The sequence below is a fragment of the Undibacterium sp. Ren11W genome (genome assembly GCF_049340485.1).
Taxonomy (GTDB): Bacteria; Pseudomonadota; Gammaproteobacteria; order Burkholderiales; family Burkholderiaceae_D; genus Undibacterium.
Genome location: NZ_JBMPPB010000001.1, coordinates 228,683 through 1,151,428 on the forward strand (window position 1 = coordinate 228,683; position 922,746 = coordinate 1,151,428).

802 protein-coding genes, 8 tRNA genes, 1 other RNA gene, 7 pseudogenes and 1 riboswitch (2 of these 819 only partly in view) are annotated in these 922,746 nt (G+C 48.9%); of the genes and pseudogenes, 432 read left to right on the forward strand and 386 right to left on the reverse strand.

The genetic code is table 11. The features are described 5' to 3' along the window. Positions 1 to 1,621, reverse strand: partial view of a S41 family peptidase gene (locus ACO0K8_RS01095; protein ID WP_422944779.1) — the 5' end (the start) only. 1,715 nt of this gene lie to the left of the window's left edge; 1,621 of the gene's 3,336 nt are visible here — the first part of the coding sequence; it begins with the start codon at positions 1,619 to 1,621; its stop codon lies beyond the left edge, outside the window. Positions 1,622 to 1,881: 260 nt separating this feature from the next. Here ACO0K8_RS01095 and ACO0K8_RS01100 point away from each other — a divergent pair, with 260 nt between their 5' ends. The 8 genes from ACO0K8_RS01100 (at position 1,882) to pbpC (ending at position 16,046) form a co-directional block, all read left to right on the forward strand. Continuing rightward, entirely contained in the window at positions 1,882 to 2,823 is a 942-nt protein-coding gene (locus ACO0K8_RS01100) for an ion transporter (RefSeq protein ID WP_422944780.1), read from the forward strand. A gap of 125 nt (positions 2,824 to 2,948) precedes the next feature. Beyond that, the gene (locus ACO0K8_RS01105; RefSeq protein ID WP_422944781.1) at positions 2,949 to 4,835 is read left to right on the forward strand and encodes an MFS transporter; all 1,887 of its coding nucleotides are present in this window, start codon (positions 2,949 to 2,951) and stop codon (positions 4,833 to 4,835) included. A 2-nt stretch (positions 4,836 to 4,837) separates the two neighbouring features. Next, a complete protein-coding gene (locus ACO0K8_RS01110) occupies positions 4,838 to 10,684 on the forward strand; it encodes an MG2 domain-containing protein (protein WP_422944782.1) in 5,847 nt (1,948 codons plus the stop codon). An 85-nt stretch (positions 10,685 to 10,769) separates the two neighbouring features. Continuing rightward, on the forward strand, positions 10,770 to 11,576 hold the full coding sequence (locus ACO0K8_RS01115) for a DUF2971 domain-containing protein (RefSeq protein WP_422944783.1): 807 nt from the start codon (positions 10,770 to 10,772) through the stop codon (positions 11,574 to 11,576). A 250-nt stretch (positions 11,577 to 11,826) separates the two neighbouring features. Further along, entirely contained in the window at positions 11,827 to 12,153 is a 327-nt protein-coding gene (gene sugE / locus ACO0K8_RS01120) for a quaternary ammonium compound efflux SMR transporter SugE (RefSeq protein ID WP_422944784.1), read from the forward strand. Positions 12,154 to 12,158: 5 nt separating this feature from the next. Then, on the forward strand, positions 12,159 to 12,584 hold the full coding sequence (locus ACO0K8_RS01125) for an ACT domain-containing protein (RefSeq protein WP_422944785.1): 426 nt from the start codon (positions 12,159 to 12,161) through the stop codon (positions 12,582 to 12,584). A gap of 39 nt (positions 12,585 to 12,623) precedes the next feature. Continuing rightward, positions 12,624 to 13,637: a serine hydrolase domain-containing protein gene (locus tag ACO0K8_RS01130; protein WP_422944786.1), complete on the forward strand. Its 1,014-nt coding sequence runs from the start codon at positions 12,624 to 12,626 to the stop codon at positions 13,635 to 13,637. Positions 13,638 to 13,769: 132 nt separating this feature from the next. Further along, positions 13,770 to 16,046, forward strand: coding sequence for a penicillin-binding protein 1C (pbpC, locus tag ACO0K8_RS01135; RefSeq protein ID WP_422945833.1), 2,277 nt, complete (start codon positions 13,770 to 13,772; stop codon positions 16,044 to 16,046). Positions 16,047 to 16,166: 120 nt separating this feature from the next. Here pbpC and ACO0K8_RS01140 read toward each other — a convergent pair whose 3' ends face one another. From ACO0K8_RS01140 to ACO0K8_RS01150, 3 genes are all read right to left on the reverse strand, one after another. Next, a complete protein-coding gene (locus ACO0K8_RS01140; RefSeq protein WP_422944787.1) occupies positions 16,167 to 16,955 on the reverse strand; it encodes a substrate-binding periplasmic protein in 789 nt (262 codons plus the stop codon). Positions 16,956 to 16,958: 3 nt separating this feature from the next. After that, positions 16,959 to 18,929 (reverse strand): methyl-accepting chemotaxis protein, encoded by a 1,971-nt coding sequence (locus ACO0K8_RS01145; protein ID WP_422944788.1) that lies wholly within the window; start codon positions 18,927 to 18,929, stop codon positions 16,959 to 16,961. Positions 18,930 to 19,091: 162 nt separating this feature from the next. Continuing rightward, entirely contained in the window at positions 19,092 to 19,310 is a 219-nt protein-coding gene (locus ACO0K8_RS01150) for a hypothetical protein (RefSeq protein WP_422944789.1), read from the reverse strand. Between ACO0K8_RS01150 and leuE the strand changes: the two genes are divergently transcribed. From leuE to ACO0K8_RS01170, 4 genes are all read left to right on the forward strand, one after another. Then, on the forward strand, positions 19,309 to 19,965 hold the full coding sequence (gene leuE / locus ACO0K8_RS01155; RefSeq protein WP_422944790.1) for a leucine efflux protein LeuE: 657 nt from the start codon (positions 19,309 to 19,311) through the stop codon (positions 19,963 to 19,965). The two genes, ACO0K8_RS01150 and leuE, sit on opposite strands and share 2 nt — an antisense overlap. 502 nt (positions 19,966 to 20,467) lie before the next feature. Continuing rightward, a complete protein-coding gene (locus ACO0K8_RS01160) occupies positions 20,468 to 23,947 on the forward strand; it encodes a sensor domain-containing phosphodiesterase (protein WP_422944791.1) in 3,480 nt (1,159 codons plus the stop codon). Positions 23,948 to 24,199: 252 nt separating this feature from the next. Beyond that, positions 24,200 to 24,682, forward strand: coding sequence for a hypothetical protein (locus tag ACO0K8_RS01165; protein WP_422944792.1), 483 nt, complete (start codon positions 24,200 to 24,202; stop codon positions 24,680 to 24,682). 114 nt (positions 24,683 to 24,796) lie between these two features. Then, a complete protein-coding gene (locus ACO0K8_RS01170; protein ID WP_422944793.1) occupies positions 24,797 to 25,747 on the forward strand; it encodes a hypothetical protein in 951 nt (316 codons plus the stop codon). An 87-nt stretch (positions 25,748 to 25,834) separates the two neighbouring features. On the opposite strand, the gene cphA (ACO0K8_RS01175) is transcribed toward ACO0K8_RS01170, so the two are convergent. Then, a complete protein-coding gene (gene cphA, locus ACO0K8_RS01175; RefSeq protein ID WP_422944794.1) occupies positions 25,835 to 28,405 on the reverse strand; it encodes a cyanophycin synthetase in 2,571 nt (856 codons plus the stop codon). 131 nt (positions 28,406 to 28,536) lie between these two features. Beyond that, entirely contained in the window at positions 28,537 to 30,711 is a 2,175-nt protein-coding gene (gene cphA / locus ACO0K8_RS01180; protein ID WP_422944795.1) for a cyanophycin synthetase, read from the reverse strand. Positions 30,712 to 31,144: 433 nt separating this feature from the next. On the opposite strand from cphA (ACO0K8_RS01180), the gene ACO0K8_RS01185 reads away from it, so the two are divergent. From ACO0K8_RS01185 to ACO0K8_RS01200, 4 genes are all read left to right on the forward strand, one after another. Further along, entirely contained in the window at positions 31,145 to 33,400 is a 2,256-nt protein-coding gene (locus ACO0K8_RS01185) for an ABC transporter ATP-binding protein (RefSeq protein WP_422944796.1), read from the forward strand. 1 nt (position 33,401) lies between these two features. Next, the gene (locus ACO0K8_RS01190; protein ID WP_422944797.1) at positions 33,402 to 33,869 is read left to right on the forward strand and encodes a DUF1854 domain-containing protein; all 468 of its coding nucleotides are present in this window, start codon (positions 33,402 to 33,404) and stop codon (positions 33,867 to 33,869) included. A 231-nt stretch (positions 33,870 to 34,100) separates the two neighbouring features. Then, positions 34,101 to 35,969 carry a methyl-accepting chemotaxis protein gene (locus ACO0K8_RS01195; protein ID WP_422944798.1) on the forward strand — a complete coding sequence of 623 codons (1,869 nt, stop codon included), beginning with the start codon at positions 34,101 to 34,103 and terminating at the stop codon, positions 35,967 to 35,969. A gap of 263 nt (positions 35,970 to 36,232) precedes the next feature. Next, a complete protein-coding gene (locus ACO0K8_RS01200) occupies positions 36,233 to 37,222 on the forward strand; it encodes a fumarylacetoacetate hydrolase family protein (RefSeq protein ID WP_422944799.1) in 990 nt (329 codons plus the stop codon). A 44-nt stretch (positions 37,223 to 37,266) separates the two neighbouring features. Here the strand turns inward: ACO0K8_RS01200 and ACO0K8_RS01205 are convergent, their stop codons facing one another. Beyond that, the gene (locus tag ACO0K8_RS01205) at positions 37,267 to 39,516 is read right to left on the reverse strand and encodes a patatin-like phospholipase family protein (RefSeq protein ID WP_422944800.1); all 2,250 of its coding nucleotides are present in this window, start codon (positions 39,514 to 39,516) and stop codon (positions 37,267 to 37,269) included. A gap of 174 nt (positions 39,517 to 39,690) precedes the next feature. Between ACO0K8_RS01205 and ACO0K8_RS01210 the strand changes: the two genes are divergently transcribed. From ACO0K8_RS01210 to ACO0K8_RS01220, 3 genes are all read left to right on the forward strand, one after another. Next, positions 39,691 to 40,632 carry a CysB family HTH-type transcriptional regulator gene (locus ACO0K8_RS01210; protein ID WP_422944801.1) on the forward strand — a complete coding sequence of 314 codons (942 nt, stop codon included), beginning with the start codon at positions 39,691 to 39,693 and terminating at the stop codon, positions 40,630 to 40,632. Between the two features lie 131 nt (positions 40,633 to 40,763). Next, a complete protein-coding gene (locus ACO0K8_RS01215; protein ID WP_422944802.1) occupies positions 40,764 to 41,414 on the forward strand; it encodes a class I SAM-dependent methyltransferase in 651 nt (216 codons plus the stop codon). 82 nt (positions 41,415 to 41,496) lie between these two features. After that, positions 41,497 to 41,793: an SCP2 sterol-binding domain-containing protein gene (locus tag ACO0K8_RS01220; RefSeq protein ID WP_422944803.1), complete on the forward strand. Its 297-nt coding sequence runs from the start codon at positions 41,497 to 41,499 to the stop codon at positions 41,791 to 41,793. 109 nt (positions 41,794 to 41,902) lie between these two features. Here ACO0K8_RS01220 and ACO0K8_RS01225 read toward each other — a convergent pair whose 3' ends face one another. Continuing rightward, on the reverse strand, positions 41,903 to 42,241 hold the full coding sequence (locus ACO0K8_RS01225) for a hypothetical protein (protein WP_422944804.1): 339 nt from the start codon (positions 42,239 to 42,241) through the stop codon (positions 41,903 to 41,905). Between the two features lie 197 nt (positions 42,242 to 42,438). Here ACO0K8_RS01225 and ACO0K8_RS01230 point away from each other — a divergent pair, with 197 nt between their 5' ends. The 17 genes from ACO0K8_RS01230 (at position 42,439) to ACO0K8_RS01310 (ending at position 59,155) form a co-directional block, all read left to right on the forward strand. Beyond that, the gene (locus ACO0K8_RS01230; protein ID WP_422944805.1) at positions 42,439 to 42,738 is read left to right on the forward strand and encodes a 2Fe-2S iron-sulfur cluster-binding protein; all 300 of its coding nucleotides are present in this window, start codon (positions 42,439 to 42,441) and stop codon (positions 42,736 to 42,738) included. Positions 42,739 to 42,932: 194 nt separating this feature from the next. After that, positions 42,933 to 43,358: a nucleoside-diphosphate kinase gene (ndk, locus tag ACO0K8_RS01235; RefSeq protein WP_422944806.1), complete on the forward strand. Its 426-nt coding sequence runs from the start codon at positions 42,933 to 42,935 to the stop codon at positions 43,356 to 43,358. A 71-nt stretch (positions 43,359 to 43,429) separates the two neighbouring features. Further along, entirely contained in the window at positions 43,430 to 44,587 is a 1,158-nt protein-coding gene (gene rlmN, locus ACO0K8_RS01240; RefSeq protein ID WP_422944807.1) for a 23S rRNA (adenine(2503)-C(2))-methyltransferase RlmN, read from the forward strand. Beyond that, a complete protein-coding gene (gene pilW / locus ACO0K8_RS01245; protein WP_422944808.1) occupies positions 44,584 to 45,384 on the forward strand; it encodes a type IV pilus biogenesis/stability protein PilW in 801 nt (266 codons plus the stop codon). The genes rlmN and pilW overlap by 4 nt, the downstream gene beginning before the upstream one ends. Then, entirely contained in the window at positions 45,377 to 46,405 is a 1,029-nt protein-coding gene (locus tag ACO0K8_RS01250; protein WP_422944809.1) for a helix-turn-helix domain-containing protein, read from the forward strand. The genes pilW and ACO0K8_RS01250 overlap by 8 nt, the downstream gene beginning before the upstream one ends. Positions 46,406 to 46,424: 19 nt before the next feature. Beyond that, positions 46,425 to 47,696 (forward strand): flavodoxin-dependent (E)-4-hydroxy-3-methylbut-2-enyl-diphosphate synthase, encoded by a 1,272-nt coding sequence (gene ispG / locus ACO0K8_RS01255; protein WP_422944810.1) that lies wholly within the window; start codon positions 46,425 to 46,427, stop codon positions 47,694 to 47,696. 6 nt (positions 47,697 to 47,702) lie between these two features. Further along, on the forward strand, positions 47,703 to 49,064 hold the full coding sequence (gene hisS, locus ACO0K8_RS01260) for a histidine--tRNA ligase (protein ID WP_422944811.1): 1,362 nt from the start codon (positions 47,703 to 47,705) through the stop codon (positions 49,062 to 49,064). An 11-nt stretch (positions 49,065 to 49,075) separates the two neighbouring features. Further along, on the forward strand, positions 49,076 to 49,741 hold the full coding sequence (locus ACO0K8_RS01265; RefSeq protein WP_422944812.1) for a YfgM family protein: 666 nt from the start codon (positions 49,076 to 49,078) through the stop codon (positions 49,739 to 49,741). A 13-nt stretch (positions 49,742 to 49,754) separates the two neighbouring features. Beyond that, complete coding sequence (gene bamB, locus ACO0K8_RS01270; RefSeq protein WP_422944813.1) at positions 49,755 to 50,909, forward strand: outer membrane protein assembly factor BamB; 1,155 nt, start codon at positions 49,755 to 49,757, stop codon at positions 50,907 to 50,909. 4 nt (positions 50,910 to 50,913) lie between these two features. Further along, the gene (der, locus tag ACO0K8_RS01275; protein WP_422944814.1) at positions 50,914 to 52,257 is read left to right on the forward strand and encodes a ribosome biogenesis GTPase Der; all 1,344 of its coding nucleotides are present in this window, start codon (positions 50,914 to 50,916) and stop codon (positions 52,255 to 52,257) included. 124 nt (positions 52,258 to 52,381) lie between these two features. Continuing rightward, positions 52,382 to 52,618 (forward strand): RNA chaperone Hfq, encoded by a 237-nt coding sequence (hfq, locus tag ACO0K8_RS01280; RefSeq protein ID WP_422944815.1) that lies wholly within the window; start codon positions 52,382 to 52,384, stop codon positions 52,616 to 52,618. Between the two features lie 20 nt (positions 52,619 to 52,638). After that, on the forward strand, positions 52,639 to 53,781 hold the full coding sequence (gene hflX, locus ACO0K8_RS01285; protein ID WP_422944816.1) for a GTPase HflX: 1,143 nt from the start codon (positions 52,639 to 52,641) through the stop codon (positions 53,779 to 53,781). A 44-nt stretch (positions 53,782 to 53,825) separates the two neighbouring features. Beyond that, positions 53,826 to 55,094 (forward strand): FtsH protease activity modulator HflK, encoded by a 1,269-nt coding sequence (gene hflK, locus ACO0K8_RS01290; RefSeq protein ID WP_422944817.1) that lies wholly within the window; start codon positions 53,826 to 53,828, stop codon positions 55,092 to 55,094. Continuing rightward, entirely contained in the window at positions 55,094 to 55,996 is a 903-nt protein-coding gene (gene hflC / locus ACO0K8_RS01295) for a protease modulator HflC (RefSeq protein WP_422944818.1), read from the forward strand. The genes hflK and hflC overlap by 1 nt, the downstream gene beginning before the upstream one ends. A 129-nt stretch (positions 55,997 to 56,125) precedes the next feature. Further along, entirely contained in the window at positions 56,126 to 57,277 is a 1,152-nt protein-coding gene (locus tag ACO0K8_RS01300; protein WP_422944819.1) for an ATP phosphoribosyltransferase regulatory subunit, read from the forward strand. Positions 57,278 to 57,280: 3 nt separating this feature from the next. After that, on the forward strand, positions 57,281 to 58,594 hold the full coding sequence (locus tag ACO0K8_RS01305) for an adenylosuccinate synthase (RefSeq protein WP_422944820.1): 1,314 nt from the start codon (positions 57,281 to 57,283) through the stop codon (positions 58,592 to 58,594). 21 nt (positions 58,595 to 58,615) lie between these two features. Beyond that, positions 58,616 to 59,155: a phosphoribosyltransferase gene (locus ACO0K8_RS01310; RefSeq protein ID WP_422944821.1), complete on the forward strand. Its 540-nt coding sequence runs from the start codon at positions 58,616 to 58,618 to the stop codon at positions 59,153 to 59,155. 156 nt (positions 59,156 to 59,311) lie between these two features. Here ACO0K8_RS01310 and ACO0K8_RS01315 read toward each other — a convergent pair. Both ACO0K8_RS01315 and ACO0K8_RS01320 read right to left on the reverse strand, forming a co-directional pair. After that, positions 59,312 to 59,396 (reverse strand) — tRNA-Leu (locus ACO0K8_RS01315). A gap of 144 nt (positions 59,397 to 59,540) precedes the next feature. Next, positions 59,541 to 59,625 (reverse strand) — tRNA-Leu (locus tag ACO0K8_RS01320). Positions 59,626 to 59,830: 205 nt separating this feature from the next. On the opposite strand from ACO0K8_RS01320, the gene rnr reads away from it, so the two are divergent. The 3 genes from rnr to cysE all read left to right on the forward strand — a co-directional run bounded on the left by rnr (position 59,831) and on the right by cysE (position 64,010). After that, complete coding sequence (gene rnr / locus ACO0K8_RS01325; protein ID WP_422944822.1) at positions 59,831 to 62,302, forward strand: ribonuclease R; 2,472 nt, start codon at positions 59,831 to 59,833, stop codon at positions 62,300 to 62,302. 64 nt (positions 62,303 to 62,366) lie between these two features. Continuing rightward, positions 62,367 to 63,107: a 23S rRNA (guanosine(2251)-2'-O)-methyltransferase RlmB gene (gene rlmB, locus ACO0K8_RS01330; protein WP_422944823.1), complete on the forward strand. Its 741-nt coding sequence runs from the start codon at positions 62,367 to 62,369 to the stop codon at positions 63,105 to 63,107. A 153-nt stretch (positions 63,108 to 63,260) separates the two neighbouring features. Further along, positions 63,261 to 64,010 carry a serine O-acetyltransferase gene (gene cysE, locus ACO0K8_RS01335; protein WP_422944824.1) on the forward strand — a complete coding sequence of 250 codons (750 nt, stop codon included), beginning with the start codon at positions 63,261 to 63,263 and terminating at the stop codon, positions 64,008 to 64,010. 88 nt (positions 64,011 to 64,098) lie between these two features. On the opposite strand, the gene ACO0K8_RS01340 is transcribed toward cysE, so the two are convergent. The 5 genes from ACO0K8_RS01340 to ACO0K8_RS01360 form a co-directional block, all read right to left on the reverse strand. Continuing rightward, complete coding sequence (locus tag ACO0K8_RS01340) at positions 64,099 to 64,914, reverse strand: UDP-2,3-diacylglucosamine diphosphatase (protein WP_422944825.1); 816 nt, start codon at positions 64,912 to 64,914, stop codon at positions 64,099 to 64,101. 25 nt (positions 64,915 to 64,939) lie between these two features. Continuing rightward, entirely contained in the window at positions 64,940 to 65,428 is a 489-nt protein-coding gene (locus ACO0K8_RS01345; RefSeq protein ID WP_422944826.1) for a peptidylprolyl isomerase, read from the reverse strand. Positions 65,429 to 65,500: 72 nt separating this feature from the next. Continuing rightward, positions 65,501 to 66,169, reverse strand: a complete 669-nt coding sequence (locus tag ACO0K8_RS01350; RefSeq protein ID WP_422944827.1) for a peptidylprolyl isomerase — start codon at positions 66,167 to 66,169, stop codon at positions 65,501 to 65,503. Between the two features lie 24 nt (positions 66,170 to 66,193). Then, a complete protein-coding gene (locus tag ACO0K8_RS01355; RefSeq protein ID WP_422944828.1) occupies positions 66,194 to 67,372 on the reverse strand; it encodes a L,D-transpeptidase family protein in 1,179 nt (392 codons plus the stop codon). Between the two features lie 89 nt (positions 67,373 to 67,461). Next, positions 67,462 to 68,526 carry a tetratricopeptide repeat protein gene (locus tag ACO0K8_RS01360; protein ID WP_422944829.1) on the reverse strand — a complete coding sequence of 355 codons (1,065 nt, stop codon included), beginning with the start codon at positions 68,524 to 68,526 and terminating at the stop codon, positions 67,462 to 67,464. A gap of 494 nt (positions 68,527 to 69,020) precedes the next feature. Between ACO0K8_RS01360 and ACO0K8_RS01365 the strand changes: the two genes are divergently transcribed. The 19 genes from ACO0K8_RS01365 (at position 69,021) to ACO0K8_RS01455 (ending at position 87,597) form a co-directional block, all read left to right on the forward strand. Then, complete coding sequence (locus ACO0K8_RS01365; RefSeq protein ID WP_422944830.1) at positions 69,021 to 69,656, forward strand: DNA-3-methyladenine glycosylase family protein; 636 nt, start codon at positions 69,021 to 69,023, stop codon at positions 69,654 to 69,656. A 53-nt stretch (positions 69,657 to 69,709) separates the two neighbouring features. Next, positions 69,710 to 70,684, forward strand: a complete 975-nt coding sequence (locus tag ACO0K8_RS01370; RefSeq protein WP_422944831.1) for an acetyl-CoA carboxylase carboxyltransferase subunit alpha — start codon at positions 69,710 to 69,712, stop codon at positions 70,682 to 70,684. Further along, positions 70,681 to 72,075, forward strand: coding sequence for a tRNA lysidine(34) synthetase TilS (gene tilS, locus ACO0K8_RS01375; RefSeq protein WP_422944832.1), 1,395 nt, complete (start codon positions 70,681 to 70,683; stop codon positions 72,073 to 72,075). The genes ACO0K8_RS01370 and tilS overlap by 4 nt, the downstream gene beginning before the upstream one ends. Positions 72,076 to 72,122: 47 nt before the next feature. Further along, on the forward strand, positions 72,123 to 72,827 hold the full coding sequence (dnaQ, locus tag ACO0K8_RS01380; protein WP_422944833.1) for a DNA polymerase III subunit epsilon: 705 nt from the start codon (positions 72,123 to 72,125) through the stop codon (positions 72,825 to 72,827). Between the two features lie 545 nt (positions 72,828 to 73,372). Then, a complete protein-coding gene (flhD, locus tag ACO0K8_RS01385; protein WP_126126031.1) occupies positions 73,373 to 73,690 on the forward strand; it encodes a flagellar transcriptional regulator FlhD in 318 nt (105 codons plus the stop codon). A gap of 41 nt (positions 73,691 to 73,731) precedes the next feature. Then, entirely contained in the window at positions 73,732 to 74,286 is a 555-nt protein-coding gene (flhC, locus tag ACO0K8_RS01390) for a flagellar transcriptional regulator FlhC (protein WP_422944834.1), read from the forward strand. A gap of 63 nt (positions 74,287 to 74,349) precedes the next feature. Continuing rightward, positions 74,350 to 75,117 (forward strand): class I SAM-dependent methyltransferase, encoded by a 768-nt coding sequence (locus ACO0K8_RS01395; RefSeq protein ID WP_422944835.1) that lies wholly within the window; start codon positions 74,350 to 74,352, stop codon positions 75,115 to 75,117. 134 nt (positions 75,118 to 75,251) lie between these two features. After that, on the forward strand, positions 75,252 to 76,112 hold the full coding sequence (gene motA / locus ACO0K8_RS01400) for a flagellar motor stator protein MotA (protein WP_126126028.1): 861 nt from the start codon (positions 75,252 to 75,254) through the stop codon (positions 76,110 to 76,112). Between the two features lie 21 nt (positions 76,113 to 76,133). Then, on the forward strand, positions 76,134 to 77,063 hold the full coding sequence (motB, locus tag ACO0K8_RS01405; RefSeq protein WP_422944836.1) for a flagellar motor protein MotB: 930 nt from the start codon (positions 76,134 to 76,136) through the stop codon (positions 77,061 to 77,063). Between the two features lie 49 nt (positions 77,064 to 77,112). Next, on the forward strand, positions 77,113 to 77,661 hold the full coding sequence (locus tag ACO0K8_RS01410; protein ID WP_422944837.1) for a chemotaxis protein: 549 nt from the start codon (positions 77,113 to 77,115) through the stop codon (positions 77,659 to 77,661). Between the two features lie 48 nt (positions 77,662 to 77,709). After that, positions 77,710 to 78,075 (forward strand): response regulator, encoded by a 366-nt coding sequence (locus ACO0K8_RS01415; RefSeq protein ID WP_126126025.1) that lies wholly within the window; start codon positions 77,710 to 77,712, stop codon positions 78,073 to 78,075. Between the two features lie 49 nt (positions 78,076 to 78,124). Then, complete coding sequence (cheA, locus tag ACO0K8_RS01420) at positions 78,125 to 80,173, forward strand: chemotaxis protein CheA (RefSeq protein ID WP_422944838.1); 2,049 nt, start codon at positions 78,125 to 78,127, stop codon at positions 80,171 to 80,173. A 47-nt stretch (positions 80,174 to 80,220) separates the two neighbouring features. Beyond that, positions 80,221 to 80,721 (forward strand): chemotaxis protein CheW, encoded by a 501-nt coding sequence (locus tag ACO0K8_RS01425; RefSeq protein WP_422945834.1) that lies wholly within the window; start codon positions 80,221 to 80,223, stop codon positions 80,719 to 80,721. Between the two features lie 82 nt (positions 80,722 to 80,803). Beyond that, positions 80,804 to 82,510 carry a methyl-accepting chemotaxis protein gene (locus ACO0K8_RS01430; protein ID WP_422944839.1) on the forward strand — a complete coding sequence of 569 codons (1,707 nt, stop codon included), beginning with the start codon at positions 80,804 to 80,806 and terminating at the stop codon, positions 82,508 to 82,510. Positions 82,511 to 82,715: 205 nt separating this feature from the next. Continuing rightward, positions 82,716 to 83,609, forward strand: coding sequence for a CheR family methyltransferase (locus ACO0K8_RS01435; protein WP_422944840.1), 894 nt, complete (start codon positions 82,716 to 82,718; stop codon positions 83,607 to 83,609). Positions 83,610 to 83,612: 3 nt separating this feature from the next. Then, positions 83,613 to 84,221: a chemoreceptor glutamine deamidase CheD gene (gene cheD, locus ACO0K8_RS01440; protein ID WP_126126023.1), complete on the forward strand. Its 609-nt coding sequence runs from the start codon at positions 83,613 to 83,615 to the stop codon at positions 84,219 to 84,221. Between the two features lie 41 nt (positions 84,222 to 84,262). Beyond that, positions 84,263 to 85,339 (forward strand): protein-glutamate methylesterase/protein-glutamine glutaminase, encoded by a 1,077-nt coding sequence (locus ACO0K8_RS01445; protein ID WP_422944841.1) that lies wholly within the window; start codon positions 84,263 to 84,265, stop codon positions 85,337 to 85,339. 99 nt (positions 85,340 to 85,438) lie between these two features. Next, a complete protein-coding gene (cheY, locus tag ACO0K8_RS01450) occupies positions 85,439 to 85,834 on the forward strand; it encodes a chemotaxis response regulator CheY (protein WP_126126021.1) in 396 nt (131 codons plus the stop codon). Positions 85,835 to 86,382: 548 nt separating this feature from the next. Further along, the gene (locus ACO0K8_RS01455; RefSeq protein ID WP_422944842.1) at positions 86,383 to 87,597 is read left to right on the forward strand and encodes an EAL and HDOD domain-containing protein; all 1,215 of its coding nucleotides are present in this window, start codon (positions 86,383 to 86,385) and stop codon (positions 87,595 to 87,597) included. Positions 87,598 to 87,716: 119 nt separating this feature from the next. On the opposite strand, the gene ACO0K8_RS01460 is transcribed toward ACO0K8_RS01455, so the two are convergent. Further along, positions 87,717 to 87,947 (reverse strand): hypothetical protein, encoded by a 231-nt coding sequence (locus ACO0K8_RS01460; protein WP_422944843.1) that lies wholly within the window; start codon positions 87,945 to 87,947, stop codon positions 87,717 to 87,719. A gap of 309 nt (positions 87,948 to 88,256) precedes the next feature. After that, positions 88,257 to 89,396, reverse strand: coding sequence for a JmjC domain-containing protein (locus tag ACO0K8_RS01465; protein ID WP_422944844.1), 1,140 nt, complete (start codon positions 89,394 to 89,396; stop codon positions 88,257 to 88,259). A 73-nt stretch (positions 89,397 to 89,469) separates the two neighbouring features. Between ACO0K8_RS01465 and ACO0K8_RS01470 the strand changes: the two genes are divergently transcribed. Next, positions 89,470 to 90,021 carry an FKBP-type peptidyl-prolyl cis-trans isomerase gene (locus ACO0K8_RS01470; protein WP_422944845.1) on the forward strand — a complete coding sequence of 184 codons (552 nt, stop codon included), beginning with the start codon at positions 89,470 to 89,472 and terminating at the stop codon, positions 90,019 to 90,021. 222 nt (positions 90,022 to 90,243) lie between these two features. Here ACO0K8_RS01470 and mutS read toward each other — a convergent pair whose 3' ends face one another. From mutS to tssJ, 17 genes and pseudogenes are all read right to left on the reverse strand, one after another. Further along, positions 90,244 to 92,892, reverse strand: a complete 2,649-nt coding sequence (mutS, locus tag ACO0K8_RS01475; protein WP_422944846.1) for a DNA mismatch repair protein MutS — start codon at positions 92,890 to 92,892, stop codon at positions 90,244 to 90,246. A 540-nt stretch (positions 92,893 to 93,432) separates the two neighbouring features. Then, the gene (locus ACO0K8_RS01480) at positions 93,433 to 93,882 is read right to left on the reverse strand and encodes a hypothetical protein (protein ID WP_422944847.1); all 450 of its coding nucleotides are present in this window, start codon (positions 93,880 to 93,882) and stop codon (positions 93,433 to 93,435) included. Next, positions 93,861 to 94,292, reverse strand: a complete 432-nt coding sequence (locus ACO0K8_RS01485; RefSeq protein ID WP_422944848.1) for a DUF2345 domain-containing protein — start codon at positions 94,290 to 94,292, stop codon at positions 93,861 to 93,863. The genes ACO0K8_RS01480 and ACO0K8_RS01485 overlap by 22 nt, the downstream gene beginning before the upstream one ends. Positions 94,293 to 94,369: 77 nt before the next feature. After that, entirely contained in the window at positions 94,370 to 94,747 is a 378-nt protein-coding gene (locus tag ACO0K8_RS01490) for a hypothetical protein (protein WP_422944849.1), read from the reverse strand. Between the two features lies 1 nt (position 94,748). Continuing rightward, positions 94,749 to 95,173 (reverse strand): annotated as a pseudogene (locus ACO0K8_RS01495) (TNT domain-containing protein). A gap of 130 nt (positions 95,174 to 95,303) precedes the next feature. Further along, positions 95,304 to 95,849: pseudogene (locus tag ACO0K8_RS01500) on the reverse strand (contractile injection system protein, VgrG/Pvc8 family). 161 nt (positions 95,850 to 96,010) lie between these two features. After that, positions 96,011 to 96,454: a hypothetical protein gene (locus tag ACO0K8_RS01505; RefSeq protein ID WP_422944850.1), complete on the reverse strand. Its 444-nt coding sequence runs from the start codon at positions 96,452 to 96,454 to the stop codon at positions 96,011 to 96,013. Between the two features lie 44 nt (positions 96,455 to 96,498). Continuing rightward, complete coding sequence (locus tag ACO0K8_RS01510; protein ID WP_422944851.1) at positions 96,499 to 96,747, reverse strand: Imm74 family immunity protein; 249 nt, start codon at positions 96,745 to 96,747, stop codon at positions 96,499 to 96,501. A gap of 73 nt (positions 96,748 to 96,820) precedes the next feature. Next, positions 96,821 to 97,243: a hypothetical protein gene (locus ACO0K8_RS01515; RefSeq protein ID WP_422944852.1), complete on the reverse strand. Its 423-nt coding sequence runs from the start codon at positions 97,241 to 97,243 to the stop codon at positions 96,821 to 96,823. 24 nt (positions 97,244 to 97,267) lie between these two features. Beyond that, positions 97,268 to 97,720 (reverse strand): hypothetical protein, encoded by a 453-nt coding sequence (locus tag ACO0K8_RS01520; protein ID WP_422944853.1) that lies wholly within the window; start codon positions 97,718 to 97,720, stop codon positions 97,268 to 97,270. A gap of 8 nt (positions 97,721 to 97,728) precedes the next feature. Continuing rightward, the gene (locus ACO0K8_RS01525; protein WP_422944854.1) at positions 97,729 to 98,853 is read right to left on the reverse strand and encodes a hypothetical protein; all 1,125 of its coding nucleotides are present in this window, start codon (positions 98,851 to 98,853) and stop codon (positions 97,729 to 97,731) included. Between the two features lie 24 nt (positions 98,854 to 98,877). Next, positions 98,878 to 99,618 (reverse strand): hypothetical protein, encoded by a 741-nt coding sequence (locus ACO0K8_RS01530; RefSeq protein ID WP_422944855.1) that lies wholly within the window; start codon positions 99,616 to 99,618, stop codon positions 98,878 to 98,880. Between the two features lie 45 nt (positions 99,619 to 99,663). Then, positions 99,664 to 100,206, reverse strand: a complete 543-nt coding sequence (locus tag ACO0K8_RS01535) for a DUF4123 domain-containing protein (RefSeq protein WP_422944856.1) — start codon at positions 100,204 to 100,206, stop codon at positions 99,664 to 99,666. 32 nt (positions 100,207 to 100,238) lie between these two features. Beyond that, positions 100,239 to 102,956, reverse strand: a complete 2,718-nt coding sequence (locus ACO0K8_RS01540) for a type VI secretion system Vgr family protein (RefSeq protein WP_422944857.1) — start codon at positions 102,954 to 102,956, stop codon at positions 100,239 to 100,241. Between the two features lie 20 nt (positions 102,957 to 102,976). Next, positions 102,977 to 103,759, reverse strand: coding sequence for a type IVB secretion system protein IcmH/DotU (icmH, locus tag ACO0K8_RS01545; RefSeq protein ID WP_422945835.1), 783 nt, complete (start codon positions 103,757 to 103,759; stop codon positions 102,977 to 102,979). Positions 103,760 to 103,764: 5 nt separating this feature from the next. Next, entirely contained in the window at positions 103,765 to 105,111 is a 1,347-nt protein-coding gene (gene tssK / locus ACO0K8_RS01550; protein ID WP_422944858.1) for a type VI secretion system baseplate subunit TssK, read from the reverse strand. A gap of 52 nt (positions 105,112 to 105,163) precedes the next feature. Then, the gene (gene tssJ / locus ACO0K8_RS01555) at positions 105,164 to 105,781 is read right to left on the reverse strand and encodes a type VI secretion system lipoprotein TssJ (protein WP_422945836.1); all 618 of its coding nucleotides are present in this window, start codon (positions 105,779 to 105,781) and stop codon (positions 105,164 to 105,166) included. Between the two features lie 510 nt (positions 105,782 to 106,291). On the opposite strand from tssJ, the gene ACO0K8_RS01560 reads away from it, so the two are divergent. From ACO0K8_RS01560 to ACO0K8_RS01615, 12 genes are all read left to right on the forward strand, one after another. Next, a complete protein-coding gene (locus ACO0K8_RS01560) occupies positions 106,292 to 106,891 on the forward strand; it encodes a tetratricopeptide repeat protein (protein ID WP_422944859.1) in 600 nt (199 codons plus the stop codon). Between the two features lie 71 nt (positions 106,892 to 106,962). Continuing rightward, positions 106,963 to 107,472, forward strand: a complete 510-nt coding sequence (gene tssB, locus ACO0K8_RS01565) for a type VI secretion system contractile sheath small subunit (protein ID WP_422944860.1) — start codon at positions 106,963 to 106,965, stop codon at positions 107,470 to 107,472. Position 107,473: 1 nt separating this feature from the next. Beyond that, positions 107,474 to 108,958 (forward strand): type VI secretion system contractile sheath large subunit, encoded by a 1,485-nt coding sequence (tssC, locus tag ACO0K8_RS01570; protein ID WP_422944861.1) that lies wholly within the window; start codon positions 107,474 to 107,476, stop codon positions 108,956 to 108,958. A gap of 34 nt (positions 108,959 to 108,992) precedes the next feature. Further along, complete coding sequence (locus tag ACO0K8_RS01575; RefSeq protein ID WP_422944862.1) at positions 108,993 to 109,484, forward strand: Hcp family type VI secretion system effector; 492 nt, start codon at positions 108,993 to 108,995, stop codon at positions 109,482 to 109,484. A 68-nt stretch (positions 109,485 to 109,552) separates the two neighbouring features. Beyond that, complete coding sequence (tssE, locus tag ACO0K8_RS01580) at positions 109,553 to 110,044, forward strand: type VI secretion system baseplate subunit TssE (protein WP_422944863.1); 492 nt, start codon at positions 109,553 to 109,555, stop codon at positions 110,042 to 110,044. 1 nt (position 110,045) lies between these two features. Next, positions 110,046 to 111,890, forward strand: coding sequence for a type VI secretion system baseplate subunit TssF (tssF, locus tag ACO0K8_RS01585; RefSeq protein WP_422944864.1), 1,845 nt, complete (start codon positions 110,046 to 110,048; stop codon positions 111,888 to 111,890). Next, positions 111,854 to 112,936 carry a type VI secretion system baseplate subunit TssG gene (gene tssG, locus ACO0K8_RS01590; RefSeq protein WP_422944865.1) on the forward strand — a complete coding sequence of 361 codons (1,083 nt, stop codon included), beginning with the start codon at positions 111,854 to 111,856 and terminating at the stop codon, positions 112,934 to 112,936. Before tssF ends, tssG begins: the two co-directional genes overlap by 37 nt. Positions 112,937 to 113,052: 116 nt before the next feature. After that, on the forward strand, positions 113,053 to 115,791 hold the full coding sequence (gene tssH / locus ACO0K8_RS01595; RefSeq protein WP_422944866.1) for a type VI secretion system ATPase TssH: 2,739 nt from the start codon (positions 113,053 to 113,055) through the stop codon (positions 115,789 to 115,791). A gap of 98 nt (positions 115,792 to 115,889) precedes the next feature. Beyond that, on the forward strand, positions 115,890 to 118,766 hold the full coding sequence (locus ACO0K8_RS01600; RefSeq protein ID WP_422944867.1) for a type VI secretion system Vgr family protein: 2,877 nt from the start codon (positions 115,890 to 115,892) through the stop codon (positions 118,764 to 118,766). A gap of 7 nt (positions 118,767 to 118,773) precedes the next feature. Continuing rightward, the gene (locus tag ACO0K8_RS01605) at positions 118,774 to 119,634 is read left to right on the forward strand and encodes a DUF4123 domain-containing protein (RefSeq protein ID WP_422944868.1); all 861 of its coding nucleotides are present in this window, start codon (positions 118,774 to 118,776) and stop codon (positions 119,632 to 119,634) included. Beyond that, positions 119,631 to 122,348, forward strand: a complete 2,718-nt coding sequence (locus ACO0K8_RS01610) for a T6SS effector BTH_I2691 family protein (RefSeq protein ID WP_422944869.1) — start codon at positions 119,631 to 119,633, stop codon at positions 122,346 to 122,348. Before ACO0K8_RS01605 ends, ACO0K8_RS01610 begins: the two co-directional genes overlap by 4 nt. 4 nt (positions 122,349 to 122,352) lie before the next feature. Beyond that, on the forward strand, positions 122,353 to 123,390 hold the full coding sequence (locus ACO0K8_RS01615) for a DUF6708 domain-containing protein (RefSeq protein ID WP_422944870.1): 1,038 nt from the start codon (positions 122,353 to 122,355) through the stop codon (positions 123,388 to 123,390). Between the two features lie 80 nt (positions 123,391 to 123,470). On the opposite strand, the gene ACO0K8_RS01620 is transcribed toward ACO0K8_RS01615, so the two are convergent. Next, positions 123,471 to 123,611, reverse strand: a complete 141-nt coding sequence (locus ACO0K8_RS01620) for a hypothetical protein (RefSeq protein WP_422944871.1) — start codon at positions 123,609 to 123,611, stop codon at positions 123,471 to 123,473. A 324-nt stretch (positions 123,612 to 123,935) separates the two neighbouring features. Between ACO0K8_RS01620 and ACO0K8_RS01625 the strand changes: the two genes are divergently transcribed. The 7 genes from ACO0K8_RS01625 to ACO0K8_RS01655 all read left to right on the forward strand — a co-directional run bounded on the left by ACO0K8_RS01625 (position 123,936) and on the right by ACO0K8_RS01655 (position 130,813). Beyond that, on the forward strand, positions 123,936 to 124,841 hold the full coding sequence (locus ACO0K8_RS01625) for a hypothetical protein (RefSeq protein ID WP_422944872.1): 906 nt from the start codon (positions 123,936 to 123,938) through the stop codon (positions 124,839 to 124,841). Positions 124,842 to 124,947: 106 nt separating this feature from the next. After that, positions 124,948 to 125,838 (forward strand): WD40/YVTN/BNR-like repeat-containing protein, encoded by an 891-nt coding sequence (locus ACO0K8_RS01630; protein WP_422944873.1) that lies wholly within the window; start codon positions 124,948 to 124,950, stop codon positions 125,836 to 125,838. Positions 125,839 to 125,884: 46 nt separating this feature from the next. Continuing rightward, positions 125,885 to 126,421, forward strand: a complete 537-nt coding sequence (locus tag ACO0K8_RS01635) for a hypothetical protein (RefSeq protein WP_422944874.1) — start codon at positions 125,885 to 125,887, stop codon at positions 126,419 to 126,421. A 376-nt stretch (positions 126,422 to 126,797) separates the two neighbouring features. Then, the gene (locus ACO0K8_RS01640; protein ID WP_422944875.1) at positions 126,798 to 127,136 is read left to right on the forward strand and encodes a hypothetical protein; all 339 of its coding nucleotides are present in this window, start codon (positions 126,798 to 126,800) and stop codon (positions 127,134 to 127,136) included. A 544-nt stretch (positions 127,137 to 127,680) separates the two neighbouring features. Further along, complete coding sequence (locus tag ACO0K8_RS01645) at positions 127,681 to 128,679, forward strand: DUF4424 family protein (protein ID WP_422944876.1); 999 nt, start codon at positions 127,681 to 127,683, stop codon at positions 128,677 to 128,679. A gap of 276 nt (positions 128,680 to 128,955) precedes the next feature. Beyond that, positions 128,956 to 130,038 carry a sensor histidine kinase gene (locus tag ACO0K8_RS01650; RefSeq protein ID WP_422944877.1) on the forward strand — a complete coding sequence of 361 codons (1,083 nt, stop codon included), beginning with the start codon at positions 128,956 to 128,958 and terminating at the stop codon, positions 130,036 to 130,038. 1 nt (position 130,039) lies between these two features. Then, positions 130,040 to 130,813 (forward strand): LytR/AlgR family response regulator transcription factor, encoded by a 774-nt coding sequence (locus ACO0K8_RS01655; protein ID WP_422944878.1) that lies wholly within the window; start codon positions 130,040 to 130,042, stop codon positions 130,811 to 130,813. Between the two features lie 65 nt (positions 130,814 to 130,878). Here the strand turns inward: ACO0K8_RS01655 and ACO0K8_RS01660 are convergent, their stop codons facing one another. After that, complete coding sequence (locus ACO0K8_RS01660; RefSeq protein ID WP_422944879.1) at positions 130,879 to 132,246, reverse strand: DEAD/DEAH box helicase; 1,368 nt, start codon at positions 132,244 to 132,246, stop codon at positions 130,879 to 130,881. A 155-nt stretch (positions 132,247 to 132,401) separates the two neighbouring features. After that, a complete protein-coding gene (locus tag ACO0K8_RS01665) occupies positions 132,402 to 133,208 on the reverse strand; it encodes an inositol monophosphatase family protein (RefSeq protein ID WP_422944880.1) in 807 nt (268 codons plus the stop codon). Between the two features lie 148 nt (positions 133,209 to 133,356). Here ACO0K8_RS01665 and ACO0K8_RS01670 point away from each other — a divergent pair, with 148 nt between their 5' ends. From ACO0K8_RS01670 to ACO0K8_RS01680, 3 genes are all read left to right on the forward strand, one after another. Beyond that, a complete protein-coding gene (locus ACO0K8_RS01670) occupies positions 133,357 to 134,121 on the forward strand; it encodes an RNA methyltransferase (protein ID WP_422944881.1) in 765 nt (254 codons plus the stop codon). Positions 134,122 to 134,574: 453 nt separating this feature from the next. Continuing rightward, a complete protein-coding gene (locus tag ACO0K8_RS01675; RefSeq protein WP_422944882.1) occupies positions 134,575 to 136,296 on the forward strand; it encodes a hypothetical protein in 1,722 nt (573 codons plus the stop codon). A 46-nt stretch (positions 136,297 to 136,342) separates the two neighbouring features. Continuing rightward, on the forward strand, positions 136,343 to 136,996 hold the full coding sequence (locus ACO0K8_RS01680) for a glutathione S-transferase (protein ID WP_422944883.1): 654 nt from the start codon (positions 136,343 to 136,345) through the stop codon (positions 136,994 to 136,996). Between the two features lie 78 nt (positions 136,997 to 137,074). On the opposite strand, the gene ACO0K8_RS01685 is transcribed toward ACO0K8_RS01680, so the two are convergent. Further along, entirely contained in the window at positions 137,075 to 137,875 is an 801-nt protein-coding gene (locus tag ACO0K8_RS01685; protein ID WP_422944884.1) for a PP2C family protein-serine/threonine phosphatase, read from the reverse strand. 83 nt (positions 137,876 to 137,958) lie between these two features. On the opposite strand from ACO0K8_RS01685, the gene ACO0K8_RS01690 reads away from it, so the two are divergent. Together ACO0K8_RS01690 and ACO0K8_RS01695 are read left to right on the forward strand one after the other, a co-directional pair. After that, entirely contained in the window at positions 137,959 to 138,159 is a 201-nt protein-coding gene (locus ACO0K8_RS01690; RefSeq protein ID WP_422944885.1) for a YdcH family protein, read from the forward strand. Between the two features lie 79 nt (positions 138,160 to 138,238). Next, positions 138,239 to 140,281, forward strand: a complete 2,043-nt coding sequence (locus ACO0K8_RS01695; RefSeq protein ID WP_422944886.1) for an ATP-dependent DNA helicase — start codon at positions 138,239 to 138,241, stop codon at positions 140,279 to 140,281. A 215-nt stretch (positions 140,282 to 140,496) separates the two neighbouring features. Here the strand turns inward: ACO0K8_RS01695 and ACO0K8_RS01700 are convergent, their stop codons facing one another. Next, the gene (locus ACO0K8_RS01700) at positions 140,497 to 142,524 is read right to left on the reverse strand and encodes a M13 family metallopeptidase (protein ID WP_422945837.1); all 2,028 of its coding nucleotides are present in this window, start codon (positions 142,522 to 142,524) and stop codon (positions 140,497 to 140,499) included. 379 nt (positions 142,525 to 142,903) lie between these two features. On the opposite strand from ACO0K8_RS01700, the gene ACO0K8_RS01705 reads away from it, so the two are divergent. The 5 genes from ACO0K8_RS01705 (at position 142,904) to ACO0K8_RS01725 (ending at position 146,817) form a co-directional block, all read left to right on the forward strand. Next, positions 142,904 to 143,383 (forward strand): FKBP-type peptidyl-prolyl cis-trans isomerase, encoded by a 480-nt coding sequence (locus tag ACO0K8_RS01705; protein WP_422944887.1) that lies wholly within the window; start codon positions 142,904 to 142,906, stop codon positions 143,381 to 143,383. Between the two features lie 406 nt (positions 143,384 to 143,789). Continuing rightward, positions 143,790 to 144,068 carry a DnaJ domain-containing protein gene (locus tag ACO0K8_RS01710; protein WP_422944888.1) on the forward strand — a complete coding sequence of 93 codons (279 nt, stop codon included), beginning with the start codon at positions 143,790 to 143,792 and terminating at the stop codon, positions 144,066 to 144,068. Continuing rightward, on the forward strand, positions 144,065 to 144,661 hold the full coding sequence (locus ACO0K8_RS01715; protein ID WP_422944889.1) for a hypothetical protein: 597 nt from the start codon (positions 144,065 to 144,067) through the stop codon (positions 144,659 to 144,661). The genes ACO0K8_RS01710 and ACO0K8_RS01715 overlap by 4 nt, the downstream gene beginning before the upstream one ends. Positions 144,662 to 144,670: 9 nt before the next feature. Beyond that, entirely contained in the window at positions 144,671 to 145,426 is a 756-nt protein-coding gene (locus tag ACO0K8_RS01720; RefSeq protein ID WP_422944890.1) for a hypothetical protein, read from the forward strand. 155 nt (positions 145,427 to 145,581) lie between these two features. Beyond that, positions 145,582 to 146,817 carry a hypothetical protein gene (locus ACO0K8_RS01725; RefSeq protein ID WP_422944891.1) on the forward strand — a complete coding sequence of 412 codons (1,236 nt, stop codon included), beginning with the start codon at positions 145,582 to 145,584 and terminating at the stop codon, positions 146,815 to 146,817. Between the two features lie 60 nt (positions 146,818 to 146,877). Here the strand turns inward: ACO0K8_RS01725 and ACO0K8_RS01730 are convergent, their stop codons facing one another. The 7 genes from ACO0K8_RS01730 to ACO0K8_RS01760 all read right to left on the reverse strand — a co-directional run bounded on the left by ACO0K8_RS01730 (position 146,878) and on the right by ACO0K8_RS01760 (position 152,475). Then, positions 146,878 to 147,651: a peptidylprolyl isomerase gene (locus ACO0K8_RS01730; protein ID WP_422944892.1), complete on the reverse strand. Its 774-nt coding sequence runs from the start codon at positions 147,649 to 147,651 to the stop codon at positions 146,878 to 146,880. A 41-nt stretch (positions 147,652 to 147,692) separates the two neighbouring features. Next, positions 147,693 to 147,968, reverse strand: coding sequence for a BolA family protein (locus tag ACO0K8_RS01735; RefSeq protein ID WP_422944893.1), 276 nt, complete (start codon positions 147,966 to 147,968; stop codon positions 147,693 to 147,695). Continuing rightward, positions 147,965 to 148,582, reverse strand: a complete 618-nt coding sequence (locus ACO0K8_RS01740; RefSeq protein WP_422944894.1) for a septation protein A — start codon at positions 148,580 to 148,582, stop codon at positions 147,965 to 147,967. Before ACO0K8_RS01740 ends, ACO0K8_RS01735 begins: the two co-directional genes overlap by 4 nt. After that, complete coding sequence (gene msrB, locus ACO0K8_RS01745) at positions 148,579 to 148,980, reverse strand: peptide-methionine (R)-S-oxide reductase MsrB (protein ID WP_422944895.1); 402 nt, start codon at positions 148,978 to 148,980, stop codon at positions 148,579 to 148,581. The genes ACO0K8_RS01740 and msrB overlap by 4 nt, the downstream gene beginning before the upstream one ends. A 245-nt stretch (positions 148,981 to 149,225) precedes the next feature. Then, positions 149,226 to 151,031 carry a chemotaxis protein CheA gene (locus ACO0K8_RS01750; RefSeq protein ID WP_422944896.1) on the reverse strand — a complete coding sequence of 602 codons (1,806 nt, stop codon included), beginning with the start codon at positions 151,029 to 151,031 and terminating at the stop codon, positions 149,226 to 149,228. Continuing rightward, positions 151,031 to 151,777, reverse strand: a complete 747-nt coding sequence (locus ACO0K8_RS01755) for a protein phosphatase CheZ (RefSeq protein WP_422944897.1) — start codon at positions 151,775 to 151,777, stop codon at positions 151,031 to 151,033. Before ACO0K8_RS01755 ends, ACO0K8_RS01750 begins: the two co-directional genes overlap by 1 nt. A 260-nt stretch (positions 151,778 to 152,037) precedes the next feature. Then, positions 152,038 to 152,475 (reverse strand): putative toxin-antitoxin system toxin component, PIN family, encoded by a 438-nt coding sequence (locus ACO0K8_RS01760; protein ID WP_422944898.1) that lies wholly within the window; start codon positions 152,473 to 152,475, stop codon positions 152,038 to 152,040. Positions 152,476 to 152,584: 109 nt separating this feature from the next. On the opposite strand from ACO0K8_RS01760, the gene yaaA reads away from it, so the two are divergent. Next, the gene (yaaA, locus tag ACO0K8_RS01765) at positions 152,585 to 153,361 is read left to right on the forward strand and encodes a peroxide stress protein YaaA (protein ID WP_422944899.1); all 777 of its coding nucleotides are present in this window, start codon (positions 152,585 to 152,587) and stop codon (positions 153,359 to 153,361) included. A 116-nt stretch (positions 153,362 to 153,477) separates the two neighbouring features. On the opposite strand, the gene ACO0K8_RS01770 is transcribed toward yaaA, so the two are convergent. Next, a complete protein-coding gene (locus ACO0K8_RS01770; protein ID WP_422944900.1) occupies positions 153,478 to 154,293 on the reverse strand; it encodes an outer membrane protein assembly factor BamD in 816 nt (271 codons plus the stop codon). Positions 154,294 to 154,318: 25 nt separating this feature from the next. On the opposite strand from ACO0K8_RS01770, the gene ACO0K8_RS01775 reads away from it, so the two are divergent. Both ACO0K8_RS01775 and pgeF read left to right on the forward strand, forming a co-directional pair. Beyond that, complete coding sequence (locus ACO0K8_RS01775; RefSeq protein ID WP_422944901.1) at positions 154,319 to 155,347, forward strand: RluA family pseudouridine synthase; 1,029 nt, start codon at positions 154,319 to 154,321, stop codon at positions 155,345 to 155,347. After that, positions 155,344 to 156,144: a peptidoglycan editing factor PgeF gene (gene pgeF, locus ACO0K8_RS01780; RefSeq protein WP_422944902.1), complete on the forward strand. Its 801-nt coding sequence runs from the start codon at positions 155,344 to 155,346 to the stop codon at positions 156,142 to 156,144. Before ACO0K8_RS01775 ends, pgeF begins: the two co-directional genes overlap by 4 nt. A 2-nt stretch (positions 156,145 to 156,146) precedes the next feature. On the opposite strand, the gene ACO0K8_RS01785 is transcribed toward pgeF, so the two are convergent. Beyond that, the gene (locus tag ACO0K8_RS01785; RefSeq protein WP_422945838.1) at positions 156,147 to 156,392 is read right to left on the reverse strand and encodes a hypothetical protein; all 246 of its coding nucleotides are present in this window, start codon (positions 156,390 to 156,392) and stop codon (positions 156,147 to 156,149) included. A gap of 73 nt (positions 156,393 to 156,465) precedes the next feature. Between ACO0K8_RS01785 and phaC the strand changes: the two genes are divergently transcribed. The 5 genes from phaC (at position 156,466) to ACO0K8_RS01810 (ending at position 161,799) form a co-directional block, all read left to right on the forward strand. Next, positions 156,466 to 158,184: a class I poly(R)-hydroxyalkanoic acid synthase gene (gene phaC / locus ACO0K8_RS01790; protein WP_422944903.1), complete on the forward strand. Its 1,719-nt coding sequence runs from the start codon at positions 156,466 to 156,468 to the stop codon at positions 158,182 to 158,184. An 87-nt stretch (positions 158,185 to 158,271) separates the two neighbouring features. After that, positions 158,272 to 159,012: a 3-ketoacyl-ACP reductase gene (locus ACO0K8_RS01795; protein ID WP_422944904.1), complete on the forward strand. Its 741-nt coding sequence runs from the start codon at positions 158,272 to 158,274 to the stop codon at positions 159,010 to 159,012. A 279-nt stretch (positions 159,013 to 159,291) separates the two neighbouring features. Further along, positions 159,292 to 159,843, forward strand: coding sequence for a polyhydroxyalkanoate synthesis repressor PhaR (gene phaR, locus ACO0K8_RS01800; protein ID WP_126125986.1), 552 nt, complete (start codon positions 159,292 to 159,294; stop codon positions 159,841 to 159,843). Positions 159,844 to 159,949: 106 nt separating this feature from the next. Next, positions 159,950 to 161,341: a 30S ribosomal protein S12 methylthiotransferase RimO gene (rimO, locus tag ACO0K8_RS01805; protein WP_422944905.1), complete on the forward strand. Its 1,392-nt coding sequence runs from the start codon at positions 159,950 to 159,952 to the stop codon at positions 161,339 to 161,341. Beyond that, on the forward strand, positions 161,341 to 161,799 hold the full coding sequence (locus ACO0K8_RS01810; RefSeq protein WP_422944906.1) for a hypothetical protein: 459 nt from the start codon (positions 161,341 to 161,343) through the stop codon (positions 161,797 to 161,799). Before rimO ends, ACO0K8_RS01810 begins: the two co-directional genes overlap by 1 nt. Positions 161,800 to 161,917: 118 nt before the next feature. Here ACO0K8_RS01810 and ACO0K8_RS01815 read toward each other — a convergent pair whose 3' ends face one another. Then, a complete protein-coding gene (locus ACO0K8_RS01815) occupies positions 161,918 to 162,520 on the reverse strand; it encodes a glycine zipper 2TM domain-containing protein (RefSeq protein WP_422944907.1) in 603 nt (200 codons plus the stop codon). A gap of 330 nt (positions 162,521 to 162,850) precedes the next feature. Between ACO0K8_RS01815 and ACO0K8_RS01820 the strand changes: the two genes are divergently transcribed. The 9 genes from ACO0K8_RS01820 (at position 162,851) to ACO0K8_RS01860 (ending at position 173,927) form a co-directional block, all read left to right on the forward strand. Continuing rightward, positions 162,851 to 163,726, forward strand: coding sequence for an outer envelope protein (locus ACO0K8_RS01820; RefSeq protein ID WP_422944908.1), 876 nt, complete (start codon positions 162,851 to 162,853; stop codon positions 163,724 to 163,726). Positions 163,727 to 164,063: 337 nt separating this feature from the next. After that, the gene (gene glp, locus ACO0K8_RS01825) at positions 164,064 to 165,308 is read left to right on the forward strand and encodes a gephyrin-like molybdotransferase Glp (protein WP_422944909.1); all 1,245 of its coding nucleotides are present in this window, start codon (positions 164,064 to 164,066) and stop codon (positions 165,306 to 165,308) included. An 18-nt stretch (positions 165,309 to 165,326) separates the two neighbouring features. Continuing rightward, positions 165,327 to 165,584 carry a molybdopterin converting factor subunit 1 gene (gene moaD / locus ACO0K8_RS01830; protein ID WP_422944910.1) on the forward strand — a complete coding sequence of 86 codons (258 nt, stop codon included), beginning with the start codon at positions 165,327 to 165,329 and terminating at the stop codon, positions 165,582 to 165,584. Positions 165,585 to 165,626: 42 nt separating this feature from the next. Beyond that, entirely contained in the window at positions 165,627 to 166,112 is a 486-nt protein-coding gene (gene moaE / locus ACO0K8_RS01835) for a molybdopterin synthase catalytic subunit MoaE (protein WP_422944911.1), read from the forward strand. 186 nt (positions 166,113 to 166,298) lie between these two features. Beyond that, positions 166,299 to 167,261 carry a prolyl aminopeptidase gene (pip, locus tag ACO0K8_RS01840; RefSeq protein WP_422944912.1) on the forward strand — a complete coding sequence of 321 codons (963 nt, stop codon included), beginning with the start codon at positions 166,299 to 166,301 and terminating at the stop codon, positions 167,259 to 167,261. Positions 167,262 to 167,542: 281 nt separating this feature from the next. Beyond that, positions 167,543 to 170,152, forward strand: coding sequence for an ATP-dependent chaperone ClpB (gene clpB / locus ACO0K8_RS01845; protein WP_422944913.1), 2,610 nt, complete (start codon positions 167,543 to 167,545; stop codon positions 170,150 to 170,152). A gap of 231 nt (positions 170,153 to 170,383) precedes the next feature. After that, complete coding sequence (locus ACO0K8_RS01850; protein ID WP_422944914.1) at positions 170,384 to 171,484, forward strand: Tar ligand binding domain-containing protein; 1,101 nt, start codon at positions 170,384 to 170,386, stop codon at positions 171,482 to 171,484. Continuing rightward, a complete protein-coding gene (locus tag ACO0K8_RS01855; protein WP_422944915.1) occupies positions 171,408 to 171,932 on the forward strand; it encodes a methyl-accepting chemotaxis protein in 525 nt (174 codons plus the stop codon). Before ACO0K8_RS01850 ends, ACO0K8_RS01855 begins: the two co-directional genes overlap by 77 nt. 249 nt (positions 171,933 to 172,181) lie before the next feature. Further along, on the forward strand, positions 172,182 to 173,927 hold the full coding sequence (locus ACO0K8_RS01860; protein WP_422944916.1) for a diguanylate cyclase domain-containing protein: 1,746 nt from the start codon (positions 172,182 to 172,184) through the stop codon (positions 173,925 to 173,927). On the opposite strand, the gene ACO0K8_RS01865 is transcribed toward ACO0K8_RS01860, so the two are convergent. After that, on the reverse strand, positions 173,924 to 174,712 hold the full coding sequence (locus ACO0K8_RS01865; protein WP_422944917.1) for an AraC family transcriptional regulator: 789 nt from the start codon (positions 174,710 to 174,712) through the stop codon (positions 173,924 to 173,926). The two genes, ACO0K8_RS01860 and ACO0K8_RS01865, sit on opposite strands and share 4 nt — an antisense overlap. A gap of 153 nt (positions 174,713 to 174,865) precedes the next feature. Here ACO0K8_RS01865 and ACO0K8_RS01870 point away from each other — a divergent pair, with 153 nt between their 5' ends. Both ACO0K8_RS01870 and rraA read left to right on the forward strand, forming a co-directional pair. Next, a complete protein-coding gene (locus ACO0K8_RS01870) occupies positions 174,866 to 176,128 on the forward strand; it encodes an MFS transporter (protein WP_422944918.1) in 1,263 nt (420 codons plus the stop codon). 198 nt (positions 176,129 to 176,326) lie between these two features. After that, positions 176,327 to 176,821 carry a ribonuclease E activity regulator RraA gene (gene rraA / locus ACO0K8_RS01875; RefSeq protein WP_422944919.1) on the forward strand — a complete coding sequence of 165 codons (495 nt, stop codon included), beginning with the start codon at positions 176,327 to 176,329 and terminating at the stop codon, positions 176,819 to 176,821. A gap of 10 nt (positions 176,822 to 176,831) precedes the next feature. Here rraA and ACO0K8_RS01880 read toward each other — a convergent pair whose 3' ends face one another. Next, the gene (locus tag ACO0K8_RS01880) at positions 176,832 to 177,755 is read right to left on the reverse strand and encodes a LysR family transcriptional regulator (protein ID WP_422944920.1); all 924 of its coding nucleotides are present in this window, start codon (positions 177,753 to 177,755) and stop codon (positions 176,832 to 176,834) included. Positions 177,756 to 177,864: 109 nt separating this feature from the next. Here ACO0K8_RS01880 and metE point away from each other — a divergent pair, with 109 nt between their 5' ends. After that, on the forward strand, positions 177,865 to 180,183 hold the full coding sequence (metE, locus tag ACO0K8_RS01885) for a 5-methyltetrahydropteroyltriglutamate--homocysteine S-methyltransferase (protein WP_422944921.1): 2,319 nt from the start codon (positions 177,865 to 177,867) through the stop codon (positions 180,181 to 180,183). Between the two features lie 646 nt (positions 180,184 to 180,829). Here metE and ACO0K8_RS01890 read toward each other — a convergent pair. The 7 genes from ACO0K8_RS01890 to ACO0K8_RS01920 form a co-directional block, all read right to left on the reverse strand. Next, positions 180,830 to 182,437, reverse strand: a complete 1,608-nt coding sequence (locus ACO0K8_RS01890; RefSeq protein ID WP_422944922.1) for a diguanylate cyclase domain-containing protein — start codon at positions 182,435 to 182,437, stop codon at positions 180,830 to 180,832. Between the two features lie 6 nt (positions 182,438 to 182,443). Then, positions 182,444 to 182,881 carry a hypothetical protein gene (locus tag ACO0K8_RS01895; RefSeq protein WP_422944923.1) on the reverse strand — a complete coding sequence of 146 codons (438 nt, stop codon included), beginning with the start codon at positions 182,879 to 182,881 and terminating at the stop codon, positions 182,444 to 182,446. Between the two features lie 9 nt (positions 182,882 to 182,890). Continuing rightward, complete coding sequence (locus ACO0K8_RS01900) at positions 182,891 to 184,147, reverse strand: hypothetical protein (protein ID WP_422944924.1); 1,257 nt, start codon at positions 184,145 to 184,147, stop codon at positions 182,891 to 182,893. Between the two features lie 566 nt (positions 184,148 to 184,713). After that, a complete protein-coding gene (locus ACO0K8_RS01905) occupies positions 184,714 to 185,175 on the reverse strand; it encodes a cache domain-containing protein (RefSeq protein ID WP_422944925.1) in 462 nt (153 codons plus the stop codon). Between the two features lie 186 nt (positions 185,176 to 185,361). Continuing rightward, complete coding sequence (locus tag ACO0K8_RS01910; RefSeq protein ID WP_422944926.1) at positions 185,362 to 185,874, reverse strand: DUF2867 domain-containing protein; 513 nt, start codon at positions 185,872 to 185,874, stop codon at positions 185,362 to 185,364. After that, positions 185,871 to 187,247: an ABC1 kinase family protein gene (locus ACO0K8_RS01915; protein ID WP_422944927.1), complete on the reverse strand. Its 1,377-nt coding sequence runs from the start codon at positions 187,245 to 187,247 to the stop codon at positions 185,871 to 185,873. Before ACO0K8_RS01915 ends, ACO0K8_RS01910 begins: the two co-directional genes overlap by 4 nt. Position 187,248: 1 nt before the next feature. Beyond that, complete coding sequence (locus ACO0K8_RS01920; protein WP_422944928.1) at positions 187,249 to 187,980, reverse strand: TetR family transcriptional regulator; 732 nt, start codon at positions 187,978 to 187,980, stop codon at positions 187,249 to 187,251. A 176-nt stretch (positions 187,981 to 188,156) separates the two neighbouring features. Between ACO0K8_RS01920 and ACO0K8_RS01925 the strand changes: the two genes are divergently transcribed. Further along, positions 188,157 to 188,303, forward strand: a complete 147-nt coding sequence (locus tag ACO0K8_RS01925; RefSeq protein WP_422944929.1) for a hypothetical protein — start codon at positions 188,157 to 188,159, stop codon at positions 188,301 to 188,303. Here the strand turns inward: ACO0K8_RS01925 and ACO0K8_RS01930 are convergent. The 3 genes and pseudogenes from ACO0K8_RS01930 to ACO0K8_RS01940 all read right to left on the reverse strand — a co-directional run. Beyond that, positions 188,280 to 189,065, reverse strand: a complete 786-nt coding sequence (locus ACO0K8_RS01930; protein WP_422944930.1) for a LytR/AlgR family response regulator transcription factor — start codon at positions 189,063 to 189,065, stop codon at positions 188,280 to 188,282. The two genes, ACO0K8_RS01925 and ACO0K8_RS01930, sit on opposite strands and share 24 nt — an antisense overlap. Then, positions 189,062 to 190,153, reverse strand: a complete 1,092-nt coding sequence (locus ACO0K8_RS01935; protein ID WP_422944931.1) for a sensor histidine kinase — start codon at positions 190,151 to 190,153, stop codon at positions 189,062 to 189,064. The genes ACO0K8_RS01930 and ACO0K8_RS01935 overlap by 4 nt, the downstream gene beginning before the upstream one ends. A gap of 358 nt (positions 190,154 to 190,511) precedes the next feature. Further along, positions 190,512 to 190,778 (reverse strand): annotated as a pseudogene (locus ACO0K8_RS01940) (recombinase family protein); the annotation flags it as partial. A 424-nt stretch (positions 190,779 to 191,202) separates the two neighbouring features. Between ACO0K8_RS01940 and ACO0K8_RS01945 the strand changes: the two are divergent. The 5 genes from ACO0K8_RS01945 to ACO0K8_RS01965 all read left to right on the forward strand — a co-directional run bounded on the left by ACO0K8_RS01945 (position 191,203) and on the right by ACO0K8_RS01965 (position 197,080). Beyond that, complete coding sequence (locus tag ACO0K8_RS01945) at positions 191,203 to 192,600, forward strand: ABC-F family ATP-binding cassette domain-containing protein (RefSeq protein WP_422944932.1); 1,398 nt, start codon at positions 191,203 to 191,205, stop codon at positions 192,598 to 192,600. Positions 192,601 to 193,012: 412 nt separating this feature from the next. Next, on the forward strand, positions 193,013 to 193,333 hold the full coding sequence (locus tag ACO0K8_RS01950; RefSeq protein WP_422944933.1) for a hypothetical protein: 321 nt from the start codon (positions 193,013 to 193,015) through the stop codon (positions 193,331 to 193,333). Between the two features lie 156 nt (positions 193,334 to 193,489). Then, entirely contained in the window at positions 193,490 to 193,930 is a 441-nt protein-coding gene (locus ACO0K8_RS01955) for a thioesterase family protein (protein WP_422944934.1), read from the forward strand. 295 nt (positions 193,931 to 194,225) lie between these two features. Beyond that, positions 194,226 to 194,738: a (2Fe-2S)-binding protein gene (locus tag ACO0K8_RS01960; RefSeq protein ID WP_422944935.1), complete on the forward strand. Its 513-nt coding sequence runs from the start codon at positions 194,226 to 194,228 to the stop codon at positions 194,736 to 194,738. Further along, on the forward strand, positions 194,735 to 197,080 hold the full coding sequence (locus ACO0K8_RS01965; RefSeq protein ID WP_422944936.1) for a molybdopterin cofactor-binding domain-containing protein: 2,346 nt from the start codon (positions 194,735 to 194,737) through the stop codon (positions 197,078 to 197,080). The genes ACO0K8_RS01960 and ACO0K8_RS01965 overlap by 4 nt, the downstream gene beginning before the upstream one ends. Positions 197,081 to 197,211: 131 nt before the next feature. Here ACO0K8_RS01965 and ACO0K8_RS01970 read toward each other — a convergent pair whose 3' ends face one another. Further along, positions 197,212 to 198,612 (reverse strand): L-cystine transporter, encoded by a 1,401-nt coding sequence (locus ACO0K8_RS01970; protein WP_422944937.1) that lies wholly within the window; start codon positions 198,610 to 198,612, stop codon positions 197,212 to 197,214. Positions 198,613 to 199,335: 723 nt separating this feature from the next. Between ACO0K8_RS01970 and ACO0K8_RS01975 the strand changes: the two genes are divergently transcribed. Further along, complete coding sequence (locus ACO0K8_RS01975) at positions 199,336 to 199,707, forward strand: hypothetical protein (protein ID WP_422944938.1); 372 nt, start codon at positions 199,336 to 199,338, stop codon at positions 199,705 to 199,707. A 295-nt stretch (positions 199,708 to 200,002) separates the two neighbouring features. Here ACO0K8_RS01975 and leuA read toward each other — a convergent pair whose 3' ends face one another. The 3 genes from leuA to ACO0K8_RS01990 form a co-directional block, all read right to left on the reverse strand. Further along, on the reverse strand, positions 200,003 to 201,730 hold the full coding sequence (leuA, locus tag ACO0K8_RS01980) for a 2-isopropylmalate synthase (protein ID WP_422944939.1): 1,728 nt from the start codon (positions 201,728 to 201,730) through the stop codon (positions 200,003 to 200,005). A gap of 174 nt (positions 201,731 to 201,904) precedes the next feature. Beyond that, entirely contained in the window at positions 201,905 to 202,036 is a 132-nt protein-coding gene (locus tag ACO0K8_RS01985; RefSeq protein WP_422944941.1) for a hypothetical protein, read from the reverse strand. 270 nt (positions 202,037 to 202,306) lie between these two features. Continuing rightward, on the reverse strand, positions 202,307 to 204,133 hold the full coding sequence (locus tag ACO0K8_RS01990; protein WP_422944942.1) for an ATP-binding protein: 1,827 nt from the start codon (positions 204,131 to 204,133) through the stop codon (positions 202,307 to 202,309). A gap of 596 nt (positions 204,134 to 204,729) precedes the next feature. Here ACO0K8_RS01990 and ACO0K8_RS01995 point away from each other — a divergent pair. Together ACO0K8_RS01995 and ACO0K8_RS02000 are read left to right on the forward strand one after the other, a co-directional pair. Then, complete coding sequence (locus ACO0K8_RS01995; protein ID WP_422944943.1) at positions 204,730 to 205,461, forward strand: OmpW/AlkL family protein; 732 nt, start codon at positions 204,730 to 204,732, stop codon at positions 205,459 to 205,461. 373 nt (positions 205,462 to 205,834) lie between these two features. Then, on the forward strand, positions 205,835 to 207,157 hold the full coding sequence (locus ACO0K8_RS02000; protein ID WP_422944944.1) for a M48 family metallopeptidase: 1,323 nt from the start codon (positions 205,835 to 205,837) through the stop codon (positions 207,155 to 207,157). 107 nt (positions 207,158 to 207,264) lie between these two features. Here ACO0K8_RS02000 and ACO0K8_RS02005 read toward each other — a convergent pair whose 3' ends face one another. Then, the gene (locus ACO0K8_RS02005) at positions 207,265 to 208,002 is read right to left on the reverse strand and encodes a carbonic anhydrase family protein (RefSeq protein ID WP_422944945.1); all 738 of its coding nucleotides are present in this window, start codon (positions 208,000 to 208,002) and stop codon (positions 207,265 to 207,267) included. Positions 208,003 to 208,915: 913 nt separating this feature from the next. Here ACO0K8_RS02005 and ACO0K8_RS02010 point away from each other — a divergent pair. The 4 genes from ACO0K8_RS02010 (at position 208,916) to ACO0K8_RS02025 (ending at position 214,620) form a co-directional block, all read left to right on the forward strand. Beyond that, on the forward strand, positions 208,916 to 210,613 hold the full coding sequence (locus ACO0K8_RS02010; RefSeq protein WP_422944946.1) for an L-lactate permease: 1,698 nt from the start codon (positions 208,916 to 208,918) through the stop codon (positions 210,611 to 210,613). 236 nt (positions 210,614 to 210,849) lie between these two features. Continuing rightward, complete coding sequence (locus tag ACO0K8_RS02015; RefSeq protein WP_422944947.1) at positions 210,850 to 211,626, forward strand: hypothetical protein; 777 nt, start codon at positions 210,850 to 210,852, stop codon at positions 211,624 to 211,626. A 149-nt stretch (positions 211,627 to 211,775) separates the two neighbouring features. After that, positions 211,776 to 212,240, forward strand: a complete 465-nt coding sequence (locus ACO0K8_RS02020) for a hypothetical protein (RefSeq protein WP_422944948.1) — start codon at positions 211,776 to 211,778, stop codon at positions 212,238 to 212,240. Positions 212,241 to 212,367: 127 nt separating this feature from the next. After that, the gene (locus tag ACO0K8_RS02025; RefSeq protein WP_422944949.1) at positions 212,368 to 214,620 is read left to right on the forward strand and encodes a M13 family metallopeptidase; all 2,253 of its coding nucleotides are present in this window, start codon (positions 212,368 to 212,370) and stop codon (positions 214,618 to 214,620) included. Positions 214,621 to 214,880: 260 nt separating this feature from the next. Here the strand turns inward: ACO0K8_RS02025 and recJ are convergent, their stop codons facing one another. Further along, positions 214,881 to 216,569 (reverse strand): single-stranded-DNA-specific exonuclease RecJ, encoded by a 1,689-nt coding sequence (gene recJ / locus ACO0K8_RS02030; protein WP_422944950.1) that lies wholly within the window; start codon positions 216,567 to 216,569, stop codon positions 214,881 to 214,883. Beyond that, positions 216,566 to 217,639 (reverse strand): hypothetical protein, encoded by a 1,074-nt coding sequence (locus tag ACO0K8_RS02035; protein WP_422944951.1) that lies wholly within the window; start codon positions 217,637 to 217,639, stop codon positions 216,566 to 216,568. The genes recJ and ACO0K8_RS02035 overlap by 4 nt, the downstream gene beginning before the upstream one ends. Positions 217,640 to 217,724: 85 nt before the next feature. Between ACO0K8_RS02035 and ACO0K8_RS02040 the strand changes: the two genes are divergently transcribed. Together ACO0K8_RS02040 and lolD are read left to right on the forward strand one after the other, a co-directional pair. Beyond that, the gene (locus ACO0K8_RS02040; protein WP_422944952.1) at positions 217,725 to 218,981 is read left to right on the forward strand and encodes a lipoprotein-releasing ABC transporter permease subunit; all 1,257 of its coding nucleotides are present in this window, start codon (positions 217,725 to 217,727) and stop codon (positions 218,979 to 218,981) included. Further along, positions 218,974 to 219,669 carry a lipoprotein-releasing ABC transporter ATP-binding protein LolD gene (gene lolD / locus ACO0K8_RS02045; RefSeq protein ID WP_422944953.1) on the forward strand — a complete coding sequence of 232 codons (696 nt, stop codon included), beginning with the start codon at positions 218,974 to 218,976 and terminating at the stop codon, positions 219,667 to 219,669. Before ACO0K8_RS02040 ends, lolD begins: the two co-directional genes overlap by 8 nt. 105 nt (positions 219,670 to 219,774) lie before the next feature. On the opposite strand, the gene ACO0K8_RS02050 is transcribed toward lolD, so the two are convergent. Continuing rightward, on the reverse strand, positions 219,775 to 221,478 hold the full coding sequence (locus tag ACO0K8_RS02050) for a methyl-accepting chemotaxis protein (RefSeq protein WP_422944954.1): 1,704 nt from the start codon (positions 221,476 to 221,478) through the stop codon (positions 219,775 to 219,777). A 384-nt stretch (positions 221,479 to 221,862) separates the two neighbouring features. Here ACO0K8_RS02050 and ACO0K8_RS02055 point away from each other — a divergent pair, with 384 nt between their 5' ends. After that, a complete protein-coding gene (locus ACO0K8_RS02055; RefSeq protein WP_422944955.1) occupies positions 221,863 to 222,567 on the forward strand; it encodes a Type 1 glutamine amidotransferase-like domain-containing protein in 705 nt (234 codons plus the stop codon). A 114-nt stretch (positions 222,568 to 222,681) separates the two neighbouring features. Here the strand turns inward: ACO0K8_RS02055 and ACO0K8_RS02060 are convergent, their stop codons facing one another. Continuing rightward, a complete protein-coding gene (locus ACO0K8_RS02060; protein ID WP_422944956.1) occupies positions 222,682 to 223,035 on the reverse strand; it encodes a hypothetical protein in 354 nt (117 codons plus the stop codon). 433 nt (positions 223,036 to 223,468) lie between these two features. Here ACO0K8_RS02060 and ACO0K8_RS02065 point away from each other — a divergent pair, with 433 nt between their 5' ends. Then, a complete protein-coding gene (locus ACO0K8_RS02065) occupies positions 223,469 to 225,520 on the forward strand; it encodes an ATP-binding protein (RefSeq protein ID WP_422944957.1) in 2,052 nt (683 codons plus the stop codon). A gap of 21 nt (positions 225,521 to 225,541) precedes the next feature. On the opposite strand, the gene ACO0K8_RS02070 is transcribed toward ACO0K8_RS02065, so the two are convergent. Then, complete coding sequence (locus ACO0K8_RS02070; RefSeq protein WP_422944958.1) at positions 225,542 to 226,468, reverse strand: LysR family transcriptional regulator; 927 nt, start codon at positions 226,466 to 226,468, stop codon at positions 225,542 to 225,544. Positions 226,469 to 226,648: 180 nt separating this feature from the next. On the opposite strand from ACO0K8_RS02070, the gene ACO0K8_RS02075 reads away from it, so the two are divergent. Next, positions 226,649 to 226,927: a DUF2798 domain-containing protein gene (locus ACO0K8_RS02075; protein WP_422944959.1), complete on the forward strand. Its 279-nt coding sequence runs from the start codon at positions 226,649 to 226,651 to the stop codon at positions 226,925 to 226,927. Between the two features lie 74 nt (positions 226,928 to 227,001). Here ACO0K8_RS02075 and rsgA read toward each other — a convergent pair whose 3' ends face one another. The 3 genes from rsgA to ACO0K8_RS02090 are packed head-to-tail and all read right to left on the reverse strand — an operon-like array spanning position 227,002 to position 229,561. Then, a complete protein-coding gene (gene rsgA / locus ACO0K8_RS02080; protein ID WP_422944960.1) occupies positions 227,002 to 227,925 on the reverse strand; it encodes a ribosome small subunit-dependent GTPase A in 924 nt (307 codons plus the stop codon). Then, entirely contained in the window at positions 227,925 to 228,275 is a 351-nt protein-coding gene (locus ACO0K8_RS02085) for a 4a-hydroxytetrahydrobiopterin dehydratase (protein ID WP_422944961.1), read from the reverse strand. The genes rsgA and ACO0K8_RS02085 overlap by 1 nt, the downstream gene beginning before the upstream one ends. Next, positions 228,272 to 229,561 (reverse strand): M48 family metallopeptidase, encoded by a 1,290-nt coding sequence (locus ACO0K8_RS02090; protein ID WP_422944962.1) that lies wholly within the window; start codon positions 229,559 to 229,561, stop codon positions 228,272 to 228,274. Before ACO0K8_RS02090 ends, ACO0K8_RS02085 begins: the two co-directional genes overlap by 4 nt. 47 nt (positions 229,562 to 229,608) lie before the next feature. Between ACO0K8_RS02090 and orn the strand changes: the two genes are divergently transcribed. From orn to ACO0K8_RS02110, 4 genes are all read left to right on the forward strand, one after another. Then, positions 229,609 to 230,196 carry an oligoribonuclease gene (gene orn, locus ACO0K8_RS02095; RefSeq protein ID WP_422944963.1) on the forward strand — a complete coding sequence of 196 codons (588 nt, stop codon included), beginning with the start codon at positions 229,609 to 229,611 and terminating at the stop codon, positions 230,194 to 230,196. A 544-nt stretch (positions 230,197 to 230,740) separates the two neighbouring features. Further along, positions 230,741 to 231,145, forward strand: coding sequence for a response regulator (locus tag ACO0K8_RS02100; protein ID WP_422944964.1), 405 nt, complete (start codon positions 230,741 to 230,743; stop codon positions 231,143 to 231,145). A 170-nt stretch (positions 231,146 to 231,315) separates the two neighbouring features. Then, positions 231,316 to 232,137 (forward strand): phosphate/phosphite/phosphonate ABC transporter substrate-binding protein, encoded by an 822-nt coding sequence (locus tag ACO0K8_RS02105; RefSeq protein WP_422944965.1) that lies wholly within the window; start codon positions 231,316 to 231,318, stop codon positions 232,135 to 232,137. Positions 232,138 to 232,142: 5 nt separating this feature from the next. Beyond that, complete coding sequence (locus tag ACO0K8_RS02110) at positions 232,143 to 235,217, forward strand: ATP-binding protein (RefSeq protein ID WP_422944966.1); 3,075 nt, start codon at positions 232,143 to 232,145, stop codon at positions 235,215 to 235,217. A 288-nt stretch (positions 235,218 to 235,505) separates the two neighbouring features. On the opposite strand, the gene dut is transcribed toward ACO0K8_RS02110, so the two are convergent. From dut to ACO0K8_RS02155, 9 genes are all read right to left on the reverse strand, one after another. Then, positions 235,506 to 235,955 (reverse strand): dUTP diphosphatase, encoded by a 450-nt coding sequence (dut, locus tag ACO0K8_RS02115; protein ID WP_422944967.1) that lies wholly within the window; start codon positions 235,953 to 235,955, stop codon positions 235,506 to 235,508. An 18-nt stretch (positions 235,956 to 235,973) separates the two neighbouring features. Then, the gene (gene coaBC, locus ACO0K8_RS02120) at positions 235,974 to 237,194 is read right to left on the reverse strand and encodes a bifunctional phosphopantothenoylcysteine decarboxylase/phosphopantothenate--cysteine ligase CoaBC (RefSeq protein WP_422945839.1); all 1,221 of its coding nucleotides are present in this window, start codon (positions 237,192 to 237,194) and stop codon (positions 235,974 to 235,976) included. Between the two features lie 24 nt (positions 237,195 to 237,218). Next, on the reverse strand, positions 237,219 to 237,749 hold the full coding sequence (lspA, locus tag ACO0K8_RS02125; RefSeq protein ID WP_422944968.1) for a signal peptidase II: 531 nt from the start codon (positions 237,747 to 237,749) through the stop codon (positions 237,219 to 237,221). A gap of 121 nt (positions 237,750 to 237,870) precedes the next feature. Next, positions 237,871 to 240,735, reverse strand: a complete 2,865-nt coding sequence (gene ileS / locus ACO0K8_RS02130; protein ID WP_422944969.1) for an isoleucine--tRNA ligase — start codon at positions 240,733 to 240,735, stop codon at positions 237,871 to 237,873. Positions 240,736 to 240,837: 102 nt separating this feature from the next. After that, positions 240,838 to 241,815: a bifunctional riboflavin kinase/FAD synthetase gene (locus ACO0K8_RS02135; protein ID WP_422944970.1), complete on the reverse strand. Its 978-nt coding sequence runs from the start codon at positions 241,813 to 241,815 to the stop codon at positions 240,838 to 240,840. Positions 241,816 to 242,181: 366 nt separating this feature from the next. After that, entirely contained in the window at positions 242,182 to 242,799 is a 618-nt protein-coding gene (locus ACO0K8_RS02140) for an alpha/beta fold hydrolase (protein WP_422944971.1), read from the reverse strand. 131 nt (positions 242,800 to 242,930) lie between these two features. Next, positions 242,931 to 243,569 (reverse strand): thiopurine S-methyltransferase, encoded by a 639-nt coding sequence (gene tmpT / locus ACO0K8_RS02145; protein WP_422944972.1) that lies wholly within the window; start codon positions 243,567 to 243,569, stop codon positions 242,931 to 242,933. A gap of 301 nt (positions 243,570 to 243,870) precedes the next feature. Continuing rightward, positions 243,871 to 244,302: a GNAT family N-acetyltransferase gene (locus ACO0K8_RS02150; protein ID WP_422944973.1), complete on the reverse strand. Its 432-nt coding sequence runs from the start codon at positions 244,300 to 244,302 to the stop codon at positions 243,871 to 243,873. A 40-nt stretch (positions 244,303 to 244,342) separates the two neighbouring features. Next, positions 244,343 to 244,771: a carboxymuconolactone decarboxylase family protein gene (locus tag ACO0K8_RS02155; RefSeq protein WP_422944974.1), complete on the reverse strand. Its 429-nt coding sequence runs from the start codon at positions 244,769 to 244,771 to the stop codon at positions 244,343 to 244,345. 335 nt (positions 244,772 to 245,106) lie between these two features. Between ACO0K8_RS02155 and ACO0K8_RS02160 the strand changes: the two genes are divergently transcribed. After that, a complete protein-coding gene (locus ACO0K8_RS02160) occupies positions 245,107 to 245,649 on the forward strand; it encodes a GNAT family N-acetyltransferase (RefSeq protein ID WP_422944975.1) in 543 nt (180 codons plus the stop codon). Between the two features lie 101 nt (positions 245,650 to 245,750). On the opposite strand, the gene ACO0K8_RS02165 is transcribed toward ACO0K8_RS02160, so the two are convergent. The 3 genes from ACO0K8_RS02165 to ACO0K8_RS02175 all read right to left on the reverse strand — a co-directional run bounded on the left by ACO0K8_RS02165 (position 245,751) and on the right by ACO0K8_RS02175 (position 248,123). Further along, complete coding sequence (locus ACO0K8_RS02165) at positions 245,751 to 246,227, reverse strand: VOC family protein (protein ID WP_422944976.1); 477 nt, start codon at positions 246,225 to 246,227, stop codon at positions 245,751 to 245,753. A 456-nt stretch (positions 246,228 to 246,683) separates the two neighbouring features. Then, complete coding sequence (locus tag ACO0K8_RS02170; protein WP_422945840.1) at positions 246,684 to 246,896, reverse strand: hypothetical protein; 213 nt, start codon at positions 246,894 to 246,896, stop codon at positions 246,684 to 246,686. Positions 246,897 to 246,968: 72 nt separating this feature from the next. Beyond that, positions 246,969 to 248,123, reverse strand: coding sequence for a methyltransferase (locus tag ACO0K8_RS02175; protein WP_422944977.1), 1,155 nt, complete (start codon positions 248,121 to 248,123; stop codon positions 246,969 to 246,971). Between the two features lie 594 nt (positions 248,124 to 248,717). Here ACO0K8_RS02175 and ACO0K8_RS02180 point away from each other — a divergent pair. The 5 genes from ACO0K8_RS02180 (at position 248,718) to ACO0K8_RS02200 (ending at position 253,814) form a co-directional block, all read left to right on the forward strand. Beyond that, positions 248,718 to 249,047 carry a hypothetical protein gene (locus ACO0K8_RS02180; protein ID WP_422944978.1) on the forward strand — a complete coding sequence of 110 codons (330 nt, stop codon included), beginning with the start codon at positions 248,718 to 248,720 and terminating at the stop codon, positions 249,045 to 249,047. 649 nt (positions 249,048 to 249,696) lie between these two features. After that, the gene (locus tag ACO0K8_RS02185; protein ID WP_422944979.1) at positions 249,697 to 250,284 is read left to right on the forward strand and encodes a tetratricopeptide repeat protein; all 588 of its coding nucleotides are present in this window, start codon (positions 249,697 to 249,699) and stop codon (positions 250,282 to 250,284) included. Positions 250,285 to 250,443: 159 nt separating this feature from the next. Then, positions 250,444 to 250,683, forward strand: a complete 240-nt coding sequence (locus ACO0K8_RS02190; RefSeq protein WP_422944980.1) for a hypothetical protein — start codon at positions 250,444 to 250,446, stop codon at positions 250,681 to 250,683. 165 nt (positions 250,684 to 250,848) lie between these two features. Further along, positions 250,849 to 251,760, forward strand: coding sequence for a class II glutamine amidotransferase (locus ACO0K8_RS02195; protein ID WP_422944981.1), 912 nt, complete (start codon positions 250,849 to 250,851; stop codon positions 251,758 to 251,760). A 167-nt stretch (positions 251,761 to 251,927) separates the two neighbouring features. Further along, complete coding sequence (locus ACO0K8_RS02200; protein ID WP_422944982.1) at positions 251,928 to 253,814, forward strand: DUF885 domain-containing protein; 1,887 nt, start codon at positions 251,928 to 251,930, stop codon at positions 253,812 to 253,814. 287 nt (positions 253,815 to 254,101) lie between these two features. Here the strand turns inward: ACO0K8_RS02200 and ACO0K8_RS02205 are convergent, their stop codons facing one another. Next, a complete protein-coding gene (locus ACO0K8_RS02205; protein ID WP_422944983.1) occupies positions 254,102 to 254,536 on the reverse strand; it encodes a YidB family protein in 435 nt (144 codons plus the stop codon). A 235-nt stretch (positions 254,537 to 254,771) separates the two neighbouring features. Then, positions 254,772 to 255,497 (reverse strand): 16S rRNA (uracil(1498)-N(3))-methyltransferase, encoded by a 726-nt coding sequence (locus ACO0K8_RS02210; protein ID WP_422944984.1) that lies wholly within the window; start codon positions 255,495 to 255,497, stop codon positions 254,772 to 254,774. A gap of 328 nt (positions 255,498 to 255,825) precedes the next feature. On the opposite strand from ACO0K8_RS02210, the gene tkt reads away from it, so the two are divergent. From tkt to lepB, 4 genes are all read left to right on the forward strand, one after another. After that, positions 255,826 to 257,829 carry a transketolase gene (gene tkt, locus ACO0K8_RS02215; RefSeq protein WP_422944985.1) on the forward strand — a complete coding sequence of 668 codons (2,004 nt, stop codon included), beginning with the start codon at positions 255,826 to 255,828 and terminating at the stop codon, positions 257,827 to 257,829. 6 nt (positions 257,830 to 257,835) lie between these two features. After that, positions 257,836 to 258,432: a GNAT family N-acetyltransferase gene (locus tag ACO0K8_RS02220; RefSeq protein ID WP_422944986.1), complete on the forward strand. Its 597-nt coding sequence runs from the start codon at positions 257,836 to 257,838 to the stop codon at positions 258,430 to 258,432. A gap of 73 nt (positions 258,433 to 258,505) precedes the next feature. Continuing rightward, positions 258,506 to 259,519 carry a type I glyceraldehyde-3-phosphate dehydrogenase gene (gene gap, locus ACO0K8_RS02225; RefSeq protein ID WP_422944987.1) on the forward strand — a complete coding sequence of 338 codons (1,014 nt, stop codon included), beginning with the start codon at positions 258,506 to 258,508 and terminating at the stop codon, positions 259,517 to 259,519. 99 nt (positions 259,520 to 259,618) lie between these two features. Next, positions 259,619 to 260,317, forward strand: coding sequence for a signal peptidase I (gene lepB / locus ACO0K8_RS02230; RefSeq protein ID WP_422944988.1), 699 nt, complete (start codon positions 259,619 to 259,621; stop codon positions 260,315 to 260,317). 94 nt (positions 260,318 to 260,411) lie between these two features. On the opposite strand, the gene ACO0K8_RS02235 is transcribed toward lepB, so the two are convergent. Beyond that, complete coding sequence (locus ACO0K8_RS02235) at positions 260,412 to 261,197, reverse strand: IclR family transcriptional regulator (protein WP_422944989.1); 786 nt, start codon at positions 261,195 to 261,197, stop codon at positions 260,412 to 260,414. A gap of 191 nt (positions 261,198 to 261,388) precedes the next feature. Between ACO0K8_RS02235 and ACO0K8_RS02240 the strand changes: the two genes are divergently transcribed. Further along, positions 261,389 to 261,787: a diacylglycerol kinase gene (locus ACO0K8_RS02240; RefSeq protein WP_422944990.1), complete on the forward strand. Its 399-nt coding sequence runs from the start codon at positions 261,389 to 261,391 to the stop codon at positions 261,785 to 261,787. Between the two features lie 15 nt (positions 261,788 to 261,802). On the opposite strand, the gene ACO0K8_RS02245 is transcribed toward ACO0K8_RS02240, so the two are convergent. Further along, entirely contained in the window at positions 261,803 to 262,660 is an 858-nt protein-coding gene (locus ACO0K8_RS02245) for an alpha/beta hydrolase (RefSeq protein ID WP_422944991.1), read from the reverse strand. A 221-nt stretch (positions 262,661 to 262,881) separates the two neighbouring features. Here ACO0K8_RS02245 and ACO0K8_RS02250 point away from each other — a divergent pair, with 221 nt between their 5' ends. Beyond that, complete coding sequence (locus ACO0K8_RS02250; RefSeq protein WP_422944992.1) at positions 262,882 to 263,688, forward strand: MipA/OmpV family protein; 807 nt, start codon at positions 262,882 to 262,884, stop codon at positions 263,686 to 263,688. 41 nt (positions 263,689 to 263,729) lie between these two features. Here the strand turns inward: ACO0K8_RS02250 and ACO0K8_RS02255 are convergent, their stop codons facing one another. The 8 genes from ACO0K8_RS02255 to ACO0K8_RS02290 all read right to left on the reverse strand — a co-directional run bounded on the left by ACO0K8_RS02255 (position 263,730) and on the right by ACO0K8_RS02290 (position 270,805). Further along, a complete protein-coding gene (locus ACO0K8_RS02255) occupies positions 263,730 to 265,568 on the reverse strand; it encodes a nitric oxide reductase activation protein NorD (RefSeq protein ID WP_422944993.1) in 1,839 nt (612 codons plus the stop codon). Continuing rightward, positions 265,569 to 266,657, reverse strand: a complete 1,089-nt coding sequence (locus tag ACO0K8_RS02260) for a 4Fe-4S binding protein (protein ID WP_422944994.1) — start codon at positions 266,655 to 266,657, stop codon at positions 265,569 to 265,571. It abuts the gene before it with no gap. Positions 266,658 to 266,677: 20 nt separating this feature from the next. Then, positions 266,678 to 267,058, reverse strand: coding sequence for a hypothetical protein (locus ACO0K8_RS02265; protein ID WP_422944995.1), 381 nt, complete (start codon positions 267,056 to 267,058; stop codon positions 266,678 to 266,680). 25 nt (positions 267,059 to 267,083) lie between these two features. Then, on the reverse strand, positions 267,084 to 267,908 hold the full coding sequence (locus ACO0K8_RS02270) for a CbbQ/NirQ/NorQ/GpvN family protein (protein ID WP_422944996.1): 825 nt from the start codon (positions 267,906 to 267,908) through the stop codon (positions 267,084 to 267,086). A 23-nt stretch (positions 267,909 to 267,931) separates the two neighbouring features. Then, complete coding sequence (locus tag ACO0K8_RS02275; RefSeq protein ID WP_422944997.1) at positions 267,932 to 268,189, reverse strand: cytochrome C oxidase subunit IV family protein; 258 nt, start codon at positions 268,187 to 268,189, stop codon at positions 267,932 to 267,934. Between the two features lie 41 nt (positions 268,190 to 268,230). Further along, a complete protein-coding gene (locus tag ACO0K8_RS02280) occupies positions 268,231 to 268,845 on the reverse strand; it encodes a cytochrome c oxidase subunit 3 family protein (RefSeq protein WP_422944998.1) in 615 nt (204 codons plus the stop codon). Positions 268,846 to 268,930: 85 nt separating this feature from the next. Beyond that, positions 268,931 to 270,316, reverse strand: coding sequence for a cbb3-type cytochrome c oxidase subunit I (locus tag ACO0K8_RS02285; RefSeq protein WP_422944999.1), 1,386 nt, complete (start codon positions 270,314 to 270,316; stop codon positions 268,931 to 268,933). Between the two features lie 63 nt (positions 270,317 to 270,379). Beyond that, positions 270,380 to 270,805, reverse strand: coding sequence for a c-type cytochrome (locus ACO0K8_RS02290; protein ID WP_422945000.1), 426 nt, complete (start codon positions 270,803 to 270,805; stop codon positions 270,380 to 270,382). A 321-nt stretch (positions 270,806 to 271,126) separates the two neighbouring features. Here ACO0K8_RS02290 and ACO0K8_RS02295 point away from each other — a divergent pair, with 321 nt between their 5' ends. After that, positions 271,127 to 272,314 carry a cystathionine beta-lyase gene (locus ACO0K8_RS02295; protein ID WP_422945001.1) on the forward strand — a complete coding sequence of 396 codons (1,188 nt, stop codon included), beginning with the start codon at positions 271,127 to 271,129 and terminating at the stop codon, positions 272,312 to 272,314. Between the two features lie 227 nt (positions 272,315 to 272,541). On the opposite strand, the gene ACO0K8_RS02300 is transcribed toward ACO0K8_RS02295, so the two are convergent. Genes ACO0K8_RS02300 through yjgA form a run of 3 tightly spaced genes read right to left on the reverse strand, consistent with a single transcriptional unit; the run spans position 272,542 to position 274,471 of the window. Continuing rightward, on the reverse strand, positions 272,542 to 273,216 hold the full coding sequence (locus ACO0K8_RS02300) for an alpha/beta hydrolase (protein ID WP_422945002.1): 675 nt from the start codon (positions 273,214 to 273,216) through the stop codon (positions 272,542 to 272,544). Positions 273,217 to 273,237: 21 nt separating this feature from the next. After that, positions 273,238 to 273,876, reverse strand: a complete 639-nt coding sequence (mog, locus tag ACO0K8_RS02305; RefSeq protein ID WP_422945003.1) for a molybdopterin adenylyltransferase — start codon at positions 273,874 to 273,876, stop codon at positions 273,238 to 273,240. Continuing rightward, positions 273,869 to 274,471 (reverse strand): ribosome biogenesis factor YjgA, encoded by a 603-nt coding sequence (gene yjgA / locus ACO0K8_RS02310; RefSeq protein ID WP_422945004.1) that lies wholly within the window; start codon positions 274,469 to 274,471, stop codon positions 273,869 to 273,871. The genes mog and yjgA overlap by 8 nt, the downstream gene beginning before the upstream one ends. 82 nt (positions 274,472 to 274,553) lie before the next feature. Between yjgA and pmbA the strand changes: the two genes are divergently transcribed. After that, the gene (gene pmbA / locus ACO0K8_RS02315) at positions 274,554 to 275,906 is read left to right on the forward strand and encodes a metalloprotease PmbA (RefSeq protein WP_422945006.1); all 1,353 of its coding nucleotides are present in this window, start codon (positions 274,554 to 274,556) and stop codon (positions 275,904 to 275,906) included. Between the two features lie 341 nt (positions 275,907 to 276,247). Next, on the forward strand, positions 276,248 to 277,342 hold the full coding sequence (locus tag ACO0K8_RS02320) for a TRAP transporter substrate-binding protein (protein ID WP_422945007.1): 1,095 nt from the start codon (positions 276,248 to 276,250) through the stop codon (positions 277,340 to 277,342). A 295-nt stretch (positions 277,343 to 277,637) separates the two neighbouring features. Here ACO0K8_RS02320 and ACO0K8_RS02325 read toward each other — a convergent pair whose 3' ends face one another. The 3 genes from ACO0K8_RS02325 to argH form a co-directional block, all read right to left on the reverse strand. Then, positions 277,638 to 279,305: a TRAP transporter large permease gene (locus tag ACO0K8_RS02325; protein ID WP_422945008.1), complete on the reverse strand. Its 1,668-nt coding sequence runs from the start codon at positions 279,303 to 279,305 to the stop codon at positions 277,638 to 277,640. A gap of 18 nt (positions 279,306 to 279,323) precedes the next feature. Then, entirely contained in the window at positions 279,324 to 279,908 is a 585-nt protein-coding gene (locus ACO0K8_RS02330) for a TRAP transporter small permease subunit (RefSeq protein ID WP_422945009.1), read from the reverse strand. 302 nt (positions 279,909 to 280,210) lie between these two features. Further along, positions 280,211 to 281,611, reverse strand: coding sequence for an argininosuccinate lyase (gene argH, locus ACO0K8_RS02335; protein ID WP_422945010.1), 1,401 nt, complete (start codon positions 281,609 to 281,611; stop codon positions 280,211 to 280,213). Positions 281,612 to 281,705: 94 nt separating this feature from the next. Between argH and ACO0K8_RS02340 the strand changes: the two genes are divergently transcribed. The 17 genes from ACO0K8_RS02340 (at position 281,706) to ACO0K8_RS02420 (ending at position 298,896) form a co-directional block, all read left to right on the forward strand. Continuing rightward, positions 281,706 to 282,743, forward strand: a complete 1,038-nt coding sequence (locus ACO0K8_RS02340; protein WP_422945011.1) for a sensor histidine kinase — start codon at positions 281,706 to 281,708, stop codon at positions 282,741 to 282,743. Next, positions 282,740 to 283,552 carry a LytR/AlgR family response regulator transcription factor gene (locus tag ACO0K8_RS02345; RefSeq protein WP_422945012.1) on the forward strand — a complete coding sequence of 271 codons (813 nt, stop codon included), beginning with the start codon at positions 282,740 to 282,742 and terminating at the stop codon, positions 283,550 to 283,552. The genes ACO0K8_RS02340 and ACO0K8_RS02345 overlap by 4 nt, the downstream gene beginning before the upstream one ends. A 167-nt stretch (positions 283,553 to 283,719) precedes the next feature. Next, positions 283,720 to 284,778 carry a nicotinate-nucleotide--dimethylbenzimidazole phosphoribosyltransferase gene (gene cobT / locus ACO0K8_RS02350; RefSeq protein ID WP_422945013.1) on the forward strand — a complete coding sequence of 353 codons (1,059 nt, stop codon included), beginning with the start codon at positions 283,720 to 283,722 and terminating at the stop codon, positions 284,776 to 284,778. A 4-nt stretch (positions 284,779 to 284,782) separates the two neighbouring features. Then, a complete protein-coding gene (locus ACO0K8_RS02355) occupies positions 284,783 to 285,556 on the forward strand; it encodes an adenosylcobinamide-GDP ribazoletransferase (protein WP_422945014.1) in 774 nt (257 codons plus the stop codon). Positions 285,557 to 285,560: 4 nt separating this feature from the next. Next, the gene (locus tag ACO0K8_RS02360) at positions 285,561 to 286,118 is read left to right on the forward strand and encodes a histidine phosphatase family protein (protein WP_422945015.1); all 558 of its coding nucleotides are present in this window, start codon (positions 285,561 to 285,563) and stop codon (positions 286,116 to 286,118) included. Positions 286,119 to 286,188: 70 nt separating this feature from the next. Next, complete coding sequence (locus ACO0K8_RS02365; protein WP_422945016.1) at positions 286,189 to 286,545, forward strand: PilZ domain-containing protein; 357 nt, start codon at positions 286,189 to 286,191, stop codon at positions 286,543 to 286,545. Between the two features lie 74 nt (positions 286,546 to 286,619). Continuing rightward, a riboswitch (cobalamin riboswitch) is annotated at positions 286,620 to 286,865 on the forward strand. Positions 286,866 to 287,024: 159 nt separating this feature from the next. Then, positions 287,025 to 288,866, forward strand: a complete 1,842-nt coding sequence (locus tag ACO0K8_RS02370) for a TonB-dependent receptor domain-containing protein (protein ID WP_422945017.1) — start codon at positions 287,025 to 287,027, stop codon at positions 288,864 to 288,866. 141 nt (positions 288,867 to 289,007) lie between these two features. Beyond that, complete coding sequence (locus tag ACO0K8_RS02375) at positions 289,008 to 290,027, forward strand: FecCD family ABC transporter permease (protein ID WP_422945018.1); 1,020 nt, start codon at positions 289,008 to 289,010, stop codon at positions 290,025 to 290,027. After that, positions 290,027 to 290,824, forward strand: a complete 798-nt coding sequence (locus ACO0K8_RS02380; RefSeq protein ID WP_422945019.1) for an ABC transporter ATP-binding protein — start codon at positions 290,027 to 290,029, stop codon at positions 290,822 to 290,824. Before ACO0K8_RS02375 ends, ACO0K8_RS02380 begins: the two co-directional genes overlap by 1 nt. Positions 290,825 to 290,905: 81 nt before the next feature. After that, entirely contained in the window at positions 290,906 to 291,475 is a 570-nt protein-coding gene (gene cobO / locus ACO0K8_RS02385; RefSeq protein ID WP_422945841.1) for a cob(I)yrinic acid a,c-diamide adenosyltransferase, read from the forward strand. Then, entirely contained in the window at positions 291,469 to 292,767 is a 1,299-nt protein-coding gene (locus tag ACO0K8_RS02390) for a cobyrinate a,c-diamide synthase (protein ID WP_422945020.1), read from the forward strand. The genes cobO and ACO0K8_RS02390 overlap by 7 nt, the downstream gene beginning before the upstream one ends. Before the next feature lie 26 nt (positions 292,768 to 292,793). Continuing rightward, a complete protein-coding gene (gene cobU, locus ACO0K8_RS02395) occupies positions 292,794 to 293,345 on the forward strand; it encodes a bifunctional adenosylcobinamide kinase/adenosylcobinamide-phosphate guanylyltransferase (RefSeq protein WP_422945021.1) in 552 nt (183 codons plus the stop codon). After that, positions 293,346 to 294,290: an adenosylcobinamide-phosphate synthase CbiB gene (gene cbiB / locus ACO0K8_RS02400; protein ID WP_422945022.1), complete on the forward strand. Its 945-nt coding sequence runs from the start codon at positions 293,346 to 293,348 to the stop codon at positions 294,288 to 294,290. Positions 294,291 to 294,443: 153 nt separating this feature from the next. Continuing rightward, on the forward strand, positions 294,444 to 295,475 hold the full coding sequence (gene cobD, locus ACO0K8_RS02405) for a threonine-phosphate decarboxylase CobD (protein ID WP_422945842.1): 1,032 nt from the start codon (positions 294,444 to 294,446) through the stop codon (positions 295,473 to 295,475). Next, a complete protein-coding gene (locus ACO0K8_RS02410; protein WP_422945023.1) occupies positions 295,472 to 296,410 on the forward strand; it encodes a cobalamin-binding protein in 939 nt (312 codons plus the stop codon). The genes cobD and ACO0K8_RS02410 overlap by 4 nt, the downstream gene beginning before the upstream one ends. Further along, positions 296,407 to 297,228, forward strand: a complete 822-nt coding sequence (locus ACO0K8_RS02415; protein WP_422945024.1) for an ABC transporter substrate-binding protein — start codon at positions 296,407 to 296,409, stop codon at positions 297,226 to 297,228. The genes ACO0K8_RS02410 and ACO0K8_RS02415 overlap by 4 nt, the downstream gene beginning before the upstream one ends. A 243-nt stretch (positions 297,229 to 297,471) precedes the next feature. After that, entirely contained in the window at positions 297,472 to 298,896 is a 1,425-nt protein-coding gene (locus ACO0K8_RS02420; RefSeq protein ID WP_422945843.1) for a cobyric acid synthase, read from the forward strand. Positions 298,897 to 298,911: 15 nt separating this feature from the next. Here the strand turns inward: ACO0K8_RS02420 and ACO0K8_RS02425 are convergent, their stop codons facing one another. After that, complete coding sequence (locus tag ACO0K8_RS02425) at positions 298,912 to 299,406, reverse strand: pilin (RefSeq protein ID WP_422945025.1); 495 nt, start codon at positions 299,404 to 299,406, stop codon at positions 298,912 to 298,914. A 321-nt stretch (positions 299,407 to 299,727) separates the two neighbouring features. Here ACO0K8_RS02425 and tssA point away from each other — a divergent pair, with 321 nt between their 5' ends. Continuing rightward, positions 299,728 to 300,807: a type VI secretion system protein TssA gene (tssA, locus tag ACO0K8_RS02430; RefSeq protein WP_422945026.1), complete on the forward strand. Its 1,080-nt coding sequence runs from the start codon at positions 299,728 to 299,730 to the stop codon at positions 300,805 to 300,807. 120 nt (positions 300,808 to 300,927) lie between these two features. Here tssA and ACO0K8_RS02435 read toward each other — a convergent pair whose 3' ends face one another. Then, positions 300,928 to 301,956, reverse strand: a complete 1,029-nt coding sequence (locus ACO0K8_RS02435) for a hypothetical protein (RefSeq protein ID WP_422945027.1) — start codon at positions 301,954 to 301,956, stop codon at positions 300,928 to 300,930. A 257-nt stretch (positions 301,957 to 302,213) separates the two neighbouring features. Here ACO0K8_RS02435 and ACO0K8_RS02440 point away from each other — a divergent pair, with 257 nt between their 5' ends. The 8 genes from ACO0K8_RS02440 (at position 302,214) to ACO0K8_RS02475 (ending at position 311,799) form a co-directional block, all read left to right on the forward strand. Then, a complete protein-coding gene (locus ACO0K8_RS02440) occupies positions 302,214 to 303,053 on the forward strand; it encodes a M15 family metallopeptidase (protein ID WP_422945028.1) in 840 nt (279 codons plus the stop codon). A gap of 17 nt (positions 303,054 to 303,070) precedes the next feature. Further along, on the forward strand, positions 303,071 to 303,340 hold the full coding sequence (locus ACO0K8_RS02445; protein WP_422945029.1) for a PAAR domain-containing protein: 270 nt from the start codon (positions 303,071 to 303,073) through the stop codon (positions 303,338 to 303,340). 60 nt (positions 303,341 to 303,400) lie between these two features. Further along, positions 303,401 to 304,858, forward strand: a complete 1,458-nt coding sequence (locus tag ACO0K8_RS02450; RefSeq protein WP_422945030.1) for a hypothetical protein — start codon at positions 303,401 to 303,403, stop codon at positions 304,856 to 304,858. A gap of 35 nt (positions 304,859 to 304,893) precedes the next feature. Then, positions 304,894 to 308,727 carry a type VI secretion system membrane subunit TssM gene (tssM, locus tag ACO0K8_RS02455; RefSeq protein WP_422945031.1) on the forward strand — a complete coding sequence of 1,278 codons (3,834 nt, stop codon included), beginning with the start codon at positions 304,894 to 304,896 and terminating at the stop codon, positions 308,725 to 308,727. Beyond that, on the forward strand, positions 308,724 to 309,710 hold the full coding sequence (gene tagF, locus ACO0K8_RS02460) for a type VI secretion system-associated protein TagF (protein WP_422945032.1): 987 nt from the start codon (positions 308,724 to 308,726) through the stop codon (positions 309,708 to 309,710). The genes tssM and tagF overlap by 4 nt, the downstream gene beginning before the upstream one ends. Before the next feature lie 37 nt (positions 309,711 to 309,747). Further along, a complete protein-coding gene (locus tag ACO0K8_RS02465) occupies positions 309,748 to 310,500 on the forward strand; it encodes an OmpA family protein (RefSeq protein ID WP_422945033.1) in 753 nt (250 codons plus the stop codon). Between the two features lie 148 nt (positions 310,501 to 310,648). Continuing rightward, positions 310,649 to 311,260, forward strand: a complete 612-nt coding sequence (gene pnuC, locus ACO0K8_RS02470) for a nicotinamide riboside transporter PnuC (RefSeq protein ID WP_422945034.1) — start codon at positions 310,649 to 310,651, stop codon at positions 311,258 to 311,260. Further along, positions 311,248 to 311,799, forward strand: a complete 552-nt coding sequence (locus ACO0K8_RS02475; RefSeq protein ID WP_422945035.1) for an AAA family ATPase — start codon at positions 311,248 to 311,250, stop codon at positions 311,797 to 311,799. Before pnuC ends, ACO0K8_RS02475 begins: the two co-directional genes overlap by 13 nt. Before the next feature lie 197 nt (positions 311,800 to 311,996). Here ACO0K8_RS02475 and rpoD read toward each other — a convergent pair whose 3' ends face one another. Both rpoD and ACO0K8_RS02485 read right to left on the reverse strand, forming a co-directional pair. Beyond that, on the reverse strand, positions 311,997 to 315,059 hold the full coding sequence (gene rpoD / locus ACO0K8_RS02480; protein WP_422945036.1) for an RNA polymerase sigma factor RpoD: 3,063 nt from the start codon (positions 315,057 to 315,059) through the stop codon (positions 311,997 to 311,999). A gap of 451 nt (positions 315,060 to 315,510) precedes the next feature. Beyond that, complete coding sequence (locus ACO0K8_RS02485; RefSeq protein ID WP_422945037.1) at positions 315,511 to 317,610, reverse strand: TonB-dependent siderophore receptor; 2,100 nt, start codon at positions 317,608 to 317,610, stop codon at positions 315,511 to 315,513. A 383-nt stretch (positions 317,611 to 317,993) separates the two neighbouring features. On the opposite strand from ACO0K8_RS02485, the gene ACO0K8_RS02490 reads away from it, so the two are divergent. Then, positions 317,994 to 318,437, forward strand: a complete 444-nt coding sequence (locus ACO0K8_RS02490; protein WP_422945038.1) for a hypothetical protein — start codon at positions 317,994 to 317,996, stop codon at positions 318,435 to 318,437. Between the two features lie 38 nt (positions 318,438 to 318,475). On the opposite strand, the gene rarD is transcribed toward ACO0K8_RS02490, so the two are convergent. Further along, entirely contained in the window at positions 318,476 to 319,354 is an 879-nt protein-coding gene (gene rarD / locus ACO0K8_RS02495) for an EamA family transporter RarD (RefSeq protein WP_422945039.1), read from the reverse strand. A 208-nt stretch (positions 319,355 to 319,562) separates the two neighbouring features. On the opposite strand from rarD, the gene ACO0K8_RS02500 reads away from it, so the two are divergent. Next, on the forward strand, positions 319,563 to 320,387 hold the full coding sequence (locus ACO0K8_RS02500; protein ID WP_422945040.1) for a zinc-dependent peptidase: 825 nt from the start codon (positions 319,563 to 319,565) through the stop codon (positions 320,385 to 320,387). Here ACO0K8_RS02500 and ACO0K8_RS02505 read toward each other — a convergent pair. The 10 genes from ACO0K8_RS02505 to ACO0K8_RS02550 all read right to left on the reverse strand — a co-directional run bounded on the left by ACO0K8_RS02505 (position 320,384) and on the right by ACO0K8_RS02550 (position 327,201). Next, the gene (locus ACO0K8_RS02505; protein ID WP_422945041.1) at positions 320,384 to 321,277 is read right to left on the reverse strand and encodes a cobalamin-binding protein; all 894 of its coding nucleotides are present in this window, start codon (positions 321,275 to 321,277) and stop codon (positions 320,384 to 320,386) included. The genes ACO0K8_RS02500 and ACO0K8_RS02505 overlap by 4 nt on opposite strands. Next, entirely contained in the window at positions 321,277 to 322,128 is an 852-nt protein-coding gene (panC, locus tag ACO0K8_RS02510) for a pantoate--beta-alanine ligase (protein ID WP_422945042.1), read from the reverse strand. The genes ACO0K8_RS02505 and panC overlap by 1 nt, the downstream gene beginning before the upstream one ends. A 46-nt stretch (positions 322,129 to 322,174) precedes the next feature. Next, positions 322,175 to 323,023, reverse strand: a complete 849-nt coding sequence (locus ACO0K8_RS02515; protein WP_422945043.1) for a segregation and condensation protein A — start codon at positions 323,021 to 323,023, stop codon at positions 322,175 to 322,177. Between the two features lie 19 nt (positions 323,024 to 323,042). Further along, complete coding sequence (locus tag ACO0K8_RS02520; protein WP_422945044.1) at positions 323,043 to 323,252, reverse strand: DUF3460 family protein; 210 nt, start codon at positions 323,250 to 323,252, stop codon at positions 323,043 to 323,045. A gap of 265 nt (positions 323,253 to 323,517) precedes the next feature. Then, positions 323,518 to 324,099 (reverse strand): TIGR00730 family Rossman fold protein, encoded by a 582-nt coding sequence (locus ACO0K8_RS02525; protein WP_422945844.1) that lies wholly within the window; start codon positions 324,097 to 324,099, stop codon positions 323,518 to 323,520. A 13-nt stretch (positions 324,100 to 324,112) separates the two neighbouring features. After that, on the reverse strand, positions 324,113 to 324,781 hold the full coding sequence (locus ACO0K8_RS02530; protein WP_422945045.1) for a TetR/AcrR family transcriptional regulator: 669 nt from the start codon (positions 324,779 to 324,781) through the stop codon (positions 324,113 to 324,115). A 211-nt stretch (positions 324,782 to 324,992) separates the two neighbouring features. Next, positions 324,993 to 325,508 (reverse strand): RDD family protein, encoded by a 516-nt coding sequence (locus ACO0K8_RS02535; protein WP_422945046.1) that lies wholly within the window; start codon positions 325,506 to 325,508, stop codon positions 324,993 to 324,995. A gap of 3 nt (positions 325,509 to 325,511) precedes the next feature. After that, positions 325,512 to 326,216 carry a DUF3106 domain-containing protein gene (locus tag ACO0K8_RS02540; protein ID WP_422945047.1) on the reverse strand — a complete coding sequence of 235 codons (705 nt, stop codon included), beginning with the start codon at positions 326,214 to 326,216 and terminating at the stop codon, positions 325,512 to 325,514. Positions 326,217 to 326,218: 2 nt separating this feature from the next. Continuing rightward, positions 326,219 to 326,635 carry a DUF3619 family protein gene (locus ACO0K8_RS02545; RefSeq protein ID WP_422945048.1) on the reverse strand — a complete coding sequence of 139 codons (417 nt, stop codon included), beginning with the start codon at positions 326,633 to 326,635 and terminating at the stop codon, positions 326,219 to 326,221. Next, complete coding sequence (locus ACO0K8_RS02550) at positions 326,632 to 327,201, reverse strand: RNA polymerase sigma factor (RefSeq protein WP_422945049.1); 570 nt, start codon at positions 327,199 to 327,201, stop codon at positions 326,632 to 326,634. The genes ACO0K8_RS02545 and ACO0K8_RS02550 overlap by 4 nt, the downstream gene beginning before the upstream one ends. A 565-nt stretch (positions 327,202 to 327,766) precedes the next feature. Between ACO0K8_RS02550 and ACO0K8_RS02555 the strand changes: the two genes are divergently transcribed. The 3 genes from ACO0K8_RS02555 (at position 327,767) to ilvC (ending at position 331,052) form a co-directional block, all read left to right on the forward strand. Beyond that, positions 327,767 to 329,482, forward strand: coding sequence for an acetolactate synthase 3 catalytic subunit (locus ACO0K8_RS02555; RefSeq protein ID WP_422945050.1), 1,716 nt, complete (start codon positions 327,767 to 327,769; stop codon positions 329,480 to 329,482). Beyond that, positions 329,482 to 329,973, forward strand: a complete 492-nt coding sequence (ilvN, locus tag ACO0K8_RS02560; protein ID WP_126129579.1) for an acetolactate synthase small subunit — start codon at positions 329,482 to 329,484, stop codon at positions 329,971 to 329,973. Before ACO0K8_RS02555 ends, ilvN begins: the two co-directional genes overlap by 1 nt. Before the next feature lie 62 nt (positions 329,974 to 330,035). Then, positions 330,036 to 331,052, forward strand: a complete 1,017-nt coding sequence (gene ilvC, locus ACO0K8_RS02565; protein WP_422945051.1) for a ketol-acid reductoisomerase — start codon at positions 330,036 to 330,038, stop codon at positions 331,050 to 331,052. Between the two features lie 308 nt (positions 331,053 to 331,360). Here the strand turns inward: ilvC and ACO0K8_RS02570 are convergent, their stop codons facing one another. Beyond that, positions 331,361 to 332,215 carry an AAA family ATPase gene (locus tag ACO0K8_RS02570; RefSeq protein WP_422945052.1) on the reverse strand — a complete coding sequence of 285 codons (855 nt, stop codon included), beginning with the start codon at positions 332,213 to 332,215 and terminating at the stop codon, positions 331,361 to 331,363. A gap of 271 nt (positions 332,216 to 332,486) precedes the next feature. On the opposite strand from ACO0K8_RS02570, the gene ACO0K8_RS02575 reads away from it, so the two are divergent. Together ACO0K8_RS02575 and ACO0K8_RS02580 are read left to right on the forward strand one after the other, a co-directional pair. Next, positions 332,487 to 332,807 carry a c-type cytochrome gene (locus ACO0K8_RS02575; protein ID WP_422945053.1) on the forward strand — a complete coding sequence of 107 codons (321 nt, stop codon included), beginning with the start codon at positions 332,487 to 332,489 and terminating at the stop codon, positions 332,805 to 332,807. A gap of 15 nt (positions 332,808 to 332,822) precedes the next feature. After that, entirely contained in the window at positions 332,823 to 333,170 is a 348-nt protein-coding gene (locus tag ACO0K8_RS02580; protein ID WP_422945054.1) for a c-type cytochrome, read from the forward strand. A gap of 49 nt (positions 333,171 to 333,219) precedes the next feature. Here ACO0K8_RS02580 and ACO0K8_RS02585 read toward each other — a convergent pair whose 3' ends face one another. After that, positions 333,220 to 333,648 (reverse strand): DUF1841 family protein, encoded by a 429-nt coding sequence (locus ACO0K8_RS02585; RefSeq protein WP_422945055.1) that lies wholly within the window; start codon positions 333,646 to 333,648, stop codon positions 333,220 to 333,222. Positions 333,649 to 333,770: 122 nt separating this feature from the next. Here ACO0K8_RS02585 and ACO0K8_RS02590 point away from each other — a divergent pair, with 122 nt between their 5' ends. After that, positions 333,771 to 334,355 carry a malonic semialdehyde reductase gene (locus ACO0K8_RS02590; protein WP_422945845.1) on the forward strand — a complete coding sequence of 195 codons (585 nt, stop codon included), beginning with the start codon at positions 333,771 to 333,773 and terminating at the stop codon, positions 334,353 to 334,355. A gap of 81 nt (positions 334,356 to 334,436) precedes the next feature. Here ACO0K8_RS02590 and nth read toward each other — a convergent pair whose 3' ends face one another. The 6 genes from nth to fdxA form a co-directional block, all read right to left on the reverse strand. Continuing rightward, positions 334,437 to 335,084 carry an endonuclease III gene (gene nth / locus ACO0K8_RS02595; RefSeq protein ID WP_422945056.1) on the reverse strand — a complete coding sequence of 216 codons (648 nt, stop codon included), beginning with the start codon at positions 335,082 to 335,084 and terminating at the stop codon, positions 334,437 to 334,439. 58 nt (positions 335,085 to 335,142) lie between these two features. Further along, a complete protein-coding gene (gene rsxB / locus ACO0K8_RS02600; protein WP_422945057.1) occupies positions 335,143 to 335,823 on the reverse strand; it encodes an electron transport complex subunit RsxB in 681 nt (226 codons plus the stop codon). 112 nt (positions 335,824 to 335,935) lie between these two features. Continuing rightward, positions 335,936 to 336,136: a hypothetical protein gene (locus tag ACO0K8_RS02605; protein ID WP_422945058.1), complete on the reverse strand. Its 201-nt coding sequence runs from the start codon at positions 336,134 to 336,136 to the stop codon at positions 335,936 to 335,938. 93 nt (positions 336,137 to 336,229) lie between these two features. After that, positions 336,230 to 337,465 carry a polyhydroxyalkanoate depolymerase gene (locus tag ACO0K8_RS02610; RefSeq protein WP_422945059.1) on the reverse strand — a complete coding sequence of 412 codons (1,236 nt, stop codon included), beginning with the start codon at positions 337,463 to 337,465 and terminating at the stop codon, positions 336,230 to 336,232. Positions 337,466 to 337,689: 224 nt separating this feature from the next. Further along, positions 337,690 to 338,757, reverse strand: a complete 1,068-nt coding sequence (locus ACO0K8_RS02615; RefSeq protein WP_422945060.1) for an NAD(P)/FAD-dependent oxidoreductase — start codon at positions 338,755 to 338,757, stop codon at positions 337,690 to 337,692. A gap of 37 nt (positions 338,758 to 338,794) precedes the next feature. Continuing rightward, the gene (gene fdxA, locus ACO0K8_RS02620) at positions 338,795 to 339,118 is read right to left on the reverse strand and encodes a ferredoxin FdxA (protein WP_422945061.1); all 324 of its coding nucleotides are present in this window, start codon (positions 339,116 to 339,118) and stop codon (positions 338,795 to 338,797) included. A 388-nt stretch (positions 339,119 to 339,506) separates the two neighbouring features. Here fdxA and ACO0K8_RS02625 point away from each other — a divergent pair, with 388 nt between their 5' ends. Then, complete coding sequence (locus tag ACO0K8_RS02625) at positions 339,507 to 340,958, forward strand: sodium:proton antiporter (protein ID WP_422945062.1); 1,452 nt, start codon at positions 339,507 to 339,509, stop codon at positions 340,956 to 340,958. Between the two features lie 4 nt (positions 340,959 to 340,962). Beyond that, positions 340,963 to 341,955, forward strand: coding sequence for a 2-hydroxyacid dehydrogenase (locus ACO0K8_RS02630; protein ID WP_422945063.1), 993 nt, complete (start codon positions 340,963 to 340,965; stop codon positions 341,953 to 341,955). A gap of 104 nt (positions 341,956 to 342,059) precedes the next feature. Here ACO0K8_RS02630 and ACO0K8_RS02635 read toward each other — a convergent pair whose 3' ends face one another. Both ACO0K8_RS02635 and ACO0K8_RS02640 read right to left on the reverse strand, forming a co-directional pair. After that, positions 342,060 to 342,314 carry an acyl-CoA-binding protein gene (locus ACO0K8_RS02635; protein WP_422945064.1) on the reverse strand — a complete coding sequence of 85 codons (255 nt, stop codon included), beginning with the start codon at positions 342,312 to 342,314 and terminating at the stop codon, positions 342,060 to 342,062. Between the two features lie 120 nt (positions 342,315 to 342,434). Next, entirely contained in the window at positions 342,435 to 343,136 is a 702-nt protein-coding gene (locus ACO0K8_RS02640) for a UPF0149 family protein (RefSeq protein ID WP_422945065.1), read from the reverse strand. A 124-nt stretch (positions 343,137 to 343,260) separates the two neighbouring features. Here ACO0K8_RS02640 and ACO0K8_RS02645 point away from each other — a divergent pair, with 124 nt between their 5' ends. The 31 genes from ACO0K8_RS02645 to ACO0K8_RS02795 all read left to right on the forward strand — a co-directional run bounded on the left by ACO0K8_RS02645 (position 343,261) and on the right by ACO0K8_RS02795 (position 378,411). Further along, positions 343,261 to 344,283, forward strand: a complete 1,023-nt coding sequence (locus ACO0K8_RS02645; RefSeq protein ID WP_422945846.1) for a serine/threonine protein kinase — start codon at positions 343,261 to 343,263, stop codon at positions 344,281 to 344,283. 48 nt (positions 344,284 to 344,331) lie between these two features. Continuing rightward, positions 344,332 to 345,003 (forward strand): ribose-5-phosphate isomerase RpiA, encoded by a 672-nt coding sequence (gene rpiA / locus ACO0K8_RS02650; RefSeq protein ID WP_422945066.1) that lies wholly within the window; start codon positions 344,332 to 344,334, stop codon positions 345,001 to 345,003. 316 nt (positions 345,004 to 345,319) lie between these two features. Then, positions 345,320 to 346,000, forward strand: coding sequence for an aquaporin Z (gene aqpZ / locus ACO0K8_RS02655; protein ID WP_422945067.1), 681 nt, complete (start codon positions 345,320 to 345,322; stop codon positions 345,998 to 346,000). 211 nt (positions 346,001 to 346,211) lie between these two features. Further along, positions 346,212 to 346,772, forward strand: coding sequence for a DUF1415 domain-containing protein (locus ACO0K8_RS02660; protein WP_422945068.1), 561 nt, complete (start codon positions 346,212 to 346,214; stop codon positions 346,770 to 346,772). Positions 346,773 to 347,346: 574 nt separating this feature from the next. Beyond that, a complete protein-coding gene (locus ACO0K8_RS02665; protein ID WP_422945069.1) occupies positions 347,347 to 348,606 on the forward strand; it encodes an aspartate kinase in 1,260 nt (419 codons plus the stop codon). 105 nt (positions 348,607 to 348,711) lie between these two features. Further along, positions 348,712 to 348,805: transfer RNA gene (locus ACO0K8_RS02670), tRNA-Ser, on the forward strand. A gap of 286 nt (positions 348,806 to 349,091) precedes the next feature. Continuing rightward, positions 349,092 to 350,969, forward strand: a complete 1,878-nt coding sequence (locus ACO0K8_RS02675; RefSeq protein ID WP_422945070.1) for a potassium transporter Kup — start codon at positions 349,092 to 349,094, stop codon at positions 350,967 to 350,969. Positions 350,970 to 351,035: 66 nt separating this feature from the next. Continuing rightward, positions 351,036 to 351,112: transfer RNA gene (locus ACO0K8_RS02680), tRNA-Arg, on the forward strand. Between the two features lie 271 nt (positions 351,113 to 351,383). Continuing rightward, positions 351,384 to 352,628: an MFS transporter gene (locus ACO0K8_RS02685; protein WP_422945071.1), complete on the forward strand. Its 1,245-nt coding sequence runs from the start codon at positions 351,384 to 351,386 to the stop codon at positions 352,626 to 352,628. Between the two features lie 34 nt (positions 352,629 to 352,662). Further along, positions 352,663 to 354,045 (forward strand): NarK family nitrate/nitrite MFS transporter, encoded by a 1,383-nt coding sequence (locus ACO0K8_RS02690; protein WP_422945072.1) that lies wholly within the window; start codon positions 352,663 to 352,665, stop codon positions 354,043 to 354,045. Positions 354,046 to 354,349: 304 nt separating this feature from the next. Next, entirely contained in the window at positions 354,350 to 358,102 is a 3,753-nt protein-coding gene (locus tag ACO0K8_RS02695; protein ID WP_422945073.1) for a nitrate reductase subunit alpha, read from the forward strand. Then, complete coding sequence (gene narH / locus ACO0K8_RS02700; protein ID WP_422945074.1) at positions 358,099 to 359,652, forward strand: nitrate reductase subunit beta; 1,554 nt, start codon at positions 358,099 to 358,101, stop codon at positions 359,650 to 359,652. Before ACO0K8_RS02695 ends, narH begins: the two co-directional genes overlap by 4 nt. A 187-nt stretch (positions 359,653 to 359,839) precedes the next feature. After that, positions 359,840 to 360,514 (forward strand): nitrate reductase molybdenum cofactor assembly chaperone, encoded by a 675-nt coding sequence (narJ, locus tag ACO0K8_RS02705; protein ID WP_422945075.1) that lies wholly within the window; start codon positions 359,840 to 359,842, stop codon positions 360,512 to 360,514. Between the two features lie 12 nt (positions 360,515 to 360,526). Then, the gene (gene narI, locus ACO0K8_RS02710; protein WP_422945076.1) at positions 360,527 to 361,210 is read left to right on the forward strand and encodes a respiratory nitrate reductase subunit gamma; all 684 of its coding nucleotides are present in this window, start codon (positions 360,527 to 360,529) and stop codon (positions 361,208 to 361,210) included. Between the two features lie 16 nt (positions 361,211 to 361,226). Further along, positions 361,227 to 361,973 carry a peptidylprolyl isomerase gene (locus tag ACO0K8_RS02715; protein ID WP_422945077.1) on the forward strand — a complete coding sequence of 249 codons (747 nt, stop codon included), beginning with the start codon at positions 361,227 to 361,229 and terminating at the stop codon, positions 361,971 to 361,973. Positions 361,974 to 362,064: 91 nt separating this feature from the next. Then, positions 362,065 to 362,511 (forward strand): hemerythrin domain-containing protein, encoded by a 447-nt coding sequence (locus tag ACO0K8_RS02720; RefSeq protein WP_422945078.1) that lies wholly within the window; start codon positions 362,065 to 362,067, stop codon positions 362,509 to 362,511. Positions 362,512 to 362,587: 76 nt separating this feature from the next. Further along, positions 362,588 to 363,883, forward strand: a complete 1,296-nt coding sequence (locus tag ACO0K8_RS02725; RefSeq protein WP_422945079.1) for a hypothetical protein — start codon at positions 362,588 to 362,590, stop codon at positions 363,881 to 363,883. A 237-nt stretch (positions 363,884 to 364,120) separates the two neighbouring features. Further along, a complete protein-coding gene (gene moaA, locus ACO0K8_RS02730; RefSeq protein ID WP_422945080.1) occupies positions 364,121 to 365,134 on the forward strand; it encodes a GTP 3',8-cyclase MoaA in 1,014 nt (337 codons plus the stop codon). 1 nt (position 365,135) lies between these two features. Beyond that, a complete protein-coding gene (locus ACO0K8_RS02735) occupies positions 365,136 to 365,846 on the forward strand; it encodes a carbonic anhydrase (protein ID WP_422945081.1) in 711 nt (236 codons plus the stop codon). Positions 365,847 to 365,937: 91 nt separating this feature from the next. After that, complete coding sequence (locus ACO0K8_RS02740; RefSeq protein ID WP_422945082.1) at positions 365,938 to 367,860, forward strand: type IV pili methyl-accepting chemotaxis transducer N-terminal domain-containing protein; 1,923 nt, start codon at positions 365,938 to 365,940, stop codon at positions 367,858 to 367,860. Positions 367,861 to 368,036: 176 nt separating this feature from the next. Further along, a complete protein-coding gene (locus ACO0K8_RS02745; protein WP_422945083.1) occupies positions 368,037 to 368,681 on the forward strand; it encodes a response regulator in 645 nt (214 codons plus the stop codon). Positions 368,682 to 368,806: 125 nt separating this feature from the next. After that, on the forward strand, positions 368,807 to 369,553 hold the full coding sequence (locus ACO0K8_RS02750; protein ID WP_422945084.1) for a Crp/Fnr family transcriptional regulator: 747 nt from the start codon (positions 368,807 to 368,809) through the stop codon (positions 369,551 to 369,553). Positions 369,554 to 369,564: 11 nt separating this feature from the next. Next, positions 369,565 to 370,569, forward strand: coding sequence for a ubiquinone anaerobic biosynthesis protein UbiU (gene ubiU / locus ACO0K8_RS02755; RefSeq protein ID WP_422945085.1), 1,005 nt, complete (start codon positions 369,565 to 369,567; stop codon positions 370,567 to 370,569). A gap of 2 nt (positions 370,570 to 370,571) precedes the next feature. Further along, complete coding sequence (locus ACO0K8_RS02760) at positions 370,572 to 371,483, forward strand: U32 family peptidase (RefSeq protein ID WP_422945086.1); 912 nt, start codon at positions 370,572 to 370,574, stop codon at positions 371,481 to 371,483. 45 nt (positions 371,484 to 371,528) lie between these two features. Continuing rightward, positions 371,529 to 371,978 (forward strand): ubiquinone anaerobic biosynthesis accessory factor UbiT, encoded by a 450-nt coding sequence (ubiT, locus tag ACO0K8_RS02765; protein WP_422945087.1) that lies wholly within the window; start codon positions 371,529 to 371,531, stop codon positions 371,976 to 371,978. Between the two features lie 13 nt (positions 371,979 to 371,991). Beyond that, entirely contained in the window at positions 371,992 to 372,375 is a 384-nt protein-coding gene (locus ACO0K8_RS02770) for a putative zinc-binding protein (protein ID WP_422945088.1), read from the forward strand. Positions 372,376 to 372,392: 17 nt separating this feature from the next. Beyond that, on the forward strand, positions 372,393 to 373,553 hold the full coding sequence (locus tag ACO0K8_RS02775) for an NnrS family protein (protein WP_422945089.1): 1,161 nt from the start codon (positions 372,393 to 372,395) through the stop codon (positions 373,551 to 373,553). A 248-nt stretch (positions 373,554 to 373,801) separates the two neighbouring features. Then, positions 373,802 to 374,221 carry a VOC family protein gene (locus ACO0K8_RS02780; protein WP_422945090.1) on the forward strand — a complete coding sequence of 140 codons (420 nt, stop codon included), beginning with the start codon at positions 373,802 to 373,804 and terminating at the stop codon, positions 374,219 to 374,221. A gap of 379 nt (positions 374,222 to 374,600) precedes the next feature. Next, complete coding sequence (locus tag ACO0K8_RS02785; protein ID WP_422945091.1) at positions 374,601 to 375,326, forward strand: hypothetical protein; 726 nt, start codon at positions 374,601 to 374,603, stop codon at positions 375,324 to 375,326. A gap of 82 nt (positions 375,327 to 375,408) precedes the next feature. Continuing rightward, positions 375,409 to 376,035 carry a methylamine utilization protein gene (locus ACO0K8_RS02790; protein WP_422945092.1) on the forward strand — a complete coding sequence of 209 codons (627 nt, stop codon included), beginning with the start codon at positions 375,409 to 375,411 and terminating at the stop codon, positions 376,033 to 376,035. A gap of 12 nt (positions 376,036 to 376,047) precedes the next feature. Next, positions 376,048 to 378,411 (forward strand): putative bifunctional diguanylate cyclase/phosphodiesterase, encoded by a 2,364-nt coding sequence (locus tag ACO0K8_RS02795; RefSeq protein ID WP_422945093.1) that lies wholly within the window; start codon positions 376,048 to 376,050, stop codon positions 378,409 to 378,411. Positions 378,412 to 378,538: 127 nt separating this feature from the next. Here the strand turns inward: ACO0K8_RS02795 and ACO0K8_RS02800 are convergent, their stop codons facing one another. The 9 genes from ACO0K8_RS02800 to ACO0K8_RS02840 all read right to left on the reverse strand — a co-directional run bounded on the left by ACO0K8_RS02800 (position 378,539) and on the right by ACO0K8_RS02840 (position 387,457). Then, positions 378,539 to 379,729, reverse strand: a complete 1,191-nt coding sequence (locus tag ACO0K8_RS02800; RefSeq protein WP_422945094.1) for a cytochrome D1 domain-containing protein — start codon at positions 379,727 to 379,729, stop codon at positions 378,539 to 378,541. Between the two features lie 107 nt (positions 379,730 to 379,836). Then, complete coding sequence (locus tag ACO0K8_RS02805; RefSeq protein WP_422945095.1) at positions 379,837 to 380,184, reverse strand: c-type cytochrome; 348 nt, start codon at positions 380,182 to 380,184, stop codon at positions 379,837 to 379,839. A gap of 11 nt (positions 380,185 to 380,195) precedes the next feature. Continuing rightward, complete coding sequence (locus ACO0K8_RS02810; RefSeq protein ID WP_422945096.1) at positions 380,196 to 381,935, reverse strand: cytochrome D1 domain-containing protein; 1,740 nt, start codon at positions 381,933 to 381,935, stop codon at positions 380,196 to 380,198. 627 nt (positions 381,936 to 382,562) lie between these two features. Then, a complete protein-coding gene (locus ACO0K8_RS02815; protein WP_422945097.1) occupies positions 382,563 to 382,871 on the reverse strand; it encodes a single-stranded DNA-binding protein in 309 nt (102 codons plus the stop codon). An 89-nt stretch (positions 382,872 to 382,960) separates the two neighbouring features. Next, positions 382,961 to 383,818 carry a carbon-nitrogen hydrolase family protein gene (locus tag ACO0K8_RS02820; RefSeq protein ID WP_422945098.1) on the reverse strand — a complete coding sequence of 286 codons (858 nt, stop codon included), beginning with the start codon at positions 383,816 to 383,818 and terminating at the stop codon, positions 382,961 to 382,963. Next, entirely contained in the window at positions 383,811 to 384,269 is a 459-nt protein-coding gene (locus tag ACO0K8_RS02825; protein WP_422945099.1) for a GNAT family N-acetyltransferase, read from the reverse strand. The genes ACO0K8_RS02820 and ACO0K8_RS02825 overlap by 8 nt, the downstream gene beginning before the upstream one ends. A 166-nt stretch (positions 384,270 to 384,435) precedes the next feature. Then, positions 384,436 to 385,065 (reverse strand): hypothetical protein, encoded by a 630-nt coding sequence (locus ACO0K8_RS02830; RefSeq protein WP_422945100.1) that lies wholly within the window; start codon positions 385,063 to 385,065, stop codon positions 384,436 to 384,438. A gap of 137 nt (positions 385,066 to 385,202) precedes the next feature. Beyond that, positions 385,203 to 386,378 (reverse strand): beta-ketoacyl synthase N-terminal-like domain-containing protein, encoded by a 1,176-nt coding sequence (locus tag ACO0K8_RS02835; protein WP_422945101.1) that lies wholly within the window; start codon positions 386,376 to 386,378, stop codon positions 385,203 to 385,205. Positions 386,379 to 386,557: 179 nt separating this feature from the next. After that, positions 386,558 to 387,457: an amino acid ABC transporter substrate-binding protein gene (locus ACO0K8_RS02840; protein WP_422945102.1), complete on the reverse strand. Its 900-nt coding sequence runs from the start codon at positions 387,455 to 387,457 to the stop codon at positions 386,558 to 386,560. Positions 387,458 to 388,053: 596 nt separating this feature from the next. Between ACO0K8_RS02840 and ACO0K8_RS02845 the strand changes: the two genes are divergently transcribed. Further along, positions 388,054 to 389,919: a pre-peptidase C-terminal domain-containing protein gene (locus ACO0K8_RS02845; RefSeq protein ID WP_422945103.1), complete on the forward strand. Its 1,866-nt coding sequence runs from the start codon at positions 388,054 to 388,056 to the stop codon at positions 389,917 to 389,919. 241 nt (positions 389,920 to 390,160) lie between these two features. Here the strand turns inward: ACO0K8_RS02845 and ACO0K8_RS02850 are convergent, their stop codons facing one another. The 5 genes from ACO0K8_RS02850 to ACO0K8_RS02870 form a co-directional block, all read right to left on the reverse strand. Further along, entirely contained in the window at positions 390,161 to 391,069 is a 909-nt protein-coding gene (locus tag ACO0K8_RS02850; RefSeq protein WP_422945104.1) for a PilZ domain-containing protein, read from the reverse strand. A gap of 486 nt (positions 391,070 to 391,555) precedes the next feature. Then, positions 391,556 to 391,885, reverse strand: coding sequence for a DUF2322 family protein (locus tag ACO0K8_RS02855; RefSeq protein ID WP_422945105.1), 330 nt, complete (start codon positions 391,883 to 391,885; stop codon positions 391,556 to 391,558). 142 nt (positions 391,886 to 392,027) lie between these two features. Beyond that, complete coding sequence (locus ACO0K8_RS02860; RefSeq protein WP_422945106.1) at positions 392,028 to 392,948, reverse strand: HDOD domain-containing protein; 921 nt, start codon at positions 392,946 to 392,948, stop codon at positions 392,028 to 392,030. Between the two features lie 410 nt (positions 392,949 to 393,358). After that, positions 393,359 to 393,880: a GNAT family N-acetyltransferase gene (locus ACO0K8_RS02865; RefSeq protein ID WP_422945107.1), complete on the reverse strand. Its 522-nt coding sequence runs from the start codon at positions 393,878 to 393,880 to the stop codon at positions 393,359 to 393,361. Between the two features lie 98 nt (positions 393,881 to 393,978). Continuing rightward, the gene (locus tag ACO0K8_RS02870; RefSeq protein ID WP_422945108.1) at positions 393,979 to 395,310 is read right to left on the reverse strand and encodes an acetamidase/formamidase family protein; all 1,332 of its coding nucleotides are present in this window, start codon (positions 395,308 to 395,310) and stop codon (positions 393,979 to 393,981) included. A 293-nt stretch (positions 395,311 to 395,603) separates the two neighbouring features. On the opposite strand from ACO0K8_RS02870, the gene ACO0K8_RS02875 reads away from it, so the two are divergent. Together ACO0K8_RS02875 and ACO0K8_RS02880 are read left to right on the forward strand one after the other, a co-directional pair. Continuing rightward, complete coding sequence (locus ACO0K8_RS02875) at positions 395,604 to 396,173, forward strand: hypothetical protein (RefSeq protein ID WP_422945109.1); 570 nt, start codon at positions 395,604 to 395,606, stop codon at positions 396,171 to 396,173. Positions 396,174 to 396,709: 536 nt separating this feature from the next. Next, a complete protein-coding gene (locus tag ACO0K8_RS02880; protein WP_422945110.1) occupies positions 396,710 to 397,999 on the forward strand; it encodes a hypothetical protein in 1,290 nt (429 codons plus the stop codon). Between the two features lie 648 nt (positions 398,000 to 398,647). Here ACO0K8_RS02880 and ACO0K8_RS02885 read toward each other — a convergent pair. Then, positions 398,648 to 400,108 (reverse strand): MFS transporter, encoded by a 1,461-nt coding sequence (locus ACO0K8_RS02885; RefSeq protein WP_422945111.1) that lies wholly within the window; start codon positions 400,106 to 400,108, stop codon positions 398,648 to 398,650. Positions 400,109 to 400,260: 152 nt separating this feature from the next. Between ACO0K8_RS02885 and ACO0K8_RS02890 the strand changes: the two genes are divergently transcribed. From ACO0K8_RS02890 to ACO0K8_RS02905, 4 genes are all read left to right on the forward strand, one after another. Then, on the forward strand, positions 400,261 to 401,169 hold the full coding sequence (locus ACO0K8_RS02890; protein ID WP_422945112.1) for a LysR family transcriptional regulator: 909 nt from the start codon (positions 400,261 to 400,263) through the stop codon (positions 401,167 to 401,169). A gap of 271 nt (positions 401,170 to 401,440) precedes the next feature. Beyond that, positions 401,441 to 401,869, forward strand: a complete 429-nt coding sequence (locus ACO0K8_RS02895) for a DoxX family protein (RefSeq protein WP_422945113.1) — start codon at positions 401,441 to 401,443, stop codon at positions 401,867 to 401,869. A gap of 86 nt (positions 401,870 to 401,955) precedes the next feature. Beyond that, positions 401,956 to 403,116, forward strand: a complete 1,161-nt coding sequence (locus ACO0K8_RS02900) for a sensor histidine kinase (protein ID WP_422945114.1) — start codon at positions 401,956 to 401,958, stop codon at positions 403,114 to 403,116. A 39-nt stretch (positions 403,117 to 403,155) separates the two neighbouring features. Then, positions 403,156 to 403,923: a LytR/AlgR family response regulator transcription factor gene (locus ACO0K8_RS02905; RefSeq protein ID WP_422945115.1), complete on the forward strand. Its 768-nt coding sequence runs from the start codon at positions 403,156 to 403,158 to the stop codon at positions 403,921 to 403,923. A gap of 190 nt (positions 403,924 to 404,113) precedes the next feature. Here ACO0K8_RS02905 and ACO0K8_RS02910 read toward each other — a convergent pair whose 3' ends face one another. Next, positions 404,114 to 404,536, reverse strand: coding sequence for a DoxX family protein (locus ACO0K8_RS02910; protein WP_422945116.1), 423 nt, complete (start codon positions 404,534 to 404,536; stop codon positions 404,114 to 404,116). Between the two features lie 184 nt (positions 404,537 to 404,720). On the opposite strand from ACO0K8_RS02910, the gene ACO0K8_RS02915 reads away from it, so the two are divergent. From ACO0K8_RS02915 to ACO0K8_RS02945, 7 genes are all read left to right on the forward strand, one after another. Further along, entirely contained in the window at positions 404,721 to 405,431 is a 711-nt protein-coding gene (locus ACO0K8_RS02915; RefSeq protein ID WP_422945117.1) for a hypothetical protein, read from the forward strand. A 321-nt stretch (positions 405,432 to 405,752) separates the two neighbouring features. Beyond that, entirely contained in the window at positions 405,753 to 406,376 is a 624-nt protein-coding gene (locus ACO0K8_RS02920; protein ID WP_422945118.1) for a glutathione S-transferase family protein, read from the forward strand. A gap of 308 nt (positions 406,377 to 406,684) precedes the next feature. Next, a complete protein-coding gene (locus tag ACO0K8_RS02925; RefSeq protein ID WP_422945119.1) occupies positions 406,685 to 408,256 on the forward strand; it encodes a DUF4139 domain-containing protein in 1,572 nt (523 codons plus the stop codon). 418 nt (positions 408,257 to 408,674) lie between these two features. Continuing rightward, entirely contained in the window at positions 408,675 to 409,946 is a 1,272-nt protein-coding gene (locus ACO0K8_RS02930) for a sensor histidine kinase (RefSeq protein ID WP_422945120.1), read from the forward strand. Continuing rightward, positions 409,943 to 410,602 (forward strand): response regulator, encoded by a 660-nt coding sequence (locus ACO0K8_RS02935; RefSeq protein WP_422945121.1) that lies wholly within the window; start codon positions 409,943 to 409,945, stop codon positions 410,600 to 410,602. The genes ACO0K8_RS02930 and ACO0K8_RS02935 overlap by 4 nt, the downstream gene beginning before the upstream one ends. Positions 410,603 to 410,745: 143 nt before the next feature. Next, positions 410,746 to 411,315 carry an outer membrane beta-barrel protein gene (locus ACO0K8_RS02940; protein ID WP_422945122.1) on the forward strand — a complete coding sequence of 190 codons (570 nt, stop codon included), beginning with the start codon at positions 410,746 to 410,748 and terminating at the stop codon, positions 411,313 to 411,315. A gap of 302 nt (positions 411,316 to 411,617) precedes the next feature. Continuing rightward, positions 411,618 to 412,094, forward strand: a complete 477-nt coding sequence (locus tag ACO0K8_RS02945; RefSeq protein WP_422945123.1) for an FKBP-type peptidyl-prolyl cis-trans isomerase — start codon at positions 411,618 to 411,620, stop codon at positions 412,092 to 412,094. A 309-nt stretch (positions 412,095 to 412,403) separates the two neighbouring features. On the opposite strand, the gene ACO0K8_RS02950 is transcribed toward ACO0K8_RS02945, so the two are convergent. Next, positions 412,404 to 413,252 (reverse strand): alpha/beta hydrolase, encoded by an 849-nt coding sequence (locus tag ACO0K8_RS02950; RefSeq protein ID WP_422945124.1) that lies wholly within the window; start codon positions 413,250 to 413,252, stop codon positions 412,404 to 412,406. A 290-nt stretch (positions 413,253 to 413,542) separates the two neighbouring features. On the opposite strand from ACO0K8_RS02950, the gene ACO0K8_RS02955 reads away from it, so the two are divergent. After that, positions 413,543 to 413,890 carry a hypothetical protein gene (locus ACO0K8_RS02955; RefSeq protein WP_422945125.1) on the forward strand — a complete coding sequence of 116 codons (348 nt, stop codon included), beginning with the start codon at positions 413,543 to 413,545 and terminating at the stop codon, positions 413,888 to 413,890. 171 nt (positions 413,891 to 414,061) lie between these two features. On the opposite strand, the gene ACO0K8_RS02960 is transcribed toward ACO0K8_RS02955, so the two are convergent. From ACO0K8_RS02960 to ACO0K8_RS02975, 4 genes are all read right to left on the reverse strand, one after another. Beyond that, a complete protein-coding gene (locus tag ACO0K8_RS02960; RefSeq protein WP_422945126.1) occupies positions 414,062 to 414,736 on the reverse strand; it encodes an SOUL family heme-binding protein in 675 nt (224 codons plus the stop codon). Between the two features lie 76 nt (positions 414,737 to 414,812). Continuing rightward, positions 414,813 to 415,136: a BON domain-containing protein gene (locus ACO0K8_RS02965; RefSeq protein WP_422945127.1), complete on the reverse strand. Its 324-nt coding sequence runs from the start codon at positions 415,134 to 415,136 to the stop codon at positions 414,813 to 414,815. A 449-nt stretch (positions 415,137 to 415,585) separates the two neighbouring features. Beyond that, the gene (locus ACO0K8_RS02970) at positions 415,586 to 416,458 is read right to left on the reverse strand and encodes a pirin family protein (RefSeq protein ID WP_422945128.1); all 873 of its coding nucleotides are present in this window, start codon (positions 416,456 to 416,458) and stop codon (positions 415,586 to 415,588) included. A gap of 3 nt (positions 416,459 to 416,461) precedes the next feature. Further along, entirely contained in the window at positions 416,462 to 416,860 is a 399-nt protein-coding gene (locus ACO0K8_RS02975) for an OsmC family protein (protein ID WP_422945129.1), read from the reverse strand. A 148-nt stretch (positions 416,861 to 417,008) separates the two neighbouring features. Here ACO0K8_RS02975 and ACO0K8_RS02980 point away from each other — a divergent pair, with 148 nt between their 5' ends. Continuing rightward, a complete protein-coding gene (locus ACO0K8_RS02980; RefSeq protein WP_422945130.1) occupies positions 417,009 to 417,443 on the forward strand; it encodes a hypothetical protein in 435 nt (144 codons plus the stop codon). 216 nt (positions 417,444 to 417,659) lie between these two features. Here ACO0K8_RS02980 and ACO0K8_RS02985 read toward each other — a convergent pair whose 3' ends face one another. Next, complete coding sequence (locus ACO0K8_RS02985; RefSeq protein ID WP_422945131.1) at positions 417,660 to 418,208, reverse strand: carboxymuconolactone decarboxylase family protein; 549 nt, start codon at positions 418,206 to 418,208, stop codon at positions 417,660 to 417,662. 153 nt (positions 418,209 to 418,361) lie between these two features. Here ACO0K8_RS02985 and ACO0K8_RS02990 point away from each other — a divergent pair, with 153 nt between their 5' ends. Continuing rightward, positions 418,362 to 419,243: a LysR family transcriptional regulator gene (locus tag ACO0K8_RS02990; RefSeq protein WP_422945132.1), complete on the forward strand. Its 882-nt coding sequence runs from the start codon at positions 418,362 to 418,364 to the stop codon at positions 419,241 to 419,243. A 41-nt stretch (positions 419,244 to 419,284) separates the two neighbouring features. Here ACO0K8_RS02990 and ACO0K8_RS02995 read toward each other — a convergent pair whose 3' ends face one another. Both ACO0K8_RS02995 and ACO0K8_RS03000 read right to left on the reverse strand, forming a co-directional pair. Continuing rightward, positions 419,285 to 419,413 (reverse strand): hypothetical protein, encoded by a 129-nt coding sequence (locus ACO0K8_RS02995; RefSeq protein WP_422945133.1) that lies wholly within the window; start codon positions 419,411 to 419,413, stop codon positions 419,285 to 419,287. A gap of 31 nt (positions 419,414 to 419,444) precedes the next feature. Continuing rightward, a complete protein-coding gene (locus tag ACO0K8_RS03000; protein ID WP_422945134.1) occupies positions 419,445 to 420,071 on the reverse strand; it encodes a TetR/AcrR family transcriptional regulator in 627 nt (208 codons plus the stop codon). A gap of 252 nt (positions 420,072 to 420,323) precedes the next feature. Here ACO0K8_RS03000 and ACO0K8_RS03005 point away from each other — a divergent pair, with 252 nt between their 5' ends. From ACO0K8_RS03005 to ACO0K8_RS03015, 3 genes are all read left to right on the forward strand, one after another. Continuing rightward, on the forward strand, positions 420,324 to 421,403 hold the full coding sequence (locus ACO0K8_RS03005; protein WP_422945135.1) for an MBL fold metallo-hydrolase: 1,080 nt from the start codon (positions 420,324 to 420,326) through the stop codon (positions 421,401 to 421,403). Between the two features lie 55 nt (positions 421,404 to 421,458). Beyond that, on the forward strand, positions 421,459 to 422,298 hold the full coding sequence (locus ACO0K8_RS03010) for an SDR family oxidoreductase (RefSeq protein WP_422945136.1): 840 nt from the start codon (positions 421,459 to 421,461) through the stop codon (positions 422,296 to 422,298). Positions 422,299 to 422,590: 292 nt separating this feature from the next. Beyond that, complete coding sequence (locus ACO0K8_RS03015; protein ID WP_422945137.1) at positions 422,591 to 423,238, forward strand: DsbA family oxidoreductase; 648 nt, start codon at positions 422,591 to 422,593, stop codon at positions 423,236 to 423,238. Between the two features lie 48 nt (positions 423,239 to 423,286). Here ACO0K8_RS03015 and ACO0K8_RS03020 read toward each other — a convergent pair whose 3' ends face one another. Together ACO0K8_RS03020 and ACO0K8_RS03025 are read right to left on the reverse strand one after the other, a co-directional pair. Beyond that, positions 423,287 to 424,024, reverse strand: a complete 738-nt coding sequence (locus ACO0K8_RS03020) for a glutathione peroxidase (RefSeq protein ID WP_422945847.1) — start codon at positions 424,022 to 424,024, stop codon at positions 423,287 to 423,289. Positions 424,025 to 424,380: 356 nt separating this feature from the next. After that, entirely contained in the window at positions 424,381 to 425,271 is an 891-nt protein-coding gene (locus ACO0K8_RS03025; RefSeq protein ID WP_422945138.1) for a LysR family transcriptional regulator, read from the reverse strand. A 174-nt stretch (positions 425,272 to 425,445) separates the two neighbouring features. Here ACO0K8_RS03025 and ACO0K8_RS03030 point away from each other — a divergent pair, with 174 nt between their 5' ends. After that, complete coding sequence (locus ACO0K8_RS03030) at positions 425,446 to 426,318, forward strand: MBL fold metallo-hydrolase (RefSeq protein WP_422945139.1); 873 nt, start codon at positions 425,446 to 425,448, stop codon at positions 426,316 to 426,318. Positions 426,319 to 426,401: 83 nt separating this feature from the next. Here the strand turns inward: ACO0K8_RS03030 and ACO0K8_RS03035 are convergent, their stop codons facing one another. Both ACO0K8_RS03035 and ACO0K8_RS03040 read right to left on the reverse strand, forming a co-directional pair. Further along, on the reverse strand, positions 426,402 to 426,695 hold the full coding sequence (locus ACO0K8_RS03035) for a hypothetical protein (protein ID WP_422945140.1): 294 nt from the start codon (positions 426,693 to 426,695) through the stop codon (positions 426,402 to 426,404). A 56-nt stretch (positions 426,696 to 426,751) separates the two neighbouring features. Then, positions 426,752 to 427,600 carry a substrate-binding periplasmic protein gene (locus ACO0K8_RS03040; protein ID WP_422945142.1) on the reverse strand — a complete coding sequence of 283 codons (849 nt, stop codon included), beginning with the start codon at positions 427,598 to 427,600 and terminating at the stop codon, positions 426,752 to 426,754. Between the two features lie 586 nt (positions 427,601 to 428,186). On the opposite strand from ACO0K8_RS03040, the gene ACO0K8_RS03045 reads away from it, so the two are divergent. Further along, positions 428,187 to 428,951, forward strand: coding sequence for an SDR family oxidoreductase (locus ACO0K8_RS03045; protein WP_422945143.1), 765 nt, complete (start codon positions 428,187 to 428,189; stop codon positions 428,949 to 428,951). Positions 428,952 to 429,223: 272 nt separating this feature from the next. On the opposite strand, the gene ACO0K8_RS03050 is transcribed toward ACO0K8_RS03045, so the two are convergent. Both ACO0K8_RS03050 and ACO0K8_RS03055 read right to left on the reverse strand, forming a co-directional pair. After that, the gene (locus ACO0K8_RS03050) at positions 429,224 to 430,036 is read right to left on the reverse strand and encodes an EAL domain-containing protein (RefSeq protein WP_422945848.1); all 813 of its coding nucleotides are present in this window, start codon (positions 430,034 to 430,036) and stop codon (positions 429,224 to 429,226) included. A gap of 133 nt (positions 430,037 to 430,169) precedes the next feature. Continuing rightward, complete coding sequence (locus ACO0K8_RS03055) at positions 430,170 to 431,108, reverse strand: YihY/virulence factor BrkB family protein (protein ID WP_422945144.1); 939 nt, start codon at positions 431,106 to 431,108, stop codon at positions 430,170 to 430,172. Between the two features lie 500 nt (positions 431,109 to 431,608). On the opposite strand from ACO0K8_RS03055, the gene ACO0K8_RS03060 reads away from it, so the two are divergent. Further along, positions 431,609 to 432,115 (forward strand): hypothetical protein, encoded by a 507-nt coding sequence (locus ACO0K8_RS03060; RefSeq protein WP_422945145.1) that lies wholly within the window; start codon positions 431,609 to 431,611, stop codon positions 432,113 to 432,115. Between the two features lie 203 nt (positions 432,116 to 432,318). After that, complete coding sequence (locus ACO0K8_RS03065) at positions 432,319 to 433,059, forward strand: substrate-binding periplasmic protein (protein ID WP_422945146.1); 741 nt, start codon at positions 432,319 to 432,321, stop codon at positions 433,057 to 433,059. Positions 433,060 to 433,277: 218 nt separating this feature from the next. Here the strand turns inward: ACO0K8_RS03065 and ACO0K8_RS03070 are convergent, their stop codons facing one another. The 6 genes from ACO0K8_RS03070 to ACO0K8_RS03095 form a co-directional block, all read right to left on the reverse strand. After that, positions 433,278 to 434,222: a M23 family metallopeptidase gene (locus tag ACO0K8_RS03070; protein WP_422945147.1), complete on the reverse strand. Its 945-nt coding sequence runs from the start codon at positions 434,220 to 434,222 to the stop codon at positions 433,278 to 433,280. Between the two features lie 56 nt (positions 434,223 to 434,278). After that, complete coding sequence (locus ACO0K8_RS03075; protein ID WP_422945148.1) at positions 434,279 to 434,875, reverse strand: DUF1566 domain-containing protein; 597 nt, start codon at positions 434,873 to 434,875, stop codon at positions 434,279 to 434,281. A 100-nt stretch (positions 434,876 to 434,975) separates the two neighbouring features. Next, positions 434,976 to 435,467 (reverse strand): hypothetical protein, encoded by a 492-nt coding sequence (locus ACO0K8_RS03080; protein ID WP_422945149.1) that lies wholly within the window; start codon positions 435,465 to 435,467, stop codon positions 434,976 to 434,978. A 100-nt stretch (positions 435,468 to 435,567) separates the two neighbouring features. Continuing rightward, positions 435,568 to 436,350 carry a substrate-binding periplasmic protein gene (locus ACO0K8_RS03085; RefSeq protein WP_422945150.1) on the reverse strand — a complete coding sequence of 261 codons (783 nt, stop codon included), beginning with the start codon at positions 436,348 to 436,350 and terminating at the stop codon, positions 435,568 to 435,570. 164 nt (positions 436,351 to 436,514) lie between these two features. Continuing rightward, complete coding sequence (locus ACO0K8_RS03090) at positions 436,515 to 437,054, reverse strand: gamma carbonic anhydrase family protein (RefSeq protein WP_422945151.1); 540 nt, start codon at positions 437,052 to 437,054, stop codon at positions 436,515 to 436,517. 245 nt (positions 437,055 to 437,299) lie between these two features. Further along, complete coding sequence (locus tag ACO0K8_RS03095) at positions 437,300 to 438,565, reverse strand: sterol desaturase family protein (protein WP_422945152.1); 1,266 nt, start codon at positions 438,563 to 438,565, stop codon at positions 437,300 to 437,302. A gap of 516 nt (positions 438,566 to 439,081) precedes the next feature. On the opposite strand from ACO0K8_RS03095, the gene ACO0K8_RS03100 reads away from it, so the two are divergent. Both ACO0K8_RS03100 and ACO0K8_RS03105 read left to right on the forward strand, forming a co-directional pair. Beyond that, positions 439,082 to 440,161 (forward strand): SGNH/GDSL hydrolase family protein, encoded by a 1,080-nt coding sequence (locus tag ACO0K8_RS03100; RefSeq protein WP_422945153.1) that lies wholly within the window; start codon positions 439,082 to 439,084, stop codon positions 440,159 to 440,161. A gap of 372 nt (positions 440,162 to 440,533) precedes the next feature. Next, on the forward strand, positions 440,534 to 441,031 hold the full coding sequence (locus ACO0K8_RS03105; protein WP_422945154.1) for a hypothetical protein: 498 nt from the start codon (positions 440,534 to 440,536) through the stop codon (positions 441,029 to 441,031). Between the two features lie 147 nt (positions 441,032 to 441,178). Here the strand turns inward: ACO0K8_RS03105 and prfH are convergent, their stop codons facing one another. The 4 genes from prfH to ACO0K8_RS03125 all read right to left on the reverse strand — a co-directional run bounded on the left by prfH (position 441,179) and on the right by ACO0K8_RS03125 (position 445,591). Next, positions 441,179 to 441,802, reverse strand: coding sequence for a peptide chain release factor H (gene prfH, locus ACO0K8_RS03110; RefSeq protein ID WP_422945155.1), 624 nt, complete (start codon positions 441,800 to 441,802; stop codon positions 441,179 to 441,181). Next, entirely contained in the window at positions 441,799 to 442,950 is a 1,152-nt protein-coding gene (locus tag ACO0K8_RS03115) for an RNA ligase RtcB family protein (RefSeq protein WP_422945156.1), read from the reverse strand. The genes prfH and ACO0K8_RS03115 overlap by 4 nt, the downstream gene beginning before the upstream one ends. Before the next feature lie 577 nt (positions 442,951 to 443,527). Continuing rightward, positions 443,528 to 444,739, reverse strand: coding sequence for a hypothetical protein (locus ACO0K8_RS03120; protein WP_422945157.1), 1,212 nt, complete (start codon positions 444,737 to 444,739; stop codon positions 443,528 to 443,530). A 195-nt stretch (positions 444,740 to 444,934) separates the two neighbouring features. Continuing rightward, positions 444,935 to 445,591: a hypothetical protein gene (locus tag ACO0K8_RS03125; RefSeq protein ID WP_422945158.1), complete on the reverse strand. Its 657-nt coding sequence runs from the start codon at positions 445,589 to 445,591 to the stop codon at positions 444,935 to 444,937. A gap of 944 nt (positions 445,592 to 446,535) precedes the next feature. Here ACO0K8_RS03125 and ACO0K8_RS03130 point away from each other — a divergent pair. Continuing rightward, a complete protein-coding gene (locus tag ACO0K8_RS03130; RefSeq protein WP_422945159.1) occupies positions 446,536 to 448,248 on the forward strand; it encodes a serine hydrolase domain-containing protein in 1,713 nt (570 codons plus the stop codon). A gap of 699 nt (positions 448,249 to 448,947) precedes the next feature. Here ACO0K8_RS03130 and ACO0K8_RS03135 read toward each other — a convergent pair. The 6 genes from ACO0K8_RS03135 to ACO0K8_RS03160 form a co-directional block, all read right to left on the reverse strand. Continuing rightward, positions 448,948 to 449,571, reverse strand: a complete 624-nt coding sequence (locus tag ACO0K8_RS03135; protein WP_422945160.1) for an ORF6N domain-containing protein — start codon at positions 449,569 to 449,571, stop codon at positions 448,948 to 448,950. A gap of 542 nt (positions 449,572 to 450,113) precedes the next feature. Beyond that, positions 450,114 to 450,509, reverse strand: coding sequence for a hypothetical protein (locus tag ACO0K8_RS03140; protein WP_422945161.1), 396 nt, complete (start codon positions 450,507 to 450,509; stop codon positions 450,114 to 450,116). Between the two features lie 281 nt (positions 450,510 to 450,790). Further along, positions 450,791 to 451,771 carry a DUF3667 domain-containing protein gene (locus ACO0K8_RS03145; RefSeq protein WP_422945162.1) on the reverse strand — a complete coding sequence of 327 codons (981 nt, stop codon included), beginning with the start codon at positions 451,769 to 451,771 and terminating at the stop codon, positions 450,791 to 450,793. A 311-nt stretch (positions 451,772 to 452,082) separates the two neighbouring features. Further along, positions 452,083 to 454,374: a GGDEF domain-containing protein gene (locus ACO0K8_RS03150; RefSeq protein WP_422945163.1), complete on the reverse strand. Its 2,292-nt coding sequence runs from the start codon at positions 454,372 to 454,374 to the stop codon at positions 452,083 to 452,085. 181 nt (positions 454,375 to 454,555) lie between these two features. After that, positions 454,556 to 458,557 carry an AAA family ATPase gene (locus ACO0K8_RS03155; protein ID WP_422945164.1) on the reverse strand — a complete coding sequence of 1,334 codons (4,002 nt, stop codon included), beginning with the start codon at positions 458,555 to 458,557 and terminating at the stop codon, positions 454,556 to 454,558. Beyond that, positions 458,554 to 459,792, reverse strand: a complete 1,239-nt coding sequence (locus tag ACO0K8_RS03160; protein ID WP_422945165.1) for an exonuclease SbcCD subunit D C-terminal domain-containing protein — start codon at positions 459,790 to 459,792, stop codon at positions 458,554 to 458,556. Before ACO0K8_RS03160 ends, ACO0K8_RS03155 begins: the two co-directional genes overlap by 4 nt. A gap of 204 nt (positions 459,793 to 459,996) precedes the next feature. Between ACO0K8_RS03160 and ACO0K8_RS03165 the strand changes: the two genes are divergently transcribed. The 8 genes from ACO0K8_RS03165 to ACO0K8_RS03200 all read left to right on the forward strand — a co-directional run bounded on the left by ACO0K8_RS03165 (position 459,997) and on the right by ACO0K8_RS03200 (position 470,012). Then, positions 459,997 to 460,073: transfer RNA gene (locus ACO0K8_RS03165), tRNA-Arg, on the forward strand. Positions 460,074 to 460,625: 552 nt separating this feature from the next. Next, complete coding sequence (locus ACO0K8_RS03170; protein WP_422945166.1) at positions 460,626 to 460,997, forward strand: c-type cytochrome; 372 nt, start codon at positions 460,626 to 460,628, stop codon at positions 460,995 to 460,997. A gap of 11 nt (positions 460,998 to 461,008) precedes the next feature. Continuing rightward, a complete protein-coding gene (locus ACO0K8_RS03175) occupies positions 461,009 to 462,439 on the forward strand; it encodes a D-arabinono-1,4-lactone oxidase (RefSeq protein WP_422945167.1) in 1,431 nt (476 codons plus the stop codon). Beyond that, positions 462,436 to 463,740, forward strand: coding sequence for an alanine racemase (locus ACO0K8_RS03180; RefSeq protein ID WP_422945168.1), 1,305 nt, complete (start codon positions 462,436 to 462,438; stop codon positions 463,738 to 463,740). The genes ACO0K8_RS03175 and ACO0K8_RS03180 overlap by 4 nt, the downstream gene beginning before the upstream one ends. Positions 463,741 to 463,865: 125 nt before the next feature. Then, positions 463,866 to 466,253: a TonB-dependent receptor gene (locus tag ACO0K8_RS03185; protein WP_422945169.1), complete on the forward strand. Its 2,388-nt coding sequence runs from the start codon at positions 463,866 to 463,868 to the stop codon at positions 466,251 to 466,253. 335 nt (positions 466,254 to 466,588) lie between these two features. Next, positions 466,589 to 467,251 carry a TetR/AcrR family transcriptional regulator gene (locus ACO0K8_RS03190; RefSeq protein WP_422945170.1) on the forward strand — a complete coding sequence of 221 codons (663 nt, stop codon included), beginning with the start codon at positions 466,589 to 466,591 and terminating at the stop codon, positions 467,249 to 467,251. Between the two features lie 145 nt (positions 467,252 to 467,396). After that, positions 467,397 to 467,473, forward strand: a tRNA-Arg gene (locus tag ACO0K8_RS03195). Between the two features lie 253 nt (positions 467,474 to 467,726). Continuing rightward, the gene (locus tag ACO0K8_RS03200; RefSeq protein ID WP_422945171.1) at positions 467,727 to 470,012 is read left to right on the forward strand and encodes a patatin-like phospholipase family protein; all 2,286 of its coding nucleotides are present in this window, start codon (positions 467,727 to 467,729) and stop codon (positions 470,010 to 470,012) included. 80 nt (positions 470,013 to 470,092) lie between these two features. Here ACO0K8_RS03200 and ACO0K8_RS03205 read toward each other — a convergent pair whose 3' ends face one another. From ACO0K8_RS03205 to ACO0K8_RS03215, 3 genes are all read right to left on the reverse strand, one after another. Then, positions 470,093 to 471,118 carry a DUF4105 domain-containing protein gene (locus tag ACO0K8_RS03205; RefSeq protein ID WP_422945172.1) on the reverse strand — a complete coding sequence of 342 codons (1,026 nt, stop codon included), beginning with the start codon at positions 471,116 to 471,118 and terminating at the stop codon, positions 470,093 to 470,095. A 157-nt stretch (positions 471,119 to 471,275) separates the two neighbouring features. Beyond that, entirely contained in the window at positions 471,276 to 472,178 is a 903-nt protein-coding gene (locus tag ACO0K8_RS03210) for a DUF2950 domain-containing protein (protein WP_422945173.1), read from the reverse strand. Between the two features lie 30 nt (positions 472,179 to 472,208). Continuing rightward, complete coding sequence (locus ACO0K8_RS03215; protein WP_422945174.1) at positions 472,209 to 473,384, reverse strand: DUF3300 domain-containing protein; 1,176 nt, start codon at positions 473,382 to 473,384, stop codon at positions 472,209 to 472,211. Positions 473,385 to 473,736: 352 nt separating this feature from the next. Between ACO0K8_RS03215 and ACO0K8_RS03220 the strand changes: the two genes are divergently transcribed. From ACO0K8_RS03220 to ACO0K8_RS03230, 3 genes are all read left to right on the forward strand, one after another. Further along, complete coding sequence (locus ACO0K8_RS03220) at positions 473,737 to 475,074, forward strand: glutamine synthetase family protein (RefSeq protein WP_422945175.1); 1,338 nt, start codon at positions 473,737 to 473,739, stop codon at positions 475,072 to 475,074. 98 nt (positions 475,075 to 475,172) lie between these two features. Then, entirely contained in the window at positions 475,173 to 476,546 is a 1,374-nt protein-coding gene (locus ACO0K8_RS03225) for an aspartate aminotransferase family protein (protein ID WP_422945849.1), read from the forward strand. A 279-nt stretch (positions 476,547 to 476,825) separates the two neighbouring features. Beyond that, positions 476,826 to 477,080, forward strand: coding sequence for a hypothetical protein (locus ACO0K8_RS03230; RefSeq protein ID WP_422945176.1), 255 nt, complete (start codon positions 476,826 to 476,828; stop codon positions 477,078 to 477,080). A 58-nt stretch (positions 477,081 to 477,138) separates the two neighbouring features. On the opposite strand, the gene ACO0K8_RS03235 is transcribed toward ACO0K8_RS03230, so the two are convergent. After that, the gene (locus ACO0K8_RS03235) at positions 477,139 to 478,149 is read right to left on the reverse strand and encodes a patatin-like phospholipase family protein (RefSeq protein WP_422945177.1); all 1,011 of its coding nucleotides are present in this window, start codon (positions 478,147 to 478,149) and stop codon (positions 477,139 to 477,141) included. 327 nt (positions 478,150 to 478,476) lie between these two features. Here ACO0K8_RS03235 and pssA point away from each other — a divergent pair, with 327 nt between their 5' ends. Next, positions 478,477 to 479,850 (forward strand): CDP-diacylglycerol--serine O-phosphatidyltransferase, encoded by a 1,374-nt coding sequence (pssA, locus tag ACO0K8_RS03240; RefSeq protein WP_422945178.1) that lies wholly within the window; start codon positions 478,477 to 478,479, stop codon positions 479,848 to 479,850. 170 nt (positions 479,851 to 480,020) lie between these two features. Here the strand turns inward: pssA and ACO0K8_RS03245 are convergent, their stop codons facing one another. Further along, entirely contained in the window at positions 480,021 to 480,950 is a 930-nt protein-coding gene (locus ACO0K8_RS03245; protein ID WP_422945179.1) for an RDD family protein, read from the reverse strand. 495 nt (positions 480,951 to 481,445) lie between these two features. After that, positions 481,446 to 481,658: a hypothetical protein gene (locus ACO0K8_RS03250; protein WP_422945180.1), complete on the reverse strand. Its 213-nt coding sequence runs from the start codon at positions 481,656 to 481,658 to the stop codon at positions 481,446 to 481,448. A gap of 197 nt (positions 481,659 to 481,855) precedes the next feature. Here ACO0K8_RS03250 and ACO0K8_RS03255 point away from each other — a divergent pair. The 5 genes and pseudogenes from ACO0K8_RS03255 to cydX form a co-directional block, all read left to right on the forward strand. After that, positions 481,856 to 482,410 (forward strand): annotated as a pseudogene (locus tag ACO0K8_RS03255) (GbsR/MarR family transcriptional regulator); the annotation flags it as partial. Positions 482,411 to 482,555: 145 nt separating this feature from the next. Next, positions 482,556 to 482,822, forward strand: a complete 267-nt coding sequence (cydP, locus tag ACO0K8_RS03260; protein WP_422945181.1) for a cytochrome oxidase putative small subunit CydP — start codon at positions 482,556 to 482,558, stop codon at positions 482,820 to 482,822. Between the two features lie 27 nt (positions 482,823 to 482,849). After that, positions 482,850 to 484,424, forward strand: a complete 1,575-nt coding sequence (locus tag ACO0K8_RS03265; protein ID WP_422945182.1) for a cytochrome ubiquinol oxidase subunit I — start codon at positions 482,850 to 482,852, stop codon at positions 484,422 to 484,424. A gap of 9 nt (positions 484,425 to 484,433) precedes the next feature. Next, entirely contained in the window at positions 484,434 to 485,573 is a 1,140-nt protein-coding gene (cydB, locus tag ACO0K8_RS03270) for a cytochrome d ubiquinol oxidase subunit II (RefSeq protein WP_422945183.1), read from the forward strand. A gap of 32 nt (positions 485,574 to 485,605) precedes the next feature. After that, positions 485,606 to 485,779: a cytochrome bd-I oxidase subunit CydX gene (gene cydX / locus ACO0K8_RS03275; protein ID WP_422945184.1), complete on the forward strand. Its 174-nt coding sequence runs from the start codon at positions 485,606 to 485,608 to the stop codon at positions 485,777 to 485,779. A gap of 126 nt (positions 485,780 to 485,905) precedes the next feature. On the opposite strand, the gene ACO0K8_RS03280 is transcribed toward cydX, so the two are convergent. Next, positions 485,906 to 488,074: a prolyl oligopeptidase family serine peptidase gene (locus ACO0K8_RS03280; protein ID WP_422945185.1), complete on the reverse strand. Its 2,169-nt coding sequence runs from the start codon at positions 488,072 to 488,074 to the stop codon at positions 485,906 to 485,908. Between the two features lie 113 nt (positions 488,075 to 488,187). Further along, positions 488,188 to 489,450 (reverse strand): DEAD/DEAH box helicase, encoded by a 1,263-nt coding sequence (locus ACO0K8_RS03285; RefSeq protein WP_422945186.1) that lies wholly within the window; start codon positions 489,448 to 489,450, stop codon positions 488,188 to 488,190. Positions 489,451 to 489,700: 250 nt separating this feature from the next. Between ACO0K8_RS03285 and ACO0K8_RS03290 the strand changes: the two genes are divergently transcribed. Continuing rightward, complete coding sequence (locus ACO0K8_RS03290; RefSeq protein WP_422945187.1) at positions 489,701 to 490,528, forward strand: universal stress protein; 828 nt, start codon at positions 489,701 to 489,703, stop codon at positions 490,526 to 490,528. A 163-nt stretch (positions 490,529 to 490,691) separates the two neighbouring features. Further along, positions 490,692 to 491,222, forward strand: a complete 531-nt coding sequence (locus ACO0K8_RS03295) for a sugar O-acetyltransferase (RefSeq protein WP_422945188.1) — start codon at positions 490,692 to 490,694, stop codon at positions 491,220 to 491,222. A gap of 92 nt (positions 491,223 to 491,314) precedes the next feature. Here the strand turns inward: ACO0K8_RS03295 and ydiK are convergent, their stop codons facing one another. Then, on the reverse strand, positions 491,315 to 492,406 hold the full coding sequence (gene ydiK / locus ACO0K8_RS03300; RefSeq protein WP_422945189.1) for an AI-2E family transporter YdiK: 1,092 nt from the start codon (positions 492,404 to 492,406) through the stop codon (positions 491,315 to 491,317). Positions 492,407 to 492,711: 305 nt separating this feature from the next. Between ydiK and ACO0K8_RS03305 the strand changes: the two genes are divergently transcribed. Next, positions 492,712 to 493,989, forward strand: coding sequence for a DUF445 domain-containing protein (locus tag ACO0K8_RS03305; RefSeq protein ID WP_422945190.1), 1,278 nt, complete (start codon positions 492,712 to 492,714; stop codon positions 493,987 to 493,989). A gap of 78 nt (positions 493,990 to 494,067) precedes the next feature. Here ACO0K8_RS03305 and ACO0K8_RS03310 read toward each other — a convergent pair whose 3' ends face one another. Further along, complete coding sequence (locus ACO0K8_RS03310; RefSeq protein WP_422945191.1) at positions 494,068 to 495,618, reverse strand: fatty acyl-CoA reductase; 1,551 nt, start codon at positions 495,616 to 495,618, stop codon at positions 494,068 to 494,070. A gap of 97 nt (positions 495,619 to 495,715) precedes the next feature. Next, positions 495,716 to 497,077 (reverse strand): WS/DGAT domain-containing protein, encoded by a 1,362-nt coding sequence (locus ACO0K8_RS03315; protein ID WP_422945192.1) that lies wholly within the window; start codon positions 497,075 to 497,077, stop codon positions 495,716 to 495,718. A gap of 786 nt (positions 497,078 to 497,863) precedes the next feature. Here ACO0K8_RS03315 and ACO0K8_RS03320 point away from each other — a divergent pair. Further along, entirely contained in the window at positions 497,864 to 498,814 is a 951-nt protein-coding gene (locus tag ACO0K8_RS03320) for a hypothetical protein (RefSeq protein ID WP_422945193.1), read from the forward strand. Positions 498,815 to 498,903: 89 nt separating this feature from the next. Then, on the forward strand, positions 498,904 to 499,671 hold the full coding sequence (locus ACO0K8_RS03325; RefSeq protein ID WP_422945194.1) for a hypothetical protein: 768 nt from the start codon (positions 498,904 to 498,906) through the stop codon (positions 499,669 to 499,671). 62 nt (positions 499,672 to 499,733) lie between these two features. On the opposite strand, the gene ACO0K8_RS03330 is transcribed toward ACO0K8_RS03325, so the two are convergent. From ACO0K8_RS03330 to kbl, 4 genes are all read right to left on the reverse strand, one after another. Further along, positions 499,734 to 500,648 (reverse strand): amino acid ABC transporter substrate-binding protein, encoded by a 915-nt coding sequence (locus ACO0K8_RS03330; RefSeq protein WP_422945195.1) that lies wholly within the window; start codon positions 500,646 to 500,648, stop codon positions 499,734 to 499,736. A 581-nt stretch (positions 500,649 to 501,229) separates the two neighbouring features. Continuing rightward, complete coding sequence (locus ACO0K8_RS03335; protein WP_422945196.1) at positions 501,230 to 502,612, reverse strand: L-serine ammonia-lyase; 1,383 nt, start codon at positions 502,610 to 502,612, stop codon at positions 501,230 to 501,232. A gap of 40 nt (positions 502,613 to 502,652) precedes the next feature. Continuing rightward, positions 502,653 to 503,633 carry an NAD-dependent epimerase/dehydratase family protein gene (locus tag ACO0K8_RS03340; protein ID WP_422945197.1) on the reverse strand — a complete coding sequence of 327 codons (981 nt, stop codon included), beginning with the start codon at positions 503,631 to 503,633 and terminating at the stop codon, positions 502,653 to 502,655. Between the two features lie 63 nt (positions 503,634 to 503,696). Next, the gene (gene kbl / locus ACO0K8_RS03345) at positions 503,697 to 504,914 is read right to left on the reverse strand and encodes a glycine C-acetyltransferase (protein WP_422945198.1); all 1,218 of its coding nucleotides are present in this window, start codon (positions 504,912 to 504,914) and stop codon (positions 503,697 to 503,699) included. Positions 504,915 to 505,122: 208 nt separating this feature from the next. Between kbl and ACO0K8_RS03350 the strand changes: the two genes are divergently transcribed. Beyond that, the gene (locus ACO0K8_RS03350; protein ID WP_422945199.1) at positions 505,123 to 505,707 is read left to right on the forward strand and encodes a helix-turn-helix domain-containing protein; all 585 of its coding nucleotides are present in this window, start codon (positions 505,123 to 505,125) and stop codon (positions 505,705 to 505,707) included. A gap of 128 nt (positions 505,708 to 505,835) precedes the next feature. Next, positions 505,836 to 507,296 (forward strand): threonine synthase, encoded by a 1,461-nt coding sequence (thrC, locus tag ACO0K8_RS03355; RefSeq protein WP_422945200.1) that lies wholly within the window; start codon positions 505,836 to 505,838, stop codon positions 507,294 to 507,296. 217 nt (positions 507,297 to 507,513) lie between these two features. Here the strand turns inward: thrC and ACO0K8_RS03360 are convergent, their stop codons facing one another. The 6 genes from ACO0K8_RS03360 to ACO0K8_RS03385 all read right to left on the reverse strand — a co-directional run bounded on the left by ACO0K8_RS03360 (position 507,514) and on the right by ACO0K8_RS03385 (position 513,066). Continuing rightward, positions 507,514 to 508,011: a hypothetical protein gene (locus tag ACO0K8_RS03360; RefSeq protein ID WP_422945201.1), complete on the reverse strand. Its 498-nt coding sequence runs from the start codon at positions 508,009 to 508,011 to the stop codon at positions 507,514 to 507,516. Further along, positions 508,008 to 508,706: a TPM domain-containing protein gene (locus tag ACO0K8_RS03365; protein ID WP_422945203.1), complete on the reverse strand. Its 699-nt coding sequence runs from the start codon at positions 508,704 to 508,706 to the stop codon at positions 508,008 to 508,010. Before ACO0K8_RS03365 ends, ACO0K8_RS03360 begins: the two co-directional genes overlap by 4 nt. A 2-nt stretch (positions 508,707 to 508,708) precedes the next feature. Further along, entirely contained in the window at positions 508,709 to 509,425 is a 717-nt protein-coding gene (locus ACO0K8_RS03370; RefSeq protein ID WP_422945204.1) for a LemA family protein, read from the reverse strand. A 254-nt stretch (positions 509,426 to 509,679) separates the two neighbouring features. Beyond that, positions 509,680 to 510,597, reverse strand: a complete 918-nt coding sequence (locus ACO0K8_RS03375; protein ID WP_422945850.1) for an EamA family transporter — start codon at positions 510,595 to 510,597, stop codon at positions 509,680 to 509,682. A gap of 302 nt (positions 510,598 to 510,899) precedes the next feature. Beyond that, entirely contained in the window at positions 510,900 to 512,585 is a 1,686-nt protein-coding gene (locus tag ACO0K8_RS03380) for an MFS transporter (protein ID WP_422945206.1), read from the reverse strand. Positions 512,586 to 512,727: 142 nt separating this feature from the next. Beyond that, complete coding sequence (locus tag ACO0K8_RS03385; RefSeq protein ID WP_422945207.1) at positions 512,728 to 513,066, reverse strand: hypothetical protein; 339 nt, start codon at positions 513,064 to 513,066, stop codon at positions 512,728 to 512,730. 12 nt (positions 513,067 to 513,078) lie between these two features. On the opposite strand from ACO0K8_RS03385, the gene ACO0K8_RS03390 reads away from it, so the two are divergent. The 8 genes from ACO0K8_RS03390 to ACO0K8_RS03425 all read left to right on the forward strand — a co-directional run bounded on the left by ACO0K8_RS03390 (position 513,079) and on the right by ACO0K8_RS03425 (position 521,207). Then, on the forward strand, positions 513,079 to 514,257 hold the full coding sequence (locus tag ACO0K8_RS03390) for an acetyl-CoA C-acyltransferase (protein ID WP_422945208.1): 1,179 nt from the start codon (positions 513,079 to 513,081) through the stop codon (positions 514,255 to 514,257). 42 nt (positions 514,258 to 514,299) lie between these two features. Next, positions 514,300 to 516,117, forward strand: coding sequence for an acyl-CoA dehydrogenase (locus ACO0K8_RS03395; RefSeq protein WP_422945209.1), 1,818 nt, complete (start codon positions 514,300 to 514,302; stop codon positions 516,115 to 516,117). Positions 516,118 to 516,286: 169 nt separating this feature from the next. Next, positions 516,287 to 517,081 carry an SDR family oxidoreductase gene (locus ACO0K8_RS03400; protein ID WP_422945210.1) on the forward strand — a complete coding sequence of 265 codons (795 nt, stop codon included), beginning with the start codon at positions 516,287 to 516,289 and terminating at the stop codon, positions 517,079 to 517,081. 5 nt (positions 517,082 to 517,086) lie between these two features. Further along, a complete protein-coding gene (locus ACO0K8_RS03405; RefSeq protein ID WP_422945211.1) occupies positions 517,087 to 517,560 on the forward strand; it encodes a PaaI family thioesterase in 474 nt (157 codons plus the stop codon). Between the two features lie 100 nt (positions 517,561 to 517,660). Continuing rightward, positions 517,661 to 518,659, forward strand: a complete 999-nt coding sequence (locus ACO0K8_RS03410; protein ID WP_422945212.1) for an NADP-dependent oxidoreductase — start codon at positions 517,661 to 517,663, stop codon at positions 518,657 to 518,659. Between the two features lie 66 nt (positions 518,660 to 518,725). Next, a complete protein-coding gene (locus ACO0K8_RS03415) occupies positions 518,726 to 519,628 on the forward strand; it encodes an SDR family oxidoreductase (RefSeq protein ID WP_422945213.1) in 903 nt (300 codons plus the stop codon). 160 nt (positions 519,629 to 519,788) lie between these two features. Then, on the forward strand, positions 519,789 to 520,739 hold the full coding sequence (locus ACO0K8_RS03420; protein WP_422945214.1) for an alpha/beta fold hydrolase: 951 nt from the start codon (positions 519,789 to 519,791) through the stop codon (positions 520,737 to 520,739). Positions 520,740 to 520,781: 42 nt separating this feature from the next. Then, positions 520,782 to 521,207, forward strand: a complete 426-nt coding sequence (locus tag ACO0K8_RS03425) for a GNAT family N-acetyltransferase (protein WP_422945215.1) — start codon at positions 520,782 to 520,784, stop codon at positions 521,205 to 521,207. Positions 521,208 to 521,284: 77 nt separating this feature from the next. Here the strand turns inward: ACO0K8_RS03425 and ACO0K8_RS03430 are convergent, their stop codons facing one another. Genes ACO0K8_RS03430 through ACO0K8_RS03440 form a run of 3 tightly spaced genes read right to left on the reverse strand, consistent with a single transcriptional unit; the run spans position 521,285 to position 524,033 of the window. After that, complete coding sequence (locus ACO0K8_RS03430) at positions 521,285 to 521,908, reverse strand: LysE family translocator (RefSeq protein WP_422945216.1); 624 nt, start codon at positions 521,906 to 521,908, stop codon at positions 521,285 to 521,287. Between the two features lie 6 nt (positions 521,909 to 521,914). Further along, complete coding sequence (locus ACO0K8_RS03435; RefSeq protein ID WP_422945217.1) at positions 521,915 to 522,721, reverse strand: alpha/beta fold hydrolase; 807 nt, start codon at positions 522,719 to 522,721, stop codon at positions 521,915 to 521,917. 1 nt (position 522,722) lies between these two features. Continuing rightward, positions 522,723 to 524,033, reverse strand: coding sequence for an O-acetylhomoserine aminocarboxypropyltransferase (locus ACO0K8_RS03440; RefSeq protein WP_422945218.1), 1,311 nt, complete (start codon positions 524,031 to 524,033; stop codon positions 522,723 to 522,725). 226 nt (positions 524,034 to 524,259) lie between these two features. On the opposite strand from ACO0K8_RS03440, the gene ACO0K8_RS03445 reads away from it, so the two are divergent. After that, a complete protein-coding gene (locus ACO0K8_RS03445; RefSeq protein ID WP_422945219.1) occupies positions 524,260 to 524,709 on the forward strand; it encodes a CBS domain-containing protein in 450 nt (149 codons plus the stop codon). 99 nt (positions 524,710 to 524,808) lie between these two features. Beyond that, positions 524,809 to 525,804, forward strand: a complete 996-nt coding sequence (locus ACO0K8_RS03450; protein WP_422945220.1) for an NAD(P)/FAD-dependent oxidoreductase — start codon at positions 524,809 to 524,811, stop codon at positions 525,802 to 525,804. Positions 525,805 to 525,889: 85 nt separating this feature from the next. Here ACO0K8_RS03450 and ACO0K8_RS03455 read toward each other — a convergent pair whose 3' ends face one another. From ACO0K8_RS03455 to prfB, 3 genes are all read right to left on the reverse strand, one after another. Beyond that, the gene (locus ACO0K8_RS03455; RefSeq protein ID WP_422945221.1) at positions 525,890 to 527,671 is read right to left on the reverse strand and encodes an ABC transporter ATP-binding protein; all 1,782 of its coding nucleotides are present in this window, start codon (positions 527,669 to 527,671) and stop codon (positions 525,890 to 525,892) included. Between the two features lie 119 nt (positions 527,672 to 527,790). Then, the gene (gene lysS / locus ACO0K8_RS03460) at positions 527,791 to 529,323 is read right to left on the reverse strand and encodes a lysine--tRNA ligase (RefSeq protein WP_422945222.1); all 1,533 of its coding nucleotides are present in this window, start codon (positions 529,321 to 529,323) and stop codon (positions 527,791 to 527,793) included. 85 nt (positions 529,324 to 529,408) lie between these two features. Then, a protein-coding gene (gene prfB, locus ACO0K8_RS03465; protein ID WP_422945223.1) for a peptide chain release factor 2 occupies positions 529,409 to 530,513 on the reverse strand; the annotation gives its coding sequence in 2 pieces (ribosomal slippage) (positions 529,409 to 530,431 and positions 530,433 to 530,513; 1,104 coding nt in all). Between the two features lie 485 nt (positions 530,514 to 530,998). On the opposite strand from prfB, the gene ACO0K8_RS03470 reads away from it, so the two are divergent. The 8 genes from ACO0K8_RS03470 (at position 530,999) to ACO0K8_RS03505 (ending at position 542,032) form a co-directional block, all read left to right on the forward strand. Further along, positions 530,999 to 532,651 carry a 3-(methylthio)propionyl-CoA ligase gene (locus ACO0K8_RS03470; RefSeq protein ID WP_422945224.1) on the forward strand — a complete coding sequence of 551 codons (1,653 nt, stop codon included), beginning with the start codon at positions 530,999 to 531,001 and terminating at the stop codon, positions 532,649 to 532,651. A 102-nt stretch (positions 532,652 to 532,753) separates the two neighbouring features. Then, positions 532,754 to 533,989 (forward strand): branched-chain amino acid ABC transporter substrate-binding protein, encoded by a 1,236-nt coding sequence (locus tag ACO0K8_RS03475; protein WP_422945225.1) that lies wholly within the window; start codon positions 532,754 to 532,756, stop codon positions 533,987 to 533,989. Between the two features lie 109 nt (positions 533,990 to 534,098). Next, entirely contained in the window at positions 534,099 to 535,046 is a 948-nt protein-coding gene (locus tag ACO0K8_RS03480) for a branched-chain amino acid ABC transporter permease (RefSeq protein WP_422945226.1), read from the forward strand. Then, positions 535,043 to 536,335, forward strand: a complete 1,293-nt coding sequence (locus tag ACO0K8_RS03485) for a branched-chain amino acid ABC transporter permease (RefSeq protein ID WP_422945227.1) — start codon at positions 535,043 to 535,045, stop codon at positions 536,333 to 536,335. Before ACO0K8_RS03480 ends, ACO0K8_RS03485 begins: the two co-directional genes overlap by 4 nt. After that, positions 536,332 to 537,099, forward strand: coding sequence for an ABC transporter ATP-binding protein (locus ACO0K8_RS03490; RefSeq protein WP_422945228.1), 768 nt, complete (start codon positions 536,332 to 536,334; stop codon positions 537,097 to 537,099). The genes ACO0K8_RS03485 and ACO0K8_RS03490 overlap by 4 nt, the downstream gene beginning before the upstream one ends. Next, entirely contained in the window at positions 537,096 to 537,809 is a 714-nt protein-coding gene (locus ACO0K8_RS03495; RefSeq protein ID WP_422945229.1) for an ABC transporter ATP-binding protein, read from the forward strand. Before ACO0K8_RS03490 ends, ACO0K8_RS03495 begins: the two co-directional genes overlap by 4 nt. 350 nt (positions 537,810 to 538,159) lie before the next feature. Continuing rightward, the gene (locus ACO0K8_RS03500; RefSeq protein WP_422945230.1) at positions 538,160 to 540,238 is read left to right on the forward strand and encodes a 3-hydroxyacyl-CoA dehydrogenase NAD-binding domain-containing protein; all 2,079 of its coding nucleotides are present in this window, start codon (positions 538,160 to 538,162) and stop codon (positions 540,236 to 540,238) included. Positions 540,239 to 540,430: 192 nt separating this feature from the next. Further along, the gene (locus tag ACO0K8_RS03505; protein ID WP_422945231.1) at positions 540,431 to 542,032 is read left to right on the forward strand and encodes an ABC-F family ATPase; all 1,602 of its coding nucleotides are present in this window, start codon (positions 540,431 to 540,433) and stop codon (positions 542,030 to 542,032) included. Between the two features lie 95 nt (positions 542,033 to 542,127). On the opposite strand, the gene ACO0K8_RS03510 is transcribed toward ACO0K8_RS03505, so the two are convergent. From ACO0K8_RS03510 to ACO0K8_RS03525, 4 genes are all read right to left on the reverse strand, one after another. After that, entirely contained in the window at positions 542,128 to 542,706 is a 579-nt protein-coding gene (locus tag ACO0K8_RS03510; RefSeq protein WP_422945232.1) for a hypothetical protein, read from the reverse strand. A 110-nt stretch (positions 542,707 to 542,816) separates the two neighbouring features. After that, entirely contained in the window at positions 542,817 to 543,083 is a 267-nt protein-coding gene (locus ACO0K8_RS03515) for a hypothetical protein (protein ID WP_422945233.1), read from the reverse strand. A 1-nt stretch (position 543,084) separates the two neighbouring features. Further along, a complete protein-coding gene (gene feoB, locus ACO0K8_RS03520; protein ID WP_422945234.1) occupies positions 543,085 to 544,977 on the reverse strand; it encodes a ferrous iron transporter B in 1,893 nt (630 codons plus the stop codon). Beyond that, positions 544,970 to 545,269 carry a FeoA family protein gene (locus ACO0K8_RS03525; protein WP_422945235.1) on the reverse strand — a complete coding sequence of 100 codons (300 nt, stop codon included), beginning with the start codon at positions 545,267 to 545,269 and terminating at the stop codon, positions 544,970 to 544,972. Before ACO0K8_RS03525 ends, feoB begins: the two co-directional genes overlap by 8 nt. Before the next feature lie 161 nt (positions 545,270 to 545,430). On the opposite strand from ACO0K8_RS03525, the gene ACO0K8_RS03530 reads away from it, so the two are divergent. The 3 genes from ACO0K8_RS03530 (at position 545,431) to ACO0K8_RS03540 (ending at position 547,664) form a co-directional block, all read left to right on the forward strand. Beyond that, complete coding sequence (locus tag ACO0K8_RS03530) at positions 545,431 to 545,868, forward strand: hypothetical protein (protein WP_422945236.1); 438 nt, start codon at positions 545,431 to 545,433, stop codon at positions 545,866 to 545,868. 439 nt (positions 545,869 to 546,307) lie between these two features. Continuing rightward, entirely contained in the window at positions 546,308 to 546,469 is a 162-nt protein-coding gene (locus ACO0K8_RS03535) for a hypothetical protein (protein ID WP_422945237.1), read from the forward strand. A 157-nt stretch (positions 546,470 to 546,626) separates the two neighbouring features. Then, a complete protein-coding gene (locus ACO0K8_RS03540) occupies positions 546,627 to 547,664 on the forward strand; it encodes a zinc-dependent alcohol dehydrogenase family protein (RefSeq protein WP_422945238.1) in 1,038 nt (345 codons plus the stop codon). Between the two features lie 253 nt (positions 547,665 to 547,917). Here the strand turns inward: ACO0K8_RS03540 and ACO0K8_RS03545 are convergent, their stop codons facing one another. The 4 genes from ACO0K8_RS03545 to ACO0K8_RS03560 form a co-directional block, all read right to left on the reverse strand. Beyond that, entirely contained in the window at positions 547,918 to 548,472 is a 555-nt protein-coding gene (locus tag ACO0K8_RS03545) for a hypothetical protein (protein ID WP_422945239.1), read from the reverse strand. After that, complete coding sequence (locus tag ACO0K8_RS03550; protein WP_422945240.1) at positions 548,472 to 549,005, reverse strand: RNA polymerase sigma factor; 534 nt, start codon at positions 549,003 to 549,005, stop codon at positions 548,472 to 548,474. Before ACO0K8_RS03550 ends, ACO0K8_RS03545 begins: the two co-directional genes overlap by 1 nt. A gap of 143 nt (positions 549,006 to 549,148) precedes the next feature. Then, positions 549,149 to 549,337: a hypothetical protein gene (locus ACO0K8_RS03555; protein ID WP_422945241.1), complete on the reverse strand. Its 189-nt coding sequence runs from the start codon at positions 549,335 to 549,337 to the stop codon at positions 549,149 to 549,151. A 40-nt stretch (positions 549,338 to 549,377) separates the two neighbouring features. Continuing rightward, positions 549,378 to 551,219 carry an AMP-dependent synthetase/ligase gene (locus ACO0K8_RS03560; RefSeq protein ID WP_422945242.1) on the reverse strand — a complete coding sequence of 614 codons (1,842 nt, stop codon included), beginning with the start codon at positions 551,217 to 551,219 and terminating at the stop codon, positions 549,378 to 549,380. A gap of 337 nt (positions 551,220 to 551,556) precedes the next feature. Between ACO0K8_RS03560 and ACO0K8_RS03565 the strand changes: the two genes are divergently transcribed. The 5 genes and pseudogenes from ACO0K8_RS03565 to ACO0K8_RS03585 all read left to right on the forward strand — a co-directional run bounded on the left by ACO0K8_RS03565 (position 551,557) and on the right by ACO0K8_RS03585 (position 560,689). Next, on the forward strand, positions 551,557 to 552,735 hold the full coding sequence (locus ACO0K8_RS03565; protein WP_422945243.1) for a DJ-1/PfpI family protein: 1,179 nt from the start codon (positions 551,557 to 551,559) through the stop codon (positions 552,733 to 552,735). A gap of 391 nt (positions 552,736 to 553,126) precedes the next feature. Next, entirely contained in the window at positions 553,127 to 554,776 is a 1,650-nt protein-coding gene (locus ACO0K8_RS03570) for a VRR-NUC domain-containing protein (RefSeq protein ID WP_422945244.1), read from the forward strand. Next, positions 554,773 to 557,028 (forward strand): annotated as a pseudogene (locus ACO0K8_RS03575) (ATP-dependent DNA helicase). The gene ACO0K8_RS03570 and the pseudogene ACO0K8_RS03575 overlap by 4 nt, the downstream one beginning before the upstream one ends. Positions 557,029 to 557,655: 627 nt before the next feature. After that, entirely contained in the window at positions 557,656 to 559,734 is a 2,079-nt protein-coding gene (locus ACO0K8_RS03580) for an AAA family ATPase (RefSeq protein WP_422945245.1), read from the forward strand. 577 nt (positions 559,735 to 560,311) lie between these two features. Continuing rightward, positions 560,312 to 560,689 carry a hypothetical protein gene (locus ACO0K8_RS03585; protein WP_422945246.1) on the forward strand — a complete coding sequence of 126 codons (378 nt, stop codon included), beginning with the start codon at positions 560,312 to 560,314 and terminating at the stop codon, positions 560,687 to 560,689. Positions 560,690 to 560,736: 47 nt separating this feature from the next. Here ACO0K8_RS03585 and ACO0K8_RS03590 read toward each other — a convergent pair whose 3' ends face one another. The 20 genes from ACO0K8_RS03590 to ACO0K8_RS03685 form a co-directional block, all read right to left on the reverse strand. Further along, positions 560,737 to 561,210, reverse strand: a complete 474-nt coding sequence (locus ACO0K8_RS03590) for a hypothetical protein (RefSeq protein ID WP_422945247.1) — start codon at positions 561,208 to 561,210, stop codon at positions 560,737 to 560,739. A 228-nt stretch (positions 561,211 to 561,438) separates the two neighbouring features. Further along, positions 561,439 to 561,609 (reverse strand): hypothetical protein, encoded by a 171-nt coding sequence (locus tag ACO0K8_RS03595; RefSeq protein WP_422945248.1) that lies wholly within the window; start codon positions 561,607 to 561,609, stop codon positions 561,439 to 561,441. Positions 561,610 to 561,619: 10 nt separating this feature from the next. Continuing rightward, entirely contained in the window at positions 561,620 to 561,949 is a 330-nt protein-coding gene (locus tag ACO0K8_RS03600) for a hypothetical protein (protein WP_422945249.1), read from the reverse strand. Next, entirely contained in the window at positions 561,946 to 562,131 is a 186-nt protein-coding gene (locus ACO0K8_RS03605; RefSeq protein WP_422945250.1) for a hypothetical protein, read from the reverse strand. The genes ACO0K8_RS03600 and ACO0K8_RS03605 overlap by 4 nt, the downstream gene beginning before the upstream one ends. Next, complete coding sequence (locus tag ACO0K8_RS03610; RefSeq protein WP_422945251.1) at positions 562,131 to 562,499, reverse strand: hypothetical protein; 369 nt, start codon at positions 562,497 to 562,499, stop codon at positions 562,131 to 562,133. Before ACO0K8_RS03610 ends, ACO0K8_RS03605 begins: the two co-directional genes overlap by 1 nt. Then, positions 562,496 to 563,050 (reverse strand): glycoside hydrolase family 104 protein, encoded by a 555-nt coding sequence (locus ACO0K8_RS03615; protein ID WP_422945252.1) that lies wholly within the window; start codon positions 563,048 to 563,050, stop codon positions 562,496 to 562,498. The genes ACO0K8_RS03610 and ACO0K8_RS03615 overlap by 4 nt, the downstream gene beginning before the upstream one ends. Positions 563,051 to 563,123: 73 nt before the next feature. Then, positions 563,124 to 563,576: a hypothetical protein gene (locus ACO0K8_RS03620; RefSeq protein ID WP_422945253.1), complete on the reverse strand. Its 453-nt coding sequence runs from the start codon at positions 563,574 to 563,576 to the stop codon at positions 563,124 to 563,126. Further along, on the reverse strand, positions 563,577 to 564,182 hold the full coding sequence (locus ACO0K8_RS03625; RefSeq protein ID WP_422945254.1) for a hypothetical protein: 606 nt from the start codon (positions 564,180 to 564,182) through the stop codon (positions 563,577 to 563,579). Then, positions 564,182 to 564,751, reverse strand: a complete 570-nt coding sequence (locus ACO0K8_RS03630; protein ID WP_422945255.1) for a hypothetical protein — start codon at positions 564,749 to 564,751, stop codon at positions 564,182 to 564,184. The genes ACO0K8_RS03625 and ACO0K8_RS03630 overlap by 1 nt, the downstream gene beginning before the upstream one ends. A gap of 15 nt (positions 564,752 to 564,766) precedes the next feature. Continuing rightward, positions 564,767 to 565,033, reverse strand: coding sequence for a hypothetical protein (locus ACO0K8_RS03635; RefSeq protein WP_422945256.1), 267 nt, complete (start codon positions 565,031 to 565,033; stop codon positions 564,767 to 564,769). A 3-nt stretch (positions 565,034 to 565,036) separates the two neighbouring features. Beyond that, positions 565,037 to 565,321, reverse strand: coding sequence for a hypothetical protein (locus tag ACO0K8_RS03640; protein WP_422945257.1), 285 nt, complete (start codon positions 565,319 to 565,321; stop codon positions 565,037 to 565,039). Positions 565,322 to 565,335: 14 nt separating this feature from the next. After that, entirely contained in the window at positions 565,336 to 566,184 is an 849-nt protein-coding gene (locus ACO0K8_RS03645; RefSeq protein ID WP_422945258.1) for a major capsid protein P2, read from the reverse strand. A 242-nt stretch (positions 566,185 to 566,426) separates the two neighbouring features. Further along, complete coding sequence (locus ACO0K8_RS03650; RefSeq protein WP_422945259.1) at positions 566,427 to 566,561, reverse strand: hypothetical protein; 135 nt, start codon at positions 566,559 to 566,561, stop codon at positions 566,427 to 566,429. Between the two features lie 100 nt (positions 566,562 to 566,661). Then, positions 566,662 to 567,279, reverse strand: coding sequence for a hypothetical protein (locus tag ACO0K8_RS03655; protein WP_422945260.1), 618 nt, complete (start codon positions 567,277 to 567,279; stop codon positions 566,662 to 566,664). Continuing rightward, on the reverse strand, positions 567,263 to 567,718 hold the full coding sequence (locus tag ACO0K8_RS03660; RefSeq protein ID WP_422945261.1) for a hypothetical protein: 456 nt from the start codon (positions 567,716 to 567,718) through the stop codon (positions 567,263 to 567,265). The genes ACO0K8_RS03655 and ACO0K8_RS03660 overlap by 17 nt, the downstream gene beginning before the upstream one ends. Beyond that, positions 567,715 to 567,996, reverse strand: a complete 282-nt coding sequence (locus ACO0K8_RS03665; RefSeq protein ID WP_422945262.1) for a hypothetical protein — start codon at positions 567,994 to 567,996, stop codon at positions 567,715 to 567,717. Before ACO0K8_RS03665 ends, ACO0K8_RS03660 begins: the two co-directional genes overlap by 4 nt. Positions 567,997 to 568,076: 80 nt before the next feature. Continuing rightward, a complete protein-coding gene (locus ACO0K8_RS03670; protein WP_422945263.1) occupies positions 568,077 to 568,403 on the reverse strand; it encodes a hypothetical protein in 327 nt (108 codons plus the stop codon). Positions 568,404 to 569,148: 745 nt separating this feature from the next. Further along, complete coding sequence (locus ACO0K8_RS03675) at positions 569,149 to 570,447, reverse strand: protein rep (protein WP_422945264.1); 1,299 nt, start codon at positions 570,445 to 570,447, stop codon at positions 569,149 to 569,151. Further along, positions 570,444 to 570,788: a hypothetical protein gene (locus tag ACO0K8_RS03680; protein ID WP_422945265.1), complete on the reverse strand. Its 345-nt coding sequence runs from the start codon at positions 570,786 to 570,788 to the stop codon at positions 570,444 to 570,446. Before ACO0K8_RS03680 ends, ACO0K8_RS03675 begins: the two co-directional genes overlap by 4 nt. Continuing rightward, positions 570,785 to 571,000, reverse strand: a complete 216-nt coding sequence (locus ACO0K8_RS03685; protein ID WP_422945266.1) for a hypothetical protein — start codon at positions 570,998 to 571,000, stop codon at positions 570,785 to 570,787. Before ACO0K8_RS03685 ends, ACO0K8_RS03680 begins: the two co-directional genes overlap by 4 nt. 235 nt (positions 571,001 to 571,235) lie before the next feature. Between ACO0K8_RS03685 and ACO0K8_RS03690 the strand changes: the two genes are divergently transcribed. Then, positions 571,236 to 571,547, forward strand: a complete 312-nt coding sequence (locus ACO0K8_RS03690) for a DUF3693 domain-containing protein (protein WP_422945267.1) — start codon at positions 571,236 to 571,238, stop codon at positions 571,545 to 571,547. 98 nt (positions 571,548 to 571,645) lie between these two features. Here ACO0K8_RS03690 and ftsB read toward each other — a convergent pair whose 3' ends face one another. The 13 genes from ftsB to smc form a co-directional block, all read right to left on the reverse strand. Further along, complete coding sequence (gene ftsB, locus ACO0K8_RS03695) at positions 571,646 to 571,984, reverse strand: cell division protein FtsB (RefSeq protein ID WP_422945268.1); 339 nt, start codon at positions 571,982 to 571,984, stop codon at positions 571,646 to 571,648. A 72-nt stretch (positions 571,985 to 572,056) separates the two neighbouring features. Beyond that, positions 572,057 to 573,340, reverse strand: coding sequence for a phosphopyruvate hydratase (gene eno, locus ACO0K8_RS03700; RefSeq protein WP_422945269.1), 1,284 nt, complete (start codon positions 573,338 to 573,340; stop codon positions 572,057 to 572,059). Between the two features lie 252 nt (positions 573,341 to 573,592). Continuing rightward, positions 573,593 to 574,447, reverse strand: a complete 855-nt coding sequence (gene kdsA, locus ACO0K8_RS03705; protein WP_422945270.1) for a 3-deoxy-8-phosphooctulonate synthase — start codon at positions 574,445 to 574,447, stop codon at positions 573,593 to 573,595. Position 574,448: 1 nt separating this feature from the next. After that, a complete protein-coding gene (locus tag ACO0K8_RS03710) occupies positions 574,449 to 576,086 on the reverse strand; it encodes a CTP synthase (RefSeq protein WP_422945271.1) in 1,638 nt (545 codons plus the stop codon). Positions 576,087 to 576,199: 113 nt separating this feature from the next. Continuing rightward, positions 576,200 to 577,174 (reverse strand): lipid A deacylase LpxR family protein, encoded by a 975-nt coding sequence (locus tag ACO0K8_RS03715; RefSeq protein WP_422945272.1) that lies wholly within the window; start codon positions 577,172 to 577,174, stop codon positions 576,200 to 576,202. A gap of 3 nt (positions 577,175 to 577,177) precedes the next feature. Next, positions 577,178 to 577,999, reverse strand: coding sequence for an alpha/beta fold hydrolase (locus ACO0K8_RS03720; RefSeq protein ID WP_422945273.1), 822 nt, complete (start codon positions 577,997 to 577,999; stop codon positions 577,178 to 577,180). A 29-nt stretch (positions 578,000 to 578,028) separates the two neighbouring features. Then, positions 578,029 to 580,476 (reverse strand): DNA internalization-related competence protein ComEC/Rec2, encoded by a 2,448-nt coding sequence (locus ACO0K8_RS03725; RefSeq protein WP_422945274.1) that lies wholly within the window; start codon positions 580,474 to 580,476, stop codon positions 578,029 to 578,031. Positions 580,477 to 580,480: 4 nt separating this feature from the next. Beyond that, positions 580,481 to 581,314 carry a TatD family hydrolase gene (locus tag ACO0K8_RS03730; protein WP_422945275.1) on the reverse strand — a complete coding sequence of 278 codons (834 nt, stop codon included), beginning with the start codon at positions 581,312 to 581,314 and terminating at the stop codon, positions 580,481 to 580,483. Positions 581,315 to 581,518: 204 nt separating this feature from the next. Next, the gene (locus tag ACO0K8_RS03735) at positions 581,519 to 582,364 is read right to left on the reverse strand and encodes a PA4780 family RIO1-like protein kinase (RefSeq protein WP_422945276.1); all 846 of its coding nucleotides are present in this window, start codon (positions 582,362 to 582,364) and stop codon (positions 581,519 to 581,521) included. A gap of 480 nt (positions 582,365 to 582,844) precedes the next feature. Beyond that, a complete protein-coding gene (gene def / locus ACO0K8_RS03740) occupies positions 582,845 to 583,378 on the reverse strand; it encodes a peptide deformylase (protein WP_422945277.1) in 534 nt (177 codons plus the stop codon). Between the two features lie 58 nt (positions 583,379 to 583,436). Then, a complete protein-coding gene (gene ligA / locus ACO0K8_RS03745; RefSeq protein WP_422945279.1) occupies positions 583,437 to 585,506 on the reverse strand; it encodes an NAD-dependent DNA ligase LigA in 2,070 nt (689 codons plus the stop codon). Between the two features lie 4 nt (positions 585,507 to 585,510). Then, entirely contained in the window at positions 585,511 to 586,587 is a 1,077-nt protein-coding gene (locus ACO0K8_RS03750; protein WP_422945280.1) for a cell division protein ZipA C-terminal FtsZ-binding domain-containing protein, read from the reverse strand. After that, positions 586,584 to 590,108, reverse strand: coding sequence for a chromosome segregation protein SMC (gene smc / locus ACO0K8_RS03755; RefSeq protein WP_422945281.1), 3,525 nt, complete (start codon positions 590,106 to 590,108; stop codon positions 586,584 to 586,586). Before smc ends, ACO0K8_RS03750 begins: the two co-directional genes overlap by 4 nt. Before the next feature lie 391 nt (positions 590,109 to 590,499). Here smc and dapC point away from each other — a divergent pair, with 391 nt between their 5' ends. The 8 genes from dapC (at position 590,500) to ACO0K8_RS03795 (ending at position 599,577) form a co-directional block, all read left to right on the forward strand. Then, positions 590,500 to 591,720 (forward strand): succinyldiaminopimelate transaminase, encoded by a 1,221-nt coding sequence (dapC, locus tag ACO0K8_RS03760; protein WP_422945282.1) that lies wholly within the window; start codon positions 590,500 to 590,502, stop codon positions 591,718 to 591,720. A 74-nt stretch (positions 591,721 to 591,794) separates the two neighbouring features. Next, complete coding sequence (gene dapD, locus ACO0K8_RS03765) at positions 591,795 to 592,622, forward strand: 2,3,4,5-tetrahydropyridine-2,6-dicarboxylate N-succinyltransferase (RefSeq protein WP_422945283.1); 828 nt, start codon at positions 591,795 to 591,797, stop codon at positions 592,620 to 592,622. A gap of 61 nt (positions 592,623 to 592,683) precedes the next feature. After that, complete coding sequence (locus ACO0K8_RS03770) at positions 592,684 to 593,820, forward strand: PilT/PilU family type 4a pilus ATPase (protein WP_422945284.1); 1,137 nt, start codon at positions 592,684 to 592,686, stop codon at positions 593,818 to 593,820. A 4-nt stretch (positions 593,821 to 593,824) separates the two neighbouring features. After that, entirely contained in the window at positions 593,825 to 594,226 is a 402-nt protein-coding gene (locus ACO0K8_RS03775) for an arsenate reductase (protein WP_422945285.1), read from the forward strand. After that, the gene (dapE, locus tag ACO0K8_RS03780; RefSeq protein WP_422945286.1) at positions 594,223 to 595,350 is read left to right on the forward strand and encodes a succinyl-diaminopimelate desuccinylase; all 1,128 of its coding nucleotides are present in this window, start codon (positions 594,223 to 594,225) and stop codon (positions 595,348 to 595,350) included. Before ACO0K8_RS03775 ends, dapE begins: the two co-directional genes overlap by 4 nt. Beyond that, on the forward strand, positions 595,347 to 596,279 hold the full coding sequence (prmB, locus tag ACO0K8_RS03785) for a 50S ribosomal protein L3 N(5)-glutamine methyltransferase (protein WP_422945287.1): 933 nt from the start codon (positions 595,347 to 595,349) through the stop codon (positions 596,277 to 596,279). Before dapE ends, prmB begins: the two co-directional genes overlap by 4 nt. A gap of 184 nt (positions 596,280 to 596,463) precedes the next feature. Continuing rightward, positions 596,464 to 598,461 carry an ATP-binding cassette domain-containing protein gene (locus ACO0K8_RS03790; RefSeq protein WP_422945288.1) on the forward strand — a complete coding sequence of 666 codons (1,998 nt, stop codon included), beginning with the start codon at positions 596,464 to 596,466 and terminating at the stop codon, positions 598,459 to 598,461. A gap of 6 nt (positions 598,462 to 598,467) precedes the next feature. Next, positions 598,468 to 599,577, forward strand: a complete 1,110-nt coding sequence (locus tag ACO0K8_RS03795; RefSeq protein ID WP_422945289.1) for an NADH:flavin oxidoreductase/NADH oxidase — start codon at positions 598,468 to 598,470, stop codon at positions 599,575 to 599,577. A 235-nt stretch (positions 599,578 to 599,812) separates the two neighbouring features. Here the strand turns inward: ACO0K8_RS03795 and ACO0K8_RS03800 are convergent, their stop codons facing one another. Continuing rightward, entirely contained in the window at positions 599,813 to 601,096 is a 1,284-nt protein-coding gene (locus tag ACO0K8_RS03800; RefSeq protein WP_422945290.1) for a YihY family inner membrane protein, read from the reverse strand. Between the two features lie 267 nt (positions 601,097 to 601,363). On the opposite strand from ACO0K8_RS03800, the gene wrbA reads away from it, so the two are divergent. From wrbA to ACO0K8_RS03820, 4 genes are read left to right on the forward strand one after another with little or no spacing between them, the layout of a single operon-like run. After that, positions 601,364 to 601,969 (forward strand): NAD(P)H:quinone oxidoreductase, encoded by a 606-nt coding sequence (gene wrbA, locus ACO0K8_RS03805; protein ID WP_422945291.1) that lies wholly within the window; start codon positions 601,364 to 601,366, stop codon positions 601,967 to 601,969. After that, a complete protein-coding gene (locus tag ACO0K8_RS03810) occupies positions 601,966 to 602,358 on the forward strand; it encodes a DUF2069 domain-containing protein (protein WP_422945292.1) in 393 nt (130 codons plus the stop codon). The genes wrbA and ACO0K8_RS03810 overlap by 4 nt, the downstream gene beginning before the upstream one ends. A 23-nt stretch (positions 602,359 to 602,381) precedes the next feature. After that, positions 602,382 to 603,788, forward strand: a complete 1,407-nt coding sequence (locus tag ACO0K8_RS03815; protein ID WP_422945293.1) for an FAD-binding oxidoreductase — start codon at positions 602,382 to 602,384, stop codon at positions 603,786 to 603,788. Positions 603,789 to 603,795: 7 nt separating this feature from the next. Continuing rightward, positions 603,796 to 604,266 (forward strand): DUF4124 domain-containing protein, encoded by a 471-nt coding sequence (locus ACO0K8_RS03820; protein ID WP_422945294.1) that lies wholly within the window; start codon positions 603,796 to 603,798, stop codon positions 604,264 to 604,266. 92 nt (positions 604,267 to 604,358) lie between these two features. On the opposite strand, the gene ACO0K8_RS03825 is transcribed toward ACO0K8_RS03820, so the two are convergent. From ACO0K8_RS03825 to ACO0K8_RS03845, 5 genes are all read right to left on the reverse strand, one after another. After that, a tRNA-Arg gene (locus tag ACO0K8_RS03825) sits at positions 604,359 to 604,435 on the reverse strand. A 200-nt stretch (positions 604,436 to 604,635) separates the two neighbouring features. Further along, positions 604,636 to 605,985, reverse strand: a complete 1,350-nt coding sequence (glmM, locus tag ACO0K8_RS03830; RefSeq protein WP_422945295.1) for a phosphoglucosamine mutase — start codon at positions 605,983 to 605,985, stop codon at positions 604,636 to 604,638. A gap of 17 nt (positions 605,986 to 606,002) precedes the next feature. Continuing rightward, positions 606,003 to 606,845 (reverse strand): dihydropteroate synthase, encoded by an 843-nt coding sequence (gene folP, locus ACO0K8_RS03835; RefSeq protein ID WP_422945296.1) that lies wholly within the window; start codon positions 606,843 to 606,845, stop codon positions 606,003 to 606,005. Between the two features lie 78 nt (positions 606,846 to 606,923). After that, positions 606,924 to 608,813 (reverse strand): ATP-dependent zinc metalloprotease FtsH, encoded by a 1,890-nt coding sequence (ftsH, locus tag ACO0K8_RS03840; RefSeq protein WP_422945297.1) that lies wholly within the window; start codon positions 608,811 to 608,813, stop codon positions 606,924 to 606,926. A gap of 137 nt (positions 608,814 to 608,950) precedes the next feature. Then, entirely contained in the window at positions 608,951 to 609,589 is a 639-nt protein-coding gene (locus tag ACO0K8_RS03845; protein ID WP_422945298.1) for an RlmE family RNA methyltransferase, read from the reverse strand. Positions 609,590 to 609,621: 32 nt separating this feature from the next. On the opposite strand from ACO0K8_RS03845, the gene ACO0K8_RS03850 reads away from it, so the two are divergent. Further along, entirely contained in the window at positions 609,622 to 610,098 is a 477-nt protein-coding gene (locus tag ACO0K8_RS03850) for a YhbY family RNA-binding protein (RefSeq protein WP_126129345.1), read from the forward strand. A 58-nt stretch (positions 610,099 to 610,156) separates the two neighbouring features. Here ACO0K8_RS03850 and greA read toward each other — a convergent pair whose 3' ends face one another. The 3 genes from greA to carA all read right to left on the reverse strand — a co-directional run bounded on the left by greA (position 610,157) and on the right by carA (position 615,193). Continuing rightward, positions 610,157 to 610,633, reverse strand: a complete 477-nt coding sequence (greA, locus tag ACO0K8_RS03855) for a transcription elongation factor GreA (RefSeq protein WP_126129344.1) — start codon at positions 610,631 to 610,633, stop codon at positions 610,157 to 610,159. A gap of 182 nt (positions 610,634 to 610,815) precedes the next feature. Then, a complete protein-coding gene (gene carB, locus ACO0K8_RS03860; protein WP_422945299.1) occupies positions 610,816 to 614,034 on the reverse strand; it encodes a carbamoyl-phosphate synthase large subunit in 3,219 nt (1,072 codons plus the stop codon). Then, entirely contained in the window at positions 614,027 to 615,193 is a 1,167-nt protein-coding gene (gene carA, locus ACO0K8_RS03865; protein WP_422945851.1) for a glutamine-hydrolyzing carbamoyl-phosphate synthase small subunit, read from the reverse strand. Before carA ends, carB begins: the two co-directional genes overlap by 8 nt. 386 nt (positions 615,194 to 615,579) lie before the next feature. Between carA and ACO0K8_RS03870 the strand changes: the two genes are divergently transcribed. After that, entirely contained in the window at positions 615,580 to 616,107 is a 528-nt protein-coding gene (locus tag ACO0K8_RS03870) for a C40 family peptidase (RefSeq protein WP_422945300.1), read from the forward strand. 65 nt (positions 616,108 to 616,172) lie between these two features. On the opposite strand, the gene ACO0K8_RS03875 is transcribed toward ACO0K8_RS03870, so the two are convergent. The 3 genes from ACO0K8_RS03875 to ubiD form a co-directional block, all read right to left on the reverse strand. Beyond that, positions 616,173 to 617,144 (reverse strand): patatin-like phospholipase family protein, encoded by a 972-nt coding sequence (locus ACO0K8_RS03875; RefSeq protein WP_422945301.1) that lies wholly within the window; start codon positions 617,142 to 617,144, stop codon positions 616,173 to 616,175. A gap of 110 nt (positions 617,145 to 617,254) precedes the next feature. After that, positions 617,255 to 617,353, reverse strand: an RNA gene (gene ffs, locus ACO0K8_RS03880) — signal recognition particle sRNA small type. Positions 617,354 to 617,427: 74 nt separating this feature from the next. Next, positions 617,428 to 618,912: a 4-hydroxy-3-polyprenylbenzoate decarboxylase gene (ubiD, locus tag ACO0K8_RS03885; protein ID WP_422945302.1), complete on the reverse strand. Its 1,485-nt coding sequence runs from the start codon at positions 618,910 to 618,912 to the stop codon at positions 617,428 to 617,430. 602 nt (positions 618,913 to 619,514) lie between these two features. Between ubiD and ACO0K8_RS03890 the strand changes: the two genes are divergently transcribed. Further along, positions 619,515 to 620,354 (forward strand): transglycosylase SLT domain-containing protein, encoded by an 840-nt coding sequence (locus ACO0K8_RS03890; protein ID WP_422945852.1) that lies wholly within the window; start codon positions 619,515 to 619,517, stop codon positions 620,352 to 620,354. An 82-nt stretch (positions 620,355 to 620,436) separates the two neighbouring features. Here ACO0K8_RS03890 and ACO0K8_RS03895 read toward each other — a convergent pair whose 3' ends face one another. Continuing rightward, positions 620,437 to 621,372 carry a LysR substrate-binding domain-containing protein gene (locus tag ACO0K8_RS03895; protein ID WP_422945853.1) on the reverse strand — a complete coding sequence of 312 codons (936 nt, stop codon included), beginning with the start codon at positions 621,370 to 621,372 and terminating at the stop codon, positions 620,437 to 620,439. 316 nt (positions 621,373 to 621,688) lie between these two features. Here ACO0K8_RS03895 and ACO0K8_RS03900 point away from each other — a divergent pair, with 316 nt between their 5' ends. Further along, positions 621,689 to 622,075 (forward strand): DUF3224 domain-containing protein, encoded by a 387-nt coding sequence (locus tag ACO0K8_RS03900; protein WP_422945303.1) that lies wholly within the window; start codon positions 621,689 to 621,691, stop codon positions 622,073 to 622,075. Between the two features lie 88 nt (positions 622,076 to 622,163). Here the strand turns inward: ACO0K8_RS03900 and ACO0K8_RS03905 are convergent, their stop codons facing one another. From ACO0K8_RS03905 to ACO0K8_RS03930, 6 genes are all read right to left on the reverse strand, one after another. Beyond that, entirely contained in the window at positions 622,164 to 623,336 is a 1,173-nt protein-coding gene (locus ACO0K8_RS03905; protein WP_422945304.1) for a pyridoxal phosphate-dependent aminotransferase, read from the reverse strand. 98 nt (positions 623,337 to 623,434) lie between these two features. Beyond that, complete coding sequence (nusB, locus tag ACO0K8_RS03910) at positions 623,435 to 623,899, reverse strand: transcription antitermination factor NusB (RefSeq protein ID WP_422945305.1); 465 nt, start codon at positions 623,897 to 623,899, stop codon at positions 623,435 to 623,437. A gap of 28 nt (positions 623,900 to 623,927) precedes the next feature. After that, positions 623,928 to 624,425: a 6,7-dimethyl-8-ribityllumazine synthase gene (gene ribH / locus ACO0K8_RS03915; protein WP_295751399.1), complete on the reverse strand. Its 498-nt coding sequence runs from the start codon at positions 624,423 to 624,425 to the stop codon at positions 623,928 to 623,930. Positions 624,426 to 624,505: 80 nt separating this feature from the next. Further along, a complete protein-coding gene (gene ribBA / locus ACO0K8_RS03920; RefSeq protein WP_422945306.1) occupies positions 624,506 to 625,627 on the reverse strand; it encodes a bifunctional 3,4-dihydroxy-2-butanone-4-phosphate synthase/GTP cyclohydrolase II in 1,122 nt (373 codons plus the stop codon). Positions 625,628 to 626,002: 375 nt separating this feature from the next. Next, a complete protein-coding gene (locus ACO0K8_RS03925) occupies positions 626,003 to 626,431 on the reverse strand; it encodes a hypothetical protein (protein WP_422945307.1) in 429 nt (142 codons plus the stop codon). A gap of 501 nt (positions 626,432 to 626,932) precedes the next feature. Further along, a complete protein-coding gene (locus ACO0K8_RS03930) occupies positions 626,933 to 630,268 on the reverse strand; it encodes an amidohydrolase family protein (protein WP_422945308.1) in 3,336 nt (1,111 codons plus the stop codon). Positions 630,269 to 630,675: 407 nt separating this feature from the next. Here ACO0K8_RS03930 and parS point away from each other — a divergent pair, with 407 nt between their 5' ends. The 5 genes from parS (at position 630,676) to recD (ending at position 641,294) form a co-directional block, all read left to right on the forward strand. Further along, on the forward strand, positions 630,676 to 631,212 hold the full coding sequence (parS, locus tag ACO0K8_RS03935) for a type II toxin-antitoxin system Xre/ParS family antitoxin (RefSeq protein ID WP_422945309.1): 537 nt from the start codon (positions 630,676 to 630,678) through the stop codon (positions 631,210 to 631,212). Then, entirely contained in the window at positions 631,209 to 631,667 is a 459-nt protein-coding gene (locus tag ACO0K8_RS03940; RefSeq protein WP_422945310.1) for an RES family NAD+ phosphorylase, read from the forward strand. Before parS ends, ACO0K8_RS03940 begins: the two co-directional genes overlap by 4 nt. A gap of 347 nt (positions 631,668 to 632,014) precedes the next feature. Then, a complete protein-coding gene (recC, locus tag ACO0K8_RS03945) occupies positions 632,015 to 635,518 on the forward strand; it encodes an exodeoxyribonuclease V subunit gamma (protein ID WP_422945311.1) in 3,504 nt (1,167 codons plus the stop codon). Next, positions 635,515 to 639,249 carry an exodeoxyribonuclease V subunit beta gene (gene recB, locus ACO0K8_RS03950; RefSeq protein WP_422945312.1) on the forward strand — a complete coding sequence of 1,245 codons (3,735 nt, stop codon included), beginning with the start codon at positions 635,515 to 635,517 and terminating at the stop codon, positions 639,247 to 639,249. The genes recC and recB overlap by 4 nt, the downstream gene beginning before the upstream one ends. After that, a complete protein-coding gene (gene recD / locus ACO0K8_RS03955) occupies positions 639,246 to 641,294 on the forward strand; it encodes an exodeoxyribonuclease V subunit alpha (RefSeq protein WP_422945313.1) in 2,049 nt (682 codons plus the stop codon). The genes recB and recD overlap by 4 nt, the downstream gene beginning before the upstream one ends. Positions 641,295 to 641,466: 172 nt before the next feature. Here the strand turns inward: recD and radA are convergent, their stop codons facing one another. Continuing rightward, complete coding sequence (radA, locus tag ACO0K8_RS03960; RefSeq protein WP_422945314.1) at positions 641,467 to 642,849, reverse strand: DNA repair protein RadA; 1,383 nt, start codon at positions 642,847 to 642,849, stop codon at positions 641,467 to 641,469. A 156-nt stretch (positions 642,850 to 643,005) separates the two neighbouring features. Here radA and lplT point away from each other — a divergent pair, with 156 nt between their 5' ends. Continuing rightward, positions 643,006 to 644,268, forward strand: coding sequence for a lysophospholipid transporter LplT (lplT, locus tag ACO0K8_RS03965; protein ID WP_422945315.1), 1,263 nt, complete (start codon positions 643,006 to 643,008; stop codon positions 644,266 to 644,268). Between the two features lie 45 nt (positions 644,269 to 644,313). Here the strand turns inward: lplT and ACO0K8_RS03970 are convergent, their stop codons facing one another. The 4 genes from ACO0K8_RS03970 to tsaB are packed head-to-tail and all read right to left on the reverse strand — an operon-like array spanning position 644,314 to position 647,477. Then, positions 644,314 to 645,279, reverse strand: coding sequence for a DUF1853 family protein (locus ACO0K8_RS03970; protein WP_422945316.1), 966 nt, complete (start codon positions 645,277 to 645,279; stop codon positions 644,314 to 644,316). 5 nt (positions 645,280 to 645,284) lie between these two features. Further along, positions 645,285 to 646,253 (reverse strand): uracil-DNA glycosylase family protein, encoded by a 969-nt coding sequence (locus tag ACO0K8_RS03975; RefSeq protein ID WP_422945317.1) that lies wholly within the window; start codon positions 646,251 to 646,253, stop codon positions 645,285 to 645,287. Positions 646,254 to 646,270: 17 nt separating this feature from the next. After that, the gene (rimI, locus tag ACO0K8_RS03980) at positions 646,271 to 646,753 is read right to left on the reverse strand and encodes a ribosomal protein S18-alanine N-acetyltransferase (RefSeq protein ID WP_422945318.1); all 483 of its coding nucleotides are present in this window, start codon (positions 646,751 to 646,753) and stop codon (positions 646,271 to 646,273) included. A 37-nt stretch (positions 646,754 to 646,790) separates the two neighbouring features. Further along, positions 646,791 to 647,477 (reverse strand): tRNA (adenosine(37)-N6)-threonylcarbamoyltransferase complex dimerization subunit type 1 TsaB, encoded by a 687-nt coding sequence (tsaB, locus tag ACO0K8_RS03985; protein ID WP_422945319.1) that lies wholly within the window; start codon positions 647,475 to 647,477, stop codon positions 646,791 to 646,793. A 106-nt stretch (positions 647,478 to 647,583) separates the two neighbouring features. On the opposite strand from tsaB, the gene ACO0K8_RS03990 reads away from it, so the two are divergent. Further along, positions 647,584 to 648,015, forward strand: coding sequence for a thioredoxin family protein (locus ACO0K8_RS03990; RefSeq protein ID WP_422945320.1), 432 nt, complete (start codon positions 647,584 to 647,586; stop codon positions 648,013 to 648,015). 154 nt (positions 648,016 to 648,169) lie between these two features. After that, complete coding sequence (locus tag ACO0K8_RS03995; RefSeq protein ID WP_422945321.1) at positions 648,170 to 649,144, forward strand: VTT domain-containing protein; 975 nt, start codon at positions 648,170 to 648,172, stop codon at positions 649,142 to 649,144. Between the two features lie 3 nt (positions 649,145 to 649,147). Here ACO0K8_RS03995 and ACO0K8_RS04000 read toward each other — a convergent pair whose 3' ends face one another. Continuing rightward, positions 649,148 to 649,735 carry a PH domain-containing protein gene (locus ACO0K8_RS04000; RefSeq protein WP_422945322.1) on the reverse strand — a complete coding sequence of 196 codons (588 nt, stop codon included), beginning with the start codon at positions 649,733 to 649,735 and terminating at the stop codon, positions 649,148 to 649,150. Between the two features lie 29 nt (positions 649,736 to 649,764). On the opposite strand from ACO0K8_RS04000, the gene ACO0K8_RS04005 reads away from it, so the two are divergent. Next, positions 649,765 to 649,968: a hypothetical protein gene (locus ACO0K8_RS04005; RefSeq protein ID WP_422945323.1), complete on the forward strand. Its 204-nt coding sequence runs from the start codon at positions 649,765 to 649,767 to the stop codon at positions 649,966 to 649,968. Positions 649,969 to 650,101: 133 nt separating this feature from the next. On the opposite strand, the gene ACO0K8_RS04010 is transcribed toward ACO0K8_RS04005, so the two are convergent. Next, the gene (locus ACO0K8_RS04010; protein ID WP_422945324.1) at positions 650,102 to 651,583 is read right to left on the reverse strand and encodes a PLP-dependent aminotransferase family protein; all 1,482 of its coding nucleotides are present in this window, start codon (positions 651,581 to 651,583) and stop codon (positions 650,102 to 650,104) included. Positions 651,584 to 651,735: 152 nt separating this feature from the next. Here ACO0K8_RS04010 and ACO0K8_RS04015 point away from each other — a divergent pair, with 152 nt between their 5' ends. The 4 genes from ACO0K8_RS04015 (at position 651,736) to ACO0K8_RS04030 (ending at position 656,888) form a co-directional block, all read left to right on the forward strand. Further along, on the forward strand, positions 651,736 to 653,004 hold the full coding sequence (locus ACO0K8_RS04015; protein ID WP_422945325.1) for a 4-aminobutyrate--2-oxoglutarate transaminase: 1,269 nt from the start codon (positions 651,736 to 651,738) through the stop codon (positions 653,002 to 653,004). Positions 653,005 to 653,040: 36 nt separating this feature from the next. Beyond that, complete coding sequence (locus ACO0K8_RS04020; protein WP_422945326.1) at positions 653,041 to 654,498, forward strand: NAD-dependent succinate-semialdehyde dehydrogenase; 1,458 nt, start codon at positions 653,041 to 653,043, stop codon at positions 654,496 to 654,498. Positions 654,499 to 654,623: 125 nt separating this feature from the next. Then, positions 654,624 to 655,448, forward strand: a complete 825-nt coding sequence (locus ACO0K8_RS04025) for a gamma-glutamyl-gamma-aminobutyrate hydrolase family protein (RefSeq protein WP_422945327.1) — start codon at positions 654,624 to 654,626, stop codon at positions 655,446 to 655,448. 138 nt (positions 655,449 to 655,586) lie between these two features. After that, on the forward strand, positions 655,587 to 656,888 hold the full coding sequence (locus ACO0K8_RS04030) for an NAD(P)/FAD-dependent oxidoreductase (RefSeq protein WP_422945328.1): 1,302 nt from the start codon (positions 655,587 to 655,589) through the stop codon (positions 656,886 to 656,888). Between the two features lie 277 nt (positions 656,889 to 657,165). Here ACO0K8_RS04030 and ACO0K8_RS04035 read toward each other — a convergent pair whose 3' ends face one another. The 4 genes from ACO0K8_RS04035 to ACO0K8_RS04050 all read right to left on the reverse strand — a co-directional run bounded on the left by ACO0K8_RS04035 (position 657,166) and on the right by ACO0K8_RS04050 (position 664,478). Then, positions 657,166 to 660,708 (reverse strand): hypothetical protein, encoded by a 3,543-nt coding sequence (locus ACO0K8_RS04035; protein ID WP_422945329.1) that lies wholly within the window; start codon positions 660,706 to 660,708, stop codon positions 657,166 to 657,168. Positions 660,709 to 661,244: 536 nt separating this feature from the next. Further along, a complete protein-coding gene (locus ACO0K8_RS04040) occupies positions 661,245 to 661,610 on the reverse strand; it encodes a cupin domain-containing protein (protein WP_422945330.1) in 366 nt (121 codons plus the stop codon). Positions 661,611 to 661,625: 15 nt separating this feature from the next. Further along, complete coding sequence (locus ACO0K8_RS04045) at positions 661,626 to 663,131, reverse strand: CoA-acylating methylmalonate-semialdehyde dehydrogenase (RefSeq protein ID WP_422945331.1); 1,506 nt, start codon at positions 663,129 to 663,131, stop codon at positions 661,626 to 661,628. A gap of 30 nt (positions 663,132 to 663,161) precedes the next feature. Further along, positions 663,162 to 664,478: an aspartate aminotransferase family protein gene (locus ACO0K8_RS04050; RefSeq protein WP_422945332.1), complete on the reverse strand. Its 1,317-nt coding sequence runs from the start codon at positions 664,476 to 664,478 to the stop codon at positions 663,162 to 663,164. A gap of 162 nt (positions 664,479 to 664,640) precedes the next feature. Between ACO0K8_RS04050 and ACO0K8_RS04055 the strand changes: the two genes are divergently transcribed. Then, on the forward strand, positions 664,641 to 666,119 hold the full coding sequence (locus tag ACO0K8_RS04055) for a PLP-dependent aminotransferase family protein (protein ID WP_422945854.1): 1,479 nt from the start codon (positions 664,641 to 664,643) through the stop codon (positions 666,117 to 666,119). 111 nt (positions 666,120 to 666,230) lie between these two features. Here ACO0K8_RS04055 and ACO0K8_RS04060 read toward each other — a convergent pair whose 3' ends face one another. Further along, entirely contained in the window at positions 666,231 to 667,670 is a 1,440-nt protein-coding gene (locus ACO0K8_RS04060) for a hypothetical protein (protein ID WP_422945333.1), read from the reverse strand. 2 nt (positions 667,671 to 667,672) lie between these two features. After that, the gene (locus ACO0K8_RS04065; RefSeq protein ID WP_422945334.1) at positions 667,673 to 668,977 is read right to left on the reverse strand and encodes an SPFH domain-containing protein; all 1,305 of its coding nucleotides are present in this window, start codon (positions 668,975 to 668,977) and stop codon (positions 667,673 to 667,675) included. Positions 668,978 to 669,278: 301 nt separating this feature from the next. Here ACO0K8_RS04065 and ACO0K8_RS04070 point away from each other — a divergent pair, with 301 nt between their 5' ends. Continuing rightward, on the forward strand, positions 669,279 to 670,019 hold the full coding sequence (locus ACO0K8_RS04070; protein ID WP_422945335.1) for a response regulator transcription factor: 741 nt from the start codon (positions 669,279 to 669,281) through the stop codon (positions 670,017 to 670,019). Then, positions 670,019 to 672,106 carry a sensor histidine kinase gene (locus ACO0K8_RS04075; RefSeq protein WP_422945336.1) on the forward strand — a complete coding sequence of 696 codons (2,088 nt, stop codon included), beginning with the start codon at positions 670,019 to 670,021 and terminating at the stop codon, positions 672,104 to 672,106. Before ACO0K8_RS04070 ends, ACO0K8_RS04075 begins: the two co-directional genes overlap by 1 nt. A 23-nt stretch (positions 672,107 to 672,129) precedes the next feature. On the opposite strand, the gene ACO0K8_RS04080 is transcribed toward ACO0K8_RS04075, so the two are convergent. From ACO0K8_RS04080 to ACO0K8_RS04095, 4 genes are all read right to left on the reverse strand, one after another. Further along, positions 672,130 to 672,603: a hotdog fold domain-containing protein gene (locus ACO0K8_RS04080; RefSeq protein WP_422945337.1), complete on the reverse strand. Its 474-nt coding sequence runs from the start codon at positions 672,601 to 672,603 to the stop codon at positions 672,130 to 672,132. A gap of 322 nt (positions 672,604 to 672,925) precedes the next feature. Then, positions 672,926 to 676,894, reverse strand: coding sequence for a two-component regulator propeller domain-containing protein (locus ACO0K8_RS04085; protein WP_422945338.1), 3,969 nt, complete (start codon positions 676,892 to 676,894; stop codon positions 672,926 to 672,928). Positions 676,895 to 677,220: 326 nt separating this feature from the next. Beyond that, positions 677,221 to 677,799 carry a TMEM175 family protein gene (locus ACO0K8_RS04090; RefSeq protein ID WP_422945339.1) on the reverse strand — a complete coding sequence of 193 codons (579 nt, stop codon included), beginning with the start codon at positions 677,797 to 677,799 and terminating at the stop codon, positions 677,221 to 677,223. 184 nt (positions 677,800 to 677,983) lie between these two features. Next, positions 677,984 to 678,883, reverse strand: coding sequence for a LysR family transcriptional regulator (locus ACO0K8_RS04095; protein ID WP_422945340.1), 900 nt, complete (start codon positions 678,881 to 678,883; stop codon positions 677,984 to 677,986). 283 nt (positions 678,884 to 679,166) lie between these two features. Between ACO0K8_RS04095 and ACO0K8_RS04100 the strand changes: the two genes are divergently transcribed. After that, a complete protein-coding gene (locus ACO0K8_RS04100) occupies positions 679,167 to 680,357 on the forward strand; it encodes an acyl-CoA dehydrogenase (protein WP_422945341.1) in 1,191 nt (396 codons plus the stop codon). A gap of 19 nt (positions 680,358 to 680,376) precedes the next feature. Then, entirely contained in the window at positions 680,377 to 681,597 is a 1,221-nt protein-coding gene (locus tag ACO0K8_RS04105) for a CaiB/BaiF CoA transferase family protein (protein WP_422945342.1), read from the forward strand. A 30-nt stretch (positions 681,598 to 681,627) separates the two neighbouring features. On the opposite strand, the gene ACO0K8_RS04110 is transcribed toward ACO0K8_RS04105, so the two are convergent. Beyond that, a complete protein-coding gene (locus tag ACO0K8_RS04110) occupies positions 681,628 to 683,139 on the reverse strand; it encodes a PLP-dependent aminotransferase family protein (RefSeq protein ID WP_422945343.1) in 1,512 nt (503 codons plus the stop codon). Positions 683,140 to 683,391: 252 nt separating this feature from the next. Between ACO0K8_RS04110 and ACO0K8_RS04115 the strand changes: the two genes are divergently transcribed. From ACO0K8_RS04115 to ACO0K8_RS04200, 18 genes and pseudogenes are all read left to right on the forward strand, one after another. Next, complete coding sequence (locus ACO0K8_RS04115; RefSeq protein ID WP_422945344.1) at positions 683,392 to 684,153, forward strand: gamma-glutamyl-gamma-aminobutyrate hydrolase family protein; 762 nt, start codon at positions 683,392 to 683,394, stop codon at positions 684,151 to 684,153. 135 nt (positions 684,154 to 684,288) lie between these two features. Beyond that, positions 684,289 to 685,659 (forward strand): glutamine synthetase family protein, encoded by a 1,371-nt coding sequence (locus tag ACO0K8_RS04120; RefSeq protein WP_422945345.1) that lies wholly within the window; start codon positions 684,289 to 684,291, stop codon positions 685,657 to 685,659. A 109-nt stretch (positions 685,660 to 685,768) separates the two neighbouring features. Further along, positions 685,769 to 687,223: an aspartate aminotransferase family protein gene (locus ACO0K8_RS04125; protein WP_422945346.1), complete on the forward strand. Its 1,455-nt coding sequence runs from the start codon at positions 685,769 to 685,771 to the stop codon at positions 687,221 to 687,223. Positions 687,224 to 687,462: 239 nt separating this feature from the next. Beyond that, positions 687,463 to 688,521, forward strand: coding sequence for a polyamine ABC transporter substrate-binding protein (locus ACO0K8_RS04130; protein WP_422945855.1), 1,059 nt, complete (start codon positions 687,463 to 687,465; stop codon positions 688,519 to 688,521). Positions 688,522 to 688,626: 105 nt separating this feature from the next. Further along, positions 688,627 to 689,775 carry an ABC transporter ATP-binding protein gene (locus ACO0K8_RS04135; RefSeq protein ID WP_422945347.1) on the forward strand — a complete coding sequence of 383 codons (1,149 nt, stop codon included), beginning with the start codon at positions 688,627 to 688,629 and terminating at the stop codon, positions 689,773 to 689,775. 11 nt (positions 689,776 to 689,786) lie between these two features. Further along, positions 689,787 to 690,701 carry an ABC transporter permease subunit gene (locus tag ACO0K8_RS04140; RefSeq protein WP_422945348.1) on the forward strand — a complete coding sequence of 305 codons (915 nt, stop codon included), beginning with the start codon at positions 689,787 to 689,789 and terminating at the stop codon, positions 690,699 to 690,701. Continuing rightward, positions 690,698 to 691,540: an ABC transporter permease gene (locus tag ACO0K8_RS04145; protein ID WP_422945349.1), complete on the forward strand. Its 843-nt coding sequence runs from the start codon at positions 690,698 to 690,700 to the stop codon at positions 691,538 to 691,540. Before ACO0K8_RS04140 ends, ACO0K8_RS04145 begins: the two co-directional genes overlap by 4 nt. Before the next feature lie 55 nt (positions 691,541 to 691,595). Continuing rightward, the gene (locus ACO0K8_RS04150) at positions 691,596 to 693,026 is read left to right on the forward strand and encodes a DUF3138 family protein (RefSeq protein ID WP_422945350.1); all 1,431 of its coding nucleotides are present in this window, start codon (positions 691,596 to 691,598) and stop codon (positions 693,024 to 693,026) included. A gap of 171 nt (positions 693,027 to 693,197) precedes the next feature. Then, entirely contained in the window at positions 693,198 to 694,685 is a 1,488-nt protein-coding gene (locus ACO0K8_RS04155; protein ID WP_422945351.1) for an aldehyde dehydrogenase, read from the forward strand. Positions 694,686 to 694,759: 74 nt separating this feature from the next. After that, complete coding sequence (glnT, locus tag ACO0K8_RS04160) at positions 694,760 to 696,133, forward strand: type III glutamate--ammonia ligase (protein WP_422945352.1); 1,374 nt, start codon at positions 694,760 to 694,762, stop codon at positions 696,131 to 696,133. 108 nt (positions 696,134 to 696,241) lie between these two features. Continuing rightward, entirely contained in the window at positions 696,242 to 697,540 is a 1,299-nt protein-coding gene (locus ACO0K8_RS04165) for an NAD(P)/FAD-dependent oxidoreductase (protein ID WP_422945353.1), read from the forward strand. Positions 697,541 to 697,611: 71 nt separating this feature from the next. After that, positions 697,612 to 698,970, forward strand: coding sequence for a glutamine synthetase family protein (locus ACO0K8_RS04170; RefSeq protein WP_422945354.1), 1,359 nt, complete (start codon positions 697,612 to 697,614; stop codon positions 698,968 to 698,970). 90 nt (positions 698,971 to 699,060) lie between these two features. Next, positions 699,061 to 699,999 (forward strand): agmatinase, encoded by a 939-nt coding sequence (gene speB / locus ACO0K8_RS04175; protein WP_422945355.1) that lies wholly within the window; start codon positions 699,061 to 699,063, stop codon positions 699,997 to 699,999. Between the two features lie 208 nt (positions 700,000 to 700,207). Continuing rightward, positions 700,208 to 701,502: pseudogene (locus ACO0K8_RS04180) on the forward strand (NAD(P)/FAD-dependent oxidoreductase). Positions 701,503 to 701,796: 294 nt separating this feature from the next. After that, positions 701,797 to 702,747, forward strand: a complete 951-nt coding sequence (locus ACO0K8_RS04185; RefSeq protein WP_422945356.1) for a hypothetical protein — start codon at positions 701,797 to 701,799, stop codon at positions 702,745 to 702,747. A 172-nt stretch (positions 702,748 to 702,919) separates the two neighbouring features. Beyond that, on the forward strand, positions 702,920 to 704,380 hold the full coding sequence (locus tag ACO0K8_RS04190; RefSeq protein ID WP_422945357.1) for a pyridoxal phosphate-dependent decarboxylase family protein: 1,461 nt from the start codon (positions 702,920 to 702,922) through the stop codon (positions 704,378 to 704,380). 1 nt (position 704,381) lies between these two features. After that, positions 704,382 to 705,638 carry an ATP-grasp domain-containing protein gene (locus ACO0K8_RS04195; RefSeq protein ID WP_422945358.1) on the forward strand — a complete coding sequence of 419 codons (1,257 nt, stop codon included), beginning with the start codon at positions 704,382 to 704,384 and terminating at the stop codon, positions 705,636 to 705,638. A 9-nt stretch (positions 705,639 to 705,647) separates the two neighbouring features. Further along, positions 705,648 to 707,147 carry a hypothetical protein gene (locus tag ACO0K8_RS04200; RefSeq protein ID WP_422945359.1) on the forward strand — a complete coding sequence of 500 codons (1,500 nt, stop codon included), beginning with the start codon at positions 705,648 to 705,650 and terminating at the stop codon, positions 707,145 to 707,147. A 362-nt stretch (positions 707,148 to 707,509) separates the two neighbouring features. Here ACO0K8_RS04200 and ACO0K8_RS04205 read toward each other — a convergent pair whose 3' ends face one another. Further along, positions 707,510 to 707,821, reverse strand: coding sequence for a BON domain-containing protein (locus ACO0K8_RS04205; RefSeq protein WP_422945360.1), 312 nt, complete (start codon positions 707,819 to 707,821; stop codon positions 707,510 to 707,512). A 97-nt stretch (positions 707,822 to 707,918) separates the two neighbouring features. Then, on the reverse strand, positions 707,919 to 708,467 hold the full coding sequence (locus tag ACO0K8_RS04210; RefSeq protein ID WP_422945361.1) for a hypothetical protein: 549 nt from the start codon (positions 708,465 to 708,467) through the stop codon (positions 707,919 to 707,921). A 377-nt stretch (positions 708,468 to 708,844) separates the two neighbouring features. Between ACO0K8_RS04210 and ACO0K8_RS04215 the strand changes: the two genes are divergently transcribed. From ACO0K8_RS04215 to ACO0K8_RS04240, 6 genes are all read left to right on the forward strand, one after another. Continuing rightward, positions 708,845 to 709,321 (forward strand): glycine zipper 2TM domain-containing protein, encoded by a 477-nt coding sequence (locus ACO0K8_RS04215; protein ID WP_422945362.1) that lies wholly within the window; start codon positions 708,845 to 708,847, stop codon positions 709,319 to 709,321. A gap of 91 nt (positions 709,322 to 709,412) precedes the next feature. Beyond that, positions 709,413 to 709,712 (forward strand): hypothetical protein, encoded by a 300-nt coding sequence (locus ACO0K8_RS04220; protein WP_422945363.1) that lies wholly within the window; start codon positions 709,413 to 709,415, stop codon positions 709,710 to 709,712. 99 nt (positions 709,713 to 709,811) lie between these two features. Further along, positions 709,812 to 709,961, forward strand: coding sequence for a lmo0937 family membrane protein (locus tag ACO0K8_RS04225; protein WP_422945364.1), 150 nt, complete (start codon positions 709,812 to 709,814; stop codon positions 709,959 to 709,961). A 55-nt stretch (positions 709,962 to 710,016) separates the two neighbouring features. Then, positions 710,017 to 710,301: a hypothetical protein gene (locus tag ACO0K8_RS04230; protein ID WP_422945365.1), complete on the forward strand. Its 285-nt coding sequence runs from the start codon at positions 710,017 to 710,019 to the stop codon at positions 710,299 to 710,301. A gap of 62 nt (positions 710,302 to 710,363) precedes the next feature. Next, positions 710,364 to 710,516 carry a DUF3309 domain-containing protein gene (locus ACO0K8_RS04235; RefSeq protein ID WP_422945366.1) on the forward strand — a complete coding sequence of 51 codons (153 nt, stop codon included), beginning with the start codon at positions 710,364 to 710,366 and terminating at the stop codon, positions 710,514 to 710,516. A gap of 933 nt (positions 710,517 to 711,449) precedes the next feature. Next, positions 711,450 to 711,635, forward strand: coding sequence for a CsbD family protein (locus ACO0K8_RS04240; protein WP_422945367.1), 186 nt, complete (start codon positions 711,450 to 711,452; stop codon positions 711,633 to 711,635). 104 nt (positions 711,636 to 711,739) lie between these two features. On the opposite strand, the gene ACO0K8_RS04245 is transcribed toward ACO0K8_RS04240, so the two are convergent. Together ACO0K8_RS04245 and ACO0K8_RS04250 are read right to left on the reverse strand one after the other, a co-directional pair. Then, positions 711,740 to 712,141 carry a PRC-barrel domain-containing protein gene (locus ACO0K8_RS04245; protein ID WP_422945368.1) on the reverse strand — a complete coding sequence of 134 codons (402 nt, stop codon included), beginning with the start codon at positions 712,139 to 712,141 and terminating at the stop codon, positions 711,740 to 711,742. A gap of 102 nt (positions 712,142 to 712,243) precedes the next feature. Beyond that, entirely contained in the window at positions 712,244 to 712,513 is a 270-nt protein-coding gene (locus ACO0K8_RS04250; protein WP_422945369.1) for a hypothetical protein, read from the reverse strand. Positions 712,514 to 712,734: 221 nt separating this feature from the next. Between ACO0K8_RS04250 and ACO0K8_RS04255 the strand changes: the two genes are divergently transcribed. The 6 genes from ACO0K8_RS04255 to ACO0K8_RS04280 all read left to right on the forward strand — a co-directional run bounded on the left by ACO0K8_RS04255 (position 712,735) and on the right by ACO0K8_RS04280 (position 720,252). After that, positions 712,735 to 713,862, forward strand: coding sequence for an ABC transporter permease (locus ACO0K8_RS04255; RefSeq protein ID WP_422945370.1), 1,128 nt, complete (start codon positions 712,735 to 712,737; stop codon positions 713,860 to 713,862). A gap of 1 nt (position 713,863) precedes the next feature. Beyond that, positions 713,864 to 714,748, forward strand: a complete 885-nt coding sequence (locus ACO0K8_RS04260; RefSeq protein ID WP_422945371.1) for an ABC transporter ATP-binding protein — start codon at positions 713,864 to 713,866, stop codon at positions 714,746 to 714,748. Continuing rightward, positions 714,733 to 715,671, forward strand: coding sequence for an MlaD family protein (locus ACO0K8_RS04265; protein WP_422945372.1), 939 nt, complete (start codon positions 714,733 to 714,735; stop codon positions 715,669 to 715,671). Before ACO0K8_RS04260 ends, ACO0K8_RS04265 begins: the two co-directional genes overlap by 16 nt. Beyond that, positions 715,668 to 716,348, forward strand: coding sequence for an ABC-type transport auxiliary lipoprotein family protein (locus tag ACO0K8_RS04270; RefSeq protein ID WP_422945373.1), 681 nt, complete (start codon positions 715,668 to 715,670; stop codon positions 716,346 to 716,348). The genes ACO0K8_RS04265 and ACO0K8_RS04270 overlap by 4 nt, the downstream gene beginning before the upstream one ends. A 196-nt stretch (positions 716,349 to 716,544) precedes the next feature. After that, positions 716,545 to 718,596: an AsmA family protein gene (locus ACO0K8_RS04275; RefSeq protein ID WP_422945374.1), complete on the forward strand. Its 2,052-nt coding sequence runs from the start codon at positions 716,545 to 716,547 to the stop codon at positions 718,594 to 718,596. 522 nt (positions 718,597 to 719,118) lie between these two features. Next, positions 719,119 to 720,252 carry an OmpA family protein gene (locus ACO0K8_RS04280; RefSeq protein WP_422945375.1) on the forward strand — a complete coding sequence of 378 codons (1,134 nt, stop codon included), beginning with the start codon at positions 719,119 to 719,121 and terminating at the stop codon, positions 720,250 to 720,252. Positions 720,253 to 720,543: 291 nt separating this feature from the next. Here ACO0K8_RS04280 and galU read toward each other — a convergent pair whose 3' ends face one another. From galU to ACO0K8_RS04310, 6 genes are all read right to left on the reverse strand, one after another. Beyond that, the gene (gene galU, locus ACO0K8_RS04285) at positions 720,544 to 721,494 is read right to left on the reverse strand and encodes a UTP--glucose-1-phosphate uridylyltransferase GalU (protein WP_422945376.1); all 951 of its coding nucleotides are present in this window, start codon (positions 721,492 to 721,494) and stop codon (positions 720,544 to 720,546) included. A 53-nt stretch (positions 721,495 to 721,547) separates the two neighbouring features. After that, on the reverse strand, positions 721,548 to 721,853 hold the full coding sequence (locus ACO0K8_RS04290) for a hypothetical protein (RefSeq protein WP_422945377.1): 306 nt from the start codon (positions 721,851 to 721,853) through the stop codon (positions 721,548 to 721,550). A gap of 541 nt (positions 721,854 to 722,394) precedes the next feature. Continuing rightward, on the reverse strand, positions 722,395 to 723,216 hold the full coding sequence (locus ACO0K8_RS04295) for an alpha/beta fold hydrolase (RefSeq protein WP_422945378.1): 822 nt from the start codon (positions 723,214 to 723,216) through the stop codon (positions 722,395 to 722,397). A gap of 64 nt (positions 723,217 to 723,280) precedes the next feature. Further along, positions 723,281 to 723,847, reverse strand: a complete 567-nt coding sequence (locus tag ACO0K8_RS04300; protein WP_422945379.1) for a hypothetical protein — start codon at positions 723,845 to 723,847, stop codon at positions 723,281 to 723,283. A 113-nt stretch (positions 723,848 to 723,960) separates the two neighbouring features. Next, positions 723,961 to 725,262: a PQQ-dependent sugar dehydrogenase gene (locus ACO0K8_RS04305; RefSeq protein ID WP_422945380.1), complete on the reverse strand. Its 1,302-nt coding sequence runs from the start codon at positions 725,260 to 725,262 to the stop codon at positions 723,961 to 723,963. Between the two features lie 210 nt (positions 725,263 to 725,472). Next, positions 725,473 to 725,805 carry a collagen-like protein gene (locus ACO0K8_RS04310; protein ID WP_422945381.1) on the reverse strand — a complete coding sequence of 111 codons (333 nt, stop codon included), beginning with the start codon at positions 725,803 to 725,805 and terminating at the stop codon, positions 725,473 to 725,475. A 468-nt stretch (positions 725,806 to 726,273) separates the two neighbouring features. Between ACO0K8_RS04310 and ACO0K8_RS04315 the strand changes: the two genes are divergently transcribed. The 3 genes from ACO0K8_RS04315 to ACO0K8_RS04325 all read left to right on the forward strand — a co-directional run bounded on the left by ACO0K8_RS04315 (position 726,274) and on the right by ACO0K8_RS04325 (position 731,001). Beyond that, entirely contained in the window at positions 726,274 to 727,224 is a 951-nt protein-coding gene (locus ACO0K8_RS04315; RefSeq protein ID WP_422945382.1) for a Crp/Fnr family transcriptional regulator, read from the forward strand. A 52-nt stretch (positions 727,225 to 727,276) separates the two neighbouring features. After that, positions 727,277 to 728,653, forward strand: a complete 1,377-nt coding sequence (gene cls / locus ACO0K8_RS04320) for a cardiolipin synthase (protein ID WP_422945383.1) — start codon at positions 727,277 to 727,279, stop codon at positions 728,651 to 728,653. A 170-nt stretch (positions 728,654 to 728,823) separates the two neighbouring features. Continuing rightward, on the forward strand, positions 728,824 to 731,001 hold the full coding sequence (locus ACO0K8_RS04325; protein ID WP_422945384.1) for a site-specific recombinase: 2,178 nt from the start codon (positions 728,824 to 728,826) through the stop codon (positions 730,999 to 731,001). A gap of 163 nt (positions 731,002 to 731,164) precedes the next feature. Here ACO0K8_RS04325 and ACO0K8_RS04330 read toward each other — a convergent pair whose 3' ends face one another. The 6 genes from ACO0K8_RS04330 to ACO0K8_RS04355 form a co-directional block, all read right to left on the reverse strand. Then, on the reverse strand, positions 731,165 to 731,743 hold the full coding sequence (locus tag ACO0K8_RS04330; RefSeq protein WP_422945385.1) for a BON domain-containing protein: 579 nt from the start codon (positions 731,741 to 731,743) through the stop codon (positions 731,165 to 731,167). A 384-nt stretch (positions 731,744 to 732,127) separates the two neighbouring features. Further along, a complete protein-coding gene (locus tag ACO0K8_RS04335) occupies positions 732,128 to 734,224 on the reverse strand; it encodes a putative bifunctional diguanylate cyclase/phosphodiesterase (protein WP_422945386.1) in 2,097 nt (698 codons plus the stop codon). Between the two features lie 163 nt (positions 734,225 to 734,387). Beyond that, on the reverse strand, positions 734,388 to 734,690 hold the full coding sequence (locus ACO0K8_RS04340) for a DUF883 family protein (RefSeq protein WP_422945387.1): 303 nt from the start codon (positions 734,688 to 734,690) through the stop codon (positions 734,388 to 734,390). A 54-nt stretch (positions 734,691 to 734,744) separates the two neighbouring features. After that, the gene (locus ACO0K8_RS04345) at positions 734,745 to 735,272 is read right to left on the reverse strand and encodes a ferritin-like domain-containing protein (RefSeq protein ID WP_422945388.1); all 528 of its coding nucleotides are present in this window, start codon (positions 735,270 to 735,272) and stop codon (positions 734,745 to 734,747) included. A 71-nt stretch (positions 735,273 to 735,343) separates the two neighbouring features. Next, positions 735,344 to 736,249 (reverse strand): OmpA family protein, encoded by a 906-nt coding sequence (locus ACO0K8_RS04350; protein WP_422945389.1) that lies wholly within the window; start codon positions 736,247 to 736,249, stop codon positions 735,344 to 735,346. Between the two features lie 104 nt (positions 736,250 to 736,353). Then, positions 736,354 to 736,737 carry a DUF4398 domain-containing protein gene (locus tag ACO0K8_RS04355; protein WP_422945390.1) on the reverse strand — a complete coding sequence of 128 codons (384 nt, stop codon included), beginning with the start codon at positions 736,735 to 736,737 and terminating at the stop codon, positions 736,354 to 736,356. Positions 736,738 to 737,165: 428 nt separating this feature from the next. Between ACO0K8_RS04355 and ACO0K8_RS04360 the strand changes: the two genes are divergently transcribed. The 6 genes from ACO0K8_RS04360 to ACO0K8_RS04385 all read left to right on the forward strand — a co-directional run bounded on the left by ACO0K8_RS04360 (position 737,166) and on the right by ACO0K8_RS04385 (position 751,383). Beyond that, positions 737,166 to 746,096 (forward strand): GH36-type glycosyl hydrolase domain-containing protein, encoded by an 8,931-nt coding sequence (locus ACO0K8_RS04360; protein ID WP_422945392.1) that lies wholly within the window; start codon positions 737,166 to 737,168, stop codon positions 746,094 to 746,096. 362 nt (positions 746,097 to 746,458) lie between these two features. Next, positions 746,459 to 746,641, forward strand: coding sequence for a hypothetical protein (locus ACO0K8_RS04365; protein ID WP_422945393.1), 183 nt, complete (start codon positions 746,459 to 746,461; stop codon positions 746,639 to 746,641). A gap of 40 nt (positions 746,642 to 746,681) precedes the next feature. Next, positions 746,682 to 747,161: a hypothetical protein gene (locus ACO0K8_RS04370; protein WP_422945394.1), complete on the forward strand. Its 480-nt coding sequence runs from the start codon at positions 746,682 to 746,684 to the stop codon at positions 747,159 to 747,161. Between the two features lie 218 nt (positions 747,162 to 747,379). Beyond that, positions 747,380 to 748,501, forward strand: coding sequence for a flavodoxin family protein (locus ACO0K8_RS04375; RefSeq protein ID WP_422945395.1), 1,122 nt, complete (start codon positions 747,380 to 747,382; stop codon positions 748,499 to 748,501). 96 nt (positions 748,502 to 748,597) lie between these two features. Beyond that, complete coding sequence (locus ACO0K8_RS04380) at positions 748,598 to 749,170, forward strand: hypothetical protein (protein ID WP_422945396.1); 573 nt, start codon at positions 748,598 to 748,600, stop codon at positions 749,168 to 749,170. A 104-nt stretch (positions 749,171 to 749,274) separates the two neighbouring features. Further along, positions 749,275 to 751,383 (forward strand): catalase, encoded by a 2,109-nt coding sequence (locus ACO0K8_RS04385; protein WP_422945397.1) that lies wholly within the window; start codon positions 749,275 to 749,277, stop codon positions 751,381 to 751,383. 186 nt (positions 751,384 to 751,569) lie between these two features. On the opposite strand, the gene pgm is transcribed toward ACO0K8_RS04385, so the two are convergent. After that, the gene (pgm, locus tag ACO0K8_RS04390) at positions 751,570 to 753,222 is read right to left on the reverse strand and encodes a phosphoglucomutase (alpha-D-glucose-1,6-bisphosphate-dependent) (protein WP_422945398.1); all 1,653 of its coding nucleotides are present in this window, start codon (positions 753,220 to 753,222) and stop codon (positions 751,570 to 751,572) included. A 71-nt stretch (positions 753,223 to 753,293) separates the two neighbouring features. Continuing rightward, on the reverse strand, positions 753,294 to 753,845 hold the full coding sequence (locus ACO0K8_RS04395) for an NADPH-dependent FMN reductase (protein WP_422945399.1): 552 nt from the start codon (positions 753,843 to 753,845) through the stop codon (positions 753,294 to 753,296). A gap of 276 nt (positions 753,846 to 754,121) precedes the next feature. Here ACO0K8_RS04395 and ACO0K8_RS04400 point away from each other — a divergent pair, with 276 nt between their 5' ends. The 6 genes from ACO0K8_RS04400 (at position 754,122) to ACO0K8_RS04425 (ending at position 760,798) form a co-directional block, all read left to right on the forward strand. Continuing rightward, positions 754,122 to 754,487: a hypothetical protein gene (locus ACO0K8_RS04400; RefSeq protein ID WP_422945400.1), complete on the forward strand. Its 366-nt coding sequence runs from the start codon at positions 754,122 to 754,124 to the stop codon at positions 754,485 to 754,487. 140 nt (positions 754,488 to 754,627) lie between these two features. Then, complete coding sequence (locus ACO0K8_RS04405) at positions 754,628 to 756,022, forward strand: efflux transporter outer membrane subunit (protein WP_422945401.1); 1,395 nt, start codon at positions 754,628 to 754,630, stop codon at positions 756,020 to 756,022. Positions 756,023 to 756,040: 18 nt separating this feature from the next. Further along, complete coding sequence (locus ACO0K8_RS04410; protein WP_422945402.1) at positions 756,041 to 757,360, forward strand: efflux RND transporter periplasmic adaptor subunit; 1,320 nt, start codon at positions 756,041 to 756,043, stop codon at positions 757,358 to 757,360. Next, positions 757,357 to 758,220: an ABC transporter ATP-binding protein gene (locus ACO0K8_RS04415; RefSeq protein ID WP_422945403.1), complete on the forward strand. Its 864-nt coding sequence runs from the start codon at positions 757,357 to 757,359 to the stop codon at positions 758,218 to 758,220. Before ACO0K8_RS04410 ends, ACO0K8_RS04415 begins: the two co-directional genes overlap by 4 nt. Next, a complete protein-coding gene (locus ACO0K8_RS04420) occupies positions 758,220 to 759,428 on the forward strand; it encodes an ABC transporter permease (RefSeq protein ID WP_422945404.1) in 1,209 nt (402 codons plus the stop codon). The genes ACO0K8_RS04415 and ACO0K8_RS04420 overlap by 1 nt, the downstream gene beginning before the upstream one ends. A 233-nt stretch (positions 759,429 to 759,661) precedes the next feature. After that, positions 759,662 to 760,798 carry a hypothetical protein gene (locus ACO0K8_RS04425; RefSeq protein WP_422945405.1) on the forward strand — a complete coding sequence of 379 codons (1,137 nt, stop codon included), beginning with the start codon at positions 759,662 to 759,664 and terminating at the stop codon, positions 760,796 to 760,798. A 309-nt stretch (positions 760,799 to 761,107) separates the two neighbouring features. Here ACO0K8_RS04425 and ACO0K8_RS04430 read toward each other — a convergent pair whose 3' ends face one another. The 10 genes and pseudogenes from ACO0K8_RS04430 to ACO0K8_RS04475 all read right to left on the reverse strand — a co-directional run bounded on the left by ACO0K8_RS04430 (position 761,108) and on the right by ACO0K8_RS04475 (position 774,612). Next, positions 761,108 to 762,841, reverse strand: a complete 1,734-nt coding sequence (locus ACO0K8_RS04430) for a putative bifunctional diguanylate cyclase/phosphodiesterase (protein ID WP_422945406.1) — start codon at positions 762,839 to 762,841, stop codon at positions 761,108 to 761,110. A gap of 448 nt (positions 762,842 to 763,289) precedes the next feature. Next, positions 763,290 to 764,738 (reverse strand): RAD55 family ATPase, encoded by a 1,449-nt coding sequence (locus ACO0K8_RS04435; protein WP_422945407.1) that lies wholly within the window; start codon positions 764,736 to 764,738, stop codon positions 763,290 to 763,292. Continuing rightward, a complete protein-coding gene (locus ACO0K8_RS04440) occupies positions 764,735 to 765,154 on the reverse strand; it encodes a hypothetical protein (protein WP_422945408.1) in 420 nt (139 codons plus the stop codon). The genes ACO0K8_RS04435 and ACO0K8_RS04440 overlap by 4 nt, the downstream gene beginning before the upstream one ends. A 371-nt stretch (positions 765,155 to 765,525) precedes the next feature. Further along, a complete protein-coding gene (locus ACO0K8_RS04445) occupies positions 765,526 to 766,749 on the reverse strand; it encodes a response regulator (protein WP_422945409.1) in 1,224 nt (407 codons plus the stop codon). Between the two features lie 102 nt (positions 766,750 to 766,851). Beyond that, positions 766,852 to 769,785 carry a PAS domain-containing hybrid sensor histidine kinase/response regulator gene (locus ACO0K8_RS04450; protein WP_422945856.1) on the reverse strand — a complete coding sequence of 978 codons (2,934 nt, stop codon included), beginning with the start codon at positions 769,783 to 769,785 and terminating at the stop codon, positions 766,852 to 766,854. 102 nt (positions 769,786 to 769,887) lie between these two features. Continuing rightward, positions 769,888 to 770,403, reverse strand: a pseudogene (locus tag ACO0K8_RS04455) (CHASE3 domain-containing protein); the annotation flags it as partial. Positions 770,404 to 770,537: 134 nt separating this feature from the next. Beyond that, positions 770,538 to 771,257, reverse strand: coding sequence for a Crp/Fnr family transcriptional regulator (locus ACO0K8_RS04460; RefSeq protein ID WP_422945410.1), 720 nt, complete (start codon positions 771,255 to 771,257; stop codon positions 770,538 to 770,540). Positions 771,258 to 771,713: 456 nt separating this feature from the next. After that, on the reverse strand, positions 771,714 to 773,285 hold the full coding sequence (locus ACO0K8_RS04465; protein ID WP_422945411.1) for an oleate hydratase: 1,572 nt from the start codon (positions 773,283 to 773,285) through the stop codon (positions 771,714 to 771,716). Positions 773,286 to 773,410: 125 nt separating this feature from the next. Further along, positions 773,411 to 773,974: a BON domain-containing protein gene (locus tag ACO0K8_RS04470; RefSeq protein WP_422945412.1), complete on the reverse strand. Its 564-nt coding sequence runs from the start codon at positions 773,972 to 773,974 to the stop codon at positions 773,411 to 773,413. A gap of 77 nt (positions 773,975 to 774,051) precedes the next feature. After that, positions 774,052 to 774,612, reverse strand: coding sequence for a sterol desaturase family protein (locus tag ACO0K8_RS04475; RefSeq protein ID WP_422945413.1), 561 nt, complete (start codon positions 774,610 to 774,612; stop codon positions 774,052 to 774,054). 231 nt (positions 774,613 to 774,843) lie between these two features. Between ACO0K8_RS04475 and fumC the strand changes: the two genes are divergently transcribed. Continuing rightward, a complete protein-coding gene (gene fumC, locus ACO0K8_RS04480) occupies positions 774,844 to 776,241 on the forward strand; it encodes a class II fumarate hydratase (protein ID WP_422945414.1) in 1,398 nt (465 codons plus the stop codon). 159 nt (positions 776,242 to 776,400) lie between these two features. Beyond that, entirely contained in the window at positions 776,401 to 776,604 is a 204-nt protein-coding gene (locus ACO0K8_RS04485; protein ID WP_422945415.1) for a hypothetical protein, read from the forward strand. 67 nt (positions 776,605 to 776,671) lie between these two features. Here the strand turns inward: ACO0K8_RS04485 and ACO0K8_RS04490 are convergent. The 8 genes from ACO0K8_RS04490 to ACO0K8_RS04525 all read right to left on the reverse strand — a co-directional run bounded on the left by ACO0K8_RS04490 (position 776,672) and on the right by ACO0K8_RS04525 (position 784,802). After that, positions 776,672 to 776,761, reverse strand: a tRNA-Ser gene (locus ACO0K8_RS04490). Between the two features lie 78 nt (positions 776,762 to 776,839). After that, positions 776,840 to 778,873 (reverse strand): putative bifunctional diguanylate cyclase/phosphodiesterase, encoded by a 2,034-nt coding sequence (locus ACO0K8_RS04495; protein ID WP_422945416.1) that lies wholly within the window; start codon positions 778,871 to 778,873, stop codon positions 776,840 to 776,842. A 2-nt stretch (positions 778,874 to 778,875) separates the two neighbouring features. Continuing rightward, a complete protein-coding gene (locus ACO0K8_RS04500; RefSeq protein ID WP_422945417.1) occupies positions 778,876 to 780,078 on the reverse strand; it encodes an EAL and HDOD domain-containing protein in 1,203 nt (400 codons plus the stop codon). A 144-nt stretch (positions 780,079 to 780,222) separates the two neighbouring features. Then, positions 780,223 to 781,473, reverse strand: a complete 1,251-nt coding sequence (hemW, locus tag ACO0K8_RS04505) for a radical SAM family heme chaperone HemW (protein ID WP_422945418.1) — start codon at positions 781,471 to 781,473, stop codon at positions 780,223 to 780,225. Then, positions 781,470 to 782,054: an RdgB/HAM1 family non-canonical purine NTP pyrophosphatase gene (gene rdgB / locus ACO0K8_RS04510; protein ID WP_422945420.1), complete on the reverse strand. Its 585-nt coding sequence runs from the start codon at positions 782,052 to 782,054 to the stop codon at positions 781,470 to 781,472. The genes hemW and rdgB overlap by 4 nt, the downstream gene beginning before the upstream one ends. Continuing rightward, complete coding sequence (gene rph, locus ACO0K8_RS04515; RefSeq protein ID WP_422945421.1) at positions 782,051 to 782,788, reverse strand: ribonuclease PH; 738 nt, start codon at positions 782,786 to 782,788, stop codon at positions 782,051 to 782,053. Before rph ends, rdgB begins: the two co-directional genes overlap by 4 nt. A gap of 4 nt (positions 782,789 to 782,792) precedes the next feature. Then, positions 782,793 to 783,728: a PP2C family protein-serine/threonine phosphatase gene (locus tag ACO0K8_RS04520; RefSeq protein ID WP_422945422.1), complete on the reverse strand. Its 936-nt coding sequence runs from the start codon at positions 783,726 to 783,728 to the stop codon at positions 782,793 to 782,795. Between the two features lie 60 nt (positions 783,729 to 783,788). Beyond that, positions 783,789 to 784,802, reverse strand: a complete 1,014-nt coding sequence (locus ACO0K8_RS04525) for a serine/threonine protein kinase (protein WP_422945423.1) — start codon at positions 784,800 to 784,802, stop codon at positions 783,789 to 783,791. Between the two features lie 159 nt (positions 784,803 to 784,961). On the opposite strand from ACO0K8_RS04525, the gene ACO0K8_RS04530 reads away from it, so the two are divergent. The 4 genes from ACO0K8_RS04530 (at position 784,962) to ACO0K8_RS04545 (ending at position 789,202) form a co-directional block, all read left to right on the forward strand. Continuing rightward, positions 784,962 to 785,879: a YicC/YloC family endoribonuclease gene (locus ACO0K8_RS04530; RefSeq protein ID WP_422945424.1), complete on the forward strand. Its 918-nt coding sequence runs from the start codon at positions 784,962 to 784,964 to the stop codon at positions 785,877 to 785,879. A 135-nt stretch (positions 785,880 to 786,014) separates the two neighbouring features. Next, the gene (gene gmk / locus ACO0K8_RS04535; protein WP_422945425.1) at positions 786,015 to 786,662 is read left to right on the forward strand and encodes a guanylate kinase; all 648 of its coding nucleotides are present in this window, start codon (positions 786,015 to 786,017) and stop codon (positions 786,660 to 786,662) included. A gap of 9 nt (positions 786,663 to 786,671) precedes the next feature. After that, a complete protein-coding gene (gene rpoZ, locus ACO0K8_RS04540) occupies positions 786,672 to 786,875 on the forward strand; it encodes a DNA-directed RNA polymerase subunit omega (protein WP_126129279.1) in 204 nt (67 codons plus the stop codon). A 44-nt stretch (positions 786,876 to 786,919) separates the two neighbouring features. Further along, on the forward strand, positions 786,920 to 789,202 hold the full coding sequence (locus tag ACO0K8_RS04545; RefSeq protein WP_422945426.1) for a RelA/SpoT family protein: 2,283 nt from the start codon (positions 786,920 to 786,922) through the stop codon (positions 789,200 to 789,202). Positions 789,203 to 789,267: 65 nt separating this feature from the next. Here the strand turns inward: ACO0K8_RS04545 and ACO0K8_RS04550 are convergent, their stop codons facing one another. Together ACO0K8_RS04550 and greB are read right to left on the reverse strand one after the other, a co-directional pair. Then, positions 789,268 to 790,626: a DUF3422 family protein gene (locus tag ACO0K8_RS04550; protein ID WP_422945427.1), complete on the reverse strand. Its 1,359-nt coding sequence runs from the start codon at positions 790,624 to 790,626 to the stop codon at positions 789,268 to 789,270. A gap of 48 nt (positions 790,627 to 790,674) precedes the next feature. Then, positions 790,675 to 791,229: a transcription elongation factor GreB gene (gene greB, locus ACO0K8_RS04555; protein ID WP_422945428.1), complete on the reverse strand. Its 555-nt coding sequence runs from the start codon at positions 791,227 to 791,229 to the stop codon at positions 790,675 to 790,677. A 123-nt stretch (positions 791,230 to 791,352) separates the two neighbouring features. Here greB and ACO0K8_RS04560 point away from each other — a divergent pair, with 123 nt between their 5' ends. The 10 genes from ACO0K8_RS04560 to ACO0K8_RS04605 all read left to right on the forward strand — a co-directional run bounded on the left by ACO0K8_RS04560 (position 791,353) and on the right by ACO0K8_RS04605 (position 801,647). Then, the gene (locus tag ACO0K8_RS04560; RefSeq protein WP_422945429.1) at positions 791,353 to 792,000 is read left to right on the forward strand and encodes a response regulator; all 648 of its coding nucleotides are present in this window, start codon (positions 791,353 to 791,355) and stop codon (positions 791,998 to 792,000) included. A gap of 73 nt (positions 792,001 to 792,073) precedes the next feature. Then, positions 792,074 to 793,714 (forward strand): GGDEF domain-containing protein, encoded by a 1,641-nt coding sequence (locus tag ACO0K8_RS04565; protein ID WP_422945430.1) that lies wholly within the window; start codon positions 792,074 to 792,076, stop codon positions 793,712 to 793,714. A 543-nt stretch (positions 793,715 to 794,257) separates the two neighbouring features. Continuing rightward, positions 794,258 to 795,802, forward strand: a complete 1,545-nt coding sequence (locus ACO0K8_RS04570) for a flagellin (protein ID WP_422945431.1) — start codon at positions 794,258 to 794,260, stop codon at positions 795,800 to 795,802. A gap of 100 nt (positions 795,803 to 795,902) precedes the next feature. Beyond that, positions 795,903 to 796,274: a flagellar protein FlaG gene (locus ACO0K8_RS04575; protein WP_422945432.1), complete on the forward strand. Its 372-nt coding sequence runs from the start codon at positions 795,903 to 795,905 to the stop codon at positions 796,272 to 796,274. A 118-nt stretch (positions 796,275 to 796,392) separates the two neighbouring features. Next, positions 796,393 to 798,414, forward strand: a complete 2,022-nt coding sequence (fliD, locus tag ACO0K8_RS04580) for a flagellar filament capping protein FliD (RefSeq protein WP_422945433.1) — start codon at positions 796,393 to 796,395, stop codon at positions 798,412 to 798,414. A 37-nt stretch (positions 798,415 to 798,451) separates the two neighbouring features. Next, a complete protein-coding gene (gene fliS, locus ACO0K8_RS04585; RefSeq protein ID WP_422945434.1) occupies positions 798,452 to 798,922 on the forward strand; it encodes a flagellar export chaperone FliS in 471 nt (156 codons plus the stop codon). Between the two features lie 3 nt (positions 798,923 to 798,925). Beyond that, on the forward strand, positions 798,926 to 799,255 hold the full coding sequence (locus ACO0K8_RS04590; protein WP_422945435.1) for a flagellar protein FliT: 330 nt from the start codon (positions 798,926 to 798,928) through the stop codon (positions 799,253 to 799,255). A 35-nt stretch (positions 799,256 to 799,290) separates the two neighbouring features. After that, positions 799,291 to 800,508, forward strand: a complete 1,218-nt coding sequence (locus ACO0K8_RS04595) for a flagellar hook-length control protein FliK (protein WP_422945436.1) — start codon at positions 799,291 to 799,293, stop codon at positions 800,506 to 800,508. Beyond that, entirely contained in the window at positions 800,495 to 800,797 is a 303-nt protein-coding gene (locus ACO0K8_RS04600; protein ID WP_422945857.1) for an EscU/YscU/HrcU family type III secretion system export apparatus switch protein, read from the forward strand. Before ACO0K8_RS04595 ends, ACO0K8_RS04600 begins: the two co-directional genes overlap by 14 nt. Before the next feature lie 88 nt (positions 800,798 to 800,885). Then, complete coding sequence (locus ACO0K8_RS04605) at positions 800,886 to 801,647, forward strand: flagellar brake protein (protein ID WP_422945437.1); 762 nt, start codon at positions 800,886 to 800,888, stop codon at positions 801,645 to 801,647. Between the two features lie 263 nt (positions 801,648 to 801,910). Here ACO0K8_RS04605 and fliE read toward each other — a convergent pair whose 3' ends face one another. Continuing rightward, positions 801,911 to 802,258, reverse strand: a complete 348-nt coding sequence (gene fliE / locus ACO0K8_RS04610) for a flagellar hook-basal body complex protein FliE (RefSeq protein ID WP_422945438.1) — start codon at positions 802,256 to 802,258, stop codon at positions 801,911 to 801,913. A gap of 196 nt (positions 802,259 to 802,454) precedes the next feature. Here fliE and fliF point away from each other — a divergent pair, with 196 nt between their 5' ends. From fliF to ACO0K8_RS04680, 14 genes are all read left to right on the forward strand, one after another. Beyond that, complete coding sequence (fliF, locus tag ACO0K8_RS04615; protein WP_422945439.1) at positions 802,455 to 804,176, forward strand: flagellar basal-body MS-ring/collar protein FliF; 1,722 nt, start codon at positions 802,455 to 802,457, stop codon at positions 804,174 to 804,176. Then, positions 804,169 to 805,164 carry a flagellar motor switch protein FliG gene (fliG, locus tag ACO0K8_RS04620; protein ID WP_422945440.1) on the forward strand — a complete coding sequence of 332 codons (996 nt, stop codon included), beginning with the start codon at positions 804,169 to 804,171 and terminating at the stop codon, positions 805,162 to 805,164. The genes fliF and fliG overlap by 8 nt, the downstream gene beginning before the upstream one ends. A 43-nt stretch (positions 805,165 to 805,207) precedes the next feature. Beyond that, positions 805,208 to 805,831: a flagellar assembly protein FliH gene (locus ACO0K8_RS04625; RefSeq protein ID WP_422945441.1), complete on the forward strand. Its 624-nt coding sequence runs from the start codon at positions 805,208 to 805,210 to the stop codon at positions 805,829 to 805,831. Next, positions 805,828 to 807,219, forward strand: coding sequence for a flagellar protein export ATPase FliI (fliI, locus tag ACO0K8_RS04630; protein WP_422945442.1), 1,392 nt, complete (start codon positions 805,828 to 805,830; stop codon positions 807,217 to 807,219). The genes ACO0K8_RS04625 and fliI overlap by 4 nt, the downstream gene beginning before the upstream one ends. 44 nt (positions 807,220 to 807,263) lie before the next feature. After that, entirely contained in the window at positions 807,264 to 807,701 is a 438-nt protein-coding gene (gene fliJ / locus ACO0K8_RS04635) for a flagellar export protein FliJ (RefSeq protein WP_422945443.1), read from the forward strand. A gap of 70 nt (positions 807,702 to 807,771) precedes the next feature. Beyond that, positions 807,772 to 809,133: a flagellar hook-length control protein FliK gene (locus ACO0K8_RS04640; RefSeq protein WP_422945444.1), complete on the forward strand. Its 1,362-nt coding sequence runs from the start codon at positions 807,772 to 807,774 to the stop codon at positions 809,131 to 809,133. Between the two features lie 279 nt (positions 809,134 to 809,412). Continuing rightward, a complete protein-coding gene (fliL, locus tag ACO0K8_RS04645; protein ID WP_422945445.1) occupies positions 809,413 to 809,919 on the forward strand; it encodes a flagellar basal body-associated protein FliL in 507 nt (168 codons plus the stop codon). A gap of 6 nt (positions 809,920 to 809,925) precedes the next feature. Next, positions 809,926 to 810,945 carry a flagellar motor switch protein FliM gene (gene fliM / locus ACO0K8_RS04650; protein WP_422945446.1) on the forward strand — a complete coding sequence of 340 codons (1,020 nt, stop codon included), beginning with the start codon at positions 809,926 to 809,928 and terminating at the stop codon, positions 810,943 to 810,945. Beyond that, on the forward strand, positions 810,932 to 811,360 hold the full coding sequence (fliN, locus tag ACO0K8_RS04655; protein WP_422945447.1) for a flagellar motor switch protein FliN: 429 nt from the start codon (positions 810,932 to 810,934) through the stop codon (positions 811,358 to 811,360). The genes fliM and fliN overlap by 14 nt, the downstream gene beginning before the upstream one ends. Continuing rightward, positions 811,357 to 811,788 (forward strand): flagellar biosynthetic protein FliO, encoded by a 432-nt coding sequence (gene fliO / locus ACO0K8_RS04660; RefSeq protein WP_422945448.1) that lies wholly within the window; start codon positions 811,357 to 811,359, stop codon positions 811,786 to 811,788. Before fliN ends, fliO begins: the two co-directional genes overlap by 4 nt. 16 nt (positions 811,789 to 811,804) lie before the next feature. Further along, on the forward strand, positions 811,805 to 812,572 hold the full coding sequence (gene fliP, locus ACO0K8_RS04665; protein WP_422945449.1) for a flagellar type III secretion system pore protein FliP: 768 nt from the start codon (positions 811,805 to 811,807) through the stop codon (positions 812,570 to 812,572). A gap of 10 nt (positions 812,573 to 812,582) precedes the next feature. Then, positions 812,583 to 812,852 (forward strand): flagellar biosynthesis protein FliQ, encoded by a 270-nt coding sequence (fliQ, locus tag ACO0K8_RS04670; RefSeq protein ID WP_422945450.1) that lies wholly within the window; start codon positions 812,583 to 812,585, stop codon positions 812,850 to 812,852. A 9-nt stretch (positions 812,853 to 812,861) separates the two neighbouring features. Then, complete coding sequence (gene fliR, locus ACO0K8_RS04675; protein ID WP_422945451.1) at positions 812,862 to 813,671, forward strand: flagellar biosynthetic protein FliR; 810 nt, start codon at positions 812,862 to 812,864, stop codon at positions 813,669 to 813,671. Continuing rightward, the gene (locus ACO0K8_RS04680) at positions 813,668 to 815,260 is read left to right on the forward strand and encodes an NAD(P)H-hydrate dehydratase (protein ID WP_422945452.1); all 1,593 of its coding nucleotides are present in this window, start codon (positions 813,668 to 813,670) and stop codon (positions 815,258 to 815,260) included. The genes fliR and ACO0K8_RS04680 overlap by 4 nt, the downstream gene beginning before the upstream one ends. Positions 815,261 to 815,456: 196 nt before the next feature. Here the strand turns inward: ACO0K8_RS04680 and ACO0K8_RS04685 are convergent, their stop codons facing one another. Further along, on the reverse strand, positions 815,457 to 816,149 hold the full coding sequence (locus tag ACO0K8_RS04685) for an ABC transporter ATP-binding protein (protein WP_422945453.1): 693 nt from the start codon (positions 816,147 to 816,149) through the stop codon (positions 815,457 to 815,459). Between the two features lie 21 nt (positions 816,150 to 816,170). Here ACO0K8_RS04685 and ACO0K8_RS04690 point away from each other — a divergent pair, with 21 nt between their 5' ends. Both ACO0K8_RS04690 and mnmH read left to right on the forward strand, forming a co-directional pair. Continuing rightward, on the forward strand, positions 816,171 to 816,833 hold the full coding sequence (locus ACO0K8_RS04690) for an arylesterase (RefSeq protein WP_422945454.1): 663 nt from the start codon (positions 816,171 to 816,173) through the stop codon (positions 816,831 to 816,833). Next, complete coding sequence (gene mnmH, locus ACO0K8_RS04695) at positions 816,830 to 817,909, forward strand: tRNA 2-selenouridine(34) synthase MnmH (RefSeq protein WP_422945455.1); 1,080 nt, start codon at positions 816,830 to 816,832, stop codon at positions 817,907 to 817,909. The genes ACO0K8_RS04690 and mnmH overlap by 4 nt, the downstream gene beginning before the upstream one ends. A gap of 77 nt (positions 817,910 to 817,986) precedes the next feature. On the opposite strand, the gene ccoS is transcribed toward mnmH, so the two are convergent. From ccoS to ACO0K8_RS04730, 7 genes are all read right to left on the reverse strand, one after another. Next, a complete protein-coding gene (gene ccoS / locus ACO0K8_RS04700; protein ID WP_422945456.1) occupies positions 817,987 to 818,130 on the reverse strand; it encodes a cbb3-type cytochrome oxidase assembly protein CcoS in 144 nt (47 codons plus the stop codon). Positions 818,131 to 818,133: 3 nt separating this feature from the next. Next, positions 818,134 to 820,425 carry a heavy metal translocating P-type ATPase gene (locus ACO0K8_RS04705; protein ID WP_422945457.1) on the reverse strand — a complete coding sequence of 764 codons (2,292 nt, stop codon included), beginning with the start codon at positions 820,423 to 820,425 and terminating at the stop codon, positions 818,134 to 818,136. Beyond that, positions 820,422 to 820,718: a heavy metal translocating P-type ATPase metal-binding domain-containing protein gene (locus ACO0K8_RS04710; protein ID WP_422945458.1), complete on the reverse strand. Its 297-nt coding sequence runs from the start codon at positions 820,716 to 820,718 to the stop codon at positions 820,422 to 820,424. Before ACO0K8_RS04710 ends, ACO0K8_RS04705 begins: the two co-directional genes overlap by 4 nt. Positions 820,719 to 821,161: 443 nt before the next feature. Then, a complete protein-coding gene (locus ACO0K8_RS04715; protein ID WP_422945459.1) occupies positions 821,162 to 822,139 on the reverse strand; it encodes a S49 family peptidase in 978 nt (325 codons plus the stop codon). 7 nt (positions 822,140 to 822,146) lie between these two features. Beyond that, a complete protein-coding gene (locus tag ACO0K8_RS04720; protein WP_422945460.1) occupies positions 822,147 to 822,512 on the reverse strand; it encodes a Rieske (2Fe-2S) protein in 366 nt (121 codons plus the stop codon). Positions 822,513 to 822,523: 11 nt separating this feature from the next. Beyond that, on the reverse strand, positions 822,524 to 823,183 hold the full coding sequence (locus tag ACO0K8_RS04725) for an HAD-IIIA family hydrolase (protein WP_422945461.1): 660 nt from the start codon (positions 823,181 to 823,183) through the stop codon (positions 822,524 to 822,526). Positions 823,184 to 823,287: 104 nt separating this feature from the next. Beyond that, on the reverse strand, positions 823,288 to 824,295 hold the full coding sequence (locus ACO0K8_RS04730; protein WP_422945462.1) for an RluA family pseudouridine synthase: 1,008 nt from the start codon (positions 824,293 to 824,295) through the stop codon (positions 823,288 to 823,290). Positions 824,296 to 824,950: 655 nt separating this feature from the next. On the opposite strand from ACO0K8_RS04730, the gene ACO0K8_RS04735 reads away from it, so the two are divergent. From ACO0K8_RS04735 to ACO0K8_RS04765, 7 genes are all read left to right on the forward strand, one after another. Beyond that, positions 824,951 to 827,893 carry an Rne/Rng family ribonuclease gene (locus ACO0K8_RS04735; RefSeq protein WP_422945463.1) on the forward strand — a complete coding sequence of 981 codons (2,943 nt, stop codon included), beginning with the start codon at positions 824,951 to 824,953 and terminating at the stop codon, positions 827,891 to 827,893. A 142-nt stretch (positions 827,894 to 828,035) separates the two neighbouring features. After that, a complete protein-coding gene (gene moaA, locus ACO0K8_RS04740; protein WP_422945464.1) occupies positions 828,036 to 829,163 on the forward strand; it encodes a GTP 3',8-cyclase MoaA in 1,128 nt (375 codons plus the stop codon). A gap of 141 nt (positions 829,164 to 829,304) precedes the next feature. After that, positions 829,305 to 829,916 carry a molybdenum cofactor guanylyltransferase MobA gene (mobA, locus tag ACO0K8_RS04745; RefSeq protein WP_422945465.1) on the forward strand — a complete coding sequence of 204 codons (612 nt, stop codon included), beginning with the start codon at positions 829,305 to 829,307 and terminating at the stop codon, positions 829,914 to 829,916. A gap of 7 nt (positions 829,917 to 829,923) precedes the next feature. Then, the gene (gene glp, locus ACO0K8_RS04750) at positions 829,924 to 831,219 is read left to right on the forward strand and encodes a gephyrin-like molybdotransferase Glp (RefSeq protein WP_422945466.1); all 1,296 of its coding nucleotides are present in this window, start codon (positions 829,924 to 829,926) and stop codon (positions 831,217 to 831,219) included. Between the two features lie 409 nt (positions 831,220 to 831,628). Continuing rightward, positions 831,629 to 832,207: a peptidylprolyl isomerase gene (locus ACO0K8_RS04755; RefSeq protein WP_422945858.1), complete on the forward strand. Its 579-nt coding sequence runs from the start codon at positions 831,629 to 831,631 to the stop codon at positions 832,205 to 832,207. A gap of 129 nt (positions 832,208 to 832,336) precedes the next feature. Continuing rightward, positions 832,337 to 832,714: a ComEA family DNA-binding protein gene (locus ACO0K8_RS04760; protein ID WP_422945467.1), complete on the forward strand. Its 378-nt coding sequence runs from the start codon at positions 832,337 to 832,339 to the stop codon at positions 832,712 to 832,714. Between the two features lie 447 nt (positions 832,715 to 833,161). Then, complete coding sequence (locus ACO0K8_RS04765; protein ID WP_422945468.1) at positions 833,162 to 833,788, forward strand: hypothetical protein; 627 nt, start codon at positions 833,162 to 833,164, stop codon at positions 833,786 to 833,788. Between the two features lie 5 nt (positions 833,789 to 833,793). On the opposite strand, the gene ACO0K8_RS04770 is transcribed toward ACO0K8_RS04765, so the two are convergent. Both ACO0K8_RS04770 and ACO0K8_RS04775 read right to left on the reverse strand, forming a co-directional pair. Next, complete coding sequence (locus ACO0K8_RS04770) at positions 833,794 to 834,468, reverse strand: glutathione S-transferase family protein (RefSeq protein WP_422945469.1); 675 nt, start codon at positions 834,466 to 834,468, stop codon at positions 833,794 to 833,796. A gap of 9 nt (positions 834,469 to 834,477) precedes the next feature. After that, on the reverse strand, positions 834,478 to 834,981 hold the full coding sequence (locus ACO0K8_RS04775) for a DoxX family protein (RefSeq protein WP_422945470.1): 504 nt from the start codon (positions 834,979 to 834,981) through the stop codon (positions 834,478 to 834,480). Positions 834,982 to 835,059: 78 nt separating this feature from the next. Here ACO0K8_RS04775 and ACO0K8_RS04780 point away from each other — a divergent pair, with 78 nt between their 5' ends. After that, positions 835,060 to 835,947: a LysR family transcriptional regulator gene (locus ACO0K8_RS04780; RefSeq protein WP_422945471.1), complete on the forward strand. Its 888-nt coding sequence runs from the start codon at positions 835,060 to 835,062 to the stop codon at positions 835,945 to 835,947. A 42-nt stretch (positions 835,948 to 835,989) separates the two neighbouring features. Here the strand turns inward: ACO0K8_RS04780 and ACO0K8_RS04785 are convergent, their stop codons facing one another. The 8 genes from ACO0K8_RS04785 to ACO0K8_RS04820 form a co-directional block, all read right to left on the reverse strand. Then, positions 835,990 to 836,730, reverse strand: a complete 741-nt coding sequence (locus tag ACO0K8_RS04785) for a site-2 protease family protein (protein WP_422945472.1) — start codon at positions 836,728 to 836,730, stop codon at positions 835,990 to 835,992. After that, the gene (locus ACO0K8_RS04790; RefSeq protein ID WP_422945473.1) at positions 836,727 to 837,767 is read right to left on the reverse strand and encodes a DUF2167 domain-containing protein; all 1,041 of its coding nucleotides are present in this window, start codon (positions 837,765 to 837,767) and stop codon (positions 836,727 to 836,729) included. Before ACO0K8_RS04790 ends, ACO0K8_RS04785 begins: the two co-directional genes overlap by 4 nt. Before the next feature lie 114 nt (positions 837,768 to 837,881). Next, positions 837,882 to 839,342 carry a DNA recombination protein RmuC gene (rmuC, locus tag ACO0K8_RS04795; protein WP_422945474.1) on the reverse strand — a complete coding sequence of 487 codons (1,461 nt, stop codon included), beginning with the start codon at positions 839,340 to 839,342 and terminating at the stop codon, positions 837,882 to 837,884. A gap of 82 nt (positions 839,343 to 839,424) precedes the next feature. Continuing rightward, a complete protein-coding gene (locus ACO0K8_RS04800; RefSeq protein ID WP_422945475.1) occupies positions 839,425 to 839,835 on the reverse strand; it encodes a group II truncated hemoglobin in 411 nt (136 codons plus the stop codon). A gap of 33 nt (positions 839,836 to 839,868) precedes the next feature. Continuing rightward, the gene (locus ACO0K8_RS04805; RefSeq protein WP_422945476.1) at positions 839,869 to 840,312 is read right to left on the reverse strand and encodes a GNAT family N-acetyltransferase; all 444 of its coding nucleotides are present in this window, start codon (positions 840,310 to 840,312) and stop codon (positions 839,869 to 839,871) included. A 4-nt stretch (positions 840,313 to 840,316) separates the two neighbouring features. Continuing rightward, on the reverse strand, positions 840,317 to 842,815 hold the full coding sequence (locus tag ACO0K8_RS04810; RefSeq protein ID WP_422945477.1) for an ABC transporter permease: 2,499 nt from the start codon (positions 842,813 to 842,815) through the stop codon (positions 840,317 to 840,319). A gap of 149 nt (positions 842,816 to 842,964) precedes the next feature. After that, a complete protein-coding gene (locus ACO0K8_RS04815; RefSeq protein ID WP_422945478.1) occupies positions 842,965 to 844,206 on the reverse strand; it encodes a cystathionine gamma-synthase family protein in 1,242 nt (413 codons plus the stop codon). Positions 844,207 to 844,422: 216 nt separating this feature from the next. After that, a complete protein-coding gene (locus tag ACO0K8_RS04820; protein ID WP_422945479.1) occupies positions 844,423 to 845,310 on the reverse strand; it encodes an alpha/beta fold hydrolase in 888 nt (295 codons plus the stop codon). A 185-nt stretch (positions 845,311 to 845,495) separates the two neighbouring features. Here ACO0K8_RS04820 and ACO0K8_RS04825 point away from each other — a divergent pair, with 185 nt between their 5' ends. Next, the gene (locus tag ACO0K8_RS04825) at positions 845,496 to 847,199 is read left to right on the forward strand and encodes an acyl-CoA synthetase (protein WP_422945480.1); all 1,704 of its coding nucleotides are present in this window, start codon (positions 845,496 to 845,498) and stop codon (positions 847,197 to 847,199) included. A gap of 108 nt (positions 847,200 to 847,307) precedes the next feature. Here the strand turns inward: ACO0K8_RS04825 and ACO0K8_RS04830 are convergent, their stop codons facing one another. From ACO0K8_RS04830 to ACO0K8_RS04840, 3 genes are all read right to left on the reverse strand, one after another. After that, positions 847,308 to 848,396 (reverse strand): flagella assembly protein FlgT middle domain-containing protein, encoded by a 1,089-nt coding sequence (locus ACO0K8_RS04830; RefSeq protein WP_422945481.1) that lies wholly within the window; start codon positions 848,394 to 848,396, stop codon positions 847,308 to 847,310. Between the two features lie 429 nt (positions 848,397 to 848,825). Next, the gene (locus ACO0K8_RS04835; RefSeq protein ID WP_422945482.1) at positions 848,826 to 849,050 is read right to left on the reverse strand and encodes a hypothetical protein; all 225 of its coding nucleotides are present in this window, start codon (positions 849,048 to 849,050) and stop codon (positions 848,826 to 848,828) included. Between the two features lies 1 nt (position 849,051). Continuing rightward, positions 849,052 to 849,915: a ferritin-like domain-containing protein gene (locus ACO0K8_RS04840; protein WP_422945483.1), complete on the reverse strand. Its 864-nt coding sequence runs from the start codon at positions 849,913 to 849,915 to the stop codon at positions 849,052 to 849,054. 50 nt (positions 849,916 to 849,965) lie between these two features. Here ACO0K8_RS04840 and ACO0K8_RS04845 point away from each other — a divergent pair, with 50 nt between their 5' ends. Continuing rightward, positions 849,966 to 850,490, forward strand: a complete 525-nt coding sequence (locus tag ACO0K8_RS04845; RefSeq protein WP_422945484.1) for a gamma carbonic anhydrase family protein — start codon at positions 849,966 to 849,968, stop codon at positions 850,488 to 850,490. A 2-nt stretch (positions 850,491 to 850,492) separates the two neighbouring features. Beyond that, positions 850,493 to 851,443 (forward strand): Hsp33 family molecular chaperone HslO, encoded by a 951-nt coding sequence (hslO, locus tag ACO0K8_RS04850; protein ID WP_422945485.1) that lies wholly within the window; start codon positions 850,493 to 850,495, stop codon positions 851,441 to 851,443. Between the two features lie 34 nt (positions 851,444 to 851,477). On the opposite strand, the gene ACO0K8_RS04855 is transcribed toward hslO, so the two are convergent. Continuing rightward, entirely contained in the window at positions 851,478 to 851,921 is a 444-nt protein-coding gene (locus tag ACO0K8_RS04855; protein ID WP_422945486.1) for a response regulator, read from the reverse strand. A gap of 382 nt (positions 851,922 to 852,303) precedes the next feature. Between ACO0K8_RS04855 and ACO0K8_RS04860 the strand changes: the two genes are divergently transcribed. Then, positions 852,304 to 853,395, forward strand: coding sequence for a MerR family transcriptional regulator (locus ACO0K8_RS04860; RefSeq protein ID WP_422945487.1), 1,092 nt, complete (start codon positions 852,304 to 852,306; stop codon positions 853,393 to 853,395). Next, complete coding sequence (locus ACO0K8_RS04865; RefSeq protein ID WP_422945488.1) at positions 853,388 to 854,782, forward strand: MFS transporter; 1,395 nt, start codon at positions 853,388 to 853,390, stop codon at positions 854,780 to 854,782. The genes ACO0K8_RS04860 and ACO0K8_RS04865 overlap by 8 nt, the downstream gene beginning before the upstream one ends. Positions 854,783 to 854,822: 40 nt before the next feature. Here ACO0K8_RS04865 and ACO0K8_RS04870 read toward each other — a convergent pair whose 3' ends face one another. Further along, positions 854,823 to 856,379 (reverse strand): PLP-dependent aminotransferase family protein, encoded by a 1,557-nt coding sequence (locus ACO0K8_RS04870; RefSeq protein ID WP_422945489.1) that lies wholly within the window; start codon positions 856,377 to 856,379, stop codon positions 854,823 to 854,825. A gap of 94 nt (positions 856,380 to 856,473) precedes the next feature. Between ACO0K8_RS04870 and ACO0K8_RS04875 the strand changes: the two genes are divergently transcribed. After that, positions 856,474 to 857,172 carry a pyridoxamine 5'-phosphate oxidase family protein gene (locus ACO0K8_RS04875; RefSeq protein ID WP_422945490.1) on the forward strand — a complete coding sequence of 233 codons (699 nt, stop codon included), beginning with the start codon at positions 856,474 to 856,476 and terminating at the stop codon, positions 857,170 to 857,172. Positions 857,173 to 857,341: 169 nt separating this feature from the next. Here the strand turns inward: ACO0K8_RS04875 and ACO0K8_RS04880 are convergent, their stop codons facing one another. Continuing rightward, positions 857,342 to 857,875, reverse strand: a complete 534-nt coding sequence (locus tag ACO0K8_RS04880) for a cytochrome b (protein ID WP_422945491.1) — start codon at positions 857,873 to 857,875, stop codon at positions 857,342 to 857,344. Between the two features lie 272 nt (positions 857,876 to 858,147). Between ACO0K8_RS04880 and ACO0K8_RS04885 the strand changes: the two genes are divergently transcribed. Then, positions 858,148 to 859,983: a sensor histidine kinase gene (locus tag ACO0K8_RS04885; RefSeq protein WP_422945492.1), complete on the forward strand. Its 1,836-nt coding sequence runs from the start codon at positions 858,148 to 858,150 to the stop codon at positions 859,981 to 859,983. Between the two features lie 197 nt (positions 859,984 to 860,180). Here ACO0K8_RS04885 and ACO0K8_RS04890 read toward each other — a convergent pair whose 3' ends face one another. The 14 genes from ACO0K8_RS04890 to guaB form a co-directional block, all read right to left on the reverse strand. Then, positions 860,181 to 860,576 (reverse strand): RidA family protein, encoded by a 396-nt coding sequence (locus tag ACO0K8_RS04890; protein WP_422945493.1) that lies wholly within the window; start codon positions 860,574 to 860,576, stop codon positions 860,181 to 860,183. 44 nt (positions 860,577 to 860,620) lie between these two features. After that, positions 860,621 to 861,838, reverse strand: coding sequence for an acyl-CoA dehydrogenase family protein (locus ACO0K8_RS04895; protein ID WP_422945494.1), 1,218 nt, complete (start codon positions 861,836 to 861,838; stop codon positions 860,621 to 860,623). 2 nt (positions 861,839 to 861,840) lie between these two features. Next, positions 861,841 to 862,695, reverse strand: a complete 855-nt coding sequence (locus ACO0K8_RS04900) for an enoyl-CoA hydratase family protein (RefSeq protein ID WP_422945495.1) — start codon at positions 862,693 to 862,695, stop codon at positions 861,841 to 861,843. A gap of 4 nt (positions 862,696 to 862,699) precedes the next feature. Continuing rightward, positions 862,700 to 863,221, reverse strand: coding sequence for a MarR family winged helix-turn-helix transcriptional regulator (locus ACO0K8_RS04905; RefSeq protein ID WP_422945496.1), 522 nt, complete (start codon positions 863,219 to 863,221; stop codon positions 862,700 to 862,702). 133 nt (positions 863,222 to 863,354) lie between these two features. Next, positions 863,355 to 864,188, reverse strand: a complete 834-nt coding sequence (locus ACO0K8_RS04910) for an SDR family NAD(P)-dependent oxidoreductase (protein WP_422945497.1) — start codon at positions 864,186 to 864,188, stop codon at positions 863,355 to 863,357. Next, on the reverse strand, positions 864,188 to 866,581 hold the full coding sequence (locus ACO0K8_RS04915; protein ID WP_422945498.1) for a bifunctional salicylyl-CoA 5-hydroxylase/oxidoreductase: 2,394 nt from the start codon (positions 866,579 to 866,581) through the stop codon (positions 864,188 to 864,190). Before ACO0K8_RS04915 ends, ACO0K8_RS04910 begins: the two co-directional genes overlap by 1 nt. A 5-nt stretch (positions 866,582 to 866,586) precedes the next feature. Further along, complete coding sequence (locus tag ACO0K8_RS04920) at positions 866,587 to 868,254, reverse strand: AMP-binding protein (protein WP_422945500.1); 1,668 nt, start codon at positions 868,252 to 868,254, stop codon at positions 866,587 to 866,589. Between the two features lie 252 nt (positions 868,255 to 868,506). After that, positions 868,507 to 869,424 (reverse strand): muramoyltetrapeptide carboxypeptidase, encoded by a 918-nt coding sequence (gene ldcA / locus ACO0K8_RS04925; protein WP_422945501.1) that lies wholly within the window; start codon positions 869,422 to 869,424, stop codon positions 868,507 to 868,509. A gap of 32 nt (positions 869,425 to 869,456) precedes the next feature. Next, the gene (gene tadA, locus ACO0K8_RS04930; protein ID WP_422945502.1) at positions 869,457 to 869,972 is read right to left on the reverse strand and encodes a tRNA adenosine(34) deaminase TadA; all 516 of its coding nucleotides are present in this window, start codon (positions 869,970 to 869,972) and stop codon (positions 869,457 to 869,459) included. Between the two features lie 16 nt (positions 869,973 to 869,988). Beyond that, positions 869,989 to 870,432 carry a 6-carboxytetrahydropterin synthase QueD gene (gene queD / locus ACO0K8_RS04935; RefSeq protein ID WP_422945503.1) on the reverse strand — a complete coding sequence of 148 codons (444 nt, stop codon included), beginning with the start codon at positions 870,430 to 870,432 and terminating at the stop codon, positions 869,989 to 869,991. A 21-nt stretch (positions 870,433 to 870,453) separates the two neighbouring features. After that, positions 870,454 to 871,089 (reverse strand): 7-carboxy-7-deazaguanine synthase, encoded by a 636-nt coding sequence (gene queE, locus ACO0K8_RS04940; RefSeq protein WP_422945504.1) that lies wholly within the window; start codon positions 871,087 to 871,089, stop codon positions 870,454 to 870,456. Positions 871,090 to 871,110: 21 nt separating this feature from the next. Then, positions 871,111 to 872,703, reverse strand: coding sequence for a glutamine-hydrolyzing GMP synthase (gene guaA, locus ACO0K8_RS04945; protein WP_422945505.1), 1,593 nt, complete (start codon positions 872,701 to 872,703; stop codon positions 871,111 to 871,113). Positions 872,704 to 872,706: 3 nt separating this feature from the next. Next, on the reverse strand, positions 872,707 to 873,756 hold the full coding sequence (locus ACO0K8_RS04950; protein WP_422945506.1) for a GGDEF domain-containing protein: 1,050 nt from the start codon (positions 873,754 to 873,756) through the stop codon (positions 872,707 to 872,709). Between the two features lie 44 nt (positions 873,757 to 873,800). Further along, a complete protein-coding gene (guaB, locus tag ACO0K8_RS04955) occupies positions 873,801 to 875,261 on the reverse strand; it encodes an IMP dehydrogenase (protein ID WP_422945507.1) in 1,461 nt (486 codons plus the stop codon). Positions 875,262 to 875,375: 114 nt separating this feature from the next. On the opposite strand from guaB, the gene ACO0K8_RS04960 reads away from it, so the two are divergent. Further along, a complete protein-coding gene (locus ACO0K8_RS04960) occupies positions 875,376 to 875,909 on the forward strand; it encodes a DUF4124 domain-containing protein (RefSeq protein ID WP_422945508.1) in 534 nt (177 codons plus the stop codon). Between the two features lie 12 nt (positions 875,910 to 875,921). Here the strand turns inward: ACO0K8_RS04960 and ACO0K8_RS04965 are convergent, their stop codons facing one another. After that, on the reverse strand, positions 875,922 to 876,230 hold the full coding sequence (locus ACO0K8_RS04965) for an RnfH family protein (RefSeq protein WP_422945509.1): 309 nt from the start codon (positions 876,228 to 876,230) through the stop codon (positions 875,922 to 875,924). Further along, positions 876,223 to 876,654 (reverse strand): type II toxin-antitoxin system RatA family toxin, encoded by a 432-nt coding sequence (locus ACO0K8_RS04970; RefSeq protein ID WP_422945510.1) that lies wholly within the window; start codon positions 876,652 to 876,654, stop codon positions 876,223 to 876,225. Before ACO0K8_RS04970 ends, ACO0K8_RS04965 begins: the two co-directional genes overlap by 8 nt. A gap of 113 nt (positions 876,655 to 876,767) precedes the next feature. On the opposite strand from ACO0K8_RS04970, the gene smpB reads away from it, so the two are divergent. Next, complete coding sequence (gene smpB / locus ACO0K8_RS04975; RefSeq protein ID WP_126129191.1) at positions 876,768 to 877,217, forward strand: SsrA-binding protein SmpB; 450 nt, start codon at positions 876,768 to 876,770, stop codon at positions 877,215 to 877,217. A 56-nt stretch (positions 877,218 to 877,273) separates the two neighbouring features. Here smpB and ACO0K8_RS04980 read toward each other — a convergent pair whose 3' ends face one another. Beyond that, the gene (locus tag ACO0K8_RS04980; protein WP_422945511.1) at positions 877,274 to 877,552 is read right to left on the reverse strand and encodes a hypothetical protein; all 279 of its coding nucleotides are present in this window, start codon (positions 877,550 to 877,552) and stop codon (positions 877,274 to 877,276) included. Between the two features lie 217 nt (positions 877,553 to 877,769). On the opposite strand from ACO0K8_RS04980, the gene ompR reads away from it, so the two are divergent. Both ompR and ACO0K8_RS04990 read left to right on the forward strand, forming a co-directional pair. Beyond that, positions 877,770 to 878,531, forward strand: coding sequence for a two-component system response regulator OmpR (ompR, locus tag ACO0K8_RS04985; RefSeq protein ID WP_422945512.1), 762 nt, complete (start codon positions 877,770 to 877,772; stop codon positions 878,529 to 878,531). A gap of 104 nt (positions 878,532 to 878,635) precedes the next feature. Continuing rightward, the gene (locus ACO0K8_RS04990; RefSeq protein ID WP_422945513.1) at positions 878,636 to 879,889 is read left to right on the forward strand and encodes an ATP-binding protein; all 1,254 of its coding nucleotides are present in this window, start codon (positions 878,636 to 878,638) and stop codon (positions 879,887 to 879,889) included. Between the two features lie 3 nt (positions 879,890 to 879,892). Here ACO0K8_RS04990 and ACO0K8_RS04995 read toward each other — a convergent pair whose 3' ends face one another. Next, on the reverse strand, positions 879,893 to 885,106 hold the full coding sequence (locus tag ACO0K8_RS04995) for a hypothetical protein (RefSeq protein WP_422945514.1): 5,214 nt from the start codon (positions 885,104 to 885,106) through the stop codon (positions 879,893 to 879,895). Between the two features lie 313 nt (positions 885,107 to 885,419). Here ACO0K8_RS04995 and upp point away from each other — a divergent pair, with 313 nt between their 5' ends. Next, complete coding sequence (upp, locus tag ACO0K8_RS05000) at positions 885,420 to 886,052, forward strand: uracil phosphoribosyltransferase (protein ID WP_422945515.1); 633 nt, start codon at positions 885,420 to 885,422, stop codon at positions 886,050 to 886,052. 20 nt (positions 886,053 to 886,072) lie between these two features. Continuing rightward, positions 886,073 to 887,239 carry a pyridoxal phosphate-dependent aminotransferase gene (locus ACO0K8_RS05005; RefSeq protein WP_422945516.1) on the forward strand — a complete coding sequence of 389 codons (1,167 nt, stop codon included), beginning with the start codon at positions 886,073 to 886,075 and terminating at the stop codon, positions 887,237 to 887,239. A gap of 103 nt (positions 887,240 to 887,342) precedes the next feature. Here the strand turns inward: ACO0K8_RS05005 and ACO0K8_RS05010 are convergent, their stop codons facing one another. The 13 genes from ACO0K8_RS05010 to ACO0K8_RS05070 form a co-directional block, all read right to left on the reverse strand. After that, a complete protein-coding gene (locus ACO0K8_RS05010) occupies positions 887,343 to 887,774 on the reverse strand; it encodes a hypothetical protein (protein ID WP_422945517.1) in 432 nt (143 codons plus the stop codon). 89 nt (positions 887,775 to 887,863) lie between these two features. After that, positions 887,864 to 888,961: a cell division protein ZapE gene (gene zapE, locus ACO0K8_RS05015; RefSeq protein WP_422945518.1), complete on the reverse strand. Its 1,098-nt coding sequence runs from the start codon at positions 888,959 to 888,961 to the stop codon at positions 887,864 to 887,866. Positions 888,962 to 889,047: 86 nt separating this feature from the next. Then, the gene (gene lpdA / locus ACO0K8_RS05020) at positions 889,048 to 890,475 is read right to left on the reverse strand and encodes a dihydrolipoyl dehydrogenase (RefSeq protein WP_422945519.1); all 1,428 of its coding nucleotides are present in this window, start codon (positions 890,473 to 890,475) and stop codon (positions 889,048 to 889,050) included. 62 nt (positions 890,476 to 890,537) lie between these two features. After that, the gene (locus ACO0K8_RS05025; protein ID WP_422945520.1) at positions 890,538 to 890,876 is read right to left on the reverse strand and encodes a PspC domain-containing protein; all 339 of its coding nucleotides are present in this window, start codon (positions 890,874 to 890,876) and stop codon (positions 890,538 to 890,540) included. 13 nt (positions 890,877 to 890,889) lie between these two features. After that, complete coding sequence (gene odhB, locus ACO0K8_RS05030; RefSeq protein WP_422945521.1) at positions 890,890 to 892,137, reverse strand: 2-oxoglutarate dehydrogenase complex dihydrolipoyllysine-residue succinyltransferase; 1,248 nt, start codon at positions 892,135 to 892,137, stop codon at positions 890,890 to 890,892. 58 nt (positions 892,138 to 892,195) lie between these two features. Continuing rightward, entirely contained in the window at positions 892,196 to 895,051 is a 2,856-nt protein-coding gene (locus ACO0K8_RS05035; protein ID WP_422945522.1) for a 2-oxoglutarate dehydrogenase E1 component, read from the reverse strand. Between the two features lie 286 nt (positions 895,052 to 895,337). After that, positions 895,338 to 896,642 (reverse strand): citrate synthase, encoded by a 1,305-nt coding sequence (gltA, locus tag ACO0K8_RS05040; protein WP_422945523.1) that lies wholly within the window; start codon positions 896,640 to 896,642, stop codon positions 895,338 to 895,340. Positions 896,643 to 896,703: 61 nt separating this feature from the next. After that, the gene (locus ACO0K8_RS05045; RefSeq protein ID WP_422945524.1) at positions 896,704 to 897,009 is read right to left on the reverse strand and encodes a succinate dehydrogenase assembly factor 2; all 306 of its coding nucleotides are present in this window, start codon (positions 897,007 to 897,009) and stop codon (positions 896,704 to 896,706) included. 145 nt (positions 897,010 to 897,154) lie between these two features. Then, on the reverse strand, positions 897,155 to 897,865 hold the full coding sequence (locus tag ACO0K8_RS05050) for a succinate dehydrogenase iron-sulfur subunit (RefSeq protein WP_422945525.1): 711 nt from the start codon (positions 897,863 to 897,865) through the stop codon (positions 897,155 to 897,157). An 11-nt stretch (positions 897,866 to 897,876) separates the two neighbouring features. Continuing rightward, complete coding sequence (gene sdhA / locus ACO0K8_RS05055) at positions 897,877 to 899,652, reverse strand: succinate dehydrogenase flavoprotein subunit (RefSeq protein WP_422945526.1); 1,776 nt, start codon at positions 899,650 to 899,652, stop codon at positions 897,877 to 897,879. A 2-nt stretch (positions 899,653 to 899,654) separates the two neighbouring features. After that, complete coding sequence (sdhD, locus tag ACO0K8_RS05060; RefSeq protein ID WP_422945527.1) at positions 899,655 to 900,026, reverse strand: succinate dehydrogenase, hydrophobic membrane anchor protein; 372 nt, start codon at positions 900,024 to 900,026, stop codon at positions 899,655 to 899,657. Further along, positions 900,023 to 900,436, reverse strand: a complete 414-nt coding sequence (gene sdhC / locus ACO0K8_RS05065; RefSeq protein WP_422945528.1) for a succinate dehydrogenase, cytochrome b556 subunit — start codon at positions 900,434 to 900,436, stop codon at positions 900,023 to 900,025. The genes sdhD and sdhC overlap by 4 nt, the downstream gene beginning before the upstream one ends. Positions 900,437 to 900,590: 154 nt before the next feature. Next, positions 900,591 to 901,394: a GntR family transcriptional regulator gene (locus tag ACO0K8_RS05070; protein ID WP_422945529.1), complete on the reverse strand. Its 804-nt coding sequence runs from the start codon at positions 901,392 to 901,394 to the stop codon at positions 900,591 to 900,593. A 432-nt stretch (positions 901,395 to 901,826) separates the two neighbouring features. Here ACO0K8_RS05070 and ACO0K8_RS05075 point away from each other — a divergent pair, with 432 nt between their 5' ends. The 5 genes from ACO0K8_RS05075 to cysK all read left to right on the forward strand — a co-directional run bounded on the left by ACO0K8_RS05075 (position 901,827) and on the right by cysK (position 906,311). Continuing rightward, entirely contained in the window at positions 901,827 to 902,816 is a 990-nt protein-coding gene (locus tag ACO0K8_RS05075; protein WP_422945530.1) for a malate dehydrogenase, read from the forward strand. Between the two features lie 68 nt (positions 902,817 to 902,884). After that, a complete protein-coding gene (locus tag ACO0K8_RS05080) occupies positions 902,885 to 903,856 on the forward strand; it encodes an HpcH/HpaI aldolase/citrate lyase family protein (protein WP_422945859.1) in 972 nt (323 codons plus the stop codon). A 39-nt stretch (positions 903,857 to 903,895) separates the two neighbouring features. Further along, complete coding sequence (locus tag ACO0K8_RS05085; RefSeq protein WP_422945531.1) at positions 903,896 to 904,381, forward strand: hypothetical protein; 486 nt, start codon at positions 903,896 to 903,898, stop codon at positions 904,379 to 904,381. A gap of 293 nt (positions 904,382 to 904,674) precedes the next feature. Then, the gene (locus ACO0K8_RS05090) at positions 904,675 to 904,902 is read left to right on the forward strand and encodes a hypothetical protein (RefSeq protein ID WP_422945533.1); all 228 of its coding nucleotides are present in this window, start codon (positions 904,675 to 904,677) and stop codon (positions 904,900 to 904,902) included. A gap of 434 nt (positions 904,903 to 905,336) precedes the next feature. Next, a complete protein-coding gene (gene cysK, locus ACO0K8_RS05095) occupies positions 905,337 to 906,311 on the forward strand; it encodes a cysteine synthase A (RefSeq protein WP_422945534.1) in 975 nt (324 codons plus the stop codon). A 64-nt stretch (positions 906,312 to 906,375) separates the two neighbouring features. Here the strand turns inward: cysK and ACO0K8_RS05100 are convergent, their stop codons facing one another. Further along, entirely contained in the window at positions 906,376 to 906,918 is a 543-nt protein-coding gene (locus ACO0K8_RS05100; protein WP_422945535.1) for a YaeQ family protein, read from the reverse strand. Beyond that, entirely contained in the window at positions 906,918 to 907,787 is an 870-nt protein-coding gene (gene purU / locus ACO0K8_RS05105; protein WP_422945860.1) for a formyltetrahydrofolate deformylase, read from the reverse strand. Before purU ends, ACO0K8_RS05100 begins: the two co-directional genes overlap by 1 nt. A 188-nt stretch (positions 907,788 to 907,975) precedes the next feature. Here purU and ACO0K8_RS05110 point away from each other — a divergent pair, with 188 nt between their 5' ends. After that, positions 907,976 to 909,016 carry an NADP-dependent oxidoreductase gene (locus ACO0K8_RS05110; RefSeq protein ID WP_422945536.1) on the forward strand — a complete coding sequence of 347 codons (1,041 nt, stop codon included), beginning with the start codon at positions 907,976 to 907,978 and terminating at the stop codon, positions 909,014 to 909,016. A gap of 128 nt (positions 909,017 to 909,144) precedes the next feature. Here the strand turns inward: ACO0K8_RS05110 and ACO0K8_RS05115 are convergent, their stop codons facing one another. From ACO0K8_RS05115 to ACO0K8_RS05155, 9 genes are all read right to left on the reverse strand, one after another. Next, positions 909,145 to 909,498 (reverse strand): BON domain-containing protein, encoded by a 354-nt coding sequence (locus tag ACO0K8_RS05115; RefSeq protein WP_422945537.1) that lies wholly within the window; start codon positions 909,496 to 909,498, stop codon positions 909,145 to 909,147. Positions 909,499 to 909,727: 229 nt separating this feature from the next. After that, positions 909,728 to 911,116, reverse strand: coding sequence for a sigma 54-interacting transcriptional regulator (locus ACO0K8_RS05120; RefSeq protein WP_422945538.1), 1,389 nt, complete (start codon positions 911,114 to 911,116; stop codon positions 909,728 to 909,730). After that, positions 911,113 to 911,577, reverse strand: a complete 465-nt coding sequence (locus tag ACO0K8_RS05125) for a hypothetical protein (protein ID WP_422945539.1) — start codon at positions 911,575 to 911,577, stop codon at positions 911,113 to 911,115. The genes ACO0K8_RS05120 and ACO0K8_RS05125 overlap by 4 nt, the downstream gene beginning before the upstream one ends. Before the next feature lie 134 nt (positions 911,578 to 911,711). Then, positions 911,712 to 913,181 (reverse strand): ATP-binding protein, encoded by a 1,470-nt coding sequence (locus ACO0K8_RS05130; RefSeq protein ID WP_422945540.1) that lies wholly within the window; start codon positions 913,179 to 913,181, stop codon positions 911,712 to 911,714. Between the two features lie 344 nt (positions 913,182 to 913,525). Beyond that, positions 913,526 to 913,879, reverse strand: a complete 354-nt coding sequence (locus tag ACO0K8_RS05135) for a BON domain-containing protein (RefSeq protein WP_422945541.1) — start codon at positions 913,877 to 913,879, stop codon at positions 913,526 to 913,528. Between the two features lie 268 nt (positions 913,880 to 914,147). Then, a complete protein-coding gene (locus tag ACO0K8_RS05140) occupies positions 914,148 to 915,119 on the reverse strand; it encodes a bile acid:sodium symporter family protein (RefSeq protein ID WP_422945542.1) in 972 nt (323 codons plus the stop codon). A 79-nt stretch (positions 915,120 to 915,198) separates the two neighbouring features. Beyond that, on the reverse strand, positions 915,199 to 915,369 hold the full coding sequence (locus ACO0K8_RS05145) for a hypothetical protein (protein WP_422945543.1): 171 nt from the start codon (positions 915,367 to 915,369) through the stop codon (positions 915,199 to 915,201). 270 nt (positions 915,370 to 915,639) lie between these two features. Beyond that, the gene (locus tag ACO0K8_RS05150) at positions 915,640 to 915,927 is read right to left on the reverse strand and encodes a hypothetical protein (protein ID WP_422945544.1); all 288 of its coding nucleotides are present in this window, start codon (positions 915,925 to 915,927) and stop codon (positions 915,640 to 915,642) included. 191 nt (positions 915,928 to 916,118) lie between these two features. Beyond that, complete coding sequence (locus ACO0K8_RS05155; RefSeq protein WP_422945545.1) at positions 916,119 to 918,230, reverse strand: TonB-dependent receptor; 2,112 nt, start codon at positions 918,228 to 918,230, stop codon at positions 916,119 to 916,121. A 411-nt stretch (positions 918,231 to 918,641) separates the two neighbouring features. Between ACO0K8_RS05155 and ACO0K8_RS05160 the strand changes: the two genes are divergently transcribed. Continuing rightward, positions 918,642 to 918,992 carry a hypothetical protein gene (locus ACO0K8_RS05160; protein WP_422945546.1) on the forward strand — a complete coding sequence of 117 codons (351 nt, stop codon included), beginning with the start codon at positions 918,642 to 918,644 and terminating at the stop codon, positions 918,990 to 918,992. Between the two features lie 124 nt (positions 918,993 to 919,116). Further along, the gene (locus tag ACO0K8_RS05165) at positions 919,117 to 919,428 is read left to right on the forward strand and encodes a hypothetical protein (RefSeq protein WP_422945547.1); all 312 of its coding nucleotides are present in this window, start codon (positions 919,117 to 919,119) and stop codon (positions 919,426 to 919,428) included. Positions 919,429 to 919,623: 195 nt separating this feature from the next. Here ACO0K8_RS05165 and ACO0K8_RS05170 read toward each other — a convergent pair whose 3' ends face one another. Beyond that, a complete protein-coding gene (locus tag ACO0K8_RS05170; protein WP_422945548.1) occupies positions 919,624 to 920,070 on the reverse strand; it encodes an Lrp/AsnC family transcriptional regulator in 447 nt (148 codons plus the stop codon). A 137-nt stretch (positions 920,071 to 920,207) separates the two neighbouring features. On the opposite strand from ACO0K8_RS05170, the gene ACO0K8_RS05175 reads away from it, so the two are divergent. Together ACO0K8_RS05175 and ACO0K8_RS05180 are read left to right on the forward strand one after the other, a co-directional pair. After that, a complete protein-coding gene (locus ACO0K8_RS05175; RefSeq protein ID WP_126129158.1) occupies positions 920,208 to 921,299 on the forward strand; it encodes a saccharopine dehydrogenase family protein in 1,092 nt (363 codons plus the stop codon). A gap of 116 nt (positions 921,300 to 921,415) precedes the next feature. Next, a protein-coding gene (locus ACO0K8_RS05180) for an aldehyde dehydrogenase family protein (RefSeq protein WP_422945549.1) crosses the window boundary here: on the forward strand, positions 921,416 to 922,746 show its 5' portion. Its footprint extends 187 nt past the window's final position; the window shows 1,331 of its 1,518 coding nt (coding positions 1-1,331); its start codon is at positions 921,416 to 921,418; the stop codon falls past the right edge of the window.

The window sequence follows — 922,746 nt, forward strand, 5'->3', positions numbered from 1 at the left end:
CACCGCGCTTGTCGAAATACGGGCCCATATTTCGGTCGCCCCAAGGGGCCGGGTTGCTGGCCTGAAAATTGCGATTGGAGATGAAATACAGCCAGTGACCATCGGCAGAAAAAGCGGGCGAAAAACTATCATAACGGTCGCTGGTGGTAAATGTCAGTTGTTTGTTATCTATGCTGTACAGACCAATCTGACGGCGGTCCAAATGCTTAATCGGGCGCGCGAAGGCGATGGTTTTGCTATCGGCCGACCAGCTTACCTCTTCATGTTTTTCTATGCCGAATTTACCGCCGTCATCAATCAGAATATTTGCCTTGCTGAGCAGATCGAGTCGGTACAGACGGCCGCGCTTGTCGCTGTGTGCCAGCCATTTACCATCTGGAGACGGGTAGATGTTCCAGCGATGTACGGTGCCGTCGCTGGTGAGGGCGCGCCCCTTGCCTGTGCCATCGGCCGCAAATTGCCAGATTTCGTTTTCGCCGCTAGCATCAATCAAGGCATACACCGATTTATCATCGTGCGAAAACACCGCCTCACGCGCCCTTGCGCCATCGGGGATGGCGATCTCTACCCGTCTTTGTAGATCATTGCCAGCGATGGCAATATGGCCGCGTGCGGTGAATAACAGACGTTGCTGTTTGCCTGCCAGTTCCACATGGGTCAGATGCTCCAGTGGTGATTTGATTTGACGTTGGCGTTGCTGGTCAAAATCAGAGAGTAGAGAAATCTCCAGCGTCTTATCATTCTGGCTCGCGAGGTCGAAGACGTGCAGATCTGCGCCAAGCTGGTACACGATCTTGCCATCGCCCAGGGAAGGGTTGCGTACTTCCCATTCTTTGTGATGGGTCAGTTGGCGGCGTGCGCTGCCATCGGGATTGGCTGAGTAGAGGTTGTAGGCACCATCTTCGTCGTTCAAGAAATACAGGCGATTATTCCACCACATAGGACGCTTGTTATTGACGCTGCCGCTCGCAGTATCTGCGAATAACTGCACCGCTTCGCCCTTGCCTTGTACCTCGTAGCGCCACAATTGGGCGTAAGCGCCACCTCGATAGTGTCTGGCGTTGTCGTTGCTCATCTGCAGGCCATAGCGTGTGAAGAACAACTGTCTACCGCTATCGTCGAGCACTGCCTCGTTGGCGTCCGCCACTGCAAACACCTGGCTACGCATGCTGACCGGGTTGATGCTCGCCGTTACTCTATGCCCGGAGGGGCCGCTACTGCGCTGCATACTCACTAGCACTTCGCCAGTTGTCGTCCAACCCAAGACGGTAACCGCGCTATTTTCAAAACTCAGACGCTTAGGTACGCCGCCGGTCGACGGCATGACGTAGGCTTCCTGTGGGCCTTCATACGAGGCTGAAAAAGCAATCCATTTGCCATCGTGCGAGATGGCGGGATTAATCTCAGCGCCCGGGTGGCTGGTCAGGCGCTGCGCCTGACCGCCGCTGGCAGCAACTTTCCACAGATCGCCCTCAGACGTAAACACAACGCTGTCGGCACGTATCGCCGGGAAGCGGCTGTAGGCTAAGGGAGCGGCAGCCACCGCAGTGGCGCAGGTAACGCTGAGCATGCTACTCAGCGTGAGCGTCAAAACCAAGGGGGAGAGTATGCTTAGCTTCATATGGGGGAGGGTCTCGTGGAAATGTTTTTTAATTTTTAGTACAGGGAGTTTTAGGCCAAGATTCTTGCATAGTTTTTGACTCAAGGCTTACCGTAGTGACGTGGATTAGGCACAAACATAGTTAATGCCCAGATGCGTAAATTGCACAGCATAAAATTTTGCTCAGTGACAGGATAGAGCTATGAAATTAAGCCATTTGTGCGTCATTCTGATTCAGCTTGTTTGTTGAATTTGCAATCTGCTTCAGTTAAGCTGCCCGTATGACTCCAGCAAATGCCCATCAAACAAATCCGCAAGCGAAAACTCAAGCCAACAATGCCGGTGCCGAAGCATCGCTAGACCGCCCCTTGGCTGGATGGCGACTCTCGGTGTACACGATTATTTTTGAGGCCGATACGCGCGCTGGACGTAACTTCGATATTGCTTTAATCGTCGCTATCCTGATCAGTGTTCTGGTAGTGATGCTCGATAGTATGGCCAGCTTTAACGCCAGTCATGGCACTTTATTGTCCTGGGCCGAATATGGCTTGACCGCGATTTTTACAATCGAATATCTGGCGCGTCTGATCTGTGTGCGCCGCCCCTGGCGTTACGCCCGCAGTTTTTTCGGGGTGGTTGATTTGCTGACTGTGCTGCCTAGTTATCTCACGCTATTTTTCCCTGAATTGTATGTGCTAGTCGATGTGCGTGTGCTGCGCCTGTTGCGGGTGTTCCGGGTGTTTAAAATGACCGCCTATCTGGAGGAGTTCAGCAGTTTGGGGCGTGCTTTACGTGCAAGTTCGCGCAAGATACTGGTGTTTCTTTGTGTGGTCTTGATGGTGGTGCTGATCATGGGTACCGTGATGTTTCTGGTCGAGGGGCCGGTGCATGGCTATACCAGCATACCTATAAGCGTGTATTGGGCAATTACCACCATGACCACGGTGGGCTTTGGCGACATCACACCTCAAACGGATTTAGGTCGTTTGATTGCCTCGATGATGATGCTCTTAGGCTGGGGTGTACTGGCGGTGCCGACCGGTATCGTGACTGCTGAGATGGGCGCGCAAAGGCACGAGAGCACACCAACTAAGCCAACTATACCAACGACACGCAGTTGCCACGAATGCCTCACTGAGGGGCATGTCAGTGAAGCCGTGTATTGCCTGCATTGCGGAGCCAGTTTGCCACCGTATCAGCGCGAAGCTCACGAGAGCAGCTAGCGAGCGTCGCTCAGTGTGCCGCTAAGCGCAGCGGGAGTACTCACTGTGCTCAAGATATTCATTCAAGCAAAGCATGATTAAATTATAATTGCTTTCATTTTTAATTTTCCTTAGCGAAATCCTCCATGAGCCAACACAGTCAGTTTGCATTACTCAAGCAACGTCGCTTCGCGCCTTTTTTCTGGACTCAGTTCCTCGGCGCTTTTAATGACAACGTGTTCAAGACCGCTTTGCTCACCATACTCACTTATGATGCCCTGCATTGGACCAAGATGGATGTGGGTTTATTAAATAATCTGATCCCCGGTCTCTTCATTTTGCCGTTTGTGCTGTTTTCCGCCACATCCGGTCAGTTGGCCGATAAGTTTGAAAAAGCCGGTATGGCGCGTAAGGTCAAGCTCTTAGAAATCATCATCATGTGCGTCGCCGCAGGTGGCTGGATGACGCACCAGTTATGGTTGCTGGTGGCGGCGGTGGCCGGCATGGGCATCCATTCGACCCTGTTTGGCCCGGTTAAATACGCTTACTTGCCGCAGCATCTGAAGAATGACGAGCTAGTTGGCGGTAATGGCGTGATAGAAACCGGTACCTTTGTCGGGATTTTGCTCGGCGAGATACTAGGCGCAGTCTTGGTAGTGCAAGAAGGTTGGGGCATACAATTGGTGGCCGGCGGTACTATCGCGATTGCCATCATGGGTTGGCTGACCAGTTTGCGCATTCCGCATTCGCCGGCACCTGAGCCTGAATTAAAAATTAACTGGAATCCGGTTACCGAGACTATCCGCAATATCGGTTTCAGCAAACAAAACAAGCCGGTATTTTTGTCCTTGCTGGGCAATTCCTGGTTCTGGTTTTATGGCGCGATTATCCTGGCGCAGTTCCCGCTGTTTGCCAAGGATTATCTGCATGGCGACCATTATGTATTCGTCTTGCTGCTGACCATATTTTCTTTCGGTATCGGTGCCGGCTCTTTGTTGTGCGAACGCCTCTCTGGTCATAAAGTAGAGATAGGTCTGGTCCCTTTCGGTTCTATCGGCTTGTCGTTGTTCGGTTTTGATCTGTATTTGTCCAGCCTTAGCTATACCAATACCGCCGCAGTAGATATGCTGGGTTTTATGCATCAGACTGGCAGTTGGCGCATCTTGTTTGATATCGCCATGATAGGTGTTTTTGGTGGTCTGTATATCGTGCCGCTGTTTGCCCTGATACAAACGCGTTGTGACCCTAAACATCTGTCACGCACGATTGCCGGCATGAATATCCTCAATGCCGTCTTCATGGTGGTAGCGGCGCTGGCGGCGATGCTGATGCTCAACGCGGGTTTCTCGATCCCGCAATTATTTCTCGCTACCGCAATCCTCAATGCCATCGTCGCCACTTATATCTTTAGTCTGGTGCCAGAATTTTTGATGCGCTTTCTGGCTTGGTTGTTGCTCCATACCGTGCACAGAGTCAAAGGTGTGAATATTGATCGTTTGCCGGAAGAGGGCGCAGCGGTGCTGGTTTGCAATCATGTCAGCTATATGGATGCGATCGTCATCGGTGCGTATAGCCCGCGTCCTATCCGTTTTGTGATGGATCACCGCATTTTCCAGATCCCGTTTTTATCCTGGGTTTTTAAGACCGCCAAGGCGATCCCAATAGCCTCGGCCAAGGAAGATCCGTGGCTGATGGAAAAAGCCTATGTCGATATTGCTAAAGCGCTGCATGAAGGCGAACTAGTGTGTATTTTCCCCGAAGGTAAGCTCACTACCACCGGTGATATGAATGAATTTAGGGGTGGCGTCATGAAGATCTTAGAGCGTAGCCCGGTACCGGTGTTTCCTATGGCTTTGCGTGGTCTGTGGGGCAGCTTTTTGACGCGTGGTAAGGGCAATGCTTTTGAGCGTGCATTCAGACGTGGCCCTTTCTCTAAACTGGAGCTGGTGGTCGGCGAGTCCTTATTACCTACCGCTGTGAACCCCATCATGCTGCAAGAAAAAGTCAAACAATTACGTGGTGACTGGAAATAATCATGAAACATTTATCCTTGGCTTCTGCGCGCAAACTTAGCTGCGTTGCGGCAGGTATTTCCGCTTTTATGCTGCTAGCGCTCACTGGTGCATCACATGCGCTGGCGGCGAATGTCGTCAAATTTTCACCGCAGGGAGAAGTCGCCCAGATCCGTCAGGTCAGAGTGACTTTTTCAGAGTCCGCAGTGGCTTTTGGTGACCCGAAAGCGGCCTCACCATTTGATGTTAAGTGCAGCGAGGCTGGTAGCTCACGTTGGGCCGACGATAAAAACTGGATTTTTGACTTTAACCGCGACCTGCCACCTGGTACCCAGTGCAGCTTCACGCTCAAGCCAGGCTTTAAGACGGTGGGCGGCAATCTTTTGAGTGGCAAGGCAGCATTCCAATTCTCTACCGGTGGCCCGGCCGTGCTGCGAGTGCAGCCGTATGAGGGCGGCAGCATAGAAGAAGAACAGGCGTTTATTCTGACGCAAAACGGCCCGGCTACCGAGGCCAGCATACGCCAGCATCTGTATTGCGAAATTGAAGGCGTACACGAAAGGGTGCCGGTTAAGTTTGTCGACAAAGACGCGCGCGCCGCCTTGTTAAAACATTTTGCGCCAAATGAAGATGGCGCTCGTGTCACAATAGTCCAGTGCCAGCAACGCTTTCCGAATGAGGCGGCAGTCAAGCTGGTGTGGGATAAGGGCATCGCCACAGCCAGCGGTCTCGCCACGTCTAAGCCGCAAACATTCAGCTTTAATACCCGCAAGGCCTTTACCGCCAGCATGAGTTGCCAACGCGAAAACGCGAATGCCGCCTGTACCCCGATCTCGCCAGTGACTCTGTATTTCAGTTCACCCATTAGCCGCAAACTGGCGGAAGACATACTTATCAAAGGCAGTAAGGGGAGCGTCAAACCTGATTTTCAACGTGACGACAAAGAAGCCATGGTGCAATCGATTAGCTTTAAGCCACCATTTGCCGAAAAGACCGAATATGCAATTGTGCTGCCGTCCAAACTGGTGGATGAGAGTGGTCGTAGTTTATCCAATGCGGCGCAGTTTCCACTGAAATTTTCTACTGCAGATTTTCCACCGCTGGCGAAATTTCCTGCCGCGCCTTTTGGTATCATAGAACTCAATGCCGATGCCACTTTGCCGGTGACGCTCAGAAACGTAGAGAAAAGTTTGATAGTACGTAGTGTCGATGGTAAAAATTCACCGGGTAAAGTGAGTAATCTGAAAGTCAGTGATGATGCCGCCATCATCAACTGGATTGCCAAGCTCAATGCCTACCACGAGAGCCGCGTCACGATAGGTCGCGAGTCGGTTGAGACTCGTAGCATAGGCTTGTTAGCTAAGGAAGCGGGCGTGCGTAAGCTCGATCTGCCAGCGATGCCAGATAATGCTGATCCTTCTTCGCGTCCGTTCGAGGTGATCGGCCTGCCGCTCAAAGATCCGGGTTTTTATGTGGTTGAACTGGAGTCGAAAAAACTCGGTAGCGCCTTATTGGGCAAGGACGCACCGATGTTTGTGCGCACCAGCGCCCTGGTGACGAATATGGCGGTGCATATTAAACTCGGGCGTGAAAATGGCGCAGTCTGGGTCACCACTTTGGACCAAGCCAAACCAGTTGCCGCCGCCGATATCCGTATCTCCGATTGCTGGGGCAAGGAAGTCTGGCGCGGTACTAGCGATGCCAAAGGTGTCGCGATGTTGCCCGCCACCTTGGATCATCAGGCCGAATGTGGCCGCTACAATGGCTATGACCCGAAAAACCCTGTCAAGCTTAACGGCTACTTTGTCAGCGCCCGTAAAACCGATGAGAAGGGCCGCGCCGACATGGCCTTTGCGCTCAGTTCATGGAATAACGGCATAGAGTCGTATCGCTTCAACCTGCCTACCAATACCGATAAAGCGGCAACCGTCAGAGCCCACACCATACTCGACCGTAGCTTATTCCGCGCTGGTGAAACGGTGGCTATGAAACACGTGATACGGATAGAAAATCTGCGCGGTTTTGGCTTGCAAAAAGCCGAGTTATTACCGGATAGGGCCAGAATCATCCATCAGGGCAGTAATCAGGAATTCCAGTTTCCGCTGGTGTGGCGCGGCAGAAGTGCGGCCGAAACGGTGTTCAAGTTGCCGGCACAAGCCAAGCTCGGTACTTATGAGATCGTCTTGGATAAAGGCACGATAGAGACTAAAACCGAGCTCAATAATGAAGAAAGCCAGAATGATGGCTACGACGAATCGCGTTATGGTCAGGGCACGTATACCACCGGCAGTTTTAGGGTAGAAGAATTCCGCCTGCCTTTGCTGCAAGGTCGTATCACTCCACCAAAAGAGTTGCAGGTGGCACCGAAAGAGATACCGCTGGCAGTGCAGCTTAATTACCTCAATGGCGGCGGTGCCTCTGGCCTGGCGGTGCAAGTGACCAGTTTGCTGCGCAATAAAGCGCTGTCCTTTCCTGCCTATGAAGAGTTTTCTTTTTCCAGCGGCGAAACGGAAGAAGAGCAAAAAATTGTCGCGAATAAATTGCCTGTCACCCTAGATAAAAACGGCGCTGGCAAGACCGTGGTTAAAAATCTGCCCGCCATCGTCAAGCCGCAAGAATTGCTGTCCGAGATGAGCTATGCCGATCCGAATGGCGAGATCCAGACCATCAGCGCGGTGACACCTTTGTGGTCATCTGCGGTGCTGGTCGGTGTCAAAGCAGGACAATGGGTCTCGGTTAAAAAGAAAATCACTTTAAGCGCGATCGCGCTCGACACCAATGGCAAACCTAAGGCTGGCGTGGCGCTAGAACTGACAGGGATTGCCAAGCAAAATAACTCGCACCGCAAGCGCATGGTCGGCGGTTTTTACGCTTATGAAAATGCCGAAAGCAGCAAGGATCTGGGTACACTGTGTTCGGGCAAAAGCGATGAACGTGGTCTCTTGATCTGTGAAGTGAGCCTGACTGAACCGGGGAATATAGAGATCTTGGCCAAAGCCAAAGATGAAAATGCTAAAGTTGCACAAGCTAAAACCTCGGCCTGGGTGACTGGCCGTGGCGAAATCTGGTTCGATGGAGAAAACCAGGATCGCATGGATGTGCTGCCCGAGCGTAAACATTATGAAGCCGGTGAGACGGCTAGTTTCCAGGTGCGTATGCCTTTCCGCTATGCCACTGCTTTGGTGGCGATCGAACGCGAAGGTGTGATCGAAACCATGGTGGTGCAACTTAATGGCCGCGACCCTAGTGTACAAGTGCCGATTAAGGCCGAATATGGTCCTAACGTGTTTGTCTCGGTCTTGGCAGTGCGTGGTCGCATGCGCGAAGTGCCCTGGTATTCTTTCTTCACCTGGGGTTGGAAAGAACCGCTGAATTGGTGGAGCGAGTTTCGCGAATATCAAGACCCTAGCGCCACGGTGGATCTGGCCAAGCCCGCTTATAAATACGGTATCGCAGAAATTACGGTAGGCACTGCCGCGCATAAACTGGCCGTCACGGTCACTACCGACAAGACTACGTACGCTATTCGCACCAGTGCCAAAACCACGGTACAAGTATTGCTACCGAACGGCAAACCAGCCGCCGGTGCCGAAATCGCCATCGCGGCGGTGGATGAAGCCCTGCTCGAGTTGCAACCCAACGGTAGTTGGGATCTATTGACCGCCATGCTGCAAAGACGCAGCTACGGAGTCGAGACAGCGACTGCGCAGATGCAGGTAATCGGCAAACGCCATTATGGCCGCAAGGCCGTGGCGGCAGGTGGTGGCGGTGGTAAATCCTCTACCCGCGAGTTGTTCGATACGCTCTTGCTGTGGAAGCCAGTGCTGATCCTGGATGCCAATGGCCGTGCCCAGATCGACGTGCCGCTTAACGATGCTTTGACCAGCTTTAAGATCGTGGCGATCGCCTTGAATGGCGAAGGCCTGTTCGGTACTGGCAGTGCCAGTATCCGCGCCACTCAGGATTTGCAAATCATCACTGGTCTGCCGCCGCTGGTGCGTGAGGGCGATGTGTTTACTGCCATGCTAACACTCAGAAACACCACCACGCGCGCGATGCAGGTGCAAGTAGCGGCCACAGTCACTGGCTTGGCCACTGAGCTGCCTAAGCAAAACATCGCGATACCAGCGGGCGAGGCGCGCGAAGTTAACTGGAACGTGACAGTGCCGGTCTCGGCGCTGCCCGAGGATAAGCAACAACTGGTGTGGGAACTAAAAGCGCAGGAGCAGGGTGGCGCTGGTGTCAAAGACGCCTTGAAATTTACTCAGCGTGTGGTGCCTGCGGTGCCAGTCACGGTGCAGCAAGCGAGCTTAATGCAACTTGATAAGGCGCTCAGTATGCCAATTACCCAGCCGGCCGATGGCTTGCCGGGGCGCGGTGGTGTGGCGATTTCTCTGATGCCTAGCCTGGCCGGATCGCAAGAGGGGATACGCAAATATTTCAACGATTATCCTTACTCATGTCTGGAGCAAAAAACCTCGCGGGCGATAGGCTTGCGCGATGCTGCGCAATGGCAAAAAGTGGCCAGTGACTTGCCAAGTTATCTCGATGGCGATGGTCTGGCGTATTACTACCCGCCGGGTGAAACCAGCGCTAACCGTGGTAGCGATAGCTTAACCGCTTACCTGATCTCGGCCACCCATGAAGCCAATTATGCCGTGCCCGATGCCAGCCGCAACAAGATGCTGCAAGGTCTGGCGGCCTTTGTTGAAGGCAAGATCACGCGCGATTTCTGGTCGCCGAAAAAAGATTTGGAAGTGCGCAAACTGGCGGCGCTAGAAGCGCTGTCACGTTACGGCCAGGTGCAGGAGCGCATGTTGGGCTCGATACAGATCAACCCGAATCTGTGGCCGACTTCGGCCGTGATCGACTGGCTGGCGATCTTGCAAAACACGCCCGCCATCAGCAAACGCGCAGCTTACTTAAAAGAAGCCGAGCAAATTTTGCGTGCGCGTCTGAACTACCAGGGCACCCGCATGGGCTTCTCTAATGAGCAAGACGATTACTGGTGGTGGTTGATGGGTAATAGCGACAACAGCGCCAACCGCTTGATTTTGGTGACGCTGAATAATCCAGCCTGGGCCGATGATATGTCGAAATTGGTGACCGGTTCTATCCAAAGGCAGGTACGCGGTCACTGGATGTCGACCACCGCCAATGTCTGGGGCAGCCTGGCGATGGAGAAATTTGCGCTCAAGTTTGAGACCGAAAAAGTCGCCGGTAGCAGCAAGGCCAATCTGCAAATGGCAGCCGTCAGCGGCCCTGTGCAGACCTACAACTGGGGCCCGACTGGTGGCGGCAAACTGATGCTACCGTGGCCGGCAACCGGTAGCGCCACCGACAGCATCAAGCTCAGTCACGAAGGCAAGGGCAAGCCTTGGGTGACGCTGCAGTCGCTGGCGGCAGTCACGCTCAAAGCGCCGTTCAGTAGCGGCTACCGCATCACTAAAACCGTCCAGGCGATAGAGCAAAAAGAGAAAGGCAAATACAGTCGTGGCGACATCTTGCGCGTGAATATCGATGTCGATGCCCAGACCGACATGACCTGGGTAGTGCTGAACGACCCGATACCGGCCGGTGCCAGCCTGCTCGGTTCTGGTCTGGGGCGCGATTCAGCGATTGCCGCCAACGCCACTGGCGCCGTCAGCAGCGAGCCCGATTACAGCGCAGCCTGGATGGCCTACGAAGAGCGCAGCTTCGAATCGTATCGCGCCTATTACCAGTTCGTACCTAAGGGCAAATTCAGTATCTCTTACACCATGCGCTTAAACAACGTCGGCGAATTTAAATTACCGCAAACCAGGGTAGAAGCCATGTACGCACCAGAGATGTTTGGCGAGTCACCGAATGCGGGGATGAGTGTGAAATAGGGGATAAAGGCCCGATAGGTTTGTTCGGGCCGATGCAGTTCGCTATGCCGTCGTTGTTGAAAATTATCGACTTGCCAGTTGAGAAATGAATATACCAAAAATAATTTATAAATATGAGTCGTTCTCTGCTCAAAGTCTAAAAAATTTGAAAGCTCAATCCATATATTTTGGATCGCCTTTGGGCTTTAATGATCCTTATGATTGTGCATTGAAACCTAGTATTAAAGAGCCCACTAATCAGGAGTTAGAGCTGTTTCGAGCGGAGTATTCGAAAAAAGATGACGTGCCACTCGATATGCAAGAGCGATTTCGTTCGGCCAATATTCTTGATTTGCGCAGAATGATAGTAGGCAACGCTGTTCCAATATTAGAAAAGCATACTCAAAAATTTTTAAAAAATAATGGTGTTTCTTGTTTTTCTGAAAAAAATGACGATTTACTAATGTGGTCTCATTATGGGGGGCGCTATAAAGGATTTTGTTTAGGATTCATAACAGAGTTTGAACCATTTATAAAAATGAAAAAAGTTCAATACACCAGTGTTATGCCAAAATTTGATGCAGTTAGTGCTCTGGTCACAGGTAATTATGAACAAATTTTGGATTTATTTTGCACCAAATCAGAGGCATGGAGTTATGAAAAAGAATGGCGATGTCTTCACACGGATGTTGGCACGCTTTATACATACGAATCAAAAGCATTGGACTCCATTTATTTCGGACCTGATATCGACGAGCAATCCTTGCAGATAATTTGTCTAATTATTGCAGGACAAAATCCCAATGTAAAATTTTGGCGCGGAGAGCGAAGTTCAGAAAAATTCGAGGTGAACTTTAAAGAGTTCACTTATATAAGTAACATAGACTCTAAACGCCTTGGTCTAATTAAATAGACCGTCGGACGGAGTCAAAAAAGTATTTCGACAATGTTAGAAAAATTTATGAATTGATAAATCTCTAGCGGAGCCGAAAGATGAATTTAAAAGACGCTTCACGCAGTATCCATGCGCTTCACCAGCCCAAAATGCCCTGTAAACCGCATGGATACTGCGTGATCGTTTTTGGTAGTTCAACACCCGCGCTGAGGACGACCTCGGCGCTCTTCTTCATCGCGGGGACGGCCCCGACACTTTGGAGCTTTTTATGAATTGGTTGATCTTGATCGTTGCGGGATTATTTGAAATTGTCTGGGCCATAGGGCTTAAATATACCGAGGGCTTCACGCGTCTTTGGCCTAGTGTCATTACTTTGGTGGCGATGACGATCAGCGTGGTCTTGTTGGGCATCGCCATGAAGTCGCTGCCGGTAGGCACTGCCTACGCGGTGTGGGTGGGAGTCGGGGCGGTCGGCACTGCGCTACTCGGCATTCTTTTATTCGGCGAGGCGGCCAATATCGGCCGCTTGCTGAGTCTGGGTCTGATCGTGATCGGCATCATTGGTCTGAAACTAACTACCGCAGCCACGGAATAATCTGTATGACGCAGCCCATCTCGGATCTGAATGAACTCCTCAAAACCATGCAGCCGGTGCTTAATCCCGGCGTGTTTGTGTTTGCCTCGATCGCGCGAGATCAAGTGCGCAATCAACCGCTAGATCCCGCCCTGATCGTGGCGTCTATCCACGAGCCTGAAGGCTGGTCCGTCATCATGGCAGAGCAGGATGCGCAGCGTTACGGGCTGCAGCCACTTTTTTCCTGTGCCTGGATCACGTTGACGGTGCACTCCGATCTGCAGGCCGTCGGCCTGACTGCCGCATTCGCCACTGCTTTGGGGGATGCTGGTATCAGTTGTAATGTAGTCGCTGGTGCTTATCACGATCATCTCTTTGTGCCGTTAGAAAGTGCGCAGCAAGCGATGGCTGAGCTACGCGGCTTACAAGCCAGAGCGCTGGCACAGTGCTAAACAGTGATTTACTTAATGCCAAATACAGCAATATAGACTATGCCTACTCTGATTGAACACTACCAACAACTAAGCTTAGCCACCGGCCCAGATGAGCCTGGCTTTAGCGTCGTACTTAGCAGCGATGGCGAGCCACTTCTAGAAAAACACCATGGTCTGGCTTGCCTGGAACTAGGTACTCAGTTATCGGGCAAGAGCGCCTACTATCTGGCTTCGGAGTCTAAACCGTTTACCGCGATGTGCATAATGCATCTGGTAAGTGCCGGGGCGATTTCTCTGGATCAAAATGTTGTTGAAATACTACCAACATTAGCGCAATATGAAACGCCAGTCTTACTCAGGCATTTACTCAATCACACGAGCGGCATCCCGGATTACCTGTGGTTGTTGGAATGCCAGCTTGGTCGTCACGAGAGCGATTATTTTAATAATCAGACTGCGCTGGAGTTGATACGGCGCGCCGATTCGCTGGACTTTGTTCCCGGTGAAAAATTCGCCTATAGCAATAGTAATTATGTCTTGCTGGCTGCCCTGATAGAACAGCTGAGTGGAATGTCTGCGGCTCGCTATGCGGCGCAAACCCTGTTCCATCCCTTGGGTATGCACCATACCCGCTTTGATGAGGATAGAGCTAGCATTATTCGGAACCGTGTACGCAGTTATGATAAAGACGAGGCCAGACCGTTTGGCTATCAACAGCATCTTGGCAACGCCAACACGGTGGGTGACGGTGGTGTGTATTCATGCACCGATGATTTGCAGATTTGGCAGCGCGAGCTGCACAGGCAATGGCAGGATAAGGACAGCCTGTTGCATATGATGCTGCTACCATCGCCATTAAATGACGGCACTGTGATCAGTTATCGCTTTGGCCTGGAGCTGATTACCCAAGGGGGGATAGACTATCTTTATCATCAAGGCCACTTGTGGGGTTTCACTGCAATTTTGCTCCTGGTGCCGCAAAAAAAGCTCTCGCTGATACAACTGGCAAATACAGACCAGATAGCCGCCGATCCTACGATTCTGATCGATTTAGTTGGTAGGCTGGGCTAGTTTCCAAGCAAGCATACAATCACGTTTAGAAATGCCTTGCGCAGTATCCATGAGCCTTCCAAGCCAAAAATGCCTTGAAACCCGCATGGATACTGCGTGATCGATTTGAAAGTTTTCATCGATGTACACGCCATGTACTTGAATTTTTTACTCTCGCTAGCGCGTAGATTTGTCGTCGCTCTTTTCTTATTGGCTAGTTGGCATAGCAGCGCGCTGGCGATCCCTAGCTTTAAAGAAGTGCAGCTAGCCTACCAGTCTTCCGATGCGGTTTTGCTTGACCGCAACGGTGTCGTCATTCATCAGCAGCGCATCAATCCCAAAGAACGTAAGCTGGCCTGGGTAAGGCTGGAGGATGTCTCGCCCGCCTTGCGCATGGCTTTGATCGCTTCGGAAGACAAACGCTTTTACCAGCATGGCGGGGTGGACTGGAACGCGGTGGCGGGCGCGGCTTGGGGTAACCTGTGGAATAAAAAAACCCGTGGCGCTTCTACCATTACCATGCAGTTGGCCGGTTTGCTGGAACAAGATTTGCGGCGTAAAGCCACGGCGCGCACTGCCAGCCAGAAGATCACGCAGGCGCTGGTGGCGCAGTGGCTGGAGCAAAGCTGGCGCAAGGATCAGATCCTGGAAGCCTATCTGAATCTGGTCGCGTTTAAGGGCGAGCTAGTCGGCGTACACGCCTTGTCGCGCGTAATGTTTGATAAACACCCTAGCGGTCTCGATAAGATAGAGGCGGCAATTGCGGTGGCCTTGATACGCGGGCCCAATGCCAGCGTCGCCAAAGTGGCCGAGCGCGCCTGCGCCAGCTTGAAGGAACAAGGCCTGCCGCAATTTTGCGCGAATTTAGAGGGGCTGAGCACGCAGTATTTCGCCCGCCTGACGGCTAAATCTGATGTGGCGCGCAGCATCAGCGGGCCGCAATTAGCCCCGCATCTGGCGCGCAAATTGTTTGCCGCGAATCCTTCTGTAACGGCAATTCGATCCACGCTAGACGGTGCTGCCCAAGCCTTTGCGCGCGATGCCCTGGTGCGTCACTTGTCGGCGCTGGTGGATAGAAATGTGGAAGATGGTGCGGTGCTGGTGATCGACAATCAGAGCGGCGATGTGCTCACTTGGGTAGGTTCTAGCGGGGCCTTGTCGGATGCCGGGCAAGTCGATGGGGTGCAGGCTTTGCGTCAGGCTGGTTCGACCTTAAAACCTTTTCTGTATGAATTGGCGCTAGAAAAAAAATTCCTGACCGCCGCTTCTATCCTCGATGATGCGGCGGTGAATTTGCCGACGGCATCGGGTTTATATATTCCGCAAAATTACGATAAACATTTTAAGGGCTTGGTCAGTGTTCGTACTGCGCTCGCTTCATCTTTAAATATTCCGGCAGTGCGCACTCTGGTCACGGTCACGCCGGAATTGTTTTTCCGGCGCTTGCAGCAACTCGGTTTTGGCCTGCGCGAATCGGGCGATTATTACGGCTACAGCCTGGCGCTAGGCAGTGCCGATGTCAGCTTGCTGGCTTTGACTAATGCCTACCGCACTTTAGCTAATCAGGGGCGTTACGCTAGCCCACGCACTAGCGATAAAGATCCGCTAGCAGCTCAGCCTGCTACTGCTACTGTTCGTGTGATGGATGCGGGTGCTGCCTTTATTATTAGCGATATTTTGTCAGATAGAGCGGCGCGTGCCACCACCTTCGGGCTGGAGAGTGCCTTGGCCACCCGCATCTGGGCAGCGGTAAAAACCGGCACCTCAAAAGACATGCGCGACAACTGGTGCGTTGGCTATTCTGATCGCTACACGGTCGGGGTCTGGGTCGGCAATGCCTCGGGCGCACCGATGTGGGATGTCTCTGGCGTCACCGGCGCGGCACCGATCTGGCAAGAAGTCATGCACTACTTGCATCAACATAAGGTGGCCAATTCGCTAGTCAATAAGGTGGCAGGCAAGTCGACTCTTACTGTCACTAGTCCCATGCAATTGCCCGCTGGTGTTATCGCTCAACCGATAGAATACGAGGGCGCTTTGGAAGCGGCGCGTACTGAATACTTTTTAGCCGGTACCGAGCAAAGCCTGATCAGCATCGCGCATCCCAATCAGATCCGGCCGCTGATCATTTATCCTACCGCTGGCATGCTGGTGGCGCTCGATCCGGATATTCCACCCGAGCGCCAACGCATTCGTTTTGCTGCGCAAGGCGTCAAACAGGCGGCGTGGCTGCTCGATGGCAAAGCGCCAGCCAAAGCTAGCGCGGCGAATCAGACTAGCCAGACTGCGCTGAGCATAGACTGGATGCCGTGGCCAGGTAAGCATCTGCTGCAACTGGTCGATAGCCAGGGCAAGCTGCTAGCTCAGGTGAAGTTTGAAGTGCGCGGCGCGGTGGTGAGTGCGGCAGCACCGAAAGCCAAGCGCAAGTGAATATGCGTGCAGTGCTTAAACGAGACCCAGTGCGCATTCTGTCAATTAAATAGCCATGTGCCTAGTAGGCCTGGTCGCTCAGCCGCATGCGGTCTGCGTTCTGAATTGTCGCTTAGCGCGTTAATGAAAATAGGCCTTGATGATCTTGCTGATTTCGCCCTTACTCTTCATGTCGGAGAGGGCCGCATCCATCTTGTCGATGAAGTCTTGTTTATATGGCGCATTGAAGTATCGGCTGTATCCGAGGAAGGTATCTTCTTCGGATAAGATCGCCGCTTCTTGCAATTCCAGAGTGAAATTAATCTCTTTGATGCGCAATTGTTTGGCCGAGTAGAGCGCTGCACCACGATCGCTGACATAGCAATCTATGCGTTTGATTGCCAGCTTTTTTAGATTCGAATCGTTGTTAGGGGCAGGGTCTATTTTGACTTGGCCAGCAGTTGCCGCCTGCGTCAGTTTGTCTGACAATAAAAATCCAGCGTTGACGCCCATGCTGCGTCCGATGAAATCGTCAGGGAAGCGTTTTGGATGCGACAGCATGACGTCGTCATTACAAAAGACCACCACGGTCTCACGAAATAAGGACACCGAGTATGGTGCAATGTAGTCGCGTTCCTTTTTTAAGCCGGGCGGGAAGAGCGCCAGGCCTCGCCCATTTTTTAGATAATCGAGACCGCGTTTCCAGGGGACGGGGACCAGTTCTATCGCATAGTCCGCTTGCAGTCGCTTGGCTGCCGCTTGCAGTATGTCGATATACAGACCTCTGAATTGACCATCTTCGACAAAGCTGTAGGGCGGATAGGCGGCATCGCCGTAGAGCACGACTTTCTCAGGCGCACTGGCATGTGCGCCTAAGGCGGATAAGATCGCGCCATAGCAAACTGAGCGCAACCACTGGCTTAACATCATCAGTTAGAACTCTTCCCAGTCGTCAGCGCTTTGCGCTTTGCTGTTATTGTTGTTATTGCTGCTGCTGCGGGCACTATTGTTGAGTTTTTTTGGCGCGTTGCTTGCCTTGGCTGGCGCCGGTTTTATAGCCGCTTTTGTGGCAGCGCGTGGCGTGCTCGTCGCCGCAGCGTCTGCATGATCGAGTTTAAAGGTGGCGACCGTGGCCGATAAGGCTTCCGCCTGTTCTTGCAGGCTCTCGGCAGCCGCTGCGGCTTGTTCTACCAGGGCCGCGTTTTGCTGGGTCATTTCATCCATATGCGTGATGGCAGTATTGATTTCTTCTATGCCCGAACTTTGCTCTTGGCTGGCGGCGGTGATTTCGCTCATGATGTCGGCCACATGCTTGATCGAGCTAACGATTTCGCCCATGGTGCGGCCTGCTTCATCGACCAGTTTGCCGCCCAGATCGACTTTCTCTACCGAATCAACGATCAGTGCCTTAATCTCTTTTGCCGCGCCGGCCGAGCGCTGTGCCAGATTGCGTACTTCCGATGCCACCACGGCAAAGCCGCGCCCTTGTTCACCGGCGCGCGCCGCTTCTACCGCCGCATTTAAGGCCAGGATATTGGTTTGAAAAGCGATGCCGTCGATGACGCTAATAATATCGAACATCTTGCTAGAACTGCCCTTGATCGAACCCATGGTGTCGACCACTTGCGAGACCACGTCGCCGCCTTTGACTGCGACCGTTGAGGCTGATAAAGACAGTTGATTGGCCTCACGCGCATTGTCGGCATTTTGCTTAACGGTAGAGGTCAGTTCTTCCATAGAACTGGCTGTTTCTTCCAGTGAACCGGCTTGCGCTTCGGTGCGTGACGAGAGATCGGCATTGCCTGCTGCGATTTCTGAGGTGGCAACTTTGACCGATTCGCTGGCGCTGCGTATCTCCATCAAGACCTTGGCGATTTTGTCGACAAAGAGGTTAAACGCTGAGGTAATTTGCGCTAATTCATCGACGCCTTGCGCGTCTAGTCTGCGGGTTAAATCACCGTCGCCGGTGGCGATTTCTTGCATGGCGTCACGCACTGTGGCAAGGCGCTGCAAGGCACGGGCGATGAGTCCTGCCAGCAGTAAGGCGGCTAAACCGCTCACTACCAACGCAGTCACGGCCGAGACGGTCAACATTGTGCTTAAGGCCTGGGTGGCTTCGGTTTTATCGAGGACGATGGCGAGTAGCCAATCAGTACCTTCAATTTTACTGACAAAGAGCAAGCCATCGCGGCCAAGTAATTGCACCGCGGCGCTAAGTTTGGATTTTTCGGTTGCTGTCAGTAGTTCTATGGATAAAGTGTTGCTTAAATCCGAGACCGGTTTTAAGGTCAGTTTTGGGTCCGGGTGGGCGATGATATTGCCTTTACTGTCGACCAGAAAAGCAAAGCTGTTCGGTGTCGGTTTGATCTCGACCACGGTTTTTACCAAAGTGTCGATCAGAACGTCAGCGGCGGCCACGGCGGTGGTGCTGCCGGTAGCGCCTGCCGCTTCTGCCACGGTGACAAGTAGTTTGCCATTGCTGGCACCGATGTAGGGCGAGGTGACGATAGCGCCACTAGCTTGCGAGGCCTTGATATACCACGGGCGCGCCGTTGGGTCGTAATCGGGTTTGCGTACCCGTACTTGAGAAAACACCGCGCGTTTATCCGGGTAACCCAGATAGGTGAGGTCAAAACCACCGGCTTGTTCTGCCGCTTTGAGTGCCGGCAAAGGATCTGCGGCATCAATGGCTTGTTTGATGGAGCCGACCACCAGTTTTCTGGCATGTATCCATTCAGCGATTTGGCTGGAATGGCTCTGTGAAAGCTGCGTCATCTGGCTAGTGAGCGATTCTAAAGTGTGCGCGCGGGTCGTGACGAAATTGGCGACGACGACGGCAATCATCGCTAAAACGACGATGCTGACGCAAATGGCGATCAGACGCCGGCGAAGTGTTGATAACATAATATGAATCTCCTGTTTAAACGAGAAATCAAAAGTTTCAAAGCGAACTATAGGCGCGAAAATCTGTGTCGCTGGCAGAGTATTGCCGAATAAACCCATTATCACAAGCATCATTGCAATTGATTGCAACAGTTGCAATGAGACTTTTGTCAGCTAGCTTTTTTATAACAGGCCGGAGGCGCATATTCCATGCGCTTCTTCGGCATGCCTGGCCTGCAGGGCGCATGGAATATGCGCGCTGGGCCAGGTCTTGTCGGGAATCACTAGCGTCAAAATACCAACAGTTAGATTATGGGATAATGCTAGGCTAGAAAATGATTTAACGCTGCGCTCAGAGCATGTTCTGACGCCGGCTTTACCCACTTGTAATGGACTGACCATGAGTTTTTACGGCGTTACCGATCTTTGGACCTATGTATTGGGGGCCTTGGGCATTATTTTGTTACCCGGCCCGAACTCTTTATACGTGCTGGCGGTTGCCACTGCGCGAGGTGTGCGCGCTGGTTATCAGGGCGCTTTGGGCGTGTTTGTTGGCGACACGGTGTTGCTGATGTTGACAGCCTTAGGTGCGGCTGGGTTGCTGCGCACCTATCCTGCCTTGTTTATGGCCGTGAAGTACGCTGGGGCCGGCTATCTGGCCTGGTTGGGTGTCAATTTGATCTGGGCGGCAATCCAAAAATGGCGTAGCCGCGACCAGCCAGTGGCCGAGATCACGGCGGTCGCTGAAAACATGCAGAACCCGTTTAAACGTGCCTTATTTATTAGTCTGTTAAACCCCAAGGCGATCTTGTTCCTGTTGTCTTTTTTTGTGCAGTTTATCGACCCAAACTATCCGACGCCAGCCGTGCCTTTTTTAATCTTGAGTGCGGTGGTGCTGGTGTTTAGCTTCACGTATTTATCCGCTTTGATTTTTTTGGGGGCTAGGCTGGCACAGGGCTTTAGCAAACGTCGGCGTCTTTCTGCCGGTCTCTCTAGCGGGGTAGGGGGGCTGTTTATCTGGTTTGGTGCCAAGTTGGCGGCAGCTAGTCTGCATTAAGAAGCACGCGTACGTTCACAAAAGCCTGGTAAATTGCCAGGCTTTTTTGTTTTTGTCGTGGAGGTGAGGTCTTGGAGGCGAGCGTAATGAAATACATAATACGGCAGCGTTCAAGTTGAGCCTGCCTTGATTTGGCGCTGTATTGCGCGCGCCAATGCTCCAGCACGCAAACGTGGTGCGGCTTGCAGAGGTGGCAGGCCGGAAAGGCGCATGGAATATGCGTACTGGGCTTGCTCGACCAGCAATGCTAGAAAATCAGGAAGTGTTGTAGATTAAGCGTGATCATCTTACTCATCTCAAACTGCTCAATCTATCGGTACTCCCGCTAATACAGTCATTCGCCATCATTATCGATGCTAGGGTTTGCAACTTAATGCGGCATCCTTGATTGAGTTTCTGATCTTTCTCAGTCACAATCAGGAAGAAACGGGCATCAAATGTCTGGGTTTGGCACAGATTGCCGGCACAATTGCAAGTCCTTTACTGATAGGGAGCTTAGTCAATGAGATATCGAGATACCTCCCCTTACTCCCGCGAGTTATGGCGTACCGGCTTTGTTTTTCTTCTCATTGCCATCGTTTTCGGTACCTATGTCTTGGTTGAAAAAAGGATAGATCGCGCCAACGAGTTGCGTCACCAGTCTTTTTTACTAGCTGATGAACTGCATCAAAGTTCGGACGATCTCACGCGCATGGCACGCTCTTATGTCATTACCGGTGACATCTCTTATAAAAATTATTACAAAAAAATCATCGCAATCCGTGATGGTCAATTGCCTCGCCCATTGGGTTATGAAAATGTGTACTGGGATCTGGTACTGGCCGGTCGTCCGCCGGATGTGGGGAATGGGCCAGCGTCCGCGATGTTGGGATCGATGCGTCAACTTGAATTTTCCGAACAAGAAGTTCAACTGCTGCAAAACGCTAAGGCCAATTCAGATAGTTTGGCGGTGACTGAATTGGAGGCAATGAAGCTAGTCGAGGCCGATGGTGATCTGCATGACGCTCATTACGCTAAGGCAAGAGCGATGTTGTTCGATCAGCCATATCTGCAGGCTAAGGCGGCCATTATGCTGCCGATTAATTCCTTTTATACCTTGATGGATCAGCGCACTTTGGGTGCCGTCCATCAAGCCGAATTCATGGCCGATGCGATGAGAATTGTTTTTTGTTTGCTCGCCGTATTGTTATTGCACATGCTCTGGCGGGTTAGCACAGTCTTGCAAGTGACACTGGGAGCCACCATCGATGAAGTTCATGGGCATCTCAAGAGATTAGGGCATGGAGATTTTTCCACCCCGATTGTGGTTGCCAATGGCATGGAAGAAAGTGTGCTTGGCTTGTTGGCCACTACGCAAAACGAACTCCGCCAAATTGACGATGAGAGAAAGCAGTCCAAAGATTTTGAGCATTTTCGTAGCCGCGTGTTGGAGGTGCTTAGTAGTAGCGCACCACTGCCAGAGATGTTGGAAGCGGTGGTGCGTGGTATGGAAGAATTCAATCCCGAAATGTTGTGCAGTATTTTGCTGTTGGATAAAGAGGGGCGGCATCTCGGCAAAGGTGTCGCGCCAAGCCTGCCTGATTTCTATAATAAAGCCTTGGATGGTGTGACCATAGGCGTGGGTGTAGGTTCTTGTGGGACTGCCGCATTTACCGGTGAGCGCGTGGTGGTCGAAGATATACAAACACATCCTTACTGGAAAGAGTTTAAAGAGCTCGCCGCCAGCGCTGGCTTGGGTGCCTGCTGGTCGCAACCGATACGCGCCTCACAGGGGCAAGTGCTAGGAACTTTTGCCATTTATCATCGACAGGCAAATAGGCCTTCAGAGGAGGATAATTTTTTGATCGAGCGAGCAGCTCATTTGGTCAGCATCGCGATAGAGCGTAACCAGGCGGCTGAGAACTTGCGTGAAAGTGAAGCACATTTTCGTTTGCTGGCGGAGGACGCCTCTGACGTGGTGTGGAAGCAAGACATTAATAATCTATTTACTTACATCAGTCCGGCCGACGAGCGGATGCGGGGCTACCGGGCGGATGAGGTGATAGGTCATCATTTTTCGGAATTACTCACCGAAGAAGGCGTTGCTATTGTCGCGCGAAAATTGCAAGAAAAACGGACACCTGATCAGCGCGATAAACCAATTGCTTCTACAACGTTTGAAGTGCAACAACGCTGCAAAGATGGTCGCCTGATCTGGACTGAGATACTGACGCGCCCGGAGCGCAACGCGCAAGGTCAATTGGTCGGTTTTCACGGAATTACCCGAGATATTACCGAGCGCAAGCTCAATGAAATGAACTTGCGGCTATCTGAACAAAGGTTTGCGACCGCTTTTGCCTCGGCACCTATGGCGGCGTCGATTGCCAGCGCCGAAGAAGGGCGTTTCATCGAAGTCAATGCAAACTATGAACGTGATTTTGGCTGGAGCTCGGCTGACCTGCTGGGCAAAACTGCTGTAGAGGTGGGTTTGTGGGATAGTGAAGCCGCGCGCCGCCCTTGGATCGCGGGGCTCGATGCCCGAGGTCGGCTGATGAATTACGAGACAGTATGGAATTGCAAAAATGGAGAGCAACGTAAGGTCAGTATTTCAGGTGAAATAATGACACTGGAAGGTCAGCGATGCATACTTGCCTTTGCCTCTGATATTACCGATAGAAAAAGATCTGAAGAAAAAATCAATGAACTCGCTTTTTACGATCAACTTACAGGATTACCCAATCGTACGCTCCTGAATGATCGCCTCAAGCAAGCGATCTCGTCGAGTAGCCGCAGTGAGCAATATGGTGCGGTGCTGTTCATCGATCTGGATAATTTTAAATCGCTCAACGATAGTATGGGACATGACATTGGTGACAGTTTGTTGAAGCAGGTCGCACCGCGCCTGACACAGTGCGTACGTGAAGGCGACACCGTAGCTCGCTTAGGTGGCGATGAGTTTGTGGTGGTACTGGCTAATTTGAGTAAAAACGAAGTTGAGGCGATTGCTGGCGCTGAGGCGGTCGCCGAAAAAATTATTACGGCGGTGGGTAACAACTACCTATTAGGAATTATTTCACATCATAGTACCGCCAGCGTAGGGATTACCCTTTTTAAAGGAAATCTAAGCAGCACTGACAACTTGCTCAAACAGGCCGATATGTCCATGTACAGGGCCAAAGCTGCCGGTCGCAATACCTTTCGTTTCTTTGATCCTAGCATGGAAGAAACCGTTAAAAAGCGTGCTGAGCTAGATGCCGATTTACGTTTGGCGGTACAGTCGGGACAATTCCTTTTGCATTATCAGGCGCAAATAGCGGGAGCCGGACGTATCACTGGGGCTGAGGTGCTGGTGCGCTGGCGGCATCCAGTTAGAGGCATGATATCGCCAGCCGAATTTATTCCGGCCGCGGAAGAAACCGGTCTGATTATACCGATTGGTTTATGGGTGCTCGAGAGTGCATGCGCTCAATTGGCAGAGTGGGCCAAGCAGCCTGCAACGGCGCATCTGACAATTGCCGTGAATGTGAGTGCACATCAGTTCCGAAAATCGGATTTCGTCGAACAAGTGCTGGCCGTAATCAGTAAGATGGGTGCTAATCCGCAAAGGCTGAAGTTGGAGTTGACCGAAAGTCTGCTGGTCGACAATGTAGGTGATGTGATTGATAAAATGTTTGCACTTAAAGCCAAGGGGGTGTGTTTCTCTTTGGATGACTTTGGAACCGGCTATTCATCCCTCGCTTACCTCAAACGTTTACCGCTGGATCAGTTGAAAATTGATCAATCATTTGTGCGTGATGTTTTGATCGATCCGAATGATGCGGCAATTGCCCGTACTATTATTGCCTTGGGTCAAAGTCTGGGATTGGCGGTCATCGCTGAAGGAGTGGAAACGGCCGAGCAGAGAGATTTTCTAAGCACCCATGGTTGTCACGCGTATCAAGGTTTTCTGTTTAGCCGACCGGTGCCGTTAGGCGACTTTGAAAAACTGGTGAAGTCGGTTTGAGTAGATTTTGGCAGAAGCATCGACCGAATACTTCGCCTAAGTAAATTTCTCGGCGCTTCTGACATGCCTGCAATCGGTTTCAAATTTCCGCGCGCTTTCCGTGCTTTTCAGATGGCAATAATGCCGACCGATAAGTTGGATTTTCCGGTGTTTTTTTGATCAAGGGATTGCGCCTTGAATTGGCAAAATAAAACGGCTGTCGATGGTGAATGTCGGTAGGATGAGCTAATCTGCGGTTTTCTTGAGAGATGCATGAAGAATAAAAAACACCACACCAGCGAGCATGCCGGCAGCAAATTTGCACCGCATGGAAGTATTTCGATTAAGCGTGAAGAATCGGTCATCTATTACGAGATCGCAGGGCCGTTTAATCTTGAGGTGATCAGGGCTTTTGCGCGGACAGTGGCGGCCTTGTTAAGTAGTTGGACCCCGCAAAAACCCTTCGTGACTGTGTCTAGCTGGAGTGTGAGCATGATGACCTCGCCCGACGCGCTCTCTGCCTATGGACAAGTGCTGCAAAAAGGGCGAGCGCATTTCCCAAAAGAAGTGATGAATATCTGGTACCTCCCTGATGAGCTGGAGGGCCGCCGTTTCATGTTACCAAAATGGCAGGCCCTGTATGAGGAACATGGCTATCCTCTGGAAATCGTGAATACTCTCGTGCAGGCGCATGAGCGAGCTGCTTGGCATTTGCAGCAGGCAGCAGGTATTTCGCCAAATTCTGTGCAGATTTAGCGTAGCTTGTGCTCGGTAGTTCTTTATTTTTGGCAATTGTGTTTTCAGTGGTGCGCTCAAGATCTGCGGATCTTGGTCGATATCTCATCTACCTAGCCACTTTGGTGAATTCTGATGAACACACTTTCCTCGCTCGCGAATAGCCGATTTTTGCCACAAAAAATGAGTGATGTATTAGCTGCCGCTAATCCATCGACACCAAGCCGTTTGCCCAAGCTGCAAACGATTGAGCAGGCGTCCAATGATGATGTGGTCAGTTTATCTGATGCAGGATTAGCGCTTGCCAAGCGCGCCAATGATCTTGGTAGTGCCACCATCGATATGGCACAAAGCTTAATAAATAATTTTGCCAAACAATTGTTTGGTGATGCCGCTAAGGATATGAAAATTTCTTTTGATAGCGCTAGTATCTCGGCAATGGCAGGTTTTTCCTCGACTGTGCAGCACGGTAGTGGCCCCAACGGTAGTAGTGACGCGACGACGATGAGCGTGCAGGAAGCCTCCGATTTTATCGGTAAGGGACAGATTACGACGGCCGACGGGCATGTCTATAATTTTGAGGTAGAGGTGCATTATCAAGCGATGGCGGAGGCGAGCGCATCAAGCTGGACGCGCAATGGCAATAATTCTGAGATTAACAATGATGCAGGCGTATCTTCTAATCAACACGCATCAACTCACGATCACCGCCATCATGCTGACACCGCTCAGACTCCAGTCACGACTGCGCAAACTGCTGCAGACTCGCCATCGCAAGCATCTCAGGACTTGAGAGCGCACTTCCCTGGAAGTATTCAGGATCTATTTAGCTTGTTAGACGACGGTAAATTGAAGATGACATTTCAATTACCAGCAACTGGTGTCGGCAATCAGGCTCAGCGTAATGGTAATTTAACATTGCGTTTGCTCGATTTGTTGACGTCACCCACGTCGCAATCTAAAAAACTCAATAATGCTTATGTAGACGAAGCGAAGTTAAAGCCAGTACAGCTTGAGAGCAAGCCTGTGACTCCCGATACAGTTGTAAATACTGCCGCAATTCCAGAGAGCATGCATTCGGCATAGTCGCCAAAAGCGTAAGTGATGTCCTCCAGAAATAAAAAATGCCAGATTGCTCTGGCATTTTTTTCACTACTAGTTTTTTAATGCAGTCTAGGCTTCGGCAATGCGCTTGGCGATATGGGCCAGGGCTTCTTCCACCTGATCAATCAGGATCAGACATAAATCTCCTTCAGACAAGCTTGCCAATGCAGTGTCAATGGCGATGAATTCTCCATTGATTTCCTTGATCTCTCTGGTCCGCCTGGCATTGGCCAGCCCCATTCTGAGCAAGGCAACGACTTCACCGTCGGCGCGGCCACGTTGACATTGATCCTGATACAGCACAACTTCGTCAAAGGCGGCACCGAGAATCTCGGTTTGTTGGCGAATGTCCTGATCGCGCCGGTCTCCTGCGCCACTGATAACGACAGAACGGCGTTTGGCAGGCATGCTTTCCACTGCTTGCACCAAGGCTAAAATGGCATCCGGGTTGTGTCCGTAATCTGCGATGAGTGTCGCGCCACGATAGTCAAAGACATTAAAGCGCCCTGGTGCATTATCGCTTTCATTGGCAAAACTTGTGAGGCCTGTGCGTATGGATTCCCAGGTGATTCCTACACCCCAGGCTGCGGCGACCGACGCCATGACATTTTCAACTTGAAAACCGATGGCGCCATTGCGAGTGATAGGTATCGCGGAGAGTGGGATTTTTTGTATTTCTGCAGCTTCGTATGCGATCAGATTTTGACCATCGATATACACTACGCGGTTGCCTTGCGCCTTGTGGCGCGCCATTACCGGATTTTGGTTATCCGCGGCAAAAAAGGTAACCGTGCCGGTGCAATTGTTAGCCATTCCCGCAATGATAGGGTCGCCGGCATTTAAAACTGCGACACCGCTGTCTGCAACGTTTTGTACAATGACACGTTTAAGTACAGCGAGATCCTCTACCGTGGTGATGTAGTTCAATCCAAGATGATCGCCGGAGCCTATATTCGTGATGACCGCCACCTGACAGCGATCAAACGCCAGACCTTCGCGCAATACTCCGCCACGTGCTGTTTCAAATACTGCCGCATCGACATCAGGATGCAGCAAGACATTACGGGCACTTTTGGGACCGCTACAATCACCAGTATCAATACGACGGCCTTCTATGTAGACGCCATCGGTATTGGTCATGCCGGTACGTAGACCGCTTGCTGTCAATAGGTGAGCAATCAGACGCACTGTCGTGGTTTTTCCGTTGGTGCCAGTGACTGCAACAACCGGGATGCGACCATCATCGCCATCGGCAAACATAGCCGCGACGATCGCTTCACCCACTGGCCTGCCTTTACCAAACGAGGGAGATAGATGCATGCGCAGGCCGGGGGCAGCGTTAACTTCAACGATGCCACCATTTTGGTCTTCTATTGGTTTGAGTACGCTGTCGCAGACCAAGTCGACACCACAAATGTCCAAGCCTATCATCTGGGCGGCCGCGACTGCGCTGGCTGCGATGTCTGGATGGACATCGTCAGTGACATCGGTGGCAGAGCCGCCTGTCGATAAATTTGCGTTATTGCGTAAGATGACACGCTTGCCTTTTGGCGGTACCGTGTCTGCCAGATAGCCTTGTTTCGCCAGGCTAGCTAGTGCGATATCGTCAAAACGAATTTTGGTTAGCGAGGTGGCGTGACCAGTGCCTCGACGTGGATCTTTATTTACTTGTTCGACTAGCTCGCGCACGGAATGCGTGCCATCGCCGACCACTTGCGGTGGATCTCTACGAGCTGCCGCAATCAACTTGTTACCGATTACCAGCAGGCGAAAATCGTTGCCTGGCAAGTAGCGTTCCACCAAAATATCATCGCGAAATTCGGATGCTGCGATATAACCGGCATCGAGTTGCTCGCGCGTGGTGACGTTGACGGTGACGCCTTTACCCTGGTTGCCATCCTTAGGTTTGACTACCACCGGCAATCCGATTTCGCAGGCGATTGCCCATGCATCATCCATGTCAATCGCAGTGCGCCCCAATGGTACAGGCACGCCGGCAGCATCAAGCAAGCGTTTGGTCAGTTCTTTGTCTTGTGCAATCGCCTCCGCGATGGCGCTGGTGCCATCCATTTCAGCCGCCTGAATTTTTCGCTGTCGGCTACCCCATCCAAATAAAACCAGAGAACCATTTGTGAGGCGACGATATGGGATGTTGCGGGCAACGGCAGCTTGTACTATGGATCCGGTAGACGGACCCAGGCGCACATCTTCATCCAGATCGCGCAATTGAATGAGCGCACCCGGCAGATCAAAAGGCGTGTCATTTAATGCTGATAGACATAGAGTCTCAGCCAATTCTAAGGCAAGGCGACCTACTGCCTCCTCTGAATACTCGGCGACTACCTGGAATATGCCGGTCTCTAATGTTTGGGTAGTGCGACTGAAAGTGACTGGACAACCGGCTTGGGCTTGCAGGCCTAGTGTCGCCAATTCCAGGACGTGTGCCATTGATATGGCCTCATCATGGCCGGTCGTTTGCAGCGGGCCAATTTCTGGAAAGCGGGCACGCAGACGAATTTCAAGATCCGGTAAGTCAGCGATAGAACATTCTTCTGGCGTGCAACTGACTATCGTTTCGATCGCCGTGTGGTGACTCCAGAGATTTGGGCCGCGCAGTGCCCGTATACGTGATACTTCCATAAACCTTTATCCTATCAGCTGGCATTTGTGCCAAAAAAAGTGTACGAGGAATGATGCAAACTGAACCCGCTTGTGTATATTTTTCGAGGGCTGCAGAATCGCAATTTACATCATCCTTAGTGAATTAATAGTTAGCTGTTTTTGGTGGCGGAGTCGAAGGTTCTCAATCCCGCACCTATTAATTCAGGTGAAATCTCCATTGCCCAAGCGGCAGCGACGGCGGCCATAATACTTTCCGGCTGCTGCGCTTTACTTGGTTTTAGCGAAGACAATGACATCAATACTAGTTCTTCATCACCGCTTGCCAATATGATGTTGCTATCTTTGAGAAACACCGCGCGCTCTCCCTTGCTGCGATGACTGACGATCGGTGCTAGCGCTGCATCGATGCCATAAAAAATCACAGCGCCGTCACATAATGCAGCCATTTCAGCTACTTGCGGAATTCCCGCATTCAGAACCGCAACGCCGTCGGGCAATACCACATCAATTTGCGTGCGCAAAATCTTAAACATCTGATCGGGATCATTGACGTAAAATTCAGCCAGTCCAGCGCTACTGCCCATGTCGGTGACGACGCCGACCTTACATTTGTCGTAAGCCAATCCATCGGTAAGTATCATGCGTGGATTGGTTTCAAATACTGCCGCCTGCACTGAGCGATTTAGTAACAAGCGTTGGCCTGCATCCCAATTGGCACAATTCGTTTTCACCACATGGCGACTGTCCAGAAACAGGCCCTGGCTAGAGGCAACCCCTGTATGTTTGCCGCTGACGCTGAGTATGCAGGCGACTAGACGTGAAATCAGACTAGTACCTTGGCTACCAGCGACACCAATAATGGGGATGCGCCCACTTTCATCTGCAGCAAAAAGATTGGCAATGATGGCAGTTCCGATAGGGCGTGGTTTGCCTTCGGCGGGTTTTAAATGCGCGAGCAAACCGGGGCTAGCATTGACTTCAATGATCGCGCCACGTTGTTCCTCCAGTGGACGTGAGATATCGTCTGCTACCAGGTCGACGCCCGCTATATCGAGGCCAACAATGCGGGCTGCCAATGCAGCGGCACGCGCCACTTCTGGATGCACCTCATCGGTGACATCGAAAGCGACATTGCCATTTGGCTGAATTAAGACTTTTTGGCCATCTAGCGGTATCGAATACGCGGTTAAACCTTGACGTTCGAGCTCTAGTATATGTTCAGCACCGTGTTGTGGAGCGATCGCGTTTAATGGCGAATCTTCATTGGTACCGCGCCGCGGATCGGTATTGATCTGGTCATCTACTAATTCGATAATATTCGATGTGCCGTTACCAATCACCCACAGCGCTTCACCTTTAGCTGCGGCAACTACATGCTTGCCTACGACCAAAAGTCTATGTTCGTTGCCAGTGACAAAGCGTTCAACGATGACGCTTTCGCTATCACCTTTTCGGGCTGCCAGATGATATGCCGCTACTACATCAGCTTCTGTCATTAGATTGAGTGAAACCCCTCGGCCATGATTACCGTCGTAAGGTTTTACTACCACTGGTAGGCCGATATCCTGCGCTTCTTCCCATGCTTCTTCTGCACTTTTTACCAGGCTACCTTCAGGCACCGGTACGCCGCAAGACTGCAGTAATGTTTTGGTAAGGTCTTTGTCGCTCGCAATACTTTCGGCAATCGCACTAGTACTATCCGTCTCGGCGGTCCAGATCCGGCGTTGTGCCGCGCCATGTCCTAGTTGTACCAGGTTTCCTTCGGTCAAACGGATGAAGGGAATTTTGCGTTCTGTGGCAGCATCAACGATATGCGCAGTGCTAGGGCCGAGGCAAAGATCATCGACTAGCTCATGCAATTCTGCGACCTTACTTTCCAGATCGTAGCTTTGATCGTTAATTAAAGCCATCAATAGATCACGCGCTGCCACCAGGGCCGCACGGCCAACTTGTTCCTGGCGGGTGCGAAAGGCCATTTTATACACGCCAGCAGTGTTGGTAGAACGTGTCTGTCCAAAGCCGGTACGCATGCCAGCCAGGTTTTGTAGCTCAAGTACGACGTGCTCCAGGATGTGGCCAGCCCAAGTGCCTTCTCGTACCCGCTCCAGAAATCCACCGCGCTCACCAACGCCACAGCGATGTTCAATTAAGCCAGGCAGTGCAGCGATCAGTCGCTCATAAAATCCGGGCAGAGTATTTGATGGGGTATTTTCTAGCTCTCCGATATCTAGCCATGCTTCAATTACCGGGCGGTAGGTCCAGATATTCGGTCCGCGTAAATGTGTTACACGGAGAAATTCTATGTTTTTCTTCTTCGTTGTCATGTATTTAATTTTTTCATGGCAGGATTTCCTTATTGTGAAACCCGTTCAATCGTTTAGAAGCGTTGAAAAATTGTGTCGTTTTACTATTTGAGTTTGCATTGCTGTTTTCTTGGTGACGCAGGCGCAAATATCTCAGATAGATCATCAGTTATTTTCTAGGCAAAATTAAGAATAGACCGATAACTCTTGCTGGTATACTCGCGCTTGCTTGAAAAAAACATCGCTTCCCTATTTACAGATTTTGATCTGATTTTTTTCTTTCGATAGAATACCGTAAATTTCTACTCTCGTGACACACTACGATGCCTTGGCGCATTGATTTGCTGCAGTTTTTAGCCAGAGCAGTTTGAATAATCAGATATGTCCTTCATTTACCTTATTTCTATACCTTGCCGCGAGCTGTGCAAGGGGATGAACTGGAGTTTGCTTTACAATGACAACTAAACAATTAAGTGCGAATAATTCATTTTTGTCGCTGCCCGAAGCATGGCGTGCGGACGTCAAAAAACAATTGTCTGTTGATGAAAACGTTTTATGCTCGGTCGAGGTTGACTTGGACGAGCGACTTCATTTTGTCAAAGGTCTCATTGTTGTCACGGAGCTGCGCTTGCTGGCCAAGGCAGATGGCGATGCCGAATGGCGCACTTGGTCATATGTCGAGGGGCTGCAACTTAAACATCATGACCATGCCGGCGTAGGTCATTTGGAGTTGTTAAATGCGCAAGGTTGTTTGGCGAGCTGGCGGTTTACCTTAGGACAGAATTTATTAGCGATTCGCCTGATCGATCAATTTAAAGAACAGTGTGAAAGTCATGTCAGTGGCTTACCCGTAGTGCATGCTGAGCAAAATATCTGTCCTAGCTGTAAAGCGATCTTGGAACCTGAGCAGGAAGAGTGCCCGGTCTGTACCAAAGTTATCTACACGCCACCTTCGACCTGGACTTTGTTTCGCTTATGGCGTTTCGCTCAGCCTTACCGCTGGCAGTTGCTGTTAGGTTTTAGTTTGATGTTGCTCGGCACCGCGGCCCATATGATACCGCGCTACCTAACTAAACCACTGACGGATGAAGTGCTAATTCCCTATCAAAATGGACAATATGTTGATCCTAAGTTGGTCAGTTTGTATATAGGCGGTTTGCTTGGTTCCGCAGTCATTGCGTGGCTGTTGAGTTGGGGTAAAACCTATATTTTGGCCTTGGTGTCTGAACGTATTGGAGCCGATTTACGTACCACAACCTATCAACATCTTTTAAAACTATCTTTAGAATATTTCGGTGGCAAGCGCACTGGTGACTTGATGTCACGCGTTGGTAGCGAAAGCGATAGGATATGCGTGTATTTGTCCTTGCATTTACTTGATTTCGCGACCGACGTATTGATGTTCTTGATGACAGTCGTGGCTCTGATGCAAATTAATACCAAGCTCGCTTTAGTGACCTTACTGCCATTGCCGATAATCGCCTGGATGATACATTTAGTGCGCGACAAATTGCGGACTGGCTTTGAGAAAATCGATAGGGTGTGGGGTGAGGTGACCAATGTCCTGGCAGATACCATCCCGGGTATTCGTGTCGTCAAGGCCTTTGCTCAGGAAAACCGGGAAGCGACACGCTTTCGCGAGGCAAACAAACATAATCTCGCCGTCAACGATAAGCTCAATAAAGTCTGGTCCCTGTTCTCTCCAACGGTATCATTTTTAACCGATCTCGGTATTTTGGTGGTGTGGGCCTTCGGTATCTGGCAAGTGTCGCACAATGAAATAACCGTTGGATCTCTAGTTGCAGCGGTAGCCTTTATTGGTAATTTTTATGGACGTATCGATTCCATGAGCCGCATCGTTTCTGTTACCCAGAAGTCGGCCTCGGCAGCGAAACGTATTTTTGACATCTTGGATCATGTTTCTAGTGTGCCTGAACCGACGCAGCCGGTAAAAATTGCCGAAGTAAAAGGCAAAATTGATTTGCGAGAAGTTGGGTTTCGTTACGGCAATCGGGCCGTCAATCGCGGTATTAATCTGAGTATTAAACCAGGCGAATTTATTGGCTTGGTCGGGCATAGTGGATCTGGAAAAAGCACTTTGGTTAACTTGATTTGCCGCTTTTATGATGTGACCGAAGGCGCGATTATGCTTGATGGGGTGGATATCCGCTCCTTTCCAGTAGCTGATTACCGTAGCAATATCGGTCTGGTTTTACAGGAACCGTTTTTGTTTTTTGGTACCATAGCCGAAAATATCGCCTACGGTAAACCGCATGCCAGTCGCGAAGAAATCATCGCATCGGCGAGAGCTGCACATGCCCATGAATTTATTTTACGGCTGCCACAGGGTTATGATTCTATGGTCGGCGAGCGTGGGCAGGGCTTGTCTGGCGGTGAGCGCCAAAGAATTTCGATAGCGCGTGCCTTATTGATTGACCCGCGTATTTTAATTATGGACGAGGCGACTTCTTCGGTCGACTCCGAAACCGAAAAAGAAATCCAGAAAGCCTTGGATAATCTGGTCAAAGGACGTACCACGATAGCAATTGCACACAGACTGTCTACCTTGCATAAGGCGGATCGCTTAGTTGTGCTAGATCGGGGGCAGGTGGTTGAAGTCGGAAGTCATGATGAATTGATGGCGCGCGAGTCGGCGTATTTCCGTCTGTACGAGGCGCAGGCCCGTAACGCTAATGTAGGAGGAGAATAAAATGACGTGTAATTTTCAGCTGACGCGAAATTCGTTTGAGCACTTAGTGTTAATTAGCGGCGACGGCACGGTGCACGAGAATGTGAGTCCAGTGCGCGCGTTTCCGATTCAGTCACCGGACGAGGGAGTATCCTTGGTGCTGGAAGATGGGCAAGAAGTGGCTTGGATAGACCGCTTGAGCGATTTACCTGATGCTATTCGCGCTCTGGTGGATGCTGAATTGGCTGGACGTGAATTTATGCCAGAGATACAAAAAATTGAAAGCATTAGTAGTTACGCTACACCCTGCACTTGGTATGTCAAAACGGATAGAGGCAATACCGCTTTTGTTTTAAAAGGTGAGGAAGATATCCGACGTCTGGGACAGGCGTCGATACTCGTGTCTGACAACCATGGCATACAATTTCTAATCCGGGATATGCATGCGATAGACAGGCATAGTCGTAAAATCCTCGATCGGTTTTTGTAAGCGTATTTTTATCAGTGCGGGGCAGTTTGACGGGCTGCCTAATTGGATTGCCAAAGTGATCCCTGCGGAAAAAATCTGGCTGCGTGGCTGTCGCGCATCGGATAGTCATCCTTTAACTATCGGTTTCGTATCTATTTCTGACGCAAGAATTAAACGGTAGTAAGATTAAATTTCTTGCTCTAATTCTTTTTCTCGATTGCTTTTCCATCATTTCCGTTTGAAGGAGTCGTCATGAATTCATTGAAAACCAGGCTGATCGCAGTAATCGCTCTGTTGGTGACGGTCTGCACTATATTGTTGACCGTCGGCAGTTATGCAAAGATGAAATCGCAGATTGAGACTGATCTGAACAATGAGATGCGCGGCGTTGCGGCAGGTTATAACGCGATGTTCAGTAATTGGATACAAAGTAATCTTTCCATTATGGAAAGTTTAGCGCAAGGATTGGGAAATGGTGCCGACTTAACCACTAGTTTGACCATGATACGCGCAGGCGGCAATTTTCTCAGCGTCTATCAGGGACAACCCGATAAGGCATTCACCAATATTCCATCCGACCCGCCTCCTGCTGGTTACGATCCTACAGTCAGACCTTGGTATAAAGGTGCGCTGGAAGCGAAAAAGCCTATTGTGACTTTACCTTATATGGGCGTCGCGCCTCCTGGCTTAATGATTTCTTTCGCCGCTCCGGTGAAGGGCGGTGACGGGGGCGTGGTAGGTGCCGACGTTTTTCTGACAAAAATTGCTGAGCAAATTTTAAATATTAAACTTGCTGGCGGTGGTTACGCTTTTCTTCTGGATAAAACTGGTCAGGTGCTGGCGCATTCTGATGCGTCGAAAGTGTTAAAACCGGCCAAGGAAATTTCAGCCGAGTTAGCTTTGGAAAATTTGACGAAGCTCACCGAACAAAAAGATCCTGTCGTGACCGATGTTGGCGGCAAGCCGCATTTCTTGTTGCTACAAAAAATATCGGGGTCAGAAATTTACTTGGCTTTGGTGATTGATAAGAAAAAAGCCCTTGAGGCGCTTGATCAGTTGCTCATCATGTCTATCGTTGTGTTAATCGCCATGCTGGCGGTGTTGCTTCCTTTGTCTACCTGGTTGGTGGGGCATATGTTGAGTGGCTTGCGTCGCGTGCGGGATGCGATGTCAGAAATCGCCGAAGGCGGCGGCGATCTGAGTCGCCAAATTGAGATAGACGGCCAAGACGAAGTGGCACAAACGGCACACGCCTTCAATAAATTTCTCGAGCAATTGCGTGTGATGGTGGTGGATGTCCGCAGAGCTACCGACTCAATCGCAATCGGCTCATCCGAAATCGCCACCGGAAATATGGATTTATCTGGACGCACCGAGCAGCAGGCTTCGTCACTAGAGGAAACCTCTGCCAGCATGGAAGAATTGACCGCTGCGGTAAAAAATAATGCGGATAATGCCCGGCAAGCAAATAAGATGGCCTTGAATGCTTCTGGGGTGGCGACGCAAGGTGGCGAGGTGGTCGGACGCGTGGTCAATACTATGCAAGGTATTACCGACAGCTCGAGAAAAATCGTCGATATCATTAGCGTGATCGAGGGGATTGCGTTTCAGACCAATATTTTGGCCTTAAATGCAGCAGTGGAGGCGGCGCGAGCTGGTGAGCAAGGCCGCGGGTTTGCCGTGGTTGCCAGTGAGGTGCGCACCTTGGCGCAACGCAGTGCCGCTGCGGCGCAAGAGATTAAAACGCTGATTGAGGATTCGGTTAGTAAGGTCAGTGAAGGGTCGCTCTTGGTTGATAAGGCCGGTGAATCTATGTCTAGTATTGTGCAGGCGGTGAAGCAGGTTGCCGAAATTATCAATGAGATTACTAATGCTTCTGCCGAGCAAAGCGACGGCATTCAACAGGTGAATCTGGCGTTGGCGCATATGGATGAAGCGACCCAGCAAAATTCGGCCTTGGTCGAAGAGGCTGCGGCTGCAGCAGGCTCTTTGGAAGAGCAAGTTAATCTGTTGAAAACTGCAATGTCCGCATTTAGGGTTGAAGCGCAGAGCGGGCCTAGAGTAAGGCCCGCTGCAGCGGCCAAACGCTCGAATGAGCCAGCCTTGTCCTACGAAGAATAAAAACGGGCCGGTGCTAGTGCGCTGGCTCTGAGTATGAGTGATGTAAGTGACGGTATAAAAAAGCGGCGCCTCCTGAAAAAGGTGCGCGCTTTTTTATTTAAAATGTTTTTTTGCATAGGCCCACTGCGCATATTCCATGCGCCTTCCCGGCCATGTGCCTCGGAGAGCCGCATGGAATATGCGTCTCCAGCCTATGCTTTATTTTATTTGATTGATTTAATGAATCATCCTTTTTGAGGATGCGTAAAAGAGAGAAATATCGTATGAAGCTTGCGACACTTAAAGATGGATCGCGCGATGGTCAATTGCTGGTCGTTTCACGTGATCTGAAAACTGCTGCTATCGCTGACGGAATCGCGGCCACCATGCAGCGTGCTCTGGACGATTGGGCTTTTATTGCGCCGCAATTGACTCAGTTGTCTGAGCGTCTCAATGCAGGTAAAGCGAGTGGTGCTTTCGATTTTGACACTCAAAAATGTATGGCTCCGCTACCTAGGGCTTACCAATGGGCTGACGGTTCTTCTTATGTGAATCATGTCGAGTTGGTGCGTAAAGCGCGCAATGCAGATATGCCCGATAGCTTTTGGCATGACCCTTTAATGTATCAAGGCGGAAGCGATGACTTTATCGGCCCTAATGACGATATCGAATTGCAGTCGGAAGAATGGGGTTTAGATTTTGAAAGTGAGATCGCAGTGATCACGGATGATGTGCCTATGGGGTGCAAGGTGCAACATGCCGCGCAACATATACGCTTGTTGATGCTGGTGAACGATGTCTCGCTGAGAAATCTGATTCCAGCGGAACTGGCCAAAGGTTTTGGTTTCTTTCAGTCTAAACCTGCCACTAGTTTTTCTCCGGTGGCAGTCACTCCCGACGAGTTGGGTGATACATGGAAGGATGGTAAGCTACATTTGCCCCTGCGTTCGAGTTTGAATGCTGTATTAGTTGGGCAGCCGAACGCCGGCGTCGATATGGTGTTTTCCTTTTCTCAGTTAATTACTCATTTATGTAAGACTCGTCATGCGCGGTCGGGCACTATTATTGGGTCAGGCACCGTTTCGAATAAAGACGCGAGTAAAGGCTTTAGCTGTATCGCAGAAAAGCGCGCGCTTGAGATGATAGCGGATGGCGTGGCTAGCACGCCGTTTATGCAGTTTGGCGACACGATACGCATAGAAATGCTGGATAAAAATGGCAAATCTATTTTTGGCGCGATTGATCAAAGTATCGTGGAATACCATCAAAAATAGCTACTAAGTAGTGGCGAAGTTGGGCCGTCTTGCGATAGCTAAAATTATTGGCGACCCAATTGGAAAAATATATTTCTGGCGCCAGATGTTCCCAGCGCAAAACCGACATAAATAGGGCCTATGAAGCTGTTAAATCCAGCGAATAAGCTGGCACTTTTATGGAGAGACGCGAAGGAAATGTCGCTCCCCTTATTCCAGACATTTCCTGTTTCCAGGGAGCTCCCCAAAAACAGGCTTTGCCCCGCCAGATCGAATTTCACAGCGCGCAATAAGTAGGTCAGGCTGCCATATAGAAGGTAATTGCCAGCAAATTGATCTGGTTGATAGGCCGATAGTTGTTGAAAGCCCCCAAGGGTAGGGCCGATTCCAGGTATTTCTGTGCCAGACTGAAATAGCCCAGATCCTTTTAGTTGCAAGTAAATGCTGTGATCCTTGATGCTTTGTGCCCAAATCGTATTGCTAGAAAATTCTTGGTAGGTATCCCGGGATCGATTCATGCCCCAAAAAAATTCAGTTTCATTTTTATAGCCGTGACGTGGAAAGACGGGATCGCTAAGCTGGTCTATCACCACCGATGTTTTTAGTCCAATCTGCTGAAGTTCCGCATTTTTAAAATTACTGGAGCTTGAATTTGTTTGGATATCGGCACTTGGTATCCCGCCCAGTTTGGGCCTGACCTGATATAGATTCGAGTTGATGCCGACTCGGGCTTCTCCCAGTTTGCTTTGCTCTCCAATCGGGAATCCAAGATCGAGTCCGGCCTGCATGTGACGATATTCGTATTCCGCAATACGGGTGTCTTGTTCATAAAGATTGCGCGTGCTTTTCAGGGCTTCGGCGTAGGGCGCGGCAAATAGACCGTCGCGATATTTGAGTGGTTGGCGTAGTTCTGAATGTAATTTTAGTGTATTGCCGAATTCAGCGTCGTTGCGCCATTCGAGTCCGCTCTCGTTTAACCATGGGCGCCGATGGCCGATTTGCAGGCGGAATCCTCCAGTGCCTTCATAGCCGCTAGAAAGTGCCAGGCCGAACCTTAAGAAATGCGGACCCCAATTACGTTCTTGCGCATTGATACGCACGCCGTATTCACCATCGCGCACTACCAATTCATGATTGATGTTGTCATATTCGCGGGATACGTTGAGCGTCGCCAATTTACTATTAATTTCCTCCGCGTCATAGCGGGCTCCGCTATTGATATCAACTTGGCGCCGAATGTCGGCTTCTGGTATTAAGCCATTTGAGGCGATTTCAACGAAATTTATCTTTATATCTGGTAAGTTTAAACGTAGGCGTGAGACTTGGTGCAGTGCGTATTGCTCGAGGCTTAAGCTGTAAGCGCCTAATTTGTCTGCGCTCGCAAGCGCTGCGTCTTGTCCAATTTGGGAAGCTTCTGTCGACCGGCCAAAGTCCATGAAGCTAATGGATCCTAGCTCTGGTTCTATCAAAATATCATTTGAACGCAAGCTCGCCTTCTGCATCTCCACATTTTGTTCCGTGAGGATGTTGATCATTTGCTGACTCACATTGAGTAGCGATTGCAATTGATCGCGATGCATAAGGGGCGTCCCTATGTTGACGGCAATGACTATATCGGCTCCCATGCTACGTGCAATGTCAATAGGTAAGTTGCGGACCAGGCCTCCATCGGTCAATAAACGACCATTTATTTCAATTGGGGCGAAGACGCCGGGTGCTGCCATGCTGGCACGTATGGCTTTATGTAAAGGCCCTTGTCTGAATACCACCATTTTTCCATCTTCAAGATCCGTCGCCACTGCTCGAAATTGTATTGGTAGTTGATCAAAACTGACGTCGGGGTCTATGTGGGCGGTCCAATTGTGGAGCAACTCTAAAAACTGCGTCGCTTGTACCACACCAGTTGGTAGGCGCACTCCGCTGCTGCTTAATCCTAGTGTGGCACCAAGTGGGTATTGGGCATCCTCTTCCCTTAAGGATTGTGGCAGGAGTCGTCGCTCCACTCTATCAAGGGCGATCTCATTGAGTTTGAGTTTGGCTAGCCGTTGCTCGATCTCGGAGGCGGAAAGGCCGGCCGCGTACAAACCACCGACCACCGCTCCCATGCTAGTACCAGCGATACAATGAATCGGAATGCGCAGATCCTCGAGCACTTTTAATACGCCGACATGAGCAAAGCCGCGCGCGCCTCCTCCAGACAGCGCCAGGCAAATTTTTGGTGTTTTTACGACTGCACTTGTGGAGATTCGTTCTGCAGAGCAGCTTCCATATATGCATAAAGACAGGAAGAAAGTAATAATGCGCCAAGTTTGCATAGGTAATAATCGAAATAATGAGGATGATACGAGAGGAGCGCTATTGTAAGCGTGGAATTCTTTTCCTAGGCTCTATATACTAGTGAAAGCATATTAAATGAAGCTTGTCATCACTCAATGGCATAAGACAATCACCAAGCAATCGGCCTAGTCTGAGGCCACAAGAGCTAATCAATGAACCTACACCAGTTGCGTTTTGTACGCGAAGCAGTAAGACAAAATTTTAATTTAACCGAAGCTGCTAAGGCCTTATTTACGTCTCAGCCCGGAGTCTCTAAGGCAATTATTGAGCTCGAAGAGGAGCTTGGTGTAGATATTTTTGCAAGGCATGGCAAACGTATTCGTGGCTTAACTGAGCCTGGTAGAGCGGTGCTTGAGTCGGTGGAGTTGATCATGCAGGAAATCGACGGATTAAAGAGAATCGGTAAGGAATATGCCGCGCAGGATAGCGGTAGTTTCACTATAGCGACGACACATACTCAGGCACGTTATATTTTGCCTAAAGTGGTGCAGGCGTTCATGCAAAAATACCCGAAAGTGCGACTCTCGCTGTTGCAAGGTAATCCTAAACAAATTGCTGAGATGGTGATGCGTGATCAAGCCGATATTGCAATTGCTACCGAGGCGATCGCAGGAATTGATGGTTTGGTGTCCTTGCCATGTTATCAGTGGGAGCATGTGGTTGTTGTTCCTCCCGAGCATCCCTTACTCAAGTTGAAGCAAATTACCTTAGAGGAGATTGCACATTACCCCTTGATTACGTATGATGCGGCCTTTGCCGGGCGCAGCAAAATTGATCATGCGTTTGAGATTCGCGATTTAAAACCAGATGTGCTACTAGAGGCAATTGATGCTGATGTCATTAAGACCTATGTTGAGTTAGGGATGGGCGTTGGTATTATTGCAGGCATGGCCTTTGACGCGGAGCGAGATACTCAGTTGAAAGCGATACCAGTAGGGCATTTGTTTGGCATGAATGTGTCGCGTGTTGCAATGCGACGTGGTGCCTATCTGCGTAGTTATATCTATACTTTTATAGAGTTATTGACTCCTACCATCAACCGCAAACTGATCGATCAAGTCATGCAGGGAAATAAAGATACCTATGATTTATAAGAACGCTGATTCGCTAGCAGCCTCATAGTCAGTATCGATACGCTGAATTGTTATTTGCTGGATGTCATTGAATAAAAATATGCCGTTGGATTTTAAAGTTCCGGCTATATTTTTTTAGAAAAGAGAAAATTATGCGTGAAGTAATGAGTAAATATTACGCACAGCGTGCTAATACCTACGAGAGTATTTATCAGAGGCCAGAGCGTCAAAAAGATTTATTGGAAATCGAGCAGCGTGTCAACAGTGCTTTGGAAAATCATAAAGTACTAGAAGTCGCCTGTGGGACGGGGTATTGGACTGAGCGTTTCGCACCCGTTGTGCAGTCTGTGTTAGCCACCGACATCAATCAATCCATGCTTGATGTCGCCGCTGCTAAAGAGTATCCGTTGGATCGGGTTCAATTTGGTTTGGCGGATGTTTTCGCCCTGCCAGCGTCAACGAAAGAGCAATATTCAGCTTGTTTTGCTGGTTTTTTTTGGTCACATGTTAAACGCGAAGAGCAAGCCGATGTGCTTGCGCAATTTAGTCGCGCCGCCGGAAAGGGGAGTTTTCTGGTAATGATAGACAATAACTATGTTGAAGGCAGTAGTACTGTGATCGCTAGAACTGATTTGGCGGGTAATACCCATCAGTTTCGCTTGCAGGAGGATGGTAGTCGGGTGGAGGTGGTTAAGAACTTCCCAACAGATAGTTTTTTGCGTAAAAGAATAGGCCTTGCGGCGAGGGATATCAGGATTTTTAGAAATCAATATTTTTGGATGTTAACTTGTGTCCTTAAGTAATTTTCGACAAAAACTAATAACTTATTTTTTTAGTTTTAATTTTCAAACTTCAAGTTAGATAATTTTTAAGAGGAGTGATCGCATGGATTTGCAAGCATGTACAGAGGCAATTCGCGCCAAAGTAGGAGATCAAAGTAATCTCAATGCCACCTTGAAATTTGATTGTGGTAGCGATGGCGTGGTATTTATTGATGCGCTTTCAACGCCCAATATTGTGAGCAATGAAAATTTAGACGCTGGATGTACAGTAGCAATGTTGTTAGAAGATTTAAGTGCAATGCTTAATGGGGAGCTAACTCCAGTTAATGGCTTTATGGCTGGAAAACTCAAAGTGTCCGGTGATATGAGTGTGGCAATGCGTTTGCAGAATGTCGTTTAAGCCTGATACATCTGAGTTGATGTGGGCTGCTGTTTTTTAGCGAGAAACAAAATATCAAGCATCCGTTACAGTGTTTACTGTCGGATGCTTGATACGGTTTAACTCAGTATTAAGGCAGAGACGCAGCGCCTAACGCAAGTGCAGAAGTACCGTCTGGATAGAGTGCATCAAAGCATCGAGTGCAATTCTCGCAAAAAAGATGTGCACGTTTTACATGTTTATAGCGCAAAATTAAGTCTAATGGAACGTTGTTGCAATAAGGGCAAATCTCTCGCATTTTTCCTGATGGTTGTGCGTCCTCTGAGGCGTAACCCTGTTCCAGCATCTCTCCATCGACAACTTCCCAAGGTGCTAGCTGAATTAAAGTAAAAAGCGTAACACTGCGTTTTCTTCTTTCTGAATATTCTTGATAATTGGATTGTTGTTTGAGCAATTCGGCCGCAACCATTTTGTGACTCCTATTAGTTCACCTCGGTCTTTTAATTTAGACAAAATAATCAAAAAATACAAGGTTAATTATTATCTAAAAAGTACTTTATCTCGTGGTTTTTGATTTGACTTACGTCGCTTTTTAAGCTGCCTTTATTAGACCAATTGATCGGAAGACATTACATGTCGGCAGTGTTGTAGGTCATCGAGGGAAAAATGACAAAAAAAGGAATTTCTGCAAAACTAAGTAGTCAAGGGTGGCAATTCCCAATGTCTGAGGGAGTAACGATCTTAGATGCCGCATTGGATGCAGGTGTGCGTTTGCCTAGCTCGTGCCGCAATGGAAGTTGTCGCACTTGTATGTGCAAGTTGCTTAGTGGTGCGGTGCAATATCAAATTGATTGGCCAGGTTTAAGTCTTGATGAGAAAACAGAGGGCTGGATACTGCCATGTGTTGCTTTTGGATTGAGTGATTTAATATTGGATGTTCCGTATGGGACAAGAATCAGCGTTTAAGAGTTTCGTTTTTCTGAAAGCTGTCTCTCGGTAAACTTCCGACTCTATCTCTAGGTAGTTCGATCATAAAAAGACCCTTTGGCAATTGTGTTTCTGTACAACATACATTGCTATAGGTGTTTTATGGTAAAATCTAAGGTTGAATGAATTCTTAAAATTTTTTCTTAACCCTTTCATTTTATTGGAGTTTTTAGATGGCTATTGAACGCACATTATCTATTATTAAGCCGGATGCAGTTGCAAAAAACGTAATCGGTCAAATCTACAGCCGTTTTGAAGGTGCTGGCTTGAAAATCGTTGCGGCACGTATGATGCATTTGTCACGCGCTGAAGCTGAGGGTTTTTATGCTGTTCACGCTGCGCGTCCTTTCTTTAAGGATTTGGTTGATTTTATGATCTCTGGTCCAGTTATGGTTCAGGCGTTGGAGGGTGAAAATGCAGTTCTTGCACATCGTGATTTGATGGGCGCAACTGATCCTAAGAAAGCTGAAAAAGGCACTATTCGTGCTGATTTTGCTGATTCAATCGATGCAAATGCAGTTCATGGCTCTGATGCTGTTGATGCTGCCGCAGTAGAGATTGCTTACTACTTCCCAGCCTTGAACGTGTATTCACGTTAATTCTGATTGTTTTTGATGAATAAACTTAGGCTTACTTTTTTAGTGGGCCTAAGGTCTGAAAGAAGATGTATATGACGGCTCTTACCAATTTGTTGGATTTGGATCCTGCGCAGCTTATTGCTTATTGTAATGAGTTGGGTGAGAAGCCGTTTCGCGCAAAACAATTGCAGCGCTGGATACATCAATTTGGTGCCAGTAATTTTGAGGATATGACTGATCTTGCGAAGTCTTTGCGTGAGAAGCTTTCTGGGCGCGCCTATGTCGCTGCGCCAGCTATTATTAGTGATCATACTTCCACTGATGGGACTCGTAAGTGGCTACTTGATGTTGGTCAGGGGAATGCTGTTGAAGCAGTTTTTATTCCAGAGGAGCGGCGAGGTACTTTGTGTATTTCAACCCAGGCCGGTTGTGCAGTAAATTGCCGGTTTTGTTCTACTGGTAAGCAAGGTTTTAATCGCAATTTGAGTGTGGGTGAGATTATTGGCCAGCTCTGGATGGCTGAGTTCGAATTGCGTAAAAGCAAAGGCGTTGAGCCTGGTCCAAAAGGTGAGCGCCAGATTACGAATGTCGTAATGATGGGCATGGGTGAGCCGCTGTTGAACTTTGAGCCTACTGTCACTGCATTGCGCCTGATGCTTGATGATAATGCCTATGGCTTGTCGCGTCGACGCGTAACATTGTCAACCAGTGGCGTTGTGCCAATGATAGATAAACTGTCTCAAGAATGCCCGGTTGCGTTAGCTGTTTCATTGCATGCGTCGAATGACGCTTTGCGCGATAGTTTGATCCCGTTGAATAAAAAGCACCCATTGAATGAATTGATGGCTGCTTGTAAGCGCTATTTGGAATTTGCGCCGCGTGATTTTGTGACGTTTGAGTATTGCATGCTTGATGGGGTTAATGATACCGATCAGCACGCTAAAGAGTTGGTGCAATTAGTGAAGAATGTTCCGTGTAAGTTTAATTTAATTCCTTTTAACCCCTTTCCCGAGTCTGGTTTAACGCGCTCCGCAAATCCTCGCATCAAGGCGTTCGCGCAGGTGTTGATGGATGCAGGTGTCGTGACTACTATACGTAAGACTCGTGGCGATGATATTGACGCTGCATGTGGACAGCTCGCTGGTGAAGTGCAAGATAGAACCAAAGTTCAAGAGCGTATGAAAAAAATGGATGAGTATAAGCGCAAATTTGGCGAAAATTTTGGGAAAATTGTGGAGGTCACTCGGTGAATATTGGAGCATTGCAGAGTTGTAAGATGTTGGGGGTTTTGTTTGCTCTAATGTTATCTGCCTGTGTAAGTCAAAAACTTGACGGCGGCCGTAATGATGCTAGCCCGTCGGCTGAGAAAGTTGATACGCAAAATCGCGCCTCCATTCGTATGCAGTTGGCGGTTGGATACTATCAGCAAGGGCTTCATAAGGTTGCTCTTGACGAGATTAAGCATGCCTTGCAATCATCTCCCGATTTAGTTGATGCCTATAGTTTGCGCGCCTTGATATATATGGATACTGGCGAGACGCAGTTGGCCGAAGATAACTTTTTGCACGCACTTAAATTGGCTCCAAATAATTCAGAGTTGGCGAATAATTACGGATGGTTTTTGTGTCAGAGTGGCCGTGAGAGGCAGTCGTTGCCATATTTTGAAAAGGTTATCAAGGATTTGAGCTACCCGACTCCGGCTAAAGTTTTAAATAATGCGGGGGTGTGTAGTCTGAAATTAAAGGATCTGGCTGGCGCGGAGCGTTATTTTATGCAGGGGTTTCGTGAGCAGCCAGATAATCCATCTTTAAATGTTAATCTGGCTAAGGTTTTTTACGATCAAGCTAGTTATGAAAAAGCAAAATTTTATATTGACCGTGTAATTAAGGCGGAAATTATGGCTGCAGATGTCTTGTGGTTGGCAATTAAAATCGAAAATAAGCTATCTGATCAGTTGGCTGTTGCTGGTCTTTCTACTCAGCTAAGGCGTCGTCACCCTAACTCGAAAGAATATGCAATGCTGCAACGAGGAGCTTTTAATGAGTGATAGGGGTGCGAGTCAATCATTGGAGTCAACAGGTTCGTCGGAATCTGGCATGGTTTTTAAACCATCTTTTGCTACTGTTGAAACAGTTGGAAGTTTGCTTTCTGCTGCGAGGCGGCAAAAAGATTTGTCCGTTCAACAAGTGGCAGACCAATTAAAACTATCGCAAAGACAGATATTAGCCCTTGAGTCGAATCAATACGATGCACTGCCTCAAATGGTGATAGTTCGCGGTTTTATTCGGGCCTATGCAAAACTTTTGAAAATTGATGCAGATGCGGTCGTTGCTTTATTGCCCGCTCCTGTTAGTAATGCGCAATTGGAGTCAGCCTTAAAGCCCGCACTTTCAACACCATTTCTTGAGTCTCGTCTCTCCTTGATGGGGCGTCAGGACAATAATCATAAATATTTGTTTGGCGCGGCGTTGTTAGCGGTGTTAGCGCTAGGATTTTTTTTACTGCAAAAATTTGAGCATGCGGAAATTGTGGGCCGACTGTTCTCGTCCGCGTCTAATCAATCGGAAAATGTTGCTAGCGTTAACTTAAACCAGTCGAGTGGCGCGACGCCAATAGTGGCTGCAGATGCTATCCCTATTCAGTCAATTGCGAATGTTCCACCAGCGTCGATGGCAGCTCTTGAAGTGCCGGTCGTTTCAAAAGGGATGCCTGATGGTGTTGGTGCATCGAAGGTGGCGGAGAGTGTCACTGATAAGCAAGTTGTAAACGCGCCCGCGATTATTGAGGAGAGGTCTAGCTCTTCTTTGCCGCTTGCTTCAGCGGACGCAAGCAGTGATGTTTTGAAGTTGAAATTTCGTCAAGATGCATGGATACAGCTTAAGAAGGAAAATGGAAATGTCATTACTTCTCATATGGGTAGAGCTGGTACTGAAGAGGTGTTGATGATAAAAGAACCGTCATTATTAAGAGTTGGGAACGCTGCTGGGGTTGACGCTTTTTTGCGAGGGCGGCCTTTGGAAATGCTACCTCTGAATGGCAGTAATGTAGTTAATTTGAATTTGAAGTGAATAAAGCAAAACTTAAATTATGATGAATTCCGGTTCCTTTAGGCGGCGCAATAGTCGTAGCGCAAAAATAATTTATGGTGACCGTGAAGTTCTGGTCGGCGGCGGTGCACCTATCGTTATTCAGTCAATGACGAATACAGATACTGCAGACGTGATTGGGACTGCGATTCAGATTAAAGAGTTAGCGCGCGCTGGTTCCGAATTGGTCAGAATTACCGTTAATAATGCAGAGTCAGCCGCGGCTGTTCCTGCAATTCGGGAGCAGCTTGATAAGATGAATGTGGATGTGCCACTGGTTGGTGACTTTCATTATAACGGTCATACTTTACTTAAGGACTATCCTGATTGTGCTGCTGCGCTGTCGAAGTACCGCATTAATCCAGGTAACGTAGGACAAGGTGCAAAACGCGATAGTCAGTTCGCGCAGATGATTGATATAGCATGTCGATACGATAAGCCTGTCAGAATCGGTGTTAATTGGGGTAGTTTGGATCAAGCTTTACTGGCACGTATCATGGATGAAAATTCGCAACGTGTTACCCCTTGGTCGGCGCAATCTGTCATGTACGAGGCGCTTATAACGTCCGCAATAGAAAATGCTGTGCGAGCCGAAGAGTTAGGTTTGGCAGCAGATAAAATAATTTTGTCATGTAAGGTTTCTGGTGTTCAGGATTTAATTGCTGTTTATCGGTCATTAGCACAGCGTTGTGAATATCCCTTGCACTTGGGTTTGACCGAGGCTGGAATGGGAAGTAAAGGGATTGTTGCCTCGACTGCTGCGTTGGCGGTGCTTCTGCAGGAAGGTATCGGCGATACAATACGCATTTCTTTAACGCCCGAGCCGGGCGGCGATCGCTGCAAAGAGGTCGTAGTCGGCCAAGAGATATTGCAAACTATGGGCTTGCGGAAATTCACACCTATGGTAATTGCATGTCCTGGATGCGGCCGGACAACGTCAACAGTTTTTCAAGAGCTAGCGGATGATATTCAAACTTATTTGCGCGGTCAAATGCCTGTTTGGAAGTTACAGTACCCAGGCGTTGAATCGATGAATGTTGCGGTGATGGGGTGCATTGTGAATGGCCCAGGTGAGTCGAAGCACGCGAATATAGGCATAAGTTTACCTGGTACTGGCGAGTCGCCAGCGGCACCGGTGTTTATCGATGGTGAAAAGGCGATGACCTTGCGCGGTGAGTCGATAGCAAAAGAGTTTCAGTCGATTGTTTTAGAGTATGTGCGGAGTCATTATTCTCCTTCTGCATCTGTACTTGCAGAAAATCAAATCAGGTAATCAGGAATGTCAGAAAATAAAAAAATCGAAAAAATAACCGGCGTAAAAGGGATGAACGATATCCTGCCAGATGATGCGCCTTTGTGGGAATTGTTTGAAAATACCGTCCAATCTGTTTTGAAAAGCTATGGTTTTCAGCAAATACGAACACCTATAGTTGAGTCCACGCATTTGTTTGCGCGCGGCCTTGGTGCTGTTACCGATATAGTTGAGAAAGAAATGTATTCTTTCGAAGATGCGCTCAACGGTGATAAGTTGACTTTGCGGCCAGAGAATACCGCTGGAATCGTGAGAGCGGCGTTGGAACATAATCTTACTTATGACGGCCCGAAGCGCGTTTGGTATAACGGCCCCATGTTTCGCCACGAGAAGCCACAACGTGGGCGTTATCGTCAATTTCATCAGGTGGGTGCTGAAGCATTAGGCTTTAGTGGGCCAGATATTGATGCTGAGCTGATCGTCATGTGTCAGCGATTGTGGGATGACTTGGGTTTGCAAAATATTCGATTGGAACTCAATTCGATTGGCGATGCTCCTGAAAGAAATCTACACCGCGCAGATTTGATTGCGTATTTTGAGTCCCACAGCGAATTGCTTGATGCTGAAGCTCAACGTCGCTTATATAGCAATCCATTGCGCATCTTGGACACTAAGAATCCAGCTATGCAGTCGATGGTTAACGCCGCACCTAAATTATTTGATTATCTTGGTGAAGAATCTAAGTCTCATTTCGAGGGAGTTCAAAAAATTCTTCGCGATAATAGTATTCCATTCTCGATCAATACTCGCTTGGTACGCGGTATGGATTATTACAACCGTACCGTGTTTGAATGGGTGACCGACGAATTGGGTTCTCAGGGTACGGTCTGCGGTGGTGGGCGTTACGATTCGTTATTCTCTATATTTGGTGGAAAGGCAACGCCAGCCTGCGGTTTTGCTATGGGTATTGAGCGATTGTTGGAGTTAATGAAAGCGTCCGGGGAGGCTCATAATCCTGCTCAGTGTGATGTGTATTTGGTGCATCAGGGTGAAAAGGGTAGGGCGCAGTCTTTCGTCTTAGGTGAGCGTTTGCGGGATGCCGGCCTCGATGTTGTGTTACATTGCGCATCGGCTACAGGTACGGGAAGCTTTAAGTCTCAAATGAAAAAGGCAGATGTCAGTGGTGCTGCATACGCAGTGATAATTGGCGATGATGAGGCAAATAGCGACGCGGTAACAATTAAGGCTCTGCGAGGCGACGATGTAAGTGGCAATCAGGTCAATGTGCCATTTTCCTCTGCAGTTGATTATCTGGTTGATCAGATGACAGGTGCGCTTGAAACGGATGCCTGTTGCGACGATCCTAATCACATTCATATTCATCACTAAAATTAAAAATTATGGCATACGATCTCGAAGAGCAAGAACAATTAGATACCCTTAAAGCATGGTGGAAGCAGTACGGTAATTTGGTGACTTGGCTGTTAATAGTTGCCTTGTCGTCTTACGCTGCGTGGACTGCTTGGAATACTTTCCAGCGCAATCAATCTACGCAGGCGTCCCAACTTTATGATGAGTTGCAAAAATCAACTACTGCTAAAGATAATGCGAAGGTGCAGCGCGCGACCAGTGACTTGCTAGAAAAGTTCCCTCGCACTGCATATGCGCCTATGGCTGCATTAAGTGCTGCGAAGAGTGCATATGATGCGAACGATTTGACTAGTTCTAAGACTCAATTGCGTTGGGTTGTGGATCATAGTGGCGTTGATGAGTATAAATTTTTGGCGAAAATTCGCTTGGCAGGAATTGCTTTGGACGAAAAATCCTATGATGAAGGCTTATCTTTGTTGACCGTAGAATTTCCATCTGAGTTTGCAGCGCTTGCGGCAGATTTGAAGGGGGATATATTTTTTGCTCAAGGGAAAATTGCAGACGCGCGCGCAGCCTATCAGTTAGCTTTATCTAAGCAAAAAGACAAAAATCCAGGTCGCCAATTGACGCAAATTAAGTTGGACGCAATTGGCGGTGCAGTTGATGGTGTTGCAAGTCTAGCCGTACTTAAATAAATCGGAGTTTTGCATGCAAATTTTTAGTAAGTCGTTCGCGGTAGCTTTGCTGCTTAATTTGGCTGCTTGCTCTTCCCTGTCCTCTCTCAATCCGTTTTCAAAAACGGATGTGAAAAATGCGCCAGCTACGTTGCTTGAGTTTAAGCAGACGATGAACCTTAAGTCGATTTGGACCGCATCAATTGGGACAAGTGGGTCTTTTGCATTTTCTCCGGTGCAAATAGGTTCGAATATCATTGCTATGGCGGTTGATGGCAGCATCGTTAAATTAGATAGTAGCAGTGGTAAAACGGTCTGGCGTATCAACGCTGGTATGCCTTTGACGGCGGGAGTCGGTGCCAATTCAACGACTATAGCTGTGGCGGGAGAAAAAGGTTTTTTACTCGCATTTGACCTCGATGGAAAATTGCGCTGGAAGGTGCAAGCGTCGAGTGAAATATTAACGGCCCCTGTAATTGGTCAAGGTTTGGTTCTTGTGCGCAGTATTGATAATCGTGTTGCTGCATATGATGTAGAAACCGGAATTCGAAATTGGGCCGTAAATCGTCCTTTGCCAGCACTCACTTTGCGTGCTGCCTCTGGTATTGCGATGACGAGTGAATTGGCGATTGTTGCTTTGCCAGGCGGCAAATTGGTCGCTTTATCCTTGAATAATGGTGGTTTGCGATGGGAAGCGTCGGTCGCAGACCCGAAGGGTGCTACTGAATTAGAGCGGATTGCGGATGTACTTGGTACTCCTGTGGTCGTTGGGCAAGTGGTTTGTTCCGCAGCCTATCAAGGGCGAGTTAGTTGTTTTGATTTGGGATCTGGTGCCGTACGCTGGACTAAAAACATTTCAAGTGAAGTCGGTGTCAGCGTCGATGAACGCTTTGTTTTTGCGGTTGATAATGGGGGGGCAGTTTCTGCCTATTCTCGCGCCGCTGGCTCTAGTGTTTGGCGCAATGACAAATTGGCAAATAGGAAAGTGTCAGCTCCTGCTTCTTTTGGCCGTGCTGTTGCAGTTGGTGATGCGTTCGGTTTTCTCCATTTTCTTTCTAGAGAGGATGGCTCTTTCATCGGTAGAGTTAGCACCGATGGTAGTCAAATTCTTGCGACCCCTTTGGTGGTCGATTCGAGTTTGATCGTACAAACTAAATCAGGGACAGTGGTTGCTTTTGCGACCGAGTAATGAAATGAAGCCGGTAATAGCACTTATAGGTCGACCTAATGTCGGCAAATCCACATTGTTTAATCGGCTTACGCGCTCTCGCGACGCATTAGTTGCAGATCTTCCTGGTTTAACCAGGGATAGACATTATGGCGAAGGCCGAGTTGGCGATCGTCCATTTTTGGTAATTGATACTGGTGGTTTCGAGCCAGTAGCCAAAGATGGAATTATGTATGAAATGGCGAAGCAAACAAAGCAAGCAGTCGCGGAGGCAGATGTCGTTATTTTTTTAGTTGACGGTCGCCAGGGTTTGACCCCTCACGATAAAACAATTACAGATTTCCTGCGCAAGTCAGGACGCTCGGTGATGTTGGTCGTGAATAAAGCTGAAGGTATGCGCTATACCTCGGTTACTGCAGATTTTTATGAATTGGGCTTGGGTGATCCTTATGTGATCTCTTCCGCACACGGTGACGGCGTAACCGATTTGGTTGAGGAGGCTCTCAACATTGCATTTGCGCAGCGTCCGCCAGAAGTGGAAGAGCCAGTTGATGCTGTAAGAGGGATTAAGATAGCTATTGTTGGTCGCCCTAACGTTGGTAAATCAACCTTGGTGAATACTTTACTAGGTGAAGAGCGAGTCATCGCGTTTGATATGCCGGGCACGACAAGAGATTCTATTGAGATTCCTTTTGAGCGGGACGGTAAACATTACACCTTGATCGACACGGCCGGTATTCGCCGCCGTGGAAAGGTGTTTGAGGCGATAGAAAAATTCTCTGTAGTGAAGACTTTGCAATCAGTATCAGAGGCAAACGTTGTTTTGCTATTGTTAGATGCCCAGCAAGACATCTCTGAGCAGGATGCGCATATTGCAGGTTTTATTCTTGAGTCAGGGCGAGCACTGGTCGTTGGCGTGAATAAATGGGATGGTTTGCAAAGTGATCGTCGTGATGAAATTAAAGTCGATATCGAACGTAAGTTGAATTTTTTAACATTCGCTAAATTTCATTTTGTTTCGGCGCTAAAGTCGTCTGGTATTGATCCCATGATGAAGTCAATTGATGCTGCTTATGCTGCTGCAATGGCAAACCTTTCGACGCCAAAATTGACGCGTGCTTTAATAGAGGCCGTTGAACATCAGCAGCCTAAACGTAAAGGTTCAATTCGACCTAAATTACGTTATGCTCATCAGGGCGGGCAAAATCCACCGATCATCGTTATTCACGGTAATGCCTTAGACTCTATTGGCGACGTCTATAAACGTTATCTCGAAAAACACTTCCGGGAAACGTTTTCGCTTGTTGGAACACCGTTGCGCATAGAAATGCGATCAGGGAAGAACCCTTTCGCAAAGGTGGAAAAATAGTCGTTTTGAAGTATAAATCTAGTAAATAAAAATAGATTATTTTGTATCGTAGTCATCGTTCGGCGCACTTGAGATTTATTAAAGTGCCCCCAACTCCTGAACACAACAACACACTGGAGCTGTTATGAGTAATAAAGGGCAACTGTTACAAGACCCGTTCTTAAATGCATTACGCAAAGAACACATCCCCGTATCAATTTACCTTGTGAACGGTATTAAATTACAAGGTCATATTGAATCTTTTGATCAGTATGTTGTGCTATTGCGCAATACTGTTACTCAAATGGTCTACAAACATGCGATTTCCACTGTCGTGCCAGCGCGAGCAGTGAGTATTAATACTGAAGCAGATCCTGAGTAGTATTTACTGGAATATATCCTTTGAGCAAAAGCATTTCAACGCGGGCGATTTTGGTTGGTGTCGATTTCGGTAAGGGAGATTTTGAAGCGAGTTTAGATGAACTTTCATTGCTTTCGAAGTCGGCTGGTGCAGAGCCTGTCGTAACCATTACTTGCAAACGTTCTAGTCCTGATGCTGCACTATTTGTCGGATCAGGAAAGGCCGATGAAATTGCACATGCGGTTACTGACGTTGGGTCGGATATTGTGATTTTTAATCACGCTTTATCGCCAGCACAACAACGAAATCTTGAGCGGCATCTTAAAGTGCGTGTGGTTGATAGAACGAGTTTAATTCTGGATATCTTCGCTCAGCGCGCTCACAGCCATGAAGGTAAAGTGCAGGTTGAATTGGCTCAATTGCAGCATTTGGCTACGCGACTGATACGCGGTTGGACGCATCTGGAGCGGCAAAAAGGTGGCATTGGTTTGCGTGGTCCTGGTGAGACGCAGCTTGAAACCGATCGACGTTTGTTGGGTGAGCGTGTAAAGGCGCTTAAGGCGAAGATGGAGAAGTTGCATAAACAGCGAGAGACACAACGCCGTTCCAGAGGTCGAAGTCATACTTTCTCGGTTTCCTTAGTGGGTTACACCAACGCCGGTAAGTCAACCCTGTTTAATTCGCTTACCAAGGCCAGTGCATACGCCGCAGATCAACTATTTGCTACCTTGGATACGACCTCTCGTCGTTTGTATCTTGGGGATGTTGGAAGTGTCGTTATTTCCGATACGGTTGGCTTTATTCGTGAGTTGCCACATCAACTGGTCGCTGCTTTTCGTGCCACCTTGGAAGAGACGATTCATGCCGATTTGTTGATACACGTTGTTGACGCCAGTAGTCCAGTTCGTTTGGATCAGATACTGCAAGTTAATCATGTCTTAAAGGAAATTGGTGCCGATCATATTCCGCAATTGTTGGTCTGGAATAAAATTGATTTGGCATCCCAGGATCCAGGATTCGAGATTGGTGAATATGATAAAATCGACAGGATTTTTCTAAGTGCTCGTACAGGGGCTGGAATGGAACATTTGCGTCATGCAGTTGCCGAATATGCGAAACTTGAGGCAATAAAACGCAGCGTACCAGTAGTAAATGTCGAGTTGAATGACGCACGTTTTAATTGAGCTTATTTATAGTTCAAACCACTATTTAATTGGATAACGACAGAATGCTTGTTTCACTTCTAAAAAGAATTGGATTGACGATGTCACTAAATGACCCGCAATGGGGGCGTGGCTCGCAGAACAATAATCAGGACGGAAAAAAACCTAATAACGGTCCGCCAGATCTTGACCAATTATGGCGCGATTTTAATCAGCGCATTAGTCAATTGCTGGGAGGTAAGGGTAGCGGTGACGGCGGTGGAAATGGCGGATTTTCGCCAGATCTCGCTGGTGCGAAAATTGGCGTTGCCATCATCATCGTGGTGGTTGTTTTTCTTTGGACTGTTAGTGGTTTTTTTATTGTTCAGGAAGGCCAAACGGCAGTCATAACAACCTTTGGGAAATACAGCCACTCAACCACTGCCGGCTTTAATTGGCGTTGGCCCGCACCAATCCAAGGCCATGAAATTGTTAACGTTTCACAAGTGAGAACGGTGGAAGTTGGTTACCGTTCAAATGTCAAAAACAAGCAGCCAAAAGAAGCCTTAATGTTGACTGACGATGAAAATATTATCGACATTCAGTTTGCGGTACAGTACAAGCTAAAGGATGCGGCGCAATGGCTTTACAATAATCGAGATCAAGAAGAGATGATACGACAAGTCGCTGAGACGGCAATTCGTGAGATTGTTGGCCGTAGTAAGATGGACTTTGTACTTTATGAAGGTCGTGAGAAGGTTGCGTTGGACGTGAACAGTCTCATGCAACAGGTTCTGGAGCGCTATAAGGCTGGCGTGCAAATCACAAATGTCACTATGCAAGGTGTGCAGCCTCCTGAACAGGTGCAGGCGGCATTTGATGATGCGGTGAAGGCTGGTCAGGATAAAGAACGCCAGAAAAATGAAGGTCAAGCATATGCAAATGATGTGATTCCTAAGGCCAGGGGGGAAGCGTCACGTTTGCTGCAAGAATCCGAGGCATACAAGGCAAAAATTGTTGCTAATTCTGAGGGTAACGCAGGACGGTTTAAGCAAGTGCTAAGCGAGTATCAAAAAGCCCCATCTGTCACGCGAGATCGCATGTATTTGGAGACGATGCAACAAATTTTCTCTAATACCACTAAGCTGATGCTTGATACAAAAAATAATAACAATATGATTTATTTGCCTTTGGATAAATTAATTGCTCAATCAGATTCGTCAACTGTAGCGAAGCCTGCAGTTGTAACGCCCGCCAGCATCTCTACGGAACAAGTACCGACAGTGGAGATGCGTTTTAGTAAAGATGGACGAGCACGCGATGTTAGAGATTCACGTGATAGAGAGGTACGATAATGAATAAGTTTTCTTCCTCTATGATTGGGCTGGCCTTGGTATTGTTGGTCTTGTCATCGACGATATTTGTTGTAGATCAGCGCTCCCATGCGATCGTGTTTGCTTTGGGTGAGGTGAAGTCTGTGATCAGCGAGCCGGGACTTCATTTTAAACTGCCTCCGCCATTTCAAAATGTCATGTTTTTGGATAAAAGAATCCTGACAATTGAGTCACCAGAAGCTGATAGGTTTATCACTGCTGAGAAAAAGAATATTTTGGTGGATACCTACGTGAAATGGCATATCGTTGCGCCAAAATTGTATTTCGTCAGCTTTGGTGGTGATGAAGGGCGTGCTCGGGATCGATTGTCACAAATCGTCAAGGCAGCTTTGAACGATGAGATTACCAAGCGCACTGTGCGCGATGTTATCTCGGGTGAGCGTGATAAGGTAATGCAGGCGATTCGTAGCAAAGTTACCGAAGAAGCGAAACAGATAGGCGTTGAAATAGTTGATGTGAGACTAAAACGGGTTGATTACGTAGAGCAAATTAATAACTCGGTTTACGATCGGATGAAATCGGAGCGCAGTCGGGTTGCGAATGAATTGCGTTCTACTGGTTTTGCTGATTCCGAAAAAATTCGAGCGGACGCTGACAAACAGCGCGTCGTTATTCTTGCTGAAGCCTATAGAGAGGCCGAACAAACTAGAGGTGCTGGTGATGCGCAAGCTTCCCAGATTTATGCGCAAGCGTTCGGACAGAACCCAGAGTTTTATAAATTTTACCGTAGTCTAGAGGCTTATCGATCAAGTTTTAAGACTAGGAATGATGTTTTGGTGGTGGATCCAAATTCTGAATTTTTTAAATACTTCAAGAGTCCAGGTGCAAGCAGTTCAGTAGCGGCTCCTAACAAGGCAAAATAGCACCCAAGCATTTAAGTAGTAAAAACGTAGGCAGACTGCAAGCCATTTGGATTGCAGTCTGCCTACGTTTGTCCGGTTTTGCGTGGGCATCTATTTTAATTTTTTAACTGTCTTTTTGAATCTAATCTCATGCCGAATTGGCTTTTACCCGAAAATATAGCGGATGTCTTGCCTTCTGAGGCAAGGAAGATCGAGGAGTTACGTCGCCTTATACTTGATAACTTTAGACTTTATGGTTATGAGTTGGTGATGCCACCGCTACTTGAGTACATAGAGTCCCTATTGACTGGCGCTGGGCAGGATCTTGATTTGCGCACGTTTAAATTGGTTGATCAATTGTCTGGCCGTACCATGGGTATACGCGCCGATATGACGACTCAAGTTGCCAGGATTGATGCGCATCTACTTAATCGCTCGTCCGTAACCCGTCTTTGCTACGCCGGGAGTGTTCTCCAAACGCGACCGTCAGGATTACACGCTACCCGTGAGCCTATACAAATCGGTGCTGAGATCTACGGGCATGGCGGTTTGGAGGCTGATGCGGAAATTCAGGAGTTAGTTCTTGCGACGCTCGCAATCGCGAATATTTCGGAAGTTAGTCTAGATTTATGCCATGTTGGGGTGTTGCGCGCACTGTTAGAAAGTGACGATTTGGCAAAAAAACACGAAGCCCAACTATTTTCTCTGCTTGAAGCTAAAGATTTGCCTGCACTGGATTTGATTACACGGGATTTTTCGCCTGTAGTGAGGCAAGCCTTACTCGATCTGCCGAATCTTTATGGCGATGCTTCGGTGATTCAAAGGGCGCGCGATCTGCTTCCAAAATTACGTGGGATTAGCGCTGCACTTGATGAGCTGGAGTCTTTGGTAAAACTGGCGCTTAATGCGAGTGTATCTATAGATCTTGCTGATTTACGCGGGTATCATTACCACAGTGGGGTTATGTTTAGCGTTTTTGTTCCAGGATTGCCAAATGCAGTTGCTCGTGGAGGTCGCTATGATCATGTTGGGGAGGCCTTTGGACGCGCTAGACCCGCCACTGGATTCTCGTTGGACTTGAGGGAATTGGCTAGATTAATGCCTTTAGCAGAGCGAAAAAATGCTATTTTTGCACCTTGGAGTCAAGACGCTAAGCTAAGAGAAAAAATTTACGAGTTGCGCCAGGCAGGCGAAGTGGTTATTCAAAATTTGCCAGGCCATGAGAGCGAACAGGACGAATTTGACTGCAATAGGGCAGTCGTTTTTGATGATGGTCAGTGGATTCTTAATAATGTAGGTTAAGTGATGTTACAAAATAAAATTGCAAAAAATGTCGTTGTGATCGGAACGCAATGGGGCGACGAGGGTAAGGGTAAGATCGTCGATTGGTTGACTGATCACGCGCAAGCTGTGGTGCGTTTCCAAGGTGGTCATAATGCCGGGCATACTCTTGTGATTGGCGGTCAGAAAACTGCGTTGCAATTGATTCCGTCTGGAATTATGCGAGCAGGGACTGCATGCTACATCGGAAATGGTGTTGTGTTGTCTGTGCCTGATTTGTTGCGTGAAATTGATAAGTTGCAGGCCAATGGGGTTGAGGTTGCTTCTCGCCTGAAAATTTCTGAGGCTTGCCCGATTATTCTTCCGTACCACACTGCTTTGGATGCCGCGCGCGAAGTCGCCCGTGGCGCTGCAAAAATTGGTACAACTGGTAAGGGTATCGGTCCGGCATACGAGGATAAAGTTGCCCGCCGCGCTATTCGCGTTGCTGACCTGTTGAATCCTGTTCGTTTTGCCGAGAAGCTTAAGGAAAATCTTGATTTTCATAATTTTGTTCTTACAAATTATTTCAATGCGCCGGCAGTCGATTATCAGAAAACATTGGATGATGCTCTTGCAAATGTTGAGCGCATTCGCCCGATGGTTGCCGACGTATCTAGTGCTTTGTATGCGGCACATAAAAATGGTGCAAGTCTATTGTTTGAAGGTGCGCAAGGAAGTCTGCTCGACGTCGATCATGGTACCTATCCTTTCGTGACATCGAGTAATTGCGTGGCCGGCAATGCGGCGGCAGGTACCGGTGTTGGGCCTAACATGTTGCATTACATCTTGGGCATTACTAAGGCATACACTACACGCGTCGGTTCGGGGCCATTTCCATCTGAGTTAACTACCGATGAAGGTGTCGGTAAACATTTATCTAGCGTCGGGCATGAGTTCGGTACGGTTACGGGACGAGCGCGCCGTTGTGGTTGGTTTGATGCGGCCTTGCTGAAGCGTTCGGTCCAGATTAATGGTGTTTCAGGTATGTGCTTGACCAAGTTGGATGTCCTTGACGGTCTCGCGACGTTGAAACTATGTACCGGTTATACGATAGATGGTAAATCTGTAGATATTTTCCCAGTTGGTGCGGAAGAGGCTGCGCGCTGCGTCCCAGTGTATGAGGAAATGCCGGGTTGGAGCGAAAGCACGGTTGGAGCACAAACATTGGATGCATTACCTATCAATGCGCGGAATTATATTAAACGTATTGAGGAAATGGTTGGCGTGCCGGTGGATATGGTTTCAACAGGCCCAGACCGCGAAGAAACCATCGTTTTACGTCACCCTTTCATGTAATTAAGTTTGAGAAAAATAGAAATGAATACACCAACATCTACAGAAAAAGACCTTTGGGTTTCTTGGGATGCGTATCATCGCTCAGTGGAGCAGCTGGCATTAAAAGTACATGAGTCTGGCTGGAAATTTGATCAGGTATTGTGTCTTGCTCGTGGCGGCTTGCGCCCAGGCGATATTTTTTCACGTATTTTTGATGTGCCTTTGGCGATTTTGTCGACCAGTTCGTATCGGGAGGAATCCGGGACTTTGCAGGGCGCACTTGATATAGGCAAGTATATATCTATGACCAAAGGTAGTTTGCAAGGACGAGTTTTGGTGGTTGACGATTTGGTTGACTCCGGAATTACCCTGGAGAAAGTGCTGCATCACCTGCGAGAAAATTTCCCGTCCGTTACGGAGGTGAAGTCTGCTGTTATTTGGTGTAAAGCTTGCTCGTCGATACGTCCCGATTTCTATCTCGATTATCTGGAGAGCAATCCGTGGATACATCAACCATTTGAAGAGTACGATAGTCTTCGGCCGCATCAACTTAGTGCCTGGTTGAAAAAAGGCGAAAGTTAATATCTAAAAAATGGAAACAAATAATTTTGTTTCCATTTTTTTTAATTCAATTTTGAATGTGGGTTTTGACGGAGGGGGAGGGTATGCATTTGCAAATGCAATCATGAACTTGAAATGAAAAAGCCCGTTGACGTATCAACGGGCTTTTAAAATTGCTGGTGCCCACGGAGGGACTCGAACCCCCACACCCGAAGGCACATGGACCTGAACCATGCGCGTCTACCAATTCCGCCACGTGGGCAGCGAAGGCAAAATTATATAGTATTAGCCATGACTATGGCAATTAAATGACGGAACGGAATTTTAATGTTGAATCTGTAAGTGGTTTGGAAGCGCATCGGAAATGAAAAAACCCGCTGACGTATCAACGGGTTTTTAAAATTGCTGGTGCCCACGGAGGGACTCGAACCCCCACACCCGAAGGCACATGGACCTGAACCATGCGCGTCTACCAATTCCGCCACGTGGGCAACGAAGACCATGATTATAGAGCATCTATGGGTTATGTCAATGGCTTAGGCCGTATTTACTTTCTTAATACTTTCTCTATCCTTTAGGTAAGGCGAATAATAAGTAGTGTAAAGTTAGGTGATTTTGGAGCTCTCCGGTAAACTAAGGGGAGTTAGTGCGAAGGTACTGATAAACGTTATTTACAACAGAAAAGACGCGAGCCTCTTGAATAAACATTCCTACCCCATCCCTAGCCGCGAGGAAATTCTCGGCATCCTGCGCACCACCAAAAGTCAGCAAAAAATTGACACGATTGCAGGCGCTTTAGGTGTCAAGCCTGAAGAGCTTGATGGCATGGTCAGGCGCCTCAATGCGATGGAAAGAGACGGCCAGCTCAAGTTGGATAAGTTGGGGAATTACACGCTAGCGAACCATGAAAATTTCATTTCTGGGCGCGTCAGCAGTCACCGGGACGGTTATGGATTTCTGACGCCGGATGATGGTAGTGAGGATCTGTATTTGCCAGAACGCGAGATGCAGCGTGTCTTGCATGGCGATAGAGTGAGCGCACGCGTGGTCGGTACGGATCGCCGCGGTCGGCTTGAGGGTGGTATTGTAGAAATACTAGAGCGTGCTAATACCCATGTAATAGGGCGCTTGTTGAATGAAAACGGTGCCTGGATAGTCGCGCCGGAAGACAAACGTTTTAGCCAGGATATTTTAATCTCCGGCTCGCCTGGAAAAGCGAAATCAGGTCAGGTCGTGAGTGTTGCGTTGATTGAGCAACCGACCAAGTATGCTCAAGCTGTAGGTAAAATAGTTGAAATCCTGGGGGATGTTGACGATCCCGGAATGGAAATTGAAATCGCTGTCCGAAAATTTGGCGTGCCGCATGAGTTTTCAGAGCCCGCGAAAAAAGCTGCCAGCAAACTACCTAGTGAGGTTAAGGCTGCCGATCTGCTCGATAGAGTCGATTTGCGCGACATCCCTATGGTGACGATCGATGGCGAAGATGCGCGTGATTTTGACGATGCGGTGTATTGTGAGCCGGTAAAAATAGGCAGAGCCAAGGGGCACAGGCTGATTGTCGCAATTGCCGACGTCAGTCATTACGTCAAGCCTAACGACGCCTTGGATAGTGATGCCTTGTTGCGCAGCACTTCTGTGTACTTTCCGCGCCGGGTTATTCCTATGCTTCCGGAAAAATTGTCGAACGGCTTATGTTCGCTTAATCCTGATGTAGACAGACTCACCTTGGTGTGCGATATGGTGATTACTGCGCAAGGCGAAGTCACTGCGTATCAGTTTTATCCGGCGGTTATCCATTCTGCGGCGCGCTTTACCTACACTGAAGTGGCGGCTATTTTAGGCAATACCAAAGGCCCTGAGGCGAATAAACGCTTGAGTTTAGTGCCGCATCTATTGCATTTGTATGAATGTTTTCAGTCTTTATTGAAGGCTCGCCATTTACGCGGTGCCATCGATTTCGAGACGACTGAAACCTATATCGTTTGCAATGCGGTTGGTAAGATAGAAAAAATTCTGCCACGCACGCGTAACGATGCGCACAAGCTGATTGAAGAATGCATGTTGGCGGCCAATGTCTGCGCCGCCGATTTATTGGCGCAGTACAAGCATCCAGGTACCTATCGCATTCACGCCAGTCCAACCAAAGAAAAATTAACGCAGGTCAGAAATTTCCTGAAGCAGGTGAGTTTGCATTTGGGCGGAGGTGATTCGCCTACTGCCTCAGATTATGCAGAGCTAATGCTTAAGGTCAAAGGCCGTCCAGACGCGCCCTTGTTGCAAACCATGTTGTTAAGGTCGATGCAGCAAGCCGTGTATAGCCCGGATAACATTGGCCATTTTGGTTTGTCCTACGATGCTTACGCTCACTTTACCAGCCCGATTCGGCGCTACCCGGATTTATTGACGCATAGAGCCATCAAGGCGATCTTGCTCGGAAAAAAATACGAGCCCAAAGGGATAGATGCGAGTTTGCTCAACACCACGATCTCTAACGCGGCGCGCAAACAGCAAGTCGCTGATAAGGCTGCTGGTAAGAAAAAACCAGAAAAAGATCTGACAATCTGGGACGCACTCGGCACTCATTGTTCAGCGAATGAGCGTAGGGCGGATGAGGCATCACGAGATGTCGAGGCCTGGTTGAAGTGTTACTTCATTAAAAATAAACTCGGTGAAGAGTTTACCGGCACAATTTCAGCGGTGACGCAGTTTGGTATTTTTGTGCAGCTCGATGACATTTATATCGAGGGTTTGGTGCATATTACTGAGCTCGGTGCAGATTACTTCCAGTTTGACGACGCGCGGCATGAGTTGCGCGGCGAGCGTACTGGCAAGCGCTATCAATTGACCGATAGAGTGCGAGTGCAGGTGAGTCGGGTCGATTTGGATGCGCGTAAGATTGATTTGTCTATCGTACAAGTACCGTCGGCGCGCGTTGCAATGCCGAATGAACGTGATCGCTTGACTGGCGGGCCGCGTGCCAAGAGCCATATTGCCGAAGGTAGCAAGCAAGGATCGAAATCGACTAAGACTGTGGGTAAATCCTCAGTAAAGCGTACACCGGCCGAGCCTGTGTCGGTCGCAACGTCGGGTGCAGGGCGCGCCAAGCTAAACCCGGCACGCTCCGGGAATGCCTCGAGAAATACCAGATCGACTAAGAAAAAACGTTAATAGTAGGCTGCGATAGTCTAAGGCTAACGTTTGTAAAGTGTGTTAAGAAGAGTGAGAAGTAAATATGAAAAGTAAAATGATTTTTGGTTTCCACGCCGTCACCTCGCGCATCCGTCATGAGGCCTCGACTGTGGAGGAAATTTATGTTGATAGTGGACGTTCTGATCGACGCATGCAGGATCTGATTCATGCCGCAAAATCGGCTGGGGTAAGGGTAATTCCTACCGATGATCAGCGTTTATCCAATATCGTCGGCACCCGTCGCCATCAAGGTGTGGTGGCGAAGGCTGGCGAATTATCGCTGGCGCGCAATCTCGATGAATTACTCGATGCAATAGAAGGCCCGCCATTGTTATTGATTTTGGATGGGATTACTGATCCGCATAATCTGGGTGCCTGTTTGCGGGTCGCTGATGGCGTTGGTGCGCATGCGGTGATTGCACCTAAAGACCGTGCCGTTGGCCTCAATGCCACTGCCGCCAAGGTTGCTAGCGGAGCTGCAGAGACCGTGCCCTACATTACGGTGACCAATCTGGCGCGTACTTTGCGTGAGTTAAAAGAGCGCGACATCATGTTGGTAGGCACCTCTGACGACGTAGAAAAAGACATTTATGATGTTGATTTTACCGGTGGAATCGCCATCGTGATGGGATCGGAAGGCGAGGGCATGCGCCGCTTAACCAGAGAAACCTGTGATGTGCTAGTGCAGATTCCGATGTTTGGTTCCGTCGAAAGTCTCAACGTTTCTGTGGCTTCAGGAGTGTGTTTGTATGAGGCGCGTAGACAACGTTTGGCGCGTGCTTAGTTTCCCGCTTAAATAAAAAAAAGGGAAAGCATGGCTTTCCCTTTTTTTTATCTTGCTCAATCAAGAAAAACGGGTGTGTTCAGCAAAATTTTTCTGCGCAGGCTAAGATAGTCTGGTTTTATTTTTCCTTCCTCTTTTTCTTTTACTTATTCCATGTTTAGTCATTTACGTGAAGATATTGCCAGTATTATCGAACGCGATCCTGCCGCCCGCACTGCCTGGGAGGTGGTTACCTGCTATCCGGGCTTTCAAGCCATCGTAATGCATGGCTGGGCTAAGTGGTGTTGGTTGCGCGGCTGGAAGTGGTTGGGGCGCTTCATTTCTTATCTGGCCCGCATATTGACCGGTATCGAGATTCATCCGGGGGCGACAATCGGGCGTCGCGTGTTTATCGACCATGGCTTCGGTGTGGTCGTCGGTGAGACTGCCGAGGTTGGCGATGATTGCACCATTTACCAGGGAGTTACTTTGGGGGGGACCTCCCTCTCTGCCGGTGCCAAGCGTCATCCAACGTTGGAGGCGGGTGTAATCGTCGGTGCGGGGGCCAAGGTGCTGGGGGGATTTACGATAGGTGCCGGTGCTAAGATAGGCTCAAATTCAGTGGTGGTAAAACCCGTACCGGCTGGTGCCACGGCCGTCGGTAATCCCGCCCATGTGATACACAAAGACGTAAAGCTTCAGGCGGAGGCAAAGGCCGCACAAATCTTTAGCGCCTACGGTGTGACCGCCAATGGTGACGACCCTATCTCTAAGGCCCTGCATAAGTTGATAGATCACGCCGTTTCGCAGCAAGAGCAAATTGATAAATTGACGGCGGCAGTTTGCGCTGCCGGGATTGCCTGTGAAAAACAGCTGGCAACGAATAAGTTAGATCCTGAGCAAATTAACTGCCTCGTGGATTAAGTTGCCATCTGATAAAAGACGATACTCCCCCTAAAACTAAATAGAATATAGTCAATTGCGCATATTCTATGTGCGTACTTGAAAATTACTAGGGGGGAGTATCTTTTATTCCTTTAAATAGAACATCTGCGCTGCCATCTACATGGTAGGCTAAAAATTGACCGTCTTGGTTTATCGCTAGCCAGCCACCGCGTAGTTTTTGCGGTGCGCCATCACACTCCCAATCTGGCAACACGTAACGCAGACCTTCTGCATGCTGATGCAGCGCCGTTCTGTGGGTATGCCCATGAATCAGGATATCTACCTGCTGCTGTGTAAACAACGCACGAATCGCATCCGGGTGCGCATCCATGATTTCAGCGCTTTTAGACTTTTGTTCGGTCTTGCTATTGATGCGCATACCTTCAATGATGGCTTTTCTTTGCGATAAGGGCTGCTGTAGAAATGCATCTTGCCATTGGGTTTGTCTGACCATATTGCGAAATTGCATATAGGCTACATCGTCGGTACATAAGGCATCTCCATGTGTGATCGCGATGGCGTGGCCTGCCAGATCAATCCGGCTTGGGTCAGGTAATAGCTGGCAGCCGGTGGCGGCGGCAAATGCGTTACCGATTAAGAAATCACGATTACCAGCGATCCAGAAAATGCGCGTTCCGGCATCGCTGAGTTCTCTTAAAGCGTGAACAATGATTTGATGATAGGCCTCGTCCATGTCATCGTCGCCAGCCCAATATTCAAACAAATCCCCCATTAAATACAGACGTTCGGCCAGTGGCGCTTGCTGTTTCAGGAAATTGAGAAAATAGTCTGTCGTACGCGCAAGTGCCGGATGGAGGTGGATGTCGGAAGCGAACAGCGCAAGCAATTTTGCTTGCGCCAGGGGGGCTGGGGAAGTGGTCACAGTGTCGAGGAGAGTCGATGAGAATTTACGCTATTTTTGCGTTATCTATCATAATATTTTCAACTGGTACGTCTTGAAACATGCCGGCGCGCGTGGTTTTAGCGCTCTTAATCTGGTCCACCACCTCTGTGCCGGAAGTCACTTTTCCAAATACGCAGTAGCCCCAGCCATCTTGACCTGGATGATCAAGGAAGCTGTTATCCGTCAGATTAATGAAAAATTGCGCCGACGCCGAATGTGGATCGCCAGTTCGTGCCATGGCGACCGAATACCGGGTATTTTTCAAGCCATTGTTCGCTTCATTTTGTATCGGCGCATTGTGCGCTTTTTGCTTCATACCTGGCTCAAAGCCACCGCCTTGTATCATGAAGCCATCAATTACACGATGAAAAATCGTGCCGTTGTAATGACCTGAGTCAACATAAGAAATGAAGTTAGCAACAGTTAGCGGCGCTTTTTCCGCGTCCAGTTCTATCGTGATGTTGCCCATGCTCGTGGATAAAATGACGGTCATGATGATCCTTGCGTGTTGGTAGCTAATCAGTGTTGGAATAGCAGGAGTTATTCGAGTGTATCAATCGTTAAATTATTTGACGATCTTTATCGACTCTATCGTGATGGTTTCTAAAGGTACGTTAGGCATCATGCCACTGTTGCCATTGGTGCGTGCCACCTTGATTTTTTCAACCACATCCATGCCTTTGATGACTTTGCCAAATGGGGTGTAGCCAGCGGTAGCGATCAGGGCTTGTGAACGGCTAGACTTAATTATTTCACCGCGTCTGGAATACTCCACTGGATCACCTTCAGGCAATATTTGATGATTCAAAAAATCGTTGTCGTTGACGTTAATGAAAAATTGCGCGGTTGCTGAATTAGGATCGTTGGTGCGTGCCATGGCAATGGTGCCTGGTTCATTTTTTAAACCATGATCCAAGGCAAAGCGCGCCTCCAGTGCTATCGGTTTGTTGGTCGATTTTTCATGCATTTTTTTATCAAAACCACCGCCCTGTATCATGAAATTATCGATCACGCGGTGAAAAATAGTGTTGGTGTAATGTCCGGCGTTGACGTAACGCAGAAAATTTTCTACTGTCTTCGGCGCGCGCTCTGGGTACAGCTCGAGCACGATTTCGCCCATCGAGGTCTTAATGGCCACATTGGTCAAAACCTCGCCCAGGGCGATTTGGGTATTCAAAGCCAAAATGGAAGCTGCAAATAGTTTAGTAAAGCTACGACGTTTGATAGAAAACATGATTGACCTCATTAATTAAATTAACTAAACCAGCGCTTCATAAATAATGCGCCATTTTGACGCTTCCTTGATCCAGTATTGGCGCTTGCGTAAACTGGTTTTTGTCTTGCCGATTACCGTGTCCTGGGTAAATGTACTGACGATAATTTCTTCTTTTGCCGGATAGCGAAACTGCGTAACATCGCGTAATTTTATCGAGATTTCGCGCGCTCCCTCCAAGACTTGCTGCTGCTTGGGAAACCAGGTGTTGAGATTTTCGCCTTGCAGGTTCTTGAAGTTACGCGAGTAGTTACCCAATAAGCGGTTGGCACTCAAACTTTCGACGTCTATGCGCCAATCCTCGAGCAGTTTGCTGGCAACTTGCTTGTCCGCATTCCACTTAATCCGATTGACGAATTCTACCTGCTCGCTAATGATGACCGGAGTTTTTCCGATGTCGATGGTGGCGGCCACTTTAAGGAAATCAGGGTTGGTCAAAACTACACAACCATCCGAGGCCAGCGGCGCGCGACTAAAATTATCTGATGGTACGCCATGTAACCAGATGCCGGAACCACTGCGACCATTGAGCTTATCCCATTCGTTCGGATAATTAAGCGGCAGGGCACCAGGGCCATAAAAATCCGGGAGTTTGGCACCAGCGAGTCGACTCGTAATGTAATACACACCGGTCGGCGTTCGTTGATCTCCCTCTTTAAACTTATTCATGCCAAGCTTTCCCTGGCTAATGTAATAATCGCTGATCAGTTTTAGTTGGCCCGCCGTATGCTCATACACATAGATGCGTGAACGTTTGGCGTCGACCACAAGCGCCTGTTTTTGATCGTCTCGGAGCTGCAATATGCTACGCGGAATCAGGTCAGGATCAGGTTTTTCGCGGATAGCTTTTAGTCGGGCACTTGCTTCGTCGCGAAAGTCTTTTAACTTGTCTGGAGTGGCGTTTTGCGCCGCTCCAAAACTACTCACCGGGCGCGCATGCATGAGGAGTAGGTCACCTCGAATTAAATGCGCCAGTTGAAAGTGCGGATAAGCCAAAACCAACTCATCAATTTTGAGTTGCGCCTTGTGCAGATTGCTGGCACCCAGACTCTGATACACCTCGATCAGTAGCGCTTCAGGATTGGGAAGCGGCTGACTGAGGTCGGATGATGTTTCCTTCTCAGTTACTTTTTTTGCGTGCAAAGGCTGCGGCAAAGCAAGCAATGTTGTTGCCGTGAAAAAAATACTGCAGTAAAAAAAAGTTTTCCCAGCCGAGCAAATTGTCGGCGATAAATTTAATACGAAACGAAACATCAGCTACCCGTGCGCTCCGCCTTGATGAGCCATTTGCCATCTTGCTTGACCATCTCTAATGATTTCCGGCTGTTTGCAGTGAGTTGATCAGAGCTATATATTTGGCGAAATTTAACGCTGGCAGTATGTCCTTCTATTGTCACTTTAGGCGTCTCTATTTTGACGTTGATCCGGCCCTTGCCTTCGATGCGTGCGCGGCGCTCTTCTGCCCAGGCTTTACGAGATTCATTTTTCGGTGTTTGGAAATCTTTCGCGTAATGCGCTAGATAGGCACTGGTATCTTTGCTACTCCATGCTTTTGCCCAGTCTTCCGTCGCCTTGAGTATGTCATTTTGATCTGTGTTGATAGCAACTGTAGTTTTGCTGACAGGTTTTGCTTCAACTTTAGATGTCGCCGGCTCGACCTTGATGGCGGCAACTTTAGGTGTAGTTGGTTCTACTTTCGCCGCTACAGCAGGCGTCGCTACTGATTTGCTTAGCGCACTTGGATTAACTGTTGGCGGCGCGACTGTGGCCGCGGGCATGCCTGTTTTGGGATTGCTGCCACCGGTGGTGTTGCCAATCAAACTTTTAACTAAAGTAAGTTTTAATTTTGCACCGGAATTCGCCGAGTCCAATTGTAGTGCTTTGTCGTAGGCTTGGCTGGCAAGTTTGGCGTAAATGTCACCTAGGTTTTCATGCGCCGTGCCATAGGTGGGGTTGGTTCTGATCGCCATTTCTAAGGCGGTCCGCGCTTTATCGTATTGTCCGCTAGAGGCATAGAGTACCGCCAAATTATTATACGGTTCCGGTAGTTCGGGGTAGTCGTCAGTCAGTTTTGTGAAGACGGTAATGGCTTCAGGGTTCTTATTTTGCTCAGCCAGTATCAAACCTTTGAGAAACCGCATTTGGGCATCTTTGGGACGTTGTGCTAAAACAGCATCAACTTTCTGCATCGCCTCAGGAAGTTGACCTGCCCTTAATAATTTGCCCGCATCGGTAGCATCATCAGCCAAGCCCAAGGCAGGAAGGAGGGCAAAAGACACTACTGATAGTGCAAAAACACTTTTTAAGAGGTGGCGCATAGTAAATTAACTTGGTTTCATTGGAGAACAGAAGAACACTAGGCAGCGATGTTATACTGAATTTAGTGCGACATCTTAACAAATATGTGTCAATTTTGGGTTTTTGATATGCTTTAGCTTCGTCTTTTATAAACAATAAGAAAAGAATTGACTAAAACTAACTTCAGTTGGTTTGAATAGCTAGAGTCTTTCTCTTAGAGTCTCGGGTAAAGTTGAGAAATCGACTAGCAAATAAAATTTTCTTATTGAGAATTGTGGCTGTTGAGATAATGGAATATCTTGTTAAATCGATCAAGATACGAAACTTCTTGTCGGATTGTGTAGATGCAACACAAATAGAAGTTAAAATCGCGCTTGGAGCAAACGCGAAGAAAAAGAAAATTTGCGATATCTCATCAAATTCAAAATACGTAGCTATCGGACGCGCGCTTCTTGAAGGATGAAACTGATAGAGTGACCGAATGGCGTAGGGTATTAGTAGAATGGAAAATGTTTTGAGATTACCAGCAGATAAGCCACATCTTCCAGATTATTGGGAAAATGCAAAAAGTGAATTAATGAAGCGCGACAGAATCATGCGCAAACTGATCCCTCAATTTGGGGATTTGTATTTGGTTGGGCACGATGATTCCTTTACCACATTAACGCGCTCTATCGTTGCGCAGCAACTTTCTGCAGAATCTGCGAACGTGCTTTGGCAGAAATTTTTAGAGGTTTGCCCGAAGTCTACGCCCTTGCAAGTAAATAAAGCTGGAGCGGAGAAACTCGCAGCTTGTGGACTTTCCAAGAGAAAAATAGAGTATATTCTCGATCTTGCAGAACATTTCAAAGAAAAAAGACTGCATGTGGACAAGTGGGCAGAGATGACAGATGAAAATGTGATCGCTGAATTGATGCAAATTAGAGGCATCGGACGCTGGACGGCCGAGATGTTTTTAATATTTAATTTGCTGCGACCGAATATTTTGCCTTTGGACGATCCTAGTCTTCTAAAGGGAATTAGCCTGAACTATTTTTCTGGCGAACCGGTTTCACGCAGCGACATCAGAGAAGTCGCCGCAAACTGGGAACCATGGCGTACAGTCGCTACCTGGTATTTATGGCGCAGTCTTGATCCAGTTGCATCTTAGTTGGTAATTAGTTAGCCATTTTTTTAACTCGTGTTGAATTTGAAGGAGGCACGATGTCTAAAACGACATTCCTAGGATTTGAGCAATCAATCTCAGAACTAGAAACAAAAATTGAAGAATTACGCTTTGTGCAAGATGACTCAGCAGTAGATATCTCCGAGGAGATTGATAGGCTTTCCCAAAAAAGCCAAATGCTGACCAAGGATATTTATGCAAAACTGACGCCTTGGCAAGTTTCACAAATTTCACGGCACCCACAACGCCCGTACACATTGGACTATGTGAGTCAGATATTTACTGATTTTCACGAGTTGCATGGTGATAGAAGTTTTGCCGATGATTTAGCGATTGTTGGCGGACTCGCGCGTTTTAATGGCCAAGCCTGCATGATCATTGGACACCAAAAAGGACGCGATACGAAAGAGCGTGCATTGCGCAATTTTGGTATGCCTAAGCCAGAGGGTTATCGTAAGGCGATGCGTTTGATGAAGTTGGCTGAGAAATTTAACATTCCTGTATTTACTTTTGTCGATACAACAGGTGCTTGGCCTGGTATCGATGCCGAAGAGCGAGGTCAGTCAGAGGCGATTGGTCATAATCTTTATGTGATGGCCGAGCTTAAAGTGCCTCTAATTGCAACGATTATTGGCGAGGGCGGTTCTGGTGGTGCTCTGGCACTTGCAGTTGGCGACGCTGTATTGATGTTGCAATATGCAACTTATTCCGTCATATCACCTGAAGGATGTGCATCGATCTTATGGAAAACTTCTGATCGCGCATCGGATGCTGCTGAGGCCCTGGGATTGACCGCGCATAGATTGAAGGCGATGGGTTTAATCGATAAGATTATTAACGAACCTTTGGGCGGGGCGCATCGCGACCCTAAGCAAATGTGCGCATTAGTCAAGCGTGCACTGGCCGACACCTTGCGTCAATTTCAAGGGGTGAAAACTAAAGATTTGTTGAGCGCTCGCCATGAAAAATTGATGGCTTATGGCAAATTCAAGGAAACAAAATCGTCTGAATGAAGTCTGTTAATCAACGTGATATGGCGCTCAAGCAGCGCTTTGAAGAGGCAATATCGTCTATCATCTCAGAGCAAGCCCCGGAGGTCGTGCAGCGCGGAATAGCGATTGCATATAGCGGAGGGCTTGATTCTGCAGTCTTACTTTCGCTTGCAGCTGATTTTTGTCGAGAAAAAAACATCCCTATTTTTGCTTTTCATGTTCATCACGGACTGAGCGAAAATGCGGATGAATGGCTTGCGCATTGTGAAAACGCTTGTGAAAAAATTGACGTGGGCTTCTCCTTTGCCAAGGTTCACATCAATCTTAATAGCAAAGATGGAATTGAGGCTACAGCCAGAGCGGAGCGTTATCGTGCTTTAGGCGCCTTATGTAAGCAATTTAATACGGCGATGCTTCTGACTGCCCATCATCAAGATGATCAGGCTGAGACACTTCTATTGCAACTTCTACGTGGTTCTGGCGTTTCTGGATTGTCCGGTATGGATCTGTTCAATTTTGCTCCGGCACTGCTCTCGAATAAAGAATTGCTTATCGCCAGGCCATTGCTAGGTTCGAGCAAAGAGATGTTATTAGATTTTGCCAATCTGAATTCAATTAATTATGTCGTAGACGAGTCGAATTTTGATTGTAGATACGCAAGAAATGCATTGCGGCAGCAAGTCATGCCTGTCCTCTCAAAAATTTCGCAAGGCTATACAACTAGACTGGCAAGAAGTGCGCGGCACGTGCAAACAGCTGGTCGTTTACTGATTGAACTTGCACAGATTGATATGGCGGCCTGCCTGATTGATGATGCATTGCAAATCGAAAAAATGCGGATGTTAAGTATAGATAGAATTGAGAATTTGCTACGGTATTGGTTTTCGACCTTGGGGGTTCGTATGCCATCAACCGCACGATTAACGGAAATGCGACATCAACTTTTTGACGCTAGGTACGATGCAAAAATTACGATCCAACATGATAAGTTAGGTGTGCATCGTTACAATGATAAAATTTATGCCTGCACTTTGCCCATAATTGACGATGAGTTGCTCGCAGCCAAAGAGTTCGTTTGGAATGGAGAGGCAGCTATTTATTTCTCGGATTTTTCAGGTAGCTTGCACTTTGAAAGTGCAAGCTACGGCGTAGATAAAGATTGGCTGATGCGGCAGAAACTTACATTGCGAGCACGAGAGGGCGGCGAGCGCTTAAGGCTTGCTGCCAATCGCCCCACGCGCGATATCAAAAGTCATTTTCAAACACTAAAAATACCATTTTGGCAAAGACAGCGGCTACCGTTTTTGTATGTTAACGATAAATTATTGCATGCCGCCAGCGTCGGCACACACTCAGAACTTTGTCAAATTGATAGTGCGAATTTGATAAATTTTAGATGGCAAGCTGATTAGGTCAGATGCTGTTGAATTGTATTGTTTGTTAGGTAAGGATGTTTGCGATGAAACGACAAATTGTTTTAGACACAGAAACGACGGGATTGAATGCCAGAGGTGGCGATCGAATCATTGAAATTGGTTGCGTAGAGTTGTTTAACCGTAAATTAACGGGCAATAATTTCCATTGTTACCTTAACCCTGAGCGTGATTCTGAAGAGGGAGCGTTAGCGGTACATGGATTAACTACAGAATTTTTACGCGATAAACCAAAATTTTCAGAGATTGCCAACGAATTTTTGGAATATGTTCAAGGTGCGGAAATTGTTATTCATAATGCACCATTTGACGTGGGTTTCCTAAATGCAGAGTTGTCACTCTTGGGAAAGTCGGCTTTTCCTGAGTTTGTTGGGCTTATTACAGATACCTTAGTACAGGCAAAAGAGCTACATCCAGGCAAACGCAATTCTTTGGATTCCTTGTGTGATCGATATGAAATTTCCAATTCTCACCGGAAATTGCATGGCGCGTTATTGGATGCTGAGCTATTAGCAGATGTGTTTTTGGCGATGTCCCGTGGGCAGAATAGTTTTTCCATCGAGATTGAGGAGGAAAATATTGCTCCCGTCTATACCGAAGTGCTTATTGATCTTCCTTTGCATGATGTGTTGCTTTGTTTGGCGGGAGCGGCTGAGTTGGCAGAGCACGAATTGTTGTTAACTGGATTGGATAAAGATCTACGTGCCAAAAGCATTTGGAATCAAATCTAGAAAATTTTTCTGTAATTTAGTTGTGTAGGGACGTCGAACTCCCTCACTCAAAAGTTACGTTTCCGTTGCCTCCCCCATCTTTCTAATTTCCTGTTTGAAATGCTCGAAAAAGCGGCCAATCGTTCGAATTGAGTTGCTGATTTTGCCTCATCCTCAAAAAACATCACTTTTTTTCTAAAGTTTTTCAATTTTTTTCCGTTAATCTTTATAGGAAAATTAAATTAAATATTTTTTATATTTCCCCTAAAGTTTTGAATTTTTTCGTCGTTAAAGTATATGAGGTTGTTTTGTTTCACTGCTTTTTTTCTAAGCCTATGATTTTAAAGCGAAGTTTAGATAGTCGCTGTATTAATTATTAAGTCAATTTTTCGCAAATTTATTTTTTGTGGATGTCTATATTTGCTTGTAGGAATAATTCCTATGGGTCATTTCGTTTTTTTGAAAATATTTTCAGAGTTTCACCTATACACCGGTAATTTTCTTAGTCCCACAATGTATCTCACTGGCAATGAAGTTTGGTCAGGTTAAACATGATGGGGTTGGATATGACACCGAACGATATAATGGCTGAAATTCGCGATGCTAACTTAAGCTACCTCATGTTGGCTCAGCAGATGATTCGCGCCGATAAACCCACTGCCATATTTCGCCTCGGTATTGGCAAGGAAATTGCTGATTTGATTGAGGGTTTAAATAACTCTCAGATTTTAAAACTAGCCGGCTCGAATATGATGTTGGCTAGATTTCGCTTCGAAGATAGTGCCATTTTATGTATGTTGACCAATTACAATAAAGAGCGCTCACTTGCACACTCCCATGCTGCGATTTTAATGGCGGGGCAAGCGGTTGAAGAGATCAATTAAATAATTCTCTTTTGTTCTTTTAGTTGAAAATAGGTGGCAATATGGCAATCAAAAGCGTAGTGAGTGAAGCGCATGAAATTCAATTGGCGATTGATCTCGTTAATTTGGGGGCTCGTCTACAGTTGCTGGAATCAGAAACGTCGCTTTCGCGTGAACGTTTGTTGAAAATATACAAAGAGCTTAAGGGCGTATCGCCGCCAAAAGGGATGCTTCCTTTTTCGGCTGATTGGTTCGTCACTTGGCAACCAAATATTCATTCGTCACTTTTTATGAATATTCATAAATACCTGCAAGAGAATGCTGGCATTATAGGTATTGAGGCGGTAGTGAAGGCGTATCGTCTATATTTAGAGCAATTTCCTGTTGCTGCTGGCGATGAGCCTATTTTGTCAATGACACGTGCTTGGACGTTGGTTCGGTTTTTTGAAGGGAAAATGCTGTCGTTTGTGAAGTGCAGCAAATGCGGCGGGCAATTTGTCGCGCACGCTATGGATTTGCATGATCATTATGCGTGCGGGCTTTGTCATGTGCCTTCTCGTGCGGGTAAGACTAAGAAACTTAAAGATGCTGAACCTCAAATGGACATGGTCGCATGATAGAAATATTTTTTTGGGGTGCTTTTGAACATAAGATTGGCTACTCGGCGGATAAATAGCGTTTTGAAATTGGGTGTTCATTCGCTTTCGCCCTCAATTGAGGCTATCCTGATTCAGTCCGCCTCCATGTTTTTTGGTTTCTTACTGTCCTTTGTCCTTCGTTCTACTCTTGACCATCCCCCTTCGATTATTTTCTATGTTATTTCCCAGGCTGCGTTCGCGGCCTTTTTAACATTTTTGCGGGAAATGGATTGGTGGTGGATTGCAATTCAATTTCTATTTCCGGTTCTTGTTCCAATTCTACTGATCGTGGATATTTCGCCAACTTATTATTTTTGTGGATTCGTCGTTTTGACTTTGATTTATTGGTCAATTTTTCGGACCCAAGTTCCATATTTTCCATCGACTTCTGCATTGCTCCCTGCGGTGCTTAATCTGTTGCCCTCTGACGGCATAGTTAGATTTGTCGATATTGGGAGTGGATTAGGTGGATTATTATTCCGGTTGTCCGCGATTCGCAAGGAGTCGTCGTTTGTGGGTATAGAGATCGCACCTTTGCCTTGGATTATTAGTTATTTGCGATCGTGGTTTGCTAAGTCAACAGTTCGATTTATTTTTGGAAGCTATGAGCGTGCGGATCTTGGTGAGTATGATGTTGTATTTGCATATTTATCACCTGTCGCAATGCCTAGCTTATGGCTAAAGGCAGTTGCAGAAATGAAGCCAGGTGCGTTGTTATTGAGCTATGAATTTATAATTCCAGATGTCGAGCCAGATTTGTGTATTAATATAGCCGGGAAAGAACCTTTTCTCTACGTATGGCGCATATAATGGAATATGTAAATATATTCCTTAGGCAATATTTTGGCCTCACTTAACAATTGTGTAGCTGGTTATCGCGTTCATTAATTGACGATCATGCTCGAAAAATAGCTCGTAATCGAAATTCATAAGGAGTCTTAGGCATGTTAGTCATCGTTGGCTATATTGTTGTTATGGGATCTGTTTTTGGCGGATTCGTTATGTCTGGTGGACATTTAGCCGTTTTGTTCCAGCCACTTGAATTGTTAATGATAGGCGGAGCTGCTGTTGGCGCGTCACTAGTTGGCAACACTGGCAAAACTTTAAAAGCGTCACTCAAAGCTTTGCCAGGAGTATTAAAAGGCTCTAAATATACAAAAGCTCTTTATATGGAGCTGATGACAATGTTATTTGACGTATTAACGAAAATACGTAAAGAGGGCTTAATGTCTATTGAGGGGGACATCGAAAAGCCTGAAGAGAGCCCATTGTTTAGTAAGTATCCTTTGATCGTCACAGACCATCATATGATGGAGTTTATTAGCGACTATTTGCGACTAATGGTATCTGGAAATATGGATGCTTTTCAGATAGAAAATTTGATGGATAACGAATTGGAGACTCATCATCATGAGGCTGCTGGGCCGTCACATTTTATTGCGAAATTAGGAGACGGACTTCCTGCATTTGGTATCGTTGCAGCCGTAATGGGTGTGGTTCATACAATGGAATCAGTAGGTATTCCACCAGCTGAATTGGGTATATTGATTGCTCACGCTTTGGTTGGAACCTTTTTGGGTATTTTGTTAGCTTATGGTTTTGTCGGACCATTAGCTGGTTTGATGGAACAGCAGTTAGATGAGTCGTCGAAAACTTTTCAATGTGTGAAAGTAACTTTGCTTGCGAGTTTGAATGGATATGCTCCTGCTTTAGCTGTTGAGTTCGGACGTAAAGTTCTCTATTCAACAGAACGACCAAGTTTTAGTGAGCTTGAAGAGCATATAAAACAATCTAAATCTAAATAAGGCTTTTAAGTTGGGTGCCATATGGCAAATGAAGAATTAAGACCTATTATTGTTAAACGAATCAAGAAAGTTGCTGGCGGTCATCATGGTGGCGCATGGAAAATTGCGTACGCAGATTTCGTAACGGCAATGATGGCGTTTTTTCTATTAATGTGGTTACTTGGTTCTGACGCAAAAGGAAATTTACAAGGTATTGCTGAATATTTTAAGACTCCCTTGAAAGTAGCAATGGCAGGTGGTGACGGGAGTGGAGACAGCTCGAGTATTATCAAAGGCGGCGGCAAAGACCTTAGTTTACGTGAAGGGCAAAGTCGGAAGGGCGACCTTGATTCTCCCAAAAAAAGCTACAATCTCCAGGCTGCTGAGGCTGCTCTTGCAAAGGTCGATGCTGAACGCCTGAAAGTATTAAAAGATAAGATAGAAGCGGCAATTGATTCCAGCCCGAGTTTAAAGCAATATAGAAAACAGCTGCTTTTGGATATTACGACGGAAGGGCTTCGAATTCAAATGGTTGATGAGCAAAATCGGCCAATGTTTGCGTCTGCAAAAGCTGATCTACAGCCTTATACAAGAGAAATTTTACATGAGATAGGTAGAACTCTAAACGATGTGCCGAATAGAATAAGTTTGTCTGGGCATACAGATGCAGCGCCTTACGGTAGTGGTGAGAAGGGATATAGTAACTGGGAATTATCGGCGGATCGAGCGAATGCGTCGCGCAGAGAGTTGATATATGGTGGCATGGATGAGGCAAAGGTTTTAAGGGTGGTTGGCCTCTCCTCATCCGTTTTATTTGATATAAAGGATCCCCTTAATCCTATAAATAGACGTATAAGCATTATTGTGATGAATAAAAAAGCAGAGCAATCTGCGTCACAAGATGGTGGCTCGATTGATGTAGGAAATTCAGGGGATGTTGCCTTGAGCGCCAAAGACAAGGCTGGCGATTAAGTGCTTGGTATCAGGTTGCACCATCAAACTGAAAATTGGGATGCTTAAGATGTCAAAAAAGAAAATGCTAGGGTCTCATGTCAAACAGTTGCTTGCCGGGGTCTCAGACCACGGAAATGAACATTTGATTGAACTTGAGACGGATCTGGTTCAAACAACTATTCTTTTAGCCGAAGCGATTGAGAAGCTCGGAGCAAGTTTTTTGGCTTTACATTCTGCGGTTTCGAGTCAGCAAGACGAGATAAATTTCCTCATTTCTTCGGGCCGCGCATCTAACGAAAGTATTGACCGATTAAAAACAATTCAAACAGAAATTTCCTTGCATATTAACGCAGCCGTAACAAGCTTGCAGTTTCAGGATTTGACTAGCCAGTTAATCTCTCGAACCGTACAGAGAAGTGTTGGTCTACGTGAGGTACTCAGTTCGTTGGGGATGGTTGGTGATGGTATTCCGCACGATGGTGATGTTGACGAAATTGCGGTGTTACTGAAAAACATGACCGTAACTCTGGAAAGTCAAAGCGTCGAATTAAAGAGCGTTTTACGTAAAGCAGTAAGCCAAAAGCATTTAGATAGTGGTGATATTGAGCTGTTTTAGAGTAGGTATTTAAGGGCAAATAGCCTTAATTTGCATAATGGAGTGATGATGTCCAAGACAATTTTAGCGGTGGATGATTCTGGCTCGTTGAGACAGATGGTAGCTTTTAGTTTAAAGGCGGCGGGTTATCAGGTGGTTGAGGCGGTAGACGGACAAGATGGTTTGGAAAAGGCCAAAAATCAGGTATTCGATCTTGTTTTGACTGATCAGAACATGCCCCGCATGGACGGACTTACTTTGATCAAATCATTGCGCGCACTGGCAACCTATCAGAAAGTTCCAATTTTGATGCTAACCACTGAGTCAAGTGATGATATGAAAAATAAGGGGCGTGCGGCCGGGGCAAATGGGTGGTTAGTAAAACCATTTGATCCTCAAAAATTGACAGAGGTTGTAAAAAAAGTAATTGGCTGATAAAGAGTAGAAAATCTAAGTACAGACGACTAAATGATGGAGCTCGATAATGGCAATTGACATGAGTCAATTTTTCCAGGTATTTTTTGACGAGGCAGAAGAACTCCTTGCCGAGAAAGAGAAGTTGTTACTGGCTGTTGATATTTCATCACCGGACCCAGAAGATTTAAATGCAATTTTTCGAGCTGCGCACTCGATCAAAGGAGGGGCATCTACGTTTGGCATTGTCGACATGGCGGAAGTGACTCATGTTTTGGAGTCTCTCTTAGATAAAATTAGAAAAGGCGAGATGACTTTGACGTCCGAGCATGTCGAAGCATTTTTGGCCGCTAAAGATATACTGAAAATGCAGTTGGATGGTCATCGCTTAGGAACTGCTGTAGATCAAGATGCGGTGGCTGATGTAAGGATGTTATTGCAATCTCTTTCTCAGGATGAAATCGCTCCTGTCAAACCGACCGAAAAATTTATTCAGGTAGATAAAAAACTTACTGAGTCGGCAAACTATACGCACCTTTTTGTTATTGAACTGCCACAATTATCGCCTAATGAAACCGACGCGATCATGTCGGAATTGGGATTATTAGGAGCTATTAGCAAACAGGTGACTGCGGCTGGCTTGAATGTTCTAAGCTTGGAAAGTAACGGTACTGAAGATGATATTATTGCAATTTGCTCGTTTATTTTGGATCCAAAGGATTTGAAAATAAGTATTACACCACTAGTTCAAAATAAAACTACTGAAATGCTTTCCGAGGATGATTTGGGCTATGGATTTTTTGAGCCTTTGGATCCTATGTTTTCGATGAATGTAGATCATGCTGATCAGTCCGACAGCGATACCGAGGTCGCTAAAGCCATATTGACTCATGGCGGCGGCTCTCCAGATCAAAAACATCCGTCCAAGAAAGACAACGAAAAACATCCAGTTTCTCATGAATCCACTACGATTCGTGTCGGAATAGAAAAAGTTGATCAAATAGTAAATTTAATTGGCGAACTGGTCATTACTCAAGCCATGTTGGAACAGCGAACTCAAGACTTGGACCCTCTTTTAAATGAACGGTTGCTCAGCACCATCGCGCACCTGACTAGAAATACCCGAGATTTACAAGAAGCCGTGATGTCGATTCGTATGATGCCTATGGATTACGTATTCTCACGTTTCCCCAGGATGGTAAGAGATCTCGCAACAAAATTGGGGAAAAGGGTAGAGTTTATTACTCATGGTGCGTCAACTGAGCTTGATAAGGGCTTGATTGAAAGAATTGTAGATCCATTAACACATCTAGTTCGAAATAGTATCGATCACGGAATTGAGCTTCCAGAAATACGAACAACATCAGGAAAAAGTGCCACTGGTAAATTATCTCTTTCTGCGGTACATCAGGGAGGGAATATCGTTATTGAAGTTAGTGACGATGGCGGTGGATTACATAGAGATAAAATTCTTTCAAAAGCCAAACAAAGTGGCTTACCTGTTTATGACACGATGCCCGATAGTGATGTTTGGCAATTGATTTTTGCACCAGGTTTTTCAACGGCAGATGAGGTCACTGATGTATCTGGACGTGGCGTAGGCATGGACGTTGTGAAACGAAACATAAGCGCTATGGGCGGAACTGTTGATATCCGTTCGGCGAAAGGATTCGGAACGACAATCACTATTTCGCTTCCATTGACGTTGGCAATTCTCGATGGTATGTCAATAAGAGTCGGCGACGAAATTTATATTTTACCTTTGGGATTCGTCATGGAATCGCTGCAACCGGCGGCTATTGATGTTAAGGAAATCAACGGGAAAGGACGGGTTATCAAGGTTCGGGAGGAATATCTACCGCTGATCGCTTTATACGAATGTTTCAATATTCAACCAAAATTTTCAAATCCATCTGAGGGCATCGCAGTTATTGTAGAAGTAGATGGTAAAAAAGCCGCTTTCTTAGTTGATGACCTAGTTGGACAGCAACAAGTTGTCGTGAAAAATATTGAGTCAAACTATCGCAAGATCCCCGGGATTTCTGGAGCGACGATTTTGGGAGATGGTGGGGTTTCGTTAATTTTGGATGTTGCCGCATTACTGCGTTCCGCTCGATAAATTGTGTGTTGATAGTTAAATAATAGGGGAAGAAAATGGCACAAGCTATGGAAGTTTCTAATAATACGGCACAGACTGAAAGAGAGCGAGCAGATATAGCGGTTCAGGAATTTTTGGCATTTACTCTTGGGCAAGAAGAATATGGGATAGATATTCTTAAGGTTCAGGAAATTAGAGGTTATGAAGCGGTAACAAGAATCGCAAATGCACCAGATTTTTTAAAAGGCGTTATTAATTTACGGGGAATTATCGTCCCGATAGTTGATATGCGAATCAAATTTGACCTTGGTGCCCCGACATATGATCAGTTTACTGTTGTGATTATTTTAAACATTGATGGGCGTGTTGTTGGAATGGTAGTCGATAGTGTTTCTGATGTGATGACCTTATTGCCTGAGCAAGTAAGGCCTGCACCAGAAATGGGAACTACTTTTAGCGGGGATTTTTTAATAGGACTTGGAACCCTAGAGGAAAGGATGTTAATTTTGGTTGATATCGTTAAGTTAATGTCAAGTTCGGAAATGGGCTTGATCGATCAAGCGGTTTAAGTAGAGTTCTACGATCTTTGTAATAGTTGTAAAAAATATAAAAAATAAGTTTCCTGAATGCCGAATTAAGGAGGTAAGTAAAATGAATTTACGTCATTTTCGTATTGGCGCTCGCTTGGGTGTCGGCTTCGGTGTAATACTTGCTGGGCTTATTCTTACCGTTACTTTAGTGAATATATTTGCATCGAATAGCAGAAATGCAATGATTGATGGCTTGAACACCGCGAGTCAGAAGCAGGCATTGGCAAATGCGATGAAAAGTGCCTTGTTTGAAGGCGGTATTGCAATGAGAAATATTGGATTGCAATCTGATGTTGCTGAAATGCAAAAAGAGGATGGCAAAGTCAAGGCTCAACGTAAGCAATACGATGACGCTAGAAATAAAATATCTGAAATTGGACTCGTTGATGAGGAAAAGAGAATTTTAGCTGAGTTATCGCGGATTGATAAGGAGATAGAAAAACCCCTAAAAGATGCCATTGGACAGGCGCTAGCGTTTAATGGAGAAGGCGCAGTTAAAATTATCTCCAGCGTAATTGATCCTTTGAGCACAAAATCAATTCAAGAAATAAATAAACTCGTAAGTTTCCAAGAGAGCATGTCAAAGCAAGTTTTTGAGGTGTCAGCGGCGTCTAGTGCAAAGATGAACTATTTTTTGTTTAGCGTATTGTTTGTGACGTCGTTTTTGGGAGGGCTTTTTGCATGGATCATAACCCGTAGCATTACCATTCCACTACATGGGGCGCTTGACGTTGCCGAAAAAGTTGCAAGTGGTGACCTATCTACAGATGTCCTTGTTAGTGGGCGGGATGAGGTGTCATTATTGCTAAATGCGCTAAAAGAAATGAACGATAGTTTGGCGACAACTGTAGGTAAAGTCAGAACAGGGACAGAAGCAATTGCTGTTGCCTCAAAAGAAATTGCCTCCGGTAACTCTGATCTTTCTAGCCGAACTGAATCACAGGCTAGCTCTTTGGAAGAGACTGCTAGCTCGATGGAAGAGTTGACATCGACGGTCAAGCAAAATGCTGACAACGCGAAGCAAGCCAATCAATTGGTTGTTTCTGCAACAAATGTTGCGATTAAAGGTGGTGCAGTAGTTGGGCAAGTCGTTGCTACGATGGCGTCTATTAAAGAAAGTTCTAGGAAGATCGTTGATATTATTAGTGTTATTGATGGAATAGCATTTCAGACCAATATATTAGCTTTAAATGCCGCAGTCGAGGCTGCGCGAGCTGGTGAGCAAGGGCGAGGATTTGCAGTGGTTGCTGCGGAGGTTCGTAATCTTGCGCAACGTAGTGCTGGTGCGGCTAAAGAGATAAAAAATCTCATAGGGGATTCAGTTGATAAGGTGGATCAAGGTAGCCGATTGGTCGACGATGCTGGTAAAACGATGGACGAGATCGTGACAAGTGTTCAGCATGTAGCTGACATCATGAGTGAAATTTCTGCGGCAAGCCAAGAACAGAGCTCAGGTATTGAGCAAGTTAATCTGGCAATCACACAAATGGATGAAATGACCCAGCAAAATGCTGCCTTGGTGGAGCAGGCTGCGGCGGCTGCAGAAAGTATGGAGGAGCAAGCCTATGAGTTGGCCACCGCAGTAAGCGTTTTTAAACTGGAAAATGTCGGACGTAATGGTAACGTTCAGTCGCAAAGGCACAAGTTGTCCGTACCAGTACAACGAACAACAGCATTGAAATCTCGCGCAGCCGGAAGTCTTTCGAATGGTACGAAAGAAAATAAACTTGTTTCAAGTGACACCACTACTGATTGGGTGGAGTTCTGAATGCGGGCTTAATATAATATTTACGCTGCGGTGGGGCTTATTTTACTATTTGTACCCTGACTTCCCTTACTGAAAAGTACACATGTAGTTGCATTGCGAAAAATTTTTTCTCTTTCAAAAAAAGCAATGAGTTTGAAGTGTTTTTTAAAAACACTACTGGACCGTCAATTGGCATCTATACGAATTTTATTTCAAGGAAATTTTGATGGCCAATTCTGCCGAAAAAAGCAAAAATGAGACAACGAAGGAATTTGTCTTTACTGGCAAAGACTTTGATCGCGTTCGAGATTTAATTTACAAAAAAGCGGGCATTTCTCTTGCCGATAGCAAGCAAGAAATGGTATATAGCCGCTTGGCTCGACGCTTGCGCGCTACTGGTATGAACTCTTTTTCAGTTTATCTGGATGCACTGGAAAGAGAGTTGTCCATTACCGAGTGGGAGGCTTTTACAAACGCATTGACCACCAACTTAACGTCTTTTTTTCGAGAAGAACATCATTTTCCTATTCTTGGCGCGCATGCAAAGAGCCGTAAAGATCCGGTCAACGTTTGGTGCTCAGCAAGTTCTACAGGAGAGGAACCTTACTCTATTGCAATGACACTCTGTGAGACATTTGGAACGTTGACTCCTCCAGCACAAATCATTGCCACCGATATTGATACGAATGTCTTAGCAACTGCTGCTCAAGGCGTTTATAACATCGACCGCTTGGAAAAAATGTCAGCTGAACGAGTTCGAAAATTTTTCTTGAAAGGTAAGGGCGCTCAAGAAGGAATGGCGAGGATACGTCCCGAACTTAGAAATTTAATCTCTTTTAAGCAGCTTAATTTGCTTGCGGACAGTTGGCCAGTAAGTGGAGAGTTTGATGCAATATTTTGCCGAAATGTGATGATCTATTTTGATAAACCGACGCAAGGAAAAATATTGAAAAAATTTGTTCCTTTGCTGAAGCCAGATGGCTTACTTTTTGCAGGACATTCCGAGAATTTTCTATATGTCTCAGACGATTTTAAGCTTCGTGGTAAAACTGTTTATGAATTAGCTAGTCAGCAAGATATTCGCAATAAAGCTACATCGCGCCATTTGAGTAAAGGTTGACCCATGAGCCAATTAAGTGAAGAGCATTTCGCGACAAATGTTTACTATGACCGAACATTCGATTGTGATGCCGCAAAAATTTTGCCGGGTGAATTTTATTTCACCGGAAAAGACATGCTAATTGTTACCGTACTCGGGTCCTGTGTTTCCGCATGTATTCGCGATCGAGTTTCTGGTGTCGGTGGCATGAATCATTTTATGCTGCCCGATGGCGGCGCGGATTCGGAGAACCCCGTGTCGGCATCAATGCGGTACGGAACTTATGCTATGGAAGTCTTAATTAACGAGTTATTGAAGGCCGGCGCAAAGCGCGAGAACATGGAGGCAAAAGTTTTTGGCGGCGGCAATGTGCTGCGCGGATTTACAGCAATTAATGTTGGTCAAAGAAATGCCCAGTTTGTTTTGGACTATCTACGTACCGAGAGAATGCGTGTAATTGCCGAGGATTTAAATGATATTTATCCTCGGAAAGTATATTTTTTTCCTAAAACTGGCAAAGTTTTAGTCAAAAAACTTAAAGTCGAGCATAACGATACATTGAAAAAACGAGAGTTGGATTATGCGAGCCGCCTTAAAACGGCACCCGTTGGCGGTGACGTTGATCTATTTTAGATCTGAATTTGACGATTTAATTTTTTAGCGCGAGGGTATTTATGAAAATTAAAGTACTAATCGTTGACGATTCTGCCTTAATTCGCAGTGTTTTGAGTGAAATTATCGGGAGTCAGTCCGATATGGAGGTGGTAGGTGTGGCACCGGATCCGTTGGTTGCTCGAGATTTGATTAAGCAAACGAATCCTGACGTTCTGACGCTCGACGTTGAAATGCCGAAAATGGATGGATTAGATTTTCTTGAAAAATTGATGCGACTTAGACCTATGCCGGTAATTATGGTGTCGTCTTTAACTGAGCGCGGGTCAGAAATTACGATGCGAGCACTAGAACTTGGTGCCGTTGATTTTGTTACTAAGCCCAAACTGTCAATACAGAGCGGGATGCTTGAATACACTGAATTGATTTGCGAAAAAATTCGTGCTGCATCTAAAGCGAAAATAAAGCCGCGTTCCGCGCCAACTTCTGATGGGCATGCCGTGCCTCTCGGCGCTTTGCCTATGGTGCGAAACCCTTTAACGAGCAGTGAAAAGTTAATCATTATTGGGGCGTCAACTGGTGGGACTGAAGCTATTAAAGATTTTTTGGTTCAGATGCCATCAGATTGCCCGGGGATCTTGATTACCCAACATATGCCAGAAGGATTCACGCGCTCATTTGCAAAGCGCTTAGATGGACTTTGTAAAATTTCTGTATGTGAGGCTGCGGGCGGTGAACGAGTACTTCCTGGACATGCATATATCGCGCCAGGGCACTCCCATTTATTATTGAGTCGTAGCGGTGCCAATTATATGACGCAACTTGATACTGGACCGCCGGTCAATCGCCATCGACCATCCGTAGATGTATTGTTTCGGTCCGCAGCCACATTTGCGGGGAAGAATGCAGTTGGGGTAATACTTACCGGAATGGGTAAAGATGGTGCCGCAGGTATGTTGGAAATGAAGAACATGGGGGCGCACAATTTCGCCCAAGATGAGTCAACATGTGTAGTATTTGGGATGCCTCGCGAAGCAATTGCAATCGGCGCGACACACGAGGTCGCACCTTTAAACGAACTTCCGACAAAGGTGTTGCAGTACCTTGCGCAACACGGTAGTCGTGCTTTACGTGTTTGAAATAAACAATTGTATTTTGTTATATGATTTTGGTATCGCTTTGTAATAATATGGCCGATAATGTTCATAACTGTCTTTAAAGAAATAATGGAGTAATTCATGGCTGATCAGAATCTTAAATTTTTAGTTGTAGATGATTTTTCAACGATGCGTCGTATCGTTCGAAATTTGCTTAAAGAACTCGGATACTCCAACGTCGATGAGGCGGAAGATGGTGCTTTGGGACTGGCAAAGTTGAAAAGTGGAGATTTCGATTTCGTCATTTCGGATTGGAATATGCCGAATATGGATGGTCTAACCATGCTTCAACATATTCGCGCTGATCCAGCACTAGCGAAATTACCAGTACTGATGGTGACAGCGGAAGCCAAAAAAGAAAATATTATTGCTGCGGCTCAGGCTGGCGCTAACGGTTACGTCGTTAAGCCATTTACAGCAGCCACACTGGACGAAAAATTAACAAAAATATTCGAAAAATTGGGCAAACCAGCATAGCTAATTAGTGATCAGAATAGGGAGCCGAAGATGAGTGAAAATGTGCACGAAAATACTCACATGCCGATCTTCCGTCGCGTGGTCTTTATATGACTCGGCTCTTACATTCCAGTTTAGCGAATTATGTATGGATAAACTGCTCGAAAGAGCAACCGAAAATATTCCAAGTATGAGAGATAGGCTGATGTGCTGATGGAATGTACATAAAAGCTTTTCACTAGGTGCTTACGGTAGCTGTTCTAGTGATTCCTCTTCAAACATCTCGCGCTGATGGTGCAAAATTGCAAGGTTTGATGAGATTGTTGATAAAAAATTATTAAACTTGTGCACTACTTTCGACGACAGTTGGTGTAAATCTTGAAATATTATTCTTCAGAAAAAATGGGAAATATCTGATCGGATATTGATTGTTCCTCAAATTTATCCTGAACGAAAAAGCGGTATCTACTCTGATCAAGGGCAGGTTTATGACATATTCGATAGTCTGAATTTTAGCGTAACGCCTACTATATTTTGCAATTTCCCTTCACATACTTACAGACTCAATTATGAATGAAGTTAATTTCATTGTAAGAGAACCCTTACTTGACCCTAAACAGCGTGTCATAGGTTTTCAGTTGTCATGGCAACACCCCGAGCAAGCAACCGAACAAAGTACCGAAGATTTAAACTCTTTGATGGAGTTCGTCGCCGAGCAATTGATGGATGACGATGTCGGCTTTCTTTTGGGTGACAGTGTCTTGTTTCTCGATGCCGTGCCGGAGTTATTGGCCGCCGAGGGATTAAAATTGTTGCCGCCAAAAAATACGGTGTTGGTCTTGTCTAAGCGAGATTTTACTAACCCGGCAACATTGGAGGTGATTAAAGAATTGCGCCTACTCGGGTACGGTATCTGTATGAAAGGTGCCGATTTAAGTACGCTGGAGCGATCGTTTTTCTCGCAAATTTCACATATAGAAGTACGCCTCGATGCTGGAAATTTCGCGTCGCAAGCGAAAGTTTACGCGGCATTAAAGCAGTCCAGTGTCAGAATGGTGTCGCGAAATGTTGCGAGTTGGCAGGATTTTGATGCTTGCGCTGCCTTAGGCTTGGATAGTTTTGTGGGGAAGCTGCATTTGATGCCTCGTCCGAATCCCGCGCAAAAAGGCTTGAATTCGGCGCAGACTACCATCTTGCAGTTAATGGAGATGATTAGAAAAAATGCGGATATTCAGCAACTCGAAACAGTCGTAAAGCGCGATGCAGCGTTGGCGTATAAGTTGTTACGATATATTAACTCAGCCGGTTTCGGTCTGCGCACCGAAGTTCAGTCTCTAAAGCATGCGGTAACCATACTTGGTTATAGCCCCTTGTATCGTTGGCTGTCTTTGTTGTTGGCGACCGCAAGTACAAGTGGCAACTCTCCTGTGTTACTGGAGACTGCGATTGTACGCGGACGTTTTGCCGAGTTATTAGGGCAACCGTTCATGTCGAAAACTGAGGCTGAGAACTTATTTGTTGCTGGTATGTTCTCGTTATTGGATCGCTTACTTGGGATACCTATGTCTGAGGTTTTGTCTTCGATACAGTTGCCAGAGGCTGTTACCGAAGCCTTAGTCTCTCGGAGCGGGGTTTATGGACCTTACCTGGCACTTGCCGAGGCTTGTGAGCTAAATAGCATGCTGGTTGGATCCTTGGCTGAGTCTCTGCGTATCAGCCCTGTTGAAGTTAATAAAGCACATCTATCGGCACTGGTTTGGGCGAAAAATATTGCTAACGTTTGATAAAATCTAATTTTTTTGTATTTTCTTGGTTAACAAAAATTACTTTGTAAAATCAAAAAATACAAAAAAATGAACGTAAAAAAGCCGGCTCGAAAGCCGGCTTTTTTATAAGTAAAAAATTACTTAGGAGCTACAGCTGCGCCAACTGAAGCTGCTGCTGCTTCAACTGTAGATGCTGCTGCACCAACAGAAGCTGCTGCGTCAACTGGAGCTGCAACTGGAGCTGCAACTGGAGCAGATGCTGCTGCTTCAACTGCTACAGGAGCAACAGGAGCTGCTGCTTCTTCTTTTTTGCTGCAAGCAGCTAAAGCGATTGCCAACAGGGATACAAGCAGGATTGATTTTTTCATGTTAATGCTTTCAATAAGTAGATCAAAAATAGGATCAAAATTTCAAGATGAATAATTACCGGTAATTATCGCTCTATAGGTCAATTCGTTGGTTTAATATCATAATAGATACGACTGCGCATACGAAAGTTTCCTAACCCGGAATTATAATGAGTTTTGCAGCAATAGAATAGCACTAGATGCAAATTTCAAGCGCTATCTTCACTTTTAGTTCCTCAAATTATATTTTATTTGGTATTTTTTTGAAAAATCCGCAATAAAAAGGTGCTTTGACAATCTCAGAGTCTGAATGATGTCGCACTTGTTTATTTAATTTGATTTAACTTCCAGCCAGCCATCTTCGTACCACATGCAAAAAGCTTCCAGCACATCTTCCGATGCGCTACTCATATCGTTTGCATCCAGGTATCTTTGATTGGCGAGCTTGCATAGGCTTAATTTATCTTCTTTGCCGGCAGCAAAAGACTCGCCATTGATGAAGACATGCTTCCCTTTGTAGAGCATTTGGGTTTTAAGTGAGAGCGCCACACCATTTTTTAATGCCGCAAGCGCAAAACGTTTTGGCGTCAATGGTTTGCTTGGCGAGTTAAAAAATACACTGGCTTTAGGTTCGGTTAAATACTCGCCCAGGAAAATTGCCATGTCTTCTTCGCTAAACGTAATTTTCTTGAGCTGCTCCTGTATCGTACTCAGCATTTCAGTGCTAATTTCGGCTGGATGCACGCTAGGTTTCAGTGCCGCATCGGCATAGCGACCTGGCAGCTCTATGGTATCCGCCATGAAGCTTAAAAAAGACTCGCCTAGTTCTTGGTAGGCTGGGGCCTTAAAGCCTATGGAATAAGTCATGCAGTCACCGATTGCGACGCCGTCGTGCGCATAATGTGGTGGCAAATACAGCATATCGCCAGGCTCGAGTACGAACTCTTGTTCCGGGAGGAAGTTACGCAGAATTTTTAAGGGCATACCCTCAATGATGGAGAGATCTTTTTGCGCACTGATTTTCCAGCGCCTTTGGCCATGTGCTTGCAGTAAGAACACATCGTAAGAATCAAAATGAGGTCCGACACCTCCACCATCCTTGGCGTAACTGATCATCAAGTCGTCTAGTCTTGCGTCAGGAATAAATCTGAATTGGCGCAATAGCGCATCGGCTGCATGGTCATGCAAATTGACGCCCTGTACCAATAAGGTCCAATCCTTTTTCTCTTTTACTGGTAACGAGGAGTGCGGGCCATTTTTCATTTCCCAGTGTTGTTTGAAAAAAGTGATGAGACGCGATTCAACGTCGTCGCGCCCGGCCAGTTCGAATAACTGCTCTGGGTTTAAGATGGGCGTGAAATTGGGAATCGCCTGACGTATCAGTAGCGGTTTTTTGTGCCAGTATTCGCTAAAAAACTGCTCGGGAGTCAGGTCGCCCAAGAGCGGCAATGGGGCAGATGTTTTTTTCATGTTTGTAATGTCGGGCTTCTAGGGTGGCGCAAACGGTATAATTCGTCTGCGAACTAATTTTTAAGGACTTAGCATGAAAATCGTTAAAAACACGGTAGTTTCCGTGCATTATAAACTGTCAGATGCCCAAGATAATCTGATTGAAGATGGCCTGGAGCCCATGGTCTATCTGCACGGTGGTTATGAAAACACTTTGCCAAAAATTGAAGAAGCTCTCGAAGGCAAAGAGGCAGGCTACAAAGTGACGATACAAGTAGAGCCAGAAGATGCTTTTGGTGAGTACGATGCTGAGTTGGTGAAGGTCGAACCGCGTAATCGTCTGCCTACACCTTTGGAAGTCGGCATGCAGTTCGAAGGTATGCCGGATGGTGGGGATAGTGAAGACGATGATGAAGGCATATTGTTTACGGTTACTGATATCGCCGACGATAAAGTTGTGCTCGATGGCAATCATCCACTGGCTGGAATTTCTCTGCGTTTTACTTTGGATGTGTTTGATGTCCGTGCTGCAACCGAAGAAGAATTGGCGCACGGCCATGTGCATGGTGCACACGGGCATGCGCACGATGAGGACGAAGATGAGGACGATGCTGGCAGTGAGTATCGTAGTCACCCTTTGCACTAATCTGCACTAATCTGAACTAATCATCAAGATATAAAAAAACCGCAGCACGCTGCGGTTTTTTTTATTTCTATGGCGATCTGGGGTTGTCGTTGTGCCTGACACCACCCGTGCCACTGCGCATACTCCACGCGCCCTGCAGGCAAGTATGGCTGGGAACCCGCATGGGATATGCGCGCTGGCGCAGTGTCCAAAATAATTCGGACGAACCACCTCAGCGTTCTTTTACAAGGTTTTTGCCAGGCTCTTTAATTGATACAAAGCCTCTAAGGCTTCTCTTGGCGACAGCGAATCCGGGTCCATCGCATCGATCGCTTCGAGTAATGGCGACTCTGCGGGGACGACGGGAATAATTTCCTCTTCCGGAGTATTAGTGTTGCTGTTGTTATTGCTGGAAAATAAATCAAATTGTGGCGTGGTCTGCAAAGAGTGCGCTTCCAGATCGGCCAAATGCTTGCGCGCTGAACGGATTACCGGCTGCGGTATGCCTGCCAGTTGCGCCACTTGCAAACCATAGCTTTGCGATGCTGGCCCAGCCTGTACCGCATGCAAAAACACGATATTCTCTTTATGCTCAATCGCGGATAAATGCACATTCTCAGCGCTAGGGTGTAGGTCCGGCAATTGTGTCAATTCAAAATAATGGGTGGCAAACAGGGTGTAGCTCTTTGACGTCATGATCAGGTGCCTGGCGATCGCCCATGCCAGCGCCAGGCCATCAAAGGTTGAGGTGCCACGTCCCACTTCATCCATCAATACCAAAGACTGCTCGGTTGCGCCATTGAGAATCGCGGCCGACTCGGTCATCTCCACCATAAAAGTAGAGCGGCCACCGGCCAAATCGTCGGCTGCACCTATGCGCGTGAAAATTCTATCAATCGGCCCTATCTTTGCTTGCGCCGCCGGGACATAACTGCCGACATAGGCGAGCAGGGTGATCAAGGCGACCTGACGCATAAAGGTCGATTTACCACCCATATTAGGGCCGGTAATTAAAAGTAGACGACGCTCGTTCGAGAGCAGGCAATCGTTGGCGATAAAGCGCTCGATCTGATTTTCCACTACCGGATGACGACCTTGCTCAATTTGTAGCATGGGCTCGGCCACCAGTTGCGGCGCGCACCAATTGTTTTTGGTCGCATGCTCAGCCAGACTCACCAGCGTATCGATCTGCGCGATGGCATGCGCGATTGCTTGTAAGCTACTGATGTGTGACAGCAAATCATGCAAGACTTGCTCGTACAAGACTTTCTCACGCACCAGGGCGCGCTCTTGGGCTGACAATGCCTTATCTTCAAAAGCCTTGAGCTCAGGTGTGATGTAGCGTTCGGCATTCTTCAGGGTCTGGCGACGCCGGTAATTGTCGGGCACCTTATCGGTCTGGCCGTTGGTCACTTCAATATAAAAGCCGTGCACTTTATTGTATTCAACCCGCAGATTGCTAATGCCGGTGCGGGCGCGCTCCGAGGTTTCCAGATCAATCAAAAATTGACCGGCATTTTCAGATAGAGCACGTAACTCATCTAACTCGGCATCAAAACCGCTCGCAATCACGCCACCGTCGCGCACCATGGTGGCCGGTTGTAGCATCAGACTGCGTTCGAGTAAATCCAAGCACTCGGTTGGCGTGGCTAGGTTCGCCAATATCTGGGTCAGTACCGTGGTGTGGCTCTCCTGCACGCACATGGCCACGTACGAGCGTATGCTGGGCAGGTGTTGCAGACCCTCACGTAAGCCTGCCAGATCGCGTGGGCGAGCCGATTGCAGCGCGATGCGAGTAGTAATGCGTTCTATGTCTGGCACCGAACTTAAGGTCGTTGAGAGACCCGCGCTAGAGTCGCCCTGTATCAAAGCCTCGATCGCATCATGCCGTGCACGCGCAATGCTTTGGTCGCGCCGCGCGTGATGCAGCCAATGGCGCAGCAGGCGCGAGCCCATCGCGGTGCGGCAATGATCCAGCAATGAAAATAGGGTAGGGGATTCTTGCCCGCGTAGGGTTTCAGTCAGCTCGAGATTGCGGCGGGTGGCGCTGTCTAAACCAATGAAGTCGTGCTCGGCCTCGACCGTCAAGGTATTCACGTGCTTTAAACCACGGCCCTGGGTCGATTCTGCATAACGCAACAAGGCACCGGCAGCACCTAAGGCTGAACTTAAGTTTTCTACGCCAAAACCAGTTAACGAGGCGGTGGCCATTTGTTCTTGCAAGGTCTTTTGACCCTGCTTAACATCAAAATGCCAGTCGGGTACTTCAGAAAATTTCCCCGGTAAGAGCGCCTGATGCTGCTCTAATAAAAGTGTGCCGGCCGAGAGCAAAATTTCGGCCGGAGAAATTCTCTCTAGCTCCTGCAACAGACGCTGCGGTAATGCTTTTTCGTCGGTAATAAATTCCATCAACTTGAGCGCGCCACTGGCAAGAGAGAGCCAGGCCAGACCTACTGTGACGGTTTTGCGTTGCTGCATCATGCATAGTGAAAGCAGCGGGCGCTCTGACTTGGCTGGCAACAGATCGGTATCGGTCAGCGTACCGGGTGTAATTACGCGCATGACTTTACGCTCGACTGGGCCCTTGCTGGTGGCCGGATCACCAATCTGCTCACAAATAGCCGCCGATTCGCCTATTTTTACCAACTTGGCCAGATACGGTTCCAGCGAATGGAAGGGGATACCCGCCATTTTAATCGGCTCGCCATTGGAGGTGCCGCGCTGGGTCAGTGTGATCCCCAGCAGACGTGATACTTTCTCGGCATCGCCAAAAAACAACTCATAAAAATCGCCCATGCGATAGAACACCAGAGTGTTGGGATGGTCGGCCTTAATGCGTAAATATTGCTGCATCATCGGCGTGTGGTTCGCTTGCTTGGAATTGTCGGACATGGAGTAATGTGAAGTAAGTGCAGGGAGGGCTCTGATCATCGACGAGTTACGCACGCAGTGCGCCTGAAAAGCCAGATAAAACGTCGATTTTTTTCAGATTGCCATAGTGGCGCGAGTTTACCAGATTGTGAGGCTAGCGCAGCAAGAAAGATCAGCGGGGAGCGACTGCTAGGTTTTCAATTCCAGACCGGTACGACCGAGAGGGCTGCAGCCTGGATGCAGATGTAAAGTGCACTCTAGGATCAGAAAATTGCAATTGAATGCGAATGTACTCCGTGCTTTAATCTTTTTGCTGACGTGTTCTATAACGGTAAAGCTTGCCATCCGGAAGATATGCAGGCCTGTGGCTAGTCAAATGGATCCATGGCGCGGCAATGATTGTTCAGTCGAAAAAACACCAGGAAAAAATCTATTATCGAGCCACTTACGCAATATCCATGCGGGTTTCGGGCGTATTTCGGTCTGGAGTGCGCATGGATGTTGCGGCTCACTTATAGAAGGGACTTTTTTCAAGCTTTTTTTTTGCTTGGCGATAGCTGGTCAATTCTCAGGAAACGGAGTTTTTAGGTCCGCTGTTTTAATCCAGCCACTTGAGATTTTTGAAGATCGAAGATGCCTAAATTTAACGTAAGAAAATTCGTCTATTTGTTTTACAACGATCACGATATCCGAGCTTGTTAGATAATTTTTTTGTGCAAAAAAATTGTTATTTATCCGATTATGAAAAAATGATTTTTCTTTTGAAATGATACGTATGCCGATAATTTTTGTACGCTTTTCTATGGCGAATCGTCTTGTATGATCCCCATCGGGATTTTCCTTAAAAGTGCTGCCGAGATTCAAACATCCGGGGTCTGGTGCGTGATCAAATTGAATAACCCACTCGCCCTGTTCATTTATGTAAAGGCGACCCTCGCTATCATATTCTTTGTCTCTTAGTTGGTAGGTGCTGTTCGTGATGTAGCCAGTTATTTTATTGGCCTTGTCCATGTTTGTAGAGCCATAAAATAATAATACGCATGAAAAAGGATTTCTTTCATAGATAGGCATTCAGTGCAAATGGGCGATGAAACCCGTCCATCCGGAAATTTTCCCAATTGCACCACCTTGTTAGCGCCCGCATCAAACACATGCATCGCTGCCTTCACCGTAAAATTGCCGGGGCAGGTGCAGATTATGTTGCTGCCGTATAGAGTAACTGATGATAGTCCAGCCATTATCTGGGCATTTACTGAAATCACCGTAATTTCTTTGTCTGCCAAAATTTCTAACTGATAGGTATGCGCTTGCAAAGACAAGGGCCCGATTCCGGCATACCGCTGTATCCCGTCTTCATTACTAAACAGCGCGGTCGCATTACTTGAGACTGCCGTCATCGTGTAGGCCGCAGCCCAATGCATCTCGTTTTGCGTGGGACTGTGTAGACAGGCTCAGTGCGTGGATATCCTTGAATGTTTCAATAATTCACTGATGCGAGCTATTTTATAGATTGATATACTGCTTCGTAGATCAAATTCAAGCGATTCGGTTGAAATTCGCCAAATGAAAATATAAAAATGCATTGTTCCTCGTTCGCTAAATTGACGGGCACGAAATACAGCATTAGCCCACGCTTACTTCCAATATATGCAATGTCACCATCGAATTTTGAGGTTTTAAGGCCTAACGATTTTGCTATCCATTGAGCAGCTCCAATAATTGTATAACCATCCAGCTTAGAAAATTCAATTAGATCTTTAGCAGTTATTTTGAATTTATTATTGTTAACAATAATTTCGAATTTTTCAACTGCCAATTTGGCATCGTCATCATCGAAAATCATTTTTTTTGGAGCTTGAAGTAAATTCAGTGTCATGTCATTTCACCTCTTTCAAATAACCTTTTGCAACGAGCTCTTCAACGGATCGTGGTAGTTCGTATTGTATTCCTTTCCCTCGTTGTTCAAACCAGGGAATTGCTTCATCAGCTTGAACATTGGGAATTTTTTTTGTACCTCATATATTTTGTAGAGTTTATTGAGTGTGTCCATTGGAAGGGCTCTGTTTTCAAATGGTTCATTAGCACTCGCAGAAAAAGTACCCTTATCGCGAAATACGCCCGTGTCGCGATCGAAATAGCCACCATGCCGATCTATTTTTTCTCCAGGTTCCAATACAATCTCTTCTGTTGAAATTGCCCCACGATTTGGTAGCCAGCCATCATTTAGTTTTTCGTCAGTGAACATTTTTTCAAGTGCTGCCCATTCTTCATTTTTTTGTAACTCATAGGCCTTTTTCGCCATTTTTCCTTGGCCATTAAAATCGTCAACTGTCGCTGAAAAGTCTTTGAGCGAGGCTTTCGCGGTTTGTTTTTCAGTTGCGCGCCCCTTGGTTTTTACAAATTTGGCCTGAGTGTCATTGTTTTTCTGATAGCTAGCCGAGATCGAGCTGGGAGGAGGCGCTGCTGCTGGCTAAGCGCATCCGCAATTGCGATTGGGTGGCCTCGGTGGCGCGTACGCCGTGGTGGCGGATGCTGCTCTCGCCCGGCATGGCCGGCGCTGTGACCTGCGCATCAAAGACCACTAACTGATGATTGGCATGGTTGGCCGAGCAAGAGTTAGATTCAGATTCAGAGCCAGTCTGATCGTGTTCAAAGCGGTAACTCAAACCTTCGGACGCCAATAAGTGGGTCAGAAACTCCAGATCGGTCTATCGGTACTGGTTGCAGATTGCACGTTTTTGCAAGGTCTGCGTGACATCCCAGGCAAAATTGGTTTGCGGATAATCCGCCATCAGATCGGTGACGATTTGCTGCGCATCTTTGTCTTGAAAAATAAAGGCATCGGGTCGCAAGCGCAAGAACGCCAGGAAGGGTCCAAGACGCAAGCGATAACGCGCCACGCTAACGCCTTTTGAGCGCAAGTTGGTGACAATATCTTTTTCGCTAGCGAGACCCTGATCGGGCGATATCGGCCTCAAAGTTATTCGTCGCCGTATGGACGACCATACTCACGGTGAAACAGTTATTACACGGTGCATATTGGTTATGCTGGCTGAATTGAAAAGTATGGGCGGCAGCGAGTTGCCTGACCGCGCCTGTACCGTTGAAGTGTCTGTTTAATTTTGGTGCTTCGATACAATCAAATGACCTTAATAGAGAAGCAATCGAACAATAAATTCGTGTGAATTTTTGCTTGTCCAGATGGAGTTGTTTCAATAAAAGATCCGTCCAAATTCTTTTCAAATTTATTATCTTTAATAAAGCTGAAGGCAATAGGAGAGGGAGTGGTATTATGATAAGAAAATTCAGTAATGTTATCTCTAAAGATATAATTTCCCGATACCGAGCCAAATTTTTTTTCTATGTCAGCAATATCAATAGTTTCATTTAAGGTAAAGCTAAATTCAGTTGGCTTTCCATTTGAAGAAAAGACGATAAAGTGTTTAAAACCAGAGATATTTGTGTCGTATTTTTCTATGCCAGCGGCAATTTTTTCACGCAACGTTCCTAACTGGCTTGCGGCGGCAGGTACATCTTTTGCAATAACATTTATTACGCTCAATAAAATATTTATATTGGTCACGTTTAATCGATTATTTTTGGACGGGATGTAACACTCGATTGGCTTCATTCCGCAATAACTGTCCATTTACGTCGAGTTAACTCATCAAGCAAATATTGCACAATCATTTTTTTCTCATTTTCGGTGACCACAATTTCCTCATGCGGTTGTTCCCATGTGTCTATGCTACCTATATTAATGATGAAATCTGGTGACCCAAATCCTCGTGCAAATGACTCGCCTAGTACTTTTAGGGTTTTATCATTAATCTGTAAACTGATAGAACTGGGTGTAGTTTTTATTATTGAGATCATGTCTCTTCGGATAGCTCATAATTTTTTGAGCAATGGGGCGATTACCAAGGTAGGCTGCTGTACTGTTGTCGATTTACCCCCAAGCTACTGTTAAGTTATGTTGTAGTCGTTGATTTTGTTTAACCGAAAAAATGTACCCAAAATAATCTTCATCTTCGTCTAGTTCAGGAAGATTTGGATCGAAATGTGGATCGTTTTTCCACCAAGCAGGATATTCAATCTTTAAACCATTTACAGCGAACATAGTGGCCTGCATTTTGAAATCATGCTGATATTCAATGACCAAATTTGACGAAGTCATATCCCAGCGATGATCGTTCCATTGAAAACACAGGATGCCAAAATCAACATACAGTGCGAACGTATGCTCGCCAAATTCAGAGAAATTACCGTTTGATCTTTCTATTTTATTTCCATCTATCGGAGAGAAAGTACCAGTATTGGCATCGAAAATAACCTGTTGTTGCTGCCTCAGAATTTGATTAAATACAATCATACGTTTAGATTGTGGGTTACGCTCTTACAGCCAATCTTTAGTGTAATTAATAAAAAACTGAGATTTTTCCGTTGCATTTGAAAGCATAACAAACATATTTATATCTTCTTCTTCTGTATCGTAGGGATTGCAATCAATGCCGTCTCGATCTAGGTAAGTGGTTTCGAATACTCGTTGCCCCTTAGAGTAAAGCGAAAAATGGTTAATTCCAGGTTTGACATTTTTCTGTATCTCTACTTTTATTGCACCAAGAGAACCTAAGAGTTTAGTTTCATTTTTAAAGAAGACAGGGCCTTTTGGTGTCGCATAAACACCAACAACGTTATTCCCTTCAACTACAAAAGTGCCAAATGAAATTTTTACGTTATTTTTAGTAATTTCATCGCGTGTTGTAATGCGATGTGAACCTTCATAGGTGTCATACTCCAAAATTTGCAAGTAGTTGTCGAAATTTTTGAGGTATATTCTTTTTTCCATTACTGACCTTAAAAAGATTTGAGTGCTGCGTCTATGTAGGAAGTGTCTTTCTTTTGAAGCCATTCTTCGAATTTCGCTAAAAGTGTGTTTATATCACTATTCGATGTGGAAGATGATTTAATTATTTTATCGTAAGCTTCATCAAGTGTTTTACCACTTTCCAATTGTTTGCTGACTAGATCTTCAAATTTTGGCCCTAGCGGATCGCCGTATCTACCTGAGTTCACCTCATAAATATAGTCTCGTAGTGGTTGTGGCGTGAGATCCTTATACTTCATACCAAGTTCTCTCCTGTCTTTCCACAACTCATTGGCGATTTCATTTTTCGGTTTTCCAGTCTCTGTCATATTTTGTGATTTTTTTTCTAACCCTGCCACTTCGTTTTCATAGGATTGGCGTAATGGATGGTTTTTAATATCGGCACCAATTTTCTCTCGAATTGAAGAAATTTTCTCTTGATTCGAAGATGCTGTAGTTTCTTTTGGTGATTCTTTTGCGTAATTTTTTTGTTGCTTTTCTCGCGCCTTAACGTTTTTCCTCTTATCACAACTAGGACAAGCCTTATTACTAGTCTTAGGATTCTTAGCCTTTTTCGCGTTTTTGCGAGCCCCCCAAGCCTTGGGTTTTGCTCTTGGCTTGGGAGTAGCCGTTGGCACCACCTTAGGAACAGCCTTAGCCTCAGAGGTCGCCAGAGATTTTAATGCATTCACTCCTTTAGCTGCCCCTTTCACTGCGCCCACGGCACCGGCTCGTGCGCCTTCTGCTAGAAATACTGCATCCGTTACTGCACTACCGAGCGCCCGCATATCCCCTTTGCCAGCGGCATCGGTCACCGCGTTGGCGACATTCGCTGGCATGCTTTTTAATGCATTGCCCAAACCCTCATAGCCGTCTTGGACTGCCACTTTACCTAAGGCACTGAGTGGTTTGATATCTTCTATCGTGATGGCCGCCGCAGCGTCTTTTGCGCCGAGTGCGCCTAAGCCTTCTTTTGCCAGAATCTTGCTGCCACCAACCACGACTTGTCCAAAATCGTAGACGCCATACGCCCCTTCCTTGGCCATATTGCCAACGGCGTCTCCGACACCTTTCATGTACTCTACAAAATTGATTGCTGCATTTGGATCGGCCATATCACTTATCCTATTTCTAATAATTTATAGCGCAATACGCCATTCAAGCTCGGTACAGCCCACCAGGGTCGCGCTGCGTAAGACGGGTAAAATGGCCGTGTCATGAAATACCGCCGGCACCCAGGCTTTGCCGTGAAGGCGGATAAAATCAGCCCCCAGCACATCCATGCAAAAGGCAAAGGCTGCCATGCCAGTGGCATCATTGATTTGATGCGTTCGTGCTGCTTGCATTGCTTTGGTAATGTATGCCGTTAGGTCTGCATCTGCCGTTTCATTGGTGGGCGATTCTTGATGAAGCGTTTCCAAATTGCTTGCATGCTTAGCCCAACAAAAACGTGCCGCCACTTCATCGCTCAAGCCCTTTGGTGTGGCGTCAAACCAGGCGCTCTTGCCATTCTTGCGTGCTTGTTGATCTGCTTCTTCCCAGCCTTGGTCGCTGACTCTATCGGGCAGCAGATCAGGAATATCATCCGGATACAAAGACAGGTCATCGAGCACAGATTGAATCTCGCTCTGCGTATCAAAGGCAGGACCAATCGCACAGCAATAATGGAGATACGTCGTCAAGGCACTCTGAAAGTGAATCTCGTAACGTTCTTCTGCGTAATCTATCTTGCGTGCCACCATGCGCTGTGTTAGTGCGGGCGGCAAGGGGGCAAACAGATCCGTATAGTCGGCACGCAATTGAGTACTCAGTTTTACTGCGAACTTATGGCGAATGTCGCTATCGAGTAGTCGTAATTGATCGAATGTAATTGTAATCATAGATAGCGCTTGTTGGCAGTCTGGGGTTTGCGAATAAACCAATCTCTAAGACACCGCGGTGGTATCAGTTGAGTAGGCTTGTTGGCCCGTTTCTGGGAGATACCAGTGCCACCGGACAATCGGCCCTAGCAGTGCCTTTGTTTGCTCTGTATTGAATAATGTCGTTAGTAATTGCTGCAAGACCCGTGGGTCATAAAATCGTAATAGCGCCTCATTGCCATCAGGTAATTTGGCAATTAATTGCTGTTGCAAGTGCCTGTGTAAAACGGACGGAATTGCCTCGCTCCAAATCCAAGTCACGCATGGCGCAAGTATCTGAGCTTTTATTAGCCAGCTTATCCTCGCTTCATGAGTGGTTTCAAAAGGATTTAGTTGCAATAAAAAAGGCCCTGCTGATTGCGCATCTTGTTCAGGCATTCCGGCAAATAAACCTAGGGCAGCATCAAAAGAAACATGCTGACGTATCATTTGAAGTTTGGTTGCGGTATGTGCCGCATCAATTAATGCATACAAGCGCAGCTTACCTGTTGTCAATGTCCGCAATTGTTGCGTTATTTCTTCCTGCGGCCTTACTTCAGAAAAATACATGCTGCGGGATTGATTTAAGTTGGAAGTTACCATCAGCTGCGAGCTACTAATGGACTACCAGATGCCGCCGCATCCTTTAGGCATTCAGTGCAAATGGGCGATGAAACCCGTCCATCCGGCAATTTCCCCAATTGCGCCGCCTTGTTCGCCCCCGCATCAAACACATGCTGGGCTGCCTTCACCGTAAAATTGCCGGGGCAGGTGAAGGTGATGTTGCCGCCTTCTAGAGTGACGGAGGATTGCCCTGCCATTAGGGTGATTTTTTGTTTGGCGTTGATGCTGATTTGGTCGTTGACCGAGATGATGGTGATCTCTTGGTCGGCCAGTAGTTCTAGTTTGTCGGTGTGGGCTTGTAGCGAGAGTGGGCCGTTGCCGGCGTAGGCCTGTATTCCGCCGGCATGCGTGAACAAGCTGGTGGCGTTGCCCGAGACGCTGGCCACGGTGTGGGCTGCTGCCCAGTGGCTGTCTGCTTGCGTGGTCCAGTGCAGCTGTTGGCCTGCAAACAGGGCAGTCGACGCCGGGCTGGCGAGGTTGATGCTGGACTGGCCTTCCAGATGGACGATGGCGCTCTCGAACTTTTCTACCGGCTGTGCTGGGTCTAACTCGCGTGCGCCAGGCGTGGCTTTCTGTGCGGTGTGGCCATTCACGGGGGCTGTGTATTTGCCTTTTTGTTGTTGATCTAATGCCGTGATGCGCGCACCTTGCGCCTTGTTGGCGTCGCTGCTGATCAAGGCGTTTTGATGGGTGGCGGCCTGGCTGATGGCGCTAGCCGTGCCTTGTGCGGCTTTGAGTTGGGCGACACTTTCTTGCACATCCATCTGGGTTGAGCTGACGCTGCTGCCTTTGGCCTGACGTGCGGTGGTGGAGATCAATACGCCTTCGGCGCCGCGCAGGCTAGCCCAGGCATCGCTGCGTAACTCAAAACCGATCCCTCGATAACTACCGCGTTGCGCCGAGGTGGGCGCTTGTGCGATCAGATAACCGAGATTGAGCTGGGATGCGGCGCTGCTGCTGGCTAAGCGCATCCGTAATTGCGCTTGGGTGTCATCGACCACCCATTGGTTGTAACCGCCATCTTCGAGATTGTTGCTATGCATGCCGGAGAGGTAACCGGCGTGATTCACGCCAGAATCGACACCGGCCGAGTAGGGCGGCAGATCACTGCCGTTGTAGAGCTGGGCGATAACGACGGGCCTATCCATATCGCCCTCAATAAAATCGACCACGACTTCACTACCCAGACGCGGCGTAAAATTCGTCCCCCAATTGGCTCCGGCCAGCGCCTCGGCCACGCGCACCCAGGTACCGGAGGTCTCGTTACCGGGGGCGTTGCCCTTAGTGTCTGCCTCACTGCCAGTCTCGCTCAAGCCACCAGCCAATGGCGCTTGCCCGCGTTGCCAGGCAAATTGCACCTTGATCTGATGATCGCGTTCTGTGCTCAAAGGGGTGCCAGCCAAACCGACCACCAGCGCCACCTGTGCGCCCAATGCGCTAGGCGGGCGACGCAATGCGGTGGCGGCGGGCACGATGGGCACGCTTTGGCGTACACAGCTAAAGGTATTTCTATAGGTGCCGCGCTCTAGCTCGTTGATGTTGAGCAGGCGCGCCACGCCCGCCGCTATATTGTTGGTGGCGGCATGCTCTACCGAGAGCACCGTGAAGGCGTCGTCACCGGGCAGGTAATGCGCATGCTGGCTTAAGGTGAACGCATGGCCAGCGGCCAATTGACGTACCGCACCGCCGCCTTGGTAGCGTTTATTTTGCATTTCCAAGGCGCGCAATTGCAGCTCGCTATGATCCGAGGCGGCCGCGCTATCGGTATAGGCGCGTTCTGCCACGCCATCATAGATAGATAAAGCGGGTAGTTCACCGGCTGCCAGACTAGAACTCAGTTCTGAGGCGGGTGCGCTTACTTGCGAAAAATCCCAGCTGGAGACAGTCACGGCATTGCTCTGTACCTGACGGATGGCGGCAAACTGATTGATAGAATCGCTGGCCTCGCTGGCGCGTACTCCGTGATAGCGGATGCTACTGTCGCCCGGCATGGCCGGCGCGGTGGCATGCGCATCAAAGATCACTAGCTGATGTTTGGCATGGCTAGCCCAGCCGGAGTTTGACTCGGATTCAGAATCAGAACCGGAACCCGAGCCAGCCTGATCGTGTTCAAAGCGGTAACTCAAACCTTCGGACGCCAATAAGCGGGTCAGAAATTCCAGATCACTCTCACGGTATTGCGTGCAGATCGCGTGTTTTTGCAAGGTCTGCGTGACATCCCAGGCAAAATTGGCTTGCGGATAGTCTGCCATCAGATCGGTGACGATTTGCTGCGCATCCTTGTCCTGAAAAATAAAGGCATCGCGCCGTAAACGCAAAAAGGCCAGGAAGGGCTCTAGACGCAAACGATAACGCGCCACGCCGCCATCGGCACCCAGCCATTGCGCCTCGGTACAGTAGCCATGCCAGGCACGCTTGCTGCCATCTGCCTGCAACAGCCTTAGCGTAATCTCTTCTCCGATGAATTGCTTGAGGTCGACCGTGGTCGATAAACTCAGGGCATCGATCTCGAAGCAGAACAAATCATTGACCGCCTCCGTGCCGCTAAAGCTCTCTACCATCAAAGAATCAGGAAGATCTGAACCCTGCGCCGTCTCCAGAGTAATGAGACGGGCATGCTGGCTTAACAGGGAACCGAAGAGTTGAGAACTGACGGCGGCAAGCTCATTGCTTAGCGTGGAGGTGAGGTCGTTCATAAATAGCTCTTAGTGCGCAATCAAGGCAAGGTGATGGTGATATTGGCGGCGCGCGGGGCTAGCTTGACGACATCGTTATAGGCATTGATGCTGGTCGCGGTGGAGCGCGACAGCATCCAGTTCAGACCAGAATAGCCAGAGATTGCAATCAGGGCGAATACAGAACAAATGATCCACAGCGGCACTTCATTGCGTAGCTTGTTGATGATTTGATCGGGGCGCGCCCAATGCGGCGCAAAGCCTGCACTCTTGCCCTTCATTAAAGCGATCTCATCGCCGAGGCGGGCGGTCAGATAGTTGAGCTTTTCTGAACCTTCCAACATGTATTTGCCTTCAAATCCTAATAGCAGGCACATATGAAATACCTCCAGGGCTTGAACGTGGGCGGCACCCCTAGTGCGTAATTCTTCTAAGCGGTTGTAAAAATTTTCTCCAGCCAATTGATCGCCGAAAATGAGCAATTGCAGAGGGCGGCGCTCCCACGCGGCTTTTATATCGAACTGTGAACGTAGGATGATTTCATCGACGGCGGCGCAGAACGCATATTTGGCGCCATGAATGTCGTCGGCCGATGCGCCCATTTTTTTTGCATTGCGATCGAAGTCTTCCAGGAAGCGGCTGATTTTGGTCGAAAAAATGACGTCGTCTTGCGGTGCGCTACGATTTTTTAGCATGAACAAGGCATAAAAACCGTCGTACATTAAATCGAGTAAGGAGCGCGGGGTGAATGTGTTGTCGGCCGCGGCATGTTGCGCAAAATTATTGCCTAGCAGTGAAGGAGCCGAATTGTAGGTGCTGTTCATGTCGCTCATGCTGTAATCGCCAAAAGTTCGAGTTTAAGGTCACGTATCCCGGAAGGTACGTAAATAGAAATAGATTGGGCTTGGAGCATACGCTCGTACATAGGCCCTTTATTTTCTATCGCAAAATAGTAGGTGTCTGGTCGTACCGGCACGGCTGACGGCACCTGCGGTGAGTGCACTAATTTGACGCCAGGCATGGCCGACAGCACAAATTTTTCTACATCGTCCGGCGCTCCCAGCTTAAATCGCAGAGGTACGATATCGACCAGTTCTATTGCCGGCATATCCGCGCCGACCGCAATGTAAAGGCTAGTCTCGGCGGTAATTTTGCCGGAATCGAGCATGCCGTGGTGATACGATGGTTTGGTTTCAGTGAGCGCAATAGAGAAGTATTTGGACGAAATGACTGTATCCAACAGCTCGCGGATTATCCCGTGCAGCTTGGCAAAACAAGGACCGGGATCTTGATGCGAATACGGTGGTAAGTCGGTCAGGGAACTGGTCTTGGAATAAGTCAGCAAAGCACCGGTGATGCCGAGTAATTGTTCATACAGACGCTCGGGGTGCAAATTAGGATGGTGCAAATAATGGCTCAAAGAAGCAAATGCAGAGCTGGCTGTATGCAGTAACCAAAACGAAGAGATATCGCCGGAGCGAAATTCAATCACGTTTTTACTCGGTTCGCGGTGATGCCCGTACAAGGCGTTTACCTTGGCTTGCAAGGCATCTAGTAAGCGCCGTAATTGTATAAACAATAGTGGTGAACTGCGGATGCTCAAGCTAGGCGCAACAAAACTAGGGTCTAACTCAAAACCGCCTGTTGAAGTGCGGCGCAAACGTAGGACCGGAAAACTCACTAGTGAATCGCGTGGCTCAAATTCTGATACCAGCCTTGCGGTTTTTTTGAGATAAGTTAATTCGGCGTTGACTGCCTGCGTGAACAGATCCGGGGTATCTCTATTTTCTTGCACATAGCGACTGGAGTTACTGCCATTCGGCGTCGCAGAGAAGTTGCCGCCAAAGCTTTTGAGAGCAGGAAGAGCGATGTAATAGGTAATGCTCTGCTGTGATAGTGCGAGTTCACTCAGATCAATCGCTGCCGGTAAATCGTCTACTGCGGGCGCTTTCAGCATCTCGCCATCTTGAAATATGAGGGCAAGCTCTAGCAGTCGCAAACTATTGTTTGCTAGTGCATCTTTATCGCACTGCAAATTAATAATGCCCCAGGAGTATGGGTGTAAGGCCATTGCCATTTCATGCAAGCGGCGCTCATGGTAGTTATCCTGTTGCTGGAAATGTTGAGGACGTAGGAACAAGCCTTCGCCCCATAAAACTTTTGCGTCGATGTTCACGTGATTCTCTTTTAAATAATTATGATTGTTGCTTTTGCAGTTTTTGTCCGTTTTAAGGACAGCGTAGCGCCGACATGGACTGGGTATTGGAAGTGGAAATTGCACTTACCATGCCTGTCCCTACATTTATGGCGCAGGCATGCATGGCCACAGTAATACCAGATTTTTCTGCTTCTGCTGCGGGAAAGCTAGTGCGCCAGCGCTGCGCCGCAGGCGCTCTAAATAGCCCAATGACGCCTATAAAGTAAGCCTCTTGGCTCACTTTTTCTTCAGAACGGTAGATCTGCCCAGGTACCAGGGTTATTTCTTTTACTTCCAGTAAATCCGCGCCTAACAATTCTTTCTCTTTTTGAGGATTTAAAAAGGTGTCGTAACTGGCCTGCTCAAATGCGGCATTTTGTTTTAGCTTATAAATCCTGGCGACCAGAGCTAGTGGGCGACCATTCGCATCCAGATTTAAATTATTCGAGGCGTGTACATCAATCCGAATAGTTCGAGCTGGTTTTTGCGCATCCGGGATTTTTGGTATCTCTGGGACGTCAGGTTTTTTTATTCCTACTACTTCCAATGCACTGTTGGTGATGCCGCCAACCGCTTCCATCGTGCCGCAGCCCGACATTGTCATTAGGCTTGTGAAAATTAAAATTAATTGTATAAAAGATTTTTTCATATTCACCTGAATTAGTTACCTAGGCTTGATCATTGCTTGATGTTCTTTAGGTTTGACGTGACTTTATGTGAGGCAGCGCAAAATCGTTTTAACATTTATTCATTTCTTGTCACTCGAATGTTCGATGAAGCACGACGCCTAGTACGAATATTTTTCTAATGAATTTTATTTCCGGATAATTACCGCAATTATAAAATATACAACACCAATGTGTTAATCATTTTTTACGTCAAAATTGTTACTAACTTTATTTTGTCTTTATATTAATTAATGGATGTTAATTGGAGATGGCTGAAATAGAAGAAATTTTCAATGTAGATGTCGATTTTTTGACGTGTCCAGCGGTATATGTGGAATTAAATTATTACAAATTATTACAAATTAACTAACGCTAGTTGTTTAATTACTATTGCCATAAAATTAACCGTATTTTAAAGTGGATGCTGCTTAGAAAAATAGTTTTTTGATTTAATTGCGCTCATGGTTTACGGGCATTAAGAGGAAATGGTTATGTTAGGTCGTACCGGTAATTATCTGTTGTGTATATCGTCCATCGTATTGTTGAGCGCGTGCGCTGACATGTCTAAAAAAGTGGTAGAGGTGCCTGTGCCTGTTAGTCTGGATAGTATGTTGGCGCAGGCTACTGCCGCATCTAGTTCCGGCCAGCCAGAGAAGGCCTTGACTCAGTTGCAAGCGGCCAAAAGCGCTTATCCTGCGGATAAAAAGCCATGGTTGCAAATGGCGCAAATTAACTTTGATCGTTCTAATTACGGTCAGGCCATCATTGATGCACAAGAGGTCTTGCAGCGTGATCCTAGTGATAAGTTGGCCAATAGCATCGTTGCTGTGAGTGGTTTGCGCTTATCAACCAAGGCTCTTGCGGATTTGAGTAAGCAAAATAATCTGTCGGGTTCGGTTCGCACTGAGGCGCAAGATCTGGCGAAATTGCTGCGTGAGAGCTTGGGCGAGTCAGTCTTAGTTCCTGTAGTGCCTAAGCCAGCACCTGTCGTAAAACGAACCGTGCCTGCAAAGCCAGAGGCAGTTGCGGCTAAGCCTGTGGCAGTTGAAGTGAAAAAGGCAGATAGCAATCCTTTTAGTTCTTTGAAGTAATGACTCAGTAATAAAGATGGACGTTGGCCAAGAGACGTTTTGGTCATTTTTTAGCCTTATAAGGAGCTGTCATGGCAAAGCAAGAAAGTATACAAAAAAAATTACAAAAAGTGCGTCCACCACGTATTCAGATGACGTATGACGTAGAGATAGGCGACTCGGTAGCGCAAAAGGAATTGCCTTTCGTTGTTGGTGTTGCGGGCGACTTTAGCGGTAAGTCTGAGTTGGCTCAGCAGCGTTTAAAGGACAGAAAATTTGTCGGTATCGATAGAGATAATTTCGACGAAGTAATGAGTGGCTTGCAGCCGCGCGCAGCGTTTCGGGTTGCGAATGAGCTCAGTGATAAAGGTGGTGAGTTTGCGGTTGATTTGAAATTTGAATCGATGGCAGATTTTCGTCCTGAGTCTGTGGTGCAGCAAGTCGAACCTTTGAAAAAATTGCTGGAAGCGCGTACTAAATTGGCGGATCTGAGAAATAAGTTGGCTGGGAATGAGAAACTAGAAGATATCTTGAACGATGTGCTTAACAGTACAGAAAAACTGGCTGCTTTGAGTCAGCAAACTACTAAGCAGGGAGCTTAATATGTCCTCACAACAATTGGCCACTAGCGCGCCTGGTGAGTACGCAGAAATCGGGTTGTTGGATCAGATCGTCGAGCAAAGTAAGGTCGCTAAGTCGTCAGTAGAGCACGCTAGAGCTAAGGATATTATCTCTGAATTGGTGAGTCAGGTGATGCAAGGCACTGTAGTCGTGTCAGATAATCTGGCAGCAACTATCGATGCGCGGGTTGCTGAACTCGATTACCTGATCTCCAAGCAATTGAGTGCAGTCATGCATGCGCCCGAGTTTCAGAAGCTTGAAGGTAGTTGGACTGGCTTGAATTATCTGGTGCGTAACACTGCCACCGGCACTGGTTTGAAAATAAAAATGATGAACGTCACCAAGAAAGAATTGGTGAAAGATTTTCAAACAGCTTTGGAATTTGATCAAAGCACGATGTTTAAGAAGGTCTACGAAGAAGAATTCGGTACTTTTGGTGGTGCGCCGTTTGGTGCCCTGATCGGTGATTTTGAAATTACCCGTCAACCTGAAGATATGTATTTTATCGAGCAGATGTCGCACGTTGCCGCAGCGGCGCATGCTCCGTTCATCTCTTCGGCATCACCTGAATTGTTTGGCCTCGAGACTTATAGTGATTTAGGTAAGCCTAGAGATTTGTCTAAAGTTTTCGATACCGTTGAATACGCCAAATGGAAGTCTTTCCGCGAGTCAGAAGATTCTCGTTATGTGGGGCTGACTTTGCCGCGTTTCTTGGGTCGTTTGCCATTTAATCCACGTGATGGCGCAACGGTCGAAGGTTTTAATTTTGTTGAAGACGTCGACGGTACAGATCATGAGAAATATCTGTGGTGTAACGCGGCGTATGCCTTCGCCACTAAGCTGACCACGGCCTTTGACGATTTTGGCTGGTGCGCTGCGATACGCGGGGTTGAGGGTGGAGGCTTGGTGGAGGATTTACCTACCCATACCTTTAAAACCGATGAGGGCGAAGTGGCATTGAAATGCCCAACCGAAATCGCGATTACCGATAGACGTGAAAAAGAATTAAGTGATCTGGGCTTTATTTCTCTGGTCCATTGCAAAGACACTGATTATGCCGCGTTTTTTGGCGCGCAATCAGCGCAAAAAGCAAAAAAATACGCCAGCGATACGGCCAATGCCAATGCCGTATTGTCTTCCCAACTTCAGTACATTTTTGCCGTTTCACGCATTTCGCATTATATGAAAGCGATGATGCGCGACAAGATAGGTAGTTTTGCGTCAGCGGCGAACGTGGAAGAGTTTTTGGGGAATTGGCTGTCTCAGTATGTACTGCTTGATGATAATGCCAGTCAGGCAAAAAAAGCGCAGTTCCCATTAAGAGAAGCCTCGGTGCAGGTGTCGGAAGTTCCCGGCCGTCCAGGTGTTTATCGTGCGGTGAGTTTCTTGCGCCCACATTTTCAACTCGATGAGTTATCGGTATCACTCCGTTTGGTCGCGGAGTTGCCTCAATCGACCAAGTCGTAATTTTTTAATTAATTTTTTGTGAAGGAAATACAAAATGGCAATTGACGTCTATCTGCAAATCGACGGTATCAAAGGTGAATCTACGGATTCTACTCATAAAGACTGGATCGAATGTAATTCAGTAAGCTGGGAAGTATTGCAACCTAAATCTGCCACTTCTTCTAACGGTGGTGGCCACACTGCCGAGCGCTGCGAGCACAAAGATATTGTTTTGCATAAGCTGTGTGATTTGGCGACACCTTTGTTACTGCAAAATAGCTCATCTGGAAAAACTATTCCTAAGGCAAAGTTTGAATTCATGCGCGCAAATGCAGATGGCGCAAGAATTAAATACTTTGAAATCGAGCTTAAAAATGTCTTGATCGGCGGTGTTTCTCCTTCCGTTGTTGCTGGCAACATTTTGAATGAAGAAGTTCGTTTGAAATTTTCTGAAGTGAAATGGAAATACATTCAGCAAAAAATCGACGGCGGCGCTGGTGGGAATACTGCTGGTGGTTGGAGCCTGTCGGAAAATAAAGTAGCTTAAGTTTTTTTGTAATGTCCGCGGCATTCATTGGTTTGAATGTCGCGGTAGCTTTTTTGGAAGTTTGATTTATGCATGGCTTTGCTCCCGGATTGTTGGATAAATTATTAATGGGCAATCGGCAGACCGCGTCTAATGATGTGGTGGTACGCCTGTCTATGGAAGAATTGAAAGATTCTGTGGCGCGCGACCTGGAGTCTTTGCTCAATACCCGCAAAGTCATCTCCGATGAGCTATTTAAGTCCTACCCGGAATGTAGTAAATCGATAGCCACTTATGGTCTGAACGATTTTGCAGGTCTAAGTTTGTCGAGTACGGATGATAGAGCTTTTATTTGCCGTTCTTTGGAGAAGACCATCGCCAGACATGAGCCACGCCTGCAAAACGTGATCGCTTCTTTAGAAGTGCAAGAGGGTTCGGTGAATAAACTCAATTTCGCTATTTCTGCCTTGTTGGTGGTACATCCCGCGCAAGAGCCTGTCAGTTTTGATGCCGTCTTGCAGCCGTCTAGCTTACATTATTCGATTAGTAAAACGCGCCGTAATACGCGCATAGAGTTGTAAGATGGACGAGTTACTGCCCTATTACGAGCGTGAGCTCGGTTTTCTAAAGCGCTATTCGCGCGAATTTTCTGAGCGTTACCCGAAGATTGCCGGACGCCTATTGATGGTCGGTGAAGTCTGCGAAGACCCGCATATTGAGCGCATGATACAGTCGTTCGCCTTGCTCAATTCGCGTATTTCTAAGCGTCTCGATGATGATTATCCAGAATTCACGGAAGCACTGTTCGATGTCTTGTATCCGCATTATTTGCGACCTTTCCCCTCCTGCTCTATCGCTCGTCTCGATTATAGCGCTGCCGCCGCTCAGTTAACTGCTGCGGCAAAAATTGCACGCGGCACCGAGCTAACATCTAGACCCGTGAAGGGCGCAGCATGCCGTTTTAAGACTGTCTATGACGTGACTGTGGCACCGATACGTTTGTCGCACGTGAGGTTTGATCCGATTGCCAATCCCCCCGAATCGGTGGTGTTGCCGACTAAAGCTACTTCCAGCATTAGTATTACGATTGATATGCTCTCTGAGCAGCTAGGTTTTTCGCAACTGAACTTAGATTCGCTGCGCGCCTTTATCGATGGTGAATCCTCATTTTGCGCGGGCTTAAGAGACAGTCTTTTCATGCGCACCGTGTGCGCTTATGTAGAAATTGGTCAGAGTCGGCGCTGGATCGCATTGAAAAAAGTACCACTACAAGGCGTAGGTTTTGATGAGGACGACGCTTTAATCTCGTTTTCAGCACGCTCGCATCCGGCCTATCGCTTACTTACTGAATATTTTAGTTTCCCTGAGAAGTTTAATTTTTTCGATATCGATTTGAAGGCGATTAGCTCCGTTTTGCCTAGCGCATGTAAATCCTTTACTCTGCATTTGGTCTTAAGCGGCTTGCGCTCAGATTCAAATATGGCGCGCATGCTGGCCACGGTCTCCGCTAAAAACGTCCTGCTGGGCTGTACCCCGGTAATCAATATTTTCAAACAACGCGGCGATCCTATTCGCCTCAGCCATACCGGCGCACAGTATCCGGTGGTGGCCGATGCGCGGCGCGCCTTTGCCTATGAAGTGCATAGCATAGACTCGGTCAAGATGGTCAGGCAAACGCCACAGGGTGAATCGGTTACAGAGTTTCGTCCTTTTTATTCCTTGCAACATGGCGAAACCTCAGAGAAAGAGGGACATTATTGGGTGGCACACAGAGATGAAATGCTGGCCACCAAAAGCCCTGGTTATGAGACCTCAATCTCTATCGTGGATATCGATTTTGATCCGGCTGCGGTAGAGATACAAACCCTCAGTCTCGATCTCACTTGCAGTAACCGTGATTTGCCGGCGTCGCTCACCTATGGTTTACCGGGCGGCGATCTGTTCCTCGAAGGCGGATCTATGGTTAATGCGATTAGCTTTTTGCGGAAGCCGACTAACTCATATCGCTTTGAGCGTGGTCGTGGAGCGCAATGGCGTTTAATTTCGCATTTATCCCTGAATCACTTGTCTTTGTCTAAGGGAGGCTTGGTGGCTTTCCAGGAAATGTTGCGATTGTATGATTTACCACGATCGGCGACCTCGCAAAGACAGATAGGTGGTGTAGTCGGGATAGAGCATAAGGCCGCAAAAGCCTGGTTGCCAGGCAATCCGTTTGCCTGTCTGGTGCGCGGCATAGAAATACGTCTGACCATAGAGGAAGAAAGTTTCGTCGGTAGCGGTGTGCATGCTTTCGCGCATATTTTGGATAGATTTTTTGGTTTGTATGTAACCGCAAACAGCTTTACGCAGCTCATTATTTTGTCTAGCAAAACAGGGGAGGAGCTCCTGCGATGTTTGCCACGAAGCGGCGATTTGAGCCTAGTGTAGTTCAGCGTTTGCTGGATGAACCTTACCGTTTTCAGTTTTTTCAGGCGGTCAGGATGGTTGAGCTTTGGTTGAAACAAAACGGCGTTCCGCACGAAAATGCGGTCGCTGATTATGTGCGTTTTAAAAACCGTACTTCACTGAGTTTTCCTGCCAGTGAATTAGAGGCGTTGAAGCTACAGCCGGCATCGATAAAAAAAACCGAAGTTGAAATGCAAGCCGCTTTGCAAAATGGTGAGCTGGGACAAATCGCTATTACGCCTACCTTCATGGGTTTTTTGGGTGGGAATGGAGCACTACCCGCCCACTATACCGAGAGCATAGCGGCACAAGAGTTATTTGAGAAAGATGAAAGTCCCAGGGCCTTTCTCGATACGTTTTCAAACCGGGCGGTGGCGCTGTTTTATCAGGCTTGGCGTAAATATCGCTTAGAGCTGAAGTATGAGTTGGGGAAGCAAGACAAGTTTTTGCCGCTACTGTTATCCATCGCTGGTTTGGGGCATGAGAGTTTGCAAGACAGGTTGGAGCCTGAGAAACAAGGCGTATTAGATCAAAGCATGGGGTTTTATGCTGCGGCCTTGATGCAAAGGCCAGCCTCGGCGGCGCATATGCAACGCGTCTTGAGTGAGTATTTTGGCGTGCCGTTTTTGATAGAGCAATTTGTTGGTGCGTGGTACGAGGTGCCGGAGCAGCAACAAACCATGCTCGGCTCTGTCAACGCTACGCTAGGTTCTGAGGCCATGGTCGGCGCCAGAGTGTGGCAGCGTGATTTGCGTATGCGCTTGTTGATAGGGCCTTTGAACCGGGTTAAGTTCGACACCTTTTTACCTGGCGCAGCAGCAGCCAGAGCCTTGGAGCACATGCTTGCGATGCTGAGTAATTTATGCTTGGAATTTGAAGTGCAGTTGGTACTGCGCAAGCAAGATGTCGTGGGAATGAATTTCTCTTCAGTAACGAATAGTGGGCGTCTCGGCTGGGATAGTTTTTTGATGACGACACCATCTGCTGAGGACCGCAATCATGTGCGTTATGTGATACAGGGATTATAAATAATACGCTGAGCGCTAGAGATCATTTTATCGCTAAGCAAGATGTGAAAATACTGTGTGCCTGATGATACGACTCAGGCCATCAAGACCAGCAATAAAACAAAGGTAAACTGAAAATGAGCATTAACCTCAAGACTTTGATTAGCAAACTCAATGATACATCGCGTACTGCGGCGACCAGAGCCGCCTCGATTTGTGTGGGACTGGGTCAGTACGAGGTCGATATTGAACATTTGTTTTTAGCTTTGCTAGAGCAACCTAATAGTGATTTTGTGCGTATCGCCCATCACTGCGACATTAGCCCGAATAGTTTAGAGGCAGATCTACGTACTGAGATCAATCGTTTTCAGACCGGGAATAGTCGCACACCGGTGTTTTCTCCACATTTGCCCAAACTGTTTGAGCATGCCTGGCTGATCGCTTCGCTCGATGTGCAGGCTGGCAAGCAGCAACAGATACGAAGCAGCCATTTATTGTTGGCTTTACTGACAGAACCAGATCTGGCGCAATTGGCGTATCGCGGTTCTAAACTGTTTGTTAAATTCAGGCTTGACGATTTAAAACACAATCTGGCGAAACTGACGGCAGGATCGCAAGAGAATGATGCTGCAGATGTTCAGCAGCAGGGGGGCAATCAAGCCCAGGATGGTGGCGATCCGGTGAGCGAATTGAATTCCAAAGTCGCTGGCAAGACGCCTGCTTTAGATCAGTTCACCACCAATCTGACTCAGCGCGCCCGCGATGGAAAAGTTGACCCCGTGATTGGCCGCGATATGGAAATCCGTCAGGCTATCGACATCCTGATGCGCAGACGCCAAAATAATCCGATACTTACCGGCGAAGCTGGCGTTGGGAAAACTGCTGTGGTTGAGGGGTTGGCGCTCCGTATTGCGCTAAATGACGTTCCGGAAGTATTGCAGGGCGTCGAGATTCATACGCTTGATATGGGCTTGTTGCAAGCTGGTGCCAGCGTCAAAGGCGAGTTTGAAAATCGCCTGAAGAACGTGATCGATGAAGTCAAGAAAAGCCCGCACGCGATTATCCTTTTCATCGATGAGGCACACACCATGATAGGGGCTGGTGGCCAAGCCGGGCAGAACGATGCCGCTAATCTTTTGAAGCCCGCATTGGCGCGCGGCGAATTGCGCACTATCGCAGCCACTACCTGGAGCGAGTACAAAAAATATTTTGAAAAAGATGCGGCTCTGGCGCGCCGCTTCCAGGTCGTCAAAGTAGAAGAGCCATCTGAAGAGTTGGCCTGCGCCATGTTGCGTGGTATGGCGCCCTTGATGGAGAAACACTTTAATGTGCGAGTTTACGATGAAGCCATCACCGAAGCGGTGCGGCTCTCGCATCGTTACATCAGTGGACGCCAATTGCCGGACAAGGCCATCAGCGTACTCGATACCGCTTGCGCCAAAGTGGCTCTGGGGCAAAACGCCACCCCCGTCTTATTAGAAAACATCAGCAAAAAATTGGATAGGCTCAGTGCAGAAGTAAGTTCGTTAGAGCGTGAGCAAAGTGCCGGTGGCAAGCATAGCGTGCGCCTGCAAGAGTTGCGTACATTGTCTGAGTCTTTGCAGAGCGAGCAAAGTAGTGTGAGTGCGCGCTGGGAACAAGAAAAAGTCTTGACTGAGCAAATCAAAAACCTGCGCGCCACTTTAGAAGCTAGCACAGAGCCTGCTAACGGCACTGACCATGAAGCGGAAAAACCTAGCGCTAGTAGCAAAACCGGCAAAAAATCCAAGGACGCGAAAGTGTCCTCAGAAAATAGCGAGTTACAAGGCTTGATCGAACAGCTAAAGCAGCTACAAGGCGATACGCCTATGGTGCCGGTGCAGGTCGACGGCCATATTGTGGCCGAGATCGTGGCGGCCTGGACTGGTATTCCTTTAGGTAAGATGGTTAAGGATGAGATCAAGACTGTGCTTAACCTGCAAAATTTATTGCAAGAGCGCGTCTTAGGCCAAAGCCATGCTATCGATGCGGTGGCGCAAAGGGTGCGCACCTCGCGCGCAAATCTGGACGATCCGAATAAACCTAAGGGCGTATTTTTGTTTGTAGGCCCATCTGGCATCGGCAAGACAGAAACCGCTTTGGCGCTGGCCGACGTGTTGTACGGCGGCGAGCGCAAACTAGTTACCATCAATATGAGCGAATACCAGGAAGCGCATAGCGTCTCTGGCTTAAAAGGCTCGCCGCCAGGTTATGTCGGTTATGGCGAAGGGGGAGTATTAACCGAGGCGGTACGACGCAATCCGTATAGCGTCGTCTTGCTCGATGAAGTAGAGAAAGCGCATCCTGATGTGCTGGAATTATTCTTCCAGGTGTTTGATAAAGGTGTACTGGATGATGCCGAGGGCAGGGAGATCGATTTTAAAAATACTATCATCATCCTGACCTCGAACGTCGCCTCTAGCCAGATGATGCAGGCATGCCTGAACGTAGAGGCGAAAGATCTGCCGACACCTGAAATGCTAGAGCAACAGATACGTCCGCAATTGATGAAGGCTTTCAAGCCGGCTTTCTTGGGACGTCTGAAAGTGATCCCGTTTTATCCGATCGCCGATGAGGTGCTGGTGCAGATTATCGAACTCAAACTCAAACGCATCCAAAAGCGTATCAGCATCAATCATAAAGCCGAGTTGAGTTATGACGATGCCCTGGTAGAGGCGGTGTTGGCGCGCTGTACCGAGGTCGATTCTGGTGCCCGTAATGTAGACAATATCCTCAATGGCACGCTCTTACCGGAGATCGCCGAGAGCGTCTTGGCTAAAATGGCAGAAGGTGCAGCGATCAGTAAAATTAAGGTCAGCGCGAATAAACAAGGCCAGTTTAAATACAGTATTAAGTAGTAAAAATAGAGTGAAACACAGTTCTTTTCCTGCATTTTTGGGCCAAGAACTGCTGTGGCCTTAGCCCGAAATAATTGCAAAACCGTGTCGGATCAAGCATGAATATCAGCAAGCTAGCGAATCAAGTTCTTTCTCTGTTAGGTGACCTCGGTGACTGGACGCAGCATCAGCGCGTGCTGCGTCTAAACACGCCGCTGGGCCCTAATCAGTTAATGGCCGAGAGTTTTACCGGGGTAGAGAGCCTGAGCGAAGGCTTTAAGTTCGAGATCATTGCGCTTTCTGGTAATGCCCATCTGGCCCTAAGAAGCCTAATCGGTCAAACGGTCTTGCTAGAGTTGATGACGGCCAATGCTAGTACCGCATTGCGACCTTTTCATGGACATGTGACGCGGGTCGAGACATTAGGATCTAACGGTGGTCTGGCACGCTACAAACTGATCGTCGAGCCCTGGACCGCCTTCATGGCATTGCGCCGTGATAGCACTACGTATCAAGACATGAGCGTGTTAGATATTCTGGAATCTATTTTTAAAGATTACCAAGGGCAGGGTAAATTGGTGCCTGCCTGGCGGCTAGAGATTGCCGATCTGAGTGCCTATCCAAAACGTTCACTCACAACCCAATATCAAGAGAGCGATCTGGCCTTTGTGCAGCGCCTGATGAGTGAAGAAGGTCTGTTTAGTTGGGTAGAACATCTGGGCGACCCAGCCAGTGCGACCTTAGGTAGCCATACCCTGGTGATCGCCGATAACAACGCCGCTTTTAAACCAAATGCACAAGCCAGCATCAACTTCACCCAGCCCGGCGCGGTGATGAAGAGTGACAGCATGGACCGCTGGCGTAGCGAGCGCCGCTGGCAAACCACGGCGGTAGAAGTGGCGAGCTGGGATTATCGCAGCATCAATACCCGGCCTGTGGTCGCGCACAGCAGCGCCAATAATAGCAGTGATAGCAGTAGCCTGGTGTCGCAAGACGCCCCCGGCGCGTATAGTTACGAGAGCCGCGCTTTGGGTCAGCGTCTGGCCGATCTGCAACTGCAGGCAGTCGAAGTGCAAAATAAAATCTTCACCGGTGCCGGTACCGTACGCACACTTTCACCTGGCACTACGTTTAGTTTGTTAGGCCAGGCCGGACATGATCTGGTGGACGGCAGTGATGAAAGCAATTTTGTGGTGCTGCGTGTCGTGCATCAGGCCCACAATAACCTCAGCGCCGATCTGCATTCGCAGCTAGAGCAGGCTTTGGGACAAGTCGGCGTTAGCAAAATCCTGGGCGAGCTGAGCGACTTGATAGGGCTAGATAATCTACATGCCACTGGTAAAGACAAAGGCGAACGGCCACTTTACCGCAACCGCGTCGACGCCATCCGCAGCACCATACCGTATCGCAGCCTGCGCAGCGACCAACATGGGCAATTGCTGCATCCCAAACCAACGGTGGCTGGCCAGCAAAGCGCCATCGTGGTGGGGCCTGCAGGCAATGTCATCTACACCGATAGAGATCACCGCATCAAGCTACAGTTTCACTGGCAGCGCGGCCAGAATGCGCACTGCCGTTTAGCCCATCCGCAAGCGGACGGCCACACCGGCGCACCGGCTAACGAACAAGCCGGCACCTGGGTAAGGGTTGCCACCAGCCTGGCCCCGGTCGCTGGCGCCAACTGGGGCAGTAACGCGATACCGCGCATAGGGCAGGAAGTCTTGGTCGATTTTATCGAAGGCGATATCGACCGGCCTGTGGTGATCGGTAGCCTATACAACGGCAAGGGTAATACCGATGCGCAATACAATCAGGTCGCCAGCGGTAGCGGTGTCGCCACCGGCAACGCCCCCAGCTGGTTTCCCGGAGAAAAAGGCGGGCACGCCCATCCGGCCTCACTCTCTGGCATCAAGAGTCAAAGCATGGGAAGCAGCCAACAAGGCACCGGCGGCTACAACCAATTAGTGTTTGACGACAGCCCGCAACAAAGCCGCACCAGCCTGCAACAGCACGCCGTGGCACACCAGGGCACGGCCGAACTTAATCTGGGCCACCTGCGGCATCAAAGCGACAATCAAAGACTCAACAAAGTCGGCTTTGGCACAGAACTCAAAACCCCGCACAGCGCCGCATTGAGAGCAGGGCAAGGCATGCTGATCAGCACCGACGCCCGAGCCAATGCCACCAGCACCCAGTTAGACTCTAGAGAAGCGCAAGCGCAAGTCGAGAGCAGCCAACAACTGCAAACCAGCCTCGCCACGACCGCGCAAAAGCACAAGGCCAAACTCAAAGACGAGAAAAAACAAGACGAACCGGAAGCCAAGAAACTCCCCGCTATCAAACAGCAAGAGCACAGCGCCACGGTACTCAAAGCCAGCGCAGAAGGCCAGGCCGGCGAACATGGAGGTAAAGGAAAAGTCACCGCCTACAGCGAAGCCCAGTTGCAGCTCAGCAGCCCGGCAGGCATAGCCCTCACCACCCCGAAAGACGCCATCCTCAACAGCGGCAACACCAGCAGCATCACGGCAGGGCAAGACATTAACCTGGCCAGTCAGGGCAACCAACACCACGCAGTCAAGGCAGGCATCAGCCTGTTTACCTACGGCAAAGCCAGCAACCAAGAAAAGCCGAATCAAGAAACGGGCATTAAACTGCACGCCGCCAGCGGCAAATTGAGCAGCCAAAGCCAGAGCGACAAAACCAGCGTGACAGCAGACAAGAACATCACGGTAACAAGCACCACAAAAACCGTCATGATCGCCGCCAACAAACACGTACTCATGACCGCCATGGGCGCCTTCCTGAAACTAGAAGGCGGCAACATCATGCTACACGGCCCGGGCAAGGTGGTGTTTAAAGCGAGCATGAAGGAATTGGCTGGGCCGGGGAGTGCTAGTGCTCAATTTACGCTGCCAAACGTAGGGGAGCTAAAGCTGTGCGAATTTAAAGCTTTGGACGCTGCGACTAATGGGGATGCTAGTGTTGCGCTCAAATAATCTTCGGATGGAAAATTTAGAATTTCGCCTGCTTGAACATTATCGCTTTGGAATTATTGATCCACTTCTTAATCCTTTGATGCAAGAACAGTTAGCGGATTTGCCAAAGTATTGTCTTGCACCCGATGAGCTGGACATACAAAAAAACGTACTGCCGTGCTTGGTTGATTTTTCCGAATTATCGCGGCTGCGACGATTGGAGCTATTCACCTCGCTTGAATTGAATTTTTCGCACAAAATTCCCTGCGGATTTAGTGCTTTATTTGCGAGTGCTCGGCCTGCTGAAACCTTAGTTGCTCATTTACGTAAACAATTTATTCGTATTGATTTGCAAAATAATCGCACTTTATTTCGATTTCACGACCCTAGAGTTTGGCTGCAATTGCAGTGGATGCTTGACACAACTTCGATTCAACAACTGATGGGGCCAATAGATAAATGGATGTATCAATTGGATTGGACCTGGCATGTTTTTGAAAAACCTGAAAATGAGGGTTCATCAAGCGCTCGTCCCAACCGGCGTCAGCAGCAAGTTCAAATAGAAAGAATCGGACTGATTAATCGCGTCATTAAAAGTCAAAGTTTGCCGAGTAATATTGCGCTAATTGAAACTGGAAAAAAAGTAAGCCAATTGATAGAGCGGGCTCAACTGCGCCATAACATGAGCGATGCCTATGATTTAATTGCCTACGCAATTGACGGGCTCATTTTAGGAGATGCATTTGATGCGCACCCTCTTATTGTGAAAACCCTAAAGCAACTTTCTGATCCCGAAATCACCTATAAAGAAGCGATGCGTGACATCGACAGTGATGCCATGAAAAAAATTACCGCAGAATTAAATAGTGCCAATAGGAGAAATACATGAGTTGTCCATTTTGTGAAAAAGGTGGCATACCTATTATGCCGACAAGATTGGCGCTCGCCTTAACGGAAAATCCGGTAAAAGAAGCTGGTACTCCGTTTACGAATAATCCACCTAAAGAAACGAAGGTAATGAAGTACGTACTGCGTAGTTTAAGAGCAGGGTATTTATATGTCTATGATGAAGCTCAAATGCGCTGGGACGCCTATATAGTGACCGAGAATGGTTATTACTATAAACACGACATCAATGTATTTACGCCTCCGGTCGCCAGTCCAAAGCCCTCATTATTTCCAGCGGGAAGTGCCTTGTCATTTATCGACAGCGCCCCCAATACGTCCTTTAGCGCCCCGGCCGTAAACAGTGTTAATTTTTCTTGTAGCCGATTTCCTGCTGATGTCGCATTGGCATCGTGCATCACAATTCCAAATACAAAAAAAACTCCGGCAAAGTCAATCTGGCTGGCTTTTTCAGATGTTGAATGGAGCAAAGACGTCATTAATAAGCACAATGATGCGGCATATCGCGATTCGCATATGCGTAAAGTGGATGTCGCTGCCTGGATTGCAGACAAGGTACATGCATATTGCGATAAGCTAGAAACCGCGGATACATTTGTGGCGGAATACGCATTGAACAAAGCAATAGGCGAGCCTGAATTTATCTGGAGCCCGTTTAAGTTTGAAAGTAAAAAAACTGCCTCACCGTATTTCACGGCTTTGGCGGAAGCAGCCGCGCTTAAAATCGCCGAAGCAAAAAAACAAAAACGAACTATCCCTGCATTACAGGTACAAAACGGCCTAGTTGTGCGGTTACCTGACCCAAGTTCACTGGCGCGCGAAACTTCACGGCTCATACAACATAAAACCAATGAGTTTTTAACTGATAAAAGTCGCGTGCGTGAGTTAGCTTTATCCAATTCTATACTTGCGATGAAGGAAGCCATAGCGACCCAGTCGGTACAAAAAGAAATTGATGGAGCAGAATATCTCGCCAATCAGATGGGAGCAGATAACCCGATTGGCATGATGAGTAAAAGTTATCGTGACAGCGTAGAAAAAATGCGCACAGTCACGCCTGCCATGCTCGCGCGCGCAAAAGAGCAATCATGGAACAAATATAAACTGAAATATTCTGAAGACAAACGTGCTGCGTTCGAAAAAAAATACAATGACGAATTAATCGCCTTTGATACCCAATGGGTCGCTCCTTTGGCCAAGTTGCACGATGCATGGATGCAGCACGACAGCATGCTCAATTATTTTGAATTTAATTTCGACACCAAAGACATCATGGGTGGCTTTGTTTATCAGAGTGTGTTTGCCTTATGTGTGGAAAATATGGCAGATAAAACCTTGTTCGCAGAGCGTTGCCAGAAATGGTTTAATGGCGAGGTCGTCGATAAACGCAACCCCTTGTTGCGCTCTTTAGTACTCAATAACGATGTGCTGGCAAAAAAAATCCAAGACACCGCAAGTTCGCCCTTTGATTGGCGCTCTCCGGGTTGGGAGAATCTGTTTGGCACTCTAAAAGCAGCCCTCGAGGCCGCCGAAAAAGCCGGGCATAGCGGAGCGTACGCGCAATGGTTGCAAGGAGCTGGCTTCTCACAAGCGACGGCACGCCTCATGTTTGAAATATCCGGACCTATGATACGGTTTTTTTCCAAGGTCCTGGCACCGAATATCGCCGCACCTAGCCTCAGAGCACGTGCGCCTTTGTTAGCGCTGGGCTTGATCAATAACAGCCCTATCGTGGCGGTCACGGTCACAGGGAGTAAAAAGGAATTTCGTGCCATGTTGGTACGGCGCATCCTTAGTAGCTCTGGACAAAATTTTTCTGGGCGAGCTTTAGAAAAAGCAGTTGCCGATGAGATGCGCCGCTTGCAAGTACAAGGCGTCGCCTTAGAGGGTAGCGTGACCAAAACCTGGTTGCTGGCAGTCGATGAAGATGCCATGCGTAACATCACCAGAACCATGCCCAATGGCGGGCGGGGCATGACAGAAAGCGCACGTGCCCAAGCGCTCATGCAGGCGATACATACCCCGGCACAATTAGATGCGGTCACCAGCAATTTTAAAAAAGTGCTCAACATGAGTGTGCGTCTAGGTATCGCCAATCTGATTTGCCAAGGATTTTCTTTATCCAAGGCGATGGATGATGAAGCTAGCGCCATGGGCCATGAAAAAACCGAAAATCACACGAAACTTTATGGTACTTACGGTGCAGTCTTTGGCACCATGGCCGAAATCACAGGTAGCGCAGTTTCGAATCTTCCTGCTTTAACGTTACGTGCGGCACAGGGAATTAAGTGGGCGAAAATTTTTGTGAAGTCTGCGGAGATTCTTGGCTATGTTGGTAGAGGGTTGGGAGCCGTTGCTGGTTGCATTACGGCATTTTTTGATTTTCAGCATGCGTATGAAGAAAGACAACAGAAAAGTTATGGCATGATGACTTTATATATTGCTTCTGGAAGTTTGGGGGTTGTAATCGCTGTCGGACTGGCAATGGGATGGTTGACTGGCGGACTGGCTTGGTTACTGCTGGGGATATTTGTTGCACTCACGGTGCTCATAGAATTAGTCAAAGACAATAAGTTAGAGAGCTGGTTGACGCGTACGCTCTGGGGTAAATTGAGGGATGAATATGGGGTAAAAGGCGACCCCTATAAATCGCTGGAAAAAGAACAAGAAGAATTAAAACTGGCAACGGCAGGGTAAACACATGGAATACAGCGGTCTCTTATTTAAATATCCTGTCAATCGTCCCGTTTCTGATGAAGAAAAAGGCTATCAGCTCAACAAGAAAAAGCGTCTAGCTTTAGCCCCGGTCAGTCAGATGACAACCATACGCATGAACAGCACTTTTATGGAAGTGGTGGACAAATTTTATGCGTATAAAGGATTCATGCTGATGATTGTGTTGCCGGTGTTTATCGGATTTTTATTCTTTGATTTTCTAATGACTTACGAATTTGTTGCGCATGATCTAGCGACAATTTCAGGTCAAAAAGAAGTGGAAGGTATAAGTGCATTTATTTTTATGAATATTCTTTTGCTCTCTATCTGTGCCTGGCTAGGCTACATGATAAAAAAAGAAATGTTCACCTACACCCATTGGCCAGTGCGACTAAACCGTAAAAATCGTATGGTCTATGTGTTTCGCCACAATGGGCCAGGCGGCGTGTTGGCTGTGAAATGGGATGATGTATTTTGCTGCTTTGCGCCGGGTAAGGCCAAATATGCGGGAAATTACAACTGGGATATCCGTTGCCATGTGCTCGATGCCAAAGGGCTCATCAAAGACACCTTTACTATAGGAAAATTCGATACCGGGCTGACCGATACCTTGCGCGCCCATTGGGAGTTTTTCCGGCGCTATATGGAAGAGGGAACGCAGCATCTGCCGGCTATCGAAGAATATCTGCCGATTGCCACCCACAGAGAAGGCTTCTGGTTCGGCTTACGTCGTGCGACTGCCAACACGTATGGGAATTTTTTCATATGGGTAATCACTCTGCCGTTGACGATTCCCAATGGTTTGGCGCGCTATCTTTGCATGATCAGCAGCCGCATCCCGCGCTGGCCCGCCGAGGTCGAGGCCGCCTGCGTGGTCGAGCCTGGTAGTGAGATACCAGCAGAGTTAGAAAATTCGACATCGATCTGGAAAATGGCAATATCCTTAGTCCTGGGTTTGGGCGTAGACGCCTGGTGTATCTGGAAAATCAGTAATGCAAGCAGCTGGTCTGGCTTACTCGGATGAGGGGAAGTTCAATATATGGGGTATAGCGTGATTGAGGGGGGATGACGTTAGTGTTGCTTGTTCTTGATTATTCTGGATGATCAGTTTTGATTGGTATCAAAATCAAAATCAAAATCAAAATCAAAATCAAAATCAAAATCAAAATCAAAATCAAAATCAAAATCAAAATCAAAATCAAAATCAAAATCAAAATCAAAATCAAAATCAAAATCAAATATCAAATATCAAATATCAAATATCAAATATCAAATATCAAATATCAAATATCAAATATCAAATATCAAATACCAAATACCCCATTAGCCCAGCACGCATATTCCATGCGCGTCTCCAAGCACATGCTGCCAGCAGGCGCGTAAACAGTGCGTGCTGGCTGTGGTGCTTGTGAAATTTCTGAAGATAATCTTTCAGGCGAACCACGCTCTACCGATATGCCCTAGGAAAGTCCGGCTTGTTGGAGTAGTGAGTACCGTTGCCAACTAGCTCTGGCGCAAATATAAGTTCTGACGATATCGCAATTAACAGAGCGAATGAAAAACTGAAAAATGATCTATTTAAATAATATTTTCTGTGTCGTACTGCTTATCCTATGTACCGCCATTGAGGCATGGGCCTATGAAGAGGAGGATGCTGTCCCATTGGCAATAAGAGTTCAGGCGGGCGATGGAAACGTCATAAAGACCGCAATTAGATTGAGTGGGCGCAACGTCGAAATTAGAAGTGAGATACGCAACGACGCAAATTCGCAAAAACGTTTAGGTTTCGCTGCTTATACGCCGTTTTTTGATCAATTAGGTGATGGTGAAGAGCATATCGATAAGACATTTACCGATCTAAAAGTGGATTTAAATGGCAAAAGTTTGAAGTTGCTAGCGTATCGCCGCGGATTTTTTCTTGGACAGGATGTCACTGATAAATTAAGTACGGCGGGTATCGCACCATTACCAAATACAAATATTGATGAGGAAAAATTGAAACGTCTGCCTAGTCTGCATGGTTTGGCGCTAAACAACTGGCAGGGATATATTTCCTATTCCTGGATCGCATCACTTCCAGCTAACTCGACAAATTGGCAGGCCATACGCTATAAGGCATTGCCGCAATTTGAACGTGATGAAATCTCGTCTGATCGTTTCAGTCAGCGAGTTTTACAGCATTGTGGTAACCCCAATGAGATACGCAAATATCTGGCAGACTTAAATTTGAATACTGATGCTTTATTGGTCGAAAAGTATGAGTTAGCTGTGCAGCTGGTTAAAACGCAAGAGGTCTCGATAAAAATCGAGCAGCCGACTAAAAATTGGTTGGGAGTTCGTCCAGTAATTTCTCTCGTGTGCGGAATCTCTGATCGCTTGGGAAACAGAGTGAGTTATTCAGGAACGCTTTCAAATGTTGGTAGAGTTACCTCTGTACTTATTATCTCTACGCTTAATCAATTATCGGAAAAATGAGACTGCTTAATGACCGCTAATTAGCACCGGGTCTTCGAAAACGAAAACGATAGGCTGATCGATAATGCACTTTAACCTTGCCCTAAAATTTATAAGAAAAATCATCTTGCTCATGTATTTTTTTGGTCAATGCGGCGCGTCCTTTGGCACAGATAATATTAATTTTGGTGTTGTAACAATCGCAAATGGTGAACAATCACTTGAAATACGTAGCCGAGCTAAATTATTAAAAAAAATTGAAAATGTAGGCGGAATATACTATTGGCCTTGGCTAAATATCGGCGATGATGGGGTAATTAGCTCTGGGAATATCGATATAATTTCTCAGACTGGCACCGTTCGAAAATTATCCAACGATAAAAGTATGCTGTCGTTAGGTAATGGATTTTTAGTGCAAATAAAAGATAGGCATTCTTTTTCTATTCAACATAATCAGCACTCTTGTCACTTTAATTCAAAGGAATTTGGTAATTTTGATTCCGAGTACTCAATTAAAGAGTTATTTAGCTTGGGGTTTCTTCGATTATCTTCTGCGAATACGTACCTAATCGCATTATCAAAGCATCGAAATAATATTGATGATTCCGAATACAAAACTTCGAGAATAGATTTTCCATCTTGTAAAGTGCTCACTTCCGAGCCCTTACCGCAACAAGATTTTTTTGTCGAGCTTGGGTGGACGAATAAAGGCGGGTGGTGGCTGGTTGGGTCTGTTGAACAAACACTCTTTCGCTCTACTAATGGGGTGCACTGGAATAAAGTAAATCTCCCAAAAGACACGCAATCGATCATGAGTGCTTACGTTAAAACTGAAGATGAGATTTGGATCGCCGCCAGAATTAATCCCGAGAGCGCAGGCACTGGACCCATGTTAGCAAAATCTGGAGATCGTGGGAAAACATGGACCGAAGTCAATTTTCAAAGTAAAGACATAGAAAGTTTGCCCTATTATTGGTTGAAGGGGCGGATACGGTCGCAAAGCAATTCTCCGCGGTAGATAGGCTTCACGAGATTTTGGTTGTCAAAAGAAGGCGGAGAGTTTTATGCAAAAGAAGAATAAGTTTCTAGCTCTGATTTTTATCATTTTTTCTTCAATGTCTTTGACAAGTAACGTTGTGTTGGCGGGAGAGGGTGACACTCAGTCTGTGAACGTGAATCAAGTCATTGAGTTTGAACAATATCCTGTTGAAATTATTAGTACGACTTCTAGAAAAAAACGATCCTCACTACAAAACTGCGCAAAGCAGTACAAGACTGTGATAACGAATGCGATGCAAGAGCCTGTAAACTTTGCGGGACATTATCGAGTGGTAACTTTGGGATGCGGCACTGATTGCCGAGGTTTTGCGGTTGTTGATAAGGTGTCAGGTGTAACGTATACCTTGCCTGGCGTTGAGTTTGTTGCAGGGGTTATGGGTAATGAGGAAGCGCGCATACAATTTAAGACTGACAGTCGACTTTTTATTATTACGGGAAGTAAAAATGATGAGAACGAAGGAAAATTTCATTACCTATGGAGCGGGAAAGAACTCAAACTGTTAGCGACATTCCCTATAAAAAAACAAGATTATTCTGAATGAGATATGGACGGGAAAATCATTAGTTTTAGTTGAATTTTTTATGGCTTGCCCTCGTAATCAAGGCCTATATACCCCCTCGCCCAACGCACATATCCCATGCGGCTTTCCAAACACATGCCGCCAACAGGCGCGTAAACAGTGCGCGTTGGCGGTGGTGCTTTGGGCGAACTGAGCGAACAGATCTCAGTAGAAGATTGGGCGCAAAAAAATGTCAACGTCTGTTAGTAGGAAATGGCTAAGTACGGGGAATGCTAGATGATAAAAATAATCATTTTCAGAGTGAATTCACACCAGATTTTTACTCGGCGGATTAAATCGAATATTTTATTTTTATCGAAAAAATCACTAATTAAATGATAAATATCTCCAAAATAATATGACGATCAAAAATCTTACTGCCGCAGTCTTTTACGTACTCTGCCTCTATATTACGACAGTCACCACTACATTTGCCGGTGGATTTGAAATATGGGTAGAGCAGATAACTTGTGGCGATATTCAATATAAATTGAAATCCACATGCAAGAAATCAAATGATGAGATGAGCTTAAATGAGTGCACATCTCAGACATTGGAAGTCGCAAAGAATACTTCTGTTCGAAAAGTAAACTTACCTGAGCTCAGTAAATTTAGTGCAGCTCTAAACAAAAAGGCTGGGGGCGATATCAAAGACTTATTCGTCATTCAGTGGGCATGCGGTCGCCATGAAAAATGAGTGTCTTGGAGTTATCTTACTCGATTGGAGGCGGTTCTGCGCCATATGCTGAATCTTCTGCTGCATACAATCAGAACGGTGAACTTATCGACGATAAGAAGAATCCGATCTACGAAAAAGCCCTATCAGCAGGTAGAAAACAGATGAAAAAAGTTCGCTCTATCATGCCGGAATAGGATCGAAATTCCACCTAATATGGACTAGGGAATCAAAAGAAACCAGCGTAATGGGGCGGGCAGTAAAGTGGTGACGTCGAAAATAATGGAATTATCTCGACTACACGCCGATCTTGCGCGTCTGAAACGTGAGGATGAAATCATAAAAATGCGTTCATGCGTGCATGAACCGTACTTCGCGATGGATGTTCAGTGTATGCATAATTTCCATGTGATGGAAAACGAAATATCGAGAGAACCTCATTGGTCAGCAGGTACGTCAACGGTGTGTGTTGGCGGTGGTGTTTTCATTGTGGCTGAGGATTAAGATGATTGGGAGTGGATATGCCTGTCTTTAGATAGCGGAATCATGCTCCTTTAAGGAAGAAATGAAATATTCTATTATTGTGTTGTTCGCGCTGGCGTCTCTGTTTTCTAATGCATTAGCTAATGATGGTGTCGCGGCACTCAGTGCGGGTGGCATCATTATGGGAAAAACGGATGCGGTCGCGATGAAAAAAGAGGTGTTGTATGTCAGCTATGACAAAATCAGCGTGGCCTATGAATTTTTGAATGAATCGGGTTCAGACGTTGAAGAGACCATATTTTTTCCTTTGCCAGAATATACCGCGGACTATCATGGATCAAAGGAGTATGCTGGGCAACCTTCACATTTTGAGATCGAAGTTGACGGTAAGAACGTCAATTACAAAACGATCGTTGCGGCAAAAATGGGTGCAGACGATGTTAGCAAAGAGCTCAAGCAATTAGGTTTAAGCGATGAACAGATTGCATACTTCCCATCTTTCTCGCTCTTCGGGCAAAAAGTGAAACCGTTGACAGCTAAGCAGCGACAGCAATTTATGGCGCGCGGCTTGCTAGCGCAAATTGGTGGCGATGACGCCTGGATTCCTGCGTGGAGCGTAGCCATTCAGTATGTTTGGATGCAAAAATTCCCGGTAGGTAGAATTGTAAAAATTTCCCACCGATATACGCCATTTGTTTCTTATGGGCCATCTGAATTCACATTGGGGGAGTCGTTTAACAAAGACTATTGTGCAGATAAAAATTTTCTGAAGTCTTGGCACAAGCTTGCTGCAGAAAAAAATAGGCAAGTTGTAGCGAACACTGTGTCGTATATTTTAAAGACGGGAAACACATGGAAAAATGGCATAGAAGACTTTACCTTGAATCTGATAAAAAAAGATCCTGGCGAACTGATTAGTCTTTGTTTTCCAGGGGACTTCAAGAAGATAAACCCGACAACTCTTCAAATTCACCTGACTAACTTTAAGCCTCAGCAGGATTTACGTGTGTATTTTGGAAATATTGAAAATACCTCCGGAGAACCGGGAGTCAAACCTAGACTCTCTCATTTGCGTGATTAATTCGAAGTTACGCCGGCGGCATATTGGGTTCGGTAATTAATCTAAACCACGACCTGGCCCAATGCGCATATTCCATGCGCCTTTCCAAGCACATGGCGCCAGCAGGCGCGTAAACACTGCGTGCCGGCGGGGGAGGTATTTCTATTTCGAGATAAGCATGGCTTTATTCATGAAGTCCTTACGCGTATTTTTTTGTTTTTTGCGTTCTATAACCGAATTTCCGCGCTTGGTCAAAATTGGCTTAACAGTGTGGTTGTGAAAAGCTATGCTGTGTGTATGAAAAATATCTTCGCATCCCAAACAAAAATTTTACGTCTCTTGGCAGGCATCAGCTGGAGGAAGTTCGGGTTTTCTCTCGTCTTGGTGAGTATTGCCGCGCTGATCGTTAACCCCTATTTTTCTGATGACTTTAGCCTTGTCGATATTTGGTTGCGACTGGCGGTTCCTGGTTGTTTCATGTTTATGACCTATATCGTCACAGGTAATATTCAGTTTGTGCGTTGGAAGTTGTATGACGTGCGTATCGTCGCCTTGGTGATCAGTGCTTTTCTGGGGACTATCTTTGGGGGACTCTTGTTAGGACGCTCTTTGCAGCAGTTATTTACCACCGGGTCCATGCTGGCAGGTATTTTTGTGGTCACTACCGGGGGCATTTTAGTGGGAGTGATCGCGACCATGTTCCTAGATCTGCGCGAGCGCGAGGTACGCTCTCAGCTTGATTTGGCGGAGTCTGAAACCCGTCGTTTGCAATTAGAAAAAAATGCTTTGAGCTCACATTTACAGATCTTAAAAGCACAAATAGAGCCGCATTTTCTGTTTAATACGCTGGCCAATGTTCAATATCTGGTGGAGCACGATGCGGCCATGGCATCGACTATGCTGGCCAGCTTAATTCGTTATCTGCGCGCTGCCTTGCCGGAAATGCGGGCAGAGCAAACTACGCTGGCCAAAGAAGTTGATATGAGCAAGGCCTACCTCGAGATTTTACAGGTGCGCATGGGTAAGCGTCTGTCTTACCAGATCGATATCCCTAAAGATTTAGAGAGCATGGCTTTTCCACCTTTGATGCTAATGACGCTGGTCGAGAATGCGATTAAGCATGGGGTTGATCCAAGTTGCCAGGAAGGTTGGATCTGGATTGCTGCGCAACATAGTGACCGAGGTGTAGCGATCACGGTGCGCGACAATGGCCCAGGCATGACGCTCAGTAGTGGCGGTGGCGTTGGATTAAAAAATATTCGTGAGCGTTTGCAGGCGATGTACGGCAGCAGTGCAGCACTGTTACTTTCTGAGCCTGAAACTGGCGGTTTTATGGCGACACTACAGTTGCCGCGTTTAGCAGAAACACCGGGAGAGTAATATGCCGACTGCCATGATTGCAGATGACGAAGCTTTGTTGCGCCATCATTTAAAGGCCAAGCTGGCGCTGTTGTGGCCCGAACTAGAGATTATCATGGAGGCCGAGCATGGCTTGCATGCACAAGAATTGATTTCTGCTGCGGGCGACAATTTACCCGATGTGGTGTTCCTTGATATTCATATGCCGGGCATGACAGGCTTGGAAGTGGCAAGACTGATCGGTAAACGTGCCCATATTGTGTTTGTAACCGCCTTTAATCAATATGCGATTGAAGCTTTTGAGCGCGGCGCGATCGACTATTTGCTCAAACCATTTGAAAATGCGCGTTTAAGCGAAACCATACTGCGCCTAAAAGAACGCATGCAAAGCCCGGTAAACCTGCCAGCGACTGTCGGGCTTGAGTCTATGTTAAGCGATTTGAGTAAGGTCTTGAAGCTTAATGCACCTAGTTATTTGCAATGGATTAAAGCGAGTGTCGGCAATACGGTAAGGCTGATACCTATCGACGAAGTGCTGTATTTTCATTCTGATGAAAAATATACCTGTGTGACGATGGCTGATGGCGAGGCTTTGGTACGCAAACCTATCAAAGAATTACTCTTAGAGTTAGATTCCGCCCAATTCTGGCAAATTCATCGCTCCACTATCGTCAATGCGCGTGCCGTGCTTGGGGTGGTGCGCGGTGAAAGGGATCAGGCCGATCTATTACTCAAAGGTCGTAGTGAGACCCTGACGGTGAGCCGCAACTATATCCATCTGTTCCGACAAATGTAGTCGGCTACAAATAAGAAATGGGCGCTTCGAAGATCGAACGCGCCCATTTTTTATGCAGATGTTACTTATGCGCCACCGCGTCCACCGGAGCGACGTGGTGTGCTTTGCTTGACCACTGGCTTGGCCGAAGTGCGCGCAGGGCCGCCTTCGCGTGATGCGCCTACCGGACGTGGCTGGCGATTGCCAGCACGATTGCCACCGCCGCCGCCGCCACCACTGCGGCCTTGACCTTGTCCCTGGCCTTGGAAACTACGCAACTGTATTGGCTGCGCTTTGGCGTGAGGATCTGGAATAAAACCATCGATGATTTCTTGTGGTAATTGGCGCTTGATGAGTTTTTCAATATCCGCCAGCAGCTTGAATTCATCCACGCAGACCAGAGAGACCGCTTCGCCTGTCGCACCGGCGCGACCGGTACGGCCGATGCGGTGTACATAGTCTTCTGGGACGTTAGGTAAATCGTAATTAACGACGTGTGGCAATTGGTCAATATCGATACCGCGGGCGGCGATGTCGGTGGCGACCAGTACCGTCAAACTACCATCTTTGAACTCAGCCAATGCCTTGGTGCGTGCGGACTGGCTCTTGTTACCGTGGATCGCCATACTGTTGATACCACCGGCGATTAATTGCTCTACCAGTTTGTTGGCACCATGTTTGGTTCGGGTAAATACCAGAACTTGGTTCCAGTTATAGGTCTTGATCAGATGCGCCAACAATGGGTGTTTCTTGTCGCGGTCAACTGGGTGTATCTTTTGGGCGATCACTTCAACCGTCGAATTGCGACGCGCCACTTCTATCATGGCTGGATTATCCAAAAGTTTATCAGCCAGGGTCTTGATCTCATCCGAGAAAGTCGCAGAGAACAGCAAGTTCTGGCGCTTAGGCGGCAAAATTGCCAGGACTTTTTTGATATCGTGGATAAAGCCCATGTCTAGCATGCGATCAGCTTCGTCCAGAATTAAAATCTCGACGTGGCTCAAATCTATCGTGCCTTGCTGCTTGTGGTCCAACAAACGACCCGGCGTGGCGACCAAAATATCGACGCCAGTCTTGAGTAATTTAATTTGTGGATTGATGCCTACACCACCGAAGATTACGCCGGAATTAAGATTGGTGTATTTGCCGTAAGTGCTGACGCTTTCTTCTACCTGGGCCGCAAGTTCGCGTGTTGGCGTCAGGACCAGGGCGCGAATAGGGCGGCGATCGGTCTTGTTTTTTGGCGCGTTCGGGCCTTTGTGCAAGCGCTCAAGGATAGGCAGCGTGAAGCCTGCGGTTTTTCCGGTACCGGTTTGCGCGCCCGCCAGCAAATCCCCACCTTTAATGACCGCGGGAATGGCCTGCAGTTGGATCGGGGTAGGGGTGGTGTAACCATGATCGCTGACTGCGCGAACGATACACTCGGATAAGCCAAGTTCTGAAAATGTGGTCATGCTAATTTCTTGAAAAAACAAACAGTCGGACCGGATGCCCGATATGTAAGAGTAAAACGAAATGTGAACTGCAGAGCTGCTGGACTGCTGATCTGGTCTTAAGTTGCAGCGCAGAAGCGGCTAACAGTCCATTAATATCTTAGGTATTACGGCAATTATTTGGTGTTAGCACTCGTTATAGGTTGAAACGTATTCAACATTTGCGAAAAAATCTTTGGTGTGCCTGCCAGTACATCGCCTTTGTGCAAGTAATCAGATTCACCCGAGAAGTTACCGATGATGCCACCAGCTTCAGTAATCAGTAATGAGCCTGCGGCGATATCCCAAGGTGCCAGACCTTTTTCAAAGAAGCCATCCAGACGGCCCATCGCCACATAGGCTAAATCTAAGGCGGCTGCGCCCGCTCTTCTTAAACCCTGTGTTTTTACCGTCATGGCTTTGAACATTTCCATGTATTCGTTCAAACCGGATAAATCACGTGATGGGAAGCCTGTACCTATCAATGCATCAGCTAGTTTGTCGCAACGGGTCACGCGGATACGCTTGTCATTGAGGAAGGCGCCAGCACCTTTGCTAGCAGTAAACATTTCATTGCGGGTAGGGTCGTAAATCACAGCCTGTGTGATAATGCCGCGCTGTTGCAAAGCGATCGATACGCAATACTGTGGAAAGCCGTGGATGAAGTTGGTGGTACCGTCTAAGGGATCGATGATCCAGACGTTGTCGTTATCATCGTGTAAATTGGCGGAAGCCCCGGATTCTTCTGCCAGTATCGCGTGATCAGGATAGGCAGTTTTCAATACTTCTATGATGGCAGCTTCAGCAGCACGATCGACGTCAGTGACGAAGTCGTTATATTGCTTTTCAGTGACTTGAACGCGATCGAGATCGAAAGAAGCACGACTGATGACAGTTGCGCCACGGCGAGCGGCTTTAATAGCCGTATTGAGCATAGGATGCATAGGGGTTTCCGTTAAAATGGCGAAATCCTGAGCCCTCACATCGGCTAAGATGATGAGAAATCGGGGTTCGCACAAAAATTGAATTAAAGAGCACCGCGTAAATAACTCAAAAACTAACAAGGAATCACGCGTAATTGCGCTATTTTAAATGAACTTGCCCCAAACTGACACATCTCTTTTTAAACGTCTGCGTTTCGTCCTGGTAGGAACTAGTCATCCCGGCAACATAGGCGCTGTCGCCAGAGCAATAAAAACCATGGGTTTTTCGGAATTGGTCTTGCTCAATCCGCGCTTTCCAGATGCCTTGACTAACGCAGAGGCGATCGCCTTCGCCAGCGGCGCTCAAGATATTCTTGAATCGGCCAAAATTGTGAATTCAATAGAAGAAGCCTTGCAGGGCTGTCATTATGTGGCTGCGGTCAGCGCCAGATTGCGTGAGTTCTCGCCACCGATACTCGATCCAAGGGCGTTTGCACAGCATGTATCCCACAATTTTCAAGAGCCAGTAGCTTTAGTGTTTGGTAATGAGCGCTATGGCTTACCCAATGAGATCGTGGTCAATTGCAATGTTTTGATCAATATTCCTGCCAATCCAGAATATTCATCCTTGAATCTGGCGCAAGCTGTGCAGTTACTTGCGTATGAATCTCGGGTTGCCGAACTGAGTGACAGTGCAAGCGCAGTCACTGAGATAGGTTTTCAGGGGAGTCCTGCCTCTGCGGTTGAGATTGATGGCATGTATACGCATTTAGAACAGGCGCTGGTGGCAATCGATTTCCTGAATCCGGCTAGCCCGAAAAAACTAATGCCACGTTTGAAGCGCTTATTCTCTCGTTCCCAGTTGGAAACGGAAGAAGTGAATATTCTCAGAGGGATCGCAAAAAAAATTCTTGATGCAAAACACAAAAGCTAACAATATTTGACGTGCTAACTTATCAGCATGTTAAAAATTTGCCTAAATAGTAATTCTTTTCTTGTTATCCTCACCTAGTGTTGCCAAATTTGTTAAATTGTTTCAAATTTCCATGACATAAGCCCTTTTTAAGGGCTTTTTCTTTTTCCTTTGTTATAAAGTAAGTATGATTGTAATAGATGTAGGTTTTTGTTTTGACAGCGTTTTTGGTTGGTAATTATCGAGGTTGCTATTATTTTTTTTAATATTTTTAAACGGTTCTCGCCTTGCGTTGTCTTTGTTTTTATGGCGTTTGGCTCTTATTCTGCAGCCCATGCGCTGGGGTTGGGCGAATTGCGCGTCCAATCTGGCTTGGGCCAACCATTTAAAGGTCAAATTAGCCTGGTAGGCTCCGACAATGGAGACCTAACCCAGCATTGCATCAAAGTGAGATTTGAGACCACTGAGGGCAGTATGTTAGCCCCAGCGCAAGTATCGGTATTGCAATCCGGACCAGTAAGATCTATTTTATTACTCTCTAGGCAATCGATACCTGAACCCGTGGTCAAAGTGGTCGTGGACATCGTGTGTGAGACCCAGTTGCATAGAGAATTTTTGATACTGTTGGATCCTCCGCAGTTTCTCTCAGCTCAAGAAAATACTTTCCCAGTCATATTGCCGCAAGTAAGTGTGCGAATCGCGGCGCCGGGGTTGTCCGCTGCTACTTCATCCCAATTGGAAGGCGGCAAGAAAGTAAAGCGCAGTAAAAACACCAATGGCAATCTGCCAGATAAAGATCCGATTTCGACGCAAACTCCGCCTCAAAAAAATCTAGCTGAGGTGCAGCCGACGGCTAAATCAAAATTTAAAAAGCCGGCAGCTGCCCCGGTCGATCTGTTAAAACTTTCGGATGAAAGTTTTCAGCCGCAGCAGGGACTTAAGCTCAGTAACACGTTGTCTTCCTCTGTAGAGCTAAAACTAGTTGAAAACATGGTGGAACTGCGGGCGGCACAGGTGCGTATGGCAGCAATTTTGCGAGATGAGGAGCCGGTGCAAATCGATCCTTTGGAACGTGCAGCGGCTAGAGATAAATTGCAGGCATTGCAAAATGAAACCGCGCAGTTGAAACTGCAAAATATCAAAAATAAGCGCGAGCTGGAAGAGTTAAAAGGACATAGTTATTCAAGGAACTGGATAGTTGGTTTGTCAGCTATCGCTCTGCTCGGTTTGATGGCGGCGATAATGCTCTTGATATATCTCAGCCGGATACAAAAAAACAAGGATGTTTCTTGGTGGGAGTTGGCACGTGATGGTAAGGATGTCGATAGACGCAAGAATATCGAGGATATCGTCGATCATATTCAGGCATCGTATGAGCCTAATTTGAATCATCCACACGAATCGTTTGATAGCGATAATTTTGACGATACAGCGGCCACCCCGCAGTCAAATAGCCCAAGTTCAAGTTCCGCAGACTCTGCCAGCCGCGAGACTGAACAAATTTTTAATTCCGAGCAGCAGACGCCACGGCTATTGACATTGGAAGAAACCAATAGCAGTGTATTTAATTTTTTTGCGCCTATCGGTAGTTCGGTCAATGTTGAGGAAATTTCAGATGTTACTCAAGAGGCTGAGTTTTGGATGTCGGTTAACGATCCTCAGCGGGCGATAGAGATACTTGAACCGCAATCGAATATAGATCATCCGGATTCGCCTGTGCCTTGGTTATATTTGCTGGATTTATACGGGATTGTTAAGGATCAGAGTAAATACGACCAGCTTAGAGAGCGTTTTGTTGAGACCTTTAATGCGAATATCCCAGAATTTTCTGCCGAGGTCGATAACGACACAAGCACTTTGCTGGAAAATTTTCCGCATTTAATCGCACGTATCTGCGGTCTATGGAATAGCAGTGAGATTATTCCGTTTTTGCAGTCTTTACTAATCGACGACCGAGACGGTAAACGCGCCGGGTTCGAGTTGCCTGTCTACAGAGATATACTTTTATTGATCTCGATTGCCCATGAATTGGAACGCGTGAATGCGATCGAAGGGATGGCCGCAGGCGCAAAAAATCCGTTTACGCATCAACTTGACACTAATGTCAACGCCGACCAAGTTTCCGCTAAACAGGATCTGAGGATGATCGATTTTGAAGTCATTGATTTTCCTAAGGAAGTAAACCCTAAAAAGTAGTGTGTCCGTATTTGGTACTTTATTTGACATTTTAACGAGAGCAATCATGATAAAACTCTGTGGTTTTGCGGTCAGTAATTATTTTAATAAAGTCAAATTGGCACTCATAGAAAAAGAGATTCCATTTGAGGAAGTCTTAGTTTGGACTGGGAATTCGCCTGAGTTATTAGCTAATTCACCACTAGGGAAAATCCCGTATATTCAAACCGAGCAAGGTAGTCTGTGTGAGTCGCAAGTTATTCTTGATTACCTTGAAGAGCAATTTCCTGCTCATCCGCTATTGCCAAAAAACGCCTACGCTGCGGCGAAAAACCGCGAGCTACTGGTGTTCTTGGAATTGCATTTAGAGTTGGTCGCCAGGGAGTTGTATGGCGAGGCATTTTTTGGTGGAACAGTGAGCGACGACGTGAAGCAAAAAGTTGAGCAACGCTTGACCAAAAATATTTCGGCATTTAGCCAGTTGGCGAAATTTTCACCGTATGTCGCTGGGGATGTTTTTAGTTTGGCCGATTGCGCTGCTGCGGTGCACTTGCCCTTAATTTCTATGGCAACTAAGGCGATTTACGGACGTGATTTTCTGGCCGATTTGCCGCTTAAAGAATATGTAAAACTAATTGCGGAAAGACCTTCCATGCAGAGAGTGAACGCGGATAAAAAAGAAAATTTGAACCTGATGATGCAGCGTTTTAAACCAGCGTAATTCTAATATCAGCAAAAAATATCAGCAAAAAAAAATCCCAGATGCGCTCTGGGATTTTTTTATTCTTTTTTAGTCTGTTTATACCGCTCGACGCATTTTTTCAACTTTATATGTTTTTTGTTCGATTGGCGGTTTGACCAGTTTCACGATGGCGAAAGTGCAGTTGTCGCCGTGACCGTGGGCACGTTCTCTGGCTTTGCGTATCAATAGTTCTGAGGCTTGGCGAGGACTGTTGGCGGCTACCGCGGCGGATAACTCAGCATCGGTGAAGTAATGCCATAGTCCGTCCGAGCACAGTAAAAATGAATCGCCAGTTTTTAATCCGCTGTAAGTGCCAAAGCTGATGTAAGGAGCGGTGGTGGTGGAGCCTAACACATTGACCAAAATGTTCGACATGCGATGGGTCTTGGCTTCTTCCTGGGTGATTTTTCCTTCATCAACCAGTCTTTCTACGTAGGAGTGGTCTTTGGTGTGTTCGATAAAATTCGGGCCGCTGAAGCGGTACAGTCGCGAGTCGCCGGCGTAAGCCCAGATGGCTTCTTTATTGGGGGTGATGATCAGTGCGGCGAAGGTACTGTGCGGTTCTTTTTCGGCCGAGACACCCGCCAATTTGATGATAGTGTGCGCCTCGTTGACAATCGCTTCCAGCAGTGCTTTGACATCCATTTCAGCAAAAAAGTCATTGAACAGCGTTTTAGCGGTGCGTATCACTTGTTCGGCTGCTAGGGCGCCTCCGCTTTTGCCGCCCATGCCGTCCGCCACCACGGCCATCATATAGCCGGGGGCATTAGGTGCGGCAAAAAGTGCCACTCTATCCTGTTGTTCTGTGCGGTCGCCAAGGTGTTGTGCGGTACCTGCTTCGATCTTATATTGGCTCATACGTCTTGGTAGATTAAACTAGCGGGGTAATTCAACTAATTACATTATTTAAATAAATTCATTTTACCTCCAACCAGGCGACTATGAGTCATCCAGAAGAAATACAACAGCGCATCATTGAGTTGGAAGTCGAGCATCGTGACCTTGATGTGGTGATCGCGACCTTGATTAAAGATATAAATCATGACGAATTACAGTTGCGACGCCTGAAAAAACGCAAATTACAGCTAAAAGACCACATAACATTGTTAAAAATGCAAATGATGCCCGATGTGCCTGCATGATTAAAGCATTGTCGAGATTTTTCCTTACTTACATTTTTTACGCCTATTACATCTAGTTGCATTTGATTGCCTGCCTATTTTGACTGAAATTGACCAAAAACAAAATCCGAACAATGATCAGACCGCGCCGGGTGTTCATGATGAAGAAGTCGAACGACTATTTGGATTGAGTGGCGCCCTGAGCGCCTCCATCAAAGGTTACCGCCCACGAGAGGCGCAAACCGAGATGGCTAAGGCGATTGCCGCTGCGATTGCTGGGCAGAGCACTTTATTGGCGGAAGCCGGTACCGGCACCGGTAAAACCTATGCCTACCTGACGCCAGCCTTGTTATGGGGCGGCAAAGTGATCATCTCTACCGGAACCAAGAACTTGCAAGACCAATTGTTTTTGCATGATATTCCTACCATTAAAAAAGTCTTGAAAGCGCCAGTCTCGGTGGCTCTGCTGAAGGGGCGTGCCAACTATCTATGTCATTTTCATTTAGAGCGCACTTTGCAAAATGGGCGTTTAACGTCGCGTGAAGATGTTGGTTATCTGCGCGATATTTCACGTTTCATGAAAACGACCAGTACTGGCGACAAGGCCGAGCTGGCAAGAGTGCCGGAGACGGCTCCAGTGTGGAATCTGGTGACCTCGACCAAAGACACTTGTATGGGGTCCGAGTGCCAGTATTATCAGGATTGTTTTGTCATGAAGGCGCGCAAAGAAGCGCAGCAAGCCGATGTGGTGGTGGTGAATCATCATCTATTTTTTGCCGACCTTGCGCTCAAAGATACTGGCATCGCCGAATTACTGCCATCGGCCAACACCGTGATCTTCGATGAGGCGCATCAATTACCAGATACGGCGACTTTGTTTTTTGGTGAAACCGTATCTACTTCGCAGATCCTCGAACTCAGTCGCGATGTGTTGGCCGAGGGTTTGTCGCATGCACGCGATGGCGCCGAGTGGGCCAATTTGGTGGCGCCGGTAGAGCGCGCGGCACGTGATTTACGCCTGACGTTCCCGCAAGATAGTATCCGTTTGTCGATACTGCAAATCGCGCCATCTAGCCCATTTTTTCCGGCGCTGGAAACTCTCAAAGTCCATATGGATGCGATGATCGCGGTGCTCGAGAAACAAGCCGAACGCGCCGAGACTCTGGAGCAATGCAGGGTCAGGGCGATTGCGCTTTCGACCCAGTTGCATGACTGGCGTGAGCTCGATCTGTCCAAGAAGGAGTCGGCAGGTAAGCCTGAATGTGTATTGTGGGTGGAGGCCTATTCAACCTCACTGCAATTGCACAAAACACCTTTGTCGATTGCGCCTATTTTTAACAAGCAGCGTGAAGGCGTGCCGCGTACCTGGATTTTTACTTCTGCCACGATGGCGGTTAAAAATGACTTTACCCATTATGTCTCGCAGATGGGATTGTGGGATGAGCCAGCTAAGACCTGGCCTAGTCCGTTTAATTATCAAGAACAAGGCTTGCTGTATGTGCCTAGCGGCATGCCGCTACCGAATTCGCGTGACTACACCGATGCGGTGGTAGATGCCGCCTTGCCGGTGATAGAGGCGGCCGGTGGGCGTACATTTTTGTTGTGCACCACGATTAAAGCAGTCAAACATTGTGCCGAGCGCCTGCGCGACGAGTTTCAGAAGCGTGATTTGCCTTTTCCTCTGTTCGTCCAAGGTGACGCCGGGCGTACCGAATTGCTGGAACGGTTTCGCAATGCCGGTAATGGCGTGCTGATCGGCAGCCAAAGTTTTTGGGAGGGGGTCGATGTGCGTGGCGATGCGCTGTCCCTGGTGATCATCGATAAATTGCCGTTTGCACCGCCCGACGATCCGGTACTGGCTGCGCGTATCGAGGCCATGGAAAAGAAGGGGTTAAACGGTTTTGTGCATCATCAGCTACCCGAGGCTATCATCAACCTTAAGCAGGGGGCAGGACGCTTGATACGCGATGAGACCGACAAAGGGGTCTTGATGATTTGCGATCCGCGTTTAATTTCCAAGCCGTATGGCAAGCGTATCTGGCAAAGCTTGCCGGCGTTTGCCAGAACCCGCGAGCTGGCTCCTGTGCTGACTTTCTTTGCGGATCTAAAATTGCCAAAGTCGGGCGAGCCAGCTTCTAAATAATTATACTGGGGTGGGTATTTTTTTCTTGCGCAGGAATCATATGCGTAATCCGCTTATTTTTAGTAAAAATTAGGGGAGTATCTGTTTTTGTCGAATTTTTTTTAAGGCTGCTTGGCGATCCTGCTCAAGCCCGCTGTTGCAAACGAAAAAAAGCGCACTGAATTAATTCAGTGCGCTTTTTTGTTGTTGTTCGAGCCTAAGGCGCGGGACTGAAATTACCAGATCGAGACGCGCTCTTGTGGTGCCAGATACATCTTGTCGCCTTCTTTGACGCCATACGACTCGTAGAATCCTGGCATATTTCTGAGGGTGCCATTGGCGCGGATTTCGCCAGGGGAGTGCGGATCAGTTTTCAGGCGCACGATCATAGTGGCATCGCGCATTTTGCCGCGCCAAACTTGGGCAAAACCCATGAAGAAACGTTGATCGCCAGTCAGACCTGCAATCACTGGTGCAGGCTTGCCGCCTAAAGACAATTTATACGCCTTGTAAGCAATCGCCAGACCGGAGTTGTCGGCGATGTTCTCACCGAGGGTTAATTCGCCGTTGACGGTGTAGCCAGGTATAGGACTAAAGGCACTGTATTGCTTGACCAGCGCGGCAGTTTTTACGGCAAACTTCTCGTGATCTTCTTTGGTCCACCAGTCGCGCAGATTGCCTTTTTCATCGTATTGCGCGCCTTGGTCATCAAAACCATGGCTGATTTCATGGCCAATGACAGCCCCGATGCCGCCGTAGTTGACTGCATCGTCGGCTTTGGCATCAAAGAACGGTGCTTGCAAAATCGCCGCAGGGAACACGATTTCGTTCATCTCAGGGTTGTAATAAGCATTCACCGTCTGTGGTGTCATACCCCATTCGGCTCTATCAATAGGCTTGCCCAACTTGTTCAATTCGACCTGGCTGGCGAATTTGCGCGCATTGCGCAGATTGCCGACGGTGTCGCCCTTGTTGATATTCAGAGCAGAATAGTCTTTCCATTTGTTTGGATAACCTATCTTAGGCATGAAGGTCGACAGTTTAGTCTGGGCTTCTTTTTTGGTCTCTGGGCTCATCCAGTCGAGCGTGTCTATGCTTTGCTTGTAGGCCAGCAAAAGATTACCAACCAATTTTTCCATCTTCTCTTTGTTTTGAGCCGGGAAATGCTTGGCAACATACATCTTGCCCAGGCTTTCACCTAAGCTGGAGTCGGCCAGGCGCACGCCGCGCTTCCAACGTGGCTCTTGTACTGGGGTACCTTGCAAAGTCGTATTGAAGAAAGCGAAATGTTCATCGCTATACGCTTTTGGTAACTGGCTGGCGCTGGAGCTGAGCAAGTTCCATTTGAAATAGGCTTTCCAGGTATCGAGTGAAGTCTCTTGCAAAACTTTATTGAAACCGGTCAGGTAACTAGGTTGACTCACCATCAATGAGTCCAGCTTATTCTGTACGCCCAGCGTGCTTAAATAGGCATTCCAGTCAAAGCCTGGGGTTAAGGCATCTAGTTTAGTCAACTCGATTTTATTGTAAGCCTTGATAGGGTCGCGCAATTCAACCTTGGTCCATTGTACTTTGGCCAGTTCTGTTTCCAATGCCAGGATATCGGCAGCAGTTTTGGCGGCATTCTTGTCGCCAGCCATGCTCAGCATTTTTTCTATATGAGTCAGGTATTTAGCACGAGCGTCTTTCAGCTTGGCATCTTCGTTGTTGAGGTAGTAATCGCGGTCAGGCATGCCCAGACCAGATTGGCCTACATCGAGTACGTATTTGGTCGAATCTTTATTATCTTGATGCACGCCGATATCAAACGGTGCGCCTACGCTAATAAAATTCAGGTAAGCGATGAAAGCAGGGATTTGGTTTTTGTCTTTGAGTGCCGCTACTTTAGCGAAATCAGCATCCAGAGGCTTTAGCCCCAAAGCTTCGATTTTGGCGGTGTCCATATAACTGGCATACATGTCGGCGATTTTTTGCGCGTCAGAACCATGCTTGGCATGTTGCTTAGTCAGGCCTTCGATCAGTGTTTGCAGCTGTGGGATAGTGGCTTCGCGCAAATCCATAAAGGCGCCAGAAGAGGATCTGTCATCCGGAATTTTTTCGTTTTTCAGCCAGGTGCCGTTGACGTGACGATAAAAATCATCTTGCGCCTTGACGCTAAGGTCATTGTGCTTACTTTCTATCCCAGACAATAAAACAGAGGGGGCCGATGCGGTCATTGTTTTGGCGGGTTCTGCTGCATAGGCGCTGGTAGCGCCGGCAAACATAAGCGCGATAGCGCTGAAAACGGTAGCTTTCACTCAAAATCTCCTGATGGTTGAATTGCGGTCTTACTTATTTTCGTTTGAATTTTTGTAAATTCTTACGACTTATCGGTTTTTTCTTGGCACTATTTTAAAACTTTAGGGTGGCTTAAGCACTTCCCTGATTGCTTAAGCCACGATAGACCAAGATTCTGCCAAAGAGTTCGCCTGTTTTGTCCATTTTCGGGAAAAATATCTTGAATATGCGCACGGGCTAGGTACCGAGCTTAGCTTGGGTAGCTCTGTTACAATACGGGTCTCGTTCAAAATAGCGAAGACGCCATTCTTATGACGTTCGGCGCTATTTTTCTCTCAGCTAATTTAGCCACACAAGATACGCACTATGAAAATTACACAAAACACCGCAGTTACTCTCAACTACACCATGTTCAATATGGACGGTGAAGTGATTGATAAAAACCACGAACCTATCGTTTATCTGCACGGTGGTTACGATAATATTTTGCCTGCTGTCGAAGCGGCTCTGGAAGGTAAAGCGGCTGGTGAGACTGTCATGGTCAGCATGGCGCCGGACGAAGCCTTTGGTGAGTTCGATGCCGAGCTGTTGCGTGAAGAAGAAATCGGTCTGTTTCCGCCAGATATAGAAGTCGGTTTGATGTTTGAAACACGCGATCCTGAGACTGAAGAGACCTTTCAGTTCCGCGTGACCGCAATCGATTCTGGCCGTGTCACGGTCGATGGCAATCATCCGCTGGCTGGCATGAGCATACGCTTCGAAGCCACGGTACTAGATGTACGCGCTGCGACAGAAGAAGAAGTTGCACATGGCCATGTGCACGGCGAACATGGACACGATCACTAGTTTTAAAATGTAGTAAGGCTGGGGGAGGGCTGTTGCTTGGATCGTTGGGAATACTGATAATCGCTGGCAGTTGTATGCTTTCTGTTTTGATGCTGGCAATATACTCCCACAGAGTATTTATTTGAGGCGCATATAGATATTGCGCAAACAGCTATGTTTTTAGCATACTCCCCTTATTTTAGAAGCGAGATGAGCCGGCTTTACTTGCTAAGCATGATCTACATGCTCTCGTTCTGAATTTTGTTTCGCAGCAACGCTGCACAATAGTATGGGCATCTAGCACCTAGCGGGCTTTTGAATTCTTGTTGTTCGGCTTGCTTTCAATCAGCTATTTTTTTAGCGTATTTATAGCTTCTTCGAGTCCAATCGAGCTAGCGCCACCGACGCACCTCAACTACGAGTGTCCATGAAAGACTATTACCACATACTCGACATTGCCGTTACCGCGACTTTGCCCGAGGTTAAGAAAGCCTTCAGGCTGAAGGCGGCCGAGTTTCATCCGGACAGGAATGCCTCTGAACTCGCACCGGAGAAGTTTCATGCTGTGAAGCAAGCCTACGATGTGTTGTCGGATGACGCTGCGCGTACCGCCTATGATGAGAATCGACGCCGTAATTTACTAGAATCACCGCTAGACACCGCCACCGAGATTTGGGCGAATTATTTATCAGGAGTATTGAAGTGAAATTTTCACGATTTTTTGAAGACTTAATCTCGGTGTACAACGCCGAGTTAGATGACCTGCGTACCGATTCAGAAGGTAAAGACATCTTAAGAGGCCGCTTAATCGAAAAGCGCGAGCAGCTGCCTTTCTTGCTGCCGATGATGGCAAGTAATCCTGAGATGCTGGCAGTGGCTTTTCATACCGGCTTTCGCTTCATGAATCCCCTGGTGATGGAGGCTTTAGCCTCGAAAGAAGCAAATAAACATCCGAGTTGGGCTGAGTTGTCAAAAACCGTGAAGTTAGAACCCTGGGCAGAAAAACTCAGCGAGATCGTTTTGAAGGATGCCGATGGTGCTGCCTTCATGGTAACCGCGGCATGTCTGGAATATCTGAATAAGAGCAAGCAATCGCGACAATCCAGCCCATCGACCAGTGCCGATGAAGATGAAGGCGATGAGCAGAACGAGGATGGTAGCGAGTTGAAAGAAAATGGCGATCTGGATGGCAATTACGGCCGCCACGGACGCGATGACGGCGATGACGGCGATGATTATGATTTAGGTGAGGCCGGATCAGATTGGCTCGCTGAACAAGGTTTTGACCGTAAAGATTAAGGAGATAGTATGAATGTACCCGCACTAATACAAGCACAAAGTTTGATCATGGCTGGCGACATCGCTGGCGCCGAATTTGCACTCGCCAATCTAGCCGAAACCGAAGGCGATAAGGCTTTGGTGTTGGCTCTGGATCAATTCCCGGCCAAGGACTTATTGGCAATTATCCGTGAATATGATGCCTCTAAAGAGTCCTTGGTCAATTTGCTGGTGACGCCAGAGCAGTTCGCCCAGGCCGTGGTGCTGGAAAAACGCTATGGCGATCTGACGCACGAGCAATTGCGCGGCATGATTAATTCCGTGATTTTCCGCGAGGGCGCTGACCCTGCCGAATTTTTATACGAAATCGCCGAGGTCGAAGGCGGTTACGATGCCTTGGTCGACTATCTGTTGGATCGGACTCAGATGGTTGAACATTTTTATCGCTATGCGACCTTTGATCTGTACGAATATGGTGACGAATCCAAGACCCAGGCCATCGATGATGATTTATTGAATCTGACGCGCGAGACAGAATCGAGAGCCTCAGATATGGACATGGCCAACGTGGTTGATCATGACTGGATGGAAGTGACCTATTTGTTGCGCTACGAACTCCCGGAAATTTTCCGTGAAGTATTGATGAAGCTGCGTTCCCGTTATCGTGCTTACCAAGCCAGTTTGGCACAGGAAGAACTGGATGAATTGGTGGGCGTGGCAGAACCATTGCCGAAAAATACCGATGACGGTAATGATAAGGATGACGACGAAGAGTCTGCTTTGTAATATTTGGACATCCGCAAAATTGCTCCGGCCATATTGTGTTCGCCTGGTCGGAGCATTTTTTCGAACGGCCTATTTATCTCAACATTGACGCTGAACGATTGTTATTGACGTCATTCTGTTTTGCTTCCATTTCACCTGTGATCGTTTTTAACCCTATGTCCGAATTTAACTTTGATGTCGCCGTTCTTGATAGTCGTCCGTTTTTTGAGTCGGCGTTATTACATGGGCTACGCCATGCCATCATTGATAATGAAAAAATAGACGCAATCAAAGCGGAAGCACCAAAAGGTATGGTGCAAATCGCGGCAGCATTTGGCAGTAAATATTTACGGCCAGAGATAGAAGCTGCCCGTAAGCGCATCGTCAATCTGGCTAGCCTGTATTTGCTGGAGACATCGAATGGCGATTTGGATATTGCGGCAAAAATTATTCGCGATAACACTTTTCTGAGCTTGTCGCGTGGTGGTTCTGGTTTGTTGAAAACCCTGTTTGCCATGCCTGAAATAGCGATGTTTGGCAGAGAAGAAAAGGGTAGTGTAGAGGACTTTTTAGAGTTTTGGTCGCTCAAAGAAAAAACCACCGATTATCGAAGTGCATTGGCGCAAAGAAAAATCAATGCATTGGAAATTGAAGCTGGCTTTTGGTTTGGCGAAGAGTTAGGTTTGTCACGTAGCCTGTTGCAAGACGACGAGGTAGAGGCGGTCGCCGTTATACGCTCTGCGATGTTGATACGCTTCATCGGCGAGACTGATATTTCTATCTTAAATCAAATTGAGTTTGCGACTCTTTTGGATGCGCTACGCGCCAAAGCTGCAAAGCTCAAGGCTGGTGCGCGTAAACGCGGAAAATTGGCGGCTATTCATGATGAGATTCCCTCCGAATATCAGGCCATCGCCGAACGTGTGCTGCAAGAGATCATTGCTCAGGACATGCCCAAAATTGCCGATGCCTCTATCTCTTTAGATAAATTAGTGTATGAGCTAAAAGAACGCTACTTTATCCGCGATCATGAAGTCGAGGATACCTCAGATTACGATGCTCTGGTCTCCAAAGAGTGGTCGCGTTTGACCAAGGGTAAAACCGATATCGATTCTTTGTTGACGCTGTTTTTATGCATCACCGCAGGAATCCCTCCTAAGACCAGCCTGCCGGAAAAAACCGCTAAGACCTTAGTGAAAAAAATACGCGTGGATGGCATGCATGCTGAACTTGCGAGCAATTGGATAAAAACCGCTGCACCGCATGAGAAGCAAGAAGGCTTGCTGCAGGATTGGATGGATTTTGTGGAGGAATCTCAAGCCTATTTAATGGATGACTGGGATACGACTTATAGTGGCGCTTTGCGCTTCTTAAGCGAAAATTGCCACATCGAGAAAGCTAGTAAACGCTGAGATATTTTCCCAATAAAAAAGACGCCTTAGCGTCTTTTTTATTGGGTGCAAAAACAGTTATTACTGGATTTTTGCTTTTTTCATCAGTGCTTGCTGATAGGTTTGCAGTTTTTGTTGTTGCAAGCCTTCAGTAATTTGTTGTTTCACTTCTTCCTGTGTAGGGAATTTTGCGGTTCTTACGTCATCTAATTTGATGATGTGAAAGCCAAATTCTGTCTTTACAGGTGTTTCAGTGAATTGACCTTTTTGCAGCGCAACCAAAGCGTCTGCAAATGGTTTTGTGTAAGTTGCTGGTGACGCCCAATCGAGATCTCCACCTTTAGATGCAGATCCAGTATCTTTGGATTGTTTCGCCAACTCATCAAACTTTGCGCCGCCTTTTAGTTTAGAGATGATGGCTTTTGCATCGTCTTCTTTTTCAACTAAAATATGATAAGCGTGATATTCCTTGTCGCCAGCTTGCGCTTTTGCTTTATTGTATTCAGCCGTAATGTCTGCATCAGAGATAGGGTTTTTTGCTACATATTCACGCATCAGAGCTTGAATAAGAATTTGCTGACGCGCTACTTCTAGCTGAGTCTTTACTTCTGAATTGGCAGCAACACCGGTTTTTTCGGCTTCTTGCAGCAATACTTCCATACCTATCAGACGATCTTTGATCTGAGCACGCAATTGAGGCGTGTCTTGTTGACCTTGTGCCTTAGCTTGTTTGAGTATCAGTTCCACCTTACTGGATGGAATTGCCTTGCCATTGACCATGGCTAAGTTCTGCGCCATGGCAGGGATTGCGGTTGCGAGAAGTACTACCAGCAAATGAGCAGGTTTAAAAGTCATTATCTGTTCCTAAAATAACAAAGTAAGTAAAAACAAAATGGTTAGGTCGGCATCTCTGAAGGCGCCAGCGCAACGATTACAAGTGCATGAATTTCTGAGTGCATCATATCGCCAACGGCATCATACACTAGTCGATGTCGGGAAATACGATTTAAGCCTTCAAATTTTTCCGAAACTATTCTTAAGCTAAAGTGCCCGGCGCCTGAAGCTGCTCCAGCATGTCCAGCATGCGCAGCAGAGTCATCGTTAAGTAGACAGCTTACCGGCTTAAAAGTTTCAACAAGGCGGGTCTGAATACGATCAAGGCGCGCACTCATGTCGGTTCCTCGATATATTTTGAAAGGAAAATGCTTTGCAATACGATAAATGCAGGCAAAGTAGCGATCGAATAGAGTTTGTAACTGACCCAGGTACTGGTAGGGAAGTTAAATGCAACATACAGATTCACCAGAGCCATGACCACGAAGTAAAGTACCCACATTAGACTTAGTTTAGCCCAGATAGTATCAGGCATACTAATTTGAGATCCCATGGCGGCTTTTAAGAGGTTTTTCTTGAAAATAAACTGACCAATTAAAAAGGAAGTTGCATAGCAAATATAAATGACCGTAGGCTTCCATTTGATGAAGGTTTCGCTATGGAAGTAAATGGTTGCACTGCCAAAGGCGGCGATAATGAAGAATGAAATCCATAGCATCGCGTCGACTTTTTTCTTTTTGAGTAAAAGGAAAGAAATCTGCGCAATTGATGCAACGATCGTTACGGCCGTGGCCAGCAATATCGGAGATTGTTCGGCACTTGGGGATCCTCCAGATACAAAATTTGAGAGGAATTGAGTCGCCAGTTGTTGCGCTATTTCGCTATGATTTTCGCCCCATTTATACGTAAGGAAAAATAAAATAACGGGAAATACGTCAAACAAAAATTTCATAATGTTTCTTTTGGTTCAAATTTTAAGGATGCAGAATTAATGCAATAACGGATGCCAGTTGGCGGTGGACCATCAGGAAAACTGTGGCCTAAATGAGCGTCACAGATATTACACAAAATCTCGGTGCGCGTCATATTATGCGAACGGTCTATTTTTTCTAAGACGTTGTCAGGATTGATGGCGCGGAAATAGCTGGGCCAGCCACATCCAGAGTCAAATTTTGTATCGGATTCAAACAACGGTGTATTACAGCACACGCAAGTATAGGTACCGACTTCGTGGTGATCGCAGAATTTCCCGGAAAACGGCGCTTCGGTCGCCGCGTGTCGGGTCACTTCATACTCTATAGGCGAAAGGATGTTGCGCCATTCTGCATCAGATTTTTCAAGTTTTTTCATAAATTTATCATTTCAGAATTGCAATGGATTATGCCAGCTTTGTGGGAGTGCACATCTAAATAAGACACCACATTCTTTGACCTGAAAGATTCAGGTTGGAAGGTCGGAATAGGCATATCTGAGGAAAATCAGCGCTTTGATTGTGCCGCTATTTTGCCAGAATCAGGGAAACTCTGTCGGGATACTCAATTGCTCATTTAAACAAGATGTTTAAATGAGCAATTGAGTGATGCATAGGTATAGGTCTATGCGGTAAGACGCTCGGTTACCCGGCATCCATCAAGCAGGAATGATAAGCTAATGACTAAGACTAATTCGCCTTCAGCTGAGCGGGCAGTGCCAGTAATGCCCGGCGTTGTAAGGCAGGTGAGCGGTTTGATTACCAAGTCAGCAGTGCCATCCACTGCGTCTACTGAAAGTATGTAGGGGTTAGGAGCCGCGATGACGATACCTACGCGCTCAGTACTCTTTTCATACCCAAGTACCCGGCCTAAAGAACGCACTGGTAAAGGCCGTCCTAAATCACGCAGTACCGGATGGCCACCAACGCTTTCAAAGGTTTCTGGTAACTCAACAACACGTTGTACGGTAGACATAGGCAGCGCAAGCGAGGCACCATCGGTGCGTACCAGCATGGTCGGGATAATTGACAGTTCAATAGGTAAGCGAATTAGGAAGGTAGTGCCAGATCCCAATTTAGAGGAAATTCGTATTCCACCACGATGCCTTTCGACCGCCGTTTTTACCACATCCATACCGACTCCGCGCCCTGAGACGCTAGAGGCTACTTCCTTGGTTGAGAAACCCGGTAGAAAAACTAGTTGAAAAGCCTCATCATCGGATTGCGCTTCATGGATGCTGATTAAGCCTTTAGCGACCGCTTTGTCGCGCAATCGACTTGCATCCATGCCCTTGCCATCGTCACTTACTTCTATCATGACGCTGCTTGCTTCCTGCCAGGCCTTCAAAGAAATCGTAGCGCGCAACGATTTATTGCTCTGCGCACGTTCCTCGGATGTTTCTATCCCATGATCAAGCGCGTTACGCAGCATGTGGACTAGCGGATCGTAAAGGCTGTCAACGACGACTCGATCAACTTCGGTCTCAGCACCAGAGATGTTGAGGTCCACGTCCTTACCCAGATCTTTTGCTAATTCGCGTATCAATCTTGGGAATTTCTGAAATAGACGTCCGACTGGCTGCATGCGCGTAGCAAGCGTCGCTCTTTGCAGTTCTGTGGAGTACCTGGATGCACGGGTCAGCGTTTCTGTGAGTGCCGACATCAGTGGAGCAGCTTCACCGTCAAATTTGAACTGCAAGAGTTTTTCTAATAAAACAGCGGCCTGATTTGCTGCCTGCACTGATTCCCCAGCTACTTCGAGTAAAACATCGAGTTTTATAGCATCAATTCGTATGCTTTCTTCTTTAACAGGAGCGTTTTGTTTTACTTCATTGCTAGCGAGTGAAGTTTTGACTGCCTCATGTTCATCCTTGCGCGTAGGTGCCGAGGCTTGCTGCTCGGGAAGTGTTCCTTCAGGAACCACGGCGCGATAATAAGCTTCCCAATTAATCTCATCGCTTCCAGTTTGCGCTGGCAATGAAGTGTTCGTCGGAATCGCTACCTCGGGCGCTTTATTGGCTGGAGCTGCTGGTTTCTTGCTACTTGTTTTGCCTTCAATGGCATCATTAAGCAGTTGCTCCAACGCTTTCGGCATCGTTGACAGCTGACTTGGATCCGTACCGTTTGATAGTGCGGTCAGTTGATCTGCAACAAAGCCACTTGCTTCTAGCGCGGCTTCAATTGCGATCGGTGTTACTGGTGACTGCCCCGTTCTAAGTGCGTCAAACAAGTTTTCAGTTAAGTGGCAAGCTGAAACCATTGCTGTAAGGTTCATGAAACCTGCTCCACCCTTGATGGTGTGGAAAGATCTGAACACGGCATTTAGTGTGTTCATATCTCCTGGATTACGTTCCAGTGAGAGCAGGTGTTCTTCTACGTTTATCGCCAAGTCAAGTGCCTCAACGACAAATTCTTTGAGCATATCTTCCATTAGAAGCCCAGACTATCAAGTAGGTTGTCTACATCGTCCTGCTCTAGCGCAGCATTGGGAACCGACGGCCCTTCCATCAACTCAATTGCTTTTTCTTTTAATTCTAAAGGTGCATTGTCTAATAAGATCTGGAACAACTCGCGTTCTACAGCAGAAGTAATCGCTAATACTTTTTTAATTAGTTGGCCGGTCAAATCTTGAAAGTCCTGCGCCATCATTATTTCAAGTAAGCGTGCTTTTTCAGCGTCTGTAGACTCAATCACGGTACTCGTGAAGGTTTTAGAATCGGTCGCTAGCAATTTAAAGTCAGCGACGCTCATATTTCCGGCAAACAGGCTATCCCAGCGGCTATTGATATCTTTGGCATTTTTTGCTAAGACATCTTGTTCCGGCATTCCGAGATCGGTGGCATTTAGTACCGTGTTCGCTGCTTTTTCTGTCAGCGTTGCAACGTATTCTAAGCGTCCCTGCGCATCGGAAATTTGCGATGCGACATCCGATAAGGAACGATCGTAGCCAAGTTCGCGCATTGACTCGTGCATCATTCTAACTAGCCCACCCAAGCGATCAAACATGGGCTTCGCAGATTGATCTTCTGTGCTGTGAAACAAGGGTTTGCTTGAAGTTAGATCTTCACTGACACTAGTATCAGTTTGTGCTGGAGCCGGAGCTGCCGTTGGTGTTTCAACACGTTGATTCGCCATTTCTTCAAATAACGCATCTAGATCATCTGCTGAATCGGTCATAGTCCGTTAACCTCCGTAATCAATGTGTTTGTATTTGGAACTCATCAAGACAGGCTTTGATGGTTGAAAATGTAATTATGATTAAGTAATAATCTGTCAGCATCAAACAAATTTCGCTCAATCCTCTCAGCTTATTTGTTTCTAATATTTCTTTTTATCATACTACAGGACTTGAATGTTACAAGCATAACGCTCAGCAATAAATTTTGTCACTCATTATCTAGTTTAGAAATTTAATTTCGCTTAATACAAAACATAACTTAATTTGGAGTAAGTGTCGAAAGAAATTTTTCAGGCGTTAGTATTGAGTAGGATGCCAATATTTGAATTTTTCTAGCTAATTTTAAAAGTGCTTTGTCTTTGGTTATCAGTACTTTTGCATTCGTGTCACGAGCAATCTCCAAAAATTTTTGATCGTCTTTATCGCTGCAACGTGGCAAAAGTACAGATTTTTCAGGTGGTGCCACAACCTGAATGAACTTATCGAACATGTCAATAATATTTTTTTTATGTTCGGTTTTAATCGGCAGGTGTGGATATTCCAATACAGCTAGCCACTCGTTATGGCAGTCAGCTCGTGTTACAGCTTTTATATTGCCGTTTTTTAGCCCCTCTAGTAACGGTACCCAACGTGGGTCGTTAAATACAAAGAGATCAAGACAAACGTTTGTGTCAATTACAACTAATGTTGGTGTCATTATTTTTTATGAGTGCGATTTAAGGTTCTATCAGCTAACGAGGTAAAATCGCTGGCCATATAAAAAATAAAAATCATTGTTTTAACTTAAGAGTTCAATAAAAAATACCATGCTTATTGTTTTATCTCCAGCGAAAAGTCTCAATTTTGAAACTATCCGACAGAATAAAAAAAACACCATCCCTCAATTTTTGGATGATGCTTCCGAATTAATTCATGTGGCAAAAAATCTAACGCCGATTCAACTTCAATCGATGATGGCGGTTTCTCCCTCACTTGCGCAGTTAAATGTAGATAGATTTTCTAGTTGGGAGCGAGAGCATAGTAGCCTCAATTCGAAGCAGGCAGTATATGCTTTTAATGGCGATGTGTATGAGGGCTTGGACATTACTAGCCTAAAAAGTAAAGCGCTCGATTATTTACAAGATCACCTAAATATTTTATCAGGGCTTTATGGAGTGCTGAGGCCATTTGATTTGATGCAGGCATACAGATTGGAAATGGGTAGTCGATTGGAAAATCAACGGGGTAGGAACTTGTATGCTTTTTGGGGCGCAAAAGTAACGAATAACCTTAATGAAAAATTTAAGAAGCAAAAGAATAAAATTCTAATTAATTTGGCTTCCGAGGAATATTTTAAGGTAGTTAAGCCGGCCTTGTTAGAGGCCGCAACCATCACACCAATTTTCCGAGATTATAAAAACGGGAAGTATAAAATCATCTCTTTTTACGCAAAGAGAGCTCGCGGGATGATGGCGCGTTATTGCGCGCAGCAAGGCATTTCGCAGGCGGAGGACTTAATGGGTTTTGACTCAGAAGGCTATGCTTATTGTCAGGAGGAGTCGGACTCCCACCGATGGGTTTTTCAGCGAAGATTAGCTGATTAAATTGTTTTAATAGCAGTGTATCTGTTGGAGCATTGTCGACCGCTTGATCTTACTAAATTAGCAGCAAGAACAGCAACGAGATAGTCAAGTCTATCTCGTTGCTGTACCACTTTACATTACCAGAATCGCCACCAAGTGCTTTTGACACGGGCTTTTCCGCTCAAAAAGCTACTCTCTGGAAAGTTTTTCGCGAGTACCCGATTAGCATCATCACGTAAGTCGACCATTCCCATCGCATCATAGGATTTGACCAAAATAAACAATGCTTCTTCAACAGCAGGCGCGTCTGGATATTCTTTTACAGCGGATTGAGCTCGGTTTGCAGCAGCAAGGTAACCAGCTCGACGCAGGTAATATTTGGCAACATGGACATCATATTGCGCCAATGCATTCACTAGATACTTCATTCGTAAGATTGCATCAGGTGTGTAAATGCTATCAGGGAATTGAATAGCTAGTTGTTTAAATGCATCAAAAGAATCGCGTGATGCCTTGGGATCGCGTTCGGTGATATCTTGATTTGAGATGAAATTTAGAAATCCGACCTGATCATTAAAACTAATCATGCCTCGTAAATAATACATGTAATCAACGTTTGCATGATTTGGGTGCAGCTTGATAAAACGTTCAACCGCTGCCAGGGCTAGCGCTTGATCGCCTTGCTTATAGTGCGCGTAGGCGATTTCCATCTGCGCTTGTTGAGCATAAGGGCCAAACGGAAAGCGAGATTCTAGTCTTTCAAAGTACTGTACCGCTTTTTCGTAAGCACCATTACTTAGTTCTTCCTTTGCTTCAGCGTATAATTTTGCAGCTGACCATGTTTTGCTCTCATCAACTTTATCACCAAAGGCGCCGCAACCTGAAAGCGCCAAGGCGAAGATGAGACCCAACAATTTTATAGATTTAATTTGCATATTTTTTTGCGTGTGCATGAGAACAATTTACGGATTATAGCCGATGGCAAATAATGTGATACCAACTGAAGCAATCATTTTGTCAAACTCTGAGTTTGATAACACTAATACTGGACCAGATGAAGTCGATGATGTATTTCCTCAAGCTGAGGCAATCGAGTTAAAAATGCGTTCTGACGTATGCGGCGAACGCTTGGACAAGGTGTTATCTAAACTAGTTCCGCAATACTCAAGAAGTCGCATACAACAATGGATAGAGGCAGGATTTGTTACCGTCGACGGCCAGCCTGCGCGAATTAAGTTAACGTTGTTAGGTGATGAATTTATCGTGATACATCCCCAGTCCGCACCGGATGAGCGGGCCTATATTGCAGAGGAACTTCCTTTGGATATTGTGTATGAAGACGATTCCATCTTAGTGATCAATAAACCAGCAGGCCTCGTGGTACATCCGGGAGCCGGCAACTGGTCGGGGACTTTGCTGAATGGCTTGCTCTTTTATCGGCCACAATTGGCAAACGTACCTCGCGCTGGAATAGTGCATCGCTTGGACAAAGATACCTCAGGTCTTATGGTGGTTGCTAAAACCCTCGTGGCGCAAACGGAGTTAGTACGCCAATTGCACGCCCGCACTGTAAAACGTGAATATGCTGCGTTAGTATGGGGAACACCAAATCAGTCGGGAACCGTAGATGCGGCGATGGCGCGCCATAATCGTGATCGCTTAAAGATGGCGGTGTCTGAAAGCCTTATTGCGAAGCCTGCGATCACCCACTATCAACGTTTAGCTGCGGGTCTGCTGGAGCGTTATCCTGTGAGCTTGATCGCCTGCCAGTTAGAGACCGGACGCACCCATCAAATACGTGTTCACATGCAATCGCTGAAATTCCCCTTGGTTGGCGATACGCTTTACGGTAAGCAGCATTTGGCGCGATTTTTTCCTCGTCAAGCTTTGCAAGCGCGGCGTTTAGGTTTAATCCATCCTGAAACTGGTGAACACATTGAATGGGAAGTTCCTCTTGCCGTTGACTTCGTGGCGTTGTTGCAGCAAGCGGGCATTACTCTGCCATGAGAAATACGCCAGTCAGGGATATCGCGCAAGCAGATTTTTCTGTGATTTCTCCTGATTGGAGTTGCTTCCCCCAAAACGTGCACGCATTTACTACAATGCGAAAAGCTGGCGCTAGTGCATTTCCATATGACGATGGCTATGCGCGTGGCGGTTTTAATTTGGGTGCGCATGTAGGCGATGATTTGGATGTGGTGCGGCGCAATCAAGATGCGCTCAATCAATATTTGCCCTCAAATATAATATTCTTGTCACAAAAGCATGGTACTGTTGTATGTGACGCTGCTTTGGCTGTGAATGGATGTGAGGCCGATGCCTGTTTTACCAATCAAGGAGCCATTGCTTGTGCCATTTTGACCGCAGATTGTCTGCCCGTATTGTTTAGTGATACGCGGGGAACTGTTGTTGCGGCGGCGCACGCTGGTTGGCGGGGGTTAGCGTCCGGAATATTGCAAAACACGGTAAAAGAAATGCGTGAAGCGGGTGCTGAGGAAATTGTTGCCTGGTTGGGACCCGCAATCGGCCCTGCTCAGTTTGAGGTTGGACAAGATGTGTACGATGCATTTTCTAAAATACTTGAGCACACCGGGAACTATTTTGTTAATCAACTGGTGGGCGGGCGGGCTAGCGGCAAATATTTGGCTGATATTTATGGGTTAGCAAAAAGCGTATTGTCGTCGGTAGGCGTGAATAGTGTTCATGGCGGGGAACACTGCACCGTAAGCGCGCCAGAGAATTTTTATTCTTACCGACGAGATGGTGTAACAGGACGAATGGCAAGTGTAATTTGGATGGACTAAGCTTAATTAGACGTATTCGCATTGGTTTCTGCTTGTTTCGTTTCTTCAGTCTCCTGGGTGGCTAAATTTTGATGAGTTTGCATAGACTTGGAGGGATTTTTTTTAAATGCGCTGCGTAGTAGATATAAAAATAATGACAACGGCAACACACAATAAAATATAAACGTCATAATTCCAGCGACGATAGACGGTTCGGTCGCCGACATTAAAAGTACAACGTAAATCCAGGCAATTGCGATAATATAAATAAACATAAATCCTAGAACTTAAATTGTTAAGCAAAACCAATTCGCAACGATACGCGAAAAATAGGAGGCCCGCATGAAGACTTATGATCCTCAAGCTATGTACTCCGAATGGACGTCACAGCTTTCAAATCAGAATAATTGGCAAGAGTGGATGATGCCAGCTAAGGCATTTCTTGAAATGCCTATGCGAACTATGCTAAAGGACCTTGGCGCAGAATTGGATCCTGCCATCTTGAGTAAATTGCAGAGTGATTATTTGCAAGAATTTGGTGGATTGTGGAAAAACTTCCTTAGTTCCAGCCCTCCCGTATTTGACGATAAACGATTCTCGTCGCCAGATTGGCATAGCCAGTCTACGCATTCGTATACGGTTTCTTCCTATTTGCTGAATGCGCGCTTTTTGATGTCTATGGCCGATGCGGTCGATGCACCTGAAAAAATAAGGCAGAAAGTTCGTTTTGCGGTTCAGCAAATGATAGACGCAATGTCGCCTGCAAATTTTTTGGTGAGCAATCCTGAAGCGCAGGCAAAATTAATTGAAAGTAAAGGCGAGAGTCTGGTCAAAGGCATCTCTCAAATGTTGTCAGATATGCAAAAAGGACGCATTTCACAAACCGATGAGAGTGCTTTTCATATAGGCCAAAACGTTGCTACGACAGCCGGCACTGTGGTTTTTGAAAATAAGTTATTTCAACTGATTCAGTATTCTCCACTGACAGCTAGCGTGCATCAGCGTCCACTGCTGATGGTGCCGCCTTGCATTAACAAATTTTACATCCTTGATTTGCAGCCTGAAAACTCAGTGGTACGCTACGCTATTGAGCAAGGGCATACTGTATTTTTAGTCTCTTGGGCGAATCCTGACGATACAATGTCTGATGTGACATGGAGTGATTACATCGAAGACGGCGCAATCAAGGCCATCCATGTGGTGCAAGAAATTACGAAACAAGAAAAAATCAATACCTTCGGTTTTTGCGTTGGCGGCACGATTATTTCTACCGCACTGGCAATCCTCGGTACTCGTGGCGAAAATCCAGCCAGTAGTCTCACCTTACTAACAACTTTGCTGGACTTTTCCGATACAGGAATATTGGATGTCTTTATTGATGAAGAGCAAGTTGCCAAGCGCGAGAGTAGCATAGGTGCTGGCGGCCTACTTCCGGGGCGTGACCTTGCAAGTACTTTTTCTAGTTTGCGTGCAAATGATCTTGTTTGGAATTACGTCCAGAAGAATTATTTGAAGGGTGAGGCACCGCCTCCTTTTGATTTACTGTATTGGAATGCAGATAGCACGAATTTACCTGGCCCTATGTTTTGCTGGTATTTACGTAATGCTTATCTGGAAAATAGCCTGAAAATTCCAAATAAACTCACCGTTGCGGGTGAAATGCTGGACCTTGGTAAAGTTGATGCGCCAGTTTTTATTTATGGTTCTAGAGAGGATCATATTGTTCCCTGGCAAGCGGCATTTGCGTCCTGTGCTTTACTTAACCCTAAACGAAAAAAACGCAATCGGTTTATTCTTGGTGCCTCTGGCCATATTGCAGGAGTGGTTAATCCACCTGTTAAGAAAAAAAGAAGTTATTGGTTGAATCCGGATATTGGTTCTGATCCGCAAAAATGGATGAATGGTGCGACCGAATATCCTGGTAGTTGGTGGCCAGAATGGGCTAGTTTTTTGGCAGAACATGCTGGGAAATTGATTAAAGCACCTTCTAAAGCTGGTAATGTTAACTACAAACAAATTGAGGCGGCACCAGGGCGGTATGTCGCTGTTAGAGCTGAGTAATACCGCATAATGCGGAGCAGTGCAAAGTAAGTCGGGACGTCAGTAAGTAAATGTGGATAAATCAAATACAAAACTTGGAGAGTACGAATGTCGAAACGAATTGCATATGTAACCGGTGGTATGGGTGGAATCGGAACGCCAATTTGCAAGCGGCTGTGTAAAGATGGCTATACAGTTGTTGCCGGTTGCGGGCCAAATTCACCGCGTAAGGATAAATGGCTGGCTGATATGCGTGCAGAAGGCTATGAAGTTTTTGCGTCAGAAGGTAATGTCTCAGATTGGGAGTCTACCAGAGCCGCTTTTGAAAAGGTGAGAGCTGAAATCGGCGAAATTGATGTGTTGATTAATAATGCGGGCATTACGCGCGATGGTCAGTTCCGTAAAATGAGTAAAGACGATTGGGATGCTGTAATGGATACCAATTTGAATTCCTTATTCAATGTGACAAAGCAAGTTATCGAAGGGATGGTAGAACGAGGCTGGGGTCGTATCATTAATATTTCTTCTGTTAATGGTCAAAAAGGTCAGTTCGGTCAGACCAATTATTCCACGGCAAAAGCGGGAATACATGGGTTTTCAATGTCTCTGGCGCAAGAGGTGGCGACCAAGGGGGTTACTGTTAACACTGTTTCGCCGGGCTATGTAGGTACTGATATGGTAAAAGCGATCCGGCCTGACGTCTTGGAAAAAATCGTTGCTGGTATTCCTGTCAAGCGACTTGCTGAGCCAAATGAAATTGCTTCTATCGTGGCATGGATTGCTTCTGACGAAGGCGGTTATGCGACAGGTTCTGATTTTTCTATTAATGGCGGTTTGCATATGGGCTAATGAAAGCTTTTTTGCTTTCTTAACTCAGATTAGTAATCTTTTGCAACAATATTGCAGTGCACATGTCGCAGTGCGGTAGAATACTACCCATCGAAAGTTTATTTTTTCGATGGGTATTTTTTTATAATAATAGAATAAAAATAAGTAGTATTTGGGGACAAACAACGCAATCGACGCTTTTGTTGATATGTCGCTTGTTTGCATCGACTTCGCCGCTTAACCATGTTTTCAAGTATTTTGTCATGGTTGGGGCTTACAGATTCATCAAATGAGATTTCCATGAATAGCGCAAAAAGAACGACACAGCATTTGATCAAAAAATACCCGAATCGCCGCTTGTATGACACGCAGACTAGTAGCTATATCACCTTGGTTGATGTAAAACAATTCGTTTTGGATAACGATGATTTCGCAGTCGTCGATGCAAAAACAGGCGAAGATTTGACGCGTATGATTTTGCTTCAAATTATTTTGGAAGCCGAAGCGGGTGGCGCACCGATGTTTTCTAGTGTTGCACTGGCGCAAATCATTCGCTATTACGGACATGCGATGCAAGGTATGATGGGTTCATACTTAGAAAAAAATATACAAACCTTTATTGATATTCAAAATAAGCTGACAGAAAACACCGGTGGGCTGAACGAAGGAAAGACCTTTAGCCCAGAGATGTGGACGCAGTTTATGAATGTGCAGGGTCCGATGATGCAGGGGATGATGGGTAATTACATCGATCAAAGCAAAAATTTATTTGTACAAATGCAAGAACAAATGCAAAATCAATCCAAAAATATGTTTGCGTTTCCATTTAATGTTGACGAAAAAAACAAGTAAAATTCAATTTGGTATACATTGCGGACGATTAAGTAGGACTGACTTTTAACGCAGGAACCAGGAAGAGGTACAATAGCGGATTGCTTTGTACCTCTTCCTTTTTATTATGTCCCTAGAAATATCCGCAGTATCTCCCGCCATAATCGCCAAACCGAATCCCAAAGTGGGCTTCGTATCCTTAGGTTGTCCTAAAGCCTTAGTCGATTCCGAACAAATTCTGACCCAGTTACGTGCTGAAGGTTACGATACGGCAAAGTCCTACGATGGGGCTGATTTGGTTATTGTTAACACCTGTGGATTTATTGATGCCGCAGTGCAAGAATCACTCGATGCGATCGCTGAAGCACTCAATGAAAACGGCAAAGTGATTGTCACCGGATGTCTGGGTAAGAAAAAAGATGCTGATGGGAATGATCTAATACAAAGCATACACCCCAAGGTTTTGGCTGTTACTGGTCCGCATGCCTTGACCGAGGTGATGAGTGCCGTACATTTACACCTGCCAAAACCACATGAGCCGTTTTTGGATTTGGTTCCGCCGCAAGGTGTCAAATTAACGCCTAAACATTTTGCTTATTTGAAAATATCTGAGGGCTGTAATCACCGTTGTAGTTTCTGTATTATTCCATCCATGCGCGGCGATCTGGTGTCGCGCCCGATTGGTGATGTCTTGGTGGAGGCGGAGAATTTATTTAAAGCAGGTGTTAAAGAGTTGTTGGTAATTTCTCAAGATACTAGCGCTTACGGAGTCGATATTAAGTTCCGTATGGGATTTTGGGATGGCAAGCCAGTTAAAACGCATATGACGCAATTGGTAGAAGCGCTAGGTGAATTGGCGAAGCGATATGGAGCTTGGGTGCGCTTGCATTATGTTTATCCTTACCCGCACGTAGACCAGATTATCCCGTTCATGAATAATGGACATGTCCTGCCATATCTGGATGTACCTTTGCAGCATGCTCATCCGGATGTGCTGAAGCGTATGAAACGTCCTGCAAGCGGTGAAAAAAATATCGAGCGCATCAAGGCATGGCGTGCCATGTGTCCAGATATTACGATACGCTCAACCTTCATCGCCGGTTTCCCCGGTGAGACCGAGGAAGAGTTTGAATACCTACTGGATTTTCTGCGTGAGGCAGAGATTGATCGCCTTGGTTGTTTTGCCTACTCACCAGTAGAGGGGGCTAGCGCGAATGAGTTGGCAAACCAATTGCCAGACGAAGTGCGTGAAGATAGACGTCGTCGCGTGATGGAGTTACAAGAAGGCATCTCTAAAAAACGTTTGCAAGCCAAAATCGGTAAAACCATGCGTGTATTGATTGATAGCTTGGATCGTAGTGGTGGTGTAGGTCGTAGTTCGGCTGATGCTCCGGAAATCGATGGCGTGGTTTACGTGAAGCCACCATTCGAACCGCATAGAAAACTGCAGGTAGGCGAGTTTGTTGATGTGACTATCACTGCCGCTGACGCTCATGACCTTTGGGGTGAGGCTGTTTGATGAGCGCAACATGGGGTATACGACTTGCGTTAATTAGCCTCACTTGTATCGTTGCTGTTAATGGCTTTGCGGAAACTGCCTTGTCACCTATGTCTAATCCTGTCTTTTCCAAGCAAATTGAGCTGCACGGTAAATTGGGTAAAGACGTGGTCCGGATGAAATTGCAACCAAAGCTAGAAGATGCTGATAGTGTAGAGGGTAGTTATTTAGTACAAGGCGCTAAGCGTAATCCTGGTCATAAAATTTTATTGGCGGGCGAGATTACAGGTAACAAGCTTACGATGGAAGAGTCGGAGGACGGTGTCGATGTTTCAGGGCAATGGGATGGCGAATTAATTGGCACTAGTTTGCGCGGAATATGGCAGTCAGACGATGGCAAGCGAAGCGAGAGTTTCGTGCTTGAATTAATGCCAATAAAAAATTACACCAAAGCCAAAAAATCAGTCTCGATTAAATAATTTATCCAGTCGAAACCCCATGTTTAAGGGCCGCAAACACCTAGTGTTTGCGGCCCTTAAACATGGGGTTTTAATAATGTAAATGTCCGCAGCCGTAAATCAATAAGAGATGCGTTGTTTAACGTTTTTCTATCCCATTACCATTACGTCTAATTAACTCGCCAGGGCGGTAGCTAGGGTCATGGTCGAACTCGTAAGTATTTTTATTGCCGTTATCATATTGCACACTGATTATCCAAATTTTACTGGATTTGACGTTTTCTTCGACCTTGTGCCCAGCGTAGGCACCACCTGCTGCGCCAGCGATGGTGGCTAGACTACGCCCCGTCCCGCCGCCTACCTGATTGCCCAATAAACCGCCGACTACACCGCCAGCGATAAGCCCTAATGCGCCGCCTTCGCCTTGTTTATCTTGTACGTCGACAGCGATAACTTTTCCGCAATCTGCACATGTATGATGGTTTTTATCATTCGATTTATTGCTAGCTTGGTTTGTTTTTGCGCTTGCCATAGACTTGTCGTATTCTTCTTTGGCGTCGCGTAAGCATTGCATTCTGGTACTGGAATTGGTCTCTTCTGAACACAACTTCTTATCGTCTACGTATCTTGCAGAAATTTGTTTGACATTATCTGTAGCGTATTGCTGTGGCGAGTTTCCCTGCGCATAGGCAGTGGAGCATAGGGCTAACAGGGCACTTAAAAAGAAAAAATGCTGTTTCATGCTATGAGCTTTCAGTCGAAGGGAAGGGGGGCGTGTACTTTAGCCGTATCTGTTCACTTGAACTAGTATGCGGGCCAGATGATTGCTCACACATGATAGTCTAAAAATCTTAAATAATCTCACTATGTGTGCGTAAAATACGGGCGCTTGAAATCGTAAGTTCGCTCGAATATACTCGAAGGAAGCTTCGAGTTTTTATGCGTATTTTGAGTTTATTTCTTCTCACTACCGTTTTAATTGCGCTTCAATGTGCTGTGAAAAAATACCTCATCAAATAGTGAGCGTTGTTCGTCCTTCGTATCGTCGTGCAAGATCGATTTAGGAGTCAACATGTGTTTCAAGACTAGATGTAGCATTGTTCAATCTCTCATCGCCATGTTCATGGCAGGTACTGCGCTATCGTCCGCCACTGCTGCTGATTGGAGTGATACCGCACTAAGCTTTCGTACTGGCAATGATTTTAGAGAACCGTTTAATCCTTCTGATATCAAGAAATACATTTTTGCGCTGACGCATGTTAGCGGCTACAAATACGGTAGTAATTTTTTTAATGTCGATTTTTTACAATCGGATAGCAATGATCCTGCATCTTTCGGGCAAACAGCTGGTGCCCAAGAGGCTTACGTCGTGTATAGGCATACCTTCGATTTAGGCAAGCTGAAAGGATCGGACGTGCGTTTTGGCGTGGTCCGTGGTGCGGGGGTGACGTTGGGCTTCGATTGGAATACCAAGAACGACATTGCTTACAACTCCAGAAAACAGATGCTGGTGCTGGGGCCGACTTTAATGTGGGATGTTCCCGGACATCTCAATACCAGTTTATTGTTGTTGAGTGAGAGTAATGCGCCTAGCGGGCCCTACCCACCTATCTCAAATGTTAGCGGGCGTTACCATTATAAAATTCACCCCATGCTGACTGCCGATTGGGGCATCCCTTTAAATACCATGTTGTCTTTTGAAGGCTACGCGAATCTAATCGCTGCCAAAGGTGTGGATGAGGTTGGTAATGAGACTGGAGTGGAGACAAATATCGATATGCAGTTAATGCTAGATTTGGGGGCCGCGTTTGGTAAAGGGAAAAATGGACTCAGGGTTGGTCTGGAATACCAATACTGGAATAATAAATTTGGGAACACTTCCTTGACTACGGGAGGGCAAGGAAATAAAGCCAGTACCCCTATGATACGTGTTGAATATCATTTTTAAGCTGCATATCAGCACACACTTAGCGACGTCAAGCTGAGTCTGGTTCGATCTGATTGATGTTTGTGCAGAGGACAAAAAGGCTAGATCGCGTCTGTGATCTAGCCTTTTTTATTTGACGCGAGTTAACTTCTATCTCTATTGTTTGTGCCGTCACTAGACTCAACTTTGGCCATAACTTTCTAGAACTTTTAATAATCAGATCATCTGATCTGATAGACGTCTGTTGGTGAGGCGGTTAGATACATTTGTAGTTTGGATAGGGCATGCTGAAGGCTCGCACGAGATACAATATAGCCGCTACGAATTATTGCTCACTGTGTCAACCTAAAATCAATTTATGACTTTAAAAAAAACCATGTTAAGCGTCGCTGAGGCGCTTGATTTTTTACTCGCTGCGGTACGGCCAGTGACAGACATTGAAACTGTCTCAACCCTCGAGGCAAATGGGCGCGTATTAGCGCATACGCAAAGCTCATTACTGCATGTGCCGCCTATGGACAATACTCAGATGGATGGTTATGCGGTGCGCGCGGCCGACTGTGTTGGCGGGCAAGCGCGCTTGCTGGTCTCGCAAAGAATTCCGGCCGGCCATGTCGGGCAGGCCTTGGAAGCGGGAACGGCCGCCAGAATATTTACCGGTGCCATGATACCGTTGGGCGCTGATGCGGTCGTGATGCAAGAGCAGTGTGTGCAGGACGGTGATATGGTCACGCTGTCGCACGCACCACAGCCAGGCGAGTGGATACGCCGGCAAGGTGAGGATATCGCTAGTGGTGCGACTATTTTGCCGTCAGGAACCCGCATACGGGCACAGGAAATGGGATTGGCGGCATCGGTAGGTTTGGCCACTTTGCCAGTCTTTCGGCGCTTACGAGTGGCGGTATTTTTTACCGGTGATGAATTAGCGATGCCGGGCGAAGCTTTAAAACCAGGTGCGATCTATAACTCGAACCGGTTTCTTCTGACTGGCTTATTGGAAAATCTCGGCTGTCTGGTGAGCGATTACGGTATCGTGCCTGATAGTCTTGACGCCACACGTAGCACCTTGCGCCAGGCCGCGCAAGAGCATGATCTGATCATCACTTCGGGTGGCGTTTCGGTCGGCGAAGAAGATTATATTAAACCCGCAGTAGAGGCCGAAGGGCGCCTGAATATGTGGCAGATCGCCGTGAAACCGGGCAAGCCCCTGGCCTTCGGTGAAATTAACCGAGCCAATAAAACCGGCGATGAGCACGCATTTTTTCTGGGATTGCCCGGCAACCCGGTCTCAAGCTTCGTGACTTTTCTATTGTTTGTACGACCCTTTATCCTCGCTATGCAGGGCATCTCGGCCAGCTCTTTGGCGACCCCGCAAGCCTACGCTATGCGCGCTGATTTTGCCTGGACTAAGCCGGATAAACGCAATGAATTTTTACGTGCCCGTATCAATGCGGATGGTGGCCTCGATCTGTTTGCGAATCAAAGTTCAGCGGTGCTGACATCGACAGTCTGGGGAGATGGTTTGATCGATCTGCCGCCTGGTCAGGTGATCGCGTCGGGTGATATGGTGAAGTTTGTTCCTTTTAGCCATTTGATGAATTAATGTGAAGAAGTCTTAAAAATGAAAATTCAATTACGATTTTTTGCCAGTGTGCGGGAAAAACTTGGGACTTCAGAAGAAACGGTGGTGCTGCCAGAGCAGGTGAAAACTGTAGGCGATGTCAGGCTTTGGCTGGTGGCGCGCGGTGGTGTCTGGGCCGAGGTGCTAGCTGAAGGGAGAGCTTTGCGCATGGCTTACAATCAACAAATGACGGAAGCTGCGACCAGTATCGTTGACGGTGCAGAAGTGGCATTTTTTCCTCCGGTGACTGGTGGTTAAACCTGGTTTGTCTCGATTAGTGAAAGTAAGTAAAGGTAAGTGATGGCGATTTTTGTACAAACGGAAGACTTTGATCTGAGTACGGAAGTGGCGAAGTTGCGTGCGCATAGCCCCAAGGTTGGCGCGATTGTCAGCTTCGTCGGGGTGGTGCGAGATCTCAATGAAGGTCTCGATGTGCAGAGCATGGAGCTAGAACATTATCCCGGCATGACAGAAAAAGCACTGCAGGAGATTGTTGCAGAGGCACAGCGCCGTTGGGCTTTAATGGAATGCCTGGTAATTCATAGAGTAGGCTTGCTCCAACCCCTAGACCAAATCGTGCTGGTGGCGGTGGCCACGGCACATCGCGGCGAGGCTTTTTCTGCCTGCGAGTTCATCATGGATTATCTGAAGACGCAGGCCGCATTCTGGAAAAAAGAACAGACTCCAGAGGGGCAACGCTGGGTCGATGCGCGTGAAACCGATGATCTTGCACTGACTAAATGGGGCCTTGTGTCTAGCAATGCGGTCGTTAAGAGTGCGCCTTAATCAAATTTGCATTTGCGGTTTTGTTGTTTGATGCAGCAGGTTGATGCAGCAGTTTGATCCTACTGCAACGCTTGCTATATTTTATAAAAATAAGGGGGTATGCCTTAAAATACCCCTACTTACGCAATAAGTACGTGCGTATGTTAAAAATACTTACCCCTAGTATCTTCAATTACCGAGTTCACCATGTCTGAAAACACTTTGATGTTCGCTCCTATAGAACCTAGCCGCCACGGCATGCTGGCGGTCGACGATCTGCACACCCTGTATTGGGAGGAGAGCGGCAATCCTGAGGGGCAGCCCGTGCTGTTTTTGCACGGCGGTCCGGGTGGTGGTACTTCTCCAACTCACAGACGCTTTTTCGATCCTGCGCATTACCGTATTGTTTTGTTCGATCAGCGCGGTGCCGGAAAATCGACTCCTTTGGGCGAGTACCAGCAGAACACGACGGCCTTGCTAATTGATGACATAGAAAAAATCCGTGCCATGCTGGGTATTAGCCAATGGCTGGTGTTTGGCGGTTCCTGGGGCTCAACTCTGGCGCTAGCCTACGGCGAGGCACATCCCGAGGTCTGCCTTGGATTTGTTTTGCGCGGCATTTTTTTGTGCACTAAGAGCGAAGTAGATTGGTTCGTTAATGGCATGAAGAACTTCTATCCCGAAGTGCATCAGCGTTTTGCCGAGGCGATTCCTGTGGACGAACGCCATGACTTGTTGCAAGCCTACGTCAAACGCCTGTTCTGCGATGATCCCGCTATCTACATGGAAGCGGCGCGCAACTGGAGTCGTTACGAGGGTTCCTGCCTATTCCTCGATCCACAGCCACAGGCGATTGCCGATTTTGAGTCTGACGAAGTGAGTCTGGGTATAGGCCGACTAGAAGCGCATTACATGCTCAACGCTGCTTTTATGGAAGAAGATCAGTTGATCAAAAACATTGCCAAGATTAGTCATCTTCCTGCAGTGATAGTCCAGGGACGTTATGACGTAATTTGTCCGCCAGTCTCTGCGTATCGCCTGCATCAGGCTTGGCCCACTGCTAAATACCACGTCATTGGCGACGCCGGGCATGCCGCGATGGAGCCTGGTATCGCTGCAGAACTAGTGCGTGCTACCGAGCAATTCAAGCAGCACGGCAAGTTTTTATAAGTTATTGGAATAATTTTGCGTAAGTCCCAAGCCAGAGACACGCGCATTTGCGGCAACGCAAAGTTTCAACGAATTTTGTCTATTTTGTTCTTGAAAAGTGCGCCACTATCCTAATCTAGTTGACAAGTATAGGACTTACGAAAAATTGTTCCAGCTAGGCGTACCGCCGAAGACAGTACTTTAGTACTTAACAGACGATAGGGCGGATACAACGACGATGCTGAGGCGGTTTTGCGTAAGTCCTAAAGAAATTATTCTAGGATTTTCCATAGGGAGCGGTCATGCGTTTAGATAAATTGACGACGAAGTTGCAAGAAGCACTGGCGGACGCACAAAGTCAGGCAGTGGGCAATGATAATCAATACATAGAGCCGGTACATCTGTTGCTGGCTTTATTGAATCAGGACGACGGCAGCGCGCGCTCGTTATTGCAAAGAGCAGGCGTGAACGTGGCGAGTCTCTCGAATGGTCTGAAGAGTGCTGTCGACCGTTTGGCGAAGGTCTCGGGCACTGATGGTCAAGTGCAGATAGGGCGTGAACTGACAGGCTTACTCAATCTGGCTGAAAAAGAATCTCTGAAACGCGGCGATGAGTTTCTCGCCAGCGAAATGATCTTGCTGGCGCTGGCCGATGATAAGTCTGAGGCAGGCAAACTGGTGCGCGAAAATGGACTGACCCGCAAAGCACTTGAGGCTGCGATTAGTTCGGTGCGCGGCGGCGCTAAAGTTGATTCGCAAGAGGCCGAAGGTCAGCGCGAATCCCTGAAAAAATATACGCTGGATCTGACCGAGCGCGCCCGTCTGGGTAAGCTAGATCCTGTGATAGGTCGCGACGATGAGATTCGTAGAGCAATTCAAATTTTACAGCGTAGGAGTAAAAATAATCCGGTGTTAATCGGTGAGCCTGGTGTCGGCAAAACTGCCATCGTCGAAGGCTTGGCGCAGCGTATCGTGAATGGCGAAGTGCCCGATAGTCTCAAGTCCAAACGTGTGTTGTCGCTGGATATGGCGGCTTTATTGGCAGGGGCTAAATTTAGAGGCGAGTTTGAAGAACGCCTGAAAGCGGTTTTGAAAGAAATCGCCATGGATGAAGGTCAGACCATCGTCTTCATCGACGAGTTGCACACGATGGTCGGTGCCGGTAAGGCCGAAGGCGCAATGGACGCCGGGAATATGCTGAAACCTGCTTTGGCGCGCGGCGAGTTACATTGCGTGGGCGCCACTACGTTAGACGAATATCGCAAATACATAGAAAAAGACGCGGCACTGGAACGCCGCTTCCAAAAAATTATCGTTGATGAACCTAGTGTAGAAGCGACTATCGCTATCCTGCGCGGTCTGCAAGAGAAGTACGAGGTGCATCACGGTGTTGATATTACCGACCCGGCGATCGTTGCTGCAGCCGAGCTATCGCATCGCTATATCACCGACCGCTTTTTACCGGATAAGGCGATCGATTTGATCGATGAAGCCGCTGCCAAGATTAAGATAGAGATCGATTCTAAACCCGAAGTCATGGATAAACTGGATAGACGTCTGATCCAGTTAAAAATTGAAAAAGAAGCGGTCAAGCGCGAAAAAGATGAGGGCTCGAAAAAACGCCTGCTCTTGATCGAAGTCGAGATTGGAAAATTGTCACGCGAGTACGCCGATCTGGAAGAAATCTGGAAGGCCGAAAAAGCCACGGTACAAGGCAGCACCCATATCAAAGAAGAGATAGAGAAAATTCGCCTGCAGATGGATGAGGCTAAGCGTAGAGGCGACTGGCAGGCGATGTCGGAGTTGCAGTACGGCCGCATGCCTGAGCTGGAAGCACAACTCAAACAGGCCGATACCAATCAAGAGGCCGGTGCTGGTAAACTCAAGCTTCTGCGTACCCAGGTTGGTGCCGAAGAGATTGCTGAAATCGTCTCGCGTGCTACCGGCATCCCGGTCTCACGCATGATGCAGGGCGAGCGCGAAAAACTCTTGCAGATGGAAGACGCCTTGCATAAACGGGTGGTCGGCCAGCACGAAGCCATAGAAGCGGTCTCAGATGCGATCCGCCGTTCGCGCGCTGGCTTGGGTGATCCTGGTCGTCCGTATGGCTCCTTCCTGTTTTTGGGCCCAACCGGGGTCGGTAAGACTGAGCTGTGTAAGGCGCTGGCAAACTTTATGTTTGATACCGAAGAGTCGCTGATACGCATAGACATGAGTGAATTCATGGAGAAGCATTCAGTTGCCAGGTTGATCGGTGCGCCGCCGGGCTATGTGGGCTATGAAGAAGGCGGTTATCTGACCGAGGCGGTACGTCGCAAACCGTATAGCGTGATCTTGCTCGATGAGGTAGAGAAAGCGCATCACGATGTGTTCAACGTTTTATTGCAAGTGCTCGATGATGGTCGCATGACTGACGGCCAGGGGCGCACGGTGGACTTTAAAAACACCGTGATTGTGATGACCTCGAATCTGGGTTCGCATCAGATACAGGCGATGGAAGGCAGCGATCCCGAAGTGATTAAGATGGCGGTGATGGGCGAGGTGAAAGCGCATTTCCGTCCTGAGTTCATTAATCGTATCGATGAAATCGTGGTATTCCATGCACTTGATGCCAAGAATATTGCGTCGATCGCTAAAATTCAGTTACAGGTTTTGGCTAAGCGTCTGGCGAGTATGGAGATGGGCCTGCAGGTCAGTGATGCGGCATTGGAAAAAATCGCCGAAGCCGGATTTGATCCTGTGTATGGTGCCAGACCGTTGAAACGCGCGATACAGCAAGAGATAGAAAACGGGTTGTCGAAAATGATCTTGCAAGGTAAGTTCGGCCCCAAAGATGTGATTGCGGTAGGGGTGGAGCAAGGGAATTTTGTGTTTACTCAAGGGCAGGTTCCGGCAGAATCCTTAAATCCATAGCCATTACCGGCAGCGTCAATTCGAATTTAGGCTCATGTGAAGACATGGGCCTATTTTTTAGGGGTGATTTTAAGAATAGATTTGCTTAGAGCTAAGATGGGGGAGATATATTTGTCTCCAGCTTGTCTCTATCTGGTCACTCAACGAGTTTTGTCATAAGTAGGACATATTCTTCAATTATGCTTTCCGGCAACAATAGAGAAAATTCTTTTGTCTGAAATTAAAGCGAATATGAAAACCTCACTCACGCTCAAAAAACGTCTGGCATCTGTTATCGCCGTACTCTGTTTGCTCTCCATCGTCATAGGTCTGTTGGGTCTGTACGGGATGAATAAGTCGAACGAGGGACTCAAGAGCGTGTATCAAAATCGCACCCTTACTTTGGAACAGATTTCCAGAATCGATCGCTTGCTGGTGCAAAATCAGCTGGCTTTGGCCGATGCTTTGCAAGACTCGATGGAAGCGACGATCAAGCTCAAGGCGGCATTAATCGAAAAAAATACCAGCGAAATTAATACTGCATGGGCGCTGTATAGGGCCGGCCATTTATCGGAAGAGGAGGATGTGCTGGCAAAAAATCTTGAAAGCGCTAGAGAGAAGATGAACAAGGAGACTTTTTCTCCTGCAGTGGCAGCCATGCTGGCGGGAGATTTGGTAACGGCCAGCCAGTTACAAGATAAATTGCAGGGCATGAGCCTGTCGGTGAGAAAGGCGATTGAGGCCTTACGTCATATGCAAGTGGAGCAGGCCAAGCTTGAGTATGAGCAATCAAATGCACGCTACAGCAGTCTTCGCAATACGATCTTTCTGGCGATCGGTTTAGGGACTTTGATTGCCGTTGCTCTCGGTGTCGCCGTGATTAATTATGTGTATCGTCAGCTCGGTGGCGAACCCGATTACGCAGCCCAGATAGTGCGTGAGATCGCCAGTGGAAATTTAAGCCTGGATGTCGACCTGAGCGCTAAAGACAAGGGCAGCTTATTATTTGATATGCATGCAATGCAAGGCAATCTAGTGCAAACCGTGGGCGATATCCGGCATGTGAGTGAAGTCATCTCGCATGCCTCCAGTGAAATCGCCAGCGGTAATCTCGATCTTTCAGCGCGTGCTGAGCAGCAGAGCACGGCGCTGGAAGAAACCGCTACCGCAATGGAAGAACTTACCAGTATTGTTAAGCAAAATGCGGACAACGCACAGCAGGCAATATTTATTGGCGCAATCAGCGTCGGATACCGCGCTCAAAGGTGGGCTGGCCGTGAATCAGGTTGTCAAGACCATGGACTCCATCAATGCCTCGGCAGTGAAGATTGCCGATATCACTGGTGTCATTGATGGGATCGCGTTTCAGACAAATATTTTGGCCTTGAATGCCGCAGTAGAAGCGGCACGTGCCGGTGAGCAGGGGCGCGGTTTTGCGGTGGTCGCAACTGAGGTGCGCAATCTGGCGCAACGCTCGGCTGCTGCCGCCAAAGAAATCAAGACCTTGATTGCCGACTCGCTAGAGCAGGTCGGTGCAGGTAGCGTCATGGTGGCGCATGCAGGTACCACCATGCAGGAAATCGTCACCAGTGTTAAGCGCGTCACCGACATCATGGGCGAGATCAGTATCTCCAGCCGCGAGCAACACGCAGGGATAGAGCAGGCAAATCATTCCATCGTGCAGATGGAGCAAATAACTCAGGAAAATGCCAGTCTGGTAGAGCAAGCTGCGGCCAGTGCACATGCCCTGCATGAACAGACTGAGTCACTGATACAGTTGGTGAGCACCTTCAAATTGTAGATACCTGAACGGGGACCCAGGCTCGACCCCGACCCCGACTTGACCTTCTTTGCCAGGACAACTTTCTGCACGATGTATCCTTACATCAACAGGAAGCATTTTGTATTGTGAGAAAAGCGCTAAACTCTGTTACATTGCTAGACAACACTTGTTGCTTAATCTAGCTGTAGCTGCTCTCTGCTTGTTATTAATTGCGAGCAGAGTAAGTATCAGAATTCTCTCGTTTTTCTGCGATAGGGCGAGCTCTCCATGAGCAAATCATTGCAACGAATTTTCATACTCCCGTTCATCGTGCTGATGTTGGTTCTAGCCGTAATGACCGCCTGGGTTGTACACCGTTCTACTGAGAACTTAAGTGATGCGGCGGCACAAAAAATACTCACTTCTTTAAGTGCCCGCATTCAGGGCGAAGTAGAGCGCCATCTGTCTAGCGCCGAGGTGATCTTGAGTGCGATAGCGCCTGATCCGGTCGCTAGTGCGGACAAACAGTTTTCCCTGCCGCTTAATTTCCCGAAAGAGTTGGGCCAGGTAGAAGAGCGTCTCTGGATCGCGACAGGACTTTTTCCCGATATTAATAATTTGGCGTATTTTGCTGCCGAGGATGGCGGTTTTGTTAGCGTAAAACGATTGTTATTGGATGCGCGGGTAGAGGTCCGGTATCGCCAGCCTGGGTCTAAAACGAGTGACGTCTACAGTATGTCGGGCCCGCAGCAAAGACTGGCCTTATTGCGTAGCGATCAATTCGATCCGCAACAGCGACCCTGGTACAAAAATGCAATGGCGCAAACGCGCCCCTCCTGGTCGCCTGTGTATATCGACTTTACCAAGAAGGAGCCGTTGCTGACGCTGAGTAAAAAAGTGACGGTAGATCAAAATAATCATCAACAAGTAGTTGGTGTGGTTGCTACTGATCTGTCTTTGAAGCAACTTACTTCATTTTTGGAGTCGCTACCAATTCCTAAAGGTGGGATTGCTTACGTGATGGAAGCCTCAGAGGAGTTGATTGCCAGCTCCTTAAATGAGATTGCTTACGTGCGCAATGCCGACAGCACAATTAAACGTCAACTGGCAAGCGAAGGCTCTAGTGCTCTGATGCATCTGTCGGCCTTGCATGTACGCCAAACCATGCTGTCGCAACTCCGTTTAGCTCAGCCACTTTTGCAAAAAATAGAAAACGAAAACGATGACGTGCATATAGCCGCAACGCTGTTGAAGGGAGGCGACGGCCTTCATTGGATTTCGGTGCTGGCGGTGCCACGCTCGGCGCTGAGTTCGGAAGTTGAGAGTATTAGTAAAAACAGCCTGATGCTGGGGCTGGTGTCTATCTTCGGGGTATTGTTGATTGCTTATCTGCTGCTGGCCAGGAGCATGCGTGATCTGCGTAAATTGAGCGAGGCAGCGCAAAGCATAGGCAGTGGACTACCATTTAAGCGGGTCGACATCCATCGCAATGATGAGATCGGTGTGCTGGCGCAAAGTTTTCAGAATATGGAGCAGAATTTGCATTTCGATACTTTGACCAAATTACTCAATCGCGAAGCGTTTATTTCGCAACTCACGTTTAGGTCGCGCCGCGCCACTGATGGTGTCGGGCTGCCATTTACGTTGTTATTCATCGACCTCGATTCGTTTAAAGAAATTAATGATACCTATGGCCACGAGGCAGGCGATAAGGTGTTGATCGAAATCGGTAAACGCTTGCTGAGCTCGATACGCAAAGAAGATGCGGCAGGGCGTTTTGGTGGGGACGAATTTGCGGTGTATCTACATGGCGTTGCGGACGCCTCGATACTCGAACAGATTAGTAGCAAGCTGCATAAAACTTTAGAGATGCCAATTGATCTCGGTAATGACAAACGAGGTGCGGTCGGGATTTCTATCGGTATTGCGGTGTATCCTGCTGATGGGCAGGCGGTAGATGAACTGTTGCGCGTGGCAGACATGCGCATGTTCGAAGGAAAAAGACGTCGCAAAGCGGAGCGCGATGCGCACTAAGTGTGGGGCTTAAAAAATGCTGACGGTGATTTGCCGAAAGTCTTCTTGAACATCGCCGAAAATGCCGATTGACTGGCGTAACCGAGCTCTGCCGCGACCACCGACAAACTGTGGCCGCTGGCGATCAGGGGTGCGGCGCGCGCCAGCCGCATTTGTTGACGCCAACTACCAAAACTCATGCCTAACTCTTGCTCAAACAAGCGCGCCAAAGTGCGCTCAGAGGCGCCTACTTGTTGCGCGTAACCCCGTAAGGTGAGGGCAGAAGCGGGCTCTGCGAGTAAGGCCTGGCATAAGGTTTTCAGGCGTTTTTCGCGCGGCATGGTGACGCTCATAGGCAGACTGACGGCGCTCGATAATTCATCAAGTAAGCATGCGGCCAGATGATCTTCACGCGGGCCCGCTGTTTCTATGGTGCTTAAGGCTCTGACGAGTTCACGCATTAAGGCGCTCACTTCTAGCACCACACAGTCATTTCGATTAATCGGGGCGCACTGTTTTGCCACGTAAATTACCCTCAATTGGGATTTTTCGAGAATGCGAACTTCGTGTTCGATACCGGCTGGTATCCAGATTGCGCGCATCGGAGGGACGAACCAGGTCTGCTGGTTGGCAAATACCTGCAACACGCCGTCGAGGGCATAGGTGACCTGTGCCCATGGGTGCTGATGCGCGAGTAATTGCTCGTCGGCTTGCAGATCACGCGCCACGATACGCACCGGACGCTGCTCAGTGGGGAATAATTGGCTGCTAATGGGGCCGGTATGGGTAATGACTTGAGTGCACATGGGTTTGGCCGTTTTGCGATAATTTATGTCATTTTATCTTAAAACTGACTTTGTCTTTTTCTTTATACTTAGTTTCATTGGCAGCCTTGCGCACTGAAGTCGCTTCAGTTTACTGCAATCGCCTTAACACTCGACCTAATTGAAAGAAGACCTATGAGTACAGCACAACCGGCAATGCCAACCGCATCAACGCCAAGCGCGCCGCATTTACGCCACGACGCTCTGGTGATCACGCTGGTGGGCGTGGCGCATAGCATATCGCATTTTTTTCACATGATACTGGCACCGCTTTTTCCCTGGCTTAAAGAGGCGTTTGCACTCTCGTATTCTGAGCTGGGCTTGTTGATGAGCGTGTTTTTTATCGTCTCAGGTATAGGTCAGGCGAGCGCCGGCTTTGTGGTCGATAAACTGGGCGCGTTTAAGGTCTTGCTGTTTGGCGTGAGTTGTTTGGCACTATCGGCCTTGTTGCTTGCCAGTGCGCACAGTTACCCCATGCTGCTGGCAGGCGCCATGCTGGCTGGGTTGGGCAATAGCGTGTTTCACCCATCTGATTACACCATACTGAATAAAAAGGTCTCGACTGCGCGCTTGGGATATGCCTTTTCTATCCACGGCATTAGCGGCAATCTGGGGTGGGCGGCGGCACCGGTATTTTTGGTCAGCATTGCCGGGTTTTACGACTGGCGTACCGCGCTGTTTGCAGCAGCTTTCTTGCCGATTGCGGTGTTGATCCTGTTGTTTGTGTATCGCGCTGCCCTCGATACCGGGTCGCCGACCGCAGTTGCTCCATCAGCCGTGACACAAAACAGCGCTGAGGGCAGTCTGGATTTTCTACGCTTACCGGCGGTCTGGATGTGCTTTGCCTTCTTTTTCATGACCGCGATGGCCTTGGGCGGCATCCAGAGTTTTTCGGCGGCCAGCTTGCATGATCTGTATGGCATGTCACTGGCCTGGGCCACCAGCGCCTACACCGGGTATATGCTGGCTTCGGCAGCGGGCATGTTGCTGGGTGGGTTTTTAGCGGCAAAAACCACGCATCACGATAAAATTATTGCTTACGCTTTTACTTTTGCGGGCTGTATGGCTTTGCTGTTGGCGTCGGGTTCGGGCGGTGCTTGGCTGGCGCTGGTCTTGATGGTGGTGATCGGTTTTTGCTCAGGGATCGCCGGGCCATCACGTGATTTGATGATACGCGCAGCGGCCCCTAGCAATGCGACCGGGCGTGTATATGGCGTGGTGTATTCTGGCCTCGATAGCGGTCTGGCTTGTGCTCCGCTACTGTTTGGCGCGGTGATGGATGCGCATCATCCGTCTTGGGTATTTGTCTGTGTCGGTGTGTTTCAGGTGCTGGCGATACTGACCGCAGTGAACGTCGGCAGCGCCACCCGCGCGCGCAACTTGGTGAGCGCGGCCTAGGGTTGGCTTAGGGTTGGTCTAGGATTGGCTTAGAGTAGAATCTAGCCACTAGCGCTGCTGTGGCTGGTCTAAGCTTCTTACTGTAGACTTAGATACTGCCCCTAGTATTTTTTATTTGCGCAATAGATATATGCGCAAATAGGCATTTTGAAAAATATTCAAAGGGAGTATATGCATATTCACTTTTTAGGAGCTGCCATGCCTTTCTCTACCTGCGATCTGTGCGACGCCCATGAAGATCAGTTAGTGGCCGGTAGTTTGGCTGCGTTGCCACCAATTTTCATGCGCTTCGGTGCCAAACAAAAATTTGCCGGCCCAGCGGTCACTCTCAAACTGTTCGAGGATAACGGCATGGTACGCAGTACGCTGGAAATGCCCGGCCAGGGTCAGGTGCTGGTGATCGATGGCGGCGGCAGTTTGCGCTGCGCCTTAGTCGGTGGCAATTTAGCCGTGCTGGCAGAAGAGAATGGCTGGGCCGGGATCGTGGTGCACGGTTGCATCCGTGACGTCGATGAAATTAATCTCTGCCATATTGGGGTTCGTGCGCTGGGTGCTATGCCAGTACGCAGCGTCAAAAAAGGCGGCGGCGAGCGCGATGTGAAAATTACGATTGCCGGTATTGGCATCCATCCGGGCGACTGGATTTATGCCGATATCGATGGCGTTTTAGTCGCCAAAACCGCCTTGGCTTAACTACCTGAATTTACAGCAGCTCTATGCTTTGTAGGTTCAGATAACTGCTCTCACGGATAGTCGTCACAAAATCATTCAAATAGGCCTTGTCCGCCAGTTCTGGCAGACAGGCAGCATACAGTCGGCCGGTCAAGCCCGCGCTGCCGATGCGCTTAGCCAGTACATAATCACGATTTAGATAATTTTGGGCGGCCCATAGCGGCAGCGTGGCGATACCGCGTTTGCTGGCGACCAATTGCAACATCGCCACCGTCAGTTCGGTAGTGCGGCGGGCCGCGGGTGTGATGCCGGCCGGTTTCAACACTTGCCGCACTACGTCTAACATCTCGTCGGGTACCGGATAGGTGATCAGGGTGTCGCTGGCAAAATCCTCGGCCAATAAATAGGTTTTGTGCGCCAGCGCATGGTCTTTGGCCAGTAGCGCCACGATCTCAAAGCGAAACAGCGGATGGTAACGGACCGCCTCAGTCTCATCCATCTCCGAGACGATCGCAATATCGGCCTTGTGCTCATACAACAGACCAACCGGGTCGGCCTGAAAGCCGGAGACGATATCCAACTCGACCTCGGGCCAGCGTTGGCGGAATACGTCCATGGCTGGCATCAGCCAATCGAAACAGGTATGGCACTCCACCGCGATGCGCAATTGTCCAGCCACGCCTTGCGCCAGCCGCGCCAGATCGCGCTCGGTATTGGCGACCAGCGGCAAGACGCTATCGGCTAATTGCAAGAGTCGCTCGCCCGCCGCGCTAAAACGGATAGGCGTGGTCTTGCGCTCAAACAGCGCCACTCCATGATGCTCTTCCAGCAGTTTGATCTGGTGCGACAAGGCCGATTGCGTGAGATTGAGCAAGACCGCCGCGCGCAAGAGATTACCGGCTTCGCGCAGGGCATGCAGAGTTTTTAGATGACGTAGCTCGAGGATAGATTGCATGGGAAAATTTTACTATGAATGAAATTCAAGTTAATTCTTAAAATATGTCGTTTGAAGCATAGTCAGAATTCTATCATGATGACAACACTAACATTGATAGGAGCAAAAAATGACACACGCAACACCGAGCCGTGCCCATGTTTTGGGTTTTCCGCGCATAGGCGCGCACCGCGAATTAAAGTTTGCGCAAGAAGCTTACTGGAGCGGCGCCATTAGTGAGGCTAGCTTGCGCGATACCGGCAGCGCCTTGCGCCAGCGTCATTGGGCCTTGCAGCAAGACGCCGGTCTGGATCTGGTCTGCGTCGGCGATTTTGCCTGGTACGATCAGGTACTGAGCACGCTGGCCTTGCTCGGCGCCTTGCCCACGCGTTTCGGTTTCGAGACTGCGCAACTGTCTTTGGCGGATTATTTTGTCGCTGCGCGCGGCAATCCTCAGCATCACGCGATGGAGATGACCAAATGGTTCGACACCAATTACCATTATCTGGTGCCGGAATGGACTGCCGACACCCGTTTTGACGGTGGGGTAGAGTGGTTGTTTGAAGAGCTGGCAGAAGCACAGGCTTTGGCGCATACGCCCAAAGTGACTTTGTTGGGGCCATTGAGTTTGCTGTATCTGGGTAAGCTCAAGGGCGGGCTGACGCATAGTCTGGAACTACTGCACAAGTTGATACCGGCTTACCAAACAGTGCTGACGCGCTTGCAGCAAGCCGGAGTCGAATGGTTGCAGATCGATGAACCTATTCTGGCCCAGGATCTGGATGCGCAATGGCGCAATGCATTTTTACCCAGCTACACGGCGCTGGCGCAGCAAGCTCCCAAGCTGATGTTGACCACTTATTTTGAAGCAGTCTCTGAGCATGCTGCTCTGCTCCATAGTCTGCCGCTAGACGGTGTGCATCTCGATCTGCTCAGGGCACCGCAACAGCTCACAGTTTTTCTGGAAAACTGGCCGCAGGGCCGCGTCTTGTCGGCTGGCGTGATAGATGGCCGCAACATCTGGCGCGCCGATTTGTCGGACTTACTCAAGCAATTGCAGCCGCTACAGCAGCAACTCGGCGATAAGCTGTGGATCAGTAGTAGCTGCTCGCTGCTGCATGTGCCGGTCGATCTGGCAGCCGAGACCAGCCTGCCGCCCGAGACTCTTAGCTGGCTGGCATTTGCCACACAAAAGCTGGATGAAGTCGTGGCCTTAAAATTAGCCTTAAATGGCAATGCGGAAGCGGTCTTGCCGCAATTTATCGCGGCGCAAACCGCTATCGCCAGCCGTGCCAGTTCGGTGCGCATCCATAATCCTGTGGTGCAAAAGCGCCTGGCCAGTGTGCTCAGCGCAGACGCACAAAGGCAGCATCCATTTAGCCAGCGCATCGCGGCCCAGCAGCAGCGTTTTGCCTTGCCACTGTTTCCCACCACCAGCATAGGCTCGTTCCCACAAACGGCCCTGATACGGCAAACCCGCGCCGCCTATAAACGCGGCGCAATTAAGCATATTGAATATCTGGAAGCGATGCGCGCCGAGATCCGTCTGGTGGTAGCGGCGCAAGAGAAAATCGGCATCGATGTACTAGTGCATGGCGAGCCTGAGCGCAACGACATGGTCGAGTATTTTGGCGAACAATTGTGGGGCTATGGCTTTAGCCTCAATGGCTGGGTTCAGAGTTATGGCTCGCGTTGCGTTAAGCCGCCATTCATCTATGGCGATGTGTATCGGCCCGAAGCGATGACGGTGGCATGGAGTGAGTATGCCCAAAGCCTGACCGATAAACCCATGAAGGGCATGCTGACTGGCCCGGTCACCATGTTGCAATGGTCGTTTGTGCGCGACGATCAGCCGCGCCAGACTACCGCTTTGCAAATCGCGCTGGCCTTGCGCGACGAAGTGCAAGATCTGGAACGCGCCGGAATAGGCATGATACAGATAGACGAACCGGCCTTTCGCGAAGGTTTGCCTTTAAAACGCAAAGACTGGGCCGCCTATCTCGATTGGGCGGTGCAGGCCTTTAAACTCAGTTCGGCCGGTGTCAGCGACGAGACCCAAATTCATACTCACATGTGCTATTCAGAGTTTAACGACATCCTGCCATGGATCGCCGCCATGGATGCCGACGTCATCACCATAGAAACCTCACGCTCGGACATGGAATTACTCGCCGGCTTCGGCGATTTTGCCTACCCCAACGACATCGGCCCCGGCGTCTACGACATCCACTCACCACGGGTGCCGCGCGTGAGCGAAATGCAAAATCTTTTGCAAAAAGCCAGAAGCGTGATCCCCGACGCAAGGCTATGGGTGAATCCCGATTGCGGCTTAAAAACCCGCAACTGGCCAGAAACCATCGCCGCCTTAGAGCACATGGTGCAAGCGGCTAAGTTATTGCGTGCCAGTGCCAGCATCAATGATGAGGCCGAGCATGTCAATTGCTGTTAGTTTTTAAAAGCAGGGTGGCTCAGGGCGCATATTCCATGCGCTTCTCCAGGCATGTTGGCTTGCAGGCCGCATGGGATATGCGCAGTGGCGGGGGGATGTTGTGTGATGGTAAAAGTTTTCTAAGACTTGCGATTGATATAGGTGATTTGCTTCGCCGGGCGATCGCCAATATGCCGTCTAAAAATTTTATCTAGACTGCTGTCCTCACGCATAGAATGCATGGTTTTTTCAAGAATTTCAAATTGAGTTTGAGTTTGAGTTTGACTTAGCCTTAGCCTTGCCTTCGAGAGTGTCAAATTATGCACAATACGATCCGAAGGCGACCGGTCTAAAATTAAAGTGGTGTCGACTAATTGAGTTTGTTGCAGCATGGGTTGAAAGCTGGTGGGGAGCGCCAACAACAGCACCGCAGTGATCAATGGCTGCCAGCGTTTTAGGCACTGCGGGGTGCGTTCTTCATATGCTCTGACTAGGTGAGTCTAAGGACAAGCGCAATAGTTGGAAAGTGGAAAGAGCTATTTTAAACATGGTTTCTTGGTCGGGAGGTGCAAGGAGTGTTTAGCCTTGTTAGAAATCCGTCGGTACGGTAAGGCAGGGTTCGGGGCGCTGCACGAGATTCGAAACTATAGAGGCTTAATCAAGGGGGCTAGTCTTCAGAAAATATGCGGAAGTTATTGCGACCATGACGCTTTACTTCATACATCGCTTCATCTGCCTGGCGTAATAATTCCTCTCGGTCAAAGGCCAGACCGTGGCTGAAACTGATGCCTATGCTGGCACCGATTTCTACCGCGATTTCTGCGCTGATAGGTATGGCAACGGAGGTTCGATTGATAATGTTTTTTGCGATTTTTTCCGCTTGTGCTGGATTATCAAGATCTCTGACCAGTATCACGAATTCATCTCCGCCCAGACGCCCTATGAAATCCGTCTTGCGCAAGGTTTTTCGCAGTATTTGAGTGAAGTGAATCAGGACTTTATCACCAGCTTCATGACCATAGACATCGTTTACCTGCTTAAATTTATCCAGGTCAATTAAAAACAAAAAAACACGTATGGTGGAATCATGCTGTACTTCTTTCGCTAACTTTTGCAGCTCCAAATCAAAACCAAGGCGATTGTCTACACCAGTCAAGTGGTCGGTGACAGCTAGATGTTGTGCGTTTTCCTCGCGCGCCTTGCGACTGGTGATGTCATTGAGCAGGCCTTGAAACACGCCGTCTTCAAGCGAGGAAATCACGATGTTGAGCCATTTATTATCGTTGTTGGGAGCGACATCAATCGAGAAATCCTCACCGACGGCCTGACCGTTGGTGAGCGCCTGGTCTATCATCAGGTGCAGTCGCATCTCCTGTCCCACCAGCGCTTCGAGCAGGCAGGATTTGCTTTTTTGCTCGCTTAAATCGGACGCTAAGCCGAGAGTGCGCAAGAAAGCTTGGTTGTAGGAGAGTACCGTGCCACCAGTATTGATTAAAAAGATACCCGTTTCGGTGTTATCAAAAATCGTCTTAAATTTCTTTTCTCCGATCTGATGACTGATGCGTAACTGTCGTTCTTCATCGAGTGTGCTGACCAAACTGGTCACCAGTGCATTGACGTCGCCGACCAATTGTCCGATTTCGTCGTGTTCATTTCCGATGGGCAGCTCTAACTGAGCGCCACTATCGGGGGATAAGCGATGTAAGCAGTCGGATATATTTTTAATCGGTCGGGTAATGATATGGATGACGACTAAAACCACGGCCGTAGCAAGAAGGAACGATTGCAATATGAGCAAAAAAACGACACGTTGTGCGCTAGAGATCGCTTCATTTTGTAAAAATGCCTGATCCGGTTCGAGCACAATACGACAGACCTTTTCTTTTGCATTGAAGGGTGAGAATACATCGCGCTCTATTGTTGCGGCGCGCTCGCCAGGCATCTTGATGACAGCGTTTCCGCTTATTTTCTTTCTCTCTGAATAGGCCAATACGTCAGTGCCGGCAATAATTTTTACGCTCCTGACGTCTTTGTTACGGATCAGGCCACCGCTAACTTCAGACGCAAGCGTGCGATCCGAGACAAAACAGGCAATGCTGGTAGTATTTTCTACGGTGCTGAGCAAGTCTATCATCCGTTCCCTGCCATGTTCGTACTCGTGACGAAGGGCAGTGAAATAGCTGTATGCCGCAAATAAGGTGCCAATCAAGACGATAATAGTCAGCAGCACGAAAGTGCTGCGGAACACGATACTGGTACGAAATAATCGCATCATAGTCAATTATTGAGCCAGGTCAAAAATCACTTTCACTCGTTTATCCACCTTTTTTCTGTCGATATAGGCCAAGGCACCCTTGTTATTTTTCACAAACTCGATGGCCTCGTCCACATTTTCAGCCTGGCGCGGTGGCGAACCCTGCCCGGAAAACATCAGGCGCGCCCAATAAGAATTAATCTCGGCTAATTCTTTCCCTACCAAGATGCTGTAAAACTGGGCTTTTTCTCCGGGCGGCTGTTTTAAATCCAAAGGTATCGCAGTTTCACCGTTTGCTAATTTGCGATATCTTCCCATATAGATATTAATCACCTCATCCTTACTCATTTTTTCTATGCCGTTGCTGGGATGCGTAACAACCACCAGATCTGCCGCCATGGACAAGACCGTAGTCAATAAAAGAAACAGTGTCAGGCTTACCGTCTGGAAGGAGCGAACTCTCATGTCCGCTCCTTAAAAGACGAAGTCAAAAGCGATGCTAAACAAGGTGGCTCGTCCATTCCAGCTAGGTTGCACATTACGAAGTAATAAATTTTGTTTGCTACGGATGTGGTCTATCTGAAATTTTAGGTCCATTTTTTCAGCAAAGTCATAGCGCAGTCCCAGCGACACGGTGCTTTGATCTGCAAGTTGACCTTCTGAAGTGACGCGGTAAGCATGTGCGATGGCATCAAGGTTTGGATCAATCCCCGGTGGGAGATGTAAGACCGGTGTGGATGTGTTGGGGCGAATTGCCGAATAAGTGATATACGGTGTCCATTGCTTCAGCCTATAGCTAATGGTGGTGTAGCCGGCGATATTTTGCGGAAATGCGATCAGATCAGACTTTAGTTTGCTTAGCATCAGCTGCGCCTGTAAGGGGCCATTGTCATAGGCGACTCCCGCCGACAGATAATCTACGGTCTTGTCCTTAAAGGTAATTCTATCGGCCAGAGCTGCCGCATTTGGATCAAAATATTGCAGCGATGGCGAGCGTAGAGCGTCTGCCAGTTCTTGCATCTGGGGAAATTCATTATTAAACCTCAGGCGGGCACCACCGGCCCGAAATTGCCAGTGCTGGTTCTGATATTCGAGATAAGCGCCCAGCAAGGGTGAGCCAGTCAGGGGAAACACCGCGCTATAGTTCCCGCCTATGGCAGGTTTTTCTCGCGCTTTGCCCACATACAGTTTTGCCCGTAACACCCCATCACTGAGTGGCGTTTTTAGTACCGCATCAGCGCCATCAAGATACGATAGCGTCAGAGGGCCAAAGTATTCGATTGGCGGGCGTACCCATTGATATGAATAGCCGACATCGCGTGAGTCGGCTAGTAGATAGACATCAAAGCCTAAGCGTCCTGCGCGCATTTGTACCGTGTCATTAGGCGTATATCGGGCGTATGCCCATGTCAATTCTGGCTGAAATTCGGACTGGCCGCGCCGGCTCACCGCTTGTATCGAAGCGCCAAATTCATCGGCAGGGCGCAGGTCAAGCTGCAAGCCGAGCAGGGAGTCCATACCAAAATCGATGCTCCGGGAGTATCCAACGCCATCACGTTGCAACAGACTACGCACGAAATCAACCTGATTGCTACTGCTATGTACTGCCCCCAGAGTTCCATAACCGCTGATATGAAACGATTTACTGGCCTCGTCTATTTGCGCTTGTGCAGCGCTGATCAGTAACTGACTACTTAAGGCAAATAAAGTAATGAGAAATTTGTAGTTCACAGAACACTCCTAAGATCTCTATGAGGGAGTAACTTCACCTGAAATACGATCGCGCTGCGTAATATGGCGCTGTGGCGTGTAAAACTAGAGCAGCCAACATCATTCTTTCATGTAAATAGAATAGCTGAAAATGCGAGCTTGGCATAGGAGAAAGACCTAAAACGCCACTCTCATCCGGTATTGATAGCCCTTACTGAGCAAAGGCAAGCCTTAGATGCAGGATCAAAGATCAAAGATCCTTGATCAGTATAGTCAAATAGTGCATCTGGGATTGCGAGGTCTTCAATAGACGTGGCTCGCGACGACTAGGATGGGCAACTTCGCTTACCGTTGAGGCCCTCCATTTTGTCTAATGCTATGCAATTCCAAGAATATTTTAGTCTGGTAGGGTGGGCACCGCCTGTGTGCCCACGCGGATGATTAACCCAGTAAGGCGCAATCTTTGTGTAAGGCGTCCATGCCTAGCAATTGCGCCGTAAGAAATCTGTATAGGCACCCGACCAACACGCATATTCCATGCGCTTCTTCAAGCACACTGGCCTTTCAGACGCATGCGTGCCGGGTCTTCATTTATAGATGCCGCAGCCTACGATCACGGTGTCGAATTTTTCTATATACATAGACTTGGGCTCGATCTGCTTCGAGACAGGATTGAGAAATTTGTAATCCTGCCAGGCGCTGCCATTCTTCTTGGCCAGTTCGATGCGCTCCTTGATGAAATGCTTGCCGTCGACATCGGTGAGTTCAATCATATCTTTGCCAACCATCTTCGGATTTAGGTGCGCCAGATTCTGTCCGCTCATGCTGTAGACCACCACGTACAAATCCTTGTCTTTATATTGTCCATCGCGTTTGTTGATCTCGGCTATGGTGCTCTCTATGCCATTTTTTTTCATGGCTGTGATGGCTTTTTGTACCATAGACTTGGCCTCGGCGGCGGTGCCATGTTCTTCAGCCAGGGCTGGCTGCGCCAGAGTGCAGAAAAGAGTAAAAAGCATGACAGTAACTGCGCTTAATCGGGTGAACATAGAATAATCTCCTAATTTGGCAAATGCGTCGAGAAACAAAAATAACCTCAGTGATGGGGTAAAACAGAGTTGCTGACCTCAGCATAATGGAGAAACGTGGTTTGCACAAAGGACATTTTTTTGCGAATTTGGCAGGCATCGTAGCGTCCGGCTGAGACGCGTTGTCGGGGCCGCTGTTACTGTCGCTTACAGGCCTCGTGCCAGCGTCGCCGGTGCGATGATTTTATGTGCCGGCCCGACAAAAAACATATACACACGCCCCAGCGTATTGTGAATATGGACCACGGTCGACAGCGCCGCGTACTTGTGCTGGCCCAGAGTTTGTTTGCACAGCGACAGCTTGACGTCGAGGTGCTTGTCTGAGTCGCCTAGGATGATTTCGTCGTCGCTCAGGTGGAGCAGGCAAAAGATTCCGACGCGATCACCCACGCGATACGCACTGGCCGGTTTGGTGTGGCTGACAGCGCCAAGATGGCCGAGGTTTTTTAGCCCGACCAGTGCCACGACCCGGTTGCGCAGCGCCATCAGCGTATTCACCCATGCTGGTGTGATGGCAACGATGCGCAGATACAGTTCCAGCGCCGACAGTTGATCATTGCGCAGAGGCATCTGATAGCAATCGTAAAAATCGGCCCCGGCTAGCGCGCCGGCGATGACACTCTCTGACGGTACCGCGCTGGCGCTAATTGTGCGTTTCATAGAATCTCCCGGACAGAGTTTGTGGTGGATGTTAGCGCGGTATCGAAAGACTGATGGGTCCACGGATTACCGGTCGCCACGTTCGCGCCGATTTTTTTTAGCATATGCATCAGCCCCAGATAGGCGCGGTCAAAATACGGCAGATCCTGGTGGAAGCCGGCCGCCAGTAGCATCATGGTTTTGTTTTGACTGCGGTCCGGTGAGGGGTAGGGCGTTTTTTGGCTGAAATCAAAGTGGGTAGTGCGATACGGTTCTAGTTGCCAGTCTATCAGTGGGGTAATCGCTGGCATTAACTCGGTCTCAAAATCGGCCAGGCTGAGCTCGGGTGAGATCACGCCCAGCGCCAGATAGGCATCGCGCACGGCAGCGTAACTGTCTGCTTCGCCATGCGCCAGCAGTGCGCTCCAGGCCTGCGCCATGGCAGCGCAAAAGGCGGCAGAAATCGTCTTGGTGCAACCAAAATCGAGTACACCTAACTGGCCGTCAGCCATGAACAAAAAATTACCCGGGTGCGGGTCGGCATGCAAGCGGCCCAACTGGCGCACGCTAGTCCAAAACCAGTCGTACAGCAATTGGCCAAAATGGTCGCGCTGCGCCTGGCTTGGGCCGGTTGCCAGCCATGGCTCCAGATGCAAACCGTCTAGCCGCTGCATGCTCAAGACGCGGCGGCTGGAATGGCTGGAGATGGCTCGCGGGATCACGATGCCAGGCAGGCTGACGTGCTGGCGAAACCAGCGTAGTTGTGCGGCCTCGTGCTGGTAATCGAGTTCTTCCACCAGCTTGTGCTCGATCTCGTTCATCATGCGATCGATCAGCTCTTGGCGCGGGATCAGGTTCGAGCCTAAGCCCAACGTCTGCAGGATGCCGCGCAACATGCGGATGTCGCTCTTGACTGAGGCCGCGATGCCAGGATACTGCACCTTGACCGCTAGCAAAGTGCCATCGGCCAGGCTGGCATGGTGCACCTGGCCCAGGCTGGCGGCAGCGAAGGAGTTAGCCTCAAACTGGGCAAATAGTTGTTCCGGTGCTTGCCCGAATTCGCTGCTAAAGACCTTGTGCACCAGGGCGCGATTGAGTGGTGTCACCTGATAGCAGCCCTTGGCCAGTTCGCTGCGTATTCCCTGCGGTAAAAAATCGGCCTCCATGCTGAGTAGCTGGGAGACTTTTAAGGCCGTGCCTTTGAGTTGATTCAGGGCTCGAAACAAGATGCGCCCGAGTTCGGCTTCATGTTGATCCTGTGCCGCTGGTTTATCCTCATCGTCACGCGTCAGTTGGCGCGCCTGATGCCCGAGTTGGGTGATGCCGGCGCGCGCCAATGCCAGTCCGCTGATGGCGCCGCGTTTGAGTTTGCCAGTGGCAGGTGCATTGCTCATGTTATCCCTTATCGGCCAGACCGCGTTTGGCCAGCTTGAGCAAATCCATCAAACCTGAGCCGTTTTGCATCAAACGTGAGAGCTGGTTACGGACCAAAAATCCAGCCAGTTCGGATAGTTTATTCACCACGCCGCTCTTCAAAGCCAGCACCAGTATCGCCAGAGTCAAGTCAACCAGCTGCGTGGTATCGGCAAACTCTTCCGATTCATCTTTTAACCAGTAGGCGATGACGGCCAACAGATAGTCGGCAAATAGCCCGCCCAACAGGTTTTTATAATCACAAGGTGCAATCTCATCTGCCAGTTCCGCCTCTGCCAGAAAGGCCACAATCTGTTGCTTCAGCATTTGCTGCCCGGGGAAATTGTCGCGCATCATCAGCAAGGGCGATTTGCCGACGACACTGCGCGTGATCTCGACAAATTCGCGGTCGGCCAGCAAGAGTTCGAGCAAGGCATCGACCAGCCTTTGCAGCCGCTCCTGCAAGCTAAACTCCGAAAAACCGGGCGTCTCCAGCGTCAGCTCCAGCACAATTTCTATGCCGAGCTCATAGTAAGCGAGCAGCAGTTTCTCTTTGCTGGGAAAGTATTTATAGATAGTCGCATCACCGATGCCCGCCGTGCGCGCGATCTGCTTCATGGTGCTGGCCTCGTAGCCATGCTCGGTGATCAGATCGACTGCAGTACGGATAATCTGACGCCGCGTTTGCTCTTGCTGGGATTTTGAAATTTTCATAATGAATACCAACTATCTTTAAATGTGAAATTTATTAACTACAATGTATATCAAATATCGTTAAAGTGCAAGGGAGCCGTATTTTCACCATTTATCCTCCCCAAATAATTTGAGAATAGACGTAGCTATGCGCAGTATTCATGCGCCTTAGCGGGCAATATGCCTTGGAAAGGCGCATGGATACTGCGCAAAGGTTTTTTTATGTTTTAAAAATCCTCTACTCGGGCGCATCGCGGCGTCGTATGTTCAAGGCGATTCTCGCAATACCGACGGTTTGCTGCGGTTTGCGCCATGCGCGATTACATCTGCCGGAAGTGGTGTAGATAGCTGCGGCTGACGGGGAGCTTTTCGCTACGCCCTTTTAAATGGACGTGGGCGGTTTCGTTTTCGCCGCGTGTCACGTGGCTGATTGCACGCAAGTTGACCACCACTGAGCGGTGCACCTGAATAAAGTGTTGTTCGTCGAGTTGCGCCAAGAGTTCTTTGAGTGGGGTACGGATCAGTGCTTCGCCAATTTTGCCTTCTTCATTGCGCCAGGCGATCAGCGTGTATTTTTCGTCCGAGCGCAAAAAATCGATATCGTCCACAGCAATCAGACGTAGCTCCTGACCGACCATGGCGCGGATACGGCGCAGCGGCTCCGCTGCGTTTTTCTTCTGCAAACGCTGCTCCAGTTTATCCAGCAGCAGCTCGATGTCGGGCGCAGCTTGGGCGACGCGCAGACGTTCGCGCAGGCGCGCCACGGTGTCGGCCAGACGGGCTGGCTCGACCGGTTTGACCAGGTAATCGAGTGCGCCTTGCTCAAAGGCCTGTACCGCATATTCGCTGTGTGCCGTGACAAAAATCAGGTGCGCGCCACGACCGATTTGGCGAGCCGCTTCGACCCCGGATAGACCCGGCATATGGACATCGAGAAAGCATACGGTCGGTTGTAATTCCTGGTATTGCGCTAGCGCTTCGCGCCCGTTGCGCGCCTGCGCCACTACTTCCAGTTCTGGCCAGGCTTCGGCTAGCAGGCGGATCAGTGAGCTGCGCAGTAGCGGCTCATCGTCGGCGATCAGTGCGGTAGGGCGTTGCTGCGTCATGCTTGACTCCTGTTGGCCGGAAAATTGAATTCTACTTTAACACCATGCGGTGACAACTCTGTCAGCGTGAGCTGCGCATCACCGGCATAGACTAACTGCAAGCGTTCGCGCAGGGTCGCTAAACCTGTACCCAGGCTTGCCTCCGAACCCGCACTGCTGTAAGCCAAACCAACCCCGGTGTCGCTCACGGCCGCATAACAACGACCTTGCTGCAAACGCACCTGCACCTGTATGTGTCCACCTTCCTCACTAGGATCGATACCGTGGCGCACGGCGTTTTCGACCAGGGTCAGTAGCGACATGGTTGGGCAGTTGATTGACAAGGCAGCGTCTTCCACGTCGATACTAAATTGCAGCCGGTCGGGCATGCGCATATGCATTAATTCTAAATAGGCGCGTACCAATTCCAATTCTTGCGCGAGCGTGGTGCCAGCCTCATTCAGACGTGGTACCGCAGCCCGCAAATACGCAATCAGGCTATTAAGCACGCTTGAGGCTTGCGGTGATCCTGAATCCACTAATTCTCGTACATTGGCCAGCGTGTTAAACAGAAAATGCGGCTCTACCTGGGCCTGCAACAAGCGCAGTCGCGAATCGAGGGCGTCGCGCGCAAACTCGCTGCGTTCTAGCTCAAATGAGAGTCGCTGTCTCTGTGCTTGTCCGCTAATCTGGCGATACAGCGCCGACATGGCGATCCAGGGCGAGATCAAGACGCCGACGCCGGTCAAGATGCCAAAGCCCGTCAGGCGTAAATTATTTTGGTACCAGGGTTGAGGGTCGGCCCAAGTTGTCAGCGTGTAGACCAGCGCCGCTGCTAACGGAGCAATCAGCGCGACGGCTATCAGTTGCAGCACCCAGTGCGCCAGCCAGGTCGGCAAGCGCGACGGCCATCGCGCCAATATGCCGAATGCCGTCAGTTGAATTGCGCCGACCGACACTAAACGTAACATCAGCAGGCCCCAGGATGACTGGAAGATAGGCATCCAAAGCAGGCTAATAATCAAGCTGGCAATCAGTACCACCCGCACACGGGGCCAGCCAAATAGAGTTGGCGAATCTGATGCTGGGAAAGACGCTTTAGTAATCATGATCAGATAATCCCCCAAAAAATAAATAGATAGCCGCTCCATCTTCAGATCGACCTCGAATATAGTCAGCTTACACGGCCAGCACGACATAAGCTGCTACGCGCAGACCAGATACGTTCTGCTTTGTCTGAATCACGCTAGAGACCGACGAAGCGCACCAGTATGGGGTACGAAGCCCTAATCCACGAAATTTTCAGAAATTTCTAAAGTGGCAAGCTATTCCCACTCAATCCCCGCCAAAATGGCGTCTAAATCAATGGGATTGCGCTTATCCCTGAAGGCGTAGTGACCAAGGAAATGCAGATGCTGCCAGGCGGCTGGTGAAATTCGCCTGAGCAAGTCCAATTACAACACCCATTTACAAACCGAAAAATGTCAGCGATGTCACGCGCCTGGATAACGCGGCAAGAATGGCGTCCAATTTTTCGCCAACGATGGCGGGAGGACGACCGCCAATGCGTCCCCGGCGCTTAGCCGCAGCGAGTCCGGCCATAACACGTTCCCGGGTCAATGCCCGCTCATATTGAGCCAAGGCACCGAATACATGAAACAGCAACTCGCCGGATGCTATTGTGGTGTCCATGCCTTCTGTCAACGAACGAAATGCCACCTGTTTTTCCGTGAGTTCATTCACGAGTCGCAACTTACCGTTTGACGACATCGCATCACAATCCTAGGCAACGCTGCGCTCCCGCGCTCGCACCGCTGGGTTGGCTATTGCTCCCGCAGACGGCTATATTGCTGCCATCGCGGCGACACTTGGTTTCGCATTAGCCACGCGCGACACGTCGCCTTTTGATGCAACCGGCCTTACTGTCATTAATCCTTGGACATGGCTGGCACATTGAGTCATTTAGCCTGAACGTGACTGTAAGTCCGTTTGTAAGTATGGTAGAAAATTGGCAGTTTTAGATCTCTTGCAAATTGGTTATTAAACTTATATAATAACCACTCTTTTAAGGACTCATTCAACATGAACACACTCAACTAATCGCCCGATTTAGTACTCAGGGCAGCCAATTTTTTAGCCCTATTTAGCGAGAGTGTGTATGTCCATTATTCAATTACAAGGCGTTGGCCTTGATTTTTCTCATAAATCCTGTTTTTCTGATTTTAGTGCTTCCATTTCTTGGGGGCAGCGCATCGCCATCGTGGGCGACAACGGAACTGGTAAATCTTCATTACTGCAGATGCTGCACGGATCAATGCAACCAAGCAGTGGATGCATCCAACGTCACCACGAACTCGGCATAGGTTATGTCGAACAAGTTCATTCCGACCACGACGGATTGAGTGGCGGCGAACGTGTTAATCAAGCCTTGAACCAAGCGCTTTCCATAGCAACTGATTTGCTGCTGCTCGATGAACCCACGAACCACCTTGATATCGATAACCGACGAACTCTGACACGTATGCTGCAAAAGTATTACGGCAGCATTGTGTTGGTCACGCATGACGAGAAGTTGATGAATCAGGTATGCGATACGATCTGGCATATTGGCAATGGCACCATTACGGTTTTCGAAGGTCGTTACGCCGATTTCTTGGCACAGCAAAAAATTGATCGCGAGACAGTGGAAAGGCAGCTCATTGCCCTGAAACGTGCGCAGCATGAAGCGCATAACTCGTTGATGCAGGAACAGGAACGTGCCGCGCATGCCAAGCAACGCGGTATTCAAAGTGTTCAAAACCGCAAATGGCCTACGATCAAATCGCCCACCAAATTAGCGCGCGGTAATACCACATCGGGACACAAATTTTCAGAAATCAAACAACAGCGTCACGAACTGGCTGCTCAACTTGAACAACTGCCAAGCGACACGGTAATCCTCCCTCAATTTCACCTCGGTTGCGCTAATCAGTCAAAAGGGAACATAGTGCAAATCGCCGAAGGTGCTATTGGCTATCAGGAAGTGTTACTAAAAAATATTTATATCACGCTGTCGTGGGGTGAACGGCTGGCACTGACCGGCAAAAACGGTAGTGGCAAGTCAACGCTGGCACGCGCGATCATGGTTGATGAGTCGGTGCGTCGCGGTGGCGACTGGTTTGTTCCGCATCAACGTGAAATAGGTTATCTGGATCAGCATTATGCAAACCTGAATCCCCAACAGACGGTTTTGCAGGCATTGACCGAGGTAGTTCCTGATTGGACGGAATTAGCTCTGCGTCACCATCTGAGTGATTTCTTGTTCCGCCAACAAAGCGCGACATGCGCAAAGGTCGCCATGTTGTCCGGCGGCGAAAGAGCGCGACTGTCGCTGGCCTGTATTGCAGCGAAGCCGCCGCAATTGTTGATTTTGGATGAGGTAACCAACAATATGGATCGGCGGATGCGCGAGCATGTCATTGAAATTCTTGCCGACTACCCCGGCACTATGCTGCTGATTTCCCATGATGCCGACTTTTTGGAGCAAATAGGAAGAGTACAAAAGTACCAGTTGTGATAATAATGGCGTACAACTTTGACTTTCCCAATAAATTGTTCCTAGTCGACCGGTGAAGCCGTTAAGATTGTTTTTTGATGGACAATGATAATTTAACTGCGTTGTTTATAATTTACGTTAAAAAAACAGATCCTGGCAATAGCAACGGCGCATTGCCGCTATTCCCTTCCTCCCCTCGATCGCGCGCGCAGTGTAGCTTCAACTAGACATGTGAGAGCTGTGTTTTCAAACAAATTTACATTCTGAAAATTTCGTGGATTAGGGCTTAGAACCCCAGCATCGAGTCCATCTGCATTCAGGGGATAGCGGCGGCGGTCCCTGCCAGTCGTCACTCAAGCCCGCCGCGCCGTCGTTCATCGGAATCGACTTCACAGCGCGTGCTGCCAGTCTTACTCTGGCGTTCATCAAGTACATGAGCCAGCACGATAGCCACGATAGCCAGCAGGGCCAATGCCAGGAATGGATGGGCATTATCGCAGGCTTGTTGAGTGTCGTGTCGCGAGAATCAGCAACGCAGGTTCGTCGGGAAAATGCCGATGTTCGTCAGCGAAATAGTCACAGGATGCTGGTTATTGTGGCGTGGCGTTACTGTGCGGGCGGTCTAAAGTTCTGTGCTGCCAGCGCGCATATTTCATATGCTTCTTCAAGCACATCGGCCTGCGGGCCGCATGGAATAAGCGTGATAGGGCAGCTGATTATCAATTATTGCGGCATCGCTCATGCCGGGAGCTAAGGCTTGACGGCCCGCGCCGACATGTGCTTTGCCATACCGCGAGCCTAGAAAAAATGAGGTGCCAGGCATGGAAATGCCAGTTATCATCCACCTGGTCATAGGGATTTACACTATGCGGCCATCAGTATTAATGTAAAACAGCCAGGGAGAAAGACCATGTATCAAAAAATACTCGTCGCCGGTTGGGGTGATATGGATTTCAATGCACACATGCGTAACACCGCCTATCTGGATAAGTCGGCCGATGTACGCATGATGTATTTTGCTGAATGCGGCTTCCCCATGAGCGAGTTCATGCATCTGAAATTAGGGCCAGTGGTGATGAAGGATGAAGTCGAATACTTCCGCGAATTTCATCTGCTTGATGAAGTAACCGTTACTTTGAGCCTGGCCGGGCTGTCAGAGGATGGCAGTCGCATGAAAATCCGCAATGAATTTTTTCGCAAGGGAATTTTGGCAGCACGCGTCACCTCGGCAGTCGGCTGGCTCGATTTAATCCAGCGCAAGCTAACCTGTCCGCCAGAAAAGCTGTTGCAGTCCTTGCGCGCAATTGAGCACAGCGAAGATTTTGTGCTACTGCCAGACAGCAAAAGCTAAGTTACTTTCGGCTGGTAGCTGTATGAAATCAGGTCGGCCAAGGCGCATGGAATATGCGCCTTGGCCGGGGTCTTCTTTGAATTTGCAGCGTCAATATTGAGCGGGCGGTCTGGATAGGAAGGTGCCGGCTGTTTTACCCTATTGCAATAATTCACACATAAAAATCGCCCCCTGCGCATTAGTGCTATTCTTCTTTTTTCGTCCGAGCTGGTTCAGACAGTGCATTTTTTAACGGCGTTTTTTTAGCTGGTGGCTGACCGGGTTTTCTCCATGATTTTACATACAAGGAACAGCGATGACAGTTCTTACTATCAATGGCAAACAGCATGAGCTCACTTTGCCCGAAGACACCCCTTTACTGTGGGCCTTGCGTGATCAGCTAGGCATGACAGGCACTAAATATGGCTGCGGTATGGCGCTATGCGGCGCCTGCACCATGCATCTCGATGGCGAACCGATACGCTCTTGTGTGACGCCGATCTCGGCGGCCATCAATAAAAAAATCACCACCATAGAAGCAATTGCGCAAGATAAGGTCGGTATGGCGGTACAGGACGCCTGGATGGAACTGGGAGTGCCGCAATGCGGTTACTGTCAGTCTGGGCAAATTATGTCGGCGGCAGCTTTACTTAAAAAAGTCATGCGCCCGAACGACCAGCAAATTACCGAGGCAATGAACGGCAACATCTGCCGTTGCGGTACCTATACCCGTATCCATGCGGCGGTCAAGCAAGCCTCACACGCCATCGCTGCTCCGCTTAGCAAAAAAACGCCGGCTGCCGCCAAAATTAAGGGAGGTGCACTATGAGACAGCATTTCAGTTTAACCGGCGCGATAGCTGGCGATAATGATAGTAGGTCTGCCGAGCTGGCATCCGTCAGCCGTAGAAACTGGCTCAAGACGGCTGCAGCCTTCAGCGGTCTGGCGCTGACGGTCGGCCCTTCCGGTTTGGTGCTGGCGGCCGATGCGGCAAGCGCCGCCAAGTTTGGCGGTGCCGCCATGTCTGGTGGTCTGGTCGATGACGTGCTGGCATTCGTTGCGATAGGTAGCGACGGTCTAGTCACGATAGTGGCGCATCGTTCGGAAATGGGGCAGGGCGTGCGCACCAGTTTGCCTATGGTGGTCGCCGACGAGCTTGGGGCCGACTGGGCCCAAGTCAGGGTGGTGCAGGCCGACGCTAACGAGGCCAAGTATGGCAATCAGGATACCGATGGCTCGCGTAGTATGCGCCATTCGTTCAAGCCTATGCGCCATATCGGTGCCACTGCCCGTCTGATGTTAGAGAGTGTGGCGGCGGCACGCTGGAATGTTCCTGTTGATCAGGTCAAGGCGCTGAACCACGAAGTGGTGCATGCCGCCAGTGGCCGCCGTTTGGGCTTTGCTGCGCTGGCGCAAGACGCGGCTAAATTGGCGGTGCCGGCCAGAGAAAACATCCGTCTGAAAGCAGCGGACGAGTTGCGTTACATAGGTAAAACTAGTACACGCGGCATTGATCTGAAAAATATCGTCACCGGCAATACCCAGTACGGTATCGATACCCGGCTAGACGGCATGCTTTACGCCGTAATCGCGCGCCCGCCGGTATTTGGTGGCAAGCTAGTCAGTGTCGATAAAACGGCCGCCCTGAAAGTGCCTGGTGTGTTGCAGGTGATCGAGTTGGCAGGCAGTCCGCCGCCGGCCATGTTTAATCCGCTTGGTGGCGTTGCGGTATTGGCGAGCAATACCTGGGCCGCGATCAAGGGGCGCGAAGCACTGAAGATAGTCTGGGATGACGGCCCCAACGCCGCATATGATAGCGCCGCTTTCCGCCTGAGTTTGCAAGAATTAGTGCGCAAACCGGCTAAGGCTGCGCGCGACCAGGGCACGGTAGTGTCTGTGCTGGCGGCATCGAAAAAAACCCTGAGCGCCGAATATTATCTGCCGCATCTGGCACATGCCACGATGGAAGCGCCAGCTGCCACCGCCAGAATAGTCGACGGCAAATGTGAAGTATGGGCCTGTGTGCAGGCACCGCAAGCGACCGTAAACACGATTGCACAGCATCTTAAGTACAAACCGGAACAGGTGACGGTGCATGTCACCTTGCTAGGCGGTGGCTTCGGACGTAAATCGAAACCCGATTTTGCGGTAGAAGCGGCACTGCTGTCGCAGGCCATGAAGGGCGCGCCGGTAAAAGTGACCTGGACCCGCGAAGACGATCTGCAACACGATTATCTGCACACCGTTTCTATGGAAAGACTGGAAGCGGCCTTGGGTCCGGATGGCATGCCTAACGCATGGTTGCATCGTACTGCCGCACCGACGATAGCCTCCACCTTTGCCGCCGGTGCCAATCAGCAGCAGCCATTTGAACTGGCGATGTCGGCGATCAATGTGCCGTTTGCGATTCCGCATATCCGGGTTGAAGTGCCGGAAGTGGCGGCCCATGCACGGATAGGCTGGTTTCGGTCTGTGTCGAATATTCCGCACGCGTTCGCTATTCAGTCCTTTGTGGCAGAACTGGCGCACGCTGCAAAACGTGATCATAAAACCTATCTGCTCGATCTGTTAGGCCCGGCACGTAAGATAGATCCGGCCAGCATGGGGGATAAGTTTAATTATGGTGAGTCGCCTGAGCGTTATCCTGTCGATATCGGTCGTATGCGCAATGTTATAGAAGTGGCCTGCGCCAAGGCCGGTTGGGGGCGCAAACTGCCAAAAGGACGCGGTTTGGGCTTGGCCGTGTCGTATAGCTTTGTCAGCTATGTGGCGGTGGTGATAGAAGTCGACATCAATGCCAAGGGTGAGTTGAGTATTCCCATGGTAGATATGGTGATCGATTGCGGCCCATTGATTAATCCTGATCGTATCCGTTCACAGCTCGAAGGTGCCTGCATCATGGGGATCAGTCTGGCCATGAGCGGTGAGATCTCGTTTAAGAATGGTCGCGTCGAGCAAAGTAATTTTCATCAATATGAAGTGCTGCGCGCGATGGCGGCTCCTAAAGAGATCCGCACCCATCTGATTCCTAACTCTCTGGAGGTGGAATTGGGTGGAGTCGGCGAGCCGGCGACGCCACCGATCGCCCCGGCACTATGCAATGCGATCTTTGCCGCGAGCGGTAAGCGCATCCGCAATTTGCCAGTACGCGATCAGATCAGCAAGGCTTAAACGTCGCTTAATCATTGCTTATTCATTGCTTATTCATTGCTTATTCATTGCTTATTGGTCGCTTAATCATCGCTTTAGCGGCGCAGTCTTAGCTATATGAGGACTGCGCCGTATTTATCGGTGAGATCAACTCAGGCAGTTTGCGATGCTTCGTCCAGACTAATCTCGCTATCGCTATTAAAAATCGCCATGTCGGTTTGTCCTAGCAGCCGGCTGGTGAGAGTGCCGGCGGTGATGGAGCCGCTGACATTTAAAGCGGTACGCCCCATGTCTATCAATGGTTCTATCGAGATCAACAGACCGGCCAGGGCGACCGGTAAATCCATTGTCGAGAGCACGATCAGGGCGGCAAACGTAGCACCGCCGCCGACACCAGCCACACCTACCGAGCCTATCGCAATCACACCCAATAAAGGCAGGATGAAGTGTAGCGTCATAGGATCGATACCAACAGTAGGGGCAATCATGACTGCCAGCATCGCTGGATAAATCCCGGCGCAGCCATTTTGACCTATGCTGGCACCGAAAGAGGCGGCAAAATTAGCAATCCCTTCCGAGGTGCCCAGGCGCGTAGTCTGGGTTTGTACGCTCATGGGGATAGAGCCGGCACTAGTGCGCGAAGTGAAGGCAAACACCAGTACCGGAAAAATCTTTTTGGCGTAACGCAGTGGATTGAGTCCGGCCAGCGCGATCAGGCAAAGGTGTAACGCAAACATGAGAATAATCGCGCTATACGAGGCCATGACGAAATTGATCAGGTTCAGGATGTCAGCGAGGCTGGAGCCGGCTACCACCTGCGCCATCATGGCAAATACCCCATACGGTGTCAGGCGCAATACCAGCGTCACCATGCGCATCACGATGGCATGCGCAACTTCTATGAAACGATTAAATGTGGCAAAAATAGCGGGCTGCTTGGCGGCGATGCCAGTAGCGGAAACGCCGATAAAAACAGAAAATAAGACTACCGCAATGGTCGACGTCTTGCGTGCCCCGGTCATGTCCAGAAACGGATTGGCCGGGATGAAGCTGAGCAGCATGCTGGGTAAGGAAATTTCCTTAGCTGCGCCCAGCGTACCTTGTAGATATTCGCCGCGCGCCACTTCGGCGGCAGTGGCGGAGAGGCCTACTGCGCTTAAGCCAAACAGTTTCGCCATCAGTATGCCTAGCATCGCCGCCACCATGGTGGTGAGCATCAGTATGCCTATGGTGAGCGCGCTGATCTTGCCGAGTGAACCGGCGTCACGCAATTTTAAGATGGCACCAATTATCGAGACCATGATCAAAGGCATGATGATCATCTGCAGCAGCTTGACGTAGCCTGTGCCTAAGATGTCGAGATAGGCATTGGTCTCGGTCAGTACGGGTGATGTGATTCCATAGATCAGCTGCAAGGCGGCACCCAGCATGACACCCAGCGCCAGGCCGCTAAACACACGTTTGGTAAACGAGGCATGTTGAGTTTGCTGCCAGTAGAGCAGGCCGCACAGAGCGATCGCTACTGCGAGATTGAGAATTAATGGAAGCGTCATGGTATCAATGAGTCCTGGTTGTGCACGCGGGTGCATGCTGGCGATCGGGGGCTAAGCGCGGTAAGCTTGCCACGTCGCGCTATTCTAGCGTGAAATCTCTGCACGCAAATTGACGCATTAAAATCGAGTACGCCAGCGCGCATATTCCATGCGCCTTTCCAAGGCATATGCCTCAAGACCCGCATGGAATATGCGCGCTGGCCTTGCCGTTTAAATTATCTGGCTTCAGATCCTAATGCACAGTTATCTATTCAAAAAAATCAAAGCACACTCGCCCTCACTGGCGCTTACGTCGACATTGTCAGACATGGCATAGGTCGAAATTCGCCTATTTTCTTTACAATCTTTTTACTTGCCAGCCAATTTTAGATCTCTATAATATTTGAAAATTCAAACAAGGAACTGCTGCCATGATTATCCGATGTTGTCGACCTTCAAAAAAAATCACTACCTGATTTGCAGGACGCCTGCGTGCTAATTCTCTCAGCCGCCGTCTTGCCAACAGGCAGACGGTGCGCGCCACAATAAGCTATTCCGAGCACCTTTTAAAAAATCGCCTGACACTGGCCTAGCCAAGTTCAGAATGGATACGCCTTGCGAGCACGATCTCGCGATGTGTGCGCGCGCCTGCCTATGTCATAGCTGTATTCCCGGAACTGGGATTTAGCTATTTTTTGTGCTGTTGCGTATCTACGCTGTGTTATCCATAGAAGGAGGTTTTACATGTTTGAAATAAATAAAAACTATTCTCGCGAAGACATCTACTCTGTTTGCGGAGGCGATAAACAGGCTTTTCTGCCGATCAGAAATGGGAAAGTGGTCGCCGCCTGCATTCGGCCTGAGCTCAACCCGCTCGCGCCTGACGTCATTGTTTGCAATAACGGTGCGTCAGCGCGCGCTGCCGGAAAAACTCTGGCAAAACAGGTCGAGGCTATCCCGGTTTTCATCAAACTCGACGCGGAGTTATTCCGTTATGTCGGTCAATTCGCGGCCAACGAATCACTGATTACGCCTCTTGAATGTGCACCATATGCACAAAAGTGCGGTCTCACTACATCTGAGGTTTCGCGGGTAATCAGGATGAACCGCTGCTAGCTTGTGCGGCGGTGACGCAGTTCATAATTGCGCCGGGGGGCGCTGAGCTGCGCAAAAGAAAAATAGTGCAAGAGAGCTGCCGTACCCGCATTCAGAAATGGAAATGCCCAAACCTACAATTCAAAGTTTGGGCTTTTTTTTACGAATTTTTTCGACTTTAATCAGGCTACATAGAGATGTCGGGATAAAGAACTGAGAGAGCTGGGCAAAATATTTCTCTGTTTTTCTTCAGCGGCTCTGCGATGCGGCTTTGTCGATTTCTTAGCCATAGTCGTACAAGGGTGCATATTTAGCTTTAGGCCGCAATTGCCAGGCCAGTTTCATTCGCTGCCCGATTCATGGCATTGAGGATGGCGAGAATGTGCGCGCTCAATGCATCGCTGGCGATGCCGACCCCAAACTGGCTATTGCCTTCATCGACACGCAATTCCACATAACTCACCGTCTCAGTCTGTGGGCCAGTACCTAGGCTGTGCTGATGCTGGTCCATGAGCTTGATCTCTATTCCCATACTTTGCAGGGCCTGTAAGACCGACGCATTGTTGCCATGGGCAGCACCATGCACAGTTTTTGGCTGTGCGTGATGCAGCAGATTGATACGCAAGGGTAATTGCGTCGTCTCTGATGGCGTTATGCTGTGGTTCAGTATTTGGTGGGATTGATACACGTAATGCGCCAACGTAGCGCCCGCAGCCGGGATGGTGTGTTTGGCCGGATTCAGATAATGCTGGCAAAAAATGGCATAGATACTTTGCGCAGTCATCTCTAACCCGTTGCGGTCGGCTTCGGCTTGTACCGCACGGCTAAATTCAATTTGCAGGCGACGCGGCAACTGCAAGCCGTACTCTTGCTGCAGTAAGAATGCCATGCCGCCTTTGCCCGATTGGCTGTTGACGCGTATCACCGCGTCGTAGCTGCGTCCGAGATCGGCCGGGTCGATGGGCAGGTAAGGCACTTCCCAAATTGCATCGGGCCTTTGTTGTGCCAGGCCCTTTTTGATGGCGTCTTGATGCGAGCCAGAAAAAGCGGTGAACACCAGATCTCCGACGTAAGGATGGCGCGGATGTACCGGCAACTGGTTACAGCTTTCCACGCATTGGCGTACCGCGTCGATATCGGAAAAGTCCAAACCCGACGCCACACCCTGGGTGGTCAAGTTCAGCGCCAGTGTCACCAAGTCGACGTTGCCGGTACGTTCGCCGTTTCCGAATAAACAGCCTTCGACCCGGTCGGCGCCTGCCATTAAGGCCAGTTCAGCCGAGGCCACCGCGGTGCCACGGTCATTGTGCGGATGCACGCTCAGAACGATGGCATCGCGTCGCTCCAGATGGGTGTGCATCCATTCGATCTGATCGGCATACACATTGGGCGTGCTGCACTCTACGGTGCTCGGCAAGTTGATAATCATCTTGCGCTCGGGGCTAGGCTGCCAGATGGCGGACACCGCATCGCAGACTTCTTTGGAGAAATCCAGCTCGGCCATGCTGAAGGTTTCGGGTGAGTATTCAAACACCCACGCAGTTTCCGGACGCTCGTCCGTCAATTGCTTAATCAGGCGTGTGGCGTCAGTGGCAATCGCCTTGATCTGCTCGCGCGATTTGTCAAACACAATACGCCGGAAGGCTGGCGCGATCGGGTTGTAGACATGAATAATGGCGCGTCTGGCACCTTGCAAAGAGTCTATGGTGCGGCGTATCAAGTCCGGGCGCGCCTGCGTCAAGACTTCTATCGTAACGTCATCCGGGATGCGCTGCTCGGTAATGAGTTTGCGTACGAAGTCGAAGTCCGTATCCGAGGCGGAAGGGAAGGCGACTTCGATTTCTTTGATACCGATACGCACTAACATCTCGAAGAATTCCAATTTTTTGGTGGCGTTCATCGGTTCAATTAAAGCTTGATTGCCATCGCGTAAATCGGTGCTCATCCAGATTGGCGCTTGGCTAATAAGCCGGTCGGGCCAGCGCCGTGCCGGCAATGGGACAGGTGGGAAAGGGCGGTATTTTTCTTGCGGTGTGAGTGACATGCTGATCTTCCTTTTAAAATGCCTGCGCTGCGGCGTGGACCAGTTATATCAGTCCAAACTGAGGCTGGCAGGCTTATGCATTTAGGCGTGCAAATAAGCGCAAAAAATATACAAACAGGGGGGAGGGTGGCATCCGGGCTAACTGGCAGCCACGTGTCGCGAACGCTAGGCCAGTTAACCGATCAGTAGTCGCAGCAGTGACAGCGCAGTCACTAGCGTCAGCGCTGTCAGCAGCATCAGTGTCGCGGCAAGCCTTATCCATGCGCTGGTGGCCGGATGGTTTGCAGGGATCACGAAATTAGACATGTGAGACTTTTTAAAAAAATCCGGGCGCGGCCAGGATGGGGTAAAACAAGATGGGGGGCAGTACTACTTTTTTGCGGGCTAATTAGTTTAGCGAATTTTTTAGCAGGCTTAGCAGCAGTGCTAGAGTCGACAGCAGGCACAAGGCCAGCAGCAGGGGATGCCTGAGGCTAGTGGTTTGCTTGGCTGTGATAAGTGATGAGAACATGAGCTTAATATAAATGAATTTAGTCGCTTTGGTCAAGTGTCAGCGCCATTTTTTCAACATTTTCGCTAAATGGCGATGTTCTCAGTGCTGCTGGCGATGAGCGGGATGTGCACTTCAAAGCAGGTGCCCACACCGACTTCAGAACGCACGATGATGGAGCCGTTCAGGGTTTTGTTCACCAGATTTTCGACGATGCTCATACCCAAACCGGTGCCACCTTTGCCGGTCTTGGTAGTAAAAAATGGTTGGAACAACTGTTTCAGATTTTCTTCCGGAATGCCGACCCCATCGTCGGTGAATAGTAATAAGACTTCTCGTTCGGCGAGCGTGGCGCTGATGCGCAAGACCCCACGTTCGCGTCCTTCAAAAGCGTGTAGGTAGGCATTGTTAATCAGGTTGATGGTCACCTGACCCAATGCCCCGGGCAGGCTGTCCATCCGTATGCCATACGGGATATCGAGCACTAGTTGATGCGGAAAGCGTTTTAAACTAGGTGTCAGTGTGTCGATTACCTCTGTGACCATGTGCGCCAAATCAAATTGGCGACGCTGCTCGCTGGCCTGGTCGTTGGCGACCTGGCGGAAGTTTTTTAGCAAATCGGCGGTGCGCTGCAGATTACGCAGCATCAGATCATTGCCGGTGGTGACCGATAGGATGAAATTATTCAGATCGGAACGTTTTATCTGATTGCTGGCGACTGCAATTTGAAATTTTTTCCCTTGATCGACTAGCGTGTGCGCGGTCATCAAGCAGTTTCCCACTGGGGTGCTTAGCTCGTGCGAAACGCTCGCTACCAGCGTGTTGAGGGTAGCCTTAGTCTCGCTACGGGTGAGTTCTTCCTGGGTGCGCTGCAGCTTGCTCATCGCAGACTCCAACTCTACAGTGCGCTGCTCGACCCTTTGCTCCAGAGTGGCATTGAGTTCACGTATCTGTTCCTGGTCTTTGATTTTGTCGGTGACGTCGATCACCAGGGCAAACACTCCGGTGACACTGGCCTGATTAAATTCCGGTTCCATGAGCACGTCGACGATACGGTCTTGCCCGGTATGCGGATCTTGATAGGAGCGCCGGTAGGTGATCGCTTCGCCGCGGATACAAGCCTCCCAATACGGCGATAAGAAGAGTAAGCCCTCAGGCGAAATATAGTCGATAATTTTTTTCGAGATCAGTTCTTGCGCCTGCGCCCCAAACAGATTGGCATAACGGGTATTGCCAAAGCGCAGACAAGTTTCGGCGTCGAGCGAGGCGATGCCGGCCGGTACATGATCGAGTATTAGCTGCAAGTCGCGTTTGCCTTTCGCCAGCGTGTTATTTTGTTCAGCCAATTGCGCGGATAAGGCGAGCGCACGGTCACGTTGCAAAGTCAGGCTGCGATATGCCACCGAGGTCAGAAAACTGACGGCCAGTAAACTACCTATCAGGGATGCCATGACCACCAGAACAGGCGCGCGCGGGCTAGGATGGTAGCTTCCCATCTGCTCGGCCAGACCTAAGCCTAGAACGAAAATAAGCGTCACCGCGGTGACGGCCGCTAGCCAGCGCCGTCCTAAAATCCAGCCTGCCAGCGTAATCAGGAAGGGGTAGGCTAGCAGGTTGGCGCTATGGATGCCGGAATTGAGAAAAGTGGAGATGGAAAAGATCAGCCATAGTCCGATAACGAGTGTCATGCTGCTGCGCTGTATCGACGTCTGCAACTGGAAAAAACTCAGGCCCGCAATGAGTAAAATGATCAGTACCGTCCACACGCGGGTCACACTGAGCGTGTCGCTGACTGCGGCGCCGATGATGGTAAAGCTGCAGACGAAGATCAGCGTCAGCAGTACGTTATGGATCAGACGTTTGTAGGCAGTGGTTTCCTTGCCAAAGTCAGATTCTTGAGAGGAGCTAATCATGAAATGCGCTCTAAATACGATCGATATGTGAAGAGATGTGAAGAATAATGCTGCGTTACGAAGGGATAAACGTGCATATCGGCGATGCCGGAAGGTAGGCGTTACAAGCTTGTCTCGCTCCGGGTATCATTGTACCCCTGTAATTCATTGCTATAGTCACTGATGCCAGGATTACACGCTCACGCCTTATTTTTAGTGGCTTTTCGGTCGCGATTTTTACGGCAAGTAGAGCACCGGAAAAATCGCCAATATTTGCCTTTATTAGCCGAGAATGAGATTGTATGCGCCTGTCCGAGGAAAGACTCTAATTTATTGTGCGGCGTGGGCGGTTAAAATTGATACCGGGAAATTAATTGATCGACAAATTTTTGCTGATTCTCTATTTTGAGATAGCTTGAAATCGATACAGTTCATCTTCTTTGCTTATTTTTTCAAATTGCTCACTGGCTAAGCGTCTCGATAATCGTCTCGATTTTTTACAAGATGAATTATTTTGCCTTGAACGTTAATGCCGGAAAAAATCTAAGCGATCGTTCACAGACGGGGTCTAACAGCCACCGTAAAGTAAAAATATATTGTCCTTTTGGAGTAGATAAATGCAACAGAAATTCGCAGTCGTATCAAAAATCGCCGCCTTGTCCTTATTCGCATGCTTCGCCGCGCCAGTGATGGCTCAGAGTGCCGGCAGTGTGGTTGTTAACGCTGGTTGGGCGCACATCACGCCTAACGATTCCAGTACAGCTTTGACGTTCACTCAACCAGCTTTAGGCGCTATTCCAGGCTCAGGTGCAGGCGTTTCCCGTACCGAAACTCTGGGTATTTCAGTCAATTACTTCTACACCGACAATCTGGCGTTCACCGCCGATCTGGGTGTGCCACCGACTTACAAATTACATGGCGAAGGCACCTTGGCCGCCGCTGGTGAAATCGGTACTGCTAAACAATGGGCACCGACAGGCTTGGTTAAATATTTCTTCGGCGATGCTAAAGCAAAATTGCGTCCTTACCTCGGTGGTGGCGTGACTTATGTCCGTTACTCTGATGTTGAATTGTCGACAAAATTCCAGCAAATTATCGGTGCAAAATTCGGTACACCTGCAGCAGTGACTACCGCTGACTTGAGCAGCGGTTTTGCACCAGTGATTACTGGTGGTATCAGTTATGAAATCACACCGCAATGGTATGCAGGAGTGTCTTTGTCGTATGTGAAATTGAAGACAGATGCAAACTTGACGACATTGGCGACTAAAGTTGGTACAGTAAAAAGCAATACTACTTTAACTTTAGATCCATTGGTCGCGTTCGCCAGCATCGGTTACCGCTTCTGATTGTTGTAGTATAGTTTTCCGCGTTGAAGACCGGTCTTCAACGTGTGCTTTTCTTAAGCTTCTATTTGACGGAGCATGTGCTGAAGTTGGTGCAGTGCCGTCCGATAGAAGTCCCATTACCAGACTTCGTCTGCGTCCAGCTTAGTTCTCTCTCATCCGCAAAACTTTCTCCAGGCTTAAGCAGAAAAGCATAGGGCTTGCACGAGTATTTTTTTTCATTTTTCTGTAACTTTCTGTATGTATTATTGTCAGAAAGCCAGTATTATCCGATCTTGCTGAGATGGCAAATAACTCACCTACCCGTGGCTTAACAGGCGCTCTCGGCACACGATATCTATAAAAATAATGTGACCATCCTAACCGGAGACTTATCTTGCAGAAAAAAACCTTCTGGCTGATTGCCTTGCTGGCACTCGCCTTAGCCGCCGTCATCGCCTATATGGCACCATTATCACAAAATGAAATTTCCCGCAAAGTAGCAGAGATTGCACCCGTAACGGATGCCTGGCGCGCTGCTTTGCCGCGCGATCCAACAGCCGCTACTGCCGCTTATATGGCGCGTTTGCCGGCCGCAGCTACCGCCAGGTCGGATGCTTATTTTGAAGGCGGTTACTGGTTGCAATTGATCGCTCTGGTGGTGGGGCTTGCGGCGTCGTGTGTCTTACTTAATAGCCGTATTCTGGCCGGTTTGAGAGACAAGTTAGAGCAACGCAGTGGCAAACGCTGGCTGAATAATGCAGCGTTGATCGCTGCATTTACTGTGCTTAGCAGTGTACTCATGTTTCCGCTGGATGTGTATCAGCGCTATTATCGCGAGCACTTATATGGCCTCGCCAACCAGAGTTTTGAGCCTTGGTTGAAAGAGTTTTTGCTGAGTTTTTCGGTTTCGATAGTGATCGGCACTATATTCTTGTCGCTCATTTACGTGGTGTTGCGGCGGCTTGTCAAAACCTGGTGGATCTGGGGTGCTGTGATGAGTGTCGTCTTTTTGACTATCATGATGCTGATCGGCCCTACTTATATCGACCCGCTGTTCAATCACTATACCCCCTTGACCGATGAAAAAGTCAAACAGCCGATATTGGCGATGGCGCGCGCTAACGGCGTGCCTGCTGATAATGTGTATCAATTCGATGCCTCCAAACAGACTAACCGTATCAGCGCTAATGTCAGCGGTATCTTCGGCACCGCCGCTGTCAGACTCAATGACAATTTGCTGAAGCGCACTTCACAGCCAGAGATCGAGGCGGTGATGGGACATGAGCTGGGGCATTATGTACTCAATCACGTGTATCACTTTTTGCTTAGTTTTGGGGTCTTGCTGGTACTCGGTTTTGCTTTCGTTAAAACTGGTTATGGCTGGGCTTTGCAGCGTTGGGGACAGCAATGGGGCATACGTGATCAGGCCGATCCGGTCGGTTTGCCTTTGTTGGTGGCGCTGTTTTCACTCTATCTATTTGTGATGACGCCGGTCTTTAATACGGTCATACGCAGCTCGGAAGTGGAGGCGGACGCCTTTGGTATCAATACCTCGCAGCAGGCCGACGGGATGGCTGAGGCGCATCTGAAATTGACCGAATATCGCAAAGCCAATCCTGGCGAACTAGAAGAATTCGTTTTCTACGATCATCCGGCTCCCAAGAAACGCATCTTTATGGCGATGCGCTGGAAAGCTGAGCACTGGAAGACGCCGTAAGCGCTGGTGCTAGCTCCGGTGACGAGGTTTGGTTTTGATCGTAAGCCGCGAATGCAGAAATTTTCACAATTTCTGCATTCGCTATAGCTAAAAGTAGCTTCAGCAGATCAATAAAAAGTTACTTTTCCAGTCTCTACATCTAACATCGCACCTATCACTTTAATCTGTCCTTTATCGACCATCTCTTTTAATACCTGGCTACGTTCGGTGACTGCCTTGACCGTCATTTTGACGTTCATTTCGGCTGCAGCGTCGACAAAGTAATGGTTCGCAGAACTGCGGTCGCTACCGTGGGTATCCGGTGTGGCTTTGACTGCGGGGGTAATTTTTGCGATGAGTTGGGTTAGGTTGCCCAATGCCGCATTGTCACAAGCGCCTTTCACTGCGCCGCAATGGGTGTGACCTAAAATGATGATGGCTTTGGAACCGGCGACTTTGGAGGCGTATTCCAAACTGCCCAAAATATCTTCATTGACAAAATTGCCGGCCACAGAGGCATTAAAAATATCTCCTATACCTTGGTCAAACACCAGCGTAGGCTCAGTGCGCGAATCGATGCAACTGACCACGCTGGCAAATGGAAACTGACCATCGTGACCGGTGGCCTTCACCTGCGCGTTCAGATCGCGTTTCAGCATCATTCCAGAGGTAAATCGAGCATTGCCTTCTTGCAGCATTTTAATTGCCATATCCGGGCTGGTTTGATCTTGCTTCGTCTTATTCATGGTAACGACATCTTGTGTCTTGTTACTCGCAACGTCCGGACTGGCGCAGGCGCTTAGCAAGATGGCGGTAGTTAATGCAAGCGTGAACTGCGTCAGTTTCTTTGAATAGTTAGAAATCATGTGAATTGCTCCTAAGGTTTTTTAAACGCGTTTTATGTGAACGGCGAACTACCCGAACAGGATAGTCAAACTTTTGAAAAAAGCAATAATTAGCAGAGGAAATTAGTAGAAAGAGGAAAACATCAAGAGGGCTTCATTAATCTCAGCGCTGTAGCGATGCGGCAGCTGGCGGCTAATCTTTATTAGTGCTGGCTACGCCAGAAGTATCGCCTTGTGAGACAAAACTTTCAACTCAACGCAGTTTCTGCCGCACTCTTGAATCGCTCATGCATGACCCCAACTGTAGATAGTGTTGAAACAAAAACTTAATTGGAAGAGACCTCTTTTTTACCTCTTATTGCCAATATTTCTCATCATGATCTTTCTTGGATTTCCGCTGCCGCTCGCGCCGCCGCCAGCGACCATGGCCAGACAGGAGCAATCGACCCCTGCGAACAAGCGTAAAAAACGCAAGCCGTTGTGGTGGCGATCCAATGCAGCTGAGGACGAAGAGAGTGGGAATTGATTCCTGTTTAATTTGCATCCTGCAAGGGGGCAGAATTGACAGGCATGGAGCTTAAGTCTGGCATGACGGTTTAGGCATTTTAAAAAAGCATACCGCCAGCGCGCATATCCCATGCGCTTCTTCAAGCAACACTGGCCTGCGAGCCGCATGGGATATGCGCGTTAGGGCAGTGGCCATTTCAGTTTTTAAGCGTGAAGTTTTTTAACTGGTCCTTGCGCGTATCTTTGGCCATCGCGCCAGCCCTGCCGCGCCAAAAATTTATTGATCTACATTAACGCTTCAATTTTGTTCAACGAAACGTCAAATTCATTTCAGCTGGGCGCGATGATTTCTGCGCCGTGCCCTGTTGTACCATCGTCTCGTGCTTAATTTAGAGCTTAAGCACTAATATAATAATCAGGAGACGGTATGGTTTGGAGTCAGGTGTATGACCCTTTGGGGAATATTTGGTTGTCGGCTTTGATGGCGGCAATTCCGGTGGTGGTGATGTTGGGATGTATCGCGTTTGGTCACATGAAGGCACATTATGCGGCCGGTTTAGGTTTGGCCAGCGCCTTGTTAGTCGCCATCTTTGGTTTCGGGATGCCGGCAAATCTGGCCTGGAATGCGGCTGGTTTCGGTGCCGCTTTTGGGCTCTTGCCGATAGGCTGGATCGTCCTCAATATCATCTTCCTGCATCAGCTGACGATAGAAAATGGCTCGTTTAAAGTTTTGCAGGATAGTCTGACCGGGATTACCGACGACCGACGCATACAGCTATTGCTGATCGCGTTTTGCTTCGGTGCTTTCTTTGAGGGCGCAGCCGGTTTTGGCACTCCGGTAGCAGTCACTGCCGCGATTATGATAGGTCTGGGTTTCTCGCCGCTGGCCGCGTCCGGTCTGTGTCTGATCGCCAATACCGCACCGGTCGCGTATGGCGCGCTGGGTACGCCGGTGATCGCATTGGCGGCCGTGACCGGCATCGATCTGATGCAGTTATCCGGCATGATAGGGCGACAGTTGCCCTTGTTTTCCTTGATGGTGCCGTTTTGGCTGATTTGGGCTTTTGCCGGTTTTAGGGGCATGCTGCAAATCTGGCCGGCGATTCTGGTGGCGGGTTTAAGTTTCGCGATTCCACAATATCTGGTGTCAAATTTCCACGGCCCCTGGCTGGTCGATGTGGTGGCCGCGATTGTCTCCATGGTCAGCTTGATCTTGTTTCTGAAAGTCTGGCAACCGAAAAAAATCTGGACCTCGACTTCACTTAAAGGGCGTGAGTGCGAATCCGGCGTTCCTGATCTTGCCAGCGAACGGCCGCACGGACATGTAGCCGATGCTGCTGTGGCGATGTTCCAGAAGCACGATAGGCGCGCTTTGATCATGGCATGGATGCCCTGGGTGATATTAACGGCATTGGTATTTATCTGGGGTGTGCCGGAATTTAAGAAATGGATAGACGGTATTTCAGTTTTCAAAATCCCATTCACTGGCTTACATAATCTGGTCGAGAAGGTGGCGCCTGTAGTGGCTAAGCCGCATAAGGAAGCGGCGATCTATACCCTGAACTGGCTGTCGGCCACCGGCACCGGTATCTTTATCGCCGCACTATTGGCCGGTATGCTGATGAAATATCGTGTGCTTGATTTGTTCCGTATTTATTTGCGCACCATCTGGCTGGTACGTTACTCTTTACTGACGATAGTCTTGATGCTGGCCTTGGGTTATCTGACGCGCTATTCGGGTACCGACGCCAGCCTGGGTCTGGTGTTTGCGCACACCGGCATGATGTATCCTATTTTCGGCACTTTGCTCGGCTGGTTGGGGGTGGCACTGACAGGTTCTGATACCGCTGCCAATGTCTTGTTTGGCGGCTTGCAAAAAACCACGGCCGAGCAACTCGGTCTCAGCCCGGTCTTGATGGAGGCGGCAAATAGTTCGGGCGGTGTAATGGGTAAGATGGTGGATGCCCAAAGCATCGTGGTAGCCAGTACCGCCACCCGTTGGTATGGCCATGAAAGTGAGATCTTGCGCTTCGTGTTTTTCCACAGTTTGGCATTGGCCTTATTGGTTGGTCTGTTTGTGTTCTTGCAGGCCTATGTCTATCCATTTACCTCGTTGGTGTACTGAAATAACTTGTCTCGGGGTGCGATAGTAAAGTGATCGAGAGCTGAGTCCGCAAAGGACAGGTAGCGTGCCGAACAGCGCGCTGCCTGTCCTTTTCTACTTGCCGCGATTCGTCAGTATTCAAACCTAAAGCGTGTACCCGGCGATCAATTGGCGTTACACTTCCAGCTTTATGAGCAGCTGCTTAAATTGAGCTCTTCAATTAATCTCTTATTCTATTAGTGGAGGATGCGCCTCGCATGCAAAATCAAACAACTCAGAAAGCAACCACGCTACTGCTCGCGATGCTGCTGTGCGCCTGCAGCACTACGACGCCGCAAACCACCGCTGGGTCAACTAGCGCAGCGACGCCAGCCACAGCAGCGAGCAGTACTAGTACCGTCACCACCACTGCCACTACCACGACAGCGACTACCACCACGGTGACTACTCCGGCATCGGGTAGCTTGAATCATCCTTCTATGGATACCCAGGTGATGGGCGCGGTTACTTCGCCTTTGAGTGATTTTAATCTGATGCGCACAGAAATCTCACCTGAGTTAACCGCAGCCATGAAGGGGCCGTATCTGCTTCCGTCCGATAAAAGCTGTGAAAGCATTGCTGCCGAAGTGAGAGGATTGGATCGCATCATAGGCCCGGACCTGGATGCCACAATGAGTAGTCAGGTAGCGAGTTTATTCGATCAGGGACAATCGGAATTGAGTAATGCCGCCGTCGGTGCCTTGCGTAGTACGGTCGAAGGTGTGATTCCTTTCCGAAGCTGGGTACGGCGCTTTTCCGGTGCTGATAAACATTCAAAAGAGCTCAGCGCAGCTCTGGCTGCGGGGATAGTGCGCCGGGCGTTTTTAAAAGGATTAGGCCAGGCTAGCGGATGCCTGCCACCGGCTGCACCCTTGCCCTTGGCAACTGTTCCAGCTCCCGTTGCGGTTTCAGTTCCGGCCAATAGTAGTGCGACTACGGTAGCTCCCGCTCCCACTACGGAAGCAACTAATCCGCCAAATATTCCCGCCAAATAAGTGCATGCCTGAAATGCATTGACCTAACACGCAATGCCCATGCGCTTGTGCGGCCTGCCTGCTCTGCAGACCGCATGGAATATGCGCGCTGGCGGCATGCCGTATTTTTGATGCAGGGCGTTTCCCCTCTATATATTTGATTTACGCCCATGTTTAAGCTTCGCTCAGTGTTAAAATTTTTTGGCCTCGTCAGCAAGTTGATTGTGCTGCTGATGATCGCCGCCTTGCTCAAAGAGCGTTACGATAGCATCAGCATGGTGATCCCAGCGTTGCGCTGGGATACCGCCTTGGCGCTGCTGTCCCTAGCACTGCATTTGCCTTTGTTCTGGACCAGTATGATAGCGCCACTGGCACTCCTGATCGCCTTGTCCCTGGCTTCGGATTTGCTGTTTTTTTCTGGCAAAGCGGCTAGTTTCGATACCGCTACGCACGCTAAAATTCGTCGTATCTCCCACCTGCTCATTTTTGCAGGCGGTGCCGCGCTGATCTTGGTGCCTACTCTAGAGCTGTATATTTTGAGCGGAAAGCTGGACTTGGTTGTGCTCACTACTCCTGGTGATCTTGGGGTTGTGCTGATAGGTTTGTTGTGCCGTGCTTATTATTTTTTCAAATAAAAACCTTACGGAACTTTAGCGATGGCGGCTGCTCTAAGCGCTTGTTGTACGGCCTTGCAAGCTAACTATAAAAACATCAACTCACGTAAAATTGATACAGTTAGGCATACTAACTTAGGTGTTGGGAATGCATCCCAGCGAGGCGATGGCTGCTAAGTCGGTGGACAAGATTTGTTTCGATTCGCGCCTATCCCGTAATGTCGAAGTCAATCATCAGTACGGCAAGGCACTACCAGCGGCTGTGGCGGTTTTGCGTCAGTTTTTTAAAAAAGAGAGACCTATGAAAAAAACTATCCTTACGCAGCACATTATTGAACGCAGCCGTGTGCCGGCTAGTTGGCGCAGGCTCAGCCTGGCCTTGATGCTGACCACGGTGACGGCCGCGTCGGCATTGGCACAGCAGGCTCCAATTGGGCAAACGCTAACCAATTTATCTGCACCTGGCCGCAGTGGCATGGATCAGCGGGTCGCTGCTGGTGATGACTTTAATCGCTACGTCAATGGCGGCTGGGAAGACGCAACTGAGATCCCGGCAGACAAGAGCAGCTGGGGTATATTTGGGCAGTTGAGCGAAGACACCGATAAAAAAATTCTTAAGCTGATAGAGCAAGCCGCGCAAGCAACGGCCGGCAGCGAGGCGCGCAAGGTCGCCAATTTTTATCAAGCTTATCTCGACACTGCCAGTATCAATCAATTAGGTCTGGCACCTTTAATGTCGCAAATGAAGCGCATCGACGGGCTGGCTGATAAGTCGGCTTTGGCAGCATATTTGGGGCAGCAATTACGCGCCGATGTCGACCCTATCAATGCCACTAATCTGTCTACCGAAAATCTGTTTGGTTTATGGGTGGCGCAAGGCTTTCATGATCATAGACATTACACCGGCTATTTATTGCAAGGTGGCCTGGGCTTGCCGGACCGCGAATATTATGTCTCGCGTAATCCAAAAATGGCAGCTTTACGTCTCAAGTATCAGGCACATATCGCCAGCATGCTAGGTCTGGCTGGGGTGGCCGATGCCGAGGCTGCGGCTGGCCGCGTGATGGCATTAGAGACGCAGATCGCACGTAGTCACGCCACGCGTGAAACTACTTCGAATGTCTTGAAAGCCGATACCACCTGGCGTAAAACGGATTTCGTGCGCCAAGCGCGCGGTCTGGATTGGGATGCGTATTTCGCCGCCGCCGGCCTTGCTGAGCAAACTTCTTTTATGGTCTGGCACCCGACTGCTTTGAAGGGCGCAGCCAAACTGGTGACGGCGATTTCTCTCGATAGTTGGAAGGATTATTTACGTTTCCATGCCATTAATCAGCGTGCCTCGGTCTTGCCGCAAGCCTTTGTCGATCAAAAGTTTGCTTTTTACGGCGCTGCCTTAAACGGCACTCCCGAGCAAGCGCCGCGCTGGAAAAATGCGGTGGCAGCGACCAATAATTCTCTGGGTGAAGTACTCGGTAAGCTGTATGCCGAGCAGCATTTTTCGCCGCAAGCCAAGGCCAAAGTTCAGGGCATGGTGGTCAATATTCTGGCTGCGTTTAGCCAACGTATCAGCGCTCTCGATTGGATGGCAGCGAGCACCAAAGCCGAAGCGCAGGCCAAGCTCAAGGCCATGTATGTAGGTGTTGGCTATCCTGATAAATGGCGTGATTATTCTGGCCTGCAAGTGAGTGCCACTGACGCCTACGGCAATCTGGACCGCGCAGAGATTTTTGCGTATCAGCAGGCCAAAGCCAAACTTGGAAAAACGGTCGACGTCACCGAATGGTGCATGAACCCGCAAGAGGTCAATGCCGTCAACATGCCTATGCAAAACGCCTTAAACTTCCCCGCGGCGATTTTACAAGCGCCGTTTTTTGACCTGGCTGCCAGCGATGCCGTCAATTACGGTGCCATCGGTGCCACTATTGGGCATGAAATCAGCCATAGCTTCGATGACTCTGGCGCGCAGTTCGATGCCAAAGGCGAGCTGAGAAATTGGTGGAGTAAAGCTGACCTGGCGCATTTTCAGAAATCCTCTAAGGCCCTGGTGGCGCAATATTCTGCGTATAAACCTTTTCCTGATTTAGCCATTAATGGTCAACAAACTCTGGGTGAAAATATTGCCGATCTGGCGGGCTTGCAAGTGGCGTACAACGCCTATCGCAGTGCTGTGGCAACGGCCAACGAAGAGAGCGATAAAGAGTTTTTCCTGGCTTACGCAGAAAGCTGGCGCAGTAAGGCCAGGGAGCAAGCGCTGCGCAATCAGATCACCAGCAACGAGCACGCACCCGCCGCCTACCGGGTGCTGACAGTACGCAATCTGGATGCCTGGTATCCGGTGTTTAATGTGCAAGCAGGACAGCGCCTGTATCTGGCACCAAAATCACGCGTGCGAGTCTGGTAGTAGGTATTTTATGAGCATGGCCAGAGGCGCATATCCCATGCGCCTTGCAGGCCAGGCAAGGCTGCAGGCCGCATGGGATATGCGCCTCTGGCTAGCCAGTAATAGTTATAGGACTTACGCAAAATTGTCCCAGCTAGGCGTTCCGCCGAAGACCGTACTTTAGTACGGCAAGGCGGATGCAACGACGCTGGGGCGGTTTTGCGTTAGTCCTAAGTTATTTGGATGGCAGTGTGAGGGAATTCTCTAAGTAGGGCACAGTCTTACTCCACATGCTCCACCAATAACTGCACTTTAGTGACGCCATTGTATTCATTCACATCCAGCCGGAACGCGACCTTGACCTTGTCGTCGAAACTGTCGGTGTGGCCGAACCAGATCGCGTCATACCGCAGGCCATTTTTTTCCAATACCATTTTCAGGTGGCGCTCTTTAAGTATGCGTTGTGAAATCAGTTTGAAATCGTCGCAAAATACCGGCGGTGCAAAGCCCTGACCCCAGACTTGTGCTGCCAGCAGATCGATAAAATCGGTGGTGAAGTAAGCGTCTTCCAGTGCGCCATCGGTTTCTATGATGCGCTCTAATTGCTCTTGCTTGAGCCAGCTCTGGCCTACCGCTTCAAAGGCTTTTTGGAATGCCGGAAAATCGACGCTGCGTATCGTCAGTCCGGCCGCCATCGCATGGCCGCCGAACTTTTGTATCAGGGTAGGTGCGTGTTTGGACACCAGATCGAGCGCATCGCGTAGATGGAATCCAGGTATCGAGCGGCCCGAGCCCTTCATTAGACCTTCATCGCCAGGCGCGAAGGTGATGGTGGGGCGGAAGAATTTATCTTTCAGACGCGAGGCGACTATGCCTATCACGCCTTGATGCCAGGTCTGGTCAAATACCGCGATGGTGTGGCTGGCTTCTGCCTTAAAATCATCGAGATGCAAGAGCGCCGCGTCTTGCATATCACGCTCTATATCTTTACGGTCGGCGTTGATGCTATTGAGTTCTTGCGCGATTTGCCAGGCGCGGCCCTCATCATCGGTGGTCAGGCATTCTATGCCCAACGCCATATCGGCCAGGCGGCCAGCCGCATTGAGGCGCGGGCCGACTGCGAAACCGAGATCGAAAGGGCTGGCGTTGCGCGGCTCGCGCCCGGCGACCCGAAACAAGGCGGCGACACCGGCATGCATGCGACCAGCACGCATGCGCTTGAGACCTTGCGCTACCAAGATGCGATTATTCGGATCGAGTTTAACCACGTCGGCCACTGTGCCCAGCGCCACCAGATCGAGCAAGACATCGAGCTTGGGCTGGCTCTGGCTATCGAATACACCGCGCTTGCGTAGTTCGGCACGTAGTGCCAATAAGACGTAAAACATCACGCCTACACCGGCCAGATTTTTACTCGGGAAGCCGCAAGCTGGCTGATTCGGGTTAACGATGACGGCGGCATCTGGCAGGCTGTCGGCCGGTAAATGGTGATCGGTAATCACTACCTGTATCCCCATCGCATTGGCGGCAGCGACGCCATCGATACTGGCGATGCCGTTGTCGACCGTGACGATGATGTCGGGCGATTTCTCCCTTGCTGTTAAGGCCACGATTTCTGGCGTTAGCCCGTAGCCGTATTCAAAGCGGTTAGGCACAATGTAATCGACCACGGCGCCGAGCATGCGCAAACCACGCAAGCCGACCGCGCAGGCCGTGGCACCATCGCAATCGTAGTCCGCCACGATCACCATTTTTTTGTTGGCGGCGATGGCGTCCGCCAGAAACACGGCGGCTTTGTCTATATGCAGTAAGGCAGCGGGCGGTAGTAGTGACGGTAATTCTGTGGCCAACTCGCTGCTGTCGGCCACGCCGCGTGCCGCGAACAGACGTGCTAACACCGGATGCAAACCGCTCTGGCGCAAGCTCTCAGATTGTTTGAGTGAGTAGGGGCGTATGCTAAGACGTGTCATGCAGATTCTTCTGGAGTGTGTTGGGGCAGAGAAAATAAGGGCGCAAGCGAGGGCTTGGCCCAGAATTTCCACAGGTGGCGTGGCGTCACGGTAAACGTAGTCAGACTGCTGGCATCGCTAAAAACCAGGTCAAGGCGCTGTATTTGCTTATCCTTAAGTGCTTGCAGTAATGCCACGCACCACTGGTCTTCTAAGGTATGCATGGCGTCTAACCAGTAGGCCCAGTCGCTATTGATGGATGGCTCCAAAAATGCGTCGAACACCAGGGTGGATGCTCCTTCGCTCTGGCTCGCAGCCAATACCTGCGCAAAGTCCGCATCGGTCTGGAAATGCTTATCCTGTTGGATCAGGGCGGCGCTGCCGCAATGCAGCCAGGCCGAATTGATGGTATTTAGGCCGCGCGACTCGCGTTGTGCGTTGATGGGATGGATATGCCATAGCATCTGTATCTCGTTTTGCAGTTTGCGCCAGGCTCTCTCCTGTTCGCCTTTCGGCATCCAGATCTCGATATTGTGGCCGCAGGCGGCGTCCATCGTCGAGGTCTGCAAATGCTGCCAGTCGTCGGCTCTGAGGAACCAGGTTTTGGCGTCGCCGTACAGCAAAGTCTTACCTAGTTCTGCGCACATGGCGGCCGCGGCCTGAAATAGGGCAAGGGCTTCTTCTTGCTCAATGGCGAGACGGCGTTGGTCGGTCAGCACCAGATGATCGCGCGCGATATGGATGTGCACGGGACTGAAAGTGAACCAAAAGCCCTGGCCGGCTGTCAATCCCAGCTCTTGCATCTTATTGTGGCTGTTGGCGGGGCTACATAGACGCGGATTGGATACGCCCAAATTGGCATGCGCAGTATCGATGCGGCTTTCCGGCCTAAAATGGCCTGCGAGCCAGGATTCATGCGGTAGTAGCCTGGCAAAGTCGCTCGCTAACTCGGTTTTGCCTTGTGTGGCACAGGCCAGTAGTTTGGCCAGCGCCGGCGTGCGCAGGCTAGGTGCGTGCAGTGCGCGTAGCAGATCTGGAGCTAAGGCGGCCGGTGGAATGCCGTAGGGAAGAATAATTTGTAAATGGTTCATAGCAGTATTGTAGGGCATAGTGTGGCAAACTAGCGGGTTGGCCCATGCGCAAGAACTTGTTCCACCTTAAAAAATAAAGACTTTTGTGAAAAATCTCCCTTTTGAATGGCTAGTCGGCTTGCGCTACACGCGCGCTGGCCGGCGTAGTAGCCGTAATAGCTTCATCTCTTTTATCTCATTAATCTCTATGGCCGGTATTGCACTCGGCGTGGCGGCTCTGATCGTGGTGCTGTCAGTCATGAACGGCTTCCAGAAAGAAGTACGCGACCGTATGCTCTCGGTATTGCCGCATATCGAGGTGCTCGATGCCAGTGGCGCATTGGCCGACTGGAAAGCCACCGCGCTGGAAGTAGAAAAAAATAAGGCCGTGTTAGGCACCGCACCGTATGTCGACGCCCAAGCCATGATCATTAACGATGGCGTGATGCGCGGCGTGATGTTGCGCGGTATTTTGCCGGAGCTTGAGCCTAAGGTCTCGGTGGTGGCTAGCAAGGTTAAGGCTGGCAAGCTCACTGATTTACGTGAAGGTGAATTTAATATCATCTTGGGCGTAGAGCTGGCGCGCGCCATGCATGTCAGCATCGGTGACAAGGTCACGTTGGCAGCGCCCGAAAGTCAGTTGACCCCAGCGGGTATGGTGCCGCGCTTAAAAGGTTTTACCGTGGTGGCGGTGTTTGAGGCTGGGCATTATGAATTCGATTCTGGCATGGCGTTTATCCATATTGCGGATGCGCAGAAGTTTTTCCGCCAGCCGTCTCCTAGCGGTCTGCGCCTGCGCATACAAGATATGCTGAAAGCGCCGCAAGTGGCCTACGAATTGCGTAATAGCTTGCCAGAAAATTTGATACCGCGCGACTGGTCGCAGCAAAATTCGAATTATTTCGCCGCCGTTAAAACCGAAAAAACCATGATGTTTATTATCCTCACTCTGATCATCGCGGTCGCTGCCTTTAATTTGGTCTCGACCCTGGTGATGACAGTGACCGAGAAGCAGGCTGATATTGCGATCTTGCGTACCTTGGGTGCGTCACCGTGGTCCATCATGAAAATTTTTATGATACAGGGCGCGCTAGTGGGCTTACTCGGTACCGCGTTGGGGGTAGGCTCGGGTATTTTGATTGCTCTCAATATCGACGTCATCGTGCCATTCATTGAGCGCATGTTAGGCATACAATTTCTGGCGAAAGAAGTGTATGTGATCAGCTCATTGCCATCTGACTTGCATTGGTCCGATGTCTGGACTATTGGTGGCGTGGCCATCGTTCTGGCGTTTTTCGCCACCATTTATCCTAGCTGGCGTGCGGCCCGCGTAAAACCTGCGGAGGCACTGCGCTATGAGTAATCCTGATATCCAAAAAACCGTTCTCTCTTGTACCAATCTGGGTAAAACCTTTACCCAGGGCGAGTATGCAGTCAAGGTCTTGAATAATATAGATTTGAACGTCAAGGCGGGCGAGCGGGTGGCGATCGTCGGTGCTTCTGGTTCCGGAAAGTCGACCTTGCTGCATTTGCTCGGAGGACTAGATACACCGACGAATGGCACGGTAGTCTTGCAAGATCAAAATTTTGCCAGTCTGGGCGAGACCGCACGCGGCCAGTTGCGCAATACTTCGCTCGGCTTCGTGTATCAGTTCCATCATTTGCTGCCTGAGTTTTCGGCACTCGATAATGTCGCCATGCCCTTGCTGATACGCCGCGTAAAACGTACTGAGGCGCAGGAAGCGGCACGCAAGATACTTGAACGGGTAGGGCTAGGGCACCGCGTTTCGCATGTGCCAGGTGAATTGTCTGGCGGTGAGCGGCAACGTGTGGCGCTGGCGCGCGCGCTGGTGACACAACCGGCTTGCGTCTTGGCCGATGAACCCACCGGCAATCTCGACCGTGGCATCGCCGATCAGATTTTTGCCTTGATGCTGGAGTTGTCCGCCACGCTGGGTACGGCTTTCGTCATCGTTACCCACGATGCCGAACTGGCGAAACGCTGCGACCGGATTTTGCGCTTGTCGGAGCAGGGCTTGCTGGCAGTTTGAAGGAGTAATGTTCAGCCTAGTAGTGCTGACTAAGCCGATCTTAATTTCATAGGCGATGGCGGAGTGAGCACCTGGTCGGTGCTCATCGGGTAGCGCCGGCCTACGTTAAAACTCTTCCCAATCTTCGGTGTTTGTCGTTTTGGCTTGTGCCGCCTTCGTCGCCGCAGTCGTCGCAATTCTGACCGGCACGGCCGTGCTCTTGCGGTTAACCACACTGCTGGTTTTACGGGCGGCAGGTTTGGCGTTTAGTTCAGGCTCTTCCTTGCCTATGTTAAACACACTCACTACTTGCACCAAATTGCTCGCTTGTTCCTGCATGCTGGCTGCGGCTGCAGCCGCTTCTTCGACTAAAGCCGCATTTTTCTGTGTCACATCGTCCATTTGTGTGATGGCATTATTGATCTGATCTATCCCTGCACTTTGTTCCAGACCGGCAGCGGTAATTTCGCTAATGATGTCGCTGACACGCTTGACACTTTCGACCACCTCTTGCATGGTAGTGCCCGCGCTATTGACTAACAGGCTTCCTTGCGTCACCTGCTCGACTGAGTCATTGATCAATTCTTTAATTTCTTTGGCAGCACCGGCCGAACGTTGCGCCAGGTTACGCACTTCCGAGGCAACCACGGCAAAGCCGCGCCCTTGTTCGCCAGCACGGGCCGCTTCCACGGCCGCATTTAAGGCCAAAATATTGGTTTGAAAAGCGATGCCATCGATGACGCTGATGATATCGACGATCTTGCGCGAAGAGGCATTGATCGCGTTCATGGTGGAGACTACTTCTGATACCGCATTACCGCCTTTTTCAGCAATCGAGGTCGCAGTTTGGGACAGGATATTGGCTTGACGCGCGTTGTCGCTATTGTGCTTGATGGTGGAGGTGATCTCTTCCATGGAGGAGGCGGTTTCTTCCAGAGAGCTCGCTTGCTCTTCTGTCCTGGCCGATAAATCCATATTGCCATTGGCGATCTCAGTGGCAGCATTGTTGATTTGATTTGTGCCTGCACGCACTTCGCTGACCACACTGTGGAGACTGTGGTTCATGTCTGCCAGCGCCTGTATCAGTTGCCCAGTTTCACAGCGGCTTTGCGCTGTCAGATGATGCGTGAGATCACCCGCGGCAATCGACTGGGCCAGACCCACTGCGTTTTTCAGCGGAGTGGAAACGATTTTGGATAATCCTATCGCCAGTGTCATGCCGATGATGACGGCCGCTATCATGACAATGATAATTAAGCTGCGTGCGCGCTGAAACACGGCACTGCTTTCGGCAAACGCGGTCTTGCCGCCGGCGACATGATCGTCGACGATTTTATCGACCATGGCGCGCAGCTTTTTATTGGCGTCGGACGATTCAGTACGCAGCAATTTGACTGCATCGGCGTTATTTGCTTCTTTGGCTAAATTTCCAATTTTGTCTGAGATGACAGCGTAGGCATTGAATGCGGCAATGGTTTCTTCTAATGCTTTTTTCTCATCCGGGGTGTCTGCGAACTTGCTTGAATTTGCGTGATATTTTCTAAATTGCTCGATCGCCTCGTTGGTGCGTTCTTGATATTTTTTTACTTCATCTGGCGATTCGGCGTTCGCTAGTTGTGCTTCTTGCGAGCGCATACGCGAAACACTTTCTTTCATTCCCATGGCCTCAATAGAGCTTGGCATCCAGTCATTGCCGATTTCGTCGGCAGCGTGATTGACGGTGGTTAGTTGTACGATAGAGAACACACCCAAGAAGCAAGTGAGCAGCAATACTGCGATAAAACTGAGTATGAGTTTTGCTGCAATTTTTAAGTCATAAAATGCTTGCATGTGAATCTCCTTAAAGGACGCCAACTAAGCAAAATTATTTCGACAAATTTTCAGCCGATTGTATCTAAATCTACGTGGCTACACGATTGGCAAGGCTGGACAGTCATATTTATCTATATTTTCGCTTCCGGCAATACAAATTTCACTATTAAGTGACAATGTCATAGCCTTAATGGTGCGACCGAGACAATCAGTACGTAAATTTTTTCAAATTTGTTGTTAAAATTCATTGTTGAGATTTTTATATTTAAAAGTGCTGCGCCTTAGTTTTGCGCTACCTGGTTTGCCTAGGCTTGGCTTTTAAGCAAACATTGCCAGAGTGTTAGTTCGAGTGAATTATTGACGGGCCGCATTCCGGAATCTATTAAAAGGGATTTTGTTTAGATGAAAACACAGATCATCGCCCTAGGTGGCGGCGGTTTTTCTTGCGGCACTGAGCCGGGTTTGGATCGCTATTTGCTGGCCCAGACCGGCGTTGAGTATCCTCGTATTGGTTTTGTACCTACCGCCAGTGCTGAAGATCCGGCGTATATCATCAAGTTTTATCAGCGTTTTTCTACGCTGTCTTGCCAGCCTAGCCATCTCAGGTTTTTTGATAGGACTCCGGATTTGCTTGCCTGGGCCCTGGCGCAAGATGTCATTTTCGTCGGTGGAGGCAACACCAAGAGCATGCTGGCGGTTTGGCAGGCTTGGGGCTTTGATGAAATTTTGCGGCAGGCCATGCAGCAAGGCGTGTTGTTGGCGGGGATTAGTGCGGGGGCGATATGTTGGTTCGAGTCCGGCGTGACCGATTCGAATGCCGGGCAACTTGGGCCTATCGACGCATTAGGGTTTTTACCGGGCAGCTGCTGCCCGCATTACTCGGACGATGCGGAGCGCAAACCGGCGTTTGAGCGCATGCTGATGCAAGGGGACATCTCTGAAGGTATCGCCATTGACGATGGTGTTGCCGTGCATTTTGTTGATGGCAAGCTCACGCGCATTGTGCAGGGTAAAACCGGGGTCAGCGCGTATCGGGTTCAGAAAACAGCAGATGCCGTGCTCACTAGCGCCATTCCGGATGTGGAGATTTTGCAGGTGTATGAGTAGTTCTGCTGCTGTCCAAATAAACTACCCACGCCAGCGCGCATATTCCATCCGGCTTACAGCCCGGCATGCTTGAAGAAGCGCATGGAATATGCGCGCTGGCGTGGTGGTATCGGGCTATTCTTCTTCGTCGAACTCTTCCGCCAAATTTTTCCAGCCATGCTTTTTGGCAAAGCTGGAAAACTCTTCCGGCGCTTCCAGAACGATCAGTTTTCTTTCTTGTAAGCCGAGGTCGCTGTGACCAAAGTCAGGGCCTACATAACCGAGACTACGTAGTTTCGTCATGATATGACCTATCAGCACCTTGTCTTTGCACAGGCTATTCTCTATGGGGCCGGAGAAATCGACGTAGACATCAATGATGCCGTAACCTTCGTCGAAAATGCGGATGGCCTTGACCTCATGGCTGCTGCCGGATGAATCGACCGCTTTAAATGGGCCGCTAAGTTGGATGTCGGTATCGGTAGTCATTTTTTATCGCTATAAAATTGGGAAAACATCTCATCTTAGCATGGCAACGGTGTTCTTTTGCCTGGCATTGCTCATCTGCTGTGAGAGTAGCCGTAAGCCGGATTTCTTCAGTTTTGCCAAGGGTAATCCTTGTATTTGGGTTGAATATAGAGAAATTTTGTAAATAGTCACGCTTCTGTTTGCCAGACGCAGGCAGAGCAGGTAGTCTCTTTTATATGGGAACTATATGGGAACTTCTTATTTTGACATTGCATCGAGGCCGCTGTTAGACGACAAAAACAGCATTGTTGTATCTCTGCATGAGGCATATTTAGGACATACGAAAGTTCCAACTAGTATGCATTGTACGAGAGTGCTGATACAAGCACGCTGTGCCGGTTTTGCCTAAGTCCCGACATTCATCAATTCAATTATTTGCAAGGTTTTAATCTGTATGGAATTGCTCGCTAAAAATAGAAGCCGTGATGCCAGACTGGGCTTGAGTCTATTTTCCTTGCTACTGTTGGCGTATATCTGGGGTAGTACCTATTATCAACTATTAGACGCCAAAAATGAGGCGATACAGACGGCTCAAAAAGATGCGCGTAATTATGCACGTACTATAGAAGAGCACACAATACGCACGCTGCAAACGGCCGATCAGGCAGCCTTGTTTGTCAGTGAACATTATCTCGAGTTGGGCTTGCGTTTCGATTTGCCTGCTTACATGAAGAGCGGAATCATACTCGGCGATATTTTGAATCAGGTATCGATAGTCGATCAACGCGGTGATCTGGTCTTGTCAAATTTGCCTATGAAAAAAACCAGTCTATCCGACCGCGAGCATATCCGCGTGCACATGGAAACAGACCTGGGACAATTATTTGTCAGCAAACCAGTGTTGGGCCGTATTTCGCAAAAATGGTCGTTGCAAATGACGCGCAGAATCAATAACGCCAATGGTAGTTTTCATGGGGTGGCGGTGGTTTCTGTCGATCCTTTCTATTTTAGTCGCTTCTATGAAGAGATTAACTTAGGTAAGCATGGGACGGTGACCATGTTTGGTGAGGATGGCATAGTGCGCGCACGCAGAGATGGGAAATCGGCTGAAGTGGGTCAGGATGTTTCGAAAGGCGTGATTTTTAGAGCTGCTCTGGCCAATGGCAGCGGCGACATGCGCAGTACCAGCATCGTAGATGGCAAGGAGCGCTTGTTTAGCTATAGAAAAATTAGAAATTATCCACTGTATATCGCTGCGGCAATCGGGATGGAGGATGCACTGGTACCTTACCAAACCAGAGAATCTGAATCCTTGCGTTTGTCTCTGATCGCTTCTTTACTGATACTCGCATTTAGTGCTTTTGTCCTTGCCATGGTAGGCCGCTTGCAACGTAGTGAGCAGCACGCTCTGGCCGCCAATGCCGCCAAATCAACTTTGTTGCACGATGTTGAGTTGCAGAAAAATGAATTGAAAGCATCCTCGGATAGGCTCGATACCATCGTGCAAAACGCGGCGGATGCGATTATCACTACCAACGATAGAGGTGATATTGAGTCATTTAATCATTCGGCAGAAATTATATTTGCCTGTTCCTCAGAAAGCCTGTTGGGGCGCAATATGCAGCAGTTGACACCAACTTTACAAGCTGGCAGTTGGCAACTACTAGAAGCGGGAGTGCTAGGCGTGGTCGAAGGGGTGCGTCAGGGTGGTCAGTCGTTTCCACTAGAAATTACCGCGAGCAAAGTGCATGTCCTCGGACAAGATAAATTTATCCTGATTGCCCGCGATATTACTGAGAGAAAAAAAGTCGAACGCCTGCAGCAAGAGTTCGTTTCCACTGTCAGCCATGAATTGCGTACCCCCTTGACCGCGATTCGTGGTTCGTTAGGACTGGTTGCTGGCGGCGTGACTGGCGTCCTACCACCCCAGGCCGCCGCGTTGGTGAAAATGGCGTATACCAATACCGAGCGCTTGACCCAACTCATTAATGATTTATTGGACGTACAAAAACTCGAATCAGGGTTTTTGAGTCTGACGCAAGAAGCGTGCAGCCTGCCGGCATTAATCATAGAAGCGCGCGACGTCAACCAGGCATTTGCAGCGCGTCTGGCAGTGAGCATTGCTTTGCATAATCCACCTCCCGATGTGTTTGTGAATGTCGATGCTGGTCGTTTTCAACAGGTGATGGCCAATTTACTCTCAAACGCCTGCAAATACTCTAGTCCTGGTGACTCGGTTATTATCGAGACCAAGTTACTTGGGCCTGATCGAGTAAGGATAGCGGTCGGTGATAATGGTCCTGGTATTTCTGAAGAATTTAGGGATAGAATTTTTCAAAAATTTGCTCAACAAGACGCATCAGATACTAAGGCGAAAGGCGGTTCTGGCTTAGGCCTATCGATCTCGAAAGCGATCGTCAATCAGATGGGCGGAGAAATCGGCTACCACTCCACGATCGGCGAGGGTAGCTCGTTTTATGTTGATTTACCGATACAAGCAGGCTAATCAATGCAGTGTTTTCAAAGATTATGCCTGTGTAGCGGGTAGGCATTCAAGTAGGTAATCAATAAATAGACGCATTTTGAGACTCACTTCATTGCGGTCTCGATAGCAGACATAAAAATCCAGGGGCTCGGCATCGAGGCTACCATTGTCTTGCCCATTCGATGATTTTACAAATAAAGCTTGCAGCTGACCGCTAGCAATTAAAGGCGCGGCGATAAAGCTACCTAAACGGGCGATCCCCGCTCCCGCGACCGCCATCTGCGTCAAGCTATCGACGTCATTGCTAATGATGCTGGGACGTAGTTCCGGTTCAAAGTGTAAGCCATTCCGTATAAAGCCCCATCTGAGTAACAGACCATTAAAGGCCGGGCGATACAGCAGGCAGGCATGTTCGCTTAATTCTTCCGGTGTTCGGGGTATTCCTGCTTTTTCTAGATAGGCAGGTGCGGCGCAAATTATCATAGGGACTGTGGCGATGCGGCGACTCACCAGATGTGCCTCTAACTGCTGTTTGAAGCGTATGCTGATATCGACATCGTCATTGCTATGGTTGACGTTAAAGTCGGTCGAGATCAATTCTATCGATAGAGTGGGGTGGCGCGCACAAAATGCCGGGATTAAGGGCGCGATAATATGTCGGCCAAATGTGATGGAGGTGGCAATTCGCAGGCGTCCCTGGGGCACTCCTTGTAATTGAGTCACTGCCGACTTGGCTAATTCTAACCTATGTAAGATATCGCTGACCTTAGTGTAATAAACATCTCCGCTCTCGGTGAGGCTCAATTTTCGGGTGGTCCTGGTGAGTAATTTCACCCCCATATATTGCTCTAACCGAGCAATGTTTTGGCTGGCAGCGGCTGGGGTAATGCCTAACTGCCGTGCCGCCGATGCGATACTGCCACTCTCGACCGCTTTGACGAAGCTATTTATTCCGCTTAAAGTATCCATAGATATTATTGATGATTAGTGGCGGTATTCATAAGTTTAGCTTAATGATTGGAATAGCGTTACTGTTCTAGTTAATTGCCCAACTACTGCTTAAAATAGGGTCTTTAATCAGTCATTGTGGCGATCCCTGTGTTTAGAACACCGAGGTTGAAACTAGTAAGCAAGAAAGCCAAGAATAAAATGAGCAACTCTAAAACAAATCAGTCCATACCAACTCCGGAACTTAGTCGTTGGAAGCTACCGGCTCGCTACACGCCGCAAGTATTCGCGTTCTATATGGCGGCTATCATGGCCTTCTTGATGTCAACCGTCATCGTGGCTGCTAACGGGGGCATTAAAGAGGATTTTCTAGCCCGTGTTTTAAATGCGTATAAGCTGGCGATGCCGGTCGCCTTTTGCTGCGTATTGCTAGTGCGGCCTTTGGTGATGAAGTTAGTCGCTATGACGGTGCGCAAATAAGGATAATGCAATGCGGCTGGTGTGTTGACGATGCACCTCATTGATATGATGCGCATCGTAGTAACGGAGACGACTTAATAACCGATGGTTTGCGCCGCCTCGTGCACCAATTGCTTGAACAAGTCATGCCGCATGGCGCTGATGTCACCAGTTTTGATTGCGGCGGTCACTGCGCAATTTGGCTCAGCATGGTGATGGCAATTGTAGAATTTGCACTTGCCCAGATAGGGTAGAAATTCTGGAAAAGCGCGTTCCAGCATGCCTTCGCTCAGATGATGCAGACCAAACTCTTGAAACCCTGGTGAATCGATCACCGAGGTTGGCTGGCCCTGATACGGATCCATTTGAAATAGACGGGTGAAGGTGGTGGTGTGTTTGCCGGTATCCAAGGCCGCAGAAATCTCACGGGTAGCGATTTCGGCATCCGGGATAATTAAGTTAATTAGCGATGATTTCCCCATCCCTGATTGGCCAATCAGGATGGTGCTTTGTCCTTGCAGCAAATTCATCAGGGTCACACGGGTAGTCTCAGGCATGCCAGTCACAGAGACTTCGTGCACAGGATAACCCAAACTGGCGTACAGACCGACGCGTTCACGCGCCTTGGGTAGACTAGTCGTGACGTCTATCTTATTGAGAATAATGTGCGCCTTGATGCCGGATGATTCTGAAGCGACCAGCGCACGAGAGATCAAATCATCAGAAAAACTAGGCTCGGTGGCGACTACTACCACCAGTTGCGTCAGATTGGCCGCCAGCATTTTCGATTTATATTGATCAGAGCGGTACAGCAAAGTCTGGCGTGGTGTGATGGCTTCAATCACTCCCTGATTTTTCGAGGTCAGTTGATATTCAACGACATCGCCGACCGCCACATCGCTTTTTTTACCACGCGTCACGCAATGCAGTTTGATACCCTCCGCTTGCACCAGATAATGGCGGCCATGCGCTGCAATCACGGTGCCTAGCGCATTTGCCGGTATTTCTTTCTTAGCCATCAGGAAAAACTTTGCTGAAATATGCCATCGACTTTGGCGGCGCAAATGAAGTCATTCTCTGAAATGCCACCTTTGCCGCCATTCACCGTGTGGGTGTCAAAGCGGATCAGGCAACGATTGTAAGTCACCACTAATTCAGGATGATGGTCTTCTGCGTGTATCACATAGGCAATAGCGTTGATAAAGGCCAGGGTTTCGTAGTAATTTTTAAATTCGAAGGTTTTGACTATGCGCGCGCCATCTAGCGCCCAGCCTGGGGTGGCCGCAAAATACTCGGGCAAGCGCTCAGCGGCGAGAGCATCGACAGTATGTTGAGATTTTTTTGCGAGTAGCTCAGTGGTTTTTATCATGCTATTGCTCCTGATGTGGTTGCTGCAGTGGCGCTCAATTGTAGTTTGCCTATACGTACCGAGGCTGGCGGGTGCGAATCGTAAAAAGCCGAATGTAGTGGATCGGGGGTCAGGGTTGAGGCATTATCTTCATATAGTTTCACCAGCGCCGCCACCAAATCGTCTGCGCTACTATATTTGGCAGCGAAGGCATCGGCCTCAAACTCGTGTTTGCGCGAGGTGATAGAGGACAGTGGCGACAGTATAAAAGTAAATATGGGCAAGGACAGCATAAATAAGATGAGGGCCATGGCGTCGTTCGAGGCCAGTAGCATAGGGTCTACGCCCAGACCGGTAAAAAACCAGACTTGCTGCTTTAAAAATCCAAGTAAAGCCAGGAAGCCCAGCGAGATAATAAACATCACGCAAATACGTTTGACAATGTGCTTGAGTTTGAAGTGACCTAGCTCATGTGCCAAAACCGCTTCTATTTCTGGCGCGCTCAAACGTGACAGCAGGGTATCAAAAAACACTATACGCTTGGAGGCACCGAAGCCGGAAAAATAGGCATTGCCATGCGCGCTACGTTTAGATCCATCCATCACAAATAAGCCCTTGGAGGCAAAGCCGACTCTTTGCATTAGTCCCTCGATACGGGCACGCAAGCTATCATCTTCTAAAGGGCTAAATTTATTAAATAAGGGGGCGATCCAGGTTGGGAAAATCACCATCATCAAGAGCTGAAATCCGCTCCAAAAAATCCAGGCATACAACCACCACAGCGCACCGGATTTATCCATCAGCATCAACATAACCCAGATCAAAGGCAGGCCTATCGCCGCGCCCAGTAGTGTGCTTTTGAGCATGTCACCAAAAAATAGGCCTTTGCTCATTTTATTGAAACCAAATTTTTCTTCCAATACGAATTGTTTGTAATAGTCGAACGGTAAGTCGATCAAGCTAGTGATCAGGGCAAAGGCGGTCAAAAGACTCAATTGATACAGCATGCCCGGTCCGCTCAACTTCACCAGGCTGACGGCTAGCCATTGCAGGCCGCCAAATAGAGTGAAGCCTATCAAAACGATGGCGTTCAATACCAGCATCAGCATGCCCAGTTTGGTTTTGGCGACGGTGTAGTCGGCCGCCTTCTGATGGGCGGCCAGCGGGATGCGTTCTGCAAACTCTGCGGGTACCTGGGCGCGGTGTTGCAAGACATGCCGTATGTGCCGCGAACCTAGCCAAAACTGCAAAACCAGTGTCAAAAGTAAAAATGAGACGAATAAAACAGAAAACGCTGTAGAAATCATGGGAAAATGCCGCATTCAGAAATAAATTATCAAGTCAAGGAAGAATTATGTCACAAGCGACCGAGATACAAGCAAGTACGTCGAAACCAGCCAAGCCAAATGAGATGAATTTGATCTGGGTCGATATGGAAATGACCGGTTTAGATCCGGATACAGATGTGATTATTGAGGTTGCGGTGGTCGTGACCGATATGCAGTTGAACGTGATTGCCGAAGGTCCGGTATTTGCGATTCATCAATCCGATGAAATCATGGGGAAGATGGATGCATGGAATAAGGGCACGCATGGCCGTTCCGGTTTGATAGAAAGAGTCAAAACGTCGACCGTGACGGAAGCCGATGCCGAAAAAGCCTTGATAGAATTCTTGAAATTGCATGTGCCAAACGGTAAATCGCCTATGTGTGGTAACACCATTTGTCAGGATAGGCGCTTCATGGTGCGCGGCATGCCTAAGCTGGAAGCGTATTTTCACTACCGTAATCTGGATGTCTCTACGCTGAAAGAGTTGTGCCGTCGCTGGAAGCCTGAACTCTTGAGCGGCTTCAAGAAGCATCAAAAACACACTGCCTTGGCCGACATCATCGAATCTATCGAAGAGCTGAAATACTACCGCGAACACTTCATCAAAGAATAAGTGCCTCACAGTTTGCACTCGATTTGAAATAAAAAAGACTTCGATTAGAAGTCTTTTTTACTTTGTGCAGCACTCTGAGTAGCTCGGTTATTTCTGCTTCACTCAGACGTAAATTTTGTATTACAGTCATAAATCGCACATCAAAGTAGCATTCTTAAATTCCACTTATGACGTTCATCAACATCGTAATGCCACGGGATAAGCGACGGCAATGCGGCCAGACGGTGTCAAAACCCAGACCGGTAAAATAGGCTTAGATAGGCATTATTCGTGTGAACAGGAGATTTGTTTTTCAGCCTAAGTCTTCCATGTCAAAATGGTCCTTGCCCATATTTCACACAATTAAATAGGTTTGAGAGTGTATTTAATTGAAATAACAGTCGCTTAATGGGTGTAGTATTTCAAGAAAATAACGTCATGTTTGTCTGCAGTAAAAAATGTTCTAAAAATGTGAATGCTCGGTTTTTTTTCGAACTTAGGTACCAGGTGTTTAATTTTTGGCCGTGTAACGCTGTTGTATTGCACAGAAAGCAAGGATTACAGTATGACGACATATGAAGCGTTAAATGTCATGGTTATTGACAATGATGATCTTCAACTTGAATTAGTTTCTGCTCAGTTGGAGAACTTAGGGATAGTAAAGATTGAAATGGTAGATGGCGGACGACAAGCTTTAGCTAAATTTGATACTAGTCAAACGAAGCCGGATCTGCTTATTTGCGATATTCAAATGCCAGATATTGATGGTTTCGAGTTCATGCAAGCGATCAACGAACGTGATTTCAAAGGCGGCTTGATTTTGATGTCAGGACAAGGTGCCCATGTCCTCCATACAGCGTCACTAGTTGCGCAGCTTTCAAGACTGAATTTTCTCGGAACCGTAGCAAAACCCGTAACTAGGGTAGCTTTGGAAATGGCAATTGGGAAAATGACAGTGCGGAATGATTAATTCAATTCATCTTGTGGGAAAAATGAGCTATTGATTGGCACGCATTTTATCAATAAGTTGCATTAAGAAACCGCATCACTATTCCATGTGACGTGAATCATTTTAATTGATTACCGGGGCATCATAAAATGCATACAAGCAGAATCACGCCGCGCAATCGGATTAAAAGTATGTTTCGGACATTGTGTTTGCTTGTATTAGGCTTATTTGTCAACGAAGCTCTCGCACAGACGCCTGCTAAATACAGTTTTGCAGTCGTTCCACAATATAGTGCCGTTGAACTTCACAAAGATTGGGCACCATTGATCGCCCGGCTTTCTAAAGATACCGGCTTGGTATTTGAGCTAAAAATTCAAACGTCCATTCCCCTTTTTGAAGCGAGTTTTTTGAAAGGTGAACCAGACTTCGCCTACATGAACCCCTACCATATGGTGATGGCAAAAAAAGCGCAATTGTATGTGCCTATTTTGCGTGATGCCAAGCCATTGACGGGGGTGTTGGTGGTGCGCAAAGATGGCTCGTACAAGACCTTGAAAGACCTGAACGGCCAAAAAATAGCGTTCCCTGCGCCTAATGCATTTGGAGCTTCGCTGTATATGCGGACATTACTCTCAGAAGTGGCGCATATTCAGTTTGCCCCCGTCTATGTTAAAACCCACAGCAATGTCTACCGTAATGTGATACGCGAAGATGTCGCTGCTGGTGGAACAGTTAACGTTGCACTCAATGATGAGATTGCTGAAGTGCGTGAGCAATTGCAAATTCTATATCAAACACCTCCTGTTGCATCGCACCCAGTCGTGGCACACCCGCGTGTCGCTGCTTCTGTACAAAAAGTGGTTGCCCAAGCGTTTTTTGCATTGACACAAGACGCTGAAGGGCGCTCATTGCTCAATGCGATCCGTATACCGGCCCCGGTAGCCGTCAGCTACCAAGTCGATTACCTTCCGCTTGAAAAACTACAGGTAGAAAAATACCTCATCATCGAGTAAGCCGTATGTCAATCCGTCTCCGAGGGTATAGATTTGTTCCGCGTACCCTTCGCTGGCAATTGGCATTGCTTACTTCGACCTGCCTGGTTGTCGCCATCTTGGCCTATGGCACTTACATGGCCAGAGTGCAAACCTCCTTGATACGCAAGCAGACGCAAGCGGAATTGACGACGGTCGCACAAAATTTGGCTGCGGTGAGCCCCGTGTTTTTAATCGTAAACGATTTGGCTGGTTTGGAAAATGCTGCCTCTAGATTCGCCACTTCGGATCAACTTAGATCTTTGCTGGTAACCGATACGAGTGGCAAGCCGATCACCGAGTTAATTAACACGGACGGGCGCTGGACTCCCAATTTTAATAACAATTTAATTACTTTACCTGCTGGCAAGGGCGTTATCCTACAAGATGAAAACACCCTTTGGTACCCGATAGACGCCGGTAGCTTAATGGGGTGGGTACGAATAAGTTTTCAATTCCCTACGTTCTGGCAATTGGCTTACGGTATTTGGATGGACTCTCTCGCGGTTATCGCTTTGACTTGTGTGATGGTGATATCGTTTTTATTGTACTTGTTGCGATCGCCGATGCGCGCTTTTGAGGAAGCCACTGAATTTGCTGAAAATCTTGATGAAAACATTGGCACTCGCATGAACCCGTATGTGGGTAATGTAGAGCTAGAGGTTTTGGGGGCAGCATTAAATAAGGCATCTATAAATCTGAAATTTCAACAGCTTGAGCTGGAAAATCGGCAATTCGCCTTAGATCAGCATGCCATTGTTAGCATGACGGATCTGGCCGGCTTCATTACCTACGTTAATGATCTATTTTGCGATATCAGCCATTATTCGCGCGAGGAACTCTTAGGCGAAAACCATCGCATACTTAATTCTGGGCATCATCCTGCGGAAATGTTTGATGATTTGTGGCAGACCATTTGCACGGGAAATGTTTGGCATGGCGAAATTTTAAATCGGAATAAAGACGGCGGTCTTTATTGGACTTTAACCACAATTGTTCCTCTGGTGGGAAAGGATGGCTTGCCTGAACAATATATCAGTATTCGTACTGATACCACCGCACGTAAAAAGAACGAGGATGCCGCGAATTCAGCGAATCGCGCTAAATCCGAATTTTTAGCCAACATGAGCCATGAGATTCGCACACCGATGAACGGAGTGATTGGCATTGTCGATATTTTGCAAGAAACTTCTCTATTGCCAGAACAAAAACGCATGCTAATGACGATACAACATTCATCGCTCGCTTTGCTGCAGATCTTGAACGATATTCTCGATATCTCAAAAATAGAAGCAGGTAAACTCGAGGTTGAACGCATTCCCACCTATTTGCTTGAAGTGACGGAAAGTGCAACGATGCTGATTCTCACTCTGTCGAATACACGTGCGGTAAATCTCTCAGTGTTTGTCTCGCCCGAATTGCCAGATTGGTTCCTGTGCGACCCCACTCGTTTACGCCAAGTGCTGCTCAATCTACTCGGGAATGCGGTGAAGTTCTCTGCGGCGGACGCGAAGCGCACCGCCCAGGTGACATTAAGGGTAAGCCCCTGCACGCTGGCAGACGAAATGGCGGGGGTGCGGCTAACCGTATTGGATAACGGTATTGGTATGAGCGAAGCGGTTGTGGGTAAGCTGTTTCAACCCTTCATGCAAGCTGACGAAAGCACAGCTCGCGAATTTGGTGGTACCGGTCTTGGTTTGTCAATAACGCATCGTTTGGTTGAACTAATGCACGGACAAATTTCGGTACACAGCACTTTAGGAAAAGGTTCTGAATTTGTTGTTGAGTTGCCATTGATGCGCTGTGAGGCAGGGCGCAAATTGGCTGCAAAGCCAAATGTGATGGGGATTATCGTTATTGTCGTCTCTGAGGATCCATTTGATATGGAAGTATTGCTCAGCTATGGTCAATTTGACGGAGCGCAGGTGAGGGTGGTGCCAGAAATGGCTGCTGCAGACTCACAATTGTTGCAGTCGCCCGAGCAATTGGCAAACACTGTTTTGATACTCGGATTATCCATAACGACGCCAACCAGCGAACTTATATTGCCGCGCGAGGTAGGCTTAGTGCGTATGGTACTACGCGGAAACGACAGCTTCGATTCTGACATCAAGTTGTTCACGCAACCGTTGCTTAAAGATGATTTGATCAGGGCGATCGCACAGGCTAGTGGCCGCTTGAATAAGGCACTCACCGATATAAAAGTAGAGCGGCGCACTCGTTTGCGGATCACTTCTCTCTCGATTGAAGAGGCTGTACAAGTTAAGAGATTAATCCTGTTAGCCGAAGACAATGAAACCAATCGCGAGGTCATCCAGGAACAACTGCACATGCTTGGTCATACGTGTGAAATTGCCGAAGACGGTGCCGTCGCCCTTCAAATGTGGCGAAAAAATCCTATGCGCTACGCTTTATTGCTAACCGACTGCCACATGCCAAACCTGGATGGTTTTGGCTTAACCGAGGGAATTCGTCGAGCTGAACCAGAGGGTACACGCTTGCCTATTATTGCCGTAACCGCCAATGCCATGAACGGTGAAGTTCAGCGTTGTCACGAGCGTGGTATGGATGATTATTTATCCAAACCATTGCGTATGAGTGAGTTGCGGAGCAAGCTCGATAAATGGTTACCATTGGACTCGGACAAGACTGAACGCATCATGCATGATAGCCAGCAGAGCCTGTCAATTCACAATTCTGCCACTTTCGCCGTATGGAACCCCAACACACTGCCTGACTTATTGGGCGATAAACCAGCCATGCACCGGCGCATGTTAGCTAAGTTTTTGAGCAATGCAGAGAAACAAGTAAGCGAAATTTTGGCGGCCTCGATGACAGGGAATGCAACAACCACAGGGGAAGTGGCGCACACACTCAAATCTGCCGCTAACAGCATCGGTGCATTAGCACTAGGGGAGCTTTGTCAGCATATAGAAACTGCGGGAATAGCGGGCGACATCGTCCAGAGTCGGGTCTTAGTGGAGAAACTCGTCGCTACATTTAGTGCCGCTAACAGCGCAATTGCTCAGCATTTATCGATCAATTTGCCTGTTGGCGACTAGCGGTCCTTACTTCCAACGATGCGTGAATGCCGGCGATGAATGTCTGTTATCTGGCACTTCAAAAATTGCTTACTAGTGGGGTTTCAGACTATGATTTTAGTCGTTGTTGTTAATGCCCGGCCGAGCGTTTTTTTCTATCGCAGATACTCAGATGTCTCGACTATTTCGAATCAACATGGTGGTAACTTTGTTGCGAATACATATATTGAAATTGATTCGATCAACGCACTATGCTTACCACCAAGGCCTAACTAACTTACAATAAAACTAGAACATGGGCAGGGCAGCTTAGTGTTTGCCCGTGCTGCCGAAGCCGCCTTCGCCACGTTGGCTGTCGCCGAATTCTTCGACGATATTGAAACCCACCTGCAGGACAGGGACGATCACTAGTTGCGCCAATCTTTCCATCGGTTGCAAGACAAACTCGGTCTGACCACGGTTCCAGGTTGAGACCATCAACTGGCCTTGATAATCGGAATCGATCAGCCCGACCAGATTACCCAAGACGATACCGTGTTTGTGGCCCATGCCGCTGCGTGGCAAGATCATCGCAGCATACGAGGGATTGTCGATGTGGATTGCCAGACCTGTAGGAATTAACACAGTTTCACCCGGCTTAATGGTGATTGCGGCATCGATACAGGCGCGCAAATCCAGGCCTGCACTACCCGGTGTGCCGTAGGCAGGGAGCAGATCTTTCATGCGGGAGTCGATAATTTTCAGGTCTATATTTTTCATGTGCGTGCTTAATCGAATTTAGGATTTAGGGTTTGTATGGATAATTATGCGCTTGGCGATTTCTGTGATCAGGCCTTGCGCCAGGGTTAGCTTATCGGCGCGTGCTATGTGTTGATGGCCGTCTTTATCAAATAAAACCAATTCATTTTCATCGCTGCCGAAGGTGGCGTGACCAATATTGCCGACTAAAAGAGGAATATTTTTTTTGATGCGTTTGGCTGCACCGTATTCCAGTAGTTTTTCCGATTCCGCTGCAAAGCCCACGCAATACGGGGCATTTTTCAATGCGGCGACGCTGGCGAGGATGTCGGGATTGAGCGCAAACTCTAATTGCGGGGTATCGCTGTCTCCGGTTTTTTTTAGCTTTTGATCGCTGGCATTGGCGATGCGCCAATCCGCCACCGCCGCCACCGCGACAAATACATCGCTAGGCTGGCTAGCCAGTTGCGCCATCACGGCGTCATGCATCTGCTGCGCAGTTTGTACCTGTATGCGCTGCGTGCCATACGGTGTCGCCAGCGCGGTTGGGCCAGAGATTAGAGTGACGGTCGCCCCGGCTTGCCAGGCCGCTTGCGCAATCGCGTAGCCCATTTTACCTGAAGACAGATTGGTGATGCCGCGGACCGGGTCGATAGGCTCGAAAGTCGGGCCGGCGGTGATCAGCAGGTGTTTGCCGCGCAAACTCTTGGTCTGAAAACTAGCAATGATTTCGTTGAATAATTCTGCCGGTTCCAGCATGCGACCCATGCCGGTTTCACCGCAGGCTTGCTCGCCTGCGGCAGGGCCAAGTACTTGTATGCCATCGGAACGCAGTTGGGCAACATTGCGTTGAGTCGCCGGGTTTTGCCACATTTCTACATTCATCGCCGGTGCGATCAGTAGCGGAATATGCGCAGGCCTTGCCACGCATAGCGTCGATAACAAATCATCGCAAGCGCCATGCGCGAGTTTGAAGATGAAGTCGGTGCTGCAGGGCGCGATCACGATCAGATCGGCGTCACGGCTCAGATCGATGTGCGGCATATTATTCGCGATACGCGCATCCCATTGGTCGGTGTAGACCGCGTTGCCGGACAGGGCCTGCATGGTGACGGGCGTAATGAATTGGGTGGCCGCCTGCGTCATGACTACTTGCACAGACGCGCCGGCTTTACCTAGTGCGCGGGTCAGTTCGGCCACTTTATAGCAAGCGACGCCACCGGTCATACCCAAGACAATTTTCTTGCCAACCAGGTTCAATAAGCTAGACATCGCGAGTCTCCTCTATTTTTTTACGCGGCGCAGTTCGTCGAGTATGAACAAGCTCGCACCTAGGCAGATGGCGCTATCGGCGATATTGAAAGCCGGAAAATGGTAAAGCTGTTTGTAATGGAAATCTAAAAAGTCGATGACATGGCCATACATCAGGCGGTCGATGACATTGCCGAGTGCTCCGCCCATGATCAGAGATAAAGACCAGCAAAACAAGCGTTGCCCTGCGTTTTGCTTGATCAAATAGATGATGAGTAAAGAGGCGACCACACCAATGACGGTGAAGAAATAGCGCTGCCAGCCAGATTCTGCGGCCAAAAAGCTAAATGCCGCGCCCTTGTTATATGCCAGCACCAGATTGAAAAAAGAGGTGATGGATAGCGATTCGCCATAGCTGAATAATTTGGCGACCGTGATCTTGCTGAGTTGATCAAACAAGATGACGATGGCCGCCAAGCCTAACCACGGCACTAAAGAATTGCCAGATGACTTGCTAACAAATTTATTTGCTGTAGGTGCTGCGCTGCGTTTTTTGGTTGCCATGTTTTTTGTTGGTGCTTGATAGATCGTTGCTAATGCGATTAATAACTAAGTGAGAATTGTGGTGCGCTTGGTGGGTTACGGTCTTGCAAAACCTTAACCCACCCTAAGACGGCACTCTATTTTACGCAAACTGTCGTACTTCACCTGCGCCAAACAAATTGCTCACGCAGCGGCCACACAGGCCAGGGTGCTCTACGTGGCTGCCGACTTCGGCGCGGTAGTGCCAGCAACGCTCGCATTTCACATACGGCGAGGCCTGCACGACGACCGCTTCATCGGCTTCGCTGGCGACCAACTCAACTGTCGCAGCCGAGGTAATTAAAGTAAATTTCAGGTCGTCCGCAAAACTGCTCAGCACGTCGAACTTGGCAGCACTCGCCTTGATCACTACTTCGGCTTGCAAGGATGAACCTATCGCTCCTGATACGCGCACTTCTTCCAATTGCTTGGTGACGTCGGTGCGTATCGCGCGCAGCGCAGCAAATTTTTCTAACAAGGCGGTGCCATCGGCGATGGCTGGCAAATCGTAGAAAGTTTGGGTGAAGATGGTTTCATCGCTAGCCGCATAGGCGTCGACACTGGCAAAACTGAGCCAGGCTTCTTCGGCAGTAAACGACAGGGTTGGTGCCATCAGGCGCAACAGGCTTTGCGTGATGTGCCAGATCGCAGTCTGGGCCGAACGTCGTGCAGCGGACGTGGTGCCGCTGGTATACAGACGATCTTTCAAAATATCCAGATAGAAGCCACCCAGATCTTCGGAGCAGAAAGACTGCAATTTGGCGACCACAGGATGGAACTCAAACTGCTGATAATGCGCCAGGATGTCGGCCTGCAAAACTGCCATATTCGCGATCGCATAGCGATCGATTTCCAGCATATCGGCCACGGCCACCGCATCTTTACTGAAATCGAAGTCGGAGGTGTTTGCCAGCAAGAAGCGCAGGGTATTACGGATGCGACGATACGATTCTGTGACGCGCTTTAAGATCTCGTCCGAGATTGTGATTTCGCCTGAATAATCGCTAGAGGCAACCCACAGACGCAGGATATCGGCACCCAGGGTTTCAAAAATCTTTTGCGGCGCTAAGGTATTGCCCAAAGATTTGGACATCTTCTTGCCGTCGCCATCCACCACAAAGCCGTGCGTCAGCAAAGCTTTGTACGGGGCGCGTCCGTCTAACATGGATGCCGTCAACAAGGATGAGTGAAACCAGCCGCGATGCTGATCCGAACCTTCCAGATACAAGTCGGCAGGGAAGCCGAGTTGTTCCTTGTGTGAGCCGCGCATCACGGTTTTATGGGTAGTGCCGGAATCAAACCAGACGTCCAGCGTGTCGCGGTTTTTTACGTACATATCGGCATCGGCACCAAGGAACTCATTGATGTCGAGTTGCTGCCAGGCTTCGATGCCGGACTCTTGCACACGTTGCGCGATTTGCTCCAATAATTCTGGGGTGCGAGGATGCAGTTGGCCGCTTTCTTTATGCAAGAAAAACGCCATAGGCACGCCCCATTGACGTTGACGTGACAGCGTCCAGTCTGGGCGATTGGCGATCATGCCGTGCAAGCGGGCTTGGCCCCAGGCCGGGAAAAATGCCGTTTCATCAATCGCCTTGAGTGCTGTTTCGCGCAGGCTAGGGCCACCGTCTTTTGGTGTATTGTCCATGCTGGCAAACCACTGCGAGGTAGCGCGGTAGATGATAGGCGTTTTATGTCTCCAGCAATGCATATAGCTATGCTCGAACATCTTGAACGAGAATAGGGCACCAGCTTCTCTGAGCTTGTCGCAGATAGGCTTAGAGGCTTCCCAGATCGTCATGCCAGCAAAGAAAGGCAGCCATGAGGCATATTTACCATCGCCCATGACCGGGCTGATGATGTCGTTGTCGAGCATGCCGTGCGCCTTGCACGACTTGTAATCCTCGATACCGTAAGCCGGTGCTGAGTGAACTACCCCGGTGCCGCTCTCTAACGTCACATAGTCAGCCAGATACACAGGCGAAAATCTATCGTAGCCAGCATCCATTGCGGCCAAAGGATGTTTGAATTTGATTTCGGATAAATCGGCACCCAGACAAGTGGCGATCACTGTGCCTTCGAATCCGTAATTCGCCAGACTAGCCTCGACCAGATCTTGCGCCAGTATCAGCAGAATAGCTTCGCCATCGCGCACGGTTTGCACCAGTGCATAGGTGAATTCAGGATGCACGTTCAGCGCTTGGTTGGATGGGATGGTCCACGGCGTGGTGGTCCAGATCACCGCGTAGCCCTTATCCAGCGGCAGCTTGTCTAATTTAAATGCGGTTGCCAGTTTGTCGAATTCGGCAAAGGCAAAACCGACATCGATAGACGGATCACGCTTGTTTTCGTATTCGACTTCGGCTTCTGCCAGGGCCGAACCGCAATCGAAACACCAGTTGACTGGTTTTAAACCGCGATACACATAACCCTTGTCCAGCAAAGTGCCCAGTGCGCGGATTTCGTCGGCTTCATTGCCAAAGGCCATGGTCTTGTACGGGTTGTCCCATTCGCCCAAAACCCCGAGGCGGATAAAGTCTGCCTTCTGGCGTTCTATCTGTACCTCTGCATAGGCGCGCGCTTTGGCCTGCACCTCGGCCACTGGCAGATTTTTTCCGTGCAGTTTTTCGATCTGGATCTCGATAGGCATGCCGTGGCAATCCCAGCCCGGTACATAGGGCGCATCGAAACCTGCCAGAGTACGCGCCTTGATGATCATGTCTTTTAGGACTTTATTGACAGCGTGGCCGATATGGATATCGCCATTGGCATACGGAGGACCGTCATGCAGTAAAAATTTTGGGCGATTGGCAGATGCCTTACGAACCCGCTCATAAATCTTTTTGTCTTGCCATTCCTTGATCCACTTCGGCTCGCGCTTGGCCAGATCGCCGCGCATAGGGAAGGGTGTTTCTGTCATGTTGACCGGGTATTTACTGGCCACTTTGGCTGATTTTTCGTTAGACATAATTTTGCTTAAATTCGGTTAAAAATAAATTTTAATAAGGAGATGCGGATATTTTTTTGTGCGTTTGTATTTTTTAACGAAGAGAAGTTGCCGAGCTTCTCTTTAAATTCGGTCGGTCGCAGAGATTGCCGCGCTGGCGCGCTGTTCAAAATAGGCTCTGGCCTGTTCCGCATCGCGTTCTATTGCGGCGGTCAGTGTAGGCAGATCGACGTATTTTTCTTCGTCGCGCAGTTTTTGTAAAAATTCTATCTGCACCACTTTACCGTAGGCATTGCCGCTGTAATCAAACACATGGGTTTCTAGTAAAACGCGACCGCTATCGTCCACCGTAGGGCGTACACCCAGGCTGGCCACGGCCGGCAAGGGCTGCTCCGCCAAACCATGCACCTGCACCACAAAGATCCCTTGTAAAGCTGGGCGATGATGGGCTACGCGTAAGTTCAGGGTAGGGAAACCGAGTGTGCGTCCCAGCTTCTGACCATGCACCACATGACCCGAGATGCGATAGCTGCGCCCCAATAAACTCTGGGTCTCGCTAAAATCGCCAGCGGCTATCGCGGCCCGCACTGCTGAGGAAGAAATGCGCACGCCCTTGTCTTGCACTGGAGCCAGGATCTCTACTTCGAAGCCATACTCTTTGCCTGCCGCGATCAGCATGTCTATATCGCCAGCGCGTTTTGCGCCATAGCGAAAATCCTCACCGACCATCATCCATTTCACATGCAAGCCTTCGACCAGGACTTTTTGTATAAAGTCTTGCGGGCTCAGTGCCGCAAAATGGGCATTGAAATGTTCGACGATGACTCTATCGACACCAGCCAAAGTGAGCGCATCGAGATTGTCGCGCAGATTGGCGATGCGGGTCGGCGCCTTGGATACGTCGCCCAGCAACTGGGCAAAAAAGCTGCGCGGGTGCGGCTCGAAAGTCATTACCGCCGCCTCAAGATTGAGGCGTGTGGCGGCCTCGCGCAAGCGGGACAGTAAAACCTGATGTCCCAGATGCACGCCGTCAAAATTGCCTATCGCCAGCGCACAAGGCGCGCGCGCGGCAGCATTAGGGAGTCCACGAAATACTTTCATTATCACTCAGGGAAACAATTGCAAAAACCTTAGATTATAAGGGCTTTCACTCTCAATTTTGCGCATGAGCGTGCCTAAATGCGGATTTAGTCAGCGATGTGCGGGTATTTTTGCCACTTGTACGGCAAATCCGCCTGCCAGTGCGATAAATGATAAGTGCGTATCCTGATTGTGACTAGGCATAGTGATAAGTTTGTGGCGCTAGCAAGGCGGCATGCCGGCAATTGGCGGGCAGCGCGGCAGATTAGCTGCAGGTAAGTGTAGCTGCCAAAATACTGGGGGTGAGTATGGGTATTAATGCGATAAATGCGCACGTCCTCTATGCGCAATCGGCTAGCTAACGCCTATACTCCCATAAATCTCTATTTATATCGAATCGCGCCAGGCTTGTTGGCCTAGATGCTGCGTTATCAAAGAAGCCACTTGCGCGGCATGGGTCTGCGCCAGATTGTGCTGGCCGCCGACGATTATCTGCAGATTCGCCTTGGGGATGCGCTTTGCCAGGTATTCGCCCACGGCTACCGGGCTGATGGGGTCGGCGTCGCCCCATAGTAAGAGAGTGGGGCAGGAAATGCGCGCCAATTGCTTGCTCAGGTCTGGGGCAGATGTCGTGATCCAGTCTGCGCCTTGTGGGAACTTGGCTTTATAGGCGGGGCGCCAATCCTCTCCGCCCAAGCGCGCCACATCGATCCCGCCCGAGGTGGCGACCAGGATTAAATGACTGATTTTTTCCGGATACTTAAGTGCCAGTTGCATGGCAGGTACGCAGCCCATGGATTGTGCGATGAGGGCGCAGGGCGCGCTCATCTCCGCTTCTACCAACGCTAGCATATCGGCAAAGCCGGTAATCTCAGGCGCAGGCGGCTGCGCGCCTAAGCCCGGCCAGGAAAAATAAGTTTTGCGATGCGATGCTGACAGCAAGGCTCCTACCGGATGCCAAAATTCGGCAGCGCCTGCGCCGCCAGGTAAAAAGAGTAAATGCATAGATCGTTGGTAATTTTCCGGAGTTTGCAGGGGCTAGCATCAGAGGTGAATCCGCACCTATTTAGGACTTACGCAAAATTATTCCAGCAAGGCGAGTACAACAACGCTGGGGCGGTTTTGCGTAAGTCCTACTATTTTGGTGTCAGCAGCCAGACCTGTTCCTGAGCTGCACATTTTCCTTTTAATCCGCCGGCCAACGGGGTGTCGGCCAGCAGTTTGAGTGTGTAATGCTCGTGATAGTGTTGCTCTAGTTCTTGCGGGCTGACAGAGAACGGCGGGCCTGCTTGTGCGCTTTGCTCGTACTCGTAGCAGACCAGTAATTGCGGCGCGGTGTGACTTATCTTGATTAAATGAGCGCTATAGCGATGACGTAGTTCTGCCTGCAATGCCACTAAGGCAGCTCTGTCATAAATGGCATCGACAGCGCCAAGTTCGGCCTCGGATAAGGCAAAAATATCGCCGGCAAAGATATCGATATGGGCGGCGCTATACTGCTCAAGCTCACCTATTTTGACTATTGTTGGTGTCAGAGCTAGCCCGGCAAATAATTCATCAATGGCGATTTTGCTCAATTCAGCACCGGCCACTCGATAGCCTTGCGCCAGTAGCCAGGCGATATCCAATGTTTTTCCGCATAGAGGTAAAAACAGGCGGCTGCCTGGCGCCAAGCCCAGTTCCTTGATGTACTTGAGTAGCAGAGGGTTGGCGGCCGCTTCGTGGAAAGCGATCTCTTTTTTCTCCCATTTGCTATGCCAAAAATTTGCGTCCATGCTGCGCTCTTTTATCTTGTCTAGAATTGATGATGATTAATTGATTAGAGTTCGCGCTGTTTTTAAATCTGGGCGTTGGATAAAGCCCGAAGCGCCGCCGCTCCGCCGCTCCGGCAGTAATTTAAAAAGAGGCGAGGTGGATATTCGACACGCATCGTGCTCTTATCTCTCTATATACTGGGGATGAGTATAGGTACATTCCTCGATATAGCGCCGGCTCAGTATGCGCGATAAGCTCGACCTATCCTATACTCCCCCGAAAACACAGTTTTATCTCTAGCGCAGAAACTTAGCGCTTGCCTTATTCCTCGCTCAGGTAGCCGCGGTCTTGCGCTTGTTGCGGATCTTCAAAGATGGCCATCGCGGTTAGCATGCGACGAAAGCCGAACTTGCGATAGAAGGGCTCCTTGCCGGGTACGGCGTACAAAATAATCTTCTTGTGTCCGGCCGAGAGAGCGAGCAATTTGTTGACGATTTCTTTGCCCAGACCGGTGCCCTGATGACTGGGGTGGGCAGCGATGTCGCACAAGTAAGAGCAGTCGGAACCGTCTGCCAGCGCTCGCCCGGCGCCGACCAGGCGTCCATTTTCGCGCGCAAAGCAGTGGTAGCGGCTATTGGTAAATACAGTTTTCAGATCGGCTGCGTTCTTGTTGCCGAGCGGGGCGGCGTGATACAGCGCCTCCAGTTCTTGCCAGTCTATCTGGTCCAGCGAGTGACTCCATTGAATGTTCATTGCTTCAGCCTGTGAAAGAGGATGTTTGATAAGAAAAATTTTATTGGCGCATGCTGATGGCGAGGCGATTCAGCGCATTCATGTTGGCGATGGCGAAGCTTAAGTCGGATATCTGCTGGTCTGAAAAATGCTCACGGAGTGCCTCAAACAAAGCGTCCGGTGCATGGGTGGTGCTGATCGCCGTCAGCGATTCTGCCCACGCTAATGCCGCAGCTTCTTTGCTGGAAAAGATCGCACTGGCGTGCCAACCGGCCAGCATATCGAGTTTTTCTTGCGACACTCCAAGCTCACGCAAGGCCTTCGCGTGCTTTTTCAGACAGAAGGCGCAGCCATTTATTTGCGAGACGCGTAAATAGACTAATTCAATCAGCTCTCGTCCGACCGAGCTTTGCTCTAGATAAGCGCCGACGGCGCGCATCCCGGCCAAGGCCTCGCTGGACAGATCGTAATAGGGTAGGCGTAAGGACATGGATTTCCAATGTTAAGTCGAGAATTTATTGCTAGGGGAGATGTAATCTCAATGAGTTGTTAGATGCACAGGCTTGCTAGGCCGACTTGAAGCTTTTTGTTGTGTCGCTCAAAAGATTTTTTTGCCTGTTCATGCCTGTTCATGCCTGTAATTAAATTGTATTCTATCAATATTCATAATTGTTCGACAATGGCTTTTTAAGGAAAAAGCTAGTGCAGTTCAGTCCTTGCCTCGCTCGCTCGGCTTGGCTGTTTGAATAAAATCAGGGATGTGGTCGCCAACTTGCTGCGCGTTCTGGACGCATTTAATTTGTTTCTTCACTTAAGGAGTGTCTGATGTTGATTGCTGATGGCGTCTTGCTGCGCCCCTTTAAAAACTCTGATGCCGCCGCGTTTGCCGCCGCCGTGCTGGAGTCTGCCGATACCGCTGGTCGCTGGCTGCCCTGGTGTCGCGCTGGATATAGCGAGCAGGATGCGCTGGCATGGTTTGCGGTTTGTCACGCGGCGCGGGAAGCCGGCAGCGCCTACGATTTTGCCGTGATTTGCCAGGACAGCGGCGAATTTCTCGGTGGTGTCGGGCTCAATCAAATTATGTCGCACCTACCATTTTGTAATCTCGGCTATTGGGTGCGCCAGTCGCGGCAACGTCAGGGCATCGCGCTGCGCTGCGTGCAAGCCTTGTCGCGCTATGCCTTTGAGCAAATCGGCCTGCATAGGGTAGAAATCGTGGTGGCCTGCGGCAATCTGGCGAGCGAGGCGCTCGCCCTGAAGGTAGGCGCACAGCGTGAGAGTCTGGCGCGCAATCGACTCTTACTGCACGGTACCCCGGTAGATGCACATATGTTTGCGCTATTGCCGGGCCCTGCGCAAGCTGCGTAAGGCGCCATCCAGCAAGCCATACTAGGGCAGGGTATAGGTATATTTAAGTTAATTGCGCACGTCATATATGCGTAATGGCGTTATGAAATCCTATACTCCCGTTATTGCTCGGTTTTATCGGTTGCCATCATCTGTTCAAAACGGCGCTTTAATTCTGCGTAGGAAATTTGCTCCTGGCGTTCTGCGAGTATCCAGACGTGGCCGTAAGGATCGTTCAGGGTGCCACGTCGCTCGCCGTCGAATTGATCGCTGAGCGGCATTTTTTCGCTTGCGCCCGCTGCGATGGCGCTGGCAAATACCGTATCGACGCCGGCCACGTAGAGCAGGATTGATACTGGCGAACCGCCCAGCGATTTGGGGCTCAGGTAGCCCATGTCAGGGAACTCATCTGCCAGCATTAGCGTGGCAGCGCCTATCTGTATCTCTGCATGCATGATCTTGCCATCGGGATCGGCCAACCTGACTAATTCGCGGGCACCGAAGACCTTTGTATAAAATTCTATCGCCTGTGCGGCCTGATCGAGGATCAGATAGGGGGTGATACTGTGCGCAGGATTTGTTGCAGGGTTGCTGGACATGGAAACACCTTCTGTATGTGTTATGAAGAATTCCCCCGGCGCCGTTGTCCGGGCATTTTGCTTGTCAGTAATACAGTAATACCGGCAAAATACCGGCAGAACTAATAAACGCTGACGCTTGAATACACGTCGATCAGGCTGGTTTGCAAGCGTGTGTATTTTAACCAAGTATTTGATTTTTAAACAATGAATTTTTAATAATTAATTGTTGTATCGGTTTGCGCTGGCGGATCGTCTTATCCGAAGCCGTCCAGGTGGACTCCGGCGCACTTGGCTGCGCTTAGGTGCGCTTATATACTAGGGGGTGGTATAGCTGCTTGTGTTGCGCTTGCGCATATAGTGTATGCGCAAGCGGATGAATGAACCTTATACTCCCTCTATTTCTCTATTTTTGGCGATTTTTATCGGGCCGACTCAGGCGCTTACTATCTATTCGTTAATCGCAGGACTAGGCCATCAATGATGATGCGACCACGATACATCCGGCGAGGCCAAATAGCCTGCCACGGCCTCTTTATCGCCGGTTGCGTATTTCATCACTTCACCGCAAGTGCAGATACCTTGATACGGTTGGATATGCGAGCAGGCCGAGACTTTTTGTAAGAAGACTTCGACCTGTTTGCTGCATTGCGTGCATTTAAATCTGAGGATGCGGGCTGGTTTGTTCATGCTCATGTTTTACTGATGCGTTAATTGTTGATGATGGTATTAAGCTAACTTTTGGCTAGCTTTAGACTGGGTTTAGACCAACTTCAGACGCCATAAAGACGTCACTTCTTGCGCGCGGGCGGCGTGTAGCGGGTCGCTGGTGTCGGCTGCTTTTGGGTGTTGCGGGCGTATGTCCATCTTGCCTACCACTTGCAGGCCGCCGGCTTCTATCCACGACCATAACTCGGCGCTAGTGCGCAGGCCCAGATGTTCGGCGATGTCTGAGAGTATCAGCCAGGCTTCGCCTTGCGGCTCTAAATGCGCAGCGACACCTGCCAAAAAGCCGCGCAGCATGCGGCTGTCCGGGTCGTACACGGCGTATTCTATCGGCGAGCTAGGGCGCGCCGGTATCCAGGGCGGGTTGCAGACGATTAATGGGGCGCGGCCGGCCGGAAATAGATCGGTCTCTAACAGTTCGACCTGCTGCGCTACACCTAAAGTGGTCAGATTTTCGCGCGCGCATTGCAGGGCGCGTGGGTCTTGATCGGTGGCGATAATTTTTTTGATGCCGCGTTGCGCCAGCAAAGCCGCCAGCACACCGGTACCGGTACCGATATCGAAGGCCAGCTCATTGCCTGGCAAGGGCGCTTTCGCGACCAAGTCGATGTACTCGCCACGCACTGGCGAGAACACGCCGTAATGCGGATGGATGCGGCCAGCGATGGCAGTAATCTCCACGCCTTTTTTGCGCCACTCATGAGCACCGACTACACCTAATAGCTCGCGCAAAGACGCCACAAACGGTGTTGCGGTATCGCCAGCGGCCAGAGTATACGCCTCGTTACAGGCTTGCTGCACATCGGGCGCACGGCGCAGGGGGATTTTGTAACCGGCGTCAAACGGGATCAACACCATCGCCAGCACCCGTGCCCTTTGCGATTGCGCCTGCCGGTGTAAATGAAAAGCCTCTGCGCCGCTGGCGGGAGCCTTAGTTTTTTTAGCCGATTTCTCTGGCTTCTTATCGATGCGGCGCGCCAGCGCTTGCAGCAGTTGTCGCGCATTTTGAAAATCGCCGCGCCAGAGTAAGCCAGTACCTTCGCAGGCCAGCTTGTAGGCAGCATCGGCAGTCATGCGATCATCCGCAATCTGCACCCGTTTCGGCGGCGCCATGCCGCTTTCAGAATGCCATTTGAGGCTCTGTTGCACATCGTTTTCTAACCAGCAAAGTAGGGGGGGCGTAGGGTTCATGGTGGACCTGATGTTCTTGTTTTTGTGTTGGGAGAGCGTGCTGCATGCAAGATTAGGACTTACGCAAAATTGTTCCAGCTAGGCGTACCGCCGAAGACTTACTTTAGTACGGCAAGACGGATACAACGACGCTGGGGCGGTTTTGCGTAAGTCCTATAGATAATTGCAGGGTGGGGCAAGCCTAAAGCCGAAGTGTAGCAAAGATTTGCTGGCTGACCGCGATTGCGGGGCTGTGGTGGGTGAATTTTATGCGTAGCGAGTCAAAAATCAGGACGTGGTTCGTGAAGCGTGCTCGCTACAGGGGGGGGGCGTAAAAAGCGTAGTGGGATAAAAAAGAAAATAATTTCAATATTGCTAATCTAATTGGTAAAATGCAATTTAACCTCAGCACTCTTTTTAGCGCCTTGTTTAAACTTGGTATTTTTGATATGGACGGGCTGATTGGAAAGTCGCATAAGGCTTTCCATGGAAAATATATTTGCGACTAGCTTTTTGGTCGTTGGCTAATTTTCAAAATGAAAATCAAAACACTTCGGGCAGCGCAACCTCACGCTGCTCGATATTTCATAAATTGGGGACTAGAAAGATACATAGATGGAATTCACTAAGTCGTCCATGTTGGGTTGTGTTATTGGAATAGCAATTGCTACTGCCGTTGTTGGCTGTGCTGCCACCGGAACCGACGGAATAGTATTAATTGGCCCAGATATGTATATGATCGGTGGTCAAGGCAAGTTCACAGATTTTTCTGGTAGCGCGGTAAAAGCACGGTTCTACCAAGATGCATCAAAATTCTGTTCAGGAAAAAATAGGGTGATGCACCCAATGAATAGCACGGCGCAAGACGCGGCGTATGCAGCGTATGCGTCTGCTGAAATACAATTCCGTTGTGTACTTCCAGACGACCCAAGGCTGCCAAAATAAGCTAGTTAGTATGACAGCCAGGTAGGCCGGGTGCAACCCGCGCCGCTTAATTGTCTGACGAGCTTTGTTAATTTTTTTGTTCGACCAGAACACATCAAGCGCATGTGCCAGAAAATCAAGGTTCGGCGCGGCTTGCGCCCGCGCTACATGACTAAGGCAGATAGACCGCTGAGCGCGTAAGAGTATTCACAAGTACTGGAATTCGGAACTAAATGGCGTGGCAAGCACGACTTAGTCAAAATAAATGGCTAGCAGAATGGCTACAATTGTATTGTTGATACTTAACTAGCAAACACCTTGGTAATGACGAAATTCATAGTACTCAATTGATCGGTTGGTACTAGGCAGGGGGTGCGACGTTGCTTTATGTTAGACGCTTTTTTTTTGCGGGGATATTTCGACCCGCTAGTTTGCATACTCTCTATTTTTTAATTGCTGCCACCCTTTTTAATTATTGGTTTAATCCCAGTATTTTCGAGTCAGTTGCTATCTGAGTCTGCTGCTATTTGACCCGCAGATTTATTATGCAAAAAAACATCTATTTCTATCGTTTAGGATTCATATGTACACAGTAGCCCGTTTTTGCGCTCTTGCCTCACTCCTTTGGACGCTCTTGATCCCGTGCGCCGTAGCGCAAGATAGTTCCTCATTGCCGAAATACGGATCGGGGAGCAAAAGTGATGCCCAAAGGACGGCTGACGAGCGCTTTCTCGCTGGAATTGATCAACAGTACAAGGGGGACCGCAAGAAGGCAGGGCAAGAGTTTGCTACGCGTGGATGGCAGAGCCTGCGTCAAGGAAACCCACGCGAGGCTATGCGACGCTTTAATCAAGCATGGTTACTTGATTCAAGCAATGGACATGCACTGTGGGGGATGGGGGCAGTGCAGGGCGACACCGGAAAGAGCGATGAGGCAATCAAGTTATTTCAAGAGGCAGAAAAATCATTGCGCGATGATATCGACTTCGCTACTGACTACGCGCGTACTCTAGGTATGGCGGCAGCAGAAGCAAAGGATGATGCAGCCCTCCAGCAAGCTTTTAAGCGCTACGCTCGCATTCAAGAGAGAGCGCCAAATCACACGCTCAATCTTCAAAACTGGGCAATTACTCTTTTTTACGTAGGCAATTATGCGGAGGCCTGGCGCAAGCTGAGTCTGGCCGAGGCAACGCCTCGACGTGGCGAAATTGATGCTGGCTTTGTTGAGGAGCTTCAGAAAAAGATGCCGCGTCCATGAGTCAAAAATCGAATCTGATCTGCGAGGATGAGCAGGCCCAAGCCCAAGCCCAAGCAGGCTTCTCGACTGTCCCGGCACTGCTGGCAGCACTAGAGCGATGAGGCGTGTTTGTATGCTGGGTGCAGTTTGGTCTCATTCTTCTATCATCAGGAAAATTTAATGCCTATCGAACTTCGTAAATGGTTTCAGCTGACTGTTGGGGCCATCAGCATCTTAGTGTCCATAGTATGTTGGCTCTCTATTCGTTCCTATATTCCAGCATCAGATGTTGGAGCACAAATCGCCGCCAGCGTTTTGCAGATCGCTGCAATACCTGGATTTTTTCAGTTGTTCCGTATCTTTTTACCTCTGCTTCTCGTTAAATTATGGCCGGGAATGGAAGGGCGTAAGCCTGAATAAACTGAGAAGAATGGCAGCAACTTGCGCATTTTGGCTTTGCTTGCCAAGGGCAAATGCCGCTTGTGATTATAGGTTGGCTGAGTGATACTGCGCGCTATCGGTTGGTATTTTCTAGCCTCATGGCATGCGTGCTTGCTGCTATGCCTTTAGCAAACGGAGGTCAACATGTGCCGCTTTACCCTTTATCTTGGGCCGGCGATACGCCTGAGCAGTTTGTTGATCAAGCCTGCGCATTCACTGATACATCAGAGCACCCACGCGGCGGAGCGATCTGAGCCTTTGAATGGTGACGGTTTTGGCATAGGCTGGTATGCGCCGCGCCTGTCGAAAGAGCCGGCGGTGTTTCACTCGGTGACGCCCGCCTGGAATAACCGCAATCTGCATAGCATCTCCAATGTGCTGGCCAGCCCCTGTGTGTTCGCGCATGTGCGCGCCGCCACCGAGGGTAGCGACGTGCATATGGCCAATTGCCACCCGTTTAAATATGGCCGCTATCTGTTGATGCACAATGGGTCGATCGGTGCGTTTGCCCGGGTGCGCCGCCAACTGACGGCTAGTCTGTCTGATCAGGCCTACGGCGTGATACGCGGTAGCACCGATACCGAGCTGCTATTTGCAGTGTTTATCGATGAGCTTCTCAAACACGGTGAGCCCGATAGCATGGAGTTCTCTGAGGAGGATGGTGCCGGGCGACTTGCAGGGCATTTGTCGGCCACGCTGGCGCGGGTGCTCGCGGCAGTTGGCGAGCTGGGCGATGCTGCACCTAGTTTTTTGAATGTGGCAGTGTCTAATGGCGATTGCGCAGCGGTGTCGCGCTTTTCTAGTGCATCTACTGCGCCCGCCGATTCTCTGTATATCTTGCATGGCGAACTGTATCCAACTACCGCCGAAGAATTTTCGGGGCGCGCGGTGGAGGATGCTGGCGCGGCAGTAATCGTCTCCTCAGAACGTTTGACGCAGCATACAGAATGGCGGGCGGTGCCAGCTGCTCACATCGTGGCTTTCTCTCACGACCAGGTGCCACAGTTGTTTGCGCTGGATAAGGATGGGCGTATCGTGGCCGCGTCGGTGGAGTGAGCTTGTATCAGGGAGTATTTTTAAGAGCGCACATCCTATATGCGCAAACCGCCATGTTTTTGCTGATACTGGCAGGAGTATATTGAAGCTAGCCAGAATTTATTGGTGGCAGAATAGCAAATGTGATAGTCTCGTGCTCCCAATATATTTATTGTTTGAGGTGATCCATGCAGACTAACATCGGGCATTCTCGTTTGCCGCAAGCTAAGCTTAAACTTAAGCGCACTGCCAGCACACTCTTGGCGAGCATGCTAGGTTCGCTGTGCTTCATCAGCGCCAGTTTGGCCAGTCATGCTGAGCATGAACATGGCACCCCGGCCGCCAAAGCAGATACGCAGCAGGCTTGTTGCAGCAAGATGGCTGGCATGAGTATGAGTAATAGCAAGGCCGGACAAAATTTTAAGACCCTCAAGCAAAATTTTCTCACTGCGCTGTGGCGGCAAGATCCGGATACGGCGATGGCGGCTGGTAAATTTACCGATGCTGCTAAATTGCCTATCCCGAATCAAATTTCGCGCGCTAGCAGTCTGCAGTTCTCCGATTATTGGTTACAGCAATTAGCCAAGATCAATACCGATCAATTGGCTCCCAAAGAGCAGACCGATCTGGTCTTGATGCGTAATTATCTGAATGCAAATCGTTGGTATCTGAGCGAGTTCCGCGAGTTTGAGTGGAACCCTAGTCTCTACAATATCGGCGGTGGTTTCGATGCCGTGCTTAATACCGAGTACGCACCTGCTGGGGCGCGCCTGCGTCTGGCGATCCAGCGTCTGCAAGGCGTGCCGGCTTATTATGCGGCGGCCCGTGCCAGCATTAAAAATCCTACCCCTGAACACACGCATCTGGCGATCTCGCAAAGTAGTGGTGCTTTGAGCGTTCTGGCAGACCTGGAAAAACAGGCCAAGGCACAAAAACTCACTAGCAAGGAGCAGGGCTTGCTGCAAGTGGGCTTAGTGCATGCGCGTGCTGCGGTGGATGACTACGTGCGCTTTTTGACGGACGTAGAAAAAAATCTGGATACGACGACCGCGCATTCCTTCCGTATCGGCAAGCAATTATATGAGGGTAAGTTTGCCGCCGATATTCAGTCTAGCCTGAGTGCCGAGCAAACCTATCAGCGTGCGCTCGCCAGCAAAGAGACGGCGCATCAGAACATGGAAAAACTGGCGGATCAGTTGTGGGCCAGCACCATGGGGGAACTGGCCAAACCGCTGGAGCCTGCCAAAAAAATCGCTATGGTGATCAATAAACTCTCAGAGCGCCATGTGCAGGCCAAGGATTTGTATACCGAAATACGAGCGCAATTGCCGGTCTTGCAAAACTGGATACGCGAGCATGATCTGGTGGAGCTAGATCCAAAACGGCCACTGGTAGTGCGCGAGACACCCGAATATGAGCGCGGCGTGTCGGTGGCGTCGATAGAAGCGCCGGGCATTTTCCGGCCTCAGGATAAAACCTACTACAACGTCACGCCGCTCACTGGCCGCCCGCCTGAGCAGATAGAGAGCACGCTGCGCGAATACAATTATTGGGTCTTGCAGATCTTAAATATTCATGAGGCTATCCCTGGTCATTATGTGCAACTCCAGCACGCGAATAGGTCGCCGTCGGTGATTAAGACCTTGTTCGGTAACGGTGCCATGGTCGAAGGCTGGGCCGTCTACAGCGAGCGCATGATGCTCGAATCTGGCTATGGCGGCAATACGCCCGAGATGTGGCTGATGTATTACAAATGGAATCTGCGCGCGGTCTGCAATACCATCCTCGATTACAGCGTGCATGTGCTGGGCATGAGCGAGGTCGAGGCGAAAGATTTTCTGATCAATCAAGCTTTCCAGACTCAGGCCGAAGCGGATGGTAAATGGCAGCGCGTGCAATACACCTCGGTGCAGTTGACCAGTTATTTCAGCGGCTACAGCGAGATTTTGGCTTTACGTGAAGAGCTCAAGCAACAACTGGGCGAGAAATTTAATCTCAAGCAGTTTCATGAAGAATTTCTGAGCTACGGCAGCGCCCCGGTGGGCATGATACGGCAGCTGATGTTGAAGAAATAAAGCAGTGCGCGGTGTTAGCGCTTAAAGAAAAGCAGCACCAGATAATGTGGTGCTGCTTTTTTTATTTTTTTGAATGCTTTGCTAGCTAACTGTTCAGTCCGCTATGAAACGATACCAAACACACTCGTTATCGTCATACCGGACTTGATCCGGCATCCAGAATTCACCTTCTGGAGTGTCAAACTGGATGCCGGATCAAGTCCGGCATGACGGTTAATGAAGATTTTTCGTTCAAAATATGCTCGTTCCATAGAGACCTGAATTGACACTTTGCTAGAAGTCTAAAATCAAGCCTTATTGCCAAACATATGAGAAAACTGCTGCAGTAAATCAGCTGGGTTGATGCTGCCTGCATCGGGCAATTGCCCGTTTGGCGAGAGCTTGTCGATGATGCCTGGTAGCATTTCAGCGAGGTGATTGGCCGTCTCACCATGCGATAGGCCGACCGCTTCTGCCAGTTGGCTCAATTGATCGCTGCCCAGGGCGCTTTGCAATTGTTCGCCCGATACCGCTTGATTCGCGCCATTGCCTAACCAACTACTCACCGCATCGCCCAAGCCAGCATTTTGCAGAGTACCGATCAGGCCTTGCAAGCCGCCACCTTGTTGACCACCGCTATTGTTCAGAAAACCCATGGCTGCCTGCAGTAACATCGCTTTCGGGTCATTGCCCGGAGCTTGATTGCCAGCCAACATGCCTAATGCCGTGTCTAAGAGACTCATGATAGTCCGATCAAAATGAAATGAATAAACGTAAATAAAAGTAAAGCTAATTTAATATTACTTCAAAATTCGAAAGGCAATTGTGAACTTTGTATGAATTTAATGTAATTTTTAACGGCTAGCGATACTTTTAAGGGCATGCCCGAAGACGCAATAACCATGCGGCTTTCCAGCCTATCTGGCCTGCAGGCCGCATGGAATATGCGCGCTGCCACTGTGTTTAAAATGCTAAAGGCTACATGCCGCCCCAGGCCGCGTTGAGGATAGCAATCGCGGCCAGTCCAGCGGTTTCGGTGCGTAAAATGCGCGGGCCCATAGCCAGCGACAGCGCTCCCTGATTAATTGCCAACTGTTCTTCTGCTTCAGAAAAGCCGCCTTCGGGTCCTATCATTATACTGACGGCTTGCGGGGCTTGATGGCGCGCCCAATCGGCTAAGGAGCTGGTGGCGCGTGGCGTTAAGAGTATGCGTTTATGCAGATCTTGCTGGGCCAGCCATTTTTGAACGTCAATCAGATCACCCAGATGTGCCAGGCGATTGCGGCCGCATTGTTCGGTGGCAGAATTGATCACGCCTTGCCAGTGGGCCATTTTTTTCTCGGCACGCTCGTTCGATAAGCGCACCACGCAGCGTTGCGCCGATAAAGGCTGTATGGCACTGGCACCGAGTTCTATGGCTTTTTCTATGATCCAATCCATTTTCGAGCCTTCTGGCAAGGCTTGTGCCAGAGTCAGGGCATACGGCAGTTCGACTTCTTCCGGCAAAAACACTTTGACTTCGGCGCACGCCTGTTTCTTGCTAATAATGGTGAGCGTAGCGACGTAGGCGCCGCCTTCGCCGTTAAATAATTGGATACTGTCGCCTACTTCCAGGCGCAGTACGAACACATGGTGGGCGAGGGTGTCGGGCAGATCGACAATGGCGCCGATAGTTAGTGGCAGGGGGCAATAAAAACGGGGCATAACGAATACCAGAGTAAGAAGGTGAAAAGACCAATGCAAGCAAAGTCACCGGAAGAAAATGATACTGTTGATACTGTCTTCGCAGGTATCAAACAAATGAACGCATTTGCACGCAGATTATACGGCCAGTTTCATTGCAATGGCCGTCTTGACATCGACTTTGGGTGCTCGATCATGCGCGCCGGAGTCGCAACTCTAGGCTTAGGCGCGGAGCAATTGTCGTAATTGCGCTCTGCTCTGGTAAAATAGACGGTTTTGCGGACCTCGCCAGGTTCTCAATGCATTATTCTCAATTTTTCGATTTTTTGACCTTACTCATCTACTCGCCATGATTTCATCTACTCCCTCAGCAGTTACCACTAAGATGGCCAACGCGATTCGCGCCTTGTCTATGGATGCCGTACAGAAGGCCAATTCCGGTCATCCGGGTGCGCCTATGGGGATGGCGGAGATTGCCGTTGCTTTGTGGGCGGGACATTATCGCCACAATCCTGCCAATCCAAAATGGATCAATCGCGACCGTTTTGTGCTCTCGAATGGTCATGGCTCGATGTTGCATTACTCGCTGCTGCATCTGACAGGCTACGACCTGAGCATGGATGAGATTCGCAATTTCCGCCAATTGCATTCCAAAACTGCCGGCCATCCTGAAGTGCATGTCACCCCGGGCGTAGAAACCACCACCGGTCCGTTAGGGCAAGGTATCACCAATGCGGTGGGTATGGCGCTGGCAGAGAAGTTGCTGGCGGCTGAATTTAATCAAGCCGGCGTGAATGTCGTCGATCACCGCACTTATGCCTTCATGGGCGACGGTTGTCTGATGGAAGGTATTTCGCATGAAGCCTGTTCTCTGGCCGGTACGCTTCAACTGAATAAACTGACGGCATTCTGGGACGACAACGGTATTTCTATCGATGGTCACGTTGAAGGCTGGTTCACCGACGATACCCCTAAGCGTTTTGAAGCCTACGGCTGGAACGTGATACGTGCAGTGGATGGGCATGATGTGGCAGCAGTGAATCGCGCCATCGCCGCGGCAAAAACTTCTGACAAACCGACCTTGATCTGCTGCCGTACCATTATCGGTAAGGGTTCGCCAAATATGCAAGGCACGCACAATGTACACGGCGCCGCTTTGGGTGATAAAGAGATCGCCGCAGTCCGTGCCAATATCGATTGGGCGTATCCACCGTTTGAAATACCTGCTGACGTCTATAGCGCTTGGGATGCCAAGACAAATGGTGCCAAGCTGGAAGCTGACTGGGATGCGACATTCCAGCAATACACGCAGCAATACCCGCAAAAAGCGGCCGAATTGACACGCCGCATGAAGGGCGATTTGCCAGCTAATTTCGACCAGGTTGTGCAAGACGCGATTGCTGCCTGTGTAGAGAAAAAAGAAAACATCGCCACCCGTAAAGCGAGCCAAAATGCGATACAGGCGTTTGCGCCATCGCTGCCAGAATTTCTCGGCGGTTCAGCCGATCTGACCGGTTCTAACCTGACTAACTGGAAAGAATGCGTGGCAGTGCGCGCTAATCAAGCCGGTAATCACATCAATTATGGCGTCCGTGAATTCGGTATGAGCGCCATCATGAATGGTATCGCTCTGCATGGCGGTTATATTCCGTTTGGCGCAACCTTTTTGACTTTCTCTGATTACAGCCGTAATGCAATACGCATGGCGGCCTTGATGAAGATACGTACGCTGTTCGTGTTCACGCATGACTCTATCGGTCTGGGTGAAGACGGTCCTACCCATCAGTCGGTTGAGCACATTTCGAGCATGCGTCTGATCCCGAATCTGGATAACTGGCGTCCTTGCGATACCGTTGAGTCTGCGGCGGCCTGGGGCCATGCGGTGAAGCGTAGCGATGGCCCGTCGACTTTGATTTTCTCGCGTCAAAACCTGCCATATCAAGAACGTAGCGCCCAGCAAATCGCGGATATTTCACGCGGTGGCTATATCTTGCAAGACGTAGCAGATGCCAAGGCGGTCTTGATCGCCACCGGTTCGGAAATTGAATTGGCAGTGAAAGCGGCGGCTGAACTGGCGCAACAAGGCATTGCGGTACGCGTAGTCTCTATGCCGTGTACCGACGTGTTTGATCGTCAGGATACGGCTTACAAAATGGCGGTATTGGGCAAAGGCTTGCCACGAGTGGCGATAGAAGCTGGCGTCACCGATATCTGGTACAAGTATGTCGGTCTGGAAGGTGCGGTCGTTGGTATCGATACTTTCGGCGAATCGGCACCAGCCGGCGTTTTGTTTAAGTATTTCGGCTTCACCGTAGAGAATGTGGTCGCCAAAGTTAATGCTGTGTTGGCATAAGTGCCCATGAATCAAACTATGACCAGCATCAAAGAGGTTAGCCTGCGTCGTGCTACTGTGGCAGACGCAGAGTCTATCGCCAAAGTTCGGATAGAAAGCTGGTTAGCTTGCTACCGCGGGATTATTCCGGACAGCTATCTCGATGAGATGAAGCTGGAAGATAGCGTACTGCACTGGCGCACCATACTCGAAGCGCTGGCTGCCGCGGGCGAAAGGATTTGTGTTTTTGTGGCCGAGAGTGAAGGGCAGATTATCGGCTTTGCTTCGGGCATGCTATTGCCTGAGACTAAACTTGGTATGCAGGCCGAATTAACGGCTTTGTATTTGCGTCCGGCATGGCAGCGTTCTGGGATAGGTCGGCGCATGTTACAAAAAGTGGCAAAAGTATTCCAGGCGCAAGGCATCAATAATTTGTTGGCTTGGGTTATTTCGGATAATGCTGCCGCTAGAAATTTTTACGAAGATCTGGGTGGCGCTTTATTGCGCGAGCAAGATTTCAATTGGGATGGTTTGGAGTTGAAAGAGGCAGCCTACGGCTGGAAAGATTTATCGATTTTGATGGCCTCAGTCCGCGCCTTGCCTAGCTCACTGGCTTTGCATTAAGTTTTTTTGTTCTATAGTGTTCTGCAACTTGTAAGTACTTTTTAATTTGTTTTAGTTCTTTGGAGATAAAACCATGACGATTCGCGTCGCAATCAACGGCTATGGCCGTATCGGCCGTAACATCCTTCGCGCACATTACGAAGGCGGTAAGTTTAAAAACGAGATTCAGATCGTTGCGATCAATGACCTCGGCAATGCAGAGTCAAATGCCCATTTGACACGCTACGATACTGCGCACGGCAAGTTTCCAGGCACAGTCACCGTCGAAGGCGACACCATGATCGTCAACGGCGACAAGATCAAGGTTTTTGCTGAGCGCAACCCAGCCAATATCCCTTGGGGTTCGCTCAATGTTGATGTCGTGTTGGAATGCACTGGCTTCTTCACGACTAAAGAAAAAGCATCTGCACATATCGCTGGCGGCGCAAAGAAAGTCATAATCTCGGCACCAGGCGGTAAAGATATTGATGCCACTATCGTTTACGGCGTCAACCATGGCGTACTGAAAGCGACTGATACCGTCATTTCCAATGCTTCATGCACCACCAATTGCCTGGCTCCATTGGCAAAGGTCTTGAATGACTCAGTTGGTATCGTCAACGGTTTGATGACAACGATCCACTCTTACACCAATGACCAAGTGCTGACTGATGTTATGCACGAAGACTTGCGTCGCGCCCGTTCGGCAACCATGAGCATGATCCCAACCAAGACAGGTGCTGCTGCTGCTGTTGGTTTGGTTCTGCCAGAGTTGAATGGCAAATTGGATGGCTACGCAATGCGCGTACCAACCATCAACGTGTCTGTGGTCGATTTGACGTTCATCGCTGCGCGCGATACTAGCGTAGAAGAAATCAATACCGTGTTGAAAGCGGCTTCCGAAGGTACCTTGAAAGGTATCTTGGATTACAACACTGCTCCTTTGGTTTCGGTCGATTTCAACCACAATCCAGCATCCAGTACTTACGATGAAACATTGACTAAAGTATCTGGTCGTTTGGTCAAAGTATCTAGCTGGTACGATAACGAGTGGGGTTTCTCTAACCGTATGCTCGATACGACAGTTGCATTGATGAGCGCCAAGTAATTACTCTGGCAATTAACTTAGTTCGATGTTTGAAAATGCCCCGAACTTTCGGGGCATTTTTTTGTCTATGCTGGGTGTATTGATTTCTTAGGAGCAGATATGTCATTGAACGTTAAGCTAAATCCGCGCAAATTATTCGCGGAAAATAAGGGTTTTTTACTTTTTCTAGTTGGTATGGTATTGATGCGCAGTGCTTTGGCCGATTGGTATTTGGTGCCATCGAGCTCCATGTATCCTAGTCTACTCGAAGGCGATAGAGTGATTTGCGACCGCGTCGCTTACGATGTCAAACTGCCGTTTACCGATGTGATACTGGCACATGTGGCCGATCCTCAGCGTGGCGATATCGTCACCTTTAGCTCTCCTGAAGATGGCGTACGCCTGGTGAAACGTCTTATCGCTGTACCGGGCGATGTGGTCGAAATGCGCGATGAAAAGCTCATCATTAATGGTGTCGCCGCCAGCTACACTGCTATCGCGGCGAAGAGTGCAGATCATCTGACGCCAGCGCGTGAGTATGCGAGAGAGCAACTGGTCTTTAACGAAACTCTGGGGACGCTACAGCATGGCATGATCGTTATGCCTGAACGTGCTGCAATGCGTAGTTTTGCGCCGGTAACAGTGCCGCCAGGGGAGTATATGATGCTGGGTGATAATCGGGATAATAGCCGCGATTCTCGTTTCATCGGATTGGTAAAGCGTGAACTAATTACCGGACAGGTGAAACGACTAATGTTTTCTCTGAATGCCGATAACTACTATTTGCCAAGATGGGAACGTTTCGGGGCGGGGGTCTAGCTTGCATTTTAAGCGATGCTGTCAGTTCTAGATGCGGTGCATACTAGAGCTGACAGCATTGCGCTAGGTGTATTTTAAAAGTTTGTTTTGAACTCTATTTGATGCTGGCGGCAACGTATCCTAGCGTCGCTGAAATCTGCTCTGCGGTAGCGATGAGATCGCCTAGCCATTCTTCTTGCAGACGTCCGGCGGGGGCCGAGATTGACAGGCCAGCTATCATTTTACCGCTATCGTCACGAATCCCGGCGGCCATACAGCGCACCCCTAATTCTAATTCCTCGTTATCGCGGGCGTAACCATGCTCTCTCACGTCTGCCAATTCTTTTTCCAGTTTCGCCAGGTCAGTGATGGAGTTTTTGTTGTGGCCGGCCAAACCGGTACGCGTGGTGTAAGCACGGATCGCCTTAGGTTCATCCAGAGATAAAAATAATTTACCGGTCGAGGTTAAATGCAGAGGGGCACGGCCACCGATAGCACGTACCACCTGCATTCCGGAGCGCTCGGAAAATGCCCGGTCTATATACACAATTTCATCGCCTTGACGCACTGATAAATTAACGGTCTGTTGGGTTTGTCTATGCAGAGTGCGCATAAACTCCAATGAAGCTTCTCTTACGTTAAGGCGGCTCTTGACCACATTGCCCAACTCTAGTAAGCGCATTCCCAGGCGATATGAACCTGCTTCGGCTCTGTCGACGAAACGGGTTTTGACCAAATCGTTCAAAATACGATGCGCCGTCGAGGGGTGCAGACCGGTGACTATGGCCAGTTCTTTGAGACTAACGGGATCCTGGTAGCGCGCTAAAGCATCGAGAAGAGAGGTAAGACGCTCTATGACTTGGATGGAGGTTTTATCGGAAGCTACGGTTTCGGTTTTCATAATGTGGTTGGTGCATTGCAATATATCCTTTATACCATAATGTGAAAAAAATGATAGTGGCAAAAATCAGAAATCATATGTTTCCAGCAAAAGATTTGATGGATCTCAGGTGCGTTAGCGTAAATGCCTCAAGTTAAGCTTGTCCTGTTAAAATTTGCCTTCGCGGAAATTTAAATTAATCAAGGGATGGCATGGAACAGCAAGAACCAGCGGTGAGTCAATTTAAAAGTAAAAGCGGTTTTGCTAGAATTTTTTCTGCATTGTTTTACTCTATCGATGGCTTTAAAGCTGCATGGAAGAATGAGCACGCGTTTCGTCAGGAGTTATTGTTAGTGGTGATCGGCGCGGTGATCGCTTTACTTCTGCCAGTCTCGTCCTTTGAGAAATTAATGATGATTGCGGTCTTGGTTTTGATACTGGTGGTCGAGTTGATCAATTCCGCTATCGAGGCAGTTGTCGATAGAGTCTCGTTGGAGCGCAATCCGCTCTCAAAAAATGCCAAAGACTTTGGCAGTGCCGCAGTTTTACTGACGCTCCTGATCGCGCTCGCGACCTGGGGCGTAGTGCTGTTTAATCGGTTTTACTATTGAGCTAGGCCGATAGATTCAGATGGATATGGCGAGATCGATGATGGCGGTAGTTAGTGCACTGCTTGGGTCGCTCAAGACATCGCAGATCGTCAAATGATTGCTGTCGGGTAGTGCAATGCTGATGTAATGCTGCGGTTTCCAGTGGTTTTCTAAAAGCCTAGTCTGCCGTTTGAATTCGTCTGATTCCAGGCCGCCTACCGCAGTGATAAAGGGGATGGCGCGCGTCAATGGCATCAGGCCAGGTGAGAGCGGCAAGATACGTTGTTCTGTCAGTTTGAGATCGGTATTGACGAAGTCGGTCTGCAGTAAAGGCGTTAGATCATACACACCTGAAAGTAAAGCTGCGGCCTTGATCAGATTCTCAGGTAATGCTGCATCATACGTGTTCCAGCTTGCCGTCATGAGCATCGCCGCTAAATGCGCGCCGGCTGAATGCCCGGCCAACATGATGCGCTGTGCATCAATCTCATATCTTTCCGCATTTTTATACAACCATGCCAGGGCTCGTAATTGTTGTTGAAGGATTTCTTCTACGCTCGCTTCGGGTGCCAGGCTGTAATTGAGCATCGCGACATTAATGCCGGCATTGGTAAAGGCGGGTGCCAGCAAGGAGAAATCAGACTTATCCAATGAACGCCACCAGCCACCGTGGATGAAGACCAGTAGCGGCGCATTCGCGACACGGGTGGGAAATAAATCTAGTCTTTCGCCGGCGCTGTCGCCATACATCAGATCAAACAGACCCGCATGGCGACGCCGCACTTGCGCCGATTGTTCTACCCAACGCGTAAAGATATGTGGGTGTTCAGGGATGCTGGCACGGGCATTGTATTGTTCGCTGTAGTAGTCGGCGGAGTGGTTGGGGCTTTTCATAGATGTGCGTCAGCAGAACAGAATAAAAAAACTATGCTAACCCAAGTTCAAGTGGAATGATATTGCGGTTTTTACCTAAGCTATTTGTACTTAGAGGTTAGTATTTTTATTTTAGCTTATACTGCGAGCCGGCAATGCCGATACCAAGGACTAGCAGTGTAATTTGTGAATGCGGCTAGCCGATGCGAACAGGTGAAATTTTCTTAACTTTTCCATTTTATATGACTAAACGCACAATAAAACAATTTGTCTCGCTGGCAGTGATTGCTGTCACCACTGCTTCAACTAATGTTATTGCTCAATCGTTTGACTCTGTTCGTTTATTTGGTGCAGCTCAAGGTAGCGATGGCGGTTTAGTCGGTGTTGGTGCTGTGATGGGCACAGAATACCGAGGCTCTGACCAACGTCGCAATATGCTGGTTCCCCTGCTCGACTATCAGTGGAGCAATGGCTGGTTTGCAGGTACCAGTAATGGCGTTGGTTATAATTTTTCTAAAAGCGCTGGCTTTGATTACGGTGTGCGTTTGACCGCCGATTTAGGTAGAAAAGAGAGTCGCTCAGACGCTTTGCGTGGCATGGGTGATATTTCGGCAAAGGCCGAGTATGGGGTGTTCTTGAACTATGCATTGACACGTGAGTTTACCCTGACCTCGTCTTACCGTTACGGCTCTAGAGACAACAACAAAGGTGGCGTATTGGATCTCGGCGCGGTGTATTCGTTTATGTTGGCGCCTAGCTGGCGTATGGCGCTAGGGGCGGCCACTTCTGTGGTCGATAGTGACTATATGCAGACCAATTTTGGCGTGACTAAAGCGCAAGCGGCGAGTAGCGCTTACGCTGTGTATATTCCCAAAAGTGGCATACGCGATTTGCGCGCTTCAAGCAGTCTTACCTACATCATTAATCCACGTGCATCGATGACTGCTGTTTTGTCTTATAGTCGTTTGGCTAGTGAGGCTAAAAACAGCCCGCTGACCCGCGATAGTAATTCGCTCACTGGGGTCATGGCGGCGGTTTACGCTTTCTAAATGCGGTTAAGCCAGCGTCAGCTTCATTTGTCTGGAGCTGACTAATTGGCTGTCAGTTGTAAGTACAGACGCGGCAAAACTTGCGGTAACTCCGCTGCATTTTTTACTAATACATAGCCATTGCTGCCAAATAAATGTGGCAGATAGTCGCCGGCTTTTTCATCGATGGTGACGCAAAATGGGGTCAGCCCTAGACGTCGTGCTTCCTGGATCGCGATACGGGTGTCTTCTATACCGTAGCGCCCTTCGTATTTGTCGAGGTCATTCGGTTTGCCATCTGTCAGTATCAGTAATAGTCGGCACCCGGTTTTTTGTTTAGCGAGGATTTGCGATGCGTGCCGGATCGCCGCACCCATGCGCGTGTAGTAGCCCGGTTTGAGCTCGGCCAGGCGTCCGCGTATTTGCTCGTTATAGCGTTCGTCAAAGCCTTTGAGCAAATGAAAGCGCACATTGTCACGTCTTACTGACGAAAATCCATACAGCGCAAAACGGTCTCCGGTCGTCGCCAACGCTTCGCTAAATAGGTAAAGACTATCGCGAATTACATCGATTACGCGTGCAGAATTATTTACCCAGGCATCGGTCGAGAGGGATAGATCGGCCAATAGCAGGCAGGATAAATCGCGGATTTGCTGTCTCTGATCGATATACAAGCCAGGCTCTGAAGTTGGTATGCCGCTATTTTTTTCAGATGCGAAGCGCACACAGGCGTCCAGATCGAGATCGCTGCCACTGACCTGGCCTTTCAGCCGTGTACGCAATGGCATCAGGGTTTGAAATTGTTGGCGCAGACGGTGCGCTGTCGGTTTTAGGGATGACGGAAGTTCGCATGGCCGGCTGTTTTTGGCTAGCATCATCTGGACCCTGCAATGTTGCGCTTGCAATTGGCGCTTACGGTAGTCCCATTCGGGATACAAAATTCCATCCGCCAAAAGCAGGTCGTCATCTGACTCTCCAGGCAAGTCCAGATCAAAACGAATACGGCTGGTGGTGGTCTTGCTATCGCTTGCGACACTTAAAAAATCGAGGTCGTTGGCGGCTTTTTCTGCATCGTCGTTATCGTCTTCATTCAGCGGCCTATCTACCTTGACGAATTCTGCCCAGGAAAATAGGCTCTCTGCACGAAACAACAACATGAACGGGCTCTTGCCATCTGGCATGCTGACGTTTTCGGCCAGGCGTTTGCGCGCTTGCTGGTCTTTTTTGAGGGTGCCGCCTTCCGGTTGTTGCGGTTCATTTCTAGCCGCTTTTCTTGGCTCTCCCATGGCCTGTGGCGGATCTGGATGTAGCCATAGCATGACCGGTGCTGCCGGCCTGCGGCCGACTTGGAAAGTGCTGACACTACCAGGCTCGCTGAGTGCCTGTCGTATGCTAAATTCGGCCTGCGCTTCCAAAGCGGCTAGCGTTTCGGGCGAGGGGCGCAGTGCGAATTCGGCCAGGCAAAGCCGTTCGTAAGTTGTTTTTAGACCTGGTAGGGCCAGCAAACAGGCCTGTGTTGCAGCTTGATTGCGAATTATCCAGCGGGCCTCTGGCGCCACATCATGCGCTGCTAAAGCGATCAACCAAAAATACAAATCGCGGTTGAGCTCCGTATCGGGAAAATGTTCTATCCAGGCAGGTAAATGCAAGGTAGTTTCATTGGCCCACGCCAGTTCTACTTTTTCGCTGATGCCTGCAACTCGTTCTAGCCACTGCCTGCGAGCGCCGTGCGTGGTGGAGGTACCTGCTTGCAGCGTGAGCCCGCTATCGCCGCCAAGGGCGCGGAAATAAATTGGTGCAATTCGTTCTAGCTGCTTGAGCTCAACCCGGGCTGCCGGGTAGCCGCGATAGGCGACTCGGGTAATGAGCTTATCCCACAGCCCGCCTATATACTCTTCCATTTATGACACTCCGTTCGACTTGATTTTGCCAGCGTGGTCGCGCACTAAGGCAATTTGTATGGTCTTGGCTTTACTGCCGGTGAGCGCCGCTTCTGATTCAGCGCGTACGTGATTGACCCAGCCGAGTAATTCACCTTCAGGATTTTCTGTTTGTGTATGGCTGCAGGCGTCTACGCACTGACCACATTGCACGCAGGCGAACATCATGCGTTTGACGTTGCGAGGGGTAAGACGCATAGGGCAGACCTGATCGCAGGCAGAAAAACAGCTGGCGCAATCTTTGGCGCGCTCGCGCTCAAATCCCACTACCATCGCCTTGTCGTTAGCCATCCAGGCTAAACTCTGGAATAAACCGACTGCGCAGGCATAGCGGCAAAACAAATGACGCGCAAACATAAATTCGATAAAAAAGGCGATGCTGCCAGCGGTCAGAAATACCGTTTGATTTCTGGTCAGACTCCAGTGCCAGATATTGCTGTAAATTTCAAATGGGGGCAGTAAGTAAGTAAGTAGCACGGTCGCCCACAACAGCGAGCAGACGATTACCAGAGGAATTACGCCTAACCACCAGATCGCATCGGGTTTGGTAAGGGTGCCATCGGCATTGCGCTCGTCCATTGTCTCTGGGTCCCAGATGCTTTGCTTACCTATGGCTTTTCTGAGGGTTTGATTGATGGTCTCGACGATAGAGAAATGCGGGCATAACCATCCACAATATAGACGCCCCCATTTCCAGCTGACATAGATGAGCGCAGCGCCGACCGACAATAAGGGTAAAAATGCTCGCAGAAAAATATTCAGTGCGGCCTGACCAGCACTGATGCCACCTGCAGAAAAATTATCTAATCCTAAAGTCCAGTCCATGCCGAGAAATATGAAATGACCCAGGTGTAAATCCAGACGGAATAGGTCAAAGATAGGCGCAAAGATAAATAATAGGAAGAAGCCAGCCTGTGTCAGTTGACGCCAGCGTTGCACAGCGATACCGAACAGTCCAGCATGCGCCTTCCCAGCTACCGGAACTATCGCAGCAACTCTGGGGCCGGTATTGCTAATTTTTTTTGGGCGTGAGACTTCTTGGCTTGCCATGTGTTTCACCTTTGCCAGCTTTACCACTTTCTACTTCCTATGAGTGGGTAAACATAGAGTTGCTTGGCCATGGCTCGCGCCAGACCTAAGACGCCGAACAGTATCAGCACTGCATGACAGCAAACGAAGTAAAGTATCAAAACCATCCAGGTGTAGGGCGATTGAAAACCGCCTAAAAGTACGATTAGCACTGTGACTATAGCTAGCAAGACCCCTGCCCAAAGGCTGGCGACGATGGTTTGCCGTAAATGACAGCGCGTCAACTCAGATTCACACCGCGGATTGCTGCGTGCTAGCCACAACAGCAACAGAAAACCCAAGCCCGGGAGTAGCAGCAGATTCAGCAGATACAGAGCTTCTGCCTGCACTGCAACGGATACATCGGTCTCTGGCGTATTCATATTTGGCGTATTTGGCTTATCTAGTTTATTTGCCCATGCTGGCTTTGATTACTTCGAGTAGGGCGGCGGCAGTATCAAGGTCGTCGGTCAGCGGTTCTACCATCGCAGCCTGGCACGCGAGTATTGGATCACATCCTGCCTTGATTAAAGTGGCCGCATACACTAGCAAGCGGGTCGAGGCGGCCTCTTCCAGATCGTGGTTTTTTAACTGGCGGAAGTGACCGGCCAGTTTCACTAGGCGTTGCGCAGTCGCTGCATCGATACCAGTTTCCCTGATTAGTATCTCTTGCTCCAGCGCGGCAGGCGGGTAATCAAACTGGATTGCGATGAAGCGCTGACGGGTCGATGGCTTGAGGTTTTTTAACAGATTCTGGTAGCCGGGGTTGTACGACACCACCAACATGAATTCTTGCGGTGCCTGTAATTCTTCACCGGTGCGCTCTATCGGTAAAATGCGTCTGTCATCGGTTAGCGGATGCAAGACTACCGTGGTGTCTTTGCGCGCCTCGACTACCTCATCGAGATAACAAATGCCACCTAGCCGTACTGCTCTGGTGAGAGGACCATCGGACCATATGGTCTGGCCGTCGCCGATCAGATGGCGACCAACCAGATCGGCCGCAGTCAGATCATCGTGGCAGGCGACGGTGATCAATGGACGTGCCATTTTAGCCGCCATATGCGCCACAAAACGGGTCTTGCCGCAACCAGTCGGGCCTTTGATGAGTAAGGGCAGTTGATGATGGTAGGCATATTCAAACAGCGCGCATTCATTGCCGACTGGCTGGTAAAACGGCTGTTCTGCAGTTTCACGCAAATTGAGTAACTGATGTGAGGTCAAATCATTCATGACAGGCTTTCTTAGATCTCTAATTAAATTCGGGTAAAGCTAAACCAGATGACGCCCAATACTGTACTTAACCACGCCAGTACGATCAAGCGCCAAGGACCGGCGACGTATCGGAGCGCCATAAACCTGTCGATTATCAGGCTGCCTTTGATTAGCGTAGCAAGTAATACCGGCAACAGAACTTTGCCACCGGAGTAGCCGCTCTCTGCCAGACTGAAACTGATGACAGTGAGTAGCAGCAGGGAAAGCCATTGATAGGTGGCAGTTTTGACGTTGGTCATGGTAGTTCACTCTACTATGTGGAAGCGCGGGGCATTTGGCCCTAACGTAAAACGTAAATCAAGGGGAAGAGGATGATCCACACCAGATCAACCATGTGCCAGTATGCAGCACCAGTTTCGGCCCCTTCGTGATGCCCGGCGCTGTAGCCGCCTTGCCAGGCTTTAATAGCGATAGCGGCAAGTATGATCATGCCTAAAATGACATGCATGAAATGAAAAAACGCCAGAAACAGGTAAAACATATAAAACGTATTGGTCGACATGTTGATGCCGGCGTTGTACTTCCCTGCAAATTCCAGGAATTTTAAAATCAGAAAAAACCCTCCACACAGCATCGCTGTCAATAACCATTTTGCGCCTATTTTCCCTTGGTCGCGCTGTAATGCGGCGATTGCTCTGACTACAAAATAACTACTGCTGACTAATAAAAGAGTGTTGATGAAGCCGGCGCTGCGATCTAACTGTAGTTGTGACTGATTGAACAACTCTATATGGTGCGAGCGGGTAACCGCATACGAGATAAAGAATATTCCAAAGACCAACAATTCGGCCAAAATAAAACACCACATCGCGAAGTCGCCGGGTAAAGCGCGGCCATGCTTGTCCTTACTTGCTTCGAAAATTGCAGGGGAGGGAAGTGGCAGAGGAGTATTCACAATAGGGGGGAGTTGCCCGGAGAAGTCCGGGCAACTTATTTGGTTTTACTTCGGTTGACTGCTACTAGTCTTGATTTGCTTATTGTTACTTGCCGCTACTTACCGCGACCGTTTCACCTTTGATGAAGAAGCTAGTGATATACAGTAGCAGACCTATCGTGAAGATGACACCGGAGCCTAAGCGCAACCAGTAGAAAATCACCAGCTGATCTTGGGTCGCCATGAAGGACATCGGTGTGGTGGAGATTCTTTGCAACCATACCTGCAAAATACCAGCCGCTGTCAGGAATAAGGTGATGAATACCATAGACACCGTCATCAACCAAAAAGCCCACATCTCGACCACTTGCGATTTATTGCTATTGGCTTCACGCCCACGCATGATAGGCATGGTGTAACTAATCATCGTCAAAATCACCATCGCATAGGCACCATAAAACGCCATGTGACCGTGCGCTGCCGTGATTTGCGTACCGTGCGTGTAATAGTTGACTGGTGCTAAAGTATGCAAGAAGCCCCATACGCCAGCGCCGAGGAAAGCCATCACACCGGTGCCCAAGGCCCACAAGACTGCAGCCTTATTTGGATGATCGCGACGTCGACGATTCACCATATTGAAGGCAAACACAGTCATCATGAAGAACGGTATTGGTTCCAAAGCAGAGAACACGCTACCCCACCATTGCCAGTATTCTGGTGCGCCTATCCAATAGTAGTGATGGCCAGTACCAATGATGCCGGAGATTAAAGACATCGCGATAATCACATACAACCATTTTTCTATGACTTCTCTATCTACGCCCGTGACTTTCACCAGGACGAAGGCCAGCATCGCACCTAAAATCAGCTCCCAAACGCCTTCTACCCACAGATGTACTACCCACCACCAATAGAATTTATCCTTGACCAGATTGCTAGGATTGTAGAACGAGAATAGATAGAAAATCGCCAGACCCCATAAACCGGCCAGCATGACCAGACTGATACTGGTTTTGCGACCGCGCAGAACGGTCATGGAAATATTGAACAGAAATACCAGTGCCACGATGACGATGCCGACCTTGGTTGGCAGCGGTTGCTCCAGAAATTCGCGACCCATGGTTTCCAGCAAGTCGTTGCCTGTCAGTTTAGCCAACGTCGCATATGGCACGGCCAGGTAGCCAACGATGGTCAGTGCGCCAGCGACTAAGAAGATCCAGAACATTAGCATCGCCAATTTAGGGCTATGCAGTTCGCGTTCCGATTCTTCCGGGATTAAATAGTAAGCTGCGCCCATAAAACCGAACAGCATCCAGACGATCAGCAGGTTGGTGTGAACCATCCTGGCAACGTTAAACGGTATCGCCGGAAACAGAAAGTCTCCGATAATGTATTGCAGGCCCATAATCAGGCCGAACAGAATTTGCCCTAAAAAGAGGCCAATCGCCGCGATGAAATAGGGCTTCGCGACTGCCTGTGATTTGTATTGCATGGTGTTTCTCCGCTTAGTGTAACTATTGATTCTTGTATTTCTTTAATTTCTTGCCTCAGTGCCTTAGCCTTCGATATTAGGCGGCCATTTATTGGTATTGATTTCTGAGGAATATTTAAGAAATTCGATCATGTCGGCCATTTCTGTATCGTTCAAATGAAATTGCGGCATTTGACGGCGACCGGGAGCACCAGTGGGCTGAGAGTTAATCCATGCTTTGATAAAATCCGGACCCCGACGTTTGTACACATTGCCTAGTTCCGGTGCAAAGTACGCGCCTTCGCCTAGTAAAGTATGGCAACCTATACAGTTACGGGTTTCCCAGATTTTCTTACCGCGTATCGCCGATTCGGTAAGGTTTGCCCTATTGTCTAGCTTAGGCAGGGCAGTCATCGTATCGAAGCTGAGCCCTAAAAAAAGCAAGAAGAAAAATACCGAGCCGCCATAAAAAATATTTCTGGCAGTCGATTTTGTGAATGATGAGCTCATCTGAAGAACCCCCTTGTTATTGTGATTTAAAAAGAAAACTACCTGTCTGCGCTTGCGAAAACGATTTGCGAAATTGGTGTAGGACATTTTCCAACTTCGAGGCAATGTTATTAGCTTTGAAATGGAAAGTCCTTGATGGCGGTCAACGATAAATTGGTCGGAATTGGAATCGCAGCGCTAAGTGAGCTGCCATGGTCGTACCCTGATGTGGTCCGTGTTGCCGACTGCCGACCGTTGCGACAGACTGTGCGCCGGATACCTAATCTGCGCACTTGACGTAGAATGCCAAAGAATTAAGCCTACTTATTTTTGAGTGAATTCATGAGCCAAAAAACCAGTTTCGACTCGATCTCAGCGACTGCTGTAATTCATAGTAACTATCAGGCACCGGCTGGTTTTTCCGCTTTCCCCAGCGCGATCCATCACGCCTCTACGGTGCTGTTTAAGGACGTTGCCGCGATGCGTGAGCGCCGATGGCAAGATAAGTCGGCTTACACCTATGGCCTGCATGGCACGCCCACCAGTTTTACCTTAGAAGCTAGGCTGGCCGAAATCGAACAGGGCAAGTTTTGTTTATTAGCGCCTAGTGGCTTGGCGGCGATTGCGTTGGTGAATATGGCTTTATTGCAAGCTGGTGACGATGTGCTGCTACCAGAAAATGTGTATAGCCCTAGCCGGGATTTAGGTGATTGGCTGGCGCGTAGCTTTGGCGTCAGTGTGCGCTATTACCATCCCTTAATTGGTGCGGCGATCAGCGAATTGCTTCAGCCCAATACCAAATTAATCTGGACTGAAGCGCCGGGTTCGGTGAGCATGGAAGTGCCGGATATCCCGGCCATTTGTGCCGCTGCGCACGCAAAAAATGTGTTGGTGGCGCTGGACAATACCTGGTCTGCGGGGATTGCCTTGCCGGCCTTTGCGCACGGTGTCGATATCGTCATGCAAGCGCTCACCAAGTATCAAAGCGGTGGCTCGGATGTCTTGATGGGCGCGGTGATTACGCGTGATCAGGCACTCAATTTGCGGCTGCAGGCGGCGCATATGCGTCTCGGTTTTGGGGTAGGTATGGACGATGTGTATCTGGTATTGCGCAATCTTGATACTCTGAAGCTGCGTTTTGACGCGCACGACCAAAGTGCTCGTAAGCTTGCTACTTGGCTTAGCACCCGCCCTGAGATAGACACGGTCTTGCATCCGGCCTTGGCTAGCTGCCCTGGTCACGCAATCTGGGTGCGCGACTTTACTGGCGCCGCTGGCCTGTTCTCGGTGCTGGTCAATGCGCGTTACAGTGAGGCGCAGACTGATTGTTTCGTGAATAGCTTGAAGTTATTTGGCATAGGTTTTAGCTGGGGCGGCGCGCGTAGCCTGTGCTTGCCGTATCGGATACAGCAAATGCGCAGCGATTGGCAGCACCAGGGTACTTTGCTGCGCTTTAACATAGGTCTGGAAGACGCCGATGATTTGATGGCGGATATCGCTCAGGCACTACAACTGATGCAGCACTGCTAGGCCTCCAGTGGAGCGCTCGTTAAATTAAAAATGGGGGAGTATAAGTAAATTTAACCCATATTGCGCATATTCTATGTGCGCATCTAAAATATACTGGTGAGGAGTATGCTAATTGATGGGATTTCTGCCGAGTGTGGCCCGGCAGAAATACTTAGTACTTGCGTTTGCGGCGCGTCAGTTTCAAATCAAGTCAAAATCAAGTTCTAAGCTAGGAACTAAGCCGCGAACTAAGCAGGTACGACGCGACGTAACCAATTGCCGATATCTCTGATCTCTTCTTCGCATACCGAGTGTTGCATCATGTATTCGTGCCACTCTATGGAGTAGCCAAGATCTTGTAAAAGATCACGCGATTGTTCTGCACGTAACAGCGGTATCACCGGATCGGCTGTGCCGTGCGCCAGAAAGATAGGTGTGGCTTGATTGGCCGCAGTTCTTTCGCTTGCCACCACATCGCGCAATGCGACGTAGCCAGACAGGCAAAGTAAGCCAGCCAGTTTTTCCGGGTGACGTAAGCCTACTTGCAAGGCCATCGCACAGCCTTGCGAGAAGCCTGCCAGGATGATGCGTTCAGCCGGAATGCCGCGTGCTTTTTCGCGTGCTATCAAGGTTTCTATGCGAATTTGCGACAGTCGTAAACCCGCCTCGTCTTCGCGTTTGACGATATCGGCACCCATAATGTCGTACCAGGCGCGCATCACATAACCACCGTTTAAGGTGACCGGCATGGTTTGCGCGTGTGGAAACACAAAACGGATAGCGGCGCAGCCTCTGAGGTCTAGTTCTTTGACGATAGGGACGAAGTCATTACCATCGGCACCCAAGCCATGCAGCCAGATTACGGCAACGCTAGGATTCGGGGCGCTTTCAATTTCTATGCTGTCGAGTAAAACGGTGGTCATATAGATTAACTTTATGAGGGTTTAATTTTCGGCTTTTGGGCGTAACGCTGATTTAGGGCGAAATACTTTACACACTGCGTCGTGGGTTTCTATGTAGGGGCCACCGATCAGGTCGATGCAGTAGGGAACCGCTGAGAATATTCCGGCAACGAGCTGCACGCCATTGGCATCTTTAAGACCTTCCAAAGTTTCCTTGATGGATTTTGGCTGGCCCGGCAGATTCATGATCAAAGCCGCATGCTCTGCGCTTTCGCGTATCACTGCCACTTGTCGGGACAAGATTGCGGTAGGCACAAACTTCAGACTGATCTGGCGCATTTGCTCGCCAAAACCTGGCATTTCTTTGGTCGCTACTGCGAGAGTTGCCTCTGGGGTGACATCGCGCCGTGCCGGTCCGGTGCCACCGGTGGTGATTACCAGATCGCACAGTGCCTTATCGACTAAATCGATTAAGGCAGACTCTATGGCAGCGCGCTCATCCGGGATTAATCGTGTTTCCATGATCCAGGGCGAACTCAGGGCGGCCCCAAACCATTCTTGCAAGGCCGGCAGGCCCAGGTCCTGATACACGCCGGCTGAGGCCCGATCCGAGATCGAGACTAAGCCAATCCGCAGGGCGCGCCCCAACTTGTCAGCGTTGCCGCTAGCAAGTTCACTCATCGTCTTCTTCATCCTCATCATCGCCTTCAGTATCATCAGCAGAGCCTGCTGTTTTTACTTTGGAGAGTTCTTTGAGCAATTGAAAGATTTCGCGATAAGCTTTTGGCGGCTTGCTCTCAGCTTGCTCTTTGCGCGCATTACGTATCATGGTACGTAATTGTTGCGCATCGATTTCTGGATGTTCGGCCATCAACTCGGTGACCGCAGTATCGTTGGCCAATAACTTGTCGCGTCTACGCTCTAAAGCGTGCATGGCGGCGGTATCCGATTTGGATGCACCTTTCCAGCTGTCGATGGTTTTTTGTATGAGTGCCACTTCGGTCTCATCTAAAGTACGCATCTTTTTACCGACGAATTGTAATTGTCGACGACGGCCTTCGTGATCCTTGATTTTTTGACATTCAAGGATCGCATCGCGCACGTCTTCCGGCATAGGAACACGTTTGACACGGTCACGCGGCTGGTCGATGAGTTCTTGACCTAACTTTTGCAGACCTGTCATTTCACGTTTTAACTGTGATTTTGAAGGGCGTTCGTACTCTTGTTCGAACTCGGTGGACTTGAAGCCACAGGAGCCTCGATTTGGATTTGGCATAATTGACTCGCCTTTATTCTATAAACTTATTGAAACGGCTGCTATGATACCCTTTTTATCTACGCAACTAAAGAAACCGCCCATGAGCAAACCAGTTTTTACCCATACTCAGGATCAGTTAAGGCAAATTGCACAAGATATGTTGCGTTTTGCACGTGAAAAAGGCGCTACTGACGCCGCCGTAGAAATCAGCGAGGGCGGGGGCCTTTCCGTCAGTGTGCGTAAAGGCAAAGTAGAAACGATAGAACAAAATCGTGATAAAGGCATAGGCGTGACTGTGTACATCGGTCAAAAACGCGGCAATGCCAGCACCTCCGATTTTTCGCAAAAATCTTTATTGGATACGGTAGACGCGGCTTACAACATCGCGCGCTTTACTGCCGAAGACAATTGCGCTGATTTGCCAGAGACCGCCTTGCTGGAAATGCATCCGCAAGATTTGAAACTGTTTTATCCATGGTTAGTAACTGCGGAGGAAGCGATAGAGTTGGCACGCCGTACCGAAGCTGCCGCTTACGCTGTGGATAAGCGCGTTACAAATTGCGAGGGAGCTGGTGTGCATGCTCAGCAATCACACTTTGTAGCGGCAAATTCACGCGGCTTTATGGGCGGTTATCCGTTCTCGCGCCATACCATTTCGGTTTCTCCGATTGCTGGCAAGGGCGCGCGCATGCAGCGTGACGACTGGTATAGCTCACAACGCAATGCTAAAAAACTCGCGCAACCGGAAGCGATAGGAAGCTATGCAGCTGAGCGTGCTCTGGCGCGTTTGAATGCACGTAAGCTCGACACGCGTAAATGTGCGGTGCTGTTTGAAGCGCCTTTGGCAGCGGGATTGCTGGGTTCTTTCGTACAAGCGGTGTCGGGCGGCGCTTTGTACCGTAAATCTAGCTTCTTACTCGATTCATTAGGAACTCAGATTTTTCCTAAACATTTACAAGTGGTGGAAGACCCACATATCCCTGGTGGCGTAGGATCCTCGCCGTTTGATGATGAAGGCGTCAAGACGCAGCGTCGTGATGTGGTCAAGGACGGTATCTTGCAAGGCTATTTTTTGTCTTGTTACTCAGCGCGAAAACTAGGTATGCAAACGACTGGCAATGCCGGTGGTTCGCATAATTTGACGCTCAGCTCTACGCAGACTCAAAAAACGGATAACTTTAAGGCCATGTTAAAAAAAATGGGCACCGGACTTTTAGTGACCGAGCTCATGGGGCAGGGCGTCAATTATGTGACAGGTGATTATTCGCGCGGTGCATCTGGTTTCTGGGTCGAGAACGGCGTGATTCAATATCCGGTCGAAGAGATCACCATCGCCGGAGATATGCGTCAAATGTTTCAGCAAATCGTCGCGATAGGGGCCGATACCTTGATTCGGGGTACGAAGCAAACCGGCTCTATTCTGATAGAGAATATGACTGTTGCTGGTAGTTAAGTCGTTTTTGTCGTAATGCTGGATACGTAGAAATACTTAAATTTGAGCGAGGCTGGGATTTGTCTAAAGATAAATCCCAGCCTTTGTTTTTTATAAGCATTTGATTTTTATGAAGTTTCAAATATATAAGCTGTTAAATGCGCTGGAAATACATGCGGCTCGCAATGTTTATGTTGCAATGCAATATAAACATTGATTGCGAGCTTGATACGCTGCCCATAGAATGGATTTCGCTTGCATAGTAAGTAAGTCTTAATTAGCTTTAATTAGCCTTAATTTATGCTTATTACAGGCGAACCCCGAACCGAAGAAATCGGAAATATCCTTATATTGGAGACAGCATGGAACGTCGTTCCTTTCTAAAAAAAGCAGCAGTAAGCGCCTCTGTAGGTGCCGCCAGTGTGGCAGTTGCAACACCAGCATTGGCAGAAACCCCTACGCTTAATTGGCGTTTGGCATCAAGTTTTCCTAAAAGTTTAGACACTATTTATGGCGCGGCCGAGGTGTTTTGCAATCGCGTTAAAGAACTGACCGAAGGTAAATTTAATATTCGTCCTTTCGCGGGTGGCGAAATCGTGCCAGGTCCAGCGGTGCTCGATGCGGTCAAAGACGGTACTGTGGAAATGGGGCATACCGCTTCCTATTACTTCTTCGGTAAAGATGCGACCTTCGCATTTGATACTGCAATGCCATTTGGCCTGACATCACGCCAGCAAACAGCGTGGATGTTGCATGGTAATGGTATGAAACTGATGCGTGAGTTCTTTGCTGAATACAATGTGGTGAACTTTTTGGGCGGAAATACCGGTACTCAAATGGGTGGCTGGTTTCGTAAAGAAATCAAAACCGTGGAAGACTTGAAAGGTCTGAAATTTCGTGTTGGTGGTTTCGCAGGAAAGGTCATGACTAAGTTGGGTACCGTACCTCAGCAAATCCCAGGTAGCGATATCTACACCGCACTAGAAAAAGGTACGATTGATGCCGCTGAATGGGTAGGTCCTTACGATGATGAGAAACTAGGCTTCTACAAAGTGGCCAAGGTTTACCACTACCCAGGTTGGTGGGAAGGTGGCGCGCAATTGTCATTTTATGTCAGCAAAAAAGAATGGGAAAAATTGCCTAAGTTGTTTCAGCATGCGATCGAAGTAGCGAGTATGGAAGCGCACACTGATATGCAAGCGAAATACGATGCCAAAAACCCAGCTGCTCTGGGGCGTCTGCTGCAAAATAAGATCTCTCTTAAGCCTTTCCCGCAACCTGTGATGGAAGCTTGTTTTAAAGCGGCTCAGGAAACTTTTAATGAAGAAGCTGCCAAGAACCCTAAGTTTAAAAAAGTCTACGATGACTGGGTCGCGTTCCGGAATAACCAGGGGCAATGGTTTAATGTGGCGGAACAATCGTTCGCGAAATTTAATATGTCACGTTCCTTGAAATAAGTTTCCGCAAACGATATTGATGTAGAAAAAAACCGCACATTTGTGCGGTTTTTTTATTGCTAAACAGGATGTTATGGACTGCTTGCACTCATGTTTTCGAAACTTTGGAGTGTCACGTGCTGTTAATGTGCGTCGTTCAATTTGGTGTTTAGCGCACAGTGATACTAGGGAGTGTCAGAATAAATGTTGCTCATATTTTGCTCTCTGACTAGATGGCAGAGATAAAGAGTAATTGGTGTTGGTGAGCAGTGTTAAGTAAAAAAAACCGCCGTAGCGGTTTTTTACTTGAGTTAGATTATTGCGTGAACTTTGGCGCGGGAGGATCCTCCTCTTTGCCTTCGGGAGCTTGATTTGCGCCTTCCGGTAGATTGACCGGGCTGGCATCTTCGGTTGGCATCGTAAGATTCAGTTGCACTTCCTCTTTCATATTCGTCTTTTTCTCCACTGAGACTATGCTAGGGAAGGCGATGATCAGACTGACCATAATGATTTGGGCCGCCACAAAAGGGATGGCACCCCAATAAATATCGCTGGTCTTGACCTCTTTAGGTGCGACTGAGCGCAAGTAGAAAAGTGCAAAGCCAAACGGAGGGTGCATGAAGGAGGTTTGCATGTTCACTCCAAGTAAAACGCCAAACCATATCAAATCTATTCCCATTTTCTCTGCTACCGGTCCGACTAAGGGCACCAGGATGAATGCCAGTTCAAAAAAGTCCAGGAAGAAGGCAAGAACAAAGAACATGATGTTGACTACGATCAGAAAGCCTACATTGCCGCCAGGCAGTGAGGTCAGTAAATGTTCTACCCACAAATCTCCATTGACCGCGCGGAAAACCAGAGAGAATACTGTGGAGCCAATCAGAATAAAGACTACAAAGCAGGATAGGCGGGAAGTCGAGTTCATGGCTTGCTTGGTGAGATCCCAAGATAGGCGGCGATTCATCATTGCCAGCACCATCGCACCGAAAGCACCCATGCCGCCACCTTCGGTTGGAGTGGCGATGCCGATAAAGATGGTACCTAAAACTAAGAAAATAAGTGCCAGCGGCGGAATCAAGACAAACACCACTTTTTCGGCCATGCGTGACAATAATCCTATTTTGAACTGGCGGTTGAGTATCGCAAGTACAAAGGCAAATGCTATCCCTATACTGGCAGAGTAAATGACTAATTCGTCCGTTGCGACATCCGGATGACCCGCAGCGTAGTACTTGGAGTAACTCACGCTGGCACCTATGCTAAGTACTAGCAAGATCAATAAAGATACAGCACCGCTATCGCCATTGTTTTGACGTAGATTACGTGCTTCTGGTGGTAAGGCGGGTACCCAGGTCGGTTTGATGATGGAGATGAGTAAAATATAGCCAGCATACATGGCGGTTAGTACCAAGCCTGGAATAAAAGCGGCTTGATACATGTCTCCCACCGAACGGCCTAATTGATCTGCCATGACGATGAGTACCAGGGATGGTGGAATAATTTGTGCCAAAGTGCCAGAGGCGGCAATCACGCCCGATGCTACTTTTTTATCGTAGCCATAACGTAGCATTACGGGCAGAGAGATCAAGCCCATTGAGATCACTGAAGCTGCTACCACGCCGGTAGTCGCGGCCAGTAGGGCCCCGACAAAAATAACCGCGTAGGCGACACCGCCACGCAATGGGCCAAACAGTTGACCTATGGTGTCGAGTAAATCCTCGGCCATACCGGATCGTTCCAGTATTAAACCCATGAAGGTAAAGAAGGGGATCGCCAATAAAGTATCGTTCGACATAATGCCGAAAATTCGGTTGGGTAGTGCCTGCAATAACTCCGGTTTAAGCAAACCAAATTCTATGCCTAAGAAACCGAAAAACAATCCGTTAGCCGCGAGTGCGAATGCAACCGGGAAGCCTGAGAGTAAAAACAATACTAGTGTGGCAAACATGATGGGAGCCATGTTTGCGATGATAAAAGCCGTCATTTAATTGTCTCCGCCGGTTTATTTTAAATTATTTGCGGTTTTAATCGCTTCAATTTCTTCTTCTGGTGTGGCTGCGTGTTTTTCAAATTCACTTGCCTCAACCAGTCCTTGCAGAAAGCCTATGCGTTTAATTAATTCCGATATCCCTTGTAAGCTCAGCATCAAGAAACCGATAGGTATCAATAATTTAGCAGGCCAGACGATCAAGCCGCCCGCGTTGCTAGACATTTCCTGACTTTGTATTGAGATCCATGCGAAAGGAATAGCGAAGTAGAGTATTAGACCCGCCATCGGTAATAGAAAAAAACTGAAACCGAAAATATCCATCCAGACTTGGGTACGCTTTGAAAAGCGACCGGAGATGACGTCTATCCGTACATGTTCGTTTCTACGTAAGGTGTAGGAGGTGCCGAGCAGGAAAACGGCTGAAAACAGATACCACTGAATCTCTAGCCAGCCGTTGGAACTGGTGTTGAACACATAACGCACTAAGGCATTGCCGGTACATATAAGGACTGCCGCCAATAGCGCCCAACTCACCGCGTGGCCTATCTTTTCATTGAGCGTGTCGATGGATCTCGACATCGAGATGAGAAATTTCATTGCTTGTCTCCTAGTGTAAAACTTCTTTGTATCCATCAGCAAAAGCCTGAGGATTTATTTTTTTCAGAACGAGGCAAGTATAAAACAATTTGTCGCTAGGACAAGTCGTGAAAGCAGACGGTGGGAAGGGATTTTGATGGAAAGAGACAATCCCAGTATTTCTACTTAGATAAAAAGGTAGAAATACTGTACCTGGAAGAAAGGTGTGTGTGAAAATATCGGGACATCATCTCAACCATAGCGATGTCCCAATATTTTTTTGCACGTAAAAAAAATTTAAATTGTCAGGCTTTGATGCTTACTTATACCGATGCTAGTTGTTGACGTGCTCTGGCGATCGCCAGTTTGACTTGTTCTGGCGCGGTGCCGCCTACATGGTTGCGGGCAGCAACAGATCCTTCTAACGTTAACACCGCAAACACGTCTTCTTGCACCAAGTTTGAAAATTTTCGCAACTCGTCTAAATGCATGTCGCTCAGGTCGCAGCCTTTATCGACGCACGTGCGCACTGCCAGTGCAACCGCTTCATGCGCATCACGAAATGGCAAACCTTTTTTAACCAGATAATCAGCTAGATCTGTTGCTGTCGCATAACCTTGTAAGGCTGCAGCGCGCATTGCTTCTGGCTTTACCGTAATGCCACCAGCCATATCGGCGAAAATCCGTAAGGTGTCGACGATCGTGTCAACGGTGTCAAATAGTGGTTCTTTGTCTTCCTGGTTGTCTTTGTTGTAGGCCAGAGGCTGGCCCTTCATTAATGTCAACAAAGCGATCAAGTGGCCATTCACGCGCCCAGTTTTTCCGCGTGCCAGTTCAGGTACATCGGGGTTTTTCTTTTGCGGCATGATGGACGAGCCAGTGCAGAAGCGATCCGCGATATCGATAAACCCGACCCGAGGACTCATCCAGATTACCAATTCTTCCGACATGCGTGAAATATGGGTCATGATCAAAGCCGCCGCAGCACAAAATTCTATCGCGAAATCTCGGTCTGAGACTGCATCAAGTGAATTGTGGCAAACATCGTCGAAGCCCAAAGTTTTTGCCACACGCAGACGGTCGATAGGGAAGGTGGTTCCCGCTAAGGCTGCTGCGCCAAGTGGCAGGCGATTGACGCGTTTGCGGCAATCAAGCATACGTTCTGTATCGCGCGCAAACATCTCCACATAGGCCAAAACATGGTGACCGAAAGTGATAGGTTGCGCTACCTGCATATGGGTAAAGCCAGGCATGATGGTGGCCGCGTGTTGTTCAGCCAAATCGAGCAGGGCGCTACGAAAATCACCTAAAAGACCGACAATAGTATCGATGGAGGAACGGACATACAGACGAATATCGGTGGCGACCTGATCATTGCGTGAACGCCCAGTATGCAGACGTTTTCCAGCATCACCGACTAACTCCGTCAGGCGTTTTTCAATATTCAGATGCACGTCTTCCAGATCAAGCAGCCAAACAAACTGTCCACTTTCAATTTCGGACAAAATTTGCTGCATGCCACGTTGGATGTCGGCATGATCTTGGTCGGTGATGATATTTTGCGCCACTAACATCTCTGCGTGCGCCAATGATCCCTGTATATCAAACAGCGCCAGGCGCTTATCGAAGAAGACTGAGGCAGTGTAACGTTTGACTAAATCGGAAACAGGTTCGTTGAAACGGGCAGACCATGCCTCGCTTTTTTTTGAGAATTGTGATGTCATAGTGGTTTATGAATTTTATGGAAATAGTGATGCTGCCTAAACTGTATTTCCCGATTATACCGTGTGCCAGCAACAAGCTTCACGCTCTATCACGATGAATAAGGTAGCAAACACCCGTAGTAGCCATCTAATATTGCCCGATTATTGCAATCTGGGCATACTTTTTCGTGTGTTGTTTATAGTCAATGCCTCTGTTTTTATTGCCCTATTGGGGCGTGGTCAGGGCTGGTTCATCAGTACCCAGGAGTTTATTGAGACCTCGATGTTGGTCGAGTTAATTTGTCTGTCATCGTTGTTAAGCCTGTGTTTCTTGCGCGAACGCCTTGCCAGTAGAGCGGTACCAGCATGGGCTCAGCGTGCAATCGCTGGATGCGCGCCATCGGGAATTTGTTTGTTAGTACTAATGTATTTGGAAAACATGGATTGGTTTACATTTAGTTTTCCTAGACTGCACACCTCGTATGCAACCTTGCTGTGTTTTATCTATGGGATCGGTCTGCAACATTATTTTGAACTACGCAACCGTGCCTTTTCGCCCGCGTTGGGGGAAGCCAAATTGCAGGCGCTACAGGCCCGGATACGGCCACATTTCTTGTTTAATAGCCTCAACGCAGTACTTTCTTTGATACGCACTGACCCACGTCGTGCCGAAACCGTGCTGGAAGATTTGGCTGATCTGTTTCGAGTGCTGATGCGCGACACGCGCGACATGACGACGCTGCAGGATGAGATTCATCTGTGTGAACAATATTTATCGATAGAAAAACTGCGTTTGGGCGAGCGTCTGCAGATCAGTTGGCATACTGAAAATCTGAATGACCTAGAACTTAGTGAAATAAAAATTGCGGCGCTTTTGTTGCAGCCCTTGTTAGAAAATGCAGTGCATTATGGGGTGGAGCCATCAACTAAGGCATCTTTAATTCTGGTAGCGATACGCCGCAATCTAAATAAAATAGAAATCTCGGTCAGCAATCCGCTACATGCGGATGCCAGACTGTCGCAGGGTAATCACATGGCGCTGGAGAATATCCGGCAGCGACTGGTACTACTCTATGATATCGAAGCGGACTTGAGCTACGGCCCTATAGGGAATAATTTTGAAGTTAAACTGCAATTTCCAGCAAATAAATGAATTTACCAAAAATACTGATAGTTGATGATGAGGCTCCGGCGAGACAGCGATTGGCAATGCTGTTGTCGGATATTCAGACAGAGTGTCCCTGCGTTCTGATTGGTGAGGCGGCGAATGCGCAAGCGGCCTTAGATAGTATCGCAGTGGGACGTCCTGATATTATTTTATTAGACGTGCAAATGCCTGGCATGAATGGTCTGGAATTGGCCCAGCATTTGGCGCGTAACTCTCAAACTCAGCAACCGGCAGTGATCTTCATCACCGCTTACGACGAATATGCACTGAAAGCCTTTGAAGTGCATGCCATGGATTATTTACTTAAGCCAGTAAGGGCAAGTCGACTGGCGGAAGCGATTTTGCGTATAGTGCGCTTACGCATTGCTGGATCGTCTCCTGTCGAGCTTAAGTCAGAGATGGCCCCGGTTATCCTTCCTAAATTGCCAACTGCCCGCCAGTGCTTCTCGGTATTGGAGAGAAATCGCATTCTGCTAGTTCCTGTGGCAGATGTCTTGTTTTTAAAGGCGGAGCAAAAGTATGTCACCTTGCACACGAAGGCGCGCAGCTATTTACTCGAAGAATCTTTAACTTCCATTGAAGAAGAAATGGTGATCAGCTTGGTGCGGGTGCATAGAAATGCTCTCGTTTCACGACTTGCCATTGTCGGCGTTGAACGCGCGCCTCACAGTAATGATCCCGAGCATGACCACGAGAAATTGACTGAATCATGGCAAGTTATCTTGCGTGATTGTGATGAACGTTTACCGATTTCAAGACGGCAATGGCCGGTGATTAAGGCCTTAGTACGTTGAGAATGCAAAGATCAACACAGTTTGCAGCCCGGTCCCATACCCGCTTGTTGGTTTGCGGGGATATGCTTCGGTTTTCTTCATCATTTCGTGAACGGCGTATTGGTGATGTGTGCTTGAGGCACTACACTAGCGACTTTCAATTTTGCTTCTTTGATTGCGCTTAATTCATGACGTCTTTATCTGTGCTCTTGCCTGTTATTTCAGGCACTAACAATCCAGCCTTGTCTGAGCTACTACATGGCTACATTAACAATAAAACTAAGCCTTTAGGTAGCTTGGGCAGGCTAGAGGAACTAGCGCACCAAGTGGGCTTGATACAACAGAGCAGCGCTCCAGCATTGGATGCGCCCAGCATCATTGTGTTTGCCGCTGATCATGGTGTCGTCGCTGAAGGAATATCGGCATTTCCTCAGGATGTGACTTGGCAAATGGTGGAGAATTTTTTAACACAAGGTGCCGCAATCAATGTTTTTGCGAGGCAAAACGGCATTCAATTGCAGATCGTCGATGCTGGCGTCAAGCATGATTTTGGGGTGCGCGAGAATTTGCTAAACCGCAAAATCGCTGGTGGCACACGTAATTTTGCACAAGAGCGCGCAATGAGTGCGGAGCAATGTCAGACCGCTCTGCAACATGGTGTGCAGTTAGTGAAGGCCATGGTTGGCAACGTAGTCGGCTTTGGCGAAATGGGAATAGGCAATACAACTGCTGCGGCTGCCTTAATGCATAAGCTGACCGGTATTCCGGTCTCCGATTGCGTCGGCGCAGGCACTGGTTTGAGTCATGCAGGGGTCTTGCATAAACAACGTGTGATCGAAGCAGCGATGTTGCTGCACGCTGATGTGAGCGAGCCTTTGGATGTGCTGGCGTGCTTTGGTGGTTTTGAAATCGCCATGATGGTGGGGGCTATGCTGGCTGCCGCTGAGCGTCGCATGGTATTGCTGATTGATGGTTTTATCGTGACAAGTGCCTTATTGGTGGCGGCGCGTTTGCAGCCTGCAATACTTGATTATTGCGTCTTTGCGCACAGCTCCGATGAGAGTGGACATGCCAGGATGCTGTCTGCTTTGGATGCTAAGCCTTTGCTGGCTTTAGATTTACGGCTGGGTGAGGGAACGGGGGCGGCATTGGCGTATCCCTTATTGCAGGCTGCGGTGAATTTTCTGAATCAGATGGCGACCTTTGGTTCGGCTCAGGTCAGCGAAAAAAACCAAGTTGCTGATTGAATTTATGAAACAGCAATTGCGACTGTTTTTTATTGCGATGCAATTCTTTACGCGCATTCCTATACCTGCTTGGGTGGGATTTGATTCCGCGTGGCTACATCAAGCCTCTCGTTATTTTCCGGCGGTTGGATGGGTTGTGGCGGGCGTTAGCGCGGCAGTGTATAGCGGGGCGATACTACTCTGGACACCTCTGGTGGCCGTGGTAATGTCTACCGTTGCTAGTATTTGGTTGACCGGTGCCTTTCACGAGGATGGATTTGCCGATGTCTGTGATGGGTTTGGCGGAGGCATGACGCCGGAGCGCGTGCTAGACATTATGAAAGATTCTCGAGTCGGTGCCTATGGTGCGATAGGCGTATGTCTGATGCTGATCTTTAAAATAAGTTTGCTCAGTAGTTTACCCGCAACGTATGTGGTACCGGCCTTGCTGATGGCACATCCTTTATCACGCCTGGCTTCGTGCAGTTTGATATGGTGCCTGGAATATGCTCGGCTGGAAGGAAAGGCTAAGCCCTTAGCTCAACATATGTCTGGTGGCGAATTTCTGATTGCGACTCTTAGCGTGATTGTTCCGCTGATGGCGATGTTGGCGTTTCAGTTGCTGCCTTTGTTGGCTTTTTTGATGGGATTATTTGGGCTGCTGGTCGCCAGTTACTGGTTGTCAGCCTTGTTTGTGCGTCGTATAGGCGGCTACACCGGCGATTGTCTGGGGGCAGTGCAGCAACTATCTGAAGTCGCGTTTTATCTCGGCTTGTTGGCCATGCCGCGTTGGATCTGAATCTATGTTACTGCATCTGATACGGCATCCTAAGCTAGATATAGCGCCTGATATTTGTTACGGACAAAGCGATATCCCCGCCAATCATGTGCATTGCACACAAATCGCGGATGAATTGCGCATGCTACTGCCAGTAAATCTGAGCGTGATTTCCAGTCCCTTACAGCGTTGCCATGTTTTGGCGCGTATGTTGCATCATGCGCCTGTAATTGACGCTCGGTTGATGGAAAAGAATTTTGGCGCATGGGAAATGCGTTCTTGGGAAAATATCGCGCGTGCAGAAATCGATGCCTGGGTGCTTGACGTGGTTGGCTACGTGCCATTTGGCGGTGAATCGGTTCTTATGATGGCGAAACGTGTGCTGGATTTTTTGACGAGCTTGCCGATGTGTCGCGAACTGGAGGGAACTGAGACCGTGTTGGTTACTCATGGCGGACCATTAAGCATGATCCTTGCCTATCAATTCGGCATGTCTGCCGAGGATTTGGCTAATGCTGTCGCAATGAAAAGAAAAAACCTTGATTTTGGTGATTGTGTTCAAGTGCAAATTAAATTGTGTTAGTGTTCAAGCAAGCGCGATTTATATAAAAAAACAATTTCTCACTCAATAGAAATCTTGGGAGGCGATGATTATGATAGAGCTTAGAAAAAATCCTAGAACCAATGTGGTTTGGCGTGCCGTGATTAAATTAGGTGAAGATAATATTGTTGCCGCTAAGGTCATCAATATTTCTAAAGGTGGAGTGTTGATTTATTGCCCCGCTAGCGTTGAAACCAACAAGGAATATCGTTTACTATTGAACGTCCCGCATATCGATCAAACTTCAGATCAGACATATCAAGTGCATTGCAAAATGCGCGTCTTGAATTCTCGGCTCAGTGGCGAGTACTATCACATCAATTTGAAATTTACAGAATTGTCTGACTTGCATCGTTGTCTATTTGAAGCATGGCTATCACTGGTCAGTAAATATGAACAATTGAGTTGAAATTAATCTAGCTCAAATATTTCAAATTATTTGCGGTAAATTTCGATAGACCTTGCCGAGTCCAGTCTCAGCCATTAAAATGGCGCAGTTTTGGTGCTCGCGGACATAATCATGTCTGCGGTTAAACGGGAAACACGATGCAAGTATTCTGTGCATTCAGTGTGCTGCCCCCGCAACGGTGTACAAGCGCCACGAAGATTTTCAGAAGTTTTGAATCAAAACGTGGCAAGCCATCCTTCGTTACCACTGTGCAAAGTGCATGGGAAGGTCAGATGGTCAAGCTCGTCAGCCCGGATACCGGCCAGAATAAGTGAAGTGCGACGAACGGCGATGTTCGGTTTCTGTTTATTTTTAGAGACCTAAATTGGCTTGGATTGACACAATAGAGTCGATTCATCTGCTAGCGATCATCCCGTTGAACACTTTGTATTCACGCAGCCTGCGGGGACGTCGGCTGCTTGCCTTTTTTCGAATTGATCATGACTTCAGTATTTAAACCGCTAGCCATCAGCTTTGCTGTGGCCGCTGCCTTTCCTACTTTCTCTGTGTTTGCAGAGCCTACCCAAAATGTCGTCGTTACAGCGGGGCGCCAAGCCCAAGTCGCAAAAGACGTGTTGGCTGATAACCTTGTTATTAACGCCGAAGAAATCGCTAAATCTGGTGCGATTTCTGTAGTCGATTTATTGCAAAAACAGCGTGGTATAGAAATTGGCCGTAACGGTGGGCCAGGTACTACTGCTTCGGTGTTCATGCGCGGCGGCTCGAATTCGCAAAATGCGGTATTTATCGATGGCGTACGCATAGGTTCAGCCACCTCTGGTGGTGCGAGCTGGTCAACCATCCCTTTGTCGCAAATAGAGCGCATAGAAGTTGTTTACGGTCCTCTGTCTAGTTTGTATGGTGCCGATGCAATGAGCGGTGTGGTGCAGATATTTACGAAAAAGGGTAGTCGTGCAATCGCGCCTACTGCTTCCGTGGGTGTAGGTAGTTATGGCTTGCGTAGAGTGGAAGCAGGTATTTCTGGCGCAACTGAAAGTAATTTTAGCTTTGCTTTGAATGCTGGCCATGAAACTTCAGAAGGGTTCTCTGCCACCAAGCCAGCGGCAGGTCCATATAGCTATAACGCCGATAAAGATGGCTACACTCTCGATAGTGTTAGTGGCAGGTTAGGTCTTGAAGTAAGTAAGGGTTTTGATTTAGGTTTGAATTTTTTACAAAGCCGCCTTGACTCTCAGTTTGATTCCGGACCAGGTTACGATGATAGGAGCGAACAAAAGTTGGAGACTGTCGCGCTGTTCGGTAGGGCCAAATTAAGCAGTAATTGGTTAAGTGGATTGCAGTTGGCAAAAACCGCTGATAAAGGCTACACAGATGCGTCATACGGCAAAAGCCAGATTGACACGACCCAAACCAGTATCAACTGGCAAAATGATATCAACATCGGTAAAGATGTCTTGCAACTGATCGTCGAGCGACGCGTTGAAGATGTCGATGGCACGACTTTGGCTCTGAATCGTAGTCGCAGCACTAATTCATATGCGGCGTCGTATGTTTTGAAACGCGATGCGCACCTGGCTAGCGCCAGTCTGCGCAATGACGTCAGCTCACAATACGGCTCTCACTCTACCGGCAGCGTAGCGTATGGCTATCGCCTGACAGAGGCTCTGCGTTTGAACGCTAGTTATGGCACTAGTTTTCGTGCGCCAACGTATAACGAATTGTATTACCCAAGTTACGGGATAGAAACGAATAAACCTGAAACCGCAAAAAATGCCGAGCTCGGCGTCTATTTTGATGATAATACCTATGAATTTAGCGCGGTCTATTACCAAAATAAAGCGACAGACTTATTAGTGAGCACAAATGTTTGTCCGATTTTGCAAGCGACACATAAATATGGCTGTGCTTACAACGTCGATAAAGCCACCATGTCTGGTTTAACAATTGGTGCGAACGTCAACTTGGGTAGCATAAACTTGCGTGCATCTTTGGATATACAAGATCCGGTGGACGATACCACAGGCAAACGTCTGGCACGGCGTGCTAAGCAGCACGGCACTTTGGCGGCAGAGTACAGCATAGAAAAACTAAAATTCGGTGCCGAAGGAATATTCTCGGGCGAACGTTACGATGACGTTGCAAATAAAAAGCTGCTGCCAGGATATGGGCTACTTAATCTGTACGCAACGTATGACGTCGCTGCGAACTGGACCGTTCTAGCACGCTTTAATAACGCCTTAAATAAGGACTACGAGACTGCCAAAAACTATGCAACGGCCGCTTCGAATATCTATGTTGGTGTGAGTTACGGCTTTAAATAATTTTTAAGCTAGCAACTGTGCCTCGCTGTTTTTTCAGTAAAAGTGAGGCGCAGTTTCCAATATGGTTTCAAGCTTTTGCTAGTTTCCGTGGTCTATGTGTTGATGATTATTATATTTTGGAAGCGTTGATTTTGAGATTTCATGTCTGAACCAAATCCTGCACGCCGTGCCAAGCTGATATTTCTGGGCCTGGGTAGTTGCGCCATTTTTAGTGTCTTGCTGGCTTGCTCCATAGGCTCAGTTACGCTGTCGTTTCCTGAACTTTTTCATGCGCTATTTGAGTTGTTCCAGGGGCAGTCGTCCAGTTTGGCCACTACCGTGTTGGATTTGCGATTAGGGCGTGCTCTCTCAGGTTTTGTCACTGGTGCTACCTTGGGTTTGGCGGGGGTGATGATGCAGGCATTGCTACGCAACCCTCTGGCTGATCCTTTTGTCCTTGGCATCTCTGGTGGCGCTTCGGTCGGTGCCTTATTTGCAATACTGTTTTTTTGCGCTGCCTGGATGGTCGATCTGGCGGCTTTTGCCGGTGCCATTGCAGTTGCAGTGTTGTTATTTGCTTTGGCATATAGAGATTTTCGCGGCAGCGGTAGCTCTGAGGGCAGCGCACCCTTACTACTCTTGACCGGCGTGATCGTGGCTGCTGGCTGTAGCGCAATGGTCAGCTTGCTTCTGTCTATTGCGCCAGACAGCCGTTTGCGTGGCATGGTGTTTTGGATGATAGGTGATTTATCGAATACCGAGTCACGTTATCTTCCCTGGATCATTTTAGTTGGGGTGGCCTGGTTCGCTATCCGCAGTGCGCGCGCGATTAATGTCGCTGCCATGCATGCAGATAACGCCAGCAGTCTCGGAATTAATATTGGCCGTTTACGCAAAGCCTTGTTTTTTTGCGCGGCACTGCTTACCGCCAGCGCCGTTAGTAGCGCCGGTAGTATAGGTTTTGTCGGCTTGATTATTCCACATGCCTGTCGCTTCGCTTGGGGTGCTGATCATCGAGTCTTGATACCGGCGGCGGCTTTGGCAAGTGGTAGTTTTATCGTCTTGACGGATGCATTGGCGCGTACTGTCATCGCACCTCAACAATTACCGGTGGGCGTGATTACCGCCCTGATCGGGGTCCCTGTATTTTTATTCCAACTGCATCAGCTGAGGAGTCGCTGATGTCGTCGCTATCCGCTCCGTTATTGCAAGCGCGTGCCTTAGGTCTAAGTGTCTCTGGCCGCGTCTTATTGCTTGATCTGAATTGGCAAGTCGAGCCTGGACAGTGTTGGTGTGTGATTGGCCGCAACGGTGCCGGCAAGAGCACGCTATTGCGTAGTCTTGCCGGGATGCGTGCGCTAGAAACGGGGCAATTGCAGGTGCAGGGTAAACCCCTGGCGAGTTGGTCCTTGGCTGATTTAGCAAAACAGCGTGCCTACTTAGCGCAAGGACGGGTCGACGCATTTGCCTATCGTGCAATAGAAACCGTACTCAGTGCGCGCCATCCTTACCATGATGCACATTATTGGGAATCGGCCGAAGATATGGCGATTGCTAAGGAAGCGCTACGTGAACTTGATGTGGCCGATTTAGCGCAACGTGATGTCCGTAGCCTGTCTGGTGGTGAACGTCAGCGCGTTGCGATTGCCGCTTTGCTGGCGCAAGATGCACAGCTAATGTTGCTCGATGAACCGGCCAATGCACTCGATCTGGCGCATCAGGTCAGCGTGATGCAGCTATTCGCACGCCTGTGTCGTGATGCCAATAAGGCAGTGGTGATGGTGAGTCACGATCTGAATCTGGCGCACAGGATTTCTACTCATGCCTTGCTGCTGATGGGTGATGGTCTTTGGTTGGCGGGATCGAGGGATGATGTCATGACGGAGGCAAATTTAAGCCTATGCCTGGGGCATCCTATAGAACGCTTCGAACACGCCCATCAGACACTTTTTCTCCCAAAAGATTCAAGCTACGAATAAACTTTTTTTTACAGGCAACGCGTGAATATCCCAGAAAATACCCCAGATATCGAGAACATCAATACCCGTCACCATCGCCGCATGCTGCGCAAAAAAGAATTGATGGATCAAAAAATAGAAGCAGCGCAACGCGAGACTGGCGTGCTGGTGATTAACTGCGGCAATGGCAAGGGCAAAAGTTCTAGCGGTTTCGGTATGGTGATGCGTGCCATGGGACATGGTATGAAGGTCGGTGTCGTGCAGTTTATCAAGGGGGCAATGTCCACCGGTGAAGAGGTATTTTTACGGCGTTTCCCGGATGAGGTCGAGTTCCATGCGATGGGCGAAGGCTATACCTGGAATACGCAAAACCGCGAGCGTGATATAGAGAAAGCGCAAGCGGCTTGGGAACAGGCGAAGCGCTTTTTAAGTGATCCTGAAATCGGCATGGTGTTACTCGATGAACTCAATATCGCGCTGAAATATAATTATCTCGATGTGCAGCAAGTGATTTCCGATCTTGATGGCAGACCGGAGACGCAGCATGTGATCGTCACGGGCCGTGGTGCGCCGCCAGAATTGATAGCGGTGGCCGATACGGTAACCGAAATGCAGGTAGTCAAGCATGCCTTTCAGGACGGGATTGTGGCGCAGGCAGGCATAGAATGGTAGTGAAAACCTCATCGGCAAAAGTAGTACTAATTTCAGCCATCGCGTCGGGACAGGGTAAGACCACGACTACGGCCGCTTTAGCTCGTAAGCTCATTAAGATGGGGCAAAGCGTACGTATTTTTAAAACAGGCCCGGATTTTATCGATCCCATGATACTGGCACGTGCCAGTGGCGCGCCAGTACAGTCGCTAGATTTATGGATGGTCGGGTTAGCCGCTTCGCAAGCCATGCTGGCACAAGCGGCGGCCGAAGTCGATGTGATACTGATTGAAGGTGTGATGGGCTTGTATGACGGCAATCCGTCTTCGGCTGATCTGGCGCGCGCTTTCGGCGTGCCGGTGCTGGCGGTGTTGGATGCCTCGGCCATGGCGCAGACTGTAGGTGCCTTGGCGCTGGGTTTGCGGGATTTTGGACCGGTCAATTTGGCGGGAGTGATTGCCAATCGTGTTGCGTCTGAAGGACACGCCAAGATGGTAGCAGCAGCGATGCGCGATATTGCTTTGTTTGGCAGTCTGCGGCGTCAAGAGCGGGCTTTGCCTGAGCGGCATCTGGGTCTGGTGTTGCCGCAGGAAGTAGTGCAACTGGAGACGATATTGGAGCAGTTGGCCGATCAGCTAGAGATCGATAAGCAGGCTTGGGATCAACTGCCACTGACAGAGTTTAGCTTGCCCGACCTACCGGAAACGCCGCATTTGTTGCAGGGAAAAACCATCGCGATTGCGCAAGATGCGGCCTTCGCTTTTATCTATCCGGCCAATCTCGATTGCTTGCGTCAGTTGGGTGCTGAGCTGGTATTTTTTTCACCTCTGGCGGATCAATCGATTCCGCTGCAAGCCGATGCGCTGTATCTACCGGGCGGTTATCCAGAGTTACATGCGGCAACGCTAGTGGCTGCTAGGCATTGGCAGAACTCCATGCGTGCCGCGCACGCGGCAGGCATGCCTATCGTGGCCGAATGCGGTGGCATGATGGTGCTGAGCGATTTGTTGACGGATCAACAGGGGCAGAGCTGGCCAATGTTAGGACTGATGCAGGGGCAGATCGTGATGCAACAACAGTTGGCGGCGCTGGGTGCACAGGCGCTGGCGACTGAGCAAGGCGAGTTGCGCGGCCATACTTTTCATTACTCGCGTTTTGAGACGGATTTAGTACCGGTTGCAAATACGGTAAAACACTGGAATAGCGAAGTCGGAGAAGCAATCTATCTGGATGGTAATCTGCAAGCCTCGTATTTCCATGCCTACTTTTCGTCCAATCCTGCCGCTACAGCGCAGTTATTTTTAAAGCGCTGACACTCTGAAATGATGAAAACCAAGTCATGAAGCGTACTCTTATTTTTGGTGGCGCACGCTCAGGCAAGAGCGCCTATGCCGAGCAATTGGCAATCGGCTCAGGTAAGCCTGTCGTGTATCTGGCAACGGCGCAGGCGGGTGACGCCGAGATGCAGACGCGCATTGCGCACCATCAGACGCGCCGCCCAGCTCAATGGCAGACCCTGGAATGCCCCATCAATCTGGCACAAAGCATCGCGCAAGTGAGTAGCGCGGATAACCTGATTTTGCTCGATTGCCTGACCTTGTGGCTAACTAATCTGCTGTTTTCAGAAACGCATGAGTATCCAGAGATCGGCAATATCATAGCGCCTGAACAATTTGCGCTGCAGCGCACCGCCTTACTACAGGTTTTGCAGGACCTGCCGGGGGAGATAGTCATGGTCTCGAATGAGGTCGGCATGGGGATTGTTCCGCAAGGAGCTGTTTCGCGTTGGTTCGTCGATGAGGCGGGGCGTTTAAACCAGGCGATCGCTGCCCGTTGTGAGCAAGTGACGTGGGTGGCGGCTGGTCTGCCCCTGCATTTGAAGGGCGGCTAAATGTTGCTGCTGACTGTGAGTATTTTGGTGGCCTGTCTGGTGCTTGGCCTAGCTTTGGATCTATTGTTAGGGGAAACTCCACGCTGGCACCCGCTGGTCGGCTTCGGTAAGCTCGCTAACGCCTTGGAGGCGCGTTGGAATCGCGACTCTGCCGGACGCTTTACAGGTGGCGTGGCATGGTCGCTGGTTGTGCTTCCTCTAGTGCTGGCAACTCAAATAATCTTGTGGTGGAGTGCCCGCCATAGTCTTTGGCTAGCGCCTTTGCTACATGCTTTCTTGCTGTATCTTTGCCTGGGCTTGCGCAGCCTGTATGAACACACAGCGCCGATACGCTTGGCCTTGCAAAATGGCGATCTGGATACTGCCAGACGCCTTACTTCATATATTGTGAGCCGTGATACCAGTGCTGCCAACGAAGAAGATCTAGCCAAAGCCAGTGTCGAGTCGTTATTGGAAAATGGTTGTGATGCGGTATTTGGCACGCTGTTTTGGTTCGTGGTGGCGGGCGGTGCCGGCGCTGTGCTGTACCGTTTATCAAATACCCTAGATGCAATGTGGGGTTATAAGACGCCGCGCTTATTGCGCTTTGGTTGTGTAGCGGCACGCGTTGACGACGTCTTGAACTGGATACCCGCCAGGCTGACCGCAGTTTCGTATGCAGTGATGGGCGATACCCGGCTGGCACTGCAGTGCTGGCAGCAGCAGGCTGGCGCCTGGCCGAGCCCGAATGCTGGCCCGGTAATGGCGAGTGGTGCTGGTGCTTTGGGTTTGGCCTTGGGTGGTCTGGCGACTTACGATGGGGTGCCTGAGCAGCGCGCCCCGCTAGGGCGCGGGCGGGTGGCCAGTACCGCTGACATACAAGCGGCCTGGAGCCTGGTTTTGCGTAGCACCTCGTTGTGGGTAGCTTGCTTGCTGCTATTTGCCTGGTTTTTTGGTACAAACTAAATTTTGTGCTCGATTCTGTGCTCGAACCAACAAATTAAAGACAAGATAAAAATAATAGAACTTACGCAAAATTGTTACGGCAAGGCGGAAACGATGGCACTGGAGCCGTTTCGCGTAAGTCCTGAATTAGATAAACAAGACTGGGAGTCAGCAATGTTGGAGCATGGTGGTAATTTACGTGAGGCAGCGCAAGGTTTTGCTCGTCCGCTCGCTGACTGGGTGGATCTATCGACCGGTATTAATCCGCGTTTTTATCCTGTTCCCGCCTTGACTGCTAACGCCTGGCATCGCTTGCCGCAGCAGATGCCTCAATTATGTGATGCAGCGCAAGAATTTTATGGCGCGCCTTCGATGCTGGCGGTAGCCGGTAGTCAGGCCGCGATTCAGGCCTTGCCGCGCTTGCGCTTGCAGCAAACCGGTGTGGCGCGGGTAATCGTCTCAGCGCCGTCTTACGCCGAACATGCTTATCAATGGCGCTCGCAAGGGCATCAGCTTACTGAGCTCATTTATCCTGATTTAAGCGCGGCAGTCACTGCCGGGGCGGTTGATGTGCTGGTGCTGTGTAATCCGAATAATCCTACCGGCGCCACGATACCGGCGGCTACCTTACTAAGCTGGGCCACGCAATTGGCACTGCGTGGCGGGTGGTTAATCGTCGATGAGGCTTTTTGCGACAGCGCGCCCGATCTGAGCGTGGCTGCTGCCAGCGGGCAGAAAGGCTTGATCGTACTGCGTTCGGTGGGTAAATTTTTCGGGCTAGCAGGCTTACGTTTGGGCTTTGTTGGCGCTGAGCCGGTCTTGCTGGAACAGTTAGAAAATATGCTGGGCCCGTGGAGTGTGAGCGGACCAGCCCAGGAAATTGCCTATGCCGCTCTCACCGATAGCGCGTGGCAGCGCGATACCCGCGGCTATTTACAAGAGCAAGCGGAACGCATGCGCCAGTTATTACTGGAGCATGGTTTTACCTCGCAGGGCACAGACCTTTTCCTTTGGTGTAGCGATGCTAGCTTACAAGGACAAACTGAAGATTTATTCTTGCATCTGGCGCAGCGGGGGATTTGGGTGCGCTTGTTTTTACAGGCTGCACGCGGTTTGCGTTTCGGCTTGCCAGCCAATCAGGCCGAATGGCTGCGGTTAAGCCTGGCGTTGCAAGCGTGGTCAACCAAGACGAGAGAGACTACATGAGTGCAGTACTAAAAAAAAGATCGACGCTGTTGGCTTGTTTATGGTTATTCTGCTTGTTCCCTAATTTTGCGCTGGCGGCCATCATCGTTACCGACGATGCTGGCAATATCATCACTCTGCAAGCGCCTGCTAAGCGCATTATCAGCTTGTCGCCCCATGTGACCGAGTTGATCTTCGCCGCTGGTGCTGGCGATAAGATAGTCGGCACCGTGAATTACAGTGATTATCCGGCCGCTGCTAAAGCTATTCCCAGGCTAGGGGATAATCGTCAACTTGATATAGAACGCATCATCGCCATGAAACCCGATCTTTTGGTGGTTTGGATGCATGGCGCGTTCGAGCGTCAGTTGGAGCCTTTACGCCAGTCTGGCATTCCGTATTTTTTTAGCGAGCCGCATACGCTGGAGAATATTCCAGAAACTTTGATCAAGCTGGGCACATTATTGGGAACCGAGAAAATAGCAGGGACAGCGGCGCAGGAGTTTCGTCAGGAATTGGCACAATTGAGCAGCCGTTATCAAACTAAGTCCACGGTACGTACTTTTTATCAGGTCTGGGGTAAGCCCATCTTTACCCTCAACGATAAAAATATTGTCAGCGACGTGATACGTACTTGTGGTGGCGAGAATATTTTTGGCCGACTGGCGGCCGACGCCCCTAGCGTCAGCACAGAGGCGGTGTTGAAGGAAAATCCAGAGTTGATCATCAGTGGCGATAGTAAGAATCAAGCTCAGAGTGGAATCCTGCAATGGAAGGATTACAGCAACTTGCTGGCAGTCAAAAATCATAATCTGCTGGCGCTTGATGGCGATCAACTCAATCGTGCCGGACCCCGCATCATACAAGGAGCCAAAGCGGTTTGCTTGGCGATGGAGGCGGCAAGAAATAAGCGGACGATAGACTCGATGAGCAACAGGAAAGTGGGCGAAAAATGAACCAGGTCAAGCAACTTAATGCCAGTCTGTATCAACGCATAGCCTGTCTGAGTACCGAATCGGTCGAGGTCTTATATGCCTTGGGGGCCGAAGACTTAATCGCCGGCATTTCTGGCTACACCACCAGACCGGCGCGGGCGCGCAGTGAGAAGCCGAAGATCAGCGGTTTTTCTAGCGCTAAGTTGGAGCGTATCTTTGCCGTCAAGCCTGATCTAGTGATTAGCTATTCAAATATGCAATCTGAAATTAGCCGTGATTTGATTAGCGCCGGTGTAGAAGTGCACGCCTTTAATCAACACAATATTGATGGTATCTTGCACATGATTGCGGTGCTCGCCAACTTGGTTTCCAAGCCAGAGCAAGGCGCGGCTTTGATTGCAGATTTACGGCAGATCATCGGGCAAGCACAACTGCGAGCCGCGCTATGGACGCGACGCCCCATCGTGTATTTTGAAGAGTGGGATAGCCCGATGATGAGTTGCATAGGCTGGGTCTCAGAGTTGATCACGATTGCTGGTGGCCAGGACGCCTTCGCCGATTTGGCGCAACATCACAGCGCCAGGGATCGTATCATCGCCGACTCTGGCGAGGTGGTGGCACGTTCTCCGGATATTATTATCGCTTCCTGGTGCGGTAAAAAATTTCGGCCAGAAAAATTGGCCGATCGGCCCGGATGGCAGGAGATACCTGCGTTGCAGCAGGGACAGGTGTTTGAGATTAAGTCGGCCGATATTTTGTCGCCTGGTCCTTCGGCGATCACCCATGGTTTGCCACAGTTGCAGCAGATTATCGCTGATTGGCAATTGCTAAATACCTGATACTCCCCTAAAAATAGGTATGAATAGGCATGATTGCGCATATTTTATGTGCGCTTATAAAAAATACTAGTAGGGGGTATCTATATATCTCCGATTTCGCAGCGACGGGTTCAGGGCGGCCTTAGGCGGCGTAATGCAGGCTTTAGTGTCGCCTTTGGCCTCACCTGCCATGGCGCTGTTTAGCTCACTTGAATTTAATTTACGACCTATAGAAATACAACGATCATGAAAATATCCACCTTGATGGTGCAGGGCACGACCTCAGACGCAGGCAAGACCACGGTGGTGGCGGCGCTGTGTCGCTTACTGTATCGCGAGGGTGTCAAGGTGGTGCCTATGAAGCCGCAGAACATGGCCTTAAATAGTGCGGTAACGGCCGATGGTGGCGAGATCGGCCGCGCTCAGGCCTTGCAGGCGCTGGCAGCCGGTTTAGCCGCACACACCGATATGAATCCGGTGCTACTCAAGCCTTCATCCGATACCGGTGCCCAGGTGATCATCCACGGCAAGGTAAGAGCCGATATGGATGCGCGCGATTACGACCAATACAAAAGCATCGCGATGCAGGCAGTGCTGGAGTCTTATCAACGTTTGCAGCAGCAATACGATGCCATCATCGTTGAAGGTGCGGGTAGCCCGGCTGAAGTCAATTTGCGCGAGCGCGATATCGCGAATATGGGCTTTGCCGAAGCCGTCGATTGTCCGGTCATCTTGGTGGCAGACATCGATAGAGGCGGTGTGTTTGCCCACTTTATCGGCACTCTGGCTTGCCTGTCTGAGTCCGAGCAAAATCGCATCGTCGGCTTTGTCATCAATCGCTTTCGCGGCGATATCAGTTTGCTTGAGCCTGGCTTAGAGTGGCTGCAGCAAAAGACCGGTAAGCCAGTGCTGGCAGTGCTGCCCTACCTGCATGGTCTGATGTTAGACGCGGAAGACGCAATTCAGCCCAGCCAAACCAGTAGCGGAAAATTTAAGGTGATCGTGCCGGCAATACCAAGGATTTCGAATCACACCGATTTTGACGCCCTGCGTTTTCATCCGGATGTCGATCTGCAATTTATCGGGCCCGGCATGGCGATCCCTGCTGCCGATTTAATCATCCTGCCAGGTAGTAAAAACACCCGTGATGACTTGGAGTTTTTGTTGCAACAAGGCTGGCAAGCGGTGCTGGAAAAACATTTGCGCTACGGCGGTAAAGTGTTAGGGATTTGTGGCGGCTATCAAATGCTGGGGCAGATTATCAGCGATCCGCACGGTGTCGAGGGCGCGCCGGGTGATTCCGATGGGCTGGCGCTACTCGACATTACTACTGAACTAACGACAGAAAAACGCCTGCAGCAAGTGAGCGGTCTATGTGCCTTCGGTGCTAAACGCGATGCCAGGGTAGAGGGCTATGAGATCCACATGGGGCTGACCTATGCCAGCAGCGACACCTTGCCCGCCTTTATGATCGATGGCCAAGAAGAAGGGACGCGCTCGCCGGACGATTTGATATTAGGTTCATATCTACATGGCTTATTCGATCATCCTGATGCCTGTGCTGCCTTGCTGGAATGGGCCGGCCTCAGCAGTGAACAAAGAGTCGATTTGGCCAGCTTGCGCGAGCAAAGTTTAGATAGAGTGGCGAATGCCTGCGCCCCTTTGCTGGCGGCCTTGCAAGCACTCTAAGTGGGCTGGTATTTCTTATGATTTTTTGTTTTGACTGCGACAGGCCGCAGGTAAATGCTCTAGTTTTACGGTGGTTTTGTCTACGCCCTTGAGCGTCATTTTGTCGGGCGCTTCGGCACCGGCACAGACCCAGGTAACCGGGACGATCACCGCATCCTCGACGATGGCAGGTCGCAAACTGAGTATTTTTCCTTTGAGCGGGCCAGTAGCGCGATTGCCAAAGCTGATGTGTATCGCGCCATTCTCCAGTGTGATCGAGTTCACATAGTTATTTACGATTTTATCCGCGGCTGGTAAGCCAGCTGCCGCATTATCGACGGGGAAATTCTGACCGGCTAACCAACTCGCGGCGACTGGTTTTTTAACCAGATCAGCCAAGCTGATGCCCACTTCAATTTGTTCTCTAGTGATCTTAAAGAGATAAGATGGGACCGAGATGGCGGCTAAAATTGCGATGATCGCCACCACGGCCATCATTTCTATGAGGGTAAATGCCTGCTGTTTTTTCATTGGATAAGAGATAAAAAATTTCCCTCACTATAGAGGAATTTTCTGATGGCAACCAGACTTTCTTGCTGAGTTCTAGGCTCGAATATGGGCATGCCGGGCTGCGCCTAATTTAATTTACGTAAGAAAATTGCAAGAATTTGTAAGTGCTCGATATAAAATATCAAAAAAACACCGATCAGGTTTACACTAGCTGATTTCTGCAATTTTCATCACTGCTGATGAGTTGATGCCGCAATCCTTAAATTAGCCGCATTACCAATAAACTGCAAATCACGCTGCGCAAAGAAAACGCCGACTCCATTCATTAGGAATACCTGCACCATGTTTGACTTAAATAAAGTATTAGACCCTATCGCTGAAAGTGACCCTTGCGGTGAAGATCTCTCATTTTCACGTGAGATCGACGCCATCGTGGAAGCGCGGCGCTACGACGATCCCTCGCTGGAGCAAGGTGAGTGGGTGACGGAATTGAAGAGTGCCAATTGGCCTTTTGTGGTTGAACAATGTAGTTCACTGATCGCCACTAAGAGCAAGGATTTGCGTCTAGCGGTCTGGTTAACTGAAGCCAGTGCCAAGGTCGATCATTTCGCCGGTTTGGCTGATGGCTATTTGCTATTAGCAAAACTGTGCGATCAGTTTTGGGATGGCATGTACCCCTTGCCGGATGATGGCGATCAGGAGCAGCGCATCGGTAATCTATTTTGGATACTGACGCGTACCATCCCCTTGGTCAAAGAAATGCCTTTAACCGAAGGTCGTGGTACCGCTTACTCACAATTAGATTTTGAAGCAGCCAGGGCACGTTCCGCGAATGCCGAAAAACTTGCGATGGAGGGCAAGAGTCCGGAAGAGGGCCCGAAATTAGCGGATTTGGAAGCGGCAAGGCGTAAAAGCAGCCGGAAGTTTCATGAAAAATTGCTCAATGACGCGCAACGTTGCCTCGCCAACCTAAAGCAACTGGAATTAGCCGTTGATGCGCGCTTGGGAATCGATGGGCCAGGATTTTCAGCTGCCAAAGAATGTATAGAAGGCGCCGTAACGATCATCGCCAGAGTTGCACAAGAGTCGGGCGTGCAGACCGTTGCTGCTGATAGCGGCCAATCGTTAGCGAATTTGGTAGAAAGCACAGAACAGGGAAACTTTGCCATGCCACAAAATATGATGCCTAGTCACGGCAACGGTTTTCAGACTCGCGATCAAGCTTTGGCTCAATTGCGCTCGGTCGCCGATTTTTTTCGGCGTACTGAACCGCATAGTCCGGTCGCCTATCTGGCAGATAAAGCCGCGCATTGGGGTGAGATGTCCTTGCATACCTGGTTAAGTACGGTCATCAAAGATCCAGGCTCTTTGGCCCACGTAGAAGAATTGCTGGGATTGAAGTTGCCACCGGAAAATAATTAAGCGCTCTGGCCTTGTTTGCTTAGGTAAACATGCCGCTGCTTTAAAAATTAATTCAGTAAAGTACGCATTGCAAAAAAGATCCTGAACGACTGTTCAGGATCTTTGCGGGAAATTACGATGTCAAATTTTCTTATTCACCACTTCGACGGCATTAGTCGCTGAACTATTTTCTTTTGATAGTTCACCTGTCGTTGTACTTCCGTTCGAATTAGCACGAGAAGATGTATTGTCAGGTGCCAGGCAAGCGCTTTCATTTGCCCATTGGCCGGAACATATACGGCTACGGCACAAATCAGCTTCCAAGCCCCCTAAATTTTTACATCTGGCCAATAGATTTTTGGTCTTGTCACCAGGCTTACGTTCGACAATATCCTGGGTGTGTTTGTCAGGCTTCGCCTTGTGATTGTCTGTGTCACGTGAGATTAAGGCACTGATTAGAGCGATATCACTTTCAGCACTCGTGCTATTTTTTGATTTTGGCGGGCTCTCTTTTTTTACGTCATTACTAGCGATGCCGATATTTTTAGCTGGTTTATCACTGGGAGGCTTGACTTGCGCGCTGACTGTTTTTGTTGCGATGTTTGACGAGTTCTTGTCGTCTTTTTTGCCGCTCGCCGTTGCACTGGCATTTGTTGGCAACGACGCTGAAGTCGCGATTTTTTCATTGCTAATCATGCTAGAGAAAGGGTTCTCTTCGTTTTTTGATACTTGCTTTTCACTTGCTTCAGTGATGATGGTTGCCGCCATTGCAGCCGATTTTTCGCCGGCCCCATCTGCGGGTGTTGTGCTGGCGCTGGCGGTTATTTGCTGATCATTGGGCAAACTTATAGCTGAAGACGCGATATTGATCGCATTGCCGGAGGCTAAGCTAGGATTGGCACTGAGATTCGACTTACTAATGCTGCCCTTGTTCTGAAGAGGCGTGCTTGGATTTTGAAAGTACATTAATGATGCGGCGACTCCAGCGAGGAGTATCACCAGCAGTGAGATGTAGCTGATTTTTTTTCCAGAGCCTTGGGTGCTTGGCTTGGCTTTTCCTAGCCCTTCCAAGCCAGACAAAATATTCACAGCCGTAGTGTTTTTTTCATCAGAGTTGGATAGCAGACTCGGCCTGGTGTTTGGTTGATGACCTTGTTCCGAGTGTCCCAAAATTGCAGCTCCTTTTTTTATGACTAGATGTAGCGGGAAAAAATTATAGTGGTAATTACACATTAATAAAATGCAAATACATGATAAATTATAGCGTTTTGTAAGCTTATTGCCAATTATTGAAGTTGTAACAAATTATTACCAATATTTGTTTGCTAAATTATCTCTTCGGTATTAATGTGTTGCCTTTTGGTCTATATCTGTTTGCTACTAAGTAAGCAAATTCCTGTTTTTGCAAGCTTGATGCTGGAGTGGCTGTGTTTTTTTTGATAGTAGGTTTGTACTTTTTGCTTGCGTGCTTTGCTGCCTGGTTGTTTTTATTTCCAACTGGTCGTGATGTGTTCACTGCTGTCTTGGCTGGTTTTGGGGCGAGGTTAGGGCAAAAATTTTCTCAAATTGAAAATCAAACAAAAAATAAAAGCGGCTCCTTGTTTAACTCGTTTCAATCTGTTCTGGTGAGTTTTTGGCGCTGGATTTTTTCCCATTACTGGCTCGTTTTAGGCTGTTTTGTCTTGCTGGGATTGCCACCCCTGCTTGCGGTCTTACTTGGTAGTCGCAATAGTTTGGATGGGTTTGATACCCCTATGCGCAATGTGAATGTGCAAATTGCAGATTTGTTGAAGGGGGAGCTATTAGTCGCGCCATTGCCATTGCCTCCGGCCGTGTTTGCTACCCAGGAAGTGTTATTTGAGCGTCCTATGCTAGTGAGCGCAAGCAGAAATTGGGAATTGTTGAATGCCGATTTTACTCAGCGACTGTTGATGACGTTCAAGCTTATGAAAGACAAGTACGGCTATGACATGGCGATCATAGAGGGTTACCGTAGTCCGGAACGTCAAAATATGCTGGCCGAAATGGGGACGCATGTAACTAACGCCAAGGCCTTTCAAAGCTACCATCAATATGGTTTAGCTGCAGATTGCGCGTTTTTTCGCGACGGTAAATTGGTGATTTCAGAAAAAGATCCTTGGGCCATGAAGGGCTATGAATTGTTTGGAGAAGTTGCTGAATCTATGGGGCTCACCTGGGGTGGCCGCTGGAAGATGATGGATTTCGGGCATACAGAGTTACGTAAACCTGAGGTGTTGAAGAAGTAAGTTGAGTTAGGGAAAATATGTCTAAGCCATTTATACGTTTGGGAGATAAAACTTCGCACGGTGGCACCGTGTTAGAGGCTTCCGCACAAACCGATAGTGGGAATATTAAAGTTGCGCGTGTTGGTGATAAGGTTTCCTGTCCTATTCCCGGGCATGGAACCTGCCCCATCGTTAGCGGCGATTTTAGTTTGATTATTGATGGTAAGGCAGTTGCCCGCGAGGGTGATAAAACTTCCTGTGGCGCTGTCCTGATACCGACACAGGCTGCAACGTTAGACCAATTGTAGTCAATAATTTTCGAACACTGAGTAATGACACTGAATTATGAGTAAAGCGAGTCAAATCTGATGCGTGGATGGCTGAGTAAAGGCTTATTGATTGGCAGCGTTTTTGCGCTGGTCTGGCTGGCGGTTATATATTCCTGGACGGCCAGTAATCGCATTCCTAATGCGAGCGATATTGCTTTTTATTTTGTTGCTGCCCCTATCGCCGTATTGATTTCCGTGTGGATGATTAGCAAAGCCTGGGGTATGGCGACCAGTAAACCTGGTCCAGATGCTAAAGCGGCAGACAGTGGTAAAGCCCAAATAGCCAACGCAGATAGCCCGGATGATCGCACTGCAGAACAAGAGCGCAGCTTGTCGCTAGGCCTGCTGGCGACTGCGATTAGATTGCCGCACGGCGACAGTGCCGAGAGTCTCACTAGCAAGTTCGTCGCGAATGAAGTGAGTTTGAATCTTGATCCAGAATTGACCGATGCCAATGGCTTTCCTGTGTTGACAGGACGTATCGCTGAGCTCGATGAAGCGGCGCAGTTAGAGGCTTTGTCCGAATTTTCAGGCGCACAGAATAAATCTGATCTTGATTGGAGTCGCGAGCAATTGCGTGCGATCTCTTTAAGCAGCGCGGTGCTCATTGAGTTGGCGCAGCAAGCAGTGAGTCATCCGCAATTAGAGGCTTATGTGGCAGCGCAGACCCACTTGCGCGAGGCGATGCCGCTACCCAATTTGCAACTGGTGGCACTACTACCTGAGTCCTGGGTGCTAGAAAAACGTGGCAGGGTGCTCGATTGGTTTTGTCATGTCATTCAACAGCAAGGCTGGCCAGCGGAAAAAATTACGATACGTCTAGAACGGCAAAGTGCTAAAAGTCGTGCGGTGTTGGCGTTAGATCGCTTGATGTTGGATGCATTTCGCTTGTCTCAGTCATGTTTTGGAATTGTGATCGCCTGTGAGTCGCATGTCAGTGAACATAGTATCGAACGCTGGGAGGAGGCTGGGGTCTTGTTCAAAGCTCAGAATATGAGCGGTAGCATACCTGGTGAGGGTGCCGCTGGCGTGTTGGTCGCGGATGATGCGCAAACGCTGTTGATGGCAAGTGATAACAGCGTCAGATTGCACCGCGCCCTGCTAAGTCAACGTGATAAATCTGCAGATGCCAGTGGGCAAATCAGCCATCAATTACTCTTGACGATGGCGCAAGACGCATTGAAGCTAGGTAAGATTGGCGCTGCCGATATCAAACTGATTTGTTCGGATGCGGATCATCGCGTTAGTCGCGCCACCGAATTGCTGGGGATGGGATATGAGTTATTTCCAGAACTAGATTCGACCCTGCACTATTTTAAATTGACACATGCTTGTGGTGAAATTGGCGCTGTTGCCAGTCTGGCCGCTCTTGTGCTGGCACATCAGCATGTGCTCAGCGAAGCAAGTTCAAGTCTGTGTGTCAGTAATATTGACAATCACGAACGTTCAGTTGTTTTACTCAGCCCCTGGGTAATGGCAACGACAGTGACTGCCTAGCAATCAACACTTAACTTTAAACCTATTGACTTACTATGCAAAGAATTTGGCAGTTTTTGACTGATACGCGCACTTTGGCTTTTATCGGTTTTGCGGCGCTCGCTGCTTTTCTCCTGATCGGCGCAAGCAGTCTCGAGATTGGACTAATCTGGGTTGCTATTTTGCTGGGAGTGGCCTTGCTTTTTTGGCTGGCAGCAAAGTTGTACAGGCGCTGGAGAGTCAAGCAGGCTAGTGATGGTTTGGGCAATATGCTGGAGCAGCAGGCGACTAAGTCAGCAAGTAACGTTGACGGATTGAAGCGTAGCGAAGTCGACACTATACGCAAACGTATGCTGGAGGCGATCACGACCATTAAAGGCTCCAAGCTCGGTCTGGTCTCAGGTTCTGCGGCGTTGTACGAGCTGCCTTGGTATATGATCATTGGCAATCCTGCCGCGGGAAAAAGTTCAGCCATCGCCAACTCTGGTTTGCAATTTCCCTACGCAGATAAAACCGGCAAAGTGGTGCACGGCATAGGCGGAACCCGAAATTGCGATTGGTTCTTTACTACCGATGGCATCGTATTAGACACCGCGGGTCGTTACGCGGTGCATGAAGAAGATAGGGCGGAATGGTTTGGGTTTTTATCTTTACTTAAAAAACACAGAAAACTGGCCCCCATTAACGGCATCATTATCGCCGTCAGTATCACTGAATTAACCTCCAATCGGCCAGAGTTTGGGATTAATCTGGCTAAAAATTTACGGCAGCGGGTGCAGGAGTTGACTGAGAAGCTGGAAGTTTTTGCTCCCGTGTATGTGGTGTTTACTAAGGCCGATTTGATTGCAGGTTTTAATGAATTTTTCCTCGATACCGACAGAGCCGAAAAAGATAGGGTCTGGGGTGCGACTCTGCCGTACAGCTTAAAAAATACCAATCAAGATGTGGTTGAGTTTTTTGACCAGAGGTTTGATGAGCTCTATGACGGTCTCAAGCAAATGAGTTTGGCAAATATGGCGATGAATCACGGTGACAGAATGCAAGCCGGGGTATTCACTTTTCCTTTGGAATTTTCTTCGATTAAAAATCCTTTGCGCGCTTTTATTGCGACCTTATTTGAAGAAAATCCGTTTCAGTTCAAGCCAGTGTTTCGGGGTTTTTATTTAACCAGTGCTTTGCAAGAGGGAAGTGCGGTTAGCGCGTCTTCGGAGCGTATCGCCGATAGATTTAATCTCAAATTGCAGCGAGCGCAGAAAACCGAAATCACCTCTCAGCATGGGTTCTTCCTGCTTGATCTATTCCGTAAGGTCATTTTTGCGGATAAAGATTTGGTTTCTCAATATGCTAGCCGCAGCAAAATTCGCTGGCGTTACGCTGCGTTTTTTGCAGCCACTACGCTAGTCGGCTTATCACTGGCTGCTCTTAGCTGGTCGTACGTGGCGAATCGTCAATTGACTGCAAATGTTCAGGCTGACCTGGATAAAGTCATTAAATTGCAGGAGAAAAAATTAGATCTGCAATCTCGTTTTGAAGCATTGGAAGTCTTGCAGGAACGGATAGAACAGCTGGAAAAATATCACGAGAATCGCCCCATAGAATTAGGTTTTGGCTTGTATCAGGGCGATATTTTGGAACGCAAATTGCGTGAGGAGTATTTCTCTGGCATCAAAGAAATTATGTTGAAGCCGGTGAGCGCCAATCTCGAAGCGTTTTTAACTGAAATGAATGCGGCCGGCGATAAGCTTGAACCGGCACATAAGGCGCCGCAGCCTGTCGTTGTCGGTGCTAGTGTAGACCCGGCAGCGGCCGTTGCAACGAGTGCTGTGGCAAATGGACATCCATATAAAGACGCCTCACCTAACAATGTTGAAGATGCGTATAACGCTTTAAAAACCTATTTGATGCTGGGCGATAGAAGTCGCGCTGAATCGGGACATTTGAACGATCAGTTGACCCGTTTCTGGCGATCATGGCTGGAGAGTAATCGCGGCAGCATGACACGCGATGAAATGATACGCAGCGCAGAACGTATTATTAGCTTCTATCTGGCGCAGACTAACGACCCTTCCTGGCCGGTGGTAGAGAATCGTCTGTCCTTGGTGGATCAGTCTAGAGAAAGTTTGCGGCGCGTGGTGCAGGGGATGCCTGCACGCGACCGTGTGTATGCCGATGTCAAGGCACGTGCTGCCACGCGTTTCCCTAGTGTGACTGTGGGGCGTATCGTGGGCGATCAGGATAAAGAGCTCATCGTCGGTAGCTATGCAATATCCGGAGCATTTACCCGCGAAGCGTGGGAGAAGTTCGTCGGGCCAGCTTTTAAAGAAGCTGCTAACAAAGAATTGCAAAGCGCTGATTGGGTCTTGAAAACCTCAGCTAAAGACGATTTGACACTAGAGGGTAGTCCGGAGCAAATTCAAAAAGCCCTGATCAATCAATATAAAACCGAATACAGTAAAGAGTGGCAGAAGTTTATGCAAGGCATATCCGTGGTCGACTTGAATGGTTTTGATGCCGCGGTCAATGCCATGAATCGTCTGGGTGACCCGCAGTCCTCGCCATTAAATAAATTGATCACCACGGTCTACGACGAAACCTCCTGGGACAACCCGTCCATGGTCAACGAGGGCTTGCAGCGCGCCCAGCGCGGTTTTATTGAATGGTTCAAGGAAAGCATTTTGCGCCAGTCGCCATCGCAGGTGAATTTGAGCTTAAATGTGAATGCTGCGAAAACCGACATACCTATGGGCCCGATAGGCAAGGAATTTTCTGGGATCGCCAAGTTGATCGTGGTCAAGGACAAAGACGCCTCATTGATGCGCGGCTATATGGCGAATCTGTCGAAATTGCGTAGTCGTTTTAATCAATTAAAAAATCAGGGTGACACCGGACCAGGTGCTAAACAAATGATGCAGCAGACTTTGGATGGCAGTGGCTCTGAGCTGGGCGAAACACTCAAATTTGTCGATGAACAAATGTTGGTCGGCATGACGGATGGCCAGAAGCAGAGTTTGCGGCCTATCTTGGTCCGTCCTTTGATGCAGACCTTTGCCGTGATTATTAAACCGACAGAATCAGAGATGAATAAAATCTGGTTGGCGCAAGTATATGAGCCTTTCCAAAAATCTCTGGCTGGCAAGTATCCGTTCTCACCTGAATCTAAAATCGAGGCAAACGGAGCTGAGATAGGCCTGATATTTGGTAGCGAAGGGGCGATCGCCAAATTTGTTAATACATCGATGGGGCCCTTGCTAGTGCGGCGTGGCGATACTCTGATCCCTAAAACATGGGCCGATATGGGTGTGACTTTGGTGCCCGAGGTAACGGCTAATTTCGCTAGTTGGGTTGCACCTTTAAGCGCAGCAGGAGTTCCATCTGCAAATACCGCAGAGGCACAATCGGTATTTCAGATTTTACCCCTGGCCGCACCTGGTACTACCGAATACACCATAGAAATTGACGGCCAGCAGATACGTTATAGAAATACCCAGGCGCAGTGGTCGCAGTTGGTTTGGCCAAGTCAGCAAGGCGTGCCTGGTGCTCGTATCACGGCTACGACTTTTGATGGCAGAGTGATAGAGGTGGCGAATTTTCCAGGGAAATATGGTTTTACCCGTTTGATGGAAGCTTCTGCTAAGAAAGCGAAAGAAGGCGGTGTACACGAAATTACTTGGACTAACGGAGGTATCTCAATTGCGATCAATCTAAAAGTTATTAGCATGCCAAACGCAAATGCGGATACTGCTAGTCCACAGGGCAAGGGATTTCGCGGAATGAAATTGCCGGAAACTGTACTTGGCGCACCTGCTTTGGCGGCGGCTAATGCGCCGCTTACTGCACCGGTAGTTACTCAAGTTAGTTCTGCCTCGAATGTTACTGGAGCCGTAAAATGAGCAATACCACTACACAGGCTCGCGTCGGTTATTTCGGTAAAATTCCGAGCCGGGGAGATTTTATAAAAGCGGCGGATAATCTTGCCCTGATCGAAGTTCTGGATGGATGGTTGGCCCAGACCATGGCATTGCTGGCGGAAGATCCGCGTTGGAAAATAGGTTACGATGGTGCAAAACCGCTGGATTTTGCCTTTATAGGACCACGAAAAAAACGTGCCATTGCTGGCCATATTATTGCCAGTAGCGATATGGCGCAGCGACGATTTCCATTTTTAACCATGAGTGAAATGGAAATTGATGAGCCCACAGAATTTGTCAGTTCTAGTCCTATTATCTTATCGCGATTGTGGAATCGTTTGGCAGTGCAGGGAGTAGGCATTGTCGCCGCGGCAGATCCGGCTATCCCTTTGCAGACACTGGCGACAACCAAAATAGAACTGGAAGTGAGGAATAACGCCTACGACGCGGCCTTCAGTGATTTTTTGGATATGCAGACACTCGGTGCGCTTGATCGTATGTTAGCGCAAGCGGGTTTTCAGGGGAACATTAGACAGTTGATACTTGCTTTGGGCATGTTATTGCAACCGGTGATGGCGAGCAACAGTAGCCGACTGGAAAAAAGCCTGGTGCTGCCTTTGCCTAGTGATCCTATGTATCGCTATTTAGTGGCGGCATTCTGGATGCATTTGATTACTCCATTCTTATCCCGCGCCGATTTTGAGTTGGCACTGTTTTTTGTCCAGTTAGATCAGCATCCGGCGATGGTCTTAGGTTTTAGTGGTGCGTCGGCGCGCAGCCTGCAGGCGATTCTTGATCCACAAATCGGTAAAGAACATCATATATCTTTCGATCATGCGCAATGGGTAGAAGATCAACTTGGATCCGATTTCGGCTTGAAAAAGTTTTCCAGTTACCTGGCTCAGCCCGAGTTGTCCTTGAAAACTACGCTAGATCAGTTTGCGACCACTTTTATTGGAATTTAGCCTTATGCATTATCTTGTTATAGTCATAGCCTGCTTCATGGCTTGCTCAAATTTGGCGAACGCGCAGCAATCCGCGCCGCCTGTGGCCACACCTAAACCAGGTCAGATATTAGTCAGTGGTACGGTCCCGGATGAAGCTAGTAAGGCGGGTATCCTCGCTAAGGTAAAAGAATTATATGGGGCTGAGAACGTGGTCGATCAAGTTGCCGTAGGTGCGGTTGTGTTGCCTGCAAACTGGAATACTTATGTGCAAAAAATGATAGGTCCGAATTTGAAATTGATTAGTAAAGGTCAATTGAAAATTGATGGCAATGCGGTCAGCGTGCGCGGTGAGGTCGTCAACGAGGTACAAAGGCAGCAGATCGCCAGCGATATCGCGACCAATTTGAATCCTACTTACACCGTCAATAACGGTCTGCGTGTTTCTGCTTCTGAGCAAAATGTGTTGGATACGACTTTAGGAAACCGCATTGTTGAATTCGAGACAGGTAAAACCACTCTAACTGCCACCGGGCAAAGCATACTTGATGAGCTGGCGGTACCTCTGTTGAAACTCAAGAACAAAAAACTTGAGGTGATAGGCAATACCGATAATCAGGGTTTGCGTGCCAGTAATCTCGCGTTGAGCAATGCCCGTGCAGAAGTAGTGAAGGCATATTTGGCTAGTCGCGGCATCGCGCTTGAGAGTATGAGCACCTTGGGGCAGGGGCCAGATCGGCCTATCGCCAGTAATGATACGGCAGATGGGCGCGCCCGCAATCGTCGCATTGAGTTTCGTATAGCTCAGTAAGCCCCGGCCGCTTGCTAAGCGGGGGGCTTGATATTTGTCATTCATGCTGCTTCATGAATGACAAGCTTATTCTTATCAGTGATAATGGCGCCATTCTCCGGTGCTATTTTTCTGCTAGCGCCATACTCTTCTGATAGAAACGCGCTGCATGAATCAAGCTCTGCCTTTATTGTTCGGCTTCATCACGACGCCTTTAGAATTAATTTCTTTCTTACTCTCGGTCATTACCGTCGGCTTGAATATCCGTCAGCTGCATTGGGCGTGGCTGTTTGCGATTTTATCTTCTGCGTTGTATGCAGTAGTATTTTTTGATGCGCGCCTGTACGGTGATATGGCTTTGCAATTTGTCTTTGTCCTGGTGTCGGTATGGGGTTGGTATGTGTGGTTAGGTGCATCTACCGAAAAATCGTCCCGGTTAGCACCTATCGTCCCTGTTGTTTCACGCCTCAGCGCCAGGCAACGTGTGTATGGCATCTTGGCTTGGGGTGTGGGCTTTGTTTTGTTGTCCTGGTTTTTGAAATCGTTTACCGATACCGATGTCCCGTACGCAGATGGTTTTCTGACCGCTGGCAGCTTGCTAGGTCAGTTGCTGTTATCCCGCAAAAAACTCGAGAACTGGCATGTATGGATCATCGTCGATGTACTGTATGTCGGTTTATATGTGTATAAAAATCTGATGTTGACCGCAATTCTGTATGCCTTGTTTGTGCTGATGGCGATCATGGGCTTGCGTGTCTGGAGTAAACAATGTCCCAAATAAACACCCAAGTTGACGTAGATAGCGTCAATCGTATCGCCATACTTGGTGCCGAGTCCTCCGGTAAATCGCTACTGGCAGAAGCCTTGGCACAACAGTATAAAACTGTCTGGGTGCCCGAATACTTACGTGAATTTGTCGATGCGCAGCAGCGTGTTCCTAAAGAAGATGAGCAATTGCTGATTGCCAGGACTCAGATGGAAAGAGAGCATGCTGCGGCCCAGCATGCGAATGCCTGGCTATTTTGCGATACCACGCCAATGATGACGGCGTTGTACAGTCGCCATTATTTTGGGCGTGTAGCACCAGCGCTAGAGGATTTGGAGCAAGAGCATGACTACGATTTTACGCTGGTGACCGCGCCTGATTTTCCCTGGACGGCAGATGGCTTGCAACGTGAATCGGCGGCTGTGCGGCAGCGCGTTCATGACGATTTACTCACGCTATTGGAGCAGCGCGATATCCCGTTCTTACTGGTCGAAGGCAGTTTAAAAAAGCGAGTCGAGCAGGTAGAGTTTGCGCTGAATTTTTTACTGGGTTAGTAGATAAGGGCTGCAATACGGGCTCGAAAACTGAGCCAGCCTCGACCTGAATTTTAAATTAGTGCATGCCCGCTTGCGCAATAGGCATGCGCCTTTCAGGCCAGATGCCGCCAGCAGGCGCATGTCTATTGCGCGCTGGCGGGCTGCCCTGTTCAGTTTTTCGGCCAGCGCTGCATTCAGCGCTTAGCCGGCAGCGCTTAGTGGCTTTCCAGCAGGCTCTTCAGATGTTCGGAGCGGGAAGGGTGGCGTAGTTTTTTCATTGCCTTCGCTTCGATCTGACGTATCCGTTCGCGGGTGACATCGAATTGCTTGCCGACCTCTTCCAGTGTATGGTCGCTAGCCATTTCCAGGCCGAAACGCATGCGTAAGACCTTGGCTTCGCGCGGGCTCAGGGAGTCTAAAATTTCCTTGAGTTTTTCTTGTACCGAAGCTTGCATTGCGGCCGCCATAGGTGACAGCGTCATGCCATCCTCAATGAAGTCTCCCAGTTGCGAATCACCATCGTCGCCGATCGGAACATCGAGCGAGACCGGTTCTTTGGCAATCTTGAGGATTTCACGTACTTTGCTTTCCGGTAAATCCATTTTCTCGGCGATGGTTGCCGAGTCTGGATCCAAGCCGGTTTGCTGCATCAATTGACGTTTCACGCGATTCAATTTATTGATCGTTTCTATCATGTGCACAGGCACGCGGATAGTGCGTGCCTGATCTGCGATCGCACGTGCAATCGCCTGTCTGATCCACCAGGTGGCATAAGTTGAGAACTTATAGCCGCGGCGATATTCAAATTTTTCTACTGCCTTGAGCAGACCGATATTGCCTTCCTGAATCAGATCAAGGAATTGCAAGCCGCGATTGATATATTTTTTCGCGATCGAAATTACCAGACGCAAGTTGGCCTCTGTCATGGCGCGCTTGGCATCGGCCGCGCGTTTTTCCGCAGCGACCATTTGTTTGTTGATGCTGCGTAAATCGCTCAGCGGCAATTCTACCTGCTGTTCCAAGGCGATCATTTTGCCTTGTAATTCACGCGCGGCGTGGATGTGACGCTTTAGCAATGCGGAATATGGCTGCCCGCTTTCCATTTCGGTTTCTAGCCATTCTGCTTCAGTGGCATTGCGCATCAGACTAGTGACGAATTGTGCGCGTGGCATGCCACACTTGTTCACTAGTAGTTCTAACATGCGCTTTTCGGTCTGACGCAACTCTGTCATTTGTTTGCGCAGACTGTCGCACAGTTTTTCTAGCGTCTTGACCGTGAAACGGATACCTAAGAGTTCATCAGAAATCGCTTTTTGCGCCTGATTGCAGGCCGCGGACTGATAACCGTCGCGGGCACGTGCTTGTGTCATTTCTTGGTAACGCAGCCCGATGATGGCGAGTTTTTGCAGAACCGCAGCTTTTAATTGCTGTAATTGTTCGGCGCTGACGCTAGTGGCACTGGCAGCTGCATCGTCATCTTCTTCGTCCTCTTCTTCGTCATCCGCGTCAGCGTTGGCGGTGCTGCTTGCCACCGCTAAATTGTCGCTGGCGTTAGGGTCAAATAAGCCGTCAACGATATCGTCTACGCTAATTTCATCGTTACTGAGCTTTTCACCCAGCGCCAGAAGTTCGGCGATGGTGCCTGGGCAGGAACAAAGCGCTTGCAACATGTCGCGCTGACCGTCTTCGATACGCTTGGCGATTTCTATCTCGCCACTGCGTGTGAGCAGTTCAACGCCACCCATTTCACGCATATACATGCGCACTGGGTCCGTGGTACGGCCGAAATCAGAATCGGCAGTAGACAGCGCCGCAGCTGCAGTGGCTTCTGCATCGTCTTCGCTGATAGCGGTGGCAACATTATCCGTCAATAACATCATGGTCGCGTCAGGTGCCTGGTCGTACACCGCGATACCCATGTCGTTGAGGGTGCGGATGATGCCTTGTATCATTTCGGGATCGGCGACATTATCGGGCAGGTGATCATTGATCTCCCTGTGCGTCAAATAACTGCGATCTTTGCCGAGGTTAATCAGTTTGGCCAGTTTGGAGCGGTAATGCGCAAGTTGCTCTGCGGCTGCCGCATCAGTGAGGCCAGCACCAGTACCGGATTTTTTTGCCTTGGCCCTGGCAACTCGCTTCAATTCCGACGACTCAACTGCATTGAGTGCATGGATTTCTTCGTTGTAAATTTGTGGCGAAGATGGTTTGCGACCACGTTTAGCCGCCTCTCTTTGTGACGGCATGACATAGCCAGAGGTGTCGATGTCAGAGATTTTAAACGGTGCAGCAGCCGCTTCTGGCGAATTTACTTTGCGAGGGCTGAATTTCGTTACTGGCGTGGCTTTCGCTGTGAAGACGCGTGGCTCACGCTTGATTTCTGGCGCTTGCACTGCGGGCGATGTTGCTGATTGAGTTTCAGTTGCTATGCTCTCGGTAGTAATCGCTTTTTTGAGAAGTCGAGACGACGATTTCTTAATGACTACGACTGCCGCAGCTTTGGTATTACTATTTTCTGCCGTTGAAAAATTATAGTCGTCGCCGTATTGCTCATAGTCTGGTAGCACTAAAGATTCCGCGACCACAGGGGCGATCACTGGAACGATTGTTGGAGCGATTGTTGGAGCGATTGTTGGAACAAGCACTGGCTCGATTACTGGTGCGAGCGCTGAAATCGCAGGAACTACTATCGTAGGTGGCGCGACAGCGATAGCTTTGCTCATGATAGGCGCTGCGCTGACAGTGGTTTTAACAGCTGCGCTCTCCATTTGTCGGTACGGAGCCTTCTTCGCATCTCGGTCCGACATTAGGCGTGCTTGGGCGGCAATAAGGGCTTGGATTTGCGCCTCTATCTGCTCGTCAGACAAAGTATCAATTTGCATGTTAGCGTGAACACTGCTTGTCATCTCGGAGCCAGTCGGTGCGGTCAGCTGAGCAGGTATTGGCACGATGCCGTTTGGCGTTATGCTAGATTGCACATCCTGTTCTGCCTCTGTTCGAGCCTCTGCTTCGGCTTCGTCTTTAGCCGCCACCGGTGCGGATTCTGCCACGCCCAGCAAGCGTGAGCGTCGTTTGGTCACGACCACGGTAACAGCTGCAGCCATTGTGGTTTCGCCTGAAGAAATTTCTTCATGGGCACCAGTCTGCACGACGATGGTTCTCGCTTGCTCCGTAGGTTTACGCTGCAGAGTGTTCTTTCCTATCGTAAGGGTAGACGCTGTTTTTGTAGTGAGAGTTGCGGCAGAGGAGAGAGTAGTGTCAGTTAAGCTGTTTTTCATGTAACAAAATCGAGTACGACAACAATTACTTGTCAATATGTGTGGCAAGAGCAAAAAACGAGAACCTCTTGATGTGCTGACCTGATGGTCGTGACCTAAGTTACTGGTCCAAACAAAAGCTGTGAGGTTTTTATTTGAACTCGTTAAGACGAAGATCGCTCGCTACAGATCATGAACAGTTAGATGAAAAAGCCCGCTGGTTAAAGCGGGCTGTTTTCTTTCGTTCAAACAGGTTCTTGAAAAAGGGACGAGGACAGGATTATCCACGGCTTCACTGTTCTTGACAAGTTCCAGCTGCGCTAGATTTTCGAAATTTAGCCGATAAAGGCAGATTTTAGAGAGGCGCAGTATTTGTTTTGATTTTAATGATTCAATTTATATTCTTTTAATGTGAAAAAGACTGAGTTTGCCCCCCAGTCTTTTTAATTCTTAGTTAATAGGAAATGTAAGATTAATAGTCAAATTGGGCCGACAGTTTGTAGGTGCGTGGAGCTCCTGGAAATAGGTAGCCGCCTGAGGATTGCGTCACATCGCGCCAGTAGAATTTGTCTAGTGCATTGTCGACATTTAAACGAATGGTGGTGACGACGCCCGCAACGGGCACAGTGTAGCGTGCGCCAAAATTGAGTACATCATAGCCGGGTACCGAAATCTTATTGTCAGGACTGAACGCTTTACTGGCAGCGTGTTGCCAACTGGTGTTGAGATGTAAGCCCTTGACTTGTTGCAGGGCGTAGTCCAGATACACGGTAGATTTAAGATTGGGCACATTGGTCACTCGTTTGTCTTCGAGCAGCGGGTCGCCAGTGTTTTTCTGGCGTGCATCGATCGCGGTGATGCTTGCGCCCATGCTTAATTGTGGACTTAATTTGCCTTGCGCCGACAGTTCCAGGCCAGTGTGTATGGCATCGCCATTACTGACATAGAGGTTGTTGGCATTGATGTACTCCAGTGGCTTGTTGATGCGGAATATGGCTGCCGAAACGGATAAGTCGCGGCTCAACTCTGCTTTTGTTCCGATTTCAAGTTGGCGCGATTTGGCTGGGGATAACATTACATTCTCATTGCTGGTATTTTTTGATGCAATGCCGCCGTTTTCTAGTCCCTGACTATACGCCGTATAAATCGACCAGTTACCTGCGGGTTTGATGACTAGTGCCGCGTTAGGTAATAGATGGCTGTTGTCATAGTCGGCGCGGCTGATGTGTTGATGGCGCAAGCCAAGATGTAGTTTCACAGTATTGCTGAGCGAGATGATGTCTTGCGCAAACGCTGACCACTCCTTGTCGGTGCGTCGCAGCGCGACAGAGCGGGTAGTTCCGTTCGATTGCGGGATGACTACAGGATGGAAAATATTACTAGTGCCTACCTTTTCATAGACGTAGTCGCCGAAATAGTCGCGACGCTGTGAGCTTGAGACACCGGTGGCAAATTCATGACGAACGCCGCCGGTAGAGAATTTGCCATTGAGCTGAGCTTGAGTGGCTAGCAGGGACTTGGATTCATTGACGCTCTGGTAGTCGAAGACATAATAGTCGCCGTTTGCGCAATAGCCCGCAACCAAAATGCCACAGCCAGAAGGGAAGGCGGTGTAATCATCACGCTTGAATTCATGCTTATTTGCAGCTATCGAGGCAGTCCAGTCAGAATTGATCTGATATTCAAAGCGCAGACCGAGGTTGCTATTGCGGGTGTCAACTGGTTTGGCCCATGGCTGATCGTTGAGCATCATGTCAGCCTTGATGCCCGAGGGGAGGTCAGTGCCATTAAATAGCTGGAAGCCAGGCGCCGACAATTGTGATTTATGTTGGTAATCGAGGTCGAGTTGCAGCAAGGCTTGTGGACTGATATGCCAATCGAAGGCCGCAGAAACGAACTGGCGTTCACCATCGGCACCTTTGATATAGGAGCGCATGCGTTCACCGGCGGCGTTGATGCGATAGCCAAAACGCGTATCGTCCGACCTCCCACCAAGATCGATGGAGCCATAAGTCGTACCACGTTCACTGACTTCCAGCGTGGCGGAACGTACAGGCGCTGCGCTAGGGCGTTTGGTGAGATAGTTCAAGATGCCACCAGGAGTTGCAAAGCCAGCCTGGAAGCCTGCTATGCCTTTTAGCACTTCTATACGTTCTTTATTTTCTAGTGGGATTGAAGCATCGCCGGGAATGGCAAAACCATCCTTACGGTAACTTGATGCATTGTCAAGTGCGAAGCCGCGGATGGAGAATTGCTCGGCGTAGCCAACTGCGTTATACGCGTCGTTGACGCTGGCATCGAATTTCATTGCATCGCTAGTTTGGCGTATGCGTAAATCCTGTATTTGTGCTTGAGTGAAAACGGCGACTGAAGCTGGCGTCTCCAGTAAAGGCACTTCAATGAAGCCGCCAGCTTTGCTGAGCCGCACTTGTGAGTCGATTTCTTTGTTGCCAGTGATTACAACTTCCTGTAGAGATTGCTCCCTACTTTGGGCGTATGCCGATGGGGCAAATACGAGTACCTGTGCGATAGCTAATGTAAGTGCTGAGTGACGATGATTTTTCTTTGACATGATGTGCTCTTTTTGTAGCGCGTTATTGCAAACAAGGTCTGATTGGACTTGGGTGGCGCGGGAGCAAACAAAGAAAAGGGAAATACTTTGCGCTTCCCTTCGCTGGCATTATCCAGATCAGGTAGGAAGGGACTCTCTCACCCAAATCAGAAAAATAGCAGCACCCTTAAGTGCAGGCGAATTTTTCAACAATCCAGGACCCCTAGCGAGGCCGTACTTTACCACAAAAGCCTTATGAGTTTCAGCCGCTGTTCTTGCGTTGCAACAATGCCTGACATCAGGCGAAACGTGGGACTTGGCAAGCAAAGGCGATCTTGTATACTGCGATATATTGGTATTCTTGACGAGGTGCATCACACCGTGATGTCAAAGATAGGCGTGGAATGAAAAAAATAAAAAACAGTACAGTACATCATGCACAAGGGACGTTCAAACTCCATGGTCAGGTGGACATGGAGTTGATTGGTAACACCATTTTTGTGCACGCTTGCGGGCCATTTAATGTTGAGTTAATGAATGCTTTGGTAGCACTTGAGGGAGAGTTTCTCACTAGTCTTGCTAAACTAGGACCATTTACCGAGATTGTCGTTTTTTCAGGAAGTGTACTGGCGTCACCCGAGGTAATGATTGGTCATGCCGAGTTATTGAAGATGTTAAAAGTGAGCGGCCTCGCGCACAAGGCGAGTGCCTATGTCATTCCTAAGCATCTTGAAGGTCTTGCCTTCATGGCACCCGCGGCGATTAAGAATTATGCTGCCGTTGATTGGCCGTTTGCTATTTTTGATAATTTAGAGACAGCGCAATTGTGGATGCGTGAGTTCAGTTAGCGCAGGTATAAATGCAAGGTTAATTGTTGCGAAGTAAATTATATTTTCTTGCTAAGGAACGCGTTTCTGATACCTTCGAAAGAATAGAGCACTAGCGCTAGCCATATCGCGAGAAAACCCAAGAGTCGTGCTGAACCAAACGACTCATTGTAGAGATAGACTCCGAGTATTAATTGCAAAGTGGGTGAAATGTATTGTAAGACTCCTAGGGTCGCCATAGGAATGCGCCGGGCAGCAGCTGCGAACAGCAGTAGCGGAATTGCTGTAATCGGGCCTGCGGCAAAAAGTAGCCAGCGGGCGCTATCGCTACTTGCGAGGTAAGTGGTTTGTCCGTTCTGGTTTAGCCATATTAAATAACCTAGCGCAAATGGAAAGAGTAGGGCGGTTTCCAGAGATAATCCCTCTAGCGGACCTAAGGCTGCGGTTTTTCTCAGTAGGCCATAAGTGCCAAAAGACAGCGCAAGTGCTAAGCCTATCCATGGCGGATGACCAGTTTGCCATGTAAGCCATGCAACTCCGGCAGCGGCTAATCCTAGCGCAATACTTTGTAAATGGCGTAATCGCTCATGCAGAAAAGTATAACCAAGCAGGACGCTGACTAAAGGTGTTATGAAATATCCCAGACTAGCGTCGATCACTCTTCCATTGTTAATCGCCCATATATAGATAAACCAGTTAACAGACAGTAGTAGAGCGCTTGCCGAGAACCCTGCTATTAACTTTGGTTTGCTGATCACGTGACGTACCCATGACCATTGATTGCGCCAGCTTAAAATCGCCAGTAAAAATGCTAAAGAAAATAGCATTCTGTAGAGCAGAATTTCTAATGGTGTGATTTCATGCAGGGCTTTAAAGTAAAGTGGAAATAAACCCCAGGCCGAATAACAAATGGTCGCGTACAGTATCCCTTTGCGCATTCAATTCTATCGAAAACTTGTATTAAAAGAATTGAGATTATCTCAGTTATCTTAATACTCTGCTCAACGCGCTATTTACATTGATATTTCATTTTTGAGTCCCATCTACTTCGTACAATTACGAAATCGAGAAAAAACTGTTTTGTAGTGTTGCTGCTCAAAAAGCTGATTTACTCATAGTAATGTGAACTGTAAGGCTAGATGTTTTATGGAACAAATAATGGCGCTGTTGTCGCTACTCTCGCTGGGGATCGGCATCAGCGTATTCTTGCCTGCATATCGTTTACGTCGTGCTATTGGTCGAGCTTTTCCATCCGATTTTGTAAAAATTTTGCGACGAAATCTGCCTGCGTATTCAAGGATGCCAGTTGATTTACAGTTGCAATTAAAGCGACTGATTAAACAATTTTTGCATCAAAAAAAATTTGTAGGATGTGGAGGGCAGATCATTGATGACGAGATCAGAGTGACGATTGCGGCCAAGGCCTGTATGTTATTGTTGAATCGCACGACCGCTGTGTATCCTGATTTGAAACTGGTATTGGTTTATCCTTCCGCATTTGTAGTGCCACGTCTGGAAACCAGTTTGGGCGGAATAGTCACGCATGCCAATCAAACGTTGTCTGGGGAATCATGGAGCGATGGGAGAGTTATCCTAGCATGGGATCATATACAAAAAAACTCAGAAACTTCAGCTAAACTGCCCGCGGGTCACGATGTCGTTTTACATGAGTTTGCCCATCAACTCGATAGCGAGACAGGTGCTACCAATGGAGCTCCACGTCTATTGAATCGAGAAAGCTATCGACGCTGGTCCCAAATTCTTTCAGGAGAATTTGAGGCCTTGAAGACGGCAGCCGAGGCTGGTCAGTTTAACGTGTTGGATCATTACGGCGCAAATAGTCCTGCGGAATTTTTTGCTGTTGCAACAGAAGCGTTTTTTGAAAAAAGTGCAGACTTAGCGAACTTTCATCCTGAGTTGTTTGAGCAGCTCCGGGCGTACTATCAGGTTGATCCACGTCACTGGAATTAGGGTGACTTTGCTCTTGCTGTTTTTAAGTTTTTGCAGAGCTCTTCTGTGCCGTCGAGTATTCTCGGTCCGGCACGATTTAACCAGTCTCCTTTAATTGTGTAGAGATTTGCTTTGCTGACGGCAGCTAATTTGTTGAACTGCAACCAGTTTGCGAGATGATCTTGTTGCTCCCCGCTGGTGGAAATAATGACTTGGGGGTTCGCTGCCAGCACCGCCTCTATCGTAATACTAGGGCTAAGGTCTTTGAGCTCGCCAAAAATATTTACTCCGCCGCACAGGCTGATCGCCGATGAGACCAAATGCTGCTTATTCAATGTCATTAAGGGATTGCCCCATACCTGGTAGAAAACACTGAGTGCTTTGTCAGACGGTTTCAGTTTGTAGGTCTTGCGAAGTAAATCAAGGCGAGTTCGAAACCTATTTGCTGCCGCAACGCCAGTTTCGTCAAACCCTGTCAAGATGGACAGGCGTTCTAAAGAGCTAGCTACCATTTCGAAACTATGCGGTTCGCTCTCGTAGACTGGAATCTGTAGCCCACGAAGTTTGTCGGCGATCAGCTTTGCATTGCCCGTTCCCCACACTACAATTAGATCAGGTTTGAGTTTTATCAAACGCTCCAGATCAAGTGCAAAAATATTGCCAATTGTGGTGATTTTGGTCGCCGCCGCTGGATAATCGCTATAATCGCTGACGCCGACTATCAAGTGTCCGGCACCAGCTTCAAACAATAATTCTGTTGCATGCGGCGCCAGGCTAATGATGCGTTTTGCGGGTGCATTCAACTTGATTATGTGCTTTGCATCATCCTGCACTGAAATGCTGGCATAGGAGCTATCTGCTGCTGAAAATAGGCTAAACAGTAGCAGGCAGTAGTAAAACACTTTGCACATTAAATTTCCAAATTATCGATCAAACGCGTGTTGCCGAGTTTAGCTGCGGTCAAGACCACCAACTCAGCATTTTTTTCGAGATCTGCAAGCGATGGCGCTTGCAGATCATCGCGTTTGCGAATAGATACGTAATCGGGGTTCCAATGGCGCTGAGCAAGTTTCTCCATGGCTTTTTGCTCTATCGCGAGCAAGTTCACATTGCCATTTTCTCTCGCGTTACGAACATCAACGGCAACTTCGTTCAGAGTTTGATACAAAATAGGCGCTTCTTTTCGCTCTGCTTCAGACAAATAGCCATTGCGCGAAGACAGTGCGAGGCCATCGTCCGCGCGCCAAGTTTCTGCCGCGATGATTTCAGTCGGCAATGCAAATTGTTTGGACATATTGCGGATGATCATAAGCTGCTGATAATCTTTTTTGCCAAACACGGCAACCTTAGGTTGCACACATGAGAATAATTTCAACACGACCGTAGTGACCCCAGTGAAAAACCCGGGGCGAAACTCGCCTTCTAGTGTGTTTCCCAATTGATCGGGCGGTTGTACTCGATACTCTTGTGGCTCTGGGTAGAGATCTTTTTCAGTCGGTGCAAACAATACATACACGCCTTCTTTCTCGAGTTTTTCTACATCGGCTTGAAAGCTGCGAGGATATTTGTCGAAATCTTCGTTTGGTCCGAACTGTAATCGATTAACAAAAATGGACGCAACTACAGGATCGCCATGTCGTCTCGCTAAGCGCATTAACGAGAGATGGCCTTCATGCAAATTACCCATGGTTGGAACAAATGCAGTACGCAACTGACCGCGCAATTGATCGCGTAGTTCTTCTATCGAGGAAATTATTTTCATGTAAAAATTTTATGGATAAGAAATCTGAAGTTCAAATCGAATTGCTTCAGTTTGGAGAGTAAGCTAAACGTACATAAATAGGAGCAAATGCTTCAGCCTGAGTGATCTCGATCAAGGTCTCTTTCGCAAGTTCTAGTAAAGCGACAAAATTAACCACTAAAACTGGCGCTCCTTTGCTAGGGTCGAATAGATCACAGAACTCGACAAATTTCGTGGTCTGCAATCGTCGCAAAATACTACTCATATGGGCACGTACCGAGAGTTCTTCCCGGCTAATTTTATGATGCGCCACCAATGTTGCGCGTTTGATCACATCTGCCCATGCAGCTTGTAGATCGCTAATATCAACTTCCGGCCAGTGCAGCACGGTATTTTGTTCAATAAAAACTTGCGAGTGGAGAAAATCGCGTCCTAGCTGTGGAATTGCATTGAGATCGTAGGCAGCTAATTTCATTTGCTCATATTCCAATAAGCGGCGTACCAGTGCTGCACGCGGATCATCAACTTCGTCACCTATAGGACTTTTTTTGCTAGGCAATAACATGCGTGATTTGATTTCAATCAGCATAGCTGCCATCAACAAATATTCAGCAGCCAATTCAAGATTACTTTTCCGAATTTGCTCGACGTAGGTCAAATATTGCAAAGTGACTTGCGCCATTGGAATGTCAAGGATATTGAAATTTTGCTTGCGTATCAAATACAGCAGGAGATCCAACGGGCCTTCGAAAGCTTCGAGAAATACCTCTAAAGCATCGGGCGGTATATATAAGTCATTTGGTAACTTAAATAGAGGTTCGCCATATAATTTGGCAAACGCTAACCCATCTACCGTATCTGGAGTGCTGTCCTTTTCACCAATCAGAGGTAAATCGATTGCCGGCAATGTTTGCATCTAGGCTTATTCTTGCTGCTTAGTTTTTGGACTGATAGACGTAAGCTTGTTGCTCAATGCGGCAAGCGTCGTTGCGTTTTTGCGCATCTATGTCTAGCGGCGCTTTATCCCAGAGCAGAGCGCGACCTTCGCGTTGATCTTGTTCTATGTGTGCGTTATTTTGTTTCAATTGATTGATGAAAAGCGTCGCTTCAGATTCATACAATTGAAATTGCTTAGAAAATTTCATGGTTTGGTAAACACTAAAAAGAAGATTTGAAGCCGCATTTTACCCTGTAAATACACTAAATCAGCGCTTGTGGCTCAATATCAGACATATTGTTTTCAGAAGATCTGAGCGTGTTGTTGGGAATGTGCACATAGATAAGTGTCTCATCTCAATAAAAACTGCAGCAAGGAACGTTAAGCGCACTTAGCAGTGAAGAGCGGAGCGACTTATGAGTGGTGTCGCGTGGATTTACTTTGTCTGAGTAGATTTGAGGATCTTGAACAAACTAACTGTCTTCTGGCGTTAAATATTGATTGACGTGGGGCGCACGAAAAGTACGCAGACTTTGTAGTAATAACTCAGGGTCAGTTTGAGTTATTAACAAATTTAATTGTTCTGATGCTAAAAATTTAGCTTTTACAATGTGCCCTAAGAACTGTAACAGTTGGTCGTAAAAACCGTTGATATTGAGCAGTCCCAAAGGTTTGTTATGTATGCCTAACTGTAACCATGTGAACATTTCAAATAACTCTTCCAGCGTCCCTATGCCACCCGGGAGAGCAATAAATCCATCGGACAATTCGGACATCAATGCCTTGCGCTCGTGCATATTCTTAACGATGTGCAGTGCGCTTAATTGTGTGTGCCCAAGCTCCTTGTCCATCAATGCTTGCGGTATGACGCCAGTAACTCGACCGCCAAGTCGAAGAACTTCGTCCGCGAGTACGCCCATCAATCCAATGCTACCCCCGCCATACACCAACGAAATTTGGTGTGTGACGAAAATTCTTGCCAAATCGCGCGCACCCGATGCATAAACTTCAGAAGCGCCCGAAGACGAGCCACAATATACGCAAATTGACTTCATTTGAAGTTTTTGTTTATTTGGGTAATTTTTGCAAATACTCTTGAGATAGTTTTTCAAATGCCGTTTTGGTGTCGCCGCGCAAATATGGGCTGATGAGAACGATCACTTGATAGCAGCCGCGCGCCAGCGAATCGGACATGGTCTGCAATTCAGTATACTTTCTAGGATTTCTGACATACTCGTACGAAAGCCAATAGGTAGCGACCACTACGATATTGGTCGCTAATGCGTCTATATCCATATCGGTCCCTTCAAACTCACCATCTAATCTCAATCCTATGCACAATTCTGAGGCAACTTTTGTTTTGTGACTCAGTATCTGTTTGAAATTTAACTCCAGCTTGCGATTGCGAGACAATAAGTCATTTAAATCTCGATAGAAAAAGCGGTAACGCCAAACCAACTCGAATGTGAGATGGAGGTAAGTCCAAATATCTTGAATATTGGCTTTGCGCCCTTCAGGAAATGCAAGTTTTTTATTGATTTCAGCGTCGAACTGGACAAAGATAGAATTAACAATATCGTCTTTATTGCGGAAGTGGTAGTAGAGGTTGCCTGGAGAAATATTCATTTCTTCAGCGATCACTGTGGTTGTGATATTTGGCTCGCCAAATTCGTTGAATAATCTTAGTGACAGTTCGAGTATGCGTTCTCTGGTACGACGAGGAGCTTTGTGTTGCATGTCTATTCTCTTTATCAATCTATCGCGGTTTAACTGAAGAATGGAAACCTTGAAATTAAGTTTGCGTCAGGGGGTGAAAGTGGACAAGGGCATGAGCAAATGTAATTATATTTCAGTGCTGCTAGATTGCTATTTCTATAGGATAACATTTTATGCTAAAAATGCAAAAACTACGATGGCTGTTGCGGTATTTTTAGGACGTTACACCTTATTACTTGTCTGCGGGTTTTTCATCAGCAATAACTAAACGCGTCTTGGCTAATTTATCATGTAAGAATTGTTTATCTTGATCAAAGACGGCGGTGATGGCCCATGCCGTGGCGCCTACAAAAACTGCGATGACGCTGCTCCAGTTTTTAAGTTCAAATTGATAAGCAATTGCCAGTCCTGGTATGAACCACATCCAGGCAAGGCAATAGCGTACGATCGCTTTGACAATGGGGAGCTTGGGTCTTTCAAGATCTATGACACGGATGTGCCACGTCTTCATCGCCAATGTTTGACCACTGCGACTCCAAAAGAATACAAAATAGGCCCCCAAAACAACAAATAACCAAAACTCTCTTGCGTATCGGAGTGTCAGTGCGTTGCGACTCTGGGTGCTAACGTCAAAAATTAACGCTGCGACAAAGGCAACGCCAAATAGCAGCACGGCTTCATACAGCATGCAGACCAAGCGGGTGCTTATCTTAGGAGTTGGAAGTGATGACAAAGATGGTTTTTTCAATGCTTATTTCGTCGCGGCTTGGGAGGCTGCGGCGTTATTAGTTGATGTGGTAACTGGCGTTGATTGTGTCGCGGCTTGCTCGCTTGTTGTTGCGGTGTCCACAACAGCTGCTGGCACCGGTACAGGTCTTGGACTAGGTTTTGTCACCGCAGGTGGGCCAACTCGAATTGGAGCCAAGGGTTTCACAACTCTTTGTGATTCCGACGGAATATTCGTAATGCTTTTTTTGGTATTTATTTCATTTGCCAACTGTTTTTTTTGATCCTCACTAAGCTGTTGGTACTGTTGCCACTGCGCTGATTTTTGCTCTGGTTTAATTTGTGTGGTCTGAGCGAAATTTTCGCGTGCTTGCATGCGTTGCTCAGGACTAAGTTTTACCCAATCACGAATACGTTCCTGAACTCGCGTCTGCTCGTCTGGCTTCATACTGGAGTATTTTGCAGCTATTTCCAGCCACTTTTTTTTGCGAACTTCGTCGATATTATCCCATTCTGCCGACAATGGCGCCAAGGCCAACTTCTGTTGCGCAGAGAGTGACATCCAAAGTGGCTTACTTGCTACAGAAGGTAAATTATGGACTGGAGGTTTTTGCGGGGCTGTAGCCGCGGGAGTGCTATTGGTAGCAAGCACCATTGTGGTTCCTGCTACCAACAGTGAAAAAACGAAAATTTGTAACTTAGTGTTTAAATTCAGCACGGGAAAACGCACGTTTATTCCTCAGTCTTATTTAAAAAAGCACGGAACCCGGTATCTAGATAGGCATCCGGCGGTAACTCATCGACGAGCATCGCGACATCAATCTCCGCTAGATCAGCAATTCTTTGCTGTTGTTCGTATTGATAAATCCCAAACAAGCCCAGTATCAACACAAGCAATGGAAGGGCAACCCCAAACTTACCAAGTAAGGAGTTTGGTCCCTGAAATGAAAATCCAGAATTGCCAGCAAGCACGCCACTCACTGAGCGGACAGCGACAGGCGCAGCCTGTTTTTTTCTAGTCAGTGCGATTCTGCGCGCCTCGGCTAGTCGTTCTAAGGTTGAGCCTGGGATGTTTTCTGCCGATTCGTTAAGGGCGCGTCTCACTTTATAAGCGAATTCGAGCTCATTCGTATCTTTTAAGTAGTTCATAAATGTATTCCTTTTGCCTTAAGCGATGCGGCTAATGCGTGCGTAGCTCTGGAACAATGTGTTTTTACACTGCCTTCTGAGCATCCCATTGCGGTGGCCGTTTCCGCCACATCCATGTCCTCCCAATAACGCATGAGGAAGGCTTCTCGTTGACGCGTAGGAAGTTTTTTTATTTCTTCATCAATAATATTTAAAACTTGTTCTCGTTCTAGCTTATCAGCAACGGACTCTGCTGCTTCTGAACCTTCTTCCGAAGCGAAGTTTTCTAATAAATCAAAATTATCATCATCTTGATTGTTTGGTGCAATATTGGAAAATAAACTCACCCAAGTATTTCTAACTTTCTCCCTGCGGAAAAAATCCAATATGGTGTTTTGCAATATGCGCTGAAACAGCATGGGCAATTCTGCCGCAGGTTTGTCACCGTATTTTTCGGCAAGCTTAATCATGGCTTCCTGGACTATGTCCAGCGACGATTCTTCGTTGCGAACCATGTAAAGGGCATGCTTGAAGGCGCGGCGCTCAACGCCCTCCAGAAAATTTCCTAATTCTTTGTCTGTGGCCATGAGTTGGCGTTCGTATCCAGGATCTAAAATATTTTTTGTTTTTAATACGGCAATCTATATACAGTAGCCGAGCTTTTTTTGAGTTGCCGCGTACTTATAAATTTATCTAGCCGCTGCCAATGTAAAAATTTCGCCAATGCTAGCAAAATTATTCTTTTGTGTCTTAATTTTTTAATTTAACTAAGAAATTTACCAATATTTTATTCATTAAAGCAGTGAATTTTCCTTGACCAAATTGCTGCAACGCAGTACCGTACGACTTCGCTCCAAGATCTTGGGGCAAAAAAATCGGCTTGATTTAGCTCATAATGCTAATTTCAGCTGGTTCGCTTTAATTAGCTGTTTGTTCTGACCCATGCCACAAGTGTGAGAAACATGTTGTAGCCAAGCTTATAAACTGACTGAACGAGTCGCCTTTAAGCGCAATCTGGAACTATGTCCAACGGATGTATTAAGGATGGCGTGAACGCACAAAAAGGGATGTCAGCTAACCGCTTAGTATTACAGTTTCGCCAGGAAAGAACATCCGATCAATCTCCTATGGACCTTGAAAGGAATACTTATTATGAGTTCAGAATTTACAGGCGCAGAAATTTTAGTTAAATGTCTGGCCGAAGAGGGTGTTGAGCATGTGTTCGGATATCCGGGCGGTGCGGTACTCTATATCTACGACGCAATCTACAATCAGGACAAGTTTCAACATATTCTTGTTCGTCATGAGCAGGCCGCGATTCATGCTGCTGATGCTTATTCCCGATCCTCGCAAAAAGTCGGCGTTGCTTTGGTGACTTCCGGTCCTGGGGTGACGAATGCCGTAACGGGTTTGGCCACTGCCTATATGGATTCTATCCCTATGGTGATTATTTCTGGCCAGGTTCCTAGTCATGCAATCGGTCAAGATGCATTTCAAGAGTGTGATACGGTTGGTATTACTCGGCCCTGCGTAAAACATAATTTTTTGGTAAAAGACGTCAGAGATTTGGCGGCGACAGTCAAGAAAGCGTTTTTTATCGCGACCACTGGTCGCCCTGGTCCGGTACTGATCGATATCCCTAAAGATATTAGCAATCACAAAACTACCTACGAGTATCCCAAAGAAGTTGAGATGCGCTCGTATAAGCCGGTAGATAAAGGTCACTCCGGACAGATCCGTAAAGCAGTTCAATTGCTATTGCAGGCGGAACGTCCAATGATCTACACCGGGGGTGGTGTGATCCTGGCGAATGCTGCGCCAGAGCTGAATAAGCTGGTCGATCAATTGGGCTTTCCATGTACCAATACCTTAATGGGTTTGGGTGCTTACCGCGCATCTGACGATAAGTTCGTTGGTATGCCTGGCATGCATGGCACTTATGAAGCCAATATGGCGATGCAACATTGCGACGTATTAATCGCAATCGGTGCGCGCTTTGACGATAGGGTGATTGGCAATCCTAAGCATTTTGCTTCGCATCCACGAAAAATTATTCATATCGATATCGACCCTTCGTCTATTTCTAAGCGCGTTAAGGTAGATATTCCTATCGTCGGCAATGTGAAGGATGTGTTAATTGAGTTTTTGTCGCAATTAAATGCGACAGAACTCAAGCCAAATGCAAAATCATTAGCCGAATGGTGGAAGCAAGTCAATCAATGGCGTGAGCGTGATTGTCTTAAATTTGCGACTTCCAATGAAGTGATTAAACCGCAATCAGTAGTGCAAAAAGTTTGGGAAATTACCAAGGGTGATGCCTTTGTTACCTCTGATGTTGGACAGCATCAAATGTGGGCAGCCCAGTACTATCGCTTCGATAAACCACGGCGCTGGATTAACTCCGGTGGTCTCGGAACGATGGGCGTAGGTTTGCCTTACGCCATGGGCGTGCAAATGGCTAATCCTGATGCAACCGTGGCCTGTATTACTGGTGAAGCGTCGATACAGATGTGTATTCAAGAGCTGGCAACGTGTAAGCAATATCACTTGACGCCCAAGATTATTCTCTTGAATAACCGTGCGCTTGGCATGGTACGTCAATGGCAGAAAATTGATTACAACGGACGTTATTCTGAATCTTATATGGATTCATTGCCGGACTTTACCAAGCTGGTAGAAGCATATGGTCACGTTGGTATGAAGATAGAAAATCCTGCGGACGTGGATGGCGCTTTGAAAGAAGCGTTTGCCATGAAGGATAAGCTGGTATTTATGAACTTCATTACCGATCAATCCGAAAACGTCTGGCCTATGGTCAAGGCAGGTAAGGGCTTGACTGAAATGTTGCTTGGCTCGGAGGATCTGTAATGAGACATATCATTTCTGTTTTGCTGGAAAATGAAGCTGGCGCCTTGTCGCGCGTGGTTGGTTTATTTTCTGCCCGCGGTTACAACATCGAAACTTTGACGGTGGCGCCGACCGAAGACGCGACTTTGTCGCGGATGACGATAGTCACTTCTGGCTCTGACGATATTATCGAACAAATCACCAAGCATCTAAATCGTCTCATTGAGGTGATTAAGGTCGTTGATTTGACCGAAGGTGCGCACATAGAACGTGAGCTGATGCTCATTAAAGTAAGAGCGGTCGGTAAAGAGCGCGAAGAAATGAAGCGTACTGCGGATATTTTCCGTGGCCGCATCATTGATGTGACTGAAAAGACCTACACCATAGAATTGACCGGTAACAAAGGTAAGTTGGACGCCTTTATCGACTCGATAGACCGCACGGCGATTCTGGAAACAGTACGCACCGGCGGTTCAGGTATAGGGCGCGGCGAGCGCATCCTCAAAGTATAAGAACAGTAGTTTCAACTCAGTATTTAGCCTTATCCAAACAATTACACTATTAGGAATAAAAAATGAAAGTTTTCTACGATAAAGATTGCGACCTGTCCCTGATCAAAGGCAAAAACGTTACTATCATTGGTTACGGTTCACAAGGTCATGCCCATGCACAAAACTTGAATGATTCAGGTTGCAAGGTTACGGTAGCACTGCGCAAAGGCGGCGCTTCTTGGGATAAAGCCAAAAATGCAGGTCTGAACGTGATGGAAGTGAATGATGCAGTTAAAGCTGCTGATGTCATCATGATTTTGCTGCCAGATGAAAACATTGCTCAGGTTTACAACGAAAACGTCGCGCCTCACGCCAAGCAAGGTGCGGTACTGGCATTTGCTCACGGTTTTAACGTACATTACGGTCAAGTCGTGCCCCGCGCCGATCTGGATGTCATCATGGTTGCGCCTAAAGCGCCAGGTCATACAGTACGCGGAACTTACGCTCAAGGCGGCGGCGTGCCTCACTTGATCGCTGTATATCAAGATAAATCGGGTTCTGCCCGTGATATCGCCTTGTCATATTCGATGGCAAACGGTGGTGGTCGTGCCGGCATTATCGAAACTAACTTCCGTGAAGAAACTGAAACAGATTTGTTCGGTGAGCAAGCTGTTTTGTGCGGCGGCGCAGTTGAATTGATCAAAGCTGGTTTTGAAACTTTGGTTGAAGCTGGTTATGCACCAGAAATGGCTTACTTCGAATGTTTGCATGAATTGAAATTGATCGTTGATCTGATCTATGAAGGCGGTATCGCTAACATGAATTACTCGATTTCTAACAATGCAGAATACGGTGAATATGTGACTGGTCCGAAAGTCGTTACTTCAGCAACCAAAGACGCGATGCGTCAATGTTTGAAGGATATTCAGACTGGCGAATACGCGAAGAGCTTCATCCTGGAAAATAAGGCTGGCGCACCAACTTTGATCTCTCGTCGTCGTTTGACTTCCGAGCATCAAATTGAAGAAGTCGGAGCAAAATTACGTGCGATGATGCCTTGGATTGCAAAAAACAAGTTAGTTGATCAAGCCAAGAACTAAGCGAAAAATCATTGCACGGAGCACTCGCGATACGGAGTGCTATTCTGGGCAGGATCGCAATGAAAGCCGTCCAAATGGACGGTTTTTTTCGTCTGTACCCAATGAAAATTGAAAAGTGCTACGGCCTAGCGCGCAGTATCCATGCGGGGTTACGAGGCAATGCCTTGAAGAACCGCATGGATATTGCGTATTGAGGTTATGTCTGAATTTTTTTCAGCGACTTTGGGCTGACGTAATCGTTGCATCTAACTGGTCAGAATAGGGAGTACATTGCTCTCCCTATTTGACAGCACATTACGTTGATAGTTTTAGCGGTTGGTACGTGACATGTATACCAGTCGCTCAAATAAATGGACGTCCTGTTCATTCTTCAAGAGCGCGCCGTGTAGCGGAGGTATGGCTAGTTTCTGATCTTTTCCGCGCAGGATCTCTGCCGGAATATCTTCCGCCAGTAATAATTTTAGCCAGTCCAGCAATTCAGAAGTCGAGGGTTTCTTCTTCAAACCTGCGATGTCGCGCACTTCATAGAAGGTCTGTAAGGCCTGCGCCAATAGATCACTTTTGAGGCTAGGGAAGTGGACATCGACGATCTGTTGCATCGTCTCTTTGTCCGGGAATTTGATGTAATGGAAAAAGCAGCGGCGTAAAAATGCATCCGGCAATTCTTTTTCATTGTTCGACGTGATGATGACCAGTGGTCTATGCACGGCTCTGACCATTTCGCGTGTTTCATAGACATAAAATTCCATGCGGTCCAGTTCGCGCAGCAAATCATTCGGGAATTCTATATCCGCCTTATCGATTTCGTCGATCAAGAGCACCACCGGTTCATCGGCCGTGAAGGCTTGCCACAGCACTCCTTTGACGATGTAATTATGGATGTCTTTGACGCGCTCGTCACCTAACTGCGAATCGCGCAGACGTGACACTGCATCGTATTCATATAAGCCTTGCTGCGCTTTAGTCGTCGATTTGATGTGCCATTGCATCAACGGCATGTTGAGTGCGCTGGCCACTTCTTCCGCCAACATAGTTTTCCCTGTGCCCGGTTCACCTTTGATCAGTAAAGGGCGTTGCAGAGTGAGGGCAGCATTGACTGCTAGTTTTAAATCGTCGGTCGCGACATAGTTTTGTGCGCCGTCAAATCGAGTTGCCTGTTTCATGTTTTGCGTGAATGGTAGATGGCTGAAAGGGAATGGAAATTTAGCTTTGCATGTAAGCGATGAGTATAAGCGAGAATGGCTTTGATTGCGAACGCTTGTGCTATTTCCTATTGGGGCGTTGACGCAGTATTTGAATTTACACCGTTTAATAGTTAGAAAAGTGCTGTTGTGTACGCACAAACGGCATGTTTTTAACGCAAATTTGATCGTAATCAGCTAGAATGCTGAGTTGTATCAAACCATATCAATAGATAATACTATCTCCGCCAATATGAAAAAAATGTTCGCTCTTCTCGCTCTGGCGAGTCTTACCCAGTTTGCCGTTGCGGCAGATATAGTTGGCAATGCCAAGGCTGCTGAAAATAAAGTCGCTATGTGCATAGGTTGCCATGCAATCCCGGGTTATAAGGCAACTTTCCCTGAAGTCTATCAAGTGCCTATGATAGGTGGCCAATCCGCCGCTTATATCGAAAGTGCACTGAAAGCCTATCGTAAGGGCGATCGTAAGCACCCATCCATGCGTGGGATAGCGGGCAGTCTGACTGATCAGGATGTTGCTGATTTGGCGGCTTACTACTCGCAACAAAAATAAGGATAAGAGCAGATTATGAAAAAAAATACTTTATTAGCCTTGCTGCTCTCTATGACTTCGTTTGCTGCATTCGCTGCTGGCAATATTGAAGCAGGCAAATTGGCCGCCGAGAAATTTAATTGCGCATCCTGTCACGGTGCTAATTACAGCACACCGATAGACCCTAGTTATCCTAAGTTGGCAGGTCAACATAAGGACTATATCGCTCAGGCTTTGAAGGCTTACCAGCGTGGTGCTGACGGTGCGTATGGTCGTGGGAATGCGATCATGGGTGCGCAGGCCAAGGCCTTGTCGAATACAGACATTCAAAATATTTCTGCGTATATCAATAGCTTGCCAGGCAGTTTGGTTTTGCAAAAATAAGCGAAATGAAAAATAAAAAAAGCCACGCTGCTTAGCGTGGCTTTTTTTATTAGCCGGCGCGTTTGCGCAGTGCTTCGATGTAGGCATCCCCATCCGGGGGGAGACCGCTGCGCTGCGAGTTCCACATCATTTCCCCCAGACACTCCATGATTTGGTGGTGCGCTTCATGTTCAGAATTGAGTTTCTTCGCCAGCGTCTGAAAGGCAACTCTTACGCCGCGCGGTTGGTCCACCGAAATTTGTTCCGTGATTGATAAATGCATGGACAGGTGTAAAAAAGGGTTACTGTTGCCTTGATCCACGCTGTAATTGGCCTCTAACGCGGCATCTAGGTTACTCAGGACCTCATCGTATTCAGGATGTTGATGTATCCAATCTGCGGCGATCGCCTCTATCGGCGTGAGTATTTCTCTGGCATGTGACTTTTTGAAGCTGTCGCAGAAAAAACGTCGTACATCTTGCTGGCTAGGTGTGAACATGAGGAAGTATTGAGTGCTATGGATAGAAACAGCGGTATTTTACGGTGAAACAGGAGTGTGTGCGCTGAAGGATGCGTTTACTTCGGTTAATATCAGACGCTGATACTCATAAAAAAGGAAACATCATGCTGACCCCAGAAAATCTCGCCGACTTGTTTAGCAATGCCCGTACCCATAATGAATGGCAGAATAAACCCGTGAGCGACACTCAGTTGCACGCCATTTACGATCTGATGAAGTGGGGCGCGACTTCCGCCAATTGTTCGCCCGCGCGTTTGGTGTTTGTTCGATCTGAATCTGAAAAAAATAAGTTGTTAGCCTGCGTAGGCCCAGGTAACCAGGATAAAACCAGAACAGCGCCGGTGACGGTCATCATAGGGATGGACATGGCATTTTATGAGCAGCTGCCAAAACTTTTCCCGCATGCTGATGCGCGAGCCTGGTTCGAGGGAAATCAGCCATTGATTGATGCTACCGCATTTCGCAATTCATCCTTGCAAGGCGCGTATTTAATGCTGGCGGCACGGGCCGTGGGTTTAGATTGCGGCCCCATGTCTGGTTTTGATGCGGATAAAATCAATGCCGCTTTCTTCGCTGGCACTGAGGTTAAAGCTAATTTTATTTGCAATCTGGGTTATGGTGACGCAGAAAAGCTATTCCCTCGTTCGCCGCGCCTGACATTTGACGAGGCATGCAAGATCGTCTAATGCAGGGGACTTAGCCAGATTTAAGTTCGCTAGCTTTCATTTAGTGTCGCCTTGTTTCTAGAGTAGAGATGAAAAACGACCCTATACCTTATCTGGTAAGGGTGTTTTTTGTTTGAACTCGCACAAGTCGGCTAGCATGCAGTTCCAACATTTTGGGCTGCGCGCAGTGCAGGTATAGCGCCCATGCAGGATTAGCCAGTGATGGGCGTCGAGCAGAAACTCTGCGGGCACAAATTTCATCAATTTTTCTTCGACGATATCGACGTTTTTTCCTGGTGCCAAGCCGGTGCGGTTGCCGACCCGAAAAATATGGGTATCAACCGCGATGGTCGGAACTCCAAAAGCAGTATTGAGCACCACGTTAGCGGTCTTGCGTCCTACGCCAGGGAGTGCTTCCAGTGCCTCTCTTGTGCGTGGCACGATGCTGGCATGTTGAGTGATCAGTAGACGGCAGGTTTCGATCACATTTTTCGCCTTGGTACGAAACAAACCTATGGTCTGAATATACGGTATCAGACCGTCGACTCCCAACGCATAAATTTTTTCAGGAGTATTGGCAACTGGGTAGAGTTTTCTGGTTGCCTTATTCACTGAGACATCGGTCGCTTGCGCGGATAGTAATACCGAGATGAGTAATTCAAACGGCGTGGTGTATTCTAATTCGGTCGTCGGGGTGGGATTTTGCCGCTTCAGGCGGCTGAAAATCTCGTGTCGTTTTGCTGCGTTCATTGTTTCGCGTTTTTTATCTGTGATTGATTGCGTGAAATAAGATGGTGTGTATATGGACTTAATTTTCTGGAGTTTCGGAAGCTCGCTTTTTCTGCTGAGCACGTTCTATCGCGGCAGAAATAATCTGACGTTTACGCTCTTTTTCGGCTGCTTGCTCTGCACTTAAAGGCGTCTCCGCCGAAACTGCGAGTAATTTTGCATTCGCCTTGGCTAGTAAGCGTTCTTCATTTTCTTGTTGTTCACGGACTAGTCGCGTTTGACGGGATTCGTATTGTTTTCTCGCTTGCGCTGCCTGCATTGCAGTCCATGCTTCCCAGCCAGTGTTGTCGGCGCTGACGTTGACCATCGTAATGCAGTCGACCGGACACGGTGCAACGCATAAATCGCAGCCCGTACATAATTCGGGCAGCACGGTATGCATCTGTTTCGCCGCGCCTAGAATGGCATCCACCGGGCAGGCCTGTATGCACAAAGTACACCCTATGCAATAGGCTTCTTCAATCACGGCAACAGGGCGGGGGCGCTCATGACCATGTGTGATATCTAGTGCTATCACCGGTTTTTCGAGGAGTTTTGCTAGTCTTACTATGCCTTCCTGGCCACCAGGCGGGCATTGATTGTAGTTCGCTAGCCCATTGGCAATGGCGACTGCGTAAGGCCGGCAGGCCGGGTAGCCGCACTTGGTACACTGAGTCTGTGGCAGTAGGTCTTCGATTTGGTCGACGAGAGATGGGAGCACAGTTTGTTTATCTATCAGGAAATGCTAAGGACGCTATTATCCTTGTAATTGCCTACGCATACAAATGGATTGCCGGTCTTGGCACGGATATTCCCGGATGAGCAATGTTGTCTTACTTTTCCGCAGCCTGACTTGCGGTGGCAGCATCAATTGCTAGTCGCTGACTTTCGGCTGCCTTTTGTAAAAGTTGATCGACTTCTTTGGCCTTTTGAAGTTGCTGGCGTTGTGGCTCAGCAATTTTTATAGGCGGAACCTCATTTTTTCCGCATGCGGCAAGTAGTGCTGTGATAATGATGGCAAATGAGAGGCGCATAGCGTTTCCTGGATAGTGGCACTAAAAGAGTCAATGATTAGGATTTGAGTATATACAAAAAAACCGCCTGAACAACAGCGGTTTATTTTTGTCTTACGAATGCGCCTTAATGAATTCGCCAACTTTTGGACAAATTATTTCGCGCCAACGGCGTCCGGAAAAAATACCGTAATGACCGCAACCTGGGGCCACAAAGTCTTGTTTCATCTTTTGTGGAATGCCGCTACACAGGTCATGTGCGGCTTGGGTTTGTCCTGGGCCGGATATATCATCAAGCTCGCCCTCTACAGTAAATAGTGCGACGGTTTTGATGTCTTGCGGGCGGACCAATTTACCAGCAACTTCCCAGGTGCCCATAGGCAGACGAAACTCCTGGAATACCGTCTTAATGGTGTCCAGATAATATTCGGCAGGCATATCGAGTACCGCGTTATATTCGTTGTAAAATTTACGATGTTGTTCAGCGGACTCATCATCACCTTGAACCAGATGTTGATAGAAATCCCAATGACTTTGCGCATGATGGTTAGGATTCATTGCGACAAAACCTGTATGTTGCAAGAAGCCAGGGTATACCTTGCGACCATGACCAGGAAAATGTCCTGGTACGCTGTAAATGACCGTGTTTTCAAACCACGAGAACTTTTTCTCGGTAGCCAGATTGTTGACTTGTGTCGGTGATTTGCGCGGGTCTATCGGGCCACCCATCATTGTCATCGTCTTCGGTAGTTTCGGGTCTTTGGCCGTCGCCATCAGCGCAATCGCCGCCAACACTGGCACCGTAGGCTGGCAAACCGCGATGACGTGAACATCAGGACCTAGTTGACGGATGAAATCTTGTACGTAGGAGATGTAGTCATCCAGATGGAACGGACCGGCCGAAAGTGGCACAGTGCGAGCATCTATCCAATCGGTTACGTAGACATCATGTTGCGGCAATAGACTACGCACCGTATCACGCAATAAAGTGGAGTGATGCCCAGATAAGGGCGCTACCAACAACACCTTTGCTTGCTTTAATTTACTTAATTCTTTGGCCGGCAGGTTTTTTTTGAAATGCAATAATTTGCAAAACGCCTTGTCGGTCACTGAGCTTTCTAAAATTTCAACTTCCTGGCCGTCTATCGTGGTCGTGCTTATATCAAATTGAGGCTTTTCATAATCTTTGCCGAGTCGAAACATAAGTTCGTAGCCTGCCGCAATCCTCTGCGCATAAGGTGTATGGGCTAGTGGTGAAATAGGATTGGCAAACATCTTCGATGACGCTTCTGCCCATTGGGTCATTGGCGTCATCAGTGCACGGCTAAGTTCATGAAATTGATAGAGCATGATCAGGTCTTTCGGAGAAATGTATCAATTCAGAGTTCGAATAAAAATACTAAGATGTTGCATTGCATCATAAACCACTTTAAGGCTTTTGTCGCAGAGCTATTCAGATGTGGTGGCGCGGAATGAAAAAAAGTGTTAAATTCATGTTTTTGTACCAATTGATCAGACATAAAAAAAGGCATCGCGAAGTTCGCCATGCCTTTTTTATTTATTCTTCGACAAATTTAATCGAATACTGGTGTCTCTACGCCCAAAATTTTATGCAGTTTTGGTGATGTAGTGGTGTACTGCATATGAATTTTCTTTTCTGGGAAAATATACGCGGCAGCACCGAATGCGGCCAAAGCAGCCTCGTGGAAGCCTGAAAGTATCAGTTTTTTCTTGCCTGGATAGGTATTGATATCACCAACCGCAAAAATACCTGGGACATTGGTTTCAAATTTCTCCGTACTCATTACTTTAAGCTGTTTGCGCTCTATGTCCAGGCCCCAATCGGCAATCGGACCAAGTTTTGGAGAGAGGCCGAAAAACACCAGTAAATCATCCAGTGGCAGGCGACGCGTAACACCGTCTGCACCAGTGACTTTGAGTTCGCTCAGTTTGTCATCTTTGGTTTCAATCCCGCTGACCTGACCGATAATAAATTGCATCTCGAAGTTGTCGCACATTTCCTTCATTTTGGCGACCGACGAAGGCGCAGCGCGAAAATCTTCACGGCGATGCAGTATCACGACCGACTCAGCCTTACCAGCCAGGGCCAAGGCCCAATCCAGAGCGGAATCGCCACCACCGCAGATCACCAGATTTTTACCTTCGAACTGGCTAGGGTTTTTTACGCGATAAAAAACTTGTGAGCCTTCGAAAGCTTCTATTCCCTCGACTTTTAATGTGCGAGGCTGGAATGAACCAACGCCGGCGGCGATGAAAATAGTTTTGGTGATGAACTTCTGTCCCAGCGAAGTTTCCAGATCAAAGCGGCCATCTTCTCTGCGCTGTACCAAAGTGACTTCTTGATTCAGATGGAAGGTAGGCTCAAATGGCTCGATTTGCTTGAGCAGGTTATCGGTCAGTTCTTGTCCTGTGCAGACTGGTACAGCAGGGATGTCGTAAATCGGTTTGTCTGGATACAGCTCTACGCATTGTCCACCGACTACTGGCAGAGAATCAATGACGTGCGCCTTAATTTCTAGCAGTCCGAGCTCAAACACTTGAAACAGGCCTACTGGACCCGCGCCGATGATGACGGCATCGGCATCAATAACTTGTGTAGCACTTGTTTGTTTATTTTCCATACGACTTGGTATTCCTGGTAAAAAAAATCGGCGAAGATTAACGCGCCAGATATTGCAATTTGTCTTGTACGTCTTTCCAGTCGTCTGCATCCGGCAGAGGAGTGGTAGTTTTTGTGATGGACGGCCAGTTGCGTGTTAAGTCAGCGTTGATCTTGATGAACTGCTGCTGATTGGCAGGCACATCTTCTTCAGCGTAAATCGCATTGACTGGACATTCGGCGACGCATACGGCGCAATCTATGCATTCATCTGGATCGATGATCAGGAAATTTGGACCTGCGCGGAAGCAGTCCACCGGGCATACATCCACACAATCGGTATAGCGGCAACGGATGCAAGATTCGGTCACAACGTGGGTCATAACAGGCCTATCTTCAAAAAAACGGGGTATTGGGCACAGCCATCATTACGTCAATAGCTGCAAAGCCCTGTATTTTAAGGTAATTTTACGCAACTCACAAACGAGACTTAGATAAATTACGAATAAGCAAATGCGTTCGCACTTTTATAGGGTGATTTCGCCCCTACCTCTACTTATCTGCGAATTTTAGCGCAATCAGATGATAGCGCGCATTGATGTAAATCTAAATGAAGGTCTTCGCGTGAAATTTTTTTGTCGACATTAGAAAAAATTTGTTTGTCGTTGTGCAACTTTAGCGTCTATGATGCTGAGCTACTCATTATTCACTACCATGCATTAGCTAGCTTCGACGTTATCCAAACTTGACCGTGCAGCTCAAAACTAACATATGACGATAATAACGAAACTCATTACTTGCAATAAGCAGTTGCCGCAGTCTTTGCTGCTGATCTTACTCAGTCTTTTCGCTAGTGCGGCGCAAGCGAGTGATTTAGATGGTGCGCGGTTGTCGGTGTGGTTCGCGTCTCCATTTGTGGGCTTGTTATTGAGTATCGCTTTGCTGCCGCTCTTGCTGCCGAAATTATGGCACCAGCACTTTGGGAAAATTGCAGCAGGGTGGGGACTGATGTTTATTTTACCGTGCGCGCTGCAATTTGGCTCGGAAGCGGTCTTGCTATTGATTAGTCACACTCTGTTTGCCGAATATTTTCCTTTCATTATCTTGCTGTCGACCTTGTTTGTGGTGGCCGGTGGCATTTGTGTTCATGGAAATTTACACGGCACCCCAGAGCTAAATGTGTTTTTGCTGGCGTTAGGAACTGCCTTGGCCAGCATTATGGGAACGACTGGTGCCGCCATGTTAATGGTGCGCCCTTTGATACGTGCCAATGATAATCGTCAGCATGTGCAGCATGTGATCGTGTTCTTTATTTTTTTAGTGGCCAATGCCGGCGGCGCCTTGACGCCCCTGGGCGATCCACCGCTATTTTTAGGTTACCTGCAAGGGGTAGACTTTTTGTGGACACTGAAGCACCTTAGCGCGCACACCTTGTTTCTTTGCTCTAGTCTACTGGTGATATTTTATGCCTTGGATAAGTATTATTTTCATCACAGAGAGGAAGAGTTGCCAGTTCGACTTGATCCTACGCCCGATTCGGCTATCCGTATCGAGGGCAAGTGGAACTTTGCCTTATTGGCTCTGGTGGTCGCATTAGTGTTAATGAGTGGAGCATGGAAACCTGGCGTTAGCTTTGCTTTATTCGGCGTAAAGCTGGAATTGCAGAATGTTTTGCGCGATGTAGGCTTGTTGTTGGTGTTGGTGATTTCACTGAAGTTGGTGCCAGATGGCGCGCCTGCGCGCGAAGGGAATGAGTTTTCCTGGGCGCCGATAAGCGAGGTGGCGAAATTATTTGCGGCTATCTTCCTGACGATTATCCCGGTCATCGCTATTTTAAAGGCTGGCACTTCGGGGGCTTTTTCGTGGGTGATACACGCAGTGTCAGATTCCCAGGGACAGCCGATTAATGCCATGTATTTTTGGGCTAGCGGCGTATTGTCTTCATTTTTGGATAATGCTCCGACCTATCTGGTATTTTTCAATACCGCGGGCGGTGATGCAAGTGCACTGATGGGACCGATGGCAGGCACGTTGGCGGCAATTTCCTGCGGGTCGGTCTTTATGGGGGCGATGAGTTACATCGGCAACGCCCCGAATATGATGGTTAAATCGATTGCCGAGCAGCGTGGCATCGCGATGCCTTCCTTCTTCGCTTATATGAGTTGGTCTTGCGGTATTTTGTTGCCCTTGTTTGCTTTAATGACCCTGCTGTTTTTTAAATAGAGCTATGAATCTACTCACAAAGAAACCCGCAATTTTAGTCGCACGCGCGATTTTTCCAGAGACGCTGGAGCGCTTGGCGGAGCACTTCGAGCTAGAGACGAACCAAGATGATGTGATCTTTACGCCACAAGAACTAGCCGCTAAATTACACGGCAAGCAGGGCCTATTGTGTACTGGCAGTGGGCGTATCGATGCGCCCTTGTTAGCGCAGACACCTAGTCTAAAGATGGTGGCAAATATGGCGGTTGGTTACGACAACATTGATCTGGCGGCCTGCACCTTGCATCAAGTCATGGCCAGCAATACCCCGGATGTATTAAATCAAACCACGGCCGATTTTGCCTGGGCGTTGCTGATGGCGACGGCGCGTAGAATCACCGAAGCCGAGCACTATTTGCGGGCGGGAAAATGGGATAAGTGGAGTTACGATGCCTTTCTCGGCGCCGATTTGCATGGCGCGACCTTAGGGATACTGGGTATGGGCAGAATAGGGCAAGCCATTGCGCGCCGCTCTATCGGGTTTGAGATGCAAGTGCTGTATCACAATCGTTCTCGCTTAAGTCCGGAGCAAGAGAGTTACGCCAACCATGCGCAGTATGTTAGCAAGCAAGAATTGCTAACTAGGGCCGATCATCTGATCCTCATTTTGCCGTATTCGGCGTCTACCCATCACGCTATCGGTCCTGCCGAATTGGATCTGATGCAGCCAACCGCGACATTGGTCAATGTGGCGCGCGGCGGTATCGTTGACGATGCGGCTTTGATCGCGGCTTTACGCCAGAAAAAAATAGCTGCGGCTGGTCTGGATGTGTTTGAAGGCGAGCCGAAATTAAACCCTGATTTTCTGACTTTGGAGAATGTGGTCTTGACCCCGCATATTGCCAGTGCCTCGGCAGCGACGCGGCGCGCGATGGCAAACTGTGCTGCGGATAATTTGATTGCGGCTTTAACAAATCAACAGCCACCGAATTTGCTCAATCCCGCTGTGTCTGTATAGACTTGTGATACTGGAGGGGAGTACGCAGTATTTTGCTAGGTATTGCGCATTATTCATGCGCGCTACAAAAAAATACTCCCCTTATTTCGGTATATTCGGACTAATTAGTCTTTCAGACCTTCGATTACGTCGATGTATTGCTGCATCGCCGCTTCTTGGCTAGTGCCGGATAGCGCAGCCCAGCCATCAAACTTGGCGCGTGCGACGAAATCGGTCATGCCTGGACGATCACCAGTGGCGTCGCCTGTGCTGCCTTGTTTGTACAGAGCGTAGATCTTTAGCAGCGTCATGTTGTCAGGACGTTCTGGCAAATTCTTTGAATCGATTTGGGCTTGGTTGAATTGGTCTAACAGGCTCATGGACAACTCCGGTCAAAAAGTGGAAAGGTGCTAAAGTAGCACACAAATTTGTGCTCCTATAGCAGATACTTAGAGGATGTACTCAGGCGCTACGCTTGCGCCTGAGCTTGCGCTCTGCTGTTAATGAATGGTTGGCTCGGCACCGCAGCAAGCCTTGTATTTTTTGCCGCTACCGCAAGGGCAAGGGTCATTGCGACCGACCTTAGGTGCATCGCGTTTCACTGTCGTTACGCCGGATTTGCGTAAAGGTGCCCAGAAACGGCGAATCAGCGGGATAGAAGCTTCTAATTGCAAGGATAATTGATGGCATTTTTCTGGCGTGTCGACCAATACCATCTCGTTTTCTTCTATCTCTTCGGCACCCAAGAGGTAAATATTTGTCAGTAGTGGTGCAATATCGTCCGATTCCCACGCAGCTTCCCATGCTTCTTCGCGCAATTGCATGCCTTCCCAAAATCCCCAGGCCCAGGTTTCACCATCGATGAGTTCTTTGCCGTCTTGCTCCATGACGCAAAATAGAGGCTCGAATTCTTGCGGTGCGACTTCGAAGGTAATCTGTATCTCGTTCATGAAACGGGCGATCAGATTGGAAATGCGCTGCATTTCTTTTTCGTTTTTGAACGTCGGCTCTGCCTGATCCGGTAGACCCCAGACCAGTGGCAGCCATTCTGCCATGGCAATTACCTCAGGTCCTAGCGCAATGGCGGTCAGATAGCCATGCAAGGCATCCATGGTCATGCCTTCGTCGCCCACGCGATCTGACATGAGAAATTTGTCTAGTTCGTTGAATTCTTTGTCGCTCAGAGGTTCGTCTAAATGCATGTTGGGGCTCTTAATAAAAAATACGGCTGAAATTTGAATAAGCGAAGTGTAGCGCTTTGTCCCGCTCTCGTGGGGGATTGCACGTACAATATTGCCTATGACCGAACTTTTTTCTTCCACTGCCATGCTTGCCTTGCCTGAGTCAACGCGAACCGATGATCTCGATTCTTTTGCCGAACTCAATCCAGATTGTGTACTGGACGCTCTGCATAGTGCAGGTTTTCAATGTGACGGGCGCTTGCTAGCCTTAAATAGTTACGAAAACCGCGTGTACCAGCTAGGTATGGAGGAGGGCGCGTCCCTGGTTGCGAAATTTTACCGGCCACGACGCTGGACTGATGCCGCCATTCTCGAAGAGCATGCCTTCGTCAGTGCCCTTAGTGTGGCAGAAATACCGGTGGTGCCGGCTTTAGTAGACGCAGCTGGTCAAAGTTTGCATCATTATCAGGGCTACCGCTTCTCGGTGTTTAGTCGTCAAGGAGGGCGGGCGCCTGAGTTGGATAGAGCCGATACTCTGGAATGGTTAGGGCGTTTTATCGGGCGCATCCATGCACTTGGCGCGCTTAGTCCATATCAACACAGACCGACGCTGGATATAGAAAATTTCGGACGGCAACCGGTAAAATTTTTGTTGGAACATGATTTTATTCCGCTTGATATACGACCTGCGTATCAAAGTATTACGCGCTTGTTGCTCGATGCGGTGGCCGCTTGTTTCGATAAGGCCGGTGCATACGCTGCGATCCGTCTGCATGGCGATTGCCATATGGGGAATGTCCTCTGGACCGATAGCGGAGCCCATCCTGGCCCGCATTTTGTGGATTTTGACGATAGTCGCATGGGGCCGGCCATCCAGGATTTATGGATGCTGCTATCCGGTAGTCGGGCCGAAATGACGGCGCAACTCTGTGATATTTTGGCCGGTTATGAAGATTTTTTGGATTTTGATCCTCGACAATTGCATCTGATTGAAGCCTTGCGTAGTCTGCGCCTATTGCATTATTCGGCGTGGTTGGCGCAGCGCTGGGACGATCCAGCTTTTAAACTGGCGTTTCCCTGGTTTAATACCCAGCGTTATTGGCAGGATCGGATACTCGAGTTGCGCGAGCAGTTGGCCATCATGGATGAGCCGCCATTGGTGGTTTAAGCAAATTTCATTTACTTTTTTACTTTTATCTACACATAGACACACATCATGACTCAAGACGAACTAAAACAAGCCGTAGCACAAGCCGCGATTCACTACGTGGTAGAGGGTGAGATAGTCGGCGTTGGCACTGGCTCCACTGCGAATTTTTTTATCGACGAATTAGCCAAAATAAAACACAAAATCAAGGGCGCGGTGGCCTCGTCGGAAGCAACTGCGGAGCGTCTGCGAGGGCATGGGATCGCGGTATTTGATCTCAATGAAGTCGAGGTGATGTCGGTATATATCGATGGTGCCGATGAGATTACGCCGCAAGGTGCGATGATTAAAGGCGGTGGAGCAGCATTAACGCGTGAGAAGATTGTCGCCTCAGTGGCAAAACAATTCATCTGTATAGCAGATGGCTCCAAGTTGGTGAATTTTTTAGGACGCTTCCCACTGCCGGTTGAGGTAATTCCTATGGCGCAAGCGGTGGTAGCACGTAAGTTAAATACATTTGGCGGCGAAGCGCGCCTGCGGCTCAAAGACGGTGCGCCGCTGCTCACGGATAATGGCAATTACATCATTGATATGCATGGATTGCAGATTGAAGATCCGATTGCCTTAGAAGCTGAAATCAATAATATCGTCGGTGTCGTGACGGTGGGCTTGTTTGCTAAGCAGGGTGCTGATGTGTGTTTGCTGGGCACTGCCGAGGGCGTCAAGACCTTAACGTTTTAAGTCATTCTAGTTATGTTAAACGGCCGCGAGCATGTAAGTGCTCGCGGTTTTTTAATGGGCGGAACACTTATTTGTGACGTCCGAGTTTTAAATAAAGTTAAATTTCTCACTGCTTATTGATTTTTCGCAAACTGTTGTCGAAATTGCTGCCTTTATAGAATAAAATACAATGCGAAAAATGCACTTTATTTAGTCTTGCCTGGCTAGTCTAAAAATCTGCTTTTCATTTCTTAACCCCGGCTCGACTGACTGAACGCTGCGTTGCCTTGTTTTTCGCTTCAGTGCTGTGCGATGTCTATTTAATATAGAGGAACACATGAAACAATATGGCGCGGAATTTATAGGGACCTTCTGGTTGGTGTTGGGTGGCTGTGGTAGTGCCGTACTGGCGGCTGCTTTCCCCGCTTTGGGTATAGGTTTGCACGGAGTTTCACTAGCTTTTGGTTTGACCGTGTTGACGATGGCGTACGCGATTGGTCATATTTCAGGTTGCCATCTTAATCCCGCCGTTTCTATAGGATTATGGGCGGGTGGCCGTTTTCCGGCGAATAAACTTCTACCTTATATCGTGGCGCAGGTCGCTGGTGGTATCGTTGCTGGCGGCGTCCTGTATCTGATTGCTAGTGGTAAGGCCGATTTTACCCTCAAGGCGTTTGCCTCGAATGGCTATGGCGAGCATTCTTTGGGCGGCTATTCCATGCAAGCGGCCTTGATTACGGAAGTCGTGATGACCATGATGTTTCTGTTTATCATCATGGGCGCAACGGATCATCGTGCACCTCAAGGTTTTGCACCTATCGCGATCGGCCTGGGTTTGACCTTAATCCATTTGATTAGTATTCCTGTTACCGGCACCTCGGTGAATCCTGCCCGTAGCACTGGCGTAGCTGTGTATGTCGGAGGCTGGGCGGTAGAGCAGCTTTGGTTGTTCTGGCTGGCACCGATCGTGGGCGCGGTTTTGGGTGCTGTTACTTATAAGGCGATTGCTTCCGAGTAAAATGTTTTGGCGTTTTGCCTATGCTTGCAATGAAGGAATTTGTCGTGTTGGCCGTGTGCTGAAATGGGTTTGATAGAAAACTCACTTCAGCGTACGGTCTTTTCTGTTTACGGTTTGGTTTTAAATTTAAGCTGGTTTTGATCTAAATTGATGCATTGCATCATGAGAGAAGCTATCCTATAGGCTTCCCCACCCTTATCCTTAGACCAATATGACCAATCCTGCGCTTACCTCTGAAGAAATCATTGCATCGACTCAAGACTGGCTGGAAAAAGCCGTGATTGGTCTCAATCTTTGCCCGTTTGCCAAAGCGGTTCACATCAAGCAGCAAGTTCGTTATTTTGTCAGCCTCGCGACCACACCAGAAGAGCTATTGCAAGACTTGATACGTGAATTGGAAGTGTTGGCCGAAGCGAATTCCGAAAAAACAGAAACCACCTTATTAATCCATCCGCATGCGCTGACTGATTTTTTGGATTACAACGAGTTCTTGGATATTGCCGATGCCGCCTTGGAAGACCTGGATCTGGACGGCATCTTGCAAGTGGCTAGTTTCCATCCAGATTATCAGTTTGCCGACACGGAGGCCGATGACATAGAAAACTTCACCAACCGCTCGCCGTTCCCAACGCTACATCTGTTGCGCGAAGAAAGTATCGATAAAGCCGTGCAGGCCTTCCCGGAAGCGGATGATATCTATGAGAAAAATATGCAAACCTTGCGCGAATTAGGTTTGGATGGCTGGAAGAAATTATTCCCTGCGCGAGTTTAAAGCTGATTTTTTTCTTTGAATTTGATTTGCATTAATTCTTAACGCAGTCGCATTACTTTGTCGCCTGATTGCAAAATAATGCATGGTCTTTAATGTTTATCCGGGATAAATCTGCTTGAGCTATAAGTATTTAAGAACTTTTGTTCGGAACAAGCTATCAAATTTTTATATCCTTATAGCATGAAGTAATTTGTAAAATTATTTTTATAATTTCTACTTTTTGTTTTTTTGTGATCGTATTTATTCGCATACTAGGTGGGGGTATATTTTTTATCGCACGCCGTTACTGCGCAAACGAGCATATTTTTTAATATACCCCGTAATTAATCTTATTCTCACAAATTGATGTGCCCCTCAATATTTTTAGACTGGAAAATGGATTGAAAAATAGTTTTCATAATTTTCTATATTGTCGATGAAAAATTAAGCAGCTTGCGCGAAAAATCCCTTTTCGTTTGATTTTACTGCTTAAATTTTAAGCAGTGCCGCCTTGTTATTTTGCGTAGCAGCATGTAGAGTAATAGGTTGATTTAACGCTTTTTTCACCTTTGTCCTCTACCGATTCTCAAATTCTATGGCTTTAATTGTCCACAAATACGGCGGTACTTCGATGGGCTCCACTGAGCGCATTAAAAACGTCGCAAAACGCGTCGCAAAATGGCATGACGCCGGCCACCAAATCGTGGTGGTGCCTTCTGCAATGTCTGGCGAGACCAATCGCATTATCGCGCTCGCTAAAGAAATTATGCCTGAGCCTGATCCGCGTGAACTGGACGCAATCGCTGCTACCGGCGAACAAGTTTCGGTTGGTTTGCTGGCGATGGCATTGCTGGCGATTGGCAAGCAAGCGGTTTCATATGCTGGCTGGCAAGTGGCAATCAAGACCGATTCTTCGCACACAAAGGCGCGCATCTCGTCTATTGATGACGCTAAGGTTAGGGCTGATCTGGATGCTGGGAAGATCGTTATTATTACCGGCTTTCAGGGGGTTGACGAGTGCGGTAACGTCACGACCTTAGGCCGTGGCGGTTCGGATACTTCGGCGGTGGCGATTGCTGCGGCTTTGAAGGCGCAAGAGTGCATGATATTTACCGATGTCGATGGTGTCTACACCACGGATCCACGGGTTGTAACGGATGCGCGCCGTTTGAAAACAGTCACTTTCGAAGAAATGCTGGAGATGGCTTCTTTGGGCTCGAAAGTATTGCAAATCCGTTCGGTCGAGTTTGCCGGTAACTACCGCATGCCAACCCGCGTACTGTCGTCATTGACAGACCCATTAATGCCGCTGGAAGAAGAAGCCAGCTCCGGCACACTGATTTCGTTTGAGGAAGATACACACATGGAACAAGCTACCATCACAGGCATCGCGTTTAACCGTGACGAGGCAAAGATCACCGTTTTTGGCGTACCAGACAAGCCAGGTATTGCGTATCAAATTCTCGGTCCTATCGCCGACGCAAATATCGAAGTCGACATGATCATCCAGAACCAGTCGGTAGATGGTAAGACTGACTTTACCTTCACGGTGCCGCGCGGTGAATATAATAAGGCGATGGAAGTATTGAGTGGCGATGTGAAAGAGCACATCTCTACTGGCAGTATCATTGGCGATCCAAAAGTCTCTAAAGTATCTGTGGTCGGTGTCGGTATGCGTAGTCACGTCGGTATTGCGTCGCAAATGTTCCGCACTTTGTCTGAAGAGGGCATTAACATTCAGATGATTTCTACTTCTGAGATCAAAATTTCGGTTCTTATCGACGAAAAATATATGGAGTTGGCGGTACGGTCGCTGCATAAGGCTTTTGGTCTGGAGTCGGCTGAGACCAATTAATTCTGGTTTGATAAAATTATTCATTCGCTGATCTTGACAAAGATTGATCGACTAGCTATAATTTTTATCTTAATTGTTGCCAAGAACGATTGGTTGCAATAGTGTGGAGATGTGGCCGAGTGGCCGAAGGCACTTCCCTGCTAAGGAAGCATTTGGGCTTAACCCCGAATCGTGAGTTCGAATCTCACCATCTCCTCCAGTAAAGATTTATGCCCGCGCAAGCGGGCATTTTCTTTTCCGCTAGACTATTTGTAGCTGAAAATTTTAAATTTGCGTGTTGCATTATTAGGGGTAGCGCAAGGAATGAAATAAAATGCAAAGTGATTTCTGATTAGTCTTTTTTTGTCACAACTGGCAAGCGGAAATTACCTAAAACTCGATGGATGTTGTACTTGAGCATATTCTTAGGTATTTTGAATCTGTTCCTTGAAAATAACTTCTTAATCGCCTATTGTGCAATGCACCAATGTCAATAAGGTGTTCACTTGTCTACACAACACACAAAAAGCAGCCTCGCTGCACTCACCGTTGCTGCTGTCGGTATCGTTTATGGCGATATCGGTACAAGTCCTCTCTACACAATGAAAGAAGTTTTTTCAAAAGAGCATGGTCTTCCGCTAAATGAAGCGAATATATTTGGCATTGTTTCTTTAATACTATGGGGTCTATTCGTCATAGTTGCGATTAAGTACGTCACATTGATTTTAAGGGCCGATAATCGCGGCGAGGGCGGTATTATGGCGCTGACTGCGATGGCACTTGAATCCGTGGGTAGGACTTCTCGATGGCATTTTTCCTTGTTTGTGTTGGGGCTATTTGGAGCGGCACTTTTTTACGGGGATGGCGTCATTACCCCTGCAATTTCGGTCTTGTCCGCCATTGAAGGATTGGAATTGGCAACTCCGGCATTTACTCCTTACGTCGTTCCTATCACTTTGTTTGTACTAATCGCATTGTATGCAGTTCAGAGCAAAGGCTCTGCCAGCATTGGCAAATGGTTTGGCCCAATTATGCTGATATGGTTTTTTTTGCTGGCAGCGATGGGGTTATATAACATCTTCAAATTGCCTGCAATTCTCGGTGCATTAAATCCTTGGCACGCATTTCATTTCTTAATGGAATATCGCTGGTTGGCATTTTTGGCTTTGGGTGCTGTTGTATTGGCGTTTACTGGAGCCGAGGCTTTATATGCCGATATGGGACATTTTGGGCGCAGACCTATACGTATGGCGTGGTTTATGATCGTGTTTCCGGCTTTGGGGCTCAACTACCTTGGGCAGGGTGCTTTGCTCATAGGTAATCCTGCAGCTGTCAGTAATCCGTTTTATCAACAACTAGGTGCGTGGAGTGTTTATCCGTTGGTAATTCTTTCTACCATTGCGACGGTCATCGCCTCTCAGGCGACAATATCCGGAACATTCTCCATGACCAAACAGGCTATTTCTTTAGGCTTTTTACCAAGAATGAAGATTATCCACACATCGTCTAATGAAATTGGCCAAATTTATATTCCAGTAGTGAATTGGTTGCAATTAGTAGTTGTTGTTGGTGCCGTGGTGGGATTTGGTTCTTCGTCTAATCTCGCCTCCGCCTACGGTATTGCAGTGACGGGCACAATGCTCGTGACCTCTTTGTTGACATTCTTTGTGATTCGTTATGGCTGGAAATACAACCCTCTACTTTGTTTTGTTGCGACCGGTTTTTTCCTTGTGATCGACCTCGCGTTTTTCTCGGCGAATGCTTTAAAATTTTTCCATGGCGGCTGGTTTCCGGTTGTGCTCGGAATTATCATGTTCACAGTCATGGTCACCTGGAGACGAGGGCGAGAGTTGGTTTTTGACAACTTGAAAAAACACGCTATCCCGCTTGAGGAGTTTTTGCAGTCTTTATTTGTTTCAGCGCCAGTGCGCGTAGCTGGCACCGCAGTATTTTTACGCGGCGAGGCGGATGGTGTTCCACACGCTTTACTCCATAATTTATCTCATAATAAAGTTCTGCATGAGCGCGTTGTTTTCTTGACTTTGCATAATAAAGAGATACCTTGGGTACCATTTTCTGAACGTATTAAGGTCACTGATTTGGGTAATTCCTGTTATCAGATCGATGTTTCTTATGGTTTTAAAAATGAACCTGATATTCCTAATGTATTGGCGCTGTGTGAGCCGCATGGTTTGCTGTTTGAGCCTATGGAGACCTCGTATTTCATTTCTCGCCAAACTATCATCTCTACACCAGGTAGTGGCATGGCCAGATGGCGTGAGGGTTTATTCGTGGCGATGTCACGCAATGCACGCGATGCGGCGGATTACTATCAAATTCCAAGTAATCGCGTGATCGAGGTCGGTGCGCAAGTTGAGATTTGAAAATTGAGTAAAAGTCGCGATTAAGGCTTATAAAACCTGAATAGCTGTGCTATAATTTTGTTTTTCGCGGCTGTAGCTCAGCTGGATAGAGTACTTGGCTACGAACCAAGGGGTCGTGGGTTCGATTCCTGCCAGCCGCACCAGAATATAGGGACTAGATGAAAATCTAGTCCCTTTTTTCTTTTGTGTGTGACCAAAATATCGGCTTGTATTTAGTCTTGCCGCATTCTTCGCCATCTTTCTTCTCATCGGCCCAGCATTTGCATGGTTTGCCGGTCGTTTCATTTTCGTCCCTAGTTCTTTCGGCTAATCTCCCCATCCTTTTGCCGTAGCCATGCAGTCCTTACGGGGAATTTCTATCTAGTCCAGCTCTCCTTATCCTGTCAGTACTGATAAAAGCAAAAGGAGTTGATCATGGCAAGTCAAAGCAAGGCCTATTCGGTACTGGCGTCCAGTACCTTGGCGTTCACCGTCTGTTTTACCATCTGGATGATGTTTGGCGTGATAGGCATCCCTATTAAAGCAGCCTTACATCTGAACGAAACCCAGTTCGGCTTACTCACTGCAATGCCGGTGCTGACTGGTTCCCTGATACGGGTGCCATTAGGGATTTGGACAGATAGGTTCGGCGGCCGTATCGTTTTATTTCTACTGATGCTGTCGACCGTCATTCCTATGTATTTGATTAGTTACGCCACCGAATACTGGCATTTCCTGGTTCTGGGCCTATTCGTAGGACTGGCAGGCGGTTCTTTTTCTGTCGGTACGCCGTATGTTGCTCGCTGGTTTAAAAAAGATAGGCAAGGCCTGGCGATGGGGATTTTCGGTGCGGGTAACTCTGGTGCCGCTGTGAATAAATTCATCGCGCCGGTATTGATTGCGGCGGCTGGCTGGACTCTGGTACCGAAAGTCTATGCGGTCATGATGCTCTCCGCCGCTTTGATCTTTTGGCTGTTTTCGTCCACCGATCCAGTGCATAACGTGAAATCGAATATCAGTTTTATGGCGCAACTGAAAATGCTGAAAGATCCGAAAGTTTGGCGCTATTGCCAATATTACTCTGTGGTATTTGGCGGTTATGTTGGTCTCAGTTTGTGGATGGTGAAGTATTACGTTACTGAATACGGTTTCGATATTAAGAGTGCTGCATTGTTGGCTGCCTGCTTCTCGCTGCCTGGTGGTGTGTTGCGCGCTTTCGGTGGTTGGTTAGCTGATAAGTATGGTGCTTACAAGGTGACGTGGTGGGTCATGTGGGTCTGTTGGATTGCCTTCTTCTTATTGTCGTATCCGCAAACTGATTTCACGATTAAGACAGTGAACGGCCTGCAAAATTTTCATATCAGTCTTACTCCCGTGGTGTTTACCTCCTTGCTGTTTGTGGTCGGCATCGCGATGGCGGTTGGTAAGGCATCGGTATTTAAATTCATCTCTGACGACTATAGCCACAACATTGGTGCAGTTTCGGGCGTGGTTGGTTTAGCGGGTGGTTTGGGTGGTTTTGTCTTGCCTATTATGTTTGGCGCGATGGTGGACATTACCGGTGTGCGCAGCTCTTGCTTCATGCTCTTGTATGGCAGCGTTTGTGTCTCTTTAGTATGGATGCACTTCCAGTTTAAGAATGAAGCGATGGCGCAAACGAAATCACTGGCAGCGGCTTAATTGGCCCACATAAAATTCTAAAAGGAGTATTGAAATGAGTCATGTATTGACGAAATGGGAGCCGGAAAATACCGAGTTCTGGAGCAAAGAAGGTAGTGCCATCGCGAATCGAAATTTATGGATTTCAATTCCCGCTCTGATGTTGGCATTTTCGGTATGGATGTTATGGAGTGTGGTGGCGGCCAATCTGGATAAGGCCGGATTTAAATTTAGCAAGGATCAGTTATTTTTTCTGACTGCATTGCCGGCCTTGTCTGGCGCCACCTTGCGTATTTTTTATTCTTTCCTGATCCCTATTTTTGGTGGTCGTAAATGGACCGCAATTTCTACCGCTAGTTTATTGATTCCCGCCATCGGTATGGGGTTTGCGTTGCAAGATCCAAGGACTAGTTATTCGACTTTATTGATCCTAGCCTTGTTGTGCGGCCTGGGTGGGGGTAATTTTAGTTCAAGCATGTCGAATATCAGTTTTTTCTTCCCAAAATCACGCAAGGGTTACGCCACCGGTATGAACGCCGGTATCGGTAATCTGGGTGTGTCGGTGGTGCAGTTTGTGGCACCGCTGGCGATTTCTTCCGCCATGTTCGGCGTGGCGATTTCTGGCGATGGTTTTCTGTTTCATAACGCCAAAACTGGCGTTGACAAAATGTTTTGGCTAGCGAATGCCGGCTTTATCTGGGTGCCTTTCATCGTTGCAGCGACGCTGGCCGCCTGGTTCGGCATGAATGATATCGCTTCGGCCAAGGCTTCTTTTGCCGATCAGGCTGTGATTTTCAAACGCAAACACAATTGGTTGATGTGCTGGTTGTATCTCGGAACTTTTGGCTCTTTTATTGGTTTTTCTGCTGGCTTTGCGATGCTGATCAAGGCGCAGTTCCCTGAAGTTGATGTCACCAGATTTGCTTTTCTTGGTCCTTTGGCCGGTGCCCTGGCGCGTCCTATCGGCGGTATCTTGTCGGATAAGCTAGGCGGTGCGCGTTTGACGTTCTGGGTGTTTGCGGCGATGGTAGCGACCATCTTGATAGGTATTTTGCCGGCCTTACACGATCATCAGTTCATGATGTTTTTAGGATCGTTTATCGGTATGTTCATCCTGACTGGGCTCGGTAACGGCTCTACCTTCTGCATGATCCCTATCATTTTTCAGACCGAGAGAGAGCGCGCAGTGTTTGGTAAAGGCGAGCCGGCAATCAAGCAGGCACGTCTGGATGCGGCTAAAGAATCGGCTGCGGTCTTAGGTTTTTCCGGCGCTATCGGCGCTTACGGCGGTTTCTTTATTCCGCAAAGTTTTGGTACCTCGATCAAGATGACTGGCGCGCCGGACATGGCCTTGTTCATCTTTATCGGTTTTTATGTCAGTTGCATGGCTATCACCTGGTGGTATTACTCGCGTAAAGGTGCCGAGTTGCCCTGCTAAGTATCCCAAGCAGACCCAACAACCTCCGCAAGGAGGTTTTTTTATGCATGCCGCCAGCGCGCATATTCCATGCGCCTTTCAGGCCAGGCAGGCTGCCAACCCGCATCGGGCTTACGTAAATGCGATGCGCGTTGGCGGGGGGGGCTAAAAACTGTCTAGTTCTAAAGGACTAGTGTCCCTAGTGCCAATGCATGGCGGGTTCTAGCGCACCGAGGAATGGGCGGCGGCGAGCGAAGTGCCTACACTCTCAGCAAGTAAGTAATGAATGATGTGGGCAGCGTGCCCTATTGAAATGGAGTTTGCGATGAGTCATTTTCTGGATAGATTGAAGTTCATGTCGAAGGTGAAGGCTACCTATTCCGACGGTCACGGTGCAGTAGTTAACGAAGACCGTCAATGGGAGAACGCCTACCGTTCGCGCTGGCAGCATGACAAGATAGTGCGTTCTACCCATGGCGTGAATTGCACAGGCTCTTGCTCGTGGAAGGTGTATGTCAAGAATGGTTTGATTACCTGGGAAACTCAGCAAACCGATTACCCGCGCACCCGTCCCGATCTGCCGAATCACGAACCACGCGGTTGTCCGCGTGGCGCATCGTACAGCTGGTATGTGTATTCGGCCCAGCGCGTCAAGTATCCGATGATTCGCGGTCGCTTGATGGAAATGTGGCAAGAAGCACGCAAGACTATGGGTCCTATCGACGCTTGGGAATCGATCAGCCAGAATCCCGAGAAAGCCAAACGTTATAAATCGGTCCGTGGTCTGGGTGGATTCGTACGGGCTGACTGGGATACCGCGCAGGAAATGATCGCAGCCTCGAATGCTTTTACGATTAAAAAATTCGGCCCGGATCGGGTGGTCGGTTTTTCGCCTATCCCGGCGATGTCTATGGTCTCGTATGCGGCGGGTTCGCGTTACCTGAGTTTGATCGGTGGCGTACCTTTGTCTTTCTATGACTGGTACTGCGATTTGCCACCAGCCAGCCCGCAAGTTTGGGGCGAACAGACCGATGTACCTGAATCGGCTGATTGGTATAACTCGACTTACCTGATGGTATGGGGTTCGAACGTACCGCAAACCCGTACTCCGGATGCCCACTTCTATACGGAAGTGCGTTATAAGGGTACCAAGACGGTTGCAGTATCGAGCGATTTCGGCGAGATGGTCAAGTTTGGCGATATCTGGATGGCGCCAAAACAAGGAACCGACGCCGCACTGGCGATGGCGATGGGCCATGTGATCCTGAAAGAATTCCACTTAGAGAACAAGTCTCCGTATTTCTGCAGCTATGTTAAACAATATACCGACATGCCTATGTTGGTGCGTCTGGTTGAGCGCAACGGCTGCTATGTGCCGGATCAAATGCTGCGTGCATCGCAAATGCCGGGCGGTCTGGATGAAGCGAATAATGGCGACTGGAAGACCCTCGCGATTGATGAAACGACGGGCAAAATCGTCTCGCCGAATGGTTCTATCGGTTACCGCTGGGGCGAAGGCAAGTTTGATGACGCTGCCAAAGTCGGCCGCTGGAATCTGGAAGCCAAAGACGGTGGCTCTGGCCGTGCGATCGACCCTCAGCTAAGTTTAATCGGCAAACATGATGAGATCGTTAGTGTCGGTTTCAGTTACTTCGGCGGCAATGATGCCAACGATATGCTGCTGCGTAATTTGCCTGCCAAACGCATTACCTTAGGCGACGGCAGCGTCGCTTTGGTGGCGACTGTGTATGACTTGTCTATGGCTAACTATGGTGTCGATCAGGGTTTGGGTGGCGCTGTCGCTCACTCATATAATGACGATATTCCTTACACTCCAGCCTGGCAGGAAAAACACACCAGCGTCAAACGTGATCTGGTGATACAGGTGGCGCGTGAGTTCGCGCAAAATGCCCACGATACCGAAGGTAAGAGCATGGTGATCGTCGGTGCTGCCTTGAACCACTGGTACCACAACGACATGATCTATCGCGGCATCATCAATATGCTGATGATGTGTGGCTGCGTCGGTAAATCCGGCGGCGGCTGGGCCCATTATGTCGGACAGGAAAAACTACGTCCGCAATTCGGCTGGGCACCTTTAGCTTTTGCCAGTGACTGGGTACGTCCGGCACGTCAGATGAACGGCACTAGTTTCTTCTATGCGCATACTAGTCAATGGCGTCATGAGAAATTGGCGATGGATGAAATTCTGGCACCAACTGCAGACAAATCCAAGATCAGTCATATGAGCATGATCGATATGAATGCCAAGTCCGAGCGCCTGGGTTGGTTGCCATCGGCTCCGCAATTGGAAACTAATCCTTTGGATATCTGCGATGCTGCGGCTAAAGCAGGTGTTGATCCGGTTGAATATCTGAAGACGGGCTTGAAATCTGGCACCGTGAATATGAGCTGCGACGATCCAGATAATCCTAAAAATTTCCCGCGCAATATGTTTGTCTGGCGCTCGAATATCCTGGGTAGTTCAGGCAAGGGTCATGAATACTTTTTGAAATATTTACTCGGCACCCAGAATGCCTTGTTCGATGATCCGGATGACGCGGTCAAACCAACGGAAGTGAAGTTCCGCCCGGTGGCTGCCGAGGGTAAACTTGATTTATTGGTGGTACTCGATTTCCGTATGAGCACCACTTGCCTGTATGGCGATATCGTCTTGCCGACCGCGACCTGGTATGAAAAAGATGATCTGAATACTTCAGACATGCATCCTTTCATCCATCCATTAAGCGAGGCAGTGCAACCGCTATGGGAAAGCAGAACGGACTGGGAAATCTACAAAGGTATCGCCAAAAAGTTTACTGAAATCGGTGGCGAATATCTGGGCACCCGCAAGGACATCGTGCTGCAACCTCTGATGCACGATACCCCGGGCGAACTCGGTCAAGCATTTGAACCGAAAGACTGGAAAAAAGGTGAATGCGATCTGATCCCAGGTAAGACAGCGCCTAACATGATCGTGGTGGAACGTAACTACAACGATATTTACAAGAAATTCACCTCGATCGGACCTTTGCTCGATAAATTGGGTAATGGCGGCAAAGGGATTAACTGGAACACCGAGCACGAAGTCAAAGAAATAGGCGGCATCACCAAGCTGGTAACGGAAGAGGGCGTCAGCAAAGGCCGTCCACGTCTGGAAACGGCGATTGATGGCTGCGAGATGATTTTGACTTTTGCACCGGAAACCAATGGACACGTATCAGTCAAGGCATGGGAAGCGCTAGGCAAGATTACCGGGCGTGACCATACTCATCTGGCGGTTGGGCGCGAGCATGACAAGATCCGTTTCCGCGATGTGCAGGCACAGCCGCGCAAGATTATTTCGGCACCGACCTGGTCAGGACTGGAATCGGAAGAAGTCAGTTATAGCGCTGGTTACACCAATGTGCATGAATACATCCCTTGGCGCACGCTGACCGGTCGTCAGCAGTTTTATCAGGATCACCGCTGGATGCTCGATTTTGGTGAAGGTCTGTGTGTTTACAAGCCAGCGATCGACACCAAAACAGTGGCGCCGATGCTGGGCAAGTCGCCGAATGGTGAGAAAGAGATTGTTCTTAACTTTATTACGCCGCATCAGAAATGGGGCATCCATTCCACTTACTCTGACAACCTTCGCATGCTCACTTTAAGCCGTGGCGGTCCGCACGTCTGGATCTCTGAGATCGAAGCGAAAGAAGCCGGTCTGGTCGATAACGATTGGGTAGAAGTGTTTAACAGTAACGGCACTTTGACAGCCCGCGTGGTAGTGAGCCAACGTGTGCCAAAAGGTATGTGCCTGATGTACCACGCCCAGGAAAAGATCATCAATACACCTGGTGCGGAGTTGTCCGGCAAGCGCGGCGGTATCCATAATTCTGTGACCCGTGCGGTACTCAAACCGACGCACATGATAGGTGGTTATGCGCAGCAGGCTTACGGCTTTAACTACTACGGTACGGTAGGCAGTAACCGCGATGAATTTATTGTTCTGCGTAAGATGAAAAAAGTGGACTGGTTGGATGGTCCATTAGATGAAGTAGAACATGACAAAAAGGCAGAAGGAGCAGCATCATGAGAATTCGCGCACAAGTAGGCATGGTGCTTAACCTGGACAAATGCATAGGTTGTCACACCTGTTCCGTGACTTGCAAAAACGTCTGGACCAGCCGTGATGGTGTCGAGTACGCCTGGTTCAATAACGTAGAGACCAAGCCAGGTATCGGCTACCCCAAAGAATGGGAAAACCAAAAGAAATGGAAGGGCGGCTGGCACAGGAATGAAGCCGGCAAGCTGGAACCAAAACAAGGCGGCAAGCTGCGCATCTTGAGCAACTTGTTTGCCAATCCGAACCTGCCTTCGATCGATGATTACTACGAGCCATTTACTTTTGATTACGAACATCTGCAAAATGCACCCTTGATGCAGACACCACCGACCGCAAGGCCAGTGTCCGTCATCACCGGTAAAAAGATGGACAAGATCGTCTGGGGCCCGAACTGGGAAGACGATTTGGGTGGCGAATTTAGTTCGCGCAGCCGTGATCAATTGTTTGAAGGCGTACAAAAAGAGATGTATTCGACTTTTGAATCCACCTTCATGATGTACTTACCTCGTTTGTGCGAACACTGCCTGAATCCGGCCTGCGTCGCATCTTGCCCATCCGGCTCTATCTACAAACGCGAAGACGACGGTATCGTTTTGGTGGATCAGGATAAGTGCCGCGGCTGGCGTATGTGCATCTCCGGTTGTCCGTATAAAAAGATTTACTACAACTGGAGTTCAGGCAAGGCCGAGAAGTGCACGTTTTGCTACCCGCGTATCGAAGCCGGTCAGCCGACTGTGTGTTCGGAAACTTGTGTAGGTCGTATCCGTTATCTAGGTGTCTTGCTGTATGACGCAGACAAGATAGAGTCGGCAGCTTCAGTACCGAACGAGCAAGATCTGTACGAGGCGCAACTCGATTGTTTCCTCGATCCGCACGACCCCGCCGTGATTGCAGAAGCACGCAAGCATGGTATTCCTGATAGCTGGATTACTTCGGCTCAGAAGTCGCCGGTGTACAAGATGGCAGTCGAATGGAAGATCGCTTTCCCTCTGCATCCTGAATACCGTACCTTGCCTATGGTCTGGTATGTGCCGCCACTGTCGCCGATCCAGAAAGCGGCAGAAGCTGGCCACATGGGCATGAACGGGATAATTCCTGACGTCAAATCCTTGCGGATACCTATGCGTTATCTGGCAAATTTGCTGACTGCCGGTAAAGAAGAGCCGATCATGAAGGCGCTGGAAAGAATGTTGGCGATGCGTGCCTATAAACGTTCTGAAGTTGTACATGGTCAGCTGGATCACGAGGTATTGCAACAAGTAGGCTTGAGCGCGGCCCAGGTAGAAGACATGTACCAGACTTTGGCGATTGCCAATTACGAAGACCGTTTTGTGATCCCGTCTTCGCATAAAGAAATGGTGGAAGACAGTTTCAACGAAAAAGGCAGCTGCGGCTTTACCTTTGGCAATGGCTGTTCGGGCGGCACTTCGGATGGATCGTTGTTCGGCAGGAAGCCACAGGGCAGTGTGATTTTTGTCGATATGCCGAAGTCGAGGAAGAAGATGTCGACCATCGATTAGGGCGCATCTATAAATCCAATTGTCGGGCGCATAGCTGCGTCGATGTGGCAAATGCGATCCTCGCAATACCGACGTATTGCTCCGGTTTGCGCCTTGCTCTGCATCCCGAGAATTGAATTTCTAGTCGACCCTTGGAAACAGAGTTTTCACCGCAGAGAAATCTGAAGTTGTAACAAAAGGAAATATCATGCAAATTTATCGCATCTTATCAGCACTACTCAGCTACCCGCAGCCGGACCTGATTGCGGCCATCCCTGAGATTGAGCAAGCGCTTGCCGCTGATCCAGAATTTCTGCAGCCGCTGCAACCTTTGCTAAGCTATCTCAAGACCAGCAATCTGATCGCGCTGCAAGAAAATTATGTAGGCACGTTCGATCGCACGCATTCTTTGTCCTTACATTTGTTTGAACACATCCATGGCGAAAGCCGTGATCGTGGTCAGGCCATGGTGGATCTCATCGACGAGTATCGCCGTCACGGCTTTGAACCCGAAGCCAGTGAGTTGCCTGATTTTGTGCCGCTGTTTTTGGAATTTTTGAGCCTGATGGATCAGGAAACTTCGGAGAAACTGTTAGGCGAAGCGATCCATGTATTAGCGGCGATCGGCATGCGTCTCAAACGCAACGACAGCCCGTACAACGGTATCTTCATGCTTCTGACGACTCTGACCGATGTGGTGCCACAGGAGCAGGGCGAGCCGCCGGTGCGTGATATGGATGATGCGATGGAAACCTTCGGCCCTGGTGCCGATGGAGTTGAGCCCTTGCTGAAACCGAATATGTCGGGCTGTTCTTCCTCGTCCAAACCAGTCAATTTTTACCCACGGCAGCCGCACTCCAGCACTAGTGCAGCCGCTCAATAAGGAGATACGATCATGAGCTATCTGCATCAATTTATCTACGGGATTTATCCCTACATCGCACTGGCGATCTTCCTGTTCGGCAGCCTGGCGCGTTTCGAGCGTGAGCAATACACATGGAAGAGTGACTCTTCGCAGATGCTGCATGAAGGCAATCTGCGGCTCGGGAATATCCTGTTTCATGTTGGCATACTTGGTCTGTTCTTCGGGCACTTAGTCGGCTTGCTGACACCAGTTATCGTCTGGGATACGATAGGCGTTTCTCATACCTTCAAGCAGATGATCGCCATGGTAATGGGGGGCGTTTTCGGTACCTTGTGTATGCTTGGCCTGCTGATTTTGCTGCACCGTCGCCTGACTAATCCACGTATCGCTGCCGTGACTAAAACTGGCGACAAGGTCTTGCTGCTCTGGATCTTTGTTACCCTGGGTCTGGGTCTCTCGACGATTTTCGAATCTGCCAATCACACTGACGGTCACATGATGGTCTTGCTGATGACTTGGGCCCAGCATATTGTGACTTTCCGTGGCGATGCCGCTGAATTCATCGTCGCTGCACCTTTGTTGTTCAAGCTGCACCTGTTCATGGGCTTATCTCTTTTCGTAATTTTTCCATTCACGCGTCTGGTGCATGTCTGGAGCGGTTTTGCTTCGGTAGGCTATATCAGCCGCGCTTGGCAGTTGGTCCGCCCCCGTTAATTTTTAGGAGAACATCATGTCAGTGATCGTCAATGGATATGAACTGAACGACGCCGAGATGGAGCAAGAATTACCGAACCATCAGGACGCAGCGGATGCCGTGCAAAGTGCCATGACGGCATTGGTATTGCGCCGGGTGCTGCTCGATGAAGCGCGCCAGTTGCAACTGCAGGCGGATAAGGATGAAGAGTTGATCGAAGCCTTGTTGCGCCAGGAAGTTAAGGTGCCGATGCCGGGTCGTGAAGAATGTCTGCGTCAATATCAAACTCATCCAGCACGCTTTACGGTTGGTGAGTTGGCTGAGGCCAGTCATATCTTGTTTCAGGTAACCAATGGCGTCGATCTGGAAGCGCTGCGCAAACACGCCTCGATAGTATTGGCTGATTTGCTGCAAGAGCCTTGCTTGTTTGCCGCATGCGCCAAGGCCAATTCAAATTGTCCTTCCAGCGAAGTCGGCGGCAGCCTGGGGCAAGTGGGGCGCGGTGCTACGGTGCCTGAATTCGAGCAAGCCTTGTTCGTCGCCGAAGCAGGCAGCATTATTCCACGTCTGGTCGAGACACGCTTTGGCCTACATATCATACAAGTCGGTCGCAAGGTAGAAGGGCGCTTGCGTCCCTTTGAAGAAGTCGAGAGCAAGATCGCCGATGCGATGCGCATGGCCAGCCATGACCATGCGGTACGCCAGTATCTGCAATTGCTGGTGGGGCGCGCGAAGATTTCCGGCATCGATCTACCCGGTGCGGATAGTCCGCTCGTGCAGTAGTAAGTAGGGTGCGCCATGCGCACCTATCTCCAATTTTCAAATTCTGATGGTGCACATGGCGCAGCCTACAGAAAAAATAGAAGGTAAAAAAATGTCTCAGGCAATGATGAAATTGGTAACGCAGCACAACGAATGCGATGATCAACTGAACCGCTGCGAAGCCGCTTTGCATAAAGGCGATCTGGCTTCTGCAGGACGCAACTTCCGTCTGTTTAGCGAATTTTTGGACAGCCACTTTGCGCTGGAAGAAAACAAGCTTTTCCCTGCTTTTGAAAAAGCTACAGGGATGACGAGTGGCCCCACAGTTGTGATGCGTGGCGAGCACGCCGAAATCCGTAGTCTGCGTGACGAAGCCTATGCCGCAATAGAGGCAAATCAAGCGCAACAGGCATTAGCCGTGATCGATACCCTAAACGTCTTGATACAGCAACACAATGTGAAGGAAGAGAACGTGCTTTATCCTATGTGCGGCGGTAGCATTCTTAATCTTGATGCGGCGCTTGACTTTGGCAGTACTTGCTGTGGCTCTTGTTCATAAGCGGACGTAAAAGCAGACGCAAAACCAGACACTAAAATAGACGTTAAAGATAGCTAACTTCAGAATCAAGGCGATTTTGGCCACTGTAAAAATCCTCAACTACGAATTAGCACCGTCGCCAGCGACAATTTTTGGTTGTCTGTTGCCAGCGCCCTGGTTGGGGATGGTGGCCGGTCTCTTGCTCGCGTTCCTGCCCGCGAACGGTTTGCCAGATCGCTTCGCGCCTCTGACGCTGGCCCTCACTCACTGTTTAGTATTGGGCATGCTGGCACCGATCATGATAGGTGCCTTATTTCAGCTCATGGCGGTGGTCGGTGGCCAGACCGTTAACGCGGCAGCGTATATTTCTCCCTTTGTCGCAATCGGCTCGGCTTTGATTGCGGGTGCACTCTGTTTCGGTTTTCTAATGGGCGATACGCGCGGCTTCATGGTTGCCGCAGGCCTGGCAGCCTTGTTGTACGGCGCTGTCGTGCTAGCTTTGGCAAGTACCGCTTGGCGCGTCACAGTACTAGACGCGACTACCCGAACTTTGGCATGGATTTGCGTGCCATTGACTATCGTGGTGAGTTTGGGAATAGGCCTGGCGGGTGCTCTGGCCGGGCGGTGGTCAATTGATGTGTTGTATTGGCTGGATTTGCACGTGGCATGGGGCGTCGTAGGATGGATAGCCACATTAGTCATAGGCATCGCCTTTACCGTTGTCCCTATGTTCTGGCAAACCCCCAAGCCTAGCCTCTGGTGGCAGCGCAGTCTGCCGGGACTACTTTGCTTGCCATTGCTGGCGATGCCTATTGCTATGCTGCGCGAGTCATCTATCTTACTCGCTTGCCTGTTGGTGATGGCTTTCGCGCTGCTTGCGATGCGAGCTGTGTGGCGTGCCAAGCGAAGTTTCGATCCGGCTTGGATACTCTGGCTGGTGTGCACCCTTAGCTGGTTTTTTGCAGCATTTTTGACTGCCAGTTCTCTCTTGTTTGAAGCCCAACTGCCATCGAGATTAACTGCCAGTTTACCGTGGTGGATAGGGGTGCTGGCCTTGGTCGGGGGCGCGGTGCTGCCAGTCAATGCCATGCTGGGTAAGATCATCCCGTTTCTGGTGTTTATGCACTTACGTCGGCAAATACCTATGGGGCGGCGGGTGCCGACCATGCAGGCCGTATTGCCACCGCAGCGCCTGAAATGGCAAGCACGTGTGCTCTTGCTCGCTTTCTTGTTATTGCTGTTACTGCCTGTGATGCCAAGCGTGCTGGTGCTTGCTGCCGGACTGGCCTTCGCGCTTTCACAGGGCATGATGGGCGCACTGTTAATGCTATGCCTGTTTTCGTATCGGCGCGAGCTACTACCGGTTCTGATGGCTAACAAGGTTAAAAAGTAGCGTGCTCAGGCCAATCGAAAAGCCAGCACCGATCAGCCTCAGAATAAATTTAAGCGCCATGCCAGGGCGCATATTCCATGCGGCTTTCAAGGCAGATAGGCTGCAAACCCGCATAGAATATGCGCGGTGGTGGGGTGCTTAAATAAAATCAGAGTAAGCCGCATCCCCCAAACGAACTAGGTAGAAATAGCTTGGCGGCGAATGGTCAATTCAGACTTTCGCTAGCACAATGAAGTCATGGAAACTTCTTGCCCCCCAACTTCCCGTCTTTCTCCTGCGCTGATCGATAGATTTGGTCGCCGAGTCAGCTATTTGCGGCTATCGGTGACCGATCGCTGTGACTTGCGTTGTAGTTATTGCTTGCCGAAGGGTTTTTCCGGGTTTGAAGAGCCAGAGAATTGGTTGCGTTTTGATGAGATAGAGCGGGTGGTCGCGGCATTTGCGCGTATGGGCGTATCGCGCTTGCGCATGACGGGCGGTGAGCCCTTGTTGCGCCGTCATTTGCCTAAGCTGGTAAGTAGTTTGTCCGACTTGCCAGGCTTAAAAGATATTTCACTCTCTACCAATGCCACCCAGTTACATAAACATGCAGTTGCTTTGCGCTCTGCAGGCGTAAGTCGTATTAATGTCAGTCTCGATAGCTTGGATAAAGCCTGCATGGAAAAGATTACCGGGCGCGATAGCTTGGTCAGCATCATGGCGGGGTTGCAAGCGGGCAAGCAGGCCGGTTTCGATCCGATTAAACTCAATATGGTGGTGATGCGTGGCGTTAATGATCACGAGGTCCTGCGTATGGCGCAATATTGTTTTGAAGAAGGTTTTATACTCAGGCTGATAGAGGCTATGCCTATGGGCGAGACCGGGCGCAATAGTCAGTATCTGGATGTGGGACCGATACGCGAGCAATTGGTCAGGCAATTTAATCTGAAACCTGCAGCGGCCGAATTGGGCGGTGGCCCGGCGCGGTATTGGAGTACCCAAGACGGCAAGGGTACTATCGGTTTCATCTCTCCTATCAGTCAACATTTTTGCGCTACCTGTAACCGAGTGCGTCTGTCGGTTGACGGTACTCTGTACATGTGTCTGGGCCAGGAGGAAAAATTTGAATTGCGGCCCTTGCTGAGGGCAGGCATTAGCGATGCCGAATTGGAGTCGGCGATACGTGCCGCGATAGAATTAAAGCCGGAGCGGCATGAATTTAACGATAATCCGTATAAAATCATCCGTTTCATGGCACAAACCGGAGGTTGATGTGACTATCCACAATATTTCCCATTTCATAGAGGGTTTTCAACGGTTTCAAAGTAAATATTTTTCTGGCGAAAAGCATCTTTATGAAAAACTCAATAACGGCCAGAAACCGACCACTTTATTGATAGGCTGCTGTGACTCACGCGTCGATCCGGCATTATTGCTCGATTGCGATCCAGGCGATATATTTGTGATCCGTAATGTCGCCAATCTGGTGCCGCCTTGCAATGAGGCTGGCCATCAACAGGGCGTTAGCGCGGCGGTGCAATTTGCGGTCGAGGCGCTCAATGTCAAGCGTGTCATCGTCATGGGCCACGAAAAATGCGGCGGTATCCGGGCCTTGATGCAGGGCTATAAACCCAGCCGCAAACTCGATTTTATCGGGCGCTGGATGAAAATTGTAGAACCGGTCAAACAGCAGGTCTTGCAACAATTGAGTCATTGTTCGTTGGAAGAACAAAACCGCGCCTGTGAACTAGGCGCGATTATCATGTCACTGAATAATTTGCGTAGCTTCCCCTGGGTCGCTGAACGCGAGGCTAGAGGCGAAATCGCGCTGCATGGCTGGTATTTCGATATGAGTAATGGTGCGCTATTGGCCTATTCAGATCGCACCGATAGTTTTCTTCCTATGGTTTGTCCTTTAGGTATCGTCAATGAGGTCCATAGCGGAAATCTCACCGCGACAAGTTACGCTGAAGTGACGATCTAGTTAGTTTGACCGATACTGTGTTGTCGCGCTTGAAAAGCGTCTACACTGAGCTTAATTTTTAATGCTTAACTCTTACTTATGAAGTCGACACATGGACGCAGCGCAGAGTTTGCCTATAGGTAAACGACTTACTTTCCGAATTTTACTCACCACCCTGATCGGCCTGGCACTGACCTTGATGGCAATCGGTTATACCTTGCTGTTGTCTTGGCAACTTGAGGGTGGTGCCGCCGCGATTAATGAGGCTGGCAGCTTGCGGGTACGCTCCTATCGCCTGGCAATGGTACTCGAGCATGTGAGTAGCACCACCGCTGACGAAGAATTAGCGCAATTTAATAGTACTTTGCTCGATTTACAGATGGGAGATCCCAAGCGGCCATTGTTTTTGCCAGCCACGGCAGCCATCCGTGAACAAATGCGTTTGGTACAAGCTGATTGGCAGCAGCGTATGCAAGTTTATGCGAGTCGCGCCAAACAAGAAACCCAAGAGTACAACAAGCAACAAGCGATTAAAGAATACGCCGATGCTTTGCCGAGTTTTGTCGATCGCATCAATACACTAGTAACACTCGTAGAAGTTGAGCTCTCAGAAAAAACAACTTGGTTACGTTTGTGCCAAACCATGCTGATTTTTATGTCACTGGCAGCGAGCGTCGCCTTGCTGTATCTGCTCTATCTGTGGATAGTCGGGCCGGTGACACGGATGCAAAGCGGGATTGCTCGCATGACGAAAGATGATCTCAGTGTGCGCTTACCGATAGAGACCGAGGATGAATTTGGTGTCTTGGCACAAGCATTTAATCAGATGGCTGACCGCGTGCAAACCGTACACCGTACCCTGGAGATACGGGTACTGCAAAAAACCGCCAAGCTACAGGAACAAAATTATGAGATGAGCACTTTGTATGAAGTCGCCGCTTTCCTGGCGGGTCCACACGCAATCGAAGAATTATGTCGCGGGTTTCTGCACAGGATCATGCAGCGTATTAAGGCTGAAGGTGGCACTGTGCGTATTCTTGATAATCATAGTGATAATTTGCATATTACTGTACACGAAGGTATTTCTGAAAAAATGGTGGAGGAAGAGCATTGCATCAAGACCTCCGATTGTTTATGTGGTGCCGCCGTCAGCCAAGGGATCATCCTGGTCAGAGATTTTCGTAAGATCGATACGCAAAAACGTTATCGTTGTGAGGAAGAAGGTTTTTTCTCAATCGCAGTATTTCAGATACTCGCAAGAGAACAGGTGATAGGTAGTTTCTCTCTGCATTTTACCCACGAACGCGTGATCACCAGCGAAGAGCGTCGTTTGCTAGAAATCCTAGGTAAAAACCTGGGTGTGGCGATAGAAAATCAGCGACTAATCGCCAAAGAAAAAGAGTTTGCCGTATCGCAAGAACGTAATTTGCTGGCACAGGGTTTGCACGACAGTATTGCGCAGGGGCTCAATTTTTTAAACCTACAAGTACAGATGCTGGAAGACTCTTTGAGCCGCAATGATCTGCAGGAAGTATCCGATATCGCGCCCTTATTAAGAGCAGGTGTGGAAGAAAGTTATGAAGATGTGCGCGAATTGCTTTTGAATTTTAGAACCCGGCTGCAGGACTCTAATTTAGAGTCGGAAATGCGCAATGTATTGAGTAAATTTCAGCGTCAGACGGGGGTGCATGGCGTCATAGAGTTTTTTGGTAGCGGCGCACCAGTCGCTCCCGAGCAGCAGTTGCAGATACTATTTATTCTGCAAGAGGCCTTATCGAATGTGCGTAAGCATGCACAGGCTAGTGAGGTTAAAGTCAAAATAGAAAATGAACGAGACTTTAAGCTGATCATCAGCGATGATGGTCAAGGATTTACTTCGGAAACCGCACAGCAGAAAGGTGACGCCCATGTCGGCCTGCACATCATGCGTGAACGTGCCGAACGGCTTTCCGCACAATTTGAAATACACAGCGTGGTAGGGCAGGGCACCACAATTTCTCTGCACCTGCTAAGGCAAGAGCGTCTAGTCGCTTAGCTTAGTTTAGTTTAGTTTAGTTTAGTTTAGTTTAGTTTAAAACATTCAGGATTTACGCAAAAACGCCCCCGCGTCCTGGTCTCCGACTTGCCATACTTAATACCGTGTTCGGCGGTACGCCTCGCTGGAACAATTTTGCGTAAGTCCTAACATTAAAAAAATAATCGAGGATATGCATGACAATTAAAATTCTATTAGTCGATGATCACACACTTTTTCGTAGTGGGATTAAATTATTGCTGCAACGTAATCCGGAGTTCGAGATTGTTGGCGAGGCATCAGATGGTTTGGAGGGCGTAAAGCGCGCCAAACAATTGCGACCGGATGTGGTTTTGATGGACCTAAATATGGCGGGGCTATCGGGCTTGGAAGCGATGCAATTGATTGTGGAAGATATGCCTGAGGTGGCAGTGTTGATGCTGACGGTGTCGGAAGAAGCTGAGGATTTGAGTACCGCGCTAAAAAACGGCGCGCGCGGCTATCTATTGAAAAATATAGAGGCGGATTATCTGACGCAGTCTATCAAACGTGCCGCAGCAGGTGAAGCAGTGATTGCTGACGCAATGACAGCTAAGCTAGTCATGCAATTTCGATCCGGCATGAACACCCCCGTAGTGGCTGAAAAAGAAAAATTAACGCCGAGAGAGCGTGAGACCATGGTCTGCGTGGCGCGCGGAGAGAGTAATAAAGAGATCGCCCGTAATCTCAATGTCGCCGAGAGCACGGTGAAAATTCATGTGCAGAATATTTTGAAAAAACTCAATTTAAGTAGTCGTGTGCAAATTGCGGTGTATGCCGTTGAACGAGGTCTTGATAAGTAACTCCGCTAAAGTTGGTAATTGATTCTGGTTCCTTTGCAGTCCCTATCTAGTTCTATCGACGTATAGTCGCAGCCATTTAGCTCACCTAAACTTGACCTTAATCAATTTAAAGGGGGGGGCTGGAAATGAATAAGATTAATTTGCAAGGATTGCTCAGTAATCAAGCATTGTTTCGACATATTTCTCCATTTGAGCTCGAAGCTTTGCAAAAAGAAGTAGTCAAGGTGGAGCTCGATAAGGGCCTTACTCTGTTTCAGAAGGGCGATATCGCGGATGGTTCCTATATCGTGGTATATGGCTTGGTGAAACTGGGAATCCCTTCTTCACATGGAAATGACAAAGTCCTTGAACTGATACGACCTGGCCAGAGTTTTGGTGAGGCTATGCTGTTTTTAGATGAGCCTTATCCATTTTATGCCGAAGCTTTGGAGCCAACGCTGTTATTGCGCTTGCCAAAAAACGCACTGTTTCGCTTACTCGAACAGTCTCCTCTGATCGCAAAGCAAATGATGGCGGGTCTGTCTAGCCGCTTGCTGGGATTCATGCGCGATGTTGAGCGTCATTCCCTACAAAATGCCAAACAACGCGTGATCGATTACTTATTGCAGGTGTCAGGCATACAGGGAACGGCGAATATACGGCTTGAGCTAAAGAAAAATTTAGTGGCATCGCTACTCAATTTGTCGCCAGAGACCTTGTCGCGGGTGCTGCATCAATTGGTGGAGGATGATCTGATTCAGGTTAGCGGCTCACATATTCGGATCACCTGTCCTGAGTCGTTGAAAGTGTACCAGCACGGAGATGCACTTAATTTCCGCCATACACCTGAAAACTTGATGAAGAACAATGCAACAGCGAGGCACTTTATATAGCATCATGGTCTATGAAAACCATAGATTTGGTCGCTCCTGCCGGTAGTCTTGTCGCTCTCAAAGCGGCTATAGATAAAGGAGCTAACGCCGTTTATCTCGGCTTACGCAATGCCACTAATGCCCGTAATTTTGGTGGACTTAATTTCGGTGAAAACGATATCCGGCTTGGCGTGGACTATGCCCACGCCCGCGGACGTGAAGTCTTATTCGCTATCAATACCTATCCGCAAGCGCGTGCCGTGCAGGAATGGCGCTCCGCGATCGACACCGCAGTCGCGATGGGAGCCGATGCGGTGATTTTGGCCGATCCAGGTTTAATGGCCTACGCCTGCAATAAACATCCTGATTTACGTCTGCATCTGTCAGTGCAAAGCTCGGCCAGTACGATAGACGCGATCGAGCTGATGCGCGAACAGTTCGGTATCAAGCGTGCCGTGTTGCCGCGCGTATTGACCTTGGGCGAAATAGAGAAAATCATTAAAAACACCACGGTAGAGATCGAAGTCTTTGGCTTCGGTAGTCTGTGCGTGATGGCAGAAGGGCGTTGCCTGCTCTCTAGCTATGTGACCGGCGATTCGCCGAATAATAAGGGCGTTTGCTCGCCCGCCCATGCGATTAGCTGGAAAGAAAAAAATCAGACTTTGCATGCCAGATTGAGCGGTACGCTGATCGATACCTACGCGCCGGGTGAATCGGCCGCTTATCCTACCCTCTGTAAGGGGCGCTTTGAGGTCGAAGGTGAGTTGGACTACGCGCTGGAAGAGCCGACTAGTTTGAACGCCATAGGGCTATTGACAAAATTGCTGAGCATGGGTGTCTCGGCCATCAAAATAGAAGGGCGGCAGCGCAGCCCTAGCTATGTGTCGCAGGTAGTCGGGACGCTCAGGATGGCATTGGATGCCGCAATTAAAGATCCTGAACGCTATTCGCCACGACCGGAATGGCAAAGCGCCTTGGCCAAGCATGCCGAGGGTTCACAGGTGACGCAAGGGGCGTTTGAACGTCCCTGGAAATAATAATGATGATGACTCAGCAAAAAATCTCCCTGGCACCGCTCTCCTATTTTTGGTCGAAAGAGAGCACGCTCGCTTTTTATGCCGACGCAATGGACTGGCCACTCGATATTGTGTATCTCGGCGAAGTAGTTTGTTCGCGCCGTCATTTACTCAAGTTTGAAGACTGGTTCGCGCTGGCCAAAGAAATACGCGAGGCGGGTAAGACGGTAATAATGTCGACCCAGACCTTGATCGAAAATGAGCCCGACCGGCGCGCCATGCATAGGCTGGTAGCGCGGGCGGCTGAGGAGGGGATTGCCGTCGAGGCGAATGACTTTAGTGCGGTTCGAGTCTTGCATCAACTCAAGCAAAATTTTATCGCAGGGCCACATTTAAATATCTATCACAACGATACGCTGGCCTGGTTGGCTGGATTGGGTGCCAGTCGATTCTCGCCGCCGCTGGAGATGGCCGGGATAGATCTGGCGGCAATCCAGAAAGAGAAGTCGGCCAGTATCGAAACTGAGGTGCAAGTCTGGGGGCGGATGGCCTTAGCCTTCTCGGCGCGTTGCTTCACGGCGCGCCATCATCGCTTGCGTAAAGATAGCTGCGAGTTCCGTTGCGATGCCCATCCCGACGGTTTGCCTCTAGCAACCCGTGACGGTAAAATTTTCCTTAACCTGAATGGTATCCAAACCCAAAGCGCCAGTTGCGTCGATTTGGGCGAACAATTGCCAGAACTGCTGAACATGGGAGTGCAAGTGCTGCGCCTGCAGCCGCAGTCTCAGAATATGGCGCAAGTGGTGGCTGCCTTTGATGCAGCACGTAGCGCGCAGACTGTGGCCAAAGTGCCGGATGCTGCCTTGCCAGCCGCTGCCGAACGCAGCAACGGCTATTGGTTTGGTGCACCTGGTATGCAGTGGCAAGCAGCGTGATGCCTTTAAAAAATAATACTAGCATCGGCTAGCTGAGGATAAATTATGCAATTTTCTGATTTCCGTTTTCCATTAGCGTTTAGCCAGATAGGTAAACACCTTCCTTCGCCATTAGCCAGTCTTCCCTTGCTGGCAATGCTGGAGTTGGCACGTCGTCGAGAATGGCTGGTAGCGCCCGAAACGCTGTACGGCAAGAGTTTTTTGATTACGATAGAAGATCTGGGACTGCAACTGCGTTTTGTTTGCGATCAGGGTAAATTTAAGCCCCAGATGTCATCGCAAAGTTCTGCTGCTCCAGCCGATGTACGCTTATCCGCATTAGCGGTAGATTTCTTTCAATTGGCCTCGGGTATGGAAGATGCCGACACCTTGTTTTTTCGCCGTAAGCTCAAGATAGAGGGCGACACCGAACTCGGTGTCGCTGTGAAATACTGGCTGGACGCCAGTGAACGGCCAGCATGGCTAAATAATTTAGCCAGCAAATTAGCCAATTAGAAGGTCGGCGACGATGAAGAAGGATGCACCTTTAGCGCTGGTATATGCCTGTTCTGGCTGTTCTAGTGTGGCGCAATTGGCCAATACCTGCGGCTTGCGTCTGGATCGGGAAGGCAAAGCCGAAATGTCTTGTATCAGCGGGGTCGGCGGTGGCGTGCCTTCACTGGTGACGCTGGCACAATCGGGCCGCCCTATATTAGCGCTGGATGGTTGCGCCTTAGCCTGTGTTGCTGCCTGTCTGAAAAATGTTGGAGTGATCGCAGATCGCCATCTGGTGCTGAATCGGGAAGGTGCAAAGAAACGCTTTCATACAGATGCCAGTGAAGACGAAGAAGCAAAAATTTGGCAACTAGTACAAGTTGAGCTTGACGACATGTTAAGCTCAAGCGGCAAATAATAGAGAAAGACGCCAACATGAAACGCCTAGCCTTAGCGCCGCACCGACTGTATTTTTTTCTAGGTGCCGTGGCGGTACTTTTCCTATTTGGCTGGTGGTGGTTCAGCCTCACTGCTGCCAATTTGAACCTCCTGCAAGCGGCCAATTCTATTCCTCTGCATGCGATTTTAATGCCACTGGGGATTTTCCCTTTGTTTATTCTTGGCTTTACTTTTACTGCAGGGCCGCGCTGGCTCGCAGTAAACTCTTCAGATAAACATTTTCTTGCCACCGGAGTGAGCTATTTCTCCGGGATCGTGCTGGTAGTGATTGGCGCAGCGCTGGCACCAGCGCTAGAAAGTCTCGGTTTTGGCCTGATGCTGTGTGCATGGACTAGTGCCACCTGGCGTTGGGCCAAGCTGCTCGCGGAAAGTACGATTGCTGAAAAACAGCACCCGACAGTTTTAATGGGCGCGATGATGGGTGGAGAGCTTGCCTTGGCGGCGGCCTTGGCCTGGACTCTGGGTGTGATGCAAGCGTGGATGCTAGCGCGGCAATTGGCATTTTTCTGCTTTTTATTGCCCATATTTTTGACTGTGTGCCATCGCATGCTGCCATTTTTTAGCGCTAGCGTGATCAAACCTTATCTAGTTTGGCGGCCTTACCCCTTGCTGTGGCTGTGGTTAGTTGGATGCTTACTGCTTGCTGTGGCGGGTGTGTTTTCGTGGCAATTGCTAGAGGCGACTGTCGCGAGTCTGTTGGCAATAAGTTTCGCTTATACTTCCTGGCGCTGGGGCTTGCTGGCAAGTCTACAAAATCGCTTACTGGCCATGTTGCATATGTCTTTCGCCTGGCTTAGTGTGTTTTTTGCTCTGCATGCGGCGAGTGCCTTTGGTTATCCGCTGGGCTCAGCGTCCATGCATGCGCTTGGTCTGGGTTTTATGGCGACCATGCTGGTCGCGTTTGTTACACGGGTCAGCTATGGCCATAGTGGCCGACCTTTGCTGGCCGGAAATGGGATCTGGACCATCTATCTATGCTTGCATCTGGCTGCAATTTTGCGCGTAGGAGCCAGCGTATTTGCTATGCCGAAGCTGATCAGCGTTTCGGCAAGTTTATGGTTAATCTTAATCGGCTGTTGGGTCGCCATGATACTGCCTATCTATCTGAAAGCACGGGTTGATGGACAATCGGGCTAAGGTCTCGATTTTTTTCATGTTTTCACCTATTTCGGTATCTCCGCCTTCATTCTTGGCAGCCCGGCGCCTGTACGTATCCTAGATCGGGCGGCAGAGCGTTAATTAAATGCGCTAGCTAAACGCTCGATCTATTTCTTGTTGAGGCTTCATTGGTTTTTTAATAAGTCAGTGCTATCATCAATTGGCTGTCCTATGCGGACGCCAGACAAGTGTTTAGCCCATCAATAAACCATACTGAGGTGAACTATATGCAACTCAATCCCTATCTGACTTTTAACGGTAACTGCGAAGCGGCTTTCCTGTTTTATGAAAAAAATTTGGGTGGAAAAATCGACTTTTTACATCGATATGCAGATTCTCCTATGGCTGCTCAATGTGGAGCCAGCTGGGGTGAGAAAATCATGCATGTCAGCATGAGTCTGGACGGGAAAATTCTAATGGGCTCGGATGGCGGCGGACCGGATCAACCCTACCCGGGGATGAAAGGTTTTGCGCTTTCACTCAATGTCAAAGACATAGCGGAAGCAGAAAAAATATTTTCCGCCTTATCACCTAACGCGGCCATACAAATGCCCTTGCAGCAAACTTTCTGGGCGGCCCGCTTTGGGATGTTGACCGACCAGTTTGGCACGCCATGGATGGTCAATTGCGAAGCGGCACCGGCCTGATTACTTACATCTATCGTCTCTATTCATTCGGCTGGCTCTGCTTAAGATCCAGCCGTTTTTCTATACGACGTTACGGTGTGATATAGACCAGCATCAGGGCGCCTCGCTTTCGGACAGGGCAGGGCAGGGCAAGCGATTGATGTAATCTGAGTAATAAAAAATCAAATGATACTTGTGATAAAGGATTAATTAAGGAATACTTAGCTTGAGATATTTCGGCTTCATGTTGCTTGCTTGAATAGTGTGATGTTTCTCAAAATAGGCGGGATTTGAGTCAAAAACATCGGCATTAAAATGGAAAAATCTCGATTTTAGCGGCCTGCTAAATCTTCAGAATTGAGTTACTCACTTAATGCCTAACGTATTGGATCGGTCCATCATGAAACGCCTGATCATTGCATTTTGTCTGCTCACCGCCTGCGTCACCGCAATGGCAGAGCCAGGTTATTACCTGGTGACTGTGTACGACAATAAAGGCGAAAGATCCATAGATTATCGTTACTGGACGGTAAAATTTCCTGGGCAGGATGAAACCATTTGGCCTGAGCTTGGACTGGGCTATGGTGTCACTACCCGCTGGTATACTGAATTTTTCGTAAGTTACATAGGCAGTTCAAAATCCGACTTGAAACTCGATACTTGGAACTGGCAAAACGATTACCAGATAACGCAGGGGCAGTATCCATTTGATGTGGCAATACACACCAATGTCGCACGGGCCCACGACAGTGGTGAGGGATATGCGCTCGAGATCGGCCCGGTCTTTCAAACCGATGTAGGTCGGGTGCAACTCAATGGCAATCTGTTTTTGGAGAGAAATTATCACGCGGCTTCTGCCATTGAAAATCAATTGAAATATCAATGGCAAGCCAAATATCGCTGGAAACCGCTTTTGCAAGTAGGCGTATTAGGTTTTGGCGAATTGGCAGAGTGTCGCAACGGCTGTCCACGCGATAAGCAGTCACATAGGGCAGGGCCGGCATTTTTTGGTAGTTATGCGATTGATTCTTCAATCACGATCAAATATCAATTGGCCTATCTGACGGGCTCCATTTATGGCATGCATGGCAATATGTTGACGCTACGCCTGCAAACTGTTTTTTGATATCGTGGCTAAGCTAGGATACTGATCTTAGCACTATGCATTAGCCGTTATTGTGTTCTTTACCGGGATTGCAGCTTACCAAATGAGAAGAACATTTCAGCAATTGTGGATATCGTTGTTTCTGCTGGCCCGTTGTGTCAGCGAGGTGTGTGCGGCCAACGTACAGCTTAGTCTTACCGTTCGCGATACGCTTGGCCATGTGGTGCCGGACGCGGTTGCCTATTTGGAGCCGGGGCCGGCTGCCAAGGTAGCACCCGGCGGCAAGTCTATGACCGCTGAAATCGAGCAGAGAAATAAAACATTTATTCCTTTGGTGAGCGTCATCCAGACCGGTACAGCGGTATTTTTTCCGAATAATGATACGGTCAGACATCATGCGTATTCATTTTCACCTGCCAAACCGTTTGAGCTCAAATTGTATGCCGGCAAACCGGAGGCTCCGGTGCTGTTTGATAAACCGGGCACGGTGGTGATCGGTTGCAATATCCACGACCAGATGCTGGCCTATATCCACGTGGTCGACACCCCCTATTTCGCCAAAAGCGATGTTCATGGGAAAGCGATAATTTCGCAGCTCCCGTCTGGAAAATATATTCTTAAAGTGTGGCATTACAAACAAATGGCGGGCCTTGCCAATTATGAACGTAGTGTCGTTGTCGATGATCTGAATATAGCATTGCAAGTAGAGTTAAATTTAAAAAACAATTAACGAGGTTAATGGATGCGTTTTAACAGTTTGGAGAGTCGCGTAGTCATTTTGTTTATAACCTTAATTCTGACCGTGCAAATGGTCGGGTTCTTCGTCATTCAAGATGCGATTAATAGTAATGGACGGGCGGCGATTAACGCAGAACTGAAAATAGGAGAGCGAATTTTTGGACGTTTGCTAGATCAAAATGCGCAAAAATTGATACAAGGAGCCAATGTCCTGGCGAAGGATTTTGCTTTCCTGGTCGCCATCGGTAGTCAGGATGTCGAGACGATCAAATCGGCATTAATCAACCACGGTGATCGTATCGGTGCCAGCTTGTCTATGTTGATCGGTGTCGATAGAAAAATTAGAGCTTCCACAAGCGCAGCACTAGCCACAGATTTTTTTCAGGGTTCCGTCTTGCCTTTGCTTATGCAGGCAGAACAATCAGGCAGCGCTTCCAGCACCGCAATCGTGGATGGGCGCCCCTATCAGTTAGTGCTAATACCGGTTAAGGCACCCGTCACAATAGGCTGGGTACTGATGGCTATCCCTATCGACCGCAGCATAGTGGCCGATATGCATGAACTCTCTGCCTTCGAAGTCTCGATTTTTACCAATACCGAGAATGGAAAGTGGCAAACGGATGTCTCCAGTTTACCGACAGGGCAAGCTAGGCGCCTGGCACACGTACTGCCCATCGATATAGAAAATCGTCGCGCCGGATTCGATTTCAAAATTGATGATGAAGAGTACATCGGCCAACTGCTCCCTTTAGCAAAAAATGATCAATACCGGACTATCGCGGTACTACAATTGTCCGTCAGTGAAGCCGTCGCACCATATAAAAAACTTCAATTTCGCCTATTGATACTTACCGTACTGGGAGTGGTAGTCGCTATCGTTCTTAGTATACTTACCGCCAGGCGTATCACCGGCCCGGTGCGGCAATTGCTCGATACCGCCAAACGGCTTGGTGCGGGCGATTATCGAGCCCCTATAGAAGTGAAAAGAAACGATGAGATCGGCGATCTGGCGAAAACCTTCATTAGTATGCGCGATGGCATCGCCCATCGTGAACAGGAAATCCGTAAGCTGGCGTATTGGGATCCGCTGACGCATCTGCCGAACCGTGCCCTGTTTTTAAGTATGCTTAAAGACGCACTCAGCGATGCCAGCAAACATCAACAATCTTGTTTTGTGCTGATCATGGATCTGAACCGTTTTAAGCACGTCAACGATATTATGGGACATAGCTTCGGCGACTTAATGCTGATACAGGTTGCCAAGCGTTTGACCCAAGAATTAGGGCTGGGCGGAACCAAGCCAGCCCGATTGGGCGGCGATGAGTTCGCCATTTTACTCACCAATGCCGATCTGGCGGCGGCGCATCATCTGGCGGCGCGGATTCTGCGTTCTCTGGAAACCCCTATTTCTATCGAACAGCAGACGGTTGATCTGGGGGCTGGCATAGGAATTGCCGGCTGCCCCGAGCATGCAAGTAATGCCGAAACTTTACTCAGTCATGCCGAAGTTGCGATGTATGCGGCAAAACGCAGCAATAGCGGTGCTGTAAGCTACACGCCAGAGATTGACGGCTCTAGTCAACTGCGTTTGTCACTGCTTAGTGAAATGAGAACGGCGTTGGAACAACAAGCATTTCGCCTGTATGTACAGCCAAAAATAGCGCTAGGCACAGGTCAGGTGATCGCCGTGGAAGCGTTGATACGCTGGCTCCATCCTGAACGCGGCTTTATCTATCCCGATCATTTCATTCCGTTTGCCGAGCAGACCGGATTTATCCGGCAACTGAGCTTATGGGTGCTCAATGAAGCGGCTGGTATTTGCGGGCTATGGAGTGCCCAAGGCGTGCATCTGAAAATGTCGATAAATCTCTCCACGCTTGATTTGCTGGATCAAGAATTGCCGGAGAAGTTTTCTCAAGTCTTGCACAGACATGGCATCACGCCAACGGTCTTTTGTCTGGAGATTACTGAAAGTGCGATTATGGATGATCCTGTGCGGGCCCAGCAAACGCTGGAAAAACTGCACAGCATGGGTTTCGATCTGTCGATTGACGACTTTGGCACCGGCTATTCGTCTTTGGCGTATCTGAAAAAATTGCCGGTCGACGAACTCAAGATCGATAAATCTTTTGTGCTCAACATGGAGCAGGATGCGGACGATAGCAAGATCGTCAAATCTACCATCGATCTCGGTCACAATATGGGTTTACGGGTGGTGGCAGAAGGGGTGGAAAACCTGGCAGTGATGCAATTACTCAAGGAAATGGGTTGTGATCAGGCGCAAGGCTATTACATCAGCAAGGCAATGCCCGCAGCGGAACTGCCAGCCTGGCTCTCTAGCTGGGTGCCGGCAACGCATCAAGCTTAAGCCCGGTGAGGCGATTTTAAAAACGGCATGGCCTAGCGCGCACTGTTTACGGGCTTGTACAAGGCATCTGCCCGCCAGGCCGCATGCAGTATGCGTGTTGGGGCATACTGATATGGGCGCATCGCAATTAGGGCGGTATTCTTAGTCGCCTAAGCAGTTGCCAGGTTTTACTGTCGATGATGAGGAATTCTTTTTCATCGTCACCATGCACGATGATATTTTGCACATCGTTACTCCTCGCCAGTAGCTGCCGGTTCGGGCGCAACAGCCGCACTGGTGACCCTGCAACTGGCAGTATTACCTGTTCGACGAAAAATTCTGCTGTAGAGCTGTCGGTTGGGTGATTGAGCCAGATATCGTCATTGCGCGGGTCTTGCATCAAGCTCCGTGGCGGCGCGGTTGTGTCCAAGGTATTTAGAAGTTGTCCGCTAAGCATATCGATTAGGAACAAGGTGTTTTGGGTGGCCGAAGGCAATAATAATAGAGATTGTTTCCCTCGCTGGACGATCAGGCCCGCATTCGCCAGGGTGCTGGAACTGAGCGTAAACTCAAGGATTTTTCTACGGATATTCAGATTGATTATCTGATGGAGTCCATTTTCGCCAGCGCCTATTGCATGCGTCGCATCTGCGTCAAATAAGACATGCCTTAATGGCTGCTCTAGCAAAGTGCGGCGGGGTGGAAAGGGGCCGCGTAGGGCTATCCCTTCGCCCATCTTGTAGTCATGCACAAAACCTTCGTAGACCGGTTCTGCGTGCTCGTCGTAACTCATTTCCCATAGCTCGGGGATGTCACGCATGACCGCGATAAAGCTTTTGCGCGCGGTGGCGGAATGAATCGCCGCTACCGCCGACGCTTTTCCGTTTTTATCCTTAACCTCCAGTTTGCGTATCAGCGAAAAATCGACGGCATTGAGCGCAATTAGCGTGGTCGGCCTGCTATTGGCGACCATCAAATAGCGGTCATCAGCAGACAAAGCAATCCCTGTTGTTTGCTGAGCAACCCGCAGTTGGCGACGTATTACCCCGGCTTGCAAGTCGACTTGTATGAGCCAACCCTCAGGCGACGATAGGTAAGCAAATTGATCATCGCTGCTGCGCCAGATTTTTTCATGCAGAGGGAAGGGGAAGTTAAAGCTTGCCAATATCGATTGCGCCTGTCCGTCAAACATGCTCAGTTGCTGCGCTTGGCTAACGATCAGTATCGGTGCTGAGTTTGCCTCTGCAGGCAATACCTGACTTGCTGCCAGCAGAATAAACAGCAGTGAAAAAAACCACGAACTAAGCTGCGAACTAAATCGACGAAATGAAGAGAGCATGTTGTTCAAGTAGGTAGATATGGGAGGCGTAAAAGGGAAAAGGCGCGCAAGTCAGAAGACCTGGGCGCCTCAGTAATACTTATGGACGGCTTGTTAAGTACAGGCTACTAGTTAGTCGCCAATACCCACTCTGCTAAGACCTTGATATCCGCATCGCTCACTTTAGGACCGTTCGCCGGCATGGGGATAGGACCCCAGGTGCCAGTGCTACCATCTTTAATTTTTTTCGACAGATTGGCAATTGCATCCGCATTTCCCTTGTATTTTTTAGAGACATCTTTAAATGCTGGTCCAAGCACTTTTTTGTCTATGCTATGGCAAGCCATGCAGCCATTTTTTGTCGCCAATTCAGCTCCATTACCTGCTGCATACGACGAAGTCGCGGTGAAAGACAGGGCGGCGACGCCAGCGGCAGCAACGCATGCCAGAACAACTTTAGCTAATTTCATATCCATATTCGCTCCCCTTAATACACGTCGTGTTGTGTGTTATTAATGTTGAATTTACCGGTAGGGGTGATCAATTTAGGATCTTTGATCACCGCTTTTAACTTGCGGGTCTTATCGTCGACCACGACGATGGCGGACTCTTTATCTTTAGCGCTCCAGACCGAGAACCAGACTTCATCACCGGCTTTGTTGTATTCAGGCTGGACGATACGTTTTGCGCCTTCGCCTAAGTTAGCCCATTCTGCTATAGGCAATACGGTGTAGCCTTTTTCAAAATGGTCAATATCAAATACGGCAACCGATTGACTCATTTTTGCATCTGGATTCAAAGGTGTATCTACCCACAGATTTTTCGATTTTGGATGGGTTTTTATAAACAAAGAGCCGCCTCCTTGACCTTTGATCGTATCGACTACTTTCCACGCCTGAGCTTTATGCTTGACTGGATCAGTACCTATCATGGAGATCGATTCATCGCCCAGATGGCTGGTTGCCCATACAGGACCAAATTTAGGATGGATGAAGTTCGCTCCACGACCTGGATGTGGTGTTTTGCCGACATCAACAATCGCTGCCATCTTGTCTTCTTTGGTATCGACAACCGCAATCTTGTTGGAAGCATTTGCAGCTACCAGGAAGTAACGGCCAGTAGAATCGAGACCGCCGTCGTGCAAGAACTTGGCAGCATCCAATGTCGTCATTTTCAAATTGTTGATGTCTTTATAATCGACCAACATGATTTTGCCGGTTTCTTTGGCATTCACCACGAACTCCGGACGATAGTGCGATGCAACGATAGAAGCAACGCGTGGTTCAGGATGATATTCATTGTCAACCGTCATGCCGCGAGTTGAAACGATTTTCAGAGGCTTGAGTGTATCGCCTTCCATGATGACGAATTGTGGCGGCCAGTAATCTCCGGCAATCGCGTATTTGTCTTCAAAGCCTTTGAATTTTGACGTTTCGATGGAACGCGCTTCCAGACCAACTTTCATTTCAGCGACTGTATCTGGTTTTTCCATCCACAGATCGATCAGGTTGATACGTGCATCGCGACCTATCACGAACAAATAACGACCCGAAGCGGAAGTACGCGAGATATGTACCGCATAGCCAGTCTTGACAATGTTGATGATTTTTTTGGTGTCGCCGTCGATCAAGGCGACTTCGCCGGAATCGCGCAAAGTGGTCGAGAAAATGTTGGCGATGTTGTAGCTATTCATTTTCTTGCTAGGACGTTTGGCGACAGGAATCACTTCTTTCCAGGTCGCCAACATGTCTTTCAGGCTAAATTCCGGTGGTACTGGTGGTTCTTGCTGAATGTAGCGCGCCATCAGATCGACTTCTTTGTCGGTCAACTCTCCAGATGTACCCCAGTTAGGCATACCAGCTGGTGAGCCGTAGTTGATGAACACTTTCAGGTAATCAGTACCTTTGTCGAGGGTGATCTCCGGTGTTAATGCTTTGCCTGTTGCACCTTTGCGCAAGACGCCATGGCAACCTGCACATCGCTGGAAATAAATTTGTTTGCCAAGCTCAAATTCCTCTTTGGTCATAGGAGGTGCTTTGGGGTTGATATTTTGATGCATGGCCTGGGTGGCCAAAGGTGAGCCGCCGGCCTGATATTTCAGTTCGGCCGAACCGTGCGTCTTATCTTCTTTTTTGTCTTCCGCATATGCCACTCCGAACGCGAGTGGTAAGGCTGCTAATAGGGCAACTAGTGGTCGAACTAAGGGCATACTCATTCCTGATTTCATTTTTATTTCCCCTTCTTGTTGGTAAGCTCGTATAGAAAAGCAGAAAAAAACATTGTCTAAATGTATTTTTTCTATACCAGCAGACTACGCCTGCGAAGCGGATATTTCATTGATGCCAATCAAGGATTTTTCTTAGTTTTGCCGGATCTGATATAGATCAAACTTCATCAGAAATTCTATGCAGAATTGTGGTTTTCTTGGGGAGCATGGCGTTACGGGATGTCACGAATTGCCGCTGAATTTGCCGACTCTATGCGCTGCCATGTTATTTCGACGAAGCTGAGTCTATTGTTCAAACAAAAATAAGGGGCCAGGCCGCTCGCGCATATCCCATGCGGGTTTGCGGGCATGCCGGGCTGCAAGCAGCATGGGATATGCGCTCTGGCATGGGTGCTTGGCGGCTTTAGAAAGCGATCGTAACTATTTAGCTTGCGCTGGGTGACACGCTCAAATAGTCAGATAAACAAGTAGGGGGGAATCTTCGCCGCTGATGCTCTGAGGACGCACAGTCGCACTCTCTATTTGCTCTCGGCGTTCTCGGCGTTCTTTGCGCCTCTGCGGCAACGGTCCCTTATGATTTATCTAGTTCCTTGAGCAGTTAGGCGTGATTCTGAGTCTAACCGATGCCTAGTTTTCGCCGCTGCGATGCGCACTGATTACAGCATGGGCGACGATGTCTAGTGCGGGTCGAACATTGCCTTGCTTATCGGTCCAGACTTTGGGCGTGAGCGCGCCCGATAAAGCAATGCTATCGCCATCGGCTAATCCCAATAGAGTGCTGCGCACCTGATCATTGAATGCGATCACGTTGCAAAACAAAGTGTCGCCATCGTCAGTGCTGGCGCGTATTTTACACATCACGTAGGCAGATCCAGACTGGCCACTACGTTCTTCGGCGTGGCCATACATGCGTCCGGCGATGAGTGCATCTATCATGATTTACGGCTTTCCAAGTTTGAATGGGCGCTATTTTACTCTGGAGTCATCGCATTTCAATCGAAAACGCGTCGCAACTCCGTCGCAATTTAGTCCAGGCGATAGTGCGTGAAGCGCTGCCCGGTACAGGGTGCGATGGCTTGGTAGTCGGCCAGCATGTTTTCGCGGCTACGCGCATCGCGTAGTAAAGCGGGATCTAGCGTGCAACTGATCACGCCAGCCTGATCGCTGCTGCCTTCGGCTAACAGCTTACCGTAAGGGCTCCAGATGGCGCTGCTGCCACAGGCATCCCAGCCACCAGTGCTGCCGACATGGTTGGACATCAGCACAAAGATGGTGTTGTCGAGCGCACGCGCCGGCATCCAGATCCGCGATTCGTGCTGACCATTGCCTTTGCTAAAGAGCGCGCTGACCACATACACGTGACTACCGGCCAGTGCGGCACTGCGGGCATGCTCAGGAAAACCTGAGTCGTAGCAGATCGCCATGGACAGCCGCCAATCGGCAATCTCCAGCATGCAAGCGCCGTCCTGCGCGCCAGCGCGAAAGATATCGCGTTCACTGCTGAATAAATGCTGTTTGTGATAGGTGCAGACGAGTTCGCCTTTGCTACTGATAATCAAAGAAGAAATACGAATAGCGCCTGCATTATGGGTCGCCGCGCCGACAATGGCGGCCACACCAGTGCGAGCACAGGCTTCCAGAATAGGCTGGAGGCGGAGATCGTCTTGGTTTACGGCATAGCGTTGCGGATCAGTTTTGATCAGATCAGGCTCGTAGCCGCTCAGGAACTTCTCGGGTAAGACCAATAATTGCAGCTGCGCATCAGCGGCTAGGTCGATCAGGGCTAGCACTTGGGCGATGTTGGCGACAAGGTCACCGGCAATACTATGCGCTTGCGCCACGCCCATGCGCAACATACTGCGAGGCAGAGAAAAATCAGTCATGGTCTTGTCCTATCCGGATCTCGGCAATCATTTCACCTTCCTCATCGATGCCAACTTCGATAAACCCCAGGCTGGCATAAAACGGCTTGGCTAAAGGATTGTCTGGGTGGTAGCAAATGGTGATGCGTTGCAATTGCGCTGCCGATTTGATCTCGGCAAGTACACTCTCCATCGCGCACCGACCTATGCCCTTACCTTGATGACGCTGGTCTATCATGAAGCGATGTATCCCGGTTTGATGCCGGACATCGCAATCGAAAGTGTGATACATCAAAAAACCTACTAACTCCTGATCGGCATAAATCGCCCGTGGCTGATAATCCGGGTCAAATTTCGATTGGGCTATCGAGTAGCAGTTGCTGGCCAGGTAATCCTCTTGATGCTTAAGTAGTTGCAATTCGACGACGGCGTCGAAATTGTCATAGGTGACGGCTCTGAGTTGTATTTCCATGATCGCTGATTATTTATATTGAATTTTCACATTCATCGTTTCGCCAAAAATTGGAAAAACGACCTGGCCCAGTGCGCAAGCTGTATGCGCCTTAGCGGCGTGCATGCCCGGACAGCCGCATGGGGATTGCGTGTTGGATGGGGGCGAAAAAAATCAGGGCTGCGGTTTAGCTTAGGCCTTGCTGCGCCATGATGCCCATCTGCCCCACCAAAATATGATCTGCATCTGCCACTTCTATGCAGATCACTTCGGTGGTAAATGGTTCAATTTCGCCGCTGGTGACCGCGTCATTCGGGACGCCCTCGTAAAAAATGCGTATCTCTTGATCACGCAAGTCAATAGTAGGGCCGGTAAAGTCACTTTGATCAAAATTACAGGCAACTTGCCTTTGTTCGGTTGCAAACAAGTCCAATACCCGCAACACCGTGGCGTCGGCCTTGCCGGGGCGCTTGATGGCTACGCCATAACTCAAACGATTAGCAGCAGTCCAGCCTTGTCCCTCTACCCAAAACAAGTGATCAGGGTGGACAATTAATTCTCCCGCGCTTAGTTCGTCTTCACTAATAAATTCCAGCAAAATCACAGATTCATCTGGCTTGCTGGTCACTCGCAGTATCGGACTATATGTATGGACAGTGCTAGCAGTCGACATCAGTTCTACCTGGTCGCCGACCCGCAATTGTCCTAACGGTAGTAAACCCTGTTTGGTGTGTATCAAGGTGCCGGCCACAAAGCCGCCTATCAGTGGCATCACTTTTTTGCTGGACAGCAAAGGCTCAAATGCGTCGACACTCATGATGAAAAACTCCGACAAAATGAAAGCTATGGTAGCGCCAAATGACGATTTATGCTGCAAAGCATACAAACCCTTACATAAAAAGTTTGTCGCTGGCGGTTGCAATGGGGGGCTAGCCTGCAGGCAGGGCCATTAGCTTATTCTAGCGACACTTTGCTCAACAAAATTGTCACTGCATTGCCGCCAAAACCGACCGCATTGATCAGAATTTTATTCATGTCAGAGCGTCGCTTTTGCTCGGGGATAAATGGTACGGGGATAAACTGCTGGTGCTGCAACATCAAAATCGCCAGTTCCAGACTGAGCATGCCGGAAGCACCCAGGCTATGACCAATTTTCCATTTATTTGTGGTCAGCATAGGTAGGTGTGTGCCAAAAACTGCCTGAATCGCCTTAAATTCCGCACTATCTCCCAAGATGGTGCCCGGGGCATGCAGGATGATGCAGTCGATCTCATCCGGTCCGATGGATCCCATCGCCATTTTCATGGATTTTTGGAAGCAAATAGCACTCTCCGAGAGTGAGAAATTGTAGCGCGCATCGTCGCTGGCATAGCCCACGCCTTCGATGATCGCCAGCGCATGTGGCACAATCCCAGGCTCTAAGCAGGCTACTGCTGCGCCTTCGCCCAACACCATGGTGTTTTCTTGTTTGTCAAAATCGAGAGCGCGACAAGGGTAATTGCCGTCCGCACTTGCTGCCCTTGCGGTAATTTTCAGGGCTTGCATTTGGTGTAGGGTAAACGCAGTCAGCGGTGCCTCACTGGCCCCCACTAAAAATTTCGTGGACATGCCGGCTCTGAGCCATGCCACTCCGTTTAAAACCGCGTGCAAACCGGTAGAGCAGGTGACCGAATGCGAAACCTGTGGCCCTTGTATTTTTAAATCGTGCGCCACCCAGCTAGATATGTTGCCCAGCGTCGTATTGGGCGAGCACAGCTTGGGCGTGCTGGCATTGTTCAAAAAATCTTGGTGATATTGTTCAAATAATTGGGTGGCACCGCGTGAAGAACCAAGATTAATCCCGACCTCGTCAATGCTATTCCAGCCCGCTTGTTGGATGGCTAGTCGCGCTACCAGGATGGCGTAGATGACGGTTTCATCTAGCGTTAGGTAATGTGGATGTGAGTTGCGCACTTGCGCGATCTCTGCTCGCAGGTGCTCAGGTATGCTGGCCTGAAAAAATGCTTGCCCTTGTACGTCGCGTGATCGTATGCAAGTGGCATTACTCAGATAATTTTCCCAAACTGTAACGGCGGAGTTACCTAGCGGAGACAGTGATGCAATAGCGGTGATAGAAATGGATGAGTTCAAATGAGCGGCTGTGCTGATAGCATGAGGAAAAAAGTGGCGTGAGCTTAGCACAGAAAGACTTTACACCGTCTGGGTGAGAGCAAGAATTGTTGCGTAGGATAAGGCTCAGGCCGGACAGTTTAGCCGGAGTGCGCCCCATATTTTTGAGGATTCCGGCATGGGATAGAAATAGCTGTTGTTTATTCTAAATGTTGATCAGTAGGGAAACGAAATTGATCCGTCAACAAATGATTCATAGGCATTTCCAGATTAATCGATTTGGGCGGGGTTGCTTGCTTAAACCATTTTCCGTAGATTTTACCTACCGTACCATTGATCATTTCATTGGCTAACTCTTTATCGACAAATTTTTTAAAATTTGGATCATCCTTGCGCAGCACGATGGAGTAAGTTTGGGTAGAAAGTACATCGCCAGTGATAATAAATGTTTTGGGTTTTTTTGACTCGGCGCGTAAGGCGTACAGTAAAACATCATCCATGACGAAGGCATCCGCTTTTGAATTCTCTAGTAAGGCAAAGGATGCTTGATGATTTGCAGCATTCACGACGGTATATTTTAAGTCCTTGGTTTTAGCTTTTTCTGCCAACACTTTGGCCGTCGAACTGCCTGTGGTAAGTACCAGAGTTTTGCCCTTGATATCGGGCCAATTCTTGATGGCGGTATCGTTACGCACTAACATGCGCACATTGGCAAAAAAATGTGGAATCGCAAAATTGACTAAATTACGCCTTTCCTGGTTGTTCGTGCTCGACCCACATTCTAAGTCTGCTTTGCCGTCCGCAATTGCTTTGAGCCTGTTTTCGGCATTGACCGCTAGATAATTTACGTTCATTTTTGGTAGTTTTAATTCGCGCTTGAGACTTTCAACTAGCAGCATGCAAATATCGATGGAGTAGCCTACCGGTTTCTTATCTCCCGCTAAATACGAGAAGGGGAAAGTCTCTTCTCGGTAAGCGATCGTGACACTTTGTTTTTCTTTGATGCTTGTTAATGTGTCAGCCGCAAGGGCGGTTAAAGAGCTGCATAGACTGGCAGCGAGTAGTGATTTCAGACATAGCGTGCTGAGAGCTTTGTTCATTTTTATTCCCTTTTTTCAAGAGTACTAAATACGTCAGATCGAGCCATCCGTCAGTGAGAATAGCTGATTCCGATATGTTTACAAAGGGATTTACTTGGTTTGCTGAAAGATGGATCTGTTTTCTTTTTCTGATATTTTAAACGCCACACTGATTTGATCAAATTTGAACAAATAAATACAGCAATTTTTATCAATATTGAGTTTACTTTATCTGCTGTAATGCGGCTGCTCTGACTGTTTCTGCGCATCGATTGCTTTCTAATCTGTTCTTCATCTAGCACCTTGCAGAATTTTCTTAATTTGTAAGTGTTTGCAACGGCGTACAGCGCGCTGACGGGCGGTTGTAGCTGTATCCAAGTTGTGCAAGCTCTGATTAACTTGCGCATAGTTATTTGGGAAATAACGATGTCGTGCAGTGTCGGAACTATTTTTTTTGTCACGATATTTCAGTGTTTTTACTGGGGTTCAGATCAAATGCCCTTAGTCTTATCCTCCTCTGTTTTCAGCGAAATCAACGCTGCAGTTCGCACTTATGCAAGGTCCTCAAAACTCTATTTCGGGCTAAACAGGCTTTGCAATTTAAATTGGAGAAACACATGAAAATGGTAAAAACACGGGAATTGGGTCCTGTTCGTCCTCTATTATTTGCCGCCTTAATCGTCAGCAGCTCGCCGCTACTGGCTGAGGTGAGTGCAAATGTCCTCGCTAGCGCAAGCGCTGCATCGAGCAAACTGGGCACGGTGCAATCGGTGATTGATAGCTATGTTGCGCAAAATGCGCATCCTGCTACACCGATGCGACATACTCTTAGCGGCGATACAGTGGCGACCACGATCACTCATTTTTATTATAAGGATGGGCAGATTTCGGTTTCTGGTAAGGCTGCGAATACCGAAAACTCTAGTTTCATATTGAAAGGAGATCACAAATCCCTGCGCGGCTATCTGATCAACTACGACAGCAATAAGGCCTACGAATACAGTACCGATACCAAAGGCGTCGTGAGCATTACCGAGGTGCCTATAAGTAAAATTGTCCCTGATCTGCACGAAGATTGGATCAAAGTAAGTTCAGTGCAGAGCCTGTTAGCTGCCGTGCACCCGACATACAGCCCGATGGCGCAACGACAGGCAGTGCATATCGGTCCTTACAATAACGATGATGTCACCAGACTGGAGAGTAAACCAGGTAGCCCATATGTCTTTTTTCTTGATAATCGTGAGGTAATGAGTGGCTCTACGCCTTTGAATGGCGTCAGTAAAGAGAACATGTACCGGATGTGGCAAACCGTGGCCAGTATCTATTCTCCGTATAATTTAAATATCACCACTAACCCCGCCGTGTATGCCGCAGCCAAAGCGGCCAATGTGACACGTACCGGCATCATTCATTTCTACAACCAAGATGGACGTTCGAACGCACCTCTGTGGGCTTTTGGCACTACCTCTGCAGGAACTCTATATCGCAATCCATCCTCAGGTTTTGATTACGGTTATGGTATAGGGATGACAGCGGCGCATGAAGTGGGTCATCAAATGGGCATGAATCATGATCACGGCGGTACTGGTGGTGAATATTTCGAAGGCATCGCAGCGTATCAATGGGGCCCTATCATGGGCAACTATTGGATGGGTTCAAGTTGGCCGCATAGCATGTGGACCTGGAGTAAGGGCGAATACAACACTGCCACAAATTTTGAAGATGATTTGAAGAATATGAATATCAGCGACAAAGTACCTTACATGGTGGATGACAATCCCTCTGGAAAAGCTTTGCTGGTAAGTGCTACCGGTGCCATCAATCCCTTGCAAAATTTTGGACAAATTGAAACTACCGGGGATAGCGATGCCTACACTTTTAGCGTGGCCAGTGGCGCTGTGCTTAATTTACGGATTGATCCTATCGAATATTTTGGAATGCTTGATGTCGATGCCAGTGTTGTTAATGCGGCAGGTACCGTGCTTGCGCGGAGTAATTTATCGGTGGACAGATCGGCCAGTTTTAGTAATCTGGCGCTGGCTGCCGGTAATTACAGTGTAGTTATTAAAGGTGGATCTGAAGGCACACCCAAAAACGGGTTTTCAAATTATTCTTCCCTGGGTTACTACGCCATGCAAGGAAGTTTGACTGGATCCGTAGTCACACCCGATACCATGCTTAGCAGTGGTGTACCTCTTACCGGACAAGCTGCAGCTACCGGTGGCTGGAAATATTACGCCATTGAAGTGCCTGCAGGTAAGAGCAAATTGCAATTTAGTATCAATGGTAGCAATGGTGACGCTGATCTGTTTGCGCAGCAAAGCACTAAACCAAGTACTTCGGTGTATACCTGTAAATCGGACGGCGCCACAAGGATAGAAAGCTGCAGCATCAATAGCCCGAGCGCGGGTAAATACTATCTAGGGGTGTACGCCTACGCTGGATTTTCCGGATTGACAGTGAGCGCAACCATCAGTAACTAAAACCCATAATGCGAAGTTTGCTGGTGCCGGGAATCGATGCTGCCTGTAGATCTAATGCATAGAATTTATCGTTGGTGAGACAGGATAGCAGCGCACTTGATGCGTTCGCTCCGCAAAAAAGTGCACATGGTTAGATGTTAAAAAACCGCGCAAAGTCTACAAGAGATTTTGCGCGGTTTCTTTGTCTGATGCCGGTATCTGGTTCGCGGCCGCTAATGCCTGCCAAAACGTCGAAGCTAAGTCAAAAATTCATTAAACCTGCTTTAAGTTCCAGATGGTCGAGTGGGCCAAATGGCACATATTTACCGTTTTTCAGTAAGGCCAATAGTTTAATTACGCGGATGCCAGGAAAACTACGAATGACCTTGCCTTTAAGATTAAATTGCAACTCTGCCTTGGAGAGATTAATCACCATGACTACTTCCGAATTAATGTCCATCTCAGGCATATTCGGGTGATTACTGTCGATATGAATACGCAGTGCTGCATCGGAGATGTCGACAATGGTACAGGCGCTGACCAAGGGACCGTCTTCAGATGAGAGCATTAATGGTACCGAGATCTTGACGCGTGCCTTGGCTCTTTGGTCGGTAACCACCAGGGTGTCGAGATCTGGTGTCAGTAAAATCAGGGTCGCAGGCGCATAGGGGCCATCTTTTTGGACTACCAGTTTAGTCACTTCGGTATCTACTGTCGAGACGCCTCTACCGGGCGCAGCCGATATCAGGGAAATGCTATTGCCTTTAGTAAATTGGCGCCCGCGTCCGAGCGCGGCTCGCCTTTCATAATCGAGTTTGACTTCAGAATCAGAGGTGTCCGGCACCACTAATTGAAAGCTTTTTACTTTGGAAAATGCAATTTTCTCACCATTTTGCGCAATCCTAAAGTACGCAGGATGTCCTTCCGCATCGCTCTCTACCGCAGAGGCAGAATATAGAAAATGTCCATTTACGCAATACGCAATCACCAACGTATCGAAAACGATATCCATCTTATATTCAGGATAGTAACGCTGCTTTTTGCCGATAGGGAACAGATCAATCAAAGAACTTAGCCACCGTTGTTTATCATCAGTCTGCGTATGTAAATCGCTCATGGCTGGCTTATCGTCCGCATTGCCTAGTGCTTTAGCGAATAAATGTTTTAGCACGATAAGCCTCGATGAGTAGTGAGTGAAAACTTCGCGTTCAGGGTTCGTCAAGGTGAATAGAAAATTGGTCGAGCAACGAGTTATTGGAAGCTTTGCCCCATGCGGGACCGAAATGCCGATCGTAAGCTAACATCATCGCGATTTGTACCAGATTACAGCATAACGGCCTTTGCAGGGAATTACTTGAGACCAACTAGCCAGCAGCAGAATATCTAGGAATTTCAGGCAAATATGTGGTCAGTTTGCCTCAGGGAGTGTCGCTGTCCGTTACGAAAAATAGACAGCGGCACCGCCAGCACGCACTGTCGATGCGGGTCTTGAGACTAGATGGCCTGTAAGCGAGACGGACTATGCGCGGTGGCGTAGTGTCTTTTGAAATTCTGGAATAAATTCAATTGGATGTTGCTGGAGTTACTTCAGTGCGCTACTTAGGCTTAGCAATTATCCGCCTGACTTTAGAATTATCCCCATACGATTAATTGACGACTAATTTGCGACTAAATTCAATGAAAGTTGCTTGTGATTATCACTCGTTGTATTTTCTTGAATTAAGCTCAGCAATCTATCGATATTTGGATGCTTACCCGGGAAGGCGATTGCATCGTCCGTATGCTCGGCATACAGCTGTAAGCCTTTAGTGGCCGCACTGGTATCGATTGCGCCAAATTGCTGATACAAGGCGTGATACACCCGGACGCTACCGGCTGATCCTGGCTGGTTCTCGATTCTGGCAACCAGTTTGCTGCCGTCAAAAAGTTCAAGCGCTGCAAGATGATCGATAGTCGGAAGCGTGGATAATAGGTCGTTGAATTTCACGGAATGTCCTTAAAAGAATAGAGTGCAAAATGGCGTCGATTATAGGGGAAGGGCGCGGGAAGCGCTCGCTATAGTCGTAAATAGCACTATTTTGGCATCTGTTTATTTTAGGATTAAGTTTGTGTGGCAGCAGATATCTATTTTAGTAAATCAACATCGCGTTGGGAGCAATCAAACTGATGACCTGGAACCAGTTGATATCTACCTCATGGATGACACTTTCGAGTATTTCTGGCTGGCAGTTGGCGAGTAGCCATATGGCTGGATCTATATCCAGCGTTACCGCCGACTCGCCGCTTGCGACGTTGCTCTCCATGTGCAGTGCGATGATGCCAGCAAGATGTACCAATGCCGCTTCGCGTGCGTGATTTGGTGCCTCGCTACAACGGTCTTGATAGCGTACCGGTTCGGTCAGGGCGACTGGTAGTTTCCAGTGCTCGAGCAAGGTAGCGCCAAGGTCGGCCTGAGTGAAACCTAGCAGAGCGTATTCACTTGAGGCACAATTTTCGCCTCGCGCCACTGCCGCAATCACTTGTTTGGCAATCTCAGGTAGTTGGTAATACATGACAAGTTGTCCGACTCGGTGCAGCAACGCGGCGAGAAACACCCGTTCGCGTAGGCGCGGCCCACCGCGACTAGCCAGACTGCCAGCCGCTAAGGCTGCATATACACTACGTTTCCAGAATTTTTCCATATCGATCAGATCGCCAGATAAATTCCCGAAGGCCTGGCCAGCCGAACTTGCGAGTACCAGCGAATGCAGGGGGCCTGTACCTAACACAGCCACCGCCCGCGATATTGTTCCCACTGCTTCGTTTAGTCCAAAGTAGGCGCTGTTCACCAGCCTCAGCACGCGGGCACAGAGGGCAGGATCTATGCTGATGATGTCAACGATCTGTGCACTGGTGGTGTCTGGATCAGACAATAAAACACTTAGTTGCATTGCCGCATCTGGCAAGGCGAATAGGTTTTCTACCTCAGCAATGACGGATTCGGCACTGATTGTCCCTATGGACGCAGGGGGAAGCTGAGTATTTGTATTGTTGACAGGAGTGGTCGGCATATCAGTAACCTTTCGCGGCACAGAGTTCAAACAAATTATTCTAACTTCACTATAGGCCAAAGCCCTGAGATTTTATAGTTTGCAGCAACTTTAGCATAGAGAGATGCTGCTTAGACGAATGATCCTGGAAACGGCGTAGAGCGTTATTGAATATCTATCAATGTTCTATTAGCGGGTTCAAATCCATACTCCCGAGAATAAAACGGGCCGCTATTTATCAATCGCAACCCGTTTGCGTATGCAGTTACTCGTTTAGAAACAATAAGCAATAAGCGAGCAACAATAAGCAGCACGCCAGGCACTGGCTGAGCCCAGAACACAGGGGTGTTGATTTACACAGTTAATTAAATAAATAACAATTCGAGTGCCGCTTGTTAAATTGTCTTAATTTAGTTTTGATATTTTTAGTTTTACAGCGGCAAAGCCATGATGTAATCATCGTAGTCTACGCCACCGACATTAAATTTGCGGGTGCCCACTTGTTGAAACCCCGCGTGCTGATAAAAGCCGATCGCTTCCGAATTTTTGGCATACACCCCCAGCAATAAGCGCGGGGCGTGGCGTTGCTGCGCATAGAGGATTGCCTGCGTCAGCATTTTTTTTCCCAGACCGCCGCCATGGAATTTACTCAATAAATAGATGCGTTTAATTTCAAGGTCGCTTTCGGAGATGTCGGGCAAGGGGAGTTGCGCGGGCGCGACCAGCATATAGCCTATCGGCGCTGCGCCTGGTGCGAGTTCGGTCAGCCACAGCCGATAACGAGGATCGCTTAGCCAGTCCTGGTACTGCGTTACTGCGTGCGCCTGAGCACAGTGTTGGAGAATGTCACGCCCGGCGATAAGGCCGGCGAAGGTTTCCAGAAAAGTCGCTTGCCCTATCAATGCCAGTGCGGCGGCGGCATCCGGGGAGCAGGGGCTTATTTGTATATCCATTTGTTTTCCAATTGAGACCGAAGCTGAACTCTAAGCCCAAAGCCCAAAGCCCAAAGCCCAAAGCCCAAAGCCCAAAGCCGCGGCGAAGCCGATGATGCTTAGTTTTGTGATTGAGGCTTTCTGAGTATATTTTTAAGTAAGCGCTTATCGAGTTTTGCGGCCAGGCCTACGCTGCGCCCGGCCAGATTGACGACTCGGTATTCCAGGGCGGCACCTAAGACTTGGGCACTTTCCGAGAGGCTCAATCCATAGTCTTCGGCTAACCATTGGGCCATGCCGCTGGTGGCGAGTTTTAGCGCATCGTCCAGCGATCCGGCCTGCCCTAACGTCATGATGTGGGTTGGCGACTCCACTCTCGGTAGCGAGATTTCTTTATTCTTGATAAGGCTTACGCTAAATTCGACTGCCATCGAGGTTTCCAGCGCGTACTGGGAGGTTTCGCCATCGCCTTGCAGCGCATGGGCATCACCCAGATACAGTAGCGCACCGGGCTGATTGACGGAGAGGTAAATGGTATTGCCCTCGACTACTTCATTAAAATCCATATTCCCGCCAAACGAACCGGTGTCTCCGCTAGAAATAGGTGGCATTCCGTTACCCGGTGCCACCGCCAAACCACCTAACATTGGTTTGACAGGGACACTAAACGTTTTTAACGCACCTTGTGCATTTTCCGGGCTGGCTAAACCATTTTTAAGATCGAGTTTCCAGCGTATCGGACGGCCTAGTTCGCTCGTCTTGCTGGCCATCCTGGTGCTCTGCGCTTTATGCACGATCATGTCCAGGCTGTCCGCATAGTCACGATTTAAGCGCAAGCTCTTGATATGTATTGCTAACACATCGCCAATATCGGCACCTGCAATGTAAAACGGACCAGTCTGCGGGTTGCCGTATAGAGCAACCGTGTTGCCGTTCTCATCGACACCGCCGGAGTCTATGGTCTTCGTGCGCACGCTATCGCCGGGCCAAATCGTCATGACCGGGGCACGTAAAGGCGAGAATTCATTCGAATACGAACCGGGAGTGTATTGGTGGGTCTGGGGGCTGGCAGTGGGTCGAGCCGGAATTAGTCTGGCCGTAAAGTTATGCTGTATGCGTACGCCTTGGTGATTGCTGTCGGGGAAATCGGCTGTGCCTATCCAGCCTTCTTGGCTGATTTTTGCCCGGTAAGTGTAAGTCGTCTTATCTGCTGCAGTGGCGGTAAAACGATATTCGTCGCCCTTACGGGTTCCTACGAAGGGGTCTCTATCGATACTGCCGCTAATGTCATGGCCTATCTCGTCTAGCTCTACAGTTTGATAAATAGCGTTACCCCACAAATCCAGCGTCATTACGTAGGATTTGTGGATCAGGGCCTGAGTTTGGTCTGGACTTGCTGCATTGGACGTGGCAATAAATACGCTTAGGGCTAAGGCTAGTATCAAATGCATGGGCGTGTCTCTGTGGTAAGACGAGAAAATCTCTCGTAGATAAGCGGACTGCTGACGCCTCAGACATTTAAACGTATTAAAAGTTCATGAAATGAGCAATTATTGATCTGGATTTGTATTTCTGAAAATTCATCTTATTGGCCTCGCTTTGCTTGTATAGTGAGTCCATCAGATCGATGGTTATACTCTGCGAGCAGCAATAATGCGCTGTGGCCATCATGATGAGTTGCATCATGAGTAGCTGCAAAATGCTAATTCACCTTTTACCTCGCAATTCCACTTAGGATAGACCCATGAGCCCAGCAAAAATTCACGCACTATTGGAGTCATTGAAGCTAAGCTGTATCCGTCAATTTCGTTTTAACCCGCGACGTATCGAGGCCGATATGCGCTATAAAGGCACAGAGGGCCTGGGCAACAACTTGGTTCATGTGTTTAAAGATGTGCATAGCCACTCCTTGATAGAACTCAAGGGCAGCATGGCCACGCTGCGTGAACAATATGGCGAGAGTCCGCACTGGAACGAGGACGAGATTAAACGTTACTGCAATACCGATGCGGAAATCGATGCAGAGATCGCGGCCAAACAAGCCGAACTTGAATTCACGCGGTCTAGTGCGCTCTATCAAGACTATCGCGAACAATTGCTCTCGCACTACAAAGATAGCCCGCATTACCAGGAAGGCAGACCGAGCGCACGGGATGCTGCCAAGGCACTGCTGAGTAGCTTGAGCGACGCCCAGGATCCGCGCCTCAGCCTATTTTCTAGCCACATGAAAACCAATGATCTGGATCAGCTATCGCACTTATTGTTGGCACCATGTCACATAGAAAGAGCGGCGTACGCGACTAAGCCTGCATAAATAGCGGCGACAATCCTGCAGCACGCAAGCTACACGTCAAGAGCTCGGTATCGCCAATAACAAGGCGATACCGAGTTTTTTTCAATTTGGAATACGCAATCTGGATGCGGTTGTTGGCGGCATTTCGGGCTGGAGGCCGCGCCGGGTGGGCGGATAGATTTACAGATATGTCTAAAAAACCGAGCTCGGGCGTATCGCGACCTCGATTCTACAATGTGATCCTTGCCATACCGACGCCTTGCTCCGGTTTGCGCTGCATCTCCGTGCAAGGGTTTTGAGATGACCCCTTTGCGATTGCTGAAGTAGGAATGGGCGGATTATTAACACGCCGTGTCAATGAGTAGCTGTCAATTTTCTTTTTTTACATGTAAAAAACATTAGTTTTTTTGAATGATGCTTGCTAGCGGCGACGTTTAGTCGTGGCATAAAATTTGCTCAATCCTCGGTACTGCTGTCGAATCGCAAACATTTGCATATTGACACAGGGTAAATTCCGAAAAACCTAATGAGGTGGTACATCGAAAGGGGAGTGCATCATGTCAACTAAACTAATGCGAGTTTTAGGCCGTGAGCAATGGCGTAGTGGTTTTTATAAAACCTTGATTAGCGTGATCAGTGTTGTATTCGGCGGGCTTAGTCTTTATTCAGCATTGAACCTGCTTGAAGTGCATGCGCAAGGAGTATCTCAAGTAAGTAAAACAAAGTTAGGAGATAGCAAGAGTGACGCTGAGTATTCCTGGCGCTTGTTTGTGCAAGCCGTAAGCCCCAGTGGTAACCCACAAAGACCGCTGGCCTTTGAGACCTGGCAAGAGCAATGCGATTTGCAGCCCGCACTATGTGGCTTGCCAGCAAATTCTGACAGTGCGTCGGTGCTAACGACTAGCGGAGCATCTCCCGCCGAGACAAGTAAAACCAGACCACGTCGTGGTCATGGCAGCGCGCTGGCCCGATCACGCATCAATGCGGGTCACAATGATGTGAACGTTAGCTGTAGCGCTATGAATACAACTGGTTTTCCGCCCATTGCATTTGCGACCAATGTCACGCCTAAAGCGGTGTTTTGTGAAGAGATTTTTGTGAATCAAACAGAAGCGGGTTTCATTTTGGCAAACCGACTCACCACCATTAGCGGTCAGCAGGCTTATGGCAACATCACATTCCCTACGAAATCGATAGAAATTAAAGTCGATTGGGTACCGCAAAGTTCTTTTACGACGCCGTTTTCTTGTGATGATCCTAGTCTTTACATAGAAACCATCGCGTTTGAAGGTCAGCCCAAACAATGCTACGCCATGGTGGGCATGCATATCTCGTCTAAAGTCTTGCCCAATTGGTTGTGGGCGACGTTTGAACCAAATAATTTATTGACCAATCCGAATCGTTGCAATCCCATGCTGTACGGCGAATGTGAGGATACATGGGGCACTACTTCAGCAAAACCCTATGGGCCAGGGGCAACGCCGGCGCAAAGTCCTGAATTAGCCAAGGTGATGAGAGATTTCAAACTGCCAGCTGCTTTCAATAACTATTTTTTAACCGGGGTGCAAACAGAGTTTGTCAAGCAAGGCAAAGCCACTCAACTCGGCAATTCATTTGTGGAATTTAACGCAGGCGTCTCACCGCAACAAGCCTCATGCATCACTTGTCATGCTTATGCCTATGCCGGCATAGAAAAACAATTTATCGGAGGCCCATTGCCTGGCTGGCCCAATATCGGCTACGCCTGCAAACAGGCTGGTGCCACGAAAAACTGTCTACCGACGAAATCTGCCAGCGGAAAACTGAGCAGCGAAGACTTCTCGTGGATGTTGGGGATCATGCCTTGAGCTAGATAGTCTCGATGGCGGTCCTGAAGAAACCAAAATCCGTATTGCTTTTCATTGGAAGCGGTACGGATCCTTTTTATAGAAGTAAGCCCAGCGCGGCTGTTGGCAGCATTTGTGGCTGCAGGCCGCATTCACATTGCGTAAAGCGGTCTGGGAACTTCTAAAACCCCATACAAGAAAATAAGCATGGGCGAGGATAATGCGCGATTCCACGATGGTTCGGTAGGGCGTTCTGCGTACACCGACGGCAGGCCGCAAAGAGCCATGGTTGCTGAAACCCAGTAAAAATAATGTGTTTAGTGATCTGCACTCAGTGCGCCAATGGATCATCTGAATTTTGTTGAATTTAAGGAGATGGCACTGCCGAAATAGCGAGCGCAGCCCATCTCCTGTTTAATCTAAATGTCTGGAGAACCAAATGGACTGCAGACGAATCGAGTGCTACTGATTGTCGTTGGCAAATCTCCCAGTGTTCCCCAATATTTGAGGTGTATTGAGCTTAGCTTGCAACCGGTTTGAAAGTGTAGTTAACTCTACCAAAGCAGGATTTAGCGGCGATCTTGATATGAATTGCTCGCGGCTGGCATGTTTTGCAACAGACGCGTTCTAAGCCACTGAACTAGCCCTATTTTTCTTATATTGCCACAGTTAAGTGTTCGCGCTGTATGCTTTTCGGGCAAGGGCTTGACATATACAGTGAATACTCAGCGCGATGAGGATTAACGCAACACTCAGCAGGAAGCTAATGCGCATGCCGCGCACCAGCGCTTCAGGACCAGCAGTCATGACATTGCTGCTAGCCGCACTGGCCGCGAATACTGTCCCCATCAGCGATGTCCCGGTGATCAGGCCAAGATTGCGTGACAGATTGAGCAGGCCCGATATCAGGCCGCGGTACTCAGCGCGACTATGTGTTATGACGGCAGTGTTGTTGGCGGCCTGAAAGAACGCGTAACCAGCCGTGATGAAGGCTAGCGGAGCAAGGTAAGCTGGCACGCCCAGACTAGTCGGTAACGCCACCATTGCGGCGCAACCGCCGCACATGCTGACGAGTCCTGCGACCATCATGGCCGGTGCGCCAAAACGGTCGACACCGCGTCCGGCTGGCACGCCTGCCAGTGCAGCAACGATTGGACCGCATGACATCGCCATTCCCATAGCACTCGCATCCAGACCCAGCGCGCCGGAAAGGTAGAAGGGCCCAATCACCAGCGTTGCCATCACCACGGTGGTGACCAGGCTGCTCATGACTAAGCCTGCGCTTATGATGGGATCTCGAAATAGTGCTAAACGTATCAAAGGAGATGTCGCTCGCTGTTCTCTCATGATGAACAGTCCCAGACCGATGACGGCAATTGATAGTAGCACCAGGCTAATCGGACCAAAGCTGGCGCGACCCATCGTCATCGCCAGTGCGTAAGCGCTTAGGGTCAGAATCAGTAGTAGTGTTCCCAGATGGTCAAACCCAGTATTACCGGTTTTTAGCCGTGCTTGATCACGCGTTAGGGCTTTATACGCCAGTAGCAAGCTCAGTAGACCCAATGGTAGTTTCACGAAGAAGATAGCGCGCCATCCGAAGCTGGCAATCAGTAGCCCGCCGAGTGAGGGCCCGAGCGCAGTGCCGATCGCCGCCATACTTCCCAGCAGTCCGATCGCGCTGCCGGTTTTTTCTTTGCTTGCGCTATCGGCGACAAGTGCCATGCTAAGTACCATCATGACTGCTGCGCCCACTCCTTGCATCGCGCGCGCACCAATTAACAGCCAGAGTGTGCTTGCAACGCCGCATAAGGCAGAGGCGAGCGTGAACAGGGCTATCCCGGCTAGTAACAGGCGTCGGCGTCCGATCACGTCACTTAGCCGGCCGACGCTGACGATCACGCCTGTGATAGCGAGCAGATAAGCGAGAACTACCCATTGAACCTGCTGGAAGGAAGCATGAAACGCCACAGCTAAACTGGGTAAGCCGACAGTGGCGATACTGGTGCCTAGTGCCGACAGTAGCATAGCCAGCGCGAGACTGAGCATGGCCAAGCGCCCCGATTTAGTGGATGGCGCATGGTTCGCTGTTTCGGCGTATGGCGGTACTGGTTCTGCAAGTTGCGATTTCAAAGGCGGCTCCGGTGTTAAGTCAAATGGGATAGTGCACTGCAGATATCATGCCTTTAGATCTCACATGGCGGAAGGCGCAGCATTTGCACTTTATTCATGCGTTGAACGCTATGTTATCGAAATGAATTTAAAAAGTGGGCTATGATGACAGCATGACTACCCCGGATTTGAACTTGCTAATTACCCTCGATGTGCTGTTGGCAGAAGGCAGTGTGGCGCGCGCAGCGCAGCGCTTGCGACTTAGTCCTTCGGCGATGAGTCGTGCGCTGGCACGTTTGCGTGAGACCACCGGTGACCCGCTGTTGGTCAGGGCGGGGCGCGGTCTGGTTGCTACACCACGCGCGCTGGAATTAAGGGAGCGGGTGGGGCAGTTAGTGCAGGATGCGGAAACGCTGCTACGTCCGGCTCAGGCCCCGAATCTCAAACAGCTGGTGCGAAGCTTTTCAATACGAAGTAGTGAAGGCTTTGTAGAAAATTTTGGTGCCCCCCTGATCGCAAGAGTCGCAGAAGAGGCCCCCGGTGTAAGACTTTGCTTTATGCAGAAAACACGTAAAGAGAGCGGCGCGCTACGCGACGGCAGCGTTGATTTGGAAACCGGCGTGGTCGGCGCGGAGATGGGCCCAGAACTAAGGGTGCAAGCGCTTTTTCGTGACCGGTTTATCGGTGTGGTGCGGCGCGCTCATCCGATCAGCGAGGGCGAGATCACGTCGGAGCGCTATGCCGCTGGCAAGCACATCTGTGTCTCGCGGCGCGGCTTGGCAACCGGGCCGGTGGATGACGCTCTGAGTATGCTCGGTCTGGAGCGAGATATCGCCACAATAGTCGCTGGCTTTTCTGGTGCCTTGGCACTCGCGCGTGCCTCAGATCTGATCGCCACGGTCCCGGCACGCCACAGCGGTACTTTGCGTGCCGGTATGCATAGTTTCGCTTTGCCCTTTACAGCACCGGAATTAACGGTGTCATTAATCTGGCATCCGCGTTTGCAAGCCGATCCTGCACATCGCTGGCTACGCGCCCTAGTCATGGATGTTTGCTCGGTGCCAGACGAACCGCTTGCTTAACCCGCGCGGTTGCTGGTACAGATTTGGAGTTGGTAGCCGCAATCTCTATGCGCCTCGTGGCAGCATTTGTGCCTGCAGACCGCGCCGGTATTGCGCATCACGTTTCGGGAACTTGCCGTTTGCAACGAAGATTGCGGCGCTAGCCAATCCCAGCAATTTCACTACGAACAATGAACACAACCCAGATTAGCGGCTTTTCGTCACAGTGTGCACCAGGCCAAACATGGTCGCGACATAATCCTCCTTGTCATTTTATAGTTAGGGAGTCTCTATGTTCGCTATCGATCGCAACAAAAACGCACTGGTCTTTTTACGTGTTCTCATTGCATGCCTGATCGCTGTTCACGGTTGGCATCGGCTGCTCTATTCAGATCCGGCCGATCTGGGGGGCGCCATCACCGACTTCGGCTTCCCAGCGGGATTGGCGCTGGGCTGGCTGATTTCTTTGTTTGAAGCCTTGGGCGCACCCTTATTTGCGTTTGGCTACTTGGTATTCCCTTTGGGTGTTTTTTATAGCTTTGTGTATGTCATGGCGATTGTTTTTTACCACGCACCACATGGATGGTTCTCCTCTGGCAGCGGGGCGGATGGCTGTGAATATGCGGTACTACTGGTGGGCGCCTTGTTAAGTGTGACGGTGCAGTACGTTCCCGCCTGGTTAGCGATGCGCAAGCTGCTGTTTTGGCAGCGCGCCGAATGATGGTACACGGCAGCATTGTTTTAGCCGAGCAGCAAGCCAGGTTAACCAGCGCTTAAGGCGCATGCCCGCTGCTATACTGCTTGTCTATGGAAACTTCACATAAAAACGCCCACACTTTTTCTAAGATGAATTTGGCGTCATGGAAAAAACTGTCGCATATTTTTGCCTTGAACGTCCTGGCATGGTTAGGCTTTACCGCGATCATGGCACTGACTTCTCTCAATGAAGATTTGCGCGCTGGTCTCTCGCCGGACTACTGGGAGGTGTTCAAGGATTGGGGCGACAGTGCGATGGCTTTGGCCTCACTGAGCGCGGTGATCTACCTATGCCTGTCGCGTTGGCCAGCCGCAGTCAGTAGTGGAAAAAAAATTATTTTAAGTTACGTGCTTTTATTGCTGCTGCTATTGCCTTTGCAGCTCATTTTTGTGCTCCAGTTACTTCTCTCTGAACACGATCAAAGCCTGAGCTGGTCTGCGATGCAGGCCCAGATCATGCTACTGGATCGCTATTCTTCTCTGCTGCGGGTATCCTCAGTGAGCGCAGTATTTTTTGCGGTGGTCATCGTCAAAATTTGGCAGCAGAGTAAGGCGCGCGAACAGGCCTGGCAACAGGAACGCGCTGACAATCTGAGTCTGCGTTTAGCATTGGAGCAGCAAAAACATTTTGCTTTGCGTGCCCAGCTTGAACCGCATTTCATGTTTAACGCACTCAATGCCATCAGTGCCCTGGTGCTAACCGAGAATAAAGAAAACGCCATGAACGGGATACAGGCCCTGAGCGAGTTGTTGCGCTATGCCTTGGCCGCCAGTGAAAAAACCAGTGTCAAACTAGTCGACGAATTCGCGTTTGTGCGCGACTATATCGCGCTACAAAAACTGCGTTATGGTAGTCGCTTACAGATCAGCATTATTGGTATGGATGCCGCAATAGGCGATGTCGATTGTCCTCCTTTGCTGCTGCAACCTCTGGTCGAAAATGCCTTGCGCCACGATTTGGATTGCCATCAAGATGCGAGCGATATACTACTCAGTTTCAGTCGGCAAGATGATGGCCTGCTGATCTGTATCAGCAATCCCCTGCGCAACGCCCAAGGCGAGCCTAGCCCCAACCCGGGTGCCGGATTGGGCTTGCGCAATACTCGGGCGCGTCTGCAGTTGGTGTATGGTTCACTCGCTTGTTTGCGGACCAGCGTCGTCGAGGGCCGTTTTCAGCTAGAGCTGAGTCTGCCTTTGTATATCGAGAGCTAGAACGCGATGAGCAGGGATTGCGTCACTAAGGAGTTAACTATGAAGGATGCTGCAATTCGCGCCATCATCGTCGATGATGAGGAGCCTGGTCGTGTCATGCTGCGCTATGCCTTGTCAGCCCAAAAGAACTGGCTCGTGGCAGGCGAATTTAGCAGTGTTGCAGTCGCCCGCGAATTTTTAAGCACGCAAACGATCGACGTGATTTTTCTTGACATACAAATGCCGAAAGAAAATGGTATCGCCCTGGCGCGTAGTGTAAGCCATCAAGAAAACCCACCACTGATTATCTTTGTTACTGCGTTTAATGCGCATGCGATTGAAGCTTTTGATGTCCATGCCCTAGATTATTTGCTAAAACCGTTTAATACCACGCGTTTTATGCAGGCGCTGAAACGGGCCGACGAAATCATGGTGCAAAGACGCGGTTACGCCAGAGCGTTACGAAGCTATGTTGACAGGGAAGAGCAGGCAGCTAGTTATCTGCAGCAGATAGTGGCCCGGTCGGTCGGTGAGATGAAGTGTATTCCGCTTGCCGATGTTTTGTGGATGGCTAGTGCCAGTAACTATGTCGAGTTGCATTTGGAAGGGCGCGTGGTGTTGCATAGAATGACGCTCAGCGCGTTAGAGCAACTGATTAACCCTCAGCACTTTTTGCGGGTGCACCGCAGCGTATTGGTGCGCATCGATCAGCTCAAGCAAATCAAGGTGCTGGGCGACGGCGTGTATAGCTTGACACTCAAATGCGGCGCGCAAGTGGCGGTCAGCGAACGGCATGTCGAACAGGTACGCGCATACTTTAAGCCCTGATCACTGAGCCAAACCGGCTAGAGCCATGCGCAATCGGAATGCGGTTTGTGGCGGGGTTTTGCTCTGCAAGCCGCACCGGGATTGCGTCTCAGACTGCGAATCGTGGCTAAGTGTGCCCAATATTCCTCGATCCGGGTATCACGCTGATCGATGAATATTGGGGCCAGGTCGTAATCGTAAATTGCTGAGTTTAACTAGATGAAATTTGTTTTTCTCTATCGACTGCCGCCATGAGCAAGCACATGACGCACAAGGCGACGCTGTATTCACAACCACCTTCGCCCCATTCGCCGACAAACCAGCCCTTGCGCGCATGAATGATGATAATCCCGCCAGCACTGATGCCGAAAAAACCGAGTGCAACCCAGCGCGAGAACTTATTGAAAATCAAAAACACGCCACCGACGATTTCTATCGCAGTTGCGATGTACGGTACTGCATGCGCAAATGGCACGCTAAGCTGAGCGAGGAAATCGCCAAAATCGTGAAAATAATGTGGCTCGAAGAAACGCATCACGGCGTGCGCCATAAATAATGCAGCAAGTGTCAGACGGAAAACCAGCAAGCTATGCTGCACACTCAGGTAAGGGAAATTATTCAGGAATTTTTTCATCGCGACTCCAAAAGTAGAGCCGCGATTATGCAAGCGCATACCGCACAGGAGAAAACGCTGTGACGAATCGCCGTCCATGTGTGACGAAGTTCAGCGTCTGGTGACTGGGTGTTGATTTTTGCTAAAGTAGGCGAACTTCACCTGGCCCGCTACAATACGTTTTTTACCTTATCGTTTACGTACTATGAATCCCTATCAAGCCCTGAAGTCAGCTGTTCTCGATGAGGCTGGTCTCAATTGCCATGCGATCTTCGATATTCATGCCTTGCCCGATGCGGCACGCGAAGTCTTGTTTGAGCGCTGTCCGCAGGCACGTGAATATCGACAGCTGATACTGATAGGCCACGCCGGCACCAAATTTTGGACTGCCTTGCAAGTATCGTTGCAGAGCGATTTTAGCCAGATCGACGCGCATCCGGTAGATGATTTTACGGTCGAGAAAGTGCGTGAATTTATGCAGACTGAGGCAGCGGATCAGGCTTACCAGATCGTTTATCCAGGTGCCTACACGATCAGTTTGCAAGAACTCGGAAAGCTCGCCGGTTGGCATCATCCATCACCGTTTATGGTGGGGATCAATGCTGAGTTTGGCCCCTGGTTTGCCTACCGGGCCGTGATTCTCGCCAACAGCAATTTCCCGACTAGTAAGGCGCTCGTTAGCGCTTCGCCTTGTGATAGTTGTAGCGAGCAAGCTTGTATCAGTAATTGTCCTCCGCAAGCCTTAGAAGGCGGCGAGTTTCATTTGCTTAAATGTGTGCAATATCGCCAGCAAGCAGACTCAAAATGCAAAGACACCTGTCTGGCTCGCCTCAGTTGCCCGGTCGGCAGCGAGCATCGTTACAGCGAACAGCAAATGCAGTATCACTATGGACGTTCTATGCAGGTAATTAAGTAAGCTCAATGCGACGGGCGAGTACAAAGGCAATAGATCAATTTGCCTCACGCCTAAGGATGAATCCAAAGTCAATCTTCAAGTTGAGTGGCGCTCCTCTGTATCGATTGAGGATGTTTACTTTATATTTTTATGTGTGCAAGTTTGTTGTGCTTGTATGTATTTATTGATAACGGATAGAATACAGCTTCAGTTGCCGGACTCGATGATTTTAGTCTGATTCATAATTCATTTGAATTTAGTTCGCATCTCGTTGGTATCTCGTTGGTATCTCGTTCGTATATTCGCGCAGCTCTACCGCTTTCAACTCTGGAGGGAAACACCATGCCACAATTAAAACTAACTTATTTCGATTTTCATGGCGGTCGCGGCGAGCCTGCACGGCTAGCGATGCAGATCGGCGGTATCCCGTTCGAAGACCACCGTTTTTCCTTCCCGGAATTTGCTGAGTTGCGCAAAAGCACGCCATTTGGCCAGGTGCCTACGTTATTGGTCGATGGTGTATTAGTGACCCAATCCGATGCCATCACTCGCTATGTCGGCAAATTGGCAGGCCTGTATCCAACAGATGCTTTTCAGGCGCTATTGTGCGATGAAGTGCTGACAGTGTTAGAAGACGCCTCGATCAGATTGGGCCCATCTTTTCGTCTGACCGGAGACGCTCAGAAAGCGGCGCGCCTGGACCTGGTGAAGGACTCCATGCCCATGTATCTGGGCTGGTTGCAAAAACAATTACTGGCGCATGGCGGAGAATACTTTGCCGACAATCGTCTCACCGTAGCGGATCTAAAAGTGTTCGTTGATGTGCGTGGCCTCAATTCGGGCTGGCTCGATCATGTACCTAGCGATCTGGTCGAGACGGTCGCCCCGGCACTCAATGCCCACATGCAGCGTATCGCTAAGCTACCAGCGGTGCAACAGTACTACGCCAAGTTCAATACCAAATAGGAGATTTAGCAAGCGGCGTTAAAGGTAAAATGCTTGCATTTTTGACCTTTAACGCCAATTCTCCTTGCATATCAATGACTGAGATTAACGCCTAACAATTGCAAATATCGTTACCGCGGCGCGCGCGGGTATCTGTCATATTTATCGTAACTATCTTAGCTCTAAGCGGCTGCATAATATGCGTGGTGCGTGTGAGGTGCTTGTGCTACCTGTGATGAGGGAACGAATCCGGGATACTTCGGTCAAAATGTTGTCATGGCCTAAACGCCAGATTCATCTTCCTATTTACTTCGCTCAGGAAACGCCCCATGAAAAAAATCTTAATCGGCTTGGCCGCGCTAATGCCCACACTTTGTCTGGCGCAAACCTCGGTCGCCGCCTCCAAAATCACGCAAGTGCTGGTGTATCCCGGTGGTGCCAAGGTAGAGCGGGTGGCGAAAGTAGCGGCCAGTGCGCGCGAACTCAAGTTCACGTGCTTACCAGCACGCTTCGATCTCGATTCTTTACAGGTACAGGCCGATGCTGGCATCGTGATCGGCGACATCAACGTGCAGACGCTGGACCGTGCACGCGCACCGGAATGCGCGACTAGCCCACTCGATGCCCGTATCCGCGAACTGGAAGATCAGAAAGCTGCCATCGCTGCCGAAGATGCGGCGCAGGCTTTGGTGCTAGGTTACCTGAAAAACTACGGCAATGATAAGCAAAGCGGCCCCATCGCCAGCACTGCCGAGCAATTGCGCCGTACAGGACAGGATGCTCTGCAACGCCAGCATCAGGCACAGCGCCGCGCTGAAGTCATAGAGAAACAACTGTCCCCTTTAATCGCGGAACGCGACCGCCTGATCGCCAGCAATCCGCAAGTACGCACGGTGCAAATTCGTTTGGCGGCACAAACCGAGGGTGAATTGCGTCTGTCTTATCGCTTGAGACAAGCCGGCTGGACACCTGTGTATCGCGCCTATCTCGATACCAACAAAGCGCAACTGCGTTTGGAGCGCCACGCGCAAGTGGCGCAGACTAGTGGCGAGGATTGGACCAACGTCAATCTGCGCCTGTCCACCGCTCAGCCGAATCTGGCCAATCGCATCAACCCGCCGTATCCGTGGACCTTAGACATCCGACCACCTAAGCAAGAGGCGAGCTATCTTGCGGCACCGGCCGCGATGCGGATGGCCAAATCAGCAGCACCTGCCGGCGCTGATAGAGTCATGCTCGATGAAGACGCCGCCCCTAACTTCGACGTTAGCGTATTCCAAGGCGAATTCGCCGCAGAATTTGTAGTGCCGGGCAAGATTAGTCTTGCCAGTGATGGCCAGCGTGCTGCTTTTGCGCTCGGCAATCAAAACCTGGAGGCGCAAATAAAAGTCCATGTACAGCCGCAGCAAGAAGTGCAAGCCTATTTGCTGGCGGAGGTGGGGCGCCCGGCCGGCTCCTGGCCATCGGGTAATCTGCAATTATTCCGTGATGGTGATTTTGTCGGGCAAAGTCAATTGCAGCTGGGTAGTGATGAACGCCTGGAGTTATTCTTTGGACGCGATGAGATGGTGCGGGTACAGCTAGAACCAGAGCAACGCGACGCCGCCAACAAAGGCTTTATCGGCAGCCGCGCCGAACAAAAAATTGGCCATGCTTACCTCATAGAAAATCTGCACAAAAAAGCCATTGCTCTACAAGTTTTAGAATCCTCGCCGGTCGCGCGCCACGAAGACATCCATGTGCAAACCCAGTTCTCACCAAAACCCGCGCAAGACGCCTGGCATAAACAGCCTGGCATCGTCGCCTGGCAATTACCACTAGAACCAGGAAAAACGCTGCGTCTGACGGCCGACTATGTGATTAGCTATCCGAAAGACGCGATCGTGAATGGGCTGCGTTAAGCCAAAAAAATTAACCTGTTCTCGCCACAGAGCGCAGAGTTTGCAGATGAAATTTGGTGTTTTTCTCTGCGCTCTCTGCGTCTTTGCATTAAGTCTTTTATCGTGAGCCGTTACCGGTGCGACTTGTAGGTTTTTAGAGCGAGCCCAGTTTTGTATGCGCAATCCCGCTGCGGCTGCTGGCGGCTTTTCGGGCTGGAAGCCGCATGGATACTGCGCAAACGATTTTGGGAACTTCAAAAAAACCGTTAATCAGGATGTAGCACAAGGCGCAAACCGGAGCAATACGTCGGAATTGCGAGGATCGCATTGAATAATCGACGCAGCGATGTGCGCAGCTTCCCATGACTTTTGGCACTGATCATGTAGCCTTGGATTACGTAGAATGATGCTGTCCATTAAAGCCTTAGCCTTTCCCAGCATGATAAAAAAAATTAAATTGAATCGAATTGCTGCGATAGGTGTTGCCGCTAGCCTGATACTGGGTGGATTTGAATTCTTTGAAGTCTATTTGGGTGGCGTGGGCAAACTCGATTTGCATATGCCGCTTGGTGTCATTGCCAGCCTACTGGCAAAAAATTTTGCCAGTTCCGCAGGTGATCCTGGATCGGCAATTAGCCAACAAGTATTCGCCTATCACTTTATGTGGATCAGTCGCGTTCTTTCCACATTCTTATTTGCGGCTTCGTTTTGGTATTGCAACGATCTATCGCGGCACTCCAGCGCGCGCCAGATTAAGAGCATTTTTTTGGTTCAACTGTTGATCGGTGTCAGCGACTTATCGTCTTTACTCTGTGTTCTGGCGGCAGAGTTCGCTTTGCTGCTGCCTCGGCGTCAAGCCCAGCGTTGGCTAGGCTTGCAAATGATCAGCTATGCGCTGATTCATCTGTACTATTTATTCGGCTACGGCCTGCTGTTTAGTCGTGATGAAATCGAAATCGGCCTGTTTTTTCTGGTCGCCCAATGGCTGCTGTATTTTATTTGCTATATGGTTGTGTATGGATTGATGCGCGAGCGGCGGCGTAGTCTAAATCTGAGCGCTTCCCATGCCCAATTATTGGCGACCCAGGCCATGCTCGGTGATGCCGTAAGGGCATCCGAGCGACTCCGCATCTCGCGCGACTTGCATGACATCATAGGGCATCATCTGACTGCACTAAATTTACATTTGGATCTCGCTCAGCGTCAGGCCCACAATGTCAATGCCGCAGATTTACAAACTTCTTTAGGGATTGCGCGAGAACTGGCACAAGCTTTGTTGTCGGAAGTGCGGGGCGTTGTCAGTATCGAACGCCAACAGCAAAAAATTGATTTAGCGTATGCGCTAGAGACGCTGTGTGCTGGAGTGCCGCGGCCAGCCATTACCCTGGAGTTAGACAAGACATTGGAAATTGATTCGGCGCTGTTGGCTCATACCTTATTTTCCTGCATACAGGAGAGCATTACGAACTGCGTCCGGCACGCGAATGCGAGCAGCTTGCATATCAAGCTCGAACACGACGATTTCGCAATCAGGTTGGCGATTACAGATAATGGCATAGGTCGACAAACGCAGTCTGAGAATAACGGCTTGTGTGGCATGCGCGAGCGACTAGAACAAATAGGTGGTCAATTGATCTTAGATAATCCGCCTGAAGGAGGTTTTAGGCTGGACATCCTCATTCCCAGAACAAGCTTGCAGGTGCCGGCATGAGTATCCACGTGGTGTTAGTCGACGATCAAAATTTGGTGCGTAGTGGGATACGCGGTTTGCTCAATTTAACACCGGATATTCGCGTGGTAGCCGAAGCGGCCGATGGCGTGGCTGCGCTTGCGGTGCTAGAACAGTGCCGTCAGAGCGCAATAGTGGTCGACGTCTTGCTACTGGATATACGCATGCCAGTTTGCTCAGGCTTGCAGTTATTACACACGCAGCAGGGCAAGTTGCCGCCAACGATATTACTGACCACCTTTGATGATGACGATGCGCTAATGGAGGGCATGAAGTCAGGTGCAAAAGGCTATTTACTGAAAGATATTTCACTAGAGCGTCTGGCTGAAGGTATCCGTAGCGTCGCCAATGGTGCGACTTTGTTCCGGCCCGCTTTAACCGAAAGAGCGCGCACCTCATTAAGCAAGCAGCTTCACACTATGCCGGCTGCCGCCCCCGTGAGTCTGGATAGGCTGACTAAGCGCGAAACCGAAATCTTAGCCTTGATGGCAGCGGGTCTGAGCAATGCCGAAATTGCCAGCGCCCTTGGCCCTAGCGAAGGGACGATTAAAAATCATGTGTCGAGCATACTGGCAAAATTGGGCGTGCGTGATCGCATGCGCGCGGTTTTACGTGGGCTAGAGCTGAGTTATATTTAAGCCGATCCCGTTCAACGTAGTGGACAAAAAAATTGTAAAAGCATGACTTTTGGCACTGACAGCGAAATGGATATTTACCTATAGTGAGCTTCTCATCGTAGGTATGTTAAGAACCTCCATTTCACTCTGTTAAGGTAACAAGCATGAATAAATTTTTGTCCGGTTTTGGTGTTGCGCTAGTCATCGCGGCGAGCTTGAGTGTCGCCACTCCGCTGATGGCGCAACAGGCTTACGTAGGTGTGGCAATCATGACCCCGGGTGAGGCCAACTTGAACTACGCACCTGGAAAAACAGTGGCAAACGCCGATCACTTAGTAGCAAAAAAAATCTACGGCGGTGCCGAGTTCGATAACCCGTTCGCCCTTGAGTTAGGTTTTTTGGATTGGGGCTATCAGTTTAATGTCCCGACAGCCGGAAATCATCTAGCCAGAATCCAAGAAGTGGACGTTAAGGTGAATATGCTGTATCTGGCCGGGAAGGCGAGCATGCCTGTCAGCGAAAATTTTAAGCTATTTACCAAAGTTGGTATTGCTCGACTACATACCGATTTTAATGGAACTGCGACAGCCAATAATCTACGTGGTTTGGTCGGATTTGGCGTGGATTACAGCATAACCAAAAAAATTGGTTTAGTTGTTGAATTTCACCGTGCAGGATCAATTAACGGTGTGCCTCAACAAAAATTGGAAGCTGGTTTGAAATTTACTTTTTAAGATCAAAGAGATCGGCATTGATTTAGATGGGAGCGATGCTGATCGCTCTAGATTTGCGCCGGGCGGGCCTCTATACGCAATCATTGTGCGGGCTGTGGCACGAAATTGGCCTGAAAGGCGCGTGGATACTGCGTAAGCGGTTTTTGGACATCGCGTTTTACGGTGATGATGCCTCTCTGGGCTAGCGCATGGGCTGCATTGCCAAAGCCCAAAAACCCTCAGGTATGTCAATTGCGCTGAGCGGATAAACGCGTATCGGTTAAGATGCTGACATTTCCACTTCCTACATTGAGAAAGCTCCCATGAAAATCGATAAAGATACCGCGGTTACCCTGCGTTTTACCGTCGCTGACAGCGCTGGAAAAGTAATAGAGAACGGCAAGACGCCGATTTCTTACCTGCACGGAGGCTATGATAATTTGCTGCCAAAAATAGAAGCTGCCTTGCAGGATCAGGAAGTGGGTTTTAAAGCCACCCTGAATTTGGCAGCCGAAGACGCCTTTGGTGTGCGTGATGAGAGTTTGCTGCGCACCATCTCCAAAAAAGATTTTCCACCCGGCGTCAAGGTAGGAGCCTCCTTGCAAGGCCATACGGATGCCGGTGAAGAAAAAGTGTACACCGTGCTCAAAATTAAGGGCGATCAGGTCATGCTAGACGGTAATCACCCGTTGGCGGGCAAGGCCTTGCGTGTGGGTTTGCAGGTGTTAGAAGTGCGCGCCGCAACTGCCGAAGAAATTACGCATGGCCACGTCCATGGCGCTCACGGGCATCAGCACTAAAAGTAAAAAGACGACAGGGGTGACGCTTTACTTGTATGTCTGCTGAGGCGAATATTTCACCCTTGGTCGCTAAAGGCAATCTGGCTGCGGCTGCTGGCTGCAAATTGGCCTGCAGGGCGCATCCAGATTGCGCTAGCGAGTTGGGCGCTTCTAAAAACCCGTTAATCTAGATGCAGCGCAAGGCGCAAACCGCAAATCCTCGCAATACGTCGGTATTGCGAGGATTTGCAACGCCGTGATGCGTCCGAGTATAGGGTTTTTAGAAGTTCCCATTTGGCATCGGCGATTCAGGTCTCGCGAGCTATACTTTTAATGCGTCTTAGCTGTCGCTGCAAATAGCTGACGAAATACTGTCAGCGCGGCTGGATGATAGATGCTGGCATGGCTCTCTTTCGGGTAGTTCTCATAGGTCCAATGTAAGCCCTGCACCTGGCTCGCTTTGAGCATGTCCGAAAATTTATTTGCCACGTTTGCCATTCCGGCTTGCCCGGCACTAGCGAAATACAGGTTCTTCGCTAAGCGTGGCTGCTTGCGTAACTTCTCGGCAAATTGGCTTGTCAGCGCTTCGTCATTCCACCATAAGCTGGGATCAATCGCGATATAGGTTTGAAATAAATCCGGCGCGTGCAACAAACACTCGAGGGTAAATAAACCGGCCAGAGATTCACCGATCAGCGCGCGTTCTTTGGTGGTGCGATAGCGTTGTTCGATTTCAGGTATCAACTCGTCTGCGATGAACTGCCGGAACAACGCGGAACCGCCCAGATTTGGCACTTCTTTTTTATCCAGGGCATTCTCACTTGGACCAGTCAAATCATGGCGTCTGACGGTGTTTTCTATCCCCACCAAAATAAACGGACGCATACTGCCATTGGCCATCGATACTTGCATCAAACCTGCGATATGCAAAAAGTCTTCGGCCAAACCACCATCTAACATGTAGATCACGGGGAAAGTGCGGCTGCGGTCTGCCGGATAGGCGTCTGGCAGATAGACGTTGATGCGTCGCGTTTCTCCCAAACCCTTGGAGACCAATTCCAGACTATCTCCTATCACTAAAGGCTTTACCACGGTCTGTGTATGGCCTAGCGGTGACACAAGGCTCAGCGCTAGGGTCAACGCCAAGAGGAGAATACTTTTTGATCGGGAAAAACGCATGACTATCCTTAGAATAAAAATCAAGTCCCAGAGAATATAGTGCGCGGCGAAGCGTTGCAAGGACAGTGCAAGCTATTTTTTACGGCCAAGCAATGCCATCCATATTCTTGACGGGATACTACTAAAGCCCCGAACCGTTCGCCCAATAATAATTTAATAATTAATTAACTTTACTTTGATATCGCGCAATGTTATTAATTGTTATTTGAATAATACTACTATGCAACTCGCGAGATAAATGGTGTGCTCATCAGAATAAGCAGAAGACCTAAATAAGCAGAAGGCCAAAAATGAATTTAGACGCCCAAATCAAAGATTGTTCAGCGTGCAAAGCGAAATTTACTAGCGCAATGGATCAGGGCGCCGAGACAAGCTTGTTGGATGATATTTGCGAGTTTGGAACATGGCTGAACGGCGACGCGAAAAAACAATACGGTCATTTTTCGATTTATGAAACCTGTGTGCAAATGAATTCAAAATGTCATTTGCTCGCCGGAAAAGTTGCGTCGGCTGTCGATAATAAAAAATATATGGATGCCCAGGCCATGCTGGGTAGTGGTGCGCCACTCGGGGTATTGTCGACCTCTATGGCTGTGGCGATTATGCAGCTCAAGAGAGAAGCCAAAGAGTGGGATTGAGACTTGCAGTGTGTTGACCAATGCGCCTTAAAATTACGCTGATTGTCGGCATCAGGCTCTTTAGGCGCTTGCTGTGATTATCTATCAAGCTCATCTTCGCCTAGTGGCATGGTGCGTCGACGCTTCTAATCGCTCCTGATCGCTACTAATCGTCGCTCATTTGGCACGCGATTATTGAGCCACATGCAACCAGATTTCATTGCGTCGCAAGAACCACGGCATGAACGGTGGATCGTAGCGCGAATACACTGCTTCACCTTCCCATTTTAAATTGGCTGATTCCAGCGCAGCTTTCAATAGGCTCAGATGTTTGTTGTAGTTATTATCCGACCAGAAACCTGAGTAACGGATCACGGCTAGCCGGGCAGGTGACACTTCGCGTAACTTTACACGTTGATCCAGTGGTTCTGGCGCGCTCGCCAAGGTCACGTCTTTAGGTAACACGAACTGCACCACAAAGCCGCCCGAGCTTTGAGTCTGGGTGACAGGTGCGCTCATCTCCAGTTTGGTCGGGGCGTCCGCCTGAGTCACAGGCGCTGTCATTTTTAGCTTGCGCGCGCCCTTATTATTGCCGAAAATATATCCGGCCAAGATGGGAAATGCGACATTGCCAGCCTGATCGGCCGGACCTTCCACCACCACCTCTGCCACCGCGTAAGTAGCGTAATCGCGAATTTCGATGTCCTTGATACGCTGAACGATTTTAAAATCGGGCTCGTCGGTGGCTTGGCTGTCCATAGAGAAACTAACTAAAAAAAGTGATGGTAAAGCAAACCAGAGCCAGATCCAGAATCTAGGAATCGGTTCAATTTGCCGTTCTTGTCGATCATGAAAATTCATGCGCATGGCGTACCTCGGTTTGCTTATCAGATCATGCACCAGACAATCATTTTTTTCTGAGCGCGTTTAAAGCCAAGTCGATTTACTTTTTCAGGGTGAGTTCGTCGTGAATAGTGTGGGCACCATCCGCGGCGCGAGCAATCTTGATCGCCTGCTCGATCTGCGCCTGACTGTTTAATTCTCCGATCAAACGTACATCACCCTTAAGTGTCTCAACAGTGATGTTGCTCCCCTTAAGCAAATCGTCTTGAAGCAGGGTTCTTTTTACGTTCGTTGTTACATCGATATCCGAAACATTCGCAATTTCTGTTGTGGTGTTTATCTTAGGTTCTTTGTTGCAGCCACTTGCCAACATTGTTAGGCTCAATACAGAGGCAAAGAATACAAATCGCAAGTGCTTGTTCATTTGGTGGTTCTCCAACGAGGACAATATGGGACGACATAGCAAGCACTATCGCTGATTCAGGCGCGCTCGTCGGTACGGTAGCGAACATAGGCACGAGGCTAAGGCGTGGAGCTCGTTAGGCTAGCCTGAGAATTTCAAGCACTTCCAAGTGACTTTCTAAAAAACCCATAATCGTGCGCATCGGGGCGTCGATTGTTCAATGCGATCCTGGCAATACTGAATACTGAATACTGAAGTATTGCTGAGGTTTGCGCCTTGCGCTGCATCCCGAAAACAGGGTGTTCGGAAGTGCCGCCAATCCTCCGCGCAATCCCCATGCGGCCTGTGGCAGCATATTGGCCTGCAGGCCGCATAGCGATTGCGTCAGCGTTTTTGAATATTGCAAATGAATATAGCCAATGCATAAAACAAATGAATAAGTGCAGAGTTCTGTCAGTACTCTGCCTACTTTAACGACGCGGAGGCAGTGGTATAAACTCGGTCTCACCGGGCACCTGACCCATGCGTTGAGCTTCCCAGTCATCGCTAGCCTGCGCAATACGTACTTTGCTCGATGAGACGAAATTCCACCAAATGAAACGCGGCCCATCGAGCGGCTCTCCGCCTATCACGACGAAGTGTGCCGCACTGCTGGCGCGTAGCAGCGCTGCGCTGCCAGTAGTTAGCAGGGCCATCGTCCCTAATTCTAGTTTGACTCCGGCTATCGCTAGCTCACCGCTAATCGGATAAATTGCCGCTTCGGGCGGTAGATCGTCCAGGTGCAACTCTTGCCCCGCCTGCAGTAGCACGTCCAGATACAGGGTTTGCATATAGGTGGCGACCGGTGAGGTTTGTCCGAAAGCCGTGCCAATGAGCACCTTCACCACGGCACCGTCCAGATTTACGATAGGAAGCGCTGCTTGCGGCGTATGCGTAAAACTCGGCGCATCCTCTTCATGCGATTGCGGTAACGCGGCCCACAGTTGTAGGCCGTGGGCACGGTGCGCTACGTTAACCAGCTCGGGTGGTGTGCGTTCTGAGTGGACGATGCCGCGTCCGGCCGTCATCCAATTGATGGCACCGGGCTCGATACGCTGGAAACAGCCGAGACTGTCCCTGTGATCCATCGCTCCTTCGAATAAATAGGTGACGCTCGCCAGACCAATATGCGGATGCGGACGGACGTCATGGTTGGCGCCTGGCGCGACAGCTAGCGGGCCGAAATGATCAAAGAAAATGAAAGGGCCGACCGCCTGCTTGCTGGCTGCCGGCAGATAGCGACGTATCAGCATACCGCCGCCCAAATCTTTTTCATGACCCTTCAATACGGTAAAAATTGTCATGCTCTACTCCAATACTGTGCTTATTTCAGTGGTGACGGTCGCCATCAATTTATGGATAGGGCATTTTTCGGCGACGGCCAGTAACTCCTGGCGCTGCGCCTCGCTCAGATCGCCACTCAAGTGCAGTGTCACGGCCAGGCGGTAAATGCCCTTGCGCTCATCGCTGGTGTCGCGCTCGGTGCTGGTTTCTACCTGTTCGAGCGGGATAGCCTTGCGTTTGGCATACCACACTACGGTCAGTGCCTTGCATGCGGCTAGCGCAGCGTCGTACAAATCGTGGGGCGATGGTCCGGCATCGCTGCCACCTTCCTCCAATGAGACATCGGTCGAGACCAGATGATTGCGTACGTGCAGAATATGACGCATTGGCAAGGACTGATCGCGCACGGCTTTGATTAACATAGTGATCCTTTAGTGAATAAAGTCAGAAAAACCACAATTTACACTGTTTGGTGAAGGCGCGTCTCAGCTTGTATGCTGCTGGCGGCGTACTCACAGAGCATAGGCAAATTGCGTACAATAGTCGCTTTGCAAGCACTTTTTAATCCTGATGAAAATACACGGTGAGTGGATCATTACCCTAGTGCGTAACGTGCTGGTGCGCACTACTTTTGGCGGCTTTAATGAGGAAGGCACGTGGGCCTGCTTTTTAGATACCAAACAAAAAGCGCCGGTCGGCAGCACATGGGCGGGCTTGACCAATGCCTCCCATTGGGAAATGTCGAGTATCGATTCTTTACGGGCTTTTCCTGAAATGCGGGAATGGGCATTTGCCCATGGTTGCGTATGCCTCGCTGTAGTCGTGCCAGACGCATTGCGGCAAGAGATCCATCAACGTCGAACCGGCAATCTACCAGAAAATCTGGTGCATTATTTCTCAACACTAGAAGACGCATGCAGTTGGCTGACAGCACGCGGTTTTGCGTTCTCTGTTGCAGATTATCCGCACGAAGATTTTATTGAGAAAATGCAGGAAATTTACTAGGGTTGAAATTGGCTGATTGGCTAATTGGCTAAATCAATTGGCGGCATTGGTTCAGGCGGCTAAGCTGGCGCAACGTGTGCCGGATCGCTACCTTTTTTAGTATATCAGGCTATGCATTTAGGCCAAACGTACTTGTTGGGTTTCCGTCATCAGCTTGCATGGAGTAGCAGAGCTAAAACCGCTGTTTCAGCTCTGCTAATGGGGCGTCGATATTTTTTAAGCGGCCGATCTGGCGCTCACTTTAGGAAAATCGATGTCAGTTTGCGCAACGTTGTTGACGTAATTGGTCAAAACATTGAGTGCCACGTTGACGACGATTTCAAGCACGCCAGCTTCGTCGAAATCTGCTGCACGCATAGTCGCGATATCCGCATCCGATACTAAGCCACGGGTTTCGGCAATACGGCGCGCAAATTGTAAGGCGGCGTCGGTGCGTGCGTCTTCTGAATGTGCATCGCGTGCGGCGCTCAACTCGGCATCACTTAATTTGGCAACGTTGCGACCCAGATAATCATGTGCTGACAAGCAGTAATCGCAGCTATTGTATTCGGCAATCGCCAAGGCGATACGCTCGCGCATTTGTACGTTGAGCTTGCCCTTGGCCACTGCGCCATTGAGTGACAGATAGCCTTCCAGCGCTGCCGGGCTATGGCCGAGCAGTTTCATCAGGTTGGGGGTGACACCCAGTTGTGCTTGCACAGCGGCTAACAAGGGTTTAGCTGCGGCCAGAGTTTGTTCTGCAGTAGGGATGCTGATACGAGACATGGTGAGACTCCTAAATATGATTGATTTAATTTACCGGGATTCGCTGCTTGATCAGCGAATGACCAAATCATATCTATTCATGAAAAAATAGAGAATTACCTTGAAACACAAGACACTCTTCCGTATATTGGAATAATGGATAAATTCAATTTAATGAATATTTTCGTCGCCGTGGTCGATACCAAGGGCTTCGCCGGGGCCGCGCGTAAGCTCAGCATTTCACCGCCAGCGGTGACCCGTGCGATCAACGAATTAGAGAATCAATTGGGGGTGCGATTGCTTTCGCGCACCACGCGTGTGGTGCGCGTCACCGAAGCTGGCGCGCGCTATGCCGATGATTGCCGCCGCATTCTGTCCGAGCTGGCCGATGCTGATGAATCCGTTGGCGGCACCCATGGCGCACCGCGCGGGCGCCTAATGCTGACCGCTCCGGTGATGTTTGGCGCCAAGTTTGTCACGCCTATCGTTACCGCATATTTGCAGACTTATTCCGATGTCAGTGCCACTTGTCTGTTCCTCGACCGCATCGTCAACATGCTCGATGAAGGCATCGATGTCGCGGTACGCATAGGTGAATTGGCAGACTCATCGATGCAGGCGATACGCGTGGGCCAGATACGGCGTGTGATCTGTGGCGCGCCTGCTTATCTGGAAAAACATGGGGTGCCGAACACGCCTGAGGACCTGAGAACACACAGCATCATCTCGGCCAACAGCATAACGTTTACACCAGAATGGCGATTGATGAAAAACGGCGTGCCGCATAGCGTTAAACTGCAACCACGGCTAAGCTGTTCGACCAACGATGCCGCCGTGACAGCTGCGGTGGCTGGTTTTGGGTTGACGCAATTGCTGTCGTATCAGGTGGCAGAGCAGGTAGGCGACCTAAGGCTTCGCACTGTGCTCGATGAATTCGAACCGGCCGCCCTGCCTGTGCATGTGGTGCATCGGGAAGGCCGACATGCTTCGCAAAAGGTGCGCTCATTTCTGGATTTTGCGATACAGCGTTTACGTGCTGAGCCGGCGTTACGCTAAGCACCAAGGCTCGACGCGAAGACCTTCACACCTTCACACCTTCATACCTGCATGCTGAAATCCATCACCCAGTGGGTTTCCCAGTGTGCGCCGCTATCCGCAGAAAAAGCCTGCTCCCTGCGTGGTGCATCCGGGTTTTCCGATATCCATAAAATCAAAAGGGTCAGCATCGTTTAAATTGAAAGCGACGCATTTGTATAGTTAGCTTTTCAATTTCAGTTCATAAAAATTCAAAAACAAAGCAACGCTAGTCTGTATCAAAATCTGCTGCTGCTCCGGGTTCAAGATAGGTTGTCCCATGGCGACTTGCGGCCAGAATGCCAGCGACTTGAGTTGGCCCATCAGCATGTCGCCCATTAATAGTGGGTCGGCTTTATTGAGTCGGCCATCCTGCTGCGCCGCTTTGATCCAGGTCACGATACCTTGTTCGCTCTGTTTGAGTTTGTCGACCATGTCGCGTGCGCGATCTGGCGTATGGATGGTAGCGGCCACAGCGACGCGGGCCAGATCGAGAAAATTGGGGTCGCACAACATGCGCATCTTGCGGCTTAAAAACTCATCTAACTGGATTTGCAGACTGCTTTTGCTCTCGTAGGCCAGCGCTTCCTGAGTGCTCGCGGTTTGCCAGAGTTGCAGCAAGATGGCGGCAAATAAATCTTCTTTGCTGGAGAAATGGTTGTACACCGTGCGCTTGGATACTTCGGCAGTGGCGGCGATTTTGTCCATGCTAGTCGCTTCAAAACCTGCGTTGCGAAATTCAACAATGGCAGCTTGCAAAATGGCGGCACGTTTGCGGTCGGTCTGCCGCTGCGCAATAGGGAGGTGCATGTCTGGGCTGATGTGAAGCGGGTCGCTCATTGAGAAAATAATTAGAGAAATAATACAAAGAATTTTACACTAGGTAGTTTACTTTATTTGGCTTAGAAACTACACTGTGTAGTGTAATGTTGGTGTCGAAATAGAGTTTTCCTTGATCTCAGGTCGAAATTGAGCAGAAACTCGGTCGATATCTAGTCAAAATTACATCGATAAAAAATAAATCTAGCATTTTTACCAGCCCAACCCGGAGTCTAAGTCGCCATGAAACACCTGAATGATGATGCTTTTGAGCAAAATAGCGCTGTGCCGCAGACCCTGCAAGCGGGTCCGAAATTTTTGAATCAGCGTGGTTTGCGCGAGCCTGGCTTTTTGCAAAGTGTGCATCTGGCGTGGCGCTTCTTATTCAATAAACCGGCCAATACGGTGCCGGCGGGCAGTATCCCTGTCCATGAGTTGACCTCAGCGGCCTTGCTGGCCGCACCCGATAACAGCTTATTTCGTCTAGGGCATTCGACGCTATTGATGAAGCTCAATGGCGCATTTTGGCTGACCGATCCGGTATTTTCTGAGCGCGCCTCGCCGTTTCAGTGGCTGGGGCCGAAGCGCTTTCATCAGCCGCCGATCGGCATCGCCGATTTGCCCGCCATCAAGGGCGTGATACTGTCGCATGACCATTTCGATCATCTCGATAAAGCGGCGATCTTGCAACTAGCCGACAAGGTTGAACATTTTCTGACGCCAACCGGGGTCGGTGATCGTCTGATTGCCTGGGGCATAGACGCTGCCAAGGTGCAGCAACTAGCCTGGTGGCAAAGCACAACGGTGGACGGCATACAGTTTGTCGCGACCCCGGCGCAACATTTTTCCGGTCGTTCGCTGCGTGACCGCGATCAAACTTTATGGGCCTCGTGGTGCATACTGGCGGCCGATATGCGGGTGTTTTTTAGCGGCGATTCCGGTTATTTCCCTGGCTTTAAACAGATAGGCGAGCGCTATGGCCCGTTTGATCTGACCCTGATAGAAACCGGCGCCTACGACAAGCTTTGGCCGGACGTCCACATGCAGCCTGAAGAGTCTTTGCAAGCGCATCTGGATCTACGCGGTAAGTATTTGCTGCCTATCCACAATGGCACTTTCGATCTGTCTTTGCACGCCTGGTACGAGCCTTTCGAGCGCATCGTCGAGTTAGCTGCCAAACATAGCGTGCGCATCAGCACACCGCACATGGGCGAGGCCGTCGACATGGCCGAGCCTCAGGCTGGACAGCGCTGGTGGTTACTGCCCAGCACGCGACAAAGGCGACGGTCACGCTTGAGTCTGTGTGCGGCAAGGGCGAATTAAGACAAGATCAATCTTCTATTTTTAAATTCAATTTCTCATTTTTATTACGATCATCATGACAAAAATTGCTCTCATTACCGGTACCTCATCAGGCATAGGCTTATACACTGCCGTCCAATTTGCCCAAGCGGGCATGACGGTCATCGCGACCATGCGCAATCTGGAAAAAAGTACGGCCTTGCAATCTGCGGCACAGCAGGCCGGAGTCGAGCTTCAGATCATGCAATTGGATGTGCAGGATCATGCTTCTGTCGAGCGCTGTGTGAACCAGCTTATTCTTCAGCATGGTCGTATCGACGTCTTGGTGAATAATGCGGGCGCGGGATTTCTGGCGGCCATGGAAGAAACCAGCATGAACGATTTACAGCAAGTGATGGATGTGAATTTTTATGGCGTCTGGCGCGTCACGCAGGCGGTGTTTCCCCACATGCAAAAAGCGGGATCCGGGCGCATCATCAGTGTATCTAGCATCGGTGGACTGCTAGGGCAGCCGTTTAACGACGCCTATTGTGCCGCAAAATTTGCCGTAGAAGGATTTATGGAGAGCCTGGCACCGGTCGCGCTGCGCTTGGGTATACAGGTCTCACTCATAGAGCCGGGCCCGGTCCATAGTGAATTCGTCACGAATGTACAAAATCAGAACCAATATTTGCAGCGACATATTGCCAGCTATGACGCCATGCGTGACGCATATCTAGCCGCAGCCAGCCAGGCGTATGCACATGCGGGGCAAACGGCAGCGGAAGTTGCCGCTATCATTTACACAGCGGCCACTGCGGAACAAGTCCATTTTCGTTATGCTACTTCGGACATGATACGGGGCGTGATCAGTAAAAAATATACCGATCCAAGTGGCGACAGCGTGCTGGCGTTGGTCGGTGCGCGCTTGCCTTAAGCAAGCGACTATTTACTGTTCCTAGATGGGGCACACTAGGCTGGCTTTAGTTTGTAACCGCAATCCCTATGCGGTCCGTGGCCGTATATCGGCCTGTAAGGCGCATGTGGATTGCGTAAGCGTGTTTAGAAGTTCCCTTTAGGAGTGGTCCTTCGATGTTGGATTTTTTCGACCTGCTCGTGCACTCTTGAAATGAGCGCAAATGTGCGCATATTGAATAACAGAACGGCGCACCAGGCGCCGGATTTTGATATCTGCCGCCTTTAGACTGGCAGTGAAAGGGCAACAAATAATGAGCAAACAAATCAAGATAGATTTCGTCTCCGACGTCTCGTGTCCATGGTGCATTATCGGACTTAAATCGCTTGAGCAAGCAATTGAGCGTATCGGTGACGCCGCCACGGTGGAGCTACATTTCCAACCGTTTGAACTGAACCCGGCGATGGGGCCGCAAGGGCAGGATATCGGCGAACATCTGACTGAAAAATACGGCAGCACTCCAGCACAGATCAGCCAGACGCGCGAGATGATACGGGCGCGCGGTGCTGAGGTCGGTTTCCACTTCGAGATGGCTACGCGTAGCCGCATCTACAATACTTTCGACGCCCATCGTTTGCTGCACTGGGCCGACCTGCAAGGCCGCCAGCACGCCTTAAAAATGGCGCTGTTTGAAGTCTATTTTAGTCAAGGTGAAAGCCCCGCCTCGCATGAAGTGTTGGTGCGGATAGCGGGCGAAGTGGGCTTAGATACGGCGGAAGCGGCGCGTATTCTAGCCTCCAATACCTATGCCGCCGAAGTGCGCGAACACGAGCGTTACTACCAAGAGCAAGGCATCAGCTCGGTGCCGGCGATCATTATCAATGAGCGCCACCTGATCTCTGGTGGCCAGCCGGCTGAGGTGTTCGAGCAAGCGCTGCGCAAGATCATCGCGCAGGAGTAAGCGTTCCATAGCGTGTTTGTTTCAACATGCGCTTACCCCCGGTTGAAATTAAGCGCGCGCTTTAATCCATTGACTAATCGCCGCTCCGTCACCGACCAATGCGCCGTTGACAAACATTTGCGGCGAGGTGGACTTGCCGGCGACAGCCGACAATAATCGTTGGCGCACATTGTCGGCCAATGGCATTTCAAAATAGCTCACGCCGGCAGCTTTCAGTTCCTCTTTTGCAGTCGCGCAAAATGGGCAACCATCTTTAGTGAACAAGGCGACTTGTTCAGGCTTTTTGGCGTCTGGTGCTATGTGCTTGAGCATGGTGTCAGCGTCGGATACCAGGAAAGGATCGCCTTCTACGTCCGGCTCGATGAACATTTTGCTGACCACACCATTTTTGACTAGCATAGAATAACGCCATGAGCGTTTGCCAAAACCTATCGCCGACTTGTCTACCAGCATGCCCATACCTTCGGTAAACGTGCCGTTGCCGTCCGCAATCGGGCGCACCGCTTTTAAACCCTGGTCTTTGCCCCATGATTCCATGACGAAGCCATCGTTGACCGAGACACACAAGATACTATCTACGCCGTTAGCTTTAAACGCAGGGGCGAGTTCTTCATAGCGTGGTAAATGCGTCGAAGAGCAGGTGGGAGTGAATGCGCCAGGTAAGGAAAAAACAACGACAGTTTTGTTGTCAAATAATTCGGCGCTATTGGTCGCAACCCATTGGTTGTTTTCATGGAGTTTGAAATCGACTTGGGGAACTTTATTGCCTTCAAAATTTTGCATGATATTTCCTTTAAATTAAATGATGGTTGGTAATTGGCGCTAGTGCACATCGGTATCAAGTGACGGTTATAGTAATAGCCAGTCTCATTATTCATGAGCCAGTCCATTGCCAAATAAGCATAATGCCGATCGCCGACATCATAGCGCGAAGAGGGGGGGGGCATGTGTAAAGTTGGTCAGAACATCAGGTTCGATAGGACAGTGACGCTGCCAATACTTGGGCTAGGCTGATACCGGTTTCAGATATTTTTTGGGGCTCGTTCAACGTCCGGCTTGCTGCCCGACGTTGCGATACTGTTCGGGTACTAACGTGAAAGAAATAAATGTGTATCGGCTGCTGACAATGGGTTATCAGATTTTTACCACGGCTGGCTGGCAAATTCTGCGACTAAAAAATCCAATAAGGCACGCACTGCAGGGGATAAATGCCGACGCGAAGTAAATAGGGCGTAGATATTCATTGGTGGTGCCTTCCACTGCGGCAGAATGATTTTTAAATTCCCGTTGATTCGATGCTCGCCCAGCAGATAGGTCGGGAGCAGGGCGATACCAGCGCCGGCCAGTGCTGCTTGCAACAAAATGGTGGCATCATTGCTTCTGAAGTGGCTAGAGACGTTCACCTGCACGCTCTCTTGTGCTGTTTCAAAACGCCAGATATCGCGACCATAATTGGCGTGAGTGAGACAGCGGTGCGTGGACAGATCCTGCGGGTGCGCTGGCAAGCCCGCGGTGCGTAGGTAGGCAGGCGTAGCCACCAAGGCCGAATCGCAGGGTGCCAGCAGGCGCGCGATCAAGAGCGGATCTGGCTCGCTGCTAACCCGTATTGCCAGGTCGATACGTGCTTCTACCAAATTGAGTACCCCATCGCCCACATGCAAATCGATCGTGAGGTCGGGATGCAGGGCCAGGAACTTGCTGGTGACTCTGCTCAGATGCGCAAAAGCAAACGAGGTACTGCAAGTGAGACGGAGTTGTCCACGTAGTTTTCCGTCGTCGCTGCGGGTTTCTTCTTCGATGTTTTCCATCAAGGCTAGCATTTGCTGGCTACGGCGCAGACATTGTTCACCAGCATCGGTCAGTGTCACGCTACGTGTGGTTCTTTGCAGCAGGCGCGCATTGAGCCAGGTTTCCAGCTCGTTGACATAGCGGGTCACCATGGGGCGCGACATGTCCAGTTTGTCTGCCGTGGCACTGAAGCTGCCACTGGTCGCCACCTCGCAAAATACCCGCATTGCCGTCAATCTATCCATGATTTGCTCGATTTATGAAATAGTTATGTGCATTTTATCGTATTTATCTCACTGAAAATTGAAATTACACTGCAAGCACTGAATCATTCATCGATTCAAAACCTGATTCAACAGTTCGATGTAAAACCCTTTTCAAAGCCTGATACAACGCTGTATAACCATTTGGAGTTCACCATGATCCGCACTACAAAAATCGCTGCAATAGCTGCCACAATCGCCGTTACTGTCGCATCTGCCCAAGCAGCGACGCCCTTGCAGGTTAAAGTCTTTAACGCCGACGGCAATAGCTTTAACGTCAACTCCACCCTGGTCTACGGGGAAAAAGAAGCGATGGTGATCGACGCCGGTTTTACCCGTGCCGACGCCTTGCGCATCGCGGCCAATGTACTCGACAGCGGTAAACAGTTAAAAACAATTTTGGTGAGCCAGGCTGATCCTGACTATTATTTTGGTGTCGAAGCGCTCAAAGAGATTTTCCCGCAAGCAGAAGTGCTTGCCACGCCGGCCGTACTAGAAAAACTGAGCAGCAAACTTGCCGGTAAGATCGCTTTCTGGGGCCCAAAAATGGGCGCGAATGCACCACGTACGCCAGTTTTGCCTAAGGCCATGAATGGCACTAGCCTCACTGTCGATGGCGAAGTCGTCGAATTGCGCGGCAACCACGGCATACTCGCGCATCGTCCATACTTCTGGATCCCATCGATCAAAGCTATCGTTGGTAACATTGCGGTGTTTGGCAATATGCATGTCTGGACAGCGGATACCCAAACCGTCGCCCAGCGTAGCGCATGGGTCGCCCAGCTCGATGAAATGGCTGCCTTGCAACCAAGCATCGTGGTTCCCGGTCATATGAAGTCTGGCACTGCGATCGATATCAGCAGCATTAGCTACACCAAGGCCTACTTGTTATCGTTTGAAAAAAATGCAGCGGCAACCAAGACCAGTGCTGAACTGATAGATGCTATGAAAAAAGCCTATCCAGATGCGCCACCAGGCATGTCCCTCGATATCGGCGCCAAGGTGAATAAAGGCGAGATGAAGTGGTAAGTTGCAGATGATCCGTTAAACCGAATAGAACATGGCGCGCTTGTAGTGCGCCATGTTCTATTTATACGGGCTTACCTACCAATTTAGGCGCGTGCCAAGTTGGCTTTACGCATTTGGTCCATCTTGGGTTTCATATAAAAACCCATAAACAGAGCAATCAACAGACCGATTGGGATAGAGCGGCTAAAAGCAGTCCACCAGACGAAAGAAAACGAGCTGTCCCATGGATTGTTGAGCATGGTGAGCGCCATCGCCAACACACTTTCCATCACGAACGCGGTCAGTAGCGACACGATAAGCGTACGTCCTGAACGCTGCAGTAGGGCAAGACGCAAACCGGAACAAGGCATGGTTTTTGCAAGGATTGCATCGCACAATCAATGCGGATCTCCTGCAGCTACCGAAATCAAATTGAATTGACGTTAGCGCGGTATTAGCGCACGACTGGAGAATTTTTTGCGCGTTTTTTCTCTAGTATCAAATTATGCCAACGTTCAAAATTGCGATCTACGATCGTTTGTACTACGCCTTGTCGTTTTAATTCGCCTAAGCGACGATCAAAGTCGGGCAGATGCTTGATGCATGGACTGCTCTTAACAAAGCCCATGTAATTGTACGACTGTGTGACCGATGGATTGAGTGAGGTAAATTCGGCATTCAGTTCATGTTCTAAGATATACGCCATACCTGTGTACAAACCGGTAATGAAATAATCGATCCTGCCTAGCGCCATTTTTTTAAAACTCGCCTCTGGCAACTGGGCTGAGTCTATCGTCAATTGCGCTTCCATAAATTCATCAAAACCATCGCCGAATTTATTGCCGAGAGTTACCCCGCCGCGTTTTCCCTTTAAATCGTCCCATTTGTCGAATTTAAAATTCGAGACGCGCGGAACGAAGACAACGATAGGGTTGGCGAACGCGGCATTAGAGGTAAAGTCCAGGTAACGACGCCGCTCGGAAGTGTTTTTTAGAGTCACTACCATGTCGATATTGCCTGCCTCTGCATTGAACAATACCCGCTTCCATGGGCCTACATATCTGACTTCGTAAGCTAAGCCCAAGTCGTCCAATATACGTGTGGTGACTTCTATGCTTGCGCCTTGTAAGCTGGCGCCGTCATGCCAATGTAAAGGCGGATAAGCGGGATCGGCCGAGACGATTATTTTTTTGCATTCTGCCGCTAAAGATGAGGTTCCAGCAAGCATGCCGAGACAAAAGCACGCCGCAGCCCAACAGTGATGCAGTTGGACTAGGGCGCTAGCCGGTTTGCTTATTTTCATATGGGAAAAGTCTTTGGTCAATTGAGTATCAACTTTGAAAAATAGCCAAATCACTGAAAAATCTTACCGCATAATCAGTTCGGCTTAAATGGACGTTGCGATACAGATCGCGACGCAGTGAATTATTTGACGACGTGTTTGAACCAAGCTCGCCTTTACCTTCGTTTTTAGTCTCAATTGAACCCAGTAAAGCATACTTCGGCTGTTCGTGCATAAAGCTAGGGCGCGCAGGCTAGGATCGTTGAGGATCTGAGTGGTCAGGAGTACCTAGTTTTTCATACTCCGAAATCACCGCCATGGTGTTTTCTAAGCCGGAAAAAACCAGTCGCGCACAATTCATTATTCCCTCAATTTCTTGGGTTTTTAGAAGTTCCCAAAAGTGTAGACGCATATTCCATGCGCCTGCTGGCAGCCTTTCGGCCTGCCGACCGCATGCAGATTGCGTGATCGATTTGAATATTTACCGCAGTGCTCGCTATCGTCTCATTTAGTCCAATTTAGTCTCAATTTGGTGTCCGTATTTGGCCAGACAAGTTTGTACCGGCAATCCAGACTTCGTACTCACTAACAGTCAATGAGGATACGAATGAACTCTCTAATCAACAAAGTTGCCATCATCACGGGAGCTAGCTCAGGCATAGGGCGTGCCACGGCTCTGCTGTTTGCACGTAACGGTGCCGCGCTGGTGCTCGGAGCACGCCGCGGAGATCTGCTCAACCAACTGGTTGATGAAATTACGCAGCAGGGTGGGCGTGCGCTGGCGGTAGTGGGTGACGCGAAAGATGAGTCCTTTGCAGTGGCGATGGTGCAAACTGCGATTGATCATTTTGGTGGACTAGACATCGCATTCAACAACGCGGGGACCTTGGGTGAGATGGGGGCTACGCCCGACATCTCTGCTGCTGGCTGGCGCGATACTCTCGATGTCAACCTCAGCAGCGCCTTCTACGCGGCGAAACATCAGATTCCTGCCATGCTGGCACGCGGATCTGGCACCGTCATATTTACCTCAAGCTTTGTCGGATATACGCTGGGTTTTCCGGGCGTGGCCGCTTATGCCGCGAGTAAATCCGGTTTAATAGGTTTGACACAAGCATTGGCGACCGAGTTCGGCGCACGCGGTGTGCGGGTCAACGCGATTCTTCCCGGCGGCACCGATACTGCGATGGGGCAGCAAATGACTAGCTCACCGGAAGCTCTGGCGCATATTCAAAATCTGCATGCGCTGAAACGTCTCGCTCAACCGGAAGAGATTGCGCAATCGGTACTCTACCTCGCCTCTGATGCCTCGTCTTTCATGACTGGCAGCGCCATGCTAGTAGATGGCGGAATTTCTATCAGCCGCACGTAAATTGGTTTGTAGGCTTGGTATTACCGCGTTGTTGTGCATGGCATGCAATGCAACATGCAATAACGCGGGCTTGATTTGTCGGGTAAGTTGTTGCTGCAATGCCTGAACTCGATGGCTGTATCAATATAACGGTGATCTATTTTGAAGTGAAATGTTGCAGAACATGGCTTTCGTATCGATGGCTAAACATCAAACGTCAACGATGGCAGGATCACTAACAGTCTTGCGTCCTGCACCGGAGTTTGGTAGGTGATGCGCGATTGCCCTGATGCTTAATCCCAGGCCGCATCTGGAATATTCCCCAGGCCTTTAAATACAGGTTTAGAGAACCAATACCCCTGCATTAACTCGATACCTGATGCTTTTAGGAAATCTCTTTCAGCGCGGGTTTCTATGCCCTCGGCGAGCACCTGTATGTTTAATGCTTTGCAAATATCGACTATGCCTTTGACGATGGCTTGCCTGGCGAAATGCTGATCAATGCCGCGCACTAAATCCATATCAATTTTGATGATATCGGGTTGATACTCGGCTAATAAATTGAGTCCGGCATAACCCGCTCCAAAGTCGTCAATCGCCGTATGAAAACCAAATCGACGATATTCATTGAAGATGTTGACCAGATGCGGGCGATCCTCTACTCGTTCACCTTCCGTGACTTCGAAAATTATTTTCTCAATAGGAAAATTGAATTTTTTTGCAGCTTCAAAGGTACTCCGAATACACACTTCAGGGCGGTACACGGCATTAGGTAAGAAATTGATCGATAACAACTCTTGCATATTCAAGCGTGCCGCACCTTCTACCGCTTTTGAGCGGCAAAGTTGATCAAATCGATAACGATTACCGTCATTGATTTTCGCCAGGATGCTAGCGGCAGATTCACCATTCGGGCCACGTACCAGCGCTTCATGTGCATAGATGCTGCGGCTGGACAGATGAACGATAGGCTGATACGCGTACTCAAAATCGAATTCGAATGGCTCGTCATTCCTGCAAGCAGTACATGCTTTGGTCGAAGCAACATCATGCGGCAAACTATTAATATCGCCTCGAAACGAGGCGTTAGCGTGAACTTGAATCATCATTAGGCCCCAATTAATTGCTCGTTAAAAGAATATACGCCGTTCTTATTTTTTGATTTTTGATTTTTAATTTTCAATTAATTGCATTAAGGCATACTTGGCGTGTTCGTATCGTAACGCTAGAGGGCGCTGGCTAGGCTTGCTGAACAAGCGGGTTGGTTTGAACGCCCAATTTTTCATATTCTGAAATCACCTGTGCGCCAAACAACACCAGCACAGCGGCAAATTCTAAACTGAGCATCGCCAATATCGCCGTCGTCAGCGAGCCATACACCACCGTCGCTTGTGAGACCGTGGTGAAATACCAGACCAGCAGATGGCGCGTAATTTCCCATAGAATGGTGGCGCTAATGCCACCCAGTAAAGCATGTTTTTTGGATAAACGGCCCACAGGCATCACGATGTAAATGGCCGTGAGTATCCCTAACTCGCCAGCAACGCCCAGCAAATATAGCAAGGCACCAGAGACACGCTCCAGTGACAATGTGCGATGAAGTATGTGCACCGACTGATCACCCAAAGAGTTAAGGGCACTGGCGGCCACGGTGATCAACAACAAACCGACCGCCAGGCTGGCCATGCACAAATACGGCAGGGCAAATGAGAGCAAGGCGTGGCGCGGCCGATACACTATCCTGTGCTCAAAAATTACCGACATCGCGTTCTCTAATCCAGAAAACACCAGCGAGCTAAAAAATATCATGCTCGCCAATAACACCCAACTAACGACGGCACGATGCTGCAAAAAATTGGCAAGTTCGGCGATCAAGGCTTTTGATTGCCCAGGTACCAGCCACTCCAGATACTCTCCCGCAGTTTGCAGTAGTTCTGGCTCCGGGATGAAGTGTGACAAGCTCAGCACGATCAAAATAAGCAGCGGTACGATAGAGAGCAGGGCGTTATACGCCAGCGCACCGGCTAGTAGCAAGCCTTGATTGGCGCGAAAGGCTTTGATAGTTTGCCAGGTAAAGTCCAGCGGATGGAACACCACGTGGATCACCTGCGGCCCTATCAGTTGCTCGGCTTTGTCTTTGCCCTTGATAAGAATTTCGGGGATTTCGGGTGTGTGCATAGGTTTCAATCAGAACTGCGCAGAGCAGGATGACGGGATGATAACAAACAACTGGGTTGCATCGCTTAAAAGTATTGTGGTGCTGAGCTCTTTAGTTTCTTCGCAGTCCCATGTGTTCATATAAAGATAGATGAAATAATATCTTGATATTATTTCATCGTTACCTATAGTGAAAATCCACGTTGAAGCGTAATCGATATCTTTAGCTCATTGATGGCAGTTGCCTACCACGGGGCCAGTATCGCTTAAAAATTTTGCGACGCTAGCCCTTTATTTTTTACGCTCTTTAGTTTCATGCAATAAAGCGCATAGCTAGTTCATCTTGTTTAATTTTAGGGAGAAATAAAATGAGGTTTAGTCCATCACTACTTGCACTATCACTGTTCGCCTCATTGCTTTGCGGATGTAGCGGAATTCCTTTTGACCCGCGAACCAATAATGATATATCTCCTCCCACCATCAGCCTACGTGTAACGGGGCAAAGTGCTGACAGCGTTTATATGCCCAACCCCTTAGCCTCGGACACGGCATGTTTTCCTAAGAAAACAGATTTTTGTCCGGACAATAAAATTGTGCCTGTGGAAGTTGGCGCTCGCGTTCCTGGCACGGCAAAGCCGATTGCAACCATACACGAATATGGCGCCGCCAGTGTGGTCGCCAGCGCACAGGACAGCGAGAGCGGTATCAAGTCTCTCAAGCTAATCTGTCAACGCACCGTGTATTACAACTGGGATGCCGCCAACCAGACCGAAGCACAAACATTGTTAGCGCCAGCTATCGTCGAACAGCAAAATCAGATAAACAACGGCCGGGTACCTGAGACAGCGTTGAAGGAACAGTTGCTCTACATGCGTACCCAAATGCATTTCACTAGTTCGCCAGGGACGGATAGGCGCGGACATCGTGTGAGCATTACCTGTAGTGCTGAGGCGAGCAATTTTAAAGGGGGCAGTGTGCAGTCACAGGGAATCGTGATTACTGCTCAGGATCACGCACTACAACCTTAGTCCGAAAAAGATGAAGTCAAAGAGATCAGTCAAAGAGGGCCGCATCGCTAAATTTAAAACGATGCTGCCCCTATAGTACTGCTTTAGTAGACCTCTTTAGCAATTGCCCTGGCCAGGCCGCCTATCTTTATTGCCGCAGATCATAAAGCCGCCTATGATGTTCTTATCACTCTTCGGTCTGCCTTATTTCACGGAACATGCGCATGCTAAACCGACGTCGGTTTTGTTGGTATTGTCTGCTGGTATTGCCGCATTTGCCGGCATACGCGGCGGCCAAGGTATTACGTCTGGTGTATGCGCAAGATTACCCTCCCTATAGCACCCAGTTGAACGGCAAACCCTCGGGCATAGAGATAGATATTGCCGATGAAATTTTTGGTCGTCGCTTCGGTTTTTCCGTGCAGCATGAGATTCTGCCTTGGGCTCGCGCCCAGCTCATGGTGGAAAACGGTAGCGCCGATGCGCTCTTTGCCACACCTTCAAGGCAACGCCTGACATATGCCAGCGCCAGTAAAGAAGCGGTAGTGCGTTGGAACGTTTCGATGTATGTGCGCAAGGACGATCATCGCCTCGATTTGGTGCGCAGCCTGGATCAACTGACACCGTTTAAAATCGCGGTACTGCATGGCAATAGTTGGGCGATGAATAAATTAACAGGTTTGCGAGTGGAATATGTACCGAATCAAATTGCCTTACCGCGCATGCTCATTGCCGGTCGATTTGACGTGGTACTGGAAGACAGTTACGTCATGATGCATTTGTTAAAAAAAGACGGAAGCGATGTCTACATCACTGAATTGCCGCATGAGTTGGATAGTGCCGACATCCATCTGATGCTTAGTTTGAAATCAACGCAACAAGATCTGTTGGCGCGCTTTGATAAAGAGATTAAGCTGATGCGCGAAGATGGCTCTTTGACGAATCTTATCGCCAAATACCGGTGAGTGCGACAGTGCGCAAAGTAATCAAAGGCGCTGCCCGCTCTTGGGGATATCCCTGCTTTGCGTCTGCCCGGAATAGCGAAGGCGCGGACAATTCAAGGTTTTAGAAAATGCTCACGCAATACCGCTGCGGCTTGTGGCAGCTTTTTGGGCTGCAGACCGCACGGGGATTGCGTGATCGATTTTAATGTGAGCACGATGCGCATCTTGTTTTCCGATCTTTAGTTTGCCGATGGCGCAATCCATGTTTTATAACTTGGGCTGATCAAAGCATCTCGATTATTCCAGAACTGAAAGGGCAGGGAGATTATTTTGCCCTTGTCATTAACATTGATCTGGAAATGCAAATGTGGCTCGGTAGAGTAACCACTGTTCCCTGATAAACCAATTGCGGTACCTGCCTCGACACGCTGACCAGGATAGACGTTGGAGGAGTAGTTTTTCAGATGTACATACTCAGCCCAAGTGCCATCGTCGTGCAAGATGCGGATAAAGTTCGCCTTATCGAGGTATTGCGGATCCGGTTTTCCCTCAGGAAATTCCATGACTTTTTCGATGACGTAGCCTGCACGGGCGGCCACGATGGTCGTACCAACCGGCATGGGGATGTCGATCGCGAATTTGTTATGCGCTTGCTTGTGTGAAAATATTGGACCATCGATTGCTTGTGATACCTGAAAAGGACGATTGCCGATAAACGGTACTATGTATCTGGCATCCGGTGCTGGCCGCGCGTTGGGATCGCCTATCTGCATCGTCCAGTGGTAATGGTAAGTGAAACCAATTCGCTTATCGGCTGCATAGACTTCGGCAAGCTCTACCCTTGTCCCTGGTGCAATCAGCGCATGTACAGGCCATACGCGATTGGATGCAAAATTACTAGTACTGCTTAAACTCAGATCAATACTAATCTGGATGCGACTAGTATTGATCGCCGTGACTACCTGCAAGTTGGGTTTTTGTATGCTTTCTATGCGTATCAGATTGTTTGGAGATGCATTTGCCGAGGTCACGGAAAAAATCAAAGAAATCAAAGAACAGACAAATAATGCCAAACTAAGCGGAGAGAGTGATTTCACAGGAGCGATGTTTGTATGGGTAAAGTCGGCGTCGAATGGATATAGTTTGGTATACAGCGAATTGATTACAAAGAGCAGGTGCGACATTTTCTAAATTGTTGATGCGATACCGTGATCGCTTTCGGTAGCTTACTTATTGCGAGTTACTGCCTTGCCGTATTTTTGCGGATATTTTTGCTTAAAGCCGGCGTGCTGCGCACCAGACGCACTTGGTGTATGTCGTCGCCCCAGGAGCTAAAGCCGTCGACAAAACTGGTAGAAAACCATCGCTCCATATACCAATATCCCGTGTAGCTGGTAGAGGACCAAAAAATACCGGGAAACTTGTCCGCTCTTAGCGGGTGCGCCAGCATAGGGCTGGCCGCGTATTGAGCGCTGGTATAGTCGTTATTCTTACATAGCGGCCGTGAGTTGCGGTAGTCGTCCCATAAGCCCACAACTTTTTCAAGTTCGGCTCGGCTAGGCAAGCGCCAATCGTTTTTACCTAAAAAGCGGCTATCCCTGGCGCGCTGATTCGCAGCGTGCCAAGTCATTTCCAGGCCGGTTTGGCTACAGGCTTGCGCCGTCCATACCGATCCTTCGGCGCAGCGTTTCCAGACCAAACCAGTTCTGGGATCGCTCACTGTGCCATCGTGCTGATCGACAAAACCATCGAAAAATTGACAGACCTGATTGCCAGAGGTGCTGCTGAAACCGGGAGGCAATTTAATCGCGTTTGTTTTGCTGTGGGCTAACGGCATGATGCTAGTCGAGAGCACGCAAAGTAGCCCCAGTTTTGCACCTAAATTTTTGAATAAGTTTGCAAATGAGATCCGAAGTTTCATGGCATCGTCCAGGCGATTAATCAGATCTGCCATTGTCTATGACGGATGCGGCCAAAAAATTCTTATCTGCTCGGACAAAGGCTTCCAGACAACGGCGAGAAAAGGCGATGTCACAGCCTTCCATCACCGTCTCTAGGGAATTGATCTTCATCTTGCCGCCACCAATTCCGAAAAAACCTTTACTCACGGTTTCTACCGGCCTGATATACCTCAGTGTGAGCAAAGGTCCACTGGCCTTTAGCTGATCTCCATAGGTGGATTCAGCGCTGATATTTATCGCGTTCAGCGGGGCGGAGCTGTCGCCGTGTTGCGCGTCTCTTACCTCGTAAAAGTAGAAATCTTCAAGCACATCTTGATGTTTTTCATGAGTAGCCTGGTTTAACCCAGCCCAATCGACAGCGTCAAATCCTTTTAATGCAGCATTGTCCGATTGTTGTACGTTCGAATAACTGTCCTTACCAAAAGGATCTTGAAAACATACTTCAAAATGGCTAGAAAAACTTGTCATGGATTACCTCGTTAAGAATTAATTATTTGAGCAGGGATGCACTGTTTAGCTTGGGCTAAAGCTTAGTCAGCGTATTTGAATTTTTAGTGCTAGGTCTGCTTTATCGGTAAGCATCGATGATGGCTTGGTAGCTGCCATCGGCCCGGATTTTTTTTAAGCCTGCGTTGAACTGATCGCGCAATTCCTTATTGCGAAAGGCGGCCGGATAGCTGGTTTCGACTTTCATGACGTCGTGAAATACCACTTCCTCGTCGGTCTTGTAGTCGTTACGCAACTGCTTGCGGAAATGTTCAAAAATCTTTTTATCGACGATGATCAGTTGTGCCCGATCGAACCAAAACATTTTTGACTGATTGAGCTGACTGTGGGATTCATTGTAATTGGCGCGGAACCTGCCGTTGCTATCCGGCTTATAGCTTGCCTCAAAAGCCGGACCGAGATTTTTCCAGCCGCCTTGCCAGATAATAAAACTGTATTTATCTACATCGCTCAGGGTGGATAATTCTATGCCCGCTTTCTTCTTGCTAATGGCGTAGTTTTGAAACTGGATGTAGGGATCCGAAAAATACAGACCGTCGCCGTCCTTACCTTGCAAGGTGGCAGAAATATCGACTTCACCGGCCTTTAAGATGAGCGCTAAGCGTGCCTTGGGCACGATCAGCGGCTTGATGCTATGACCAAATGGAGCGAGTGCAGCACGTATCAAATCGACTTCTATACCGGAATCCACATCGTTTATCTTGAAACAATAAGGTTCTCTATTCGTGACAAAAGCGACTTTAATTTCACTCGCCGCGCTCCAATGCGATGACAGTAGCAGGCCGACTAAGGACAGCTTAGCTAGCGCGCTGACTATCGTTGATGATGCTGAGTCGAGAAGCATGACAAAAATTTATCTCAAAAAGACTGGAAAATTGATTTAGTTTAGTCTATTGCCGCCATCGTGAATAGGATCTTAATTAGCCCAAGCCGCTTCTAGGTACATGCTTGGTGCATGCTTGGTGCAGGGATAGATGTTGGACTCTGCTAGAGCAGGCCAACTGCAGCTTATTTCAGCTTGCGACCCAGGTAGTTGTCTTTGATCCGTACATAGTGCTCTGCCGAGTATTTGAGATGCGCCAGTTCTTCGGGATTCAGAGCTCTTGCCTGTATAGCCGGCCTGCCTAGATACAGATAGCCGCTTTCCAGGATTTTTCCGGGCGTCACCAGGCTGCCGGCCCCGACCATGACACGCTCTTGGATGACCACATCGTCCATGACGATAGAGCCCATGCCTATCAGGCATTGGTCGCCGACCGTACAGCCATGCAGGATCACGGAGTGCGCTATCGTCACGTAGTTGCCGATGATCAGCGCGGAGCCCTCAGGCTTGGCTGGATTTTTATGCGAAACATGGCCCATAGCGAAGTCTTGAATATTGCTGCATGCGCCAATGACAATGCGATTGACGTCGCCGCGCAGAACCGCGTTGCACCAGACCGAGCTATTTTGTCCTATCTGTACATCGCCTATCACCTGGGCTGAGTCATGCAGATAGACCCCGTCGGCTAAAACAGGGGAAGTGTCGAGGTAGGAAGTTATAGGCATATCGCTCCTGATGATGTGTTTGGCGGCTAAAATGTGGCAGCTAAGTTGTGGCATTATAAGGACCGGTAATTATACATACTCCCCCTAGTGTTATTTTTTTGCGCAATAGCTACGTGCGCAAATGATCTAATTGATTTCAATAATAGGGGAGTATATGCCTAAGCCAGCATTCAAGGCGGCGCAATAGAACTGCGCGCCAGGCTGCCTCAGGCATTTCACCGTAGCGATTTAGGCAGCCAGCGCCATCATTCTGGCGATGGCGATTTTGCTGCGTTTTTCTTCAACTGGCGCTTGCTGCGCTTGGCACGCAGTATTGCTGCGGTGCCCGCGCGGTACGGGTCGACGTGAAAAGGGAAGCGCTGCTGGGCGCTAAAACCATCTGGCATATAGTCACCAAACACGCCGTACTGCTCGGGGAATCCCTGCTGACCCTTGATCGCCGTGCCAAACAGATGGTCGATAAAAGAGAAGTGGGCCGCATAGTTTTTATCCAGCGCAATCTGGTCGGACGAATGATGCCAGTGATGGAAATCGGGCGTGACGATCAGGTATTTGAGCGGCCCCCAATTGACATGCACATTAGCGTGGTTAAACACCGCCTGAAAACCCACCACGATGATGTACACATCCATCACCGATTTTTCAAAGCCCAGCACATACAAGCTACCCAGCACCAACACGCGGGTGACAATCAGCTCCAGCATATGCATGCGTGAGCCGGCCAGCCAATCCATGGTCTTGGTGCTGTGATGCACCGCATGAAAGCGCCACAGAAACGGCACCTCATGATACGCCCGGTGCGTCCAGTATTGCGCCAGATCTGCCACCAATATGCACAGCAAAAGCTGCGGCAAAAACGGCAGCGCCTGCACCAATTCTTGCAAGGCTGGGAGCGCGATCCAACCGAATATTTTGTGGATCAAAAAATTCACCGTCAACAGTGCCAGACCAATGATGAAATGGTTCACCGCAAAATGTACCAGATCGGTCTGCCATTCTTTTCTAAAAATCGGCTGACCGCGATACAGTGGGAAGATCTTTTCCAAGGCTACGAAGATCAAGGTAGAACCGAGCAAATCAAGAATAAACCAGTCCATGCCTATGTAGGGCGTGTGATCTGGAAACTCCGCAATAGGCACATGCGAGCCGCCCAGCGCCAGACTGGTCAACACCAGCGCACCAGCCACCCCGTTGATGCTACGGGCGCGCCCGAGTATCACGTTGATCAGGCTGATCGATCCCGCAATCACCAGCGCCGCAAAAATCAGATGCCTGACCATATCGTAAGAATATTTATGGCGTAGTTCTGGCGTCGTTAAATACTGCGGAAAATGGAAGGCCAACACCCCCAACACACACAGGATCGCCAAGCCCAAAGCCCACACGCCGCTGACGATGCCATAGCCTTTTTTTAGCTCGCCGTCTGCGCCCATCAAGCGGGCGGTATCCCTGGCCGCATCCGCCAGCGCGCTCACCGGCGTCGATAAAATTACTTGCTGCTTCTCTTGCATAGTGTCCTTGTGTTTGATCTGTATCTGCTCAGCCCAAGACCTGTGTGATGCATGCTAACAGTGCGCATCAGAGTCGATAAATTTATAGCGTGCTTGAGCCGTTTGCTGGAAGCGAGAGAGGATACCTTAAATTTAAGTTGTTAGGGCGTCAATAGTCGCAGACGGAGCGCACCGCATCTCAGCTTTTTGGCCTGCAGTGCGCATGAATACTGCGCAAACGATTTTGCCTACCTTAGCGTAGGCAAAAGCGCGACTCCATTGCGTAGATTAACGCCCTAGGTATAACGCTTTACGGTTTTGCATAGGCGAGCTTGCAGCAAGCCGGTAGGGGCGTCGTGCGCACCAAGCGCTCAAGAGCAACAGCGCAAATTGATTGCCGAGTTTTGCTCTGATCAGAGACCAGCTGAGGATGACGCTATGCAAGCGCCGCCCCGGTCTTGGTTAAAGCGACGTTGCCCCCTTTAGCTGGTACAGGTGCGCTATGATGAAAGCTCTTTGATCGCATAGGGATTTGCCATGGCTCGCATGAAACGTCGACTACGCCGCGTATTTTCTCTGGCTCTCGTCAGTCTGATCCTTGGATGTGCCTATAACGGGCCGCGAGTCGATGCCATGTTGCCGGACCGGCAAAGTGCCTGGCTCGATCACGAAGTGGGCGACTCCGCTAGCGGCGGCATTGAGCACTTAGTGGTATTTGGCGATTCGCTGTCTGACCCCGGTAACCTTAACCGCAACAGCTTTGGTTTGCTCGTTCCGGATAAAATTTTCTATCATGGGCGATTTTCCAATGGGCCTATCTGGGCTGACTATGTGGAGTATGCCTTGCATTGGAAGCTCGATAATTTTGCGGTCGGTGGGGCGCGCACCCGACCCGGTGCTTTTCCAGAAAATCTGGTGGTGACTTCGCTGCCTGAACAAATCGATAAAAATACTCGCTATTTACAGACACTAGACACAAAAAAAACCTTGATCAGTATCTGGATAGGGCCAAATAATTACCTAAGAAACGGTGACCAATACCAAGAGGCCAGTGGTAAGCCAAAAATGACGCTACTCACACTCGCGGTGGAGCAAACCATCGCCGAGATAGAGAGCGAGATTTATAAAATGCAAAAACTGGGATTTAATCGCATCTCGATTGGCACTATGCCCGAACTTGGCGGCATCAACCGTGATCCTAAGGGCGCGGCGGCCGCCACAGATGAAACTCTGTTTATGGCGACCAGACTTCATAATCAAAAACTCAGCCAGATGTTAGAACGGCTAGGCGCGAAAAATGCGGAACTCAAGCTGATTAAATACCAGGCCTACGACATCAATAAAGCCACCTATGACAATCCCCAAGCTTACGGGTTTTCAGTACTCAACGCCCCTTGTTTCGTCGGCTCCGTCAAGGGCCAATTCTATGGAAAACAAGAGTTTTGCAATGATCCTATGGGTTACAAGTTCTGGGAATATATTCATCCAAACACCCGCATGCAGTGTTACTACGCCACACAATTTTTAAATGATATTGCAGCAGGTGGATTGATCGATGGATATAGCCAAAAGCATGCGCTCGATCGCTGCCTTGCGATTAAAAACAAACAGGGATGAGCGCAACATTTAAAAAGTGCTGACGCAATACCGCTGCGGCTGCTGGCAGCATTTCGGCCTGCAGAGCGCATGAATACTGCGCAAACGATCTTAAAAGTGGATTGGGGATTCAGCCTCGCATATCCCACCGTTTTGTTAAACATCCCGTACGGCGCAATACGCCTGCGGCTATGGAATTATTTCGACTTGCAAGCTTTTTTGTTCAGACATTAAGCGTAACCGCTCGCGTATATCAGTAACTAAAATTAGACACATAGAAAGCAGCATTTTGGCGAAAATTGGCTTGAAAATTTCCGATTTGCGGCCTTGCCAGTCATACCTATATCCACTAGTATCGCTTGTTTTTCAATTAATAATTTTAGGAGGCTTCGCATGAAGTTCTATTTGTTGTTTGTTCTTACTTTGATTTCAATGTTAACTGGTTGCGCTACTGTCGAACCTTCCCGTCCGAAAGACTATGTTGGACCAATAGCGACAGTAAATGATTCTGCTACTCGTATATCAAAAAGTAAGGTTGATTTGTTTTTCACGAAAATAGTTGATGGTCGAAAAATTGAAAATGCTCAAGCAGCTACCAGTTTTCAAAATCAAGGAAAAGGGTTTTCTGTTGAGCCATATCTTTATTCTCATGAAATTCCAGCCCGGCCCTCTAAACTAATAATTAAAGGTAGCACTCAATATGCCGCTCCAATATTGGCAATGACTAACCCAGTTTATGTCGTTGAGGGAGAAATTGAATTTGCGCCCGAGGAAAATAAACAGTATACGGTTCGTGGGAAACTCAGTGCCGAAGGATCCGCCGTATGGATAGAAGAAACAACAACGGGCAAGCTGGTCGGACAAAAAGTGGAATCAATTGTGAAAAAATAGAATCAAAAGTAAAGAACCAATGGGGGGCAGCATCACGTAAACTTCATGCGATGTTGGCAAAAATCGCCCCCCAAGATCGGTCTATTTTGGGCCAATATGTACTATTGATGCGCGCTTGAAGTTGCGCGCTCGGTTCAGGCTGCTTCTTTACGATAGAGTAAAATCACTCCCCCTAAAAACGAGTTTCGCGGCGCCACGTTCTACGTCAGCATGACTTTGATGACGTTCACTACGTACCTGGTTTGCCGCTTGTTCCGCAATTTCTGCAAGTTTTTGAGTGATCAACATAGCTGCTAATTTCTTATTTGCATGCTGACTTCGCGCCGTCTGCACTTTAACACTGATGCCGCTAGCGACATGTGTGGCACGGATTGCAGAATCGGTTTTGTTCACATGCTGGCCGCCAGGTCCGCTGGCACGACAAGCTTCATAACGTATGCTTTGCTCAAGTACACCTTCTGGCGTGACTGGTGATGAAAATATTTTCACCCCAATAAACCAGTTTTTACGTAAGTGACGTGGGCGATAGGGGCTAGTATGTATCCATTGCAAAGTGCCTTCCCATGTTTTTGCCCAATCTTCTACAGCTTCGCCTTCCACGCTAAGCAAGACTGACTTATAAGTATTGGGCCGTTCCCCTTTTACCGCTTCAATCAGATCGCTGGCAAAGCCTTTTTGTCTGATCTCTTTTTCCACACGCTGCAAAGCCATGCCGACTGCCAAACAGCATTCCTCCGGGCCTTGTGCGGCACTAATCTGAAATAAAATCATGCGCAACACCCTCCCGAAGTTTTATAACTCACTAAAGGCTTTAAGCGTGCCACCAAAGTAATGAGTCCAGCATCTTGCAAAGAATGAATAACGCTATCAATCGGCTTATAGGCTTCCGGTGCTTCTTCAAAGATCAAACCCTTATCATTGCAAATGACGCGGCTTCCTAATGAGGTCTTAGCAAGTTGTGCCATGGTATAGCGTTTGGATAAGCGCGCTTCACACTCACTACGCATCCATTTTCTACCAGCACCATGCGCTAACGAATATAGACTCAGTGACGCAGGAATGGGCTCGACTAAATAGCTGTAATCACCACGCGAACCAGGTATTACAACTAAGCCTTGATCCGCTGGCGTCGCACCCTTTCTATGCAACCAACCAGCTTGCCCATCGAGTTCAAACTGCGTCAATAAATTGTGATCGATATCGATTATTGCTTCGCCTTCGGCACCCAAATTGGCACAAATGCGTTGCGCGATCAAACTGCGATTGGCGCGCGCAAATTGCAATGCTCTCTGGTGCTGGATTAAATAAGCGTCACTTTCCTTGGTTTTTGCCAGCAAGCCAGCGTGACGAAATTGTTCGACATGCTCACGTAAAATTTGCCCGCCAAATCCACGCGAACCACTATGCGCCAAAACTAAAATTTTCTTTTGATCGAGACCAAGCTTCTCTATGCAGGCCTGGTCGTAGATCTGATCGACATGCTGTAGTTCGGCAAAATGATTACCACCGCCTATGCTTCCCAGCGCATGTTCATACCCGGTATCTGCCAATTGATGCGTCAAGACTCTGTCGCGCCAGACATCGCTCACCGCTATCAAAGGCGCGTCGATATTGCCAAGTCGTTTCACCAGTTTATCGATGGAAAATTTAGCTGTCGATAAATCAGTTTTCCACAAGCTCATACCACAGCCAATATCGCCCCCGATCAAGGCAGGATAATAGCGATCGACGGAAAAAAATGCGGCACCCACAGGATAACCACGCCCAGGATGTAAATCAGGCATGCCAACCACACGGCGCATGCCGTCGAGTTTTGCAGTTGTTTGTAATTGTTGGATCGCTTCGCCTGCTATCCATGTATTTTTTGAAGCGACTACAGAAATATTTTCTGAAATAATTTGTAAAGATGAATTGCCCATTTGGTTTCAACCTGTTGTTTGTTGCTGCAAACAGGTCGTCGCCAGGATGAAATTTTATGCCTGACGAGACCCGCTAAAAGAGTAAGAGTGGGATGGATACAGGTTGAAATTTGTCATGTTTATTCTCCTTATTATTGACATGATGTAGTGGCTCTCGCAGAGGAAAATTCTATCAATGATAGACCTTAGTAAGCAATGCGAAGCCTGAGATAGTGACTAGCACTGGGCGTATTCTAACAATGCGCCCGCGATTGGTAAAACATTTTTGAAAAAAATATCGGAACCGTGCTCAGGTCTTCCGTGTGTGTTCATGCAATACCTGAGCCAGCACTTTGTGAACATGCATAGAATTTACCGCTTAGAGGACGTGTCATATTTTAAAAAGTGCTTACGCAATACCGCTGCGCCTGCTGGCAGCATTTCGGCCTGCAAAGCGCATGAATACTGCGCAAACGATCTTAAAAATGGATAGGGGAGTCAGCGCCGCATATCCCTCCGTTTTGTTAAACATCCCGTTCGGTGCAAAACGCTTGCGGCTATTGCGGCTTTCGTATTTCGGCTCACGGTCTTGCAGGCCTTACTGTTTCTTATATATTCCACCCTCATAAAGCAGACCGTTACCCTTAATCGGAAGTGTGAGCGTTTCAAACGGGATTGGGATCAGTGCCGTTACATCCATAAGGACATGAATAACGCTCTGGTGGTCCACCTTTACGGCAAAGTCAAAATGTTTAATCGGATCATTTCTGCTTTCTTTAGAAGCGATACTGATACCCGTAATCGACTGCCCAGCTTGAAGCGTGGCCATGGCGTAGCCAGAGTCGAAACCCGTCATGTTTTGAACGGAACCATCAGAAAATTTGACTTGTGCTTTGCTATTTTTGGCGATGCGCACACTATTTTCCGGATCGTCAACATAAATGGCGACGTAGGCGATGTTCGGTTCCTTGGACTTAGCTTGTACGCTTTTGGCGCATGAAAATGTGGCATATTGCCAAATCGTAGGATGCAGATCATCGATGTCAAAAAGATCGCGATATTTATCATCAATCGCTATCGCCTGGACAATCATTTTGCGCAGTGCCTCTTCGGCGCTCCGGTACGATTTTAGCTTTGCCATCAATGCGTTGGATGCCTTAGCCCAAGATTCGCTATCTTGAGACTCCGCTTGAAAAGCGTTTATTTCTGCTTTGGTTTTTATGCGCAGCGCATGAAACGCCGATAATTCGGCGGGCAGCCTGGCCACTGCTAATTTCCCGGCCTTGTTCGCTGCCGCCAAGTTTGGATAGTCGCTCATTGCGGCTGAGGTTGCGGCTGCAGCGGCGGGTTCAGCTTGCTCTTTGGGTTTCCCGCCTGCGACCGCAATCTGTCCATGTAAGAAGGGGCAAAACGCATAGGCCTTTTCATCCCTTGCGCTTTCTTGTAGGTACTTAAGCTGGCTCGCGGCATCGTCTGACCATGGCTCTACGCCTTTGAGTGAGAGAAATGGACGCCGCGGTTTGAGCGCTTTCGAGGTGAGCACAAGCTTCCCATCCTGCAACTTCCAAGTGCCCTGGTTTTGCTGGTCTATGGCACCATAACTCATGGCCCATTCAAAGCTACCGTCCCGTTTGAGCAAGAGTTCAGAGCCGACTTCTGTGACGCCACTGAGATAGTAGTGGCCAGCGAGGTCGTCGCTTTGAGCGGAGGCGGCGCTGATAAACAGCATGAAAATCCCAGACACGATCACTGAGCGCCTAAGTGCAAACGCAAACCTATTGAAAGCGGAGAAAAAATTTGTGACGTTCATAGATAGTCAAATGTGGTGGCTGGGGGTGAAATTTAAGATTGGAACCCTGGGTGTTTAAAAAACGTCGCATCAGTTACGTACATTCCATACTGCGCAATACGCCCTATGGGCTTTTCGCTAATGCCTTGCACAGACACCTTTACCACAGCCCGCACATGGCGCGCTTACTGTAAGCGTCGCCAGGCGCTGTGCCAATTAAAGTTGCGGCTTATTGCCGCGCTGTGCTTCCGAATCGATCAGCTTTTTCTTTTCGATCGCATCTTTGGCGGCTTTGATTGCCGCCATATCGTATCTTAGCTTAGGATTCACCAGAGTAGTAGTGTATTTTGAAACAAGGCTCATTGTGGAATCGCCTGCGGCTGACGACATACGGGAGTGAACGGCGAATCCACATTTTTCGCTGAATTTTCGCGGCACCCACATAGCTAAATTCGTGCCAGTGATGTCACCCAGGTTATCTGTGCTATTGCCATCGGTATAGCAAGGAGAGACGCCGTAATAATCGCCGATTTTGACTGACATATATTGCTTGCCGCTGGCATCGTAATCCCACACCATGCTCAGGTTTTCGCTATAAGTCGACTTGCCATACTTGCTCTCTAAAGATTCGCGCAGGGTCTTTATATTCACGTATTTTTCTTTGTCGGCGATCTGTTGTGTTCTTCCTGCAAACCAGACGATACCGGCTTCGTTTTGCAGCACGACGAATTGATCTGCATAAAAAGTTGGCATGTTCTGCTTAACAATTTTTACCACGGCGCTCAGCCCCACCACGCGACCATCTTGGAGTTTGATTTCCTCAAACACATAGGCTGGATTAATTTTCTGCAGCACAGGTTTGGCCGCAAGCATTTGACCGCCGATTTTGTAGCCGCTGATGTCAGCTTCATTGTAGGCTGCGCTGTATGAGACGCCGTGCGCGGCAAAGCATAAGGCGGCGAGGGCGAACTGGCTTGCCAAAACATAGGTTTTTTGCATGTTTAAAAACTCCGTTGAAGTGGGACTTGGGTATGAGGAAAATTATCGAGTTTTTATTCGCGATACATAATTTCCGGAAAAAATTATAGCAAAATTGACAAAACTAGCCTAGTTGTTGTTACAATTTTTACTAGATGACGACTCAGCAAAGGATCTTCGCTGGCAGCCCTTTATCCTTAAACGCGCTGCCCGCATGCGCTACAAGCGAGTGCAGCGTGCTCACACCATCGCCATGCAGATAGCGATGGCCCAATGAACGTTGAGATAGATTTTTTTGCTTGTAGCTTTACGAGCTGATGCAAAGTCGTGCAATCTTTTAGAAGTTCCCGAATTGCTGACGCAATACCGCTGCGGCTGCTGGCAGCTTTTCGGCCTGCGGACCGCATGGATACTGCGCAAACGATTTTAAGGCGAGTTGGATATGTGGAAGTCTGAAGCATTTTCGTAGATTTCTACGGCGGATAAAATTTAAAACTGGAACTTAAAACTGGGGTCAAGTCTTGGCATGCAAGATCATACTTATGGATAGCTTATGAGCAGACTTGACCCAATATTTCCCATAAGAAGTGATCATCAGAATGGGTTTCATAAAAATGTCGATAATAGCGTCGCAGTGATTGTCGAGCCTGGCTGGCGATGACGATCGGGGTTAGCTTAAGTCTCGGTGACCGTTCAAAGGTATCGCATATTGCGTGCATATCGCGTGCATCATGCAGCTCATGCCTGGGATTGCGCATTTCGTCGTGTTCTTGATATTCCCGGTTTTTTTATCCTCTATGCTGCGGTTTCCCTTCTTAACCACGATACGAAAGTCCCTCATGCATAGCCTTTACCAGCCAGCAGCGTCTGGTTTAAACACCCAAGTTAGCTTATTGCGTGCTCTTATTGCCTGTTCATTTTTGGCGTCAAGCACCTATGCGCTCGCCGCCGATGTAGCGCTGCCGAGCGTGAAGTCGCTGGCTGGGCAATGTGATGCCGTGCTGCAGCCTATGCCACAGACCGGTACCGGCACCGTCGTGCTGGCGGCGCGCAAGGGCGAGCTGATTTGCGCCTCGGCACGCGGTATGGCAGACATCGAACTGGGCATCGCCATGACGCCCGAGCAAAAGTTTCGCATCGGTTCGATCAGCAAACAGTTTACCGCTGTTGCCTTACTTAAACTGATCGACCAGGGCAAGGCTAAGCTCGATGATCCTTTGTCAAACTATCTCAGTGATTTTCCCAATGGCGGGCAAATCAGCTTGCTGCAGTTACTCAACCATACTGCCGGCGTCAGTGATTTTACCAATGTCCCAAAATTTGCTGAAACAACACAACGTATTGATGTCGGCACCGAAGACTTAGTTAAGCTCATTGCTGTTTTACCGGTAGATTTTGCGCCGGGTAGCGCATGGCGTTATTCCAATTCAGGTTATATATTGCTCAGTGCCGTCATTGAAAAAATCACTGGAAAAAGCTGGCACGAGGCCCTCGATGAATTACTCATCAAACCACTCGAACTCAAGGACACCAGCTGGGAGAATCCGCAGCAGGTCTGGCCAGGTTTGGTGCGCGGCTATCAGGCAAATCAGAAGGGTGGCATTGCACCAGCGAGCCCGATCAGCATGACTGTGCCGCAAGGCGCCGGCGCATTGATTTCTAGCGCCAAAGACCTGTGGCGTTGGAATGAGGCACTGCATGGTGGACGTGTGATTTCCGCGGCCTCTTATCAGCAATTGACGACACCGCAGGGTGCCGCAATCAAAGACAAATATGGTTTTGGTATCGGTTCGCGCCAGGTGCGCGGACACGCAGCCCTATGGCATAACGGTGGCATCAACGGTTTTGCCTCCGATCTGATGTATCTCCCCGAGAGTGGCACCACGCTTGTGCAACTGAACAATTTTGAAGGTCCCACCAAACCGTATTCGATGAAATTGGCGGCACAGCTTATCGGCGATCCTTTTGTCGCTCTTACACCAGAAAAATGGAATGACATCAACATGAAAGCGGCGCAGGGCGTCTACGCCAAAAATGGGGTAACGCGGACCATAAAATTTACAGACGGAAAACTCTATTCGCAGCGTCAGGGCGGTAGAAGCCTGGAGCTCATCACGGCAACACAACAGCGGATCGGCTTTGAAGCCGATCCGCTTAGCTGGATGGAATTAGAAATAGACGCACAAAGAAAAATCACCGGCCTGAAATTTTATCCGCAAGGAAATAACGTGGGTGAAGTATGGCTACGCCAGGGCGATCTTCCTGCGCAAACCGCTGCCCTCGCATTAAGTGAAGAGCAGATCGCGCGGGTGCTTGGCTCTTACACCAGCCCCGTTTTTAGCACCGAAGTGAGGCGCAATGCCAAGGGCGGCCTTGAAGTGCAGGCTCAGGGCCAGCCAGCGAGCGACATCGTGGCTGTCGGGCCGAACAAGTTTAAACTGACCGTAGTCGACGCAACGCTGGAATTTGACGGACAAGGATCAGCTGCAGAAAGCGTGATGTTGCGCCAGGGAGAAAAAGAAATAAAACTGCTGCGCATCAAGGTGAAATGATACTTTGCGTTGAAAGCATTTGCCAGCGGCCAGGCAAAAAGCGCAGCCTCAGCCAGACCAGATTTTCCATGAGGCGCGCTTGGAAATAGCTAAAGCTTATCCGCAATGCCGCTGCGGCTTGTGGCAGCATTTCGGCCTGCAGGCCGCATGGATACTGCGCAAACGATTTGGGAACGGGTGGGTATGCTGCTAGCCTGATGCCGTTTACGTAGAGTCCATGCGGTGCCATACGTAGCGTGGGTTGCATCCACCCTACGTGGCCGAGGTGTTTGATCGAAATAGCTGCGCTATAAGTCGGAGTAAATTAAGGGCAAATAGAAAGCATACTGTCAGCCCAAAACTACTCACTACAAAGAGAAAAATTGCCGGTAAATCGCCTGCCGTTGTTTGTAACGGAGGTGTCAAACCGGCATATTTAAATAGAGGATTAATGCACAGCATTGCAATGATGTTTGATATCAAAAATGAGCGTGATTTTGTAGAAATTATCATGTGATTTGTCGATAGAATTTAGTTAGGTCTAGTACGTAGGTTGAATTAACTATTTATCAGTCCATCGCATTTCATGGCGCGTCGATAGATGTAGCGCTGATGAGACCTGGCCCAAGCTACCGTGCTGTAAATTCATTTGCTTCAAAGTGAGCTGGTTTGCTTTAAAAATCGTTGCGAAGCCAGCTCACTTTGATTTACTAAAAAGCGCTATTTTTTAGCTTTAGTCGCCTTGGGTTTTTCCGGCTTTTCGTCCTGCTCAATAAAGCCTATTGATCGCTTCTTTACAGGTTCGGGCTTAGGCGATGCCATTAATTCCCGTATCGCTTCAAGAACTTGTTTTAACTGCACGCGAGTATTGTGCTCAAAAGTATCGTGCTTCAATTCCATTAAATCGGCTTTGTTCTCCAGCTCATCCAAGCGCTGCGCCAAGTCTTTGTTCGATAGAGCTAACTCGCGCAAACGCACGAAGGCGCGTACCACATACACGCCAATTTCGACTGCCTGCTCAGAGTTAATCACATTGGCAGCTTGTATCGCGCCATGTTCAGTAAAAACGAACGGTAAGGTTTTAGAAAATTTCAATTTGCTGAGGTGGTCACAATCTGTGACCACCTCTTGCTTCTCAATGGATGTCAGCTGAAACATAAAATCTTGCGGAAAACGCTGGACATTTCGTTTGACCGCTTGATTCAGTGCCTTGGTCGGCACACCATACAGCTCAGCCAAGTCAGCATCGATGATCACTTTCTGGCCGCGCAACAGCAAGATGCGACTCTCGATGCGCGCTGATGGTGCGAGGGCTGATGAAGTCAATTTTTTTACAATCGTCATTTGTAACATTTCCCTATGAAGAAACTGAGATCAGTTTTGCCGTTCAAGAATTTCGATATGACGCATCTTGGTCAAGTGAATTACTATACATGACGAAAAGAAAATTAAGACTTCATCTCGAAAGTAATTCCACCGACCCTAGCAAATTTCGTCCCCGAAGCCCTGGCTATCAAAATTTTGGTGGAAATTCTTTCCAATCAAAGCAATCAAAGGGGGCATCAGATAGTTCATATAATGTTGAAGTTATCTAGCGTGTAGGTTGGACTAAAGTTTTATCAGTCCAACACAATTCAAAGGGTTTTGATCGATGTTGGACTGTTGAGACATAGCGCAAACTATGCGCCATCGATCTCAAAATGCTCAGCGTGCAAAGCGCTTGCGCAATACCGGTGCGGCCTGCGGCGGCATTTCGGCCTGCAGAGCGCATGAATACTGCGCAAACGATGTTGAACAGTTCGGATATGCGAAAGCCTGATTCAGTTTGCGTAGATTTCATTCGGCGCAATACGCCTGCGGCTATTCACGCCTTACGTATTACGGACTTAAATTTTCCTCCCATCGACTCTTATGCCACGATCACCAGATACCCCCCGTAAATCCTGAACCACTTTCTGCAATAAGAGTTTGCTTCTTTCAGATAAGCCCATTTTTTCAATAAATTCAACTTGGAGTCGCCCATCTTGTGGTCGCAATTTTACGTAAAAACACGTTGCAGTACCGATCGGCAACACAAATCTTGAGCTTATTTCCCCGGCGCTATCGACTTCAGGCAACAAATCACGCTTATATCCATTGAGTTCAATAATAGCGCTAACCTTTTCCATATCCGCTTCGTCGTAAGCCACTCCTAGATCAAATACAATTACTGATATGGTTATACATCCCGACATGATTATTATCAGACAGAGCGTAGTGATATATAGAATGAATTTTTTCATTTCTTCCCTTGGCAGTCAGGTAGACGGGTGCAAGCCATTTGATGTCTTCATTCCTCAATATTTAGCTGAGGTAAACCTGTTTAAGTGTACGGTGTTGTGTGTGCTTCACGCAATACCGCTGCGGCCTGTGGCAGCATTTCGGCCTGCAGGCCGCATGGATACTGCGCAAACGATTTTGAAACGGGCAGAGTATATGGCAGCCTGAACGTTTGCATAGAGTCCATACGGCGCAATACGCCCGCGGCTATTCACGCCTTCCGTATTCCGCCTCACGGCCATATTTAAAGCATGAAAACCGCGCTCAAGGTCGCCAAGCCCAGCGTCGTGGCGATGACGGTCGGGTACAAGATGCTTAATGTTAGCCATCTCCAGATCGCGCTCGGCCAGCTACACAGATAGGTGGTTCGTATCGCTAGCAGCGGATAACCCCACATCAGCCATTGCACCGGCACACTGATGATGCCAGGCAGTGGTAGCAATAAAAATATCAGACACAAGAATATAAATGCGTGGCAATGAAATGCGAATAACAGATGCGCACCATAAGAAATGCGGCGCAGCATAAACAATAGTTTCAGTAGCAAGGCAAACACCGGTACCAGAAAAAACATCGCCTTCGGTGCCTGATTAAATAATGCCTGTATTCCTTGATGGAGTTGCTCCTCTTGCGGCAGCTTGACGAAGTCTTTGATCCTCTTTTTTACATTCTCGGTCGGGTCCTGACTAAAACGATTGCCAAAAAATTGAATATTAAAATCAGGTACGTCGGTTGCTTCTGAGATTTTGGCGAGTATTTCTTCCCTGTTCTTTTTAGGATCAGGAACCAGTGGTTTGTTAAGCGCTGCTTTTTCTGCAGCCGCAGTGGCTTGTGGGATAGTCTGGGATGAGGCCTTAATCAGTTCAGAACTGATTTTTTCAGTGCTGGTACTGAGCGACAGCAGCAAAAAATACAGCACCGACAAGCCAAAATACAAGCGCACCGGACGAATAAAGCGCGCTCGCCTGCCTTCCAGAAAATCGACCGTCAAACCGCCAGGGTAACGCAGTAAATGCCATAGGGTGCGTGGCATCTTGCCGCGCTCAAACACATTGCGGGTCAAAAATTCATAGATAAAATCAACAGCCGTAGGCGCACCCGTGTAGGATTCCTGGCCACATTCCGGGCAATAATTCCCACTGTAGATCGTTGCGCAATTGCGGCAGGGCGCGTTTTCCTGCCTTTGGGTAGAGCGTGTAAAGCGGGATAATTGTGCTGATTTCATCTTGCTCCAAACGGATGCCTGTTTAGCGTCCTGCATTAAATTTTAAAAAGCTGAATGGGTCTGTAGACCGCAAGAAATATGCGTAATGGGTTTTGAAAATGCTGGAATCTTAGAACTTAGCCCGTGTTTGACATTTAGAAAGCACTTACGCAATACCGCTGCGGCTGCTGGCAGCTTTTCGGCCTGCAGACCGCATGAATACTGCGCAAACGTTTTTGAAACGGGTCGGGTATGCGATTAACCTGAACCGTTTGCGTAGATACAATTCGGCGCAATACGCCTGCGGCTATTGACGCCTTACGTATTACGCCTTACTGCCTTAGCGATTTTTCAATTATTTCCCGACTATGAGTGCTTGTTTTAAAGTCGTCCAGTGCAAGCGCTTGAACGCCTATTGAATTGAATCGGACGGCATTAAATTCACCAGAATTTTTCCCTTTCGCTTTAGCAAGTAGCACTGCATAGGTAAAAAAACCAAAAGGGTGAGATTCTTTGAGTTCATCAATTTTGGAGTCTTCAAGAGCGTTTAAAATTTTAAGTGGTGAATCAACTTCACCAATTCGATTAGACACAACTGCATAATTGCTCTTGTAAACTAACGTCGATGGAGATTTTGTTATCGCCGACATATAATTTTCTGCAGCCTTTTGCAGCGCGCCAAGCGTGCTATAAATCAGACCTCCAAGGTTCGAAAGAGATGCATTCATTACTCCAAGTTGCTCAAATTTTTCAAAGTCGGTTCTTGCTGATGTATAGAGTTGCGCATCACGTTGCGAATTCAGAATACGACTGGCCGCAATGAAATTAAAATGACTAATGCGGCTATCCAATGCTTTGCCATGTTCAGATGCTGCGAATTGAGCGAATTCAATCGCGTGCAGCGCAAGTAGCTGGCTATTAGATCCTTTTGGCGGTTTTTCAATATCGTTATTGCAGAACACTCCAGCAATTAATCCAAGCTCCGGGAAATTTGGTGCAAATTTGTCAGTAAATTCTTCTACGTCTTTTTCTCGATAAGCTGAATTTTTTCCTGATATACATAATGCTGATTTATCGAGAATTCCTATTTGATTCGCAAAATGAAAACTGGAGTGCGCCTCCCGATACAATTTTGTTAGTGCGATATTGAGCGCTACTGTACCGAATTTTTTCTGATACTCTAGAGCCTTGGTAAAACGAAGCACAATAGCAAAAGGGCTGGCCTTACTTGCGGATTCCTGAGTAATAAATTTCTTAAGAGAGCTTATGTCACCAATATCTATCGTGTCTAAATCAGAGGTGAAAAATTTTGACGCATATGGAACAAGACGTCCGATACTACCCACTGGTATAGCTTCCAACTGTGCGCCTGGTTCTATTTCAATATTGTGATCGTTTGAATCGGAAATAAATGCAAACGACAGTTCTGGTTGGGTGTTGAAAATCGTAATTCGTGTCAGCTCCACTTTAGGGTAAGTACCAATTGCTCTTGATGTGCGACCATCATTGACGAGAAATTTCCGCTTCCCTGTTAAACCTGTGGGGAAAACCTTAAACTCTTGCCCAATCTCCACGCCAACGTTTGTACCAATATCGAGTGCAACTATGCGAGTACGCTTATCTTGTTCTAATACACGTCCATAAGTATTCACAATGTCGTCGAATAGTATCACCTGATTTCGGCCGGCCGCTTTCGCTCTGAATAGTGCAGAATCGGCAAGCCCTAATAAATACTTGATCCAATCTGTGTCCTTGCTGATTGACGTACTTGGTGAGTGAATTGCGACTCCAACACTGGCGCTAATAGAGCGTTCTTGTTGTATTGGTAGTATTAACATAGACAGATTTTCATTTTTGGAGAGATCTTCCCATTCTGTTTTTGATGGGAGCACCTCGTCCGCAATTTCAGATCTAAATAGATTGGCCCACTCTAATATCTCATCACGAGTACAAGTGCCAACAATAAGAACAAGAAATTCCTCTCCAGAGGGGTGCCCAAGATCTATTGAAACACGTCCCTCGGCTAGGTTTTTAACTTTGGCCGCAGCCTTTTCCATCCTAATACTAAAACTTTTGAGCACCTGATCGCCATAGAGGTGCCCATATGTATCATTGACTTGTTTGAAATGATCAATATCAAGCGCAAAAATTGCGAGGTTCTGAGGAAGTGTGTTCTCCTGTCCTTCTGCATCACTATCTAAGTTGTTGCTGATGGAGTGCAATGAATCACTCAGTCGTTTATAAAAGGCTTCGCGAGCGAGAAGTAATGTTAAAGGGTTATGTGCAACTTTGAACGCGTTTATTGCGCGTTCTATTACATGTTGAATACGTGTTCTGGAACTTCGTCGTTTCTCTAGTCGAGGAGAACTTAAGAATAAAATCGATACTACGCAATTAAATTCTTCGATCGCGAAATAAGCGAGGAGTTCTTTTGAGTTATGTTGGGCAATAAGTTCTTTTTGAGATTTTTCAAGATTTACTAACTCGTCAGCGGTCACTTTTCGATCGTTATCAAGGATACGCCACTCGCTTTCGAAGTAATAATAAATTTCAGTTGTCAGGCCATCTGTTGCCATCTCTTTTGTAAGTTCTATATTTAGAAAACGTAATCTGTCGAGTTTCATGTTTTATCTTAGAATAATGTGGAAAAATATTCGGGTTATTGAAATTAACTTTAATGAATCCAGATTTGTTCAATCTGCAAAAGAGCAATAGTTAGGGACTTGTATTAATTCTTTGTTGATATTTGCATTGCTGAAAATGCTATTTCAAATAATAACGATTATGCAGATGAATTGATATATTTCACCCAACCCCCACCAAACTCCTACCACCCGAAGTCCTCTGCACCAAAATTTTGGTAGAGATACGCTCGGTCATTTCCTGCACGTGCGAGATCACGCCTACTTTGCGGCCCATGGCTTGCAGGCCGTCTAGGGCGTCCATTGCTACGCGCAAGGTGTCGGCGTCGAGGCTGCCGAAGCCTTCATCGATGAACAGTGATTCAACCCGTACGCGGTTGGATGACAGCGATGCCAGGCCTAGTGCTAAGGCGAGCGAGACCAGGAAGGATTCGCCGCCGGAGAGTGAGTGTACCGAGCGGGCTTCGTCGCCCATGTCCTGGTCTATCACCATCAGGGCTAGGGTGTCTTTGATGCGTTGCAGGCGGTAGCGGCGCGATAGTTCGTGCAGGTGGCGATTGGCGTAACCGAGTAACACATCGAGCGTGTATTGCTGCGCGTAGTTGCGAAATTTTTTGCCGTCGGCCGCGCCTATCAGGGCGTTGAGTGTCTCCCAGATTTTGCTCTTGGCTTCCTGGTTTTCCATCAGTTTGACGATGTCGGCGGCCTGGCTGCGGCGTGCCTGATCTTGCGCGATGGCGGCCTGGCACAGACTGGCGCTGGCGTTGGCGGCTTGCCTTTGGGCGGCTAAAGTTTGCAGCGCTTGCTGTAAGGCGGCGAGGGCGGTTGTATCTCTGATTGCTTTGATAGGGCTGTCAGGGTTGAGATGCTGCTCGCTGGCCTGGCTAAGGTTAGTCTGGTCGGGCGCATCTGGGTCTGTGGCGCTTTCTGCGCTGAGGTCGGTACTAAGTTCGGCGATCAGATCCTCTAGCTTAGGGCGTTCGGCTTGATGCTTTAGTCTGCGCAGGCTGCGTTCTTGCATTACTGCGGCGGCTTGCTGGCTGGCGTTGGCTAGCGCTTGCAGTGCGGCGCGCTCAGCGGCGATCCATGCGGCATCGTGTTCTAGCAGGGCGCGTAGTTGCTGTATTGCCGCTGTTGCTGCTTGTTCCGGTGGGCCTGCTTCAGCATTTTCGTTTTTGTTTTGGTCTGCTGATGGATCTTCGCTGGCAAACAGGGCGGCGTTTTGTTCTAGCCAGTTGGCTAGTTGTGCTGCGGCTTGTTCGGCTTCTGCGCTGTCGTTGGTGAGGCGCGCTTTCGCTTGTGCCAGGGCTTCGCTGCTGCGGCTGTGTTCTTGCGCGGCGGCGCTGGCCGCTTGTGTAGCTTGCGTCTGGCCTTGTTTGGCGCTGGCGATGGCGCTTGCCAACTGCGCTTCTATCTGGCTGACGCTGATTACTGCTTCGCTGCCTTCTGCAGGATGGAGCGCGCGCAGGATGGCGGCTCTTTGCGCTTGTTTGTCTTGCAGCGCCAGACTACTGGCGGCCAATTCTGTGTTGGCGCGCTGACGTTCCTGCGCGGCCTTGGCTTGCGTCTCTGCCAGATTGCTTAGCTCTAGATTGAGGGTGGCGTGACGTTGGCCGCTCAGCTCTAGCTCTTTACTTTGGCTAAGCCAGGCTCTGGCGTGTTCGGCGCAGCGTTGCTGAAACTGCTCGGGGGCGGCTTGCCATTGCTCTTGCCAATCGATTCCACCATCAAGGCCACTGTCTGCGCTGGCGTTGCGGAAAGCAGGGGCTAGTTCTGCCAGGCAGAGTGCCAGACGCTCGCTGCTTTGTTGGGCTTGCTCGCTGGCGTTTTTGCTGGCGGCTTTGGTTTGCTCTAAGGCGCTGATTGCTTGGTTGGCGGCGTCTTTTTTATACTGTTGATCTAGGGTGGCGCGTTCTAACGCGGCTTGCGCGGCGTCGCGGTTTTGTAGTGCTAGTCGGCTGGCGTTTTCTAGCTCGGCGATCTGCGTTAGTTGTTCTTGTACGGCCAGGCGCTGCTGGTTGAACCAGGCGTTTTGCTGTGCTGCGTCCTTGGCTAGGGTCGCCAATTCTGTGGCGAGCGGGTGGCTAATCCATGCTTCTTGCTGGGTTTGCAGTAGGCCGTTTAGCTGACTCAGTTCTAGCTGAGTTTGCGCCAATGATTTTTGTTCGCTCGCTGCTTGCGCCGCATGGCTGCTGTGCTCTTGCTGCGCTTGCAGGCTTTGCTGGCGGCATTGCTGTACTTGCTCTTGCAAGGCGTGCAGCAAAGCGCGCAGCTGTGGGTTGTCTGTGCGGTAGGGGTGCTGCTCTGATCCGCAGACCGGGCAGGGCTCGTCGACCACTAGCGCAGCGCGCAGGCTTTCTACGCTAGCGGCACAGGCGGCCTCGGCGATTTTGAGTGAGTGTTCTGCCTGAGCTTGCGCAGCGGCTAGTTGCGGAATTTTAGAGGCGGCGAGCGCGGCGGCGGCTTCGCTGTGGGCGATGGCTTGCGCGCTGGCGGCGGCTTGCGCCTGCATACTGTGCTGGCGTGTGGCTAGCTCGGCCAGTGCCTGTGCACTATGCGCGGCGCTGCTGAGCTGTTCGCGCCGCGTGTCTAGCGCTTGCTTTTTGGCGGGCGTGTCGCCACATTTTTCGTCGGCAGCTTGATAGTGTTGGCTGGCTAGTTGGCGCGCTAGCTCGGCTTTGGCTAGTTGTTCTGTGCTGCTAGTTAAGGCGGCTTGGCTGCTGGCGAGTTGCGCGTTCTGCGACTCTTGGTTTTTGCTTAAATTGGACAGTATGCCTGAAAAACTGGCGTATTCATTGCGCAAGCCGCTAGCTTGCTTGAGGAGTATATCCCAGGCGGGCCAGTTTTCTGCCAGCGTTTGCAGGGCGCTGTTTTGGCTTAGCCATTGCTGAGTCGCCTGCTGTTTTTGCTTGTTCGCGTTGAGTTCGGCTTGCTTGCTGGCCTGCTGTTCTTGGGCTAGCGTAGCGGCCAGCTCGGCGGCGTGCTGCGCGGCTTGTTTGGCCAAATGCGCCGGGTGCAGGGTGGCGATGCTGGCGTCTAGCGCTTTGGCTTGATCGAGTTGCGGCGCGGCCTGGCTTTGCGCTTGCTCGGCGGCCTGTACTTGGCGCTGGGCGCTGGCCAGTGCTGCCTCAATCTGATCGCGGTTTAGTGCGGCTAGTTGCAATCTGCTGCTGGCGTCGGTGATTGCGGTTTGCTGTGCGCTGATACTGCGGCTTAGCCTGTCGCTCTCTGCCAGTAAGGGGCGTGCTGCTTGTGCCTGCTCTAGCTGCTGCAGGGCGCTGCTGCGCGGCTTGGCCTGTTCTTGCTCGGCTTGTTTTTGCTGGCTAAGTTGTTCGGCTAGCTGCTGCTCTTGCGCTAGTTTGTTATCGAGCTCAAACCAGCGCAAGTCATGCTCTAGCGTGGCTTTGCGCGCATCGAGTGCGGCTACGCTGGCATTGGCGGCCTGGCTGTCAAGTTCCAGCTGTGTGCGCTGCTCTTCAGACAGCGGCTTTTGATCCGCCAGCCTGTCGTTGATGCGTTGCAGTTCTTGCTGCTCTAGCTTGGCACGGGCAAAGGCACGCATCGATAACTGGCTGTAGATGCTGCTGCCGGTTAAGGTTTCTAGCAGCTCACCGCGCTCGTTGTCTTCGGCTTTTAAGAAGCTGGAGAATTCGTTTTGCGCTAGCAAGACGGCGCGGGTAAATTGCTCAAATTTGAGACCCACGCGTTTTTCTATCTCGGCCTTGACCTCGGTTTTTTTGCCGCCGATAGGCAATAATTGCGGCAACTGGTGCAGGCTCATGCTGGTCGGTTGCAGGCCGCCATTGGCCTTGTTGCGCGAGCGCCGTACGCTCCAGCGGGCGCGGTAGCTGAGATCGTCGCTGCCGACAAAATCAACTTCGGCATAGCCTTCGGCACAACCGCGCCTGAGTAGATTGGCGGCGTCTTGATGGGTGGTGAAGTCGCTGCCGTCGGGTAGCGTCTTATTGCCACCGGCCTTGATCAGGCGCGGCGTGTTCTCGTACAAGGCCATGCACAGGGCATCTAACAAGGTGCTTTTGCCCGCGCCGGTGGGGCCGCTAATGGCAAACAGGCCCGCCGATTTTAGCGGTTCTTGCTCAAAATCGACTTCAAATTCACCTGCCAGCGATGCCAGGTTTTTGCCGCGTATGGCGAGTATCTTCATGCTTGCACCTCGTCGGAGGCCAGCATTAATTCGGCAAACGCGGCGGTCAATGGCGCCGGAGTTTCGCCTTCAAATTTGCTGCGGCACAGACGCTCGAAGATCTGATCGGGTTGCAGTCTTTCTAGCTCATCGAGCGTAGCTGGCGCATCGTTACTACTAATTTTGGCAGCGAAGCTGGTTTCTATCTTGGCCAACCGCACAGGTTTGCCTTCTAGCGCGGCTTCGATGGCGGCGCGCAGACCTGGCTCGGGCGCATCTAAACGTACTCTGACTTCCAGATACGGCTGTTGTTCTGGCGGCGTATCGGCCGCGATGTCGAGCGCCGTTAATGCTACCAATACCTGTGCCAGCGGTGCTGGCTGTCTGGGTACGCGCAGCATCTCTACCGCACGTGGCACCAGCAGCGGGGTGATCTCTGCGGCTTGTTCGCCTGCCAGATCGACGCGCAAGACCTGATGTTGGTAATCGACTTCAGCAAACGACATCGGCAACGGGCTGCCGCAGTAACGCAGATGGGCTTGCTTGCCGACTTTTTGCGCCAGATGCAGATGGCCAAGCGCGGCGTAGGCGACATTGGCGTCAAACATATTCGCAGATAAAGCTTCGGTGCCGCCGATGACGATGCGGCGCTCGGATTCTTCTGAAATCTCGCCACCGACCATGTGGCAATGACCGAGCGCGATGATGGCCTGGCCAGGCTGGCGCAGGCTGAGCGCATGTTGCAGAGTCTGTTGGTAGAGTAGGGTGATGCCTTGCATGTAAGGATCGAATGCGTCTTCCACACGCGGCACGTCACCCGGACGCAGGAAGGGGATAGCCAGACACCAAGCCTGGATATCGCCCGCCGCGTTTTTGATCGGCACCACCAGCTTGCTCAGATCAATACTGGCATCCGCCAGGCGCGGCACAAAACCGATGACGGTGGCGTCCAGCGTTTCTAGCAAAGGGCCGGGTGCTTCTAGCCGCCCTGGCGAATCGTGATTGCCAGCGATGATGACGATGTTCAGATGCGGTACGCGGCTTTTGGCTTGCTGCAGAAAACGGTAAAACTGTTTTTGCGCGGCGGCCGACGGGTTGGCGGTATCGAAGATGTCGCCCGAGATTAACAGCGCTTCGGCTTGCTCGGTGACGAGCGTGCTGATCAGCCAATCGAGGAAGGCTTGATGCTCAAATCCGCGCTCAAAATTGTGCAGGGTCTGGCCCAGATGCCAGTCAGAAGTGTGAATGAAGCGCAAGCGAAATCCTTGATGCCGTAACGGCGTAATATATTTGCAACCAATATAACTGAAGCCGGCGAAAAACGTAAGGATCTAGCAATATTTATTGTCGCGTATCAAGACTAAATCGACAAAAACGATACGTGCATGTAGGCGCTGATGCAGTGGCTGTCACCGTCGGGCTTTGAAAATCGCCTCGCTTATGCTATAGTAACGACCTTCGCGGCTGTAGCTCAGCTGGATAGAGTACTTGGCTACGAACCAAGGGGTCGTGGGTTCGATTCCTGCCAGCCGCACCAGAATATAGGGACTAGATGAAAATCTAGTCCCTTTTTTCTTTTGTGCGTTTGGATTTTTTCTTTTCATTTCTGGTAGTTGTTCGGGCGTTGATACCTGTGCTACCAAATACACCTATTAATGTCATGCCAGACTTGATCTGGCATCCAGTGTTTATCTCCATGCCTGTCAATACAGGATTCCCGCTTTCGCGGGAACGACGATTATTAACTTTGCCCTAACTTGAATAAGTTTGCCTCTTTGCGGCTGAATAGTAAGCGTTTCTGGCTTGCCTTTTTCTCTTCTTTTTTGCGCTAGCGTTGCTAATTCTTCACAGTCTTTTTTTCTGATCTTAGTCTTGTTCTCATAGTGCGCAGCCGCATTATTTTCGCAAAAACCGCCAATTAGTGCATCCGCTCTAATGTTCTGCCTGTCCCAATAAAAAAACAACGTTATATAATAAAAACAGCGTTATGTCATTGCTGCTTGGGATGAACTTTACGCGATAAAAACCAAAACAATTAAATTGAGACTTATCCGCCGCCCTTGGCAGTGCGGATAAAAAAGGATGTTACATGTTGAAAAAACCACTACTGGCAAGCTTGCTAAGCCTGCTCTTGTGCGCTTGTACGCAACAAGCAGCGCCGCCCACAGCAACGCAGATCACGGCGGCTGAAAACGCCCGCCCATTTGATACAGAAATCTCAGCCATCTACCAACGTTCGTGTATTAGCTGCCACACCACGATCAGTAGCAAAGCGCCTTTGGTCGGTTTTGCGCCGGATTGGCAACCCCGTCTGAAGCAGGGCATGGACGTGCTGATACAGCATGTCAGTGAAGGCTACAAGGCGATGCCAGCCAAGGGATTTTGCAGCGACTGCAGCAATCAAGATTTTAAAAAGCTGATCGAATTTATGTCCACGCCAGTGGCAGCCAACCAGGCTTGAAAGGAGTGAGCATGACGATGAATAAGCGCAGGAACCTAATGAAGGCGGGCGTGGCAGTAGGGACAGTTGGCGCGTTGGGCATCCTGGCCGAATTGGGTCGGCAACCGGTGGAGCAGGCGACTAATCCTGAGCTGGCTTTGGCTGATAATGCTGGACAGGCCGGAAACGTCGGTAAAGTGAGTTGGAAAAATTGGTCAGAGAGCGAAGCTTGCCGTCCTCTCGCACTACAAAGCCCGGCGGATGAAGCTGGCTTGGTCGATCTGATGCGCAAGTCCGGCGCCAGTGTGCGCTGCGTCGGGGCTGGTCATTCTTTTACTGCGCTGGTGCCTACCGAGGGTAATATCGTTTCGCTCGATAGGCTAGCTGGCATCGTCGATCATGAGGGTGTGAATGTGCGGGTTAAGGCCGGCACCCGTCTGGCGCAATTGGCGCGCGAGCTCGATGGCCTGGGGCTGGCATTGCATAACCAACCCGATATCGATGCGCAGTCATTGGCCGGGGCTATCAGTACCGGCACCCACGGTACCGGCAAGGAGTTGCAGGCCTTGCACGCAAAAGTGCACGCGCTGCGCCTGGTGAAGCCGAACGGCGATTTGCTCGAATGCAGCGCCACGCAGCAGCCAGAGCTATTCCACGCGGCGCAAGTGTCGCTAGGTAGTTTGGGTATCATCAGCGAGGCCAGTTTAGAGGTAATGCCGGCCTATCGTCTGCAAAGAAAGGTCTGGCTTAAACCTATAGAGGAAATGCTGGAACTAGCCCCGGCCTTGGCTGAAAAACACCGGCATTTTGAATTCTACTATTTACCATTCACCGGTTTTGCCGCCGCTATTACGCATGATATTTACGTGGGTAGCGATGTATTGCGACCTGAGTCTGGCGATGAGGCGATGTTGCACGACCTTAGGCAGCTGCGCGATAGGATCGGGCGTTTCCCTGATCTGCGGCGCTGGCTCGCCAAAAAGCTCATCGATCCAGCGCAAACCGAAGAGGCTAGGGATAAATCCTGGAAACTCTTATCGACCTCGCGCCCGACTAAGTTTAATGAAACCGAATGCCATGTGGCGCAAGCCGACGGTATTGCCTGTGTGCGTGAAGTGATACAAAAACTCGAACGCAGAAACGATGTATTTTTCCCGCTGGAGTTTCGTTACGTGAAGGCGGACCAAGCCTGGCTAAGTCCCTTCTACCAACGCGATTCTTGTTCTATCGCGGTACACGCGGCTGCTGGTGAGGCGTACGACTATCTGGTCAGCGATATTGCGCCGATTTTTAGAAAATATCAGGGACGTCCGCATTGGGGGAAGATGCACGGACATACGGCGGCAGATTTCGCCGGGCTTTATCCAAAATGGAAAGATTTTTTAGAGCTAAGACAGCAATGTGATCCTAGCGGCCGCATGCTCAATCCGCATTTGAAACGCGTGTTTGGGATCGCCACATGATCTCTACTCAACGTCGAAAATTATTAGCCGCAGGCGGCCTTGGCGCTTTGGGCTTATGGGCGCTGAAACCTGGTGCCAAGGGCGCGCCGCATTCACCGTATTTTTCTGAGCTAGCGCGCGCCATCAAACTAGCCGGTATTGCAACACCGACTCTGGTGATAGACAGGCAGCAGCTACGCAATAATGCGAGCAAAGTGATGGCGCATATCGCCCAGCGTATGGATTTTCGCCTGGTGGTGAAATCCTTGCCCAGTCAGGCATTGATACAGGACATCACTAGCATCACCAAGAGCCGCCGCATGATGTTGTTTAGCTTGCCGCAATTGGGCTTAATGGCCAAGGGCGATGCGGATATTCTATTGGGTAAACCCATGCCGGTGGCGGCGGCGGCAAAGTTTTATCAGAGCGCAGGCAGCGCACAGCAAGACTCTCAGCAGGACTTTAAGCCTGAGCAGCAATTGCAATGGTTGATCGATAGCCCGGAACGTTTGCTGCAGTACCGAGAGCTGGCACGCCAGCAGGCGCTGACAATGCGGCTTAATTTTGAGCTGGATGTGGGCCTGCATCGCGGCGGTATTTCTTCATCAAAAATGCTGCATGAGATGCTGGAGATTCTTCAGTCTGAACCGCGTTTGCAATTCTCTGGAATGATGGGTTACGACGCCCATGTCGCCAAAATCCCCGATTTGCCGGGATTGAGAGAACAGGCACATTTGCATGCGCATGAGGTGTATACCCGCTTGGCAAATGAGGCATTAGCGACCGTCGAAAGTGGGGGGGCTCCATCGGAAAAGCAGAAACTGGTTTTCAATGCGGCAGGTTCGCCGACTTACCGTCTGTACGACGGCTCCGGGATACAAAACGAGTTGTCGCTGGGGTCTGCCATGCTCAAACCGAGCGACTTCGATTTACCTGGTCTGGCGGATTTGAGTCCTGCGGTTTTTATCGCAACACCGGTATTAAAAGTGCCGGAAAAATTCATGATGCCGTATGGCGTCGAAGCGATCGGCAATGTCGCCCGTGGTTTGGACGTGAACCAGCAAAAAGCGGCCTTCATCTACGGCGGCAACTGGTTGGCCGATCCGGTGTCGCCGTCCGGTTTAAGTGTCAGTGCTTTATACGGCAATTCGTCTAATCAGCAAGTGCTGGTCGGCTCAGGCAATCAGCAATTGAAGGTCGACGATATCGTATTTTTTAGACCAAAACAGAGCGAGGCAGTGCTGCAGCAGTTTGGCGATATTGCGGTGTATGAGAACGGCAGGATCATCGATATGTGGACGGTGTTTCCGGCCACTGCATAAAAAATAGCGGCAGATAGCGGTAAATACTAGTAATGCAGATGAGTACAAAGGACAAGAGCCAGCTCATCTTGAGGTATGCGAAGGTAACAAAAAAATCCCAAAACTTGGATCGATAAGGAAGAGACATGAACTTTAAAAAAAGACAAATCGTGCTGAGCATTTCACAAGCACTGGCAATGGCTGCCTGTATGCCCGTTTTGTCCAGCGCTGCTGATGCAGATAGCGCTGACAATACGCAAACAGTCAAGGTTACGGCGCAAAGCCGCTCGCAAGAGGCACAAGCGGTGCCTATTCCGTTCCAGATTTTGAAAGCGGATCAGCTCGATAAATTGGCAGCGACGAGTCTGGATAGCCTGAACGGTTATATCCCCGGTTTAGTCGTGGATGGCAATCGCCCTACACAACCGAGTTTTTATTTGCGCGGGGTAGGGACGCAAGATTTCGGTATCGGTACCGATGCCCCGGTGGGGATTTATGTGGATGGTGTGTATAGCGGAAAAACCGGCGGCGCGCTGATGAATTTTAACGATGTGCAAAGGATAGAGGTATTGAAGGGCCCGCAAGGCACTTTATTCGGTCGCAACAGCGCTGGTGGCGCGATCTCTATCGTGTCCAATGAACCATCGGATGTGTTGGAAGCCGAAGTGAAAACTCGTGTCGGAAATTATGGCGCATTCTATCTGGCTGGCTTGTTAAATGTCCCGCTCAATCCAGACTGGGATTTGCGCTTTAATGCCGTGGCGAATAAAAGCAAGGGCTGGATCACCGATCTGGGTACCGGGCAAGATTATAAAAATGCAGATAATTGGGGCACTAAAACCGCCTTATTGTGGAAGGGGCCAGAACGGACCCGTGTACTGTTCACCTGGGAGCATGAGGAGCTAAATCAAATGGCCAGACCGGCGATTTCACTGGTGGCCTTACCGGTCAACGGTGTAGCGCCAGCATTTCCGGCGGATACTGCCAAGTTTGTCGATCCACGCCGCGCCCAGCTTTACAATGACAATACCAGCGCCAATCAGGAGACGCGTCAATTTGACGGAGCTACCCTGAAAATTGAAAAGCCATTGCAATGGGCCGACTTTACCTCGACCACCGCGTATCGACATTTCACCTCGACCAATCTGGAAGACGAGGATGGTACGAATAATTTCGTCACTTTTTTAAATACCCTGAATACCGAACGCAACACCACATGGCAGCAAGAATTTAAGCTGGCCGGAAAAAATGATAAGGTCGATTGGTTAGTCGGTGCTAGTTATTATCAGGAAAAAGCTTATCAGGGCAGCCAGGTAAATACCAATACCGACAGCTACGATACGATCACCAATAACATGCTGGGGTTTCCGCTGTATAGCATGCTCAATGCCGGTGCTGGTCAGAACGGCTTACCGCTGAACTTTCTGGGCAAGTCGTGGCAAGAAAATATGCTGAACAATGGCGCGTATAAATCGGCGGCGATTTATGCGGATGTGATCTGGCATTTGCAAGCAAAGCTCAATTTAACCACCGGTGTCCGGCTTACCCGCGACAGTAAGGAATTTAGCTGGAATTATCCAGGCCGTGTTGCGCCCGGGCTGGATGCTGAGATTGCCAATGCTAATCAATATGGTTTTTTCGATGGACAAAGTCAGGCTTTGGGAGCGCTCACGCAAAACTTTTTTATCGATAGCGCGGCCACCACGCAAAACATGAGCATCAAAAAAAGCTGGACCGATACCAGCCCGCGCGTGGTACTCGATTATCACTACACGCCAGACATCATGAGTTACGGCTCTGTGACCAAAGGCTATCAATCGGGCGGTTTTAATTCTGTGACCATGGGCGCGCAGTTTCAGCCGGAAGATGTCTGGAATTACGAGCTCGGCGTAAAAAGCTATTTCAAAGACATCAAGCTGACGCTCAATGCCTCCCTATTTCACTATAAGTTTAGCAATCTGCAGTCGCTGACACTGATGCAGGCACCGGGTGCGCCGATTCCTGCTTATCAGGTCACCAATAGCGATCAGAATGCGAGCGGCTTGGATCTTGATGTGCATTGGCAACCACTACGTGGCATGCGCTTGTACGGCAATATGGAATACATCGATCAAAAATATTCTCACTATGTGGTGGAAAATGGCCCTGATCTGTCTGGTCAACCGGTTGGAACGCCGAAGTGGAGTGCAGCGGCCGGGCTTGATTACACCTGGTACGATGTGATGGCGGGCAATCTGAATTTTGTTTTGCAACATGCTTACACCGGATCGTATCGTTGCAATGACAATTCCTTAGCGCAAATGACTTGTCTGCAAACGCCGGCCTTTAGTGTCGGTGGCGCACAAAATCGTACCGACTTGCATCTTGGTTGGCAGAGTCAGGACAAGCGTTGGGGCGTAGCTGTTTATGTGAATAATCTTTTCGATAAACGCTATGTGTTTGATGCCTCGCCGATTACCGCCGTATTGGGAACGCCATTTGCGTCAATTACACCGCCGCGCATGGTGGGCTTGCAGTTGAATATGAAATTGTAAAGACAAGTCAGCAAGCAAGCGGTGAGGGCGCAGGCTGCGACCTCACCGCTTGTCTCGACTGTATTTTGATCGCAGAGTGCGCTTGCGTATAATGGGGCGCATTTGTTTGCCGGGCTTTTTGTTTCAAAACCGAATAAATCCCGGCTTACGTTGTAATGTCGTTCTTTAATCCTAGTCCTACGTATCGTCATTCCCGCGAAGGCGGGAATCCAGCGGCGTAAAAGCCTAAAGACACTGGATCCCTGCCTACGCAGGGATGACACCTAGACGGAATGGAGCTTAACTGAACAGCATTACGGCTTACGTTGTGGGTTCAACTTTTTAGGAATTTTAGTGTGACCAAGGCAGTTGTCAATCTCCAGGAACGTAAACGCCGCGAATCTGAGGCCAGGAAAAAACACATCATCGCGGTGGTAAAAGCCCTCATTAAAAAAGGGGGGGCGCGTGAAATTACGATACGTAAGATTGCCGAAGAAGCGGGATTTTCCACCACCGTGGTGTATTCGCTGTTTCATGACAAGGCGACTTTAATTACGCAAACCATGGATGAGGCCTTGTTTGAGTTGGTCGAAATTATGCAGGTCGCAGCAAAAAAAACGGAGAATCCAGTTGAGAAAATTAAATTGGTCGGTAAGGCCTATATTAATTTTGGTTTGAACAATCCCGATGAGTATGCATTGGTGTTTATGGAGCAGCGACCCCATGCACCAGTGGATGCCGCCGTGGTCGAACACGGTAATGTCGATCAAGACCCTTACGCATTTGCACATAGCCTATTCATCAATCTGAAAGCTGCGGGCTTGGTGGGCGGGGATCAGGATGCATCTCATTTGATGACGCAAATATTTTGGCATGGCTTGCATGGACTCACCTCGATTAGCTTGGTCATGGGTGAAGGTGACGACTGGATACCCAAGCTAGATCCGCAAATACATATTGACGCATTATTGGATGTGCTGATGCTGGGGATCTTGCAGAAATTTGCCGGGCCACAGTAAGCGGCAATGCTGCGACTTAGCACGTGATAGCTTGAAGCAGTCGCTGGGAAACCGTGACGGCCGGTAGCTAGTCTGAATTTACATGCGAAAAATATAGTCGCCCCCCTTTTAAGCGCGCCATGGCTGTGCTATAGTAGCGACCTTCGCGGCTGTAGCTCAGCTGGATAGAGTACTTGGCTACGAACCAAGGGGTCGTGGGTTCGATTCCTGCCAGCCGCACCAGAATATAGGGACTAGATGAAAATCTAGTCCCTTTTTTCTTTTGTGCAGGTGCTTTTTCTTACCTCTTCGCCCACCGGTGTTTTTCACATCGATCCAAGTCAAACCAAATCAATCTCCACGCTAAATCCGCCAAACTCTTGCTATAAATCGCATAAGTGTCTGTTAAAATTATTGCTAGAGAGCCAGGCAACTATTATGGTCGCGGCAATTCTTTTATCCTTGCCGTTCCGTCTCAGAATATAAGGAAACCCTGATGATGTTGAGATCCCTATTCGGCTTCACCCTGCAAGCTGTCTGCGGCCTATGCTGTTTGAGTAGTCTGCCAGTTGCAGTGTTTGCGGCTGATACAGTGCCTGTTGAAGCGGTGCCTGTTGATGCAACGGCGTCTACGCAAGTCATGGAAAGGCCGAAGCGCCCTAAAATTTGCCTGGTGCTTTCTGGTGGTGGTGCACGTGGTGCAGCGCATGTGGGCGTGCTGAAAGTCTTGGAAGAACTGCGCGTGCCTATCCATTGCATCGCGGGTACGAGTATGGGGGCACTGGTCGGTGCAAGTTATGCGACCGGATCTAGTATCGTCGAGATGGAAAATATTATTGATAACATCAGCACCGAGCTCTTGTTTAAAGAGACGCCGCCGCGCACTGAGCAGGCGATGCGCCGTAAACAGGATGATTACACGATCTTGTTTGGGCCTGAGCTCGGCGTTGGCAATGGCGGCCTAAAGTTACCTAAGGGCGTGGTCAGCGGGGTACAACTAGAAACGGTGTTACGCCAATTATCCAAGTCGAAAGGCTATCATAAGTTCGATAAATTGCCGATCCCATTTCGGGCAGTGGCCACAGATCTGGTGAGCGGTAAAGCGGTCGTTTTTAGCGAGGGCGAGCTGGCCAATGTGATGCGCGCTAGTATGTCTGTGCCCGGTGCTGTAGCGCCTGCAGAGTTTGGCGGCATGATGCTAGTCGATGGCATGCTAACGAGTAATTTGCCGGTGGATAGCGCACGCGCTATGGGTGCTGATATTGTGATCGCGGTTAATGTTGGTACGCCTTTACTTAAGCGCGAAAATATTACCTCTATCCTGGGTGTGACCGGACAGATGCTCAGCATACTCACCGAGCAAAATGTACAGGCCTCGCTGGCATCGCTCAAGCCAACAGATATTTTAATTTCACCTGAGTTGGGTGATTTTTCGACTTCAGACTTCGACCATTTGACTAAAATCATTCCCACTGGCGAGGTGGCGGCACGGCTATTGGCTGAGCGTTTGACACTGCTAAGTTTGCCGATAGAAGAATATGCGGCTTTGCGTCTGCGACAATTGGCAGCGACCGTTCCTGATGTGCAGCAAGTAAACGAAATTCGATTTGAGAATTTAAAAAAAGTTAATTCTATCGCCGCTCGCGCTGAGATGGAAACCAAGGCCGGCCAAGCGATAGACCAAGCCGTACTTGATAAAGACATGCGCAGGCTGTACGGCACCGGAAATTTTGAACATGTAAACTATCGTTTCCTAGATGATGGTGGTCAGCGCATCTTAGCCGTGGACGCAATTGAGAAATCCTGGGGACCAGATTATTTGCGCTTTGGCCTTGGATTATCGAGTGATTTTAAGGGTAGCGCTTACTTTAATATACTGGCGAGTTATCGCAAGACCTGGGTCAATTCGTTGGGGGCGGAATGGCGTAGTGATGTACAGTTTGGGCATGTTAACGGCGCATATAGTGAGTTTTATCAACCATTGAATGCACAGAGGGATTACTTTGTTGCGCCGCATATCGCCGTGCAGCGTAGTACTTCTAGCCTGTTTTTGGGGCGCGATGCGATTGCAACGTTTGATACGGTGAAGAGCGGGGCAGGTCTTATAGTCGGTAGTCAGTTTTCGCAATATGCAGAGATTAGACTGGGAGTGCAGGCAAACACAATTCAACAAACCAAAGACATAGGTCCGCCGGATTTGGTGCTCTCTGAGAATAAAGTGAGGGAGGGCGCGTTTACTGCCAGATTGCTGTTCGATCAACTCGATAGTGTGGTGTTTCCGCGTAGTGGCGTATACAGTCGGCTACAGTTGTATAACACCAATGCCGCGTTTAAATCGGATCAAACATATACGAAATGGGATCTGGATGCGAATGTGGCATATTCGTTTGGACCGCATACATTTAATGTCGGTGGTCGAGCAGCAGGTAAACTTGGGAGTGGCGCTTTGCCGGCTTATAACCTCATTACTATGGGCGGATTTCTCAATCAATCCGGTTACGCAAACGGCCAATTTATTGTCGATAGTCTGAGCTATGCACGCGTCATGTACTACCACCGACTCTGGAAAGGAAGCATACTGGAAGGGGCTTATGGTGGTGGCTCACTGGAAATAGGGCGCTATGGTAAACCCCTTTTGCCAGGTAATCCAGAAAACCAAATCCTCAGATCAGGCAGCATCTTTGTCGGCACCGATACCCCAATCGGCGCAGCCTATCTCTCGTACGGACATGCTCTAGATGGAAGTAGTAGCTTGTACTTCTTCCTGGGTAAACCGTTTTGATTCAAACTTAATTCAAATAGTAGTTCTGTGTCTTAAAACGCAGAACTGCATCTATAACTTTATCCAGTGCTTGCTTAGGCTTACCGGCTTATTGCCGGCATCCTGATCAGCTGTGAAAAATTGTCGGCTTTGTCCACTGCGTGAGCACGAGGATTGATCCATGCTTGCTTTTGAAGCTCGGCAAAAGACATTCCCTTAGTCTCCAGCCTGTCATTTTCATACAAATACTCTGCCAGATAACCGCTGGCTAAAATTTTCCAGCTTAGAGGTAAATTGTCTGGGTTGACGCGAGAATTTAGCCAGATATTTGTGGTGCAATTTGTTGTTAATGTATTGTAAAACGCTGGTGTGGTTTTCAGTTTATTAATCTGCGTCAGATATTCTAAAAATAAACGTTGCCCATCGCCGTTCATGCCGCGTGCTCGGTACACATAGACATCCTCAGGTGGATTTTTTCGAAAGTTGGTGCGCAATCGAATGACGTCGCGCTCATCGGCGACCACATAATGCAGTTCGTATTGACGGAAAAACCCTTTTAGCGTGGAATATCCTTCGCCTTTTTGATTACGTGTTTCTATCGATATTGCCAGGTGCTGGTCGCCAGCAAATGCAAAGCTGAGAAATACATGCGCAATTGCCGGTCCCATCCAATGGACGGTAACTACATCAACACCTTCTAGTTTGCGCAGATCAAAGCTTTTGTCGTAATAATTTACGGTGTAATCGGTTTCGCTAAGGTAGTCGATATTGCGAATATTATGGACGGTCACCAGATCCCCTTCAATCTTAGCCCAAGGCAACACGGCGACGCCTTCTTGCCAGTTTCTGTCATTGGATGGTTTTACACTTGACCACCAAACGAGGGTGAGCATAAACACGACGGCAAAGGCAATCAACGCACGCCAACGCCAACGTGGCTGAGTCAATGCGATCAGGCAGATCAGGCTGCTTGCGCCAAAAAGTCCGCTTAAACTATTTCGCAAAAAAACGTTTTCTGGTCCGCTGATGGCAAATGCCAACGTGCCCCAGATGCCGACTGCCAGAGTGAGTGCGAATAGCAAAGTAAATGTAAGGGCGCGTGCTATGCGAAGTGAAAAAAGTGTCATACATATTCCTTGCAAGCTCGTTTGAATTCTGGGATTTCCATCGTGCTAATACATATCAATTTATGCGGAGGACAAAAAAATGCCGCTCAATTATGCTGAACGGCATTTTTGGGGAATCATGTTAGTTCAGAGTTTTTTAAGAAACTCTGAACTGAACTTAGTCACTGACCTGGTTCCAGCTTGCATCAGGATTGTATTCATTGATACCCTTAGCGATTTTTGCAGTGTTAGCACCAAGATCTTTTTCATAGACATCGCCATAATGGTTTACGATGAAAGTTTTTACGCCTGAGGATGCATAATCAGCTGGCCAGGCGATCATAGCAAAACCAGCCAGCAAACGTCCATTGATCAGATAGCTATATTTTCCGCCTGGTGCTTTTGCACCTTGCGCAGTGAGTATTTTGAAGTAGTAGCCATGATAAGGATCGCCCGCATTACGACTTGCGCCATCGGCGATCAAAGGACCAAAAGGGCTGGCCTGTTCATTTTTACTGGCGTCCGATTCCCAATATAAGCCGTCTTTTTTGCCCGGGCTACTTAATATGTTACGTGCAAAACTGCGTACTTTGCTCGCATCTCTTGCGCTCGCTGCAAATTGACGCTGCGCTGCAGGGTAAGCACGCAGCACTTCTATCGCTGCCAATTCACTGTCACCGATACGACGGTTAATCAATTCAGTTGCGCCCTGTTCGCTGTCAAAATGCCAGCCTGCGCTGTCTTTTACCAGTGGGATAGGCATGGGCCATGCATTGGCACCCATCACTAAAGTGATTTTATTGTCGGAATCTTGACGTTGAAACAGTGAGGTCTCAATAGACTTGAGTGCTTGTTGACGGCTCTCAAGTGCGGCCGCTTTATCGCTGGTGATAACCAGGTCTTTATTGCGCTCACCAAAAATCTGAACTAAGGCGGACTCGTCATTACTCTTGAGTGCTGCGGTGAGCGCTTTTACAGCGTCATCGGGTGTGCTAAAGACGCACTCATCTGGTGCGGCAGCAAGAGCAAGACTGGAGCTAAAAATAAGTGCAGAAAATAGGGCGCTGATACGTGTATTCATAAATAGTCTCGTAGTTTTCATATTGAGCTCCTAGCGACGACCGCCGCCGGAACGACCGCCACCAGAGCGGCCAGCACCAGCGGCTTTGCCGGATGAGCGGGCAGAAGCGGAGGACATGCTCGACGCACCTCGGTTAGATGCGCGATTGGCGCTGGAACCGGATGAATTCACGCCGTTAAAAGCGCTATCTCGGCTAGCTTGTTGACCGCCGCGATTGGATGCTGCGCTGCCGCCGCTGGCGGCCGAGCCGCTATTGCGGCTTGCTGTATTCGCTGTAGATGGACGTGATGCCGCCTTATTGCTGGCAGCTCCGGTCTGGTTAGGTCTGGCATCGCCTGGGCGGTTGCCACTTGTGGCTTGACGGTTCTGGGCCCCAGCCTTGGTCTGACTAGGTGCGCTACCATTGCGCCAGTTGCTATTGCCCCCGTTTGGACGATTGTTGCTATTGATATTGTTGATGTTGTTGTTATTAATATTGATATTGGTGTTGTGGTTAATGCTGCCGCCGCCCCAGTTGGTATTCCATGCGCCACCGATTGCTGCACCAAAAATCAGACCTGTCGCAAAAGCGGCGCCTGGCGCATAAGGGTAGTAATACGAAGGATAAGGGGTAGGGTAGTAACCATAGTAATACGGCGTCGATGAGTAGACCACTACAGTCGAAGGCTGATAGGTTGGAACGTAAATCACTTGTGGATCGGCTGGTTTAATGACGATCACTTCTTTTTCAACCACGATCACTTGTTTGTCGTCACTCTTTAAATTGCCGGCGGATTTCACTTTACGGCGAAATGCTTGTATCGCTGCCAGAACCGCTGCCTCATCAGTATCTACGGCCTCGCCTAACGATTGGGTCCAATCGAGGTCTTCATTCATCTTTTTGATGATGTCAGGATAGTTTAAGAGCTTTAGCACTGGGTCCGGAAATGAAGGATCAGGCTTGGCGTTCTTATCGGTCTTTTGTTTATCAAGAAAACGCTGTGCTTTAACCAGGTCTAGCGGATAGGTTGACGACGGTAGCGTAATAGAAATCAGATCATCCGGATAAAGCGCGATAGGGCCAACAATTTTTTCTAGTTGATCCGCAGTATAGTCAGCGGTGCTAGAAGTTGGTACTGCCTGTGCGAAAGCATTCTGTGAGCCTAAGCCCAGTAGCGCGCAAGACAACGCCAAGACACTTAGGCGATGAGTGCTGATGAATTTCATATTTGCTGGCTCCGTTGCTGGAAAAAGAAAAATTGTGCAAGTGATTTTTAGTCGCTTGACAGTTGACTATATCATATCTGAGAATCAAAAAAATAGACTTTTCTACACAGATTAACGGGCATTATAGTCGGGTGTTGTGGCGTGGTGGTTGTTGGAATTCAAACTATTTTCGCAGTAAATTGGCGTGATTAATAAGCGCTGTCGAACGCTCTGAGTGACGTGAAACTGAGCTTGGTGTTGTCCTGTTTAAGATTTAATATCGGATCAAAAAAATGTGTTTGTGTATTAAAGCCATTGTTTCTTATCTTGTACCTTTCTTTCGATTATGCTTACTATGAATTAGGGGCTCTATATGTCACAAACCATGTACGATTTTTTAAAGAGTAAAAACATACATGAAGTCGAGTGTGTGATCGCCGATATGACGGGGATAGCGCGTGGGAAAATTTTACCGCGAGATCTGTTTTTGGCTGCCGGCGAAATGCGCATCCCTAAAAGTGTTTTACTCAATACCGTGAATGGTGAACAACCTGCAAACGGACCCTATGTCGGGCCTACCGATCCCGATATGATCTGTTTGCCAGATCCTGCCACGATACGCATAGTGCCGTGGGCGGCGGAGGCCGTGGCCTTAGTAATACATGATTGCGTGAATTTCGACGGTAGTCCGGTAGGTTTGTCGCCACGTGCCGTGCTGCGTCATGTCCTTAATTTGTATAAAGAACGTGGCTGGAAACCTGTGGTGGCACCCGAGATGGAATTTTATCTGGTGGCGCGTAACAGTAATCCGCATGAGCCATTGACGCCGCCTCTGGGACGCACTGGCAAGCCCGAGTCTGGGCGGCAATCGTATTCTATCGATGCTGTGAATGATTTTGATCCCTTCTTTCTTGAGCTGTCTTCGTTTTGTACTAGCCATGAACTTGGCGTAGAAACCCTGATTCATGAGGCCGGAGCTGGTCAGATGGAGATAAATTTCTCGCACGGCGATGCGCTGGAGCTGGCCGATAGAGTTTTCCTATTTAAGCGGGCAGTGCGCGAGACTGCGCTCAGACACGGCATTTTTGCCACCTTTATGGCAAAACCCATGGAGCAGGAGCCAGGCAGTGCAATGCATATACATCAGAGTATTCTCGACGCCCAGACCGGGCAGAATATATTTTCCAATGAAGATGGTAGTGCCAGCGCTCTGTTTTTCAATTATTTGGCGGGATTAGAGCAATACGTGCCGCAAGCAATGTTGATGTTTGCGCCTTACGTGAACTCATATCGACGTCTGTCACGATTCATGTCGGCACCGACCAATGTGCGCTGGGGTTATGATAATCGCAGTTGTGGGATACGCATTCCTAATTCCGATTCTCACAATCGTCGCATAGAAAACCGGGTACCTGGCGTAGACGTTAATCCTTATCTCGCGATGGCGGCCACCTTGGCCTGCGGCTATCTTGGTATGGTCAACACGCTGACGCCTTCACCCGCAACCGATGGCAGTGCCGAGCATGTTCATGACGAGTTGCCGCGTAATCTGGAGGATGCCATTGTGCGCATGCGTGCCTGTCAACCTTTGGGCGAAATCTTGGGCGAACTATTCGTGAAAGCCTTCTGTGAGGTGAAAGAACTTGAATTCGCCACCTACAGCCGAGTGATCAGTTCATGGGAGCGCGAACACCTGATGTTGTTGGTGTGATCCGTGCTGAGCGGAGCCCAGAAAACCAACCAGTGACGGAAATTACAATGGAAAATTCTACCGATAAGAAGGACGCGAGTTTAATAAAGTTAACGACCGTGCCTACCCGTCCAGGCATAGACTGGGCGCGGGCGCAAGCCTTGCATAAACGGGAACTTGCTAGCTTCAGTGCAAAAAATCCGCGCTCGCAAGCCTTAGCCATGAGGGCTGCCGAGCACATGCTGTTTGGCGTGCCATTGCATTGGATGAGTGACTGGGCGACACCGTTTTCTTTGAGTGTTAGCCATGCCAGTGGTGCACAGGTGGTTGATATCGATGGACATCAGTACGTCGATTTTTGCCTGGGCGATACCGGTGCCATGTTCGGACACGCGCCGCCGCCAGTGGCGCGCGCACTGGCACACCAGGCCGTGCGAGGTTACACCACGATGTTGCCGGGTGAAGATGCAGTCTGGGTCGCCGAGGAGTTGAGTAGACGCTTTGGCCTACCGGTCTGGCAGTTTGCGCTAAGCGCATCGGACGCAAACCGATTTGTCTTGCGCTGGTTGCGGGCAGCGACTAAACGCCCAAAAATAGTGGTGTTTAACGGCTGTTATCACGGCACCGTCGATGATGTTTTCGTCGATATGGTCGACGGTGCACCACGTCAGCGCGACAGTTTACTGGGGCAAGTCACAGACCTGACAGTCAATACGATAGTGGTGGAATTTAACGATCTGCCCGCCCTGGAAGCGGCATTGGCGAATCGTGATGTGGCCTGCGTGTTGGCGGAGCCGGTGATGACAAATATAGGTATGGTTTTGCCTGAGCCTGGATACTGGGACTCTGCACAAGAAATTTTACGACGTTATGGCAGTTTGCTGGTACTGGATGAAACCCACACGATTAGTTCTGGTATGGGCGGCTATACGAAGCAGCACGGTTTGCAGCCAGATGCTTTGGTGCTGGGTAAGCCGCTAGGTGGTGGCGTAGCTTGCGCCGCGTATGGTTTTAGTCTTGATTTGGCAAAGCGGGTAGAGCAGGCCAAGCGACTGGCACCACCAGGCCATTCTGGCGTGGGGACTACTCTTTCCGCGAATATGCTGAGTATGGCGGCGATGCGCGCCAATCTATCTGAAGTGATGACCGAAGCCGCGTATGCGCAGATGTTTTCATTGGCTGATTATCTGGCATCTGGTTTGCGTCGTGTGATCGGCAGACAAGACTTGCCGTGGTGCGTGACGCAGATTGGCGCTCGCTCCGAGTTCCAGTTTTCCAAGCGGGCACCGAGCAATGGTAGCGCCGCGGCATTAATTTTGGATAGCGAACTAGAGCAGATCATTCATTTATTTTTACTTAATCGCGGGATGATGATCACGCCATTTCATAACATGATGTTGGTATGTCCGCAGACACAGAGAACTGATATTGATGCATTTCTCGCGGTGTTTGAAGATTGCCTGATACAACTAAAAGCGCGGCAGCAAGAGTGAAACCCTCCATTTTTCAGCATGCAATAATTTACCAGAGCATAGTCTTGCAAGAGGGGGCCTGGGCTGCTTTGCCGGATGAAACCCGGCAAAGCTTGCACCATTGGCTGGCCGTAGGGCGATTTTTATCTGACAAGGTCTTAAGATCATATAGCTCGCCAGGTGCTGCTGTGGATACGGAAGTTATTCACCGTAACAATACCAACTATCCAATTTAGTCATTGGCGCATTTTGCTGCAGTGCGGCAAAATGCGCGATTAGTTAATGTTAATGTTAGTTCTCATGCTTATTCCCCATCTTTTGTTTACCACGCCAGTCGCTAATTACGTCAATCGCCGTTTAGTGCCGAATCTAAAACATGCTCCTGATACAATAGAATCTTTAGGTCGTTTCCGTTTGGATGCCTTAGATGGCTACGGAGATGCCCATAATCACGCCGACTTAGCTCAGAAAAATTCTGGTATGAATAAATCTGTGAAATTCGGTGTATTTAAAAAATTGAAAAATTTAGCAGTTTTTTTGCCACGACTGGTCTGAGTTGAGTTGAGTTGAGTTGAGTTTAATTGTGCTTGGGTAGGCGTTCTCCTACTGTAGCCTAGCTTTTATCCGCGTTAAAATGCTGCTTTATCCATAGCTCAGCCTGATTTCTCCCTGCCTGATGCATACTCTGTAAAAATTTTTCTTCCGCATACATCTTGCTTTGGGGTGCTAGGCGGCTCATTACTTCAGGCAGTTCTATGTGATGTATTTGCAAGGCGCGCAAACGCCTTTCTAGTCGCCCAAAGGCAAAGTAAGCAGCTTGCGCTTGCTGCTTGGCGGCTAATAATCCGTCCATTTCAGTTAGATAGCAGCTGCTAAAACCCATTTCACTGAGGCGATGCCAGATATCATCGGCGGAACTAGGCGCCTGTTGCTTGGGCTCCGCTTCGGCCTGCAATAAGACCACCAGCAAATTTTTTGCCTGACATTGATACACCAGAGGCAAGAGTGGCGGATTGGCGCTTAAGCCGCCATCCCAATAGGCTTCGCCATCAATTTCTACCGCGCGATTGATTAAGGGCAGGCAGGCAGATGCCATCAATACCTCAACATTGAGCTGTGCATTGCGAAATAGCTTCAGACGCCCCGAGTTAACATGGGTTGCGGCAATGAACAGCGAAATTTTGGAGTTACTCCTGATGCGCTCAAAATCAATTTGACTATTGAGAATCTCGCGCAAGGGATTGAGGTCGAAAGGATTGATTTGTTGCGGTGAAAAATAGCGCAGCATAGAAAGCACCGATTTAAAGCCCGGTGGCAAGGCCGATAACTCTGCAATATCTGCATCGCTAGTCGTTCCAAACGTTGCCATGCCGGATCCGCCAGTCAAGCCAGCAGCAAAGCTGTGTTTTGTCGCGAGCTTGTTCCAGAAATCCTTGAGGCTCTGGCGCGCGCCGTCCCGCCCAGCGTCCATATAGCCTTGCGCCAGGACGATGGCGTTCATTGCTCCGGCACTGGCACCGCTGATCGCTTCGATTGGCAGGCGTTCATCTTCTAAAAGGCGATCTAGCACTCCCCAAGTAAAAGCGCCATGCGATCCGCCACCTTGCAAGGCAAGAGTAATCATTTGTTTGTGCAAAATAGATCCTTTACTCGTGAACTAAATGATCTGTTTGGACTCAAAATTTGCACTCGCTGATAGTTTAGTGCGCGCCTCTAAGTTTGGTCTGAGCTTAGAGAATGGCACAGAGTAGGCTAAGCAGATTACCGCTTGATGAAGTAATTGTGTCTCATGCATAATGTGCCGCAACTAAGCGCTCTCGCTACATGAATTATATGAAATTTTTTTGTGGCCGTTATCAAGAATGGAGCGCACTATCCCATGCAGACGCATATCAGCGTTGATCGTATTTTGCCCAATCCTAACTTTATTCAGTCTGGAGACTGATTTTTCATGACATTCTTTTCTGCTCGTTCTGCATTGATGCGTTTGCCACGCATCCCCTTGGATCCCGATGGCGTCACTATTTTGGACTCTGCTGCGCAATTTAGGTCTACTTTATTGGCGCAGATCGCGCTTGCCAGGCATAGGATTTATCTTTGCAGTTTGTACCTGCAACAGGATGAGGCGGGCGCAGAGATTTTGCAGGCATTGTATGCCGCCAAGGCCGCTTATCCGTCCTTAGATATACGGATTTTGGTCGACTGGCATAGGGCGCAGCGTGGTTTGATCGGGGCGGCTAAGCAAGGCGGTAATGCGCTCTGGTATCAAGAACAATCGCGTTTGCATGCTGCGAGTGTGCCGATCTACGGGGTGCCGGTACAAACTCGCGAGTTGTTTGGTGTCTTGCACTTAAAAGGCTTTGTGATCGACGATACGGTCCTGTATAGCGGAGCAAGCCTGAATAATGTGTATTTGCATAAGCAAGAAAAATACCGGCATGACCGCTATATTTTGCTCAAGAATTCGCAATTGGCCGATAGCATGGTGCAGTTCATCGGTCAGCACATCTTGGGTAGTGCCGCGGTGCATAGGTTAGATGTCGCTGAGATTCCCGCGACCCGTGGTATGCGTCGTGAAATTCGTAGTTTTAGAGCCGACTTAAAGGCGGCACGATATCTGCTGCCGCAAGAGAATCGAAGCCTTCCGATGTCGCCACAAACGGCGAGCGAATTGGCGCGCTTGTCGGTCACGCCTATAGTCGGCGTTGGAAAAAATAATCCTTTAAATCGCTGCATTTGTCAGTTACTGGCAGCGAGCAGTCAGCAGATTACTATTTGCACGCCGTATTTTAATTTTCCGCTGGCAGTGACACGTGAGATCAATCGCGCCTTAAAGCGTGGTGTCCGCATCGATATTATTGTCGGTGATAAAACGGCGAATGATTTCTATATTCCGCCGGAACAGGGCTTTAAAATGATCGCGGCGTTGCCGTATCTGTACGAAAGTAAATTGCGCCAGTTTGCCAAGCTGCATCAAGATCAGTTGACTCGCGGCCAATTAAATCTGCATCTATGGCGCGATGGCGAAAATACCTTTCATCTCAAGGGCTTATGGGTGGATCAGGATTACATCCTGCTCACCGGAAATAATCTTAACCCGCGAGCGTTCCGGCTAGATCTGGAAAACGCCTTACTGATCCACGACCCGGAGCAGCAATTGGCGGCGAAAAAACAGCAAGAATTAGCCAGCATTTATCGCCATACAAAAACTGTAAGCCATTATTCGACGCTAGAAAAACTGCAGGATTATCCGCCCGAGGTACGTAAATTACTCAGTCGCTTAAGCCGCAGTCGCCTTGATCATCTGGCATACCGGGTATTGTGATGAGTACGCTGCTTGTTGCTCAATATTTTTAAAACGACCTGCCCGCTTGCGCAATAGGCATGCGGGTTTCCAGCCTGCCTGGTCTGCAGGCCGCATGGCTATTGCGTGAGCGAGGTATGCCTATTTTTGGTTGGATATCTGTGCAATTGGGCACAAGTACTGATTACTATTTATTCCTGCGTTGTATCCCGAGTCTGTTCGGCGGTGTTTGGCTGATTGAGATGCGCTTCTAATAAATCCAGCCGCCTCGGCCGGCGTAGATCGATGACGACGGTGTGGGCGATTTTGTCCTGTATCGCTTGGCGGTTGACATCCCACAGCACCTGAAGAAATCCTATTCCTCCAGTTGCCATGCCGGCAGCATATCCGCCGTAGCGGCTGAGGTTCTGCATCGGGCGCATGGGTTTGCCGGTCAGCTCCACCACGCGCAGGCCAAAGACGCGTTTACCCAGGCTTTGTCCATGCCACCAGTAAGGCAGCAAGCTAAAGTAGGCAATCGCCCAACCAAAATGTAGACCCATAGAGGCCAGAGTTTTCATCAACTGTTCGCGCCATTTGAGTGCACTAGGCATGCGCGCCAGAGCTAATTCACTCTCTAGCGTGGCAATCCGGGCGGCATCGGTTTCTTCCGGCAGCGTTTCTGGGTCTGCTTCGAGTGTTGGGTTGGACTCAGTGTTGGTGGCGTTAGTGTTGGTGTTGGTGTCGGTAGCGATGATGAGATTGGCTTTGGCCAGCGCTTCATCACCAGCTTGAGCTTGGCTTGGATTAGCAGACTTGTTTTGATAATTATCTTCCAGGTAGTTGACCATTTTCACGCTGCCAATGATGGCCAGTATGAGTAGTGCCAACCACAGCCAGGCCCTTAGCTTGCTCGATAGGTGGTTGGGTTCTTTAAGTAACTGATACAGCACCGCTGCGATTGCGGCTGGCAGCCAAAATGCGGCGAGACTCGAAATCAAGGCGATTGCTACGACATCCAGTCCTATCGCCAGCGCTCTACGGCTTGGTGTCGCCAGAGGCATACCGAGTAAATCAGGCTTTACATTTAAAGCTTCAGGAGTTACCCATTCGCAGGCATTAAATTTGTTTTGTTTTGACATGCTTTGCTTGACTTGCATCATGGTAGATATCTTTTAAGATGAGATTTCGATCAGGCAGCTTGATGACGCTCGCTCTTTGATGAATTTGTTAACTTACTTGCTGTTATCCATGTAGGTGCGCAGATCGGGAGTCGTAGCAAAAATGCGCTGCCGTTTTGTGCGCTACTGTGCACGGTGATGCCGCCGCCGAGAACGATAGCGGCCGTCGATAGCACAATCAGCGAAGCGATCAACGAGTAGTGCAGCAAAGAATTCATTAGACGAAAAGTGGAGATGCGTTTTATTAATATGGTGTAGAGCGTTTTTGCATGGCACAAACTGCGGTAGGGGCAGCGGGTCTACTCGGCATTCGCTGATGCAAAGTACACTTCTGGCAATTTTATTTCAATGCAGCAACAGTAAGCTAGTCGCCGGGCTTGATTTACATCATCTTGTTGTTTTGCAGTGTGCTTATAAAAGAGTGGCGCTAAGTGCGGTAAGCGCAATTTGCTGCACTCACTTGCCCCACTTTTTGCGGCATTTTGGGCAGGTAACTGGCGCATCAGGGCAGAGCGCCCATCCGTCATTTTTATCGTGGGTGCGGCCGCATAAGGAATACACTTGCCTGGCGATACCTGCTTTAATTTGCGCTTCGTCGCAGCGCACCACGTGCACCACTGAGCCAGCGCCACCCGTGGCGATCGTAGCTGGTGAAAAAAGACTCTCCATACGTATCCTTTGATAAACATAGCTAAGACGGCATCATAGCAGATGCGTCTATGAGCATGCCTGTCTGCAAGTATCGTACGCCGCTGCAAACAGCTTAATTTTCTGTTTTTGCCTGCCGCCAGCAAGACTTTCCTAAACCTTCTATAATTTCAGTAATTCGTGAAATTACAATAATCTGCGTCAAGGAAACAGCACATATGGAAACTCTTAGCCCACTGCAGCAGCGTTTTATTCTTCATTTCGGTGAAATGGGGAGCCGCTGGGGTATTAATCGCACCGTTGGGCAGATGTATGCCTTGTTATATGTGCTGGGTAAGCCTTTGAACGCAGACGAGATTGCCGAGACTTTGTCCTTCTCACGATCTAACGTCAGCATGGGCCTAAAAGAGTTGCAAGCGTGGCGACTGGTCAAGTTGATGCATAAGCCGGGCGACCGTCGCGAATATTTTGAGCCGCCTAAAGACATCTGGGATATTTTTAAAGCCCTGCTGGAAGAGCGGCGCCGCCGCGAGATCGAGCCTACGCTGTCGATGCTGCGCGATGCGCTGCTAGAGAATCCGGCCTCGGAAGCAGATAGATTGGCACAGGAGCGCATGCGTGAGATGTATCAACTGATCGAGTTATCAACTTCTTGGTTTGACGATGTGCAAAGACTCTCGCCTGAGACTCTGGCCTCCTTGATGAAGATGGGCTCCAAGGTCGGTAAATTGCTCGATATCCGCGACAAGTTCAGGTTTGGCGGAAAGGAGAAGGATGGGGCGCAGATGGAGTCAACAGGCGAATTGCGTGTAGATGTGGCTACATCGCCGGTTTTAGAGACGACAGAAACTGATTTGCAGGCTGAAAATGCTGCCTTGCGCGCTGAACTGGCGCGCCTCAAGGCCAAGGTGTAGAACTATGCGCGTCTGGTCCTGCCTGAAAAAAACCAGTCGGAGAGGTCTGCCACTTTGGCTGGAGATAGTCGTGGTTTTGTTACTGAAGCTATTGGCGCTGTTGTTCTTGTGGAAGGCATTTTTCTCGCATCCACAGACCAAGCACATGCGCCTGCCAACCCCGACGGTGGAGCAACATATGTTGTCGCCTAGTGGTCCAAATTCACCCAATGCACCAACTCCAGACGGCGCATCTGGACTAAACAAGCGCCCGTTGGCGAACACTTTTTAATATAAAACTCTCACCCTAAGGCACCTCATGGCTCCCATAGAAGAAGTCGTCAACCTATCACGGCTACAGTTTGCAGCAACCGCGATGTATCACTTTTTATTCGTTCCGCTCACCTTAGGTTTGTCGTGGATTTTAGTCATCATGGAGTCGGTGTATGTGATGACGGGGCGCGAGATCTATCGCGATATGACCAAGTTCTGGGGCAAGCTATTTGCGATTAATTTTGCCATGGGCGTCACGACTGGTATCACACTAGAATTTCAGTTCGGGACCAACTGGTCGTATTACTCGCACTATGTGGGCGACATCTTCGGTACGCCTCTGGCGATCGAAGGCATGATGGCCTTCTTCATGGAGTCTAGCTTTGTTGGTCTGATGTTTTTCGGTTGGCAGCGTCTGTCTAAACAGGCGCATCTGGGCGTGACTTTTCTGGTAGCGCTAGGATCGAACCTGTCCGCCTTGTGGATCTTGATCGCCAATGGCTGGATGAATAATCCTGTCGGTGCCGAGTTTAATTTCGAAACCATGCGCATGGAATTGGTCAGCATGACGCAGGTGATTTTTAATCCGGTCGCGCAGGTCAAGTTTGTGCATACGGTGGCTTCGGGCTATGTGGCAGCTTCGATGTTTGTACTCGGTGTGTCTGCCTATTATTTGTTGAAGGCGCGCGATACCGCGTTTGCCTTACGTTCGTTTGCGATTGCCGCCGCTTTCGGTCTGGCCTCGACCTTATCAGTGATCGTGCTCGGTGATGAATCGGGTTACACCGCTGGCGAAGTGAACAAGGTCAAGTTAGCCAGCATCGAGGCAGAATGGGAAACTGAACCGGCACCGGCAGCTTTTACCGTAATAGGGCTACCGAATGACAAGGAAGAACGCACTGATTACGCCATCAAAATACCGTATCTGATGGGTTTGATCGCCACCCGCTCTACCGACACCCAGGTGACCGGCATTAAAGACCTAAAGCTGCAAAACCGCGAACGGATTATCCGCGGCATGGAGGCGTATGCCGCGCTGACTCGTTTAAAGTCTGGCGACAAATCGCCGGAAGCACGCGCAGCCTTCAACGACTTGAAAAAAGATCTGGGTTACGGCTTACTGCTGAAAAAATATACGCCGAATGTGATCGATGCCACACCCGAGCAGATCAGCAAAGCCACCAACGACTCTATTCCTAAGGTGGCGCCGCTGTTTCTTGGCTTCCGGCTGATGGTGGGCTTGGGTATTCTATTTCTATTCATCTTCGTCACCTCGTTTTATTTCCTGATCCGCCGTCGCCTGTCTAAGCATCGCTGGTTGCTGAAACTCGCCTTGTTTAGCATACCGCTGCCTTGGGTCGCCATCGAAACCGGCTGGATGGTGGCCGAGTATGGCCGTCAGCCTTGGACTATTTCGGGTGTCTTGCCTACCCACTTATCGGCCTCGACGCTGCAGGTGAATGACCTGTACTTTAGTCTGGCTGGGTTTATGACTTTCTATACGGTTTTATTAGTGGTCGAGCTGTATCTGATGTTTAAGTACGCGCGCCTTGGGCCTAGTAGCCTGCATACCGGCAAATACCATTTTGAACAAGCCGCCAACCAGAATTCTCACGCTTAAGGATGCATCATGTTCGATTATGAAACTTTAAAAATCATCTGGTGGGCCTTTGTCGGTGTCTTGCTGATAGGCTTTGCGCTGATGGATGGCTTTGATTTTGGGGTCGGTATCTTGCTGCCGTTTATCGGCAAAACCGATGTTGAGCGGCGCATCATGATCAATACCATAGGCCCGACCTGGGAAGGTAATCAGACCTGGTTCATCACCGCAGGTGGTGCCCTATTTGCGGCCTGGCCTTTGGCGTATGCGGCGGCATTTTCAGGCTTTTATGTGGCCTTGATGATTTTGCTGTTCTCATTATTTTTTCGTCCTGTGGGTTTTGATTATCGCAGTAAGATTGCCGACACGCGTTGGCGTTCGACCTGGGATTGGGCGCTGTTTATCGGGGGCTTCGTGCCGCCGCTGATCTTTGGTGTCGCCTTCGGGAATCTATTATTGGGTGTGCCTTTCCATTACGACGATACGATGCGGCTAGAGTATGTAGGGGGCTTTCTCGATTTGCTCACGCCTTTTGGTCTGCTCTCTGGTGTCGTGAGCGTCGCCATGCTGACCATGCACGGTGCCGCCTTCTTGCGCACCAAGACCGATGGCGTGCTGGCGCAACGGGCGGGCAGGGCCTTGATTATTGCCGCAGTGCTGATGATGCTGGCCTTTTTCGCTGGCGGCTTGTGGGTCGTGTTTGGTATCGATGGTTTCCGCATCCTCAATATGCCAGACAGCAATACTGCCTTTATGCCGGTAGTGAAATCCGTGGAGCGGGTGCGCGGGGCCTGGATGGATAATTACGCACGTTGGCCTTTGATGTGGGCCTTGCCGCTGGCAGGCTTTGGTGGCGCATTGCTGAGCATACTATTGACCATGCGGCAGCGCGCCGTTGCCGCCTTCTTGAGCAGCGCTGTCGCAGTGACGGCTGTGATCTTGACGGCCGGTGCCTCAATGTTCCCGTTTGTGATGCCATCGAGTTTAGATCCGAACAGCAGCCTGACCGCCTGGGACGTGGTGGCCAGTCATAAGAGTCTGGGCATCATGTTTTGGGTAGTCGTGATCTTTTTACCTTTGATCATTACTTACACCGCCTGGATTTACCGGGTAATGCGTGGCAAGGTCGATGCGGCCCATATCGCTGCAAATGAACATTCAGCATATTGAATGCGTAATTTTAAAAAGATAAAGGGTAAATCATGTGGTACTTCAACTGGATCTTAGGAATAGGGCTGGCGCTGGCTGCAGCCATCATCAACGTCATGTGGCTGGAAGCAAATTATGCCTTTGGCGAACGCGATGAGGCGGCAACCCAGGAGCGCTTTGAACAGGCACGCCAGGAATATGCGGATACCAAAAAGCGCGACGCATAATTGGCCATTGAGAAAGATGCGTTTTGAAAACGCTTGCGCAATGCTGATGCGGCTCCTGGCATGATTTCGTGCCAGGAGCCGCATGGATACTGCGTGATCGGTTTTGAATCGCTAAAAGCTTAGCGTCTATTTCTGCAGGTGTTGTTGCAGCCAGTCGTTAACTGTGTGATGCCACAACAGCGAGTTGGCAGGTTTTAAGATGTGGTGGTTTTCATCCGGAAAGATCAGTAATTGGCTTTCTATGCCGCGTCTTTGCAGAGCAGTGAAGCTGCCCAGCGATTGCGCGGTCGGGATGCGGAAATCGAGTTCGCCCTGGATTACTAGCATAGGGGTTTTCCATTTCTTGACATGATTGACCGGGTTGAATTTCTCATGCTTGGCAGCTGCGTCGTAATAGGTGCCGCCGTTTTCCCATTCGTTAAACCAGAGTTCTTCGGTCGAGTAATACATGCTGCGGGTGTCGAATACGCCAGCGTGCGCGACGATGCACTGAAAGCCATCGGCCCAGTTACCCTGTATCCAGTTCATCATATAGCCGCCATACGAGGCACCAAGGGCGCAAGCCTTACTGCGATCTAACCAGGTGAATTGCTGGGTGGCTGCCGCCATGCCTTTTTTTAAGTCTTCTAAAGGAGCACCGCCCCAATCGCCGCTAATGGCATCGGTAAAGGCTTGGCCGTAGCCGGTAGATCCGTGAAAATCGATAAATACCACACCATAACCGGCACCGGCATAGGTTTGCGGGTTCCAGCGGTAGCCCCAGCTATTGCCGAAGGAACCTTGTGGGCCGCCGTGTACCAGGAAGGCAATCGGATATTTTTCTCCAGCTTTGGCATTCCACGGCTGCATCACATAGCCGTGTACGGTGTCGCCTTTAGCGCCTTTAAATGAGAATTGTTGATACTCGCCAAATTTGACTTGGCGCAGCAACTCGGTATTTACATGAGTCACTTGCTGCCAGCCTGCGCCACCATTGTCGCCCTTGTTCAGCTTGCCTAGTTGGTCGAGTTTCGCTGTAAATAACTGGGTAGAGTTGGCCAGGTTATTTTGCGCAATCACCAGGCTATTGCCTTGTACATCAAAGCCTGTGACTTCGCCTAGCCCGGTCAAGGTTTTGACTGTACTGCTAGTGGCATCGATAGAAAACAGTTTGCGCTGGCCCAGTTCTTCGGCTGCTACATACAGGCTCTTGCTATCCTGCGCCCAACTAAATTCTTGTACGCTTCTATCCCATTTTTCGGCTAACAGCCGTTTCTTGCCGCTGACCAGATCGAGTACGACTAATTGAAAGCGATCGGCTTCGAAACCGGGGCGTTTCATAGCCAGATAGGCAAGGCTATGTCCGTCCGGTGAAAAGGCTGGCTTGGCATCCCAGGCAGGGTTATCTGCGGTCAGATTGTGTGGCGCTGCGCCGCCAGTAGACGCTACCTGATACAGGTCAAAATTGGTGGACCAGGCTTCTGTCTTGCCTGCGACTCTAGCCGCAAAGACGATGGTTTTGCCATCCGGGCTGAATTGGTAATCGCCTTGATCGCCGTCTGGTTTTGAATGGACATCGGCATCCAAAGTACCGGATAAGCTCACAGGCTCGCTGCTAACGCGGCCCGTGCTGCCCAATGGCGCTGAGAATAAAACCAGACGCCGGCCATCGGCCCAGCTATCCCAATGGCGCACAAATAATTGCTGATATGTGCGGCCGCTGGCCTGCTGCTTTTCTACTTTGTCCAAGCGCTGTTTGCTGCAAGCGAGGTCGGCACAATCGCGAAATACCTCGAGGGAAACGGCGATGCGATCCTGGCTAGGTGAAACGCGAAAACTCTCTACCGGTAAAGGCAGATCGGTGATCTGCACCATGCTAGGCAGTGCTTCTATAGCGGGATCTGTGTTGGTAGCATTGAGGGCACGTCGCCAGACTTGGGCGCTGCCGCTGCGGGTGGATATAAAATAGACGCTCTTGCCATCTGCCGACCACTCAGGGCTGGTGTTGTTGGCGTCTGGCTTACTGCTGTCTTGAGTCAGGCGCAGCGGGGTCGCTTTGGCGTAACCATCTAGCGCTAGCAGCATCAGATCGGTCAGGCCGCGGTTTTTATCCAGGTCGGCGCGGCGTAGCTGGTAGATTACTTGCGTGCCATCGGGGGACAAGACTGGCTTACTGATACGCTCCATCTTCACCATATCTTCCACCGTAAACCCACGCTGCTGTACCGTGGCGCTCTCAGTGGCAAGTGCTGCCGAACTGAGCACCGTGCTGGCGCAAAATAGGCCGCTTAATAAAACGAACTTACTACTTGTCATGCATGTTCTCCTGATAAAAAAACGGGCACTCTTCGTGGGAGTGCCTCGATAATTAAGCAAGCTAAAATCCCAGAGTATGTCTAGGATTCCGGCTTGGTAGTTTAAGTATTCGGCTAATCGGCTGGTGTCGCTAAAGCCCGCAGCTTGTCTTTCTTGCTGGGGCGTTTGCCTTTGATGCCGCCATTCGGATCTCCTAGGGGGGCGTGAGTGTTCGATATTTCTATGCTTTGCTCTGAGGGTTCGAAGCCAGCGATGTGTTCACGCGGAATTTTCTGCTGCTGCCTTTGCTCTATCAGACGGAAATGCGCCTGGTTGGCGACATCCGAACAGATAAAACTCAGCGCTATGCCGCTTTCGCCAGCCCTTGCGGTGCGGCCTATGCGATGCGTGTAGTCGTCACTCGAGCGTGGCAGATCGTAGTTGACCACCACCGGCAGATTGCTAATGTCGATACCGCGTGCTGCCACATCGGTGGCGATTACGACCTTGACCCGACTGGCTTTAAAATCCATTAAGACCTGGCTGCGCTTGCCCTGACTGAGTTCACCGTGAAAGGGCTCGGCATTGATGCGCAAACGTCGCAGCTTGGCTGCAACTAGTTCGGCGGCGTATTTGGTGGCGACAAATACCAACACCCGGCTCCATTTCTGATCTTCAATCAGATGACGTAATAACTGGGTACGCATCTTGGCATCGACCACGATGGCTCTTTGCGTGATGTCCGGCGCGCCGATTGCGGTGCTGAGTATCTGTATTCTGAGCGGATCGCGCAGGATGCCATTGGCCAGTGCTTCTACTTGCGGTGGGACGGTCGCTGAAAAAAACAAGTTTTGTCGTTTTGCGGGTAATAAACTCAGAATGCGGCTGAGCTCATCAGCGAAGCCCAGTTCCAATAAACGGTCAGCCTCATCCAGAACCAGCGTTGCCACTTGCGAAATTTGCAGCGCATTGTGTTCGATTAAATCTAATAAGCGGCCAGGGGTGGCGATCACGATGTCGGCACCGCCACGTAAATGCATCATTTGCGGGTTAATCGAGACCCCGCCGAACAATATCGCCAGTTTGACTGGGTGGGCTAAATGTTCGGCTAATGTACGCAGGGTTTCAGAGACCTGCACCGCCAACTCGCGGGTCGGCACCAGGATCAGTGCCTGCACTACGCGCGGCGCACTACGCGGACGGTTTTGCAATACTTCTAGTAGGGGCAAACAAAAAGCTGCGGTTTTGCCTGAACCGGTTTGGGCAGACGCCAGTAAGTCGTGGCCCGCCAGAATCGCGGGTATAGCGGCGCTTTGTATCTCGCTAGGTTCAGCGTAGGCGTGTTCGCGTACGGCATTGGCAAGAGCAGGGCCTAAACCCAGGGTAGAAAATGGCATGGTCGATGAGAAGTAGTGGGGAGCGGCGGTGCAAGGCGCACTAGGCTTGCTGCAAGTGCGCATTTTAAACTATTTCAGACTGCTCAAGACTATCCTTACCGCTATAGCCAGTCATTAGCTAGTTTCCTCTTGTTAATAAAATCATAAAAATAATTGATCTACGTCTAAGTTGTACCCGAAAAAAACCGCACAATGGACTATGATTAGTTTGTTTTAGTGTAAGTCTTCCTACTTAACCAGGAGTAAAGCAATGAGTTACAAAAGTTTGACGGTGTTCTTGGACAATAGTGCCGGTTCGTCGCGGCGCTTGAGCTTTGCTTTAGCGCTGGCGCAGCGCTTTGGCGCGCATTTACACGCTTTGCATCTTACCTACTCGCCTATCATCATGTCCGATCCATACGCAGTCTGGGCGCCGATGCTGGTCGAATGGGAAGAGTCGGCACAGGCCAAGCATGATCTTGCTAAACAAGCGTTTTTAGACGAAGCTAAAAATGCTGGCGTTGCGGTCGATTGGCTGGGATTTCGCAGCGATGATTTTCGTGAGTTGATCGCCTATGCGCGCGCCTCCGATCTGATCGTTTTAGGACAACGCAACCCCAGTGAGGTAGAGGGTGACTTTGGACGCGGTTTTCCCGAAAATGTAGTTTTAAAGCTGGGCCGTCCGGCGATCTTTCTTCCGTATATCGGAGATACAACATGCAATTTTGAGAGAGTCATCGTGGCTTGGGATGGCGGCAGGGAGGCGGCGCGAGCGATGGCCGACGCTTTACCGATATTAAAAGAAGCCAAGCAAGTAAAAATCTTGTCTATCTCTGAACATGTCGACGATGATCATGATTTACCCGATGTTGATATTGCGGCCTACCTGGCCATGCATGGCGTCAGTGTTGAGATCGAGAGGAATGAAAATATTGCAATGGCACCAGCGGCCTGGCTATTGTCGCGCGCGGCGGACATGGATGCGCAGTTGCTGGTGATGGGCGCATACGGTCATAGCCGTCTTACCGAGCTGGTATTTGGTGGTGTGACGCGTGCCATCATGACCCAGATGACGCTGCCGGTGCTGATGTCGCATTGATTTGTAAAGTAAAGCGTGCTCCCTGGTTTCTATTTGCAGGCCTTAGGTTTATCATGCCGAACCAGGGTGGCCGTGCTTATTTCTCGAACTTATTTTCGAACATAATTATTGCGCTTGTTTCTCAAGTTCATGCACGCCAGAATATTTAAAAAAAAGGGTGTGCGTGATCGCTTTACTTCCGTTTTCTCCATTGGAGCCTGGCCGTCTGGCGGCACGCAAACGCGCCAAATTACTCTGCACCCAGATCAATGCGATCCCGGTACAACTGCAAAAGCAAAGACAGCCCTTATATCAGCAATTATTCGCTGCCGTCTCGTCAGCTTTTATAGAGCCGGATTTTTATTGCGACTACGGCAGCAATATCTACCTAGGCGAAAATTTCTTTGCCAACCATCATTGCGTCATGCTTGATGCCGCCGAGATCCGCATCGGTGCGCGTGTCTTACTGGGTCCAGCCGTGCATTTGTATACCACCACACATCCTATCGACCCGGTCGCAAGAGCGGCGGGAGCGCAATTGGCAGCGCCTGTCACGATCGGCGATGATTGTTGGATAGGCGGGCAAACGGTGGTCATGCCTGGAGTCAGCATAGGCGCACGTAGTGTGATTGGGGCGGGTAGTGTGGTGACCCGCGACATTGCTGCGGACAGTGTGGCCAGCGGCAATCCCTGTCGCGTTCAACGTTCTTTGTAATTATTTTGGGGGGCAGGCCCAGCACGCAGTATCTATGCGGCTGGTACGGCATGCCAGCCGTAAACCCGTATGGAATATGCGTAAGCGGCCGGTCAATTTTCTGATATCGGTTCTGGGGCAACAGGTTTGTCTTCCCCTAAATCATCATCCATCCAGGCATCGAGTAAAGTATAGGTTACCGCTAGTATCACCGGGCCGATAAAAAGTCCTATCAGGCCGAAACCAAGCATGCCCCCAATGACCCCTGCAAAAATCAGTAGCAAGGGTAAATCTGCCCCTTTTCTGATCAGCATAGGTCGTAAAAAATTATCCAGAGTCGTCACGATCAGGCTCCAGACCAAAAGAAAAATGCTCCAGCCGGTGTTGCCCGTCCAGAACATCCATCCTACCGCCGGAAATAACACCAGGGCTGGACCTATTTGGGCGATGCAAAACATCAGCATCAAGGCCGACAATAGCGAGGCGAAAGGGACACCAGCAATCGCCAGCCCAATGCCACCCAAGACGGTCTGCACGATCGCAGTGACACCCACACCCAGAGCGACGCCACGAATGGCCCCTCCGGCGAGTAAGATGGAACTCAGGCCGCGCTCACCAGCCAGCCTGTATCCGAAACGCCGCACGCTGTCTGCAGCAGCTTCGCCGGTCGAGTAAAGAATCGCGGACATCACCACCACCAGAATAAATTGTAATAGCAGGCCACCTACGCTACCAACTTGTGACAGCACCCAACTGCCCGCTTGCGCGGCATAGGGTTGTGCCTTGGAGACTAGACCCTGAGTGCCATCGTCGACTAATTGCTCCCATATGTTTGCCAGTTTTTCGCCTATCAGTGGCAAAGTATGGACCCAGGCAGGTGGTTGTGGTAAGCCAGATTCGGCGAATTTTGTGGCCAGACTGACGATGCCTTCTGCATGTGCGGCGATGGTGCTAATTGCCAACCACAATGGAATGACTAATAACAGTAACATTCCTATGGTCATTACCATCACAGCGAGAAATCGCTTTCCCGCTAGCTTGTTTTCTAAGGAATGGAGCATGGGCCAAGTCGCCACGACCAGCATGATCGCCCAGATCAAAGAGCCCAGGAAGGGACGCAGGACCCAGAGTGAGCCGGCGATCAACAGCAGGATGCAGAGTATCGCCAAAATGGTGCGGGTTAAGTCACCCTGTTTTTTGATCATGAAAAGTCTCGCTCAGTACTAAGTACAGTCAAATTTTAGGGTTTTTTGGTTTTGCTATAGGTTTGCTATTTTAAACACGCGCCGCAAGCAAAGACCGAACTCAATGGCGCACGTTGATGGCGCATTATAGCTTGGCAACATTGCAATCACGTGAAAACGCGCATTTTTACCCGGTACGTATACTGCATTTCGTTGCGTGCTAGCCCTGCAAGCACGTAAAATGCGCAGAACTATCAGCGTCCGGTCAAACTATGGCTGGTTCACGGCGCGCTGTTTCTAGCAATCATTTTTAAAGTCATGAAATCATGAATAACACCATCAAACAACAAGAACTTAGCAAAATGAAGCGCCTGGCAACGGTGTTGCTGCTGTTCGTTACAGGCTTATTTATCATCGCACGCTTGCAGCACGGATTAGGGGGCTGGGCCTGGGTGGCGGCATTTGCCGAAGCGGCCATGATAGGCGCTTTGGCGGATTGGTTCGCGGTGGTGGCCTTGTTTAAACGCCCCTTAGGATTGCCGATTCCACATACTGCAATCATCCCGTGCAACAAACTGCGCATCGCCGACAATCTGGCGCTATTTGTGCGCGACAAATTTCTTGCTACCGACACTTTGGTCGAAAAAATTCGCGCCTTCGATCCTGCGCAAAAAATAGCCGGGTGGCTCGCTAGCGGCAATAATGCCGATTTATTCGCGGACAAGATGCAGGGCGTGCTGATCAAAGGACTCGATTTTATTGACGATGCGCGTGTGCAGGCGGCATTGCATAGCGCTTTGCAACAAAATCTAAATCAAGTGAATCTCGGACAAACCGTCGGTAAATTATTGGGCTTACTGACGGAGGATAAGCGCCATCAGTTATTACTCAATGAAGCCCTGCGCAAACTGGCCGCGGCACTCGATGATGCCGATACGCAGAAACAACTGGCGGCTATGATCATAGAAATCGCCGGACGCGAATATCCTAGTTTGTTACAGATGTTGGGCATGGTTGCTAACACGGACGAATTTAGTTTAAAAATAGCCTCTTCACTGGTGGCAAATTTAAATTCTTGGTTACACGAAATCGGTGACGATCCCGCGCATCCACGGCGCGCCCAGTTTGATCAGGTGGTCGAAGAATTTTTAGAACGTATGAAGAACGATCCGGATTTTCACGCGAAAATCGAAGGCTGGAAGCAGCAGTTGCTGGCATCCCCGCTGACCGCTATGTACATAGGCGGCCTGTGGGGGCAATTGAAAAACTGGTTACGCACAGATATGTCCAGAGCAGACTCAGACCTGCGTCAAAAGATCGCCGACGCGGCCCGTAATGCCGGCCAATGGTTAATCGATAATCCGGCTCTGCGCGACTCGGTCAATCAACATATGGCAGATGCGGCGCGGGCGATGGCAGTCGATTTACGCGATACGATTGCGGTTCACATCGCAACTACCGTGAAACAATGGGACGATGCAGAATTAGTGCGAGAGTTAGAATTGAGTGTCGGTAGTGATCTGCAATATATACGTCTGAACGGTACCGTGGTCGGCGGTCTGATCGGCTTGCTTTTGCATGCCGTGGTGATGTTTTTACCTTAGTCCCTAAATCAAAAAAAAATGGCGGGCGCTGTGTAAGCGGCCCGCCCTTTTTTATTTTTTCAGAACTATCTTTGGGATTTAAGCGATATTGGCTGTGATTGTATTCGCGCTTTCTGGGGCCAGCGTGGCGTCGCTGTTTTTATCACGTCGCTTGTCTTTGAGCGCATAGCGGTTCAGACCCGCAAGGTGGATATTGCCCATGTACTTAGTCCAATTGATGCGCTCCGGGTCAATAGAAAACATGCTGCGGTCTGATGGCCCCATGCGTTGTTCCAACTCAAGTAATTTGCTGTTCTGAAAAATATAGTTGGGCGAAGTGTAAAACGAGAAGACTACTGCCAAATTATGTGTCGTATTAAACGACTCTAGTCGTGCAAAGCTCTGCTTCATTCCCAAACATTTTCTGGCCAAGCAGACCGCATCCAAAGCCAGTTTCATCGTACTCATCGTGAGCAAAAAAACCGGACGGCTAACGCAGCGGAAATCTGAACCCGGCTGCCGGTGAAATAGTCGGTCGTAGGCACGCCAGTCACGCTTGCAGGCAGTTTGGATAATGTGTATCAATTCGCCCAAAATAATTGGTTTTCTGGAGCCGCTGCAGCTTTGATAGATGCGCCGCTGCCCCGGGCTATGCAGTGCTTCGGTCATCGCCAGTATGATGCTATTTGCCACCAGATCGGCAGGAATCAGATCGATCACGGCATCCGGCTTGGCGGGAAAAAAACTGGTTTTCCCCCGTGCATAAGCGAGTATCAATGCATCGCCCACTTTCACGCCCTCTATCCATCCAGCTGCTGGCTCGCGCAAAGTACTTTCTATAATGGAGGGACGCACGATGGTTAAACTCTTGCCTTGCATCTCACGACAGGCGATTTGTTCGCCTATCCATTTAGTAAAAGTATAGGTGTCGTTCCAACCATAACGATGCGCTTCACGGATTCCCAAATCGGTTAAGGCTTGGGGGAGATCGTCGGCATTCAGGCAATGACGCTTTACTGCTGCAATTTTTTGCAAAAGCTCAGAGATCAAAGGCTGAACCTCATAATAGCCGTCTGCATGTTGTGGGATTAATTTGCTCGCAGAGGCATGTAGTTGCTCGTGCATTGCCCCTTCATGATAACCGTTCACATAGCAAGTGGAAACATGAATCAAGGGAATATTGCCTGCCATCCGCACCAGGGCTGCAAGTTTATGCACAGACAAGGCATTGATTTCTAAGGCTTGGTCGAGTGCTTCGCGAAAGTTAACGCTGGCCGCGCAATTGACCACGATATCAACTGTATTGGCGAGCTGATTAAACTTTAACTGACCAAGCCCAAACAGAGGTTCAGTCACTTCTCCATTAATAACCACCAGTTTGTTGCTGACTACGTCGGCTAGATACTGGGCTTGCTCTTCACGCAAACGGTCAAAGATAGACGAGGATAAAATCTCGCGCTCAAAACGCTCTGCAGCATTAGTGTATTTTTTATTGCCACGGATGACGAGTATGAATTGTTTAATCCCAGGCACATCACGGATCAATTTTTCTAATAATACTTTGGCCAAAAATCCACTTGTGCCGGTAATTAGCACCCGTTTTCCCGTTAGTTGCTCACTAACGTTTAATGGCGACGACATATTTTTCATGGCTATACAATTCTATCTAGTGTGATCGCGCCCAGCACGAATTTTATGTTGGAATAGTGATTGATTGACGACTGTGCGTGGTTGCGCTGAGCTAAACTTAACTGAGCATGCTGGCAGCTCTGCTCGCACTCGCGATCTGGATCGCGGACTCTGTTACTTCTGCGCTCGGTTTATCGACCACGCTTAGCTTGGTGGCTTGCTCAAGTTGCGCAAAGGCCTCGTAGGTCAAGCGCATTAAGCGATCCGGGAACTTGACCAGATCGGTATCGACAAATAAGGCGAGTTGTATCTGACCTGCATAGGAGATGAAGGCAAAACCTACACCCATGCGACCGGCCTGCGGCACCCAGCAGATCAGATCGGTCATCTTTGATCCTGCTAAGTAACGCGAGTGTGTTGGCCCTTCGATGTTAGTTAATACCACGGAGCCCTTAGAGGTGAATAGATTGAGGGCAAAACGCTGAAGAGGGCGCGGCAGACAACCGGCAATGGAAAGGAAGGCCATGGTTGCCTGAGGTTGGTGCGAACGTTTGATCGCATTCATGCGCTGGTTTGCTTCTTTTAGGCGTAGGCGCGGATTGTCTACGTTGGTCGGCAATTCCAAAGCAACCAGGCCAAACTCATTACCAAGTTGAAAGGCATTGGTTTTTTCGCGCAAATTGAAGGTGACCGCGGCCCGCAAAGCCCTTCCATCCAATTGTTCACCTTGCTCTATCAAGTACTCTCTCAATGCACCAGAAACCGCCGCTACCCAGACATCATTGAGCGTGACGCCCATGCGCTTTGCCATACTTCTGACCAGTTCCATTTCTAGTGGCGGCAGCCAGACCAGTTGCTTTTCGCCTGTCAGTGGCGCTTTTAGTTGCGTCTTTGCATCCGGCCATAATAGCGATAAACGCGTAACATGCGCGGCCACTTTTAGTAAGGAGAGCGAGCGAGCCAAACGAGAGCAGACCGATTGCAAAACTATTTTCGCACTATGAGGGTGGCCATTCATCGATGGCGACTCGCCATGGCTATCATTGTCATCGGTGAGATGATTGAGTACATGGATCAAACCTAATCCATCGGTGATGCAATGATGTACCCGAAATACGATTGCGTAACCAGTTCCGACCTGATCGATCACGCTCATATGCCACAATGGGCGTTCGCTTTCCAGCGACACGTGGGCCATCGCAGTTAATTTTTGCTGCAGCTCATAGGGACTCAGTTGTTCGACTAGATCCGTGCGTTCTATGTGTTTCAGGATGTCGAATTGTGTGTCTTCGGTCCAACGCGGCAGCCCTAGGCGTGTGACCACTTTTTGGGTGAAGCGCGGGTAGTTAGGCAAACGATGTGCGATCGTCGACACCAATCTTTGCATGTCGAGTTTTCCCTCAAACATCAAGAAACTGTTGATGACCATGAGGTTCTTGTCGCTGTCCATCCGGTGCCAGGCAAAATCTCTACGCGTCATTTTGGAGGCTCTGCCAACGAGGGCATTATGTTTGGCATCCTGTAACGTGCTCGTGCCTGTGTCTGGACCGACGCTTGTAACCCCTTCGCGCGCTCGCAAATTGCTTGTTATCATTTTTTTGTCTCCTCTAACCGCATCTCTTTTTATTTAAGATGTCAGCGTTATTGCTTGCACTACCTACTTGACTTAGAAAATCAATGTTTTATCAATGTATTTTTATTCTGATTGAATAAGTCGATATTTAGCTCCTATTCATAAACGCAATTTTTAGACCGAAAGCGGATAGACGCACGATCTGCAATTTATCTAAAACTGAATGTAATCAGCAATTCTCGTTGCGGTTTTTGCTCATTAAGACTAATGGAATTGCCTTTTCGCACACAGATTTTATTTAGAATATTTACTCCAATGCGTCTTACTTTTTTTAATAAATAGAAACGCTATGCAAAAAGTTTTGCTCTTCGCGCTTGCTGGATAAACGTAAATTTATCTATGGAACAAAGCTTTAAATGTTCATTCATAGCATGACCAGGGCATGAGTAAAATCACGAGCGCGGTACAAAATTTTCCTTGATACAGAAAACAACAAGCATGGAATTGGCAAGGTTGAAGTTTTCCTGAGGGTATTTTTCGATGTGTTGTTCAAGCGGTTTAGTTAGCCAAATTAATTCGAGATCGCGTTAGATCTTGCTAGTAGGGGGCGCCGCCGCTCACTAATATTTTGTTAATTTCTTATTGGTTTCCTGCTATTCTTCGAGCATCTGATTTCTGCATCACCATTACTCCATGAACAAATTCTACTTAGCACTGTGGTCCGCTCTCTTTTTGTTAAGCTCGATTGATGTTCAAGCTATCGACCTACCTGAGTGGCGAGTGCAAAACGCTGCGAACGTGCAAAAAAGTGCTAATTCGGTGCTTGCTTTGATGTCGTACTCAGTAATTTTGGATTTGGCGGCGAGTAGCTTGTCGATTCAAGGAACTGAGAGCGAAAATAAAGAATTAGCGATGACGCAATTGGGTGGTGGTGCCACAATGAGCAAAAACACCCCCGTATATTTAGAGGGGGCGATTGCTGGCAGCCGCTACGATCCTACTTTTGTCGCTACCGATGGTGTAGAAAATCGAAAAATCCCTTTGAAATGGACCTCAATTACAGCCACTGGCGGGATAGGTTGGGATTTTCCTGTCGCCGAGAATTTAGTGTTGCGACCAATTTTCAATTTTTCATTAGGAACGGTAGCGAGTGATCTAAAAGCGGCAAATTGGTGGCTTAATTATAAGACTGGTAAGGAGTTTCAATTCTTCGAAAAAGGCAGTATGAATGTGTATGGCTTGGGTGCTGCTTTGATGCTCGATTATGAATTGGTGAAACCCGAGTACGAAGTCGATGTTGAATTGCGTCTATCTCAAGTGCATTTGCAAACCTTCAAAACCGACGATGGTGTTGCCGGCGCTTCCAATTCTCAAACCGCCAATCTTTGGGCGCGTTATCGCGCACCTACCGGTTTCACTATGTTGGAACGGCCTTTACGCTACGTCCTAGAGGTTTCGCATTCGCGGTATTACGGGGATCAGGCTGGAGTCTTAGGTTTTGATCATTTGTCGACTCTCGGTGCCGGATTTGAGATCGATTCCAGCGCACACTCGGTATTTGTCACACGCACTCGCTTCGTCATGCGCTATATGTTTGGCAATGGCGTTTCAGGTGGTGGCTTAGGCATTGCCATGAGCTTTTAAGTAGTGCGCAGTCCCTAGCGCTAAACTTGCTTGCTGGTCCCGAACGGTCTGACTAACGACGACATACTGAAATATCCCAGTTCATCTTCATGTTTAAAACACTACGCATCGCTTTTTTGCTGTTTGTTCTGGCTGCTGTAGCCAGCGCCACCTGGCGCGCTAAGACCAACTCAGTGGCATGGAAATATACCCTGATTGTTAACGTCTATCCGATCAATGCTGATGGTAGCAAGACTAGTGAGGCTTATGTGCGCTCGCTACAGGTGGATGAATTTAAGCCTATAGAGAAATTTATGCGGGATGAAGCGGCTCGGCACGAGCTTGCGGCAAATGCGTCCATAGAAATGCGACTGGGGCCGGTCTTGACTAGCGTGCCACCAGCACCTCCGGTTGCGGGATCTGTACTTGACGTGATTATCTGGAGTTTGCAGTTACGTTGGTGGTCGTTTCGAAATGCCCAAACCCATGGACCAGGTTCGCAAGTGAAATTATTTGTTTTGTATTTTGATCCGGGTAAGAATGCGCAGCTAGACCATTCGACCGCCCTGCAAAAAGGTTTGCTCGGTCGGGTTAACGTGTTTGCGGCAAGTCAGATGAAGTCGCAAAATAATGTCATCATCGCGCACGAGTTTCTACATACCTTAGGCGCCGCGGATAAATACGATCTGCTTAGCAATCAACCGATTTTTCCTCAAGGCTATGCCAACCCTGAGCAACTTCCTTTATTCCCGCAACAATTGGCGGAGATCATGGGCGGGCGTGTACCCTTGACGCAGACCAGCTCTGATATTCCCTTGAGTCTGGATCATGTCGTCATCGGCGATCAGACTGCGCGTGAAATTAACTGGATAAATTGATCGCTCACGCATAAAAAAAGCGCGGTTGATATCCGCGCCTTGCAACTAGTTTCGCTGATTTTTTACAGCACTGTCCAGTCCACCACAAAGCCGCTAGGGCGGCTGAACATATCGGCCAGTAACGGGTTTGATGGCACATTGAGGTTAAAGCCACGTTGTGGCAACGGCGATTGAAACCATTTTTTGTAGATTTGCTTCATCTTGCCTGAGGTGTACATATGTGCCATTTCGCGCTCCATCAGCGCGGCCAACTCTGCATCGTTTTTGTTGAACATGACAGCCAAAGGCTCTACCGACAAACTACTGCCGACTACTATTAAGGCTTCTTTGGCCTGCGCCTTCAAACCGTGGAGCAGGATGTCATCCTGCATGAAGGCATCAGCAGTCCCTTTTTCAACTGCCAGCGCTCCGTCGGACGAGCTGTCGACTACCAAGATTTTCATGCTAGCTATGCCGCGTGTTTTACGCGCACTTTCAGCGATCATCGCACCAGTAGTTCCCTTTAAAACAGCCAGCGTTTTGCCGCCCATATCGTCGAGTTTGCCGATGCCAGAGTTTTGCTTGACCAGTAGTTTTGCGGCAGCAAAATAGTAAGGCATGCTAAAAGCGACCTGATCACGGCGCGCTTTGGTATTAGTTGAGTTAGCGCATTCAAGATCGATTTTCCCATCAAGCACGGCTTGGATCCTGGTCGATCCCGCGACCGGAACGTATTTTATTTCAGTGTTTTTTCCATGTAGCTCCTGTTTGATAGCATCTACCAAGGCACCACATACTTCAATGCTGTAGCCTAAAGGAGTACCTTGATCTGAGTTTTTGTATGAAAACGGCAAGCCGGCTTCGCGGTAACCTATATTGATGACGCCGCTTTGCTTGATGCGGTCTAAGGTGGTGCCAGCTAGGCTAGCGCTAGCGGCGGCAAAAAGTACGGGAGCAAGAAGAGCAGTGCAAATACGCGCAGAGAAAGTAATTTTCATGGATATCGAGATTTCTAATTGTTGGGGCAAAACTCACCGAGCGTGCTCACGTATTTTTGATCTAAAAATAAGTAAGAGTCGCGCCAAGATGTTCAAAGCGATTATTTAAATTAGTATCGTCGCCAGAATCCTCATTTTAGAAATGAGAGTTGGCAGCGATTCCAGCGTAGGCAAGGTGTACTGCTTACCAATGCACTAGCTGCTTGGAAGAGGGTAGAGGTAAGTTACAGGAAGTCCTGAAATTCACCGTCTAAAATTGCCGAAGCGAAATTATAGACGGTGTATAAGCGAGCGACCTAGTATTAACTCGTCATATCGGTTATGTAAAATATGAATAATTGACAAAAATAATTGACGAAGTTATCAGGCAAGCTATCCTGTATTTGAATACCGTATCTGAATTCAAAATACCATCGGCCCAGTGCGCATATTCTATGCGGGTTTGCGGGCACATGCCGCCAGCAGGCGCATGAACAGTGCGTGCTGGCGGCATGAATGGTGGAGATGCGCTTGAGTCTCTGGGACAGAGCCAAGGCGGTAGCAAACGCTAGATGAGTTTGCTTTGATTTAGCCTATACAAACTAGCAAGCTGCGTGATTGACGGTAATGACATGGATTGCCAATCCACCCAAAGAGGTTTCCTTATATTTGGCTTGCATGTCAAAGCCGGTCTGACGCATGGTTTCTATTGCTTGATCAAGACTGACATGATGGACGCCATCGCTTTTTAATGCCAATGAGGCGGCGGTAATCGCTTTGACCGCCCCCATGCCATTGCGTTCTATGCAGGGGATCTGCACCAGTCCACCTATCGGGTCGCAGGTCATCCCCAGATGATGTTCGATACCGATCTCAGCCGCTGTCTCGATTTGTTCATTGCTGCCACCTAAGGCAGCGGTTAATCCTGCCGCGGCCATCGCGCACGCCACGCCGACCTCACCCTGGCAACCAATTTCGGCACCGGAGATTGAGGCGTTCTTCTTGCACAGCATACCGATGGCGGCTGCCACTAACATGAAATTGCGTATTCCTTGTTCGGGATTGCTAGGTTTGCAGTCTTTTGAATAATATCTGAGTATGGCTGGGATAATGCCGGCTGCGCCATTGGTCGGTGCTGTGACAACTCGACCACCGGCGGCGTTTTCTTCGTTGACCGCCATCGCATACAGACTCACTTTATGCATGCCATCGTGAGGCAAGACATTGGTGGTGTTGTTGGCAGTCAACCACAGTTTGGCGGCACGTCTTTGCACGTGCAGGCCACCAGGCAATTCTCCGGTAATTTGCAGGCCGCGATCTATGCAATGACTCATCACATTCCAGATCCGGTCGAGGCCGGCATCGAGCTCGTCTGCACTACAATGTGACAGTTCATTTTCACGCAACATTGCAGCGATGCTTTTGCCACTGTGCTTTCCATGCGCGAGTAATTCTGCCATGGTGCCAAACGGGTAGGGCACGGCGACCACTTCTTTTTCAGTAGCAGTACCATCTTGTTGCAATTCTTCTGCGGAGTAGATAAAGCCGCCGCCAGTTGAATAAAATATTTTCTCGTAGACGCTGCCATCACTGCGTGTCAGGGTAAACCGCATGCCGTTAGGGTGACCAGGCAGGACTTCTTTTTTAAACCACAAAAGGTCATCGAGGATATCGAATTTAATGCTGTATTCACCCAGCAGATGCATGATGCCGCTAGTGGCTAGCGTCGCCAATTTGTCGTCTACTGTTTCAGGGGCAATATCTTGCGGCGTCTCGCCCATCAGGCCGAGTAACACGGCTTTATCGGTGGCGTGACCAATGCCGGTCAAGGCGAGTGAACCATATAAGCCAACTTGTACCTTGCTGGCCTTAAATAGATCTGGACACTCAAGTAAAAAACGCCTGGCCGCTATCATAGGGCCCACGGTATGAGAACTGGATGGACCTACACCAATTTTAAATAAATCGAATACCCGCATGTCCATACTGTCCGCCTTTTAACTTGTGTGTCTCTATGGTTTATTTTTACGCCGCCTTACTGGCAGTTGCTGCCGTGGCTGGGCTAATCTGTACGTTTTTCAGCATGTCTGTCACCAAATGTTGGAGATCGACTTGCGGCTGCCAGCCCCAGTCCTGGCGGGCGACAGTATCGTCCAGACTTTGTGGCCAGCTTGCTGCAATTGCCTGACGACTGTCTGGCGCATAGTGTATTGCAAATCCGGGCAAATTTTGTTCGATTACTAACGCTAATTCCCGTGGATTGAAGCTTAGACCGGCCACATTGTAGGACGAACGAATAGAAAGTTTGTCGGCAGCGCACTCCATCAAAGAAATCGTCGCGCGGATTGCATCTGGCATGTAGATCATAGGCAGTGTGGTTTCCGCTTCCAGGAAGCATGGATAGTTTTCTCCACGGAGGGCAGCATGGAAAATCGCGATGGCGTAATCGGTAGTGCCGCCGCCCGGTGGCGACTTATAACTGATGATGCCTGGGTAGCGTATGCTGCGCACATCGACGCCGTATTTCTGAAAATAGTATTCGCACAGACGCTCGCCCGCCAGCTTACTAATGCCGTAAATAGTGCTTGGATCCATGACCGTATATTGCGGTGTGTTTTGGGCCGGTGTATTTGGGCCAAAAGCGGCAATTGAGGAAGGCCAGAATACCTTCAATGGTTTGCCTGCTACGCCGCGTATTCTCGCCAACTCCAGAATGTTGAGCAAGCCGTCCATATTTAAGGTCCAGGCTTTTAGTGGCGCTTGTTCACCAGTGGCTGACAATAGAGCGGCCAATTGATACACCTGCGTGATTTGGTATTGCTCGGCAACGGCAGCTAGTCTATCAGCGTTGAGCACATCGATCACTTCATAGCGCTTTGCGCCGTACAAGCTAGCCGGGCTGATGTCGGCTGCGATTACATTGTCGGCACCGTGCTGGGCCGCCAGTGCATCCACTAATTCGCTACCTATCTGGCCGTTGGCGCCTATGACTAAAATTCTTTCCATATCGATTCTTCTTTCTAATGACGTATTTTGTGTGCTTGGTATTTGCCTAGTACTTGTTTGGTTTTACTTGATCAAGCCAAGTTCGCGACCGGCCTGCGCAAAGGCGGTCAATGCAGTTTTCAATTGTTCAGTGGTGTGAGCAGCCGAAAGTTGCACCCGAACCCGCGCTTGCCCCATAGGCACCACCGGATAAAAGAAGCCGGTGACCAGTACACCTAATTCGTACATACGCGCAGCAAATTTTTGTGCGACCGGGGCGTCAAACAGCATCACCGGCACTACCGGATGCGTACCAGGTTTGATGGTGAAACCTAGCTCGGCGATTTCCTTGCGGAAGAAGGCGGTATTGGCATGCAGACGGTCGCGTAATTCAGTGGACGACGATAGTCTTTCTAATACCGATAAAGACGCACCTGCAATAGCTGGAGCCAGCGTGTTAGAGAACAGATAGGGACGTGATTTCTGGCGCAAGGTGTCTATTACTTCCTTGCGCGCAGCAGTAAATCCGCCCATTGCACCACCTAAGGCCTTGCCTAGTGTGCCAGTAATGATGTCGATGCGACCCATGACATTGTGGTGTTCGTGGGTGCCGCGTCCTGTTGCACCCATGAAGCCAGAGGCGTGGCACTCATCGATCATTACCAGTGCATCGTATTTATCTGCCAAATCGCAAATTTCATTGAGTTTTGCGATAGTGCCATCCATAGAGAAGACGCCATCGGTGACTATGATACGGTGACGCTTGTCGGCTGCGGCTTGTAGTTGTAGTTCTAGATCGGCCATGTCGTTATTTGCATAGCGATAGCGCGCGGCCTTGCATAGACGGATACCGTCGATGATGGAGGCATGGTTTAGTGCGTCCGAAATTATCGCATCTTGTTCATCAAACAGAGGTTCAAAGACGCCGCCGTTGGCATCAAAAGCTGCCGCATAAAGGATCGTGTCTTCCATCCCTAAGAAACGGGAAATGGCGGTTTCTAATTGTTTGTGCACGGTTTGCGTGCCGCAGATAAAACGCACCGACGATAAACCATAACCATATTTTTCGGTGGCAGCGATGGATGCCTGTACGGTGGCTTCATCGCCCGACAATCCCAGATAATTGTTTGCACACAAATTGATTAATTGGCGGCCATCGTCACAGGTAACGCTAGCGCCCTGACGCGAGGCGATCACGCGTTCAGGCTTGTACAGCCCTTGTTCACGCAGAGCGTCTAATTTGCCACCAAGTTCCGAGAAAAATTCATTTCTCTTGCCTGCATTATTTGTAACTGCGCTCATTTTTTGTCTCCAGGGCTAATGTGTAAGTGCGGCGATTGCAATTTCTAGACAGTGATCATTCAAATATTACTGATGTCTTGCGCTGACTGATTCTGATAAGATGGCTCGAAATTAGGAATTTTACTCATGCAAATAAAATTCGATATAACGAACATAAATTCGATATAACGGATATTAGCTATACTTTTCGAACGATGCAAGAAAAAATATGAAAAAAGTGATCGTAAACCAGCAAACAGCGGCTCCACCTCAGGTCGGTGCCACGCTACAACGCTTACGCCAGGAGCGCGGATTGACACTGGAAGACCTGTCACGTACCGCCGGTGTATCCAAATCCATGCTGTCGCAGATAGAGCGCGAAACAGCCAATCCGACCATCGCCGTCGCCTGGCGACTAGCCAACGCGCTTGGTGTGAGCATTGCCGAATTACTCTCATCTGCAACTCCTGTGGTCGACAGCATCCGTATGCTAGAACCACATGAAACCCCGACCTTGCCCGGAGAGCATGCTGGTTACATACTCAAAATTTTAGGTCCTATGGAATTGGCCGGGCGTTTTGAATGGTATGAACTCAGCCTCGCAGTAGGCGGCGCACTGGTATCAGCCTCGCATGACCCGGGTGCCACTGAGCATCTGACCTTGTTACAAGGAAGTGTAGAAGTAGAAGTCGATGGTAACAAGAAAAAACTCAAACTTGGTGGTACCGCTCGTTATGAGGCAGATAAGAATCACGCCATACGAAATATAGGAAAAACCGAAGCAAAGGCCTTGATGGTGGTGATTCATCGGTAAAAGTTTGTGGTCGGCAAATAAAATTCGAATTTAACTCGAATAAATTGCTGTCGCGCACGGCCTTAGCGCTGGCGGGAAGATATAATGCTGAAAACCTTTCTTCCAACTTCGCCAAATCTCTCTTTACTATGCATTATGTATCGACACGCGGTCACACCGCACAGCAAAATTTCTCCGAAATCCTGTTAGGCGGCTTAGCACCGGACGGCGGACTGTATCTGCCGCAAAGCTACCCGCAAGTGAGTGACTATGAGCTCAATGCCTGGCGCAGCTTTTCCTATGCCGAATTGGCATTGGCGGTATTGAAGAAATTTGCAACCGATATTCCAGAAGCCGATCTCAAAGCTATCTGCGACAAGACCTATACCGCTGAGGTGTATCGCAATACGCGCCCTGAGCATGATGCGACACAGATTACCCCACTACGTGTGCTGATCGATAGCGATGGAAAAACCTTGTTGTTGCAGGCCTTGTCGAATGGTCCTACGCTTGCGTTCAAAGACATGGCGATGCAATTGTTAGGTAATTTGTTTGAATACACTTTAGCCAAGCATGATGCTGAACTCAATATATTCGGCGCAACCTCGGGCGATACCGGCAGTGCAGCCGAATACGCAATGCGTGGAAAAAAAGGGATACGCGTGTTCATGCTGTCCCCACATAAAAAAATGAGCGCTTTTCAGACTGCACAAATGTTCAGCCTGCAAGACCCGAATATCTACAATATTGCAGTCGATGGCGTGTTTGACGATTGTCAGGACATGGTTAAGGCTGTTTCAAATGATCTGGAGTACAAGAGCCGACAAAAGATAGGCACCGTTAATTCCATCAACTGGGCCAGAGTGGTGGCGCAGGTGGTGTATTACTTCCGTGGCTATCTGAGTGCCACCAGCAATAACCAACAAAAAGTCTCGTTTACTGTGCCATCAGGTAATTTCGGAAATATCTGTGCCGGTCACATTGCGCGCATGATGGGCTTGCCTATCGATAAATTGGTGGTCGCCACCAATGAGAATGATGTTTTGGACGAGTTTTTCCGCACCGGTGTGTACCGTGTCCGCAAATCAGCCGAAACCTGGCACACCACCAGCCCGTCTATGGATATTTCCAAGGCATCCAATTTTGAGCGCTTCATTTTTGATCTTTTAGACGGCGATGCAGCACGCGTTGCCGCCTTATTCAAAAAAGTTGAGACCGAAGGTGGTTTCGATTTATCAGGCGCCCCCGGCAGTGATGGCGATGAATTTAATAAGATCGCCCGTTTTGGCTTTGAATCGGGCAAATCGGTCCACGCAGATAGACTCACGACCATACGTCAGGTAGAAAAAAACTATAGCATCACGGTCGATACGCATACTGCAGATGGCATCAAAGTGGCGCTGGAGCATCTGCAAACTGGAGTGCCTATGATCGTACTAGAAACCGCGTTACCAGCAAAATTTAACGAGACCATACAAGAAGCACTGGGTCGGGATGCTGAACGTCCGGCTGGTTTTGAAAATATAGAAGCGTTACCGCAACGCTTTGTCGTCATGACAGCGGATGTGGCAAAAATGAAGGCATTTATAGCCGAGCACACTGGCCTGTAATTACTAGGTTGATTCGATAGATACGTTGACCTTCGCTGTATTTATAGTACAAAAGGCGCATTATTAATGCGCCTTTTCAAGGCTTTTCGGGTCAAGAGGCGCATGAACACTGCGCCTACCTTTGAAATAGATTTAAATCTCTGAGATGAAGACGCCGAATTTGGCTTTCGATTTCTGAGTCGATTTGCCTCTTGAAAAGCAAGCGTCAAACAATCGCTTATATCTTCTTGTTTGCAGCATTATCTAATTCTCTGGCGATCCATTTCTCCAGTAAATCTTGACCAGCAGCATTCGTTTTTTCATCGGCAGCAATTAACTTACGATTCTTATCAAAGATCAAAATACATGGTGCCATGTAAATCTTCCATTGGTAATCTCTGATTGCATCGCTATAGCCATTTTTTCCAGGGCTCATACTTACCTTGCGGACCGCAACATCGGGTCTGACGACTAAAAAGTCCGCGATGTTTCTATCGAGTTGCACGCAACCGGAACAATTTTCATCGTGAAAATATACTACCGTCACAACACCTACTTCAGCCAACAGTTTCGGGGTTATGGGCAACTGACTGGACACCACATCTGCAAAACGGTTGCCTGCCTGGGCTTCACTATAATTAGCTACTGGTACCATGAGTAAATCAATGTCAGATTTTTTAATGGCCAAAAAATAGATGGCAAGGCCGAGCACAACAAAAACCATTACATGTTTCAATTCGCTGTCCGATCTTTTTTTCTGCGGCTAATCACCAATCCTGCTGCATACAAAACCCCAAAAAGTATGAGTATTCCTATTAACACTCTTTCTAAAGTGAGTAACATTTTTACACGTTCAAAAATGCTCAGGAAAGGCGAAAAATAGTATCCAGTTGCATCGAGATAGTTATAAAACGTTGGCGCAGTGTCTTCCCCTTTAGCTGCCTTGATTAATTCATCCAAAGTAACTTCTATCCCTTCGGAATAATTTTCAAGCTTGAAATGAGGTGCTGCAATATCTCTGAATATTCGGGCAATTTTCACGTCTGGCAACGCACCGGCTACTCCCGGGCCCACATAGATATACATGTTGCCATCCTGGCATACAAGAAATAGTACGCCATTCCCTTGGCCGTTATTGCCCAGGTCCCATTTGTTGGCAACCTTGATAGCATATTCCCGGATATCCAGCTTGCCGGTTGATGGTACCGACATGTAGACGATTTGCGTCCCATTATGTTTTTCTAGTGCTTGTAATTTTTTATTAATTTCTACGGACTTTGCTATCGTTAATAGTCCGAAGTAGTCGTTGACCAACAAATACTGATCCGGGATAAGAAACTCAATGTTGGAGATGACTACTGGATTGTCTGACGATAAAGCTAGCGCTGGCGCGCAAAACAAACAAGCGATTGAAGCAATAAATAAGCGCATTATCATTTCAGTTCGATTTCTGGCGGATGCTGTATAGCAGACGCATTTTCCACGTCAAATTTTGCTCTGGCAGTATAGCCAGCCTGCTTCGCAATTAAATTACTAGGGAAACGACGTACCATAAAGTTGTAACTCGCCACAGCTTCTATATACCTTTGTCTAGAATACGTTATTCGATTTTCCGTACCTTCTAATTGCACCATCAGATCTCTATATAAATCACTAGCCTTGAGGTCCGGATACTTTTCTGCAACCATTAATAAGCGTGAAAGAGGCACTGCTAATTGTTTTTGCGCTTCCAGAAATTGCCCCAGTGCGCGCGGATCTGTACTATTTTGCGCTGACGAAGAGAGTTCAGTTACTTTGGAACGCGCGGCAGCGATTTCATTAAACAAGGTGGTCTCATGCGATGCATACGATTTAACCACCGCTACCAGGTTAGGAATCAGGTCAGCTCTGCGTGTATATTGATTTAATACATGACTCCATTCGGCGTCGACCCGCTCGTCATTGTCTTGCAAATAATTGTACTGATTCATCGAGTACCATGCGCATAGCGTGATCAATACAAAAATGAGCGTCAAAATTCCAAGTAACCACTTCCCAGAGCGAGGCTTCTGTTCGCCATAGCCAGGTAGGTGCGGTGTTTCATTTGTTTTAGAAAAGAGGTCGGTCATTGTTTGAGTCTTAATTTGTTTAGTGTGCTGTTTATCATTCATGCGTTTTAGACCATATATCCTAGCGTTTACTCGAAAGAACATAGGAAAAATTGCTTCGACGGAAGTATTACTGAGTCATTTCGAGTAGTCAAACTTTTAACGAAAATTTTTGAGCTAGGACTTGATGAACTCAGATGCTTGCAATTCGATAAAAGAGGAGGCTTAGTTTTGGCAGAAATTCTCTTAGAGCGCTGCAAGCAACAACCCAAAAAAACGCGTTGCTGAACCGACCTAAGTACAAGACTGCCAAAAAGTCAGCTCATCGCGCGCTTCACTCCGGCACTAAACCTGTGGCCGAATACGTTAATCAGTAAGCCGCACATGACGATCGCGGCGCCGATTATTTCGCTAGTTTTCAGAGCTTCGTCCAAGAGTATCCAGGCCGCACTTAAACCCACCACGGGCACCAGTAAGGTCAGCGGTGCCACCATGTGTGTTGGTAGAGCTGCCAGCAAGCGACCCCATAAAGTGTAGCCGACTAAAGTTGCCGCGAAGGCCAGATATACAACAGTCAGTACCGAGGACAAGGATAGATGGCTGAGGCTGTCGAGCATTACGGCGCGGCCTTCAAAAACATAAGAAAGAAGAAAAAACGGCAGTATGGGTATCAAGGCACTCCAGGCCACCAAGCTTAAGGTGGATACTGAGCTAGAAAGAGCGCCGATCTTCTTATTGATGACATTGCCGCATGCCCAGGAAAGGGCGGCGCATAAGGTGAGTATAAAGCCGAGCAGAGTCACTTGGCTAACTGAGCTAGCGACATTGCTCAGACTGGCGCTCCCCAGTAAAACCAGGCCCATGCTGGCGACCAGCATGCCTAATAGATTGGAGGCGCGCAATTTATCGCCAAAGACTAAGGCCGACAAACCCACTGTAAAAAAAGCCTGGGCTTGCAATACCAAGGAGGCTAATCCAGCCGGCATACCTACCGCCATAGCCGAGAACAGGAAGGCAAATTGGCCCAGACTAATGGTAAGCGCATAGGCCAGCAGCCATTTGAACGGCACTTTTGGGCGCGGTAAAAATAGGATGGCGGGAAAAGCGACCAGCAGGAAGCGAAGTGCTCCCAATAAAAACGGGGGGACTCCTTTCAGGCCTATCTTAATGACGACGAAATTCATGCCCCATAAAAAAATCACTATCAATGCAGTCAGGATATGGCGTGGGCTAATAAGATTTTTCGACATGATCGTTTCTATGAATGTGTGGCAAGAAAATTTTATTTCTAGGAGTGTACACTTATGGCAGTCCCAGTGCTTTTTTATCAATTGTGACTGTAGCTTGCAAGCATGCTTGAGAATATCAGCTTCACACGAATATGCCAGTCGTAGCGCCGACCAGTTGCGGTCATATACAGACTTAAATACAGACTTAAGGATTTCAGGCAAATAAAAAAGGCTAGCTACAACCGCTTGTAGCTAGCCTTTTTATTCTCGATACGCTACATCGCGTATCGATCTGTCTTACTTAGTACTTAGTCATTGGCATAAATGTCGTTATCTTTGGTTTCTTTGATGAACAAAGTACCGATAACGAAAGTGCCCAGAGCAATGATGATAGGGTACCAGAGACCGTAGTAGATATCGCCTTTGAATGCAACCAGGGCGAATGCCGTGGTTGGCAACAAACCACCGAACCAGCCGTTACCGATATGGTAAGGCAGAGACATGGATGTGTAGCGTATGCGAGTAGGGAACATCTCTACCAGCATGGCAGCAATAGGGCCGTATACCATGGTGACGTACAAGACCAAGATAGTGAGCAAGACTAAAACCATAGGTTTGTTGATCTGAGCCGGGTCTGCTTTGGCTGGGTAGCCTGCGGCTTTAATCGCATCACCGAAAGCGGTCGTGAAGGCTTTCGATTTTGCTGCGGCGTCTTCTTTGGATAAACCATTCGAGTTGTAAGAAGCGATCACAGTTTCGCCCACTTTAACCGATGCGACGGTACCTGCTGGAGCGATTTCATTGGTGTAATTGACTGAAGATGCTGCCAATTTTGCCTTTACGATATCGCAAGAAGAGGTGAATTTCTTGGTGCCGGTAGGGTTGAATTGGAACTGGCAATCAGCCGGATCTGCTGTAACTACCACTGGCGCATTTTTCAGAGCTGATTCCAATGCCGGATTAGCGTAATGGGTCAAGGCACTGAAAATCGGGAAATAAGTTAATGCTGCGATCAAGCAACCGGCCATGATGATAGGTTTGCGGCCGATTCTGTCGGACAAGCTACCAAACACGATGAAGAATGGCGTGCCGATTACGAGCGATGCAGCGATCAAGATATTCGCTGTCGCTCCATCGACTTTCAGGGTTTGCTGCAGGAAGAACAAAGCATAGAATTGACCTGTGTACCAAACCACGGCTTGACCAGCAGTTAAACCCACCAAAGCCAGAATAACAATTTTCAGGTTCTTCCATTGACCGAAAGACTCTGTCAATGGTGCTTTAGAAGTCTTGCCTTCGGCCTTCATTTTTGCAAAAGCAGGGGATTCATTCATGGACAAACGTATCCATACTGATACGGCTAACAAAAATACCGATACCAGGAAAGGTACGCGCCAGCCCCAGTCAGCAAAGGCTTCTTCGCCGATAGCGGTACGTGTACCTAAGATCACCATCAAGGACAAGAACAAACCTAAAGTCGCTGTAGTTTGTATCCATGCTGTGAAGGCACCACGTTTATCGTCGGGTGCATGTTCGGCTACATACGTAGCGGCGCCACCATATTCACCACCGAGCGCCAGACCCTGCAAAATACGCAGAGATACAAGGATAATCGGTGCGGCGATACCAATTGAAGAATAGCTAGGCAGCAGACCTACCACGAAGGTAGAAAAACCCATGATCACGATGGTGACCAGAAACGTGTATTTACGTCCTATCATGTCACCAAGGCGACCAAACACCAAAGCACCAAATGGGCGCACGATGAAACCGGCTGCAAACGCCAGCAAGGCAAAAATAAATGCGGTGTTAGGATCAGTGCCGGCGAAAAATTGTTTTGCAATAATCGCTGCCAAAGAACCGTAGAGGTAAAAATCGTACCATTCAAATACGGTACCGAGAGAGGAGGCAAAAATTACCTTGCGCTCTTCTGCGGTCATGCCGCGCGATGCAGCTTTTACTGCCCCCGCGCTTGTGGTCTGTGCTGTACTCATACTTGTCTCCTTGGATGTTTTATGTGCTTCAAAAAACGTAACGCAACCGTCTTATCTTTTGCAGCTAACTTTTTTGCGCAACTTGAGTCTGAAGTGTGAAACTTACATCATGCTTTCTTGAAACTTACAGAGACTTACAAAATCATGATTTTTGCAGGTAATTTAGCTTTTGTGATGCAGCGCTACCAAATACACAGGAGAAATATGCCGTGGTTCGAGCAAATAAGAAAGCAAGATGGCGCACAAAAGCGTAGTCAAAATGCGACGGTTTTATGCATAAAAAAATACTCATTTGTTTTTGCGAACGATCGTGCTTAAAATATGCTATTCTGGTTTTTTTGATCTCAAATGCAATATCTTTTTTGCTTTGAGTAAACGCCATGCCGCGATGGAAAGCGAGCGATTTTTTTGCATTTTCCAGGTAACGCAGAAATGGCAAATGGCGTCTTTTTAATGATGTAAGCCTGGTAATTTTTCCCAAGAGGAGATACACATGTCTGATGCAGTGATCGTTTCAACCGCTCGTACCGCTTTGGCTAAATCCTGGAAAGGCGCTTTCAATATGACGCATGGCGCCGCGCTTGGTGGTCATGTCCTGCAGGCGGCAATTAGCCGCGCCGGGATAGCCGCCGCCGAAGTGGAAGATGTCATCATGGGTTGTGCCACGCCAGAAGGCGCTACCGGCAGCAATATTGCGCGTCAGATTGCACTGCGCGGCGCTTGCCCGGTGACCACGGCGGGCATGACCGTGAATCGTTTTTGCTCCTCAGGCTTACAAACTATCGCCTTGGCAGCACAGCGCATCATCGCAGGCGAAGGCGATATTTATGCGGCCGGCGGGGTGGAATCTATCTCTTGTGTGCAAAATGAGGCGAATCGTCACATGATCGTCGATCCCTGGTTGAAACAGCACAAACCAGAGGTGTACTGGCCTATGTTGCAAACTGCAGAAACGGTTGCTAAGCGTTATGGCATCGCACGCGAGCGCCAGGATGAGTACGGCGTACAAAGCCAGTTACGGGCTGCCGCGGCGCAAGCTGCGGGCTTGTTTAATGCCGAGATCGTACCTATGACCACCATCATGGGTGTGGCGGATAAGGCCAGCGGCATGTTGCTGAGCAAAGAAGTGACGATTTCAGCAGATGAAGGAATACGCGCCGACACTACCTTGGAGGCAGTTTCTAAGATCCGTTCTGCGATCCCGGGCGGCGTCATCTCCGCCGGTAACGCCAGCCAGTTTTCGGATGGTGCTTCTATTGCTATCGTCATGAACAGTAAAGTAGCTGAAGCGAAGGGGCTGCAACCGCTGGGTATTTTCCGTGGTTTTGCAGTGGCAGGATGTGAGCCCGATGAGATGGGGATAGGTCCGGTGTTTGCGGTTCCCAAACTCTTAAAAAAGGCCGGTTTGAGTGTGGCCGATATCGGTTTGTGGGAACTCAACGAAGCCTTTGCGGTGCAGGTTTTATATTGCGCCGAGAAGCTAGGCATCCCTATGGATAGACTCAATGTAAACGGTGGGGCGATCGCCGTCGGCCATCCTTACGGCGTCTCTGGTGCGCGCCTGACTGGGCATGCTTTGATCGAAGGCAAACGTCGTGGCGTCAAATTTGTGGTGGTCACTATGTGCATAGGTGGCGGCCAGGGCGCAGCGGGCTTATTTGAAGTTTGCTAATCGCAAGCGCTGTTTGTGTAACTTCTAACTGGTAAAAACTGTATGCAATCAAAAATCATTCCGAGACGTGAGCTGGAGTTTTTGCTCTATGAATGGCTCAACGTAACTGCACTCAACCAGCGTGAACGTTATGCCGAACATAGTCGCGAAACCTTCGATGCAGCTCTCGATACTTGCGAGCAAATCGCCACTGATTTATTTGCTACGCACAATAAGAAGAGTGATCAGAATGAACCACATTTTGACGGCCAGACGGTACATATCATCGAAGAAGTCGGCGTCGCTCTAAGTGCCTTTCGTGATGCTGGCTTGATGGCAGCGGGGCAGGATTTTGAGTTGGGCGGCATGCAACTGCCATGTGTTGTCGAAAAAGCGGGTTTTGCTTATTTTACCGGTGCCAATGCCGCCACCGCCGCGTATCCATTTCTGACGATAGGTAATGCCAATACGCTGATGAAGTGCGGCACGCCTGAGCAAATCGATTTATACGCGAAACCTATGCTGGAAGGGCGTTATTTCGGCACTATGTGTTTGTCGGAACCGCAAGCCGGTTCTAGCCTGTCGGATATCCTGACGCGCTCCGAGCCGCAAGCCGATGGTAGTTATCGGCTTACCGGCAATAAGATGTGGATCTCCGCTGGCGAACATGCCTTATCCGAGAACATCGTGCATCTGGTGTTGGCCAAGGTACCGGATGAAAACGGCAAACTGATACCCGGCGTCAAAGGTATCTCTTTATTTATCGTCCCTAAGTTTTTAGTCCATGCCGATGGTAGTTTGGGCGAGCGCAATGATGTGGTTTTGGCCGGCTTGAACCATAAAATGGGCTATCGCGGCACCACCAATTGCCTGCTTAACTTTGGCGAAGGAAAGTTTCAGCCTGAGGGTAAAACAGGGGCGGTAGGCTACCTGGTCGGTAGCTTGCATAAAGGTCTGGCCAATATGTTCCATATGATGAACGAAGCCAGAATCGGTGTCGGTCTGGGCGCGGTCATGCTGGGGTATACCGGCTATCTGCACGCGCTTGACTATGCCCGCAACCGGCCACAAGGGCGCAGCGCTCTAGCGAGGGATCCAAGCTCACCGCAACTACCGATTATTCAGCACACCGATGTCAAGCGCATGTTGTTGGCACAAAAATCCTACGTTGAAGGCGGTCTGGCCTTAAATTTGTATTGCGCTCGTTTGGTCGATGAGGAGCGTAGCAGCAGTGATGCGCAAGCGCGCGCTGATGCCTTGCTGTTGCTAGATATTTTGACGCCGGTCGCCAAATCCTGGCCTTCACAATGGTGCCTGGAAGCGAATAATCTGGCGATCCAAGTGCATGGCGGCTACGGCTACACGCGTGAATATAATGTCGAACAATTCTATCGAGATAATCGTCTCAATCCCATCCATGAAGGCACGCATGGAATTCAGGGTCTCGATTTATTAGGTCGTAAAGTGATCATGCAAGAGGGCGCTGCGATGCGTTTGCTGGCGGGCGAAATCCAGCAAACCATCAATCGCGCTGCGCCTCAAGATGCATTAACCAGCTATGCGCAGGCACTCAGCACGGTGTTGCAAAGGATGGCCTACGTCACGCAACGCATGTATGCTAGCGATGACGTGAATCTGATACTGGCCAACGCCTCGATTTATCTGGAAGCTTTCGGGCATATGGTGGTGGCCTGGATCTGGCTAGAGCAAGCCTTATTGTCTCTCGATAAGGAGGCGCAGCACGATGCCGATTTTTATGCTGGCAAGCTACAAGCCTGCAAATATTTTTACCACTATGAACTGCCCAAGGTGCATGCACAGCTCGATTTGCTCGCCAATCTGGATTCGACTACCCTGGAAATGCAAGACGCCTGGTTCTGATACTCCCGCTCAGTATAGCGAATCGAAGTGATATTGCGCATATTCTATGTGCGTAATTGGATGGAGGAGGCATATACTCCCCCTAAAGTATAAATATTTAACACTGAAGGCGCGCTCAAACGAGGGCGCTCTATCTCTAAGCAATCACCGCAAACAAGGACCAATACCGATGGCAATCACAGCGCGCACGACCACACAATTATTTGATTTAAGCGGCAAAACGGCACTCATTACCGGCGGCTCCCGTGGTCTAGGTTTGCAGATGGCGGAGGCCTTGGGTGAACAAGGTGCGAGCATCGTCATCTCTGCACGTAAGAACCTCGATTTGGAAGACGCACTGGCGCATTTAAGGAGTCGCGGTATACAGGCTAGTGCAATTGCTGCCGACATGGGTAAAGAAGGTGCAGTTAAAGCCTTAGTCGATGAAGCACTGCTGCGTCTGGGGCATATCGATATCCTCATCAATAACGCCGGTGCAACCTGGGGTGCTCCGGCCGAATCGCATACGGTTGAAGCCTGGGATAAGGTGATGAACCTGAATATCCGCAGTATCTTCCTGCTTTCGCAAGAAGTCGGCAAGCGCAGCATGATCCCGCGCAAGAGTGGCCGCATCATCAATATTGCCTCGATTGCTGGCCTCTCTGGTAATCCGCCTGGCAGTATGCAAACCATCGCCTATAACACCTCCAAGGCAGCAGTGATTAATTTCACGCGTACTCTGGCCGGTGAATGGGGTGTGTATGGGATTACGGTCAACGCGATCGCACCTGGTTTTTTCCCTTCCAAGATGACCAAAGGCATCCTGGAACATCTGGGCGAAGAAAAACTGGCGCAACAGGCACCTTTGCAGCGTATCGGTGACGAGGAAGATTTAAAAGGCGTGACTGTCTTATTCGCCTCCGATGCCGGTAAGCACATCACCGGGCAAACCCTGGCGGTGGACGGCGGCGTTTCGGCGGTGTGAGCGAGATGGCGAATACCAGCACAGCAGCCGAGCCAGGCCAGGCAGTCAGCGACACCACGCCCAGCCTCAATCCCTTCCTTGATTCTTTGGGCGTGGAACTATTGGAGATGGAAAATGGGACAGCCAGGCTAGGTTTAGATCTAAAGCCTCAGCATATGAATAGCTGGCAAATCACGCATGGTGGCGTGATCATGACCATGCTTGATGTGGTGATGGCGATGGCCGGACGCTCCTTAAGTGCCGAGCTCAAAGGCGTAGTGACGATAGAGATGAAAACCAGTTTTCTGCAGCCGGGCGGCATCGCCGGTGGCCGCGTCGAGGCCAGGGGCAAGGCGTTTCATCAATCGACTACGATGTGTTTTTGCGAAGGCGAAGTCTGGAATGGTGACAAATTGGTGGCCAAGTCTATGGGCACCTTCAAGTATTTGCGCCGCTTGAAATCGGGCGAAAATATGAAAAAACTTTACGGCAGTGATTAAGCTGTTGGACTTATTTAGCTCATTGATTCAGCTAATTGATTCAATAAGTTAGCCGAGCATCCGTCAAACATCCGCCCAACTAAATATGAAAGAGAAAATTATGAGTGAAACTTATCAACGTATCGTCTTAGCGTCCCGCCCACAAGGCGAGGTCGTGAGTGAAAATTTTCGTCTCGAAACAGTGTCGGTTCCGGACTTGCGTGAGGGAGAAGTGCTGATACGCAATCATTATCTGTCGCTTGATCCGTATATGCGCATGCGTATGGAAGATGCCAAGAGTTATGCCGCGCCGCAGGTGATAGGCGAGACCATGATAGGTGGCACGGTGGGTGAAATTGTGGCGACAAAAAATGCCCAATTTGCGGTGGGCGATCAGGTGGTGGGCATGTTGGGCTGGTCAGAAATGGGCGTGTCGGATGGCGTGATGCTACGCAAAGTGTCTACCAGTCATATCCCACTGTCGGCCTATCTGGGTGCCGTCGGCATGCCCGGTATGACGGCTTGGTATGGACTGACCCAAATTATGCAACCCAAGGCTGGCGAGACCGTGGTGGTGTCGGCCGCCAGTGGCGCGGTTGGTAGCGTGGTTGGGCAATTGGCCAAATTGCGCGGTTGCCGCACGGTCGGGATAGCCGGCGGCGCGGAGAAATGTGCCTACGTCGTCAAGGAACTCGGGTTTGACGCTTGCATCGATTACAAGGCCGGACATTTAGAGGCTGATCTGGCTGCGGCCACCCCCGACGGTATCGATGCCCTGTTCGAGAATGTTGGTGGTGAGATTCTCGATGCTAGTTTGGCGCGTATGAATCCTTTCGGCCGTATCTCTCTGTGCGGCATGATAGCCGGCTATAACGGTGAGGCTTTGCCGATCAAGAATTCTCGTGTGCTGCTGACCATGCGTCTGACGGTGCGCGGCTTTATCGTCTCCGAACATCTCGATTTATGGCCAGAAGGTTTGAAAGAACTGGGGATGTTAGTAGCGACTGGCAAACTCAGTTTCCGCGAATCTGTGGCCCCCGATTTAGCTTCAGCACCAGCGGCCTTTATCGGACTATTAAAAGGTAAAAACTTCGGCAAGCAATTGGTGAAGTTAATTTAATTTAATTTTAGACCGCCGCAAACATCGCTAGCAACAATTTCAGCACTTTCAATTCAGGAGTTCTACATGCGTATTTTTAAAGACAGAGTCGCCGTGATTACCGGTGCTGCCAGTGGTTTTGGCCGTGAATTCGCCATCATTGGGGCGCGTTTAGGAATGAAGTTGGTGTTGGCCGATGTGCAGCAAGATGCCTTAGATGCAGTGAAAGCGGAATTGGAAGCGGCGGGCGCCGAAGTCTTGTCTATGCACTGCGATGTGCGACATGCTGAACAGGTGCAAGCCTTGGCGGACGCCTGCATGCAAAGATACGGTGCGGTGCATCTGGTATTTAATAATGCCGGCGTCGGCTCTGGTGGTTTGATTTGGGAAAACACGCAAGCCGATTGGGAATGGGTGCTAGGCGTGAATTTATGGGGCGTGATCCATGGTGTACGCATCTTCACCAATCTGATGCTGGAATGCGCGAAAAAAGATCCCGCCTTCGAAGGGCACATCGTCAATACTGCCTCGATGGCCGGCTTGCTCAGTGCGCCGACCATGGGCGTCTACAATGTCTCCAAGCACGCGGTGGTGGCTTTGTCGGAAACCCTGTATCAAGACTTAGATCTGGCCGAGGCACCGATCGGAGCCTCAGTGCTATGCCCTTACTTTGTGCCGACCGGTATCAGCCAGTCGCATCGCAATCGGCCCCAGGATGTGGCCGCCGGGGCGGTCACTGCCAGCCAGAAAGCGTCGCAGATCATGTCAGATAAAGCGGTTTCGTCGGGCAAGGTAAGCGCCCAAGAGGTCGCTGAAAATACCTTTAAGGCGATACAGGAAAAGCAGTTCTATATTTTCTCGCATCCAGCCGCGCTCGGCAACGTCAGGGAGCGCATGGAGGACATCGTGCAGCAGCGTAATCCCAGCGATCCGTATTTGGCGGCACCGCATATTCGTGAGCTATTGCGTGCCAAAATGAAGGCGGCCTGACGCAAGACGATCTACGTTAAATAAACGAATATTCATATACTCCCACCCAGTAATATTTAATAGCGCACATAGAATATGCGCTATTGCCTAGTTTTTTTACAAAATTGGGGGAGTATTTGTATGAGTGTAAGAGTGCATGAGTGTATCAAGGAGATAGGTGATGAGTGCAGAACAACAGGTAGAGGTAGTGGTGCGCAGTGGGCAGTATGCCGCGTTATCCAACGGCACCAGATTGCATTACGCCAGTGCCGGCCAGCAGGGTCGCACGCTGATCTTATTTGTCCATGGCTTTCCCGAATTTTGGGGCGAGTGGTCGGCCCAGTTAGCAGAATTTGGACGCGACTATTTTGCGGTGGCGCCAGATTTACGCGGTTTTAATTTATCCGACATGCCGTTTGAAGTTTCTGCCTATAAAGCCAAACACATCGTCGATGATCTGCGCCTCTTGATCGGCCATCTGGGTTATGAAAAGGCGATCATCGTGGCGCATGACTGGGGCGGTGCAGTGTGCTGGAATCTGGCGATTGCGCTGCCGCAGCTGGTGCAGCAACTGATCATCATCAATGCGCCGCACCCGTATCTATTCATGCAAGCGCTGGCACGCGACACCTCGCAAATATCTGCCAGTGCCTACATGAATTGGCTACGCGAGGAGGGCTCGGAACAGGCCTTAGCGAAAGACGAGTTTGCCTTGGTCGAAGGATTTTTCAAAGGCATGGGGCAGGGCGAAGCGGCCTGGTTTGATGCGCCGACCCGGGCGCTATACCATGCTTGTTGGGCGCGTGGTTTGCGCGGCGGTGTCAATTACTATCGCGCTTCACCTTTACATCCGCCAGCCGATGCAGAACGCAGCCCTGCGCAACTGAACTTATCGGCCGATGATTTTAAAGTGAAGGTGCCGACGCGCGTGATCTGGGGGGGGGCTGATAAGGCGCTGCCAAAAAGTTTATTAACCGGCTTGGAAGACTTTGTCGCTGATCTGGAAATTGTCCGTATCGCCGAAGGCTCGCATTGGATCATTCATGAGCAGCCGGCCCGTATTAATGCTCTGTTACGCGGTTTCATTGAGGTACACAAGCCACTTGCCAAGCCCGATAGTTCACTGCCATAATCAAATCATTGACTCACAACAACATTTTATTGCTGCTTAATTATGAATGAATTCAATATTATCTTAGGTGACTGGAATACCCTGCAAAAAGACGCGCAGGCGATACGCCACGAAGTGTTTGTCCTTGAGCAGCATATTCCCGCCGATCTCGAATGGGATGTGATGGATGCACTGTGTTTGCATGCGGTTGCCTATGATGAAAACAAGTTGGTCATCGGCACCGGCAGATTACTGCCGGATGGGCATATAGGTCGTATGGCAGTCAAAGAGACGGCGCGCGGCAGCGGCGTTGGCGCGGCAATTTTGCGTTTGTTGATGGAGCAAGCAAAACTGAGAGGGCAGGTCGCTGTGCAACTGAATGCCCAAACCACTGCCGAAAGTTTTTATCAGCGTGCAGGCTTTTCTAGCGATGGTACGCAATTTGAAGAAGCCGGGATTCCCCACGTGCACATGACGCATAATTTTTAAATTGAGTTTCATGTAAGGTGAGCAGAAAAGTCAGCCCTAGAGCCATAGACAAAACCCCCGTCTATGGCTCTAGCGTTTTATACCGCGGCTACCAATACCCCAGCCATTAACACTAGCGTCCCGGCTATGCGTTCAGTGATTAAGCTGTATTTAGGCTGAGTCGCCCAATGACTCGCTTTGCTCGCTAACATGCCATAGCCTAGCAAGATAAAAAATTCCGGAATAATCGAACAAGCAGCCAACACCAGCATTTGCATCGCGATCGGCGCTTGTGGGTCTATGAACTGCGGCAAGATCGCAACAAAGGTCAACAAAGACTTAGGATTGGTGACCTGCAACATCAAGGCACTCAAGAAGATGCGGCGTCCGCTTAGGCCCTGGCTATCGATCGCTGACAGAGTAATCGGTGAGGGCTTACCGAAAATTGCCGACAAACCCAGATACACCAGATACGCCGCACCCAGATATTTAATCCCATTAAACAACATGGGCGAGGCCAGCAATACCGAGCCTATGCCAGTGGCGGAGATGGCAAAGTAAATTGCATTACCAGTCAAGATACCCAGGGTGACAAACAGTGAATTGCGCCAACCGCGCGCGATGCCATATGCCACCACCATCATCACTGCCGGCCCCGGCGACAAAGAGAGTGCCGCTTCGGTCGCCGTAAACAACAACATGCTTTCCATCGTCATTGCCATACCGAACTAGCTCCTGGCAAATGTAAGGAGACGACTCAGCACAGAATCGGCTTGCTCGGTCATCAAGGAATGGCCACACTGTTCTATGATGCTCACAGTGCTTTGCGTGATTGCTTTGCTCAAGCCACTACTGGCTTTGAGTGGCGTCATCATATCGTTGCGCGCGAGTAAAAACAGCGTAGGGCAGGCCACAGCGAGGGCCGCCTGCTCGCCATTGGCGTAATTATTGCAGGCGCTAAAATCAGTAAAAAACACCTTTTCAGGATTGATCTTAGTGATGCGTTGCATCAGACGCTCGCTGCCACCCATGACCGAGAAGCCGGGACCGGGACAAGATGGCTTATGTGCTATCGAACTGTGCGACCAGATGTTGACCATGGTGATCGCGCTTTGCTCATCGTCGCGCGCCGCATTTAACAGTGTGTCGGAGACTTTCATCGGATAAGCACAAGCGAGCAAGGCCAACTTAGTCACACGTGCTGGAGCCTGGCTGCAAGCTTGCAAGGCAATCAAAGATCCCATGCTGTGTCCGGCCAGCATGGCGGTGCTAACACCGGCCGCATCCAACACCGCCAGCAACCACGTCGCCATGGTCTCTACACTAGTTAAGGCTGCCCCTTTGCTGCGCCCGTGCCCTGGCAAGTCGACTGCCAACACAGAAAAACCATGATGCGCAAAGTAACGACTTTGCAATGCCCAGACCGAATGGTCGTTCTGCGCACCGTGGATAAACACCACAGTAGGTAAGGCGGGGTCAAAGTTCTTACCGCCGGTATAGCAGTAGGCGAGTTCATTATTGACTGTGATTTGCATCTCAAGCTCCTTTCATGGCAGCTTTTAAGCCACGCGCCAAGTCTTCTATCAAATCATCGACGTCTTCCAAACCTATCGATAAGCGCATAGTGCCTTCGCTAATGCCGGAAGCAGCCAATTGTGCGCTCGGTACTCTAAAATGCGTGGTCGAGGCCGGATGGATCACCAGCGACTTGGCGTCGCCGACATTGGCCAGATGAGAAAATATTTTGAGGGCCTCAACAAAACGTTGACCAGCTGCACGGTCGCCCTTGATGTTGAAAGAAAACACGGCACCACAGCCTTTCGGTAGCAGGGTCTTGGCGAGTGAATAATCCGGATGACTTTCGAGTTCCGGAAATGCCACCGAAGCGACCGCAGGGTGCGTCACCAAAAACTCCACAACCTTACGGGTATTAGCAACATGCCTGTCCATGCGCAGGCCTAGCGTTTCGATTCCCTGCAAGATGGCAAAAGCATTATGCGGGCTCATGGCGGCACCGAAGTCACGCAAACCTTCGCGGCGCGCCCTTAGCGAGAATGCACCCACAGTCGATTCTTCAGTAAACACCATGCCGTGGAAGCCATCGTAGGGCTCACACAATTCGGCAAAACGCCCGGTTTTTTCGTAAGCTTGTTGCCAGTCGAAAGTTCCGCCATCGACCAGTAAGCCGCCGATCGCGGTGCCATGCCCGCACAAAAATTTGGTGGCTGAATGGCAGATCAAATCTGCGCCATGCTCAAACGGGCGCAGCAAATACGGCGTGGTAAAGGTCGCGTCCAGCATCAAAGGTAGGTAATTCTCATGCGCAATCGCAGCCACCTCAGGGATATTGAGTACATCCAAACCGGGGTTGCCCAGAGTTTCGCCGAATAGCACCTTGGTATTCGGTCGTATCGCCTGACGCCAGGCGTCGAGATCGCGTGGATCGACGAATGTCGTTTCTATGCCAAAACGCTTTAGGGTGTAGGCCAGTAAGTTTTGTGAGCCACCATACAGCGCGCGCGAAGCGACGATGTGCGATCCGGCTCCCGCAATGGTGGCCAAGCCCAAGTGCAGCGCCGCCTGTCCGCTGGCCACCGCCAAACCCGCCACTCCGCCCTCAAGCGCGGCAATTCGTTCTTCCAATACCGCATTGGTCGGATTAGAGATGCGTGAATACACGTGACCGGCACGCTCCATATTGAACAGCGATGCCGCGTGATCGGAATCTTTAAACACGAACGAGGACGTAAAGTGTATCGGTGTGGCGCGCGCGCCAGTCGCAGGATCGGGCGCAGCACCGGCATGCAGCGACAGGGTATCGAAACCGTGGTATTTTGGACCGCTCATGATGGTGTTTTTCTCCTAAGTTCAAGGCAGCAATGCTACCATCGAAGCAAGAGTTTAAAAAATGCTTTTTGACAGCATTTTTCGTGGAAAATACTTCTGACGGCAACTCAATCTGTCTTGCCGTCTGCAAATGCTGGATTTTTTACACGGCTTACGATACATTGACAATATAAGCACAAGACGCACATGCGATAAGCGCATAGCTGACGATTTTAAGGGGAGCAATATGAAGGTCTCAGAAATTCTCCAGGTAAAAGGTAATATCCTGTTTACCATCACGCCAGACACTTTGATCACCGAAGCTGCCAGCGTCATGGAAGAAAAAGATATAGGGTCACTGGTCGTGATGGAGTTTGGCACACTCGTAGGTGTACTGACTTTTCGCGAAGTGATACGTGCCCTGGATAAAAAAACCGGGTCATTAGGTAACGGCACGGTGCGCAAGTTTATGGATGACCATCCATTGACGGTAACGCCGGAAACAGAAGTCAATGAAGTAAGGCGCATGATGTTGGAGAAGCACTCGCGCTATCTCCCCGTGATGGACGCAAAAGTTTTACTCGGTGTGATTTCTTTCTATGACGTTGCAAAAGCTGTTCTGGAGGCGCAAAGCTTCGAGAACAAGATGTTGAAGGCCTATATTCGCGATTGGCCTGTTGAAGAAAGCGAAGAGTGATGTTGATCGTCGTCGACTAAATAAAAACGCCCGCATAGCTTAGCTTGCGGGCGTTTTTGTTTCTGCATTTACCTTAAAAACCTTTGGAGGATACCCATCATGCAAATAGCGATAGTTGGAGCTGGAATCGCCGGATTGACTGCTGCACGTCAACTGCAATCGCAAGGACATCATGTCACCGTTTACGAAAAAAGTAGTGGAGTCAGCGGAAGGATGAGTACACGCCAGACCGAAGTGGGCGGCTTTGATCATGGCGCCCAATATTTTACTGCCAGTTCAGATCGGTTTAAGAAGGAGATCGCCGATTGGAGCAAAGTAGGATGGGTGGTGCCTTGGGAAGGCAAGCTGGTCAAGCTCGATGCGGCCATCACCACCCCGGCCGACCGCAGCAGAAAACGATATGTGCCTACACCTGGCATGAGCTCACTAGGAAAACAATTGGCACATGGTCTCGATGTACGTACCGAGCAACAGGTCATGGCGCTAGAGCCTTTCGATAAGCAATGGTTGTTATTGGTAAAGTCTGACATGGTCGCAGTGCCAGCATCGGCAGGACCATTTGATGCGGTCATTATCGCCACCCCACCAGAGCAGGCGGCACCGCTGCTGACAGGACACAGCGAATTCTCTAAAATTCTCGGCTCTATCCATATGGAGCCATGCTGGACCCTCATGTTAGGGTTTCAGAATGCCTTAAACCTCAACTACGATGGTGCCTGGATCGCCAATTCTCGACTGAGCTGGATCTCACGCGACACCTCGAAGCCCGATCATAGAGCCGGCGAGCGCTGGGTCTGCCATGCGACCGCAGCATGGAGTAAAAAACATCTGGAAGAAGATCCGGAGCGGATTAAAGAAAAACTGTCTAAAGCGTTTCATGAGGCGACTGGTTCGCCAATTCAAGCGGTCCATGCGGTAGTGCATAGATGGCGTTACTCCGAGGCTTGCCAGCCTTTAGCACAAGCGAGTTTGTGGGATGCAAAGAAAGGTCTGGGTCTATGTGGGGACTGGTTTGCTGCCGGACTCGAAGGTGGTGGGCGGGTTGAAAACGCCTTCCTGAGTGGTTTGGCAATTGCCAGCGAAGTGGCAGCTTAGTGGCAGTTTAGCCGCAGCTTTAAGTTGAACTGGAGTGCGCGTCAAATTAATCGAGCACACTCCAGGCCTGCAGCCTTCATATAAATTAAGTTCTTTGACCGGTTTGCAAACGCCATAACGCCGCATAGCCGGCATTCAGATTCAGCAATTCATCATGGGTGCCGCTTTCTATAATCTGGCCGTCTTCCATTAAATGTATGCAATCGGCCTGGCGCACAGTGGAGAGTCGGTGGGCAATCACAATCGTGGTTCTGCCACGACTGACAACATCCAAACTACGCTGTATCGCCGCTTCAGTTTCATTGTCGACGGCGCTGGTTGCCTCATCCAATATCAAGATCGCCGGATTTTTCAAGATGGCACGGGCTAACGCCAAACGTTGGCGTTGACCTCCGGACAGTTTTTGCCCGCGCTCGCCTATCCGGGTGGCGAATCCTAGCGGCAGTTTGTTGATAAACTCGGTCGCTTCTGCTGCGCCTGCTGCTTCGGCAATCGCCGCTTCACTGGCGTCTTTGATGCCATACGCAATATTATCAGCGATGCTGCCATCGGTCAGGAAGCTGTCTTGGGCGACATAGCCTATGCAGCGGCGTAGATCTTGTAAATCAAGCTGCTCTATCGCTTGCCCGTCGAGCAAAATTTCTCCTGTACTTACGTGATAAAAACGCAGTAAGAGTTTCACTAAAGTCGATTTTCCTGATCCTGTAGCGCCAACAAAGGCGACCGTTTTTCCGGCCTCTATGGTCAGATTAAGGGGCTTGATGGTCGCTCTGTCGCCATAAGAAAAAGTGACTTCGTTAAATTGCAGTTCACCTTTAACGGTGCGTCGGTCCAAAGCCATGCCCTCGTAGCTAATCTGTATCGGTGTCTGCATTAGATTCATGACGCGATCAATGGATGACATAGAGCGTTGATACATGTCCGCCACCTCGGCCAGACTGGTCATGGGCCATAGCAGACGCTGAGTTAGAAACACCAAAACGGAATACGCGCCTACCGCTAACTGGCCGTGCAGTACCAACCAACCACCATACACTAGCGTTGCCGTAAAACCTGCCAGTACCGCCATCCGTATCACCGGCGTAATTGCGGCACTGATCGCGATGGCATTCGCATTGGCAGTGCGGTAGGACTGACTAGCCTGGGCAATGTGTGCGGTCTCTAAGTCTTCGGTGGCAAAGGCCTTGATAGTGGCTAGACCTAGTAGATTATTATTCAGACGTGCACTGACATCCCCGGCTGCGACTCTGACTTCTGCATAGCGCAGTGCTAAGCGTTTTTGAAACCAGAAAGCGCCAAATAGGATGAAAGGCACAGGCAACAGCGAAATCACGGCCAATGATGGCTGCAAGGAGAAAAATACTGCGCTGACCATGACGGACGAGCATACTACCTGGATAATCTGATTGGCACCGCCATTCAAAAAACGTTCCATCTGATTGATGTCTTCACTGAGGACCGACATGAGGTTGCCAGTGCGCTGATTCTCGAAATAAGCCATTTCGAGTTTTTGTACATGACTATAGGCGTCTAGGCGTAAATCATGTTGCAGGTTTTGCGCCAATTTACGCCATCTCAGTGACAGCAGATACTCAAACCAGGATTCGCCACCCCAGATCAGTACGTTTAACGCACCCAACAAGATCAGTTGGTGCCATGTATCGGTAATCCCAAATCCACCCAAAACTCGTTTTGCCAAAAAACTCTTATCGCCATTGACAACGATGTCGACTGCTACACCGATCAGCACCTCGGGCAGTATGTCAAAAAATTTATTCAATACTGAATACAGTGTTGCCAGACGAAAGTCTCGACGATAGGCACTCGCGTAGCTGAGTAGTTTTTTAAGTGGATGGGTGCTGGTCATGGTGTTCGGATAGGCAGAGGGAATTTTTATCAAAATAATAGCTCAGCGCAAACAACAAAGGCATTAAGAAAATTCTCAATGCCTTTGTCGGATGATGGCCTGGTAAACTAAATAATAGCTTAGTCTTCGCGACGCAAATGCGGGAACAAGATCACGTCACGGATATTTGGCGAATCGGTGATCAGCATCATCAAGCGATCTATCCCTATACCGCAACCACCAGTTGGAGGCAGGCCGTATTCCAGCGCACGGATGTAGTCGGCATCGTAAAACATGGCTTCTTCATCGCCTGCGTCTTTGGCTGCAACCTGCGCCTGGAAACGGGCCGCCTGATCCTCAGCGTCGTTCAACTCAGAGAAACCATTCGCGATTTCACGCCCCGTCATAAACAATTCGAAGCGTTCCGTAATGCCAGCGACGGTATCGGACGCGCGTGCCAATGGAGATACTTCGACCGGATAGTCAATGATGTAAGTTGGCTCCCACAATTGCGCCTCTGCCGTCTCTTCAAACAAGGCTAGTTGCAATGCGCCTAAACCGGCAGTGGCAAACGGCTTGACACCAAATTTTTTCAATTCCGCTTTGATGAACTCGGCATCGTGCAATTGTTCGTTGCTATAGCCAGGCGCATATTTATTGATGGCACCCACGATAGTTAAACGTTGGAATGGTTTGGAGAGATCAAGTTCCTTACCTTGATAAGTCAGTACTGCCGTGCCGTGCGCATCGACGGCTGCCTTACGTATCACTTCTTCAGTGAAATCCATGAGCCATTTGTAATCCACATAAGCCGCGTAGAATTCCATCATAGTGAATTCAGGATTGTGACGTGGTGACACGCCTTCGTTGCGGAAGTTGCGATTGACTTCAAATACACGGTCAAAACCACCCACCACCAGACGCTTTAAATACAGCTCAGGCGCGATACGCAGATACATTTCCATATCCAGCGCATTGTGGTGCGTGATGAAAGGCTTAGCTGCTGCACCGCCCGGTATTACGTGTAGCATTGGTGTTTCTACTTCCATGAAATCATGGCTATTCATGAAGCTGCGTATCGAGTTCATCGCCGCAGTACGCGCCTTGAAGGTGCGACGCGTCTCTTCGCTCATGATCAGATCGACATAACGCTGGCGATATTTAGTCTCTTGATTCGATAAACCATGAAACTTATCTGGCAAAGGACGCAAAGATTTAGTCAGCAAGCGCAGTGTGCTTACCTTAACAGTCAATTCATCGGTCTTGGTTTTGAACAGTACGCCGACGATACCGAGAATGTCGCCCAAATCGTAGTGGCGGAAGGCTTCCATTTCCGCTTCGCCAGTTTTATCGCTGGTGATGTAGAGCTGAATACGGCCATCTGCCTTCAAGCCTGAGGCATCTTGTAAAGTGGCGAATGCAGCTTTCTTACCGGCCTCACGCTTTAGCATCATGCGACCTGCGATCGTTACCTCTACGTTCAGCGCCTCTAATTCTTCACGCGTATGCGAACCGTACTGCTCCTGCAATGTCGCTGCTTTATGCTGGGGGCGAAAATCGTTCGGAAACGCGATCCCTTTTGCACGTATCGCGGCCAATTTTGCGCGACGCTCGGCGATGATGGAATTTTCGTCTTGGGGCAACTCTGAGGCTGCGATAGTATGTTCTGACATAAGATTGCTCTTTATTGTGGGTGCAAAGATGCGCACCGTGATTGCAGAGGAGAGCGCATTTGGCGCTCTCCGTGTACTTGTAAAATTACACGCCTTGTTTCAATGAGGCAGCAATAAAATCGTCAAGATCGCCATCCAGCACGGCCTTGGTATTGCCCATCTCAAAGTTGGTACGCAGATCCTTGATGCGGGATTGGTCCAATACGTAGGAGCGAATTTGGTGACCCCAGCCTACGTCGGTCTTGGTGTCTTCCAGATTTTGTTTTTCGCTCATGCGCTTGCGCAATTCCAGTTCGAATAACTTTGCCTTCAGCATTTCCCAGGCTTCCGCGCGGTTACGATGCTGACTACGGTCATTCTGACACTGTACGACTATGCCAGAGGGGCCATGGGTTAAACGCACAGCAGAGTCGGTCTTATTAATATGCTGACCACCGGCGCCAGACGCGCGATAGGTATCAACCCGCACATCCGCTGGATTAATATCAATTTCAAACGACTCATCGACTTCAGGATAAACAAATAAACTGGAAAACGAGGTATGGCGTCCATTGGCAGAATCAAACGGCGACTTACGAACCAGTCTATGCACGCCGGTTTCAGTGCGCAGGAAGCCGTAAGCGTAATCGCCTTCCACTTTGAGCGTAGCGGTCTTGATACCAGCCACCTCGCCATCGGATTGCTCCATGATTTCGACTTTAAATCCCTTGCGTTCACAATAGCGCAGGTATTGACGCAGCAGCATAGAGGCCCAGTCTTGCGCTTCTGTACCACCAGCGCCAGCTTGAATATCGATGAAGCAGTTGTTCGGATCCATAGGATTATTGAACATCCGGCGAAATTCCATGCCTTCGACCAAACCCTTCAAAGTCTCAGCATCGACTTCTACCGCCTCTAAAGTTTCTTCATCCGCCTCTTCACGCGCCATGGAAAACAAATCGTTGGCGTCTTTCAGGTCAGTGTCGATTTTCGTTAGAGTATTGACGATCGCTTCCAGGGATTTTTTTTCTTTACCTAATTCTTGGGCGCGCTTAGGCTCTTCCCAAACTTTAGGATCTTCTAATTCGGCGTTGACTTGTTCTAGTTTCTCTGACTTGACATCGAAGTCAAAGATACCTCCGAAGTTCGGCTTCGCGTACCGTCAGGTCAGCGAGCAGGTTGGACAGGCTATTGAGGCGTTCGGCTTCCATATTTTTCTCTGCAGTCTAATTAAATCGAACCTTTGATTATACATGATGACTTGCTAAGGCTCTCTAAGTGAGAGGCAAAATCCCTGATTTTTGCGAATAAGAAAATTTTACTGTTCAGCGCAAAACAAGAGATGTAAATTGCATAATTAGAGTGAGGTCTCTCTCAAAAATAGTAAAAAATAAATTTCTGTTGTTTTTGTGTCGCTAATAAAACATTTTGGACTTTTCCCGCTGCATTTTGGATGCTTTTGCGTCTTATTTTTTTGAGTAAATATTGCAGCGCACGAAACGCTTCTTCGTCGATGTTGCGGCTATGGTTAAAGTAAAATTTGTATTTATTATTAAGATTTTTTTGCTGTCGCGCAGCAGAAAATTAGCGATTGACGAATTAGAACGGTCGTTCCAAAATCTAAAAAATGAACAATATTAGGGATAAAGCTCTAAAACCTCGTTTAAAGTTAGAAAATCAATCTTTAGGATAATGAATGACTGTCTACCCAAAAAGCCCTTTAATGGGACAAATGATGAGCAAACCCTTGCTCATTTCCAGCATTATCGAACATGCAGATAGACATTTCGGTGGTAATGAGATCGTTTCCAGAAGGGTGGAGGGAGATATTCACCGCTACACTTATCACGACTGTCATAGCAGAGCCAAAAAATTGGCAAATGCTTTGCAGCAGCTCGGTGTCGTACTAGGGGATAGGGTCGCTACTTTGGCATGGAATGGCTACCGCCATATGGAAGCCTATTACGCAGTCTCTGGTTCAGGTGCAGTACTGCACACCATTAATCCACGCTTGCATCCGGAGCAGATTGCCTACATCGTCAATCATGCCGAAGACCAATATCTGCTATTTGACATCACTTTTTTGCCTATTATTGTGGCGATTGCCAAGCATTGTCCTACTGTTAAGGGATTTGTGATGATGTGCGATAGAGAGAGATTGCCTACCGATGGTAGCGTTCCAAATCTATTGTGTTACGAAGATCTGATAGCCGCCAACTCGGAACAGTTCGTTTGGCCCTTGTTTGACGAAAATTCTGCGTCTAGCCTCTGCTACACCTCGGGTACGACGGGCAATCCTAAGGGGGCCTTGTATTCGCACCGATCTACGGTCTTGCATTCGTATGCTTCGGCTATGCCAGATGCTCTGAATGTTTCGGCGCGTGATTCGGTGTTGCCGGTGGTGCCGATGTTTCATGTCAATGCTTGGGGCTTACCGTATTCTGCGCCATTGAGCGGGGCGAAATTGGTGTTCCCTGGTCCGCATATGGATGGGAAATCCTTGTATGAATTATTCGAACAAGAACAAGTTACTTTTTCAGCCGGAGTTCCTACCATTTGGTTGGGCTTACTTAACTATGTAGCACAAAACAATCTCAGATTCTCCAGCTTCAAGCGCACCGTCATAGGAGGCTCTGCTTGTCCGCCATCGATGATGAAAACGCTCAGACATACTTATGGGGTAGAAGTGATACATGCCTGGGGCATGACCGAGATGTCGCCGCTAGGTACAACGGGCACATTACAGGCCAAACATATGGTTTTGACTGATGCCCAGCAAGAAGCTGTGTTACTCAAGCAAGGTCATGCGGTATATGGCGTGGACATGAAGATAGTTGATGATGCCGGTGCAGAGTTGCCTTGGGACGGTATTACGTATGGCAATTTATTGGTAAAAGGCGAGTGGGTTATTCATAGTTACTTTAAACAAGAAGGCGGCAGTATCCTGGAAGACGGCTGGTTTCCCACCGGAGACGTTGCGACCATTGATGCAGATGGCTATATGCAAATCACCGATAGAAGTAAAGATGTCATCAAATCGGGCGGTGAATGGATAGGCACCATTGATCTGGAAAATGTCGCGATGTCTTACCCCGGCGTTTTACAAGCAGCCTGCATCAGCGTATTCCATCCAAAATGGGACGAGCGTCCATTATTGGTCGTCGTTAAAAAGCCCGATGCCGAGATTGATAAGGCCGCTTTGTTACAGTTTTATGAAGGCAAAATCGCCAAATGGTGGACGCCGGATGATGTGGTCTTTATCGATGCCCTGCCGCTGGGCGCAACCGGAAAAATACAAAAAAATAAACTGAGGGAACAATTTAAGGATCACAAGCTCCCGACGGCGTAATAGTAAGGTGTTTGTTGGTGCCCGCTGGTGAGCAAGAGTTAAGTAAAGCAGTCATGGTTTTGAGTTCGTCGTTATTCCGATAAAAATATAGGAGATAGACCAATGAAATTTCAATTACGCGTGTCCGTTGTAGCACTTGCATTGATCTCAGTCGGCCCGGCGGCCATGTCCGACACCATCAAAATTGCCTATATTGATCCTCTGTCCGGGCCGTTCGCTCCGGTTGGGCAAAATATCCTCAATTCGTTTCAATACGTGGCAGAAAAAGCGAATGCTGAATCCTGGGCTGGCGGCCACAAAATCGAAGTGGTGGGATTTGATAATAAAGGCAGCCCTCAGGAATCACTGACAGTCTTGAAAACTATTATTGATAAGGGCTTCCGCTATATCAGCCAGGGTAACGGCTCCGGCGTAGGCCTGGCATTGCTCGATGCAGTAAACAAACACAATGAGCGCAACCCCGGTAAAGAAATTCTTTACTTAAATCATGCTGCCGTTGATCCTGATATGACCAATAGCAAATGCAGCTTCTGGCATTTTCGCTTCGATTCCAACTCAGACATGAAGATGGAGGCTTTAACCAGCTTCATGGCGAAAGACCTGGCGATCAAGAAAGTTTACATTATTGGTCAAAACTATTCTTTCGGGCATCAGGTAACGCGCGCTGCAAAAGAGTATTTGGGACGTAAGCGCCCCGACATTCAGATTGTTGGGGATGATTTGCATCCTATCGGTCAGGTCAAGGATTTTTCCCCTTATGTGGCAAAAATCAAGGCATCCGGTGCCGATACCGTCATTACCGGAAATTGGGGTGCCGATCTCGCCTTATTAATTAAGTCCGCCAAGGATGCTGACTTAAAGGCAAATTTTTATACTTATTATGCGGGCACTACCGGCGTACCAACTGCGATGGGAGCAGCCGGTGTGGATAGAGTAAAACAAGTAAGTTACTGGCATCCAAATAACGAGAGTTTTTCCGGCAAAGAGATAGTTGAGGGGTTTAAAGCTAAGTACAAAGATGACTATTATTCTATGGCGACGTATACCGTAGTGGCCAGTCTCGCCAAGGCCGTTAAAGAGTCTAAATCTATCGAACCATTAAAAGTCGCAATGGCGATGGAGGGGATGACGGTGAAGAGTCTGAATGGTGACGATGTATTGCGCAAAAGCGATCATCAGATTCAGCAGCCGCTCTACATCTCCACCTGGGTCAAGACCAATGGCAAAGATGTTAAATTCGATCAAGAAAATACCGGTATGGGCTGGCAAACCAATCAAAAGATAGAAGCCTTTGTCGCCTCTCAACCCTCGTCTTGCCAAATGAAACGTCCAGGTTAATCGCTACTGTCATCAAGAAAGAGAGTGCTGCAGCCAGCACTCTCTTTTTTTCGCGACAAATCTAGCAATAGCTAGCGCGCATACGCCGACAAACTTTAAAGGAGTTCAATTGGAATTTACCCTGATCACTTTGCTCAATGGCGTGAGTTACGGCTTGCTACTGTTCATGCTGTCGTCCGGCTTGACCTTAATATTCAGCATGATGGGCGTGCTTAATTTTGCGCACGCCAGTTTCTACATGCTGGGCGCGTATTTTGCCTACACCATTAGCAGCAGACTGGGATTCTGGCCCGCCTTTTTTCTGGCTCCTTTGCTGGTTGGCTTATTAGGTGCGCTAGTGGAGCGCTTTGGCTTACGCTCAGTGCACAAGCATGGACATATTCCAGAACTACTGTTCACCTTTGGTCTATCGTACGTAATCGTCGAGCTGGTGCAATTGATATGGGGTAGATCCACCGTGCCGTATGCGATTCCTGCCATGCTCGATGGCCCTCTATTTACTTTATATACGACTACTTTCCCGATTTATCGTGGTTTCATGATGCTGGTGGCACTACTCATGCTGCTATCCATTTATCTGCTACTGACCCGCACCCGCATCGGTCTGGTGATACAAGCGGCGCTGACGCATCCCGAGATGGTCGAGGCCTTAGGGCACAATGTGCCTAGAGTCTTCATGCTGGTGTTTGGTGGTGGTTGCGCGCTCGCAGGCTTGGCTGGAGTGGTGGGTGGCAATGCCTTCATTACCGAACCCGGCATGGCCGCCACGCTGGGCAGTATTATTTTTGTGGTGGTCGTGGTGGGCGGAATGGGTTCCTTGGCGGGGGCCTTTATCGCATCGATACTGATAGGTGTAGCGCAGACTTTTGCTGTCGCCATAGATTATTCTCTGATGTCGGTTTTGGCAATTGCGGGCATCAAAGTGACGATGAGTACGCCTGCTTATGCGCTACTAAGCCTGAGTGTTTCTCAAGTTGCGCCTATCCTGCCGTATTTGCTGCTGGTGCTAATACTTATTTTCCGCCCTAGAGGTTTATTGGGTACTCGCGAAGGATGATGATGACTACGCCGCTCTCGTACACGCCAATTAATCTGGGTCGCTGGATCATTTGGTCCAGCTTTGCCTTACTTTTGTTACTAGCGCCCTTGCTGTTTAGTAGCGGTGCATCGCTGTCCCTACTCTCGCAAATGGGAACGCTGATGATTTTTGCCTTGTCGTTCAACATGCTATTAGGGCAGGGCGGTATGCTCTCGTTCGGTCATGCGGTGTATTCTGGCTTGGGTGCGTTTATCGGCATACACACCATGAATCTGGTGAGTGCCGGAAGCTTGTCTATTCCTATCAGTCTGGTGCCTTTGGTCGGTGGCTGCGCGGGAATGTTTTTCGGGGTGCTTTTTGGCTACGTCACGACCAAAAAATCCGGCACGACATTCTCCATGATCACTTTAGGAATGGTCGAGCTGGTGTTCGCATCCTCTTTGATGTTTCCCGGGTTTTTCGGAGGTGAAGGCGGAATTTCCACTAATCGCGTGATTGGTAAGCCAATACTAGGGATAAGCTTTGGGCCGCAGATCGAGGTGTATTACCTGATCGCGACGTGGTTGTTCGTCAGCGCCGTTGCTATGTATGCATTTACTCAAACTCCCTTAGGTCGTCTGACAAACGCGGTCAGAGATAATCCGGAGCGGGTAGAGTTCATAGGCTACAACACCCAGTGGGTGCGTTACCTTACTTTGATTTTATCGGCATTTTTTGCTGGCATAGCGGGCGCTTTATCTGCGATTAATTTTGAAATTGTCAGCGCCGAGAATGTCAGTGCGATACGGTCTGGCGGGGTTTTATTATTTACCTTCATCGGCGGCATAGGCTATTTTTTCGGCCCGATGATAGGCGCGGTATTGGGCGTATTACTGACCGTCATTTTGTCCGATCTCACCAAAGCCTGGCAGCTGTATCTGGGCATCTTCTTTATCTTAATCGTCATGTACGCTCCCGGCGGCATTGCCAGTATTCTCATGATGAATTTGCGGGTGTTTAAGTTTGGCTTGTATCAAAAAATTTGGCCGTCACTATGGAGGATACTACTCGCTTGCTTACTGGCGGCCACTGGTGCGGTGCTCGCAATAGAGATGCTGTATCAGCGCTCGCTGGAAGGCGGGTCTGCGACTGACTTGCTGCTATTTGGATTTGCATTTGACCCAGCCAAACCCGGCGCGTGGATTGCGGCGTTAGCGCTACTGCTGGTGGGCATTCTCGCGTTCTTGCGCTCACGTTCCGGCTTTGTTCAGCACTGGGGCGAAGTAAATGCCGAAATTCAAGAACAAATGCGGAGGTCTCAAGTATGACTGTGTTTTCTTTGGAACTAATCGACGTCAGAAAAAGTTTTGGCCACTCCGAGATCATTCGCGGTTCGAATCTGCAAGTGCCAAAAGGCGAGAGATTTGCCATCATAGGGCCCAATGGCGCGGGCAAGTCGACGCTGTTTAATCTGATCTCCGGGCGCTTTCCGATTAGTTCCGGGGCTATCCTTTTAAACGGCGAAGATATTTCGAGATTGCGTCCGTTTGAGATAAATCGGCGTGGTCTGTCACGTAGCTTTCAGATTACAAATATTTTCCACCGCTTGTCTGTGTATGAAAATCTGCGTTGCGCGGTGTTGTGGTCGCTAGGCTACAAATATTCGTTCTGGCAACGTCTGAATGGCTTAAAGGATGCGCATGAACGGGCTGAGGCCGTGATCGAACAGATTGGCCTTAAGAGTAGACGCGATATAGTCGCTGGCTTACTCACCTATGCCGAGCAGCGCGCGCTCGAAATCGGCGTCACCATCGCTGGTGGTGCCGACGTGATTTTGCTCGATGAGCCGACCGCAGGGATGAGTCGTTCAGAGTCGGATGCGGCGGTCGAGTTAATCCGCAAGGTGACCGTCGGCAAAACCTTATTGATGGTGGAGCATGATATGAGCGTGGTCTTCGGCTTGGCTGATAAAATCGCCGTGGTAGTGTATGGCGAAGTGATTGCCTGCGATACGCCTATCAATATCCGTAATAATCAGAAAGTAAAAGATGCCTATTTAGGCGGGCACGCACCAGTCGAGGTGGCGGCATGAGTGCCTTATTTGAGATTGAGAAATTACACGCTTACTATGGCAAGAGTCATGTCTTGCACGGGGTCGATTTACGCGTTGATCAAGGCGAGATTGTCAGCTTACTCGGGCGCAATGGTGTAGGGCGCTCGACCACGATCAAGGCAGCGATGGGGCAAGTCGACGCACAAGGCTCGATACTCTTTAAAGGCGAACAACTCATAGGACTAAAATCGTTTCAGATTGCGCATAAAGGCCTGGGTTATGTGCCGGAAAATCGCGATATTTTCCCTAGTCTCAGTGTTGAGCAAAATATGCTGCTGGGCCAAAAGTCGAGCAAGCAAGCTGCCGGCAAACCACGCTGGTCACTCGATGATATGTATCAGATGTTCCCGCGCTTAAAAGAACGTCAGAACACTGCGGCTGGTGTGCTGTCCGGCGGTGAACAACAAATGCTGACCCTATGCCGCACCCTGATGGGCGATCCGGATCTGGTGATGATCGATGAGCCGACCGAAGGCTTGGCGCCCAAGATCGTCGATCTGGTCGCCGAATATCTGAAGGAATTACGCCATCGTGGTATTTCTGTTTTGCTGGTGGAACAGAAACTAGCGATCGCCCTGGAGATTTCGCAGCGCGTGTATGTGATGGGACATGGTTGCATCGTGTTTGAAGGCAGTCCGGATGAGCTACGCAGCAATGCGCGTATCCGTAAGGAGTGGCTAGAAGTGTGAGTGCAGATGCTTCTGGCATTATCCATATACTCCCTCTGGGTATATTTTAGTTGCGCACGTAGAATATGCGCAATAGTCGTGTTTTAGATAGAAAATTGGGGAGTATATGAGAATCGGCGCGAGCGAACTAAGCCAAATCGATTTATACGCAGTCCCAAAGTGAACGATTTAAAATATTTTTAACAATAAATAATACGACCGTACTATTTTGCGTTATAGTTGAGATTCTTCAGTGTCGGCCAATCACATAAGCTATCAAGCAGCACAGCGAAGGACACACTGAACAGCCGCTATTTTTCGCCTTTAGATCAAGCAATATCTCGTACTTACTTCAACATTTAGGAATAGACATGAGCGCCGAATATCAAGTTAAGGGCAATATCGCCGTCATTACACTGAATAATCCACCTGTCAATGGCCTCGGTCATCAGACTCGTAGCGCGGTAGTCGATGCGATGCAGCTAGCTTTGAAGGATGAGGCGGTCACCGCAATTATCATCACTGGTGCGGGCAAGGCCTTTTCTGGTGGCGCAGATATTAAGGAATTTAATTCTGCCAAAGCCTTTGCCGAACCATCACTACAGACCGTCATCAACGTCATAGAAAATTCCAGTAAACCAGTGGTCGCGGCGATCCATAGTGTGTGTATGGGCGGCGGTCTGGAGTTGGCATTGGGCTGTCACTATCGTGTTGCAGCTGCCGGTGCGCAGATTGCCTTGCCTGAAGTGAAGTTGGGGATTTTGCCAGGTGCCGGCGGAACGCAGCGTTTGCCGCGGGTGCTGGGTTTGGAAATGGCACTCAATATGATCGTTTCCGGTACCCCGGTGGCATCAGAAAAACTCGCCCAAACAGCCTTATTTAATCAAATGCTGGAAGGCGACTTGATGCAGGGCGCGCTAGATTTTGCCAATACTGTCGCAGCGACCCGTCCTTTGCCACGAGTGCGCGACATCAAGATAGATTATCCAAATTACGAAGCTTTCTTGCAGTTCTCGCGCAATACCGTCGCTGCTATGGCGGGGCCGTTTCCTGCACCTTTAAAATGTGTAGAGGCAGTAGCGGCGGCCGTGACGATGAAGTTTGATGACGGCATACAGTTTGAGCGTGAACTGTTTCTAGAGTTAGTCCAGAGTACAGAGTCGAAAGCTCTGCGGCATGCCTTCTTTGGCGAACGCGCCGCCGGTAAAATCCCCGATGTGCCTGAAGATACACCCTTGCGCGCTATCAAATCGGTAGCGGTGATCGGCGCCGGCACCATGGGCGGTGGCATCGCCATGAATTTTGCCAATGCCGGGATTCCGGTTCAAATCCTGGAGATGAAACAAGACGCGCTCGATAAGGGCTTGGCGACCATCCGTAAAAATTATGAGAACACGCTAAAGAAAGGCAAGTTGACCCAGGAGAAGTTTGAGCAGCGCCTTGCCCTTATTACTGGCACCATGTCTTATCAGGACATCGCACAGGCTGATCTGGTGATAGAGGCGGTGTTCGAAGAAATGGGCGTTAAGCAGCAAGTCTTTAAGAAGCTCGATGAAGTCATGAAGCCAGGTGCGATTATGGCCTCAAATACTTCAACGCTGGATGTTGACGTCATCGCCAGTTTTACCCAGCGTCCACAAGACGTCATCGGCATGCATTTCTTTAGCCCGGCCAACGTCATGAAACTATTGGAGATAGTGCGCGGCAAAGCAACTGCAAAAGATGTTCTGGCTACAGTGATGGCCTTGTCTAAAAAGATTAAAAAAACCGGCGTAGTCTCGGGTGTCTGCGATGGCTTCATCGGCAACCGCATGATAGAACAATACAGTCGTCAAGCCGGGTTTCTGCTGGAAGAGGGCTGCACGCCAGAACAAGTCGACAAGGCGGTCGAAAAACTTGGCTTTGCAATGGGGCCTTTCCGTATGGGCGATCTGGCTGGTAACGACATCGGTTGGGCGATACGCAAGCGTCGCTATATCGATAAGCCGCTGGTGACGTATTCAAAGACTGCCGATTTATTGTGCGAGATGGGACGCTACGGACAGAAGTCAGGAGCCGGTTGGTATGATTACAAACCGGGTGACCGCAAAGCTTACCCATCACAAGTGGTCAATGACATGATCGTTCAGCATTCTGCTGATTTGGGTATCGCAAGGCGCAACATTTCGGATCAGGAAATTACTGAACGACTGATATTCTCACTGGTCAATGAAGGTGCGCATATTCTGGAAGAGGGGATTGCCATGCGCGCCTCGGATATCGACATGGTGTATCTGAGCGGCTATGGATTCCCTCTGCACCGCGGTGGTCCTATGTTTTACGCCGATACTCTGGGTTTGCCGAACGTGATCATGGCGATGGATAAATATGCAAAGGGCCGTCACGGCGATGCCTGGAAAGTCGCGCCCTTGACGAGCAATTTAGCCAAAGAAGGCAAAGGATTCAATTAAAGAAAATATGCTGGCTTTTTGATTGGACGGTGAAGAGCAAGGTGGAAGGGAGGCGCAATGTTGATTGCGCCTCCTTTTTTTTTTGACCAGTGCGGCTATTTGACTCGAATATAGCGGGCTTTTTCTGTGTATTGTCCTGGCAATGATATAATCTAAGGTTAGTTATTATTCTCATTGCAAAAAGGTTTTTACGTGCTTTCTACCGCAAATATTACGATGCAGTTTGGCCCAAAGCCAATCTTTGAAAACATTACCGCCAAATTTGGCGAAGGCAATCGCTACGGCTTGATTGGTGCCAATGGTTGCGGGAAATCCACTTTCATGAAGATTTTGGGTGGCGATCTGGACCAATCTTCCGGTACCGTGATGCTGGATCAAAACGAGCGTTTGGGTAAATTGCGTCAAGATCAATTTGCCTACGAAGAAATGCGCGTACTTGATGTCATCATGATGGGCCACACAGAAATGTGGGCTGCCATGGCCGAGCGCGATGCCATTTACGCCGACCCAGAAGCGACCGATGATGATTACATGAAGGCGGCCGATCTGGAGGCGAAGTTCGCCGAATACGATGGTTATACAGCAGAAGCCAGAGCCGGTGAGTTATTGCTAGGTGCCGGTATTCCTATCGAGCAGCATCAAGGTCCTATGAGTGCGATTGCACCGGGCTGGAAATTGCGCGTACTGTTGGCGCAAGCCTTGTTCTCGAATCCGGATATTCTCTTGCTCGATGAACCGACGAATAACCTCGATATCAATACCATCCGTTGGTTGGAAGATATTCTAAACGAGCGCAATTCGACCATGATTATCATCTCGCATGATAGGCATTTCTTGAATCAGGTTTGCACGCACATGGCCGATATGGATTACGGCACTTTGCGTATTTACCCTGGTAATTATGATGACTACATGCTGGCCTCGTCACAGGCACGTGCGCAGCAGATGGCTAATAATGCCAAAGCCAAAGATAAGGTCTTAGAATTGCAGGATTTTGTACGCCGTTTCGCGGCGAATAAATCCAAAGCACGCCAGGCTACCTCGCGCGCCAAGCAAATCGAAAAAATCAAAATCGAAGATATTAAGCCTTCTAGCCGTCAAAATCCGTTTGTGCGATTTGATGGCGAAAAGAAATTGCACAGATTGGCAGTTGAAGTTACCGGTCTGGCAAAATCCTACGATCGCACCCTGTTTAGTAAACTTGACCTGATGGTAGAGGCGGGAGAGCGCATCGCCATCATCGGCGCAAATGGTGTCGGTAAAACTACCTTATTGCGTTGCATAGGTGGGGAAGAGCTATGCCATCTGAGCGCAGATAAAGGTATCGTCAAGTGGGCGGAAAATGCCAATCCAGGCTATATGCCTCAAGATCCTACCGAAGAATTTGCGACCGATAAAAACCTCACTGACTGGATCGGTCAGTGGACCAAAGAAGGCGACGATGATCAGGCCGTGCGCGCTATCTTAGGGCGCTTATTGTTTGGTGGTGACGATGTCAAAAAATCGGTCAAAGTACTATCTGGTGGTGAAAAAGGCCGCATGATGTACGGTAAGCTGATGCTGGGTCGCCACAATGTGTTGCTGATGGATGAGCCTACCAATCATATGGATATGGAGACCATAGAATCCTTGAATATCGCGCTGGAAAAATACGCCGGCACGCTGATTTTTGTCTCGCACGATAGGGAATTTGTCTCCTCACTGGCGACCCGCATCCTCGAAATCAAAGAAAATGAGATCATCGATTACAGCGGCACCTATGAAGAGTATTTGTCTAGCCAGGGCATACAATAATTAGGCGCTAGCACGGCATCAAACATAAAAAAAGCCAGATTCGATCTGGCTTTTTTATTGGCATCTCACTTTATGTTTGGGAGCGACTAAGACCTCTAATCATCCTCAATAATTTTATCGGCGACCACATTCGGGTCGGCATACAGCAACTGATCCAATCTATCACGCAAACTTCGCGCCATTTCCTTGCCTTTTGCTTTTAAAATCGCCTCGATATACACATTTCTCAAGTCGTTAAAATCTTGCAGATTACCGGCGCGTTCCACTTTCATCTGCAGCGTAAATCCGCGTAGACCTAAGGTGCTCTTAATGGTTTCGTTGTAAAAGTTATATAGCGCCTGAAAGCGCGCCGCCGCTTCTGCTGGCGTGGTACTCGGCATGACGGGCGTAATGACTGCGTTGACGCTCGATGTAGGGTTCGCCGGAGTAGGTGCAACGGGGGTAACTGGCGCAGCCACATTCGTCGATGTTATGACGATGAACTCTTGCTCCAATAAGTCGATCAGGCTTTGCTCATTTAAACCTAGCCCGAATACTTTTTTAAGCAATTCGGCTTCCGATTGCTTGCCATCTATCATCACTAACAAGCTTCTCAATCTTGGTGCAAGTTGATATTTTCTTGTGGCGATTTCTTCTCTGCCTTTATCTGCTTTATCGTAAATGATAGAACTCATTACTAGCTCATGCCTTTATCTTTAATCTCGTTATATGTATTTTAGCCAGTAGTAAAGTTAAACATTTTTAACAATCACAAATAGCGCCCTGAGGATACACTAAATTAAATCTAAAGATGTCGAATCAAGCGGATAGTCTTCACTTGTTTGCCCAAGTCTGGCTTTACCGTAGCATCTGCACAACCGCTGCAGCTAGAGCAAGTGCTATGGCAGCCAGCATCCAGAACGCTCTTACTTGAAGAGACTAGCGCTCCTAAAGTCGGGCTGATTTTCGATAGAGCATCGTGCAGGTGCTGCTTAATATTTTGCGGCAGCCACTTTGCTGACAGGTAAGCCACTGCCAGTAAAATAATCAAACTAGTCACTAGTGTTTGCATACTATGTTCCCAGAAAATAATTGCTGACTGTGTAGGTAATGAATGAGGCCACGTACGCCAATCCAAATAGATAGGCCGCCATTAAAATAGGGTAGCGCAGGGTGTTAGTCTCGCGCTTCACCACACTGAGCGTGGCAATGCATTGCGGGGCGAAGACGTACCAGGCCAATAAAGAGAGTGCAGTCGCCATGCTCCATGAATGGGCAATAAGGGGCTCCAGGCTGCTATTTAATTCGGCGCCGCTCTGCGACAAAGAATACACGGTACCGAGCGCTGCCACCGCCACTTCGCGTGCCGCCAATCCTGGTACAAGTGCAATACAAATTTGCCAGTTAAAACCGATAGGCGCAAACACCGTTTCCAGCATGCGACCGAGGATGCCTGCTACGCTGTAATAGATAGGTGGGAAGCTTGCATTTTCAGGTGGGCCAGGAAAACTGCTTAGTAGCCACAACAGCACCATTAAGGCCAAAATGATGGTGCCCACGCGTGTCGTAAAAATGACGACTCTTTCCCATAAGCCTATCGCTAGATTGCGCAAATTCGGCAAGCGATATTCCGGCAACTCTAGCATCAGCGCATGTTGCACCGCTTTACCCCATTGCATCTGAAAGCAGTAAGCAACCAGCATGGCCGATACGATGCCAGTCAGATATAAGGCGAATAAGACCAGTCCTTGCAAATGGAGCCAGCCAAAAAACAGCGTATCAGGAATGAAGGCTGCAATGATTAGGGTGTAGACAGGCAAGCGGGCCGAGCAGGTCATTAGGGGCGCGATCATGATGGTGATCAAGCGGTCGCGAGGATTTTGGATGGTGCGCGTCGCCATGATGCCAGGGATAGCACAAGCGAAGCTAGAAAGCAGGGGGATAAAAGCGCGGCCAGACAGCCCCACTTTGCCCATCACTCTATCAAGTAAAAATGCCGCGCGCGGCAGATAACCAGAGTCTTCCATCACCAGAATAAAAAAGAACAAGATGATAATTTGCGGTAAAAACACCAGTACGCTGGCCGCTCCACTAATCACCCCTTTGACCAATAGGTCTTGCAAGACGCCCGCTGGCAGCGTGTTTGCCACCAGTTGCCCTAATTGCTCTATGCTTGATTTTATAAAATCCATAGGAATCTGGGCCCAGGCAAATACTGCCTGAAACACAAAAAACATCAGCAGAGCAAATATGACCGGACCCAACAGCGGATGCAGAACGATGCTGTCCAACTTATAACTAAAGCTGCTTTCATGACTCTGGTCTATCTTGACGCAGTCAGCTAGCAATGTGTTCACCATCGCCTGGATTGCTTCCGGTGAAGTGTTCACCGCATTCTGATCGAACTTGGCAACAACGGTCGTAGCGCTACGCTTAAACTGCAAGGCAAACTCTTCCAACTTCACCAATAGGCCATCGACACCTTTGGCCTCTACGGCAACCGTTTCAACCACCGGAATCGCTAGGCTACTTTGTAATGCCGCAATGTCGATGTAGATATTGCGCTTGCGGGCGAGGTCCATCATATTGAGCGCCAGGATAAGCGGCGTACCTAAGGCTTTCAGCTCTAAGGCTACCCGTAATCCACGACGCAAATTAGTCGCATCAACCACGCAGACGATCACATCAGGCAAGGCAGTGTCGGTACGCGTGCCTGTGATGACATCATAAGTGACTTGTTCGTCGGGAGTAATCGCGTGCAAGCTATACGTACCCGGCAGATCAAGTACCTGCCAGTGACGCCCTGACGGTGCGACAAACTTACCTTCTTTACGCTCTATGGTGACACCAGCGTAATTGGCAACTTTTTGGCGCGCGCCAGTTAAGCGATTGAAGAGGGCGGTCTTGCCGCAATTTGGATTTCCTACTAAAGCGATGCGGCAAGAACTTAAATCAGTATCACGCATTAAGCAATTCCATTGGGCTTATCCCTATCAGAGCCGCCTCAAAGTTACGCAAAGCAAAAGTGGACTGACCTATGCGTACTGCGATTGGCTCACCGCCAAAATAGCCGCGATGCAGTATCCTTACCAATTCGCCTTTCACAAAGCCAATTTCTTTGAGTCGACGCGTCAGATTTAATCCATCTTGTTGTTTCATGCTAGAAGAAACAGCAACATCGACAACGGTGGCAACACTGCCGACCTTGAGGCGATCTAAAGTGCTTGCAGCGGCATGCTGAGTTACTGGCTTATTCATGGGTGTTTCCGACAAGCGGCTGAAATCTAAATGGTAATGAGAATATATATCATTATCGTGTTTGATTCAACACTCCTAGCTCAGAGACAGTGCTTTACTTGATATGCCGCAGTCTTTGCTCTGGTATGATTGCGCCTTAAAACCAGAAATTGATGTGATTTATGAATTTAAAATGTTTTTTTGCTCTTTGTCTGACGATCTTGCCATTCTCGGTTCAGGCCCAAGCACAAGCAAACGTGTGCCTTAGTAAAAACGGCGAAAAAGTATTTTCTGATACATCATGTGAAAGTCGGGGTATGCGCGCCGCGCCATCCGAGTTCCAAATTCTAAACGCCCGACCAGTCTTCGTAGTGCCGCCAAGCAATGCTGTTTCAAATATCGTCGACAGCGCCCACAGTCTCCCTGCCAAAGTAGCCGGCGAAAGGCCCTCTATTTACGGCAATTTTAAGGGAGTGGCATGGTTTATCGTCGCACTCATGCCCATCGCCGCCTGCCTGTTTTTGAGTTTTCACGTGCTCATGTACATCAAAAAACGCCTCAGAAAATTACGCCATGTGCGCAGCGAGATGGGTGAGGGCGAGGCAAAACCTACAGAATAAGTTTGACGAAAAAGTAAAACTAAGGCTCTGCACCATATCCTGGTCGGGCCATATCCCGTATTTGATTACTCACTGTCATGGCCTAAATTTTAAAAACCAAGCCTGCCAACGCGCATATTCCATGCGCTTCCTGGCAGTATCTGGCCTGCAAGCCGCACCGGTATTGCGCAGTGGCGGCATGCCGTTTTTAGCCTAAAATCAACGCAAATCCATCACGCGTCAAGCATCTTTGTTTGGCGGTGCGCCCGATTTTATTGTCGTAGGCGACGCTCATGCACATCCCCCGCGTCACGCTAACTGGTGGCAAATTTTCAGCTTCTTCTGTTCGCTAGCGCACCGTATATTGATCTTAACCGGTGCATTGTCATTGCTGGTTATTCGGCTTGCTGACTGTTCGGCATAGCTCACCAGAATGACTAACACTACTCAGGAGAATTTCATGACACAACCAAGCAAAGCGCAGAGTCTGAATCAAAAACCGGAACAGACTCGTCCGTCGAAATCAGATGATGTGAATGCACAGAAACAAAAAGCCGAAGCGAAAGAAGTTGCTGGCGGGCATAAAAATGACGGGCAAAAAGACCATAAGGGTGCGCGTTAAGAAAGTAGTTCGGGTGAACTGCCAGACGCTGCTGTGAGTGCTAAAACGCTCAGGTGGTTTACCTGTTTATTGCCGCGTGCAGAAATAACTCCTTGTGCGTGCGTGGCTGGCGTTATGTCTTGTTACAAGATTTTTTACGTTTAAAGGAATTTCAGTAATGAAAGCACTTGTCTATTTGGGCCCAGGTAAAAAAGCCTTGGAAGAACGTACGCGGCCAGAAATACTTGCGCCCACCGATGCCATCGTCAAAATAAGCAAGACCACCATCTGTGGCACCGATCTGCATATTCTCAAGGGCGATGTGCCTAGCTGCCAGCCGGGTCGTATTCTTGGCCATGAGGGCGTCGGTATTGTTGATAAAGTTGGTGCAGCGGTCACCGCATTTAAACCCGGTGACAGGGTGCTGATCTCTTGCATCAGCTCATGTGGTAAATGCGAATATTGCCGCAAGCTGATGTATTCTCATTGCACAACAGGCGGTTGGATACTTGGTAATACCATCGATGGCACCCAGGCAGAATATGTGCGTACGCCGTATGCCGATACGAGTTTGTATCCGATTCCCGATGGGATGGATGAAGAAGCGCTGGTCATGCTGAGCGATATTTTGCCGACCGGATTCGAATGCGGCGTGCTCAACGGTAAGGTACAGCCCGGTTGCACGGTGGCGATCGTTGGCGCAGGGCCGATCGGGCTGGCCGCTTTACTCACGGCGCAATTCTATTCGCCGGCCGAAATCATCATGATCGATCTCGACGATAAACGTCTTGAGATTGCAACACGCTTTGGCGCTACCGCGGTGATCAATAGTACTGATGGCAAGGCGGTCGAAGCTTTAATGGAACTTAGCAACGGGCGAGGGGTTGATACCGCGATCGAAGCGGTAGGCGTTCCTGCTAGCTTTGAATTGTGCGAAAAAATTGTCGCGCCTGGCGGCACCATCGCCAATATCGGCGTACACGGCGCCAAAGTAGATTTGCATCTGGAAAATCTGTGGGATAGAAACATCACGATCACCACACGTCTGGTGGATACCGTCAGTACCCCCATGCTGATGAGAACCTTGCAGACGAAAAAGATTGATCCGACACAATTGATCACGCATCACTTCAAGCTCGCTAATATTCTGGATGCGTATGAGACCTTTGCCCACGCTGCCAGTACCGGCGCGCTTAAAGTGGTGATCGAGGTCTGATATTTTTATTTGTTTGTTCCTGGAAGTGCGCTCCAATTTACTAAAAACGAGGCATGCCAGCACGCATATTCTATGCGCCTCCTGGCACATCCGGCCCGTAGGCCGCATCCGTATTGCGCGGTGGCGGCATGCCGTTTTAAATTCATCAATAATCCCCGCACTCTGACTTAACGCGAGTCTATACGACCGTTAAGCCAAAGCGCCAATCTCAGCGCCACGGTTGGCTATGGTGTGGGCATCAGCGATCTGCCAATTATTTATCCAACTGATCTAATTGGTTTATTTTCGCTTGTAGCTTGTGCGCAGCAAGAAAATTCATCACTATAACGATGCCGAAAGGAACAATTATTACAGATGTAATCGACCATGGAAAATCTGCCGGGTCTGGCTGTGCCCAGCCCCAAAAAAAGACGCTCATGCCTAGTAGAGTCGGGATCATCCATAGCCACAAATTGCGCAGGGCATCGCGTTGACGCATCAGTTCATCACGAAAGTAAGTTAAATTCGGTAAGGCTAAATTTTCAGGCGGAAGCTCTCGCAACGAGGTCTTATGCTGCAGATGGTAGAGAATGAATAAACTACCGAACACCACAATGCCGCTACCAATACGCATTAATAGTACCGGTAAGTGCCACGCATAAAAACCGAAGATCAAAGCTACCGCCACCGCAGCAATTCTTTCTTGTATATTGCGTTGCGCAATTTTGCGGCGAAAGCCCATCGTCTCGCGCTCAAGAGTTTCAAATGAACAACTCGCATTGTCGACTGCTTGCGACTGCCAAATTGATTTCAATTCTTCTTCGTTCATCACGATTTCCTCCTAAAGGCCAGCCGGTTTGCCAGCAGTGATTTGATCCTATGTATTTTTGTGGCGACGTTTCGGGAAGACAGTCCTGTGATTTCACTAATGCTGGCAGCGTCCAAATCTTCGAGATAAAGTAAGATGATTTCGCGATCCAATGCGATCAGAGAATGAACTAATTCCATCACTCGCTCTAGGTCTAGTCGTCGATCCGTTAACAGGATGTCAGCGGCCTCATCGACATGAAGTTCAAGCTCCTCTAGACTGGCCCAATTTCGCTCTACGGCACGCTGGTTTCGCTGAATATGCGTCACTGCGACATTGTGCGCCACACGATACACCCAGGTTCGCAACGAGCACTGCTCCATGTAAGCGGCCATGCTTCGCCATAAAGCCAAATGAACTTCTTGCAATAGCTCCTGCCTTTTCCGATTTTCTCGTTCGTAGCCTGCTACAAAACGGGTCAGTTCACGGCCAAATTCTTGCACGGCCTGCTGGTACAAGAGGTCTTGCGAGGTGGGTTGTTTTGTCTTGTTCATTGTGCTTGTGATGAATAACTTACTTATGGAGGTAGTCATTCATGCGGCCGTTTTCTTACAGAACTATAGAAAAAAGAACGCTGAAAATTTGTTTGTCATGACACGACGTGGTAAGGCGGGATCGTCGCTGGCAATGGGTTGATCTAATGTGCCGTCTGTATATCCAGCAAAAACCAGTTTGATCCAAATATCATCGTCATCAAATTTTCTAACAATGAGGCACGCCAGCGCGCATATTCTATGCGCCTGGTGGCAGCATCCGGCCTGCAAGCCGCACCGGTATTGCGCAGTGGCGGCATGCCCATTGAGATTTTTTCAACGCAAGCGAGCATCCGTCATATCTTGTATTGGTTTGAGTCGGAAATTGCCTATTTAAAGTCGTTGTGCGTACAAGCGCGTTATATCCGACGCAAAATGTTTGGCAAGATTAAGTCGTTTTAATTTCAGTGTTGGCGTAATTAGGGTGTTTTCTATGGTCCAAGGCTCTAGCGAGAGAATTGCCGCTTTAGGCTGCGCGTAAAAAGGCAGGGCGGTGGTTAGTGCGCGCATGCGCTGCACTACGGCATCCACCGCTTTGGGCGAGCACAGGCTTGCCGGTGCATTGGCATCGAGCGCCAGTGAAGCACTTAAGGTGGCCCAATAAGCCTGACTCAGAACCACCGCGCATGCGATGAAGGGCGCGTTGTCGCCGAAGGCGTAAACTTGTTCAAACACGGGGTCGGTAGCGATCGCGATTTCCAGATCAACCGGAGCAATTTTCTCGCCAGTTGAAGTGACGATGATTTCTTTGACGCGCCCGAGTATGCGCACCCGTCCGTCCAGCAATTCTGCCTGATCGCCGGTGCGCAACCAGCCGTCGATAAAGGCTTTGGCGGTGTCTTCCTCACGCTTCCAATATCCTCGCATCACATTCGGGCCACGCACCAGCAGCTCGGCGTTTTCCCCTATCTTGACTTCGACCTGATCCATCACGCGTCCAACGGTTGCCGGATTATTGTCTTCTGGAGAATTAAATGCCACGACCGGCGAGCTTTCGGTCATGCCATAGCCTTGCACGATAGGAATACCCAAACTCAAAAAACACCGGGAAATCGCGGTCGACAAGGCAGCACCACCACTAACCGCCACCCGCAAGCGTCCGCCAAACTGGCTTTTTAGTTTATCTGCCACGAGTGGTTCTAGCACGCTCCAGGCAAGGCTATCAAACATGGTCTGAAGCCGACTTTGCGACATCAAGCCTTGTACTTTGTTGAAGCGCCGCCAGCCTATCGCTATCGCCGCATTGACTAACAAGGACTGAACTTTTGACTGTGCCAATTTGCTTTGTAGTGCGCTGTACACACGTTCGTAAATACGCGGCACTGAAATGAGTATTGTCGGTCTGATGGTGAGTAATTCTTGCGGCAATTGTTTCACCGAAAACGAGAAGGCTACGCATGCACCTGCCGCGATCGGCAAGTAATAGCCAGCAGTACGTTCGAAGGTATGCGACAAAGGCAAAAACGACAGGAAGACGTCACTGCTGACCGGCACAACCCGCTTTACCACCGCCTTGACGTTGGACATGACGTTCTGATGACTGAGCATCACCCCTTTCGGTTTGCCTGTGGTGCCAGAGGTGTACACCAAAGCGGCCAAATCATCGGAGTTGGCCTCGACCAGAACTGTAGTGGTGTCAAGCGCAGATGCGCTGGCAAGCCAATCGTCCAACAGGGCGACCGGCACGTCCGAACAATAGTCATTTTGCACGAGATTTTTTTGTAAAACCACAACCTGGCGTAGCGCTGGCATAGCGATGCCAGTGCCGGCGATTTCTTGCCACTGCTGATCAGTAGCGGCGATGAGTAAAGTCGCATCGCTGTCGCTAACGATGTAGGCAATACTGGCAGGGTTGTCGAGCGCATGCATTGGTACCGGGACGCAAGCGAGCTGCAATGTCGCTTGATCCATGCACACCGCATTCAAACTATTGGGCAATAAAATCGCAATGCGCGCACCGCGCTCCGGCTGCAAGACAGCGATTGCTTTGGCGAACTCTAGACTACGTTGATAGGTTTCTAGCCATGAAGAACTGATCCATTCGCCTTGCAACTCATTAAACTGCCGGTACGCTTCGAGCTGCGGAGTCAGGGCGGCACGCCAGGCGAAAAGTTCAGATAAGGTTTGGATCTCAGACAGGGTTCGTTGTTGCAAAGGTTTTAGTTGTTTCGACATATTTTTTTCAAGTGAAAGCGACGGCGGGCGTAGTGTTCATTTTACCAGATGCGAAATTTCAATAAACAACAGAGAGACTGCGCAACAGCGATTCTTTGGCTTTCTTCTTTATGCAGCCTACCCCAACAATTTACCCGTTGGTCGCAAAGTACGGACTGAATGGATTAAACATCGCTATGGTTATGTTTTGAACGAACACATCAAGTTGTAATTGTCATTTCCGGTAACACAGGTTCTATGTAAGGTAGGCCAGCAATTAACAAAAAGCACAACAACAACAACAACAACAACAACAACAACAACAACAACAACAACAACAACAACAACAAGGAATCACATGAAACAAATTAATAAATTAAGCAAACAAACGCTATTAGCAATGACGATGACGACCGCGACTTTTTTTTCGCATGCGGGAAGCACGCCTCCAGACGATGGAAAATCGATGCGTGCAGGAGGCAAAACGAAGACCACGTATATTTGCCAGATGGGCAATCACTCGCATATGGCGGGCATGGGATCTGAGCAGGAATATGATAAGCCCGGTATCTGCCCGACCGACGGCATGGAAATGATTGCCAAAAACTCGCGGCTGACGGTGGCTGTTCTGGTATATGAAGGCGTGCAAGATATTGACTATAGCGGGCCCATGGAAGTATTTGGCCAGGCAGGCGCAAAGATTTTTACGGTCGCGGCTAACACCGAAAGTGTGCACTCAACTTATGGTATCAAGATGCAGCCCGATTTCGATCTTGATCATGCGCCAGAGGCAGATGTGTTGCTGATTCCGGGTGGGAATGTCAATGCCATCATTAACAATCCCAAGGCCTTGGCATGGGTACGTCAGCGCAGCGGCGACGTAAAGACAGTCCTGTCGGTCTGCACCGGCGCCTTCATTCTTGGTAAAGCTGGTTTGCTGGACGGCCTGTCGGCGACGACCATCGCAGGCGCAATTCCTCAACTCGAAAAAATGGAGCCCAAAGCGCATATCGTAGCTAATCGCCGCTATGTCGATAACGGAAAGTTCATCACTACCGCTGGTCTCTCGGCTGGTATGGACGGCGCGCTGCATGTGGTTGATCGTGAGATCGGTAGACTGCGCGCGCAAGACGTGGCACGTGGCATAGAGTATGAATGGCATCCGGGCGGCAAGGGCAGCTTTGCCTTGCTGGCGGCCTATCAAATGCCGGATGTCTCCATATTGCTGCCAGAGGGTACACCTTGGGAGCGCACCGTAGAACGCGGTGATACCAGGCAATGGGAAGTGCGCGGCCGTGTGGAAATAGCTAACAGCGCGAAGGATTTCCTGGATGCCAGCGGCATGGCGATTAAGACAGAAAAATGGACGCCGGTTTCTGACAAAGACCAATCGCATCGTCATTTTATCAAGAACAAAGATGGCATATCTTGGGAGCTAGATTTAAGCTTGGCTAATGATAATGCGCCATCGGCTTATCAATTGCGCCTGGTGGTCAAAGTGGCCTCGGCAGATAAGAAAAAACTGGCCAGAATGTAGGTCCATGCGTTGAAAGTCAAGAAAAACTGGCCACGAATCGCGGTAAAGCGACAGCGACGAGTTTGACTCACACAGCAAAGGTGGTGTCGTTGTCTAGTTTAATCTTGCATTTCATAAGCAAGAAGAAATACTTTAACGATCAAAATAATGAATGGAAAAAAATGATTGCATAACTTGGGTTGATTTCGCCAAGAATTAATTTATACTGTATGCATATTCAGTATGATGTATTATTAGAGACCTAGGTCAGACTTGCTAACGGCCTTTCAGTTTCTACATTTCAGTCAGTTTAGCGGTATAAAAACGTATGCAAATCGACGAATTATTAGTCAAATTCTGGCCAATTAGATATACAGTTTAAACATACAGTGAATGACAAAGCCTGTCCGTGATGAACCGAGTATTACCGAACCCACTGTACTACCTAGATAACTTCCAACTAGTACTGGATTGGGTGCGCGAACGATACGATGATCTGCTGATACCCGAAGAGCATTGCTTCATTAACGATTTTTTTAGTTTGCCGCAAGCCTCCCGCGCTTTGTTCGTCCGCATGGTGATGCGTAAAGGGGACTATTTCCGCGAAAGCAAACTTAGCTACGCTGAAATTGCCGATACCAGTGAGGCAATTTCATCTTTGATCAAAGGGGGATGGATTGTGCCGGATCCGCCATTAAGCTTAGATCAACTTTTTGAGCTCTTACAAAAACCTGAAATCGTCGCCGCGTTCTCACTTACTGCAGCAGATAAAAATCTCAAGAAAGCCGAACAACTCGACTGCCTTCGAAGCAGGTTTGATGGATCTAAACCATTCTCCGCTTGGCACCCAGCCTCAGTGGATAGAGTGTTGCATATTCAAAATAAACCTATGTGCGATCGTTTGCGACTGATCTTCTTTGGAAACTGGTATCAAGATTGGTCGGAGTTTGTTTTATCCGACTTGGGTATATACCAATACGAAGTGATTCCGTTCTCAAAAGAATCGCGAGGCTTCCAGACGCGGCGCGATGTGGAGAGTTATATTGCAGTGCAAGTTTGCCGCGAGCTATTCGACAAAGGTGAGCCGACAGCGTTGGTGCTAGCCGAGCTAGCAAAAATAGTGAACGATAATGACTGGATCAACGGCCGACGCCACAAGCTCTTGTTCCAGATGGGACAGCAATGCGAAAAACAAAAAGATTGGGACCAAGCGCTCATGATCTATCGGATGAGCAATTATCCTGGCTCGAGACTACGAACCATTCGTGTATTAGAAAAGACGGAGCAGCAGGTCGCCGCGCTTGAACTTTTAAATCTGGCATTAATGGCGCCAGAGAACGACGCAGAATATCAGCAGCTGCAACGTAGTGCGCCACGGCTCAATCGCAAGCTAGGCCATATCAATCAAGCCTTACCTACGATGGCGCAGGTAACGAGCTTTGAATTAACGCTGCCTTATCCTGACTCGTCGTTTTATGTTGAAGCTGTCGTCAAAGATCATCTTAGTCAAGATGACGCGCCTGTGTACTATGTTGAAAACACATTGATCAACTCGATGTTCGGATTGCTTTGTTGGCCGGCAATCTTTAAACCGGTTCCTGGCGCGTTCTTCCATCCTTTTCACCGAGGTCCTGTAGATTTGACCAGCGCCGATTTCCATCAGCGTCGGAAAGATGAATTTGCAATCTGTATGGAACAACTCGACTCTGATGATTATCTCGTTACAATACGCGAGACTTATCAAACTAAGCAGGGAATCCAATCTCCGTTCGTCTTCTGGAATAACTTGGATGCAGATTTACTCGACCTAGCGTTGAGATGTATCCCGGCGCAGCATCTGCGTCTGTGGTTTCAACGCATTCTCTCTAACATCAAGAGTAATAGAAATGGCTTTCCGGATTTGATCCAGTTCTGGCCGCAAGAAAGACGTTACTCGATGATCGAAGTTAAAGGTCCGGGTGACCGGCTTCAAGACAATCAAAAGCGCCTCATCGATTTTTGCGCGTTGCATGAATTGCCCATCTCAGTGTGCTACCTGGAGTGGAGAGAGGATGATAAGTGAACCGCGCTAACTACCAGGTTGGTGTTCGTGCTTTATGTGAATTCACTGCCAAGCAAGGTGATCTTGATCTCAGATTTACTCCATCACCATCCGCACAAGAAGGCATTGATGGGCATACGGAAGTGACATTGCGCAGATCAGCACACTTTCAGCGCGAAGTTCGACTGGAAGGACGTTATGCTCAATTGCACATCAAAGGACGTGCAGACGGCTATGACCCTGAGAAGCAACAGCTCGAAGAGATTAAGACTTATCGTGGCAATCTCCTCGCAATGCCAGACAACCGTCGCCAACTGCACTGGGCGCAAGCAAGAGTCTATGCCCATCTTCTCTGCCAAAAGTTCGAACTCGCCACACTCAATGTCGCCTTGATCTACTTCGATGTGGATACCCATAAAGAAACGGCACTAATTGAGAAACAGTCGGCGCAAGCGTTGGCGAGTTTCTACAATTAACTCTGTGAGCAATTCTTTCAATGGGCCAAACAAGAAATCGATCATCGACAGCAACGAGACTCTGCCCTAAAAGCCATGCTCTTTCCCTATCCGGATTTTAGGGCAGGGCAGCGACAATTGGCTGAAGCGATGTATAAAGCGAGCAATCGCGCATGCTGTTTATTGGCACAAGCACCAACTGGTATAGGCAAGACGATAGGGAGTTTATTCCCGATGTTAAAAGCCAGTGCTGAACATCATCTCGATAAAATTTTCTTCTTGGCGGCAAAAACTTCTGGGCGTCAGCTTGCACTTGATGCCGTCCAGACACTGCAACAGCAACTTCCAAATACCACATTGCGTACTTTGGAACTTGTTGCCAAAACCAAGGCATGTGAGTTTCCAGAAAATGCCTGCCATGGCGAGTCCTGTCCCTTAGCAAAAGGATTCTATGATCGGCTGCCGGCTGCGCGCATCGCCGCCCTCCAAGTCCCGATACTCGATCAGGAAAGCTTACGCAGCGTTGCAATAGAACATCAGGTTTGTCCGTATTACCTCAGTACCGAGATGGCAAAGTGGACTGATGTCATTGTCGGTGACTATAACTACTACTTCGACCTCAACGCCATGCTGTACGCGCTGACCATCAATAATGACTGGAAGATCGGTGTACTCGTCGATGAAGCGCACAATATGGTGGCCAGAACGCGTGCCATGTACAGCGCGGAACTGAGTCACCGCAACTTGAAGGCGATACGTAAGCATGCACCAGTTAGTCTAAAAAAATCACTGGATCGACTTCATCGGCAATGGTTACAAATAGAAAAAATGATTGAGAGTGATTACGTCGTTCTTGCAACAGTCCCCGAGAAATTGGCTAAAGCGCTAGAGGCCCTCAATGCCGATTTGTCCATCTATTTCAGCGACGTTACAACCACAATCAATTCCGAGCTTCAAGAATTTTCCTTCGATATCTCCTTGTTTAATCGCTTAATTGAAAGCTTTGGCGATCAATCGATCTTTGATATCAGCGTTAAAAACGGCGACTCGATACTTTGTATTAGAAACATTGTCCCCGCTACATTTCTGCAACCCCGATTTAAGGCAAGCCACACCAGTGCTCTGTTCTCGGCGACATTGAGCCCATGGAATTACTATCATGATTTACTAGGCATGCCTGATAACACTGCATGGGTAAACGTTGAGTCACCATTTAATGCAGAACAGTTGTTGGTCAATGTCGTTGGCAAAATATCGACTCGTTATTCAGATCGCAACCAGTCCTTAGCGCCGATTGTTGAACTGATGGCAAAACAATACAAAAACACACCAGGGAACTACCTCGCATTCTTTAGTAGTTTCGACTATATGGACCAAGTTGCATGCCTGTTTCAAGAACGCTTTCCCGCCATTCAAGTTTGGCGACAAACACGAGGCATGCACGAGGAGGCGCGCAATGCGTTTTTAGCGAATTTTACTGAAAAAAGTGAAGGCATAGGCTTTGCCGTGCTTGGCGGTGCATTTGGTGAAGGAATAGATTTGCCAGGTGCGCGTTTGATTGGTGCCTTTATTGCGACCCTTGGGCTTCCGCAAATAAATCCAGTTAATGAACAAATCAAACAACAAATGCATCAACACTTTGGCGCGGGGTATGACTACACGTATCTCTACCCAGGCATACAGAAAGTCGTCCAGGCTGCGGGCCGCGTGATTCGAACCACTTCAGATAAAGGGGTGATTTATTTAATTGATGATAGGTTTGCACAGCCGCATGTTCTGCAACTATTGCCTGAGTGGTGGATGCTATCCGTACTATGATTTTAACTGCACACAAATGATCTCGAGTGCGTTTGAAAGAATCGTCGCTAAAAATCGGAATGAACCTATCCAGTGTAATCGTTCGAAAACTTGCTTCTGTGCGTTCTCGCACGTTCGTTGATATTTTTTGTTGAAAAATGACATGACGACCAATGGCTGTTGCTGTCGTTGAAGATATATTTCTTGTCAGCCGTCAGCCCATAACCCGCAATGAGCAGGGCGGCAATAGCGATGTGTGATTAGAAATGCTGGATCTAGCCATTGAGGTTATTGTTGATCTGCGAATAAAAATATTTGGAGGTATGCGTGCTGCCGAACCGAGAGACATGGCCGAATGATTTACGATGAAAAGACTGGTGCAGCAGATTTTCAAAGTACTCGTTTCGATCTTTAACTCATTCAATCCTCGCGAAAGGGGAAATCTCATGAACAGAATCTTCTATATCATCGGCGTAATCGTTGTCATCCTTGCTGTCTTGTCATTTTTTGGGTTCAGATAATTAGTGTCTGTCCAAAAAAACAGAGAGCCACTCCCCGTATAGCTCACTGGGTGCGGCTTTCAAGGGTTTCCTTTTCGGCGCGAATGAAGAGTAAAGAGTACCTGGCCACCAGCCACGAAAGATTGTCATGTCAAATTTATCGAAACCCGACAATACGGCGCCCGCCGCAATAGGCCCCTGGCTTGTGATCGCGAAGGCCACTAGCCGCCTGCAGGACTGGTTTGTGATTCAGTCGGTTTTCATCAAGCTAACGGTGCTTGCCATCATTATTCTGATCCCGGCCACCGCCCTATATTCATTCACGCTCATGCAGAAACAGGCCGCCGTGGCCGAGCAGGTAAAGGCCATGACCGTCGCCGGAAAAGCAGGTGAGGGCATGTGGATGCTCAACGACAAACTGCCCGTGGTGTTCGGCACAGGTTCGATGTTGAGCTTTCTTGCAACGAATCCAGTCGAGCACATCACGGTGATTTACACGCCACTGATGTGGAACGTGTCGGAGCGCATCATCCTGATCGAATCTCAAGAAAAACAGTATGCGTATTATCCCAGCGATATGGAGACCAAGATATTTACCGATAAGGCGGTCACCGCGTCGTGGGGTGGCAAGCTTGCCTTTATTCCGCGCGCTGAGCTCAGCGACAGCAACCAGGAATTGATTGCGCGCCTGGACCTACGCTTTGCTGATGCTCGGCCACAGTCCGAGAAGGACGGCTGGAAGGCCGGCGTTAGCGGCGTGCTGTCTGCCGCGCTGAGCGTTGGCCTCCTGGCCTTCGTATACTTTCAGTTTAAGGGCCAGTTCAAGTCGCTCAAGTTCGTCGAGCCGACGCAGGTGCTAGGGTCGATCGAAGAGCTGGTGGGTATGGATGACATCAAGGCCGAAGTGGCACAGATCAAGGATCAGTATCAGCGCCGTGCGGCATATGCCGAGTACGGCATATGCAAACCTTTCAACGTGATGTTCAGCGGACCGGCGGGTACCGGCAAGACTAAGCTAGCCAGCTACCTAGCCAAGGAACTGAAGCTTCCCATTCTGTTCCACTCGGCAGCCAATCTGGAAACGGGTTTTGTGGCCGGGGGCTCGAATACGCTCAGCCGTATCATGGCCATGGCTAAGCGACGCAAGCAGTGCATCGTGTTCCTGGACGAGGCGCAGGATCTTTTCATGAAACGCGGGGGGCGCCGCAAGTTCGACGATGACACGGCGAACACGTTACTGTCTGTGCTCGATGGTGTGCGCAGCAGGGATGATGCCGAGATCATCTGGATCGTGGCCAGCAACTTCAACAGCGAAACCATGCAAATGGACGAGGCGATGCTGCGTCGCTTTCAAATGAAGGTGGACTTTCGCATGCCTAATCGAGAAGAGCGGCTGGCTATCATCGGCCACTATCTGGCCAGGCGCGCCGAGAAGGTGTTACCCGATCTGGACCTGCGCCACCTGGTGGAGGTGACCGAGGGCCGCAGCCCTGCCGACCTGGAAACCATCGTCAACCAGGCTGGCATCACCGCCGTGCAATCGGACGAGCTGATTAGCGCAGATACTTTGATGCTGGCCGCCGAGCGCGTGTTGGTGGGTAACGTCAATGCCAATACCACCGCGGAACGCGAGCGTGACCGCCGCATCATTGCCGTGCACGAATGGGGCCACTTCCTGGTGGACTTCGAGCACGAACGCAAGCTGGCCAATGGTAACTGGGAGCAGCTCCAGTCCGATATCAAGACCATCAAGATTTCGCTCAAGGCCAATGCGCGCACCAACGCTTTGGGCTTCGTTTTTCACAAGCAAGGCGCCAACCTGCTCAAGACCAAGGGGGATATCGAACACGACGTTCGCGTGTTGCTGGGCGGTATGGCCAACGAAGAACTGTTCTTTGGCGAGCAAGGTACGACAAATGGGGCACACAACGACATCACCCGCGTAACGGAACTGCTGCACCACGCCGTGGGAGAGATGGGCATGTACCGCAAAACCCGTCTCAATTTCGGCGCGCTCGTCCGTGACGGCCAAGGCGGCGGCCGCGAAGTTGACGAGGAAACGCGCAGCATCATGGAAGCGCAGAGCGAGCGCCTATACGGCGAAACCAAGGCCATGCTGGGCAAGTTCAAGCCGCTTACCGAGCATCTTGTTGTCAAGCTCCTGGAAGCTGGAGAGATGACTTTGAGTGAGGCATTGTTCGAAATCCGTAGATTCGAGGGCGCTTGATACTTAATTAAGGAAGCCAGTGTTGTTGAAGTGGGAAATAGGAGCCCATTTATGAGTAAATAACGGTTTGCGTTCGTTTGCACAAATTTGTTCCTTCTTCGATTACATCACTCTCAGGGATGATCTTTCAGGTGGGAACAATTTTATGCAATTTTAATTTACAACATTTTGTTCTTTTTCCAAACAATTTGCAGAAACATGTATCAATTCCCACGTGAAAATTACAAATTACTCTTTTCTATACTTGGTTTATCGACTAGATTGACAATTAGGATATCAAAATATCAGTGAACATCCTCGTTGGGAGCCGAGCTATGGCGAATGATTGTGTAGAAAATTCCGAAGGTTTCTCGAAGAGGGTTGTAGCAGGTAAGACTATAGACACTAGGGCATGGCCAACGCCAGATGAAGGTGCGTTTCAAGGTGAAGTAGGTGCCAAATACCGATCGCTTCTATTAATGCAGTGAATTTACGCATGCAATTTTACATAATATAAATTATGCGAAATTAGCACCTGAAGAAACAAAAAAAAGACCGTTTAGACTACGGTCTTTTTTATTGCCCAAAAGAAAGTGATATGAGATACCCAAATCAACGATATGCCGACATCGACCACCTGATTTATTACGCCTCAGACTGGAAAATAAAGGCATTAGCAAAGCATCTAAAACGCGATGAAAGAACAATAAAAGATTGGTTATCTGGCGCAAAAAAATGCCCCTGGTGGGTGCCGGAAATTCTCCGCCTAGAGCGCCTAGAGAAGTATAGGGAATTGCAACAAATGCGCGCAGAACCGACCTTAGCGAAGCTCGGAATATTTCGTGGCGACCTGTTGCATTTTCCCAACAACTACGATGTAAAAGCTAGAAAGGCAGCGAAATTGAAACAGAACGATTGCGGAAAAGGTTTTATCAAAGAACAAAACGAATTGATACTGAAACAGTACCGGAAATAAAAAAGCCCACCGGATCCGGTGGGCTTTTTTTTCGTTGGCCAATGATTTTATGGCTTGTAGTGCTTCACTACATTACTGACCAGCATAGAGTTAGCAACATTGACAGTAGCACCTTCAGGAATCCAAATAGTATTCTTCTGGCCGGTTACCGTGAGCGTCGTCACAGTCAAGGCACCTAGCAGAATAATATTGTTTTCGTTCCCGCTAATAGCAACGGTACCCAGAATTGCACCCGCGCTGATTTGGAGAGTATTAGAATCCCCCGACAAAGAGAGAACCGCGCCAGAAACTGGGGTTAACAAGTATTTACCGCCCCCGTTACTGATACTGATAACTTTAGAGTTGATACTGACAGCACCAACATTTGAAGGCGGCACGGCTGTTACGGTTGGAGTAATTACACCGGTTACCGTGGTAGGTGCAGGCTGCATTATAGAAGGCGTAGATGGCGTACTAGAACCGCCACCGCATGCAGATAAGAAAAATGCCGCTGAGATAGCGGCAATCATGGTTTTGTTCATTGCTTCCCTTTCATGAAAGAGTTGCAATTTTACACTTACTTCTTACGCTTGCGGAACTGGCCGTTAGACTTTCGTGGTGGTGTTTTCTTTTTCATTTTCTTGCTTTCAAGGTTTCAAGTAAATTTTCAATCTGCATTTGCATGCGAGTGATGCGCCTTTCAAGCAAAATAATGTAGCCCAATGCAGGTATGACTAAGACATTGGACATTTGCATTATTTGCTCAAAATTCATACGCTGGTTTTCTCCGGAGCGAAGAACGCAACGGCACCACACACCGCCGTCACAGTATTGACGACTACCTGAGTAGTGTTCACAGGAACACCAAAGACCGCACTAGCTAACATCGCAATACCCGCCCAGCTAGACGGCTCTTTAAAACGATTTGCCCAAAATTTCATATTTTCACTTTCAAAATAAACCAAAATTAATGCCTGAGTCATTGTCCGCAACTGGATTGTCCGGATTGGACCACGGCGTTGTTTTCACCCACTTGTCATTCCCAGCCGGTGTCTTTGCAGGGACAACCCCGAAGACATCGAGCGGCACAGCCACTACAGCCTCAACACCTCTTACAGCCGCACTCCCTGCCTGGCTGGAAAAGTCCATGACGACACTGGCCAGCTTGTCGCCTATATCGCCAACGATGCCGCCCGCGCCCCGCTTCCACGCATACGCCGCAACCAGGACAACAAGCCCTACTTTGGCAATCGTCGTGCAATTGTCGAAACTGAGTTTCATGCTGCAGCCCCTTTTATCAAAGCGCCCAGAGAATCCAACCACGGCACGACCGCACCGGCCACAGCACCGACTGGGCGAGTATTAGCGTTCAGCTGGTCAATCTTGGCCGACCATTCGCGTTCTTTACTCATCACGTAGAAAATAGCCAGACCACCAACGATCATGAGCGTTTGCCGGTCCATTAGCCTACCGTCCACTCATCTGTCCCACCGTCAGGCAATCCAAGATCATTCCCCCATGCCTTTTCTTGTATAGCCTGATTACCTATGTAATTAGGATCCTTCAGATAATTATAGTAGTCACCACCGCTAGTAATGGGCGAGGAAGTTGCTTTATCTAAGAGCCATTTCGCAGTAGCCCCTGCGATGCCGCCCAACACTTGCGCCTTACCAGAGCCAGCACTACCTGGCATGCTGCCGTTTCCTTGATAGCCAGGCAGCCCAGCATTTGGCGCACCGATAAATCCAGCCTTAGCCTGTTTGCTGTAGTAGAGCGCACCGATAATGAGCGCCGCACCAATGAGCAAATCATTGTTTTTCATTGTAGTCATGCGAGCATGCCCCCTGCTTTCTGATACGCAGCCACAACTGATTGCAGGCTGCGCGTTGGTTGATTGACGCCGCTATCCGGCAGCGAAGCCCAGACGCGACGACATTTACTAATTGCGGATTCAATGCGCCCAGAATCAATATCGTCCAAAGCATTTTTCTCATCAATAAGCTGCATAGCCATAGCGTCCTGGACATCAGGACCAAAGCCCGTAAAGCCGTATTTCTTACACAGCAAATCATAGGTCGTCGCGGTGATCTGATACGCACCGGCCGCACTAGTGCGAATGACCGCACCGGCTAGATTTGTATAGTTAAAAAATTGCTTAGGGTGATCGGCAAAACTAGAAAACGTTTTACCGTTACCAAGCCGCCAGCCGAACAACGCCCGATAGCCCTCGTCTGATTGCGTGCCCTCGGCATAGCGCAATGCAGCCAGAAAAGCCGCCCTGTTCGTATCTGATCTAGTGCTATTTGTTTTCATAAAATCCGTTAGGTTTGGCAATTGGTCTAACAAATTGCCGGTTTGATTATCAGGATCAAAATCGAGCATACCGTTATCGTTCGCTGACTTCACAATGATGTAAGCAGCGACGAGCGCGGCAATAGTGAACACACCACGCATGCTAAGAAGCGAATATCTGCATAAAATCAGCCGCAACACCAACGCTTGACGTAGTTACATTGGACGTTGTAATTTTTATCAGATCACCCACAACGAGATTTTTCAAATTCAAATCGAACCTAGCTGAGAATGCAGCAAGAGCGGACGCCGTTGGATTGGTCGTCAATGACCTAGCAACTCCATTCACCATGATTGACGCATTGACTGTGCCATTATTAGCAGGTATTGACATGGTTAAGTTGCACACAATTCGTACATTTTTATGACCACCCACCGGCACTGTATAGATACCCGTTGCCGCCGAATAGTTAGCCGCATAAGCAGCAAGCTCTTGCGTATTGTCTACAGTGGCAAATAGCATCGTAGCGCCACCGGATGCACCATTGCTCGGCGCCCTTACGTCCAAAATCAACCCCGGCACAGAACTTGAATTTTTCTTTGATATACCAGACATTTAGTTCATTCCTTGAATAGCGAGAGAACAACCGGCCATATCAGCAATTGCATACCATGCTAAAGCCGCCGCCTGATCTTCAATATAAACCTCACCTGGTGCCAGATAAATTGCTCCATTCGCCAAAGTGATACCAGCCGCGCCTATGGCGATATTTCCCATTGCACCAGCATTGCGAAAAATCAAACGGCGATATGAACCAGCAGCACTAGCGAGCACTTGCGCCACACCGACCACAACAGGCGCAATATTGACCAGAGAGACAGGCGGCACCTGCGTTTGAAAAATTGGCTGAGATGCGTTGTTAACGATCGTAGCCTGATTGGCGAATGTGGCAGCGTCACCAAAATCACCAGATCCCACAATCAAATTGCCGTTGATGACAGAAACACCGTCATACGAACTGACATACCAGATTTGCGCCCTGCCTTCTGAAATTCGGAATCTCTGCCCAGGCTTCAAGATGATTTCCGCCCCGTTATCAGGCTTTACTTTGATACGCGTATCACCGGCACTAGAACCAGACTCATAGACAAACAAATCAGCCAATGCAGATACAGGCTTAGCGTTGTTGGTGGCGTCGAATTGAAAAGGATAGATTTGCATTATTTACGCCCCCACGCCATCAAGCCCACCACGCACACGCCAGCAATCGCCAACATTTTGACTAACTTTGTCTGATCTGTTGCGGTAGCCGATTCTGAGATGGTTTTAGCGGAACTAGCCGCCGCCGCCGTAGCATCCCCAGCGAAAGAAAAAGCGGATTTCATCAAGCCAGCATTGTCTGAACTCTGCTTACTTAGACTTTGCAAGGCAGCCATGACCGCGCCACCAGCATTATTAATTGCCGTGGTAGATGTAGCCCCCATTCCCGCCAGCGCAGCGCCAACGCTACCAAAATCGGTCACAGTCGTATTGGTGACTTTGTTTGAATTGTCTTCAAAATTAGTACTACGGTTTGACGAGTCCGAAAAACTCGTGTTGTTGATAACCCGCTTATCGAGGACATTCCCAGCACCACTAAACGATCCCACAGAGCCATCACCCATAACCATACTGTTATCGGTTTGCTGAGTATTGCTTGATGTGCTAGTAGTGACAGCCGTAGAATTTTTGGTAGTATCATTCCCGCTATTGTCACCACCAAATCCTAGAAGCTTTCCAAAAAAGGACATGTTTTTACTTTCTTATTATTTTGAACGCAGCAACAAAAACGCACCACCAGCAATCAAAAGCATAGGTAACGGGATTCCACCTACATCGGACAAACTCCCGCTAGTATCTTTTTTCGTCTCAACAGAAGCGGTAGCCCCTTGAGTACCACCGCTACCGTGGATCTGAATATTTTTTACCTGATTCCAAGGCGTGGAAAGATCAACACCAGTAGTCGCATTGGTGTCGTTCTTCAAGTCCTTTTTATCGGACACATTCAAACTCATATTAGGCAGTGGAATCATTGACTAACCCTTGAAAAGAAAATATGCGATACCAGCCAGTATCAACAAATTCATGTTGTTACCACTCGCTTGCAAAGAAATTGCGCCCTGATTTTGTAACTGGCCGTCCGCATACGCACCGTTCACCATGCCGTTGATTGCATTGGCAGCAGCACCGCGGATTCCCTTAGTCAACATCGTTCCGAAGTCGTCGTCAGATGTCGCCTGGTCGTTAAGCATAGTTGCGGGAATCCGACTATAGTTAGCCCCCGCAAACAATGCCTGTTGATCAAGAGTTGATACAGGCATGTTCTCCCCTTTGCTTAAAGATTAGTTGCAGCGTCCAGCACTTCGGCCACCACTGTCAAAGCAGCACCACCAGCGTCACTGATAGTCGTATTGAACTCGAAAGCGTCATAGATCAAATTGCCGTTGACGCTACGCATAGTAGTAATGTGCGCGTCATGGTTGTTGTCTACGATGAAATCACAGACATACACACCAGCCTGAGGTACTTTCTTGTAGTTCGCTTGATCGAAACGATTGTCTAGGTCCGACTGATCGAAAAACACGGTACCGTTCTTTTTCGCCTCAACACGCGCAATGTTTCCATTCGCGCCAACAGTCCAGGCAGTGCCTGAGAAAAACACATACAGACGCTTAAGCACCGCACCACGGAACGACAAAGGCAAAGTGAATTTACCGGACACGTTGTAAGAGGCCGTAAATGGGATGTACTTCAACACTGCAGGATTACCCTGCGATTGTTCAAAGTAACCAATAGCGCCTATGGTTGGAGCAACAGCACCGGCATTGATGTAAATATCAATCGTGACCACACCAATACCCATCAGGGCCATCAGATCAAGACCACCGATTTCCTTAATCGGAAATACAGCCTGGTCACGCTCTACAAAATCTAAATACAAATATTTGGCACTATCGGCCGCATTTTTATAGTTGTTAATAGCGTTAATTTGTGTACCGGTTAAGTCCCACAAAACACGAGAGCCGATTTTTACGCGGATGCGATCAATCTTGGTTTTATCAAAGGTGGTGCCACCCAGGAGCAACTTAACGCCCGTCAAGGTAAGCGCCTCGACCGCTAAAGTAATCGTAGCGATTTGACCGGCAGCGACACCGATAGGTTGGGCAAGAGGTTTATTAAACATGAATTATAGTCCGGTGAGTGCGCGCTGCACTAGGTTGCGAGTAGGTGCCACTTGGTTGGCCACCCAGATCAAGGCCAGAGTAATGGCCGCTGTTTTTAGATATTCTTTCATGGGCTTATTTAGGTAAATAATCGCCAATGACCGGAATAGTCACACTCTTATTAACCAGCTTTGCAACGGCAACCACTGCCAGCACAAAAGCCGCTTGTTTCAGGTAAGTCATCATTTCTTTGCTTCTCCTATTAATCGGTTGAATATTCTTTTACGAGTTTTTTCAAAGCCGGAATTTTTGCGACAAGAAAAGAAACAACGATCAAAGCAAAACCTGTTGCGATGACTTCCTGGCTTAATTTATCGAGACTTGGAAAATATTTCATAGCCCCCAGAATAGCGAGGCAAAACAAAGAAAAATAGAGTGTGATACGCCGCTAGAAATAGGCTTATACGGCCTATGCCTAGCGGGTTATTGAGAGGGTTTTAACGGGGGATTTTTGCAACAACTTGGCGCACGGTGCGTGCATCGCGATCGTAATGTAGGAACTGAAATTTTTGCAGGTCTTTTATTTGCTGTTGGTCGACATCCATCTTGCGCGCCATGACGACCCTGTGCGGCTCTTCTCCCAGGTGACCACACCAAATCTCTGTAGCGTTACCCATGAGCGATTTATCCAACTGAGCAGGAAACTGGCTAGCAACAATAATATGCAACCCATCGTGCCGACCATCATTGCAGCAATCAGCCCAGGCCGGGGGCGCGTAGCTAGGCGTGGTGTAGCGCCCCAGCTCTTCAATCATGAATACGCAATTGCCCGCTGCACTAGCGATGCGACACACCGCTTGAAATTCTGCTTTACGCCCTTTTATGTCTAGCGCCTGGAGCCGGTACCGAAGTTTAAAGCCGGGCTGAAAAGAGCCCTTAGCCAATGTGACCAGACTAGGCACCATCTCGCCAAATTCTCCGTTTTCGTCTTTCGTATCTAGGATTATGATGCGCTTAGGCTTTAGCTTGCGTAATGCCGCTTTCATTAAAACGCCCTTCCCCATTCCCGACTGGGCGATGAAAGCCCAAATCTTGGCGTCATTCGTTACTGCCATCATTCCCCCGTGGCGTCACGTCCGTGGCCTCTTGCGCGCGCTTGCTTTCGAAATACTTCTTACCCAGAGCAAAGGCAAGAATAGTAGGCGGCAAGGCGACAATAGCAAGCTGCACCTCGACCGATAGATATTGCCGCGCATTCCAACCATGCTTAACTTCTACCGCTGTATAAGCACCGGCAATGTGGTCTACAACTTCAGGCGGATAGCATTTATCAAGGAAAGGCATAGCAGGCGCAAGCATCGTTAACAACACGCTTAGAATCGCGGCATTTTCTGCTGCTGCATCTTCAAGCGTAGGTTCAGGCGGCACCGGATTTCCATGCTCATCATGAAGATCGATGTCGGGAGTTATTTCGCTTTCCACTTTGGTGACATGTGCGAGCAAGGCCGCCTGTTCAGGCGTGAGAGATGCGGCCGGTTGATCTTCGGTATTCATACCAGAACCCCGAAGACCATACGCTGAGATTTTTCAATAGGAGGAAGTACGATATTTTCGACAGCCACCACAGGAGCAGCCACCACAGGCGCAGAACCAGAATTGATTTTCGACCGCAACAAATCGCCTTGCGTTTTATTTTTGGTGAAATACTGAGATCCACAGTCTGGACAGTGGCGGTAAGGGTGTGCACCCTCTTTATCAGTTTTAATTTTGATGTGCGCAGATGAAAAACCGCACTCAGGACAGGCCGAACGACCGAGCATTTCAGAAGCCATTTATTACCCCTTCAACTCTCCTTGTCTTAGGGTGATCATGGCGGTTTTATTTAAGCCCAGGCCGCCAACTGGATGACTCCCTAGCCGACTGGAGCCGCCAAAGGTTCGCCAGGCACCACGGCAGGCGCGGAAAGCGATACAACTTTTGTTTCGATGTTATCCAGTCGCGCGGCAATGCCCTTGATGACATCGGTTAGAAACATTTTTTCAGCATCACCCAAAGGAAGCGGAATAGGCATTACAGGATCAGGCATAGCAGCCTGTTCGATACTTTCGTTAAGCAAGGCCTGTACACCGTTTTTTGTTTCCTTAAAAACGACTTCCCCAGGGGATCGAATTTGACATTCATCTTCCAACTTTTGCAACCCCACCATGATTGCGGTCAAAGCTAAAATTAGTTTATTCATTTTTCTAGTTCTCTCTTTAGTTTTTGCCATTCACAATGAATAGCGACTTTTAATAAAAAGGACTTCACAGCCCCAGGGATAAAACGCTTGTACGATGTCCAAATTTTTAGACCTTCTTCCTCCAATCCCATAAAATCCCCTCTTTAGTGAATATTTCGCTTATCACAACGCGAAGCTATAGAAATTAGCCACTGCGCAAACATGGGCGGCGTTTCCTCTCTCTCTCGCTTCGTGATCTCTGGCCGGCGTTTGCATCTACTCCCGTTTCTCCGCCGGCCGCTACTTGCGACAACACACGGGGCCTCCCCCATAACGAACGGAATATCAGGTAATTGGCTCGGCTCAATCCCGACGATGTAAAGAATCGTTTTTTTTTCTGCACGATGTCCCCACCAGTACTGACTAACAACAATCGACCAACCGCCAAACTCATCCCTGTGCCCAGGCGCTGGCAAATTAGCCACAGCCCACAAACTGGACTGAGCCGGATGTTCAAGAACTCCACCACGTTGACGAACTTGCTCAACTGCGATCAATGCAAGCTCTTTCTCGCCTGGTCGCGGTTTAGCAATATGTCTTAATTGCCCCCAGGCGCGGCACGGGGGGTGCGCTACAACTGGAGCATCGCCGGTCGATAACCTAGCATCACGTTCCACGTCCCAGCAATCAACGCCGGGAAGAGTCTTATAGAATGAGTCATTACGCACATAAAGAGCGGAAACGACGATATTTTTTACATACTCCATCACTCCCGCCCTTCTCGATTAGTGAACATAAAGCCTCTCGAAAACAACTTAGTTTTCACCGTGCCATTCGCATTGATTGGCACCGTCCGCGCCCACCGGATATAGTCGTTAATGTCTTGCTGTGACAGCGCCACATCGTCGCAGTAATCGGCCACATAATTTAGGAAATTCGATAGCAGTTTGCGCGATTGCAAAACACTGAGTTGTTCGCTATTGATGCCACCGACTCGAGATTCCTCAGGCATTTTCAGATCAGCCGCTTGCTCATCGCTGATTTCGTCGGTGCCGGTCAGTGCTTTTTTGAGCCCACGTGACCAGGACAGCATGCGCTTGCCTTCGAACGCCTCGACATACTCCCTAAATTGCGCCATCGCTTGAGCATCGCCATTTTCGGCCCAGGCGATCAACTGGAACGGATGCGCGCCCTTTTGATCACTACCGACTTTTGACGCGTGCATAGTGACTTCACGAGACAAACCCCATTGCTGATCACGCCCGAATTTTGCGATGTACTCAGCAGCATATTGGCCGCCACGGACATCAAGGCCATGCTTGAGAACATCGCTCATTTGGTCGCGCTCACACAAGCCCGATTTCAACAGCGCCACATACCAAGCGTATTTGAGATCATCAATGAGAGCAGACGACAGAGAACCCGACAAATCTTCGTGCACCGTGCCGAAAGCGTCAGGCGTAGCAAACACCAAATCATGTTGGTGTGGGTGCCAGCCGTTCAGGCCTACAGTGACCTCGAGCGAAGTAACAGAACCCTTGCGCACTCCCTTAGACAGGATACGCTTATACGTCTTGCAGTTTTTAAAGTAGGCCTTAGCCTTAGTGAATTTCGGCAGTTGGCCCGCTAGTGCCTGGTGATATTCATGCGGAAAAGTCAAAGTCATCAACCACACGTAACCGTCTTGCTTAATCCATGCAGCCATAGCACCGGATAACTCGGCTTGACGCACCGCGCAGATTTTTGCACTGCATACCGGACACGCCCATACCGATTTACAAGTAGGCACACCATGCACGCGCGCCATGCCGCCATCGTTCTGGCGAAATATCGAAACTGTGTCTGAGGTATTGACGACCCCACGATGACACCAGCACGTTCTGTGTTGGTCACGCATTTCTTTTGCGCCATCGTAAAGCACACCCTGGGCAGTGCGCAAAAGATCGTATTTTCTAAAGCGCCCCGAATCCTTCACAAATGCCGTGTAAGTTGTTGATTCTAAAGGTGGGTTTATCGATTTACCATTAATACCAAGGTTATTAGAGCCGTTTTCTATGGAGGTCATAAGGTGATACCACGCAGTCTAGCTTCGGCAACAGCTGAGGCCAAAGGCAAAGGCTCTAAAGCCGCGTGCGCAGCATCCAGCGCCTCTACAAGCGTTTTAAATACGGAATAGTCAACCGGGAGGCGGCATTGCTGCAAAGCGCCCACAGCGGCATCTATGCGCCTCTCTGCGGAACCGAGCAAACGCATAGCCTCGACCACTTCGGCTAAAGCGAATTCTGATAAAGGTTTTGGGAGCTGGAGTTCTTGCGATGCCTGGACGGCAGCCAGCTTACGAATAGGAACGGGGGCGCAGTGTCTAGCATGCGCCCCCGTTGGTGCTACGTTAAATTGTGCTCTCACGCTTTGGAACCTGCAAATTCTTCCAAGCCATCGAGAGAGGAACTACTAAGTTCATCAAGCGCTAACGCAAGATCAGGACACACACCGTGAATAAATCCAGATAGAAACATAACAAAATGCTTGCAATCTGCATTTATCTGCTCTTGGCTTCGACCAGGAACAATTCGGAGCCTTGCAGCGTTAATTAAATACTGTGTAGAAATAGAATTCATCGTGCACCTTGTAGCCTCGTCGAGAGATACCCGAAGGAAGCGCGGATCAGGCGCAAATTCGACAAGGAGGAAACAAATGAATCCTTCGGGTAACGCGATACTAGTTCTATGCACTAGAACGTGTCAATGCCTTAAAACGTTTTATGCAATAACACCTTGAACGTTAGGCGACATACAACTATCATCCGTACACCCGCCTAGAGATAGACGGCCTAGCCATAGACAAGGAGAAACTATGAACACAATGGACTATTTGAAACAGGCGAAAATCTGCCTAGGCATAGAGAGCGATTACGCGCTCGCTAAAGAGATTGGAATGTCACGAAGTAACATAAGTAGCCTAACAAACGGCAAGACAACAATGGGCGATGCAACGGCATTAAGCATTGCAAAAATAATAAAGAAAGAACCCGCAATAGTGCTGGCGGAGATGCACGCAGAACGCGAGAAAGACCCCGCATTAAAGGCTGTTTGGTTGTCCGTAATGGAAAAATTTTCCACGGGTTTTAAGACCCTCACATTATGCAGCACCCCGCGCCCAGCTTAGCTCTTGGCGTGATGATGTGAGGTAAAGGGTGCTAATTTCCAGAATATAAATTATGCGAAATGATGGATTATTTATCCGCTGAGAATAATTGTACTTTATTAATGTCCAGCATTCACAATTGGCTTATCTCCTAAGGCTGGTGCTGCGTTGGATTTTATTTCTGTGCCTGCATTAAGTATCTGCACAAAAATCTCATCCTTTTTAATCATTCCTAATTCAAAGCGAGCGCGCTCTTCAACTGCGCCTGTACCCAACTTTAAGTCTTCAACTTCAGAAGCGAGTTTATTATTTCGCTCTTTCAGCTCTTCGTTTTTATTTTGCGCTAATGTCACTTGTTTGTCCAAATCCCAAACGCGTAGCCAACCACCTTTGCCCAGCCAGAGTGGATATTGAATCAGCAATAATAAGGAGACCAACACGATGGCAAGTAAGCGCATTGAGTTTTAGTGTGTCAAAAAGAAAGACAATAAAAAGGGAGAACTGAGGTTCTCCCTTGATTCGAATATTGATTACTTCAAATTATAGAATGCGTCACGGCCAGGATAGCTCGCTACTTCACCCAAATCTTCTTCTATACGCAATAGTTGATTGTATTTTGCCATACGATCCGAACGGGACATCGACCCTGTTTTGATTTGCAAGGCGTTCATACCGACTGCGATATCGGCAATTGTGCTGTCTTCTGTCTCACCGGAACGATGTGAGATCACGGCCGTATAGCCGGCGCGCTTTGCCATTTCTATTGCCGCAAAAGTTTCGGTCAAGGTGCCGATTTGGTTGATCTTGATCAGAATAGAATTGGCAATGCCTTTTTGTATACCTTCTTTAAAAATCTTGGTGTTTGTCACAAACAAATCATCACCGACGATCTGCACGGTTTTTCCAAGTTTGTCAGTCAAGATTTTCCAGCCATCCCAGTCACCTTCGGCCATACCGTCTTCGATAGAGATAATAGGATATTTGTCGACCCAGGTCGCCAACAAATTAGTGAAATCAGTTGACGACAATGTCAGGCCTTCGCCTTCCAGATGATATTTGCCGTCTTTGTAAAATTCGCTAGCGGCGCAATCCAAACCGAGAGCGATCTGTGTACCTGGCTCATAGCCAGCCGCTTCGATCGCTTGAATAATCAATTTGATAGCAGATTCGTGGTTTTCAACCGATGGTGCAAAACCGCCTTCATCGCCAACAGCAGTGGTCAGACCTTTGTCGTGCAGGATTTTTTTCAGCGCATGAAATACTTCTGCGCCGTAACGTATAGCTTCGCGGAAGCTAGGTGCGCCAACCGGGATAATCATGAATTCTTGAATATCAAGATTGTTGTCAGCATGCGCACCACCGTTGATAACGTTCATCATCGGTACAGGCATTTGCATAGCACCAGAGCCACCAAAATAACGATATAAGGGCAAGCCAGCCTCTTCTGCGGCTGCTTTGGCAACAGCCATAGAGACGGCCAACATTGCATTCGCGCCTAAGCGTGATTTGTTTTCTGTGCCATCTAAATCGATCAAAGTGCGATCCAAAAATGCTTGTTCATTAGCATCTAAACCCATGATCGCTTCGGCTATTTCAGTGTTGATATTCTCGCAGGCTTTGAGTACGCCCTTACCTAGAAAACGTGACTTATCACCATCGCGCAATTCCATCGCTTCGCGGCTGCCGGTCGATGCACCTGAAGGTACAGAGGCACGCCCCATCACGCCAGATTCAAGCAAAACATCACATTCAACGGTAGGGTTACCACGTGAATCCATGATTTCACGACCGATAATATCAACAATAGCACTCATTCAATTCTCCTAAACGATCAATTTAATTAACAAATTCGCCAACAAAACAAAATAATGTGGTTTGGTTTCGCCGTTACATGCAACGGTTTTTTAGATAAAACGACATTTTGATTTTTGATAATGACAAGAATATGATGGCAGCGCTTGACGGCATTACTATCAGAGATTCTTTCGGTCGATAGACTCAAAAGCTTTTATCTTCACCGCCCGCAACTTGAGTCTGTACGGGCGGGACTTACATCACGCAATAAATCAAGTAAAACTGGATTCGAGGAACCCATTTTTCTTCACCACCCGGTCAAGGTCAATCAAAGTCGATAGTAATTCTTTCATGCGACCTAACGGAACCGCGTTAGGACCATCAGACATGGCCATTGCCGGGTTTGGATGGGTTTCCATAAATAGGCCAGAAACACCGACCGCAATTGCAGCACGTGCCAATACCGGAACGAATTCACGCTGTCCACCGGATGATGTACCCTGCCCGCCTGGCAACTGCACCGAGTGGGTGGCATCAAATACGATAGGGCAATTGGTTTCACGCATGATGGCAAGCGAACGCATATCGGATACCAAATTGTTGTAACCAAACGAGACTCCGCGTTCACATGCCATGAAAAGATCTTCGGACAAACCGACCTCTTTAGCTGCGGCACGGGCTTTGGCGATGACATTAATCATGTCGTGCGGTGCCAAAAACTGCCCTTTTTTAATATTGACCGGGATCCCCGATTGCGCACATGCTTGAATAAAATCAGTCTGGCGACATAAAAACGCTGGTGTCTGCAATACATCCACCACGGCTGCTACCGGTTTGATTTCGTCTATCGCATGGATATCGGTCAATACGGGCACATTCAATTGCTTTTTGACGTCAGCCAAAATTTCTAAGCCCTTCTCCATCCCTAACCCCCGAAAGGAGGTCCCGGATGAACGGTTAGCCTTATCGAAAGAGGATTTGTAAATGAAAGGGATACCTAAGGCAGTCGTCATTTCTTTCAAGGCGCCGGCAGTATCGAGCGCCATTTGATGGGACTCAATGACGCATGGGCCCGCAATGAGAAAGAAAGGATGGTCGAGGCCGACATCAAAACCGCAAAGCTTCATGTTATTGTCCGTTCGCTTTTTTATGGGCAATCGCCGCCTTGGCAAATGAGATGAACAAAGGATGTCCATCACGTGGCGTCGACTTGAACTCTGGATGATATTGCACGCCTAAATACCAAGGATGCACATCACGTGGCAACTCCATGATTTCGCACAGATCTTCAGTTGGTGTACGTGCAGAAACAATTAAACCTGCTTGTTCGACGCGCGCCAGATAATGATTGTTTGCTTCATAGCGATGACGATGGCGCTCGGTGACAACATTGCCGTAAATCTCAGCCGCCAATGTACCAGGATTTACTGCGCAAGTTTGCGCACCTAAACGCATGGTTCCACCCAAATCCGAATTCTCGTCGCGGGTTTCTACCTTGCCGTCATGGTTTTGCCATTCGTTAATCAAAGCCACTACCGGTTGTTCGGTTTCCATATCAAATTCGGTCGAATTTGCCATGGTTAAACCAGCCATATTGCGAGCGTATTCGATCAGCGCAACTTGCATTCCGAGGCAGATACCAAGGTAAGGAATTTTGTGTTCGCGCGCATAACGGGCCGCCATGATTTTGCCTTCAACACCACGCTTACCGAAACCGCCTGGCACCAGAATAGCATCGAATTTTTCTAGGGCCTTAGTACCGTGCGCCTCGATTTCTTCGGAGTCTACGTACTCGATATTCACACGGCTTTCTGTGTGTATACCTGCGTGACGCAAGGCTTCTGTCAATGATTTGTAAGACTCGGTCAAGTCGACATATTTACCGACCATGCCGATAGTGACTTCTTCTTTAGGATTCTCTAAAGCGTAAATCAGTTTGTCCCACATTTCCAGATTTGCCGGTTGCGGTGACAATGCCAACTTGTCGCAAACGATCTTATCCAGGCCTTGATCGTGCAACATTTGTGGAATCTTGTAGATGGTATCTGCATCCCAAACAGAGATGACTGCGTCTTCCGGCACGTTAGAGAACAGGGAGATTTTGGCGCGCTCATCATCCGGGATTGGGCGGTCGGCACGACACAATAAGGCATCAGGGAAAATACCGATTTCGCGCAATTTTTGCACGCTGTGCTGAGTAGGCTTGGTTTTTAATTCGCCAGCCGAGGCCAGGAAAGGCACTAGGGTCAAATGCACAAAGGCGGCAGAATGACGGCCAGCGCGCAAGCTCAATTGACGAGCCGCTTCCAAGAACGGCAAGGATTCGATATCGCCGACAGTACCGCCAATTTCGACCAGAGCTACATCGTAGCCGGTTGCGCCGCGATAGATGTAATCTTGAATTTCATTGGTGATGTGCGGAATAACCTGGACAGTTTTGCCCAAATACTCACCGCGACGTTCTTTACGAATCACAGATTCATAAATTTGACCGGTAGTGAAATTATTCACTTTTTTCATCTTGGCTGTGATGAAACGCTCGTAATGGCCCAAATCCAGATCGGTCTCAGCGCCGTCATCTGTGACGAACACTTCACCGTGCTGGAAAGGACTCATGGTGCCCGGATCAACGTTAATATACGGATCGAGCTTAAGCATGGTGACTTTAAGACCGCGCGATTCAAGAATCGCAGCGAGAGAGGCAGCAGCAATGCCTTTGCCTAATGAGGAGACTACGCCCCCAGTAACGAATACAAACTTGGTCATTGCAGAAGGTGCCAGACGGCACAAGCGGGAAATTCGAATTATACCCCACGTAGATACTGCAATGCCAATTCACAACAGATATTTTAATGTTTTATCTGTGCTTTTTATTAAAGTTACATGCCATAAATAAATTGTAAGCGAGCAAAATTTTGCGCACCTGTAGAATTATCCAACTCCTTAATTCCATTGCTACGGCGGATTATTGAGGCATACAAACCATATGTTGCACCACGCCATTGATAACCCAACTCCAGTTCCGTCACTGCCGATTTCGGATTTACTGCCAGTTGTTGATTATTGAAGTAGCCACCTTGCAGTGTAGCGTCATAGCCAATGGCTATTATTTCACCTCGTAAAAAACCATAATTCCCGGGTTGCTCGGGTAGCGCATTTAAGCTACCTAAACGCAAAATCGCCCCCACACTGGCATCGGTGAAGATATTCCCAAAACGCGCCTTGATACCAGGGCTCACATCGATATGCTGATTAATGGACCAGCGCGCTGGCCGCCATTCGCCAGATAAAACCACACCCCACTCTTGACGTAATTGTGTATCCCATCCCTGCGGCAAGGGCTGATCGAGCAGCTTATGCAATTGAGTCTGAGTCCGTCGCCCACCCGCGCAAGGACCGAAACATCCCAGATCCAAACCCAAACCCCATCCTTGCCCATTAGACTCACTCAGTTCTTTAAATATGCCGGTATACAACCAGCCTGCATACGGGTGGTCGATAGGCGAGAGCTGGTTCGGATACAGCTTGATATCTGAGGCAGTGTAAAGGTCTTGCGCGATTTTCCAGCCGTAGGTCAGAGATCGATTATCGCTATTGAGGACTTTTGAAATTGAAATTTGACTGCCGCTGGTATAAAAACCATCGTCTTTCTTCAATAATAAACTGTCATTATCTATCGCCAATTTATAAACCGTGCTTCCACTTGCAGAGACCCGACTCCACTCGTCCACAGATGGGAGGACATCTACAGCCAAACTTTGATTGCAGAGAGCGAAAAGTGAGATGATCAGGATAGTCGAAGCGCATTGGCGTTTGCCAATTAACTTTATTTGCATTTTGGCTGGCAGGTGCATTTTTTAGACCTTCAATTTAAATCCGTTAATCATCGCATGTACAGCATTAGCGGTCTCGGCAGGAACTTCCATCGGCAACAGATGCCCACCTGGAATTCTAACAAAATTTTTGCCGACTAATTTCCGGGTCGCCTCCAACCCGGCTTGTCGACACTCTACCGAGTCATCACCGCCGACAAAACCTATAGGCACCTTTACCCCTTGTCTGGCAATTGCGCCCAAATGATGCGGTAAGGTGCGATAAATTTGGCTCTCGATCTCACGCGTAAATCGTAAAGTGACACCCTCTTCGTGCGCACTCATCCCACAACTGACATAATCTTTCAGTACCTGCGTAGGCCAGATCGCAAACATCTCTTTACTGACAAAGTGTGCGTAAGCTTCAGCCTCATTTTTCCAGATATTTCTACGCTTTTCCGAAAAACGCGCTGGTGAAAATTTCTTATCCAGTCCAAATTTTTTAAATAAATTCAAGGTCAGGGCACGCCAACCACCAACCAAAGGTGAGTCGAGTACCACCACAGAACTGATCAAATCGGGACGCAGATGCGCGACCATAAATGCCAAAATTCCTCCCAGCGAATGGCCTACCAGGATAACGGGGCGTTGATATTGCTGCGTCAAGGTGTCTATCAATTCTTGCACCAGATGCGGCCAGCCGTCCGTCACTGGATATGCCGGATTATGCGCGTGGATCTCGAGGGCGCGCACATCATAATGCTCTCTAAGATGTTGAAAAAATACCGCATAGGTTCCAGCCGGAAAACTATTGGCATGAACAAAGTGAAGAATCGGCTTGCTGGCAATAGAAGTAGGTATCTGCATAAATAGGTATTGCACACACGATGCGAGTATCAATGTCGATACCAATAACGAGCATGTTCGGTGCGAAATTCGGAAATGACCAATGTTGTTCCGAATTGTAATGTGATTGCCCCTGCTTCGTCTGTTCTTAGACGGTTTACTCCAAAATCCGCATAGCGATCAAAGACTTCAGGTTTGGGGTGATGATAACGGTTTCTATATCCGACCTGAAATATGGCCACTTGAGGCTGAACCGCGCGCAAGAATGCGGCAGTTGATGAGGTACCGCTACCATGGTGCGGCGCCAGCAATACGGTACTGGCTAATTTGGGAGCTATGCTATTGAGCATTTCATCTTCCTGTATTGCCTCTATATCACCCGGCAACAAAAGTGAAAGAGTTGGCGTAGAAATTTTGAGCGTGCAGCTTCTGGCATTGGGTTTCCATTTATCACTGTCATAACTTGCTGCAGTTGGCTGCAGCATTTCAAAGCGCACCCCGTCCCACTCCCAAGCCTGGCCGGCAGTGCAACGACTATGTCTGGCAGCCTTAGTGACGATTGCGCTTTCATATTTTAATGAAGAACTCAATAAGGCCACTGGCAACGCAGCAAGTATGCTTAAAGCACCGCCTGAGTGATCGTTGTCATTGTGAGAGAGCACTAAAGTATCAAGATGTGAGATGCCGCGTGCATTGAAATAAGGAAGCACAACGCGGCTACCGCCATCTGACTCTGGAGAATAATAGGGGCCGGTGTCATACAACAAGCGATGCTGCGCAGTCTCCACCAGTACAGCCATGCCTTGGCCGACATCAAAGGCAGTCACCAGCATTTCTCCTTTCTTTTGCGCTACTTCGGTATTGATGAAAAGTGGAAAATAACAGAATAGACCTAGCCATCGCAATGGCCAACCACGTGGGGCCAATAGCCAAAGTGTCCCGAGTATGGCGACCAGAAATAGAAAAAAAGGCGGTATCGGAGCACGCCACACGGCAAAGTCATATTGACTCATTAACTCCAAAATTCGGGCCAAAACCAACACACAGAAATGAGCGAACTGCAATAGACCCAGTGAAAAAGGCGCAGGAAGCACACTACCTAGTAATGCTAGAGGCGTCACCACAAGACTAATCAATGGAATAGCGATAGCGTTAGCCAGTGGACTAATCAATGAAATCTGACCAAACAACAACATGGTTAACGGTAGTAGGCCCAAAGTCACCACATATTGGGTGCGACTTACCTCCCTCAGTAAAGCCAGCACCTTACTTCGCCAACCTACCTCTGAGCCGGGTGTGGACTGCGCACCAGCGGCAAATATCAACATCCCCACCGCCACAAACGACAACCAAAACCCTGGCCACAACACCGCCCATGGATCGACTAACAGTACCGCGAGCAAAGCCAGACATAAGATATGTGAGAGGCTAGTTAAACGACCGGCCCACATAGCCAGCGCCACCACCGTCAACATATATAGTGTACGTTGAGCTGGCACCCCGAACCCAGCTAGCGCCACATACAATAGTGCAATCGCGAATCCAGCCAAGGCGGCGACTTTTTGTGCAGGCAAATACAAGGGTAATTGGGCCTTGGTAAAAAAAGAATGTCGCCACAGGTAGTGCGTCAACCCTGCAAACAAGCCGGCCAGCATGGTGATGTGCAAACCTGAAATTGACACCAGATGAGATATACCTGTGCGATTGAATATTTTCCAATCTGATTGCGCGATCTCTCTTTGATCTCCGATCACCAGAGCGACTATCACGCCAGCATAAGGAGCGCCGATCAAGGCGCTTTGTATACGTTGCCGTAAATAGGATCGGCTCCGCTCTATCAGGTTATTCAGATTCCAGACAAAGGCATCAATACGCTGATTTTTATACGCACCGTCTGGCCTTACGATGCCGGTGGCGCGTAATTGTTGCTCTAATAGCCAGACCTCATAATCAAAACGACTCAAAGGATTGGCATTGCCATGAGGGCGCTTCAATCTAACGGTGAACTGCCAACGTTCTCCTGCATTGAGCACACCGATAGCACTTGTCGTCGCTGCCGAATCTGGTGATAAATACCAGGCCAGCGCGATGTTTTCGGGTAGCTTCGCCGCTAGTGCGGGCTCTGGTAGGGTTTGTTCAATCTTGAAATTGAAACGCACCCCTTGCTGAAAATGGTGTGGCAAGCTGCTGACTACACCGATCACAGTAATATCCCTGCCCTCCCACTCCTTTGGCAACTGCTCAGATAGATAGTAAGTAGCGAATAATGAGGCCCACACAAACCCTAATACCGCACCAAAGCCACATCCGCAGATGCGGTACGACCAGCGAAAAATAGCGTGTGACGCCAAGTCGTAAGCCTGGCCCAAACGCCATGTAAACAGTAATGCTGCAAGCCCGAGCAACAGACCAGCAAACAGTGCGTGTAGAGCTAGTAAATCGGCTTGTTGCTGCAAATATACGACACCAAGAACAAAGCCTATGATGGTCGTACGCATACGCTCAGTGTGCGTCTGATGATAGTGGGATTCTGGGCAAAACCATCCTGGGCAAAGCATCCATTACATTTGCGCTAGTCTGAGCTGCGACAAGCACTGGCGATACGCCGCGTAATTCAGCCAAAACTGCCCCGATTCTTGGCAACTCGACCGGACTGTTGATGCCGTGCGCCAGCCAATGAGGCGCAATATCGGGTGCATCGGTCTCGAGGACGATGGCATCAAGCGGCAAGCTCACTGCCAGTCTGCGGATTTGCAAAGCACGTGGGTAGGTCATCGCGCCGCCAAACCCCAGTTTAAATCCTAGTCCAATAAACGCCTGAGCCTGTTGCTCGCTGCCGTTAAATGCATGGGCAATGCCACCTGCGACTCTAATCCGCCTGCAGTGTTTTAGGATAATGTCTTGAGACCGGCGCACATGCATTAATATCGGCAGATCGAAATCACGGGCGATTTTTAATTGCTCAGTGAAGAAGAATTCTTGTTTTTCTTTTAAAGGACTTTGGGTAAGGGCGGGCACAAAAAAATCTAAGCCTATCTCGCCGATTCCGACAAACCCTGATGCTAATTCCGGCATTGAGATTAAAGTTTGAATATTTTTTCGTAATGCCTGCAAATCATCCTCATGTGCGTCAGGCACATACATGGGGTGTATTCCTAAGGTGTAGAAGCATGTTGTCGCCTGCTGCGCCAACTCGGCCACAATCGAAAAATTACTAGGATGTACTGCCGGTATCACTATGGCTGACACTCCAGCTGAGGCCGCTTGCTGTGCCAAAACAAGAGATTGCCCGGAAAATTCAGCAGCATCCAAATGGCAATGGCTATCGATCCACATACGAGCGCATCCTAAAAATTTATTTGGAATTCAATAAGAGCTAGGCAGCAAAGATTCATTCTTATTTAATGCCATGCCCTGTCGCGCAATATCCATGCGGGTTTCCAGCCTATCTGGCCTGTAGGGCGCATGGATACTGCGCAACAGGGCATGTCGATTTTAAAAAAACCGCGACGAACTGAACGGCTCGGCACGAAGACATGACTACATTTCTTGCTGCGAACGTTGCCGGTCTTCTTCCTCACGTCTGGCCAGTTGGATCTCGTGCAAAACCGCACCGACATTGGCTGGACGTTTTTCTGCTGCGACGCGCCCTGTTAACGCTGTGTCTGTTCTCAGCAAGCCTGCCGTATACAAAGCCCACATTTCCTTGCCGTACTGCGTGTGATTTAGCTGCGGTGCGAAACGCCCGAAATAACTGGCAAGATTAGCCACGTCGCGCTCTAGCAAAACGGCCGCTTCTGTATTGCTGGCGGCATCAATGGCTTGGGGCAGATCGATAATCACAGGGCCATCGGCGTCGACTAAAATATTAAATTCAGACAAATCCCCATGTATCACGCCTGCACACAGCATCAAGACTACTTGATGCAAGAGTTGCGCGTGGTAATCCAATGCTTGAGACTCGCTGAGTTCTACGTCGTTGAGCCTAGGCGCCGCGTTGCCAGCGGCGTCGGTTACCAGATCCATCAGCAGTACACCCTCAAAACAGATGTAAGGCTTAGGTACCCTGACGCCAGCTGCCGCCAGACGATACAGTGCATCGACTTCGGCGTTTTGCCAAGCTTCTTCTTGCATCTTACGTCCATAGCGTGTGCCTTTTTCCATGGCGCGCGCCTGCCGGCTATTCTTTACTTTGCGACCTTCTTGATACGATGCTGCTTGATGGAAGCTACGTTGATTAGCTTCTTTATATACTTTTGCACAGCGGATTTCTTCGCCGCAGCGCACTACATACACGGTCGCCTCTTTGCCGCTCATGAGTTGACGCAGCACATCATCGACCAATCCCTCTTCTACCAGTGGCTGTATTCTTTTTGGTGTTTTCATTGAGTACGAAAGAGTTTGAATTTCTAATTTAGTTTGTAAGACGAAGGTGAAAATACAGAGTTGAAGAAGGAATTTTTTTTCCTGGATCCTTCATCAAGAAAATATTAACCATGCATCACTATGGCATTATTGAACTAGCATGTAAAACATCTGAGTACGAATAGTACCAAGATGCACGCTAGACTGTCGGTCTGATCTATAACTGTTCTATAATATGCGGGTAAGTTAGCGACAATATCGTTGTTCACGTCCACTACCGGAGCCAAAATCATGAGCAAAGCCCAAGACAGTAAAAAAGCGGTAAAAAAAGAACCAGCAAAATCGCCGAAAGAAAAAAAAGAAGCGAAAAAACTGAAAAAAGAAGCGACCAAGCATCAATAGTAGCTGCAATGACTCGTGCTAAGTTTGATCGTTTTTCGGCAAACTTTGACGAGTCACATTTTTTCGTCCACTCGAGCTGTTGAACACTCACTCATTCGCTTAGTCGTCCTGATCGGGATCCATCTCAGGAAATAACACTTCAGTGTAGCCAAATTGAGTGAGGTCTCTGATGCGCGTGGGGTATAACTTGCCATCGAGATGATCGCACTCATGCTGCACCACCCGCGCATGGAATCCATCTACATCGCGGCATATGCTCTCACCGTATTGATTCATTCCCTGATAGCGTAATTTACTCCAACGCGGCACCAACCCACGCAGACCAGGGACCGATAAGCACCCTTCCCAGGCCTCGTCTATCTCCTCGGATAAGGGAGTCAGTACCGGATTAATTAACACCGTCTCTGGCACGGTAGGCGCATCTGGGTAACGCTGATTATTCTTAAAACCGAAAATAACCAGGCGTAAATCCACGCCAATTTGTGGCGCAGCCAAACCGGCCCCATTTGCGTGCGCCATCGTTTCAAACATGTCCGCAATCAAGGCCAATAATTCAGGGGTATTAAACTCTGAAACCGGCTGTGCAACGCGCAGCAAGCGCGCGTCTCCCATTTTTAGTATTGGATGAATCATAGCGAGCACCTTTTTGAGCTAAACAAGATAAAAAAATTGGCAGTATCGTAGAGGCATGTTATTGCTCTGGTATCGAGTTACACAATTGTTGCAACTCACTTTCAGTTAATACGGGAATATTCAATTCTCGGGCTTTTAATAGCTTACTTCCGGCATCATCACCAGCAACTACGTAACTGGTTTTTTTCGACACGGAGCCTGCTACTTTACCACCGTTTTTCTCTATCAACGCGCTCGCTAGCTCGCGGCTTAAATTTGGCAAACTGCCAGTCAACACCAAGGTTTTTCCTAGTAGTGGCAAGCTAGTATCGTTGAACTGATTCACTTTCGGCCAATGTACACCGGATGCAATCAATTGCCTGACTATGTCCACATTTTGCTGGTCAGCGAAAAATTGTAAAAGAGATTTCGCGACAACCGGACCAACCTCAGTAACATTCAATAATCGTTCTTCATTGGCCGTCATCAGCGCATCAATATCAGCAAAACTAAGTGCCAGATCTTTTGCTGTAGTCTCACCCACGTGGCGTATACCTAAGGCATAAATAAAACGTGCAAGGCTAGTCGATTTCGAGCTTTCTAATGCTGCCAGAATATTTGCCGCCGATTTCTCTGCCATTCTATCCATCGTCAGCAAGGTGACAGCATCCAATTGGTAAAGGTCGGCGGCGGTAGTGATCAACTGCTTGTCTACTAATTGTTCAATTAATTGCTCACCGACGCCATCAATGTTCATCGCCTTACGCGAGGCGAAATGAAACAAAGCACCTTTTTTTTGCGCAGCACATTTCAGCCAACCGCCTGAGCAGCGCGCAATGGCTTCATCTTCAAGCTTGACGATCAAAGATCCGCAGATGGGACATAGGCTAGGCATAACAAAAACAGCAGCATTCGCGGGGCGTCTATCGATTAAACTCGCCACCACTTCAGGGATCACATCTCCAGCTCGTCTGACGCTTACCGTGTCGCCTATACGTATGTCTTTTCTTTGAATTTCTTCCTCGTTATGCAAGGTAGCGTTGGTCACCGTAACACCGCCGACAAAGACCGGTGCGAGTCTGGCAACGGGCGTGATGGCGCCGGTTCTGCCAACTTGAACCTCGATATCTAACACCGTTGTCAAAGCTTCTTGCGCAGGGAATTTATGTGCGATCGCAAAACGCGGCGCGCGCGAGACGAAACCTAGTTTTTCTTGAGCAGAAAATGCATTGATTTTGTACACCACACCATCTATCTCGTAGGCTAACGAGGTGCGTTTTTGCTGAATTTGCGTATAAAACGACAGCAAAGCATCAGCTCCTCGCACGACGGCATTTTCTTCACAGACTGGGATGCCTAAAGAACGATACCAGTCGAGCAAGTCGCGATGAGAGAGCGGCAGATAGTCAGCCTCCAGCGCGCCTATGCCATAGGCGAAAAAACGCAGGCTGCGCTGCGAGGTAATCTTAGAATCAAGTTGACGCAAACTGCCAGCAGCAGCATTACGAGGGTTAGCAAATTCTTTGTTACCGGCGCTGCGTTGACGTTGATTTAAACTATCAAAATCGGCTTTAAACATCAGCACTTCACCGCGCACGTCCAGGAGCGCAGGTGGATGCTCAGTATTTAGGCGCAAGGGAATACTGCGAATAGTACGAATATTTTCAGTGACATCTTCTCCGGTATAACCATCACCACGTGTCGCCGCTTGTGCAAATACCCCATCGATATAACGCAAATTAATTGCTAAGCCATCGAATTTCAAGTCTATGGCGTATTCAAGTTCTTCTTGCGCCCCCAAGCCATCTTTAGCGCGTTTATCAAAAGCCATGATGTCGGCCACATCAAAACCATTATTCAAAGACAGCATAGGCACAGCATGTTGCACCTGACTGAACTCAGGCAGCGCCACGCCACCCACCCGTTGAGTGGGCGTGTCTTTAGTAATTAATTCAGGATGTGCCAATTCTAATGTTTGCAGCTCTAAGAACAAGGCATCGTATTCCGCGTCGGGAACTAAGGGGGCATCGGCGACATAATATGCATGGGCATGGCGATTAATTTCCTGACGTAATTGTGCCGCACGGCTAGCAGGGGTACTTAGCAAACGGTCGGCACTTTCAGGTGCCGTAAAAAAATCATCTTGCATAGGACTAACTAAACAAACGTTGTGCGCGCAAAGATCCTGCCGGAATTTGCGACTCTGCCATCGCAGTGTAAAATTCACTTACCTGTTCAGCGATTTCATCGAGCGCAGCTTTGGAAATTGCTTGATTTCCATCGTCGACCACGGTGCCTCCCAATCTTGCAGAAAGAGATCTGGCGCAGGCCGACATCGCGCCAAAGCCATCTCGCTCTGGCGCCACGCACGGGACATCAAGCAACAGAGTCAACCGTGAAGTTAGGCTATCACTAACACTGACATTGGTCGACAAACTAAATAGTACGCCACCGTCACCATCAGGCATCACCAGACGACCGTCAGGCCGCACGTCAAAGCCTTGTTTTTCTAAGGCCGCCAGTAAAGTATTAATCGCCCAAGGGGCTCCATTAGCCAAGATATTTACACTAAGCTGTGCATCATGTTCAGATACGAATTGATGTAAATCTCTGGCCGATGCCATGACCTGATTCATATCGGGAATATCCGAATGGGCATTTAGTCTGTCGCCGATTTCACGCAATTTGCTAACAAATTCAGAATATTCAAGTTCATTAAGTGGCCCGGCCCGGCTTACCATCTGCACACCCGCAAACAGTGCCGTAAATACACCGCCATGAGCGATTTCTTCGCGGTCACCATCGTGACCTAAACCTACAAAATGCACCGGCTTTTTGCCCACATAGCGTAAAGAGTTGATCTCAGTGAGCAATTTTTCTCCACGTATCGGAGTATCAAATTCCAAAGGAATGATGCAATCGATTAGCTCGTCAACTGCTAGCTCTTTTTCTTGCTGTAGCGTTCTTTGCGGCAGTGGTGCCTGATGTGAAACCGACTCGGCAGGCGTTTGCTGAATGCTCGGATCGAAATCCATGTGCGGCTCATGCCGCATATGAACTTCGGCCGAGCTAGGTGTTAAATCGGCATTCATTAGTACATCGTCATGTGCGCCGGAGAACGCCTGATCCATATTTTTTTTCGCTTTATGCTCCTGCCACTTGTTAAATATAAGTACACCAACAACAAAGGTGCCTCCCATCGCTACCAAACCTAATTGAAAATCTGTCATGCTGCTTGTACCTCACCGACTAAGTGTGCCGCGGATTCCATATCCACTGCGACAATACGAGAAACTCCCTGTTCTTGCATGGTCACGCCTATCAACTGTTGCGCCATTTCCATTGCAATTTTATTGTGAGAGATAAACAAAAATTGTGTGTTCTTTGACATACGTTTTACCATATTACAGAATCGTTCAGTATTTGAATCATCCAGCGGAGCGTCAACCTCATCCAATAGGCAAAATGGTGCTGGGTTTAGCTGAAACATAGAAAACACCAATGCTGTTGCGGTCAGGGCTTTTTCGCCACCGGAAAGCAAATGTATCGTGGCATTCTTTTTACCAGGCGGTTGTGCCATTACCTGTACGCCTGAATCAAGAATTTCGTCACCAGTCATAATTAATTTTGCCTGCCCACCTCCAAATAAAATGGGGAACAGCTCGGCAAAATGATGATTCACCTTATCAAAGGTGTCTTGCAACAGATCACGGGTCTCAATATCAATTTTATGTATGGCGTCTTGTAACGTGGTAATTGCCTCGGTTAAATCGGCAAACTGCGAGTCAAGAAAAGTCTTGCGTTCTTTAGCTTGCTGCAATTCATCGAGCGCAGCCATATTCACGGCGCCGAGAGCTGCGATCGCATTGTTTAAGCGGGTGAGCTCACCCTGCAAATAGGACGCCTTCATTTCCGCATGAAGTTTCGATTCTAAAGCCAACTCATCGACTTCAAAATTAGCTAATTGTTCAGCGTATTGTTCCTGATTAAGTCGGGCTGCCTGCTCTTTGAGTTGCAACTCCATGATGCGCTCACGTTGTGGTTGGAAGCTTCTTTCCAGCTGCATTTTCGCTTCTTCGCTTTGACGTAATTTTTGCGTTAGTTGATCAAGCTCATGCCGCGCATCGGCCAAAACTCTTTCTTGATCACTGCGCTTATCCAATAGCGATTGTAGCCCCGTCAAGGCTGCCTGATCGTCCATAGACTCCAGCTCTAGTTTGCCTTGCTGCATGGTGGCAAACAATTGTCCCGCTTGCTCTACCGCAGTGGCGCTACTGCGTTTTAGTTCATCAATTTTGTTACGTTGGGTTTTCTCTGTGAAGGCGATCTCTTGCGCCGCCAACTCCAGATCACGCAGACGCAGACGCGCATCGTTTAGTTTTTGCTCGTTTTCGAGATACAGGGTTTGACCATTTTCATGAGTTTCCTGCAACTCTGCCAGTTCCATATCAAGGATTTCAAATTTTTCTTCAGATTCAGCTTTGGCTTGTTGTTGATCGCTCTCTTGTTCCGTAATCTCGGCTAAGTCGCTGGAAATCTGTGTACTTCTTTGATTAAAACGTTCCTGCACTTCTGACAGTTTCATCAATTCAATTTGTTGTGCGTGCAGCGACTGAGTCAGGCTCGCCACTTTTTGTCGCAATTCCTGCAAAGATAAAGTTGCCTGTGTGTGCAAAGATTCGGCACGCACCACACGATTTTTTCCTTCATCAGCTAATAATTGCTGAGCACGACATTGTTTACCTACATTTTCAATTTCTTGCTGGCGTGCCAGCACCCCTTCTTGCTCAGAATCTGCAGCAAAAAAACGTACACTAGTTTGGCTAACGATATGCCCTTGCTTGGTAATGAAGCATGCTCCTTGAGGTAACTTAGTGCGATCAGCAAATGCAGTACTAACGTCCTCCGCGATATACACTTGATGTAACCAGTCGTTCATCAAACTACGCAAGCCCGCCTCATTGAGTTGTAAGAGGTCGACCAAGGCGCGCAATCCTGGCGCAGGAGTGAATTGATTCGGGGTAATGACAGGAGAATAAAGTGCCAATTTAGCCGGTGGTGCATCGTTAAAAAAAGCCTTTGCCCAATCTAGATTGGATACTTCTAGTGCAGCAGTACGCTCTCTGAGTATGGATTCTAAGGCGGATTCCCAACCAGCTTGTATATGCAGCTTTTTCCATAATTTTGGCAAGCTGGCTAATTCATGCTTTTCCAACCAAGGTTGCACCTTACCTTGGCTCTGGACCTTTTCTTGCAACGATTTCAAAGCCATCAGGCGTGCATCGAGTTGGGCAAACTGCGCCGCATCCTGATTGTTTTGCTGTTGTGCCGCGCGTCGTTCGTCGTCTAAATGCGGCAGGCGCTCCTGAGCCTCTTCCAATTGCATGGTCGCCTCTTCCAGCGACTGTTTTTTTTCTTCGACTTGCATAGATAAATTTTGCAAATGCGAAGTATCTGGCAAGGCTAAGCTTAGTTTTTCTTGCACTAAACGTTCACGCCTTGCCGTAAGAGTGCTCAAAATACCCGATGCATTGCGTTGATGCGCAGACTCTAACTCTATCTGCTGTTGGCATTGCATAATCTTGGCACGCGATTCTGTGGTCTTAACTTGGGCATTGCGCCAGATTTGCTCTAATTCTGGCAATTTATCGTTGTGCTGCTGCGCGATTTCCTGTGCCTGCTCAGAACGCATGGCCAACTCTTCCACCTGAATTTCTATCTCGGCCAAATCCTCGTGAAACTGCTCACCTTGCCGCTGCCAGTGATCGCGCTGAGCAGTCAACGACGCCAGTTGCGCCTGTAGACGACTGCGTGATTCAATCACAAACTTAATTTCGGCTTCCAGGCTGCCAATTTCGGCATTGGTTTGATATAAATGTCCCTGTGCCTGATGCATCTTGTCGCCAACGGCATAGTGAGCTTGACGCATATGATCCAGCTCCAACTCTACATGCCGCAGTTTGGCGGTTTGCTCTTCCATATCGAGTTGCGACTTCTCAATTTCAGCGAAATACTTTTGCTGTTCAGCTCCAGCCTCTTTCTTGCGCAATAACCAGAGTAGTTTTTGTTTTTCTTCTTGATCTGATTGCAAAGCGTTGTACTTGTTCGCCACTGCCGCTTGCGCCTCGAGCTTTTCAAGATTTGCATTGAGTTCGCGCAAGATGTCCTCTACCCGAACCAGATTTTCATTAGTATCTTGTATGCGATTTTCCGTCTCCCTACGCCGTTCTTTGTAGCGCGAAACGCCGGCAGCTTCTTCCAGGAAAATACGTAATTCTTCTGGCCGAGCTTCAATGATGCGAGAAATCATTCCCTGACCAATAATCGCGTATGCGCGCGGGCCTAATCCTGTACCGAGAAAAATATCTTGTATGTCACGTCGCCGCACCGGCTGACCGTTGATGTAATAAGTAGAGGTGCCATCCCTGGTTAAGGTTCGCTTAACCGCGATCTCTGCATATTGACCCCATTGCCCCGCCGCTTTTCCTAAACTATTGTCAAAAATCAGTTCAACCGAGGCCCGTCCTGCCGGTTTTCTGTGGGTAGATCCGTTAAAAATAACGTCTTGCATCGATTCGCCGCGCAACTCTGAGGCTTTCGATTCGCCCAGAACCCAGCGAACAGCATCAATAATATTCGATTTCCCACAACCATTAGGACCGACCACTCCGACTAACTGCCCTGGCACCTGGAAATTGGTGGCATCCACAAAGGACTTGAATCCCGATAATTTAAGAGAAGATAAGCGCACGTTATTTAGATTTATGGTCTTTTAAAAGAGATGCTAAAAAATATCGCTTCAGCATTTGACATATTCAGTATTAATTCAGTTTCGTTTTACGCCGACCAAACAACACGAAGCTAGCAATAAGCATAAGTATCATATCATTTTGACGGGTCTGATTTTTCATTTTTAACGCTTTTTAAACATGACTAGAAACTTAATTCAAACTTACAGTCCACGCTATCTCACTGCTACAGAGGCGGTATAATACGGCAAATACCCCCATAAAGATAAGCGAGCTGCCACCACAAATTGCAGACCTGATTATCAATTGCCTGCTTTTGCTTTTATATTTCTAAGTTGTCCTTAATTAACAATTGTTCGTGTTTTGTCAGTGAACTCCTTATTGAAGCCTTCAGTGAATCCTTTTCTCAATAAATTGCAACCCTATCCGTTTGAAAAACTCAAACAACTGTTCGCCGGAATCACTCCAAATCCCGCATACAAGGCTATCAGTCTGGGTCTGGGCGAGCCAAAGCACCCCACTCCGTCTTTTATTCGTGACGCCCTCACAGAACATTTAGATGGTTTGGCTAGTTATCCGTCGACTGCTGGAATAGATGGTTTGCGACTAGCTATCTCAGCGTGGCTGGCGCGCCGTTATGGAATTCCCGCCTTGGATCCAGCGACTGAAATCTTACCCGTCAACGGTTCGCGTGAAGCCCTGTTTTCTCTGGCCCAGACTGTGATAGACCCAAGCAATAATCACTACGGTACGCCGCTAGTACTTTGCCCTAATCCGTTTTACCAAATCTATGAAGGTGCAGCCTACCTGGCCGGTGCCGAGCCCTATTTTGCCAATGCTGATCCAGCCCGTAATTTTGCACCTGACTATCAGAGTATTCCGGAGGAAATCTGGCGACGTGTGCAACTGCTGTATATCTGCTCCCCGGGCAACCCGACCGGAGCAGTGTTAAGTCTGCAGGACTGGGAAGAACTTTTTCTTCTGTCTGATCGTTATGGTTTCGTAATCGCAGCGGACGAATGCTACTCGGAGATCTATTTCAACAATCAAGCACCCCTTGGAAGTCTGCAAGCTGCTCGCATGTTGGGCCGCGATAATTATCCGCGCTTGATCACCCTATCTAGCCTTTCCAAACGCTCCAATGTCCCTGGAATGCGCTCGGGTTTTGTGGCCGGTGATGCTGCCATCATTAAACAATTCCTTTTATATCGAACCTACCATGGCAGTGCCATGTGTCCTAGTATACAATCGGCGTCTATTGCCGCATGGAACGACGAACAGCACGTGCAGGAAAATCGCGAACTTTACGTCAAGAAATTTGAACAGGTTACGCCCTTACTGCAGGAGGTGCTCGATGTTAAGCTACCAGATGCTGCCTTTTATTTATGGGCCAAAGTCGATAAACTTGTGACGATTTCAGATACGGAATTCGCAAGGCGCCTATATCAAGAGTTTAATGTCACTGTGCTCCCGGGCAGCTATTTGGCACGCGATGCGCATGGAGTAAATCCGGGCGAAAATCGGATACGCATGGCTTTAGTCGCTGAAGTTGAAGAATGCATGGAGGCAGCGCAACGTATCGTCGCTTTCACCAAAAATTTAGTTGCGAAATAAAGCAATTCAGAATTTACACCGCGTCAAGCGCTACACAAACCCATTTTATTTAAATTTTTACTTAAATTACTTATATGACTCAACAGCTACAGCAAATCATCGATCAAGCCTGGGAAGATCGCGCCAATTTCTCACCAAAATCTGCGCCAGCAGAATTGCGTGATGCCGTCGCCCACGTCCTTACACAGTTAGACACCGGCGCTTTGCGAGTCGCTCAAAAGATTGATGGAGCATGGCAAGTCAATCAATGGATTAAAAAAGCTGTGTTACTTTCATTTCGCCTGGAAGATAACATCGTCATGCCATCCGGCGATCACATGCAGTTTTACGATAAAGTTCCCACCAAGTTTGCGAATTACACCGCCGAAGATTTCGCCCGTGGCGGTTTTCGCGTGGTTCCACCTGCCGTTGCGCGACGTGGTAGTTTCATCGCCAAAAATGTCGTTCTGATGCCGTCTTATGTAAACATCGGCGCTTACGTCGATGAAGGTGCCATGGTAGATACTTGGGCGACCGTCGGTTCTTGCGCGCAAATTGGTAAAAATGTCCATCTGTCTGGTGGCGTCGGCATTGGTGGCGTTTTAGAGCCTATGCAAGCTAACCCAACGATCATTGAAGACAATTGCTTCATAGGCGCACGCTCTGAAGTTGTTGAAGGCGTAATCGTCGAAGAAAATTCGGTTATTTCTATGGGGGTCTACATCGGCCAATCAACCAAGATTTACGATAGAGCTACCGGTGAAGTCAGCTACGGCAGAATTCCATCGGGCTCAGTGGTTGTCTCCGGCAATCTGCCTTCTGCTGACGGAAAATACAGTCTGTATTGTGCGGTTATCGTAAAACGTGTCGATGCGCAAACTCGTTCTAAAACGAGTATTAACGAATTGTTACGCGGCGTTTAAACAGCAAGGTTTTGACCTTCTCATCATTTGATTTGAGTAAAGAATAGGATAGGAAAATATTATGGCTATGGATCGCTTGTTTCAGTTAATGAAGGAAAAACATGCTTCAGACATGTTTTTTGCCATCAACTCTCCTATCCATATCAAACTCAATGGCAATCTTTTGCCGATCAATCAGCAAAAACTTGATCAGGCAGGGATCTTATCTCTACTCAGTGAAGTGGTGTCGCCCGAGCACATGGAAATTTTGGAGCGCGAGAATGAATTAAACGTTGGTATTGGCGCGCCTGGTATAGGTCGTTTCCGCTTATCGGCGTTTCGTCAGCGTGGTTCAATATCTGCGGTATTTCGCTTTGTACCAGGCCATATTCCCGCGCTCGACACTCTTAATTTACCGCCAGTACTGACCGAATTAATCATGGAGAAACGCGGCCTGATCTTATTGGTCGGTGCCACTGGCTCGGGCAAGTCAACCACAATCGCGTCCATGCTCGATTATCGCAATGAAGTGCGTAGCGGGCATATCTTGACCTTGGAAGATCCTATCGAATATTTGTTCAAGAGCAAAAAATCGATAGTCAATCAGCGTGAGATAGGTACAGATTCGGATAGTTTAAAAACCGCCCTCAGAAACTCTCTGCGGCAGGCTCCCGATTGCATTCTAATCGGCGAAATCCGTGATCTTGATACAATGCTAGCGGCGATTGCCTATGCGCAATCGGGTCATTTGGTACTCGCCACCTTACATGCGAATAATAGTTATCAGGCCTTAAATCGTATCATCAGCTTTTTTCCTATGGAAAATCGCGGTGCTTTGTTACTGGATTTATCCTCTTCTATTCGCGCCATTATTTCGCAGCGTTTAGTGCGTTCTACCGATGGTGGGCGTTGCGCTGCGGTCGAGATCATGCTTAACACGCGCTACGTCGCCGAGTTGATAGAGCAAGGTGACATTTTTCAAATTAAAGAGGCAATTGAGAAAAGTCTGTCGCCTGGTTCGCAGACCTTTGAGCGTGCTTTAATGCAATTGATAAAAGACGGTTTAATCAGTCAGGAAGAAGGCTTGGCCAATGCTGATTCAGCTAACAATCTGTTATGGCTACTGAATAACGAAACAGTTCAGGCGCCGGTAGAAGTGGAGCCTGAACCTGAAAAATCGGATGAAGCCTCGTTCACCGAATTCACTCTGAACATGTAGGTTTATGCAAAGCAATCAACAAATCACGCTGTATGGCATTCCCAATTGCGACACAGTAAAAAAAGCACGGGTCTGGCTGCAAGAGTATCAGGGCAATTTTGTGTTTCACGACTTCAAAAAAAATGGTCTGGATCGGGAAACAGTAGAAAAATGGCTGACCCAAGTCGGGCTCGATGTTCTAATTAATCGCAAAGGTACGACCTGGCGCGCATTGAGCGACGAACAAAAGGCTGGCGCGGCAAATACTGAGCAAGCGATTGCCCTAATACTGAACTCACCATCGTTAGTGAAACGCCCAGTATTGTGCATCACTAGGATTGAAAATGCCGCAGACAGCAAAGCGTTGACTGTCAACGTTGGATTTTCTCCCGCTCAATATCACACTATTTTTAACATCGCCCCATGAGTAAAACACTAGCATTGACCGAGCAATTGATTGCACTTGACTCGGTCACCCCGGAAGATAAAGGTTGCCAAAATACCTTAATCGCTTTGCTCGAACCCTTAGGCTTTATCTGCGAGACTATACAGTCAGGCGAGGTTACCAATCTATGGGCGCGCAAGGGCAAGACACAGCCTTTACTGGTATTTGCCGGGCATACCGACGTCGTACCGACGGGGCCGGTAGAGCAATGGCAATCTGCGCCATTCGCCCCTACCCATAGAGATGGCAAATTATTTGGTCGCGGTGCGGCCGACATGAAAACCTCGGTCGCAGCCTTTGTGGTGGCGTGTGAAGAATTCATTGCCGAACAGCCCGAACATAGTGGCTCAATTGGATTTCTGATCACCAGCGATGAAGAAGGCCCAGCAACCGATGGCACCGTGGTGGTGTGTAATCTACTCAAAGAGCGCGGCGAGCAAATCGATTATTGTATCGTCGGCGAACCGACTTCAGTCGATCTGTTGGGCGACACTATCAAGAATGGTCGCCGCGGCACCATGTCAGGCAAACTTATTGTTAAAGGTGTGCAAGGCCATATCGCCTATCCGCAACTTGCAAAAAACCCTATACATTTGGCCGCGCCTGCAATGGCTGATCTAGTCGCTGAAGTTTGGGATCTAGGCAATGAATATTACTTGCCGACTTCTTGGCAAATGTCGAATATTCATGGCGGCACCGGTGCCTCGAACGTGATACCGGGTGAACTGGTGATTGATTTTAATTTTAGATTCTGTACTGCCAGCACAGCAGAGGGATTGCAGCAACGCGTACATGCCATCCTCGACAGTCATCAACTCGACTACTCTTTGAAGTGGACCGTTGGTGGCCACCCTTTCCTGACTCCAAAAGGAGCTTTGAGCGAGGCCTTGGCAGCGGCGATCAAAGCCGAAACTGGTTTGGACACCGAATTATCGACTACTGGCGGCACCTCTGATGGGCGTTTCATTGCCAAAATCTGCCCGCAAGTGATAGAGTTCGGCCCTCCCAATGCCAGCATCCACAAGATCGATGAACATATAGAATTGCGGTTTATCGATCCGCTTAAAAATATTTACCGCCGCACATTAGAAAATCTGCTGACATGACTAGTAAATCCACCACCGCCACCTCCTCCATCGCGGATGCCGCTTTGATTTTTTCGACCCTACGCGATTTATTGCGCTATGCAGTCACACGCTTCAATACCGCTGAGCTGTTCTTTGGCCACGGGAGTGCTAATGCACTCGATGAAGCGGCCTATTTGTTACTGCATACATTAAAACTGCCGCTGGATAAGATCGATCCATTTCTCGATGCGCGCTTACTACCAGAAGAAATCCATGCTGCCTTAACCGTGATAGAACGACGCGCAGTAGACCGGGTACCGGCCTCTTATTTGACTAATGAAGCTTGGTTAGGTACTTACAATTTTTATGTGGATGAACGTGTCATCGTGCCGCGCTCGTTTATCGCCGAACTGATCCCTGAGCATTTTTCGCCATGGGTGCAAGACGCCGATGCGATCACCGACATTCTTGAGCTTTGCACCGGTTCTGGTTGCCTGCCAATTATGCTGGCCGATGCCTTTTGCAATGCGCATGTCGATACCGTCGATATTTCTACCGATGCACTCGATGTGGCAAAGCGCAATGTCGCCACTTACGAATTAGAAGACAGAATTACCCTGATTGCTTCCGATCTGTACACCAATGTTCCGGCTAAAAAATATGATTTAATCATCACCAATCCACCGTATGTCAATTCTGGCTCCATGAGCAAATTGCCGCAGGAATATTTGCACGAACCGCAGATCGCATTGGCCGGCGGGACTGACGGCATGGATTTAGTGCGCAAGATCGTCGCTGGTGCAGCGCAACATTTGAAGCCAAATGGTATACTGATGGTAGAAATCGGTAATGAACGCGAATTTGCAGAGCAAGCGTTTGCCGGCCTAGACCTAACCTGGCTTTCCACTAGTGCAGGTGATGACATGGTCTTCTTACTCTATGCCGATCAGTTACTCAACATTAAATAATATTTTTTACTCTGTGCAATCCCACTAGTTCGCTAGGAAATCGCATACTCACCCCTAGTATCGACGGGGAAACACCGAAGCCGCACATAGACTGTGCGGTTTCAGCGTTTTAAGACAGATACTCCCCCGTTTATTCGCATTCGTGTGGATCGATCAATTCATCAATTAAGTAAGTAAATAAACAATGATACGTTTTCTCCAAGTCGTTCTGGCTCGCGGCACCAAACCACTGTTCGACAATGTCGACATCACGCTCAACCCAGGCGACAAAATCGGTCTAATCGGTTCCAATGGCGCGGGGAAGTCGAGTTTATTTGCGATGTTGCGTGGTGAATTGCACCCGGATCAAGGCAGTATAGAATTTCCCGCTAAATGGCAGTTAGCCCACGTTGCGCAAGAAACCCCGGCCTTAGATCGCACCGCGATCGATTACGCAATTGACGGCGACGTGACCTTGCGCAAACTCGAAGCGCAGTTGGCCGAACTTGAAAGCCAACCCGAGAGCATGGAAAACGGCATCGCCATCGGTGAAATGTATGGCGCGCTGGCCGATGCTGACGCTTACACGGTGCGCCCGCGTGGGGAGCAATTGCTATTGGGTTTGGGCTTTACCATAGACCAGATGGAGCAATCGGTCGCCAGTTTCTCAGGTGGTTGGCGTATGCGTTTGAATCTGGCACAGGCTTTGATGTGCAAGTCCGATTTACTGCTGCTCGATGAACCAACCAATCATTTGGATTTGGATGCGATTATCTGGTTGGAAGATTGGCTCAAGCGCTATGCCGGTACTCTGATCATCATCTCGCATGATAGAGATTTTCTCGATGGCGTCGTCAATGTGATTGCCCATATCGACGAGCGCAAACTCAAACGTTACTCGGGTAACTATTCCGCTTTTGAACGTCAGCGCGTAGCGCAATTGATTTTGGCGCAAAGTGCGATTGAAAAACAAACCCGCAAGCGCGACCATTTGCAATCCTTTATCTCGCGTTTTGCCGCCAAAGCTAGTAAGGCAAAGCAGGCGCAAAGTCGTATCAAAGCTTTGGCCAAGATGGAAGAATTGGCACCCTTGCGTGCTGCCGCCGAATTCTCGTTTGAATTCCGCGAGCCTTTGAGCGCACCGAATCCTATGTTGGTGATGGAAGACGTCGATTGCGGCTATCGCATAGAGTCCAAGACCGATCATAGTTTCACTGAGAAGAAGATTGTCGGTGACGTCAAATTCTCTCTGCAGATAGGCCAGCGTATCGGCTTACTCGGTGTCAATGGCGCCGGTAAATCGACCTTGATCAAGACGCTGGTCGGTGACATTGCGCCACTGTCCGGCACTATGCTGACCGGTAAAGGTCTGTCTATTGGCTATTTTGCCCAGCATCAGGTAGAGATGCTGCGTCATAACGAATCTCCTTTATGGCATCTGGCGCATATCGCGCCTGGCATACGCGAACAAGAGTTGCGCAATTTCCTCGGCGGTTTTAACTTCCCCGGCAATATGGTCACTAGCCCTATCGCGCCTTTCTCAGGCGGTGAAAAAGCCCGTCTGGCATTGGCAATGATAGTCTGGCAGCGCCCGAATCTATTGCTGCTCGATGAACCGACCAACCATCTGGATCTGGAAACCCGCGAAGCACTGACCGACGCTCTGGCACAGTTTGAAGGTACCTTAGTGGTGGTCTCGCATGATAGGCATTTGCTACGTGCCACCACGGACCAATTCATCATCGTCGCCGATGGTAAGTTAGAACCTTTTGACGGCGATCTGGATGATTACAAAGATTGGCTGTTCAAGAATAAACTCGCGAAAGCCAACGCACTAGCCAACGAACCGGCCTTGCCTGCGAATAAAAAAACCGATGCCCTGCCATTGGCGAAACCGATTCCAGTTGCCGACAAAGGCGACAATAAAGAGCAGCGCCGCAAAGAAACTGAAGACAAACAAAAATTGGCAGCACAACGCAAACCGATAGAAAACCAGATCAAAAAGCTCGAAGAGCAGTTGGCCAAGCTCAACAGCAAGAAGCAAACACTTGCCGCTCAATTGGAAGACAGTGCTATCTACAACGACAGCAACAAAGAGAAGCTCAAGGGATTATTGCTAGACCAAGCCTATCTTGTAAAAGAACTAGGCGAAGTCGAAGCGAGCTGGCTGGAACAGCAAGAGTATCTGGAAGCAGTAGGTTAAGACCCCGTGAGCGCCCTATTCTCTCCCTATCGATTGGGGTCTTTGCATCTGAAAAACCGGATCGCGATTGCGCCTATGTGTCAGTACTCGGCGGTCGATGGCAAGGCTAGCGATTGGCATCTGATGCACATGGGCGCGATGACACTCTCCGGTGCTGGCTTATTTTGCATAGAGGCTGCAGCAGTGTTGCCCGAGGGGCGCATTAGTCCGGCCGACCTTGGTCTATGGTCGGATGACACTGAGGCTGCATTATCCAAGGTACTTAGCGCGGTACGCAAATATTCCATTATGCCGATTGCGATCCAATTAGCGCATGCCGGACGTAAAGCCTCTACCCATGTGCCGTGGCAAGGTGGTAAGCAGTGCTTAGCGCAAGACGGCGGTTGGCAAACCTTCGCTCCATCTGCGCTGGCGCACAATCCACACGACTGTCCACCGCTCGCGCTCGATCACGCTGGCATGCAGCGCATCTGTCAGGCTTTCGTCGAGGCGGCGCTGCGTGCTCATCGCATCGGCATCGATGCAATTGAGATCCATGCGGCGCATGGGTATTTACTGCATCAGTTTCTCTCACCGCTATCGAATCAACGCGAAGATGAATATGGCGGTAGTCTGGAAAACCGGATGCGCTTCCCCCTGCAGGTTTTGGCTGCAATGCGCGCTGCACTTCCTGCCGATAAGGTGATAGGAATACGTGTGTCTGCTACTGATTGGGTGGCCGGTGGCTGGGATCTTGAACAGTGTCTGGTGTTTGCACAGGCCTTGCAGTCGCTCAACTGTAGCTTCATCCACGTTTCTAGCGGCGGCGTCTCGCCACTACAAAACATTCCGGCGAGTGCCGGCTATCAAGTTGAGTTTGCCAATAGAATTCGCCAGCATACCGGCATGCCTACCATCGCAGTCGGATTAATTACCGAGCCGGCACAAGCGGAAGCCATCATTGCCGAGGGGCAGGCCGACATGGTAGCGCTGGCACGTGCCATACTCTACAACCCGCACTGGCCTTGGCAAGCAGCCGCAGAATTGGGCGCAAGCGTAGAAGTCGCGCCTCAATATTTACGCTCGCAGCCGCTAGGCCATGCAAACTTACTTGTGGCGAGCAAATCGCTCACTTAATCGAAAGTCTAAACCATCTAGAACGGGCAAAATGCTGCAGATAGTCACCAAGCGCAGAGCTGACTATCGCTCTCTTGCTACTCCGCATAGCTTGGGATGAAATCAAATTACCCTCAGCCCAGTGCGCATATTCCATGCGCCTCGCAGGCCATGCATGCCGCAAACCCGCATGGATACTGCGTCAGCGCGTAGCTACTATTTCTCTACTGAGAGCAATGCGCTGCGCTAGTTTGCCTTAGCTAGCTGGCGATGTTAGCAAGGTTTTTGGGTCAGGTATTTTTTCAGAAAAATACGCAGCGAGATTTTCGCTCAAGCCATTGTCAATGACACGGCTGACTAAGTTTCTTAAACCGCTGGCGTCGGCAATATCAAAGACAAACAAGCGATATACGTCGGAAAGTTTTAAACTGCCTGGATCGGCAGTAAAGATCCAGCGATCAGCGCCCGCGTCCATCTTATTCCACCACGGCCTCTTGGATTTCGCCGAATGATCGGGCGTGACTTTCGCTACCCAGTCGGCCTCCAGCATTTGCTCTAATAGCCCCTCAATTTCATCCAGTCCAAAGCGTGTTTGTATCCGTATACTGGCAAGATCAACGGTCGCGCCAGTGCTACCATTTCTGGCAAGAATTAATACTTTCAAGACTGCCACCGCGTCTTCAAAGGCGCTGCCCGGCGTAGGAACATGCCACCAGCGCTCAAACTTAACGATAGGCAGTGAGGCTGCGATGACCGCGCCGATCAAGGTAATCAACCACGACAGATAAATCCAGATTAAGAAAATTGGAATAGCCGCAAGTGCCCCATAAATCATGGTGTAGGTCGGAAAACGGGTTACGAAGATCGCAAACAAACGCTTGGAAATTTCGAATGCGACTGCTGCAAATAGTCCGCCCCAGGCAGCGTCGCGCCAATCTACACTACGATTTGGTACGGACAGATACAGCAAGGTGAATGCGCCGGTAGTAAAAAATATCGACACTAAGGTATAAAAAACCGCACCCAACAATGGCACAGAGCCAACCACACCGCTGGTCGCGGAAAATAAGTAGGAGGTCGCGCTCAATGAAATTCCAATTAGCAATGGACCCAAGGTGACGATGGCCCAATATACCAAGATTCTTTGCACTATCGCGCGGCTGCGTTTTACGTGCCAGATCTGATTAAAGGAGCGATCTATCATCGACAAAGTGGTGACCGCGGTCACCATTAAAGCGACACCTCCGATCGCCGAAAGTCGGGTTGCCTTGGTGGCAAACTGTGTCAGGTAGCCCATCACCGTGTTTGAGATACCCTTAGGTATCAGACTTTGAATAAAATAGGCTTCTAAAGTAGTCCTGAAATTATTAAACAAGGGAAAAGCGGTAAAAATTGCCAGGGCAATCGTGAGAATCGGTACCAGTGCCAGCACCGTGGTAAATGTGAGGCTACCAGCGACCTGCGGCAAACGCCCTTCTTTCAGACGGCCCAAGGCAAACCAAAACAGGTTACTGATTTGCGACCAAGATAATCCGCGCATAAAAATTTTACTCAATCTCTTATCAAAACTAGTCTGAACGTGCAAGCCCACATTGTAATGGACTTGCTTGTTCTCTTAACTATTTTCGAGAGACTGGGCCGATTAATTCAGTAAACCTGGTAACCGCAATCAAATCTATCGCGTTTCATATAAGCATGATCTGGCGATCGGGTGTCAGGGCATTAATCCGACCTATAATAGCGTCTTGGAGTTTCCTTTCGTAGCAGCCATTTGATTCATTAAAAATTTTGGCTCAGACAATTATTTATGCCCACCATCACCCTACTCGTTTTATATTACTCACGTCACGGTAGCACCCGCCGTATGGCCGAACTGATCGCTCAAGGAATAGAGAGCGTCGCAGGATGCGATGCCAGATTGCGCACCGTGCCTGCCGTGAGCAGCGTCACGCATGCCACCGAGCCAGAGATTCCAGTTAATGGCGCTCCGTATGTAGAGCTCAGTGATTTGGCTGAGTGCGCCGGATTGGCATTGGGATCACCGACGCGCTTCGGTAATATGGCGGCAGCCATGAAGTATTTTTGGGATGGCACCGCGACCGATTGGCTGTCCGGCACTTTAGCGGGCAAACCGGCCTGTTTGTTTACCTCTACCGGTAGCTTGCACGGCGGCCAGGAATCAACGCTATTATCAATGATGCTGCCCTTGCTACACCATGGCATGCTCATCATGGGCCTGCCTTATAGCCAGCCCGAGTTGATGAGTACCAGCAGCGGCGGCAGCCCTTACGGCGCCACTCATTGGTCTGGCATCGACGGCAACCTTGCAATCACTGATGAGAGTCGAAAGCTGGCGATTGCAATGGGCCGACGTTTGGCAGAAACCGCGCAACAACTACAAAAAAAATCATGAACGAATCGAAACAAGACTTACTTTATTGGCTGGCGTGTGGCAGCTTGATAGCCCTGATTATTTTAGTGCTCTTATGGGAATCCGTTTTGGTGCCACTGCGCCCGGGTGGCTCTTGGATGCTACTAAAAGTCATACCTCTGCTGTTTCCGTTAAGAGGCATTTTGAAGCGTCAGATCTATACTTTGCAATGGTCGTCGATGTTCATCCTCTTGTACTTTACTGAAGGTGTGGTGCGTGCGCGTAGTGACATCTTACCGATGTCAAATTTTTTGGCCTGGATAGAGATAGCATTGTCGGTAGTTTTCTTTTTTAGTAGTATCTCCTACTTGCGACCGTATAAAAGAGCTGCGAAAGCGGCCGCAAAAACAGCCAGTCAAACAACAGATTGACAGACCTTCCGAAAACCTAAGCTATGTCCCTATTTTTGACACTTTGCCAGCAAACCATCGGTGCTAAGCATGTCCTTAGCAAGCAAGATGAAATGCAAACTTATGTGAGTGACTGGCGCCAGCGCGAAGTGGGGAAAGCGCTCGCGATACTGATACCATCCAACACTGAAGAAGTCGCTGCGTTGGTGAAACTCTGCGCTGAGCATCAAATCGGCATCGTGCCGCAAGGTGGTAACACTGGCTTGGTCTTGGGGAGTATTCCCGATCAGAGCGGCACCTGTGTGGTGCTATCTTTGAGGCGACTCAATCGCATTAGAAGCGTAGACACTAGCAATAATACGATGACGGTAGAGGCTGGATGCTTGTTAGCAGAGGTGCAGGGAGCGGCTCAGCAGGCGGGTCGCTTATACCCTCTGTCGCTAGCCTCTGAAGGATCTTGCACCATAGGCGGCAACCTGTCCACCAATGCCGGCGGCACCGCAGTACTGCGTTACGGTAATGCGCGTGAACTCTGCCTGGGACTGGAAGTGGTGACTGCAACTGGCGAGATATGGAACGGATTACGGGGCCTTCGAAAAGACAATACCGGTTACGATTTGCGGGATTTATATATTGGTGCCGAGGGTACTTTGGGTATCATCACTGCTGCCGTGATTAAGTTATTTCCAATACCTAAGAGTGAAGTCACTGCCTTGGTCGCGCTCGCCGATGTGAATGCGGCCTTGAAGCTATTAAGTCACGTGCAAGATCACACTGGCGCAAGCCTGACTGGCTTTGAGTTGTTTTCTGATTTTTGCCTGCATCTGGTATATAAGCATTTTGCAGAGCTACCCAAGATATTTGAGTCCTCGTATCCTCAGTATGTGCTGCTTGAACTCGCTAGTGCTGAGACACAAGAGCATACCTACTCCCAGCTTGAGTTCGCGCTAGAAGCCGCGCTGCAGTCCGGATTAATTATCGATGTAGTGATCGCCAATTCACTAAGCCAATCGACCTCTATTTGGAAAATGCGCGAGCTAATCTCGAGCGCGCAAGCGCGCGAGGGAAAAAATATCAAACACGATATTTCACTTCCTGTTTCGCAGATAGGGGAATTTATTTCACAAACAGATGCGCTCTTGCAGACTGCGTTTCCTGGCTGCCGCATGCTTAGCTTCGGACATTTGGGCGATGGCAATTTACACTATAACGTCTCGCCACCAGTCGATCAGCTAGACAGCGATTTTCTGCTGGAGCAAGCCGCAGTCAATCGTATTGTGCATGATAGCGTACACCTGCATCATGGATCTATATCTGCGGAACATGGCATAGGCACACTGAAGAAAGAGGAACTGCTCGTGTATAAATCCCCTTTAGAGATGCGACTAATGCAGTCGATTAAAACCGCGCTGGATCCACATCAATTGATGAACCCCGGAAAAGTGATTTGAGAATCCCATGAAACGAAAACCTTGGATTTGCCTCAGCATCGTTATTACCCATATCAACCTATTCAGTTTAGTCGCGCCCGCATCAGCAGAGACCTATAAATGTGTAGAGAGCGGTGTCAGCACTTATTCTCAGACGCGCTGCCCGGATGCTGCGGTCCAGTCCGTACATAGGAGTAGCAACAATATTTCTGATAAAGACTATCAGCAGGCAGTCAAGGCGAGTGAAAAACAGAAGGCTGAACTAAATAAAATACTCAGCACACGCAAGAAAGAAGAAGAAAAACTTGAAAAAGAAATGCGTAAAATTTCTGCTAAAAACGAAAAAAATAGGCAGAAATGTGCATCGCTACAACTCAGTGCAAAATGGGCAAAAGACGACCTTGCAAATGCCACTGCAAAAACTATGACAAAGGCAAAAACAAAACTAAAAAAAGCTAACGAAAAGGCCGAGATGCAGTGTAAATCTAGTGGCGGATAAAGGCGAAGAAGCGAGTCGCGGACATACAGTACAAATAAAAAGTGAGTTATAAGCCCAAGCCTATAACTCACTTTTATACCTAACTCGTATTCTGGTGCGTCGGGAGGGGCTCGAACCCCCGACCCATGCCTTAGAAGGGCATTGCTCTATCCAGCTGAGCTACCGACGCATAGATCTGTTTGATGCTTAAAATTAGCAGGATAGTTAAAAAAGCAGACCTTACTTTCTATCACTTAATGCTAATAAAAAGCGAGCCATACTTTCTTTCATATCCGCGCCACACCGAACGTATGACGCAAAAAACAGAAGGCTGAATAGTACATGTTATCGCCGCCCATTTCAAGGTTGAAACAGGCGTACGGCGAAATATTATCTCTGTTTCGAGGGAATACAATCAGCCAAGCGTCTAGCTAGCGAATTTGCGGTCGCAGCGTCTGCAGTTTCGACCATCACGCGTATCAAAGGCTCTGTGCCAGAAGCACGAATCAAGACACGGCCTTGGCCCGCCAGTTCAGCCTCAACCCGATTTTTTTCAGTTAAAAGAGCTTCATTTGTTTGCCAATCAAAGCCTGGCTCGACTCTGACATTAATCAACACCTGAGGGAATAATTTTAAATTCTCAAAACATTGGTCTAAGGTCTTATCGTTGCGACGCAGAGCGGACAACACCTGCAGTGCAGAGACGATGCCGTCACCGGTGCTATGTTTATCCAAGCAGAGCAAATGACCGGAGCCCTCGCCCCCCAACAACCAACCGCGTTCACGCATTTGTTCGAGCACATAGCGATCCCCAACTTTTGCCCGAGTGAAGCCAACTCCCAAATCTTTAAAGGCGATTTCAACCGCCATGTTTGTCATTAAAGTGCCGACCACACCGGGAACTGGTCCTATCGCCAATCTATCAATCACCATCAGATATAGCAATTGATCGCCATCATAAATTTTCCCGTTCCTATCCACCATTAACAGGCGATCGGCATCACCGTCCAAGGCTATTCCGAGATCAGCATGATTCGCCCTGACGGCCAGCGCCAAGGCATCCGGAGATGTGGCACCCACCTTGTCGTTAATATTGAATCCATTTGGCTGATTACCGATCGCAATGACCTCGGCGCCGAGTTCATGAAAGACATGAGGGGCAATGTCGTAGGCAGCTCCATGCGCGCAATCGACAACGATTTTGAGTCCGCGTAAGTCCAATTCATTTGGGTAGGTACTCTTGCAAAATTCTATGTAGCGCCCATTGGCATCACGCAAACGATGTGCCTTGCCCAAATTTTCTGAACTAACGCACTCCATCGCCTTTTCGAGTTCGGCTTCAATCGCCAGCTCGACCTCATCTGGAAGTTTATTTCCCTGTGCGGAAAAAAATTTGATGCCGTTGTCCTCATACGGATTATGCGAAGCCGATATAACTACGCCCGCCGACAGGCGCAAGGCTCTAGTCAGATAAGCGACTGCAGGCGTTGGCATAGGTCCGGATAGCATGACATCGACACCCGCCGCTGCAAAACCCGCCTCTAATGAAGCCTCTAGCATGTAACCAGAAACGCGCGTATCTTTCCCAATCAATACGGTCGGACGCTTGCCTGCAAAGCTATCGGCGTTTGCGAGCACCTTTCCTGCCGCGTAACCCAGTCGCATCACAAAATCAGGTGTAATCGGATAGACGCCAACTTTCCCGCGTATGCCATCAGTTCCAAAATATTTTCTTGTCATTTTTTTTCCTAGTTCGTCTAATTTAATATTTTCTGCCAAACCTTAATAGCGTCCACCGTTTCGGCCACGTCATGTACCCGTAATAGCTTGGCGCCTTGATTTACCGCCCACAGTGCCGCAGCCAGACTACCTGCCAGGCGCTGTTCAACTGGGCGCCCTACAATGTCACCTATCATGCTTTTACGCGACACACCAACCAAGATGGGTGCGCCAAAAGTATCTTGAAACACACTAAGGTGCCGCATCATCGAGATATTATGTTCTAAGGTTTTGCCAAAACCAAAACCCGGATCCAGGCAAACTCTCGTTCGCGCCACTCCAACGGCATCTAATTCTGCGAGTCGCTGTAAAAAGTAGCCTGTGACTTCATCATTGACGTTGTCATATGCTGGTGCAAACTGCATATTAAGCGGCAAATTTTGCATGTGCATGACACATAAACCAACATCGGCATGTGCAACCTCTTGCCTAGCCTCGTGCGAAGAAAATCCACGTACATCGTTGATCATATCGACCCCTGCAATGATTGCTTCGCGCATCACTTCTGGCTTATAGGTGTCAATAGAAATCGCCTTACCACAGTCACGCAAAGCAAAAATGACTGGCATTACTCGGTGTAATTCTTCATCTACAGAGACGCTTGAAGCGCCGGGCCGGGTCGACTCACCGCCAATATCAATGATATCGACACCATCGGCAATCATTTGCTCAGCACGAGAAATCGCATCGTCAAGGAAACGGTAATTGCCACCGTCTGAAAAAGAGTCAGGTGTAACGTTAAGAATGCCCATCACTAAGGGTTTGCTGTCGACAGCATCCAGCACAAAGCGATAACGTCCACACTCAAAAAATGTATTCATAAATAAAAAGAAGGGCGAGGATTACTCCTCACCCTTTTTAACTAAATAATTAATCAGAGAACGTGTTTCTTAATAGAGTCATGCCGGAGCAGTTGCGCTCGGCGTCACTCCGCCAGATTTACCATCGTTTGTGGACTTTTGAGTAGTCTGCCCAGCCTTTGGCGGTCTCGGATCTACACCACTCATGATGTCATTGATTTGATCGGCATCTATCGTTTCCCAATCTAATAATGCCTTGGTCATAGCTTCGACCTTGTCACGATTTTGCTCTAATAACTGACGGGAAATCGCATACTGCGCATCCAAAATTGAACGAATCTCTGCATCAACTTTTTGCTGTGTGGCTTCTGAAATAGTTTTTGAGGCCCCACCAAAATAGCCATCTTGCTGACTATCTTCATATACCATCACGCCTAAACTATCCGACATACCAAAGCGTGTCACCATTGATCTTGCTAATTTAGTTGCACGCGAAAAGTCATTCGAGGCGCCAGTTGACATCTGCCCTACGAACAATTCTTCCGCAATCCGCCCACCAAACAAGATCGAAATTTCCTCCAACATCTTGTCTTTATAGCCGCTAATTTGATCATGCTCAGGTAATTGCCATGTCAATCCCAAGGCGTTCCCACGCGGCATAATAGTTACTTTATGTACAGGATCTGCCTTAGGTAAAAGTTTTGCAACTACAGCGTGACCAGATTCGTGATAAGCCGTATTTTTTCGCTCGTCTTCGCGCATTACCATCGATTTGCGCTCAGGTCCCATGTAAATCTTGTCTTTTGCGTCCTCAAAATCTTGCATTTCAACCAAACGCTTATTGCGACGGGCTGCGAACAATGCGGATTCATTGACCAAATTTGCCAAGTCTGCACCGGAAAAACCTGGGGTGCCACGCGCCAAAATATCTGCCTTAACGTCAGGAGCAATGGGCACTTTACGCATATGCACGTTCAAAATTTGTTCACGACCACGTATATCTGGCAAACCAACAGTGACCTGTCTGTCGAATCGACCTGGGCGCAACAATGCCTTATCAAGGACATCGGCGCGGTTAGTCGCTGCGACTACAATTACACCAGAATTTGGCTCAAAGCCGTCCATTTCAACCAACATTTGATTCAATGTTTGTTCACGCTCATCATTTCCACCGCCCATACCAGCACCGCGGTGGCGTCCAACTGCGTCAATTTCATCGATGAAAATAATACATGGTGAATGCTTTTTCGCATTATCGAACATATCTCGAACGCGCGATGCGCCTACACCTACAAACATTTCAACAAAATCAGATCCCGCAATGGTGAAGAACGGCACTTTAGCCTCACCAGCAATAGCGCGTGCCAACAGCGTTTTACCAGTACCTGGAGGGCCTACCATCAAAACACCACGTGGAATTCGTCCACCTAATTTTTGAAATTTGGTGGGATCACGTAAAAACTCGACGATCTCAGTGACTTCTTCTTTGGCTTCATCGCAGCCCGCGACATCTGCAAAAGTGACATTATTGTTAGTGTCGTCAAGCATACGTGCTTTGGATTTTCCAAATGAAAAAGCTCCGCCTTTACCGCCACCTTGCATTTGGCGCATAAAAAACACCCAAACACCGATCAGCAAGAGCATAGGAAACCAAGAGATGAAGACTTGAGATAAAAAAGATTGCTCCTCAGGCGGCTTGTTATCAAACTTAATGCCATTATTAACTAAATCGCCAACCAAGCCTCGATCGAAAATAGTCAACTGCGAACGTATTTTTTTACCTTCAAGTGTGGTCGCAACCACAGTACGATTTGCATCATCGATAGTCGCCTCTTTGATGTGCTTTGCCCTTACCTCATCCAAAAATTCAGAATAAGGCATAGAAGTAGCACCGGAACTTAAACCGCGGCCATCGAATTGTTTAAATACCATAAAAAGCACTAGGGCTATAACTACCCAAATGGCTGCTTTAGAAAACATATTGTTCACGAGAACTCCTTGGACATACGAGAAACGTACGAATTGCCTTGCACACGTAGACGATCATTCTACCCGTATTGGGTAGAGCTTACTAGACAAGATATGTTGCCTATGTTGATGATTATCAAGAGGTCAAACCCAATTATTTAACTTTTTAAGCATTTTCCAAGCAAAAAAATCTCAGAAGATTTGTCTTTGCTTGCTTTGGGTTTTTTATTTACAACAGTTTTAAACTCACTTTTAAACAAATCTACAATGTTATTGTAACTTGGACCATGAAAACACTTCACTAACAAAGCACCATTCGGTTTAAGGTGCGCCTTGGCAAATGTCACTGCCAATTCAATAATATTTTCTATCCTTGCAGCATCGACATGCGAGTTACCTGATAGATTGGGTGCCATATCCGATAAAACAAGATCGACTTTGCGCCCACGTAGTTGCGCCTCCAATTTATCCAGCACCTCTTGTTCACCGAAATCACCTTGTAAAAATTGAACATCGGCGATAGGATCCATCGCCAACAAGTCTAGCGCAAAGATTTCACCAAGTATCCCTCCGCCTTCTTTGCCAGCAAGCTTACCTCTGGCGTACTGAGACCAACTGCCGGGCGTGGCTCCCAGGTCGACGATAATCTGGCCTGGTTTTATAAGTTTTTCAGACTCATCAATCTCTTTTAACTTGTAAACTGCTCTGGCGCGGTAGCCTTCTTTTTGTGCTAATTTCACATAAGGATCATTTATGTGGTCATGCACCCAATTTTGATTGAATTTATTTTTGGCCATTAGCGTAAAATACTGCTTTTAAAGGAATTTATATGTCAAAACTCACGCCCGCAGAACGTAGCGAATTACGTTCTGAAGCTCATGCGCTCAAACCCATCGTACTGATTGGTGAAGCTGGTCTTTCTCCAGCGGTCTTGAAAGAAATCGATGCCGGCTTGAACTCGCACGGTTTAATCAAGGTCCGTGTCTTTGGTGACGATCGTGAAGCACGTGTTGCAATGTACGATACCATTTGTAGCTCATTAGAGGCAGCTCCGATTCAACATATCGGTAAATTATTAGTAATCTATCGTCCAAAATTAGAAGGCGAAAAAGAAACTAAATTAATTAAAAAAGGTAAAGGCATGCGCGAAGTTACTATCGTGAAACCAAGCGCCAGTGGCACCAAGAAGCCGTCCGTATCGAAAGTAATGGTTAAAGGAAACGAACGTGTCACTCAAGGCGGCAATATCAAGCGCGCCAAACCTCGTCAAAGTAGCGCAAAAAAATCTGCTTTAGGCAACTCTTAAAACTTAGAGGGAATGATGTGCAAACATCATTCCCTCTAAGTTATCACTGCATAGCGAATTAAATATACTGAACGTCGAGAACTTCGTATTCGCGCACACCTGCTGGCGCCTGCACACCAACGACATCACCTGCATACTTACCAATCAAAGCACGGGCAATAGGTGAAGTAATTGATACCTTACGTTCTTTTATATCAGCCTCGTCCTCGCCGACAATCTGATAACTCACTTTTTGATCGGTTTCCAGGTCCTCAAGATGTACTGTCGCACCGAATACCACTCGCCCCTCAGCATCAAGTGTCGTAGGGTCAATTATCTGGGCCGCGCTTAATTTACCATCAATATCTGCAATGCGCCCCTCTATAAAACTCTGGCGCTCTTTAGCAGCATCATATTCTGCATTCTCAGATAAATCACCTTGCGCCCTTGCTTCAGCAATGGCACTAATGACTTCAGGACGCTCTTTGGTTTTGAGTCTATGTAATTCCTGCTTGAGCAATTCTGCTCCGAACTTGGTAAGAGGTACTGTACTCATAGCTTTAACTTAAAATAAGGTTGACTGTAATCTGCAAATAAAAATATTTCACTGACCTACCGAAAATATCTCTGTGTTTTACGTGCGTATAGCTTGGAAAATAGCTAAAAATAGCGGGGCCACATGAATCCCAGCATCGCTGCGACTTTCTGTGGCCCCTCTAATGAAGCTTAATTAGCTACTCAGTGTAAGGTTTTATGTAGTCCTTGTAAATCATAGACATGTAATTCATTTAAATGACGCATACCCTCTACAGCAGCTTCAGCCCCGGCAATTGTCGTATATGTCGTTGCGCCAGCGGCTAATGAAGAAACACGAATTGCACGAGAATCATTAATCGCATTACGCTTTTCTTCTACCGTATTAATCACCAAGGCGATTTCACGATTTTTTATGATATCGACGACATGCGGGCGCCCTTCTGCCACTTTATTGATCGTGGCACAAGGAACGCCTGAAGCGACGATCGCGGCAGCCGTACCCTTGGTAGCAACCAACCCAAATCCCATATCCACTAGGTCTTGTGCGATTTTTACAGCACGTGGCTTATCAGCCGCTTTAACACTAAGGAAAACCTTTCCAGCTTTCGGTAATTTGATGCCGGCACCCAACTGAGACTTCACAAACGCCTCGCCAAATGTCTTGCCAACCCCCATAACTTCGCCGGTTGATTTCATTTCCGGGCCAAGAATCGTATCAACACCAGGAAATTTCACAAATGGGAATACAGCTTCTTTCACGCTAAAATACGAAGGAATAACTTCCTTGAAAATTCCTTGCGAATCCAGAGATTGGCCAACCATACACCGGGCGGCTATCTTTGCCAATTGCAAACCGGTCACTTTGGAAACAAAAGGCACCGTTCGTGATGCACGAGGATTTACTTCCAAAACGAACACAACATCTTGACCGTCTTGTTGCTGGATTGCAAACTGAACATTCATTAAACCAACTACATTTAGGCCTTTTGCCATCAATGAAGTTTGACGCTTTAATTCGTCTATAGTTTCTTGCTTTAACGAATAAGGAGGTAAAGAGCACGCAGAGTCGCCGGAATGAACACCTGCCTGTTCGATATGCTCCATAACCCCACCGATGAAAGTACGATTTCCATCGGACAAGCAATCGACATCTACTTCAATAGCGTCATTCAAAAATCTATCCAACAAGACAGGGGAGTCATGCGAGACCTTTACCGCTTCACGCATGTACCGCTCTAAATCACGCTGTTCATGGACGATCTCCATTGCACGTCCACCAAGTACATATGACGGGCGAACTACCAAAGGATAACCAATTTCCTGAGCCAGCATAAGGGCATCCGCCTCAGTTCGAGCTGTACGATTCGGTGGTTGACGCAAACCTAACTCATGTAGCATTTTTTGGAAACGCTCGCGATCTTCCGCAGCATCTATCATATCTGGCGAAGTACCAATAATTGGCACGCCATTAGCTTCCAGTTCTAGTGCTAACTTTAACGGCGTCTGTCCTCCGTATTGCACAATTACACCAACAGGCTTCTCTAAATCGACAATTTCCAATACGTCTTCGAGCGTTAGCGGTTCAAAATACAGGCGATCTGAAGTATCGTAATCGGTCGAAACAGTTTCAGGATTGCAGTTAACCATAATCGTCTCATAGCCATCCTCACGCATTGCAAATGCCGCATGCACACAACAGTAATCGAATTCAATACCTTGTCCGATACGATTAGGGCCGCCACCCAAGACCATGATTTTCTTCTTATTGGTAGGTGCAGACTCACACTCATCCTCATAAGTCGAATACATATATGCGGTTTTAGTAGAAAATTCCGCGGCACAAGTATCTACTCGCTTATATACAGGGCGAATATTCAAGGCTCTGCGTTTTTCTCGAACAGCGGTATCTGTAGTCTTCAAAAGCTTTGCCAGTCGACGATCTGCAAACCCCTTCTTCTTCAATTTTAACAGTACATCTTTATCAATAGCATCGAGAGTCTGCGTATCCAACCATAATTCGATATCGATTAAATCTTTAATTTGCGCGAGGAACCAAGGATCAATATGTGTTAACGCATGCACTTCATCAAGAGTAAATCCATGTGCAAAAGCATCACCAACATACCAAATACGATCAGGACCTGGCTCACCCAATTCACGCTCCAAAATCTCGCGGTCTTGGGTTTTTTCGTTCATGCCGTCAACTCCAACTTCTAAGCCGCGTAATGCTTTTTGGAAGGACTCTTGGAACGTACGGCCAATCGCCATCACCTCGCCTACCGATTTCATTTGCGTTGTCAGACGATTGTCAGCCTGTGGAAACTTCTCAAAAGTAAAACGAGGAATTTTTGTAACAACGTAGTCTATCGAAGGTTCGAATGACGCAGGAGTGGCGCCACCTGTAATTTCATTGCGTAATTCGTCAAGAGTAAAACCTACCGCCAATTTTGCCGCAATTTTTGCGATAGGGAAGCCAGTAGCTTTCGAGGCGAGTGCAGACGAACGCGACACACGCGGATTCATCTCAATAACGATCATACGACCATCAACTGGATTAATAGAAAACTGGACATTAGAACCGCCGGTATCAACACCAATTTCACGCAACACTGCCACTGAGGCATTACGCATGATTTGATACTCTTTGTCGGTCAATGTCTGAGCAGGTGCTACGGTGATGGAGTCACCAGTATGCACCCCCATAGGATCCAGATTTTCAATCGAACATACGATAATGCAATTATCCGCTTTATCGCGTACCACTTCCATTTCGTACTCTTTCCAACCGATCAATGACTCTTCAATTAATAGTTCATTGGTTGGAGAGGCTTCTAGTCCGCGCTTACAGATAGTCTCGAATTCTTCTTCGTTATAAGCAATACCGCCACCAGTTCCGCCCATAGTAAACGAAGGGCGAATAATGGTTGGAAAGCCCAGTGTCTTCTGTACGGCCCACGACTCGTCCATACTATGCGCGACACCTGAACGAGCGGAGCCGAGTCCGATTTTCGTCATTGCATCTTTAAACTTGGAGCGATCTTCTGCTTTATCAATCGCTTCAGGTGAGGCTCCAATTAATTCGCAGCCGTATTTAGCTAACACGCCATGCTTATGCAAATCTAAAGCACAATTAAGTGCCGTTTGCCCACCCATAGTTGGTAAAATCGCATCTGGACGTTCTTTATCCAGGATACGCTCCAACACTTGCCACGTTATAGGTTCAATATACGTTACATCAGCCATCTCCGGATCAGTCATGATAGTTGCCGGATTACTGTTTACTAAAATAACTTTATAGCCCTCTTCGCGCAAAGCCTTACAGGCTTGAGCGCCAGAATAATCAAATTCACAAGCTTGTCCGATAATAATCGGACCGGCACCAATAATTAATATACTTTTTATATCGCTACGTTTAGGCATTTGTATTTTCCTTCATTTGTGCCTGAGCCATTAATGCAGTGAAGCGGTCAAACAAATAAGCAATATCGGTTGGGCCCGGGGATGCCTCTGGGTGTCCCTGAAAGCAAAACGCTGGTTTGTCCGTACGTGTAAACCCTTGCAGGGATCCATCGAAAAGCGACACATGAGTCACTCGGCAATTTGCCGGCAATGAATTTGCATCAACTGCAAAACCATGATTTTGTGAGGTAATTAGGACTTGTTTGCTATCTAGATCCTGAACAGGATGATTCGCTCCATGATGCCCAAATTTCATTTTCAATGTTTTAGCTCCAGAAGCGAGCGCCATAATTTGATGCCCAAGACAGATACCAAATGTTGGAATGCCCTTCTCGATCAATTCTTTTGTCGCTTCGATTGCGTATTCGCAAGGCGCAGGATCACCTGGCCCATTTGATAGAAAAACTCCATCAGGATTTAATGCAAGTACGTCAGCGGCAGTCGATTGGGCGGGCAGCACTGTCACATGGCAACCTCGCTGTGCTAGCATGCGCAAAATATTACGTTTAACACCAAAGTCAAATGCAACGACGTGAAACTTGGGATTAACTGCAAGTCCATACCCAGAACCTAAAGCCCATTCAGTTTCAGACCAGACGTACTGTTTGGAGGTTGAGACAACTTTTGCAAGATCCATTCCAGATATACCAGAAAATGACTTAGCCAAAGCAATCGCTTTTTCGGCATCGGCACCAACAAGAATTGCACCGTTCTGAGCACCTTTTTCACGCAAAATTCGTGTCAACTTCCGCGTATCAATTCCAGCGATAGCAACAATATTTTGAGATTTAAGATATTCATCCAAAGGCTGTGTAGAGCGGAAATTCGAGACTAGCAGGGGCAGATCCTTAATTACCAAACCTGCAGCATGAATTTTATCTGACTCGACATCCTCTGAATTGACTCCAGTATTGCCTATATGTGGGTAGGTCAGAGTAACAATTTGCGAGCTATAACTTGGATCAGTTAAAATTTCCTGGTATCCAGTCATAGAAGTATTGAAAACGACCTCACCAATGGTGTGACCAGTAGCGCCTATCGATACACCTGTAAATATCGTGCCGTCAGCGAGGGCAAGAATTGCGATGTTATCTGAATTAGAACGTAGGGACTGCGGAATGGGCAGCAAGGGTAACTCCTGTAGTGTTACCGCTGTGCGCCGCACCGAATGATCTCGATCAAAACCCACGCTGAGCCGTCTGCGTAGCAAAAGAAACGATCAAAGGAGTGATGTGGATATTAGTATGCGCTACAGCGGATTATGAATTAGCTAAACCCTAGAATTGTAGCGTAAAACACCCATACTGGCAAACGATCAAGCTAGAAAACACTCGTTTTTCATCTAACAACTAGGCAATAGAAATTTTGATCGTACACGAATTAACAACCCCTCCCCTCATGCAACGCCCGTCATATAAAAATTTGCCGCATACGATTTAGATCGAAAAAGTTTACATTCGGATATAGATCGCTTACAGTTGTCGAGTTTTTTAATCGGGTATAAAGATGCTAATACGCGCCTCAAGATGCTCCAAAAAAATTCGTTTCGCTTTAATTATTGCATTATTTCAATTCTGCATTTACTCACAAAGCCACGCCACGGAAAATCCATTTCCCGAGTCGTCGACCGCATTCATAAAATTAAATGAATTGCGCGATAGAGCATCCGATCTAACCGTAAAAGCTTTAGATTTGCTTGGAATACGTTATAAAAGAGGTGGTAGCACGCCAGAAAATGGGCTCGATTGTAGTGGATTTGTAAGACTAGTTTTTAAAGATGCCTTGGGTGCCGAACTACCTAGAACAGCTCAGGAGATCAGTAAAATTGGCGAGCATATTGAAGCAAAGGACTTGCAGCCAGGCGATTTAGTTTTCTACAATACCCTACGCAAAGGATTTTCCCATGTAGGCATTTATCTAGGTGATAATAAATTTATCCATTCGCCCTCCGCAGGTGGGCAAGTTCGCGTAGAAAGTATGGATATAGCTTACTGGAAAAAACGATTTAATGGCGGCAGGCGCATTAATGATTAATTGAGACGCAATCTGTAATACATAAAAACATCTCAATTAATTTTAATTCAAGTCAAACAATCAAATCACCGCTCTTGCATTGCGCGAATTTTCTGCTTAAGCTCTACCATGTTTGCCATCGCAGCACGCTCCCCAGCTAAAATTGCTAGATTTCGCCCTGCAAAATCCCCTCCCTTCATTCCAAGCAATTCTGGCTTAATGACAATATCAGCACTTTTTAATTCAAAATAATTTAAACGTTGCCCCATTATTGTGAATGTTTGCAATAAAACATCCAGTGAACTAGCGGCCGTTTGCACTTCGGGCTGGGATGATATATTTACTGCGATCACTAAATCAGCACCCATTTCTCTCGCGAACATTACCGGCACAGGAGAGACCAAACCTCCATCTACATATTGTTTTTCATTTATCCTAACCGGCTGAAATACGCCCGGCACCGATGATGATGCGCGCACAGCCAAACCAGTATTTCCCCTTTTAAATAGAATTGGTTGCCCTGTATTTAAGTCAGTCGCGACCGCGCCAAACGGCTTTTTAAGCCTCTCTATAGGCATCTGCAGAACCATTTTATTTACATAGGCTTGCAAGGCATCGCCCTTTAGCACGCCACTTGTTTTTGAAAATAGAGGCACAGACCAATCTGAGATAGCGGCCTCATCCATTTCCAAAGCAAGTTTCTGCAAAGCGAACCCGTTATTACCTGCCGCATACATTGCGCCAACAACACTGCCCGCGCTAGTGCCAACAATAATATCCGGTATTATCCCTTGAGACTCCAGTGCTTTAATCACTCCTATATGTGCAAATCCACGTGCGGCGCCCCCCCCGAGAGCGAGGCCTATCCGTATTGTTTTTATCGGTTTAACGACAGGCAAAGCAAGCACCGCAGGCGCTACTGGAGCGGTACTAAGGCAAGCAGTTAACGACAGGCAAATAGCCGCAGGAATTAACTTAATCAAGTTCCTTCGCGCGATTTTTTTGAATTTTGAGGGCATATTTCTTGGAAGGGCAATTATTACCAATAACGAAGTCATAAACGACACGTTCGAGTCCTAGTTCTAGAACTAAGATATCAATAGTAATAGGATTTAGATTGCAAAAAAAATTAATAAAGATCAACTAGGACAGTTGAACTACTAAGAAAGGAGGCGAGCCTGATCTGCGGCACTTACGGGAAATGACTGTGGCTGCTTCGTTCCCGATCTGACCAGATTGGCCACGCCGCAATGCGCAGGGGCCCGCCAGGTGCAATTATAGCGCATCAAATTGCACTCGTGGCATATTTCCAAAATTAAAGCCGCCGCATGCCTCCGCTCTCTATAAACCTAATTCCTGCCATATAGAGTCGACTCTGGAACGAACGTCTGGCGTCATCTCTATCGCGCGCCCCCACTCACGGTTAGTTTCACCAGGCCATTTATTTGTCGCATCTAGACCCATCTTGCTGCCCAAGCCACTAACGGGAGATGCAAAATCTAAGTAATCAATCGGGGTGCTATCGATAAGGGTAGTGTCGCGCAAAGGGTCGACTCGAGTTGTGATCGCCCAAATCACCTCCTTCCAATCCCTAATATTAATATCTTCATCAACAACAATAATGAATTTTGTATACATGAATTGACGTAAAAAACTCCATACCCCAAACATCACACGTTTGGCATGTCCAGCATAGGATTTCTTTATTTGCACTATCGCCATACGGTAACTACAACCTTCGGGCGGCAAATAAAAATCCAAAATTTCTGAAAATTGTTTTTGCAATAAAGGAATAAAAACCTCATTAAGCGCCACACCAAGCACCGCCGGCTCATCGGGAGGTTTTCCGGTATATGTCGAATGATAGATTGGATCTCTGCGCATGGTAATCCTATCTATAGTAAAGACCGGGAAGCTATCCTGTTCATTGTAATACCCCGTATGATCTCCGTAGGGTCCCTCCACTGCATGCTCATAACCGCTTGGATGCTTTTCATCGGGGTAGATATGCCCCTCCAAGACAATTTCAGCGGAGGCGGGAATTCGCAAATCACTTCCTATAGCTTTTACCAACTCAGTGCGACTACCTCGCAATAAGCCAGCGAATTGATATTCAGACAGGTTATCTGGCACCGGTGTTACAGCCCCTAGGATCGTTGCTGGATCCGCGCCAAGCGCGACAGCAATGGGATAAGCTTTACCCTTATTTACTATTCCATGCTCTCGAAAATCCAAAGCGCCGCCACGATGCGCTAGCCAACGCATAATAACTTTGTTGCGTCCTAGAACTTGCTGTCTGTAAATACCTAGATTCTGACGTTTTTTATGCGGCCCCTTCGTTATCACTAAACCCCAGGTGATTAAAGGAGCAATATCACCGGGCCAGCAATGCTGAATTGGCAGACGGGATAAATCAACATCATTACCCTCCCACACAATCTCCTGGCAAGCAGCACTTCTAACTTCTTTGGGTGCCATATCCCAAACTGCTTTGACCAACGAGCCTAAACCCAAGATGTCTTTGAAGTCTTTTGGCGGCTCGGGCTCTTTAAGCGATGAAAGGACGTGCCCAATACGGCGCAATTCACTAATATCGTTGGCGCCCATACCCATCGCTACGCGCTTAGTCGTTCCAAATAAGTTGCCAAGTACGGGAATTGAATGTCCGACTGGATTTATAAATAGGATGGCGGGCCCCTCCAACCTTAAGGTTCTATCGCATATTTCAGTCATTTCCAAATATGTTGAAGTAGGCCTAACTACTTGTTTTAATTCGTTTTTTTGTTGAAGCTGAGAAATAAAATCTCTCAAGTCAGAATATTTCATGTTATTTCACTTTTTTTCATTGTTGACTTATTAATACAATTAAGTCGGGTAAGTACTTGATTTCATTAAATTTTATTGCACTGCAAAATGCGTAATGAGATCCAAAAGTAATATGGAGTCACTTTTATAGTGTTGACGTGATATAAAAGCACACCTACAATTCGCCCAACTTGATGAAGAGGTATAGAACTTCCGTAGCTTTTAAACAAAAAGAGCGATGCCAAAAGGTAACATCATTCACGGGAATCGGGTCCCATATAACATTCTAAGGTTAGATTTCATAAGGCGTCTGCCTTCACCCGAAAAATTTATTTATACGACAGCGTGACATATCAAAGTCTTCGCAAAAAAAATAAATAATTCCGACGTTTTTGCATCGTGATTGCGACAAAAACTAAATATCTGATTTGCTGAAGTTAAGTATACGCAATTTTCTTTTGAGAGAACGTTGTGTGCTTCACAAAGATTCAGGAGGTAATATGGTTCAAAATTTAGCTTCAGTACCACAACACAATCAACTGGTATACACTGACGAGCGTAGTGAAATACTCACTACAACTCCATTCACCAAAAGACATGTTTTTTCGTTTCTGCATCGCGTTATGATGTCATTAGGGATCATCGCAATTTTTCTACTCACGATGATGTTCATCAAGCCCGATTTGACCGAAAAATTCAAAAACTTGTCGCCTTACGCTCTGACTCCATCCGTATCAGAGCAAATAGCTGATGAGTCAAGTGCCCCAAATTTATCGCTACTAATGGCGACGCCTCAACAACTAGCGCAAACCCAAATAGCCGATACCAACGCTATCAACGAACTACGCCCAGAAGAGACTAAGGCACTTGGCAGTCAAAAACAGCAACTTTGGGTGACCAACTGGTTGGCTAAGCGTTATAGAGTTGCGAACGATGCTAGCAATATGCTTGTTTCTGCCGCCTATTTGACAGCCAAAGAAATAAAACTAGACCCACTATTAATTCTCTCAGTAATGGCAATTGAGTCTGGGCTAAATCCATTCGCTGAAAGCCCTGTTGGAGCGCAGGGTCTGATGCAAGTGATGTCAAAGATCCACCATGAAAAATTCGAGGACATGGGTGGAATTAAGGCGGCGCTTAATCCAGTAGCGAACATTAGAGTCGGCGCATTAATATTAAAAGACTATGTAACACGTGGCGGTTCTGTGGAGGCTGGCTTAAAGATGTACGTCGGCGCTGCCGCCTTTGATAATGACGCAGGTTACGGATCGAGAGTGTTGGCTGAATATCGTCGACTTAAAGATGTCGCGACAGGCAAGAACGTTCCGACTTTTGTTACACCCTCTATTGCACAACCACAGATTCGAGCAATAGAAATTGAGACCGATGTCAAAACAAATAACGTGGATAATAAGAAAATTGCTCCGGAACGAAGGATGCAGGAGCAAGTAGCGCGTCTTTAGGGATTGCACACTTAAGAACCTCTTGCGTAACCATTGCGTTGGAGTTTTTTCAATAAACAGCAAAAATCAAGTATTGGCAATCCTAAAAACCAAAATCGTAAGTCTTTGCTACCTTAATTACTGAGTCTCGAAAATCATGCATGAGTTCAGAACGAATTCCCCCTCCTGGATAAGCTAATACATATTCGTAGCTAATGTCACTTAAGAACGGCCTGACAACAACACCATTCTGGCGCCAAATTTTTGCGGCGAATGGTTCAACAATAGAAACACCCAAACCATTCGCAACCATCGCATAACGTGTATGAGAAGTGTGCGTCTTAACAACATGCCGTGGATGACTGCCGGCCTGATCCAATGCACTAAGCTCCTCTTTGTAACCTTGCGACGTAATGGGAACCCAACCTATCATATTCTCGCCATCTAAGTCTAAGGGAGTGATCACCGCCTTTTTCGAGAGTTTATGCCCTTCTGGCATTGCGCACATGACATTCATTTGCATAATTGTTTCCACTTCAATTCCTGCCAGCGGCGGAAAAGATAGGCAAATTGCCATATCAACTTTCATATCCTGCAATCGCACCAAGATCTCTGGACCGCTACTACTATCAACAGTCACAGGGACATCCGCATGCATTTTGAAAAATTCTTTCAAAATTAGAGGTAGTATCGTGCTTGAAAGTACGGGGAGACAAGCAATTGTTATCCCCTCCGGAGCTTCGTTGCGAATATTGATGGCGACTTGGCTTAATCGTTCTAATCCCAGGAAGTTTTCTTCAACTGAGCGATAAAACCGAACCCCTGCAATTGTCGGTTCCAAACGCCCTTTGGCGCGATTAAAAAGACGAAATCCTAAAGCCGACTCCAAATCCGCTATCAAACGACTAATTGCCGGTTGCGTAATATTCATTTTTCTCGCGGCACCGACGCTAGTCCCCGCTACCATGAGACAGCGAAATGCTTCAATTTGTCTAAATTGTATCAATTTGTATCCATTCGATATATTTGTTGGCAGCACCCACTCTGACGAAAGTAAGTCTATAACAAATTCACATGGAGCATATGAAATTGTGAGTGGACATGATATGGTAAATTGAATATTGTGCATGCAGATTGGACGCAAAGCCTGATATCCGAAATAGCGCTGAGTTAAACAATCTTGTTGCGAACAATAACGTTGAAATAGAGTCTCGTTCTGTGGAGTCTCTAATTGACAGTGCATGTTGCCTGCAGCAAAACCCATAAGGTGAAAGCTTTGCGTGAATTTATCTCCCAAAAGGTATTTGGTTCGCGTAATTTTTACGAGATTCGGTTTTTATCAATCAAGGGACAATATGCTGGCATTCGGAACTGTAAAACTTAAAGGTATGGACGAAAAGTTCGATCAAAACACAGGTCTAACCCGTTCATTAGTGAGCCATCGATATATTGGGGATATTGATGCCGAAGCGCGATTTGAGTGTCTGACTTATGCACCCAGTGCAAACACCGCGACCTTTGTCGGATTAGAATACTTGTCTGGTCGCATTGGCAGTCGCACTGGCGGTTTTATTTTGCAACATGTCGGGTCGATCAAGGCCGGGCGTTACGAAACCACACTAAATGTTCTCTTTGGCTCTGGAACTGGGGACCTTACTGGCATACGAGGCCATGGCTGCACTACTTGGGACGGTGGTACTGAGCAATCGTCCCAAGTGCTATTAGAATATACTTTCGAATAGCACCCCGCCATCAAGCATTTCAACTCAAGCAGAGACTAACGCGCACGAGCATGATCAATATTGCATCGACAATTCTCTGTATTTCTCATCAAATTACAGCTGTCATTAAATAATTTTTAATTCTAAGCACAGCCTCCTGCAAATTCTCCATTGAGGTCGCATAAGAGATCCTGACATATTTACGTGCAGTGTAAGGACCAAAATCTAGTCCCGGCACGATCACAACACCTGCTTTTTCCAAAAGGTCTTTGGTGAATTGATCTGCATCGTCAGAAAAACGCGAGCAATCAGCGTAAACATAAAATGCTCCGTCCGGTGTTACTGGAACTTCAAATCCTAGACTCTTTAATGCTGGCACAATATAATCACGGCGGCGCAAAAATTCAGCCTTTCTATGTTCGTAGATGCTCATCGTAGCATCTGAGAAACAGGCAAGTGCTGCATATTGAGCTACGGTCGATGGGCATATGAACAAATTCTGCGCGAGTTTTTCTATCTGCGGAACGATACTTTCAGGCACGACCAACCAGCCGAGGCGCCAACCTGTCATATTAAAAAATTTGCTGAAGCTATTGATGACCACAACTTCATCATCTAGCGACAATGCAGAGAAGGTTTCGTCGTTATATGTCAATCCTTGATAAATTTCATCTACGATAGTAAAACCTTGTTTTGCTTTAACCGTGGCAATAATTTTCGCCAATTCTGCACGTGGAATTGAGGTGCCAGTGGGATTGGATGGGGAAGCGAGTAAAACACCCTTACTAAGTCTTGTCCAATGCTTTTGCACCATTTCATCTGTCAATTGAAAACCAACTTCAGGTCCGCATTCGACCAGGTGCGGAGTCCCTTCAAAAGCAGCAACAAAATGCCGATTGCATGGGTAACACGGGTCTGGCATTAATACTTCTGCTCCCGGCTCCACCAAAGCCGCGCATGCTAATAAGAGTGCGGCAGAAGCTCCTGCTGTTACTATAATGCGACTACTCGGCACCGTGAGTTGGTAGTATTTAAGATAATAATCTGAAATGGCCGCACGCAACTCAGGAAGTCCGAGAGCGGAAGTGTATTGTAAATTGCCATTTTGCATCGCCTGAGTTGCAGCATCAATAACTACTTGAGGGGCCGTAAAATCAGGTTCACCTATTCCCATGTGAATGATATTGCGACCTTGCTTTTCCAATTCAGCTGCCATTTTTGCGAGCTCCATTACATGGAAAGGAGCTATATTCACTAGGCGCGACGCCAGATTTTTGTTCATGTTTTTCCAAAAAAAACGCCTTATTTTCATTAAAAAATAAGGCGAATAATATGTTCAGCGTCTACAACTGCGATAACAAACATGCGGAATCATCGTACTTATTTCTTTGCACTCACTTCATTGACGCGTAATTTTGCAGCTAACTTATCCAACACGCCATTCACATATTTATGTCCATCTAAACCGCCAAAAGATTTGGTCAATTCAACCGCCTCGTTGATAACGACACGATAAGGAATTTCAATGTGATTCTTTAATTCAAATGCACCTATCAACAAGGCAGCATGCTCTACGGGAGATAACTCAGCGATAGAGCGATCGATTAAAGGAGCGATTTCCTCCCTTAATTGTACGGACTGATTAATTGCGCCATGCAATAAAGAATTGAAATGATCCCGATCAGCTTTATCAAAGCCATGCGCTTCGCGAATGTGCGCATCAATAGAACCAGCCACTTCATTATTGAGTAGCCATTGATAGAGTCCCTGTAAGGCGAATTCACGGGCGCGATGTCTAGGCGAGCGACTTTTGGTCGGATTGGCGTGTACTGTTTTACTTGTCATTATTTTCTCTTGCAAAAGTATGAGGTGATCAGGCGTCGTAGCTGACATCCTCTGTCGCCTCGATCAATTCTTCCAGGGCCAAAGTCAGATTAGCCATTTCCACCGCTACGCGGGCAGCATCAGTGCCCTTCTCTAGCATGCGAGCTTCAGCTTGTTCATCATTTTCTGTTGTAAGGATTGCATTCGCAATCGCTATGCCGTTATCGAGACCAACACGGGTAATACCTGCTCCAGACTCATTAGAAACCAGTTCGAAGTGATATGTTTCGCCGCGAATGACCGCACCGAGAGCAATTAAAGCATCAAACTGATTCGTATCTGCCAGTTTCTGCAAAGCTAATGGCACTTCCAAGGCGCCGGGTACAGTGACATGCAAAATGTCTTCATTTAACACGCCTAGATTGCTGAGCTCCGCTAAGCATGCGCTTAACAAGCCATTCCCAACGGTTTCATTGAAACGTGCTTGCACGATGCCAATCCGTACTCCAGCACCATCGAGGTTTGATTCGTAATGTCCAACGGTCATAATATTTTCTCCTGCGGTTAGCGCATAAAATAATTTAAGGTTAATATATGGTATTTTTTTCTTGAGTCAAGATTGAAACTTTAGGTCTTCACAACTTCAGGTTTATCCAGATAACCCACTACTTCCAAGTTAAAACCTGTCATCGATGGCATTTTCCTTGGATTCGCTAACAGTTTCATACGTCCGACACCGACATCTTTAAGTATCTGTGCGCCTATTCCATAGTTCCGCAAATCCATACGAGCAGCACGACCTAAAGGCTTGCTATCAGGATTATTCAATGCTTTAAACTGGTCAAACATTTGCTCTGCTGTTTCTTCACAATTGAGTAACACCATGACGCCACTATCCGATGCCTTGATTGCTGCCATAGCACTGGCAACGTTCCATGAATGCGTGGAGATTTTGCTCTCAAGTAAATCGAGTATTGAAACTGGCTGATGTACGCGTACTAGAGCATCCTTATCAACACTAATAACCCCATGTACCAATGCCAAATGGGCGGAGCCGCTTGGCTTGTCTCGATATACGATTGCCCTAAAACTGCCGTGTACAGTGTGCATTTCACGCTCGGCCACACGTTCAACGATACTTTCGGTTTGACTACGATAGTGAATCAAATCAGCAATTGTGCCTATTTTTAGATCATGTTCTTTCGCAAAATCCATCAAGTCAGGCAGACGGGCCATAGTGCCATCATCTTTCATGATTTCGCAGATCACTGAGGCTGGCGTTAAACCAGCCAATTCTGCAAAGTCGCAACCTGCCTCAGTATGGCCGGCACGCATCAAAACGCCGCCTTTCTGTGCCTTCAAAGGGAAAATATGTCCAGGCTGAACGATGTCGTTGGCCGTAGTATTTTTGTGCACAGCAACCTGTACCGTTTTTGCACGATCAGCGGCAGAGATTCCAGTAGTAACTCCTTCCGCCGCCTCGATAGAGACAGTGAAATTAGTACCGTAGGCGGTTCCGTTCCGCGCCGTCATCATAGACAGGTTTAAAAGGTCGCAACGCTCCTCAGTCAAAGTAAGACAAATCAAACCGCGGCCATACTTCGCCATAAAATTAATCGCTTCGGGTGTTACAAAATCCGCAGCTAAAACTAGATCACCTTCATTCTCTCTATCCTCTTCATCCACCAATATGACCATACGGCCAGCGCGTAATTCATTCACTATTTCTTGGGTGCTTGACATACTCATGTGGATTTCCTAGATGGTGCAGCATGCGTGTTTTTCGCGTCAAAATGCGCACGCCTACTTTATTGGGGGTTTAACCCTCTATTGTAAAGTATTTCGCGTAGCTTCCTGAAAAGCAAAACGATTTATCCCCAGCTCTAACTTGAAATATTTGAAATTAATGTAATTTATTGCAATTAAATATAGCCAATATTTTTTAAATGGCAATAATTATCATGATCGAGGTCTTGAATAACTTCTGCGAACTGCAAGAAACAATAAGTGTATCGCTTAGCACAAGAGGGGCGACGAATGTTAGAAAGACGCATTCTCCGCTGATAGGAGTTTACGTCTTTAAGGTAACACTGCGCGAGTAAATACTTAAATCAAGTAATCCCATCATGGAAATACTGCCACCACCCATCTTTGCTTTACTACTTGATTATCTGCGCTCACTTGACTTGGCAATAAATAAAATAATTCCCCACTCGCTTCGCCATTGTCGTTAAGGTCTATACGCATTTTTAGTTGCAGATCTTTGGCAACAAAAGAATTGGCTGCGCTGGCAATTATTTGATGTTGATCTTGCCCATCGATCCGTGCATACATTGCTCTACCTCGCTCAAATAGTGACAAGCTCATGCCGTTCGATAAGGAATAAGCACCTTTAAATTTATAAAATTCATCAGAACTCATCCTGTAAATTTGGCTAGGAAGGTGAATACTCTGATCACCTGAAATGTTTACTGTTTCCACATCCGCCGCAGTCTGAGCCGACGCCAAGAAAGGCAGCATACTCAGCACTGAAATTGCAAATAGTTGTTTCATGATCATCCTCTTTGCTTCTCAGAATTTTTCGATAGTTTTGATTCGTATCTTCAAATAAAACTCCAAATAAAAACAAATGGCAAATTTATCTATATTAATTCTACAAGAATCAGTTTTTTATTTGCAAGCCTCCGCATCTCGCAGAATTTAATATAGGTTAGTCCAGCTGGAATAGATAATTAATAATTACTATTATTTGGGGTTTTTAAGAGCCTATTCCTCAAAATGTAGCGCAAAAAAATCATCAAAAAACATCGACAAAAATATAATTTTGACGCGCAGCCAAACTTTATCAACAGAACTTTTTCAATTCAAATAAGAAAATTTTATAACAAGATATTTTTAAATTTTTCTTGGTATTTATCACAGAACTATTTTCAAGGCATTAAAGCTGTCAGCGCTAAAGTAAACGGCAAAAAAAAGCCGCAAAATCTGCGGCTCTTTTTTTTCCTATGCTTCTTACAGATAATGCCTGACCTAAGCATTGCCAGTCATTTTCCGTCAATGTCCATGACCATCACCGTGACTGATGCTCTCAACTGACATTCCAGCCGCATTTTTCCCCTCAAAGAAAAACGGCTTACGACTCTTAGTTCTGCCCCCTACTTCGTTCATGCTGGCGGCGTCGTACAAACGTCCGTTCAACATCACTTGCGAAATCTTGTCTGATTGCCGTATGTCTTTAAGCACGTCACCGTCGATAATCACCAGATCGGCCAGCTTACCGACTTCCAGTGATCCTATATCTTTATCCATACCCAGATACTTGGCACCGTTTAAAGTGGCGGTACGTATGGTTTCCAGTGCGGTCATACCTCCTTTGGCGAAAGTCCACATTTCCCAATGCGCGCCCAGACCCTCACGCTGCCCGTGCGCACCAAGATTAACGTCGACTCCGGCACGCTGTAGTTCCGTTGCCGTGCGAGCGATGTTAAAGACATTGAAATCCTGATCCGGTGCAGTCTCGCGCCTGACGCTACGCGCTTCCAGTATCGAGTGCGGTACATAACGTGACAACAGCGGGTGCTTCCAGACATCGGTACGCGCATACCAATAATGTTCTCCGTCCAGACCGCCATAGCCAACGATCAAGGTCGGTGTATATCCCACTTTGGTTTGCGACCAGAGTTGCTTGACGTCGTCGTAGACCTTCGCCACAGGTAGTGCATGCTCGACACCAGTATGTCCGTCCACCACCATACTCATATTCGCCTGAAACAAAGAGCCGCCTTCCGGCACCACCATCATATTGGTTTGACGTGCTGCCTCCAGAATTTGCTGACGCTGTTCGCGACGCGGCTGATTATAAGACTTGACCGAGATCGCCCCTCCCGCTTTCAGTCGCTTTAAATGGGTCAGAGCATCGTCGAGACTGTTTACAACCGCACTCACATTTGCCTTTGCGCCGTAAAGTATTGTACCGGTCGAAAAAATTCGCGGGCCGATTACATTACCAACGCGCTGCATTTCGCTTTGTGTAAAGATCTCGGCCGTGTCGTTGGATGGATCATGGATGGTGGTGACGCCAAACGCCAGCGAGGCATAATTGACCCAACTTTGCTGAGGAATAATCTGACCTTCGCCCATGCCGCCGTGCCAGTGTACATCGACGATGCCCGGGATAATGGTCTTGCCATTAGCGGAAATTTGCCTGGCGCCGACCGGCACAGCGACGCTCTCGACACTACCGATAGCGACGATGCGATTATCTTTGATGACAATACGGGCGTTCTCTATGACTTCGTCGCCCTTCATTGTGACTACGCGTGCGCCAGAAATTACTGTTACGCCTGACGGTTTATCGGCACTCTCGCGAAAACCTATCTTCATGCCTTTTTCTACAGGTTTCGCTAAGTCTTTCGGTGCGCCCGCAACAAAATTGAATGCAGCAGTTAAAGGACTGCTGAACAACTCGTCACCGAGAGAGAAATTGAGCTTCTTGCTATCGCCCGACCAATGCAAGTATTCGCCGGCGTTGACATCCAATTGCCTAACCGGCAAACCATCCATTTTAGAACCTACCGTCAACGCCTTACCCGCCAGTGGCATAGGAGTGACGTAGGCGTGAAAGCGCTCGCCGAAAGCGAGCCAGTCACCATCCGGCGAGACCGCGAAGTTTTCGACGAACTCACCTTTTGCCACCGCCACCTGCTCACTCTTATCCATCTTAAAGCGTATCAGCGAAGTGGTCCAATCCACTTCCCCGGTATGTTGGGTGCGGGTCAAGTAGACATGCTCGCTATCTTTGCCAAATTGTGGCGCCGAGCCCTCATCAGTCAACAAACGCGGTATACCCTTACCATCCGCGCTGACCGCATAGACGCCGGTATTTAAACCGTTCCAAGGCGTCGTCAGATAGCCGCCACGTGATTTGACGAACACCACTTGCTTGCCGTCAGGCGAGAAAGTCGGCTCACTGAATTTTCCAGCCTCTTTACTAAGTATGGTTTCTTGTCCGCCTCGCAGATCTATGCTACGCACCGTGCCGAGCTTTTCGTCATTCCATGTGGTGAATACCACGCTATTGCCGTCACGCGAAAATTTCGGGAAGAACTCAAAATGATCGTCTTGTTTGGTTAGTCGATGCGGCGTGCCATCGGGCAAATCGCGCACATACAAGTAACCCAAAGCAGAGTAAATCACCTTATCGCCTTTAGGCGACACATTGACCCAACGTAACTGATGGACATCAAATTGATCTGGCGCTACCGCCGTTGGGTAGCGCACAGCGGCGCGCACTTCACGACTATCCTTGATATGAAAAGGTATTTCAGCGGCAGTCTTGGCAAATGGATTCACGCGCCAGATCTTACCCTTGGCCCAGACCACGATCTGCTTGCTATCGGGCAGCCAGCTAAAGGCCGGATACACACCATGCACTGCCCACGCTTCTTGCAAATCTCGTTCCAGCTCACCCCAGACCGGCGTCTCTTCACCGGTCGATAGATTCTTTAAAAATAAAGTACTTTGTGAATTACTCAAGCTATCGTCGGTACCGCGCACGCGCCGGACAAAGGCCAGATATTTGCCATCCGGCGAAGGGGTGGGACGCACGGCCCCACCGGCTCCACTAACCATGGCGATGGTTTTCCCATCTTGCAGATCCTTGCGGAAAATTTGATAAATCTGAGCGTTGGAATTTTTATTATATTCAAACGAAGTGCCGGGCGTCGTATCTTGCGAGTAGTACACGTAGCGACCGTCAGGCGAAAATGCTGGCTCCCCCAAATCTTTTTGCCAATTGGCTTTTTCATTCAGTTGTACGCCAGCACCGCCACTGCGGTGGTATAGCCAGATTTCTCCAGATCCAAGTGAGCGTGTTCCCGTGTAGTGCTTGCGCGCCGCGATGTATTGACCATTCGGATGCCAGACTGGATTATTTAACAGGCGAAAATCTTCCTTGCTGACCGCATGTGCATCGCTACCGTCGACATTCATCACCCAGATATTGTCGCCGCCACCGCCATCCGACATATACGTCAACTGTTTACCATCAGGAGAAAAACGCGCCTGCATTTCCCAGGCAATGCTGTGCGTTAAGGCCTTGGCCTCGCCACCCGCTATCGGCATTAGATACAAATCGCCTAACATATCAAATACGATCTGTTTACCATCCGGGCTAACATCTACACTCATCCAAGTGCCGGAGGTGGTGTCTAATGTAGCGGTGCTTGCCGCGCCGGGTGGGTGATTCACATCCCATTTCATTTTCTCGACGCTGTCTTTAACAGGCACCACGGCATCGACTGCCAATGAGGTACCGGGCATCGTCACGCAAGTAAGTGTGCACATGACTGAGATTAACAGGCTGAGGCGGCGTTTTTGAAAACTAGGCATAAGGTCTCCATTCTGGTTGGTCGTGTCGGCTAAGCTTGTGGCCGCCGACTATCTTTTTTTTTGTGCTTGCGTTTGTAAAATAGATATCTCCAATGTGACTTAAATAGATCCCCCATTCAAGCTGTGCTGGAAGATTTACCCAAGGCATAAGTTTTTGAGACTAGGAATACGCTAAAAAGTTCAGCAAGACAGGAAATATTGTCGATGTGCTGTGGAGTATAGATATAAAGCGACGGCGTATTACTGGCAGGGCTGGGCTGGCAACAATGACGCTTTGAATTTGCCAAATCAACAATCGCATTCTGGAGTCTTGCGTAAAGATTGAGCATTAAGTTAGTAGTGGTCCGCAAACATCTGGCAATACCACCCCATTTGGAGTATTATTAATTACCAAATGGAGGATTATCATGCTTACCAAGGAAAAATCCAGCACTACTGCAGCCAGATCCGGCAAACCGGCCGGCGCGATTAGAAACGCAGGCAGTGCTCCAAAAGCACGCCTAAAAGCAGTAGGCGGTCGCAGCGGCACACTAGATCCACGCATGTTCGCCAATATTGTCGAACATGGTCCGCGCGGTTTTGATGCTGTTCAACTGATACGCGAAGGTTTTCCTGCCAAGATACTTAAATCGGTCAGCGGCTTTTTTGGCGAAACCGAAGCGCGTATACAAAGCATCGTGCGGGTACCTGCCACTACCGCCTCAAGACTAGAAAAAGCCGCCGCCAAGATAGATTCTGCCGCTACCGAGCGCGTGTATCGCATGGGCGCCGTGACTCGCATGGCGATAGAAATATTTGAAGATAAAGACCATGCCATCGCATGGATGCGGCAGCCTAATCTTGCCTTAGGCAACGCCACACCTTTAGAGTTAATGGATACAGAACCGGGCGCGGTATCGGTACGCCAAATACTCAATGCCATCGCCACCGGTGGTGTCGCTTGAAGTTCTGGCGCATTACCACAAAAAAATATGCATTGGATCGTACTTGCTATGGCGCGCGCAGCGAGGGTGGTAGATGGAACCCTATCGGCTTCCCAGTTCTGTACGCAGGCGCCACCGTAGAAATATGTGCGCTAGAAAAGTTCGTTCATCTGGCAGGCACCATCTACCCGCCTTTGGTCCTGGTAACAGTTGAAATACCTGATGATCCTAGTATTATCATTCAACCCGCCATTGGCGATTTACCGGCTGACTGGGCCGATCTGCCAGCGCCGGAAAGTACCCAAATTTTCGGCCGCGACATCTTAGTCAAACATCAGGCACTAGCAATGCTAATCCCCTCAGCCATCATTCCAGAAGCGCTCAACGCAGTGATCAATGCCGACCACCCAGCCTATGACAGAATCAAACTCAGTATAGAAAGAGAATTTCGCTTCGACGCCCGTATGCGGAAGTGACAGTAAAAATCAAAAAGCACCTAGGCTAACGCGCATATTCCATGCGGGTTTACAGCACACCACCCCGGAGAACCGCATGGAATATGCGCGCTGGCGGCATGCATGTATTAAATATTTAAAGACTCGATACTAAGCACCAACTCTGGCAAGCATGAGCGTCGCGCTTCTGATCCTGAACGGCTGGGACGCAGATACCAGTTCGACATAAAATTCCCGAGCAAATATGCGAAAGATTAAATGGCTATAGATTAAAATCATGCGCACGCAGGATTTTGTAGTTTGTCTTATTTGATTGTTAGTCGAAACTAACGCATCCAGCCCCTCGCCACACTATTGAATCGAGCCTCATGTCTGTACCCGCTTCCTTTCCTGTTTCATCCATCACGCCTGGGCTGATTATTCTGCATGGCAATCAACTGGAGCAATTGCGCGCAGCGGTGTTTGCCTGGTTACGCAGCCATCCTCTCTCCCCTCTGGAACAAGCGCTATTTTTAGTGCAATCGAACGGCATTGCCGAGTGGCTGAAAATCGCCGTCGCAGAAGAATTAGGCGTCTGTGCAGCGACCCGCATCGATTTGCCAGGGCGCTTCTTGTGGGGAGTGTACCGCTCTATGCTGGGGCGCGATCAAGTCCCTAGCCGTTCGGCCTTGGACAAAGCGCCCCTGACCTGGCGCTTGATGCGCCTGATCCCCGAGCTCCTGGCGCGAGAAGACTTTTTACCGCTTAGGCATTTTCTGGCCGACGGCAATCCTGAGCGTCGCCTGCAATTGGCCGAGCGCCTGGCCGATTTACTTGATCAGTATCAGGTGTACAGAGCCGATTGGCTCAATGACTGGGCCGAGGGGCGCGATGTTTTGCGCAACGCCAGCGGCGAATTTATACCCTTGTTGGACGATCAACGCTGGCAGGCGCAGCTGTGGCGTGCCATCCTGACCGACGTGTTAAACAATAGCGAAGATGCGGCCGATGCTTTAGGGCGTGTCACTATCCATCAACGTTTTCTCGATAAGGTCGCAAGTGGCGAAGCGCCGATCAGCAAACTGCCGCGCCGCGTGGTGCTGTTTGGGATTTCGGCGATGCCACAACAGACCCTGGAAGCCTTGGCCGCATTGGCAAAGCACACTCAGGTGATCTTGGCGGTTCCTAACCCATGCCAGTTTTATTGGGGTGACATCATAGAGGGGCGCGAGCTGCTCAAGGCGCGACATAAGCGCCAGCAACCACGCAAGGATCTGGATCTATCGACTATACCGCTCGATCAATTACACGCACACAGCCATCCTTTACTCGCGGGTTGGGGCCGCATGGGGCGTGATTTTGTGCGCTTACTGGATGAATTCGATAATGCCAAGGCGACCCGCGAAAACTTCAGCAGCCTGCGTATCGATCTGTTTACCGAAGATCAGGGCGACAGCTTACTGCAAGGACTGCAAGCAGCGGTGCGCGATATGTTGTCGCTGGATGAGCACCCTCACCCCGGCTTTAAGGCCAGCGATAAATCTATCGTTTTTCATGTTGCGCACAGCACGCAGCGCGAAGTCGAGATTTTGCATGATCAATTGTTGAGCATGCTAGCCGAACAAAAGACAGCGCCTCTGCGGCCTAGAGACATCGTTGTAATGGTGCCCGATATCGAGGTGTTTTCAGCCGCTATCCGCGCCGTATTCGGACAATATCAGAGCAAAGATGCGCGCCACATCCCGTACACGATCGCTGACGTCAAGGACCGCAGCGTCAACCCTTTACTACTGGCACTGGACTATTTGCTGCGCTTGCCGCAACAGCGTTGCCGCCAGAGCGAAGTACGCGATCTATTGGACGTGGCAGCATTGTCCAGTCGTTTTGGGCTAACGCCAGACGACCTGCCGCAACTAAGCCTGTGGATCTCTGGTGCAGGAATACGATGGGGTCTGGATCAAAGCCACCGCAATGGCTTGGGGCTAGGCGCTACCGGCGAGCAAAATGCCTGGATTTTTGGCTTGCGCCGCATGTTGCTAGGTTACGCCAGTGGCGATGGAGCAGCTTATGCGGGTATAGAACCGTATGCCGAAGTCGGAGGTCTCGACGCGTCCTTGGCTGGATCGCTGGCACAATTTGTCGAGAGTTTAATTCATTGGAATCTCGTGCTGGCGCAGCCCGCCAGCCCGGAAGTCTGGGGTCAACGCGCGCGCTCTCTGCTGCGGGCATTTTTTATTTCTGAGGGTAGTCAACTCGATGAAGCTGATCGGATCACTCTCGGGCAATTAGACGACACGCTACAGCAATGGCTAGAGGCATGTCAAAGTGCTGGTTTTAGCGAGCAAGTTGGACTACCGGTGTTACGGGAAGCCTGGCTAAACGCACTCGATCAGCCTAGTTTAGACCATCAGTTCGTCTCCGGCGGAGTGACTTTTTGTACGCTGATGCCGATGCGCGCGGTGCCGTTTAAAGTGGTGTGCTTGCTAGGCATGAATGACGGCGATTATCCGCGCCGCAGCCAGCATCTCGATTTTGATCTGCTGGCGCAAGCCGGCATGGCGCGCCCCGGTGACCGCTCGCGCCGCCACGACGACAGGTATTTGATGCTCGAAGCCCTGCTAGCCGCGCGCGACACTCTGTACATCTCCTGGGTGGGCAAAAATATCCGAGATAATAGTGAACAACCGGCTTCGGTGCTGGTGGCACAATTACGCGACTATCTAAAAGCGGCCTGGGATTGCGACTTGGATCAGATGACCACCCAACACGCCTTGCAAGCTTTTAGCCGACGCTATTTTGAACAAGGCGGTTTACTTACCTACGCCAGAGAATGGCGCAATGCGCATCTTGAGCTGCTTCCAGACTATGCAGTAGAGACGGCATTGACACTCAGTAGCGAGTCATTACCGGTTTTTGAAGTCGATACTGGCTACCGTCTCAAACTAAGTGAGTTGGCGCGTTTTATCAAGCAACCTGCAAAATATTTTTTCCGGCAAAGACTGGGCGTGATGTTCAACGATGCGCAAACTCTGGGTGAGGATGAAGAACCTTTCGGTCTGAATGCTTTAGAAGAATATGCGCGTGCCGACAGCTTATTGGACGATGTAGGCGAGCCGGAAGCGCTAGACCAAGTAGCCGACAGTCTACGTACCCGTGCCGCCAAACTGGGCCGTGAAGGCGTGTTACCTGTGGGACTAATCGGTAAGCAATGGCAAAATCAATTAGTCACAGCCTTGACGCCAGTACGCACCGCCTGGTTAGAACTGTGCCAGCAATTCCCCTACCCTGCCGACAAACTTGCGATCAATCTGATCGTCGATGATATACAACTAGACGGCTGGTTAGAACGCATGCACAGCAACCAACCTGAACATCACGGCGAAGTGGTCAGCCTGACGCAAATCTCCAGCAAGATTACGAATAAAAAAGGCGAGTTACGCGGTGAAAAATTAATTGACGCCTGGCTCAGTCAGCTAGCGGCGGCGGCGCTAGGCCGACAGGTGACCGGCTTCTTATTGGCTCGCGACGCCATCGTCAGCATGCAGCCCTTAGATCAAACGCAGGCTATCGAGACCCTGCACACTTTGCTAGCCTGCTGGCGTGCCGGTATGGATAGACCTTTGCCAACCGCTTGCAAGACGGGCCTGGCTTTAGCGCAAGAAGCGAATGCGCAACAGGTATATGACGGTGGCTACCAGCTACGCGGCGAGGCAGAGGACGCCAGTCTGGCCAGACTATGGCCAGACTACGCAAGCTTGAGTGCAGAAGCAGATTATGAGAGTTGCTCACAGGCGCTATACGGGGCATTAGCCACATGGATGAAAACCGAGCTTGCCGTCACTACGATTGATGCTTACGTCGCCAGTAGCAACGATGACCAGGATGCACAATGAACAGCATTAACGTCAAGATAGAAAACAGCAGCCAGATACTGGATGCCCTACATTTCCCATTGCATGGCACGCGTCTGATCGAGGCTAGCGCTGGCACCGGCAAAACCTGGACCATCGCTGCCCTGTATCTGCGCCTGGTACTCGGACATGGCGCAGTCAACAGTTTTCCACGCACCCTGCTGCCGTCCGAGATACTAGTAATGACCTTCACCCGCGCTGCCACAAGGGAGCTTTCGCATCGTATCCGTGAGCGGCTGGTGCATGCCGCCAAGTGTTTTCGCGGTGTAGAGCCTGATCAAAAAGATGTATTCTTAATTGAACTGATACGCGCCTATACGCCGGGTGAAGCGCGACTACAAGCGGCACACCGTTTAATGCTGGCGGCCGAGAGCATGGATGACGCGGCCATTTTCACAATAGACGCCTGGTGTCAACGCATGTTGCGCGAGCATGCTTTCGACAGCGGCAGCCTGTTCGATGAAGAATTACTCAGTGATGAATCGGCCTTACTCGAAGACGCGGTACGCGATTACTGGCGTCAACAGGTCTACCAGCTCGACAGCAAAACATTAGCGTTACTGCGTAGCTACTGGAACGACGTCAGTGCAATGGAAATTGCGATACGTCAGCTGGTAGCAAAGAGCGAATTACTGGGAGCGGTACCGAAAGAAACTTTAGCGGGTTTAATTAATCGTGTGCAAAGTGAACAAGGCGCGATATTGAGCGAGCTAAAGCACGGCTGGCTAGAACGTGCGCAAGCGATGCAGGAATGGATAGAGGCGCAGCAAACTGCTGCACCCAAGTGTTTTAGCGGAGTAAAACTCAAAAGCGCCAATGTCCAGACCTGGTTCACCTCCCTGCGCACGTGGGCGCAAGATCCGCTAGCCCTGATGCCGGCTTCGTTTGATAAAGCCTGGAGCCGACTGACACCAGATGGCATCGCCGACGCCTGCAACAAGGGCTATAGCGTCGTCGTACCAGAAATTTTCGGCCGGCTAGAAGTATTAAAAGCTGCGTTAGATCAAATCGAACCTATCAAGTTTGCCCTGATACGGCATGCCGCCAGCGCGATTGCCGCGCGGGTCGCCGCGCTCAAGCAAAGCACGCGCCAGTTTGGGTTTGCCGATCTGCTGACGCGCCTACGTTTGGCGCTTACTGGTGAGAATACGGCGGCGCTGCGGGCACGTATTGTGGCGCAATATCCGCTCGCTATGATCGATGAGTTTCAAGATACCTCGCCCGAGCAATACCAGATCTTTGACGCGCTGTATCAGGTCGCGGAGAATAAGCCTGAGCTGGGACTGTTTTTGATCGGTGATCCCAAACAGTCGATATACGGATTTCGCGGTGCCGACATACAAAGCTATCTGGCGGCGCGTCTGGCTACCACTGGCAGACATTATCTACTGGCGACCAATTACCGTTCTAGCGTGCCTTTGGTGCGTGCCGTGAATCAGATGTTTCTGTATGCGGAAGGAGACCCTAGTGCGCAGCCTGCACAAAGCGGTTTTGCCGGTGGCGCCTTCAAGTTTCGCACAGCAACCGATAATTCGCTGCCGTTTGAAGCGGTTGTCAGCAATGGCCGCGCCGAGATTTTGGTCGATAGCATCGCTACGGTCAGCGCCATGACGCTCTGGTGTAGCGAAGAATCTGATCTGAATAAAGACGACTATCACCAGCTTTTTGCGAATCAATGTGCAGAGCAAATAGCCACCTTGCTCAATGACAGCCAGGCTGGGTTTCAGACATTGGCGGATGGTGTTCCAAGTTTTACCCGTCTGCAAGCTGCCGATATCGCGATTCTGGTACGCGACCGCAATGAGGCTGCGGCGATACGCCGGGCCTTGCAAAAACGCAAAATTGCCAGTGTCTACTTATCGGATAAAGACTCGGTCATACGCAGCGACGAAGCAGCGGATGTATTACGCTGGCTGCACGCGGTGTCTCAGCCGCTAGACAATAGTTTGGGTCGTGCGGCCTTTGCCACGGCGACTGCCGGCCTATCGCTGACAACTCTGGCCAGCCATGCCTATGACGATATGGTGTGGGAACAACGCGTAGAGCAACTAAAAAGCTTGCATTTATTATGGCAACGTCAGGGCATCCTGGCCATGCTCAGGCGTTTTATCCACGATCTGGGTCTGCCTGCCAGTTTATTACAACAAGCTGGTGGCGAACGCCGCTTGACCAATCTGCTGCACCTGGCCGAGTTATTACAAAATGCCAGTCAACAACTCGATGGCGAACAGGCGGTAATTCGCTGGCTGGCGGAGCAAATCGAGAATGAGACCGAAAGCGGTGAAGAACGCGTGTTACGCTTAGAAAGCGACGCTGAGTTAGTCAAAGTTGTGACGGTACATAAATCCAAGGGCTTAGAATATCCGCTGGTGTTCTTACCGTTCGCGGTCAGTGCGCGTCCTGCCAGCACCCGCAACCGTAGTTTTTTAGAATTTGTCGATGAACATGGAAAGCCACAAATTGATCTGGCTTTATCCGAGCATGCCTTAGCTCAGATGGAAACAGCGCGCATTGAAGAAGACCTGCGCCTGCTGTATGTAGCATTAACACGTGCACGGCATGCCGTATGGTTAGGAGTGGCCTCACTCAAGAATAAAATTCATGACTCGGCCTTGGGCTATCTGATCGCTGGCGGCCGACCTCTGGCCGCCAGCGATCTCATCGATGAACTGGCGAAGTTGCGCGGTGCTTGCTCCGAGATCCAGATCTTAGCGATCGCCCCTCTGGAACAAGGCATCCCGGTCAGCCTGCTGGCGCGGCTTGATGAAAGACCGGTCTTAATTGATGCGCCCCTGTTTAGCGCCTCCTTTGAGCGCGATTGGTCGGTCAGTAGTTTTACTGCGCTAACCAAGGCGATGTCGGTGACTGCGCCTGCAGTCGTCGCGAGTCGTCCGCAAGAAGAAAAACTTCTGGAGAATCCCGACCTGGGACTGCAGGATAATCTAGTAATTAACGATCAATTTGGCAAAACCCAGAATTCGGTATGGCACCAATTTCCACGCGGCCCGCTGCCGGGGCAATTTTTGCATGAACAACTAGAGTGGATGGCACTGGAAGGCCTGACGATCGCCAATCAGGATAGTTTTAATACGCGGCTAGCAGTGCGCTGCGAACGCGCTGGCTGGGGCCATAGGCAAACCGAGACGGCTGTCTGGCTACAGGCCATTGCGAACACCCATTTACCTGCCATCGGCGCCACACTATGCGATCTAGCTTTAGAAAACACTCTTCCCGAAATGGAGTTTTGGTTCCCTAGTGAAGATTTCGCCACTAAGCAATTAGATCAATTATGCCAAGCGCATATGCTCGATGGGTTAGCGCGCCCTGCTTTGCCAGAGCGCCAACTGCACGGCATGCTCAAAGGTTATGCCGATCTGGTGTTTGAACACGAAGGGCGTTACTGGGTGCTCGATTACAAATCGAATTACCTAGGCGGTGAAAATGCCAGCTATCACACGCATGCGCTGGCTGCTGCCATGGCGCAACACCGCTACGATGTGCAGGGCGCGATTTATCTGCTAGCACTGCACCGTCTATTAAAAGACCGTCTCGGTGCGTTTTATGATCCACAGACGCAACTAGGTGGGGCGATCTTCTTTTTCTTGCGCGGCATACAGCATAACGAGACGCGTGGCTGTTATCAGCTGCAGGCCTCAAGCCAGATGCTGGATGCTCTCGACAACTTATTTACATCGGAAGCAGCGAGCCTATGACGCGCAACACAAGTCTCCCATCCGTCAGTTCTTTTTCAGCGATACCCACCGCTTTACTGCCACTGTTCGACGCCTTAGATGATCTGGCGCAGGCCGGTTTACTGCGTAGGCTGGGTCCCGCGCTGGCACGTTTTATGGCGTCCTTAGGCGTGCTAAATCCGGCACCACTACTGGCTTGCACCATACTCTCAGAATTGGAGGGGCGTGGCCATAGTTGTCTGATGTTGCAGGAACTGGCAGATAATCCCAGCGCCCTATTAGGCTGGAAAAACGAGCAATGGAGCGCCCTTGCAGAACTGGCGCAGCCACTACCGAATGACCTGGCTAGCTGGCGTCATTGCTTGAGTAATTGCCAGCAAATCTGGCTAGTCACAGATGTAGGCAATAATCAACAACAGCCGCTGGTGTTAGATCAGGATAGACTGTATCTGCGCCGCTATTGGAAGGATGAAACCAATGTGGCAGACGCAATCGGCGCTCGCGCCGACAGTCGGCGCACGGTCGATATTGCGCAGGCTCAGCACTGGTTGAATAAGTTGTTTGACAGCAGCAGCGCAGCTACGGAACATGCCGCCGAGCCAGACTGGCAAAAAATCGCCTGCGCGATTGCCTTGCGCAGTCAACTTAGTATCATCACTGGCGGGCCTGGCACCGGCAAGACTTATACGGTAGCGCGGCTACTCGCCCTGCTGTTTGCCAGCGCAACGACACCAGAAAATTTGCGGATCGCGCTTGCCGCGCCCACTGGCAAGGCGGCCGCCAGGCTAAAACAAGCAATCGACGCCGCGCTTGAGGAATTAAGCGATAAAGTTGGTAGCGCCCTGCCCCTGGCGCAATTGAGTAGCAGCATGGGCGCAGCACGCACATTGCACAGCTTGCTAGGTGCGCGTCCGAATACCCGGTTCTTTAGCCACCACAGCGGTAATCAACTTGATGTCGATGTGCTGATTGTGGACGAGGCCTCGATGGTGCATCTGGAGATGATGGCCGCTATACTCGCCGCCCTGCCAGCCACCACCATGTTGATACTACTGGGTGATAAAGATCAGTTGGCATCGGTAGAAGCCGGTGCGGTATTAGGCGATTTATGCCGCAACGCCGAAGCCGGTGCCTACGGCGCGCAGACGCTAGACTACCTGTCATTAAGCTGCGGCATCGCTGTGCCGCAGCGCTATTTGGGCGACGGCGGCGCACTTAGTCAGCAAACCGTGATGCTGCGTCAGAGTCGGCGCTTCAGTGGCCCTATCGGTCAGCTGGCGTTGGCGGTCAACAGCGGCAATAATGCTGCGGCTAGTGCTATTCTGCGTGCGAATCTGCATACGAATGACGGTCCTGTCTTAAACTGGATGACACAGGCCCAAACCAAAGAGATGTTGCAACTGGCCCTCAATGGTCGCAGCGGTGCAGAAGGCGGCTATTGCGGCTATCTGTCACTCCTCAATGAGCAGCCAAAAAACCATGTTGCTGGCACCAATCTCGTTGCCGAACATGAAAAATGGGCGCTGAATGTACTCCAGCGTTTTGAAAGCTTCCGCATTTTATGCGCGGTACGCGAAGGCGCATGGGGCGTGGCAGGTTTAAATAGCGCTATCGAGCAAGCATTAGATAGCCAAAAACTGATCAAGCGTCACAGTGAATGGTATATCGGCCGCCCCGTGATGATCACGCGCAATGATCACGGCACCGGTGTCTACAACGGTGACATCGGCATCTGCCTGCCCGACCCGCTGCGCAAAGACGCCCAGCGCGTCTACTTTTTAGAAGGGCCAACAGTACGCAGCGTACTGGCTACACGCCTGCGCGATGTGGTTACCGCCTATGCCATGACGGTACATAAATCCCAGGGTTCAGAATTTAGCCACACCGTGCTGGTCTTGCCTGAAGTCTCTTCACCCGTACTCAGCCGCGAACTGGTGTACACCGGCATCACCCGAGCCAGAAGCAATTTCACCCTGGTGACGCCAAGCGCATCGGTATTTGACGACGCCCTAAAACGCAGAACCCTGCGCGCCAGCGGCTTGGCCAGTTTGCTGGACAGGTTTTAGATAGTTGAGACAACCAGGCGCGCACCGTATTATCCTGTCCACTTAAGCTTAATAAAGGATAACTAGGGGGGTATGCATATTAATCGGGCTGTTACGCACAGTCTATATGCGCAACATCCCGATTAATGCTGATACTCAGGGTGAGTATATTAAATGTAAAGTTTGCAAAACCCTACTCTAGCAGTCCATCTATGTCCCTTACCTTGCTCAAGGCCTCGTCAATACGGTCGACAGCGATGATCTGCAAACCTTCTATTTTTTGCTTGGGCGCGTTCGACTTGGGGATGATGGCAATTGAAAAACCAAGTTTGGCGGCTTCTCGCAAGCGCTCCTGACCACGTGGCGCGGGTCGGATTTCTCCCGCTAAGCCGACCTCTCCAAACACTACCAAACCACGCGGCAAAGCCTTATTGCGCATCGAGGAATTAATTGCCAGCAGCACCGCCAGATCGGCCGCTGGTTCGGTGATCTTGACGCCACCGACCGCATTGATAAACACATCCTGATCCGAGGCGGCGACACCCGCGTGTCTGTGCAACACCGCCAGTAACATCGCCAGCCGATTTTGGTCTAAGCCTACCGACAGCCGTTTGGCGTTGGGCGCATGTGAGGTATCGACTAAAGCCTGGATCTCGACCAACAGCGGGCGCGTGCCTTCCTGAGTCACCATCACGCAAGAACCGGCCACCGGAGTATCGTGCTGCGACAAAAATAAGGCAGATGGATTCGATACGCCTTTCAGGCCTTTTTCGGTCATGGCAAATACGCCCAATTCATTCACCGCGCCAAAACGGTTTTTAATTGCCCGCACCAGTCTAAAGCTGGAATGGGTGTCGCCTTCAAAATACAAAACAGTGTCGACGATATGTTCCAACACGCGCGGCCCAGCCAGCGCACCGTCTTTGGTGACATGGCCAACCAGGATCATGGTGATGTTATTGCCCTTGGCGATACGCGTGAGTTGCGCGGCACATTCACGCACCTGCGCCACCGACCCGGGAGCCGAGCTTAGTGCGTCCGAATACACGGTCTGTATCGAGTCGATCACCACCACTTGGGGTTTGTAATCGGCCAGGGTATTGAGAATTTTTTCTAGTTGTATCTCGGCCTGCAGGTGCAAATCGCTAGCATCGACCATCAGGCGTTTAGCGCGCAGGGCAATCTGCGAGCCCGATTCTTCGCCACTCACATAGAGAACTTTCTTGAATTTAGAGAGACTGGCCAGCGCTTGCAATAATAAAGTCGATTTACCTATACCAGGGTCACCACCAATCAAGACCACGCCACCTGGCACTAAGCCGCCACCGAGCACCCGGTCAAACTCTTCTATGCCGGTGCCGAAGCGAGGAATATCTTCGGTCTCGATATCCGCCAGATTCAGTACAGGCGCGGTTTGCGCCAAGCTCTGATGCGTATTCGAAAAACGATTCCCACCGACTTCAACGATGGTTTCCACCAAGGTATTCCACTGCTGGCAAGACGGACATTGCCCTGCCCATTTATTCAAGACGCCACCGCATTCGGTACAGGTGTAATTTGTTTTTGCTTTGGCCATTGTCGAAGTCTGATTGGAGGGTTAAATCTAATAATGCAAAATATACTGATATTTTAAACAGTATCTCGATAATTGCTTGCTCTATTTCATGAGTATTTCCGATTTTTCATGGTATAAAGCCAGTCGGTGACATTATGTAACAGGTTTAGAAAACGAATGAAACGCGGTTTTTACACAATTATGGCAGCGCAGTTTTTCTCCTCGCTGGCCGATAACGCATTGCTCATCACAGCGATGGCTCTTTTAGCTAGTATGGATGCGCCAGCTTGGATGACACCCTTGCTGAAATTATTCTTCGTGATGTCCTACGTGTTGCTTGCCGCATTCGTCGGTGCATTTGCCGACTCCCTACCCAAGGGCAAGGTGATGTTCGTCACTAATCTCATCAAAGTGGCTGGCTGCGCGCTCATGTTCGCCAACGTACATCCTTTAATTGCCTATGCCGCAGTAGGTTTTGGCGCTGCCGCCTATTCACCGGCTAAATACGGCATCTTAACTGAACTCTTACCGCCGGATCGTCTGGTCGCCGCCAATGGCTGGATAGAAGGCTTGACGATTACCTCGATTATTTTCGGCACAGTACTGGGCGGTACGCTGATCAATCCAAAAGTCTCAGCAATATTATTAGGCTTTGATTTTCCGGTTCTCGATTTCGGCATAGACTCTCCTACCGAGGCGGCATTACTCGTCATCACTGGATGTTATGCGTTGGCCGCAGCATTCAATTTACGCATTCCAGATACCGGTGCCCGCTATGATCATCAAGAACGCAGCCCGATTAAAATGGTGACTGACTTTGCCTGCTGCTTTCGTACCTTATGGGCCGATAAGCTAGGGCAAATCTCACTGGCAGTCACCACTCTATTTTGGGCCGCCGGCGCCACCCTGCAATTTATCGTACTCGACTGGGCCAGAACTTCGCTCAATATGCCACTCAATAAGGCCGCCGTTTTGCAGGGCGTGGTCGCGGTCGGCGTCGCACTAGGCGCGGTTGGCGCGGCGCGCTTTGTACCGCTCAAAAAATCCTTGTCGGTAATGCCTTTAGGTATTGCTATGGGCCTAGTCGTCACTACGATGACGATGGTGACGAATGTCTGGATCGCCTATCCATTGCTGATCTTGATCGGTGCATTGGCCGGTTTCTTTGTCGTTCCTATGAACGCCTTACTGCAGCACCGCGGTCACGTACTGATGAGCGCAGGACATTCAATTGCGGTGCAAAACTTCAATGAAAATTTATCAGTTCTGGTGATGCTGGGATTGTATGCGTTGATGGTGTCGTTCAAGCTCAACATCCATGTCGTGATCGTGATGTTTGGTTTATTCGTGGCTGGCACCATGTTTATGGTGATGCGCAGACATCAGGCCAATCAAAGAGAGTTCGACTCGATTGCCCTGATCGGCGAGCACAAACACTAAGCCAACACTTAGTAAACACTAAGCAGTAGGCCGCACTATTCTTAATTAGATTACTGGTGATTGCCGCAGGCTAGCCCGCTTTTCTTGCGCGCGGCTGATCCAATCATTTGGCACCACCATGCCACGGCAAATTTCCTGCATGCAGTTTCCATGCTTGCTCATAATTGCCAGCAAGACCGGGCTCTGATCGCTCAAGAAGTGCCGCTTGAGCACTTCTTTCAAATCATCTTTCGTCATCACAGCATCTAGCGCGCATTGGGCTGGCGCTAACCACTCCAGTCTGGGCAGTATCAAGGCATGAGGTATCGCCAGTTTTTCTATGTCATCCACAGTCCACCAATATGCACGGCAATGATACTCAGAGACGCCTGCAATGACCGCTGAGGCAATAGACGCTGTCCGATAAAACAGCCAGCCTTTGACCAAGGCGCGGGCATCGACTACCTTTTTTGGCAGCATGCTCTGCGCTTGCGGATGCTGCGCCAGAGCCAATTGCTGATGGAAGATTTTTTCCATCTTGCTACCCAGGGTATCGCCCAGATTAGGTCCTAAATAATCATATAAATCTGGTGCACGCTCAACGCCATCCTCTACCACCAGTAAATAAAATTTACTGGCAATTTCCCAATGCAGCAAATCTTCGCCTTGATTCAACAAAAAATCGAACTCGCCTACCGTTGTGCCATTTTCATGTACTTGCAGACCATGTGCGTACAACACCCCTTGGTGACGGAGAAAGAAAGCCAAAAGGTTTTCCGCATAATGCCCGAGGCGTCTATGCTTGTGCACCGCTAAAGCCTCATGCAAAGCGACCGGTTGCCTATCTAATTGCTGCAACCAAGCATCCAGGCTTGCTTTTTCGGGCAAGTCCACATCGACGAGTTGATTCTGCCAAAGTACACTCGTGCTATCGAGTAAACTAGGCGAGCTAAGTATCCAGGCCAGCGCCCGCACATGTACGTCCTGCAAATGCTGCCACTCGTGATGAAATCGCGATTGGTAAGTTTCCATGCGCACTAGCTACCGACTAGCGAATTCATGGCAAGGCAAAGATCTGACCACACTTTAGCTTTGCCCAAGGGATGACTCAATAAATAGCGCGGATCATCGCTCAAGACCAAGGGCAAGCCTTCGAAATGCTGTAATGATCCCCGTAATGCAGTTACTGCTGCGGGATCAGAATTGAGTAGTGTGCCGGCAACGGTGCTACCCAAAGCGACAATCACTGATGGCTGCATTAATTTTAGTTGTCGCCGCAAGCATGGCAAACAGACAGAATATTCGGCCGCCAATGCCGTCACGTCTTTGCCGGGCGGCAGTTGCGGTGCCGAGATAAGGACGTTGCTCAGATAAGCTTTGGCACCTCTTTGCACATCCATCGCCAGCAACATATTTTCAAATAGGGTTTTGGCGCTGTCAGCAGCTTGATGTCTACGCGCACCACCTGCTGCATCGCAATACACGAACAGATAATCAGGTTTGGCACGGTCGGCGCGAAACAAGGCTTGTTCCGCTTTATCGGACAAGCCGCACAGGCAGGCAGCGCTTTCAGTCAGTTCAAAATCTCGCGTGGAGCTAACTACAGAAGCTGAATTATTCTCACTGGCCGCCGTGGCATTCCAAGCTAAGTCTAAAGCCGCTTTTTCAACAGCGACTGCGCCCGCGCTTAAATCTTCAATCGCAGCTGCGCTAGCTAAGTCAACTGCCGTAACTTCAGGCGGAAAATCGGGCTCATGCGCAGACTTAGCTGCAGGCGCGGTCTCAGCCGCCTCGCTATACTCAGGCGTATTCAAAAACAGAGCAAATGCCGCGGTCTCGCCTTCATCCTGAAGAGTCGTTATAGTTGCTGCTGAAGTGGCAACCGAATCAGCCATCTCAGCCTCGATAGCAGGAGTGTTTTGTTCGGAAACCGGCGCATCGTGACGCAGCTTCCAGAGCGGCCCCAGGCTCATTTCGCTTAGCAGAAAATCTCGTTTATCGTTCATGATAGTGTGGCATTCATTCAAAGTTCTATGCGCATTACGATAGCATCTTCACGCAAGTTACCGACAACCGGATAATAGGATTTACGTCGACCTATTTCGGAAAAACCATACTCGGTATACACACTTAAGGCTCTTAGATTGCTGAGCCTAACTTCCAACAATATCGAGAGAAAGCGCTGCTCTCTGGCGCTGGCGCAGAGATGATCTAATAAAATGCGGGCATAGCCTAATCCTTGGTGCTGAGTAGCTATCGCAAAGTTAAGTAGGTGCATCTCATCGACTACCGGCATTAACACGTAGTAGCCAATTAAATTATTACTAGCATCCTGCAAACCGAGCATCTGATGTGCGCTATACAAAGAATCATGAAAGTTTCCACGTGTCCAGGGATGGCTATACACCTGCTCTTCTATCTCAAGTACTCTATCGACATCGGCAAAACTGAGACAGTAAAAATGTGGCGCACTTACTGCACCGCTAATATTTGGGGTCTGGCTCACTTGATTCTTTCACCCAATAACATATTCGTAAAAAGCTTCATGGATTTTTTAACTGCATGCGTTCTATCGTCGTCAAGGCGATTTTATTGCGCAAATACACAGGCTGCGCCATGTCTGCTGCGACTTGCTTTCCATTTGTATAGTCGACCAAAGCCAATTGCGCGACTTGTGCTGCATGCGGCATTTTAAATATGATCTTCATCCTAGTAGTCTCAAGCGGTGCGGTCAGTCCATTTCCCAGCACAAGCACACTGGCATGGTCTGCGGCATAAGCCAGCGCCACATCGACAGCTGACAAGGCGGGCTCGCTCACTTGCTCCCAGCTTTGATTGCGTAGTCGATAATGTGCCCAATACACTTCCGCCATGCGCGCATCAAGCACGCAGACAAAGTCTGCGTCAATTTGCTCAGCGCGGGCCGCTTGCGCCATCGCATGCAAACTGAGTACAGGAAGTATCGGCAAATCCGCGCCATATGCCAGCCCTTGCACGATGCCGCAAGTAGTTCTGACCCCGGTAAAGGCACCAGGTCCGCAACCAAAAGCGATCGCCTGACAGTCAATTAGACTCAACCCAGCAGTGCTCAGCAACTCTTGGATCGCCGGAAGTACGCCTTGTGAGTGGGTTTGTACGCCACTCAGTTCACGAATAAATAATTCGCCCTTAGTCAACAGGGCAACAGAGGCAAGTTCGGTAGAGGTTTCAATAGCTAATAGTGTAGTCATAAGCGTATTTTACCGCGTCAAGCGTCCATTCGCGCCAAAACGCTCACTTGCGGTAGCAAACTTATGTAGATATATCTGAGGCTCGAGTGTTAGGTTAAAATAGTATATGGAACAAATTCAAGAAAACACTGCCGATCTTTCCGTGATCAAGGCGAATCTACAAAACAAGAATTGGCTGGTTGCCTGTTTATGCGCAGCCTGGTGCGATACCTGTAGTGCCTACCGCCCGCAGTTCGATCGACTCCAATCGCAACATCCCGACAAATGTTTTGCATGGATAGATATCGAAGATCAAGCCCATCTGGTCGATGCGGTAGATATAGAAAATTTCCCTACCATCTTGATACAGTACAGAGAAAGTATTATTTTTTTCGGCACTATGCTGCCTGATGCAGGGCAAGTGCATCGTTTACTCAATTCATTTGAAGAGACTTTGAAAACGCAGGTAGAACAAGGCGGCAAGATGCAAAATTCATCGTTAACTCACGATGTCCCAACTGGCTGGGATCTGCGCCAGCTCATCCTTGAATGCAAGTAATTGGGCGCTCCAAAGCATACACGCCCACCGTATTCACTTTGAACTAAAGCGCAGATTGAAACATGTTTTTCGCCCATAGGATAGAATTCGCCTCCGGTGCTATTCTCAGCGAAGAATAGTCCTTAGCCGACCGCACATCAGTTAGGAATCATTCATGTTCAGTACCTGGCTATCCCACTTTATGCAACAAGATAGTAGCGTACTGGTTTTCATGAATGTTTTCTTGCAGCAACTCGGCTTACCCTTGCCTTCGGTGCCAACCATGATACTGGCCGCTAGTCGCGCCAGTGACTGGCAATCAATCGCGTTGATGTTAGTGGCAGCAACCCTTGCCTCTTTACTGGCCGATTGCTTGTGGTATCAGGCCGGACGCCGTTTCGGTTATCGCGTCTTGTCGCTGCTTTGCAAGCTCTCTATCAATCCTAGTTCATGTGTCAATCAGACCGAAGCAAGATTTAGCAAATGGGGCGTCTGGTCACTGATATTTGGAAAATTCATCCCCGGCTTTTCTACCGTAGCGCCACCCGTTGCGGGTGCACTGGGCATGCGCCGCTCGTCCTTTTTTATCGCCTCGGCAATAGGGGCCGCACTCTGGTCGGGATTCGCCTTGCTGGCCGGCTATGCGCTGCAGCGCCACATTGCGATTGCTTTAGAACTGATGTCACAGCACGGTATACATTTAGCGTTACTAGGCCTAGCTCTGATAGCGCTCGTGATAGCATGGAAGCTGGTCATGAAATACCGCTTCGAGCGTATCGCCAGCATGCATCATGTCGATGCACAAGAAATGCGGCTCGCCTTAGCCGGTCCTCGTCCACCGCATATCATCGATCTACGTAGTGCCAGTCTGATTGAACAAACCGGCAGTATTGCACATGCGCACCGCACAGACTACGACGCGATTTCAGCCTCATTAAACGACGTGGATAAGGACTATCCCATCATTACGATCTGCGCCTGCCCACAAGACGCCGGCGCAGTGCAAGTTGCCCATAGTTTGCAAAAATTAGGCTACCGCAACGCACATCCCTTGCTAGGCGGCTTTGACACCTGGAAAATAATGGCAGCAGACGATGCATCTTTACTGCGCATACCACCCCATCCGGATGCCATATTGAATCAAACCTAAATTTTATTGATCCTTCTGCGCCATGTCCTGCGCCTCCATGAAGGCACGCCGAAACTCCATGGGATTTGAGATTCCCACGATAGGCGCCTGTGACTCACCAGAACCAGTGATCACTAAACTACCATAATTAAAAATACGGCCCATGATGTTTTGATGGACTTGTATACTCTCGACCTTAGTGATATTTATTTCCATGGTCCGGCGACTGATAAAACCAAATTTTGCCACCACGCGTTTATTGGTAAATGCCAGTTCCGTCGTCTTATACTTGATGTAGGCTATCAAAAAAACGATCACCCCCAAGCCATAGGCAATCAGAAGAACGAAACCCAATAGCAGCAAGGGGGCCAGCGTCCATAAACTAATGTTGCCGACATAGACAAGTTTCTCACCCTTGATGAGAGTACCTTCAATATAGCTTGCCATATTCCGTATTTCTTTCATATAAAAACTAACTTGGTGAATAAAAGCCCGAATCCAGAGCGTAGCGAGGATAATAGCAAACATGGGTAAAATTTGAGACGCAAACGGCGTATTTTGTTGTGGCTTGTTTTGCTTTCTCTCGCGCGCTATCAGGCTTACAATCGGCATATACGCTACAACAACTCTAAGGAATGAGCATGGCAAAGAAAAATGAAGAGCTAGATCCAGAAACAATGGCCGTGATCGAATGGTGTATCGAGGTCGAAGGCCATCTGGTACAAGGCGGCGCGACGGTAGCGCAAGCGCAAGAGTATATCGAAGACCAAATCGACTTTTTAACTGATCAGTTTTATGACGGACTCAGTCCAGAAGAAGCTGCCAAAGAAGCGCTGAGCGATTAGATTGCTGCGACTTGTTTAATCTGTCAGTTGAAACGCAGTATCTATGCGCCTTCGCAGAGCTTTTCGTGCTGCAAGCCGCATAGATACTGCGCAAGGCTTTTCAGAAAGCCCCTTTTTTACGCTGCTTGGAGTTCTATAAATAAGCCTTAATTTGCTTCGCCAGTATGTCAAATGCCGGTGCAATATTCGCATCCTCGACACAGGCATAACCGAGCACCAAGCCAGCGTCTGCCCTGCTGGCACCGTGGTAATAAGAAGAGAGCGGCCTGACCGCAACACCGCGTTCTAAGGCCAAACGGGCTATCAATTTATCGTCACAATGCGCTGGCAGTCGTAGCGCCAAATGCAGACCGGCGTCACTACCTACCGCCTCCACCTCCGTACCATCAAAGTGACTATCGATTTCCTGCTGCAGGATCTCTAATCTCGCCCCGTACATCAGACGCATACGTCGTATATGAGAATTAAAATGGCCTTGCGTCATGAATTCGGCCATGGTCGCTTGTAGCGGCGCCTGGCCAGATCGATGTAACTCTTCCATCCCAGTGACAAAAGGCTTACTCAGACCTTGTGGCAGCACCAGATAACCGAGTCTTAGACCAGGAAACATGGTTTTGCTAAAGGTGCCCATGTACAGCACGCGCTCGCCACTATCCATCCCTTGCAGAGACGCCAGCGGCCGTCCGCTATAGCGGAACTCACTATCGTAATCGTCTTCTATGATCCAGCAACCATGGCGTCTGGCATATTCCAGCAAGCTGCGCCGGCGCGCCAGACTCATCACCATGCCAAGCGGATATTGATGCGATGGCGTCACAAAAATAAAACGCGGCACTGCCGCCAAATCGGCTTCGCTAGGGCAGATACCTTCAGCATCGACCTTAATCGGCCGTATCGTCACACCTGAGGCGGATAATAAATTGCGCGCGCCCCAATAGCAGGGATCCTCTACCCATGCGACGTCACCCGGATCACTTAGCAGGCGCAGACATAAATCGATCGATTGATGGATGCCATTGGTAATCACCACTTGCCCAGCCTCACAATCGACCGAGCGTGAGACTTTTAAATATTCAGCCACCACCTCCCGTAAAGGCTGATAGCCGCCGCCATGGCCATAAGTCAGTGCTGCAATTGGCGGTTTGCGCCAGACTTTGCTCTGTAGAGTGTTCCAGATTTTATGCGGAAATTGGGTGACATCCGGCACCCCCGGTACAAAAGCTCCCCACTGCTGCGTCGCGGCACCTGCCTGTGCCACCAGCCTATGGCCGCGCTGCGACAATTGCACCGGTTCTGGCGCGGCGCTGGCCCGTTTACTGGTCACCGCGGGCAGGTGTACCGTATCGGGAACCGTGTCGGCCACATAGGTGCCACTCCCGGCACGCGCCTCCACATAACCTTCTGCCAGCAATTGCTCGTAGGCGTACAACACCGTATTGCGCGAGATCGCTAATTCACTGGCTAGATCGCGACTCGAAGGTAGACGGGTATCAGGAGGCAGCACGCGATCAAGGATGGCTTGCCGCATCAACCGATACAACTGACGGTTACGGGGGGTGCCGGACACTTTGTCCAGATACTGCAGCAAGTAGTCGGAGAGATTAAAGGTACGCATGCCTGTTTACGCCAAAATTCAAAGAACATTGATTATAGACCCAACGAAATAAGTGGCACCATCAAAAACTTATAACTGGCACTATTTAATGGAGCCAAATCGAGGCAACATGACTGCACTTCTTTAATCACCACATAGCCAGCAAGGAAATCATGAGCACAAATCTCGAATTGAAAAACCGTAAAGATCAAGCCACTCCACGCGGCGTCGGAGTCATGTGTGATTTTTACGCAGATCGCGCCGAAAATGCAGAATTATGGGATGTCGAAGGCAAGCGTTATATTGATTTCGCTGCCGGTATCGCGGTATTAAACACCGGGCATCGCCATCCTAAGATCATCGCAGCAATCACCGAACAAATGACGCGCTTTACTCATACTGCGTATCAAATCGTGCCCTACGCCAGCTATGTAGAGTTGGCCGAAAAAATCAGTCGTATCACGCCAGGCAGCCACGCCAAGAAAACCTCATTCTTCACTACCGGTGCTGAAGCGGTGGAAAACGCCATCAAGATCGCGCGCGCTGCTACAGGTCGTCCAGGGGTAATCGCATTTTCCGGCGGCTTTCATGGTCGCACCATGATGGGTATGGCACTCACTGGCAAAGTGGATCCGTATAAACTTGGATTCGGCCCCTTCCCAGGTGAGGTTTATCACGCACCCTTCCCTAGCGAGTTGCATGGCGTTTCAGTAGACGACACGCTACATGCGATCCAGATGCTGTTTAAAGCCAGTATCGATCCAAAACGGGTAGCAGCCATCATTCTTGAACCCGTTCAAGGCGAAGGCGGTTTTGTTGTCGCACCAATCGAGTTGATGCGCGCTTTGCGTGCCATCTGCGATCAACACGGCATTCTCCTGATCGCTGATGAAATTCAGACTGGCTTTGCCCGTACAGGCAAACTTTTCGCGATGGAGCATTACGATGTGCTCGCCGACTTAACCACGATGGCCAAGAGTCTTGCAGGCGGCTTGCCATTGTCGGGCGTATGCGGACGTGCCGAGATCATGGATGCGCCAGCACCGGGCGGCTTGGGCGGCACCTATGCTGGCAATCCACTGGCGGTAGCGTCTGCGCTGGCCGTGCTCAACATCATCGAAGAGGAGAAGCTCTGCGAACGCGCCAATAGTCTAGGCCAACAACTGACTGTACGCCTGAAGGCGGCCCAGGAAAGTGTCCCTCAGATCGCCGAGATTCGCGGTTTAGGCGGCATGTTGGCAGTCGAATTTAATCATGCTGACAGCGGCAAGCCAAATCCAGAGTTTGCCAAAAAAGTTCAGGCACATGCCTTGAAAAATGGCTTGCTCTTGCTTACCTGTGGCGTATATGGCAATGTGATTCGCTTCCTGTTTCCTTTGACTATCCCCGACGCAGTGATGGCCGAAGCCTTAGACATTCTCGACGCGGCGCTACGCGCTTAATTGAAATTCAAAAATACATAAATATTGGACTCGATCATGCTGACATTAAAAGATCCCTCGCTGTTTAAGCAACAGGCCTATATCAACGGAGTATGGTGCGATGCCGAGAGCGGCGAGAAAATTGCCGTGAACAATCCTGCCACTGGCGACATCTTGGGCTATGTACCGAAGATGGGGGCATCTGAAGCCAGGCGCGCAATTGCCGACGCCAACGCGGCATGGAAACCATGGCGTGCATTACTGGCAAAAGATAGAGCTGCTATTTTGCGCCGTTGGCACGGTCTGATGCTAGAAAATTGCGAAGATCTGGCCATCATTATGACCGCAGAACAAGGCAAATCCTTGACCGAAGCACGCGGTGAAATCGCCTACGGCGCGTCATATATAGAATGGTTTGCAGAAGAAGCCAAGCGTATCTACGGCGACACCATTCCAGCCTCGGCACCTGGTCGCCGCATCATGGTCAGCAAGGAGCCTATTGGTGTTTGCGCTGCCATCACACCGTGGAATTTCCCGTCGGCGATGATTACCCGCAAAGCGGCGCCTGCCTTAGCGGCTGGTTGCACCATGGTGGTCAAACCGGCTGAACTAACGCCATTCTCAGCGCTGGCACTGGCCGAACTGGCGCGTAGAGCCGGCGTCCCGGATGGCGTGTTCAATGTCATTACCGGTAACGCGGTAGAAATCGGCGGAGAATTTACTTCCAATGCCACAGTACGCAAACTTAGTTTTACCGGCTCGACCGCGGTTGGCCGCCTACTCATGCAGCAATCGGCCAGCAGCATCAAGAAGCTGTCGCTGGAACTTGGTGGCAATGCACCCTTCATCGTCTTTAAAGACGCAGATCTGGATGCCGCAGTAGAAGGCGTACTGGCGTCGAAATACCGTAATTCCGGTCAAACCTGCGTCTGTGTGAACCGCATTTATGTACAAGATGAAGTCTATGATCAGTTCAGCAGTAAATTGGTAGAGGCGGTCAAAAAGAGCTTTGTTGTGGGCAATGGTTTTGATGCTGGCGTCAACCAAGGCCCCTTGATCAATGAAGCTGCGGTGTTGAAAGTGGAAGCGCAAATCGACGATGCACTGAGCAAAGGTGCGCGCGTACTGGCTGGTGGCAAACGCCATGCTTTGGGCGGCACGTTCTTCGAACCCACAGTGCTCGCTGACGTGACTCAGGCAATGGCGGTCGCACGCGAAGAGACCTTTGGCCCTATCGCTCCGTTGTTCCGTTTTACTAGCGATGAAGAAGTTATTGCCATGGCTAATGACACCGAATTTGGGCTGGCATCGTATTTCTTTAGTCGCGACATAGGGCGTATCTGGCGCGTTGCCGAGCAGCTGGAATACGGCATGGTCGGCATCAATACCGGCATCTTATCGAGTGAAGTCGCGCCATTCGGCGGTGTTAAACAATCCGGCTTAGGACGTGAAGGATCGAAGTACGGGATAGAGGACTATCTGGTCATCAAATACTGGTGCATCGCCGGCATGTAATTGAGGTCTGTGTTGCGCAAGGGGCCCTCCCCTTCCTAAAACCCTGAGTTCAAAGATCAAATCAGCGTCATTTTTTTCAAATCTATACAAATGTGTTTAGTGACGCTTTGCCTACCCAAAATATCATGCCAAACATCAAAAATCCGTTTCATTCGCATACTCATGATGCCAGTTTAGAATTTTCCTGCGGTATGCGTAAGCCTATCGTACTGATGTCGATGGGCGCGCAAGAGCGTTCGGGTCATGAGTACCAGGTAATGACCAAAAAATATATCCGTCCCTTGGTCGAACATGCGCTCTGCGTACCGGTACTGGCACCGACCTGTTTTGGTGTCGACGACCTTGCTTTGTATTTATCTATGGTAGACGGCGTGTACCTGACCGGCGCTGGTAGTAATATCGACCCTAGCTTGTATGGACAAGAAAATTTAACGCCTGAAAAAACCCAGGACCAGGATAGGGATCGCTTCGATTTACCGTTGATTTATGCGGCATTGGAAATGGGCTTGCCTCTTTTTGGAATTTGTCGTGGCATGCAAGAACTCAATGTCGCACTCGGTGGCGACATGCATCAAAAGCTGTACGCCCTACCCGGCATGCGCGAACACCGCGAAGACTACAATGCCAGCGTCACCCAGCAATACGCCGACGTTCATATGGTCAAAATGGTGGCAGATACCTGGTTTGCCAAACTGATGCAGCAGGAAGAAATTGCTGTCAATTCTTTACATGGCCAAGGTATTAAAACCCTAGGCAAGGGTCTACAGGCATTGGCCCATGCTGAAGATGGCTTGATTGAGGCAGTGCATCTACCCGAGCACAAACAATTCACTTTGGGAGTGCAATGGCATCCAGAATGGCAGGCTGCGCAAAATCCATTTTCCATCCGTATGTTTGAAGCATTTGGTGACGCCTGTCGACAAGCGGTAGTTCAAAAAATCCGCAAATAAATCCTGCAACAACCGAGACAGTCTGCGTGAGTCAATATGGGCTTACGCAGAATAACGATAACAGCCTTGATTTTCTAGCCTGATTTAAGACGGCAATCTAGAAAATACACGGCGCAATCTAGATAAATAAGGTTCACTATGGCATCGAACTCAAGCGCTGACAATACTCAGCACGCACCCTCTTACTACGCTGCGTCCGCCCATCCATCCCCAGAACGTCCGCCTTTGCGCGGTGCCATCGAGGCCGACATTTGTATCATCGGTGCCGGCTATACTGGGCTCAGTTCTGGCCTTCATTTAGCCGAGGCTGGGTTTAAGGTCGTGATACTGGAGCAGGCCAAAGTCGGCTGGGGCGCGTCGGGCCGCAATGGCGGACAAATTGTGCATAGCTATTCACGCGACATCGACGTCATCGAATCTAGCTATGGCAAAGAAAAAGCCAAGCCGCTGGCCGAAATGATGTTTGAAGGTGCGCAGATTATTCGCGATCGCGTAGCGAAATACAACATCAAATGCGACCTGAAAGATGGTGGCGTGTATGCGGCATTGAGTAAGAAAAAAGTCAAAGCATTAGAAGAGCAAAAAGACTTATGGGAGAAATGGGGACATAAAAATCTCAGCCTGATAGACGCACCCGGCGAGATTAAAAAGGTCGTTAATACTGATCGCTACCAAGCGATATTGGTGGATAAAACGGGGGGGCACTTCCACCCCCTCAATCTGACATTAGGCGAAGCGGCTGCATTTGAACAAAACAGCGGCGTGATCTATGAACATAGCGCGGTAACTAAAATTGATCGAGGTCAGCATCCTGTAGTACATACAGCACACGGCCAAGTTAAAGCGAAATTCGTCATCCTGGCCTGCAACGCCTACATCGGCGATCTGGAGCCAAAATTAGCCAAGATGTCCATGCCTTGCGGAACCCAGGTCATCACTACTGAACCTTTGGGTAGCATGGCAGATGAACTAATTCCTTCCGATTACTGTGTCGAGGATAATAATTTCCTGCTCGATTACTATCGACTGTCGGGCGACAAACGCATGATCTTCGGCGGTGGCGTGATTTACGGTGCGCGCGATCCTGCGCACATAGAATCTATCATCAGGCCGAATATGTATAAAGTATTTCCTCAGCTAAAAAACGTCAAAGTCGATTTCGGCTGGACCGGCAATTTCTTGCTGACGCTTTCGCGCATGCCAGAAGTGGGTAAGTTGAGTGACAACATTTATTACTCGCAGGGGTGTTCGGGGCATGGTATCACTTTCACACATTTGATTGGCCGCTTGCTAGCCGAAGCGATACAGGGTCAGGCAGAGCGCTTCTCGGCCTTTGAGTGTCTACCCCATTACCCTTTCCCCGGTGGCCGTTTGTTACGCGTACCGCTCACCGCGATGGGCGCTGTCTGGTACGACTTGCGCGATAAGTTGGGCGTGTAAGCGCCAGATGCCTAGGCTGGCTATCTGGGTTTGTCCAAATGCTCGTGATAGGAAACCGGGGGATTTTTTTTCACCACTATCAAATCCTGCTAGCTTGCCGCCTAAAACCCGGAGAGCGAACAATCGTCAACGAACTATTCGTGCGCAACAGACAAATTAGCACTAGCCCGTAGCGCAGCCCCCATGCGGCTTAGCGGGCATGCCGGCCTGCAGGGCGCATGAACTATGCGCCTTGGGCCAGGCATCATTTCGTTTATTAGCAGCGCACCATTCGCGTTTATTCCATGAGTGCCGGAGCATCCGTTAGCGGACCCGGCAATGGCGTGACCGCTTCAGTCGCCCGCACAAAACGAGGTTTCTTGAGCGGACCAGTCAGCGATAAATCAGAGCGCGCTTCGCGTATCGGCGAGGAAAGTAAGACCGTGAAGCGCCCATTGAGCTCCTCATTTTTATTCATATCCGCGCTGCCGTACGCCGACACCAGACCGGCCGTCAACTTTACACTTCTAAAATATGTTTTTGTGCCATCGTAACTAAAGCTCGCCACCAGATCGTTGAATGCTGATTTTCCGCCTACGGCACCAGTTTGCATTAAATTCAACAGATTCACTCCCAGCAAACTTCCTCCATGTGTCTGTAGATTGCCATTTACTTTGGCACTTGCAAAGAGTTTGGCCGCTTCCGGTCCTTGCATGGAAAACTTTGCATGGCCGTCTAACTTAGCGATATCAAACAAGCCGGGAATCGCCAGCGCGAGATTGATCTGCTTGGCATGGATATCCCCCGTCAGACTCCAACGCTCACCCCAGGATAAATTCGCATTGCCGGTCAGAGTTCCGTCGTAATTGACACCATAAAATTTGTCCAGACTCAAGGCTTTTGCGCTCAAATTACCTTCGGCACTAAAGTCAGCCAATTTAAGCTCAGACCCAAAAGGAACGGCAAAGCTCTTGGCGATCATTTTCACTTGTACTAGCTCAGCTTTAGGCTGCAACTCGATCTGCATAGTCGACTGTGCCGAAATCAGTTTGATATTTTGCCACGCGCCACTTTGTCCGAATTCGCCAGACAGTTCAAAGTTTCCGAGTGCCAGTTGCGGCCACTCCACAGTCAAATTACTGGCGCTGAAATAGCGCATTTTATTTTCAGAACTTTGAAACTTCTCAAAGAGTAACCAACCCAGGCTTTCTTTATTTAGCACTGGTGAGATAAATTCCAATCCCTTGATTTGCATTTCTTGTGCCAGTAGCGCACTAATGTCGATATCGGCATTGACTTGCGCGATTTTTATCTGAGCATGCTCACCTATGCTGACGTTTTGCAGTTGCCAATGCGGCTGCGGTAAGAAAGAGAAATCTAATTGCCCAATTTTGACTGGCTGATGCAATTGCGCGCTACTGGATTTTTCAAACTGGGTCAGACGTCCGCTAAAATCACTGAGTTGGGCCCAGGCAAACAGGGCAATACTCAACAATAAAGCGGCCCCCATGAGTAACTGTACCCAAGACCCGGAACTTTGATAATTACTTTTATCGGCGATAGCATTGCTAAGCTCTCTATCCTTACGATTAGCGGACTCGCGTTTTTCTGCAGCACGATTTTGCTTTCTCTCCCGTTTTCTTCTAGCGCTCTCTGCCGCCAACGCTTCCGCCTTATCGAGTGCCTGTGCCTGCGCCAGTTGCAATCTTTCCTGCACTTCTAAAGCGGCACTTTGCTCAGCTTCTTCAAGTACTTTACGAGCCTGTCTTTCCTGTTGAACCTGTTGTTCTAGTTCAATCTGCGCCGCTTTGAGTGCTTGCTCGTCGGCCTCCTTTTGCGCTTGCCGCTCGGCTTCGCGCATAAGCTTATCGGTGGCGGCTTGTTTGGCTTGCAACTCCCACTCCCTTTGTTCCTGCGCTTGTGACAACTCAAATGCCAGCGCCTCAGCCTCTTGCCTAATTTTTTCTTCGGTGGCCAATCTTAGCTGCTCCGCCTGCATAGCCTGACGCTCTTGCTGAAGAGTCTGCTGGGCGGCTAGTGCCTGCGCTTGTTTCTCCAATTGCGCTTGTGCTTGTTTTTTCTCTTGCTCTGCCAATTCTCGTTCCGCCTTTTGTGTGGCCAATTTCGCTAACTCCTCGGCCTTTTCTTTTGCTTGTGCTTCTGCTTGGACCTGCATTTTCGCTTGTTCTTTAGCGAGTTCCTTTGCGATTTCTTTAGCTTTTTGTTTTTCTTCCGCTTGTTGCTTTTTCTGTATTTCCAACTGTCGTTTGGCCTGCAGCTCAGCCGCCCGGCGTGCCTGTTCCTGAGTTGCCGCTCGCTTTTTTGCTTGCCTTTCTGCCTGACTTTGTTCCGCAGCTTTTCTTTCTTGCTCTAAGGCGTTGCGCAAAGCCAAAGCGGCGGCCTCCTCTTCGGCATGCGCTTTGGCTTTTGCGTGTTCTTCTGCTTCGCGTTGCGCCGCCTCGATTGCTTGCTGTTGCGCTGCGAGTTGCGCTTCTTTCTCGGCTATCTGCTGTATCGCTAACAGCGCGAGTTCGGCGTCTTGCCGCGCTTTTTCTTCCGCTTCTTGCAATGCTAAGGCCAATGCCTGCTCTAAGGCCAACTGCTCTGCTTCGCGTTTCGCCATCGCTTCAAATTTCTGCCAAGCCTTGTCTTCTGCCTCTTTCTGCTCTAGCGCCAATTTGCGAGCTTGCTGCTCTGCTTGCGCTTGGACTGCGGCAGCTAAAATCGCGGCCTCTTCTGCAGCTTTTAATTCTTGCGCTTCGCGTATTGCGGCTTGTTGCGCTAGTTTATTTGCCAGTTCCTGCGCTTGCTTTTGCGCCTCTTGCTGCGCCAGTTGATCTGCGATTTTTTTGGCCTGCACGGCAGCTTCACGCTTGGCTTGTTCTTCGGCCTGTATTCTTAAGCGCTCTCGTTCTAACTGCCGCGCCTGCGCGTCTAATGCAGCTTGGGCTTGGGCTTGGGCTTGGGCTTTTGCCTCGGCCTCACGCTTGAGTTTTTCCTGCTCGGCTTCCCTGGCGATTTTTTGTTCTTGTTCTTGTTTTTGCGCGAGCTCTAGCTGTCGCTGACGTTCCAACTCATCAGCCAATTGCCGGGCCTTGGCTGCTGCTTCGCGCTTGGTGTTTTCTTCGATTTCTTTCCTGGCTTGTGCTTCAGCTTTTTGACGGGCAAGCTGCTCTGCCGCTTGCCGCTTGGCGAGCTCATCGGCTTCTTTTTTTGCTTGTGCCTGTTCTTTTTGACGCGCTTTCTCTTCAGCAAGCTTCTTTGCCTTCGTTGCGGCCTCAGTTTTGGCTAATTCTTCCAACTCCTTCTTAGCCTGAGCTTCGACTTTTTGACGTGCTTTTTCTTCGACTAATTTTTTCGCCTTAGCATCCGTATCGCTACGTATTTTCTCAGCGATGTTTTGCCTGGTAAGCGCCTCTACAGTTAAACGGGCTTGTTCTTGACTGGCCAACTTATTTGCAGCTTGCTCAGCTTCAGAATTAGTAAGCAATTCCTCTGATTGCGCTTTATCCGCGTGTTCTACCTCTCGCAGAAATGCACCCATCGTGAGGATGCTTAACGCATTCTCTATTTCTGCTTCGGCGGGAATCTCAGACTCATCGACCGTGGCTGCCTCTGGCAAATTAAAACCGCGGATATATTCGTCGGCGACTAATTTTTGCAAAATTTCGCTGAGTTTATTATCTGAAAAATTGCCCAAAATTGCTTGCAGGTCGTTAAACGAAGCATGCCCATCAACTTCTTTAATGACCCTGCGATAGTCTTTGGATAAAGCCTTGGTTTTGCCAAGTGCCTCCGCCAGGCCTTTCGCAGTTTTGGTAAATCTCGTCTTATGATCCATGGTGTTCAAACAATCAGGCAAAGCCCGCTTAAAGATCAGCCCTGGCAAAGCGATTCAAATACCAGGCAGCGACAAAGGCTTAAACGAGAGCTGGTACTAAAAAAGATAAGCAGACTGCTGTGTGAAAATACTCTTGCTAAAAAATTCATGAAAATTTTAATAATTGCTGCCACCGACCACAGAACATTACTAAATCAACATTAGAACATCTCGCATTGCCCTTACTGAAAATTCAATAAGAACCTAGCTTACAGTGTAGACGAGCCTACGGTCTCTCAACAAGTGCTTGCTCTGCACAAATTTTTAGCAGCATTTAACAATTACAAAATGAGACAGGCCCAGAGCGCAACACCCATGCGGCCTGCAGCCGTATAGGGCTGGAAAGGTGCATGGATATTGCGGTCTGGGCCTGCTGCTTGTTTTACAAAAACTTACAAAAAATTCACACTTATTTTCGACTTTCCCTTGCGCCAACGAGACTGCTGCACACCCGTGTACAAATTCACAACTCGATCTGACTCGCTAGCCTATTTCGATTAAACCTCACCGCTCTCATAGATGACATAGATTTTTCGGCTAGGCTGCACTACTTCCCAAGTACCATGAAAGCCGCGTGGGATCACAAAATTATCGCCTTGCTTGAGAGTGACGGCCAGACCTTGCGCATCGGTGAGTATGCTGATGCCTTCCAACATCTGACAAAACTCCTCCTCTGTGTAATTGATGCGCCACTTACCGATCTCGCTATGCCAGATTCCGGTTAGAAATTTGGCGCTAGGATCAACGTAATGCTGCCAGACGGTTTGTTTGGGATTTCCCAGTATCAGCTTCTCACTGGCTAAAAAATACTCTTCAGCCGCCAGCTTGGAGACATCCATTTTTTGTATCTGCATGACGCTCATGAGCACTATCCCAGTTTATTTCATCTGCGGAAAAGCAAACTCTACCCCGGCGCTGGCAGTGTTAGGCCAACGCTGCATCACCGCCTTATGACGCGTATAGAAACGTACGCCTTCCGGGCCGTAGGCATGGTGATCGCCAAACATGCTGCGCTTCCAACCACCAAAACTATTAAAGGCCATAGGCACAGGCAAAGGCACATTCACACCGACCATGCCAACCTGGATTTGCCGTACAAATTCACGCGCCACGCCACCGTCGCGGGTGTAGATGGCGACGCCATTGCCGTATTCATTCGAGTTGATCAATTTAACTGCAGTGGCGACATCAGGCGCGCGCATGACGCACAATACTGGTCCGAAAATTTCTTCTTTGTAGATGCTCATCTCAGCGGTTACATGGTCAAACAAAGTGCCACCGACAAAGTAACCATTTTCACGACTAGCCACCACACAGTTACGACCATCGACAACTAAAGTTGCGCCTTGCGCCACGCCTTCGCCTATCAATTTCTCTATGCGCTGCTTGGCCTGTATCGATACCACGGGGCCCATTTCTGCCTCCGGCGCCATCCCATCGCGTATTTTTAAGGCTGCAGTACGTTCCGCCAAAGCACCCATCAGTTTATCGCCCGCATCACCAACTGCCACCACTACCGAGATCGCCATGCAGCGCTCACCAGCAGAACCGTATGCAGCACCGATCAGCGCGTCTACCGTCATCTCCATATCGGCGTCCGGCATCACTACCATATGGTTTTTAGCGCCACCCAAGGCTTGTACCCGTTTGCCCTTGGCACAGCCACGCGCATAGATGTATTCGGCAATCGGGGTCGAGCCGACAAAGCTGATGGCTTGCACTTCCGGATGATCGAGCAAGGCATCCACCGTCACTTTATCGCCCTGTATCACGTTGAACACGCCCTTAGGCAAGCCAGCCTCAGTCAGTAATTTTGCGTGCAGTAAAGATGCTGATGGATCGCGCTCTGAGGGCTTGAGGATAAAGGTATTACCGCAAGCGATCGCCACCGGAAACATCCACATAGGCACCATCACCGGGAAGTTGAACGGGGTAATCCCCGCAACCACACCGAGCGACTGGCGCATAGACCAGGCATCAATACCGCGCGCGATTTGATCGGTAAATTCACCCTTGAGTAATTGCGGAATACCGACCGCGAATTCCACCATTTCTATACCGCGGGCGACTTCACCCTGGGCATCGGCAAAAGTCTTACCGTGCTCACGCGTGATTAGGGCTGCAAACTCGTCGGTATGCTGCTGGCACAATTGCAGATACTTGAACAGCACACGGGCGCGTGTCAAAGGCGGCGTCGCCGACCAGGATGGAAAGGCGGCCGAGGCGGCGGCTACTGCAGTATTTACATCGTCTGCAGTACCCAGGACCACCCGAGATACCGGCACACCCAGTGCTGGGTTATACACGTCAGCATGGCGCTCACTGGCGGCCTGTACCAATTCACCGTTAATGAAATGGGGAATAGTGCTTAAATTTGTAGACATTAAATTCTTTCAGTTTGTTTGATAGACTGCTTAGGCGAGATTCTTTAATACGGTAGCTAGCTTGCCAAACAACTCGTCTATATGTTTTTTCTCTATCACCAGCGGTGGTGACATGGCGATAATGTCGCCCGTGGTGCGTATCAGGATGCCGTCGGCAAAGGCTTGCTTGAAGGCGCTAAAGGCGCGCGCGCCTGGTTTGCCGGGTATGCTGGCCAGCTCTATGCCGGCAATCATGCCTATGCTGCGTAGATCGATCACATGCGGTAAGCCTTTGAGCGAATGCACCGCATTCTCCCAATAGCTCTGCATGCTGGCAGCGTGTTCGAGTATCTTCTGTTCCTGGAACACTTCCAGAGTCGCCAGCGCTGCGGCACAGGCGATAGGATGACCGGAGTAGGTGTAGCCATGAAACAGTTCTATGCCCGCCGGCCCAGACATGAAAGTATCGTAAATAAATTGTTTGCTAAATACCGCGCCCATAGGGATCACGCCATTGGTCAAGCCCTTGGCCGTAGTCATCATGTCCGGTTCCACATCGAAATAGTCGCAGGCAAATGGCGTGGTCAAGCGACCGAAACCGGTAATGACTTCATCAAAAATAAGCAAGATGCCGTGCTTAGTACACAGTTCGCGCAGACGCTTCAGATAACCTTTAGGTGGAATCAACACGCCAGTAGAACCAGCAACTGGCTCGACAATGACGGCGGCGATGGTGGAGGCATCGTGCAGAGCGACTATCCTTTCCAACTCATCAGCCAGATTCAAGCCATGCTCGGGCTCGCCGCGCGTAAACGCATTTTTCTCTAGATTATGCGTATGCGGCAAATGATCTACGCCACCTAGCAAAGGGCCGAAACTCTTACGATTACCACCGATACCGCCCACCGACATACCACCAAAACCGACACCGTGATAGCCACGTTCGCGACCGATCAGCCGAGTACGCGAGCCTTCACCGCGCGCCTTGTGATAGGCCAGCGCCATTTTTAAAGCCGTATCAACCGCTTCTGAACCTGAGTTGGTGTAAAACACCTGACCGAAACGGTGATTGGTGTAATCCATCAGTTTTTCTGCCAGATCAAAAGCGGCAGGATGCCCCATCTGAAAGGTCGGTGCAAAATCAAGCTGCCCGACCATCTCGCGCACCGCGCTGACAATCTTAGGCTGGGCGTGGCCACAAGGCACACACCACAAACCAGCCGTACCATCGAGCACCTGATTGCCATCAACATCGCGGTAATACATGCCTTCGGCTGAGACCAGCAAGCGAGGATTTTCCTTGAAATCGCGATTGGCGGTAAACGGCATCCAGAATGCATTCATGGATACAGGTTTGGCTAGATTCATGCTGCGTCTCCTCTTTCGTGGTTGTAGTGTTTGCTTTGAAATCATAGGTACAAGCAGAGTTCAGGCACAGATACACAAAGATTGGAAGACAACAACCGTATTGGTCGTGATAACATAACAGTTGCACATAAACCCACACTAGCAGAATTGATCATGAGTAGCATGCCAAACACCGTTTTCGATTTATCCGTAACTTCGCTGGAAGGCGGCAATCTGGAATGGCCGTTTCTGCATCTAAAACGTGGCAAAGAAACTAATCTGGTGGAGCAAATTTTTGTCGCCGTGAGTCAAATGATCGCTCAACGCGAGCTACCAATTGGCAACAAAATGCCCTCTGTGCGCCAATTCGCCAAGTGTAATGGCATCAGCACCTTCACAGTTGTTGAAGCTTACGATAGGCTAGTGAGCTCAGGTTTATTGGCCTCGCGGCGCGGTTCCGGCTACTTTGTAGCGCGCACAGAAGTGGCCGCTGCGCCACCAGCGCTGGTATTTCAGGCGACACCGACCGCTATCGATACCTTAACCCCCGACCTCTACAGCGGCATGTCGGGGGCCTTGCCGGTCGGCGCAGGCTGGCTACCGCCAGAATGGTATGGCGAGGCCACCATACTCGAGGCGGTGCGTCATGCCATGAAAATCCCGGCCAACCGACTACGCGGCTATGGACATCCTTTGGGCTTCCCGAGTTTGCGCCAACATATGGCTAGCACTCTGAGCGACAAGTTATACGCCGTCGAGCCTGACCAGATCCTGCTTACGCACGGCGCCACACATGCCTTTGACCTGATCTTACGCACACTCACCAAACCAGGTGACACCGTCTTGGTGGAAGACCCAAGTTACAGTAATTTATTGTCACTGATACGTTATCACGGCTGCGTTCCGGTTGGCATACCGCGTAATGAAACCGGACTAGACTTGGATTTTCTGGCACAACAGCTGTCACAGTGCGCGCCCAAACTGATGATAGTCAATACCGTGCTGCAAAACCCGCTGGGCACCTCGCTCAGTCAGGCGCAGGCGCATCGCTTACTCGCTTTGGCAGAACAATACGATTTCTGGCTGATCGAAGATGATATCTACCGCGAACTGGCGATGCCTGGTGAAGCCTCTTTGGCTGCCATGGATGGTTTGCGCAGAGTGATACGGGTGGGTAGTTTCTCCAAGACTCTGTCGCCCGTGTTTCGAGTAGGTTCTATTTCGGCCTCTAACACTCTTTTGCCAGAACTGGCGCGTATTAAGATGCTCGCAGGGCTGACCACCTCAGAAATTAATGAGCGCGCCGTGTATCACGCGATTTCGGCACGCCACTATCGACATATGTTAGAGCGCCTGGTGGTGCAACTGGACGCAGGACGCGAACGACTGATAGAAAAACTGGCCGAGCTTGGGATGAAGCCGATTGCCAGGCCACGCGGCGGCATGTTTGTCAGCGCTGGCTGGCCCGGTGCGCAGAGTGAGGATTGGAACGGAAAACTGGTGGCCGATCTGGCTCTGAAAGCTGGCATCTTATTGTCACCCAATGAATTTTTCATGCTGAGTAAGCCGGCCAACGTCTGGTTTCGCTTCAATGTTGCGTATGCCGATACGCCTATGTTGTATAAGTTTTTGCAGACAATCAAACCAGAATCAGCCCACTGATCAACCTATACTCCCCCCCTGTATCAACACAACATCGCCGATTGCGCATATTCTGATTGCGCAATCAGCTGATGGATAGCGATACTCCCCCCTCTCAATATCAATACCCTATCAACGCAAGCTCAAAGTTTGCCTTTTCCAGAGCGGGTCTTGCCATTTGTAAAAAATACTTAGTGAGCCGGGCTTATCGGCCCCATTTTCTACTTGCAGACTGTCCATGCTGAGCACCTCGAAACTGCGTTTGTAGCGCCCATCCACTCTGGCCTCACGCGCCACCAGCATTTTTGTCGTACCAGGTACCCAGCCGGCAAATTCGGCGTAGCCCAGATCGGGCTCGCTAACTGAAGGCGGCAGCACGTCTATCAGCCACTCTTTGCCATTCTGATGGAACAACCAAAGCTCGCGCCAACTTTCCATAGGCTGAACCGCCAGCGTGAGCGCACTGCCGTGCACATTGGCACGGGCTGAGGCCGCCCACACCACAGCGTAAGTACAGCGTTTGGCGAGAGGATTTTTTTGATTGTGCTGGGCGTCTATCAAACTGACACAGGTTTCACCAGGCTGGCCGGCCTCGGTGACGATACCTAAACCCGCTTTGCCAGCACTGAGCGGCTCAGCGGCCCAGCGCGTACTGCCAACCCTGAGCGCCGCTTCGGCGTAGGCATTGATATCTTCATCGGCAAGCTCATTCTTATTGACGCCGGCCAACTCTTGTAGCGCCCGCACGCCGGCTGCAGTGGCAGCCTCGCCTTTGCGACTATTTTGGTAGGCGATGGCGGCCCAGACCCCGGCTCTGCGCATACGCAAACGATTTTGCAGATGCTCAGGCAGATTAGTCGTGCTGACGCGATCGAGTACCTCAGCACGCCACACATCGAACGCATGGCGCTCGATTGGGCGGATCGCCGGATCGATGCAATCTTGCCGGGTCAGTGCCAAAGCGGCGCGCGCTTTTTGCTCAGCATTTTGTTCAGCGCGGCCATTCATTGCCAGCACGCGTCTGAACGCTTCACCGTCATAACAGAGCTGCATGCGCCCGTCGCGCTCGTAGGCATTAAATTTAACGCCATAGTTCGCCACCACTTCCAGATGCGCGGCGATGATGGGTTCAGTTTGCTTGGGTTGGCGCGAAGAGGCGCGCCGCGCCAGTCGCTCCGCCATACTAGCTAATGCGTCAAAGGCTTCCGGGCCGATCGCGCTGGCGGGTGCGGCCTTCAAAAAGGCGGCGGCATACGCTATGCCCAAAGCCTCAGCACCAGGCGTATCACGCAAAAAACGCAGCACTGCCATGCTATCGGCAGCGTCATCTGGCTGTAGCGAGATCAATCTTACCTGGCTCGCTTTCAGATAACCGGCCCGTTCGCGCCGGTGATCATAGACCTGCAGATAATCCAACTTTTCGCCGCGTATCTCTACGCTATCGCCCTGCCATAACACCGCCTGTTGTTGCGCCCCATCTTTTGGTGCAGCACGTAATGCCGCCTGATCCTGGGTCACGATGGCGATAGAAAGTAAGGCGCTCGTCGCACCGCTAGCAATGCTGAGTAACATGATTATTGTCCTTCTTCTTGATTTGCATCAGCTGCCGCCCCGGCAGCCACTTGCGCAGCAACGCGATCGCCCCGCACACTCCTGCCACTACCGAGCAATGCGGCGCCGATGAAGCCACCATCGCTAGGTGGCGGCGCAATAATGACGGAGATTTTGTCAGACAATTTGTCGGCCATGGTTTTCTGTATCAACAGCGGATGTTTGCTAATCAAAGCGCCATCGCGCTCCAGCTGTGCGCTCGCCACCTTACCGACCAGATCCTGGCGATACGCTTCGGCATCGGCCAATTTACGGCGCGAGTCGGCTTCGCCGGCCGCTTCTATCACCCTTGCCTGGGCAGTTCCTTCTGAGGTTTTGATACGCGATATTTTTTCCGCTTCCGCCTCAAACTGTCTTTGCTCTATTTGTTTTTGTTTAAACGGCAAAACATGTTTCATGGCTTCTTCTTGCGCCTTGGCCGCAATCACCTGTTCATTACCGGCGGCTTCTGCCGATTTTTCGCGTTTAATTTTATCGGCATCGGCTTCCAAGGCGGTTTGCTGGACCTGTTTCTCTTTTAGTTCCAACGTGTAGCGCATTTTTTCGCTCTCCAGCTCTTCTGCCAGCAAGCGCTCCATGCCTTTTTTATAGTCAGCTGGTAGTTCGACCTTGCCCATCATGACACTGCGCAGCAGTATGCCCTCCGCAGCCAATTTGAGTTTCAGCTCAGCTTCTATCTGCTGCTGTATCTGCTGGCGCTTGGATGAGAAAATCTCTCTGACCGTGTACAAGGTAAAAGCCTTGTAGATCACCCCTTGCACGATAGGCTCGACAATTTCACTACCGATGTCTGCGGGCAGATTACCCGACATTGCCGCTAGCCTGGCGGGATCGAGTGCATAACGCACGCTCAGATCGACACCTAATGACAGACCCTCTATTGATTGAAACGGCGCATCGCCGTTGCCTCTGGCGCTTAGTCCTGGGCGATAGGTCTGGTCTTGCAAAGAATAGCGACGAAACTCATGCATGCCAGGCACCACCAGCACACTCCCCTCATGCACTAGCATGGTTTTGCCACTAAATTGATTGCTGCGTATGCCGACTTCGCCACGCGCCACTTTGTGAATCGGCGGATGACTGTTTATTGCATAGCCAGCGGCAGCGAGGGCAAACACGAAAATCAGACGATTACGGGTGCGCTTGCTAATAAAGCCACGTTCCGAATGCGTTTGCATGCCTGATTTGATACGATCAGAGCCATGGGAGTAGGCCGAAGACAAAGTAGAACGCACCGCCTGGACTAAGGATTTAATACGATCAGTCATGACATCACCTAAAAAATGTAGAGAAAAATGTTGAGGAAAATGTAAATCAAATGATAGAAATTTTAGGGGCTATGCCGTGTACCACCTGCTGGCATACACCGCATTTCCCTGAGAAACATCTTGCGCTTAGGCTGGCGGAACAAGCAAGGCGGCCATACGGCCAGTATCATCACTGAGCCTGCATGCACGATCCGCCAAAGGAGCCAGCCTACACAGCTGTGAAGAAAAGCTCACAGCACAAGCAGGACTTTTTGCGTGAAAACATGGATACTCTGGCTAGTGCGTTCTGCCGGAGAAAAGTGTGTTGAAAACAGCAGTAAAAGTAGCCGTCATAGAAGACGATCTGCCCACCAGCAATCAGCTCAAGGGATGGATAGAATCGGCCTGTCCCGGGATACAGATAGATCAATGGTTTAGCCGCGACGAGGCCGAGGCCGCGATAGCGTGTGAGAACTACGATCTGGTCGTGCTCGATATTGAGTTGGGACGCGAAAGGCATGCAGGCGTGGCTATTATCAACGCCATCAATAAGCAACAAGCCGGAACTCCGGTGCTGGTGGTATCGGCCATGCCGGCGGCGATCTATCGCAGCATCATGAAGGCCTTGGATGCCTGGGACTATCTGCAAAAAACAACGTTCGAGGAATCCGATTTCATCGATACTTTTTTAGAGATCTTGCGGGCGGTCAAAGAACGCAAGCAAGTAAGGTCGGCGGACAATCCGGTGCCAGCCGCCGCGGATGAGCTGAGTATGGATCCACTGCGTCAACGTTCACCGGTCTGGCGCGGCCAGCGCATCAATTTGCCGCTGACCGCACAACGCATACTGGCAGCACTGTTTGCCAGCCGAGGGCTGGTGGTGTCCTACGAAGACTTATATGAAGTCGTCAAAAGCGGGCGCAATCGCGACAATATTCGCAAGCACATCAGCACCATACGCGAAGCATTTCGCGAGATCGACGACAATTTCGACTGCATAGAAAACGTTCCCATGCGCGGCTTTCGCTGGAGCGACTCAAGCAACTATCACAGGAAAAACTGATGCTACTGCCGCGCATAGTCTCGTTCCGTTTAAGGATATTGTTTCGCGGCGTATTCTTGTTGCTGGCCCTAGCCACACTGGCGTTGGCGCTCTCGGTACTGCAACAAGAGAAACAACTTAGCTACAATAATTACCAGAGCAGTTTCAAAAAAACCCAGCAGCAAATCTCTGCCACTTTGCGACACCCGGCCGGTCAACTTGCCTTACTCAATCCTCCGTCTGAACAACAGAGCATCGCCTTGCATCCCCTGCTACTGCCATTCTCAGCATTGGATTTCGACGATCAAAGCAAAGTGCAGCAGGCCATCGCAATCTCAGGCTGCCTGCTGCAATATGGCAGCGCTGGATCGCTCTGCGCAGGCATAGGAAACAATCCCTGGGCTGGCGGCTATATTTATGTCGCCGGCAGCTTCAACAGTCCCACGCTGGTGCCGCATCCGCGCGCCGGGCAAATAATGGATCAGTCCCATAGACTCAAAGTCAGTGTTGCGCTACGTGGCCAACGCTATGACTGGATCGCGCCCTTTGAGGAAGACGGTCAAAGCAATAAAAAAACCCTGGGCATGCGTGGCCGCCTAACCGGCTATTTGGCGAGCGAAGAAAACACGCCCAATGCCAAAGCCATCAAGGATTTTCGTGGCTGGATCTGGCAAAAAGGGATCTGCAATCAAGCCGAGCAAGATAGGCTAGATAGCGAAGAAGAATTAAACACCTGCAATAAAAACACTTTTTTCTCACTGCGCTTGCCGATCGCAGTATTTCAGGAAGCTCTGTTTGAAAAAAAACGTCCGGTCTGGCCACCCGAAGATCTCGATCAGATTCAGATACATGTCGCAGTATTTGCACCGGGGAGCCAGCAAGCGATTTTAGATAGCAATCAAGCGGCGAGCGCTTCGCCATTTTCCCTGCGTGACTTACAATCCTCACTGCTACCGGGTGAGGTGCTGACGATACGCAAACTGGGCGAACAGCGCGACCTCATTAAGCTAATAGGCGGCACCGAAGAACCTGATGACTCATGGAATCTGTTAACACGCTTGATACGTCGTCTGCCGGTCGATGAATACGATGTTGATCTGGTGAGTCGTGAGGTCATCAGTACGCCGCTGGATAACTACGAAATGACGCTCAAAGCTGACGTACGCAGCGTGAGTAAAAGTCTGGCCGTGGTAGCCACACGTATGGCTGGCTTTGTGGCTGCCATGTTGCTGGCCCTGTTATTGGCCTGGCTATTGATAGAAATTAGCATCATACGACGCATCACTTTACTGACCAGGCGCGCCACCGCACTCTCGTCCACATTTAAGGCCAGCGACGCTGGCGCACTGGAACAATTTAATGTCAGCGACTTACGCAGCGCCGATGAGTTAGGGGTGTTGGCTAGCTGCCTGCACGACTTGCTGCGCCGCGTCAAGGAAGATGTAGAACGAGAAGGCATACGCACCGAACAAGAGAAACAAATGTGGCACGCAGTAGGCCACGAAATCATGTCCCCTCTACAGTCTTTAATGGCCTTGCATGGCGGCACCGATGACCAGAGCAATCGTTACATCGCCCGTATGCAGCAAGCGATCCGCGTGCTCTACGGTAGCGCATCCCCTAGCGAAGCGTTTCAATCGACTGTATTGCAGGTAAACGAAATCGACATCATCCCCTTCCTGCAACACGTGGCCCACAATGCGCCCTGTGTCGGCATCGCTGATGTAGAGTTTATTAACGAGCAGGAGATCGAAAGCCTGATGGTGCGCGCAGACGAATACTCGCTGGAGGACGTGGTGACCCATGTACTGCGCAATGCCGAACGCTTTCGTTTGCTCGATACAGCTATCAGTATCCGCCTACAGGCTAGCGACAGCGCTGTCCTCATTAACATTGAGAATCAAGGGCCGCAGATTAAGCCGGAATTAATCGACAAAATATTTGAATATGGCGTCTCTGACCAGGCGGAGTCAGGTGCTAACGGCAATCGCGGTCAGGGCCTGTTCGTGGCCAAGACCTATATGGCAAAAATGGGCGGCACCATCAACGTTCACAACCTGGCCGATGGGGTCAGTTTTGTGCTCAGCCTGCAGCGCGGCTTACATTGACGGCTATCCAGCTTGCGTTCAATTTACTTCTTTTCGCTAATCCACAGCTTGATCACGCCTTTTAGCACCACTACGCCTTTATCATCGAGTGCCGTGATCACCACGTCCAAGTCGCCCGCGCGCCATTGTTCTGGATTAATTTGCGCAATACCGGTAATGTCACTGCCAGCCTTGGCGGTGTACTCCACGCTCATGCCCTTGGGGATCCAGCGTAAATGCTTGGGTATGGATGCCTCGGCACAAGCCCCCATCGCCATCTCCAGCAGATTACAAATCGCGATCACATGCACGGTGCCTATATGATTTTGCACAGCCTTGCGTTTTTTAATCGTCAGACGGGCGTAGTTGGGCTTTAACTCAACAACTTGGGCATTCACGGTTTTGAAATACGGTGCTTTGTACTGCACAAATTTTGAAAAAAGATATTTGCCGCCCGGATAGGCAGAAAACTGATTCCATAATTTCAGTACCGGTGTGATGTAGGCGTTCTCAGACATAAGCTTATTTTCGAAAAGTGTCAGGCTAAATTAGGGGCAAAAAAATTCCTCAAGACCTCAGATACTCCACCTGTGTATGCGATCATCCCAGCGTTTTACGCACATAAATACTGCGCAATCACTTGATGGATATGGATACTCCCCTTAAAACTTTAATAGCGGGAGATCTGGCTGACGAGAAACTGTGCGGCTATTCTACCCGCCACTATCTTAAATAAGTAAGAGGAATAGATCTAACATTGCGACTAGACTCGCGAAAAAAAATCGGTTGCGGCTGAAGTTTTAGACTATGCCAGGCCAAACGCCACGCTTGAAGTTAACCTCACACGACTTTGATGTTGGTTTCGCTCGCCGCACTGACCACAAGTGGCAATTCCAAAATGAAGGAGGTGCCTTGTCCAAGCACACTCTCGACTCGGATTTGCCCTTCCAGCAGAGAAACCACAATGTTATAGCTGATATTGAGACCAAGACCAGAACCGCCCTGACCGAATTTGGTAGTAAAGAAGGGGTTGAAGATATAGGCAATATCTTCCGGCTTGATACCAACTCCGTTATCGCTAAAAACAATCTCGACCTTATCCTCTCCTAAGCGCCGTGCCACTATCTGGATATGCCCATCACGGCGGTCGTCAAATGCGTGCAACAATACATTGCCGATAAAGTTAATGATGACCTGGCCATACGAGCCAGGGTAGCTATCCATTTGTATATCCGCTGGCACCTGTATTTCTAAAGTATGACCAGCGTTGCGCACTTGATTCATCATCGTTGCGATGATTTCGTGGGTAGTCTGGTACAAATTAAATTGACGCCGCTTGGCACTAGTTTGATCGACTGCCACCTGCTTGAAACTATTAATCAGATCGGCTGCATTGGTTAAGCTGCGCATAATGAGTATCGATGCTTCCTTCGCGGAGTCGATAAAATGTTTCAGATCGGAGCGTCGCGCGGTCGCGTTGACAAACAAATCGTTCATCGTTTCGGTCTTATCTTGCATAGTACTGGCAATCATTAGACTATTGCCTATCGGGGTATTGAGTTCGTGCGCAACCCCCGCCACCAGTGAGCCTAAGGCAGCCAGCTTGCCTTGCTCAACCAATTGTTCCTGCGTCTCCTTCAGATGGGCATAGGCATCGGCATTATCGAAAGCCACGCCAACATAAGAAGCGAGGGTACGCAACATATCCAGATGAATGCGTTGGTAGGCATTTTTTTGGTGACTATGGACACTGATCACCCCGCGTATTTTTCCATTAACGCAAATAGGAACGTACAACATAGACTGGGCACTGCAGGGCATGCTGCCATCGGCCAGCAATGGCAGACGGATAGTGCCAACGGTGAGATCTAAACTATTAAAATAGGCCTGATATTCCTGCTCCAGGTCATTAATGAAAACCTCTTTTTCGTGCGTGATGCACCAGACCGCAAACTGATTCGGCTCGCGCATATCACGACTGTAGGACGAATAGCGCTTGCCACTCTCAATGGCAAACGGGTACTCAATCAATTGTTTTTCTGGGCGATAGAAACCAATTCCAAAGACGCTGGCATCCATCAACTCGTGCACGGAGCGGTATACCATCATGATGATGGACTCACTATCCAACTTTGCGGTAATTTCACGCCCTATGTCGCTGAGCAAGGACATATTCCTATGCGCCAACTCCAGACTTTCTTTCTGCTGCTGAACTTCTGCGTTCTTTAATTGCAACTGCATCGTTCTCAGACTCACCTCTTGCTCTAGTACTTGTTTTTGCCACTTAAACGAGCGTATTCGCCACTGCAGAGCCAGATAGCCAATCGCTAAAAGCACACTTAACAGCAATACGCGAAACCACCAGGTTTTCCAAAACGGCGGCGCAATAATGATCTTCAAACTGGCACCTGCGTCGTTCCATACTCCGTCCGAATTACTGGCCTTTACCTTGAAAATATATTCACCGGGATCCAGATTGGTGTAGGTGGCAAAGCGTTTACTGGCATCTACCGAGACCCAATCCTGATCAAAACCTAGCAGTTGGTAGGCGTAGCGATTGGCCTGGGGATTAGCAAAGTGCAGCGCAGAAAATTCTATAGAAAAAACTGAGTCTTTATCGCTTAAGCGTATGCTTGTGGCGTTTTCTATCCCGCCTACGACACCAAGTTCCCGGTACCGCTGGCGTTCACTAAGCGCAGTGATCGATTGGTTAAATATTAAAAAATCAGTGATAACAACGGGCGGAGCCTGATGGTTATCCCGGATTACGCTAGCCTGAAAATATGTAATCCCATTTAAGCCACCAAAAATAAGTGTGCCATCCTTGGCCTTGTGACCGGACCCTATAAAAAATGCGCCGTCGGTCAAACCGTTTTTCGACGTGTACAGTTGTATGCGATCGGTAGCGGAATTGAGTTTCGAAATACCGATAATAGAACTAAACCAAATTTGCCCTTTTTCGTCTTCTAGGATAGCCCCGATTGACTCATTCGCGCCACGCTGCAAGTGTAGATACGACTTAAATTGCGGCTCGCCACTTTCTGGGTTTATCATTCGGCTTAAGCCACCGGCAGTGCCTATCCACAGCTGTTTTTTGCTATCTAGCAGAAGGTAGTTCACCCGGTTATGCAGTAAGCTATTTTCTTGCTTTGAATCACGTTGATAATGCTTAAATTTCGCACTGAGTTTATTAAAATGGTCTAAGCCATTTTCTGTCCCCACCCAAAGGCCGCCCTGAGAATCTGACGCCAGCGATAAGATAGAATTCTCGACTAGACTAGTGCCGTCATTCGCATCATGCCGGTAGGCTTTGAATGTGCTTGAATCTGCCTCCATTTTATACAAGCCACCCCGGGTGCCTACCCAAGTACTACCGTCGACGTCCGTGAATATCGTTTGAATATAATTTTCATTAATACCAGTACCCAGAAATAGACTTCGAAAAGAATTTGTTTTGGGATCGAACCAACTTAAGCCATTTCTGGTTCCGATCAATAGACGTCGGTTTTGATCGTAGGCGACGACTGAAACGCGGTCGTCCATCAAACTATTTTTGTCACCTTCCTTGTGACGCCAGACCTCAAGCTTGCCGGTATTCGGGTCAAAACGATTGAGCCCGCCACCTACCGTGCCTAACCAATATCGGCCTTGTTCGTCATCGATAATTGTTCTGACCTTGTTTTCACTCAAGCTATCAGGCACACCGATAAGTTGTATCAATCGTTCAAACCCGCCACTATGTAAATCAACGCGACTTATTGCAGAAAACCAGGTGCCTACCCATAGAGTACCGGAGCGGTCTTGCAGCAGAGTTTTCACTTCATTATTTGCCAGACTATTGCGGTCCAAAGCCTGCGCTTGGTAATTACTGATCAGACCAGTTTTGGCATCGCGGAACATTAAGCCATTGTTGACCGTCCCTATCCAGAGATTCTCATCCTGATCGTGCATGAGCGTCTGCACCGACACAGTTGCCACTCCAGCCGCCTCAGAAATGGGCTGCTCTATGACCGCACCAGCGCCTAACTTGACACTCGACAAGCCCGCGCTACTGCCTATCCACAAGCGACGATCCGGCCCGATAGCGAGCGCCAACACATTATTTTGGGTATTAACAGGACGATTTTTGAGTTGAATATCAATATGTATAAAACGAGATTGCTGAGGCTGAAAAAGGTCTAAGCCGTTGGCAGTTCCTATCCAGAGTTGTCCATCGTGATCACTATGAAGAGCATTTATTTTATTGGCACTGAGGCTATCCGCTTTTTGCGCATCATGCCGGTAGACAGTGAATTGATGCGTAGCGAACGAGAAGTGTTTCAAGCCATCTTCAGTTGCCAGCCAGATGCCACGCTCGCCATCTCTGGCAATCGCTTGCACCGAACGGTTGCTAGGGGTACCGGGTATCTCTTGCTGTGGAATATAACGGGTAAATTTTTTACTGCTGGGATCGAAGTGATTTAAACCGCCCTTGGTACCAAACCACAAGCCACCTTGAGTATCCTCATAAGACGATAAAATATAATTATCGATGAGGCTAGCCGGATCTTGCGGGTTGTTTTTATAGACCACGAAACGATAACCATCAAAGCGCGCCAGACCGGCTTGCGTGCCTATCCACATAAAACCCTGGCGGTCCTGCAAAAAGGTATTGATCGATTCTTGCGGCAAGCCGTTGCTAACACCGAGTTGTTCAAATCGCAGATTATGCGCAGGTGCGGCATACGCAATCGAGAATAGCAAGAAAGACAAATTGCACATCAGGCATTTTGCGACGCGCCGGAAAAACATTAATGAAAAAACCACCATGCTTTTGTCTCGTTCAAAGAGAAGTGTCACTAAGTGTCACTTTTAAGGCTTACGCAAATTCTCTCCAGCGTTGTTGCACTTCGCTTGCTGTACCAGCGTAAGTCCTGATTTATTCAATGTTATTTCCGCCACCTATGATTGCCACATCTGCTAGCCACATTGCGGACCGCAGTAAATTGCATTGCAAGACAATTTCATACTGCCATATTTTGTGTGGTGAGGCGATATGAATATCTACAATTGAGAACATTTAACGAAAAGCTCAGCCCGGAAATTAGCTTTTTCCACAAATCTTTGCGAGCGAATGGGTGCAGAGTCGATTTACCTTAATCCGACAGCTGTTTTTCTATACGGCGATCCGGGATGATCCAAAGTATGGCGACGGCCAACATCAGTGCCACCGCAATCAGCGGATAGCCTAGCAGCGCCAAGGGGATATTCAACAGGTAGACTGCCAATGAGATTTTCCCTTTTAGATCTACGCCGATCGCGCGCGCCAAGACTGAGTCATTGCCATGCACTTTAATAATACGCATCTGTAATAAGCTATAGGCACAAGCGCACATCAGCAGATCAAAGCCGTATAGAGCAACCGGCAGCGCGGGGAAATGATTCTCCCCCATCCACCCCGTGGTAAAAGGCAAGAGCGAGAGCCAGAATAGTAAATGCAGGTTGCTCCACAAGATGCCTGCGCTCACCTGCCTGGCGGCGTGCAACAGATGATGGTGATTATTCCAATAAATCCCCACATACAAAAAACTCAAGACATAGCTAAAAAACACGGGAGCCAATTTTGCCAGATCCGCCCATAATTCCCCATGGGGCACCTTTAACTCCAAGACCATGATGGTGATAATGATCGCGAACACGCCATCACTGAATGCTTCCAATCGTCCCTTACCCATTATCGTCTCCGTTATCCGTGTTTTCATCGTGATAAATAAGTACGGCCTATTGCCGACCCACTTAATATGACATACTCCCTACCTGTATCGATCACCGCTAGTCAAATACGCATATGGAATGTGCGCAATCGGCTGATGTCAGGCGATACTCCCCCTATTACTCACATTATTATATAGAAAGAAGCTACTGCTCCCGATAGCTCGCTGCCTGCAGTAATAGCCACTCACGAAACTGTATTAGTGCAGCGCTCTCGGAGCGAGCTTCGGGGCATAGCAATTGATAGCGATTTCCGCTTAAGAACGGATGTGGCACGGCGATCGTCAATAAGCCCGCCTTCAACTCATCTTCGATCAGGAAAGGCGGTATCAGAGCGATTCCCATGCCATGGATTGCGGCTTGGCTAAGCATGGAAAACAACTCGTAACGGCCGCCCGTCATATCATGCTCTACCTTTAAAGCCAGGGAGTCGAACCATTCACGCCAGGCATAGGGCCTGGTGCTTTGTTGTAGCAGGGGATAATTTTGTACTTGCTCGGGCTCCAAATACCTAGCGGGCGCGATCAATGCGGGGCTACACACCGCCACCAGGTTTTCTGATAATAAGTCATGCGTGGTCACCCCCGGCCAGGCCGTTTTACCACAATGGATAGCGGCATCAAACTCGGTATCGTTAAACAGAAAGGCGCGCGTGCGGGTTGCCAGATTCACCGTAATATCGGGGTAATCGCGCTGAAACGAGGCCAGACGCGGCAACAACCAGCGAGTGGCAAAACTGGGCACCACCGCCAATTCCAGACTACCGCCCTGGCCGCGCCTTGCCATCATCTCCAGCGTGTCGCGCTCTACTGAATTGAGCCGCACTGCCACCTGACGGCTATACGTCAAGCCAGCCTCGGTCAGCAACACGCCGCGTTTACTACGCAAAAATAGTTGCACACCCAAGAATTCTTCCAGACCCGCTACCTGTCGACACACCGCACTTTGCGTCAACGCCAATTCGCTGGCAGCTTTGGTAAAACTTTGATGTCGGGCGGCGGCCTCAAACGCCATCAGGGTCCAGGTATTGGGGATTTTTCTGCGCATACTGGTTCAGTCTAAAAATCGATTAAAGAAATATCTACTTTCATAATGTAACACCTTGTGCGTTTTACGCACAAGCATGCGTGTGAGCGTGCAAAATATTCGTTTGAAATATCTGTCGTGTTTCTTTATATTGCTGTCACATACAAAATTTCCCTAACTAATTACCGCTGCGCTGAGCTTAGGATCTATGCATAAACCGAATCAGTTATGTAAAAATCAGCACAAAATCGACAGCTAAACAGCTCCTAAACAGCACCTAAGCTGCACCTATACAGGAAGAAAAATGAAATCAACTACCAGCAAAACAGAATTTCAATGGGATGACGCCCTGCTTTTATCGCAGCAATTGACGGATGAAGAGCGCATGGTGCGCGACGCTGCACAGGCTTACTGTCAAGATAAATTGCAGCCACGGATACTCGAATCCTTCCGTCACGAAAAAACCGACCCAGCGATTTTCCGCGAAATGGGTGAACTTGGCTTGCTTGGCCCGACCATTCCTGAACAATACGGCGGACCCGGTCTCAATTACGTCAGTTACGGCTTAATTGCGCGTGAAGTAGAACGCGTCGATTCTGGTTACCGCTCCATGATGAGTGTGCAGTCTTCACTGGTGATGGTGCCGATTTACGAATTCGGTACTGAAGCGCAAAGACAAAAATTCTTACCTAAGCTCGCTAGCGGTGTCTGGATAGGTTGTTTCGGCCTAACCGAACCAAATCATGGTTCCGATCCTGGCTCTATGATTAGCCGCGCCAAAAAAGTGGCGGGCGGCTACAGCATTTCCGGTAATAAGATGTGGATCTCCAATTCTCCTATCGCCGATGTATTTGTGGTCTGGGCCAAAGATGATGAAGGCAAGATCCGAGGCTTCATTCTGGAAAAAGGCATGAAAGGCCTGAGCGCCCCGGCCATACACGGCAAATTCGGTCTACGTGCCTCGATTACCGGCGAAATCGTCATGGACGAAGTCTTCTGCCCTGAAGAGAACGCATTCCCTGACGTGCGCGGCCTGAAAGGTCCGTTTACTTGCCTTAACTCGGCCCGTTACGGCATCGCCTGGGGTGCTTTAGGTGCGGCAGAGGACTGCTTCCAGCGCGCCCGCAGCTATGTCATGGACAGGCAGCAATTTGGCCGCCCACTGGCCGCGAATCAACTGATACAAAAGAAACTGGCCGATATGTTGACCGAGATCACCTTGGGCTTACAAGGCTGCCTGCAATTGGGCCGCATGAAAGACGCAGGTACCGATTGCGTAGAAATTACTTCCATTATGAAGCGCAATTCTTGCGGAAAATCGCTAGAGATTGCCAGAGTCGCGCGCGATATGCTGGGTGGCAACGGCATCTCGGATGAGTTCGGCATCGTCCGCCACATGGTAAATCTGGAAGTGGTCAACACCTACGAGGGCACGCATGACATTCATGCTCTAATCCTAGGTCGCGCCATCACTGGCATACAAGCTTTCTGCTGATCTGAAATAGTCCGTCTTCATGAGCTTACTTCCCGACATCAAGGTATTGGATTTAACCCGCGTACTGGCAGGCCCGTGGTGCACGCAAATCCTGGCGGATTACGGTGCCACTGTGATCAAGATAGAGAAACCCGGTGTCGGCGATGACACCCGTCACTGGGGGCCACCGTATGCCAAGGATGCTGACGGTAACTTGAGTAGCGAAGCGGCCTATTATTTATCAGCAAATCGCGGCAAGCAGTCGCTGACCCTGGATTTTTCTAAGCCAGAAGGTGCAGCGCTGTTACGTCAACTAATACAAAAAGCTGATGTCGTGATAGAAAATTACAAGGTTGGTAGTTTGCAAAAATACGGCCTGGATTACGACAGTTTAAAAATTCTCAATCCGCGCTTGATTTACTGCTCCATCACTGGTTTCGGTCAGACCGGCCCGTATGCCGAGCGCGCTGGCTACGACTTTGCTATTCAAGGCATAGGTGGCCTCATGAGCATTACCGGTGAGCGCACCGATCTGCCTGGCGGTGGGCCGCAAAAAGTGGGCGTGGCCGTGGTGGATGTGATGACAGGCATGTATGCCAGCAGCGCCATTCTTGCAGCACTGGCAAATCGCGCCAGTAGCGGCCTTGGGCGCTACATCGACGTCGCCCTACTCGACGTGCAGGTGGCGATGTTAGCCAATGTAGGCATGAATTATCTGGTGAGCGAGTCGCTACCTAAGCGCTGGGGCAATGCTCACCCAAATATCGTGCCATATCAAACTTTTGCGACCGCCGATGGCGAGATCGTGATTGCGATTGGCAACGACAGCCAATTTTGCAACTTCTGTACCGCATTGGGTACCGCCGAATGGAGTAAGGACCCGCGTTTTTGTAGCAATCCTGCACGTGTCAAACACAGAGAAATTCTGGTGCCCATGATCGCCGCGCAGATGGAAAAATGGAATAGCCGGAGTTTAACCGAAACACTTGAAGCACTTGGCGTACCTTGCGGCCCCATCAATAATCTGGCACAGGTGTTTGCCGACCCCCAGGTGCAAGCGCGCGCCATGCGAGTTGATGTACCACATCCGACCGCCGGCAGCGTACCTCAGGTCCGACATCCAGTGCAGTTTTCGGGTGATGCAATCGCTCCCATGCAAGCGCCACCACTACTAGGCCAACATACTGAACAGGTGTTAGAGCAAATGCTAGGATTGCCAGCTGAGCAGATCGATTCCTTGCGTGCACGTGGATTAATTTAAGTTTTTTATATAACATTTTTACTTATAGCATTAACGCACACCGGACAATATCACCGCGGCCAGCAATTTTCCGTAGTAGACGATTTTGTCCGGTGTCACATACGCATAACCAACCAAGAGGCCACGTCGTGCCGGGGCTTTCAGATAATAGGTCGACAAGGCCTTCACTGATATACCCGATTCGGCTGCTAATTTTTCCAATGCCACATCGTCGACTTGATCGGGCAACTCGACCACCATATGCAGGCCAGACTCTTCACTGGAAATGCTCACGCGCTGACTAAATTGCGCACCAAACTGCGCCACCAGGGTCTTACGCAATAACTCACGACGCGCACCGTAGATCTGCCTGATCTTCCGTATATGGGTAGTAAAATGCCCCTCTGAGATAAAGTCGGCCAAGGCAGCCTGCACCATCAATTGACCAGGTCGCTGCAAATCATACAGCGCAATCTTAAACGGCTCGGCCAAGGCACTAGGCACCACCATATAGCCAATCTTAATTCCGGGATACAGTATCTTGGAAAACGTCCCCATGTAGACCACTCTATCGTCCGCATCGAGTCCCTGCAATGAGGCCAATGGCCGACCGGTGTACCGAAACTCACTATCGTAGTCATCTTCGAGTATCCAGGCGTTTTTACGCACAGCGACATCGAGTAATTCACGCCGCCTTGCCAGGCTCATCACTACACCGGTAGGGTATTGGTGTGAGGGGGTGACGTAAATTAAACGCGGATCAGTCGCTAAATCTTCCGCAGCCAACGCTATCCCTTCAGCATCAACCTTCACTGGATGCAAGACCAGGTCGCAAGCCTCAAACACTCGTCTGGCAGCCCAATAACAGGGATCCTCTACCCAAGCAGTGTCACCAACGTCGGCCAATAGTTGCGCGCATAGGTCCAAAGATTGATGGGTGCCCGAAGTAATAACAATGTTTTCCACCGCCACTCTGACCGATCGCGAAACGCGTAAATATTCAGCAATCGCCAGACGTAAGGGCAGAAAACCTCCCGCGTCTGCATAGTCCAGCAATTCCGAGCGCGCTTCACGCCAGACCCGGTTCTGCAAGCGCTGCCACAATTTAAACGGAAAGTGCGTAAAGTCGGCATCACCTGGCACGAAGGGTTGAATCTCAAAGCGGGGTCCGGCCGCAAATGCGGTGATATGCGCACCACGGCGCGACAATGGTGCCGCTGGTGCCACCTCAGACGAAGTAACAACTTCAGCATTATCGATTTGTGTCCTTGGGTCATCGATAGGCTTTAACTCAGCTAAATCTGCCACATAAGTGCCACTACCCAAACTACTAGTTACATAACCTTCGTTCGATAATTGCTCAAACGCTGCTACCACAGTGTTGCGCGCAAGGCACAAATCGCGAGCCAGATCTCGACTTGAGGGCAATTTTGTTCCCGCGCCTAGGTGATGTTGGTGAATCGCAGTTTTGGCCGCTTCATAGAGCCTACGCTGCTGTGGCAAGCCAGAAAAAAAATCCGCCCGAGCAAGCAAATTGGCAAGTAAATCTGATGCGAGTGACATAAAAGTAAAGTGGTTCCATCAAAATGAATAAAGTGGCGCTTTCCATCATACCAAACTCCGAATATTCTGTGTTTTGTATTTATTTAATATTTATCTTGTGCAACAAGTGTCGTAATCAAGGGTGGTTTTGGTGCAACGCAAAAAATTTAGAGCTTTGCAAGTGGATCCACCTAGATTAGTATTTAAATTATGTTTTAGCTCCAATATTGTTTTCGGCTCACATTATTATTTACTTTGATTTTAAAAAACATTATGCCTAGCCCTATCGTTATCGTTCCGGCCTGTACCGCTCAGATTGGCAACCACTCCTTCCACGTGGCACAAATGAAATACGTCGACGCCGTCGTGAATGGTGCCACCTGTTTGCCGTTAATCTTGCCGGCTTTGGGGGCTGCAACCGATCTAGATACCGTACTGGCAAGGGCCGATGGTTTAATGTTGACTGGCGCATATTCAAATGTGCATCCCAGCCACTACCAACAAGAGGTTCATAACCCGGCCTTACCGCAAGATGCTGCGCGCGACGCGACCACCCTGCCCTTGATACGAGCCGCCTTAAAGCGTGGCATACCAATTTTTGCTGTCTGCCGTGGCTTCCAGGAGGTGAACGTTGCACTCGGCGGAAGTTTGCATCAAGCCGTCCAAGAGGTAGATGGCATGTTTGATCATCGGGAAGACAAATCTCAAACGCAAGAACAACAATATGCGCCGGCGCATCAAATCAGTCTCACTCCACACGGTGAGATGGCACGGATACTGAACGGCGCTTTACAACTAAAAGTCAACTCACTACACGGACAAGGTATCGCCGAACTAGCCCCCGGCTTGCAAGTAGAAGCGCGGGCCGACGACGGACTGATTGAGGCTTATAGTTTTGGGCAGGCTGGGTCTTTTGCCCTGGCCGTGCAATGGCATCCTGAGTGGAATTTAATGAGCAATCCCGCTTCCGTCAAAATTTTTCAAGCTTTCGGTCTGGCTTGTCGCGACTATCAAAGCAAGCGAGGTAAAGCATGATGAGAACCTACGAACTATGGGCGCGACGAGTGCCGTAGTGCATTAAATGAATAAAAATAAAGCGCGTCCGCTTATTTACTAACAATGTACACACAAGAATAACGGCGCAACGAGTAAGACAATAGAGAGATAAATATGGCAATTCGCGAAAACTTCACTTACACCGATATGGATGTCTGGCTCAATGAAAACAGGGTAACGGAAATAGAATGCTTGGTACCCGATTTGACTGGCGTAGCACGTGGGAAAATTCTACCTCGCGGAAAATTTACGCAAGAGCGCGGCATGCGCATACCTGAAGCTGTATTAGGCATGACGGTGACTGGCAACTACCCTACTGATGATGACGCTTACGATAGAGCTATTTCATCCACCGATCGCGACATGATTTTAAAAGCCGATCCGGGCACCATCACCATGGTGCCGTGGGCAACCGACCCGACCGCACAAGTCATACACGATTGTTATTTCGCCGATGGCAAATTAGTCGACTTCGCACCTCGCTCAGTATTACGCCGTGTGCTGAAGTTGTATGCGGATAAAGGCTGGAAACCAGTAGTCGCGCCAGAACTGGAATTTTATTTAACTGCAAAAAACATCGACCCGGACTTGCCATTGAAACCGCCGATTGGACGTAGCGGCAGAGCTGAGACCAGTCGTCAGGTGTACAGCATAGATGCGGTAAATGAGTTTGATCCTCTATTCGAAGATATCTACGACTATTGCGAACTCATGAATCTGGACGTTGATACTCTGATTCACGAAATAGGTGCCGGTCAGATGGAAATCAACTTTTTGCACGGCGATCCTTTGAGTCTCGCTGATAAAGTGTTTTTCTTTAAACGTACCTTGCGGGAAGCGGCGCTAAAACATGATATGTACGCGACCTTTATGGCAAAACCTATGGCAGGTGAACCAGGCTCGGCCATGCACGTACACCAAAGTGTGGTCGACTGTAAAACTGGCTTAAACATATTTAGCAATAGCGATGGCTCAGCCGCCCCTATCTTTAAGCACTATATCGGTGGTTTGCAAAAGTATATGCCGGCGGCGATGGCCATCGTTGCGCCTTACGTGAATTCTTACCGTCGCATCGTACGCCACACCGCAGCCCCCATCAATATTCAATGGGGTATGGATAATCGCACGGTGGGCTTCCGCGTGCCGGAATCAGGCTCACAAGATAGACGGGTCGAGAACCGCATCATCGGTGCTGACGCCAATCCATATCTGGCATTAGCTGTCACCCTGGCCTGCGGCTATCTTGGCATGGTTGAGCAATTGGAGCCGACCCCGATGACAGTCAGTAGTGCCTACGATCTTAAATTTGAACTGCCACAAGGCTTACCCGAGGCCTTGCAATTACTGCGTGCTGAAGACAAATTGCGTAGCGTATTGGGAGACAGATTCATAGATGTGTATGCCGCGATCAAAGATCTGGAGCATCAGGAATTTATGACTGTCATCAGCCCCTGGGAACGCGAACACTTACTGCTGCACGTTTAATCTTCGCAGAAGACGTTTTAGCTAAATGGCGTATCTAGTCTACTTAGCTAAAACATCTCAGCACAATCGCATTAAACACGAATATCTCAATCTCGAATTTAGGATCGCCATGCACACTCATTCCTTAAAGCCCAGCATCACTTTGGTCGCCAGCGCTACCGAGGCGAAGCAAGCGGCTCAGACTTTCGATACCCAAGCGATACAGAAACTCGATTCCGCGCATTACCTACACCCTTTCACCGATTTCAAAGATCTCAATGAAAAAGGTGCGCGCGTCATGGTCAAGGGTGAAGGCATCTATCTCTGGGATTCTGAAGGAAAAAAAATACTCGATGGCATGTCTGGATTATGGTGTGTCAATGTCGGCTATGGTCGTAGCAGCATCTCGGCAGCCGTGTATCAGCAAATGGAAGTGCTGCCGTTTTACAACAGCTTTTTCAACACCACCAATGTTCCAGCGGTACAACTGGCGGCCAAACTGGTAGAGATTTCACCGCCGCAATTTAATCACGTGTTCTTCACAGGTTCAGGCTCAGAAGGCAATGATACCAATCTGCGCATGGTGCGACGTTATTGGGATCTACTCGGCTATACCGACAGACATGTCATCATCAGTCGGCACAATGCCTACCACGGCAGCACAGTGGCCGGTGCTTCACTGGGCGGCATGAGCGGCATGCATGCGCAAGGTGGTTTGCCTATCCCAGGGATAGAACACATAGGTCAGCCGAATTATTTTGAAGCCGGACGAGGTAAGACCGAAGCTGAATTTGGAATAGAAGCAGCATCCTGGCTGGAACAAAAAATTCTTGAGCTTGGTCCTGATAAAGTGGCCGCTTTCATCGGCGAACCAGTACAAGGCGCAGGCGGCGTGATCATTCCGCCGGCTACTTACTGGCCAGAAATTCAAAGAATTTGCGACAAATACGGCATCTTACTGATCGCCGATGAGGTCATTTGCGGTTTCGGTCGACTCGGCACTTGGTTCGGATCTGAATTAATGGGAATCAAACCAGATCTCATGACTTTTGCCAAGGGCGTTACCTCTGGCTACATCCCTTTAGGCGGTGTGATGGTCGGCGACCGCGTAGCGAATGTACTGATAGAAAAAGGCGGCGACTTCAATCACGGCTTCACCTATTCTGGTCATCCTGTCGCTTGCGCTGCTGCACTTGAAAACATACGGATTATTCAAGACGAAAAATTAGTCGAAAAAGTCGCGAATGAAACTGGCCCTTACCTAAAACAACAGTTTGCCACACTGGCGACTCACCCTCTGGTAGGCTTTGCAGATAGTTGTGGTCTGGTGGCTGGCCTCAATTTGGTGAAGAAAAAAGCCAAACTGGTGCACGACTGTGTGCTGTTCGATGCAAAGCAAAATGTTGGAATGATTTGTCGTGGCTATATGTTCGGTAACGGCATGATAATGCGCGCTGTCGGTGATCGTATGATCATCGCACCACCGCTGTGTATTACCGTGCGGCAAATCGATGAAATGATCGCCCTGATTCGCTCGTGCCTGGATAAAACACTGGCAGATTTACAGGGGCGTGGCTGGGTATAAAAATTGCTTAGTAGATGACAAGGCAAAGACATCGTTAAACAAAAAAAGTAAAACAAAAATGTAGGGCAAAAAAAGTAAAACAAGTCGCCGAACAAGAAGCGCTGTAAAACGAAACGTAGTAGCAATTCAATCTAATACGACAGGGGATAAACATGACGGTTTCAATCAAGGTTTTACGATTAAAGAAGCAATTCAAACATGGCGTTTCAACGCTGCTCGCAGCCAGCGTATTGAGCGCAATGGCATTCACTCCAGCCCAGGCTCAAGAAGAAAAAGTCCTGAATATTTATAATTGGTCGGATTATATTGCAGACGACACTATCAAGAATTTTGAGAAGGAAACCGGTATTAAAGTACGTTACGATTTATTCGATACCAATGAAATTTTGCACGCGAAACTAGTCGCAGGAAAAACTGGTTACGACATCGTCGTACCTTCTGCTAACTGGGCCAATCTGCAAATTCAAGGTGGCCTATTGATGAAACTGGATAAAACTAAACTTCCAAATATAGCCAATCTCGATCCGGCAATTCAAGCAGCTTTATCCAAATTAGATCCGAACAACGATCACGTCATTGACTGGCTATGGGGTTTTACTACCGTTGGCATCAACGTCGCGAAAGTTAAAGCTGCACTTGGTGATTTGCCTATGCCAGCCAATTCCTGGGATTTAGTATTTGACCCTAAATACATATCAAGACTCAAATCATGCGGAGTATCTTTTCTAGACGCACCTTCAGAGATATTGCCACCGGCCATGCAATACCTGGGCAAAAATCCTTTTTCCAAAACAGCAGCCGATTATCAGGAAGCTGGTCGTCTATTGCAAAAAATCCGACCTTACGTCAGTTTATTTAGTTCATCGGGCTACATTAACGACATGGCGAATGGCTCGGTCTGCGTTGCTTTAGGGTGGTCGGGTGACATCAATATCGCGCGCCAGCGTGCCATCGATGCAAAAAATGGCATAGAGATTCAGGCCTTAATTCCAAGTACGTCGGCTACCATGTTCTTCGATGTGATGGCTATTCCGGCAGACGCGCCGCACCCAAACAACGCACATCTTTGGATGAATTACATTATGCGTCCTGAAGTCCATGCCGGTTTGACCAATAAAGTTTTTTATGCCAACCCAAATGCGGCTGCAACAAAATTCGTCAAAAAAGAAATCTCAGAGAATAAAACGGTCTATCTGAGTGACGCTGATAAAAAGAAGATGACATCTCCTGAAGCAGTTAATTCTGACATACGGCGATTGATGACACGCATATATACACAGTTTAAAACTGGCATGTAATTGCTTTCCCGCCCGCATCGTCGGGCATCGTATTCAACGTTAGTGCTGAACGCTCATTGATTCAATGAGCGTGGCAAGACTCAACCATTTTTTTCAAGGCATCTCATGACGTTACCATCTCATGGCGATATAGCAAGCTCTCCGGTCACAACGCCAGTAGGCAATGGCGTAGGAAAACCATTTTTATTAATCAATAACCTGATCAAGGAATTTGGCGATGTAAGAGCGGTTGACAATGTATCCATCGCCATTAACAAAGGCGAAATTTTCGCACTCTTAGGTAGCTCGGGCTGCGGCAAATCCACCCTGCTGCGTATGCTCGCAGGGTTTGAATCGCCAACTTCCGGCCAGATTCTACTGGACGGAAAAGACATCGTCGGAGTCGCGCCTTACCATAGACCGATCAACATGATGTTTCAGTCTTACGCCCTGTTCCCTCACCTTTCGGTATGGGACAACATTGCCTTTGGACTACGCAGAGATGGCATGCCCAAGGACGAAGTAGCGGCAAGGGTAGAAAAAATGCTGGCCTTGGTGCAGCTTTCCGCTTTTGGTAAACGCAAACCACATCAACTATCGGGTGGCCAACAACAACGTGTCGCATTGGCCCGTAGTTTAGCCAAGCGTCCGCAATTGTTGCTACTGGACGAACCGCTGGCAGCACTAGATAAAAAATTGCGTGAGCGTACTCAACTAGAATTAGTGAACATCATCGAACAAGTCGGCGTTACCTGCGTCATGGTGACCCATGATCAGGAAGAAGCGATGACGATGGCATCGCGCATCGCCGTCATGAGCGAAGGCGTGATACGTCAGACTGGCAAACCACACGAAATTTATGAAACGCCAAATTGCCGCTTCGTCGCTGACTTCATCGGTAGCGTAAATATGTTTGCCGGTAAAGTGACCGAAGACGAGCCGGATCATGTCGTGGTTGATAGCCCGGAATGCAAACATTACGTAGGTCACGGCATTACCGGCACCATAGGCATGCCAGTCTCGGTTGCTGTGCGCCCGGAAAAAATCACCATCAGCACAGAAGCACCGGAGCAGACGCATAACGTGGTGTACGGCGAGATTGTAGAACTCGCATACCTAGGCAGCTATACCGTGTATCACTTGAAATTAGCTACTGGTATGCAGGTCAAGGCGACAGTCAGTAATACGGTAAGGCATGGCGCCTTCCATCCGAAATGGGGTGACAAGGTCTACGCCAGCTGGTCCGATATTTCTATGGTGGTATTAACCCAATAAGGGCAACCATTGTGAAAAAATTTTTGAAAGACCTCATCCTGTTTAAGTGGTTCAGTGGCAAAACCGCTGTCATCGGCATCCCTTATCTTTGGTTATTTGCCTGCTCACTGGTGCCCTTCTTCATCATCTTAAAGATCAGCATGGTAGAGATGGAGATCAGCAATCCATTTGGTACCATTTTTTCCTATGTTGATGGCGCGGTTTCGTTGAAGCTCAAGATCAGCAATTACCTCTTCATCGCAGAAGATAATTTATATGTATTGACCTATTTAAGCTCAATTAAATTCGCCGCTATTACAACTTTGTTTTGCCTGATCATTGGCTACCCCTTTGCATATTTTATGGCGCGCGCCAAAGCGTCTATCCGGCCGACGCTCATGATGATGGTCATGCTGCCATTTTGGACTTCATTTTTACTGCGCATCTATGCCTGGAAAGGTATGTTGGCCAACAACGGCGTGGTGAATCACTTTCTGCTTTCCATAGGTGTAATCGATGCACCGATACATATGATGAATACGCCTTTTTCATTAATGGTAGGCATGGTGTACACCTATCTACCCTTCATGATTTTGCCTCTTTACACCAATCTATCAAAGATGGATGTGCGTTTTATAGAAGCAGCTGCTGATCTGGGTTCGACCCCATGGAGCACCTTTTGGCGCGTTACCGTACCGCTCTCGAAATCAGGCATCATCGCCGGCGCCATGCTGGTCTTTATTCCATGCGTCGGTGAATACGTGATTCCAGAATTGCTTGGTGGTCCGGAAACACTGATGATAGGCCATGTACTGTGGGATGAATTCTTTAGCAATAACGACTGGCCCATGGCATCAGCCGTTACCGTGGTCGTCATTTTATTGATCCTAGTACCTATGGGCATCTTCAACAAATATCAAAATAATCAAACGCCGGAGAGAACATGAACGCATATCGTTGGTTTGGCCGTGGCTGGCTGTCGATGGGTTATCTATTTTTGTATATTCCCATCCTGATGCTGATTGTTTTCTCCTTTAACAGCTCACGCCAAGACATGGTCTGGAGTGGTTTTACTTTGCACTGGTATTCCGCATTGGCAGACGATCAGGAAATTATTTCTGGTTTTCTGTTGTCTCTAAAAATCGCACTGATGGCTGCCACTGCATCGGTAATACTTGGTACCTTTGCCGCCTTTAGCTTGAATAATTATCGTCAGTTTTCAGGACGCGCCTTATTCAAAGGCATGGTTAGTTCACCCTTGGTGATGCCTGAGGTAATCATAGGTCTATCTCTATTGCTGATGTTTGTCTCGTTTGAAAAAATGTTTGGCTTCCCACAGCGCGGTTTGATGACGATTTTGTTTGGCCATACGGTACTAGGTATGGCTTACGCAACCGTAGTCATCGAATCACGACTGGCCGAAATGAGCAAATCTTTATCAGAGGCGGCAATGGATCTTGGTTGCAAACCTTTCCAGGTATTTGCACTGGTAACGTTTCCAAATATCACCCAAGCGCTGGCATCTGCATGGTTACTCACTTTCACCTTATCGTTAGACGACGTGGTTCTATCCGCATTTTTGACGGGCCCTGGCTACTCTACTATGCCTATCGTGATTTTTTCCCGAGCCAGGTTGGGTCTGGATCCACGGGTCAATGTGGTAGCTGCTTTAACAATTCTAGTCGTAACGATAGGCGTCATTTTATCAAGTTGGTACATAGTCAGAGCGGAGCGTTTGCGTCAAAAACAAATTTCTGCTGCCTTTCAAGCTGAAGCACTGCATTAAAAAATATGAAATTTTAGAACTACCAAAAATTTCCAGATAATCCTTAGGAGCAAACATGCATATTTTGAAAAAAGCTGTAATCGCGATCACTTTGGCATTTCCAGTAGCAGCGATGGCGCAAAGTGCGCAAGACTTAAAACTTGAACTTGATGCGATGAAGGCGAGAATTAAGCAACTCGAAGCCATGGTCGAATCCATCAATACCAAATCTGTCGCCGTTGCCGCCACAGAAGTAGACAGTCAAGCTGAATTTAATCGCATGAAGATTAAGACTGAAGCAATGGAAGATCAGCTGGAAGCGGGTGGATTTAAAGGTCTAAAAGTATCTGGCTATATAGATCCAACTTACATATACAACCAACGCCAGGACACTGGCAGTGTGGTGTTCATGAAGAACTTTTCAGATCCAAATCTCGCTGGTGATGGTACTCATCCTAGTCAAAAAACTGCTTATGCCTACGACAATGCATTCTTCGGCACTGCCTTAATTCGTTTTGAAAAAGAGATGGAAGGCGGTACAAAATGGCTGTTAGAACTGATGCCACATAAAAGTTACGGTGATGGTGGCGGCTACAACTTAGGCTCATTAGTCAATCAGGCGACCGTTTCTATCCCTGTTGACGGTTTGAATAATCGTTTCCTCGCGGGACAATTTGGCTCCTACCCTGGCTATGAGTATCAATTAGCAGCCGGACCATTGTCCAAAAAAACCATTACCAATAATCTTCTATTTGATTTTACCGAACCGTCTTTCTTTACTGGTTTCGGATATGAACATCTAGAAGGCAAGTGGGATATCAAAGCTTTGGTTGGTAATGCGAACAATGGTCGCGTCACCGATCGTAAGTCGCCCTCCCTGCACTGGCGCGTTGACTATTCCAAGGGTGAGTTCGGTGGTTGGGGAGCATCGGGCTTGCACGGTAAGATGTCGGCCACCACGTCGGTTAATTATCTGGAAGCCGACACCTATTTCATCCGTGGTGATTTGACGTGGCAGGGCCAAATCGAAGCTGGGCAGACTAATAACGCCGCATTTAACGGTGGAGATGCCAAGTGGGTAGGATTATCTACGCTGGCTGCTTACAAAATAACACCGCGCCTGGAAGGCATAGCCCGTTTGGATTACATTAAAAATAGCGCAAACGGTGGTGGTGTTCCTAGCGTGGTATTTGGTGCTGGTTGCAGTACCGCTGATCTTGCCAATGATCCAACTGGAGCAACGGCTATGGATTCGTCTTGTGGTGACTATCGTAATGGCTTTGGTCCTGGCATAGACAACGCAACAGGTTTGGTCAGCGATCCAAATAAAGGCGCAAATCGCTATGCACTGACTTTCGGTCTCAATTATGCGTTGACGCCAAACGCCATGTTGAAATTTGAATTGCGTAGGGATGGTTCATCTGAAAACACGTTCTATGACGTGCAGAGTAAAACCTACAAAAAGGATAATTTATTGTTCGGCGCTTCGACGGTGGTTAGTTTTTAATTTCGACGCAGAGATCAAATCATAGGCAGGTACACAAAGACAGGTGCCACGGATCTGGCATCTGTCCTTAACAAATTTTATTGCGATGACCGTCGCAGTTATAGTGACGAAAATTTTCCGCCACCCTGCCGTGCATGGAGGTGGAAAAAGACCAAGTAAAAAGGGAAAACCATGACAAACAGAATCTGGCATGAGCGTGCTGCCTCACTTAATATCGATGGACGTGCATTCATTAATGGACAGCGAAGCTGGGCAGTGTCGGAGAACACTTTCGACAATATTTCGCCGATAGACGGTCGCAATCTAGGCGCTGTGGCACGCTGTGATACGGTCGACGTTGACCTCGCAGTAGCATCAGCACGCGCTGCCTTTGAAGATGGTCGCTGGGCCAGCCTAGCGCCAGCAGAGCGCAAACGCGTCCTGATAAAATTTGCCGATTTGATGTTGAAACATAGCGATGAACTGGCACTGCTTGAAACCCTGGACATGGGTAAGCCAATTAAATATAGCCAGAGTGTTGACGTCAACTCCGCATCAAATTGTTTACGCTGGTACGGTGAAGCCATCGATAAAATTTACGATGAGATCGCACCTACTGCCTCTGACAGTCTGGCCCTAATTACCCGCGAACCTGTCGGCGTGGTGGCGGCCATTGTGCCATGGAATTATCCTATGTTAATGGCCTCATGGAAGATTGCTCCCGCTTTGGCCGCTGGCAATAGTGTCGTCTTAAAACCATCCGAAAAATCACCGCTGACAGCCTTACGCCTGGCAGAAATAGCAATCGAGGCTGGCATACCGGTTGGCGTCTTTAATGTGGTACCGGGCTTCGGTCACGAAGCAGGCGCGGCATTAGCTCTGCACCTGGATGTAGACTGCATAGGCTTTACCGGCTCCACCAAGATCGGCAAGCAAATACTGCAAATGGCAGGACAATCAAATCTAAAACGCGCATGGACGGAGTTAGGCGGGAAATCGGCCAATATCGTCTGCGCTGACTGCCCCGATCTGGACGAAGCAGTCGAAGCGGCGATTGGCTCTATCTATTTCAATCAGGGAGAAAGCTGCAATGCACCTTCCCGCTTGTTTGTAGAAGCCTCGATCAAGGACAAGTTCCTAGAAAAAGCCTTGGCCATGATGCCCGATTTCCAACCAGGAGATCCGCTTGATGAGACGACCGTCATGGGGGCCATCGTTGACGCCACTCAGCTTAAATCAGTAATGGGCTATATCGCTGCTGGTAATGCAGAAGGTGCCAAACTCTTGCATGGCGGCCAGCAGGTCAAATTAGAGAGCGGTGGTTACTATGTCAGTCCGACTATCTTTGATCAAGTCGACAGCAGTATGAAGATTGCCAGGGAAGAGATTTTTGGTCCTGTGCTCGCCGTCATCGCTTTTACCGACATCCAAGACGCAATCAGGCAGGCCAACGACACCCCGTTTGGCTTGCAGGCAGCAATCTGGACAGCAGACCTGAGTACCGCAATTAAGACTGCGCGCGCCTTGCGTGCCGGTACTGTTCATGTGAATCAATACGATGGTGACGATATCACTGTGCCTTTTGGCGGTTACAAACAATCAGGTAATGGGCGCGATAAATCTTTGCACGCCTTTGATAAATATACCGAACTAAAAACCACCTGGATACGGATACGGTAGTTTGCTATTCGTTCAGTATTAGCTGAGTACTCGTTCACTGTTCGCCAATTAGAAACACATAAAATATAACCACCATGACCACGCCGAACGCAAGTAACGCCGACACCATCGCTGAGCATCAAGCCAGACTGGCAAGTCAACAAATTAAATTCGTGTTTGCTCAATTTACCGACATCCACGGTACAGCAAAAGGGAAATTAATTCCGCTGACGCATCTCGATGACATTGTTTATCCGGGGGCAGGATTTTCTGGTCCCTCTATTTGGGGAACAGGTCTGCCACGTACCGGCGTGCGCTCTGAATATTATGGCCGGGCCGACTTAACGACACTACAAAGTATGCCGTGGTTGCCAGGTTATGCCAGAGTGGTGTTAGATGGGCACGTCGCTGGTCAGGCTTTTGAGGTCTGCCCGCGCCAGATCTTAAAAAAACAAGTAGAACGCCTTACCGCGCGAGGCTGGACACTCAATGCAGGGCTAGAGCCAGAATTTTTTCTGTTGCAAGACAAGGATGGCAAGATTGACTCGGAGTCGGCGGACACACTGGACAAACCGTCTTACGATACCAAGAGCCTATTACGCCGTACGCGTTTTTTAGAAAAGTTAACAGCGTCCCTAGACGCCTGCGGACTGGGGGTATTTCAGATCGATCATGAAGACGCCAGCGGTCAGTTTGAAGTCAATTACAAGTATGCCGATGCGCTTAAGGCTGCTGATAATTTCATGTTATTTAAGATGGCGGCGCATCATATCGCAGAGGAAGAAGGCTTGATTTTTTCCATGATGCCTAAGCCTTTCGCTGACCGCCCTGGTAGCGGCTTGCATTTCCATCTATCAATTGCTGACGTTGATGGCAATCTCATTTTTGGATCTGCCAATGATAAAACCGGCGATGAACGTGGCTTAGGTTTATCGGCCATCGCCTATCAGTTTATGGCAGGTTTGTTACAGCACTCGCCCGCTCTCACTGCCTTGTGCGCACCGACCGTCAACTCCTACAAGCGCCTGATGTGTGGGGAGTCGCTCTCCGGTACTAGCTGGGCTCCCGCCTTTATTGGTTTTGGTGACAATAACCGAACTACAGTAGCGCGTGTGGTGTATCAACGCATCGAATGGCGTCTACCGGATAGCTCCGCTAACCCCTATCTGGCACTGGCGGGTGTGATTGCAGCTGGCATGGACGGAATAGAGCGCCAACTTGATCCCGGCCAGCCTATCAACCGTGACATTTACGAGATGACCGCTAGCGAGCGCGATAACTTAGGTCTAAAAATTCTGCCGCAAAACCTCGGTATCGCCGCAGAGGCATTGAAACAAGACCAAATCCTCGGCGATGCCTTAGGCAAAAGCTTTGTACATGAATTTGTCGCGCTAAAGAGCGCGGAATGGATGGAATACAGTCAGCACGTGAGCAACTGGGAAAGCAGTCGCTACATGACTAAGTTTTAATCAAACATTGATCAAATTCAAGGGTCAAAAAACGGTAGCAAAATAACAAATAACAAATAACAAATAACAAATAACAAATAACGAACAAGGAATGGACAGGTTTCTCCTATGTTACTGAGCAAAGAAGCGCAATTAACAGAAAACTCTTACTACGAGGCGAGTGTCACCCGCCCTCTTACATCGGCCGCCTTAGGTGGACGAATAAGCGCCGACGTTTGCATCGTTGGCGCCGGGTTCGCGGGATTATCGACGGCACTAGAATTGCGTGCAAAAGGTTACAGCGTGGCGGTATTGGAAGCAAAAACCGTAGGCTGGGGTGCCTCCGGCAGAAACGGTGGCCAAGCCATAGTCGGCTATGCCAGCGACGACGCTATCGAATCGCAATTTGGCGCCGACGATGCACGTTGTGCCTGGAATATTACCGTAGAAGCCATGCAATTGATACGCAGCCGGATTGCCGAGCATGCGATAGACTGTGATTATGTGCCAGGCTATATGAGCGTGGCCGTAAATGAAAAAAAGGGTCGTCAACTAGCTGAATGGAGCGACGAGCTGCAAAAGCGCTACGGCTATCAAATGCAGCCTATCGCCGCAGCCAATATCCACAACTGGATTGCCAGCGAGCGTTTTCATTCAGGCCTGTTTGATCCGCAATCCGGTCATTTACATCCACTCAAATACTGCCTGGGTTTGGCCGCTGCTGCCCGCGCTGCGGGCGTACAGATTTACGAAAATTCACCGGTAGTGGACATCGTGCGTGGCAGTAAGCCTTTGGTAAAAACGGCACGAGGCGAAGTAAGCTGTGATTTTGTGGTCCTGGCAGGCAATGTGTATCTTGGCGCTTACGGCAAGTCAGTCGCTCCGGAGCTCGATAAGCGCATCATGCCCGTCGGTACTTACATTATTGCCAGCGACTCGATGGGAAAAGAGCGCGCTGATGCCTTGATACGCCAACGCTCAGCGGTATGCGACACCAATTTTGTACTCGACTATTTCCGTACCACTGCAGACCACCGTATGCTATTCGGTGGGCGCGTTAGCTACAGCTCGGCCACGCCGGTGAATCTGGTAGCGAGTATGCGCAAACGGATGCTCGACGTTTTTCCGCAGTTATCGGATCTCAATGTGCCCTATTCCTGGGGGGGCTTTGTCGACATCACAATGAATCGTGGTCCCGACTTTGGTCGTGTTAGCGACAACATCTATTATCTGCAAGGTTTCTCTGGTCACGGTCTCGCATTGACCGGCATGGCGGGAAAACTGGCGGCCGAAAGCATCGCCGGCCAAGCTAGTCGCTTCGATTTGCTATCCCAGATCAAGCATCATCCCTTCCCAGGGGGCAAATTAATGCGCACACCGGCACTGGTCTTGGGGATGCTGTATTACCAAATCAAAGACATGCTATAGAACGCGATACACCGACTAACGTGCCACTCTCTGCGCCGCAAAGTGCGGAACACAAACTAATTAAGAAGACTATGAATATGCCAACCATTTCAACGGCAACGCCAAACAAAATACAAGAATTTTTTCAGCAACACGGGGTTCGTGATGTTGAATGTATGTTTCCTGATGTATCAGGCTATCCACGCGGCAAGTTGATGCCGGCCGCCAGTTTTGCACGTGGTGACGAGCTGCGTATCGCTCAGGCTATTCCTATGCAAGCGATCACTGGTGATTATTCCTATGATCCTATTTTTCCAGACGCCGATCCGGATATTCGCCTGCTACCAGATTACAACACCCTCAAATTATGCCCTTGGAGCAGCGTGCCACGTGCCTTTGCGATTCATGATTGTGTCGAACTCAGTGGGGATCTGTGCCAATTCGCGCCACGTTCTATCTTAAAAAACGTGCTGGCAGAATATGCTGCGCTAGGTTTAACGGCGGTAGTCGCACCAGAGATAGAATTCTATCTGACCGCACCGAACGCCAATCCCGATCTGCCGCTGGCCGCGCCAGTGGCTAGAAATGGCCGCGCCGAGAATGGGCAATCGGCCTTCAGCATGAACATGCTTAACGAGCTGGCGCCTTTCTGGGATGAATTCAATGCCGCAATTGATGCCTTGGGGATCAAGGGCGACACTTGGATCCATGAAGTCGGTCTGTCCCAATACGAGATCAATCTGGTGCATGGAGACCCTTTGGCCCTGGCCGATCAGGCCTTTTTATTTAAATATGCCGCCAAAGAAATCGCCATCAAGCATGGCATGAACGCCGTTTTTATGGCAAAACCTATATCTGGGCAACCTGGTAGCTCCATGCATCTGCACCAAAGCGTGGTCGATGCCAGCGGCAAGAATATTTTCAGCAATGCTGATGGTAGCGATAGCGAGCGTTTTCAGCATTTCATCGGTGGTTTGCAACGCTATCTGCCGGACATGATGTTAATGTTTGCCCCCTCGGTCAATTCTTTCCGGCGTTTCATTCCGGGTAGTCAGGCACCTATCAACCTACAATGGGGTGTCGACAATCGTACCGCCGGCTTGCGTATTCCCTTAGCTGGACCTGCTGCCCGACGGGTGGAAAACCGCATTGCTGGCGCGGACGCTAATCCTTATCTGGCGATTGCTGCTTCGCTCGCTGCTGGCTTGGCAGGTATCAAAGAGAAAATCAGCCCCAGCGCAGCGCTAGAAGGTAGTGCCTATGACTGCAGCCACGATCTGGCTCCTAGCTTCATGGCAGCGCACGCGCAAATGGAAAATAGCACATCGGCACCGCGCTTGTTAGGTCAGGCGTTCGTTACCGCTTACTGCTCGGTTAAGCAACTCGAATACAAAAGCTATCTTTACGAAATTGGAACCTGGGAGAGGCGCTTCCTAGCAGCACAAACCTGATCGCCGCAGCTTCCACATTTGATTTAGCAAGACAGTTCAGCCGAAACACTGAAAGCCCGGCATATTTAAATCAAGTCTGAAAGTAATATTATGGCAAATCACGATTTCGCGTACCGTTCCAGCGGCACGTATTTAAATGGTCCAAAGCGTGCCGAAGCACCCGACATGCCTTTCGCAGTGGCCGGGCTCAATTTTGATGGTGCTGTCACCAATCGTCCGGGCGCAAGGTTTGGCCCACAAGCGATTCGTCTTGCATCGCAAATGTTGTGCGACGCCACCCATCCATTATTTGATACCACGCCGCTAGGCGTATTCTGTGACGCTGGCGACCTGGCCTTGCCAAATACCGGCATAGAAGCGATGCGCGCAGCGTTAATGCCGCAAGCCGAAGAACTGTTTGCTGCGCATCATATGGTGTGGTTGGGAGGCGATCACTCGGTCACCCTGCCCTTACTACGAGCCCTGAACAAAGTGCATGGAGGGCCAGTGGCGATGCTGCATTTCGATGCTCATTGCGACACCTGGACCGATCACTTCGGTGAGCCATCCGGGCACGGCACTTGGGTCTACGAGGCCATGCAAGAAGGTTTGTTAATACCAGAAGCCTCGATGCAAATCGGGATACGCTCATCGGCCGAAAAAGAAGCGCGTGAATACGTCAATAGCGTAGGTGGAAGAGTATTTACCGCACGCGAATTGCGCGGCCTGGTGAGCCCAGCCCAACTGGCAACAGTCCTCGCTGAGATACGCGCCCGCATGACGAAGGCAGGCAACCCACCGGTATATCTGACGCTGGACATCGACTGTCTCGATCCGGCCTACGCACCCGGTACCGGCACCCCAGAGCCGGGCGGTATGACATCGGCGCAAGTCTTGTCCTTTATCGAAGAGCTAATCGATCTCAACTGGTGCGGCATGGATTGCGTCGAAGTCTCGCCGCCCTATGATCACGCCGAACTAACCAGCAATGCAGCTTCGGTATTTGTCTGGACCTATCTTTGCGCACAGGTCAAGAAACGATTAGCTTGATTGTTACAGCGCTGACATAGTCGCCGCTCGCGACGGTTTGACACTATTTAGTGTGGAACTTGCTCGGCTTGCTCACAATATTTTATAACGCCCCTGCCACCGCGCATATTCCATGCGGGTTTCCAGCCTGCCTGGCCTGCAAGGCGCATGGAATATGCGCAGTGGCAGGGGTGCATTTTGTAATTTTCAGTCAGGACTAACAGTCGCCATGTTTGATTCCAGCTCCGAACACATCGCCAGTTACTACGCCGCCAGCAGTCTGGATTTGCAAATTAGACGCCCTTCGCTTGAAGAAAATATCGACGTCGACGTACTCATCATCGGTGCCGGCTTTACTGGTTTGTATACCGCTTTACGTCTAGCTGCAGCCGGAAAATCAGTTGCGATCATCGAGGCGAGCCGAGTCGGTTGGGGTGCATCAGGTCGCAATGGTGGCCAAATTATTCCAGGGTTTTCCTGTGACATGCCTCCTTTTGAGGCGGCCTTAGGGCGCGCCGGTGCCAGACAAGTCTGGCAGCTGATACAGCAAGCCACGCAGGAAATCCGACGACTGGTAGTCGAACATCAGATAGATTGTGGCCTGAAGTCGGGTCATCTATGGACCGCAGTGCTACCGCATCGCGTCAAGATCCTCACAGACTGGCAGCAAGAAGCGTTCAGCAAATGGGCCTATGAGGATTTGCAATTCATCCCTAAAGATGCGCTCCGTGACCACATAGGTTCCGACCGCTACCAAGGCGCACTATTGGATACCCAAGGCGGGCATCTGCATCCTTTAAAATATATATTAGGTTTGGCGCGTGCCGCCGAACAAAAAGGCGTGCGTATCTTCGAGAACTCAAAGGCGCTTAGCTACAAGGCACACAATGGTGACGAAGGGATAAGCGTGCAAACGGCCCATGGCCAGATACGCGCCAACCAACTGGTACTGGCATGTAATGCCTATATCGATCAACTTGACACGCGACTCCAACACAAGATCTTGCCAGTAGGCAGTTATATGATCGCCACCGAACAACTCTCGCCCACCGTGGCGCAGCAATTACTTCCCACCGGTCATGCAGTATCGGACAATCAATTTATACTCGACTACTTCCGCTGTCCCAGGACCAGCGTCTCCTATTCGGCGGAAAATGTTCCTATACCGGACGAACTCCTCACAATCTGACGCAAGCTATGCGACAAGACATGCTTAAGGTATTCCCGCAACTTGAACATGCCAAGATTGAGTTCACCTGGGGTGGCCACATCGACATCAGCATGCCACGCACACCAGACTTTGGACGATGCGGCAATGTGTATTGGGCACAAGGGTTTTCGGGTCACGGTATTGTCCCCACCTGCGTCGCGGGACGGGTTCTGGCCGAAGCCATTTGCGGTGACGACAGCCACCTTAAGCTCTTTAGCACATTAAGAAATCCGACCTTCCCAGGCGGCGAGCGTCTGGCGGGTCTATTCCAGGTATTAGGGATGTCTTACTACCGTTTGCGTGATTACATCTAAGACTGGAACCAGACGAGTATTCGAAACAAGATTACATGCAAAAGTAACGTGGTCGTGGGACCCAACCCAATAGCGATTATTTATGTGGAGTCTAAGGAAGCGCCGACGCGACTTTTATCAAACAGTTCTCAATAAAATAATGAAAATGAAAAATAAAAATAACTATTAAGAAATTTGCCCGTTAATATAGATGTTTAAAGTCTAAGCATATGCACGGAATCGATATGAGAGCCGATCAAACCACAGTGAACGAATTGCAACTCGCTAGTATTTCCAAGGGTAAGGGCTAAGCGCATGATCGTTACTTCTGAACCAGCATTTTGGGAGCATCAACTCAAGCTCCCATTGCTTGATCGATTAGGCGTCGCTAGCGATGAGCTATTGGCGCATGTTGCCGCGATCAATCTAGCCACCAAGCAAGACGGCAATCCCGAGAAAATTTTGCCGCCACCAGACTTTTTAGCCGATGTAAAAGCTGCCATCGCAGAAATCCACCCAACTGTATTAAAACTTCTCGACAAGCCTTTGCTTGGCGTTTATTTTGCACGGGGTTTAGGCTCGTCGGCGATCACCGACGTGGTTGTCGGTGCTAATGGTTGCCTCTTAGGCTCTGTAACGCTGCTCGATGCAGACATATTTTTATATCGCGTGGCGAACGAATGGGCCAACTGGAAGGAAAATTCTCCTTTCGTGCCCGATACGCACTACAAAATTGATGTGCTTATCGAAACGCCAGAAAATGATAATAGAAAAAATGCTTTACAGTTTTTGTTGCTTCACGAGTTTGCTCATGTATTGACGGCAAAAAGCGAGTTCTTACCCGATTGGTGGGTTGGTGCGCAGAAGTTTAAGTCAAGCGAAGAATACAGTTATCTAAGCCTCTCCTGGCAAATTGCGATGAGTAACGAAATTATTCCCTTACTGAGAGAGGATTTCACTTACAGAAAAATGCTTTCCTTTTACTCAAATGTAAATTCAGAGCAGCGGCTTGCAGGAGACTTGATCCCCGAAATTTACCAGGGTTTAGATAAAACCTCTTTCCCAACGCTGTATGCGTCTACCAATGCTTACGACGATTTTGCAGAAAGCTTTGCCACCTACGTTCATTGTGTATTAATGCGCAGACCGCTTGAGATCAATATCAAGTTAAACGACCGGACCATCACACAAAGTTCCGATTTTTGGTCTAGTCAACGCGCCCGCGCTAAATTGAATTTTTTTGCCGATTATTTAGGGCGAGCTTAAGCAAGCATACCGAACCGCGACTTTGCGGTATCAGATCAGACGATTGAAGGAAGTACTGTCCCTGGTGCCAATTAAGTCTATTAAGACTATTAAATCTGCCTTGTTCCCTGCTTTAATTGTGGCGCGATCATCGATAATCGGACATAAGAAAATTTCTTTTTGTTAGTAAAAAATGACAGGACGACCTCCCGATACACTAGACCCCAGCGATTGGCACGATCTTCGTGCACAGGGGCATCGTATGCTAGACGACATACTCGACTACACGGAGCACATCCGGGAGCGGCCGGTCTGGCAAACGATCCCCGACCAAGTACGCGCCAAATTTCAGCAAGCACTGCCTATGGCCCCAACCGAGTTATCCTTGGTGCATCAGCAATTTATGGAAAATATCCTCCCTTACTCGGTCGGCAACACACATCCTGGTTTTATGGGCTGGGTCCACGGGGGCGGCAACCCAGTCGGAACGCTGGCAGAAATGCTGGCAGCAGGCTTAAATGCCAATCTTGGTGGACGTGATCACATGCCGATCGAAGTCGAGCGACAAATTACGCGCTGGGTCAGTGCACTTTTTGGTTTTCCGGATACGGCCAGTGGTTTGTTTGTGACTGGGACCTCAATGGCGAATTTCATCGCCGTGTTAGTGGCCAGATCTGTGGCTTTAGGGAACAGTGTACGTCAAACGGGCCTACAATCTTCCGCCCAACATCTGGTCGCATATACCTCGGCAGGTGCACATGCTTGCATTGCACAGGCGATGGATATGGCAGGAATTGGGATGGATGCATTACGTATCATTCCTATGAACGACCATTTTGAAATGGATACCGACCTGCTCAAAACAGCTATCACAACTGATCGCAAGTTGGGTTTAACACCATTCTTTATCGCCGGTACGGCCGGTTCAGTAGATGTCGGTGCCATTGATAATCTTAGCCAATTGGCAGATATCGCTGAACAGGAACAGATATGGTTCCACATCGATGGTGCGTATGGAGCCCTCGGCATGCTTGCACCAAGTATTGCAACGCGTCTGACCGGCATACAACGTGCCGACTCTATCGCTTTCGATTTCCACAAATGGTTACAGGTACCCTACGATGCAGGATTTATCCTGGTCCGTGATCACTTAGCACATCAGGCAACATTTGCCACGCCAGCTAGTTATCTGCGTCGCGAAGCAAAAGGGCTAGCTGCCGGATCGCCATGGCCGTGTGACTTTGGCCCCGATCTGTCGCGCGGCTTCCGGGCACTCAAGACCTGGTTTACGCTACAAGTGTATGGAGCCGATCACCTAGGACAAATGATTAGCCATACCTGTGAACTGGCACAATATTTAAAAAAATGTATCGATGCCAGCGCAAAGCTTGAACTGCTCGCCCCAGTCGCATTAAACATTGTTTGCTTCCGTTATCTCAGCGCTCAAGCTGATAATCTCGACCAACTCAATGCAGACATCGTCGTTGCCTTACAAGAATCAGGCCTGGCCGCACCATCGACTACCTTGGTGCATGGAAACATCGCGATTCGTGCTGCGATCGTCAATCATAGAACGACTTCAGTCGACATAGACACTTTAATCAACGCCACTATCGCCATCGGCGACAGGCTCTCTCAACCAAGGCAAGAATAAAATGAGCGACCAGTGCAACCCAGAAAAAATGAGCATCAATTCGGATCATCAAAGCAAATTGTTAGGACTTGCGCCACTGATGCGCCAGGCGTTCTCTGACGTTGATCTAAAACCTCTAGGGTCAAGCCTGATAACACGTGTACGAGAAGTTCCTGACGATGCCAATGCCTTAATGGATTTAGCCACGGTCTTGTTACTGATAGGCCAGCGCGACACGGCATTGACGATGCAGATGGAAGCATTAAAATTGCAGCCGTTGTATGCGATCCCTTCAGTCCATAAAACAAAAATAAAATTGCTAGCGTTGATGACTGTCGGCGATTTAATGGCCAATACCCCGTTGGAGTTTTTGCTGGAAGATTCTGATATCGCCCTAAGCTTGTTGTACGTCGGCGAGGGTATTCCAGCGTTGCCCGCAATACCAGAACATGATGTAGTTTTTGTCGCTGTTGGCGAAGCGGATGAGAAACATGCGCTGTTAGAGGATCTACAAGAGATTGTTCAACTATGGCCCAAACCAGTTATTAATTTTCCGGCACGCATTCGCCAATTAGGGAGAGATAATGCGTTCAAACTATTGCAAGCTGCCGATGGCGTTGAGATGCCTATGTCGATTCGCATAGACCGCGCAACTCTGGATCAACTTGGACGGGGCGAACTGGATATTACTGAGCTGCTCGATGGCGACAATTTTCCCATCATTGTTCGGCCACTCGGATCACATGCAGGTCAGGGCTTAAGGAAATTAACTGGGCTTGATGCAATTCCCGACTATTTACAAGCGGTACCCAGCGCAGAATTTTACGTCGCCCGCTTCGTCGACTATCGTAGCCAGGACGGTCAATTCAGAAAATACCGGATTATCCTCATCGACGGGCAACCTTTCATTTCCCACATGGGGATTTCCAAACATTGGATGATTCATTATTTGAATGCTGGTATGGCAGACAGCGCCGAAAAACGTGACGAAGAAAAACACTTCATGGAACATTTCGATACTGACTTTACGCCAAGACATACCGCTGCATTTAAAGAAATCTACGAGAGACTAGGCTTGGATTACGTAGGAATTGACTGTGGCGAAACTCAGGATGGAAAATTATTGATTTTTGAAGTGGATAGCGACATGATCGTACATGCGATGGATCCAGTTGACCTATTCCCTTATAAGCAAGCGCCGATGAAAAAACTTTTTTCCGCTTTTCGCGACCTGTTAGTCAAAAAGGCGTCTTGCGCCATTCCACCGCAAGATATCTGAAAAAAACCCATGCGTGCCACCACCAGTAAAAATTTATTTAGTCTAAAACAACTACTGGTGGAAGGTGGCGATAGTAGGATTGCACCTGGTCCAGACGCCGTCAACAAATACGGCTGTGCGGTAAATCCGCATACTGCGCAAGAAAATCTATTTGCTTTTGGCTCAGCAACTGCGTCCACTATTTCCATAAAGGCGCTTGCTGCAGCCCAAAGTATTTATAAAAAAATAGAGGCCGTGCATTGCGACAATACGCAATACCAGTTATATGAAAACGAACTTGAGGTCGTACGCCAAGAGTTGAAACAACTGTGCGATTTAAACCACCAAGCAGGTGTTGATATTATTTTTGCGGCATCCGGCACAGACTTGCACCTGATCGCCTCGCAGCTATTCGCCAGCTTATCCTTAGCACCAACCGTGGTCGTTATGGTCGAAGCAGTAGAAACCGGAAGCTCCGTTCCATCGGCTTTGTCTGGTAGGCATTTTGACGAGCATACGGCTTTGGGTTCTGCCGTAATTCGCGGTGAAAAAATTGCGCACTCCAAACAAATCGAATTAGCGCAAGTCGCTTTGCGGCGCGCGGACGGAGACTCCCGTCACAGTCAAGAGATTGATGATGAAGTGGATATCTTGGTCCAGGAGGCGATTCAGCAAAACAAGCACGTATTATTGGTACTCACGGATGTTACCAAAACCGGCTTAATCAGCCCTTCTATCGCGACTGCAATCCGACTGTCCCGCCAATACCCGGATCAGCTTGATGTCATGGTCGACGCCTGCCAATTTAGAATATCGAATGCCAGCCTGCATGCGTATCTGGATCAACAATTTTTAGTCGCTGTTACCGGGTCAAAATTTTTAACTGGTCCAAGTTTTTCTGGTGCGCTTTTTGTTCCGGCCACGCAATCGAGTCGCTTGCAAAAACTCGCTATTCCGAATGCTCTGCTGGACTATTCAAGTCGAGCGGATTGGCCCAGAGCTTGGGCCAACGCAGACGAGCTGCGTAAAACAGTCAACTTCGGCTTATTGTTACGCTGGGTCGCGGCCTTAGCAGAGTTACGCGATTTTCGTGCATTAAGCGATACGGACATTAGCAATTTTATTCAAAGTTTCCAATCCGCCCTGCTTCAATATTTTCAATGCCATCCCCAACTGAGCTTATTACCTACACCCAGACTTGAACGCGATGCGCTGCTCTGTCCACCCGGCTGGGATAGTTTGCCTACTATTTTCCCCTTTGTGTTGAACTCGACGGATGGGAAACACGTACTCAATCGTGAGCAAACTTTGGCTGTCTATAGAAAATTACAGACAGAAAAATCGATGCATGTTGGTCAACCGGTACTATGCGGCGCCCGCAATGAGGTGCTGATAAGTGCCTTACGCCTATGTTTAAGCGCCCGCCTGATCGTAGCAGCCATCTCTGAGAACGGAAGCACAGCGGAGAAAATTATTCAGAATGCCATGCAAGTATTAGACACCGCCTGTGAGCTAGCATCGGTCGCGTAACAAGTATGTCAGAAGAAAATTATTGCAATAGCATTCAGTCCGAATAAACAAATAATTCTGACGACACCAGGGCCAGATCTATTCGGTGATTTTTACCATGTCATTCGGGGAAGCTCAAACAGTGCCACGGCAGACCAGTTTACCGAACTGCACTTATGCGGACTCTGGGTGACTGGAATACGGCAGTGCAAGGGAAAACGCCGATCTGACGAAATGCACGACATGGCCCAGGCTGCTGCTATCCTCGCAACTGATCACTAAGGAGTCAAAAAAGGCAGAACCAGCAATACTCACGAAGAGTACGCTAGTTCTGCCTTGACCGTTATATAAAACGGAGCAACCACCAAAAAACTTGGCGACTTCTATTTCAAACGCATATCGTTTTTAACTGACACAACACCCTTAACTGAACGTGTGATTGTTATAGCTTTATCGATATTTGCAGTAGATGAAACAAAGCCGCTTAATTGCACCACGCCTTTGAAAGTCTCAACATTAATTTCTGAAGATTTAAGTGTAGACTCGTTAAAAATTTCTGCTTTTACTTTGGTTGTGATGACAGCGTCATCAACATACTCGCCTGTGCCTTCATGTTTAGCCGTAGATGCACAACCGGCAATGACAACTAAAGATGCGGCGAATAAAAGAGTGGCGATACGATGTGCGATTTTCATGATGAATTCCTATAAAAATTAAGCCATAAATTGGATAAAAAATGGTGTAGTTATTTCACCGAGTAACATGAGAAAACTAAACTGCTGGTTTTAAAACTTACTTACCAAAGTGTTTTTTTGCAGATGTAACGCAAGCGTCTTTTGCCGCGCCAGTTGCCGCATCGCATTTTTCCAATGCAACTTTATACTCAGCGGTATTCTTATCTTCATTCGCGTCGACGCGCGCATCAATTACTTTTTTGTCTGCTTTAGCGTCAGAAACGGCAATCACTTTATTTGCTTTGGCCGTTTTTATACAAACGTCTTTGGCATTTCCGCTCTGGCTACCGCATTTTTCTTTTTCAACGTCATAGTTAGCATCAGCAATGTCTTTTGCTGCCGTAGTGCGCGCAGCCAAAGTGTCTTTATATTGCGCATTGGCGTTCGCTTCGATTACGGTGCGTGCCGCTTTCGCTTCAGCAATACAGACGTCTTTCGGGTTATCTTTCAGATTATTACATTTGGCATGCGCTATTTTGTAGTCGGCCGATGCCGACTCGTTGGCTGCCTTATACGTAGCTTTCGCCTCTGCTGTCGCTGCCATTGCCTGGCCTGTCAAGCCAAATATCGCTGCGCTCATCAAAATCATTGCGAATGGATTTTTCATTTTAGTTCCCTTTAATTTTCAATATTTAATGAATGCTAAGTCAAAAAAAGACTTTGTTAATTCAAAGCCTGACTCGGTTTACTTCAAGCGTCGGAAAATTCCGATATCACCGTTTTACGCTTGGCCTCTCCGTGCTTCTGTGCGGTATCGAACATAGATCAAAAAAATATGCCAATAGAATTCGAACCTGATGGTTATTGATAAGGAACAAGCCAATCTCACGCAATTAGGGCCGATATACGTTTTCACATTACTGCCATTCGATAGAGAAATATTTAATCAAAATGTTTCGCCGTTTGGTGCGCCAGCGTACAGAAGCACGGCTCAATTTTGTCTATCGTGGTTCTCATAGCGATTCATCTACTCAGGAGAAAACCATGAAATTAACTACCACCAGAAGCGCAGCGATATTGATCAGCGCTACCTTAATTGCGGGTTGCGCAAGTAATAATCCATATCAAAGCTCAACACCCTATTCTTCCCCAGCCTCAAGTTCAGTTCAGCCCAGAAACAGCGACATTGGCGTAATCGAATCAATTAACCTCAATCGCGCTGGGGCCAACAGTTCCAGCAGCGGAGCTGGGGCTGTAATTGGTGGCGTCGTTGGCGGCTTGCTTGGTAATCAAATCGGTGGCGGGACCGGCAAGACCGTGGCAACAGTTGCAGGCGTGGTCGGAGGTGCCGTCGTTGGAAATAATGTGGAGAAAAACAGAAATCCAGCGTCGCCGGATATATATGAAATCCGAGTGCGTATGAACAACGGCAACAGTACAAATCTGTTGCAAGACAATATTGTTAATTTACACGTGGGAGATCGAGTCCGCGTAGTCGATGGTCGCGTTTACTTATATTAATTCGACTCTATTATTCAGGCGCTCGCTGGGCTAAAAATTTAGTTGAAAACTGATAGTCATAACATTTAACTTTATAGCAGGAGACACGCTCATGAACACATTACAGGTAAGGGGATTTACAAAAAATATCCTTGGAATTGTTCAAGAGTGTCTCGGTATATTTTTTGGCATTCAAGATCAGCAGTCGGCCGGTAGACAAAAGCAAAGCCTGGGAACCGCAGAAAAAAATCTTGGAGACGCCAGAGATCTGATCAACACGGTGCTTAAGCAAATGCAAAGATCAGAACAGTCCTTTCAGATTCTATCCAACAAGTCGCGGATACACCTACGTCCCGGCCAGAACGTACCCGTTTGCACCAATAGTATTACCTATCTAAAAAAACTAAATTAAGCGAAAAAAACAAATGCTATGCCATCCGGAATAGCAAAATCAAGCAGATTGAATCGCAAAAACTTTGCCTTTTAGTCGTTAATATCGAAGGAAATTATCATGTTATATACAGTCGCCGTTGTCCTGTTAATCTTGTGGTTGTTGGGCTTAGTCACCTCATTTACCTTAGGTGGATTCATCCATATTCTGCTCGTCGTTGCCATCATCATGGTTCTGTTGCGCGTTATTAGCGGCCAACGACCACTATAGAACAGACAAATCTTTCCAATATTAAGAATCAATCGATAAATCAAGGAAAACAATCATGTCAATCAGAGCCGCCTATATAGAAAAAATGAAACTCCAGTTGGATGAGTTAAACACGACAATGGACGAACTCCAGAGTAAAGCAGGCACCACAAAAATTGAGCTCCAAGAAAAATATCTGAAAGAAATGGCTAGTCTGCGCGAACAATCCCAAGGCGCGCTCGACAGACTCGACGAACTCAAAACATCGGGTGAAGATTCATGGAAAAGCATGGTAATGGAGACAGAGAAAGTTCGCGACGCCTTCGTAAAGTCCTTTCATTACTTCAAGTCTCAACTTTAAATTATCTATTTTTGTCTATCGAAAATCTCAAAATTATTTCTAAATAAATTAGGAGCAGCATCATGGGCACCATCTTACTAATCATTCTTATTCTATTTCTTATCGGCGCTTTACCGACATGGCCGCACAGCCGAAGTTGGGGCTATGGCCCGAGTGGTTTTACCGGCCTGATTGTGGTGGTGTTGATTGTAATGTTGCTGACTGGGCGAATTTAGTTTCGTGTCGAACGGCCAGATACTAATCATGTAACGAAGAGTATTTCTAATTTTTTGATATTCCGTACGTTTAGGTGTGCGGACTTATCAAGCCCCGGCTTTTACTAGCGAGGTAGACAATGCGTAATTCTACGCAGAATTTAATTCACCACCTGCCGCGCAGCTTTTTCGGTTTGCCAATAAGCACAGCGCAAACGCTCGCCTTCCGATATTGCCGACGATGGGAGTCCGCGCGCGGGCACCAGGAAGATTTGCCAGCGCGGACAGTGTGAATAAAAAAAGCGTTAGGCAACGGGTGCTAGACCTTTAAACTAGCAGCAGAAAATTGCGATAATCGAAAGACTAATGTGTAGAAACACGCATTTGAGCCATTAATAGATCAACAGCACAAGCCCACAACGCATTTACCATGCGACTTGCAGACAGGCATGGTTGGAAACCCGCATGGATAGTGCGCTGTGGGCATGGCACTTGGTATGATTTTACGTTTTTAAATATCAATTACCAGTTCGAACATCTCCATGGTCTCTCCATTTTGACCGTCAATTTTTGTATACCCGTCAATGCCAGCACATCTGCTCTCGCAATACCAAGGCTCACTAAAATCAGGCCGCGGAAACAGAACCCACCTCCAGCAGATCGTCGCTCCTCAAAAAAAATTATTCTGTCTTCTTTTCTTTCATGACGACACTGTCGACGAGCGAGTTAATCGCAATGTTGATTCGTTTTTATCTTGGCGATTTTAAATTAGTTATATTTTACAAAGACTGCGTTAGTTAGCGCACAGAGTAAAGTCAAGAAAAGGTCTATCTTTTGTATAAGCGCACGACAGAGATGTCGTGTCGCCGAAGATACAAGCCAAGCTTTGGTTTGTATAAAAATAGATTGATGCAGCATCCACTACTAATCGATTCTCAACTATAGAGGCATATCATGAATAAAGATCAAGCAACTGGCGCAGCGAAACAATTGGGCGGAAAAATGCAAGAAGAAATTGGTAAATTAGTCGGCAGCAAAGAACAGCAGGCAAAGGGAATTAAAAAACAAATTGTAGGCAATGTCCAAGAAAGTGTCGGCGACGTAAAGGCCGCCGTCAAGCAAGTGAAAAACGGCAAATAAGCATTCTACTCATCTGCTGCGATTTCATTTACTTCAATTGCAGCAGATGATCTTAGATGTAAAAACAGCCGCAAATGCGGCTGTTTTATTTGATCAGTACGGATTTAATGACCGCTGACGTCATAGTAGGATCGAATTCCATCAACCCAGCTTTGATCAGCCATATTTGGCCAGTTATCGGAATCAAAACCAGGCGCATTTTCGAAACGCTCTTTACTAATATTCAAAACAAAACGTTTGTTGGCAGGATCCAGCTTTAACGAACTCCATGGAACCGCAAACAATTTTTCACCGATGGAAAACACACCGCCAAACGACATTACTGCGTAAGCCACTTTTCCACTCTGGACATCCAGCATAATTTCTTTAATATCACCCACATGCTCTTCTTGCACGTTATAAACATTATCGCCAATCAACGTATCGGCACCCATCAATCGTGGTCCAGGTCCGCTGTCGGAATTATTGGTATACATGCCATAAGTATCGCGTTCTAAATAAGTCATTTTGATTCCTTTATGATGATGAGTGAGAACTCATACGATGAACTAAAAATGACAAACCTTCCGTGCGCTAGCGAACCCAGGAGATATTTTTTTAATCTACGTCTATTTATGCGGATCTTTATTGCCGCCATTCTTAAATGCTTCGCTTGACGTGTCACCCGCTTGCCCAGGCAGAGGCGACGGCGCTTCAGCTCCTTTTGGCACAATCGGATCTGGCAGGCGCGGTGGTACTGCAGATGGTTGCGCTACCGACTTTTGTGCGGAGAATAGCTCCCCGTCCTTTTGCTGTGGAGGCGGCGCATTTTTCTTACAACCTAGAATTAGCAGCGCGCTAGCCGCAGTCAAAATACAAGTGGCGATATTCAATTTCATCATGACTCTCCAAAATTTAAGTAAGGAAACCTAAGCAAGAATCGAGAAATATCAAAGGCATCGAGCTGCGGTGAGAACATATTATTTACTAAACACCAAACCTATTCTGTTCGTTGCTACACATAGAAATTCAAATCATCCACTTATGTTCGTTAGCGTACAGATTCTAGATGAAAGAAAAGGCAAGTTGACGAGGTTAACGCCTCCGATACAAAATGCACATGCAAACCCCGCCTCTTTCTGCAAACATCACGTTAGCCGCTCCTGGACAATTTAATCTATCCGGGAGCTGGACTGCTCGTGCAATTGCCGCGACAGAGCAGAAATTAGCGATATTGGAGCAAGTCGAGGCCTCAGGCATTGCTGAGATAGTGCTGGATGGATCGCATCTGGAAAAACTGGATAGCGTAGGAGTCTGGATCTTACAAAGGCAATTAAAAAAAATACGCGATAGCGGGAAAACAGTACGCTTACTTGGTTGGCCTGTTCACTATCAAAAACTCATGGAGCTGGTGGAAAAAGAAATCGCCAAACCTTTGCTCGCAGAAGCCCATCAATCCCGTCTGGAAAAAGTCGGCAGGAGAGCAGAGGCAACCTGGATAGGTGCTTACGCATTCCTCAGTTTTATTGGCGAAAGTGCGCTGGCCCTGCTGCGGATTGCCGCTTTCCCTCAACACTGGCGCTGGCGCATGGTAATGAGCAATATACAGATCGCCGGCTTCGATGCACTGCCTATCATAGGGATGACATCGTTCTTGCTAGGCATCGTCGTCGCTTACCAAGGTGCAGATCAACTCAAACATTATGGGGCAAATATTTTTGTGGTCGAACTGGTCGGCTATTCCATGTTGCGCGAATTTTCGCCATTAATCACAGCCATCATCATTGCCGGACGCTCAGGTTCAGCCTACGCAGCACAGATAGGCACGATGGTGGTTACGGAAGAGATTGATGCCATGCGCACTATCGGCATTACGCCTATTGATTTATTGGTATTGCCTAAGGTCATTGCCTTGATCGTGGTATTGCCTCTATTGACCGTATTTTCTGACATCACTGGTGTGTTGGGTGGCATGATCATGGCACGCTCACAACTAGACATCAACTTCCACGAATTTATACTTCGCTTTGGCAATGAAGTGCACCTGCCGACTTTTCTGGTTGGCGTTGGAAAAGCGGCGGTGTTTGCTTTCGTCATCGCCATGATAGGCTGTTATCAGGGATTTCAAACAAAAGCCAACGCCGATAGCGTCGGTCGGCAAACTACCCGCAGCGTGGTTCAATCGATCTTTATTGTGATCGTTCTGGATGCATTGTTCTCGGTAGTCTTGAGCATATTGGATCTTTGATATGACGCCCCCTTCAACTCAATCGAATTTTGACGCGAATATTGACACGATGATTGAGTCAAAAAATGTCATCGAAATACGCCAGATATGTACGCGTTTTGGCGAGCATATCGTGCATGAAAATTTAGATCTTGAAATACGCCGTGGCGAGATTTTCGCTATCGTCGGCGGCAGCGGATCAGGCAAATCTACCTTATTACGAGAGATGATTATGTTGCACCGTCCCGACTCGGGTTCAATCAAGATATTGGGCGCAGACATTTTCGCGCTCAGTGCTGATGAAGAAATTCTTTTACGCCAGCGTTGGGGCGTGATGTTTCAGCACGGCGGCTTGTTTGGCACCCTTAATGTACGCGACAATATCGCACTGCCGCTGAATGAACACACCGATCTTGATGCGACGCTCATCGACGAGGTCGCCGCCTGGAAACTGACACTGAGCGGACTGGCAGCAGAAACAGGTTTGCAATTCCCTACAGAACTAAGCGGCGGCATGTTGAAACGCGCTTCGATGGCACGCGCATTGGCACTCGATCCTGAATTGCTGTTCCTCGATGAACCTACCGCAGGCCTGGACCCCAGTGGGGCCGCCGGCATCGACGCACTGGTACGCACACTGCATGAGCTATATCAATCCACCATCGTGATTATTACCCATGACCTGGATTTTTTATGGCAAGTCACCGATAGAGTTGCCGTATTGGGTGAAGGTAAAGTAATCGGTATTGGTTCGATGACTGAGTTGTCGACAATGGAGCACCCGATTATTCGCGAATATTTTGATGGTCCACGCGGCAGAGCTGCGCGCACGCAGGCCCTAGAAAAGATCGAGGTTCAGACGCAAATACAGCAACCAGACCAGGAGCCAATGTGGACTCAAAAGTAAACTATGCAGCAGTCGGTGTGTTTGTGCTTAGTCTGGCTGCGCTACTCATCGCAGGCATATTGTGGTTGGCTGCTGGGTCTGGCAACAAAAAAGATTTTGGCGTGTATTTGTCCATAGTCAACGAATCTGTAGCAGGTCTCAATGTGGATGCGCCGGTAAAATATATGGGAGTGGACGTCGGCAAAGTGAAGGGCATCCACATCGATCCGTCCAAGCCTGAGGAAGTACAACTGCTTTTCGCGATTGAAAATGGTACTCCGATCAAAGTCGACACCGAAGCAGTGTTGAAGACTCAGGGACTAACAGGTATTGCCTATGTAGAATTAAGCGGCAGTACGGCCAATTCTGCTGTTTTGCTCGCCACCGCAGGCAGCCGCTACCCGGTCATACGCACCAAAGCGTCCTTAAGCGCCCGTCTGGAGAATGTCTTAACAAGCGTACTGGCGAAGCTTGACCGCACGGCTGCCAACCTTAACGCCATGTTTGATGATGACAATCGCAAGGAAGTGAAAAACATACTTGCCAGTACCTCCTTAGTGATGAGCACAATTGCTGCTCAAAAGACTGAAATAAATAGCTTCATCGTAAATGCCGCAAAAACGGCGAATGCAACTTCCCAGGCGGCACCAAATATTGAGCCTACACTAACGCGTATCAGTAGCGCTGCTAATGCGGTGGAACAAATGGCCATCGAAGCCAAACTTGCCAGCACTGGCGCTAAAAAAACCCTCGATGAAGTGGGTGGCGGTATGCGCCAACTCACGGGAGAAACACTGCCGGAGCTGGAACGTCTCATGGGCGAATTAAGCGTCCTATCGGCCTCACTTAAACGCCTAAGCGAACAAGCTGAACGTAACCCCAGCAGTCTGCTACGCGGTCGTCAGCCACTACCTTTAGGTCCAGGAGAAAAGAAAACGCCATGATCAGCTCAACTTATCTTACGAAAAACACCGGCTCTGGTCTTATTTTTATCACCGCCATCCTACTATGCGCATGCTCCATCCTGACTCCCGCCCAAATACCTTCGGCAAACAAATACTCATTCGATAGTGCAGCACCGACAACGCAAGCATCGCAGAAAATTGCAGTCACGAGCGCCGCAAAAATCTATGCACCAACAATTGTAGTCAGTGTCCCTCGCGCAGCCGCTGGTTTCGATAGTCAGCACATCGTCTATGTGCGACAAGCGCATAAACTAGAATATTTTCAGCAAAGCGAATGGATAGAAACGCCGGCCTCTATGCTCGCGCCGCTAGTCTCTGGTGCGCTGGAGCGCAGTGCTCGATTTAGTGCTGTGGTGCATTCGCCCACCAGTGTGATGGCACAACTGCGGCTGGATTTGGAAATCGTACGGCTACAGCAAGAATTTTTTAGTGTGCCTAGCCAAGTTCGTTTCACTTTACGCGCACATCTACTCGATACCGCAAGCCGCCAGGTAATTGCCTGGCGTGAGTTTGATACGTCGATAATATCAAGCAGCGAAGATCCGTATGGCGGTGTATTGGCCACCAACATTGCGGTACGAATCGTCATGGAAGAGCTTGCAAAATTTTGTGTGCAGACAACTGATGAACAGTTGGCAACGAGCAAAAGGCAATAAGAGGAAAATCTAGGAAGTACCGCTTGCAAAACATCAGCGCGCATTTATCTGCTAACTGCGCTTTCTAAACCGCAACAGCCTTAACTTATGTGTGACAGCGTACATAAAAAATCGTCCTGATCTGATCTAATAGCATTTCCCTGGCAAGCACAAGCAAGCAGCAATCGGTCAACTAATCACTCTTTCATTGCCCACAATGACAATTCAAGGCCACACAAAAACAACTCTGACTGTGGCGATCATTTTGCTCAGCATTCCTATCGTCGCCGTCATTATTTTACTGACGCTTGACTGGAACCGTATCAAGCCGAGTATCAATGCGCACGTCAGCGAAGCAATTGGCCGCCCATTCTCGATTCGCGGCGACCTGAGTCTGACATGGAAAAAGTCGCCGGCCGGCCAGTCTCAGAGCATAGAGGGATGGCGTAGCAGGATACCCTGGCCCTATCTGCTTGCTCAGAATATTCAGATCGGCAATCCGCCAAACCTCAATCCCGATCTAAATCTACAAGCACCGAACGCATCATCAAACATGGCGAGCATCAAACAATTGACGTTCGCGTTTGACCCTTTAGCCTTAGTAGCGAAAAAAATTGTTATCCCGATTTTGTATCTGGACACGCCTACCATAGCCTTGGTGCGCAATGCCCAAGCGCAAAACAACTGGACCTTGAGCAAGCCAGACAAAGCATCGGCGTGGCAACTTGAATTGCAGCGCATTGTGCTGACCAAAGGCCGCATACACTTGAACGATGCGCTCAAGCGCGCCATCGTTACGGTAGATATCGAAACACTCAACAATGACTCAGAGTATGGTGTGGAGTGGCAATTACACGGGAAGTTAAACGGCGAAATCATCAGCGGCAACGGTCGCGCCGGAGCTGTACTTGCGCTGCAACAGCAAACTACGCCCTTCCCTATCATGGCTTATCTACGCCAAGGTGAAACGGTGATTTCTGTCGTCGGATCAGTGACACGGCCGACCGATCTAGCCGCAATCGATATGCGCCTGGCGCTATCGGGCTTAAGCATGGCACGACTATATGCACTCACAGGCATCATCTTGCCCGAGACGCCGCCGTTCGCGACCGAAGGTCATTTGCTTGGAACGCTAGGCCCCAAAGGAAGTTGGTCCTACCAAAAGTTTCGGGGCAAAGTCGGCTCCAGCGATATTAATGGCGATCTGAATTTTCTGCTAAAAGAACCACGTCCGCTGTTATCAGGAAGCATAGTATCGGAGTCTTTACTTTTTTCTGATCTGGCTCCCATCATCGGCATTGACTCGGCATCAAGCAAGATCACGCGCGGTGTGCCGGCAATCCAGCCATCTGACAAAATTCTACCGATAGAAACTTTCAAGACTGAACGTTGGACTAGTATCGATGCAGACATCAAATTCAGCGCAAATAATATTATTCGCAAAGAAGCATTAGCAATTAACAAGCTCACCACCAAACTACATTTGCAAGACGGGGTATTGACTTTACTCCCGCTCAATTTTGAACTGGCAGGCGGAAGTCTAAGCTCGGATATCACACTTGATGGCAGCGCTAGAACCGGCAAGAATGCGATTCAGGCAGAAATGAAAATTAAAGCACGACATCTGAAACTAAAACAAATGTTCCCCAACTTGCAAGAACTCAATGCCAGTCTCGGCGAGGTCAACGGTGATGCTTCTTTGTCGGCGGTGGGCAATTCCGTTGCCAGCCTGCTCGGGGCATCGAATGGCGAGGTCAAGGCACTCATCAATCAAGGGACTATCAGCAAACTCTTGTTGGAAGAGATCGGCCTCAATATCGGTAGTGTTGTGTTCACCACGCTCACTGGCGATAAACAAGTCAAGCTCAACTGTCTGGCCGCTGATTTTGATGTGCGCAATGGCCTGATGCAAACTAAACGCTTTGTCGTTGATACAGATGAAGCTACGTTAGAGATTAATGGCAGCATCAATCTGAAGCAAGAACAGCTCGATTTAAGCATCAAGCCCAAAAGTAAGGGCGTACGCGTTATTTCGCTAAGAGCGCCCATATACGTGCATGGTAACTTCCAACATCCAAGTGTCAACGTCGACAAAGGCGTGATGGCAATGCGGGCTGGCGGCGCGCTTGCACTGGCAACGTTGACGCCATTCGCAGCACTCATACCATTGATCAGTACGGGGCAAAAACAAGATAGCGAGTGCGCCACATTATTGGCGGAAGTCAATCGAAAACCCGTCGCGCCAGCGCCTGGAAAAACCAAAAAATAGGCATGAATTATTTGTTTTGAGCGACAGATTTAGGCGATTTTACTAGATCGCCCTTTAATGATTTGCGATTCGATGCACTCGTCGTTGCAAAAAATTTTGTGACGCGCGAACCGCGTCCACTATTTGTCCGCTTCAAAAACCTACTCACCATTTCTATGCCTCATTTTGCAATCGATAATTTTTGCCAAGAGTCGATCCGCGCCCGTCAAAAATAATGTTGTAAAAAAGTCGTTATTTATCCTCTGTTAGCTAGCGAACAGAACCCCCACGGCATTGCGCGGATAAAGGAGATCGGACACCTTGATATGAATATTATTTTCTGACCCCCATCGTAGTGCAACAGGTCTCAAAAAATGAAGCAAGTAAATGCGGTCAACCCGATATTTTTCGGCGCTGCAATAAAAATTTCAAATAAATAAAATCAAGCGTAACTAACTCATACGGTAGGGCTAAAACTTTGCCGTTATTTAAAAATTGCAGACCGCTATCTGGTCATCCAGGTTAGCACACGAGGAGAAAGAAATGAAATTAGTAAAAAAAATGGGTACTTTGAGTTTGATTAGCTGCGCTATGCTCTCTAGTCAGTTTGCCTGGGCGGACAATGAGTGGGGTGATCCTGAATGGGCCAATTCAGCATGGTATATCGGTGGTGGGATCGGGCAGTCAAGGGCGAACATTGATGAAGATCGCATTATCCGTAGCCTGATAGATACGGGTGCCAGTAGCGTCACTTTTAGCTCAGATCAACGCGACACTGCTTACAAACTGTTCGTCGGCAAACAATTAAACAAATATTTCGCCCTAGAGGCTGGATACTTTGATCTCGGGAAATATAGTTTTAATGCAGCAACGACACCGCCTGGCTCACTCAATGGCGAGGTAGGTTTTCGCGGACTTAATCTCGATATGCTTGCCCAGTTACCCTTGTCCGAACGTTTTTCTATCTACGCCAGACTGGGTATGAATTACGCCAAAACCGATTCTCACTTTACCGGGGACCGATTATTTGCAGTAGCCAATCCCAACTCTAGCGACAACAAACTCAATCCCAAAGTTGGTCTGGGCATGGAATACAAAATCACCGAGGCACTGGCAATCCGAGGCGAAGCAGAACGCTATCGTCTCAACGACGTCATCCACAATCATACCGATGTCGATTTTTACTCTATTAATTTGGTCTATAAACTAGGTAAGCCTGCTGCAAAAATGCCAGTGAAGTATGTCGCGCCGCCTGAGCCTGTCGTGCAAGAGGCCGCCCCAGTCGCGAAACTTGTACCCCCACCATCTAAGCCAGTGCCGGTTTCGGAAAAAGTCACCTTCTCCGCAAAAACCTTATTTGATTTTGACAAGTCAGCCGTCAAGCCGGAAGGCAAAAAAGCACTGGATGACTTATTAAAATCACTGCAAGGCATGAACACCGAAGTAATGATTACTGTCGGCCATACCGATTCGATAGGCAGCGAAGAGTACAACCAAAAACTGTCAGTACGGCGCGCCGACGCGGTCAAGGCTTACCTGGTATCGACTGGGGTTGATGCCAGCCGCATTTATACGGAAGGCAAAGGCGAGACGCAATCTGCAGCCGATAACAAGACCACAGAAGGCCGCGCCATGAACCGTCGCGTCACCGTAGAAGTGGTCGGTTCCCGCCCATGATCGGCAATCCCCGGTAGCTATTCAAGTGTGTCAGTAAGCAAACAGCCGTTCAGCCAAACGCTGAGCGGCTGTTTCTTTATGTCGATTCAAACAAAAACACCTGGCCCAGAGCGCATATTCCATGCGGGCTGCAGGCCAGGCAAGCCGGAAAGCCGCATGGAATATGCGTGAGCGGCACGGCATCTTCGTGGACTTGGCAGCGGTTTGATATAAAAATCAAATAGCCAAAAAAATAGCCCAGCGACCTGACAAGCGCTGGACGACTCACTGCACTGCCGCGCAGTCGAGCATTTAGATAAGACTAGCTACACCTTTTTTGCCAGACGCAAATTGAATAACATTTTGTCCTGGCGCTTTTTCGTCGAAGAGTTCCAGAGTCTGAATGTATCTAGAAAATTCGCCTCCCAGTTCCGCGTGCTTCATGCCCAATGCGATAGTAGCCTTTAAATATCCTAATTTGGAGCCGCAGTCATAACGCGTAGCAGCGCAACGGTAAGCATAAACCGCTTGATCCTTAAGCAAGGCGGCGATGCCATCGGTGAGCTGGATTTCTCCTCCCGATCCTTTGCCTAATTTTTCCAGATAAGAAAAAATCTTATTCGATAACACGTAACGACCAACCACAGCTAAGGTCGAGGGTGCTAGATCAGGGGACGGTTTTTCGACGATGCCGTGCATTATTTCCATACTATCTTTATACGGGGTCCCACTGACAATGCCGTATTGGCTGGTGAATTCTCGCGCAACATTTTGTACTGCGATGATGCTGGCACCTTCTTGTTGATACAAACGCGTCATTTGTGCAATGGCCGATTGATAGCCAGGAGCTGCATCCATCAAATCATCTGCCAGTAATACGGCAAACGGTTCGTCGCCGATCGCTGGTCGCGCGCACAAGACGGCATGACCAAGGCCCAGTGCGGCCGGCTGACGTATGTAAATGCAGTTAACGTTTTTAGGAATGATACTTTGTACGAGTTCTAGCAATTCGTGTTTACCGGATCTTTCCAATTCAGATTCCAGTTCATAGGCGGTGTCAAAATGGTCTTCAATCGCACGTTTGTTGCGCCCCGTGATAAATACCATTTCTGTAATGCCCGCCTCCACCGCTTCTTCAACTGCATACTGAATCAAGGGTTTATCTACGACCGGCAACATTTCTTTCGGCTGTGCTTTGGTTGCAGGTAAAAACCGGGTACCGAGACCGGCGACAGGAAATACTGCCTTTCTAATTCTGTTCATTTCATTTCCCCAAAATGTTTTTTATTTGGCTTTATCGACACAACATATAAATACTATTTTTTATCTTCACGCTTTTTTGAATCTTTAACGACTTCCTCAACGCCTCGCTGACCGTGCAAATCGGTATCAACAAGACAGCGTTGCAAGTCTTTATAAGCCTGCTTCATTATTTTTCTTGGTACGATGGGCTGCACATCAGGTTGTTCATCACGGTCATGCGGCAAAAGTGGAAGATTTGGATTGTCGATAGGATCGATCTTTACTTGTGATGTCACTCGTATGGGTTTCATAAACTCTTTCGTGTAAAAAGCTTGACGCAGATAACTCTGGGGCACATGCCAACTGTAACGAAATTTCACTACCCATTCCTGATTCCAGTAAACTAGGAATAGAACTCAGGTTAGTATTACATCGCACATTGAGACGAAATTTGGTGCTGGTATTTTTCCCGACCGCCAGCCCCGGTAGATCAAGGGTTAAGGAAACATAACTCCGATGACACTTGCGTCAAACGAATACCATCTTTAAAAACAGCGCCATACTCAACAATGCATGTCAGCTGGTTTTAACTAACTGCCCTCGAAGATTCAGTCAGGAAGATATTGATACTGTATCGATATGTCACACTTTGTTCTGTGCGATAAGACACATAGGAAAAAAGATCCGGATCATTTTTATTTATATAAAAGGACTTACGTAAAACCGCCCCAAGATCGTTGCGCTCGCCATGCCATACTAAAGTACTGTCTTCGACGGTACGCCTAGCTGGGACAATTTTGTGTAAGTCGTATTTAAGAACGAGAGATGATTGAGACTATAAGAACAATTCCTAAAGGCAAAGAGCCCGGTATAAAGCGGGCTCTTTGCCTTTCGTGAAACCAACGTTACTTGTACACGTGTTTAGGATTGAAGAAATGAGAGTAAATCGGCGTTTAGTCGATCAGCATGCGTATGTGTCAGACCATGCGGTGCACCCTGATATATTTCTAGCCTGGCCGTATTGATGATTTTGGCTGATGCGAGCCCGGCTGCAGCGATAGGAACAATCTGATCGTCATCACCATGGACAATCAGGGTTGGTAGATCAAATTTTTTCAGATCTTCAGTGAAGTCTGTCTCAGAAAATGCCTTTACGCAGTCAAAAGTGCTCTTGCTTGAAGACTGCATGCCAAGCAGCCAAAATGCATCCTGCATCCCTTTTGTCGCGCTAGACCCTGAGCGGTTTGCGCCAAAAAATGAAGTGCTGATATCTTGATAGGCCAGTGATCTGTCGAACCGGAGTTTTTCCCGCATCTCGTCAAATACCGCTATTGGCGTGCCAACCGGATTAGACTCAGTCTTTAGCATCAGTGGCGGCACCGCAGAAATCAAAGCTGCTTTGCTTAAGCGCCCGGTGCCGTGACGACCTATATAACGCGCCACGTCACCACCGCCCATAGAGAATCCAATCAGGCTAACCTGCTGCAAATCCAAGGTGTCTATCAGTGACGCGAGATCATCGGCGAAGGTATCCATATTATTGTCGCTCCATGAATCGCTGGAGCGACCGTGTCCACGACGATCGTAAGCAATGACCCGATACCCGTTGCATGCCAGGTGCTGCATCTGTATATCCCAGCTATCGGCATTGAGCGGCCATCCATGCGATAGAACTACCGTTGGTCCGACTCCGCCCGCTTTATAGTAAATCTCAATTCCGTCTTTGGTCATGATGGTACTCATATATAACCTTTCTTGTGATGATTAAACCTCGCGTTTATATGACGCGGTGTCGATACATTGAATGTTACTCAAGCGTGTCTATCAATACTGGTATTGCAATTGGATTAAAACCTAGCCATTCGCCGTTCACAATTTTTCCTTCGCTACGCTCAATATGCTGAGCGCCAAACGAGCGTAGAACCCGAATCGCGATTTGCTCTTCGCCGGTGTCAATAACGTTTACGCCAACCATCATCCCGGATTTACGTTGTTCATATCGATTTTCGCCATCAGCCTCTGCGTCGCCCTTATCTCGCATTTCTGCAAAGCTACCGACTAGCGAGCCAACATGCGCGCCTACCGCAGCACCTAATGCGGGAGCAAGTACGCCAAGTACGGGTAAGCCAACCAACCCCACCACGGCACCCACTGCACCTCCGCCGGCGATACCGACGGCGCTACCCGTGCCTGAGTCTTTCGTGCCGGGTGAATCGTCCCGATCGCCTCCTAGCGGCAACAAATCATGCTGCCCCGGTGGATTTAAATAAAAGGAGGTAATTTCATTTTCTGAGAATGCCGCTCTCTGTAACTCATCGATGACATCCTGCACCTGCTCTTGTTGCTGTAATCCACCCGCTATGATGTGTGTCATTTTGTTGCTCCGGTAAGATAGATTGCTGTTAAACAGCGATCCTGAAATTGATAAAAATAGTCTCGAAGAATGAGCTGAACTAATTTTTAGTTTCGACAGGTATTGGGAATCGCTTATTTGGCAGAAACATGCCAGATCACATTGCCGACATCATCGGCGACCAGCAGGGCCCCCCACTTATCGATAAAGACTCCTACCGGACGTCCATAGGCGAAACCGTCCTTACTAAGAAAGCCCGTCAGCACGTCAATCGGCATGCCAGATGGTTTACCTCCCTCAAAAGGTACAAAAATCACTTTATAACCGCTGTGTGGACGCCGGTTCCACGATCCGTGTTGACCGACAAACATGCCATTGGCGAACATGGCTGGCAAGGTGTTACCCTGGGCGTTGGCCAAACCCAAAGAGGCGGTATGGGCACCGAGTGCATAATCAGGTGCAATCGCTTTGGCTACCATCGCCGGCTGTTGTGGCTGCACACGTTGATCAATATGTTGGCCGTAGTAGCTATAAGGCCAACCGTAAAATGCACCATCGCGTAGCGATGTCATGTAGTCAGGCACTAAATCGCTGCCAAGTTCATCTCTTTCATTGACCGCAGTCCATAACAATCCACTCTGGGGCTCCCAGGCCAAACCAACGGGGTTGCGCAGGCCAGAGGCAAAGATCCTGTGCCCGCCACTTTTAATGTCGACCTCCCAGATTGCAGCGCGTTCTGCCTCGACCTCCATGCCGCGCTCTGCAACATTACTGTTGGAACCTACCGTCACATATAATTTGCTGCCGTCCTGGCTGGCGATAATATTTTTGGTCCAATGATGATTAATTGCTCCCGCCGGCAAATCAATTAATTTGTTGCCTGCAGAATTGATCTGCAAGTCACCTGTTTTATAAGCAAATCGCCATATCGCGTCCGAGTTGGCGATATACAAATCGTTGCCCACTAAGGCCATACCGAAAGGAGAGTTGAGTCCTCCTAAAAATAGTGAGCGTTGATCTGCCACACCATCGCCATTACTGTCGCGCAGTAACGTAATCCGGTTAGCACTTGCAACACCAGCGCCCGCCCTTTTCATGACCAGACCCATCACCCAGCCTTTGATGCCTTTTGCATCGTCCGGCTTAGGTGGCGCATTGGTTTCCGCCACCAGCACATCACCATTGGGCAAGACATACAACCACCGGGGATGATCCAGATTGCTGGCGAATGCCACCACACGCAATCCGTAGTCAGACTGGGGAGTCACTCCCGCAGGCCATGCTTTTGCCGGAGCGATATTGACTGTAGGGATCAGGGAATGTTGCGGCGCAGGCAAAACCGCTTGAGGTCCGATACCAGCAGTAGCCGGTAAAGTAGCGACTTCACCGCAGGCAATGAGCGCCAGCGAACCAAACAAAAGTCCACCGACACACATTAGCCTCCTCCATGACGCAAATAAAAAGTGCATATTTACCACCAATCAAACACTAGTAGAGCGCCGAGTGCCGCCAATCAGTCACATGACCCATAGCCCCAGTTTCTGCCATGTAGCCAATGCGGAATACTGATAAGCAATTACAAAAAAACCGACACAAGGACACAACAAATGCGTAAGCCGAGCCCTCGATGGATATCACCGGCGTGTCTATTGCGGCTTGGCGGGCGGAACGACAATCACGGTAGTGCCGGGCTTACCGTCTTTACCTTTATCACCGTCGACCCCTTGCAAGCCATCATTGCCTTGATTGCCCTGCACACCGTCACTACCTTGATTACCTTTCAAACCGTCGTTGCCCTGGTTTCCTTTAATTCCTTGATCGCCGGCCACGCCTTGAGTACCAGCCGCACCTTGTGGACCAGCAGGCCCGGGAACTGCGACAGGCTCTGCCGGAGGAGGAGCAACGACGATAGGTCGGTTATCACAAGCCGCCAGAAACAGAACGGGAAGTAACGCAATAAGTGGGAGAATTTTTTTCATATGAATCCTAGAGAAATTGAAAATCGTGGGAGTGGCTAAGTGTTATCCGCAAATAGACCGATACGTGCCAACTAGTCGTATTCAGTAAGATCTCAGCCTAAGCGTAGGCACAGCACATGTCCGTGCGCTGGCACACACATCGCCCTAGCCTCTAAGGAAATATATTCATGACGTCACAAAATAATTAACGGCAATGTCACATCATAAAAACTGATTTCTACCGCAACGAACTGAGTCAGCAAACCGAACTAACTAGCCGCCTGGCTAAGTGAAATAGCCAACAATGCAGGTGCCGATTACAGATACGCAGCACCATGTGCGCTAACGTACAGAGTTGTTTTTTAAAGCGGAATACATTCTCCCTAGCTTAAGAAAAATGTTGTGACTTCGACTGTTTAGCTAAGGGCACTTAGTGATAAGCAAGCTAACACAACGCTGCAATTACATCGTATATTTAGGGAGCCTAATATGTATTTAGCATCTACTGCCTTATCAGCAACCCAGCCGGATACACTTACAAATGCATCTTTACGCGCATTGGTAAGCTCAAATAGGGGATCTAGTGTTTTATCAAAGCCAACTGAATGGCGCTCGCGCGGGAGCTTACAATCAAGCCTGAGTGAGGTTTGTGGTTTGCTGACAATTGCGGCGCCCGAATATTCCAGCGAAGAGAATATTCTATTCCAGCACGTGCACTACAAGACTGGCAAGCGTATCCACACCATAGGTCAAAATTTTGACACGCTCTACATCGTCAATTCCGGCTTCCTAAAGATCGTATGGACGGACGAATATGGTAGTGAACAGGTGTTGGGCTTCCCTATGAAAGGGGATCTTCTCGGGATAGACGCGATTCATTCAAAACGACATGCAACTGAGCTAGTCGCATTATCGGATTGTGACCTGATCTTGCTGCCCTACAAGACGTTTTCAAACTTAGGGCGCAAGTATGCGGAGTTGGAGCAATGTATATTGAGTGTCATGAGCCGTGAACTGGTACGGGAACAGTCCCACATCCGCATGCTCAACGCTTTGGGTGCCGAAGCCAAAGTGGCGCGTTTTCTCACCGAGCTTGGAGAACGCTACAGCCAGCTAGGTTACTCTGGAAAAGTCTACAACCTCAGAATGACACGTCTTGAAATTGCTAGCTATCTGGGACTAGCAATTGAAACCGTCAGCCGTACATTATCTGCATTTCATGAGCTCGGTCTGATTGCAGTCTATCAAAGACAGATCGACATTATCGATGCAAAATCTTTGACTAATTTTCGTAAACTTCCTCAAAGCAAACCAAATATCAATATCACTCCCATCGCTAACACGAAAATAACAGGAAGAAAAGAGAAAATACTGGGTACTTCAATCGCAAAAAAATGTCTGCCTCAATGGAAAAAAGAGAGTGCGGTCATTGCCGTCTGATCGACACTGATACAGTGATGCCGAATACGGATTATTTGATGGGCTGGACACGATGATTAACCGTATATTTTTAAGCTATTTAATCGTAGCAACAATTTTTTCAAGCACAGCATGTGCGTCATTGCCGGACGTTAGCGAAATAAGTAGCAATCTGCTGACACCCGATAACCCAACGGTGACGAATGCAAAAGGTAGACTTAGTGTTAGTAAATCGCGCTCATTGTTGTCCAATCGTTGGAAAAACTCCCACATCGATATCGCCGCAATGGCCGCGCTGGAAGAAGCGGCGACTGGCAAACCGCTAATCGCTGGCAATAAAGTCACCCTGCTCTATGATGGACCGCAAACTATGGAAGCCATGATCACGGCAATCAATGCGGCTAAAGATCACATCAATCTGGAAACCTATATCTTCGATCAAGATGAACTGGGCATCCGCTTTGCGGAGATGCTCATAAAGCGGCAACTATCCGGCGTACAGGTCAATATTATTTACGATAGCGTCGGCACAGTAGGCACACCGCAAGTGTTCTTCGACAAAATGCGTGATGCCGGAATACGCCTGCTGGCCTTTAATCCTATCAACCCTTTACGCCTGACCGGACCATGGGAACCAAATAATCGCGACCACAGGAAAATTTTGGTAGTCGATGGCTTGACCGCTTTTACCGGCGGCGTAAACATCAGTAGCACCTACGCCAACAGTTCATTGTTTCGTTCAAAAACGCGACGTGAAAGCAAAGTGGGCTGGCGTGATACCCATATCAAGATCGAGGGTCCTGCCGTGGCCGCGCTGCAATGGGTATTTTTAAGCACCTGGTTGGGAGAGAAATCTCCAGATCTATCAGACAGCAACTTCTTCCCTCCACTCAAAGACGTTGGCGACAAGCTGGTACGAGTGCTCGATAGTTCCCCTGACGGTGATCACGATATATATAAGGCCTATATCTTGGCCATACAAGAGGCAAAAAAAACCATCCATATTACCAGTGCCTATTTCGTACCGGATCAGGCCATTTTGCAGGCACTAGGCGCTGCGGTGCAACGCGGTGTCGAGGTTAAAATAATCTTGCCCGGAGTAAGTGACAGTGGCATGGTGTTTCACGCGGCCCATTCGTTTTATAGCGAAATGTTAGCTAAGGGAATAAAAATTTATCAATTGCAAATTGCTGTCTTACATGCAAAGACTGCAGTGATCGATCAGGTCTGGGCGACAGTAGGCTCCACCAATATTGACACCCGTAGCTTCCTACATAACAAGGAAATCAATGTCGTGGTGTTTGGCGCGGAATTTGGCATTGCGATGGAAAACGCCTTTATCGAAGATTTGCGCTACTCCGTTGAAATGACGAAAGAAAAATGGGATCAACGGCCGTTCAACGACAAACTAAAAGAATGGTTCGCACGTCGATTCGAATATTGGCTTTGAGCCGACATGTAATTGGGTATGGGTGCAGCGCTAAAGATACGCATCAAAAACATTTAAACCACGGCAAGGCCAGGGCAATTGCTCACTCTTTGTACGTTGGCGAACTGATGCAAAATCTTCTCTAAGTTAGACTTGTTTTTTAGATCTACAAGGCGGCCCCGTCTATTTACATGCTTGCCATACTTGAAAATATTGATGCGGACAGCAGCGACATCCGTCTGTTGGTCAACATATTTGACGTCTTGCGTCCCAAAAATCCCAAGGACGGCGTTGCTGCATCCGCGAATGTACGCACGCTGTGCCAACTACTCAAAGGTAGTCCGGAGCACGCCTGGGCATTGCGTAACTATCTATTGCGCATACTCGACAGCCGACGTCACACCAGTCTATATACCGATCTAGGAATACTCTCCAACGATGGATTTTTTTCCGAACTTAAGCAGCGTATTTCTTATCGGATATTGCCACCCGCATTGGGAGAGGACTACCTCTCGGATGCGCTTGATCAAATTTTGTACGTTAAAACTGACTGTCTATGGATTAGTGCCGTTCCGGCAGCGGACTGGCTGGCCCTATTTGACACCCTCACGCTGGTTGATAAAACACATTTCAAGGTCGATTTTGACGACAGTAAAGAAATAAATTGCCAAATCGCGATTACTGGCATGTTAGAAGCCATCCGCACTCTCTCTTATCGTGTCTGTGCCATCGGTCTTGAGCCAAAATTAATTCTAATTCATCCAGAAATCGAGAAATTTGAATCGCCATTCCTGACGCAAAATATAGAGATCATCTCCTATCTGGATAGCTATGCAGACTTGCTCAAAGGAGACCTGAGCGGTAGCGAAGATGCAAAACCGATACTCGTGATGCTCGATCAATGCGATGTCATCGTGGTAAAAATACGCAAAAACACGCTACATCAAGGAACCAGTATCCCCCTCACCTATTTACTGATCGTACTGACGCAAAGTATCTCCCGTTTGCGCAAACTGCTGTTTCTAATCGACGTCACGGGTAATTTGCCCGATCCGCCTAAACTCAAACAAAATTTAAGCACAAGTTCAGACTCTGTTTCGAAACATAGCGCGGAGAAGGACATAAAGATTGAGAGCACTCCCGATTGCAACCAGGAACAAATCATTAGCCCACGCCGTATGGCTGCGGTGGCGCTAGCACACGAGTTAATTGAAGAACACAATAATAAATATGACGTTGGCGACCTCATTTCAGATAATCTCGATCTGCTAGCGCGTAACGTAACTGAAAATGCCAGCCGTACTGGCGAGCACTATATTGCAGAAAGTCGCGCTGTGTACTGCGCCATGTTCCTGTCATCCGCCGGGGCCGGTTTCGTCATAGGTTTCATGGCCTTACTAAAAATTCTTGCGTCTTATTTACGCGCAGCCCCGTTGGCGGAAGCTTTTTTGTATAGCCTCAATTACTCACTTGGATTCATGTTAATCCATGTTTTACACTTCACCGTTGCGACCAAACAACCCGCAATGACCGCCTCGCGCATTGCATTAGGCCTACAAAGTCAAGATGGCAGACATATCGATATTGACAGCATGGCAGAACTGATTATCAAAGTACTGCGTACTCAGTTTATTGCAGTACTGGGCAATCTGGCCACCGCAATTCCTACCGCGTATTTGATTGCCGTCAGCTATGTCACTATCACGGGCCACCATTTGGTGTCGCCAGAAAAAGCCATTCATCTGCTACATGATATTGATCCCATCAATAGTCTGGCTTTATTCCATGCCATGATTGCAGGTATCTGTCTATTTCTGGCCGGTCTCATTTCGGGTTACTACGACAATAAGGCTTTGTACACTCGTCTGGCGCAACGGGTAGCGCAATTACGTAGGCCTGGCCGTATCCTGGGGCAAGAGAGATTGCAAAGGCTGGGGCATTATGTAGAAAACAATCTGGGCGGATTGATGGGTAATTTTTATTTCGGCATACTGCTAGGCACCATAGGTACTCTGGGTGACATGCTAGGCTTACCCATAGATATCCGCCACATTACCTTCTCCGCAACCAATTTCGCGACCGCCATAGTCGGCCTGGATTTCCACGTGACGTGGCAAATGTCCTTACTCTCAGTCTTCGGCATACTTAGTATAGGCGCGGTCAACCTGTTAGTCAGTTTCGGACTGGCACTGATGGTTGCATTGCGTGCGCGTCAAATAAGTTTCAAACATCGGGCGCAACTACTACAAACCCTGGCACATAGATTCTGGAATCGTCCTATAGATTTTCTTGTCCCGCCCGGACCAATTGAAGACCTTGCGACAGTGGTGGGAGAGGCAGGTGCCGATGCTGAGGAAAAGAAGCAGTAAACTAGCCAACACAATCAATCCCTTGTTCGGCACTAATCGATAGTTACCAATAAAAATGCCCTTATCATCGACAAGGGCAGTATCTATTTCGATCCACAAATCAATGCAATTTCTGCGTCCACTCAATTGCGATAGATTGACTTCGATAGCTTAGTTAAACAATTTACTTCTTAACGCTCATTTTATTAACGACGGCACTGACGCCTTCAATACCTTTGGCAACGTCAAGCGCGTGATTCAATTGAAGTGTGCTATCGACAAAGCCACTCAACTGCACTTCGCCTTTTCTGGTGCTCACCGATATTTCCATGCTTGCCATCACAGGGTCTTGCAGCATCGCAGACTTCACTGCGGCTGTGATCACGCTATCATCAATTTTATTCCCAACTGACTGTTTCCCTTCTTTTAAACTCATTTTATTGTCAACATTCCTTACCCCTTCAACGCCTTTTGTCACCAGGATACTGCGATCAATTTGCGCCTGGTTATCCGCAAAGCCGCTCAACATGACCTCACCTTTGCGCGTCACTACCTTGACATCAAGACTCTTGACATAATCATCGCCCAATAACGCCGCTTTTACTTTCGTCGTCACGACCGAATCATCAATTTTATTGCCGATGCTGGTAGGTTCGGCTTTACCTGTCGTGTCGATTACTTGAGTACAGGCAGACAATGGAACGAAGAGAGCGCAGGCAGCCATGGCAGCAGCGATGGTCGAGCGGTGTGGCAGCATAATCATGATTTATCCAATTTAAAATGACTCAGAGTTAATATAGTCGAATGCAAATTCAGTGTGCTTCATCCAACAATGTTGATCTGTGCGCCAGCGAACACAAAATCACATTTTTTGAATAAAAGTCTCAAGATAAAAAATTTTGAAAATGCACGCGGCCAGAGCGCATATCCCATGCGGCTCGCAGGCCAGACAGGCTGAAAACCCGCATGCTTATTGCGCGTGCAGATGCTGCTCCGTGGGAAATCATGTTATCGATTTTTTCATCAGATGGAATTGGGTCGAGCTGGGGACAGAGCTAACGCCAGAGCTTGTGGTGCCCTTTCGTTAAATCGACATGGCATGACGATGCTCAGTACATGATCGACCGTAGGTTTTATTAAATTCAGATCAAATTCCCACTATTTGGCAATTTCCGATAGTGAGCAATTGCGAAAATTGATCAGCCGTCAATGGCCGGCTAAAAAAATTTCCCTGCCCTTCTTCGCAATTCAAGGTCTTTAAAAAACTCAGTTGTTTCTGATTTTCTATCCCTTCAGCAATGACGCGCAGCTTTAGGCTATTTCCCATGCTAATGACTGCACCGACAATAATGCCATTATCTGTATTGGCAAAAATACCGCGCACAAAAGACTGATCGATTTTAAGCACGTCTATTGGAAACTGCTCCAGATAACTTAAACTGGAGTAACCTGTCCCAAAATCGTCTACGGCTATATGCACCCCCATATCTTTAAGATCTTGCAGAATGATGGCACTAGCTTGTGCATCATGCATCAACACGCTTTCTGTGATTTCCAATTCGAGGTGACGTCCATCCAATCCGGTTTCATGCAAGATACTTCGGACTCCTTCAAGAAAATGCATATGTCTGAATTCGACGGCGGAAATATTGACTGCAACCGAAACAGGAGCGAGCCCAGCAGCGATCCATCGCTGCGCCTGAAAGCATGCCTCACGCAACACCCAACGACCAATAGGTACGATCAATCCACAATCCTCTGCCGTCGCCATAAATCGTTCAGGTAGTACCATTCCCCACTCTGGATGCATCCAGCGCAACAAGGCCTCGGCCCCCGTCACTTTATCGTTATCCAAATTTACCTTGGGCTGGTAGTGCAAAATAAATTCATTTTTTTCGATGGCACTGCGCAGATTGGCCTCGATAAGCTGCCGTTCAACTGCGCGAATATTCATTTCATTTCTAAAAAACTGGTAATTATTCCGACCTTTTTCTTTGGCGTAATACATCGCGGTATCTGCATTTTTGATCAAAGTCTCGGCGTCTTCACCGTCAGCCGGATAGACACTGATACCAATACTGGTCGTTACATGCAATTTTTCGTCGCCGACATGATGTCCCAAGGTCAAGGTACTCAGTATCTTATTGGCAGTCGACACGACATTTTCTTCGCAACCGCTTTCAGACAATAGGATGACAAATTCATCCCCGCCCTGTCGGCTCACTGTATCTGAAGCGCGTACGCAGTCGATCAAGCGTCGCGTGACAGATTGCAGCAGCAGGTCACCTGCGGCATGCCCCAACGAGTCGTTGATATGCTTAAAATTATCCAGATCCAGAAAAAGTATAGCTAGTTGCGCGCCATTTCTATTTGCCAGAGATATAGCCTGCTCGATGCGATCTTTCAATAGCACCCGATTTGGTAGATTTGTTAAAAAATCGTGCTGCGCCAGATGGGTCATCTTTTTTGTCATCGCATGCGCCACACTGATATCGTGGAACACTATGACAACCCCGCAAGCTTGACCGTCCCAGTCGTTAATTGATGCTGCAGAATCCTCAATCAAGGTTTCACTACCGTCACGACGAATCAGCAAGGTTTCGACAGCCAAGCCTATCACCTCGTTCTTTTGCAATACCAGTTCGACCGTATTACGCACCGGCTCACGCGTCACTCCACTAACGATCTTGAATACATCTCCGATCGGATGTCCAAACGCGTCCTCCCTGTCCCATCCAGTGATGGTTTCTGCTGCAATATTGAGATAGTCAATATTACCTTGCATGTCGGTACAGATCACGGCATCACCTATCGAGTTCAGGGCTATTTCTGCACGTGCTTTTTCTTTGTAAAAACTTTGTTCAACCGTTTTACGTTGAATAATATTGCGTATCGTTTGCGGTACCAGACTGCTGGCAAAATACCCTTTTGCGAGATAGCCTTGCGCCCCGCGCTGCACCGCCTCGACTGCCAAGCCTTCATCTTCTACCGTGCCCAATGTCATAATAGGCGTGTGTGGTGAGGCCGAGAACAGAAGGTCAAAAGTGTCGATCCCCTTACTGTCTGGCAAGACTAAATCTACCAAAACGGCGTCAATCCCCCCCATACTCAGACGCTTAAGAGCGGTTGCCAGATAACGTACCCACTCGACTTCAAATGGACCATCTCGCGCGCTGCCAAGGACATCTGTCAATATATTCGCATCGACAGGATGATCGGTAACAATCAGAATTCGGTACGCCATTTTCTCAACTCTTTTCTGCAATTTACCAACTAAGAACACAGCTCCTATCAAAGATACCGTTGGCTGTTCTCCTTACGACATCAACACATAAAAAACTTTAAAAAAAACAAAAGCTGCATAGCAGCCTCTGAAGTATTAATACCCTATTTGCATACGTTTAAAGCTATTTTCGACCAAGAATCACACCCAATAACAATCCTATACTGGCTGCCGCGCTGATAGTTTTCCATGGATTTTCTTTAACGTAATGGTCTGCTGACACCGCCATTTCTTTGCCGGCGACCATCGCGCTCGCGCGCGCGTCATTTGCGTTTACCATAGCGCTATCAAGCAATTTCATAGCATGCTGGCGCGCCTCAGTGGCTTTTTCACCTGTCAAGGTAGCGGCATCGTGAAACAATGCCTGTGCATCTTTAATAATAGTATTAACATCTTTGTTCATTACTCTGATATTTGATTCCAACATGGTGTTCTCCTGAGTGGATAAGTAAAAAAATTAGACTGCGTTTTATGCAAATTTTTATGCGAGTAAATCGCGCATATCGTCGGCATGTTCTTCTTCGACCGCCATAATTCCAACCAACATATGGCGCGTAGTGGGATCGGTTTCGCCTATCGTTTCTATCATCTGACGATAGGCTTCAATGGCAATTCTCTCAGCGATCAAATTGGCCTTGATCATATTCTGAATACTATCGGAATCGTCATACTCGGCATGACTACGCTCTATCAATGTCGCTGGATTAAAATCTGGCTTACCGTTCAATTGCACAATGCGTTCCGCCAATAGATCAGCGTGGCCCTGTTCTTCAATTGCGTGTTGTAAAAATTCAGCCTTTATTGGGCCGTTTTGCAAGCCACTAGCGGTGTAATAATGTCGCTTGTAGCGCAACACACACACCAGTTCGGTAGCCAACGCGCCATTTAACAAGGCAATCACTTTTTTTCTATCGGCCTGATAGCCGGCTGTTACCGCACCGTCATCCATGTCTTTTGCGGCAGCGCGGATAGCGGCAGTATCAATTCCAAATTTATTATCTTCACGCATAATTAACTTTCAGTAGACTTCGGAAATATCAGATCTCTATGTAAAATAAATTCACACAGTGATGAACAAATTCAACGCGGTGCGATTTTTCCAGTGGCATCAGAGAGAACAATCTCTACCCGTCGGTTCAGCTGGCGATTTGCTGGCGTATCATTGGCAGCGATTGGATATGACATTCCATAACCACGTATTGCAATACGGTCCCGATTGACGCCAGCCAATTGCAAAGCACTACGCACGGCAGAAGCACGACGCTCTGACAAATCCTGATTATGTTCAGGCGAACCGGTGTTGTCGGTAAAACCGTCTACCAGTACGGTGCGTTGCGGGTTTTGCTGCAATATGTCCGCCAGCTTTTGTGTCGTGCGCATGCCCTCAGGATTCAGACGTGCCAGATCTGTACCAAATAGCACATCGCCGATAGTGATGATGATCCCGCGTTCGGTTTTTTTAGCAGCAAGATCAGCCAGCTGTTTTTCCAGCTGAGCAGCGCGTGCTTGTGCTTCTATCGTCTCCCCTTGGGCCACCTGCGCCGCCAATCTCGATTGGTCAGCTATGGCATTGGCCTGATTCGCTTTTGCCCTTTCCTGATTGGCTTCCAAACTGCGTTGATCCAGGCGAATTTGATCGCGTTCTTTACCAGCGTTGGCTATCTCAGCTTCGGCGTATCGTTGATTGGCGATTTCTTGGGTCGTTGCGATTTTTTGTTTAGCTAGGTATGCCAACTTGTCAATTTTTTCGTCGCTTTCTTTCTTGCTGGCAGCATCATTTGCCTGTGTCAATGCATCGCCCGCCTGTTTCATTTCTGAACGAGCATAATTCATCACTTTAGAATCATTTTGCGCAAGCACATAGTCGCTACGTGTTTGATCAAGCAAACTGGTAGTCTTCGGCATAGAACTGCAAGCGCCGACCAGTACCGTAATTGCCAACAAGACCGGAGTTAATTTTGATCGGATAAATAGAATTTTTTTCATGATGTTTCCTTTAAGGTTGTTCAATTCGATATTTTCACTATTGAATTTATTGCGCCGCAATCAACGTTTTTTGACGATTTTTGTTTGACTTTTCTTACAAAAATTCATTTTTGATTTGCACGATTTAATTCTTCACGTAACACGCCAATGTCCTCTTGCAAGGCATCTGCCGCCGCTTGTGCCTTTGCCGATGTGGCCTTGCTTTGCGCTAGCTTTGCATCGGCTTGCGCCTGGTTGGCCAGGTCGATCGCCAACTTATAATCTTTTTTCGTCAAGGCAATATTTGCCGACGCCATTTTTTCACGTGCAGATGTCATTTCCATAGGCGCGAACTCGGCCCCTCCAGCAGTGGCCGCATTATCTACTGCCGCTTTTGACACCGCGACGTCAGCGTTAGCAGGCACCTTCATGCTGGTACAAGCGACAGTCAACACTACGACAAGACTACAAAGTGCCAAGAGGCCAATTTCTCTATTTTTTTTCATCATATTTCTCCGGTAGACCGCAAATTCAAAAGTAGTTTTACGTTTGATGATTAAGGTTATAGGCGCAGTGACGTTACCGGTATGTACGTTGACGCACACAGTAATTATTTTTATTTCATGACCGGGACCAATACATCGAGTGAAAATTTGACTTGCTACGCTACAGTAAATTTGTCTACCGCAAATTGAAATCACCATGTCAATTGACTTTCTCTTATGTGCGCTAGCGCACCATCATTTTTTTCATCCGGCCTTAACATCAACAACATTAAATTAGATCTCTGTCTTTTAGAGACTCAACCGGTATAGAACTTACAAAAAATCGCACCAGCGTCCTTGTAGCCGCCCTGCCGAACGGAATTAGCCCCTTTGACGGCACGTTTAGCTAGACCGATTTGGCGTCAGTCTTACAATAGAAAGAAGCGTCATCAGTGAAACCAGACAACAACTCTTTGCGCGATATTTTCGTTTCATTAAAGAATTTTCTTTCCGCCGAAAACGCGCATGACCGGCAGGAAATTGATGCGCTGCCGTTACGTGCGGAATTGTTTAGCGCCCTGCAAATGGAACAACATGGGCGGATACTCGCCAATACGCATAAGTTAAGCACCGGATGGGTACGCGATCATTTATTGTCGCGCCTGGCAGATAATGAAGCGGTGATTATTGATACTTGTAACCAACTGACTGCAGCAGTCAAAATTGGCAGACAAGTGACGCCTGGCGCCGAGTGGTTACTCGACAATTTTTATCTAATTGAAGAACAAATACGCACTGCCAAGCGACATCTGCCAAAGAATTACAGTAAAGAATTACCCCGCCTGTCCAGCGGAAACTCTGCTGGCAGACCGAGGGTGTACGACATCGCCTTAGAGACCATCTCGCATGGTGATGGTCGCGTTGATCCAGAAGGCCTTAGTAGTTTTGTCGCCGCCTACCAGCAAATAACCACCTTAAAATTAGGTGAGCTGTGGGCTATTCCCATTATGTTGCGTCTGGCATTAATTGAAAATTTGCGTCGTGTTTCTGCACGACTTGCGAACGCCAGAGTGAATCGGAATCTGGCCTGTTCTTGGGCTGAGAATATGGCGGAGACAGCAGAGAAAGATCCGAATAATTTGATCTTACTGGTTGCCGATATGGCGCGCTCCAACCCGCCTTTGGATAGTTCATTCGTGGCAGAATTGGTACGGCGTCTGCAAGGGCAAAGTCCGGCACTCATGCTGCCATTGACCTGGCTTTCGCACCGCCTTGCCGAGACCGGTCTGACGATAGAGCAACTGGTGCAGTCTGAATCACAACAACAGGCGGCAGACCAAGTCTCAATTAGCAATAGCATTGGGAGTTTACGCTTTCTAAGCAGCATGGACTGGCGCGAATTTGTAGAAAACATGAGCCTGGTCGAGCATATTTTGCGCAAGGATCCAGCGAATGTGTATGACAAAATGGATTTTTCCACGCGTGATCGGTATCGCCATGTCATCGAAAATATCGCAAAGCACAGCAGCTTATCTGAGGTTGAAGTGGCAGATAATGCCATCCGTTTTGCCAGCAGAAGCAATGGAAACAACACGACAAACCAAGCTTGCAATGACCGCACTAGCCACGTTGGCTATTACTTAATTGGTCGTGGTGTGCGAGAGTTAGAGCGCTCTGCTGCCTTTCAACTACCTCTGATCAAAGCACTTAAACGCATTGGTGCAGAGGCTCCATTAAGTATTTACCTCAGTAGTATTGTCCTCTTGAGCCTGCTGGCGACAGGCGCGATTGCCAGCAAAGCGTATTTCGATGGTGTTAACCATTACCTCTTAGGATTGGTCGCCCTGTTTTCCTTGCTTGCCACCAGCCAGTTAGCACTCGCATTAGTAAATTGGCTTGCTACTTTACTGACCATGCCAAAATTACTCCCGCGCATGGATTTTTCTACTGGCATACCAGCCGATTCAAGTAGTTTGGTTGTCGTACCAACGCTGCTGTTTAATAAAACCAATATCGATAGCCTGACCGAGGCCCTGGAGGTGAGGTTTTTGGCCAACCGCGATGCCAATCTACATTTTTGTCTACTCAGCGATTTTGCAGATGCCACCACAGAGACACTGTCTACAGATGCCCATTTACTGCATTTTGCCAAAAATAATATCGATGAATTAAATACCAAGTACCGCAGCCTGGACTCGCCTTTTGACCATTTTATTTTGCTGCATAGACCAAGACGTTGGAATGCACAAGAAAAGAGCTGGATGGCTTATGAACGAAAACGCGGCAAGTTAGCGGATCTCAACGCTTTCTTGCGTGGCGGCGCAAAGGACGCTTTTTCACTCATCGTTGGCAATATTGACAACATCGAGAACATTCGTTATGTGATCACGCTCGATACTGATACTGAATTACCGCGTGACGCAGCACGCAAGTTTGTAGCGACCATGGCGCATCCCTTGAATCGTGCATGCTACGACGAAAAACTTCAGCGCGTCTGCGAAGGTTACGGTGTCTTGCAGCCCCGAGTCGCGGTCAGCTTACCCGGCGCTAATGCCTCGCGCTATGAATTACTATGCGGTGGTGAGGTCGGTATAGACCCTTATACCCGAACAGTATCGGATGTCTATCAAGACGTATTTGGCGAAGGCTCCTTCATCGGTAAGGGCATTTACGAAGTTGATGTCTTTGAGCATGCGTTAAACGGACGCATGCCTGAAAACCGCATTCTCAGCCATGATCTGCTCGAGGGTTGCTATGCCCGCGCCGGCTTGATTAGCGATGTACAGTTACATGAACAACACCCATCAAGTTACGCCGCTGACGTCAGTCGACGACACCGCTGGATACGCGGCGACTGGCAGATAGCGTCGTGGCTATTCCCAAATGTCCCGGGCGGGCGCGATGCAAATACAGGAAAAATAACACGTTGTCGCAACCCATTATCGTCGCTCTCACGCTGGAAATTATTTGACAATCTAAGGCGCAGCGTCGTACCGATCGCGCTCACCGCGCTGTTACTCATAGGCTGGACCGTATTGCCGTCGAGCTGGTTCTGGAGTGCCAGTGCATTGGCGATTTTACTGATACCTGCGTTTTGCTCTTTCATATTTCACTTGCTCAAGAGACCTGAGGACGTGCTATTACGCCAACATTTGTCCGGTGTAATGCGAGCGACCAATCAACATTCTATTCAGGCGGCATTAACGCTTGCTTTTTTACCCTATGAAGCCTGGTTTAACCTAGATGCCATTATCCGAACCCAATGGCGTATTCTGTTTTCGCGCAGGCGCTTACTAGAATGGAAGCCCTCCAGCGAAACGAATCGTCAATCAGTTAATGGTCTCAGGTCTTACCTTAAGCAAATGTGGGTAGCGCCGAGTCTTGCGCTGGCAACCGCGATCTATTTGTTTTCGGAAAAACCGATGGCCTTAACGGCAGCTGCGCCGATTCTATTGCTATGGCTGGCATCGCCTTTTGTCGCCTACTGGATCAGCCGGCCAATTGCACGTCGGCCTGCCCATCTAACCGAAGAACAAAAAATCTTTCTGGCATCACTATCGCGTAAAACCTGGTTATTCTTTGAAACCTATGTGACAGAAAAAGACAATTGGTTGCCGCCTGACAATGTCCAGGAATACCCAGTTGCCGCCGTTGCGCGCCGAACCTCGCCGACCAATATCGGGGTATCACTACTGGCTAATCTTGCCGCCTATGATTTTGCCTACATCACGGCTGGACAAATGATCACGCGCACAAAAAACACTTTGCAGACGATGGCGAAACTAGAACGCTATCAGGGCCACTTCTATAATTGGTACGACACACAATACCTGACGCCACTACATCCCATCTACGTATCGGCGGTAGATAGCGGCAATCTCGCCGGACATTTATTGACCTTACGCCCTGGCCTGATTGCGCTGACGGATGCGCCTATTTTTGGGCACCGCGTGTTTCATGGAATTCGCGATACGTATGAAATTCTGCTTGCGACTAACGGCAACGATCTGAAGAAAACATTAACGCTGTTCAACAAAGATTTGACAATGGCGTGCCTGTTGCCGCCCGAAACACTGATAGTCGCGCACGACCTTCTGTTGCGTCTCAGTCATGCAGCCAGTAATTTCCTCGCTAGCCTTGAGATTACGTCAGACCCACAACGCCAAGTCTGGGCATCCGCGTTGGCGCAACAATGTCTGGACGCCTTGAGTGAACTAGACACGCTAGCTCCTTGGACAAGCATACTGACACCGGCCGAATGGATACATGAATTTCCCGGGCTGGCCAACATCCCTAGTCTGCGCCAGTTAGCACAGCTGGAATTTACTATGAAAACTAGCTTTGAGAAGAGTGAAGGCGCTAGAGCTACCGAGCAACACATCTCACAGGAACAGCTAGAACATATTCGGGGGTTGCGTCAAATGGTCGCTGATGGCAGTGCGCGGGCAAATGAACGTTTACTCCTGATCGAGCAACTTGCGCAGGTATGTACAGAATCAGCCCAGATGGATTACGGCTTTCTGTATGATTCCACCACGCACCTACTGGCAATTGGTTACAACGTTACCGAACGACGTCGCGATGTCAGCTGTTATGACCTGCTCGCGTCCGAGGCGCGTCTGGCTGCCTTTGTCGCCATCGCGCAAGGCCAACTTCCACAGGAGAGCTGGTTTGCACTAGGGCGCCAACTCACCATCGCTGGCGGCGAGCCTATATTATTGTCGTGGAGCGGCTCCATGTTTGAATATCTGATGCCGCTATTAGTGATGCCGACATTTGATAACACCTTACTCGATCAGACCTATCAATCCGCAGTGCAACGCCAAATCACCTATGGGGAACAACGCGGAGTACCTTGGGGAATTTCAGAATCAGGTTACAACGCCTTCGATGCCAGTTTGAATTATCAATATCGTGCCTTTGGAGTGCCAGGCCTGGGCTTCAAGCGCGGCCTTGGCGATGATTTGGTGATTGCCCCGTACGCCTCCATGATGGCCTTGATGATTGCACCCGAACAAGCGTGCAAGAACCTACAAGACCTGGCAGCTTTAGGTTTTGAAGGCCAGTTTGGATTCTACGAGGCCATCGATTACACACAGGCGCGCTTGCCGCGTGGGCAGAGCAATACCGTCATCCGGTCTTTCATGACACACCATCAGGGCATGGGCTTCCTGTCGCTAGCCTACCTGTTGCTTGATCGGCCCATGCAAAAACGCTTTGTGTCGGATCCGCTGTTTCAAGCGACCATACAATTGCTGCATGAACGCGTCCCCAAAGCGAGCGCCAGCTACTCTAACACCACCGAACTGGCCGACATTCGCACTACCGCCAACGATCAGGAGATGCAGTTTAGAGTATTACAGCGTCCAGATCCGCGTACGCCGGAGGTCCAGTTACTGTCAAATGGCCGCTATCACGTCATGATGACCAGTGCCGGTGGCAGCTACAGCCGCTGGTATGACACGGCGATCACCCGTTGGCGCGAGGACAGCACGCGCGACAATTGGGGGTCATTCTGTTACGTCCGCGATATGGAAAATGGTCATTTCTGGTCTACCACATACCAACCTACGTTAGCACAGCCTAGCAGCTATGAAGTGATTTTCTCCGAGGGACGCGCCGAATTTCGGCGTAGTGACAATAACTTCAACATGCACACAGAGGTGGTGGTCTCGCCGGAAGATGATATCGAATTACGCCGCACCCGCATCACTAACCGCTCACGCTATCGTCGCACCATAGAAATTACCAGCTATGCGGAAGTAGTACTAGCGCCAGCAGCGGCCGATGCAATGCATCCTGCCTTCAGTAATTTATTTGTCCAGACCGAAATCATCGAGCCGCAACATGCCGTACTTTGCACGCGCCGGCCTCGTTCACATGAAGAAAAAACCCCCTGGATGTTCCATCTGATGGCCGTGCATGGCGGCGAGATCAACGCGGTATCTTATGAAACCGATCGTATGCAATTCATAGGCAGGGGCAATACCGTAGCTGCACCACAAGCGATGCTGGAGCGCGGTGCACTGAGCAATTCTCAAGGTTCGGTACTTGACCCGATTGTGGCAATACGTCATCTGATCACGCTTGACCCAGAAGAATCTGCAAGTTTTGATATAGTGACAGGCATCGCAGACTCGCGCGCCGTCTGTCTTGAACTGATAGAAAAATATCAGGACAGACATCTGGCTGATCGCGTGGTCGAATTATCCTGGACACATAGCCAGGTCATGTTACGTCAACTCAACGCCAGCGAAGCAGATGCCCAGTTATATGGACGTCTGGCCAATTCCGTGGTGTTTATCAATCCCATGCTTAGAGCCGAGCCCGGCATATTGATCCGCAATCAACGCGGTCAATCTGGCCTATGGAGTCACGCTATCTCTGGCGACTTGCCTATCGTACTGGTACAGATAAAAAACCAGGAAAACATTGAATTAGTCAGGCAATTGGTACAGGCGCATGCTTACTGGCGCTCAAAAGGGCTGGCAGTGGATCTGGCGATCTGGAACGAAGAACATAACGGTTACAGGCAGGAGTTGCAGGAACAAATCATCGGGCTAATTTCGTCCGTCACTGGCGCCCACGCAATTAATAAGCCAGGCGGAATTTTTGTCCGCGTCATCGATCAGATTTCCAATGAAGACCGTTTATTATTTCAATCTGTGGCGCGCGCCATTTTGTCCGATAGTCGTGGCACCTTGGCCGAACAAATCAATCGCCGTGATATGGTGAAAGAGCGTAGAAATAGTTTTACTGCCAAGGTCGCACCGGTGACAGAACAGATCAACCGCCCTGAACCATCGGAAGAGCGTCGCCGCTTCTTTCCATTTAACAACGCGACCGCAGATGAACTGACCAGCCCACCTAATCTTGTTGAACCCCGAGTGCCACGTTTGCGACCGATTAACGTTGAGCCAAAAGACTGGGTCAACACGGACAAACTGCTACCAAGACGAGATCTAATCCTGACCAATGGCATAGGTGGTTTCACACCAGACGGGCGCGAATATGTCATTACTACATCCAGCGATCAAGTTACGCCAGCACCTTGGGTGAACGTATTGGCAAATCCACAGTTCGGCACGGTCGTCTCAGAAAGCGGTCAAGCCTATACCTGGGGTGAGAACGCGCATGAATTCCGCCTGACGCCCTGGGCCAATGACCCGGTCAGCGATTTGGGTGGAGAAGTATTTTATCTGCGCGACGAAGAGAGCGGCCGTTACTGGTCCCCTACTCCGTTGCCATGTCGCGGCACGGGTGATTATGTAACGCGACATGGATTCGGCTACAGTGTTTTTGAACATAGCGAAGATGGTTTAGTTTCTGAATTGACCGTATATGTCGCCCTGGATGCCTCGATCAAATATTCGGTACTGCGGGTCCGCAATGATACTGACCGAACCCGGCAATTATCTGCCACCGGCTATGTGGAATGGGTGCTGGGTGATTTACGGCCGAAATCAGTCATGCATATCCATACCGAAACCGATCCTGCCACGAATGCACTGTTTGCCCGCAATCCCTACAATACAGAATTTACCCGACGCACCGCGTTTTTTGATGTCGATAGCAGCACACGCAGTTTTAGCGGCGACCGTAATGAATTTATCGGTCGTAACCGTTCGCTGCACAACCCTGCAGCAATGGAACAAATTCGCTTGTCCGGTAAGGTTGGCGCAAGCTTAGACCCCTGCGCCGCCATGCAAGTACAGTTTGAATTAGGTCAAGGCCAACAAAAAGAATTGGTCTTTATGCTCGGTGTCGCCGACACCCGACGTACCGATGTTAGCCAACTGGTACAGCGTTATCGTGGCGTCACTGCTGCGCAAGAAGCCCTGGCTGCGGTACACGCCTATTGGCAGCAAACACTAGGTGCGGTGCAGGTCGAGACGCCCGATCCGGCCTTTGACGTACTCGCCAACGGCTGGCTGATGTACCAGACGATAGCCTGTCGTTTGTGGGCACGCAGCGGCTATTATCAATCGGGCGGCGCTTTCGGTTTCCGAGATCAGCTGCAAGACACTATGGCACTGGTGCATAGCGAGCCCAAGCTGGTACGTGAGCATTTATTATTGAGCGCCGCACACCAGTTCATCGAAGGCGATGCGCAGCATTGGTGGCACCCGCCAACCGATAGAGGAGTCCGCACCCACTGTTCGGATGATTTCTTATGGTTGCCACTGGCGGTGCATCGTTATATATCGTGCACAGGCGACAGCGGCATACTCGACGAAACTATCCATTTTATTGAAGGACGTGCACTCAATCAGGACGAAGATTCCTACTACGATCTGCCTATCCTTTCACCAGAAACCGCCACCCTATACGTCCATTGTGTCAGGGCGATAGAGCGCGGCTTAAAATTCGGCGTGCATGGCTTATCGTTGATCGGATCTTGCGATTGGAACGATGGTATGGACAAGGTAGGGCAACACGGCAAGGGTGAAAGTATCTGGCTCAGCTTTTTCCTGTATGAAGTGCTGATGCGTTTTTCTGAAGTCGCGGCGATGAAAAATGACACCCCATTTAAAGAACGCTGTCATCAGGAAGCCACGACACTGCAGCAGAATATAGAGAGCAATGGTTGGGACGGTAATTGGTATCGTCGCGCCTATTTTGACGATGGTACGCCACTCGGTTCGGACCAAAATATTGAATGTCAGATCGATTCCATCTCACAAAGCTGGTCAATATTATCTGGAGCAGGAGACCGGGCCAGATCGAAAATGGCCATGCAAGCGGTCGACCGTCGTTTGGTAAGGCGTGACGACGCCATCATACAATTGCTCGACCCGCCCTTTAACAAATCTGATCAAAATCCGGGCTACATACGCGGCTATGTCCCTGGTGTACGCGAGAACGGCGGACAGTATACGCATGCCGCTATCTGGACCGCCATGGCATTTGCTAAGATGGGAACAAACGGCGAACTTGCTGACCGGGAGCGTGCCTGGGAATTAATGCGCATGATCAATCCGGTAAATCACGGCAACTCGGCCGCGACTATCGCCAAGTACAAAGTCGAACCTTATGTCATCGCGGCCGACGTGTATGCAGTAGCACCGCACGTAGGTCGTGGCGGCTGGACCTGGTATACGGGATCATCTGGTTGGATGTATCGCTTGATGACCGAGTCGCTACTAGGTTTGCAGCTAATGGGAGACAAACTAAGGATCAGTCCGTGCCTGCCGCGCGACTGGCCTACCTATCAATTGCACTACCGCTATCGCGACACCATGTACCACATCCGCGTTAATCAAAACAGTGATACAGCAAACTCAGCCAGCATCACTGTCGATGGCGTCAATCAAGCGGATGGCTTGATTGCGCTGATCGACGACCGGCAAAACCATACGGTGGAAATCGTAGTTCAGGTCTAATATAAGCCGGTCCGTAAAAGTCAGCACTTGGAAAAATCCACCAATTCAAAACCTCTCATGGGCCTTTCAAGGGCTCATGAGACCGCGTTTTATCCTCGTGTCCAATCGCGACATGCTTTGTCAGGATTTTGCGAGAGTTGTCATTAGTAGCTGCTTTGGCTACGACGAATAAAAATCTCGGTCTATTCCTTATCTTCGTTCGCTAACGTACGGATTCATTCATTGTTAAAGCCTAAGCTAAAAATGAATGAAATTTCTTTGATGCGCTCACTGTGTAAAGCAAGTTCTTACCAGGCATAAAAGAAAATTTCATTCATGCATGCAGAAAATAGAGGGCATTCAAATTTTCATCAGGAAACATCATGATCACGATCAATATAGACAGGGCACCAGCGCAGCAATGGTATCGTTTAGCGCTACGTAAAGCCAAGGCCGCCGCTGAAGCCAATGAGGTGGAATGGGAATTCGCGCATATCAAAATCCTGCTGCCCCACGGTCGTTCTTATTCCAAGTTACCGAATCACATGACCCTGGTTGAAAACTAAATCTCAGGTTCTGGTTTGGAATTTTTTCAGATAGACAGCGATGAAACTCATCAAGGCTTGCTGGTTCAGTATCCTGCTCATTTGTGCATCGCTCTCTTGTGCACAGGAGCTGTACGACCTGGATAATCTGAAAAACATCGAGACTAGCTTGCCTGGCGCAGTCGAGATTGACGCGCAACAAAAAAGCGAGACTTTGGGTGCCGCTACGACAGCTACTGCATCTGCGTCTGCGTCTGCGTCTGCGTCTGCGTCAGCATCGGCAACTGCAACTGCATTACGCCATTCTAGCGGCAACGAAAGCATGCTCTCGCGCATTAGTAAGGAATACAGCAATAAACAGCAAACCGCTAACCTTCGTGAAAAAATAAAAGCAATTCCAGGGGCGACATCCAATTTTTCTTTGCGTTACTCCCCGGATGGCGATCGCCCCACATTGGAATATCGTTTTAGTGAAAATGGCGCGTTACGTCTGCGCGGCGCGCACAGAGGTGTAAAGATAGTCGCCGCATGGAAGTATTAAGGCCGCCAACGCTATAGAAAAATTGTTGGGTAAGTTGCCAACTAAACTCCATAGCAAACCTTGCCAATCGGCTGTTTTTTACGGTGTGCTCTTAGCTGATTTTACTGCCCTATGTTGGTCAACGCACAGACCTAAGCTGCGCCTCCCCCCATTCTTACGTCATAAAAATAACAAGTAGAAGATTGCATTTTTTCAAATCACCATTGAAGGAGTAGTCCATGAGCAGCATTTTTCCTGCGCCTGTATCCGATCCGTCAGAGGAGTTCAAGCCGATATGGATACGTACAGGTCAGGCACAGAATCAACTGACGCGGATAGAGTTTGGCATGCGCTTTCGTGGCAGTTTCATCGATCCTGCGTTTAGGGCTGAAGACGCATCAATTAGCAGGCTAGAAGAGCTTGCCTGGCAGGCCTATCATGAAGGACGCAAAGCACCGTTCACCCAAAAAGCTGGAGCGGAATATGCCGATCCGAATTACGAATTATCGACAGAGTGGATCGCCACCAAACAAAGTCTGGCCGCGGCGCAATTGCGTTGGGCTGAAACTTCGACTCCATCCAAAGTATTGCTCATTTGTGGTTCGGCACGTAATGATGGCACTTGCCCTGGCGAGGTGTCCAAAAGTTTCCGGCTGCTGCAAATTGCCAAAGAAACGCTGGAACAAGCTGGCGTCGTGCCCGATGTACTAGATCTGAGTTTGCTCACCTCAGAATATGGTCGCCAAATCCATCCATGCAAGGGCTGCGCCTCAACCGCAATGCCCTTGTGCCATTGGCCCTGCAGTTGTTACCCGAATCATGCATTGAATCAAACCAATGACTGGATGGCAGAGATTTATGAACGCTGGACTGCCGCGCATGCGGTGATCATAGTCAGCCCTGTGTATTGGTACCAAAGCCCCAGTCCTCTCAAACTGATGATAGACCGTCTGGTATGCGCCGATGGCGGCAACCCCGACCCCACCTCAACCTCAGGCAAGAAAGCCGCCAAAGCCAAGGAAATAGAAATGGCAGGATGGTCTTATCCACAGCATCTGGCCGGGCGCGCCTATGGCTTGATCGTACACGGCGATGTGGCCGGTGTCGACGATACGCGTCGCGCACTATCTGACTGGTTAGATTGGATGGGCTTGATCGACTCAGGTACGCCGGCACTGCTTGGTCGCTATATCGGCTATTACGAACCCTACGCCAGTAGCCACGATACGCTAGACACCGATATCGCGATACAGGAAGAAACCCGCAATGTGGCGCGTGCCGTCGCCAAGGCAGTTGTCGAGTTACGTGCCGGGCGATTGTCAGCAACGCAGGCACATTTATCGCGGCCACGTCCCAAATAATTGCCAAATTACGCCAACTCAAACACCTGCGCTTTACACATCATACAACACCGCTTTTGATGCGTTTTTCGATTCAAAGGCACTAAGGAGAACAACATGGACATCCATCGTCATCACGTATCGGGCTTTTTTGCACAGCGCAATGAAGCAGAAGCAACACTCGCCATTCTCGTATCAAAAGGGCTGGCGCGTGAACAATTGCAAATTTTCGACACGAGTATGAGCCCAGCACCGCCTGCGGCCTCAATACCGCATCAGGCCGCCGTGGAACCCGGCAGTGACGCATCCTTGAAAGACATTTTGGTCGATGGCAGCATCGGCACCGCGATTGGCACAGGTTTGGGCGCATTGGCGCAAGTGGCTCTGGTCGCGGGTAACGTCAGCCTATTTATCGCCAGCCCTCTGATTGCTCCACTGGTTATGATGGGTTGGGGTGCCAGTCTGGGCGCCGTGATCGGCGCAGCCGCAGGGGCAATGAAAAAAGAAGACGGCAAATCAGCAGCAGAGATAAAAGAAAAACAAGGCTGGTTATCAACACTGATAGGCGACGCGATCGCCAGTGGACAATTTGTGCTGGTCGCACAAACCAATACCGAGCAAGAAACTGCCATTGCGCAGGAGGTCATACAAGCCTCGGTTGGCAGCTACAAGGACGACAGCATTGCTTAAGCGAAGCTAATAAGATGCCTATTGCTAGCCCGCACTACCAAACTAGCCTATGAGCAAGCCGACGAACCGGTCAATGAAGCAGCGACAATTTTGGGAGCATCACCATGAACAAAGAAAAACAAAAAGCCTCGGATAAAGTGGCGCTGCCACCATCACCGTCTGACGCCACCATCAGTTTCGGTAGCGGCGGAGAGTGGCATCAAGCGAAAACCGCTGATCAGTCGGATTTGACCAGCAATTTAGGCGTGCCGATTTCCGACAATCAGAATTCGCTGAGAATTACGCCAAGTGGCCCCACTTTGTTGGAAGATTTTATCCTGCGTGAAAAAATCACCCATTTCGATCACGAAAGGATTCCGGAACGCGTAGTGCATGCGCGGGGTACAGGCGCACATGGCTATTTCGAATTGACGCATTCGCTACAACAATATACCAGCGCCAAAGTGCTGACGGAAGTGGGACAACAGACCCCTCTATTTGCGCGGTTTTCTACTGTCGCAGGAGGTTCTGGTTCAGCCGACACGCCGCGTGATGCCCGAGGCTTTGCCGTCAAGTTTTACACCAAGCAAGGCAACTGGGATCTGGTCGGTAACAACATACCAGTGTTCTTTATTCAGGATGCGATCAAATTCCCCGACTTAGTGCATGCCATTAAAATGGAACCCGATCGCGGCTTTCCACAGGCAGCGACCGCCCACGACACTTTTTGGGACTTTATCTCACTCACCCCGGAAGCGATGCACATGGCAATGTGGATCATGTCCGATCGTACCCTGCCCCGCTCGCTGAGAATGATGGAAGGCTTCGGCATTCACTCATTCAAACTTATCAATGACGATCATGAAGCGAGCTTTGTCAAATTTCACTGGCGCCCCAAAATTGGCATGCAATCGACCATCTGGGATGAGACTGTCAAAATCGCCGGTGCCGATCCCGATTTCCATCGCCGAGAATTTTTTCAAGCAATCATAGACGGCGATTTTCCGGAGTGGGAACTGGCGGTGCAGTTATTCACGCCAGAGCAAGCAGAACAATTCCCTTTTGATCATCTCGATGCGACCAAACTAATCCCTGAGGAACTGGTGCCCTTATTAGTCGTCGGGCGTATGGTGTTGAATCGCTGGCCAGATAACTTTTTCGCAGAAACAGAACAAGTCGCTTTTTGCCCATCGCATCTGGTGCCAGGCATCGACTTTTCCAACGACCCATTATTGCAGGGTAGGCTCTTTTCTTATCTTGATACGCAATTATCGCGCCTCGGTTCTACTAATTTCCAACAACTACCAATCAACGCGCCTAAGTGTCCTTACGCCAATCACCAGCGCGACGGTCACATGCAAATGACGCAGCCCACTGGACGCGTGTCGTATGAGCCCAATACGCTGGCCACCGATTCGCCACGCGAACAGGTGCACAGTGGCTTCTACAGTATGGCAAATGAAGAAAACGGCGTAAAAGGCCGGATTCGGGCAGAAAGTTTTGCCGACCATTACAGCCAGGCACGTCAGTTCTATCTCAGCCAAAGCAGTTATGAGCAAGCGCATATTGCCTCGGCCTTTGTTTTTGAACTCTCCAAGGTCGAGCATCCGCATATCCGGCTAGCCATGCTAGCCCACATGCGCCATGTCGATGAAGATCTGGCACAAAGGTTGGCAACCGGATTAGGGATAGCGCAGCTACCACCAGCCATGATCAGCGCATGCACGATACAGATCCTGAAACCATCGCCAGCCTTGCAGTTGATCGCCAACATGAAAGACACCCTGCAAGGTCGCGCAGTTGGCGTACTCATCGATCATGGCTCAGACCAGCCTAGTATCGACGCACTCACCAAGGCAGTCATCGAGGCTGGTGCGAAATTAAAATTGATCGCACAAAAAATCGGCAATACCACATTAAGCGATGGTTCAACTCTTATTATCGATGCTCAGCTAGCAGGTACGCCTTCGGTCATGTTCGATGCCATCGTCGTCCTGCTCGATCAGACTAGCGCGGCACGTTTGAGCAAAGACGCAGCAGCAATTGATTTTGTACGCGATGCGTACGCTCATTTAAAAGCGATAGGCATCGATCAAGGTGGTGCAACACTACTCCAAGCGGCAGGCTTACAAACAGATGCTGGCGTCATCGCGATACAACAGCTTAAACAATTTATGGCAGCAGCAAAAACCCGTCAATGGGACCGTGAAGCGAGAGTGAGAACACTGGCGTAAAAAACCCGCCATGACATACCGCCACCGCGCACTATCCATGCGGCTTTCCAGCCTATCTGGTCTGCGAACCGCATGGATAGTGCGCGACAGGCGTGCTTGCATTTGAATTCTATAAAAAAAGTAAAAATACACGCTAGCAGACCATCGTTTCAGCATATCAAGCCACATCCAAGCCACATCCAGGCATTACGCATTAAGCGCTAGATCGACGATCGCTTGCGCATCAAGCAGAATACGTTGCAAATGTTCTTCGTCGCGGAAACTCTCGGCATAGATTTTATAAATATCCTCGGTACCGGATGGACGTGCTGCAAACCAGCCATTGGCCGTGACGACTTTAACGCCGCCGATGGCCGCATTATTCCCAGGTGCATTGGTAAATATATGTTGAATTTGCTCGCCCGCGAGTTCGCCGCATTGCAGCTGCTGAGCCGATATATTGGACAGCTTTTTCTTCTGCACTGGCGTAGCCACGGCGTCTATCCGACCACCCACAGGAGCGCCCAATTCGCTGGCAAGCTTGGCATAAATTTCACCAGGATCCATCCCCGTGCGCGCGGTAATTTCTGCCGACAGCAAAGCGGCAGTGATGCCATCTTTGTCGCTAGTCCAGACAGTCCCATCTATCCGCGAGAACGTGGCACCAGCGCTTTCTTCTCCACAAAAACCTAAAATACCATCGTGCAAGCCCTCGGCGAACCATTTAAAACCTGCTGGCACCTCGAGCACGCGCCGATCTAATTTGCTACCGACACGATTAATGATCTCGCTACTGACTACCGTCTTACCGATGCTCATCTCGCTTGACCATAGCGGACGATGCTGAAACAGATAGTCGATCGCGACCGCAAGATAATGGTTAGTCGGTAACAGGCCAGCACTCTTCGTAACGATGCCATGTCTATCATGGTCGGTATCGCAGGCAAAGGCGATATCGTAAGAATGATCGTGTTCAAACCGACTCAGCAAACTTTGCATGGCAAACGGTGACGATGGGTCCATACGGATTTTGCCGTCCCAATCAACGCTCATGAAGCGAAAAGTTGGGTCCACCTGAGTATTGAGCACTGTTAAATCAAGCCGGTAACGTTCGGCTATCCGCCCCCAATAATGCACGCCTGCCCCACCCAATGGATCCACCGCCATACGGATACTTTCAGCGCGGATGGCGGTCATGTCGATGACCTGATCGAGCTCGTCAACGTAAGCATTGAGGTAGTCGTAGCGATGCGTGGTGCTGGCACGCATCGCCTGTTCGTGTGGCATTCTTTTGACGCCATTCAGACCGCTGGTAATGAGTGCGTTGGCTCTGGCTTCTATCCACGCCGTTACCTGGGTATCGGCCGCGCCACCGTTAGGCGGGTTGTACTTAAAGCCACCGGCATCCGGTGGATTATGCGAAGGGGTAATCACGACGCCATCAGCCAAACCAGAGCGTCGTCCCCGGTTATACGTCAGTATGGCCAGCGAAATGGCCGGGGTCGGAGTAAATTCATCATTGTGTGCCAGCATCACATCGACCCCATTGGCCGCCAACACCTCTAGCGCGCTGGCACTGGCTGGAATAGACAAGGCATGGGTGTCAAGGCCAAGAAACAAGGGGCCGTTAATCCCTTGCCAGGCACGGTAATCGCACACCGCCTGACTGATGGCGAGTATGTGCCACTCATTAAAACTGCGCTCTAAGGAAGAACCCCGATGCCCCGAGGTGCCGAACATCACACGCTGGGCTGGCACAGCAAGATCTGGAATGCCCGCGTAATAGTCCGCGATCAATTTGGGGACATCGACCAGCATCGCAGAAGTCGCCAGTTTGCCGGCGTATGGGCTGTTTTTCATATCAATATTTGACCTTAATAGAATTCTTACCGAAATCGGAATATGAACATCATCGACATCTATAAATCACCTCAGGCAATATGTTTTCTTACCCAGGTGACATAGAGACTCATCCAGCTTTGTATAAATTGATTGCTTGCTTCACCGATATTGCCGTCCTGATCAAACAAGCCCTCTTTGGCATGTATAAACGCTTCGGGCTGTCCCATAGTCGGCATGTCCAGATAAGCCAGAATATTGCGCAAATGCTGCTGAGCCATCGCGGTGCCGATCGCACCAACGGAGACTCCCAGGATGCCCGCTGGCTTACCGCTCCAAGCGCTCTGCCCGTAAGGCCTTGACGCATGATCAATCGCATTTTTTAGCACACCAGAAATAGAACGATTGTATTCAGGGCTAACGAAGATCAAGCCATGTGCCGCCAATATCTCCGCCTTTAAGCGCGTGACAGAATCGGCCTGATTCGTATCGTCATCTTGATTATAAAGAGGTAAATCACCAATTTGTATCTGTTTGAATGTTACGTCCGCCGGGGCAAGTTTGGTCAATGCTTTTGCCAATTTCAGGTTGAATGAATCTTGACGAAGGCTACCTACGATAATTGCAATATGAATTTGGCTCATGCTGATCTCCAATAATTAATCTTGATTAAAAGGTGCCAGAAGCAAATTCTTCCAACATAGCCCCAACGCCAACTTACTCTTAGCGTCGATTTCGTTCTGTTCGCTAACCAACAGTAAGCAGCCCCCAATTGTATCGGTTTGCATCTTGAATAGCACATCGACCGCAGTGTAAAAATTAAGTATTTTTGTGTGGGGCATCGTACATAAAAATAACTAGTTCAAGACTATAAAGATCATGCAAGACCAAACTTTCAATCAAATGTAAAGGAAACGATCATGATCAAGAAACTACTGATTGTCGCCATGCTGGCGAGCACATTAGGAACTGTGGCAATATCGGCCGGTGCGCGCGAGGTTATCGTGCGCGTTGCGCCTCCTGAACTGCGTGTGGAACATGTACCTGAAGCACGAGAAGGCTATTTATGGGCCCCTGGTTATTGGGATTGGCGCAAAGAGCAACATACCTGGGTTAAAGGCTCGTGGAAGCGTGAACGCCCCGGCTATATGTATCACCAACCGAGCTGGGAAGAACGTGACGGTAACTGGCACATACAAAGAGGAAACTGGTCACGTAACGATAGGGACGGCGATGGCGTTCCGAATCGGGTTGATCATCAGCCAGATAATCCCTATCGGAAATAATCATTTCAGAAGTTCTCACAAAGAAGGCGGTTTGCGTTACGTCAAATCGCTTTTTTTCAAAACATGGATGCTCACTACATATTAATTCAAATGTAAATCGGGGCCCAGCAATCATGCTCTATAAACTTGTTTTATCAGCGATGATCTTGCCACTCGCGGCTTGCGTCTCTACTTTGACACCATCACCTTTATTACCCGACATCAGCATGCCTTTGGCATGGTCAGGCACTGTCTTACCGGACGGAACGATCGAGGCAAAAAACCGCGTCGATTTGGCACTATGGTGGCAGGGCTTTAACGATCCCCTCCTCGACAATTTGATCAAACTCGCATTACAGAACAACAGCAATGTAAGCATGGCGAAGGCGGCTTTACTGCAATCGCGCGCCTTACGTGATGTTGCTGCCGCTGGTCTATTCCCCCGCCTTGATGTCTCAGCATCAGCACAACGCAGCAAAATAGGTACGCCCGGCCCTGGCAATTCCTTTCATGCGGGCTTTGATGCGAGTTGGGAACCTGATATTTTTGGTGCCAACCGTAGCGCATTGCAGGCTAGTGAAGCAAGCCTTGATGCCAGCGTCGCCAGTCTGGCCGACATACAAATCTCGATCGCCGCTGAAGTAGCTCTCACATATATCCAGCTGCGCGGTGAGCAGACGCGCTTGATCATTGCGCAGAATAATTTGACTAGCCAGTCAGAAACCTTGCAAATCACCAATTGGCGCGTGCAGGCGGGTTTACTGACATCGCTCGAGGCCGAGCAAGCACGTGCAGCCAGCGAACAAACAAAGGCACAAATCCCGACCTTGCGTACCAGCATTGAGCAGATTAGCCATAGTCTGGCAGTCCTTTGTGGTCAGCACCCTGTGGCCTTACGAACTCAGCTCAGTGAGATCCAGGCGATACCCCAAGCCAATGAGGCTCTGACTATGAGCATTCCGGCCGAAACGCTGCGCCAGCGACCTGACGTTCGTACTGCCGAGCATCAAGTCGCAGCCGCCTGGGCCAGAGTGAAACAGGGCGATGCTGCACTCTACCCCAACTTTCAGATTAGCGGCTCGGTGGGGTGGCGCGCCCTGACTATCGGAGCCCTAAGCAACAGCGCCTCTTTAGTGGCGGCGATCTTGGCCAACGTGTCGCTACCGGTGTTTGATGCGGGCGCTGGCCGGGCGCAGGTGCGTGCGCAGCAAGCCGCGTTTGAGCAACTGCGCATGTCTTATCAATCTACTGCCCTTACTGCATTGAAAGAAGTGGAAGACGCCATCGTGGCACTCAATGGCGACCGCGAGCGTTTGCTCAGTCTGCGCAATGCAGCAGAAGCCGCAGCCAACGCGGCATTATTGGCACGCCAGCGCTATACCAGCGGTCTGGTCGATTTTCAGACGGTGCTGGAAACTCAGCGCTCCATATTGAGCACGCAAGATGCGGTGGCCAGCAGCATGACCGATCTCAGTGCCGACCATGTGCGTTTATACAAAGCACTCGGCGGTGGCTGGCAACCTGACGCAGTGTCCATGATTGATTTCCGCAAATAATTCACTCAAAAACATTCTATGACCACTCCCATTATCCCAGCCGCAAATAAAACCGGCACCGATGCCACCGCATTACTGGCTCAATTAGCCGATACCGCAAAAGCGCGGTGGTGGAAACGTCCCGTGTTGTGGATAGGCATAGCTGCTTTACTGCTTAGCGCTCTCGGCGCCTACCTGTGGCAACAACAACGCATCGCCAATGCGGCACCCAGCTTTACTACTGAGGCAGTCAGTAAGGGCGACCTGACACTCACCGTTACCGCCAATGGCACCTTACAACCGACACGCTCAGTCAATATCGGCAGTGAACTTTCAGGTACGGTGGCGCGCGTCTTGGTCGACGTCAATGACGTCATCAAAAAAGGCCAGATACTGGTTGAACTCGATACCGCAAAACTCAACGATCAAGTGGTCCGTTCGCGCGCCGCTTTGGCATCGGCAGAAGCGGCCGTAGCGCTGGCGGTGGCCACGGTCAAGGAAACCAGGAGCAATCTGGCCAGACTGGAAGAAGTCTCCCGCCTCTCTGGCGGCAAAGTACCTTCTGGCACCGAACTGGACACTGGCAAGGCCACCCTAGAACGTGCCGTAGCCAATGAATTGAGCGCGCGCGCCAATGTGCTCAGTGCCAAGGCCACCTTATCTACCGATGTCACCAATTTATCGAAAGCCTCGATACGCGCGCCCTCGGATGGTGTGATTCTGACCCGCACGGTGGACCCCGGCAATGCCGTGGCCGCTTCGTTGCAGGCCGTCACCTTATTTACGATTGCCGAGGATTTGCGCAAACTGCGCTTACAAGTAAATGTCGACGAAGCCGATGTCGGTTCCGTCAAAATTGGGCAGAAAGCACGCTTTACCGTCAGCGCCTATGCCAATCGTAAATACCCAGCCGCGATCACCCGGGTGGCATTCGGCTCCACTATTACCGAAAACGTCGTCACTTACCTGACCTATCTTGATGTCGACAATACGGATCTAAGCTTACGCCCCGGCATGACGGCCACCGCCAATATCGTCGCCGATGAAAGACATGACGTACTCTTGGTACCCAACACCGCATTACGCTTTAGCCCATCGCAAACCGCCAGGGCCACGGCGAATAAAGGGATAGTCGCCAGCCTGATGCCACGCGGGCCAGCCAGGGCACCACGCAAATCTGCGGCCAGCGCTGCCAGTGTCGCGGCGGTACGGCAGGTGTGGGTATTGCGCGATGGTACGCCGGTTGCGGTGAGCGTCACGCCGGGGATCAGCAATGGCAAAATGACAGAAATTACTGCCGGCGATTTACAGCTCGGTATGCAAGTAATTACCGACCAACATTCGACGAGCGCGCCATGAGTAGCGGGATAATCGCCAGCACTCAGGCTGAAATTGAGGCTAAAGTTGAGACTAAAGCTGATCAAGCCAGCACAGACGCCGTCACAAACGAAGCAGCACCACTGATCAGGCTACGCGCTGTGACGAAGAAGTATGGTAGCGGGCAAGCCGCGTTGATGGCACTTAAAGGCGTCGATATTGACATTACGGCAGGTGAATTTGTCGCCATTATGGGGCCCAGCGGCTCTGGCAAATCAACGGCCATGAATATCATCGGCTGCCTGGACACACCCAGCGCTGGAGAATATTTATTCAAAGGCATGCATGTAGAAAAACTCTCACGCGACCAACGCGCGCGCCTGCGGCGTGGCTACCTGGGTTTTGTGTTTCAGGGTTTTAATTTGCTAGCGCGCACTTCAGCGCAAGAGAACGTCGAATTGCCACTGTTGTACCGCGGAGAAAGTGCCAGCAGCCGTAAAGAACTGGCCGCCAAAGCACTCGCCTCAGTCGGCCTGGCAGGCTGGGAAGAGCATACGCCGGCAGAACTATCGGGCGGGCAACAACAGCGTGTCGCGATCGCGCGCGCCATCGTCACCGAACCGGCAGTCTTGTTGGCCGATGAACCTACCGGCAATCTCGATACCCAGCGCAGCCGCGAAATCATGGAATTATTATCCAAGCTCAATCAGGATCACGGCATCACCGTCTTAATGGTGACCCATGAACAGGACATGGCCATGTATGCCAAACGCATGCTGCACTTTGTCGACGGCATGCTAGAGAGCGACGCCAGCAACCCACATCCGACTGCCGTCACCACGCCAGCAGTGGACGCCGCTGCGCTGGGCACCTCGGCCATTTCCCCGGAGGCGACGCCGTAATGCTGCTTGCCACCTTTCTACTTGCAATACGCTCAATACGACGCAATCTGCTGCGCTCTTTCCTGACGATTTTGGGAATAGTAATAGGCGTCAGTGCCGTGATTACCATGGTGACCTTGGGTAATGGCGCCACCATGGCAGTACAAAATCAGATTTCCAGCCTGGGGAGCAATTTATTGATGGTGCGCCCCGGACAGCGCCAGGGTTTTGGCGGCGGCGGTGGCGGCGCGCCCTCGTTTAAGGAAGCCGACGCCGAATTTATCGCTTCGCAAATTGGCGGCATCGAGTCGGTCGCCCCCGAAGGACGCACCAATACAACGGTCATCGCCAACGGTCGCAACTGGGCCACCAGCATCACAGGCAGCAATAACAACTGGTTTAAAACCAGTAACTGGAAACTGGCAACAGGCCGACTGTTTGAAGACACCGAAGTACAGGCCGGTTCTGCCGTCTGCGTCATCGGCGAAACCGTACGCCGCGAATTATTCGATAACCGCAGCGCCTTGGGCGAACAGCTGCGCATCAAGCAGTTTTCCTGTGTCGTGATCGGGATTTTAGCCTCCAAAGGCCAGGCCGCCATGGGCAATGATCAGGATGATGTCGTCGTGGTACCGCTGCACACCTTGCAACGCCGCGTCACTGGCAACCAGCGCGTGGCAACACTGCTGGTCTCGATGAAGGAAGGCAGCGACAGCACGGGTCTTAAATCAAGTTTGACGCAATTACTGCGCGAGCGCCGCAAACTGGCTCAGGGCGATGACGACAACTTCAACATACTCGATACCAAACAATTGGCCGATACCCTGTCCGGCACCACCAAGGTAATGACCACCTTGCTCGGTGCAGTCGCGGCCGTGAGCTTACTGGTGGGCGGCATCGGCATCATGAACATCATGCTCGTCAGCGTGACTGAGCGCACCCGTGAGATCGGCCTGCGCCTGGCCATAGGCGCACTGGAGCGCGAAGTGTTATTGCAGTTTTTGATTGAGGCAGTGGTGCTGGCCGCACTCGGCGGCGTGATCGGTATCGTGCTGGCCACGGGTGCCTCCATCATTCTGGCCAAGCTCATGGAAGTGCCGTATCTGTTCAACCCTACGATCAATCTGATGTCCTTCATCTTCTCTGCCGGCATAGGCGTGCTGTTTGGCTATTTTCCGGCACGCCGTGCGGCGCAATTAGATCCGATTGAGGCGCTGCGCCATGAGTAATTTTTAATTATCCATTTGATAGCGTTTGCTTTTGTGATTGCTCAGCATTGCAGTATGTTGGCTTGCCTTCAGCCGTCCTTGTCCGATTTGTAAAGTGCTACAGCTCAAAGTGCGACAGCGCACAGAGCGGAACAAGAAAAACGCTTAATGTCGGCCAACTCATCTAATCGCATGGATCCCCTGCTGGATTAACTAAGCGAAATTTGGCAACTCAAGGGAATGGAGAAATGGCGATGCGCAATAAACTCATCTTACTGTGGCTATTTGTATCTTCTGCGCTACCGGCATGGGCGCAAATTAGCGTCCGTATCGGCGTGCCCGGCATCGATATAGGTATCAATCTGCCGCTCTATCCTGAGCTGATGCCGGTGCCTGGCTACCCGGTGTATTACGCGCCGCAACTCAATTCCAACTATTTTTTCTACGACGGCATGTACTGGGTTTTTCAAGACGACAACTGGTATGCCAGTTCTTGGTATAACGGTCCATGGAGTCTGGTCGATCAAGAGCTGGTTCCGGTTTTTGTGCTCAGAATTCCGGTGCGTTATTACCGTCAATCGCCACACTATTTCCGTGGCTGGCGTCCTGATGCGCCACCGCGTTGGGGCGAGCACTGGGGAGCTGAATGGCAGCAAAGACACCACGGATGGGATAAATGGAACCGCAGCATGCCTGCCGCACGCCCTCCTCTGCCGGTCTACCAGCGCAACTACACGGGAGCGCGCTATCCGCAATTGAAGGAGCAGCAATCCTTGCAAAACAAAAATTACCGCTACCAGCCACATGACCCGATAGTACGCCAGCATGTGCAGGAGTTACGCAAACACGCAACTTCGTTACCGGCACCTAGTGCGCCGATTGAAAATCAAGCCAGGCCACAGCCAAAATCCGCAGAAATAAATAGCGATACGCATGATGGGCGTGACAGTCCAAGGACTATGTCACAGGATAATTCACGCGATAATTCACGAGATCATCCTCGAGATAACGCTAGCGACAAGCCGCGCGATCAAGAACGCAATACGGCACCCACTACAGCACCCAATACGCCGCCTGGAAATCCACGCATCAGCGCGCCGCCACCTGCTCAACCACGTCAGCAAGCTCAGCCACCACGCGCACAGACACAACAGCCAGATCAGCGCCAGCAGCCTGCAAGAGCGCAACATCCTGATAATCCGCCACCTCATCAAGCCGCCCCACAAGACGCAAATCGGCCACAAAAACCTGAACACCAGCAAGAACGTGAACGGCCAAATGAACGCGCAAAAGATCATGAGAATGATCGGAGTAGTGATAGGGGTAATGATCGAAATAAAGAAAGGAATAAAGACCGGGATGACGAACGTTCAGCAGATCATAAGAAGTAAATTTTATGATCTGCAAGTCGCCCGCGCATATTCCATGCGGTTTTTCAGCCTGTTTTGGCCTGCAAGGCGCATGGATACTGCGTGATCGCCTTGGAGAACTTCTAAAGCAATCCGTCGGTATTGCGAGGATAGGCAACAATGCGACGCGCCCAAGCAGCGCTTTGTTTGAGGTTTCCGGTGTTGACGTTTAGTTCCAAGACCAGCGTCACGGTTTAGCGCGCCACAACGACTACCGCTCGCCGTCAACAACTAGACAGTGAGCGACGACAGTCATTAAATAGTCTCAATTAGCCGACTCAATTAGCAGTGTCAATTGATCTGAGGCGCTCTGCCGACACGCAGCAAACAGCCTAGTTCCGCAGCGCTCATAGGCCGGCCAAAAAAATACCCCTGCCCTTCGTCGCAATCTTGGGCGATCAAAAATGCGCATTGATCTGCCGTTTCTACCCCCTCAGCAATGATACGTTTTTTCAGACTTTTCCCCATATTAATGACTGCGCTAATCATCGAGGCGTCATCCGAACTGCTACTCAAATGCTCGACAAACGACTGGTCTATCTTCAGCGTTTCAACCGGAAATCGTCTGAGATAGCTCAAGCTGGAGTAGCCGGTACCAAAGTCGTCTACCGCCAGCTTGATACCCATATCGACCAGTGCATGCAAGACACAATCGGTCGATTTAGCATCGCGCATCAGGACGCTTTCGGTCAGCTCTATCTCCAGTTGCGATGCGTCCATGAAAGTCTGCTCCAAGGTTAAGCGTATATTCTCGATAAAATCCTTGGCCCGGAATTCCAGCGCAGAGGTATTGACCGCGATGGTAATCGGTGGCAAGCCCGCTTCGCGCCATGTATTTGCCTGACGACAAGCCTCGCGCAGCACCCAGCGACCTATCGGCAAAATCAATCCACAGTCTTCGGCGATCGTGACGAAATGCGCGGGCAGCAGCAAACCGCGTTCAGGATGCTGCCAGCGTATCAGCGCCTCGACGCCAACAATGGTATCGGTATGCAGATTCACTTTTGGCTGATAGTGCAGGACGAACTCCTGTCTCTCCAGTGCCAGACGCAAGCTCACTTCTACTGAGTGCCGCAACACCGCGCGCGCATTCATATCTGCTTCAAAAAATTTATAGTTATTCCGTCCGCTTTCTTTGGCGCAGTACATGGCGGTATCGGCACTTTTGATGAGGCTTTCAGCGTCATCGCCATCATAGGGATAAATACTGACGCCGACACTGACGCTGACATGCAGCACATGTCCATCGACCTGGTGCGGCATTGCCAGCGCCAGCAGAATTTTTTGCGCTGACAGCGCCGCATCTGCCGCGTGTTCGATCGAGGGCAGCAAGACGACGAACTCATCGCCACCCTGGCGGCTGATGGTGTCGGAATGGCGTACACACCCGAGCAGGCAATGCGCCACCGACTGCAACAACAGGTCGCCTACCGCATGTCCCAAAGAATCATTGATATGCTTAAACCTATCGAGATCAAGGAACATCACCGCCAATTGCGTTCCTGAACGACGCGCCAATTCTATCGCCTGATTAATCCTATCTTGCAGCAGCATCCGGTTGGGCAGGTCGGTCAGCACATCGTGGTGCGCCAGATAATGGAGCTCGACTTTAGCAGTTTCGATTTGGTCGGCCATCTTATGGGCTTCTATGGTCGAGACCACCAATTTGGCATTAGCATGCTGCAACATCGAAATATGATCGGCAGATGCCGCTTGCGCCATCTTCGCTCTATCATTGAGTAGCATTTGCAATGCCTCAGCCTTGGCGCGCATATCGGCCGCATTTTCGCGTACATACACTGCGTTTTCTCGTGCGGTGACGAGTTCCTCGCGTTGCACCACAGCCGCTACCCCGCCACAGACCAGGCTTTCTTTATCAATGGCATCAGTGACTGACGGCGTCACTAAATTTTCGTAGTGCTGCTCAGCTAGCGTCGAAACATTCAGTGCATCAGCACTAGCATCAGCACTGGTTTCAGCACTGGCATTCGCATCAGCAACACCGTCAACGTCTTTATTTTTCATTACTAGCCAAATTCGCATGAACGTTACAAAAAAAAGGAAGAATCGAAAACAATAAGGCATTTCGCGATACTGATCTGTGGATTCAAGATCTTCCCCCGTAGAAAATCTGCTTGAAGAATGACAAAGATCGTTAATTATGTCTGTGCGGTAACGTACATGGTCTTTTAAACAATCTGGTCAGGTTGACGAGGAATTGCTTGCTGAAGCTGCTGAGGTCACTGAAAAGTGTCAAGCCTGGACTGCAGCAACAATAGCTGGTGCGATGATGCGATGCTGCGATGATGAAGTGCTGCCCCCTGACGGACCTGGGGATTATTTTCGGAACTTTAAAACCAATACGCCCACCACGCAGTATCCATGCGGGTCTACAGCCTATCTGGCTGGTAAGCCGCATGGATACTGCGTGATGGGCATGCCACCATGTGAATTTTCTGCTGTCGAAGTAGAGTTAACCGCCGGTAGGTTGACCGGTTAAAATGCCGCGATAATGCGTCAAGGCTTCACCGATAACGATATTATCTTTCTCTACATCGAAGAAGCGTATGTCTTTGCTGTGCGCGCTGGCACGCACTTTAGCCACCGAGATCACGCGTTTGAATTGGCCGTCCAGTTCTACATAGCGTTGCAATACAATCGCATCAGCTAAAAATGCATTACCGTAGGAACTAAAGCGTAAAAAGCTGTACTGGTCCTCCAGCTCGGAAGTCATGAAGACGGTGACACCCATGCCGGTCAATACTGCTACCAGGCGGTACAAGGACTCGCGAAAATCTTCACGAAACACCGATGCCAATGCCAGCTCCAAACCCGACAAAGAATCGATCACGATCCGCTTGGCTTTCATGCGCTTAATCATGACGACCAAATCATGCAAAATCTCGTCTAGCGATAAATCCAGGGTCCGCGTATTGATCACACCGACGCTACCACTTTTCACCAAGGCATCGAGTTTATGACTAAGCAATTGATTCGGGCTTTTCTCAAATGCGGCAATCACGCCTGGCTCACCGACACGCACACCTTCAGCCAAAAACTCGGTGGCCAGCACAGACTTACCTGACCCGGACGGGCCAACCACCAGCAAAGAATAACCGGCAGGCAAACCGCCACCCATCATGTCGTCCAGCACTGGAACGCCCATCGACATCCTTACATCACCGGAAATACTGACATCGTTTACGGGATTGGTGGACAGCACCGCCCTGGGGAAAACCTCGATACCGTCATCATTGATACGGAAAGTATGCACCCCTACGCTCTGTGCCTGACCACGCATTTTCACCACCTGGATCTTGCGTATCATGGCATCGCGATGGACTACCTGCGACATCCAGATAATGCCATCTGCCACCGTAAACACCGGGCTAGATTCGGCCTCTGGTGCCAAATATTCGCCAATCAAAAACGTGGTTGCCTGCCAACTGGTCATTTGCATGCCCAGGCGTTGCACAAAATTGGCCAGCCCCGAAGCGCCAGGCTCGCTGGCTTTGGCCGATTGCGCTACCGAGCGAAATGAATCTACAAACACCAGGCTAGGAGAAAAATTTTGTACTTCCTCGGTGATGCGCGCCAAGACACGATCAAAATTACCATCAAGCAGTTCAGCGGCCAGATTGACAAATTTAATCGATTGATTAAGTTTGTCAATATCGAAAAATGGAAATTGTTGCTGATAGCGCAGCATCTTCAACGGCGACTCACCGAGTACGGTAAAGAACAAGGCGCGTCGCTCAGGGCTCGCCAAAGAAAACATCATCTGGTGCGCCAACGTTGTCTTGCCGCTACCAGGCGTCCCCGCCAGCAGGTTAAACGAGAACTCGGGAAGACCACCACCTAGCAGATCATCTAAACCAGGTACGCCTGTTGCCAGACGACGTATGGTGACTTTATTACTCATTGTGTATTTCCTTTTGCAACTAGTTCGAATGTATCGTCAATCCAGGCAGATCGTAGAATACTGGCCGTTAAGAGGTCGCTAATTAATAAGGCCAGAATATCGACGAACGTAATAAACAAAGCCTTGCTAGCCTCACTAGCTTCAGCGGGCTCTCTGTTCTCAAGACAAATTTGTAAATCCACGAAGCGAGAATCGGATGATGATGATGAGTGGTCGAGCAGCAGCCACGGAAAAATGGCGCTATTGAGGTGGCAGCTTCTTGCATAGAGCGACTGAAAGCCCTCTTCGCCAATAATGGAAATGAGTTCAACAGCCAAGCGCTCCCACATTAAAATAGTCACCTCTACGACGGCGTCCGGCCGTTGCATCACGGCGTTTTTGACTATGTCATGTCGTTGATCGATGATTGATCCCATAAATTAAATTTGATCCCAAAAAAGGATAAATTGAAAACTAAAATTACCCGCCGATACCAGGCGTAGGTATGCATAATTACGTTAATGTCAGGAGAAAATACAAAAAAACCTTAAAGAGGACAGGTATAAAATAGCGGAGGAGTAAGTCTAGCCGTAGACTGACAAAAATATGCAATATGCAATATGCAATATGCAAGGCAATTATAAACCTTGATTTAATTAGAAAGTTATTAATTTTTTATGCTTGATAAAACAAAGCAATATTTCATAGAAACAATTTTATCAAACCTACCAGCGTGAATCTTTCTTGATTTACCAGGCAAGCAAATTTCAACATAACTTTCTACTAATCAACAGCGTGGCCGGCAAGATCAAGCGGCAACCTCAATAGCCTGCGTCTTTACCGCATCAATGATGCCTACGATGATCCAGTTATCCGTTTCGCCTGAGACATACCATTTCACGATAGCCGCCAACGCCGCGCCGTCTTGACAGCGTAAAGTGTAGCTTTGCACTGTCACTGGCAGTAAGGCCGATGCCGCTTGCGCCGCGTCATCGCTAATCAGCGCATCAAATTTAGCCGCCAGATGGGCATTACTGCCAAGACCTAACTCAGCCACATCCACAGCTAAAAACTCTGCCTGACTGTAAGCGAGCATGCGACAAACAGGCTCGTTGACATCCACCACGCGCATGGTACGGCGATCTATTAACAATAGACCCTGATCAATCACATCTAGCGCATGACGAAAACGTAGCTGTTCTATATCCGGACGTCGGCGATCAGTCAACTCCATACCAATACCACGATAGCCGGTAAACCGACTAGACGAATCGAACATAGGTTCGCCACTCACTTGCAAAAACTGCGTAGTGCCATCGGTATTGCTGCGGCTATAGACAAAATCAAGGAAAGGACGGCGGTCGGCAATATAGGTATTGAGCAGGTCACGTTCGGCAACATTCCAACTTCCTTTAGTGCTTGATCTAGTGGCCCCCATCAAGTCATCCACTTCTATGCCTAGCATCTCAAAAACCGGGCCGGAAACTTTAGTAAAGTTGCCATGGGCATCTTGCTCCCAATACCAATCCGATGAGAGCTCGGTAAAACTCTTGAATCGTGCTTCGCTCTCGCGTAATTCTGCGGTACGTTCCAATACGGTCTGCTCTAGAAGCTTGTTGTAGTTCTCTAATTTTCGATACAGTAAGCGCACTTCCAGCATGTTATGAATACGCGTTTGAACCTCTATTAAATCAAATGGCTTACTAACAAAATCTTTCGCGCCCGCTTGCAAGGCGCGCAGTTTGTGACTAGGCTGCGCCGTAATCACAAGAATAGGCAGATAGGCGTCTGGCTCAATCAGCTTCAAAGCTTCCATCACCTGAAATCCATCCAACTCCGGCATTTGTAGATCGAGCAAAATTAAATCATAACGATGCTCCTGGTACAATGGGCAGACCTGATGTGGATCCATCGTAGAGCTCACCTGCAGATAGCCTGCTTTGCGCAGCATTTGCTCTAGCAATATGACATTAGCTTGTTGATCGTCGACGATCAAAATATTTGCATTCAGAATTTCAGAGGCTTCTAACATATGGTTCTTTCAAGAATGTGGTACTCGCAGCTTACTCAGTCCAGGCCTAGGTTCAGCTAGCTAATAGGCTGTCAAGCCTGGCCGTATAGCCAGACTGTAAAATCAGGATTCCACCTGCAATTGCTCTGAAAACACCAGGGCTGCATCGAGCGCTTCCATAAACTCAATAACATTAATCGGCTTGGTGAGGTAACGTAAGAAGCCAGCTTCCAAACCTTTTTCAATATCGCGCGGCATGGCGTTGGCCGACAAGGCCAAGACGGGAATCTGGTTGGTAGTTGGATCTTTACGCAGCACTTTTAATGCAGCGAAACCACTGATGCCGGGTAAATTAATATCCATCAAGATCACGTCTGGCTGATAGGCGCGCGCCATCTGTATCCCAATATGACCATCAATCGCCGACAACAAGACCAGATCACTGCGCCGCGCTATGAGTTGCTCGACCAGGGCCAGATTGGCTGGATTATCTTCGACGTACAAGATAGTGCGCTTGTTTTTGTCCACATGCATTTCTGTCTCGGTGTCCGACAACAAGATGCTTTCGCTGTCGCTTTCCAATTTAAATACCGGCACGCTGGAAGCTGCCAATTCGACCCAAAATACGCTACCAATGCCGACTCGGCTCTCGACACCGATAGAGCCGCCCATCAATTCAATTAATTGTTTGGTCACTACCAGGCCTATGCCAGTTCCCTCTTTAGAACTGCTCTCTTGACCGAGTCGATTAAACGGCTGGAATAACTGCTCCAATTGTTTTGGTGCCAGACCATTACCGGTATCGGTGACGCTGACACGTACTCTATGCTCGCCGCTCTGAATACAATCGACCGTCACTTTGCCGCCATCGCGATTATATTTAATCGCATTAGACAGCAAGTTGATCATCACCTGCTTTACCCGGGTCCTATCAGCGTGGACATAAAACAAGGTATCTAAAGTCGGAAACGTCATACGTATGCCACGTTTCTGCGCCTGCGGAGCGATCATGGCTTCACAGTCTTGCAGCACTTCGGTAAATGACATCGGTTCTTGTGACAGCATGACTTTGCCTGATTCAATCATCGCCAAATCAAGAATCTCATTAATCAGACGTAGCAAATACCAACCCGCCTGCAAAATCTGATCGATAGACATTTGTTGCGATGCCGTTGGCGGCGGCACATCGGATGCCATCAATTGCGCAAAACCGAGCACCGCATTTAATGGCGTGCGCAATTCATGACTCATACTCGACAAGAATTCAGATTTCGCCATATTCGCTTTATCCGCCAACTCGGTCGCGGCGATCAATTCGACATTGTTTTTTTCCATTAATCGTTCAAATTCCTTGCGATGGGTAATATCGCGTGCAGAAGCAAACACCCCCATTAAGTTATCGCAGCTATCATGGAAAGTGGTGGCGTTATAGGAAACGACGGTTTCATTTCCATCCTTGGCTTTAACCGTTAATTCGTAATTAGTGACTTTGGCTTCGCGCAATACCCGTTTGATACTCGCTTCAGCCCGTGCCGGATCAGTGAAATAATTTTTAAACGGGGTACCGATCAATTCTTCTCGCGAGCATCCGGTCAGCGCCTCCATCTCATGATTGACATCGCTAATGATACCCAGCGTATTGGTCGTCATAATGGCGTCAATATTCGACTCAATCAGCGAGCGCGTATAGAACTGCAAATCACGCAAGCGTTGATCTATCAGTTCGCGCTCTGCCTCCACTTGCTTGCGTGCCGTGTTATCGGTACCGATCAAGAGGTAACCAATAATATTTTCATAGGCATCGCGTAAGGCGGTGACCGACACCACCGCAGGGAAACGGCTACCGTCTTTACGGATATACGATAGCTCGTAAATATCTTCTATCCCGCGCGAGGCTTTAAAGACCAAAGCTTCAAAGCCCGGTGTGATCGGTGTATCCAATTCCAAACTCAAGGCCGCCGCACGTGCAATCACCTCTTGCGGATCGGAGATATCAGCCGGCGTAATTTTGTTCATTACTTCCGCTGCCGTGTAACCAAGCATGCGTTCTGCACCCACGTTAAAAATCTGAATGACGCCCTTGGCATCGGTGGCAATACTGGAGAAATTGGCGCTGTTAAAAATCGCGTTTTGCAAAGCGCCCGCCTTGACCAAGGCCTCTTCTGCCTGCTTGCGAGCCGTATTGTCGGTGCCGATTAAGAGGTAACCAATAATATTCTCATAGGCATCGCGTAAGGCGGTGACCGACACCACCGCAGGGAAACGACTACCATCTTTACGGATATACGATAGCTCGTAAATATCCTCTATCCCGCGCGAGGCTTTAAACACCAAAGCTTCAAAGCCCGGCGTAATCGGTGTATCCAACTCCAGACTTAAGGCCGCGGCACGCGCAATCACCTCTTGCGGATCAGAGATATCGGCCGGCGTGATCTTATTCATCACTTCCGCAGCGGTGTAACCGAGCATGCGTTCTGCACCCACGTTAAAAATCTGAATGACACCCTTGGCATCGGTAGCAATACTGGAGAAATTGGCGCTGTTAAAAATCGCGTTTTGCAAAGCGCCCGCCTTGACCAAGGCCTCTTCTGCCTGCTTGCGAGCCGTATTGTCGGTACCGATCAAGAGGTAACCAATAATATTTTCGAAGGCGTCGCGTAAGGCGGTGACCGAAACCACCGCAGGGAAACGGCTACCGTCTTTGCGGATATACGATAGCTCGTAAATATCTTCTATCCCACGCGAGGCTTTAAACACCAGTGCTTCAAAACCCGGGGTAATCGGCGTATCCAACTCCAGACTTAAGGCCGCGGCACGCGCAATCACCTCTTGCGGATCAGAGATATCGGCCGGCGTGATCTTATTCATCACTTCCGCAGCGGTGTAACCGAGCATGCGTTCAGCACCCACGTTAAAAATCTGGATGACACCCTTGGCATCGGTGGCGATACTAGAAAAGTTGGCGCTGTTGAAAATCGCATCCTGTAGTGCGCCTTTTTGTATTAATGGAGCCTGTTGATCGAACCATGCCTGTTTAATGGCCAAACGACTACGAATCGCATTACGTATCCAGGCTGACAATAGCAACAAAAAAGCGAGCAATAAGACCGTAATAATGGTGATGGTCTTGACGCGTAAATACTCTTGATTTTTACGCGTAATCAGCAAGTCTTGCTCGGCTTTCTCGGCGTCACGGATAATCCCACGCATGACACTGGTCGATTCCTGTCCTGCATCAAACAATGCCTGGGTGGCTTTAAAACCATGGGCATCGAACATCGCCTGACTATCAATAAAAATACCAACGCGCTGATCAAACGCTAACCTTAACTGGACCAGGCGTTTTTGCTGACTATCATTATCTTTTGTCAACTCATGCAAGTTTGTAAAATTTGTTTTTGCCTGTTCCTGAAATGAATCACGCTCGATCAGAAAACGGTTTTCTTTGGTCAACAGATAGGCCCATTGCCTGTTTTCTGCGCGTGCTGCCTTCGCTCTCAGATCGTCCAGCTCATTCATCACCTTGTGTGTATGGTCGAGCAATTCAACAGAGGCATTTGATTGCACAGCACTGTTTAAAGCAATCCCTGCAATTATCAATAGAACGAAAAAAGCAATGCCAAAACCGACCCATACCGGTTGATCTATCGAAGCATTTTTTATTTTCTTTATCATTTTAATTTTTCTTTAAACTACAACTGCTTGCCAGAGCGCAAGTCTGGGATAAGACACATAACAGTACTACCAATAAACGCATATTCCGTTACAACTTTGCATTGGGTTCATCTTCCAGTCACGTTGAAAGTGTATTAGCGCTGCCGCACATCGGACAACAAACGCGTAAATTCTTTTTTAACGACGCCATAACATTCACAGACTTTAGCTTCCAAGCCCGCCCGGTTGATGACCGTGATGTGACCGCGCCGATAACTGATGTAACCGTAAGACTGCAATTTCCCCGCCGCCTCGGTCACACCTTCTCTGCGCACACCTAACATATTGGCGATGAGTTCCTGAGTCATGGTTAATTCGTTGCTTGGCAGCCTATCCAATGTCAATAATAGCCAGCGGCAAAGTTGTTGCTCTACCGAATGATGGCGGTTGCACACGGCCGTTTGCGACATATGCGTAATCAGGGCCTGGGTGTAGCGCAGCAACAGCCGCATCACCGTCCCGGCAAGATTGAACTCATCCATGATGATGTGCGCTTTAATGCGATACGCATGACCACCGGTCTGCACCACGGCGCGACTGGGGGTGGTGTTACCTCCCATAAACAGTGAAATACCCAGCACTCCCTCATTGCCAACGCCAGCGATCTCGGACGAGCCGCCGTTCTCCAGCAAGTAATGCAGCGAGACGATAGCGGTAGTAGGGAAATACACGTAAGGCAGCTTGGCACCAGATTCATACAGTACATCTCCAAGCAACATCGGGATTAATTCCAGATGCGGCGCCAGGCGATCAAACTCGGTATCGAGCATGGCCGCCAAGAGATGATTTTGGTTGGGATCGTGAATACTGGACATAGGTCGGGCGTTTCTTCCAGTCTTTAGTAAATGAAGGGGGGAAATTTCAGGGAGAATGTATTGCCATTTTCTTCACGACACGGTAACACAGCAAGCCTGTCTGCAAGAACTATATCTTGCGCCCCCAAATCCGTATGTACGCTAACCCACATTAGGACAAATTATCAAAGTGGCTGCGATAGGATAGTTTGAGCTTGTGACTGCAAGCTCGTTAAATATTTTTTAATCGTTGCACAGAAGCGAACGACGCGTACGCAGAGTTAGCTGAATTAGCTGAATTAGTTATACATTGCCCTACGCTGTAACGCATATTCCATGCGCCTTGCAAGCCAGGCAGGCCGCTAAGGCGCATGGAATATGCGCAGTGGCCGGGTGCCCATTTTAAAAATCAACGAAGACGACGAATAACGCCCCTGGTCTTTACTAGCGCGCAAAGACCAGGACCCAGCTCCTAGCTTACTTGAACGATTTGATCAGGGCTTCAAACTGCACCTTAATGGAATGATCATGTTGTGCAATAGGCGGCACTTCTCTATCGATGCCGAGCAATTGATACACCGCCATTTGTGCCGCTCTGACCGAATACTCCACCGTAAACACGACATCTTCCGGTATCTCGACAAACTGGCTGATGAAAGCAAGATTTTTGGATATGGCCGGTACTGGCAGCGGCCTATCGCTTTTTAGTCTAGGCATGAACATGCTGGTGATATACGGCATTCTGCATGGAATACAGTTGGCCATTGCCACAGTAGCGAGATCAAATCTGAGATGACCACACAGCTCACGCAAGATTTCTTCGCCATTGCAATCGGCCATGGGTTTGGCGACAAAATTGCCGATACGGTCTGGATACAGCGCATAACCCCAAAACACCTGCACATCCGCCGGCTGATTCGGAAAATGTGGCTGATGTGCCAGGACGATGGACATTAACCAGTTGGAGTCCTTAAAAGTAACCAAGCCACCAGTACCCGCCTCATTACCACTAAATTGCTCCATCAGATCAAAGAAGGCCGGATCTTTCAAGGTGACAGTAAACGACGCCCAGTAGGACTGCGCAATCGAACTATTAAATACGGCCGGATTGCCGAACTCCGGACGCCCTACCGCCAATTTTTCCCATAAGGTCCAACCCTTGCTCTCAAGTTTTGTCAATTTGTTTGGTGCGCTGCTCATTGATCCTAAACTGGATGCATCGGTCATCGAGCCGTTTTGAAAAAACACCAGATCGCCCTCAGCAACTTCGATGAATTCGTTTTTGTCCTGACGTCGGCAATGGATGCCTGTAACGACAAATTGTCCGTCCTCAGTCTGATGATCAAAATCGATGACCGTACAGTTCATGACAAAAATCACTCCTTGCGAACTGAGCCAGTTTTGTAGCGGGCAGACCAAAGAATCATATTGGTTGTAGATGGTGCGCTTTACTCCGGCCAGCGTTTCTATACGAGAAAATTCCATCATAAACCGATGCAAATACCGCTTAAACTCCACCGCACTATGCCAGGGTTGAAAAGCAAAAGTTGTTGACCACATATACCAGAACTCAGTCTCGAAAAATTCTGGCGAGAGCCAATCGGTGATACGACTGGCTGCCAGCACTTCTTCGTCCGTGTTGCTAAGTTTTAAGAGTTCGCTGCGATCCTGCATCGAAAACCCCATCGATGTAACCGGCACCTTGGCGCGCCTGCGATCGACCAGTCGTGCCATGGAATTGGCAATATGCGCCTCATTGAAGGCGATGGTTTCTTCAAATACGGTTTTATCTTTGAAGTTTAACGACGGTATTGTCTTAAACAGATCCCAGGTGCACTCATAGTTATCGGTGGTGAGCATGCGTCCGCCACGCAAAGAATAACCATTAAGCGCATCGCCAGCACCGTCAAGACTCCCTCCCATGATCGGCGTCGCTTCTAGTATAGAGATATGACTGCCGGATAGTTTTCCATCACGAATCATGAAAGCGGCAGCGGCGAGTGAGCCTATGCCACCACCAACCAAGTACGCTCTAGTTTCTTTGTTCATTTTCTTCTCTTAAATTTATTGTCATCAAAAAGTGCCGGCAAAAAAAATAGCCGGACTGAGCTGCCGTACCTGCGATTGATTGCTGGTTCACAAACTGGGGGCGATACGGCATCGGCACCGTGTAGTCAGGCGATGTTAAGCGCGCCACTGTCGTTGCTGACTGCAGCAAAGTCAGAACTAGTTGCGTGCACAGTTAACGGCGTCATTTTTTGCTTTATTGCGCCATTAGCTGCCTGCGTAATGGCACCAACAGGTTTAACTGCAATGGTCTCGGTGACGCCTTTGATTCCAATTAAAAAACGCACAGTACCAAGTACTGCCTGACGCTGAAACTCCCACTCTACTTCGCCAGAAAGTGTAATCCAGGCCTTGTCCACAGCGAGCTTGACGCAGTTCCTCGGCAAATAACTCATCCACTGCAATACATTGGCGGCTGCACTGGCGATATCCGTATCGTTTCTGGTGTTAGCTTCCGATAGCATGACGCTTAGCTCACAACGTAGCCCGCGCACACCTTGTACGCGTTGCGTGGCACGGCCGGCATCCCATTTCTCTACATAGCTGCCGACATCTCCGCGTAATGTGACAAGGCCATTCTCGACGGTGACATCGAACTGTTTGGCATCTACCGTTGGCTCCCACTGCAACGCTGCAATAACGTCTTGCCTTACTTGCTTATCGGTTTTCATGGTGTGCTTTCGGTGAGATGTCGGAACTGCAGTATCCGCCCTAACATTGCCTTTATCTGTGCGCTAACACACTCATCTTATTTTTTCGGCACCGGACCTGCCGTGCCGCACACCCTGTCCCATACTCTGCTGGTGATGCCAAAACGCCCGATGTCATTGCTATCGTGATGCGAGCCATGCCATTGCTGACGTTTTTTAAGCCAGGCATTATCGACACGCCAATGATGTATGGCGTGGTGCGTGATGGTGTACATCAGATAGCCCATCAGCAGGCCCAGTGTGAGCGAACAGGCGCGCCATAAACTGCCGCCGAACAGCAATATCGGAAAAAAAATTAAAGATGCAATCAGACTAGCGCTAAGGATCGTGGGCGTGCGTATCAGCGCTGTCGGGCGCAGATGATGCTCTTCGTGCCAGCGCTTAAATGGCTGTACCTCATGTAATATCACCCGATGAAGGAAATATTCGATCGCCGTCCACGCCATCAGACCTAGCACCACCAAGAACAACATTTCCAGTGCCTGATCTTGCGGACCAGCAAGTATTAAAAATATCGCCAGGCATACTATGGCAACGCCATACAAAATAAAGTCAGCCAGATACGCCGCCTTACTGTGTTCTGGCATAAAGATCTTCATCATTTTTCCTTGGTTTTTTATTGTGGCTGAGCAGAAAAGTATACTTGCAGCATGTCCCGGTCTGTACGGCAACGTACTTTGCTCTTGCCATACAGATTGTTTTACTTAAACTTAAACTTAACTGGGCAGGCTTATGTGCGCTAGCGCACAGAGTAGTCACACAGCATTTATCTATACTAGTTTATTGCATACTAGAACTGTTCTGGACTTTGCTAACACAGGAGAACATGTATGAGCACCACCCGCACTGAATATGATAGTTTTGGCCCAATAGAGGTACCGAATGAGGCTTTATGGGGCGCGCAGACAGCACGCAGCCTGCATTATTTTGCGATTGGCGAGCAACGCATGCCGATCCCTGTCATTCATGCGCTGGCGTGGATTAAATGTACGGCCGCCATCGTCAATCGCGATTTACAATTAATTGATAGCAGTAAATCAGAGGCCATTGCGGACGCCGCAATGCGCGTGATCAACGGCGAGTTTGATACACAGTTTCCTTTATCGGTGTGGCAGACCGGTTCTGGCACTCAGAGCAATATGAACGTCAACGAAGTAGTGGCTAACTTGGCGTCGCGCGCACTGGGTGGAGATATCGGTGCAAATCGACTGGTCCATCCAAATGATGACGTTAATCTGGGCCAATCGTCCAATGATGCCTTTCCCACCGCCATGCATATAGCAGTAGCGCTGCAGGCCAAGCACAATTTATTTCCTGCCCTACACAGCCTGCGGGTGGCGCTGACGGCAAAAATCCTTGCCTTTGAAGCGATAGTCAAAATTGGTCGTACCCATCTGCAAGACGCGATACCGATCACACTGGGCCAAGAGTTTAGCGGCTATGAAGCGCAACTAGCACTGTGCGAACAAAACATGCGCTATTCGATGATCGCTGTGCATACCCTGGCCATCGGTGGTACCGCGGTCGGCACCGGATTGAATACGCATCCCGAATTTGGCGGACGCATGACCAGCACGTTGGCGGATCGTCTTAATTTGCCGCTGGTACAGGCCGACAATCTATTTGCCGCCATGTCCGGGCACGAAGCATTGGGGGCCTTCCACGCGTCTTTAAAACTGCTATCGATAGCACTGACTAAGATCGCCAATGATATTCGCTTAATGAGCAGTGGCCCGCGCGCCGGTCTGGGGGAACTGAATTTACCGGAGAATGAACCGGGCAGCTCGATTATGCCCGGCAAGGTCAATCCTACGCAAATAGAAGCACTCACCATGGTTTGCACCCAGGTCATGGGACACGATGTGGCGATTGGTTTTGCCGCCAGCCAGGGACACTTTGAGCTGAATGTATACAAGCCACTCATCGCGATGAACACTCTCGACAGTATTCGCCTGCTATCGGATGCAATGCGTGGCTTTACCCAGCATTGCGTAATTGGTATCACGGTGAACGAACCTCGTATCGAACAACTATTACAAAGCTCGCTGATGTTAGTCACCGCACTGACGCCACACATAGGTTATGAACGTGCAGCAAAAATCGCAAAACATGCCCACGCCAATAACACCTCACTACGCGACGCAGCGATTGGTTTGAACGAAGTGAGCGCAGAGCAATTCGACGCCTGGGTAGATGCGCATACTATGATCGGCAAAAATCGAGCGTAAAGTACATTCGTCGCCCCGCGAAAATTTCTTTAGTGTGCGTTCGGCAGCGTAACGAATGCAAGAGAACACAACCTTATTCTGCAGTTGTGCCCGATCGAGCCTCATTTAAAAATATCGGCATTAAGCCTGTACTTTATTTTTTATCTGAAGGAGAGCATCATGCGATCGATCAATATTGACACGAGCAGAGACGAGAATGCCATTGGCTTGTCGCTGGAGGTGAATGCGATGACGCCAGCGCCCTACGGTAACGACTATTTGGACTACCCCTTGCAAAAAGAAATCGCGCTTTGGTTTAAAAAAATAACGCATCGGAAAATACATCTCCTATCAAAGAGCAACAAATCGACGCTAAGGACGTAAAAAAATCCCTAAGCGTTTGATTTCTTAGGGGTTTTTAGGCAAACTTGCTTAAAGTTTGCGGTATATCTGGCGGAAGGTGTGAGATTCGAACTCACGAAGGCTTTAACACCTCGCCAGTTTTCAAGACTGGTGCATTCAACCGCTCTGCCAACCTTCCGAGCCCGCTATTCTATCAAAAAATTCTTCTTTTAGGCGATTTTCTAGAAAAATATGTCGCCGCCAGTGAATAATCTGTTTATTCAAACGAATCCCGAAAATTTCTCGTCAATAATTCGATAAAATTATCCGCTCCTATAGGGCGTGAAAATAAGTAACCTTGAATTTCGGCGCAACCTACTTTTTTTAAAAAATTCAACTGTTCCCGGGTTTCTACGCCTTCCGCAATCACTTTGTGCTTTAGTTGTTTCGCCATACTGATAATGGCAGCAACAATAGCGCAATCATCTTGATCGTCTGGAATTCCTCGAATGAAGGAACTATCAATTTTCAGAGTATCGATAGGAAAACGTTTGAGGTAAGACAAACTAGAATAGCCTGTCCCAAAATCATCCAAAGACAAAGAGATGCCTAAGGCCGTGATTTGATCCATGATCGCTAGCACACTCTCGGTATGTCGCATGAGCATGCTTTCCGTGATTTCCAGCTCCAACCAGGCGGCCGGAATTTCATGTTTTTGCAGTGCATGCAAAATACGCCCAGGCAAGGCAACCGAAAATTCCTTTGCCGAGACGTTAACTGCAATCCGAAATGGCGCAATCCCTGCATCTTGCCAGAGTCTCGCCTGGGCACATGCAGCATTGAGAACCCAGCTATCGATTTGCAATATCAAGCCAGTCTCTTCTGCAATCGGAATAAATTCGGAGGGTGAAATCATTCCCTTACTTGGATGAGCCCAGCGTATCAAAGCTTCAGCTCCAATTACTTGCCCGGAGGCGATATTAATTTTCGCTTGATATAGTAAAAAAAATTCATTTAATTGCAAGGCGCGCTGCATGCCTGACTCCAGATACAAGCGCCCGGCGATATGCTGATCCATCTCATTATCGTAAAACACATAACTGCCGCTCGCGTTGCTATCGATGCGCTTCGCTTTAAACATCGCGATGTCGGCTTTTTGCAATAACTGATCGGCATCCACGCCATCCTGGGGATAAACGCTGATACCGATGCTGGCGGTAACACGAAGTTCATGACCATTGATTTGAAATGGCAAATCTAAACAGCAAAGTAATTTTTGCGAAACCAAAGCCGCGTGAAAATCCTGACTAACATCGATCAGTGCGATGCCGAATTCATCACTTCCTAAGCGGGCGACTACGTCATTCTCTCGCAACACGCCCATAAACCGTTGCGCGACCTGGGTCAACAACATGTCACCAATTTGATGTCCAAGAGTGTCATTGATAAGTTTAAATCGATTCAGGTCTACGAATAAGATGGAGCTATGTGCGCCATTACGCTGACTCTGCTGCAATGCCTTATCGACCAATTTTTTAAAATGAGTACGGTTGGGCAAGGCCGTTAGTAGATCGTAATAAGCCAGATAATTGATTTTCTCCTCAGCTTGTTTGCGACCAGTAATATCACGCAGATAGCCTATCATCCCTATTGATCTGCCATCGGCATCATGTAATGTGGACAGGCTTAAACTAGCCCAAAAAATCTCACCGGTTTTTTTTCGACGCCGCACCTCCATCTCGCGTCCGCCAAACTCTAAAAACGTATCCGGATGAGACCCCCCTTCGCCCCCGCTATCTTCTTCATTGTCGTACAGGAAGAGAATATTTTGTCCAGTCGCCTCCGTCGCCGTATAACCAAAAAGACGCTCGGCTCCCTTATTCCAACTAAGGATAAATCCCGCCAGATCCATGGTGATCACCGACTCATGGATTTGATCAAGTATTTGCGCCTGCAGTAATTGTTTTTGCGATGATTGATGATATCGATCATCTAATTGCGACTTGGCAGCAAACAGGCGGGCCGTTAATTGCGTCAAATAACCTAAGGTGACGATATCAGATTCAGAATAAGCGCCTTTCTTTCCAGATAAAACATAATAGGTTTCCGGAGAAATGCGAGCATTGGGAGCGCCATCCAATTGATGCTGCTTGCTGGTGTTTTGATTGATGTATGAAACATCGGAGTGCCCAAACACCGTCTTAACGATGCGATCCAACTCCTGTTCCAACTCCGGAGTTTCCAAGCTAAATATGGCTTCACTTAATGCCACACCTAAGCTGACATTGAGCATATCGGATGATGAAATCATGTTCACATGTCCTGGCAAACCTGATTGACCCAGACATAAGCCTGGCTCATGCATTGATAATAAGTGGAAGCATCCAACTCTAAAGATCTTAAGCAGGAGGCCAGCTCTTCAGTCTGATCGCGATCTGCCAATTCGACTAAGCGCAGCTCTGCCCCCATAGTTCCGGATCTTTGCAATAAAGCCGCCAATACGTCCTCACATAAATTCAGAGGTCGTAGAATATCATTCATGGAACTCTCAAAGAGAGTATCCAAAAGTGAAAACATGCCTATCATGAATGCACTATCTTGTTGATCCTTATTACCTCCGCGCCGCTGACAAATGATCTCCATCAGACTGGCCCGAAACGCGGCTCTGAGCATCAAAGGATTGAGGGCTCCACCATTATCATCCTGACGCGCATACAGTAATAATTGCAGCCATCTTTGCAATTGTCGCCTTCCCAACAGAGTGATCGCTTGCCCAAAACTAGTTACCTTGACGGTTTGCGCAAACGCGGCGGAACTGACTAATTTAAACAGCATAAAAGATAAAGTCGTATCTTGTTTAAACAAAATTTCCAAATCACGCGACTCGGCATCTCGAGTAACTAACCCCAATAATTTAAGCAAACGCGTGCGGGCACTACCATCGCTAGATTGATGCTGGGTAGCAGTAGAAAAAGCATACTCACCGGAGAACAATTTAAACCCTGCATCTAAAGCCACCTGCAATTGAGCACGATTGCCAATCTCCTTGGCCAAATGCTGCCCAGTTGGAAAACTGCGTAGACTAAGACCGACCGACGCTAGCAATCCACCCTTACAATTTATACTGACATTTTTTGTTTGATCCCAAACTAATGGAGCTCCACATGAGAAATTGTCGACAAAAACAGTAAATCCCTTCGCCGCAAAATGCCGGAGTCTCAATTGATTTTCTGGACTGACACAACTAGCCTCGTCCACACAAAGAACTATTCTGGAGGACGAGAATCGCTCATCCAAGTTAGGAGGCAAACTACCCAAATTAGTAATCGGTGCGAAAACCAGCAAAGAGGGGAGTAAATCAAAGAAATTGGCTTCTTTGAGGGACTGTAAAAAGGCGACAATATAATCATCCCCACCCCGGGGGAAACTCGGAACAATGGCGTGTAATTGTTGTTTTTCATTTACCACTGGCAACAAAGATGCTAGTGGAATTATCGAGTCAGGGCGGGAATTCATAAAAATAAATGGTAGTGATGCGATTAATTTGTGAACAAAATAGTAAGTTGAAAATTAATCAAATGCAACAAGATATAGGCCGTCACCCTACACTTATGATAGCAAGCTTAATTTAAGCCGAATAATAAATACTGAGCGCAAGGCTTAGTCAAGATCAAGGAAAATTTGTTGGAGATCATTGAGAAACCGACGTCCTAAAGCCGTTGGTCGTATGCTTAGGTGATCTCGTTCTATCAAATGTTTTTGCTCTGCCAGTGCGAGTGCTTTTTCGATGGAATTGAGCTGGGTGCCGGTCCGCTCACTAAATTGATTAACAGCAAAACCTTGATTGAGTCTTAGCGCATTGAGCATAAATTCAAACCCCAGATCCTTACGCACTATCTCCTGCGACTCTTGGACCGCAGCCCCACGCAGACTCTCATCCATATAGCTTTTCGGTTGTTTATACCGCGCCTGCCGAATAATGCGATGTGGAAAGGAGAGTTTGGAATGCGCGCCAGCACCGATACCAAGATAATCACCAAAATTCCAGTAATTGAGATTGTGTCGCGATTCACGCCCTGGCTTGGCATAGGCAGACACTTCATAATTTGTATAACCCGCAGTTTCCATGCGCAGTTGTATCTCATCCTGCATTTCGGCACTCAGGTCGTCATCGGGTATCACCGGCGGGAACTTTGCGAAATAAGTATTTGGCTCCAGCGTCAGATGATAGAGCGATAGATGCGGTGGATCCAGGCTTATCGCCGTCTCCACATCGAGCACTGCTTCCGCCAGAGTCTGCCCTGGCAAAGCAAACATCAAATCAAGGTTGAAATTATCAAAATGTGCGTGGGCAATTTCTATCGCACGCAGTGCTTCATCTCCATTATGAATACGTCCCAAAGCATGCAAATGTTCAGAATTAAAGCTTTGTATTCCTACCGACAGACGATTGATCCCACTGGCACGATAAGCCTTAAATTTCTCGGTCTCAAAGGTGCCTGGATTGGCCTCCATCGTAACTTCAGCTGCGCTATCGATAGGCAGCAGAGTTCTGACGTCCGACATCAAACGATCTAAACCTGCCGCCGACATCAGACTAGGCGTGCCGCCACCAATGAAAATAGTGTAAATTTTACGTCCCCAGACTAAAGGCAGGGCGGCCTCTAAATCTGCACGCAAGGCTAACAAATAACGGTCCTCGTCAAAATGTGACTTCACGTCATGCGAATTAAAATCGCAATACGGGCATTTTTTAACGCACCACGGGAAATGTATATACAAGGACAAAGGGGGAAGCACAGTCAAATTAAGACTGCCTGGCCCCAGATAATGCTCGGCGACCTGTGCAGGAATCGCAGAAAGGGTCAGGCTGCCGCTCCTCAGGCTAGCGACTGGTTTAATCGGTATCATTTTAATTTTTCAAGCAAGGCGCGTAATGCCTGGCCTCGATGAGATAGACTATTTTTCTCGGCAGGAGTTAATTCGGCAACCGTTTTACCCAAGGAGGGTATCAAGAAATGTGGATCATAGCCAAAACCAAATTCTCCACGCGCTTCTGCCAGAATCTCACCTTGCCAAATACCATCAGCAATCACCGGCTGCGGATCAAATTCTGAGCGTACGTAGACCAAAACACAGTAGTAATAAGCAGACTTGTCTGCATGTTGCGCCAGTTGGCTGATCAAGTGATGATTGTTTGCTTTATCAGATTTTGGTTCGCCAGCAAAGCGCGCCGAACGTACGCCGGGCGCACCGGATAAGGCATTCACACATAATCCCGAATCATCTGCCAACGCAGGCAAACCTGTGGCAGCCGCCGCATGCCGCGCTTTTAACAAGGCATTTTCAACAAAAGTAATGTGCGGTTCATCTGCCTCGCTAACACCAAACTCGCCTTGCGCATGCAAACTAATACCAATAGGGGCAAGAATCTGAAAAAACTCCTTGAGCTTGCCCTGATTATTTGAAGCCAATACGATCTTGCGTGTCATGATAAAGGCAAACCCAGAACCTGTTTTTGCAAAGCGATCAAGTCCGAGATCCCTTCCCCCGCCAAGTCAAGCAAGGCATTGAGCGTCACGCGATCAAAAGCAGCACCTTCTGCAGTCCCCTGTACTTCAATGAAGTCGCCAGCCTCAGTCATGACCACATTCATATCAGTGTCACAGCCTGAATCCTCCAGATAATCCAAATCAAGAACCGGCACTCCCTGATAGACGCCAACTGAAATGGCGGCAACAAAATGTTTAAGCGGGATATGGCTAATCACGCCACGTTCAAGTAATTTGGAAAAAGCATCATACGCGGCCACCATAGCGCCAGTTATCGCAGCGGTACGAGTACCGCCATCGGCCTGAATGACATCGCAATCGATATGCAAGGTGCGCTCGCCAAAACAATCCAGATCAAACGCGGCACGCAAAGAGCGACCAATAAGGCGTTGAATTTCCTGGGTGCGACCAGACTGCTTGCCTTTGGCAGATTCTCGGTCCATACGAGTATGCGTGGAGCGCGGTAGCATGCCGTATTCGGCGGTCATCCAACCTTTGCCTTTACCCTTTAAAAAACCGGGGACTTTGTCTTCGATACTAGCAGTACAGATCACACGGGTATCACCAAATTCGATCAGGACTGATCCCTCTGCATGCTTAGTAAAATGACGATTGATGACAACCGGACGTAATGCGTCCGGCGTGCGCCCGCTAGGGCGAAAAGTTTGAGGCATAAGTTTAATTCTTTGTAGTAATACGGGATGATTTATGAATTGCGTTACGGATTTCAGCAATGGCTTTTTCTATCTCAGCATCGTTGAAAATATCAACTTCAGCCGCTTCCATATCATCCGCCGAAGTGGCCTGGATCGTGGTCGTCATAGACCCCACTGGCAGTGTGTTGGTTGAAATAATTGAGGCGTCATCGAGATTGCCATTACCTTCCCACATCATCGCCAGAGCCGTCACATTATCGCTTTGTTTTCCTGCGATATCGGTGGCCGAGTGGATCAATTCAGGAATGGCACGTACTATCGTGTGCTCGCTTAATCGCTGTGCCAAAACGTGATCTGGCAAGACCGACCAAAGGCCGTCGGAACATAATAGTATCAAATCACCAGCTTGCAAGGCGGCCCGCCGGGACAACTCAACGATAGGCGCATTCGGCGCGCCCAGGCAATTAAACAACTTATTTCGATCGGGATGGGTGTGACGCTCAGAAGGATCAACCTTGCCTTGCGCGATCAATGTCTCGAGCCGCGAGTGGTCCTTGGTGCGCAACAAAATTTGCCCATTGCGCATCCAATACAAGCGTGAGTCGCCGCAGTGCGCCCAATAGGCATGACCGTTTTGAATTAAACATGCAACGATGGTAGTGCGAGGCGTTTCTGGTAGATTATTCTCGGTACGATAACGATGAATTTCGTTATGTGCTGCCAGAAAACTGTCCTCGAGAAATCGTTCAGGTCGCACTATCATGGGATGCGCATGTTGCTGAAACAAATTCCCTATGGTTTGCATGGCCACTGTCGCTGCCACCTCGCCAAGAATGTGCCCCCCCATACCATCAGCCAATAACAGCAAAATAGTGTCACGGGTAAAGCTGTAGCCCATACGGTCTTGATTGACCTTACGGCCCCCGATATTGCTCGCTTGATAGACAGAAAATCGCATGAAATTATTTTATTAAATTACTACGCTTAGATTAAAAAATATAGGAACATGAACGCGCCTTTACATCTGCGAACTGTCGTGTATGGTAGTGTCATCCCTACTATTTCCGGCACCACGTCCAAACTGAAACATGGAAGAAATCTTGTGTTTTGTTTTCTCCATGAGCGTAAGTTCTTTTTTCGGCACGGAGACCGCTGACAAAGCTTTTTGCAAAGCAAACACGCTTTGCGGCCTGTCTAATGGATCAATCTTCAGGCACATACGCACGACATCAATTAACTCAGGCGAGTATAAGCCTTCTAATTTACGATAGTGGTTTTCCATTTTATCCATAGTCTTGCGTTGATCCGCAGGCTGTGGCGGAGCTCCGACCATACAGGCGAAAATTGACGCCCCTATGCTATAGATATCGGTCCAAGGTCCTAAATTTCCATTCTTGGAATACAGCTCGGGAGCAGCAAAGCCAGGAGTATACATAGGATACAGTTTAGGCAAATCTGTTTTCAGAGTTTGACGTGCCGCACCGAAATCAAGCAAAATTGGCGTGCCATCAAGCCGCAGATAAATATTTGCAGGCTTCAAGTCTAAATGCAGTAACTTATTGGTATGTACTTCGCGCAAGCCGTTCATCACCAAATTAAACATGCGTCGGATAAAACGCTCGGAAACCAAAGGTTTTTCACCCTTGTCGCGGCGACGCAGTATATGTTCTTGCAAAGAGCGACCAGACTCGTAAGCCATCACCATGTAGACGGTTTCATTAGCACGAAAGAAATTAAGAACGCTCACTACATTCGGATGGGCGATTCTTGCAAGAGCCCGCCCTTCCTCAAAAAAACATTTCAAGCCTATGCGATAGACCGGTAAGTTTTCTGAAGAAATTGATGGCACCAATTCGCCCTGCTGACGTAACGCCAGAGAGCTAGGTAAATATTCCTTGATCGCGACCGCATTGCCATCTTCATCTGAAGCGAGATAAACAATACTAAACCCGCCAGAGGCAATTTTCTTTACAATACGATATCCAGCGATTTCCAAGCCATCTGGCAAGGGGGCATTATTTTGTGCGGCCATATCTTCCTATATCCATCAAATTTATGAGGATTGTGTTGATTATTCTTGTTTTTGTAAAGTCTCGCTAAGACCAATCCTAACCAAAACCGGGGTTTATTCCATTATTTCGTTAAATTACAAATAATTCCCCCTATCGTAACAGCATACCAAGGAAAACAATTGAGCATTTACAGTATGACTGGTTATGCAACCAGCACAAAAGAGAACGATGCGGGAACGATTACTATAGAAATCAAGAGCGTCAATTCACGCTTTCTCGACCTGCAATTCCGGATTAACGACGATTTCCGTTCCGTTGAACCCTTATTTAGAGAAGCGATTGCACGCAGGCTGCAACGTGGAAAAGTAGAGTGTCGCTTCAGTTTCGGAAAAAACATCAATACTGCGGCAGGTAAAGCGCTTAATACCTTGGTGATCAATCAAATTGCCGATTTTCAGTCAACCATCAACGCCCGCTTCCCCGACGCCGCGCCTCTAAGCAGTTACGAAATTTTACGCTGGCCAGGCTTAATCGAGGAAGCAGAAGTCAATGTCGACACGCTGCAGGCGACCATTGCGTCTACCATAGAGTCGACGTTGGAAGCATTTATTCTCAGTCGGGAGCGCGAAGGTTCTGCATTGGAATTGGCCCTACTTAGTCGTGTCGACGGCATGGAAAAAATTGTTGAACGCATTACCCCTCTAATGCCAAAAGTAGTGCAACAATTTCAACAAAAAGCTACGAGCCGGCTCGAAGAAGCACTGGGCTTAGCCTTAAACAACGCTCCGTCCAATGCTGCGCAGACAGTTACCCGCGACGAAGCACTGGACCGTATACGTCAAGAAGTCACCATGTATGGGATACGTATCGACGTCACCGAAGAGTTAGCGCGACTTTCAGCACATTTAACGGAAACCAGACACATACTGAAAACCGGTGGACAAGTCGGGAAAAGACTGGATTTTATGATGCAAGAACTCAACCGCGAAGCCAATACTCTCGGTGCAAAAGCGGCCATTAAAGAATTAGCCGATGCCTCCATGGAACTAAAGTTACTCATAGAACAAATGCGTGAGCAAGTTCAGAATCTTGAATAAGCCGCAATCTTTCTCTATACTGCCGCCAGTATATTTTTACACCGCACGTCCAGACTGCGTAATTGGGGTGTTTTATTGGGATACTCCCCCCTTTTTAATTAGTACGACGTCCACCTTTTTTTACCGGAGGCCATTATGCAAACAAACACACCCACAGCCGGCAGCCTATTTTTAGTTGCAGCCCCTTCGGGCGCCGGCAAATCGACTCTGGTCAACGCCCTGCTCCAGCAAGAGCCGGCGATCAAGCTTTCTATCTCTTTTACCACCAGAGACCCGCGTCCGGGCGAAGTGAATGGTCGTGAATATCATTTCACCTCGGTCGAAAATTTTTTAGAACGCCGGGCCAACGGAGAATTTTTGGAATCAGCTGAAGTGCATGGCAATTACTATGGCACTTCCAGAATTTTAATTGAACAACAAATGGCCGCTGGCACGGACATCTTGCTAGAAATCGACTGGCAAGGCTCGCAACAGGTTAAAAAGCGTTTCCCCGGAGCCGTTGGTATTTTCATATTACCACCATCCATTGCAGCCTTGGAAGACCGGCTAAAAAAACGCGGACAAGACGAACCGAACGTCATTACCAGACGAATTTTAGCTGCGGGAGGCGAAATCGCGCACGCGTCTGAGTTCGAATATGTTATTATCAACCAAGAATTTGCGCTTGCATTGTCAGAATTAAATGCAATTGTTAAGGCCACCCGCTGCCGCTTCGCGCAGCAAGCGTCGCGCAATACAGCGCTGTTTGCCCAACTGGGCATCCATGCCAACCCCATCATTTAAGGAGCCACTATGGCACGTATCACAATTGAAGATGCTCTGAAAAACATCCCTAATCGCTTTCAACTGACTTTATGCGCAACATATCGTGCTCGCCAGTTGTTGCAAGGCCATACACCAAAAATCGAATCTAAAGATAAACCGACTGTCGTTGCCTTGCGTGAAATCGCTGAAGGCAAAGTTGGTATCGAGATGCTGAAAAAAGTGCCGTTTTAAGCTATTTAGCATCACGATCGTGAATCGGCTTGGGATTAGACAGAATGAATCTTACAGACAACTCTTCCTCTATTCCGGCCGCTTCTGATAAATCGGTAGCGCATCTCCTCACGTCCAGAAAAAAAGTACCCGCTACAAGCCACACTGCCGTTGATACATCTTCACGGCCTGCTGTGACAGGTTCAGCCTCCATTACCGAACTCACCAAGCAACTTTCCGAATACCTCAGTGCTGCCGACTTAAAACTAGTCAAGGAAGCTTATCGCTTTTCTGATGAGATGCATCTTGGTCAAGTACGCAGATCTGGCGAACCTTACATTTCTCATCCTATCGCAGTCGCAGAAATATGCGCCGAATGGAAGCTCGATGTGCAAGCCATCATGGCAGCTCTCTTACATGACGTCATGGAAGATCAGGATGTCAAAAAAGAAGAGTTGATCGAGCGTTTTGGCGCGCCAGTGGCAGCGCTGGTAGACGGATTGTCGAAACTTGAAAAAATTGAATTTCAAAGCCAGATAGAAGCACAGGCTGAAAATTTCAGAAAAATGCTACTGGCGATGGCACGCGATGTGCGTGTAATTCTCGTTAAACTGGCTGACCGCTTGCACAATATGCGCACCCTAGGTGTGATGTCTGCAGAAAAACAAAGGCGCATCTCCCGCGAAACAATGGAAGTTTATGTGCCCATTGCACACCGCTTGGGCCTGAATAATATTTATCGAGAATTGCAAGACTTAGCGTTTGCCCACATTTACCCTATGCGCTACAGAACCTTGGCCAAAGCGGTAAAAGCAGCACGTGGCAATCGGCGCGAAGTAGTAAATAAGATCATGGATGCGGTCAAAGCCGCTTTGAGTAGTGCTGGTTTAACTGCCGAAGTGTACGGCAGAGAAAAAACGCTCTACGGTATTTATCGAAAAATGGCCGACAAACGCCTGAGCTTTTCGCAAGTTCTGGACGTGTATGGTTTTCGTGTCGTTGTTAGCAGTTTCCCCAATAGTTACTTTGCCCTTGGCACTCTGCATGCGCTGTATAAGCCCATGCCAGGCAAATTCAAAGATTACATCGCTATTCCAAAGAGCAATGGCTATCAGTCACTGCATACCACCTTAATTGGCCCTTATGGCACGCCGGTGGAGTTTCAGATACGCACCCAAGACATGCATCATGTGGCCGAATCGGGCGTGGCGGCGCACTGGCTGTATAAGAACGAAGATGATAGCTTAACGGATTTACAACAACGCACACATGCATGGCTACAGTCCTTGCTCGATATTCAGAAGCAAACCGGAGATTCTGCGGAGTTTTTAGAACACGTAAAAATTGATCTGTTCCCCGATTCGGTCTACGTCTTTACGCCAAAATCAAAAATTATCGCTTTACCTCGTGGCGCCACCGCGCTCGACTTTGCCTACAATATTCACACAGATATCGGTGATCAGGCGATCGCCACACGGATCAACAACGATCCGGTGCCTTTGCGTTCCGAGTTGAAAAATGGCGATATTATTGAGATCATTACGTCTCCCAATTCACATCCAACACCAAATTGGCTAACCTACGTCCGAACTGGAAAGGCGCGCTCGGCGATACGCCATTATTTGCGTACGATTAGCCTTAACGAATCGACCGAATTGGGCAAGCAATTATTGGCGCAAGCCTTAATGGCGGTGCATCTCAATCCGGAGCTACCGGCTTCGCTAGTCGACAAACTTCTCAACGAATCCAGTGCCATGTCACTGGAAGAAATCCATACCGACATAGGAATTGGTAAGCGCATGGCAGCACTCGTGGCGCGTCACATCCTTGATTTGGTAGAAGACGACTCCCCTTCTATCCCGTTCCAGGAGTTTGAAGGTGAAAAATCAAGCAAACCTGAACCTGTCATTATTTACGGCAGCGAAGGTGTTTCGGTACAACTAGCCACCTGCTGCTTACCGATACCTGGCGACGGTATCGTCGGCCAACTCAAGCGCGATCAAGGCTTGGTTGTGCACACTGATTATTGCGAAAATGCCAAACGCTTGCGCGTTAAAGAACCAGATCGCTGGATCGATGTTAATTGGGGCGACGATTTAAATCGCCGCTTTGATTGTCGCATCACCGCAATGACGAATAATGAACGCGGAGCATTGGCTCGTATAGCCGCAGAAATTGGTGAGTCCGATGCCAACATTAGCCATGTCAGCATAGAAGACGGTCAAGCCAACGACATCACGAATATTCATTTTACGATACAGATAGAAGACCGTACCCACTTGGCGCGCCTAATGCGTAACGTCAAGCATCTCAGCGGTGTAAGTAAAATTTGGCGCGAACACGGTTAATTTGCGTCTAACTTTTATTGCGTTGACATACCAGCAAGCAGCATCGTACGTCAAAACGCCCAAACTCAATGACTCAAGCTTCGATGCATGCGGCGCAATCCCAGCCAAACGGCAACCGCGATCACAGGGATCAATAAGCCAGTCGCCAGATCAGGATTAATTTGCACTCCTATCGCCTTAAGCGCTTTACCTGCGTAACTAAATAGACCAGCGACGTAGTAAGTAATGGCCGCTACAGATAAACCCTCAACCGCTTGCTGGAGCCGCAATTGCTGCGCCGCACGAGCGTTCATTGATTGCAAAATCCGCCTGTTCTGCTGCTCTTGCACTATTCCTACGCGAGTACGCAATAAATCATTGGTATGTGCGATCCGATCCGCCAAAGTCACTTGACGCCGCAAAATTGCCTCACAGGTATTCATCGCCGGCGCCAACCGCCTATCCATAAATTCTTCAATGGTAGGAATTCCCTCAATTCTGCATTCCCGCAACTCTTCAATTCTCGATTGAACCAAACTAAAATAGGCCTTAGAAGCAGAAAAACGGTAACTATTTTCTGTAGAAAGTCTTTCGGTTCGCGCTGCCAGATCGATGATTTTACGTAGCAGCACCTGTTCAGGATCCGCTTCATCACTGGCCGGCATCTGATCGATCGTCTGCGCGCTCATCGTCATATCCGCTGTCAATTTGACCAATTCATCCTCGATCACAGAAAGAACAGGAGCGGATTTTTGAGCGTACGGCAAACCTAATAAGGCCATCATCCTATACGTTTCGATCTCAAGTAAGCGCTGAACAATGCGCCCCGCTTGCTGATCCAGGAAATCGAGATCTTTGACAATAAAACGGCTAAACCCATCTGGATGAATCAGAAAATCTGTCCAAATTTCACCACGTTGCAAGACACCGCTACCAACTAAGACGCTACCGGGAAACGTTGCGCTGATGTCATCAATCTGATTTGCTTGATTGCCGTTCGCTGGGATTAACACCACATGGGCGGCCACCATGATAGTTCCCTTCAAATCGAGCAACCACTGCTGTGGTAGATGCTTTACGGGAACCCGTAGAAAGGCCTCGCTCGCACCATGCTCAGTAACATCCTCCCCATTTTCATTCTCGACAAAAGTAAAAGTCGCAAATTCTGTGTGGCATTCCCATTTCAGGCGAAAACGGCCGAAGTCGTGGAAAAAATATTTGGCATCACCAGAAGGACTCGCCACCCCGAAATAGCCACAGAATGCGCCCAGGATTTGCAACTGTGTTCCAAGATTATCCTGCCCGCTATTGCCGTCAGCTTTGGAATACACTGCCAGATGGGTGATCGCCTCGGGAGCGCGCAGACGCAATGAAGGACGGGAATGAATTTCTGCAGCAAGCGGTATACGTAAAGGGTGATTTAATTGCGAATAAACGAGGCTCATAATTTTCCGAAAATTTAATGCAAATTCAACTGGGCTGAGGCGAAATAATTAGGCGGGATAGCTCACATTAAGTATCGTCAACTCATCCATACCTAGAGGCGTATGTAGGCTGACGGCATCACCAATTCTTGCTTTGGTGAGTGCACGAGCGACCGGTGATACCCAGCTGATTTTTCCGCGCAAAGGGTCAAATTCATCGACGCCGACAATGGTCACGGTAACTTCCTCACCCAAATGATTCTCGTAGACCACGGTAGCACCGAAAAATATTTGATCCGAGCCATGATGGACGCGCGGATCGACTACTTCCGCAATATCCAGACGTTTGCTAAGGAAGCGCAGACGTCTATCAATCTCTCGCAGACGGCGTTTCCCATAAATATAATCGCCATTCTCAGAACGATCGCCATTCGATGCTGCCCAAGAGACGATGCTGACCACTTCTGGCCTGTCCACATCGATCAGGCGCAAAAACTCAGTCTTCATTGCCTGATGTCCTTCAGGCGTCATGTAATTTTTTGCCCCGGCAGGAATTTCTGGCGTAGCGTTCGCTTGCTCGTCGTCTTCAGACTGCTCAGTTTCTTTTATAAATGCTTTATTCATCAGCTCATTGTAGCGGACTACAGCATTTTTTTTGTTATCTACACACCACAAGTGCAAATCCCTTATAAAATAGCAACTCACCTACCTTAGCGACCCCTATCGCATCAGACCTTAGGCATATGCATGACTGACAATGCAGCAATCAAAGTAATTATCGCCGATGAACACCCAGTGGTACTGGAAGGCTTAAAGAAAATTCTCGCGAGCACGCATGACATCAGCGTTGTCGGCGAGACGAACTCAGGACTGGAAGCGATTAGGCTGTCGCGCCAAATCGCGCACCAGGTTCTTATCTTGGAAATCTCTTTGGCAGATAAAAGTGGGATAGAAGTACTCAAACAAATAAAAAGCGAATTACCTCAAACTGCAGTCATTGTTTTTTCTGCGCACAAAGAAGACCAGTTCGCCGTACGCATGCATAAAGCGGGCGCGTCCGGTTATCTGCACAAACTTAGCGGCGCAAATGAAATCATCAGTGCGATTCGACAGGTAGCGGCTGGCTTAAAATATATTAGCCCGGCACTGGCACAAGAATTAGCGAATAATCTGACCCAAGAGTATGAGGGTGAACTACACAAGACTTTATCCGATCGTGAATTCCAAACACTGAGAATGATCGCCTCAGGAAAATCCGTCAGCGATATTGCCAAGGAACTGTCCTTGTCGGTAAAAACCATCAGCGAGTACCGATCCAGAATTTTACTCAAGATGAAATTACGTCATAATGCAGAATTAACCCACTACGCAATCAAGCGCCAATTAGTCGAGTAATCTGGGTATAGCAGCAAGAAATACTCACATTCATTAAGCCTAAATCGCATCCATAACAGACGGGAAGCCTGCCATGTCAAAGAAGCCAAGTGATACCTCGTTTAAGACGCCGACCGACATCGCCAGAGAAACTTTCCGCCGCTTGGCCATAGAACGTATTGCTCCAACGCCGGAAGCCTATCGCAAGTTATACACGGAAATTTCCGGCGTTCCGGCCGAACCGGAATCTATCAGCGAAATAACCGCCGTAGCCTTAGCCCCGACCGAGGCAGAAAAATTACTTAACGGTTTTGCGCAGAATTTACAGCAATCCCAAGGCGAGTTGGCCAATTTTGGGCATCGTTTTAGTCGCGCCATCAAGAGTGGCGACTGGGAAGATTACAGCAAAGGATTGAACCAACTTGCCGAAAAAGTGAATGTAAAGCCGCTCAGCGCAGCGATTAGCTTAGTCGACCCTTTGCCAGTCGCTGCTCCGAGAATCTCTTTGGTCGACGACGTCAATACTGCCGATCAACGTCCACAGATACTGAAGGATCTGTTGTTTCGGACCCTGAGTTTAGCCCTCACCTCGCTCCTAAAACCAAATCCAGAATTGGCAGAAGAAGCCGAAGCACTTGGAAGCGCCGTCAAAGCGGCAGAGAACGAAGGCAGCCTGAATCAAATCAGTAATCGTTTAAAGCAACTGTGCTTTCAGATTGAACTCAAAAGTGGCGATACCGCCGAACAACAAGAACTCTTGCTACGTCTATTTGGATTATTGCTAGAAAACGTCAGAGAACTACTCGACGATGACAATTGGTTGCGCGGTCAAATTGAAGTAATACAGAACCTCATCTCGGGCCCTATTGATCATAGGGCGCTGCAAGAAGCAACGCGTAGCCTAAAGGACGTCATCTATAAGCAAGGTGTGTTAAAACACAGCATTGATGAATCCAAGACCTCGGTCAAGAATATGATGGCGACCTTTATCGACAGGCTCGACGTGATGACCAATAGCACTAGCACCTATCACGAGAAAATCGCCAAATACTCCAAGCAAATTAGCAACACCCGGGATACTGGGGAAGTCAATCAATTAATCGGTGCCATCTTAGACGAGACACAGACAGTGCAAATTGAAACCATGCGCTCGCATGACATCATGGTAGCGGCACAAAAAGAAGTCAAAGAATCGGAAGTAAGAATCAAGGAACTCGAAGACAAACTGGCCCACATGAGCGAACTGGTCAGAGAAGACCAACTTACTGGCAGCCTAAACCGACGTGGACTGGACGACGTCTTCGAACGAGAAGCGGACCGCGCCGACCGCCGTGGCACACCGCTATGCGCAGCCATGCTCGATCTGGATAATTTCAAAAAGCTCAATGACACCTATGGCCACTCGGCTGGGGATGAGGCCTTGGTGCACTTGGTGCGCATCGTCAAGCAGACACTGCGCTCTATCGACGTGATCGCCCGCTACGGCGGCGAGGAATTTTTAATCGTAATGCCAGAAACCACGCTGGACGAAGCTGCAATGGCAATGACAAGAGTGCAACGTGAACTCACTACCCATTTTTTCTCAGCCAACGATCAACGCCTGTTTATTACCTTTAGCGCAGGAGTCGCCTTACGCGCGCCAAGAGAAACCCAAGATGCCACTATCAAACGCGCTGATGCCGCCATGTACGAAGCCAAAAAGACCGGTAAAAACCGTGTAGTTAAAGCTGCCTGACCCGTTTTTTTGCAACATACTCCGGCGCGCATATCCCATGCGCCTTTCAAGGCATATTTGGCCTGCGAGGCGCATGGGATATGCGTGATAGAGCATGGGAACTTCTAAAAATCCTTTAATCGTGCGGTTCGCAACGTTGCCAATCCTCGCAATACCGCCGTATTGCTCCGGTTAGCTCCTTGCACAGCATCCCAATTAACAGTTTTTTTGAAGCCCGCTCCAGCCCAAACGCAAAACGAGGATAAAAATAGCCATGCAATGAGCCCTAAATCCACTTCCGCAATCGCAGCTAATCGGTTTTTGGGGTGAAAATCAGCTAAAAATAAAGCTTTTTTAGCCCTAAAGTATTTTCAATTCTTGTCGATGAACGGTATAAGAGAAAAAACTTAAGGCAAAAAAAACATATTTATTTCCGTTAAGTAATTAAATATTTCAGAACAACGTCCGTTACCAAATTCAACGGCGGTCCGAAAGTCAAAGTAAGACAGACCAAAGTTTAAGGCGAATCGCCAAATTTGAATAACTTAGTCAAGGAGTATTAAAATGTCCTCAGTAATCAATACCAATGTCCCGTCGCTCAATGCTCAGCGCAATCTTACTTCATCGCAAAATGCCCTGACGACGTCGATTCAACGCCTCTCTTCCGGTCTGCGCATCAATAGCGCCAAAGACGACGCAGCAGGTTTGGCGATTTCTGACCGGATGACAGGTCAAGTCAACGGTCTCAATCAAGCAGCACGTAATGCTAACGACGGTATCTCAATGACGCAAACCGCTGAAGGCGGCTTGTCGACGACCACTGATTTGTTGCAACGTATGCGTACTTTGTCAGTACAGGCTGCCAACGGTACTAACTCAGCGTCGGATCGCTCTTCGATACAACAAGAGGTTAGCCAGATCCAGCAAGAGATCAACCGCGTTGCCGGCACGACTCAGTTTAACGGCCAAAATGTACTCGATGGTTCGTTGAATAATGCGCAATTCCAGGTTGGAGCCAACGCTAATCAAACAATCAATTTCTCCATAGGAAGTGCTCAAGCGAACGCGATCGGCAACAACAACGTTGGCGCCAACGCAGCAACCGCCGCAACAACATTAACTCAAGCGCATCTGGGTGCCGCTACTGGAGTAATTGCCGCCAACGTCTTTTTAGCTCAAGCAATTACTGTTCAAGGTAATGGTACATCTGCAACCATTCCAAATACGACTTTAACAATTGGTTCATCGGCACAAAAAGTTGCAGCAGCAGTCACAAGTGCAGCAGGAACTACGGGTGTTTCGGCCACGGCAACTACTTCGGCAACGCTCGCTGGCTTTGTAGCAGGTAACGTTAGTTTGACGTTACAAGGGGCTCCAAAAGCCAATGGTAACGCTAATCCAGTCACAATTTCTGCCTCGTTAGCAACTTCGACTGACGTTGCCGGGCTCGCCAATGCAATTAATGCACAAAGCGGACAAACAGGAATTACCGCGATCGCTAACCTCACCACTGGCGCAATTGACTTAGCACAAGATAAGGGTTACGACATTGGCGTCAACAACTTAACTGCGCAAACTGCCATTACTGTAACAGGTACCACTAGTGCAGGCGCAGCCGGTACTGCGGTAACTTTAACAGCCTCAGGAACTGCAACCGATACGGCAACGGTTGGCGGCACAGTTAAATTTAATTCATCGTCCGCTTTTACGGTGTCAAGTAGTGTGGCAACTTCAGGCATCTTCGACGTTGCCAATGGCGCTGTTGGCAGTACGTTGAGCGCGGTCTCAGCTATCGATGTGACCACCCTCACAAATGGCATTCCGACTGGCGCCAACAGTGCACTACAAGTAATTGACTCGGCACTCGCCAATATCAGTTCCTCGCGCGCTTCTTTGGGTGCTTTGCAAAATCGTTTCAGTACTACTATCAGTAGCTTGCAATCAAGTTCTGAGAATCTTAGCGCTGCGCGTAGTCGTATCTTGGACACCGATTATGCACAAGAAACAGCAAGTTTAGCTCGTAACCAAGTATTGCAACAAGCTGGTACTGCGATGTTGGCACAGGCTAACGCCTTACCAAATGGCGTATTGACACTGTTACGTGGTTAATACCTTAAACAGCAGTGAAAAGCAGTAAGATGTAACTTAGATGTAGATGTACGACCCGGCTGAGCTCGTTCAGCCGGGTTTATACAATGGAGAATTCATCATGGAAATCGGAGCAGTGGGCAACCTTGCCACACCAATACCACGGGCGGTTGATGCTAAGCAGCCGGGCACGACACCTGCAATAACAAACACCAAAGCTGCCCCCGTGCAAACCACGGACGCAGTGACTAGAGTGCTGCCTGCGCCATCGGCAGAACAAGTTAAGCAGGCTGTGAGCGACATTAATAAATCGATGCAGGCATTGTCCCAAGGTATAGAGTTTTCTATTGATACTGATAGTAAGCAAAATATCGTCAAGATCATCGATCCACAAACCAAAGAAGTCATTCGTCAGATGCCTAGCAAGGAAGCGATAGAGATCGCCAAATCACTAGATCAAATGATAGGTAAGTTAATCAAAGAAAAAGTATAAATTTATTATCTGTATGAGATCGATGACAAGCTTTGAATAGACCCGGTATTCCGCTTCTAACATCTCATTTGGCATCTGCTATACACATTTATACTACGGTTTTCGTCAGGAGTTTACTGTGGGCATTTCATCACCCGGCATAGGTTCTAATTTAGATGTCAACGGTATCATCAGTAAACTGATGGCGACCGAACAGCAACCTATCGTGGCTCTAAATCGCAAAGAAGCCAGCTATCAAGCTAAGCTCACCGGTTTTGGTACACTCAAAGGTGCAATTTCACAATTCCAAACTTCCGTCAGTGCCCTTTCTGACATCAGCAAATTTCAAGCCGTACGCGGTACAACGGGCGATGCAAGCGTCGCTTCGGTGAGCGCATCCACCTCGGCCGCTGCAGGCAGTTACTCGTTAGAAGTGAGTAAATTAGCCCAGTCACAAAAACTCGCTGCGGTCGGACAAGCTAGCGCAACTGCAGCCATAAGCAACGGCGTCATCACGTTTGATTTCGGCACAGTAGACTTAGGTCCTACAGGCAGTTTCGATCCAGTTACAGGTAAATACAGCGGTGCGGGAAGAAGCTTCACTAGTAATGGCGCGGGCATCAAAACAGTGACGATTGACGACACAAATAATTCTCTCTCAGGCATACGCGATGCCATCAACAAAGCCAATGTTGGAGTGACTGCGACCATTGTTAACGATGGCGGCACTTCGCCATATCGCCTAGCTTTTTCAGGGACCGGCACTGGTAAAAATAATAGTTTAAAGATGTCCGTGGTTGACGATGCTCCTGGCACCAGCACTGCGCTATCAAGCTTGCTGAATCACGACCCAGCCAACGCGCAAGCGCTAGCAGAAACCCAGACTGCTCAAAATGCTGAGTTTAAGATTGACGGCATTGCAATATCTAAAGCGAACAATACTGTCAGCGACGCCATTTCTGGTGTCACCCTCACCTTGCTCAAAACAAATGTAGCAAGCGCTACAAGCATTACGGTAGCGCGGGACACCGCATCGGTTTCTACCGCCGTAAATGCGTTCGTGAAATCCTACAACGACATAAATAAAACGCTTAAAGATGCGGTTGCGTATAACGCAGATACGAAAGCCAGTGCAATTTTAAATGGTGAATCGGTCTTACGCTCGATAGAAACACAAATTCACGGAGTTTTAAACGCGCCCGTGGTAGGTGGTACAAATTCATTCACGAATCTTTCCAAAATAGGTATTACGCTGGAAAAAGACGGAACAATGACGATCAATAGCGCGAAATTACAGAGCGCGATTGATAGTAATTTTGGCGATTTTGCGGGGCTTTTTGCCGTAGCGGGTAAAACCAGCGATACTTTAGTTGCCTATACTGGCGTATCGGATAAAACAGTACCAGGCGCTTATGCTGTTAACATATCGTCACTTGCCACCAAGGGCAGCACGACCGCTTCTGCAGCGCCAACTAGTTTGGTGATTGATGCTAGCAATGATACGCTTGACGTACAAATCGACGGCAAAACTGCCACTATCAAACTGGGGCAGACAACTTATGCGAGTGCCGCTACTTTGGCTGCTGAAATTCAAACCAAAATCAATGGCGTAGCGAGTTTCAAGACAGATGGCGCTAGTGTAACGGTCACTGAAACAGGCGGGATATTAAATATTACATCTAACAAATACGGCTCCGTTTCGACTGCGAACATTACGGCCGGCAATGGAGCTGCAAATTTAAATCTTGGAACTGGCACTGCTGGTTCAGATGTTGCGGGCACCATTAATGGCGTCGCTGCGGTTGGACTTGGTCAAGTTCTTACTGGTGCAAAAAACGACGCATCAGAAGGCATTAATCTTACGGTTACTGGCGGCAGTTTGGGCGCGCGCGGCACTGTTAACTACTCACAAGGTTACGCAGCCCAATTTAACAAACTAACAACCAGCTTACTCGCTTCGGATGGACTCATTTCTGCAAGAACAAATGGCCTAAATGCATCATTGAAATCACTTACAAAAAGTAGGGATTTGGCTAACGCCAACTTGGCTCAAATTGAAAAACGCTACAGAATTCAATTTGGGTCTTTGGATACAATGATCAGCAAAATGACTAGTACCTCCAATTTCCTAACCCAGCAACTGGCTTCACTTTCAAAATAACAGTTCGTTAAAATATTTATCAGTGTTAGGGCAAATTATGTTTGGATCAACTCAGGCTCGCGGAGCAAACGCCTATGCCAAAGTGGGTATAGAGACGGGTGTCATTGCAGCCACCCCTCATAAGTTGATAGTCATGTTATTTGATGGTGCAATTACGGCGATTTCTAATGCCTTAAATTATTTAGATGCTGGAAATATTCCTGCGAAGGGGCTTTCCATCTCAAAAGCAATAGCAATCATAGAGAATGGGCTGCGCGCCAGTCTAGACAAAAAAGTGGGCGGAGAAATAGCCATTAGTCTTGATGCGCTGTATGAGTACATGAGCCAGCAGTTGCTGTTTGCCAATTTGAAGAATGACTCGGCTAAACTAATAGAAATCCGCGAGCTATTAAGAGATTTAAAGATAACTTGGGACACGATCGCTCCCATCCCCACCGCAGTCACCGAGCTACCAAAGCAAAGCTATGACGCATTGGCTCCTCGTACAACCAACCATCTGGAGGCTTGATTCATGTTGAATAGTATGGAAATGATTTCTATCTACGAAAATGTCGCTGAAATTACTGATCGCATGCTCGATGCGGCGAAGTCGGCCGATTGGGATCTGCTCACCGAATTGGAAATGACTTGCTATACAAAAGTACAAGAGATCAAAAACAAAGATACCGAACTTGATCTACCTTTAGACATCAAGAATAGAAAAATTGCGATCATCAAAAAAATTCTAGCCGATGACAAAGAGATTCGCAACATTACTGAACCTTGGATGTTACAGCTATCTAAACTAATGAAAAATTCCGAGTCAAATCGCAAATTATCTCAAAGTTACGGTGCCAATTAATTTTTTGAATATTCGCTTACGATTGAGTCAATATCATGCTGCCACGGGTCGACATTAATAGTAGGCCTGGCATCACCATCGAAGCCCCCTCTGCCTCGGCTGCAATTACCGCGACCAAACAAGAAGTCGCGTCAAAATTAAGTCAGCTTGTCATTGGCAAACAAATTCAGGGAGAAATACTCTCTCGCCGAAACGATGGTACTTTTTTTGTCAAGATAGCTGGAGCAACCGCCCGCATGGCTTTACCGCAAGAGTCAAAAGTGGGGGACTCTATTCCACTCACTTTGCTTGCGCTTACCCCGCGCCCGACTTTCTTACTTGGTGAGCACGGTGATCGCACTTCAATCGCCACCTTCGCGAGACAAGATCTCGTTAACAATTTTTTACCCGACAGCAAAGCGGACAACGCATCGGCGCTTACCCCGAAAACGAATTTTGATGCATCAGGTTCATATCTACTCGATATAGAAACAGGCACAACAGCAGCAATCGCAGGTTCAAAAGTCGTACACTCAGATGATACGCAAACTCAAGCGCAACTTGGCGAAGACGCAGGCACTAGCACCCCAACCAGGCTAAGCAACGTTGGAAAACTCATTAATAGCATCTTAAAAGAAGCAGAGTTACAGGGATCTAACACCTCACTGGTATCTAAAACATTGACACTACAAAACAGTGACGATTTTACTAATCCAGAAAAACTGGCGAACCACTTGCGTCAAAGTGTATCTAGCAGTGGTTTATTTTACGAGTCCCATGTTGCAAGTTGGGCTGAAGGTAAATTTACCAAAAGTGACTTAATGCGGGAACCGCAAGCTCAAATGAACAATGCGGCATCCATCAATTTTGCAGCATCTACATTTAACGATGATACCCAAGCGCATTTGGCGCAACTCATACACCTACAACTTGACAGCCTTGAAGAGCAAAAACTGGCAATGCAAGGCAGACTACTCCCAAACCTTCCATTTGAATGGGAGATTACACGCGATAAAAAAAATGGCGACAACAGTCAAGGAGAGACCGACACAGATGTTCAATGGCAAAGCACAGTAAGGTTTGAATTGCCTTTGCTAGGTGTGGTTGCGGCCAATATCAATTTGAACGCTGGCCAAATACAGCTTTCCTTGCGATCAAACACAGTCAACACGGTTCATTCTCTACAGGAGCACGCTTCTGATTTGATTGAGACACTCAATCAACTTGGCACATCCTTACAAGCCATCAGCGTAAAACATGATGAACAAGCCTAATCCAACAAATCGTACTGCAGTCGCAATTGCCTATCAAACAGGAGACAATGCCCCTAAAGTCGTAGCAAAAGGCAAAGGACTTATCGCAGAAGAGATCATTGCCCGGGCAAAGGAGCATGGTGTCTTTATCCATCAATCGAAGGAGTTGGTGTCGCTACTAATGAAAGTGGATTTGGACCAGGATATTCCACCAAATCTTTATCGCGTTGTTGCAGAACTATTAGCTTGGCTATACCATATCGAGACTGAGAAATCGTCAGGTTTGTCGACAATAGCCCAAAAACCTTAGAAGGCGGAGGACTGTATTACGAAAAACCAGTCGCATTTTTAACGCGAACCCAAAAAAATAAAGATTCATTCACACTAGCCCCCCACATATGCAATCGTCCCCCCCATCACTCGGCACCGAAAATCAGCATCCATTTCAAGTTGATTCCAGGCGAGAAATAATCGCCTTGATGCGTGGACTCAAGGATAATAATCAGTTCATAAGCATGATGATCTCAGACGGTGCAGAAATTTTCATCACTACTGTAATCGACGTCGACGACACAAATAATTCTCTTATTATAGATTGTGCACCAGGCCAATTAGCCAATCAACGAATGATAGAAGCACCAAGAGTTTATTTTGAAGGACTATTAGATAAAATTAGCATACAGTTTTCATCAAGCAGTATACAAAATACAAGTGTCGACGGTCGTCCTGCCTTGAAGTTGGCGATACCAACGAGTTTAATACGCTTACAGCGGCGCGAGTATTACAGGATTAACACCCCACTTTCTAATCCGATACGTTGCGTTATTCCTTTAGACGAAGAAACAGGCATTGAAAACGTGCAAATTTCATTGGTGGATATTAGTTGTGGAGGTATCGCCCTGTTAGACGACCGTAAAATGCTAGGCAATGAAATTGGTAAAATTTATCAAAACTGCAAAATAGATCTTCCCTCCACTGGCATCATCACGGTAGACTTACAAATTAGAAGTACTCAAGATTTAATACTTCTCAATGGGAAAAGCAATCGCCGCCTAGGATGTCAGTTTATCAACCTATCGAGTGGCGTATTGGCGAGCATTCAACGTTACATTATGAAGCTCGAGCGAGAGCGTAATGCAAAATTGGCTGGGCGCATATAGGCAACTTCATTCACATTGCATCAAGTGCTAGAAAACCCAGAATAGCTCCCACATTCAGAATGAAGACACTTTTGTCGTTCTCATGCATACGGGAATCAAGAAATAAAATAGTGGAAGCGCGCCGACAATATTGAGGTGCACGTGATGACCAAATTAAATTCCCACATGGGCGGGAATGACAAGGATTGAGATTCGGAGTTTGATAACGAATCAGGACAAAATCGCCATGACTTGCCCTGCCCTCTTTTACTCGGTCTCAAATTTTATATTTGCATATTCATAATGTCGTGATAGGCCGATATGAGTTTATTTCTAACTTGAATCGTTGTTTGAAACGAAATGTTTGCCTTTTGCATGGAAATCATCACGTCAGATAGACTGACCTTATCATCACCAAGAGCAAATTTCTCGCCTAGTTGCTGAGACGAACTTTGTGCACGATTCACCTGATCCAAAGACGCTTTCAAGGCATCTGCAAAATCTAATTTCCCTGGCGCCTGAGTACCTGAGCTGATGCCATCGAGCCCATTTGCCTCCATGCGTGCACCAGCAGCTTTTAATTGTGCAACCATCGCCTCTATCCGGCTGGTATCTATTCCACCTACTTTCATTTTTTACTCCTTTTTTGTCACTTAAACACCTTAACATTCCGCATCGAATACCTTACGGTGAGTAGAAAGGGAAAGAAGGCGTTTTTCTTGGATTTGATTTCAGAAAATAGCATCAAAATTAATATCAAGGAAAAAACCCAAATGGAATTAGAAATGCAGCGAACTATTCTCATCAACACTGTAAAAGAGGCGCATCATGGCAACCGCTAACGATGCAGCATTAGCCACACCAGTTCCAGTGATACCTGGCTTTGCAGGTTTATCTCAAGTGCCAGGGATGCGTACCATCTTATTATCAGTCGGTGCAGCAATAACATTAGCCATCATGATTGGCATTTGGATGTGGAGCCAGCAACCCGATTACCGCGTCCTATTTTCCAACTTTAATGATAGAGATGGTGGCGCCATCGTGGCATCTCTTCAGCAAATGAATATTCCTTACAAATATTCGGAAGGTGGCATAGCAATCCTGGTGCCAGCCAATCAAGTACATGATGCAAGATTAAAGCTCGCATCTCAGGGCTTACCAAAAGGTGGAAACGTCGGTTTTGAATTGATGGAGAATCAAAAGCTGGGTACATCACAATTTTTGGAACAAGTGAATTTTCAACGAGCGTTGGAGGGCGAACTGGCACGGTCAATACAGGCAGTATCCGCAGTCCAGACTGCCCGAGTTCATTTGGCTATCCCTAAATCATCAGTTTTCGTTCGAGAACAGCAAAAGCCAACCGCCTCGGTCTTACTCAACCTTTACCCAAGTCGAGTACTTGATCAACAACAAGTAAGCGCGATTTTGCATCTAGTTGCCAGCAGCGTGCCAGAATTGTCATCAAAAAGCGTGACTATTATTGATCAAAATGGAAATTTATTATCAGATCCAAGCAAGCAAGTTACAGGCAACAATCTGGATCCGTCACAATTAAAATATGTGCAGGAGTTCCAGCAAAACATAGTTAAAAGAATAGAATCTATCATCTCGCCTATAGTCGGTGCTCACAACGTGCATGCGGAAGCCACCGCGGATATTGATTTTTCTCGAAGTGAACAAGCAGCAGAAACTTATCGCCCCAATTCGCCACCTGAAGCTTTCACTATGCGCAGTCAACAGAATAGTGAATCGTTCGTCAAGAATGCCAATCCGTCGGGTATCCCCGGGGCACTATCAAACCAGCCACCAGTACCGGCGACAGCTCCAATTACAGCCTCAGGGGCAGCAAATCAAAGCAGTGCTGCATCTAACACAGGATTAACTCAGAAAGATTCAACAGTAAATTATGAAGTTGATAAAACTATCAAGTACACACAACTTCCTATGGGTGGAGTCAAGAGATTGTCAGTGGCAATAGTTATTAACTATAAAAATGAAACAGACAAGGCGGGGAAAATTACGAGCCGAGCCTTGACTGATATCGAAAAAACCCAGATCAATGACCTAGCCCGGGAAGCAATGGGATTTAACAAGGAGCGCGGCGACACCTTAAATATTGTCAACAGCCCTTTCGCAGGTCCAGAAAAAGAAAATTTGGTTGAGTTACCTATTTGGAAGCAACCAGACACCATTCAGACAGCCAAAGAAATAGGGAAATATCTACTTACTGCCTTAGTTCTCTTATACTTGTTTTTCGGTTACCTCAAGCCTATGCTTTATAAAATCATGGGAAAAGAAATAGACAAAACAAAACAGGCTACTGAGATAGAATTAAAAGCAGCAGCCGACGAAAAGCAAAAATTGGAGGGCGGCATTGAAGATGAGTTAAATGAGGATGGGTCCATCGTAAGCCTGTCACGCGATGCAGACGGAAAAATAATAAAACCTATGTCCACTTACGAAATCAATCTAGATATGGCAAAACAATTGGCGGCAAGCGATCCTAAGATTGTGGCAAACGTACTTAAAACATGGATAAATAATGAGTGACGAAGGCGTACAAAAGGCTGCAACCTTAATGCTGGCACTTGGCGAAGATGGAGCTTCGGAAGTGATGAAATACCTTGGACCAAGAGAAGTGCAAAAAATTGGTGCTGCAATGGCCGTTATCGGAGCTATTCCGCATGAGGCCATCGCAAAAGTATTGGAAGAATTTAAAGCGGTCGCGGACTTAAGTTCATCGGTAGGTTTGGACTCGGACGAATACATACGTAACGTGCTGACCAAGGCACTAGGTGACGACAAGGCAGCCTCATTGCTAAACCGCATATTGGGAGGAAAAGACGCCAGCGGAATCGAAAGCCTGAAGTGGATGGATTCGCCTTCCGTCGCCGAGCTAATCAAAAATGAGCACCCTCAAATTGTCGCCACAATTTTAGTCCATCTGGAAAGTGATCAGGCATGTGAAATATTAAATCAATTTACTGAACGCCTAAGAAATGATGTCATTTTACGCATAGCAACACTTGATGGCATTCAGCCGGCCGCTTTACGTGAACTCAATGATGTTTTGACCAAACTACTAACCGGTAATGAAAGTCTAAAGAAAAAATCTATAGGAGGCGTTCGTGCCGCCGCTGAAATATTAAACTTCATGAGTGGAGAAAACGAAGCTTCAGTAATGGAAAACCTACGTAAATATGACGGAGACATGGCTGAAAAAATCATGGATGAAATGTTCGTATTCGACAACATTCTTGAGATTGACGACAGAGGCATACAGCTATTGCTACGCGAAGTACAATCGGATTCCTTGATCGTTGCACTCAAAGGAGCCAATCCAGATATGCGAGAAAAAATATTTAAAAATATGTCGCAACGTGCAGCGGAAATGATGCGCGAAGATTTGGAATCAAAAGGACCCGTGCGCCTATCAGAGGTAGAGGCGCAACAAAAACAAATACTCTTAATCGTTCGGCGTCTAGCCGATGAGGGACAAATCATGTTAGGTGCAAAAGGCGAAGATTCTTATGTCTAGCATGATACCAAAAGGGGAACTATCTGCGTTCCAACGATGGGAAATGACCTCATTTAACGACGAAAAACCAGCGCCATTAGCAGAACAGATTACCCAGGCAAAAATACGGCAAGACGATGCCAATGCGATTAAAGAACAAGCGCAGACGGAAGGCTATGCACAAGGTTACCAAGAAGGCTACGCGGCTGGGCTAATAGAAGGAAAAAGCGACGGATTTGCCGAAAGTCAGTTAGAAATGAACGATCAGATCGCCAAATTGCACCAATTGGTGATGAATATGTCAGAGCAAATCGCTTTGGCGAACCAAGATATAGGGCAGGATTTACTGAATCTCGCCATAGAACTTGCCCAGGCAATGACTAAAAACACCTTGGATGTAGATCCAGAAGCAATTATTCTTATCGTCAAAGATGCCATCGAACATATTCCATCGATACAGCAACCCGCACAACTAATTTTGAACCCGGACGATGCGGTGATCATCAAGAGCCATATGGGCGATGATTTAGATAAGGCCGGTTGGCGTATCAAGTCCGACATCCTTATCGAACGTGGTGGCTGCAAGTTAGAAACGGCCCACAATCTGCTTGACGCGACTGTCGGCACTCGCTGGCAAAGGCTAACGGAAGCAATGAAAAGAATTGACGTTACGGCCAAGCAATTATGACCCAGGCATTTTCTACCCAGTCTTGGAAAGACAAGCTAGTCGAGAGCAAAGAACAACTTACGACTAAGCAATCTATGTCCTTATCTGGTCGAGTGACCAAGGTAACGGGATTGGTGATGGAAGCGGTCGGACTCAAGTTACCGGTCGGTAGTGCTTGTGCCATTCATTTATCAAATGGTGTAAAAATCGATGCAGAGGTAGTTGGATTTGATGGGGAACGTTTATTTCTCATGCCTCACAGTGACTTAGATGGTGTCACACCTGGAGCTGCAGTGTTTCCAGTCGAAGCAATACATTTAGAACACGCCAAGAACCCGAAGCGTAGGCCAAGCGACCGCAGCAGGCATTTGCCAGTGGGTTATGCGTTATTGGGTCGAGTACTGGACGCCAATGGCAAGCCACTTGATTCACTTGGTCCCTTGTTGGCAAAAGACTCCGCGCCTCTTGGTGCGCGCATCTACAATCCGCTGGAACGAGCGCCAATCAAGGACACTCTGGATGTCGGCGTCCGAGCCATCAACAGTATGCTAAGTGTGGGTCGTGGTCAACGACTCGGGCTGTTTGCAGGTTCCGGAGTTGGTAAGAGCGTATTACTAGGCATGATGGCCCGCTACACTGCAGCCGATGTGATCGTAGTTGGACTAATTGGCGAACGCGGTCGCGAAGTAAAAGAGTTTATTGAACAAATTTTAGGTAATGAGGGACTAGCGCGCTCGGTGGTCGTAGCGGCACCGGCCGACACAGCCCCCTTAATGCGCCTGCAAGGCGCAGCCTATGCAACCGCGATTGCAGAGTATTTTCGAGATCAGGGCAAAAGCGTACTCTTAATTATGGACTCACTTACTCGATATGCTATGGCACAAAGGGAAATTGCCTTGGCAATCGGTGAGCCTCCGGCGACCAAAGGCTATCCGCCTTCAGTATTTGCGAAACTACCAATTTTAGTCGAACGAGCAGGGAATGGAAAAGAAGGCGGGGGTTCCATTACAGCTTTTTATACCGTGCTTACCGAGGGAGATGATCAACAAGACCCTATTGCAGATGCCGCAAGAGCCATCCTGGACGGGCATATCGTACTTGATAGGAAATTAGCCGAAAGTGGTCATTACCCAGCGATAGATATCGAACAGTCAATCAGTCGCGCGATGCACAGCATCACCACCCCAGAACATCAACAATTATCGAGACGCCTGAAACAACTTTACTCACGCTACGAACGTAGCCGGGATTTAATCAGTGTCGGAGCCTACGCTGCGGGGGCGGACCCCTTACTCGACGAAGCGATACGACTGCATCCTCGTATCGTTTCATTTCTACAGCAGGACATCATGGAGAAATCAACCATACCGGAAAGCTTAGCGGAACTTAAGGCTCTATTCAATGGATAGGAGCTTTGAATAGTCGCTATAATTAAGCTGATCATGGTGAAATAATGAAAAAATCCGCTATCAGCACTTTAATTGAATTAGCAGAAAAAAATTCTGATGAGGCGGCAAAACGCCTCGGAAAAACAATTCATGCTCACGAAGAAACTGAGAAACAATTAAATCTTTTATTGCAATATCGCGAAGACTACCAGCTGCGTCTTCAAGCCGGTGCTGCAAAGGGTTTGAGTGCAGCCCAATATGGAAATTTTATCTCGTTTATTAATAAACTGGACGGTGCAGTTGACGGACAAAAACAGGTTGTTCGTGACGCAGAATATAAAATTGTGACGGCAAGAAATGTTTGGCAAGAAAGTGAAAAAAAACGTCTGTCATACAATACCTTGCACGACCGAACACAGGCAACTCAACAGAAACAAGAAGCGAAACGCGATCAGAAAAACACTGACGAACATGCGGCGCGATCTTTTTTTTACAAACGCTAACGAATTATTTTTTAAAAATTAGTAGCCCACAAAACGCTCGTTGTTATTGTCTATTATTTTGGTGCCTCACATGAAAACTTCAGCAATTTTCGCTAACAACGAAACCCAAAGCATTACAAATAAGGCGCTTAAACTGAACGCCAATTCGTCGACCCAGGGCTCTTTCAACCATTTTTACAGCAAAGAAATCTCGAATAAAAATTCCACTGCTTCGACACAAAAATCAGAACAACAAAGTTCTGCGACACCGAAAAAATTAGAAAAAAAGCCGTCATATGAATCAAATGAAACGACTCCAAATGTAGATCAAGTAACCGACGACAAAGATAGTGAAGTTGCTGCTTTACCTGCAACTGAGACCAATTTGGGTATTATTTCATTGCTGGCGAACACAAGCCAACTTACATCAACATTACCAACTGAAGTCCAGTCAAAAAATGCAGAACTGAGCATCACCGACGTCGATTCCAGAGGTGATCTAAGTCAAAAAATTACAGAACTCGATGCATCCGAACTAGTCGCAGACACTCAACAGGGTTCGGCCAGCGCGTTCTCTCAAATTGGAGAACCGAATACGGGAAATCAAAGCAAGCGTGAAATTATCGGAGCCGAAAAAGCTGGAAAGATCGACGGTGTAGGAGCACAAAAATTAATTACTGACGGTACTTCTGACGGTAACAGTTTGGCTATTGGCGAAGAATTAGAGAAACACCAGATTACGAACAAATCGACTATTGCCGACGGATTAGAGAAACACCAGGCTGCGCTTAAATCGGCTAAGGACCTAGATCAAACGCTGCAACATTCATCGTCAGAAAAAAAACTCAATCAATTAGAGACGCAATTCGATAGAACTTTAGAAGCTCAAGCGCGCTCAAGTGCATCGAGCAAAGAGTTGCAAGTGACTCCAGATAATACGACGCCAAGCATACAGAGTTTGGCTCAATCAACATTGCTAAGCAACACCCCAGAAGCGATTGTCGCAACCAAAACAGCATTGACTCCTCATGTAGGGGCTAATGGCTGGGATAGAGCTCTTGGCCAAAAGGTGGTTTGGATGATAGCTGGTGGACTGCAGTCAGCAGAACTTAGCCTGAACCCACCGGATCTCGGGCCATTGCAAGTAGTGATTCGAGTTAGCAACGATCAAGCCAGTACTAATTTTTTCTCAGCGCAACCTGAGGTTAGAGAGGCACTAGAAGCCGCACTCCCAAGATTACGTCAAATGTTAAGTGATGCAGGCGTACAGTTGTCCGATTTCTCAGTAGGAACTCAGGCCTCACAACAAGGAAATGCCTTTTCAGACGGGCGCTCCAACACCCAACGTAGTGCAAACACTACGAACAGCTCTACTGCAGCTGAAACAATAATTAGCTCGCCCTTGCCGACAAAAATTCTTTCCAAACAAGGCCTAGTCGATACCTTCGCGTGAAACTGATAGTTAAAAATAGCTTAGGCGCCTGAATATTCCGCGCAATCGCCTCATTTGCAACAACAACGATCAAAGAAAACAATCATATAATGATGCGGTCTAGTAAGCTGAGCAAGCTCTACTGAAGCATCGTTTTTCAAATTGGCGAAATTTTCTCTATTTTTAAATTAAAACAGAGAATAACGCAGAGAATATGCCATCTTCTCCTCGCATGGCAAACGAAAAAACAGTAGATAATCATTACATCATAGGCACTAAGTGTCACGCGAAAGGAAGTAAATGTCGAAAGCACCTGCAAAACCAGCCGCGAGCGCGGACGCTCCGCCCGCCGGAAAGTCCAAGAAAAAGCTGATTATTATGATCGCTGTTGGGGTTTTGGTATTGGCCGCAATAGGCGGTGGTGCCGCAGTTTTTCTATCGAAAAAAAGTCACCCCGACAAAGAAAAAGAACACAAAGCAGAGGTTATGAAACCACCCGCTTTCCTTCCTTTGGAAGCCTTTACGGTCAACCTACAGTCAGAAACCAGCGATAAATATCTGCAAATAAGTATGACTATGCAAGTTGAGGATGAGGCGCAGGTGAATTTAATTAAAGCTAATATGCCGCAGGTAAGGAGTCGTGTGTTAATGCTACTGTCAAGTAAAGACGCGACTGAATTATTGACTGCCGAAGGGAAAGAGAAACTGGTTGAAGAAATCATCGAACAAGTAAAACTACCGTTCACCCCCAAAGGAGAGTCACAAAAAGTGACGGGTGTTTTTTTCACTGCGTTTATCATCCAGTAAAGCGCTATGTCTGATAATTTTCTCTCCCAGGAAGAAGTCGATGCCCTATTAAAAGGGGTAACGGGGGATTCGGACGACTCTCAGGCTCAGGAGGATACTTCTGGGGTGCGCCCCTACAATCTGGCCACGCAAGAACGCATTGTGCGCGGTCGCATGCCAACCTTGGAAATCATCAATGAACGATTCGCTCGATTACTACGAATCGGTTTATTTAATTTCTTAAGACGTAGTGCCGAAGTCTCGGTTGGTACAGTGCGCGTCTCCAAATATAGTGAGTTCATACGCAATTTGGTGGTGCCAACCAATCTCAATCTTGCGCATATGAAGCCTTTGCGCGGGACATCATTGTTCGTGATGGATCCTGGCTTGGTCTTTTTATTGGTGGATAATTTGTTTGGAGGCGATGGTCGATTCCACACTAGGGTTGAGGGGCGAGATTTTACCCAAACCGAACAACGGATCATTCAAAGAATCTTAGAAATTATTTTTGAAACTTATTCAAAATCGTGGGAACCGGTGTATCCGGTAGAGTTTGAGTACATACGTTCAGAAATGAATACACAATTTGCAAATATTGCGACGCCCAATGAAGTAGTGGTATCAACCACCTTCACCATAGAATTGGGACCGGTCAGCGGTGAATTACATATTTGCATGCCATATGCAATGATAGAGCCTATCCGAGATATTTTAACCAGCAGCTTGCAAGGTGAGACTCTGGAAGTCGACAAGCGCTGGGTGCGCCTGATGACGCAACAAATACAAATTGCAGAAGTCGAAATCGTGGCGGACATAGGGACGACAAAAATCACCTTGGGCGATATTCTGAACATGAAACAAGGCGATGTTATTTCACTGTCGATACCGGATATCATTACAGCCAAAGTCGACGGCACCCCCGTTATGGAATGTAAATACGGGGTATTTAATGGTCAATATGCTTTGCGAGTTGAGAAATTACTCAGCTCTAGCGTAACCGAAGTTGCACAAGAAGCGACACAAGGAGAGAATCGTGGAAGAAAATGACACACCAATCAGTGAAGACGATTGGGGCGCGGCAATTGCCGAACAAGAGAAAGCCGATGCAGATGCTGCAGCAAAGGCTGTCGCCGCACCGCCAGCGGCAAGCGCATCGGTATTCCAGGAGTTCAGTGGTAAAGGGCCGCAGGTTGAAACACATAATGATATCGACTTCATTCTTGATATCCCGGTTCAACTGACGGTAGAACTCGGACGCACCAAAATAGCCATTAAAAATTTATTACAGTTGGCTCAAGGCTCCGTGGTGGAACTCGATGGCTTGGCTGGTGAGCCTATGGATGTGCTGGTCAATGGTTGTTTGATCGCACAAGGTGAGGTGGTCGTGGTCAACGATAAATTTGGTATTCGCTTGACCGACATCGTCACACCGGCAGAACGTATACGCAAATTAAATAAATGATGCCTATAAAATGTTTATTTCCGTTGCTGATGTTGGCGGCATCCGCAGCAGCTGCAGTACCAGGAAAAGAAGTGAGTAGTGTTACTCCGACTACCGGCTTATTGCAAATATTTCTTGGCTTAATTGCGGTTTTAGCGTTGATGGCCGCTGCCGCCTGGTTCTTTAAAAAAATGGGCCCTGCCTCTAAAGGCAATATAGTTCCAGTGAAGATAGTCGGAGGCGTGAGTTTGGGCAACCGCGAGCGTGTCATGGTCGTTGAGGTTGCCGATCAGTGGATAGTACTAGGCGTGACAGCAAGTCAGATTAACACTTTATCGACAATGCCAAGGCAAGAGAAGTTAGCAGCAGAATTTCACGCTCCCATTCCAGAAAATCAATTTTCTGTGTGGTTGAAACGACATATAGATAAACGCACTGAAGTGTCATAATTGGCAAAAGCATTCGATGAAAAACACCTTATTAGTTCGTTCTACGCTGCTTAGTATGCTGATTTTGCTTGGCAGCTACGCGTTCCCAGCAATGGCAGAAACCGCAACTGGTGGATTATCAGCCATCACCAGTACCCCAGCCGCTGGCGGCGGTCAAAATTACTCACTGAGCATTCAGACCCTGCTGTTTCTGACTGCACTGACCTTTATTCCGGCCGCATTGCTGATGATGACCGGCTTTACTCGCATCATTATCGTGCTGTCTTTATTGCGGCAAGCCTTGGGGACGCAATCGGCACCACCGAATCAGGTCATGGTGGGCCTGGCTTTATTTTTAACCTTCTTTGTCATGGGCCCGGTGTTTGACAAAATCTATGTCGATGCCTACCAGCCTTTTGCCGAAAACAAAATCACGATGACTCAGGCCATGGGAAAAGGCGTAGAGCCTTTAAAAAAATTCATGTTAAAACAAACTCGTCAGACCGACCTTGCCTTATACGTTAAACTCTCCAACACCCCTGAACTTCAGGGGCCAGAAGACGTTTCCTTGCGCATACTCATCCCGGCGTTCATCACTAGTGAACTTAAGACCGCATTTCAGATCAGTTTCGCGATTTTTATCCCTTTTCTAATTATCGATATGGTGGTTGCCAGTGTCTTGATGTCGATGGGTATGATGATGGTATCCCCCTCCATCGTTTCGCTGCCTTTCAAACTTATGTTATTTGTTTTAGTGGATGGTTGGCAGTTGCTGATAGGTTCACTGGCACAAAGTTTTTACTGAAAGGACAGTGATGACACCCGATAGCGTAATGACACTAGGACGAGAAGCCATGGAGGTAACTCTCATGGTTTCAGCCCCGCTTTTATTAGTCGCCTTGGTGATAGGTTTGATTGTCAGTATTTTTCAAGCAGCCACGCAAATTAATGAGGCCACACTTTCCTTCATTCCTAAATTGGTGGGGATCTTCGTCACCTTAATTGTGGCCGGGCCATGGATGCTGTCGGTACTGGGGGATTACATGCGCCACATGTTTACCAGTATCGCGACCATGGCGGGGTAATTCGCCAACATGGTTTCTTTCTCTAGCGATGAGTTGATCTCTATGATCGCCTCATTCATCTGGCCGCTGACACGTATCTTAGGCTTGATCGCAATATCCCCCCCGTTTGGTAACAATAGTGTACCGGTACAAGTGAAACTCATGCTGGGGGTGATGTTGGCAATGATCGTTGCACCTGGCCTGGCACCACTGACAGACGCCGACCCCCTCTCGATTACGGGCATCATGATACTGATGCAGCAGCTCGTGATTGGCATGTCCATGGGCTTCATGATACGCGTGGTTTTTGCCGGCATAGAAATGGCCGGTGAAATTATAGGACTGACCATGGGTTTAGGGTTTGCAACTTTCTTCGATCCACAAACGCAGGGACGATCATCCGCAATTAATCAGCTTCTGGTCCTGCTCTCAACCTTAATTTTTTTGGTTTTGAATGTGCATCTGGCAGTGTTTTCGGCGCTGATAGAAAGTTTCTCCAGCATTCCGATCTCGACCTCTTTGACCATGGGTTTCAGTTTTCAAAAACTGGCAATCTGGGGCGAGCAAATTTTTAGTATTAGTTTGCGCTTATCCCTACCTATCATCGCAGCGCTACTCATTACCAATATCGCCTTAGGCATATTGACAAGGGCCGCGCCTCAACTTAATTTATTTGGCATCGGCTTTCCGATTACGATAGGTGTCGGTTTCTTAATGTTAAGCATGGTGCTGCCATATATGGTGCAACCTATAGAAAATGCATTTCAGAGCGGGGTAGAGGCGATACAATCGCTAGGTATACAACCGAACTTGGTTGCACCGCCTAAACTCACACCATGAAACCAGTCTCGCCCCTCACCTGCTTAACACGTGGCGTATATCGCAAGGCCGCGATCCGCGCGATTGAGGAGGCGGCCTTGGCAAGTGTGCCAGTTGGGGAACTCATGCGTGCCGCTGGCAAAGCGGCAAGCGATCTGGTCCAGGCAAACCTTACACCGCGCGACGGCGCTATCTTAATTCTCGCTGGACCCGGCAACAATGGCGGAGATGCTCTGGAAGCGGCGCAATTACTGGCCGCGCAGGCATATTCCGTACACATCGCTCTATGCGGCGACTCCATGCACTTTTCTATGGAGGCAGGGCTTAGCCTGCAGCAGGCGCAAGCTAGCCCGGCTATATTTATCAAGGTAGAACAGGTACTGAACGATCCATTAGCCGCCTATGCCTTAGTCATCGATGGCATTTTTGGAATAGGTCTAAGTCGGGAGATCACAACAGACAGCGAGCTAGGAAAACTGATACAACACATCAATCGACTCTCCAAGCAATTCGCTATTCCAGTATTGGCGCTCGATGTTCCGAGTGGTCTCGATGCCGATAGCGGCCAGCTAATAGGCCAACATGGCATAGCTATCAAAGCACACACCACCCTCACCTTCATCGCTGACAAACCTGGCTTACATACCGCTGCGGGCCAAGATTACGCGGGCCAGGTGCTGCTGGCCGAGCTTGGCATCGCTAGCAGCTACTTCCCGCCACCACCCGGAGTATTGAGCCATTCCGCGATGTTTGCTGAGGTGTTAAAACCACGCCTGCTCGATAGTCATAAAGGCAGCTACGGCGAGGTGTTGGTCATCGGTGGCGCCAATGGCATGGCCGGTGCACCGATACTGGCGGCAAGCGCAGCACTGTATTGCGGTGCAGGCCGGGTATACGTAGGTTTTATGGAGTCGCCACCTCAGTATGATCCACAGCATCCAGAACTCATGTGTAGACTCGCTGCCGGACTCGACTTCAGCAAGCCATGCGTCGTCATAGGCCCAGGCTTGGGCAACTCTGAGCAGGCCGCGTCATTGCTAGCTACGGCATTGCAGCAAGCGCCACGCATCGTGCTCGATGCTGACGCCTTAAATCTGATCGCTGGCAGCGCCCCACTTCAGGCCTTGCTACAAGCCAGAAGTCACACTCAAGCTCAGAATCAAAAGATCAGCATCATGACGCCACATCCGCTGGAGGCAGCGCATCTGTTGGGAGTTAGCACAGCGCAAGTGCAAGCGGATCGATGGCAAGCCGCCTGCGATTTAGCCAATAAATTTCAAGCGACGATTATCTTAAAAGGCGCGGGTAGCATCATTGCGACACCGCAGATGCCACTTTGCATTAATACCAGCGGCAATCCTGCGCTTGCCAGCGGTGGGACTGGCGATGTGTTGGCCGGCGTCTGCGGCGCACTGCTGGCGCAACAACTGGATGCCAATGACGCGGCAAGGATGGCGACATGGTTACACGGTCGAGCCGCCGATCAACTGGTGGAGAATGGCTACGGTCCGATCGGGCTAACTGCCAGTGAATTAATACCAGCGATTAGAAAATGCCTGAATCAATTGCAGAATACAGACCTCAACGCGCTATCTTTTCCACTTAGTTAGTGCGTAATTAGTGTGTAATTAGTGCGTACTAAGCGCTTACTTGGTGTTTGCTCATTCGCCAGCGTAGCGCCATCCGCCGCACCCTATGCGAAAACTATACTCCCTCCCAGTACCATAAAAAACAAGGGCATTAGCGCAATAACTACCTGCGTGCCTTACATATACTCTCCTAAATTGCCTATTTGCACGAACAAGCTCAATCCTGATGCAAACGTCCGGCGGTGATAGTCAAGGTGCGGTTACAGCGCGCCGCAATACTCATATCATGCGTCACCAAAACCAAGGTAGAGCCGCGTTCACGATTGAGCGCAAACATCAGTTGAATCACCGCCTCACCTGTCACCGCATCCAAACTACCAGTAGGTTCATCGGCAAATAATAAGGGCGGCTCGGTGACGAAGGCGCGTGCCAGGGCCACCCTTTGTTGTTCACCGCCAGAAAGATATTTGGGGTAATGACGCAAGCGACTAGATAAACCGACATGCTCTAACATCGCCTCCGCCGTTTCACGTGCACGTTTGTCGCCCCGCAATTCCAAAGGCAACATAACATTTTCCAGCGCATTCAAATGCAGCAGTAGCTGGAAGGATTGAAAAACAAAGCCCAAGTGGTCTTTCCTAAAACTAGCGCGACCATCCTCGTTCAAAGCAAAGATATCGATACCCTCAAGCAGCACCTTGCCAAGACTCGGCGTATCCAAACCAGCCAAGATCCCCAATAAAGTGGATTTTCCTGAGCCAGAAGCACCAACAATAGCAAGCGTCTCTCCCGCTTGCACGGTAAAATCTATCTCGTGCAAGATCGTCAGTTCACCGGTCGCGTCTGCCACCCGTTTAGACAAATGTTGTACTGCGATTGCTGGCGTTTTACTCTGCGTAGAAAGACTCATACTTTTACTCTGCTCTATCTAATGATTATGTTCGATGGGAATATCAATTTGAAAAATTTGTACCGTTACTGCAGACTGCTGATCGTGTTAGCGATGTGCTGTTTTGCCACCGCCGCTCATTCTGCATCAAAAACTGTGCTTGTGCTCGGCGATAGTCTATCCGCTGAATACGGGATAGCACGCGGCAATGGTTGGGTCGCTCTGCTAGAACAGCGTCTGCAGCATGAAAAATTGAACATTACAGTAGTCAATGCAAGCATCAGTGGAGAGACCAGCAGCGGCGGAAAAACGCGACTAAGCACCCTACTCAAAAAACATCAGCCACAGATACTCATCATAGAACTAGGTGCGAATGACGCTTTGCGTGGTTTGGCGCTCAAAGCATCGGACACAAATTTTCGCGACATGATCAGCATGGCCAAAGTAGCCAACGCCAAAGTTCTTTTGCTCGGTATGCAAATCCCCCCCAATTATGGACGCGAGTACACCGAACGTTTTTCTTCTATGTATGGACAGATTGCAAAAGACACGCAGACCGCCTTAGTACCTTTTTTTCTCGCGGGTGTCGCCGAGAAACAAGATCTATTTCAGGCCGACCGTCTACATCCGCTAGCGAGCGCGCATCCGGTGATACTTGATAATGTGTGGCCGCAACTCCAAATTCTCATCAAGAAACTCAAATGAAATATCCTCAATTAGTCGGCTTCCCTGAACTACTCCCGCAGATTAGCGAATTCGATACCATCATCGACGTGCGCAGCCCTTCAGAGTTTGCCGAAGATCATATTCCCGGTGCGATTAACTGCCCGGTGCTGGACGATCAAGAACGCATACGAGTCGGCACCATGTATAAACAGGTCAATGCTTTTGAGGCCAAAAAAGTCGGTGCGGCCCTGGTCGCCAAGAACATCGCTCTACATCTCGAACAACATTTCCTCGATAAGCCCAGAGAGTGGAAACCACTGATTTATTGCTGGCGTGGTGGTAATCGCAGCGGCTCTATGGCGCATATACTGGCAAAAATCGGTTGGCCCGTAGTGCAACTCGATGGCGGCTATAAAAATTATCGTCAACATGTCAATGCCAGTTTGCCAGTGCTAGCCGAAAAAGTGCAGTGGCGCGTAGTCTGCGGCACTACGGGCAGCGGCAAGAGCCGCTTATTAAGCTCGCTCGCAAAAATCGGCGCACAAGTACTCGATTTAGAGCAACTGGCAGCCCATCGTGGCTCGGTATTAGGCTACCTTCCCAGTCAACCACAACCCTCACAAAAAATGTTCGAAAGTCGCATCTGGGAAGTTTTGTCAAATATCGACTTTGAGCAAGTTGTTTTTGTCGAATCAGAAAGTAAAAAAGTCGGTAATCTTCGTGTACCCGATCGCATCATTGAAGGCATGCGCAGCTCGCCCTGCATTGCTTTGGAACTCGCTTTGGAAGAGCGTGTGGCATTGTTAATGGAAGACTACGCCCATTTTGTCCGCGACCCCGTATCCTTGAATCGTCAACTCGATTGCCTGCTCAGTTTGCATGGCAAAGAGCGTATCGAAAATTGGAAAAATCTGGCACTACAAGCTCAGATGTCAGCCCTGGTCGCGCAACTTTTAGAGTTGCATTACGACCCAGCCTACCGCCGCTCGATAGACAAAAATTTTGTACAGATGCCAGGCGCACTCGGGCTACTCCAAAACGGAATACAGGAGAGAGATTTTACGGCGACCGCCAGAGCGATCTTGAAACAGGTGAATGATGAGAATGTGGTGTGATGCTTACCGCTAGAATCGCTCTTTTTTGCATAGAGACCATGTCTAACAGTGACGATGCAATTTTAACGCTCAGTTAATCAACTGTTTTCATCGTCGATAATACGTTGACCAGCCTCATCGAGCTCGTCAAATTGGCGATGATTCAAGGCCCACCAAAATACCCCGGCAATCGCAAACACCAAAACCAAACTCAAAGGCACCAGCAAATACATAATATCCATGAATTAATTTATTTCAGAGTTAGGGATTAAATCGGGATTCGCGACCAGCAAACGCAAACCATTAAGAACCACTAGCAAGGAACTAATCGACATGCCCAACGCGGCATGCCAGGGTTCCAGCAAACCTAGCACCGCTGCGGGTATCGCCACTACATTATAGACAATCGCCCACCCAAGATTCTGCCGGATTAATTTCAAGGCCATGCGCGCACTACTTAGTACACCCGGCAGCGCTGCTAAGCGATTCGACATCAGCAATAAATCGCTACGTGTCTGCGCGATGGGGGCGCCTTGCCCCATCGCTATTGAGACATCAGCCAGGGCTAGCACCGGGCCATCATTCATACCGTCGCCAACCATCGCCACCACCGCGCCAGATAACTGCAAGCGCTTCACGGCATCATATTTATCGCCGGGACTGAGATCGCCGTGATAATCGGTAATGCCGCACTCGAGCGCGATGTTTTTCACAACATCTATCCTATCGCCGGATAATAGTGTGATATGCATGCCACGCTTGTGCAACTGTTGTACGGCGAAGATGGCATCCTCCCGTAAAACATCTTCCAGCGCGAAAAGAGCAATCCAGCCATTTTCATCGCCCAAAGCCGACAAAGTTTTGCCGGACAGATGAGCCGGTATGGAGCAACTTTCCCCATGTAGCTGCTGAACAAAATCAAGCCGCCCCAATCGCACGGTCTTACCGTTATAACTAGCCTCTATCCCTGCACCTGCGATTTCCTTAAGCTTATCGAGACCAGCCAGTGTAGCATTGCCGGCCACCTTTGCAGTCAAAGCATCCGCAATCGCTTTCGATACCGGGTGCATGGAGCCGGCCGCCATTGCCAGACTCAAAGCCTCAGCCCTTTCAGCAGAAAAATCAGCGCCGACACGATGGCATATGATGCCTTCTACCACTCTTAGACGGCCAAAGGTCAAGGTGCCAGTTTTATCCAGCACAAAATGTGTCACCCCAGCGAGTCGCTCTATCGCTGCGCCTTTAGCTACCAAGACACCCTGCTTGGCCATCTCACCAATTGCTGCCGACATCACTCCAGGTGTTGCCAGCGACAAGGCACAAGGGCAAGTGACGACGATGATACTTACCGCTATCCACAACGCACGTCCCGCCTCAATCTGCCACCAGGCCAGGCCAGCCATTACGGCAATGCTCATGATGACGATCAAAAATGTACTAGCATGCTTATCGGCCAATAATACCAGTGGCGGCTTTTCGGTAGCAGCGCGTTCCATCATCCCCACCAGAGAGGATAATTGCGTCTGGCTACCGACCTGCTCCGCCTGCATCACCAACACGCCGTTAAGATTGATGGACCCGGCGATCACTTCACTGCCAATTTGTTTTGGCACGGGATGTGATTCACCTGTCATTAGAGCTTCATCGCATTCGCTTTCACCCACAACAACCCGACCGTCGGCAGGAATTTGTTCACCCGCTGACACCAATAGAAAATCACCTAACTGTAAGTGCTGCACCTCGACAGACTCGCTCAAGCGACTCTCTGGATGCGCCAGCAAGCGATTTGCCAGCATTGGTGACAAACGCGTTAATACGCGTAATGCAGCCGTAGTTTTAGCTTGCACTTGTGCTTCAATAAAGCGTGCCGCTAGCAACAAACAGACGAACATGATCGCGGAGTCGTAGTACACCGCACCGCCATTAAACGTCGCCCAGATACTGGCGAAAAATGTCAACAAGATCCCTATCGAGACCGGTACATCCATGCCGATATGGCGATTCTTAATATCTCTTATTGCCGATCGAAAAAACGGCAAAGACGAAAAACAAATAACGGGTATCGTTATCACTAAACTGGCAAGCTTCAACAGCCTATCCAAATCAGGTGTCAAGTCTCCGTCGACTTGCGGCACTGGTACCAGATAGGCGGGAAAGGCATACATCATCACTTGCATCATGGCAAATCCAGCGATGAATAATCGCCACAAAGCCATTTTCTTTTCCTGTCGCTCATATTCATCCAGCGACTGATGTGCAGGAAAAGCTGCGTAACCAAGATCGACTATGGCCGTAATGATTTTTGGCAAGGAGGTCTGTTGATTTTGCCAGCGAAGGTTCGCTGTATGTGAAGCGGAATTAATCTCAAAAGAGAGCACGCCAGGTAACTGTTTTACGCGAAAAGCGATTAGTTGCACACAGGCGGCACAGCGCATACCAGCAATACTGAGTTTCTCATGCTGTTCATTTTTTTCAGTGTGAGACTGTTGCGAATTAAGACGGTCAAGCTGCTGAGAATCTGCATTTTCAAAAGTCATAAAGAGGCAACCGTCTCACTTGCTTTTGTGTGAAGATATTGCTCGGTCAAGCCATTACGCTCTATCGTTTTGAGTACAGCGAGACAACCATGACAACACACAGGATAATTTGCTCCATTGAAAGTCGCCATCAAGGCATTTTTTTTTCGCATTTTGTCATTACAATGAAAACAAAGGATTTTTTCTTGCGGCTGCAAGGCTATGGAGATCGCATTTACAAGCGAAGAAAAAGCAAAAGCCATTGAAATTTTATGCCGAGAAGAAAATAGGAATTTACGCATGTTAACAAACATACGCGATGTTTTCTTGATCTGACGCAAAATAAGGATGCCTGTATGGGCATTCGTCAATAAAAAACAGGCGTTTGGGAATTATAGACGTAAAAAAACGGTGGCATTGCACCACCGTCTTTTTGTCCTTATGTTAGCGACATGATGAGGCGTCTAAGAAACCTCGGATCCGAGATTAAAACCCGGAAAGGTAATACACAGATTGTAGGTGCCTCTACTTCATAACTAACCGGCAAACTCAACAGCACCGGAGCCCAAAATAAATCCATCTTGGAGATTAAGAATATCTTGTATATCGACCTCCTTCTTTTGAACCAGTTACGACTCTAATATAGATGAATCAGATGGCAATGAAAAGAAAATTAAAACTATGTATTTTTTAGATCAGATTAAAAAAATCAACTAGAACATTCCCGATATCACGCTACCGCACAGCAGATAACGCACTATCTCAAACTTGGAGAGCTTCCTTTCCAGATTGAAGAGATCGCGCCATTTCCAATCGACGCGCCAAATTTTTTCAATACGCGCTCAGGAAGACCTTCTTTTTGACTGTAGTCAACAATATCTTCAGCCTTTAAAACATCTCTTGCAACCGAATCTATACTGCCGAAACCATCGGCCAAGCCCATCTCGACCGCTTTGGAGCCTATCCAAAACAGGCCTGAAAATGTTTCCGGCGTCTCTTTCAAACGCTGCCCGCGACCTTTACGTACAACCTCAATAAATTGCTGATGAATGTCATTGAGCATCGCTTGAGAAAAAGCTTTTTGCTTTTCTGAGTGCGAGGAAAATGGATCCATAAATCCCTTATTTTCGCCTGCAGTCATTAAGCGCCGTTCAACCCCCGCCTTTTCCATCAAAGCAGTAAAACCAAAGCCATCCATTAAGACGCCGATAGAACCAACTACGCTAGCCTTATTCACAAAAATCTTATCAGCGGCGGCAGCAATATAATATCCACCAGACGCACACATTTCATCGACCACGACGTACAAATGTTTCTGCGGATACTCTTTGCGTAGACGTCCAATTTCATCATTAATCATCCCGGCTTGCACTGGACTTCCGCCCGGACTATTAATACGCAAAATAACACCGGCCGAATTCGCGTCCAGAAATGCTCTGTTTAAGGCAGGAATAACCGCCTGCGCGCTACCACTACCTTCGGACTCAATCGCTCCATTAATTTCAACAAGTGCGCTGTGACGCCCCAAGTTCTCCATATCTCTGGCACCAAAATCACTAAACAAATAAAAGCCGCTGAGAATGAGTGCGAAAAAACTAAATTTAAAAAATATCCCCCATCGTCGGCGCAAGCGTTGCTCACGCAATGCTTCCATCGCTAATTTTTCGATAAAACCTCGTTCCCAATCGTTCTTCACTGAAGGCGTTGATGCATTTAAAGGAGTGTCATTCATCATTATTATTTCAAGCTATAACAGGTTTAACGAATTCGTCGGTTTGCCAATAAATACTACCGTCACGTTCAAATGCGGCAATTTTTCGTAAGTTGCTACCCCGGCAAGGTCCACCAGAGCAGTAACCAGTGTCCGGGGTATAAATCGCACCATGGGTGGCACACATGATGTACAAACCGCTAGATTCAAAAAATTCGCCGGGAGCCCAATCGAGTTCCACAGGCACATGCGCGCAACGATTTAAATATGCATGCGCTACATTTTCATAACGAACAACAAAGCCAGTTGCCTCGTCACCGCCAGCGGTCACAGGAAATCGTACGCCCTTCCCACCTTCAAGCACTTCAGAGGAAGCACAAATAAATATTTCAGACATTATTTCCTCACTCACGCATTCTGACTAAGCCAGTCATGCAATTCTTTCACTGTTTTGGCCGAATACATGGGCGCACAACTCAACAGAGTTTCTGCATCATGCGCACCGTATTCGACCGCCACCGAAGCCACGCCAGCATTGGATGCCATCTGCAAGTCATGTGTGGTATCGCCTATCATGAGCGTTCGCTTAAGATCTTGCCCCAACTCACGACTTAACTCTTGCAGCATGGCAGGATGTGGCTTAGAAAATGTTTCATCGGCGCAGCGCGTGGCATCAAACATAGACAGTAAATCTGCACTATGCATTGCACGATTTAAACCTACGCGACTTTTCCCGGTTGCCACAGCCAAAAAATACCCGTCATGGGAAAGTTCGGCCAATAATTCGCGAACGCCTTCAAATAAAGGTAATTCGTGATCGTTTGCTAAATAATGATATCGATAACGTTCCACCATTCGCGCATGATATTTAGCATCCACATCCGGCATCACCGCCTGCATCGCGGCACTTAAAGAAAGTCCGATCACATAAGATGCTGCCTGTTCGTCGGGTATAGGCAGGCCGAGATCGCGTGCCGATGCTTGAATACATTTAACTATGGTGGAGGTGCTGTCCATCAAAGTACCATCCCAATCAAACACTATAAAATCAAATTTCTTTTTTGCCATATTTATCAGATGATGCAAACATCATAAGCTTTGCAGACTATTATCATATTGAGGGAAATGGGTATTTTACCCGTAATAAAGAACCACGATTTTTTCAGAGCAATTCAACTTAGACTCTGCAAAAACTTAAGGCAATCAGGCGGGAGCGCGGCATTGAGAGTCATTGGAGTTTTGCTATCAGGATGAATAAAGGTAATCTGATGTGCATGCAAAAACATTCTTTTTAAAGCTCCGCGGCCTTCTGCCGGCTTTAAAAGCTCTCTATTTAAAGCAAAATCACCATATTTATCGTCGCCTGCAATTGCAAATCCACTGGCGGACAAATGCACCCTGATTTGATGAGTACGGCCGGTCTTTAGTTCCGCTTCCAACAAGGCAAATTCTGCATATTTTTTCTTTAACGAAAAAACAGTATGAGACGCCATCCCATCAGCCTGCACCCGCACACGACGCTCACCATCTGCAGTATTGTACTTATGTAAAGCTAATTTGACATGCTGTCTGGCATTTTTCCAATCGCCATGCACCAAAGTCAAATAGCGTTTATCCGTCACGCCATCGCGCATCTGCTCATGTAAGTCGACCAAGGCAGATCGTTTTTTCGCTAACATCAACACCCCGGAAGTTTCGCGATCTAAACGATGCACTAACTCCAGAAACTTGGCGTCAGGGCGTGAGGCGCGCAGTTGCTCGATCACCCCATAGCTGATACCAGATCCGCCGTGCACAGCAACACCAGACGGTTTATCAATGACAAGTAGATGTGCATCTTCATACAAAATAATGAATTCTGCACCTGGCACATGATTTTCTGGTTTTTCTGCCATGCGTATTGGCGGCACGCGAACCACATCGCCGACTTGCAATCGATACAATTGATCGATGCGTCCCTTGTTCACGCGCACCTCACCTGAGCGCAAAACCCGGTAAATGTGGCTCTTGGGAACGCCTTTACAAATGCGTAACAAAAAATTATCAATGCGTTGACCAGCCTCCTCTTCTGAGATTGTCAGTAGCTGGACTGAGGCTGGCGCTTGTGTTGTTTGACGGAGAGTGTCATTTTCAGCTTGTTTTTGAAGCACTCTCCCATTATTTATCGCTAAGTGCTTCATTTTGACTATATAATTGTTTTCGCTCAAGCTTTTAGCTTTAGCAAGTGTGAGAAGAAGCGACTATTTTACACAGAGGTATGTCAATCGGCCTCGCCAATTTGCAAATTCGATAGAAAAGATGTGTATGCACCTCACCTGATGCGTCAAGGTTGTGACCGATTGTGGCAATCGGACGGCAGACGGTGATGTGGATCAGAAAGTTTGAAATATAAGGATAAGTCTGGCAAGAGACGGCTGTTGATACAAACAGACGTGCTTGCCGGTTGATGGTTTTGATGTAGCGTGATCGATTTAGCCAAATACAATTATTTAAAGATGGTTTGGCGTTTACTAAGTTGCTCATCGCCTGGCGTTGTTATCGCATGTTCTACAAGGATTATGCAAATTTCACAATGCGGGGGACATGTGCACTCGATTCATAGTCAAAACTGTTCGCGCTCAGCGCACAACAGGTTGTAACAGATATAGCGAAAAGCATGCTTACAGCGTCATTTGCTGATGTGCTTGGCTATAGATTTGTCCATTTGTTGTTCCAGTAGCATTTCCCGCCCCCTCAAACTCTCCGCTCTCGCGTACATCCCCTGTAAGTATGGTTGCTAGCCTTACCATTAAGAGCTGGCGACAAAAGATGACCATCAGGTCACGGAGTAAAAAAATGAAACGTATGTTGTTCAATGCTACGCAGCAAGAAGAGCTTCGCGTCGCCATCGTCAATGGGCAAAAACTCATAGACATCGATATTGAAACCACTGGACGTGAACTACGCAAGTCCAATATCTACAAGGGTGTTATCACCCGCATAGAACCATCCTTGGAAGCATGCTTCGTCAATTACGGCGAAGAACGTCACGGTTTTCTGCCATTTAAAGAAGTCGCTCGCGGCTATTTTAAAGAAGGTATAGACGTGCGCAGCGCATCCATTAAAGATGCATTGCGTGAAGGCCAGGAAATCATGGTCCAGGTCGAAAAAGAAGAACGCGGCAATAAAGGCGCTGCGCTGACCACTTTCGTCTCCCTGGCGGGTCGCTATCTGGTCTTGATGCCGAATAACCCACGTGGTGGTGGAGTTTCTCGTCGCGTCGAAGGTGAAGAGCGTCAGGAACTGCGCGAAACCATGGACAAACTTGATTTGCCTACTGGTATGTCAGTGATTGCCCGTACCGCTGGTATAGGCCGCAATGTTGATGAGTTGCAATGGGATTTGAATTACCTGATGCAACTCTGGACTGCGATCGACGGCGCAGGCAAGTCTGCTGCTGGTGCCTTCCTGATTTATCAAGAATCCTCATTGGTAATCCGCGCTATTCGCGATTATTTCCAACCGGATATCGGCGAGATTCTGATCGATACCGACGACATCTACGAACAAGCTCAGCAATTCATGAGCCATGTGATGCCTGACATGGTACACCGCGTCAAGCGCTACAGCGACGATGTGCCACTGTTCTCCCGCTTCCAAATCGAACACCAGATCGAAACCGCCTACTCCCGCACCGTGCCTTTGCCATCGGGCGGCGCGATTGTGATTGATCACACTGAAGCATTGGTATCTGTCGACGTCAACTCGGCACGCTCTACGCGCGGCTCCGACATCGAAACGACGGCCTTCAATACCAACTGCGAAGCAGCAGAAGAAGTAGCGCGTCAATTGCGTCTGCGCGATTTGGGCGGTTTGATCGTGATCGATTTTATCGACATGGAAAACGCCAAGAACCAACGCGAAGTAGAAACTCGCCTGAAAGACTCTTTGCGCTATGACCGCGCACGGGTACAGATGGGTAAGATTTCCCGCTTTGGTTTGATGGAATTATCCCGTCAACGCCTGCGCCCGTCCCTGTCTGAAGGTAGCCACGTCACCTGCCCACGTTGCAACGGCACAGCGCATATACGCGACACTGAATCATCCGCATTGCAAGTACTGCGTATTATTCAAGAAGAAGCGATGAAAGAGAATTCTGCAGCGATCCACGTACAGGTTCCTGTCGATGTCGCAGCATTCCTGCTCAATGAAAAACGTGGCGAGATCCTGAAGATAGAAACGCGTCACCGCGTTACTGTCATCCTGATTCCAAATACGCATCTGGAAACGCCGCACTATAAGCTAGATCGTCTGAAGCATGATGATCCGCGCTTAGAAGAAGTGCACGCTAGTTACGCTATGGCAGAGCAAGCGGATACTGACATCGGTTACAGCAAGCGTCAAAAAGAAGAAATCAAGCCGCGTCAGGAAGCCATGGTCAAGAGCATTACTCCTGATACAGCGCCGCTGGTTGAGCGTAAAGAAGTTCCTGTGGCTGCCATCGCCGCTAGCACACCAGTGGTCGCTGCGGCGTCTGAAGGTTTCTTTAGCAAGTTGATGGGTTTTTTCCGCTCTAAACCGGCTGAAGCGGTAGTAATTACTGCCACACCGGAAGAAAAACCAGCTGCAAGCCGGGAGCGCTCCGATCGTGGCGACCGCAATAATCGCGGCCAACGCAATCGCAACGGTCGTGGTCGTGATCGCGCTGAACGTGAAGAGCGTCCAGCTAATGCTAACCCACGTGCCGAAAAAGACGCCAAAGACGAATCCGTAAAAGCGGCAGAGCCACAAGCTCCGCGTCAGCCTAAGCCACCTCGCCCGCCACGTGAAGAGCGTGAAGGACAGGAGCCTCGACGCGGACGCCAACCACGTCAACGCGAAGATCGTAAAGACGGTGCCTCAGCAGAAGCCAAGACTGAAGAGGTTGCGGCAGATGCTATCCGCGTAGCAGCATTACCTGCATTAGCAAATATCGCGGAGCCAACTACGACTGCTGCGACGCTGGTAAATGGCCCGGCCATGAGCGATGCGGACAACGAGCAAAGTGACGGTCGTCGTCGCCGCCGTCGTGGTGGTCGCAATCGTAACCGTCGTGACCGCGACGATACTGAAAGCAATGACGTCAATGCAGAAACTACTCAAGCAAGCACAGCAGAAGTAAGTGAAACAGTCAATAAGCATGAGTCTGCGACCGTAGTTAGCGAGCCGGCACCAGTTGCAGTTACGCCAGTTGCAGTGGAACTAGCTCATGCTGAAGTGATTGAAGTTGCACCAGTGGCCGCTACACCAGCGCCAGTGGCTGAAGCAGTTGAAGTCGCTGCTGCCGTTGCGACTCCAATGCCAGCGGTAGAAGTCGCTCCAGTTGCAATGACCGAAGTTACTCCGGCAGCAGTGCCTGAGGTGGTCGAAGTTGCGCCTGTCGTCGTAACGCCGGCACCAGTGGCCGAAACAGCAGCAGTCGCAGCGATTGAAGTTGCAACTATTGCGCCAGTTGAAGTTGCGGTTGCAATTGCGCCTCCGGCACCAGCACAAGCCAGCCTGGATTTGACGCCGCCTGTCGTGGTCGTTGCTAAGCCTGTAGCAAGCGCGCCAGTCGCACCTGCCCCTATGCAAATGGAAGGCCTGCACAGCATGTTAGCGCAAGCTGATCTGACGCTAGCCAGCACTGATCCTGAAAAACTGCGTGCAGCACAAGCAGCAAGCGCAGCAACAGTTGCGGCACCGCGCGTAGTACGTCAACGTAAGCCAGTAGAGCCGCTTTCAACAGAACCGCTGGTGATGATAGATACCAAGCGATAAACTGCATGTAAGCAAAGTAAAGCCCGGTTACAGCAATGTTGCCGGGCTTTTTATTGTGTAGAAAAACCGCACAACGCAAACATGTTATTGTGAGAACTCCCATTTTTAATCGGCGCTCGCCATCGAGCCTCTATCGATACTCATGAGTGAAAAATTCATTCCTTTGACAGACCATCGTCAATTTTCAAAAAAACTGCAGATTCCGCAGCAGTTGCTTGCAGCGACAGGAAAACTTGCAGATAGTTTTGGTCGACCTTTGCATGATTTGCGCATTTCAGTCACGGATCGCTGCAATTTCCGCTGCGTGTACTGCATGCCCAAAGAAGTATTTGATAAAGACTACCAATTTCTGCCGCACAGCAATTTACTCAGTTTCGAAGAAATCACCCAACTGGCGCGTATTTTTGTCGCACACGGAGTTCACAAGATCAGGCTGACCGGGGGCGAGCCTTTACTCAGAAAAAATATCGAGAAATTGATAGCTATGCTAAGCGGCATACGCACGCCCGATGGGCGCGATCTCGACCTGACCCTGACTACCAATGGCTCACTCTTGGCGCGCAAGGCCCAGAGTCTGAAAGATGCCGGTCTTAACCGCGTCACAGTCTCACTCGATGCGCTCGATGAACACACTTTTCAGCACATGAATGATGTGGATTTTCCGGTCTCAGATGTCTTAGACGGAATCCAGGCCGCGCATCAGGCTGGCCTTGGCCCTATCAAAATTAATATGGTCGTCAAAGCGGGCTTAAATGATCATGAAATTGTACCCATGGCGCGCTATTTCAAAGACACTCCACATATATTGCGCTTCATCGAATACATGGATGTTGGCGCATCAAACGGCTGGAAACTTGACGAGGTCATCCCTTCGTCAGAGATCGTGCAGCGCATTCAGGCGGTCGGTATGCCACTGATCGCGGTAGACCCAAATTACACCGGGGAAACCGCGGCACGCTGGCGCTATCAAGACGGCGCAGGCGAAATTGGCTTGATCTCTAGCGTTACTCAGGCGTTCTGCCAAGACTGCAGCCGCGCCCGTTTATCGACGGAAGGTAAGTTGTACACCTGTTTATTCGCCACGCAAGGCCACGATTTACGCGCACTCTTGCGCGACCAAACTCTGCCTGACCATGAACTTGCCATTTCAAATGTGGTGGCACAAATATGGAATAACAGAAACGATAGGTATTCACAATTACGCAGCGAGAACACGGAACTGCCAGAGCAGTCCAGAAAAAAAGTCGAGATGTCTTATATAGGCGGCTAGCAAGCAGGCCCTAAAAAAAGGCAAGCCCAAGAGCTAAGCCAAATGCGGCTTGCGGAGGCAATAGGCTGGAAACCCGCATGAATACTGCGCAAGCGGCCTGCTCATTTTTAATATTTTGAACCACATCACAGACAAGCAGCCATGACAGCAATAGACCAGCAACACATCACAGGTTTGATACTCGCAGGCGGGCGCGGCACGCGCATGGGGCAAGTCGACAAAGGTTTGCAAGCCTTTCGCGGCATGCCTATGGCGATGCACGTGTTGATGCGCCTGTCGCCGCAAGTGGGCGAACTGATCATCAATGCCAACCAGCATCTGGCTGCCTATGAGGCCTTCGGCGCACCAGTGTGGCCGGATCAGATCGACGGTTATGCCGGCCCTTTAGCAGGTCTGCAAGTGGGCTTGGCGCACTGCGAAACCCCGTATCTGGTCAGCGCCCCTTGTGATTCGCCATTTTTGCCAGACGATCTGGTGGCGCGCCTGTCCTTGGCCATAATCGCGGAAGACGCCGATCTGGCCGTTGCCACCACGGTAGAACTGGAAGACGGTATCGCACGCACTCAATCGCATCCGGTATTTTCTATGATGAAGGCGGAGCTACTTCCACACTTGACGCAGTTCTTGCAAAGCGGCGGGCGTAAAGTCGATGCCTGGTACGCCACACTAAAAGTGGTGACAGTGCCGTTCGAAGACAGTGCGGCGTTTCGCAATATCAATACGCTCGCCGAACTACGTCAGCACGAAGGATAAATTAAGCATGAACTCCCTTACTCCCGCCAGCTTACAAGAATTAGTCTCTTGCCTGTCCGATTACGATCCACAGGCCCTGCCAGTCGCGCAAGCACAGAAAATCATCCAAGAATTTGTCACTCCCATCCATGCCGTAGAAAAACTGGCCCTCAGGCAAGCTCTGGGACGGGTGCTCGCCGAAGATATTATTTCTGCCATCAACGTACCGGCGCACGACAACTCCGCCATGGATGGCTACGCATTACGCAGCAGCTGCTTACCTGCCTCGGGCGACTTGATTTTGAAGATCATAGGCACAGCTTACGCCGGTCGCGCCTTTGCCGGCACTGTAGCCCTGGGTGAATGTGTGCGCATCATGACGGGTGCCGTCATGCCTGAGCAATGCGATACTGTGATCCCGCAAGAATTGACAGCTAACGCGAGCGAGTCGCAAGTCACTATCCCTTTTGGCAAAGTCAAGAAGGGTGACAACCGCCGCTTTAAAGGGGAAGATCTGGCACTAGGGAAAATCGCTCTGAGTAAAGGCAAAATACTGCGCCCAGCAGAGCTTGGCTTACTCGCCTCACTGGGCGTGGCCGAAGTCCCGGTGCAAAGACGTTTGCGTGTCGCCTTCTTCTCAACTGGTGATGAACTACGGTCTTTAGGCGACCCCTTAGAGGAAGGCTGCGTCTACGACAGCAATCGCTACACCTTATACGGCATGCTAGAAAGACTGGGTTGCGAGATGCTAGACATGGGCGTCATCAAAGATGATCCTGTCTCCTTGAAAGCCGCTTTTCAAAGCGCCTGTGAAAACGCCGACGCCATCATTACTTCGGGCGGGGTCTCAGTCGGGGCGGCTGATTACACCAAACAAATCATGAGTGAATTAGGCGACGTCGCCTTCTGGACCATAGGCATGCGCCCTGGCCGTCCTATGGCTTTCGGCAAGATACATTCAAACGGTAGTAGCGCCTATCTGTTTGGCCTGCCGGGCAACCCAGTGGCGGTCATGGTGACCTTCTACTTTTTCGCCCGCAACGCCCTGCTGCACATGATGGGAGCAACTAGCCCCGTCTTAACTTTAGTGCCTGCAAAATCACTAGCGCCTATCCGAAAACGCGCTGGCCGCACCGAATATCAGCGCGGTATCCTCTCTATAGCATCGGATGGCAGCTTGCAAGTGGCAATCACCGGATCGCAAGGCTCAGGCATCTTGCGCTCTATGAGTGAAGCCAATTGCATGGTAGTTTTGCATGATGATCAGGGAAATATAGCAGCGGGAGATAAGGTTGAGGTCCTGCTGTTTGAGGGATTAATATAGTCTTTGGTTGATTGAAAAACGCCACCACTACTTAGTAGCGCACAGTATCAATTCGTAACTTAAAGTACGATACGGTATTGGGCCTTGCTATTCAAGTCCATGCGATTTTATACTGCTGCAATTTAGAACTACACTTTTGGAGATTCAATTGAAATCACGTTTGTTATTAATCAGCATAGTTGCAGCATCCGGTTTTCTTAGCGCATGCGGTGGTGGCAGTAGTGACAGTAGCGCCTCTAAGGCAAGCGTAAGTGCGGTCACCACCGATCAACTGATCTATCGCAAAATCAGCAATATCACCATCACGGGTCAGAACCTCGATCTAGGCATTAATATTTCAAATACCGGATGTTTTAAGATTAGTGAAGTAGCAGGTGGCAGCGCCAGTAAACGGGTATTTGCATGCAAAATGATCGGGGTTGGCGCAATTGCAATGACGGTCACTGCTGGCGACGGCAGCACGCTTTACAGCGGGAGTATGACTATTCCGCTCGCTGCGCAGCCGCAGGTGACGATGAACACCTCGCTCGGTGATATAGTCATGGAGCTCAATCCCGCCAAAGCACCGATAAGCGTGGATAATTTTTTACTTTATGTCGAAAATGGTTTTTACGTAAATAAAATTTTCCATCGCGTCATTAGCGATTTCGTGATACAGGGTGGTGGCCTCACTGCCTCGATGCAAGAGCCGACACCGACTTACCCTTCGATCAAACTGGAGGCGGGCAATGGGCTCAGTAACCTGCGTGGCAGCATCGCCATGGCGCGCACTTCCTTACTTGATTCAGCCAGCGCGCAATTCTTTATCAACGTAGTCGACAACGTCAATCTCGATGCTGGCAACGGTGGTTATGCAGTGTTTGGCAAAGTAGTCTCTGGGCTCGACACCGTTGATAAAATCAAAGTGGTGAAAACCATGACTCAAGCCTCGATGACCGATGTTCCGGTGACACCTGTTGTGATCAACAGCATCATACAAACTCAATAATAGTTTTTTTTACATTGCAAAGCAAGCATGCTATGCTCTGCGCTGCAGTGCAATATTTCTCATCTTCTTTTCAACGCTTACAAACCGCGTATTTCGCAACTGCCGTACGCAAATTTTAAGGAATTTAGAATGAATCACGGATTTAAATCATTACTGCTAGCCATAGCCATGTCTGCATTATTCAGTGGGGCGACACATGCAAAAGACGAGCCTAAAAAAGCCACGACTGCACCAGTGGTAGCGGCTGCACCTGCGGCCACATCGGCCACGCCAGCAACTCCGGCAGCCGCCGAAAAAATTGCCTTGCTCGATCTCAATAGCGCGACTCAAAAAGAATTAGCGGAGTTGCCAAAAATTGGTGAGGCGCGCTCTGCGGCCATCATCAAAGGTCGCCCTTACAAAGGCAAGGACGAACTAGTTTCTAAAAAAATACTGACCGAAGACGTCTACAATGGCATCAAAGATCTGGTCATCGCCAAACAAAAAACAGCAGAAAAAAAGAAATAATCATTCTTTAATCTCAAAAAAAGCCGACCTTCGCGTCGGCTTTTTCATTGGCTATTAATATCAATCCTAAGACGAAAAATGGGAACTCAGCGCAGCACAATCATGTCATTAAAATAATACCAAGAAGTCATATAAAAGCTGTTTCCAATAAATTTTTCGGTAAGTTTTTCTAATTAATGAAAATTTCGCTCAATCATTTTTAATAAGTTGTATGTGGCTTAAAGTGCTAATTTGGAAGTTACTAAAATCGAATGCGCAGCATCCATGCGGTCACTGGCAGCAAAAGCGGTGAAAAGGCGCATGGATATTGCGCATTGCTTTTTAAGTTCTGAATAAATACAAATAATCGAAGCACCATGAACTTATTATCAATTTCGCACTCTGATCCCTATTGATAATTATCCCGACAAAATTTTTACTTGTCAAAAGCTGGCGACAGAAACAATCATGAGCACACAGAGCGCAAACCACTATAGTCGAGAGGATTGGCAAAACGGCAGTCAACGCCAGCGCATGCTAGCGGCCAGTCTTGCGTTATTCTTGACACTGATGCTCGTCAAATTGCTCGCGTATACGCCAGGGCTGCAAAGCAGACGACTCAGCCCAGATAGCCTCAAGCAGACCATTAATTTGCGCTTTATTGAACTGACACTCCCTAAAGAAGTGAAAACAGAAGCGAAATCGGAAGATAGGCCAGTGGCTAGCGTTCAAAAAAACACAAGCCAGTATCCGCCACAGAAAAAATCCATTAGCATCGCGCCCACCACGCTGACAGCAAGCCCCGCTGCGATTAGCGTAGCAGCCGACCTCCCGGCAGATCCACTCTCCACTCCTCTGCAGATAGACAGCGAAGCGATACGCAGAGCCTACCAGGACAGCAAAAGCGAGATAGAGCTCCAGGCCGAACGTAGTGGCAAACAGCTAAACGACAAACCAAGGACAAAATTCGACCGATTGGAAACTGCCGTAGCCGGGGCGGCTAAACCTGATTGCCTGGGCAAAGACAGTGGCGGAGCAGGTCTATTAGCGATACCCCTGGCATTGTATTTACTCGCCGCTGATAAGTGCAAATAAACGTTTTAAACTAAGCACTCGCGGTAGTTTTCTACAAGCATAACCGGTCTAGCTTTCAAAAAATCCAGCAATAATTCGGCATAGTTGGCGCCTACCGCATGTTTGACGCTGGGGCGCTGCGCTAAGTGTAGCCACCACGCGCGTACTTTCGGTGTGTCGGCAAAGAAATCAATACCGAATACGGTCTCGAACACCTCAAAGTAACGTAACACCGGTGCGAAAACTGCATCGACCATGTTAAATTGCAGGCCTGAAAAATACGAGCCATCCTGTACCAGTGCCTCTAGCTGCTTCAATTTTTCACGTAACTCTTGGCTCTTGCCCCTTAAAGCAGGCGCATCGACGGCATTGTAAAAACCCGCTATGGTGCTAAGAATACTGCTACCGAACTCCATCCAGGCGCGCTGTCTGGCACGCAGCAAAGCATGCTTCGGATGCAGTTTGGGAAGATGCGTCTCATCCAAATATTCGCAGATCACGCTGGACTCAAAAATAGCCTGCTCACCCACCAGCAGAACAGGGGTCTTCGCCAGCGGGGAAATTGCAAGAAACCAGGCTGGTTTGTTTTTCAAATCGATATCAATCCGATGGTAAGCAATGCCCTTCTCGGCCAACACGATCGCCACTCTTTGCACATAGGGACAAAGAACATGACTGACCAGAACAAATTTCGAAGTCATGATGTCTCCTCAAAAGTTGGGGCTAAAACGACGACTGCGGCACCATGCATAGGCACCATCCCCCATTAGCCACAGTGACAACGAGGCCATCAGCAAGAACACTGGATACTCCCAACCACCATTTTGGCTGGTGTGCACCCACCCGTTTGCGAAATGCACACTAGCAGCGACCGCCATCACCGGCATCAAGGCCAACGCCACCTGTCTGGCGTACACGCCGAATAGCAAGGCAAGCCCGCCACCAAGTTCGGCGGCAAATACTGGATAGGCCAAAAAGCCAGGGAAACCTATACTGACAAAAAACTCTGCCGTGCCTGGCAAAGCAAATACCAAAAGTTTAAGCATTGCGTGGGCTATCCACATGACGCCTAGACTCAGACGTAACACAGTTACTCCATATTCGATAGACGTATAGCGAGGCTTAGTTGCGAACTTATTTGCTAACTTAGTTTCTGACTTCGTTTCTGACTTCGCTTCTAAATTCGTTTCGAGCTTGGCTGGTCCGGCAGTCATTTTTGTTCTCCATTGAATTAACGATGGATGCACTGTAGCATTGCAGCTTTACAATATAAATATGCAAAACTGCAATCCATGAATGCACAAACGCAATTCAAGTTAAGCCCTGCCGATCTGGCGGTGCTGCTGGCACTGAGTCGCACTGGCACTTTGGCGCTGGCGGGCGAACGCCTGAAGCAAGATGCCTCTACCGTTTTTAGAAGCATACAACGGATAGAAAAGGGGATAGGCCAGCGCTTGTTCGAGCGCTCGCGCAGTGGCTATCAGGCCAATGAGCTGGCGCAACAACTAACTGCGCCTGCTGAACAGATAGAAATGCAATTGGAAGCGGCACGCACGATGCTGCAAATGAGGCCAGAGCAAGTCTCGGGCGTGCTACGCGTCAGCAGTACCGACACCCTATTGCATGGGCTGCTGGCACCCGCATTGCTGCAACTACAAGTACAGCATCCCTTGCTGGAATTTGATTTGCGTGCGGGCAACGAGTTGGTGAGTTTGACGCGCAGGGATGCCGATATCGCATTGCGCGCTACCAAGAGGCCGCCGCCACATCTGATAGGCAAGCGCATCGGCCCTATAAGGGTGGCGGTATTCGCCGCAAAATCCGCAGCAGATCCCGGGGCGAATAACGAAATAGAATATCAAGAACAACATTGGATAGCACCCGACGAGGCCCTGCCTGAGCATCCCTCGGTAATCTGGAGAAAAAAACACTACCCAAAAATCGTTCCAAAATATCGCGTGAATAGCATACTCACTGTCGCAGAGTTTGTCGCACGTGGTTTAGGCATGGGCATACTGCCGATTTTTCTGGCGCAAGGCCGCGCCGACCTAGTGCAAGTGAGCGAAGTTCTAGACGAATGCCAAACTGATCTATGGTTACTCACGCACACTGAAGCACGCCACTTAAGGCGTGTCAGCACAGTGTTTAGCTACCTCGCTGAACATTTACATCTGGACTAACGCGGCCACCAGCGAGCACTTATAAAGCTGTACCGACCGGGCTTAAGCACCACTACTGCCATGCACGGCTCGCACAGTCTGCAGCATCTCATGCACATCGTTTGTCATCACCGCCAAAAAGCCTAGCAAGAGTAAATAATAAGCTGAGTAAGTCAGGCGTACTTCTGTAGAGATGCCGTAATACTGCTGATTTTCTGGCGCCTTAGCGTCGTACTTCCAGGCACGCCACAATTGCGGGCCGGCCATGATGGCGATCAAGACCAGGATGGGGCTAGGCCGGTAGTAAAACAGTGCCGCTAGTACTGGTACCCCAGCAAACCAGACCCGTGGCGTGAGCACCGCTGTGATACGCCCGCCATCAAACGGCGACAGCGGTATCATATTGAACAGGTTCAGAAAGAAGCCTGAATACGCCACCGCCAACAACAAATCGCTATTGTAGTTGCGCGCAAAAAAATAGCAGATGACCGCGCCCACCGTACCCGCCAGAGGGCCAGCTAAACCTATATAGGCCTCAGTCTCGGCATTGTGCGGCTGGTCTTTGAGCTCTATCCAGGCGCCGACGAAGGGGATGAAAGTCGGCAAGCCCACATTCAGGCCACGCTGGCGTGCGGCCAGATAATGTCCCATCTCATGCACCAGCAACAAGAACACGAAACCCACGGCATACCACCAACCAAACACCATGGCATACACTGCAACCGAGACCAACATGCTGCCGCCGGTGACTAAAAGCTTGCTAAATTTCGCGCCAGACAAGAGCAACAACAAAAGCTTAATCATAATGAGCCTGGCCCCGGAGTATGCTCAGTGCCAGCTACTTTAGCGGCATCCTTACCCGCCTCAGAATTTAACGGAGCAGCGCTGCTGTCAAGCGTTGTCGTGTTCACGACAGCACTAGCCAACACGGGCGCAGGCTCCTTATCTTTTTTACGGCCAAACCACTTCTTAAACAAAGCACCGCCGCCAAACAGCGCCAGCAAACCAACTTTTGCGAACTTCGCCAGAAACGCCAAAATGACCGCAAACAAGCCAAGTTTTTTCGCCGCCACGCCCGCCACCAGCGCAGCTAAACCGTATTCAGCAACTTTATCGGTGCTGGCATTAAAATCAGCATAGCGTTTGCCATCGGAGAATTCTAAATTTCCCAAGAGATTTTGCGCGACCGCCTTCTGTGTCGCCACTTCTTTTAAAGAGGTGACTAAATTCAAACTGATATAACCTTCGCGCCCCAAAGCATACGTGTTGTAATTAACGCCCGGGTCTTCATCGACACCGACTTTATCCTTGCTAATGGCAGACCAGACCAGTCTATGATTGTTGGCATCGTAGGCCGGTTTTTCAGCCCAACCGACGACCTGCATCTCGCGTATTCCCTTCTCGCGTCTTGCCACATTACCGGCCTCGGCCCCCTCAGTAAGACTCTTCAATAGCTCATCGGCGTTCCACTCTTTGGCATCGTCTTCTTTGATGTAGCCGGCTTTTTCGTAACGCGCTACAACAAACCAGTTTTCATCACTGGCCGGAAAAATCACACCCAGTAAACTATCGTCACTACTATTGCCCATGGCGCGCAAAATTCTGGAAGCAGTTGGATTCGGTATAAAGATCTGCCCGGCGGGTATTCTCAAGACCGCCTGATCTAGCATCTTTACTTCAAACGGTCCCGCTTGTTTGACCTTATCCGCCTCTTCATAAGCGGCTTTAATCTCAGCCTGTTGCGCCTCGCTTTGTGCCTGTGCAAACGGCGCGAACATTGCAAACATTGTGATTAGCGCGAAGGCAAATACTGCCTGACATTTTTTTAGTGTGAATTTCATTAAAGTGTCGTTCCAAGGATAAAAAAGTGGATAGCCGCGGCTATCCGAATAATTTCATTGCCATTTTATCAAATTAATGAAAAGCAAGCTAGGTTTCAGCAGCAGAGCTCATGGTTACAGTTCAGCATCAGTGCTGTTCTCTCCATCTATCCCCAGCAAACTATGGGCCGCATCGCTAGGCAGAGCCTCGACCTGCTTGAGCTTTTTCGTCATCTGACGCGTGCGTACTTCGGCATGATCGATGTTTTTGGCGGCGCGCTCCAATGCTGTCTTAGTGGCGGCCAACACCTCGCCAAATTTGCCAAATTCGGTTTTAACAGCGCCCAACACTTGCCAGACCTCGGATGAGCGCTTCTCCAACACCAAAGTACGGAAACCCATTTGCAAACTGTTGAGCAAAGCCGATAAAGTCGAAGGGCCAGAAATGGTGACGCGACATGTACGCTGCAATTCGTCTGCCAAACCTGGCCTGCGCATCACTTCAGCGTACAAGCCCTCGGTAGGCAAAAACAAAATGGCAAAATCAGTGGTCAAAGGCGGCGATAGATATTTTTCGGCGATGGTTTTGGCTTCGTTGCGGATCGCACGCTCCAACTCTTTACCGGCTTGCGCCACACCTTCGGCATCGGCGCGTTCGGCAGCATCGAGCAAGCGTTCATATTGCTCTTTCGGGAACTTGGCATCGATAGGCATCCAGACCGGTGCCCTGTCGTCTTCCTTGCCCGGCAATTTGATTGCAAACTCTACCCGCTCACCCGTGCCGGGTATGGTCTCGACATTCTTGCCATATTGTTCGGGAGTCAGCATCTGCTCCAGCACCATCTCTAACTGCACCTCGCCCCAGGTGCCGCGCGTCTTGACATTGGTCAGCACCCGTTTTAGGTCGCCCACCCCGATTGCGAGCTGCTGCATCTCGCCCAGACCTTGATGGACCTTCTCCAGACGTTCCGAGACTTGTTTGAAGGAGTCACCGAGTCGCTGCTCTAACGTCGCATGCAGCTTCTCATCAACGGTCTTACGCATCTCTTCTAGCTTACTGGCATTGTCGGCTTGTAATTGCTGGATTTTCTGCTCAAGAGTGGCGCGAATCTCGCCCATGCGTAAGGCATTCGACTCTGTCAGATTGGCCAGCACTTGGTTCAGGCTTGCGGCAAAGCGTTGCATGCTTGCAGCTTGCTCATCCCTGGCTGTCTGCGCCTGCTGTATCAACGATAGGCGCATCTGCTCGAGTTGCTGCGCATTCGCCTCGGTGAGTTTTACCAGCTGTTGCGAGAAGGCGTCGATCTGGCTGTTTTGCAGAGCTGCCGCATTGCTTAGCTGCGTCGACAAGACTTGCTGCAGTTGTGAAAAGTTACCGCCTAACTCTTGCCGTGTCGCTTGCGCGCTAGACAGGATTTGCTCACGCAAAGAGCGCTCGCTGCGCTCTTGCGCTTGCTGTAATTGTTGGAAGTTTTGTTGGAGCTTTTGTTCGAGTTGGCTATCGCCGTTTTGTTGGCGGCTACGCAGCAACAACATGAGGTTGAGCAACACTAAAACAGCTAACAACGAGAGGGTAAAAATTTCAGGCAAGCTCATAGATAGGCACAATTTATTTATCGTAATAAAAAACTGTACTCGATCAAAATAATCGAGTACAACTCTTGGAATTTACTTGGACTTACTCGGCCTTATTCCGCATCCAATCGGCGGTCTGAAAAAACGAATTCATCAGGTGTAGTTGCAAGCCCTCTTCTATACCGACCTCTTGCATCGCCCAAGCCATACAGCGCAGCCATTGATCGCGCTCGCTAATACCTATCGGATAAGCCAGATGGCGCGCCCGCAGGCGCGGATGGCCGAACTGCTCTACATACAGATCAGGGCCGCCCATCCACCCCGATAAAAACCAAAACAGCTTATCGCGCGAGCTGTCGATAGGCTGAGGATGCATGACACGGATACCTGCGAACTCCGGTTCGAGTTCCATCAGATCATAAAACCGGTCTACCATTTCACGCAATTTATCGGCACCACCGATCAAAGTGTAAAGATTGGATTTTTCTTCTTGCTGTTGTGTTTCTTGAGTCATTTCTTTATTCATTAACTAATATTGATTCATTATTCAACTACTCTGACGTTTCATCGTATTGACCACCACAGGCATGCCGTCATATGAAGAGACAAACTCATTGACGATTTTAAAACCGTAATGCGAGTACAAATTTTTAGCGATAACATTCGACTTCACCACATCCAGACTGAGTTCACCTTTAGCATGTGCGATTGCATGCTCTAAAAGCTGCCTCCCTATACCTTTACCTCTGTAAATGGGCGAGACAAAAATTGAGCGTATATGATTTAAATGTGTTCCCAAATAAGCGGACACACGCTCTTCTTCATACACCAAAACCTCAGATTCATGAAAAGCTACCAGTCGTTGCGGATCTAAATTTAGGGATGTCAGTTTAAATTTTTGCGGTTCGAATCGCAATTCATCAAGCTTAGAGGCAGCATAAATATCTACTATCGCAGAAAAATCGGCTTCTTTATATTCACGAATACCCATACAACTAGCCTTCACGCAAACTCTGTAAAGGCGGCTGATTCAAGACATTGCGTAGACCTACCCAACCGCCTATCAAGGCACAGCTCGCGCCTACCGCTAAGCCGGCGATCCAGACTACGGGCGAGAAGCTCCATTCGAATTCAAAACTAAAACGCGCCAGCGTCCAGCCTATCGCCGACGCGCCACTGGCTGCCAGCAAACCGGCCAGGCCGCCTATCAGTAAGAACTCTATCCATTGCGCTTGCGAGAGTTGCTTGCGGGTTGCCCCCAGCGCCCGCAACAAGGCCGCTTCGCGCATGCGCAAGTCTTGCGAACCGGCCAGCGCTGCGTATAACACCAAGACACCGGATGCCAGCGTGAATAAAAACAAAAATTCGACTGCGTTGATGACTTGATCCAGCACATCCTGCAATTGCTTAATCATGGCACCGACATCGACCACGGTCAGATTCGGGAAATCAAGCATGAGTTGATTCACAAATTTCTTCTCTTTAGCCGGCATGCGAAACGCGGTGATCCAGGTTTGCGGCATTTCGGCCATCGCCTTAGGGTTGATCACAACAAAAAAATTCACGCGCATAGAACCCCAATCGAGCTTACGCAAACTGGTGATGGCAGCCGTCACTTGCTGCCCGGCGACGTCAAAAGTCAGCTTGTCGCCGAGTTTCAGATTGAGGGTTTTGGCGATGCCTTCTTCTACCGAGGCCTCTGGCTCACTAGCGCTGGCATCGTTAAACCAATGACCGGCAGTGATTTTATTCATGGCCGGTAAATCGTTCATGGTCGAGAGGTTAAACTCCCTATCCACCAGACGTTTGGCGCGGTCGTCCTGATAGCTATCGGCCGCCAGCACGGTATCATTTACCTGCACCAAACGGCCACGTATCATAGGGTAAAGCGCGGGCTGGGTGAACAGTTTCAGACGTGCTGCGATTTCATCTTTTTGATCTGGCTGGATATTGATGACAAATTGATTCGGCGCATCTGCCGGTGTCGATTTTTTCCAAGCGCTGATCAAGTCAGCACGAATCACGGTAAGTAACAGCAAGGCCATCAAGCCCAGCGCCAGCGAGACCACCTGGATCACGGTAGCACCGGGGCGGCGTTGCAGCGCTGTGATCGCAAAGCGCCAGGCTGAGTTATCGAAGAGGCCGCGTAAGCGACGTAGCGACGCTACTCCCAACCACGCCACCAAGGCAAAACCCAGCAATCCCAAGAGAAAACCGGCAGCCGTCAGCAGACCCAGTTTTATGTCGCCTGCCTGCCATAACAACAAAGCGATGAACATCCCCAAACCCAACAAGTAGCTCAGCAGCGTCATGGCTTGCGGCGCATCTTGCGCACGGCGTATTACTTGATTATGCGGCACGTTGCGCAGCTGCAGAATTGGCGGTAAGGCAAAACCTATCAACAGAAGCAAACCGGTCAACACACCTTGCAGCGCTGGTAGCCAGCTGGCTGGCGGCAGCTGATTGCCGACCAGCTTACCCAGCCATTCCAGCAAGGCATAATGCCCAGCAAAACCGAGCACAACACCGGCCGAACTGCCGGCCACACCTAGCATGAAAAATTCGATTAAATACATGGAGGTGACTTGATTTTGCGTCAAACCCAGACAGCGCAACATGGCGCAGGCATCGACGTGACGCAACATAAAGCGCCGCGCCGCCATCGCTACTGCAACCGCCGCCAACAAGGCCGACAGCAAACCGACCAGAGATAAAAACTGCTCGGCTCTATCTAGAGTAGCGCGCATTTCTGGCCGCCCTGATTCCAGCGACTCCAGTCTGATGCCCTTGAGTTTTTCAGTATCGATCGCTTTTTGCAGATACGCTTGAAAACTGGCGACACTAGCCGGCTGCCCGGCCAACAGCAGCCTATACGTGACGCGTGAGCCATTTTGTATCAAATTAGTGGCAGGCAGGTCGTCCAGCGCCAGCATCACACGTGGCGCGAAGTTCATGAAGGCAGCACCCCGATCCGGCTCTGCGGCGATCACTTGCGCCACTTTAAATTGCTGATCACCCAGTTTGATGTTCTCGCCTATGCTCAGGTTCAAACTGATCATCAGGGCCGGATCTAACCAAGCGGTTGCATGCTGCGGTATCTGTTGCGTACTTATCTCCGAATCGCCTTGCTGGAGTTTCAGATTGCCGCGCAAGGGATAGCCACGACTGACCGCTTTCAGCGACACCAGTCGCGACTGCGCGGCATCACCCTCACCGGCTAATGCCATGCTAGGAAAAACCACGGTTTCGGCCAATTGCAAGCCGCGTTTCTGCGCCTCTAGCCGCCAGGCGGCAGCGATAGGTTGATCTGCGCTCACCAGCAAATCGGCACCAAGTAATTGGTGCGCATCGCGATTGAGACCGTTGCGCATGCGATCGACGAAAAATCCTACCGAAGACAAAGAGGCCACCGCGATCATCAGTGCGACCAGCAAGAAGCGCAATTCACCAGCACGCCAATCGCGCAGTGTCATCGTCAAGGAGAGTCTATGCATGCGAGCCTTTTACAAAATTAGCCAGAATCAGGACTAATCTAATTAAAAATTGGGGAGTATCGGGGACAACTACCCGCTTGCGCATATACCATATGCGCAAGCGGGTGAGACTATCTCATACCCCACCCTAGTATATCTGTCCGATGGAATTATTCAGACAAGGCTGCGCTAAAATCCTGCAGCAAATCCTGCGTGTCTTCGATACCTACTGAAACCCGTATCAGGGAGTCTGCTATACCCATGGCGGCACGCCGCTCAGCCCCCATTTCAAAGAAAATGGTGTGTGCGACCGGAATAATCAAGGTGCGGGTGTCGCCCAGATGGGTCGCATTGATCGCCAGTTTGAGGCGATTCAGAAAATCGAAACAGTCTATGTCTGCACGTAATTCAAAGCTGAACAAGGCACCGTAAGCGCGGAACAAGTCGCTCGCCAATGCGTGTTGCGGGTGCGAAACCAAGCCTGGGTAATGCACCACCGCCACGCGCGGATCGGCGTCTAGCATCTGCGCGAGTGCTAGTGCATTGGCGCATTCACGCTCTAAGCGTAAGGCAATGGTTTCTGCACCGACCGCAATCTGGTGCGCAGCATCCGGTGCCAGCGATGCGCCAAAATCACGCAGAGCCTTGGCACGAATCTGCGCCATGCCTTGTTGCGGAGATGCTTGTTTTCTGAAGTTGTCTGCAATATTCGGATACGCTGCCCAATCAAACAGGCCGGTATCGGTGATCGCACCGCCCAGCACATTGCCATGTCCGGCTATCGATTTGGTCAGCGAATTAATCACCAGGCCAGCCCCGACTTTTTTCGGCTGAAACAGATACGGCGAAGTCATGGTATTATCCACCACAAACAAGATGCCACGTTCACGGCACAGGCTGCCGATTTTTTTCAGATCGGCAATCTGGGTACGCGGATTAGCGATGGTCTCGACAAATACCATGCGCGTTGAACGCGTAATCGCAGCCTCCACATTGGAGACATCAGTAGCGTCGACGTAAGCAACAGCTACCCCTTGGTTGGAGATGGTTTGTAGCAAACTGCTGGTATTGCCAAACAAAAAGGCCGAAGAAATGATCTGATCTCCTTCACGCAGCAGGGCCTGAAACAAGGCGCCAATTGCCGCCATACCTGTGGAGAAACAAATACTCGATGCACCGCCTTCCATCTTGCTGATTTTATCTTCCAGCGCCGACACGGTTGGATTGCCCTGCCTGCCGTAACGGTAGCCTGATTGCTTCCCTTGAAACACGGCCGCCAGATCGCGTGCGTCTTTATAGCCGAAAGTGACCGAAGTATGCACAGGCTTATGGGGCGAGCCGTGCTCTATTTCTTGCTGGCGGTCGTTATGAAGTATGGTGGTGGTAAAGCCGTAGGATGCGTGGTCGCTCATGGTCGGAATGGGTGTCTAAAAGGGACAAAAAAGTAATCCCTGAAGTTTAACCCAGAATCAGCACACCATCCTGCATTGCGCTACATAGCACTAAGGCAATCGCATAAAAAAACTGGTCCACGAAAAAATAAGGCGCCTATAAATTGCATTGTTTTTCATCCACTTGTGCTCTACATAGGCTTGCGCAGGCCCCCAAAAATTTTGCAATTGCCTCTTTTATTTTTCAGCCAAAAACGCCTCTATTAACTGCGCGAGAAGTTCAGGCTGATCATGATGCAACATATGGCCGGCATCCATCATCATTTCGGTGCGAACCTTAGGAATAACTGCGATGCGGCGATCGATCTCCACCCGCGCCTCGGCTTTTGGCCCCATCCAGCGCCAGATATCGGTATCATTCGCCTCTACCCACAATACGGGCGAAGCGATCTTGCTCCAGCAGGCCAGAATCTCGTCCACTTGAAACAATAAAGGGCTAGTCAATTTGTGTGCCGGGTCACCCAAAATTTCCCATAGGCCCTGCGCGTTCTCACGCGCCCAGTGCTGCGCCAAGAAGGCAGAACGTTGATCCGACAAGCGCGGATTGGTTTTTTGTAAGCGCGCCGCCACTTCGGCCTGACTGGCATAGCTACGCATAACGGGTTGTTCGCGCAACTCGTCCAGCCATTTGAGATAGCGTTTAGGCGCTTGTTTCGGATGTGTAGTTGGCAGCCCAAAACCTTCCAGATTAATCAGCTTTCTCACCCGCTCTGGCCTGACGCCGCCATACAGCAAGACCACATTCGCGCCCATGCTATGGCCTAGCAAATTAACCGGTAAATCTGGCGAAAAATGATGTAAAAGCGCATCGAGATCGCCCAGGTAATCGGGAAACCAGTAGCTATCGGTAGGCGGGGTTTCGGTTAAGCCAAAGCCGCGCCAATCGGCGGCGATCACATGCCACTTTTCTTGCAGGCTATCGACCACAAATTGAAATGAGGCCGAGACATCCATCCAACCATGCATCATAAAGAGCATAGGCGCGCTCTCATCGCCCCAATGGCGAACGTGATAATTGAGTCCGCGTAGCGCGACAAATTCGGAGCGTGAGTGAGAAATAGTCATAATCGATTTAAGTGAGCTGCGTGAATATTATTTTGCCTGGTTGACAGAAGTTTCATGCATCGTCATTGCAGATTTAGATTAACATTTAAAACTCGCTGTAACAGCGCTCGCCATGAAGACTAGCTTCTGCATTAAGCAAAACAAGATAATAGCACGATCGTTCGATAAATGTTTTTGGAGACCTCATGTCGGAAATCACGTCAACAAGCATTCCAGCCATGAGCACAAGCAAGACTGGTACGGATCGGTATCAACAGCTATATCAGGAATTTCATTGGCACATCCCTCAATATTTCAATATTGCCCAAGTATGCAGCCGACGCTGGGCTGAGGACGCGCAGAACGGATTGCGCACTGCCGTGTATTTTGAGAGCAGTAACGGACACACAGAAACCCTCAGCTACGCTCGCCTGCAAGCGCAGGCTAACCAGTTGGCGCAACTACTGCAGTCGCAAGGCCTGCAACGTGGCGACGTAATCGGCTGCATTTTACCGCAGCGACCTGAAACAGCCATCACCCTGATCGCCTGTCTGCAGCTAGGTGCGATCGTGATGCCACTGTCTTTTTTGTTCGGCCCAGAAGCGCTGGAATACCGCTTGCAGCATAGCGCTGCCAAGGCGCTGATCGTCGACGCTAGCGGAATAGACGCATTTCTGCAAATACGAGCTAACTGCCCGGCGATTGACACGCTGGTCACCCTCGATTGTCAGACCGGGCAAGCACTGGATTGGCACGCGGCACTGGCCCCCATGCCTGAAGTCTTCGAGATGACGGACACCTTGGCCAGTGATCCTGCGATCTTAATCTACACCAGCGGCACTACCGGCGCGCCCAAAGGCGCCCTCCTGCCACACGCCGCCCTGATCGGCAATCTTCCGGGTTTTGTGGCGTCGCAAAATTGGTTCCCACAAGAGCAGGATGTGTTCTGGTCACCGGCCGACTGGGCCTGGACTGGCGGCCTGATGGATGCCTTACTGCCTACCCTGTATTTTGGCAAACCCATCGTCGGCTACCAAGGAAGATTCTCGGCTGAGACCGCCTATTATTTGATGGAAAAATATCAGGTCACAAATACATTTCTGTTTCCAACCGCATTAAAGTTGATGATGAAAGCTTGTGCCGCCCCCTTGCAGCAATATAGTCTACGTTTGCGCGCCATCATGTGCGCTGGCGAAGCGGTCGGTGATACGGTTTTTAACTGGTGCGTATCGGCATTACAGATCACACCGAATGAGATGTTCGGCCAGACCGAGATTAACTACATCGTCGGAAACAGTCACCAACATTGGCCGGCCAAACCGGGCAGCATGGGGCGCGCCTATCCTGGACATAGAGTCGCCTTGATTAATGACACAGGTGTAGAAGTTGCCGATCACGAGATTGGCGAAGTAGCCCTGCATCGCTATGATATCCACGGCCAGCCAGATCCTATCTTTTTTCTGGGGTACTGGAACAACGTTGAAGCCACCAGCGACAAATTTAGCGGTGACTGGTGTCGCACCGGAGATCTGGCCTTGCGTGATGCCGATGGCTACCTTTGGTATCAAGGCCGTGCCGACGATATGTTCAAGGCCGCCGGTTACCGCATCGGCCCTGCTGAAATTGAAAACTGCCTGCTCAAACACCCTGCTGTATTAAATGTCGCGGTGGTACCGAAACCTGATCAAGAGCGCGGCAATCTGGTTAAAGCGTATATCGTACTAAGCCAAGGCTATCTGGCTAGTGCCGCTTTAATGGCCGAACTACAAAGCCATGTACGAGGAAAATTAGCGCCGTATGAATACCCGAAAGAAATAGAATTTATAGCCCAATTACCGATGACAGCCAGCGGAAAAATTCAAAGAAGACTATTGCGACTGGCAGAAGAAGAAGCTCGCACTAAAGAATAAATCTTCATCGAGACTTGAGGCTGGTTGAAGGTGTGGCTAAAAAACCGACTATGAGGCAGTGAGCGTGACGATCTTGCGTCATGCCTTTTTAAGCCAAATAGGAAGAATTTACTTCGACGCCGGGCCACCAAAACGTACGAAATCCCCGGCTTTGACCTCGCCTTCTTTCACATCGGAAGCAAGCTCGGCGATAGAAAAATTATTCTGCACCTGTATCACCGCTGCTTTACCCACATTTGTTTGTGGCAAACCATAAGCGACCAACAGCGGTTGATGCGACCTCAGCCCCAGCGTAGGCAATTCATTATTCCCGACCAGCACAGTGGCAGAATCTCCCAGCGCCACAGCCGAAGTGGCACCAACATCGATAACAATTTGCCCTTTACCCGCTTTTAATATTCTCGCCAAAATAGGCAATTGCTGCAAATCGTGCTCCACCAGAACGCTGGCATGATTCAAAATGGTATCGATGGCCTGACCATAGCTAGTAGCATAAAACGCTGCGCTGCCAAACGGTCTATCCCGACCGACATTGGCCTGATCGGCCGCCTGCGTATGCAAATTATGCCGCGACAGCATGGCACCACTAATACCATCATAAATCGCTATTTCTATCTCCATGTGACGTGTGCGGGTCTCCCACAAGCCCAAGTACTTCTTATCGATCTGCACCCCGGCATTGCGAATCTCACCAGCGATAATAAACTGACTATCGAATTCGGCAGCGACTTGTTTGACCAGATTAATACTTGGAGTCTCAGACTGCATGGTAAACGCCAATAGACTAGGCGAATTTCTGGTCAGAAAAAGATCAGTTTTCTCCAAACGCAACAAGAGCTCCCGCGGAAAGCCATGGGCAATATCCTCGATATCCTGCACCTGCCCCAGACGACTCACTGCAAATGCGGTCGCCAAAATTTTCTTTCTATACGCATGTTCCTGTACGCTAGCCGCAGCTGCCAGACTAGGCTCCGGTTTTACCTCCAACACCGAGGAGTTCGCTGGCACCAGTTGCACTTCACTAGCATCGAGTGAAGTACGCACATCGACCGTGCGCACCGTAAGTGGGTAGACCACCGTCGAGGTCGCCGCTTGTGCTAGCGGCGCAATCGAGCACAACAGTAGACACGTTAAGAGACAGTAAAAGCGTAAATACTTACTCAATTTTGGATACATGGGCATCGTCGTTATTTTCATAGTTCGCTCGATAGAATAATGCGTTGACGCTCATCAGGCAGCAGTGGACTCTGCGCTAAATGATACGCCCGAATTGGGGCTGACTCAAGCCAGCAATCTCAGCAATATTTGGCTTACTAGCCTCTATTTTTTCTTGTTTTCAATAAATGGCACGATCCAATAGAAAAGCGCGAATAGAAAAAAACTTGAGATTAGGTTAAACCAAAACATCCTATTTCGCCGAACAACTTCATCATCGAGATGCACAACTAAAAAATTAATCCAAGGAAAAATAGCGAAAAATATTGCTCGGAAAATACGGTGGTTTTTTAGCAGTTTCAATTTTCAAATGCCTGTCCATTTCTCACGGCCTAGCAATATCTAAAGCCAGTCCAAAGTAGACCTATCTGTTGAAATTCCTGAACGGGTAGAACGTCTATCTGCGATGCATTACCGAGTATTTTTTAGTCGACAAAGAATAAGTCTTGCACTCGCTAGATCGGGCGCTAAAAATATTTCTGCAAAAACCAAAAATCCTTGTTCCAGCCAACTTAATTTAACCCAATAAATCCACGAAAGTGCGAATACACTTATCCACATCGCCAGGTACAAGACAAACAAAGTGATTTTTAGTTTTTTTCGCATCATTGGTGCAGTTTTGATCTTGAGTGCCACGCTAAGGCGCCTGCAGCACCTGCAATTCGGCCTCGCTAAAGCCAGCGGCGCGGCGCGCTTCCAGGTTGAAGGGGGCGCGTAATTTGGGGGCGCGGTAAAGTGTCGCTAACTCGGCGTAAGTGATGACGGGGTCTAATTGACGTTGCTGGCACAAATAGGCGAACCAGCGATTGCCTATACCTACATGGCCGATCTCGTCGCGCAGAATGATATCGAGGATGGCGGCGGCCGCCTGATCACCGGCTTGCGCCAGCTTGGCCCTGATGGCAGGGGTGGCGTCCAGGCCACGTGCTTCCATGGTACGCGGTACTAAGGCCATTCTGGCCAGCACATCGGCCTGGGTGCGTTCCACCATTTCCCACAAACTATTATGCGCAGGAAAATCGCCGTAAGCATATCCAAGGCTCACCAAGTGGCTTGCCAGCAAGTTGAAGTGATACGCCTCTTCCTGTGCCACTTGTAGCCAATCGCTGTAATACTCTTGCGGCATATCGCTAAAACGCCAGATTGCATCGAGTGCCAGATTGATGGCATTAAATTCTATATGCGTCAGAGCATGAATCAATACCGCCCGCCCCTCCACCGTATGCATCGCGCGCCGCTTTACGCCTAGCGGCGGCACCAGTTCTGGCCGCTCTGGCTTGCCGGGGATCAGGGCCTCTGCGTGGTTCAGCGACGCCGCCTCCGTTGCCCTATCCAGACACAGATCGCCCGCCAGCCAAACCTGCCTTAAGGCCAACACCCCGGCCGCCTTGAGACTGGGATTGGACTCTAGCAGCCAGTGCAGCGCCAAGACGCGCAGGTCATTTTGCACAATGGCGGTCGATTTTTCTGAAGAAAAACAGGTGGAGGTCGGTGCATTCATGCGGGGAGCGGTAAAATGGCAGGTTAATCCCTCTATTTTACGGAAGAATCATGGCCATATACCAATTAGCTGACATTTCACCTGAAATTGATCCCAGCGCCTACATCACCGATAGCGCCAAGATCATAGGTAAGGTCAAAATTGATGCCATGGCCAGCATCTGGTTTGATGTCACGATACGCGGTGATAATGAGTTGATACACGTAGGCGAAAACAGCAATGTGCAAGAAGGCTGCATCTTGCATACCGATCCTGGTTGCCCTCTGACGATAGGCAAAAACGTCACCATCGGCCATCAGGCCATGCTGCATGGCTGCAGTATCGGTGACGGTTCACTGATCGGGATACAGGCGGTGATACTGAATGGTGCCAAGATAGGCAAAAATTGTCTGGTCGGGGCCGGCGCACTGGTCACCGAGGGCAAAGAATTTCCCGACAATTCTCTGATCATCGGTTCACCAGCCAAGGCGGTGCGCCTATTGACCGAAGAAGCGATACTGGCAATGCAAGGCAATACGCAAAATTACGTGGAGCGCGCACAAGCATACAAAACACAATTGAAATTGATAGGATAGTAATGAACGACACGCTACAAAAATTTATGTTTGAAAACGCTGGAGTGCGCGGCGAGCTGGTGGAATTGCCAAATACCTGGCAACAAATACTGGCCAATCACGCCTACCCACCGGCGGTCAGAACCGTACTGGGCGAATTGCTGGCTGCCTCGGCGCTGCTGAGCGCCAATCTGAAATTTAACGGCACCATGATTATGCAAATCCATGGCGATGGCCCGGTCAAATTGATGGTAGTCGAATGTGATGCCGATCTCAATCTGCGCGCCACCGCCAAGGTTCGTGAAGGCGCAGTGATTGCCGACGATGCCAGCTTGAGCGAATTAGTCCATGGCCAGGGCAAAGGCCGCTTTGTGATCACGCTCGATCCGAATGACAAAATGCCGGGTCAACAGGCGTATCAGGGCATCGTCCCCTTAGATGGTGAATCGATCGCGGTCGTCATCGAAAACTACATGATGCGCTCTGAGCAGCTCGACACTAAACTCTGGCTGGCGGCCGATGCGCAAGTGGCACGCGGTTTGTTGCTGCAAAAGCTGCCTATGAACGGCGGCTATCAGACTTCGCAAGAAATGTCGCTGGAAGCCATGGCCGAACATGAGGCCGAAGCCTGGAATCGCGCCATTTCGCTGGGTGGCACATTGAAGCAAGAGGAACTGCTCAGCACCGATATCGAGACGCTGCTGCACAGACTATTTTGGGAAGAAACCATACGCGTATTCGACCCGCAACTGCCAAAATTCCTATGCAATTGCACACGTGAAAAAGTCGGAAATATGCTGAAAATGCTGGGCGAGCCTGAGATCAAGACGGCAGTGGCAGAATTGGGAAGACTCGATATCAATTGCGATTTTTGCGGCAAGCACTACGGTTTTGATGCGGTAGATTGCACGCAATTATTTGTCGCCAGCAGTGTCGCCGAAGGGATAGACAGCCCGAGTATCAGTCAGCACTAACAATGCATAAAACTGGCACAAAACCCGCAAGAACCTAGTTAGTCAAAATCTGATCGATCAGCGCCTGCAAGGCAGGCAAGCTGATCGGTTTTTCCAACTGTCCCAGATAATTGAGTGATTTCAATTGCGCCAGACTCTTGGCGCTATTTCTGACTGCCTGAGTTTGCCCTGACATGACCACGATAGGGATCTGACACTTTTTCAGTGATAGTTGCGCCAGAAATTCGAAGCCATCCATATGCGGCATCAAGAGGTCGCAGATCAGCAGATCGGGCTGTTTTTCTGTGCTATCAAGGAACTCCAGCGCATCAGCACCTTCAACAGCGCTGAGAATATCGAAGATCCCCATAGAATGCAGTAAGGCGCTGACGAAATCGATTTGCAGAGTATCGTCATCGATCACCATGACGCGTAAGCTGCTCGCCCTAGTGTTAGTGGTCGCCTCATGCTCCGTAGTTTGCTCTTCAGGATGTTCCATATGCTTCTCCATTCAAAATTCAATTCAATATTGGACAAGAAAACTTCAGGGTGACGCAGCCTGGTGGCTAACAGCGGCTTGACTACTCTTTCGAAATTCAAACTAAGTAAGCAAGAATAAACCTAGCTTAGCACTAAGCCGTTCGCGTTAGCAAATACTCCATCGCTCCCCATCCGACCGCCAACACATAGCGCCAGTACGCATAGTCCATGCGGCTCGCAGCCCGGCGTGCTTGAAGATGCGCATGGGCTATGCGTGACAGGCTATACCTAATTGGCCAGGCCGAAGTAGATTTCCATCAGAATAAAAAAATAAAGAACACTGCTTGACCCTGACCTTATGTCAGGCTTTATAGTGCGAGCTTGTTTAAGGAGATCGCACTATGTTGCTTAAAATCGGAGAGTTGGCGAGTCGCACCGGCATTACGGTACGCACCTTGCATCATTACGACAAAATAGGTTTGCTGCATCCATCAGCACGCTCAGCGGCCGCCTATCGTTTATATAATCGCAACGATGTCGCGCAATTACATAGAATTCAGGCTCTCAGGGGCCTTGATTTGTCGCTAGCCGAAATCGCCGAGCTATTGCAAGGTGAAGGCGCTGGTTTGCAAGAACTAATTGATCAACAAGTGCGGGGTTTGGAAAAGCAAATGTCACAGACGCGCGAACTGCACAGCCGCTTACAGTCCTTATCCGAACTACTACGCAGCCAGGATCAGCCCAATCTCGATTATTGGCTCACCACTCTCAGTCTGATGAGTAGTTTTGGAAAATACTTCAGCAAGGCCGATCTGGCGATACTCAAACAGCGTAAGCAAAGCACACAAGGCAATGTCGAACTCATGATGGAGCCAGTGATCGCCGCGTTACGATCACTCATGGATCAGGGAATAGCCAGCACAGATCCGAGAGCCGTAGCGCTCTCGGTACGCTGGCACAAGGTCATGAATGTCGCTATGGCAGAAGATCCGCGGCTGTTCGTCAAAATCGAAGAGATGACCCGAAATGAACTGGCGGTGCAAGCCTTAACCGGCGTCGATGGCGGCATGCTCGATTATCTGACGCACGCCACTGCCGAGCAGCGCTACCAGATTTACCGCAAATACCTAAGTCAAGCCGAATTAGAAAATTTCCGTAGCCTCTTTTTTGAGGATGCACGCAGCTATATCGCGCTATTTGCCGAAATACGCCAACAAATGGAGTTAGGAAATACGGTAGAGACAGTAGCCGTTCAGGATTTACTCGCGCGCTGGAGCAAACTCTCGCTACGCGCCTGGGGTGATCAAGCAAGCACCCTCGTCAAGGTAAGAAAAGCGCACGAAAATGAGGCGGCCTTATCGCTAGGACCTGGCCTGAGCCCCGAGCTATTGGCCTACGTACAACGAGGTCTGCAGTATAGAGATCAAATTGCCTCCAACAATAAAAAACCAGATGCATCAGATCAACCGGAACAAGGCACACATCATGAATGACACGACAAAGGCAATTAACACCAAACAAGCCGAGACCGCCAAGGGAAGCGACCAGCCGCGACTGGCCCTATTTCGCGATACAAATTTTCGCTGGATGATCAGTGGCGGCGTGATCTCTATGCTAGGCGATCAATTCACCATTGTCGCCCTACCCTGGCTGGTGCTGAAGATGACGGGCGATACCCTGATACTGGGGCTGGTACTGGCCTTAATCGGCGTGCCACGTGCCTTGCTGATATTGCTCGGTGGTGCCGTGGTCGATCGCTATTCACCAAAACAGGTGATGATGCTGAGCAAATACGTCAATACCGTGGTGCTGGGCTTACTGTCAGCACTGCTAATGAGCGACCAGTTAAGCCTAAACATGGTCTACGTTCTGGCGCTGAGTTTGGGTATCTCTACCGCGTTTAGCATCCCCTCAGGCACAGCCATGATCCCTCGCTGCATCGCTGCACCACAACTGCAAATGGCAAACGGTATCATGCTTGGCTTACGTCAAATCAGCATGTTTCTCGGTCCTTTACTGGCCGGCATCTTGATTGCCGTATTTGGCAATACTGCTACCGACATGACTGATGCAGCCGGTCTGGCAGACGCGCGTGGGTTAGCTGCGGCCTTTTTATTTGATAGTTTCAGCTATGCCTTGTCTGCCTGGACGCTTAGTCATGTGAGGATGCTGGCCCTACCTCAGCTTGAGCTTGCGGGGCACGGAAAGAATGCCCACCCCAAACCTGCCGCCCGGCTTTGGCATTCGATACTGGAAGGCTTACGCTATTGCTGGAATGATGTAATGTTGCGCACCTGTTTTCTGTACTGGTCAGCAGTGGCATTTTTCATCATGGGGCCGATCCAGATCGCGCTACCGGTGCTCGCCAATCAGCTCGGTGACAGCGCCAGCACTTTCGGTATTTTGATAGGCTGCCATGGCGCAGGGACGTTGCTGGGGATGCTAATGTCGGGCCTGCTGCCGAACCGGCGCTTAGTCAATTTAGGCCGCACTATTTTGCTGATCGATTTTATCGTCGGCCTGTTATTCATCCCCATGAGTCTGGTAGTGACGACCTGGCAAGCTGCCGCACTCTTGCTCAGCATAGGCACGCTGGGCGGCTACCTGCATGTCGCGGTGTACACCTGGATACAGCGCCAGGTGCCAGCCGCGATGCTAGGCAGAAGCATGAGTATTTTCATGTTCATCTTCATGGGCATAGGGCCAGTCTCGGCCGCGATCACGGGCTGGGCCATGCGTAGCATCAGTACTGCACAGTTATTTATAGGCAGTGGCGCGCTGCTGATACTGATAGTACTGCTGGCCTTCCTCGGTTCAGAGATGCCTAGTGTGAAGGATCAAGTGGTGGTGGATCAAGCAGCGCAAGATCCTGCGGCCTAGCGCTAAGTTTTTTAGCGCACAATAGCGGGCGCTGCCAAGCTCAATTTGGCAGTACCCGGCTTGCCAGCTGCCGCACAATTTTAGCCAATTGCTCTACTGCTATCTCGATCTGTGCCGGGGCAATCTGGGCGTAACCTAGCACCAGACCATTAAATACAGGTGCCTCATGCGACAGCGCATGCAGGCTCAGGGGGTGCACCACAATCCCCTGCTGCAAGGCGTGCGCGCAAACCAGTGTATCGGGTGCACGCGCATCGAGTACTAATGCCAGATGCATGCCAGCCGAACCGCCACAGACCACGCCAAGATCGCCCAGATGCAGACCCAAAGCAGTTGCCAACACATCGCGCCTGTGCCGGTACACGCGCCGCATCTTGCGCAAATGCGCAGCGAACTGCCCACTCTGGATAAACTCGGCCAAGGCCAGTTGATCGCAAGCGCGCCCGCGTGGCACTGCATGTGCCAGCGCCAGCGTGAGTGCTGTCACCAAATGTTTTGGCACCACCATAAAACCGATCCGCAATGCCGGAAACATGGTCTTGCTAAAGGTGCCCAGATACAGCACCGGGGCGTCAGGCGCTAAACCCTGCATGGCCGCCAGTGGCGGGCCATCGTGACGGAACTCGCTATCGTAATCATCCTCAATAATCAAGGCGGAAGCGGCCCGGGCATGCGCTATCAGTTGCATGCGCCGGCTCAGACTGAGTACGCTCCCTAGCGGATATTGGTGCGAAGGCGTAACGTAGATCAGCTTGGGCCTGTGCTGCACAATATCCTTCTCACACGGTGCCAGGCCTTGCTCATCAAGGCTGACAGGATGCACTTGCAATTGCGCCGTGTGAAACGCAGTGAGCGCGCCTTTATAGCCGGGGTTTTCCATCCAGACGGTATCGCCGACATCGGCAAACAGGCGCGCACACAAATCCAGACTACTTTGGGTGCCATCGGTGATAAACACCTGATCCGGTTCGCACAAAACCCCGCGTGAAGCGCGAAGATGGTCAGCAATCGCGACCCGCAAACCTAATTCACCGGCCGCCTCGCCATAATTGAGCTGGGCAACAGAACAACTGCGCCAGGCGCGGTCTAGCAATCGACGCCAGCTTGCCTGCGGAAAATCAGCCAGCGCCGGCACCCCCGGTGCGAACGCGCTCATCAAGGCGGCGTCTGGCAGCACTGCATCTGCGGCATGTTTTGATGCACCAGACTCCAGAACTGCATCGCCCTGACTCTGCACCTGAAGCTGAGCCTGATTCTGCGCCCGGTGTGACAGGCGCGCCTGCGCCACCGGCAATACATCCTGAGCCACATCTGACTCGCGCGACCGCACGCTCAACTTCAAATCCACCACCACCGTCCCTTGTCTATCCGAGCTGACATAACCCTCGGTCGCCAATTGTTCGTAAGCGTACAGCACGGTATTGCGCGCCAAGCCCAATTCGCTGGCCAATTGGCGCGTGCCTGGCAAACGCAGGCCTGCATGCAGCGTGCCCTGACGGATCGCTGAGCGCAGGCAGGCATGCAAACGACGTTGGCGCGGGCCAGTGAGTAGCGGATATTGCTTGAGAAAATTTTGGAACAGTAGCGGGTAATCCATGCGTGGCTCTATATTTTTATGTTGTCTTGGATCTTTTTTAAGATCCAGCAATCGATTATATTGCAGATTAATTCACCACTTACAAAAATATCTCATGACTACTAGCAGCACGCCAATCGACAACAGCACAACGGCCAACAAGAGCGCCGGTGCCCCCAGCGAACGCAGTCGGGTACGCCGTCTGCCCGCGCAGGCCGATTACGAGCGCAGCACCTTGCACGCCATCATCGACGCCGCCTATTTGTGCCATATCGCCTTTCATGACGAGAACGGCAGCCATTGCATACCGACCGCTTGCTGGCGCACCGGTGAACATCTGTACATCCACGGCTCCAACGGTGGCCGCCTGCTGAAACTACTCGCCAGCGGCACCCAGGCTTGCGTAGGCATTACCTTATTAGACGGTTTAGTGTTGGCACGCTCGGCCTTTAATCACAGCATGAACTACCGCTCAGCAGTCATTTACGGACAATTTGAGCGCGTGCTGGCCGACGCTGACAAGCGCGCCGCCATGGATGCGCTGATGGACAGAATCATGCCAGGTCGCAAACTGGAAGCCCGCCCCGGCAATGAAAAAGAGTTCGCTGCCACCACGATAATGCGCATTTCGCTAGACGAGGCCGCCGCCAAAACCCGCAGCGGCAACGTCGTCGACGACGCAGAGGATATGGATATCCCTATCTGGGCCGGCATCTTACCGCTGGTAGAAACCCGGATGCCAGCGCTGCCCGACCCGGCCATGAATATCCCGGCCCCCGACTATGTCAACAACTGGAGCAAGGCCAGCAAATAAATTCAGAGCAACAGGCGCAAATTGGCATGCCGCCAGCGCGCATATCCCATGCGGGCCGCAGGCCAGCTTGCCTGAAGAGGCGCATGGAATATGCGCGCTGGCGGGGGGGGGAATTCTAAATTTATACAGGGCCAGCAAAGCCCCCCCCCGTCCAAATAGGCTTATCCGCCTATGCTTTACCGGACAACATCCGTTTCAGCGTGTCATCCTTGACGATGAAATGATGATACAAAGCGCCGAGCACATGGATACCGACCAGGAAGTAAACCACGTTACCCATGGTTTCATGGATTTCTTTGATATTGCCTTTTAACACGGGGTCGGGTGCCACCAGCTGCGGCAAGATCCAGCCTAAAAATTCGACTTCTTTACCTGCCGCCTGATAAAACACCACGCCGCTGATAGGCAAGGCAAACATGATGAGATACAGCAAGCCATGCATTGCGTGCGCGCCGGCGGTTTGCCAGCGCCCCCCAGGCAAGGCTGGCGGCGCGCTAAAACGCAATCGCGCCAACACACGGACAATGACAAATAAAAATACTAACTGGCCCGCCAGCATATGCCAGCTTTTCAGACTATCGCGCAAGGGATTGCCTTTCGGGATCTCGCCGCGCACTTCGATCAGCGCCAGCGCCACGGCGATCAAGATAAACATGATCCAGTGCAGTGATCTTGAAACCGGGTGATAATAAATTTTATTCATGGCTAGCGCGATCTCTTAATGTGATGAGCTTAATGAGTGTGATACGTTTGATCATTCTAATCGCCCTTATTGCAAATGGCACTGATAAAGATCAGTGGACGGACAAATGTGGCACCAATTTTTCGCGGCTCCAGTCATTTCTCTGGCAAAAAAAACCGCAACTGTCTTAAACGTGACATTGCGCTTGATTACTGCTAAATTAGAAACAGAAAAAACGCAATACTGAACACCGCAATCTAAACCACCGGCAGGCGACTATTTTCGGAGCTAAGTTGAGCGCATCTTTCGACGATCAAAACAATCAACCTAGCCATCTTGCACTTAGCGATGGCCAGATTTTTTTGGGCGAAACCGGCATCAAACTGCTGTACGGCATCACCATCACCGCATTCCTCTCTTGCGTCTCGGGTATTGCACTCAATTTCACGGCCGGCAATGGCTTGTTTACCGGCGGCTCAGCGCTAGGTTTAGTTCTCAGTGTATGCATACTCTTTTTACTGTATAGGCAAAGGGTAAGACTGGCGTTATTGAGCTTGCTGTGGATACTCGCGCTATTGCCCATCCTGCTTGGTATGACGACATTTGGGATGAACGGGCCGGGCTTATTTTTTGTACCGATTGCGGTGATGGCTGCCAGTTCTATGCTGACGCCGCGTCATGGCCTAGCCATCGCCATCTCCGCCCTGCTACTGACTATCATCATTTTTCTTTTTAATGAGCATGGGCAATTTCGTCTGGTGTTGCCTACGCCCATGTTCAAACTCACCGGTTTCTTAACTGCACTGGTGATTGCCAGTCTGATCGGCCTGATCGGCGCGAATGCCTTGCGTACCGAGCTGAACCGTGTCAAACAACTGGCGAACTCACTGGCACTCAAGGCAGATCAGTTGCAACGCTCTGAAATCAGTTTTTCTAGTCTGTTTCGCTGCAACCCTTTGCCCTCCTTGACTGGCGATGCGGCAGGACGCATCTTAGATGTCAACGATGCCTGGCTGGCGGTGTTCGGATATCGCCGCGAGGAAGTCATAGGTCGCAACAGCGGCGAATTGTCGCTATTTCTTAGTGAAGAGGAGCGACAGCAAATCGCCAGAGATACCATCGCCGGCAGGCCGGTATTAGGCCGGCAGGTAAGCATGCGGGTAGCGAACGCCAGCACCCGGCATTTTCTGATCAGCACCGCCAGCTTTGAACTCTCGGACGGATGGCGCTATGTTGCCCTGCTGCTAGATCAAACCGACAGATTGGACGCCGAACACGCCCTGCAAGAACTCAACCTTAACTTAGAGAGTCGGGTCGCTGGCCGAACTGCCGACCTCAGCATCGCCCTGGAAAATTTGCAACGTACCCAGCAAGAACTCATACAATCAGAAAAACTCGCCTCGCTAGGAGCCATGGTCGCGGGTATCGCGCACGAGTTAAATACGCCTGTTGGTAACGCACTGATGGTGATCTCTACCTTGGCGCATAACCAGAGCGAGTTTGAACAGCATTTGGAACAAGGTTTAAAGCGCACCCATTTAAACGCATTTTTACTCTCGGTAAGCGAAGTGACGGATCTGGTTGACCGTAATCTACGCCGCACCGCCGATCTGATACGCAGCTTCAAACAAGTGGCGGTGGATCAGGCTAGTGAACAAAGACGGCCATTTGATCTCGACGAAGTGGTAAATGAGATTAGCATGACGATGAGCCCGCTATTGCGTAAGTCGCCTTACGTCTTGCTCAACGAGGTGCCGCAAAACATACGCATGGATAGTTACCCCGGGCCTTTGGGGCAAGTGCTGATCAATCTGGTGCACAACGCACTCAAACATGCTTTCGAGGGGCGCGAAAACGGACAATTCCGTATCCACGCAACCCTGCTCGACGAAGATAAAGTGCGCCTGACATTTTCAGATAATGGCTTAGGCATCTCCACGCAAAACATCGGCCATATTTTCGACCCTTTTTTTACTACCAAATTGGGTCAGGGCGGCTCAGGCCTGGGTTTAAGCATCGTCCACAATATCGTCACAGGCATGCTCGGTGGGCGCATAGAAGTCATTAGCACACTGGGTCTGGGTAGCGAATTCCAAATCGAACTGCCGCTCGTGGCACCGCATAAATAGTGCGCTTTGCTAAAGCCGGGGGAATATAAAACGCCAACAAGCAGCCCTGCCAGCGCGCATATTCCATGCGCCTTTCAGGCCTGCATGCTTGGAGAGGCGCATGGAATATGCGCGCTGGGCTATGCCATTGATAGAATCATGCGCGATGCGCTTCCGCGCCGCGATGCGCACGATTAGGGGTTTTTTAGAAGTTCTTATTATTCCTCTGGCACAATCGCGGTCACTTCGATCTCGACCCTGGCTCTATCTTCTATCAGCCCCGCCACTTGTACCGCCGTCATGCTCGGGTAGTGACGACCAATGAGCTCGCGGTAAGCCACCCCGATCTCAGGATAGGCGGCGACGTATTCTTTTTTATCCAGCACATACCAGGTCATGCGCACGATGTGCTCGGGCCGGGCGTCGGCCTGCGCCAACACGGTGACAATATTCTGTAAGGCTTGCCGCACTTGTGCGGCGAAATCATCGCTGTGAAACTGACCCTGAGCATCCCAACCTATCATGCCGCTCAGATAGACACTACGGCCGCATGCCGCGACACCATTGGAATAGCCACGCGGCCTGATCCAGTCTGGTGGTTGAAGAAAATCCATAAAATTCGTCCTTTGCTTATTCTTACCGTATTCTTAGCTTATTTTTAGCTTATGAGCTGACCCGGCTCAGTTACTGCCGCATAGTCTTTCAACAGTTCTCTGGCGATGATCAATTGCTGCACTTCGCTAGCACCTTCGTAGATACGTAAGGCGCGAATCTCGCGGTACAAACGCTCGACTGGCACCTCGCTCATCACGCCCATGCCGCCAAACATTTGCAGAGCGGCATCGATCACTTGCTGCGCATTTTCGGTCGCAACTAGTTTTGCCATGGCCGCTTCTTTGGTGACTTTTTTACCCTGATCGCGCAGCCAGGCGGCACGATAAGTCAGCAAGGCGGCACTATCGATGGCAGTTGCCATCTGCGCCAATTTGGCCTGGGTCAACTGAAAATCAGCTAGGGTCTGGCCAAACATCTTGCGGCTAGTGGCGCGCCGCATGGCCTCGGCCAAGGCGCGTCGCGCAAACCCCAGCGCCGCCGCTGCCACTGAGGTACGAAATACGTCCAGAGTGGCCATCGCCACCTTAAAGCCCTGCCCCGCCTCGCCTATGCGCTGGCTGACCGGAATGCGACAATTAGTCAGTCGCAATCGTGCCAAGGGATGTGGTGCCATCAAATGGATACGCTCTGCGATTTCCAGACCGGCGCTAGTCGCATCCACGATAAAAGCCGAAATACCGCGTGCCCCCGGGGCTTCGCCAGTGCGCGCAAACAGTACATAAAAATCAGCGATACCACCATTTGAGATCCAGGTTTTTTCACCATTTAAAACATAGTGTCCACCCTCTTCGCTTGCTACCAGTTCGGCCGCACATTGCATTGCCGCCACGTCGGAGCCGGCATCGGGCTCAGACAAAGCAAAGGCGGCAATCGCCCGGCCTTGCGCAACTGGCGGCAGATAGTTTTGTTTTTGCTGCGCACTGCCAAACAAGCTGATCGCCCCCGAGCCCAGGCCCTGCATGGCAAAGGCAAAATCAGCCAGCCCGGCATGGCGCGCCAAGGTCTCGCGTATCAGGCAAATCGCGCGGGTATCAATCTGATTTTCTGTTGCGCCGTAGACGCTACCGGCAATCGCGTGTTGCAGCCAGCCGCCTGCGGCTAGTTGCTGCACCAGATCACGACAAGCCTGATCGATATCCGCCCCATGCGCTGGCGCTATATGTTCTCTGGCCCAGGCATCCAGACTCGCTTGCAAGACACGGTGTTTAGGCTCAAAAAATGGCCAATCGAGGTAGCTGGTATCTAGTGTTAGCGCAGGCAAAATTAATCTCCTTCAAATTCTGGATTTTGTTTCGCTACAAAGGCGTGGTAAGCGCGATGAAAGTCATTGGTCATCATACAAATCGCTTGCGCCTGCGCCTCCGCCTCGATGGCCTCATCGACGCTCATACTCCATTCTTGCTGTAACATTTTTTTGGTCATGCCATGCGCAAAGGTGGGGCCATCGGCCAGATGTTTGGCATACACCTGGGCGTCGGTGCGCACTTCTTCGGGAATGCTGAGTCGATTAAAAAAGCCCCAGCGCTCGCCCTCTTCGCCCGACATACTGCGTCCGGAAAATAGCAAGTCGGCAGCACGGCCCTGGCCGATCACACGTGGCAACAAGGCGCAGGCCCCCATGTCGCAGCCAGCCAAGCCTACCCGCGTAAACAGAAAAGCGGTTTTACTGCGCAAGGTGCCTATCCGGATATCCGATGCCAGCGCCAGTATCGCCCCGGCACCAGCGCAAATGCCATCGACCGCTGCCACGATAGGTTGCGGGCAGGCGCGCATCGCCTTCACCAGGTCGCCCGTCATGCGGGTAAAACTGAGCAAACCCGGCATATCGAGTTTGGTTAAAGGTCCGATGATCTCGTGCACATCGCCGCCCGAACAAAAATTATCGCCAGCGCCAGCAATCACAATCGCTTTGACATCGTCGGCATATGCCAGGCTACGAAACAGATCACGTAATTCGGCGTAAGAATCGAAGGTCAAAGGATTCTTACGTTCGGCACGGTTTAGCGTAATGGTCGCGACCGCCTCGCTGACCGCATACGAGAAATGGGTCGCAGTGTAAGCGCCCAAACTTTGGCGGTTACCTGGCAGATTTTGCGCTTGTCCGGGTAAGTATTTCATGTTGCTACTCCTTTTCGGTAATCAGGCTGACGGGGCTTAGCTTACGCATAGTTAAATGGTTTTTCATCTGCGACAAAAGATCAAACAGGGTATTTTTTTGCTCTGAACTAAGGCCACCGAACATCTCGGCAATCCAGGCTTCATGCACCGCCGCCATACGCTTAAATGTGGCATGACCCAACTCTGTGAGTTGAACGCCGTAGACGCGCCTGTCCTTGCTGTCGGCCACCCGCAGGACCAGTTTCTCTTGTTCTAGCTGATCAGTGATGCCGGTGATATTGCCACCGGTGACCATCATACGCTGAGACAATTCGCCCATGCGTAAGCCTTCGGGATGACGCTCTAACTGTGCCATTAAATCAAAACGCGGCAGCGTGATCTCAAACTCATTACGCAGCCGGCTTCGCACTTCCGTCTCTATCATGGTGCTGCAAGAGAGCATGCGCAGCCACAGTTTGAGTGATTGGTGGTGATCGTCCGTGAGCCGGGTCTCAACATCGTAGCTACTGTCAGTCGCTGGTTTCATAAAGCGCTCCCGGCAACTATAACGACAGGATACTGCAGCCAGTATATTTTTGATGCGCAATAACCACGCATGAAATCGGGTGATTTTTGCCTATACTCCCCTAAAAATTGATATCTATCAGAGCTGATGCGACTCATAATAGCTCTCCACCAGCGACCGCAATAGACTGGCCATTCATTGCGGCCGACTGCGGCAAACACAGCCACAGCACGGCATTAGCCACCTCGTCCGGCTGCACCAGACGGCGCTGCGGATTAGCCGCTGCCAGTTCTGCCCTGGCTTGCTGTTCGCTGCGCCCAGTCTTTTCGACAATATTTTGCACTGCCTGCTGCAGCAAGTCAGTCTCGGTGTAGCCGGGGCAAACCGCATTGACCGTAATGCCTTTGGTGGCTAATTCCAGCGCCAAGGCCCGCGTCAAGCCTATCACCCCATGCTTGGCGGCGCAGTAGGCCGCGACATAGGCGTAACCAGTCAAGCCGGCGGTACTAACGACGTTGACGATGCGCCCCCAGCCTGCTTGCAACATGGCGGGCAAAACTGCCTGGGTACAATGAAAACTGCCACTAAGATTGACATCTAACATACGCTGCCAAAGCTCGGCATCGGTTTTAAGAAAAGGCGCAGCCGCGGCCTGCCCCGCATTATTGATCAGGATATCTATCGCACCGCCAGCCGCATGCACTTTGGCCACCGCAAGCTCGACGCCTGCGGCATCACTGACATCGAGCACCACATAGTCTAAGCGGGCTCCCGCCTGCACCTCGGCCTGCAGCGTAAGCACTGCAGCCTGCAAGCTGGCCGCGGTTCGTCCCGCGATGGTGACGCTGGCACCCTGCGCCAATAAGGCCCTGGCGATAGACGCGCCTATACCTTGCGCGCCGCCTGTGACTAGCGCATGTTTACCGCTGAGGTCAGCTCTAGCTGTAGCACTTGCAGCAGCAGCCGTGGATTTTATTTGCATAGTCATCAGCCCTCCAACAATTTTGCAGCGATTTGTTGAGGTGTCAGCGCGCTATTGGCCGCATTAATTTGTCGCTCGCGCTGCAGATTTCTTTCCAACTGCTGTTTGCCAGCCAGGTATTGCTGCGGCCACGCAATCTCGCTAAATCCGAGTTTCGCCGCCTCGTGCAGTGTCCATGCCGGGTCGGCCAGATGCGGCCGCGCAATCGCACACAAATCGGCACGGCCAGCCGCGATAATGCTGTTGGCGTGATCCGCTTCAAAGATAGAACCGACCGCAATCGTTGGTATCTGCGCCTCGTTACGGATGCGATCGGCAAATGGCGTCTGAAACATGCGGCCGTAGACCGGTTGCTCCTGCTTGCTGACCTGGCCGGACGAACAATCTATCATGTCGGCACCAGCTTCCTTAAACCGCCTGGCGATCTGCACTGCATCGTCGGGCGTGATGCCGCCCGCTACCCAGTCGTGCGCCGATATTCTGACGCTGATCGGTTTTTCGGCAGGCCAGACGGCACGGATAGCCTTGAACACTTGCAGCGGAAAACGGCAGCGATTATCTAGCGAGCCACCGTATTCATCGTCACGCTGATTGGTCAAAGGCGAAATAAAACTCGATAGCAGATAACCATGCGCGCAATGCAATTCCAGCCAGTCAAACCCGGCTAGTGCGGCTGCTTTGGTGGCGCGCACAAAATCATTGAGCACCTTATCCAGGTCGGCCCGGCTGGCGGCGCGTGCGGTCTGCGATATGCCGGGCAAGTATTGCTGTGGCGAGGCCGAAATCAAAGGCCAATTGCCGTCGACCAAAGGCAGATCGATGCCCTCGTTGGCTGGCCGGGTTGAGCCCTTGGCACCGGCGTGACCGAGCTGTAGCGCGATCCTGGCATCGGTATGGGTATGCACAAAATCGACGATGCGTCGCCAGGCTTGCGTATGCGCAGGCAAATACAAACCGGGACAGGCTGGCGTAATCCGCGCCTCGGCCGAAACGCAAGTCATCTCGGCAAACACCAAACCAGCACCGCCCATGGCACGCGCCCCCAGATGCACCAGATGGTAGTCACCCGCCAGCCCGTCGATGGCCGAATACTGCGCCATGGGCGAAACCACGATACGATTTTTTAGCAATACGCTGCGCAATTTAAACGGGGTCAGCATAGGTGGAATCGGGGTTTTGGTGACTGGCATAGGCACAGCGGCACGCGCATAGGCGCGTTCGGCGATCCATGCTTCAAAACTACGCACATAGGCAGGATCGCGCAGGCGCAAATTCTCGTGCGAGAGACGCTGGCTACGCGTCAGCATGGAATAGGCAAACTGTTGCGCTTCCATTGCGGTGTAACGCTCTACGTTCTCAAACCATTCCATAGAATTACGCGCCGCGCTCTGTATTTTTAGCACTTCGATACTGCGTGCATCCTGATAGGCTGCCAATACGGCAGCCATGCCTGCGCTGCCATGCTGCGCAAAGCTGGCGGCCAATTCTATCGCATCCTCCAACGCCAGTTTTGTGCCGGAGCCTATAGAGAAATGCGCGGTGTGGGCAGCGTCTCCCATTAACACCACCGGCACGGTTTTACCGTTGAGCGCATTGATATGCAGCCAATTTTTGCAGATAATGCGCGGAAATTTTATCCAATTCAAAGAACCACGCTGGTGACGCTCATTACTCATCAAGGCATGGCCGTCCAGATATTTGGCGAACAGGTTTTCACAAAAAGCGATGGTTTCAGACTGACTCATTTTATCCAGACCAGCCTTCAGCCACACCTGCTCCGGCGTCTCTATGATAAAGGTCGCAGTATCGCCGTCGTATTGATAGGCATGCGCCTGAAACCAACCGAAAGGCGTTTCTTCAAACGCAAAGGTAAATGCGGAAAACAGTTTTTTGGTGCCTAGCCAGATAAAACGGCATTTGCGGGTATCAATATCAGGTTCGAATGTGTTTTGATAGCGGCTACGGATCCGGCTATTGAGACCATCGCTGGCGATCACCAGGTCGGCGTTGTATTGCAAAGCCAGCGCCTGATCATCCTCAGCTTCAGTCTCAAACACTAAATTGACGCCCAAAGCCTCGCAACGTTCTTGCAAGATATTGAGCAGGCGCTTGCGCCCTATGCCGCAAAAACCGTGACCGCCCGAGCTCACCACCTGTCCTTTAAAATGGATATCAATATCATCCCAGTGATTAAAGGCTTGCAAAATGGAACGCGCGCTCTGTTCATCGGCCTTGAGCAAATTACCCAAAGTCTGATCCGAAAAAACCACACCCCAGCCAAAGGTATCATAACTGCGATTACGCTCTATCACCGTAATTTGATGCTCTGGATTTTGCTGCTTCATCAACAAGCCAAAATACAGGCCAGCGGGGCCTCCACCGATACACAAAATATTCATGTTTTTCATGCCTGCTTAAGACCTGTCTGGCGCAATTTAAAGCGTTGTAACTTACCGGTCTCGGTTCTTGGTAAGCTGCTGCAAAATTCTATAGTGCGTGGATATTTATACGGGGCGATGGTCTGCTTCACCAGATTCTGTATTTCTTTAATCAATTCTTCAGATCCCTGCCTGCCGGCTTTCAAAACCACAAAGGCTGTCACTTTCTGGCCACGCTCTTCATCCGGCAAGCCCACCACGGCGCATTCGGCCACCGCCGCATGCGTCAGAACGATCTCTTCTACTTCAGGGCCGGCGATGTTATAACCGGCCGAAATTATCATATCGTCGGTGCGGGCGCGATACCAGAAATAGCCATCGACATCCATCTCGTAGGCGTCGCCAGTGAGATTCCAGCCATTGCAGACATAGTTTGCCTGACGCGTATCGGCCAGATAGCGGCAACCGGTAGGCCCCTTGACTGCCAGCCGGCCCACCATACCCGGGCTTAGCGGCTGACCGTTATCATCGAGTATGCAGGCCTGATAACCAGCGACCACTTTACCGGTAGCGCCGCTGCGCACCTGTGTACCAGCGGCCGAGATAAAGATGTGCAGCATTTCTGTCGCACCTATGCCATCGATCATCACCAGGCCCGTGGCTTGCTGCCAGGCTTCACGCGTAGAGACTGGCAAGGCCTCGCCTGCCGAGACAGTCTTCTGTAGACGAGACAAATCGAAGGCATGGGCAAGGCTGGTCATTTGGCGGTAAAAAGTCGGCGCTGTAAAACAGATGGTTGCGCCAAAATCGGCAATACCCTTGAGTAAAGATTCGGGGCTGAGCTTTTCCAGTAACACGGTACTCGCCCCTACTCTAAGCGGAAACAACAACAGACCGCCCAGGCCAAAGGTGAATGCCAGCGGCGGCGTGCCGATAAAGACATCGTCTTTTTCAGTTTGCAACACCGAACGCGGAAAACAATCGCAAATAGCCAGTAAGTCACGGTGAAAATGCATGGTGCCCTTGGGCATGCCGGTAGTGCCGGAAGTAAAACTGATCAGACAGACGTCTTCGGCTAGCGTATCGACCGCGGCAAACTCGGCAGATTTACTCTGCATTAAAGTCTCCAACGCCCCAGCACCAGTCTCATTGAAATAAATAATCTGTTTCAAAAAGCTAGAATTATTCTCCAGAATCGCCATCTCTTCGCGCAATGAGGCCGAACACAAGGCGGCGGATATTTCTGCCTTATCGACAATCACACCCAGTTCTTTGGCGCGCAATAAGGGCATGGTCGGCACCGCGATGCAACCGGCCTTCAGCACCGCTAAGGTACAGGCTGCCATCATGGGATTATTCGCGCCACGCAGTAATACGCGATTACCAGAAACCAGGTGCATATCTTGCGTCAAGACCTGCGCGATTTGATTGACTGTTGCCTGTAATCTGGCGTAGCTCCAGGTTTCAGTGTAGGTATGTATCGCCACCCTGTCGCTACAGCCAGCGTCGCACATCTTGTCGAGCAATTCGCTGACGCAATTGAGTCGTTCCGGATAGTGCAGTTCGGGCAGAGAAAAAAGTAACTCCGGCCATAAAGTGCGCGGCGGCAAATGATTGTAAGCGAAACTATCCAAATGAGCGGATATGGGAGCTGCAGCTGAAGTCACGTTTTCCCCTTTAACATCAATATGCATGTCTGCGCATCAATAAGTAAATCGACCGACAGGGCAATCAAGGCATGAGCGAAGTCGCTCAGAAAAAATACTTTAACCCTAAACTATTTATAGGTAAAGGATTATTTTTTAAACACGCATAGCTGAAAACAACAGAGTTTGAGAGGGAGTTTAAGACGCAACTGCGTAGCAGCGCGCAGATTTTCGGAGAAAGCGGCTTAGCCTGAACGGCCGCTAAATTAGGTTTAAGTCGGACGTGATGTTGACCGGCCCCTAGTAATCCATCACCAGGCTGACCGCACCGTCCAGCGATGATAAACGGGCCTGACTTCCCGTTACTAAAGTCGCTTTATCCTTGATGTGGCCAAATGGCAAGCCAGTGATGAGGGGCACAGTCAGGACTGAACGCAGATAAGCAAGCATCTGATCGAAGTCGTAACCGTTGTCATGCACCGCCAGTTTATAGGCTGAAAAATCGCCGAAAACAATCGCTTTTTGTCGATTCAACACGCCGGCAAAATGCAACTGCAGCAGCATGCGCTCTACCCGGTAAGGATGCTCGGCGATGTCCTCGACAAATAAAATACCGTCGCGGATATCAGGGAAGTATTCACTGCCAACCAAGTGGGTCAACATCGCAAGATTCCCCCCCCACAAGGTACCGGAAACATCGATATCCGCATTATCGACGGCTTCAAATTGAATTTGATGGCTGCGATGATTGATGCATTCAAAAAAATGTCCCAGCGTAAAAGCGCTAAGGTCTTCGCGAGAAAAATCATCGCATAACATCGGCCCGCAAAAACTACTGGTTCCGGTTTTTGCCAACATGGCCAACTGCAATGCATTGAAATCACTGTAACCGATCAGATACTTTTTACTATCGGCCAACTTCTGGTAATCGATATGCGGCAACAAGCGCGACAAACCGTAACTGCCACGCAAGGCCATAATAATCTGGACATCTGGATTGTCGATCGCCGCATTCAATTGCGCCAGGCGTTCGGAGTCCGTGGCACCAAAGCGCTGGTAAATCTGAGCGTGTTCGTAATAATTATGGACAAGGAAACCGCGCTCACGTAAGACCCGCAAGCCACGCTCAACCGCCACACCATCTAGCGCACAACCACTAACGGCGACGATGGCGATGCCAGGATTATCGGGCAAGCCGTTGGCGAATGATATCTTCATGAGCAGCTTAGTCTGTTTCTAGATGGTTGATATTAAGCATTTTGCGTCTGGCTATTTTCATCGACAGAGATCAAAGCCTGTTTCTTTTTTTCGGCAAGCGCAGCTCTTCTACTGGCGAAAAAATTCTTTAACAGGAGGCTGCATTCCGCAGCCATCACGCCAGCGCTGAGCGAAGTATGATGATTGAGTTTGTCTTGCTCAAACAAATTGAGTACCGAGCCACAGACGCCGGTTTTAGGATCGCTAGCACCGTACACAACTCTGGCCAGACGCGCATGCATCATGGCTCCGGCGCACATCATGCAAGGCTCCAAAGTGACGAATAATTCGCAACCTGGCAAACGGTAGTTACCAAGCAGTTCTGCCGCCGCTCTGAGAGCTACAATTTCAGCATGCGCAGTGGGGTCGTGCTTACCGATAGGATGATTGTAGCCACGCGCTATCACGACACCATCCTTGACGATCACCGCACCGACCGGCACTTCACCGGCATCCCTCGCCTTTTGCGCCTCTAGATAGGCCTCGGCCATAAAATCCAGATCTGTCATAGGAATCTATTTATCGCTAGCCGTCTATCTCAGCCCAGCAATTGGGTGTCTCGTACAAAGTGACTTTAGACAGTGACATATGCCGACCATAACGATCGTGATATACGTCTTTTAAAATATCGAAGGCAATCTTGGCCAGGTTTTCTACCGTAGGCACACGATCTATCACCACCGTCTTATGGTTAGGCATGCTGTCCAAAAAATCACGCACTACAGCATCTTTTTCGTAGACGATAAATGCATGATCCCAGAGATTCACCAGATATTGATTGGCCAATGCCTTGATGTCGCCAAAATCCATGATCATGCCATTATCGGACTCGCCGTCTTTCTCAACGACATCGCCGGTCAAGGTAATCAGCAAAGTATAGCGGTGCCCATGCAAATTACGGCATTGGCTATTGTGGTCAGGAATTCGATGTCCGGCATCGAATTCTACTTTTCTAGTGATGGTGAGCATGGTCGGGCCTGTACAGCTAAATTAGGGTATTTGAAGAAGTTTGTGAGTTTGTACACTCAACTTCCACTTAGGATGAGCTTTGCAATAGTCGATTGCCAGGCGCAAATTTTCTGCTTGTAACGGACCATCCATGGCCTGCACAAAATGGTGTTCAAAGTCTAGCGATTCATACTCACTCATAGGCTGACCGAGTTGGGGAATCACCACTTTAAGTTCACTTCCCTTGAGCACGACTAACTTGGAACCCATCTTGGGACTGACGCAGACCCAATCTACGCCCTCAGGAACCGGCAAAGTGCCATTAGTTTCTATGGCAATTTCAAAACCGACTTGATGCATGGCATCGATCAGAGCTGTATCTAGCTGCAACAAGGGTTCGCCACCAGTAAACACCACATATTTTGTCTCTGGGTAGGACACTGGCCACAAACCATTGATGCGTTCGGCTAAGGCGAGTGCAGTTTTGAATTTCCCACCGCCGTCACCATTAACGCCTACGAAGTCAGTATCGCAAAACTGGCAAACTGCGGACGCTCTATCTTCTTCTCTACCGCTCCAAAGATTACATCCCGCAAAACGACAAAAAACTGCCGGGCGTCCAGCATGATTACCTTCGCCCTGCAGTGTATAAAAACTTTCTTTGATGCTATACGTCACGACGCGCGAATCCCCATACGATTATTCCCACTCTATCGTCGCTGGCGGTTTGCCAGAGATATCGTAGACGACACGATTAATGCCACGTACTTCATTGATGATCCGATTAGAAACCTTGCCCAGCAAATCATGCGGTAAATGCGCCCATTGTGCCGTCATAAAATCAAGAGTCTGCACTGCGCGCAATGCCACGACGTATTCATAAGTGCGGCCATCACCCATAACGCCAACAGATTTGACCGGTAAGAATACGGCGAAGGCTTGACTGGTAGCGTCATACCAATTGAGCTGACCATCACCGGCCGAGGTTTCTACCAGGGTATTCCGCAATTCTTCGATGAAGATAGCATCAGCGCGGCGTAGCAAATCTGCGAATTCTTTTTTCACTTCACCAAGTATCCGCACACCCAGACCAGGTCCAGGAAAAGGATGACGATACACCATGCCATGCGGCAGGCCCAAAGCAACACCCAATTTGCGCACTTCGTCTTTGAACAACTCACGCAGTGGTTCGAGCAATTTCAAATTTAAGGTATCCGGCAAGCCACCGACATTGTGATGGCTTTTGATCGTATGCCCTTTTTTGCCCTTGCCGGCACTTTCGATCACGTCAGGGTAAATCGTACCCTGTGCCAGCCATTTAGCATTGCTCAACTTAGCCGACTCAACCTGAAAGACTTCGACGAATTCACGTCCGATTATCTTACGCTTTGCCTCTGGATCAGTAACACCAGCCAAATGCCCCATAAACTGCTGTTCCGCATTCACCTGTATAACTTTAACACCCAGATTCTTGCTAAACATTTCCATGACCATCTTGCCTTCATCAAGGCGCAACAGACCATGGTCGACAAACACGCAAGTTAACTTATCGCCTATGGCGCGATGTATCAAGGCGGCGGCGACACTACTATCGACCCCACCGGACAAACCGAGTATCACTTCATCATCACCGACTTGCGCGCGTATCGACGCGACCGCTTCGGCGATGTAATCTGGCATATTCCAGTCCGATTTACAACCGCAAATCTCGTGCACGAAACGACCAATAATGGCTTCGCCCTGAACGGTATGCGTCACTTCTGGATGGAATTGCACCGCATAAAAATGACGATCTTCATCCGCCATTGCCGCGATCGGACAATTATCGGTGGAGGCCATTAGCTTAAAGCCTGGCGGCATATCTATCACTTTGTCGCCATGACTCATCCAGACTTTCAGCATGCCATGGCCTTCGGCAGTAACGAAATCATTAATCCCGTTCAACAGAGTGGTATGACCGCGGGCGCGTACTTCTGCATAACCAAATTCACGGACTTTGCCATTTTCAACTTTACCGCCAAGTTGTTCAGCCATGGTCTGCATGCCGTAACAAATACCCAATACCGGTACACCAGCATCGAACACCGCCGCTGGCGCACGTGGCGTATCACCTTCGGTAACGCTACTCGGACCACCGGATAAAATAATGCCTGATGCACCATAGTTACGGATAAATTCATCACTAACGTCATAAGGAAACACTTCGGAAAACACACCTGAATCACGAACACGTCTTGCGATCAATTGGGTGACTTGGGAGCCGAAATCAAGAATGAGTATTTTTGAGTGCATAGTTTAAATAATAATGTCAGGTTGCTCGGCGATCGCCGGGACAACACGGTTGTTTCCTGCCGTCTTAGCCGATAGCAGGGCTTTTTCTGCATAACTTATAAGTATTTCAGGCTCCGCATCCGGAAAAGTATCCGTTGATACGATTCCAGCACTAATTGTTAAGTCTATTGATGCCGCGTCGATTTCTTCAGGATTAGACATAATGGTTAAGCGTATTCTCTCGGCAACCGCAGTCGCGACCAACCGCGATGCCCCAGGTAAAACCATGAGAAAAACATCATTACCGAAACGCCCCAAAGCATCAAATGGTCGAATGCAAGAACGTATCCTACTTATCATCTTAACCAGCACCATGTCACTGATCGCAGTTCCATGCGTCGCATGAATAGTGGCAATTTGATCCAAGGTTACCACCAGCAATGCGAGCGGTTTTTCTGCCTTGCTACAGCGTTCCATTTCTATCCGCAGAGACCTGACTATCGCGCCCTTATTCCAGGTGCCCAAAATCGGATCTATCAAGGAATCTCGTTTCAGATTCCGATTTTGCTTAATCAATGCGACCTGCATCTTGTACATAGAAAGCATGAGTAACTCACGCTCTACCATTACCAACAAATCAGCAAAAATCTGTCTATTCTCATCGTCAAAATCACGTGGACGATAGTCTATCAGCGAGACGCAGCCTATAATATTTCGCGCGGAATCAAAGATAGGATGCGCAGCATAAAAACGTATATATGGCAACCCTACAACAAAACGATCGAGCGCAAATTTCGCATCAAGCGTCGTATCGTTGACAACCAAAATTTCATCAGGAATAGGAAGTCCATCACAAAACATGGCCTCCATCGCATTCATAGAATGTTCGCCTTGATAGGCTCGATCCGACAAATTACCGAAACTAACCAGGCAATTTGCCACACCAAAAAGCTTCACCCCCAACCGCTCAATCCGTTTTATTCTAGACTCATATTTCTCGGACATCAGGGCTTCGTAAGCGGCATTCACAGTAAGTACTGTGGCAGGGCTTGGGCGATCTAACTGTACCGTCATACCACCCTCCTCCCGCCAAAGAACATCAACATGCCAATAACAAATTAATCCGCGTGATAATTTGGCGCTTCTTTGGTAATCTGCACATCATGCACATGAGATTCACGCATACCCGCTGAGGTTATTTCAACAAACTCAGCTTTAGTACGTAACTCTTCAATTGAAGCGCAACCACAATACCCCATAGAGGAACGAACGCCGCCTACCAATTGATAAAGGATAGCCAATACACTACCTTTATATGCAACGCGACCCTCTATCCCTTCGGGAACCAACTTATCGGCGTTATTGGTAGCATCTTGAAAATAGCGATCCGCTGAGCCGTCGGCCATTGCACCCAAACTGCCCATACCACGATAAGATTTGTAGCTACGTCCCTGGAACAAGATCACCTCTCCAGGCGCTTCTTCAGTACCGGCAAATATACTACCCATCATTACCGTAGATGCACCGGCCGCCAAGGCTTTGGCCACATCACCAGAGAAACGAACACCTCCGTCAGCGATACAAGGAACTCCTGTCCCTTTAAGCGCATTAGCTACGTTGGCAATTGCAGTAATTTGCGGAACACCAACACCAGCGACGATACGCGTAGTGCAGATCGATCCTGGGCCAATTCCAACTTTAACGGCGTCAGCACCATGCTCAACCAAAGCCAAAGCTGCCGCAGCGGTCGCGATATTGCCACCAATGACTTCAATATGCGGATACTTGGTTTTCACCCATCTAACGCGATCCAACACACCTTTTGAATGGCCATGCGCGGTATCGACTACGATGACATCCACACCTGCCTTGGCTAGCAAATCGATGCGTTCATCGTTATCAGCACCAACCCCGACCGCAGCACCAACCCGCAACTTACCTTGCTCATCTTTGGATGCAAAAGGATGCTCGGTTGATTTTTGTATATCTTTAACGGTAATTAAACCACGTAATTCAAACGCATCATCAACGACCAATACGCGCTCTAAGCGATGTTTATTCATCAGGCGCTTGGCTTCTGCCAAATCAGCACCTTCTTTCACAAACACCAATTTATCACGCGGCGTCATCTTAGCTCGTACTTCAGCGTCAAGTTCTTGCTCAAAACGCAAGTCTCGATTAGTGATAATCCCGACCACAAGCTTTCCTTCAACCACAGGAAAGCCGCTAATACCATGCTGTTGCGACATCGCAATTACATCACGGATTTTTGTGGTTGGCGGAATGGTGATTGGATCACGTAAAACGCCGGACTCAAATCGTTTGACCTTGGCCACTTCTTTGGCTTGCTCTTTAGGTGTCAAGTTTTTATGAATAATGCCTATACCACCCTCTTGCGCCATAGCAATGGCAAGACGAGCTTCGGTAACGGTATCCATTGCAGCGGATACCAAAGGTATATTCAACTTGATATTGCGAGTCAAATTTGTCGCAAGAGAAGTATCTTTGGGGAGAATGTTCGAGTATGCTGGAACTAGCAACACATCATCAAATGTGAGTGCTTTTTGAAGTAAACGCATAGTATTTCCTATAGGCGCAAAAGCAAATTATACAGAAAACTTGCAGATACGTCTTCATCTGTGTAAAACTCTGCGAAAACTGGTCGCATTAAACACATTTTCTGAAAGTATTTCATGTTCAAATTTTGGTCAAAACATACAGTTACAGCCTCAAGCTTTACAATCGCAGCATTACTTATTGCATCCTCATGTCAGGCACAATACGTCTGGCTAGACGAAAAAGGTAACAAGCAATTTTCTGATTTACCACCTCCAGCGAATATCTCCAAAGCTAAAATAATTAAAGCGCCTAGCAGGAGCGCACTGACGACGTCCAGCACGACGACGCCAGCAGGGGCATCCCCCTCAACCAGCGCCAGCGCAATAAACGAACAACTAAAAAAGCCCGTAACCACTACAAGCAAAAATGAAGATTACAACAAGCGAAAAGCTGAGCAAGAAGAAAAAGACAAAAAATCTGCAGCGGAGCAGTTAGCAAACTCCGAAAAATCAAAGAATTGTGAGCGCGCACGTTCTTATCAAAAAACCCTAGAATCAGGGCAAAGAATTGCTAACACTAGTGCAAACGGTGAGAAAAATATTCTCAGCGATACGCAGCGAGCCCAAGAACTCAAGGACACTCAACGCATCTTAAATGACTGCAAATAAGCGAATCGCGATTTACACTCCGGCGGAGTGCTTTATTGCGCGCCGCCGCCGCGCCTCCATCGGATCGGCGACCAAAGCGCGATAGATTTCCACCCTATCACCCTGTCGCAAATTGACATCCAAAGATTTTATCTTGCCGAAAATACCTACTTTGGATTGAGTCAAATCAATTTCAGGAAACGCGGACAGGATTCCACTACTGACAATTGCGCTCTCCAAGCTGGCAAACTCAGGGACCTCAAGCGCTAAAATAACGGACTCACACGGAGTCGCGTAGCACACCTGAATTGCGATCTTCACGTCAAGCGCAATCTCATCCATAGATCGCCTCAGCACGTGCGCAAAATGAATCAACAAAACTATTCGCGATTTTTCCGAAAACTGGGCCTATTATGTGCTCCAATAACTTACTCGAAAATTCGTAGGTAAGGTCAAATTCAATTTTACAAGCATCAGGCCGGAGTTCAGTAAATTTCCAGCGGCCCAATAATTGTTTAAACGGTCCCTCTACCAGACCCATCTCCATAGAGTTCGGCGGCGAATTTGTATTATTCGTGGTAAATTTTTGTTTAATTCCATGATAATTAATGGATAATGTCGCAGTTAGCTGATGCTCGGTCCGCTGTGCGACTTCGACAGCACCGCACCAAGGTAAAAAACGGGGGTAATCCTCAACTTTTTCAACCAACGCAAACATTTGCTCGGTGCTGTATGCTACAAAGACTGTTTTATGTACGACTGCCATCAATAGAAACCATTTGGTAAAATCACTTTCCAAATTTTAACCGACTCACATCGTTTCTCGCGTAAAAATTAGCTAATTTTTATCGCCAGGAATACTGAATAATTTCATATAGCATGAGTATTGCCGATAATAAAAAAGCCTTCCACGACTACTTCGTAGAAGAACAATTTGAAGCTGGAATTGTATTGCAAGGCTGGGAAGTTAAATCTATACGCGCCGGTCGCGTGCAGCTAAAAGAAGCTTATGTACTAGTACGAAATAGCGAAATCGTTTTGTTTGGAGCGCATATAGGCGCCCTACCAACAGCTTCAACCCATATACATCCAGACGCTGTTCGTACACGCAAATTATTACTCCATGCAACCGAAATCAGCAAACTGATCAGTAAAGTGGAGCGATCGGGATACACCATGGTTCCCTTGAATATGCATTACAGCAACGGGAAGATTAAATGCCAGATTGGCTTAGCAAAAGGAAAAAAACAACACGACAAGCGCGAAACTGAAAAAGATCGTGATTGGGGTCGAGAGCAGCAACAAATAATGAAGCAAAATCGCCGATAAAAAGATTTATCGACCGTCCTCATTTATCTTTGGCTTAAAACGAGTTGTTGATACCACTATTTATTAAAATAGTAAATTTCATTTTCAGCTTCACGGATTTGTTTGCGTAAAATTTGACGCTCATCGACACTGAGCCTATTACGCTTCGGATTTGCAATTCCAGCCTGCTTTTGACTATTACGTATTGATTCTTGAAGTTGCACTGAATTACCCCGGTCACCAGCCCTAGTCCCATGATATTCCAGATCAGTGGACTCGCGAATCGAAGCCGCGCAAAGTGCGCTCAATGATGAAAGACAGAAAAAAAGTAGTACTGGCATCACGCGAAATTGCATAAATTTTTCCTATTTTCCGTTAAAAAATCAGCTAAGTTTTAGATATCACCATCCCTTACTCATGAAGATGAAAGAACCGGAGTGGGCGAAATGCTAGTCATTAGTTTACGCTTCGTGAGTCACATGCGACAATGAGGAAATGGAAAAATGTGTAACACTTTGTAATGCGTGACCTCAAAATCTGCCACTTTTTTATTTCTGCAAGTACCATATGCGAATGAATACTTTCAAGCAATCTGGCGACAGCCATATCGACAGCGGAACCAAGGCGAAAATTTTAGTAGTTGACGACGACGTACGCCTACGCGACCTATTAAGGCGCTATCTAAGCGAACAAGGATTTAATGTGGTCAGCGCTGAAAATGCCGAAAGCATGAACAAGCTTTGGATGCGAGAACACTATGACATGTTGATACTCGATTTAATGCTACCCGGTGAAGATGGATTAGCGATTTGCCGCAGGTTGCGCGGTGCTGGAGACAAAACACCGATCATCATGTTAACGGCAAAAGGTGAAGAGGTCGATCGCATAATTGGACTAGAAATGGGAGCAGATGACTATCTTCCCAAGCCTTTTAGCCCACGTGAATTGGTGGCGCGTATCAATGCAGTACTGCGGCGAAAAGCCCCGGTTGAATCACCAGGAGCGCCTTCCGAAGGTCCGCAGATTTTTGCTTTCGGCGATTTCATCCTTGATCTAGCGACTCGCACACTGAAAAAAAGTGGTGAAAACATCAATCTTACAACCGGCGAGTTTTCCGTACTAAAAGTATTTGCGCGTCATGCAAGACAGCCACTATCTCGCGAAAAATTGATGGAGATGGCGCGCGGGCGTGAATACGAAGTATTTGATCGCAGTTTAGATGTACAAATCTCACGTTTGCGTAAGTTAATTGAACTTGACCCATCAAACCCAATTTATATTCAAACGGTTTGGGGGTTGGGCTATGTATTTATTCCAGATGGGAAATCAAGATAACGCACCTTGCTACAATGCGGACTTACCTAAATAGTCTAGACTGGCTCAAAAGCGGACTTTTTTGGCGTACCTTCCTTTTTTTAGTATTGCTAGTGCTAGCAAGCATGTCGACTTGGTTCGGCAGTTTCAAAATTGTTGAACGTACGCCTAGAGCCCAGCAAATTGCCGCTCAAATTATCTCCATTGTAAGCATCACAAGATCAGCGCTTATCCATTCTGCACCAGAAAAGCGTGCAGAACTTCTATTTGATCTTGCGAGCAATGAAGGCATTCGCATCTATCTTCTTGAAGAAAATGATCAGGTCGTGGAGCCTGAGTCGACACTATTATTCAAAGAAGTGCAAACATTCATACAAAGCAAACTCGGAAAGACGACCCGTTTTGCCGAAAAAATGAATAACATTCCCGGTTTGTGGATAAGTTTTGAAATTGACGGCGATCAATATTGGTTGCGACTTGAGCAAGATAGACTAGATCCCGCGGATGGCCTGCAGTTTCTTGGGTGGGCTGCGATCACTTTATTTCTTACTTTAATTGGCGCAGTCTTTATCTCCAGACTGATCAACGATCCACTCTCACGCTTAAGTGCCGCTGCACGCATGCTAGCGAAAGGAAAACGCCCAGAAGCGCTACCGGAAAAAGGTCCAAGTGAAATTCGCGAAACCAATGCCAGCTTTAATCAAATGGTGGAAGATTTAGTAAGAATTGACTCCGACCGAGCTGTTATTTTGGCCGGAATTTCTCACGACTTGCGCACGCCGTTGGCACGAATGCAATTAGAAGTTGAGATGGCAAATTTAAGCAAAGAAGCCAGACTTGGGATGCAATCGGATTTGGCACAAATGGATGGAATTATTGGCCAGTTTCTCGACTATGCAAAGCCTTTGGATGCGGTGGTCTTTGATTTAGTCAACATCAGCGACTTGCTAGGAAAAACTATTGACGAGGCATCTCGACTGCCCGATATGCTAATACGTTCGTCTATTGGCCCCAACATACAAATACCTGGCAATAAAATAGAGTTATATAGATTATTCAATAATCTCATAGAAAACGCCCGACGCTACGGCCACACACCCGGCACAAAGCAGGTGAAAATGGACATCCAATGCCATTTGAAGAAGAATGGCAGAAAACCAGGAATATTGCTAAGTTTTAGGGACTACGGTGTTGGCGTTCCTGATACCGACCTAACACGTCTGCTCAAGCCATTCACCCGTGTTGATGTCTCGCGTAGTCAAGCAAACGGCTCCGGCCTGGGCTTGGCTATCGTTGAAAAAATCATAAAACGGCACGGTGGCAGGATACGCATCTCAAATCACGTCAATGGTGGCTTCCTTGTGGTCATTGCTTTTTAGCGATTAGTTTTTATTTTGCGCAACTTCTATGCCGTAGGACATACGTAAACCAGAACCGGGAGCAGTGCTAGCCAGCACGTCTGCTTTAACTGGCACAGCATGCGCAATAAGTACTGAACCCAATTTAGTATGTGTTTGCGCCTGCACTAAACCCCAACTAACGGCCCCAACGATACCCGCGCATGCAAATGCACTGACGGCGATCGATGTACGCATGCGAAAGCCTGGTAAAGGTTTATTCGTTGCAGGCACAATTACGTCGACAGGTGAGTCAGCCAGCATTTTTTGTGCATTTTCACGCCAAGCCTGGCTCGCGCCTTGTTGCTGCATTAATTTCGCGATTAGGTTTTCAGCTAAGGTTGCCGCACGCTCATGTTCTGCTTGCAACTGTTGCTGTGCGGCAGTGACTTGCTTCTGATTGTGCAGTGTGCGGCTTTGGTATTCTTGCTGTAAATCATGCGTCAATCGACTGGCATTTTGCTCCTGTTCGAATGCCAAGTTTAAATCGCGACGCACTTGCGCTTCGTGAGTCATCCTTTCCTGCAATGCTGATCTAATTGCCACTTCCATTTCAAGTGAGCACTGAACTTCTTGATTCAATTTTTGTTCAATAAATTGCTTATCCTCCAAGACCAGCAGCAGTTCTTTTTGAGTCTGACGCCGCTCATCTTCGAGCTGATTGAGCTGCTCTTGACCTGCAATTTGACGGCAAAGATCGTCGGCATATGCCTTATGTTTAGCAATAACTTCATTACTCACTTCCACCAACTTTTGCTCACGCTCCAAGCTAGCTTGCTGCTCCGCACAGGCAGTCTGCTCCAGAATGGCGCGCGCTTGACTCACTTCGCTAGCCTGTTTTTCGATTAATAAGCGATTTTCTGCATCCAGATAAATTTGCTTTTCAAATTCAATTTTATTACTGATTTCCTGCAGCGCTAATTGCTCTAGTTCATAGTTTGTTTTCTGCAGTTCACACTGGGCCTGCAACTGCATTGTTTTTTCATTCTCCAGCGCTGCGCTATTTAAAGTTGCATGTTGCAATTGAAGTAAATTATCCAACTGCAATTGTGCTGCCAGTGCCATCTCTTGCTCAAAAATCGCATTCTGTTGCGCTAACTTTCTAGCCTCTACTTCTGCACTGAGCTTTTGCTGCACCGCTATCTTCATATCTTGCTCGGCCTGCGCCCTTAACTCGAACTGCAACAAATACTCCCGTTCAGCATTTAGACGCAAGACGGCATCATTCGCCGCTTGCGTCTCTAACGCTAATTTCTGCTGCACCACGCTCGATGCCTCTAATTCCACAGCAGCCTTTTGATTCTCCAGTTCTGTGAGTTGTTTAGCATCACGTAGCTTGGCGTTTAACGCGTTCAAGGTTAATGTTTGCGCTGCTGCAAGAGTTGATGCTGCATCAAGTAATGTTTGTTCCGCTAACTGCGTCTGCAGGGCCAAAGCTTGATTAGATTGCTCGGCATCCAAACGTTGACGCGCCGTCTCGACAAGCTCAGACTCGCACGCCACCCGTTGCGCGATCAAATTCTGCTCTTCCTGCTCGAACGCGATTTTCTTTTGTTGCTCCAAACTCAGTTGTTGCTCAAGGTCTTTACGTGTTTGTTCTGCTTGCACAGACTGCAGCAGCAGTCGCGTTTTTTCTTCCAACGCTTGTGCGGCCTGCCGTTTAGCCAGGGATGCTTGTTGCGACGCTTCCAATAATTGCGTTTCTTGCCGTGCAAGTTGCGCCACGTCCCTCCTTAGCGCCTCGTCTTGCTGCTGACGCATTTGAGCCAGACTGAGCTTTTCCTGCTCCTGTTCTTGTAAGGCGACAGATGTTGCCAAGGCCAATTGTTCCGCTTCCATGGTTTGCTCAAGCAGTGAAGCTGCGGCTTGTTCAGCTTTCAGTCTTTGTTTTTGCCATTCGCTTAAATTTTCCTCTTGTTGCAGGCGCTGTGCTGTCACCTTGAGGATTACTTTTTGCGCGTCTGCGTTTGCTGCTAGCTCTTGATGCATGGCTTTTTCTGCGGCACAAACTGCGAAACTGCGCTGAAGCTCTTGATCTATCAATAACTTATTCGCTTCAGCATATTGCAAAGCATCTTGTTCAGCGTCTAATTTGGATGCAAGTTCCTTTTGGATACTTTGCTCGATCTGAAGTTTCTCTTCAGTGCTACGAAATATTTCAGCATCTAAACTAATGCGGTGCTGAACTGCTAACGTCAGTTCTTCAACTTTCTCTTTTTTCTGCAAACTCAACTGATGCGCCTTGTGCTGCATTTCAGCGTAATTTTTGACTTTCTCAAATAAAGATTTTTCCGCAATCAGTTTTCCATCTACATCAACTCTCGCTTTTTTCTCCAGAGTGACGCGCTCGCTTGTGATCCCACTTAATTCAAGCTCAGCTTGCAAGCGCAACTGCGCTTCTGCTGCCGCCTGCTGTTCCAATAACAGTTTTTCCTGATGCGTCTTTTCGGTTAATGCGATAGCGTCATACTTTTCTTGCTCTAGTGCCTTTGCTTGCTCCAACGCGTTCAAGGCGCTCTGTTGTACCGCAGCGGCCTTTTTTTCCAAACTAGCCAAGGACTCAGCAATTGTCACACGTGCCTGCGCAGCATTTACGGCCTGCTGTGTTGCAATGGATTTTTCCTTGCATTGAGTTAATAATTTTTGCTCCGCGTGATTCTTTTCCTCTAGCAGTTGACGAACTTCCCGCTCTTTCTCCAGGCGCTCACTATAGAGATTGTTTTGCAGCGTTTCTGCCTCAAGTTTCGCCGCCACTTCGCTCAGCAATTGTTTTTCTGCTAGTAGCTTCGCTTGTATTGAAGCCCGTGCACTATTTTCCTGCTCCGCCAGCTTAGCTTGAACCTGCATCAACTCCGCAGCTTCACTCGCTTTTTGCTGCGAGACTAAAGCTGTTTCACGTTGCAGTTGGGTAAAGGCCGTCATCTTCGTCAGACGCAGTTGCTCCGCACCAAGTAACACATTGCGCAGCTCTTTTGCTTCGTCCTCCTGCTGCTGCCTTGCTTGCATTACCGATGTTAATTCGCGTTCGTGCTTGGTATTTTCTAAAATAGCCTGCGCCGCATCTCTTTCGGCTTCGAGTTTCTCTTGATTTGCCAGCGCAGCGTCGCGCTCTGCGTTCATACGTAATTTTTCCGCTTTGGCGATCTCGGCCAGTTGCCGCGCTTTCAACAGCGCCAGAGTGGCCGTCTTTTTCTGCATTTCTACTTGTAATTGCGTCTGCTGCAAGGAATATTTTTCCGCGTTGAGCTTCGTCTCTAGTGACAGTCTATGTTGCTTATCAGACTCGCTCTTTGCATCCAATACATCTTTTTCTTCCTGCTCTAGATTTAACCTCAGTTCAGCTTCTGTTCTGGCACGTTCCTCACTGTTTAACTTTGCCTGAGTCGCGCCAAGCACGCGTTCGATGGCGTCGGCGCGGCGTCGCTCAGCGGCTAATTTTTCCTGGATCAAGGCCAGAGCCTTCACTTCATCGCTCGCCCTTTGCTGCTGTACACTCAGAAGTAGGTTTTCCTGTTCACTTTTCTGCACTGCTACTTGTGCAATTTTTTCTTGCAGCTGCAATTGGTCAAGCGCTGTTTCTAATTTAATTTTTTCGGCTAAACAGACGGTTTCACTAGCGATCCGAGCAGCTTGCTCAGCTTGTTGCTGTAATTGCAGCAATTCTGTTTGGATTTGTTCAGTTTTCTCGCGCTCTTCGGCTTCTAACTCTTTCTTTTTCTCGTTCTCCAACTTAAGCTGGAGAGCGTCGGCGGCTTTTTTCTCTGCTTCAGCACGCAGTTTCTCGACCTTTCCTAACGCTAGTGCGTTCTTGGTTTTGAGTTCAGTAGCAGCATTCGCTTTTTTTAAAAATTCAGATTGAAAGGCAATCGCAGTCAATGCCTGTTGCTCAGCATTGGTTTGATCTCTGGCTAATTGAAGTGCCTCGCGTTCTAATTTAGCTCTCTCATTAACTACTTGTATGGCTCGTTGATGCTCTGCCGCCAGTTGTCTTGCAATTTCGCTAGCTTCTTGATCTGCTTGACGACGCTGCCTGGCCTCTTCGGTTGCGACCGCTTCTGCCTGTAAACGTGCCCTGGCATCCGTATCAGCATATTGCTCAAATTCAACTCTCTTTAAGGCATTAGCGTGTAGCTCTCGTTCCGCTTGTATGCGCGACTCGGTCACGCTACGAATTTTCTCCTCCGCTTCACGCCTCGCTTGCGCGGCAGTCGCGGCTACGGTTTCAGCCTGTTCGCGCTTGCTAGCGGCCAACAATAAATCTTCATCGGCACGGATACGTAATTGTATCGCCTCACGGACTCTACGCTCAGAGTCACCCCGAGCTTGCGCAATCGCCTCATATTCACGTTCTATGGCGACGCGTGCCAAGGCATCCTCACGCGCTCTAACTTCTACCGGAGCACGATTAATTTCGCACTCTAGCGCTAGCGCCTCGGCTTGTTCTCTCTCGCGATTAAGCTGTTGTGCCTCACTACGGACCTTCACCAGCATCTCCGAGGTTTCACGCGCATCCTTGTCTCTACGTTCGCTATTGCGTGCCAACTCAGCAATACGCGCATCGACTCGCGCACGTTCACGCGCCTCGTGTTTGGCAGAAAGTGAGGCAGCAGCGCGCTCTGCAGCCCAATGCTGAGCCACTTGAGTTTCCTTCACCAAGCTTACTGCAGCCGCTTTCGCCTTCCCTGCGCCATCACTCTCGACCCGCAACTTCTCCAGCACCAGATTTTTAGCCTTTTGCTCAAACAAAACACGTTGATCTGCCTGTTCTCTGGCTTTTGTCTCCAACCTTATACGATCATTGAGTTCTAAGGTTTCTTTGCTTTCGGCCGCGATCCTCGCTTCACTAACAGCACCTGACTGACGCTCAGCTTCCAGTCGAGTACGACTACTGAGTATCGCAGCCTGTTCCAGTTCAAGATTTTTTTGTGCCAGGTTTGCCGCGTCAACTTCAGTTTGGGCGCGTTCTTGCGCCAGGGTTCTAGCACGTGCCTCCGCTTGCAGCCGGTTTTCCGAGGCGACGGTGGCCCGCGCTTCCGCCTCGACACGCGCTATCGCCTCACGGATTCCTTTTACATCAATACGGGAGTGCGTTTCTAAATGCGGCTCCGACATTGAGACGTCGTCGTCGGCATCGAGACGACCATCCATAGAATAGGCTCCCATAGACAATCTGTTTAACAATGTTTGGTTTGCATCCATTTCCTACTCCCGATTGATGGCCAGCCTAGCGACCAGTGCAAATATCTTGCTAGACTCTCATAAACTAAATTATCGATGATAGACACACAAAGCATCTTTGGATAAGACTAGGAAAACTGCCTTATATCTTTACTATGAAGTTTAAAAAGCCGCGCACGGCAGGGCAATTGCAAGATTTCGTGCTGACAAAGCGCCTGTCCGCCACATAAAGTACCCACCATAGCAAGCGCTTTGCACCATTTTTACATTGGGCAACGTAAAATACGGCACTCATGTTTCATTTGAATCTAATAACGTTTTTTGGAGAATTATCTTGTCAGAGCCTGTAACCGAAATCAGACATCCACTCATGCAGCACAAGCTCACGCTGATGCGCAGCAAAGAGACGACAACCGACAATTTTCGTCGTTTATTGCGAGAAATTAGCCAGATGCTGGCATATGAAGTCACGCGCGATCTGCCCCTAGAGAACATACAAATAGAAACGCCGATTGCCACTATCGATGCGCCAGCGATTAGCGGGAAGAAACTCTGCGTAATCTCTATTTTACGAGCTGGCAATGGAATACTCGATGGCATGCTCGATCTATTACCCAATGCCCGCGTCGGGCATATCGGCCTTTACCGTGACCCCGAAACTTTAGAGCCGGTTGAATACTATTTTAAAGTCCCGGAAGATATCGCCGACCGTTTGGTCATCGTGGTCGATCCTATGCTCGCCACCGGTAACTCAGCAGCTGCCGCCATTTCTAGGCTCAAATTACGCGGTGCGGTCAGTATTAAATTTGTTTGCCTGTTAGCGGCACCCGAAGGCATCAAAGTCATGCAAGCAGCCCATCCCGATGTATCTATCCTGACGGCATCGATAGACCAATGCTTGAACGAGCATGGCTATATTGTTCCTGGCCTAGGTGATGCGGGTGACCGTTTATTTGGCACAAAATAATCCTTGACGTAATTTTCAACATGACTAAATCAGAACTATTGAAAATCGACTCTAAATTGCCAGAGGTCGGCACCACCGTTTTTTCAGTGATGTCGGCCCTGGCTGCGGAGACTGGCGCCGTCAATTTAGGCCAGGGCTTCCCTGATTTCAATTGCGATCCGGCACTGATTGATGCCGTCACTGAGGCGATGCAAAAGGGACATAATCAATACCCGCCTATGGCCGGCGTGCCGGCTTTACGGAACGCCATCTCAACCAAGATTCTCCAGCTGTACGGGCATGTCTACGATGCAGAAACTGAGATAACGGTCACAGCTGGGGCCACGCAAGCGATCATGAGCATCTTGCTAGCGTGCGTGCACCCTGGCGACGAGGTGATTGTGATTGAGCCAGCCTATGATAGTTATGTTCCGGCCATCAAACTGGCGGGCGGCGTGCCGGTATTCGTCTCCATGTGTCTAGACGCAGATGGCTATTCCACACCCTGGGATCGGGTGGCGGCAGCGATCACAACAAAAACGCGCTTATTACTGCTGAACTCACCGCATAACCCTAGCGGTTTTATCTTGCAAGAAAGTGATATTGCGGCACTGACCGAAATAGTCAAGGACACGCAAGTGTTGCTAGCCTCAGACGAGGTGTATGAACATATGGTATTTGACGGACAGCGACATGAGTCACTGGCGCGCTATCCGGAGTTGGCCGCACGCTCTTACATTATTTCCAGTTTTGGAAAAACTTACCATGTCACAGGCTGGAAAGTCGGCTATGTTGCCGCGCCAAAGACGCTGATGACAGAGTTTCGCAAAGTGCATCAGTTCAATGTATTCACCGTCAATACACCTATGCAAGTTGCCCTGGCGCAGTATATGAATGAACCAAAACATTATCTTAATTTAGCGGATTTTTATCAAAAGAAACGTGATGCTTTCCGGGCGGGCCTAAAAAATTCACGTTTTAAATTACTGCCGACCAATGGTACGTATTTTCAGTGTGTCGATTATTCTGCCATTTCGGATAAATCAGAAAGCGAATTCGCATTGTGGCTTACGCGCGAGATTGGGGTCGCGGCAATTCCTGTGTCAGCCTTCTATCATCGGGCGCAGGAAAGCGGGATTGTAAGGTTTTGTTTTGCTAAACAAGATTCAACCCTAGAGCAGGCACTAGGACGTTTGCAAGCGATTTGATTTGATTTGATTTGATTTATTTTAAATACTAGGTGGGAGTATAAATTTCAACCGCATACTGGATATGCGCAATTTGCCTTGTTTTTAGGCATACTCCCACTTTTTATTGCAGTGGAGGGGTGTTTTTCTGCAGCAAATCAGCATCCAGTTGATCGATATGTTCTTTGCGTTGAAATGCCTTGGCTTCTACCGAAATACGCTGGAGTATTGCAAACAGTTTGCGGCGCACCAACTTACTATCATTGATGCAGGAAGTAACAAAAAATTTGTCGTAACAATTATTTTCCGCCTGCAAATACCAGATCCGCAACTCCTCTTGCGCTATCTCCGTTTCATTCAATGCTAACTCAGCCTTCTCGCCAGATTGTATGCTGGTACTGCCATAACTTAAGTCCAGCGTCGCGACTTTTTGTTGCAAGACTGCGAAATCAACCTTATCGTCCTGCGCCTGTAGATCTGGCCCCATCAGCGCTGCACTCAGCAATACTAGAGTTAGCAGATTGCGAATCCCACGTTCGTTGAAAATCTTTTTCATTCTCATTCCCTTGATTTATTGCTTTGCTTCTTTGCGCTGGCAATATGCTTTGCTTCTCTATTTTTGTTCATGCTAACAATACAGTTTATCTATACGATACCGGCACTGGCATCGCGCTGATCAGCGTCCATGTATTCACGCGACTGCATTTCTATAATCCGCGAAACGGTACGATGAAACTCATTCGACAAGGTCCCTAAGGTATATAACTGCTCAGGCGGCACCGCAGCCGACATGATTAATTTCACTTTATTGTCATAAAACACATCTATCAACCAGGTGAAACGACGTGCTTCCGAAGACATGGCGGCTGACATGGCGGGGATAGATGACAGTATTACCGTATGAAAACGACTGGCGATTTCGAGGTAGTCGTTTTGTGAACGCGGGCCTCCACATAAAGTGGCGAAATCAAACCAAATCACACTACCGGCGCGTCGCAAGGCTTTCAGTTCACGTCCTTCGATATTCACATGCCCATCTTCATCGCTGGTTTCCGCGATGCGCACAAAGGCTTCGCGCAGACTCTGATCTGTAGCCGCACATAGTGGCGTCAGGTAGGCCTGAACCTGTTCCAAAGCACGCTTACGATAATCATTGCCCGAATCGACATTGATTACATCTAATTTTTGCTTCAATAATGCGATCGTCGGCAACATCCGGTCTCTATGCAAACCATCCGGATACAGGGTATCAGGCTGATAATTCGAGGTCATGACAAACGACACGCCATTTTCAAACAGCGCATTCAACAAATTATATAAAAGCATCGCGTCTGCCACATCGGAGACATGGAATTCATCGAAGCATATGAGACGGTATTTTTTGGCGATGCGACGCGCCACTTCATCGAGCGGATCAGCCACACCTTTTAATTCATCCAACTGGCGATGTACCGCCCGCATGAATTCATGGAAATGCAGCCTGCCTTTACGCACCACTGGCACTACCGAATAAAAGCTATCCATCAAAAATGATTTTCCGCGCCCCACCCCGCCCCACATATACACGCCGCGCGGCACATCCGGACGCGTGATGATGCGCGTAAACTTATTCGCTCGTTTTGATTTATATTCCACCCACTCATCGTAGGCTTGCTGAAGACGTGCCACTGCAAACTGCTGCGCTGCATCGGACTGAAAGCCACGCGTGGTCAATGCATCATGGTAAAACTCGGTGACATTCATGTGCACTAAGGAAAAAGGATAACAAGTTAAACAAAAGCCGCTGATGATTTCTCAGCAGCGGCACAGAACAGAAAATTTCTAATTTTTTAGAAATTCAAAGAGCGCTTATCCACCGCCAGGGCGGCTTCTTTAGTCGCTTCCGACAAGGAAGGATGCGCATGACAGATACGCGCGATATCTTCCGCAGAAGCGCGGAATTCCATCGCAACGACCGCTTCTGAGATCAGTTCGGAAGCCATAGGCCCAACGATATGCACACCCAAAATTTCATCGGTAGTAGCGTCAGCCAAAAACTTCACCATACCCGATGTATCACCCAAAGCACGGGCGCGACCATTGGCCATAAATGGGAAAGTACCGGCTTTATAGGCAACCCCATCGGCCTTCAATTGTTGCTCAGTACGACCAACCCAGGCAATTTCAGGCGAGGTGTAAATCACCCAAGGGATAGTGTTGAAGTTAACGTGACCGTGCTGACCAGCGATGCGCTCAGCCACTGCAACGCCCTCTTCTTCTGCTTTATGGGCCAACATAGGGCCACGAACCACGTCACCAACTGCCCAGACATTAGTCAAATTGGTTTTACAGTCGCCATCGACCGCGATAAAACCACGCTCATCCAGTTGCAAACCCACCGCGTCGGAATTAAGGCCATTAGTGTTAGGTGTACGTCCGATAGAGATAATCAGTTTATCAAATACGGCTTTTTGCGCAGCGCCTTTGTCATCGGTATAGTTGACAGTAACGTCTTTTTTACCTTTGACGATGTCGCCAATTTTAACGCCCAAATTAATCGACAGACCTTGCTTAACGAAAAGCTTATTCGCTTCTTTGGCGATCTGCTCATCCACGGCACCGAGGAAAGTCGGCAAGGCTTCCAGCACTGTGACTTCAGCACCGCAGCGACGCCATACGCTACCCATCTCCAGACCGATGACACCGGCCCCAATCACCCCTAATCTCTTAGGCACGGCAGCGATAGTCAGTGCACCTTCATTCGAGAGTATCAAGTCTTCATCAAACTCAGCACCTGGCAAAGGACGCGCATTAGATCCAGTGGCGATCACGATGTGCTTACCTGAGATATTTTCTTCTGCCTTGCCCGCTACCTTGATACTGTAGAGGCCATCAGCCGCCTGCACGAAGGAAGCATGACCGTGAAAGAACGTCACTTTGTTCTTTTTAAACAGATACACAATGCCGTCATTATTCTGTTTAACAATAGTATTCTTACGCGCTAGCATCTGCGCCACATCGAGCTCCAAGCCCTTGACCTTGATACCGTGATCAGCAAAAGCATGGCCGGCGTGCTCAAAATGCTCGGAAGATTGCAGTAGTGCCTTGGACGGAATGCAACCAACATTGGTACAGGTACCTCCCAGTGCCGGGCCACCTTTATCATTGCTCCAGGCATCAACGCAAGCAACAGAAAAGCCCAATTGAGCTGCGCGAATGGCTGCAATATAGCCGCCTGGACCACCGCCGATAACGACGACGTCAAATTGTTTACTCATGGATATTCCCTAGGTATTCTGGTTTTTCTGGTTTTAATACATCTATTGTCAATAGCAACTATTTAGTCTTCTTCCGGAACAAATATCCAGGCAAGAATATAGGCAACTAAGCCAAAACCAAAATAAAAACTAAAGGTGACGAACAGCAAACGCCAGACCCAAGATTCCAGGCCTGTCAATTTACCGAGTCCACCACAAATCCCACCCAGCCATTGATCACTCTTGGATCGTCGAAAACGATTCAACTGATTCAGTGAATTATCTGAGTCAACAAGATTTTGAGTATCCGAGGATGGAGCATCCTGGAGGAGCTTACTCTTGGCCTGCGCGAATTCTGCATCTGTCAACGCTCCTGACTGATGCAATTCATGCAGACGTTTGATTTCGTCAGCGAGATTCATAGTGGATAATCGATTACAAATCTAACAGAAGGCGGGCCGGATCTTCCAGCGCTTCTTTCATCGCTACCAGACCCAAGACAGCTTCACGACCATCGATGATACGGTGATCGTAAGACATCGCCAGATAGTTCATTGGACGCACTACGATTTGACCATTTTCAACTACAGCACGGTCTTTAGTCGCATGTACGCCCAAGATCGCCGACTGCGGAGGATTGATAATCGGCGTCGACAACATAGAACCGAAAGTACCACCATTGGAAATGGAGAAGGTACCACCAGTCAGGTCATCTAAAGTCAATTTACCGTCTTTTGCCTTAGCACCGAATTCGCCGATTTTTTTCTCGATATCAGCGATAGACATTTGATCGGCATTACGCAGGATAGGCACTACCAAACCACGTGGTGAACCGACAGCGATACCGATATCAAAATATCCGTGATAGACAATATCATTGCCGTCAACAGAAGCATTGATTACTGGATATTTCTTAAGCGCGGCTACCGCTGCTTTAACAAAGAACGACATAAAGCCAAGCTTAACGCCATGCTCTTTTTCAAACTTATCTTTGTACTTATTGCGCAGATCAATCACGGGCTGCATATTGACTTCATTGAAGGTAGTCAAAATAGCGTTAGTTGATTGTGATTGCACCAGGCGCTCTGCAATACGTGCACGCAGACGGCTCATAGGCACGCGCTCTTCCGGACGATCACCCAATTTTGGTGCAGCAGGCGCCGCAACTTGTTGCAAAGCCGGTTTAGCAGCTACCACTGCCACCGGCGCTACTGCAGGCACCGCAGCTTTAGCAGAAACAGCAGCTAAAGCATCGCCCTTAGTAACACGGCCATCTTTACCCGAACCATCGACAGCACTTGCTGCCAGATTATTTTCAGCCAAAATTTTTGCTGCGGCTGGCATTGCAACACCAGCAGAAGATTTGGCACCAGTATCAACCGAGGCCGCAACAGTTGCTGCAGGCACAGCCGAGACTTGAATCGGGCTCACTTTTGCCGAACCATCGGTATCCAACATTGCGATCACTTCACCAGCGACTACCAAGCTGCCATCGCCTTTGATGATCTGGGTAATCACGCCATCTACTGGGGCGGGTAATTCCATGACGACTTTGTCAGTTTCTACGTCGACCAGATTTTCATCACGAGTCACAGCCTCGCCAATTTTTTTATGCCAAGTCAACAAGGTCGCTTCTGCGACGGATTCAGATAACTGGGGTACTTTTACTTCGATAATTGCCATGTTTTTTCTCCGTTTCGGATTCTATTGGGCGCAGCAGCTTCTACCGCGCCGCATGTCTTTACTTGGTCAGGATATAACCCTTGAGCTTAGAAAAAGCCGTATCCAACAATGCTTTTTGTTGCGCATAGTGCTTGTCGTAATAGCCGACCGCAGGAGACGCACTTGCCGGGCGACCAGCGTAGGCAAGTTTTTGCCCATCATCCAAACTTTCAAAGATGTTGTGCTGAATCTGGAACCATGGTCCCTGATTCTGCGGTTCATCTTGGGTCCAGACTAATTCCGACAAGTCAGGAAATTTCTTCAGTTCGGCGGCAAAACTCTTATGTGGGAACGGATACAACTGTTCAACACGAATAATTGCTACATCGGTCAGGCCACGCTCTTTACGCGCATTGACCAGATCAAAATAAACTTTACCTGAGCATGCAATGACACGTTTAACCTTCTTGGCATCGATTTTTTCGTCGACTTCACCAATCACAGTATGGAAGCTACCCTTAGCCAATTCTGACAAAGCAGAACCTGCATCCTTATTTCTTAGCAGAGACTTTGGTGTCATGATGACCAAAGGCTTACGGAACATCCGTATCATCTGACGACGCAACAGATGGAAAATCTGCGCGGCGGTAGTAGGCTGAACAACTTGCATATTGTTGTCGGCACATAGTTGCAAGAACCGCTCTGGACGCGCGGAAGAATGTTCCGGGCCCTGGCCTTCATAACCATGTGGCAACATCATCACCAGACCGGAAGCACGGCCCCACTTCACTTCACCAGAGCTAATGAATTGATCGATGACCACTTGTGCACCATTGGCAAAGTCGCCGAATTGCGCTTCCCAGATTGTCAAAGTATTTGGCTCCGCCGTGGAATAACCGTATTCAAACGCCAATACTGCCTCTTCGGACAAAACCGAGTCAATGACTGTAAATGGAGCTTGTTTCTCTGAAATATTTTGCAGAGGAATATATGTACCGGCATCCCAACGTTCGCGTTTCTGATCATGCAATACAGCATGGCGATGGACGAAAGTACCGCGACCAGCATCTTGTCCAGTCAAACGGATTGCGTACCCAGAAGAAACCAGAGACGCATAGGCCAGATGTTCGCCCATCCCCCAATCAAGATTCATCTCGCCGCGCCCCATAGTTGCACGGTCACCCAAGACTTTTTCGACCAGACTATGCGGTTTAAAGCCTTCCGGCACCACCGTAATACGCTGAGCCAGACGCTTCAACTCTGTCATTGGCACAGCAGTGTCGGCAGCATCGGTCCATTTACGGTTCAGGAAAGGAATCCAGTCAACCGCATACTTATTTTTAAAGTTCGAAATGACCGGATCGCGGGTATGTTTACCAGCATCCATTGCATCACGGAAGGCTTTCACCATTTGATCGCCAGAGTCAGCAGCAATTGTTCCCTGAGCAGACAATCTGTCAGCATACAATTTGCGAGTCCCAGGATGCTGGCCAATTTTCTTGTACATCAAAGGCTGGGTCAGAGCGGGCGTATCTTGCTCATTGTGTCCCAACTTACGATAACAAATGATATCAACGACCACGTCTTTTTTGAATTCCATACGGTAATCCAAGGCGATTTGCGTCGCCAGAACCACCGCTTCAGGATCATCACCATTGACATGCAATACCGGTGCTTCGATCATCTTAACGACGTCGGAGCAATACAGAGTAGAACGTGAATCGCGTGGATCAGATGTAGTAAAACCAATCTGATTATTGATCACGATATGCATAGTACCGCCGGTACCGTAACCGCGAGTCTGAGCCAGATTCAGCGTTTCCATGACCACGCCCTGGCCTGCAAAAGCCGCGTCACCGTGAACTAAAATAGGTAATACTTGCGAACCGTCTTTATCTCCGCGACGCTCCATACGCGCCTTGACAGACCCCTCAACGACAGGGTTCACGATTTCCAGATGCGATGGATTAAAGGCAAGTGACAAATGTACCGGGCCGCCTGGAGTAGAGACGTCCGATGAAAAACCTTGGTGGTATTTAACGTCACCAGAAGGTAAGTCATCGCCATGCTTGCCTTCAAATTCGGCAAACAGGTCTTGCGGCATTTTACCGAGGGTATTTACCAATACGTTCAGGCGGCCACGATGCGCCATACCAATAACGATTTCCTCTACACCGCGCTCACCTGCACGTTGTATGGTTTCATCCATAGAGGCTATAAAGCTCTCACTACCTTCCAGCGAGAAACGTTTTTGACCGACATAACGGGTATGCAGGTAGCGCTCCAGGCCTTCAGCAGCTGTCAGACGATCAAGAATATGTTTCTTCTTGTCAGCTGTAAAACTTGGGGTCGAACGGATAGATTCGAGTTTTTGTTGCAACCAGCGTTTTTCGGTAGGATCGCTGATATACATGAACTCAGCGCCGATAGAACGGCAATAGGTATCACGCAAGGAATTCAACAAATCACGCAAGGAGCAAGTCTCAGCACCAAAGTAGGTATTGCTGATATTAAACTGTATATCCATATCTGAATCGGTAAAGCCATAAAAACTCGGCTCCAATTCGGGGATACTAGGACGTTCCTGACGCTGCAAAGGATCTAGATTGGCCCATTGACTACCTAGGAAACGATATGCAGCGATTAATTGCTGAGCAGCCACACGCTTGCGGCCCATATCAGCATCAGCAGTTGCCAGCACGGTCCGCATTGGGCCTTGCTTGGCGCGCTCTGCAAAAGACGCAATGACAGGTGCATGCGCTACGTCTGGACGGGCAGAGCCGTCAACAGCAGGGACATGTTGCATTGCATCGAAATAGGCGCGCCAATTATCAGGCACAGACCCAGGATTATTGAGATACGCCTCATATAGTTCTTCTACGTACGGCGCATTGCCGCCGAACAAATACGAGTTAGCGTTTAATTGTTGCATCATCTTGCTCACCTTTCTTCGCGTTTTGCGAGATTAGCGGGTTAATCTAACCTTCCGCGACACGGCCTGACCGGTTAGCGGATTGCACATCAAGTTGTGGGGAAGGGCTGATTTGAAAATCATGACATTTTTGCTTCGCTTGTTATTTTTCAGAAAAAAATCACCGATTGAAGCAAAAATGAAAATACATCCAAAAATTTCACTTTCGAGCCGAAGCATAGCATCTTTATTCAATAAAAAAAAGCGAGTCATTAAGACTCGCCTTTTTTGCACACTTTTCGAAAAACGATCAGCGTTTTTCTATCGGTTGCACTTCACGTGTTTGCGAACCAACGAACAACTGACGTGGACGTCCAATTTTTTGCTCCGGATCAGAAATCATTTCTTTCCATTGTGCAATCCAACCTACGGTACGTGCCAAGGCAAAGATACCCGTAAACAAGGAAGTTGGAATGCCCAGAGCGCGCTGCACGATGCCAGAGTAGAAATCAACGTTCGGGTAGAGTTTGCGAGAAACGAAGTATTCGTCTTCCAACGCAATTTTCTCCAATGCCATAGCAAGTTTAAATAAAGGATCATCTTGCAAACCAAGTTCTTGCAAGACTTCGTAGCATGTTTCACGCATCAACTTAGCGCGCGGATCGTAGTTTTTATAAACACGATGACCAAAACCCATTAACTTCACACCAGAATTTTTGTCTTTAACCTGTCTGATGAACTCTGGGATGTGATCTACGCTACCGATCTCTTCCAACATACTTAAGGCAGCTTCATTCGCACCACCATGCGCAGGCCCCCACAAACAAGCAATACCAGCGGCGATACATGCGAAGGGATTCGCGCCTGAGGAACCAGCCAGGCGAACCGTCGAAGTCGATGCATTTTGCTCGTGATCTGCATGCAAGATCAAAATACGATCAAGTGCGCGCACCAAGACTTCATTGGTTTTATATGGCGCACATGGTGTCGAGAACATCATATGCATAAAATTAGCGCTATATGAGAGATCGTTGCGCGGATAAACAAAAGGTTGACCAATTGAATACTTATATGCCATCGCCACCAGCGTAGGCATTTTTGCGATCAGACGAATTGCGGAAACTTCACGATGATGCGGATCGTTGATGTCCAAGGAATCATGGTAGAAAGACGCCAAGGCGCCAACAGTTCCGACCAACACCGACATAGGATGAGCATCGCGACGGAAACCGCGGAAGAAAAATTGCATTTGCTCATGAACCATGGTGTGATTCGTCACTGTGGCAACAAATTTTTCTTTTTCTGCTGCATTTGGTAATTCGCCATTCAGTAACAAATAGCAAGTCTCCAAAAAGTCACCACCATTCACCGCCAACTGCTCAATAGGATATCCACGATACAGCAATTCACCTTTATCACCATCAATATAAGTAATCGAGGAGTTACACGCCGCTGTCGACATAAAACCAGGATCATAGGTAAACATGCCAGTCGTCGCATACAATTTGCGTATATCGATTACGTCAGGACCGACAGTCCCTTTGTAAATTGGCATTTCCAATGATGGAGAACCATCGGAAAAAGATAAGGTTGCTTTTATTTCAGAGTTGGTCATGGCTCTTCCTTCGATGTAGAGGTGAGTCGTTAATTAAAAAAACACAAAAAATTTATTACGCTTAGGCTTGTTGCAATCGAATTAAAAGTGCACGAACATGAGGAAAATCAACTTCTGCCTCAGGCTGTTTTTTTGCCATCAACAAATCCATTAAGGTGTTATCTGACAATTCCATCAATCGACTAAAGGCATCAACCTCATCATCAGACATGGCCTCTTCATTAGCATCAAGGAAGCGCGTCAAAATCAAATCATTTTCAAGCAAGCCACGGCGAGCACGCCAGCGTAGTCGAGCACGTTTAGCTGGGTCACTCTGATGAGATTGCACGATAATTTCAGACACAAATGCAGGCATAAACACTTTCATTCAATACTTCTTATTTCACGCAACTCTCAGTACGATGCAAAACTCATACGCAGATGCAGACTTAAAAACTGCTTGAAATAAGGGCAGCGCCCATAGGGCACCGCTCTTATATTACGGGACAACAGAACAAATCTAAACGTCAGACTTAGACCGCACGCCTAACCATCAACTCCTTGATCTTGCCGATGGCGCGCGTTGGATTCAAGCCCTTAGGACAGACATCGACGCAATTCATGATCGTGTGGCAGCGGAACAAGCGATATGGATCTTCGAGATTATCTAATCGATCACCGGTAGCCTGATCGCGTGAATCCGCAATAAAGCGATACGCTTGCAATAGCCCGGCAGGCCCTACAAACTTATCCGGATTCCACCAGAATGAAGGACAGGAAGTCGAGCAACAAGCGCACAAGATGCACTCATATAGACCATCCAATTCTTCACGTTCGGTCGGTGACTGCAAACGCTCTTTTTCAGGCGGAATCGTGTCATTCATCAAGTAAGGCTTGATCGAATTGTATTGCTTGAAAAACTGCGTCATATCAACGATCAGATCGCGGATCACCGGCAAACCTGGCAATGGACGCAAAATGATAGGCTCAGTAAGCTCATTCAAATTGGTAGTGCAAGCCAAGCCATTTTTACCGTTAATATTCATCGCATCAGAACCGCAAACGCCCTCGCGGCATGAGCGACGCAAGGCCAGAGAGTCGTCCACGTCTGCCTTGATGCGTTGCAGCGCATCGAGCAACATCTTGTCAGTATCTTGCAATTCAACTGTCAGATCTTGCATGTAAGGCTTAGCATCCTTGTCCGGATCGTAGCGATAGATTTGAAATTTTAATGTACGTGCCATTGAGTATCTCTTTAAAAAGTACGAGCTTTAGGCTTGAAGGTTTCGACTGTCAGCGGCTTAGTAATGACCGGCTTATAATCCAGACGATTGCCTTCGGAATACCAAAGCGTGTGTTTCATCCAGTTTTCATCGTCACGTTTCTCGTAATCACGATGTGCGTGCGCACCACGAGACTCTTTACGTGCGTTTGCCGATGTTATCGTAGCTTTTGCTGTTTCGATCAGATTATCCAATTCCAAGGCTTCAACACGAGCAGTATTAAATACTTTAGATTTATCTTTAAAAGAAACATGCTTACGGCGCTCATCCAGCACCATGATTTCTTTATAGCCTGCTTGCAATAAATCATCGGTACGGAACACACCGCAATATTTTTGCATGGTGCTACGAATATCATTCGCAACATCTTGAACGCGCTCAGATCCGGTACTAGTTTCCAACTTAGCCAAGCGTGACATGGCCAGATCAGCCGCATCAGCAGGAAGGTCTTTATTGCTGCGTTCTTTAAGTTTGCTTGCAACCACGTGGTTGCCAGCGGCACGGCCAAACACTAACAGATCGAGCAAGGAATTGGTACCTAGACGATTGGCACCATGGACGGATACACAAGCACATTCACCAATTGCGTACAGACCATTGACAACTTCACTAGCGCCATTCTTTGGAGCGACCACTTGACCATGGATATTCGTCGGAATGCCACCCATCTGATAATGGATAGTTGGAACGACGGGAATCGGCTCTTTAGTCGCATCGACATTAGCAAACTTATGGCCAATTTCCAAAATCGAAGGCAAACGTTTCTGAATTGTCTCAGCACCAATATGACGCAGATCCAACATCACGTGATCCTTGTTAGGACCACAACCACGACCCTCTTTAATTTCTTGATCCATAGACCGAGAAACGAAATCGCGAGGTGCCAAATCTTTCAGTGTAGGCGCATAGCGCTCCATGAAGCGCTCACCCTGGCTATTTACCAGAATACCGCCCTCACCGCGCACGCCTTCAGTAATCAACACACCAGCACCGGCTACACCCGTTGGATGGAATTGCCAGAATTCCATATCTTGCAAAGGCAAGCCAGCACGTGCTGCCATACCCATGCCGTCGCCAGTATTGATAAACGCATTAGTTGAGGCCGCAAAAATACGTCCAGCACCACCAGTTGCAAAAATGGTAGTCTTGGCCTCCAGCATCATTACCTGGCCAGTTTCCATCTCCAGAGCAACGACACCCAGTACATCGCCAGCCGCATCGCGGATCAGATCAATCGCCATCCACTCGACATAAAAATGCGTGCGAGCGCGAACATTACGCTGATACAAAGTATGCAACAAAGCGTGACCAGTGCGATCCGCTGCAGCACAGGCGCGCTGAACCGGTTTCTCGCCAAAATTAGCGGTATGCCCACCAAACGGACGCTGATAAATCGTGCCATCAGCATTACGATCAAAAGGCATACCGAAATGTTCTAATTCATAAACCACTTTCGGTGCTTCGCGACACATAAACTCAATAGCATCCTGATCACCAAGATAATCGCCACCTTTAACTGTGTCGAACATGTGCCAGAACCAATTATCTTCAGACATATTCCCCAGAGATGCACCGATACCACCTTGTGCTGCAACTGTATGTGAACGAGTCGGGAAAACTTTTGATAAAACAGCGACGTTGAGCCCTGCCTCTGCCAATTGCAGGGAAGCGCGCATACCGGAGCCACCGGCTCCAATGATGACAGCGTCAAAACGACGGGAAGGAATGGCGGATTTGATTGCAGCCACGGTTAAACTCTCCACAAAATCTGTGCCGCATATCCGGCACTAGCGACCAACCACACGATAGTGGCGACCTGAAACACAAGACGCAAAATCACCGACTGCGTCACATAATCCATCCAGACATCACGCATACCAACCCAGGCGTGATAAAACAACGCCATGAAGACAGTAAAGGTGGCGAGCTTGAACCATTGTTGGGCGAAAATCCCAGCCCAACCTTCATAAGAGAAATTATTTCCGCTTAAAAACAAGCCCAGCAAGATAATCGTATAGATGGCCATAATGATCGCGGTTACGCGCTGAGCCAGCCAATCACGTAATCCATAGCTTGCACCGACCACCAGACGTTTAGGTCCAATATTATTATTTGCCATCAAAATACTCCAAACAATTTCAATGCAACAACCGCAGTTAAAGTCAAACTAAGCAGCAAAACGGCAACAGCCGATTTACGAGCAGTATCTTTGTCAAGTCCCATATGTAAGTCCATCAGCAAGTGCCGAACACCCGCACTAAAATGATGCAAATACGCCCATATCAAGGCCAAGATCACCAACTTCACAAAAACACCAGAGGTAAACTCTTTAAGGACGGCAAATGAACTCTCAGAACTCAAGCTAGTTTCAAGCAAATACAAAATAAATGGCAACAACAAAAACATCAACATGCCACTTCCACGATGCAAGATTGAAACAAAACCAGCCAATGGCAATCGATAACCACCAGCAACCGCATCAATCAAACGCATCTTGCCAAAGCGCGGCTTATTTTTTACAACTTCAGACATAAATAATCTCCCCATTAATAGCCTGTACAAAAACCTTACAATTTTCACCTATTTTGGTGCATCGCACCAACAAAAAAGAAAGGTATTTGCAAAATACTGGCGTCTTGCACTCAAATAATTAGAAAAACACCGATTATTGATGTTTATATTGAACCTAGCTCAGTTCATTCTGATAATGATGGGCACTGGTTAGATACAAGCCTCTACGTAACTCCACCGGTTTATCACCATACGTAAATGAGACCCGCTCTACATTCAACAGCGGAGTGCCGACACTAACATTGAGCAATTGCGCCGCAGATTCATCGGCACAAACCGCACGTATCTGCTCAGCGGCACGTATCATATGCGTGCCGAATTCACTTTCAAAGAGCCCGTACATAGGCCCCTTATATTCGTTCAAGCGCTCCGCGGTCAAACCCTTAAAAATCGAGCCAGGCAGCCAAAGATCATCCAGAATAGTAGGAACAGTGGAAAAGGATTGCACCCTACGCAGAAACACTACCGAATCACCTGACTTAATATCAAGCAAACGGGCAACATCCGCTGGCGCACGCAAACGCTTCACTTCGACGATACGATTTTCGGGGTAATGCGGAACCCCTTCATCGGGCAGCAACCTCAAGAAACGAAATTGCGATCTTGCCTCATGATGCGTAGCAACGAATGTCCCCTTCCCTTGCCGTCTAATCACCAGATTATCTGCAGACATTTCATCAATTGCCTTGCGTACCGTGCCCTGACTCACTTTAAATCTAAGCGCCAATTCATTTTCACTCGGAATCAACTCCCCCGGTTTCCATTCCCCAGATTGCAGACTTTGTGTAATCAAGGCTTTAATTTGCTGATATAAGGGACTGAAAGTCGGCGATGCAAACGACGCGGCACCACCACCAACGGTAGCTGACGAGGTCAAACCAGGATTTTGGATAATAGCGGAGAGATGCGGTGAATTCATAAGCCTCAATTTCAACACAGAACACACCTGCAAGTCCAGAGAAAAGTGCTATGTTATGTGTCTTATATAAGACATAAGATATAGATTGACACTTAGAGCAAGCGAACTTAAAATCAAAAGAACAAATAGCGAGTATCAATCAAACACTATAGCCTGTGCACGGAGAAAGTAAAGGCTAAGGCTCCACAACCTTCCGTCGCTTCTTGTCAGCATAAATATTTCGTAAAAAAAACCAAGCTTAACTCTCTCCTCATCATCTAAAAACGATAAGAGAGCTTGAATTTGGCTGACTTGATTTGCGTTCAACTGTATGATGGTGAGTTTGCAGGTTTCGCGATTTTTTAAAACAGAATTTTGTCTTTTTACTTTAAAATTCAAGCATTCAGATATACCGATTTCAACCTCACTTTCACACCACTTCGGAGATTCATCATGGCAAAATCCCCTATGCGCGTTGCTGTAACTGGCGCAGCTGGCCAAATTGGCTATTCCTTATTATTTCGCATCGCCAATGGCGACATGCTAGGCAAAGACCAGCCAGTAATTTTACAATTACTGGAAATCCCTGACGAAAAAGCGCAAAAAGCGCTTAAAGGCGTCATGATGGAAATCGATGACTGCGCATTCCCATTGTTGGCTGGCATGACAGCGCATAGCGATCCTATGACTGCCTTTAAAGATATCGATGTCGCTTTATTGGTTGGCGCACGCCCACGTGGTCCAGGCATGGAACGCAAAGACTTGCTCGAAGCTAATGCACAAATTTTCACAGTGCAAGGCAAGGCACTCAATGCAGTTGCGTCACGCAATGTAAAAATCTTAGTAGTGGGAAATCCTGCTAATACTAATGCTTACATCGCAATGAAATCAGCACCGAATCTGCCAGCGAAAAACTTCACTGCCATGTTGCGCCTGGACCATAACCGCGCACTATCACAAGTAGCAGCAAAAATTGGCAAACCAGTTGCAGCCATTGAAAAACTCTGTGTTTGGGGAAATCATTCTCCAACTATGTATGCAGACTATCGCTTCGCGACTGCTGACGGCCAATCAGTTAAAGATTTGATCAATGATCAAGTTTGGAATAAAGACGTTTTCTTGCCGACAGTAGGTAAACGTGGTGCGGCAATTATCGAAGCACGCGGCCTGTCTTCTGCTGCATCCGCTGCAAACGCAGCAATTGACCATGTACGCGACTGGGTACTGGGCACTAACGGCAAATGGACAACAATGGGGATTCCGTCGGATGGTTCCTACGGCATTCCAGAAGGTACCATGTTTGGTTTCCCGGTGACGACAGAAAACGGCGAATACACGATCATTCAAGGTCTGGAAATCGACGAATTTTCACGTGAACGCATCAATGTTACTCTTGCAGAATTACAAGAAGAGCGTGATGGCGTAAAACATCTGGTAGGCTAATAGCTTGCAAGGCGACATAAGCATGCAAGCATGCTTATGTCGCCTATTTTTTTGAATACTCCATCTTGATACATCCCTCCCAAGCTTTATTCCAAGATCAATTGCCACCAAGCTTCTTGCCTGTGTGCGATCACTATGCCGGCTCAGAAAAACTGATGCGAAAATCCATGCTCACACAGTCCGAGCTTGGCCCTATTTTCGATATCACCTTTGACTGCGAAGATGGCGCTGCGACCGGCAACGAAGCCGAACACGCCAAACTAGTTGCCACCCTATTAAATTCCGAAGAAAATAAATTCCAGCGCATCGGTGTACGCGTACATGATATTGAGAATAGATTTTTCGAGCAGGATCTTACGACTATCATAGGCGCAGCCGCTGATAAGCTCGCTTATTTGGTACTACCAAAGGTAGAGGATGCCAGGCAAGTGAGTGCAGCAATTGCAAAGATCAATCAGCTATCACAAGGCCATGGCCGACCATCCATTCCGATTCATGTACTCATTGAGACCCATAGTGCGCTCGCTGATGTACACCAAATCGCAGCGCTGCCCCAGATCGAATGTTTATCGTTTGGCATCATGGATTTTGTCTCATCGCATTTTGGCGCAATTCCCTCCAATGCAATGCGCTCGCCGGGCCAATTTACGCACCCGCTGATCATGCGCGCAAAGCTAGAAATCGCCGCCGCCTGTCATCGTTACGGAAAAACCCCGTCACACAATGTTACAACCGAATTCAAGGATTCCGCTATAGTTTCAGGTGATGCGACACGTGCGATAATGGAGTGTGCCTACACCAGAATGTGGAGCATACATCCCAATCAAATCAAACCTATCATTAAAGCACTTTCACCAAGAAGCGCGGAAATTAACGAGGCGATAACTATATTGGGAGCAGCACAGCAGCAGCAATGGGGCCCGATACAAATCAATGGCCGCTTGCATGACAGAGCGAGTTATCGGCATTACTGGTTGCTTTTGAAGAAAGCGCAAATGGCACAAATAACTTTGCCAGAAAACGCACAACATTTTTTGTAAATCGCGGCATTGACACAAGGTCCGCATCTAGGAGACAGCATGAAAAAATTTATACAATTGATTAGCATTGCAACACTTGCCACTAGTATCCTGGCGATTGCAACTCAGGCGCAGGCAAATCCAACACCAACAAAAACAAAATCGACCAAAACGACTAAACCGGCTGCGACACCGGCTGCGATTGATGACGATGAGGCGGAGCCAAACGTACAAATGAGTAAATCGTTTGAATACAAATGTGAACTTGGCAACACTTTAACGATGTACACCAATGTCGATGACCAGCAACATGTAGGCATGCGTTGGAAGCATCGCATCTATCGCATGACAAGAATGGAAACATCAACTGGTGCCAATCGTTTTGAAAACACCAAGGCTGGCTTCGTATTCATCGGTATACCGGCTAAAGGCTTGTTACTTGATTCACGCCGTGGTCAGCAACTCGCTAACGAATGCAAAACAACCGACCCTACTTTGGCTGAGGCACTCAACGTATCGGATGCGCCAATTCCAAGAATTAACTAAACTGCCGTTCGTGAGAGCACGATTTTCATACTAAGATTTTATACTTGGTTTAAATAACTAAAAACATTTAGCACTTTATCAAGTAACAGTGACGAACCTAAAAGGGTGAATTTCTTTAGAAATTCACCCTTTTTCTTTTTGTTGCCAGGAAAAACAGGCTAGGCTAGCAAACCATTCCAGCTGTAATCTAGCTGTAAGCCAGCAGGTCTATTCTTCACTCTATTGTTGCACTTTTCAAGAAATACCTAGATTGTGCAACAAGCCAACAATTTAACTTTATCAAGGACGTCAGTATGTGGAAAATTGCCGTAGGATTTGTTCTCTTCGCCGCGCTCGCGCTCTTCATCATCTTTAAAGCCGGCGACAAGGTTGATATGCAAGGTGAAAGTGGCAACCCTACCGAAGCACATGTCGAATCAGCCTCTGCTACCGCTACAGAAAAAGCATCCGCATCGCTACCTGCTGCCACCACCAGTGCAATCCCCGCGGTTGATCCGTCCGCAATCAGCGCTAGCAAATAAGCTAAGCGATCGATTCATAGCACGTCAATCTCTGCCTCCTCGTTATTGGCTAGTGATTGTTAAAGCAATCGCTAGCCAATAACAATAACGACAGGCTCAATCCGCAATCCCCATGCGGGTTTGCGAGCATCCCCCTTGAAGAGCCGCATAAACAGTGCGCACTGGCGGCACCTTCAAAAATTTTCTATCGATATAGATTGAGGCTAAGCGCTATATCCACGTTATATCCATATGCGCTTATTTTCTTTTGAGTTTAAGCAAAGTTGGCATATGCTCATCACTCAGACAGCGAAACATGCTTACGCATTCAAAAACTAGGCTATGCACCCGTATGGTGAAGGCATGCTACGCTAAGTCATGACGCCCTTACCTCTATTAATTTATACGAATTCATACAAATTATTTCGTATTCATTCAATCACAAAAGGAAATATATGGCTCTCTACTTGAATAATGCCGACTCGATAGGCCGCACACCACTAGTCAGACTCAATCGCATCACCGATGGTGCCGGTGCAACGATTCTGGCAAAGATAGAAGGACGCAACCCAGCTTACTCGGTCAAGTGCAGGATAGGTGCGGCGATGGTAGCGGACGCCGAACAGCGTGGCCTACTGGGGCCTGGCAAAGAAATTATAGAGCCAACCAGTGGCAACACAGGAATAGCACTGGCGTTTGTCGCGGCCGCCAAGGGCATCCCGCTGACCTTAACTATGCCCGAGACCATGAGCATAGAAAGACGCAAGCTTCTGGTGGCTTTTGGCGCTAAATTAATCCTCACGGAAGGTGCAAAAGGCATGAATGGCGCCATCGCTAAAGCTGAAGAGATCGTCGCTGCAGCACCAGAGCGCTATGTGCTGCTACAACAGTTCAAAAATCCCGCGAATCCGGCCATCCATGAGAAAACCACAGGTCCGGAAATTTGGGATGACACCGATGGCGGCGTCGATATTTTTGTTGCTGGTGTAGGCACAGGCGGCACCATCACAGGCGTCTCGCGCTACTTAAAGCAAAGCAAAGGCAAGAAAATTCTGACGGTCGCGGTAGAGCCTAGTGCCAGTCCGGTACTGACACAAAAACGTGCCGGCCTGACACTACAACCTGGTCCACACAAAATTCAAGGGATAGGCGCTGGCTTTGTGCCCGATGTGCTGGATATGTCACTGATCGATCAAATCGAACAAGTCAGTAACGAAGACGCCGTCTTGTTTGCACAAAGGATGGCAAAAGAAGAAGGTATTTTATGCGGAATCTCTTGTGGTGCCGCGGTGGCTGTAGCAGTCCGCTTAGCGAAATTGCCTGAGCATGCGGGCAAAACCATCGTCGTGATCTTGCCAGATTCTGGTGAGCGTTACCTCAGCTCCATCTTATTTGAAGGCATGTTCGATGCCAGTGGTGTAGCCGTCTAAGTTAAAATTGCATCGTCCGTAAGCTAGTGACGGACGATGCAATTTGACGAATATTGACCGAAAATTAGCCGAAATCTTTAAAGGTTTCGAGATCGATCTGCACCGACTCGTCACCGGCCGACATCCAGATCTGACCGTCTTGTATCGTGCATTGCAATTGCATACTACGTTGCGCCATCTTGGCCAATTCTTGGCTGGTCGCTGACGCCACATTCTTTACTTGCAAATTTTTCGCTCTATCGAGGCGACTATTGATACCCTTCCACCAGATAGAACTGGCATGCGCAAAACTGTACACCACGACCTGCTCCGCCCTGCCGCAAGCTTTTAACAGGCGGCGGTCTTCCGGTTGCCCAACCTCCCCCCATAATTGAATCGCATCGGTATAGTCTTTCAGCCAAAAATCGGGCTCTTCGGTATCCGAGATACCGCGACCAAAACTCAGGCGTTCACTGGCATGTATGGCAAATGCCAGGACCCGTATCATCATGCGCTCATCGGTCTCGGAGGGATGACGGGCAATGGTCAGACTATGATCGGCATAGTATCCGCGATCCATATCCGAGATATTTAACTCGGCCTTGTAGATAGTTGATTTGAGAGCCATTATTTGAACACCACAGTTTTATGAGCATTGAGCAAAATTCTATGCTCGACAAAGCATTTGACGGCGCGTGCCAGTACCACACACTCGACATCGCGACCTATTGCCGTTAAGGTTTCCGGCCCCATAGAATGGTCGACGCGCTCTACATCTTGCTCAATAATCGGGCCTTCATCCAGATCTCCAGTGACGAAATGGGCGGTTGCACCTATCAGTTTCACGCCACGCTCATGCGCTTGATAATAAGGCTTAGCGCCTTTAAAGCTAGGCAGAAAAGAATGATGGATATTGATAGCGCGGCCTGTCAATGCCGTACACATTTCTGGCGACAGGATCTGCATATAGCGTGCCAAGACCACCAGTTCAACCTGATTCGATTCTATGATATCGAGTACTTTTTGCTCTTGCACACGCTTGGCGTCCGGCGACGCACCGACGGCCAAAGGCAGGTGATGAAAAGGAATATTGTAGCTAGCTGCCAATTGATAAAAATCGGTATGATTAGAAATAATCGCCTTGATTTCAACCGGCAACAAACCACTCTTAAAGCGAAACAACAGATCATTCAGACAATGGCCGATCTTGGAGACCATCAGGACCATACGTGGCTTGTGCCGTGCATCGTGTAACTGCCAATTCATTTGCATGGTTTCACCCATGCTGGCAAAATCAGCACGCAAACTGACGTCGCTAATCGCTGCATCTTCCAGCGAAAAATGCACACGCATAAAAAACAAGGCGGATTGGGCGTCGCCAAACTGGGCGGAATCAATAATATTACAGCCATGACCAGCTAAAAAGCCGGAAACATTGTGCACAATACCGCGTTGATCCGGGCAAGACAGGGTAAGTATGTATTCTGGATGCATGATGTGGGAAGCATAAAAATTTTCAGCCCGCATTGTCTCATGTTCAAGACAAAATTCGGTCTATCATGGTCTTTTTGAAATAAAAGAATTAAAAAGAACGACCGTACTAATTGATGTATAGTTATTCTGTTTTACTCATCAAGCGCGATTAAATCGCCATCATTTTGATTTGCCCAACGGAGACAACACCTATGACTTCAGCCACGCTTGCAGCACTCAGCAATCAACAATACCGCCTCGCCGCACGCCCTGTCGGTATGCCAAAAGACACCGATTGGTCCTTTAGTACAGAAGCGCTACGTGATATCGCCGATGGCGAAATCATTGTCCAGGCCATCTACCTGTCACTCGACCCTGCCATGCGCGGTTGGATGAATGAAGGAAAATCGTACATCCGGCCAGTCGCCATCAATGAAGTGATGCGTGCCGGCGGTATCGGTAAAGTGATTGCCTCAAAATCGGCAAAATTTGCGGTCGGCGAGTATGTTTCGGGCGGAATTGGCGTGCAAAAATTTTGGTTAGGCGCAGCCGATGACAAGAGCGCCAGTTTCTATAAAGTCGACCCCAAATTTGCCCCACTACCTAAATACCTCAATGCGCTGGGCATGCCAGGTATGACTGCCTATTTCGGCTTACTCGATGTCGGACTACCCAAGGCTTGCGAGACGGTCGTGGTATCCGGAGCGGCAGGTGCGGTAGGCCAGACCGTGGGCCAGGTCGCCAGACAAAAAGGCTGCCGGGTAGTCGGCATTGCCGGCGGTAAAGAGAAATGCGATTTTGTGGTGAAGGAACTGGGTTTTGATGCTTGCATCGACTACAAGAGCGGTTCGGTAAAAGACGGTTTAAAAGAACATTGCCCAAATGGCGTAGACATCTACTTTGATAACGTCGGCGGCGAGATTCTCGATACGGTATTGACGCGTATTAATATGAAGGCACGCATCATTATTTGCGGCGCAATCTCACAATACAACAACACAACACCGGTCAAAGGGCCGGCCAATTATCTGTCGCTACTTGTGAATCGTGCGCGCATGGAAGGGATAGTCGTTTTTGACTACATCGCACGCTACCCTGAGGCGGTGAAAGAGATGGGTAGTTGGATGGCACAAGGAAAATTCCAAACCCGCGAAGATATCGTTCAAGGAATAGAAAACTTCCCTGCAACTTTGCTGATGCTATTTGAAGGTAAAAATTTCGGCAAACTAATTTTACAAGTCAGCCCAGAGTAATCTTCAACTCTACGGCACCATGAGAGAGACGCAAAATCCGAGTAAATGCGTCTTTCTCTTTGATCCTTGCACAGTTACTATTGCTGACTATTAAAATTTCTAAAATATCTTATTTTTAGTTTTAGTCGTTAACCCGGTTTCACATGTAATTGGTTCTGAACCACTTTTACCCCTTCAATAGTCGCCACTAATTTAATAAGGTAATCCCCCTTATTATTATCTGGCACGTCACCGGTCAAAACAACTACACCCCGTTTGGTCACCACATTGATTTTCATCGCTGCGACTTCCGGATCGACGATCAAAGCCCCCTTCACTTTCGCAGTGATCACCGAATCATCTAAAATTACCGCAGCCTGTTCAGTTAAACTTGGGGCATTGGCAGTAACATTGACGCCTGGTCCGGCAGCATAGACAGATGCCACAGCTAAGGACAGCAATAAGCCAGTTACAAGGGTGTTGATAATTTTATGAATTTGCATGCTAAGTCCTTTAAGTTTCAAATGGAGGGCAACACAAATTTTGCGCTCCCCCGATTTCCTTTGCACAGACCATGCCAGCATATTTAAACCTTATATTTCAATGGCTTGCAGCGTCATTTTTCATAAAGTCGCTAAAAATACAGCCGCTTTAAAAAATTAGTGTCGGAGAACAGCGACACTCAGCTCCGAGATTACAAAAAAAATTTGTAATCCATTGATTTTAAAAAGATTAATCCTGTCGCTCATCGGCGACAAACTCATTGAGGCTGCGAAACATGTTGGGCGTTAAATCATATTTTTGCAGCAAGCGATAAAACTCTGTTCGGTTACGATCCGCCAGTCTTGCAGCATCTGTAACGTTACCATCGGTAAGTTTAAGTAATTGGATTAAATAATCACGCTCAAATCTTTGTTTCGCCTCTGCATAACTTAACACCTCCAAAGATGGCACACGTAATGCCCGTTGCACCAGAGACAAGGGAATTAACGGCGTGGTAGCCAATGCGCACACCTGTTCTACAACATTATGCAATTGTCTAACATTACCGGGCCATCGCGCTGTCGTTAAGGCTACCAAGGCATCCGGTGCAAACCCGTTGATTGTCTTTTTGTATTTCTCGGCCAGAATCTGGCGAAAATGATTCGCTAAGAGACTGATATCCTCGCGGCGCTCTGCCAGAGCAGGCAAAGACAGACTCACCACATTTAATCTGTAATAGAGATCCTCACGAAACTGCCCTTCGCTCATTGCCAAGTCAAGGTCGCGGTGAGTAGCAGACAAGACCCGCACGTCTATTGCCGTCGCATGATCTGCTCCCACTGCCCTAACCATACGCTCCTGCAGCACCCGCAATAATTTCACTTGCAAGGGTTGCGGCATATCACCGATCTCATCGAGAAAAAGAGTACCCCCATGCGCTGACTGAAACAGGCCATTGCGATGGGTAAGTGCGCCAGTAAAGGCACCCTTGACGTGTCCAAATAATTCGGACTCGAGCAGTTGCTCAGGAATCGCGCCACAATTGACCGCAATGAATGGCGCTTTTGACCTTGGACTGGCGCGATGTATCGCCCGTGCCAGCAATTCTTTACCACTACCACTTTCGCCCTGTATCAGCACGCTGGCATCTGTGGCAGCCACCAGTTTTGCCTCAGCCAGCATTTCAGCCATACGTTGGCTACGACTGATAAGTTCATCACGCCACGACTCATCGAATGTTGCAACGGCATTCGATGGTTTGCTTAAACTTAGCGCATGCGCCACTTTTTCGAGTAAGACATGACCATCAAACGGCTTGGTAAGATAAGCATAGGCACCACGTGTCGTGGCCAAAACTGCATCTGGGATAGTGCCGTGCGCGGTGATCAAGATCACTGGAAGAGCGGAATACTGTCTACGAATTTCATCAAACAAGGCCATCCCGTCTCGGTCTGGCAAGCGCACATCGCTAATCACCAGATCAGGCAACGCTATCGCTAGCCTGCTCAAGGCAGCTTCCGCACTGCCGACCGCTGTCACTCTATGACCGGCAGCACCAAGACGCATAGAAATGAGCAATAAAAGATCAGGATCGTCGTCAACCAATAAAATATGGGCTGACATCTTACTTGTACTCATGGCTTAATTTCGCTGCTGGAGCTGCTAGATATTACTGGTACAGCACTGCCGCCAATAGGACTGCGCGGACGGGACGGTAGTTGTCGCTCTATGGTTTTTATGTCTTCCAGTTTTTGCGCAAGTTGATCTGCCCGGCGCTGGGCGTCCTTTAATTGCTGATTTTGTTTTTCAAGCACCTCGTCGAAACGACGTAACTCTGCGTTATGCGCGCTCAAAAAATACGCCGCTGGCTTGAAATAGTCGTTTACTGCATCGTTAGATTTGAAAATGCCATCCAAGATAAGCTGGGCGCGTGTCAGATCGCCGTTGCCATGTAATAAACTGAGCAGCATGGCTCTTTGCATCTCACGATATGGGCTCTTGCTTAATCCATTTAGCTCAAGCAGAGTTTTCGATAACTCGGATTGCGGCAATAAACGAACTTTTTGATAATAAGAAAATAATTCAATATTTTCATCCATGCTGCTTGCGACCGTTTGGCAGGATGAGACAATAAGTGGAGTATCTGGAAGAGATGTTGGAATAGTTGCAGGAGTAGTGCACGCAAGTAAGGAGAGGCAAATCACGCCTATAAAAATATGCAGAGCTTGACGCTTCATAAGATAGATGGCCTGGAGAATAGAGGATTAGATAACTGGGGCAATTTAATGCGAAAATGGGCTCCCACTTCAGCGGGCAACAGCTGCACATTACCGCCGTGAGCAGTGATGTATTCAAGTACGATAGCCAAGCCTATTCCATTGCCACTGCGGGCACCTGTCGGCTGCCTTGCCCCTTGATAAAAAGGATCAAAGATACGTGCAGCATCTGCGCTGGCGACGCCAGGGCCCTGGTCTATACAATCAATATGCCAATATTTTCCGGCATGGGCGATCACAAAACTAATCAGTCCACCAGGAGGACTGAAGCGTATTGCATTTGCCAGCAGATTCGCCAATACCACAGCTATTTTCTCCGCATCGATCAGCATCTGTGTAGAAGTCCCGCTTTCAATCGGAAGTCTTAGCTGTAAGCATTGCGCCTCGATTTGCAAACACTGTGCATCACATACCGCATGCAATAGCTGATTCAAGTCGACCGAGCTCAATTGCAGATGCTGAGCATCAAAGGCGGCGCCGTTATAGCGCAGCAAATCCTCGATTTGGCCCTGCAAAGAACCGGTGTTTTTGCTGAGTATGCGGACAATTTCACTTTGTTTATCGGAGAGTTCACCAGCGATTCCGTCTTCAAGCAACGCAACGCCCTCGCGTAACGCCGCCAAAGGTGTTTTAAGCTCGTGCGAGATGTTGCGTAAAAAACGCGCCTTATCCGCTTCCAGATCAGCGAGACGTTGACGCAACCAGTCTAGTTGCTCGCCCAGCTTACGTAGGTCAGCTGGCCCATTCACCTCGATAATTTGATCGAATTTATTTTCACCCAACCGCCCTATCACTAACTCTATCTGCGCCAGCGGGCGCGACAGCCATAACCCGAACATGAGCGCGAGCAGTATCGCAAAGATCATCGTTCCAACTACCAAGCTCATCAACAAACTACGCTGTCGTTCCAGCTCAATCAACGAGAGTTCATTACGACGTTCAATCTCGCGCTTGCCAGCGATTTCCAGTTGATAATTAATTTCAGGCAGACGGACAAACGCGCGAGACATAAGCTTCTGATCGGAATCCGTGATGGGCCTATCCAGCTGCCGCCGCAGCAGAGTCTGCCAGATTAGTTCGCTTTGCTGCGTCCACTCTGCAACTGCTTGCGTCGGCAAGCTCGGTAATGCCTTAATGAGTGCACTTAAAGAAAGTAGCGCATCCTGCCTGGCGGCCAGGTAGATATCGCGAAAAGCGATGTCGTCCAATACCAAATATTGGCGTGCGCTACGTTCCATCGCGATGGTTTTTTCAGCCAGTCTTTGAGTATCGTCAGTCACCAGGACTGTTTGATGTGCCAGGGAGCGACTTTGCTTGGTCAGACGCTCCAGCGTGAGCAGCGTATGCACTGAGATACCACTCAAAAGAATGGCAATGAATAAAAATCCGGCAAGTAATAACTGGCGAAAAGACAATGCTGAAAGCATGTTCAGTGTACGCAGGTAAAAGTGGGTTGATTTGAGAAAAAAATGATATTCGCTTTATGCAGAAATTGAAAATTGAGGCTCAATACAAGAGCTGCGACTTGATAATGCACGACTTTAGCGCGCATAAATAGATGCCAATCATGCCAGATTTTTCCAAATTTTGCTGCCGCGTCGACGAAATCCAAAATATCTGATTTCAAACTCAGCTAACAACAAGTATTGAACGCTTAGACAATCGCATGGAGATAAAAAATAATCGATTTACTTCACAACGACAAAAGAGAAGCAAGAACCAGGATTTTTCTTGCTTCGTCCGTCAAAAAATAAACTTTACTGAACCGAGTTTAACCTGGTTTAACCTGCAATTTACTCTGAACCGATTTTACGCCTTCTACACCTGCCACTAATTTGACTAGATAATCCCCAGCATTTGCGTTAGGAACCATTCCAGATAGAACCACCACACCTTGTTTGGTGGTGACGTGTATCGTCATTGCAGAAACATCGGCATCCGACACCAATGCACTTTTCACTTTGGCGGTAATCAGGGTATCGTCCAAAACAACAGCTTCTTTTTCGGTGATGCTAGGAACTGCCAACGGTGCACTTACGGTAGGATCTGCTGAAAAAGCCGAGGTAGCCGTCACCGACAACAGCAGGGCTGCGACATAAGCTGCGAGATTTTTTTGATTTTGCATGATAAATCCTTTCAGATTCAAGGTTGAAGGTGACGTCGTAATGAAGCCACTCACAAGCACTACAGCACAGAGCGTGCCAGCCATACAAAACCACTTTAAATTCAATGACTTGAATAAAAATTCCAGATCAAAAGCAGGACTATCAGCTAGCGTTGTTTGAGTTTGCGTTGGATAAAGACGACAGACAATTGCGAGAATTTGCTAATCCATTGATTTGTATTGATTTATTGCTGTCGCTTCGTGACAAGAACAAGCAGATTCATGCTGCTTATTGAGTTTCTTTTCGCGCAGCATAACTTTGCGCCATCACGGCACATACCATCAACTGCAGCTGATGGAACAGCATTAAAGGCAATAACACCGTTCCCACGGCATGACCGGCAAATAAGACTTTTGCCATCGGCACACCACTAGCCAGGCTCTTTTTTGAACCGCAAAACACGACAGTGATCTCGTCTTCCTTATTAAAACCTAGACGACGACTAACCACCATAGTCAAACCCATGATAATGGCCAGCATCACAGTGCTAATTCCTACTAAGCTGAGCAACATCATAGCTGGCACCTGCTGCCACAGCCCTTGCACAACGGCTTCACTAAAAGCGACATACACCACCAGCAAAATCGAGCTTTGATCCAGCATCTTCAGACTGTCTTTGTGCTTATCCATCCACGCTTGCAGCCAAGGCTGCGCCAATTGTCCCGCGACAAACGGCAACAACAATTGCAGCACTATCTTCAAAATCGCGTCCAAAGCAGAGTGCGCCGTGCTCGCTGTCGCCAGTAATAAACTCACCAGTAAGGGAGTCAGAAATATACCAATCAGATTACTGGCAGATGCGCTGCAGACAGCAGCGGGGACATTGCCACGCGCCACCGCAGTAAAAGCAATAGACGATTGAACGGTAGAAGGTAAAACACATAGAAATAAGACGCCCATTGTCAACTCGGGCGTCAACAGCCAAAGCAAGCCCGGTTTCAGGAGCAGACCTAACAGAGGGAAAACTGCAAAACTAAACAGTAAGATGGTCAGATGCAGACGCCAATGCGTGACGCCCGCGCGTACCGCGGCGCGTGATAGTTTTGCACCATGCATGAAGAATAGCAAGGCGATCATGCCTGTGGTCAAGCGATCAAAAGCTAGTGCAACCGAACCCGAGCACGGAAAAATGCTGGCAGTGATCACCACCGCCAACAACAGCAAGGTCATGTTATCCGGTAAAAAACGGGGTCTCGTCATTCTGAATCTAAATCAGGAGCTAGCAAACATCTATAGTCCGTGTCTGCACTTGGTTGAGCAACCCAGCAAGCGAGATGGATTATGCAGGCGTATCCGGATTAGTCACCGCATCATCGCCATCTTCCGCTTCATCCGCATCAGCAGCTTCGCCGACTTTGCGTTCGGCTTTATTGCGCAGCTTCTCTTCTTTTTTCTTTTTCTTGGCAAGCTCTTTTTGGCGCTTATCAAATCCGTAATTAGGTGTTGCCATGATGTGCTTTCAAGTTTTTTGCGCACTGTACCACATTCGCACTGTCTCGCGTCCCAGTTTTGCACAAGTATCTGCCACACAAGGGCAAAAGCACCTTCAAATTAAAGATAAAACCGCATTGCAGCATCGCCAGCGCGCATATTCTATGCAGCTTGCAGGCCAGTGTGCTTGGAGAAGCGCATGGGATATGCGCGCTGGCTTAGGTGCTATTTAAAATCCGCGTTTAGGCATGGATGAAATTGTTAGCCGTCTATTTAGACATCAAGCGGCTTACTCTTTTCTGTATGGTCTACGTACTTGCTGCAATTCTGAACTGATAGGACCACGCAGCGCCAGCAGTACCAGACTGAGGATAATTTTTAGCAAGACAAAAATCACGAACAGCGTCAGCACCAAAGGTATCATGCTGATCAGTAAGGCGGCGCCCAAAACGATAATGAGCACTTTAGGTAACGGGGTGCGCAACAGTGACACGCCTAACTTTTTCGCAAAAGTTTGAAATTCTTGATTAGCTTGGCGCAGCACCGAATACAAATATTGACGTGTTGAATTTTTCATGTGTTTACTCTGGATGAATAAGGGGCTAAAACCAAAAGTATTGAGCACCGATAAGTAGGAATTGCATTATGTGAGCCTTTGCACTTTGCCACCACGGTAATCAACAGCAAAATTTGCCAGTTTTTTGCAAAAAAAAAAGCGGCGGATAAATTTATCCGCCGCTTTCTCATTGCTTCACTTCTTAATGCTAATTAGAAACTCGCATTCAGCCCCACTCTCACGCCTCTAGGGGCACCGGGCGTTATGTTGTTATTGCTATTGGCCGAGGCGTAGTAATTCTTATCGAATAGATTTTCTACGTTCACTTGTAACTGCAGATTTTTACTGACGCGATAAAAAACGGCTGCATCGACCCGGGTAAATCCAGGCACCACCACCGCATTGTCATTCGACGCATAAATCTGTCCACGGTAGACCAGGCCAAGACCAGCGCCCCAGGCCTGACTAAAGTCATAGCGATTCCATAGCGAAGCGCTATGCGTAGGCACTTGTGCCACCACCGCGCCGGCTTGGATACTGGCCGATTGGGTCTTGGTAATTTGCGCATCCTGATAGGCATAGCCACCCATGATGCTCCACTCTGGCGTCAACTTGCCAGTTAAGCCTAGCTCCACGCCCTTACTACGTTGACCATCCACCAAGATACTTCTTGTGACATCCAGCGGGTCCGGAATCACCACATTTGTGCGATCGAGTTGATATACGGCTGCGTTAGCTTCCAGATTCGGCAAAATATCCCACTTAGCACCTAACTCCAGATTCTTAAACTGTTCAGGATCGAAAGCCTGATTGCTGCTAGTGAGCGATCCCAATTGATCACCAGCACGTGGCGCAAACGCTAGGCTATAGCTGGCATACAGCGAAACTGTCGGCATAGGTTTAAACACCAGACCTAGTCTTGGCGAAACCGGAGTATCAGTAACCTGAATATTGTCCAGGGTACGATTATTCGTAAAATCCATCGCAAAGCTATCGCGACGCAAGCCGACGATAGCTTGCCATTGTGGAGAGAATTCGATTTGATCTTGCAGGTAGACCGAAGCAATCGTCGCCACACCATGATTGTTGGCATCAGCATCGGCTTGTTTAAACGTCACCGCGGCATTGCTGAGCGGATTTACCACCGACACATTGATACTGGTGACGCTCTTGCCTGCCACCGTAAAATATCCAGTATTTCTGTAGTTATCGGTGACCTGACGACCCAGTTCCATACCCGCTAACATTTTATGCTGCACAGACCCAGTTGCCAGGCTAAACATCAGATCAGTTTGGTTAAAGAAATTTTCGCGCTGAGTGGCATTGTTATACGCTTTTAAAGCGACGCTAGTGCCAGTCGCGTTTACGGCATCAGGGTAAATATTCTGATAGAACTTATCGTATTTGGCATAGCGGGTGCGATTGCGTAAGCTCACGCCAGCGCCAAAATCGTGCTCGATCAGCGCCGAGAATGCGTCGACCTTAGACCAGGTTGTGCTCAAATCCGGGTTACCAAAAAATGTGGCTGGATCGGTCTTGATAGGCTTACCCAAAAATGAAGGGATACCTCTATCGGTCGTGCGTTCGTCTTTGAAATGTTCGTAACCCACCACCACACTGGTATTCTCGCCAGCGCGCAAGGCCAAAGTAGGATTAATGCCAGAGCGTTTCAAATTGAAATAATCTCTATAGCTATCAGAATTCTCGACTAAGCCCGTCACGCGGATGGCGGCACTCTGATTGATCGCCTGTCCCACATCGGCTGTCAGACGGCGGTTATTCCATGAGCCCAGGGTCAGCGAAACATCGCGCACGGTCTGCCATTGCGCCTGCTTACTGACGCGATTGATCACGCCGCCAGAACCGCCACGACCAAAGATCATCGCGTTCGAACCCTTAAGCGCTTCTACACTGTCGATATTGTAAAAATCACGGTAATACTGAACATCGTCACGGATACCATCGACGTAAAAATCAGCGGTAGAACTATTCCCGCGAAACACGGCCGTGTCGCGATTACCTTCGCCTTGCGCTGTCACGATGCCTGGCACGTAACGGATTGCGTCTGCCATACTTTGCATGGCTTGATCGCGTATCAATTCCTTGCTGATTACCGTCACCGCTTGCGGAGTATCGAGTAACAGCGTATCGGTTTTGGTTGAGGCCATACTGCGCTTGAGGATATAGCTAGGCTCAGCCTTGGCGCTAATATTTACCTCGGGCAAGGTATTTTCAGAAGGGGAAGGTGTACTGGTTTGGGCGTAAGCGGGTAGTACGATACTGGCCAGCAAGGCTGGTAAAACACCAAGTTTGAAATTCATCATAGCTTCTCTGTAAGCGACGAGCACGACGCTATCTGCGATGCACTCAATAAAATTGCTGGCTGGCTAGCGGAGAAATAGGCTTGGCTGGCTAAACTGGCGCAATTATAAATGAGAGTGATTTGCAATTACAGAAAATTCTTGTTTAAATGCAGCCACTCTTAAATTAATTGAGCCAGCTCAAGCCGCGAGCGTATCGCCCTTGATCAAACGAATCGCGCAGCGATGCGCTTTCGCCTCTAGCAGACTAGCCCCCCCCCCCTTCGCGTGAAGGCCACGCAAGTCATCGTCGATTTCTCGCCATTGAGAACGCGTATTTAGCATTTCGTCACTTTGCGCGCGCTATTTATTTTGCCTTTGCTTACAGTGATGACATCGAATCTCACTCACCACAAAGTCAAACGGAGCAAAAAAATGAAATCACCACTAAAACTTTCTCTTACTTTGCTGCTCAGCAGTGCTCTACTCAGCATCGTATGTATCAATGCCACTGCTCAGTCAGCGACTAAGAGCGAATGTGCGCAACAACAAGTGTCAGCACAGTCCCCTATTCCGACTATCCACGTCACTGCTCAGGCCTGGACCACTGAAGAAAAAATTGCCTACGATATCGACAATTTTGGAGACCCGCAGCACGCCATCCCTAGTGTGCTGATCACAGCAAAACGTCTGAGCAGCGAGCAAAAACTAGCGATCGACAAGGCCAATTTACGCGATCTGCACGTCACCATAGAATTTAATAAAATACTCAGAAAAACCGCGTGAATCACCTAATCATATTTGCCGAGATAAAAGCATTTTTTTTAGACAAACTAGACCAGCATTTGAAAAAAGCTTTACAATAAGCCCGCTTTCGATAGTCTTAATACATTTAAAATACTCGACCATCATGACAAAAAAATCTCTACTTCTCGCTTTACTCCTTAGCACTACGCTAATAAGCGCCGGCTTTTGCCAGGAGTTGATTTCTATGGCCATGTCAGCCCCGGCGAGCACGCAAGAGATGCGTGCACCGGATACTCTGGCTGGTGGCTCTGCCGCGACAAGTAGCGTGATGTTAGACCGTAGCGGCATGGATAAGGCGTCAGTCCATCTGCAGATTTTGCAGCAAAGCACAGCACACTTCGCAGAAACGACCCTAGCCAAGAAGCCGCTGGCCGAGGATAAAAAGAGCGCCAGCAAACCGCAAGGAAACTCTTAAGCTTGCGTATTTCCCGCAAAGGAAATACTCCCCCTGTTTTTGTTCTCAACCTGCCTGTTTGCGCAATACCATCGCGCGCGTTAAAAATATACTGGCGGGGAGTATCTGAGATTTCAGAATAAGTCTTAGAATTTACGCATAATTACTACGGTCAAGCCCGGCAACAATACTTTACCGGTTTGAGCTAAGTCCCGCCTACAACGCGGCACGGTCTATGCGCTTACTTAAGATAATGGCGGTGGAAGTCTGCCGTACGCCGTCTAAAGTCCCGATTTGATCCAAGAGTTTATCCAGCACTTCGGTGGTAGCGCAATGCAACGTCAGCATATAGTCAATTGCACCACTAACGGCGCATAAAGTCTCGACCTGCGGTAGCTGCTGCAAAAACTTCATCAACCCTGCCGCATAGCGCGCCTCTACCGAGAGCCCGACATAGGCACGCACCGCCGTTTGGTACATCGCCTGATTCATTTTCAAGCCATATCCCGCAATCACCTCACGTTTCTCTAAGGCGCTAATGCGAGCGATCACGGTAGTTCTGGCGATCCCAACTTGCTTGGCAATGGTGGTCACCGGCAACCTGGCATTATCCATTAACAAGGCAAGAATTTTATTATCAATATCGTCTAGCACGGGCTTCATCTTGTCATCCTGAAGTAAAGTATCGTCATAATGTATTGAAACATCGCATTTTGACGATACTTTACACTCTATTATCTGACAACGCTTGCTTTTACACTAAGCCGTGGTTCAAATTAAAAACAATCCGGAGACATGATATGACGACCAAACTCATCCTGCTAGGCGCTGGCAAAATCGGCGACGCTATTCTTAACTTGCTGTCGCATACCGGCGACTACCAAATCACGGTGGCAGACCGTGACCCGGAACGCCTGAAGTATGTAGAGCAAGCTGGTTTCCCCAATACCCGCATCGTACAGGCCGACTTAGGCGACAAAGCCGTGGTCACAGAACTGATACGCGGTCATCAAGTCACTTTATCGGCTTGCCCTTACTTTTTAACGCCTATCATTGCTGGCGCCGCCAAAGCTGCTAATTCGCATTATTTCGACCTTACCGAAGATGTAGAAAGTACCCGTATCGTCAAGCAATTAGCAGAAGGCGCTGATTGCGCCTTTGTACCTCAATGTGGTTTGGCGCCAGGCTTTATCTCTATCGTCGCCAATGACGTGGCCAAACGTTTTGACACCCTACGTGACGTCAGCATGCGCGTTGGTGCTTTGCCGACCTTCCCTAACAATGCCCTGAAATACAATTTAACCTGGAGCACTGACGGCCTGATCAATGAGTACTGCAATCCATGTGAAGCAATCGTCGATGGTCAGTTACGCGAAACTTCAGCCTTAGAAGAAATCGAGCATTTCTCCTTGGACGGTATCGATTACGAAGCCTTCAACACTTCTGGCGGCCTGGGCACATTGTGCGAAAGTCTGGCTGGCAAGGTGCAAAATCTGAACTACAAAACCGTGCGCTACCCAGGTCATCGCGACATCGTGAAAATGCTGATCCGTGATTTGGAGCTAGGCAAATTGGAGCGCCGTCCTATCCTCAAAGATGTCTTGGAAACCTCTATCCCTATGACCAAGCAAGACGTGGTATTGGTGTTTGTCAGCGTTATCGGCATGCGCGATGGTCGTCTGGAACAAGAATCTTACGCGAAGAAAATCTATAGCCAAGTAGTCAACGGCCAATTACTATCCGCGATACAATTGACCACTGCCTCTGGCATTTGCGCTATGGTTGATATGGTTGTCACAGGTAAATTGCCGCAACATGGCATGGTCCGTCAAGAGCAAGCGAGCTTGAGCGACTTCCTGGCAAACCGATTTGGCCGCTATTACGCAATCTGATGCATCGTTGGATCAACTTTAGAAATTAGGAAGCTGAGATCACAAGTGACAGCGCAGTAAGCGTTATTAGCTTGTGATCTTTTTCTTTAAGAAAAACATATCCCGCTGGAGAACCCATGGACAACAATATCACCCACCTGTTAACCGAACTCGGCGTCAACCTGACTGACTATCAAGGTCAGGACATCGCCAGCATCTCACCGATAGACGGCAAAACCCTAGCAACGCTGCGCGCCGAAAGCACTGAGCAAGTCAAGGCCAAGATCGCCCGTGCGCATGCTGCCTTTCTGCAATGGCGCGAGGTTCCGGCGCCACGCCGTGGTGAATTGGTGCGTCTGTTCGGCGAAGAGTTGCGCATCCACAAGCAAGCACTGGGCAAAGTGGTCACACTGGAAGCGGGCAAGATCTTGCAAGAGGGTCTGGGCGAAGTACAAGAGATGATCGATATCTGCGACTTCGCAGTCGGTTTATCGCGCCAGCTATATGGCTTGACGATCGCCTCTGAACGCCCAGGCCACCGCATGATGGAAGTTTGGCACCCTATCGGCGTAGTCGGCGTGATTTCGGCGTTTAATTTCCCAGTCGCGGTGTGGGCCTGGAATGCGGCATTGGCTTTTGTTTGCGGCAATAGCGTGACTTGGAAACCTTCCGAAAAGACCCCGCTGACGGCACTCGCTACCCACGCCTTATTCATGAAGGCAGTGGCACGTTTCAACGCCACTGGCAATGATGCGCCAGAAGGTTTGGCTGAGCTGATCATAGGTGGCCGCGACACTGGTGCGCACATGGTGGAAGATAAACGTGTGGTACTGGTCAGCGCCACCGGTAGTACCCGTATGGGCCGGCAAGTGGCCGAGGTTTGCGCCAAGCGCCTGACCCGTACCATTTTGGAATTGGGCGGCAATAATGCCATGATCGTGGCACCTAGCGCCGATCTGGAAATGGCAGTACGCGGCATCACCTTCTCAGCAGTCGGTACCGCAGGTCAGCGCTGCACCACCCTGCGCCGCCTGTTCGTACACGACAGCATTTACGACACACTAGTGCCACGTCTGAAAAAAATCTATGCGGGTCTACCTATCGGCAATCCTCTGGAAAAATCCACACTGATCGGCCCTCTAGTCGATCAAGCCGCGTTTGACGCCATGCAAACCGCACTAGCCGTGGCCAAACAAGAACAAGGATTAGTCTTCGGTGGCGAGCGCGTCAGCGTGACTGGCTGTGAGGCGGGCTATTATGTACGGCCGTCATTGGTTGAAATGCCTAGCCAGACCGCGGCCATGCACCACGAGACCTTCGCTCCTATCATGTACATAGTGCGCTATACCGACTTGCAACAGGCGATAGACTGGAACAATGAAGTGCCACAAGGCTTATCGTCGAGCATCTTCACGACCGACATGCGTGAAGCCGAACGCTTCATGTCCGACAGCGGTAGCGACTGCGG

Excerpts from the sequence above, each read along its gene's own strand:
- ftsB (WP_422945268.1), bottom strand. The coding sequence starts at position 571,984 with ATGCGCTTACTTGCCATCGTGTTGGTCTCCTTATTATTGCTGATTCAA.
- cphA (WP_422944795.1), bottom strand. The coding sequence starts at position 30,711 with ATGACAACGAAGAAGAAAAACATAGAATTTCTCCGTGTAACACATTTA.
- ACO0K8_RS03010 (WP_422945136.1), top strand. The coding sequence starts at position 421,459 with ATGACAAAAATTGCTCTCATTACCGGTACCTCATCAGGCATAGGCTTA.
- ACO0K8_RS03430 (WP_422945216.1), bottom strand. The coding sequence starts at position 521,908 with ATGGCAATGACGATGGAAAGCATGTTGTTGTTTACGGCGACCGAAGCG.
- ACO0K8_RS04995 (WP_422945514.1), bottom strand. The coding sequence starts at position 885,106 with ATGGATGCAAACCAAACATTGTTAAACAGATTGTCTATGGGAGCCTAT.
- hisS (WP_422944811.1), top strand. The coding sequence starts at position 47,703 with ATGTCAGAAAATAAAAAAATCGAAAAAATAACCGGCGTAAAAGGGATG.
- ACO0K8_RS02160 (WP_422944975.1), top strand. The coding sequence starts at position 245,107 with ATGTTGATTGCTGATGGCGTCTTGCTGCGCCCCTTTAAAAACTCTGAT.
- ubiU (WP_422945085.1), top strand. The coding sequence starts at position 369,565 with ATGAAAACCATAGATTTGGTCGCTCCTGCCGGTAGTCTTGTCGCTCTC.
- tssB (WP_422944860.1), top strand. The coding sequence starts at position 106,963 with ATGGCAAAGCAAGAAAGTATACAAAAAAAATTACAAAAAGTGCGTCCA.
- ACO0K8_RS01915 (WP_422944927.1), bottom strand. The coding sequence starts at position 187,247 with ATGAGCAATGCACCTGCCACTGGCAAACTCAAACGCGGCGCCATCAGC.
- cobT (WP_422945013.1), top strand. The coding sequence starts at position 283,720 with ATGACGTCTTTATCTGTGCTCTTGCCTGTTATTTCAGGCACTAACAAT.
- pgeF (WP_422944902.1), top strand. The coding sequence starts at position 155,344 with ATGAGAAATACGCCAGTCAGGGATATCGCGCAAGCAGATTTTTCTGTG.
- ACO0K8_RS02640 (WP_422945065.1), bottom strand. The coding sequence starts at position 343,136 with ATGCATTTAGACGAACCTCTGAGCGACAAAGAATTCAACGAACTAGAC.
- ACO0K8_RS03350 (WP_422945199.1), top strand. The coding sequence starts at position 505,123 with ATGAAAAAAGTGATCGTAAACCAGCAAACAGCGGCTCCACCTCAGGTC.
- leuE (WP_422944790.1), top strand. The coding sequence starts at position 19,309 with ATGAGTTTTTACGGCGTTACCGATCTTTGGACCTATGTATTGGGGGCC.
- ACO0K8_RS03340 (WP_422945197.1), bottom strand. The coding sequence starts at position 503,633 with ATGGAAAGAATTTTAGTCATAGGCGCCAACGGCCAGATAGGTAGCGAA.
- hslO (WP_422945485.1), top strand. The coding sequence starts at position 850,493 with ATGAACGACACGCTACAAAAATTTATGTTTGAAAACGCTGGAGTGCGC.
- ACO0K8_RS04015 (WP_422945325.1), top strand. The coding sequence starts at position 651,736 with ATGAGCACAAATCTCGAATTGAAAAACCGTAAAGATCAAGCCACTCCA.
- ACO0K8_RS02645 (WP_422945846.1), top strand. The coding sequence starts at position 343,261 with ATGCTTGCCTTGCCTGAGTCAACGCGAACCGATGATCTCGATTCTTTT.
- moaD (WP_422944910.1), top strand. The coding sequence starts at position 165,327 with ATGAAAATTCAATTACGATTTTTTGCCAGTGTGCGGGAAAAACTTGGG.
- ACO0K8_RS01880 (WP_422944920.1), bottom strand. The coding sequence starts at position 177,755 with ATGCAATCTATCCTCGAGCTACGTCATCTAAAAACTCTGCATGCCCTG.
- ACO0K8_RS03495 (WP_422945229.1), top strand. The coding sequence starts at position 537,096 with ATGAGTGCCTTATTTGAGATTGAGAAATTACACGCTTACTATGGCAAG.
- ACO0K8_RS01480 (WP_422944847.1), bottom strand. The coding sequence starts at position 93,882 with ATGGACAAGGCCAATAAAATAACTGGCTACATCACGAACAGCACCTAC.
- ACO0K8_RS01970 (WP_422944937.1), bottom strand. The coding sequence starts at position 198,612 with ATGACGCTTCCATTAATTCTCAATCTCGCAGTAGCGATCGCTCTGTGC.
- ACO0K8_RS01605 (WP_422944868.1), top strand. The coding sequence starts at position 118,774 with ATGGAAAATTTAGAATTTCGCCTGCTTGAACATTATCGCTTTGGAATT.
- ACO0K8_RS01215 (WP_422944802.1), top strand. The coding sequence starts at position 40,764 with ATGCGTGAAGTAATGAGTAAATATTACGCACAGCGTGCTAATACCTAC.
- tssA (WP_422945026.1), top strand. The coding sequence starts at position 299,728 with ATGTTTGACTTAAATAAAGTATTAGACCCTATCGCTGAAAGTGACCCT.
- ACO0K8_RS03570 (WP_422945244.1), top strand. The coding sequence starts at position 553,127 with ATGAACCGAGTATTACCGAACCCACTGTACTACCTAGATAACTTCCAA.
- ACO0K8_RS04155 (WP_422945351.1), top strand. The coding sequence starts at position 693,198 with ATGACAAACAGAATCTGGCATGAGCGTGCTGCCTCACTTAATATCGAT.
- ACO0K8_RS04230 (WP_422945365.1), top strand. The coding sequence starts at position 710,017 with ATGTCAATCAGAGCCGCCTATATAGAAAAAATGAAACTCCAGTTGGAT.
- fliG (WP_422945440.1), top strand. The coding sequence starts at position 804,169 with ATGAGTGACGAAGGCGTACAAAAGGCTGCAACCTTAATGCTGGCACTT.
- sugE (WP_422944784.1), top strand. The coding sequence starts at position 11,827 with ATGAATTGGTTGATCTTGATCGTTGCGGGATTATTTGAAATTGTCTGG.
- ACO0K8_RS02055 (WP_422944955.1), top strand. The coding sequence starts at position 221,863 with ATGAAAACACAGATCATCGCCCTAGGTGGCGGCGGTTTTTCTTGCGGC.
- ACO0K8_RS01465 (WP_422944844.1), bottom strand. The coding sequence starts at position 89,396 with ATGAAAAAAACATCTGCCCCATTGCCGCTCTTGGGCGACCTGACTCCC.
- ACO0K8_RS01530 (WP_422944855.1), bottom strand. The coding sequence starts at position 99,618 with ATGATTACAATTACATTCGATCAATTACGACTACTCGATAGCGACATT.
- ilvN (WP_126129579.1), top strand. The coding sequence starts at position 329,482 with ATGAGACATATCATTTCTGTTTTGCTGGAAAATGAAGCTGGCGCCTTG.
- ACO0K8_RS02760 (WP_422945086.1), top strand. The coding sequence starts at position 370,572 with ATGATGATGACTCAGCAAAAAATCTCCCTGGCACCGCTCTCCTATTTT.
- fliO (WP_422945448.1), top strand. The coding sequence starts at position 811,357 with ATGATGCCTATAAAATGTTTATTTCCGTTGCTGATGTTGGCGGCATCC.
- tssJ (WP_422945836.1), bottom strand. The coding sequence starts at position 105,781 with ATGAAAAAATCTTTTATACAATTAATTTTAATTTTCACAAGCCTAATG.
- ACO0K8_RS02605 (WP_422945058.1), bottom strand. The coding sequence starts at position 336,136 with ATGCGCCTCTCATTTGCCATCATTATCACAGCACTACTTGCCGCATGC.
- ACO0K8_RS02805 (WP_422945095.1), bottom strand. The coding sequence starts at position 380,184 with ATGGATATGAAATTAGCTAAAGTTGTTCTGGCATGCGTTGCTGCCGCT.
- ACO0K8_RS02450 (WP_422945030.1), top strand. The coding sequence starts at position 303,401 with ATGCGTGGATGGCTGAGTAAAGGCTTATTGATTGGCAGCGTTTTTGCG.
- orn (WP_422944963.1), top strand. The coding sequence starts at position 229,609 with ATGTCACAAGCGACCGAGATACAAGCAAGTACGTCGAAACCAGCCAAG.
- ACO0K8_RS01720 (WP_422944890.1), top strand. The coding sequence starts at position 144,671 with ATGAATGTACCCGCACTAATACAAGCACAAAGTTTGATCATGGCTGGC.
- ACO0K8_RS03850 (WP_126129345.1), top strand. The coding sequence starts at position 609,622 with ATGTCAAAACTCACGCCCGCAGAACGTAGCGAATTACGTTCTGAAGCT.
- ACO0K8_RS04270 (WP_422945373.1), top strand. The coding sequence starts at position 715,668 with ATGATCAGCTCAACTTATCTTACGAAAAACACCGGCTCTGGTCTTATT.
- radA (WP_422945314.1), bottom strand. The coding sequence starts at position 642,849 with ATGGCCAAAGCAAAAACAAATTACACCTGTACCGAATGCGGTGGCGTC.
- cobU (WP_422945021.1), top strand. The coding sequence starts at position 292,794 with ATGAAGCGTACTCTTATTTTTGGTGGCGCACGCTCAGGCAAGAGCGCC.
- fliQ (WP_422945450.1), top strand. The coding sequence starts at position 812,583 with ATGACACCCGATAGCGTAATGACACTAGGACGAGAAGCCATGGAGGTA.
- ACO0K8_RS02010 (WP_422944946.1), top strand. The coding sequence starts at position 208,916 with ATGGTTTGGAGTCAGGTGTATGACCCTTTGGGGAATATTTGGTTGTCG.
- ACO0K8_RS02580 (WP_422945054.1), top strand. The coding sequence starts at position 332,823 with ATGAAAAAAAATACTTTATTAGCCTTGCTGCTCTCTATGACTTCGTTT.
- ACO0K8_RS02190 (WP_422944980.1), top strand. The coding sequence starts at position 250,444 with ATGCCTATCGAACTTCGTAAATGGTTTCAGCTGACTGTTGGGGCCATC.
- ACO0K8_RS03435 (WP_422945217.1), bottom strand. The coding sequence starts at position 522,721 with ATGCAAATCACAGTCAATAATGAACTCGCCTACTGCTATACCGGCGGT.
- ACO0K8_RS02555 (WP_422945050.1), top strand. The coding sequence starts at position 327,767 with ATGAGTTCAGAATTTACAGGCGCAGAAATTTTAGTTAAATGTCTGGCC.
- ACO0K8_RS04625 (WP_422945441.1), top strand. The coding sequence starts at position 805,208 with ATGACCTCATTTAACGACGAAAAACCAGCGCCATTAGCAGAACAGATT.
- glmM (WP_422945295.1), bottom strand. The coding sequence starts at position 605,985 with ATGACAAGAAAATATTTTGGAACTGATGGCATACGCGGGAAAGTTGGC.
- ACO0K8_RS04880 (WP_422945491.1), bottom strand. The coding sequence starts at position 857,875 with ATGAATAAAATTTATTATCACCCGGTTTCAAGATCACTGCACTGGATC.
- ispG (WP_422944810.1), top strand. The coding sequence starts at position 46,425 with ATGATGAATTCCGGTTCCTTTAGGCGGCGCAATAGTCGTAGCGCAAAA.
- ACO0K8_RS05010 (WP_422945517.1), bottom strand. The coding sequence starts at position 887,774 with ATGAAAAAGATTTTCAACGAACGTGGGATTCGCAATCTGCTAACTCTA.
- ACO0K8_RS01860 (WP_422944916.1), top strand. The coding sequence starts at position 172,182 with ATGAGCAAATCATTGCAACGAATTTTCATACTCCCGTTCATCGTGCTG.
- cheA (WP_422944838.1), top strand. The coding sequence starts at position 78,125 with ATGGCAATTGACATGAGTCAATTTTTCCAGGTATTTTTTGACGAGGCA.
- ACO0K8_RS02170 (WP_422945840.1), bottom strand. The coding sequence starts at position 246,896 with ATGAACAAACCAGCCCGCATCCTCAGATTTAAATGCACGCAATGCAGC.
- ACO0K8_RS03490 (WP_422945228.1), top strand. The coding sequence starts at position 536,332 with ATGACTGTGTTTTCTTTGGAACTAATCGACGTCAGAAAAAGTTTTGGC.
- ACO0K8_RS03665 (WP_422945262.1), bottom strand. The coding sequence starts at position 567,996 with ATGGCTTCTGAAATGCTCGGTCGTTCGGCCTGTCCTGAGTGCGGTTTT.
- nusB (WP_422945305.1), bottom strand. The coding sequence starts at position 623,899 with ATGACAAGTAAAACAGTACACGCCAATCCGACCAAAAGTCGCTCGCCT.
- ACO0K8_RS04215 (WP_422945362.1), top strand. The coding sequence starts at position 708,845 with ATGAAATTAACTACCACCAGAAGCGCAGCGATATTGATCAGCGCTACC.
- ACO0K8_RS03130 (WP_422945159.1), top strand. The coding sequence starts at position 446,536 with ATGCATAGCCTTTACCAGCCAGCAGCGTCTGGTTTAAACACCCAAGTT.
- ACO0K8_RS02890 (WP_422945112.1), top strand. The coding sequence starts at position 400,261 with ATGACTACCCCGGATTTGAACTTGCTAATTACCCTCGATGTGCTGTTG.
- ribH (WP_295751399.1), bottom strand. The coding sequence starts at position 624,425 with ATGACCGTTGGACATTACGAATCAAACCTCGATGGTGCTGGAGTACGG.
- ACO0K8_RS04855 (WP_422945486.1), bottom strand. The coding sequence starts at position 851,921 with ATGGAACATCCTGAAGAGCAAACTACGGAGCATGAGGCGACCACTAAC.
- ACO0K8_RS03085 (WP_422945150.1), bottom strand. The coding sequence starts at position 436,350 with ATGCTTCTCGACTCAGCATCATCAACGATAGTCAGCGCGCTAGCTAAG.
- ACO0K8_RS01220 (WP_422944803.1), top strand. The coding sequence starts at position 41,497 with ATGGATTTGCAAGCATGTACAGAGGCAATTCGCGCCAAAGTAGGAGAT.
- ndk (WP_422944806.1), top strand. The coding sequence starts at position 42,933 with ATGGCTATTGAACGCACATTATCTATTATTAAGCCGGATGCAGTTGCA.
- zapE (WP_422945518.1), bottom strand. The coding sequence starts at position 888,961 with ATGAATGTCACCGAGTTTTACCATGATGCATTGACCACGCGTGGCTTT.
- ACO0K8_RS02715 (WP_422945077.1), top strand. The coding sequence starts at position 361,227 with ATGTCAGTGATCGTCAATGGATATGAACTGAACGACGCCGAGATGGAG.
- ACO0K8_RS02845 (WP_422945103.1), top strand. The coding sequence starts at position 388,054 with ATGAAAATGGTAAAAACACGGGAATTGGGTCCTGTTCGTCCTCTATTA.
- ACO0K8_RS04010 (WP_422945324.1), bottom strand. The coding sequence starts at position 651,583 with ATGCGTACCTTTAATCTCTCCGACTACTTGCTGCAGTATCTGGACAAA.
- ACO0K8_RS04040 (WP_422945330.1), bottom strand. The coding sequence starts at position 661,610 with ATGAGCGTCATGCAGATACAAAAAATGGATGTCTCCAAGCTGGCGGCT.
- ACO0K8_RS02320 (WP_422945007.1), top strand. The coding sequence starts at position 276,248 with ATGGAACGTCGTTCCTTTCTAAAAAAAGCAGCAGTAAGCGCCTCTGTA.
- ACO0K8_RS03580 (WP_422945245.1), top strand. The coding sequence starts at position 557,656 with ATGTCAAATTTATCGAAACCCGACAATACGGCGCCCGCCGCAATAGGC.
- ACO0K8_RS02135 (WP_422944970.1), bottom strand. The coding sequence starts at position 241,815 with ATGAAAGTATTTCGTGGACTCCCTAATGCTGCCGCGCGCGCGCCTTGT.
- ACO0K8_RS01815 (WP_422944907.1), bottom strand. The coding sequence starts at position 162,520 with ATGAAACAGCATTTTTTCTTTTTAAGTGCCCTGTTAGCCCTATGCTCC.
- ACO0K8_RS01425 (WP_422945834.1), top strand. The coding sequence starts at position 80,221 with ATGGAAGTTTCTAATAATACGGCACAGACTGAAAGAGAGCGAGCAGAT.
- gap (WP_422944987.1), top strand. The coding sequence starts at position 258,506 with ATGACGATTCGCGTCGCAATCAACGGCTATGGCCGTATCGGCCGTAAC.
- ACO0K8_RS03800 (WP_422945290.1), bottom strand. The coding sequence starts at position 601,096 with ATGCGCGGATTATCTTGGTCGCAAATCAGTAACCTGTTTTGGTTTGCC.
- ACO0K8_RS03615 (WP_422945252.1), bottom strand. The coding sequence starts at position 563,050 with ATGCTCGATTTTGATCCTGATAATCAAACCGGCAATTTGTTAGACCAA.
- ACO0K8_RS04550 (WP_422945427.1), bottom strand. The coding sequence starts at position 790,626 with ATGAGCCTCGTTTATTCGCAATTAAATCACCCTTTACGTATACCGCTT.
- ACO0K8_RS03870 (WP_422945300.1), top strand. The coding sequence starts at position 615,580 with ATGCTAATACGCGCCTCAAGATGCTCCAAAAAAATTCGTTTCGCTTTA.
- der (WP_422944814.1), top strand. The coding sequence starts at position 50,914 with ATGAAGCCGGTAATAGCACTTATAGGTCGACCTAATGTCGGCAAATCC.
- ACO0K8_RS03660 (WP_422945261.1), bottom strand. The coding sequence starts at position 567,718 with ATGAATACCGAAGATCAACCGGCCGCATCTCTCACGCCTGAACAGGCG.
- ACO0K8_RS04110 (WP_422945343.1), bottom strand. The coding sequence starts at position 683,139 with ATGTCACTCGCATCAGATTTACTTGCCAATTTGCTTGCTCGGGCGGAT.
- ACO0K8_RS04250 (WP_422945369.1), bottom strand. The coding sequence starts at position 712,513 with ATGAAATTGAATATCGCCACTTGTATTTTGACTGCGGCTAGCGCGCTG.
- ACO0K8_RS01200 (WP_422944799.1), top strand. The coding sequence starts at position 36,233 with ATGAAGCTTGCGACACTTAAAGATGGATCGCGCGATGGTCAATTGCTG.
- ACO0K8_RS03875 (WP_422945301.1), bottom strand. The coding sequence starts at position 617,144 with ATGACTTCGTTATTGGTAATAATTGCCCTTCCAAGAAATATGCCCTCA.
- ACO0K8_RS03610 (WP_422945251.1), bottom strand. The coding sequence starts at position 562,499 with ATGACTACAATGAAAAACAATGATTTGCTCATTGGTGCGGCGCTCATT.
- ACO0K8_RS01995 (WP_422944943.1), top strand. The coding sequence starts at position 204,730 with ATGCAACAGAAATTCGCAGTCGTATCAAAAATCGCCGCCTTGTCCTTA.
- pgm (WP_422945398.1), bottom strand. The coding sequence starts at position 753,222 with ATGAAAAACAGCCCATACGCCGGCAAACTGGCGACTTCTGCGATGCTG.
- ACO0K8_RS04470 (WP_422945412.1), bottom strand. The coding sequence starts at position 773,974 with ATGAAAACCGATAAGCAAGTAAGGCAAGACGTTATTGCAGCGTTGCAG.
- ACO0K8_RS01710 (WP_422944888.1), top strand. The coding sequence starts at position 143,790 with ATGAAAGACTATTACCACATACTCGACATTGCCGTTACCGCGACTTTG.
- ACO0K8_RS03560 (WP_422945242.1), bottom strand. The coding sequence starts at position 551,219 with ATGTCGAAACAACTAAAACCTTTGCAACAACGAACCCTGTCTGAGATC.
- fliF (WP_422945439.1), top strand. The coding sequence starts at position 802,455 with ATGGCAACCGCTAACGATGCAGCATTAGCCACACCAGTTCCAGTGATA.
- narJ (WP_422945075.1), top strand. The coding sequence starts at position 359,840 with ATGCAAATTTATCGCATCTTATCAGCACTACTCAGCTACCCGCAGCCG.
- ACO0K8_RS03890 (WP_422945852.1), top strand. The coding sequence starts at position 619,515 with ATGATGTCATTAGGGATCATCGCAATTTTTCTACTCACGATGATGTTC.
- ACO0K8_RS02505 (WP_422945041.1), bottom strand. The coding sequence starts at position 321,277 with ATGTGCAAAGTGTTTTACTACTGCCTGCTACTGTTTAGCCTATTTTCA.
- ACO0K8_RS04810 (WP_422945477.1), bottom strand. The coding sequence starts at position 842,815 with ATGCATAGACTCTCCTTGACGATGACACTGCGCGATTGGCGTGCTGGT.
- ACO0K8_RS05165 (WP_422945547.1), top strand. The coding sequence starts at position 919,117 with ATGACAAAAAAATCTCTACTTCTCGCTTTACTCCTTAGCACTACGCTA.
- sdhC (WP_422945528.1), bottom strand. The coding sequence starts at position 900,436 with ATGTCTGAAGTTGTAAAAAATAAGCCGCGCTTTGGCAAGATGCGTTTG.
- ACO0K8_RS01905 (WP_422944925.1), bottom strand. The coding sequence starts at position 185,175 with ATGTTCACCCGATTAAGCGCAGTTACTGTCATGCTTTTTACTCTTTTC.
- ACO0K8_RS02015 (WP_422944947.1), top strand. The coding sequence starts at position 210,850 with ATGCAAAATCAAACAACTCAGAAAGCAACCACGCTACTGCTCGCGATG.
- glnT (WP_422945352.1), top strand. The coding sequence starts at position 694,760 with ATGACCACGCCGAACGCAAGTAACGCCGACACCATCGCTGAGCATCAA.
- ACO0K8_RS02290 (WP_422945000.1), bottom strand. The coding sequence starts at position 270,805 with ATGAGCTCATCATTCACAAAATCGACTGCCAGAAATATTTTTTATGGC.
- ACO0K8_RS02370 (WP_422945017.1), top strand. The coding sequence starts at position 287,025 with ATGACTTCAGTATTTAAACCGCTAGCCATCAGCTTTGCTGTGGCCGCT.
- dapE (WP_422945286.1), top strand. The coding sequence starts at position 594,223 with ATGAGTAAAACACTAGCATTGACCGAGCAATTGATTGCACTTGACTCG.
- cydP (WP_422945181.1), top strand. The coding sequence starts at position 482,556 with ATGCGCGTCTGGTCCTGCCTGAAAAAAACCAGTCGGAGAGGTCTGCCA.
- ACO0K8_RS01125 (WP_422944785.1), top strand. The coding sequence starts at position 12,159 with ATGACGCAGCCCATCTCGGATCTGAATGAACTCCTCAAAACCATGCAG.
- ACO0K8_RS01990 (WP_422944942.1), bottom strand. The coding sequence starts at position 204,133 with ATGATTAGCTCCTCTCAAGAATCTGACTTTGGCAAGGAAACCACTGCC.
- ACO0K8_RS03550 (WP_422945240.1), bottom strand. The coding sequence starts at position 549,005 with ATGAACAAGACAAAACAACCCACCTCGCAAGACCTCTTGTACCAGCAG.
- ACO0K8_RS02355 (WP_422945014.1), top strand. The coding sequence starts at position 284,783 with ATGAAACAGCAATTGCGACTGTTTTTTATTGCGATGCAATTCTTTACG.
- ACO0K8_RS02950 (WP_422945124.1), bottom strand. The coding sequence starts at position 413,252 with ATGCGTTTTTCCCGATCAAAAAGTATTCTCCTCTTGGCGTTGACCCTA.
- ACO0K8_RS02825 (WP_422945099.1), bottom strand. The coding sequence starts at position 384,269 with ATGGAAATACAACTCAGAGCCGTCACCTATGACAATTTCGACGCCGTC.
- ACO0K8_RS02865 (WP_422945107.1), bottom strand. The coding sequence starts at position 393,880 with ATGGATATACAAATAAGCCCCTGCTCCCCGGATGCCGCCGCCGCACTG.
- ACO0K8_RS03200 (WP_422945171.1), top strand. The coding sequence starts at position 467,727 with ATGATGTTGAGATCCCTATTCGGCTTCACCCTGCAAGCTGTCTGCGGC.
- ACO0K8_RS03440 (WP_422945218.1), bottom strand. The coding sequence starts at position 524,033 with ATGAGCGGTCCAAAATACCACGGTTTCGATACCCTGTCGCTGCATGCC.
- ACO0K8_RS02815 (WP_422945097.1), bottom strand. The coding sequence starts at position 382,871 with ATGATAGATGCACTCATCGCCGGACGCATGTATGGCCACGCCGAAGAA.
- ACO0K8_RS03585 (WP_422945246.1), top strand. The coding sequence starts at position 560,312 with ATGAGATACCCAAATCAACGATATGCCGACATCGACCACCTGATTTAT.
- ACO0K8_RS04760 (WP_422945467.1), top strand. The coding sequence starts at position 832,337 with ATGAATCACGGATTTAAATCATTACTGCTAGCCATAGCCATGTCTGCA.
- tsaB (WP_422945319.1), bottom strand. The coding sequence starts at position 647,477 with ATGACTACACTATTAGCTATTGAAACCTCTACCGAACTTGCCTCTGTT.
- ACO0K8_RS04900 (WP_422945495.1), bottom strand. The coding sequence starts at position 862,695 with ATGAAATACTTACCCGGACAAGCGCAAAATCTGCCAGGTAACCGCCAA.
- ACO0K8_RS04055 (WP_422945854.1), top strand. The coding sequence starts at position 664,641 with ATGCCAAACACCGTTTTCGATTTATCCGTAACTTCGCTGGAAGGCGGC.
- ACO0K8_RS01130 (WP_422944786.1), top strand. The coding sequence starts at position 12,624 with ATGCCTACTCTGATTGAACACTACCAACAACTAAGCTTAGCCACCGGC.
- ACO0K8_RS03600 (WP_422945249.1), bottom strand. The coding sequence starts at position 561,949 with ATGAAACTCAGTTTCGACAATTGCACGACGATTGCCAAAGTAGGGCTT.
- ACO0K8_RS01430 (WP_422944839.1), top strand. The coding sequence starts at position 80,804 with ATGAATTTACGTCATTTTCGTATTGGCGCTCGCTTGGGTGTCGGCTTC.
- ACO0K8_RS01965 (WP_422944936.1), top strand. The coding sequence starts at position 194,735 with ATGAGACAGCATTTCAGTTTAACCGGCGCGATAGCTGGCGATAATGAT.
- ACO0K8_RS03655 (WP_422945260.1), bottom strand. The coding sequence starts at position 567,279 with ATGGCAGTAACGAATGACGCCAAGATTTGGGCTTTCATCGCCCAGTCG.
- flhD (WP_126126031.1), top strand. The coding sequence starts at position 73,373 with ATGACACCGAACGATATAATGGCTGAAATTCGCGATGCTAACTTAAGC.
- ACO0K8_RS01920 (WP_422944928.1), bottom strand. The coding sequence starts at position 187,980 with ATGAAAATTTCAAAATCCCAGCAAGAGCAAACGCGGCGTCAGATTATC.
- ACO0K8_RS01960 (WP_422944935.1), top strand. The coding sequence starts at position 194,226 with ATGACAGTTCTTACTATCAATGGCAAACAGCATGAGCTCACTTTGCCC.
- ACO0K8_RS02875 (WP_422945109.1), top strand. The coding sequence starts at position 395,604 with ATGAGCCCAGCAAAAATTCACGCACTATTGGAGTCATTGAAGCTAAGC.
- ACO0K8_RS04240 (WP_422945367.1), top strand. The coding sequence starts at position 711,450 with ATGAATAAAGATCAAGCAACTGGCGCAGCGAAACAATTGGGCGGAAAA.
- ACO0K8_RS01690 (WP_422944885.1), top strand. The coding sequence starts at position 137,959 with ATGAGTCATCCAGAAGAAATACAACAGCGCATCATTGAGTTGGAAGTC.
- ACO0K8_RS04050 (WP_422945332.1), bottom strand. The coding sequence starts at position 664,478 with ATGAATCTAGCCAAACCTGTATCCATGAATGCATTCTGGATGCCGTTT.
- ACO0K8_RS02750 (WP_422945084.1), top strand. The coding sequence starts at position 368,807 with ATGAATAAGATTAATTTGCAAGGATTGCTCAGTAATCAAGCATTGTTT.
- recJ (WP_422944950.1), bottom strand. The coding sequence starts at position 216,569 with ATGACACGTCTTAGCATACGCCCCTACTCACTCAAACAATCTGAGAGC.
- ACO0K8_RS01735 (WP_422944893.1), bottom strand. The coding sequence starts at position 147,968 with ATGAGTGCGCGCCTTGATCGTATTCAGACCCGCCTTGTTGAAACTTTT.
- ACO0K8_RS03535 (WP_422945237.1), top strand. The coding sequence starts at position 546,308 with ATGACACAACCAAGCAAAGCGCAGAGTCTGAATCAAAAACCGGAACAG.
- fliR (WP_422945451.1), top strand. The coding sequence starts at position 812,862 with ATGGTTTCTTTCTCTAGCGATGAGTTGATCTCTATGATCGCCTCATTC.
- ACO0K8_RS03135 (WP_422945160.1), bottom strand. The coding sequence starts at position 449,571 with ATGACGATTGTAAAAAAATTGACTTCATCAGCCCTCGCACCATCAGCG.
- hemW (WP_422945418.1), bottom strand. The coding sequence starts at position 781,473 with ATGATACCGATTAAACCAGTCGCTAGCCTGAGGAGCGGCAGCCTGACC.
- speB (WP_422945355.1), top strand. The coding sequence starts at position 699,061 with ATGGCAAATCACGATTTCGCGTACCGTTCCAGCGGCACGTATTTAAAT.
- ACO0K8_RS04220 (WP_422945363.1), top strand. The coding sequence starts at position 709,413 with ATGAACACATTACAGGTAAGGGGATTTACAAAAAATATCCTTGGAATT.
- ACO0K8_RS03690 (WP_422945267.1), top strand. The coding sequence starts at position 571,236 with ATGAACACAATGGACTATTTGAAACAGGCGAAAATCTGCCTAGGCATA.
- ACO0K8_RS03325 (WP_422945194.1), top strand. The coding sequence starts at position 498,904 with ATGTTTAAAACACTACGCATCGCTTTTTTGCTGTTTGTTCTGGCTGCT.
- ACO0K8_RS04890 (WP_422945493.1), bottom strand. The coding sequence starts at position 860,576 with ATGGATTTTCTTCAACCACCAGACTGGATCAGGCCGCGTGGCTATTCC.
- pmbA (WP_422945006.1), top strand. The coding sequence starts at position 274,554 with ATGAGCAAACCAGTTTTTACCCATACTCAGGATCAGTTAAGGCAAATT.
- ACO0K8_RS02070 (WP_422944958.1), bottom strand. The coding sequence starts at position 226,468 with ATGGATACTTTAAGCGGAATAAATAGCTTCGTCAAAGCGGTCGAGAGT.
- ACO0K8_RS04200 (WP_422945359.1), top strand. The coding sequence starts at position 705,648 with ATGCGTGCCACCACCAGTAAAAATTTATTTAGTCTAAAACAACTACTG.
- ACO0K8_RS04820 (WP_422945479.1), bottom strand. The coding sequence starts at position 845,310 with ATGACTATTTCTCACTCACGCTCCGAATTTGTCGCGCTACGCGGACTC.
- ubiD (WP_422945302.1), bottom strand. The coding sequence starts at position 618,912 with ATGAAATATTCTGACTTGAGAGATTTTATTTCTCAGCTTCAACAAAAA.
- ACO0K8_RS04205 (WP_422945360.1), bottom strand. The coding sequence starts at position 707,821 with ATGAAAATCGCACATCGTATCGCCACTCTTTTATTCGCCGCATCTTTA.
- ACO0K8_RS04685 (WP_422945453.1), bottom strand. The coding sequence starts at position 816,149 with ATGAGTCTTTCTACGCAGAGTAAAACGCCAGCAATCGCAGTACAACAT.
- ACO0K8_RS04840 (WP_422945483.1), bottom strand. The coding sequence starts at position 849,915 with ATGAATGCACCGACCTCCACCTGTTTTTCTTCAGAAAAATCGACCGCC.
- ACO0K8_RS02585 (WP_422945055.1), bottom strand. The coding sequence starts at position 333,648 with ATGTTCACACCTAGCCAGCAAGATGTACGACGTTTTTTCTGCGACAGC.
- ACO0K8_RS04640 (WP_422945444.1), top strand. The coding sequence starts at position 807,772 with ATGAAAACTTCAGCAATTTTCGCTAACAACGAAACCCAAAGCATTACA.
- ACO0K8_RS04020 (WP_422945326.1), top strand. The coding sequence starts at position 653,041 with ATGCTGACATTAAAAGATCCCTCGCTGTTTAAGCAACAGGCCTATATC.
- tssH (WP_422944866.1), top strand. The coding sequence starts at position 113,053 with ATGAGCATTAACCTCAAGACTTTGATTAGCAAACTCAATGATACATCG.
- ACO0K8_RS04435 (WP_422945407.1), bottom strand. The coding sequence starts at position 764,738 with ATGAGTAATAAAGTCACCATACGTCGTCTGGCAACAGGCGTACCTGGT.
- ACO0K8_RS02545 (WP_422945048.1), bottom strand. The coding sequence starts at position 326,635 with ATGAACTACTTAAAAGATACGAATGAGCTCGAATTCGCTTATAAAGTG.
- ACO0K8_RS04980 (WP_422945511.1), bottom strand. The coding sequence starts at position 877,552 with ATGCAATTTCGCGTGATGCCAGTACTACTTTTTTTCTGTCTTTCATCA.
- ACO0K8_RS01535 (WP_422944856.1), bottom strand. The coding sequence starts at position 100,206 with ATGTATTTTTCTGAAGTAAGGCCGCAGGAAGAAATAACGCAACAATTG.
- ACO0K8_RS04235 (WP_422945366.1), top strand. The coding sequence starts at position 710,364 with ATGGGCACCATCTTACTAATCATTCTTATTCTATTTCTTATCGGCGCT.
- ACO0K8_RS02060 (WP_422944956.1), bottom strand. The coding sequence starts at position 223,035 with ATGACTACCGATACCGACATCCAACTTAGCGGCCCATTTAAAGCGGTC.
- ACO0K8_RS05090 (WP_422945533.1), top strand. The coding sequence starts at position 904,675 with ATGTGGAAAATTGCCGTAGGATTTGTTCTCTTCGCCGCGCTCGCGCTC.
- ACO0K8_RS01820 (WP_422944908.1), top strand. The coding sequence starts at position 162,851 with ATGTGTTTCAAGACTAGATGTAGCATTGTTCAATCTCTCATCGCCATG.
- ACO0K8_RS02020 (WP_422944948.1), top strand. The coding sequence starts at position 211,776 with ATGTTTAAGCTTCGCTCAGTGTTAAAATTTTTTGGCCTCGTCAGCAAG.
- ACO0K8_RS05045 (WP_422945524.1), bottom strand. The coding sequence starts at position 897,009 with ATGAAAGTGTTTATGCCTGCATTTGTGTCTGAAATTATCGTGCAATCT.
- ACO0K8_RS02005 (WP_422944945.1), bottom strand. The coding sequence starts at position 208,002 with ATGATTTCTAACTATTCAAAGAAACTGACGCAGTTCACGCTTGCATTA.
- ACO0K8_RS03720 (WP_422945273.1), bottom strand. The coding sequence starts at position 577,999 with ATGCAGATACCTACTTCTATTGCCAGCAAGCCGATTCTTCACTTTGTT.
- ACO0K8_RS02245 (WP_422944991.1), bottom strand. The coding sequence starts at position 262,660 with ATGAAAAGCCCCAACCACTCCGCCGACTACTACAGCGAACAATACAAT.
- ACO0K8_RS01680 (WP_422944883.1), top strand. The coding sequence starts at position 136,343 with ATGATAAAACTCTGTGGTTTTGCGGTCAGTAATTATTTTAATAAAGTC.
- ACO0K8_RS04345 (WP_422945388.1), bottom strand. The coding sequence starts at position 735,272 with ATGCGTGAAGATAATAAATTTGGAATTGATACTGCCGCTATCCGCGCT.
- rraA (WP_422944919.1), top strand. The coding sequence starts at position 176,327 with ATGCCTTTCTCTACCTGCGATCTGTGCGACGCCCATGAAGATCAGTTA.
- ACO0K8_RS03405 (WP_422945211.1), top strand. The coding sequence starts at position 517,087 with ATGGCGAATACCAGCACAGCAGCCGAGCCAGGCCAGGCAGTCAGCGAC.
- ileS (WP_422944969.1), bottom strand. The coding sequence starts at position 240,735 with ATGTCTAACGAAAAATCAGCCAAAGTGGCCAGTAAATACCCGGTCAAC.
- ACO0K8_RS04190 (WP_422945357.1), top strand. The coding sequence starts at position 702,920 with ATGACAGGACGACCTCCCGATACACTAGACCCCAGCGATTGGCACGAT.
- ACO0K8_RS03990 (WP_422945320.1), top strand. The coding sequence starts at position 647,584 with ATGGAACAAATTCAAGAAAACACTGCCGATCTTTCCGTGATCAAGGCG.
- ACO0K8_RS02520 (WP_422945044.1), bottom strand. The coding sequence starts at position 323,252 with ATGAAATTTTCTAAGCAATTTCAATTGTATGAATCTGAAGCGACGCTT.
- ACO0K8_RS01195 (WP_422944798.1), top strand. The coding sequence starts at position 34,101 with ATGAATTCATTGAAAACCAGGCTGATCGCAGTAATCGCTCTGTTGGTG.
- dapD (WP_422945283.1), top strand. The coding sequence starts at position 591,795 with ATGACTCAACAGCTACAGCAAATCATCGATCAAGCCTGGGAAGATCGC.
- mog (WP_422945003.1), bottom strand. The coding sequence starts at position 273,876 with ATGAGTGAACTTGCTAGCGGCAACGCTGACAAGTTGGGGCGCGCCCTG.
- ACO0K8_RS03090 (WP_422945151.1), bottom strand. The coding sequence starts at position 437,054 with ATGCCTATAACTTCCTACCTCGACACTTCCCCTGTTTTAGCCGACGGG.
- ACO0K8_RS03725 (WP_422945274.1), bottom strand. The coding sequence starts at position 580,476 with ATGCGTACGACCATCATAGGCTTTGTTCTTGGTGTCGTATATTTGCAG.
- ACO0K8_RS03930 (WP_422945308.1), bottom strand. The coding sequence starts at position 630,268 with ATGCCTAGTTTTCAAAAACGCCGCCTCAGCCTGTTAATCTCAGTCATG.
- ACO0K8_RS02775 (WP_422945089.1), top strand. The coding sequence starts at position 372,393 with ATGAAACGCCTAGCCTTAGCGCCGCACCGACTGTATTTTTTTCTAGGT.
- ACO0K8_RS03305 (WP_422945190.1), top strand. The coding sequence starts at position 492,712 with ATGAATAACACCATCAAACAACAAGAACTTAGCAAAATGAAGCGCCTG.
- fliP (WP_422945449.1), top strand. The coding sequence starts at position 811,805 with ATGAAAAACACCTTATTAGTTCGTTCTACGCTGCTTAGTATGCTGATT.
- ACO0K8_RS02205 (WP_422944983.1), bottom strand. The coding sequence starts at position 254,536 with ATGAGTCTCTTAGACACGGCATTAGGCATGTTGGCTGGCAATCAAGCT.
- def (WP_422945277.1), bottom strand. The coding sequence starts at position 583,378 with ATGATTCATCCAATACTAAAAATGGGAGACGCGCGCTTGCTGCGCGTT.
- ACO0K8_RS02660 (WP_422945068.1), top strand. The coding sequence starts at position 346,212 with ATGACCAATCCTGCGCTTACCTCTGAAGAAATCATTGCATCGACTCAA.
- ACO0K8_RS04350 (WP_422945389.1), bottom strand. The coding sequence starts at position 736,249 with ATGAAAAAAATTCTATTTATCCGATCAAAATTAACTCCGGTCTTGTTG.
- ACO0K8_RS04520 (WP_422945422.1), bottom strand. The coding sequence starts at position 783,728 with ATGCGATTTTCTGTCTATCAAGCGAGCAATATCGGGGGCCGTAAGGTC.
- lpdA (WP_422945519.1), bottom strand. The coding sequence starts at position 890,475 with ATGAGTAAACAATTTGACGTCGTCGTTATCGGCGGTGGTCCAGGCGGC.
- ACO0K8_RS01460 (WP_422944843.1), bottom strand. The coding sequence starts at position 87,947 with ATGAAAAAATCAATCCTGCTTGTATCCCTGTTGGCAATCGCTTTAGCT.
- ACO0K8_RS03620 (WP_422945253.1), bottom strand. The coding sequence starts at position 563,576 with ATGTCTGGTATATCAAAGAAAAATTCAAGTTCTGTGCCGGGGTTGATT.
- ACO0K8_RS02745 (WP_422945083.1), top strand. The coding sequence starts at position 368,037 with ATGACAATTAAAATTCTATTAGTCGATGATCACACACTTTTTCGTAGT.
- ACO0K8_RS01100 (WP_422944780.1), top strand. The coding sequence starts at position 1,882 with ATGACTCCAGCAAATGCCCATCAAACAAATCCGCAAGCGAAAACTCAA.
- ACO0K8_RS04560 (WP_422945429.1), top strand. The coding sequence starts at position 791,353 with ATGACTGACAATGCAGCAATCAAAGTAATTATCGCCGATGAACACCCA.
- ACO0K8_RS02475 (WP_422945035.1), top strand. The coding sequence starts at position 311,248 with ATGTCCCAAATAAACACCCAAGTTGACGTAGATAGCGTCAATCGTATC.
- ACO0K8_RS04260 (WP_422945371.1), top strand. The coding sequence starts at position 713,864 with ATGACGCCCCCTTCAACTCAATCGAATTTTGACGCGAATATTGACACG.
- guaB (WP_422945507.1), bottom strand. The coding sequence starts at position 875,261 with ATGCGTTTACTTCAAAAAGCACTCACATTTGATGATGTGTTGCTAGTT.
- ACO0K8_RS04430 (WP_422945406.1), bottom strand. The coding sequence starts at position 762,841 with ATGAAAAATAAAGACGTTGACGGTGTTGCTGATGCGAATGCCAGTGCT.
- ACO0K8_RS04475 (WP_422945413.1), bottom strand. The coding sequence starts at position 774,612 with ATGAAGATCTTTATGCCAGAACACAGTAAGGCGGCGTATCTGGCTGAC.
- gmk (WP_422945425.1), top strand. The coding sequence starts at position 786,015 with ATGCAAACAAACACACCCACAGCCGGCAGCCTATTTTTAGTTGCAGCC.
- ACO0K8_RS03395 (WP_422945209.1), top strand. The coding sequence starts at position 514,300 with ATGCAATCAAAAATCATTCCGAGACGTGAGCTGGAGTTTTTGCTCTAT.
- ACO0K8_RS01975 (WP_422944938.1), top strand. The coding sequence starts at position 199,336 with ATGTTTGAAATAAATAAAAACTATTCTCGCGAAGACATCTACTCTGTT.
- ACO0K8_RS04385 (WP_422945397.1), top strand. The coding sequence starts at position 749,275 with ATGAACAAAGAAAAACAAAAAGCCTCGGATAAAGTGGCGCTGCCACCA.
- ACO0K8_RS03125 (WP_422945158.1), bottom strand. The coding sequence starts at position 445,591 with ATGCTTGCGGCCAAACCTGTGCTGCAGAAAATTAATCCAGCCTATGTG.
- ACO0K8_RS04395 (WP_422945399.1), bottom strand. The coding sequence starts at position 753,845 with ATGAGCCAAATTCATATTGCAATTATCGTAGGTAGCCTTCGTCAAGAT.
- ACO0K8_RS02360 (WP_422945015.1), top strand. The coding sequence starts at position 285,561 with ATGTTACTGCATCTGATACGGCATCCTAAGCTAGATATAGCGCCTGAT.
- ACO0K8_RS05150 (WP_422945544.1), bottom strand. The coding sequence starts at position 915,927 with ATGAAAAATTCAACACGTCAATATTTGTATTCGGTGCTGCGCCAAGCT.
- ACO0K8_RS03925 (WP_422945307.1), bottom strand. The coding sequence starts at position 626,431 with ATGAAACAACTATTTGCAATTTCAGTGCTGAGTATGCTGCCTTTCTTG.
- ACO0K8_RS05075 (WP_422945530.1), top strand. The coding sequence starts at position 901,827 with ATGGCAAAATCCCCTATGCGCGTTGCTGTAACTGGCGCAGCTGGCCAA.
- ACO0K8_RS01610 (WP_422944869.1), top strand. The coding sequence starts at position 119,631 with ATGAGTTGTCCATTTTGTGAAAAAGGTGGCATACCTATTATGCCGACA.
- argH (WP_422945010.1), bottom strand. The coding sequence starts at position 281,611 with ATGACATCACAATTCTCAAAAAAAAGCGAGGCATGGTCTGCCCGTTTC.
- ACO0K8_RS02920 (WP_422945118.1), top strand. The coding sequence starts at position 405,753 with ATGCCACAATTAAAACTAACTTATTTCGATTTTCATGGCGGTCGCGGC.
- tssM (WP_422945031.1), top strand. The coding sequence starts at position 304,894 with ATGCAAAGAATTTGGCAGTTTTTGACTGATACGCGCACTTTGGCTTTT.
- ACO0K8_RS04910 (WP_422945497.1), bottom strand. The coding sequence starts at position 864,188 with ATGACTATGCAAATAAAATCCACGGCTGCTGCTGCAAGTGCTACAGCT.
- odhB (WP_422945521.1), bottom strand. The coding sequence starts at position 892,137 with ATGGCAATTATCGAAGTAAAAGTACCCCAGTTATCTGAATCCGTCGCA.
- rdgB (WP_422945420.1), bottom strand. The coding sequence starts at position 782,054 with ATGACACGCAAGATCGTATTGGCTTCAAATAATCAGGGCAAGCTCAAG.
- ACO0K8_RS04355 (WP_422945390.1), bottom strand. The coding sequence starts at position 736,737 with ATGATGAAAAAAAATAGAGAAATTGGCCTCTTGGCACTTTGTAGTCTT.
- ACO0K8_RS04300 (WP_422945379.1), bottom strand. The coding sequence starts at position 723,847 with ATGACACACATCATAGCGGGTGGATTACAGCAACAAGAGCAGGTGCAG.
- ACO0K8_RS03510 (WP_422945232.1), bottom strand. The coding sequence starts at position 542,706 with ATGAGTTCTATCATTTACGATAAAGCAGATAAAGGCAGAGAAGAAATC.
- ACO0K8_RS03025 (WP_422945138.1), bottom strand. The coding sequence starts at position 425,271 with ATGGATAGATTGACGGCAATGCGGGTATTTTGCGAGGTGGCGACCAGT.
- ACO0K8_RS01635 (WP_422944874.1), top strand. The coding sequence starts at position 125,885 with ATGCAAAAGAAGAATAAGTTTCTAGCTCTGATTTTTATCATTTTTTCT.
- ACO0K8_RS03320 (WP_422945193.1), top strand. The coding sequence starts at position 497,864 with ATGAACAAATTCTACTTAGCACTGTGGTCCGCTCTCTTTTTGTTAAGC.
- ACO0K8_RS01675 (WP_422944882.1), top strand. The coding sequence starts at position 134,575 with ATGTTAGCCCCAGCGCAAGTATCGGTATTGCAATCCGGACCAGTAAGA.
- ACO0K8_RS04365 (WP_422945393.1), top strand. The coding sequence starts at position 746,459 with ATGATCACGATCAATATAGACAGGGCACCAGCGCAGCAATGGTATCGT.
- ilvC (WP_422945051.1), top strand. The coding sequence starts at position 330,036 with ATGAAAGTTTTCTACGATAAAGATTGCGACCTGTCCCTGATCAAAGGC.
- ACO0K8_RS02325 (WP_422945008.1), bottom strand. The coding sequence starts at position 279,305 with ATGACGGCTTTTATCATCGCAAACATGGCTCCCATCATGTTTGCCACA.
- ACO0K8_RS01310 (WP_422944821.1), top strand. The coding sequence starts at position 58,616 with ATGAATACACCAACATCTACAGAAAAAGACCTTTGGGTTTCTTGGGAT.
- ACO0K8_RS03205 (WP_422945172.1), bottom strand. The coding sequence starts at position 471,118 with ATGACACTTTTTTCACTTCGCATAGCACGCGCCCTTACATTTACTTTG.
- ACO0K8_RS04315 (WP_422945382.1), top strand. The coding sequence starts at position 726,274 with ATGTATTTAGCATCTACTGCCTTATCAGCAACCCAGCCGGATACACTT.
- ACO0K8_RS02985 (WP_422945131.1), bottom strand. The coding sequence starts at position 418,208 with ATGTCTCGTATCAGCATCCCTACTGCAGAACAAACTCTGGCCGCAGCT.
- ACO0K8_RS03185 (WP_422945169.1), top strand. The coding sequence starts at position 463,866 with ATGAACTTTAAAAAAAGACAAATCGTGCTGAGCATTTCACAAGCACTG.
- ccoS (WP_422945456.1), bottom strand. The coding sequence starts at position 818,130 with ATGGATATTATGTATTTGCTGGTGCCTTTGAGTTTGGTTTTGGTGTTT.
- ACO0K8_RS03420 (WP_422945214.1), top strand. The coding sequence starts at position 519,789 with ATGAGTGCAGAACAACAGGTAGAGGTAGTGGTGCGCAGTGGGCAGTAT.
- ACO0K8_RS04440 (WP_422945408.1), bottom strand. The coding sequence starts at position 765,154 with ATGGGATCAATCATCGATCAACGACATGACATAGTCAAAAACGCCGTG.
- kbl (WP_422945198.1), bottom strand. The coding sequence starts at position 504,914 with ATGAGCGCAGTTACAAATAATGCAGGCAAGAGAAATGAATTTTTCTCG.
- ACO0K8_RS02770 (WP_422945088.1), top strand. The coding sequence starts at position 371,992 with ATGAAGAAGGATGCACCTTTAGCGCTGGTATATGCCTGTTCTGGCTGT.
- lysS (WP_422945222.1), bottom strand. The coding sequence starts at position 529,323 with ATGTCAGAACATACTATCGCAGCCTCAGAGTTGCCCCAAGACGAAAAT.
- ACO0K8_RS02870 (WP_422945108.1), bottom strand. The coding sequence starts at position 395,310 with ATGCATTTGATACTAGCCTTAGCCCTAAGCGTATTTATTGCCACGTCC.
- ACO0K8_RS03995 (WP_422945321.1), top strand. The coding sequence starts at position 648,170 with ATGTTCAGTACCTGGCTATCCCACTTTATGCAACAAGATAGTAGCGTA.
- ACO0K8_RS04990 (WP_422945513.1), top strand. The coding sequence starts at position 878,636 with ATGTCGACTTGGTTCGGCAGTTTCAAAATTGTTGAACGTACGCCTAGA.
- ACO0K8_RS03670 (WP_422945263.1), bottom strand. The coding sequence starts at position 568,403 with ATGAATAAACTAATTTTAGCTTTGACCGCAATCATGGTGGGGTTGCAA.
- ACO0K8_RS04305 (WP_422945380.1), bottom strand. The coding sequence starts at position 725,262 with ATGTGTGTCGGTGGACTTTTGTTTGGTTCGCTGGCGCTCATTGCCTGC.
- ACO0K8_RS01205 (WP_422944800.1), bottom strand. The coding sequence starts at position 39,516 with ATGCAAACTTGGCGCATTATTACTTTCTTCCTGTCTTTATGCATATAT.
- pssA (WP_422945178.1), top strand. The coding sequence starts at position 478,477 with ATGACATTCTTTTCTGCTCGTTCTGCATTGATGCGTTTGCCACGCATC.
- ACO0K8_RS01185 (WP_422944796.1), top strand. The coding sequence starts at position 31,145 with ATGACAACTAAACAATTAAGTGCGAATAATTCATTTTTGTCGCTGCCC.
- ACO0K8_RS02970 (WP_422945128.1), bottom strand. The coding sequence starts at position 416,458 with ATGACAATTTTTACCGTATTGAAGGGTCATGAAAAAGATTTGGGCGGC.
- mobA (WP_422945465.1), top strand. The coding sequence starts at position 829,305 with ATGACAGCAATAGACCAGCAACACATCACAGGTTTGATACTCGCAGGC.
- ACO0K8_RS01600 (WP_422944867.1), top strand. The coding sequence starts at position 115,890 with ATGAATATCAGCAAGCTAGCGAATCAAGTTCTTTCTCTGTTAGGTGAC.
- ACO0K8_RS02140 (WP_422944971.1), bottom strand. The coding sequence starts at position 242,799 with ATGCATTTACTCTTTTTACCTGGCGGCGCAGGCGCTGCCGAATTTTGG.
- ACO0K8_RS03315 (WP_422945192.1), bottom strand. The coding sequence starts at position 497,077 with ATGACGCGTAGAGATTTTGCCTGGCACCGGATGGACAGCGACAAGAAC.
- ACO0K8_RS04800 (WP_422945475.1), bottom strand. The coding sequence starts at position 839,835 with ATGACTCAAGAAACACAACAGCAAGAAGAAAAATCCAATCTTTACACT.
- lolD (WP_422944953.1), top strand. The coding sequence starts at position 218,974 with ATGAGTAATCCTGATATCCAAAAAACCGTTCTCTCTTGTACCAATCTG.
- ACO0K8_RS03525 (WP_422945235.1), bottom strand. The coding sequence starts at position 545,269 with ATGAATAAGCCAGTAACTCAGCATGCCGCTGCAAGCACTTTAGATCGC.
- ACO0K8_RS02975 (WP_422945129.1), bottom strand. The coding sequence starts at position 416,860 with ATGTTAATCAAAGCCGTGCGCGATCAGTCCTTGCCAATGCGTCATATT.
- ACO0K8_RS04965 (WP_422945509.1), bottom strand. The coding sequence starts at position 876,230 with ATGGATGAGATTGCGCTTGACGTGAAGATCGCAATTCAGGTGTGCTAC.
- ACO0K8_RS03730 (WP_422945275.1), bottom strand. The coding sequence starts at position 581,314 with ATGTGGATCGATAGCCATTGCCATTTGGATGCTGCTGAATTTTCCGGG.
- ACO0K8_RS02740 (WP_422945082.1), top strand. The coding sequence starts at position 365,938 with ATGGACGCAGCGCAGAGTTTGCCTATAGGTAAACGACTTACTTTCCGA.
- ACO0K8_RS04065 (WP_422945334.1), bottom strand. The coding sequence starts at position 668,977 with ATGACTGATCGTATTAAATCCTTAGTCCAGGCGGTGCGTTCTACTTTG.
- fliI (WP_422945442.1), top strand. The coding sequence starts at position 805,828 with ATGACCCAGGCATTTTCTACCCAGTCTTGGAAAGACAAGCTAGTCGAG.
- ACO0K8_RS02665 (WP_422945069.1), top strand. The coding sequence starts at position 347,347 with ATGGCTTTAATTGTCCACAAATACGGCGGTACTTCGATGGGCTCCACT.
- ACO0K8_RS02420 (WP_422945843.1), top strand. The coding sequence starts at position 297,472 with ATGGTGCAGGGCACGACCTCAGACGCAGGCAAGACCACGGTGGTGGCG.
- fliL (WP_422945445.1), top strand. The coding sequence starts at position 809,413 with ATGTCGAAAGCACCTGCAAAACCAGCCGCGAGCGCGGACGCTCCGCCC.
- ACO0K8_RS01750 (WP_422944896.1), bottom strand. The coding sequence starts at position 151,031 with ATGGAAGATATGCTCAAAGAATTTGTCGTTGAGGCACTTGACTTGGCG.
- glp (WP_422944909.1), top strand. The coding sequence starts at position 164,064 with ATGACTTTAAAAAAAACCATGTTAAGCGTCGCTGAGGCGCTTGATTTT.
- ACO0K8_RS01150 (WP_422944789.1), bottom strand. The coding sequence starts at position 19,310 with ATGGTCAGTCCATTACAAGTGGGTAAAGCCGGCGTCAGAACATGCTCT.
- ACO0K8_RS03015 (WP_422945137.1), top strand. The coding sequence starts at position 422,591 with ATGAGCAAACAAATCAAGATAGATTTCGTCTCCGACGTCTCGTGTCCA.
- ACO0K8_RS04095 (WP_422945340.1), bottom strand. The coding sequence starts at position 678,883 with ATGCGCAGAAAAATCCCCAATACCTGGACCCTGATGGCGTTTGAGGCC.
- ACO0K8_RS04525 (WP_422945423.1), bottom strand. The coding sequence starts at position 784,802 with ATGGCCGCACAAAATAATGCCCCCTTGCCAGATGGCTTGGAAATCGCT.
- ACO0K8_RS03155 (WP_422945164.1), bottom strand. The coding sequence starts at position 458,557 with ATGAAGATACTCGCCATACGCGGCAAAAACCTGGCATCGCTGGCAGGT.
- ACO0K8_RS04500 (WP_422945417.1), bottom strand. The coding sequence starts at position 780,078 with ATGAATTCCCGCCCTGACTCGATAATTCCACTAGCATCTTTGTTGCCA.
- ACO0K8_RS02175 (WP_422944977.1), bottom strand. The coding sequence starts at position 248,123 with ATGAACCCTACGCCCCCCCTACTTTGCTGGTTAGAAAACGATGTGCAA.
- ACO0K8_RS01755 (WP_422944897.1), bottom strand. The coding sequence starts at position 151,777 with ATGACCGATTCAGCAGATGATCTAGATGCGTTATTTGAAGAAATGGCG.
- guaA (WP_422945505.1), bottom strand. The coding sequence starts at position 872,703 with ATGCACTCAAAAATACTCATTCTTGATTTCGGCTCCCAAGTCACCCAA.
- ACO0K8_RS03630 (WP_422945255.1), bottom strand. The coding sequence starts at position 564,751 with ATGTCCTTTTTTGGAAAGCTTCTAGGATTTGGTGGTGACAATAGCGGG.
- ACO0K8_RS02240 (WP_422944990.1), top strand. The coding sequence starts at position 261,389 with ATGGAACAGCAAGAACCAGCGGTGAGTCAATTTAAAAGTAAAAGCGGT.
- ACO0K8_RS04195 (WP_422945358.1), top strand. The coding sequence starts at position 704,382 with ATGAGCGACCAGTGCAACCCAGAAAAAATGAGCATCAATTCGGATCAT.
- ACO0K8_RS03050 (WP_422945848.1), bottom strand. The coding sequence starts at position 430,036 with ATGATTCAAGTTCACGCTAACGCCTCGTTTCGAGGCGATATTAATAGT.
- hfq (WP_422944815.1), top strand. The coding sequence starts at position 52,382 with ATGAGTAATAAAGGGCAACTGTTACAAGACCCGTTCTTAAATGCATTA.
- greB (WP_422945428.1), bottom strand. The coding sequence starts at position 791,229 with ATGAATAAAGCATTTATAAAAGAAACTGAGCAGTCTGAAGACGACGAG.
- ACO0K8_RS03975 (WP_422945317.1), bottom strand. The coding sequence starts at position 646,253 with ATGAACGATAAACGAGATTTTCTGCTAAGCGAAATGAGCCTGGGGCCG.
- tssG (WP_422944865.1), top strand. The coding sequence starts at position 111,854 with ATGTTTGCCACGAAGCGGCGATTTGAGCCTAGTGTAGTTCAGCGTTTG.
- fliJ (WP_422945443.1), top strand. The coding sequence starts at position 807,264 with ATGAAAAAATCCGCTATCAGCACTTTAATTGAATTAGCAGAAAAAAAT.
- ACO0K8_RS04875 (WP_422945490.1), top strand. The coding sequence starts at position 856,474 with ATGACTACTAGCAGCACGCCAATCGACAACAGCACAACGGCCAACAAG.
- ACO0K8_RS04950 (WP_422945506.1), bottom strand. The coding sequence starts at position 873,756 with ATGACGGTACAGTTAGATCGCCCAAGCCCTGCCACAGTACTTACTGTG.
- dnaQ (WP_422944833.1), top strand. The coding sequence starts at position 72,123 with ATGAAACGACAAATTGTTTTAGACACAGAAACGACGGGATTGAATGCC.
- ACO0K8_RS03625 (WP_422945254.1), bottom strand. The coding sequence starts at position 564,182 with ATGCAAATCTATCCTTTTCAATTCGACGCCACCAACAACGCTAAGCCT.
- ACO0K8_RS04380 (WP_422945396.1), top strand. The coding sequence starts at position 748,598 with ATGGACATCCATCGTCATCACGTATCGGGCTTTTTTGCACAGCGCAAT.
- ACO0K8_RS04905 (WP_422945496.1), bottom strand. The coding sequence starts at position 863,221 with ATGAAACCAGCGACTGACAGTAGCTACGATGTTGAGACCCGGCTCACG.
- ACO0K8_RS03790 (WP_422945288.1), top strand. The coding sequence starts at position 596,464 with ATGATACGTTTTCTCCAAGTCGTTCTGGCTCGCGGCACCAAACCACTG.
- rmuC (WP_422945474.1), bottom strand. The coding sequence starts at position 839,342 with ATGAGCTTGCCTGAAATTTTTACCCTCTCGTTGTTAGCTGTTTTAGTG.
- pip (WP_422944912.1), top strand. The coding sequence starts at position 166,299 with ATGTCTGAAAACACTTTGATGTTCGCTCCTATAGAACCTAGCCGCCAC.
- hflC (WP_422944818.1), top strand. The coding sequence starts at position 55,094 with ATGAATAAGTTTTCTTCCTCTATGATTGGGCTGGCCTTGGTATTGTTG.
- ACO0K8_RS01895 (WP_422944923.1), bottom strand. The coding sequence starts at position 182,881 with ATGAGAGTTCGCTCCTTCCAGACGGTAAGCCTGACACTGTTTCTTTTA.
- ACO0K8_RS03235 (WP_422945177.1), bottom strand. The coding sequence starts at position 478,149 with ATGATTACTCTTGCCTTGCAAGGTGGCGGATCGCATGGCGCTTTTACT.
- prfH (WP_422945155.1), bottom strand. The coding sequence starts at position 441,802 with ATGATTTTATTTCAGATTAGTGCCGCACAAGGCCCGGAGGAATGCTGT.
- ACO0K8_RS02820 (WP_422945098.1), bottom strand. The coding sequence starts at position 383,818 with ATGACTGATTTTTCTCTGCCTCGCAGTATGTTGCGCATGGGCGTGGCG.
- ACO0K8_RS03005 (WP_422945135.1), top strand. The coding sequence starts at position 420,324 with ATGAAACACCTGAATGATGATGCTTTTGAGCAAAATAGCGCTGTGCCG.
- galU (WP_422945376.1), bottom strand. The coding sequence starts at position 721,494 with ATGAACAGAATTAGAAAGGCAGTATTTCCTGTCGCCGGTCTCGGTACC.
- ACO0K8_RS03815 (WP_422945293.1), top strand. The coding sequence starts at position 602,382 with ATGTCCCTATTTTTGACACTTTGCCAGCAAACCATCGGTGCTAAGCAT.
- fumC (WP_422945414.1), top strand. The coding sequence starts at position 774,844 with ATGAGCACCACCCGCACTGAATATGATAGTTTTGGCCCAATAGAGGTA.
- ACO0K8_RS03380 (WP_422945206.1), bottom strand. The coding sequence starts at position 512,585 with ATGAGTACAGCACAGACCACAAGCGCGGGGGCAGTAAAAGCTGCATCG.
- ACO0K8_RS02345 (WP_422945012.1), top strand. The coding sequence starts at position 282,740 with ATGAATTTACCAAAAATACTGATAGTTGATGATGAGGCTCCGGCGAGA.
- ACO0K8_RS03540 (WP_422945238.1), top strand. The coding sequence starts at position 546,627 with ATGAAAGCACTTGTCTATTTGGGCCCAGGTAAAAAAGCCTTGGAAGAA.
- ACO0K8_RS04420 (WP_422945404.1), top strand. The coding sequence starts at position 758,220 with ATGCTGCTTGCCACCTTTCTACTTGCAATACGCTCAATACGACGCAAT.
- ACO0K8_RS04115 (WP_422945344.1), top strand. The coding sequence starts at position 683,392 with ATGCCTAGCCCTATCGTTATCGTTCCGGCCTGTACCGCTCAGATTGGC.
- ACO0K8_RS02425 (WP_422945025.1), bottom strand. The coding sequence starts at position 299,406 with ATGAAAAAACAGCAGGCATTTACCCTCATAGAAATGATGGCCGTGGTG.
- ACO0K8_RS05130 (WP_422945540.1), bottom strand. The coding sequence starts at position 913,181 with ATGCTTTCAGCATTGTCTTTTCGCCAGTTATTACTTGCCGGATTTTTA.
- ACO0K8_RS02090 (WP_422944962.1), bottom strand. The coding sequence starts at position 229,561 with ATGATTTCTACAGCGTTTTCTGTTTTATTCGTCTCATTTTTACTTTTG.
- ACO0K8_RS04920 (WP_422945500.1), bottom strand. The coding sequence starts at position 868,254 with ATGCATATTGATGTTAAAGGGGAAAACGTGACTTCAGCTGCAGCTCCC.
- ACO0K8_RS02995 (WP_422945133.1), bottom strand. The coding sequence starts at position 419,413 with ATGCTGACCCTTTTGATTTTATGGATATCGGAAAACCCGGATGCACCA.
- ACO0K8_RS04025 (WP_422945327.1), top strand. The coding sequence starts at position 654,624 with ATGCCAAACATCAAAAATCCGTTTCATTCGCATACTCATGATGCCAGT.
- lspA (WP_422944968.1), bottom strand. The coding sequence starts at position 237,749 with ATGGCAACCAAAAAACGCAGCGCAGCACCTACAGCAAATAAATTTGTT.
- ACO0K8_RS01115 (WP_422944783.1), top strand. The coding sequence starts at position 10,770 with ATGAATATACCAAAAATAATTTATAAATATGAGTCGTTCTCTGCTCAA.
- cydB (WP_422945183.1), top strand. The coding sequence starts at position 484,434 with ATGTTCGATTATGAAACTTTAAAAATCATCTGGTGGGCCTTTGTCGGT.
- ACO0K8_RS01575 (WP_422944862.1), top strand. The coding sequence starts at position 108,993 with ATGGCAATTGACGTCTATCTGCAAATCGACGGTATCAAAGGTGAATCT.
- ACO0K8_RS04410 (WP_422945402.1), top strand. The coding sequence starts at position 756,041 with ATGACCACTCCCATTATCCCAGCCGCAAATAAAACCGGCACCGATGCC.
- ACO0K8_RS01930 (WP_422944930.1), bottom strand. The coding sequence starts at position 189,065 with ATGACGCAGCAACGCCCTACCGCACTGATCGCCGACGATGAGCCGCTA.
- ACO0K8_RS04210 (WP_422945361.1), bottom strand. The coding sequence starts at position 708,467 with ATGAAAAATCCATTCGCAATGATTTTGATGAGCGCAGCGATATTTGGC.
- ACO0K8_RS02285 (WP_422944999.1), bottom strand. The coding sequence starts at position 270,316 with ATGCAATACAAATCACAGGCAGTCGCGAAGCCCTATTTCATCGCGGCG.
- ligA (WP_422945279.1), bottom strand. The coding sequence starts at position 585,506 with ATGCAAGATGATTTTTTTACGGCACCTGAAAGTGCCGACCGTTTGCTA.
- ACO0K8_RS03750 (WP_422945280.1), bottom strand. The coding sequence starts at position 586,587 with ATGACAGATTTTCAATTAGGTTTGGTAGCGATGGGAGGCACCTTTGTT.
- ACO0K8_RS04120 (WP_422945345.1), top strand. The coding sequence starts at position 684,289 with ATGGCAATTCGCGAAAACTTCACTTACACCGATATGGATGTCTGGCTC.
- ACO0K8_RS01650 (WP_422944877.1), top strand. The coding sequence starts at position 128,956 with ATGAAAAATATCTTCGCATCCCAAACAAAAATTTTACGTCTCTTGGCA.
- ACO0K8_RS04225 (WP_422945364.1), top strand. The coding sequence starts at position 709,812 with ATGTTATATACAGTCGCCGTTGTCCTGTTAATCTTGTGGTTGTTGGGC.
- ACO0K8_RS04325 (WP_422945384.1), top strand. The coding sequence starts at position 728,824 with ATGCTTGCCATACTTGAAAATATTGATGCGGACAGCAGCGACATCCGT.
- ACO0K8_RS05155 (WP_422945545.1), bottom strand. The coding sequence starts at position 918,230 with ATGATGAATTTCAAACTTGGTGTTTTACCAGCCTTGCTGGCCAGTATC.
- ACO0K8_RS02235 (WP_422944989.1), bottom strand. The coding sequence starts at position 261,197 with ATGAAAACCGAAACCGTAGCTTCCGATAAAACCTCCATCCAAGTCATA.
- ACO0K8_RS03400 (WP_422945210.1), top strand. The coding sequence starts at position 516,287 with ATGGCAATCACAGCGCGCACGACCACACAATTATTTGATTTAAGCGGC.
- aqpZ (WP_422945067.1), top strand. The coding sequence starts at position 345,320 with ATGAAACAATATGGCGCGGAATTTATAGGGACCTTCTGGTTGGTGTTG.
- ACO0K8_RS03390 (WP_422945208.1), top strand. The coding sequence starts at position 513,079 with ATGTCTGATGCAGTGATCGTTTCAACCGCTCGTACCGCTTTGGCTAAA.
- ACO0K8_RS02065 (WP_422944957.1), top strand. The coding sequence starts at position 223,469 with ATGGAATTGCTCGCTAAAAATAGAAGCCGTGATGCCAGACTGGGCTTG.
- motB (WP_422944836.1), top strand. The coding sequence starts at position 76,134 with ATGGCAAATGAAGAATTAAGACCTATTATTGTTAAACGAATCAAGAAA.
- ACO0K8_RS03290 (WP_422945187.1), top strand. The coding sequence starts at position 489,701 with ATGAGTTACAAAAGTTTGACGGTGTTCTTGGACAATAGTGCCGGTTCG.
- yaaA (WP_422944899.1), top strand. The coding sequence starts at position 152,585 with ATGCTTATTGTTTTATCTCCAGCGAAAAGTCTCAATTTTGAAACTATC.
- ACO0K8_RS04145 (WP_422945349.1), top strand. The coding sequence starts at position 690,698 with ATGAACGCATATCGTTGGTTTGGCCGTGGCTGGCTGTCGATGGGTTAT.
- ldcA (WP_422945501.1), bottom strand. The coding sequence starts at position 869,424 with ATGAAGATATCATTCGCCAACGGCTTGCCCGATAATCCTGGCATCGCC.
- ACO0K8_RS03000 (WP_422945134.1), bottom strand. The coding sequence starts at position 420,071 with ATGCACCTCCCTATTGCGCAGCGGCAGACCGACCGCAAACGTGCCGCC.
- ACO0K8_RS04340 (WP_422945387.1), bottom strand. The coding sequence starts at position 734,690 with ATGTTGGAATCAAATATCAGAGTAATGAACAAAGATGTTAATACTATT.
- ACO0K8_RS01950 (WP_422944933.1), top strand. The coding sequence starts at position 193,013 with ATGAGCCAGCACGATAGCCACGATAGCCAGCAGGGCCAATGCCAGGAA.
- hflK (WP_422944817.1), top strand. The coding sequence starts at position 53,826 with ATGCTTGTTTCACTTCTAAAAAGAATTGGATTGACGATGTCACTAAAT.
- ACO0K8_RS04045 (WP_422945331.1), bottom strand. The coding sequence starts at position 663,131 with ATGTCTACAAATTTAAGCACTATTCCCCATTTCATTAACGGTGAATTG.
- cydX (WP_422945184.1), top strand. The coding sequence starts at position 485,606 with ATGTGGTACTTCAACTGGATCTTAGGAATAGGGCTGGCGCTGGCTGCA.
- ydiK (WP_422945189.1), bottom strand. The coding sequence starts at position 492,406 with ATGATCAAAAAACAGGGTGACTTAACCCGCACCATTTTGGCGATACTC.
- prmB (WP_422945287.1), top strand. The coding sequence starts at position 595,347 with ATGACTAGTAAATCCACCACCGCCACCTCCTCCATCGCGGATGCCGCT.
- ACO0K8_RS04805 (WP_422945476.1), bottom strand. The coding sequence starts at position 840,312 with ATGGGTATTCGTGAATATAAAGAAGCCGATTTTTCTGCGATAGTAGAT.
- flhC (WP_422944834.1), top strand. The coding sequence starts at position 73,732 with ATGGCAATCAAAAGCGTAGTGAGTGAAGCGCATGAAATTCAATTGGCG.
- rph (WP_422945421.1), bottom strand. The coding sequence starts at position 782,788 with ATGCCTCAAACTTTTCGCCCTAGCGGGCGCACGCCGGACGCATTACGT.
- lepB (WP_422944988.1), top strand. The coding sequence starts at position 259,619 with ATGTCATTGAACGTTAAGCTAAATCCGCGCAAATTATTCGCGGAAAAT.
- ACO0K8_RS03595 (WP_422945248.1), bottom strand. The coding sequence starts at position 561,609 with ATGAAATTTTGGGCAAATCGTTTTAAAGAGCCGTCTAGCTGGGCGGGT.
- ACO0K8_RS01230 (WP_422944805.1), top strand. The coding sequence starts at position 42,439 with ATGACAAAAAAAGGAATTTCTGCAAAACTAAGTAGTCAAGGGTGGCAA.
- ACO0K8_RS03635 (WP_422945256.1), bottom strand. The coding sequence starts at position 565,033 with ATGATTCCACTGCCTAATATGAGTTTGAATGTGTCCGATAAAAAGGAC.
- ACO0K8_RS03250 (WP_422945180.1), bottom strand. The coding sequence starts at position 481,658 with ATGGAGAGTCTTTTTTCACCAGCTACGATCGCCACGGGTGGCGCTGGC.
- msrB (WP_422944895.1), bottom strand. The coding sequence starts at position 148,980 with ATGAAAAAACTTGAAAAATCTGATGCAGAATGGCGCAACATCCTTTCG.
- ACO0K8_RS03330 (WP_422945195.1), bottom strand. The coding sequence starts at position 500,648 with ATGAAAATTACTTTCTCTGCGCGTATTTGCACTGCTCTTCTTGCTCCC.
- ACO0K8_RS01470 (WP_422944845.1), top strand. The coding sequence starts at position 89,470 with ATGAAAATCGTTAAAAACACGGTAGTTTCCGTGCATTATAAACTGTCA.
- pnuC (WP_422945034.1), top strand. The coding sequence starts at position 310,649 with ATGAATCAAGCTCTGCCTTTATTGTTCGGCTTCATCACGACGCCTTTA.
- ACO0K8_RS01190 (WP_422944797.1), top strand. The coding sequence starts at position 33,402 with ATGACGTGTAATTTTCAGCTGACGCGAAATTCGTTTGAGCACTTAGTG.
- ACO0K8_RS02500 (WP_422945040.1), top strand. The coding sequence starts at position 319,563 with ATGGAACAAATAATGGCGCTGTTGTCGCTACTCTCGCTGGGGATCGGC.
- ACO0K8_RS01640 (WP_422944875.1), top strand. The coding sequence starts at position 126,798 with ATGACGATCAAAAATCTTACTGCCGCAGTCTTTTACGTACTCTGCCTC.
- ACO0K8_RS01925 (WP_422944929.1), top strand. The coding sequence starts at position 188,157 with ATGGATACTGCGCAAAGGTTTTTTTATGTTTTAAAAATCCTCTACTCG.
- ACO0K8_RS03970 (WP_422945316.1), bottom strand. The coding sequence starts at position 645,279 with ATGGAAACTTACCAATCGCGATTTCATCACGAGTGGCAGCATTTGCAG.
- ACO0K8_RS03710 (WP_422945271.1), bottom strand. The coding sequence starts at position 576,086 with ATGACCAAGTTTGTATTCGTTACTGGGGGCGTAGTCTCCTCATTAGGC.
- parS (WP_422945309.1), top strand. The coding sequence starts at position 630,676 with ATGCTTACCAAGGAAAAATCCAGCACTACTGCAGCCAGATCCGGCAAA.
- ACO0K8_RS04770 (WP_422945469.1), bottom strand. The coding sequence starts at position 834,468 with ATGACTTCGAAATTTGTTCTGGTCAGTCATGTTCTTTGTCCCTATGTG.
- ACO0K8_RS04400 (WP_422945400.1), top strand. The coding sequence starts at position 754,122 with ATGATCAAGAAACTACTGATTGTCGCCATGCTGGCGAGCACATTAGGA.
- ACO0K8_RS04570 (WP_422945431.1), top strand. The coding sequence starts at position 794,258 with ATGTCCTCAGTAATCAATACCAATGTCCCGTCGCTCAATGCTCAGCGC.
- ACO0K8_RS02795 (WP_422945093.1), top strand. The coding sequence starts at position 376,048 with ATGCGTTTTAACAGTTTGGAGAGTCGCGTAGTCATTTTGTTTATAACC.
- ACO0K8_RS03105 (WP_422945154.1), top strand. The coding sequence starts at position 440,534 with ATGAAGTTCTATTTGTTGTTTGTTCTTACTTTGATTTCAATGTTAACT.
- tadA (WP_422945502.1), bottom strand. The coding sequence starts at position 869,972 with ATGACAGATCTGGATTTTATGGCCGAGGCCTATCTAGAGGCGCAAAAG.
- ACO0K8_RS02625 (WP_422945062.1), top strand. The coding sequence starts at position 339,507 with ATGACGATAATAACGAAACTCATTACTTGCAATAAGCAGTTGCCGCAG.
- ACO0K8_RS03650 (WP_422945259.1), bottom strand. The coding sequence starts at position 566,561 with ATGAAATATTTTCCAAGTCTCGATAAATTAAGCCAGGAAGTCATCGCA.
- fdxA (WP_422945061.1), bottom strand. The coding sequence starts at position 339,118 with ATGACCCACGTTGTGACCGAATCTTGCATCCGTTGCCGCTATACCGAT.
- carB (WP_422945299.1), bottom strand. The coding sequence starts at position 614,034 with ATGCCTAAACGTAGCGATATAAAAAGTATATTAATTATTGGTGCCGGT.
- ACO0K8_RS03735 (WP_422945276.1), bottom strand. The coding sequence starts at position 582,364 with ATGAAAACACCAAAAAGAATACAGCCACTGGTAGAAGAGGGATTGGTC.
- ACO0K8_RS01795 (WP_422944904.1), top strand. The coding sequence starts at position 158,272 with ATGTCGAAACGAATTGCATATGTAACCGGTGGTATGGGTGGAATCGGA.
- ACO0K8_RS03565 (WP_422945243.1), top strand. The coding sequence starts at position 551,557 with ATGAAACAAATTAATAAATTAAGCAAACAAACGCTATTAGCAATGACG.
- ACO0K8_RS04165 (WP_422945353.1), top strand. The coding sequence starts at position 696,242 with ATGTTACTGAGCAAAGAAGCGCAATTAACAGAAAACTCTTACTACGAG.
- ACO0K8_RS01140 (WP_422944787.1), bottom strand. The coding sequence starts at position 16,955 with ATGATGTTAAGCCAGTGGTTGCGCTCAGTTTGCTATGGCGCGATCTTA.
- ACO0K8_RS03370 (WP_422945204.1), bottom strand. The coding sequence starts at position 509,425 with ATGAATGATAAACAGCACACTAAACAAATTAAGACTCAAACAATGACC.
- eno (WP_422945269.1), bottom strand. The coding sequence starts at position 573,340 with ATGAGTGCTATTGTTGATATTATCGGTCGTGAAATCATGGATTCACGT.
- glp (WP_422945466.1), top strand. The coding sequence starts at position 829,924 with ATGAACTCCCTTACTCCCGCCAGCTTACAAGAATTAGTCTCTTGCCTG.
- ACO0K8_RS05140 (WP_422945542.1), bottom strand. The coding sequence starts at position 915,119 with ATGACGAGACCCCGTTTTTTACCGGATAACATGACCTTGCTGTTGTTG.
- ACO0K8_RS04815 (WP_422945478.1), bottom strand. The coding sequence starts at position 844,206 with ATGAGCGACCACGCATCCTACGGCTTTACCACCACCATACTTCATAAC.
- ACO0K8_RS04060 (WP_422945333.1), bottom strand. The coding sequence starts at position 667,670 with ATGTTACTCAGCATTGCTAGCGGTGCGACGAGCGCCTTACTTTCTATC.
- ACO0K8_RS02910 (WP_422945116.1), bottom strand. The coding sequence starts at position 404,536 with ATGAAAAAATTCCTGAATAATTTCCCTTACCTGAGTGTGCAGCATAGC.
- ACO0K8_RS03175 (WP_422945167.1), top strand. The coding sequence starts at position 461,009 with ATGACGATGAATAAGCGCAGGAACCTAATGAAGGCGGGCGTGGCAGTA.
- ACO0K8_RS04030 (WP_422945328.1), top strand. The coding sequence starts at position 655,587 with ATGGCATCGAACTCAAGCGCTGACAATACTCAGCACGCACCCTCTTAC.
- ACO0K8_RS02265 (WP_422944995.1), bottom strand. The coding sequence starts at position 267,058 with ATGAATACGCCAGAGACCGATGTATCCGTTGCAGTGCAGGCAGAAGCT.
- ACO0K8_RS04780 (WP_422945471.1), top strand. The coding sequence starts at position 835,060 with ATGAATGCACAAACGCAATTCAAGTTAAGCCCTGCCGATCTGGCGGTG.
- ACO0K8_RS02610 (WP_422945059.1), bottom strand. The coding sequence starts at position 337,465 with ATGCTCTATCAATTTCATGAACTTAGCCGTGCACTGATGACGCCAATG.
- ACO0K8_RS01525 (WP_422944854.1), bottom strand. The coding sequence starts at position 98,853 with ATGGCCGATCCAAATGCAGCAATCAATTTTGTAGAGTACATGAAAGGT.
- ACO0K8_RS02195 (WP_422944981.1), top strand. The coding sequence starts at position 250,849 with ATGTGCCGCTTTACCCTTTATCTTGGGCCGGCGATACGCCTGAGCAGT.
- ACO0K8_RS02485 (WP_422945037.1), bottom strand. The coding sequence starts at position 317,610 with ATGTCAAAGAAAAATCATCGTCACTCAGCACTTACATTAGCTATCGCA.
- ACO0K8_RS01345 (WP_422944826.1), bottom strand. The coding sequence starts at position 65,428 with ATGACCGTCATTTTATCCACGAGCATGGGCAACATCACGATAGAACTG.
- ACO0K8_RS04280 (WP_422945375.1), top strand. The coding sequence starts at position 719,119 with ATGAAATTAGTAAAAAAAATGGGTACTTTGAGTTTGATTAGCTGCGCT.
- moaE (WP_422944911.1), top strand. The coding sequence starts at position 165,627 with ATGGCGATTTTTGTACAAACGGAAGACTTTGATCTGAGTACGGAAGTG.
- ACO0K8_RS03450 (WP_422945220.1), top strand. The coding sequence starts at position 524,809 with ATGCAAATAGCGATAGTTGGAGCTGGAATCGCCGGATTGACTGCTGCA.
- ACO0K8_RS02165 (WP_422944976.1), bottom strand. The coding sequence starts at position 246,227 with ATGTCCAGCAACCCTGCAACAAATCCTGCGCACAGTATCACCCCCTAT.
- cysK (WP_422945534.1), top strand. The coding sequence starts at position 905,337 with ATGGCTCTCTACTTGAATAATGCCGACTCGATAGGCCGCACACCACTA.
- ACO0K8_RS02465 (WP_422945033.1), top strand. The coding sequence starts at position 309,748 with ATGGCTTGCTCAAATTTGGCGAACGCGCAGCAATCCGCGCCGCCTGTG.
- ACO0K8_RS04915 (WP_422945498.1), bottom strand. The coding sequence starts at position 866,581 with ATGAATATTTTGTGTATCGGTGGAGGCCCCGCTGGCCTGTATTTTGGC.
- ACO0K8_RS03470 (WP_422945224.1), top strand. The coding sequence starts at position 530,999 with ATGACTGTCTACCCAAAAAGCCCTTTAATGGGACAAATGATGAGCAAA.
- ACO0K8_RS03410 (WP_422945212.1), top strand. The coding sequence starts at position 517,661 with ATGAGTGAAACTTATCAACGTATCGTCTTAGCGTCCCGCCCACAAGGC.
- ACO0K8_RS04135 (WP_422945347.1), top strand. The coding sequence starts at position 688,627 with ATGACGTTACCATCTCATGGCGATATAGCAAGCTCTCCGGTCACAACG.
- ACO0K8_RS02295 (WP_422945001.1), top strand. The coding sequence starts at position 271,127 with ATGAGCCAAAAAACCAGTTTCGACTCGATCTCAGCGACTGCTGTAATT.
- ACO0K8_RS03095 (WP_422945152.1), bottom strand. The coding sequence starts at position 438,565 with ATGCAAGAGAAGCAGCAAGTAATTTTATCGACGCCGGTGAGCGCGCTG.
- cbiB (WP_422945022.1), top strand. The coding sequence starts at position 293,346 with ATGTTGCTGCTGACTGTGAGTATTTTGGTGGCCTGTCTGGTGCTTGGC.
- ACO0K8_RS02840 (WP_422945102.1), bottom strand. The coding sequence starts at position 387,457 with ATGAACAAAGCTCTCAGCACGCTATGTCTGAAATCACTACTCGCTGCC.
- ACO0K8_RS04075 (WP_422945336.1), top strand. The coding sequence starts at position 670,019 with ATGCTACTGCCGCGCATAGTCTCGTTCCGTTTAAGGATATTGTTTCGC.
- ACO0K8_RS01210 (WP_422944801.1), top strand. The coding sequence starts at position 39,691 with ATGAACCTACACCAGTTGCGTTTTGTACGCGAAGCAGTAAGACAAAAT.
- ACO0K8_RS02685 (WP_422945071.1), top strand. The coding sequence starts at position 351,384 with ATGGCAAGTCAAAGCAAGGCCTATTCGGTACTGGCGTCCAGTACCTTG.
- ACO0K8_RS02525 (WP_422945844.1), bottom strand. The coding sequence starts at position 324,099 with ATGAAGTCAATTTGCGTATATTGTGGCTCGTCTTCGGGCGCTTCTGAA.
- ACO0K8_RS05160 (WP_422945546.1), top strand. The coding sequence starts at position 918,642 with ATGAAATCACCACTAAAACTTTCTCTTACTTTGCTGCTCAGCAGTGCT.
- ACO0K8_RS05085 (WP_422945531.1), top strand. The coding sequence starts at position 903,896 with ATGAAAAAATTTATACAATTGATTAGCATTGCAACACTTGCCACTAGT.
- ACO0K8_RS01435 (WP_422944840.1), top strand. The coding sequence starts at position 82,716 with ATGGCCAATTCTGCCGAAAAAAGCAAAAATGAGACAACGAAGGAATTT.
- ACO0K8_RS04495 (WP_422945416.1), bottom strand. The coding sequence starts at position 778,873 with ATGATTTCATCATCCGATATGCTCAATGTCAGCTTAGGTGTGGCATTA.
- ACO0K8_RS02380 (WP_422945019.1), top strand. The coding sequence starts at position 290,027 with ATGTCGTCGCTATCCGCTCCGTTATTGCAAGCGCGTGCCTTAGGTCTA.
- ACO0K8_RS02965 (WP_422945127.1), bottom strand. The coding sequence starts at position 415,136 with ATGAACAAGCACTTGCGATTTGTATTCTTTGCCTCTGTATTGAGCCTA.
- ACO0K8_RS04185 (WP_422945356.1), top strand. The coding sequence starts at position 701,797 with ATGATCGTTACTTCTGAACCAGCATTTTGGGAGCATCAACTCAAGCTC.
- ACO0K8_RS02785 (WP_422945091.1), top strand. The coding sequence starts at position 374,601 with ATGAAACGCCTGATCATTGCATTTTGTCTGCTCACCGCCTGCGTCACC.
- fliE (WP_422945438.1), bottom strand. The coding sequence starts at position 802,258 with ATGAAAGTAGGTGGAATAGATACCAGCCGGATAGAGGCGATGGTTGCA.
- recC (WP_422945311.1), top strand. The coding sequence starts at position 632,015 with ATGTCTGTACCCGCTTCCTTTCCTGTTTCATCCATCACGCCTGGGCTG.
- ACO0K8_RS04825 (WP_422945480.1), top strand. The coding sequence starts at position 845,496 with ATGTCGGAAATCACGTCAACAAGCATTCCAGCCATGAGCACAAGCAAG.
- ACO0K8_RS02960 (WP_422945126.1), bottom strand. The coding sequence starts at position 414,736 with ATGCGCATGAATTTTCATGATCGACAAGAACGGCAAATTGAACCGATT.
- ACO0K8_RS05050 (WP_422945525.1), bottom strand. The coding sequence starts at position 897,865 with ATGGCACGTACATTAAAATTTCAAATCTATCGCTACGATCCGGACAAG.
- ACO0K8_RS03485 (WP_422945227.1), top strand. The coding sequence starts at position 535,043 with ATGATGATGACTACGCCGCTCTCGTACACGCCAATTAATCTGGGTCGC.
- ACO0K8_RS02105 (WP_422944965.1), top strand. The coding sequence starts at position 231,316 with ATGTTTCGGACATTGTGTTTGCTTGTATTAGGCTTATTTGTCAACGAA.
- cheD (WP_126126023.1), top strand. The coding sequence starts at position 83,613 with ATGAGCCAATTAAGTGAAGAGCATTTCGCGACAAATGTTTACTATGAC.
- ACO0K8_RS05120 (WP_422945538.1), bottom strand. The coding sequence starts at position 911,116 with ATGAGTACAAGTAAGATGTCAGCCCATATTTTATTGGTTGACGACGAT.
- ACO0K8_RS04035 (WP_422945329.1), bottom strand. The coding sequence starts at position 660,708 with ATGGATCATAAGACGAGATTTACCAAAACTGCGAAAGGCCTGGCGGAG.
- ACO0K8_RS02075 (WP_422944959.1), top strand. The coding sequence starts at position 226,649 with ATGAGCAACTCTAAAACAAATCAGTCCATACCAACTCCGGAACTTAGT.
- nth (WP_422945056.1), bottom strand. The coding sequence starts at position 335,084 with ATGAACGCAGCAAAACGACACGAGATTTTCAGCCGCCTGAAGCGGCAA.
- ACO0K8_RS02275 (WP_422944997.1), bottom strand. The coding sequence starts at position 268,189 with ATGACCAACGTCAAAACTGCCACCTATCAATGGCTTTCCCTGCTGCTA.
- ACO0K8_RS05170 (WP_422945548.1), bottom strand. The coding sequence starts at position 920,070 with ATGAAGCCCGTGCTAGACGATATTGATAATAAAATTCTTGCCTTGTTA.
- ACO0K8_RS04590 (WP_422945435.1), top strand. The coding sequence starts at position 798,926 with ATGTTGAATAGTATGGAAATGATTTCTATCTACGAAAATGTCGCTGAA.
- ACO0K8_RS03220 (WP_422945175.1), top strand. The coding sequence starts at position 473,737 with ATGTCACAAACCATGTACGATTTTTTAAAGAGTAAAAACATACATGAA.
- ACO0K8_RS03905 (WP_422945304.1), bottom strand. The coding sequence starts at position 623,336 with ATGAACAAAAATCTGGCGTCGCGCCTAGTGAATATAGCTCCTTTCCAT.
- ACO0K8_RS04960 (WP_422945508.1), top strand. The coding sequence starts at position 875,376 with ATGTTCAAATTTTGGTCAAAACATACAGTTACAGCCTCAAGCTTTACA.
- ACO0K8_RS01485 (WP_422944848.1), bottom strand. The coding sequence starts at position 94,292 with ATGCATTGGGCTGCGGCCTACACGATGACGGCAGTCTCAAGTAATGCG.
- ACO0K8_RS02490 (WP_422945038.1), top strand. The coding sequence starts at position 317,994 with ATGAAAAAAATAAAAAACAGTACAGTACATCATGCACAAGGGACGTTC.
- ACO0K8_RS03810 (WP_422945292.1), top strand. The coding sequence starts at position 601,966 with ATGAACGAATCGAAACAAGACTTACTTTATTGGCTGGCGTGTGGCAGC.
- ACO0K8_RS03685 (WP_422945266.1), bottom strand. The coding sequence starts at position 571,000 with ATGAATTCTATTTCTACACAGTATTTAATTAACGCTGCAAGGCTCCGA.
- ACO0K8_RS03245 (WP_422945179.1), bottom strand. The coding sequence starts at position 480,950 with ATGTCAAAACAAAACAAATTTAATGCCTGCGAATGGGTAACTCCTGAA.
- ompR (WP_422945512.1), top strand. The coding sequence starts at position 877,770 with ATGAATACTTTCAAGCAATCTGGCGACAGCCATATCGACAGCGGAACC.
- ACO0K8_RS01415 (WP_126126025.1), top strand. The coding sequence starts at position 77,710 with ATGTCCAAGACAATTTTAGCGGTGGATGATTCTGGCTCGTTGAGACAG.
- ACO0K8_RS01160 (WP_422944791.1), top strand. The coding sequence starts at position 20,468 with ATGAGATATCGAGATACCTCCCCTTACTCCCGCGAGTTATGGCGTACC.
- ACO0K8_RS03590 (WP_422945247.1), bottom strand. The coding sequence starts at position 561,210 with ATGAACAAAACCATGATTGCCGCTATCTCAGCGGCATTTTTCTTATCT.
- ACO0K8_RS04485 (WP_422945415.1), top strand. The coding sequence starts at position 776,401 with ATGCGATCGATCAATATTGACACGAGCAGAGACGAGAATGCCATTGGC.
- ACO0K8_RS02110 (WP_422944966.1), top strand. The coding sequence starts at position 232,143 with ATGTCAATCCGTCTCCGAGGGTATAGATTTGTTCCGCGTACCCTTCGC.
- ACO0K8_RS01250 (WP_422944809.1), top strand. The coding sequence starts at position 45,377 with ATGAGTGATAGGGGTGCGAGTCAATCATTGGAGTCAACAGGTTCGTCG.
- ACO0K8_RS02860 (WP_422945106.1), bottom strand. The coding sequence starts at position 392,948 with ATGCCGACCACTCCTGTCAACAATACAAATACTCAGCTTCCCCCTGCG.
- ACO0K8_RS04125 (WP_422945346.1), top strand. The coding sequence starts at position 685,769 with ATGCACACTCATTCCTTAAAGCCCAGCATCACTTTGGTCGCCAGCGCT.
- ACO0K8_RS03150 (WP_422945163.1), bottom strand. The coding sequence starts at position 454,374 with ATGAAACTCGACAGATTACGTTTTCTAAATATAGAACTTACAAAAGAG.
- ACO0K8_RS03775 (WP_422945285.1), top strand. The coding sequence starts at position 593,825 with ATGCAAAGCAATCAACAAATCACGCTGTATGGCATTCCCAATTGCGAC.
- ACO0K8_RS02220 (WP_422944986.1), top strand. The coding sequence starts at position 257,836 with ATGAATCAAACTATGACCAGCATCAAAGAGGTTAGCCTGCGTCGTGCT.
- ACO0K8_RS01945 (WP_422944932.1), top strand. The coding sequence starts at position 191,203 with ATGTCCATTATTCAATTACAAGGCGTTGGCCTTGATTTTTCTCATAAA.
- ACO0K8_RS02035 (WP_422944951.1), bottom strand. The coding sequence starts at position 217,639 with ATGAACCATTTACAAATTATTCTTCCCTACGGCATTCCACCGGCCGCC.
- ACO0K8_RS01350 (WP_422944827.1), bottom strand. The coding sequence starts at position 66,169 with ATGTTTTCTATCAAACGTCGTAGCTTTACTAAACTATTTGCAGCTTCC.
- ACO0K8_RS02210 (WP_422944984.1), bottom strand. The coding sequence starts at position 255,497 with ATGCCCCGTTTTTATTGCCCCCTGCCACTAACTATCGGCGCCATTGTC.
- ACO0K8_RS01520 (WP_422944853.1), bottom strand. The coding sequence starts at position 97,720 with ATGGAAAAAAGAATATACCTCAAAAATTTCGACAACTACTTGCAAATT.
- ACO0K8_RS01490 (WP_422944849.1), bottom strand. The coding sequence starts at position 94,747 with ATGACACTGAATTTACTTCAAGCTCCAAAAAAAATGATTTTCGATGAT.
- ACO0K8_RS04545 (WP_422945426.1), top strand. The coding sequence starts at position 786,920 with ATGAATCTTACAGACAACTCTTCCTCTATTCCGGCCGCTTCTGATAAA.
- ACO0K8_RS01510 (WP_422944851.1), bottom strand. The coding sequence starts at position 96,747 with ATGATCTCAATAATAAAAACTACACCCAGTTCTATCAGTTTACAGATT.
- rpiA (WP_422945066.1), top strand. The coding sequence starts at position 344,332 with ATGACTCAAGACGAACTAAAACAAGCCGTAGCACAAGCCGCGATTCAC.
- ACO0K8_RS01360 (WP_422944829.1), bottom strand. The coding sequence starts at position 68,526 with ATGCGCCACCTCTTAAAAAGTGTTTTTGCACTATCAGTAGTGTCTTTT.
- yjgA (WP_422945004.1), bottom strand. The coding sequence starts at position 274,471 with ATGCCAAATCCAAATCGAGGCTCCTGTGGCTTCAAGTCCACCGAGTTC.
- ACO0K8_RS01740 (WP_422944894.1), bottom strand. The coding sequence starts at position 148,582 with ATGAAATTTTTGTTTGACGTATTTCCCGTTATTTTATTTTTCCTTACG.
- ACO0K8_RS03310 (WP_422945191.1), bottom strand. The coding sequence starts at position 495,618 with ATGAAAAATATGTCGTCGCCATTAAACGTTAGTGAGCAACTAACGGGA.
- ACO0K8_RS02300 (WP_422945002.1), bottom strand. The coding sequence starts at position 273,216 with ATGACCACCGTTTTACTCGACAGCATAGAAATTGAAAGCGCCCCGAAT.
- ACO0K8_RS02980 (WP_422945130.1), top strand. The coding sequence starts at position 417,009 with ATGAAAATACACGGTGAGTGGATCATTACCCTAGTGCGTAACGTGCTG.
- kdsA (WP_422945270.1), bottom strand. The coding sequence starts at position 574,447 with ATGAAGCTTTGCGGTTTTGATGTCGGCCTCGACCATCCTTTCTTTCTC.
- ACO0K8_RS05005 (WP_422945516.1), top strand. The coding sequence starts at position 886,073 with ATGACTAAATCAGAACTATTGAAAATCGACTCTAAATTGCCAGAGGTC.
- ACO0K8_RS02085 (WP_422944961.1), bottom strand. The coding sequence starts at position 228,275 with ATGATAAAAACCACTGAGCTACTCGCAAAAAAATCTCAACATACTGTC.
- ACO0K8_RS04000 (WP_422945322.1), bottom strand. The coding sequence starts at position 649,735 with ATGCCGATTGTAAGCCTGATAGCGCGCGAGAGAAAGCAAAACAAGCCA.
- ACO0K8_RS01410 (WP_422944837.1), top strand. The coding sequence starts at position 77,113 with ATGTCAAAAAAGAAAATGCTAGGGTCTCATGTCAAACAGTTGCTTGCC.
- rsgA (WP_422944960.1), bottom strand. The coding sequence starts at position 227,925 with ATGGCTAAGAAAGAAATACCGGCAAATGCGCTAGGCACCGTGATTGCA.
- ACO0K8_RS01870 (WP_422944918.1), top strand. The coding sequence starts at position 174,866 with ATGAGTACAGCACAACCGGCAATGCCAACCGCATCAACGCCAAGCGCG.
- ACO0K8_RS03715 (WP_422945272.1), bottom strand. The coding sequence starts at position 577,174 with ATGCACCTGCCAGCCAAAATGCAAATAAAGTTAATTGGCAAACGCCAA.
- tilS (WP_422944832.1), top strand. The coding sequence starts at position 70,681 with ATGAAGTCTGTTAATCAACGTGATATGGCGCTCAAGCAGCGCTTTGAA.
- ACO0K8_RS02255 (WP_422944993.1), bottom strand. The coding sequence starts at position 265,568 with ATGGAAGAGTATATAGGCGGGCTGTGGGATAAGCTCATTACCCGAGTC.
- fliS (WP_422945434.1), top strand. The coding sequence starts at position 798,452 with ATGTTTGGATCAACTCAGGCTCGCGGAGCAAACGCCTATGCCAAAGTG.
- ACO0K8_RS04870 (WP_422945489.1), bottom strand. The coding sequence starts at position 856,379 with ATGGATTACCCGCTACTGTTCCAAAATTTTCTCAAGCAATATCCGCTA.
- ACO0K8_RS03515 (WP_422945233.1), bottom strand. The coding sequence starts at position 543,083 with ATGCAAACACTAGTGACTAGTTTGATTATTTTACTGGCAGTGGCTTAC.
- smpB (WP_126129191.1), top strand. The coding sequence starts at position 876,768 with ATGAGTATTGCCGATAATAAAAAAGCCTTCCACGACTACTTCGTAGAA.
- ACO0K8_RS02375 (WP_422945018.1), top strand. The coding sequence starts at position 289,008 with ATGTCTGAACCAAATCCTGCACGCCGTGCCAAGCTGATATTTCTGGGC.
- ACO0K8_RS04755 (WP_422945858.1), top strand. The coding sequence starts at position 831,629 with ATGATCGGGGTTGGCGCAATTGCAATGACGGTCACTGCTGGCGACGGC.
- ACO0K8_RS03545 (WP_422945239.1), bottom strand. The coding sequence starts at position 548,472 with ATGAACGAAGAAGAATTGAAATCAATTTGGCAGTCGCAAGCAGTCGAC.
- moaA (WP_422945464.1), top strand. The coding sequence starts at position 828,036 with ATGAGTGAAAAATTCATTCCTTTGACAGACCATCGTCAATTTTCAAAA.
- phaR (WP_126125986.1), top strand. The coding sequence starts at position 159,292 with ATGAATAGCGCAAAAAGAACGACACAGCATTTGATCAAAAAATACCCG.
- ACO0K8_RS04335 (WP_422945386.1), bottom strand. The coding sequence starts at position 734,224 with ATGGCGTACCGAATTCTGATTGTTACCGATCATCCTGTCGATGCGAAT.
- ACO0K8_RS04690 (WP_422945454.1), top strand. The coding sequence starts at position 816,171 with ATGATTATGTTCGATGGGAATATCAATTTGAAAAATTTGTACCGTTAC.
- ACO0K8_RS02810 (WP_422945096.1), bottom strand. The coding sequence starts at position 381,935 with ATGAAATCAGGAATGAGTATGCCCTTAGTTCGACCACTAGTTGCCCTA.
- cheY (WP_126126021.1), top strand. The coding sequence starts at position 85,439 with ATGGCTGATCAGAATCTTAAATTTTTAGTTGTAGATGATTTTTCAACG.
- tagF (WP_422945032.1), top strand. The coding sequence starts at position 308,724 with ATGAGCAATACCACTACACAGGCTCGCGTCGGTTATTTCGGTAAAATT.
- ACO0K8_RS02575 (WP_422945053.1), top strand. The coding sequence starts at position 332,487 with ATGAAAAAAATGTTCGCTCTTCTCGCTCTGGCGAGTCTTACCCAGTTT.
- thrC (WP_422945200.1), top strand. The coding sequence starts at position 505,836 with ATGCATTATGTATCGACACGCGGTCACACCGCACAGCAAAATTTCTCC.
- recD (WP_422945313.1), top strand. The coding sequence starts at position 639,246 with ATGACGCGCAACACAAGTCTCCCATCCGTCAGTTCTTTTTCAGCGATA.
- ACO0K8_RS04330 (WP_422945385.1), bottom strand. The coding sequence starts at position 731,743 with ATGATTATGCTGCCACACCGCTCGACCATCGCTGCTGCCATGGCTGCC.
- ACO0K8_RS01370 (WP_422944831.1), top strand. The coding sequence starts at position 69,710 with ATGTCTAAAACGACATTCCTAGGATTTGAGCAATCAATCTCAGAACTA.
- ACO0K8_RS03900 (WP_422945303.1), top strand. The coding sequence starts at position 621,689 with ATGCTGGCATTCGGAACTGTAAAACTTAAAGGTATGGACGAAAAGTTC.
- ACO0K8_RS01225 (WP_422944804.1), bottom strand. The coding sequence starts at position 42,241 with ATGGTTGCGGCCGAATTGCTCAAACAACAATCCAATTATCAAGAATAT.
- mnmH (WP_422945455.1), top strand. The coding sequence starts at position 816,830 with ATGAAATATCCTCAATTAGTCGGCTTCCCTGAACTACTCCCGCAGATT.
- mutS (WP_422944846.1), bottom strand. The coding sequence starts at position 92,892 with ATGTCCGACAATTCCAAGCAAGCGAACCACACGCCGATGATGCAGCAA.
- ribBA (WP_422945306.1), bottom strand. The coding sequence starts at position 625,627 with ATGAGTATGTCAAGCACCCAAGAAATAGTGAATGAATTACGCGCTGGC.
- narI (WP_422945076.1), top strand. The coding sequence starts at position 360,527 with ATGAGCTATCTGCATCAATTTATCTACGGGATTTATCCCTACATCGCA.
- ACO0K8_RS01515 (WP_422944852.1), bottom strand. The coding sequence starts at position 97,243 with ATGATTGTATTTAATCAAATTCTGAGGCAGCAACAACAGGTTATTTTC.
- ACO0K8_RS03115 (WP_422945156.1), bottom strand. The coding sequence starts at position 442,950 with ATGGGCAATTCATCTTTACAAATTATTTCAGAAAATATTTCTGTAGTC.
- ACO0K8_RS04080 (WP_422945337.1), bottom strand. The coding sequence starts at position 672,603 with ATGTCTGAGAACGCCTACATCACACCGGTACTGAAATTATGGAATCAG.
- cobO (WP_422945841.1), top strand. The coding sequence starts at position 290,906 with ATGCTGCGCAAAAAAGAATTGATGGATCAAAAAATAGAAGCAGCGCAA.
- pbpC (WP_422945833.1), top strand. The coding sequence starts at position 13,770 with ATGTACTTGAATTTTTTACTCTCGCTAGCGCGTAGATTTGTCGTCGCT.
- ACO0K8_RS04255 (WP_422945370.1), top strand. The coding sequence starts at position 712,735 with ATGCAAACCCCGCCTCTTTCTGCAAACATCACGTTAGCCGCTCCTGGA.
- ACO0K8_RS02720 (WP_422945078.1), top strand. The coding sequence starts at position 362,065 with ATGTCTCAGGCAATGATGAAATTGGTAACGCAGCACAACGAATGCGAT.
- ACO0K8_RS03080 (WP_422945149.1), bottom strand. The coding sequence starts at position 435,467 with ATGACAAGTTTTTCTAGCCATTTTGAAGTATGTTTTCAAGATCCTTTT.
- ACO0K8_RS02615 (WP_422945060.1), bottom strand. The coding sequence starts at position 338,757 with ATGGAAAATAAACAAACAAGTGCTACACAAGTTATTGATGCCGATGCC.
- dut (WP_422944967.1), bottom strand. The coding sequence starts at position 235,955 with ATGAAAAATATAGACCTGAAAATTATCGACTCCCGCATGAAAGATCTG.
- ACO0K8_RS03040 (WP_422945142.1), bottom strand. The coding sequence starts at position 427,600 with ATGAAAATAAGCAAACCGGCTAGCGCCCTAGTCCAACTGCATCACTGT.
- ACO0K8_RS02925 (WP_422945119.1), top strand. The coding sequence starts at position 406,685 with ATGAAAAAAATCTTAATCGGCTTGGCCGCGCTAATGCCCACACTTTGT.
- greA (WP_126129344.1), bottom strand. The coding sequence starts at position 610,633 with ATGAGTACAGTACCTCTTACCAAGTTCGGAGCAGAATTGCTCAAGCAG.
- ACO0K8_RS04830 (WP_422945481.1), bottom strand. The coding sequence starts at position 848,396 with ATGAAAATAACGACGATGCCCATGTATCCAAAATTGAGTAAGTATTTA.
- ACO0K8_RS02180 (WP_422944978.1), top strand. The coding sequence starts at position 248,718 with ATGGAATTCACTAAGTCGTCCATGTTGGGTTGTGTTATTGGAATAGCA.
- ACO0K8_RS01655 (WP_422944878.1), top strand. The coding sequence starts at position 130,040 with ATGCCGACTGCCATGATTGCAGATGACGAAGCTTTGTTGCGCCATCAT.
- ACO0K8_RS02830 (WP_422945100.1), bottom strand. The coding sequence starts at position 385,065 with ATGAGTGTCGACGCATTTGAGCCTTTGCTGTCCAGCAAAAAAGTGATG.
- rarD (WP_422945039.1), bottom strand. The coding sequence starts at position 319,354 with ATGCGCAAAGGGATACTGTACGCGACCATTTGTTATTCGGCCTGGGGT.
- ACO0K8_RS01670 (WP_422944881.1), top strand. The coding sequence starts at position 133,357 with ATGAACTTGCCCCAAACTGACACATCTCTTTTTAAACGTCTGCGTTTC.
- queD (WP_422945503.1), bottom strand. The coding sequence starts at position 870,432 with ATGCTCACCATCACTAGAAAAGTAGAATTCGATGCCGGACATCGAATT.
- ACO0K8_RS02935 (WP_422945121.1), top strand. The coding sequence starts at position 409,943 with ATGAGTATCCACGTGGTGTTAGTCGACGATCAAAATTTGGTGCGTAGT.
- ACO0K8_RS05145 (WP_422945543.1), bottom strand. The coding sequence starts at position 915,369 with ATGGCAACACCTAATTACGGATTTGATAAGCGCCAAAAAGAGCTTGCC.
- ACO0K8_RS03335 (WP_422945196.1), bottom strand. The coding sequence starts at position 502,612 with ATGGACATGCGGGTATTCGATTTATTTAAAATTGGTGTAGGTCCATCC.
- folP (WP_422945296.1), bottom strand. The coding sequence starts at position 606,845 with ATGAATACATTTTTTGAGTGTGGACGTTATCGCTTTGTGCTGGATGCT.
- ACO0K8_RS03605 (WP_422945250.1), bottom strand. The coding sequence starts at position 562,131 with ATGGACCGGCAAACGCTCATGATCGTTGGTGGTCTGGCTATTTTCTAC.
- ACO0K8_RS01645 (WP_422944876.1), top strand. The coding sequence starts at position 127,681 with ATGAAATATTCTATTATTGTGTTGTTCGCGCTGGCGTCTCTGTTTTCT.
- ACO0K8_RS01935 (WP_422944931.1), bottom strand. The coding sequence starts at position 190,153 with ATGATTACTAAAGCGTCTTTCCCAGCATCAGATTCGCCAACTCTATTT.
- ACO0K8_RS01890 (WP_422944922.1), bottom strand. The coding sequence starts at position 182,437 with ATGATGCGATTATTTCGTACCAGTATCGTGTTCCGCAGCACTTTCGTG.
- ACO0K8_RS02410 (WP_422945023.1), top strand. The coding sequence starts at position 295,472 with ATGAGTGCAGTACTAAAAAAAAGATCGACGCTGTTGGCTTGTTTATGG.
- ACO0K8_RS04295 (WP_422945378.1), bottom strand. The coding sequence starts at position 723,216 with ATGAGTACCATCATGACCAAAGACGGAATTGAGATTTACTATAAAGCG.
- ACO0K8_RS03265 (WP_422945182.1), top strand. The coding sequence starts at position 482,850 with ATGGCTCCCATAGAAGAAGTCGTCAACCTATCACGGCTACAGTTTGCA.
- tssF (WP_422944864.1), top strand. The coding sequence starts at position 110,046 with ATGGACGAGTTACTGCCCTATTACGAGCGTGAGCTCGGTTTTCTAAAG.
- ACO0K8_RS03140 (WP_422945161.1), bottom strand. The coding sequence starts at position 450,509 with ATGAAAAAATTCATTCTATATATCACTACGCTCTGTCTGATAATAATC.
- ACO0K8_RS04370 (WP_422945394.1), top strand. The coding sequence starts at position 746,682 with ATGAAACTCATCAAGGCTTGCTGGTTCAGTATCCTGCTCATTTGTGCA.
- ACO0K8_RS03170 (WP_422945166.1), top strand. The coding sequence starts at position 460,626 with ATGTTGAAAAAACCACTACTGGCAAGCTTGCTAAGCCTGCTCTTGTGC.
- gltA (WP_422945523.1), bottom strand. The coding sequence starts at position 896,642 with ATGACCAACTCTGAAATAAAAGCAACCTTATCTTTTTCCGATGGTTCT.
- ACO0K8_RS03070 (WP_422945147.1), bottom strand. The coding sequence starts at position 434,222 with ATGTCGCACCTGCTCTTTGTAATCAATTCGCTGTATACCAAACTATAT.
- ACO0K8_RS02945 (WP_422945123.1), top strand. The coding sequence starts at position 411,618 with ATGAAAATCGATAAAGATACCGCGGTTACCCTGCGTTTTACCGTCGCT.
- ACO0K8_RS04275 (WP_422945374.1), top strand. The coding sequence starts at position 716,545 with ATGACAATTCAAGGCCACACAAAAACAACTCTGACTGTGGCGATCATT.
- icmH (WP_422945835.1), bottom strand. The coding sequence starts at position 103,759 with ATGAACAGCACCTACAATTCGGCTCCTTCACTGCTAGGCAATAATTTT.
- moaA (WP_422945080.1), top strand. The coding sequence starts at position 364,121 with ATGGAAACTTCTTGCCCCCCAACTTCCCGTCTTTCTCCTGCGCTGATC.
- ACO0K8_RS02050 (WP_422944954.1), bottom strand. The coding sequence starts at position 221,478 with ATGCAAGCATTTTATGACTTAAAAATTGCAGCAAAACTCATACTCAGT.
- ACO0K8_RS01170 (WP_422944793.1), top strand. The coding sequence starts at position 24,797 with ATGAACACACTTTCCTCGCTCGCGAATAGCCGATTTTTGCCACAAAAA.
- ACO0K8_RS04415 (WP_422945403.1), top strand. The coding sequence starts at position 757,357 with ATGAGTAGCGGGATAATCGCCAGCACTCAGGCTGAAATTGAGGCTAAA.
- ACO0K8_RS04845 (WP_422945484.1), top strand. The coding sequence starts at position 849,966 with ATGGCCATATACCAATTAGCTGACATTTCACCTGAAATTGATCCCAGC.
- ACO0K8_RS01445 (WP_422944841.1), top strand. The coding sequence starts at position 84,263 with ATGAAAATTAAAGTACTAATCGTTGACGATTCTGCCTTAATTCGCAGT.
- cls (WP_422945383.1), top strand. The coding sequence starts at position 727,277 with ATGATTAACCGTATATTTTTAAGCTATTTAATCGTAGCAACAATTTTT.
- ACO0K8_RS04425 (WP_422945405.1), top strand. The coding sequence starts at position 759,662 with ATGCGCAATAAACTCATCTTACTGTGGCTATTTGTATCTTCTGCGCTA.
- ACO0K8_RS05115 (WP_422945537.1), bottom strand. The coding sequence starts at position 909,498 with ATGCAAATTCATAAAATTATCAACACCCTTGTAACTGGCTTATTGCTG.
- ACO0K8_RS03120 (WP_422945157.1), bottom strand. The coding sequence starts at position 444,739 with ATGAACGTCACAAATTTTTTCTCCGCTTTCAATAGGTTTGCGTTTGCA.
- ACO0K8_RS02330 (WP_422945009.1), bottom strand. The coding sequence starts at position 279,908 with ATGAAATTTCTCATCTCGATGTCGAGATCCATCGACACGCTCAATGAA.
- ACO0K8_RS01300 (WP_422944819.1), top strand. The coding sequence starts at position 56,126 with ATGCCGAATTGGCTTTTACCCGAAAATATAGCGGATGTCTTGCCTTCT.
- ACO0K8_RS02260 (WP_422944994.1), bottom strand. The coding sequence starts at position 266,657 with ATGGCAAGCCAAGAAGTCTCACGCCCAAAAAAAATTAGCAATACCGGC.
- ACO0K8_RS03230 (WP_422945176.1), top strand. The coding sequence starts at position 476,826 with ATGCTTATTCCCCATCTTTTGTTTACCACGCCAGTCGCTAATTACGTC.
- ACO0K8_RS01760 (WP_422944898.1), bottom strand. The coding sequence starts at position 152,475 with ATGACACCAACATTAGTTGTAATTGACACAAACGTTTGTCTTGATCTC.
- ACO0K8_RS01730 (WP_422944892.1), bottom strand. The coding sequence starts at position 147,651 with ATGACTTTTAAACCTGCTCATTTGCTGGTAGTACTTCTCGCAACCGCA.
- ACO0K8_RS02790 (WP_422945092.1), top strand. The coding sequence starts at position 375,409 with ATGAGAAGAACATTTCAGCAATTGTGGATATCGTTGTTTCTGCTGGCC.
- ACO0K8_RS01105 (WP_422944781.1), top strand. The coding sequence starts at position 2,949 with ATGAGCCAACACAGTCAGTTTGCATTACTCAAGCAACGTCGCTTCGCG.
- ACO0K8_RS05135 (WP_422945541.1), bottom strand. The coding sequence starts at position 913,879 with ATGCAAAATCAAAAAAATCTCGCAGCTTATGTCGCAGCCCTGCTGTTG.
- ACO0K8_RS02200 (WP_422944982.1), top strand. The coding sequence starts at position 251,928 with ATGCAGACTAACATCGGGCATTCTCGTTTGCCGCAAGCTAAGCTTAAA.
- ACO0K8_RS02915 (WP_422945117.1), top strand. The coding sequence starts at position 404,721 with ATGAATCCCTATCAAGCCCTGAAGTCAGCTGTTCTCGATGAGGCTGGT.
- ACO0K8_RS03045 (WP_422945143.1), top strand. The coding sequence starts at position 428,187 with ATGAACTCTCTAATCAACAAAGTTGCCATCATCACGGGAGCTAGCTCA.
- ACO0K8_RS02570 (WP_422945052.1), bottom strand. The coding sequence starts at position 332,215 with ATGAAACAGGCAACTCGATTTGACGGCGCACAAAACTATGTCGCGACC.
- ACO0K8_RS04970 (WP_422945510.1), bottom strand. The coding sequence starts at position 876,654 with ATGGCAGTCGTACATAAAACAGTCTTTGTAGCATACAGCACCGAGCAA.
- lplT (WP_422945315.1), top strand. The coding sequence starts at position 643,006 with ATGAAACGCGGTTTTTACACAATTATGGCAGCGCAGTTTTTCTCCTCG.
- ACO0K8_RS03215 (WP_422945174.1), bottom strand. The coding sequence starts at position 473,384 with ATGAAATTCATCAGCACTCATCGCCTAAGTGTCTTGGCGTTGTCTTGC.
- ACO0K8_RS02445 (WP_422945029.1), top strand. The coding sequence starts at position 303,071 with ATGTCTAAGCCATTTATACGTTTGGGAGATAAAACTTCGCACGGTGGC.
- ACO0K8_RS03210 (WP_422945173.1), bottom strand. The coding sequence starts at position 472,178 with ATGAATACACGTATCAGCGCCCTATTTTCTGCACTTATTTTTAGCTCC.
- ACO0K8_RS01265 (WP_422944812.1), top strand. The coding sequence starts at position 49,076 with ATGGCATACGATCTCGAAGAGCAAGAACAATTAGATACCCTTAAAGCA.
- ACO0K8_RS03180 (WP_422945168.1), top strand. The coding sequence starts at position 462,436 with ATGATCTCTACTCAACGTCGAAAATTATTAGCCGCAGGCGGCCTTGGC.
- ACO0K8_RS04105 (WP_422945342.1), top strand. The coding sequence starts at position 680,377 with ATGAGCTTACTTCCCGACATCAAGGTATTGGATTTAACCCGCGTACTG.
- ACO0K8_RS02415 (WP_422945024.1), top strand. The coding sequence starts at position 296,407 with ATGAACCAGGTCAAGCAACTTAATGCCAGTCTGTATCAACGCATAGCC.
- ACO0K8_RS03770 (WP_422945284.1), top strand. The coding sequence starts at position 592,684 with ATGGCTATGGATCGCTTGTTTCAGTTAATGAAGGAAAAACATGCTTCA.
- wrbA (WP_422945291.1), top strand. The coding sequence starts at position 601,364 with ATGCCCACCATCACCCTACTCGTTTTATATTACTCACGTCACGGTAGC.
- ACO0K8_RS03145 (WP_422945162.1), bottom strand. The coding sequence starts at position 451,771 with ATGAAATCAGCACAATTATCCCGCTTTACACGCTCTACCCAAAGGCAG.
- cysE (WP_422944824.1), top strand. The coding sequence starts at position 63,261 with ATGTTTAGTCATTTACGTGAAGATATTGCCAGTATTATCGAACGCGAT.
- ACO0K8_RS01305 (WP_422944820.1), top strand. The coding sequence starts at position 57,281 with ATGTTACAAAATAAAATTGCAAAAAATGTCGTTGTGATCGGAACGCAA.
- ACO0K8_RS01850 (WP_422944914.1), top strand. The coding sequence starts at position 170,384 with ATGAAAACCTCACTCACGCTCAAAAAACGTCTGGCATCTGTTATCGCC.
- ACO0K8_RS04680 (WP_422945452.1), top strand. The coding sequence starts at position 813,668 with ATGAAACCAGTCTCGCCCCTCACCTGCTTAACACGTGGCGTATATCGC.
- ACO0K8_RS03425 (WP_422945215.1), top strand. The coding sequence starts at position 520,782 with ATGAATGAATTCAATATTATCTTAGGTGACTGGAATACCCTGCAAAAA.
- cphA (WP_422944794.1), bottom strand. The coding sequence starts at position 28,405 with ATGGAAGTATCACGTATACGGGCACTGCGCGGCCCAAATCTCTGGAGT.
- rimO (WP_422944905.1), top strand. The coding sequence starts at position 159,950 with ATGTCCCTAGAAATATCCGCAGTATCTCCCGCCATAATCGCCAAACCG.
- ACO0K8_RS01705 (WP_422944887.1), top strand. The coding sequence starts at position 142,904 with ATGAAAATTACACAAAACACCGCAGTTACTCTCAACTACACCATGTTC.
- ACO0K8_RS02900 (WP_422945114.1), top strand. The coding sequence starts at position 401,956 with ATGGAAACTTCACATAAAAACGCCCACACTTTTTCTAAGATGAATTTG.
- ACO0K8_RS01775 (WP_422944901.1), top strand. The coding sequence starts at position 154,319 with ATGGCAAATAATGTGATACCAACTGAAGCAATCATTTTGTCAAACTCT.
- ACO0K8_RS02880 (WP_422945110.1), top strand. The coding sequence starts at position 396,710 with ATGTCAACTAAACTAATGCGAGTTTTAGGCCGTGAGCAATGGCGTAGT.
- ACO0K8_RS04765 (WP_422945468.1), top strand. The coding sequence starts at position 833,162 with ATGAGCACACAGAGCGCAAACCACTATAGTCGAGAGGATTGGCAAAAC.
- ACO0K8_RS04575 (WP_422945432.1), top strand. The coding sequence starts at position 795,903 with ATGGAAATCGGAGCAGTGGGCAACCTTGCCACACCAATACCACGGGCG.
- ACO0K8_RS05070 (WP_422945529.1), bottom strand. The coding sequence starts at position 901,394 with ATGAATTCACCGCATCTCTCCGCTATTATCCAAAATCCTGGTTTGACC.
- ACO0K8_RS03530 (WP_422945236.1), top strand. The coding sequence starts at position 545,431 with ATGAATTTAAAATGTTTTTTTGCTCTTTGTCTGACGATCTTGCCATTC.
- ACO0K8_RS04375 (WP_422945395.1), top strand. The coding sequence starts at position 747,380 with ATGAGCAGCATTTTTCCTGCGCCTGTATCCGATCCGTCAGAGGAGTTC.
- ACO0K8_RS04405 (WP_422945401.1), top strand. The coding sequence starts at position 754,628 with ATGATCTTGCCACTCGCGGCTTGCGTCTCTACTTTGACACCATCACCT.
- ACO0K8_RS05025 (WP_422945520.1), bottom strand. The coding sequence starts at position 890,876 with ATGAATCTCGCTGACGAAATCAAACGTCTGCATGAATTGCATCAGTCA.
- ACO0K8_RS02630 (WP_422945063.1), top strand. The coding sequence starts at position 340,963 with ATGAATCTACTCACAAAGAAACCCGCAATTTTAGTCGCACGCGCGATT.
- tssE (WP_422944863.1), top strand. The coding sequence starts at position 109,553 with ATGCATGGCTTTGCTCCCGGATTGTTGGATAAATTATTAATGGGCAAT.
- ACO0K8_RS05125 (WP_422945539.1), bottom strand. The coding sequence starts at position 911,577 with ATGGATGAAAATATTGAATTATTTTCTTATTATCAAAAAGTTCGTTTA.
- tkt (WP_422944985.1), top strand. The coding sequence starts at position 255,826 with ATGATTTCATCTACTCCCTCAGCAGTTACCACTAAGATGGCCAACGCG.
- ACO0K8_RS03555 (WP_422945241.1), bottom strand. The coding sequence starts at position 549,337 with ATGCTCGCTTGCGTTGAAAAAATCTCAATGGGCATGCCGCCACTGCGC.
- recB (WP_422945312.1), top strand. The coding sequence starts at position 635,515 with ATGAACAGCATTAACGTCAAGATAGAAAACAGCAGCCAGATACTGGAT.
- ACO0K8_RS01145 (WP_422944788.1), bottom strand. The coding sequence starts at position 18,929 with ATGTTATCAACACTTCGCCGGCGTCTGATCGCCATTTGCGTCAGCATC.
- ACO0K8_RS01625 (WP_422944872.1), top strand. The coding sequence starts at position 123,936 with ATGATCTATTTAAATAATATTTTCTGTGTCGTACTGCTTATCCTATGT.
- ACO0K8_RS04595 (WP_422945436.1), top strand. The coding sequence starts at position 799,291 with ATGCTGCCACGGGTCGACATTAATAGTAGGCCTGGCATCACCATCGAA.
- ACO0K8_RS02515 (WP_422945043.1), bottom strand. The coding sequence starts at position 323,023 with ATGCAAACATTGCCGGCAATCGATTTACCTCTGATTGGTGAAAAGGAC.
- ACO0K8_RS02930 (WP_422945120.1), top strand. The coding sequence starts at position 408,675 with ATGATAAAAAAAATTAAATTGAATCGAATTGCTGCGATAGGTGTTGCC.
- ACO0K8_RS02365 (WP_422945016.1), top strand. The coding sequence starts at position 286,189 with ATGATAGAGCTTAGAAAAAATCCTAGAACCAATGTGGTTTGGCGTGCC.
- bamB (WP_422944813.1), top strand. The coding sequence starts at position 49,755 with ATGCAAATTTTTAGTAAGTCGTTCGCGGTAGCTTTGCTGCTTAATTTG.
- ACO0K8_RS03445 (WP_422945219.1), top strand. The coding sequence starts at position 524,260 with ATGAAGGTCTCAGAAATTCTCCAGGTAAAAGGTAATATCCTGTTTACC.
- ACO0K8_RS05110 (WP_422945536.1), top strand. The coding sequence starts at position 907,976 with ATGACTTCAGCCACGCTTGCAGCACTCAGCAATCAACAATACCGCCTC.
- ACO0K8_RS03075 (WP_422945148.1), bottom strand. The coding sequence starts at position 434,875 with ATGCCGTTAGCCCACAGCAAAACAAACGCGATTAAATTGCCTCCCGGT.
- ACO0K8_RS04310 (WP_422945381.1), bottom strand. The coding sequence starts at position 725,805 with ATGAAAAAAATTCTCCCACTTATTGCGTTACTTCCCGTTCTGTTTCTG.
- ACO0K8_RS04445 (WP_422945409.1), bottom strand. The coding sequence starts at position 766,749 with ATGTTAGAAGCCTCTGAAATTCTGAATGCAAATATTTTGATCGTCGAC.
- ACO0K8_RS05035 (WP_422945522.1), bottom strand. The coding sequence starts at position 895,051 with ATGATGCAACAATTAAACGCTAACTCGTATTTGTTCGGCGGCAATGCG.
- ACO0K8_RS03030 (WP_422945139.1), top strand. The coding sequence starts at position 425,446 with ATGATCCGCACTACAAAAATCGCTGCAATAGCTGCCACAATCGCCGTT.
- ACO0K8_RS02340 (WP_422945011.1), top strand. The coding sequence starts at position 281,706 with ATGAATAAGGTAGCAAACACCCGTAGTAGCCATCTAATATTGCCCGAT.
- ACO0K8_RS04465 (WP_422945411.1), bottom strand. The coding sequence starts at position 773,285 with ATGAACAAAGAAACTAGAGCGTACTTGGTTGGTGGTGGCATAGGCTCA.
- ACO0K8_RS05100 (WP_422945535.1), bottom strand. The coding sequence starts at position 906,918 with ATGGCTCTCAAATCAACTATCTACAAGGCCGAGTTAAATATCTCGGAT.
- ACO0K8_RS02270 (WP_422944996.1), bottom strand. The coding sequence starts at position 267,908 with ATGAATGATTTGACCTCACATCAGTTACTCAATTTGCGTGAAACTGCA.
- ACO0K8_RS02905 (WP_422945115.1), top strand. The coding sequence starts at position 403,156 with ATGAAGGATGCTGCAATTCGCGCCATCATCGTCGATGATGAGGAGCCT.
- panC (WP_422945042.1), bottom strand. The coding sequence starts at position 322,128 with ATGAAAATAATTTCCTCGATAGAAGAACTACGCGATCAATTGCGCGGT.
- ACO0K8_RS01165 (WP_422944792.1), top strand. The coding sequence starts at position 24,200 with ATGAAGAATAAAAAACACCACACCAGCGAGCATGCCGGCAGCAAATTT.
- ACO0K8_RS04150 (WP_422945350.1), top strand. The coding sequence starts at position 691,596 with ATGCATATTTTGAAAAAAGCTGTAATCGCGATCACTTTGGCATTTCCA.
- ACO0K8_RS01560 (WP_422944859.1), top strand. The coding sequence starts at position 106,292 with ATGTTAGGTCGTACCGGTAATTATCTGTTGTGTATATCGTCCATCGTA.
- cobD (WP_422945842.1), top strand. The coding sequence starts at position 294,444 with ATGTTGGAGCATGGTGGTAATTTACGTGAGGCAGCGCAAGGTTTTGCT.
- ACO0K8_RS04460 (WP_422945410.1), bottom strand. The coding sequence starts at position 771,257 with ATGTCCAGTATTCACGATCCCAACCAAAATCATCTCTTGGCGGCCATG.
- ACO0K8_RS02150 (WP_422944973.1), bottom strand. The coding sequence starts at position 244,302 with ATGAACATTCAATGGAGTCACTCGCTGGACCAGATAGACTGGCAAGAA.
- ACO0K8_RS02530 (WP_422945045.1), bottom strand. The coding sequence starts at position 324,781 with ATGCAACACAAAGCTCCTCGTCGTACCAGAGAACGCATACTCGAACTG.
- ACO0K8_RS02955 (WP_422945125.1), top strand. The coding sequence starts at position 413,543 with ATGAATTTAGACGCCCAAATCAAAGATTGTTCAGCGTGCAAAGCGAAA.
- phaC (WP_422944903.1), top strand. The coding sequence starts at position 156,466 with ATGAAGACTTATGATCCTCAAGCTATGTACTCCGAATGGACGTCACAG.
- ACO0K8_RS04735 (WP_422945463.1), top strand. The coding sequence starts at position 824,951 with ATGAAACGTATGTTGTTCAATGCTACGCAGCAAGAAGAGCTTCGCGTC.
- ACO0K8_RS03645 (WP_422945258.1), bottom strand. The coding sequence starts at position 566,184 with ATGTTTAATAAACCTCTTGCCCAACCTATCGGTGTCGCTGCCGGTCAA.
- ACO0K8_RS01770 (WP_422944900.1), bottom strand. The coding sequence starts at position 154,293 with ATGCACACGCAAAAAAATATGCAAATTAAATCTATAAAATTGTTGGGT.
- ACO0K8_RS01910 (WP_422944926.1), bottom strand. The coding sequence starts at position 185,874 with ATGAAACGCACAATTAGCGCCAGCGCGGTACCGTCAGAGAGTGTCATC.
- leuA (WP_422944939.1), bottom strand. The coding sequence starts at position 201,730 with ATGTCACTCACACCGCAAGAAAAATACCGCCCTTTCCCACCTGTCCCA.
- ACO0K8_RS03500 (WP_422945230.1), top strand. The coding sequence starts at position 538,160 with ATGAGCGCCGAATATCAAGTTAAGGGCAATATCGCCGTCATTACACTG.
- feoB (WP_422945234.1), bottom strand. The coding sequence starts at position 544,977 with ATGCGTGATACTGATTTAAGTTCTTGCCGCATCGCTTTAGTAGGAAAT.
- rlmN (WP_422944807.1), top strand. The coding sequence starts at position 43,430 with ATGACGGCTCTTACCAATTTGTTGGATTTGGATCCTGCGCAGCTTATT.
- ACO0K8_RS03640 (WP_422945257.1), bottom strand. The coding sequence starts at position 565,321 with ATGCCTGTATCAACTCTTGATCAACAGGCATTGTTTGCGGGGGCTAAC.
- rpoD (WP_422945036.1), bottom strand. The coding sequence starts at position 315,059 with ATGAAAAACAGCTTAACTGACACTACTCTCTCCTCTGCCGCAACTCTC.
- ACO0K8_RS02025 (WP_422944949.1), top strand. The coding sequence starts at position 212,368 with ATGCATCCCAGCGAGGCGATGGCTGCTAAGTCGGTGGACAAGATTTGT.
- ACO0K8_RS03055 (WP_422945144.1), bottom strand. The coding sequence starts at position 431,108 with ATGCACACACCCGAAATCCCCGAAATTCTTATCAAGGGCAAAGACAAA.
- ACO0K8_RS03845 (WP_422945298.1), bottom strand. The coding sequence starts at position 609,589 with ATGGCCAAAAATAAATTCAATCAAAATTGGGTGCATGACCACATAAAT.
- ACO0K8_RS04790 (WP_422945473.1), bottom strand. The coding sequence starts at position 837,767 with ATGAAATTCACACTAAAAAAATGTCAGGCAGTATTTGCCTTCGCGCTA.
- ACO0K8_RS01540 (WP_422944857.1), bottom strand. The coding sequence starts at position 102,956 with ATGAACGACCTCACCTCCACGCTAAGCAATGAGCTTGCCGCCGTCAGT.
- ACO0K8_RS04565 (WP_422945430.1), top strand. The coding sequence starts at position 792,074 with ATGTCAAAGAAGCCAAGTGATACCTCGTTTAAGACGCCGACCGACATC.
- ACO0K8_RS02940 (WP_422945122.1), top strand. The coding sequence starts at position 410,746 with ATGAATAAATTTTTGTCCGGTTTTGGTGTTGCGCTAGTCATCGCGGCG.
- ACO0K8_RS03365 (WP_422945203.1), bottom strand. The coding sequence starts at position 508,706 with ATGCGCTTATTTATTGCTTCAATCGCTTGTTTGTTTTGCGCGCCAGCG.
- ACO0K8_RS02250 (WP_422944992.1), top strand. The coding sequence starts at position 262,882 with ATGACTAAACGCACAATAAAACAATTTGTCTCGCTGGCAGTGATTGCT.
- ACO0K8_RS01455 (WP_422944842.1), top strand. The coding sequence starts at position 86,383 with ATGAATGAAGTTAATTTCATTGTAAGAGAACCCTTACTTGACCCTAAA.
- ACO0K8_RS04170 (WP_422945354.1), top strand. The coding sequence starts at position 697,612 with ATGAATATGCCAACCATTTCAACGGCAACGCCAAACAAAATACAAGAA.
- ACO0K8_RS04705 (WP_422945457.1), bottom strand. The coding sequence starts at position 820,425 with ATGACTTTTGAAAATGCAGATTCTCAGCAGCTTGACCGTCTTAATTCG.
- ACO0K8_RS03455 (WP_422945221.1), bottom strand. The coding sequence starts at position 527,671 with ATGACCAGCACCCATCCACTTAAAAAACTACTCAGCTACGCGAGTGCC.
- ACO0K8_RS01660 (WP_422944879.1), bottom strand. The coding sequence starts at position 132,246 with ATGACCACATTTTCAGAACTTGGCTTATCCGAGTGTATCGTTCGCGCA.
- ACO0K8_RS04605 (WP_422945437.1), top strand. The coding sequence starts at position 800,886 with ATGCAATCGTCCCCCCCATCACTCGGCACCGAAAATCAGCATCCATTT.
- ACO0K8_RS01615 (WP_422944870.1), top strand. The coding sequence starts at position 122,353 with ATGGAATACAGCGGTCTCTTATTTAAATATCCTGTCAATCGTCCCGTT.
- ACO0K8_RS01665 (WP_422944880.1), bottom strand. The coding sequence starts at position 133,208 with ATGCATCCTATGCTCAATACGGCTATTAAAGCCGCTCGCCGTGGCGCA.
- ACO0K8_RS02695 (WP_422945073.1), top strand. The coding sequence starts at position 354,350 with ATGAGTCATTTTCTGGATAGATTGAAGTTCATGTCGAAGGTGAAGGCT.
- fliM (WP_422945446.1), top strand. The coding sequence starts at position 809,926 with ATGTCTGATAATTTTCTCTCCCAGGAAGAAGTCGATGCCCTATTAAAA.
- ACO0K8_RS01725 (WP_422944891.1), top strand. The coding sequence starts at position 145,582 with ATGTCCGAATTTAACTTTGATGTCGCCGTTCTTGATAGTCGTCCGTTT.
- ACO0K8_RS02100 (WP_422944964.1), top strand. The coding sequence starts at position 230,741 with ATGACGACATATGAAGCGTTAAATGTCATGGTTATTGACAATGATGAT.
- ACO0K8_RS01685 (WP_422944884.1), bottom strand. The coding sequence starts at position 137,875 with ATGAGCCAATATAAGATCGAAGCAGGTACCGCACAACACCTTGGCGAC.
- ACO0K8_RS03820 (WP_422945294.1), top strand. The coding sequence starts at position 603,796 with ATGAAACGAAAACCTTGGATTTGCCTCAGCATCGTTATTACCCATATC.
- ACO0K8_RS02800 (WP_422945094.1), bottom strand. The coding sequence starts at position 379,729 with ATGCTCTCTTCATTTCGTCGATTTAGTTCGCAGCTTAGTTCGTGGTTT.
- ACO0K8_RS01865 (WP_422944917.1), bottom strand. The coding sequence starts at position 174,712 with ATGTGCACTCAAGTCATTACCCATACCGGCCCCATTAGCAGCCAATTA.
- ACO0K8_RS02990 (WP_422945132.1), top strand. The coding sequence starts at position 418,362 with ATGAATATTTTCGTCGCCGTGGTCGATACCAAGGGCTTCGCCGGGGCC.
- ACO0K8_RS01700 (WP_422945837.1), bottom strand. The coding sequence starts at position 142,524 with ATGTTTGCCGGCGCTACCAGCGCCTATGCAGCAGAACCCGCCAAAACA.
- ACO0K8_RS04720 (WP_422945460.1), bottom strand. The coding sequence starts at position 822,512 with ATGTCTGAAATATTTATTTGTGCTTCCTCTGAAGTGCTTGAAGGTGGG.
- ACO0K8_RS03065 (WP_422945146.1), top strand. The coding sequence starts at position 432,319 with ATGCTAAACCGACGTCGGTTTTGTTGGTATTGTCTGCTGGTATTGCCG.
- rlmB (WP_422944823.1), top strand. The coding sequence starts at position 62,367 with ATGAAAAGTAAAATGATTTTTGGTTTCCACGCCGTCACCTCGCGCATC.
- ACO0K8_RS01810 (WP_422944906.1), top strand. The coding sequence starts at position 161,341 with ATGAGCGCAACATGGGGTATACGACTTGCGTTAATTAGCCTCACTTGT.
- ACO0K8_RS01955 (WP_422944934.1), top strand. The coding sequence starts at position 193,490 with ATGTATCAAAAAATACTCGTCGCCGGTTGGGGTGATATGGATTTCAAT.
- ACO0K8_RS01985 (WP_422944941.1), bottom strand. The coding sequence starts at position 202,036 with ATGTCTAATTTCGTGATCCCTGCAAACCATCCGGCCACCAGCGCATGG.
- ACO0K8_RS04005 (WP_422945323.1), top strand. The coding sequence starts at position 649,765 with ATGGCAAAGAAAAATGAAGAGCTAGATCCAGAAACAATGGCCGTGATC.
- ubiT (WP_422945087.1), top strand. The coding sequence starts at position 371,529 with ATGCAATTTTCTGATTTCCGTTTTCCATTAGCGTTTAGCCAGATAGGT.
- ACO0K8_RS04865 (WP_422945488.1), top strand. The coding sequence starts at position 853,388 with ATGAATGACACGACAAAGGCAATTAACACCAAACAAGCCGAGACCGCC.
- ACO0K8_RS02155 (WP_422944974.1), bottom strand. The coding sequence starts at position 244,771 with ATGTCCTTACGCCTACCCTATTACGATCTGTCCAGCGAGGCCTTGGCC.
- ACO0K8_RS02635 (WP_422945064.1), bottom strand. The coding sequence starts at position 342,314 with ATGAGCCTGTTAGACCAATTCAACCAAGCCCAAATCGATTCAAAGAAT.
- ACO0K8_RS02780 (WP_422945090.1), top strand. The coding sequence starts at position 373,802 with ATGCAACTCAATCCCTATCTGACTTTTAACGGTAACTGCGAAGCGGCT.
- clpB (WP_422944913.1), top strand. The coding sequence starts at position 167,543 with ATGCGTTTAGATAAATTGACGACGAAGTTGCAAGAAGCACTGGCGGAC.
- ACO0K8_RS04710 (WP_422945458.1), bottom strand. The coding sequence starts at position 820,718 with ATGTTTGTTAACATGCGTAAATTCCTATTTTCTTCTCGGCATAAAATT.
- ACO0K8_RS04715 (WP_422945459.1), bottom strand. The coding sequence starts at position 822,139 with ATGATGAATGACACTCCTTTAAATGCATCAACGCCTTCAGTGAAGAAC.
- ACO0K8_RS02390 (WP_422945020.1), top strand. The coding sequence starts at position 291,469 with ATGGTAGTGAAAACCTCATCGGCAAAAGTAGTACTAATTTCAGCCATC.
- ACO0K8_RS04725 (WP_422945461.1), bottom strand. The coding sequence starts at position 823,183 with ATGGCAAAAAAGAAATTTGATTTTATAGTGTTTGATTGGGATGGTACT.
- metE (WP_422944921.1), top strand. The coding sequence starts at position 177,865 with ATGACACACGCAACACCGAGCCGTGCCCATGTTTTGGGTTTTCCGCGC.
- ACO0K8_RS02690 (WP_422945072.1), top strand. The coding sequence starts at position 352,663 with ATGAGTCATGTATTGACGAAATGGGAGCCGGAAAATACCGAGTTCTGG.
- tssC (WP_422944861.1), top strand. The coding sequence starts at position 107,474 with ATGTCCTCACAACAATTGGCCACTAGCGCGCCTGGTGAGTACGCAGAA.
- tmpT (WP_422944972.1), bottom strand. The coding sequence starts at position 243,569 with ATGGACGCAAATTTTTGGCATAGCAAATGGGAGAAAAAAGAGATCGCT.
- ACO0K8_RS03415 (WP_422945213.1), top strand. The coding sequence starts at position 518,726 with ATGCGTATTTTTAAAGACAGAGTCGCCGTGATTACCGGTGCTGCCAGT.
- ACO0K8_RS04245 (WP_422945368.1), bottom strand. The coding sequence starts at position 712,141 with ATGACTTATTTAGAACGCGATACTTATGGCATGTATACCAATAATTCC.
- ACO0K8_RS01110 (WP_422944782.1), top strand. The coding sequence starts at position 4,838 with ATGAAACATTTATCCTTGGCTTCTGCGCGCAAACTTAGCTGCGTTGCG.
- ACO0K8_RS03060 (WP_422945145.1), top strand. The coding sequence starts at position 431,609 with ATGCCCAACCCCTTAGCCTCGGACACGGCATGTTTTCCTAAGAAAACA.
- ACO0K8_RS04130 (WP_422945855.1), top strand. The coding sequence starts at position 687,463 with ATGGCATTCACTCCAGCCCAGGCTCAAGAAGAAAAAGTCCTGAATATT.
- ACO0K8_RS03475 (WP_422945225.1), top strand. The coding sequence starts at position 532,754 with ATGAAATTTCAATTACGCGTGTCCGTTGTAGCACTTGCATTGATCTCA.
- rpoZ (WP_126129279.1), top strand. The coding sequence starts at position 786,672 with ATGGCACGTATCACAATTGAAGATGCTCTGAAAAACATCCCTAATCGC.
- ACO0K8_RS03100 (WP_422945153.1), top strand. The coding sequence starts at position 439,082 with ATGGCTCGCATGAAACGTCGACTACGCCGCGTATTTTCTCTGGCTCTC.
- ACO0K8_RS04860 (WP_422945487.1), top strand. The coding sequence starts at position 852,304 with ATGTTGCTTAAAATCGGAGAGTTGGCGAGTCGCACCGGCATTACGGTA.
- ACO0K8_RS02550 (WP_422945049.1), bottom strand. The coding sequence starts at position 327,201 with ATGGCCACAGACAAAGAATTAGGAAATTTTCTGGAGGGCGTTGAGCGC.
- ACO0K8_RS04085 (WP_422945338.1), bottom strand. The coding sequence starts at position 676,894 with ATGGTGGTTTTTTCATTAATGTTTTTCCGGCGCGTCGCAAAATGCCTG.
- ACO0K8_RS02895 (WP_422945113.1), top strand. The coding sequence starts at position 401,441 with ATGTTCGCTATCGATCGCAACAAAAACGCACTGGTCTTTTTACGTGTT.
- ACO0K8_RS04730 (WP_422945462.1), bottom strand. The coding sequence starts at position 824,295 with ATGAAGCACTTAGCGATAAATAATGGGAGAGTGCTTCAAAAACAAGCT.
- narH (WP_422945074.1), top strand. The coding sequence starts at position 358,099 with ATGAGAATTCGCGCACAAGTAGGCATGGTGCTTAACCTGGACAAATGC.
- ACO0K8_RS03285 (WP_422945186.1), bottom strand. The coding sequence starts at position 489,450 with ATGCCATTTTCTACCCTGGGTTTAGGCCCTGCTCTTGCCAATGCCGTA.
- ACO0K8_RS04785 (WP_422945472.1), bottom strand. The coding sequence starts at position 836,730 with ATGATTAAGCTTTTGTTGTTGCTCTTGTCTGGCGCGAAATTTAGCAAG.
- ACO0K8_RS04600 (WP_422945857.1), top strand. The coding sequence starts at position 800,495 with ATGAACAAGCCTAATCCAACAAATCGTACTGCAGTCGCAATTGCCTAT.
- ACO0K8_RS04100 (WP_422945341.1), top strand. The coding sequence starts at position 679,167 with ATGAAATCAACTACCAGCAAAACAGAATTTCAATGGGATGACGCCCTG.
- ACO0K8_RS04090 (WP_422945339.1), bottom strand. The coding sequence starts at position 677,799 with ATGGGTAAGGGACGATTGGAAGCATTCAGTGATGGCGTGTTCGCGATC.
- ACO0K8_RS04775 (WP_422945470.1), bottom strand. The coding sequence starts at position 834,981 with ATGACTGCCGGACCAGCCAAGCTCGAAACGAATTTAGAAGCGAAGTCA.
- motA (WP_126126028.1), top strand. The coding sequence starts at position 75,252 with ATGTTAGTCATCGTTGGCTATATTGTTGTTATGGGATCTGTTTTTGGC.
- ACO0K8_RS05175 (WP_126129158.1), top strand. The coding sequence starts at position 920,208 with ATGACGACCAAACTCATCCTGCTAGGCGCTGGCAAAATCGGCGACGCT.
- ACO0K8_RS03280 (WP_422945185.1), bottom strand. The coding sequence starts at position 488,074 with ATGACAAGTAGTAAGTTCGTTTTATTAAGCGGCCTATTTTGCGCCAGC.
- ACO0K8_RS03675 (WP_422945264.1), bottom strand. The coding sequence starts at position 570,447 with ATGACCTCCATAGAAAACGGCTCTAATAACCTTGGTATTAATGGTAAA.